This is a genomic window from Pseudomonas sp. ATCC 13867 (assembly GCF_000349845.1).
Lineage (GTDB): Bacteria > Pseudomonadota > Gammaproteobacteria > Pseudomonadales > Pseudomonadaceae > Pseudomonas.
In genome coordinates this window covers 2,171,515-3,094,260 of sequence record NC_020829.1, presented here as the reverse complement: position 1 = coordinate 3,094,260, position 922,746 = coordinate 2,171,515, and the positions used below count along the sequence as shown (strand labels likewise).

The following is a 922,746-nucleotide window of genomic DNA, read 5'->3' as shown; positions in this document are numbered from 1 at the left end:
CAGATAGTCGTCGATGCAGCGCAGCACCAGATGGCTGCGCCAGCGCTCGGGTTGCGCGGCGAGTTCGTCACGGGTCATCCAGCGGGCGCCGAGGATGCCGTCGTCCAGTGCGCGCTCGGGGTGGTGGCGCAAGGGGCGGGCGGCGAAGCATACACGCTGGTAGGTCACGCCGTTGCTCGGCGCAGTGTAGAGGTAGATGCCGGTGACAGCGGTCAGCTCCACGTCCCAGCCGGTTTCCTCGAGGGTTTCGCGCGCGGCGGCCTCGATGAGGGTTTCGTTGGCTTCCAGGTGGCCGGCGGGCTGGTTGAAGACCTGCTTTTTGTCAGCGGACATTTCTTCCACCAGCAGGAAGCGGCCCTGGTCTTCGACGATGGTGGCGACGGTGACGTGTGCTAGCCAGCGCATGGTTGCGATCTCGTTAGGTCGGAAGGCGCGAGTTTAACGTGGCGGGGTGCGGAAAGCAGAACCCCGGGCAGGCCCGGGGTTCTGGTGTCACGCGAAGCGGCTTACGCCAGTGCGTCGATTGCGGCGTTGAAGGTCGCACTCGGGCGCATGACCTGCGAGGTCAGCTCCGGGTTGGAGCGGTAGTAACCGCCGATGTCGGCCGGCTTGCCCTGGACGCCGTTCAGTTCGGCGACGATGGTCGCTTCCTGCTCGGTCAGGGTCTTGGCCAGTGCGCTGAAGTGGGCCTTCAGTTCGGCGTCGTCGTTCTGCGCGGCCAGGGCCTGGGCCCAGTACATCGCCAGGTAGAAGTGGCTGCCGCGGTTGTCGATTTCACCAACCTTGCGCGACGGCGACTTGTTGTTGTCCAGCAGCTTGCCGGTGGCTTCGTCGAGGGTCTTGCTCAGGACCTTGGCCTTGGCGTTGCCGGTCTTGATGCCTTCTTCCTCGAAGGAGACGGCCAGGGCCAGGAACTCGCCCAGGGAGTCCCAGCGCAGGTAGTTCTCTTCCACCAGCTGCTGTACGTGCTTGGGCGCCGAACCGCCGGCGCCGGTCTCGTACATGCCGCCGCCGGCCATCAGCGGAACGATGGACAGCATCTTGGCCGAGGTGCCCAGCTCCATGATCGGGAACAGGTCGGTCAGGTAGTCGCGCAGGATGTTGCCGGTCACGGAGATGGTGTCCAGGCCGCGGATCTGGCGCTCCATGCTGGTACGGATGGCTTCGTTGTAGTCCTTGATGCTGATGTTCAGGCCGGTCAGGTCGTAGTCCTGCAGGTACAGCTCGACCTTCTTGCGCAGCTCATTGTCGTGGGCGCGCTCCGGGTCCAGCCAGAAGATGGCCGGGGTGTTGGACTGGCGGGCGCGGGTGACGGCCAGCTTGACCCAGTCGCGGATCGGGGCGTCCTTGGTCTGGCAGGCGCGCCAGATGTCGCCGGCCTGTACTTCGTGCTGCATCAGTACCTTGCCGTCGGCGTCGACCACGCGCATGGTGCCATCGGCTTCCATCTCGAAGGTCTTGTCGTGGGAGCCATACTCCTCGGCCTTCTGTGCCATCAGGCCGACGTTCGGCACGCTGCCCATGGTGGTCGGGTCGAAGGCGCCGTTGGTCTTGCAGAAGTTGATCATCTCCTGGTACATGCGGGCGTAGGTGCTTTCCGGCATTACCGCCTTGGTGTCCTTCTGCTTGCCGTCCTTGCCCCACATCTGGCCGGAGTTGCGGATCATCGCCGGCATGGAGGCGTCGACGATCACGTCGCTGGGGATGTGCAGGTTGGTGATGCCCTTGACCGAGTCGACCATCGCCATTTCCGGGCGGTGGCTGTACACCTCGTGGATGTCGTGGAGGATTTCTTCCTGCTGCGAGGCGGGCAGCGACTTGATCTTGTCGTAGACGCTGGAAATGCCGTTGTTCGGGTTCACGCCCAGCTCTTCGAACAGCTTGCCGTACTTGTCGAACACGTCCTTGTAGTAGACGGTGACGGCGTGGCCGAAGACGATCGGGTGGGAGATCTTCATCATGGTCGCCTTGACGTGCAGGGACCACATGACGCCGGTTTCCTTGCAGTCCTGCAGGGTCTTCTCGAAGAAGTCGCGCAGCTTGCCGCAGCTCATGAACATGCTGTCGAGGACTTCGCCTTCCTGCATCTTCAGGGTCTTCTTGACCTCGACCTTGCCGTCTTTGCCGACGAACTCGAGACGGACGTCACCGGCCTGCGGAATGGTCACCGACTGCTCGCTGGAGAAGAAGTCGCCGCCGCGCATGTAGTCGGCGTGGGAGCGCGACGCCATGCTCCACTTGCCCATGCTGTGCGGGTGCTTGCGGGCGTAGGCTTTCACGGCGGCGGGGGCGCGGCGGTCGGAGTTGCCTTCGCGCAGGACCGGGTTCACGGCGCTGCCCAGGACCTTGGCGTAGCGCGCGCGGGTGTCGTTTTCTTCGTCGGTCTGCGGGTCTTCCGGGAGGTCCGGAACGGCGTAGCCCAGCTTCTGCAGCTCGGCGATGGCGCCCTTGAGCTGCGGTACCGAAGCGGAGATGTTCGGCAGCTTGATGATGTTGGCTTCGGGGGCGGTGGCCAGTTGGGCCAGGTAGGCCAGGTCGTCTTCGATGGCCTGGTCGCCGAGTTTGTCGGCGAAGGAGGCCAGGATGCGGCCTGCAAGAGAGATGTCGCGGGTTTCTACGTCGATGCCGGCGGAGGCGGCGAAGGCTTTTACGATGGGAAGAAGCGAATAGGTGGCAAGGGCGGGTGCTTCGTCGGTGAAGGTGTAGGTGATCTTCGAGCGGATGGACATCTCGTTCTAACTCTCTTCTTTGCTGGGCGCGCACAGAGTCTCGAATCGCGTTGGTACACGCTTGCGTTCAACGAAGTGGTTGATCGACCTTCGAGAATTGCCGCGGGGATATTGGGGCGCCAGTAGAGCGTTGTACGACGGGTTCCTGGTGTGGACTCCGCCGTTGCGAGGGGAGAGAGTCTGGTCCCAGACTGCTCGGACCTCGATGACCATTAAGTCATGCGGACCAGTATACCACCCTAATGGCAGGGTTTACGCGTGCGCCGTTTTTAGACTAAGGAAGATGTAGTTCGATTGCCTTCTTGTGGGCTACCCTAATGGGCTGCAAGAGGGTTTAACCACAACGCGGAGTTCAGCATGGGATACCAAAAGATCCAGGTGCCGGCCGGTGACAAAATCACCGTCAACGCCGATATGTCCTTGAATGTACCGAAGAACCCGATCATCCCGTTCATCGAGGGTGATGGCATTGGCGCCGACATCAGCCCGGTCATGATCAAGGTCGTCGACGCTGCCGTCGAGAAAGCCTACAAAGGCGAGCGCAAGATCGCGTGGATGGAAGTCTATGCGGGCGAGAAGGCCACCCAGGTCTATGATCAGGACACCTGGCTGCCCCAGGAAACCCTGGATGCCGTTCGCGACTACGTCGTGTCCATCAAAGGGCCGCTGACCACTCCGGTGGGTGGCGGTATCCGCTCGCTGAACGTGGCACTGCGCCAGCAGCTCGACCTCTATGTCTGCCTGCGCCCGGTGCGTTGGTTCGAAGGTGTGCCGAGCCCGGTGAAGAAGCCTGGTGACGTGGACATGGTGATCTTCCGCGAGAACTCCGAAGACATCTATGCCGGCGTCGAGTGGAAGGCCGGCACGCCCGAGGCCCAGAAGATCATCAAGTTCCTCACCGAGGAAATGGGCGTCAAGAAGATCCGCTTCACCGACAACTGCGGTATCGGCATCAAGCCGGTTTCCCTGGAAGGTACCAAGCGCCTGGTGCGCAAGGCCCTGCAGTATGCCGTGGACAATGATCGCAGCTCCGTGACCATCGTTCACAAGGGCAACATCATGAAGTTCACCGAAGGTGCCTTCAAGGACTGGGGCTACGAACTGGCCCGTGACGAGTTCGGCGCCCAGCTGCTCGACGGCGGCCCGTGGATGCAGTTCAAGAATCCCAACACCGGCAAGAACATCGTGGTGAAGGACGTGATCGCCGACGCCATGCTGCAGCAGATCCTGCTGCGTCCGGCCGAGTACGACGTGATCGCCACCCTCAACCTGAACGGCGACTACCTGTCCGACGCCCTGGCGGCGGAGGTGGGCGGCATCGGCATTGCGCCGGGCGCCAACCTGTCCGACTCGGTGGCCATGTTCGAGGCGACCCACGGCACCGCACCCAAGTATGCGGGGCTCGACAAGGTGAATCCGGGTTCGGTGATCCTCTCTGCCGAGATGATGCTGCGCCACATGGGCTGGCCGGAAGCGGCCGACCTGATCATCAAGGGTGTGAACGGCGCCATCGCGGCCAGAACTGTAACCTATGATTTCGAGCGCCTGATGGAAGGCGCCAAGCTGCTGTCCTGCTCGGAGTTCGGTGACGCGATCATCGCCAAGATGTAATCCGGGTGACACGCTCATAAAAAAGGCCGGCTGATGCCGTAATGCTGTTCACTTAAGCGGAGCAGCCTTGCAATCCACTGGGTAGCGGGACTTGGAGATCTTCACCGTCCTTGGTCTTGAGGGCCTTGGACGGTGATCCAGAAACAGTCCTCCGAGTCCCGATCTCAGCTCCGAGAGGCGCCTGCCTGTTGCCGAAATCGGGTTGGCCGCCGCCATCACGATCAATTGCACGGCGATATAGTGGGCCACCGGCTTGAAACGTATGTCGCTTGGGGAACGGCCAAAGGCCACCGCAGCCTGACTGGCCTCACGGCGGATGATGTTGTAGGCCAGCAACACTCCCCAGACCTCTTGATAGACCAGTTCCTTGACCTTGCTGCGCAGGGTCATTGCATTCTGCTGTAAGGAGCTTTTGATATCCCGGAAGCCCAGCTCGATCTCCCAGCGTTCCTGGTACAGCTTCACCACGGCTTTGGCGTTATGGATATCCGCCGGCAGTGAGGTCAAAAGGGTTTTTACCTTGCCCCCTACTTCGTAGCTGACCTCACGCACCTCCCAGTGCGTTGGCAGGTCCGGATTGCGCTTGCGTGCCGGGGTCGACACCTTCATGCGCAGCAGGCGATCCCCTTTGCCGTAACGCGTCACCTCCTCGCTGACCAGGGCCTTGCGTGCCGGAATCAACCAATGACGGTTGTCACCGCCCTTGGCCAGCCCCAGTAGCAAGTCAGCACTCCAAAATCCCTTGTCGAACAGCGTCACCGAGTGATCGGGAACCTGCTGCAGGAATGTATCGGCCAAGCGCATTTCGCTACGGCGGTAGGGACTCAGCTGGGCATCCAGGATCAGGTGCGAGCGCACATTCATCAGGGCTGCAAGCCGCAGCATGGGGAATGGTGTCTGGCGGTCGGTGGAGGTATTGCCAGAGCCGAAATGCTCCCGGAGTTCGGGGGTGTCTGGGGTGCGCAGCAGTGCGCCATCCACGGCCAACACCTGCAAGCCCTGCCAGGTATCGCCGTCGTAGCGCTCGCGGCCCCATTGGTGACCCGTCTGGCGAAACAGCCACTCAACCGGATCGGCACCCAACCGTTTGCGCGCCTCGGTGACGCCACTTCTGGCCAGAAGGTCGTAGGAGGCCAGCCCCTGGGCGCAGATGTTCAGACGCCTTGCCACTTCATGGACCGGTTCGTCGCGGAACAACGCCATCCCCAGCACCAGCCAGAGCACCTGGTCGCTGGGCAGGCGGCGCCGCCGGATGGTCGCCTGGGCGGAAAGGTCCAGCGCGGACGCCACCCACTCGACCGGAATGTTCTGGGTGAAGGTGCTCAAATCGGAGAAGTTGAACAACTCGCCTAGGTCGAGCAGTTGCTGTTGGAAAGACATAAAAAATCCGATGCCAGAAGTCTGGCATCGGATTTTCAGGGAGCCGCGACAACAGCTCAAATGCTTAAGTGAACAGCATTAGGCTGATGCCGGCCTTTTCATTCTGCTGATCCGGGGGGATCAGGCCTCTGCCGTGATGTTCTGGATCTCGCTGCTCGGGGCAGTCTGGGCGGAGGGAATGGATGCGTTGGCGTTGATGGGTTGGATGTTGACCGCATGCAACCCCTTCGGACCTTGCAGGATCTCGAAGCTGACGGGCTGGCCGGCCTTGAGTGTCTTGTAGCCATCCATCTGGATCGCCGAGTAATGAGCGAACAGGTCCTCATCTCGGCCTTCAGCCAGGATGAATCCATAGCCCTTGGCGTTGTTGAACCACTTGACCTTACCGCTGAGCATGCTGATATCCCTCTGCAAAGGACTCCATCGCTGGAGTATCATCCACTACTATTCCGCTTCAGCCTTTAACGAGACTGGCGTCCGGAACTCCTGATACCCTCCGGGGGTATCCTTTGGTTGTAACACCCTTTTGCCGTTAGTCAAGGCGGCATCGTCTGGGCCTGAGAGGCGATTCAAACTCCAGTCGGCCCCCTCATTCACCCACTCGCAAAGCTTTTATTCCAGCATGCATGCAAGTAGCCAGATTCGACTAACATTCAATCAGGACCGCCCGGATCCATTGGAAGACGAAGGGACGGGGCTCGCGGTCGAGGAATCCAAGCCTGCGCTGAAAGCACCGTCCATGTATCGGGTCATCATGTTCAACGATGATTACACCCCGATGGATTTCGTGGTCGAGGTGCTCGAGCTGTACTTCAACATGAACCGTGAGCAGGCAACCAAGGTCATGTTGACCGTGCATACTCAAGGCAAGGCGCACTGCGGGACCTTTACCCGTGATGTCGCGGAAACCAAAGCCATGCAGGTCAATCAATATGCGAGGGAGAGCCAACATCCACTGTTGTGCGAAATAGAGAAAGAAGGTTGATGCGGATGTTTGGGAGCGAGGTGAAGTCATGTTGAATCGAGAGCTCGAAGTCACCCTCAATCTCGCCTTCAAGGAGGCGCGGGCGAAACGGCATGAGTTCATGACCGTTGAGCACTTGCTGTTGGCGCTTCTGGACAATGAAGCTGCCGCAACGGTCCTGAGAGCGTGTGGAGCCAATCTGGACAAGCTGCGGCGAGACCTGCAGGAGTTCATCGACTCCACCACGCCGCTGATCCCCCAGCATGATGAGGATCGCGAGACCCAGCCGACCCTGGGCTTCCAGCGCGTATTGCAGCGCGCGGTGTTTCACGTTCAGAGCTCCGGCAAGCGCGAAGTGACCGGCGCCAACGTGCTGGTGGCCATCTTCAGCGAACAGGAAAGCCAGGCGGTGTTCCTGCTCAAGCAGCAAAGCGTTGCACGGATCGACGTGGTCAACTACATCGCCCACGGTATCTCCAAGGTGCCGGGCCATGCCGAGCAGCAGGACAGCGAACAGGACATGCAGGACGAAGAGGGCGGCGAGTCATCCACCTCCAGCCATCCGCTGGATGCCTATGCCAGCAACCTGAACGATCTGGCGCGCCAGGGGCGCATCGATCCGCTGGTTGGCCGCGAGTCGGAAGTCGAGCGCGTCGCGCAGATCCTCGCGCGCCGTCGCAAGAACAACCCGCTGCTGGTCGGCGAGGCGGGCGTCGGCAAGACCGCTATCGCCGAAGGTCTGGCCAAGCGCATCGTCGATGGCCAGGTGCCGGATTTGCTGTCCGACAGCGTCGTCTACTCCCTGGATCTGGGGGCATTGCTGGCGGGTACCAAGTACCGTGGCGACTTCGAAAAGCGCTTCAAGGCACTGCTCAATGAGCTGCGCAAGCGGCCGCATGCGGTGCTGTTCATTGACGAAATCCACACCATCATCGGTGCCGGCGCGGCGTCGGGCGGGGTGATGGATGCCTCCAACCTGCTCAAGCCGCTGCTGTCTTCCGGAGAGATCCGCTGCATCGGCTCGACTACCTTCCAGGAGTTCCGTGGCATCTTCGAGAAGGATCGCGCGCTGGCTCGCCGCTTCCAGAAGGTCGACGTCACCGAGCCGTCCATCGAGGACACCGTCGGTATCCTCAAGGGGCTGAAGCCACGCTTCGAGCAGCACCACCATATCGAGTACAGCGATGAAGCGCTGCGCGCCGCCGCCGAGCTGGCCGCCCGCTACATCAATGACCGGCACATGCCGGACAAGGCCATCGACGTGATCGACGAAGCGGGTGCCTACCAGCGCCTGCAGCCCGAAGAGAAGCGTGTGAAGCGCATCGAGGTGCCGCAGGTCGAGGACATCGTCGCGAAGATCGCGCGGATTCCGCCCAAGCACGTGTCCAGCTCCGATAAAGAGCTGCTGCGCAACCTCGAGCGTGACTTGAAGCTGACCGTGTTCGGTCAGGCGGCGGCCATCGAATCGCTGTCCACGGCTATCAAGTTGTCGCGCGCCGGTCTCAAGTCGCCGGACAAGCCCGTCGGCTCGTTCCTGTTCTCCGGCCCGACAGGGGTGGGCAAGACCGAGGTGGCTCGCCAGTTGGCCAAGGCGCTGGGCGTGGAGCTGGTGCGCTTCGACATGTCCGAGTACATGGAGCGGCATACCGTGTCTCGTCTGATCGGTGCGCCTCCGGGCTACGTCGGCTTCGACCAGGGCGGCCTGCTCACCGAGGCGATCACCAAGACTCCACATTGCGTGCTGCTGCTGGACGAGATCGAGAAGGCGCATCCGGAAGTCTTCAACCTGCTGCTGCAGGTAATGGATCACGGCACCCTGACCGACAACAACGGGCGCAAGGCGGACTTCCGCAATGTCATCCTGATCATGACCACCAACGCGGGCGCGGAAACCGCGGCGCGGGCCTCCATCGGCTTCACGCTGCAGGATCACTCGACCGACGCGATGGAAGTGATCAAGAAGAGCTTCACGCCGGAGTTCCGCAACCGCCTGGATACCATCATCCAGTTCGGTCGTCTCAGTCACGAGACCATCAAGAGCATTGTCGACAAGTTCCTCACCGAGCTGCAGGCGCAGTTGGAGGACAAGCATGTGCAGATCGAGGTCAGCGATGCGGCGCGCGGCTGGTTGGCGGACAAGGGCTACGATCCGCAGATGGGCGCGCGCCCGATGGCGCGGCTGATCCAGGACAAGATCAAGCGGCCGCTGGCTGAGGAGATCCTGTTCGGCGAACTGGCCGAGCATGGGGGGGTGGCCCATGTGGATCTGAAGGATGGCGAGCTGGCCTTCGAGTTCGAGGTGATCGCCGCGGAGCCGGCCTGACGAGCATCAGGCTCAAACGAAAACGCCCGGCAATGCCGGGCGCTTTTATATGTGCCGGCTTCGACTGCCGGCGCTACCGTCCGTCAGCGGGCGCGGTAGGTGATACGACCCTTGGACAGGTCGTAGGGCGTCAGTTCTACGCGAACCTTGTCGCCGGTCAGGATGCGGATGTAGTTCTTGCGCATCTTGCCGGAGATGTGCGCGGTAACGACGTGCCCGTTCTCCAACTCCACGCGGAACATGGTGTTGGGCAGGGTGTCGACGACAGTGCCTTCCATTTCGAAGCTGTCTTCTTTCGACATGCAGTAGAACCCTCGGTATCTATGGTTGCCTGAAGTTTCAGGTCATTAAAAAAGGCACACATTGTGCCTGAAATTGCCTCATCACGCCAAGTGGCGCGTAATGGATCAGTTCAGCACCACCCAGCGCTGGTTCACGAACAGCTCGATTGGCCGGTACTGGGTCTTGTAGTTCATCTTCCGGCAGTTCTTGATCCAGTAGCCGAGATAGACCGCATGCAGGCCCAGGCGGTGAGTCTCGGCGATCTGCCAGAGGATGGCGAAGCGGCCCAGGCTGCGGCGCTCTTCGTCGGGGTCGTAGAAGGTGTAGACCGCCGAGAGTCCATTGGGCAGCACGTCGGTGACGGCCACGGCCAGCAGGCGGCCCTGCAGGCGGAACTCGAAGAAGCAGCTGAACGGCAGGTCGCGCACCAGGAAGGTGGCGAACTGGTCGCGGCTGGGCGGGTACATGTCTCCGTCAGCGTGGCGTTGCTCGATGTAGCGCATGTACAGCGCGTAGTACTCCTCGGTGAAGGTCGGCCGCTTGCGGAGGATCTCGAGGTCGGTGTTGCGCTTGAGGATGCGTTTCTGCTGGCGGCTGGGCTGGAAGCTGGTGGCCGGGATGCGCGCCGGGATACAGGCGGTGCAGTGCTGGCAGTGGGGGCGGTACAGGTGCTCACCGCTGCGCCGGAAGCCGACCTCCGAAAGCGAGGCATACAGCTGCGTGTCCATAGGCTGACTGGGGTCGAGGAACAGGGTGGTGGCCTGCTCCTCGGGCAGATAGCTGCATGGATGCGGCTGTGTGGCGTAAAACTTCAGGCGGGCGAGCTCGGTCATCTTCAACCCCTGCGAGGACCCTCTGGCAAGTTTATGTCAGGCTGGGCTGGTCCGCTTGGGAAGTCCAGTCCAGTAATGGCGATTGGTCGAGATGGCGGCGCAGATAGGCGGAAAATTCCCGTCGGGAAATGGCTCGCGCACCAAAGCTGTGCAGGTGCTGGGTCGGCATCTGGCAGTCGATCAGTTCGAAGCCGGCAGTCTTCAGGCGCTGCACCAGGCCGACGAACGCTACCTTGGAGGCATTGTCCGCGCGGCTGAACATGGATTCGCCGAAGAACAGCCGGCCAATGGCCAGCCCGTAAAGGCCGCCGACCAACGCGTTGCCGTCCCAGGCTTCCACCGAATGTGCGATGCCCATGCGATGCAGCTCGCAGTAGGCCTGCTGCATTGGCGTGGTGATCCAGGTGTCGTCGGCGTAGTCGCGCGGGCCGGCGCAGCCGTGGATGACCTGCTCGAAGGCCTGGTCGATGGTGACCTGATAGCGCTGCTGGCGGATGAGCTTTGCCAGGCTGCGGGAAACGTGCAGTTCGTCGGGGAACAGCACGGTGCGCGGATCGGGCGACCACCAGAGGATCGGCTGGCCGTCCTGGTACCAGGGGAAGCAGCCGTGGCGATACGCCTGGACCAGTCGGCGCGGGTCGAGATCGCCGCCGGCCGCGAGCAGGCCGTTGGGCTCGTGCAGGGCCTTGTCCAGGGGTGGGAAGTCGAAGTTGTCGCGAGAAAGCCAATTGAGCATGGGTGGAGGAGGGGAGGGCGGGCCTCCCCCTTTGACCGATCAGTTGTCGTCGAGGAACTTTTCGGCGTCCAGCGCGGCCATGCAGCCGGCGCCGGCGGAGGTGATTGCCTGGCGGTAGACGTGGTCGGCCACGTCGCCTGCGGCGAACACGCCTTCGATGCTGGTCTGGGTGGCGTTGCCTTCGGCGCCACCCTTGATCTTCAGGTAGCCGTCATGCATTTCCAGTTGGCCGGTGAACAGGTCGGTGTTGGGCTTGTGGCCGATGGCGATGAATACGCCGGACAGGTCCAGTTGGCGGGTTGCGCCACTTTCGGTGTTCTTCAGGCGTACGCCGATCACGCCCATGTCATCGCCCAGGACTTCGTCCAGGGTGGTGTTCCAGTGCAGGCGCACATTGCCGTTCTGGGCTTTCTCGAACAGCTTGTCCTGGAGGATTTTCTCCGAACGCAGCTTGTCGCGGCGGTGGATCAGGTGGACTTCCTTGGCGATGTTGGACAGATACAGCGCCTCTTCCACGGCGGTGTTGCCGCCGCCGACCACGCAGACCACCTGGTTGCGGTAGAAGAAGCCGTCACAGGTGGCGCAGGCGGAAACGCCCTTGCCCATGAAGGCCTGCTCGGAGGACATGCCCAGGTACTGCGCGGAGGCGCCGGTGGCAATGATCAGCGCGTCGCAGGTGTAGGTACCGCTGTCGCCCTTGAGGGTGAAGGGCTTTTGCTGCAACTCGGCGGTGTGGATGTGGTCGTAAACGATCTCGGTATCGAAACGCTGGGCGTGCTGCTCCATGCGCTGCATCAGGGCGGGACCGGTCAGGCCCTCGACATCGCCGGGCCAGTTGTCGACTTCGGTAGTGGTGGTGAGCTGGCCGCCGGGCTGGATGCCGGTGATGACAACAGGCTTGAGGTTGGCGCGCGCGGCGTACACGGCAGCGGTATAGCCCGCGGGGCCGGAGCCCAGGATGATCAGGCGCGAATGCTTGACTTCACTCATAAAAAGACTCCATAAGCCTTTGTCACGTAAGAGAATGCATGCTCCAATTGAGCAGCCGAAAATCGGTGATGGGCTATGCTACACCGAACCTCGGAAAGCCGGCAAAAGCGCCGTCGGACGCTTCCGGGCTCGCTGGCATCGGCTGGCCAAAGCCGTACAATAGGCCTGTTTTGAGGCTCAACGACTCTCGGACGCGCGTAGAGCGCAGGAATAGACGCGTTTTGAAGGACACCACCACAGCAAGCCATGCCGCCGCCTGGCGTCAGCAACTGCACTATCGCCTGAAGGAAGGGGCGTTGATCGCGCTGGGCGCGCTCTGCCTTTACCTGTGGATGGCGCTGCTCACCTATGATCCGTCCGATCCGGGCTGGAGCCATTCCAGCCACGTCGAACAGGTGCAGAACGCCGCCGGTCGCCTGGGCGCACTGAGCGCCGACATCCTGTTCATGGTGCTGGGCTATTTCGCCTACCTGTTCCCGCTGCTGCTGGCGGTGAAGACGTATCAGGTCTTCCGCAAGCGGCACATGTCCTGGGAATGGAGCGGCTGGCTGTTCTCCTGGCGCCTGATCGGCCTGGTATTCCTGGTGCTGGCCGGTTCCGCGCTGGCCTACATCCATTTCCATGCCAGTGGCAGCCACATGCCGGCCAGCGCCGGCGGCGCCCTGGGCGAGAGCCTGGGGCAACTGGGGGTCAATGCGCTGAACGTGCAGGGCAGCACCCTGTTGTTCCTGGCCTTGTTCCTGTTCGGCATGACCGTCTTTGCCGACCTGTCCTGGTTCAAGGTCATGGACGTGACCGGCAAGATCACCCTCGATCTCTTCGAACTGATCCACAACGCCGCCAATCGCTGGTGGAGCGCTCGCAGCGAGCACAAGCAACTGGTCGCCCAGCTGCGCGAAGTGGATGAGCGCGTGGCCGAAGTCGCCGCGCCCATCGTTGCCGACCGGCGCGAGCAGGCCAAGGTCAAGGAGCGCCTGATCGAGCGCGAGGAAGCCCTGGTCAAGAGCGTGCAGGAGCGCGAGAAGCGTGTGGCGCCGAAGATCGACGTGCCACCGCCTGCCGTCAAGTCCGCCGAGCCGAGCAAGCGTGTGCTGAAGGAGAAACAGGCGCCGCTGTTCGTCGATACCGCCGTGGAAGGCACGCTGCCGCCGCTGTCGATCCTCGATCCGGCCGCCGAGAAGAAGCAAAGCTACTCCCCGGAATCCCTGGAGGCCATGTCGCGCCTGCTGGAGATCAAGCTCAAGGAGTTCGGTGTCGAGGTCGTGGTGGAATCGGTCCATCCGGGCCCGGTGATCACCCGTTTCGAAATCCAGCCGGCCGCAGGCGTGAAGGTCAGCCGCATCTCCAACCTGGCCAAGGACCTGGCGCGTTCGCTGGCGGTGATCAGCGTGCGCGTGGTGGAAGTTATCCCCGGCAAGACCACCGTCGGCATCGAGATTCCCAACGAAGACCGGCAGATGGTGCGCTTCTCCGAAGTGCTGATGACGCCGGAATACGACGAACACAAGTCCACCGTGCCGCTGGCCCTGGGCCACGACATCGGCGGCAACCCGATCATCACCGATCTGGCGAAGATGCCGCACTTGCTGGTGGCCGGTACCACCGGTTCCGGTAAGTCGGTGGGCGTGAACGCCATGCTGCTGTCGATCCTGTTCAAGTCCACGCCCGACGAGGCGCGCCTGATCATGATCGACCCGAAGATGCTGGAATTGTCGATCTACGAAGGCATCCCGCACCTGCTCTGCCCGGTGGTCACCGACATGAAGGAGGCTGCCAACGCCCTGCGCTGGAGCGTTGCCGAGATGGAGCGCCGCTACAAGCTGATGGCGGCGATGGGCGTGCGTAATCTCGCTGGCTTCAACCGCAAGGTGAAGGACGCGGAGGAGGCTGGCACGCCGCTGACCGACCCGCTGTACCGCCGCGAGAGCATGGAAGACGAGGCACCGTTGTTGCAGACCCTGCCGACCATCGTAGTGGTGGTCGACGAATTCGCCGACATGATGATGATCGTCGGCAAGAAGGTGGAAGAACTGATCGCCCGTATCGCCCAGAAGGCGCGCGCGGCGGGCATCCACCTGATCCTGGCGACCCAGCGTCCGTCGGTGGATGTGATCACCGGCCTGATCAAGGCGAACATCCCGACCCGTATCGCCTTCCAGGTATCCAGCAAGATCGACTCGCGCACCATTCTCGACCAGGGTGGCGCCGAGCAACTGCTGGGCCACGGCGACATGCTCTACCTGCCGCCGGGCACCGGCCTGCCGATCCGCGTCCACGGCGCTTTCGTCTCCGATGAGGAAGTGCATCGCGTGGTCGAAGCATGGAAGCTGCGTGGTGCGCCGAACTACATCGAGGACATCCTCGCCGGCGCCGAAGAAGGCGGTGGCGGCGGTTCCTTCGAGGGTGGTGGTGGCGAAGGCGGCGAGGGCAGCGAGGACGATCCGCTTTACGACGAGGCCGTGCGTTTCGTCACCGAAAGCCGTCGTGCGTCCATTTCCGCCGTGCAGCGCAAGCTGAAGATCGGCTACAACCGCGCCGCACGGATGATCGAGGCGATGGAGATGGCCGGCGTGGTCACCCCGATGAATACCAATGGCTCGCGCGAAGTCATCGCGCCGGCCCCGATCCGTGATTGATTCGACTTCGAGGATTTCGATGCGTCTGATCCGCCTGTTGTTCGTTGCTGCGCTGGCTTGTGCTGGCGTCCAGGCCCATGCCGACGATGCCGCCGCCCAGCGTCTGAGCGGGATGCTCAGCAAGGCCCAGACCCTGACCGCACGTTTCTCCCAGCTGACCCTGGACGGCAGCGGCACCCGCCTGCAGGAAACCGCCGGTACCCTGGGCCTCAAGCGTCCGGGCCTGTTCCGCTGGCACACCGATGCACCGAACGAGCAACTGCTCATCTCCAATGGCGAGAAGATCTGGCTCTATGACCCGGACCTGGAGCAGGTGACTATCCAGAAGCTCGACCTGCGCCTGACCCAGACCCCGGCGCTGTTGCTCTCCGGCGATGTCTCGAAGATCGGCCAGAGCTTCGACATCACCGCGAAGGACGGTGGTAACGTGGTGGACTTCATCCTCAAGCCCAAGGCCAAGGACACCCTGTTCGACAGCCTGCGGATTTCCTTCCGCAGCGGCGTGGTGAATGACATGCAACTGATCGACAGCGTCGGCCAGCGCACCAACATCCTGTTCTTCGACGTGAAGATGAACGAGGCGATGGACGCCAAGCAGTTCGTCTTCGACGTGCCCAAGGGCGTCGACGTCATCCAGGAGTGACCGGCTTCGCGCCGGATTGATCGATAGGTAAGATTCGTGGACCTGTTCAGCTCCTCCCCCGTTTCCCAGCCCCTGGCCGCGCGCCTGCGCGCGACCAGCCTGGACGAGTACGTCGGCCAGGAGCACCTGCTCGCCCGCGGCAAGCCGCTGCGTGAGGCGCTGGAGCAGGGCGCGCTGCACTCGATGATCTTCTGGGGCCCGCCCGGGGTGGGCAAGACCACCCTGGCGAAGCTGCTGGCCCAGGTCACCGATGCGCACTTCGAGACCATCTCGGCGGTGCTCTCGGGCGTGAAGGAAATCCGCCAGGCGGTGGAAGTGGCCAAGCAGCATGCCGCGCAGTACGGCCGCCGGACCATCCTCTTCGTCGACGAAGTGCACCGCTTCAACAAGAGCCAGCAAGACGCCTTCCTGCCCTATGTGGAAGACGGCACCCTGATCTTCATCGGAGCGACCACCGAGAACCCGTCCTTCGAGCTGAACAACGCGCTGCTCTCCCGCGCCCGCGTCTATGTGCTGAAAAGCCTGGACGAAGCGGCCCTGCGCCGGTTGGTCGAGCGTGCGCTGACCGAAGAGAAGGGCCTGGGCAAGCGCAACCTGAGCCTGCCCGACGACAGCTTCGCCATCCTCATGGCCGCCGCCGACGGCGATGGCCGGCGCCTGCTCAACCTGCTGGAGAACGCCTCCGACCTCGCCGAGGACAATGGCGAGATCAGCGCCGAGCTGCTGCAGAACCTGCTGGGCGACTCGCGCCGGCGCTTCGACAAGGGTGGCGAGGCCTTCTACGACCAGATCAGCGCGCTGCACAAGTCGGTGCGCGGCTCCAGCCCTGATGGCGCGCTGTACTGGTATTCGCGCATGCTCGATGGCGGCTGCGATCCGCTGTACATCGCCCGTCGCGTGGTGCGCATGGCCAGCGAAGACATCGGTAACGCCGATCCGCGTGCCCTGACCCTGTGCCTTCACGCCTGGGATGTGCAGGAGCGCCTGGGCAGTCCGGAAGGCGAACTGGCCATTGCGCAGGCTATCGTCTACCTGGCCTGTGCGCCGAAGAGCAATGCCGTCTACAACGCCTATAACACGGCGCGCCGGGACGTGGCGGAGAGTGGCTCGCTGGAAGTGCCGCTGCACTTGCGCAACGCACCGACCAAATTGATGAAGAACCTGGGCTATGGCGACGAGTATCGTTACGCCCATGATGAGCCGGATGCCTATGCGGCCGGAGAAGACTACTTCCCCGAGTACATGGAGCCGCGCCAGTATTACCAACCCGTGCCGCGCGGGCTGGAGCTGAAGATCGGCGAGAAGTTGCGCCACCTGGCGAATCTCGACCAGAGCAGTCCGCGCAAGCGCAGAAAATCCTGAAGTGGCGCCCGCGAGCGCCGCCCGACACTAGACACGAGAAGACAGCATGCTCGATTCCAAACTGGTTCGTACCCAGCCGCAGGAAGTGGCCGAACGCCTGGCCACCCGTGGCTTCACCCTGGACGTGGCGCGCATCGAAGCGCTGGAGAGCCAGCGCAAGTCCGTGCAGACCCGCACCGAGACCCTGCAGGCCGAGCGCAACTCGCGTTCCAAGGCCATCGGCCTGGCCATGAAGAACGGCGAAGACGTCGCGCCGCTGAAGGCCGAGGTCAATCGCATGGCCGAGGAGCTGGAATCCGGCAAGCGCGAACTGGACGCCATCCAGGCCGAGCTGGACAGCCTGCTGCTGAACATCCCGAACCTGCCACACGAATCCGTGCCGGTGGGCGCCGACGAGGAAGAGAACGTCGAAGTCCGTCGCTGGGGCACCCCGCGCACCTTCGATTTCGACATCAAGGACCACGTCGCCCTGGGCGAGCAGCACGGCTGGCTGGACTTCGAGACTGCCGCCCGCCTGTCCGGTGCCCGCTTCGCCCTGATGCGCGGCCCGATCGCCCGCCTGCATCGCGCCCTGGCGCAGTTCATGATCGACCTACACACCCGCGAGCATGGCTACGAAGAGGCCTACACCCCCTACCTGGTGCAGGCTCCGGCGCTACAGGGCACCGGCCAGTTGCCGAAGTTCGAGGAAGACCTGTTCAAGATCCAGCGCGAAGACGAAGCCGACCTTTACCTGATCCCGACCGCCGAAGTCTCGCTGACCAACATCGTTGCCGGGCAGATCCTCGACGCGAAGGAGCTGCCGCTGAAGTTCGTCGCCCACACGCCCTGCTTTCGCAGCGAAGCCGGTGCATCGGGCCGCGACACCCGCGGCATGATCCGCCAGCACCAGTTCGACAAGGTTGAGATGGTGCAGATCGTCGAGCCGTCCAAGTCCTGGGAGGCGCTGGAGAGCCTGGTCGGCAACGCCGAGAAGGTCCTCCAGGCCCTGGAGCTGCCATACCGTGCCTTGGCACTGTGCACCGGCGACATGGGCTTCGGCGCCGCCAAGACCTACGACCTCGAAGTCTGGGTGCCGAGCCAGGACAAGTACCGCGAGATTTCCTCCTGCTCCAACTGCGGCGACTTCCAGGCCCGCCGCATGCAGGCGCGCTACCGCAACCCGGAAACCGGCAAGCCGGAGCTGGTGCACACCCTCAACGGCTCGGGTCTGGCCGTGGGCCGCACGCTGGTCGCCGTGCTGGAGAACTACCAGCAGGCCGACGGTTCGATCCGCGTACCGGAGGCGCTCAAGCCGTACATGGCGGGCATCGAGGTCATCGGCTGAGATGGACTTCCTGCCGCTGTTCCACATCCTGCGCGGACGTCGCGCGCTACTGGTCGGCGGCGGTGATGTCGCACTGCGCAAGGCGCGTCTGCTGAGCGACGCCGGCGCAGTGCTGCGAGTCGTGGCTCCGGAAGTGCATTCGGAGCTGCGTGAGCTGATCGAGGAGGGCGCGGGCGAATTGCTCCTGCGCCCCTACGCTCAGGGTGATCTTCAGGATTGCGTTCTGGTCATCGCCGCCACCGACGATGAGCCGCTCAATGCCCAGGTTTCCCGCGACGCCAACGAGCGTGGCGTTCCGGTCAATGTCGTCGATGCGCCGGCCCTGTGCAGTGTGATCTTCCCGGCCATTGTCGACCGATCGCCACTGGTGGTGGCGGTTTCCAGTGGCGGCGATGCGCCGGTGCTGGCTCGCCTGCTGCGCGCCAAGCTGGAAACCTGGATTCCCGCGACCTATGGCCAGTTGGCCGGCCTCGCCAGCCGCTTCCGCGAGCGCGTGAAACAACGCCTGCCGGACCTGCAGCAGCGCCGCAAGTTCTGGGAAGAGGTGTTCCAGGGCCCGGTCGCCGAGCGCATGCTCGCCGGCCAGCCGAGCGAAGCCGAATGCCTGCTGGCGGACAAGCTGGAAGCACCGCAGGCCGAGTCTCGCGGTGAGGTCTATCTGGTCGGCGCCGGTCCGGGCGATCCCGATCTGCTGACCTTCCGCGCCCTGCGCTTGATGCAGCAGGCCGACGTGGTGCTCTACGACCGACTGGTTGCGCCGGCTATTCTCGAGCTGTGCCGTCGCGATGCCGACCGACTCTACGTCGGCAAGCGCCGCGCGGACCACGCCGTGCCGCAGGACGAGATCAATCGCAGGCTGGTCGAGTTGGCCCAGCAGGGCAAGCGCGTGCTGCGCCTGAAGGGCGGCGATCCGTTCATCTTCGGCCGTGGTGGCGAGGAGATCGACGAACTGGCGGCCAATGGCATCTCGTTCCAGGTCGTGCCGGGTATTACGGCGGCCAGCGGTTGCGCGGCCTACGCCGGTATTCCGCTGACTCATCGTGATTACGCGCAGTCCGTGCGCTTCGTGACGGGCCATCTGAAAGACGGCAGCACCGACCTGCCGTGGAACGATCTGGTCGCCCCCGGGCAGACCCTGGTGTTCTACATGGGCCTGGTCGGCTTGCCGGTCATCTGCGAGCAACTGGTGCGTCACGGTCGTTCCGCCGATACGCCGGCGGCGCTCATCCAGCAGGGCACCACGGTGCACCAGCGCGTGTTCACTGGCACCCTGGCGAACCTGCCGCAGCTGGTGGCCGAGCACGAAGTGCATGCGCCGACCCTGGTGATAGTCGGGGAAGTGGTGCAACTGCGCGACAAGCTCGCCTGGTTCGAAGGGCAGCGATGAGGACGGTGCATGGGGTGGCACTGGGCGTCGCTTGCGCCCTGGGTTTCGTCGTGTTGCCGGCCTCCGCCGCCAGCTTCGACTGCCGCAAGGCGAAACAGGCTGATGAGAAGGCCATCTGCGCCGACCGCCAGCTGTCCGAGCTGGATGTGCAGATGGCCACGACCTATCGCCTGCTCAGAGGGCTGTTCGCGATGGGCATGCGCGGCAATCTGGGCGATTCGCAGCTCGCGTGGCTGGAGCAGCGTCGCGCCTGTGGTACGGACAAGGCCTGCCTGAAACAACGCTACCAGGAGCGCCTCGACGCGCTGCAGAAGGTCTACGACGGCATCGACAAGCCGATCTGATGCCTGGCGCCGCCCTAGCTGGCTTTTGCAGGAGCGGATTTGCCCGCGATTTCGACACGAGCATCGCGGATGGACTCCGCTCCTACGATTGCGTTCATCCCACACGCAGTGATCAGCGTTTGCGCGCGATGCCCTTGCCCGGCAGATGCTCCCGCCCGTGCGGCCCGGTGAAGTCCTGCTGCGGCCCCAGCGGTACGACGCCGGTGGGGTTGATGGTGCGGTGGCTGGCGTAGTAGTGGTTCTTGATGTGCTGGAAGTCCACGGTTCCGGCAACGCCGTCCAACTGATACAGCTCGTGCAGCCAGCCGGACAGGTTCGGGTAGTCCGCCAGGCGCCGCAGGTTGCACTTGAAGTGGCCGTGGTAGACCGCATCGAAGCGGATCAGCGTGGTGAACAGGCGCACGTCGGCTTCGGTCAGGTACTCGCCGGTCAGGTAACGCTGCTTGCCAAGGCGCTCGTCCAGCCGGTCCAGTTCGCCGAACAGCGTCTTGAAGGCCTCTTCGTAGGCGTCCTGCGTCGTGGCGAAGCCGGCGCGGTACACGCCGTTGTTCACCGCCGGGTAGATGCGCTCGTTCAATTCGTCGATCTGTGTGCGCAGCGGCTCGGGGTAGAGGTCCAGGCGGTTGCCGGTGATCCCGTCGAACGCTGAGTTGAACATGCGGATGATCTCCGCCGATTCGTTGCTGACGATGCGCTGCTCGTGCTTGTCCCACAGTACCGGCACGGTGACGCGGCCGGTGTAGTGCGCATCGTCCCTAGTGTAGCGCTGATGCAGGAAGTCCAGGACGTCCAGCTTGTCGCCGGTGGAGCCGAGGGTCTTGTCGAACGTCCAGCCATTTTCCAGCATCAGCCAACTGACCACCGATACGTCGATCAGCGACTCGAGGCCCTTGAGTTGGCGGTAGATCAGCGTGCGGTGCGCCCAAGGGCAGGCCAGGGACACGTAGAGATGATAGCGGCTGGCCTCGGCGCGGAAGCCGCCTTCGCCGCTGGGGCCGGGCTGGCCATCGGCGGTGATCCAGTTGCGGCGCTGCGCGTTTTCGCGCTGGAAGCGACCGTCCTTGCTGGTGTCATACCACTGGTCATGCCAGCGGCCATCGATCAACTGTCCCATCTGCGTGCTCCTGAAAGCGGGGGAGATGGGATCAGTCTATCGGCTAAGAGTCGATTGATTGGCGCAAAAACAGGATTCCAGGTATCGATTAAATCGATCTATCGCGCGCAGCCCAGCGTTTATCAGCTTCCGCGAAGGCCTCGTCTCGCTGTAATCCCATTGCACGCAACACCAGTGCCATGGTCGCGCGCACGGCCAGTTCGCCATAAGCGTCCTCTTCGTCGCCGCGCCACACGGCAGCCAGATGCTGCGGATCGAGGGTTTCCGGCTTGACGTGACGCAGCGGCGAAAGCGCCGGCCATTCCTCGTCCCAGGCTTCGCCAGCGCGGCACCCGTACAGGTGCGAAGTGGCGTCCGGGTTCACTTCGATCTCGCCGCCTTCGCCCTTGATGACGATGGCGTAGTCGCCGAGCAGACGGCTGCCTTCGCGGTGCACCGCCTGGTAACCGGGGTGGAAGATGCTCTGCAGCACACAGGTGGCGCCCAGCGGGTTGATCAGGCGTACGGCGGAGTGCATCGGCGAGCGCAGGCCAAGAGTATTACGCAGGTCGATCATCCGCTGCATGCGCGGCATCCAGTCCGCCAGCGGAGCGAAGGCGATGCCCTTGGCGTCCAGCGCTTCGCTGACCGAGCTCCAGTCGCGGCACAGCGGCAGGCCGAGCTGTTCCAGCAATTGCTCGGTGTAGAGCCGGCCGGCGGTATGGGCGCCGCCACCGTGCAACAGGATGCGAGTGCCGCTGCCGCCGAGGCATTTGGCGGCCAGCAGGAACCAGGGCAGGTGGCGCTTCTTGCCGGCGTAGCTAGGCCAGTCCAGGTCCACGGCGATCTTCGGTGTCTGCAGGCGACTGCGTACGGCTTCGGTGAAGCCGGCCAGCTCCTCGGCGCTTTCCTCCTTGTGCCGCAGCAGCATCAGGAAGGCGCCCAGCTGGGCTTCCTCGACCTTGTCGTCGAGGATCATGCCCAGCGCTTCGCGGGCTTCCTCGCGGGTCAGGCCGCGCGCGCCGCGCTTGCCCTTGCCGAGAATGCGCACGAACTGGGCGAACGGATGTTCTTCAGGTGTCTGCAGGACGAGCGGGGAGGCGGTCATAGGCAGTTGGTCGGCTTCGGCAGGCCGGCGAGCTTGGCGGCAAGCTTGGCCGGGGTGCCCTTGAACAGGAGGTTGAGGTGCAGGCTGCTGCCTTTTTCCGTGCCCAGGCGCTGGGCGACGTACTTGATCAGTGGCCGATTGGCCGGGGAGAGCTGGAACTCGCCGTAGAACTCACGCAGCAGTAGGAGGATTTCCCAATGCTCGGGTGTCAGGTGGATGCCTTCGTTGTGCGCCAGGGCCTCGGCGGCGGCGTCGCTCCAGTCGTCCAGCTGCGCCAGGTAGCCGTCCTTGTCCAGCGGCAGGGATTGTCCGTTGACCAATAGGGTGCTCATAGCCAGGCGTTCACCTTGTCGAAGCGGGTGCAGAGTTCGACGAAACCGGGATAGTCGACCGCGATGACGCGGGCGGGAACATCATCCATGCCGCGCGCCTGCAGGTCTTCCAGCAGGGCGAAGAGTCCGTTGGTTGCGGGCATCAGCTCCAGCACCTGGCAGGGCGCGGTGCCGTCGCGCAGGGCGTAGACGGCCTCGCCGCTCAGCAGCAGGCCGTCGTCCGGGCCGAGCAGGTGCAGGCAACTGGCGAGCCGGCCGTCATTGAAGGGGGAGTGCGAGAGCAGGTGGAGAGTAGCCATCAGATCGTGATCACCTGGTCGTGGGTTTGCAGCAGATCGCGCAGGGCGGCGGCGTCCAGCGCTTGCGCGGGGAGTGTCAGGCTGGCGGCGTCCAGGCCGCGCTCACCGAGGCTGCGCTGGCTGACATAGAGGGCTTCCACGCCGAACAGCGGCAGGGCTTGCAGGTTGGCCTGCAGGTCCTTCTGTTCAAGATTGCTAGGGCGTTGGCCGGGGGCGAGCTGGAAGACGCCGTCGTCGAGGAACAGCATCGAGATTGGCAGATCGAAGGCGCCGCCGGCCAGGGCGATGTCCAGTGCTTCGCGGGCGGCGGGGCCGGCCCAGGGAGCCTGGCGGCTGATGATCAGCAGGGACTTGGCCATCAGTCGCCTCCGAAGCAGACCAGGCGGTCCGCCAGTTGCGCCGCTTCATGCAACTGGCCGAGACCGGAAAGGTCCCAGGGCGCCTGCAGGTTGGCGGCGGGGCGGGAATAACGGTTGGCTTCCTCGTTGTTCAGCACGCCACGGCGCAGGGCGGCGGCGATGCAAACTACGCCATCCAGTTGATTGTCGGCGACGAAACGGGACCAGGCAGCGGCTACGTCCAGTTCGTCCTGGCCGGCGACAGCATTGGCCGAAGCGCTGTACACGCCGTCCTGGTAGAAGAACAGCCGGGTGATTTCATGCCCGCCGGCCAGCGCAGCCTCGGCGAAGCGCAGGGCGCGTCGGGCTGCCGGTGAATGCGGCGGGGAGAAGAGGGCGATGACGAACTTCATGGAGCAGGCCTTGGCGGCGGATTTCGCAGGATGATACGGCACTGCGTCGTTTTTTGCCGCGCAGCAGAAACGCAAAGGCTATGTCTTAGTTATGTGTTGTGTCGGGCTGCAGCCCTTTGTAGGAGCGAGCTTGCTCGCGAAAGCCGGCAACGCAAAAGCATCGCCGGCAATCCCGCTGCCACAGGCGCTGCGTTCTTCTGAAGGATTTTCCGCAACAGTTAACTCAGACATAGCCTTTTACAATCACCGTCACCGTCACTCGACGCTGGGCTATCTCAGCCCGATGGAGTTCGAGCGACGAAATGCGAGCAGTAGCTCTTAACTACCTGTCCACCAGTTCCGGGGCAGACCGGTGAGGAGGATAGTAGGGTGCCCAGGGCGGGCGAGGAGGGGAGAGGATCTGGTTAAAAGTTGTGGGACCCGTGCCGTTTTATTCTGGGATTCATCAAGAAATCAGCCTTCTGGAGAAGGCCGAATAGCGTTGCCCAGGAATGAAAAAGGCCCTGAAAATCAGGGCCTTGAATAATGGCGGAAGCGCAGAGATTCGAACTCTGGGACAGTTTCCCGTCGACGGTTTTCAAGACCGTTGCCTTAAACCACTCGGCCACACTTCCGCATGAGCGGGGCGCCATAGTACCGGATCGCAACACACTGTCAAACTCTGGTGATTCGAGGTCCATTTGCCTCTGTTATGATGAGTGGCACTACGGTCATGGACCCGTATCCCGCTTAAACAGGAGTGTCTCGACATGCAAGAACGGCAATATCTCGACTCCACAGCCGTGGAGCAGAAAGAGGTCAGCGGCGTCCTGCGCAATACCTACGGCCTGCTCGCGCTGACGCTGGCCTTCAGTGGACTGGTGGCTTTCGCCTCGCAGCAGATGCGTCTGCCGTATCCGAGCATCTTCGTGGTGCTGCTGGGCTTCTACGGCCTGTTCTTCCTCACCGTGAAGCTGCGCAACAGCGCCTGGGGCCTGCTCAGCACCTTCGCCCTCACCGGATTCATGGGCTACACCCTCGGCCCGATCCTCAATCTGTACCTGGGCATGGCCAATGGCGCGAGTGTGATTTCGTCGGCCTTCTTCATGACGGCACTGGTGTTCTTCGGTCTGTCCGCCTATGTACTGACCACTCGCAAGGACATGAGCTTCCTGTCCGGCTTCATCACTGCGGGCTTCTTTGTACTGATGGGTGCCGTACTGGTCTCGCTGTTCTTCCAGATCAGCGGCCTGCAACTGGCGATCAGCGCCGGTTTCGTGCTGTTCTCCTCGGCGATGATTCTGTTCCAGACCAGCGCAATCATCCACGGTGGCGAGCGCAACTACATCATGGCTACCATCAGCCTGTATGTGTCGATCTACAACCTGTTCCTCAGCTTGTTGCAGATATTCGGCATCATGGGTAGCGACGACTGATCGCCACGCAACCCCAAAGAGCCCGTTTCGACGGGCTCTTTTTATTTTGGGTGTAACACGGGCCTCATGAGCTTGCGGCTATGAGTGGGGTCAGGTCCTTATTCGCTGCCATACTGCTCAGTCTCATCGCATGGATGAGGAGGCTGCCCCTTGTTTTTCAGGGCGTTGATATTTGCTGCGGCGTGGATCTGCTTCTGGTATGCCAGTAGCTGGGTTGTCACTCACTACATCACGTCGGCATCCGGGACATACTGGTCGCTGGGGCTGGTGGTGTTTCCCGTTATCTTCCCGTTGTACCTCGCGACCGATTTCCGGATTCAGGACTCCTATGCGGTCACCTGGCCTCGCCTCTCTCTGGCCTTGATTTGCCTCGCAGGGATGCTGCTCTACTATCCGGCGCTGCTGGCACTGCTCTGGCTGATTCGGATGTTGCGGTTGCTCGTTGTCTGAGGAGGTGACCTGGCATTCTGCCAATGCTGCTATCCGTACTGTTCGTCCTCTCGGGGCTGAGCGGGCGGGGCGAGTATTTTGCCCAGGAAGGTTCAGACTCTACGTTGGGATATATCTGCATGGCTGTGCCTTCTTTCGCGAAGAGCCCGTCATAGACGTTCTGGCGCATGTCTGTCAGCATTTGTCGGCGCGTTGGATGCAGTTCTCTGGCGCTTGCATTTTGACGAGCCTGCACCAAGCTAGGTCGAGAGGGGGCTTTCTGTTAAGGTTCGCGAGTTTCAAGAAGCTTTCGCTGGATCTTCACAATTCCATTTCTGTGCAAAGGGGTGCTGTGTGATCAAGGTGCTGGTGGTCGATGACCACGATCTGGTGCGCACCGGAATTACCCGCATGCTGGCCGATATCGACGGCCTGCAGGTCGTCGGTCAGGCTGACTCTGGCGAGCGTGGGCTGCAACTGGCTCGAGAGCTCAAGCCCGATGTCGTGCTGATGGATGTGAAGATGCCCGGTATCGGTGGGCTGGAGGCGACTCGCAAGTTGCTGCGCAGCCAGCCCGATGTGCGCGTGGTGGTGGTGACCGTGTGCGAGGAAGATCCGTTCCCGACACGGCTGATGCAGGCCGGCGCTGCCGGATACCTCACCAAGGGTGCGGCGCTCGAGGAAATGGTCCAGGCCATTCGCCAGGTATTTGCCGGCCAACGCTACATCAGCCCGCAGATCGCCCAGAACCTGGCGCTGAAATCCTTCGAACCCGAGAAAAACGCGTCTCCCTTCGACACGCTGTCCGAGCGGGAAATCCAGATTGCCCTGATGATTGCTAATTGCCACAAGGTACAAAGCATCTCGGACAAGCTCTGCCTGTCGCCCAAAACCGTCAACACCTACCGTTACCGTATCTTCGAGAAGCTCTCGATCACCAGCGACGTGGAACTGGCGCTGCTGGCCGTTCGGCACGGCATGGTCGATACCAACAACTGACGATGGCCGCAGTATTCGATTCGGCGGCGTTCCTGGCTACCTGCAGCGGGCGGCCGGGCGTCTATCGCATGTTCGATGCGGACGCCAAGCTGCTTTATGTCGGCAAGGCGAAGGATCTCAAGAAGCGGCTTTCCAGTTATTTCCGCAAGTCTGGCCTGGCACCGAAGACCGCTGCACTGGTGGCGCGGATCGCTCAGGTCGAAACCACCATCACGGCCAACGAGACCGAGGCGCTGCTGCTGGAGCAGACGCTGATCAAGGAGTGGCGGCCGCCTTACAACATCCTGCTGCGGGACGATAAGTCCTATCCCTATGTCTTTCTCTCCAGCGAGGACGCGTTTCCCCGGCTGACGATCCATCGCGGCGCGAAGAAGCAGAAGGGGCGCTACTTCGGTCCGTACCCCAGCGCAGGGGCCATCCGTGAGAGCCTGGCGCTGCTGCAGAAGGCTTTCTTCGTTCGGCAGTGTGAGGACAGCTACTTCCGCAATCGCACGCGCCCCTGCCTGCAATACCAGATCAAGCGCTGCAAGGCGCCCTGTGTCGGGTTGGTCAGCGAAGAGGAATACGCCGAAGACGTGCGCCACTCGATCATGTTCCTCGAAGGACGCAGCAACGTGCTGGCGGATGAACTGTCCACCAGCATGGAGCAGGCGGCCATGCGCCTGGACTTCGAGAAAGCCGCTGAGCTACGTGACCAGGTGGCCATTCTGCGGCGTGTGCAGGACCAGCAGAGCATGGAGGGTGGCAGCGGCGATGTCGATGTGATTGCCGCTATCGTCACGCCGGGTGGCGCCTGTGTGCACCTGATCAGCGTGCGAGGCGGCCGGGTGCTGGGCAGCAAGAATTTCTTCCCGCAGGTGGCGATCGAGGAGGAGGTGGGCGACGTGCTGCTGGCCTTCCTCGGACAGTACTACCTCAGCCATCGCGAGCGCGATCTGCCGACCGAACTTATCGTCAACGCCCTGCACGAGGATTTTCCGGTGCTGGTGTCGGCTATCGAGACGTCTCGTGGAAAGTCGCTGGAAATCAGCCATCGCGTGCGCAGTACCCGCGCGCGCTGGCAGCAACTGGCCGTGACCAACGCCGAGCAGGCCTTGGCGGCGCGTCTTGCCAATCGTCAGCACATGGCTGCGCGCTTCGAGGCGCTGGGCGATGCGCTGGACCTTGCGGAGCCGCCGCAGCGACTGGAGTGCTTCGATATCAGTCACTCCAGTGGCGAGGCCACCGTTGCTTCCTGCGTGGTGTTCGGCCCGGAGGGGGCGTTGAAGTCGGACTACCGTCGCTTCAATATCGAAGGTGTAACGGCTGGCGATGACTATGCCGCCATGCATCAGGCATTGACGCGGCGTTTCAGCCGCCTGAAGGAGGGCGAGGGCAAGATGCCTGACATCCTTCTGGTCGACGGCGGCAAGGGGCAGTTGGCGATGGCGCAGGAGGTGCTCCAGGAACTGGCAGTGGCCGGCCTGACGCTCCTCGGTGTGGCCAAGGGCGTGACACGCAAGCCGGGGTTGGAAACGCTCTACCTGAACGACGCCGAACATGAGTTCACGCTGCCGGCGGATTCCCCGGCGCTACATCTTGTCCAGCAGATCCGTGATGAAGCGCACCGCTTCGCAATCACGGGCCATCGTGCTCGACGAGGAAAAGCGCGCCGTACCTCCACGCTCGAGGACGTGCCGGGTGTGGGCCCCAAGCGTCGTCGCGACCTGCTCAAACACTTTGGTGGGTTGCAGGAACTGTCGCGTGCCAGTATTGATGAGATTGCCAAAGCCCCCGGTATTAGTAAAAAGCTGGCTGAGCAGATTTATGCGGTTCTTCACAGCGAGTAGAATGCCGGCTCAACTCGAAGACTTCCTGACCCGATGAATATCCCGAACCTGCTCACACTGCTCCGCGTTCTACTTATCCCGATCTTCATCCTGCTGTTCTACTTCCCGTTCCCTGCCAGCCATCTGGCCGCCAGTGCCGTGTTCGCCCTGGCGGCTGCCACCGATTGGCTGGATGGCTACCTGGCGCGCAAGCTCGGGCAGAGCACGCCGTTTGGTGCCTTCCTCGATCCGGTGGCGGACAAGCTGATGGTGGCCACCGCGCTGGTGCTGCTGGTGGAGGAGCATGCGAACCTGTGGCTGACACTGCCGGCGGCGATCATTATCGGTCGCGAAATCGTGGTGTCGGCGCTGCGTGAGTGGATGGCCGAACTGGGGGCGAGGGCGCATGTCGCTGTTTCCAATCTCGGCAAATGGAAGACGGCAGCCCAGATGGTGGCGCTGGTCATCTTGCTGGCCAATCCGCCACTGATGACCTTCTGGGTGATTGTGGGTTATGTACTGCTGATCATTGCCGCCGTACTGACCCTGTGGTCGATGCTGCACTATCTGCTCGCGGCGTGGCCCCATCTCAACACCACCCCGAAAGAGAAATAAGTTTTTTTGAATCAAGGAGTTGACAGGGCTTTTCGAAACGATAGAATGGCGCCCGTCAACACGACGCGGGAATAGCTCAGTTGGTAGAGCACGACCTTGCCAAGGTCGGGGTCGCGAGTTCGAGTCTCGTTTCCCGCTCCAGATTTTGACGGTTCGCGATGCGAGCCGTTTGTTTTGCGGCTGAGTAGCAGAGTGGTTATGCACCGGATTGCAAATCCGTGAACGCCGGTTCGATTCCGACCTCAGCCTCCAATAGAAAAGCCCTGTAAATCCACGATTTACAGGGCTTTTTCTTTAGCAGACACGTGCGCTTGCAATAAGATTCCGTAGGTTGCAAATACAGAAGCGAACCCGCTACAGTCCAGTCCGCTTCTGGCTCGCAAGAGCCTCTCACCGCCGAACAGCACTGTCGCCCGGATGGCGAAATCGGTAGACGCAAGAGACTTAAAAACTGATGTGTCAAGTCTCTGCTGCTAGGCCTTGATGGCGAAAAGGCGGATAAGGCGATAGGTTGTAGGATTTGTAGAATTGCTCCAATGCCTGGTCTGGAAGGCTAGGAATCAGCAGGAAGTCAAGTGGTAAATGGCTGGGCCCTGCTAATACGTAACACGCCCGAGTGGTGAAATTGGTATACACAGGGGACTTGAAAATTTGAGCCCTCCGGGGGAAACCCCAGAGGTGAAGCCCGTCAAATTCGGCGAACGCCCTGGATATGCGCCAAGCATCCGAGCCAACGCCGAGCCAAGCCCGACCCTGGCGGTTGGGAAGGTGTAGAGAGCAGACGGCGGGCACCTACGGCTGAAAGCTATGGTGAAGGCGTGCTCCAGACCACGAACGGCGCAATGCTGGCGGCGAAAGCCGAAGTGGTAAGAAAATCCCCCGCCGCAAGGCGTGCCGGTTCGACCCCGGCCTCGGGCACCAATTCAAAGCCACCCCTGCTTCTGCAGGGGTGGCTTTTTTATTGATTCTTCGAAGGCCACCTGCAGTGTTCTCCTGATAGTCCGTTATTCCACTCAGACACAGTCGGTCCCGATACCGGTGATACAACGCTATGCATCGACTTCATCAGAGTCAGGATAAAGACTCGAGAGAGTCTGGTTTTTCAGATTTCGGAGCTAAATAAGATTAATAAAAATATATGTATGGCCTGGCTGGAATTAGACGAGGATTGGTTTGGTAAGTTGGTAAATAGAGCTTGCCGTTGAAATGGTCGTTTAAGGGTTGGCTCTGTTTTCGCAATGTACTCTTGCCTGTTATGAGGGATTTTATTTCATTGGTGGCAGGTTGGTTCGATCCGTGTCATGAGGTTTCTAGAAGTAATATCTGGCTGTCCCGAAGCCATCATCAAAGCATTTGAATTTTTATCCGTGAAATAGGAGCGGTATTTGGCAAGGCTTTGAGCGGGGTTTAAGTTAACTCTCTTGGTGGTCTCGACTTCATTTGGTATGGAGCTTTTGCTGAGAGCGGGGCGATTGTAGGAATCCTAAGTTACTTTTGTAGGAAAATGCTTATGGTGAAGTAGGGGTGCGCTGTAAGTATCGACAAAAAAATCCAGGAATATATCGTGTCTACTTGCGAGTAACTCCACCTTCGGAGATCTGAAGTGAGCAGTGTCCTTATCGTCGACGATCATCCCATGATTCAGTTGGCAGTTCGTTCCATTTTGGAAAGGGAAGGGTATGAGGTCCTGGGTGCGGCGGACAACGGTATCGAGGCGCTTGCCAAGCTCAAGGAGTTGACGCCTGATCTGGTGATCCTGGATATCCGGATTCCCAGGTTGCAGGGGCTGGAGGTCATGCGGCGCATTGTGGGCTCCGGTCTGAATACCAAGGTGCTGGTGTTGAGCAGCCTGCCGGCAGCGGTTTTAGCGAGACGTTGCATGACTGCCGGGGCTTCGGCGTTCCTTTGCAAGAAGAGTGGATTGCAGGACTTGCTTCATGGCGTGAAGTCCGTGCTCGACGGATACAGTTATTTCCCCGTTTATGACGAATCAATTGAGGAAGAGGCTTTCGCCAGCCGGGTCTATGACGACCAGATGCTGGAGAGTCTCACTGATCAGGAAGTGATGGTCCTGCAATATCTCGTCGCAGGATGTCCGGCGACGGAGATTGCCGAACAGATGCTGCTCAGCACCAAGACCGTCAGTACCTACAAATGTCGTATTCAGGCGAAACTTCGCATCAAGTCCCTGATGCAACTGCAGGATTTCGCCAAGCGCAATTCCCTTATCTGAGGCCCTGAATGAGAAACTGGCCTATACGCGCCTGGTTGTTTGGCTGCCTGATCCTGCTTGCCGCGCCCGTCTTTGCAGAGCAGGGAGTTGTAGTCCATATGAGTCCGCTGCCACGGATCGGGGACACGTCGCTCAATGTGAAACTATCGAATGGCGAATGGGCATGGCTGCGCAACAAGCGTGTGCTGAGGGTTGGGGTCACCTCTCCCGACTATCCGCCCATCGACATCACCACAGGTGGCACGGAGTTGGAGGGTGCTACGGCCGATTACCTGGGGCTGCTCGCCACTGCCCTGAATATTCGCGTTGTAGTTCGCAGTTACTCGAACCGTGAAGTTGCCGTGGAAGCACTGGCCACGGGCGAGATCGATATGCTCAGCCGCTCGACCGGTTACGAGAGCAATCGTCCGGGAATATCCTTATCCAGTGTCTATTTTCCCAACCAGCCGGTAATTGTCGGTCCGGAAACTACGCAGTTGGGAGGGGACGTCCGGCTCGCGGGAATGCGAGTCGCCATGGTCGATGACTACATGGCACACGACATGATCCAGAAGCAGTATCCCGACGCATATATCACCTATTTCGGCTCCGTACGACGAGCCGTGGAGGCGGTGCACCTGGGCCAGGCTGACCTTTTCATAGGCGATGCGTTCACCGCGCAATACGTCATCAGCCAGGAATACCTCCACAACCTGAAGATTCTCCAGTACACCGATATTCGGGCTGTAGGATTTGGCTTTGCCATTGCAGCGGACAATCCTACGTTGCTCCGGATAGTCGACGGGGTACTCCATGTGATACCCGCAGACGTCCGTTCCGGTATCAGGCAGCGCTGGAGTTCCGGCGGTGCCAATTCGCTCACGAGCCGCAGCCTGCAACTCACGCGTCAGGAGCAGTCCTGGCTGGAACGCAATCCCGCGGCGCGAATCGTGGTGGACGAGACTCTTGTGCCACTGAGCTTCTTCGACTCGGCGGGGAACTTCCGTGGCATCACGGCGGATCTGCTCGACCTCGTCAAGGCGCGCACCGGTTTGCAGTTCGACGTGCTGCGAGCCTCTTCGCTATCGGACGTGAGCAAGAAGATGAGGGCTGGCGAAGCCAACGCCGCTGCTGCGTTAACGCCGACTCCTGAGCGCGAACAATGGATGTACTTTTCGCGGCCGTATCTGATCAGCCCCTTCGCCATGGTGACCAGCAAGCAGAGCACTGCACCACGGGACCTGGATGACATGAACGGCAAGCGCCTGGGCGTCACGCGCGGCAGCATGTTGTTGGACTATGTCAGGACGCACTATCCCGAAATCAGGATCGTCGAGGTGAGGGATGGCCGTGACGATCTGGGCATGATCGTGCGGGGTGAGCTGGATGCCAGCCTGCGCCCACTGCTCTCCGCCACCTTCATGATTTCCCGCTATTACCCGCAGTTGCGTGTCGTCACGACGCTCGATCGCGATCCCGGTCAGTTCGGATTCGCCGTTTCGCGGGCGGACCCGGAACTACTGAGTATCCTGGACAAGGCACTGCAGACCATTTCTCCAGAAGATGTAGCCAACATCGTCACCCGCTGGTCAGCCAGCATCGAGTCCCCCGACAGTGTCTGGGATGGCTACCGGCAACAACTGCTGTACGTATTCTGGGGCGGCCTGGTCATTGTCCTCGCAGTGCTGATATGGAACTGGCGCCTGATGGTCAAAGTGCGCAACCGGGCCGTCTCCGAGCGAGACCTGATCGATCGCCTTGAATTCAAACGCGCAATGATCGACGGGATACCCAACCCGATCTCCGTACGAGATCGGGCCGGGCGATTGCTCACTTGCAATCGCAGTTATCTGGATCATACCGGCATGTCGCTTGGGGAGGCCAAGGGAACGCGGCTGATCGACAACGACTGGCTGTCGCCTGCGGATGCGCAGAAGCTGCACCAGGAGTATCTGGAACTCATTGTGGAAGGGACGGGTATGGCCGCCGACCGCATCTGGGTGGCCCGTGGCGACCGGCGCGAGGTGTATCACTGGGCAACACCGTACCGAAACGACAATGGCGAGGTACAAGGGCTGGTTTGTGGCTGGGTTGACGTGACCGAGCGCGAGCGCCTGCACCATGAACTGCAGTTGGCCAAGGAGCAGGCCGAGGAGGCAAACCGGGCCAAGAGTGCCTTCCTTGCCACCATGAGTCATGAAATCCGTACACCGATGAACGCCATCATCGGCATGCTGGAACTTGCATTGGTCAGCACCGGTTGCGGACGTTGCCAGGACAGCAATTCCATTCGGGTCGCTCACGATTCGGCCAAGACCCTGCTGTTGCTGATCGGCGACATTCTCGACGTGGCCAAAATCGAAGCCGGTCGCCTGTCACTGGTACCGGAGCGCGCCAATCTCCGTGAGTTGATGGAATCGGTCGCCCGGGTGTTTGATGGACTGGCGCGGCAAAAGGGCCTGCAGCTCAGGCTGGAGATGGAGCTGGATGGCGTTGGCGACTTGCTGATCGATCCGCTGCGCTTCAAGCAGATCCTCTCCAACCTGATCAGTAACGCGATCAAGTTCACCGACAAAGGTTCGGTTCGGGTCCTGGTCCGTGGTGACCGATTGGCCGACGGGCGTGTGATGGTACGGCTCTGCGTCGAAGACACCGGTATCGGCATGTCCGATGCGGACAGGATGCAGGTGTGCGAGCCATTCGTGCAGGTAGGGCAGGGGGCTGGGCACGCCCCTCGAGGGGGGACAGGCCTGGGGCTGACCATTTGCCGCACGCTGGCCGAGATGATGGGAGGTTGTCTGCGCATGGAGAGCGAACTTGGCGTGGGGACCAAGGTGCATGTGCAACTGGTCTTCAGCATGCTCGAGCCGGTGGAGCTGGAGCCCGTGCCGGCTGGTCAGGCGAAGCACGTACAGTCTTCGCTGAAGATAGTGGTCGTTGACGATCATGAGGCGAACCGGCAACTGCTCTCTCATCAACTCGAACACCTGGGACATCAGGTAGCGGTGGCCGACAATGGCCGTGATGCATTGAGGCTCTGGTGTGCTGGCGGATTCGATGTGGTCATCACGGATTGCTACATGCCCGAGATGACGGGTTACGAGCTGACTGGCAGGATTCGGGCAGTCGAGAAGGAGCGGGAAATGGCCGCCTGCACCATTCTGGGCCTCACTGCCAATGCCCAGGCGGACGAAGTGCAGCGCTGCCGAGAGGCGGGGATGGACGACTGTCTGTTCAAGCCGATTGGCCTGGAGGCTCTGCGGCAATACCTTGAGCAACTGACTGCGGTGCCAGTCGCCAAGCTGGAGAAAAGGGCATTCGACATGGGGGCAGTCCTGGCCATGAGCGGTAATAACCCGGCTGTGACGCAAGACCTCCTGGAACGCCTGTACTCCATGAACAACCAGGACCTCCCCCTTCTGGAGCCTTTACTGCAGGAGAGGAACTTCAGGGACCTGGCTGAACTCGCACATCGCATTCGTGGTGCGGTCAGTCTGGTTGGTGCGAACGAACTCAAGGAGTGTTGCAAGGCACTGGAAATTGCCTGCAATCGTGGCGCTGCGATTCAGGAAGTCCAGGAATTGATGCAACGAGTTCATGACGCGGCGGAAGCTCTGCAGATCCAGTTGTGGGATGTCATCGAACAGGGGCGCAAGAGTCATTAGCGCACCCTGCAAATGCATGTGCCGGAAAGGCTGCAATCCGGTGTCGGGACAGATTGGCGAGGTTATCGGGACAATACTCTAGTCTTATCGCCAAGGGGTTGGCCGAAGGAAAGGCGATGAGCACGATAATGATCGTAGACGAGCACCCGATTGCCAGGCACGCGTTGTGCCTGTTGTTGGAGTCGGAGGGGCACACCGTCGTCGCCGAATCCGGCAATGGCATCGAGGCGCTGGAGCTGGCCCGGCGGCTACGGCCCAATCTGCTCCTGCTCGAACTCTCGATTCCCGGACTGGGTGGTCTGGATATCATCCAGCGCCTCGCCAGGCAGGCTCCGGAAGTGCGGGTTCTGGTCGTTACGGGCCAGAGCACTGAATACTTTGCAGCCCGCAGTCACGAAGCCGGCGCATTCGGCTTCGTCAGCAAGCAGGCCGATCTTCAACAGGTTGGCATGGCGGTCAAGGCGCTGGTGAACGGGCATACCTACTTCCCGCGCAATACCGTTCTCGCGGTGCCGCATGTGCCGGCCGACAAAGTCGAGGACAATCCGTTGAAAGCGTTGTCCGCCCGAGAATTGACGGTATTGCAGATGCTGGCCAAGGGTATGACCAACAACGTCATTGGCGAGCAACTGCTGCTGAGCGAGAAGACCATCAGCACCTACAAGACCCGGGTCATGCACAAGCTGCGGGCTGGCTCGATGCTGGAGTTGTTGGATATCGCCAGACGTCATGGCTTGGTGGAGGCAACGGCATTCAGTGAGGAATCCTCCCTGTCGCCATTGCTGGATGAAGCGAACCAGCGAGAGCTGGACCTGCTGCGCGAGATCATCGATGCGATGCCGCACTCGGTGTGCGTCCGTGATATCGAGGGGCGCCTGATTACCTGTAATAGCCACTACCTCGAACAGCATTCGGTCAAGCTCGAAGACATCGTTGGTCGGCGCATCTATGAAATGCAGGAGTGGCCGGAGGAGCATGCCCACTATTTTCATGATCGCCTGGTAGCCGCGATGCGAAGAGGGCAGCCGTACTCCGTGGAGGTCGTCCTTAACATTCAGGGCGAGGAGCGGGTACTCCGGCACTGGGGCAAGCCCTACCGGGACAGTGCGGGCAACCTGCTTGGCCTGATCTGCGGCAACGTGGATATCACCGACCGAGACAGCCTGCTGCTTGACCTGAGGGACAGCAATACGCGTCTGGAGGTGGCGATACAGGCGAAGGCGCGGTTCATGGAGTGGGTGACCGATGAAATGGTTGCGCCGCTGAACAATATTGCCGCCATGCTCGATCTCGCCAGCAGCCCACAGGGGCCGGCGAAGCAAGCCGAAGCGATTGCCATCGCACGTTCCGCAACCCAGGGACTGCAGAAACAGCTCGATGATTTCCGAAGCTATCTGCGCCTTGAAGCTGGTAAACACCCTCTGGTGCCGGAGCCGGTGGATGTCAGGGAGTTGATGCGAAAGCTCGTTGGCGATTTTCAGGCATCCGCCCGGGCGAGAAGGCTGAGTCTGGAGCTCGATACCGCCGGCAGCCTCCAGCCAAATGTCTGGCTTGACCTCCATGCGTTTACCCGCATCGCCCAGGCCGTGGTGAGCAATGCACTGAAGTTCACTGACCGCGGTGGTGTTCGGGTGGAGCTCCGCTGCACCGGACGCGGCCAGGGTTTGATCGAGGTCGAGTTGATGGTGCGCGATACCGGCATTGGCATTCCGGAGGAGGAGCAGGGACGGATGTTCGAGGCATTCAGTCAGCGGCTGGACGACCTGTGTATTCGCCGCGGTGGCAGTGGCATTGGCTTGGCCCTCTGCAAACGCCTGGTTGAGCGGATGAACGGCCAGATTGAATTGACCAGCGCTCCCGGGGAGGGTACCTGCGTCACAGTGAAGCTGATGCTGCCCGTAGTGAAGTAGTCGGCGATTGCTTGCTTTGGAGTGCGTGGTGGCCGTCAGCGAGTTCCTACTTTTCAGTCAGGCAGTTCTTCTACAGCTTGAGCAATTGCCCTCGTAGAGTAGCAGCGTATTTTCTGTTCTCCGGTGATCGTCATGTTCGGTGTTTCAGCCAGGGTTCTGGTGTTGTGCACTCATCCAGGTCGTCTCCTCATCTACAGCATGATATTCAATCGCTTGGGTTTCTTCAGGGTGACGCTGTGTTCGAATTTCACGGAAGTTCAGCGAGCCTGCACGCTGCAGCCGTCATTCGATCTATTCCTATACGATGATTTTGCTCCCGAATGTGACGAGTTTCTTCGTCTGGAGGCGATGAGCAGGGCAAGGAACTTCGATCAGGTCGTGCTTGTTGGCAACTTTGCTGAAGATGATCGATATCACCTTTTCGACTGGGCGTGGACGAAGCATGTCGGATTGCTCGACGTGGTGGAAAAGCCGCTTTCCATGACTCGGCTGCGCGAAGCGCTGGATGGACTCGTAATCACCCTGGCGCCTTGCCTGGATGAACCTGCGGCGTACCCGTCGGCAATGCTTGAAAGCCCGGTTTCCGTATGTCCAAATCGATAAGCCTGACTCCTGGGCTCCGTTGAGAAAGCGCAGGCAGGTTTCTCCTGCTTGCGCTTCTATTGCGCGTGCTCGATCAATTTCCCGCTGTCGAATGCAAGACGACTGGCGCGAGTTATGAGTTCTGGTCGGAGGTACTGCGCCCGGTGCTTGGTACAATTAGCGATAAAGATTCCCCAAGCAACTTCAGAACGAATAAGAGGCAGATAATTCCTACAAATCGCTGATCCGATTCCGATACAAGCTAGGATGGCTTATTCATACGATACGGACATGTTCAACAAATCGTATCTGTAGTCATGAAAATTGCCCATTCTGCTGTCGAACCTCAGGAGTTTGGTTCGAGAATTTGGCAAGGAGTGTCGAAGCCTACACGCAATATTTTCCTGTCGTTGTCCGCTGTCTCTCAACTGCGCAATTCGGTCTTTGTCTGCCTGATGGCTTGTCTGCCGCTGGGCAGCGTCGCTTATGCAGCATCGCCCGCTGCGAGCCTGGCGCAACAGGCCCACCAGTTGCTGCTCAATGGCGAGAATGAAGCAGCAGAGTCCACGCTGCAGCAGGCAGCGGACATTGATCGTGACGAGCCTTCAGTCATCTTCGAGCAAGCCTTGCTGGACGATGTGGCCGGTCGGCATGACAAGGCCCGCAAGGGATACGACCGGTTGCAAACGGGGCCTCTGGCCAGGGCTGTCGCAGTACCCTCCGCAGTGAATCTCGTCGCCCTTGACCAGTTCGCGCAAGCCAAGAAGGCCTTCGTCACGTTGGCCGCCAGTCAGGATGCGTACGAAGCTGGCTACGCCCAGCTGTGGCAGCTCTGGCTGACTGCACGGACGCGCAATGGCAATTCTGCCGTTCACCGCGCGAAGCTCGCCGAAGCGGCATCCCATGTCCATGCCGCTTCCCCTCAGCAACATGCCATCACCGAACTCTACGCCGGCAAGGGCAGTGTCGACGCGGTATTCGCCGCTATCGACAGCATGAACCTTGCCGACCCGCTGCAACGGCGCAATGCGCGTACCGAGGCTGCGTTCTTCGCTGGCGGCTATCTGCAATACGTTCGCCGTGACTATCCCGCCGCGATGCGCCTGTATCAGCAGGAGCTGGCGCAGCCCAGCCCTTCGATCGAGCGGCCACTTCTTGAGAAGGCGCTCGCCACGCTGTCTGTCGCAGCTCGCTAAATCTACTTAATCCCTTTTAGCCCACGCAATCCGACTCGTTCAGGTCGGGGGAGTTGTATCGCCATGAATAAGGTTTATCGACTGGTCTGGAATGTCACGCTCAATGCCTGGGTGGTAGCAAGCGAAATTGCCAAGGCACACCGTAAGGGTGGGAGTCGTGCGGCTCAAGTCGCTAGTGCTACTGCGGCTGTGGTGCTTGCGATGGCGGGAGGGGAGGCGGAAGCCTATACCGTGGATCCCGCATATCTTCTGAATCCCGGCACGGCAGCCTCCGATGGCGGCCAGGTCAACAACACCGCATTTGGGGCCGGTGCCCAGGCGTCCGGGGCAGGCTCGGTGGCGATTGGCAGTTCCGCGATAGCGACCTCCATTAACAGCGTGGCTCTGGGGGCAGGTTCGGTGGCCAGCACAAATGCTGGAGTTGCAGGCTACGATGCCAAGACTGGCGTGGCTTCCACCAGCGCAGGCGCTACCTGGCGCAGCACCCTGGGGGCATTCAGCGTGGGCGATGCTGCCAATGGCAAGACTCGCCAGATCACTGGCGTGGCTGCCGGTATGCAGGCCACTGACGCCGTCAACATCGCGCAGCTCCAAGCCGCGCAGACGCATTACTACAGCGTCAACGACGGCGGGACTGTGAGCGGCAACTACAACAACGATGGCGCCACGGGCGCGAATGCGCTCGCTGCCGGCGTGAAAGCCGCGGCCGGTAGCCAAAAAAGCATTGCCATCGGTTACGACGCACAGGCCAGTGGCACCAGTGGCGACGCGATTGCCATTGGCTCCGGTTCCAGGACTACCGGCGACCAGGCTGTGGGGATCGGTAAATCCGCTGCTGCCAGCGGAGGCAGCTCCGTGGCAATCGGATCGGCAGCGACTGCTACGGGAGGATCCAACGTTGCCATTGGCAATAACGCATCGGCGACGATCGGCGGCTGGGCTACGGCGCTAGGCTTTGGCGCAAAGACGACCGACACCGCGGCAGCGGCGCTGGGCTACAACGCGCAGGCGGGCTACTACGGCACCGCACTCGGCGCAATTGCTGTAGCGGGCAATAATGCGACGGCGGTGGGCACCAAGACGACCGCCAGCGGAAGCGCGTCGCTGGCCGCAGGCTATTCCGCGAACTCCTCCGGACAGTATTCCACGGCCGTCGGCCCGTACGCCAAGGCATCCGGCCAGGGCAGCACGGCGCTGGGCGGCAACTACCAATTGGGGGCCAATGCGGTTTCGGAAAATAGCGTTGCGCTCGGCTCCGGTTCGGTTGCCAACGTGAACAAGAATGTCGTGGGCGTTGATCCGCGGACCGGCTTGGCCTCGACTAGCGTGACCCCTGTCTGGAAGAGTACGACTGGCGCGGTAAGCGTGGGTGATGTCGCCAACGGAACTACCCGCCAGATTGTCAGCGTGGCAGCCGGCACGGCCGACTCCGATGCGGTCAACGTGGCGCAGCTGAAGTCTGCCACCACGCACTACTACAGCGTGAAAGACAACGGCACGACCGGCGGCAACTACGCCAACGATGGCGCCACGGGGACCAATGCACTTGCCGCCGGCGTCAACGCAGTCGCATCCGGCCAAAGCGCCGTTGCGGTGGGACTGGGAAGCAACGCTGCGGCGCAGGACTCCGTTGCCGTGGGCCACGCTGCGCAGGCTACCGTGGACAATGGTGTGGCGCTGGGTTCCGGGTCCGTCGCCAGCACGGGCGGCGGTATAGCGGGTTATGTTCCGTCCGGCATAAGCGCCGCGGAATCCGCAGCCATCAATGCGACCACGAGCACTGTAGGTACCGTGTCGGTTGGCAACGCCGGCAGTGGTGTGTTCCGTCAGATAACAAGTGTGGCAGCAGGTACGGCCGATAGCGATGCGGTGAACGTGGCACAGCTCAAGGGTGTGGATGTCAAGGCAAGCGCCGGCTGGAATTTGCAGGCTAACGGTGGCTCCGCTACCAATATTGGCCCAGGTGACACTGTGGACGTCGTGAATGGCAATAACATCAATGTCACGCAGAGCGGCAACGAGCTCACTATTGCCACCGCAGACGATGTGAATTTCACCTCGGTGACCACTGGCAACACGAGGATCGATACCGACGGCCTGGCCATCGCTGGCGGCCCGAGCATCACTGCGTCCGGCATCGATGCCGGCGGCCTGGTGATCTCGAACGTGGCGCCGGGTGTGGCGGGTACTGATGCGGTGAACGTAGACCAGTTGAACGCACAGGGCGACGAACTGACCGCAAAGGGCCTGACCTTCGCCGGTAATGAAGGTCTCGATGTACACCGTGACCTGGGCGAGACCCTGGCTATCACCGGCGAAGCCAGCACCACCGGCAGCTACTCCGGTGCGAACCTGAAGACCGTGACCGATCCGCTGACCGGTGCGATCCAACTGCAGATGGCCGAGTCGCCGAAGTTCGGCAACGTCACCGTCAACGCCGATGGCTCGGGCAGGATCACGGGCGTGACCGCCGGTACCAATGACACCGATGCGGTGAACGTCAGCCAACTGGGTGCCGCCACCGCCGATGCGGTGATGTACGACGACAGCACCCACAACACTGTGACCCTGGGTGGCGACACCTACAACACCACCACCAAGCTGGGCGGCACCCGTATCAAGAACGTCGCCGCCGGTGTGGACGGTGGCGACGCGGTGAACGTCGACCAGCTCAACGACATGGGTGGCGAACTGACCGCCAAGGGCATGGACTTCCTCGGCAACGACGGCAACATCGCGCATCGTGACCTGGGTGAAACCCTGACCATCCGTGGCGAGGGCAGCACCGCGGGCAGCTACTCCGGTGCGAACCTGCAGACCGTCGTCGATCCGCTGACCGGCACCATCGGCATGCAAATGGCCGAGTCGCCCAAGTTCGGCAACGTCACCATCAACGATGGCGGTAGCGGCAAGATCACCGGTGTGACCGCCGGTACCGATGACACCGATGCGGTGAACGTCGGCCAACTCAAGGACGTGAAGGATCTCGCTTCGGCCGGCTGGAGCGTCAGCGATACGAACGGCCACAGCGCTAATATCGGTGCGAACGGCAAGGTCACCTTCAAGGGCGACAGCAACATCGGCGTTGCCCAGAACGGTGTGGACCAGGACGGCCAGATCGCCGTTACCCTCAGCCGTGACCTGGATGTCGACAGCGTCACTGCAGGCGATACCGTCATCAACAATGCCGGCCTGACCATCAAGAATGGCCCGAGCGTGACCATCAACGGCATCAGTGCCGGTGGCAAGAAGATCACCAATGTCGCTAACGGCGAGGTGAGTGAAACCAGTACTGATGCGGTGAATGGTTCGCAGCTGTTCGCCCTGGGCAGTCAGCTCACCAACATCGATGGTCGGGTTACCAACATCGAGGGCAGCATCACCAACATCACCAACGGTGGTGGCATCAAGTACTTCCACGCCAACTCGACCAAGGACGACTCGTCTGCCTCTGGCGCGAACTCCGTAGCCGCCGGTCCGGCTGCTGTTGCCAGCGGTGCCGGCTCCGTCGCTATGGGCGACGAAGCGAAGGCAACCGCCGACCAGGCAACTGCTGTCGGTGCCAACGCCAGCGCATCGGGGACTGGTGCTTCGGCCTTCGGCAACAACGCCACGGCCGAGGGCAATGGTTCGCTGGCGATGGGCGACGGCGCCAAGGCGACCAAGGAGAAGAGCTCGGCCATCGGCAGCGGCGCGCAGGCTACGGCCAGGAACGCTGTTGCCCTGGGTGCCGACTCGATTGCCGATCGCGAAGACAGCGTATCCGTTGGCAGCAAAGGCAAGGAGCGGCAGATCACCAACGTCAAGGCGGGCGTAGAGGACACTGACGCAGTGAACGTCGCCCAGCTCAAGGGCGTCAGTGGTGCAGTCAGCAACCTCGACAACCGTGTCACTCAGGTTGACAGCCGCGTGACCAAGGTCGAGGGCGATGTCAGCAATATCCAGAACGGCACCGACGGCATGTTCCAGGTGAACAACACTTCCAACCTGCCGAAGCCGAAACCGACTGGCCGGGATGCGGTCGCCGGTGGGGCAGGGGCCGAGGCATCCGGAGCCAACGGCGTGGCCATCGGTACCAAGTCCAAGGCTGCGGGTGAAAACTCGGTTGCGATGGGTAATGGTGCCAGCGCATCGGCGAGGAACTCGGTCGCCGTGGGCGCCAACTCGGTGGCCGATCGCGACAACAGCGTGTCGGTCGGCAGCGCGGGCAACGAACGGCAGATCACCCATCTGGCAGCCGGCAGGGCGGACACCGACGCGGTGAACGTTGGCCAGTTGACCAGGAGCCTCGCTGACGTGACCAACAACGCCAACTCCTACACGGACAGCCGTTATGCCCAACTGAAGAACGACCTGAACAAGCAGGATGACGTGCTCAGTGCGGGGATCGCCGGAGCCCTGGCCCAGGCAAGCCTGCCGCAGCCGTACTCCCCGGGGGCCAGCATGGCGGCAGCGGGCGTGGGCAACTACCGCGGTCAGTCCTCACTGGCGGTGGGCGTGTCGCGGATCTCCGACAACGGCAAGTGGGTCACCAAGCTGCAGGGTAACGCGGATACCCAGGGCGAAGTCGGTGTGTCGGTCGGCGTCGGCTACCAGTGGTAGTCCTTCGGTGAGTGAGCGGGCCCGGTACAGGCCGGGCCTGCCGAACAGCAGGATTCGAGAGAAATATCATGAGCAATGTGAATGTTTGCAATGGCCTTCGCCTGGCGCTGGCCACCTTTTCGATGCTGGCGATAGCGGCCTGCACCAGCACCATCAGTGATGTCGATAAGAAGGGGCGCACCAGTTCACCGGTGTTCCCGGTCATGGTTGATGCCACTCGACCGGACGGCAGCTATGTCAACCTGGAAAACCTCGGCAAGATCGCCAATGGCATGACCAAGGCACAGCTCCGCGAGCTGATTGGCCCGCCGCAGTTTTCCGAGGGTATGTTCGGTGTGCGAGAGTGGGACTACATCCTGAAATTCCGCCAGCCCAACGGCGCGCCCGACAAGGTATGTCAGTACAAGGTGCTGTTCGACGACGACATGATCGCGCGCTCGTTCTATTTCCTGCCCCAGGACTGCATGCAGGCGAACAGCGAGGCGAACCATGAAGTTGCGCCAGCGGCGGACAAGGTAGAGCAGGTCACCCTGTCTGCAGATGCCACCTTTGCTTTCGGTAGTACGGAACTGCTGCCCCGAGGCCGCGCCGCACTCTCCGAGCTGGCGAAACACCTGGAGTCGCGCGAGGTTGCCAGCATCAACATCGTCGGCCACACCGATCGTATCGGTAGTTCGTCGCGGAACATGGAGCTGTCGCGCAAGCGTGCCGCTGCCGTGCGTACCTATCTCATCGGGCAGGACATTCCAGCTGACATCATCAGCTTCGACGGTCATGGCGCCGCCGAACCCCTGGTCGAGTGTCCGGGCGCCAGGTCCGCCGCGGTAGTCGATTGCCTGGCTCCGAATCGACGGGCAACAGTGACGATCGTTTCCAGATAGCTCCGTATGGGGGCGGGATGGAACGATCCCGCCCCCGAGTTCCCAGTCTTCCAACTGCACCCTGCTGGCCCAGGCAGCGTCCATCGGCGCTGCTCATCGATCGATACCCGGTCATGCACAAGGAGGTGATGCAGTACGCCCCGGTTTCAACTCGTGGTGCTGGCAAGCATTCATTCGCTCCATAGGTGACATGCATGAGTACGAAATCTCTTCTGGCTCCGATGATTCTTCTGCTGGTGAGTCTTGCCGGCTGCGATATCCACCAGGCGCCTTCAGTTGCCACGGCTCCCCAGCGCAATCTTGTGAGCATTCCGGCCTTGCCGATCATTCAGGAGTCCGTCTTCGCCCTGTCACCGACCTTTGGCGGGCAGCGCAACACCGAAGCGATGACACAGGTCTGCGGTCTGGCGCGTGGTGAGTTGAAACAGGAACAGGTGGATGCCTTCCTGAAACAGCAGAAGCTGGACCCGGCGAAGTTGCCGAAGCAGGGTAGTTCCCTCTCTTTGCTGGTGAACGGCGACAAGGCTGCCCAGGCGACTGCCTGTGCCGCCTACCTGGCTACCACGGTGCTATCGCCGGTCGATGCCGGTGAGTTCATGCACAGTGTCGTGCCGCCGGCCGCGCAGTCCGAACTTGCGTCCGAGGACGGGAAGGGCAAGGGCGCGGAAAATTTCGGCAACAGCGCTGCGAACAAAGCCGCACAGCCAGTGCTGCAGATCGATAGCAAGAGCCTTGCTCTGGTGCTGCCGATCAAACTGGCCGAGGCGCGTGCCAACGCGGATGTCTTCGCCCTGATCGCCGCAGAATTGCAGCGCCATCCAGGCCTCACCGTGGACCAGTACCGCGAACTGTCCCAGCAGTTGTTCAGCCGACTCGCACCCGTGTATCTGGATCGCATCAAGGCCCAGATGCCGCCCGCGAACGGCTCGTTCAAGCTCATTGCGCTGGATGCCGACAGGTTTGCCTTCACCAGTTCGACCGGCAATGTCTTCGAGTTCGGTATCGATGGGCTGCTGCTGCGCCAGAACGGCGTGGTCTGGTACGGGCAGGGCAAGCTGCTGGGCAGGGACTATCCCCTGCAGGTCGCCTACTTCCCCGAAGAGGTGAAGAAGTTGCTCGAACCGTCCGCCCAAGGGAAGAGCGGCTCGTGATTCGATGGTTCGCGAGAAAACACGTTCGCGCGTTGTAGGTTAGGGGCTGTCGGGGGCAACGAGTCTTCTTCTTCAGGGTGGGGAATCGAAAGGGAAGCGACGTTGCTCCAACCGGTGAGTCAGGCGACAGCTGCGGTAGGAAGCCACTGTCAGAAGTGTGGCATGTGCATGCCACTGCTGGAGTGTCATGACAGCTCTTACAGGAAGTGTGCATGAACATTCGAGTGATACTGGCCGATGACCATCCCGTGGTCATATTCGGCTTGCGGCAGATACTGGGGGCCACTCGGGGCATATTCGTCGTGGCAGAGGCCACAAACCCGAAGGCGCTGATGGAGCAACTGGAAAGGGTGCCATGCGATGTACTGGTAACGGACTTCTCCATGCCCAGTGACGGAAGGCCCGATGGCCTTGTCATGCTGAAGAGCATTTGCAGCATGTTCCCTGACGTCCGGGTGATCGTTCTGACCGTGTTGGATAATCCGGGCTTGGTGACAAGTATGTTTCGTGCCGGTGCTGCTGCCGTCGTGCACAAGCGTAATGACCTGATGCGGCTTCCGGAAGTGGTCACCGCGGCCTATCAGCAACGACTTGCCAGGTTGCAACCCGAAGTCTGGGGCTTTGCCACAGAGCGGGTGGGTGAGTTCGAGAATCCGATCAGCCCGCGTGAGCTCGAGGTAGTGCGGCTCTTTGCGAATGGCATGTGCATGACGGAAATCGCCTTGCACTTGAGTCGGAGCATCAAGACCGTCAGCACGCAGAAGAGCAGCGCGATGAGAAAGCTGGGATTGACCGCCGACGCGGAACTGTTTGCCTATGCCCAGAAGCATGGGTTGGTGTCTTGAGCACGGAGGTAATCGGCTGTTCCGGAGGAGCATGATGCGCGTGTCATGCTTGAGGCCGCACCTGCTGTGCAGCGGGGGCGGCCGGCTCATGCGCTCAGGTGCGCCAAGGCTCGCAGTTTTTCCCCGGCGTTCACGATGTGACGCTTGCGTAGCGGCTCGGATGACTCGCGGAAGTTCTGCAGTTGAACCGGATCCTTGAAGTGATCTGCATCGGCCGCCTGCAGCGGGCCTTCTTCGGTCGCAAGATCCCGGCGAATACGGCTGACCAGGCTGTCCAGCAATTGCGCATCGTGCTGCTCATCGATCTGAACGACACGGCAGGCCACTTGCCCGCCTGCAGAATCGTTGAGTGTCATGATGAGGTTGCCATCCGGCCGTGAGCTGAACGCCACCTCGAACTCCGGAAACTGACGACAGAGATAGCGTGTGGCGGGAAGTCGTTCGATCTTCATGGCAGCGTCCTCGGCAATGAGTGATGGAATCCATCCGTACTCTTTGCAGGAGATCGTTGCAGGTGGCGTACCAAGGGTGATGGTCGAGAAAAGCCTTTCAGATCATGGGTCTGAAGGGGCTGATTGAAAAATGCGTCGTGCAGCTTGCAGGAATAACAGTGAATCGCCGGGCAATTTGCACGATCATCGAGATCAATGAGGAATCGGGTTCTGCCGCGTTGTGGTGGCCGGTTTTGCCTTGGGTTTCTGCAATCGAGCCCGTCGCATGGGAACTCGCAGAATCGCCCACAGCGTCACCACTGCCAGCAGCAGCCAACCCAGGATCATGAGAGTCACGAACGTGCCCGGATTCATATCGAATGTCCTCGCCCCTTGCTAAGGGTAGACCACCACGGATTACGTCGCGCCCTTTCGATTGAGTGCCTGTGGGGCTCGAGGTTCCGGTAAATGGCTTGAACGTCAGGTTTCTATCTGATATCTGTATGTATATACAGTATTGAGGTGAGCCATGCACCAGGTATCGGAATCCGTCCACAACACCGTACCCACGCACCCGCAGCGGATGCCATCCCACACATACATAGTGCGTGCGCATGGCGATGGCATGACGGGGGCGGGGATTCATCACAACGACCTGCTGCTGGTCGATCGATCGGAGTTGGCAACGGCAGGAGATATCGTTGTTGCGGAGCTCAATGGAGAAGCGTTGATTCGCCGATTGGCAATCATCGAAGGTGCTTTTGTCCTGTTGCCAGCCAGTGATTGCTTTCCGTCCATCAAGGTTCGTGAGGGGGACGAGTTGACGATCTGGGGTGTGGTACGGCGGCGCCTGCCAGTAGAGAGCGCCGGCTGGTGACAGGCATGCCTGTCCGGGAGCTGGGTGCGATACTGACTTTTTGCCATTAGCGGCGAACTCGGGGCCGGGGCTATTGTCAGATTCGCTGCCGCCGGCCTTCGAAGCGGGTTCGCAAATGCTCGTAGGAGCACGCATCGCCGCTTGCCGGGGCATTGTAAGGTGGCTGCAGCCTGATTAGACTGCGCGCAATTCGCACCCCTGTCCCCCTCGAAGGACTCCCATGATCAAGAAATGTCTGTTCCCGGCCGCTGGCTACGGTACCCGCTTCCTCCCGGCCACCAAGGCCATGCCCAAGGAAATGCTGCCGGTGGTGAACAAGCCGCTGATCCAGTATGCAGTGGAGGAGGCCCTGGAAGCCGGCCTCGGTGAAATCGGTATCGTGACTGGCCGTGGCAAGCGTTCCCTCGAAGACCACTTCGATATCAGCTATGAGCTGGAACACCAGATTCGCAACACCGACAAGGAAAAGTACCTGGTCGGTATTCGCCGCCTGATCGACGAATGCACCTTCTCCTACACCCGTCAGATCGAGATGAAGGGCCTGGGTCACGCCATCCTGACTGGCCGTCCTCTGATCGGTGACGAACCCTTCGCCGTCGTGCTGGCGGATGACCTGTGTCTGAACCTGGAGGGCGACAGCGTCCTCAAGCAGATGGTCAAGCTGTACAACCAGTTCCGCTGCTCCATCGTGGCGATCCAGGAAGTGCCGCCGGAAGAAACCAACAAGTACGGTGTGATCGCTGGCGAGATGATCCGCGACGATATCTATCGCGTGAACAACATGGTCGAGAAGCCGAAGCCCGAAGAGGCTCCGTCGAACCTGGCGATCATCGGTCGCTACATCCTGACGCCGGACATCTTCGACCTGATCGAGCAGACCGAGCCGGGCAAGGGCGGTGAGATCCAGATCACCGACGCCCTGATGAAGCAGGCCCAGGACGGTTGCGTGCTGGCGTACAAGTTCAAGGGTAAGCGTTTCGACTGCGGTAGCGCCGAGGGTTACATCGAGGCGACCAACTTCTGCTACGAGCACCTCTACAAGACGGGCAAGGCCTGGTAAGTCCAGGGCCCTTTCCGGTTCGTCGAAAGCCACCTGCGGGTGGCTTTTTCGTTTCCGGGTGTCCGTTACATCGACTGCGGAATCGGCATGGCTTCTGAGCCCGGGCCCAGCGGTTGGCCGTAGCTGAACTCGACGTAGTTGCCGGCTGGGTCGCGCAGGCCACAGTAGTAGCCCACCGGATAAGGCTCTTCCCGCGGGGCCCAGATCAGGCAGCCCGCATCCTGTGCTTCCTTGGCGATCCGGTCCACTTCCGCGTGGCTGTCGACGGCGAAGCCGAAGTGACTGTAGTCATCGCTGGCCAGGTGACGCGCCGCGCCGCCTGGCATGATGACGAAGATGAAGCTGTGCTCCTTGCCCGGCTCGGCCATCCAGACGATCCGCGAGCCCTTGCCTTCGCGCTGGTGGATGATGCGCATGCCGCAGAAGTGTTCGTAGAACGCGACACAGGCGTCCAGGTCGGGAACGTGCAGGGCCAGGTGAGTCAGGTTCGGTCGCATGGGATGCCTCCTTCGGTTCCTGGCAGGATAGGTCAGGCTGTATAGGGTATGCTGCCTCGCATATTCACGCGGAGAAGCATGATGTCTTTCGATTTTGACCTGTTCGTCATCGGCGCCGGTTCCGGCGGTGTGCGCGCTGCGCGTTTCGCCGCGGGCTTCGGTGCGCGGGTCGGTGTCGCGGAGAGCCGCTACCTGGGCGGCACCTGCGTCAACGTCGGCTGTGTGCCCAAGAAGCTGCTGGTCTATGGCGCTCACTACCAGGAAGACTTCGAGCAGGCGGCGGGTTTTGGCTGGACGGCCGGGGGCGCGAAATTCGACTGGCCGACCCTGATCGCCAACAAGAACCGCGAAATTCATCGCCTCAATGGCATTTACCGCAACCTTCTGGTCAACAGCGGCGTAACGCTGCTGGAAGGTCATGCCCAACTGCACGATGCGCACACGGTTGAAGTCGACGGGCAGCGCTTCACGGCCAAGCACATCCTGCTTGCCACCGGCGGCTGGCCACAGCTGCCGGACATTCCCGGCAAGGAACATGCGATCACCTCCAACGAGGCATTCTTCCTCGAACAGCTGCCGCGTCGCGTGCTGGTGGTGGGTGGCGGTTACATCTCCGTGGAGTTCGCCTCGATCTTCCACGGCCTGGGCGCCCAGACGACCTTGCTGTATCGCCGTGACCTGTTCCTGCGCGGTTTCGACCGCAGCGTGCGCGAGCACCTGCGCGATGAACTGGTCAGGAAGGGGCTGGATCTGCAGTTCAATGCCGATATCGCCCGGATCGACAAGCAGCCCGACGGTACGCTGCTGGCCACTCTCAAGGATGGTCGGGTACTGGAAGCCGACTGCGTGTTCTACGCCACCGGTCGCCGACCTATGCTGGACAATCTCGGCCTGGAGAACGTCGCGGTCGAGCTGGATGATCGCGGCTTCATCAAGGTGGACGAGGCATATCGCACCAGCGAGCCTTCCATCCATGCCATCGGCGATGTCATCGGCAAGGTGCAGTTGACGCCGGTCGCGCTGGCCGAGGGCATGGCAGTGGCGCGGCATCTGTTCCGCCCGGCGGAATACCGTCCGGTGGACTACAAGTTGATTCCGACCGCCGTGTTCAGTCTGCCTAATATCGGCACTGTCGGCCTGACCGAGGATGAGGCGCGCAGCGCCGGCCACAAGGTGAAGCTGTTCGAGAGCCGCTTCCGCCCGATGAAGTCGACGCTGACCGAGAGCCAGGAAAGAGCCCTGATGAAGCTGATCGTCGATGCCGACAGCGACAAGGTGCTGGGTTGCCACATGGTTGGTCCGGAGGCCGGGGAAATCCTCCAGGGGATCGCCATTGCGCTGAAGGCCGGGGCGACCAAGCGGATCTTCGATGAAACCATCGGTATCCATCCGACGGCGGCGGAGGAGTTCGTCACTCTGCGTACGCCGGTCGGGACCTGATCGCCACAGCAGGAACGAAAAAGCCGGTGCACTGCACCGGCTTTTTCGTGGGTGGCGTCTCGCCCCGGACAGGCGCCGTCAGTTGGCGCGCTCCAGTTGGGTGTGAGTGCTTTCCTGGCGCTGGGCATAGCGCTGGGCGAGTACCGCGCAGACCATCAGCTGGATCTGGTGGAACAGCATCAGCGGCAGCAGGATCACCCCGACGGTGCTGCTGGCGAAGAGTACCGAGGCCATCGGTACGCCGGTCGCCAGGCTCTTCTTCGAGCCGCAGAAAACGATGGTGATGCGGTCTTCCAGGGAGAAGCCGAGGTAGCGACCGAGCAGATTGGTGGAGATCAGCGCCAAGGCCAGCAACACGCAGCAGGCGACCGTCAGGCCGGCCAGCGCGGGCAGCGGGATCTGGTGCCAGAGGCCTTGGATCACGGCAGCGCTGAAGGCGGTGTAGACCACCAGCAGGATCGAGCCCTGGTCGACGTAGCGTAGCACCGGCTTGTTGCGCTCGACCCAGGCGCCAATCCAGGGGCGCAGCAGTTGGCCGGCGATGAAGGGCACCAGCAGTTGCAGGGTGATCTTGCCGATGGCGTCGAGGGTCGACATGCCGGTTTCGCCCTGGGTGCCGAGCAGCAACTGCACCAGCAGCGGAGTGAGGAACACGCCCAGCAGGCTGGACGCCGAGGCGCTGCAGATCGCCGCCGGCACGTTGCCGCGCGCCAGCGAGGTAAAGGCGATCGACGATTGCACGGTGGCGGGCAGGGCGCACAGGTAGAGCATGCCCAGGTACAGGTCGGGCGTGACCAGCGGCGACAGCACGGGTTTGAGGGCCATGCCGAGGATCGGGAAGAGGATGAAGGTGCAGGCGAACACCAGCAGGTGCAGGCGCCAGTGGGTGGCGCCGGCGATGATCGCCTGGCGCGACAGCTTGGCGCCGTGCAGGAAGAACAGCAGTGCGATGCCCAGGTTGGTGACCCAGCCGAAAATCACCGCCACCGTGCCTTCGCAGGGCAGCAGGCTGGCGGCCGTCACGGTGGCGATCAGCGCCAGGGTGAAGTTGTCGGGAAGCAGGCGTGGGCGAGCCATAGGCACATCTCTCATGTTGTTGTGTGACAGACCACCAGGGTCAGGCTCGCACTCTAGCCAGGGAGGAAAGTGCCGGCTAACGCCAGATGGCCAGATTATGTCGCCGAGCGGACAGTTCGCGGTTCATCGACATGAAGGTCGACCGAGCACACGCTGACCATCCCGCGCATGCGTTGGGCGATCACCTCGGCGCGATACCGGGGCAGGGTGTTCACTCGTAACGCGATATCCAGCCATTCCTCCCGCCGTGAGGCCTTGACCTCCACCGGTACATGGCCTTGCAGGGCGAACTGGTTGAGCAGTCGGCAAAGGATGTCGGCGTCGATCTCGGCGCGGATCAGATAGTGGACATCGGCAGCGGCTTCGGTCGGAACCGGGCGATCCTGGGAAACCAGGGAAAAGTCGGGAAGGGTGAGTGCGGGAAGAGTCATGGCAGCCGGTCGCTCGGGTAGGAAGTGTGGACGATTGTGCAGGGCGCCCGAGGGATTTATTTGCCTGTTTTCTGCTTGCCTGATGAGATTTATGCATTGATGATTCTTTGTATTGATTTTTGGAGAATCATTAATGCTGGTTTCCCTGGATGCCCAAGACAAGAAGATCCTCGCCCTGTTGCAGGAGGAGGCGACGCTTTCCACCGCCGAGATTGCCGAGCGCATCGGGCTGTCGCAGTCGCCGTGCTGGCGCCGGATTCAACGGCTGAAGGATGAAGGCGTGATCCGCAAGCAGGTGACTCTGCTGGATCGCAAGAAAATCGGCCTGAACACTCAGATATTCGCCCAGGTGAAGCTCAACGCCCACGGGCGCAATCACCTGACGGACTTCGCCCGGGCCATCGGCGAGTTCCCCGAGGTGCTCGAGTGCCATGTGCTGATGGGTGCGGTGGACTTCATGCTGCGCATCGTCACCGAGGACGTGGATGCCTACGAGCGCTTTTTCTTCGAGCGGCTGTCCCAGGTGCCGGGCGTCCAGGAAATCAACTCCATCGTGGCACTCTCGGAAATCAAGTCCACCACCAGCCTGCCGCTGCCGCGCGGCTGACGGGCGCCGGGAGGACCGGCGCCCGGACGATCACACGCCGCCGAGGTAATCCATCTTGCCGACTTCCACGCCGTTGTGACGCAGGATGTCGTAGGCGGTCGTGACGTGGAAGTAGAAGTTCGGGTTGGCGAAACCGAGCAGGAAATCGGCGCCCTTGAAGCTGATCTCGCGGGTGCGCAGCTTCAGTTCGATGGTGCGGTTCTCGGCGCCTTCGAATTGCTCGGGCTTGAGGGTCTTGAGGAAGTCGATGGTCTTGGTGATTCGTGCCTGCAACTCTTCGAAGGTGGTTTCCTCGTCGGCAAAGTTCGGCACGTCGACGCCGGCCAGGCGCGCACCGCAGCCCTTGGCGGCATCGCTGGCGATCTGCACCTGGCGCGCCAGGGCGAACATGTCCGGCGCCAGACGGGCGTTGATCAGGATGGAGGGGTCGATGGACTTGGCTTCGGCATGGGCGGCAGCCTTGGCGAGGATCGCCGAGAGATTGCCAAGCATGCGGATGAAGACGGGAACGGAGGCCTGGTAGATCGAGAAGGACATGCTGCGTACTCCAGACAGGAAATAGGGCGCTCGCCACGCGGGACGGCTGTCGGAGTCTAGTGCCGGGCCCGCGTGCTGTCGCCTGGCTTCAGCGCTCGGCGACTCGGGGCGAGGGGCAGCGACTGATGTCGATCTCGCCGACGTAGGGATTGCCCCAGCCCATCACGCAGCCAACCATCTGGTTGCGCTGGCGCTCCCAGGTTTCCACCGGGTATTGCTTGCTCCATGCGGTGTACAGCTGGCGGTCCTGCTTGGACAGCCTCAGGCCGTAGCGGTCGCTCATGTAGAAGTAGGTGCGGGCGATCATCCCGCGAATCTGCGGACGGGGCATCGCCTTGCGCGCCTTGAAATCCACCACCATCGGACAGGCGCCGTACTGCGAGGGTTTCTGCGACAGCCAGCCGAAGCTGTAGTTGGCGCGGTCGCCGTTCACCTCGCCGATGCTGGGCACCAGGTTGTGCAGGTCCGCTTCGGCCTTCTGGTATACGCGGTCGTTGCGCGAACAGTTCTTGCGACCGCCACTCTGCCAGCATTGGCGCTGGTGGCCGATCGCCCAGGCCGGGACGATGTGCTCCCATTCGATGCGTGATGCGCGACTGGCATTCTTGCGCGGGGTATAGCCGCAGCTCTTGAGGTCGACCTTGGTACCGCTGTAGCGGCAGCCGCAATAGAACTCCACCGACTGCCGGGCGTAGAGCTTGCGACCGACCTTCTTGGCTTCCTCGAAGGTGCGCGGGGCGGCGGCAAAGGCAACGGCGGGAATGGTGAGAATCAGCAGCAGGGACAGGCAGCGTCGGAACATTAGGTATTCCTTACGAAATTAGCTGCATCTTACTGATTAAGAACGAGTTGCCAATCGTGGCAATCGAATGGCAAGGCTGCGTTGGGCTTGCCGGGCGGAGGTGTTGGACGAGTGGTGTGGGTTTGCGGCGCCGGGAGGGTTGCGATCAGCAATGTTTTTTAATTTTAAGGATTAATTATTTATCATAACTATATGAAATAAAACATATTATTTTATAGATGTAGACTGAAAATTGATCTACGCGGTCCCCGGAGGGATTGATATGCTGAAACCTTTCCAGTCATCCCGGAGCATCCCATGAATGGTCCCGCAAGCGTGGCGCTCATTGCCTGCTGCGCCTTGGCGGCACCGGTGCTGGCCCAGCAGCAATTCCCTGGCGAGCAGCCCCGCTACCCGCGACAGTCCTCGTCTCAAACGCAATGGCAGCCATCGCCGCCGACGATTCAACGGATCTATGTCAGTCCGGGGGCCAGTGGCAGCGTGAACAGTTCGTCGAGCTGGCAGCGCTATGACGGATACGGTGGCGTGCAGGTGCCGCGCGGCTATGGTGAGTCGCATTCGGGCACGGTGATCATCGATCAATCCGGAGGGGGCATCCGGCAGAGCGTCGAATACCCCAATGGCGCGGTATACCCGCCCACGCGGCCCTGATGGGTCAGTCGGTCCGGTCGTCGCGGGTCAGGCGGGATTTGCGCAGGCCGCCGTGGCTGTAGAACAGCCCGGTGTCGCCGCGCCAGTGGAACAGTGTGGCCAGAAAAGCGGAGCTGATGCGGCCGACGTCCCAGCTGCGCAGTTTGCGGTAGGCCCAGTGCCAGCTGTCGGCATTCGATGAGTTGCCCATTGAATCGTCCTTGATTCGGGAAGCGGGAATGCAGGGGACATTAGTGCGCGGGACGGGGCTGCGCAAGTTTCCGCTCCCGCGCACAGCCCAGCGGCAGGCTCAGCTGGCCGCAACCTCCTCGACATACTCCTTGAGCCAGCGCAGCACGTCCACGGCCTCCCAGCGGCTGGGGTCGAACATCGCGTACGCCTGCCCCTGGTACCCGACCACATCCAGCGGACGGTGATAGCCGGCGCGTTGCAGCAGCGCCTCGATCTCGGCGAAGCAGGTGTTGAAGTGCGTGCGGCTGAAAGGGGTCTTCCCTTCGGTGACCAAACCTTCGAGGAGCAATTCCTCGACGGCTTCGCGCACGTCATCGATGGCCATGTGGTTCACGGTGTACTTCAGCTGATGGATACTCACCATCGCTCTGCTCCTCAGAGGGCCCGGCCCTCGTTATACGGCGTTCCGCAGTTTCGGCGTGTCGCGCCTTTCGTCGTCGTTGAGTGAATATTCTCAAAATACTGTATGCATGAACAGTATCTTGTGATTACTATTACCTCGCTGTCTGACTGAATCCAAGGAAGCCCTGTGCTGCCGGAACGCTGGCAAGGGCCCGTCGACGAATGAGGAGGGTGTAGCGATGCTGGGAAAACTGATGGCGTGCTCGATGCTGGCGGTACTGGCTGGCTGCGCGGAACCACCGATGGACGTGCCCAGGGCCAATGGCGCCTATCTGATCATCGAAGGCCGCGAGGCCTGGGCGGTGCTGATCGCCGACGGCAAGCGCATCGAGGAGCGCGGCACGGTACATGACGCCATTCGCCTGCCGAAGGAGCGTTCCAGCATCGCGGCCAGCTACGTGATCGATACGCCCAACTGCGGCCGGCTGCAGTGGCTGACCGAGGCGGAAGGTGATTCGATGGTGCGCCTGACCCCCGGTGCCGATGAGCAGGATCTGTCCGCCTGCCGGATCAGCGGTGGCCTCAGCCGGGTCTGGACGGCGCTGGATTACTCGAGCTGACGACGCTTCGTCGGGCGACGGAATTTGTTGCAATTGGGGCTGAGGTCTTCACGTTTTTTTCACAAGTGCGAGGGGAGTATGGTTCTCAGCTAAAGGATTAGCTCCCCAATGAAAAAGCCCGCGCATACGAGCGGGCTTTTTTATGCCTGTCATTCGGCCCGGCATCACCGCCGGCTGTCGCGGCGAGGGATCAGTCCCGCGCAACCTGGAAGGCTTCGCCAGTGGCGAAGAAGGCGCCGCCAGCCTGGTAGTGAATGGTGCGCAGGTCGTCGTTCGGGAAGTGCCAGCGACCGTTGGAGAAGGCGCGTTCGTCAGCATAGGCGGCGATGACTTCGGCGATGAACAGGTCGTACTTCTCCTGGTTGTTCGGTTCGCTGATCACCTTGCATTCCAGATAGGCCACGCAGCCATCGACGATTGGCGCCTCGATCTGCCTCGCCCGCGAGGTGCGGATATCCAGTTGTTCGAACTTGTTCATCTCACCGCCATTGCTGGAGCCGACCGCCAGGGTCAGCTCCGCCTGCCGGCGCGACGGCAGCTGGATGGCGAAGACCCCGGAGCCTTCCACCAGGTGGCGCGACCAGGTGTTGCGATCGAGTACCAGCAGCAGCTTGGGCGGGTCGAAGTCCAGCGGCATGACCCAGGCCGCGGCCATCACGTTGGCGACACCGTCGTGCTCGCTGGTGACGAGCGTGCTCGGGCCGTGGTTGAGCAACAGGTAGGCCTTGGCCAGCGGCACGTCTTTCAGGTGACTCATCGGTTGTTCCTCGGGGCCGGGATCAGAGCAGCAGGCCGTTCACCGGTTGCAGCGGTTCGGGCAGGGGTGTCTCGCCGAGGATTTCCAGCACGGCGATTTCCAGGTTGCGGCTCATGGCGTCCAGCGGCAGGTCGTTGGGTTGGGTGTCGAACGGATTGGCGATCTGGTCGCCCAGGGCGTCCAGGCCGAAGAAGGTGTAGGCCAGCACGCACACCGCCAGCGGGGTGAACCAGCCAATGCTATCGACCAGGCAGAACGGCAGCAGGAAGCAGTAGACGTGGACGATGCGGTGCAGCATCAGGATGTAGGGGTAGGGAATCGGTGTGTTGTGGATCCGCTCGCAGCCGCCGAGCACGTAGGAGAGTCGGGTCATCTGCTGGTCGATGGCGGCCAGGGTGATGTCGCCGGCGCCAGTCTCGCGGGCGTGTTCGGCGAAGCGCTGGCCGATGCTGGCCAGCAGCGCGTTGGTCGGGGTGGGAGTGGCGTCCAGGGTGGCGGCTTCGTCGGCGCCGAGCAGGCGGCGCATGTCCTCGCTCTGCGGGTTGCCGCGCAGATGGTCGCGCAGCACATAGGCAAAGGCGATCAGCGGGTTGCACAGGTGGCGGCGGGCCGCCGGGTCGAGATCGGGCAGCAACGAACGGGTCTGCCGGGCCAGGTTGCGGGTCACGATCAGCAACTCGCCCCACAGGGTGCGCGCTTCCCAGAACCGCTGGTAGGCCACGTTGTTGCGAAAGCCCAGGAAGATGGCCAGCGTCAGACCCCAGAGCGTGAAGGGCGTGGAGGTGATGACCACCTTGTAGTGGTACAACGTGCCGTGGGTGGCTACCACCAGCGAGCTGAGCAGCACGGTGTAGAGTACCTTGCGCCAGATGGCCGGGATGATCGAGCCCTTGAGCGAGAACAGCAGGACCCAGAGCGTCGGGGTTTGCGGGCGGAGGATCATGCGGCGGTTTCCGGTCGGGCGGAGCGCGCATGATAACGGAGATAGGCAGGGGGCTGGGGCCCCTTGTAGGAGCGAGCTTGCTCGCGAACCTCCTCGCTGCGGGGCTGTTCGCGAGCAAGCTCGCTCCTACGAAAAGTGCCCGTTGAGGAGCGGCTCAGCCCTGCTCGTACAGCTTCACAATGGCTGAGAAATCCAGTTGGCCGTTGCCCTGGTTGCTGAAAGTCTGGAACAACTGCTGGGCCAAGGCGCCTAGCAGCACTGGCTGGCGCACCTGGCGCGCGGCCTCGCTGGCCAGGCCCAGATCCTTGAGCATCAGGTCGGTGCCGAAGCCGCCGCTGTAGCCCCGCGCCGCCGGGGCGCCGGTGAGCGGGTTGTTCACCTCCGAGCTCCAGCAGCGGCCGCTGGAGGTGTTGATGATGCCGGCCAGCACGTCCGCGTCCATGCCCAGCTTCACGCCCAGGGACATGGCTTCCGCCACGCCGATCATGGAGATGCCCAGCAGCAGGTTGTTCGCTACCTTGGCCACCTGGCCGTTGCCGGTGCCGCCGCAGTGCACGATGTTCTTGCCCATCGCAGCCAGTGCCGGGCGGGCGCGCTCGAAGTCGGCCGGCTCGCCGCCGACCATGAAGGTCAGGGTGCCGGCTGCCGCGCCGGCGGTACCGCCGGAAACCGGTGCGTCGAGCATCGGGTTGCCATGAGCCAGGGCGGCGGCGGATACCTCGCGAGCATTCAGCGGGTCGATGGTGGACGAGTCGATCAGCAGCACGCCCGGCTGCACGTTGGCCAGCAGGCCGTCTTCGCCGAGGAAGACCTGTTTCACGTGGGCGGCGGCAGGCAGCATGGTGATGATCACCTCGACGTCATCGCGGGCCACTTCGGCGGGCGAGGCGAGGGCGCGGGCGCCGAGGGCGACGGCCGCTGCCACGGCCTTGGCGGAGAGGTCGAAGACGCTCAGGTCGAAGCCGGCCTTGAGCAGGTTGGCGGCCATGGGGCCGCCCATGTTGCCGAGTCCGATGAAACCGATGCGCATGGGGTTGTCCTCTTGTTCTGATGGTCGGGCGCGAAAGACGTCTCCGCCCAGGCCCGGGCCAGCATCCTTGCTGAGTCCGGGGTGGCTGGGGCGGGTAGGCGGGGGCTTACTTGAGGTGGATGGTGGTGTTCACCGCACCGCCGACTTCGTTCTCGTCGAACCAGCGCTCGGTGACGGTCTTGGTCTGGGTGTAGAACTGCACCACCTGCTTGCCGTACGGCCCGAGGTCGCCCAGCTTGGAGCCGCGCGAACCGGTGAAGGAGAACATCGGTACCGGCACCGGGATCGGCACGTTGATGCCGACCTGACCGACGTCGATCTCTTCCTTGAAGTGCCGCGCGGCGGCGCCGGAGCGGGTGAACAGGGCGGTGCCGTTGCCGTTGGGGTTGGCGTTGATCAGCTCGATTGCCTCGTCGAAGGTCTTCGCCGACACCACGCAGAGCACCGGGCCGAAGATTTCCTCGCGGTAGATGGTCATCTGCGGGGTGACCCCGGAGAAGACGGTCGGGCCGACGAAGTTGCCCTTGGCGTAGCCGGCGACCTGCGGGTTACGGCCGTCCAGCTCCAGCTTGGCGCCTTCCTGGACGCCGCGTTCGATCAGGCCGCTGACACGGTCCAGCGCTGCACAGGAAACCAGCGGGCCGACATCGGTATTGGCTTCGGTGCCACCGCTGACCTTGAGGCTCCTGGCCTTGGCCACCAAGTCGGGAATCCATTCGTTGGCCTCGCCAACGAGAATCGCCACCGACAGGGCCATGCAGCGCTGCCCGGCGGCGCCGAACGCCGCGCCAGCGATGGCGTTCAGGGTCTGCTCCTTGTTGGCGTCGGGCAGCACGATGGCGTGGTTCTTCGCCCCCATCATGCACTGCACGCGCTTGCCGGCCTGCGAGGCGCGGTTGTAGACGTGGGTGCCGACGCGGGTCGAGCCGACGAAGGAGACGGCCTTGATGTCCGGGTGATCGCAGATCGCGTTCACCACGTCCGGGCCGCCGTGGATGACGTTGAGCACGCCCGGCGGCACGCCGGCTTCATGGGCCAGCTCGACCAGGCGCATGGTCACCATCGGGTCCTGTTCGGACGGCTTGAGGACGAAGGTGTTGCCGGTAGCGATCGCCATCGGGAACATCCACAGCGGGATCATCGCCGGGAAGTTGAAGGGGGTAATCCCGGCGCAGACGCCGATGGGTTGCAGCAGGGTGAAGGTATCCACGCCGCCGGCCACGTTGTTGGCCAGCTCGCCCAGCTGCAGGTTGCCGATGCCGGCCGCGTGCTCGACCACTTCCAGGCCGCGGAACACGTCGCCCTCGGCGTCCGGCAGGGTCTTGCCCTGTTCGGCGGTGAGGATCGCCGCCAGCTCCTTCATGTTCTCGCGAATCAGTTGCTGGTACTTGAGGAAGATGCGCGCGCGGGCGCCGATGGGGGTCTTCTTCCAGGTCTTGAACGCGGCCTTGGCGCTGGTCACGGCGCGGTCGACTTCCTCGGCGGTGGCGAAGGGCACGCGGGCGAGGACTTCCTGGGTGGCGGGGTTGATCACATCGCGCCATTCGGAGGTGGTGGACTCGACGGGCTTGCCGTCGAGGAACAGTTTGACGGTCGGGGCAGTTGCGGTCATCGGGATTCTCCCAGCCTGTGGCTTTTTTGTTGTCTGGATCGATCCTAACAGTGCATTTTTGATGTACTCAATGCGGTGATGTGCAAGTATGGTCTGCGTTTTTGCACATTCGAGGTGCGCTGAGGCTGACATGGACTGGGACAACCTGCGGTTTTTCCTCGAGCTTTCCCGCGCCGGCAAGCTCACCGTTGCCGCCCGTCGACTGGGCGTGGACCACACCACGGTCGCCCGTCGTCTGCAGGCGCTGGAGAAGAGTATTGGCGCGCAACTGCTGGTGCGCGAGCCGGGCGGCTACCGGTTGACCGAAGCCGGCCACGGCCTGCTGCCCCAGGCCGAGGCGATGGAGAGTGCCTGCAAGGTGATCGAGAAGCGCCTGGCGGGAACCGAGGACAATCTCTCCGGCAAGGTGCGCATCGGCGCCACCGAAGGCTATGGCTCGACCCTGCTGACCTCGCAACTGGTGGAGCTGAACCGGCGCCACCCGCACCTGGGCGTGGATCTGCTGGCGGTGCCGCGCGCGTTGCAGCTGTCGCGCCATGAGGCGGACATCGTGATTACGCTGGAGCGCCCTGGCCGCGGGCCTTACATCATCACCCGGCTGACCGATTACGTGCTGCGCCTGTATGCCTCGAAGGACTATCTGGCCGAGCGCGGACCGATCCGCAATCGCGACGATCTGCGCGAGCATGCGCTGGTCGGATACGTCGATGACCTGTTGTACAGCAAGGAGCTGCAATACCTCGACGAGATCGGCCGGCCGTTGCACATGGCGCTGCGCTGCACCAGCATCCTCGCCCAGCAACGCGCGGTGGCGGAGGGTGCGGGGCTGGCGATCCTGCCGGCATTCGCCGCAGCCGAGGACTCCTCGTTGCAGCCGGTGCTGGCGGGGGAGATCGAGTTCGTGCGGACCTTCTGGATGCTGATGCCGACCGAGCTCAAGGACATCGCGCGGATGCGCACCACCTGGGATTTCCTGCGGGAGAAGGCGGAGGGGAGCCAGGAGGCGTTGATGGGGCGGGGAATGTAGGGCGCATAAATCGGAACGATTTATCCGCCGGGTGCTCTTGTAGGAGCGAGCTTGCTCGCGAACCCGCCTCACGCCCGCCATTACGGGTAACCTTGGTTCGCGAGCGAGCTCGCTCCTACAGTTCATGCACACGCTGAATGAAAACGGGCAGCCCATTGGCTGCCCGCTTCGTTTCGTCTTACGCCAGGCCGACGTAGAGGTTCTGCACGTCGTCGTTGCCGTCCAGGGCATCGAGGAAGGCTTCGACCTCTTCCAGCTCCGCGCCGGACAGGCTGACCGGGTTCTTCGCCTTGTAGCCGAGCTTCGCCGAAGCGACGGTGAAACCGTGCTCGGGCAGGGCGCGGCAGACGGCGTCCAGATCGGTGGAGTCGGTGAGGAACAGGGTGTCGCCGTCTTCCTCGCCCGGCTCGAAGTCCTGGGCGCCGGCTTCGATGGCGGCCAGTTCAGGATCGGCGTCGGCGCTGGTCGGGGTGGCCTCGACCATGCCCAGGTAATCGAAGTCCCAGGCTACCGAGCCGGAAGCGCCCAGCTGGCCCTTGCGGAACAGCACGCGGATTTCCGCGACGGTGCGGTTCACGTTGTCGGTCAGGCACTCGACGATCACCGGCACGCGGTGCGGGGCGAAGCCTTCGTAGACCACGCGCTCGAAGCTGGCGCCGCCGTCCAGCAGGCCGGCGCCTTTCTTGATGGCGCGCTCCAGGGTGTCGCGGGGCATCGAGGCCTTCTTGGCCTGCTCGACGACCAGGCGCAGTTTCGGGTTCATGTCCGGATCGGCGCCGTTACGCGCGGCGATCATGATTTCCTTGGACAGTTTGCCGAAGATGCGGCCCTTGGCGTTGGCTGCGGCTTCTTTGTGTTTGGCTTTCCACTGGGCGCCCATAGTGATCTCTAGCTGGCGGTGACTGATGGGCGGCAAGTCTAAGGGCTGGCGCGCCCGCTGGCGATATCTGACAGACCGGCGAGGCTTTTGGTAGGAGCGAGCCTGCTTGCGAACAGGGTTTCAGGCGGCTCCGCTGTTGGGCGGTTCGCGAGCAAGCTCGCTCCTACAGGTAGCCTTCTCCCTGGGCGGAGAGGAATGCGTACAGCCGTTCATCCAGCGAATGCGCAACGTTGAAACGCATCCACGGCACGCTGCGGCCATCGGGCATGAACAACTGGCCGGGGAACAGCAGGATCTTCGCTTCCTTGGCGCGGCTGGCGAGCAGGGTGGCGTCGTCCACCGCGCGGTGCCGGGCCCAGAGGAACAGACCGGCGCGGGGCTCGTGGAAGATTTCCAGGCCGGCGGACTCCAGGCGCCGCGCCACGCTGTCGTGGGCCTCGCTGAGCTGGTCGCGCAACTGCTTCACGTGCTTGCGATGGCGACCCTGCAGGAGGATGTCCAGGGCCAGGGTTTCGGTGAGCTCCGAGCTGGTCAGGCCGCTGACCATCTTCAATGGCACCAGTTCCTCGATCAGCTCCGGGTGGGCGGCGATGAAGCCGGTGCGCAACGCCGGGGCGATGACCTTGGACAGGCTGCCGATGTAGATCACCCGCGCCAACTGGTCGAGGTTGGCCAGCAGTAGTTGGCCGGCGGGGTCGAGGTCGGCATAGATGTCGTTCTCGACGATGAGGAAATCATACTTCTCCGCCAGTTGCAGCAGGCGGTGCGCGGCGGCCAGCGACAGGCTGCCACCGGTGGGGCTCTGCAGCCGCGCCTGGGTGAAGTAGACCTTGGGGCGATGTTCGCGGGCCAGTTGTTCCAGGCGGTCGAGGTCCAGGCCGTCGGCGCTGCGCGGTACGCCGAGCAGCTGCGCGCCCTGCAGGCGCAGGTTGAGGAACAGGTTGTGGTAGCCGGGCTCGTCCACCAGCACCGGGTCGCCGCGCTGCACCAGGTAGCGCACGGCCAGGTCCAGCGCCTGGCTGGCGCCGGCGGTCAGCAGGATCTGTTCGGGGCTGGCCGCCACACCCGCATCGCCCAGGCGGTCGGCGAGCTTGCCACGCAGCCTGGGGTTGCCCTTGCTGTGGCCGTAGTTGCCGAACTGTGTCGGCTCCTCCCGCGCCAGGCTGCGCAACCCGCGCAGCAGGCCTTCGCCGTCCAGCCAGTGCTCGGGCAGCAGGCCGACGCCGGGGCGCAGCTCCATGCCCAGTGGCTGGAACACCTTGTGCAGCAGCAGGTGGGCGTCGAAGTCGAACTCCGGCGGCGCCTCGCTGCCGGTGCTGTCCTCGACCAGCGGGCCGCGTACGTAGAAGCCGGCGTTGGGTACGGCGTTCAGGCAGCCGCGTGCCACCAGCCGGTCATAGGCCTCGACCACGGTGAAGTGGCTGACGCCGTTGGCCTCTGCGAATTTGCGGATCGAAGGCAGCTTGGCGCCGGGGCGCAGGCGTTGCTCGTCGATGGCCTGGGCGATGCCTTCGACGATCTGGATGACCAGGGGAATGTCCGAGGTGGGGTCGAGCAACAGCATCCGAAGGTCCGATTCTCGTGGGGAAGGATCTGTACAGGTCCGCGGACCATAACAGCACTGCAATTTCTGCGTTGTCCCTGTGCATGGTGCGGGCCGGGCGTGCCCAGCACACTTGGTCCCAGACGGCGGCAAAACGCCGCACAGCCTGAACAAGAACAAGGGACAGCCGTCATGCGTGACACAGCTTACAACATCGATCCATCGAGCATTTCCGCCGAAGAGTGGCAGGCCCGCTGCGACCTCGCCGCTCTGTACCGGCTGATCGCGCACTTCCGCTGGACCGACCACATCGACACCCACATCTCCGCGCGGGTGCCGGGCGAGCCGGGCCATTACCTGATCAACCGCTACGGCGTGCTGTTCCACGAAATGCGCGCCTCCGACCTGGTGAAGGTCGACCACGCCGGCGACGTCATCGACCCGCGCTTCGGCCCGAAAAGCGTCAATCGTGCCGGCTTCAACATCCATTCCGCGGTACACGCCGCCCGCGAGGACGTGGCCTGCGTGATTCACACCCACACCGCCGCCGGCATCGCGGTATCTGCCCAGGAAGAGGGCCTGCTGCCGATCAGCCAGCACGCGCTGAAGTTCCACGACCGCCTGGGCTACCACGACTACGAAGGCATCGCCCTGGACCCGGACGAGCGCTCCCGCCTGGTGCGCGACCTGGGTGGCCACATGGTGATGATCCTGCGCAACCACGGTCTGCTGGCCACCGGCCGCTGCATCGCCGAAGCCTTCAACCAGATCTACTTCCTCGAACGCGCCTGCCAGGCACAGGTCCAGGCCCTGGCCGGCGGCCGCCAGTTGCGCTATCCGCCGCAGGCCGTGTGCGAGCGCGTCGCCGTGCAGGAAGAGGAAGCCCTGGCCGACGGCCTGCACCTGCTGGCCTGGGAGTCGGCCCTGCGTCTCATCGCGGAGGGCGAGGCCGACTATCGAAGTTAAGTGCAACGGGGCGCAACTGCCCCGGTCATCGTGCTCCGGCCCGCAGAGGCCGGGCGCCTGCGTGCGTTAACCATCTGCCAACAACAAAGCCAAGAGGTGGAAATGAAGAACCCGATTCTGGGAGCCCTGCTCATGGGCGTGGCATCCGGCGCCGTGGCCGCCGACCTGACCGTGATCTCCTTCGGCGGCACCAGCAAGGACGTACAGACCGAAGCCTTCTATAAACCCTTCGAGAAAGCCGAGGGGATGAAAGTGATCGCCGGTGAGTACAACGGCGAGATGGGCAAGATCAAGGCGATGGTCGACACCGGCAGCGTCAATTGGGACGTGGTTCAGGTCGAGGGCCCGGAACTGCTGCGCGGCTGCGAGGACGGCCTGTTCGAACAGCTGGACCCGGCGACGCTGGGCAAGGTCGAGGACTATGTGCCGGGCACCGTTTCCGATTGCGGCGCCGGCCTGCTGGTGTGGTCGATGGCGATGGCCTACGACGCCAAGCGTCTGCCCAATGGCCCGACCGGCTGGGCGGATTTCTGGGATACACGGAAATTCCCCGGCAAGCGCTCGCTGCGCAAGGGCGCCAAGTACACCCTGGAAATCGCCCTGCTGGCCGATGGGGTGAAGAAGGATGACCTGTACAAGGTGCTGGCGACGAAGGAGGGCGTGGACCGCGCGTTCAGGAAGCTCGACCAGATCAAGCCGTCGATCCAGTGGTGGGAGTCCGGCGCGCAGCCGATGCAGTTCCTCGCCAGCGGCGACGTGGTGATGAGCACCGCCTACAACGGCCGCGCGTTCGCCGCCCAGGAAGAAGGCGCGCCGATGAAGGTGGTGTGGAGCGGCAGCCTGTACGCCATCGACTCCTGGGCCATTCCCAGGGGCAGCCCGAACAAGAAGGCCGCCGAGGACTTCATCGCCTTCTCGCTCAAGCCCGAGCAGCAGAAGATTCATACCGTGAAGCTGGGGTACGGTTCGGTCAACCTGGGCACTACCCAGCTATTGGATCCGAAGCTGGTGGAGCGCCTGAACACCGCGCCGGCGAACCTGGAACAGGCGGTGCCGGTGAACTTCGCCTTCTGGGTCGATCACGGTGAGGACCTGGAGCAGCGCTTCAACGCCTGGGCGGCGAAGGGCTGATCCTGGAGGGTGGCGCGGGCGGGACGCCCGTGCCATGCCTTGCTGGACCTACTGCGGACAAAGTCCGTTCCTGCAAAACCGTAGGAGTGGACTTTGTCCGCGATCGCCTCATCTGTCGTGCAGTTTGCGGGCAGGGCCGGCGTCAGGCGGGTTCGCGAGCAAGCTCGTTCCTGCAGGTATGTGCCGCTGCGTTTTTCGTAGGAGCGAGCTTGCTCGCGAACCACCCCCGCACCACGATCAGACCTTGCGCCAGACACTCGCCAGCCACGGCTGTTGCTCCCGTGGCAGCCCGGCGGGGCGGTAATAGTGTTCCAGCTCGCGGAACCCTGCGTCCTCCAGCAGTCGCGTCCAGTTCTCCAGGTCGTGGTAGGACCCGTAGCGCCCGCCATTCCAGCCTTCCTGGTTTTCCCCGCGCGGGTTGGAGCTGAACAGCACGCCCCCCGGCTTCAGCGCCGCATGCAACTGGCCCAGCACGCGCGGCAGTTCGCTGCGCGGGACATGGAACAGGCTGGCGTTGGCATAAATGCCATCGAAACGCCCGGCGGGCAGGTCGAGGGCGAGGAAGTCCTGCTGCCAGACCTCGCAGCCGCTGGCCTCGCGAGCCATGTCGACGAAACTGGCACAGCCGTCCAGGCCCACCGGCGCGTGGCCCATGCCCTTGAACACACACAGGTCGCGACCCGGACCGCAGCCGAAGTCGAGCAGCGCGAAAGGCGCCTCGCCCTGGATATGCCGCAGCAGCGCGGTGATGTTCTGGGTGACGTCGTGGTCCCAGGTGCCTTCGCGGAAGGACTGGGCGCTGTCCTGATAGTGCTGCAGGGTGACGCGGGAGATGTCGCGCAGGGTCGGATCGGAGGTGCTCATGACGCAGACCGGTGGCAAGTGGATGCCTTCATTCTACGTGGGCTCCCCCCCATCCGCCGAGGCAAAAAAAAGCGCGGCACAGCCCCTCAGGGCTGGCCACGCAATCACACTCAACAGAATGGCGGGTCCGCCGGCCGTCAGAATTGCTCGGCGCGCAGCTCGAACAGGCTGTCGCTGCCGGCGCGGATCGAACTCGCCAGGGACTCGGTGCGCGGCAGCAGGCGGGCGAAGTAGAAGCGCGCGGTGGCCAGTTTGCCGCCGTGGAAGTCATCGTCCTGCCCCACGCTGGCCTGCGCCATGCGTGCCCAGAGGTAGGCATAGGCGGTGTAGCCGAACAGGTGCAGGTACTCCACCGAGGCGGCGCCGATCTCCTGCGGCGCACTGGCGGCGCGTTCGCGCACGTGGCGGGTGACGGATTCGAGCAGGTCCAGCGCATCCAGCAGCGGCGCGGTGAAGGCGCTCATGGCCACCCCGTCGGCGGCATCGGCGAAGGCGCGGATTTCCCCGGCGAACAGGGCGAGCGCCTGGCCGCCGTCGGCGATCACCTTGCGGCCCAGCAGGTCCAGCGCCTGGATGCCATTGGTGCCTTCGTAGATCTGCGCGATGCGCACGTCGCGCACCAGCTGTTCCTGGCCCCATTCGCGGATGAAACCGTGGCCGCCGAACACCTGCTGGCCGTGGATGCAGCTTTCCAGCCCGGTGTCGGTGAAGAAGGCCTTGGCGACCGGCGTCAGCAGCGCCACCAGCGCCTGGGCGGCGTCGCGCTCGGCGGCGTCTTCGGCGTACTTAGCGACGTCCAGCTGCTGGCCGACGTAGGTGGAGAAGGCCCGACCGCCTTCGGTCAGGGCCTTCATGGTCAGCAGCATGCGGCGCACGTCGGGGTGCACGATGATCGGGTCGGCGGCCTTGTCCTTCGCCACCGGGCCTGTGGCGGCACGGCTCTGAAGGCGCTCGCGGGCGTAGCTGACGGCGCTCTGGTAGGACATCTCGGCGCAACCGATGCCCTGGATGCCGATGGACAGGCGCTCGTAGTTCATCATGGTGAACATCGCCGCCAGCCCCTTGTTCAGCTCGCCGACCAGCCAGCCGGTCGCGCCGTCGAAGTTCATCACGCAGGTCGCAGAGGCCTTGATGCCCATCTTGTGCTCGACCGAGCCGCAGGACACGGCGTTGCGTGCGCCGAGCGAGCCGTCGGCCTGTACCAGGAATTTCGGCACGAGGAACAGAGAGATGCCGCGCGAGCCGGCGGGGGCGTCGGGCAGCTTGGCCAGCACCAGGTGGACGATGTTGTCGGTGAGGTCCTGCTCGCCGCCGGTGATGAAGATCTTGGTGCCGGTGACGCGATAACTGCCATCGGCCTGCGGCTCGGCGCGGGTGCGGATCAGTCCCAGGTCGGTGCCGGCCTGCGGCTCGGTCAGGCACATGGAGCCGGCCCATTCGCCGGCATACATCTTCGGCAGGTAGGAGGTCTTGAGCGCTTCGTCGGCGTGGGCGTCCAGCGCCAGGCAGGCGCCGGCCGAGAGGGTGGAGTACAGGCTGAAGCTGGCGTTGGCGCCGTACATCATTTCCTCGAACTGCACCGAGAGCATCTTCGGCATGCCCATGCCGCCGTACGCGGGGTTGCCCGCCAGGCCGACCCAGCCGCCCTCGGCATAGGTCGCGTAGGCCTCGCGGAAGCCGACGGGCGTGTGCACGGCGCCGTTGGCGAACCGCACGCCTTCCTCATCGCCGCTGCGGTTGAGCGGGGCGAGCAGGCCGCCGGTGATCTTCGCCGCCTCTTCGAGGATGGCGTCGGCGGTGTCGGCGTCGATGCGCTCGGCCAGCGCCGGCAGGCGCGCCCAGAGGGCGGGGGCGTCGAACACTTCGTCGAGCAGGAAGCGCATGTCGCGCAGGGGAGCGTTGTAGTCGGGCATGGCGAACTCCGGCGCTCCCCGCTGCGGGGAGCGCACGATGGCTGGCGGAGGGTGGGGTCAGAGGGCGTTGGCCCAGTCGCGCAGGACGAACTTCTGGATCTTCCCGGTGGAAGTCTTGGGCAGGTCGGTGAATACCACGGTGCGCGGCACCTTGAAGCCGGCCAGGTGCTCGCGGCAGAAGTTCATGATGTCCTGTGGCTCGACCGCCGCGTGTTCGCCCTTTAGGGTGATGAAGGCGCAGGGCGTCTCGCCCCAACGTTCGTCGGCGCGAGCCACCACGGCGGCCTCCATCACGGCCGGGTGGCGATAGAGCACGCCCTCGACCTCGATGGTGGAGATGTTCTCGCCCCCGGAGATGATGATGTCCTTCAGGCGGTCGCGGATTTCCACGTAGCCGTCCGGGTGCCAGACCGCCAGGTCGCCGGTGTGGAACCAGCCGCCGGCGAAGGACTCCTCGGTGGCCGTGGGGTTCTTCAGGTAGCCCTTCATCACGGTGTTGCCGCGCATGAAGATCTCGCCGATGGTCAGGCCGTCGCACGGCACCGGCTCCAGGGTCTTCGGGTCGGCGACCATCACGCCTTCCAGGGTCGGGTAGCGCACCCCCTGGCGCGACTTGATGCGGGCGCGCTCGTCCAGCGGCAGCGCGTCCCATTCCTCGTGCCAGGCGCAGACCGTCACCGGGCCGTAGACCTCGGTCAAGCCGTAGACGTGGGTGACCTTGATGCCCATTTCCTCCACTGCGCCGATCACCTTGGCCGGCGGCGCCGCACCGGCGACCATCGCGTGCACCGGGTGGTCGATGGCAGCCTTGGCCGATTCGGGCATGTTGATCAGCGCGTTGAGCACGATGGGCGCGCCGCACATATGGGTGACCTGGTGCTCGCGGATCAGGGTGAGGATCTTCTGCGGATCGACCCGGCGCAGGCACACGTGGGTGCCGGCCAGCGCGGTGACAGTCCAGGGGTAGCACCAGCCGTTGCAGTGGAACATCGGCAGGGTCCAGAGGTAGACCGGGTGCTGGCCCATCGACCAGGTCATCTGGTTGCCCAGCGAGTTCAGGTAGGCGCCGCGGTGGTGGTAGACCACGCCCTTGGGATTGCCGGTGGTGCCGGAGGTGTAGTTGAGGGAGATGGCGTCCCACTCGTCCTGCGGCCACTGCCAGGCGAACTCCGGGTCGCCCTCGGCGAGCAGCGCCTCGTAGTCCAGCGGGCTGACCGCCTGGCCTTCGCCGTACTCGGGGTCGTCCACGTCCACCACCAGCGGCGGGTGGTCGAGCATGCCCAGGGCGGCGTGGATCACGTCGTGGAATTCGCGGTCGGTGATCAACACCTTGGCTTCGCCGTGCTGCAGCATGAAGGCGATGGCCTCGGCGTCCAGGCGCACGTTGAGGGTATTGAGCACCGCGCCGATCATCGGCACGCCGAAGTGCGCCTCGACCATCTGCGGGGTGTTGGGCAGCATCACCGCCACCGTGTCGCCACGGCCGATGCCGCGGGCGGCGAGGGCGGAGGCCAGGCGGCGGCAGCGCTGGTAGGTTTCCTTCCAGGTACGGCGCAGACTGCCGTGAATGATGGCGGTACGTTCGGGGTAAACGTGGGCGGTGCGTTCGATGAAGCTCAGCGGCGACAGCGCGATGTGGTTGACGGCCGCGCGCGGCAAGCCCTGTTCGAAGATCGACATGTGGACACCCTGTGGCTGATTGTTAGCTCATTGTTCTGTGGTGACCCGTGGAGCACTTGACGGCAGGCGGGTCGTGACCGGTGCGGCAGGCTGTCGCCCAGTCATTGGGGCGTTTTATAGCAATGTCGTATCTGATATGGAAGTTAAACCTAAGGTGTATGGTATAAATACTATATTCATCGAAAGCCCCATCGAGTCCTTCCCATGCCCCACCTGAATACCCTGGTGCGCCTGGTGCGCGAGCAGGCCCCCGTCGCGGCGCAGGCTGAGGTGCTGCAGCGGCTGTGCCTCGAACGCGACGGCGTGGCGCGTGCGCTCTACGTCGAATGGCAGCCGCGCAGCCACAGCTTCGAAGCGGTTGCCGGCGCCTCGCGTCTGCCGCCGGGTAGCGGCGATCCGCTGCAGGCCAATGACCTGGCCCTGGCGGCGCACCTGGAAGGCCGGCAGCGCCTGCCGCTGGACGAACTGATGAGCGTGCCGTGCTGGCTCGCCGGCCGGTTGCGCCGCGCTGGCTGGGGACAGGGGCTGGCGCTGGTGCTGTCGCTGGATGCGCAGCGTCCTGGATTGCTGTTGGTGCAAAGTCCCGCCGACCAGGCCGGGAGCTGGCTGGACTGGATTGGCGAGCTGCTCGGGGAAGTGCTCGTCCTGGCCCGCCACGCGCATCGCACCGCGCCGCTGCTCAGCGCCGATCCGCAGCCGGCGCTGGTGCTGGACGAGTCGGCGACGCTGGTCGACTGCAACCGGGCCCTGCGCCAGTGGCTTACGGAGTTCGCCGGCGCCGAACCGCGCGACCTGCTGCCCAGCAACCATGCGCAACTGCTGCGCACTTGCCTGGAACAGGGGCGGGCGGTGCACGAGGTGGTCGGTGAGCGCGAAGACCGGCAGTTCCTCTGGACCTTCGTGCCGATGCTCGCGGAGCGGCAGGTGCTGGTCCACGGCCGCGAGGTCACCATGCAACAGCGCGAACAGCGCGAAGCGGCCACGGCCAGCCGGCTGTACCGGCAGATCATCGAGAACACCACCGACCTGATTTCCCGCCGCACCCTCGACGGCCAGTTGCTCGATGTGTCGCCGGCCTCCTGGACGCTGCTCGGCTACTGGCCCGAAGAGCTGCGCGGCAAGGCGCTGCTGCCGATGCTCCACGAGCAGGACCGCCAGCGCGTCGCCGAGCGCACCCGTGACGCGCTGGTGCAGGACGGCTACGTGACCCTGACTTACCGCCTGCGCCACCGTGACGGCCATTACCTGTGGTTCGAAACCGCCAGTCGCGCGATCCGCGAGACCTACACCGGCCAGGTGATGGAGGTGGTCAGCGTGTCCCGCGACATCACCGCGCGGGTACAGGCCGAGGAGGGCCTGCGGCGGCTGGCCGAAGTGGTCGAGGCCAATACCGACCTGGTGCTGTTCGTCGACCCGGCCGGTCGCGTTACCTATCTCAACCCATCGGCGCGCCGTGCCCTCGGGCTGGAGGATGAGGCGTTGCCGGCGTCCGTCGCCGACGTGCTCGACGACGGCCTTGCGGATAAACTTGAAGGCGAAGGCTGGGACACCGCCCGGCACAGCGGCGTGTGGAGCGCCGAAGGCCGGCTGCGCGCCGGGGCCGGGCGGAGCGCTGCGCCGCTGTCGCTGGTCCTGCTGGCGCACCAGGCGGCTGGTGGCGAGCGCTACTACTCGCTGGTGGCCCGCGACATGACCGAGCGCGAACTGCGCGAAAACCAGCAGCGCCGGCACCAGGAAGAACTGGCCCACACCGCGCGCCTGGTGACCCTGGGCGAGCTGGCCTCGGGCATCGCCCACGAGATGAACCAGCCGCTGGCCGCCGTGATGAACTACGCCAGCGCCAGCCAACGCTACCTGAAGACTCTCGACAGCCAGCCGGAAGCCGCGCATCGCGTGGCCCAGGGGCTGGCGCAGATCGTCGAGCACACCGCCCACGCCTCCGAAGTGATCCGCCGTCTGCGCGCCTTCCTGCGCAAGGGCCAGCGGCGCATGCAGGCGCTGGACATCAACGAAGTGGCGCGCGCTTCGCTGGGCCTGTGCGCCTGGGAAGCCGCCGGCGCGGAGGTGGCGGTCAGCGAAGCGTTGACGGAGAATCTGCCCCCCATCTACGCCGACCGCGTGCTGCTGGAGCAGGTGTTCCTCAACCTGCTGCGCAACGCCATCGAGGCGAATCGCGAGCGCCATGCCGGCGAACCGTCGCACATCCGCCTCGGCAGCCATCGCGAAGAAGACGGGCGGCTCTGCGTCTGGGTGGAGGACGAAGGGCCGGGGGCCAGCGGCGAAGCACTGGAGCAGATGTTCACGCCGTTCTTCACCAGCAAGCCGGACGGGCTGGGGTTGGGGCTGTCGATGAGCCGTGGCATCGTCGAAGGTTTTGGCGGCACGCTGGATGCCCGCGCGGTGGCCACCGGCGGTCTGCGCCTGGCGTGCCGGCTACCGGCGGGAGGAAGAGGGCAATGACGGAGACAACGATGGAACGGGCAGTGGTGTACGTGGTGGACGATGACCGGGGCATGCTCGACTCGACGGTCTGGCTGCTGGAGTCGGTCGGCCTGAAGGCGCTGCCGTTCACCAGCGGCCGCGAGTTCCTCGACGCTTGCCCGGCCGACGCCCACGCCTGCGTACTGCTCGACGTGCGCATGCCCGGTCTGGGTGGCCTGGCGGTGCAGGAGGAGATGCGCCAGCGCGGTGTCGAGCTGCCGGTGATCTTCGTCAGCGGCCACGCCGACGTGCCCATCGTGATCCGCGCTTTCAAGGCCGGCGCGGTGGATTTCATCGAGAAGCCCTACAACGAGCAACTGTTGCTCGACAGCGTGCAACAGGCGCTCAGCTCCCGCGAACGCCAGCATGCCTCGCGCTCCGGACTGGGGGAGCTGGAGGAGCGCCTCGCCGCTCTGACGCCCCGCGAGCGCGATGTATTCCTGCCGCTGGTGCGCGGCTACACCAGCCGCGAAGTGGCCGAGCAACTGGAGATCAGCGTGAAGACCGTGGACCTGTACCGCGCGCGGGTGATGAGGCGCATGCAGGCTGGGACCCTGTCCGACCTGGTAGGCATGGCCATTGCCGCCGGACTGGTCGACCCCCTGCAACTGCGCCCCATGTAGGGGGAGCAGGCTCGCTTGGGGCTGTCGGGGGTGGAGGGATCGTCCTACGGCTCCCCCAGGGCCGTTGTTTCCACGGACAGAAAACTGTCGCTCCGCAGGAGCGGATTTGTCCGCGGTCCGCCGGCAAGGCCGGCGTCAGGCGGTCTGCGCGGGTGCCGGGCGGTTCGCGAGCAAGGGGGCGTTGGAACGTGGGTCCTGGGACGCGGTGGGCGACGGGGTGGTCTTCCACGTCGCGCTCTGAGCGTTATCCTCCGCACTGCCTGGCACAAGGAGAACGGCATGCGGTACGACGTCATCCAGCCCCATCGCGGTGAGTTTCCCGAGCCGATCGCTTTCACCCGGGGCACGATGCTGAGGGTGGGGGAGCGCTATGAGGGCGAGGCAGGCTGGCAGGACTGGTATTTCTGTTCGACGCCTGGGCAGGAGGATGGCTGGGTGCCGGCGCAGGTCTTCCGGCTGACGGCTCCGGGTGTCGCAATGGCCGTGGAGGACTACAGCGCCCGCGAACTCGATGTCGAGGTCGGCGAGCGGCTGGAGGGCGCCAGGGTGCTGGGGGGCTGGGGGGCTGGTGCTGGTGCAGTCGGACTGGCGGCGAGTCCGGCTGGGTGCCGCTGGCGTGCCTGCGCGCTTCGCCCGATCGAGCCTGATGGGCGCGCCGCTCCGGACCTGTTCGATTCAGGTCTTGTAGCGGCGCCCGGCATACTGCTTCAGCCAGGCCATGATTCCGCGCTGCGGCACCGCCACCGGTTGCTCCACCAGCAGCGCGGCGCTGGCCTTCTGGCGGAAGTCGAGCAGCCGGGTCATGGCTTCGGCGATCTCCTGGCGGGCTTCCAGGCAGGGGGCGAGCACGGCCTTGTCCAGGCGATAGACCGCGCCGTCGCTGAGGGCGGTGAACTGCGCGTGCCAGGCGGAGCCGGTCAGCACGCCGGCTTCGCCGATCACCTCGCCGGGGCCCATGCGGCCGGCTTCGAGGGTCTGTCCGTCGCGAGGCAGGGTGACGCTGACCACCCCGGTGTCGATGATCAGCAACTGCTCGCTGACATCGCCGACCGCCAGCAGTACGTCGCCGGCCTTGAAGGGCCGGCGCTGCATGGACGCCGCCAGTTCGTCGCGTTCGGCGTCGGCCAGGGCGTCGAACAGGCCGGAGCGCACCAGCAGCGCGCGGGCGCGGGAGGCGTGTTCGCGGGCAGGTACGTCGGCATCGCTGAGCGGTTCGATGCCGGCGGCCTGCAGGTGGCGGAAGGCCAGGTCGTAGAGCTGGTTGCGCGCCTCGCGCTTCTCGCTCATGGCGGCGACGAATCCGCTCATTTCGTACTCCACGCCCTCGGGGGCGGACTTGCGCACGCTCACCGTCGACGCCGGGCTGGTCAGCAGCATGCGGCAGCCGCCCAGGGCGCGCTCCAGCGCGTCGATGACCTTGCGCGGACGCACCCGCGGGCTGAGGGTGAGGCTCAGGCTCAAGCCATAGAGGTTCGCCGGCCGGCTGAGGTTGAGCAGCTTGGCCTTGGCCGCCAGGGAGTTGGGCACCACCGCCAGGCTGCCCTGGCCGGTTTGCAGGTAGGTGGAGCGCCAGTCGATCTCCACCACCTTGCCTTCGATGCCATCGATGGAGATCCAGTCGTCCAGCTGGTACGGCTTGGTGGTGTTGAGCACGATGCCGGAGAACACGTCGCTCAAGGTGCTTTGCAGCGCCAGGCCAAGGACGATGGCGACCACCCCGGAGGTGGCCAGCAGGCCCTTCACCGGCAGCTCCAGCACGTAGCCGGCGGCGGCGATGCTGGCGATGAGGAAGATCAGCGCGCCGACCACGTCCTGTAGCAGCCGCCCGGCGTGGCCGACGCGCTGCACCAGGAGGAAGCCGAGCACCACGGTCAGGCAGCGCGCGGCGAACATCCACCAGAGGATCTGCACGCCGGTGGCGACCATGTGGCTGGGCAGGTCGTCGGCCCAGGGCGCGGCGCGCAGCGGGTTCATCCCGGCGTTGAACAGCAGCAGGCTGAACAGCAGGAAACAGAGCACGCGCAGCGCCAGGCGCCAGTGCGGATGAGCCGTGCCGGCCAGGCGCCAGAGCAGCAGGTCGAGCAGCAACAGCGTCGGGGCGGCGAACAGGGGGTGCTGGATGAGCAGGGCGGGCATCGCGCCTCTCCGTGGGACGATGCGCAAAAGATGGCACAGAAATGCGCTTCTGGCAGCCGGCTCAGCCTGCGTTGGGGTGACGCCGCAGCTCGGTCCAGTCCGGGACTTCGATTTCGCCGGCGATCCACGGCGAGCGACTGTGATTGTCGAACAGCACCAGCGTTTCGCCGTACTCGGGCGTTTCGCCTTCGGGCTTGTCGAGGTTTTCCATCAGGCGGTCGAAGCACTCGCTGTGGGTCACCAGCACCAGGTTGCGGTGGGTGGTCTTGTGCCGGCGGATATGGCCCAGCAGGTCGTTGTCCTTGCAGGTGAAGAGCCAGTCCTGGCGCGTCACGCTGTAGTCGAACATCAGGTCCGCCGTCTGCGCGGTGCGGGTCAGCGGGCTGCTGTAGATGTCCGTGGCGGCGAGGCCGTAGCGGCTGATGGCCTGGCCCAGGCCCTTGGCCAACTGGGCGGCACGGACGGTGATGCCGTCGGCCGCACCCAGGCAGGGTGCGCTGGAACGGTCGCAACGCTCCAGGTGGCGAATCAGCAGGATCACCTGGCCCTGCATCCAGCGGTGCTGGAAGGCGCTACGGTCGGGGTTGTCCAGTGATTCGGGGAGGATCGAACGCCAGGCGCACAGCGCCAGGACGATGCCGATCAGCAGGAGGAGGGCCAGGTACGGGCTTCTGGCGATGGATCGTACGGCGTGTGTGGGGTTCACAGCGATCCCTGGTCAGAGTGTGAATGGACTCATGTTGACCGGGATGAGTGACAAACGTGCTACGAGTCGGTGCTGCCTTGGCTTCCTAAGGCTTGGACTCCTCCACGCTGACCGTGGCCGTGGTGCCGGCGCGCAGGCGGTCGCGCCCGGCGTAGGCGGGGTCGATGGCGATGCGCACGGGGATGCGCTGGGCCAGCTTGACCCAGGTGTAGGTCGGGTTGATGTTGGCCAGCAGGCGACTGCCGGGCAGGTTTTCGCGGTCGGTGATGGCGAAGGCGATGCTTTCCACGGTGCCGTCGAAGCGTTCTCCGCTCATCAGTTCGACATGGACCCGGTCGCCTTCGTGGATGCGCGGCAGCTTGGTTTCCTCGAAGTAGCCGCTGACGTGGAAGGAGTCGCTGTCGACCACCGCGACCAGCGCGTTGCCGGCGGTGGCGTAGTCGCCGGCGCGGGTCAGCAGGTTGGTCACGTAGCCGTTCACCGGCGCCAGTACGCGGGTGCGCTCAAGGTCCAGGCGCGCCTGGCGCAGCGCCGCTTCGGCCAGGCTGACGTTGGCCTGCGCCAGGTCCAGGTTGGCCTGTTCGCGCAGCAACTGGGCCTCGGCCACGGCCACGTCGGTGCTGGCCTTTTCCCATTCCTCGTTGGAGATCGCCGAGCGCGCCTTCAGCTCCCGCCGGCGGATTTCCTCGCTCCGCCGCTGGTGCAGCAGCGCCTGGTTGGCGACGATGGCCGCCCGCGACTGGCCCAGCGCCGCCCGCGCCACTTCCACCGCGCGCTCGGCGTGCTGCACCGCCAGCTCGTAGCGGGCGGGGTCGATCTGCAGCAGCAGGTCGCCCTTGTTCACGTGCTGGTTGTCCTGCACGCGCAGGTCGACGATGCGCCCGGTGACGTCCGCCGACAGCGACACCACCTCGGCCCGCACGCGGGCGTCGCGGGTCCAGGGCGCGCGGGTGTAATAGACCCAGGCGTAGCTGCCCAGCACCAGGGCGAGCGCCACGACGGCGAGAGTGGTCAGTGGCGCAAGCGCCTTGCGAATGTCAAACATGTCAGTGCAGTGTCCCCATGAGCAGGATCAGGCTGGCGCAGATGCAGGCGTAGAGCGCGCCTTCGAAGAGTGCTTCGTGCCAGACCCGGTGCAGCACGCCCAGGCGGCGCAGCGTCCAGTCCAGCAGCAGGAAGATCGGCAGGGCCAGCAACAGGGCCTGGGCCAGCGGCGGCAGGTAGACGCCGCCGACTTCGATATCAACGGGCATGCAGCGGCTGTTCCCCGTGGTCGTCGTGGAAGGGGGCCGCTTCGCTGTAGAGGTCGCGGAAGCGTTCCAGCAGGGCGGCGGCGACCAGCAGCGCCACGCCGCTGACGAACACCGGACGCAGGGGCTCGCCGCCGGCGCTCGCGCCGTGTCCATGCAACTCGTCCAGCTCGGAGCCCAGCTCGCGCATGGCCGGCAGCACCCGTTGCAACGGCGCCGCGGGCGGTTGGTCGAGGCAGGCGGCGAGTTCGTCGAGCACCAGCGACAGGCGCTCGCGCAGCGGCTCCGGCAGGCCGCTGGGGTTGAGGCTTTCGCGGCGCAGCTGATGCAGTACCACGCCCAGGGTCATGCTCGCCAGGCTGCACTGGAAGCGCTCGCCGGATTGGCTGTCGCGGGCCGCCGGCAACAGCCCGAGCATGATCGCCAGGCGGTCGACCATGCGGCTCTCGAAGAGGAAACGGCGCGCTTCGCTGGGCGTGGACAGCAGCACCGCTCGCACCTCGGCGCGGGTGCGGCGGGACTGGCGGCGCAGGCGCGCATCGGCGTCGAAGGGGAACACCCAGGCATACACCAGCAGCGCCAGCACGCCGGCGCTGACGTAGCCGCCGGCGAACTCGAACCACTGCACCGCCGTGTTGATCCAGGCGCCCTGGTTCTGCGGCCCCACCAGCAGGAAGGTGGAGAGCCCCAGGCCAATGCCGATCCCGGCGGTCTGCGGGCTGGCCAGGCCGACGGCGATCACGTAGAGCAGCGGGGTGAGGAATAGCGCGAGCATTTCGAAGTCGCCGACGCTGGGTAGCAGCAGGAACTGCAACAGCGCTGCCGCCACCAGCGCCAGCCCCAGCCCACGCAGGTAGGCCTGGCTTGCGAGCAGCGGGCGGGGGAAGGTGGCGAGCAGGGAGCAGAGGATGCCGATCAGGATCATCCCGGCGCGGGCGCCGTCCCAGGCGGTTTCCACCCAGATCCAGCCGGCGCAGCAGAGGGCGATGAAGGCCCGCGTGGCGTTCATCGCGGCGAGGTGAAAGTCCAGGTGCAGCGCATGGGCCTGGCTCTGCGGATAGGAACTGCTGCCAGGGCGTCCTTCCTGGATCGCTTCGCTCAGCTCGATCATCTCGTCCAGCTGTTGCATCAGCCGCGCCTGTTCGAAGCGCAGGGCCCAGGCCAGGGAGCGCAGCGACGTGGGCAGGCCGTCGGCCAGTTCCTCGGCCTGCTGCGCGGCGGCGTCGAAGCGCTGGCGCAACTGGGTGATGCGCTTGCGCGTGCCGCTTGGCAGGGCGCGGCCGTACTCGGCCAGTTCGGCCAGGCAGGCCAGCTCGTCCTCGCGCAGGCGGCGCACGGACTCGGGCAGCGGACCGTCCAGGCGAGCCTCGATCAGCTTGCGCTGGCGCCGCAGGATGGCCAGGCGGGAGGTCATCAGCACCAACTGGTTGGCCAACTGCTGCACCAGCTCGTCGGCGCCGCGCAGGCGCGGGGCGTCGAAGTAGAGGTGGCGGCGCAGCATCTCCAGGGAGGCGATCTCGCCCAGCAGTTGCTTCTGCCGCTGCTGGAAATCCTCTTCCAGCTCCTCGCCGCGGATCACCGCCGCCGCGTGCACGGCGATCAGGCGGATCAACTGGTCGACCTTGGCGAAGTAACCCCGCGCCACGCTCTGCGGCCGGGCGAAGAACAGACTGACCAGGGTCACGCAGGCCACGCCCAGCAGCGTCTCGGTGACGCGGGTGATGGCCAGGGTATAGGTGGATTCCGGGTCGGGCTGGGCGAGCAGCGCAACGATCACCGCGGTGAAGCCGCTGAGGACGAAGGCGTGCGAATGGGTGAAGCGCATCAGGGTGCCGCCGGCGGTGCAGATCGCCAGCCACAGCGCCAGGGTGACGATGAAGGGCATCGGCGCCTGGGGGAACAGCGCCATGATCGCCACCGCCACCATCGCGCCGACGGTGGTGCCGATCACCTGGGCGAAGCTCTTCTGCAGGGTCATGCCGGCCAGCGGGGTGCTGATGATCACCACCGTCATGGTCGCCCACTTGGGTTGGTCGAGGTCCAGCAGGAACGCCAGGTACAGCGTCAGCAGCCCGGCCAGCACGGTGCGCAGGGCGAATAGCAGGGTGTCGCGGCCCGGATGGATGACGGCGCGCAGGTACAGCAGCAGTGGCGACATGCCAAGCCCCTCGATCTCGGCGGGCCGACACGGCGTTGCAGCGGCGTGTCGGCGAGTCCTATCCAGTGTGGTCGAGGAATGACGAAGTTGCGGAATTTCTTCGCGCGTCAGCCGGCGCTGTCCAGAGATTGCGCCAGGCGTTGCTGGATGAAGTCGAGGAAGCACTGGATGCGCAGGGCCAGCTGCGAGTTGCGGTAGTACACCGCGTGGATCGGCTGGCGGCGCTCGCTGGTCAGTTCCGGCAGTACCCGTACCAGGCGCCCGGCCTGGATGTCGGTGCAGGTCATGAAGCTCGCCAGGCAGGCGATGCCCTGGCCGCTCAGGGCCAGCTGGCGCAGAGTCTCGCCGCTGGAAGCGGAGAGACGCGGGGTGATCGCCAGGGTGTCGCCGCCGGCATGGCGCAGCGGCCAGATGTTCAGCGCCTCGGGCTGGGTGAAACCGAGCAGTGTGCGGCCCAGCAGCTCGTCCAGGTCGGCCGGCATGCCGTGGCGTTCCAGGTACTGCGGCGAGGCCAGCAGGTTCAGCCGGCTACTGCCCAGGGGGCGGGCGTGCAGACTGGAGTCGGCGAGCTGGCCGATGCGGATGGCGATATCGGTGCTCTGTTCCAGCAGGTCGATGTTCAGGTCGTTGGTGTTGAGCTGCAGTTCGATGTCCGGGTAGCGCTCGCGGAAGGCGCCGATGTGTGGCACCACCGCGTGCAGCATGAACGGCGAGGCGGCGTTGATCCGCAGGCGCCCGGCGGGGGATTGCTGGCGCAGGGCGAGGCGTTCTTCGAGGGCGTCCATCTGCTCGAGGATGTGCCGCGCGTGTTCGAGGAAGAACTCGCCTTCCTCGGTCAGCTTCATCCGCCGCGTGGTGCGGTTGAGCAGGGTGGTGCCGAGCTTTTCCTCCAGCTTCGACAGCGCGCGGCTGACCGCCGAGGGGGTCAGGCCCAACTGCTCGGCGGCGGCGGTGATGGAGCCGCAGTCGATCACCGTGGCGAAGGTCTTGAGTTCGTCGGAATGGGCTTTCATCGGCGGGCCTGTTCGGGAGCGGCGGGGTAATTGTAGAGGGTTGGCTGGGCGGAGCGGCTGCTGCTCTGTAGGAGCGAGCTTGCTCGCGAACGGCTCGGCACTGGAGCTGCTGGTTGAATCGGTTCGCGAGCAAGCTCGCTCCTACAAAGAGCAAGGAGCCGTTGCGCATCGATGCATTCGCGCTCGGGGCGGCAGCGCTCAGAACGTCCCCGGATACGCCCCGCCATCGAGCAACAGGTTCTGCCCGGTCAGATACCCCGCATGCGCACTGCACAGGGTCGATCATCTTCCAGTCCACCGGGTTGAGGGCGATGGCGGTGTTGGCCACCAGCACCTCGTCCGGGCCGGGGACGGGCAGCGGCAGGCGGGCGAGGTTCAGGCCATCGAGACCGGCGCCGGGCGCTCAGGTCCAGGCGGCGTAATCGTTAGCACTCATGAAGACTCCTTGGCAAAGGGCAAGGCCGCCCAGGTCGGACGGCCGGTTGGGTCAGTCCCAGGCGGGCGCCAGGCTTTCCGGGCTGGTGATGCGTTGGTTGCGATCCAGCGTGGCGATGGCGGCCATGTCGGCGTCGCTCAGGCGCAGGTCGACCGCGCGCAGGTTGCCTTCCAGGTTCTCGCGCTTGGTGGAGGACGGGATCACCGAGTAGCCCAGTTGCATCGCCCAGGCCAGCGTGACCTGTGCCGGGGTAGCGTTGTGGCGCTTGGCGATTTCAGCGATCAGCGGGTCGTGCAGCACCTTGCCATAGCCCAGGGTCATGTAGGAGGTGAGGTGAATGCCCTGGCTCCTGGCGAAGTCGGCCACCTTGCGGTTCTGCAGGTAGGGGTGCAGCTCCACCTGGTTGGTGGCGATCTGCCCGGCGCCGACGGCGGCGATGGCTTCGCGCATCAGCGCGACGGTGAAGTTGGACACGCCGATCTCGCCGGTCAGGCCCTGGGCCTTGGCCTCGGCCAGGGCGCCCATGAACTCGGCGACCGGCACCGCGCCCCTGGGCGAGGGCCAGTGGATCAGGGTCAGCTCGACGCGGTCGGTGCGCAGCTTGTGCAGGCTGTCCTTGAGGCTGGGGATCAGCTTGTCGGCGGCATAGTTCTCGGTCCAGATCTTGGTGGTCAGGTACAGCACGTCACGCGGTACGCCGGCAGCGGCGATGGCTTCGCCGACATCCGCCTCGTTGCCGTAGATCTGCGCGGTGTCGATGGCGCGGTAGCCCAGGTCGATGGCGCTGCGGATCGAGTCGATGACGGTCTGGCCCTTGAGGCGGAAGGTGCCGAGGCCGAAGGCGGGTACGCTCATGGGAATCTCCTTGGTCGATCAGTGAGTGGGAAGCGCGCCGGCGGCGGTCGGTTCCGTGGCCGTGCGACGGTCCAGGCGGCCGCTCAGGGCGGTCAGGCCGAAGGCGGCGAGCGTCACCACGGCGGCGATCCAGGGTGTATGGCCCAGGCCCAGGTGGCTCACCACAAGGCCGCCGGCCCAGGAGCCGCCGGCCACGCCGAGGTTGAAGGCGGCGATGTTGAAGCCCGAGGCCACGTCCACCGCATCCGGCGCCACGCGCTCGGCCTGTTGCACGACATACACCTGCAGGCCGGGCACGTTGCCGAAGGCCACGGCGCCCCAGGCCAGCACGGTGAGCACCACCAGCCACGGGTTGCCGACGGTGACGGTCAGCACCAGCAGCACCGCCGCCAGCAGGCCGAAGATGATCTTCAGCGCGCTTACCGGACCGCGTTCATCGGCCAGGCGACCGCCCCAGATATTGCCGATGGCCACCGAGACACCGTAGGCCAGGAGGACCACGCCGACCATGTTCGGGCTGAAACCGGCCAGGTCCTGGAGGATCGGCGCGAGGAAGGTGAAGGCGATCAGCGAGCCGCCGTAGCCCACCGCCGTCATCGCGTAGACCAGCAGCAGGCGCGGTTGCAGCAGCACGCGAGCCTGGCGCAGCAGCGGCGCCGGCGGGGTGTGCTGGATGCTCTTGGGCACGAGCAGCAGGCTGCCGAGCAGGGCGACCACGCCAAAGGCGGCCACCACCAGGAAGGTCACGCGCCAGCCCAGGTGCTGGCCGATGAAGGTACCCAGCGGGATGCCGGTGACGAAGGCCACGGTCATGCCGCTGAACATGGTGGCGATGGCGCTGGCGGCCTTGTCCTTGCTCACCAGGCTGGTGGCGATGATCGAACCGACCGAGAAGAACACGCCGTGGGCCAGGCCCGTGAGGATGCGCGCGATGATCAGCGATTCGTAGCCGGGCGCCTGCCAGGCCACCAGGTTGCCGACGGTGAACAGCGCCATCAGGCCGACCAGCAGCGCCTTGCGCGGAATCCGCCCGGTCATGGCGGTGAGCAACGGTGCGCCGATGGCCACGCTCAGGGCGTAGAGGCTGACCAGCAGGCCGGCGGAGGGCAGGGTGACGCCCAGGTCGGTGGCGATGGTCGGAATCAGGCCGACGATGACGAACTCCGTCGTGCCGATGGCGAAGGCGCTCAGGGTCAGCGCCAGGAGTGCGAGGGGCATGGGGTGGGACTCCGGGCCATGGAATGCGATGGGCGGCATTGTCCCGACTCGGGTCCTTGAGAAAAACGCGGCAAACGACAAAGGATAGTTGATCTGGAATCACGAATCGATCGTTCCTCCAGGCATTGCGTCGGTACTGGCCCTGTGGTCTGTACCGGTGACATGGTCGCGAATCGCCCGGCATCGCGCGCCGGGGTCGCAATCGAACTTAACGCAGGTAACTGATCGGCGAGCCGTCCACCGGATTGGCCAGCACGCCCATAGGAATGCCGTAGATACCTTCCAGCGTCTCGCCGTGCATCAGTTGCGCCGGGCTGCCCTGGGCCAGCAGGCGGCCGCCGTGCAGCGCGATCAGGTGGTCGCAGTAGCGCGCCGCCATGTTGATGTCGTGCAGCACCACCAGCACGCCCAGGTCCAGCTCGCGGCTGAGTTCGTGGACGCGGGAGAGCACTTCCACCTGGTGGGCGATGTCCAGTGCGGACGTCGGCTCGTCCAGCAGCAGGAAGCGGCTGTTCTGCGCCAGCAGCATGGCCAGCCAGACGCGCTGGCGCTCGCCGCCGGAGAGCAGGTCCACCGGGCGGTCGGCGAAGACCTGGGTGTCGGTCAGCTCCAGGGCGCGGTCGATCTGCTTGCGGTCCTCGCCGGTGATGCGGCCCAGCGCGCCGTGCCACGGATAGCGGCCGAAGGCGACCAGCTCGCGCACGGTCAGGCCGTCGGTTTGCGGCAACTGCTGCGGCAGGTAGGCCACCTGGCGCGCGAAGTCGCGGTTGCCCCAGTCCTGCAGCGGCTTGCCGTCCAGGCGGATGCTGCCGCCGCTGGCCTGCTGCTGGCGGGCCAGCAGCTTGAGCAGGGTCGATTTGCCCGAGCCGTTGTGGCCGATCAGGCCGATCATGCTGCCGTGGGCGAGTTGCAGGCTCAGCGGTTGCAGGAGCGTGCGGCCGGGGACGCTGAAACTGACATTTTCCAGTTCGAACATGGGGTCATCCGTAGACCGGCGGGGCCGGGAAAAGCGGGGAGACCGACTCTAATGCAATCGCTAATGCTTATCAATTTTGGAGTTCATCGCGGAACGCTCGCAACGATTGCCTGTCCCTGTCGAAAAGCACTTATGATTCAACGCTGTAACTGATCTGGTAGGGCCAATGGAGTCTGCTGTCGAACGCTATAAACGGCTGGTCGCCGAAGCTCTTGCGCGGTATTTCCCCCGCACCACCGAATACCTGCGCGCCGAACGCGAAGCGGCGCAGCCGCAGCCCCGTGGGCGCGGCAAGGCCAAAGGCAAGGGCAAGGCCCCGGCCAAGCGCGGCCCACGCACGAAGAAGAAAGATGCCGAGGGGCCTGCGCCCGCGCGCCCGCGCACTGCCGCTGCCGGCATCTATGGCACGGCCGGGGCGCCCGACGAGCAGCAGGCCACCGCCATGCGCGAACGCGTCGCCCAGGCGGCGGCCGCCGGGGTGATCAGCCTGCCGTCGGACGAGCAGTGGGCGATGATCCTCGCGCCCGATCCGTTGCTCCGCATCTTCGCCGGCGCCGGCTCCGGTAAGTCCACGACCCTGGTCCTGCGCGTGGTCTACCTGCTGTGCCACCTGGGTATCGAGGCCGAGCGAGTGACGGTGATTTCCTTCACCAACGCCTCCTGCGCGCAACTGCGCGAACAGTTGCTGAAGGTGCTCGGCTACTGGGGGCATTCGTTCGACGCGGCTCAGGCACGCCAGTGCGTGCGTACCTTCCACTCGGCGATGGGCACCCTGGCCAAGGTGGCGCTGAAGAACCCCCGCTGGTTCGAGCAACTGGACGAGCGCGACCCCGCCAGCGAACTGGACAACCCCTTGCTCGCCGGCCGCCTGCGTCCGGCGCAACAGCGCCTGCTCAAGCAGGTCTATCAGCAGTGCTATGCCGAACAGGCTGAGTTCCGCATGCTGGTACATCAACTGCTCGACCTGCCGCCGCCGCCCGAAGCCGGCGAAGACGGCAAGCCGCCGCGCATCGGCAAGGCGCCGCTGGATGCCTTCAAGCTGGCCGGCGAGTTCACCGCGCCGCCCCTGTTCGAAGCCTTCTACGCCCAGGCCGGGTTCATCGAGAGCATCGGGCTGCGCATCGACCAGTTGCAGCCGAAGAAACTGGACTGTCCGCCTCGCGAGCGACGTTTCATCGAGGCGCTGCAGCGGTTCTGGACCGCCTTCGACGCCGCGTTGCAGGCGCAGGGATTGCTGACCTTCAACCTGGCCTTCCAGCGCCTGACCGACCAGCTCGGCGATGGCAAGCTGCCGGCCGAGGCCCTGGCGCCGTTCCAGCACCTGCTGATCGACGAGTTCCAGGACGTCTCGCCGCAGATCGTGCAATGGCTGCAGGCGCTGCACCGCGACCTCGCCAAGCGCGGCGAAGCGGTCAGCCTGATGGCTATCGGTGACGACTGGCAATCCATCTACGCCTGGCGCGGCAGCTCGCCGGAGCTGTTCATGGACTTCGACCGGCACTTCCCCAGCAAGGGCCGGCGCAAGAGTCGCGTGCTGCTGCTGGAAACCAACTACCGCAGCATCGACCCGGTGATCCGCGACGGCGAGCGGGTGCTGGTGGGCGTGGCCAGCAAACAGGCCAAGACCTGCCGCGCCTTCAAGTCGGCAGAGGCGGGCGATCACGGGGTGAAGCTGGTACAGCGCTTCGACGCGCGCAACAACCTGCCGGTTCTGCTGGAAGAGATCCGCAAGCAGTGCGAGCACGTTGCCGCGCGTGGATCGCGGGAGAAGACTGCCGTGCTGCTGCTCGGTCGGCGCAACGAAACCCTGCAGACGATCCTCGGCGAGCTGGACCGCACGTTGCCGGTGAAGGGCATGACCATTCACCGCGCCAAGGGGTTGCAGGCGGAAGTGGCGATCATCGTCGACGACTGCGCGCCGCCGGAGAAACACCCGCTGCGCAGTGCGCTGTACGCGGCTTCGGGCTTCTTCGCCAGTGGCTATGATCAGGCCCAGCAGGACGAGCAGTCGCGCCTGGCCTACGTGGCGATCACCCGGGGCGTGAGCCGGGTGTTCTGGTTCACCCGCAAGGCCCAGGGGCCGACTGCGATCCTGGCGCTGCGGCGCAGCGTGGAAGCCGCGCCGGCTTGAGCGTCGGCGTGAGGATCAGTCGTCGCGGGTGAGGACTTCCAGCAGCTCGATCTCGAACAGCAGGTTGGAATTGGGCTGGATGTGCGCGCCGACCTGGCGCTCGCCGTAGGCCAGGTGCGCCGGTACGAACAGCTTGCGCTTGCCTCCCACCTTCATGCCCATCAGGCCCTGGTCCCACCCCTTGATCACGCGACCGGTGCCGATCACGCACTGGAAGGGACGGCCCTTGCCGTAGGACGAGTCGAAGACGGTGCCGTCTTCCAGGGTGCCGGTGTACTGGGTGGTGATCAGGGCGCCTCTGACCACGGCCTTGCCGTCACCGACGACGATATCTTCGATCTGCAGTTCGTTGCTCATGGCGTTCTCCCGTGACGCGCTGGCGGCACGACGGCCGCGAGGGCGTGGGTTTTCGCAGGAAAGCCCGGTGTTTGCAAGTCGCCCGCGTCGATCAGCCGTTGGCCATTTCCCCGAGGATCCATTCGCGGAAGGCCTTGACTCGCGGATCGTCGCCGTTGGCCAGTGGGTAGACCAGGCTGTAGGCATAGTCCTCGGCCACCGGTACGCCCAGTTCGAAGGGCTGTACCAGCAGGCCCTGTTCCAGTTCGCGGGCGACCATTGCGCGATCGGCCAGGCCGACCGCGCCACCTTCCAGCACCGCCTGCACCACATGGCTGGTGTCGTCGAAGGCGACGCAGTTGCCGGGGTCGAAGTCCTCAACGCCCGCCGCCGCCATCCAGCGCGCCCAGTCCGGCCACACCGCGCCTTCGGTTTCGCAATCGACGAAGCACAGGGTATGGGCCAGCAGGTCGCGAGGTTCGCGCAGGGGAGGGCCTTGTTCCAGCAGGCTCGGACAGCAGACCGGCACGATCAGGGTGTCGAACAGCCGCTCCGCCTGCAGTCCCGGATAGCGCCCGCTGCCGAAGCGGATGGCCAGGTCGAGGTCATCGACGGCGAAATCCCGCAGCTCGTCGCTGACGTCGAAGCTGAGCTTCAACCCAGGATGCAGCGTGCGAAACTTCGGCAGGCGCGGCAGCAGCCAGTGGGTGGCGAAGCGGGCGGTCAGCGATACGCGCAGTTGCTCGGCGCTGCGCGACAAACGCCGGGCGCGCGCGGTCGCACGGCGCAGCAGGTCGAGGGATTCCGCCGCCGCTTCCAGCAGTAGCGCGCCAGCCGGGGTCAGCTGGATGCTGCGGCTGGTGCGCGTGAACAGGCTGAGGTCGAGCTGGTCTTCCAGCTCCTTTATCTGATGACTGACCGCCGCTGGGGTTAGCCCGAGCTCTTCCGCGGCACGGGTGAAGTTGAGGTGGCGGCCGGCGGCCTCGAAGGTGCGCAGGGAACGGATTCCGGGAAAGGAGCGGCTCATTGATCTTCAAATTATCCTTGATGATCCTTCGAGAAATACTCGTTTCTCCTGGCATCGTCAAAGCCCGATAGTTGGCTCACCTTGAAGATCACAGCGCAGAGGAAGCCAACGCCATGTCAGCCGCCACTCATCCCTACATCACGCAACGCAACGCCCAGTCCGCCAGTGCTGCCGACCTCGCGCCTCTGGCCTTCGCCGGCTACGCCCACTTCACCGCCATGCAGGTACGCGACGGCGGTATTCGTGGCCTGGACCTGCATCTGGAACGCCTGCGCAATGCCTCGCAGCGGCTGTTCGGCCAGAGCCATGCAGACGAGGAAATCCACGCTGCCTTGCGCGCCGCGCTGGAGCAGGCGCCGGCGGATACGTCGCTGATGGCGACGGTGTACTCGCCCGCCGGGGAGTTCACCGTCGCCGGCCCCGAGCACTGGCCCGAGCTGCTGGTGCGCACCGCGCCGCCATCGGACGGGCCACAGGGGCCGCTGTCGCTGGCCATCGCCGGGCACGAGCGGGTGCTGCCGGAGATCAAGCACGTGGGCGAGGTCGCCAAAACCTGGTATCTGCGCGAAGCGGTGGCCGCTGGTTTCGATGATGCGATCTTCGCCGACCAGCGTGGCCGCCTCAGCGAAGCGACCATCTGGAACCTGGCGTTCTGGGATGGCGAATCGGTGATCTGGCCGCGGGCGAAGATGCTCGCCGGGACCACCCAGGGCATCCTGCAGCGTCAGTTGGCCGCGCTCGGCGTGCGCCAGGCGGTGCTGAGTATCGACCGCCAGGACCTGCCGCGCCTGGCCGGCGCCGTGGTGATGAATTCCTGGACGCCGGCGGTGCCGGTGAACCGCATCGCAGAGGTGGAAATCCCGCCGGCGCCGGCGTTCGTCGAGTTGCTGCGCAGCGCCTTTGAGGCGGAGCCGCGTGTACGGCCCTGAGGAAAGTCTGCCTCTCACTGAAGCTGCCACGAGTCTGCTCGCGAGCAAGCCCGCTCCTACAAAAAGAACGTCGGGGAGTTGTGGTGACGGGGCATCCCGCGGTCACCCCAGGGCCGTTGTTTCTACGGATGAAAACCGTGCCGCCGCGTAGAGGCAACTGTCTACTTCTGGACGATCTGTGCCAGCGCTTCCCCCTCACCCCAACCCTCTCCCTCAGGGAGAGGGGGCAGACCGTGCCGGCTGAGACCGGGATTTCCTCCTGCACCGAACGGTCCCCTTTCCCCCGGGGAGACGACTGCATGGATGCAGGAGGTAGAGCGACGCAGGATGCCAAAGCCGAGGACTGGGGTGGGGCCGCCCCGAGCGCAGATGTATCTCGTAGGACTTTGTCCGCGATGCTGTTCATGGGGGAATGAGGCACAGCGCTCTCGAGCTACGGCGAGCAATGTCGCTCGCGAGAACAGAACGAAGGCCCCGGAAGCGGGGCCTTCGTGTTCAACTCAGTGGCTTGCCGGCGTGAACGCAGGCTGGGCAGCCAGCGTCGTGGGTAGCGAGTGGGTGTGCGGGGGCCGCCACTGACTACCCTGTGAACGCTTGCGTGGTTGATGGCGGAGTCGCCGGGATGGCCCGGGGCGTCCGGGTCTGGCTGTCCGTATGGCCGGTGTCGCTGCCCTCGGTGCGGAGCGAGGCGCTCCAGGTGTCGAGATAGGCATCGTCATTTCGCTGGGCGATGCCCGAGTCGTCGCCGTCAACTGCGAAGGTCATGCCGGCTGGGAGAGGTCCGGTCTTGGTGGAGGCGTCGTTGACGGTGAGGGTGCAAGTGCTGGACGGCGTCGCGCTGCCAGCGGCGTGGGCGTGCTGAGCGTTGGGGACGGCAGCCGCCTTGTCGTTCTTGGGTGGGGGGTGATTGTCGCTGGTCGCCGGAGCCCGGAGGTTGCCCGCATGGCCTGGCAGCGGATTGCCCACGTTCGCCGTGTCGGCGGTGGCACAGAAACCCTCTGCCAATAACGAGCGGGATGCAACGACCTTGGCAATGCTCCCCGGCATGACGGTGGCTCCTTTTGTGGTGCGCTGATCCGTGATCGGCGATACAGAATCGAGGCAGTTGCCGTGCCGGAATTAAGTTGCCTTTTAGAATCAATGGCTTGGAAAATATCGACGTCATCGTTGTGGTGAAGGTGTTTCGTGCCCGTTACACCGGTCCGGGACGGGAAATTCCCGGCGAGGCCTCTGGAACCGGGGCTGGATCAGGGAGGGGGCAGTCCCTGTATCACGCTTGAGACACTGCGCTGGACAGGGGCGGGCATTTCCCGGTTCGTCGGGCGTTGCGGCGGGGTGACCTGTTTCAGCGGCGTGACAGTCGGCTGCGGGCATCGGCGTTGTAGCGCGGGCGGGTCATCGGATCTCCAGGAGCCGACCATTTTTCGCGGGTCGGCGAACGCAACCCCCCTCGGGTTGTCTGCTTCACGCGAGCCAGAGTCCCGGCATCCCGAGGTGGGCAAGTGGATTTCCAGGAGTCCGGGGCTCGTGGGGCCGGTCGACACCGGGGTAATCGGTACCGCTGGCGGTGAGAGAATTTTTCGTTAAATCCGGCGGAAGCCACGGCCAATGCATTAGCATGCCAACGCCTTGTCGGGGTTCCGGACCCTGTGTCCCGGCCTCGTCGGTCGGCCCAGCCGGAGTACATCATTAGAAAGGGCGTGCCATCGAGCCGCGCGGGGGAAGCAGTATGGATTTGTGGAGTGCCTTCCAGGCATTCGTTCTCGGGGTGGTCGAAGGGCTGACGGAGTTCCTGCCGATCTCCAGTACCGGCCACCAGATCATCGTGGCGGATATCATCGGCTTTGGCGGGGAACGCGCCCAGGCTTTCAACATCATCATTCAGTTGGCGGCCATCCTGGCGGTGGTCTGGGAGTTTCGCCGCAAGATTCTCGACGTGGTCGTCGGCCTGCCTACCCAGGCGCGGGCCCAACGCTTCACCGCCAACCTGCTGGTCGCCTTCGCGCCGGCCGTGGTGCTGGGCGTGGCCTTCGCCGACCTGATCCATCATTACCTGTTCAACCCCATCACCGTTGCCGTGGCGCTGGTCATCGGTGGCGTGGTGATGCTCTGGGCCGAGACCCGCGAGCACCGCATCCGCGCCGAAACGGTGGACGACATGACCTGGAAGGACGCCCTCAAGGTCGGCTGCGCCCAGTGCCTGGCGCTGGTACCCGGCACCTCGCGGTCGGGCGCCACCATCATCGGCGGCCTGCTGTTCGGCCTGTCGCGCAAGGCAGCCACCGAGTTTTCCTTCTTCCTGGCGATGCCGACAATGGTCGGCGCGGCGGTCTACTCGGGGTACAAGTACCGCGATCTGTTCCAGCCCGATGACCTGCCGGTATTCGCCGTGGGCTTCGTGACCTCCTTCATCTTCGCCATGATCGCCGTGCGCGGGCTGCTGAAATTCATTGCCAATCACAGCTACGCGGCGTTTGCCTGGTACCGTATCGCCTTCGGCCTGCTGATTCTGGCGACCTGGCAGTTCGACCTGATCGACTGGAGCAGCGTCAAACCCTGAGACTAAAAGGCGATGGAAAAGAACGGCATCATCAGCCGCTGGGACGATGACAAAGGCTTCGGCTTCATCCGTCCGCAGTCCGGCGGCGAAGAACTCTTCCTGCACATTTCGGCTTTTCGCGGCGATCGTCGCCCGCAGAGCGGTGATCAGGTGTGCTACGTCCCGGGAAACGACAAGCAGGGCCGGCCGCGCGCGGAGCATGCGCGCCTGGCGGGCCTTGCCATCGACATGCCCGACATTCGCCGCAAGCCGGGCGCAGCGGCGACCCGTGAGCGGGTCCGCAGCGGGCGTGAGGTGGCCTTCCCGGCGCCGCCCCGGCGCTCCATCGGCCGAGCCCTGCTGCTGTTGGCGGTGCTGCTGGTGCTGCCTGTCAGCGGCGCGCTGGTGTGGCTGAAGGATGGCTACTTCGTCTGGTTCCTGCTGCTCTATCCGCTGTTCAGCGTACTGGCGTTTTTCGCCTACTGGCGCGACAAGCGCCGCGCCGAGCGGGACGAATGGCGCATCTCCGAACAGCATCTGCATGTGCTGGAGCTGTTGGGCGGCTGGCCCGGCGCGCTGCTCGCCCAGCAACTGTTCCGCCACAAGACTCGCAAGCTGTCGTTCCAACTGGTGTTCTGGGCGATCGTGGCGGTGCACCAGCTGTTCTGGGTCGACTGGCTCAGCGGCGGTCGCCTGCTGGGTTGGATCGGCATCCTGACGGGGCTGGGGCAGGGCGCCTCATAACGGCGAGTCGTCCTTCGAGAACCCCTCTTCCAGATAGTCCAGCAACGCCCGCACCGCCGGCAGGATGCCACGCCGGTGCGGGTAGACGGCCTGCAGATTCGCCTCGGGCTCGCGCCATTCCGGCAGCACCCGCACCAGGCGTCCGTCCGCCAACTCCTCGATGCAGTAGTAGTTCGGCAGTTGGGTCACGCCCAGCCCGGCGAGGGCGACGTTCTTGCGCAGGTTGAAGTCTTCCGCCGCCAGGCGTGCGTCCAGCGCCAGTTCGCAGACTTCCCCCTGCGGCCCGAGCAATTTCATATGGACTTTCCGGTCGCTCCCGATCGCCCCGAGGATGGGCAGGGCCGCGAGGTCTTCGGGGTGGGTCAACTGCCGTCCGTGCAGGAGCTCGGGCGCCGCCACCAGCGCGGTCATCGCCTGGCGCAGGCGGCGGGAAATCAGCGACAGGTCTTCATCGCCCGGCGCACGGACACGCAGGGCCACATCGACGCCCTCGTTGAGCAGGTCGACGCGACGGTTGGTCAGCAGCAGCTCCAGGTTCACCTGCGGATAGGCTGCCAGGAAGCCGGGCAGCATCTCGTTCAGCGAGGTTTCCGCCAGGGCGACGGGGCAGGACAGCTTGACCCGTCCACGCGGCTCGGCGCTGAGCTGGGCGGCCACTTCATCGGCCATTTCCGCCTCCACCAGCATCGCCTGGCAGTGCCGGTAGTAGCGCTCGCCCAGGTCGGTGAGCGCCAGCTTGCGCGTGGTGCGCTGCAGCAGTCGGACGTTCAGGCGCGCTTCCAGCTCCGCCACGCGCCGCGACAGACGCGACTTCGGCAGCCCCAGCAGGCGGCCGGCGGCGGCAAAGCCTCCGCACTCCACTACCTTGGCGAAATAGAAGAGATCATTGAGGTCTTGCATGGGATTGTCCTACTGGTGAGACGAATCATCACATTTTTGCCGACTTATCGAGTATTGGCTACATGCGTAGTCTTGGCTCCAACGACGAATTACTCCGCCAGTCAGCTGGCTAACCCGCTTGGAGAACGCACACATGAAACTTCTGCACATCGATTCCAGCATCCTCGGCGACAACTCCGCCTCCCGTCAGCTCAGCGCCGAACTGGTTGCCGCCTGGGCTGCCGCCGAGCCGGGCATTAACGTCACTTACCGTGACCTGGCCGCCGATGCCATCAGCCACCTGTCGTCCGCCAGCCTGGTCGCCGCCGGCACTCCGGCCGAAATGCGCGATGCCGCGCAGCAGCACGAAGCCGCCCTGGGCGAAACCAGCATTGAAGAGTTCCTGGCCGCCGACGCCATCGTCATCGGTGCGCCGATGTACAACTTCTCCATTCCCAGCCAGCTCAAGGCGTGGATCGACCGCATCGCGGTGGCCGGCAAGACCTTCCGCTACACCGAAAGCGGCCCGGTCGGCCTGGCCGGTGGCAAGAAGGTGATCATCGTCTCCACCGCCGGTGGCATCCATGCCGGTCAAGCGACCGGTGTCGCCCACGAGAACTACCTGCAACTGGTGCTGAACTTCCTCGGCGTCACCGACATCGAGGTGGTCCGTGCCGAAGGCCTGGCCTACGGCGAAGAGCCGCGTCGCAACGCCATCGCCGGCGCCCAGGCGAGCATCGCAAGCCAGTTCGCCGCCGCCTGATCGGCCCCGCAACACGAAGAAGCCCCGCGTTGCGGGGTTTTTTCATTTCCGATGTCCCGGACGGCGTGATTTGCAGGGCAGCGGGGGGCTCCCAGCCCTTGCTCGCGAACGATGTTTGCCAATCGCTCCGATGCTGGGGCGGTTCGCGAGCACGCTCGCTCCCACACGGTAGGCCGGTTCCTACGGCGGCTCGATCCTACGAAACTGAACCTGGCACAGGCCCGCCAAATCGGGCCTTGAAAGCTGTAAGGCCATTTCAGGACTCTTTGATAAAGGAGGCCGTTCATCTGCCAATCCCGGGGGCTCCGGGCTGGCGCGTAGCATGCAGGGAATCTCCCAGGCGGCGCCCGGAGCCCCGCACGGTGTGCGGTGGAGTTCCGCGGCGCCGGGGCTGGATGCGCGTCGGAGCGGATTGCGATATGGCGAGGCGTCTGTTGTGGGTTCTGTTGCTCGTTACCTTCAGTGGCGGCGCCGGGGCGGTGTCGGGCTGGAACGTGGGCTTCCATCGCCTGCAGGTGAGCGATCCGCTGGACCAGGAGCCGATGAAGGCCATTGCCTTCTACCCGACGCGGGCTCCTGAGCGGCCGCTGCACCTGGGCAATTTCATCATCGATGTCGCCTATGAAGGCAAGACCGCCAATGGCCGGTTCCCATTGCTGGTGATGTCACACGGCAACTACGGCACGCCGCTGGCGCACCGCGACCTGATCCAGGCGCTGGTACGCAAGGGGTTCGTCGTGGTGACGCTGCTGCACCCCGGCGACAACCTGCATGACCACAGCCGCCTGGGCGCATTGAGCAACCTCTATGGGCGGCCGCTGCAGGTTTCGGAAGCCATCAGCGCGGCGCTGCTCGACCCCGGGATGGCGGGCATCGTCGACCCGCACAAGGTTGGCGTGATCGGCTATTCCGCCGGCGGCGAGACGGCACTGATCCTCGCCGGCGCCCAGCCGCGCCTGGACCGCCTGCTCAAGTACTGCCGCAAGTATCCGGACGACCGCGATGCCTGCAGCGACCGAGGCGAGCTGCGCGCCGACCGCAACGACCTGATGCCGATGGCCGACCCCCGTGTTGGCGCGCTGTTGCTGCTGGCCCCGCTGAGCCTGATGTATGGTGCCCGCGAGCTGGAAGACGTGCGGGTGCCGGTGCTGCTCTATACCGGCAATCAGGACCGTATCCTCGACTGGAAGAAGAATGCCGGCGCCCTGGCCCGCAAGCTGCCGCAGCAGCCGGATCTGCGGGTGCTCGACGGCGCCGGGCACTTCGTGTTCATGGCACCCTGTTCCGAGGAGGAGAAGGAGGCCACTCCGGACCTCTGCACGGACACCCAGGGGCTGGACCGCCAGGCCATCCACCGCGACCTCGCGGCGTCGGCGGCGGAGTTTTTCGACGTCAGCCTGGGCCGCGCGACGATGCATACCTCGGGACGGTAAGGGCGCCGCGCGCCGGAGGTTCCCGCAGGGGCAGACCGTGCCGGCTGAGACCGAGATTGCCTCCTGCACCGAACGGTCCCCTTTCCCCCTGGGAGACGACTGCATGGATGCGGGAGGTAGAGCGACGCAGGGTGGCAAAGCCGAGGATTAGGGTGAGGACTGCCCCGAGCGCAGATATATCTCGTAGGAGCAACCTTGTCCGCGAAGTCCTGGCCCCGCAGAAGAGCATTGCAGACTACGGGAGCCGTTCGATTGCCGGCGTGGTGCCCTTCTGTGGGAGCGAGCCTGCTCGCGAACGGGGGCCGGCCACACCGGCGTCATGTGGGTTCGCGAGCAAGCGCGCCCCTGCGAAGATCGGCAGCGCGCAGAAAAAAGCCCCGCACATGGCAGGGCTCTTTCATTGCGGCGGGGCCGTGATCAGACGATCACACCCTGGCTGCGCAGGTAGTCGTCATAGCTGCCGCTGAAGTCGGTCACGCCGTTCTCGCTCATCTCGAGGATGCGGGTGGCGAGCGAAGATACGAACTCGCGGTCGTGGCTGACGAAGATCAGCGTGCCCGGATAGTTCTCCAGTGCGAGGTTCAGCGCTTCGATGGACTCCATATCCAGGTGGTTGGTCGGCTCGTCCATCACCAGCACGTTGGGGCGCTTGAGGATCAGCTTGCCGAACAGCATGCGGCCCTGTTCACCGCCGGAGATCACCTTCACCGACTTCTTGATGTCGTCGTTGGAGAACAGCATGCGGCCGAGAGTGCCGCGCACCAGCTGCTCGCCGCCCTGCGTCCACTGAGCCATCCAGTCGAACAGGTTGTAGTCGTCCTCGAAGTCCTCGGCGTGGTCCTGGGCGAAGTAGCCCACGTCGGCGCTGTCGGTCCATTTCACTTCACCGGCGGTGGGTGTCATATCGCCGACCAGGGTGCGCAGCAGGGTGGTCTTGCCGATACCGTTGGGGCCGATGATCGCGATACGCTCGCCAGCTTCCACCTGCATGCTCAGATTCTTGAACAGCGCGGTACCGTCGAAGCCCTGGCTGACCTTCTCCAGCGTCACCGCCTGGCGGTGCAGCTTCTTGTGCTGCTCGAAGCGGATGAACGGGCTGACGCGGCTGGATGGCTTGACCTCTTCCAGCTGGATCTTGTCGATCTGGCGCGCGCGGCTGGTGGCCTGCTTGGCCTTGGAGGCGTTGGCCGAGAAGCGGCTGACGAAGGTCTGCAGCTCGGCGATCTGGGCTTTCTTCTTGGCGTTGTCCGAGAGCAGGCGCTCGCGGGCCTGTTCGGCCGCGGTCATGTACTCGTCGTAGTTGCCCGGGAACAGGCGCAGCTCGCCGTAGTCCAGGTCTGCCATGTGGGTGCAGACGCTGTTCAGGAAGTGGCGATCGTGGGAAATGATGATCATGGTGCTGTTGCGCGCCGTGATGACGTTTTCCAGCCAGCGGATGGTGTTGATGTCCAGGTGGTTGGTCGGTTCGTCGAGCAGCAGCAGGTCCGGGTCGGAGAACAGCGCCTGGGCCAGCAGCACGCGCAGTTTCCAGCCCGGAGCGACGGCGCTCATCGGGCCGAAATGCTGCTCGAGCGGAATGCCCAGGCCCAGCAGCAGCTCAGCCGCACGGGACTCGGCGGTATAGCCGTCGAACTCGGCGAACTGGACTTCCAGCTCGGCCACGGCCATGCCGTCTTCTTCGCTCATCTCCGGCAGGGAGTAGATGCGATCGCGCTCGGCTTTGACCTTCCACAGTTCCTCGTGGCCCATGATCACGGTGTCGATCACGGTGGACTCTTCGTAGGCGAACTGGTCCTGGCGCAGCTTGCCCAGGCGTACGCCGTTCTCCAGCATCACCTGGCCGCTGGACGGCTCCAGTTCGCCGCCGAGGATCTTCATGAAGGTCGACTTGCCGCAGCCGTTGGCGCCGATCAGGCCGTAGCGGTTACCGTTGCCGAACTTGACGGAAACGTTTTCGAACAGCGGCTTGGCGCCAAACTGCATGGTGATGTTAGCGGTAGAGATCAAGACCTTATCCTGCGGGCTTTCCAGAGGTGTTTAACTGCCTTCCTCTGCTTCCTGTACCAATTCCGTACCATTTTTGATTCTGGCAGGTAGCTTTTCGAGTTCGCTCCAAGTCGGAGGCAGAGCTCAGCCATTTGGCGTAGGTCGAGAGCAACATCTGAACGCTATGGCCAAGCTGTCCCGCGATGAATGCTGGATTCATCCAGGCCGTTAGGCACATGCTTGCGTAGGTATGTCGGGCGTCGTATTGCCGGCGTCTGCGGATGCCAAGGACATCAAGAGCGGCGTGAAAGTGCCTAATGGTAACACTTGGCTCCTTGATCCACAGCCCACCCTTGCTCCGCGTTTTCCCGAGTGGTCGTCAGCTCAGTGGAAAACTGAGCTTCAGAAATGGAAAGCCCGCTCTCGTGGGCTCAGGGGGCGGCGCTAGGCGGGGCAGACTGACCCAGGGTGGCATCGCTTGTCCTATGACCGGATTCCGGACTAGAATCTCCCAAAACGGGAGAAGTGGCGCGAATGCGGGTCATTGCAAAGAGCACGCTGGTGAAGTACTGGGAAGTCCCGGGCCAGGAAGACGCCAAGGCTCCCTTGGAGAGCTGGTACGAAGCAGCTACTAAAGCAGCTGAATGGAAGACGCCGCAGGATGTAAAGAATCAGTTCGGGAATGCGAGCATCTGCGGCAACAACCGCGTGGTGTTCAACATCGGCGGTAACAAGTACCGCCTGGTTGTGGAGATGCAGTACCGTTGCGGTATTGCTTGGGTGAAGTTCATTGGCACCCATGCCAGGTACGACCAGATAGACGTGGAGACGGTGAATGAATATCAAGCCCATCCGAAACGATGAAGACCTGCGCGCAGCTTTCCAGCGCCTGGAGGCCATCTTCCAAGCAGAAGAGGGCACGCCTGAGGCCGATGAAATGGAAGTGCTTGTGACGCTGATCGAGGCCTACGAGGACAAGCACTATCCTATCGGCCCCTCCGACCCCATCGACGCCATCAAATTCCGTATGGAGCAGCAAGGGCTGACCCCGCGCGATCTGGAGCCCTTCATCGGCAGCAGCGGGCGCGTGTCAGAAGTCCTGAACCGGAAGCGCGGCCTTAGTCTGGCAATGATCAAGCGGCTGCACGACGGCCTGAAGATACCTTATGAGAGCCTGCTGGCCGGAGCTGCCTGACGCTCATTAACGGCCAGCTCCGCTCTCCCGCGCCATCGATGGCGAGTACGACCCGGAAACCGGCGGATCGAGCGGCACAACGCAGATCGAAATGGCAAACGTCGTTGTCCTGCCTGCATGCAATGGCACGGTCCAGGCGTTTGGCATCAAGTTCGACAACGGCACCATAGTGGAATCGAACCTCTGCGCGATGGTGATAGCTGCAAAAGGCCTTGGCTGAATGCCGTCAGCCGGTGACAAGGCCAGGGGGAGCAAACGAGGGAGTTGAAACCCCCCATTGTCCTGCCTCAGAATTTGACCGTTCAAAATTCTGGTGGGGGCTGTATGAAAATCCTTAACGCGCAACACTCGCTCAAGCAGTACCTGGAGCAGGTCAGCGACAAACTGATCACCATCGCCTCGGCCTCCGCCAGTGAAACCGAGTCACTGATCGAAACCCTGGTGGAGAAGGGCAATCGCCTGGATCTGCTGGTCGGCACCATCAATTCCTTCACCTCGCCGGACTTCATCGATTTCTGCGTGCGCGACACCGATGCGCGCGTCTCGCTGCATGTGGACTTCCGCGCGCAGAACAGCGTGCACTGGAAGCTGGTCCTGATCGAGCCGGACGTGGTGATCCTCGGCAGCGCCAACTTCACCGAGATCGGCCTGAGCCTCACCCGCGACACTTGCACCGTGATCCAGGACGCCGTGCTGTACGCCGACTACCTGGCGAGCGTGACGGCCGTCAAGGGCATCGAAGGCGTGATGCTGGGCGAGGACAGCCCGGCCTTCGACGAGGCGCTGGAGGAGTACCGGCAGCGCCATCGCCGCATGCAGGCGAGCCTGGCGCGCGGCGCGCAGTACCTGGACGGCGAGAGCTGGCTGGGCGACGAGACCAACCAGAGCATTCCGCTGTTCATCTGGTACAGCGACCACTCCGACGAGTCCGAGGAGCAGGCGGAGGCCTTCCTGCATGCCAGCAGCGATGGCGTGGCCTGGGACGACGTGCGCGAGTTCTTCACCTACGACTGCGCCGAGGGCGTGCTGCCCTACGAAGAGGGCGACATGGTGCTGACCGCGCGCTGCAACGGCACGCACATCGGCTTCTACACCTTCGACCGCATCCTCTACCGCAACGGCACCTACTACATCTACTCGTACCGCAAGAAGCGCTACACCCAGCCGTTCAAGCTGGAGGATGCCAAGGAGCGTCTGAAGGAAATGATTCCGGAGTGGTACGAGGAAATGCGTACTTCGCTCAACCGCCACGACATCAACAGCGTGGTGCGCTGAACCCCGCCGTTCGTCGGTTGGCGCCGCCGCGGGCCCGAGTCGGCGGCGGCGTCTTGGCATTTTCCCTGGGGGGTGGCTAGCATACTGCCAGTATGTCGACGCTAATGGGTTCATAGAGCCTGCGTTGACGGAAAACTGACAGGAGGCAACGGACCATGCCCAATCCCCCCGCCGATGAGGTTCCCCCGCGTCGGCGCATGCGCTGGCACTGGCGCCTGCTGACCCTGAAGGTCTACATCCTCTCGATCTTCCTGCTGGCCTGCATGCTGGGTGGCAGCGCGATGCTGTTCCTCAACACCCTGAACGAGACGCTGGAGCCGGGCCAGCGCCTGGGCTCCTTCATTGCCGGCGCGCTGATTCTGCTGTTGTCCCTGCACATCCTGCGCCTGTCGTTGCCGCCGCTGTGCCTGCTGCGCTCGCGCAACCGCCGCGGACGGGAATGAAAAACGCCCCGTGGCATCGCTGCCGCGGGGCGTTGTGCATCAAGCGTCGATCAGCGCATCAGAAGATGTTGACCGGGTACTCGACGAAGACGCGGACTTCGTTGCCGTCGTCGTTGTAGGAGCGGGCGTCGTTCGACACGCGCAGCCAGGAACCGCGCAGTTTGACCGACAGGTCCTTGGCCGGGCCGCTCGGTACCACGTACTTGAGCTGGTTGAAGATTTCGCGCTCTTTGCCGTTGCTGGTCTCGTCGGTCTTGATGTTGTCGCCGTAGACGTAGGCCACGGTGTAGCTCAGACCCGGAACACCGTACTCGGAGAAGTCCAGGCTGTAGCTGCCCTGCCAGGAGCGCTCGTCCTCGCCGTTGAAGTCCGACCAGTAGGAGTTGGCCAGCCAGATGGTGGTGCCGCCGTCGCCCAGGCCGCCCTGGTTCTGGTACCAGCCGTACTGGTAGCCCGAGTCGCCGTTGTTGCGCTGGTGCGCGACCATGAAGGTGTGGGCGCCGATGTTGTAGGCGGCCGACAGGCTCCAGATGGTGTTCTTGGTGCCGTCGATACCGTTGTCGGCAGCGAAGTCTTCGTTCACACGGGTGCGGTAGCCGTTGAAGTCGAAGGTCAGCGACTCGCGGTCGGCCATCGGGATGACGTAGTTCAGGTTCATGTACTGCTTGCGGGCGACGTCTTCGCTCTCGTAGCCGTACAGCGAGCCGCTGAAGGTGTCGGTGAACTTGTAGCTGCCGCCGAATACGTCGATGCGATTCAGGCCGCCGCTGTCACGCCCTTCGGCGCTCTTGCGGGTTTCCGAGGTGAAGCGGCCGACGTTCAGTTCCAGGCCTTCGATCTCCTTGGAGGTGATCAGGGTGCCGGTGAAGCTTTCCGGCAGCAGGCGGGAGTTGTCGTAGCTGAGTACCGGCAGGGCCGGCATCTGGTCGCCGTACTTGATCACGGTGTTGGAGAAGCGGGCTTTCACCGCGCCACCGGCGCGGGCCAGGTCGTCGGCAGCCTCGCCGCTGTCGCCCTGCTTGAAGAAGTCGATGCCGGCGGCACCGCTCTTGCCCCGGCCGCCGTCCAGGCGCACGGCGTACATGCCGAATGCGTCGACGCCGAAGCCCACGGTGCCCTGGGTGAAGCCGGAGGTGAAGGTCGCGGTGGCGGCCTGACCCCACTCGGCCTTGTCGTCACGACCGTGCTTGTAGTCGCGGTTCATGTAAGCGTTGCGGAAGAACAGGTCCATGTGGCTGTCTTCGACGAAGCCCTTGGCGGTGGACTGGTCCTCGGCCAGAGCGGCGGTGGACGCGAGAATGCCCAGTGCGAGCAGGCTGATCCGGTGGTGCAGCATATTGTTTTCCTTGTGCTAATGGTGCAGCGCCGACAAGACGAAAAGGCGTCCCGCCCCGATGTCTGTCATCGGAGAAGTGGCGTCCTGTGTTGGCTAGTTGTTTTTGGTTGTAGTCGGTCCCTGAGGACCGCAGCGGCGCGATGATAGCAGAGGATCGAAACTTTTCGGACTAGATGCTTCAACTGTTGACTGTGCGCCGGATCAGTGGCGACGGGCGCTTTCCCGACGCCTTCGGACCTCCCACTTTTTTTGCAGATTTTCTTCACGAAAGATTGACGGCGGCATTCCTAGCATCCCCTTCGCTCGCCTGCCGGGGATGTTGAAAGCCACGGTTCACGGGCACTTCCCGCAGTCCCGGAACCCAGCCCCCGATGTCCAAGCTTTCTCCGTTTCGCCCTGAATGGGTCACGTTGCTCACCAGCGTCCTGCTGCTCGGAGGCTACAACCTGCCGCTCTGGCGGCATCTGCTCGACATCACCCCGGCGGGATGGTCGGGGCGCCTGCTCGTGGGGGCGTTCGCGCTGCTTCTGCTGGTCTGCTTCAACCTGATCCTGACCCTGTTCGCCTTCCGCGGCGTGCTCAAGCCGGTGCTGGGTGCTTTGCTGCTGCTCAGTGCCGGAGTGGCGTACTTCATGAACCAGTACGGCGTGCTGATCGACGTCGAGATGCTGCGCAACGTGCTGGAAACCGATCCGTCGGAAGTGCGCGACCTGCTGTCGTTCAAGCTCGGTGCCTATCTGTTGCTGCTCGGGGCGCTGCCGGTAGCGTTGCTCTGGCGCCTGCCGATCGCTTACCGGCCGTGGCCCCGAGAGCTGCTGAGCAAGGCCGGCGTGGGTGTCGCGTCGATGCTGATGATCGGTGGCATCGCCTTGGGCAACTACCAGGGGCTGTCGTCGATGCTGCGCAATCACCATGAGCTGCGCTTCCAGATCACGCCGAGCAATACCGTCGGCGCGCTGTTCAGCCTGGCCAAGGGCAAGACGGTGGCAAGCCACGCGCCGCTGCGGCCGGTCGCCAGCGACGCCGAACGCTCGGCCAGTTGGCGGGCGCACCCGCGCAAATCGTTGACGGTGCTGGTAGTCGGTGAAAGCGCGCGGGCCGAGAACTTCGCCCTCAACGGCTACGGCCGCGACACCAACCCGCGACTGAGCGCGGAGCAGGGCGTGATCAACTTCAGCGACGTGCATTCCTGCGGGACCGAGACCGCCGTGTCGGTGCCTTGCATGTTCTCCGACCTGACCCGCCAGCATTACAGCGATTCCGAGGCCAAGAGCCAGGAAGGGCTGCTCGACGTGCTCAAGCGCGCCGGGTTCCAGGTGCTGTGGCGGGACAACCAGTCCGGCTGCAAGGGCACCTGCGACCGCGTGAGCTTCCAGGACATGAGCCATTCGAAGGACCTGGCCCTGTGCGGCGACGGCGAATGCCATGACGAGATCCTGCTCAAGGACCTGCAGGCCTACATCGACGGGCTCGACCGCGACACCGTGCTGGTCCTGCACCAGATGGGCAGCCACGGCCCGGCCTACTACAAGCGCTACCCGAAGGACTTCGAGAAGTTCACCCCCGTCTGCCAGAGCAACGACCTCAGCGCCTGCTCGCGGGACAGCATCGTCAACGGCTACGACAACACCGTGCTGTACACCGACCACGTGCTGGCCAACCTGATCGACCTGCTGCGCAGCAACCAGTCGAAGCTGGATACGGCGATGATCTACATGGCCGACCACGGCGAGTCGCTGGGTGAGTACAACCTCTTCCTGCACGGCACGCCCTATGTGCTGGCGCCCGACCAGCAGAAGCACGTCGGCATGCTGGCCTGGTTCTCCGAGGGCTACCAGCAGTCCTTCGCGCTGGACGGCGCCTGCCTGCGCCAGCACAGCGCTCAGCCGTTGTCCCAGGACAACCTGTTCCATTCCATGCTGGGCCTGCTGGAAGTGCGCACCCGCACCTACAACGCCGGCCTGGACATGTTCGCCGGCTGCCGTGAGCCGTCGGTACGCCAGGCCCTGGCGTTCGACTAACGGGTGAAGGAGCGCTGGTACAGCACCAGGCTGAGCGCCAGACCGCTGAGCGCCGCCAGCGCGGCGAAGAGGAAGATCGAGCCGAAGCCGAAGGCGCCCGCGATGGCACCTACCAGCGGGCCGGTGATGCCCAGCGACACGTCGATGAACAGCGAGTAGGCGCCCAGCGCGGCGCCACGGTTGGACGCGGGCACCAGGCCGACCGCTTCCACGCCGAGGGCCGGGAACACCAGGGAGAAGCCGAAACCACTCAGCGCCGCGCCCGCCAGCGCCAGCCAGGGCGAAGGCGCCAGCCACAGTAGCGCCAGGCCGAGACTTTCCACCGACAGGCAGGCGATGGCGACACGGAAGCCGCCGTGGCGATTGATCGCGTTGGCGAACAACAGGCGCGCACCGATGAAGCAGCCGCCGAAGGCCGTCAGGCAGTACACCGCATCGTTCCAGCCGCGGCTGCCGTAATACAGGGTGATGAAGGTGGCAATGGTGCCGAAACCGATGCCGCCCAGCGCCAGCCCCATGCCGTGGGGCAACACCCGGCCGAGGACGTGGTGGAACGGCATCCGCTCGCCGTGCAGCAGCGCCGCCGGCCGCTTCGGCCAGGCCAGCGCGAAGCCCAGAGCCGCCAGCAGAATGATGCTCGCGCCCATGCTGGCCAGCCCCAGGTGCTGCACCATCAGCACCCCGAGCGGCGCGCCGACGGCCAGTGCGCCATAGCTGGCGATGCCGTTCCAGGAAATCACCTTGGCGGTATTCGGCGCGCCGACCCGGTCGATTCCCCAACTGATCGAAGCGCTGCCCACCAGGCTTTCCGATGTGCCTAGCACCAGTCGCGCCAGCATCAGCAGCGCCAGGCTGGTCCACGGCACACCCTGGGTCGCCCATGACGCGAGCATCAAGGCACCGCTGCCGGCGCATCCGGCCATGCCATAGAGCACCGCGCGTTTGGGCCCGAGGGTGTCGATCACCCGGCCGGCATAGGGGCGGGTGAGGAGGGTGGCCAGGTACTGGATACTGATTACCAGGCCCGCCAGCACCGAGCCGAAGCCCAGGTCGGTGTGCACGTAGCCGGGCAGCACCGCCAGCGGGATGCCAATGGTCAGATAGGCGAGGAAAGTGAAGATGACGACGGACACCACCTGCAGGGTGGTGGAGCGGGATTGGGCGGACATGTGCAGCTTTAGATCGGGACGGCGGGTGGGCACGACATGATGGACTCGCCTCGGCGTGTAGGAAAGTACGCTCGCGAACTACCTTGACGGGCTGTGGGCGTTACGGTCTTGCCTGGGGCTGCTCTTGCAGGAGCGAGCTTGCTCGCGAACAGTAGTGCTAGCCGGTTGCTCCGTAGCTATGCGGTTCGCGAGCAAGCTCGCTCCTACAGGGAGGCGACTGTGCATGAGGGGGGTAATGCTCCTGCAGGGCAGGTTGCCCAGGTTGGATGAGAGGATAGGCGATCGGTCGGGGGTATCGGCGTAAACCGCGAACGGTTGGACGCCGATTGACCTCAGGTCCGCCGGAACAGCGTCGGGTAGTCGAGCACCAGTCCATCCTCGTCCACCGTCAGCAGTGCCTGGAAGTTCGTACCCTCAAGGTTCTCGTAGCGATAGTGCCGCGCATCGACCCGCGTATAGCCCTGGCGCATGCGCACCGGCTTCAGCGCCGGAGCCTCCAGGTAGACCACGGCCAGCTCCGCACGCTGGCCGTCGGCGAGCCGCAGACGGCGAATCGGGAAGGTATTGGTGAACGGCGTGGGCCAGATATCGATATCCAGGCAGCCGTCCAGAGCGCTCAGCGTTTCACCTTCGGCGGTGCGCCAATGGCCTTCGCCGTCGGCCAGCAGGTGCAACTGGCGTACGCCACGCTCGTTCTCGACGCCGAAGCGCGCCTCGCGCAGGCGCCAGTCATCGTCCCAGTCCAACTGGTATTCCAACTGATAGGACGAGGCGCCGCCCTCGCCGACGGCGCGCAACTGGCTTTGCGCGCAGCCATCGCCCAGTTGCAGCGATTCCCAACTGGCAGTCGGCAACTGCCAGAGGCCTTCCCAGTTGAAGCTCTTCACAAGACGTCGTCCAGCAGCAGGCCCAGGCGCTGGCGCTTGGGCAGGCGGGCCACCACCAGTTGGTGCGAGCGGGTCAGCGCTTCGCGCAGTTCGGCTTCGCCCATCGGATAGGGACGCTGCATGGCAATCCAGAAGGCCCGCGCAAGATAGGGCGCCGGACGGATGCTGGGGCGGTCCACATAGCCCAGGAACAGCTCCGGGCCGACCTTGAAGGCCAGGCCACCGGCGCCTTCGTCGAGAAAGTCGAGGATGGCGAACATCTTGTTGCCGGCCACCGAGAACACGCGGTTGCTGCCCCACTTGATGTCTTCGCGGGCGCCGGGCAGTTGCAGGCAAAATCGGGCGATCTGTTGTGGGGTCATACCGGGCTCAGTCGCGGAAATAGACTTCGACCAGATGGTAGCCGAACTGGCTCTTCACCGGGCCGTGCAGCACGCCGACCGGTTTCTTGAAGATCACCTGGTCGATGCTGCGCACCATCTGCCCCGGGCGCACTTCCCCCAGGTCGCCGCCGCGCTTGGCGGAAGCGCAGGTGGAATGCTTGCGCGCCAGCGCGGCGAAATCCTCGCCACGGACCAGGCGCTGCTTGATCTGCTCGGCTTCGGCGGCGGTCTTGACCAGGATGTGACGGGCCATAGCGACGGGCATCGGGATTACCTCGGAAAGTCAGGCGGGATGGGCATTGTACGGGAGCGGTGACGTACGTCGCATTTTCCCGTGGGTGGCATTGTGCCCTACCTGGCGGCTCCCTAGAGTCGACGGAAAATTCCTACCTATAGGACGCGGCTGAACCAGCGGCGTCCGCCTCTCTTCCTTGCGAACGGATGCAGTTCTAATGGATATCCAGTCGATGCTGAAGATCCTGGCCACCCAGGATGGTTCCGACCTCTATCTTTCCACCGGTGCGCCGCCTTGCGCCAAGTTCAACGGCGTACTCAAGCCGCTGTCCAACGATCCGCTCAAGGCCGGCGACGTGGCGCGCATCGGCTACAGCCTGATGGACGAGGAGCAGCGCGCCGAATTTGAGCGCGAACTGGAGATGAACCTGGCCATTTCGCTGCAGGGCGTGGGTCGTTTCCGCATCAACCTGTTCAAGCAGCGCAACGAAGTCTCCATCGTGGCGCGCAACATCAAGCTGGACATCCCACTGTTCGCCGACCTGAAACTGCCGGACGTGCTGCTCAAGGTGGTGATGGAGAAGCGCGGCCTGGTGCTCTTCGTCGGCGGCACCGGCTCGGGCAAGTCCACCTCCCTGGCGGCGCTGATCGACCACCGCAACCGCAACAGCGGCGGCCATATCATCACCATCGAAGACCCCATCGAGTACGTGCACCGGCACCGCAAGTCGATCATCAACCAGCGCGAGGTGGGCGTGGACACCCGCAGCTTCCACGCCGCGCTGAAGAACACCCTGCGCCAGGCGCCGGACGTGATCCTGATCGGCGAGATCCGCGACCGCGAGACGATGGAGCACGCCCTGGCCTTCGCCGACACCGGTCACCTGGCGATCTCCACCCTGCATGCCAACAACGCCAACCAGGCGCTGGACCGCATCATCAACTTCTTCCCCGAGGAGCGCCGGCCGCAGTTGCTCAACGACCTGGGCAACAACCTCAAGGCCTTCGTCTCCCAGCGCCTGGTGCGAACCCAGGACGGCAAGCGTCGCGCCGCAGTGGAGGTGCTGCTGGGCACGGCGACCATCAGCGATATCATCAAGCGCGGCGACTTCAATTCGATCAAGGAGATCATGGACAAGTCCCGCGCGCTGGGCATGCAGACCTTCGACCAGGCGCTGTTCGACCTCGCCGTGGAAGGGGCGATCACCGAGGACGAGGCGGTGAAGAACGCCGACTCGGCGAACAACCTGCGCCTGAAGCTCAAGCTCTACAAGGACAACCCGGCGATGACGACCCACTCCGTCGCCGCCAGCCCGGCACCGGCGCCCGTCGCGGCGCCTGCCCCGGTGCTGGAGGCGTCCAATTGGGGGCTGGAGCTGGCGCTGGAAGAAATCGAGGCCGAGGACGCGGAAGGCAAGCCGGTCGGGCAATAAAGCGCGGCATCCGTTCAGGGCCCCGGCATGCCGAGGCTTTTCATGGGGAGTGGTTCCGCACGGGGCGTTGCTTTTCGTAGGAACGGAGCTTCTCCGCGATGCTCGTGCGCAAGGCTGGCTGTTCGCGGACAAAGTCCGCTTGTACGAGATATATCCGCGCTCGGGGCGGCTTTCACCCTAATCCTCGGCTTGGCATCCTGCGTCGCTCTACCTCCTGCATCCATGCAGTCGTCTCCCAGGGGGAGAGGGGAAAACGCTGGTACGGATTTCCTCGATGGAAGACAGTTGCTCCCACGGGCGGTGTACCACGGCAACGACAGGCATTCTTCGAACGAGCCGGTTGGAAGATTCAGCAGCGCCGAGCCAGCAACCCCGCAGCGGGCCCGCGAGGTCTTGCCGCAGCCGAGGGGCAGGTTGTTTCCCCGGCGCTTCTTGGTAGGCTGTCGTGCTCCGCCCGCTGCCCGTTCCGCCCTCTGATTCCGTGACCCGATGAGTACCAGCCAATCGCCGTTGTCCGGCGTCCACCAGCCCTTCAAGGGCATCCTGCTCATCGTCCTGGCGACTTTCCTGTTCTCCAGCCACGACGCGCTGTCGAAATACCTGGCGAGCATCTACCCCATCGTCATGGTGGTGTGGGCGCGCTATGTGGTGCACACGCTGCTGATGGCGGGCATCTTCCTGCCGCGCGCCGGCCTGGCCGTGCTGCGTACCCGCCACCCGCTCCTGCAGACGGCCCGCGCCCTGTGCCTACTGGGCACCAGTTTCCTGTTCACCACCGGCCTGCAGTACATCCCGCTGGCCGAGGCGACCTCGGTGAACTTCCTCGCGCCATTGCTGGTGACGGCGCTGTCGGTGCCGCTGCTGGGCGAGAGGGTGAGCCTGGGGCAATGGGCGGCGGTGATCGTCGGCTTCGTTGGCGTGCTGATCATCGTCCACCCCGGCGGCGACCTGTTCACCCCGGCGGTGCTGCTGCCGTTCGGCTCGGCGCTGTGCTTCAGCTTCTATCAGTTGCTGACCCGCAAGCTCAGCCAGGTGGACAGCCCGACCACCAGCAACTTCTTCGCCGGGCTGTGCAACACCCTGATCGTCAGCGCGCTGGTGCCGTTCTTCTGGCAATGGCCGGGGCTGGTGCATGGCCTGATGATGCTGGCCCTGGGCACCTGCGGGATGACCGCGCACCTGTTCCTGACCCAGGCGTTCAAGCATGCCGCGCCGGCACTGCTGGCGCCGTTCAGCTACTGCCAGATCGTCTTCGCCGGGCTGCTGGGCTTCGTGATCTTCGGCCATACGCCGGAGCCGTCGGCGCTGCTGGGCATCGCGGTGATCTGTGGCAGCGGGCTGGCGGCGGCGTGGTTGCAGAGCCGGAGGAAATAACGCTCGCGCGCTTTTCCTGTAGGACCGAGGGGGACGCCCAGTCCTTGCTCGCGAACGGATTCTCGGGTGGCTCCAGTGCTGAACGGTTCGCGAGCAAGCTCGCTCCTACGAAGAGCCCTTGCTACTCGATCTCGAACAGCCCGTGTCGGATCGGCCCGACCTGCAGGCGCTGGCGCACGTCGTCGTCGATGCGCGGATCGTCCGGCTGGTACAGCTTCACCTGGCGGTAGGCGCTGATGCGGTTGATCTCCGGCCCGAGGTATTCCCAGACCACGCGGGTGCAGGCCGGGGTGCGCCGGTCGCCGCTGGAAACGCCGGTCTTCAGGCCGTTGAGGCGGGTGATGCGGCTCTTGAAGCTGGGGATCAGGATGGTCTGGCTCATTTCGTTGACCGTGATCGATTCGTAGTCCATCAGGAACACCCGGTCCTGCAGTTGGAAGGCCGCGCCCAGGTAGCGGCAGCGCACCCAGTCCTCGGCCTGCACATCGGTGCTGCTGGAGCGCTCCTGGCGTTCCTGGCGCTCGAAAAGGAAGTTGCCGTCCTCTTCATACAGGTGCACCAGCGACAACAGGATCGAGCCGGGCACCGACATGCAGTTCGAATACTCGAAGTAGTAGCCGCAATAGCGCGACAGGTTGCCCGCGTGCTCGCGCAGCGGGCGGAGCATCTCCAGCAGTGGGTCGTCGCGTTGGGCGTTGGCCGGCGAAGTGCCGCGCGCACCGATCAGGCGGGCGAACTGCTCCGGCGGCAATTGCAGCTCGTAGTCCTCGACGCCGAAGAAATCGCCGATGCGCTTGAGGTTGTACGCCGTGGGCTGGCTCTGCCCGCCGAGGTACTTGTTGAACTGCGCGCGGTTGATCGAAAGCTTGCGGCAAACCTCCGAGATAGAGCGGTAATGAGCGCAAAGCAGCTTGAGGTTGGGGCCGAGATTTTCGGACATTCGTGCCAGGTCCAGGTGATGCGACTGACGCAATTATAGCGTCAGGTAGCATCAATTCGTAGCAAGCCGCGAAATTGTTTCGGGAGGCTTCGGGCGCAACCATGCGCCCCAGTGAGCGGGCCAGCCCCAGGCCCGTGCTCCCACAATAACAATCGAGGCCCCAGCACATGCTCGACGCGATCAACGATTTCCTCTCCGGGAAAGTCCTCATCGTCCTCATCGTAGGACTCGGTGCGTACTTCACCATCCGCTCCCGCTTCGTCCAGTTCCGCCATTTCGGCCACATGTTCGGCGTGTTCAAGGAATCGATCCGCGGCCAGGCCGGCCAGCTGAGCTCGTTCCAGGCGCTGATGCTGAGTCTCGCCGGTCGCGTGGGCGCCGGTAACATCGCCGGTGTCGGCATCGCCGTGACCCTCGGCGGTCCGGGTGCCGTGTTCTGGATGTGGGTCACCGCGCTGGTGGGCATGTCCAGCAGCTTCTTCGAGTGCACCCTGGCCCAGGTCTACAAGCGCAGCGACGGCAACGGCCTGTATCGCGGCGGCCCGGCCTACTACATCCAGCACGGCCTGAAGCTGCGCTGGATGGCGCTGACCTTCGCGGTCCTGCTGCTGGTTACCTACGGCTTCGCCTTCAACGGCCTGCAAGCCTTCACCGTGACCCACTCGCTGCAGAATGCCTTCGACATCCCGGTCCTGTACTCCGGCATCGCCCTGGCCGTGCTGCTGGCCATCGTGTTCTTCGGCGGCATCCAGCGCATCGCTGCGGTCTCCGACCTACTGGTGCCGGTCAAGACCCTGGCCTACATCGCCGTGACCCTGTACGTGATCGTCACCCAGATCGAACTGGTGCCGGGCATGCTGGCCACCATCGTCAAGAGCGCCTTCGGCCTGGAGCCGGCTTTCGCGGGCCTCCTGGGCAGCGCCATCGTCATGGGCGTGAAGCGTGGCGTGTTCGCCAACGAAGCGGGCCTGGGCAGTGCGCCGAACGTGGCCGCCGTCGCCGCCGTGCGTCACCCGGCGTCCCAGGGCGTGGTCCAGGCGTTCAGCGTGTTCCTCGACACCTTCGTCATCTGCACCTGCACCGCGCTGCTGATCCTGCTCTCGGGCTTCTACACCCCCGGCCTCGAAGGCGACGGCATCACCCTGACCCAGAACTCGCTGGCCGCCGTGGTCGGTGACTGGGGCCGCATCTTCGTCAGCGTCGCGCTGTCGCTGTTCGTGTTCACCTGCATCACCTACAACTACTACCTCGGCGAGAACGCCCTGCAGTTCATCGTCGGCCGCAGCCGCTCCGCGCTGATCGCCTTCCGCGTTCTGGTGCTGGGCCTGATCCTCTGGGGCTCGATGCAGAACCTGGGCACCGTCTTCGCCTTCGCCGACATCACCATGACCTGCCTGGCCTTCGTCAACCTGGTGGCCCTGGCCATGCTGATCAAGACCGGCCTGCGGGTGATGCGCGACTACGACGAGCAGCGCCGCGCCGGCATCGAGCGCCCGGTGTTCGACGCCAGCAAGTTCGCCGACCTGGACATCGACCACGATGCCTGGCGCGATGCTCACAAGATCAACGCCACCGCTCCGGCCCACGGCAGCCTGCCGGTCCAGGGCTGATGCGCTGACTTTGGTCTGATACGCGAGGCCGGGACTTCTCCCGGCCTCGCGGTTTATCCTGTGAACTTTCCTACAAGAGCACTGGCATGCGTCGCGTGAAGAACCTCTTCGTCCTCTATACCGGCGGCACTATCGGCATGCTGCAGACCGCCGAAGGCCTGGCACCGGCTGGCGGTTTCGAAGCGCGCATGCGCGAACAACTGCAAGGCCACGGCGAGATTCGCCTCGACTGGTCCTTCGCCGAGCTGCAACCGCTGCTCGACAGCGCCAACATGACCCAGGCCAACTGGCTGGCCATGCGCGACGCCATCGTCGACGCGGTGGAGCAGGGCGGTCATGACGGCGTGCTGGTGCTGCACGGCACCGACACCCTGGCCTACAGCGCCGCCGCGCTGTCCTTCCTGCTGCTCGGTCTTGAGGTGCCTGTCGTTCTCACCGGTTCCATGCAGCCGATGGGCGCACCGGGCAGCGATGCCCCGGCCAATCTGCTGGGTGCCTTGAAGGCGCTGGAGTCCGGCGTGCAGCCGGGCGTCTGGCTGTACTTCAACGGCGACCTGATGCACGGCGCCCGCGTCACCAAGCTGCGCAGCGAGGCTTTCGACGCCTTCGCCGTGCTGCCGCGCGAGCGTCATGGCGAGCGCGCCGAGTCGATCCCCGTGGCACTGGACTACCGCCAGCCACGCCAGCCGGTGAACCTCGCGGTGCTGCCGCTGTTTCCCGGCCTGCGCGCCGAGCACCTGCGCGCATTGCTGGGTAGCGGTGTACAGGCGCTGCTGCTGGAGTGCTATGGCAGCGGCACCGGTCCGTCGGACAACGAGGAGTTGCTGGCCGTGCTGCGCGATGCCCATGCGCGCGGTGTGGTGCTGGCGGCGATCAGCCAGTGCCCGCAAGGGCATGTGGCGTTCGATATTTACGCTGCCGGCAGTCGCCTGCGTGATGCGGGATTGGTCTCCGGCGCTGGCATGACCCGCGAAGCCGCGCTGGGCAAGCTGTTCAGCCTGCTCGGCAGCGGCCTTGCACCGTCCGAGGTGGAACGCCTGTTCGCCCTCGACCTGTGTGGTGAGCGGGTCGACGGCTGAACCTCGTTAACACCCCGCTCAGGGGTGGGTATGAACCTGTAGGAGCGAGCTTGCTCGCGAACGCATTGCACCGGGCAGGCCGGCATAACGCAGGTTCGCGAGCAAGCTCGCTCCTACAAAATCGGCTAGCCCCTCGCGGACCAGGCCCGCTTGTACGCATCCATCGCGCTAGAACCCCACCATCTCCCCCACGACGCTGGCCTGCGGATCGTCGCTGCGGCTCACCACCGCATAGTTGTACCCGCCCTGGCTCCAGTAGCGCGTCAGCAGGTCGCCGTCGGTGCGCTGGCCCTGCGGCAGCATCTCATGGCGCGGGCCGGGTGGGCGGATGAAGAAGGTCAGGCGGCGGCCCTGGCCGTCCTCGTAGATCACCAGCGCCGCCGCACCCTGTTCGGTGGCGAGCAGGCGCGCGCCGACGGTCTTCAGGCCGACCCGATCCAGCGCCGGCGGCGGCGGGGCGTCTTTCAGGTAACGGGCCAGCCAGGTGCGCAGGTCGCCGCCGTCGCGCAGGTCCAGGCCGTTCTGGTTGACCTCGGCGAACAACCGGTACGCCTGTACCGCGTCCTGCATCGGCACAGAACTGCGCGCCAGGCTATCGCCCCGCATCTGCCAGCCGCTCATCCCGCCGATGCCCAGCGCCACCAGCAACGCCGCCGCCGTGGCCAGCCGCGACCGCCGCCGCTGCCGGAGGTCCCGGCGAATCCGCGCCGGATCGAGCGCCTCGGGCACAGGCCCGCGCCCCTGGCCGGCGAACGCGGCGCGCAACTGCTGGGCATCCTGTCGCCAACCCTCCACGCGGCGGGCGTCCTCGGGATGGGCCGCGAGCCAGGCTTCCACCCACTGGCGGCGCGCCGGGTCGAGCTGGTCGTCGAGGTAGGCATGCAGATCGTGCTCGTCGGGAATGCGTTCGTTCATTTCAGTACCCGCAAAGAAGGAGTCACCGCCTGTCCTTCGCTCAACGCGCGCAGCGCCTGGCGGGCGCGCGACAGGCGGGACATGACGGTGCCCAGGGGAATATCCAGTGCTTCGGCCGCCTCGCGGTAGCTCAGGCCTTCGACGCTGACCAGCGCCAGCAGCGCGCGCTGCTCGGCGGGCAGGCGCTCGAAGGCTTCCAGGGTCGAGCGGGCGCTGACGATCTCCTCGGGCGAGGCGCTTACCGCGCTGTCCGCGCCGAACAGGCTGAGGAGGCGTGCGTAGCGCCGGGCGCGGCGCTGCCCATCGATGAAATGGCGGTAGAGGATCGAGAACAGCCAGGCGCGCAGGTCGCCGTCCGCGCGCCGGCCGGTCCAGGCCGACAGCGCCTTCTCCAGGGTCGCCTGGACCAGGTCGTCGGCGCTGCTCGCGCTGCGGGTCAGCGACAGCGCGAAGCGCCGCAGCCGGGGCAGCAGTTCGCGCAGTGAGTGGTCATCCAGTGAGTGCATCGCAACGTCAGGCAGTGGTGGGTTCGAGCGGTAAGGACGAACGCCCAGGCGATCTATTCCCGCCACCCCCGAAAAAATTCTTTGGCGGCCTGCGGGAATAACCCGTCCCGCGGTGCGTCGTACCGGCTCAACGCATTCAGCCTAAGCCTGAGGAGCTGGAAATGACAGGAACTCCGCCCAACGCCCCCCTGCGCCTGGCCGCCATCGGCGCCGTGGTGCTCGGCGTGGCCGCCGTCTTCGCCTACGTGGCCGGCTGGCTCGACCCGCAACGGCTCACCCCGGCCAAGCTGGTCGACACTCTGGAAGCCAACAGCGGCGTGCACCCCGGTTACCGGCGCAACCATGCCAAGGGCCTGTGCGTGATCGGCCACTTCGAGAGCAACGGCGCCGCCGCCGCGCTGTCGCGGGCCAGTCTTTTCGCGCCGGGCAGCGTACCGGTGGTGGGGCGCCTGGCCATTCCCGGCGGCAACCCGGCGGCCAGCGACGGCGCCGCGCCGATCCGCAGCCTGGCCCTGCGCTTCCTGCCCAGGGACGGACAGGAGTGGCGCACCGGCATGAACGCCATGCCGGTCTTCGTGGTGCGCGACGTCGCCAGCTTCTACGACCTGCAGAAGGCCACCGCGCCGCAACCGGGCACCGGCAAGCCGGACCCGGAAAAGGCCGGCGCCTTCTTCAAGGCCCACCCGGAAACCCAGGCCTTCCGCGACTGGGCGAAATCCTCGACGCCGTCCTCCAGCTACGCCAACAGCGCCTACTACGGCCTCAACGCCTTCTATCTGGTGGACAAGGACGGACGCGAGCAGCCGGTGCGCTGGTCCGTGCAGCCCGTCGCGCCCTACGAGCCGCTGGCGGCGGACAAGCGCGGCGACGCCAACTTCCTCGCCGACGAAGTCGCCCGGCGCCTCGCCGCCGGCCCATTGCGCTGGCGCCTTCGATTCACCCTGGGCGAACCCGGCGACAGCACCGTGGACGCCACCCAGGCCTGGCCGCAGGAGCGCCGCCAGGTGGATGCCGGCGAACTGGTGATCGAACGCCTGCAAGCGGAAATCGGCGGCGACTGCCGCGACGTCAACTACGACCCGCTGATCCTCCCCGACGGCATCCGTGCTTCCGACGACCCGCTGCTCAGCGCGCGCTCGGCCGCCTACTCGGAATCCTTCAATCGCCGCACCCGTGAGCAGGCCCAGGAGACCCACTGATGAAACCGACCTATTTCCCGCTCTCCCTGCGCGTCCTCCACTGGGTAATGGCGCCGCTGGTGCTGGCCATGCTGCTGATCGGCCTGGGTATGGTTGCCAGCGTTTCCCCGCGCCACGCCGAGTTGGTGGCCATCCACAAGCCCCTCGGCGCCGCGCTGCTGGTCCTGGTCCTGCTGCGCATCGCCGTGCGCCTGACCCGCCGCGTCCCACCGCTGCCCGACGACATGCCCGGCTGGCAACGTGGCGCCGCGCATCTCTCGCACCTGGCGCTCTACGGCCTGCTGCTCGCCCAGCCGCTGGTGGGCTGGACCATGCAGTCCGCCGGCGGCTACCCGGTGGTGCTCTGGGGCGGCTTCGAACTGCCCGCGCTGGTTGCGCCTTCGGTAGAGCTGCACACCCTTCTGCGCGGCGCCCATAGCGTCCTTGCCTGCGTCCTGCTGCTCACCATCCTCCTGCACCTTGCCGCGGCGCTGTTCCACGGGCTGATCCGCCGCGATGCGGTACTGCCGAGCATGACCGGCGCGCCGATGCCCAGCGATCCCTCAGGAGAGCACCGATGAAAGTACCGATCGTACTGGGCGGCCTGGCCTTCGCCGGCGCCGCCCTGGCCGTCCCTGAAAACCCGCCCGCGCAGGATTACCATTACGGCCAGAGGCTCGACATCCAGCGCGTGGTGCAGCCACCGGACCTGAACTTCTGCGGCATTCGGGAGGTGGAAATGCTCTATGAGGACAGCGCCGGCCGACTGCATCGCCTGCGCTATCCCGTGTGGGGGTTGTTCTGCGGCAACGAGAACTGAGCCTTTGCCGCTCAGGCGGCCTTGCGCTTGCCGGCGAGGATCAGCGCGATGCCGCCCAGCACCGCCAGGGTCGAGAGGCCCAGGCGCAGGGTCAGGTGCTCACCCAGCAGCAGCGCGCCGCCGAGCGCGGTGAAGACAGGTACGCTGAGCTGTACTGACGCGGCCTGGAGCGCGCCCAGGCCGGTCAGCGCGCTGTACCAGATGGCGTAGCCGACGCCTGAGGCCAGCGCGCCGGAAAGCACCGCGTAGATCACACCGTGCAGGTCGAGATCGAGCTTCATCGACAGCGCCAGGCACATCGCGGCGGCCAGCGGCACGCTGCGCAGGAAGTTGCCGGTGGTGGCCGCCAGCGGATCGCCGCCACGCCGCCCGCGCAGGCTGTACAGCGCCCAGGCCAGGCCGGCGAGGATCATCAGCACCGCACTGCCCATCGGCGGCGCACTGGCACCCGGCAACAGCAGCACGACGATCCCGCCCAGCGCCAGGACCAGCCCCGGCAACTGCCAGCCGTGCAGTCGCTCACCGTGCAGATAGCCCGCCACCAGCATCCCCACCTGCACCGCGCCGAACAGCAACAGTGCCCCGCTGGCCGCGCTCATCTGCACATAGGCCAGGGAAAACGCCGCCGCATAGACGAACAGCGCGCCGGCGCTGCGCCAGTCACCGCCGGCGCACCAGCCGCCGCTGCGCAGGCGCAGCAGAACGGCGAGCGTGAACGCCCCGGAAACCAAGCGCAGCCCGGTGAAGCTGGCAGCATCGATACTCGTCTCGCGTAACGCGAGGCGGCACAGCAGGGAATTGCCGGCGAACGCCAGCATGGCGAGAAGCGTCAGCAGCAGATAGCGGGGGTGAGGCATGGGGCGTCCTGGCTCGCGGGGTCGCGTCGCGTACGCCGGCATCGGTTCGCGGCAAGGCAACGGCCCCGATTGTTGTTCTTCGGTGCCGCGCAGAGTGCCATGAATGGGGGGCGAGGGGATGTGGCGGATAGTCGAATGGGCTGTTTCGGCTCGCTCCCTACAACCACCACCGCAACAGGTAGAACGCCCCCATGCTCAGCATCACGCTGAGCAGCACGTTGCGCGTCCACAGCACCAGCGCCACGGCGACGATGGCGCCGAGCAGGTAGGGGTTGTCCGGTCTCAGGTTCAACTGGTGTTCCGGGAGGAACACGATCGGTCCGCAGATCGCCGTGAGCATCCCCGGCACGGCGAAGCCGAGGAACTGCCGCACGTTGCTGCTCAGGCGGATCGGCAGGCGCGGCTCCAGGAACACATAGCGGTTGAAGAACACGATCAGGCCCATGCCGAAGATCACTGCCCAGACCATCATGCGCGCACCCCCGAGTACTTCTGGCAGATGAAACCGGCGAACATCCCCGCCAGCCCCGACAGCACCAGCGCCGACCCCACCTGCCAGTAGCTGAACAGCACCGAACAGAACAGCGAGACGGCCACGCAGACCACCGTCGGCACGTTCTTCACCACCGGCGCGATCAGCGCGACGAAGGTGGCGGCGATGGAAAAGTCCAAACCCAGGTGCTCCAGCCCCGGAATGCTGCTGCCGACCAGTACACCGGCGAGGGTGAAGAGGTTCCAGGCGATATAGAAGGTCAGGCCCACGCCCAGGGCGTACCAGCGGTTGAAGGTCTCGCGGTCGTGGCCGCTGGTGAGGGCGAAGAACTCGTCGGTGAGCAGGAAGCCCAGTGCTGCGCGCCAGCGGCCGGGCAGCTCGGAGATCACCGGGCGCATGGTCATCCCGTAGAGCAGGTGCTGCGAGGTCAGCAGCAGGGTGGTGATCATGATCGAGAAGAACCCGGCGCCACCCTTGAGCATGCCGATGGCGACCAGTTGCGCGGCGCCGGCGAAGACGATGGCGGACAACCCCTGGCCGTGCAGCGGCGAGAGTCCGGCGTCGATGGCCAGCGAGCCGGCAAGCAGCCCCCAGGGCAGCACCGCCAGGGACAGCGGCATGATGTCGATGGCGCCCTTGAGGAAGGCACGGGAGGGAAGCGTGGTGTGGGACATGGCGGTTCTTGGCAGTCTTTCGTGCAGACAGAGTGACAGAGTGGAGCGCGGGCTGGCTTGAACAATCTTGCTGCGCCGGGCGATTTCCCCGCCGGGAATGAAAAGGGGAAGCTCCCCGGGCTTCCCTTGACGGACGCTTCCCGCGTCATCCTTCAACAGGGTGTCCGAGGCGTTCCGGGCGCAATCGATTGCGCTGATCTTGCCTTGCGTACCGTCTCCACAAACGGCGTGACGATCATCATCCCGCTCCCCGGCGCCGAACCGGATGCACTGGGGCGTCGGGCGGATGACGTAGATCGTGCCGAACATCCAGTCCCACAGCGACAGGTTGATCGCGAAGTTCTTGTTGAGGTGCCGGGGCGCATCGCTGTGGTGGATCTGGTGCTGGGCCGGGCTGTTCAGCACATGCTCGACCACCGGTCCGGACGACAGCCATACATGGCTGTGCCGCAGGTTCACCGCCAGCGCGTTGAAGATGAAGATCAGGTAGGTCCCCCCCGAACAGCGTGTAACGACTGATCTCCCGACCACAGGCATACCAGAAGGCCCCGCGCAATGGACGCACGGGGCCGCCGGGCTTCACCACGGGAAACCACGGGACTGCACAAGCAAGGGGAGGGGCGAAGCAGGTAGGGAACTACCAGAGGGCGAATGCGTAGCTGAAGTAGAGCCGGTAGTTGTCGCGGTCGGCGGCATAGGTGGAGCGCGAAACCGAGTGGCGCAGTTCCGTGCCCAGTCCCCTGAGCGGACCGCTCTGGACCACGTACTTGAGGTTGGTATTGGTTTCGTGCTCCCTCGCCGCCTGGTCCTTGTACACGCCGTGGTCGCCCTTGTAGTAGCGGACCATCAGGCTCAGGCCCGGGATGCCCTGGGCGGCGAAGTCGTAGTCGTAGCGCAGCATCCAGGTCTGCTCCTCGGCCTGGATGAACTTGCTCACCGACGCGTTGCTGAACGAGTAGACGGTACTGACGCTGGCGTAGGGCAGGGCGGTGTCGCCCCACAGCTTCTGGTAGCCGAGGCCGACGGAGTGGCCGCCGAGGGCGTAGGTGAACAGGCCGCTGAACATGTCCGCATCGACCTCGCCGTTGCGCGCGGCGCCGGCATCGCTGCTCATGAAGTAGCGCAGGTCGCTGGTCAGGGAACCGATTTCCAGCGGCTGGCGATGTACCATGCCGAAGAACTGCTGGCGATAGAACTCGCGCATTTCGCCGTAGTAGCTGGTTAAACTGAGCTGCTTGCTCGGTGTGAAGGTCGCCCCGGCGAAGTCGAAATCGGTCCCCTGGTTGCCCGTGTAGCCCTGGGGAAAGATGTCGACGCTGTCGGTGGAGTTACGTGCCTTGAACTGGTCGAGGTGGCCGGCGTGCAGGTACAGCCGGTCGAAGCCGCGGTACTCCACCTGGGTGCCGCGGAATGTCTGCGGCAGCAGGCGGCCGTCGTTGTAGACCAGCACGGGAGTCTTCGGCAGCAGGGTGCCGGACTTGACCAGCAGGTCGTCGAAACGGGCCTTGGCGGTGACCCCCAGGCTGCCGAATTCCTTCGCCGCGCGACCGTCGTCATGCACCGGCAGCAGGCCGGTGCCTTCGCGTCCGCGCCCGGAATCGAGGCGTACGCCGGACAGGCCCAGGGCATCGACGCCCAGCCCGAGGCGGCCCTGGGTGAAACCGGATTGGAGGTCGAGCAGGAAGCCTTGCGCCCACTCCCGGCGGTCGTCGCCGCCATCGCGGTAGCCGTCGTTGAAGTAGTAGTTGCGCAGGGTCAGGCGACCCTGGGCGTCCTCGATGAAACCGGCCGCCTCCAGGCCGAACGGAAGGGCGCATCCGGCCAGGCCGAGACAGGCCATGACGCCGGTGGTGGTGAACGCTCGCATGAATGACTCCTCTGCTGGCTCTTGTGTTGTTGTGGCAGCGGGAAAGCGGGAACCGGACCGGTGGGGCGAGGCTGCCGCACAGGGTAAGCCGCTGGACGCGGTCGCGATTCGCGGCAGACACTAACGGCCCCGAACGGGCGCCACAACGATATGAGCGATGCGCATTGGGCTATGCGTCCGGCGCGTCGCAGTCGCCAACCGAGAGAGGAGCGAGCGGTGAATCTGAAGCAGCTGGAGGCCTTCCTGGCCATCATGGAAACCGGCTCGACCATCGGCGCGGCCACGCGCCTGGGTCTGTCGCAGTCGGCGGTCAGCCGGCTGCTGGGACAACTGGAGGAGCACCTGGGCTTCGCCATGTTCCTGCGCCGCAAGGGGCGCCTGATGGTGACCCCGGAGGCGGAAGCCTTCCTTCCCGCGGTGAGCGACCTGGTCGACCGCCTGCAGCGGGTCCAGCGCCTGGCCGACGACCTGCGCCACGGCAGCTCCCAGCGGACCCTGCTGAAAGTGGGCGTGCCCAACAGCATGGCCCAGCACCGCCTGCCACCTATCGTCGCGAGCTTCCTGCGGGAACGTCCCGACGTGGTGATCGAGCTGCTCAGCGGCGGCTACGATACTCTCGAACGCGCCGTGCTGGATCGCGACGTGGATTTCGCCTTCGTGCGCCTGCCCACCGAGCTGCAGGGGTTCGAGGTGATTCCGCTGCTGGAGGCGGAGGGCGTCTGCGTGCTGCCCGAGGGGCACCCGCTGTGCGCGAAGGACGAGATCCATGCCGCCGACCTGCGCGATCAGCCGCTGGTACTGCTGGGGCGGCAGCGCAACCTGCGCCACGAGCTGGAACTGGCGCTGCGCCGCGCCGGTTTCGCGCCGCAGGTGCGGGTCGAGGTGCATTCGGTGGGCGCCGCCTGCAGTTTCGTCGCCGAAGGCATCGGGCTGTCGATCATCAACAGCCTGCTGGCCAGCGACTTCGCCCACCTGCCCATCGTCACGCGGCCGTTCCGGCCGCTGCTGTCCTACTCCTTCGGCCTGGTCTTGCGCAGCGACGTGCCGCCCTCGCTGGTCAGCCGCAACTTCGCCGAGCACCTGCGCGAGGCGCTCGGCGCATAGCCTTACCCGCTTCGCGCATAAGATTGTGGGGCTCTCCGGCGTTGTTCTAGTGTTCGCTCCGCTTTACCGGCAGACCATAAAAACAACTCGAGGGCTGAACATGCCAACCGTCCATCAACACCTGGGTGACCCGACTCCCGCCAGCGCAGCGCAGGATTCCACCGGTTCCCGGAAGAGCACTCCGGTCAACCCGGCGATCATCCTGCTGGTGATCGTGCTGCTGGCCGTCTTCCTGACCTACGTGGTCGATTCCGGCACCTTCCGCCGCGACGGCATCGCGGTGGTTCCCGGTTCCTTCGCCACCCTGGAGAAGGACAGTTCCATCAGCCAGCTGTGGTCGTTCGAACCACGCAGCAAAGACGACGCGGCGACCCGTCCGGTGTCCCTGGGCGAGGCGTTCATGGCCATTCCCCAGGGCATCGAGAAGCGCGCCGGGCTGATCTTCATGGTGCTGTTCATCGGTGGCATGTTCGGCGTGCTGAACAAGATCGGCACCATCGAACTGGGCCTGGAACGCCTGCTCGGCATGACGCGGGGCAACCTCTACGTGCTGGTGCCCTGTCTGATGCTGATGTTCTCCGCCGGCAGCACCTTCATGGGGCTCGCCAAGGAATACATCCTGATCGTTCCGCTGATGGTCGCCATGGCCAACCGCATGGGCCTACCGAACATCATCGGGCTGGCCATAGTCGCGATCTCGGTGAAGGTCGGCTATCTCGGCTCGATCTCCAACCCCGTGGTGCTCGGCGTCGCCCAGCCGCTGGTCGGCCTGCCGGTGTTCAGCGGCCTGCCGATGCGCGTGGCGACCTACCTGGTGTTCCTGCTGGTATCCATCGCCTTCGTTCTCTACAGCATCCGCAAACTGGGCTTCAGCGGCAGCGCGCAGTTCGACTTCCAGGCCGCGCCGCTGGGCCTGCGCCACGCTTCGATCCTGCTGGTGCTGGCGGTCGGCATCGGCTTCCTGGTGTATGCCTCCAACCGCTGGCACTGGAAATACCCGGAACTGTCGGCCTACTACCTCGCCCTCAGCGTGGCGTTCGCCGGCCTCGCGCGACTGGCGCCGAGTGACGCCGCGGCGGCGTTCGTCGACGGCATGAAGAAGGTGCTGATGGCCGGCGTGCTGATCGGCCTGGCGACGGCGGTGGAAATCATCCTCAGCACCGGGCAGGTTCTCGACAGCATCGTCCAGGGCCTGTCCTCGCTGATGGGCGACCACGGTTCGCTGGTTTCCGCCTACGGCATGTTCTTCGCCCAGCTCGGCCTGGACGTGCTGATCCCGTCCACTTCGGGGCAGGCCGCCGTGACCATGCCGATCTTCGGCCCCCTCGGCCAACTGTCCGGGGTCAGCGCGCAGAGCACCGTCTACGCCTTCCTCCTCGGCAACGGCCTGACCAACCTGATCACGCCGACTTCCAGCGGGCTGCTGGTCCTGCTCGCCACCGCCCAGGTCGGCTGGGGCCAATGGGCGCGCTTCGTGCTGCCGCTGTTCCTGATCTTCCTCGTGATTGCCCTCGTCCTGCTCAGCATCGCAGTGTCCATCGGCTACTGAGACCGTTCCACCGACTTCGAGCGTTACCCATGCAGATACTCAAGGACCGCATGGTCAGGATGCGCGACGGCGCGCACCTGGCCACCGACATCTATTTGCCCGCCGTTGGCGCAGGCCCCTGGCCGGTGGTGATCGAGCGCACGCCGTACGACAAGAGCAAGCCTTCCCGCTCGGAAAAGCGCCTGGACGGCCGGCACCTGTCGCGCGAGGACATGGCGCTGAAGCTCACCGAACGGGGGTTCGCCGCGGTGTTCCAGGACTGTCGCGGGCGGCATGGCTCGGAAGGGCACTTCATCAAGTACGTCAACGAGGGGCAGGACGGCTACGACAGCCTGGCCTGGATCGTCGAGCAGCCCTGGTGCGACGGCCGGGTGGGCAGCATGGGCCTGTCCTACGCGGCCCATACCCAACTGGCGATGGCCTGCCTCGCCCCGCCCGGGCTGCGCACCATGGTGCTGGACTCCGGTGGCTTCGCCGACGCCTACCAGTGCGGCATCCGCCAGGGCGGGGCGTTCGAGCTGAAACAGGCCACCTGGGCCTTCAGGCAGGCCAAGGAAAGCCCGGCGGCCAAGGCCGACCCGGCGCTGCGCGCGGCGCTGGAGGCCGAGGACATCCGCGCCTGGTTCGCGCGGATGCCCTGGCGGCGCGGCGATTCCCCGCTGCGGCACCTGCCCGAGTACGAGGACTACCTGTTCGAACAGTGGGAGCGCGGCGACTTCGACGATTACTGGCAGCAGCTGGGCATCTATGCCAAGGGCTTCTACTCGCGGATTCCGGACATGCCGATCCTGTTCATGTCCAGCTGGTACGACGCTTACGTCAGCTCCACACTGGACAACTACCTCGGCCTCAGCGCCGTGCACGACAGCCGTCATTGCCTGGTGATGGGGCCCTGGCTGCACGGCGACCGCAACATCAGCCACAGCGGCAACGTCGAGTTCGGCCCGGCGGCGAACTTCGACGGCAACGTCGCCGAGGACTGGCTGGCCTGCCGCATCGACTGGTTCGAGACGCATCTCGCCGGGCGCCCGGGCGCAGGGCTGGCGACGCCGGTGCAGGTGTTCCTGATGGGCGGCGGCAGCGGCCGGCGCACCGGGGAGAAGCGGCTGGACCACGGCGGGAAATGGATCGGCGCCGAGAGCTGGCCGCTGCCCGGCAGTCGGCCACTGGAGCTCTATCTGACGGCTGCCGGCGAGCTGCGCGAGGAACCGTCGGCCGCTGACGGCGCCACCCTCGGCTATCGCTTCGATCCGGACGATCCGGTGCCGACCATCGGCGGGGCGCTGACCTCGGGCGCGCCGGTGTTCGCGGGCGGGGCCTTCGACCAGGTGGATGCGCCAGGCTTCTTCGGCACCCGCGGTTCGGGGCGTCCCCTGAACGAGCGGCCCGATGTGCTCAGCTTCAGCACGCCGCCGCTGGAGCACGACCTTCTGGTGGCCGGGCTGGTCACGGTCGAGTTGTGGGTGGAGAGCGACTGCCCCGACACGGACTTCACCGCCAAGCTGCTGGATGTCTATCCGCCCAGCGAGGACTACCCCGACGGCTACGCCATGAACCTCACCGACGGGATCTTCCGCTGCCGTTACCGCAACGGCTGGAGCGAGCCTGCGGCCATCGTTCCCCACGAGCGCTTCAGGGTGACGATCGAGCCCTTCGCGACCTGCAACCTGTTCCGCAAGGGCCATCGTCTGCGCCTGGACATATCCAGCAGCAATTTCCCGCACTTCGACGTGAACCCCAACAGCGGCGAGGCTCCCGGGCATGCGCAACACAAGCGGGTAGCGCGCAACACCCTGCATCTGCATGCGGACGCGGCCTCCCGGCTGCGGCTGGTGGTGCTGCCGGCCGAGGCTTCGCCTGGGCACCATCCGTCCCGCTCCGCTTGCCCGCAGTGAACTCCAGCGGCCCGACCGACGGGCGCCGTATCCTCGGCACGCTCGCCTCGGGGCAGAAACCGGAATGGCCGGGCAGCCAGGCGCGCAGCGAGAGCGGCAGGATCGTGTGGATTCCGATCCGCGACCTGGAGGGAGTCCCCGGCAAGGCCGAGTGCCTGCCGGAACCGGAAAGGAAGGTGGCGGAGCGGGCAAGCTCGTCTACGAAGAGCTTTGCGGCCAAGGACTGGGCCGCTGCCCTGACCCCGGCCCTCTCCCAAGGGGAGGAGGCCGTTTGCCGTTAACCGGAGGGGTTGGCTGACTAGAAGATGTAGTCCGTGGTCAGGAAGCTGGAGTCGCGGTCGCGGATGATCTGGCTGATCAGGTTTTTGTTCGACTCGGTGAAGCGGGTGGCGACCAGGGTGCGGATGGAGAAGGTGCGCAAGGCGTCATGCACGGAGAGGGTGCCTTCGGCGGAGTTCTTACGGCCGTTGAAGGGGTAGCTGTCCGGGCCGCGCTGGCACTGGGCGTTGATGTTGATGCGGCCGACCTGGTTGACGAAGGCGTCCACCAGCGGGCCGATCTGCGCCGGGTCGTCGCCGAACAGGCTGAGCTGCTGGCCGTAGTCGGACTGCAGCACGTAGTCGATCACTTCATCCAGCTCGCGGTAGGGCACCACGGGCACCAGCGGGCCGAACTGTTCTTCGTGGTAGAGGCGCATGTCCGGGCTCACCGGGCTGAGCAGCGCCGGGTAGAAGAAGCTTTCGCGGCTTTCGCCACCGCCGGAGTTGATGACCTGGGCGCCCTTGGCCAGCGCGTCCTGCAGCAAGGTATTGAGGAAGTCGACCTTGCCCGGCTCGGGCAGCGGTGTCAGCGCCACGCCCGGCTCCCAGGGCATGCCGGGTTTGAGTTCGGCGAGCTTGGTGCTGAACTTGTCGAGGAAGGCGGGCAGCACGTCTTCGTGGACGAAGAGGATCTTCAGCGCGGTGCAGCGCTGGCCGTTGAAGGAGAGGGCGCCGGTGATGGCTTCGCTGACGGCGTTGTCGAGGTCGACGCTGGGCAGGACGATGCCGGGGTTCTTGGCGTCCAGGCCGAGGGCGGCGCGCAGGCGGTGCGGGCGCGGGTGGAGCTTCTTCAGGTCGGCGGCGCCGGAGTGGGTGCCGATGAAGGCGAAGACGTCGACCTTGCCGCTGGCCATGAGCGCGCTGACGGTCTCGCGGCCGCGCCCGTAGATGACGTTGATGACGCCCGGCGGGAAGCTGTCGCGGAAGGCTTCGAGCAACGGGCGGATCAGCAGCACGCCGAACTTGGCGGGCTTGAAGACCACGGTATTGCCCATGATCAGCGCCGGGATCAGCGTGGTGAAGGTTTCGTTCAGCGGGTAGTTGTACGGGCCCATGCACAGCGCCACGCCCAGCGGCACGCGGCGGATCTGCCCGAGGGTGCCCTGTTCCAGTTCGAAGCGGCTGGAGCGGCGGTCCAGCGCCTTGAGCGCCTCGATGGTATCGACGATGTAGTCGCAGGTGCGGTCGAACTCCTTCTCCGAATCCTTGAGGTTCTTGCCGATCTCCCACATCAGCAGCTTGACCACGGCGCTGCGCTGTTCGCGCATGCGGGCGAGGAAGCGTTCGACGTGGGCGATGCGCTCGGCCACGCGCAGGTTGGGCCATTGGCCCTGGCCGTTGTCGTAGGCGGCCACGGCGGCGTCCAGCGCGGCGAGGGCGGCGTCGGCATCGAGCAGCGGGGTGCTGCCGAGGATGACCTGTTCGTCGCCCTGTTCGGTGGCGAGGAAGATCGGGCTGCGCACCGGGGCCAGCGGGCCTTCCCAGCGGCGTAGTTCGCCGTTTACCAGGTATTCGCGCTGCTCGACGGGGGCGTCGGGGCGCCAGGCCTCGGGGATGTCGGCAAGGCAGGGGAAGAGGCGGTCGAGTTTGTTGTTGTCAGGCATGACTCATCCTTCGGGAACGGTGGGTAACAGGTCTGTTTTAGTCCGCGTGGGTGATCAGGTAAATCGATTCAGCAAGCGATGCGACGAATGGGCCGGAGTGGGAGCCCTTCGTGGGGCGAATAGCTGCATTTGACTATTCGCCGGTGGTTTCGGGGGGGATTCGGCGGATAACGCCTACTGCGTTATCCGCCCTACGGGTGCGAGGGCGTGGGAGTTGGTGCGGGGGCCGGTTGCAGCAGTTCCTGCTGCTCAGCGTAGCGGGCGCGGATGTCGAAATCGCGGGGCCAGGTGGGTTGCGCGGGTTGGGCTTGCGGAGTTGCGGAGGAAGTCATGGGCGATACCTCGTTGCAGGAATCCGGTAGGCGGATGACGCTTCGGAGTCATCCGCCGGTTGTCTCATGGCCGGGTTGCGGCGGCGGGCGCGCGCAACCCGGCTGGGTTCAGACGAACAGCGACAGCAGCAGGATGAAGCCCAGGCCGACCACCGAGAGGATGGTTTCCATCGCCGTCCAGGTCTTGAAGGTCTCCATCACGCTCATGTTGAAGTACTGCTTCACCAGCCAGAAGCCGGCGTCGTTGACGTGGGAGAGGATCAGCGAGCCGGCGCCGGTGGCCAGCACCAGCAGTTCGCGGTTGACGCCGGGGATCAGGTCGATGACCGGCACCACGATGCCGGCGCCGGTGATGGTGGCGACGGTGGCGGAACCGGTGGCGATGCGGATCACCGCGGCCACCAGCCAAGCCAGGAGGATCGGCGATATCTGCGCCTGCACCGCCATGTGGCCGATCACGTCGCCCACGCCGCTGGCCACCAGCATCTGTTTGAAGCCGCCGCCGGCGCCGATGATCATCACGATGGCGGCGGTGGGCGCGAGGCTCTGGTCGAGCAGCTTGAGGATCTTCTTCGAGTCGAAACCGCGGGCGTGGCCGAAGGTGTAGAGCGACAGCAGCAGGGCCAGGAGCAGGGCGGTGATCGGGTGGCCGATCATGTCCAGCCAGGCGCGGACGACGTGGCCGTCGGCGAGCATGACGTCGGCGAAGGTCTTGAGCAGCATCAGGAACACCGGCAGCAGCACGGTGAGCAGGGTGACGCCGAAGCTGGGCAGGTCGCTGGTGTCCGGTTCGTGGGCGATCTGCGCCACCAGTTCCTCGGACGGCTGACCGGGAATGTACTGGGCGATGAACTTGCCGAAGATCGGGCCGGCGATGGCGGCGGTGGGCAGGGCGACCAGCAGGCCGTAGAAGATGGTCTTGCCGATGTCCGCGCCGAACACGCCGATGGCCAGCAACGGGCCCGGGTGCGGCGGCACCAGGCCGTGTACGGCGGAGAGGCCGGCGAGCAGCGGGATGCCGATCTTGATCAGCGACACGCCGCTGCGGCGGGCGACGATGAACACCAGCGGCACCAGCAGGATGAAGCCGATCTCGAAGAACAGCGGGATGCCGACCAGGAACGCGGCGAACATCATCGCCCAGTGCACGCGCTGCTTGCCGAAGGCCTGGATCAGGGTACGGGCGATCTGATCGGCGCCGCCGGACTCGGCCATCATCTTCCCGAGCATGGTGCCCAGGGCGAGGATGATGCCGACGAAGCCGAGCACGCTGCCGAAGCCGTCCTGGAAGGACTTGACGATGGTCGCCACGGGCATGCCGGAGGTCAGGCCGAGGAAGCCGGCGGCGATGATCAGGGCAATGAAGGGGTGAATCTTCAGGCGCGTGATCAGCAGGATCAGGCCGATGATGGTGACCACCGCATCCAGCAGCAGATAGGTGTCGTGGGACATGCCGAGCATGGGGCTCTCCTGTTGTTGTCGTTGTGCCGGAGCGGCTTTCTTCTGTAATGAATCGAGATAGCGCTACCTTTTGGGGGCAGGCGCTATCGCGTCAGTCGTTGATGTGCTGTCGCCACCAGAGATGTGCGGCTTCCGCCAGTTCGTCGAGAGGGCGGGTGGCGTCCAGGCGCAGGGTCAGCGGTTCGCTGGTCGGCACTTCGAGGGCGGCGAACTGGCTGTCGATCAGGCTGGCCGGCATGAAGTGGCCGGGGCGAGTGGCGACGCGCTGGGCGGCGGTTTCCGGGGTGAGCTCCAGGAACACCACGCCCAGGCCGGGCACGGCGCGGCGCAGGCGTTCGCGGTAGATGAGCTTGAGCGCGGAGCAGGTGAGCACGGGGCGCTGGCCGGCGGCGATGGCTTTCTGCAACTGCGCGGCGAGGGTGTCGAGCCAGCCGGCGCGGTCCTCGTCGGTCAGCGGGATGCCGGCGCTCATCTTCTGGATGTTGGCTTCGGGGTGGAAGGAGTCGCCTTCGATGGCGAACGCGCCGCTGCGCAGGCACAGGGCCTCGCTGACGCTGGACTTGCCGCATCCGGCGACACCCATGATGAGTACGGCATCGATGGCGGGGAGCATGCAGGGCCTCGGAATTGAGACAGCGCTATCTTTGGTGGGCGTAACGAAAAGCATCGGGCTGCCTCCGTATTCTTGTCATTTTAGTCGGTCTGTCTCGGGCTTTCGGCGGTAGTGCTCCACCGACGGGCGGGGGACCGCTGGAAGCGGCCTCAGGCAATTGCCCTGTTCGCGAGACAGCGCTACCTTATTGCTTCGATTTTTGTTTGGCAAGCCGCCCGATGACCGCTCCCAAAAATAACAAAAGTAACGACAAGAATTCGCGCACCACTGGCAAACCTACCCTCAACGATGTCGCGCACCGGGCTGGCGTAAGCCCGATCACCGCCTCGCGCGCCCTGCGTGGGGTTAGCACGGTGGCCGAGGCGCTGGCGGAAAAGGTCCGTCAGGCCGCCGCCGAGCTGGGCTACGTGGCCAACCCCGCCGCCCGCGCGCTGGCCTCCAAGCAGAGCCACAACATCGTGGTGCTGGTGCCGTCGCTGGCCAACCAGTTGTTCATCGAGACGCTCGAAGCCATCCATTCGGTGATGCACCCGCGCGGCCTGGAAGTGCTGATCGGCAACTACCACTACTCCCGCGATGAAGAAGAGAACCTGCTGCGCAACTACCTCGCGTACCAGCCGCGCGGCCTGCTGCTGACCGGCTTCGACCGCACCGAGAGTGCGCGGCGGATGATCGAGGCCAGCGGCGTGCCGGCGGTCTACATGATGGACCTGGACCCCGGCGCGGGGCTGCATTGCGTGGGCTTCTCGCAGATTCGCGCGGGGGAGGCCGCGGCGAAGCATCTGCTTGCCAGTGGGCGCAAGCGGCTCGCGTATATCGGCGCGCAGCTCGATCAGCGCACCTTGCTACGCGGGGAGGGATTCCGTAGGGCATTGCAGCAGGCGGGGTGCTACGACCCTGCGCTGGAAGTGCTGACGCCGCGTCCGTCGTCTGTCGGACTGGGCGGCGAGCTGTTCCGCCAGTTGCTGGCCAGCCAGCCGCAGGTGGAAGGTGTTTTCTTCGGTAACGACGACCTGGCTCAGGGGGCGTTGCTGGACGCTGCACGCCATGGCATCCGGATTCCGGAACAGGTGGCAGTGCTGGGCTTCAACGACCTGCCCAGTTCGGAGTTCATGGTGCCGCGCCTGTCGAGCATCCGAACGCCGCGCAAGGCCATCGGGACCCATGCGGCGGAGCGCCTGTTGGACCTGATCAACGACAAGGCGGTGAGTGAGCCGGTGATGGACCTGGGGTTCGAGTTGATGGTGCGGGAAAGCAGCTGAGGGCGCCTGTGCAGGAGCGCATGTCGGCGCTTTTCGCGGACAAGGTCCTACGAGATAGCCCTGTACTCGGGCCTGCCCTCACCCTAGCCCTCTCCCAGGGGGAGAGGGGACCGTTCGGTGCAGGATGAAACTTTGGTGTCAGGCGGCACGATCAGCTCCCTCTCCCTGAGGGAGAGGGATGGGGTGAGGGGGACGACCCAGGCACGGATTATCCGGGACAAGACAGTTGCTCCTACGGAAGCGACATGGCGGTTTTCCTGTAGGAGCGAGCTTGCTCGCGAACAGTGCTAGCCGACGACTCTGTGGCTGGGCGGTTCGCGAGCAAGCTCGCTCCTACGAAAAGCAAAGCGATCAATGTGCCGGCAGAATCCGCCCACGGCATTCGCCGAAGCCTATCGACGGGTAGCCATCGCGGCGGCAGCGGGCGCGCAGGATGATTTCGTCGCCGTCTTCGAGGAAGCGGCGTTCCTCGCCGTTGCTCAGCACCACCGGCTGTTTGCCGCCGGTGGTCAGTTCCAGCAGGCTGCCGAAGCTGTCCGGGGTTTCGCCGGAGAGGGTGCCGGAGCCGAACAGGTCGCCCGGTTGCAGGCGGCAGCCGTTGACGCTGTGGTGGGCGACCATCTGCGCCACGGTCCAGTACATGTTCAGCGTGTTGCTCAGGGCGATGCGTTCCGCGGCCTGGTGCTCGTGACGCATGCGCGGGGTGAGCAGCAGCACTTCCAGTTCGATGTCCAGCGCGCCGTGCTGCTGGTCGGCCTCGTCAAAGAGGTACGGCAGCGGCTGCGGGTCGCCTTCCGGGCGGGCCGGCTGGGCGGTGCGGAAGGGTTCCAGCGCTTCGGCTGTGACTACCCAGGGCGAGATGGTGGTGGCGAAGCTCTTCGACAGGAAGGGGCCTAGCGGCTGGTATTCCCAGGCCTGCACGTCGCGCGCGGACCAGTCGTTGAGCAGGCAGAAGCCGGCGATATGCCCGGCGGCGCCGGCAATCGGGATGGCCTTGCCCTGTTCGTTGCCCTGGCCGATCCAGATGCCCAGCTCCAGCTCCAGGTCCATGCGCGCGCAGGGGCCGAACACCGGCACGTCGACCCCGGCGGGCAGGGTCTGGCCGTTGGGACGGCGCACTTCGGTGCCGGAGGGCACGATGGTGGAGGCGCGGCCGTGGTAGCCGATGGGCACGTACTTGTAGTTGGGCAGCAGCGGGTTGTCCGGGCGGAACAGCTTGCCGACGTTCTGCGCGTGGTGGATACCAACGTAGAAGTCGGTGTAGTCGCCCACCTTGGCCGGCAGGTGCAGGCGGCACGCGGCCTGGGGCTTGAGCAGGCGGGCGCCCAGGCTTTCCATGCGCTTCTGCTCGCCGCAGCCTTCACTGAGCAGGGCAATGAGCGCATCGCGCAGGGTGCGACGGGCGGTGGCGCCGGCGGCGAAGAAGGCGTTGAGGCTGTCGCCGCTGGCAGCCAGCGCGGCCTGGTGCGCCGCACCGTGGAAGAGGCCGGCTTCGCAGGCGGTCTTCAGGTCGAAGATGTAGTCGCCGATGGCGACGCCGCCGCGCGCCGAATCGCCCGGCGGGCTGAAGACGCCAAAAGGCAGGTTCTGCAGGGGGAAGTCCGGGTGGCCGTTGGCCGACTCGATCCAGCTTTGCGCGGTGTGGGATGCGCTCATTTCATTGCTCCGGGGAAGGGTCGAAGGTCTTCTGCATGCCGCTCCAGCAGGCGTCGTAGTCGCGCTGCAGTTGCGGACAATCGAGAGCGAAGCGGCTGGGGCGCAGCACGCGACAGGTCTCGAACATGAAGGCCATGGTGTGATCGATCTTGTGCGGTTTCAGGTCGGCGGCGATCGCCTGCCGGGTGGTGGCGTTGTCCGGGCCGTGGGCGCTCATGCAGTTGTGCAGCGAGGCGCCGCCGGGGACGAAGCCGTCGGCCTTGGCGTCGTACACACCCTGGATCAGGCCCATGAACTCATTCATCAGGTTTCGGTGGAACCACGGCGGACGGAAGGTGCTCTCGGCCACCATCCAGCGCGGCGGGAAGATCACGAAGTCCATGTTGGCCATGCCGTGGGTGTCGCTGGGCGAGGTGAGCACGGTGAAGATGGACGGGTCGGGGTGGTCGAAGCTCACCGTGCCGAGGGTGTTGAAGCGGCGCAGGTCGTACTTGTAGGGCACGTTGTTGCCGTGCCAGGCGACCACATCCAGCGGCGAGTGGTCGAGCTGGGTGGCCCAGAGTTCGCCGAGGAATTTCTGCACCAGTTGCACCGGGCCTTCCACGTCCTCGTAGCGAGCCACCGGGGTGAGGAAGTCGCGCGGGTTGGCCAGGCCGTTGCTGCCGATGGGGCCGAGGTCGGGCAGGCGCAGGGCGGCGCCGTGGTTCTCGGCGACGTAGCCGGCGGCGGAGCCGTCCAGCAACTCCACACGCAAGCGCATGCCGCGCGGGATCACGGCGATCTCCAGCGGTTCGACTTCCAGCACGCCCAGTTCGGTGAACAGGCGCAGACGACCGGCTTGCGGGACGATCAGCAGTTCGCCATCGGCGTTGAAGAAGGCACGGCTCATGGAACGGTTCGCGCGGTAGGCGTAGACGCTGACGCCGCTGGTGGCGTCGGCCTCGGCGTTGGCGGCCATGCATAGCAGGCCGTCGATGAAGTCGGTAGGCTCCACCGGCATCTCGAAACTGTTCCAGCGCAGGCGGTTGGGCGTGACCGGGCCCAGGGCGGTGCCGGTGATCTGCCGCTCCAGGCGTTCGTAGCGCGGGTGCCCGGCGGACGGGCGGATGCGGTACAGCCAGGTGCGCCGGGCCTCGCTGCGCGCAACGGTGAAGGCGGTGCCGGAGAGCAGTTCGGCGTACAGGCCGTAGGGAACGTGCTGCGGTGAGTTCTGCCCGGCGGGCAGGGCGCCTGGCAGCGCCTCGCTGGCAAATTCGTTGCCGAATCCGGATTGGTAGGCCGGGGCGCGGGAGGAGGTCATGGTGGTTTCACTCTTTTTATCGTAATTGAATTACGATAAACGTAATTTCAGGATGGCAGGCCGTCAAGCCCATCAGGGAGTCCTTTTAAGTTGAAGACCATGAACGAACCGCAAGAGTCCGCCCCGACGAAGGGCAAGAAGGTGCAGTCCGCCGAGGTCGGCACCGAAATCCTCAAGGCACTGGCGGACTTGGCGCCAAGCACTTCGCTCAAGCGCCTGGGCGAGTACCTGGAGATGCCGGTGGCCAAGGTTCATCGCTATCTGCAGGCGCTGATCGCCAGCGGCTTCGCCGAGCAGGACCCGGCCACCAACCATTACGGGTTGGGCCGCGAGGCGCTTTACGTGGGACTCGCGGCGATCCGTCGGCTGGATGTGGTGAAGGTCGCCAGTCCCGTGCTGGCCGAGCTGCGCGACAACCTCGGGCAGACCTGCTTCCTGGCCATCTGGGGCAGCCACGGGCCGACCGTGGTGCAGGTGGAGCCGGCGCAGGGGATGGTCACCTTGGTGACGCAGGTGGGTTCGGTGCTGCCGGTGCATGGATCGTCCACCGGGCTGGTGTTCGCGGCGTTCCGGCCGGGGCTGGAGGAGGGGGCGGATCAGTCAGTGCTGGAGAGCATTCGTGCCGAGGGGCTGCATTCGATCCACGGGCTGCTGATGCCGGGGGTGAATGCGCTGTCGGTGCCGTTGTTCGCCACTGGGCGGGAGCTGGCGGGGGTGATTACCGTGGTCGGATCAGAGGCCAGTTTTGCCGCCGAACCCCAGGGCGAGTCGGCGCGGCAGTTGCTGGCGGCGGGGCGGGAGATCAGTCTGCGGATGGGGGGAGAGGTCTGACGGTTCGCTGCCGGGGACGCGTGTTCCCACTGGCGTCGGCATTCGGCGAATGCCGTTAGGAGATTCCGCCGGCGCACTGATCACCCGAACAGCCTGCTTTCGTAGGAGCGAGCCTGCTCGCGAACCAGCTCTCGCTGCGAAGCCGTTCGCGCAAGCTCGCTCCTACAGTGATTGCTCCATCTCCGCCCAGTCCGTCCCGTTCACCAGCACATCGCTCAGCGCCTGCGCGGCGCTGGAGAGCTTGTGCTCCGCCAGGCAGAACAGCCCCACGCGCCGCTCGATGCAGGGTTCGTCGAGCGCCACGCAGCGTGCCCCCAGTTCTTCCATCTGCTGTCGGCACAGACGGGGCACGGCGCTGACGCCCAGGCCCTCGGCCACCATCCGCCCGACCGTCACCAACTGGTGGCTCTCGAACGCCACCGGCAACCGGCCGTGCCGTGCCGCCAACCGGTCTTCCAGCAGCAGACGCACGGCCGACGGGCGTTGCAGGGCTATGAAGTGGTCCTCCAGCAACTGCTCCCAGGTGATTGTCGCCTCGCCCGCCAACGGTGAATCCGCCGGCAGTACGGCGATGAAACGGTCGGTGTAGAAGGGCGTGAAGCTCAGGCCGTCCAGGCTGTCCGGCTCCAGGGCGATGCCCAGTTCGACACGGTGGTTGCGCACCATCTCCAGCACTTGCTCGTTGATCACGTCGTGCACTGCGACGTTCACCTTCGGGTGGCGGTCGCGGAAGGTGCGCAGCACGGCGGGCAGCAGGTTGCCGGCGAAAGAGGGCATGGCGGCGATGGAAACCTTGCCCAGTTGCAGGGTGAAGTGCTGGTGCATCAGCTCCTCGGCGTTGTCCCAGTCCGTCAGCAGGCGGCGGGCCAGCGGCAGCAGCGTCTCGCCTTCGGGGGTGAGCGCCACGCTGCGGGTGGTGCGCACCAGCAACTGGCCGCCGAGGGACTCCTCCAGGCTCTTGATCGCCAGGCTCAGCGCCGGCTGCGACAGGTGCAGGCGCTCGCAGGCCTGGGCGAAGCTGAGCGTCTGGGCGACGGCCAGGAAGGCGCGCAGTTGCTTGACTGTCATTGATAGGTAAACCGGATTAATCAATTGGAAAAACAAACTTAACAAATCAGTCCTCACCGGTGAAGCTGCAACCGCTCTCTGACCGATGGGTCGGACATTCCAAATACAAGAGGCAGCAGCAACATGGCAGGACTCGACAAGCGCGTAGGCAGTTACGAGGAAGCCCTCGCCGGGCTCACCGACGACATGACGGTACTGGCGGGCGGCTTCGGCATCTGCGGCATCCCGGAAAACCTCATTGCGCACATCCGCAAGCTGGGCGTGAAGGGCCTGACCGTGGTCTCCAACAACTGCGGCATCGACGGCTTCGGCCTCGGCGTGCTGCTGGAAGACCGGCAGATCCGCAAGATGATCGCGTCCTACGTCGGCGAGAACGCGCTGTTCGAGCAGCAGTTGCTGTCCGGTGAACTGGAGGTCGAACTGACCCCGCAGGGCACCCTGGCGGAAAAACTCCGCGCCGGCGGCGCCGGCATCCCGGCCTTCTTCACCGCCACCGGCTACGGCACCCCGGTCGCCGACGGCAAGGAAGTGCGCGAGTTCGACGGCCGTCACTACGTGATGGAGCGCGCCATCACCGGCGACTTCGCCATCGTCAAGGGCTGGAAGGCCGACCACTACGGCAACGTCATCTATCGCCACACCGCGCAGAACTTCAATCCGATCGTGGCCACCGCGGGCCGCATCACCGTCGTCGAGGTGGAGGAGATCGTCGAACCGGGCGAACTGGATCCGACCCAGATCCATACCCCTGGCATCTACGTCGACCGCATCATCCAGGGAACCTTCGAAAAGCGTATCGAGAAACGTACCGTTCGTTCCTGAGCCCACCGGACAAGAGAGACAAGAAGATGGCATTGACCCGCGAACAGATGGCTCAGCGCGTGGCGCGCGAGCTGCAGGATGGTTACTACGTGAACCTGGGCATCGGCATCCCGACCCTGGTGGCCAACTACGTACCCGAGGGCATGGAGGTGATGCTGCAGTCCGAGAACGGCCTGCTCGGCATGGGCGCCTTCCCCACCGATGACGAGGTGGATGCCGACATGATCAACGCCGGCAAGCAGACCGTGACCGCCGTGAAGGGCGCGTCGATCTTCTCCTCCGCCGAATCCTTCGCGATGATCCGCGGCGGCCACGTCGACCTCACCGTGCTCGGCGCCTTCGAAGTGGACGTGCAGGGCAACATCGCCTCCTGGATGATTCCCGGCAAGCTGGTCAAGGGCATGGGCGGCGCAATGGACCTGGTGGCCGGCGCGGACAACATCATCGTCACCATGACCCACGCGTCCAAGGACGGCGAGTCCAAGCTGCTGGAGCGCTGCTCGCTGCCGCTGACCGGCGCCGGCTGCATCCGCAAGGTGCTGACCGACCTGGCCTACCTGGAGATCGAGGATGGCGCCTTCATCCTGCGCGAGACCGCGCCGGGGGTGAGCATCGCCGAGATCGCCGAGAAGACTGCCGGTCGCCTGATCGTGCCGGATGATGTAAAGGAAATGACTTTCTGACTCTGCTTTCGTAGGAGCGAGCTTGCTCGCGAAGGCTCTTGCCGATGGGCTCGGAGTTGTTCGCGAGCGAGCTCGTTCCCACAAGAACGGTCCGCTTTGGAGTGAAACTCATGCAAGACGTCGTCATTGTCGCCGCCACCCGTACCGCCATCGGCGCCTTCCAGGGCAGCCTGGCGAACATCCCGGCCCACGAGCTGGGCGCGCTGATCATCCGCTCGCTGCTCGAACGCAGCGGCGTCGCCGCCGAACAGGTCGATGAGGTTATCCTCGGCCAGGTCCTCACCGCCGGCGCCGGGCAGAACCCCGCGCGCCAGTCCGCGATTGCCGCCGGCCTGCCCAACAGCGTGCCGGCCATGACCATCAACAAGGTCTGCGGCTCGGGCCTGAAGGCGCTGTTCCTCGGCGCCCAGGCGATCCGCTGCGGCGACGCCGACATCGTCATCGCCGGCGGCCAGGAGAACATGAGCCTGTCGCCCTACGTGCTGCCCAAGGCCCGTACCGGCCTGCGCATGGGCCACGCGCAGTTGCAGGACAGCATGATCGTCGATGGTCTGTGGGATGCCTTCAACGACTACCACATGGGCATCACCGCCGAGAACCTGGCCGAGAAGTACGGCATCAGCCGCGAGGCGCAGGACGCCTTCTCCGCGCAGTCCCAGCAGAAGGCCGCCGCGGCCATCGAGGCCGGGCGCTTCAAGGACGAGATCACCCCGGTGCTGATCCCTCAGCGCAAGGGCGATCCGCTGTCCTTCGACACCGACGAGCAGCCGCGCGCCGGCACCACCGCCGAGTCCCTGGGCAAGCTCAAGCCGGCGTTCAGGAAGGACGGCAGCGTCACCGCCGGCAACGCCTCCACCCTCAACGACGGCGCCGCCGCCGTGCTGCTGATGAGCGCCAGCCGTGCACGCGAACTGAACCTGCCGGTTCTGGCGCGCATCCAGGCCTATGCCAGCAGCGGCGTCGATCCGTCGATCATGGGCATCGGCCCGGTATCGGCCACCCGCCGTTGCCTGGAGAAGGCCGGCTGGTCGCTGGACCAGCTCGACCTGATCGAGGCCAACGAAGCCTTCGCCGCCCAGGCACTGTCCGTGGGCAAGGAACTGGGCTGGGACGCCGACAAGGTCAACGTCAACGGCGGTGCCATCGCCCTGGGCCATCCCATTGGCGCCTCGGGTTGCCGGGTGCTGGTGTCGCTGCTGCACGAAATGCTCCGCCGCGATGCCAGGAAAGGTCTGGCGACCCTGTGTATCGGCGGCGGCCAGGGCGTAGCACTGGCCCTGTCCCGGGACTAACGCTCTATTGGCGAGCGCTGGACGGCATGCCCCCATGCCGTTCCGGCAGGCGGGATGAACGGTGGGCACACCGACAGACGCCATCCCGCCACGGTTCTGTGATGTCCCCCGGCATCGACAGCAACCCTTGCGTCACCGCTCGACCCCACGCAGGCCGGGCGGTTTTTCATTCCAGAACGGGCATGCCACGAGCGCCCTTCGACGATGAACCATTACAAGAACAACGAGGTAGACTTTTATGAACTCCCACGTGCACACCCCCGGCACAGCCTTGCAGGACAGCCGTTCCGCGCGCTTCGCCATGGCCTGCTCCAACTGGGCCGAACGCTGGTTCCCCGACTCCTGGGTATTCGCCGCCCTCGCGGTGCTGATCGTCAGTATCGCCGCCCTGGCGATGGGCGCGCCGGCGACCGCCACGGCCAAAGCCTTCGGTGACGGCTTCTGGAGCCTGATTCCCTTCACCATGCAGATGGCCTTCGTGGTCATCGGCGGTTACGTGGTGGCCAGTTCCGGCCCCGCCTCGCGACTCATCGACCTGTTCGCCCGCGTGCCGAAGAACGGCCGCTCGGCGGTGGCCTGGGTCGCCCTGATCTCCATGCTTGCCTCGTTGCTCAACTGGGGCCTGTCCCTGGTGTTCGGCGGCTTGCTGGTGCGCGCCCTGGCGCGCCGCGAAGACCTGAAGATGGACTACCGCGCCGCCGGCGCCGCCGCCTACCTGGGCCTGGGCGCCGTGTGGGCGCTGGGCCTGTCGTCTTCCGCCGCGCAGTTGCAGGCCAACCCGGCCAGCCTGCCGCCGTCGATCCTGGCGATCACCGGGGTGATTCCCTTCACCCAGACCATCTTCCTCTGGCAGTCCGGCCTGATGCTGCTGGCCCTGGTGCTGGTATCGCTGGTCATCGCCTACATGACCGCGCCCGGCGCCAGCAGCGCCCGTGACGCCAAGGCCTGCGGCGTGGACGTCAGCTTCACCCCGCCGAGTACGCCCAAGCCGAACCGGCCAGGCGAATGGCTGGAGCACAGCCCGCTGCTGATCCTGCTGCTGGTGGCGCTGGCCGCCGGCTGGCTGGTCAACGAGTTCAGCACCAAGCCGGCGATCCTGGCGATCTCCGGCCTGAATACCTACAACCTGCTGTTCCTCATGCTCGGCGCGCTGCTGCACTGGCGCCCGCGCAGCTTCCTCGACGCCGTGGCCCGCGCCGTGCCGACCACCACCGGGGTGCTGATCCAGTTCCCGCTGTACGGCTCCATCGCGGCGATCCTCACCACCGTGAAGGGTGGCGACGGCTCGACCCTGGCGCACCACATCTCCACCTTCTTCGTGCAGATCGCCTCCCACGACACCTACGCGCTGCTGATGGGCGTGTACTCCGCCGTGCTGGGCTTCTTCATCCCCTCCGGCGGCGGCAAGTGGATCATCGAGGCGCCGTACGTGATGCAGGTGGCCAACGACCTGCAGTTCCACCTGGGCTGGGCGGTGCAGATCTACAACGCCGCCGAGGCGCTGCCGAACCTGATCAACCCCTTCTACATGCTGCCGTTGCTGGGCGTGCTGGGCCTGAAGGCGCGCGACCTGATCGGCTTCAGCTTCGTCCAGTTGCTGGCCCACGTGCCCCTGGTGCTGTTCCTGCTCTGGGCACTGGGCACGACCCTGCAGTACCTGCCGCCGGTCCAGCCGTAGCCACGCACTCGGCGCCGCTGGCAGCAGCCCGGATGTCGCAAGACATCCGGGCTTTTTTGTGCGGCGTCAGGCGCGGCGCTCCCGATGCATCAGCCAGAGGAAGTACGGGCAGCCGATGAACGCCGCCAGCAGTCCCGCCGATACCGGCCAGGGGTAGGCGATGTTGCGTCCCAGCCAGTCCGCCACGACCATGATCAACGCACCGGCCACCGCGCTCATCAGCAGTTGCGGCGCGGCGCGGCGGAGGCCGAGGTGGCGGGCGATGTGCGGGCCGATCAGACCGACGAAGCTCAGCGGACCGACGATGATGGTCGCCGTGGCGGTGAGCACCGCCGCCGTCAGCAGGATCGCCAGGTGGCTCAGGCGCAGGCGCAGGCCGAGCGCCGTGGCGGCGCCGTTGCCCAGGGTCAGCAGGTCCAGCGGGCGGGCCAGCAGCAGGCTGACGCCGATCATCGCCGCGCCGACGACCAGGCCCGTGCTCGCCGAGGCGGTATCGACCTGGTAGGTCGAGCCGGTCATCCAGCTCATCATCGCGGTCATGCGTGGATCGCCACTGGCCAGCAGCAGGGTGCTCAGCGAATGCAGCAGGGTGGTCAGGCACACGCCGGTGAGCAGCAGGCGTTCGGCATTGAAGGTTTTGCGCCAGGCCAGCCAGAGCAGAAGGCCGAGGGCGAGCAGGGCGCCGAGGCTGGCGGCGGGGACCATGTAGGCCTGCGGCTGTGGCAGCAGCAGGAACAGCACCAGCACGGCGATGGCCGCGCCGGAGGTGGCGCCGAGGACTTCCGGGCTGGCCATCGGGTTGCCGGTCAGGCGCTGCACCAGCAGGCCGGCCACGGCGAGCATGGCGCCGGCCGCCAGGGAACCGAGCACGCGCGGCAGGCGCCACTGCGCGATGGCGTCGCTGAGCCCGGCGTCGCCCCAGTGCCAGCCGTTGGCGTCGACGGCGAAGTAGATCGCCGGAAGGGTCAGCAGCGCCAGTACGATGGCCGCGCCGATGATCAGCCGCCAGGGATGTTCGCGCTGCGGCCTGGCCGGCGTGGGTCGCGGCAGGATGCCGCCGCTGCGTTGCCGGCTGAGCAGCCAGAGCAGCAGCGGCACGCTGAAGACGCCGGTGAGGATACCGGCGGGAATCTCCCCGGCGAGGCGCGACAGCTCGCGGGCGATCTGATCCACGACGCAGAGTAGCGCGGCGCCCAGCAGCGGCGCCCAGATCAGCCGTTGGCGCAGCGTGCGGGCGCCGCACAGGCGGGCAATGGCCGGGGCGGCGAGGCCGACGAAGGCGAGCATGCCGACGGCGCTGGTGACGAAGGCGCTCAGCGCCACGGCCACGGCCAGGCCGAGCACGCGAGTGCGCAACAGGTTGACGCCCACGGCGGCCGCCCCCTCGTCATCCAGCCCGAGCGCCGCCAGCGGGCGCACCATCAACAGGGCGGCGACCATCGCCACGGCCAGGCGCGGCGCGAGATAGAGCACGCCGTCCCAGCCGCTCTGGTTGAGCGAGCCGGCCTGCCAGAGCAGCAGGTCGATCAGGTAGTCATGGTTGAACAGCACCAGCAACGCGTTGAGCGATACGCAGTAGAGGCTGATGACCATGCCGGCGAGGATGAAGCGCAGCGGCGACAGCGTGCGGCCCCAGGCGAAGGCGAACAGCAGGCCGGTGGCCAGCGCGGCGCCGGTCAGGGTGACGGCTTCCAGGCCGTGCACCAGCAGGGTCGGGGCGAAGATGGTGGCGGCGGACAGCGCCAGGTTGGCGCCGGCGGAGACGCCCAGGGTCACCGGTTCGGCCAGCGGGTTGCGCAGGATCTGCTGGAACAGCGTGCCGGCCAGGGCCAGCGCGGCGCCGGCCATCAGGCTCACCAGCAGGCGAGGGTAGAAGCTGAAGTGCATCAGCACCTGGCGCACATCGTCCAGGTCCGGCGACCACAGCGCCTGCCACCAGAGTGCGCGGGGCAAGGCGGCCTGCAGGCCGTGGCCGACCAGCAGCGCGGCGAGCACCGCCAGCACCAGGGTGCAGAGCGCGGGGCCGGCGGGCAGACGCCGGCGCGGAGCGGAGAGGCCAAGGGTCGATTCAGGCATGGGCGGCCTCCGGGGCGCTGTCGAGGTAGGCCGCGATGCGCTCGGCGAGGTCCAGCACCGAGGCGGCGCCGGCATAGGGGTAGAAACGCGCCAGGGTCAGGGTGTGGCCCTGGCGTACGGCGGGCAGGTTGGCCCACAGGTCGTTGGGCTGCCGCAGGCTTTGCAGACGTGCCGAGGTGGTGGGGATGTCGACGTAGACCAGGTGCGCTTCCGGCCGCTCGGCCAGGCGCTCGATGCTGACCATCGCCAGGCCCACCGGCCCGACCGGTCCCTGCCAGGCGTTGACCAGTCCGAGGCGGTCGAGCACGTCCTGCACCATGCTGTTCCTGCCGTAGACGGCGGCGTGGCGGCCATCCTGGTTGAGCACCGCGACGCTGATCGGCGGCTGCGGGCGGGCTGCCAGCTTCGCCCGCAGCTCGGCCAGGCGCCGTTCGCCGGCGGCGATGTAGTCGGCGGCGACCTGCTCGACGCCCAACCGTTGCGCCAGGCGGCTCATGAATCCGCTGGTGGCGCGCCAGGCGCCGTCGGCGGCCGGGTAGATGGCGACCCGCTCGGTGGGCGCGATGCCGTTCAGGCGCCGCTCCAGGGTCGGCGTCATCGGGTCGCTGAGGATCAGTTGCGGGCGCAACTGCTGGATCAGTTCCAGGTTCGGCTCCCAGTAGGGACCGACGTCACGCACGCTCTCGGGCAGTGGCTGAGTGGGCATGCGCACCCGGTAGTAGCGGTCGTCGGAGATCGCCAGCGGCGGGACGCCCAGGGTCAGCAGCGTCTCGGCGGCCACCCAGTTGAGGGCGACGATCCGCGTCAGGCGTTCCCCGGCGAGGAGCGGCAGGCCGGTGGCACAGGCCAGTCCGCCGGCGGTGAGGTGCTTGAGCAGGTGGCGGCGGGTGAGGGGCATGGGCTTCTCCACGTCCGTTGAAACGACAACGGGCCCCCTGCGAACAGGGAGCCCGGTGAAGCGGCGGGACGTCCCGCCGCCAGGTGGCTTACCAGCTGTATTTCACGCTGGTCAGCACGGTGCGGCGCAGGCCCGGATAGCAGGAGATGGCGCTGTCGCAGGTGGCCACGTAATCCTCGTCGAGGAGGTTCTGGGCGTTCAGCGAGACGGTCACGTTCTTGTTCAGCGGGTAGCTCACGCCAGCGTCGAACAGGGTGTAGTTGTCGACGTGGAAGGTGTTGGCGTTGTTGCCGTACAGCGAGCCGGTGTAGCGCGCGCCGCCGCCGATGGACAGCCCGCCCAGGGTGCCGTCGCGGAAGGTGTAGTTCAGCCAGCCGGAAGCCATGTGCTCGGGCACGTTGGCCGGGCGGTTGCCCTGGTTGCCGTCGTTGCTCTTGTGGATCTCGGCCTTGGTGTAGGTGTAGGAGGCGAGCAGGTCCCAGTTTTCGTCCAGCTTGGCCTTCAATTCCGCCTCGATGCCGCGCGAGCGCTGCTTGCCGGTGGCTTCGCTGAAGCCGGTGGGGATGCCATTGGCGTTCAACTGCGGGGTGAGCGCGTTGGTCTTCATCAGGTCGAATGCGGCCAGGGTGACCAGCAGGGCGTCGTTGGGCTGGTACTTCACGCCGATTTCCCACTGGCTGGCTTCGCTGGGGTCGAAGGCATTGCCGGAGGAGTCCAGGCCGGAGTTCGGGGCGAAGGACTCGGCGTAGCTGATGTAGGGCGCCAGGCCGAAGTCGGTCAGGTAGGTCAGGCCGGCGCGGCCGGTGAAGGCGTTGTCCTTCTGCATGCTGTGCGCGCCGGTGTGGCTGTCCAGGTCGTTGCGCACGTAGTCGTAGCGGCCGCCGACGGTGAGGATCCAGCGCTCGTCGTACTTGATCTGGTCCTGCACGTAGCCGCCGATCTGCTCGATGTTCTGGTCGTAGTCGATGGCCTGGCCGGGAATGGTGGTGTCCTTGTTCGGACGCTGCACATCCTGGCCGTACACCGGATTGCCCAGGTCGAGCGACGGGCCGAGGGTGCGCCAGCGGGCGATGTCGGCGTCCTGCCAGCTGTAGTCTCCGCCCATCAGCAGGGTGTGCTTGAACGGGCCGGTGTCGAAGTTGGCCTGCAACTGGTTGTCCAGGTTGAAGGTGTTCATGTGCTGGTCGAAACGGTCGGCGGTGCGGATCACGTTGCCGGCGATCACGCCCTGCGGCAGCAGGTTGTTGAAGATCAGGTCGACCTGGCCGTAGCGGGCGTTCTGGCGGAACTCCCAGACATCGTCGAAGCGGTGGCGAAACTCGTAGCCCAGGGTGTACTGGTCCTGGTCGAAGTGGTTGTAGCTGTGGTCGCCGAGCAGGGTGCCGGTGGTGTGGCCGCCCACGCTGTAGTCGAAGATCGAGCCGCCGTTGCGGTCGCGCAGGAAGTCGGCGAGCAGGGTCAGGCTGGTGTCTTCGTCCGGTGCCCAGGTGAAGGACGGAGCGAGGTACTGGCGGTCGTCGCGCAGTTCGTGGCCATCGTCGTACTCGGCCTGGGTGTTGGCGTCGCGCGCCAGCCCGACGACGCGGTAGAGGTACTGGTTCTGCTCGTCCAGGGCGCCGCCGATGTCGAACTGGCCCTGCTTGCGGTCGTGGTTGCCGCCGGTCAGCTCGATTTCGTTGACGTGATTGGCGGTGGGCTTCTTGCTCACGCGGTTGACGATGCCGCCGGCGTCACCCAGGCCGAACAGGCTGGAGGACGGGCCACGGACCACGTCGATGCGCTCGAAGGCGTAAGGCTCGCTGCGAAAGAAGGCGTAGCTGTTGTTCTGCTGGCGCAGGCCGTTGAGGTAGTCGCTGGTGGCCTGGGCGTTGAAGCCGCGGATGTACAGCCAGTCGAAGCCCTTGGGGTCCAGGCCGTAGGCTTCGACCTTGACGCCCGGCACGTAGCGCAGCGCCTCGGTCACGGTCTGCGCGCCCTGGGCGTCCATCTGCTTGCGGGTGATCACCGAGATCGACTGAGGGATTTCCACCAGCGGGGTGTCGGTCTTGCTGCCGCTGTTGGAGGTGCGCGGCACGTAGCTGTCTTCGCCCTCGACGGCCCCGGTGATGGTCTGCGCGGACAGGCTCAGGGTGTCGCCATTGCCCGCGTTGGCGCCCAGCAGGGTCACGCGGCTGCCTTCGACCTGGTACTGGATGCCGGTGCCTTGCAGCAGGCGTTCCAGTGCCTGGGTCGGCTCCATTTCGCCGCGCACGCCGGCGCTGCGTAGGTTCTGCACCTGGGTCTGGTTGAAGACGATCTGCAGGTTCGACTGCGCACCCAGGGTGGTGAGCGCGGAGGCCAGCGACTGGGCTGGGATGTCGATGCGGATCGGTGTGGCGTAGGCGGCGGTGGCCGTCAGGAGCATGCCGAAGGTGGTGGCGCGGACCAGGCGGGCCAACGGCTTCACCGTGTGCTGGGCGTTCAGCGCGGAGCGGGTGCGACTCACTTGAAAACTCCTATGATCATGTAATGCAGTTTCTAATAAGAATGATTTAGCTTTATATGACGCGTAGCCCCGGAAAAACCGGAAGCCTTTCCTTGAAAAATTCGTGGCGCGGCCTTGGCGAGGGCGCCGGGCTCAGCGCAGGGCGATGTCCGGCGTGCCGTTGGCCCGCTGCGCGCGGTGCTCCTCGATCTCGACGATCTGCCCGGCGCTCATGCGCAGCAGGCGGTCGGCGACGTCGAAGTAGCGGTCGTCATGGGAGATCACGATCAGCGTCTTGCCCTGGGCGCGCAGCTCGGGCAGCAGCTCGGTGTAGAAGATGCGGCGGAACTCCGGGTCCTGGTCGGCGGCCCATTCGTCGAACACCAGTACCGGGCGCTTCTCCAGCCAGGCCTGCACCAGTGCCAGGCGCTTGCGCTGGCCGGTGGAGAGGTCCGTGGTGGAGAACTCCTGGCCCTGCAGGCTGACCTTGTGGGCGATCTCCAGGCGTTCCAGGTAGCGGTTGGCCTCGACGGGGATTTCCTCGCTGCCCTTGAGCAGGTCTTCGAACAGGAAGTAGTCGGCGAAGATGGTGGTGAACAGTTGGCGGTAGTCGTCGCGGTTGGCGTCGGTCACTGCCTCGCCGTTGAGCAGCAGCTCGCCGCCGCGCGGGGCGTAGAGGCCGAGCAGCAGCTTGATCAGGGTGGTCTTGCCACAGCCGTTCTCGCCGGCGATGAAGAGGATTTCGCCACGGCGCAGGGTCAGGTTCAGCGGGCCGACGCCGAAGCCGCGCGAGCCGTCCTCGGTGGGGTAGTGGTAGCTGAGGTCGCGCAGCTGGATCTGCTGCATGTCCAGGGCCGGGCGGCCGTCGTCGGCCAGCAGTAGGTTCGGTTCGGGCGAGGAGAAGCGCACCGACAGCTCGGCGATGCGGCGGAAGGCGACCTGGGCGCGGCTGACGATCGGCAACTGGCCGATCAGGTGCTCCAGCGGCCCCTTCATGTACAGCAGCACCAGGATAAAGCCGCTGAGGGTGGCCTTGTCGGTGCTCGGCCACAGCGACTGGTAGGCCAGCGCCACGCCGATGACGATGAAGAACAGGGTGGAGCCGAAGCCCTTGGCGATGACGAACAGGTTGATCGAGCGTACCTGGATGTCGCAGATGCGGTCGGCGGTGCCTTGCAGGCGCTCATTGTAGTGCTGGAAGCGGCGCAGCCGGCTGATGCGCAGCTCCTTCGAACCCTCGGCCAGGGCGCGGTAGTGCTTCTGCAGCAGGTCTTCCTCGTCGCGCGCCTCGAAGAAGCCCTTGATGCCCTTGCTGCGCGCCACGTACTGCACGGCGCTGCCGATGACGATGGCCACGGCGGTGGTGAGGAACATCGGCAGCGACAGGTTGGCCAGGTAGCCCAGGCAGCCAAGGGTGACGGTCAGGGACACCGCCAGCGGCGCGAAGGCGAAGGCGAAATCGCTGATGGTGTCGATGTCGTGGGTCAGCACCGGGATCAGACGATGGCTGCGGTAGCGCTCGATCTGCTCGATGGGCGCGGAAATGATCTTGCTGCCCAGGTCCTTGCGCAGCCGGGCGATGACGTTCTGGCCGACGTAGTTGGTGCCGATGTCGGAGATGATCGAGCCGAGCAGGGCCAGCAGGCAGAGGCCGGCGAAGCCCAGCAGCAACCCCGAGGGCATGCCGCCGTCGGAATGCAGGCTGTAGTTGATGGTGGCGAGCAGCGCGGTGATGCTCGCGCCGCCGACGATACCCAGCAAAGTGGCGATGGACAGGGGCAGCCAGAAGGGCTTGAGCAGCTTGAAGAGTTCGCCCAGTGGGCTTTGCGCAGGCGTGTGCATCGTCTTTTCCTAGGCTCGGCCCGCCGCGGCGGCGGGCCGGAAATCGAGGGCGAGACGGCCCTGCGGATCAGGGAATGATCTGCAAATCCGAATCGTTCTTGTTAAGACGGATGAGCCGGGGAAAAACTGAAGGAAATTTGCGAAAGATTCGCAAAAAACCGGAAGGGGGATTACAGCTGCACGAATCGGCTGGCGAGGGTGAGGCGTCCGGCGCTGTCCTTGCGCAGTTCCACCGGCAGCACCTTGGGCAGGGAGTCCACCAGCGCCTGCAGGTCATCGGTGCGGTAGATGCCGCCGATGCGCATGGCGGCGGCCTCGGCGTCCTCGAGACGCACCGGTTGTTTCAGGTAGCGGTTGATCAGCGGGAGGGCGGTCTGCAGGGTGAGGTCGTCGAGCACCAGCTTGCCTTCGATCCAGGCAATCGCGCCGGCCGGCGCGACCTGGGCCAGTTCGATGCGCTCGCTGCCGCGCAGGTAGCGCGCCTGCATGCCGGGGGTGAGCTGGGCGCTGTTGCCGTCGATGTCGTCCGGCGGGCTGACCACCACCGAGCCTTCGAGCAGGGTGACCAGCATCTGGTGGGTGTCGGTCCAGACATTGAAGCGCGTGCCGGTGACCCGCACGCTGCCGTTGTCGGTGTGCACGGAGAAGGGTTGCAGCGTGTCGTGGGCGACCTGGAAGTACGCCTCGCCGCCGCTCTTGAGCCAGGCGCTGCGGCGGTCGCGGAAGTCGGCGAAGATCAGTTGCGAGCCGCTGTTGAGTTCCACCTTCGAGCCGTCCGCCAACTGCACTTCGCGCGGTGCGGGTTGCGCCGCGTAGTAGCCGACGTGCGACGGCAGCCAGCCGGTGGACCAGCCCGCCGACCAGACCGCTCCCAGCGCCACCAGGACGCTGGCGGCGACCGCCGCGATTCGCCGTGCGCGGCGCGGGCGATGCGCGCGGGGGCGATTCGAGGGGGCCGCCAGTGGCGCAGCGGCGACGGGCTGTCCGGGCGGCAGCAACTCGGACAGGTGCCAGATCTCCAGCATCGCCTGGTACTCCTCCGCGTGGCGCGGGTCGGCCGCGAGCCACTGGGCGAACGCTTCCTGTTCGGCATCGCTGCAGTCGGCGTCGTGCAGGCGAGCGCACCAGTGCGCGGCCTCGGCGCTGATGCGGTCGTCGTCGGTCGGGGCGGGGGAGGCGGTCATCAGGGTTCCTGGTGTGGGCCGGAGCAGGCCCTTTATCACACTTTCTTTTCGAGTTGATGCGAGTGATTATAAGTAAGCCTGACTCGGACTGTCAGCAGGCGCCAGCAGCCTCGACTGTTTTCATGGGATGCCCGACGGGGTGGAGAGCGCGTTGATCCGTTACTACCAGGAACTGGTCCTGTACCTGAGTCGCACCCTTGGCGACCGCCAGGCGGCCGCCGATGTCACCCAGGAAACCTTCCTGCGCCTGCTCGACCGCAAGACCGGCGAGCGTATCGAACAACCCCGCGCTTTTCTCTACCGCACCGCGACCAACCTGAGCATCGACCTGCACCGCCGGACCCGCGTCCGCCGCGCCGAGGAGCTCGAGACCCTCGATCGCGAGGGCGTCCTGGACGAACGCTGCCCGCAGGAGGAGGCCAGCCGGCAACAGCAGCTGCGGCTGTTGCAGCGTGCCCTGGACGAGCTCTCCGAGCCGTGCCGGCAGGCCTTCCTGCTGCGCAAGGTCGAGGGCTGCAGCCACCTCGAGATCGCCGAGCGCATGGGGATTTCCCGCGACATGGTGGAAAAGCACATCGTCAACGCGATGAAGCACTGCCGCGTACGCCTGAAAGCCTGGGGTGGGCAGAGCTGAGCATTCGCCGGGCGCAGGGTTCGCGAGCGGGCTCGCTCCTACAGGCCAGCTCCGGTGGGCTCTTCGTAGGAGCGAGCTCGCTCGCGAATCCGAATCGACCCTGAGCGCGGCACGGCCAGGATCAATCGGCACATGGCACCCTGCGCCCAGCGGATGTCTCCGGCTGCGGCCAGGTATTTATGGGTCTTATTGAGAATCATTCTAAATTTCACCGAGTCTGTCTCGTCTCTCCAGATAACGCGCTATCGACAGCGCAAATCATGGGCGACACGCAGGATCGAGTGCCGGCTGCCAATCGGCGGGCGCTCCTGGCAGGGCAGAACAGTAAGCCGCCGGCTGCCGCGTCGTCATGCCCCACGGCCATCGCGACACAGGACATTGGCACCATGACCCAGATGATCACCCCGACCTACGACGTGCTCGGTATCGGTTTCGGCCCCTCCAACCTGGCGCTGGCAATCGCCCTCCAGGAGCAGGCGCGCCGCGAGGGGCGCCACTACCACGCGCTGTTCCTCGACAAGCAGGCCGACTACCGCTGGCACGGCAACACCCTGGTGGCGCAGAGCGAGCTGCAGATCTCCTTCCTCAAGGACCTGGTGACCCTGCGCAACCCCACCAGCCCCTACAGCTTCGTCAACTACCTGCATGCGATGGGGCGGCTGATCGATTTCACCAATCTGGGCACCTTCTACCCGTGCCGCCTGGAGTACAACGACTACCTGCGCTGGGTCAGCGAGCAGTTCGCCGAGCAGCGCGTCTGCGGCGAGACGGTCAACCGCGTGGAACCGGTGCAGGGCCCGGACGGCATCGAGCTGGTCAAGGTGATCTCCAGCGACGCCCGTGGCCACGAGCGCTTCCGCCTGGCGCGCAGCGTGGTGGTGAGCACCGGCGGCACGCCGCGCTTCCCGTCGGCCTTCAGCCACCTGCGCGACGACCCGCGCGTGTTCCACCATGCCCGCTATCTCGAATGCATGGCCCGGCAGCGCTGCAACCAGAACGAGCCGATGCGCATCGCGGTGATTGGCGGCGGCCAGAGCGCGGCCGAAGCCTTCATCGACCTGAACGACAGCTTCCCCTCGGTGCAGGTCGACATGGTTCTGCGCGCGGCGGTGCTCAAGCCCGCCGACGACAGCCCCTTCGTCAACGAAATCTTCGCCCCGCGCTACACCGACCTGGTGTTCAACGAGCCCCAGGCCGAGCGCGAGAAGCTGATCCAGGAGTTCCACAACACCAACTACTCGGTGGTGGACCTGGACCTGATCGAGCGCATCTACGGCATCTTCTATCGCCAGAAAGTGGCCGGCGTGGATCGCCATGCCTTCCTCTGCCGCCGCAATGTAGAGGCGGCCAGGGCCGACGCCGACGGGATCGAACTGACCCTGCGCGACAGCGCCACCGGCGCGGTGGAAACCCATCGCTACGACGCGGTGATACTCGCCACCGGCTACGAGCGCAAATCGCACCGCGAACTGCTCGCACCGCTGCAGGACTACCTGGGCGACTTCGAAGTGGGCCGCGACTACCGCGTACTGGCGGACGAGCGCCTGCACGCCGGCATCTACCTGCAGGGCTTCACCCAGGACAGCCACGGCCTGAGCGACACGCTGCTGTCGGTGTTGCCGATCCGCGCCCAGGAAATCGCCGCGTCGATGTTCGAGCACCTGCCGCCGCACGAAACGGCACATAAGCCGACGCGCCCGCTGACTGCGGAAAGCGCCTGATCCACGGGGCCCGGAAATAGTTTTCGGGCCGACTAAATTTCCGTCGACCCTGCTCGTCATACGGGCGGGGTCTTTGCATTCACGAAAGGGTACCCACCATGACGCCCGATTTTTCCCTGCCGCTGCCCGATGGCCGCAAACTCACCGCCGATCACGGCACCCAAAGCCTGGCCCTGCTGCTGGACGGCCAGCCGCTGCTCAGCGTGCAACGCGAAGGCGAGTGCTGGCAACTGAGTTCCGCGCCGACTGTGGAAGCGCTGTGGGCGCTGGCTTACTGGACCTTCGCTGGCGATGCGCAGAGCGAGCGCGTGCAGTTCGCCGCCACCCAGGTTCCGCTCGAGGCATTCGAACAAGGCCTGGTGAGCCGCGATGAAGTCGGCGGGCGCCTGCAGATCGAGCGTGCCGCCTTCTGGCAACTGGGAACCGCCTGGCACAAGGGCGTGGCCAGCGCCAACTACCCGCAGGTCTACCGCATGAGTGGCGGTCGCCGCCATCCGCTGCGTGCGCCCAAGCCGCAGGGCGAGGTCTATCGTCGCTTCGACGCCCGGCTGGGCCAGTGGATTTCCCTGCGCACCCTGGATATCGAGCTGGACCTGGAGCGCTTCAACCGCTGGCAGAACAGCCCGCGCGTGCTGGAGTTCTGGCAGGAAGGCGGCACCCGGGAACAGCACCGCGCCTACCTGGAAAAAGCCGCCGCCGACCCACACACCACTACCCTGATCGGCTGCATCGACGACGAACCCTTCGCCTACTACGAAGCCTACTGGGCCAAGGAAGACCGCATCGCGCCGTTCTACGAGGTGGGCGATTACGACCGCGGCATCCACATGCTGGTGGGCGAGGACAGCCATCGCGGGCCACACAAGGTGGAAAGCTGGATGACCGCGCTGGTGCACTACCTGCTGCTGGACGACCCGCGCACCCAGCGCATCGTCGCCGAGCCGCGCGCCGACAACGCCAGGATGATCGGCCACATGCAGCGCCTGGGCTTCTGGCGCGAGAAGGACTTCGACTTCCCGCACAAGCGCGCGGCGCTGATGGTGCAGAGCCGGGAAACCTTCTTCGAGCGTTGCGGCCTGTGCTGACGGTGGTTCTCCGTGGTGTCGAGGGCTGCCGGTGATCGGAGCCCTCGCACCGTTGTATTTCGGCGAGTTCGCCAGCTACCGCGAGGTGCTGGTGACCCGCGACGATCCCCGGCTTTCGATCCCGGCGCGCGCCTTGCTGGAGAGGGAGATGCTCGACCGCGCGCTGCGCCGCTTCGACCCGCCCCACGCCGAGGGCGACCGCCGCGCACTGGCTTCGCAGTGGTCCAAGTGGTACCTGGTACGGATCATTCCGCCGGTGGTGGCCGCCGCGCTGGTGCTGGGCCGCACCTTGCCGCTGGCATTCGATGAGGTGGAGGTCGTGCTGGACGAGCAGGGTATTCCCGAGGCGTTCAAGCTGCCGGGAGAGGGCGGACCGTTCGCCGTGCCGCCGGTTGATCCCTTCGAGCGCTTCGCACACCTGCTGGAGGACCACCTGCAACCCTTCATCCAGACCCTCGCCGCCGAGGCGCGCCTGTCGCCCAGGGTGCTCTGGAGCAACGCCGGCAACTACTTCGAATGGTTCATCGGCGAGATGGCCAAGCTGCCGCCGCTGGTCCCGATGCTCGCTCATGGCCGCGAACTGCTGGCGACCGAGCGCCGCCCCGATGGCGCGCGCAACCCGTTGTACAAGCCGGTCCGGTATGTCGAGGTGTCCTGCGAGCAGCGGGCGAATGGACTGTGGCGGCAGCGGCGGACCTGCTGCATTCGCTATCGGTTGGGCGCCATCGGACATTGCGACAACTGCCCGCTGGTCGACGCGCCGCCGCCGGAAGCGAGTGACCTGTAGCGCGTTGCGCTCGGAATTTCGAGAAAGGAGCGAGCTTGCTCGCGAACCTCCGCCGCCCGTGCCCAAGCAGGCCCGCGCCTGCGGAAAAGCCGATGCCGGATGAATCCCCAGGCCATGAAAAAGCCCCGCACTGGGCGGGGCTTCTCGATCCGTCGTTGCGGATCAGTTGCCGGCGGCGGCAGCGGCGGTCATGTCCGATACGCTCTCGCCACGGTGCTGGCTGAACTGCGGCGCCAGGGAGCCGGCGATCATGCCGATGGCGCTGAAGATCAGGCCGACCAGTTGCGGCGGCCAGAAGTCGCCTTCCTGGTAGCCCAGCTCCAGCGATACCCAACTGATCAGGCCGCAGGCGATGGCGGTCAGGGCGCCCTGGGTGGTGGCGCGCTTCCAGAACAGGCCGAAGAACAGCGGCACCACGGCGGCGACCAGGGTCACCTTGTAGGCGTTGCCGACCATCTCGTAGATGCTGGCGTTGGACAGCAGCGCGAACAGGCAGGTGGCGATGGCGCAGCCGACCACGGTCAGGCGCATGGCCAGAAGGAATTGCTTGTCGCTCATGTCCGGCAGGAAGCGCTTGAGAATGTTCTCGGTGAAGGTCACCGACGGCGCCAGCAGGGTGCCGGAAGCGGTCGACATGATCGCCGACAGCAGCGCGCCGAAGAACATGACCTGGGCGAACAGCGGGGTGCGCTCCAGGATCAGATGCGGCAGGATCATCTGCGAGTCTTCGGCAAGCCAGTGCTTGACCATTTCCGGATCGATCATCGTTGCGGCATAGGTCAGGAAGATCGGCAGCATGCAGAAGCTCAGGTAGAAGCAGGCACCGGCCATGGACGCACGGGCGGCAATGTTCTCGGTCTTGGCCGACATCACCCGGGCGTAGACGTCCTGCTGCGGAATCGAACCGAACATCATGGTCACCGCGGCGCCAATGAAGGCGACGATATCCTTGGGCTCGAAGCTGTGCATGAAGCTGAACTTGCCTTCGCTGGCGGCGTGACTGATCACTTTGGCAGGTCCGCCGGCCATGTCGCCGATCAGCCAGGTCAGATACACCAGCCCGGCGACGATGATGAGCATCTGCATGAAATCAGTCAGCGCGACCGACCACATGCCGCCGAACAAGGTATAGAGCAGCACGATGACGGTGCCGATCAACATTCCCTGGGTGGTGGTGATGGCGCCATCGGACAGTACGTTGAAGACCACGCCCAGCGCGGTGAGCTGCGCAGCGATCCAGCCCAGGTAGGAGGCGATGATCACCAGGCTGGTGATCATTTCGACGTTCGGACCGAAGCGTTGCTTGAAGAAGTCGCCGATGGTCAGGAGGTTCATGCGATACAGCGGACGCGCAAAGACCAGGCCTACCAGCATCAGGCAACCGAAGGAGCCAAACGGGTCTTCGATGATCCCGGCAAAGCCCTCTTCGATGAAGGTCGCGGGAATTCCCAGCACGGCTTCGGAGCCGAACCAGGTAGCGAACACCATCGCTGCGACCAAGGGGAAGGACATGCTGCGGCCGCCGGCCGCGAAGTCCTTGGAGTTTTTCACGCGAGTGGACGCGTAGAAACCGACACCCACCGTGATCAGCAGGTAACCCGCTACAAACCAGATCAGCATTCTTTCGTTCCGTTGGCTCGCCGGGAACCGGGCTGCCGGGGACGAACCCGGGCAGAGGTGCCGCGACTGACAAATTGTTTTTGTTGGGTTGCGCGGCAGTGGTTATCCGTAGCACCAGGCAGAGGGAGCCGGAGAAGCGTAACCAATTGCGACAACGGGCCGCAGTCTGCCAAATGCGTCAAATATGTCAAACACTTAAAGCGTGTATGAGTAAAAAAAATTACATCTCCGGACGGGTGGCGCTCTTAAAGTTTTGATTTGATTGGATGCTAACGATTCGAGATGGGCTTCTAGTCGTTTATTTTTTACGAGTACTGTTTGATAAGAAGAACATTCGTCAGGGTGTTGGATTCCGAGTCCAGGGAGTTTCCAACGGGCGCTCATGCTCGATCGACTCGACCTCGCACTCTGGCGCCGCCGCCGTGCGCGGTCTTCCGTGCGTTCGTCGCGCCAGTGAGCTGTGCCTTGATGCAGAGCGGTTTGGATTCGCGGCCATGACGATTAGAATTGCCGCTCTTTTGTTCAAGGATGCAGTCATGAGCCTCTACCAGCCCGGCATTCTCGCCACCCCGGTTCCCGCCCACGCCCGTCACCTGTTCTTCGACCTGACGTCGCTGCAGGAACTGCCGGCCGCCCTGGATCGCCTGGCGCGGTTCGCCGATGGCCAGGCGGCGGTCGTCGGCTTCGGCGAGTCGCTGGTGCGCGCGCTGGGCCGTGGCATCGAGGGGCTGCGCGAGTTCCCGGCCATCGCCGGCGTGGGCGTGGACAACCCGTCCACCCCGCACGCGCTGTGGGTCTGGCTGCGTGGCGAGGCGCGCGGCGATCTGCTGCTGCGCACCCAGCAGTTGCAGGCGCTGTTGGCGCCGGCACTGGAGCTGGCCTCGCTGACCGAAGCCTTCCGCCACGGCGACGGCCATGACCTGACCGGCTACGAGGACGGCACCGAGAATCCGCGGGACGCCGCCGCCATCGCCGCCGCCATCGTCGACAACGGCGTGGCCGGCCTGGCCGGCGGCAGCTTCGCCGCCATCCAGCAGTGGCGCCACCAGTTGCAGGACTTCGCCGCGCTGCCGCAGGCCGAGCGCGACGACATCATGGGGCGTCGCCTGAGCGACAACGAGGAACTGGACGACGCGCCGGAGTCCGCCCACGTCAAGCGCACCGCCCAGGAAAGCTTCGATCCCGAGGCCTTCATCGTGCGCCGCTCCATGCCCTGGAGCCACGATGAGGATGCCGGTCTGATGTTCCTCGCCTTCGGTTGCACCCTCGATGCCTTCGAGGTGCAACTGCGCCGCATGAGTGGTCTGGAAGACGGTATCACCGACGCCCTGTACCGCTTCAGCCGGCCGTTGACCGGTGGCTACTACTGGTGCCCGCCGCGCAAGGATGGGTTGCTGGATATGAGCGTGCTGCTGGGCTGAGCCGGCGTTGCATGCCGAAAGCCCCGCCATTGAGCGGGGCTTTTTCGTGGTGCTGGTGTGTTGGTTCGTGGGCGTGCCGTTCGGGTTCGCGAGCAAGCTCGCTCCTACAGGTAACACCGGACCGCTCTTTCTCTTTGTAGGAGCGAGCTTGCTCGCGAACCCCGGCGCACACAAAACCACGCAATGGCCCCCCGATCTTCCGCCGAATTGGCTGTTGGCCCTCATCGCCTCCGGGCGTAGCGTGGACCCACGTTCCCACTGCCCAAGGTAGCCACCATGCCCGTATCCAACGCCCTGAAACTCCTGCTCGCCGGTCTGGGACTGGCCCTGAGCCTGCCGACCTTCGCTCATGACGAAGCGGGCAACCGCGAACGGATCGCCGTGCAGCAGGAGCAGAAACTGCCCGACGCCCCCGGCAAGAAAGGCCTGATGATCACCGTCGCCTATGCGCCGGGGCAGGCGTCCGGCGCCCACGTGCACAGCGGCTCGGTGTTCGCCTATGTGCTCGAAGGCGCGGTGGTCTCGCAGCTCGAAGGGCAGGAGCCGGTGACCTACCACGCCGGACAATCCTGGTACGAAGCACCCAATACACCTCACCTGGTGTCGCGCAACGCCAGCACTCAGCAACCGGCCAAGCTGCTGGTGTGGATGCTGCTGGACGAAGACGCACCGGTGCTGACGCCGCTGAAGAAGTGATGTGCAAAAAAAGACCCGCCAATTGGCGGGTCAGAGGGGAGGTGAGGCGGGATCAGATGTGCAGCGCGTGGCCCAGCGCCCGCAGCGCCGCTTCCTGAACCGCTTCGCCGAGGGTCGGATGGGCGTGGATGGTGCCGGCGATGTCTTCCAGGCAGGCGCCCATTTCCAGCGACTGCACGAAGGCCGTGGACAGCTCCGAGACCGCCTTGCCCACGGCCTGCCAGCCGAGGATCAGGTGGTTGTCCTTGCGCGCCACGACGCGGACGAAGCCGTCGCTGGACTCCAGGGTCATGGCGCGGCCGTTGGCGGCGAACGGGAAGTTCGCCGTCAGTACCTCATGGCCGGCGGCTTTCGCCTGCTCCGGCGAGAGGCCGACCACCACCACCTCGGGATCGGTGAAACACACCGCCGGGATCGCCGTGGGGGTAAAGGCGCGGCGCTTGCCGGCGATGATCTCGGCGACCATCTCGCCCTGGGCCATCGCGCGGTGGGCCAGCATGGGTTCGCCGGCGATGTCGCCGATGGCCCAGACATTGCGCATGGAGGTGCGGCATTGCTCGTCGATCTTCACGGCGCGGCCGTTCATGTCCAGGCACAGGCTTTCCAGGTTCCAGCCCGTGGCATTGGGGTGGCGGCCGACGGCGACCAGTACCTGGTCGGTCTCGATCACCCGTTGCGAGCCCGTAGCGTCCTGCACGCGCAAACCTTTGCCATCGGGCTCCAGGCCCATGACGCTGTGGCCCAGGTACAGCTCGATGCCCAGCTTGCGCAGGGCGTTGGTCACCGGCTTGGTCAGCTCCTCGTCATAGGTGGGCAGGATGCGCGGCTGCGCTTCCACCACCGTGACCTCGACGCCCAGCTTGCGGTAGGCGGTGCCCAGTTCCAGGCCGATGTAGCCGCCGCCGACCACCGCCAGGCGCCTGGGCAGCGCCTTGGGCGCCAGGGCCTCGGTGGAGGAGATCACATTGCCGCCGAGTGGCAGGAACGGCAGCTCCACGGACTTCGAGCCCGCCGCCAGCAGCAGGTGCTCGGTATGGATGTGCTGCGTGCCGCCGTCGGCGAGATCGACGTCCACGGTCTTGCCGTCGACCACTTTCGCCCAGCCGTTCACCACGGTGACGCCGTGCTTCTTCAGCAGCGCGGCGACGCCGGTGGTCAGGCGGTCGACGATGCCGTCCTTCCATTCCACGGTGCGCTGGATGTCGATGCCCGGCGCCTGCACGCTGATGCCCAGCGGAGACTTGCCGGTGAACTCGCGGGCCTTGAGGTATTCCTCGGCGGCGTGGATCAGCGCCTTGGAGGGGATGCAGCCGATGTTCAGGCAGGTGCCGCCCAGGGCGGCGCCTTCCACCAGGACGGTGCGCACGCCCAGCTGGCCGGCGCGGATCGCCGCGATGTAGCCGCCGGGACCGCCGCCGATCACCAGCAGGGTGGTTTCCAGAGTCTGGTTCTGTTTCACGTCTGTGCTCCGGCTATCAATCGATGAACAGGGTGGCGGGATGTTCGAGCAGGGCGCGCACGGCCTGGATGAAGGCCGCCGCGTCCATGCCGTCGACCACCCGGTGATCGAAGGACGAAGACAGGTTCATCATCTTGCGCACCACGATCTGCCCGTTGACCACCATCGGCCGCTCGACCATGCGGTTGACGCCGACGATGGCGACTTCCGGCAGGTTGATCACCGGTGTGCTGACGATGCCGCCCAGGGCGCCGAGGCTGCTCAGGGTGATGGTCGAGCCGGACAGTTCCTCGCGGCTGGCCTTGCCGTGGCGCGCGGCCTCGGCCAGGCGCGCCACTTCCGCGGCGTTGCCCCACAGGTCGCGGGACTCGGCGTTGCGCAGCACCGGCACCATCAGGCCGTTGTCGCTCTGGGTGGCGACGCCCAGGTGTACCGCACCGTAGCGGGTGATCACGTCGGCTTCGTCGTCATAGCGCGCGTTGAGCTGCGGGAAGTCGCGCAGGGCGACGACCAGGGCGCGGGCGATGAAGGGCAGCAGGGTCAGCTTGCCGCGCGCCGCGCTGTGCCTGGCGTTGAGGTGGACGCGCAGGGCTTCCAGGTCAGTGACGTCGATTTCCTCGACGTAGCTGAAGTGCGGGATGCGCCGCTTGGCTTCGGCCATCTTCTGCGCGATCTTGCGGCGCAGGCCGATCACCGGGATCTGGTGCTCGTCGTGGCGCGCGGCGTAGCCGGAGGCGATGGTCGCGCCGCCATGCTCCAGGTAGTGCTCCAGGTCTTCGCGCAGGATGCGTCCGGCCGGGCCGCTGCCCTGGACGAACTGCAATTCCACGCCCAGGTCGCGGGCACGCTGGCGCACCGCCGGCGAGGCCAGCGGCTTTTCGCCCGGTGCGCGGCGCGGTGCCGGCGACGGAGCAGGGCGCGCGGCCGGGGCGACCGGCTTGCTGTCGACGCGCGGTGCCAGCTTGGGTGCCTCGGCGACAGGAGCCGGTTTGGCTTCCGCCTTGACGGGTGCTTCGACCTCCGCCTTGGGCTGAGCGGCTTCACGGTGGTTGCCGTGGCCTTCCACTTCCAGGCGGATCAGCTCGCCGCCCACGGCCATCACCTGGCCCGGCACGCCGCCCAGGGCGAGGATCTTCCCGGCCACCGGCGAGGGGATTTCCACGGTGGCCTTGTCGGTCATGACCTCGGCCAGCAGTTGGTCTTCCTGGACCTCATCGCCGACCTGGACATGCCACTCCACCAGCTCGACTTCGGCGATACCTTCGCCGATGTCCGGCATCTTGATGACGTGAGTGCCCATTCAGACCTCCATCGCGCGCTTGAAGGCCGCGCCGACGCGCGCGGGCCCGGGGAAGTAGTCCCATTCCTGGGCGTGCGGGTAGGGGGTGTCCCAGCCGGTCACGCGCACGATGGGCGATTCGAGGTGGTGGAAGCAGTTCTCCTGGACCAGCGACATCAGCTCGGCGCCATAGCCGCAGGTGCGGGTGGCCTCGTGGACGATGACGCAGCGGCCGGTCTTCTTCACCGACTCTACGATGGTGTCCAGATCCAGCGGCCAGAGGCTGCGCAGGTCGATGATCTCGGCATCGACGCCGGTTTCCTCTGCGGCGGTCTGCGCCACGTAGACGGTGGTGCCGTAGGTCAGCACGGTCAGTTCGGAGCCGGGGCGGGCGATGACGGCCTTGTCCAGCGGCACGCTGTAGTAACCCTCCGGCACCTGGCTGGCCGGGTGCTTGGACCAGGGCGTCACCGGGCGGTCGTGGTGGCCGTCGAACGGGCCGTTATACAGGCGCTTGGGTTCGAGGAAGATCACCGGGTCGTCGTTCTCGATGCAGGCGATCAGCAGACCCTTGGCGTCGTACGGGTTGGACGGCATGACGGTGCGCAGGCCGCAGACCTGGGTGAACATCGCCTCCGGGCTCTGGCTGTGCGTCTGGCCGCCGTAGATGCCGCCGCCGCAGGGCATGCGCACCACCATCGGCACGACGAAGTCGCCCACCGAGCGGTAGCGGATGCGCGCGGCCTCCGACACCAGTTGGTCGGTGGCCGGGTAGACGTAGTCGGCGAACTGGATTTCCACCACCGGGCGCAGGCCGTAGGCGCACATGCCGACGGCGGCGCCGATGATGCCGCTCTCGGAGATCGGCGCATCGAACACCCGCGAGGTGCCGTATTTCTTCTGCAGGCCTTCGGTGCAGCGGAATACGCCGCCGAAGTAGCCCACGTCCTGGCCGAACACCACCACGTTGTCGTCGCGTTCGAGCATCACGTCCATCGCCGAGCGCAGCGCCTGGATCATGGTCATGCTGGTGACCGCCTGGGCGTTCTCGTGTTGCGGATTCATGGCATTCATACCCCGAGCTCCTGGCGCTGCCGGCGCAGGTGTTCCGGCAGGTCCTTGTAGACGTCGTCGAACAGGTTGGCGGCGCTGAACACGTGGCCGTCCACCAGCGAGCCGTGGCGCTCGGCCTGTTTCTGCGCGGCGATCACTTCGGCTTCCAGTTCCTTCTGCAGCGCGTCCTGCTGCTCCTCGGACCAGATGCCGAGGCCGATCAGGTGCTGCTTGAGGCGGGCGATCGGGTCGCCCAGGGGGAAGCTGGTCCAGTCGTCGGCGGGGCGGTACTTGGACGGATCGTCCGAGGTGGAGTGCGGGCCCGCGCGGTAGGTGACCCATTCGATCAGGCTCGGCCCAAAGCCACGGCGGGCGCGCTCGGCGGCCCATTGCGAGGCGGCGTAGACGGCGAGGAAGTCGTTGCCGTCCACCCGCAGCGAGGCGATGCCGCAGCCCACGCCACGGTTGGCGAAGGTGGTGCCTTCACCGCCGGCGATGGCCTGGAAGGTGGAGATAGCCCACTGGTTGTTGACCACGTTGAGGATCACCGGAGCGCGGTAGACGTGGGCGAAGGTGAGGGCGGTGTGGAAGTCCGATTCGGCGGTGGCGCCGTCGCCGATCCAGGCCGAGGCGATCTTGGTATCGCCCTTGATCGCCGAGGCCATGCCCCAGCCGACGGCCTGGATGAACTGGGTGGCGAGGTTGCCGGAGATGGAGAAGAAACCGTATTCGCGGCTGGAATACATGATCGGCAGCTGACGGCCCTTGAGCGGGTCGGCCTCGTTGGAGAGCAACTGGCAGATCATGTCCTTCAACGGGTAGTCGCGGGTGATCAGGATGCCTTGCTGGCGATAGGTCGGGAAGCACATGTCGCCATCCTGCAGCGCCATCGTGTGGGCGGTGGCGATGGCTTCCTCGCCCAGGCACTGCATGTAGAAGGACATTTTCTTCTGGCGCTGGGCGGTGAGCATGCGCGCGTCGAAGATGCGCGTCTTGAGCATGGCGCGCATGCCGCGCAGCAGCTGCTCGTGGCTCAGGTCCGGGGCCCAGGGGCCGAGGGCGTTGCCTTCGTCGTCGAGCACACGCACCAGGCTGAAGGCCAGGTCGGTGGTCTGCGCGGGTTCGACGTCGACGGCGGGCTTGCGCACCTCGCCGGCGGGCGAGAGGTGCAGGTAGGAGAAGTCAGTCTTGCAGCCCGGGCGTCCGGTGGGTTCGGGGACGTGCAGGCGGAGCGGAGCGTAGTCGGTCATGGCGGGTCTCCAGGTGTGATCGTTGGGTGTGGATCAGCAGACGGAAGACGCCAGGCCTGGCGGATGCACCCGGCCGGGTCGGGCTACGGTGCGGGGGCCGCGCGGGGTCGCGCAGCGGGTGGTGACATCACTCATGGTGAGGTCCTCGGTTGTTGTAGTTGTGGTTTCAGTATAGGTGTGACCGATTGGTTTTTTGCTCCAAATTGACTAGCTCCGAAGTTACGGATTAGTGTGTTTGAACTATAAAAACAACCGTCCGTAGTACGAGGAAAAATGGCTGACCTGGACCGCACCGACCTGAAAATCCTCCGCGCCCTGGCCGACGATGGCCGGCTCTCCTGGCGCGATCTCGCGCAGAACATCGGCCTGTCGCTGACCCCGACCTTGCGCCGGGTGCGCCGCCTGGAGGAAGAGCAGTACATCCAGGGTTACTTTGCGCGCCTCGACGAGGAGCGCCTGTCCGGCGGCATGAGCGTGTTCGTCTCGGTGTCCCTGGAAAAACAGACCGGCGACTACCTCGCGCGGTTCGAGGAACGCATCGTCCAGGCGCCGCAGGTGATGAGCTGCTTCCAGATGACCGGCGATGCCGACTACATGCTGCGGGTGGTGGTGAAGGACCTGTCGGCGTACCAGCTGTTCCTGACCAACACGCTGACGCAGATTCCCGGTGTGGCGGGGATCAAGTCGGCGTTCGCGTTGAAGTCGGTGATGCTGCGCTCGGCGCCACCGATCTAGCCGGAAGCTCTGGCGCGGGGGCGCAGATTTAGCGCACAAGGTCCGCTTGTACGGGAGCGCACCCGCATCTACCTGTGGGAGCGGACCTTGTCCGCGAATCCAACCGGGGCCCTCCGGCTGGATTGTAGGAGCGAGCTTGCTCGCGAACCGATCTGTCCGCAGTGGTTGGAAGTCATCGCGGACAGCGTCCGCTTGTACGCTCGCGCGAAATGGGTGCCGGTTCTTGCAGGAGCGGATTTATCCGCGATCGGGTGGGCGCCACGCTCGGCGGCGGGTTCGCGAGCAAGCTCGCTCCTACGAAAAGCGCACCCGATCAGCCTTCGCGGCGAAACTGCTCGCGATACTGCGTTGGCGTCACACCCAGTCGCTGCACGAACACCCGTCGCATCCGCGCCGCGCTGCCGAAGCCACAGCGCCAGGCGATCACCTTCAATGCCAGGTCGCTGCCCTCCAGCAAGCCGCGCGCGGCGTCGAGGCGGGCGCGCTGGACGAACTCGGCCGGTGTCACGCCGGCTTCGCGCACGAAGGTACGGGCGAAGCTGCGTGGGCTCATGGTCACTTTGGCGGCCAGTTGCGGCACGCCCAGTGGCTGGTCGAGATGTTCCTGCACATGGCGCTGGATGCGCGCCACCGGCGAGCGCTCGTCCACGGGAGCCCGGAGGAAAGGACTGAACTGCGACTGCCCGCCTTGCCGCTGCGCCACCACCAGCAGGCGCTTGGCGACCGACAGCGCCACCGCCGCGCCGTGATCTTCCGCCACCAGCGCCAGGGCCAGATCGATGCCGGCGGTGACGCCCGCCGAGGTCACCAGCGCGCCGTCGCGCACGTGGATGCGGTCCGGCTCCACCCGTGCTTGCGGGAACAGCTCCGCCAGCCGTCGCGCATCGTTCCAGTGGGTGGTCACGCGCTTGCCATCCAGCAGCCCCGCGTGGCCGAGGAGAAAGGCCCCGGTACAGATCGAACCGTAGCGCGGCACCTGGGCGCAGGCCGCGCGTAGCCAGTCGAGCAGTTCGGCGCCGGGCGTTTCGTCGGGCAGCGCCGGCCCGCCGGGCACCAGGAGGATGTCGGCGGCGGCCAGGCCCTGGGCGAGGCTGAGGTCGGCGCCCAGCAACTGGCCGTTGGAGGCACGCAAGGGCAGGGGCGGCGCGGCCAGGGTTATCACCTGGTAGCCCTGGCCAGGCGCGACGAAGGCGTTGGCCTCGGCGAACACGTCCAGCGGCCCGGAAACGTCCAGCGCCTGCACGCCGGGAAACAGCAGCATGGCTACGCGCTTCATGGTGCCTCCGATCCGATCGATGGCACTCATTCTTGCGGGGGATCGCCCTGGCTGCAAATTCAACGAGAGTGTGAATTCTGCCAATCAGCCGACAACGAACGTCACAGTCGTGCCGCGCCACGCTATCGCAAGGCGCCATTATTGCGCGGTCTGAATAAATTCATTGCCGAAGTCGCTCTGTGTCCTTGGCGGCGGCTGGTCTAGATTCAATGGCTGTGGGCCACGATCAACGCGACCCGTGTGATCCCCGAGGTTCCTGCCATGAAATCCACGCTTGCTCTTCTGTTCGCCGTTCCCGCCGCACTGCTTTCGCTCACCGCTTTCGCCGAAGAGGCGCCGGTCTATCGGTACGGCATGCCGCTGGACGTGGCCAAGGTACTGCGCATCGAGCAGCCCAACGAGCGCTGCGAAGTCAGCCTGGCAACCATGACCTACCTGGACTCCCACGGGCAGGTTCGTGCCGTACGCTATTTGCGCCAGACCACGCGCTGCAGCGACGTCTGAGCCTGCTCCAGACGTTCGGCAGAGGGTGCAACGGTCCGGCGATTCCCGCTGAGCGGTAGGAACTCAAGTCAGGGTTTCGTCAGGTTTTGGTGCGAAAAAGCTGCATCGTGCCCCGAAAATCCGCACAATGCACATTTGAGCTATCTTGAAACGCCGTTACACCCACCGGAAGTGTGCATTGTGAACAGTTCACAATGTTCGACATGCTCAAAATTTCCGCGTCGTTCCTGATTGGCTTTTCCGGCCCGCTATTTGCGTTGTGCCGGGAGTCCTCAACCAATCCTCGCGGAATGCTCCGATGAAAAAAGCCGAGATGAGTTCCCCCAGTGAATTCCCCCTGAGCGCGACGCCCAGGGAAGGGCGCAAAGGCCTGCTGCCCATCGCCATGGTCCTGTTCAGCTTCACCTTCTTCACCGGCACCATGTTCGCCGGCGGCAAGATCGGCATGGCCTTCGATTTCGTCGACATGCTCTGGGTCGCCTTCATCGGCAACGTGCTGCTCGCCATCTACGCCGCCGCCCTGGGCCTGATCGCCTCGCGCAGCGGCCTGAACACCGTGCTGATGGGCCGCTTCTGCTTCGGCGAGCGCGGCAGCAAGCTGTCCGACTTCCTCCTCGGTTTCGCCGAACTGGGCTGGTACGCCTGGGGCACTGCCACCGTGGCCATCGTGCTGGTGAAGATGCTGTCGCTGCCGGCGTGGCTGAACATCCCGCTGATGGTGGTGTTCGGCCTGCTCTTCTCGATCACCGCGATCATCGGCTTCAAGGGCCTGGACATCATGTCCCGCGTGTCCGTGCCGCTGATGTTCATCCTGCTGGTGGCATCGATGGTCATCGCCACCAACCACGCCGGCGGCTGGAGCGGCCTGCTGGCGAAGGAGCCGAGCCAGACGCTGACCTTCTCCGCCGCCGTGACCATGGTCTTCGGCACCTTCGCCAGCGGCGCGACCCAGGCCACCAACTGGACGCGCATGGCGCGCAGCGGGCGCATCGCGGTGATCGCCAGCGTGGTCGCCTTCCTCATCGGCAACGGCCTGATGATCGTCGCCGGCGCCTGGTGCGCCATCGTCTACCAGAACGCCGACATCGTCGAAGTGATGGTGCTGCAGGGCCTGTCCTTTGCCGCGGTGATCATGCTCTGCCTGAACCTGTGGACCATCCAGGGCCCGACCATCTACAACGTCTCCGCCGCCGCCTGCCACCTGGTGCGCAGCGAGCGCCGCCGCAGCATGACCCTGCTGGCCGCCGGCATCGGCATCGTCCTCGCCATCGGCGGCATGTACGAATGGCTGATCCCGTTCCTGGTGCTGCTGGGCTCGATCATCCCGCCGCTGGGTGGCGTGATCATGGCCGACTACTGGTACCGCAACCGCGGTGAATACCCGGCGCTGGTGGGCACGCATATCCCGGCGTTCAACGTTACGGGCCTTGCGTCCTACGCGGTCGGCGCGGGTCTCGCCTACGCCTCGCCGTGGATCGCGCCGCTGGTGGGCATTGCCGCCTCGGCCTTCTGCTACGTCGTGCTCACCGAAGTCACCCGCGCCCGCGCGCCGGTGGCCGAGCCGCGCGCTTGAGCCTGAGCGTCGAGGAAATCCTCCGCCTGCCGGGGCTGGAAAGCCTCGCGCTGCGGGCCGGCGCGCGCAATCTGCATCGCAGCGTACGCTGGTCCTACGTGGCGGAGAACGTCGGCATCGCCGAGTGGGTGATGGGCGGCGAGCTGGTGTTCGTCACCGGCATCAACCACAGCCGTGACGAAGCCAACCTGCTGCAGCTGGTGCGCGAAGGCGTCGCCAGCGGCATCGCCGGCATCGTCATCCTCACGGGCGACGAGTTCATCCAGCGCATCCCGCCGTCCGTGGTTCATCTGGCCGAAGTGGAAGGCCTGCCGCTGATCGAGCAGCCCTACGCGCTGAAGATGGTCATCGTCACCCACCTGATCGGCACGGCGCTGGTGCAGATGACCCAGGTGAAGACCTCGCGCCGGGACATCCTCGGCCAGTTGCTCAGCGGCGATTTCCCGAGCCTGGAGATCGTCCGCCGCCGCGCCCGGCACCTGGAGTTGCCGCTGGAAACGCCGCGCCGCCTGGTGGCGCTGCGGCTGTCCGGTGTCGATACGCTGTTCCAGCGGCACGAGCCCGAAGAGGCCGAGCGCGCCTTGCAGCAGACCCGCCAGCGTCTGCTCGACCACCTGGAGAACTGGCAGCAGGAGCGCCCCGAGCGCCTGCCGGTGGTGATCCAGGGTGACCTGTTCGTCCTCCTGCTGACGGAGGTCGAGCGTGCCGAACTGCACGCCCTGGCCGCCGCGCTGCAACAGGAACTGGCGCCGCTGCGTGCCTACCTCGGACTTTCCGCCCGCGCCGAATCCTGCGCCGAGTTTCCCCGCGCGCTGCTCGAGGCACGCCAGGCGCTGGATGTCGCCGAAGGCATGCAGGCGCCCGGCGGCTTCTGCGACTACCGTGAGCTGGGTGTGCTGCGCCTGCTGCGGGCGATTCCCGATCGCGCGGTGGTCGAGCAGTTCATGAAGGACACCCTCGGCCCGCTGCATGACGCGGGCCGCAAGCAGCCGCAGTTGCTGATCGAGACGCTCGACGCGCTCGTCCAGGAAGGCGGCAACGCGCTCAGGGCGGCACAGCGCCTGGGCATCCACCGCAATACCCTGAACCAGCGGATCGCGCGGATCGAGGCCCTGAGCGGCCAGTCCCTGGACGACGCGCAGTTCCGCCTGAATATCTCCGTGGCGCTGCTCATCTGGCGCATGTCCGCTGCGCCGCGCCACGAATAGCCTGAAGAGGACCTTTGATCCCATGAAAATCATCAACGCCTCGCTGCGCAAGCAGACCGGCCTGTTCACCATCCGCTGCGAAGGCGATGTCATCGCCGAAGTCGTCCAGCAAGCCGGCAGCGTAGCCGCCAGCGGCGACGACATCGACGCCCGCGGCAACCTGGCCATCGCTCCACTGGTGGAGCCGCACATCCACCTCGACGCCACCCTGACCGCCGGCGAGCCGGAATGGAACATGAGCGGCACGCTGTTCGAGGGCATCGAGCGCTGGGCCCAGCGCAAGGAAACCATCACGCACGCGGACACCAAGTCCCGCGCCCACACCACCATCCGCATGCTGGCCGCCCACGGCATCCAGCACGTGCGCACCCACGTCGACGTGACCGATCCGACCCTGGCCGCGCTCAAGGCCATGCTGGAGGTTCGTGAAGAAGCGCGGCACCTGGTGGACCTGCAGATCGTCGCCTTCCCGCAGGAGGGCATCGAGTCCTACGAAGGCGGCCGCGAGCTGATGGAAGAGGCGATCCGCCTGGGCGCGGACGTGGTCGGCGGCATCCCGCACTTCGAGAACACCCGCGAGCAGGGCGTCAGCTCGATCAAGTTCCTGATGGACCTGGCCGAGCGCACCGGCTGCCTGGTGGACGTGCACTGCGACGAGACCGACGACCCGAACTCGCGCTTCCTCGAAGTGCTCGCCGAAGAAGCCCGCGTGCGCGGCATGGGTGGTCGCGTCACCGCCAGCCACACTACCGCGATGGGCTCCTACGACAACGCGTATTGCTCCAAGCTGTTCCGCCTGCTCAAGCGCTCGGGCATCAACTTCGTCTCCTGCCCGACCGAGAGCATCCACCTGCAGGGCCGCTTCGACACCTTCCCGAAACGCCGCGGCGTGACCCGCGTGGCCGAGATCGACCGCGCCGGCATGAACGTCTGCTTCGGCCAGGATTCGATCAAGGATCCGTGGTACCCGCTGGGTAACGGCAACATCCTGCGCGTGCTCGATGCCGGCCTGCACATCTGCCACATGATGGGCTTCGACGACCTGCAGCGTGCGCTCGACCTGGTCACCGACAACAGCGCCCGCGCGCTGAACCTGGGCGCGCGCTACGGCATCGCCGCCGGCCGCCCGGCCAACCTGCTGGTGCTGGGTGTGGAAAGCGATTACGAAGCGGTGCGCCAGCAGACCAAGGCGCTGTACTCGATCCGCAATGGCCGCGTGCTGATGAAGCGCGAGCCGGAGAAGGTGGAGCTGGTCGAGGGCTGATCGACCACCCGGGTTTCTTGCGGAAGCGGCGAATGGCCGAGAGTCTTGGTGGAGACCTTCGGCCTTCGGCTCACGGCGCGGCGGATCGCGCGGCGCCTGATTGCGTACGAAGAACAGGGCATCGCGGGCGAAGTCCGCTTCTACGAAAGCGCCCGAAGCCGCCCCGCCCTTGTAGGAGCGAGCTTGCTCGCGAACGGATTCACCAGCAGTCCTGAAGCTGAGCGCTTTGCTCCCGTAGGAGCGGGCATGTGCCTCGTCACCCGGAGGGGCCGCGCCGCTAGAATCCGCTCTCCCGCAACGCCACCGCCAGCAACCGGGTCAAGCCTTCCCCCAGCCAGCTGCGCCGGGCGCCATCGATCTGCAGGTGCCCACGCGTTTCATGCAGGTTCGGCGGCGCTTCCTCCAGTTTCACCAGCACGTGGAACAGCGCCGGATTGGGTATCAGCGCGTCGCCCTGGGCGTTGACGTTCAGCGGGCCGCCGTAGCGCGAGGCGAGCATCGGCTGCTCCAACTGGCTGACGCGGGTGGTGCCGATCAGCACCACCTGGCCGTCGATGGGGCTGGGCACGCCCTCGGGGTAGAAGCGCACGCGGCCGCCGTCGGTGAGGCGCTGCACCTCGTCCTGCTTGACGTAGGCGTCCACCAGCCAGGAACCCGGATCGACCAGCACGCCGATCGGCTCGCGGGTATTGATCCACTGGCCGGCTTTCCACTCCGGGTTCACATCCATCCAGCGGCCGGCGAAGGGCGCTTGCAGCGTCAGGCGGGCCATCTCGTTGCGGGCGGCGCGGGCCTGCTGGTATTCCACGCCCAGGCGCTGGCGGGTGACGGCTTCCTCGGCGAGCCCCTGCGGGTCGGCGAGCATGCCGGCCAGGCGGCCTTCGTAGCCGCGGATGCTGGCTTCGCTGCCGCGTACCCTGGCGGCGATGTCCGGTTCTTCCATTACCGCCAGGGTTTCGCCCTTGGCGACTTCACCGCCGGAGCGCACATCGCGCAGCAGCGCAGGGAACGGCGCATAGACGTGCAACTGCTGCGCCGCGCGGGCCACGCCCATCGCGTGGACCTGGGTGCGCCAGGGCACCGCCAGCAGGAGCAGTACGGCACCAAGCAGTGCCAGGAAGACCAGTTTGCGCCGTGGCTTCACTTCCCCACGGCGCTGCCACCAGACCTTGAGTTCACGCCACACGGGCTGAACGATGAACCAGCTGATTTCCACGGCGAACAGGAAGATTCCCAGCAGTTTGAAGAAGAAGTAATAGACCGCCACGGCGATGCCGAGGAACAGCAGCAGGCGGTAGACCCAGGTGCCGAAGGCGAACGCCACCAGCAGGCGGCGCTTGCCGGTGGGGAAGTGTTCCGCCCACGGCTCGTCCAGACCGAGCAGGTTGCGGCGCAGGGTGGTGCGGGCCAGGGCGCTTGCGCGTTCGTGCAGGTTGGGGAAGTCCAGCAGGTCGGAGAGGATGAAGTAGCCGTCGAAACGCATGAAGGGGCTGGCGTTCAGCGCCAGCGACAGCGCCCAACTGGTGGTGGCCAGGTACAGCAAGGCGTTGCGCAAGGGGCCGGGATCGGCCAGCGCCCAGCCCAGCGTCGAGAGCCCGGCCAGGCCCAGTTCGGTGACGATGCCGGCGCTGGCGATGGCCAGACGCTGGCGGTTGCTGCGCAGTTTCCAGCTTTCCCCGGTGTCGGTGTAGAGCATCGGCCACATCACCACGAAGGCGATGCCCATGTGCGCGACCTTGAGCCCCAGCCGGGTCGCCACCAGCGCGTGGCCCATCTCGTGCAACGTCTTGGCCACCACCAGCGCGGCGGCGAAGCTGAGCAGGCCCTCGAAGGAGAAGGATTCCACCACATCGTGGGTGAAGGTGTCCCACTGGTGCGTGACCAGCACGATGCCGGCGAGGCTGAGCAGCAGCACCAGCGCCGCCGTGAAGCGGTTGAACAGCCAGGCGAGGCTGCCGGCGATGGCGCGCAGGAAGCGCTGCGGGCGGATCAGCGGGATGCGGAAGAACAGGTAGTGGTGCAGCCACCATTTCCAGGTGGTCCACTGGCTGCCTTCGCTGCGTGCCTGCAGGCGCGCCAGGGCTTCGGGGCCGGAGCGCAGCAACTGGTGGTATTCGAGGAACTGACGAAAGCCCAGCACCTGCTCGGTGTCGGGCTTGAGCGCGGTCTGCTCGGCGATCTGTTCGCTGATCTGCCGGGGTGTCTGTTCCCAGCGCAGCAGGCATTCGAACTCCAGCCAGCCGATGCGGTAGAACCGGTTGAGCACGCAGTCCTGGATCACCCACACCGGTTCGCCGTTGGGGCCGGGCGCGGCTTCGCTCAGGCGCAGGTCGTCGCGCAGGGGCGGGGTGGGCAGGTCTTCGACGGCAGTGTCCATCACCAGACTCTCTCCATCACCAGCCGGTCCAGGCGCGCAGCGAGGCCAGCGGCCGGCGCAGCAGGTAATAGCCGAGCACCACGCGTTCGCCGTAGAGCTTGGCGGTGCCGTGCAGGCCGAGGCGGGCGTGCGGCGGGGCGTTTTCCACGCTGGCCAGCAGGCGGTAGGAGGCCACGCCTTCGTCGCTGGGCTTGGCCTGGTAGCTGGTTTCGAGGATTTCCCCGTGCAGCGGGTCGAGCGGATAGGCGGTGAGGAACAGCGCGACCTTCGCCCCCGGCTCCAGGGCGATGGCGTCGGCCACCGGCAGTTGGATGCGCATGCCCGGTTTGCTCGGGTCGGCCACCTGGAGGATGCGTTCGCCGGTGACCACCGGCTTGCCCAGCCAGTCGTTGGGGTCGCTGTACACCGCGACGCCGGCGCGCGGCGAGAGCACGCGGGTGCGCGCCAACTGCGCCTGCACGGCGGCCAGTTCGGCGCGGCGCTGGCGGGCGCGGCCGTCGAGCACCGTCAGTTCGCTCTTGCTCTGCGGGTTGTCGAAGGCGCGCTGGCTGGCGGCCATGAGTTCGGCGTCGGCTACCGCGACTTCCTTGGCCAGCACTTCGGCGCGGCTGCGCAGGGTGGTTTCATCCAGTACGAACAGCGGCGTGCCGACTTCCACGCTCTGGTTGGGGCGCACCAGCATCTGCGCGATCACGCCGTCGATGGGCGAGCTGATCATCTGGGCGTTGCGCGACACGACTTCCGCCGGTGCCAGGGCCGTCTGCCGTACCGGGATCAGCAGCAGCGCGGCCAGGGCGACCGCGCCGATCAGCAGTTGACGCTTGCTCGGCCGCCAGAAGCGCAGGCGCGGACGTGGCCCGAAGGCGGCCCAGGCGTGCGCCCAGGTCTGCCAGACGCCTTGCAGCAGCGGTTGCAGGTTACGCGCCGGTGCCTCGTCGAGGAGGAACAGCACCAGCCCCTGGCGCTGGCCGGCGCGGTCGTGCAACGGTACGCACCAGAGTCCGGCGGGCCACCACTCGGCCCAGCCTTCGGCGATGTCCGCCGGCGGATCGAGGGCTTCGCGGGCGAGCCAGGCCGGCGCGGTGTCGGGCAGTTGCGCGGCGATCCAGCGGCTGGCGCGTTCGAGCCAGACCAGGTAGGGCGAGTCTTCCGTGGGCTTGGCCAGGCCGGAGACGGCCAGCAGTTCGTTGCGCGTGTCGTGGCAGGCGAACACCAGCGCCTGGTGGAAGCGCAGCAGCGGGAACAGGTCGTTGGCGATGCTGAAGGCCAGGCCGTTGCGCGAATCGGCCGCCAGCGCCTTGTCCCGCACATTGGCCAGGCTCAGCAGCAGCTGGGGTGGCGGCAGCAGCTCACTCATGGCTTTCGGGGAAGCGTGCGACCCCGCTCATGCCGGCGATCAGTTCGGGGTAGCTGGTGTCCAGCTTCGCCTCCAGCTCCACGGTCTGCGCCACGGCGTCGACCCGCGCGTTGATCGCGCTGACCTTGGCCGGGTAGTGCTTGCCGGTTTCGTGGATGTCCACTTGCAGCGGCATGCCCGGCTGCAGGCGTGGCAGCAGCGAGGAGGGCACGTTGAGGCGGACTTTCAGGGCGCCGTCGCTGACCAGGTCGAACAGCGGCGTGCCGGCGGAGACGGTCTGGTACGGCTTGACGTAGACCTTGGCGATGCGCCCGGAGAAGGGCGCGTCGATCAGGCAGTAGCTGGCCTGGGCGCGGGCCAGGGTGAGAGCGCCGTCGGCCTTTTCCACTTCGGTGCTGGCCATCGCCACTTCCAGGTCGCCCACCGCATCGAGCTTGCGCAGGTTGCGCTTGGCCGCAAGGTTGGCGCGGGCCATGTTCAGCTCGGCGGCGGCGACCTTGGCGCGGGCGTTGACTTCCACGCAGTTGAGCTGGGCCAGTTGCGCGTCCTTGGCGACTTTTTCGCCGAGACTGGCCTTGAGCGCGCCGAGGGTGCCGTTCATCTGGGCGGAGAGGGTGGTTTCCAGGTCGGCCACCAGCAGCACGCGAATTGCCCCCGGATCGTTGCCCGGGAGCGGCGGCAGGGGCGCGCCGGCGTCGGCGGCCAGCGCCGGTTGCAGCAGCATCAGGCAGAGCGGGAGGAACAGGTACGACGATTTACTGCGCGACATTGGCGCTTCCTTCACTGCTGGAGAGGCTGCTGGCGAGCAGGTTGCTGCTGGACTGCTGATCGAGCGTGCGTTGGATTTCCCGCGCAAGCGTCTTGATGTCGTGGTTCTCGATTTCCTTGGGCATCACCTCGAAGCCCACCGAGTTGTACAGCCGGCCCCAGGCGGCCTGGGCGTCGGAGTAGGCGGCTTCGCGCTGGTAGCGCGAGAGCAGGTAGCGGCCTTCGGCGCGGATCAGCTCCAGCTCGCTGCCCAGGGCGGCGCCACGGGCGGACTGGGCGTAGTCGAGCAGGCTCTTGTCGACCCGCAGGCTTTCGTTGGCGAACTCCACTTCCTGGCGCGCCAGCTGGTAGCGCAGCAGGCCGACGCGAACCTGGGTGAGGATGGCCATCGACAGTGCGGTGCGGCGCATGTCGTCGGTCTTCTCCTGGCTCTCTTCGGCGGCCTTGATGTCCGGGTACTGCAAGAGGCGCAGGAGGTTCATCGAGACCTGGACGCCGGTCTGGTTCCAGTCGTTGTTGTACAGGTACTTGTTGGAGTCGTACTCGTAGCCGTAGTTGAAGCTCAGGTTGGGCCACAGCTGCGCCTTGGCGATCTTCAGGTCGTTCATGTCGACGCGCTTTCTGTACCACTCTTCCATGATTTCCGGACGGTGCTCCAGGGACAGGCGCTCCAGTTGCTCGGTGTTGCTGGTGACCAGCGGCAGCGGCTGTTCGCTGACGTCGGCCAGCACCATCCTGGTGTTGGGCGGCAGCGACATCAGCGCGGCCAGTTCGGCGCGGGCGAACTCCAGGTCCTGGCGGCGCACGGTGAGCATGTATACCGAGTCGAGCAGGGCGCGCTGGTAGGCGAGGATGTCCTGGCGCGGCAGCAGGCCCTGGTTTTCCGCCTCGCGGGCGGCGGTCAGGGCGCGGTGGGTGCGCATCAGCAGGCCGTCCACTTCCGGCAGCAGGCGCTGGGCGCCCAGGGCGCGCCAGTAGGCGTTGCGCACGTCCTGCAGGACATTCTGCGCGACCTTCTCGCGGCGTTCCTCGGCCATCAGCATCTGGTCGTTCTTCTGCTGGGTGCGGTAGTAGGCGACGCCGAAGTCCAGCAGGCTCCAGGACAGTCCCAGGCTGTACAGCGTGCGGTAGCGCTCCTCGGAGGTGGATGGGCGCAAGCTGACCTGGCGGTCCTCGATGCCGATGGAGGTGCCGCCCGAATCGTTGTTGCGCCCGGCGTAGCCGGCCGAGGCCACCAGGCGCGGCAGCATCTCGTGGCTGGTGACGTCGCGCAGGTCTGATGCCAGCGCGCTTTCCAGCAGCTTGAGGCGGTAGTCGAGGTTGTATTTCAACGCTCGGGCGGAGGCTTCGTAGAAGGTGATCGGACCGTTCACCGGCTCCTGTTCCTTGTACATCCGCGCCTGGTCTTCGATGACCCGCTGTCGCATTTCATCCTGGGTATAGGGCTTGGGCTGGAATGACGAACAGGCCGTCAGAACGACAGTGGCGGCGATCGTGGCACTCAGGCATTTCAGGGCGTATGCGGGCATGTGCAGTCCTTGGTCCATCCGTGATTGTTGCGTACGCATCATGGGTTGCCGCTCCGGCGTTGGGCGGCGTCGCGCAGTTGGGCACGGAAGCCCGGTGCGGTCTGCGCGTGTTCAGCGTTCTTCGCCAGCATGTCGCCGGGCAGCGGCGCCCACAGCGACGGATCGGGGAGCAGGCCGTCGGCGCTCAGGCTGGTGACGCCGTGGCGGCCTTCCACCCAGCGCTTGTCCAGGTCGCTGGCGCGCCGGCTTTCGCCCACGGCGCGGGCGACGAACTGGCCCTTCACCTGGCCGAGCTGATCGCCGAGCGACTGGCTCTCGATCTCCGGGGTGGCGAAGAGATCGATGTTGCTGCCGTCCGCGCTCCAGGCGGACAGCGAGAGGTTGTTGTCGATGCGCTCCACCACCGGCTGTATGAAGATCGCCGGGTCGTATCCCAGCGGCGGGTCGTGCGGGCGGCCGTCTTCGGCGAAGAGGCCGGCGTAGGGCCCTGGCGGGATGTAGGGTGTCGAGATGTCCAGGGTGATGGTCAGCAGCGCCTGGTCGGTGGCGCCGGCGAGGTCGCTGATGGTGTAGGTGAAGTAGTCCTTGAGGATCTGCCCGAGGCCGGCGGCCGCCAGCACTTCCTTGTTGCTCAGGTCGATGGTGTAGGTGTAGCTGCCGTCGGCGTTGAGCACCAGGGTGCCGTAGCGCCCGGCGATGGGCTGGCCGACGCTACCCGAGGTGCCGCTTTCGTTCTCCTGGCCGGTGCGAATGCCGGTGACGCTGAGCTGGTCGCCGCCGTCGATGTCGCTGTCGTTGGGCAGGACGTTGCCGCTGGTGTGCGGCGCCGGCACCTGGTCGCTGGCGAAGTTGCTGTCGTCGCGCGCCACCGGGTTGTCGTTGGCGCCCTGGATGGTCAGGGTCAGGCGCGCGTCGGAGGTGGCGCCGGCGGTGTCGCGCATGCGGTAGGTGAAGACCTCGCTGAGGGTTTCGCCGGCGCTGCGCATGGCTTGCACGGTGGGGTTGTTGTTGTCCACCACATAGCGGTAGCTGCCGTCGGCGTTGATCACCAGGGTGCCGTAGAGCCCCTGCAGGCTTTGACCGGCGCTGGCATTGCGGCCGTTCTCGGCGCTGAAGCCCACCACCTGGCGGGTTTCGCCGTTGGCCACGCTATCGACGTCGCTGTCGTTGTCCAGCACGTTGCCGCTGGGGTTGAGCCCCGGCGTGGCGTTGTTCACGCCGCCGGCTTCCACGGCGGTGGCGGTATCGTCGCTGGCGATGGGCGTGTCGTTGGCGCCGCGGATGACGATGGTCAGGCGCGAGTGGCTTTGCGCGTTGAACTTGTCGTGGATGCCGTAGGTGAAGACTTCGCTCAGCGTCTGGCCGGGGAGGCGCAGGGCCTGCACGGCGTCGAGGCTGTTGTCGACTTCGTAGGACCAACTGCCGTCGGCGTTGATCAGCAGGGTGCCGTACAGGCCGCGCAGCGGGGTGCCGACCACGCCGTTGGCCGGCCCGGACGCATCGCCCCCGGTGCGGATATCGAACACGGTGAGGGTGTCGCCCTCCAGGTCGGTGTCGTTGTCCACCACGTTGCCGCTGGGGTTGAGCCCCGGCGTGGCGTTGTGCAGGCCGCCGGCTTCCAGGGCATCGGCCGAGTCGGGGTTGGCGTGGGGCGCGTCGTTGCGGCCGAAGACGATGATGCTCAGCTGCGCCAGATCGACCAGGCCGCCGTTATCGCGCACTTCATAGGTGAAGTGTTCGACCAGTGTCTGCAGCAGGGAGAGCGCCTGCACCGCCGGATTGTTCGAATCGACGTTGTAGGTGTAGCTGCCGTCGGAGCCGATGATCAGTTGCCCGTAGAGCCCCTGGATGAGGGTGCCGTCGACGTTGCTGGTTCCCGCACCGACAGCCGCCAGGGTGCCGCCGGCGGTCTCGGGACCGACACGGATGCCGCTGACGACCTTGCCGTCGCCGGCGTCCACGTCGGTGTCGTTGTTCAGCACGTTGCCACTGGGGTTGTAGCCGGTGCCGCCGTCCTCGGTCTGCGCCAGGGCGAGGGAGAGGTCGTCGTGGGCCACGGGGGCGTCCCAGGCGCCGAGAATGGCGACGCGCAGCAAACCGATGTCGCTCGCGCCGTCGGCATCGACGACCTGGTAGGTGAAGAACTCCACCAGGCTTTCGCCCGGCTTGAGGGCTTCCACCTCCGGCAGGCGGTTGTTGATGACGTACTGGAACTGACCGTCCGCCTGGATGTGCAGCACGCCGTAGCGGCCGAGCAGGGTGGTATCGGCATCGCCGACGGCATTGAAGGTGGCGTTGGAGGAGCGGTCGCCGTTGCGTACGCCATTCACCAGCCGGGTCTCGCCGTAGGCATCCACGTCGCGGACATCGTTGAGCGAGTTGCCGGAGGGCGACACACCCGGGGTGCCATTGAAGGTGCCCCCTGCCTCGATGGCGATGACCGCGAGGGACGGGGCATGGGGCGCGTCGTTGCGACCGTGGATGGTGATGGTCAATTGCGCCGTGGAGGTGGCGCCGGCGAGATCGCGGATGGTGTAGGTGAAGGTGTCTTCCAGGCGATCGGAGTCATGGCGCAGCGCTTCGACCAGCGGGTTGTCGTTGTCCAGGACGTAGCTGAAGGTGCCGTCGGCGTTGAGGACGAGGGTGCCGAAGGCCCCGCTGAACGCGCTGCCCAGGGTGCCGTTGCGCAGGCCCTGGCGTACGCCGGTCAGCACCAGCGCGTCGCCGACGTCCACGTCGCTATCGTTGGCCAGCACGTTGCCGCTGGGGTTGAGGCCGGGAATGTCGTTGTCGCGGCCGCCTTGCTCGATGGCGGCGACGTTGTCGTTCTGCGCCACGGGCGTGTCGTTGGCGCCGTGGATGGTGATGCGCAGTGTGGCCAGGTCCTGGGCGCCGTCGGTGTCGACCACCGCGTAGGTGAAATCGTCCGTCAGCTGGTCGGCGGCGCTGCGCAGCGCCTGTACGCGCGGGTCGTTGTTGTCCAGCCGGTAGTGGTAGCTGCCATCGGCGTTGAGGGTCAGCCAGCCGTAGGTGCCGCGCAGCTCCACGCCCAGGCTGCCGGCGGTGCCGGTGGCAAATTCGCCGCCGGTGCGTACCCTGTCGACGGCCTTGGTTTCGCCAAGGTCGACCGAGTCCACGTCGCTGTCGTTGTCCAGCACATTGCCGCTGGGATCGCTGCCGGGATGGTTGTTGTTGACGCCGCCGGCTTCGATGGCCAGCGCGCCATCGTCGGTGGCCACCGGGTTGTCGTTGGCGCCGTGGATGACGATGAGGATGAAGGAGGGGTCGGACAGACCCGTGGTCCCCGTGGGATCGGTGTTGTCGGTGAGGACGTAGGTGAAGCCTTCGAACAGGTGGTCGGTGTTCAGGCGCAGGCCTTCGACGGTCGGGTCGCCGTTGTTCAGCGCATAGCTGTAGGTGCCGTCGCGGTAGATGGTCAGGGTGCCGTATTCGCCGTCGACGACCAGGGGCAGGGCCGGGTCGGCCGGGAAGGTCTGGCCGTTGACCGAGTACACGCTGATGGGATCGCCATCCGGGTCGAAGGCCAGGGTAGTGACGTCGCCGCTCGGGTCGCTGCCGCCGGTGCCGTTTCCGACGCCGCCTTTCTCGACGGCGGTGGCCACGACGATCTGTGCCACGGGCGGGTCGTTGACGCCACGGATGGTGATGACCAGTTGCGCGCGGTCCTTCAGGCCTTCCTGGTCGACGATCTCGTAGGTGTAGTAGACCACCACGGCCTGGCCTGCCTGCAGGCCCCGGATGATGGTGTTGTCGCTCTTGACGTCGAACTGGAAGGAGCCGTCGGAGTTGATGGTCAGGGTGCCGAAGGGGTCGGGGTCGGTGACGACGACATTGTTGATCTCGGCGTAGGTGGCCGCGATGCGGGTGCCGGTTCCGACGGTGTCGAGCAGCGCGTTCGGGTCCTCGCGCATCGAGCCGATGCCAATCACCGTCAGCTTGGAGCTGGGCCGGTCGATGCGGTCGACGTCGGTGTCCACGCCGTTGCCACCGGGCTGGGTGACTGGGCCGGGGCGGCTGGGGAATAGGATGACGTTGCCGCTGGGGTTGCTCTCCAGCGCCGGGTCGTCGGTGGCTCCGGCCTGGGCCACGGCGCGGTCGTCGCTGGCCACCGGGTTGTCGTAGCTGCCGCTGATGGTGATGCGCAGCTCGGCCAGGTCGCTCAGGCCGCCGGCATCGGTGACCCGGTAGGTGAAGTATTCGATCAGCGTGTCGCCGGGCACCAGGCGCTCCACGGCGGTCTTGGTGTTGTCGACCACATAGCGGTAGGAACCGTCGGAGTTGATGGTCAGGGTGCCGTAGGTGCCGTCGATGATCTGCGGCACGCCGCTGACCATGTCGGTGATGGGGCCGGGGACGGCCTCGCGGAGGTTGCGGATGCCGGTGACCTCCTTGGTTTCACCGTACAGGTCGACGTCGGTGTCGTTGCTCAGCACGTTGCCGACGGCGTCCTGGCCGACGGTGGTGTTGTTCTGCCCGCCGGCCTCGATGGCGCTGCCCGGGTCGTCGACGGCCACCGGGGCGTCGTTGGCGCCGTGGATGGTGATGGTGATGGTGGCGCTGGAGCTCGCCCCGGCCAGGTCGGTGATGGTGTAGGTGAAGGTGTCGCTCAGGGTGTCGGTGGAGCTCCGCAGCGCCTGGACGTCGGGGTTGGTGTTGTCGACGAGGTAGACCGCCGCGCCGGTGCTGTAGATCATCAGGGCCCCAAAGTCGCCGGTGACGATCCGGAAGGAATTGTTCGGCACGCCGAGCTCGGGGCTGCCCGGCACGCCGGCGCTGGCGACCTTGATCACGTCGTTGTTGGTGGCGATGTCGACGTCGCGGTCGTTGCTCAGCACGTTGAACGACGGATTGGTACCCGGCGTCTGGTTGTTGGTGCCGCCGGCCTCCACCGCGTCAGCGGCGTCGTTGGCGGCGATGGGCGGATCATTGACCGGTGTGACGATGATCTGCACCTGGTCGACGTCGGTCAGGGCATCGGCGCTCTGGCCGGGGATGCCGTCGTGGTTGGTGTCGCCGAAATTGCCCTGGTCATTGGTGGTCATGGTCAGGGTTTCGGCATTGCGGAAGGTGTTGAAGTCCTGGTCGCCCTTGTAATAGACCTGCGACAGCAGCACGTTCAACTGCGCCAGGCTGCCGCTCAGCGTCAGGCTGCGCCCGGCGCCGCCCGGCGGGGTGGCGTTGGAGCCGGGCGGCGTGGCGGTCTGCCAGAGCACGCCGTGCTGGACGGTCAGAGTGATGCTGAGGATGCCGCTGCCGGCATCGGAGTCGGCGACGGCCAGCCCGAGCAGGTGCAGCACGGTGTCTTCCCGGCCCTGCTGGCCGGCGAGGGTATTGACCGGTGCTTCGTTGAGGTGCACGTAGCCGGCATTGGCATTGCTCACGGCGCCTTCGCCCAGGGCCAGGGCGACACTGCCCAGGCCGTTGGCGCTGGTGCCGGTATCGGTGTCGATGCGCACGTTGAAGCGGTTGTCGGCGGCGAGCTGGAAGGACTGCGGCATGACCACCAGGTAGTTGCCGGTCGGCAGCACGGAGAACTTGTACTGGCCGTTGGCGTCGGTGGTGGTGGTGAACACGCGGTCGTCGGCGGTGCCGAAGCTGTCGTCGGCGCCGGCCCAGGTCAGCTGCACGGTGCGCCCGGCGAAGCCGGGGCCGTCGGGGGTGAGGCTGCCGGTGGCCGAGTTGGTGTCGTTCCACAGGGTGCCCTGGACAACGCCCAGGCCCACGCCGTCGCTGAGTACATAGTTGTTCAGCCCGGCCGTGCCGTCCTGGCCGGTGCGTTCGCCGCTGGCGGTGCCGGCGGCGCCGGGGACCGAGCCACCCCAGCCGCTGGTTTCGAAGCTGGTCGGCAGGCTGGTCCAGGTCAGCACCGCCGAACTTGCGGCATTGTCGACCACCACCGTGCTGGGCACGGTGACGCGGTAGATGACTTGCACCTTGTCGCCCACCGCCAGGCGGTCGAAGTCCACCGAGAGGGCGCCGCTGGTGCTGACGCGGACGCCCGCCGGCAGGTTGTTCAGGTCCAGCGCGGTGCCGTTGAGCAGGATGCCCTGTACCTGGTAGTTGCTGCCGCTGGGGAACTGGTCCTGCAGGTGCACGTTATAGGCGGGGACGCCGCCGTTCTGGGTGAAGTCCACCGACACGGTGGCCGTGGTGGTGCTGGGCCCCGGCTGGATGTCGATGACCTCTTTGTGGACGCGGTCGAAGTTGGGCTCGACCACGTGTTCGAGCAGGGTGTCGCTCATGCCGCGGTCGACGTCCTGGCCGGGCAGGCCGACGTGCTCGATGGCCTTCACGCCCAGGGTCGAGCCCGCCTGGTTGCTGGCGACGTTGGTGACCCGCACGTTGAAGTCGAGGACGATGCCCTCGACGTTGCCGTCGACGGTTTCGCGGTTGACCACGTTGCCCAGGTTGAAGGTGACGGTCTGGCTGCCATTGGCGTTGGTGACGATGCTCAGGTTGGTGGCGTTGCCGTCGAAGATGCCGGTGGGGTTCACGCCGCTGAGGTCGGGCATCAGGTACCCGGCCACCGGGCTGGTTTCGTTGCCGGCCATCCACAGGGTGCCGCCCTTGATCAGGCTGGCGTCGGTGCTCAGGCCGTTGAGGTTGTCCGAGACCAGTGCAATGAGGATGTTGTTCAGGTCGGCCGGGAGGAACTGCAGCCCGGCGCCCAGCTCGAGGCGTACCTGGTAATTGGGGTTGTCGCCGGCCGGCACCAGGACCACCACGCGGTAGCGGATCACCTCGCCGATGGCCACGCTCTCGTTGATCGCGGAGGTGGTGACGCCGGCGCCGTCGCTGGGCGGCGGGGTATCCGGCAGGCCGCCGACGCGGGAAATCAGGATGCCGTTGGATACCGGGAAGAGCAGGGCGGAAATCTGCCGGTAGTCGTTGAGGTCGCCGCCATTGAGCACTCCGTCGGCGCCGGTACGTTCGCCGGCGTTGGCGCCATCCAGGCTGGTCCATTGCACCCGCGCATTGTTGGCGAAGTCCGCCTGGCCGGCGGCCGTGGCGTTGACCACGCCGGTGAGGCGCAGGGTGATGCTGCCGCCCTTGGCGATGTCGATGTTGGCGCCGTTGGCGGTGATCAACTGGCCGTTCTGGATGACGAAGTCCACACCGCCGTTGTTGGTGGCGCCACCCTGGTAGAGCACGCCGGTGAGGGTGATGTTGTCCAGCTCGGTGGGCAGGATGTCCAGCAGGTTGATGTCGAACGCGGCGTAGTCGTTGGCGCCGTTGCCATTGCTGATGGTGATGGTGAAGTCCACCCGGTCGCCCTGGTCGTAACCGCCGATGCCGGGGGTGGAGGTGATGGCCTGGGTGATCTGCAGGGTCGGCTCGCGCACGATGACGGTCGGCGCGCCGTCGCTGCGGTTGACGGTGCGGTTCAGCGGGGTGGTGCCGTTGGGGGTGTCGCCGTCCGGGTCCTGGTAGGCCAGCCGGGCGTCATTCTGCAGCGAGCGAGTGGCCTGGTTGCCCATGACGTTGCTGGCTACCAGCTGCACGCGGATGACGAAGCTGCTGTTGCCGGTCTCGTTGTCGACGCCGGCCGTGGAGGCGCTGAAGACGAAGCGCGCGTCGACGCCGTCGGCGCCCAGGGTGCCGCCAACGCCACTCATGCCGCTGATGACGATGTTGCCGAGGAAGTCGCGGCTGAGCGAGCCGCCGCTGCCGGAGGCGGTGATGATCAGTTGATAGCCCAGGCCGCCGTTGAAACTGGTGTCCAGGCGCAGCCCGGCGGGGATGAGATCGTCGATGCTGAGATTGCGCGTGGTGCCTTCGGGCAGGGTGACGACGATGTCGTAGAGCATGCTTTCGCCCACCACCAGGTTGTTGCCGGTGGTGTGACTGGCGCTGGAGTCGCCCTCGCTCAGGCTGCCGCCGGCGAACACCTTGCGGACCTCCGGGGCCGCCACCTGCTGGTTGGCGATGTCGCTGAGGTCGGTGGGGGTGAAGTCGGTGCCGTTGTCGATGCTGGCGTAGTTGCTCAGGATCGCCGTGCTCTGCAGCGTGCGGCCGGCGGCGATGGCGTTGTTGGCAACGACGTCGTAGGTGATCACCACGACGTTCTGCCCGCTGGTATCGGCGGTGGTTCCGGCGCGGCCGGGCAGCAGGCTGGCGACGAAGCCGGCATCGAGGAAGGTGATCCGGTTGCCGGAGACGCTGTAGTCCACGTTCGCGCGCAGCAGGGTGCCGTCGCCCCGGTAGATCTGCAGGTTGGCCGCCGCCAGGCTGCCGCCGACGAAGGTCAGGTCCGGGGGCAGGGTGATGCTGGTGACCACGTCGAAGGCGCCGCCGCCGCCGGTGTTCTCGATGGCCGTGGCCAGGCGCAGCATGTCGCCGCCGTCGATGCCGGTGATGTTGCCGTCGATGGCGGACAGGTCGGTGACGCGGCCGCCGAAGGGGACGCCGGAGGTGCCCGGCTTGTTCCAGGTGCCGGTAGTCCCGGTGACCGTGCCGTTGTAGCTGGAAACCACGCCGTGCTTGATGTTGAGCACGGGTTCGGCGATCGACTGGACCACCGCGATGTCGGACGACACCAGCACGGTCTTGTTGATCGTGGTGGTCTGGCTGGATTGCGCCAGTACGTCCAGCGAGCGCTGGTCGGCGAAGGGCTGGTCACCCACGCGCAGGGTGAAGGTCAGCTCGATGCGCCCGCCAGTGGCCTGGGTGACGCTGTAGTTGCCGAAGTTGAACACCACCGAGTTGCCGGGGCCGCTGCTGACGCTGATCGCCCGCGCCGGATCGCTGTTGCCGGGGCCGATGCTCCATTGGCCGACGCCGCTGCCCACGGTCCAGCCGATGCCGCTGACGTTCAGCAGGGGCAGGGGCAGGTAGGCGGTGAGGCTGAAGTTCTCGTAGTCGCCGGTGACCAGGTCGTAGGACAGCTGGAAGGTCACCACGTCGCCGGGGCGCAGTTCACCGTCGGCGGGCGGATTGCCGCCGTTGACCTGCAGCAGGTTGATGTCGACCTGGCTGGTGGGAATGCTGCTCAAGGTGCTGGAACCGTCGCTCTGCAGATCGCCGATGTTGATGGCGTCCTCGAGCACGGTGGCGCTCACTGTCGCGTTGTTGCCCAGGCTGTCGCCTTCGTTGATCTCGGTGTGCGGCGGGTGGCTGGTGGTGTAGGCCTGGTTGATGATCGCGTTGTAGCTGATGACCGCGGTGGTGGCGGTGCTCTGCACGTCATCGAAGGCCAGGTCGCCGAACAGCGCGCCAAACCCCAGGCCGTCCACGGCGTTGAGCAGCGAGGTGCCGATGTCGACGGTGAGGGTGGTGGTGCCGTCGGCATTGGCGGTGGCGGTGTAGACCAGGGCGATGGTGCGGGTGACGCCGTTCTGGCTGATCGTCATGGTCGGCGCGCCGACGATGCTCTGGCCGTCGGCGAGGGTGTCGGTAACGGTGAACTGGCCCTCGCGGAGGATGTTCTCGCCGAAGGCGAAGTAGTCCGACAGCGCCACGTTGAGCACATAGCGCAGCGTGTCGCCGGGACTCAGGCCGGTGCTGCCGGTATCGTTCTGCAGCAGTGCCTGCTTCTGCAGGGTGATGCTCTTGGCGACAAACTGCGCGCCGGTGCCGTCGCCGGTGGCGCTGAAGTCGACATCGGTGGCGGGGGGCGTCAGGTCGCGCGGGTCCAGCGGCGTCCATTGCCCGGTGGCGCTGGGCGGGCCGAAGCTGATGGTGACCGGATCGCCGGTGTCGGGGTCGATCACCGGGGCGCCGTCGGCGCCGACTTCGGGCACGTAGAAGTCCACGGTGGAGCTGGTCGGCCCGCTCAGGGTCGCGTAGTCGATGGTGTAGGCGACGACGAAGACATTCGGGTCGGCGATGGCCGCGGCGATCAGCGCAGGGTTGGTCAGCACGGTGCCGTTGCGCAAGGTCACCGAGGTCAGGGTGCCGCCGGCGCCGGGGGTGATGGCGGTGACCCGCACGTCCTCCGGCACGCTCTGGGTGATCACCACGTTATGCAGCGTCTGGCCGTCGGCGGGGGTGACGGTGACGGTTTGCGTATGCACGAAGTTGGGACCGGTGGCGGTCTCGCCTTCGGTCATGTTGAGGCTCTGGGTGATGTCGAGCAGGGTCGGGTGGATCGCCAGGGCGTGAAGGGTGGCTTCCACCAGGCTGGGGTCGACCGTGGGGTTGTTCAGCGAGTCGTTGCCGTACTCGAAGCCGCCGCGCGCCTGGATGGTCAGGTCCGGGCTGCCGGTGGTGAGGCTGGTGTCGGCCAGGTTGCTGAGAGTCGCGGTGACCTGCAGGGAGATGGTCGGCTGGTCCTGCGAGACGCTGGCGTAGGGCACCTGCAGCACCACGAACTGGTCGCCCGGTTTCATGCCGACGCTGGCGGCGCTGATCACCAGCGCCTTGCCGCTGGCGTCCTTGGCCAGCGGATGGGTGGCGTTGCCGCTGGCGTCGAAGGTGACCACATAGGACTTGACCGCCTGCCCCAGGTAGCTGGCGCTGACGAAGCGAATGCCGTCGTCGCCGTCCTTGCCGGTGGCCGGCAGGAACAGGTCGATATAGGGCGCGAAGCCGACCTGGCTGGAGCTGTTGCGCAGGTCGATGTTGAAATTGAACGAATCGCCCAGCAGCACGTCGGGGCTCGGCATGCTGATGCTCACCGTCGGGCTGGCATCGGGTAGCAGGCCCTGGAAGCTGCTCAGGGTGTCGGCGCTCAGGGCGATGGCCTTGTCCAGGTCGCCGTTGCGCACCTCCAGGTTCCAGTCGCCCCCGGCGCTGCCGGCACCGGTGGCATTATTGGAGGCACCGACGTCGGCCCCGGTCCAGCGCGCGATCTCGTTGACCAGCGCCTGGCCGGCGCTGCCGGCGCCCACGTCGCAGCCGTAGAGCTGGATGTCCGCGCCGGGGCTGAGTTCGCCGCGCCAGGCGCTCAGGCGTTCGCCGAACTGGTCGACGGTCTGGGCGGTGAAGGTCTGGTTACCCAGGGTGAACTGGCCGGTGGCGCCGTGGGAGAACACCTGGATGGAGTCCACCTGGCCCAGTTGCGCCAGGGCGTTGCTGATGGCGGCGATGGCATCCTGGCCGGCGTCGACCACCAGCGCGGTGCTGCCTACCGGCAGGCTGGCGGCCAGTTGCTCACGGTTCTCCAGGCGAGCGTCGATCACTACCAGGTTGCGCGGGGCGCTGGGCGCGGGGGCCGCCGTCTGGGCGCGGGCTTCCACCGCGGTGGCGGGTGGCGTGCTGTCCTTGGCGTCAGCGGCCTGGGCGTCGTGGTGTTGCTGGTCGACCGCCGCGGCGGCGGCGCCGTCGAAGAGAATGCGCTGCTCCAGAGCGAGAGCGAGGCTGCTGGGGCGGAGAAGGAATGCGGCGCGCGCCTTGCCCTGATTATCCATTTCAGTACCCGTCGGATCGGTCAATGATCACGGCTTGGAACGCAAACTCAAGCACATACGAGTGGCAAGCTTAGACATTGATTCGCGATAGCGAATAGGAATGTCCGTGTGCATTTCGCGACATCTCATACAGCTGCTTTCTGATCGTTCCGACAGGAACCCAATGCGCCGCGTTATCCCGGCTTGCCGCTTTCCAGCCCATTTCCGAATGGCTACGCTTGGGCCTCAGGGAGCGGCCGGGCCCTCTGGACAAGAAGCAGGCCGCAGTCGGGCAAGGGGAGAGCGGGGAATGCGTCACGGAATGTTGCTGTGCTGTGTGCTGGCCTTCTGGCCGCTGGTGGGCTTCGGCGAGTCGTCCGGCAGCGAGATCGCCATCACCGACCGCGAGGCGGCGCCGGTCGAGCTGAGGATCGAGAACCGCAGCGTCATGACCTTCCGCGCCACCCTGCTCGGCGAAACCCCGGAGCTGCGGGCGCGCCGGGCCACGGCGGCGATCGAGGACGCCTTGCAGGGGCGCGGCGAGCTGAAGGTCAGTATCGACCCGATCCAGACCAGCTACATCGTGCTGCTGGGCTATAGCCGCGCCTTCATCGTCACCCCTCAGGATGTCGATCCGCCGGGCGCTTCGGTGCGGGTCGCGGCGGAACAGGCGGCCGACAACCTGCGCCGCGTGGTGGCCGAGAGCGGCGAGGCCCGCAATATCCGCTTCCTGCTCATGGCGCTGGGGTATTCGGCGCTGGCCACGATGATCTACCTGTTGCTGCTGCGGGGCGTCAGCGTGGGTCGGCGCCGGCTGTCCGGTCGCCTGCCGGGCCTGATGAGCCGGCACAAGCAGTGGCTCAAGCTGGGGCACACGCCGTTGTTCGACGTGCAGTACCTCTATTACCTGTTCGGCCGGCTGCTCTGGCTGATCTACTGGGTGGTGGTGTTCCTGCTCAGCTACCAGTGGCTGAGCTTCGTGCTGTCGCAGTTCCCCTTTACCCGTCCGTGGGGCGAGAGCCTCAACGTGCACCTGCTCGACCTCGTCCGCTACCTGCTCGATGGCATGCTCGGCGCCATGCCGGGGCTGGCGGTGGCGCTGTGCATCGTGCTGATCGCACGGGCCTTCAGCAGCTTTGCCCGGCGTCTGCTGCAACGCCTGGCGCGCCCCGGCACCCTGGGCTGGCTGACCGGGGAGACGCTGCAGCCGACCACCCGGCTGACCTCCCTGGCGATCTGGCTGTTCGCCCTGGTGATGGCCTATCCCTACCTGCCCGGCTCCGGCACCGAAGCCTTCAAGGGCGTCTCGGTACTGATCGGCTTGATGATTTCCCTCGGCGCCTCCAGCGTGATCGGCCAGGCCGCCGCCGGGCTGATCCTGACCTATTCGCGGACCCTGCGCGCCGGGGAGTTCGTGCGGATCGGCGAACACGAGGGAACGGTGACGGAAGTCGGCATGTTCAACACCACCATCCGCACCGGCCTGGGCGAGGTGCTGACCCTGCCCAACTCGATGATCACCGGCTCGGTCACCAAGAACTACTCGCGCATCGTCCACGGCCAGGGCTACGTGGTGGATACCGTGGTGACCATCGGCTACGACACGCCCTGGCGCCAGGTGGAAGCCATGCTGATCGAGGCGGCGCGGCGTACCGAGGGCATCCTCGAAAAGCCGGCGCCCCACGTCTTCCAGACCGCGCTGTCGGATTTCTATCCCGAGTACCGCCTGGTGGCCCAGGCCATTCCCAGCGAGCCGAGGCCCCGCGCAGAGCTGCTGAGCGTGCTGCACGCGAATATCCAGGATGTGTTCAACGAGTACGGGGTGCAGATCATGTCGCCGCACTACCTGGCCGATCCGCACCAGCCCAAGTGGGTGCCCAGGGAGCAGTGGTACAGCGCGCCGGCCCGTCCGCCGGGAGGCGATGATGTCGTGAAATGAGTAACGGCGCTCCGGGGCGCGACAGGCACAGTTGCGAGTCGGCGCTTGATTGCCTACACCTGTAACCGAAACGCGAACTCCAGGGTCGGTGGTCGTACTGGAGGCGGCATGCCAACGATGCTCACAGACAAGGGAAGAATGTCCATGACAAACAGAACCTTCAGCAAGGGTGCGATCTTCGCCGTTCTCGGCGCCGCCAGTCTCTTCGCCCAGGCCGACCAGGCCGGCGGCAATGGCTGCGGCTGGGGCAACATGGTGTTCGAAGGGCAGCGCGGCCTGTTCCCGCACCTGCTGGCCACCACCACCAATGGCACCTCGGGCAACGCCACGTTCGGCCTCACTTCCGGCACCAATGGCTGCAACTCCGACGCACGCCTGGGCTACGGCGGCCGCTCGGTGTTCGCCATGAACGGCATGCTCGACAACATCGCCGAGGACATGGCCAAGGGCCAGGGCGAGGCGCTGGACGCCTATGCGGTGCTGCTGGGCGTCGAGGCCAAGGACCGCGCCCACTTCGCGCAGGTCACCCAGCAGCATTTCGGCGACATCTTCGCCAGCAAGGACGCCACCGGGGAGGAGGTCTACCGCAACACCCTGGCGGTGATGCAGAAAGACACCGTGTTGGCGCGCTACGCCCGCCAGCCGGTCTGATCCAGCCGTCGCGAACGAATGCCCTCTTCGGAGGGCATTCGTGTTTCTGCGATTGGCGCGCGGCGCCGGGGGGCGCCTATCCTGATGCGTTGTTTCGTGCCCCAGGGCATTCGGGGCGTGGCGTTCCTTCAGCGGGAGACTCCCATGAACCTGCATCTCACAGACAAGCTCGCCCTGGTCAGCGGCTCCACCAAGGGCATCGGATTCGCCATCGTCCAGGGGCTGGCCCGCGAAGGCGCGCGGGTGATCCTCAACGGCCGCAGCCAGGCGTCGGTGGACGAGGCGCTGGGCCGGCTGCGCGGCGAACAGGCCGACGCGAAGGTCGATGGCTTCGCTGGCGACCTCTCCGATCCCCGGCAGATCGAGGCGCTGGTCAAGCGCTACCCGGCGGTGGACGTGCTGGTGAACAACCTGGGCATCTTCGATCCCAAGCCCTTCGAGGAGATTCCCGACGAGGACTGGGTGCGCTTCCTCGACGTCAACCTGCTCTCCGGCGTCCGCCTGTCCCGCGCCTACCTGCCGGGCATGAAGCAGAAGAACTGGGGGCGCGTGGTGTTCATCAGCAGCGAGAGCGCCATTCAGATTCCGCTGGAAATGATCCACTACGGCGTGACCAAGACCGCTCAGCTCGGCCTGTCGCGCGGGCTGGCGGAAAGCTGCGCCGGTACCGGGGTGACGGTGAACGCGGTGCTGCCGGGGCCGACCGCTTCCGAGGGCGTGGGCGAGTTCGTCGGCAAGCTGTCCGGCGGCCAGTCCTTCGAGGCGTTCGAAGCGGAGTTCTTCCGCACCGCGCGGCCGGGGTCGCTGCTGCAACGCTTCGCCCGCCCGGAGGAGGTGGCCAACCTGGTGGTCTACGTCTGCTCGGAGGCCTCGTCCGCCACCAATGGCGCAGCGCTGCGGGTGGATGGCGGCCTGGTGCGTTCGGCGTTCTGACTCAGTCGGCGCTGCGGCTCTCGAACTCCAACCCCTGCGCCAGCTCCCCGCAGCCGAGCCGGCCGAGCCACTGCTGCGCCTTCGAACCCGACAGGTGCGCCTCCAGGTCGGCCTGGCTGGCCCAGCGGGTCTGCACCTGCCAGCGATCGGCGGCCAGCGCCCGTAGTTCCCCGGACTGGCAGCCGGGCTGCTGGCGCACCTGATCCAGCAACTCGTTCAGGTGGGCGCCGAGTGCGGAACCCTGGCCGGGGAATGCCTGGACGCGGACGATGGCGATGGCGGACGGGGACATGGCGAGGCTCCTTTCTGCTGGCTGGGCGGGTAGCCATTGGGCGCTGGCGCCGGCGACCGGTAAAGACCGGAACCGGCTTTCAAAACCTTTCGCAGGATCGAGGGGCGTTCGCGAACCGCCTGGCGTCGTATGCGCCGGGGGCTGTTCGCGAGCGAGCTCGCTCCTACGGGAAGTCCAGGCGCCAGCGATGGGGTAGGTAAAGGTTAAGGCCGTGGCCGCGGGGACAGAACCGCCAATTCCCGGGAAAACCGCCGGACCAATCCTTCGCTATCGCGGAGCTGGGCCGAGTGGCGTCAACTCGCCGGAGCCAACGACCTCCCACCGGGTCAACCCCTGCCGGCGCTTCCCCCTCACCCCAACCCTCTCTCCCTGGGAGACGACTGCATGGATGCAGGAGATAGAGCGACGCAGGATGCCAAGCCGAGGGTCGGGGTGAGGGCCGCCCCGAGCGCAGATATATCTCGTAGTAGCGGACTCCCTTTTCGAATGAACCGTTACGCAGGCACGGTTGGGGGCATTGATCGCAGACTCCGTCCGCTCCTGCCGCAGCAGAGGCCCCTGCGATCCTCGCGCGGCCAGATCAACCCAACTGCTGCAGCAGGTCGCGCACCTTGTCCAGCGCCGGGTCGATGTCCAGGGTGTCGATGGCGCCGAAGCCCAGCAGCAGCCCGTCGCGCACCGGCGCCTGGTCGTAGAAGGGCGCCAGGCCATACAGGCCGACCTCGACCTTGCGCGCCAGCTCCATCAGCAACGGCACGTTGGTCGGCTGGCGCAGCAGGGCGCTGAGGTGGAAGCCGGCCACCGAGGGCACTGCTTCCAGCCAGGGCGCCAGGTCGCCGTCCAGGCGGGCGAGGATGCGCTCGCGGCGACCGGCGTAGATGCCGTGGCAGCGGCGAATGTGCTTGAGCAGGTAGCCCTCGGCCATGAACTTGGCCAGTGCCCATTGCGGCAGGGTGGAACTGTGCCAGTCGGAAATCTGCCGGGCGCGCACCAGCGCCGGGAACAGCGAGGGCGGCAGGATCAGGTAGCCCAGGCGCAGTTCCGGCAGCAGCACCTTGGAGAAGGTGCCGACGTAGGCCACCACGCCGTGGCGGTCCAGGCTCTGCAGGGCGTCGCTGGGGCGCCCTGCGTAGCGGAACTCGCTGTCGTAGTCGTCCTCGATCACCAGCGCGCCCAGCTCCACCGCCCGCGCCAGCAGCGCCTCGCGGCGCGCCGGGCTCATCGGCATGCCCAGCGGGAACTGGTGCGAGGGCGTGGTGTAGATCATCCGGGTGCCGTCGGGAATCCGCTCCACCTGGATGCCCTCGGCATCCACCGGCACGCTCACCACCTCGGCGCCGAGCATGCGGAACAGCAGCCGTGCCGGCGGATAGCCAGGGTCTTCCATGACGACCTTGTCACCGGGGCGCAGCATCACCCGTGCCAGCAGGTCCAGTGCCTGCTGCGCGCCGTTGCAGACCATCACGTCGTCCAGCTGGCAGTTCACCCCGCGCGCATAGGCGATGTGCCGGGCGATGCCGTCGCGCAGCGGGGTGATGCCCTCGGGGCGGCTGTAGTGCCCGCGCGGGGTATTCATCTGGCGCATGGCATAGTTCACGCAGCGCCGCCATTCCTCCTGGGGAAACTGCAATTGGGTGGTGGCGCCGCCGATGAAATCGGCCTTGGCCGTGCCCTCGGCGCCGGGGTGGGTGAGGCGCGGATTGAGACCGGCCCAGTGCTCGATGTTGGCCTGGCTGGCGAAGCGGAAACTGTCCTGGCGCCGGTCGTTGCGGGGAATCCGCGCGTTGACGAAGGTGCCGCTACCGACCTTGCCCACCAGCACGCCTTCGTAGGTGAGCTGCGCGTAGGTGTCGGAAATGGTCTTGCGCGAGATCCCCAGTTGTTCGGCCAGCAGGCGGCTGGGTGGCAGCCGGGTGCCGGCGGCGAGGCGGCCGGAATCGATGGCGTCGCGCAACTGGCGGTAGAGTTGCCCGGCCAGGTCTTTCTGGCCGTGGATGATCAGGTGAAGCTCCAAAGCTGGCTCCGGCAGGCAGGGCAGAACGAAAAGAGTAGCGCCGGGGGGAATGGCCGGTGAAGTTGCGCGATGAAATTTCCCCGAATTGGCCACCGGAGAAGCGTCCGGCACCGCGCACAATGGGGGTGTCCATCCCCGAGGAACCCGCCATGCAGCCACGCCTGGATTACTACACCGCATCCCCCGAGGCCCTGAAGGCGGTACTGGCCCTGGAGGCCGCGATCTTCGAGCTGTCCGTCGAAAGGCCCTTGCTGGAACTGGTGCGTCTGCGGGTCTCGCAGGTGAACAACTGCGCCTTCTGCGCCGACATGCACGCGATGGAAGCCCGCCGCGCCGGAGAGACGGAGCGGCGGCTGTTCGCCGTGAGCGTCTGGCGCGAGTCGCCGTTCTTCACCGAGCGCGAGCGTGCGGCGCTGGACTGGTGCGAGGCGGTGACTCTGCTGTCCGAGTCGAAGGTGCCGGAGGCGGTGTTCCTGCACGCGCGGGAGCAGTTCAGCGAGCGCGAGCTGGTGGACCTCACGGTGGCCATCGGCGCGATCAACGTCTGGAACCGCCTGGGTGTGTCCTTCCGCCAGTTGCCGCCGGCCTGACTCGACGCCGCTGGCTCTGCTTTTCGTAGGAGCGAGGGAGCGCCTGGTCCTTGCTCGCGAATGGACTTACCGGCGGCCACGGTCTTGGGGCTGTTCGCGAGCAATGACGATGGCGTCCCCCTCGCTCCTGCAAGGTGCAGCTCGGCGCAACGGCAGGCAGCACAGCGCCCCGACCAGCAAGGCGCCCGCGGCGGCGCCCAGGGCCGGGAGGAAGCTGCCGGTCAGCCCGCGCAGGGCGCTGGCCGCCAGCGGCCCGACGATCTGCCCGACGCCATACAGCGCGGTCATCGCCGCCAGCATGTTGAAGCGCACCTGGCCGGCTACCGCGCGGGCCGCCGGCATGGCGATGGTCACCGTGCCCATGAAGCTGCCGCCCACCAGCACCGCGCTGCCCAGGTAGAGGAAGACCGATTCGCCCAGCGTCGGCAGCATCACGCCCACCGCCTGCACCAGCAGGTTCAGCGCCAGCGCGCGGCGGCTGCCCAATCTCAGGTGCAGCCGGTGCCAGAGGAAGCAGGAGGGCACTGCGCCCAGGCCGAACGCGGCCCAGACCTGCAGCGGGTCGATGGCGCCCAGGCCGCTCTTCATCAGCAGCGGCAGGTAGGTGGCGGTGATGATGTAGCCGAAACCGGCCAGCCCGTAGACCAGCAGGATGATCGGCGCCGGCAGCGACGGCGTCTGCTTGCCGTCCGTTGCGGCTGGTTGCGTGCTCGGTGGGCCCGAGTGCCGCAGTGCCGGAACGGCCAGCAGCGCCAGCACCAGACCGGCCAGCGCCAGCACGCACCAGATCGCCGCGCTGCCCAGGCCGAAGGCAGTGCCGGCGACGATCAGCTCGGCGGAGAGCAGGATGCCAAGGCCGACCCCGGCGAACATCAGCGGCGCCCCGTGGGTTTCGCCCATGCTTTGCAGCAGCCACTGCGCCGCGCCCACCAGCGTCATGGCGCTGAGCACGCCGGCCAGCAGGCGCACGCCGACGGCGAAAGCGATGGGCGCCGGGATGGCCATCGCGGCCAGGGCGACCAGCGTGCCGGCCAGCGCCAGCACGCAGATGCGCGCGGCATGGCGTTCGTGACTGCGTGCCAGGAGCAGGGCGCCGAGCAGGTAGCCGGCGTAGTTGGCCGAGGCCGCCAGGGAGCCGCCCGTGACGCTGAGCAGGCCGTCACGCACCATCAACGGGTAGAGCCCGGTGAAGGCGAAGCGGCCGAAGCCCATGCCCACGGCGAGGATCAGTGCCGCCGACAACGCGGCGGGCAGGCGACGCGGGGCATTCATGGCCGTGCCTGCAGGGTTTCCCGCCAGCGCTGGAAGGCGCCGGTGGCGTAGCCGTCGCGCCAGATCAGCAGGGTGTCCACTTCCATCAGCGGCACCACCCGCAGATCGGGCATGTCCCGCTGCAATTCCAGCACCGAGCGCGGCAGCACGCCGATGCAGGAGCCGGCGTTCACGCAGGCGAGGATGCCGTGGTAGGAGCCCACTTCCTGCACCGCCAGCGGCGCGCCCTTCAACCAGCGTTCGGCCAGTTGGCGGTAGGTGCAGCCTCGGGTGAAGCCGACCAGGGTGCGGATCTGCACATCCTCGGGCCTGTTCACTGGCGGATGGTCGCCCGGCAGCACCAGCAGCAGTTCCTCGCGGAACACCGGCTCGGCGCGCAGGCCGCGTTCCAATCGAGAGTCGAAGCCAGGGTCGGCACGGAGGATGTCCGGGTGGGCGATCAGCGCGCAGTCCAACTGGTGGTTCAGCACCTCGCCGATCAGTTTCTGGCTGTGCCCGGTGGTCATGTGCAGCTCCACCTCGGGGCAGGTGCGGTGAAAGCGCGCCAACGGCTCGGGCAGGCGGCTGGCGGCGCTGGCTTCCATGCTGCCCAGGCGCAGGCTGCCGGTGGCGCTGTCCGGGTGCAGCGACTGGCGCGCCTCGGCGGCCAGGGCCAGCAGGCGTTCGGCGTAGACGAGAAATTCCCGGCCCTGGTCGGTCAGTGCCATGCGCTTGCCGTCGCGCAGGAACAGCGCCGCGCCGAGGTCGTCCTCGAGCTGGCGGATACGCGTGGTGACGTTGGACTGAACCCGCTGCAGGCGGGCGGCGGCGCGAGTGACGCTCTGCTCCTCGGCCACGCAACGGAAGATTTCCAGACTGGAGAGATCCATGATCTATCTTCGTTAGAGAATTTGTTGCGAAGAATATTCTCTCCATGAGATCGTAAGTCAAGCGATAGCAAGCCAGCGGCGATTTCGCCGGACCGACGATGAGGACCCCGTCATGCGCATCACTGAACTGCTCGGCATCCAGCACCCCATCATCCAGGCGCCGATGGTCGGCGTATCCACCCCGGCGCTGGCGGCGGCGGTGTCCAATGCCGGCGGCCTGGGCTCCATCGGCCTGGGGGCGAGCAACGCCACGCAAGCCCGCGCCCTGCTGGAGCAGACCCGCGCGCTGACCGACAAGCCGCTCAATCTCAACCTGTTCTGCCATCGCCCGGCCGTGGCCGATCCGGCGCGCGAGGCCGCCTGGCTGGAGCACCTGCGGCCGCTGTTCGCCGAGTTCGATGCGCAGCCGCCGGCGCAGATCAGCGAGATCTACCGTAGCTTCCTGAGCGATCCCGAGATGCTCGACTTCCTTCTCGACGCGCGCCCGGCGGTGGTCAGCTTCCATTTCGGCCTGCCGCCGCAGGACTGGATCGACCGCCTGAAAACCGCCGGCATCCGCCTGCTGGCCACTGCCACCTGCCTGGCGGAAGGCCGCGCCATCGAGGCGGCGGGCATCGATGCCATCGTCGCCCAGGGCTACGAAGCCGGCGGCCACCGTGGCGTATTCGAGCCGGAGAAGGACGCGCGTATCGGCACCTTCGCGCTGGTCCGCACGCTGGCAAAAGGTACCGGCCTGCCGATCATCGCGGCGGGCGGGATCATGGATGGGCAGGGCATGCGCGCGGTATTCGAGCTGGGTGCGCAGGCCGTGCAGATGGGCACGGCGTTCATTTCCGCCAACGAATCCTCGGCCAACGCCGCCTTCAAGGCCGCGCTGCGCGGTGAGCGAGGGGAGCGTACCGAAGTGACAGCGGCGATCTCCGGCCGTGCGGCGCGGGGCATGGTTAACCGGCTGTTCACCGACGTGGGCAGCGCGGATGCGCCGGCGCTGCCGGACTATCCCATCACCTATGACGCGGCCAAGGCACTGACCGCCGCGGCGGCCGCCAAGGGCAACACGGACTTCGCCGTGCAGTGGGCCGGGCAGGGCGCGCCCTTGTCGCGGGAGATGCCGGCGGCGGAGCTGATCTCGACCCTCATGGCCGAGTTCCGTGCCGACGTAGGGGGCAATCTGTAGGAGCGAGCTTGCTCGCGAACAGAGTCTCAGACGGAGTCGGTGTTGTGCGGTTCGCGAGCAGGCTCGCTCCTACAAGAGCATCCGAGTCAGCGGGCGCCGACGGCCGCGGCGGGTTTCTCCCGTGGCCGCCAGAGTTCGGCCAGCAGCACGCCGGCCAGGGTCAGCGTGCCGCCGATCAGGTGGTAGTGGGTCAGGCGCTCGTCCAGCGCCACGGCGGCGATGGCGGCGGTCAGCACCGGCAGCAGGTTGAAGAACAGCGACATGCGGCTCGGCCCCATGCGCGCCACACCCTGCATCCACGCCAGCGCACCGACGATGGAGGCCAGCAGCGCGGCGTAGAGCACCAGCGGCAGGTTCGCGGCGGTCAGCCCCTGGTGCGGCGAGGCCAGGTACAGCGGCAGCAGCGCGAGGATCGCCACCAGCACCTGCAGGTAGAGCATCACCAGCGGCGGCAGCCGCAGGTTCCATTTCTTCAGCAGTACTCCATACACGCCGTAGGCGAGGGTGGCGACGATCATCATGCCGTCGCCCAGGTTCACGCCGTGACTGAGCAATTGCCGTGGATTGCCCTGGGTGATCACCAGCAGCACGCCGCCCAGCGAGACCAGCGCGCCGAGCAGCGCCGCGACGCTCATGCGGTGACCCAGCAACAGCGAGGCGAGGGCGAGGGACATCAGCGGCATCAGCGAAAGGATGATGCCCATGTTGGTTGCCGAGGTCAGCGCGGCGGCGTAGTAGGCCAGGCACTGGTAGACGGCCATGCCGAGCAGGCCGAGGGTGACGATCTTGCCCAGGTTGGCGCGGATCACAGGCCAGTGGGCGAGGGTGGCGCGCAGCAGGAAGGGCGTCAGCAGCAGGCCGGCCAGCAGCCAGCGGAAGAAGCCGATCTCCGCCGGGGCGATCTGTCCGACGGCGAGCTTGTTGACGACGGTGTTGCCGGACCAGATGACCACGGCCAGCAGGGGGAACAGGTAATTCATGGAGGAACGCTTCCGGGATGACGGTGTGTATTGTCGGGTCGTCCGAATCAAGACGTATAATGAATTTCAGACAATCCACCCCGGCATTCGGACATGACCCGCGCACTGCCGCTCCCGCTTCCCGACATCGACCAGTTGCCCGCCGACCTGTACTTCCGCTACGACGAGTTCGACGCCGGCACCCATTCGCCCAGCCATCGCCATGCCTGGGGCCAGCTCAACTACGCCTCCCACGGGGTGATGGAACTGGAGGTGGATGGCCAGCGCTTCCTTTCGCCGCCGCAGTACGCCGTGTGGGTGCCGCCGGGGCGCGAGCACAGCTGCTACAACCGCCAGGCCATCGTCTACCGCTCGCTGTACGTGTCCGCCGAGGTGGCGCGCAAGCTGCCGGAGAACCCTTGTACCCTGGCCATCAGCGATATCCTCAAGGCAATCCTCTCCGACTTTGCCGCGCGAGGGGTGAACATCCCGCAGAGCGACGCGGACCGGCGCCTGGCCGCCGTGGTGATCGACCAGTTGCAGGCCGCGCAACCCCACGACGATTACCTGCCCTACGCCAGCAGCGGCGCGCTGGGCGAAATGCTGGCCGCGCTGCAGGCCGAACCCGGCGACAACCGCACCCTCGCGCAATGGGCCGAGCGTGTGCACAGCACCGAGCGCACCCTGGCGCGGGCCTGTCAGCGGGAGCTGGGCATGTCGTTCGGCGAATGGCGCCAGCGCCTGCGCTTCCTGGCGGCCATCGAGGCGCTGGCGTCGGGGGAAGGGGTACAGCAGATCGCCTTCAACCTGGGCTACAGCAGCCCGTCGGCCTTCATCGCCATGTTCCGGCGCCTGGCCGGCACCACGCCGGAGCAGTATCGAGCGGCCTTCCGCGCGCTGGCGGAAGGCTGAGGCCAAGAATCTGTTCAGAATCTCGCCGAGCGCAGTCCGGGCTGGCGCAGGCAGATCATGGACGGGTTCTCAAACCCTGCCGTCCTCCAGGCCCTTGAGGGTCTTGCGGCAGTGCACCAGCGCGTCGCGCACCATGAAGTTCACCAGGGTCGGGGAGACACCCAGTTCCTCGGCGATTTCCTTCTGCGTGCGGCCGTGCAGGCGGTACATCTCGAAGGCGTAGCGGGTGCGCTCGGGCAGGGCGCGCAGGGCGCTGGAGATGGCTTCCAGGGTCTGCCGGTCCTCGTGCTCGGCTTCCGGCGAGGCGGAGGGCGTCGGGATGTGCATGCCTTCCTCCTCGCTGCCGGCGTAGCGCTTTTCCAGCGCCTGGCGACGGTAGAGGTCGATGGCGAGGTTGCGCACCACGCGCATCAGATAGCCGCTCTGCGACTGGATGCCGGGCGCGAGCGCGGATCCGTTGAGCTTGAGGTACGCATCGTGCACCACGTCTTCGGCGTGGCTGCGGCAGCCGAGGATGCGTGCGGCCGCATTGATGAAAGTCTGCCGGTGGGTAGCGAACAGCTCGTGGAGAGCAGGACGCGATTCGGCGGGCGCTGGCTTGGACATGCAAGGTTTCCTATGCGACGGAGGGGGCGTCCACATGGGTTGAGGCGGCCAATCTAGTTCAAATGATAATTATTATCAATTTATTCGAGAGACTCCGACTATCGCTCTACGACGGGGTTCCCGCACAGCGCGAGGAAATTTCATGCATCTGCTGGTGAACTGCCGGCTTGACGGAACCGTTGTCGATTATCTTATGAGAATTAATCTCATACGAGAACACTAACTATTTCTCGAGCTCCCTCGTCTTCATGGCAGAACCGGCAAAACCACAGGCATGGCCTTGTGCCGGCACCCCATGCAGCGAAGGAGAACGAGCGATGGCATTCGATCGCGAAGACGCGGTGTACAAGGTCCTGGTCAACGGCGAGGAGCAGTACTCGCTGTGGCCGGACTACAAGGAAGTCCCCGCCGGCTGGCGCGAAGCCGGCCAGCAGGGCAGCAAGGCCGATTGCCTGGCCTTCGTCGAGCGCAACTGGACCGACATGCGTCCGTTGAGCCTGCGACAGAAGATGGCCGAGGGGCAGTAACCCATGCTGCGCCTGCTCTGCCTGCCGTACTCCGGCGCCAGCGCGATGGTCTATGCGCGCTGGAAGCGCCAGTTGCCGGTCTGGGTCGACGTCCGTCCGGTGGAACTGCCCGGCCGTGGCCGACGTTTCGCGGAAAACCTGCAGACCGACCTGCGCGGCCTGGCCGACCAGCTCGCCGGCGAGGTCTCCGCGCACCTGGAGCAACCCTACGCGCTGTTCGGCCACAGCCTTGGCGGCCTGCTGGCCTTCGAACTGGCCCATGCCCTGCGCCAGCGCGGCCTGCCGACGCCGCAGGCGCTGTTCGCCTCGGCGGCCTCCGCGCCGTCATGCCGCGACAGTCACCGCGAACTGGCCGAAGAGCAGAGCGACGCGCAGTTGATCGAGCGCATGCGCCGCCTCGGCGGCACCCCCAAAGCGGTGTTCGCCGACGAGGAAATGCTGCGCCTGACCCTGCCGGTGATGCGCGCCGATTTCCTCCTCTGCGGCCGCTATGACTACCGCCGTCGCCCCCAGTTGTCCTGCCCGATCCATGTGTTCGGCGGCAAGGCCGACCGGATTTCGGTGGAATCCCTGTCGGCGTGGCAGGACGAAACCCGCGCCGGCTTCTCCCTGGAAATGCTCGACGGTGGGCACTTCTTCCTCAACAGCAGCGAAGCGCGCCTGCTCGAACTGATGCTCGGCCACCTGCGGCCGTCGAATCAGCCGAGCGACGCGGCACTGGCCTGAGCGCCCCGCGCGGAGAATCCCGATGCTCACTTCCTCCTTGTTCGACATCGCTCCCCTGGCGCAGGCCCGTGGCGGCTTGCCCCTGCGGGTGCAGGCGCGCGGCGAGGGCATCGACCTGCTCGATGCCCTCGCCGAGCTGCGCCCACTGGTGGCGGAGCGCCTGCCGGTGTGCGCCGGCATCCTCTTCCGTGGCTTCCAGGTCGGCGCGCCGGAGCGCTTCCGCGAGTTCGCCGCCGGCTTCGGCCATCCGCTGCTCAACTACGAGTTCGGCTCCACGCCGCGCAGCAACGTCACCAGCGGCGTGTACACCTCCACCGAGTACCCGCCGCACCAGCACATTCCGCTGCACAACGAGCAGGCCTACACCCGCGAGTGGCCGATGAAGATCTGGTTCTACTGCGTGCAGGCCGCGCAGAACGGTGGCGAGACGCCGATCGCCGACAGCCGCGAGATCTACCGCCGGGTCGACGAGGGCATCCGCCGCCGCTTCAGCGAGCGTGGGCTGATGTACACCCGCAACTTCGGCAACGGCCTGGACGTGGCCTGGGAGCAGGTGTTCAACAGCAGTGACCCGGCCGTGGTCGAGGCGTACTGCAAGGCCCACCGGATCGGCTGGGAGTGGAAGGAAGACGGCGAATTGCGCACCCGCCAGGTCTGCCAGGCAGTCGCCCAGCACCCGGTCACCCGGGACTGGGTCTGGTTCAACCAGGCGCACCTGTTCCACGTTTCCAACCTGCCTGCGGATGTGCGCGAGAGCCTGCTGGAAATCGTCGACGAGGAAGACCTGCCGCGCAACGTCTACTACGGCGACGGCAGCCCCATCGAGCCCTCGGTGCTCGACGAAATCCGCGGCGTGCTGGAGGAGGTCAAGGTGAGCTTCCCCTGGACCAGCGGCGACGTCCTGATGCTCGACAACATGCTCGCCGCCCATGCGCGCTCGCCATTCAGCGGGCCGCGCAAGGTAGTCGTGGCGATGGCAGAAGGCTTTGGGGCTGACGCAGGAGTCTGAAGCCTGCACGGATAGCTCCCTCTTCCCCTGGGAGAGGGGACAGGTCGGAGCGAGTGATCGATCACGGCGCTCCGCACAAGCAGCTGAACCCACGAATTTCCCTCCGGCGGGCCCCACGCGCCCGCCGACAGAACAGGTGATCTCATGAACGACCGCTACGAAGCCGCAGGAAACCTGGTCGAGGCCCTGCTGCAACGCGCCTGCGAAATGCCGCGCAAGACTGCCCTGCGATTCATCGCCGAAAACGTCGAGCAGCCCATCAGCTTCCGTGAGTTGGACGAGCGCGCCCGCGCCCTGGCCGCCTGGATGCTGCGCCACGGCCAGCACGGCGACCGCGCCGTGCTGTTGCTGCCCAGCGGCCCGGACTACGTCGCGGCGTTCTTCGCCTGCCTCTACTCGGGGATCATCGCCGTGCCGGCCTATCCGCCGGAGTCCGTGCGCCCGCAGCACCTGGCGCGCCTGCGCTCGATCCTCGATGACGCGCAGCCGAGCCTGGTGCTCACGGATTCCGCACTGATCGAGGCCCTGCGTCCAGCCTGCGCGCGCGCGAACGGCGACAGCCCGCTGCTGCTGGCGGTGGACCAGGCCGATCCGGCACTGGCCGTCGAATGGCAGATGCCGGAGCTGGCCGATGACGACATCGCCTTCCTGCAATACACCTCCGGCTCCACCTCGACGCCCAAGGGCGTGCAGGTCAGCCACGGCAACCTGATGGCCAACGAGCGCCTGATCCGCCACGGCTTCGGCATTGGCGACGACGACGTGATCGTCAGCTGGCTGCCGCTGTTCCATGACATGGGCCTGATCGGCGGTCTGCTGCAGCCGATTTACAGCGGCATCGAGTGCGTGCTGATGTCGCCGCGCTATTTCCTCGAACGCCCGCGTCGCTGGCTGGAAGCCATCGCCCGTTTCGGCGGCACCGTCAGCGGCGGGCCGGACTTCGCCTACCGCCTGTGCTGCGAGCGGGTCAACGAAACCGCGCTGGAAGGCCTCGACCTGAGCAAATGGCGCGTGGCCTTCTCCGGCTCCGAACCGATCCGTCCGGACACCCTGGAACGCTTCGCCGCCTGGTTCGCCCCGGCGCGGTTCGACGCCTCGTCCTTCTACGCCTGCTACGGCCTCGCCGAAGCGACCCTGTTCGTCACCGGCGGCGTGCGCGGCGAAGGCATCGGCCAGCTGGAAGTGGACCTCGAAGCCCTGGGCGAAAACATCGCCCGTCCGGGCCGCGGCACCTCGCTGATCAACTGCGGGGGCGCCCAGCCCGATCACGAGATTCAACTGGTCGATCCAATCAGCGGTGAAACCCTCGGCCCGGACCGCGTCGGTGAAATCTGGAGCAGCGGCCCCAGCGTCGCGCTGGGCTACTGGCGCAACCCGGAAGCCAGCGCGCGCACCTTCGTCGAAAAGGACGGGCGCACCTGGCTGCGCACCGGCGACCTGGGCTTCCTGCACAACGACGAGCTGTTCGTCACCGGCCGCCTCAAGGACATGCTCATCGTCCGTGGCCAGAACCTCTACCCGCAGGACCTGGAACGCTGCGTCGAGGAAGAGGTCGACCTGGTGCGCAAGGGCCGCGTCTCCGCCTTCGCCATCGAGCACCAGGGACGCGAGGGCATCGGCATCGCCGCCGAGGTCGGGCGCAGCGTGCGCAAGCTGATCTCCGCCGAAGCGCTGGCCAGGGCCATCTCCGCCGCCGTGGCGGAAACCTTCCAGGAGGCGCCGCTGGTGGTGGCGCTGCTGGAACCGGGCGCACTGCCCAAGACTTCCAGCGGCAAGCTGCAACGCTCGGTATGCCGCACCCAGCTGCTCGACGGCAGCCTGCAGGCCTACGCCATCCAGCGCGCCGGTGAACCGATCAGCGATGGCGCCAGCGCCAAGCCGGTCGCACCACTGTCTGCTGAAGAGCAAGCCATCGCCGCGCTGTGGAGCGAGGTGCTGGAACTGCCGGCGATCCGCCGCGACGACAACTTCTTCGCCCTGGGCGGTAACTCGATCAAGGCCACCCAGCTGATGGCGCGCCTGCGCGAGCGCCTGGGCCGTGCCGTGGAGCTGCGCCTGTTGTTCGAAGCGCCAGAGCTGGGCGCTTTCGTCGCCGTGCTGGCAGCACTGCCGACTGCCGAGGCCGAAAGCCTGCCGCTGGTCCCGCGTGACGGCCGGCTGCCGCTGTCGCCGGCCCAGCGTCGCCTGTGGTTCCTCTGGAAGCTGGAACCGGAAAGCGCCGTGTACCACATCGCCGGGCGCATGAACCTGCGCGGTGAACTGCGCCGGCCGGCGGTGGAACAGGCCTTCGCGATCCTGCTGGGGCGCCACGAAACCCTGCGCAGCCGCTTCATCGAACAGGCCGATGGCGAGGTGTCGCTGAGCCTGTCCGATGCCACGCAAGTGGAACTCAGCGAAAGCGACTTCAGTTCCCTGGGCAACGCCCGCCGCGACATCGCCGCCCGCGAGGACGCCGACGCCTTCGCCGCGCAGCCCTTCGACCTGGCTCACGGCCCGCTGCTGCGCCTGCGCCTGCAGAATCTTGGTGGCGGTCGCCAGGCATTGCTGCTCTGCGTGCACCACATCATCGCCGACGGCTGGTCGCTGAACCTGCTGCTGGACGAATTCGCCGAGTGCTACCGCGCCATCGTCGAACAGCGCGAGCCGGTGCTGCCGGCGCTGCCGCGCCAGTACCTCGACCTCGCCGCCGCCCAGCAGGGCAAGCTGGAGGCGGGCGAGGGCGCCCGTCTGCTGGACTGGTGGAGCGAGCGCCTGGGCAATCAGCATTCGCCGCTGGAACTGCCGTTCACGACGGGCGAGAAAGGCCAGAGCGCCGAGCTGATCGAGCGTGACATCGACGCCGAACTGACCGGCAAACTGCGCAGCCTGGCCCAGGCCCACGGCGCGACCCTGTCGATGCTCCTGCTCAGCGCCTACAACCTGCTGCTGCAGCGCTACAGTGGCCAGCACGACCTGCGCATCGGCCTGACCCAGGCCGGCCGCGAGCAGCTGGACAGCGAGCGCCTGGTCGGCTTCTTCGTCAACCTGCTGGTGCTGCGCAGCGAGCTGCCCGAAGGCGCCAGCCTGCGCGGCGTACTCCGCCAGCTGCGCGACGACCTGCTGCAAGCCCAGGCGCACCAGGGCCTGCCGTTCGAACAGCTGGTGGAAGCGCTGCAACCCGAGCGTGGCCACGGCCGCCATCCGCTGTGCCAGGTCGCCTTCGACCACCAGTGGCAACCGCGCGCCGGCAACGGCCTGCCGGGCGTCAGCGTGGAAGCGCTGGAACAGCTCGACCTGGAAACGCCGTTCGACCTGGTGCTGCGCGTCCGCGAAGGCGAACAGAGCCTGCGCCTGAGCTTCTGCTATGCCCGCGAGCGCTACGCGGCCGCCGGCATGCAACGCCTGGTCGGGCACTTCCTCGACCTGCTGCGCGCACTGCCGCAGATGAACGCCGACGCCGTGCTGGACGCCCGCGACTGGCTGCCCGCCGGCGACTGGAGCATTGCCGTGGCCGCTGACGCGCCGGCCTTCGAAGCGCTGAGCGAGACCATCGCCGCCCAGGCCCGCCGCCATCCGGCCAAGGTCGCGCTGGTCGACGAGCTGCGCGAAGTGAACTTCGCCGAACTGGAAGACCGTTCCAACCGCCTGGCGCAGCGCCTGATCCAGCGTGGCATCGGCGCCGAACGCCGGGTCGCCGTGGCGTTGCCGCGTGGCGTGGACATCCCGCTGGCCCTGCTGGCGGTGATGAAAGCCGGCGGCGCCTACCTGCCGCTGGACGTCGATTACCCCGAGGAACGCCTGGCCTGGCTGATGCAGGACGCCGGTGTCGACCTGCTGCTGACCAACGCCGAGCTGGCCGAGCGCCTGCCGCTGCCGGCAGGTGTCGAGCGCCTGGTGCTGGAAGAGGCCGACCTGGCCAACGCGCTGGCGGTGCGCCCGCTGGTGCGCATCCAGCCGCAGAACCTCGCCTACCTGATCTACACCTCCGGTTCCACCGGCCAGCCCAAGGGCGTCGCCGTCGCCCACGGCGAGATCGCCGCGCACTGCCGCGCCATCGGTCAGCGCTATGCCATGAGCGAGGCCGACCGCGAACTGATCTTCATGTCCTTCGCCTTCGACGGCGCCCACGAACGCTGGCTCACCGCGCTGTCCCACGGCGGAAGCCTGCTGATCCGCAATGACGCGCTGTGGACCGCCGAGCAGACCCTGGAGCAACTGCGCCGCCACGAAGTGACGGTCGCCGCCTTCCCGCCGGCCTACCTGCAACAGCTGGCTGAACAAGCTCTGATCACCGGTCACGCGCCGAGCATGCGCATCTACTGCTTCGGCGGTGACGCGGTGCCCGAAGCGGCCTACCAACTGGCGCACCAGGCGCTGAAACCGCAGCACCTGATCAACGGCTACGGCCCCACCGAAACCGTGGTCACCCCGATGCTCTGGAAAGCCGACGCGAAAACCGCGTGCGGCGCGGCCTATGCGCCCATCGGCGAAGTGGTCGGCGAACGCAGCCTGTACATCCTCGACGACCGCCTGCAACCGCTGCCGCGCGGCGTGGCGGGTGAGCTGTACATCGGCGGCCACGGCCTGGCCCGTGGATACCACCAGCGCGCCGGCATGACCGCCGAACGCTTCGTCGCCGACCCGTTTGCCCAAGGCCTGCGCGCCTACCGCAGCGGCGACCGTGTGCGCTGGCGTGAGGACGGTGCGCTGGATTACCTCGGCCGCGTCGATCAGCAGGTGAAGATCCGTGGCTTCCGTATCGAACCGGGCGAGATCGAAGCGCGCCTGCGTGCGCTGCCCGGCGTGCGCGAAGCGGCGGTGATCGCCCGCGACAGCGAGCGGGGCAAGCGCCTGCTGGGCTATGTCGTCGGCGAAGCACTGGCTGAAGACGCCCTCAAGGCCGCGCTGCGTTCGGAGCTGCCGGAGTACATGGTGCCGTCGCGCCTGCTCGTGCTGGAACAGATGCCGCTCAACGCCAACGGCAAGATCGACCGCAAGGCGCTGCCCGAGCCGCAGGAGGCTGCCAGCACCACCGAAGCCCCGCGCGACGGGCTGGAAAGCCGCGTCGCCGCCGTCTGGGCGGAAGTGCTCGGCGTGCCTGCGGTGGGCCGAGAGGACGACTTCTTCGAACTGGGCGGCCACTCGCTGCTGGCCACGCAAGTGATCTCCCGCCTGCGCCGCGACCTGGGCTGCGAAGTGCCGCTGCGCGACCTGTTCGAAGCCAGCCGCCTGGACGAATTCGCTGCACGGCTGACGGCACTTGCGCCTAGCGCGCGTCCGGCATTGCGCGCCGTGGCCCGTGACGGCGATCTGCCGTTGTCCGCGGCCCAGAGCCGCCTGTGGTTCTTCTGGCAGATGGAGCCGGCCAGCGCCGCCTACAACGTGCCGGGCGCGCTGCGCCTGCGCGGCCAGCTGGACGAGTCCGCGCTACGCCGCGCCTTCGATGCCTTGGTCGCACGCCACGAAACCCTGCGCACCACCTTCGATGAAGTGGACGGTCAGGCCTTCCAGCGTATCCAGCCAGCCCGGCCGCTGGACCTGGCGCGGGTCGACCTGTCTGCGGAAAAAGATGCCGAGGCCGCCGCGCGTGCGCTGGCTGAAACAGAAGCCCAGCGTCCGTTCGACTTGCGCAACGGCCCGCTGCTACGCCTCACGCTCATCAAGCTCACCGACGCCGACCATGTGCTGCTGCTGACGATGCACCACATCGTCTCCGATGGCTGGTCGATCCGCGTGCTGGTGGACGAGTTCAGCCGCCTCTATGGCGCATTCGCCGCTGGCGAGGAACTGCAACTGCCGGCGCTGCCGGTGCAGTACGCCGACTACGCCCAGTGGCAGCGTGAGCTGCTGGCGGGCGAGGAGGGCCAGCGTCAGCTGGGCTGGTGGACCGAGCAGCTCAATCGAGAGACGCCGGTACTGGAACTGGCCACCGACCGTCCGCGCCCAGCCGTGCAGAGCTACCGTGGCGGCAGCCTCGGCTTCAGCCTGGACGCCGGCCTTGGCAATCGCCTAAAGCAACTGGCCCGCGAGCAGGACGTCACCCTGTTCATGCTGCTGCTCGGCGCCTACGCCGTGTTGATGCAGCGCTACAGCGGCCAGAGTGACCTGCGCGTCGCTGTGCCCATCGCCAACCGCCAGCAGTTGGAAACCGAGGGGCTGATCGGTTTCTTCGTCAACACCCAGGTGATGCCGTTCGCCCTGTCGGATGACCAGTCCTTTGCCGCGCTGCTGGCCGATCTCAAGCCCCTGGCCCTGGGCGCCCAGGCGCACCAGGACCTGCCCTTCGAGCAACTGGTCGAAGCCCTGCAGCCCGAGCGCAGCCTGGCCTACAACCCGCTGGTGCAGGTGAAGTTCAACTTCGGCTTCGACGTCAGTCGCCTGCCCGATGCCGGCGCGCTGAAGCTGGAACTGTTCAGCGAGGAACAGTACGGCGCGCGCTTCGACCTCGCCCTGGACATGGCCGAGGCGCTGGACGCCAGCGGCCAGCCGGGCGATGAACTGCGCGGCAGCTTCGTCTATGCCCGCGACCTGTTCGACGGGGACAGCGTCGCCGCCATCGCCGGCCAGTTCGAGGCTCTGCTGCGCCAGCTGTGCGCCGAGCCGCAGCGCGCCCTCGGCGAACTGCCGCGCCCGGTGGCCTCGCGCCGTCGCGGTGAGACCCGCCAATGGCCGCAGCAGGATGTGCTCGGGTTGTTCGCCGCGCAGGTCGCCGCACAGCCGGACGCCATCGCCGTGCAGGACGACAGCATTCGCTACAGCTATGCCGAGCTGGACCAGCGCAGCAACCGCCTGGCCAACGCGCTGATCGCCAGCGGCGTGGAGCCGGGCGAGTGCGTCGCGATCTGCCAGGAGCGCAGCGCGCAGTGGGTGCTCCTGTTGCTGGGCGTGCTCAAGGCCGGCGCCACCTATGTGCCACTGGACCCGGCGCAGCCGGCCGAGCGCCTGCGCCAGTTGCTCCAGGACAACGGCATCGGCCGCGTGCTGGTGAGCGAACCGGTGCTGCGGGAAACCTTCGGCGCCGCCGCCACGCTGATCCCGGCCGGCGGCCCGGAGCAGGGCAGCGCTGCCGCGCCTGGGCGGAGCATCGACCCGCAACAGGCCGCCTATGTGATCTTCACGTCCGGCTCCACCGGCCAGCCCAAGGGCGTGCGCGTCAGCCACGCGGCGCTGGCCAACTACGTGCAGGCCGTGCTCGAACGCCTGCAACTGGACCAGGGCCGCGCCCGGGGTCTGGGCATGGCGATGGTCTCCTCGGTGGCCGCCGACCTCGGCCACACCACGCTGTTCGGCGCGCTGTGTGGCGGTGGTCGCCTGCACCTGGCGGATGCCCAGGCTGTGGCCGATGCCGAGTGCTTCGCCGCGTTCATGCAGGATGTGGACGTGCTGAAGATCGTCCCCAGCCATCTCGCCGGCCTGCTGGCCGCCGCGCCCAACGCTGCCGCCGTGCTGCCGCGGCGTCTGCTGGTGGTCGGCGGTGAGGCCTGCGACCGCGCGCTGTTGCAGCCAATCCGTGAGCTTGCGCCCAAGCTGCGCGTCGTCAACCACTACGGCCCCAGCGAGTCCACTGTGGGCGTGCTGACCCACGAATGGTCGCTGCTGGACGATCTGCCCGCCTCGACACTACCCATCGGAACGCCGCTGGCCAACAGCGCCATTCGCGTGCTCGACGAGAACGGCCGCGACCTGCTGCCGGGCGTGCCCGGCGAGCTGTTCATCGGCGGCGCCGGCCTGGCGCTGGGTTACCTCGGCCTGCCGGAAATGACCGCCGAGCGCTTTGTCGAGATCGAGGGCGAACGCCTGTACCGCAGTGGTGACCGCGTGCGCCTGAGCCGTCACGGCGTCGTGGAATTCCTCGGCCGCGTCGACGACCAGGTGAAGATCCGTGGCTACCGCGTCGAGCCGGGTGAACTGGCGCAAGCGCTCAAGCGCCTGCCCGGCGTGCGCGATGCCGTGGCGCTGGCCGAGCGCGACAACGACGGCCCGATGAAGCTGCTGGCCTGGGCCGTGACTGAGGGGCAGAGCGTGGAAAGCCTGCGCGAAGGCCTGGCCGCCGCCGTGCCGGAATACCTGCTGCCGGCTCAGTTGACGCTGCTGGAACGCCTGCCGCTGAACGCCAACGGCAAGGTGGACCGCCAGGCGCTGCCGCGTGCCGAAGCGGTTGCCAAGGCCTTGGACAGCGCGCCGCTGAGCGAGCTGGAACAACGCATCGCCGCTATCTGGCAAGCCGTGCTGAAAGTCGAGCGCGTCGGTGCCGAGGACAACTTCTTCGAGCTGGGCGGCGACTCCATCCTCAGCCTGCAGATCATCGCGCGCATCCGTAAGCTGGGTTACAAACTCAGCCCGAAACAGCTGTTCGAGCGGCAGAGCGTCCGCCAGCTGGCGCAATGGCTGGAAAGCCGCGCCCCGGCCGCGCCGGCAGCACCCGCGCCGGCGGCTTCGGTCAGCGGTGAAGTGGCGCTGTCGCCGGTGCAGGCGCGTTTTTTTGAACGTGTACCGAGCGCCCAACGTCACCACTGGAACCAGGCTGTACTGGTGCAACCGCGCGAAGCTCTGGACGGCGACGTGCTGGCCCGTGCGCTGCACTGGCTGGTCGGCCAGCACGACGCGCTGCGCCTGCGCTTCGATGGCAGCCGCCAGCGCTATGCCGAACACGGCCCGCTGGACATGACCCTGCTGTGGCGTCGCCGCGCCGCTGACGCCCGCACCCTGGAACGCCTGTGCGATGACGCCCAGGCCAGCCTGGATATCGCCAATGGCCCGCTGCTGCGCGCCATGCAGGTCGGCCTGGAGGATGGCAGCGAGCGCCTGCTGCTGGTGATCCATCACCTGGCGGTGGACGGCGTGTCCTGGCGCATCCTGCTGGAAGACCTGCAGTACGCCTACCGCGAACTGCGCGCCGGCCGCATGCCTGCCGCGTTGCCGCGCAGCGACAGCTACCAGGCCTGGAGCGCCCGCCAGCGGGCGGCTGCCAATGGCGCTACCGCTGAGCTTGGCTACTGGCAGGCCGAACTGCGCGATGCGCCGCGTCTGACCCGCGCCCGCAGCGGCGCCCCGGCCACCTGGAAGGAAGCCGCCAACGCGCGCTTCAGCCTCGATGTCGAGACCACCCGCCAACTGCTCGGCCCGGCACTGAAGGCGCAGCGCCTGCAGATCAACGACCTGCTGCTGACCGCGCTGGCCCGCGCCCTGTGCGCCTGGACCGGTGAAAGCTCTGCGCTGGTGGAGATGGAGGGCCACGGCCGCGACGCCTTCGACGGCGACGCGGCGCTGGACCTGAGCCGTTCCGTGGGCTGGTTCACCGCGCTCTATCCTGTACGCCTGCACGCCGGCGGCGAGCCGGGTGCGGACCTGCGCGCCACCCGCGAACACCTGCGCGAGCTGCCGCGCGCCGGTATCGGCTACGGCCAGCTGCGCTACCTCAGCCAGCACGCCGCCAGCCTGCGAGACCTGCCGGCGCCGCAGGTGACCTTCAACTACCTCGGCCAGCTCGACCAAGCCTTCGCCGACGCCGACTTCCTGCCGGCCTTCGAAGGCGTGGGCCGCAGCCAGCCGCTGAACGCCGCGCTGGGCAATGCGCTGGTCTACGCCGGCCGCGTGCTCGGCGGCGAACTGAGCCTGGAAGTCACCTACAGCAGCGCCATGTTCGACGCGGCGGACATCGATGAGCTGCAAGCGCTGCTGCGCGCCGAGCTGCAAGCACTGGTCGCTTACTGCCTGAACACCCCGCGCAAGCTGGAAGCCGCCGAGCTGCCGCTGCTCGATCTCGACCAGCAACAGCTCGACGCACTGCCGCTGCCGGCCGGGGTGGAAGACCTCTATCCGCTATCGCCGATGCAACAGGGCATGCTGTTCCACGCCCTCGATGTGCCGGGCTCTTCGCTCTACGTCAACCAACTGCGCGTCGATCTGGAAGGTCTCGACGAGGCTCGTTTCCTCGATGCCTGGCGCGCGGTCGTCGCCCGCCACGGCAACCTGCGCACCGGCTTCCTCGCCAGTGCCGACGCGGCGCCGTTGCAGTTCGTCCTGCGCGACGTGCAACTGCCAGTGCAGTCCTTCGACTGGCGCGGCCAGCAGGTCGGCGAGCAGCAGCTTGCCCAGACTGCTCTCTTGGACAGCGTCGCTGACGCCCAGCGCAACCTCGGCTTCGACCTGGCCAAACCGCCGCTGCAACGCCTGGCGCTGGTGCGCCTGGGCGAGCGCCGCTACCACCTGATCTGGACCTGCCACCACCTGCTGCTGGACGGCTGGAGCAGCGCGCGGCTGATCGGCGAAGTGCTCGCGCTCTACCGTGGCGAAGCACTGTCGGCGCCGGCGGCGCAGTACGGCGACTACATCGGCTGGCTGCACGCCCAGGACGGCGCGGCGGGCGAGCGCTTCTGGCGCGAGCGCCTGAAGGGCTTCGACGAGCCGACCCTGCTGGCCACCGCCTGCAGCGCCGGCTTCCGCGAGGAGCCGCTGCGCGAGCTGCACAGCCGCCTCGACAGCGCGCCGCTGCAACGCTTCGCCCAGACCCAGCGCGTCACCCTCAACACCCTGGTGCAGGGTGCCTGGGCGCTGCTGCTACAACGCTACTGCGGGCAGCGCAGCGTGACCTTCGGCGCCACCGTGGCGGGGCGCCCGGCCACGCTGCCGGGAGCGGAAGAGAGCCTCGGCCTGTTCATCAACACCCTGCCGATCCTGCAAGCGCCGGATGACGCCCAGCGTGTGGGCGACTGGCTGCGCGAGCTGCAGGCGTTCAACCTCGACGTGCGCGAGTTCGAGCACACGCCGCTGTACGACATCCAGCGCTGGGCCGGTCGCGGCGGCCAGGCGCTGTTCGACAGCATCATCGTGTTCGAGAACTTCCCCATGGATGCGGCGCTCGCGTCGTCCAGCGAGGACGACCTGCGCATCCTCGGCCACCACCCGGTGGACGGCACCAACTACGCCCTGGCCCTGGTGGCCAGCGCCGGCGAACAGCTGGACGTGCGCTACACCTACCGCGCCGACCGCTTGAGCTCAAGCCAGATCGAACAGCTGCGCGGCCACTTCGAGCACCTGCTGCTGGCCCTGGTGGAAGATGCCGAGCGCCCGCTGGGCCGGGTCAGCCAACTGGCGGATGCCGAGCGCAACGAACTGCTGCAACGCTTCAACGACACCGAGGCGAAATTCCCGGCCGACGTGCAACTGCAGGAGCTGATCGAGCGCCAGGTCGCCGCGACCCCGGACGCGCTGGCCCTGCAATTCGGCGATCTCCGCCTGAGCTATGCCCAGCTCAATGCCCGCGCCAACCAGCTCGCGCACTGGTTGCGTGGCCAGGGCGTCGGCCCGGACGTGCTGGTCGGCGTGGCCGCCGAGCGTTCGGTGGAGCTGGTGGTGGCCCTGCTGGGCATCGTCAAGGCCGGCGGCGCCTACGTGCCGATGGACCCGGACTACCCGCAGGAGCGTCTGCAGCACATGCTTGCCGATAGTGGCGTGAGCCTGCTGCTGACCCAGCAGCACCTGCTGGAACGCCTGCCGGCAAGTGACGCGGTAATGGTCTGCCTGGACAGCCAGTGGAACGAGATCGCCACGGCCTCCGAGCAGAACCCGGCCAGCGCCGGCAGCCCGCAGAACCTCGCGTACCTGATCTACACCTCCGGCTCCACCGGCAAGCCCAAGGGCGCCGGCAACAGCCACCGGGCGCTGGTCAACCGCCTGCACTGGATGCAGAAGGCCTACGCGCTGGATGCCTCCGACCGCGTGTTGCAGAAGACCCCGTTCAGCTTCGACGTGTCGGTCTGGGAGTTCTTCTGGCCGCTCATGACCGGCGCCGCCCTGGTAGTCGCCGCGCCCGGCGCGCACCGCGATCCGGCGGCGCTGCGCCAGGTGATCGAGGCGGGGCAGGTCACCACGCTGCACTTCGTGCCGTCGATGCTGCAGGCCTTCGTCGCCTCCGGTGAACTGGAGCGCTGCTCGTCGCTGCTGCAGGTCATCTGCTCCGGCGAGGCGCTGCCCTATGAGCTGCAACAGCAATTCTGCCAGCGCAGCAGTGCGAAGCTGCACAACCTTTACGGCCCGACCGAAGCGGCGATCGACGTCAGCTTCTGGGCCTGCGACGAAGACAACGCGCGGCAGGTCGTGCCCATCGGTCGACCCATCGACAACCTGCGCCTGGTGCTGCTCGACGAGCGCCTGGAGCCAGTGCCGCAAGGCGTGGCCGGCGAGCTGTACATCGGCGGCGTAGGCCTGGCGCGCGGCTACCACGCGCGCCCCGGCCTGACCGCCGAGCGCTTCGTGGCCGACCCGTTCGGCAGCGCTGAGCGCCTGTATCGCACCGGCGACCTGGCTCGCCAGCGCGAAGACGGCGCCATCGAATACCTCGGCCGTCTCGACCATCAGGTGAAGATTCGCGGCCTGCGCATCGAGCTGGGCGAGATCGAGGCGCGCCTGCAGGCCCATCCGCAGGTCGGCGAAGCGGTGGTGGTGGCCAAGGACGGCGTGCTGCTGGCCTACGTGGTCGCCAGCGCCGAGCCCGAAGCCCTGCGTCAGGCGCTGCAAGGCGAATTGCCGGATTACATGGTGCCGTCGCGGATCATCCTGCTTCCCGCCATGCCGCTGTCGCCCAACGGCAAGCTTGACCGCAAGGCCCTGCCGGACCCGCAACTGGGCGACAGCCTGCGCGAGTACGTGGCGCCGCGCAGCGACCTGGAAGTCGAGCTGGCCGGCATCTGGCAGCACGTGCTGCAGGTGGACCGCGTCGGCCTGCACGACGACTTCTTCGAACTGGGCGGCCATTCGCTGCTGCTTACCCAGGTCGGCCTGACCCTGCGTCAGCGCCTGGGCCTGGAACTGCCGCTGCACCGCCTGTTCGAGCTGAGCAATATCGAGGCACTGGCCGCCTGGATCGAAACCCAGCGGGCAAGCACCGCCAGTGCGGAAGAGGAACTGGACCTGATGGATGAACTGCTCGGCGAGCTGGAGAATCTGTAATGACGCACCCGATGGACGCCCAGCTGAAACAGGTCGCGGAGCGCCTTGGCGCGCTGCCCGAGGACAAGCAGATCATCTTCCTGCGTCAGCTGCGCGAGAAAGGCGTGAGCCTGTCGCGCTTGCCGATCCTCCGTGAGGGGCGCACGCACGCGCCGCTGTCGGCGGCCCAGGCGCGCCTGTGGTTCCTCTGGCAGATGGAGCCGCACAGCGCGGCCTACAACATTCCCGCCGCCGTGCGCCTGCGCGGCGCGCTGGACGAGGGCGCGCTGGGGCGGGCCTTCGCCGCGCTGATCGCGCGCCATGAAAGCCTGCGGACGGTGTTCCGCGAAGTTGAGGGTGAGGTGCAGCAGTGCATTCTCCCCCCACGTTCACCGAGTCTGGAACGCCGAAACTTCAGCGAAGAGTCCTCCGCCCGTGACTGGCTGCAGCACGCCGCACAAGGGTCCTTTGACCTCGCCGAAGGCCCGCTGCTGCGCCTGCACCTGGCGCGTCTGCCGGGCGAAGCGCTGCTGCTGGTGAACCTGCACCACATCATTGCCGACGGCTGGTCCATCGGCGTGCTGATCGACGAGTTCGCTGCTCTCTACAGCGCCGAGGTGCAAGGCACGCAGGCCCAGCTGGAAGCCTTGCCGATCCAGTACAGCGACATCGCCCGCTGGCAGCGCCTGTGGCTGTCGGCCGGCGAAGGCGAGCGGCAGCTGGCCTACTGGAAGGAACAGCTGGGCGACGAATCCCTGCTGCTGACCCTGCCGGGCGACCGGCCGCGCCCGCTGGTGCAGAGCTATCGCGGCGCGACCCTGGACTTCGAGCTGCCCCGTGCGCTCAGCGATTCCCTGCGCGAACTGGCGCGCGGGCAGGGCGCCACGCTGTTCATGTTGATCCTCGCGGCCTACCAGCTGCTGCTGTCGCGCTACAGCGGCCAGCGCGAGCTGCGCGTCGGCGTACCCATCGCCGGCCGTGGCCGTGCCGAGAGCGAAAGGCTGATCGGCTTTTTCGTGAATACCCAGGTGCTGTCGGCGCGCATCGACGGCGACGAATCCTTCAACGCCTTCCTGGCCCGCACCCGCGAGGCGGTGCTGGGCGCCCAGGCCAACCCGGACCTGCCGTTCGAGCAACTGGTGGACGCGCTGCAACCCGAGCGCAGCCTGAGCTACAACCCGCTGTTCCAGGTGGCCTGCAACCACCAGCCGAGCCGCCGCGATGCCCTGCGCGAGCTGCCCGGCGGCCTGCGCCTGGAAAGCCTGGAGCTGGACGGCGGCATCGCCAAGTTCGACCTGACCCTGAACACCGAGGAAAGCCGCGACGGCCAGGTGCGCGGGCAGTTCATGTACGCCACCGACCAGTTCGATGCGGCGACCATCCAGCGCCTGAGCGGGCACTTCCTCAACCTGCTGCAGGCCCTGGTGCGCGAGCCGCAATGCCCGGTGGCGCGCCTGCCGCTGCTGGATGGCAGCGAACGCGAACAACTGCTCTACGGCTGGAACGCCACCGACATGGACTACCCGCGTGACGCCTGCCTGCATCAGCTGATCGAACAGCAGGCGCAGCGCTCGCCGGATGACATCGCGCTCACCGACGGCCAGCGCAGCCTCAGTTACGCCGAGCTGAATCGCCGCGCCAACCGCCTCGCGCACTGGTTGCGCGAGCAGGGCGTCGGCCCGGACAGCCGCGTCGGCGTCGCCCTGGAACGCTCGGTGGAACTGCCGGTGGCTTTGCTTGCCGTGCTCAAGGCCGGCGGCGCCTACGTGCCGCTGGACCCGGAATTCCCCGCCGAACGCCTGGCGCACATGCTCGAAGACGGCGGCGTGCGCCTGTTGCTGACCCAGCAGCATCTGCTCGGCGAGCTGCCGCAGACCGGCGCCCGCGCGTTCTGCCTGGACCGCGACTGGGCGCAGCTGGAGGGCTACGCCGACAGCGACCTGCACAACGTCGCGACGCCGGATGATCTGGCCTACGTCATCTACACCTCCGGCTCCACCGGCAAGCCCAAGGGCGTCGCCGTTCGCCACGGCGGCGTGGTCAACTTCATGCTGAGCATGGCCCGCGAGCCGGGCCTGAACGCGCAGGACCGCGTGCTTGCGCTGACCTCGCTGTCCTTCGACATCTCCGCGCTGGAGCTGTACCTGCCACTGCTGGTCGGCGGCCGTGTGGTGCTGGTCGACCGCGACGTCGCGCGCGACCCAGCGCGCCTGCTCGGTGTGGCACTGGAGCAGGGCGTGACGGTGATCCAGGCCACCCCGAGCACCTGGACGCTGCTCAGCGGCCACGAGGACTTCCCGCGCCTGACCGGCTGCCGTTTCTTCTGCGGCGGCGAAGCGCTGTCCGCCGAGTTGGCGGACAAGCTCACTGCCCAGACGGATGCGCTGTGGAACCTCTACGGTCCGACCGAAACCACCATCTGGTCGGCGGCCTGGAAGATCGAAAAGCGCGCCCGTGCGCTGCTCGGCAAGCCCATCGCCAACACCCAGCTGTACATCCTCGATGGTGAGCTGCAACCCGCACCGATTGGCGTGGCGGGCGAGCTGTACATCGCCGGTGACGGCCTGGCGCGCGGCTACCACGGGCGCCCGGAACTGACCTGCGAGCGTTTCGTCGCCGATCCCTACGGTAGGGAATCCGGCGCGCGCATGTACCGCACCGGCGACCTCGCGCGCTGGCGCGCCGACGGCGTGCTGGAATACCTCGGCCGCATCGATCATCAGGTGAAGATCCGCGGCTTCCGCATCGAGCTGGGCGAGATCGAATCGCGCCTGCTCGGCCAGCCCGGCGTGCGCGAGGCGGTGGTCATCGCTCGCGATGCGGGGCAGGTGAAGCAACTGGTGGGGTACGTTACGGGACAGATCGATACTGATCTGCGTGCCGCCTTGCTGGAAGAGTTGCCGGACTACATGGTTCCCGCGCAGATCGTCCAGCTCGAGCGCATGCCGCTGACCCCCAACGGCAAGCTCGACCGCAAGGCGCTGCCGGAGCCGGACTTCAGCCTGCTGCAGAAGACCTACCGCGCGCCGGAGAGCGAGCACGAGCAGACCCTGGCGGCCATCTGGTGCGCCGTGCTCGGCCTTGAGCGCGTAGGACTGGACGACAACTTCTTCGAGCTGGGCGGCGATTCCATCGTCTCCATCCAGGTGGTCAGCCGCGCTCGCGCCGCCGGTCTGCAACTGAGCCCGAAGGACCTGTTCCAGCACCAGACGCTGCAGGCGCTGGCCCGCGTGGCCGGTGATTTCGTGGCGGTCGATGCGCCGCTTGCCGCCGCCGCTATCGAGGCGCCGGACGCGGCGCAACTGGCCGCACTCGGTCTGGATTCAGACCAGATCGAAGACCTCTACCCGCTGTCGCCGATGCAGCAGGGCATGCTGTTCCACGGCGTGGACGGCAGCGAGGGCGGCGTCTACGTCAACCAGCTGCGCGTGGAGGTGCACGACCTGGACGTGGAGCGCTTCCGCGGCGCTTGGCAGGCCGCGCTGGATGCCCACGACAACCTGCGTGCCGGCGTGCACTGGCAGGGCCTGGATCAGCCGGTGCAGGCCGTGCACAAGCACGTCGAGCTGCCGCTGGAGGTGCTCGACTGGCGCGGTCGTGAGGACATGGGCGCGGCGCTGGATGAACTGGCCGCCGCCGAGCGCAGCCGCAGCTTCGACCTGGAGCGCCCGCCGCTGCTGCGCCTGGTGCTGGTGCGCAGCGCCGAGGCCAGCCACCAGCTGGTCTACACCCACCACCACATCCTGCTCGACGGCTGGAGCAACGCCCAGCTGTTCGCCGAGGCACTGCGCCGCTACAACGGCGAGAGCATCGCCGAGCAGGGCCGCTACCGCGACTACATCCACTGGCTGCAGGTGCAGGACCCGCAGCAGGCACAGGATTTCTGGAGCGCGCGCCTGCAAGGTTTCACCCAGCCCACCGTGCTCGCTGACAGCCTGGCCCGCCCGGCCGAAGGCAGCGGCCACGGCCTGGAATACAGCCGCTACGACGCGGCGGCCACCGAGCGCCTGAAGGCCTTCGCCCGCAGCCAGCGGGTAACGCTGAACACCCTGGTGCAGGCGGCGTGGATTCTCCTGCTGCAGCGCTACACCGGGCAGCAGCGAGTCGCCTTCGGCGCCACCGTGGCCGGGCGTCCCGCGCAGCTGGCCGGCGCCGACAGCCTGCTGGGCCTGTTCATCAACACGCTGCCCATCGTCCAGGCGCCGGCCGAGCATGCCGACCTCGGCGACTGGCTGCGCGAGCTGCAGGCCTACAACCTGGAGGTGCGCGAGTTCGAGCACACGCCGCTGTACGACATCCAGCGCTGGGCCGGCCAGGCCGGGCAGGCGCTGTTCGACAGCATCATCGTGTTCGAGAACTACCCGGTCGACGAGGTGCTGCGCAGCGCCCAGGGGCCGCGCTTCGGCGAGCTGAAATCCAAGGACGAGACCAGTATCCCGATGGACCTCGCCGTGCGCGTCGGCGAGCGCCTGGAAATCGAATACCAGTACCTGCGCGCGCACTTCAGCGCACCCGCCGTGGCGCGCCTGCGCGGCAATATGGAGCAGGTGCTGGACAGCCTGCTGCACGGCGCCGGCAAGCGCATCGGCGATCTGCAATGCCTGTCCGCCAGCGACCGCGCGGCTCTGGCCGCCTGCCGTGGCCCGCACCAGTCGCTGCCGCCGGCCGAGCCGGTGCACCTGGCGATTGCCCGCCAGGCCGCGCTGCGTGGCAATGAGGTGGCGCTGATCTGTGGTGAAGAGGAAGTCGATTTCGCAGCGCTGGAGCGCGATTCCAACCGCCTGGCCCATCGCCTGATGACCCTGGGCGTCGGCCCGGAAGTCCGCGTCGGCGTCGCCTTGCCGCGCAACGTACGGATTCCCCTGGCGCTGCTGGCGGTGCTCAAGGCCGGCGGCGCCTACGTGCCGCTGGACGCCGAGTACCCGCGCGAGCGCCTGGAATTCCAGATGAGCGACGCCGGCATCGCGCTGCTGATCACTGACAGCCGCCTGCGCGAGCGCCTGCCGCTGCCGGCTGGCGTGCAATTGCTGGAGCTGGACGGACTCGATCTCAGCGCAGAGGACAGCGACCTGCCAGTGGTAGCCCTGGAACCGGAAAACCTCGCCTACCTGATCTACACCTCCGGCTCCACCGGCAAGCCCAAGGGCGTGGCGGTCAGCCACGGGCCGCTGGCCATGCACTGTGCGGCCATCGGCGAGCTGTACCGGATGGACGCGGCGACCCGCGAACTGCACTTCATGTCCTTTGCCTTCGATGGCGCCCATGAACGCTGGCTGACCACCCTGGTACACGGCGGCAGCCTGGTGCTGCGCGGCGATGAGCTGTGGACGCCCGAACAGACCTACCGCGTCCTGCACGACAAACAAGTGAGCGTGGCGGCCTTCCCGCCGGTGTACCTGCAGCAACTGGCCGAGCACGCGCTGCGTGACGGCAACCCGCCGCCGGTGCGCATCTACTGCTTCGGCGGCGATGCGGTGCCCAACGCCAGCTTCGAACTGGCCAAGCGCGCGCTGCGCGCCGAGCACCTGATCAACGGCTACGGCCCCACGGAAACCGTGGTCACGCCGCTGTTGTGGAAGGCCGACCGCGCCACCTCCTGCGATGCCGCCTATGCGCCCATCGGCAAGGGCGTCGGCGCGCGCAAGCTGTACATCCTCGATGAGCAGCTGCGCCAGGTGCCGCTGGGTGTGGCCGGTGAGCTGTACATCGGCGGCGATGGTCTGGCGCGCGGTTACCACCAGCGCGCCGGGCTGACCGCCGAGCGCTTCGTCGCCGATCCATTCGGCCTTTCACAAGAGCAGGAAGGTGGCCGCCTGTACCGCAGCGGCGACCTGGTGCGCGGCCGCGCCGATGGCGTGATCGACTACGTCGGGCGCATCGACCATCAGGTGAAGATTCGCGGCTTCCGCATCGAGCTGGGCGAGATCGAGGCGCGCCTGCAGGATCACCCGCAGGTCAGCGAGGCGCTGGTGGTGGCCCGCGACGGCATCAGCGGCAAGCAACTAGTCGGCTATGTGGTCGGTGCAGCGGAAGGCGATACGCTGCGCAACTTCCTCCGTGAGCAGGTGCCGGACTACATGGTGCCCGCGCAGATCCTCCGGCTGGAGCGCTTCCCGCTGTCGCCCAACGGCAAGATCGACCGCAAGGCGCTGCCCGAGCCGACCTGGCAGGGCGAGGCCTACGAGGCGCCGCGCAACGAGCGCGAGCGTGCCCTGGCGGTCATCTGGCAGGACGTGCTGCAAGTGGAGCGCGTCGGCATCCGCGACAACTTCTTCGACCTCGGCGGCGACTCCATCCTCAGCCTGCAGATCGTCTCCCGCGCCCGCCAGGCGCTGGGCGAGGGCGTGGAAATCCGCCTGCGCGACCTGCTGCAGTACCAGACCATCGCCGGCCTGCTGGAGCGCGCCGAGAGCGTCGCCGAGGCAGCGCCAACAGTGTCTGTAGCAGTGGCCGATGATGGCGAATCCTTCGGCCTGGTGCCGATCCAGCAATGGATGTTCGAGCAGCAGCTGGAGGAGCCGAACCACTTCAACCAGGCGGTGCTGCTGGAGTGCCGCCAGCGCCTCGACGCCGAGGCGCTGGAAGCGGCGCTGCAAGGCCTGCTGGCCGAGCATGGCAGCCTGCGCCTGTCGTTCGCCCGCGGGGCTGACGGCCTGTGGCGCCAGCGCTATCGCGAGGCCGGTGAGATCACCGGCGCTCTGCTCTGGCAGCGGCAGGCGGCGAACGCCGAGGAGGCGCTGCTGATCGCCAACCAGGCGCAACGCAGCCTGGACCTGAGCGAAGGCCGGTTGCTGCGCGGCGTGCTCACCGACATGGCCGATGGCACCCAGCGCCTGCTGCTGGTGATCCACCACCTGGGTGTGGACGGCGTGTCCTGGCGCATTTTGCTGGAGGAACTACAGCAGCGTTACGCGGCTCAGCTCACGGGCGAGCCGGCGCCGCGCTTCGAACGCACCAGCGCCTACCGTGCCTGGGCCGAAGGGCTGCGCGAGTACGCCGACAGCCAATTGGCACAAGGTGACCTGCCGTACTGGCTGGAGCAGACCGACACCGCCGGCCTCGGCGAGCCGCAACGCGACAACCCGCGCGGCGCCGAGCGCATGGCGCACCTGGAGCAGCTGTTCCTGCGCCTGGACCGCCAGCAGACCCAGCGACTGCTGAAGGTGGCGCCCGAGGCTTACCGCACGCAGATCAACGACCTGCTGCTGACCGCGCTTGGCCGCACCCTGTGCAACTGGTGCGAGAGTGAGTCGGTGCTGATCGGCCTGGAAGGCCACGGCCGCGAGGACATCCTCGACGAGGTGGACCACAGCCGCACCCTGGGCTGGTTCACCAGCCTGTTCCCGCTGCGCCTGACGCCGGGGCAGGGCGACTACGCCCAGGCCATCCCGGCGATTCGCCAGCAACTGCGCGCGGTGCCGGACAAGGGCATCGGCTACGGCGCCCTGCGCTATCTGGGCGACAGCGCGCTGCGCCGCCAGCTCGCCGCCCGCGCCGAGCCGCGCGTCACCTTCAACTACCTCGGCCAGTTCGACCAGAGCTTCGACGACAAGGCACTGTTCGTGCCGCTGCAGGAAAAGCCAGGCGACACCTACGCCGCCAGTACGCCGATGAACAACTGGCTGGAGATCGTCGGCCAGGTCTACGACGGTGAGCTGACCCTGCGCTGCATGTTCAGCCGCCGGGTGTTCCGCCCGTCGCGCATCGAGGCGCTGATGGCGCAGCTGCGCACGGAACTGGAAGGGGTGATCGGCCATTGCTGCGCCCAGGTGGAAAGCGGCGCGCGCCAGGAGCAAGCCACGGTATGAACGCAATGATGAAAGAGATCGGCATGCTGCACCCGGAGATTTCCGCCTTCCTGGATATGGTCGACGAGGGGCGCCGAAGCGGCCGTCCGGCGCTGCACGAATTGCCGCTGGAGCAGGCGCGACAGGATTTCGAGGCCTCATCGGAATCGCTCAGGGCCGGGGCGCCGTCGATGCCGGTGGAAGCGCTGCTGATCCCGGCGCGCGAGGGTCGGCAGCTACCGGCTCGCCTGTACCGGCCAGTTGGCGCTGGCGATGGCGCGATCCTGTATTTCCACGGCGGCGGCTACACGGTCGGCAGCCTGGACTCCCATGACGGGCTGTGCCGATGGCTGGCGAAACACTGCGATTGCGCGGTGGTGTCGGTGGGTTACCGGTTGGCGCCGGAGGCACCGTTCCCGGCCGCGACCTTCGATGCACGCGATGCCTGGAACTGGTTGCTGGACTCGGCCGCCAGTCTCGGCCTGCATCCGCGCCGTCTTTCCGTTGGCGGCGACAGTGCGGGCGCCACATTGGCCACCGTGCTCTGCGCCGAGCTGGCGGGCGAGGGCACCGAGCAGCCCTGTGCCCAACTGCTGTTCTATCCGGCAGCGGACGCCAGTAAGCGCAGCGAATCCCAGGAGTTGTTCGCCGAGGGCTATCTGCTGGAGACGGCCAGCCTGGACTGGTTCTACCAGCAGTACGTGCCTGACGTTACGCAGCGCAGTGACTGGCGCTGCTCGCCGGTCTATGCCGGCGCGGCACTCCAGGGCAGCGCGCCGGCACTGCTGTTCGCGGCCGAGTTCGACCCCTTGCTGGACGAGGGCCTGGCCTACGCCCACGCGCTGGTGGCGCAGGGCGTGGAAGTGGAGGCGGAGCGCTGCTGCGGGATGACCCACGACTTTCTGCGCATGGGCAACCTGGTGCCGGAGGTGGCGGGGTATTACCGGCGCGTGGCGGAGTTCCTGGCCGAGCGGTGGTAGGCATCGCGCCAGGGCGCGGATGGCACATGAGCCCGCGGGATGGTGTATCGCGGAAGCGATACCCATCCCACGGGGGCAGGCGAAGCGTTTTGGCGAGTGGGATCAGTCCAGTTGTTCTTCCAGCGCCAGCAACTCTTCCACGCGTTGGCGACGGCGGATCAGTCGAGTGTCGGCGCCGTCGAGCAGCACTTCGGCAATCAATGGGCGGCTGTTGTAGTTCGACGACATGGACGCGCCATAGGCGCCGGTGTCATGGATCAACAGCAGGTCGCCGACCTGGGCGCGCGGCAGGGCGCGGGGGATGACCACGCCACCATCGCCCTGGGTGAACACGTCGCCGGACTCGCACAGCGGGCCGGCCACCACGGTGTCGATCACCTCGCGGCTGGCCACGTCGCCGGCCAGCACGCTGATGCCGTGGTAGCTGCCGTACATGGACGGGCGCATCAGCTCGTTGAAGCCGGCATCCACCAGCACGAAGTGGTTGCGACCGGCATCCTTGGTGGCACGTACTTCACTGAGCAGGCAGCCGGCCTGGGCGACCAGGTAGCGGCCCGGCTCGATCTCCAGGTGCAGTGGGTGGCCGACCACGTCCTCGGCGGCCTTGCGGGCGGTGTCCCAGAGCTGGAAGTAGTGCGCGGTGTCCACTTCCGGATCGCCGTCGCGGTAGGGGATGGACAGGCCGCCGCCGGCGGAGATCCCGGACAGGTCGTGACCGGCGTCCCTCACCAGGCGCACCAGGCCGAGCATGGCCTCGCCGACCTGGGCCAGGTGGCCGTAGTCGACGCCCGAGCCGATGTGCATGTGCAGGCCGACCAGGCGCAGGCCGCGTTCGCGGATCACATCCAGGGCTGCGTGCAGGTCACTGTGCCAGATGCCGTGCTTGGAGTGCTCGCCGCCGGTGTTGGTCTTGTTGCTGTGGCCGTGGCCGAAACCTGGGTTGATGCGCAGCCATACCGGGTGGCCGGGGGCGACGTCGCCCAACTGGCGGAGCATGTCGATGGAGCCGGCGTTCACCGGGATGCCGTGCTCGACCACGGTCTCCAGGGTGGCGCGGTCCAGCAGGTCGGCGGTGAAGACGATCTCGGATTCATCCTCGCGGCACGAATAACCAGCGGCCAGGGCGCGCAGCAGTTCGCCCTGGGACACGGCGTCGACCTTCACCCCCTGTTCGCGCATCAGGCGCAGGATGTGCAGGTTCGAGCAGGCCTTCTGGGCGAAGCGGATGATGTCGAAGCTCTTCAGGCGCTCGATCTGGCCGCGGATGGTGGCGGCGTCGTAGACCCACAGCGGGGTGCCGAATTGCAGGGCGAGCTGTTCGGCGCGGGGCAGGGCGAGGAAGGACATGAATGAGCTCCGAAGGTAGATGGTGCCAGTCTACCGGGCGTTTCGGAGATCAGATAATGCTGCTTTTTACTTTATCCATTCAAATTGGATATAGAGTACAGTCCACGTGGGCCTCGCGCAGGCGGGCGACCAACAGCGCGGCTTCGTCCCGCAGCGCCTCGACGAAACGCTCGCGCAACGGCGTGAACGGGCGGTACAGCGGCTTCACCAGGTTGACCTGGAATGGCAGCGAGAACGCCAGCGGCCGCAGTTGGATGCCCTGGCCCTGGAACATCAGGGCGGTGATCGGGTTGACCACGGCCACACCCAGCCCGGCGCGCACCATGCTGCACACGGACACGGCGCTGTGGGTTTCCACCTGCATCTGCCGCTGCACGCCGGCGGCGAGGAACACGGTGTCGATCAGGTGCCGGTAGTGGTCGCCCGGTGCCAGGCTGACGAAGGGTTGGCCGGCGAAATCCGCCGCCTCCAGGCGCTGACGGGCCAACAGTGGGTGGCCGTCCGGCAGGATGCATACCTCGTCCACCGCCAGTAGTGGCTGCAATTCGGTGCCGCGCGGGGCGTCGTCGTTCTCGGTCAGGCCGATATCGTGGCGCTGGGCGCTGAGCTGCTCTTCCAGGTGCGGCGACTCCAGCGCCGCCACGTCCAGGCTGATCGCCGGGTTGCCCAGGGTGAAGCGCTTGCAGGCTTCCGGCAGCAGCGCTTGGCTCAGCGCCGGCAGGCAGCCGATGGAGAACTTGCCCTCGGCGAACTGCCCAAGGCTCCCGGCGAAGGCGACGATGCGGTCGAGCCCGGTGAAGGAGCGTTCCACTTCCTCGAACAGCATCAACGCCCGCGCCGTCGGCGTCAGCCGTCCGCGTTCGCGGCGGAACAGCTCGAAGCCGATCAACTGCTCCAGCCGCGCCAGTTCGCGGCTGACCGTGGGCTGGCTGGTATGCAGGAACGCCGCCGCGCGGGTGACACTGCCGGTGGTCATGACCGCGCGGAAGACTTCGATGTGGCGGAGGGTGATCATGGGGCTGGCCGAAGGGGAGATAGCGGGAGGGTAAGCGGCGCGGGCGCCGTGGGCAAATTCCGATGCGTTGGGAGTCATTGGCTTCAGAACCTGCCTGACAAGATCGTCATTGCTCTATAGCATTGGGCCACTACCGGGTGGGTGAAGGCAGGATGCGCAAGGTTTTGCTTTGGCCGATGGGGATGGCGCTGGTCTTCGCCACGACACTGGCGTTGGCCGCCAATACGCCTTGTTCCGGCAGCAAGGGCGGTATCGCCCGCTGCCAGGGCGATCTCTTCCTGTGCAACGACGGGTCCATCAGCGGCTCGAAGAAGCGCTGCCCGGCCTATCTGGGCGGCGGCTCCGGTGTGCCGTCAGCACAGCGTTTCTCTTCCGATGGCGGTTCCTGCTCCTGCAGCAGCGGTACCTTCTGTACGGGGCCGCGCGGCGGCGTTTACTGCCTGACACCCAGTGGCAACAAGAGTTATCGGCGGAAATAGCCATGTAGGGCGAGAAATGGCTCGCGAGCAAGTTCGCTACAGGTTCAGTTTTGCACCTCATGTTCTTCGTAGGAGCGAGCGTGCTCGCGAACCGCCTGGCGCTACAAAGCATGTCTCAATGGAAATCCCGACTCCGCACATCCAGCCCATCCAGCAGCTCGCTCAGGTCCGTCAGCCTCCCGGCGATCAGATGGCGCACGCCGTCCCTGGCTTCCAGGGTGCCGTCCACCTGCAGCAGGCGGGCACCGAGGTAGGGGCGGCGCTGGCGTTGGGCGAGGTCGTGCCAGACGATCACGTTGATCATGCCGAATTCGTCTTCCAGGGTGATGAAGGTGACGCCGCTGGCGGTGCCCGGTCTTTGTCGGCCGACCACCAGGCCGGCGACCCGCACCAGGCGGTTGCTGTCCAGCTTCAGCAGGTCCCGTGAGCTGCGGCAGCGCCGGGATCTGAGCGCGCCGCGCAGCAAGGCCAGTGGGTGCGGGCCCAGGGTGGTGCCCAGGGTGGCGTAGTCGGTGAGCAGGTCTTCGCCGCGGCTGGGCAGCGGCAGACTGACAGGGGTTTCCTCGGTAACCTGGCCGGCGAACAGCGGCAACTGCGGCTCGACCCCGGCGATAGCCCAGCGCGCCTTGTGGCGGTGGCCGACGAGGCCGCGCAGGGCGCCGGCGTCGGCCAGCAGCTCGCGAGCGCGATTGTCCAGTCGGGCGCGCAGGCAAAGGTCGGCGACATCGCGGAACGGCTGCCGTGTGCGAGCTTGCACCAACGCCACGGCTGTTTCTTCGCTCAATCCGCGCACCATGCGCAGGCCCAGGCGGATCGCCGGCTGGCGTCCGGGGATGGGTTCCAGGGTGCAGTCCCAGTGGCTGTGGCGCACGTCCACCGGGCGGGTCTCCAGGCCGTGACGGCGGGCGTCCTGCAGCAACTGGTCGGGGCTGTAGAAGCCCATCGGCCAGCTATTGATCAGCGCACAGGTGAAGGCTGCCGGTTCGTGGCATTTCAGCCAACTGCTGGCGTAGGTGAGCAGGGCGAAGCTGGCGGCGTGGGATTCGGGGAAGCCGTAGCTGCCGAAGCCTTCTATCTGCTTGAAGATGCGTTCGGCGAAGTCCTCGGTGTAGCCATTCTTCAACATGCCTTGGAAGAGGCGCTGGCGGTGTGGCTCCAGGCTGCCGTGGCGCTTCCACGCCGCCATGCAGCGGCGCAAGTGATCCGCCTCGCCTTGGGTGTAGCCAGCGGCGATGACAGCCACTTCCATGACCTGCTCCTGGAACAAGGGAACGCCGAGGGTGCGCCGGAAGACCTTTTCCAATGCCTTGGAGGGGTAGGTGATCGGTTCCTCCTTGTTCCGTCGCCGAAGATAGGGATGCACCATGTCGCCCTGGATCGGTCCGGGCCGGACGATGGCGACTTCGATGACCAGGTCATAAAACTTTTCAGGCTTGAGGCGAGGCAGCATGGCCATCTGCGCACGGGACTCGATCTGGAACACGCCCACGGTATCGGCGCGGCTGATCATCTCGTAGGTCTTCGGGCATTCCTGCGGCAGGGTGGCGAGCGTCCACTGCTGGCCGCGATAGCGCTGGATCAGGTCGAAGCAGCGGCGCAGGGCACTGAGCATCCCCAGGGCGAGCACGTCGACCTTGAGCAGGCGGACCGCGTCCAGATCATCCTTGTCCCACTGGATCAACGTGCGCTCGGGCATCGCGGCGTTTTCGACCGGAACCAGGGTGTCCAGCGGTTGCTGGGAAATGACGAAACCGCCGGGGTGTTGTGACAGATGCCGGGGGAAGCCGGCCAGTTGCCCGGTCAGCGCCAGTACCCGGCGCAGTACCGGGCTGTCCGGATCGAAGCCGGCTTCGATCAGACGGTCACGGGGCGGACCCTCACGACTCCAGCGCCCACAGCAGTCGGCCAGTGCGCCGACCTGATCAGGTGGCAGGCCAAGCGCCTTGCCCACGTCACGCACCGCCCCGGCGCCCCGATAGGTGCTGACTACTGCGGTCAACGCGGCGCGCGTGCGTCCGTAGCGGCGAAATACATACTGGATGACTTCCTCGCGGCGGTCGTGTTCGAAGTCGACGTCGATATCCGGCGGCTCGTTGCGCTCGCGGGAGATGAAGCGGCCGAACAGCAGGTTGCTGTGCGTCGGGTCGAGTTCGGTAATGCCCAGCGTGAAGCACACCGCGGAGTTGGCAGCCGAACCACGCCCCTGGCAGAGGATGTGTTGCGAGCGGGCGAAGCGGACGATGTCATGGACCGTGAGGAAGTAGCTTTCGTATTCCAGCTCGATGATCAGCCGCAGTTCCTTGCGGATACGTTTAATGACGTTCTTCCTGGCTCCCTCGGGCCAACGCTCGCGGATGCCTTTATGAGTCAGGGCGCAAAGCCAACTGGCTGGCGTGTGCCCTTCGGGCACCAATTCACGCGGGTACTGGTATTTCACATCCCTGCCCAGGTCGAAAGTGCAGCGCTCGGCGATCTTTACCGTTTCCGCCAGCAACTCGGCAGGATAGATCGACGCCAGCGCCTCCCACGGCCGCAGATGTCGTTCGCCGTTGGGGTAGAGGTACTGGCCGGCCTCGTGCACCGGCAGGTGCTGGCGGATGGCGGTCATGCAGTCCTGCAGGGCGCGGCGGCCACGGGCGTGCATGTGCACGTCACCGCAGGCCACGGCGGGAATCTCCAGGCGCGCGGCCTGTTCCTGCAGGCGGCGCAGCTTGCCGGCGTCGTCCGGGCCCTTGTGCAGCTCGACGCCCAGCCACAGGCGCTCGGGGAACAGCTCGCGCAGCCAGAGGCCGTCATCGTCCCGCTCGTCCCGTGGCAGCCAGATTGCCAGCAGGTGGTCGAGGTTGCCGTCGAAGTCCGTGCGCACCAGGCGGTAGCTGCCTTTCTCGGCGCGGCGACGGGCATGGGTGAGCAGGCGGCAAAGGTTCTCGTAGCCGGCCAGGTTCTCGGCCAGCAGCACCAGCTTCGGGCCTTGCGAGAGGCTCAGCTCGCTGCCGGTGATCAGCGCGACCTCGTGCTTCTTCGCCGCCTGCCAGGCGCGGACGATGCCGGCCAGGCTGCATTCGTCGGTGATCGCCAGGGCGCGGTAGCCGAGCTTCTTCGCCCGCTCGAACAGTTCGTCGGCGCTGGAGGCGCCGCGCTGGAAGCTGAAGTTGGACAGGCAGTGCAGCTCGGCGTAGCCGATGCCTTCGAGCGGCGCGTTCATGCGAACCAGCCGTGCAGCAGCAGCGGGCCGTCGTCGCCCACCGGGCGGAACACCCAGGCGCGCTGGCCGCTGCGGGTGCGCACCTGGTAGTAGTCGCGGCGGATGTCCTCGCCGTCCCACCAGCCGGATTCGATGCGTTCGGGGCCGGCCAGCAGCGCCGGGGCGAACTCGCGCAGTGGCTGTGGCTCGGCCAGCAGCCAGCCGGGGCGCGGGGCTTCGGTGACGACTTTTAGCGGTGTGGAGCTGCCCTGCCAGGCGCGCTCCGGGCGATGGTCGGCGCGGCCCCCGAGACTGTACACGGCGTCATCGCCCAACCGTGCGCGCAGGCGTTCGCGCAGCTGTTCCCAGGGCAGCGACTGCTGCGGGCGGTCGTCGAACAGCTCGCGGTGCTGTGGCACGAAGGCCGGCAGGTCGTCGGCCAGCAACCGCACGCTGTGCACCGGGGCGCGCAGTTGCAGTTGCTCCAGGCGGCCACGGGTCAGCTCGAAGAGCATCGCCGCCTCGCGCTCGGCGCTGAGCAGGCCGACCGGCATCAGCGTGTCGCTGCCTTCATGGTGTTCCAGATGGAGGACGAAACGCTGCACGCCGCTGTCGCGTCCGGCGAGGAAGGCGGCGAGATCGGCGGTCAGGCGGCGCAGCGGGAACAGCAGCGCCTGGGTGGACTCCACGTCGAAGTTCAGCTCGATACGCGACTCGAAGCGATCCGGCGGCCGGTAGAACTCCAGGGCCAGCGGGCGCTGGCCGAGCAGGGTGTCGACCTGCCGCAGCACCTGCGGCGGGAAGCGCCGGGCCAGGCTCTCGCGCGGCAGGGCGAGCAGTTGCTGCAGGCTGCGCAGGCCCATGCGGCCCAGGGAGGTGGCGGCGTCGCGGTCCAGGCCGAGGCGTTCCAGCGGCATCCGGCCCAGGCACTGGCGTAGCTGCTCGTTATCGTGGATCGCCAGCCCGTCGTGGCCGTTGGCAAGGATGCGCGCGGCGGCCGGGTTGGGCGCGGCGGTGATGCGGTGGCGGAAGCCCAGGCCGTTCAATTCTTCGCGCAGGCGCGCCTCGAAGCGCGGCCAGGGACCGAACAGTTGCAGGCTGGACTGCACCTCCAGCAGCAGCGCGCGGGGGTAGTGCTGGCTGACCTGCGAGCTGAAGCCATAGGCCCAGGCGGCCAGCAGGTTCTGCCAGCGCTGCACGTCGCCCAGGTCGTACTCGGCGGTGGCGAAGTCGCGGCTCAAGGCCTGGGCGGCGGTGAGCGACTGGCCGGGCTTGAGCCCCAGCGCCCGCGCGGCCGGGTTCACCGCCTGCAGCACGCGACGCTGGGTCGGCCCGGCAAGCAGCGCCAGGGCGGCGTCCGGCTCGGGACGGCCGCGCAACACGCCGTCCATCGCCAGTTGCGGCAGGAGAATGCAGGCCCAGAGCATGCCGGCCTCAGTGCCAGGGCAGCGGAATGGGTCGCGCCGGCGCGAGGCCGCCGCGACATTTGAGCACGCGCAGCTGCGCCGGGTTGGCGTCCAGCGCCAGGCGCAACGCGGCGGGCGAGGGGTTAAGCGCTTCGCGCTGCGAGCGGTAGGCGATGGCCAGGGTCTGCCCGGTTTCGGCGGCCACCTGCAGGCGGCGCAGGGCGCGATCGTCGGCCTGCTGCGGCCAGCACAGTACGGCGCCGCAACTGCCTGAGCGCAGGCACTGCTCGGCGGCCCAGAGCGCATCGCGGCCGCTCGCCCGGACGATGGAGAGCTGCTCCAGCGCGACGCCGGCGGCCTGCCAGGCGGCCGGGTAGGGCACGTGGGGCGGCGCGACCAGCACGATGCGCTCGCCTGCCGCGCTTAGACGAGCCAGGGTCGGCCAGACCAGTTGCAGTTCGCCGGTGCCTTCCGCGACCAGGAGGATTTCGCTGAGCGCCGCTTCCGGCCAGCCGCCGCTGGGCAGGGCAGCGTCCAGCACCGCATGGCCGGTGGGCTGCTGGCTGGGCGGCAGGCCTTGCGGTTGGCCCTTCCAGACCTGCCGCTGGTGGAACAGGGTATCGAGCGCGACCACGCTGCCCATCACGGCCTCCCGGCCGGCGAACGGCGACAGTCATGCGCCCGGCCGGCGGGCCGGGGAAGGGGCGGGGATGAGGGGTGCATGGGATTGCTCGAAAAAAACTGTATGGATATACAGTTTATCCAGTGGGAAGGCGCCGTCAATGCCGGTTGGTCTGACGGGTATTCAGACGCGCCGGGGCGCTGCTACAAGTCCGCTCCGGCGCTTTGGCTCTCGTAGGAGCGGAGCTCCTCCGCGAATCGCCGGCAGGGTCGGCGTCTCCGGCAGGTTCGCGAGCAAGCTCGCTCCTACAGGTGGCCATCGGCGCGCTCTTCGTAGGAGCGAGCTTGCTCGCGAATCGCACGGCACAACGCCCATCGCGAAGCAGGGAATGGCGCATGCAAGCGGTTACAGCAGCAGATACCCCTGCGGCGCTTTCGAGCGTGGCGGATCGGCGATGAACTTCAGCCGCTCCGGCTTCCACCACCCCGGCAGCAACCGCCGCACCGCCGGCTGGTTGAAGCGGTCGTCGAGCAGGTAGATCACCCCCGAATCCGTCGGTGTGCGGATCACCCGGCCCGCCGCCTGGACGACCTTCTGCAAGCCGGGGAACAGGTAGGTGTAGTCGTAGCCGTCGCCGAACATCCCCTGCATGCGCTGCTTGATTTCTTCATTCACCTCGTTCACCTGCGGCAGGCCCAGCGTGGCGATGAAGGCGCCGATCAGGCGCTCACCCGGCAGGTCGATGCCTTCGCCGAAAGCACCGCCGAGCACGGCAAAGCCGATGCCGCGCGAGCCGGTGGTGAAGCGGTCTAGGAAGGCCTGACGCTCCAGTTCATTCATGCTGCGCGACTGTGCCCAGTGCGGGATGTCCGGGTGCTCGGCGGTGAAGCGGTCCAGCGCCTGTTGCAGGTAGGCGTAGCTGCTGAAGAAGGCCAGGTAATTGCCGGGCCGCGTACGGAACTGCCGGGCCATCAGGGTGCTGATCGGCGTGAGGCTGGCCTCGCGGTGCTGGTAGCGGGTGGACAGGTTGCTCAGCGCGTGGACTTCCAGCTGTTCGGCGTGGAAGGGTGACTCCACCTCGCGCCAACCGGTGTCTTCGGGCAGGCCGAGCAGGTCGGCGTAGTAGTGCGCCGGGGTCAGGGTGGCGGAGAACAGCGTGGTGCTGTGGGCCACCTTGAAGCGCTCGGCGAGGAAGGGCGCCGGCACCACGTTGCGCAGGCACAGGGTCGAAAGCACGCGCCGTGCGCTGACGTCGTGGCGGGTGATGTCGAACAGCGAGTGCGGTCCGTAGGCCTCGGCCAGCCGGCAGAAGAGCATGGCGTCGAGGTAGAAGCGCAGCAGCTCGGCCTCGTTGCCGGTGGGCTGGTCGGTGAGGTGGTCGGTGATGGCGCTGACGGCCTTCTGCAGCGCGGCGATGAACAGGTCGGGGATGGTCGGGTAGATCTGGTACTCCACATCCTGGTCCTGGTGCAGCTGGTTCCAGTGCCGGCCGACGCGCTCCAGCGCGCTTTTCAGCTTGGCCGGGGCGACCTTGCGCAGGGCGTTGAACTCGCCCTGGTCCAGCTCGGCGCTGTACATGCCGCGGCCGCGCTCGATGAGGTTGTGCGCCTCGTCCACCAGCAGGGTGACCTTCCAGTCGTTGAGCACGGTGAGGCCGTAGAGCAGGGCGGTCATGTCGAAGTAATAGTTGTAGTCGCCGACCACCACGTCGGACCAGCGGCACAGCTCCTGGCTCAGGTAGTAGGGGCAGACCTGGTGCTCCAGTGCCACCTTGCGCACCGCCTCCTGGGTCAGCCAGCACTGCTTGAGCGCGGCCTCGCGGGCGGCGGGCAGGCGGTCGTAGAAACCCTTGGCCAGCGGGCAGGACTCGCCGTGGCAGGCCTTGTCCGGGTGCTCGCAGGCCTTGTCGCGGGCGACGTGCTCGAGCACCCGCAGCGGCTGGGCGGCCTCCTGCTGGCGCAGGGTCGCCAGGGCGTCCAGCGCCAGGCGCCGGCCGGGAGTCTTGGCAGTGAGGAAGAACAAGCGGTCCAGTTGCTGGCCGGGGAAGGCCTTGAGCTGCGGGAACAGGGTGCCGAGGGTCTTGCCGATGCCGGTGGTGGCCTGCGCCATCAGCGTCTGGCCGTCACGGGCGGCGCGGTACACCGACTCGGCGAGCATGCGCTGGCCCTGGCGGAAATCGGCGTAGGGGAAGCGCAGCGTCTCCAGCCCCTGGTCGCGCTCGACGCGGTGGGCGCTTTCCTGCTCGGCCCATTGCACGAAGCGCTGGCATTGCAGCTCGAAGAAGGCGCGCAGGTCCTCGGCGGCGAAGCGCTCGCGGAACTCGGTCTCCTTCTGGGTGATGACGTTGAAGTAGACGACGGCCAGGTCGATGGCGTCGATCTCCAGGGTCTGGCAGAGCAGCCAGCCATATACCTTCACCTGCGCCCAGTGCAGCAGCCGGTGGTTCTGCGGGATGCGTGCGACGTCGCCGCGATGGGTCTTGATCTCTTCCAGCAGGTTTTCGTTCGGGTCGTAGCCGTCGGCGCGGCCGCTGACCACCAACCCCGGGTATTCGCCGCGCAACGGCAGTTCGGCGATGTAGCCCAGCCCGCGGCGGGAGACCACCGTGGCGTGCCCGGCCATGCCTTCCTGAGCCGTGGGAGCGGGGGTGAAGCGCAGGTCGAGGTCACCTTCCTTGGCGGTGAATTCGCACAGCGCGCGCACGGCGATGGCGTAGCTCATGCGGGCCCGTCCGCCTCGCCCTGCCAGCGTACGTAGCAGACTTCCACCGGCATGCCGTGCTCGGCGCAGAAGGCCAGCCAGCGCTTCTGATTATCCTGCAGGCGGTCGCCGGGGCCTTTTACCTCGATCATCCGGTAGCGCGCCTCGCCAGGCCAGAACTGGATCAGGTCGGGCATGCCGGCGCGGTTGGTCTTCGGGTCGGCCAGCAGACGTTCGAACCACAGCTTCAGGTGGGCCGCCGGCAGGCAGTGCAGGGCCTGCTCCAGCAGGTTTTCGTCGAGCAGCTCCCAGTGTACGAAGGGCGAGAGGATGCCGGTCTTGGCGGCCCAGGTTTCGCGGATCGCCGTCAGGTACGCATCGCTGTCCAGCAACGCCAGGCGTGCGGCGAAGGCTTCCGCGCGGCGGCTGACGAAGTCGCTGCGGTTGAGATCGCTGGGCCCGACCTGGAAGGGGTGGAAAAAGGCGCCGGGCAGCGGGGCGAAGATCACTTCCCAGCAGAGCAGGCCGAACAGGCTGCAGATCAGCGCGTTCTCCACGTAGTGCACCGGCGCTTCGTCCTCGTGAAGCACGGCCTGCACGGCGAATTCGACGTTGACGTCCGGGCGCTGCATCTCCAGGTCGATGCGCAGCGGCGGCGCAGCCTTGGCGGCTTTTTCCTTCGGCAGCCCGAGCTGGCGGACCAGCCGGGTCAGCGCGCGCTCGACCAACTGCAGCTCGCCGTCGCTTTCCGGCGCGGCCAGGGCGGCTTGCACCAGCGCATGGGCTTCCTCGAAGCGTTGCAGGCGTTCCAGCACGCGAATCTGCCGTTGCCGCGAGCCCCCGGCGGCGGTGCGTTGGTAAAGCGCCAGCGCGGCGTCCAGCTCGCCTTCGCGCTCCAGCTGGTAGGCCATGCGGTACAGCAGGCGGTCGTGGCGGGCTTGCAGGTAGCTGTTGTCGCTGTGGAAGTCACCCAGTTCGGCCAGCAGCTCGGCGATGGGTTCGCCGGTTTCGAAGCGCACCGCGCCGTTCCACAGGTGGATGTAGGCCTCAAGGTCATTGCGGCGGCGGAAGGCGCGGGAATCGGCGGTGAAGGACACGGTCTCGTAGCGGAAGATGCCGAGGTCGGCGAGGACGAATTCGGACCAGTCCTGCTGCAGGTTGCCGAAGAACAGCAGGCGCAGGCGGTCGCATAGCGGCGTCACCATCAGCGTGTAGAGCTGGTCGAGCTCCGGGTACCAGCCGGCGAAGGGCTGCACCTGCTCGTGGTAGGCGTGCAGGTGCTCGTAGAGTTCGGCCTTCTTCAGCGCGCCGCGCGGCAGGTCATCGCGAAAACGCGCGAGCAGTTCGTCCTTGAGCAGCAGTGACAGCAGCTCTTCCAGCGTGAGCGGGTAAGCGTTATCGAGCCAGCCCAGCTCCAGCAGCGGCGCGGCAGCGCTGGGGATGTCGCCGATCTCCGCGTAGCTCAGCTTGCCGGCGCGAAAGTGTGGCCCCTTGCGCATCACCAGCCGCACCAGCAACGCCCGTGACGGCAACGGCAGCGCGCGGAAATCGGCGATGAACCGGGCTTCCTCGGCGTCGAGCAGGTCGGCGTAGCGTTCGTCGATCCAGTCGAGGGCGCGGTGGAAGTTGGTCAGGTAGTAGAGGCTGGGGTCGAGCGGCACGGACATCGGCAGGCACTGGTTTTACATACAGTGGCAAGGATGGCGTGATGGGGGCCTGGCCGCAAGGGTTGGCACGGCCTTTCATCGGGAGATTGCCTACATGGCTGCGGGCTGCTCTTCGTAGGAGCGAGCTTGCTCGCGAACCGCATTGCACCGCATGGCCCGGCGTGAAGCGGGGTTCGCGAGCAAGCTCGCTCCTACAGGGGCATAGTGCCGGCGATGGGGCGGTACGGGTCAGTCCAGCCGGAACACCAGCGCCTTCAACCCGCTGTCTTCTTCGATATCGGCGAATTCCGGCGGGTTTTCCAGGCGCTCGACGAAGCGCAGCTGCGGCGCCTCGGCGGCCATGCCCTGGAGGAGGAAGTCCATGCCGACGGCCGGGTCGTTCACGCAGGCCAGCACGCTGCCGGCGCCGTCCAGTAGTTCCGGCAGGCGACGCAGGACGCGGGCGTAGTCCTTGTCGAGGACGAAGCTGCCTTTCTGGAAGCTCGGCGGGTCGATGATGATCAGGTCGTACGGGCCGGATTTCTTCACCTTGCCCCAGGACTTGAACAGGTCGTGGTCGAGGAAGCTCACCTTCGACAGGTCGTGGCCGTTCAGGCGGTGGTTGTCGCGGCCACGACTGAGCGCGGCGCGGGCCATGTCGAGGTTGACCACCTTCTGCGCGCCGCCGGCCATTGCTGCCACGGAGAAGCCGCAGGTGTAGGCGAACAGGTTGAGCACGCGCAGGCCTGCGGAGTTGGCCTGCACCCACTGGCGGCCGTAGCGCATGTCGAGGAACAGGCCGTTGTTCTGCTTGCGGCCCAGGTCCAGCTGGTAGCGCAGGCCATGCTCGCTGATCTGCCAGCCGTCGAAGGCTTCGCCGTGGAGCACTTCCATGGTGCTTTCCAGGGTGTAGCGGTGCTGCAGCATCAGGCTGCGGGCGCCGGTGGCGCGCCAGATGTCGCCCTGTGCCAGTTCCAACAGCATCGCCCGCAGCGCGCTCAGCTCGTCTTCGACGGGCTCGCGGAACAACGACACCAGCAGCACGCCTTCCAGCCAGTCGGCCGTCACCTGCTCCAGCCCAGGCCAGCGGCGGCCGCGGCCGTGGAACAGGCGGCGGGTTTCCGCAGGGGCGGGGTTCAGGGCGGCGAGCAGTTGCTCGCGCAGGGTGGCGATGGCTTCGGCGTTCATCTTTCCGGTCAGGCGATTGGAGCAAATCGGGGCGGCGATTCTACGCGCTCAGGCGCCGTGGCGCTGCACTTGCAGTTTTTCCTCCGGGCGCGGGGCGACGAAGTAGCGATTGAGCGCCTCGTAGCCGGCCGGGTCCAGCGGCGCGGCCAGGGGCGCCAGGGCGTGGCGGGCCAGCAGGCGGCTGCGGCAGGTGGCCGGGTCGACATCGAGGAAGTGCAGGCAATGCGCGGCGCCGGCCTGCTGCGCCAGGTCGATCAGCCAGCGGCGGTCGGCCAGGGTGTTGGCGGGGATGTCCAGCACCACGCTGGTGCCGGCGCGCAGCAGGCCGACCACGTGCGGGCCCATGACCTTGCGCACGCGGCGGGCGTAGAGCTGGTAGTCGTCGGGGTTGCTGATGCCCCAGGGGAAGAGCTCGGCGAGCCATTGTTCCTCGGCCAGCATCACGGTGCCCGGCGCCTCGGCCAGTTCGCGGGCGAGGCGGGACTTGCCCGACGCCGCCTTGCCACACAGCAGGTGCAAAGTGCCCGTACTCATGGTGTCGCCTCCAGCAGGTCGGTGCCGTAGGAGTTATCGACCGCGCAACGCCAGGTGCCGTCGGCTTCGCGGCGGAACACGTAGGTGGCGCGGCGGCTCAGCGTGCCGTGGCGGGTGTCGAGCAGGGTCTGCGCGACCACCAGCGCGGTATCGCCGGCTTCGAGGATTTCCAGGCGATCCTGGCGCACCCGCAAGTCATGGTCGAAATGTTCGGCGATGGCGACGAAGGCCTGGCGGATCTGGGCCTTGCCGCGCGCCAGCAGGCCGGGCTTGACCAGCAGCAGGGCGTCGTCGGTGTAGAACGCCAGCAGCGCGTCGAAGTCCTCGCGACCGATGGCCTCGTCGGCGGCCTGGATGAGTGCTTGCAGGGGATGCTGCCCAGGGTGGAGGGCTGCGGGGAATGCCGGGGCCATCGGTATCTCCTCGATCGGGAGCCTCGGACGGCGGGCATTGAAAAACCCGCCGGGAGGCGGGTTTGGTTGTCGCTTCGAATGCGCTAACCCACCATCGGAGCGATGGTGGTAATAATCTGCTGGAAGGTGCGGTTGGCGGCATTCATGGGGCATGAAGCTAGCAGAAGTTTCATCCGTCGCGCCAGTGCTCTTTTTGTGCCGGCGGCATGGCATGATCGCGCCGCAACGCGGTCCAACCGACATGTCTTTCTCCACGCTGCAGCGGAGCCTCCCCACATGCCATCCCCCATTCCGACCCGCATCCTGCGCGCACTGGCGCTGCTCGCCGGGTTGGTCGTGTCCGTCGAAACCCCTGCCGCGACCTGCCCGCAGGGGCAGCGCCAGGTCTGCCTGGACAGTTGCGTCTGCCTGCCGGACCTGGGCGCCGTGCTCGGCCCGGTGATCGCCGATACCCGCAAGATGGCCGGCCAGGCGCTGGGCGTCTGGCTGCAGCAGTCCCGCGACCAGGCGGAGCAGGGCGGCACCCTGCCGGTCCCGCTGGAAATCCGCGCGCAGCTGCAGGCCTATTTCCCCGACGAGGTGCTGATGGCGGCGCGCTATTCCACCGGCGCGCTGGACGAGTTGAACGCCGCCCAGACGATCATGCAGAACCCCGACACCGAGGCCGTCACCCTGGTGGACGTGATCGTCTTTCGCAGCGAGGAGGACGCGCAGACCAACGTCGCCCTCTGGGCCCACGAACTGTGGCACGTGAAGCAGTACCAGGAGTGGGGCGTGCAGGGTTTCGCCAACCGTTACAGCGAGGACTTCGACGCCGTGGAGGCGCCGGCCTACGAGATGCAGCTGCGGGTGGCCAGGGACCTGCGCGACAGCCGCCTGACGGCCGCCGCGCCGCACTAGCGGCTGGCGGTTTCTTTCGCTTCCGCCGCGGGGGGCTCGTCGCGACGGGCTTGCGGGGGCGGCGTGCCGCCGCCCAAGGCCTTGCACAGGGCGATCAGGGTCAGGCGCAGCTGGGTGTCGCTGTCCACCAGGTCGCGGCGCGATTGCAGGTAGGCGCGCTGGGCGTCCAGTTCCACCAGGAAGTCGGTCATCCCGCCGGCGTAGCGCGCCCTGGCCATGCCGTAGGCGATGTCGGTGCTGCGCTGCTTGTCCTGCAACTGGCGGTTGCGCTGGCGTTCGGCGCCGTACTGGCTCAAGGCGTCGTCGACTTCCTGCCAGGCCTTGAGCACGGTCTGCTGGTAGGCCACGGCGGCTTCCTGCTGTTCCAGCTTGCGCAGGTTGATACTGGAGCGCCTCCGGCCATTGTCGAAGATCGGCACGGAGAGGCTCGGCCCCACGCTCCAGTTGCGGCTGCCCCAGTCGCTGATACGGCCGTCCTCGGTGGATTCGAAGCCGAAACGCGCACCCAGGCGGATGGCCGGGTAGAGATCGGCCACCGCCACGCCGATATTGGCCGTGGCGGCATGCAGTTGGGCTTCGGCGGCGCGGATGTCCGGGCGGCGGCGGGCGAGTTCCGAGGGTAGGCCGAGGCTGAGGTCGGGCGTCTGCGGTTCGGCTTGCGCCACTGGCTTGAGGTCGTCGCGCAGGCTGCCGGGCTCGGCGCCGATCAACACGCCGACCTGGTTGATCGCGGCGCTTTCGCTGGCCAGCAGTTGCGGCAGGCGCGAGCGCAGGTCGGCAAGCTGGCCGCGCTGGCGTTCGACGTCGAAGTCGTCCACCAGGCCGCCGTCGGCGCGCACCTGGATCAGTTGCAGGGATTGCTCGGTGGCGGCCAGGTCCTGGCGCGTCACCGCGATCTGCTGTTGCACGCCGCGCAGCTCGAAGTAGGCGCGGGACAGTTCCGCCGCGACGCCCAGGCGCACCTCGTCGAGCATCGCCGCCTGCGCCGCCACGCTGGCATCGGCGGATTCGATGGAGCGACGGATGCGGCCCCACAGGTCCGGTTCCCAGGAGGCGTCGAAGCCGGCCTGGTAGAGGGTGAAGGGCTCGGCGAGGATCTTGCTGATTTCTTCGCTGTTCGCGCCCGGCGCGATGCGCTGGATCATCAGCGCGTTGGCGCCGTTCTCGCTCATGCGCTGGCGATTGACCGCCGCCTGGGCGTTGACATCCACGCCGCGCTGGGAGGCCACCATCTGCCGCTGCATGCGGCTCTGGGCGAAGCGCAGCACGGCAGTGTTGAGGTCGGGGCTGGCCTTGTCCGCACGGCGCTGCAGGTTGTTCAGTACCGGGTCGTTGAACAGTGTCCACCAGTCCTCGGCGAGTTGGGTGGTACCGGCGGCAGGCGGCAGCGCCGCCTCGCCGGAATGGGCCGCCTGCCAGTCGGCCGGGCTCCGGGTTTTCGGTGCCTGGTAGTCGGGGCCGACGGCGCAGCCGCCGAGCAGGATCAGGCAGCAGGCGAGGGGAGCAAGGGCGCGGGTCATGGGCGTTCTCTCACGCCAGCCGGTGGCGGAACAGCCACGAGGCGAGCGGCAGGGTGATGGCGGACACCACCAGCATGGGGATCAGGTTGAAGGCGACGTCGGCCAGGGTCGCGCCTTCGAGATAGACGCGCTGGATCAGGTCGATGCCGAAGCGCAGCGGGTTGGCGTAGGTCACCACCTGCAGGAACTCGGGCATGTTGCGCACCGGCGTGGCGAGGCCCGAGAGCAGCGTCAGCGGCATGATCAGCACGAAGGTGTAGAGCATCGCCTGCTGCATGTTCAGCGACACGGCGCTGATCGACATGCCCAGCCCGACGCAGGCCACGGTGAAGACCGCCAGCCCGCCATACAGATCGAGCAGCGAGCCGGCCATGGGGATATCGAACCAGAACAGCGCCATCAGCAGCACCAGAGTGGCCTGCGCCAGGCCGATGAGCGTCGGCGGGATGGCCTTGCCAAGCATGATTTCCAGCGGCGTGTAGGGCGTCACCAGCAACTGGTCGAAGGTGCCCTGTTCGCGTTCGCGGGCGACCGACAGTGCGGTGAGCATCAGCGTCTGCATCATGCTCAGGGTGGCGATCAGCGCCGGGATGAGTGGCCAGCGGGTCTCCAGGTTGGGGTTGTACCAGGAGCGGCTGACCACGCTGATGGGCGCCGCGACCAGGCCCTGTTCCTGGTTGAACTGCCCGACCACCACGGCCAGCCCGGCGGCGGCGGAGCCTGCGGTGTTGGAGTTGCGCCCGTCGAGAATGACCTGGATCGGCGCCGGCTCGCCCTGCGCCAGGCGGGTCTGGAAGTCCGACGGGATGTGGATCACCAAAAGCGCCTTCTGCTCGTCGATCACCGTCTGGATTTCCTCGACTCGGGTCAGCGTCGCCACCCGGTGGAAGATGCCGCTGCCGTCCAGGCGCGAGGCGAGGCGGGTGGAGGATTCGCTGTGGCTCAGGTCGAGGAGGGCGTAGGGCGCGTCGTTGAGATCGAAGGTCACCGCGTAGCCGAACAGCACGCTCTGCATCAGCACCGGTGCCACCAGCACGATGCGGTTGGCCGGGTCCTTGAGGATCACCAGCAGTTCCTTGCGCCACAGGTTGAGGATGCGCCAGAGAAATTCCATGCGAGTCAGTCCAGCCGCTTGCGCGTCACCATCCGCGCCAGGCCCAGCAGGGCGACGGCGTAGGCGGCGAGGATGGCGCAGTTCTTGAGGATCATCGGCCAGAAGTCGCCGGCCAGGAACAGGGATTTCACCAGTTCCATGAAGTAGGTCGCCGGCAGCAGATTGCCGATCACCCGGATCGCGGTGGGCACGTTGCGCAGGTCGAAGATGAAGCCCGAGAGCATCATCGCCGGCAGGAAGCTGGCGAGCAGGGCGATCTGGCTGGCGAGGAACTGGTTCTTGGTCACCGCCGAGATCAGCAGGCCGATGCCCAGCGCCACCAGCATGTAGAGCATCGAGGCGATCACCAGCACGACGAAGGAGCCGTAGAGCGGTACGTCGAACAGGATGCGCGCGGCGAGCAGGCACAGGGCGAGGCCGATCATGCCGATGCCGAAGCAGGGGATGATCTTCGCCAGGAGGATTTCCACCGGCCGCACCGGCGTGACGAACAGCGCCTCCAGGGTGCCGCGCTCCCATTCGCGGGCCATCACCAGGGCGGTGAGGAAGGCGCCGACCAGGGTCATGATCAGCACGATCAGCCCCGGCACCAGGTACCAGGTGCTGGTGTTGGCGGCGTTGAACCACATGCGCTGGACGATGGTGACGGCGCCGCCCTGGCTCTGGGCGCCGGCGCTGCGGGCGGCCTGCTTCTCGCCCCAGCCGGCCAGGGCGCTGCCGACGTAGGTGGCGACGCTGGCGGCGCGGGTAGCGTCCGAGCCCTGCACCAGCACCTGGATTTGCGCGTTGCCGTCGCTGAAGCGGCGGGTGAAGTCCGAGGGTACCTGCACCAGCGCGTCCACCTCGCGGGACTTCATCAGCGCCTCGCCCTCGGCGAAGGAGCGTACCGGGTATGGCACCAGGTAGTCGGTGCGGCTGATGCTGGCGGCCACGTCACGGGCGATGGGCGAGGGATCGTCGAGGACGATGGCGACGAGGGCGCGCTTCACGTCCAGCGACAGGCCGTAGCCGAAGATCAGGATCAGCGCGATGGGCAGGCCGATGCCGATCAGCAGGTTGCTGCGGTCGCGCACCAGCTGCCGCACTTCCTTGCGGGTCAGCGAGGCGAGGCGCCGCCAGAAGCCACCGGCGCTCATGCCGCGCCCGCCTTGGCCTGATGGCGGTTGCTTTCGACGATTTCGATAAAAGCCTGCTCCATGTTCAGCGTGCTGCCCTGGCCGCCGGCCTGCTCGCGCACTTCCCGCGGGGTGCCCATCGCCAGCAGCCGGCCGGCGTCCTGGATGACGATGCGGTCGCAGTACTCGGCTTCTTCCATGAAATGGGTGGTGATGATGATGGTGGTACCGGACGCCGCCAGCGCCGTGATGCGCTGCCAGAAGCCGCGGCGGGCGAGGGGGTCGGCGCCGCTGGTGGGCTCGTCGAGGAAGAGGATTTCCGGTTCGTGGAGCAGGCCGACGGCCATCGCCAGGCGCTGCTTGAAGCCGCCGGGCAACTGGCCGCTGGGGGCATCTTCCTGGCCGCTGAGGTCGAATTGCCGGGACACCGCGTCCATCCGCTGACCCAGGCGCTTGCCGCCAAGGCCATAGGCGCCGCCGAAGAAGCGCAGGTTCTCGGCCACCGAGAGGTTGCCGTAGAGGGAGAACTTCTGCGACACGTAGCCAACCTTGCGTCGCGCCTGGGCCCGCGCGTGGCGTAGGTTGACCCCGGCGACCTGCAGCGTGCCGCTGGTGGCCGGCAGCAGGCCGCAGAGCATGCGGAAGGTGGTGGTCTTGCCAGCGCCGTTGGGTCCGAGCAGGCCGAAGATTTCCCCGCGGCGCACACTGAAGCTGGTGCTGGCCACGGCGGTGAAGTCGCCAAACTTGCGCACCAGATCCTTCACTTCGATCACCGTTTCGTTGTCGGCATGGCGATGCGTGCCAACCTTGAGCGACTCCATGTCCACCGCCTCGGCGTCGCTGCGGGCGCGCAGCAGGAACATGAAGCCGTCTTCCAGGCGCGCCTCCACCTGGCGTACCGGCGCGCCGTTGAGCATCCGCTCGAGTTTCTCCCGGTCGGCGTCGGGCCGACGGATGAAGCGCACCTCGCCGGACTGCGGCACGGCATCGACGATGTTCCGGTGATCCTCCAGCAGCCGCGCCTGCAGGGTGCGCGCGGGTTCGTCCGGCGGTGGCGTGGCGATGAAGCAGAGGTTGTCGGCGTGCTGGCGGATCGACGCCGGGTCGCCCTGGGCCATCAGTTGGCCCTGGTGCAGCAGGAAGACTTCGGCGCAGCGCTCGGCCTCGTCCATGTAGGAGGTGGAGACCAGCACGCTGAGCTGCTCCTGCTCGATCAACTGCTGGATGATCTCCCACAGCTCGCGGCGCGACAGCGGGTCGACGCCGACGGTAGGCTCGTCGAGCAGCAGCAGGTCCGGCGAGCGCACCAGCGTGCAGGCCAGGCCCAGCTTCTGCTTCATGCCGCCGGAGAGCTTGCCCGCCGGGCGTTCGGTGAAGCGCGCCAGGTCGGTCATCTCCAGCAGGCGCTGGTAGCGCTCGACGCGCTGCTGGTGCGGTACGCCGTGCAGGTCGGCGTAGAGGTCGAGATTCTCCTGGACGCTGAGGTCTTCGTAGAGGCCGAAGCGCTGCGGCATGTAGCTGATGCGGTCCTGCACCTGCTGCGGGTGGGCGTGGACGTCCAGGTCCAGCACCGAGAGCGTGCCGGCGTCGGCCTGCAGCAGCCCGGCGACCAGGCGCAGGAAGGTGGTCTTGCCGGCGCCATCGGGGCCGACCAGTGCGGTGAGCTGGCCGCGCGGGATGTCCAGGCTGATGTCCCTGAGCGCCTGTACCGTCTTGCCCGACTCTTTCACCAGGAAATGCTTGGCCAGGCCCTCGGCGCGGATGACGGGGCCTTCGTTGCGGCTTCCCTGAACAGGCGCCATCAGCGCGGCTCGTCGGCGAAGCGCACCGTGGCCGGCATGCCCAGACGCAGGCGGTTGTCCGGGTCGGCCACCAGCACGCGCACCTCGTAGACGAGGCTGGTGCGCAGCTCTTCGGTCTGCACCGACTTGGGCGTGAACTCGGCCACCGAGGAGATGAAGCCGACGTGGCCGTCGATGGCCTGGTCCGGGTGGCTGTCGGTGAAGACCCGGGCCTTCATGCCCGGCTTGATCCGCCCCAGGTTGGTTTCGCTGACGTAGGCGCGAATCCATTTCGGGTCGGTCAGCGCCAGGGCGTACACCGGGCGCTGCGGCGAAGCCATGTCGCCGGGTTCCAGCAGGCGCGAACGCACGGTGGCGTTCTGTGGCGCCTTGAGGTCGGCTTCGTCGAGGTTGTGCTGGAGCAGGGCGAGGTCGGCGCGGGCGGCGGCGAGTTGCGCCTCGGCCTGAGCGATGTCTTCCGTGCGCGGGCCGATCCGGGCCAGGCGCAGGGCTTTCTGGCGATCTTCCAACTGGGCCTGGGCGACCTTCTGCTGGGAGGTGGCGCTGTCGATGTCCTGCTGGCTCACGGCGCGGCCGCCGGGGCTGTTGGCGCGGATGTTCTGCAGGCGGCGCAACTGGGTGTTGGCGAGGTCGAGCTGGGCGCGTGCGGCCTGCTCCTGGGCGCGGGCACGATCGATGTCCTCGGGGCGCGAGCCGTTCTTCAGGCGCAGCAGGTTCTGCTCCTGGGCGGCGATCTGCGCCCGGGCCTTGTCGATCTGCAGGCGCAGGGTGCGGGTGTCGAGGCTGGCCAGCACGTCGCCGGCGTTCACCACGTCGCCTTCCTCGACATTCATCGTCGCGATGCGCTCGCTGCCGATGAAGGCCAGCGATACCTGGCGGATATCGACGTTGCCGTAGAGCACCAGCCCTTGCTCCTCACCTTCGCGAGACTGCAGGTACCACCATGCTCCACCCCCCAGCAACAGCACCAGAACGACGACCAGCAACAGCTTCTTCGGCATGAAGACCTTCCCTGTTTCGTGACAGCCCGGTGAAGGATAGTCAGTTATTCGCCCGCAGAGCAGCAAAAACGCCGCTACGGTGCGTCGCAGAGGGCCTGGATCACGTTTCGTCAGTTGCACGGCCGTGGCTCGGGATTGCTGTTAGCGTGGAGGGGCCACCTCAACGGGAGCGCTGTCATGAACGATCAAATGGAGAGTTCTCAGGCCGTCAAACAGTCCGCCTGCCTGCGTCGTGCGCAGTTGATGCAGTGGTTCGGCATGGTGATGTTCGTCCTGGCCATCGGCTTGGCCGCATTGACGGATTTCCTGGCCCGCCACGAAGGCATGGTGACCATCGTGCTCTTCGGCGGGCTCGGATTGCTGGCGATGGTGTCGGCGCGCTTCATCGCGATGGCTTGCCTGCGCAAGCAGCATCCGTAGGGCGTATAAGCGCGAACGGGTGGGCTTTTCGCAGGAGCGAGGGGGACGCCCAGTCCTGGCTCGCGAAGAAGCGCTACCGGCAGCTCCGGCGCTGGGCGGTTCGCGAGCAGGCTCGCTCCTACAACTGAACCGATGCATTACGCCCGCCAGCAGCAGTGCGATGAGTCCTGGCATCTCCGCATCCTCCCATTGGCTGTCCTCCCCCAGTGAACGCACCTTGGCGCCGGTCGCAGCGCGTGCCCGATGAGTGGCGCCACCGTCCTGTCATGAAATGAAAAGCCCCTGTCGTTCGATGTGAAGCGGCTTTCCGGCCCTCTCCCTAGAGTCCAATTCACGGGCATCCGCCCTTTAAAAAAACAAGACAGACAGGAGAATCCGGCATGGCCAAAGCCGTTCGTTTCTATGAGACAGGAGGGCCCGAAGTTCTGCGCTACGAGGACGTGGAGGTCGGCGATCCCGGCCCGGGGCAGGTTCGCCTGCGCCACGTTGCCGTAGGGCTGAACTACGCGGACACCTACTTCCGTAATGGGACCTACGCGGTGCCCCTGCCCAGCGGTATGGGCGTCGAGGCTGCCGGGGTGGTGGTGGCGGTGGGCGAGGGCGTGCACAACGTCGTGCCCGGTGACCGCGTCACCTACACCGGCTTCATCAATACCCTGGGCGCCTACAGCACCGAGCGCCTGGTGCCCGCTGCGCCGCTTATCCGCCTGCCCGAAAGCATCGCCTTCGAAACCGCCGCCGCGATGACCATGCGCGGCCTGACCTCGGCCTACCTGATGCGCCGCATCCACGACTTCAAGCGTGGCGACAGCATCCTGCTGCACGCCGCCGCCGGTGGCGTGGGCCTGATCGTCTCGCAGTGGGCGCGTCTGCTCGGCCTGCGGGTGATCGGCACCGTCTCCAGCGCAGCCAAGGCCCAGGTCGCCCTGGCCCACGGCTGCTCCGAGGTCATCGACTACAGCCGTGAAGACGTCGCCGCACGGGTGCGTGAGCTGACCGATGGGCGCGGCGTCGACGTGGTGTTCGACAGCGTCGGCAAGGACACCTTCATGTCTTCCCTGGATTCGCTCAAACGCCGTGGCCTGATGGTCTGCGTCGGCACCGCGTCCGGGCCGATCCCGCCGTTCGACCCGGTCCTGCTGGCGATGAAGGGCTCGATCTTCCTCACCCGCCCGGCGCTGGCCGACTACATCGCCGACCCGGTGGAGAAGGCCGCGCTGCTGGATGAGCTGTTCACCCACGTCGGCAATGGCGACATCCGCATCGAGATCAACCAGCACTACGCGCTGGAGGATGCCGTGCAGGCCCACCGCGACCTCGAGTCGCGCAAGACCACCGGTTCGTCGATCTTCGTCATCTGAGGTGACTCGTCATGCACGTGGAGCAACTGACTTGCAGCATCGGCGCTGAAGTTTCCGGCGTGAATCTGGGCGATGCCGCCCGCGACGATGCACTGTTCGACGAAATGCGCGGCCTGCTGCTCAAGCACAAGGTGCTGTTCCTGCGCGACCAGGACATCAGCCGCGCGGACCATGTGGCCTTCGCTCGCCGCTTCGGCGAGCTGGAGGACCACCCGGTGGCCGGCAGCGACCCCAAGCATCCGGGCCTGGTACGCATCTACAAGACCCCGGACCTGCCCAACGACCGCTACGAGAACGCCTGGCATACCGACGCCACCTGGCGCGAAGTGCCGCCTATGGGCTGCGTGCTGCGCTGCGTGGAGTGCCCGCCGGTGGGCGGCGACACCATGTGGGCGAACATGGCGCTGGCCTACGAGAACCTGCCGGCCGAGATCAAGAGCAGGATCGCCGAGCTGCGCGCACGCCACAGCATCGAGGCGAGTTTCGGCGCGGCGATGCCGATCGAGAAGCGCCTGGCGCTCAAGGCGCTGTACCCGGACGCCGAGCACCCGGTGGTACGTACCCATCCGGAGACCGGCGAGAAGGTGCTGTTCGTCAACGCCTTCACCACCCACTTCACCAACTACCACACCGCGCAGAACGTGCGCTTCGGCCAGGACGCCAATCCCGGCGCGCTGGACCTGCTGCGCTACCTGGTGAGCCAGGTCTACATCCCCGAGTACCAGGTGCGCTGGCGTTGGAAGAAGAACAGCGTGGCGATCTGGGACAACCGCAGCACCCAGCATTACGCGGTGATGGACTACCCGCCCTGCGTGCGCCGCATGGAGCGCGCCGGAATCATCGGTGACAAGCCGTTCTGACGCTCGAAAAAGAGCCCTACAAGAACAATCTACGGAGACTGACATGCAATTTTTCGACGATTCCCTGCACCCGGAAAACCAGGACAAGGTGGTCATCACCACCGCGCCCTACGGCCCGGAATGGATGCCCGAGGACTTCCCCGAAGACATCCCGGTGACGATGGACGAGCAGGTCCAGAAGGCCGTTGACTGCTACGAAGCCGGGGCCACCGTGCTGCACCTGCACGTGCGCGAGCTGGACGGCAAGGGCTCCAAGCGCCTGTCCAAGTTCAACGAACTGATCGCCGGCGTGCGCGAAGCCGTGCCGGACATGATCATCCAGGTCGGCGGCTCGATCTCCTTCGCCCCGGAAGGCGAAGGCGAGGCGGCCAAGTGGCTGTCCGACGACACCCGCCACATGCTGGCCGAGCTGACTCCGAAGCCGGACCAGGTGACGGTGGCGATCAATACCACCCAGATGAACATCATGGAGCTGCTCTATCCGGAGTACCTCAAGGGGACTTCCCTGGAAGATCCGGCCTACCAGGCGGCCTACAGCGAAATGACCGTGCCGGCCGGCCCGGCCTGGGTCGAGGAGCACCTGAAGCGCCTGCAGGCGGCGAACATCCAGCCGCACTTCCAGCTGACCGGCATGCATGCCCTGGAAACCCTCGAGCGCCTGGTGCGCAAGGGCGTCTACAAGGGCCCGCTGAACCTGACCTGGATCGGCATCGGCGGCGGCTTCGACGGTCCCAACCCGTTCAACTTCATGAACTTCGTGCACCGCGCGCCGGACGGCGCCACGGTCACCGCCGAGTCGCTGCTCAAGAACGTCCTGCCGTTCAACATGATGGCGATGGCGATGGGCCTGCACCCGCGTTGCGGCATCGAGGACACCATCATCGGCCAGCACGGCCAGCGCATGAGTTCGGTGGAGCAGATCCAGCAGTGCGTGCGCGTCGCCCACGAACTGGGCCGCGAGGTCGCCAGCGGCAAGGAAGCGCGCGCCATCTACAAGATCGGCGTGCAGTATGACAGCGTCGAGGAAACCCTGCGCATGAACGGCATGGCGCCCAACCGCCAGCCGGGCCAGAAGTCCGTCCCGCTGCGCGCGTGACAGGCTCCGTCCCGGGTTCTGCCAGTAACCCGGGACGGTTTTTATCCCAGAAGAACAACAAGTACCTGATTACTCGCCTGGAGAGGTAGCGTCATGGCCATCCACTCCGTCGCCCTGGGCGACATTTCCGCCACCACCCCCAGCGTGCCGCGCCGTTATGCCTGGGTCGTGTTCGCCCTGACCTTCGGCCTGCTGATTTCCGATTACATGTCGCGCCAGGTGCTCAACGCGGTCTTTCCGCTGCTCAAGAGCGAATGGGCCCTGAGCGACGCCAAGCTCGGCCTGCTCAGCGGCATCGTCGCCGTCATGGTCGGCCTGCTGACCTTCCCCCTTTCGCTGCTCGCCGACCGCTGGGGCCGGGTGCGCAGCCTGTCGCTGATGGCCATGCTCTGGAGCCTGGCGACCCTGGGTTGTGCCGTGGCGCAAACCTTCCCGCAGATGTTCGCCGCACGCTTCTTCGTCGGCGTTGGCGAGGCGGCCTACGGCAGCGTCGGCATCGCCGTGGTGATCTCGGTATTCCCGGCGCACCTGCGCGCCACCCTGACCGGCGCCTTCATGGCCGGTGGCATGTTCGGCTCGGTGCTGGGCATGGGCCTGGGCGGCGTGCTCGCGGCTCACATGGGCTGGCGTTGGGCGTTCGCCGGCATGGCGCTGTTCGGCCTGCTGCTGGCGCTGCTCTATCCGCTGGTGGTGAGCGAGAAGCGCATCGCCCCGGTGGCCGCCGCCGAGGCGCCGCGCCAGGCCGGCGGGCGCTCGCTGCGCAGCCTGTTCGGCAGCCGCTCGGTGATCGCCGCCTACCTGGGCAGCGGCCTGCAACTGTTCGTCGCCGCCGCCGTGATGGTGTGGATTCCCAGCTACCTGAACCGCTACTACCACCTGGACACCGACAAGGCCGGGCTGATCTCGGCGGTAATCGTGCTGGTCGGCGGCAGCGGCATGGTGCTCTGCGGCATCCTCTGTGATCGCCTGGGCCGCGCCAATCCGCCGCGCAAGATCGTCCTGGCCATCGGCTTCTGCCTGGCCAGTTGCCTGCTGCTGTCGGTGGCCTTCCACCTGCCGCCGGGTGCCGCGCAGCTGAGCCTGCTGGCCCTGGGCATGCTGGTCGCCGCCGGTACTTCCGGGCCGTCCGGCGCCATGGTCGCCAACCTCACTGCACCGGCCGTGCACGGCACCGCCTTCGCCACCCTGACCCTGGCCAACAACCTGCTGGGCCTGGCGCCCGGCCCGCTGCTCACCGGCGTGCTGGCCGACGCCGTGGGACTGGACCGCGCGTTCCAGATCGTCCCGCTGCTGAGCATCTTCGCCGCGCTGGTGTTCATCTACGCCCGGCGCCACTACCACAGCGATATCCGCCGCCTGCGCGGCGAGGAGGAGGGCGCATGATGCCGACGCTGAACCTGGACATGACCTTCGACTTCATCTGCCCCTGGTGCCTGATCGGCAAGCGCAACCTGGACACCGCGCTGCGCCTGCTGGCCCGGCAGCGCCCGGAACTGGACGTGCGGGTGAACTGGCTGGGGCTGCAACTGCTACCCCAGGTGCCGATGGAGGGCGAACCCTTCGCCGCGTTCTACCAGCGCCGTCTCGGCGGCAAGCGGGCGGTGCGTGCGCGCCAGTTGGAAGTGCGCGACGCCGCGCGGCAGGCCGGCGTGGAGATCGACTTCGAGCGCATCCGCAGCATGCCCAACACCACCTACGCCCACCGCGTGTTCCAGCGCGCCGCCCAGCTGGGCAGCCAGTCGCAGCTGGAGCGCCTGCTGGAACTGCTGTTCCGCGCGCACTTCCAGCTCGGCGAGGACATCGGCCAGCGCGACACACTGCGGCGCCTGCTGCGTGCCTGCGACTACGCCCCCGCCGAGTTCGAGGCGGCGCTGGCCGACGGTGCGCGCGCGTTCATCGGCCGCCGCGTGGGGCTGGTGGACTCCAGCGTGCCGCTGTTCCTGCTCGACGGGCGCGCGTTCGCCCTCGGCGGACAGAGCCCGGAGCAGTTGCTCGTGGCCTTGCTGCGGGCCTTCGATCGGCAGGAGGCGCTGTCGGCATGAGTGGCGCGCTGCACATTCCGCGTGAGCGACTGCCCGCACCGGGCGGACGCTCGCTGATCCACCACAAGAACGGCATCGTCCTGCTGTTCGACGTCGAGGGCTGCCTGTACGCCATCGACGACCGTTGCCCCCACGCCGGGGCCTCGCTGTACAGCGGCCGCCTGGACGGACGCTGGCTGCAGTGCCCGGCGCACGGGCTGAAATTCAATCTGGACACGGGTTGCCCGGCAGGCATCAAGGGTTTCGGCGTGCGCCGCTATCCCATCGAATGGCGCGCCGACGAGTGCTACCTGTTGCTCGACGAAGCAATCGCCGAGGAAGTTTCCGCATGAGCACCGCCGTCATTTCCGCACTCGGCACCCGCAGCCGCACCCTGTTGCCCGGACTGCTGGTCAGTGCGATGGTCGCCGCCGCGGCGACCTTCCTCTCCGAACACTACGGCGCGCCGGTGATGCTGTTCGCGCTGCTGTTGGGCCTGGCGCTGAACTTCCTCGCCAGCGACGGCCAGTGCAAGGCCGGTATCGAGTTCACCGCCCGCGAGATCCTCCGCCTGGGCGTGGCGCTGCTGGGCATCCGCATCACCTTCGGGCAGATCGCGGAGCTGGGCTGGCAGCCGGTGGTGATGGTCGTGGTGCTGGTGACGGTGACCATCCTGGTCTCCATCGCCGTCGCTCGCGCCATGGGCTTCAACTTCCTGTTCGGCCTGCTCACCGGCGGCGCCACGGCCATCTGCGGCGCCTCGGCGGCCCTGGCCCTGGCGGCGGCGCTGCCGGCCCACACGCAGAAGGAGAAGGCCACGCTGTTCACCGTGCTCGGTGTCTCTGCGCTCTCGACCCTGGCGATGATCCTCTACCCGATGATCGTTCACGCCCTGGGCCTGCCGCCGTTGCAGGCGGGCATCTTCCTCGGCGGCACGATCCACGACGTGGCCCAGGTGGTCGGCGCCGGCTACAGCATCTCGCCGGAAGTGGGCGACAGCGCCACGGTGGTCAAGCTGATGCGCGTGGCCATGCTGCTGCCGGTGATCCTCTGCGCGGCGATGATCACCCGCGCCCGGGGCGTCGAGCCGGGCGACAAGCGTCCGCCGCTGCTGCCCTGGTTCGCGGTGGGCTTCGTGCTGCTGGCGGCGGTCAATAGCACCGGCGTCCTCGCGCCGGTGGTGCAGCAGGCGGGCAGCAAGCTGTCGCAATGGTGCCTGGTGATCGCCATCGCGGCATTGGGCATGAAGACCCAATTGCGTGCCCTGGCCACGGTGGGGATCAAGCCGATCCTGCTGATGGTGGGGGAGACGGTGTTCCTGGCGGTGCTGGTGTTGGGGATGTTGCGCCTGGCGGGTTGATCGGTCGGTGCTGGTCGCTGCGCCTTATCGGCACCAACCGCGAGCTATGCCCGCGATGCTTTTCGGCTTTTGGGTTGGGTGTTTCTGCGCCGCTTCGGCGTGTGCTGATAGATTTTGTTTCGCCCCCCTCGGGCGAGTCACTTTCTCAAACGACAGAAAGTAACCAAAGGTCTTGGCCCCATCATCCGGGTCCCGCTTCGCGGGACTGATTCGCTTCGCTCACCCTTCGGGCCAGCCTGCGGCTGTTACTACGCTACGCTCCGTTTTCCTCGCTCCATCGAAGTTTCAGGGGCCCGAACTAGGCGTTCCCCCACGAAGGGCCATCCCTGGCCCATCGCGGCTCTCGGCTTTGGCTTCCTGCGTCGCTCTACCTCCTGCATCCATGCAGTCGTCGCGGCATCCATGCCGCTCAACCCCTGAAACTCCGATTCCACTCGGCCTCCTGAAGGGGCGTTCGGAGTGCACGGAGATTTCTCTGGAAGTCTTAGAGAGCCAGAGCTAGAGCGAAGCTGCGCTCCCGTAAGCGGACCTTGTCCGCGAAATCCATCGCGGCGGAATATGCTCCTATCGGAAAACACCTCCGCATGACGCCAGAACCTGTAGGAGCGAGCTTGCTCGCGAACCGTCCAGCTCCGGAGCCGCCAGGTAATCCATTCGCGAGCAAGCTCGCTCCTACGAAGAGCAGTCTGGCGCGCGGGCGAGGCCCGTCCCAGCGAGATATCACTCCAACTCCCGCCCCATATGCTCCCGCCGCCACGCCGCCGGCGACATGCCGTACTGGATGGTGAACCAGCGGGTGAACGAACTGGGCATCCCATACCCCAGCAGATCGGCAATCCGGCTGAGCGAATAGCGCGGGTTTTCCATGTAGCGCAGCACCAGTTCCCGACGCACTTCGTTGATCAGGTCGGAGAAGGTCACGCCGTTCTCCTCCAGCCGGCGCTGCAGGGTGCGGACGTTCAGGCCCAGCGATTGGGCGATCTGCTCGATGGTGGCGCGGCCCATCGGCAGCAGCAGGTAGATGGCCTTGCGCACTTCGTTCAGGGTACTGCCGTCGGTGGCTCCGGGCAGCGAGTCGACGAAGCTGCGCGCATGGCGGGCCATGGCCGGATCGGCCATGGGGTTGGCCGCGTCCAGGTCGGCCGCCGGGATCACGATGCCATTGAATTCGCTGCCGAACTCGATCTTGCAGCCGAACAGGCGCTTGTGCACCTGCAGGTCGGCCGGTGCGTCGTGGGTGAGGTTCACGCTCATCGGCCGCCAGTGCGGGCCGAGAAGGGCGGCGCAGAGGCGGTAGAGGGTGCCGATGGCCAGTTCGATGCCCTGGCGCATGGGCATCGGTGGCACGGTGATGATCTCCTCGCGCAGGATCGCGGTCTTGCCTTCCTGGTCGATGTACAGGGCCAGCGACTCATTGATCATGTGGCGGTACTGGACGATGGTGTTGATGGCTTCGCGCAGGGTCGCCTGGTGGCTGATCAGCAGGCTGATCACGCCGAAATCGGCGAGCTGACGGGATTCGGCCATGCGCAGGCCGAAGGTTTCGCAGCCGCAGGCGCGGGCCGATTCCTCCAGCAGACTCACCACCGGGGTGATGGGCACACGCTGCTCGGGATGTTCCAGCATGGACAGGCTCAAACCCACCCGGCTGAGCTGCTGCTGGGGGTTGAGGCCGAGGTGGCGGGCCACCTCCAGGTAGTTGGTCAGGGCCGCAATACGAACCATTGGGGTCATGCCGATCGCCTTCTTTTTCTTGTGTCTGCGTCACGCCGGGGTGGTGTCTGTCACGAAATGACAGGTGCCGAACCATCACCGGCGTGCGTTTGGCTTGGTCGATGACGACAGATTCTATCGGCGAGTTCAGCAAAGCGTGTACGAAGTTTTGCATCTCAGCCAGCGCCGTTGGGCGTCATCGAACAGGCCTAGCTCGCATGGCGCGTGGGATATGGCTGAGGAGCAGGGTGTCGGACGCCGTCGCCGCTGTCATCAATTGCGAAGTGCCTGACGTTCTATGCAAAGCAGCGTTGCCGGGCTGCCTCTACTGTCTGCTCCAACATGTTCGAAATAGCTGCAAGGTGACCCGGTGAAACACAACAACTCCACCACCGTCCTCATCGTTCCCGGCCTGCGCGACCACGTGGCCGACCACTGGCAGACCCATCTCCAGGCCCGCCTGCCCAATGCGCGCTGCGTACCGCCGCTGACCGAGGACAGACTCGATCTCGACGCCCGCGTCGCCGCCATCCAGCACGAGCTGGCGCAGATCGACGGCCCGGTGATCCTGGTCGCCCACAGCGCCGGCGTCCTGATGGTGGCTCACTGGGCGGCTCGCCATGACCGGCCGATCAAGGGCGCGCTGCTGGTGACCCCGCCGGACCTCGACGGCCCGTGGCCGGAGCACTACCCGAGCCCGGCGAGCCTCGCCGAGCGTGGCTGGGCGCCGTTGCCGCGGCAGCCATTGCCGTTCCCCTGCCTGGTGGCGGCCAGCGACAACGACCCGCTCGCCACGCCAGAGGCCGTGCAGCGCCTGGCCGACACCTGGGGCGCAAGCCTGGTGGCGCTGGGCCGCGTCGGCCACATGAACCCGGCGTCCGGCTTCGGTGACTGGCCGGAGGCGGACAACCTGATCCAGATGCTGGATCGCTGACCCCCGAAAGGAAGTTCACGCCCCGTCGCCTGACGGCGGGGCAGGCCCGCGTACGCCCCTAGGTGGCGCGGGCGAGGGCTGCGGGACGGGCCCGGATAGCGTCCCGATTACAACAAGAAACGGAGCACACGCATGCACTACCAGAGCAACTCACCGCGGCTGCGCCGCTGCCTGCTCGCCTCGGCGATCATCAGCGCCCTGGGCGGCACTTCGGCCCAGGCGTTCGAACTGAACACCGGCAACCCGGACATCGCTGTCCGCTTCGACAACACTGTCAAGCTCAGCTACGGGCAGCGGGTGGAAGCGGCCAACAGCAAGATCGCCGGCACCGCCAACACCAACGACGGCGACCGCAACTTTTCCGCCGGCAGCCCGGTGACCCAGCGCTTCGACCTGCTCAGCGAGCTGGACTTCGTCTACCGCGACAGCATGGGCTTCCGCGTCAGCGCCGCCGGCTGGTACGACAACGCCTACGAAGACGTCGGCTCGAGCAACCCGTTCCCCGGCCAGAAAGGCAACGCCGGCCACCTGGTCACCCAGAACGGCACCGTGATCGTTCCGCCCGGCGCCAAGGCGTCGACCCACGGCCTGAGCAATTTCGCCGACCGCTACTACAACGGTCCCTCCGGCGAGCTGCTCGACGCCTTCGTCTTCGCCAGCCACCAGGTGGGCGAAGACATGCTGCTCAGCGGCAAGCTCGGCCGCCACACCATCTACTGGGGCGAGACGCTGTTCAGCGCCGCCAACGGCATCAACTACGGCCAGTCGGCCCTGGACCTGGGCAAGCTGTACAACGTGCCGGGCACCGAGGCGAAAGAGCTGTTCATGCCGCGCAACCAGTTGTCCGCGTCGCTGACGGTGAACCCGGAGCTGACCCTGGCCGCACAGTATTTCCTCGAGTTCGAGAACTCGCGCTTCCCCGAAGGCGGCACCTACATGGGCCCTTACGACATGCTCAACGACGGCGGCAACGTCTTCTGGCTGCCGCTGCCGGCGCTCAACGCTTTCTACGGCGCGCCGCGCGGCCACGACCGCAAGCCGGACAACAGCGGCGACTTCGGCCTGATGGCCAAGTGGAGCCCGGAATGGCTCGACGGCACCCTCGGCTTCTATTACCGCAACACCTCCGACACCCTGCCGGCGGTGCTGGTGGACGCGCCGAACATGCACAAGCCCGGCCTCGCCGGCCTGCAGGGGATGAACTACTTCACCGCCTATGCCGACGACATCGACATCTACGGCATCAGCCTGTCGAAGGAAATCGGCGGGGTGAGCGTCGGCATGGACCTGAACTACCGCGAGAACATGCCGCTGGCGAGCAACTTCACCACCGTCAACGGGGCGCTCTACAACGCCGCGCAGCATGGGCTGATCAACGGCGCCAACCTGATCGGCGAGCTGCCCAGCGACGGCGAGACCGGCCTCGCCCGCGGCAAGACCTTCCACGTGGTGCTCAACGGCCTGGTGACCTTCGGCGCGACCCCGCTGTGGGACGCCTCGTCGCTGGCGGTGGAGGGCACCCTGACCCATCTGGTCGACGTCACCGAAGGCGAGCAGACCTTCAAGGGCGACTCCAGCTACCACGGCGTGGACAAGGTCACCACCAATGCCTACGCCATGTCCGCCAACTTCACCCCGACCTGGTACCAGGCCTTCCCCGGCGTCGACCTGTCCATGCCGCTGGCCTACAACGTCGGCCTGCACGGCAACTCGGCGGTGCAGCTGGGCGGCAACGAAGACGCCGGCAGCTACTCGGTCGGCGTGGCGGCGGACTTCCACCAGAAATACCGCGTCGACCTGAAGTACGTCGACGCCTTCGGTCCCTTCGATACCTGCGCAAGCGGACACGACAACAACACCCCGGGGGCCAATGGGCAGTACCAGTGCATCCCCGGGCAGATCACCTCGCAGGGCGGCCTCGCGCCCCTGCTGAAGGACCGCGGCATGGTGACCGCGTCCCTCAAGGCGACCTTCTGATTTCACCCCAGGCTCCTTACCCGGAGCAGGAGAAAAACAGCATGAACTTCACACCTACCCTGATCGCCACGGCCCTCGGCCTGGCCCTGTGCGGCGCGGCCCAGGCCGCCGTCTCGCCCCAGGATGCCGCCCAGCTGGGCTCCAGCCTGACCCTGGTCGGCGCCGAAAAGGCCGCCAGCAGCGACGGTTCGATTCCCGCCTACAGCGGCGGCCTGACCAGCGCCCCGGCCGGCTTCAAGGCCGGCGACAGCATGCGCCCGGACCCCTTCGCCGGCGAGAAGCCGGTGCTGGTGATCGACGGCAAGAACGTCGACCAGTACAAGAGCGAGCTGACCGCCACCACCGTCGAACTGGCCAAGCGCTACCCGAGCTTCCGCGTCGACGTCTACCCGACCCACCGCACTGTCGCGCTGCCGGATGCGGTGCTGGAAAACAGCAGGAAGAACGCGCTCGCCACCCAGTCCCTGGAAGGCGGCACCGCCATCGACAACGCGCTGCCAGGCGTGCCGTTCCCGATGCCGAAGACCGGCGCCGAAGCCATGTGGAACTTCCTGCTGCGTTACCAGGGGGTGAACATCAAGGCCAAGTACGACTCCTGGAACGTCGACGCCTCGGGTAGCGCGAATCTCGCCACCACCGGCCAGGCGTTCATCAACTACCCGATCTACGAGAACCTCACCCAGCCGGTGAAGGGCTCCGAGGTCTACTACCAGATGAAGCTGTACTACAGCGGCCCGGCCCGTCGCGCCGGCGAGGCGATGATGCTCAAGGACGCCGCCAACCCGCTGCAGCAGCCGCGCCGCGCCTGGCAATACCTGCCCGGCCAGCGCCGCGTGAAGCTGGCGCCGAACCTGGCCTACGACACCCCGAACCCTGGCATGGCCGGCGCCGGCACCTACGACGACGTGTTCGTCTTCAACGGCGCGCTGGATCGCTACGACTGGAAGCTGGTGGGCAAGCAGGAAATGATCGTGCCCTACAACACCTACCGCCTGACCTACACCAGCGACATCAAGCCGGTGGTCACGCCCAATCACCTGTCGCCGGACTATGTGCGCTGGGAGAAGCACCGCGTGTGGGTCGTCGAGGGTACGCTGAAGGCTGGCGCCCGGCACATCTACGCCAAGCGTCGCTTCTACCTCGACGAGGACAGCTGGGTGGCCCTGGCCTCAGACCAGTATGACGCCCGTGGCCAGCTCTATCGCGGCTCCTTCGCCTTCCTCAGCCAGAGCTACGACAAGCGCATCCCGGACGCCACGCCGTTCATGATCTACGACCTGACCGCCGGCTCCTACAACATCAATGGCGTCGTCGGCCCGTACGGCGGCATCACCTACATCGATCCGCTGGCCGCTACCCAGTGGTCGCCTGAAGCCCTCGCGGGCAGCGGCATCCGCTAAGCGGATGAGTCCGGTCGCGGCGGCTGGTGAAGCCGCCGCGCCTTTCCCATCGAGGTAGCCGTATGCAATTTCCCCTCAAGCTCGCCCTGGCCTGCGCCGGGCTGGGACTGGCGCTGCTCGCCGGTCACGCCGGAGCCGGCGAGTTCGTCGACGTGCTGGACCTGCCGTCGCAGCCCACCGCACTGGCCATGAGCAGCCCGCTGGCGGCCATCGCCCGCGCCGACAAGCGCCTGGTGGTGGTCGGCCAGCGCGGCCACATTCTCTATTCCGACAACGACGGCAAGGACTGGCGGCAGGCCGAGGTCCCGGTCAGCTCCGACCTCACCGCCGTGCGCTTCCCCACGCCGCGCGAAGGCTGGGCGGTGGGCCACGACGGCGTGGTGCTGCACAGCGCCGACGGCGGCGAACACTGGACTCGCCAGCTCGATGGCCGCGCCATCGGCCAACTGATGATCGACTACTACACGGCCCACCCCCAGGCGGATAACGAAACCCTGCTGGAGCAGTCGCGGCGCATGAAGGAGGAGGGGGCCGACAAGCCGTTCCTCGACCTCTGGTTCCGCAACGCCCAGGAGGGTTTCGTGATCGGCGCCTTCAACCTGATCCTGCACACCAGCGATGGCGGGCGCAATTGGGAGCCCTGGAACCATCGCATCGACAACCCGCAAGCGCTGCACCTGACCGCCCTGTCGGCGGTGGGCGACGAACTGTTCATCGTCGGCGAGCAGGGCCTGCTGCTCAAGCTCGACCCGCAAGGCCAGCGCTTCGTCGCGCTGGACTCGCCGTACAAGGGCACCTTCTTCGGCGTGCTCGGCAGGCCCGGCCTGCTGTTCGCCTACGGCTTGCGCGGCAACGCGGTACGCAGCGTCGACGGCGGCGTGAACTGGAGCGAGGTGGCCACCGGCCTTCCGGTCAGCCTCACGGCGGCCGGCCAGGGCGCCGACGGTAGCCTCTACCTGTTCAGCCAGGCCGGCCAGGGACTGGTCAGCCGCGACGACGGCGTCACCTTCAAGCCGCTGACCCTGGCCCAGCGCACGCCCGTCAGCGGCGCCCTGATCAGTGGCGACAGCCTGCTGCTGGTGGGCAATCGCGGCCTGCAACGCAGCGCGTTGCCGCTCACACAATAAGAAAGAGACAGCCTCCTATGGTCGACCTCAAGCAAGGGCAACTGCCCGTCATCAGCGATCTGCGGGACTTCGACGCGCACAGCGGCAGCCTGCTGGAACGCCTGGTGTTCAACCATCGGCTCCTGTTCATCGGCCTGATCGCCCTGGTCACGCTGCTGCTTGGCTGGATGGCGGTGACCCGCCTGGAGATCAAGCCCAGCTTCGAGAAGATGATCCCGCAGAGCCACCCCTACATCCGCAACTACCTGGAGAACCGTGGGGCGCTGCGCGGCCTGGGCAACTCCGTGCGAGTGGTGGTGGAGAGCCGCGACGGCGACATCTTCGCCCCCGCCTACCTGGACACCCTCAAGCAGATCAACGACCAGTTGTTCCTCAGTCCCGGCGTCGACCGCGCCTGGATGAAGTCGCTGTGGTCGCCGGCGGTACGCTGGACCGAAGTCACCGAGGAAGGCTTCCAGGGCGGCCCGGTGATGCCCGATGGCTATGCCGGCGACGCCGCGAGCATCGCCCGGCTGCGGCAGAACATCGCCCGCGCCGGCATCGTCGGCAGCCTGGTGGCCAACGACTTCCGTTCGAGCATGCTGGTGGTGCCGCTGCTGGACCACGACTCGGCCACCGGCAAGGGCATCGACTACCGGCAGTTCTCCCATCAGCTCGACGCGCTGCGCCTGAAGTACGAGTACCAGGGCGACCAGCGCGGCTTCGATGCCGGCGAGCCGGGCAAGGGCAACGTGCGCATCCACGTCATCGGCTTCGCCAAGCTGGTCGGCGACCTGATCGACGGCCTGCTGCGGGTGATGATGTTCTTCGGCCTGGCGGTGGTCTCGGCCTTCGTCATCATCCTGCTCTATACCCGCTGCCTGCGCAGCAGCCTGCTGGTGATCGTCTGCTCCCTGCTGGCGGTGATCTGGCAACTGGGCCTGATCGCCTGGCTGGGCTATGCGCTGGACCCGTACTCGATCCTGGTGCCGTTCCTGATCTTCGCCATCGGCGTCTCCCACGCCACGCAGAAGATGAACGGGATCATGCAGGACATCGGCCGTGGCACCCACCGCCTGGTGGCGGCGCGCAACACCTTCCGCCGCCTGTTCCTGGCCGGGGTCAGCGCGCTGCTCTGCGACGCCGTGGGCTTCGGCGTGCTGATGCTGATCGACATCCCGGTGATCAAGGCCCTGGCGATCACCGCGAGCATCGGCGTGGCGGTGCTGGTGTTCACCTCGCTGCTGCTGATGCCGGTGGCGCTGTCCTTCATCGGCGTCAGTCCGCGCGCCGCCGCCCGCGCCCTGCGCGAGGAGCAGCAGGAGGCGCGCGAGCAGGGCCTGGGGCGGCTGTGGAGCCTGCTCGACCGTTTCACCGAACGGCGCTGGGCGAGCATCGCCCTGGCGGTCGCCGCGCTGATCGGCGCCGGCAGCTTCCTGGTCAGCCAGCGCCTGCAGATCGGCGATCTCGACGCCGGCGCGCCCGAGCTGCGCGCGGACTCGCGCTACAACCGCGACAACGCCTACATCACCAGCCACTACGCGCTCTCCAGCGACCTGTTCGCGGTGATGGTGAAGACGCCCGCCGAAGGCTGCCTGAACTACAAGACCCTGATCCTCGCCGACCGCCTGGGCTGGGCGCTGCAACAGCATCCGGGCGTGCAGGCGAGCGTGTCGCTGGCCGACGCGGTGCGCCAGATCACCGCCGGCACCTACGAGGGCAACCCCAAGTTCGCCAGCCTGCAGCGCAACCAGGACGTGCTCAACTACTCGGCGCAGCAGGCCTCGGTGAATACCCCGGAACTGTTCAACACCGAGTGCTCGGTGATGCCGGTGATCGCCTTCCTCAAGGACCACAAGGCCAGGACCCTGGAGGAAGTGACGACCATCGCCGAGGACTTCGCCAAGGCCAACAGCACCCCGGACCGCCAGTTCCTCCTCGCCGCCGGCAGCGCCGGCATCGAGGCCGCCACCAACAGCGTGGTGCACCAGGCCAACCGCACCATGCTGCTGTACATCTACGGGGCGGTCAGCCTGTTCTGCCTGATCACCTTCCGCAGCTGGCGCGCGACCCTGGTGGCCATGCTGCCGCTGGTGCTGACCTCCATGCTCTGCGAGGCGCTGATGGTGTTCCTCGGCATCGGCGTGAAGGTGGCGACCCTGCCGGTGATCGCCCTGGGCGTGGGCATTGGCGTGGACTATGCGCTGTACCTGTTGAGCGTGCAGTTACAGCTGCAACGGGCCGGCTTCCCGCTGGCGATGGCCTACCAGCAGGCGGTGATCTTCACCGGCAAGGTGGTGGCGCTGGTGGGCGTGACCCTGGCCGCCGGGGTGATTACCTGGGCCTGGTCGCCAATCAAGTTCCAGGCCGACATGGGCATCCTGCTGACCTTCATGTTCCTCTGGAACATGCTCGGCGCGCTGGTGCTGATCCCGGCGTTGTCGCATTTCCTGCTGAACGACCGGAAGGGCTGAACAGCCGGTCAGGCGTCTGCGTTGGGCGGGTTCGCGAGCAAGCTCGCTCCTGCAGGCCCGCTCTTCGTAGGAGCGAGCCTGCTCGCGAACTGATCCAGCACCGGCCTTGCCGGCGAATCGCGGAGAAGCTCCGCTGCTACGGAGCGGAGTCCGCCGTTTGACCTTCGCCTCAGGGCCCTCCTGGCTCAGTCCAGGCCCTGGAGCCACGCCCTGCGGGACCGCTCAGATCAACCCTTTGCCCTGCAAATGCTCGCGCAGGTACTCGATGAACACCCGCACCTTGCGCGTGCTGCGCCGGTGCGGCAGGTAGAGCGCATGCACCCAGGGTCCGAAGGCGCTCTGGTCGTGCCAGCAGTCCGGTAGCTGCTCCACCAGTTCGCCGCGCTCGATGTACGGCAGCGCGTTCCATTGCGGGAGGAACTGCAGCCCCTGGCCGTCCAGCAGGCAGGACAGCAGGAAGTCATAGTTGTCGCTGGCGACCCGCGGCACCGGCTGGCGGATGCGACAGCAGCCATGCCTTTGGTGGCGATCGACCGCGACGACGCCTCGCCGGACACAGTCCAGCTCACCGCGGCTTAACTGACGGCGCGCATCCTGGTACCCGGCACGAGGCCGAGCACCAGGGCGCAGCCGGCCAGGATGGTCAGCGCGCCCAGGCCCTGGATCAGCGACAGGCTTTCATCCAGCACCAGCGCACCGACCAGCACGGCGACCACGGTAACGACGAACTCCACGCTGATCGTCCGGGTCGCTCCGATACGTGAAACCAGCTGGAAGTAGATCACGTAGTTCAGCGCGCTGAGCACGCAGCCGCACAGCAGCAGGTAGAGGAAATCCACCGGCTGCGGCGTGCCCGGCAGCGGTACCCAGATCAGCAGCGGCAGCGTCAGCAGGCCGCCGATCAGGAAGGCGCCGCAGGTCACTTCCCAAGGCCCGGCGGTACGCAGGCGCAGGCTGGCGTAGTTGCTGCCGAAGGCCGCGCAGACCGCGCCGAACACCGAGGCGATGCAGCCGAGGATGAACTCGTGGGTCACCGGTACCGCCGGGAACCCCACCAGCAGGACCATGCCGAAGAAACCCAGCAGCAGCCCGCCGAGGCCGCTCCAGGTGATGCGCTCCAGGCCCCAGACACGGCCGATGAGCATGGAAAACAGCGGAATCCCGGCGACGAAGATCGCCGCCATCGCGGTGCCGATGCGCGGGGTGGCGTAGGTCATGCCGATCAGTTGGCCGGCCACCGTAGTGGCGCCGACGACGCACAGCGGCTTCCACAGCCCCTCGAAATTCAGCCGGCGCCCCGACAACCGCGCCACCGCCAGCAGCGTGCCGCTGGCGATCAGCGCACGGAAGCTTACCGCGCCAACCCAGCCGAAGCCGGCGATGGCCTTGAGCAGTACGAGAAAGGACAGCCCCCAGCCGATCGCCAGGAACAGGTAGGCGGCAAGGTCGCGCGGTTGCATACGGCTCCCGGAACGCACAGGCAGAAGATGGGCCACCGAAGCGCGGCGGCGAGTCGGGCTATCTTGCCGGGCGCCCGTGGCGCTTGGGAAGGTGGCGCACCGACGTTTTCCTGTCTCGCAGCGCCGTTTTCCCGGTGCCGGCCGGGCACTGCCCCGGCGGAGCCAAGCGCCGGCTGGAAACGGTCAGTCCGACGCGCGCCCCAGGCGTGCCAGCAAGCGGGCCCGGACCTCGGGCCATTCGCTGTCGATGATGCTGAAACGCACCGAGTTGCGCTTGCGTCCGTCGGGCATGATCCGCTCATGCCGGACGATACCTTCCTGCACCGCGCCCAGGCGAAGAATCGCCGCGCGGGACGTCCCGTTCAGCTCGTCGGTGGTGAACTGCACCCGCACGCAGTCCATCACCTCGAAGGCATGGCGCAGCAGCAGGAGCTTGGCCTCGGTGTTGATCGGCGTGCGCTGTGCCGACAGCGCCAGCCAGGTGTGGCCGATTTCCAGCTTGCGGTTGCTCCGGTCGATCTTCCAGAAACGCGTGCTGCCGACGATGCGGCCACTGCGCCGGTCAAGGATGGCGAAAGGTATCACCGTGCCGGCGTACTGTCCGGCCAGTGCCTTGTCGATATAGCCCCCGACGGTATCGGGCCCCGGCACCAGGGTGACCTTGAGGTTCCACAGCTCACCATCGGCGGCGGCCGCGAGCAGGTCGACGGCATGCTCGGCGCGCAAGGGGAGGAGCTCGACGTGTACGCCGATCAGGTGGGGGCAGTTGGGAGAGTGCATGATACGGCTCTTGGCGGAACGGACGGTGCGGGGAGAGCGTAACCAAACCGGGGCCGGGTTTGTAGCGTGAAACCGAGCCCTGGAGCGTCCCGCCGCGATCGGTCCTGGGCGGACGCGAGCGTGCTCGCGAACCGCGTCTGCAGCACGGTGTCGATCGGCGCCGCGCTCAGATATGCCAGATCTGCAGATCCTTGATCACACACACCGAGGCATCGGTCGGCAAGGTCGCATCGCTGTAGTCCACCGGGTTGTATACCCCGCCGTGGAAGTTGAAGGTCTGCACGGCCCAACTGGCATCCAGCGGCATCGGGAGAAGGCTCGAGGTGCGGCCATTGCAACTGGCCTGCACGCTGAGCATCAGGCTGGAAGTGACCAGGACCAGGATGTCGAAGTCCGCGCCCAGCGGAACGTTGTCGAGCACCGTGCTGTTCACCGGGGCGGTCTGGTTGAAGTTCTGGCGGAACCCCAGGGTCAGCTTGCCCTCCTGCCAGAACACCTTGAGCAGCGGGCTGTCATCGTTCTTCACGTGCACCTGCGCCACCACGACTTTCTGCGCCGAGTTCACCTGGGTGACCTTCATCAACTGGTGGTTCACATGCTCGGTGGCGCTGCTCAGGCTCCAGTGGATCGGTTCCTTCCATTCGCAGCGGGTGCGGTGGGGGCTCTTGCTCGAGGCGCCACGGGTTGGCGCGGTGAGTTGCAGGCTGCCGTCCGGTAGCCGGAGTACCAGTTCGGGATACTGTGCCTGAGCCTGCAGGCCGGGGATTTCCAGGGCCACGGGGTCGCTGGCGGACTTCGCCACGGGCAGGGCAATGTTGAGGTTGTCGATGTTCACGTTCATGACGGCACTCCTTCAACGGTCGGGGTGCTGCCTTTGACCGGTGATGCTCGTGTCGTATCGATTTTTCGGCCAGACGGTCGTGACGCATTGCGGCACTGGCTCGGCTCGCCAGGTGGAACGGGAAACCCGCGGAGGGAAACCCTAGGGGCAGGCTCAGCGGCCCGGCAGCATCGGAGCGAGGTGCAGGATGTTCAGCAGGTGCGGGACGCGCAGCGGGTAGCAGGCCTGCAGGCGCACGCGCGCTTCGGACAGGGTCATGTGGCGGGAGAACGAGCGCAGCACGGTCTTGCCCAGGCAGTGACCGTCCTGAAAATGCACGAGAAATTCATTCATGGCGAAGCGACAGCGGAGAGACACGCACGAAGTGGCGCACAGGCCGCGAATGATAGCGGCTCCCGCTGTCTCGGCGTTGCCATGAATCATCCTTTGCCGGGCCGTTCCGACGGAACGCCCCGTTCTCACCGGTCGACCCGACGACCGGCGAGTCGGAAGCCGGTCAACGCTCCATTGCGTAGTCCAGGCGCATGCCGAAGGCGTGCATGAAGAACGCCGCCAGCTGCATTTCCAGCACCTGCGCATTGAGCGATGCCAGATGCGAGGGCTGACGCTGGGTACGCCGGCTCACGGCAGTGAACTCTTCATGGATGATGCCCTGGGTATGGGGATCGGCGATAAGGCGATAACAACTGTCCGGCAGGTCATCGCGCTGCCTGGCCAGCAGGCTGAGTTCGGGATGGCCGTCGGCGTTGGTGACCAGTTCCACGCTACAGCGCAGGCCTCGGTCGCGGGCGAAGCGCGAGGCTTCTTCGAAAGCGGGCAGGGCCTTCTGCAGGACCTGGATTTCGAAGGCGAGGAAGAACTGATCGTCGAAATCGACTTCCGGGGTATTCCGGGCTGCCTGGTTGTGCATCGCCGGCATCTCCTGTGTCGATGAATCAATGAAACCCGTGGAGCGACCGTCGGGATCGCCGAGCTTCGTCATCGCGACATTGCAGTGACTACAACGCACACATCGGTCAACCGGCAATGCCATTTGCCTGAACGAAAAGCCATCACACTGTAAGCGCAGACGGACTGTCAACGAGCAATCCCGCATAAGGGTGAGTCCGGAAATAGCCAAGCGCTCTGCCGCAGGGCGTGGCACCGGCGTGGAGCCGGAATGGCGGATTGCCGCAGGGGTGTAACGCTGGCGTTACAGGTTGCGGCCGCCCCTCCAGGCTTCGGACGGGCGGCCATGCGCCGCGACGGTCAGAACGCGAAGTCATCCATGAGCAGGGCGGCATCGCTGCCGTCCACGATGCTCTGCGCCAGTCCCGGCGCGCGGGTCAGGATGTGCCCGGCGTAGAACTGCGCGGTACGCAGCTTGGCGCGGTAGAAGGCGCTATCCCCGGTCCCGGCGGCCAGGTGTTGCCGGGCGATCCGCGCGGCCCGCGCCAGTTGCCAGCCACCGGCGACGATGCCGAACAGCTCCAGCAACGGCACGGAGCCGAGCGCTACCTGCCGCATCTGCTGGTCGTAGTCGCGGACGACGAAGGCCACGGCATCGTCCAGGGCATTGATGGCCAGGAACAGGTGGTGACGGATGCCCGCCAACTGGGTGTCTTCATCCGGCAGGCCACGCTGGGTGTCGCGCATGCGCGCGATCAGCGCGCTCGCCGCCTCGCCTCTGTCGCGAGCGATCTTGCGGCCGATCAGATCGCTGGCCTGGATGCCGGTGGTGCCTTCATAGATCGGTGTGATCCGGGCGTCGCGCAGGTGCTGGGCGGCGCCGGTTTCCTCGATGAAACCCATGCCGCCGTGGACCTGCACGCCGAGGGAGGCGATGTCCACGGCGTTCTCCGTGCACCAGCCCTTGATCACCGGGATCATCAGTTCGACGAAGGCCTGTCGTTCCCGGCGCACGGCGGGGGCGGGATGGAGCCGGGCCTGGTCCGTCGCCAGCGCCACGTCGCAGGCCAGTGCGCGCATGGCCTCGATACGCGAACGCATCGACATCAGCATCCGGCGTACGTCGGGATGGCGCAGGATGGCCACCTTCGCGCGGCTGGCACTGCCGGTCTCGCCGCCCTGAATGCGCTGGCGAGCGTAGGCTACCGCGCGCTGGTAGGCACGCTCGGCCAGGCCGATGCCTTCGATGCCCACCGAGAAGCGCGCGGCGTTCATCATGATGAACATGTATTCCAGGCCCCGGTTCTCTTCGCCCACCAGCCAGCCGGTGGCGCCGCCGTGATCGCCGAAGGCCAGCACTGCCGTGGGGCTGCCGTGGATGCCGAGTTTGTGTTCGATGGACACGCAACGCACGTCGTTGCGCGTGCCCAGGCTGCCATCGGCGTTCAGCAGCATCTTGGGAACCACGAACAGCGAGATGCCTTTCGTGCCTTCGGGCGCACCGGGCACGCGGGCCAGCACCAGGTGGACGATGTTGTCGGTGAGGTCGTGCTCGCCATAGGTGATGAAGATCTTCTGCCCGAACAGCCGATAGGTCCCGTCGCCTTGCGGTTCGGCACGGCTGCGCACCGCCGAGAGGTCGGAGCCGGCCTGGGGTTCGGTGAGGTTCATGGTGCCGGTCCATTCGCCACTCACCAGCCTGGGCAGCCAGGTCTGCTTGAGTGAGTCGGAGCCACGCAGTTCGATGGCTTCGATGGCGCCACGGGTGAGCATCGGGCAGAGGCCGAAAGCGACGTTGGCGGCGTTCCACATTTCCTCCACCAGCGCCGAGACCAGTCGGGGCGCGCCCTGGCCGCCGAAGTCGGGCGGGCAGGAGAGGGCGTTCCAGCCGTTGGCGACGAACTGCTCGTATGCATTGCGCCAGCCTGCGGCGGTGCTGACTTCGCCAGCCTGCCAACGCGCGCCCTGACGGTCGCCGACGGGGTTGAGCGGCGCCAGCACGCCCTGGGCGAAGCGGCCCGCCTCGGTGAGGATGGCCGTCACCAGTTCGGCGTTCATGTCCTCGTGTCCGGGCAGTTCGGCCAGGGCCTCCAGCAGATGCAGCTCGCGCAGGACGAATTGCATGTCGCGCAGCGGGGCTACGTACTCACTCATGGTGGAACTCCTGTTCGAAGGATGAGCCTGGCGGCGGCAGCGTACCCACGATTCCCTCGGGCCGGCCCGCCGCCGGTAGGGGGCACCAGCGGACGGATGCCGCCCTCAGGACATCAGACCGGTATTCCGGGCCGAAGGTGCCGCAATGGGCGAGCGAGTCCCCTGGCGCGCAGGAGACGGTGGGTTCTGTCGGGCAGTGGGATTTGGCGTGAAGAGCAGGGCCGGGCGTGGTAGAAGGTGTCCTCTTCGTCCGCCGATAACTGATGCCCGCATGATCGAGTTCAACAACGTTACCGCTTACCAGCAGCAGACCCGCGTGCTGGATGGGTTTTCCCTGCACATTGGCGAAGGCGAGAAAGTCGCCATTCTCGGCCCCAATGGCGCCGGCAAGAGTACGCTGCTCAAGCTGATCAGCCGCGAGCTCTACCCGGTTGAACACGAGGGAAGTTCGCTGACCCTGTTCGGCAAGCAGAACGTCAATCTCTGGGACCTGCGCAGCCGCATCGGCTTCATCTCCCAGGACCTGCAGGAAGACTACACGCCGTTCACCCAGGCGCTGGACGTGGTGATCTCCGGCTTCTTCGGCGCCATCGGCAGCCACGGCCACCTGCAGCCAACGGCGGAACAGGTCGAAAAGGCCAGGAGCCTGCTCGGAGCGGTGGAAATGTCCGGTTTCGAGGAACGCATGTTCCAGCGCCTCTCCACCGGCCAGAAACGCCGCCTGCTGCTGGCTCGCGCCCTGGTGCACGAACCGCGGGCGCTGATTCTCGACGAACCGGCCAACGGCCTGGACATGGGTGCCAGCCTGCAGATGCTCAAGCTGTTGCGACGCTTCTGCGGCGAAGAGCACGCAATGATCATCACCACCCATCACATTGACGAAATCATCCCGGAGATCGAGCGCGTCGTGCTGATCGCCGACGGCAAGGTGGTGGCCGACGGCGCCAAGGCCGAGATTCTCACCAGCGAGAATCTGTCGGCGCTGTACCAGGCGCCGCTGAAGGCCACGCAGCAGGACGGCTGGTACCGTTGCTGGCACGCGTGAGTGAGTCTGGAAACCGGCCACTCCGCTCCTGTTGCGTTGTCCTCGGCTGGGAATCGCTTCATGCCAAGGGTGCGTGCTTTGTCAGCGATCGCGGGCATGGCCCGCTCCTGAGGGTTTCAGCCGCTATCGGACCAGCGCCAGCCGCTGGGCACGCATGGCGTGGATGCGTTCCTCCCACTGGGTACGTTCAATCTCTGGCAGAGTGTTCCACCACTGGCTCACCGCGCGATTGCTGTAGGGCGTCAGCCAATCGGACCAGCGCGCTACCTGCACCTGCGGGAAACCATTGTCGCGGCCGCGCAGGTAGTGGTCGAAGAAGCCCAGTACCAGCGTCGCCGGGGCCTCGATCAGAACCTCGGTGGGTGCGCTGTCGATGAGCTTGTCGCGCAGCGGGCGGCGCATGTACAGCGCATTGTCGGTGAGACCTGCATGCAGCGCATCGCGCAGCACCAGACGGTGGATGCGCGGGTTCTGCCCGGCATGTTCCAGGCTTTCGTAGGAGAAGTCGTTGAAGCTGCGCGGCTGGGACGGCGGCGTGACGCCGAGCATGCGGTAGAACAGCGACAGGTCCGAGTGCAGCATCAGCAGCGGCACCGGCAGGTCCTGGTCGAAGGGCGTGAAGTCGAAGTCGCCGCCGTCGAGGTTGACCGCCGCCGCGCAGCGTTTGTCGATCATGCAGACCGCGCCGGAAGTCGAACCGCCAAAGGACATGCCCATCTCTCCGGTATGGGCGAAGTCGCTGGCGGCCACCAGGTCGGTCACATTCGGCGGCACGTCGCCAGCCTGCAGGCGGTCGTGGACGAACAGCCGGTCGGCCAGCCAGATCGGCGCGCTGAGGTGGATGGCGCGGTCCGCTGGCGGTTTGAGTTCGGTGGCGAAACGCAGTTGTCCATCCAGGCGGCGGGCCAGGTCGTCCTCGCCATAGCCTTGCAGCAGGAGCGGCGAGAAGCCGTGCTCGAAGGCGTAGCGCAGGTGCTCGTAGAGCGCCGGGTCGGTCGGCGCCACTTCGCCGTTGGGGAACAGCGTGGGAGAGGCGTCGCCGCTGTGTTGCACGGAGTAGACCGCGTAACCGTTGCTGGCCAGCTCCTCCATGATCCGTCCGTTCATGCCGGCGAACGAGCCGTAGCCGTGGCTGTAGAACACCACCGGCAGGCGTCCAAGGTCGGAACGCAGCGGCGCGTTCTCGTAGGAGTGGGTGCGCAGGTGGCGCAAGTGCGTGAGCAGTGGCGGAAAGTGGAACAGCTCGCCGAAGCCGCGGGCGGTGCTGCGGCTTTCGGCATTGCTGAAGTAGGTGCGCGGCTGCGCGCCTGTCGCCGGCCTGGCCGGATACCAGACGCGCACCAATAGACGCCGAGCCTTGCCGACCGGTGTGCCGAGGAGACCGGAGCGGCTGGCATCGACCAGTTCGAAGTCGCGTACGCCCACTTGATAGGGGCCACCCGGCATGGGCAGTGGCGAGACCGGGAAGAAGTACAGCGCGGCGACCGCCAGCCCCGTGAGCAGGCTGAAGAACAGCCCGGACCAGAGTGGGAGCCGCGCCGGACGCTTGCGCCGCAGCAGCAGGGCCAGAACCAGCAGGAGGGCGACCACTGCGCCGGCGCCCGCCTGCCAGCGGTCGTCCCAGACGTCGTAGAGCGCAGCGACCAGCGCGAGCGAGGCGGCGATAAGGGCCAGTGACCGACGACGCAGCCACCAACCCAGCAACGCGACAGCGAGAAGGGCCAGCAGCAGGACGTCGGCGCGGGTCATGCAGTGGCGCCCTTGCGCGGCAGCACGGTCCAGGCGACGCCGAACAGCAGCAGCGCGGCGACCAGCACGTAGGGCGCGCGGCTGTCGACCTGGTGCAGCAGGGTGCCCAACAGCGGGCCGCTGATCATGCCCAGGCCGTGCACGGCCACCAGGCTGCCGGCGGCGGCGCCCTGTTCGTCGGCTTCCACGGCGTTGGCGTTGAGTGCCGAGACGGCGGGGAAGACCCAGCCCATGCCGGCGGCAGCGACGAAGCAGGAGGCATAGAGCATCCAGGGTGCCACAGCGAAGCACACCGAGCCGAAGCCCAATGCGGAGACGAGGCCGCCCACACCGATCAACCTGAGCGGCGCCCAGTTCAGCTTGCGCACCAGCATCTGCGCGCAGATCAGCGCCACGCCCACCGAGGTCAGTGCGATGCCGGCGACACGGGCGGCATCGGCCGGGGGCAGTTGCAGGCGATCGAGGGCGAAGAAGCCGACGGTCATCTGCGCCACGGTCACGCAGACCATGGCGATGAAGCCCAGAGTCAGCGAGCGGCGCAGGCGCCTGTCGCCGATCGCCAGCGCCGGACCCTTGCGTTCGCTGACGCGTTGGCTATCGGGCAGCCAGCGCCACAGAACAGCGAACGCCAGCAGCGGCAGCAGGCAGGTGAGCAGCAGCGGCAGCGCGAGGCCGAGCATGGCCAGCAGACCGGCGAAGCTCGGGCCGACTACCATGCCCACGGCGCTGGCGGCACCCAGTCCGGCCATGGCCGAGGCGCGCTTGTCCGCGCTTACATGGTCCGCTACCAGTGCCGCGGAGCAGGCCGGCACGGCGGCATAGAAACCGCCCGCCAACCCGCGCAGCGCGACGATGCCGATGAAGGCCGGCAGCGCTGACATCGAGATATTCAGTGCCAACGCCATGAAGGCGCAGAGCAGCGCGTAGGTCACCGCAAAACCGGCCAGGCCGCTGAGCAGCACGCGGCGACGGCCGAGGCGGTCACTGGCGATGCCCCAGACCCGCGCCATGAGCATCCAGGCGATGCCGCCGACGGTCACCGTCATCCCCGCCTGCCAGGGCGCCAGGCCCAGGGTGCGCGCCACCGGGCCGATCAGTGCGACGAAGGACATCACCGCCACCGTGCAGACGAAGGTCTCGAACATCAGCGGGCGCAGGTTGAGGGTGGACGCCTGGGGCGGCATGGCGGTCATTTCAGCGTGGCTCCTTGGGACGACGGGGCATTCTCATCCCTACAAGGACGATCAGCAGCAGCGGAACGCCAAGGGAAACCCACGACAGCACGTCGAAAACCCCATCGCCGAGCAGCGCCGAGAGCAGCCCGAAGGTGCTAAGCACGGCCAGTGCGACGGGCCAGCGGAAGATCATCCAGAGTCCGCGCCTCATGCCTTGACCTCCGTCGCCAGGCCGCCGGAATCCAGTTCGGCGAGGCGCTTCTCGATGGGCGTGCGGCGCCGGCCGAGCCACAGGTACAGGCCGCTGGCGAGGATGACGATGCTGACGATGTCCAGCAGTGCCCAGACGATCTTCAGCGGCATGCCGCCGTAATCGCCGAAGTGCAGCGGCTGGGACAGCAACAGGGTCTTCACGTACAGCGGCATTTCGCGCATGTCGGTCAGCTCGCCGGTTTCGGCGTCCACCAGCGCGGGCTTGAGCAGGCGTTCGGTCAGTGGCGTGTTGCCGCGCATGAACACTGCATAGTGGTGCTGGCTGCTGAACTGCGTACCGGGGAAGCCGACGAAGCTGGGCTTCATGTCCGGTGCAGCCTGACGCGCAGTCTCGATGGCCTTGTGCAACGAGCCGTGCTGTTCCAGCGGCGGCAAGTCCTTGTAGGGCGCGGTCATTTCCGCCAGTTGGCCGCCTTGCCAGAGCATGAGGATCGGCAGCGCCAGGGTGTTGATGACCCCGGTGACGCCCACGACCAGCACCCAGGCGAGGGTGACGATGCCCAGCACGTTGTGCAGGTCCAGCCACTTCAGCCGCGAGCTGCGCTGCGAGCGCACGGTGGCGAAGTCCAGCTTGCGCATGAACGGCGTGTAGACCACCACGCCGGACACCAGGGAGGCCACCAGCAGCAGCCCCATGAAGCCGAGGAACAGGTAGCCGGGCAGGCCCATGAACAGGTCGGTGTGCAGCTTGAGCATGATGTACATGAAGCCACCCGGTGGCGGCAGCGGATCGAAGAACTCCCCGGTGCGCGCGTCGAACGGCTGGATGTGGCCATTCTCCGGCGGCGGCACCAGGGTCGGGGCGGTGAGGACCGCGCCCAGCGGATCGTCCTGCTCCCAGAACACGAAGCGCACCACCTCGCCGGGCCGGGCCGCCAGCGCGCGGGCCACCACGTCGTCGTAGTCGATCTTCGGCGACTGTTCGGTGAGCGGCTTGAGCTCCGGGTGCGGCTCGAAGTAGTGCTCGATCTCTTCGTGGAAGATCAGCGGCAGGCCTGTGAGGCAGAGCATCAGCAGGAATACCGTGGAGATCAGGCTGGTCCACTTGTGCACCAGGTACCAGGTGCGGAGGGCTTTGGCGGTCATCGTCAGGCTCTTTCTTCGTTAGAAGTCCACGCTCGCGGACAACTGCAGGGTGCGCCCCTCGCCCAGGTACAGGTACCCGGCGGTGGAGGTGCCCCAGTAGTCCTTGTCGAACACGTTATCCAGGTTGGCGCGCAGTACCACCGGCTTGCCGAGGGTGTCGAAGCGGTAGCGCGCGCCCAGGTCCAGGCGCCACCAGTCCGGGATGCTCAGGCTGTTCGCCTGGTCCACGTATTGCTCGTCGGTGTAGATCGTGCGGGCGGTGACGGTCAGGCCCGGCACCTGGGTGATGTCGTACTCGCCGCCGAGGTTCAGCTGCTTGCGCGGCACGCCGATGCCGTCGTTGCCGTCGTATTGGCCGTCCTGGGTCTTGGTCAGTTTCGCCTGGGTGTAGGACGCACCGCCGAGCAGGCGCACACCCTCGGTGACCTCGCCGAACAGGCTCAGTTCGAGGCCACGGTTGCGCTGCTCGCCGCCACGGGTGAAGCGGCCGTTGTCATTGACGCTGCTCGGGCGCTTGATCTCGAACGCGGCCAGGGTCGCGCCGAAGCCGTCCCACTCGCCCTTGATGCCGACTTCTTTCTGCTTGGAGACATAGGGCGTGAGCATCTCACCGGCGTTGGAAGTGCCGATGGGCGCGGTTTCGCCCGGGCTCAGGCCCTCGATGTAGTTGGCGTAGAGCGAAATGTTCTCCCACGGCTTGACCACGATGCCACCCATCGGAGTGGTCTTTTCCTCGTCGTAGCCATCGCCCACCGGGGTGCCGACGTTCATCTCGAAGTTCTGCGACTCCACGCGCTGCTTGCGCGCGCCGAGGGTCAGCTCGACGCGGCCGTCGAGGATCGACAGGGTGTCGGCCAGCGCATAGCTGGTGAGGGTCTGGGCCGTGTACTTCTGCACGTTCTTCGGGTAGCCGTCGGTGCTCGGCGTGCCTGCGTAGACCGGGTTGTAGATGTTCGACGCACGCGACGGGAAGGCGGTGTAGAGGAAGAAGATGTCCGAGTTCTGCACCACGCGGGTCGCGCCGAAGTTCAGCCGGTGCTCCACCGGGCCGGTGTTGAAGGTGCTGCGCAAGCCCGCCTCGGCAGAGTGCGAGCCAACGTCGTAGACCTGCCAGGCCGGGCTGGAAACGAAGTCACCGTCATTGCCCATCAGCACCGGGTTACCCGCCAGCGCATCCATCTCGCTGCGACGGTCGCCATAGCCGGCGTAGCCGGTCAGCCAGTCGGTTAGGTCGTATTCGCCGCGCACCACCAGGGTCCGGTCGATCATTTCGGAATCGCCGTAGCCGGGGTAGTTCAGGTCGTTGTCCGGGGCGTGGGGAATCTTCGTCACGCCGGGGCCGACGGAGAACTGGCGGACCACGTTGGTGATGTCTTCGCGCTGCCAGATGTAGTCGGCGGAAAGGCGCAGGCGCTCGCCGGCGTAGTCCAGGCCGAGGGAGCCCAGGCCGTCTTCCAGTTCCTGCTTGTCCAGAGCGGTATCGCCATTGCGGTATACGCCATTGAATCGCACGCCGAATTCCTTGCCTTCGCCGAAGCGCCGGCCGACGTCGACATGGGTGCCGAACACCGAATCCGACAGGTAGTCCATGGTCACGCGGGTCAGCGGCTCGTCGCCGGCGCGCTTGGTCACCAGGTTCACCGCGCCGCCGACGTTGCCGCTGGGTGGCATGCCGTTGAGCATGGTGCTCGGGCCCTTGACCACCTCCACGCGCTCGGCCATTTCCACCGGCACGCGGAAGAATGGCGCCAGGCCGTACATGCCGTTGAGCGCGACGTCGGCGCTGACCACCGGGAAGCCGCGCAGGGAGAAGTCTTCGTTGAGGTTGGTGCGCGCACTGCCGATCTGCGCCGAGGGCTCGTTGCGCAGAACATCGGCGACGCTGCGCGCCTGCTGGTCCTGGATGGTCTTCTCGGTGTAGCTGGTGATGCTGAAGGGCGCATCCATCAGGTCGGTATTGCCCAGCAAGCCGAGGCGTCCGCCGCGCGCCACCTGGCCACCGGCGTACTCGGCGGGCAGGTCTTCAGGGCCCACAGCCTGGCCGGTGATCAGCGAGGGCTGCATCTGCAATGCGTCGGGGCTGGGCGAGCGGATCAGGGTGAAGGTGCCGTCGCCGCGTTGTTCCAGCTCCAGGCCGCTGCCTTGCAGCAGGCGTTCCAGAGCGCTGCGGGTCGAGTAGTCGCCACTCAGGCCAGGACTCTGCAGACCATCGGTCAGCGCCGGGTCGAAAGACAGGTGCACGCCGGTCTCGGCGGCGAACGACGCCAGGGCGCGGCCCAGCGGGCCGGGAGCAATGCTGTAGCTGCGCACTTCGCTGGCCGCCGGCGCGGCCATCACTGGCGTCGCCACGGCAACCGCCAGGGAGAAGAGGGCGGCGCGTACCGCCAGGGAAAGCGAAGAGGGGTGGGCGTGTCTGCTGCTGGACATGGACGGGGTACCTTCGGGCCTCTGCGGGCTTCGTATCGGGAGATGTTCCCCTGTTGCCAGCCGAAGTGAGAAAAAGTCTCACTTCTTTATGAAATTATTTTGCATCAATGCCCGGCGACGGCCTTCAGGCCGCTACCAGGGTGATCCAGAAGTCCGTTACCCGATGGATCCGCAGGGGGTAGGTGGACTGCAGCATCGACAGCGCGAGGTTGCTGTCCAGCAACGGGAAGGCACCGGATACCGCCAGTTGCGCCAGCGCCGGGTCGCAGCGCAGCACCCCGCGGCGATAACGGCTCAGCTCGCCCAGCAGCGTCTGCAGGGGCATGCGGTCGGCCATCAGCATGCCGTGGGTCCAGGCGTCCGGACTCGGTGAGGGCGGGAGCGCGCCGATACTTCTTGCCGACAGCAGTACCGAATCCCCGGCGCCCAGCCATTGGCTGGCCCCCTGTAGCGGTGCCACTTCGACACGCCCAAGGAGCACGGAAACGCTGGTCGAGACCTCGCCCTGACGCACGTTGAAGCGCGCCTCGCGGGTATTCATCCGGCCCTCGCGGGTTGTGACCAGGAAGGGCCGGCTGTCCGCGCGCGCATCGAGGAATATCTCCCCGCGCAGCAGGCGCACCAGGCGCTGCGCCGGGGTGAAGGCGATGTCCACGGCGCTGTCGGTGTTGAGCGTCAGCAGGCTGCCATCGGGTAGCGGCAACTTGCGCTGCTCGCCGATTCCGGTGTGCTGGTCGGCGCTCCAGTCCTGCCAGGGTTGTGTGCGCCAGGCGGCCAGGCCGACCGGGGCGACGGCCAACAGCACGGCCAGTTGCTTGAGGGCGCGGCGGCGATCCAGGGTGCGTTCGCGGCCCAGGGCCGGCATCGCCAGTGCCGGAGGCAGGCTGCCCAGGTGGCCCAGCAGACGTTCGGCACGGTCCCAGGCCCGGGCGTGCTGCGGGCTCTGACGCTGCCAATCGACGCAGGCGCGGCGGGTTTCCTCGCTGGCATCCTGCTGCAGGCGTACCAGCCAGTCCGCCGCCTCGTCGAGGATGCGCGCGGCGATGGGCTCGGCGGCACTCACTCCATCAGCTCCAGGCAGTGGCGGAAGGCCTGCTGCATATAGCGCTTCACCGACCCCAGGGACACGCCCAGGCGCTCGGCGATGGCCTCGTACTTCAGCTCCTCGATCTGCGCCAGCAGGAAGGCCTGGCGCACGGGATCGGGCAGGCGGGCGAGGAGGGCATCCACCTCGTGCAGGGTTTCCAGCACGAGGTAACGCTGCTCCGGCGAGGGCGCCAGCTCTTCGGGCAGATTGGCGAGCGCTTCGAGGTAGGCGCGTTCCAGCGACTGGCGCTGGAACCAGTTGATCATCAGCCCCTTGGCCACCGTGGTGAGGTACGCGCGCGGCTCGCGGGCCTCCAGCACCCGGCGTGAGCCGAGCAGGCGGGTGAAGGTGTCCTGGGCCAGGTCGGCGGCCTGTTCATGGCAGCCCAGGCGCCGACGCAGCCAGCCTTGCAGCCAACCGTGATGGTGCTGATAGAGCTCACTGACGGCGGCGTGGAGCGGAGCGTCGACTGAAGGCATGGCAGAACTATTATCATTTGAGAATACTTCTCATGATAGTGGCTGCCGAGGTGTGCTCACAAGCCCCTGGGCAGGGGATAACGCTCGCGGATGTGACCGGTTGTCGGTGGCCCGCCCGTGCAGGCGGGCCACCGCCGTTGCCTTCAATGGATCAGCAGACCGCGATATGCGAATCCGCGCGCGGCTCGGTGCCGCCACAGAGCACACCGGTCTGCGGATCGCGGACGATGATCTGCCCGCGTCCGTAGTCGGTCAGGTCGCAGGCGATCTCGACCTCGTGGCCGCGCCGCGCCAGGCCGAAGGCCAGGTCGCGGTTGGCATGCTGCTCGATGCCGACCTTCATGCCGCCCAGCCATTGCCAGCGCGGGGCGTCCAGCGCGGCCTGGGGGTTGAGGCCGAAGTCCACCAGGTTCATCACCATCTGCACGTGGCCCTGGGGCTGCATGTAGCCGCCCATCACGCCGAACGGACCGACCGCCACGCCATCCTTGCTGAGGAAGCCGGGGATGATGGTGTGGAAGGTCTTCTTGCCCGGCGCCAGGGCGTTGGAGTGCGCCGGATCGAGGCTGAACTCCGAGCCACGGTTCTGCAGGCCGATGCCGCTGTCGGGCAGCACCACGCCGGAGCCGAAGCCGTGGTAGGCGCTCTGGATGAACGAGACCATGTTGCCTTCGCCGTCGGCGGTGGCGATGTACACGGTGCCGCTGGAGTGCGGGTCGCCATGTCTGGGCTCGGCGGCCTGTTCGCCGATCTCGGCGCGGCGGCGTGCGGCGTAGTCGTCGGACAGCAGCGCGGCAGTGCTGACGCGCATGTGCTCGGCGTCGGTGATGTAGTGCAGGCCATCGGCGTAGGCCTTCTTCATCGCTTCGAGCTGGCGGTGCCAGGTGAGCTGGCTGTCGCGTTGGTCGAAGTCGTAGCCCTGGAGGATGTTCAGGGTCATCAGGGCGATCAGGCCCTGGCCGGCCGGCGGGATTTCCCAGACGTCATAGCCGCGGTAGTTGGTCTTGATCGGCTCGACCCATTTGGGCTTGTAGCCGGCCAGGTCAGCGGCGCTCAGCGCGCCACCGGTGGCGGCGGAGTGGGCGGCCAGGCGCTCGGCGAGGGCGCCACGGTAGAAGCTTTCGCACTTCGTTTCGGCCAGCTCGGCGAGGGTTTTCGCCTGGGCCGGGTTGCGGAACAGCTGGCCGGCACGCGGGGCTTCACCGTTCAGGGTGAAGGTCTCGAACCAGGCCTCCAGGGCCGGTACGGCGGCGCGGCTTTGCTGGTATTCGCGGCGGGCGATTTCCCACTGGTGAGCGACCACCGGGGACACCGGGAAGCCATCGCGGGCCAGCGCGATGGCGGGCTGCAGCAGGTCGGCGAAGGGCAGCTTGCCGAAGCGCGCGGACAGTTCCGCCCAGGCTGAGGGAATGCCCGGCACGGTGACCGGCAGCCAGCCGTGTACGGGCATCTTGTCGAAGCCTGCGGCCTTGACCTTGCCGATGGAGAGGGAGGCGGGCGCGTGGCCGCTGGCGTCCAGGCCGTGCAGCTGGTCCTTGACCCAGACCAGGGCGAAGGCGTCGCCGCCGATGGCGCAGCCGGTGGGTTCGACCACCGTCAGCGCGGCGGCGGTGGCGATGGCGGCGTCGATGGCGTTGCCGCCGGCACGCAGCATGGCGATGCCGGCCTCGGCAGCCAGGGGCTGCGAGGCGGCGACCATGCCGTTGCGGGCGAACACGCTCTGGCGCTGGGAGGCGTAGGGGTACTCGTGAGCGGAAAACTTAAGCATGGCAGGGCTCTTCGAAGGTCATTGGCCAGTCTTGATTCGGGTCCATTCGCGGGTGATCACGCGCTGGATTTTCGGCGGCAGGTCGGCGGAGACGTAGAGCTTCTCGATCACCGCGTCGCTGGGGTAGATGCCGGGGTTGTCACGCACTTTCGGGTCGAGCAGCGGCGTGGCGTCGGGATTGGGGTTGGCGTAGCCGACGTAGTCGCTGACAGGGGCGATCACTTCCGGGCGCAGCAGGTAGTTGACCAGCGCGTGGGCACCCTTGGGGTTCTTCGAATCGCGTGGGATGGCGAGCATGTCGAACCACAGGTTGGCGCCTTCCTTGGGGATCACGTAGCGCACGTCGATCTTCTTGCCGGCTTCCCGGGCGCGGGTCTGCGCCTGCATCACGTCGCCCGAGTAGCCGACCGCCACGCAGATGTCGCCGTTGGCGAGGTCGGTGGTGTACTTGGAGGAGTTGAAGTAGGTGATCGACGGGGCGAGCTTCTGCAGCAGGGCGGAGGCCTTGGTGTAGTCGTCCGGGTTGGTGCTGTTCGGGTTCAGACCGAGGTAGTGCAGCGCCTGCGGGATGATCTTCACTGGTGCGTCGAGGAAGGCGACGCCGCAGCCGTGCAGCTTGGCCAGGTTCTCCGGCTTGAAGATCAGGTCCCAGGAATCCAGCGGGGCGCTGTCGCCCAGGGCAGCCTTGACCTTGTCGTAGTTGTAGCCGATGCCCACGGTGCCCCACATGTAGGGCACGGCGTACTGGTTGCCGGGGTCGGCGGCTTCCAGGCGCTTCATCAGGCGCGGGTCGAGGTGTTTCCAGTTGCTCAGTTGGGCGCGGTCGAGCTTCTGGTAGACGCCGGCGTTGATCTGCTTGGTGAGGAACTGGCTCGACGGCACCACCAGGTCGTAGCCCGAGTGGCCGGAGAGCAGCTTGGCCTCGAGCATCTCGTTGGTGTCGAAGACGTCGTACTGGACCTTGATGCCGCTGTCCTTCTCGAAGTTCTTCAGGGTGTCCGGGCCCATGTAGTCGGACCAGTTGTAGAAGCGCACCAGCTTGTCGTCGGCCTGCGCGGCGGTGGCGCAGGCGAGGAGGGTCAGAAACAGAACGCGTTTACGCATGACTTGTCCTTGATCGTTAGAGAACGCGGCTTAAGAATTCCCGCGTACGCGGGTGGTGCGGATTGCCGAAGACCTGCGCAGGCGGGCCTTCCTCGATGAGTTCACCCTGGTGCAGCACCACCACGCGGTCGGCCACTTCTCGGGCGAAGCCCATCTCGTGGGTGACGACCACCATGGTCATGCCTTCGTCGGCCAGCTCCTTCATCACCTGCAGCACCTCGCCGACGGTTTCCGGGTCGAGGGCACTGGTGGGTTCGTCGAAGAGCATGGCCTGGGGCTTCATCGCCAGGGCGCGGGCGATGGCCACGCGCTGCTGCTGGCCGCCGGAGAGCTGGCCGGGGTAGTGCTCGGCCTTGTCCGACAGACGTACCCGCGCCAGTAGCCGGCGGGCCTGGTCCAGCGCCTCGCCCCTGGGCACGCCGAGCACCTGGGTCGGAGCCTCGATGATGTTCTCCAGCACGGTCATGTGCGGGAACAGGTTGAAGCGCTGGAACACCATGCCGATGTCGCGACGACGCCGGGCGATGTTGCTTTCCGAGTCGCGCACCAGCTTGCCGTCGGGGCGCTCGCGGTAGCCCATCAGCTCGCCGTTGACGCGGATGCTGCCGCTCTGGATGTCTTCCAGGTGGTTCATGCAGCGGATGAAGGTGGTCTTGCCCGAGCCGGAGGCGCCGATCAGCACCACCACCTCGCCACGGCGCACCTCCAGGGACACGCCCTTGAGGATTTCCAGCTCGCCGAAGGCCTTGTGCACGTCGCGGGCCTGGATCACCACGTCTTTCATGTCCGGGATCATCTCAACGCCCCCTCAGCAGTTTCATCGCCTGCCGGCCAAACAGGCGGTTCGGTGCGGTGGCATGGCCGTCGGATTTGCCGAAGCGCACTTCCAGCCAACGCTGGAAGAAGCCCCACAGGGTGGTCAGCGCCAGGAAGTAGATGGCCACGACCAGATACAGCTCGAACACGCGGAAGGTCGCCGAGGTGACCATCTGGGTGCTCAGCAGCAGTTCCTGCACGCCGATCACGCTGACCAGCGTGGTGTTCTTCAGCATCACGTTGAACTCGTTGCCCAGCGGCGGAACGATCACCCGGAAGGCTTGCGGCAGCACGATGCGGCGCATCAGCTTGGGGAAGGTCATCCCCAGGGACTTGCCAGCCTCGTACTGGCCCTTATCCACCGCGCCGATGCCGGCGCGGATGATCTCGGCCATGTACGCGCCTTCATTCAGTCCCAGGGCGATGATCGCCGCCTGGATATTGCCCGGCAGGATGAACAGCCCCAGGTCCAGGTCCTCGAAACGGAAGATGCCGCCGGCGGCCAGCGCGGTGTAGAGGAAGACGATCTGCACCAGCAGCGGCGTGCCGCGCATCAGCCACACGTAGAAGCGCACCGGGTATTGCAGCAGCGGGTTGGAGGACAGGCGCATCAGCGCCGCCAGCAGCCCGAGCACGCAGCCCAGGAGCATGGCGCTGACGGCGATCACGCAGGTCAGCCAGAGGCCGTAGAGGTAGATGTCGCTCGGCCGCAGCAGGTATTGCCAGAAAACGTCCCAACTGAAGTTCATGGCTCGTTACCTCAGTCCAGTTTGTCGCCTTCGATGTGCCACTTGGCCAGCAGCGCGGCATAGCTGCCGTCGGTCTGCATGTCTTTGATGATCTGGGTGACGGCTTCACTCAGTTGCTTGTCTTCCTTGCGGATGCCGAGGCCGGTGAGGATGCGCGCAAAGGCCGGCACGCCGATCTCGAACAGGTCCGGCGCCATGCTCTGGTAGTAGCCGGCGGTTTCCACGGTGGTGCCGTAGGCGTCGGTCTGGCGGATGCGCAGGGACTGGAAGGCGTCGGTATCGGTGTTGTAGACCACCACCTTCATCGGCGGCTTGCCGGCCTTGGCCAGCTTCTCGTTGTGGGCATCGAGCAGGGTGCGGATGGTCGAGCCGTTGAGCACCGCGACCTTCTTGCCGGAGAGATCGTCCAGCGTGCGGATGCCCTCGGGGTTGCCCTTGGCGACCACCACGGCCTGGCTGGAGTACATGTAGTTGACCATGTCGATCACTTCGCGCCGCTCGGGCTTGTCGAACAGCTGGTCCACCAGCATGTCGCACTGACCGGCGAGCAGCGCCGGGATCAGCCCGGAGAAGGGCGTGATGCGCCAGTCGATCCTCTTGTCGCCCAGACGCTTGGCGATCGCCTCGCCCAGGTCGATGGTCACCCCGGTGAGCTTCTGCGAGGCGTCATAGAACCCCATCGGCGGCGAGTCCATGCCGCCGCAGAAGGTCACCTTGTCGACGTTCTGCAAACGGTCGGGAATCTTCACCTCGGCGTGCGCCAGGGGCGCGGCCAGGCAAAGGGCGAGAAGGCACTGTGGGATCCTGCGTTCGAACATGTTGAGCTCCGGGGTGGGGTTGCCAGGGGCAGTTCAGGGACACAGAAGTACGGGTCTAGGCGCCCGTTGCTTCCTCTCTTTGGTGGATCGGGCTTGGGTGGCTTGCGCGCTCCGTGAATGGCGGCTCAGGTGGCTTGCGCCTCCAGGAATTTCGCGAGAGAGGGAATGGTCCCCTCGATGTGGTCGCAGATCACCCGCTCGGCTTCGCGGGCATCGCCCGAGCGCAGGGCGTCGAGGATCACGGTGTGTTCCTCGCGGGCGCTCATGGGCTTGTCGACGTGCTGCAGCCACAGGCGCATGTGCGGCTCGATCACCGAGTACAGCGCGGTGATCTGGCGCAGCAGGCGCGGACGCCCGGCAAGACTGCAGAGGTATTCGTGGAAAGCGCGGTGGCGGCTAACCCACTCGGCGCTGTCGTCGCGGTAATCGTCCATCTCGTCGAGCATGCGTTCCAGGCGGGCGATGTCGCGTTCGGAGAGTTTCGCCACGGCGATGCGGATGGCCAGGCCCTCCAGGGCGCTGCGCATCTCGAAGACTTCGCGCATTTCCTCGATGTTCAGGCCGCTGACGATGGCCCCGCGATTGGGCCGCAGGGTCACCAGGCCCTCGGCGTCCAGACGCTTGAAGGCGCCGCGTACGGGCATGCGGCTCATGCCGATCTCGCTGGCGATATCTTCGGCCACCAGGCGGTCGCCGGTCTTGTAGCGGCCGGTGCAGATGGCCTGGAGGAGATAGTCGTAAGCCTCGTCTTCGGCGCTCATCGGCGGGCGGGCAGCGGGTACCAGGCGCATGGGATCGCTCCTTTGGATTTATGGATCCAATTATCCATGTATGTAATAAAGCAGTTGCCGTGCCAAGGATGGCGAAACGATCGAAATTGGGCGGGGTAGAGCGGTGGGCATAGGGAAGTGGCGTAGGAATTGCGGCGGGGGAAGGGGCGAAACGGTAACGGGCAGCGCGATTCGTGCGCGCTGGCGGTGCGCTTCGGTAACGTTGTGGTGCGTGGGGCTGTGGTCGATTTGCCGGGTAGGCCGGTGCTCGCGAACGCTTGGGCGCTATACGGATCTATCGCGGACAGGGTCCGCTTGTACGCATGTCGGGAAGCTCGGGTTGAAACAAGAAGAAACGGCCTGCGCGTGACTCGGACCATTGATAGTTGACTGTAAAGGTTGGTGATGCAGTTCGCTTTCTATAGAATGCACAAACGTTTCAGCAGACCATGCATTCTTCCTACAACAAAAGCCTCTCTGCGCAGGACGTCCCTCATTCCATCGAGCAGGCCACAGAGCCGGCGGAGGAGGGAACTGAGCCCTGACTCATCCTCGTCATCTGTCGCCTTGCCCATCGTGCGCACCCTTGCGCGCCGGGCCCGGCCTTCACGCTGAATGACGCCGGTGGGGCAGGCCAAGCCCTAACGACGAGAAAACCTTTCGATGATCAAGAAAGTTAGCGGGGCGCTGCTGGGCCTCGCTCTGGCAGTGAATTGCGCGCCCGCCTTCGCGGAAACCAAGAAAGTCGACGTGCTGCTGATCGGCGGCGGCATCATGAGCACCACCCTGGGCGTCTGGCTCAACGAGCTGGAGCCCGGCTGGAGCATGGAGATGGTCGAGCGCCTCGACGGCGTCGCCCAGGAAAGCTCCAACGGCTGGAACAACGCCGGCACCGGCCACTCCGCCCTGGCCGAACTGAACTACACCCCCGAGGATAAAGACGGCAACGTCACCATCGCCAAGGCCGTGGAGATCAACGAGTCGTTCCAGATCTCCCGTCAGTTCTGGGCCTGGCAGGTGCAGAACGGCGTACTGAAGAACCCGCGCTCGTTCATCAATACCACCCCGCACATGAGCTTCGTCTGGGGCGATGACAACATCGCCTTCCTCAAGAAGCGCTATGAAGCCCTGCAGCAGAGCCCGCTGTTCCGTGGCATGCAGTATTCCGAGGACCCGGCGCAGATTGCCAAGTGGGTGCCGCTGATGATGCAGGGCCGCGACCCGGCGCAGAAGATCGCCGCCACCTGGACGCCCATCGGCACCGACGTGAACTTCGGCGAGATCACCCGCCAGTTCGCCGCGCACCTGCAGAGCCAGCCGAACTTCAGCCTGAAACTCTCCAGCGAAGTCGAGGACATCACCCGCAACGACGACGGCACCTGGCGCGTCGAGTACAGGAACCTCAAGGACGGCAGCGTCACCCAGACCGACGCCAGGTTCGTCTTCATCGGCGCTGGTGGCGGCGCGCTGCGCCTGCTGCAGAAATCCGGCATCGAAGAGGCCAGGGACTACGCCGGCTTCCCGGTGGGCGGCTCGTTCCTGGTCGCCGAGAACCCGACCATCGCCCAGCGGCACCTGGCCAAGGCCTACGGCAAGGCTTCGGTCGGCGCGCCGCCGATGTCCGTGCCGCACCTGGACACCCGCGTGCTCGACGGCAAGCGCGTGATCCTCTTCGGCCCCTTCGCCACCTTCTCCACCAAGTTCCTCAAGGAAGGTTCCTACCTCGACCTGCTGGCCAGCACCAACGTGCACAACGTCTGGCCGATGACCCGCGTGGGCATCGACGAGTACCCGTTGGTGGAGTACCTCGCCGGCCAGCTGATGCTCTCCGATGATGACCGTCTTGCCGCGTTGCGCGAGTATTTCCCCGAGGCGAAAGCCGAGGACTGGCGCCTGTGGCAGGCCGGCCAGCGCGTGCAGATCATCAAGCGCGACGCGGACAAGGGTGGCGTGCTGAAGCTCGGCACCGAGATCGTCGCTTCCGCCGACGGCAGCATTGCCGGCCTGCTGGGCGCCTCGCCGGGCGCTTCCACCGCCGCGCCGATCATGCTCAGCGTGCTGGAGAAGGTGTTCAAGGACAAACTCGCCACGCCGCAATGGCAGGCGAAGGTCCGCCAGATCGTCCCGAGCTACGGCACCCGGCTGAACGACAATCCGGAGAAGACCCGGCAGGAATGGGCCTACACCAGCGACGTCCTGCAACTGGACCCGCCGCCGGCCATTGACTTGACTCCCGCCACGCCGTCCGCGACTGCCGCACCGGCCGAGAAGGCCGCCAACGACCTGGCGCTCTGAACCCTTCGGCGCCCAGTCATGCAGACGAAAACCGGGGCCTGGGCCCCGGTTTTCATGGCGATGCCCGAACCCGGCCGCGCGCGGCCTTCCAGTGCCGGACCAGGAGCTTCTCCAGCTCCACCGCAAAGAACACTGCGATGCCGATGCCCAGCGAAATCAGCCAGCCGCTGAAGGGCAGGGCGACGGTATGGAAGGCGTTCTGCATGAAGGGCACGTAGATCACGAAGCACTGCAGCAGGATCAGCGCCAGGGTCACGGTGAGCAGCGCGCCGTTGCGCAGCAGCGCCATGTTCAGCGAGAACGCTTCCTGCAGGCGGCAGTTGAACAGGTACGCCCACTGCGCGGTGACCAGGGTGTGCAGGATCATGGTGCGGATATGGTCGGTGTCCTGGCCGTTGCTGACCATCCAGGCTTCCAGCAGGAACGCCGCGGCGGTGAGCAGTCCGCCCACGTAGAGCACCCGCCAGACGGCGAAGCCGTTGAGGATCGATTCCTTCGCGTTGCGTGGCGGGCGCCGCATCATCCCCGGCTCGCCCGGTTCGAAGGCCAGCGCGAAGGAGAGGGTGGTGGAGGTTGCCATGTTCATCCACAGGATCTGCAGCGGCGCCAGCGGAATCACCGCGCCAGCGAGGATCGCCATGACGATCAGCAGGCCCTGGGCCATGTTGGTCGGCAGGATGAACAGCACGGTCTTCTTCAGGTTGTCGTAGACGCGCCGGCCCTCGCGCACGGCGTTGGTGATGGTGGAGAAGTTGTCGTCGGTGAGCACCATGTCGGCGGCTTCCTTGGTCACCTCGGTGCCCTTGATGCCCATCGCGATCCCTACGTCGGCCTGTTTCAGCGCCGGCGCATCGTTCACTCCGTCGCCGGTCATGCCCACCACCTGCCGATTGGCCTGCAGCGCGCGGACCAGGCGCAGCTTGTGCTCCGGGCTGGTGCGGGCGAACACCGAGTACTGCATGGCCAGGGACTTCAACTGCTCGTCGTCGGCCTGCTCCAGTTGCTGCCCGGTCATGGCCTGCAGCTCGTGGCCCATGCCGAGCATGCCGGCGATGGTCACGGCGGTGTCGGGGTGGTCGCCGGTGATCATCTTCACCTGGATGCCGGCGCGCTTGCACAGGGCGATGGCTTCGATGGCCTCGGGGCGCGGCGGGTCCATCAGGCCGGCGACGCCGAGGAAGATCATGCCGTGCTGCAGGTCTTCATGGTCGATCACGCCGTCGTCGGGCTGCACCGGCTTGTAGGCCGCCGCCAGCATCCTCAGCCCCTGGCCGGCGATGTGGTGCATCTCGCGTTCCCAGTAGTCGTGGTCCAGCGGCTGCGCACCGTCGGTGCCCAGTTGCTGCTGGCACATGCGCAGCAGCACGTCCGGCGCGCCCTTGAGGTAGATCAGGTTCTGCCCGGCGACGTCGCAGCGGCGGGCCATGTACTTGTAGGCGGAGTCGAAGGGGATCTTGCCGAACTTGCGGAACTCGATCTCCGGCAGCGCCGCCTTGCGCGCCAGCACTTTCAGCGCGCCCTCGGTGGGCCCGCCGACCACCGTCCAGCGACCCTCGTCATCGCGTTGCAGGCTGCTGTCGTTACAGATGTCCACCGCGCGAATGAAGGCTTCCAGCACACCCTGTTGCGCCGTATCCAGCGCGTCGCCCGCACCACCGAAGGTGATACGCCCCTTGGGCTCGTAGCTCTGGCCCTCCACCGCGTAGAGACCGTTGGCGAGCAGCACGCTCTTCACGGTCATCTCGTTCATGGTCAGGGTGCCGGTCTTGTCCGAGCAGATCACGCTCATGGCGCCCAGGGTTTCCACGGTGGGCAGCTTGCGGATGATCGCCTTGTTCTGCGCCATGCGCTGCACGCCCAGCGACAGGATGATCGAGACGATCGCCGGCAGGCCCTCGGGCACCGAGGCCACCGCCAGGCTGATCAGCGACAGCAGCAGCTCGCCGAAGGGGTAGTCGTGCCAGAAGAAGCCGATGACGAACAGCACCACCATCATGCCGATGATCAGCTGGAAGATGCGCTTGCCCAGTTCGGCGATCTGTCGCAGCAGCGGGGTTTCGCCCTCGTCGACGTTGGCGATCAGCTTGTTGATGCGCCCAAGCTCGGTGGCCGGCCCGGTCTCGATCACCACGCCGCGCGCGTTGCCGGCGCTGACGTTGGTGCCGGAGAAACCGAGGTTGGTGCGGTCGGCCAGCAGCGCTTCCTTGTCCAGTGCGTCGGCGTGTTTGCCCACGGTGAGGGATTCACCCGTGAGCATGGATTCCTCGACCTGCAGGTGGTGCACGTCGAACAGGCGCACATCGGCGGGAATCTTGTCGCCGGGACGCAGGATCACGATGTCGCCGGGCACCAGCTCGCTGGCGTCCACCTCGATCTTCTGTCCGCCGCGCACCACGCGGGCGCTGCTGCTGAGCATGCCGCGCAGGGCCGCCAGGGACTTTTCCGCCTTGTTCTCCTGGAAGAAGCCGATGCTGGCATTGATCACCGCCGCCAGCAGGATTACCAGGGTATCGGTCCAGTGGCCCATCAGCGCGGTTGCCACCGCGGCCACCAGCAGGATGTAGATCAGCACGTCGTTGAAGTGCTGCATGAAGCGCAGCCAGATCGGTTCGGATGCCTTGGCCGGCAGCGCATTGGGGCCGACGCGCGACAACCGGGTGCAGGCCTCGTCGGGGGCAAGGCCGTCCGTGCCGGTCTGCAGATCGGCCAGGGTCTGCTCCACGGTCTTGCGGTGCCAGTCTCCCGCACCGGATTGGGCGACGTTGCCTCCGTCGGGTCGCATTGCGGTCATATTGGACTCCCGGCGTATGCCGAAGTAGGAAGGGTCTGATGCAACCCTAACCGCTGGTCCGACATAAAAGGCTGTCATACCTCAACGACAGCCAGGTTGTTCCTGATCCGGTCTAGAACGGGGCGAGTGTCCGGGAGGAGGGGACGCTCAAGTTCGGCCCCTCGGGCGGTCATAGCCTTTTACCGCATCGACCGATCAATAACTCCAATGGCTCAGTCATAGCGCTGTCTCTCATTTGATCTATCTTCTGAGGGTTAAGTGAAGCCACAGCGCCGCTGCATGGGCGCAGATAAGGAGCCTGTGATGAGTGACGAAAAAAAAGCGAGCTGCCCGTTCAACCACACCGCTGGTGGCGGCCCGACGAACCGTGACTGGTGGCCGAATCAGCTGAGGCTGGACCTGCTCCACCAGCACTCCTCCAAGTCCAATCCGATGGAGGAATCCTTCGATTACGCCGAGGCGTTCAAGAGCCTCGACCTCAACGCGGTGAAGCAGGATCTGCGGGCCGTGATGACCAACTCGCAGGACTGGTGGCCGGCTGACTTCGGCCACTATGGCCCGCTCTTCATCCGCATGGCCTGGCACGCCGCCGGCACCTACCGCATCGGCGACGGCCGGGGCGGCGCGGGGCGCGGACAACAGCGTTTCGCCCCGCTCAACAGCTGGCCGGACAACGTCAGCCTGGACAAGGCCCGCCGGCTGCTCTGGCCGGTCAAGCAGAAATACGGCAACAAGCTCTCCTGGGCCGACCTGATCGTCCTCACCGGCAACGTCGCGCTGGAGTCAATGGGCTTCAAGACCTTTGGCTTCGCCGGCGGTCGTGAAGACGTATGGGAACCGGACATGGACGTCTACTGGGGCGACGAGAGGACCTGGCTGGGCGACGAGCGCTACACCGGCGACCGCGACCTGGAAAACCCGCTGGCCGCCGTGCAGATGGGCCTGATCTACGTGAACCCGGAGGGCCCCAACGGCAACCCCGACCCGCTGGCGGCCGCCATCGACATCCGCGAGACTTTCGCGCGCATGGCGATGAACGACGAGGAAACCGTGGCGCTGATCGTCGGCGGCCACACCTTCGGCAAGACCCACGGCGCGGGCCCCGCCGACAATGTCGGAGCCGCCCCGGAAGCCGCCGGCCTGGAAGAACAGGGCCTGGGTTGGCGCAGCAGCTACCAGACCGGGGTGGGTACCGATGCCATCACCAGCGGCCTGGAAGTGGTCTGGACCTCCACTCCGACCAAGTGGAGCAACAACTTCCTGTGGAACCTGTACGGCTACGAATGGGAGCTGACCAAGAGCCCGGCCGGCGCCCACCAGTGGCAGCCCAAGCATGGCGCCGGGGCGGGCAGCATCCCGGACCCGTTCGACCCGAACAAGCGCCGCGGCCCGACCATGCTCACCACCGACATCTCGCTGCGCACCGACCCGATCTACGAAAAGATCACCCGGCGTTTCCACGAGCATCCCGAGCAACTGGCCGAGGCCTTCGCCCGCGCCTGGTTCAAGCTGACCCACCGCGACATGGGCCCGCGCGCCCGCTACCTGGGCCCGGAAGTACCGGCTGAAGAACTGATCTGGCAGGACCCGATCCCCGCGGTCGATCATCCTCTGGTGGATGCCAACGACGTGGCGGCGCTCAAGGCCAAGGTGCTGGCTTCCGGGCTGAGCGTCTCGGAACTGGTTTCCACCGCCTGGGCCTCGGCGTCCACCTTCCGTGGTTCCGACAAGCGCGGTGGCGCCAACGGCGCGCGCATCCGCCTGGCACCGCAGAAGGACTGGCCGGTGAACCAGCCCACGCAGTTGGCCAAGGTGCTCAAGGTGCTGGAAGGCATCCAGGGCGATTTCAACGGTTCCGCCGCCGGTGGCAAGAAAATCTCCCTGGCCGACCTGATCGTGCTGGCCGGTAGCGCCGCCGTCGAGAAGGCCGCCAAGGATGCCGGCTACGGTGTCGCCGTGGACTTCGCGCCGGGGCGCATGGACGCCAGCCAGGAGCAGACCGACGTGGAGTCGGTCGGCATGCTGGAGCCGCGCGCCGATGGTTTCCGCAACTTCCTCAAGGCCAGGTACCCGGTCCTGCCGGAACACCTGCTGGTGGACAAGGCACAACTGCTGACCCTGACCGCGCCGGAAATGACCGTCCTGGTCGGGGGCCTGCGCGTGCTGGGCGCCAACGTCGACCAGTCGCCGCATGGCGTGTTCACCGGCAAGCCGGGCACCCTGAGCAATGACTTCTTCGTCAACCTGCTGGACATGGGCACGGAGTGGAAACCGACATCCTCTGCCAACGAGCTGTACGAAGGACGCGACCGCAAGACCGGCGAGGTGAAATGGACCGGCACCCGCATCGACCTGGTGTTCGGCTCCAACTCGCAACTGCGGGCATTGGCGGAGGTCTATGCCTGCTCCGACTCCGGGCAGAAGTTCGTCGATGACTTCGCCAGGGCCTGGACCAAGGTGATGAATCTCGATCGGTTCGATCTGCGCTGATCGTTGGGACCAACGCCCCGTGTGCCTGCCGGCTCACGGGGCGTTTCTATCGGGGGCTGGGAAGCGGAAGCTGGCGTCACTCTGGCCCAGCATCTGAAATGATGCCTCAAATGCCTGCCGATGCCGCAAGGCCGGCGCCTCTTGGAAGGTGCCGGCCTGCGTGGCGCCTTACTTGCCTCCGCTCAGGGCGTTGTAGCTGGTGATCAGGTTGCGGTAATCCGGGATGTGATTGGAGAACAGCGCGGCCAGCCCTTCGATGTCGTTGCGCCAGTCGCGGTGCAGCTCACAGGCCACGCCGAACCAGGTCATCAGTTGTGCGCCGGCGGCCTCCATGCGGCGCCAGGCAGCGTCACGGGTGACTTCGTTGAAGGTGCCGGATGCATCGGCCACCACGAACACCTCGAAGCCTTCTTCCAGTGCCGAGAGCGCCGGGAAGGCCACGCACACCTCGGTGACCACGCCGGCGATGATCAGTTGCTTCTTGCCGGTGGCCTTGACCGCCTTGACGAAGTCTTCGTTGTCCCAGGCATTGATGTTGCCGGGGCGGGCGATGTAGGGCGCATCGGGGAACATTTCCTTGAGTTCCGGCACCAGTGGGCCGTTGGGGCCGGTTTCGAAGCTGGTGGTGAGGATGGTTGGCAGCTTGAAGTACTTGGCCAGGTCGGCCAGGGCCAGGACGTTGTTCTTGAACTTGTCCGGCTCGATATCACGAACCAGCGAGAGCAGGCCGGCCTGGTGATCCACCAGCAGAACGGCGGCGTTGTCCTTGTCGAGACGGTTGTAGGTGAAAGAAGTCGTCATGGTGCGTTCCTCGCAATGCCTTGGGATAAGGCCGTCGGGTAGTGAACCCTCAGGCGGTTTGCAGCACGTTGGCTGCGTGGCAAAAGATTAAAAACGACACCCTTGGTGCGCTAGACTGCAAAAATCATCTCTAGCGTTCTATATAGGGAACGGTAATGGAAGACTTGAATACCCTCTACTACTTCACCCAGGTGGTGGAGCATGGTGGTTTCGCTGCGGCCGGCCGCGCTCTGGACATGCCCAAGTCCAAGCTCAGCCGGCGCGTGGCCGAGCTGGAGGAGCGCCTGGGCGTGCGGCTGCTGCAGCGCACCAGCCGGCACTGTTCGCTGACCGAGATCGGCCAGGCGTATTACCAGCGTTGCCTGGCCATGCGGGTAGAGGCGGAGGGCGCGGCGGAAGTGATCGAGCGCAACCGCAGCGAGCCGCGCGGGCTGGTGCGCCTGGCCTGTCCGACGACACTGCTCAATTCCTGGGTGGGGCCGATGCTGACGCGCTACATGCTCAAGTACCCGATGGTGGAGTTGTTCATCGAGAGCACCAACCGGCGCGTCGATCTGCTCCATGAGGGGTTCGACGTGGCGTTGCGAGTGCGCTTCCCGCCGCTGGAGAACACCGACATGGTGATGAAGGTACTGGCCAACAGTACCCAGTGCCTGGTAGGGCATCCGGAACTGGTGGCGCGCTTGTCAGGGAACTTCCGGCCCGAGGACCTCGGCAGCCTGCCGAGCCTGCACTGGGGCGCTTCGCAGCGGGAGTACCAGTGGGAGTTGTTCAATCCCGATAGCGAGCGGCTGGTGATTGCGCACCGGCCGCGCATGGTCACCGATGACCTGCTGGCCCTGCGCAACAGCGTGGTGGCGGGGGTCGGTATCGCGCACCTGCCGAGGGTCGCAGTGCGCGAGGACCTGGCCTCCGGCGCACTGGTGGAGCTGCTGCCGGGCTGGACCCCCAGGTGCGGGATCGTCCATGCGATCTTCCCGTCGCGGCGTGGCCTGCTTCCGTCGGTGCGGACCCTGATCGACTTCCTCGCCGAGGAGTTCAGCCGTAGCGACATGGCATGAACCGCAAGGCGCCTCCTGGCTCCGATGCGGCGGGGGGGGAGGACAGTGCCCGGCCCCCGGAAGTGGCCCCGTCGTTTTACCGGGAATTGGATAAATACCTCGGCCACCGTTGCCCGCACAATTCGCTCCGTAGTCCGGCAGCAGGCCGGTGAGATTCCCCCTCGACCTCTTTCTGGAGCATGTCATGAAACAACAGATCCTGATCGTCGGCGCCGGCTTCGGCGGCCTCTGGAGCGCCCTCAGCGCGGTACGCCTGCTCGACCGGCAGGGCGCGGACGCGGCGGTCGCACTGCTCGCGCCGCAGGCCGAATTGCGCATCCGCCCGCGCTTCTACGAACACAACGTCGCCGGCACCACCGCACCACTGGGCGCGCTGTTCGACGCGGTCGGCGTCAACTTCATCCAGGGCAGCGCCACCGGCATCGACAGCCAGGCCCGCCGCGTGCGCTACACCGGTGCCGATGGCCAGTCGCACGAACTGCCGTACGACCGTCTGGTGCTGGCGACCGGCAGCGAAGTGGCACGGCCAGCGGCGGCGGGCATCGACCGTCATACCTTCGACGTGGACAGCCTCGAGTCGGCAGTGGAGCTGGAGCGACACCTGCACGCGCTGGCCGCGCTGCCGGAGAGCCCGGCGCGCAACACCGTGGTTGTGGTCGGCGGCGGCTTCACCGGCATCGAGACTGCCACCGAGATGCCCGGCCGGTTGCGGGCGATCCTGGGCGAGGAGACTGCGCTGAACGTGATCATCGTCGATCCGGGCCAGCGCATCGGCGCGGCGATGGGCGACTCGATCGCCGAGATCATCGCCCACGCCAGCGAAACCCTCGGTGTGTCCTGGCGCCTGGGCGCGCCGGTCAGCTCGGTGGATGAGAATGGCGTGACCCTGGCCAATGGCGAGCGTATCGAAACCCGCACGGTGATCTGGGCCGCCGGCGTGAAAGCCTCGCCGCTGACCGCGCAGATCGATGCTCCGCGCTGCCCGCGCGGCCGCCTGCACGTCGACCGCAATCTCAAGGTGCTGGGCCAGGATGAAATCTACGCCACCGGCGACACCGCCTACGCCGCCACCGACGACCTCGGCAACCATGCTCTGATGACCTGCCAGCACGCCATCTCCCTGGGCCGCTCGGCCGGCAACAACGCCGCCGCCGACCTGCTGGGCGTCGCGCCGATTCCCTACAGCCAACCCAAGTACGTCACCTGCCTGGACCTGGGCGGCTGGGGCGCGGTGTATACCGAAGGCTGGGACCGCCAGGTCAAGCTGACGGGGGAGGAGGGCAAGCAGCTCAAGACCCAGATCAACACCCAGTGGATCTACCCACCGGCGGCTGACCGTGCCGTGGCGCTGGCCGCCGCCGACCCGCTGATTCCCGTCGTGGCGTGACCGCGACGTTAGCGAGCCCCGGAGCCGCGCGGGATTCACGTGCGGCTCCGGGGCTGCTGGCAGCTTCAGCCGGGCTCTGCCGTCGCCTGAATATCTTCAGTCATTCGTAGGAATAGGCCCACCTACACGCAGTCCACCGGACGGCCTGATCACCGGTGGAAGCGGAAGCAGTGTTCCGGGAATGGAACTCTGAGGAGCACTTTATGGCTCTACCGGGAACATCGTTGCGGAACTACCGTTACTGCCGTTGGTTGCGGGAGGTGCGCAATGAAGAAGATTCTGGGTGTCTATACCAGCCCAAGGCCCCATTGGGTGGGCGACGGGTTTCCGGTTCGCACGCTGTTTTCCTACGACAGCCTGGGCAAGCACATCAGTCCCTTCCTGTTGCTCGACTTCGCCGGGCCGCAAGACTTTCCGCCGACGCCGGGCCGCCGGGGCGTGGGGCAGCACCCCCATCGCGGTTTCGAGACGGTCACCATCGTCTACCAGGGCGAACTGGCGCATCGCGACTCCACTGGCGCGGGCGGGCGCATCGGCCCCGGCGACGTGCAGTGGATGACGGCGGCATCGGGCATCCTGCATGAAGAGTTCCACTCCGAAGCCTTCAGCCGCAGCGGCGGAACCCTGGAGATGGTGCAGCTGTGGGTCAACCTGCCGGCCCGGGACAAGATGTCGGCTCCGCGCTACCAGACCCTTCTCGACAGCGCCATTCCCAGCATCGCGCTGGCCGATGGCGCCGGCACGCTTCGCCTGATTGCCGGGCAGTTCGCCGGGCAGCAGGGCGCCGCCCGGACCTTCACCCCCATCGACGTCTGGGACCTGCGGCTCAAGCGCGAAAAACCGCTCAGCCTGCCACTGGTCCCTGGATACACCGCGGCCCTGGTGGTCCTGCATGGCACCTTGCTGGTGAACGGCAGCGAGCTCGTGCGGGAGGCCCAGACGGTGTTGTTCGACCGGGCCGATGACGAGGTGTTGCTGGAGGCGAACGGGGACGCTCAGGTGCTGCTGCTGGCCGGCGAGCCCATCGATGAGCCGATTGTCGGCTATGGGCCCTTCGTGATGAACAGCGAAAGCGAAATACGTCAGGCGGTCCAGGACTTCGAAAGTGGTCGGTTCGGCCAACTGAACGACTGACGGTCGCAACGTCATGCAAGTGCGTAACTAACCTGATAAATCCCCGCGGAGGAATGCGGGGCTACGGCCTGGATGGCCTTCTACCCGAGAACGAGGAAAGAGCTATGAGCAATTTCGCACAAGTCGCCAACTTCAACGGCCAGATTCCCAAGATCGATCCCAATAACGCAGCGATGTTGTTGATCGACCACCAGAGCGGTCTGTTCCAGACGGTCAAGGACATGCCGATGACCACGCTGCGTGCCAATGCCATCACCCTGGCGAAGATCGCCACCCTGGCGAAGATCCCGGTCATCACCACCGCCTCGGTGCCGCAAGGCCCCAACGGCCCGCTGATCCCGGAAATCCACGAAGCCGCGCCCCATGCCCAGTACGTGGCACGCAAGGGAGAGATCAATGCCTGGGACAACGCCGACTTCGTTGCCGCCGTGGAAAAGACGGGACGCAAGCAACTGATCATCGCCGGCACCATCACCAGCGTGTGCATGGCCTTCCCCAGCATCAGCGCGGTGAACGCCGGCTATCAGGTCTTCGCCGTGATCGATGCGTCCGGCACGTATTCGAAGATGGCGCAGGAGATCACCCTGGCGCGGGTGGTCCAGGCCGGCGTGGTGCCGATGGACACCGCCGCGGTCTGCTCCGAGGTCCAGCAGACCTGGAACCGCGCGGATGCCGCCCAGTGGGCGGAAGCCTACAGCGCCGTGTTCCCGCACTATCAATTGCTGATCGAGAGCTACATGAAGGCCCAGTCGGTCGTGACCAATCACGAGCAACTGGATTCCCAGCGCACCTGACCGCCACGGCGAGCCTCGTCAGGCCTTTCACGAGCGAGCAGCCATGACCTTGCGCATGGCTCCTCGTTTGGCGGGCCCGGGGCCGTCCGGCTCGACATTCAACTCAGGAGTTTTCATGGCAGAACCCACAGTCCGTGCATCCTACGGGGGCGTGGCATACCAGGTGAAGGTGAGCGATGGTCAGCATGCGTGGCTCGGCGATGTTCCCGCCGAACTGGGCGGTGGAGATACCGGGCCGACGCCGCACCAGCTGCTGCTGTCCGCCCTTGGCGCCTGCACCTCCATCACGCTGGCCATGTACGCGCAGCGCAAGGGCATACCGCTGGAGTCCATCGATGTGGACCTGAGCGTTGTGCAGGAACGGCTGGGGCAAGCGTCGCAGGTGGAGATCGGACGGGATATCCGCCTGTCCGGCGCGCTGACGGACGAACAGCGGGCGCGCCTGCTGGAAATTGCCAATGCCTGCCCCATTCACAAGGTGCTGAGCGGTGAAGTCCGCATTACCAGTGTGCTGGTGGAATGACACACGCACCGAGGCACCCGCTGGTCGAGGTCGTGGGTATCCCGGTGGCCAGGGAGATCTGATGATGAGTACACACGAAACCCAATGCGAGCTGTCGTCGTCCGTCGATTGCCCGATGAACGACGGCGTGCGGGCCATCCAGCGGATCACTTCGCGCAGCGCCGAAGTCGGTGGCGGCATTTCGGTCAGCCGGCTGCTGCCTTCACGGCACCGCCGCATGGTCGGGGCCTGGTGCTTCCTGGACCATGCCGGCCCGGCGGTCTTCACCTCCGGGAGTGGACTGCGCGTCGGTCCGCATCCGCATACCGGGCTGCAGACCTTTACCTGGATGATCGAGGGCGAAGTGCTCCACCGCGACAGCCTGGGCAATGTCCAGGTGATCCGGCCCGGCCAGGTGAACCTGATGACCGCCGGTTACGGGATCACCCACACCGAAGAGTCCCTGCCGGGCGAGGATCGACTGCACGCGGTCCAGTTGTGGATCGCCTTGCCGGCTTCCGCCAGCGATCGTCCGCCGATGTTCGATCACTACGCGAGCCTGCCCCAATGGCAGGCCGATGGCTTCGACCTGACGCTCCTGGCCGGGAGCTTCGGGCAATACAAGGCTCCCACGTGCATCTTCTCGCCCCTGGTAGGGCTCGATCTGGTCGCGAAGGCGCAGGCGGCCAGCACCCGGCTTGGCCTGGAGCGGAGCTACGAGTACGGCGTTCTGCCGTTGACGGGCGAGTGGCGGATCAACGGCGAGGTCTTTGCCACGAACGAGTTCGCCTATCTCGGCCGGGGGCTGGAGGCGGTCGATCTGACGGCATCGGCTGACGCCCGCGCCGTCCTGCTCGGAGGTGTGCCCTTCGGCGAGGAAATTTTCCTCTGGTGGAACTTCGTGGGGCACAGCAAGGAAGGGATCGCCCAGGCACAACGTGAATGGGAGGAGGGTAGCGCCCGGTTCGGCGAGGTGGAGGGGTTCGACGGCCCTCGCCTGGTTGCGCCTCTGCTGCCCTGGCGAACCTGAGCGTTTCGACGATGAGGTCCCCATTCGTCGAGCGACGCCTGTGGCCCCTAGGCGTCGGCCTGTTCCTGGCGTTGCCCGCCCAGGCCGACAACTCCCTTGGACAGAAGGACAACATCTTCACGGGCATCAATGAGCGGCAGGCCGTCGAGCTCTCCATCCCGCCGGGGCTGGTGGAGGGCGCTCGGCTGGACGGCCTGGTCAGGAACTACTACCTGCAGCGCGACAATCACTCGGACCTGGTCACCCGCGACCCGACCGAGTGGGCCCAGGGCTTCCTGCTTTCGTTCAGGTCCGGCTTCACCGACACGCCCATTGGCGTGGGTGTCGATGCCCACGGCTTCCTGGGCATCAAGCTGGATGGCGGCGGTGGCAGCGGCGGCGCCGGCGTGCTGCCGCTGGATTCGGCCCTCAAGCCCGGCGACGACTTTTCCAGCGCGGGCGCCGCGCTCAAGCTCAGGTACCTCGATACCCTGGTAAGGGCGGGTGACCAGATGGTGGAAAACCCGCTGATCGCCAGCGGGATGAGCCGCCTGTTTCCCCAGGGATATCGTGGCGTCACGCTGAAGAACCACAGCCTGCAGGACCTCTGGCTGGATGCGGGCTTCGTGGAGTCCACCCGCCTGCGCAACCAGAGCGGGCATAGTCACCTGGTCACCGCCTACGGCGCGCGCAACAAGGCCGGCGTCGCGGCGGATCGAGAAAGCCCGCATGTGGGCTGGGCGGGCGCCATTTACAGCGGCCCGTGGGGCATGCAGCTGTCGGCCTATGGCGGCCAGCTCGAAGACATCTGGAATCAGTACTACCTGGGGCTCTCGGACGCCATCCCGGTGAACGACACCCTGGTACTCAAGCCCTACCTGCACTACTTCAGGACGCGCGACCAGGGTCGCGGTCAGCTGGGGACGATCGACAACGACACCTACAGTGCCGGGATTGCCGCCACCGCCTACGGCCAGACGCTGACCCTCGGGCTGCAGAAGGTCGATGGCCGAACGCCTTTCGACTACCTCACGCAGAACGACCGGATCTTCCTGTACCTGAGCAACTCCCAGCAGTTCGCCGACTTCAACGGACCGGGAGAAAAGTCCTGGCGAGTGCAGTACGAAACACCCCTGACTTTCCTCAACGCGCCGACACTGCAGTTCATCGCGGCCTATACGCGCGGCGAGGCGGACCTGACCCGTGTGGACCCCAACAGCGTCGGCTATGGCTACATCTATAACCCGGACGGGAAGCACGCCAAACATTGGGAGCGTGACCTCGCCCTCAAGTACCAGGTGCCAGCGGGGCCGGCGAAGGGACTGTCGCTGACGGCACGCTGGGCGTCCCATCGCGAAGGTGACGGCTATACCGCTCCAGGCAACACCCGGGGTAACTCCAGCGCCGACGAGTACCGTTTGATCGTCGATTACCCGATCAGCCTGTTCTGAGGACTGGATGAGCGCGATGCCGTACGTCCAGCCGATCCTGACTGCCTGCCGTAACCGGCTGTCGAAGCGCGTCACGCAGCGTGCCTGATCCGTTACCCGAATGTCCCATCAGCACCGGGATGACGCCTGTCCGGCGCCACCCCGTTACGCCCATTGCGCGAACGGGCGAGGAATACTGCGAGTGTCACCCTTCATGAGTAGGTTCGAAATAATGTTGACGAGGGTGTGGATGGCCAGTTTCCATGTTTGATCTGAACGACCTGTTCCTGTACGCCAAAGTGGTCGAGCACGGTGGATTCGCCCCCGCGGGCCGCGTGCTGGGGCTGCCCAAGTCGCGCTTGAGCCGCCGTGTCTCAAGGCTGGAAGAGCGCCTGGGAGTGCGGCTGATTCAGCGTTCGACTCGGCACTTCTCCGTCACTGAAATCGGCCTGGAGTATTACCAGTACTGCGTGGCGATGATGGAGCAGGCCCTGGCCGCCGAGGACACGATCGAGCGCAGCCGGGCCGAGCCCCGTGGAGTCGTCAGGGTGGCCTGCACGACGGCGTTGCTGGACTCGCGCCTTGCGCCCATGCTGGCGCGCTTCATGGCGCAATGCCCGGTGGTCGAACTGCAGGTCAAGAGTTTCAATCGCCGTGTCGACGTCATCAGCGAGGGCTTCGATCTGGTCCTGAGCGTCCGTCATCAACCGCTGGAAAGCAGCGAGCTGGTCATGCGGAAACTGGCGCTCAGCCGTTACTGCCTGGTGGCGGCTCCCACGATGCTTTCCGGGGCGGACAGGGTATTGGGGCCGGCGGATCTCGTCGAACTGCCCAGTCTTTGCTGGGGACCGCACGTCCAGGACTACATCTGGGAGCTGGACGGACCGAATGGTTCCTCGGCGTCCATCCACCTGCGCCCACGGATCGTATCCGATGACATATCCGTGCTGCGCGAGGGTGCGCTGGCGGGCGTCGGGGTCGTGCTTCTTCCGGAAGAGGTGGTGAGCGAAGACCTGGCCAGCGGCAGGCTGGTCAGCGTGCTCGACGGCTGGTTCCCGAAAATGGGCGACGTGGTTGCAATATTTCCCTCCCGTCGCGGCCTCATGCCCGCAGTCCGCAAGCTGATCGATTTCCTTGCCGATGCGTTCGAGCAGGAGGGCGTGGCACCCTCATGAACCTGCGGCCAGCGCGGAGGGCGCCTGCATCCCCGTCACTCGGGCGCTGCCGCCTCAGGCGTCTCGCGCTGGCTGGCGTGCCGAACCTGCTCCTCGAGCGCGACCATCCGGATGGCCTGCTCTCGTAGCAGTTGTTGTGACAGGCGAAGCTCGTCGGCCAGTTCCTGGTTTCTTTCCTCGAGCTCGATGCGTTGCCCGTCAATCCTGGCCTTGTCCTGCCGGAGCACTTCGGAGGCCAGGGTTTCCCGCATGAGTTGCTGATGCTTCGCTTCCTGCTCATTGCGCAGCAAGCGCGCCTCGGTGAGCAGGCGCTCATTGTCCCGGTTAAGCTGGGTCAACTGGTCCTGACGCACGATCAAAGACTGCTGCAACTGCCGGAGCTCGCCCCCGAACTGCTGGACCTGGCTCTCCTGCTGCCGGCGCTCCTGCTCGCGCTGCTCCTTGGCCGCCTGGCGAAAGTGATCCAGCGCCAGGCGGGCATGATTGTGCTTCTCCTCAAGCGAGAGAATCTGCGCATCCCGTTCCCGCAGACGGGTTTCCAGGTCACTGCCCACCTGGCGCAGGCGGGCGTTCGCCAGGTCGCTCTGGTGCTTCTGCTCCTGAACCGTCTGGAGCTGCTCGCGAGCATCCTGCAACTGAACTTCCAACGCGTGTACGGCCGCCTTCAGCGGATCGATCTGCGCCTGGGCGTTCCGTACCTGCTGCTGATAGTCCAGGCGTTCGCGGGACAGGGCGGCTCTGTCTTCCGCAACGGACTGCCGTGCCTCCTGCTGCAACTGGCCAGCCAGTTGCGCCACCAGCTCGGTCAGATTCTCGCTGAGCGTACGCGGCGCCCCGACAGCGGGCGCGTTCTCGGCCTCTATCTCCTTCAGGTAGCGATGGATCGTGGATTTCGAGCCCGTATTACCCAGCTCGACACGCAAGGCGTCGATACTCGGATTTTCCCCTCGCGCCAGTATGGCTACGCGGGCCTTCTGTACCAGGAACTTGGTGACTCCGCCGCGTGCCATATGGTCTCCGACGATTTCGTAATGTGGTATGTAATACGTAAATACGTAGCATCTTATCAAGAATAATCAACGTTTGTGCTCATTAGTTTGAGATTGGATAATCACGAATTATCACGTGTGATAGGTAAAGGCGTACCTATCTCCAGCAGCAGGCCGGTACGAAAGGTAGAGGAGGGTGGTGATGAGCCAAGAAGTGGATCGGTATATAGAAGCAGCTACGCGTAGCAATACGCGGCGCAGCTACCGAGCCGCCATCGAGCACTTCGAGGTGAGCTGGGGAGGGTTTCTGCCGGCCACGAGCGAGACCATCGCGCGCTACCTGGCCGATCATGCGGGCGTGCTCAGTGCCAACACACTCAAGACGCGATTGGCGGCCCTGGCGCAGTGGCATCTCAGTCAAGGTTTTCCCGATCCGACGAAGGCCCCGGTTGTAAGGCAGGTACTCAAAGGCATCCGTTTCCTGCACCCGCGCCAAGAGAAGCAGGCCTCTCCGCTGCAGCTTCAAGAGCTGGAACAGTGCGTCATCTGGCTGGAGCAGGGAATTCGCGCATCCACTGACTTGCCTACTCGCCGGCGCTGCCTGCGAGATCGCGCCTTGCTCCTGATAGGGTTCTGGCGCGCGTTCCGCAGCGATGAGTTGTGCCGCCTGGAAATTGAATTCATCGCGGTTACGCCAGGGAAGAGGATGGCGATCTACTTACCCTGGAGCAAAGTCGACCGCGACAATCGCGGGCAGACTTACCAGGCGCCAGCACTGGCGAGACTGTGTCCTGTACAGGCTTACCAGGACTGGTGCGACGAAATGCGCGAAACCAAAGGGCCAGTATTCCGGGGTGTCGATCGCTGGGGGCACGTGGCCGCGCAAGCGCTGCATCCCCATAGCGTGATCCCGCTGCTGCGAAAGATCCTTAAGGGGGCCGGACTTCCAGCTGAGCGCTACAGCAGCCATTCACTGCGGCGCGGATTCGCGACCTGGGCCACGCGTAATGGATGGGACCAAAAGTCGCTGATGAGCTATGTCGGCTGGCGCGATCCGAAGTCCGCGCTGCGCTACGTTGAAGCCTCGGGAGGCTTCTCCAGAGAAACGGCGCATGCACTTTTGCAGCAATGACACGTGAGCGACGGCTCGACTGGTCGTCCTGCAATCCAGCGATAGGTTCTTCAAATTTGCCATTCCCGTTTTTAAGAAACCGAAAGCGCTTACGAGTAATCGGTCGGTGCAACGAACGTGGCCGGGACGAACTGAGCAGGCACGGTAGCGATCGCGTCACTGAGAACTCCGTGGACAGAGAATGGCCTCAGAATCACGCTTGTCAGTAAGCTTTAAAAAGTGAACCTCCGCATCTTATTGATATTCTGTATGTTTTCTTGATTCTCGCAGTAAAGATTGGACTTTCTCCCTGGGTGTTGATTTTTTTCCATCTTTTAATGCGACCAATGCCAGGTCAATATATGTGTAATTCGCAGAAAGTGATTAATGCAAATATTGTCTATCTCAATCCTGCGTGTCGGCTGTTTTAGCATTTTGCGAATAATTATCTTCATAGACTAATGTGTCGCAAGACTTGCCGATGCACGCAATGAGGACTATATAGTCAATATCATAAGTTGGCGGTGGCACTCTATGACTGACTATAATATTGAGGATATTGTCGTGTTGGGCGGAGAGCATTTTGTCGTAAGCTCAATACGGCATGGTCGGCTATTGCACCTCCGGTCGTTGGTTGATGGCAGGAGTATATATGAGGATGTCGAGTCCTCTGAACTCAAAAAGCCACTCCAGTTGGATGCGACCGCTCAGTCCCTAGATCGATATAGCTTCATGGATGGAAGAGATGGAAGTATATCGGAAAATCTGATCGCAAATAATCGAGCCAATGTTTTCGAAAGTTATCGCGCCAATGAGATTACATTGCAGCAGGCTCTAGGTCTCCTCGGACTAAGTCGTAGTGGATTCTTCCGTGCGTACAGAAGATATAATCCAGATCATAGCATATCTTCGGCTTCAAGGGCTGTGCGCGGAAGGAAAGCTGGCACTAAAATTATTTCAACGCAGGTGGAGGAGATTATTAGTTCAGCTGTTCAGAAGGAATACTCCGGGAAGTCAACAACATGTGCACATGTTTATCGCGAGGTGGTTTTTTTATGCAGTCGGGAAGGACTTGAATCGCCAAGCTACGACACTGTGTTAAGGAGAATAAAGCTCATCCCTCCAAAGGAGCTTCATAAGGCAAAACATGGCTCGGCCGATGCGGCTGATAAGTTTGGCCTGAAGCCCGGGTATATCAAGCTAAATACTCCATTTGAACGCGTGCAGATGGATCATACCCGAGTTGATGTAATTCTAGTGGATGAAATTACCAGAAAGCCAATTGGGCGCCCTTGGGTCACTTTCGTATTGGATGTTTATTCTAGGATTATCTTGGGGTTCTATATTTCCATGCATGCGCCCAGCGCACTATCCGTTGCCTCTGCGTTAACTATGGCTACTTTCCCCAAAGATAAATATCTGGAGTGCATGGGTGTTAGTAGCGTCCAATATCCATACCATGGGCAGATAAAACTGATTCATATGGATAATGCGGCAGAATTTAGGTCTCCAGCATTTGTGTCAGCTTGCGCTGCTAACGGAATTTCAGTGGAGTGGAGGCCGATAGGTAAGAAGCACTACGGTGGGCATGTTGAGCGGCTTGTTGGGACTATGATGTCCACGGTTCACTTCCTGCCGGGCTCAACTTATTCAAACGTTAAACAGCGAGGCGATTATGATAGCGAAGGCAAGGCTGCACTTACCTTTGATGAGTTCCAGCGCTGGTTCGTCATTCAAATTGAACTCTATCACAACAAGCATCACAAGGGGCTGGGGAAGTCGCCGTCACGAGCCTGGACTGAGTATTTTGCAGCGAATCCCGATCAGTCTTATAAGACTGATGAGGTTAAAGATGCAGCGCAATTTCGTCTCGATTTCATGCCTGAGACTAGGCGTACGATTGGGAGGAAAGGGGTTCAGTTGGAGGGGAATTTTTATAGCTCGCCAAATTTAATATACTGGGTTGGCACCAAGAATGTTGTAGTAAAGTATGATCCATATTTTATGAAAAAGATATGGGTAAAAGTAGGTGGTGAATATATTTGCGCTAGCTACGAAATTGAGCGGAAGGAAATGTCGCTTGAACAAATTAGGCAGTCTCGAAACGGTCGGCCTACCCTGCCTTGGGATGATATAGGGCGGATGGATGGATTAAATCAAGAGTCCAAGTTAATTGTGACTAAGGCCATTGATGAAACTAAAAGGGAGGCAAAAAAAAGAAATGAGATTAGTGGCTATTCTCAAAGTGTAGCCGCGATCATTGGTAAAGGGGAGGACTTTAGTCGAGAGGTTGATGCAAACTCATCTGATGATGATTCCTACCGTCCAGTTGTCTACAACATGGAGGAGTGATTTGGATGGCCGGCGAGCATTTAACCCCAAGAGGCCGAGCCTTGCTTGGAAAAGACAGGAAGCATAGGATTTCGGCAATATTAAAAGATATATGGTTTGACTGCCCGAGCACTGACAGAATTTTGGTTATCGCTAAGAACATGGTATGTGCTAAAGGTATGAATCCTGCGCCATGCCTGCTGATTATAGGGGAGGGCGGATCTGGAAAGACGGCTCTTATCAAGCGAATAGTTTTAGAGTCAATTAAATGGCCTGGAAAGGTTGCATCCCTGTCAATGGGTGATAATCCTGCTGGCTTGAAATTCAAACAGCTGGTATTCCATGAGCTTGGCCTCCCGCACGATTTAAAACATGCTCGCCCAAGTGTTTTGCCACTGGATTTGGCGAAAATAATATCTCAGAGAGATGTCCGTCTAATAATAATTGATGAAATCCACGCCGGGATTAAGGATGGTCGGCGAGAGCAGGATATTTCAATGGAGTTCTTAAAAATGTTGGCGGCCCCGCCATACTCCCTGGCAGTCATGGCGGTTGGGACTGAGGAGGCCGGCCAAGCTCTAGGCTTCGATATGCAGCTTGCGCGGCGATATGAGGTCGTGCGCTTGGAGCGCTGGACATTTGGCAACGAATTTCGATCATTTCTTAATTCTTGGAATGCAAACATTCCTCTCGCTCTAGATTCCAAGCTGGATACCCCAAAAATTTCCAAGCACATCTTAAAGATAACAAAGGGCCAAATGGATTTGGTAGTAAAGGCAATTCGATGGGCTGCCATTCAGGCAATTGTAACAGGAGAGGAGAGAATAACCATAGAGATGATTGATCGAGGCTGGGAAAATAGATGGTACTATCAGGCAAATGAAGATTAAAGGCTATATACGCCCTCTGCTGGATGAGAATATCTCATCTTGGCTTGTTAGGTGTGCAGAATCGAAATTTTGCTCGAAAATAAAATGGTCTGATATTTCGGGTATTTTTCACTCCCAAGAAGTTTCTCTCGACTCTGTACTATTGGTTGTCTCTGATATTGTCTGTCGTAATTCCCAGTCCAGCTTGCTGGATCTTGTACAATTCGCAATTTTAGATCATCACTCGAGCGTCGATAGTGTATTTAGTTGGCGCTATTTCTGTCCTGAGTGCGTGCTTGCTGACGACAAGGCTGGCAGGGGGATTGCTTGGCGGAAGCATTGGAATCGAATTTATTCAGCATGTTGCTTTCAGCATAAACGGCCTCTTTTAACCGTTTCTGGTCAGGATTTTTTGGCTACTAGATGGCAGGCTCTTGTAGTTAGTAGCGCGGGCGGATTCCCTGGAGCTCGTACAGTTCGTGAGCAGATCAGAAATCGATTGGGAGTAAAGGTGCAAAGATCGATGCTCTCAATGGAGTCTGGCGAAGGGCTCGCCTCACGAGCCGGGTTCTTTCGTATGCTTTATATATACTCTTGGTTCTTAAGAGTGAAAAGCACCAGTGCCGAAGGGGTGGCTAGATCTGCCTTGATTAAAGATAGCTATGTATCACTGGGGGAAGATAGAAGCTGTCTGAATGCAATGCTGATGGGGGTAAGGAACAGCTCTCCGCTGCAGCGTTTAGCTGCGTTATTGATTGTAGGGGTTGTTTTTGATTTCTTCAGTTCGAAGGAAGTCGAATGGCTTAAGGTGGATATGCGTAGGCGCGGCGTGGTGTGGCCGCAGATATTGGAACCTTACGATGAGGACAATTCTTTTGAGGCGGTTATTGCACGGTCTCTGTATCGAAAAGAGGTCGATGAGAAAAATGACTTGGCTGCAAAAGAATTTTATTCGCTGCTATGGCAAAAATGATAGAACCTATCTATGACGAGCTTTTTTCATCGTGGATATACAGGGGGCTTCATGACTTACGTTCACCCGTGCGCCAAGAGCACGTTATGCACATGTATGAGAAAATCCCTCTTAAATGCACAGGCCGTAGCGAGTATGAGGACTATGATTTTGACTTCTATTCGCCCAATACCAAGGTGCTTCTGGCACAAATAAAAATCCCACCGGAAAAAGCTGAGTCTATTTTTGGCCCAGCCTTTCATACTCCGCTCGACCCTAGGTTTCGTTTTTCTTACTGCGATCTTTGTCTGTCAGAAGACTTTGCCAATGGGATTCGACCTGCCTGGAGGAAGTCATGGTGTTTTGTTGAGTGCCCATTTTGTCTGAAGCATAGTAAATTACTGCTTATCTCGACCTCTTCTCGAAATTTTGAGAGAGCTTTCTGGGCGCACCGAATCGAGTATAATTGGGAGTGTGCTGAAGACGATGGAGTATTTCAGTATCCTACTAAATGGATGTTGCATTCTAGTGAGGTGCGCAATGAAGTAGGCATAAAGTCACAGCGCTGGCTGTTGAAGATTTTGGAGGTCTCCAGCACCCAAGGGGGCAGTAATCAGGAATCTATAGCTTCGGCGGTCGCCGCTCAAGTTCTGTTCGCGCTTCTCTTGCAGGTTGACTGCGGGATCGCCAGATATTCTTTTGGCGGTCAAAGGCGCCGTTTTTTTGTAAGGGTGAATCTTCGCTTTATAGATCGTCTTAGGTACGGAGCGAGAAATAGCACCCCGTATCAACGCATGATGGCGATGATCCTGACCGCCTGGATTTTTGATGCTTTAACTGAGCAAGATCTTGCGGCGATCCAAAGATGTGCGCTTGAAGACGATATCGAATGGCCGGCATCCTTGTATGAACTTGGTGCCTGGATCGCGCCCACGGTCGGAAGAGGGGAGTATCAAAATCTTTTAAGTATCTTGTGTATGCCGATGCTAAGCGAATTTGTACGAGAAAGGCTGGATCCCCTGCTTTGCGGCATAAAGAATACTTTTACATAAGAACTCTCTAATAAAATCTTTATGGGGCTCACTGCTTCCCATTACTACTATATTTTTCTTTTACTTCTGCTAACAATCCTTCAGAAGTAATTAAGCCGTTCTCATATAGGGCAAGGAGGCGCATTACATGTTCACTTGGCTCGCGTGCCGATAGTCGATTTGTTGACAAAACGTACTCGACAATTTTCATCCGCTTTTCTCTTTCTATCATCATTTTCTCTAGGGGTAGCCATGAGCACGTTACACTACATCATGTCGTGCCTGGCCTGCGAGTCTTTCTGTTCAGTGTAACAGCTAGGGCTGCGTGGCCGTCGCAGCCTGATTGGTATGTCGATAACATGAATCCTTTCGCAGCATCGGCTTATGTCATAAGGGAGGGCTTGTGATCGGCCTGATGGGAGCTGGCAGCTCGCCATTTCTGCACCGAATTTCGGCTGCCAACTTTAGCAGGAAATCAACAGGATCCTGATCGGCTTGCCAGCAGGCGGCCCTAGCTAGCAGTTCGACCGGGTGCATGCCCAGCGCCCTGGCTAGGTTCTCAATGCTGCTGAGCGTTGCATCCTTCTTCCCTGCTTCCATCCGGCTTATATGGGCTTGAGGCCCCAACTCATCTTGCGCCATGCCGTTTCGCACTCGTAGATCTCGCAGGACGTTCCCGAAGGCAGTTCTCAACTCCATCGCATCTTCTCTTCACGCAAAGATAACGATAAATCCACTTTGCCCCAAAAAATGCTATGATCGATCGGTCATATACCCTGGGGCGCCTATTCTTCTGCCGCCCTCCGCAATCGAGGTGAAGCCGGCTATGACGCGCTCCTGCCCTACAGGACGAGTCCAAAAAAATCGAAGCGACCATCGCTACCTAGCCTTAGCCGGCCCCCAAATTGTCAATACATACCTAATTCCTTCATCGGTTACAGATGCTGCCTGGTGGGTCGTGCGCTCGTTTTTTTCTGATCGCCGCGACTCGCCAGGTCGAGCTGAGTGACCCCTTTGCGCTTGTCGCTTTTGCTTGTTCTTGAGGTTGCTCCGAATGTTCAAAACACCACTCACCGCCGAAGTTTTTTTCCCCGAGGTTGGCGCTGGGAACTTTCGCCGCTGGCACGTTGCATTCCACCTTGATGACCTTTGGTTCCAAATGACCTTGGTTACGAAGGAAGACGGAAGAATTCGCCGGAGAGGAATGATGGCGGGCGATGTGGCGATTTTTAAGCAACTGCTCGGCGAGCAGAGCTCCGGGATGCGTATCGAGAACGTTCAAGCCGTTACGCCGGGGTGGATGAACCAGCAAGGGCTGTGCGTCATGTCCCCGCTAGACACGCTCTGGGTAGGGCAAAGCAGACTGGGCCGTAACGCCTATGTTCTGCGCCTGAAAACAGGCAAAACCTATGTCTATCACGCTGACGAAGGAGAAGATGAGTCTGACCTTCAGAACCTCATACAGATCTATCCGGTTACAGCGGCCCGTAGCCTTAAGGTGCATTGAGCATGCATAGCATGAACGTGCCGCTGACTATCTCAACCATCGAGATCCGATTCCTGCAGCTCATGAAACTGAACGCTTGGGATATTGCGCAACTGCTGTCGACGGATCGCCGCATGGCCCTGATCTGTTCCACGCTGCTCAGTCGAATTGTGGATGAGATTCTTGCTCATGAGGGAGAGCGTAGGGCTGGCCCAATCGAGTGTGAAGAGCGTCTGACTGATGAGGTAGCTCGAGCGGCAATTCTGTTGGCCAATCCTAAGCAGCGTAAGGAGATCTACCTGTCTGCGATCCACCTAGTAGCTGAAGACCTAGAAGCTCAACAGCGACTGCAAGAGTTCTGCAAAGTAGAGCGTATGCATTGAGAGACGTGCGCGCTCTAGCTTGACGGGCGCCCGCTCGGAGCGCGCCCACGCTTAGCATCGAACTCAATGCGACCTATTTCTCAAGGCGCTGTAAAGCTCCTGCCACTAATGGATGCCCCTGATGCAGCTGACTGAAACGCTTAATGAATTCACCTCGATCATTTACGCAGAAGGCGAGCCGATGGCCGGTTGCTCACTGTCGGTTGAGGAAGCCAAAGCCTGGCTTAGCTTGATGGAACCGTACCGCCCATTCTGTCTGGTTGCCAGTTGGTGTTGGTTAGATATTCAAGCTCCTGTCGACTCTCAGCATCTATGTCTAGATTCTGATGGCCGTCCTGCGCTCCTCTATGCAGGCAATGTGCTGTTCGATAGTCGCCACCGATTTCCTCCGGGGAGCTGGGTGAGGAGTACCCTGCTTGTGAGGCTGGCGGAGGAGTTCATCTTCGAGACCCGCAACACTCGGTATGTGCTGATGGGGCGCGGAGCTAGGAGAACAACATCGATGGGCACTGTGAACAGCATCCGTTAATGAAGAAGATAGAGAGAATAACGATCTTGGCCGTTAGAGCATCGTTCGATGAGTAACGATGGATCTAAGCCTACGGCGGATCGTCTACGTAGACGCGAGACCGGCATCTGCGAACGCCTTGCAGTGCTACAGCAGATCCAGGGCGACATCGCTGAGAGATCTATCACCTTGGGCGAGGCAGTGCGGGTATTGCGGGTAGATGCGCTCGACGTCACCCAGCGCGAGTTCGCGAGGATCTGCAAGATTTCTCAACGAACCCTGGTACACATCGAATCAGGAACCGGAAATCCAACCGTGCGAACGCTGGAATCGATTTTCAAGAAATTTGGCTTGTATCTGACGCTTGGGCGGCGAAACCCCAGCGATCCCGAGCGATTAAAGACAAGGGATAATTTTCAGATGACTTTGCCGCGAACACGCACTGATGACCAATCTGACGCGCGGGGCAAAGACCCGTAGGTGTCGCCGGGGATGTCCGGAGGTCAGCTCCTTCACCGTGGGGCAGGGACTGCTGCATCCTATGAAAGTGAGTTCGGAGGGGCTCGGTTAGATAGCGTATTCATCTCGTCAGGCAAAGCTCGAGATGGAAAAGTGCGGCCGCATATCGACAGCTAGAGCCCCATGGTTATGGCACAAACAAGCTAATAATGGATCCAAGAGAGAGAAGGGTCAGCCCCGCGAATACTTGATAGAAGTTAGCGAAACTTATGCTTCGGATCTTTGCCTCAATCTGAGCTGATGATTGATCTACTCGGTCAGAGACCGTTGCTAGCTGAGTTTCGACAGAGGCTAATCTGCCATTTGTGGTGGTGACGGACTAAACTAACGCTTTGTGCAAGCCATTCACTACCTCACTCAGCCAAACAAATTTTTCCTCTGTCGTGGCTGATGGGGGCGGCGTAGTGGTTCCGCGAGCAAATAGGCTCACACCTGGCGCTACGATCCCCGCCGAACCTACGATTTGAATAGGTTTTCTTCTCCAGGCGGGGAATTTAGATAGCCATTACCAGAGTATTTTCCAAGGCGCTGCAACCGCGTTTTCGATGGCCGAAAAGCAGAGGGCTCCAGCACTTAGTGATAATCCAAGTACCTGCATGGACAAGCTAATCCACCAAGTGGCGTGCTTTTCATTAGGGTCGAAAACGAAAATAGCTAGCGTTGTTATTGCCAGCGAAAGAATGCCAAATAGCAATGGGGTGGCCGGTCTAATCCAGCTTAAGTATTCGTCGTGGGGGCGCCCCGTCACCGGTGACCTCCAAGCTAGTCAGCTTTGAAGATGATTTTTCACATTGCTCAAGGCCAGCGGGTGAGTCCAAGCTCTTTTATACGTATGGCCATAGCTGTGACGGATACGCCAAATTCACTGGCCAAGGAGTTGAAGCGCCGATCGGCATAACGCGAGCACCCTGCCACTGCCAGCTCGCGCTCGAGCGAGCTTTCCTCGGCGTAGAGAAGCGTATTGGGATCGCGGGGACTCAAATGGAAACAGGTCACGTCCGTAAAGTGCAAGGCACCGGGCACACGGAAAATTCGTTGAAAATGCGTGCGAACCGCTTTCGCCGGCATCAGGAAGAAGGTGGCGAAGCGATCAGCCTCAAGCTCCTCCTTGGGGCGAGAGGTATGGAGTGCTGCTCCATCCATAGGGCGGTCACGATGCATAACGTGATGATCATGAAGGAGCCAATGCCCCAGCTCATGTGCCGCTGTGAACCTTTGGATCTCTGGGGCGAACTCCTGAGAAATGGCGATCAGGCGTCGCTGCCGATCGAGAATCCCTGCAGTGCGGAACGGCACTGAGCTTCGATTGAAACGGGTCTGCCCAAGGTTCGGAACCGCTCGGAAGTCGATACCGAGCATCTCAGCAGCGATACCAGGATCCAGTAGCTCCTTTAAGGATGGCTGCCTGTTTGGCCAAATCACTTTGCGAGCGTCCCAAAGCTGGTGTTGGAGCCAATCCGCAGCCTCAAACTCATCAGAGTTACCCATATGTCCCCCTTTGGTTGAAGGGCACAACATGCAGTGCCGGCAATGTCATCATAGCACTACATGTAGTGATGGCAAGCGGCTTTGTAAGGGCAAAACCTCCTCGAGAGATGAGTTCATGGGACAGGAGCGGGCTGAACCTGGCTCGATGGATAGAGCTGCTCAGGATGGCCCTAGGCTTCCTCAGGAGCGCTTGTAAACTCACTTTTCGCCATGTAAAGGACATAGGTTTACATGGCGAAAAGTGAGTTTACGACGGCGTGCTGCTGCCATCCTGGCGCGTCTTGGCATCAGCTCATAACGCACGGCAATCCTAGCCTCGTGAGCGTTCCGAAATCCTTGGGCCTGCTATGGGGCAAGCACCCCAAGTACGAAGGGGGACTCTGGGCTGAGCAAGCGTATTGGAGCAGAGTGGCTGAAAGCCCCGCACTCCAGCTCGGGCTCGGATTGTATGGTGCAAAGGCGAGCACCATTATTTCGTTGGCGTGCCGGCAGAAACTTTACTTTTGTGGCAGCTCTTCCACTTTTGGGAGGGACATGTGATCGGCGATCGCCGAATGGGCCTTCGCGTCCGGGTGCACACTGCCTCTGAACCAGTCATCCATGAGGTCACCGTCCGAGTTGAATCGCGCCAGGGTCATGAAGGCGTCGTTTGCAGTGCGCAGCCCACGGGTGCGTTCGCTCGAATAGGGCTCCCAGCGAGCAAAACTGGTGATGGGATCCATGGAAGGGTGGTCATCCTTCTTCTCGCCGCCGCGCGTCCAAGCAAAGCGCTCTGCGTAAGGACAAACGCCACTCCCGGAACATTCCGGCGACACAGAGCAGATCGCTCGTCCGTCAAATGCAGGCTGCGAATCGACGGCCTGCCACTTCGTGCTCTTGATGGCCGCCAGCTGATCGGCCCGCAGTTTCTCAATGAAGTCGTTCTCGATCTTCAGGGCATTCTGCTCGTTGATGAGGAACATGAAAGCCTTGGCGTTCTTAGGGAACAGCCCGCCCATGTAGTAGACGACTTTCTCCGTCATCGCGATGTTGCCCATGTTGAGCCGGGCCTCACAATAGGGTTGAAAAGGGGTCTTCAACGGATTGGGGTAGAGGAGTATGCGTACCTTACGAGGATCAATGCTCAGGTTATCTACCAATGCCTCATTCATGTCGTCATAGATGCGGCCAAGGTAAGTTTTCGAGGCCTTCGCAGCGTCATCAGGATCGATGACACCCAGCACGACACGCATCTTGTTCATCCAGTATTGCTTGCCCATATTGGCGCCCTTGCCAACCGTCGCAAGTATTGGGTTCTTCGAGGTGGAGAGGCTTGTTGGATAGATGCCGGTGGGCACCAGCCCCCACTTCACAACGCCGCTAAAGCCCGTGTCATTTCCACCAAATGACATCAAAACCTCATCCACCGGCATCAGCTTCTTCGGGCAGCCGTCGAACTTAACGACCCCGAAGTACTTGCGGCCGATGAGGGTAGTTACCTCTCTGCCGTAGTCCTTTTGAGAATCGTGGTAAGGCGTCTCCGGACACAGCAAATTGATCGCAGCATTGAGCTGTGACTTGTTGAGCATCACGGTGTTGCTGCGCGCTTGCTGCGGTTTTTCGCCGGAATGAACTGGCGTCAGCTCCAGGTAGTTTCCTCCGTCACGCTCTGGCCATTTCGCAACGCGACTGGAAATGTTCTTCACTGGCGGCTGCATCTGGGCCCGGAAGAACCCGTCATAGGTTTCGGCGCCCGAGCAGCTGAAGGACGCGAAGCGCACAACCAAGTGCGGATCGGACACGGCTAGTTTCAGCGCGTACATTGACTGCCAGGACAAAAGAGAGCGGTGGCAGGTTGTATCCCACCAATCAGCGCCCTGGGTGAACAACTTGTCCGACATCCCACCCTCGCGGAGGATGTTTCGACCCTTTACCAGATCGTCGGTAGGCCGACTGGAGCCAACCGCAGCACGGTCAGGGTTTCCTTCACCGCTGGCGAAGGAGTCTCCCAGGGCGAGGATGGTATAGGTTTTCACGAAGACGTCTGTTTTGGCTGATTCACCACCGGAAACTTCTACGCGAAGCGGGATGCTCTGATTGTCGCGACTTATGGTGATGTCTGTCGTGGAGTCGCACGATACGGGCAAGCCCTGCAGGACGTTGTTCAGATACCAGCGGCATGTGGAGTTCTGTGGAGCACCGGTCGCCTGGACTGCTATGACATGCTGCCTACTGAAGAGCGCTTGCTTGTCGTACAAGCCACTGGAAGGGTTCCAGAGGGTTTCATGGGTCTTGGGGAGATGATCTCGGAACCACTTAGCATCTCGGCCGGCCAGAAATTCAGATGCTGGGGCGCTTGCCGGCCACAGTTTCTTGATGTCTTGGAAGGCATCTGCGTTTTTGAATACCGGGAAGCCGTTCTTCACCGACCAGCTGATCTCTGTTGCCCCGGCGGGAATGGCCACCAGCAGGCCCGCGCACAGAAGAAGTGCCCGCATCTCGAATCCCTTCGTTGTTGTTATTGCATTGGTTATAGCGCACCAGATGGCAAACGGAAGTCATTCGTGAATGAGGCAGAGCCGCCGCGTTTTGGGAGAGGAGAACACGACGACATCGATATGTTTACCCTTGCGGCACAGGGTCTACTCGTCGCTAGTTGAGGGAATAGACGCATCGATAACCGACAGTTTTGGCTTCCAGATTTGGCGTTTGGTCGCTACTTTGAGCTATCAGATAATGTGCCACTGTGCGGCGCGCAGGGCTAAAGACTTCGGGCTAGGGTGTCCGACTAAATGCCCATCTTATGCTCTGGCCGTTGAACGACTTCTTTCCACTGGTAAGGATGCCCCATGATCTACCAATGCAACGGATGCAGCAGGACAACCTTCGAGACGTCTTGCCCTTGGTGTAACGGCACTCAGGTTTCGCCATCATCGGAGGTGCAAAGCCAGCGACTTACTCCCCTTGATCCGTCGTTCTATCCAGACTTTCAGTACCAGTCCAAGGGACTTATCAAGGACTTTTTAGGCAAGAAGAAAGAGCAGGCACAGCTGAACGATCTGCTCAACAACGTGCTTAGAAAGTACGCGGAGCTGAAGCAGCCGTACTTCACCAACTTCATCCATACGACCCGTGAAACCTCGTCCGCTTCTGGCGACGTTGGGGTGCCTGGGCCGCGATTGGACGGTGTTTACACTGAGCGCGAGCTATTCAGAGAAGTGCTAATCCGCAAGGGCTTTGATGAGCTTGAGGGGCTGCCGGCATTGCTGGACAAGCTGCTCCTCACTACGGCCTTCAATTCCGTTTACCTAGGGTTCTCCCGGGAACTGAGCAGACACATCAAACCGGGTCTCAGTGAGACCCTGCGCTCCTGGATCGAGGAGGCGGGAACCACGTTCCGTTCTGACCTCGCTCTGTTCTATTTCTACCTGTGGGAGAACGACGTCTCGTTCCCAGGCATTCAGTTCAACCCGCAGGCCAATACCACCGCTGGTATCCCACTGCTGCCGCTACCGGCCTTCCGAGCCGGGCTCAACCTCTGCGAGACGATCTACTTCGACATCCTTGTGGAGCGGCTGGGGAACCAGCTCGAGCACTTCAATCCCAACCAATTCATCACGATGTACCTGGTCGACGCCATGGATGGTTTCCAGTTCGAAGCCTTCTTGGTGGAGATCTTCCAGACCATCGGGTTCGACGTGAAGGAGACCAAGAAAACTGCCGACCAAGGAGCGGATCTCTTCGTCTCGCGGTTCGGAAAGAACATGGTCATCCAAGCAAAAAACTACACGGGATCAGTAGGCAATGCGGCTGTCCAGCAGGCGATTTCAGCTAAAGCGTTTTACGGCTGTGACGAGGCGATGGTTGTGACCAACTCCTACTACACGAAAGCTGCCAAGGATCTAGCGACAACCGCAGGCGTGAGGCTGGTAGATCGAGAGGCGCTGCAAGGCTATTTAGATGATTACAACCAGAAGCTCATTGAGGTGTTTCAAGCCGAAGCTGATGAGCATGCTTAGGAAGGTTCTGAATCGCGGCTGGTTTTGTAGACGGAGGATGGCCGCTCTTGGCCAATTTCTGCCTGTGACGTGTGGCAGCTACCGCCCCAGCCGCCTGTTTCGGCAGCGGTTGTGTAAGCGTTCCGCAAAGGCACCTAACCCACTGTCCGGGATAGGTTGACCACTACAGTCAGCGAACATTCAGGCGTGCCTGCAAAAGGGTGGTAAGTCAAAGTGGGATGGCTAGCTGACTTAGAGCTGCGGCTTGCTACGATACCAAAGAGCGGATCCATCGACCTGTTGCTCTCGGCGCCGCTCAGTCTGGAAGAGCCTCGACTCATGCACTACCTGGCGCCACGTTGTGCAGCCGTACTTTCTCGGTGTGAGCCCCTGGTTCCGCTGCTCAATGTGACGGATCGCATCCGACAGCCGCGTCCATCCGTTGACGGCACAGGCCAGCTCGGCGTTCAGCAGCCACTGCACGACAGTCGTCGATGGCCAGTGCATGGGGCCGTCGCCCGGCATAATGCCGTAGACGATCATGTCGCTACCCGCCTCTGAGGCGAGAAAGGCCCCCATTTCTTGCCGGGCCTCATCCATTGATTTGGCCATGGCGCGAAGTGCGCGATCCTGCGTCTCGATTTCGGCGAAGGCAGCGTCCAGATGGGCGATGGCCGCCGCGCAACCATCGGGACTGAACACATTGAACCGCTCCATGAAGTGATGCACGAGGTCATTTCGAAGTGTGACCAGGCTCGTGAGCGCGTCTTTCAGACCGGTGTGGTCATCACTCTCCAGTTGAACGCGGCACGACATTCGGACATAGCATCGCGTGGCATCGCCGGGGAGATCCTCTGGGATGTCGTCTTTTTCCAGGGGACGTGCATAGGAAGCAACGAAATCGCTAACGAGTTGGCCCAATGTTTTGTTGGCTAAGGCCTTCTTGCGCTTCTCCAAGTTAGCCGACAGCTCCTCGGCCGGCCCCTCAATGCTGCTGTAGCTCAGCATCGCCTTAGTCAATAGCTCTACCTGCTGGAGACGGAGGATGCACCGCCCCATCTTTTGGCTGACCAAGCCCTGGAGGGCGGCGAGCCCCTCGTTCACCTGCTCGTCCAATGCTAGTTCCCCTCGTACCAAGCTTGAGTCAAAGCTACATGGCAAGTAGGGCACCCATGAGGTCACCCTATTTGCCCTAGCAGATTTTGGCAAATCAGCTAAGAAGGTACATATTCCTGTCTAGTTAGGAGCAGTTAAATTGCAAGCCCTTCTTCAAGCGCTTTTCCTCTCACTTCGTTAGGAATGGGGGAGTCATCGCCGTTCATACTAGCGAGCAAGTCTAGGCACTGCTCCTGAGTGAGAGGGGGATTACCAATCGCATCCAGGCTTTTCAAGGCTCGACGCACACGATCTAGATCATTGATTGACAGGTGCCGTGCGCAGGCTTCCTGTAATTGCTGACTTGGCTGATCCTCGGGACGACGTTTCGTAGTTTCCATGCTCAGCTCATTTGCGATAATTCGCCAGTCAGCTGTAGAGCTAGCCCAATCCTTTAGAATCCCTGCCATACTGTAACCCTGCGCTTTAATTTTGAACGCATAATATATTGCTAAGGAAGATAAATGTCCCGTCTTGCAGAGTTTCGTGCGGCCGAAAAGGCGCTTGCCGAGCAATTGGCCCATTTGGAGTCACTCAAAAATGACTCTGGCCTGAAAAAAGAAATCGAGTTCGAAGAGCAGCTAAGGAGCCTCATGCGTGAGTACGAAAAAAGCCTGAAAGACGTGCTCTCTATTCTTGATCCGGCTCAGGCAGGTATGGGCCGACCCAGCCGGCGGACGGATGCTCAACGTAAAGCGCGAGAGCTTAAGGTCTACCAAAACCCACACACTGGCGAGATTGTTGAGACCAAAGGTGGTAACCATCGAGTCTTACGCGGTTGGAAAAGTGAGTTTGGATCTGACGTCGTTGAATCATGGCGCCAGGCGTGAATTCACAAAGGCCGCTTCGGGGCGGCCTTATGGTTTCAGAAGGGCGGGGACTAAGACTCAAGGCACATCCGGCTCAGATTTTTGCAGACGCTCTTGGAGGCTAGCGATCAGAATCAGTTGGTCTCGCACCATTTGCTGCGTGGTGCGCAACTCGTCCGAGAGTTGCTGATTCTGCTCCTCAAGCTCCATGCGCTGCCCGTCGAGCCTGGCTTTATCTTGGCGCAATACCTCAGAAGCCAGCGCCTCGCGTACAATCTGCTACTTCGCCTCCTCATCATTCCGCAATAGACGGGCCTCTGTGAGCAGCCGCTCGTTATCTCGATTTAGTTGTGTCACTTCGCCCTAGCGAATAATCAGTGTCTGCTGCAACTGTCTCAGCTCAACTCCAGCTTGCTGCAGCCACCCTTCATGCTGTCGCAACTCTTGCTCACGCTCCTCCTTGGCAGCTTGGCGGAAGTGATCAAGCGTGAGGTGAGCGTGGTTGTGCTTCTCCTCTAGCGAGAGGATCTGTGCGTCTCGATCCCGCAGGCGTGTTTCCAGATCACTCCCCACCTGACGAAGTCGGGCATTTGCCAGCTCGGACTGGTGTTTCTGCTCTTGCGCTGTTCGGAGCTGGTCGCGTGACTCCAGCAACTGGCCTGCCAAGGCCTGAATGCTCCCTTTCAACTGATCAACCTACGCCTGTGTGTTGCGTAGCCCGCGTCATTTCAATGTCGTAGCAGTAGTCGGAAGCAAGGAAATCCGGGCTCACCTGGAGCAGGATGATCTCGTCGCTGTTGATGTGTTCGTCGATAACCTGGTCGATCTCCTGACCTGCACCGATCCTACGATCGTGCCATGTCTCGATCACCCCTTGGCGCTTCAGCATTGCAAGCTGCTTTTCCAATTGGTTTCGTAGCGCCTCTTCGGCGTGGCAGTAGGAGAAGAAGACGTTTGGTAAGATTAAAACTCCATGTCGATCAAGGCGTGATCGACGGAACATAAAGCGACCAGAAGTGAAAGGCTAGGGACATTGATTAGTGGCGATGCTTCGAATGGCAAGAGCAAAGTGCTATCGTCGGAGCGCTCAGCAAGGCAGCCACATTCACATTCAGGGGAGCACAGTACCGCTATGGGAGCTATAGAAGGGAAGCTACCGTCTAGAACGCCATTTCTTGCTAGGTCAGCGACGCCTCGAACAGGAGAGAATCGGCTGCCTGGGTATTACTCGGCCGAAAAGGATATGTGGGTGGTGGATACCGTTTCGGGCACCAAGCCTCTGATTGAGAACGGTGCTCTGTCTCAGCTACTGACTAAGACCAAAACGAACAATGAGCAGGACGACGATTCTTTTTTCCTGCTGGAGACCATCACAAAGACATTCCAGCGCACGGAAAGTGATGATGATGACTTCGCTAGAGGCAACCAGCTTCTGGAGCTGCTCTCCAAGACTGAGAGCAAGACCGAGCAGGATGATCCCGGTACTGCGAACCTGATTCTGGAGCTTATGACCAAGACTAACGTTGAGCTGGAGCGGGACGACAACGGCGATCCGTCATTCTCTCTTGAGACGCGCTACTACCAGGACTGAGTGGAGCGAAAGCCGTGCTTCTGCTTGTGACTAACCGACGCGACATCACGACTGACTATGTAGTGGCAGAACTGCAGCGTCGTGAGATTCCGTACTTCCGCCTCAACACTGAACAGCTTCCTGACTCTCTATGCACCATGGCCCCAGCACCTCGGCAGGCATGGTCGATAGCCTTCGGTGATCGGCAAATCTCGGGTGACGAGATCACAGCAGCGTACTTTCGACGCCCTGGTGCTCCATTGCTGTCAGACGCTGTTACTGAACCAGGGGAGCGCGCCTACGTTGAGGCAGAGTGGAGTAGCTTGCTTAAGAGCTTGTACGCACGATTGGAGGGGCAGTGGCTCAACGCACCTACTGACATCTTCCTGGCTGAGGACAAGCCCAGGCAGCTCCTGCTTGCTCATGAGATCGGCTTCAATGTGCCGACTGCCGCGATCACCAACGACCTCAGATCCGTGCGCCAAGTCGCCGACATCGGCCCTGCGATAGGAAAGCCGCTTCGCCAGGCGGTGCTCAACGGTGAGCAGGAGCGTGTGATTTTCACCACCCGGATTTCCGATTTCGATGATGCTGATGCCGATGCAATTAGCCTTGCCCCGTTCATCGTTCAGTGTGAGATCGCTAAGAAGTATGACGTTCGGGTCACTATGGTGGGGGAGCGGATTTTTGCGACCGCCATTTGGTCTCAAGAGCACGATGAAACCCAGGTCGATTGGCGACAAGGCAGCCGCCCAGATTTGAAGCACGAGCGAATTAATCTTCCCACTGAGGTCGAGCAGCAGTGTCATTGCCTGATGGCGCAGTTGAATTTGCGGTACGGCGCAATCGACTTCATCTGCGACTCGGATGGAGCGCTGTGGTTCCTAGAGATCAATCCCAATGGGCAGTGGGCTTGGATTGAAAATTTGACCGGGTACCCGATTGCCGGAGCGATAGTGGATGAGCTTCAAAGAATTTCACTGGCGTAGTCTGCCGCAGCTTATGTGGCCCTTCGTCAAAGAGGATAAGGAAAAGGACAGGCTAGACGATGAGCTCTACGGAGGTTTGAAGGACGCAATCGTTAGCGCAGGCTTGGAGAAGGATTCTGATGCAGCTCTCGAGGAGGCACGGAGGATCTACGATGCTGAGTTGGAGCGAAGTCGAGGAGCGGATACCAAGGCCGGAATTTATCTAGCAGCTATCACGGCATTAGTTCCTGTCCTCGCCTCTCTGCTGGGGAACCTTTGGGGCGAGAAAACGCCCGCACTACTCGGCTGCCTATCCCTTGTGGTTTTTGCTCTCTCGATGTTGTACCTGGTAAGGGCGGGCGGCTGGGCATTCAAGACGCTTAAGGTGTCCGTATCCAACCAGACTAGCCCTAAGGACATTTCTGTTAGCTGGGATAAGCCTAACCCTAAGCAGGAGCTAGCAAAGCGGCTGTGCCGGGCGGTCATTGCCAATTATAGAGGCGTGAACGCGAAAGTGCTCTGTATCAAGATGGCTCATCAATTCCTGCTGAGAGCTTTTTTGACATTTGCCCTGTTACTCGCCATCCAGGCAATCAGTCCAATCGGTCAGGCCGCTGTGAAGTCCCTGCTACCCGACGCTAAACTAAGCGTATCAAGGCGCGCATTTGCCTAACGTAGCGTTCTCAAGTGGTGACCGTAGTGAAGTGCGCCCTCATGCCAAGACTGCCTTTACGTGCTTCTGTCAGGCTTATACCGCCGATGCCCGCCATAACGCTTGAAAAGCTCATTCATCGCATCAGCATTGGCTTCGTCTATCCGTCGGATGTCGTCTTCCGACAGCGCTCGACGTTCTGCCTCTTTAGCGAGTGATCGGGCCTCCTTCTCATGGATGATCTGATCAAAATTGTCGGGCCCAACGCGGGAGTACGCGTCAGAGCTCTTCGGATTCTTACGCATATGACCTCTAGTTGATAGGGACGTGGCGCGATCTGGATCTGCTAGCCGGGGCGGCGAACTCACCGAGACAGATGCCGGCTCGGTGCGGTCTAGAAGGCTCTTGGGCCTAGGCGCTGCCATGCTAAGGGTGAGCGCTGGCGTAAACCCGAGCGTGAGAAATCACCTCTTCGGTTAGCGAAGGATAATCCACCAGTAACTGTTTGATTGGCACCCCGGCGTCGATCGATACCTGCACTACCTCAATTGGGGGGCGAGTGCCCTTCAAGACCGGAGTGCCATGATTTCGGGGTCTTTGACTACTGTCTCCCCGGCCAGTGTTGGCTGAAGAGTTCGGTCACTGATTCAAGACATCTCGGTCGCCACTAGGATTGGCTTTTTGAAGGTGAAGTACAGCCTACGGTGCTGCGTGAAAAATGCCAGCCCTTTGAGTAGGAGGCCGCAAACGTGAGCGGCGCATCGTAATCAAGAGAGGAACAAGCTGAGGATGGATCCTACGGAAAGCAAGGCTAGGCCGGCGAAAACCTGATAGAAGTTGGAGGCGCTTAAGCTCCGAATCTTTTCCTCAATCTGAATGGTTGAGCGATCCATATGGTCGGAGATCTTGCCAAGTTGGGACTCAACGTGGTCTAGCCTGACGTTGGTTGCGTTGACTGTCTCAACGAGTGCTGCATGCAAACCATCGACTACTTCCTTGAGCCACATTAGCTTTTGCTCTGTGGTAAACGACGTAGGTGGACTGGAGGAACCTCGTGCTAAACCGGTCATGCTGAGCGGGCCAATGCTCACTGTACCCACGGCTTGAGTTGGAGGCTTTCGCCATGCGGGGAACTGGCGCAGCCATGCCCAAAGGACTCGCCAGGGCGCGGCAACCGCATTTTCTCTAGCAGAGAAATAGAGCGCCCCTGCGCTAAGTGATAGCCCCAGCACCTGCATTGATAAGCTCATCCACCATATGAAGGGCTTATTATTAGCGCCGAAGAAGCTGATGCTGACGAACGCCGTAGCTATCAGCACCAGTGCGCCTAGCAGCAATGGCGCCGCTGGCCTTAGCCATTTTAGATATTCGCTTTTAGCCCCCGTCACCGATGATCTCCGTATTGGTGGAGCAGGATTCCATCGCTGAATCTTCTCGCGAGCTAGGGCCAAAGGCCAGCCCGATTGGTCGAAACAGCAGAATGAGGCCTTTTGCGATTAAAATAGCATCACGCTACAATCGACTAGCCATTAGTTAATTTTACTGTATATACACACAGTATTTGACGCCAAGTAACTAAGGTACACAGTTGCTGTGTCGGAATTGGTTTTCCAACTGTTGTAGCGGATTTGCCAGGACGGCTTACCCCTCTCTCCTAGCGAAAACTCCCTTGCCGCAACGGTGAAGCAATGAGCGGAGAATGTTGTGGGCAAGCTCACCAACGATGCAACTAAACTACTCGAAGCAATAAGCTATCAATTGATAGTGACATTGGAGTATTGCCATAACTTGATAGAAGGTCAGGCCCTTTGGTTAGAGGTCTATGGCGACGTTACTGTGGGTGGAAAAGCCCAGATCGAAGTAAAGAATTTCGTCGATGATCTTACCGATGGGCATATCAATTTTTGGAATACTCTAAAAAACTGGACATCCTCCAAATTCAAACAAGAGAAATATTGTGAACTAATACTGCTGACCACCCAGGCTTATGGGGCCACAGCGGAGCTTCGTCACTGGAACCAACTAACAGTGGGAGACAGGCTGGCTCTTCTTGACAATGTCCTGAAGCACAGTGAAGCGAGAACTGCAGCGTCCGGTAAGAAAGAATCGAAAGTTGTCCAAATTCAGCAGTTTGTAATGGCAGAGGAGAGACGTGAAATACTCCTGGATGTCATCGGGAAAGTCAGAATCGTTTCTGACGAGCCAAGCCTCGTAGTACGCGCCGAAGAGGCGAAGAGTCGCTACGGAAAGGGATTGGATCCATCAAAGCGAGGAGACTATTTCGAGGCTTTATTAGGCTATTTGATTGAGCCATGTATTTCGAAAGATGGCTGGAAGATCACCTACGACGATTTTGATATAAAAATTGCCACTTTGTTCGCAAGATATTGTAAGAATTCTCGAAAGTTTCCAGTTGTTGATTTAACCAGCCTAAAGGGACTGGTAGATGAATCAGCTTATGCTGATCGGCTGTTCGTAAAGAAACTGCACGAAATTAAATATGCCGAAAAGATTCCGGCAGCCATTTTGGAACACATGGTTGCTGTGCAGACGATAAGCAGTGAGTTCAAACGATTCACTGTGGAGAAATTGGATGTTGACAGCTACAAGAACGATCAACTTAAACGCCATATCAGCCTTAGGTCAGGGGCGATAAAACAATGCCGGCGCTTGTCTAAAGAGTACTGGTGCGAAGAGTCACAGATATTTTTCGATAACCGTTGCGGTGAGCCGGTCGATGGTATGCCTGCCTTCGATGGTACTACTGTGGATTTTCGAAATGGCATCTGGCATATGCTTGCTGATGACGAGGATGAAGAGGGTAATGAGAGGCTGCACTGGAGGCTCTGGTGATGAGGCTCACGACGACTGACCATATTCATACATTGCATCGCAGCCCCCTGATCATGGCTCCGATTCTCCATGCCTTTTACAGTGACTTGAAAGAAACCCAGAAGAACGTTTTACTCAGCTATCTTGTTCTTCCATTTGTGCTGTATGACTCAACGTCATCCTATTTGCATCGCGTAAGCGATCGTAGTACATGGCGAACCATGATATCAGACAAGACCAGAATTGCGGGTATTCACAAAAGAGTTAACTCTCTTCGGAACATTACCAATGTAACTTTGATGAGCCTTGTTAGTGCAGGCTACCTGATCATTGATGAGGATATGGTTGTTCGGGCTACCAGGAAGAGATTTCCAGTCATAAAAGGGATGGGGCAGAAAATAGCTTCGGCCCGTAATCTCGCGAAACTTCTTGAAGAAAGAGAAGCTCCGCGTGTGTACAAATCGCTAGGGATAGTTCAGCTATGAAGTGCTTCGTCAAATCAGTCGGTGTAATCGATCGTGAAAATGAAATTCACCAGGTTACATTCAAGCCTGGGTTGAACATCATTACCGGCAAGTCCTCGATGGGCAAAAGTGCCATTATCGAGATCTTTGATTTTTGCCTTGGCAATAGCGATGACACTATTCCTAAAGGTGTGATTACCACGCGTTCCAAGATCTATTTCACGATTCTAGAATTCGAAAATGAGCTTATTGTTTTGGCGCGTAGCCGAGATGCCAATAAGGTTTTCATCAGCGAGACTAGTGGCTCTCTTGATGAAATATTTCTCAGGATGAAGAGTGTTGATCAGTTCTTTGCGCCAAGTCTATTTTTACCGCTACGCGACTTCAATAAAGAACTTGGTCGATATTTTGCCATCACCATGACCGATATTGATGAGGATCTTGGGCCTAGAGAGTTTGGGAAATCAAAAAGCTCGACACCCTCAGTTCGCAGCTATGCTTCCTACATGCTTCAGCATCAAAATCTAGTGGCTAACAAGCATGCTCTTTTCTATCGCTTTGATGAGAAAGAAAAACGTGATCAGGTCATCGATCATCTGAAAATATTCATGAATTTCGTAGATCAAGAATATTTTTGGCTGTCTCAGGAAAACAATCAGCTCAAAGCGGAGCTGAAAAAGATTGAGGCTCAGATTCCCAAGGTAAAGGATGAAAAATCCCGATTCATTGCTAGGGTTGATGAGTTGCTTGCAGAATACAAAGTCATTAGTGGCACCGAGCTCACTGCATTGACGGGGGCTCAGATTGCAGGCAGCGTTAGCAATTCTTTCAGAAAAATCAGAGATGCAAACGTTCGGATCGACAGCATTGCAGACGCTTATACCGAGCGCAAAAATGGGCTGGAGAAAGAGCGATCTAAGCAGACGTTGGTTGTTCGTGAACTGCAAGATAAACTCCATGCGGTAAGATCTTCGATAAGCCTCACTGAAGATTTTGCTAAGACCATTAGCGAGATCCCAGTTCCAGAGTACGCCGAAGTAAATGAAGCCAACTGTCCGTTCTGCGACGCGCCCAGTCAGCATGTTGAAAATGAGGCGAACAAGCTCATTGCCGCTATCGGCTGGATGAACAAGGAACTAAATACGTCATCCTATGCACGAGAAAGCTTTCGTGAAGAAGAGGGCAAGCTTGTTAAGGCGCTTGTAAGAGAAAAAGAGACACTCTCTGGTATTCAGGCCAAGCTAAACGAGCTGGGCAAGCAGGTAGAAGACCTGAAGAAAAGCAAGACTGTTGACGAGATTGCATTGCGCGTCAAGCACCGCCTTGAGGGGGTTATTGAGGACTATGCGAACAAACCGAAATCGGAGTTTGATGCCACCCTGCAAGCCATCAAGACAAGGCTAGCCGATATCAAGCCGCTTCTGGACGCTTACAATGTACCTGGAAAAATGAGCGACTTGAGCGACCTGATCAACAGCGAAATGGCGCGCATTGGCTCAGGTTTCGATTTCGAAGATGCCTACCAGCCGATTAACCTAAAATTTGATCTTCATACCTTCGACCTGTGGCATGAGAGCCCCACAATGGGCGATGTCTATCTGCGATCGATGGGCAGCGGAGCGAACTGGCTTTATTCGCATCTGACCCTGTTCCTAGCGCTGCACTCTGTGTTTGCGCTGAAGCATGAGGAAGGATGCAAGATTCCCCCAATTCTGTTCTTTGATCAGCCGACGCAGGTTTATTTTCCCGCAAAGATTGATCATGCGCAGACCTTCGACGCAAAGGCTTTGGCCGAACTCACAGACAGCACGGCCAGGCTTGATGATGATCTGAAGTCGGTCACCAACATGTTCAACAAGCTCGTCGAGTTTTGTGAGCAGACAGAAAAGGCCACCGGGATGATGCCGCAAATTATCGTGACCGATCATGCCGATGATTTGGTACTGGAAGGGAAAGCCAATTTCCAGTCCTTTGTGCGAGCAACCTGGCGCAAGCGAGGCTTTATCGCCGAGAGTCCAGCAGACCCGATCTGATGATTAAGTTGAGCATGTTTCGATTTCGAAGCATGGCCGGCTCGAATAATTCGCCACCTTGATTTCCTGTGCACACTTGACTGTTCGCCTCTGGCCGTAAGTAGATACCTATGATTGGTAACTACCGCTCAAGAACGGACAGGCGGAGGCGTCTATAAATTCTCAGGTGCCATTTACGCCAAACTTTTCAGGATCCGCCGATGCCACTCACTGCCTCCCGCATCGGCACAGGTAGTTTTAAGGAAGTTATTATGGATAACCCGATAAAGCTCGGTGAAGGTGGTGCTTATACCCTTCACCCAAGAGCATTGCGCCACATTATAGAGGGGGACTACACCCAAAAGGTTGAGCGCCCATCATCTGGTGGGAAATCTGTTTTGATCACTGCCATTGCGGGTGGGTTGCACACTCACTCAGCTCTAATGGACTTCCTAAAACACCATCCGAAGATTTCATCTCTAGATTCATATGACCCAGAGCTCAATGAAGATTGGTTCTATATTAGAGAGCTTCAAAACAAAGTGCTCACTGTCAAGCTGCCAAAGGAGCTATTTGTAAGCAGGGCGGCAGACTTAACCTTAATGCCTGAGAATTACTATAAATCCGGATATCTATGGAAGACTCTCTTTCCCAAAGACTTTTCGGAGGAGGATATTCTTAGCGCTATTGATCAGGCACTTCGAAATTTAGACGTAACTAACTCAACCGCGCCTTCCGATCCCGACCAAGATTATCATATTATTGGTTACGCAAACGTCGACCAACCGATGACAGCCATGAGAATTCAAGTCCAGCTGCGGGGCAATGAAATACGGTCGGCATTCCCATCCTGGACACAGCCTTGGACTGGAAATAATGGCAAAGCATTTTCTCATGCTGACACTATTTCGTTTATAATGGCGGAGTCGGTTGAGAAAAGTAGTGATGATCACTATAGCCTTAGCAGGATTTTTTGCAAAAATCGACCTGATTATGAGCTTCTAAAAAAGCTGACGCCGGAATTTACAATTACAAGAACCATCCCTAAAAAAGGCCGACCCCATGATGAATGGCGAGCTGCGAGGCTCGAAACGCTAAGGGACTTTTCTCAGTCTCTGATCAAGGCTGATATTCAGAAAATTCTAAAATATCTTTGTGATCATGTCATAACCAAGGAGTCGTCATTTCAGCAGCAAGCACTATATATTTCCAAAGTTCCATACTCGGGCAGCCCCCTAGATTTCAATGCATGCCAGATCTCCCAGAATGTGTACGAATGCTTCTACGTGATTCTACATTATGATCTCTACCACGGGACAGATTATTTCTTAAGGTGCATGCAACGCTTTCTTAAAGCCTCGGTGATTCATACCGGGGGCATCCATTTGTTCGAGCTGAAGCGATTACATAAGCTTTTTATTGAAGGCGCTTCTATTCACCCCGACAAAAATTCTGTCGCATTGTTCCTGGAGCTACTAGCAAATTCACCATCTAGAGCGGCCACTTATCACGAGTTCAATGTTAATACGTACATCAAGGGGCGCGACGAAGACAGCATGATGCTGGTCGGTTCGAACGGCGTAATCTTACCAGTAACCAGCTCAATATTAATTGACTTTGTATCTCTCAATCTTGGCGAGAACTACCTTTTTTCATTTAAAGAAGAAGACCGCGCCGAGATATCCAAACGAATTATATTTAGCCAGATCCCTGCGAGCTACATAGATGACGCACTTAGCTACTTCACCGGGGCAGATTTCGACTTCTTCTCGTATAACCTCGCATCGCTCCTTGCGCTAGATAACAAAAACCCAGTTCCAGACAAAGCGCTGGAACGAATTATTAGGGACTATCACCGAATGCTGGTGATTTATAGGCAACGTTTGGTTATGGATAACCCAACAGCTTACTCATCTGATCCTTATGATCTTGAGTATATGTCCCCTGAATTTTGCGACCTGGTTATCAGTCAGCATAGAAGAAAGTTTGTCCTTGGCAATCACAGTGGTTTTCTTGGTGAGATAATCAAGAAAACCAGTTCGGCAAAAATTTCTAAAATATGCAACTTCCTTCTCAATGGATTGAGCAAAGAAGGGGTTCCAATGCCGCAATACATTCCCGACCACATCGAAAGCTGGATGAGGAATGACGCCTACGTTAGAAAAGAAAAGATTGATTTATCTATATTTGATAGGCGCGCAAGTTAGTTTATCGATGCAAAGCCTGAAGCAATGCTTCCGTGAGCGACTGCAGTTTGATTGTGCGATAAAGTTTCTCTTCATTTTTGTGCGGAGAACTCTCCCGCTTTTTTGGTTGTCGTAGCTGAGCAACACCAACCTCGTTACTATCGGGCAATTAATAAAAGGATCCATTCATTATGGAGTATGTCACACCACTTTGTTCGGTACTTGCACTTGTTCTCGCCTATTTCGCGATCAGCCGGGAAGGGCGAACTGACCTCAAAGATTCTTTGCGCAAGGTTCTGACGTTGGCGCGCAGAGGGCTTCGCCCAATCTTGATGGCTGTAATCATTGTGGGCCCGGCGCTGATTTCGTGGAGTTCGTATACCAACGTCGCTGAGTTCAGGGACTCAGTCGAGCCGGTCACTCGCAGAGAGATAGTTTCCATGCTGCTCCACGCCTTCAACTTCGGGATGTACCTCATCTTTTGCATGGCTGGCATTGGCATTGTCATCGGCATGCTTCTACAGGGAAGAAAGCGAAGAAAGAACAGCGCTAGTGAGTTGGAGGAGGATGTCCCCTCCGAGGAGGGGGTATCCGGATAAACTTGGCTGGAGTGGTGCACAGGATCCGCACAGCACGTGCATCTTGTTAGTTTAGGCCGCTCTCTAATCGACTCGTTGTGCTTCGATTTGAGCTCTGGTAGTCAATATCCGCTTCTGGCCGATAGCTGCCCTCCGCCAGCGGCAGCTTCCGACTCATAGCTGCCGGTGATCCTAGTAAATCAATCTGTTCCCTTTTTCTGCGTCGCGCTGCTTCACGATTGCGCTCCCCGAGATGATCAGTGCGGTTCGGAAAGGTTCCAATACATGCCAATCCTGAGCCTCACTGGATTGATTTACGCCTCGATCTGCGTTCCGGCGACCTTGGGCGTTAACTACCGAGAGCGGCATCTCGGGAAGTACGATTGAGCTTGGAAACAAGGGGGGCTATCAGCTGTCCAGTTGACACCAGCCCCTTTTTTTAGCGTACCGTAGTGGCCATCCACCATTACTCGGTTACACGGCTCTGGGATGACTGCGGGGCCGGCTAACAGGCCTTCTTCTAGGATGACCATCACTCATGGATGATCTCGGTTTCGACTTCGGTAACGCTGTTCAGTGGTTCCCGCACGAGCAGGAGCAGCCGTACGTGCTGGTCAGGATGACCGCCCAGCAGGTGGCGCTTTTGGAGGCGGCCATGGCCGAGCCATTGCGTCGCTGTTACATCACCGATGAGGTGCTTGAGGCTGCGGCGGATCGCCATGGGCTTACTCTTTCAGACGTTCTGGCGAGCAAGCTTCCGGATGCCGGCGCAACTATGGCGGGAGACTTCGGCGAGGTGCTCGGTTACTTCTACCAGTCCGCCATGGAGTATCCGGGGGCCGCGATAGGCCCCAAGAAATGGCGGCTCAAGCAGGACAGAACCAAACCGGCACCCAAGTCGGATGTCATTCACTTCATCATGCCCCAACGTCCATCCGCCAGTGCTGATGACCAGGTGCTTTGCGCTGAGGTGAAGGTCAAATCCACTTCCGCTTCCTCAGACCCAATCGGCTCTGCTATCACAGACTGCGCCAAAGATCGCACCAGCCGGCTCGCGAGCACACTGGTGTGGCTCCGTGAGCGCGCCATCACTGAGGATCTTGGTGACGTCGACATTCCGCTTCTCAACCGGTTTATCAACGCGGTTGATCATCCGCCTGCTGCCCTGCGATACAGGGCCGTCGCCGTTATCTGTGAGAGCTTTGTCACTGCTGAGCTCAGCAATGCACCCGCCACGGCCAGTGACAAGTACACACTCGTGGTGATCTCAGTGCCGAATCTACATGCCACCTACAACGCAGCTTTTGCAGCTGCGCGGGCGTCGGTGCTTTGATATGAGAGCCTCCCTCCAGAATTGGATCAACGACGCCGACATGGCCCGGCACCTAGGTCAGTTTTCTGTAGCCGCATTGCCCATTGAGCTTGCCCAGATCGGGAATCGCCTTGCCGACTACTACATCTCGCTCGTGGGAGAGCTGTTCGACGGAATCCACTCCACGAATACCCCAAGCGACGACTGGGCACAGCTGGGTAATGCCTTCCTCCAGTTTTCGAAAGAGACTCCGGCTGAGCAGGTTGAAGCGCTGGGTATCTCGAAGGATGAAGCAGCGCTGTTTGCCGCAGCAGCGTTTTACTTTGGCGACTTTCCAGCGTCGGCCTGCCTGGCCATGCGTCAGTCTACTCGGCCCACTGATCCACAAAGCCCATGGGCTGCGTGCTATGACTTCCTGGCCCGCCCGAGCAGCCTGGGATCTCAGACTGCTATCGAGGTGCGGGAGCAATTGCGCAGTGGCGACCTGTTTGGTCTTAGCGACAACGTAGAGGCGAGCGCCACCGAGGCACAAAGCGCGTTAGCGGATGGGCCGGATACGTGGGTGGCAGCGGCCTTGCTCAGTCGGCTGCTGGCTCGCTTCGAGGCATCGAATTTTCGGGCTGTGCTGCCAGAGGGGGCGAATGCTTTTTGGACGCCTCTGATCAATTCCTTCATCAATCGCAAACCATCGACCTGGGAGTTCTTCCCCTCCCAGATACAGGCTATCGAAAGGGGACTGCTAGGTAACGCCGAAAGCTATTCCTTGCAAATGCCAACGGGGGCCGGCAAAACCACGCTCTGCGAGACGTTGCTGTACTGGCACCTGAAGCGCAATCCGACCCACGTCGCGATCATGATCGTGCCGTACCGGTCGCTGGCTTCGGAGCTTCGCCATTCTCTGGTGCGTCAGCTAAACGGCCTGGGGATCGCGGCGCGCTGCGCATATGGCGGGACGATTCCATCGGGAGACGAGGTGCATGGGCTCGATCACATCAACGCGCTTATCGCGACCCCTGAGTCGCTGTCCGGAATTCTCAGTGCTGATCCAGCGTTTGCTCAGCGGATATCGCTGGTCATTTGCGATGAGGGGCATTTGCTCGACAGCTCCGGCAGGGGTATTGGTCTGGAGCTGTTACTGGCGCGGATGAAGGCCCGCCAGGTCAATCCGATCCGCTTCGTATTCATGTCGGCCATCATCCCTAATATCGAAGAAATCAACGCATGGCTTGGCGGCGGCGAGGACACCGTCATCAAAAGCACCTATCGACCGGCGATCGCCGAATTTTCCGTCCTTCGATCCGCTGGTAGTGGAGTGGGCAAGTCCGTTCGTCTTGACATGCACCCGCATGCTCAGCAACGGCAGTACTCAATCCATGGCTTCCTGGATCGGAACACCTTCCAGTACGTGAACGCCCGCACGGCGCGCACGAAGACCTATGGCTTCTCATCAACCAAGACCCTGGCTGTTGCCGCTGCCCGGAAGGTTTTGTCGATGGGAACCACGGCGATATTCGCCGCAAACAAGCGCGGCGATCAGGGTGCGATCGGTTTGGCGGAAGAGCTCATCAAGCAGTTGGAGTATCCATTACCGTTACCCAAGCCCATTGACCATGCGGATCTTGAAGCGCTGCGTACGCGAGTCGACTACCTCGAAACTGAATTTGGTGCAGCCTGGATAGGTACGAGGTCGCTGCACAATGGGGCTGTGCTGCATCACGGTGACATCCCCCAGGAGACACGAGAGGTTTTGGAGGAGCTTCTGCGGGATCGACGAGTCCAACTGGTCATCTGTACCAGCACGCTCGCAGAAGGGGTAAACCTGCCGATCCGCTCGCTTGTTCTGTATTCGGTGCAGCGTCGCATGGGCAGCGGACGGCCCGAGAACATGCTCGCCCGTGACATCAAGAACCTGGTTGGTCGAGCCGGTCGTGCCGGCGCCAATACCAGGGGGTTGGTGATCTGTGCGAATCCTGATCAGTGGTGGTTGGTTCTTCCCGTCGCTACTGCGGGGGCAGGAGAGCCCGTCAGAGGTTCACTGCGTACCTTGATTGGAGAGCTTGAGCACTTCCTGAGGACTCACAGTATCGCGCTCGACAATCAGTTCTTGGAGAGTCAGCCTGCCAGTCATCCACTCATTGATGGTGTGGATGCAACGCTCATCGAGCTGATCGCGGAAGAGATCGGGGACGCTGAGTTTCTAAGGTTGGCTACCGACCTGTCCGACCATACGTTTGCTGCCCACCAGCTTCCAGTTGGTTCTGCCGTCACGCTGCGGACGGTCTTTAAGTTGCGCGCCCAGCGTCTAATTGCGCTCAGGGCAGATGGCAAGATCGCATGGCTTCAAGCTACTGGAGCCAAGGTGCGCCTTCTGGAGTTCGTCGAACAGGTTCTGTTGCCGAGCAGGGCAGATTGGGCGAGCCCTGTCGATCCTGCTTCGGACGATATCCTTTCAGCGATTCTGGAGTGGGCCTGGCAGGATACAGAGCTCAAGTCAGATGTGCGCGTGGCATTCAGGCTCGAGAATGGTCAGGATCTTGAAACCGTCAAAGCCACGTTCTTCGGGATCATTCGGCAGTGGGTACGTGGTGCAACCTACGCCAAGATCGCCCAAGCAACACAGATGGAAGTTGACGAGATCCTGGGGATCCACACGCGCGCGATCACGTATTCGTTGCAAACACTGGTCGAGCAGGGCGTCTCGCTTCTTGCCCGACTGTTGCTCGAACGTGGGATTGCGGTGAACGACGGGGTAGCGGCATTCGCCGAGCATCTCAAGTTTGGTGCGCCCTCGCGTTTCGGAGTTCTACTGGCTAATGGTGGGGTACGGCATCGAAAGGCATACGTCGCATTGGGTAATGCAATCCAAGCCTTAACTCCTGCTGTCCAACACGCGAGTGCCAAGGCAGTGGCGCTGCAGTCACTTGAAAACTATCCGGATGAGTGGCGTGACGCGCTAGGCGAGTTTGTCTACTCCAACACCCTGAAGGATGTCGGCGGAGTGGGGTAGGTGGGCCAGGCCGATAGTGATGCGTATTGGTTAAGATTAAGCAAGGGATGAAAGTGGCCGTTCTAGGGCCCAAGCGAAGGCGATCTTGCTACGTTCCTGGGCCGAGCCGGCTGGGGCGCTATTAGGCCTCCTGGTACCGAGTGAGAAGCGGAGCGCTGCTTTTGGCCCAATTCCTAACACTGGCAAGAGGCAGCTAACACATAGCGGACATAGACGAATGGCGAGGCTGATCAAAGAACCTCAGTCGAGATTTCACTCTCTGAGCCATACGGCCATCCACTGGTTGTATCTATGCTCCAGCTGGGAAGCTGCCCAGCATTGCGAAGGACGTGCGCTCCATGAATATCTATTGCCTCACCTTCTGGCCTAACGGCCCTGAGGTTGACCACAGCATCAATTCTTAATTTTCATCTTTTTCACAGAGTGCGCACGCTGCTCATCCAGAGAGTTGTAATACGTGTTTTGCGTAGTGCTTAAGCTGTTATGGCGCAAGTCTGCCTGCAGATCCTTCATGTCACGATGTGGTGCGTCGAAGGTGGCGGATGTGTGGCGGAGCCAATGCAGTGAAGCCGAACGAAGTTGATCTACCTCGTCATCGCTCCAGCCTTCCTCTCGCATCCTCTGAAGGGCTTGATCAAATACCTTCTGAAGCAAAAGCCTGATGTGACGATCAGAAAGACCGCCTCGCCCCTTTAGCGTGCTGAGCAACGGCCGCTTTTCATGCGCAGAGGGAAGGGGAGGCAGCTGTAGATGCTTACGGTACCGGGTCAGGTAGGACTCTATGAACTCGTCGCGCACGCTAATTTTCGCCGCCTTGTTCCCTTTACCAACAACGTGGAACCACCAGTTCCCTGTCGTATCTCGACGGAAATCCCCCATGACGGGCTGCCAGTTATCACGCCCCACAAGGTCAGAGACACGCAGATACATAGAGAACAGAGTGGCGACTATAAACAGAGTGCGCTCATGAGCAGGGTCAGCTGCCGCCATGAACTCGGCAGTTTCAATGACAAAGCTCCACTGCAGCTGGGTCAGTGACCGAGAAGCCACATCCAGGGTGTTACGCTGCTTGTAGACCGACTTCTGTTTGACTGCCCGGAATGGATTCACCTCGGTGAACCCTTCGTCTATCGCGTGCTGAAAGAAGCTGCCGCACACGGCAAATACCTGAGCCACAGATCCCTGGGACATTTTGTAGACGCTCGAGGGGAGGGCGGTCAGCGTTTCCGAAGCGATTTTCCGATCTCGTTTCGGAGCAGTAGTAGCAAAAGGACGCCAATCCTCATTCACGCCATACGTGTCACTTTCAGACCGTTTCCTTCCGCCAACTCGCACGAAGCGAGACTTAACGATCGGGCCAATCCATTCAGCGGGCGGACGGAGGCAGAACTCCATGAAGGCCTCAGCATCCCGGCGTCGCAGCTCGATGAGCGGCTTTTCTGCGATCAGGACAGACCATAGGAGCAAGCGCTCCACATGGGTACGGTATGAGTTGTACGTGGCGTGGTTGCCGGCATACGACTTGAGAAATCCACGCACAGCCACATAGCTATCGATGGCCATGCATCCCTCTGGCAAGGCTCGCAGGTAGCCGAGCACCACTGGAAGCTCAGCGCTTAATCCCAGGAAATTGAGTTCGTGAAATCGTTCGAAGGTGTCGAACAAGGGCTGAGGTGTTTGAGGCATGGCATACGTTGCGACTGTGTTATGCCATCTAGGATGGTGGTTTTCAGCAGGTTACGCAATATCCGGGTCTGATGATTATCGGATATTACATTCCTGCACATGGTGTCCTCAGTAGAAGTGAGTACCCGGGACTTGCCGTAGCAGAGTGCAGTCCAATGGCATGCAGTGGTGAAAACGACTTCTCCGTTGTGCCTCGATACGATCTCCCACAGCTTGGCAGGACTCATTGCAAGTCAGATCGGTCTCGGGAAGGAACAGACAGTCCGCCGAGGATAGCTGATCGGAAGCAGCGTGAACGGTGAGCGGACGTCCAGTTAAATCGCGCCTCCAGGAGTGTCCTTCATGCCACGCGATACGCATCCAGAGATGCGTCATCCCAGTCCACTTTTTATTGCGCACAGGAAGTCTATTTTTTACTCGTTAACTGATTGGTTTATAGAAAGAAACGCAGCAGTAAGGCCACTAGATCTTAGAAAAATGGGCTCTAGGGGTAGGCTCAGTCTACTGATTACTGCGACCAATCCACTAATTAGTGCGACTGCGCACGCCTGGGCTTGAAAGGCATTAAGCCCATGATAAACCGAGATTTAAATCTCGACGGGCTAGGGTTATCGAAGCAAGCCAAACTGCTCGCCGAAACCAAGAATTGAGGTCTAATTTGATGATTTATAAGCAGAAAAATCGTGCCAGTGTGCGAGTCCACTTTTTAATGCTGGCCGACAGGTCAAGTTGGGCCGCACTTGGTAACCCTAGGCTTCGCATAATGTATATTATGTTAAATTAAATATTACGTGGTAGGTGCTCCTTTCCCTCTCTGCTCTCGAATCACTCAAAAAGATGCTGTGAATGCATGGCCACGGCCTTCGCTGAAATCAGCTCGTTACGCTCACTGGTCCAGGCCCTCTGATAAAGCTTGCGAACGACATCCAGCCAGTGCGCGCTACCATCGCCATCGGTTCCGACGAAGATAGCCCCACCATGAGCACGATATTCATCACGCGTGGTCGATGCGACTCGAGCGAATGGCATGGCACGGGTTACCAATGCTCCGTGATCCACGGATGGACAGGTTCCATTGACCGCTGCGGGAGCCTCGACAAACTGGGCGGAATGCACCGTCACACCATCCCTGAACAAGAGGCAAAGCATTTGATTGCTGTGCCGGCCTGCAGGTTTGGCGGGCTCCGGTATGAATCCCGAGACGGGAAAGACGCCGGTTGAGGCCGTGATGATGGTCTCGGCTACGACGCTGACACAGTCCCGCATGTTGAGCGCCCCGGCGTCCTTGCAGGCGGTCACAGTCCATCGGGAGAGCTGATAAATCGAAGGGTTGAGCATGTAGGTCTTAACGCGTACCCCCGTGTCATAGTAGTCGCAACGCTGTACGGGAAAACCCTCCCAGCGCGGGAAGTCAATGACTGCGGCATCACAGCGACGAGGCTTGCCGCCTATCCTTGCGCTGAAGATCCTGCGCGCCACCTCGATCCCCGCCACCATATTCCCAGCGCTATTGGTGATGGCGGTTGAGGCCGGCACAGTACTCGCTGACGCTGGATGAAGGCCGTTCGGTGGGGAGGCCTCGTACGCCGGTGCCGGACTCTCGACCGGACTGGGTTGGTCTGGTTTCGGATCGTCGCGATCCCATTCACTGGCCACGGCAGGTGCGATGAACAGGCTGGCGCTGAGCAACAGCAGTAGCGCTTTCATACTGACCTCCTTGCTGCAGCAAGCGCTCCATGCCAGTGCGTCGTCTGCGGAAATACCGCAAACTCTAGTTTCATCCACATCGATCTGTGGAATAACCGATCTGTGGTCGCGCGGATCGGAGGGCAGTCTCCCGGACTCCCCCACCCTACCCCTGCACCAGCGAACTGAGCACCGCCCTCGTACCGGCTTGTTCAGCTGTCGCTCGCGGAGGGTCGAGAGCAGCAGCCGCGCGGCGTTCAGCGGCTGCAGCAGATCATGACTGGCGCAGCGCGTCGCCACCCGCACCCGTGAGCTGGATACGCTCAACCACCAGTTGCGCGAAGCCCGCGACGCCGCCGAGGTACAAGGACAAGTACCTAGGGCAGCCAGTTCTTCGTTGAGGCTCTGTAGGCGTGGCTGGGCCTGGACGCGCTCGGAGATGTTGGCGGCTAAGCCCTCCACCAGCCCTTCTTCGTCCGGTTTGAGCAGCAGGTTATGGCTGCTGTCACGCCGGAGCACTGGTCATTACTGGCTCTGCCCCTTGTATATGGGGTGTGCCAACCAGTCCGGAGGAAAGCGCCGGGACCACAAGGTCCCGGAGTGTTGGCAGTCCTCAGACTGCCGCTTCGAGGCTCGGCACAGCTTCGAACAGGTCACCCACCAGGCCGTAGTCGGCGACCTGGAAGATCGGTGCCTCTTCGTCCTTGTTGATCGCCACGATGACCTTGGAGTCCTTCATGCCCGCCAGGTGCTGGATGGCGCCGGAGATGCCCACCGCGATGTACAGCTGCGGCGCGACGATCTTGCCGGTCTGGCCAACCTGCATGTCGTTCGGCACGAAGCCGGCATCGACCGCGGCACGGGAAGCGCCGACCGCGGCGCCCAGCTTGTCGGCCAGGGCATAAAGGATGCTGAAGTTGTCGCCGTTGCCCATGCCACGGCCGCCGGAAACGACGATCTTGGCAGCGGTCAGTTCCGGACGGTCGGACTTGGCCAGCTCTTCGCCGACGAAGGCGGACTTGCCGGCATCGGCCGGGCCGGAAACCGCTTCAACGGCGGCGGAGCCACCTTCGGCAGCCGCGGCGTCGAAGCCGGTGCCACGCACGGTGATGACCTTGACGGCGGCCGAGGACTGCACGGTCGCGATGGCGTTGCCGGCATAGATCGGGCGCTTGAAGGTGTCGGCGCTGACCACGTCGATGATCTCGGAGATCTGGTCGACGTCCAGCAGCGCGGCGACGCGCGGCAGGAAGTTCTTGCCGTTGGTGGTGGCCGGCGCCAGCACGTGGCTGTAGCCCTTGCCCCCATTCTCACCAACAAGAGCAGCGATCAGCGGAGCAACGTTCTCCGGCAGTTGATGAGCGTAGGCGGCGTTGTCGGCGACCAGCACCTTGGAAACACCGGCGATCTTGGCAGCGGCTTCAGCCACGCCACCGACGTTCTGGCCAGCGACCAGGACAGCGATGTCGCCACCGATCTTCTGTGCGGCAGCGACAGTGTTCAGAGTGGCAGCGCCCAGTGCGCCGTTGTTGTGCTCAGCGATTACCAGGATAGCCATCAGATTACTTTCGCCTCGTTCTTCAGTTTCTCGACCAGTTCGGCAACGGACTTGACCTTGACGCCAGCGCTGCGGGCAGCCGGCGCTTCGACTTTCACGGTCTTCACGGTGGAAGCGGTGGAAACGCCCAGGGCGTCCGGGGTCACCACGTCCAGCGGCTTCTTCTTCGCCTTCATGATGTTCGGCAGCGACGCGTAGCGCGGCTCGTTCAGGCGCAGGTCGGTGGTGACGATCGCCGGCAGGTTCAGCGCAACGGTCTGCAGGCCGCCGTCGATTTCACGGGTGACGTTGACCTTGTCGCCGGCAACCTCGACCTTGGAGGCGAAGGTGCCCTGGGCGTAGCCGGTCAGCGCAGCCAGCATCTGGCCGGTCTGGTTGTTGTCGCTGTCGATGGCCTGCTTGCCGAGGATGACCAGCTGCGGCTGCTCTTTGTCGACGATGGCCTTCAGGGCCTTGGCGATGGCCAGGGAGCTCAGTTCGTCGTTGGACTCGACGAGGATGGCGCGATCGGCGCCCAGCGCCAGCGCGGTGCGCAGTTGCTCCTGGGCGGCGTTCGGACCGACGGAGACCGCAACGATCTCGGTGGCGACGCCCTTCTCTTTCAGGCGCACGGCCTCTTCCACGGCGATTTCGCAGAAGGGGTTCATGGACATCTTGACGTTGGCGAGGTCGACGCCGGAGTTATCCGCCTTGACGCGGACCTTGACGTTGAAGTCGACCACGCGCTTGACGGCTACGAGGACTTTCATCGGGGACTCCTGAAAGAAAGCCGGGCCTCGCGGCCCGGAACAAGGGGTGACTCAGGGAATGGGGCGTCACCTGCGATACCGCCAGGGGACTGTAGGAGCGAGGGGGACGCCTGGTTCTTGCTCGCGAACAGCTCCGCAGCGAGGTTTGTTCGCGAGCAAGCTCGCTCCTACGAAAAGCAGGAAGCGCCCTGCGTTGCTGTTTTGACGTTACCAACAGACTATGCAACGTCCATCAATTGACTGAACGCCTGCAGGTGGTGATCGTCGTCGCCGAACTGGTGGCTGATCATCACCAGGTGCTTGGCATAGTGCGAGCCCAGGTATTCGTCGGTGAGGCCGATGCCGCCGTGCAGCTGGATGCACTGCTCGGAGATGAAACGGCCAGCACGGGTGACGATGTACTTGGCGGCGGCCAGGGCGCGGCTGCGCTCGGCGCTGTCCGGCTGGTCGGCGACGCAGGCGGCGAGGATCGCCATGCTGCTGGCCTGGTCCAGTTCGCCGCGCATGTCCACCATGCGGTGCTGCAGGACCTGGAAGGAGCCGATGGCGACGCCGAACTGCTTGCGGGTCTTCAGATAATCCAGGGTCAGCTCGCAGGTCGCTTCCATCGCCCCCACGGCTTCGGCACATTGCGCGGCGATGGCGCGGCCTTGCTGATAGCGCAGCGCCGCAAAGGCCGCGCCCGGTTCGCCCAGCACCCGTTCGGTAGCCACGAAGGCGCCATCGAGGTACAGCTCGCAAGCCTTGAAGCCATCGGCGGTCGGGTAGACGCGGCGCTTCACCCCGGCTTCAGTCGGGTCCAGCAGGAACAGAGCGATGCCCTGCTCGTCTCGCTCGGCACCGGAGACGCGCGCCGATACCAGGATCAGCCCGGCACTGTGCCCGCCAATCACCGCAACCTTGCGCCCGGACAGCCGCCAGCCACCGTTCACCGCTTCGGCACGGGTGCTGACCGCGTTGAGTTCGTAGTGGCTGTGCGGCTCTTCGAAGGCCACCGCGACCTGCAGCTCGGCGCTGGCCAGCGCACCGATCAGTTCGTCTTTCTGCGTCTCGCTACCCAGCTGCGCAATCAGGCCGCCGGCGTAGACCACCGATTGCAGGTACGGCTCCAGGCACAGGCCGCGGCCCAGCTCGGTGTGCACCAGCATGCTTTCCACGCCGCCACCGAAGCCGCCGTAGGCTTCCGGCAGGGACACCGAGGTCAGCCCCAGTTCGCCGAGCTGACGCCAGAAGTCCGCGCCGTAGCCCAGTTCGCTGCGGCGATAGGCTTCGCGTTGCTCGAATCCATAGGCATCACGTACCAGACGTGCCGCCGTGTCTTGCAGCATCTGCTGCTCTTCGTTGAGTTTGAAGTCCATAGTCGGCTGCCTCTCAGAGTCCGAGGTTCACTTTGGAAACGATGTTCTTCTGGATCTCGTTGGAGCCGCCGTAGATCGAGAGCTTGCGCATGATGAAGTACTGGCTGGCAGCGGTGGCGCTGTAGTCGGTGTGCAGCAGATCGCCGGTGCAGGCTTCCATTTCTTCTTCCAGGAACGGCAGCGCGTACGGGCCGACCGCCTTGCGCAGCAGGTGGGTGATGGCCTGGCGGATCTCAGTGCCGCGCACCTTGAGAATCGAACTCTCGGCGCCGCTGCCACCGCCTTCGCGGGCCGCGGCGAGGATGCGCAGGTTGCTCATCTCGGCCGCCATCAATTGCATTTCCAGCTCGGCGATCTGGGCGCGGAACAGCGGATCGTCGATCAGCGGCTTGCCGCCCTTGTGCTCACGCGCCGCGATGGCCTTGAGCTGGCGTAGCAACTGCTTGGAGAAGCCGATGCCAGCAAGCCCCGTGCGTTCGTGGGTCAGCAGGTACTTGGCGCAGGTCCAGCCCTCGTTTTCCTTGCCGACGAGGTTGGCCACCGGAACTTTCACGTCGTCGAAGAACACTTCGTTGACTTCGTGCTCGCCGTCCAGGGTGATGATCGGCCGCACGGTCACGCCCGGCGACTTCATGTCGATCAGCAGGAAGCTGATGCCGCGCTGGGCCTGGGCCTGGGGGTCGGTGCGCACCAGACAGAAGATCCAGTCGGCGTGCTGGCCCATCGTGGTCCAGGTCTTCTGGCCGTTGACGATGTAGTGATCGCCCTCGCGCACGGCGCGGGTCTTCAGGCTGGCGAGGTCGGAGCCGGAGCCAGGCTCGGAGTAGCCCTGCGCCCACCAGTCGGTCATGTCGAGGATGCGCGGCAGGTAATGGGCCTTCTGCTCCTCGGTGCCGAACTTGATGATCACCGGGCCGACCATCACGGCGCCGAACGGCAGCACGCGCGGCGCGCCGAAGATCGCGCACTCCTCTTCGAAGATGTACTTCTGCACCACGCTCCAGCCGGTGCCGCCGTGCTCCACCGGCCACAGCGAGGCATGCCAGCCGCGCTCGTTCAGGGTGCGCATCCAGAAGACGTTGTCTTCCTTGCTCAGGCGCTTGCCGAGCTTGACCTTGGCGGCCAGTTCGGCCGGCAGCTTGTCGCGCAGGAAGGCCCGCACTTCCTCACGGAAGGCCAGCTCTTCGGGCGTGTAGTGGATGTCCATCGAGGTGTTCCTCAGACCTGTTGTTCTTGTGGGCCGCGCAGGGGCGACCGGTTGGGTACCGTCGTTGAGTATCGGGATGTGCCGAGGGGCTGGCTGTAGTTCGTTCGGACCAATTTCGGGAGGGATTTTTTGTTGGCCCGGGAAGTAGAAAGCCCGCACGGCGTGGGCCGGGCGGGCTTTTTGTTCTTTGTAGGAGCGAGCTTGCTCGCGAACCAGATATCCCGGAAAGGATGGGGTAGCCGGTAACCTCTGTTCGCGAGCAAGAACTAGGCGTCCCCCTCGGTCCTACAGGTTTGCCCAACCTCGGCGCTGGATCAAAGCGCCGCCGCGCTCCCCAGGAAGGCCGTGACCTGGCTCGACAGCGTGCCGCCGTTGCCATGCAGCAAGGCGATATCCGCCTTCTTCAGCTGCCGCTCGCCCGCCTGGCCGCGAATCTGCGTCACCGCTTCGAGGATCAGGAACATCCCGTACATCCCCGGATGCACGCAGGACAGGCCGCCACCGTTGGTATTCACCGCCAGTTCGCCGCCGGGAGCGATGCGCCCGTCCTGGACGAAGCGCCCGCCCTCCCCCTTGGCGCAGAAGCCGAGGTCTTCGAGGAACAGGATGGTGTTGATGGTGAAGGCGTCGTAGAGCATCACCAGGTCGATGTCGGCGTGGCTCACACCGGCCATCTGCATGGCGCGCGGGCCGCTTTCCGAGGCGGCGGTGACGGTCAAGTCCGGCATGCACACCACCGAACGGTGCCACTGCGCGCCGCCTGCGCCGAGGAAGTACGCCGGCTTGTTCGGCAGGTCGCGGGCGCGATCGGCGCGGACCATGATGCAGGCGCCCGCGCCGTCGGTGACCAGGCAGCAGTCGGCAGCGCTCAGCGGGTCGCTGACCATCCGCGCGGCGAGCACGTCATCCATGCTCAGCGGGCCACGGGCAAAGGCCTCCGGGTTGAGGTTGGCCCAGCCGCGCGCGGCCAGCGCCACTTCCGCCAGTTGCTCGCGGGTGGTGCCGTACTGGTGCATGTGCCGGCTGGCCGCCAGCGCGTAGGAGGTGATCGGGTGGCGCGGCTTGTAGGCCGTCTCATGCCACTGCGGTTCGCTCATCGACACCAGTTTGCCGCCAGCGGTGCGCTGGTTGGAGCCATAGCAGATCAGCGCCACGTCGCACAGCCCGGCCTGCAGTGCCAGGGTCGCCTGCAGCAGGTGCCATTCGAAGCTGGAACCGCCGACGTTGGTACCATCGACGAACTTCGGCTTGATGCCCAGGTACTCGCACACCGAGAGCGTCGGGAAGGCGTGGGAGCTGGTGGCGGAGAACACCGCATCGACGTCGGAGAGTTTCAGCCCGGCATCGGCGATGGCTTTCAGCGACGCCTGGCCGAGCAATTCCATTGCACTGAAACCGTGGGCCTCGCCGATACCGGCGCTGCCGATGCCGACGATGGCGGTCTTGCCGCGAAGGGACGCATTCATGCCTGCACCTCATCGATCACGTCGAACACCACGAGCGCCTGCCCCTCTTCCTCGATCACCCGAGCCTTCACGCGGCTGCCGATGGACGCGGTTTCCCGGCCCTCGATGCGCGACATCATGCGCACGCCTTCGTCCAGGTCGATCAGCGCCACGTTGTGGCTGGCGTTGCGCGAGCGGTTCACGGTGATGGCGTAGATGCGTCCGGTGCCAGCCGCCTCTACCCATTCCAGGTCGGTTTCGCCGGTGCCGGGGATGGCAACGCGCGGGTAGAACACATGGCGGCCGCTGGACGCGCTGCGCTGGATCATGAAGCGGCCCTGCTGGAGGAATCGCTGGTACTGCGCCTCCGGCCCGACGGGCGCGGCGGCTTGGGGAGTCTCGGCCATGACAGGCTCCTGATTCACTTCTGATCGACGCGGCCGTGCAGGCTGCGCGTGTTATTGATGAAGGTGCCCTTGCCGCGCGCCACCAGCTTGTCGCCGTCGAGCAGGTCGCAGCTGGCCACGCTGATGCTGCGGCCGAGCTTGTGGATCTGCACCTGGACTTCGATCCAGCGTCCCGGCAGCGCCGGGCTCAGGTAGTCCATGTCCAGATTGATGGTGGCCGGCGGCAGCTCGCTGCCGGCGGTCAGCTTGATCGTCGTGCCGAAGCCGGTGTCGGCCAGGGTCGCGAGGAAGCCGCCGTGGGCGATGCCCAGCGGATTCAGGTGCTCGGGCAGGATACGTGCGGCCACCATGCGGCGCTCCAGATTGACGTAGACGCCACGGCAATTGTTGACGAAGCCGGGCCGCACCATCGGCTCGAAGCCCGCCGGTACCGCACCGCCCTCCTCCACGCAATCCATCGCGCTCATGCCTCGTCTCCCAGGTAGCCACGGGCACGGCCCAGGGCGGCGCGACAGTCGCGCACCATGCGTTCGAGCAGCTCGGCGCAGGTCGGGATGTCGTCGATCAGGCCCACGCACTGACCGGCGGTGACGATGCCGTCATCGGCTGCGCCGCTCTCCAGCGCCGCGCGGCCACGGGCTCCGGCCACCAGGTGGCGGATGTCCTCGAACTGTGCGTTGCCGCGCTGCTCGATGCTCACCACTTCCTCGGAGATCGGATTGCGCAGCACCCGCGCTGTGTTGTGCAGGGTGCGGAAGATCAGCCGGGTGTCACGCTCGGTGGCGCCGACCAGGGCGCGCTTGATGTTGTCGTGGATCGGCGCTTCGCGGGTGGCGCAGAAGCGCGTGCCCATGTTCACCCCTTCCGCGCCGAGCGCCAGTGCGGCGGCCATGCCACGCCCGTCGGCGATGCCGCCGGAGGCGACCACCGGCACCTGCAGGCGGCTGGCCGCCAGCGGAATCAGCACCAGGCCCGGCACGTCGTCCTCGCCGGGGTGGCCGGCGCACTCGAAGCCGTCGATGGACACCGCGTCCACGCCCAGGCTCTGCGCCTTGAGCGCGTGGCGCACGGCCACGCACTTGTGGATCACCGTCATGCCAGCCGCCTTGGCCTTGGCGATGAACTCGCCGGGGTTGTTGCCGGCGGTTTCCAGCACCTTCACGCCGCTGGCGATGATCACGTCCAGGTACTGCTCGTAGGGCGGCGGGTTGATCGACGGCAGCAACGTCAGATTGACACCGAAGGGCTTGTCGGTGAGCGTGCGGCAGCGCGCGATTTCCTCTCCCAGCGCCTCCGGGGTCGGCTGTGTCAGCGCGGTGAGGATGCCCAGGCCGCCGGCGTTGGAGACGGCGGCGGCCATCTCGGCGCGGCCGACCCACATCATGCCGCCCTGGATGATCGGGTAGCGGATGCCGAACAGCTCGGTAATGCGTGTTTTCATGCTGCTGTCTCGAAATTCGGTTGGATGGGAACGCTGCCGGGAGCGGCGCACGCTCCCGGCCAACGGACACTCACTGATCGAAGATGATCACCGAGCGGGCCAGCTCGCCGCGCTTGAGCTCGTCGAAGGCCTGGTTGATCTGCTCCAGCTTGATGCGCTGCGAGATCATCTCGTCGAGCTTCAAACGGCCCTGCATGTAGAAGTCCACCAGGCGCGGCAGGTCCACCGGGAAACGGTTGGAACCCATGAACGAGCCCTGGATTTTCTTCTCGCCGAGGAAGTCCAGGCCAGGCACTTCGATCTTCACACCCGGCTTGATCATGCCGATGATGGTCGCGCTGCCGCCACGACGGAGCATGCCGAAGGCCTGCTCGGCGGTCTGCTTAAGGCCGATGCATTCGAAGGCGTAGTGCACGCCGCCGCGAGTCATTTCCAGCACCTGCTGCACGGCATCGCCATCCTTGCCGTTGACCACATCGGTGGCACCGAAGGTCCTGGCCAGTTCCAGCTTGGAATCGAGCATGTCGATGGCGATGATCCGCGTGGCGCCGGCCAGGGCCGCGCCATTGATGGTTGCCAGGCCGATGCCGCCGCAACCGATCACCGCCACGGTTTCACCGGGACGCACGCTGGCGGTGTTGAACACCGCGCCGGTGCCGGTGATGACCGCGCAACCGAGCAGCGCCGCGCGGTCCAGCGGCATGTCCTTGCGGATCGCCACGCAGGCGTTCTCGTGGACCAGCATCTGCTCGGCGAAGCCGCCGAGGTTCATGAACTGCGGAATCGGCTTCTGCACGTAGCTCACGCGCGGCTCTTCCCCGGCACCGCGCTTGGTGCTGGGCGACTGGCAGCGGTTCATGTGGCCGGTCACGCAGTCGCTGCAGCAGCCGCAGAATGCCGACAGGCAGGTGACCACGTGATCGCCCGGCTTGACGCTGCGCACGTCGGCGCCGACCGCTTCGACGATGCCGGCCGACTCATGGCCGAGCAGCACCGGCAGCGGATAGGGGTACATGCCATCGACCACATGCAGGTCGGAGTGGCAGACGCCGCTGGCGACGGTGCGGATCAGTACTTCGCGCGGACCGGGCTTGCTGATGCTGACTTCCTCGATGGTCAGCGCAGCGCCCGGTTGATGGAAAACGGCAGCCTTCATAAGGGAAAACCTCTTGAGCAGTGGGCGCGGCCCATACCGCGCCCGGTGGGTCTTAACGGGTGATCAGGGAGGCGACTATCTGCTTGACCTGCTCGATGTACGGCGGGCGCATCAGGTCGGGACCTTCGGCCGGCTTGAACACGGCCTTGGCGTGGCTGAAGGCGCGGAAGCCGTCGCGGCCGTGGTAGGCACCCATGCCCGAGGGACCGACGCCGCCGAACGGCAGGCTCTCGATACCGACGTGCTTGATCACGTCGTTGAGGGTCACCCCGCCGGAGGTGGTACGGCGCAGCACCAGGGCCTGTTCGTCGGCGTCGTTGCCGAAGTAATACAGGCCCAGCGGGCGCGGATGGGCGTTGATGTAGGCGATCACCTCGCCGATGTCCTTGTACGGCTTGAGCGGCAGCAGCGGGCCGAAGATCTCGTCCTGCATCACCTTCAGCTCGTCGCCGGGGTTGCGCAGCAGGGTCGGCGCCAGCTTGTGCGCGCTTTGCACGGCGAAGTCCTCGCCGGCCGGGTTCAGCTCGACCAGCTCGACGCCAGCCTCGCGCGCTTCGTCCAGGTAGCCCTGCAGGCGCTGCCGGTGGCGGGCATTGATCACCGAGGTGTAGTCGGGGTTGTCGCGCAGGCTCGGGTAGAAGCGCGCCACCACCTCGCGGGCGCTGGCGATGAAGTCGTCCAGCGACTCCTCGGGGACGAACACGTAGTCCGGCGCCAGGCAGATCTGCCCGGCGTTGTGCAGCTTGCCGGCGACGATCTTCTGTACCGCGGCCTGGAAGTCGGCCGAACGGGAGATGATGGTCGGCGACTTGCCGCCCAGTTCCAGGGTCACCGGCACCAGGTTCTCGGCGGCGGCACGCATCACCTGCTTGCCGATGCTGGTAGCGCCGGTGAACAGCAGGTGGTCGAAGGGCTGGGCGCAGAACGCCTGGCCGACTTCCGCCCCGCCGGTGACCACGGCGACCTCGTCCTCGGCGAACACCGAGGCGATCATCCGCGCGATCAGCTCCGAGCTGTGCGGGGTGAACTCCGACGGCTTGATGATCGCCCGGTTACCGGCGGCCAGTACCCCGGCCAGGCCGGTGAAGACCATGTTCACCGGGAAGTTCCACGGCGTGACGATACCTACCACCCCCAGCGGCTGGTACTCCACCCAGGCCTCGCCACGCTCGCAGGGGCGCTGTTCGGGCTGCATCCAGCCGGCGAGCTGGGCCTTGGTCTGCTTCAGGCTCGCCAGCGGCGAAAGCACTTCCACCACGCGGGAGAAGTCATCGCTGCGCTGGCCGAAGTCGGCGCGCACGGCGGCGACGATCTCGTCCTGGTGATCGACCAACAGGCCGATGGCGCGGTCGATCAGCTCGATGCGTCGCTCGGCGCTCATCGGTTCGCTGGCCAGGTGCGCGGCGCGCTGACGGTCGAGGATGGCGCGAATGGCGGCGCCGGGAGTGGTCTGGGTCATGACGGGTCTCCTGATGGATTCTTCTGGTTATTCAGTCGTCGCGCAGGGTCGGCCACTGGTACTGCGGGGCCTCCTTGCGCATGAAGCGGGCCGAAGCTTCCTTCACGTAGCCGGAGGTGAGCGCCACAGCCTGGGCGGCGGCCTCGGCGTCGAGCTGGGTCGCCAGGTCGTTCTCTAGGCTGCGGGCCAGCAGGCGCTTGCTCATGGCGAAGGCCGGCGGCGACATCTGCGCAAGCGCCCGGGCCAGTTCCTCGGCGCGCGCGGCGGCGCGTTCACCCGCGTGGGTCTCCAGGGCGATGCCCAGTTGCACCGCTTCCGTCGCGCCGATTTCGCGGGCCGAGTAAATGATCTCGCGGGCCCGCTGCATGCCCACCAGGCGCGGCAGCAGCCAGGAGGCGGCAAGATCGGGGACCAGGCCGATGCGGGCGAAGGCCATGCAGAAGCGCGCCCGATCACTGGCGATGACGAAGTCGGCGGCCAGGGCGAGGCTGAAGCCAGCGCCGTAGGCCACGCCATCCACCAGCGCCACCACGGGCCGGTCGAAGTCGGCCAGCGCCGCCAGCACCCGGTTGGTCTCGGTCATGCGCATGCGCACCGCACCGGCTTCTGGCGTGCCGCCCATGCTGCTGACGTCACCGCCGGAGCAGAACGCCCCGCCGGCACCGCTCAACAGCAGTGCGCGCACATCCGGGTTGCGGCGCAGTGCAGTAAGCGCGTCGATCAGTTCGGCGACCATCGCCGTGGACAGCGCGTTCTTGCGTTCCGGACTGGCCAGCGTCAGGCGCGCCAACCCGTCTTCGATAGAAAGTTCGATGCTCGACATGCGTACCTCACGGCAGGCATCCCGGCGGGAATGGCCGGGCCGCCCGGTGAGGCGGCCTGACCCACCCGCATCACAGGGTGCGGGCGATGATTTCCTTCATGATTTCGTTGGAGCCGCCGAAGATGCGGCCCACCCGGGCGTTGGCGTACATCCGCGCGATGGGGTACTCGAGCATGTAGCCGTAGCCGCCGTGCAACTGCAGGCACTCGTCGATCACCTTGCAGTTCTGCTCGGTGCTCCACCACTTGGCCATCGCCGCGGTTTCGCCGGACAGCTCGCCCTTGAGCACCTTGACCATGCAGTCGTCGATGAAAGCGCGGGCGATGGTGGCGATGCTCTTGCACTCGGCGAGCTTGAAGCGGGTGTTCTGCAGATCCAGCAGGGTCTGGCCGAACACCTTGCGGCTGCGCACGTACTCGGCGGTTTCTTCCACCGCGCGTTCCATCGTGGCCAGCGCGCCGAGGGCGATGATCATGCGTTCCTGGGGCAGTTGCTGCATCAGCTGGATGAAGCCCTTGCCCTCCTCCGGGCCGAGCAGGTTGGCGGCCGGCACGCGCACGTCGTCGAAGAACAGCTCGGTGGTGTCCTGGCCCTTCTGGCCGATCTTCTCGAGGATGCGGCCACGGCGGAAGCCGGCCAGGTCCTTGGTTTCGACGACCACGATCGAGGTGCCCTTGGCGCCTTTCTCCGGGTCGGTCTTGGCCACCACCAGGATGATGTCGGCGTGGAAGCCGTTGGTGATGAAGGTCTTGGAGCCATTGATGACGTACTCGTCGCCATCGCGCACGGCGCGGGTCTTGATCGCCTGCAGGTCGGAACCGGCGCCCGGCTCGGACATGGCAATGGCGCCCACCAGCTCGCCGCGGGCCATCTTCGGCAGCCACTCGAGCTTCTGCTCCTCGCTGGCGTAGCGCAGGATGTAGTGCGCGACGATGCCGCTGTGCACGTTGGTACCCAGGCTGGTGCACATTGCCCGGCTCTGTTCCAGGGTGACGATGGCGTCGTGGGCGAAGGTGCCGCCGCCACCACCGTACTGCTCGGGGATGCTCGGCAGCAACATGCCGAACTCGCCGGCCTTGAGCCAGATGTCGCGGTCGATGTGCTGCTGCTTCCACCAGCGCTCCTCATGGGGCGCCAGCTCGTTGGCGATGAAGCGGCGGATGGAGTCCTGGAAGATCACCAGGTCGTCGGTGATCCACGGCGATTGAGTGGCGCTCATGGCGGCTCCTCGGGAGACGATTCGGGAGAAAAGAAATCCAGCCGCCTGGCGGCGGCTGGAAAGGACGGTCAGGGACGACCGCCGCCGACAATCAGCACCTGGCCGGAGACGTAGTTGGACTCCGGGATGCAGAACAGGTACACGCCACCGGCGGCCTCTTCCGGGGTACCGGCGCGGCCCATCGGGATCAGCGACGCGGCGTTCTTCGCCATCTGCTCGCTGATCCCGACCTTCAGCTCGCGGCCGCCGACGTTGATGGTGGCGCCCTCACCGGCCGCGGCGGAGGTCAGACGGGTTTCGATCAGGCCGAAGGCAACGCTGTTCACGCACACCTTGTAGCGGCCCCACTCCTTGGCCAGCGCCTTGGTCAGGCCGTTGATCGCGGACTTGGCGGCCGAGTAGTTGGCCTGACCAGGGTTGCCCATCACGCCGGAGACGGAGGAGATGTTGACCACCTTGCGGAACACCTCGCGGCCTTCCTCGGCTTCCTTCTTGGCGGCTTCGCGGAAGTGCCCGGAAGCGGCGCGCAGGATGCGGAACGGCGCGGAGACGTGGACTTCCATGATGTCGTCCCACTGCTGGTCGGTCATCTTCTGGATCACGTTGTCCCAGGTGTAGCCGGCGTTATTGACGATGATGTCGAGGCCGCCGAAAGATTCCAGGGCGGTCTTCACGAAACGCTCGCCGAAATCCTTGTCGGTGACGCTACCGACGCAGGCGACAGCCTTGCCGCCTTCGCTGACGATCTGCGCGACCACTTCCTCGGCCGGGGCCGCATCGAGGTCGTTGACCACCACGGCGGCGCCGTCGCGGTGCAGTTTCAGGGCGATTTCACGACCGATGCCACGACCGGAGCCGGAGACGATGGCGACCTGGCCTGCGAGTTTCTTGCTCATTGTTATTCTCCTGTTTCAGGCGTCCAGGGCCACGATGGCTTCGCCGGACAGTTTGATTTCACCCGCCTGGTTGCGGGTGGTGATTTCCAGGCGCAGGGTGCCGGCGGCCTCGTCCTTCTCCAGCACGCGGCCGGAGCAGGTGATGGCGTCACCCAGCTGGGTGATGGCGGCAAAGCGCACGGAGAAGCCGCGCAGGCGCTCCTGCGGTACCCAGTTGGTCAGCAGTCGGCCCAGGTAGGCCATCGACAGCATCCCGTGGGCGAACACGTCGGGCATGCCGGCCTTCTTCGCGAAGTCGATGTCGACGTGGATCGGGTTGTGGTCCCCCGAGGCGCCGCAGTACAGCGCCAGGGTGGTGCGGTTCACCGGATCGGTGGTGAAGCTCGGCAGTTCGTCGCCGACGGCGATAGCATTCAGGTTCACGCACGTCTCCTTTTAGTTGCGTACGACCAGGCTGTTGCGCAGTTCCGCCACCAGCTCGCCGTCACCGTTGGTGACGCGGGTTTCGCGTACCACGAACTCCAGGGCGCCGCCCTTCTTGTCGTAGATGTCGACGATCTTCGTCTCGAACGACAGGCGTTCGCCGGCAAAGGCCATGCGGTGATAGGTGAAGCCCTGCTCGGCGTGGAGGATGCGGCCCAGGTCGATGTTCAGGCGCTTGAGCACCGAACCCGAACCGCCGGCTTCCATGTCCAGGCAGAAGAGGAAGGTCGGCGGCACCGGCAGGCCGGGGTAGCCGGCGTCGCGGGCGGCGGTCTCGTCGCTGTAGCGCGGATCCGCCTGGCCGGTGGCCTTGGCGAAGAAGCGCAGGCGCCCCGCCTCGACCAGTTGCGTGTGGCTGGAAACCACGGCGCCGATATGGCTCTTGTCGATCATGCGTGCGGCTCCCTGATCACTGGCGTTGGTACAGGGTGACCACGCAGGCGCCGCCCAGGCCCAGGTTGTGCTGCAGGGCGAAGCGCGCGCCGTCCACCTGAGTGGCGTCGGCGGTGCCGCGCAGCTGACGGGTCAGCTCGAAGCACTGGGCAAGACCGGTGGCGCCCAGCGGATGGCCCTTGGACAGCAGGCCGCCGGACGGGTTGGTGACCACGCGGCCGCCGTAGGTGTTGTCGCCGTCGAGGATGAACTTCTCGGCGGTGCCTTCGGGGGTCAGCATCAGGCCTTCGTAGGTGATCAGTTCGTTGGCGGTGAAGCAGTCGTGCAGCTCCACGACCTGGATGTCCTGCGGGCCGACGCCGGCCTTCTCGTACACGATATTGGCGGCGTTGCGGGTCATGTCGTAGCCCACCACTTTGCGCATGTCGCCTTCGTCGAAGGTGCTGTTGCGGTCGGTGGTCATGGACTGGGCGGCAATCACCACGTCGGTGCGCAGGCCGTGCTTCTTGGCGAAGGCCTCGGAACAGACGATGGCGGCGGCGGCGCCGCAGGTCGGCGGGCAGCACTGCAGGCGGGTCAGCGGGTCGAAGATCATCGGCGAGGCCATGACTTCATCGACGCTCACCACATTGCGGAACACCGCCAGCGGGTTGCGCGCGGCGTGCTGGCTGGCCTTCACACGGATGCGGGCGAAGACTTCGCGGCTGATGCCATATTCCTTCATGTAGGCGCGGCCGGCACCACCGAAGAACTGCGCGGCGCGCGGGGCGGCCTCGTCGAAGCCCTGCACCTGGATCATGGTCTTGGCGAAGCGGTCCATCGGACCGGTGCGATCGGTGTAGGCGCCCTTCAGTGCGCCCGGCACCATCTGCTCGAAGCCCAGGGCGATGGCGCAATCCACCGCACCGCTTTCCACGGCCTGGCGCGCCAGGAACAGCGCGGTGGAGCCGGTGGCGCAATTGTTGTTGACGTTGACCACCGGGATACCGGTCAGGCCTACGCCGTACACCGCGGCCTGGCCGCAGGTGGAGTCACCGTAGACGTAACCCACGTAGGCCTGCTGCACCAGCGCATAGTCCACGCCGGCGTCGGCCAGGGCGGCCTTGGCCGCATTGGCGCCCATGATGTGGTACTCGTCGCTCTGGCCCGGCTTGGTGAAGGGGATCATGCCGACCCCTGCCACCACTACTTTATTGCTCATGTCGTTCTCCTTGGGGGGTGAGTCGTGCAGTGCGCCGTCAGTTGACGGCACGTTTCTGGTCTTTCCAGTAGGGGGCGCGCAGGTCGCGCTTGAGTACCTTGCCGGCCGCCGAAAGCGGCAGCGCGGCAACGAACTCCACGGATTTCGGGCACTTGTAGCCCGCAATGTGCTGGGCGCAATGGGCACGGATGTCGTCGGGGCAGACGTCGCTGCCGGCGTGCAGCACCACCACCGCGTGCACCGCCTCGCCCCAGCGTTCGTGGGGGATGCCGATCACCGCGCAGCTCTGCACGGCCGGGTGGCGGGCCACCACGTTCTCGACCTCGGCGGAGTACACGTTCTCGCCGCCGGTGACGATCATGTCCTTCAGGCGGTCGACGATGAACAGGAAGCCGCGCTCGTCCATGTAGGCACCGTCGCCGGTGTACAACCAGCCGTTGCGCAGGGCCTGGGCGGTCTCTTCCGGGCGGTTCCAGTAACCGAGCATGACGTTCGGGCCGCAGACGATGATCTCGCCCACGGTGCCGCGCGGCACTTCGTTGCCCTCTTCGTCGACGATCTTCACCAGACCGCCGTAGCCGCCACGACCGGCGCTGCGTACCAGGCCACTGGCGATGCCTGCGGCTTCGTGGGTCCATTCCGGGCTCACCGAGATCACCGGCGAGGACTCGGTCATGCCGTAGGCCTGCATGAAGGCGATGCCGGGGAGCTTGGCCAGCGCCTGCTCGAGCACCGGCAGGGAAATCGGCGAGGCGCCATAGGCCATGCGCTTCAGACAGGACAGGTCGTGACGCTCGAAGTCCGGGTGGCTGATCACCGCCTGCAGCATGGTCGGCACCAGCAGTATCTCGTTGATGCGTTCGCGCTCGATGGTCTGCAGCACTTCCAGCGCGTCGAACATCGGGATGAACACGTTGACGTCGCCGCTGATCACCTGGCTGAGGCAACGCGCCATCGCCGCGGTGTGGAACATCGGCGCGGCATGCAGGGTGCGCGACTGTTCCTCGGCCGGGTATTCGGCCATGCGTGCCACGGCGGAGGACCAGAGATTCATGTGCGACTGCATCACGCCCTTGGGCAGGCCGGTGGTGCCGCCGGTGTACATGATCGAGGCCAGGTCGTTGCCGCCGCGCAGGGCATCGGCAATGGGCTGGTGGCTGGCGATCAGGCCTTCGAAGGAATGCATGCCTTCGGGCGCCGCGCCGTCACCGACATGGACCAGCACCGGGGAGCGCTTGGCGCCGGCGCGAATGCCTTCGGCCAGGTGCAGGAAGTGGTCGTCGATCAGCAGGATTTCGGTCTGGCAGTCGTCCAGCGAGTAGACGATCTCCGGCACGCTCCAGCGGATGTTCACCGGGTTCAGCACGCCGCCGCCCCACCAGGTGGCCAGCATGTATTCCAGGTAGCGATCAGAGTTCAGGGCCAGCATGCCGACCCGGTCGCCGACGCGCATGCCCAGCGCCTGCAGGGCCGCTGCCAGCCGCGAGACGCGCTCGCCCTGCTCGCGGAAGGTCCGCGTGCGGCCGCGGAAGATGGTCGCGACGTGGTCCGGGTCCTGCTGCAGCATGCGCTGCAGGCCTTGGGTCAGGTACATGGAGGGTCTCCAATGGGTGTTGTTCTTGTGCGATCGATACTAGGGAGCGACGCCGGACGCGGCGTCGGTCGAAGGGATGAACCTGCAGGGGATTGATGGATGGTTCGAATGAACTAGAGGGGCGACGCGGCGGATGGCGGTTCGCGAGCTCGCCCCTGCAGGCGCGCGCCGGACAGCTCTTCTTAGGAGTGAGCTCGCTCGCGAAGCGGACGCTCCAGCAGCGAGGGACCAACCTGCACGCAATAAAAAGGGCCAGGCGCCCGAAGCCGCCCGGCCCTCCCCCGTACAACCCCGTTTCAGCCCGTCAGCGCTTCGCCACGGGCCTTTGTGCGGTCATCCTGGCCGGCGCGGTAGTCCGCCAGCAGCAGGTCCGCGCACCGCTCGCCCACCATGATGGCTGGCGCGTTGGTGTTGCCGCCGACCTGCGCCGGGAACACCGAGGCATCCGCCACCCGCAGCCCCTGCACGCCACGCACGCGCAGCTGCGGATCGACCACCGACTGCTCGTCGCCACCCATCCGGCAACTACCCACCGGGTGATAAACGTTGTCGCAATGCTCGCGGATCATCTGCTTCACGGCTTCGTCGTCGCTGCCGTCGAACTTCAGGTGTCCGTGGAACAGCGGTTTTCCGCCGAAGCGCGTGAGCACCGGCTGTTCGAGGATCTGGTGGACGATCTTCACGCCCTTGAGCATGGTCGCCATGTCACGCTCGTCCTTCAGCAGGTTCAGCTCGATCTGCGGAGCATCGCGCATATCCGCGCTGGTCAGGCGGATCTGTCCGCGGCTGTGCGGGCGCAGCACGCAGACATGGACGGAATAGCCGCTGCCGTAGTGGAAGGTGCGCCCGTGGTTGTCGCCCGAGGACATCACGAAGTGCAGCTGGATGTCCGGATCGGCCAGGCCGGGGTCGGTCTTGAGGAAGGCGCCGGCCTCGGTGAAGGTGCGGGTGAACAGGCCGCCGCGCTCGCGCTTGTACTTGCGCCATTGCCCCAGGTAGCTGAGCGCGCCGCGCACGGTCACGCCGAACAGGTCGGTGCTGAAGATGCGCTTGTGCAGGATCAGGTCCGGGTGTTCCTGGAGGTTCTGCCCCACCTGCGGCGCATCGTGCAGCGGGGTGATCCCCATCTGGCGCAGGTGCGCGGCCGGGCCGATGCCGGAAACCATCAGCAGTTGCGGCGATACCAGGCTGCCGGCACAGACGATCACTTCCCGTGCGGCATGCAGCTCAACTTCCCGGCCCTCGCGCTCCACCAGCACGCCGAGCGCACGCTTGTCCTGGAACAGGACGCGCAGCGCCCGGGTACCGGTGAGTACCTGCAGGTTGCTCCGGCCGCCGTTGTGCGCCGCATCCTCGGCCTTGCCACGGTGCAGGTAGGCTCGCGCCGAGTTCCAGCGCTCGCCGTTGAACTGGGTGACCTGGAAGTAACCCACGCCCTCCTGCTTCGGCCCATTGAAGTCGTGGTTGTACGGGTGGCCGACGCTGGCCGCCGCCTCGATAAAATGGCGCGCCCACGAGCAGGGCGAACGCGGATCGGTCACATGCAGCGGGCCACTGCCGCCGTGCAGTTCGTCGTCACGGCCGGCGACGCGCTCGTTGTTCTCGGCGCGCTTGAAGAACGGCAGAACTTCCTTCCAGCTCCAGCCTTCGCAGCCCTGACGGGCCCAGCCGTCATAATCCGACGGCGTGCCACGCAGGTACAGCATGCCGTTGATCGACGAGCTGCCGCCCAGCCCACGACCGCGCGGCAGGTAGCTGGCGCGCCCGGCCAGGCTCGGCTGCGCGGTACTTTCGTAGGCGTAGTTGTAATCGCCCTTGCGCGGAATGGTCAGCACCAGGCCGACCGGTACCGTCACCTTGCCGTTGTGGTCGTGGCCACCGGTTTCCAGCAGTGCGACCTTGCAGCCGGCATCGGCGAGGCGTCCCGCCACGGCGCAGCCGGCGGAACCTGCGCCGACCACGATGTAATCGAATATCCGTTCCATCTGTTCACCTTTCTTATTGTTGAGACGGGGCGCGGATCAGATGACTCCGGCGCCCTTCAATGCACTGATGCGGGCATCCGGGACGCCCCAGTCGCGCAGCACGGCATCGCTCTGCGGCTCGCCCTGGGTCTGCGTCGGAGTGGCCGCCGGAGTGCGGCTGAAACGTGGAGCCGGCGCCGGCTGGAGTACGCCGTCGAGTTCGAGGTAGGTGCCGCGCTCGCGGTTATGCGGGTGCTGCGCGGCCTCGGCCCAGTCCAGCACCGGGGCGAAGCAGGCGTCGCTGCCCTCCAGCAGTTCGCACCACGCATCGCGGCTGCGCTGGAGGAACAGCGCGGCCAGCTTGGCCTTGAGTTCGGGCCACTGGCTGGGGTCCATCTGCCGCTGGAACTGCGGATCGTCGATGCCGCAGCGTTGCAGCAATTCGGCGTAGAACTGCGGTTCGATGGCGCCCAGGGCGATGAACCGGCCATCGGCGCATGCGTAGGTGTCGTAGAAGTGCGCGCCGCCGTCGAGCAGGCTGACGCCGCGTTCGTCGCTGAGCCGGCCGGCGGCGCGGAAGCCGTACATCATGGCCGAGAGCAGCGCGGTGCCGTCGGTCATGGCCGCGTCCACCACCTGGCCGCGCCCGGACTGGCGCGCCTCCAGCAGCGCGCAGAGCACGCCGAAGCCCAGCAGCATGCCGCCGCCGCCGAAGTCGCCGATGTAGTTGTGCGGCACCACCGGCTTCTCGCCGGGACGACCGATGGCATGCAGCGCGCCGGCCAGGGCGATGTAGTTGATGTCGTGGCCGGCAGCCTGGGCCAGCGGGCCAGTCTGGCCCCAGCCGGTCATGCGCCCGTAGACCAGTTTCGGGTTGCGCTGCAGGCACTGCTCCGGCCCCAGGCCCAGGCGCTCCATCACGCCGGGACGGAAGCCCTCGATCAGTGCGTCGGCGCCCTCCACCAGTTGCAGCAGGGTTTCCACCCCTTCGGGCTTGCGCAGGTCCAGGGCGACCGCACGGCGACCCCGGCCGAGCACGTCGAAGCGAGCCCGCTCGCCCAGCGCCTGGCCGGGACGCTGCACGCGGATGACCTCGGCGCCCATGTCGGCCAGCAGCATGGCGCAGAAAGGCGCCGGCCCCAGGCCGACCATTTCGATTACCTTCAATCCCGTCAGCGGGCCCGCCATCGCATCGCTCCTGTAAACGCCGGACCATCCGGCGATCACCCAGCCTAGCGACGCCCACTGCACCAACAATGGTTCGAAGGAACGAAAGTCCCACTAGTCCTTCAGGGCACTGGCGTGCCTCAAACTTCGCTTAGTTCGAAAGGACGACTGCCCCGCTTCCACCGACCGTGGCAAGATGCTCCGATACAGAACAACAAATGAGCCGGAGGCAGCGCCCAGCGCAGCCAATCGACCGGCCAGCGGAGTCGCTATGTCCGTCCAAGTTCCGCCGCTGCGCATCCTGGCCAGCAAGTTCGCCGTTCCTTCGGCCGCCAGCACCCACCTGCCCCGCCAGCACCTGCTGGAGCAGATGGAGCAGGCCGATGCCGCGCGCCTGATCCTCATCCGTGCCGCCGCCGGTTTTGGCAAGACCACCCTGTTGCAGCAGTACCGCGAACGCAGCCTCGGCGCCGGCCGCCAGGTGCTCTGGCTCAACCTCGACGCCGCCGACAACGACCTGCTGCGCTTCGTCACGCACTTGTCCTCCGGCCTGCACCAACTGGACGGCAGCGCGCCCGCCGAAAATGCATGCCGACCCCAGTCGATGCAGGACCTTCTGGAAGAACTGTCCGACCGCACCCAGCCCTTTGCCCTGCTGTTCGACGAGTTCGAAGCCGTGAACAACCCGGCAGTGCTCAGTTTCGTCCAGCAACTGATCGACGCCCTGCCCTCCTGCGGCGTCCTGCTGATCGCCTCGCGGGCCACCCCGGACATCGGCCTGGGCCGCATCCGCGCGCGCGGCCAGTTGCTGGAGATCAACCCCGGCGCACTGCGCTTCTCCATCGACGAGGCAACCCGCTTCATCCGCGACAAGCGCCAGTTGCCGCTGCGCGACAACGAGATCGCCACCCTGCACCGCTGCACCGAGGGCTGGATCACCGCCATCTACCTGGCCAGCCTGTCGCTGCAGGACCGCACCGACCACGCCGCCTTCGTCGCCAGCTTCTCCGGCAGCAACCTGGAGCTGGCCGAGTACCTGGCCGAGGACATCCTCGCCCGGCAGAACGACGAATGCCGCGAGTTCCTGCTGCAAACCAGCGTGCTCGACCGGCTCACCGCGCCGCTGTGCGACGCCGTCACCGGCCAGGGTAACGGCCAGGCCATGCTCGAGTACCTGGAACGCGCCAACCTGTTCATCTTCCCGGTGGACAACGAGCACCAGTGGTTCCGCTACCACAGCCTGTTCGCCAGCTACCTGCGCGATGCCCTGGAGCGCCGCCATCCGGGCCGCTCCACCGAACTGCACCGCTCGGCGGCGCACTGGTACCTGGCGCAGGGGCGCCCGGTACCGGCCATCGACCACCTGCTGCACGCCCAGGAACGCGAGCTGGCGGCGCGCCACCTGGCCGAACACATCAAGGACCTGATCGATGCCGGCCGCTCGCGGCTGCTGCTGCGCTGGCTGGACCAGGTTCCGGCGACAGTGCTGCGCGAATACCCCGCGGTCTGCCTGGCGTACTCCTGGGCGCTGGCGGTGCACCGCCGCTACTCCGACGCGCACAAGGCCATCGGCCTGCTTGAGCGCTCCACCGACGAGCTCCCGCAGGCCCTGCAGGCCGAGACCATCCGCTGCATGCTGCTGGCGCTCACCGACCAGGTGGAGGAATGCTGCGTCGCCAGCCTGGCGCATATCCAGCGGCTGCCGGAGGAAGAGCAGTTCCAGTACGGCGTGACGGCCAACAGCCTGGCCTACAGCCTGATCGCCACCGGCCGTTATGAGGAAGCGCGCAGCCTGCTGTCCCGCGCCATCCTGCGCTGCTCGCAGAATCGGATGATGTCGATGGGCGGCGTGGCCAACAGCATCGAGGCAGTCCTGGAGCTGGTCCAGGGCCGCCTGGGCAACGCCCTGGCGCGCCTGCAGGCGGCCAGCCAGCAACATTGGGGCAAGGACAACGGCCAGGACCCGGGTGGGCGGCCGTCCCTGGAATGCACCCTCGGCACCGTGCTCTACGAAACCGACTCCCTGGACGAAGCGGCCCAGCTGTTAGACGACGTGCTGCCCAGCGCCAAGGAAAGCAGCCCGCCGGATTCACTGATCTCCAGCCATGTCCTGCTGGCGCGCATCACGCTGCTGCGCGGCGACCGCGACAGCTGGCTGCGCCATTTGGCGGACCTGGAACAGATCGGCCAGCAGGCCGGCTCGGCCCGGGCGATCTGCTCGGCCTGGCTGGAACGCGCCCGTGTCGCCACCCTGGAGAACCGCCTGGACGCGGCAGCGCAAGCACTGCGCTACGCCGAACTGCACGGCGACTGGGAACAGCCCGGCATCCTGCACTACGGCAATGACGTCGACATCCCTAGCATCGCCCGCCTGCGCCTGCGCATCGCCCGTGGCGACTACGCCGAGCCGGAACAGCAACTGCGCGAGGCCATGACCGCCGCCCGGCAACGCCAGCATCAACGCCGCGAACTCAAGTTGCGCCTGCTTCACGCACTGGCGCTGGACGGCCTTGGGCGCAGCGAAGAAGCCTTCGACGAACTGACCGAAGCCTTGTGTTTCGCCAGCCACGAAGGCTTCCTGCGGACCTTCCTCGACGAGGGCCCGCGTCTGGGCAGCCTGCTACAGCGCTGGGCGGTGACCTGTCAGGCGCAGAGCCGCGCCCTGGGCATCGAGCCCCGCTACCTCGCCACCCTGTTGCAGCGCTTCGCCGGCAATGGCGAGACACCCAGCCAGGGCGCCGCCGCCGGCAGCGGCGGCGAGGCCCTGACCAGCCGCGAGATCCAGGTGATCCGCCTGCTCGCCGCCGGCCACCGGAACAAGGTGATCGCCGAGAAGATGTTCCTCTCCGAGTTCACCGTGAAGTCGCACCTGCGCAACATCAACGCCAAGCTGGGCGCCCAGGGGCGGACCGAGGCAGTGGCCATTGCGCGGGCACGGGGGATGCTGGATTAGAACGCAAACGCGTTCGTAGCGGGACACCGCGGTGCCCCGGTATACGCCTGCCCCGCCACCAGAACTCGCCGACGTTCTTTTTTGTAGGAGCGAGCTTGCTCGCGAACGGATTCACCTGCAGCCCCAAAGCTGAACGACGCGGGGACGGCCCCGCTGGCGAACAGATGCCGTGTGAAGACAGTTGCTCCTACGAAAACACACCGGTAGGCGTGAACGTGCAGTCAGTTGCCCAACGCGGCCCCCACGAAGTCCTGCAACTGGCGGCGCACCAGCGCCAGGTCGATGCGCGCCGGCTTGAGCAGGTACTGCAGCATCACACCCCGCATCGCCCCCAGGACCAACGCGGCGCCGGCGGCCGGGTCGATCTGCGCGCGGATCTCGCCCTGCTCGATGCCATGACGGATATGCCCGGACAGGTAATCGACGACCTGCGCGTTGTATTCGCCCAGCACCTCGGCGGTGTCCGAGTCCTCGGTCACCGCCTCGGCCATCAACGCCAGCAGGCAACGGTTGTTCAGCCACTCGTCCTCGTCCGGCGAGAGGTAGACGCCCACGAAGCCGATCAGCGTCTGCAGGCCCCGGGCGAAACGCGGCGCGGCGCGTACCTGGTCCATGAAGCAGGCGTTGGCGTGGCCCGCCAGCGCGCGCAGCAGCTCGGCCTTGCTGCCGAAATGGTGGGTTGCCAGGCCACGGCTGTACCCGGCCTCGGTACCCACCTCGGCCAGGGTCATGCCCGCCCAGCCCTTGCGCGCCACGATGCGCCGCGCGGCTTCGAGCAGGCGCTGTTCGGCCTCGCTGCGCCGCTCCTGCTGGGTGCGCCGCTGCGGCGCCGGTTTGGCTGCGGGGGTTTGCATGGGGACTACCTCATCTGCCCTTGAATCGTGGTTCGCGCCGTTCGGTCATGGCCTGGGTGCCCTCGGCGAAGTCTTCGCTGCGGATCTGCCACGCCTGCTCGTCGGCCTCGCGCTCCACCGCACGCTCGACCTGCTCGGCCAGGCCCTGGCGCAGGGTTTCCCGGGTCGACAGCAGCGACAGCGGCGCGCACAGGGCGATCTCCCCGGCCAGGGCGAGCGCAGCTTGCCGTTCCTCGCCGGCCGGCGCAAGCACGTCGGCCAGGCCGATGCGCACGGCCTCGGCGCCGTCGATACGGCGTCCGGTGGCCAACAGCAGGGCCGCCTGCTGCTGACCGAGCAGGCGCGGCAGTGTCACGGAGAGGCCGAAGCCGGGATGAATGCCCAGGCGATTGAAATTCGCTGAGAAGCGCGCCCGTTCGCTGGTCACGCGGAAGTCGGCGAACAGCGCAAGGCCCAGGCCACCCCCGACGGCGGCGCCCTCCACCACGCAGATCACCGGTTTGCGCACGCGGAACAGGCGCACCGCGAAGCGGTACAGGCGTCGCGGGAACTCCGGGTCGCGCTGCTCGGCCCCGGAGAAGTCGGCGCCGGCGCAGAACACCTTGCCCTGCGCCTGCAGCACGGTCACCCGGCATTGTTCCAGGCTGTCGAGGTAGTCGAGGGCGGCAACCAGATCCTCGATCAGTTCCTTGTCGAAATAGTTGAAGGGCGGGCGGCTGAACTCCAGCACGGCGACATGCCCCTGCAGCTCCAGGGACAGGCCGCGTCCCGGGGTGAATCCTGGCGTCGCTGACATCGTGTTCTCCTCGGTGATAGGCAACCGGGCACCGCTTGCCCGGATGCGAAGATTGCTGATAGGTTATTTACTTGCTTGCTGACAAGCAAGTTTAAAACATGATCTCCCTGCCCTGGAGTACGACAACGATGCAGGCACTCGACATACGCCCCTGCCGCCTGGATGCTGGCTGCGAGGCGCTGCGCCAGCAGGTGCGCGACTTCCTCGCCGAGGCATTGCAGGACCTGCCGCCGGCGGAACGCGCCAAGAACTGGAATGGCGCCAGCCCCGCCTTCAGCCGCCGACTGGGCGAGCGCGGCTGGCTCGGCATGACCTGGCCCCGGCGCTACGGCGGTCATGAGCGCAGCGCCCTGGAGCGCTACGTGGTGCTGGAAGAACTGCTCGCCGCCGGCGCCCCGGTGAACGCCCACTGGATCGCCGAGCGGCAGAGCGGACCGCTGCTGATGCGCTTTTCCCCCGAGGTGCTGGCACCGCGTATCTGCCCCGGCATCGCGCGGGGCGAGATCTACATCGGCATTGGCATGAGCGAGCCGGACGTCGGCTCCGACCTGGCGGCGGTGCGCACCCGCGCGGTGAAGACCGCCGGCGGCTGGATCGTCAACGGCAGCAAGGTGTGGACCACCGGCGCGCAACGCTGCCAGTACATGGTCACCCTGCTGCGCACCGCGCCGCGCGACGAAGCGAACCGGCATGCCGGCCTGTCCCAGTTGCTGATCGACCTGGGCGCGCCGGGCGTGACGGTGCGGCCGATCCACAACCTGCTTGGCGAGCATGATTTCAACGAAGTCTTCCTCGAAGACGTCTTCGTACCCGACGATTTCGTCATTGGCCAGCCCGGCGACGGCTGGAAGCAGGTCGGCGCCGAACTGGCGCTGGAGCGCAGTGGCCCGGAACGCTACCTGAGCAGCACCCAGCTGTACCTGGAAATGCTCGATGCCGCCACCCCGGACGACAGCCACCAGGCTATCGGCCTGGGCCGCGTCGTCGCACGCTACGCGGCACTGCGGCAGATGTCCCTGGGCGTCGCCGGCATGCTCGCCCGTGGCGACAACCCGGCCACCCCGGCGGCGCTGGTCAAGGATCAGGGCGCGTTGCTGGAACAGTCGCTGCCGGACCTCGCCCACGACCTGTTCGGCGGCCGCTGCGAACCCGGTTCCGACCTGGAACAGGTGATGCGCTACGTCACCCAGGTGGCGCCCTCCTTCTCCCTGCGCGGCGGCACCCGTGAAATCCTCCGCGGCATCATTGCCAGAGGCCTTGGACTGCGATGAATCCGACTTCCGAACACCTGGCGGCCGCTGCTGGCGAGCCGTCCGAACTGCAACGCCTGATCGCCGACAGCGTCGAGCGTCTGTTCGCCGACCTGATCGACGCCGAGCGCCTGGCAGCCTTCGAGACCGGCACTCCCGACCCGCAACTCTGGCGCAGCGTGGCCGCGCAGGGCCTGCCCGCCGCGCTGGTCGGCGAGAGCGCCGGTGGCAGCGGCGCCCGCTGGAGCGAGGTTGGCCCGCTGCTGCGCGCCATCGGCTACTGGCAGGCGCCCTTGCCCCTGGCGGAAAGCATGCTGGCCGGTGCGCTGCTGGACCGCGCGGGTCTGGCGATACCCGAGGGGCCGCTGACGATCGTCCAGGCCGGCCGCCACGGCGATCTGCGGCTGTGCGCCGATGGCCGTCGCCTGGGCGGCAGCGTCTCGCGGGTACCCTGGGCTCGCGACTGCCACTGGCTGGTGGTCGTCGGAGTGGAACGGCAACTGGCACTGGTCGACCTGCGCCAGGCAGCCGTCCGCCTGGAGGCCGGCAGCAATTACGCCGCCGAACCCCTCGACCGTCTGCACCTGGAGGATGCCGGGATCGCAGCACTGGCGGCGCAGCCGCTGGACGAACTCGACGAGCCGGCCTGGACCCTCGGCGCCCTGGCGCGGGCCTGCATGCTCTGGGGAGCCCTCGAAGCGACCCTGGACAAGACCGTGGAGTACGCCAACCAGCGGGTCCAGTTCGGCAAGCCCATCGGCCGCCAGCAGGCGCTGCAGCAGTACCTGGCGCAACTGGCCGGCGCCATCGGCGCCGCGCGCATGGCCTGCCAGGTGGCCCTGGACAGCGCCGACGCGGCATTCGCCGGCGAGCCGGGCGGCACCCTCCGCCTGCGCTTCGACGTCGCGGTGGCCAAGGTCTGCGCCGGCGAGGCGGCGACCCTGGCCTGTTCGGTGGCGCACCAGGTATTCGGCGCCATCGGCTTCACCCGCGAGCACAGCCTGCACCAGGCGACCCGGCGGCTGTGGTCCTGGCGCGACGACTTCGGCAGCGACAGCCAGTGGGCGCGCCTGCTCGGCGAGGCGGCTATAGGCGCCGGTTCCGCCGGTTTCTGGAGCGGCCTCTGCGACCGCAGTCTCTGATGCGTTTTCCGGGGCGCCCAGCGCGCTCCGCCCTCCCAAACCCAGCGGGTATTCCGCACAGGAGCCTTTCCCCATGAGCGATAAAGTCATAGTGGCCGGCGTCGGCATGATCCCTTTCACCAAGCCGGGCGCGAGCCCGAGCTACACCCAGATGGGCGCCGAGGCGTTGCGCCTGGCGCTGAAGGACGCCGGCATCGGCTACGAGAAGGTGCAGATGGCCTTCGCCGGCTACGTCTACGGCGACTCCACTTGCGGCCAGACCGCCATTTATGAGGTGGGTCGCAGCGGTATTCCGATCATCAACGTCAACAACAACTGCTCCACTGGCTCGACCGCGCTGTACCTGGCGCGCGCCGCCGTGGAAAGCGGCCAGGCCGATTGCGTTCTGGCGCTGGGCTTCGAGCAGATGCGGCCGGGCGCGCTCAAGTCCAACTGGGATGACCGCCCGGTGACGCGTGCGCGCTTCCTGCCGATCGTCGAGACGCTGACCGCCGACGCCGGCGATCTCCCCGGTCCCCTGCGCACCTTTGGCGGCGCGGGTCGCGAGCACATGCTCAAGTACGGCACCCAGCTGTCGACCTTCGCCGCGATCCGCGCCAAGGCCAGCCGCCACGCGGCCAACAACCCGCTGGCGCTGTTCCGCAAGGTGGTGACTACCGAAGACGTCCTCAACGACCAGGTGATGTGGCCGGGCGTGATGACCCGCCTGATGGCCTGTCCGCCCACCTGCGGCGCCGCCGCGGCTATCGTCTGCAGCGAGCGCTTTGCCCGCCGCCACGGCCTGAGCACCGACGTCGCGATCCTCGCCCAGGCGCTGACCACCGATCCGCTGGAATCCTTCGATCCGCCCTCGATGATCAGCTATGTCGGCTTCCAGATGGCCCAGGCCGCCGCGCGGCAGGTCTACGAGAAGGCCGGCGTCGGCCCGCAGGATGTGCGCGCCGTGGAGCTGCATGACTGCTTCGCGCACAACGAACTGCTGACCTATGAAGCGCTCGGCCTGTGTCCGCTCGGTGGCGCGGAAAAATTCGTCCTGGACGGCGACAACACCTATGGCGGCCGGGTGGTCACCAATCCGTCCGGCGGCCTCCTGTCGAAGGGCCATCCGCTGGGCGCCACGGGGCTGGCGCAATGCTACGAGCTGACCCACCAGTTGCGCGGCAGCGCCGGTGCGCGCCAGGTGGAAGGACTGGACATCGCCCTGCAGCACAATCTGGGCCTGGGCGGCGCCTGCGTGGTCACGCTGTTCGGCCGGAACTGAAGTAGCGGCGCCGGGACGGCGCTCAAGCGTTTCAGGCGGCGTTTGCCCGTGTAAGCGAGCCTGCTCGCGAACCCGCTCCGCTGCGGAGCTGTTCGCGAGCAAGCTCGCTCCTACAGATCCGGGCATGCCCTCGGCGCTAGGCCTACCAAGTTTCTACGGACGAAACCCTGTCGCCCTGTAGGAGCGGACTTTGTCCGCGATTCGCCGGCAAGATCAGCGTCCGGCGGGCCTATGCCGATGCAGGACGCTTCGCGAGCAAGCTCCTAGGTCAGAGGCCGGCGTTGGCCAGCAGGCGCCGGGCACGGCCCAGCACAGGGGCGTCGACCATCTGTCCATCGACCTGGAACGCAGCCGCGCCACTCTGCGCGGCCTCCACCACGCGCCGGGCCCAGTCCAGTTCGTCGGCGTCGGGCGCCAGCGCCGCATGGACCACCGCAACCTGCTTCGGATGGATGCACAGCGCCCCCACCAGTCCCTGGTCGCGGCCGTGGCGAATGGTCGCCGCCAGCCCTTCGGCATCGTCGAACGCCGGGTAGACCGTATCCAGCGGCGGCTGCAGGCCGTTGACCCGCGAATGCAGCAGCAGGCTCAGGCGCACCTGGTCGTAGACAGTGGCGGCGGCCGGTGTGCCGTTGCTCATGCCGATGTCCAGGGCGAGGTCGAGTCCGCCGAAGGTCAGACGTTCCACGCCCTCGCAGGCGGCGATTTCGCCCAGCGCGAGCAGGCCTCGCGCGCTCTCGACCAGGGGCCAGACCGGCTTGCCGCAGGCCACCGCGACGCGAACCTGGGCGGCGCGCTCGGCCTTGGGCAGCAGGATGCCGACCACGCCCGGCAGGCGTCCGCACAGTTCCAGGTCGGCGGCCTGCTCCGGGTCGCCGGCGGCATTCACCCGCACCCGCACGCGCGCCGTCGGCTCGGCGCAGAGGAAGGCCGCCAGGTTGTCGCGCGCCTGGGCCTTGAGCGATGCCTCCACCGCATCCTCCAGGTCGATGATCACCGCGTCGGCGCCGCAGGCCAGGGCCTTGGCGAAACGCTCCGGGCGGCTGCCAGGAACGAACAGGGCGGTGCGGACAATGGGGGTCATGAGGTTCTCCTGGCTCATACCGCGCCCTGCTCGTGCAGGCGCTGGATGTCACGGGGGGTATAGCCCAGTTCCTGCAGCAGGCCGTCGGTGTGTTCGCCGAGCGCCGGCACCGCGTCCATGCGCGCGGCGAACGCGCTGTTGCGGGCCGGCGGCAGCAACGCCGGCAGCCGGCCGACCGGGCTGTCGATTTCGCGCCAGCCCTCACGGGCGGCGAGTTGCGGATGTTGCCACAGATCGCGCATGTCATTGACGTGGGCATTGGCGATCTGCGCCAACTCCAGGCGCTCGACCACCTGTTCCGCCGTCAGGCTGGCAAAGGCTTCGACGATCAGTGCCCGCAGCGCCTCGCGATTGGCCACGCGCAGGCTGGTGCTGGTGAAGCGCGGGTCGCCGGCCAGGGCCGGCTGTCGCAGTACCTGCTCGCAGAACGCCTGCCATTCGCGCTCGTTCTGCACGCCGAGCATCACGCTGCCGCCATCGCCCACCGGGAACGGGCCGTACGGATAGATGGTGGCATGGGCGGCGCCGGCGCGCGGCGGCGGGTTCTGGCCCTCGAAGGCGTAGTACATCGGGAAGCCCATCCACTCGGCCATGCTCTCCAGCATGGATACCTCGACCCGGCTGCCCTGCCCCGTGCGCCCGCGCAGCAGCAGCGCCGAGAGGATGCCGCTGTAGGCATACATGCCGGCGGAGATGTCGGCGATGGAGCAGCCGGCCTTGGCCATCCCATCGGCGCCGGGACCGCCGGTCACCGAGAGGAAGCCGCTTTCGCTCTGGATCAGCAGGTCGTAGGCCTTCTTCTGCTCGTAGGGCCCGCCTTCGCCGTAGCCGGAAATGTCGCAGACGATCAGCTTCGGGAAGCGCTCGTGCAGCGCCTCGAACGACAGCCCCATGCGCGCGGCGGCGCCTGGCGCCAGGTTCTGCACCAGCACATCGGCGCGCTCCAGCAGTTGCTCCAGCACGACTTGCGCCGGCGCCTGCTTGAGGTCCAGGGCCAGGCTCTCCTTGGAGCGATTGGTCCAGACGAAATGCGAGGCCATGCCACGCACGCGTTCGTCGTAGCCACGGGCGAAGTCGCCGACGCCGGGGCGTTCGACCTTGATCACCCGCGCGCCGAGGTCGGCCAGTTGGCGGGTGCAGAACGGCGCGGCAATGGCGTGTTCCAGGCTGATCACGGTAATGCCGTCGAGGGGACGCGAACTCATGGACAACTCCAGGCGCCGGCCAGCCGGCCGGCGCGACGATTCGGAAGATCCGGGCGGCATGGCCGCCCGGGACAGGCTCAGGCGAAGTCGCCGAGCTGCATCTGCGCATGCAGGCGCCAGGTGGCGTCGATCAGCCGCTCGGCCTCGGCATCGCCACGGGCACCGGCGAACGCCAGCAGGCGGCGGAACTTGTCCGCAAGCTCCTCGCGGCTCAGCGTGTTGCCCGGGTCGCCCTTGGGCTCGTCGATCGCACCCTGGAAGCAGCGACCATCGGTGGTCACCACCTCGACCCGGCCCAGCCAGCGCTGCGGGTAGGCGCCGTCGACCTCGGGGTCGAGCTGCATCTCGACCTTTTCGCGGAAGGCGGCGATGCGCGGGTCCTGCAGGGCGAACGTCTCGAACTCCACCAGCCCGGCCTTGCCGTGCACGGCGATCAGGCCCAGCACGGTGCCCATCGAGAACTTCGCCTGGTGCACGCTCTGCGGCACCACCACACGGCCGAGCACGTCGATGGCTGCCTGGTGCACGCGGGTGGTCACCTTGGCGATGTCGTCGTGCTCAAGCCCCTCGCGCTGCATCAACGCCAGCAGCGCATCGGCGGCCGGGTGGGTATGGCGGCAGGAGGCGTGGAACTTGAAGGAGGTCTCGGCCAGCGCCCAGCGGGTGCCCAGGCCGTCCACCAGCCAGCGTGGGTCGGCATCGCGGGACATCCCGGCGGCCATGCCCTGCTCGCCTTCGAGGATGTTCTGCGCGCCAGTCAGGCCGTCGGCGGTCAGGTAGGCGGCCAGCAGGCCATCGGCGGCGGCCTTGGCGGTGTGCAGTTGCTTGGAGTCGGCAGCGTCGCGCAGGAACTCCCAGAGCCCGGCGGCCTGGGTGCCGGCGCTGCCCAGGCAATGCACGAACTGATGGCTGTCGAAGCCCAGCAGCTTGCCCACCGCCACGGCGGCGGCCAGGGTGCCGACCGTGGCGGTGGTGTGGAAGATGCGGTAGTGCGTACGGCCAAGGAACTCGCCGATACGGATGCCGGCCTCATAGCCGGCGACGCTGGCAAGGATCAGCTCGCGGCCGGACTTGCCCAGGTCCTGGGCAGCGGCCAGGGCGGCCGGGAAGACTACGGTAGCCGGGTGCAGCACCGAGCTGTTGTGCAAGTCGTCCTGTTCCACCAGGTGCGAACTGGCACCATTCACCAGCGCGGCGAAGTAGGCGCTGCTGCCGCGACCGTCGACCAGGATGCGGCTGTTGCCGTCCGCCGGGCCCATCGTGCGGGCGTAGCGCTGGAACAGCGGGATCGGGTGGCGGTCCTGGCTGGCCAGGGCTGAGCCGAGCCAGTCGAGGAACAGGTCTTCGGTACGCTCGACCACCGCTTGCGGCAGGTCTTCGTAGCGCAGGCCGGCGAGAAATTCGGCAAGGGCGTGGGTGTTGTTCATTGTGTTGTTCTCGAGGCGCCGTGATCAGAAGGAGCGCGGCAGTTCGAGCAGGTGCTCGGCCACGTAGGACAGGATCAGGTTGGTGGAAATCGGCGCCACCTGGTACAGGCGCGTCTCGCGGAACTTGCGCTCGACGTCGTACTCGTTGGCGAAGCCGAAACCGCCGTGGGTCTGCAGGCAGGCATTGGCCGCTTCCCAGCTGGCCTTGGCCGCCAGGTACTTGGCCATGTTGGCGGCGGCGCCGGCGTTCTTGCCGCTGTCGTATTCCTGGCAGGCGCGCCAGCGCATCAGGTCGGCCGCTTCGATCTCGATGTGCGCCTCGGCGATAGGGAACTGCACGCCCTGGTTCTGCCCGATCGGGCGGCCGAACACCACGCGGTCGCGGGCGTACTGGGCGGACTTCTCGGTGAACCAGCGGCCGTCGCCGATGCACTCGGCGGCGATCAGGGTGCGCTCGGCATTGAGGCCGTCGAGGATGTACTTGAAGCCCTTGCCTTCCTCGCCGATCAGGCTGCTGGCCGGCAGTTCCAGGTTGTCGAAGAACAGCTCGTTGGTCTCGTGGTTGACCATGTTGGCAATCGGCTGCACGGTCAGGCCGTTGCCGATGGCCTCGCGCAGGTCGACGAGGAAGATCGACATGCCTTCGGATTTCTTCTTCACCTCGGCCAGCGGCGTGGTGCGGGCCAGCAGGATCATCAGGTCGGAATGCTGGATGCGCGAGATCCACACCTTCTGGCCGTTGATCACGTACTTGTCGCCCTGGCGCACGGCGGTGGTCTTGATCTTGGTGGTGTCGGTGCCGGTGGTCGGCTCGGTGACGCCCATCGATTGCAGGCGCAGCTCGCCGCTGGCCAGCTTGGGCAGGTAGTAGGCCTTCTGCTCGGCGCTGCCGTTACGCAGCAGGGTGAACATGTTGTACATCTGCCCGTGGATGGTCCCGGAGTTGCCGCCGCAGTGGTTCACTTCCTCGAGGATCACCGAGGCCTCGGCCAGGCCCAGGCCCGAGCCGCCGTATTCTTCCGGAATCATTGCCGAGAGCCAGCCGGCTTCGGTCATGGCGCGCACGAATGCCTCGGGGAAGCCCTTCTCTTCGTCGATCTTGCGCCAGTACTCGGCGGGGAACTCCGCGCACAGGGCGCGCACGCCGTCACGGATGGCCTGGAGTTCTTCGGGGGTGGACGTCATCGAAACACCTCATGTCTTTCTTGTTGGGGGCACCGGGAAAGGTGCGGTCAGTCGAATTCCACTTCGCCGCGCTGGGCGATGCCGGCGCCGTTGCCGGCCCAGACTTCGGCCTTGCCGGGGCCGCTCAGGCGGCCGCCGACTTCGAACGGCTCGGGGCTGATCAGCGGGCGCTGGCCACGGTAGGCGTAGCGGCGCAGGCGTGCGTTGGGGTTGGCTCGGCAGAACGCGCGCAGGTTCAGGGTGCCGATCAGCGGGCCGTGCACCACCAGTCCGGGGTAGCCCTCGGCCTCGGTGACGTAGGGCCAGTCGTAATGGATGCGGTGGCCGTTGAAGGTCAGCGCGGAGTAGCGGAACAGCAGGATCGGCGACGGCACCACGGCCTCGCGCCAGCCGCCGACGGGCATTGCGTCGCCGCTGGAAAGCTTGGGCGGGCTGGGCTCGCGGTAGACGATGTCCTGCTCTTCGCTGAACGCCAGGCGGCCGTCCTGGACGAATTCGTGGCGCAGGGTGACGAACAGCAACGAGCCGGTGCGGCCGTGCTTTTCCTCGACATTCAGGATAGTGGTGGTGCGCTTCGCCACGCCGCCGACGCGCAGCGGCTCATGGAACTCCAGGCGGCCGCCGGCCCACATGCGGTTGCGCCCATCGGCCGGGGGCAGGAAGCCGCCGCGCGCCGGGTGGCCGTCGGCGCCCAGGCCCGGCTCGATCACTTCATCCTGGAAGAACATCCAGTGCCACAGCGGCGGCAGCGCCTCGCCAGCAGCCGGAGCCTCTTCGGCCAGGGTCACGGCCAGGCGGCGGACCAGCAGCGTACTCAATTCTTCCTCGCGCTCCTGGGAGCGGCCGATCCAGTCGGCGTAGGGTGAATCGCTCATTTCGGACCTCTTGGCAGGTTTGATGAACGGAGCATGCAACAGGGCTTGCGTTCGCTGAATATACATTTTTATAATCCAGCGTTAGGGAAATCCTAACGCCACTTCGACACTGACAGCCTAGCGGGGCTGTCTGCCGTTTCGCGGAGAACCGCCCCATGCACTTCGACCTGGCCGACCTGCGGCTTTTTGCGCACATCGCCGAAGCCCCCAGCCTTACCCAGGGCGCGCGCCGCGCCCATCTCTCGGCCGCCGCCGCCAGCGCGCGGATCAAGGCGCTGGAGGGCCAGCTCGACTGCCGCCTGCTGTATCGCGACAACCGCGGCGTCGAGCTGACCCCGGCGGGCCACCGGCTGCTGCAGCACGCGCGGCTGATCCTGCGCCAGGTGGATCATCTGAAGGATGACTTCAGCGAACAGGGCGGCGACCAGGTCGGGCACATCCGCATCTTCGCCAACACCACGGCGGTCACCGAGTTCCTGCCCGAGCTGCTGGCCGGCTTCCTCGCGGTGCGCCCCGGTGTCAGCGTGGACCTGCAGGAACGCCTGAACCGCGACATCGTCCGCGCCATCCTCGACGGCTCCGCCGACCTGGGCATCGTTGCCGGTCCGGTGCGCGCCGAAGGCTTGCAGGTGGTGCACTTCAGCACCGACCGGCTGGTCCTGGTGGTACCGCCGGAGCATCCGCTAGGCCGTCTGCGGCACCTGACGCTGGCCGATACCCTGGGCTTCGCTCACATCGGCCTGCACGAGGGCAGCACCCTGCAGAGCTTCCTGCGCGAGCAGGTGAAGCGCGTCGGCGGCAGCCTCAACCTGCGTATCCAGGTGGCCAGCTTCGAGGCCATCTGCCGGATGGTCGAGGCCGGTGTCGGCATCGGGGTCATCCCGGAAACGGCGGCGTTGCGCCACAGCCGCACCATGAACCTGCAGATCCTCGCTCTGGACGAGCCCTGGGTCGTTCGCGAACGCAGCGTGCTGCTACGCGACCACGAGGCCCTGCCCGGCTGCGCGCGGGCGCTGGTGGATCTGCTGCGGCAGGCCGGCGGCGGCCGCTCACCCGAGTAGCCCCAGTGACTTGGCGCGGACGATGGCCTGGGTACGCCGGCGCACGCCGAGCTTCACGTTGATCTTCTTGGTGTGTGTCTTCACGGTGTTCAGCGAGATGAACAGGCTGTTACCGATCTCCTGGTTCGACAGGCCTTCGGCCAACAGCCGCAGCACCGTGACCTCGCGGGCGGTGAGGCCGTGCCCACAACCCTCGGCGGTGCCGGCGGGCCCTGCCGGCAGCAGGCCGGGCAGTTGCTCGGTCTGCACGCCGCCGGCCAGGCTTTCCAGCGCGTGCTGCGCCTCGCGGGCCAGGCCGTAGAGTTCCAGGCGCTGGCATTCGTCCTGCAGGCGGCGCAGACGTTCGCGCGCCGCCAGGGGGTCGCCGCAGCCGGCCTCGGCGAGCGCCAGCAGATAACGCAGGCGCTGCGGCAGCGAGGGGGTGTGCAGCGGCGGCGCCAGCGGCTCCGTCGCCAGCGCCTGGCCTTCCTGGTGCAGGCGCTGCCATTGGCCCTGGCGTGCCAGCAGGCGCAAACGCAGGCCCTGCAGTGGCAATGCATAGCAGGCTGGCTGTACCCGCCAGCGGTGCATGCAGCGTTCGGCTTCATCCACCATGCGTCCGGCTTCCAGATGCTCGCCACCACGCGAGGCGACTTCGGCGAGGCCGAGCAGACCGTGCAGGATATAGGGATCGGCGCAGGTGCGGGCCTGCGTCACGCCGCTTTCGAGGATGGCGCCAGCGCCTTCCAGGTCGCCCTGCAGCAGGAGCAGTTCACCGCGCAGGAAGGCCAGGCGGCCGAGCAGCAGCCCATGTTCCTGGCCGGTCGCCGCTACCCGTTCGCAGCAAGCGTCCAGCAGGGCCTGCGCCTGCCCCGCTTCGCCGCAGAGCAGCGCCAGGCGGATGCGGTCACAGTCGAGCAGCACTTCGCTGGCCAGGCAGCCCCGACGGCGCGCCAGTTCGACGGCCTCCCGCAGGGTGCGCCGCGCCGACTGCGGCTGGCCGCAGGCCATGTCCAGGCGCGCCAGGGTGGTCTGGCACAGCAGCGCCGAACGCCAGTCGCGCGGGTCCAGTTCCGCCAGGGCGGCGCTGCAGCGTTCACGCGCATCGTCCATGCGGCCGTGCATGCCGTCCAGCGCACCGCGCAGGGCCAGCCAGTTGGCCAGCAGGCGATGGTTGCGCGTGGCCTGGGCTTGCGGCAGGAAGTCGCCGAGGCGCGCGATGCAGGCTTCGGCCTCGTCCAGGCGCCAGCTGAACAGCAGCGCGCGGGTGTTCAGGCAGATCAGCCGGGGGGTGCTTTCCATCAGCGCCGCCGGGAGTTTTTCGCGCCAGTCCAGCAGCAGGCGCAGGTGGCGGCCGGCGAACAGCCAGTCCATGTCCAGGCGATCCATATAGCTGGCGGCGACTTCCGGCTGGCCGGCGCCCAGAGCCATTTCGATGGCTTCGTTCAGCCAGCCTGCCTGGCTCAGCACGCTGCAGGCACGCAGACGCAGGCGGGTCAGGGCAGGCCCCTGGAGGTGGTCCTGCAGGGCCTTGGCCACCAGCGGCGGCAGGCGGAAGCAGCGGCCTTCGGCGTCCATTGGAAGGAAGAAGCCCTGGCCCTGGTGCAGGCGGTCGAACAGTTCGCCGCCCTGCTCTTCCCAGAGGCCGGCGCAGATTTCGCGGTTGAAGCGCGGCAGGTAGGCCAGGCCGCAGAGCATGTCGCCCGCCTCGGCGTCGAGGCGGCCGAGAAGTTCCTGCTCCAGGTAGGAACGCAGCCAGGACGCCACTTCGCCCGGCGCATGGACGCCGTCGCGCGCGCTGAGCAGCAGCCGCACGCCGGCGCACCAGCCCTGCGTGGCCGCCCACAGGCGTTCGCGGCATTCGCTGTCATGGCCCAGGGCGAGCGCCAGCGCATCGCTTTCCGCGCGGCTGAAGGCCAGTTGCGCGGCGCCCAGTTCGCACAGGCGCTCGTCGAGCAACAGGCGCGAGAGGTTCCAGTCCGGGCGCTGGCGGCAACTGACCAGCAGGTACAGAGGCGTCTCGGCCAGGCCCAGCAGACGCTGAACCCAGGCATCGAGCTCGGCATCGGGGGCCTGCGGGTAGTCGTCCAGCACCAGCCAGAGCGGCTGCCGGCGCAGTTGCAGGGCCAGCAGCACGCTGGCCGGGTCGCTCTCCGGCAATCCCAGGCTACGGGCGATCTGCGAGCACACGGCCGTCACGCCCAGCGGCTGGTCGGCGCAATCCAGCCAGATGCGCGCGCAACTGGCCGGCAGGCGCTCCAGGGCGGCACGGGCCAGGGCGCTCTTGCCATACCCGGCCGGCGCGCAGAGCAGGCTCAGACGACGTGGAGACTCCAGCAGGACTTGCAGCAGCGGCTCGCGCGGCAACTGCGTAGCAGGCATGGACACCGGAGCACCGGCGGCAATGGCAGAGAAACTGGACATGGCGACACCCGTTTTCGTTGTAATTCGTGCTGCGTCGGGGTGTCAGCAGAGCATTCGGGGATGAGGGGAACAATCGGTCGTTCGGACTAGCCGGGAGACTAGTCCGAGGTATGGCGCCGCCCTACCCTCCCTGGGAGGCGGCGCCGTGGGGCTTAGCGGATACCTGCGTTGCGCAGGGCCGCAGGGGTGAAGTCGTTGGCCTTGGCCTCCAGCGTAAAGTCGATTCCACGCCTGGATTCGTTTTGCAGCGCCATGACCAGATAGCGGCCGGAGATCAGGTCGTTCAGAGTATTCGCCGCGTACAACGCGGTACCCTGCTCGTAGTTGTTCACCGCAAAACCTTCGCCGACACGCCAGAGCTGGCCGCGACCGTCATACAGCTGAGACTCGACCGCCATCCAGGTGTCCTCGTCGAAGTAGTAGTGACGCTTGGCGTAGATATGGCGCTGGCCGGGCTTGAGGGTAGCCTCCACTTCCCACACGCGGTGCAGCTCGTAACGGGTCAGATCCTGGTTGATATGGCCCGGCTGGATGATTTCGGAATATTTCAGCTTGGGCGACCACAGCTGGTAGTTGTTGTAGGGGATGTAGATTTCCTTCTTGCCAATCAGCTTCCAGTCGTAGCGGTCCGGGGCACCGTTGAACATGTCCGAGTCGTCCGAGGTACGCTGACCATCGGCGGCAGTGCCTGGGCCATCGTAGGCGACCTGCGGGGCACGGCGCACACGGCGCTGGCCGGCGTTGTAGACCCAGGCCAGGCGGCCTTCCGACACCTGGTCGATGGTTTCATGCACCAGCAGCACGTTGCCGGCCAGGCGTGCCGGGCTGGTCACGCTCTGCTTGTAGTAGAACAGCACGTTCGAATTCTTGCTGGGGTCGCCATCCTTGAGCAACTGCGGAAAGGCGATGTCCTCCTCGAAAGTCACCGGGGTAAAGGAACCGTCGACCTGCGGGACCGCCTGGGCGGTGAGTCGGCGCTGATTCGGCCCGCGGTAGCGAGTCGTATGGTTCCACACCACCTGCAAGCCGTTCTTGGGAATCGGGAATGCGTAGTTGCGGGAATCGCTGAAGTTGGCCAGGCTGTTCCCGTCATTCGCCTCCTCCGTGTGCAGCGCACTGCGCTTCGCGGCGTCATAGATGGCCTGCGGGCTGGCGGCGGTGCGACGAGTCACATACACCGGCATGCGGTAGCTGTCCGGATAGCGCTTGAACAGCGCCATCTGGCCGGCGGTGAGCTTGTCCTTGTACTGCTCGGCGTTCTGCGCGGTGATGACGAACAGAGGCTTGTCGTCGGGGAACGGGTTGCTGAGGAAGCCGTTCTCCACCTTGCCCGCGCCGGGCAGCAGCCCCCCGGTCCAGGCCGGGATGCTGCCGTCGGCATTGCCGGCCTTCTCGGCGCCCAGCGGCGTCAGGGTGGTGCCTAGCTTGGCCGCTTCCTCGGCCGAAACCGCGGCGTGTACCGAACTCGCCAGGAGGCTCAGGCCGAGGATCGTGCCCTTCATCAAATTCATCATGTACATGCTGTTCACCTGCTCAGAAATTCACGCCGACGCTGACTGACATGTAGTCGCGGTCGGTCATGGTGTTGTAATCCCCACCGAAGTAGTTGGTGTAACTCAGGCTCGCCGTGTAGGTGTTCTGGTAGTCCGCATCCAGACCCAGGCTGATGGCCTTGGCGCCTTCCTCGAAGCTCGGCCCGGTGCCGTTGACGTCGTGCGACCAGGCGATGTTCGGCTTGAAGTTGATGCCGGCGATCACGTTCGGGTAGTCGAGGATGCCGCGTACCCGGTAGCCCCACGAACTGCTGGTGTAGAAGCCGTCGCTGTTGCACTCCTGCTGCGGGTTGCTGGCCCCGGCCGTACCGGCGGCGGTACCGACGCACACCGACTGGTCGAGCAGCTCGCCGGCGCCGTAGGTCGGGCTGCGGCCGAAGCGCAGGCTGCCCAGGGAGTTGTCGATGCCGCTGATGTGGTCGTAGCCGACCTCGCCCACCAGGGTCAGGCGCTCGGCGCCCATCACCTGATCGAAGAACTGCGTGGCGGTGACCTGCATCTGGGTGAACGGCAGGCGCTTGTAGCCCTGGATCGCCGAGCCCGGCGCATTGACCGCCTGGCCGTCGACGAACACCGGGGACACGGCAGTGGGCACGCCGTTGACCAGGCCGAGCTGGTTCATCGCCGCGAGGTTGAGGTCGGCGGTGTTGATCTGCATCGGCATGTTCGGCCGGTAGCTGATCTCGCCGCCGAGCGCGACGCCGGCCAGGTTGGTCTGGAAGCTCAGGCCGTACAGACGGATATCTTCGGGGTAATCGACGAAGTAGCTGGCGCCACGCACGCGGCTGGCGGTGGTCAGCGCGTTGGAGGGCCCCGCGAAGGTGGTGCGGGTGAAGCTCAGGGAGGGGTTGCGACTATGATAGTTCATCATGTACGCACCCAGCTCGGTGTCGTTGAAGTCCGGAATGAACCAGCGCAGGGCCAGGCCGAACTGTCCCGAGTCGCCCGGCTCGTGGTCGTCGCCACGGGGGATGTAGGCGTTGGCGCGGCCCCCGGCCACATCCAGGATGCTGCCGCTGTTGGCCCGCGGGTCGCCCGGAGCGAAGTCGGGACCGGCGATCACCAGGCGGTCGTCGCACCCCTTGGCCACCGCGTCGACGGCAAAGAAGGTGCCGCAGTTCTCGGTGATCGTCTTGTCCCACTTGATCTGGTAGAAACCCTCGGCGGTGACGTTCTCGCTGAGCCCCTGGGAGAGGTAGAACAGCTGGACCGGCACCAGCGCTTCCTTGACCTCGGCGCCGGGGCGGCGCAGCGCGGAGACGTCCACCGGGTTGATCGAGTTGATCGAGTTGGGAATGAAGGTGCTCTCGCCCCAGCTCACCACCTGTTTGCCGAAACGCACGTTGCCCGGCAGGTCGGCCACCTGGTAGTTGTGGTAGACGAAGGCATCGAGGAACTCGGCGCCCGAGGCCTTGGCCGACTGGTCGCGACCACGGTCATCGATGTTGTAGTAGCGCAGGTCCTCGTCCTTGAGCTGGAAGTCGTACCAGTACTTGCCGCGCAGGAAGGCGCCGGAGTCGCCGTACTTGAGCTCGAGGTCGTGGATGCCCTTGAAGATTTTCGAAAAGGTGTCGCCCTTGCTGAAGTTCAGGCGGCCGTCGTCGGCGGTGCGCGAGGCGGCCTTGCCCTTGGCGCCGACCACGTTGTAGTTGGAGACGAAATCCGGATCGGGGTTGCGCAGGGCCCAACTGGTGCCCAGGGAAAGCGACGAGTCGAATTGCCCTTCGATCTCGCCAATGTTGAAGCTTACGGCTTGCGCCTGTGCAGTCCAGGCCAGCGCCACGGCGATAGCCAGGGCCTGCGGTCGGAAGCTTCCGCGCATTGTTATTGTTGGCATGCGGTACTCCAGTGATCCATGTGTTGGAGTGCGCATGCTGTCAGTCGCCGGTAGCGCGAAAAAGCGCCTGAACAGGTGATTTTTCGCATCACCCGAGAGGGTGGCGAAGTCCCTTTTTCTCGCGCTTGCGCCATTGTCGGCAGGCCCTGCCCCGGTACCGGGCGAAACGCGCGATACAGTGCGTAACACCCATCCCCAACCGCCCCCCACTCTGTTGGCAAACCACCCGATCGGGTGATTTGCACTCCATCCCATGCCGCGTTCAATGACAACCAGTGTCCGGCCGTCTGCGGCCAGGGCCTGTCATCCCCAACAACAAGCATCACGGAGAACCGTGTTATGACCCGCAACCGCAGCTGGCTGCCGCGGCTGGCTCTGGCCGTCGGCCTGCTGGCCGGAGTTGGCGCCCAGGCCGCCGACAAGCCGAACATCCTGGTGATCTTCGGCGACGACATCGGCCAGACCAACATCAGCGCCTACTCGCAGGGGGTGGTCGGCTACCGCACGCCGAACATCGATCGCATCGCCAGGGAAGGCATGCTGTTCACCGATTACTACGCGGAGAACAGCTGCACCGCCGGGCGCTCCACCTTCATCACCGGCCAGGCCTCGCTGCGCACCGGCCTGACCAAGGTCGGCATCCCCGGCTCGCCGGTGGGCCTGCAGGACCGCGACATCACCCTGGCCCAGGCCCTCAAGGGACAAGGCTACGCCACCGGCCAGTTCGGCAAGAACCACCTGGGCGACCGCGATGAGTTCCTGCCGACCAAGCACGGCTTCGACGAGTTCTTCGGCAACCTGTATCACCTCAACGCCGAAGAGGAACCCGAGCGCCCGTACTGGCCGAAGGACCCGAAGGATCCCTACGTCAAGCACTTCTCCCCGCGCGGGGTGATCCACTCCTATGCCGACGGCAAGATCGAGGACACCGGTGCGCTGACCAAGAAGCGCATGGAAACCATCGATGACGAGACCACCCAGGCCGCCATCAACTTCATCGACAAGCAGGCCAAGGCCGACAAGCCGTTCTTCGTCTGGATGAACACCACGCGCATGCACCTCTACACCCACGTGCGCGATTCGATGAAGGGCCAGAGCGGCATGCCCGGCAACGAGTACGCCGACGGCATGCTCGAGCACGACGGCGACGTCGGCAAGCTGCTCAAGACCCTCGACGACCTGAAGCTGTCCGACAACACCATCGTCATCTACACCACCGACAATGGCCCGAACCGCTTCACCTGGCCGGACGCCGCCACCTCGCCGTTCCGTAACGAGAAGAACTCCAACTACGAAGGCGCGTTCCGCGTACCGGCGATGATCCGCTGGCCGGGCCACATCAAGGCGGACCAGGTGTCCAATGATCTGGTCTCCGGCCTGGACTGGTTCCCGACCCTGCTCTCCGCCGCGGGTGTGCCTGACGCGAAGGAGAAGCTGCTCAAGGGCTGGGCGCCGACGGCGGGCGGGCCGACCTTCAAGGTCCACCTGGACGGCTACGACCAGCTCCCCTACCTTACCGGCAAGGCGAAGAAGAGCGCGCGCGACGAGTTCTACTACTTCAACGACGAGGGCCAACTGGTGGCCATGCGCTTCGGCAACTGGAAGGCGGTGTTCTGCGAACAGCGCAAGCCCGGCGGCTTCGAGGTGTGGAGCGAACCCTTCGTCTGCCTGCGCATTCCCAAGCTCTACAACCTGCGCATGGACCCGTACGAGACGGCCGACATCGTCTCCGACCAGTACAACGACTGGCTGGTGAAGAACGCCTACCTGATGGGCATCGCCACCATGAAGTCCACGCAGTTCCTGCAGACCTTCATCGAGTGGCCGCCGAGCCAGCGCCCGGCCAGCTTCACCATCGACCAGGTACAGCAGTCGGTGTACCAGAAGATCGCCGAGAAGATGAAACAGCAGGCCGCCGCACAGAAGCAGTGAGCCACCCGCCACGCCCCGGTCCCGGGGCGTGGCCTCCCCCGGTCAGGCGCTCGCGCCTTGCCGCACCGACTGCCAGTACGGCTCGCGCAGGTCGCGCTTGAGGATCTTGCCGGCGCCCGACAGCGGCAGACTCTCACGGAACTCGATGGACTTCGGGCACTTGTAGGCAGCCAGCGCCTCCCGGCAATGCCGGATGAGCCCCTCGGCATCCGTCTGCCGGCCCGGTTTGAGCGTCACCACGGCATGCACGGCCTCGCCCCAGGCATCATGGGGAACCCCGATCACGGCACACAGCGCAACGGCGGGATGGCGAGCTAGCACGTTCTCCACCTCCGCGGAATAGATGTTCTCGCCGCCGCTGATGACCATGTCCTTGATGCGATCGACGACGAACAGGTGACCACTGTCATCCATGTAGGCCGCATCTCCGGTGTACAACCAGCCGTCGCGTAGCGTCGCGGCCGTATCCTCCGGACGATTCCAGTACCCCTGCATGACCGACGGCCCCCTGGCGATGAGCTCGCCGACGGTATTGCGCGGCACCTCATGGCCCTGCTCGTCGACGATCCGCACCCACTGCCCCAGCGTGGGCCGGCCCACCGAGCGGCTGAGACCGCCGTCGGCCTTGTGGTTGCACGGTGGATTGGCGGAAATCTGCCCGCCATTCTCGGTCAGGCCGTAGAGATGGACGAAACCCGCCGAGGGCAGGCCGGCGACGGCCCTGTCCAGCAGAGCGGCGCTGATGGGTGATGCGCCATACAACACGCGCTCGAGCGACGACAGGTCGAACTCGGCGAAACTCGGGTGATCGAGCAGCGCCTGGAGCATGGTCGGCACCAGCAGTATTTCGTTGGCACGCTCGCGTTGCACGGTTTCCAGCACCTGGAGCGCGTCGAACAACGGCAGGTAGATGTTGCTCGCCCCCGTCAGGATCCGCGCATAGGCGGACGCCAGTCCGGCGATGTGGAACAGCGGCGCGACGGACAACCCTACCCGGCCCGCCACCGGCGGCAGGTCCGCAAGACGCATCAGCACGCCCGACAGCAGGTTGTCGTGGGAGAGCATCACGCCCTTGGGCCTGCCGGTGGTGCCGCCCGTATAGAGGATCACCGCCAGCGACTCGCCGCCGGCGCCGGCGTCAGCGATGGGTGCCGATTCGGCGATCAGCGCCTCGAAGCCGAGCATGCCGCTCGGCGTCGCGCCCTCGCCGGCGTAGACCAGCAGCGGCGGGTGGCGCAGGCTGGCAAGAATCTGGCTGAGCAATGGCAGGTGCTGGTCATCGACAATGAGCACGCGGGCGCCGCTGTCCTCCAGGGAGTAGGTGATCTCCCCGGCGCTCCAGCGGATGTTCACCGGGTTCACCACGCCGCCGGCCCACCAGCAGGCCAACAGGCCTTCTTGGTAACGGTCGGAGTTCAATGCCAGGATCGCGATCCGCCCACCCTCCTCCAGCCCATGATTGCGCAGGCCGGCAGCCAGGCGGGCGACTCGTTGCAGGGCCTGCCGGTAGGTACGCTCGCGACCGTGGCAGAGAGTGGCGGGATGCTCGGGATAGAGCTGCGCGGCGGTGTGCAGGGCTTGGGTGAGAAGCATGAATCGTCGACCTTGCTGATTGTTCTGGAGAATCGGCCAGGGGCCGGCGGTAATCGGCCTCTGGCGCGCTGGCGCGGAAAATGGAGACCTCAGGCGGCGTCGATGATCCACTCCGCCGCTCGCTCGGCGATCATGATGGTCGGCGCGTTGGTGTTGCCGCCGACCAGCGTGGGCATGATCGAGGCATCGACCACCCGCAGCGCCTCGATGCCACGGACACGCAGGCGGTCATCCACCACGGCCATTTCGTCGTTGCCCATCTTGCAGGTGCCGATCGGGTGGTAGACGGAGTCGGTGCGCTGGCGCAGCAACTCGATCAGTTGCTCATCGCTGTGCAGGTCCTTGCCGTAGATGGGCTTCAGCCCGTAATGGGCCAATGGGGCCTGCTCGATGATTTCCCGTGTCATGCGGTAGCCCTTCAGCAGGGTCTGCACGTCGTCCTCGTGGCCGAGGAAGTTCGGGTCGATGCGCGGCGGCGCGAACGGGTTGGCGGATTGCAGGCCCACGCTGCCGATGCTCTTGGGGCGAAGCACACAGACATGGCAGCTGAAACCGTGTCCCCAGTGCAGCTTGCGGCCGTGATCGTCGATCGTCCCGATGACCGCATGCAGCTGGATGTCCGGACGCGACAGGTCCGCCGAGGTCTTGAGGAAGCCGCCGCTTTCGGCGCAGTTGCTGGCGAAGGGGCCGTTCCGATGCCGCAGGTAATCGACGAAGGACTTGCCCATGCGCAGCGTGCCCCTGGCGGAAATGCCCAGCAGCGAGGTGTCGTGGCTCTTGTAGCAGAGCACGCTGTCCGGGTGGTCCTGGAGGTTCTGCCCGACCCCCGGCAGCTCATGCTGCATCGCGATGCCGTGGGGCTTGAGCTCGGAGGCCTCGCCGATGCCCGAGAGCATCAGCAACTGCGGACTGCCGAACGCGCCGGCGCAGAGCAGTACCTCCTTGCGCGCCGTGAGCTCCAGGCGCTCACCCTTGATCGACACCTGAACGCCGGACGCCCGCTTGCCCTGCAACAGGATGCGCTGCGCGTGGGCGCCGGTGAGTACGGTCAGGTTGCCGCGCAGTTCGCGGATCGGCTTGAGGAAGGCGCTGGCGGTACTCCAGCGACGACCTTCGCGGATGGTTACGTCGTAGTGCCCGACGCCTTCCTGCTCGGCGCCATTGAAGTCCGCGTTGCGACGGTGCCCCGCCTGCTGAGCGGCGCTGAGGAAGGCATCCGTGGCGCGGTGCGGCTGCACACGGCCGACATACAGCTCGCCATCGCCGCCGTGGAAGTCGCATTCGCCCCGGTGATGCTGCTCGCTCCTGCGGAAGTACGGCAGCACGTCTGTGTAGGACCAGCCGCTGTTGCCCAGCACGCTCCAGTCGTCGTAATCGCTCCGGTGGCCACGGATGTAGATCATGCCGTTGATCGAGCTGCTTCCGCCGAGGGTCTTGCCACGCGGCTGATAGCCCAGCCGGCCGTTCAGGCCGGGCTGGGGAACGGTGTTGAACGCCCAGTTCACATGCCGCGTCGGCAGGATCGCGGCGACCCCCAGCGGTGTATGGATCAGCGGCGAGCGATCTTCCGGACCCGACTCCAGCAGGCAGACCCGTACCGAAGGATCGGCGCTCAGGCGGTTCGCCAGGACGCAGCCGGCCGAACCCGCACCCACAATGATGTAATCGAATTCCATATTGTTGTTCTCGGTTTGCGGAAGAGGCGCACCGGGAACAGGCCTCGGTGCATTGGACTGGAATTTTTCGCCGGCGAAGCGCAGATTAATTGATCTTTGACGACTCACTTTTGATCTTTGGCGACTGTGACAGCTCTCATCCGTATCACCTCCTTCACCGGTTTCCCCGAGCTGGTGGGCCAACTGGGCGGCAATCCCACTCAACTGCTGAGGCGCTTCCGCATCGACCCGAGGCTGCTCGAGGACGATGAGGCCCGGGTACCGTTTCGCGCCCTGGTGGATGTCCTGGAGTACGCCGCAGGCGAGCTGAACTGCGCGGATTTCGGGCTGCGCCTGGCGGAGTACCAGGACCTGCATGTCCTTGGGCCGGTGGCCCTGATCGCACGCAACTCTGCCACCGTCGGCCAGGCGCTGGGGGAGGTCTCGCGGTTCATCGGCTACCACAGCCCCGGCATCGACGTTCAACTCGACCGCAACGACCCGGAGGCGCCGCGACTGGTGATCGATCTCCGCCTGCCGGGCCAGTTGCAGCAGCGGCAGATGCAGGAACTGGCGATGGGGGTGGCGCACAACACGATGAAGCTGCTTTGCGGCGCCCGGTTCAGTGCGAAATCCCTGTTGCTGGGCGGCCTCACGCCGCTCTCCGCGGCGCGTTACCGGCGCTACTTCAATACCGCGGTCTACACCGGGCAGGCCTGCAACGCGCTGGTGCTGCGCAAGGAACACCTCAGCCAGCGGGTGGAGCAGCAGGACCCGCAACTGCACCGCGTGCTGCTCGATTACCTCAGCCCCTTCGATGCCCAGGCCCCGGCGGGCCTGGTGCATCAGGTCGAGAGTCTGATCCTGCGGATGTTGCCGACCCAGCGCTGCCGCCTGGCGCTGATCGCCGAGCAGTTGGGGTTGCACGAGCGGGTCCTGCAGCGGCGCCTGGCCGAACAGGGCTGCGGATTCGAGGCGCTGCTGGAAAAGGCCCGGCGCTCACGCGCCGAGAGCTATCTCGCCGAGCGCCACATGCCCATGTCGCAGGTCGCCGGCCTTCTGGGCTACAGCGAACAGAGCGTATTCAACCGGGCCTGCCGGCGCTGGTTCGGCATGACGCCGCTGGCCATGCGGCGCCGGCTTCTCGAGGTTACCGTTGTGCCGGACACGGGGCCGGGCGAGTCCGCGTGAACGCCCCGTCCGCCCCCGTCCACCGAGCCCGACGCCTCAACCCGCGGATGCCGGGCAACGCCCCTGCCCGGAACGCGCGGCCCGGGCGACGGCGTCCGCCAGCTTGCGCAGGTTGGCCTGGTGCGCGCTCACCAGGCTCTCCACGCGGTTATCCGCCGGACTCTGCACGGTAGTGCGGCAGGTCAGGTCCTCCTGGACGCCGGGGCGTTTCAGGCGCCAGGTGGCGTCCAGCAGCGCATAGCGGCCGGGCACCGAGTCGAAGCGCTGTACCTCGACCTGCACCAGCGCAGGGGCGAGGCCACCGCTGGGGCTGCCAAGCTGGTCCTGCAGCGCGTTCTGGAACTCGTCCACCAGATTGGCACCCCACCATTCGGTTTCCAGGATGGCCAGGCCGCTGCCGCCCTGGCGCACGACGATCTGCGAGCGGTCCACCTGGGGCGGCAGGCTGACCCGCTCGACACGGATGTTGCTGCCCGTCCCCCGCTCCGGCTGCGACGGCACCAGGGTGTGGTAGTGGATCGGCGCGCTGCTGCATCCCCAGAACAACGGGAGCAGCCCGGCAATGAGCAGCGTCGGCAGCTTCGGCATCTGTATTCACTCCTTTGGCAATGCGCTATCAGGGCTGCAGGTTGTTCGCGTCCGAGGACTTCGGGCGGCCGCGAAGCAGCGATTCGGGGTGCCTGCCGAGGTAGTCGGAGAGGTCGCGCAGCGAGCGCGACATGCGATCCAGTTCGTTCAGCGTGTCGCTGAGCTTCTCGCGCTGCGGCGAATCTTCCGCCAGCGCCGAGTTGGCCGTCTGCAAGGTCTGCCGTACCTCGGCCAGGGTGCTGGTCACGCCCGGCAGCGTCTGGGTGTTGAACTGCTTCAGGCTGGCCTGCAGTTCGCGCAGGTTGCCGTCCAGGTTGTTGGCGATACGTTCCAGCGGCAGTTTGCTGATGCGTTCCACCACCTGCTGCAACTGCTCCTGCAGCTTGTCCAGGCTGCCGGGGACGGTGGGAATGGAGAATGGCTGGGCGCCGGCATCGAAGGCGACCGGTTTGGCGTCGGGGTAGAAGTCCAGGGAAACGTACATCTGCCCGGTGATCAGGTTGCCGCTGCGCGCCTGGGCCCGCAGGCCATGCTCGACGAACGCGCCGAGCAGCCTCCGGGTGCCGGCCTCGTCCTCCGGCGCGTGGTGGAAGACCTTGAGCATCTTCTGGTGCACGGGCCCCAGGCGTTCCGGGTAAACCACCGCATCGACCATGACCGGGAAGCTCTGCTTGGCCTGGTCGTAGTCCAGCTTCAACGAGGTGACCTTGCCGAACGGCACGCCCATGAACTCTACCGGCGCGCCCACGGACAGGCCGCGCATGGCCTGGTCGAAACGCAGGCGCAGGTAGAGCGGCTTGCCGCTGGGCGGCGCCAGTGCCGTGTCGCGGTCGGCGAACAGCTCGAAGGCCTGCTGGTCCGTCGCCGGCTTGGCATCGCCGGCATAGTCAGGGGTGCCGAAGGCCAGGCCGCCGACCAGGACCGAGGACAGCGATTCGGTGTTGACCTTCAGGCCGTTGGCATCCACCGCCACATCCACGCCGCTGGCGTTCCAGAAGCGCGAGTCCTGGGTGACGAAGGCGTCGTAGGGCGCCTCGACGAAGACGCCGATGTCCACGCCCTTGCCGTCCGCCTTCAAGGCATAGGACACCACCTGCCCCACCGGAATCTTCCGGTAGTAGATCGACGAGCCGATATCCAGCGAACCCAGGTCGCCAGCCGTCAGCATGAAGCGCTTGCCCTTCTCGCCATAGGTGATCGGCGGCGGCGACTCCAGGCCGGTGAAACTCTTCTCGGGGATGTTCGAATCGCCGGAGTCGGCGCCGATGAAGCTGCCCGACAGCAGTGTGTCCACGCCGGAAACACCTCCGGCGCCGATGCGCGGGCGCACCACCCAGAACCGCGCGCTGCGGCTGGCGAAGGACTCGGCCTCCTTGGACAACTGCACCTTGGCGATCACGCTCTTGCGGTCGGGCGCCAGTTCCACCGAACTCACCTCGCCGATCACCACGCTGCGGTACTTCACCTGGGTCTTGTGCGCCACCAGGCCCTCGCCCGTGCGGAAGGAAATCGAGATCGTCGGCCCCTCCTGCATCCAGTTGCGGACCACCAGGGAAGCGCCGATCAGCAGCGCGACGATCGGCACTATCCAGACCAGCGATACGTTCCAGCGCCGGGTCTGCACGTCCCCGTGTCCTGGCTGCGCCTGCTTATCGGTGTCCTGCACCATCGACTCGGTCTCCCTTCTGCGGATCGCTGTCCCAGATCAGACGTGGATCGAAACTCATGGCCGAGAGCATGGTGAGCACCACCACCAGGCCGAAGAACAGGATGCCGGGACGCGGCTCGATGGTACCCAGCCCGTGCATCTGCACCAGGGCGGCGACCAGCGCCACGACCATCACGTCGAGCATCGACCAGTAGCCGATCAGTTCCACGAAGCGAAACAGCTGCGAGCGCTGCCGGCGCGCCCAGGTGCTGTGGCGCTGGGCCGTGAACAGCAGCAGGCCCAGGGAGAAGAATTTGATCGCCGGCACACCGATGCTGGCGATGAAGATGATCAGTGCGATGTCCCAGGCGCCCGCTTCCCAGAACTCCAGCACGCCGCCACCGATGGTGCTGTCGACGCCCTGGCCAAGCATTTCCGTGCGCATCACCGGCAGCAGGTTCGCCGGCACATAGAACACCAGGGCGGCGATCAGGTAGGCCCAGCCGCGATGGATGGCATCGGCCTTGCGCGCATGCAACGGCGCGCCGCAGCGCTCGCACCGGTGCGCGCCAAGCCCCAGGTCGCAGGCATGGCCGCAGCCGTGACACAGGCAGAGGTTCAGTTCCGGGGCCAGTGGTGGCGAGCTCACACCTGCCCCCAGAGGTCGCGGATGTCGCGTCCGGCCACATAGATCAGCAGCATGCTCAAGGCGGCCAGGGCCATCAGGCCGATGCCCGGAATCACTTCCAGCAGCCCGGCCAGCTTGATCACCGCCACCAGGGCGCCGAGCAGGCAAACCTCCAGCATGCTCCAGGGGCGGACCCCTTCCAGGGCGCGCATGCACAGAGCGAAGCCCGGCGCGCGCTGCCCTCCCAGGGCGAACCCCAGCACCCAGATGAGCAGCGCCACCTGAAGCATGGGCGCGAGGATGATGGCCAGGGCCACCACCAGGGCGATGAAGGTGATGCTGCCGGTACTGAGGATCATCACCGAGTCCCAGAGGGTCGCCGAATTGCTCAGCCCCTGCATGTTGATGGTCATCACCGGGTAAAGGTTGGCGAAGGCCAGCAGCACCGCGCCGGTCAGGCTCAGGGCCAGGCGCTGCTGGATGGTCAGCGCGATATGCCGCTGCAGCACGCCGCCGCAACGCACGCACAGCGCGCGCTGGTGACGCTGCAACGAAGCGCGCTGGTAAACGGCGTCGCAGTATTCGCAGATGATCAGGTCATGGGCCTGGGGCATGCGGGCTTCCGAGCGGTGATTTCAACGTTCGACGCGAGTGTCAGCCCTCCGGCGAGGCGGATACGGGAATGCTCGAACGACTACGCAGCGCAAGCCTAGTCGAAGATTCCGGGCTTGCCGGTTTTATCGTTTTCATTTCGCGACAGTGCGCCGCCGGACGCTGGGCACAGCCATCAGCTTCACCGTGTGCTACGCGATTTCCAATGTGCCGCTGGCGGTCTGCGGGCCGATCATCATCGCGTTGACGGCGGCCTGAGCGATCGCTGTCGTTAAATGAGCACTTCCTCCCTCCGCTCACTTGAACGGCAGGTGCGCTCGTCTAGCCTGCTAGTAGCGAAATAGACGGCATGGACGGGCCGTGCGCCGTCGATCCATACCGGGCAGCCAAGGCAGAAGGAGCAACACACGATGACCAGTCGAAAATTCCTCGAGATCAGCGGTGCCCGCGAATACCTGGATGTCCTGATCCGGGCGGGCCTGATCGCCGGCCTGGTGATCTTCTGCTACGAGATCTTTCGTCCCTTCCTCGGCGTCATGCTCTGGGCGGTGATACTGGCCGTCACCCTGTACCCGCTCAATTCACGCATCGCCAACGGCATCGGTATCTCCCCCGGCAAGGCGGCCATCCTGCTGGTGCTGCTGGCTCTGGTCTGCCTGATCGCGCCGCTGGCGTTCCTCGGCGAATCCATCGCCAGCTCGGTGCAGGCGGCCCTGCACTCGGCCCAGGACTGGAAGCTGGAAATCCCGCCGCCCACCCCGGCGGTACAGGAGTGGCCGGTGATCGGCGAACCGCTCTTCCGCATCTGGAACCACGCCTCCGGGGACCTGAGCTGGGCCCTGCAGCAGGTAGTGCCGCACCTGAAGGACCTCAGCAAGACGCTGCTGGTGAAACTGGCCGGGGTCGGCACTGGCGTGCTGGTCTTCGTCGTCGCCCTGATCATCGCCGGCGTGATCATGGCCAACGGCCAACGCGGCGCACACCGCGCCACGGTCATCGCCCAGCGTATCTTCAGCCCGGAACGGGGGCAGGAACTGGCCACGCTGTGCGCCGCCACCATTCGCGCGGTGGCCCAGGGCGTGGTGGGCATCGCCTTCATCCAGATGCTGCTGATCGGCGTGGCGCTGGTGCTGATGGGCGTACCGGGCGCGGGCCTGATCGCCCTGCTGGTGCTGCTGCTGGGCATCATGCAGCTCCCGGTACTGCTGATCACCCTGCCGGTGGTGCTGTACGTCTTCAGCCAGGACGGCGTGGGTGCCACCACCATCCTGTTCGCCATCTGGACCATCGCCGCCGGGCTCTCGGACAACGTGCTCAAGCCGCTGATGCTGGGGCGCGGCGTCGCCGTGCCCATGCCGGTGGTCCTGATCGGCGCCCTGGGCGGGATGATCAGTAACGGCATCATCGGCCTGTTCATCGGTCCCGTGGTGCTGGCCGTGGGCTATGAGCTGTTCAATTCGTGGGTGGATCAGCTCGCCTCGCAACAGGCGGCGGCCGTGGAGGTCGATGACGGGCAAGCCGAGCGCAGCGACAGCTCCCGCTGATCCGTCGAGCAGCAGAGCGAGGCGCCGGTATCCCCGGCGCCTCGTCGTATCAGGGCCCTCCCAGGAACCAGCGGTAGTACGGGTTATCGCCCTCCTCCCGGGCGATCTGCCGTACATCCCGCGCCCAGGCGTCGCGCTCGCCACGGTAGGCGTGCAGGCCCAGGCCGTAGAAGCGGCGCAGGCTTTGCCACTGGTCGTCCACCGCACCCCGGAACGAGGGTTCGGCCGCTTCCAGCGGCGGCGCCGAGCGCAACGCCAGCAGGGTCGGCAACACCCGGGTGATTTCCCGGGAGCGTACCCAGGGTGCGTATTCGATGCGCGGCTGGTCGTCGGTCACCGCCGGGGCATCGCCTGCGTAGCGCTGCAGGCCATCGCGGTCGGTGATCCAGGTGGCGAGCAGCGCTTGCGGCGAATCGACCCCCACTTCGCGCAGGGCCGCGGCGACTTCCGGTTGCTCGAAGCGCTGGCGGATACGCGGGACATCCAACTGCTGGGGCTGCAACGAGCCGACCATCAGCATCTCGTGGAACTCGGTGGTCCACAGCGAGGCGTAGGGGAATACGTCGATGAAGCTGCGCACCAGCGAGCGGCTGTCTTCGTCATTCTGCGTCGGCAGCGGCAGCCATTGGGCGACGACGCCGTTTTCCTGCAGGCGCCGGGCGGCCAGGCGGTAGAAGTCCCGCGAGTACAGGTTGACCACCCCGGCGGCCGACGGTGGTGGTGGCTCCAGAGTGATCATGTCGTAGCGCTCGTCGCTGCGCAGCAGTTCGCGGCGCCCGTCGCGCAGGCGGATTTCCAGGCGCGGATCGCTGATGGCGCCGAACGTACCCTGGAAGTGGGGCGCGGCGGCCAGCACTTCGGGCAGTAGTTCGGCCACCACCGGATGCTGCAGGTCGCGGTAGCGCAGCATCGCGCCGGCGGTGATGCCGGTGCCGAAGCCGATGACCAGCGAGGAACGCGGCTCGCCACGATGGATCAGCAGCGGCAACAGCGCCTGCAGGCGCATGTAGCGCAGTGAAGGCATGGCATCGCCGGTATTGGAAACGCCCTGGATGTACAGACGGTTGAAGCGTCGATCGCCCTTGCCCTGCTCCACCACGGCGACGGTGCCGCCGCGCCCTTCCTGGTAGAAGGTGATCTGGCCGTGGCGTGCCGCCGGCATCAGCTCGGCGAGATGGCGCGGCGAGGTCAGCACGCTGGTCGCCAGGGTCGCGAGGGCGATCGCCACGACGGCGAGGCGCCCGCCCTTCCCGACGCCCACCCCGCGCCAGACCGCCAGCAGGCCGATGGCCGCGGCCAGGATGGCGAGTACCGCCAGGGTGCGCACCAGGCCCAGCGTCGGCACCAGCACGAAACCGGTCAGGATGACGCCGAGGATGCCGCCCAGGGTGTTCAACGCCACCACCAGACCGACATCGCGGCCAACGTGACCGCTGTCCACCGACAGGCGCAGCGCCAGGGGGAACGCCGCGCCGAGCAAGGTGGTCGGCAGGAACACCACGCACAGCGCGGCCACCGCGAAGCGCGCGGACATCCCCGCCAGCTCGCTGCCACCCAGGCTCAGCACCCAGTATTCAGCGCGACCCTGCGCCGCCACCAGCCACTGGCCGAGCCCGGCGATCTGCAGGATGGCCAGCAGGCCGGCGGCGGCGATCAGCATCGCGAACACGCCCCAGGGATCGCGGATCCGATCGGCTCGCCGCGCGTAGAGCGCACTGCCCAGCACCAGGCCGAGCAGGTAGGTGGCCAGCACCACCGCAAAGGCGAAGGCGCGGGTGCTCATGAACTGTACGATGGACTGCGTCCACACCACCTCGTAGCCCAGCGCCACGCCCCCGGCGAGGCAATACAGCGCAATCGCCAGGCGCGCCGCCGGGCTGCGTTTCCCGCTGGCGGCGACAGCCTGGGCTGCCGGTTCGACGGCGCCGCGCTGGGCGATCAGCGCGCCCACGGCGGCCAGCAGATTGAGCGCGGCAGCGGCATAGGCGCTGCCCATCACGCCCAGGGTTGGCAGCAACAGGAAGGCCGCCAGCAGGGTTCCGGCGATGGCGCCGGTGGTGTTGGCGGCATACAGCCCGCCGCCGGCGCGGCCCATGTGTTCGGTATCGGGTTGCACGGCGCGGATCAGCACCGGCAGTGTGCCGCCCATGAAGAACGCAGGCCCGCCGACCAGCAGGAACGGTAGCAGCCAGGCCAGCAGGCCGACACGCTCCTCCAGGCGGGCAAAGGGCTCCGCGGCGGCGGACAGTGCCAGCGTGGCGGCGACTCCGAGGACGGCGACCAGTAGCTCGAGGGCCGCATACAGGAGGATCGGACGCCGCAGGCGGTCGGCCCAGCGCCCGAAGGCCAGCCCACCCAGGGCCAGCCCGGCGAAAAAGGCACTGATCGCCGTGGTCACGGCGAAGACTTCGACGCCGACCACAAGCGACAGTTGCTTGACCCACAGCACCTGGTAGACCAGCGCCGCGCCCCCCGAGACGAACAGCAACAGCGCGGGAATCAGCAGTCGCGACTGTTTACCCGGACGGGTGGTTCGTTCTGCGCTGCGGGAGGAACTCATACGGGAGGAACCGGCGGCTGAGGACATCGACTACGCCTTGTCAGACAGAGGAAAGCCCGCGGCGGATGAACCGTCGCGGGCTGGGGGGGACGTCCGCGAAGGACGTCCGGGTGGCACCTTACGTTACTTGGCGCCCTGTTGCTTCATCTTCGCTTCGATCTGCTTGTCCACGTTCTCGCGGATCTGGTCGATGCTGAAGCTGGCCGGTTTCTGGCTCGGCGGGTAGTCGACGAAGGTCTGCAGGAAGCCCGCTGCCTTGCGAGTGCCCTGGAAGAGCAGGTAATCGTTCTTGGTCAGCCAGTCGTAGTACTGGTCGGAAACCACGTCCGCCCGCTCGTACGGGTCCATGCGCAGGTTGAACAGCTTGGGTACCCGCAGGCAGGTGAAGGGTTCGCTCCAGACCTTCAGGCCACCCGGCGCGCGCTGTTCGCACCAGACGATCTTCCAGTCGTTGAAGCGCATGCCCACCAGTTCGCCATCGTCGTTGAAGTAGTAGAACTCCTTGCGCGCACTCTTGTCGCTCTTGCCAGTCAGGTAATCCAACTGGTTGAAGCCGTCCAGGTGCACCTTGAAGTTCTTGCCACCGACGTCGGTGCCCTTGAGCAGACGGTCCTTGATGTCGGTGTCGCCCACGGCGGCCAGCAGGGTCGGGAACCAGTCCAGTCCGGAGAACATCTGGGTGGAGACGCGGCCCGGCTTGATGTGGTTCGGCCAGCGGATCATCGCCGGCACCCGATAGGCGCCTTCCCAGTTGGAGTTCTTCTCGTTGCGGAACGGCGTGGTCGCCGCATCCGGCCAGGACCACTGGTTCGGGCCGTTGTCGGTGGTGTAGATGACGATGGTGTTGTCGGCGATCTTCAGGTCATCCACCGCCTTGAGCAGCTTGCCGACGTCGCCGTCGTGCTCGAGCATGCCGTCGGCGTACTCGTTGCCGGGCATGCCGCTCTGGCCCTGCATCGAGTCACGCACGTGGGTGAAGGCGTGCATGCGGGTGGTGTTCATCCAGACGAAGAACGGCTTGTCGGCCTTCACCTGCTTGTCCATGAAGTTGATGGCGGCCTGGGTGGTGTCGTCATCGATGGTTTCCATCCGCTTCTTGTTCAGCGGACCGGTGTCCTCGATCTTGCCGTCGGCGAAGGAGTGGATCACCCCGCGCGGCGAAGCGGCCTTGACGAACTCGGGGTCGTCCTTCGGCCAGTACGGACGCTCGGGCTCCTCTTCGGCGTTGAGGTGGTACAGGTTGCCGAAGAACTCATCGAAGCCGTGGTTGGTCGGCAGGTACTCGTCGCGGTCGCCCAGGTGGTTCTTGCCGAACTGGCCGGTGGCATAACCGTGGGCCTTGAGGGCCTGGGCAATGGTCACGTCGCGTGCCTGCAGGCCGACCGGTACGCCCGGCATGCCGACCTTGGACAGCCCGGTACGCAGCGCCGCCTGGCCAGTGATGAAGGTCGAGCGGCCGGCGGTGCAGCTGTTCTCCGCGTAGTAGTCGGTGAACATCATGCCTTCCTTGGCGATGCGATCGATGTTCGGCGTTTCATAGCCCACCACGCCGAACGAGTAGGCACTGATGTTGGTCTGGCCGATGTCGTCGCCGAAGATCACCAGGATGTTCGGCTTGTCCGCAGCCTGGGCGACGGAGCACCCTACTATCGCCGTCGCCGCCAGGGCGAACCGCGATAACAATCTTCCCGTGCGATTCATTGTTGTCTCTCCATTTTCAGTCACTGTGTCATGCCCACGACTGCGCGCGAGAGATGCCGAATGCGCGGCTGGAATCCCCCGGACTGCTGCGGTTTTCTGCTGCTCGCCCTGATTACTGGTCGAACGGATAGATGCGCTTCCATTCCGTGGCCATGTCCACGACCACCCAGCCCTTGCTCTTCGCCGTATCGAGCGCCTTGTCCAGCCGACCGACCTTGCTCTCCCGGTCATAGGCCCATTCGCGCTTGCCATCGGTGTGGTGGACCAGTGCGGCCAGGCGCTTGCCCTGGCCCGCGGCGGTCCACTGCAGCATCTGCAGGTCGCCGTCGGAGTTGCCGAAGGCCAGGATCGGCCGGCGGCCGATGATGCTGTCGATGCTTTCCGGCTTGCCCGGGCCGTCATCGCTGTGGACCAGCTTGGGCAGGCGCTGGATCGACAGTTGCCCGTCGCGATCCTCGAAGCGGCTGCCCAGGGTGGTGCCGATCACCTGTTCCGGCGGAATGCCGTAGACCTCCTGGGCGAAGGCACGCATGAACGCCACTTCGCCGCCGGAGACGATGTAGGTCTTGAAGCCGTTGGCCCGCAGGTAGTCGAGCAGCTCCAGCATCGGCTGGAACACCATCTCGGTGTAGGGCTTCTGGCTGCGGGGGTGTTTCGCGCTGGCCAGCCAGCGGCGGGCATTGCCGATGAAGTCGTCGGTGCTCATGCCCGAATGGGTGGCGGCGACGATTTCCAGGATCCCCTTCATGCCGCTTTCGGCGAGAGTCTTGCGGTCGTTCTCCAGCACCGCCTTGAACGGCTGCTGGGTCTTCCACTCCGGATGCTGCGGCGCCTGGCGCTTCACTTCCTCCAGGGCGAACAGCACCTGGAAGTACATCGGCTGCTCGCTCCACAGCGTGCCGTCGTTATCGAACACCGCGATGCGTTCGGCCGGAGGGACGAAGTCCGGACCGCCTTCGCGGGTCACGGCCTCGACGAAGCCCTCGATGGCCTGGCGCGACGGGCCGTCGTTCCACGACGGCAACGGAGCGGCGGCCTGGCTCAGCAGCGGCAGGGCCAGCAACAGGGTGAACAGCCAGCGTGAAGCAACGTGTCGGTGCATGTGACGTCCTAGATGGGAAACGGCGCGGTTCAATGATTCAGGGGTTCAGCGGCTTCAGACCGTCCTTTCTGGAAGAGTCCTCGGCTCGCTCGAGGGTAGTCCGGTGCAGCGCCGGCAGCGCGTCGATCAGTTCGGTCGTTGCGCCCACGTTGCGCTCACGCCCGTAGCGAGCCCCCAAGAACCCTAGCAAAGCATTGCGTGGGGCGTTGGGAAACTCACTCGCGTGCCTACTCATTTCGCGACAACCACTCATCCGACGAATCCACAGATAGAGCGCGCCAAGCTCGGCTGGCGTGCTTTCGAGCTGGCTGCGGACCTGCCGCCAGGCGTATTCCGGAGACTCCAGCCAGGCCTGGCGACGTGCCTGGCGCCAGCGCTTCCAGGTGCCGAGCAGCGCGGCGCCCTGGCTGCGCCAGGCATAGCCCAGCACGCCCACGAGCAGCAGCGCGCCCAGCAGGAGCAGCCAATGACCAGCGATTCGGACCTGTGTCTTGCGGCCCAGCTCGCGCAGATCCTCGGTGATCGAGAACGGCGCCTGGTAGCCGGCGGCAGCGCTCGCCTCGATCTCCAGCGCCGGTACGGAGGCCGTGCGGGCCTCGCCGGTGGTGGCATCCCACCAGTGCAGTTCGATGGCCGGCAGCCGGTATTCGCCGGCCTCGGCGATCACATAGGTCACCCCATCGTCACGCACGCCGCCGTCGCTCCCACCACGACCGTCGCTCAGGGGACCGACGCTGGGTGACTGCAGGTAACGCTTCAAGCCACTGATCTCGGCGAAGCCGGGCGGTGGAATCAGCATCGCCTGGGCCCCTTCGGCCTCGATGTGCAGGCGGCGCTCCACGCTGTCGCCCACCCGCAGCGGCTCGTGGGAGCGCTTGAGTGTCTGGGTGACGCTGACCTGCCGCGCCACCAGGCGCTGCTCGCCCCCCTCGGCCCCCACTGGCCGCCGCGCGACGAAGCGTTGCGGCTGGCTGTGCACGGTGACCGGGCCGCTGCCCTGGCCGGGCGAAACCTGGATCGCCAGCGCCGGAATCTCGAAGGACCGGGCCTGCTGCGGGGTGATCTGGTAGGTGAAGCGCAGGCCGAAGAACGGCGTGCCTTCGATCTGCTCGTTCAGGTGGACGGCCTCTCCGCCGGGTTCGGAAACCACCGCGCCGTCCAGGTTCAGCTTGGGCAGGCGGGGCGCGTCGCTGAACCAGGTGTCCACCAGGAGATCGACCTGCAGGCTGAGGGTCCCGCCCACCAGGACCGAATCCGCCGGCAACAACTGGCTGCGGACCTTGACCTGGGGCTCGGCGGCCAGCGCCCAGAGTGGCATGAAAAGCATCAACAGGACGCTGAAGATTCTCACGGCGCGCGCTCCCTGGAGGCATCCTGCAACTGGAATTTGCGCCTGAGGAACTGCGCCGGCGAGGTGGTCAGGTTGTTCAGCCACATCTGGTCCGAACTGGCCTGCTGACTCTTCTGCTGCACCGTCTTGCCCTTGCCGGCGTCGTTGTCGTACTCGATCTTGTCGGCCTTCTCGTCCGGTGGACCGGCCTCCTGCTGGTCATCCCGGTCCTTCTGCAGCGCCAGGGCCAGGGCCAGGTTGGCCTGGGCTTCCGGGAAGTCCGGTTGGACACGCAACGCCTGGCGGTAGGCGGTGATGGCCTGTTCGAACTTCGACAGGCGCACGTAGGTATTGCCCAGGTAGAAATACCCCGGGGCGCTGTCCAGCCGGGCGAAATTGGCCAGCGCGACGTCGAACTCGGCGGCGCGGTAGGCCGCCAGCCCCTTCCAGTAGGTGTCCTCGAAATGCCCGGCCGCTTGCGGGTAGTGGCCGTGCTCGAACGCCCAGCGCCCCTGCTGGTCCGGGGTGAAAAAGGCATCCGCCAGGACACCGGCGTGGGCCGGCTGCGGCGGGAAGCCCAGGCTCAGCGCCAGCAGCACGCCGCTCAGCCAGTGCACTCGCCAGCCGCGGCGGACACTGAGCAGCGCCAGCAGCAACAGCGGCCAGCACAGCCAGTAGCCGGCGTCCTTCCAGTGCAGGGTCTGGTCGTCGCCGCGTACCGCCTGGAAGTGCTGCTGCGCGTGCAGTTCGATCCAGTCCAGGTCGTCGTCGTTCAGGGTCAGGCTGCCCAGCGGGGCGTCCGCCGCATCGGCCAGCCGCTTGAGCCCCTCCGAATCGAAGCGGCCGAGCTCTGGCCGGCCCTGTTCATCGAGCCGCGATTGGCCGTCGCGCCCTGGCAGCAGGCCGCTATCCCGGCTGCCCACGGCCAGTACCAGCACCTGCAGGTCGCTGCCCCGCAACTGCTGGCCGATGGCGTCGAACTGGCTGGCATCCGCGCCATCGGTGACCAGCACCAGCGTGCCCGGTGCCTGTTCGGCTGCCAGCAGGCGCTTGGCCAGGCGAATGGCGCCCAGCGCGTCCTTGCCGCTGCGCTCGATGAGCCGGGTCGACAGGGCTTGCAGGAAGCTGTCGAGCAGCGCCGGATCGTCGGTGGGCGGCAGCACCAGGTGGGCGCTGCCGGCGTAGGCGATCAGCCCGACGCGGCTGCCGGCGCGGCGTTGGATAAGGTCGCGCAACGTGTGCTGGGCGGCCGCCAGGCGCGACGGCGGCACGTCGTCGGCGTCCATCGAGGCGGACAGATCCAGCGCGAGGATCAGCGGCGCGCGGTTGTCGAGGAAGTCCGGGCGGTCCTGCTCCCAGGTGGGGCCGGCGGCGGCCACGCCGCCCAGCGCCAGCACCGCGCCGAGCAGATGCGCCGGGCGCAGCCGCTGGTTGTCGCGCGGAGTGATGACCAGATGCTGCAGCAGGTGCGGAGCGATGACGCCGCTGAGGCGGCGCGTCAGGTCATGGCGACGCTCCCACAACAGGGGCAGGAGCACGCCGGGAATCAGCATCAGCAGCCACAGCGGGCGCAGGAAGTGGAAGGCGCCCAGGTCGATGTCCATCTCAGCCCTCCTCCGCCAGGTTTCGCCGCCGACGCGGCGTGCCCAGGCGCGAGGCCAGGGCCGCCATGCCGTGGGCCACCAGCAGGGCGAGCAGCGCTGCGCCCAGCGGCAGCCAGAACAGATCGCGCTTGGGCTGGTGGCTAAGGGTTTTCACCCGGTGTGGCGTGATCTGGTCCAGGGTGGTGTAGACCGCTTGCAGCGCATCGCGGTCGTCGGCGCGGAAGAAGCGCCCACCGGTGGCGGAGGCGATGTCCTGCAGGGTCTTCAGGTCCACCTTGGCGTCACCGCTCGCCTCGGGATCGCCGATGCCGACGGTGTGCACCACGATACCCCGATCGCGGGCGATGCTCGCCGCGTGCTCCGGGGTGATGGCGCTACCGGTGTCGTTGCCGTCGGTGAGCAGCACCAGCACCTTCTCCTGCTCCCGGGCCTTGTCCAGCAGCTTCACGGTCAGGCCGATGGCGTCGCCCAGGGCGGTGTTCGGCCCGGCCATGCCGATGCCGACTTCGTCGAGCAGGATGCCGAGGCTGGCGTGGTCCAGGGTCAGCGGCGCCTGCGGATAGGCCCCGGTGCCGAAGACGATCAGGCCGATGCGATCATCCTTGCGCTTGGCGATGAAGTCGCGCACCACGCGTTTCACGGCGGTCAGGCGGTCGACCCTGTTACCGTCCGGGGCGCTGTAGTCGGTGGTCTGCATGGACTGCGAAATGTCGATGGCGAGCATCAGATCGCGGATCGGCTGCTCCCGCTCGATGGGTTTCTCCACCAGCACCGGCCGCGCGCAGGCGGCGAGGATGAGCGCCCACACCAGCAGGTTCAGCGGCAGTTGCCAGCGTCCGCCGGCGGCGCTGGCGCTGCCTGGCAACTGTCCGGTGGCCTGGCTCATGGCCGCGAAGAAGGGAACGCGCAGCGCGCTGCGCGCCTCGACATAGCGTCCCAGGTAGCGGTAGGCCAGCCAGGGAAATGGCAGCAACAGGAGCAGCCAGGGATAGTCAAACTGCCACACGATGAGCCTCGATCCATTGCCGGCTCGCGTTGAGCAGGACGTTCACGTCATGGGCCTCCAGTGCCTCGATACGGGCTGCCGGGGCGTAGGCCAGGAATGCCAGGCGCTGGGCGAAATCCGCCGGCAGCGGCGCCGTGCCGTGACGTTGGAGGAAGGCCTGCCACGCTGCCCCGTCCAGGCTCGCCGCCGCCTCCCCCGCCGGCATCGACAGGGCCACGCGCTTGAGCAACTGCGGCAGTTCACGCAGGGCGGCCAGGCGGCGTTGCGGGTCGTCCAGCGCCAGCACCAGTTGGTCGAGCCGGGCCAGCGCCTCGCGCCGGTAGCGATCGCGGCGCCAGCGCAGGTAGCGCCAGACGCCCCAGGCCAGCAGCATGGCCAACAGGATGAGCGCCAACACCAGCCAGGCCCAGGTCTGCGGCCAGTAGCTGGTCACCGGCGCCGGCAGGGCCAACTCGCGCAACTGGTCGATGCTGGGAACGGCGGCCGCACTCATCGCGGCACCACCGCCAGCCGGCCCAATTCGGCACGCAGCTGGTCGAGGCTGTCGCCTCCGGTGCTGAACATCATCAGCGGTACCTGGCTGCGGCGCAGCAAGGTGGCCACGTCCTTCAGGCGACCGGAGAGAAACTCCCCCAGGGGCCGATGCACCTGGCGCCGCTCCATTTCCAGCTCGACCTGCAGCTCGCCCTGGGTCACCGTCACCCGGCCCCTGTCGGGCAGCTTGAGCGCGATGGGGTCGAATACCTGCAGGGCCAGCACATCGTTGTGGGCACTGAGCTGGCGCAGCAACTGCAAGGTCTGCGCGGAGACGCCGGCGAAGTCGCTGACGATCACGATCAGGTGGTCGTGTCCGGCGATGCCCAGGCACTCCCTCAGCACGCGGTCCAGCTGGCCGGGCGCTTCGTCTTCGCTGCGCGTGGCGTGCAAGGCGTGGTTGTGGCGGACGATGGCCGAGCACAGCGCCTCCACCCGCGCCCGGCTGCGCAACGGCCGCACGTACTCGATGTGATGGTCACCGAACACGATGCCGCCCACCCGGTCGCCGGCATGGAAGGCCATCCAGGCGCCGATGGCGCCCAGTTCGGCGGCGGTCACCGATTTGAAGTTGCGCTGCGAACCGAAGTACATGCTCATGCGCTGGTCGACCAGCAACAGGGTCGGCCGGTCGCGTTCTTCGGTGTAGCTGCGCACGAAAGGTTTGCCGTAGCGCAGGGAGGCCCGCCAGTCCAGGTGGCGCAGGTCGTCGCCGGGGTTGTACTGGCGCAGCTCGTCGAAGCTCAGGCCACGACCGCGCAGACGCGCGGCATGGTTTCCGGAAAGCACGCTGGAAAGCGGCTGCCGCGAGAGGAAGCTCAGGCCGCGCACGCGATGCTCCAGCAGCATCAACTGCGGCAACGAGGCGTAGACGAAGCCGTCGGCGATGGGGCGTTGCTCCTGCATGGCCCCTCCTCTACGCCGGAACCGCCACTTTATCGAGCAGGCGGTCGAGCACCTGATCGGCGCCCACGCCGTCGGCCACCGCATCATAGGAAAGCAGCAACCGGTGGCGCAGCACCGGATGGAGCACCGCGCGGACGTCGTCGGGGGAGACGTAGTCGTTCCCGTCGAGCCAGGCATGGGCGCGCGCCACACGGTCGAGGCTGATGCCGCCGCGCGGGCTGGCGCCGACCCGGATCCAGCGCGCCAGGTCCGCATCGTAGTCGGCGGGCTGGCGCGTGGCGTGGATCAGGTCCATCAGGTAGCGGTCCAGCGGCTCGGAGACGTGCACGCGCCCCACCTCGCGGCGCGCGGCGAAGATCACCTCTTGGGGCAGCAGCTCGGGACGCTCCCGCGCCTCGCCCGTCTGCTGGCGCTGCTCTTCCTCGCGCACCAGGCGCAGGACCTGGGTTTCGTCCTCCACCTTCGGGTAGTCGATGAGCAGTTTCATCAGGAAGCGGTCCATCTGCGCCTCGGGCAACGGGTAGGTGCCTTCCTGCTCGATGGGGTTCTGCGTGGCCAGCACCATGAACAGCCCCGGCATGGCGTGGGCCTGCCCGGCCACGGTGATCTGCCGTTCCTCCATCGCCTCCAGCAGCGCGGCCTGGACCTTGGCCGGCGCGCGGTTGATCTCGTCGGCGAGGATGACGTTGCCGAACAGCGGGCCCGCCTGGAACTTGAGCTGGTTGCCGGATTCGGTCTGCTGGAGGATTTCCCCGCCGGTGATGTCGGAGGGCAGCAGGTCCGGTGTGAACTGGATGCGGCTCATGTGCGCATCCAGGTGAGTGGCAAGCGCCTTGACCGTTCGGGTTTTCGCCAGGCCCGGAAGGCTTTCCAGCAGGACGTGACCGTTGGCCAGCAGGCCCAGCAGGATATGGCGGATACCTTGCTGCTGGCCCAGTATCTGCGATCCGATGCTGGACTCCAGCTTGGCGATCTGCTCACGAGTGTCCACCGCGTTCTTCCTTGTTCGATTATTTTTATCGAGTCGATTCCGCGCGTGCCGGAATCCTGATCGCACACTCTGCCACGCACTGCGCCGCAGAACGAAGCCTTTCTACTGTAATCCCGATCAGATCACGCCGCCCGCACCGCGCAGAATCGAATTACTTCGAAATCGATGTCGCGAAATGCACACGCACCGAAGGTCGCGGACGCTGCAGAGTGGCGCAGCCCATTACGGGTCCGGCGATGGACTGGCCACGCATGCCGCCTACACTCTCGGGTGGCCGGGCGATCCGGACGCCGAGCAATCCAGACGGCGCACCGACGCCACGCCATTGGGGATCCACAAGGACTGCGCGCTGCATGCACTGGGCGGCGGGGTGAGCTGATGTTTTTGCGGCCACCTGCAACATTTCCATGACAACAAACTGCTATCACTGCCTGATCCCAAGACCTTTAAGGAGCCATACGATGAAGTCGAAGTTTCTGCTGGCCACACTGTGCGGCGCATCTCTCGCGTTGTCTGGTTGTGCGAGCAAATACGTGGAGCCCGAGAGTTACTCCGGGTTCCTGAAGAACTACAGCATTCTCAAGGAAGACAAGTCACCCACCGGCGCGCCGGTCATGCGCTGGATCGATCCGAGCGTGGACGTGAGCCGCTTCAGCAGCGTCTACGTCGAGCCCAGCCAGCTCTATCCGCAGCCGCAGCCCACCGAGAAGATTCCGCAGAGCACCCTCACGGGGATCACCAGCTACTACGACCAGGCCCTGAAAACCCAGTTCGCCAAGGCCCTGCCGCTGGCCAGCGCCCCCGCTCCGGGCGTGCTGGTGGTGCGCCCGGCGATTACCGCCGTCAGCGCCTCGACCCAGGGCCTGCAACCCTACGAGGTCATCCCGATCGCCCTGGTGGCCGCCGGCATCAGCACCGCCGCCGGCATCCGCGACCAGGACACCAGCGTCGCCACCGAAGCGGCCTTCCTCGACGGCGGCAGCGGCAAGGTCGTCGCCGAAGTGGTGCGCAAGGGCGCCGGCACGGAGCTGGAGAACTCTTCCCAGGTCATGCAGGCCACGGACGCACGCGCCGTGCTCGATGGCTGGGCTTCGGACATGCTCAAGACCTTCCAGTCGCTCAAGAACAAATGATCCGACAGGCCCGGAGCGCGCCGCGCGTCCGGGCTTTGTTTGCACTTTTGTGTCATCCCGCAATACTTGTTTCACCCTACACCCGAGCCCCTGGCAGGAACCAGGGCTTGCAGCGCCCCGTTAGCCCGCAATACCTATCAAGTGTGATCACATGGACAGCATCCGCGGTACCGCCTTCCTTCAGTTTGGCGAATTGCTCTCCGAGCAAGGCGCAACATTGCGCGAGCACCTGGCTCCCCATCACGTCGACCTGGACGTGGTCGGCAACTTCGAGAAGAAGTTTTCCTATAAGAGCCTTGCGCAGATTTTCGAGGGCAGCGCACGCGCCGTCCACATGCCGGAACTGGGCCTGGAGCTGGCGGCACGCCAGGGCTCCTCGCTGCTCGGTCCCCTGCAGCACCTGGCGCGATCGGCGCCGACCGTGGGCGATGGCCTGGTCGCGGTGTTGCGCTACATGCACCTGTACAGCCCCTCCATCCACTACCGCCTCGAACGCCGCCCCGGCAACGTGCTGCTGTATTTCGACAACTCCCTGCCCTGCCCCGAGGCAATCCCGCAGATCGTCGAGAAGTCGGTGCTGCAGGGCAAGCTGCTGGTCTCCGAGCTGATGGGCGCCGCGTTCCGACCCCGGTCGGTGCTGCTGCGCCATCAACCGCAAGCCGACATCGCCCTCTATCGCCGCTACTTCGGCTGCCCGGTGCTGTTCGGCCAGGAGCACAACGCCCTCGCCCTGTCGCCGATTTCCCTGCAGCATCCCTGCATCCAGCACGATCCGGTGCTGCACTCCATCGTGCGCTTTTACCTGGAAGCCCAGAGCTCGTCGGACGACGACCTGCGCAGCAAGGTGGAACGCCACATCCAGATGCTGCTGCCCAAGTGCCGCTGCAGCCTCCAGCAGGTCGCCCACAACCTGGGCCTGAACACGAGAACCCTGCAACGGCGACTGGCCAACGACGGCATCGACTTCGAGGGGCACGTCGAACAGATCCGCCGCCAGCAGGCCGAGCATTTGCTGTGCCGCACGACCCTGACCGTGGGCCAGATCGCCCGTGAACTGGGCTACAACCGCACGGCATCGTTCTGCCGTGCGCACCTGCGCTGGTTCGGCATGCCACCGCTGGAGCACCGCCGGCTGCATGGCAAGCACCCGTTCCACGCTGGCAGCTCGACGGACGACTGAGCGGAACGGAGCGCCGCCGTCGATCGCCGGGGGCGCTCTGCCATGATTCAAGGGATCGCCGCATCCAGCGTCTATCATCAAGGCCAATGGATCCCGGAGCCGCGGACGACAGCATGGCCAACATACTCCTCATCGATCAGCAACCGCTGAGCTCCCTGGGCGCGGAAACTGCCCTGCGCAATGCCGGGCACAGCGTGATCGGCCCCGAGCGGAACGGCCTGGACGGGCTCGCCGCGTTTCGTGCCCGGTCGCCGGACCTGGTCATCCTGGAGCTCGACATCCCCAAGCTGGGCGGCCTCGATGTGATCAAGCGGATCGTGTCCAGGAAGTCCGACACCAAGGTGCTGGTGCTGACCTCGCTGCCCGCCGACGTGTACGAACACCTTTGCCTGGCGACCGGCGCCGCTGGCTTCGTGTCCAAGGACGACGCCCTCGAAACCTTCCTCGACGCCGTGGCCAAGGTGCTGGCCGGACGCACCTATTTCCAGGCCAGGGCGCTGCATCTCGACGCTGGTGCGAACGCCACCGAGGCCGGAGCGGAGCAACTGACGGCGCGGGAGCTCACGGTGCTGCGCTACCTCGCCGACGGCTACCGGGTGAAGCAGATCGCCGACGAGCTGCTGCTCAGCGACCGCACCGTCAGTACCTACAAGACCCGCCTGCTGGAAAAGACCGGCACCCGCTCGCTGGTCGAGCTGCTCCAGGTCGCCGCACAGCGTGGGCTGCTCGATGACTGGCCGGGAATAACGGCGCATGACGTCGCCCCGAAAAAGGACACCTCCCGCTTCGCTGATCTCCTCGACCAGGTCCCCTACCCCATCTGCCTGCGCGCGCCGGACGGTCGGATACTCGCGACCAACCAGGCCTTCCTGAGTTATCTCGGTCTGACGCAGGATGAGGTGCTGAATACCTGGCAACGGGATCTTGGGATCATCGACGAGGAACACATCCTGCATGCGCGGGTCACCTTCGAGGACGCCGTCCAGAAGCGCATCCCCTACATGATGCTGGTCCCGATGTATCTCCGTGGCCAGCGACGGGTGATCCGGCACAGCGGTCACCCGGTGCTGGATGAGAACGGCGAGCTGCTGGGCATGCTCTGCACCTCGGTGGACCTGGACGAGGAAGCGCAGAAGATCCAGGCCCTGCACAACCAGGTCTCCTATTTCTCCTCGATCCAGAAGCGCCGCGGCATCTACCTGCTGCAGCATGGCGACGAGGTCGCCAACCTCATCGCCAACGCCCAGATGATTCTTCAGGGGCGCCAGAGCTCGGATTACCAAGGCGGACTCGCCGTTCTGCTGGAGCGCATCCAGGATAATGTGCAGATGGTTTCCGAACTGGTGCGCATGGAATTGGGCGAGATTCCGCTGACGCCTTTCCCCGAGAACCTGAACCATCTGACCCAGGAATCGCTCAAGGTCCTGCCCGGCGATAGCGTCCCGGCCTGGACACTCATCACCGCCCGCGCCCAACCGCACGGCTGGATCGATCCGGCGCGCTATGCCTGCCTGCTCAAGGCCCTGCTGCTGCACATGAAGCATGAAGGCGCCCTGGGTGCCACGATACAGCTCGAGTGGTTCGAGCGGGAGGCCGACCACCTGGACTGGACACTGAACGTCAAGGGCGCCACCGCGCCGAAGCACACGGACGCCACGCCCGTCCTCTACCTCGCCCTGGCCGGCAAGCTGTGCGACCTGTTGCACGGAAGCCTGGAGATCGTCCGCGACGACGGCCTGGTCTTCGAGGCGAGCGTCATCCTCTCGGTCCCCATCGCATCGATGCAACCTGCCCCCTAGGTTAGGAATCGCACTACAAGGCATTGCCTGAACGCACGCTTACCCGGTTTCGATCCGAGGCGAATCATTTCTCCTAGCTAAACCTAATCAGGAGAATGCGATGAGCATCCAATCGAAGGCGGAAAAGGGACACCCTTGTTCTCCGCTCACTACCCTCTGCATCGCCATCGCGCTGGCCTCCGCCGGAGCCACCTTCCCGGTGACCTACGCGCTCGCCGACAACCTGCCGCAGGGAGGCCAGGTCGTCGGCGGCCAGGCGACCATCAGCCAGCAGGGCAAAAACATGGACATCAACACGTCCAGCGCCCGCACCGCGATCAACTGGCAGCGCTTCAACGTCGGTCCCGACAACAAGATCACCTTCAACCAGCCTGACGGCAAATCCGTCACCCTCAACCGGGTGATCGGTGCCGATCCGTCGAAGATCTACGGGGCCATTACCTCCAACGGCCAACTGATCCTGGTGAACCCCAACGGCATCATGGTTGGACCCAAGGCTCACATCTCATCCAGCGCCCTGGTGGCGAGCGCCGGCTTCCTCACCGAGGAGCAGGCCAGGCAGTTTGCCGCGACCGGCAAGCTGGACATCCAGCTCACCGGCCCGGTGACCAACCAGGGGCGCATCACCGTCCAAGACAACGGCATGGTCGCGCTGCTCGGCGCCCAGGTGAACAACGCCGGAGTGATCCAGGCCCGCAAAGGCATGGTGCAGCTGGCCACCGGTCCCAGGGCGACCCTCGACTTCCACGGTGACGGCCTGCTCAACATCGCGGTGAACGGCGAACCCGGCGAGCGCGGCAGCGTCAACGGTGACGTCACCGGCGGCGTGCACAACAGCGGCGAGATCGATGTCGGCAACGGCACGGTCGCCATGAGCGCCCAGCGCGCGGCCAAGCACCTGGACTCGGTGATCAACGTCGGCGGCAACGTGGTGGCCGATTCGGTCAGCCACGACGGCGGCACCATCGTGCTCGGCAACTCGGCCCGGACCAACGTGACCGGCAACCTCAGCGCCAAGGGCGTCAACGGCGGCCAGGTCAAGGTGCTGGGCGACGAAGTGAGCGTCGCCGGCACTGCCAAGATCGACACCAGCGGCACCCAGGGCGCCGGCGGCAAGGTACTGGTGGGTGGCAGCTACCAGGGCAAAGGTGGCGAACAGCATGCCCAGAGCACCACTGTCGATAAAGGAGCGGAGCTGCGCGCGGACGGACATACGGCCGGCGGCCAGGTGGTGGTTTGGAGCGATGGCAAGACACACTTCTCCGGCCAGGCCAGCGCTAAAGGTCAGCACAAAGGTGGCACTGTAGAAACTTCCGGCAAGCAATTACGGGTAACCCGTGACGCGAGAGTCGATACGAGTGGCGCCATCAAGGGCACCTGGCTGCTCGATCCGGAGACGGTCAACATCGTCAGCGACACTCAGGCTGACGCCGGCACTGGTGTCGCCAACGGCTCCACGACAGGACCCAGTACTTCGGATCTGTGGAACGTATCGGTCAGCGCCATCGTCAACGGACTAGCCAGTGGAAACGTCGAGGTCTCGGCTAGCAACCGCATCAATGTCAACACCGCCATCGTGGCTACAAATATCGGGCAGGACGGTAATGGCCAGGCCGGCACGTTGTCGCTGATAGCCACTGGAAATCCCATACAAGGCAAATCCTACGAAGGCAACGACCTGAGCAGCGATAGTGGCTCGGTCTATATCAACGCTCCGATTCTGCTCAAGGACGGCAATCTGTTCATCGCAGCAACCGGCGATATCCGCTTGAACAACACGGGCCCGAACTACGGCCAGCGGGCAATCATCGACGTCGGCGACGGTATCGCCTGGCTTCGCACCTCCAATGTCGCGTCGATCACTCAGCAGGAAGGCACCGCCCTCATGGGCAAACAAGTCGCGCTGGAAGGTGCCAGCGTGCGTATGGAGAGTGATCTGAACTACGCCGGCACGCTGGCCGGCAAGGCCAGCAACGGTATCTTCCGCTTCAACCAGACCAATGCTGCCGGTACGACCACCACCGGTACCGTCACCGCTCCGTTCTCTGGAGAAAGCCTGACCGGCGTAACGGCCCAACAACTGGTTTATCGCGGCTACCAGGACGTCGTGGCCAATTCGGCCAACACCTATGGTACGAATCCCACTCCAGTGGTTCTCAAGACCCAGGATGGTTCGTCCTTTGATTACATGGTGTTCGAAGCCACCGGGTTCGTGACCCCAGACGGCAATGGCGGCTACCGGGATGTCGACTCGAATGTCCTGCTGAACTATCTCGATAGCTCGGATTACCTCGTCAGCGGGCTGACCTTCAAAGACTCGGCCGGCATCACCTGGAACATCAAACCAGATGCTAACGATCCCGCCCTGAGTATGGTCACCCGCACCGACGCAGCTGGGAACGCTACCCAATCAAGAGTTCCTGTGGGTTTCTCCTTCGATGCCAACGGCGGCCTTCAGGTGGTTTCCACCCTGCACGATGCCGGCTGGGGGGTTGAACCTTACTCTTACATCCATGGCGCCAGTGACCAGAAAGAAATCCAGCACAACGCTCAGGACGGCAGCAGCCAGCAGTTGATCGTTAACCTTGGCAGCAGAGTGGACTCCGTTGAGGCCATCATTTCGAACCTGATCAATGACACCTACTGGCTGACAAAAGCTGATAATTCAGGCCCCTCCCTGAATCCTGGCGAACAGGCCCTTGAACGCGCTCGCGTTCACTTCTATGAGACGGTCGACAAAACCAACGAACAGGGGGTAATCCTCAACAATGCCAAGCAGGCCACCGTCAGCGTCACTGCGGATGACAAGACGCGCGAGTATGGCGATTCCAACCCGTCACTGACCCAAACCACCACTTACGACACCAATGCCCAGGCGGTCAAAGGAGTCGACGACTACGTCAATCAGCAACTCGGACGAAGTGGAATCCAGGTCAACGATCCAACCACAACTGCAACCGCAACGAGTGACGTCAAGGCTGGCGGCTACGACATAACCAACAACATCACCTCGGATGAACGTTCCCAGGGTCGCTACAAGGTTGAAGACAACAAGGGCACTCTCTCCGTCGAGCAGGCCCAGCTGAGGGTCAAAGCCGACCAAAAGACCAAGGTCTACGGCGACGGCGATCCTTCTCTCACCTACCAGGTTACCGGGCAGAAATTAGGCGAAAACACCAGCACCCTGGTGGCCGGCGACGTTGCCCGAGACGCAGGTGAGAATGTTGGCTCTTACGGCATAACCCAGGGCAGCGTGAATAGCCTGTCCGGGAACTATCGGATCTCCTTTGAAGGCAATCTGCTGCACATCACACCTGCGGTGCTAGAGGTTACCGCTCATGACAAAACCAAGATCTACGGCGATGCCGACCCCCACCTGAGCTATACGGTCAACGGCTTGAAAAATACTGATCAGGCTAACGCTGTACTGAACTCAGGCCCGCTGACGCGGGAAGCTGGCGAGAACGTCCGTCCAGGAGGCTATGCCATAGGCCGAGGCAACCTGGCGCTCACCAGCGGCAACTACACCATGGTGTTCAAAGATGGGACGCTGCAGATCACCCCGGCGCAGTTGGTGGTGACAGCAGACAACAAGTCCAAGGTGAAAGGACAGGCAGACCCAGCACTCACCTATCAGGTGAGCGGCCTGAAGAACGGCGACGCCACCTCGGTAGCCCAAGGGACTCTCAGCCGGGCAGCAGGGGAGGAAGTAGGTAGCTATGCCATTGGCCAGAACGCCCCGTTCCATGCCGGCAGCAACTATACGGTGACCTTCCGCGACGGGGCCCTGATCATCACGGGCCCGCTGGCTCCGGTCGACCCTGTCACACCTGTCGATCCGGTTACCCCGGTAACTCCGGTCGAGCCAGTTGTCCCGGTTTTTCCCGTTTCTCCGAACCTGTCCGGCGCTGCTCTGCCAGTCACAGCGCAATCGCCGGGAAACACCCGTTGCGATGCTCTCGAGTCTCCAAGTGCTGTATCGGCCAACTACACGGTCTCGCCGGCGATAGTTCGCACCTACGCCGTGCAACTGATCTGCAAACCCCGCGCTTATGGCGACAAGACCAGCACCACGCCAGACATCCGCGACGTGCTCAGTTACGCCAACAGCCTCATCAAGGACGGCAAGTTCATCGTCCCGGACTGGAACCGCAGCGTGATCCCTCACGACCTGAAGGTTCCGAACAAGGGAGGTAAATAGTCATGAAAACCCATCCCTCTACCCTTACGCGTCTCGCCACGGCGGTCCTCTCCGGCCTGTTGCTGCTGGGCTCCCAGGCCCAGGCCGCCCCGCTGGGGCAGCTCGACCCCGGTCGCGTGGAAGTGCCGGACCGCACCGGCGTGCGCACCTCGCCCACCCAGATGCCCGGTACCCTGGAACTGCCGGAAACCGTGATCACCCCCGAGCTGCAACCCGAGCCTCGGGAACTGGAGGCGCTGCCGAGCACGCGCTTCCTAGTCAACAAGGTCACCCTCGAAGGCGCCACCAGCTATCCGCCCGGCACTTTCGACACGGTACTCAAGCGCCTGGAAGGCCACCGGGTGACCCTGGGCGAAATCCAGGCGGTGACCGACACCATCACCCAGCGCTACCGCAAGGCCGGCTTCCTGCTGGCCAGGACCTACGTCCCGCAGCAGCGGCTCGAAGGCGGCAAGCTGGTGCTGCGGGTGTTCGAAGGCAAGGTCAATGACGTGAGCTTCCAGGGCCCGACCAACAAGGCCCTGGAACGCTACGCCGACAACATCAGGAAAGAGACGCCGCCGACCAGCAAGACCATCGAGCGCAACCTCCTTTTGATGAACGATGTGTCGGGCAACGACAGCCGGGGGACGCTGCAGGCCTCCCCGGTCGAGAACGGCACCGACCTCGCCGTCGAGAACACCCTGCGCAAGTACGAAGGCTTCTTCGGCTTCGACAACCGCGACAGCCGCTATTTCGGCCCCTGGCAGGTCTATGGTGGTGTCGGCGTCAACGACCTCACCGGCCACGGCGACCATCTGGGCATCCGCGCCGGCCAGTCCATCGAAGGCGACAAGATGACCTTCTTCGAGGGCCAGTACGAGCTGCCGGTGGGCAGCAAAGGCGATGTGGTGAGCTTCCTCGCCCAACACAACGATGGCCATGCCGATACCTACTCGTTCCTCAACGCCAACAGCTCCGGCGACACCTTCGCGGTACGCATCACCCGACCGTGGATTCGCCAGCGCGACCAGACGTTCAAGACCTCGGCCGCCTTCACCTACTACAACGGCACCTCCGAGTACCTGGACGACAAGAACCTGCCGCCCTCCAGCGAAGACCGTATCCGCGCGATCCGCCTGGGCGCCAGCTATGACTGGTTCGACAGTTTCGGCGGCAAGAACCTGGTCAAGGCCGAACTGAGCAAGGGCCTGGCCATCATGGGCTCAAGCAGCGAGAGCCGCGCCAACCCGTCCCGCGAGGGCGGCGAGACCGACTTCAGCAAGCTCCAGGTCGACGCCCAGCGCCTGCAGGATCTGTCCAGGCTCATGGACGGCCTGAACCTCTACGTCGCCGGCACCGCGCAGACCGCCTTCGGCCAGCGGCTGCTCTCGCCCGAGCAGTTCGGCGTCGGCGGCAGTGAGTTCGGCCGTGGCTACGATCCGTCCGAGATCACCGGCGACAGCGGTTTCGCGGTCAAGACCGAGCTGCAGTACAACCGCATCCACACCTGGAGGGACTACGCGATTCCGACCCAGTACTACACCTACTGGGACTTCGGCAAAGTCTGGAGCAAGGATCCCTCCTGGGTCAGCTCGGAAAGCCTGTCCTCCACCGGGTTCGGCGCCCACTACAACGTCTACCAGGACACCTACGTCTCGCCGGAAGTCGCCTTCCCGCTGACGCGCTCGGTATCCGCCAAGGAGATCGACGACGACAACGGCAAGGCTCCGCGCTTCTACATCAACTTCCTGAAGCTGTTCTGAGGACCGGAGGGCAATGTCGTGAGACCGCCACTCGATCCTCTCCGTACGATCCGCAGCGCCTCCTTCAACAGCGATGTCGCGGCCGAACTGCTGCTGGAGTTGCAGCACCGCTACCTGCCGCCGCCCGATCTCGCCGCCCGCATCGCCGACGTAGTGCAGCACATGGATAACGATGCGCGGGCGCTGGAGGCACTCTTTCAGTCCATCGTCCGGCGGGAACTGCTGCTGATCCGCGAGCAATAGCGGCGCTAAGGGACGGTGACAGCGGCGGGCCCGTTCCTCCCGGCTCACCGTCCCGGCAGGGCGTCCTGGTTCAAGGGGCAGGACGCCGCCTGCCGCCGGCATCGGCGGCGAACTCCAGCTTACCCACCTGCCCGAACAGGGCTGCAGCGCTACCGTCCACCTGCTGCTGAACCTGGCCGGCCGCTAGCCTTGGCGGGCCCGTGGCGGTCTCCGAAGCACGGCGGCCTGCGTCCCCTGATAGCCACCTGGCTCGCGACACTGCAGTGGCAGAACTGTCGTACAGCGGCTATCGCTGCGCATGACTCGTCCCAGGACAAGTCTGAAGTCGTTTCTTTTCGCGACACCCGATTTTCGGCAATTGAAAAGAAAAGCCCCGGAATAACGGCATTTCGTCTGGAAATCGCGCGAAATCAGGAGTCGGAAAAAGTTCTCTTTGCAAACCAGGGGCTGTCGCCAAATGCGCATCCTCAGCCAATTCCACTTGTACATCTTCCCTTAACGCCTAGGCTCTCGCTCACCGTTGGCTAGCTGCGCCGGCTGGGCTTTCATTTCGCAAGCCCCGACGCAGGGCCTCCGAGCAGATAACAAGCAGCAGAGGATGCTCGATGAAGGGAAACAAGATTCACCCCACACGGATCGCTTGCGCGGCGTCCCTGACATCCCTGTGTGGACTGTTTGCCGGGAATGTCGTCGCTGGGGGCATCATGATCTACGAGGCCGGTCAGGAAGGCAGTGGCCTGGCCAACGCCGGCTCCGCCGCGCTGGCCACCGACCCGAGCGTGTTGATGAGCAACCCGGCGGGTATCGCTGAACTGACCGGAACGCAGGTCAGCGCCAACGCGCAGGTCATCCTTGGCGACATTCAGTTCTCTCGCGACGGCAACAACCAGTTCAGCGGCAACGAAGGCGGCAATGCCCTGCAATGGCTGCCCGGCGCCAGCCTGTTCATCAGCCACCGGATCGACGACCGCTCGGCGATCGGCTTTGGCATGTACGGCAACTTCGGCCTGGCGCTGAACTATGACGATGACTGGGCGGGCCGCTATTTCACCCAGGAAGCGGCGGTCATCGGGGTATCCCTTCAACCCACCTTCGCCCACAAGTTCACCGACGACCTGTCCATTGGCATCGGTCCGCGCATCGTCTACGGCTATTACCGCAACGAGATGGCCATCGACAACAACCTGCTCGGCCTGCGGGACCGTCCGGATGGCCAGCTCGAATACAAGGACACCGACACCGGCGTCGGCGTCAACCTCGGGCTCCTCTACCACCTCGACGAGCGCACCCGGATCGGCCTCGCCTACACCAGCAAGGTGAAGCTGGAGTTCGAGGACAGCCCCGACGTGCGCAACGTCAGCAACCCGATCATCAATGCCGCCCTGAACCGCCTCGATGTCGACTCCCTCGAACTGGACATGAACGTGCCGCAGACCGTGCTGTTGAGCGTGGCCCACCAGCTCGATCCGCGCTGGAAACTGCTCGGCAGCCTGGGTTGGCAGGACTGGAGCGACTTCGGCGAGTTCGGTGTGGAAGTGGACGCCAATGCCGGGGGTGTCGAGCGCACCGTCGACCGCCAGTACAAGGACACCTGGCACGCCTCCGTCGGCGCGCAGTACCAGGCCACGCCGCGACTGCGCTGGAACATGGGCCTGGGCTACGACAGCTCGGCGGTCGACGACAAGGACCGCACCGTCGACAACCCGATGGCCGAGAGCTGGCGCCTGGCGACCGGGGTGAACTACCAGCTCGACGAGGGCCTGGACCTCCACCTGGCCTATACGCTGGTCTGGCTCGGCGACATGGACGACGAACAGACCAAGGCGCGCTCGGGCACCACCCTGTCGGGCACTTACCACAACGCGGCCCTGCACATCATCGGCGGCGGCGCGACCTGGCGCTTCTAAGGCCCGGCCGATGACGACGCCTATTGCGACACCACCCCCATTGAACACGCACTCATCCAAAAGGAACCCTGTGATGAACTGGAAGCTGTTGGCGTTACCGCTGTGCCTGGCCACTCTGACCCTGGCCGGCTGTGCCAGCAAGTATGTCGAGCCCGAGAAATACTCCGGCTTCCTCAAGGACTACAGCGTCCTCAAGGAAGAAAAATCGCCGTCCGGCGCGCCGGTCATGCGCTGGATCGATCCGAGCGTGGACGTGAGCCGCTTCAGCAGCGTCTACGTCGAGCCCAGCCAGCTCTATCCGCAGCCGCAGCCCACCGAGAAGATTCCGCAGAGCACCCTCACGGGGATCACCAGCTACTACGACCAGGCCCTGAAAACCCAGTTCGCCAAGGCCCTGCCGCTGGCCAGCGCCCCCGGTCCGGGCGTGCTGGTGGTGCGCCCGGCGATTACCGCCGTCAGCGCCTCGACCCAGGGCCTGCAACCCTACGAGGTCATCCCGATCGCCCTGGTGGCCGCCGGCATCAGCACCGCCGCCGGCATCCGCGACCAGGACACCAGCGTCGCCACCGAAGCGGCCTTCCTCGACGGCGGCAGCGGCAAGGTCGTCGCCGAAGTGGTGCGCAAGGGCGCCGGCACGGAGCTGGAGAACTCTTCCCAGGTCATGCAGGCCACGGACGCCCGCGCCGTGCTCGATGGCTGGGCCTTGGACATGCTGAAGTCCTACCAGGGCCTGAAAGGCAAGTAATCCCCGCCGCGCACATCAGCGCTCCTGATAACGCAAAAGCCCGCGACATGCGGGCTTTCTGTATGGCACGAACGCGACGGGCGATCAGTCGCGGTGCTTGTGCTTATGCTTGTAACGGGACTTGTGGTTGTCGTGGTGGTCATCGTCGTCGGCCAGGTTGTTGCCGATGGCGCTGCCCGCCGCGCCGCCCAGGCCAGCGCCGATGGCGCCGCCGGTGGAGCCGCCCACCTTGTTGCCGACCACCTGGCCACCCGCCGCGCCGAGGCCGCCGCCGATGGCCGCTTCGGTCTTCTTGCCGTCCTTCGCGCTCATCGCGCCACCGGCCGCGCCGCCGACGCCGGCACCGATCGCCGCGCCCGTGCTGCCGCCGACGGCCTGTCCGACTACGCTGCCGAGGGCGCCGCCAACGCCACCGCCGACTGCCGTGTTGGTGGTTTCGTCAGCAATGGCGTACTGCGCCGCAAGAATGCTGAAAGCAAGTGCAGAGAGTGATTTACGCATCATTCGGACCTCAAAACGGAAGCAAGACCGCAAGTCTGTAGTATCCGCAGCCAGCGAACAACGCAAGTCCGGGGGTTCATGGACTTGAATCAAGGGTGCGCGGATTAGCCTGGCCGCCTATCGCTCAATCGCCCTGCGGGTGGTTACTTCACCAGCCCCAGTTCCTTGGCGCGCAGGATGGCCTGGGTACGACGCGCCACGCCCAACTTCGTGTTGATGCTCTGCGCATGGCTCTTGACGGTGTGCAGCGAGATGAACAACTGCTCGGCGATCTCATGGTTGGACAGCCCCTGGGCGATCATCTTCAGCACGGCCAGCTCCCGCCGGCTGAGCAGCACCGCGGCGGACTGCCGGGCGTCCGCGCTCAGGGTTTCCTGTCCCCAGCGGATCAGGCCGGGATTCCGAAGGCTGCAGCCGTGCTCCGCGCTGGCCATGCCGATCTGCCGCGAGAGCGTCATGGCATCGAGCAGCGCACGCTGCGCCGTGCTTTTCTGGCCCTTCGCGTAGCAGGCCTCGGCAAGGCCGAACCAGAGCTCCACGGCGAGCGCGCGCCGGCCCTCGTCCAGGGCTTCCTGCAGCATCTCCTCGAACGCCGGGATCATGTCCTCGCCCGCCGCCAGGCGAGCCAGCGCCAGCGCCAGTTGCAGGCGTTGCACCAGTTCGGGATTGCCATAGGGCGGCCGGCGCCGCTCGGGGCCGGTGTACTGCGTCAGGCAGCTCTCCAGCGAACTGCGCGCCCGCTCGAACTGCCCTTCCTGGATCCACATTGCGGCCGCTGTCGTCGATGTCCTTGAACAGCCGGCTTTCGTCCTTGAGCTCGAAGTCGTACCAGTACTTGCCGCGCAGAAACACGCCGGTGTCTTCGTACTTCAGTTCAAGGTCGTGAATGCCCTTGAAGATCTTCGAGAAGGTTTCACCCTTCTTGAAGTTCAGGTGGCCATCGTCGGTGGTCTGCGACAGCCCCTTGCCGCCATTGTTGACCCCGATCAGGTCCGGGTCGCCCCCGCGAAGCGCCCAACTGGCCCCCACCGATAGCGACGAGTCGAACGTCCCCTCGATCTCCCCGATCGTAAAGGTCACTGCCTGCGCCTGGGCGGCGCAGCTCATTGCAATGGCGAGTGCAAGGGCATTGGGGCTGAATGATCCAGCGCGCGCTGTTTTTGTTGTCATGCGGCTTTCCCGTGGTTGGTATTGGCCCGGGAAAGCTAATCAGTGCACGGAATCCACGTAAGCGACGAAGTAGGGATTCCAGAATTCATACTTTGGTATGAGTGCGGCGAGGGACCTCGAACGGGAGGACGGAAATCGGTACGGCAAGCCCGGCCAGGCGGCCGCGACGGCCTGGCCCTGCCCCTGGGCATGGCATCGCTCGCCGACAGCCGGCGACGAACGGCTTCACCGCTACCGCACCCGCCCGTCAGGCAGCCGAGGCGAGAAAGTCGCGCCAGATCTGGCGGCCTACGCCATCGTAGTGCTTGACCGCTTCCCGGAAGGTCTGGCGGCTCGCCACGCTGACCAGGGGGGCCGGCAACAGGGGGTCGAACACCAATTGGCGTATCGCCTGGTCACCCAGGAGGTAGGCTTCACGGGCCGCATCGTCCAGCGGCATGTCCCGCAGGCGCGCGAGGGAGTCCTCGATCCGCCGCTGACCGTCCCGATAGGTGTGCTCCAACTGCTGGGAATCCCAGAGCCCCCTGGCCTTCGCTTCGCGTTCGGCATCGAGGTGCGTGACGAGGAACACGGGAACCTGTGCCTCCAGGCCGAGGCTCAACAGGCGCGCGCGAACGAAGGGCACGCCATCGGCGAAATTGTCCGGGCGCACATGGAGGCCTTCTTCCAGTTCGCGCATCCCCAGGAACGCCAGTGCCCGTTGGCGCGCGCGCAGCTCCTTGCGGTCGCTGCGGCCCTGCGCGGAAGTCGAGACGGTCACCCAGCCGCCGTCCCAGTTGCGCAGGCTCTGCTCGGCGTTTCGCCATGCGCTGACTTCCTGGGCCAGCGCCTGGCCATCGGCCCCCAGGCGGTAGGCGCCCCGCGCCACCGTTTCGATCAGGCCCGCGGCCTGGAGTCTCGCCAGGGCAACGCGGGTGTTGTTCGCCGAGATGCCGAACAGCGCGCCAGCCCGCACGGCACTGGCGGCATCCAGTTCCTCGTCCTTCCCGCTGCCAAGAAGTTTGAGTAGCAGTTGCCGAGGCGTGGGCGCGGCCTGCTCGGCGGCGGAATCAGGAATCAGATCAAGCAAGAGAGAGCCTCGATAAGCGGAAAGCAACATCTGGCGGCCCAATGAATATTACATTCATTGACCAAATAATCACCTCATGTGTAATTTATCGCCACAACCCCAATGGAGATGCGCCATGTCTGCCGATGTCCAGTTTAAGACCCACGAGGTAGAGAACCAACCACTGCCGATGGCGCCGCTCAACGCCTGGCTGAGCGATAAACCACTACAGGAGGCCGTCGAGAAGAACGGCGGGATCTGGGCGGAAAAGCACCTCTCCGATTTTGGCCAGGTTGCCGGCCGCGAGCAGATGGAGGCCGGCGAGCAGGCCAACCGCAACAAGCCGGTGCTTCACCCCTTCGATCGCTATGGCCGCCGCATCGACCACGTGGAGTTTCACCCCGCTTACCATGAGCTGATGCGCCAGGCCATGCGCGGCCAGGTGCACAGCTTCTCCTGGCGCCACAAGGAGCAAGCAGGCGCCCACGTGGTCCGCGCTGCGCTGCTCTACATGTGTAGCCAGGCGGATGCCGGTACGTGCTGCCCGCTCACCATGACCCACGCCTGCATCCCGTCGCTGATGCACTCTCCTGAAATCGCGAAGGAGTGGATCCCGCGCATCCTGGCTACCGAATACGACCCGAGAACACTGCCGGCGAACCAGAAAACCGCGCTGACCATCGGCATGGGCATGACCGAGAAGCAGGGAGGCTCCGACGTGCGCCGGAACACCACCCGCGCCATTGCCCAGGCCGATGGCAGCTACAGGATCGTTGGTCACAAATTCTTCTTCTCCGCCCCGCTGTGCGACGCCCACCTGATCCTCGCCCAGGCGGAGGGTGGCCTGAGCTGCTTCCTGCTGCCGCGCGTGCTGCCCGATGGCTCGCTGAACGACGTCCGCATCCAGCGCCTGAAGGACAAGCTGGGTGACTGGAGCAACGCCTCGTCCGAGGTGGAGTTCCAGGGTGCCACCGCGCACCTGATCGGTGTGGAAGGCCGTGGCGTCCCGGCGATCATCGAGATGGTCTCGCTGACCCGTCTGGATTGCATGATCGGCTCCACCGCCCTGATGCGCCAGGCGCTCGTCCAGGCCCTTCACCACACCAGCAACCGCGAGGCGTTCGGCCGCGTGCTGATCGAGCAGCCGCTGATGCGTAACGTGCTGGCCGACCTCGCGCTCGAATGCGAAGCCAGCGTTGCGCTGACCCTGCGCGTTGCACGCGCGGTGGATGCCGCGGGGCGTGATAGCCATGAGGCAGCCTTCGCCCGCATCGCCACGGCCATCGGCAAGTACTGGATCTGCAAACGAACCCCGGCATACGTCAACGAGGCCCAGGAGTGCCTGGGTGGCATTGGCTTCGTGGAAGAGAACATCCTGCCCCGCCTGTACCGCCAGGCCCCGCTGAACTCCATCTGGGAGGGAAGCGGCAACGTGCAGTGCCTCGATGTCTTGCGCGCGCTGCAGAAAGAGCCAGAGGTACGCCACGCGCTGTTCGTCGAACTGCAAGGCGCGCTGGGCAAGAATGCTCTCTACGACCAGCATGTGGCCTGGCTCAAGCACGCGTTCGAAGACGTGGCCACCCTGGAGGTCCGCAGCCGCCTGGTGGTCGAACGCGCCGCCCTGGCAATCCAGGCCGTGCTTCTGCTCAACACCGGCGATCCGCAGATCGCGGAAACCTTCTGCCGCTCCCGTCTGGCGCGGGAGCAGGGTTTTGCCTACGGCACGCTCGACCCCAGCGCCCCGCTGGATCTGCTCATTGCCCGGGCAAAACCTGCCGTGTGATGGCCGAACCCGCCTGGCCGACAGGCTTCCAGGCGTAGCCAGGTCGATCCTGGGCAGTTCGAGCGGGTACACAGGGGGGGGGGAAATCTCCCCCCTGTGTACCCGCTACGTCCCGTCTATTGCGCCCTTAAAAAATTACAAAACAAATCAAATAAATACATAAAATGTAATTTACGAACGATGACTTCGTTCACGTCCCCATCCCCCCGGTGTCTCCGCGGCTCATCCGTTGCGTGCTGCAGTTCGAATGCATCCCGCCGGGCACCAGGTCTGAAGCAAAGCGAACAAGGAGAACAACCATGAGCGTGCATCTGGGTCAGCTGCTTTCGCAGCGAGCCGTACTGAGCCCTTCGCGAGAAGCGCTCGTCACACCCACCGGGCGATGGACGTACAAGCAACTCGATCAGCGAGTCGGCAGGCTGGCGAGTTACCTGGATAGCCGGGGCGTGACCCAGGGCGATCGCATCGCCGTGCTCGCCCGGAACAGTGAGATGCTGGGCAGCACGCTCTTCGCTGCCGGGCGCCTGGGCGCCACGCTGGTTGTCCTGAACTGGCGCCTCAAGGTCGAGGAGCTGGAGTACATACTGTCAGACTGCACCCCGACCGTCCTGGTCTATGAGGACGACTTTGCCCAGACCGTCGGGCAACTGGCGGTACCGCGACCTCGACTCCTCCTGATCGGCTCCGGGCCGCACGACTCGGTTGCGCCGTACGAAAGCATCGTCGGCATGCCCCGGGACGTCTCCCCCCTCCTCGGTAGCCACGGCGGCGAGCACCCGGCGGTGATCATGTACACCTCGGGAACCACCGGGCATCCGAAGGGCGCGATGATTTCGCACAAGGCGATGATGGCGAGTTCCCAGGCCAACGTCTGTACCCTGGACTGGAGGCGGGACCATCGCTTCCTGCTGATTGCGCCGATGTTCCACATTGGCGGCCTGTCGCCCCTGGTGACCAATGTGCTCAAGGGTTGCACGACGATCCTGCAGCCTGACTTCGAGCCTCTCCAGGTCTGGCGGACGATCGCGCAGGAGCGCGTCACCAGCCTGATGACCGTGCCGGTCATGCTTCAGGCCCTCCTTGGCGTGGCGCAAAAGACACAGGTGGACAGCAGCAGCCTGCAATGGGTGACCTGCGGCGCGTCCGCCGTACCCAGGCCGCTGATCGAAGCCGGCATGGCCGCCGGCATAGCGGTCCAGCAGGTCTACGGATCGACCGAGTTCGGCGGCGCCATCAGCTTCTGGACCGCAGAGATGGGCCTGGATAAGGCGGGCTCCCAGGGCAAGGCGCTGCTCGGCGGCGAGGTGAAGGTGGTCGATATCGAAACCTTCGACGCCCTGGCGCCCGGCCAGAAGGGTGAAATCTGCTGCCGTGGACCCATGATGTTCGATGGCTACTGGGGGAATCCCAGCGCTACCCGTAGCGCATTGCGTGACGGATGGTATCGCACCGGCGACGTCGGCTACCTGGACGACGACGGGTTCATCCACGTGGTGGATCGCTGCAAGGACATGATCATCAGTGGCGGGGAGAACATCTATCCAGCCGAGCTGGAAGCGGTGATCCTGGGCCTGCCCGGTATCGCGGAGGTGGCGGTGGTGGGCCGTCCCGACGAGCGCTGGGGCGAGGTTCCCGTGGCGTTCGTCGTCGCCGAGGCGGGCGCCGGACTGACTGCCGATGCGGTGATGCAGGTGTGTCGCGAAAAACTCGCCGGCTTCAAGTGCGTGAAAGAGGTTCGCTTCATCGAGGCGCTACCACGCAGCGCGGTTGGCAAAGTGCTCAAGCGCGCGTTGCTTGCGTAGTAGTCCGCCAGCGGGCTCGGACACGGCCTTCCCGCCGAGCCCGCACCCCACACCCGAGGGGGAGCAGCGACGATCGCTGCCCCGCCCCCTGTACGCCCGCTATCCCTCCACCAGCAGATCCAGGCGCCTCAGGATACGGTCGATGTCCCGCCTCTGGGAGGCCGTCAGGCGCTGCTCCGAACCGATGGCCACGCGCTTGGCCGTCGGGTCGTTGCAGGTCACCGACAGGGCGTCGAAAACCTCTCCCAGCAGATCCCTGACCTTGTATTCAACCGCCAGCTGGCGCAGGCGGAAGCGCGCGACCTTGCCGAACGGGGTCAGCGGGAGCTCATCGAGCACGAAGACGTGCTTGGGCCGTGCCGGCGGCTCGGCGATGTGCTGCGTCACGAAGTCGGAAAGCTCCTCGGGCCGGACGGTCGTACCGGTGCGGGCGGCCACGAAGAGCACGGGGACTTCGCCGGCATAGTCGTCGGGCATCGCCACCGCTGCCGCCTGGCCCACGGACAGGTACTGCAGCGCGACGTCTTCGATGACCTGGGGATCGATGTTGTGCCCGCTCCGGATGATCACGTCCTTGGAGCGGCCGACGATCCTCAGCTCGCCATTCACCGCGACCTCGCCCAGATCGCCGGAGGCGAACCAGCCTCCTTGCGGGTCGTCGGTGATGCCTTGATCGGTCAGGTAGCCGTGGAAGACGTTCGGCCCCCGAACCAGGACTTCACCCTTAGCGCCTGGCCGGTACGCCGCACCGGGTTCGCCCAGGCTGATCTCGACGCCCGGGACCGGAGCGCCCGCCGCGTGCGCGGCACGCCGGTCGCCGATCAGTTGCGCGGTCGCGATCCCGCTGGACTCGGTCATCCCGTAGAGCTGGAAGATGGGTTTGCCTAGCCAGGCCTGCATCGTCTGGGAGAGGTCTTCCGACAAGGGGGAGCCGCCGGTCATGATCGCCCGGAACCCGCTGAGGTCCGACACCCCGAGCGGACTGTCCCGGATGGCCGCAAGGGAGGTCGGAACGGCGCCCAGCAAGGTGATCCTGTAGCGGGCGATCACCTCCCAGATCCGCTGCACCACCTCGGGGTTCCGCATGCCCAGGGCCGTGGGGAAGACGACCGTCGCGCCCACCGCCAATGCCGCCATGAGGGCATCGATGGCGCCGCCCACATGGAACAGCGGCAGTCCGCTGAGCAAGCGTTCGGACGGCTGGATACCCAGGCCGGCGCTCGCCATCAGCGCCGCCGCGGCCATATTGCGCAGCGAGAGCCGGGCCAGCTTGGGATGCCCGGTGGTGCCGCCGGTATGCACCAGCGCGCCAATCCGGTCAGGCGAACCCACTGCTTCAAATTCCGCGACGGGATGGCCGACGAAGGCGTCCCAGGCCAGGGGCACCTCAATGATCGTGGGCGCGATCACCATCGACTCCACCGCGCGCAGGACACGCGCATGCACATCCAGGGCCGGGTGCGGCCCCAGGGTCACGACCACACGGCAACGCGCAAGGGTCAGTTGCGTGCGTATGGCCTCTGCCGACAGCAGCAGGTTGACGGGAAACGCCACGGCCACGGCGCTCGCGGCGATGAGCGCGGACACGGCCTGGGGGACGAAGGGCAGCAGAATGGCGACGGACTCGTCTTCGCCAATTCCCGTCGCCTTCAGCGCCGCCGCGACCGTCCGCACGTCCTGCAACAGTTGCTGGTAGCTGATCGTCAGCGGCGCACCGGCAAGGTCGCCGGGAAGGAACTCCAGCGCGGTCTGGGTGGGCATCTGCCGCGCCGTGCAGGCAAGCAGTTCGAAGGGGGTGGTCGTCGACTCCATGCGATGTTGTATGCAGGAGCTGTTGGAGGTGGCAGTCGACATCGAGTACTCCTTGGGCCAGCAGGGAATCCACCGCCGCGCGGCCGGAACAGGCGCCGCGCGGCGCGTATGGGTTGATCGCGTCAGCGCTGGAGCCGGGCTTCCAGCTCCTTGATCAACTCACGGGCCTCTTCCCGCTCCGGGATCGGTCGACCGCTGTCACGCCACTGCACCGCCGCCTTGAAGCCCTCGGCCTGGGCGTAGCGGCGGAACCAGACACCTTCCGGGTTGTGGCGAGTGATGCCGTCGAACACCGTGGCCATCATCTGGGTCTGCTCCAGTCCCATCGTCAGCATCACCTGGTTCACCACCATCTTGTGCATGGCCAGGTGCGACTTGGGCACGCCGGCAATCCGCTCGGCGAGCTTCATCGTGGCGGCTTCCAGGTCATCCTTCGGCACCACCTCGTTGGCCAGCCCCCAGGCGGCGGCCGTGACCCCATCGATGGGATCGCCGGTGAACATCAGCTGCTTGGCCCGCGCGAAGCCCAGACGGAACGTCCACATGGCGGTCGTCGGGCAGCCCCAGACGCGCGTCGGCATGTAGCCGATCCTGGCGTCCTCGGCCATCACCAGCAGGTCGCAACTCAGCGCGATGTCGCTGCCGCCCGCCGCGGCATAGCCATGCACCTTGGCGATGGTCGGCTTGCTGCAGCGCCAGAGGCTCATGAAGTCCTCCGTGTTGCGCTTCATGAAGGCGTAATCGACCATCGGGTCCCAGGGGGTGCTCTCCTGCTGGCAGGGGTGATCCTGCATCTGCTCGGCGGACTCCGCCAGGTCGTAACCACCGCAGAACCCCTTGCCGGCGCCTTCGACGATGATCACATGCACCTCATCGTTGCCTTCCGCCCACTCCACGGCGGCGCGGATGTCGCGGGGCGTCTGGTTGGTGATTGCGTTGAGCCGTTCCGGGCGGTTGAGCAGCAGACGCGCGATGCGAGGCGACTGGCGATCCTGTTCGATGGAAACGGTGGCGAAGGTGGGCATATCAAACTCCAGGCAGATGGTCTTGGTTGATCGGGAGAAAACAGTCAAAATTGACTGTATGAGCGCACAGCAAAACAGTCAACGCTGACTGTAGCCATCATTCATCGAGTAAATGTCCCTGCATGCAGACAGCCACCAGCCCCACCGCCCCCTCCAGAAAACTCGCCACCCGCCAGCGCCTGCTGGACGCGGCGGTGTCCTCACTGATCGAACTGGGTGTCGCCAGCACCACGACGCTGGAAGTGCAGCGCCGAGCGGGCGCCAGCCGGGGCGCGCTGCTGCACCACTTCCCCACGCATGCCGCCCTGCTCTCGGCCACCATCGAGGAACTGGTTCGCCGCAACGATGAAGCGGTGCGCCAGGCCGAGTTGACGATGGGGGATGTCTTGAATCCGCTGGAGCGGGCGATCCGCATCCTGTCGACGATGAGCCTGCAGCCGGCGTTCCTGGCGGAGCTGGAACTTTGGGGAGCGTCGCGGACGGACAGCGATCTGCAGGCGGCCATTCGAAGCGCGGAGAGAGCGGCGCGGGTGGAGCGCGAACGCGTCGTGGAGAGTCTCCTCGCGGCTGTGCAGGACAGCCCGAACTACGAGGTCGTCAAATCCCTGAGCATTGCGTTTCTGCGCGGGATGGCGCTCTCGAGCGTTCTGGCGAGCAATCGGGAATACCACGAAAAGCTCATCGCCCAATGGGTGTGGGCGGTGCGCGTGCTGCTCGACGCCCCGCCCTTCCGGGAGGACAACTGACGGGGCTTCGGCCTGCGGGCAGGAGAAGCGTCCGCGGGACGCACTGGGCATCCCCCTCGGATCCGGCGCTCAGCTGACCCGCTGGTAACCGCCGGCCACTCCACGGCGGGACAGCACCCACTGCCACAACTGGATGTCGCGGGCGCGGAAGGCTCCGGCGCAGGACAGCAGGTAATAGCGCCACATGCGCCGGAAGCGTTCGCCCAGTTCCTCGGCGAAGCGCGGCCAGCTCGCCTCGAAGTTGCGTGCCCAGGCCATCAGCGTGCGGTCGTAGTCGGCGCCGAAGTTGTGCAGGTCCTCCACCACCAGCAGGCCGTCGGCGGCGTCGCCGATCTGGCCGATGGAAGGCAGGTCGCCATTGGGGAAGATGTACTTGTCGATCCAGCGGTCAGGCACGCTGCGGCGCTGGTTCTTGCCGATGGTGTGCAGCAGGAACAGGCCGTCGTCGTCCAGGCAGCGCGACACGACTTCCATGAAAGTCCGGTGGTTCTTGCGCCCGACGTGCTCGAACATGCCGATGCTGACGATGCGTTCGAAACGCTCGTCGAGGTCCCGATAATCCTGCAGGCGGAACTCCAGGGGCAGCCCGGCATAGCGCTCGCGCGCCCACTCGCACTGCTCGCGGGAGATGGTCACGCCGACGCACTCCACGCCGTAGCGTTCGGCGGCGAAGGCCATGAAGCTGCCCCAGCCGCAACCGATGTCCAGCACGCGCATCCCCGGACGCAGGTCGAGCTTGCGGCAGACCAGGTCGAGCTTGGCCTCCTGGGCGGCGGACAGGTCATCGGCATCCTTCCAGTAGCCGCAGGTGTAGGTCATGCGCGGATCGAGCATGGCGGCGTAGAAGTCGTTGCCCAGGTCGTAATGACGCTCGCCCACCGCCCAGGCGCGCTGGGTGGTCTGCAGGTTGCACAGGCGCGCCTGCAAGGCGTGCAGGATCAGCGAGGTGGGGCTGACCTGGTCGACCACGCCGCTGCGCAGCAGGCGGGAGAAAAATTCGTCGAGCTGGTCGCTGTCCCAGTCGCCGGCCATGTAGGCCTCGCCGAGGCCGAGGTTGCCCTGGGCCAGGGCACGCTGCGGCACGTCGGGATGGTTCAGGCGCATGTCCCAGGGACGCTCGCCGTCGAGGCCGAGACCGGCCTGGGCGAGCAGCGAACGGGCGAAACGATGGGCGCGGCTGTCTGCAGCCGGATGGATCGGGCTGGTGGTGGAGAGCTCGGAAGGCATGGGTTTTCCTTTTTTTCTGAATTTCCGTCTGCGCTCAGGCGTCGTCGCGGTGCAGACGCAGGACCGCGCGCAGTTCCTCGCGCAGCCAGGCCTGGCGGATGTGTGGCAGGCGTTCGGCGAGGCGCCGCGCCACCCAGCGCTGGCCGCGGGCGATGAACCGCAAGCGCTCGGCCAGGTCGTCGATACTCATGGCCTTGGCGTGGAAGGCGCCCAGTTCGTGGCCGGGCTCGGCGCCCAGGCGCTCAAGGCTGCGCCGCAGGCGGCGGCAACTCTCCGCCTCGCCCAGGTGCAATTCGTGCAGACGCCGCAACAGCTGCGGGTCTTCGGTCTGCCGGGAACTGTCTTGCATCACCCGAGCCCCGGCGCGCTCGGCGCGCAGCAGCTCCTGCAGCCAGTCGATCAGGTCGGCGTCGCACGGGCCCTGCGCATGCAGGCGGGCCAGGCAGGCTTCGGCTTCGTCCACCAGTTGCGCGAGGCGCGCGGCGGCCGGGCGGATGTCGTGCAGTTGGCTGCAGGACTGCCCGGCGTAGATCGGCATATCCTCCAGGCGCCCCTTGGCATCGCGCAGCGGCGAATCGGTAGAGAACAGGTAGATGGCGCCGCCGTCCTGCTCGCCGATAACCGGCGTTTCACGGCGCGCATGGAGCTCGGCGTAGTCGCCGCGGGTGACGGCGTTGGACAGCACGCGCACCGGCGCCGGCATCGGCCAGTTGCGGAAGAAGGCTTCGGTAAGCAGGGTCTGCTCCGCCTCGGCCTCCACCAGGCAGCGCTTGTGGTATGTGTGGGCATAGGACTCGTCGGTGGCGAGAAACGCCGATCCGCAGGCCACGCCCTGGGCGCCCAGGGCCAGCGCGGCGACCACGGCGGCGCCGCTGGCGATTCCGCCGCAGGCCACCACCGGCGCTTCGCCCAGGGCCACCAGTTGCGGCACCAGTGCCAGGGTCGAGATCTCGGCGCGCACGTGGCCGCCGGCCTCCAAGCCCTGGGCGATCAGTACGTCGACCCCGGCGCGCAGCGCGGCCTCGGCGTCGGCGCGATTGCCCACCTGGTGCAGCACCAGCACGCCGGCCTCCTTTAGGCGGCGGATCACGTCCGCCTGTACATCCCAGAACAACGCCACCGCCGGGACCTGCAATTCCAGGCAGGTGCTCAGCTGTGCGTCGAACAGGTCCGCCGGGGTCGCGGCCGGGATCAGGTTCACGGCGAACGGCTGCTGGCTCAGCGCCCGGTAGGCGGCGACCTCGCGGCGAATCAGCGCAACCGGCTCACGAACCATGCCCAGGCAGCCGAAGCCACCCGCGTTGCCGACCGCGGCGGCCAGTTCATGACGGGCCACGCCGCCCATGCCGGCGCAGATGATCGGCACCTGGCATCCCAGGAGTTCGACCAGGGGAGTTTGCAGAGCGGCGTGCGGCATGGTGGTACTCCTGAAGCCGCATGGCAGAGCGGCGACAGGTCAATACTAGGCCGGGTGCTTAACTGAACTTAAATGAAATTTAATGGCGCATGAGTTCACTAAAATGAATGGATCAGCGCCTCAGTACTCACTACCCTCCCCGCTACAGCCCTTGCTCCTTCTGCCTGTGCAGGGATGCGGCAAAGGGTCACGCACGGCCCCCTGGTCGCGTTGATATAAAAATTAGTTCATTCAGCATTCATTATTATTAGTTTGTTGCAGGCCGGGCCGCTCAAATGGCCAGGCCCCAGAACGCATACCCCTTCGTGCCCCCGGTTGCCGATAGTTCTGGCGCACAGCCGATAGCCGTCGCTATGCGCTCGCGATTTGCCATAAACATATGGATATCCGTATATTTGATTATCCATATGTGAAGGCACCTGCCCGTGATCACCCCTCCCGAAGTCTTCAAGAGCCTGGCCGACGAGACCCGCGCCCGCGCCACCCTGCTGATCGCCAACCTGGGCGAACTCTGCGTCTGCGAGCTGGTGTGCGCCCTCGATGACAGCCAACCGAAGATCAGCCGCCACCTCGCCCAGCTGCGCAGCAGTGGACTGCTGATGGATCGCCGCCAGGGCCAGTGGGTCTACTACCGCCTCAATCCGCAATTGCCCGCCTGGGTGCACGAGATGCTGCAGGTCACCCTGCAGGCCAACGCGCAATGGCTGGCCGACAACACCCTCCGCCTGCAGAACATGGACGGCCGCCCCGTCCGTGACGCCGCCTGCTGCTGATTCCTCCCCCTCCCTTCGAGCAGGTCTCCCATGCTGATCGCTGTCGCCGTCTTCGTTTTCACCCTCGTCCTGGTCATCTGGCAACCCAGGGGCCTGGGTGTGGGCTGGAGCGCCGCTGCCGGCGCGATCATCGCCCTGGCGACCGGTGCGGTGTCGCTGCACGACATCCCCACGGTGTGGGCCATTGTCTGGAACGCCACCGCCACCTTCATCGCCGTCATCATCATCAGCCTGCTGCTGGACGAGGCAGGCTTCTTCGAATGGGCGGCCCTGCGCGTGGCGCGCTGGGCGAAGGGCAGCGGCTACCGCCTGTTCGCCTTCTGCGTACTGCTCGGCGCAGCCGTTTCCGCACTGTTCGCCAATGACGGCGCGGCGCTGATCCTCACGCCCATCGTCATGTCCATGCTGTTGGCCCTGCGTTTCTCGCCCGCCGCGACCCTGGCCTTCGTCATGGCCGCCGGCTTCATCGCCGACACGGCCAGCCTGCCGCTGGTGGTCTCCAACCTGGTGAACATCGTCTCGGCCGACTACTTCGGCCTGGGCTTCGCCGAATACGCCTCGGTGATGGTGCCGGTGAACCTCGCCAGTGTGGCGGCCACCCTGCTGGTGCTGTTCCTGTTCTTCCGCCGCGACATCCCGAGACAATACGCAGCCGATGCGCTGAAGGAGCCGAAGGCGGCGATCCACGACCGCGCCACCTTCATCGTCGGCTGGTGGACGCTGCTGGTATTGCTGGCCGGCCTGTTCGCCCTGGAGCCGCTGGGCATTCCAGTCAGTGCCGTGGCCGCCGCCTGCGCTGCGATCCTCTTCGCCGTCGCCGCTCGCGGTCACCGCATCTCCACCCGCCGCGTACTGCGCGAGGCGCCCTGGCAGGTGGTGATCTTCTCCCTTGGCATGTACCTGGTGGTGTACGGCCTGAAGAACGCCGGCCTCACGGACTTCCTCACTCACCTGCTCGACCGTCTTGCCGGGCAGGGACTGTGGAGCGCCGCCATCGGTACCGGCCTGCTCTCGGCGCTGCTGTCCTCGGTGATGAACAACATGCCCAGCGTGCTGATCGGCGCCCTATCGATTCAGGCGAGCGATGCCGAGGGCCTGATCCGCGAGGCGATGATCTACGCCAACGTCATCGGCTGCGACCTCGGCCCGAAGATCACCCCCATTGGCAGCCTCGCAACCCTGCTCTGGCTGCATGTGCTGGAGCGCAAGGGCATGCGGGTCACCTGGGGTTACTACTTCAAGGTTGGCATCCTGCTCACCCTTCCGGTTCTGCTGATCACCCTTTCGGCCCTGGCGTTGCGCCTGAGCCTCTGACGTCCGCCCCGAAGCGGCAGGAGCCCCCATGCGAGTCCTGTTCATGTGCACGGCCAACAGTTGTCGCAGCATCCTTTCCGAAGCGCTGTTCAATCACCTGGCGCCGGAAGGCTTCGAGGCGGTGAGCGCCGGCAGCTTCCCCAGGGGCCAGGTGCTGCCGCGCAGCCTCACCACCCTGCAGCAGGCCGGTATCTCCATCGCAGGCCTGAGCAGCAAAGGCAATGACGCGTTCGAAGGCAATCCGCCAGACATCGTCATCACCGTCTGCGACAAGGCCGCCGGCGAAACCTGCCCGGTGTACTTCGGCCCGGCGCTGAAGTCCCACTGGGGGCTGGAAGACCCATCCGAGGCGGTTGGCGACGAGGCCTCTATCGACGCCGCCTTCCGCGCCACGCTGGCTCGCATCGAGCAGCGCTGCCGGGCCTTCTTCGCCCTTCCTTTGGCCACCCTCGGCCGCGACGAACTCAAACGCGAGCTGGATCGCATCGGCGCTCTCTGAGCGGCCGATGGCTAGCGAGTTCCACGGGAAAGCCGGCGTCCGGCCATAACGGCCCAAAACCGCCTGAAACTTCACACAGCGCACGAAGCGAGCCGGGCTATCATGATGGCGGTGCCCATCGGCTTCCGGGCCAGGTGGCCCACAAGGAGACGCTTCGTGAATCGGACTCAGTTGCTCATTGCCTCCTGCCTGTCGGCAACCTCGCTCCTGGCCTTTGCAGACAATGGACGATTCCTGCAGAGCCGCGTCTACGAACTGCGCGAAGACACCTCCCCGCCGTCCTGCGTCGAGTGGCCGTCCGGCCTGCCGGACGGCGTCTGGGGTAGCGCCGGAGACTATGGGCAGAAGGCCGAGCGGCTCATGGGCAATGGCGACATCCTGGTCGCCTCGGCCATCTACACCGCCACCGGCGAGCGGGTTTCCCATGCGTTCTACAAGAACAGGGAGACCTGCCAGAAAGACCTTTCCCAAAGGCCGGACTTGCGTCCGGGCAGCACGGCAGCCACCACCCCGGTGAAAAGCCCCGTGGAAAGCTCGAGCTATGTCGAGCGGCTGCAGCGTGATTTCGGACAGAGAATCTATTTCAGCTCGTCCAAGGCCGAGGCGATGGTCAGGAAGATCAACATCGACTGCAACGCCCCGGATGGCCGCTACCTGCCCCTGTACAACGCGCTGCTGGCGCGGCTGGATGAAGCGAGCACAGCGGACGCCTGGATGGAAACCAGCGTGGTCAACCACGGGAGCGGCATCCAGGTTTTCGACAGCGTTCGCCTGAAGAGCGGGAAGGAACTCACGCCCCAACTGACCCTGGAAATCAACGAATGGGGTGCCGTTGAAACGCATGGGGTCCGGGCCGACGCGCTCTCCAATGCCTGCTTCGGCTCCTATGGCCCGATCTGGAAGCTCTAGGTCCCCGGCGCTCCCCCGGTCAGCGCCGGACGCGGCTGCCATTTTGCCTTGCCGAGTGCGCCTCCGGACGCCCGCAACAATCTCGTAATTCTTTGAATCTACTGGATTTTCCTTACCAGACAGGCCGTTCACCGCCTATGCTTGCCGGCCGGCAAGTTGCCAGGGATCACCCATACTCATTCTGCATCCGTGCCCTGCGGCATACGGGGCAGCGAGTGATGAACGAGCTACAAGGAGGCTGACGAATGCCACATGACGGAAGCCTGCTGCAGGCCACGGTGATTTTCCTGCTGGCGGTGGTCATTCTGGTGCCGCTGGCGCAACGCCTGAAGCTCGGCGCGGTACCGGGCTATCTGCTGGCCGGCATCCTGATCGGCCCTTCGCTGCTTGGCCTGGTCAGCAATCCGCAGAATGTCGGCCGGCTTTCGGAAATGGGCGTGGTGATGCTGCTCTTCATCATCGGCCTGGAGCTCTCGCCGCGTCGACTCTGGATGATGCGCCGCTCGCTGTTCGGCGTCGGTTCCCTCCAGGTAGGGCTGACCGCGGTCGTCCTCGGCCTGCTGGCGTACCTGCTGTTCGGCCAGTCACCGGCCGCCGCCCTGGTGCTGGGAGTGGGCCTGGCGTTGTCGTCCACCGCCTTCGGCCTGCAGGTTCTGGCTGAGCGCAAGGAGCTGGGTAAACCGCACGGTCGCCTGGCCGTGGGCATCCTGCTGTTCCAGGACATCGCCGCCATTCCGCTGATCGCCATCGTACCGCTGCTGGGCGGCGGTGGCAGCGCCACCAGCGAAGGCGTACGGCCCCTGCTGACGGTCGCGCTTGGCATCGGCGTGGTGATCGTCGGCGGTCGTTACTTGCTGCGCCCGGTCTTCACCTGGGCGGTTGGCTCCGGGCTGCGCGAGCTCTCCACCGCCACCGCCCTGCTGGTGGTCCTGGGCACGGCCTGGGTGATGGAGCACGTCGGCGTCTCTATGGCGCTGGGCGCCTTCCTGGCCGGCATGCTGATGGCCGAATCGCAGTTCCGCCACGAACTGGAATCGCAGATCGAACCGCTCAAGGGCCTGCTGCTGGGGCTGTTCTTCGTCGGCGTGGGCATGACCGCCGACCTGCGCCTGCTGTTCGGCGCACCGCTGCTGGTGCTGGGCCTCACTCTGTTGCTGGTGGGCATCAAACTGCCGCTGCTGTATGGCATCGGCCGTCTCTTCGGCGGCCTGAACCGGGCGGAGGCGACCTGCCTGGGCGTGGTGCTGGCGTCCGGCGGCGAGTTCGCCTTCGTGGTGTTCAAGCTGGCGCTGGAGCACCGCCTGCTGGAACAGCGGATGCACGACGTGCTGGTGCTCGCCATCACCCTGTCGATGGCCGTGGTGCCGCTGGTGATGATGGCGCTGGCGCGCCAGTTGCGTGGCGACACGGCGGCCGCCGCCGTACCGGATGGGCCACCGGAGGTGAGTGACGAGCCGAAGGTGGTGATCGCCGGCATGGGTCGCATGGGCCACGTCATCGCCAATCTGCTGCAGGCCCAGGGCGTGCCGGTGGTCGCCCTGGATACCTCGATGGACGCCCTGGGCCGCCAGGGCGAGGAAGGCCGCGTGCCGGTCTTCTATGGCGATCCGACGCGCCCGGAAATCCTCCACGCCGCCAAGGTCGGCCAGGCCGAACTGGTGATCGTCGCCACTGACGATCCGCAGATCAACCTGGGCACGGTGGACGCCCTCGCCCGCCTCTACCCGCAAACGCGGGTGATCGCCAGGGCGCACAACCGCAAGCAGGTGCTGCAGTTGCTCGACCGGGGCGCCAACCCGGTGCGCGAAACCTTCCATTCCAGCCTGGAGATGGGTCGTCGCGCCTTCATCGAACTGGGCGCGAGCGAAGAACAGGCCACGACCTGGGTACGCCGCTACCAGCAGCAGGAAGCGCAATCGCTGCTGGAGTTGCATCGCCAAGGCCGCGACGACGAAACGGGCGGCCGATTCGATGATGCCGGCGTTATCGTCGCCGGCGTCACCTCGCCCACCCCGGAGCAACCCTTGGAAAGCGCCGCGCGGCGCGACGATCGTCCGACCTGAAGTCGTCGATCCGGAGGAAACCATGCAACCAGGTTTCAAACTCGATAGCGTCCTGTCCCAGGGGCTGCTCGATGTTCTCATCAAGGCGGGACTGGTCGCCACGCTGGCGATCTTCGCCTTTCAGGTGTTCCAGCCGTTCATGGAACTGATGCTCTGGTCGGTGATCCTTGCGGTCACCCTCTACCCCGTGCTGCGCTGGGTCAAGGCGCGCACCGGGTTGAAGGACGGCCACGCGGCGACGCTGATCGTGCTCGTCGTCCTGCTGGTGCTGCTGGCGCCGATCTATCTGCTGGCGACCTCCATCGGCGAGTCCGTCGACAGTCTCGCCGCCGTACTCAAGAGCGGCACCTGGAGCGTGCCGGCGCCCTCGCGGTCGGTGGCCGAGTGGCCGCTGATCGGCCCGCGCCTGTATGACTTCTGGCTGGCGGCATCCACCAGCCTGAGCGACGTGCTGCGCGGCCTGCTGCCAAATCTCAAGGACACCGGGCGCATGCTGCTGGGCGCCGCCGCCAGTGCCGGTGGCGCCTTCGTACTGTTCATCGGCGCGATCATCATCTCCGGCATCATCATGGCCTTCGGTGAAACAGGCACCGTCGCCGCGCAACGCATCGCCATGCGGATTTCCGGCGAGGAGCGCGGCAAGCACATCTCGGCGCTGTGCACGGCCACCATCCGCGCGGTCGCCTTGGGGGGTGATCGGCATCGCCTTCATCCAGATGCTGCTGATCGGCCTCGGCTTCGTGGTCAAGGGTGTGCCTGGCGCGGGAATCCTGGCCCTGGTCGTGCTGGTGCTGGGCATCGCCCAGGCGCCGGCGAGCCTGGTCACCCTGCCGGTGATCATCTATGTGCTGAGCGCCGAGGGCTTCAGCGCTGCTACCATCGCGTTCGCCATCTACATATTCGTCGCCGGCCTGGCCGACAACGTGCTCAAGCCGCTGCTGCTGGGGCGTGGCGTCGACGTGCCAATGCCGGTGGTGCTGATCGGCGCCCTCGGCGGCATGGTGGTCAAGGGCATCATCGGCCTGTTCATCGGTCCGGTGATCCTCGCGGTGACCTACAAGCTGTTCTGGCAGTGGGTCGACCAGCAGGTGCCGAAGATGGACAGCCCTGCCAAGCCGTCCGAATAAGCCAAGGATTGCCATGCCCAAGCGCGTCAGACGCTGCACACTGATATTCACGACCCTGCTGGGCGGCTGCACCCAGGTCGGTCCGGACTTCCAGCCGCCGCAGGATCCGTGGCTGGCCGAATGGAACACGCCGCTGCTGGGCCAGGCGGGACGCAACGCCGCCACCCCGGACCTGCGCCAGTGGTGGACGGTGTTCGCCGACCCGACCCTGGATGCACTGATCGCCGAAGCCGACGCGCACAACACCGACCTGCGGGTGGCCGGCCTGCGCATCGCCGAGGCACGTGCGCAACTGGCCATCGCCGAGACCGGACGCTACCCGCAGTTGCAGCAGATCCGCGCGGAAAGCCTGTACCTCAAGCAGGACCAGTCCGGCGCGCCGAGCGCCCGCGACTCGGTGTTCTGGCAGTCCAGCGCCGGCTTCGACATCGGCTGGGAGATCGACTTCTGGGGCCGCTTCAGCCGCGCCATCGAGTCCGCCGACGCCGCCTACTTCGCCTCCCAGGCCAACTACGCCGATGCCCTGGTGCTGCTGCGCGCCCAGGTGGCGGACACCTACTTCGGCCTGCGCACCGCCGAGGCGCGCCTGGACATCGCCCGCGAGAACGCCCGGCGCCAGGAGCGCAGCCTGCAGATCACCGAGCGGCTGTTTCGTCACGGCGAGAACGACGAACTGGACTGGCAGCAGGCGCGCACCCAGTACCTGGCGACCCAGGCCACCATTCCCGAGTTCGAGAACCAGGTGAACGCCCTGCGCAACATCCTCTGCGCGCTGCTCGGACGACCACCGGGCGCGATGCCGGAGCTGGCGGCGCACCACGGCCAACTGCCGACGCCCAATGCCGCGATCCTCCAGGACGTACCGGCCAGCCTGTTGCAGCGCCGCCCGGACATCCGCGCCGCCGAGCAGGCGGTGGCAGCGCAATCGGCGCGGGTGGGCGTCGCCGAGGCCGACCTGTATCCGTCGATCAGCCTGCTCGGCAGCATCGGCTGGAGCTTCGTCTCGGCCAACAACCTGCCCGACAGCTTCAACCTCGCCGCCGGACCGAGCCTGATCTGGAACCCCTTCGACTACGGCCGGCGCAAGAACGCCGTACGCGTGGAAGACGCGCGCCTGCAACAGCTCATCGAGCTGTATCACCAGGACGTGCGCAACGCCGCGCGCGAGGCTGACGACGCCGCCAGCGGACTGCTGCGCTCGCTGCAGAGCGCCGGCATCCGCGAACAGGCCTCGCAGGCGGCACAGCGCTCGCTGAGCCTGGCCAGTTCGCAGTACCGCGAAGGCTTCGCCGACTTCCAGCGCGTGCTCGATGCCCAGCAACTGCTGCTGCAACAGCAGGACGGCTACCTGGTCAGCCGGGGCAACGCGGTCAGCAGCCTGGTGGCACTGTACAAGGCCCTCGGCGGCGGCTGGGACAGCCCGCGCGCACCGATCGACTCCAGCACCCGGCAACGGATGCAACAACGTACCGACTGGGGCGATCTGCTCGACGACCCCGCCCCGGCCTCCGGCACCTCAGGACAAGGAAAGCAGCAATGAGCGATACCCCCGCCACGCCGTCGGCACCGCCCTCGCCCCCCGCACCCGGCAAGTCTGCGCCGGATCGCGGCATGCGCGTGGTATTGCTGCTGATCGTCGTCAGCCTGGTCTGGTACCTGCTCGCCGACCGCTTCACACCCTATACCCAGCAGGCGCGCCTGCAGGCCTACGTGGTGCCGGTGAGCGCCGAGGTGGCCGGACAAGTGAAACGCGTGGCGGTGGGTAACAACCAGGAAGTGCGCAAGGGTGACGTGCTCTTCGAACTGGACCAGGAGCAGTACCGCATCGCCTTGCAGCGCGCCGAAGCGGACCTGGACACGGTGCACCGGCAGATCGGCGCCAGCACCGCCGGCATCGACTCCGCCCAGGCCTCGCTGGCCGCCGCCCAGGCCAGCGAGCGCAAGGCGCGGCAGGATGCCGAGCGCCTGCAACGGCTTTACCAGGAGGATCCCGGCACGGTTTCCGTGCGCCGCCTGGAAGGCGCCCAGGCCACCCGCGAACAGGCGGCCAGCCAGGTGGCGGCGGCTCGTGCCGAAGTCGAGCGGGCGCGCGAGCAGCAAGGCGGCCTCGATGAAGACAACGCCCAACTGCGCAGCGCCACGGCCAACGTCGCCAAGGCCCGCCTGGACCTCGCCCGCACCACGGTGCGCGCCGATTCGGACGGGCTGATCACCGACCTGCGCACCGACGTCGGCCACTACGTCGGTGCCGGCAGCCCGGTGATGACGCTGATCGCCATCCACGACCTGTGGATCAGCGCCGACATGACCGAGAACAACCTCGGCCACCTGAGCAACGGCACGCCGGTACTGGTGGTGCTCGACGCCCTGCCCGGCGAGCTGCTGCGTGGGCGGGTCCGCAGTATCGGTTATGGCGTGAGTGTCGGCCAGAGTACGCCGCCGGGCTCGCTGCCGACGGTGCAGAACAGCCGCGAGTGGCTGCGCTCGGCGCAGCGCTTCCCGGTGATCGTCGAGCTGGATCGCGACCAGCAGGTGAATCCGGCGGGCCTGCGCGTGGGCGGCCAGGCCGAGGTGATGGCGCTGCCCACCGAGGGCAACCCGCTGAACCTGCTGGGTCGCGTGTTCATGTGGCTGATGAGCTGGCTGAGCTATGCCTACTGAGCTCAGACCTATTGAACTGCGCCGCCGGCGCGCCCTGCGCCTGGCCTGGGGCACCGCGCTGTGCCTGCTGGCGAGCTTCGGCATCGGGCTGCCGATCCCCTTCCTCGCGCCGGTGCTCACCGTCCTCCTGCTGGCGATGCGCGCGCAGGCCCTGCCGCTCAAGGCGGCTCCGGCCCTGGCGGTGCTGGTGCTGCTCAGCTGCGGCAGCGGCCTGCTGCTGATCCCGTTGCTGCGCCATGCCCCGCTCAGCGGCGTGCTGCTGGTGGGCATCGGCCTGTACGGCGTGTTCCGCTATGCGCTGCGTGGCGGCAACGGCCTGCTGGCGAACCTGCTGGTGATCGGCCTGACCATGATCGCCGCCGCCGGCACCAGCGATTTCACCCTGGCGCTGTCGGTGGTCGAGGCGCTGGCCAAGGGCATGCTGCTGGCCGTTCTTAGCAGCGCCGTGGCCCATGCGCTGTTCCCCGAGCCGGCCAATACGCCCGCGCCTCCTGCGCCGCCCAGGCCCAGCGAGGGCGACGTCGGCTGGATCGCCCTGCGCGCCGCCCTGATCGTGATGCCGGCGTTCCTTCTCGCGCTGATCGCGCCGGACCGCTTCATGCCGCTGATCATGAAATCGGTGAGCCTTGGCCAGCAGGCCGAGGAAACCCGCGCGCGCCACGCCAGCCGCGAGCTGATCGGTTCCACCCTGCTGGCCGGACTGCTGGCGATCCTGGTCTGGAGTGCACTGAGCCTGTTCGTCCACCTCTGGATGTTCTTCCTCTGGGTGCTGCTGCTCACCCTCTGGCAAGGGCGCCGCCTGTACGCGGCGGTGGCGACCCGGCAGAGCCCGGCCTTCTGGGTCAGTTGCCTGACCACCATGCTCATCCTGCTCGGCCAGTCGGTACAGGACAGCGCAGCAGGCCAGGACGTCTACCGCGCCTTCGCCGTGCGCCTGGCGCTGTTCCTCGCGGTGTCGCTGTACGCCAGCGGCATGCTGGTCTGGATCGACAGCCGCCGCACGCGGACACGCACGGCCTAGGGCTTCCAGTCCACCCCGGAGTCGGCCAGGTAGGCATCCACGGCGGCGCCGAGCGTGGGGTGGAAGGCATTTGCCCCCAAGCCTTCGAACAGTTCGAACTGCTTCATCTTGTCCTTCACCGGGTCCTTCATCTCAGCGAACTGCAATTCGACGCCGCGCCGCTCCAGCACCCTGTCCAGCTCGGCGAGCATGTCGGCGGAGGTGACATCGATGCTGGTCACCGGGCTCGCCGCGATCACCAGGCGCTGCACCGGCGTGGGTGAGTCATCGAGCGCCGCCAGCACCTGGTTCTGGAACTGCTCGGCGTTGGCGAAGAACAGCGGCGCATCCCAGCGCAGCAGCACCAGGCCAGGGATGCGCCGGGCCTGCGGGTAGCGTGCCACGTCGTGGTAGCCACGGACGCCGTCGACCCGCCCGAGCACGGCGTGGTGCGGACGCCAGCCGTCCCAGAGGAACTCGATTACCGAGATCACCACGGCGATGCAGATGCCCGGAATCGCGCCAAACACCGCCACGCCGACGAAGCAACTGATGGACAGCCAGAACTCCCAATGCTGCAGGCGGTAGATGCGCTTGAGGTCGGCGAACTCGAACAGCCCCAGTGCCGCGGCGATCACCACGGCGGCCAGCGCGCTGTTGGGCAGGTGCTGCATCAGGCTGGGCGCTACCAGCAACAGCAGCGTCACCGCCAGCGCGCCGATGATACCGGTGAGCTGGGTCTTCGAGCCGGCCGCCTCGGCCACCGGCGTGCGCGACGAGCTGCTGCTGATGGGAATGCCCTGGAACAGCCCGGAAGCGACGTTCGCCACGCCCAGGCCGAACATCTCCTGGTTCGGGTTCACCGGCGTTTTCAGCCGCGCCGCGTAGGTGCGCGACAGCACGCTGGTGTCGGCGAACGACACCAGCGCCACCGCCACGCCGCCGAGCACCACTTCCACCAGGTCGATGTCCGTCACCCACGGGAAGGAAAAGGACGGCAACCCCTGGGGCAGCTCACCGAGCACCTTGACGCCCAGGCTGCCGAGATCGAACAGGCTCACCGAGAGCGTCGCCAGGATCACCGCGATGAGAATGCCCGGCAGGCGCTGGTAGGGCTTGAGCAGCAGGATCAGCGCCAGGCTGCCGGCCCCCACCGCGAAGCTCGGCCAGTTGGCGCGGCCATCGAGCAGCGCCTGGCCCAGCGACCCGAGATCGCGCAGCGGCCCCTGGCTGTCGACGGACAGGCCGAACAGCTTGGGCAACTGACTGATCAGCACCGTCAGCGCAATGCCGTTCATGTAGCCATAGCGGATCGGCTTGGACAGCAGTTCGGTGATGAAGCCCAGGCGCAGCAGCCCGGCGACCATGCAGACCACGCCCGATACCAGCGCCATCAGGCTGGCGATGGCAATGGCGCGCTGCGGATCGCTCGCCGCGTATTGCACGACCACCGCGAGAATCGGCGCGGCCAGCGCCGAGTCCGGGCCGAGCACCAGGATCCGGCTGGGGCCGAACAGCGCATAGGCCAGCAGCGGAATGATGGTCGCGTACAGGCCGTAGATCCCCGGCACGCCGGACGCCTCGGCGTAGGCAATGCCCACCGGCACCAGCATGGTGGTCAGCACCAGCCCGGCCGCAAGGTCCTTCGGCAGCCACGCCGCCTGGTAATGCCGCAGGGTGACGAGCCCTGGCAGCCAGCGCTGCCAGTCGAAACCCGGTCGTTGCTGCTGCGCGGAAGAGCCCGGCTGGGGCGTGTCGGACATATCGGAAGGGCTCCAGGGATCTTGGGAGGCAGTATCGCGAAAAACGCCGTGCAATGCGGGCTTTTTGCCATTCAGCGTAGATCGGCCCCTTCGCGCACGGCCGGCTCGTCGGGCTCATGTTTTTTCGAGAACGAGGGTACCGCCAGTTGCTCCATGCATGCGTTTCCGAGGCTTCAGGACTACCGCTGCCAGGTAGGCGTTGATCGCCCTGGCGCCCGCGTGACCGGGCGTGTAGGACGTCATATGGCGCATGCAGCGCGGTACGGCAAGGATGCCCGCCCCGTTGCGGCACGCCGCCAGGCAGGGATGGGCGTATAACCCCACCTCTTCGTTGGAGATGAGCTGGTTGGCGACATGCAGCTCAGTCAGGGCTTGCGGCCCCCTCGCTTCTTTCGACCGCGCTGCTGTTCGGAGGTCTGGCGGGTTGGTGGGTCGGACGGCTGGCCGGCCTGTACGGCGATCAGTGGTTGGCCGAGCCCGAGTACGCATTCGAAGACCTGGCAGCCTTCTGCGGCGCGCTATGCGGGGCGTTGTCCGCCTACACCCGGGACGATGGCGTGGTGCCGAGAATGGCCGGCCCTTTCGTGGGGACGGTTTTGTCCTGGCGATGATCGGCTATGCCCGGTACTCCACCGACATGCCGCCGTACGACCTTCAACCGACCACCTATCTGCAGGACTTCATCCGGCAGACCCTGGGGCTGTGGTTTTCCCCGATCACCGGTGCCGCGCGGGTGTCGCTGCTCCGGGCGATCCTTCACTAGCAACCGGTTCTTCACAGTCGGCGGTGTAGGTCGAGCACTCCCTCTCACCGGTGAAGCAGCATGCTCGCGCGACTCAAGCAGTGGGCCCGTTCGATCGAACGGCAAACCATGATCCTGTGGTTCTGCTGGAAGAATCCGGAAACGCCCTTGCCGGTCAAGCTGCTCCGCCTGCTGGTGGTTTCCTATGCGCTGAGCCCCATCGACCTGATACCCGACTTCATTCCGGTCCCGGGGTTGCTGGATGACCTGCTGATCCTGCCGGCATCCATCTGGCCGATCATCCGCCTCATGCCTGCGCAGGTGTACGCGGCGAGCAAAACTCAGGCGGATGATTTCGAGCGCACCCAGGCTCGACGCCCCGGCAGCCCGGTGGCCGTAATCGCCATCGTCGCCATCTGGCTACTGCTGGCCGTGCTCTGCTACCGGTGGCTGTGGCGTTAGGTCAAACCTTGCAACGGGGCTCCTGGGTAAAGGTGCGCCGCACATCGACCGACCCCAGGTGCTCCAGCGCCTTGCGGCCTATCAGCACCGGGTAGATCATCCTCTTGCGGTCGCGGAGCGAGAACTCTTCATCGAGCAACTGGTTGCCGATGCAGACCTTCATCGACACGACCGGTCGATGACCCAGGTGCCTTGGAAAGCCCCCATCGCCACGCCATGAGCCGCCATCGACGGTCAGACTCCGACCGGTCACGAAGCGAGAGGCGGGTGAGGCACAGCCACGCCACCCAGACCATCCGGGGCCCGCAGGCCCTCGTTCATTGCCTGCAAAAAGACCACGCATGAGTGGAATCTGCGGAAAGTGGATAGAACCCAGCCCCGGCTCTCCCCAACACTAGCCGGGCGTCGATCCAACAGGGGTCGACTTCCTTCCAGTGCCTTCCATCTACCCATCAGAGGCTTGCATGAGCACCCCCGCCGATCAGCTGAGTTCCTGGCTGAAGCAACACCAGATCACCGAAGTCGAGTGCGTCGTCAGTGACATGACCGGTATCGCCCGCGGCAAGATTTCCCCGACCAACAAGTTCCTCGGCGAGGGAGGCATGCGTCTCCCCGAGAGTGTGCTGCTGCAGACGGTCACCGGAGACTATGTCGACGACGATATCTACTACGACCTGCTGGACGAAGCGGACATCGACATGGTCTGCCGTCCCGATCCGGACGCGGTGTTCCTGGTGCCCTGGGCCATCGAACCAACCGCGATGGTGTTCCACGACACCTACGACAAGTACGGCAACCCCGTCGAGCTGTCGCCGCGCAACGTGCTCAAGCGCGTGCTGAAGCTGTACGCGGACAAGGGCTGGAACCCGATCGTCGCGCCGGAAATGGAGTTCTACCTGACCAAGCGCAGCAGCGACCCGGACTTCCCGCTGGAAGCACCCGTGGGCCGCTCGGGCCGTCCGGAAAGCGGCCGGCAGAGCTTCTCCATCGACGCGGCCAACGAGTTCGACCCGCTGTTCGAGGACGTCTACGACTGGTGCGAGGCGCAAGGCCTGGATCTGGACACCCTGATCCACGAGGACGGCCCGGCGCAGATGGAGATCAACTTCCGCCACGGCAATGCCCTGGACCTGGCGGACCAGATCACCGTATTCAAGCGCAGCATGCGCGAGGCGGCGCTGAAGCACGACGTGGCGGCGACCTTCATGGCCAAGCCGATCACCGACGAGCCCGGCAGCGCCATGCACATCCACCAGAGCGTGCTGGACGTGGCGACGGGCAAGAACATCTTCGCCAATGCCGATGGTTCGATGAGCGAACTGTTCCTGCACTACATCGGCGGTCTGCAGAAATACATCCCGAAAGTGCTGCCGATGTTCGCGCCGAACGTGAACTCCTTCCGCCGCTTCCTCCCGGACACCTCCGCGCCGGTGAACGTCGAATGGGGCGTGGAAAACCGCACCGTCGGCCTGCGCGTGCCCGCGGCCTCCCCCGAAGCGATGCGCGTGGAAAACCGCCTGCCCGGCGCCGACGCCAACCCCTACCTGGCGCTGGCCGCCAGCCTGCTGTGCGGTTACCTGGGGATGCTGGAGCAGATCGCCCCCAGCGTCCCGGTCGAGGGCCGCGCCTACGAGCGCCGCAACCTGCGCCTGCCGATCACCATCGAAGACGCGCTGGCCCACATGGAAGAGTGCCAGGCGCTGGAACAGCACCTGGGGCGCAAGTTCGTGCAGGGCTATGTCGCGGTGAAACGCGCCGAGCACGAGAACTTCAAGCGTGTGATCAGTTCCTGGGAAAGAGAGTTCCTGCTGCTGAGCGTCTGACGTCCTCGCCCCACTTCATTACAACAAGACCGATAGGAGTCGACATGAGACTGCTGAAGCCCCTTGCGGCCTTCGCTTTTGCGGCGATGACCCAGAGCGCCCTCGCGGAACAGACTGTCAGTATCTACAACTGGACGGACTACATCGCCCCCAACACGCTCGCCGAGTTCCAGAAGACCACCGGGATCAAACCGATCTACGACGTCTTCGATTCCAACGAAACCCTGGAAGGCAAGCTGCTGGCGGGCCGCTCGGGCTACGACGTGGTGGTGCCTTCCAACCACTTCCTCACCCGCCAGGTGCAAGCCGGGGTCTTCCTGGAGCTCGACCGCAGCAAGCTGCCGAACTGGAAGCACCTGGACCCGGCACTGCTCAAGCTGCTCGAACAGAACGATCCGGGCAACCGCCATTCGGTGCCCTACCTGTGGGGCACCAACGGCATCGGCTACAACGTCGAGAAGGTCAAGCAGGTACTGGGCGTCGACAAGATCGACTCCTGGTCGGCGCTGTTCGAGCCGGAAAACCTGAAGAAGCTCAATGCGTGCGGCGTCGCCTTCATGGACTCCGCCGACGAGTTGATTCCCTCGGTGCTCAACTACATGGGCCTGGATCCCAACAGCACCAACCCGGCGGACTACGCGAAAGCCGAGGCCAAGCTGATCGAGCTGCGCCCCTACGTCACCTACTTCCATTCCTCGAAATACATCTCCGACCTCGCCAACGGCAACATCTGCGTGGCTTTCGGCTATTCCGGCGACGTCTTCCAGGCGGCCGCGCGGGCCAAGGAAGCCAATAACGGCATCCAGATCGCCTACAGCATCCCCAAGGAAGGCGCCAACCTCTGGTTCGACCTGATGGCTATTCCTTCGGATGCGAAGAACCCGGACCAGGCCCTGGCGTTCATCAACTACGTGCTGGAGCCCAAGGTGATCGCCGGCGTCAGCGAGTACGTCGGCTACCCCAACGCCAACGCCGACTCCAAGGCCTTCCTCGATGCCCAAACGCTGAATAACCCCGAGGTCTATCCGAGCCAGGCCGTGCTCGACAAGCTGTACATCTCCAATGCTCCGCCGCCGAAGATCATGCGCCTGATGACCCGCAGCTGGAGCAAGATCAAGTTCAACCAATGACTCGAGAGCGTCCCATGATTCATGCCGGCGAACATGCCGCGTCCTATTACGCGGCCACTGCACGCGACAAGCAGCCGTACCCTTCCCTCGAAGGCGAGGTTCACGCAGAGGTCTGCGTTATCGGCGGCGGCCTGACCGGCGTCAACACAGCCCTGGAGCTGGCCCTGCGGGGCCACTCCGTGGTGCTTCTGGAGGGCCGTCGCATCGGCTGGGGAGCCAGCGGCCGCAACGGCGGCCAGTTGATCCGTGGTATCGGCCACGACGTCAGCGGCTTCGCCAGATACGTCGGCGAGGACGGCGTTCGCTATCTGAACCAGGCGGGTTTCGACTCGGTGACGCTGGTGGCGGAGCGCATCCGCAGGTTCGACATCGCCTGCGACCTGCGCTGGGGCTTCTGCGAACTGGCCAATACTCCTGCGCAGTTCGCCGCCATGACGGAGGAACAGCACGAGCTGCAATCGATGGGCTATCCGCATCAGACCAGGCTCGTCGGGGCGGACCGGATTCATGATGTGGTGGCCAGTGACTGCTATGCCGGTGGGCTGATCGACATGGGCTCCGGCCACCTCCATCCACTGGATCTGGTGATGGGGGAAGCGCGGGCCGCCAGCCAGCTCGGTGTGCGGATCTTCGAGCAAAGCCCGGTCCAGCGCATCACCCACGGCAGTTCGGTCACGCTCCACTGCGCCAACGGTCGCGTCCGCGCGGACAAGCTGGTGCTTGGATGCAATGCCCACCTGGACGACCTGGAGCCTCGCCTGACAGGCAAGGTCCTGCCGGCGGGCAGCTATGTGATCGTCACCGAACCGCTCCCCGAGCAGGTTGCCGCGAAGCTGATTCCGCAGAACCTGGCCCTGTGCGATCAGAAAGTGGGGTTGGACTACTACCGGCTGACCGCCGACCGCCGCCTGCTGTTCGGCGGCGCCTGCCATTACTCCGGGTTCGATCCGAAGGACATCGGCGCGTACATGCGGCCGAAGATGCTGAAGGTCTTCCCGCAGTTGGCCGATGTGTGCATCGACTACCAGTGGGGCGGCATGATCGGAATCACGGCCAACCGCTTTCCGCAGGTGGGTCGCCTGGCCCAACACCCTAATGTGTACTTTGCACAGGGTTACTCGGGGCATGGGCTCAACGTGACCCACTGGAGCGCCAAGCTCCTGGCAGAAGCGATCTCCGTCGGCCAGAGCCAGGGGCTGGATGTCTTCAGCGCGGTTCCGCACCTGACCTTCCCGGGCGGCAAGCTGCTGCGCTCGCCCCTGCTGGCGCTGGGGATGCTCTGGTACCGGATTCGCGAAGCGATCGGCTGAACGAGCCACGCGGAGCATCTCGATGCTCCGCTTGTTTTCTAGCTGGGCAGCATGCTCACTACGCAACGCTCGGCGCCGCGCTTGAGCGTCGCTTTCGGGTACTCGCCGAAGAGCGTCTGGTAGGCCTGCGAGAAGCGGCCCAGATGCCAGAACGACCAACGCATCGCAACCTCGGCCACGTTGACTCCCGCGGCACCGGCGGCGAGCAGATCGCGCCGCGCGGCATTCAGCCGACGATTACGCAGCCAGACCGTGGGAGGCATGCCGGCATACTGGACGAACGACTGCTGCAACTGCCGCACCGAGACACCGGCGATCTCCGCAAGCTCCAGGACGCCAAAGCTATCCTGCGGGCAGTCGTTGACCACCTCTTTCACCCGCTCGACGACCCGCTTGGCGTGACGCTCGGAGCGACGGCGCTGCCCGACCTCAACGGCCTCTTCCAACAGCGAAAAGCAGCCATCGGCAACCTGCTGGGCGAACCCTGGGGCATCCACGTTGACATGCCCCTCTACAGCCCCGGCCAACAGGCTGCTCAAGGACGTTGCAAAAGCACTGCAGCTGGCCGACCGCAGCGGCTGGAGCAGCAACCCTTCGAAGTCCGCAGCGGACCGTCCCCAGGCGGATGCATCCTTCAGGACCACCGCGACTTCACGGTAATTCTCAGGAGTGACCCAGGCGTTGTGCGTGTGCCCATCCAGCAGGTAGAGGACGCCTTCACTCATGTCGAAGCTGAAAACCAGGGTATCGGCCGGGGCATGAAACTCCTGCTCGACCCGCAGGTTCATACGCTCTTCATAGAGTTGAACAGCCCCTGTTTCCGCGTGTACGACTCGACCACAAAAGCGACCGGCTGACATCTGCGTGTACTGCTCCTCCCACCCCGGCAGCACCGCACGCGGCTCATCAACCTCGCGAGCCTCCATCACCTTGATCGCCATCTTCGTACCCGGATATTTATTAAAATTATTGATTATTAGACTAACAACCGGGGCTATCTTCCCGCAAGGCAGATAGTATCCCGCACCACTTAATCCCGACCGTGTTAATGCCCAAACAGAAAGAACAAAACAGCCGTAACTCTTCTGTAGGAGCGAGCTTGCTCGCGAACCCGGCGAGAGCACACCGTCATATTCGATGAAATGACGCCCGCGAAGCGCATACCCGAACGCGGTTATTCGCGCCCCCAACCCGGGCCTTGCACCCCGTCGGAGCGGACTCCGTCCGCGATTGCCATTGTTCAGTCCGCCCCGCCACTCCAAGTGGGCTTTGACAGGCCGGCAACACAACCAACTTTCCCGCGCGCAAAAGCAAAGCCCCCGACCAGCGAGGCTGATCAGGGGCTTTGGGATAGGAGCTTGACGATGACCTACTCTCACATGGGGAAACCCCACACTACCATCGGCGATGCATCGTTTCACTACTGAGTTCGGGATGGGATCAGGTGGTTCCAACGCTCTATGGTCGTCAAGCAATTCTTTCGGATGCTCGTGGCTTGCGCACACGCTCATCCCGATTCGGGTATGTGACAGGTAATTTGCGGTTCTCACGAACTTTCGGTTCGTTACGTCTTCACCGTACAACACGCAAATTGTTTGGGTGTTATATGGTCAAGCCTCACGGGCAATTAGTATCGGTTAGCTCAACGCCTCACAGCGCTTACACACCCGACCTATCAACGTCGTAGTCTTCGACGGCCCTTCAGGGGACTCAAGGTCCCAGTGAGATCTCATCTTGAGGCTAGTTTCCCGCTTAGATGCTTTCAGCGGTTATCTATTCCGAACATAGCTACCCGGCAATGCCACTGGCGTGACAACCGGAACACCAGAGGTTCGTCCACTCCGGTCCTCTCGTACTAGGAGCAGCCCCTCTCAAATCTCAAACGTCCACGGCAGATAGGGACCGAACTGTCTCACGACGTTCTAAACCCAGCTCGCGTACCACTTTAAATGGCGAACAGCCATACCCTTGGGACCGGCTTCAGCCCCAGGATGTGATGAGCCGACATCGAGGTGCCAAACACCGCCGTCGATATGAACTCTTGGGCGGTATCAGCCTGTTATCCCCGGAGTACCTTTTATCCGTTGAGCGATGGCCCTTCCATACAGAACCACCGGATCACTAAGACCTACTTTCGTACCTGCTCGACGTGTCTGTCTCGCAGTCAAGCGCGCTTTTGCCTTTATACTCTGCGACCGATTTCCGACCGGTCTGAGCGCACCTTCGTACTCCTCCGTTACTCTTTAGGAGGAGACCGCCCCAGTCAAACTGCCCACCATACACTGTCCTCGATCCGGATGACGGACCAGAGTTAGAACCTCAAGCATGCCAGGGTGGTATTTCAAGGATGGCTCCACGCAGACTGGCGTCCACGCTTCAAAGCCTCCCACCTATCCTACACAAGCAGGCTCAAAGTCCAGTGCAAAGCTACAGTAAAGGTTCACGGGGTCTTTCCGTCTAGCCGCGGATACACTGCATCTTCACAGCGATTTCAATTTCACTGAGTCTCGGGTGGAGACAGCGCCGCCATCGTTACGCCATTCGTGCAGGTCGGAACTTACCCGACAAGGAATTTCGCTACCTTAGGACCGTTATAGTTACGGCCGCCGTTTACCGGGGCTTCGATCAAGAGCTTCGCTTTCGCTAACCCCATCAATTAACCTTCCGGCACCGGGCAGGCGTCACACCCTATACGTCCACTTTCGTGTTTGCAGAGTGCTGTGTTTTTAATAAACAGTCGCAGCGGCCTGGTATCTTCGACCGACATGGGCTTACGCAGTAAATGCTTCACCCTCATCGGCGCACCTTCTCCCGAAGTTACGGTGCCATTTTGCCTAGTTCCTTCACCCGAGTTCTCTCAAGCGCCTTGGTATTCTCTACCCAACCACCTGTGTCGGTTTGGGGTACGGTTCCTAGTTACCTGAAGCTTAGAAGCTTTTCCTGGAAGCATGGCATCAACCACTTCGCTCTCTAAAAGAAAGCTCGTCATCAGCTCTCGGCCTTGAACACCCGGATTTGCCTAAGTGTTCGGCCTACCACCTTAAACTTGGACAACCAACGCCAAGCTGGCCTAGCCTTCTCCGTCCCTCCATCGCAGTAACTAGAAGTACAGGAATATTAACCTGTTTCCCATCGACTACGCTCTTCAGCCTCGCCTTAGGGACCGACTAACCCTGCGTCGATTAACGTTGCGCAGGAACCCTTGGTCTTTCGGCGTGGGAGTTTTTCACTCCCATTGTCGTTACTCATGTCAGCATTCGCACTTCTGATACCTCCAGCAAGCTTCTCAACTCACCTTCACAGGCTTACAGAACGCTCCTCTACCGCGCATCTTGCGATGCACCCGTAGCTTCGGTGTATGGTTTGAGCCCCGTTACATCTTCCGCGCAGGCCGACTCGACTAGTGAGCTATTACGCTTTCTTTAAAGGGTGGCTGCTTCTAAGCCAACCTCCTAGCTGTCTAAGCCTTCCCACATCGTTTACCACTTAACCATAACTTTGGGACCTTAGCTGACGGTCTGGGTTGTTTCCCTTTTCACGACGGACGTTAGCACCCGCCGTGTGTCTCCCACGCTGACACTTCCAGGTATTCGGAGTTTGCATCGGTTTGGTAAGTCGGGATGACCCCCTAGCCGAAACAGTGCTCTACCCCCTGGAGTGATACGTGAGGCGCTACCTAAATAGCTTTCGAGGAGAACCAGCTATCTCCGAGCTTGATTAGCCTTTCACTCCGATCCACAAGTCATCCCCTGCCTTTTCAACGGAAGTGGGTTCGGTCCTCCAGTCAGTGTTACCTAACCTTCAACCTGCTCATGGATAGATCGCCCGGTTTCGGGTCTATACCCAGCGACTAATTCGCCCTATTAAGACTCGCTTTCGCTACGCCTTCCCTATTCGGTTAAGCTCGCCACTGAATATAAGTCGCTGACCCATTATACAAAAGGTACGCAGTCACCTAACAAGTAGGCTCCCACTGCTTGTACGCATACGGTTTCAGGTTCTATTTCACTCCCCTCTCCGGGGTTCTTTTCGCCTTTCCCTCACGGTACTGGTTCACTATCGGTCAGTCAGTAGTATTTAGCCTTGGAGGATGGTCCCCCCATATTCAGACAAAGTTTCTCGTGCTCCGTCCTACTCGATTTCACTTCAAAGAACCTTTCACATACGGGGCTATCACCCACTATGGCCGCACTTTCCAGAGCGTTCTGTTAGATTCAAAGAAGCTTAAGGGCTAGTCCCCGTTCGCTCGCCACTACTAAGGGAATCTCGGTTGATTTCTTTTCCTCAGGGTACTTAGATGTTTCAGTTCCCCTGGTTCGCCTCTTGCACCTATGGATTCAGTACAAGATACCTAGGTTATCCTAGGTGGGTTTCCCCATTCAGAGATCTCCGGATCAAAGTCTGTTTGCCGACTCCCCGAAGCTTATCGCAGGCTACCACGTCTTTCATCGCCTCTGACTGCCAAGGCATCCACCGTATGCGCTTCTTCACTTGACCATATAACCCCAAGCAATCTGGTTATTGTCTCGAACGTGAAGACGACATTCGCCGAAAATTCGCGCTTGAACTCGCAAATTTTACCTTGACTTGAATAATCACCAGTGAAAGAGATTATTCAGTCTACTTCTATCACATACCCAAATTTTTAAAGAACGGTTCTGGCACAAAGACCAGACAGCAAGGTTCGTTCACCGAACATTCCTGTCTGAGCTTTCGACGATTAATGGTGGAGCCAAGGAGGATCGAACTCCTGACCTCCTGCGTGCAAAGCAGGCGCTCTCCCAGCTGAGCTATGGCCCCATCGGATCAGCAGCACACCACAACAATTGGTGGGTCTGGGCAGATTCGAACTGCCGACCTCACCCTTATCAGGGGTGCGCTCTAACCAACTGAGCTACAGACCCAATCGTTCGGGCTTTGGCAGCTTGTCGACCTCACCCGCTCTCTATCCAAGAGCCGGGGGCGCGCTCAAACCAACCGAGCAGCAAACCTATCGTCTAACCAGTGAATCAAGCAATTCGTGTGGGAGCTTATGAAGAAGCTGAGATCTTCGATTAAGGAGGTGATCCAGCCGCAGGTTCCCCTACGGCTACCTTGTTACGACTTCACCCCAGTCATGAATCACTCCGTGGTAACCGTCCCCCTTGCGGTTAGACTAGCTACTTCTGGAGCAACCCACTCCCATGGTGTGACGGGCGGTGTGTACAAGGCCCGGGAACGTATTCACCGTGACATTCTGATTCACGATTACTAGCGATTCCGACTTCACGCAGTCGAGTTGCAGACTGCGATCCGGACTACGATCGGTTTTATGGGATTAGCTCCACCTCGCGGCTTGGCAACCCTCTGTACCGACCATTGTAGCACGTGTGTAGCCCTGGCCGTAAGGGCCATGATGACTTGACGTCATCCCCACCTTCCTCCGGTTTGTCACCGGCAGTCTCCTTAGAGTGCCCACCATAACGTGCTGGTAACTAAGGACAAGGGTTGCGCTCGTTACGGGACTTAACCCAACATCTCACGACACGAGCTGACGACAGCCATGCAGCACCTGTGTTCCGATTCCCGAAGGCACTCCCGCATCTCTGCAGGATTCCGGACATGTCAAGGCCAGGTAAGGTTCTTCGCGTTGCTTCGAATTAAACCACATGCTCCACCGCTTGTGCGGGCCCCCGTCAATTCATTTGAGTTTTAACCTTGCGGCCGTACTCCCCAGGCGGTCGACTTATCGCGTTAGCTGCGCCACTAAGATCTCAAGGATCCCAACGGCTAGTCGACATCGTTTACGGCGTGGACTACCAGGGTATCTAATCCTGTTTGCTCCCCACGCTTTCGCACCTCAGTGTCAGTATCAGTCCAGGTGGTCGCCTTCGCCACTGGTGTTCCTTCCTATATCTACGCATTTCACCGCTACACAGGAAATTCCACCACCCTCTACCGTACTCTAGTCAGGCAGTTATGGATGCAGTTCCCAGGTTGAGCCCGGGGATTTCACATCCATCTTACCAAACCACCTACGCGCGCTTTACGCCCAGTAATTCCGATTAACGCTTGCACCCTTCGTATTACCGCGGCTGCTGGCACGAAGTTAGCCGGTGCTTATTCTGTTGGTAACGTCAAAACAGCAAGGTATTAACTTACTGCCCTTCCTCCCAACTTAAAGTGCTTTACAATCCGAAGACCTTCTTCACACACGCGGCATGGCTGGATCAGGCTTTCGCCCATTGTCCAATATTCCCCACTGCTGCCTCCCGTAGGAGTCTGGACCGTGTCTCAGTTCCAGTGTGACTGATCATCCTCTCAGACCAGTTACGGATCGTCGCCTTGGTAGGCCTTTACCCCACCAACTAGCTAATCCGACCTAGGCTCATCTGATAGCGCAAGGCCCGAAGGTCCCCTGCTTTCTCCCGTAGGACGTATGCGGTATTAGCGTTCCTTTCGAAACGTTGTCCCCCACTACCAGGCAGATTCCTAGGCATTACTCACCCGTCCGCCGCTGAATCCGGGAGCAAGCTCCCTTCATCCGCTCGACTTGCATGTGTTAGGCCTGCCGCCAGCGTTCAATCTGAGCCATGATCAAACTCTTCAGTTCAATACTGCTTGGGTTTTGCGAAAACCCTAAACTTGGCTCAGCAATCGCATGCTCAATTTAATGAGCTAAAACTCTCGAATTCACGAGTGTTACTTGCGCTGCTGATAATCAGTCGATCATCAGTCTTACATCACAAGCACCCACACGAATTGCTTGATTCGACTTGTTAAAGAGCAGTTGGTCAAGGCTTTCGTCTCAACCGAGGCGCGCATTCTACGCTAACCTCTCTTTCCGTCAAGCTTTATTTTTCGAAAATTTCTTTTCTACTCAATCGCTTGTACTTCTGCGAAGGAAACCTTCGCATCAGCGGGAGGCGCATTCTACAGCGATCAAACTCGCTGTCAAGCACCTCGATGATCTTCTTTCAACCGCTGCCGGAGCGACAAGCTGAAAGCGGCAAGTGACTCACTTGCCTGACCACCACCCTCAACTAGAGCAATTGTAAGTGCTTGATTTTCAAGCTCTTTCAGCGCTTCGTCGCTGGGAGTGGTGCGCATTATAGGGACTTGAAACGACCCGTCAACGACTTTTTGCAGAAAGATGACAAAACCGCTTTGCCCCCTTCCCCTCTTTATATACGGAGGCGAACAGGTTCGGCGTGACGACGAGCTTCTTCTGTCGCGTCTGGCCCGTTCGGCATCGTCGTTGCTCGGTGACGTTCACCCGGGGACTACCGGGTCTCCTGGGGAATCTGTCCGAGCCGCTGCAATGCCAGGTCGTAGTCGAACTCTTTGATCGCCGAGGCCAGCTCCCGCAGGATGGATACCTCCTCGCGGTCCAGGTAGAGGCTACAGAGTTGGCCGATGACCTCCTCGGCGCGGGTATCACTGCGCAGCAGCAGTTCCCGCAACTGGCGCATCAGCGCTGGCGCCTGGCCTGGCTCGGCGTCGCCCTCCGCTGACTCGCCCCCCGGTATCGGCGAGGAAGCTCGGTCGACTGGTAGTCGCGCATCGGCGCCGGTCCCAGGAGGATGGTGTAGCTGCAGCCGGCTTCGTTGAAGTCGAGCAGGCGCTCGATGATGGTGTCGCCATCGACGCTCTTCAGGGTACGGCCCCGGCCACCTTCGCTGAGGGTGCTCTGCGGGATGAACGGCAGCCAGTCGGGCAGCGCGTCGAAACCGCCGATCAGTTGCCAGACCTTGTCGGCGTCGGTGTGAAGGTCGATGAATGCAGTGGCCTTGGCCATGATGAGTGCTCCTGGGGCATTCGCCCCGGCCCGACCTTCACCGAAGGCGTGGCGAACCTGGTGGCCAACGCCATACGCCAGTCCGGCCGCCCCCGCGCGAGGAAGCGGATGCCATCGTGCGCCGCGAACGCCCCAGCTCGATCATCCAGCGCCTGGCCGAAGTCGACGAAGTGGCGGCCCTGGTGACCTACGTCGCTTCGCCCTACTCCTCCGCTACCACTGGCGCCGCGCTGCGAGTGGATGGGGGCGTGGTAGATAGCCTGGCGATCTGAATCGCTGCCACGATGAACCAAGCCCCTGCCTTCTGGCCGGGGCTTTGGCGTTATAAGGCATCAACAAATTGTGGGGTGTGAAGCGCACTGAGGTTATCGGCGATCAGCCGAATGGCGTCTCGGCCGTCTTGGCCTGGTTGAACTCGGTGTTGAAGTGATCCGTGAAGTTCTTGCCCTGGGCATAACTCTTTGCCAGCGCGGCGTTCTGCTTGAGCAATTCGGCGCTGGGTTTGGCCCATTGTGCGGCAGGTAACGGGCGGGACCATTCCTCCACGCTGGTGGGCATGGATTTCATGCTGTAGCGGTGATCCCACTCAGCCACCCAGTAGGGGAACTTCCACCAGGTCACCACATTGGCCAGGTAGAACCAGAACACCTTGAGCGCCGAGACATAGCCATCGCGATAGTCCTGATGCAGATCGGCGCGCAACTGGTCGAAGGTGGCGCGGCTTTCATAGGGCGCCACGCCGGGGCAATGCTCCGGGCCCTTTTCCATGAAGCAGCGGATGGCCTCCCACTTGCCCAACGCGTGGGCAGGCGTGAGCACGCCGTGGGTGAGGAAGTGCACGCGATCGGTGACGGGATTGTCCACCGCCAGGCCGAAGGTGTAGGTCGACATCACCGCCGCGCCGGTATAGCCGGTGCTGACCGACATCCAGGCCACCAGGTCTTCCCAGGGCTGGATGATCGGTGTGTCGGAGCCTTCGGGCAGGTAGCAGACTTCGCGCCGCTGGCGGTTGAAGCGCAGGGGGCGGACGCGGGCTTTTTGGCGGGTGCTACTGATAACTGCGTAAGTCATCAAGGCGCCAAGGGCTCCTCCCCCCCACAAACCAACTAGGCCATAAACGGGCAGACCTAGCAAAATATTGCCCCAGAAAGTCGTAAATTCATTACCAAGAGTGGCTAACCCGAGAATCAGCGGGAACACTATCCAGCAGCTTATCCATATAAACATCACAGTCCAGACAGCCATCTGAGCCTGGAAAGCCTTGTTGTAATTGCTGGTCCCCACATCCAGAAAGACCTCGTTGACCGCCAGAAAATTGCCGCCCAGGTCCATCGGCGTGGCGCCGGTCGGCGCCGGCAGCGGCGAGAAGAACAGCGCCTCGCCGGTGGGAAAGCGGCGCAGCTCGCCCGCGCGGGGGCGCTGGTTCTTCAGGTCCAGTTCGTCTTCCTGCTGAGGAGACGGTTTCTTCTTGAACATGGCTTATTCGGATAGCGCCTCGGCCGTGCTGGCCTTTCCGAACTCGGCATTGAAGTGATCCGTGAAACTCTTGCCCTGGGCATAACTCTTTGCCAGCGCGGCGTTCTGCTTGAGCAGTTCGGCGCTGGGTTTGGCCCATTGTGCGGCAGGTAACGGGCGGGACCATTCCTCCACGCTGGTGGGCATGGATTTCATGCTGTAGCGGTGATCCCACTCAGCCACCCAGTAGGGGAACTTCCACCAGGTCACCACATTGGCCAGGTAGAACCAGAACACCTTGAGCGCCGAGACATAGCCATCGCGATAGTCCTGATGCAGATCGGCGCGCAACTGGTCGAAGGTGGCGCGGCTTTCATAGGGCGCCACGCCGGGGCAATGCTCCGGGCCCTTCTCCATGAAGCAGCGGATGGCCTCCCACTTGCCCAACGCGTGGGCAGGCGTGAGCACGCCGTGGGTGAGGAAGTGCACGCGATCGGTAACGGGATTGTCCACCGCCAGGCCGAAGGTGTAGGTCGACATCACCGCCGCGCCGGTATAGCCGGTACTGACCGACATCCAGGCCACCAGGTCTTCCCAAGGCTGGATGATCGGTGTGTCGGAGCCTTCGGGCAGGTAGCAGACTTCGCGCCGCTGGCGGTTGAAGCGCAGGGGGCGGACGCGGGCCTTTTGGCGGGTGCTACCAATAACGGAATAGAGCCCGAGCAGAGCAGCAGCACCTCCCGAGCACAATCCAATAACACCAAATACAGGTAGCCCCTCCAATACATTGCCCCAAAATGTTCTGCCATAAGGATCGTTAATTGCCATTGAGCCCATAATCAATGGAAGCATCACCCAGAACCCAATCCACAAGCACATCACCCCCCAAACCGCCAACTGAGCCTGGAAAGCCTTGTTGTAATTGCTGGTCCCCACATCCAGAAAGACCTCGTTGACCGCCAGAAAATTGCCGCCCAGGTCCATCGGCGTGGCGCCGGTCGGCGCCGGCAGCGGCGAGAAGAACAGCGCCTCGCCGGTGGGAAAGCGGCGCAGCTCGCCCGCGCGGGGGCGCTGGTTCTTCAGGTCCAGTTCGTCTTCCTGTTGGGGGGACGGTTTCTTCTTGAACATAGCTTATCCGGGCAAGGGGGTGTCGTCGGGCAGGTGTAGGCGGTCGAGGGTAACAGGCAGCGGCGTGACGGTGGGACTACGCACACGCAGCAGCCTGACCTTGTCGATGGCTTTGCCGTCCTGCACGTTGAGGGTTAGGGTCTCGAAATGCATTTCCTGCATGGTGGTTTCCCCTGGCACCAGCGGTGCGTGGAGGGTCAGGGCCAGACCACGCTGGGCATTGGTTTCCAGGGCGAACAGCTCCAGGCCAAGGCTGAGCGATTCATCGGGGGCGCTGAGCAGGCGCAATTGGTACAGCAGCGGGTCGGTCCAGGCCTCCCAGTCATTGCGCACGGCATCGGTGCGCCAGTAGGCCGCCAGGCCCAGGCCGCTGTCATCCAGTTCACGGGCGGTGATGCCGGGGATGAGCAGTTGCACATGGGGCCTGCCGTCCAGGTTGGCCAGGCGCGCCTGGGGCGAGCCGGTGATCAGCGCCAGGCGCAGGCGCTCGATGCGCAGGCTGTTCCCGGCATCTTCCCGCCCCCAGGGCCCATGCAGCAGCCACTGGTCCAGTTGCGAGAGGGTGTTGCGGTTGTACAGCCACTCGCCACCCAGTTGCAGCGCGGTCAGGCCTAGGCCGATCAGATTGGCGCGGGCGGCGATGCTCAGTAGTCGAGCCGAACTGGCGGCCCAAGCCATCGCACGAGCCTGAGTGGTGTCGGTAAGGACCTTGAAGATGGTCCCGCCGGTTCGGACAGTAGCCCAACCATTGAGCCCAACCTGTCCCGCATCGCCGGCCAGTTGCAGGCTGGCACCGGTCAGTTGCCCAGTATTGCCAGTCCGCAGGGCCTCTATCCATTTGTTGGAAGTGCAATTCAGACTGATACCATTGTTAGCGAAGCTAAATAGGTATGCCGCAGCTCCCAAACTGCCAGTCAGCTTCCCCAAAGACGCAGCGATCCTGACTTTCCCCGCCACACTCCCGTAGTTACTCAAAGCCGCGCTTAAGGTGGTAATGGCAATACCCTGTAAGGCAGCCGCCACAGCGCCCACCATACCTGAGAAAGCATTAGCTACGGCTAACCGATCTTGCATATCTCGATTAGCCTTCCGGCTAACTTCTACATACACTGTCGCAAAGTTCCACACCTGCATCATCGCCACCGCCGAGGCGAACAAATCGCCCCCAACCGACTTGAACACCTCACCACCCAGTCCCTTGAAGGGCCGCTTGAGGCGGAAGTCCTCGCTCATGCGCTGGAATTCGGCGACCTGAGCGCTGTTCAGGCCCTTTACCCGCATGCCCACCTTCCCCGGCCCCTCACCGACCGGGCTGTAATGCAGCGCTACGCGAGCTTCCAAGGCGGCCAAGGGTTGTTGCAGAGCGGTACGCTGGGCCACCAACGTGCGGTGACTGCCCTTGGGTGCCCGGCCAGTCCGTTCACGTCCCAGTGCCTGGCGTATTTGCTTCTTCAGCTCACGGCGTTGCCGCTTCAGCTCCAGCAGGGCATCGAGGTCCGCACTGAAGGTGCGCACCTGATTCGGCGAGGCGAACTCCAATGTCACGCCACCCTGCCCCGCAACCCGTAGCAGTCCGAGCCAGCTGCTACGCGGCAAATGCCGAAGCACCTGAGCCGGGTCCAGCGGCTTGCCCGCCTGCAGGGCGCGCATGGCTTCGTCCATCGCGTTGGCCAGACGCAATTGGCGAGCGGGCTCGTAGGCAGTACCGCGGACCTGGTCGAGGGTGATGCGATCCGGGCTCATCTCGAATGCGTGCGGAAGCTGCGTACTCAGGAGGCTGTTGCACTTCACAGCAGTCTCGTTCAGCCCCTGGTAGTCCTTATTGCGCATCAGGGTATCGCGGGCGGCTTTCACCATGCCCGCCAGTTTGCCCTGGACATCCACCTGGTCCGCATGGCTGAGGGTAAAGAAGGTCGGCACGCTGAAGCCTGGTTGCTCATCCAACAGCTTGGCAATGGCTTCACTGGCCTTGTCGGTACGGCAGATATCGCGAAGACAGGCGTACTCGGTCGCCAGCGCCGCCTCCATCTGATTGCCGTAGCTGGGGTCGAAATACCAGGCAGCGCGGTGGAAACGTTCGGCGCTCACCAAGGCAACACGATCGTCGGTGATGAGGTCCAGGCTTGCGTTCCAGCGCTGCAGGTTGGCGGCTTGCCGTTTGACGTAGGCTTCCATCGCCGGACGGTCGACCAGGTCATCGATGCCCCGCTGCCCCAGCTTGGCGCCATCCAGCGCATCGTCGGTGTTGTCGTCGAGGCTTTCGATCAGGTCCGCGTATTTCTTGTAGAGACTTTCGCCCAGGCTCTGGCGCATACGCATTCTGGCGGCGGCAATGGCGCCACTGTGAGTACCAGTCCCCTTCCAGTCGGTTTGATACTTGGTGTTGATGTAGTCGCCGATGCTTTGCCGCTGCACCTCGTCGGTATCGCGCTCGAGTGCGGCAAAGCGGGGGTCCTGCCGCGCAGCCTGAAGGATGCCGTCGCCAGTCACGGTGTAGAGCGACTGGATATAGCTGCCGATGATGTAGCGTTTCTGCGCCTCTTCATCGTTGCTCCAGTTGTGAATCCAGCCGGTGATCAGCTCCTGGTGCTGGGCCAGGTCGCGCAGTACGCCGAGGTCGTCACGCACCACCAGATAAAGGTGATCATGCTGGTATTGCGGCTTCAGTTGCTTCTCCAGTTCGCCAAACTGCGTCCTGCGAAACAAGGCTTCCTGCTCCCAGAGGTAATCCTTGCTTTCCTCCGGCAGCGCGCCCACTGGCGGCTTTATCTTGCTGGGCTGCTCCGCAACCTCTGCCAGCCAAGCTGCTGCTTGCTGGTTCGTGAGCAGGCTGGCGCCACCTTTCTCGCAGTCAACGCCCAGTAAATCCACCGCTTGCATGAAGTGCTGTCGCTCTTTCGAGCTTTGCAGCACCTGCCGGCATTTGGCAGCGGTCCACTGCACCTCCGAATACCCTACGTACAGCTTGTCAGCCCGGGAAAATACCAGGCTTGCCTCTCCAACGCTGCTTTCACGCTTATTCGCCGCGAGCTCGGACTTGTTCCACAGCAGTTGAGTGATCACGCCCTTCGACACGCGGTACTCGTGCAGTATCGGCTTCGGCTTCTTGTCGGCGACGACGTAGAGCCAACCGTCGCGCATCAGTCGAATGCCGAGAGGACGCGACTTCAACTGGAAAGGCATGGCCATCTGAGCAGAGGGATCGAGGCGCTCCACGACGCCGTAGCGCAACGGCAGCAGTTGCACCTTGAGATTCATCAGCGGGCAGACACCCACTACCGATTTGGCATCCACCCGGCTCTTGCTGACCTGGTTGGGGTTCTGGCTGGACAGAGTCATCCTTGCCTCCCGGATAAGCTGGCAGCACGCTCCATCGCTCGATGAGCCGCCGTTTCGAGCCGCTGGCTCGGATTCTGGTTGGCGGTTTCTGCCAGAAGCTCTCGGATGTCGGGGTGATCATCCAGAGCCTGGGGTCCCAGGAAACCGTGAATGTTGGCGTACAGGGTGATGTCATGAGGCGAGCAGAAACCCGACTCGTAGGCCGCCGATGTCAATGAGTTCAGATGAAGCCAACGCTCGGATCGGGGCAGGCCGGCCGCATAGCCGGGAAAGAACTGTCGCATGTGCTCATCGAGTTCCTTGACCGTTGCGCGAAAGCTAACCTCTTCCAGGCTGGCGATCTGGGCGTCGCCAAGCTGATAGGGGACTCGGGGTGGGGGCACCGAGGTCCAGGGGCCTGGTCGGCGATGCAGGTGCCAGCAATCGCTTCGTTCGTCAGGTATGACCAGAGTGCTGCACGGACCGAACCAGTCTGGATCGCGATTGCGCTCAGCGACACCGGCCAATGCGTGGGCCACGGCCGGATCGGCCAATCGCAGTAGCGCTTCTTCCCCGGTTGGATGACGAACACTGGCAAGCCAGCTCATCCGGGCGGTTAGCGAGGGCCAATCGAGGTCGCTAAAAATGAGATATCCCCACTCCTGCGGGGCGTTATTCAGGAAGCGAAGCAGAATGGGGTCGTCAGGGCCCCTCAAGCGAATGAGACACGGAGACAGATCGATAAGATCTTTCCAGCGAGTGTGCATATATAACGGCCACACCGTGGGCGAACTCGACCACTCATATAGCTTTGGCAACAACGACTCGACAGTTACCCCGTCGAGCAACAGTGCCGCCACCTGCCCCCAGGGCAGATTCGCAGGTAACGACGGGAACATCGCAGTGTCATGCGGACTCACTCGCAGCCTCCTGCTTTGCCGCCTCACAGATCGCGCAGAGCGGTTTCTTCTGCATCAGGGCCTGGCGCTGCGCCGGCAACAGGATCTCGCCCGGTTTATCCGCATCAGCTTGCCGTAACGGCCCCGGTAACAAAGGCTCCGCCGGCGTTCCCGTCCCAGGGCTTCCGCCACTGTTCACCTTCACCGTGGCACCGCTGAGCGTGATGCCGCCGGCATCCAGCTTGACGAAGCTGCCACCGGCCTTGAGCGTCAGTTCGCTGCCCGCTTCCATCACCACTTTCAGGCCGCCGGACAGATGAATCTCCTGGCCGGCCTCGACGAACTGGCCGGTGCCGATCTTGAGGTGCTGGTTGTTACCGACGGTGAGGTGGTCGTCGCTGCGCAGTTCGACCTTGCGGTCGCCGTGGGTGGTGTGGTGCTCCTCGGCCCTGAACTCGCTGTAGGTGTTCGCCTCGACGGTGTCGTGGCGTTCGTGGCCGATGCGGATGCGCTGGTCGTACTCGATGTTCTCGTCCCAGTCGCGCTGGGCGTGGACGAATATCTGCTCCTGGCCCTTGCGGTCCTCGATACGCAGTTCGTTGAAACCATCGCCGCCAGGGTAGCTGTTGGTCTTGAACAGGCTGCGGGTCTTGTTCGCCGGCAGCTCGTACGGCACCTGATTCTCGGCATGGTAGAGGCAGCCGGATACCAGCGGCTGGTCCGGGTCACCCTCGAGGAAACTGACCAGCACCTCCATGCCCACGCGCGGAATGGCGATGGCGCCGAACTGCTTGCCGGCCCAACTGGAGGCGACACGCAGCCAGCAACTGGTCTTGTCGTCGGCCTGGCCCTCGCGGTCCCAGAAGAACTGCACCTTGACCCGGCCGTACGGGTCGCAATGAATTTCCTCCCCGGCGGGACCGGTCACTACGGCGCTCTGGCTGCCGAGGATGCGCGGCTTCGGATGCTCCAGCGGCGGGCGATAGGGCACGTTCCAAGGCGTGGCGGCGAAACGGTTGCGATAGCCCTGATGGAAGTCGTCCTTGAGCTCGGTGGTGTCACTGCTGATGGATTCTTCCAGCACCTGGGGCTGCTTGCCTTCGTGGTGGATTTCGGTGAGCAGCCAGAGGTCGTTCCAGTCGGCGCGCGGGTGCCCGGTCAACGAGAGGAAATGCCCGCTGCGCAGGCTGGGCTGGTCACTGCGCCCTTCGCAGAGGACGAAGTCGCTGCGGTGGCGCTCCAGCGCGCGCTGGCTGAGGTGCTTGCCGCGCTCGCGGTCGGTGAAGCGGCCGGGGTAGTCGTAGTCTTCGAGGTCCGGCTTGACGTCGCTGCGGGCGGCGCTTTCGAGGTCGAGCCGAGGCTTCTCGAAATGGTAGTCGCGGCGGGTCGTGCGGCTGGTGCGGGTTTCCAGGCGTTGGCCGAAGCGGCGGACCACCGGTACGTCGGCCACCAGGCCGGAATCCTGCTGGTAGGCCAGTGACGCCAGTTTCGGGAAGCAGGTCTGGTCGTCGCCGAAGACCAGCAAGTGCTGCTGGGCGCTGTGCTCGAAGTGGTAGTGAATGCCCTCCTCTTCGCACAGGCGCTGAATGAAGTGCAGGTCGGACTCGTCGTACTGCGTGCAATAGTCACGCTTGGGATAGACGGTCGGGCCGAGCTGGAAGCGATAGGCGTCGGCGAGGATGCCATGCTCTTCCAGTACCTTGCCGATGATCTGCGGCACGCTCAGTTGCTGGAATATCCGCTGGTTGAAGCGATGGGCCAGGTAGGCCAGGCGCGGCACCAGGCTGACCTGGTAGCGGGTCAGGCGCTTGCCGGACTCGCCCTGGGCGACCCGGTAGACCTGGCCATGAATGCCGGCTCCATCCTGCCCGATGGCCAGGTAGGCGGCCTTGTGCAGCAGGCTTTCCAGCTCCAGCGCGGGGTTGTCGCTGACCAGTTCGAGTTCGAAGTGAAAGGGCTGGTTCAGGGTCTCTCGCCCGGTGAACTCGAGCACCTGCAGATCGCTGCTGGCGTCTTCGATGCTCAGGCTGAAATGAGTCTGGTTGGCCGGGGCGAACATCCGCTGTTCCTCTGCGCAGGTGGCCGGTCATCCGAGCAGCCATCCTGGCGGGGGCATGCCGGTAACGCGGGCCGGTAAAGAGCACCGGCCAGGAAAGCCTGGCCGATGCATGGGACGTCGATTACTGCGGATCAGGCAGAGATCGGGGTGCGCCAGTCGTCGGAGCCGGAGGTGCCGGAGACTTCGTGGGTCCAGACGATCTTGCGGTAGGTGAAGTAGACGTCTTCCAGGTGAGTGAAGTGCGCCATGTTCGGGTCCTGGCAGTTCGGCATGCGCGACTGCACGTCGACGATCACCGCGTCTTCCAGCTCGATGGTGAAGTAGTGCTCCTGGGTACCGGTGGAGGAAGTGCGGTACCACTCCAGGCGGCACTTGTTCAGACGCTCGCCGGAGGTCAGGGCGTTGAAGATCAGCGGCGAGGACTTGTCGAAGACCTTGGTGATCATCAGCGGCTTGTGCACGCGCTGACCGGTCGGCTGGCCGGACTGCGGATCACGCGGGATGATGACCTGGTGGTTGAAGGCCTGAACCAGAATCTGGTCTTCGTGACCTTCCTGGAAGATGTTGCCGACCGAGTCCTCGGTGAAGGTGCCGGCGGTGATCAGGCCTTGCTTGGTGCCTTCGAGGGACAGATACGCGGGTGTTGGCATGAAGGTGCTCCTTGCACGATAGTTGGGGTTGCCCCAAGGCTCATATCCCTCCGGGCGGAAGACCCTTAACAAGTCGCGTGCCAGAAACCTTCAACCCGTTGCAGGACTAGGGCTCCGCTATTCCCGCGGCGTTCTTCGCTGGTAGTTTCCGAACGAAAACCCGGAAATCCATGCAGGAACTTGCACACCAATGTCCAAATCTTGCACATGTTCCCGAACACCGCATTACCCCTGGCCTCCAGCGATTTCCCCGATGTTTTTTTTCAATTTCAGGTGGCAAGAACTTGCACGCCAGCCCGTCGACTTCCACGGCGACAGATCTGCGCGGTGTCGAGGGTGCGGTAGCCCAGCTTGAGCGCGGTGCGTACCGAATCGATGACGGCCTGGCCGGTCAGACGGAAAGTGCCGAGGCCGAAGGAAGGAATGCTCATGTTTGGGGCTCCAGGAAGGTTGATCGGTTCCAATGGAGCCCAGTGTGCCGGCTTCGCTTTCCACGATTAAGGCGCCGGCACGGCAATGCCTTTTGACTTCAAATCATGAATGGACTGCCCGCATGTGAGCCGAGCGCAATGCCGCTCACCCCAGCGTGGTGGCAAAGGCTTCGAGCTGGGTGATGACGGTATTCCAGCCGTCGAAGAAGCCGAGCTCTTCGTGCTGTGCCCGAGCGGCGTCGTCGGGGTGCATCACCTGGGCGGTATAGCGGCAGCCGGTGCCTTCGTCGGTCATCGTGATGATCGCGGTGAAGCCTATCCAGGGCGTGTTCGGCCGCCAGCCGCCGGTGAGCATCGAGGTGAACACCAGGCGCTCGCCGGGCACCACGTCGAGGAAGCTGCCAGGGTTGTCGCTGACGCCGCCGTCCGGCCCTTTCATCAGGGTGTGGAAGGCACCGCCGGGCTTGAGCTCGAACGCCAGCACTTCGGTGGTCCAGGGCTTGGGGCACCACCATTGTCGGAGCAGTTCGGGCTCCGACCAGGCGCGCCACAGGGCACTGCGCGGGGCATCGAGCACGCGGGTGATGATCAGGTCGCGCGAGTCGGCGCGGTCAGCATTCGGGGTCATGGTCCTGCTCCTGTTGGTGGAGTTGTTCGACGAATCCGGCCATGCGGTCCGAGCGGGCCTCCCACAGGGCGCGCTGCTCGGCGATCCACTGCTCGGCCTGCGCCAGGCGCTGCGGCACCAGTTCGCAGGTACGGGTCCGGCCGCTCTTGTGGCTGCGGATGAGTCCGCTGCGTTCGAGCACCGTCAGGTGCTTCATGAAGGATGGCAGCGCCATGTCGAACGGCGCCGCCAGCATCGACACCGACTGCGCGCCGAAACCGAGCGCGCCGATGATGGCGCAGCGGGTGGGGTCCGCCAGCGCCTGGAACACGTCGCTGATTGCCGCTTCATTGTTAGCCATGTGGCTAACAATAGACCCATGATGGACGTTGCCAAGCACTTTCTGCGGGCAACGGGACAATCAGGACCTCCGCCCCACGCCTGGTGCTCGCTCCCAGGCGCAGGGTGCGATCTCCGCTTTTCTCATATGGGCCACGCCTTTTGTCGGATATATCAATTACGGCATTTTTATATGCCTAAATTGATATAGCAGTGTCACCGACCACCAGAGGCTACCGCCATGAAAATCGGATCATCGATACTCCTCGTGCTCGTCACCATGCTCTGCACCCCGGCATTCGCCGTCATCGCGCCCTCCACCCACAACGGCATGTCGGCGACGTCCGCCGCGGCCCTGGACAACCGCCTGGCCCTGCGCGGCCTGTGGCAGGAACACATCTTCTGGATTCGCGACTACGTCCAGGCCAACCAGAACGGCGACAAGGCCCAGGCCAAGGTAGCCGCCGACCAGGTGGTGGCCAACGCCACGACCATCGCCAACGCCATCGCCCCGCTCTATGGCCAGCCCGCCGCCGATCAGTTGCTCAAGCTGCTGGCCGGACACTGGATCGCCGTGAAGCACTACAGCGACGCCAGCGTCGCGAAGGACGCCGCGGGCCGCAAGGCCGCCGTCGGCGACCTGACCGGCAATGCCGGCGCCATCGCCAAGTTCCTCGCCTCGGCCAACCCCAATCTGCCCGAGAAGGACCTGGTGGCCATGCTCAGCACCCACGGTGCCCAGCACATTGCGCAGATCGACCAACTCGGCGCCCATGACTACGCTGGCGAAGCCAAGACCTGGCAGGCCATGCGGCAGCATATCCTGATGCTCGCCGACGCCTTGAGCGCCGCCCTGGTCAAGCAGTTCCCGGACAAGTTCTGAACGCGAGGTCAACGAATGCTTCAAGGAATGGGTCGCACCCAGCAAGACCTGCTCGCCGCCCTGCTTTACCGGGCGGGCGGCATGAGCATCGACGAGTTGGCCGAGCAACTGGCGGTCACCCGTACGGCCGTGCGCCAGCACCTGGCGGCGCTGGAGCGCGACGCCCTGGTCGTGCGCGGCCCCACTCGCCCGACCGGGCGCCGGCCGGAACAGCTGTACCTGCTGAGCGCCCAGGGCCGGGAGCTGTTTCCCCGCCAATACCAGTTGCTCGCCGACCTGCTGATCGGCGAGATCGCGGAGCTCCTCGGGCACGACACCCTGATGCGGATGATGCGCAAGCTCGGCAACCGCCTGGCCACCGAACTGGAAGCCTCGCCGGTGGCGGAGCCGCGCATCGCCGAACACCTCAACGAGACGGGCTACGAAGCGCAGATCATCGCCCGCAGCTCCGGCGAGCTGGAGATCGTCGCGCACAACTGCGTGTTCCACCACCTGGCCGACCTCTATCCCGAAGTCTGCGAACTCGACCTGGCGCTGATCGGCACCCTCGGCGGCCACCCCGTCGAACACCTCGAATGCATGCACCGTGGCGGACAGGTCTGCCGCTTCCACCTGCGACGGACGGCGGACGACGACTCCGCCTGAAGTCCGACAGCGCCTTACAGGGTTCCAGGTGGGCAGGAACGGCCCCGCGCCCACCTACTCCTCGGCACGCCCCGTGCCTTCACGATCGCGCGCGTATCGCCGCGCGAGCGGAAACGGCGGCAGCCAGGACTCGCGGCGGAGAGTCCAGAGCTCGTAGGTGGGTTTCAACTGGTCCGGCGCATCCAGGGAGCCGAGGTTCACCTCAATCTCATCCGCGCTGCGCGAGAAGACCGACGAACCACAGCGCGGACAGAAATACCGCCCGGCGTACTCGTGTGTTTCACCGTCGACCGTCACCGCCTCCTGGGGGAACACCGCGGAAGCGTGAAACAGCGCTCCGTGGTGCTTGCGGCAATCCAGGCAGTGGCACAGGCCGACCCGGAACGGACGGCCCGACGCCACAATGCGGACGCTGCCGCACAGGCAACCCCCGGTGAATCGTTCCATGCGGCACCTCCTCTGATCGCCGGCGCCTGGTCACGCCACGTTCACGGGCATCGACGCCCCTCGCGCCGGCGCCTTGCCAGTGCTGCTGAACATAGCAGTTCGGCGAGTGCCCGGATGGCCGGGCTCCGCCGTCCGGGCCGGCGGCGTGTGGATCAGCGCTGGCTGGCAATCGCCTGGGCCAGCTCCCCATCGTCCAGCGTGGAGCGCGGATATTCCTGCCGGTATTCACGCAGCGCCTGCTCCAGTTGCGCACCGTGGATGGCACCGTCGGAGGCGACGAATGCCAGGGCGTCGTTGTGGGCGGCCTTGTAGGTTCGTACGGAATGGCTGGTGGACTCGCTGGCGGCGGCGGTGCCAAGGCTGGTGGCGATGGTGAAGTGATCGCTGGAATTGCCCCGTCCGTCCATGCCGCTCGCCGGGCCGATGACGGCCAGCAGGAAGATGGTGCCCAACAGGATGCTTGCTCGATTCAAGGCAGGGGTTCCGGCGAAAACGATGTCGTCCCTTTTACCTCAGGACGGCCCCGTAAAGAATGCCGGCGGCCCGCCAATCGCAATCCGCGAGGCCGATCACCCGCCTGAAACCACGACGCCCTCACCGAACCGCGCAGGTATCGAGATGCGCCCCGCATGCGAGTTGCGTTGGCCAGGCACGCGTTGCCAGCCGCTACGGCATCAGCCTGCCAATGGCGGGGACCGGCACGTAGCAGCTCGGGTGGTTGACATTGCAATGGACGGTACTGGCCAGCGTCGCCGGTACTGGATGGACCCACAGCAGGACGTAGGCTGCGCAGAATGCACATTCGAGACTAAGGAAAAGGCGCGGGGCCGCGCCTCGTCCAGATGGACTAGGTTCCTCGTTCGGCGCTGCCCGTCACTCGTCTCTGCGGCCGGTTTCGCGTCTGCGCCGCGGCATTGGGGGTTCGCGCCCCCCTGAGTCGACGGGCGGCCGTCCACCGCAGCGTTCCTGGCGGCAGCCGGACCTCACCTCAGCCTGACGATATCCACCGAGATCTCCACCGCCGCAACCGTCCCCCGGTTTTCGAGCCAGTGCGTGGTGTTCCTGTCCTCCGGCCAGCCCACGCCCGGCCCGTAGTCCGTGGCAACGCCGTTGCGGTGATCGGTGATGCGGCCCTGCAGGATGAAGACGGTGCCGGGCCTGTCCTTGTGGTCATGCAGCGGCCCGAAGACGCCGCCCGGTTCGAAGGTCACCTTGCGCATCCTGAGCTGCCGCCCGGCCATGCCCTCGATCTCCGGGCCAAGGTCGACCGTTGTCAGCAACTCCACCGTTACACCGCGCGTTTCGGGCGCCACCTGTTCGTTGCTCATCGCGATGTCCTCACCGTAGCGACAAAACCCTGGGGGCTGTCCTTTCAGTGAAGCCCCGCTTTGCGCTTCAAGGCGGCGACGGGTCGCCCGCGACGACGAAGGGTCGGCGTTACCGGGCGGGAGCGCTCAGCCCAGGATCAGATAGGCCTTGCGCACCAGGGAGCCGCCGATGAAGCGCAGGAGCTCGGACGGGAACGTTTTGCAGCGGCGGACAACCGGGGTGCAACCACTCCATTGGTCCTGGCGTCCCAGCGCCAGGCTGAGGCGGCTCGGGCCGACGCCCACGCCTTCCGCGCCCGCAAGGAGGGCCGCCCGCCCCTACCTGACAGATTTGTCACCTTCGCCTCATCCAGCCGTTATCCGTGCTCCTTCACGATTTTCGTGGCCCTCGCCACGCCTGGGCGAAAACAACAACAGCAGGCGGTAACCGACCATCCTGCCCTTAGGAGCACACCATGTATCGACGCAAACTCCCCCTGGCGGCCTCGCTGCTGGCCTTGGGCGTCGCCTCGCCGGCCGCACTGGCCGAGGAGAAGCCCGAAGGCTTCCTCGAAGGCGCCAGCCTGGAAATCCTCAACCGTAACTTCTACTTCAACCGCGACGCCCGCCACGGCCAGTCCGTGTCGCCGCGCGGCAACGGTTACTCGGAAGTCTGGGCACACGGGATCATCGGCAAGTTCGAATCCGGCTTCACCCAGGGTACGGTGGGCGTGGGCGTGGACGCCTTCGCCATGCTCGGCTTCCAGCTGGATACCGGCGACGGCCGCAACGGTGCCGGCGGCTCGGTGGACATGCTGCCCACCGACAACGACGACCGCACCGAGAGCGATTACGCCAAGGCCGGCGGCGCCGCCAAGGTGCGCTTGTGGGATACGGTCCTGAAGATCGGCGACGTATTCCCCGAGACTCCCGTGGTGCACTACGGCGACTCGCGCTTGCTGCCGGAGAGTTTCCGTGGCCTCACCCTGCAGAACACCAGCCTGGAGGGCCTGACCCTGCAAGGCGGCCGCCTGCACTCGATGAGCCAGCCGCAGTCGCGGCAGATGGACGACGGCTTCGAAACCTTCTACGCCGGCCCCGTGGACTCGCCGTGGATCGCCTACGGCGGCGGCGACTACAGCATCAACGACAACGCCAGTGTCAGCCTCTACAGCAGCCGCCTGAAGGACGCCTGGAACCAGTACTACTTCGGTACCGCGCTGAACTTCCCGCTGAGCGAGGCGGTGGAACTGTTCGGCGGTTTCAACTACTACAAGTCGGTGGACGAAGGCCGTGAACTGCTCGGCGAATTCGACACCAACATCTGGAGCGCCAGCGCCGGCGTACATATCGGCGCGCACCGCGTCGCCCTGAGCTACCAGCGCAACAACGGCGACAACGACTTCGACTACCTGCGCCAGGCCGACTCGATCTACCTGGACAACTCCATCCAGTACAGCGACTTCAACTCGCCGAAGGAACAATCCTGGATGGTCCGCTACGATCTCGACATGGCCACCTACGGCGTACCCGGCCTGAGCTTCATGACCCGCTACGCGCGTGGCAGCGACGCCGATTACTCCAACGCCAACAGCGTGTACATGCGCCGCGACGGCAACGGCGACCCACTCACCGAGCAGAAGCGCTGGGAGCGCGACATCGAAGCCAAGTACGTGTTCCAGGAAGGCCGTCTGAAAGACCTCTCGCTGCGCGTACGCCAGGCCACCACCCGGGCCACGGCGTTCGAATCGGACCTGGATGAGGTGCGGCTGATCGTCGAGTACCCGCTGTACGTGTTGTAAGGCGATACGCCGTGGCGCTCGGCGGGCGGATGTCGGAATTGTCAGCTCCGGCTCAGCGTCCCGTTAGGTACCACGGCGTATAACGGAAGTCGTCACCGCCCCCAAGGCACTGGTGATGTTTTTCCCCGCAATACCGCTCCTCTCCCTGGCGCTCCACGTGCCCCTTTGGGGGGAGAGGAACACTTGGCGCCCGTCCGGGCGCTTTTTTTTGCGCCGGGATCGTGCGGCACCGTGGGTGTTGGAAGCGGAACGTCGAAGGCACCAGGCTCAGCCATGAAGGGATGTAGCGGCACTGTCACCGCATTCGCCCCTGTAGGAGCGGGTTCCGCCCGCGATGCTCCTGGCGCGGAAGCTGATCGCGGACAGCGCCAGGCTCGGATCAGTCCTCACCCTAACCCTCTAGAGGGGACCGTTCGGCGCAGGAAGCAATCAAGGCGTCAGCCGATGCGGACGGCTCCCTCTCCCTGAGGGAGACGACTGGGGTGAGGGGAAAGCACGGGCAGGGGTTACCCCGCAAGAAAACAGTTGCTCCTACGGGATCAATGGCGTTTGCCGGAGAGATTTCGCCCAATTCACGATGTCAGGAGGCTTCGCCACGCCCTCGTAAGCGGACTCCGTCCGCGATCTGGCCGACAGGTCAGCCCGACGGCGCCTGGGGTGGAGCAGGCGTCGGGAGCGTGGCAAACCACTGCGATGCCGTGCCCATCCGGGGGCACGGCATCGCAGTTCGTGCGGTAACGCGGGCGCAGGCCTGCTCAGCGCTCAACGCCACACACCCTGTAGGAGCGAGCTTGCTCGCGAACAAAACCCGCTGCGAGGTTGTTCGCGAGCAAGCTCGCTCCTACGCAAAGCCGCCAGCGGCGCAGGACCGCGGGACGAATGACGCGCAGCGTTATCCCCCTGCGACGAAACGCTCTACGCATCCTCATCCTTGCGGTGCATCCAGCGATACAGCGCGGGCAGCACCAGCAGCGTCAGGGTGGTGGACGAGAGGATGCCGCCGATCACCACGGTGGCCAGCGGACGCTGCACTTCCGCGCCGGTGCCGGTGGCGAGCGCCATCGGTACGAAGCCCAGCGAGGCCACCAGCGCCGTCATCAGCACCGGGCGCAGCCGGGTCAGCGCGCCCTCGCGGATCGCCACGTCGAGGCTGCGGCCCTCCTCCCGCAGGCTGCGGATGAAGGCGATCATCACCAGGCCGTTGAGCACCGCCACACCGGACAGCGCGATGAAGCCCACGCCCGCGGAGATCGACAGTGGAATGTCCCGCAGCCACAGCGCCACCACGCCTCCGGTGAGGGCGAAGGGAATCCCGGTGAACACCAGCAGGCCGTCACGCACGTTGTTGAACATCATCATCAACAGGGTGAACACCAGCAGCAACGCCACCGGCACCACGACCTGCAGGCGCTCGGCGGCCGATTGCAGCTGTTCGAACTGGCCACCCCAGGTGGTCCAGTAGCCCGCCTGCAACTTCACCCGTTCGCCAATGCGCTGGCCGGCTTCCGCCACGAAGGAGCCGATATCCCGCCCGCGCACGTTGGCGCTCACCACCACCAGGCGCTTGCCGTTCTCGCGGCTGACCTGGTTCGGCCCCTGGAGCAGCTCCAGGCGCGCCACCTCGCCCAGGGTGATGAAGCCGATGCGCGAATCGGCGGCGCCGGCCGGGGCCGGCACCGGGATCAGCATGCGCGACAGCGCGTCGATGTCGCTGCGCAGGTTCTCCGGCAGGCGCACGATCAGGTCGAAGCGCCGGTCGCCCTCGAACAGCGTGCCGGCCTGGCGACCGCCCACGGCCACCGCCACGGTGTCCTGGATGTCGCCCACGTTGAGGCCGTAGCGGGCGGCGCGCTGGCGGTCGATGTTGACGGTGAGCACCGGCAGGCCGCTGGTCTGCTCGACCTTCACCTCGGAGGAACCCTGCACCTGGCGCAGCACCCCGGCGATCTGCTCGGCGGTCTGGTTGAGCACCGCCATGTCGTCGCCGAAGACCTTCACCGCCACGTCGCTGCGCACCCCGGAAATCAGCTCGTTAAAGCGCAGCTGGATCGGTTGCGACAGTTCGTAGGCGCTGCCCGGCACGCCGTTGGCGGCCTCCTGGATTTCCGCCTCCAGCTGCGCGCGGCTCTTGTTCGGATCGGGCCACTGGTCCTTGGGCTTGAGCATCACGTAGGCGTCGGAAATGTTCGGCGGCATCGGGTCGGAGGCGATCTCCGCGGTGCCGGTTCGGCTGAACATGCGCTCGGCCTCCGGCACCTTGGCCAGCACCTGCTGCTCCAGGCGCTCCTGCATGGCCACCGATTGCGACAGGCTGGTGCCCGGCGTGCGCAGCGACTGCAAGGCGAAGTCGCCCTCGCCCAGACTGGGTACGAACTCACTGCCCATGCGACTGCCCAGCAGCCCGGACAACAGCACCAGCAGCGCGGCCCCGGCGAACACCCAGGCGCGCCGCGCCATCACCCAGTCCAGCACCGGCTCGTAGACGCGCCGCGCGCCGCGCATCAGCAGGTTGTCCTCTTCCTTCACCTTGCCGGTGATGAACAGCGCGATGGCCGCCGGCACGAAGGTCACCGAGAGGATCATCGCGCCCAGCAGCGCCAGCACCACGGTGAAGGCCATCGGGTGGAACATTTTCCCCTCGACGCCGGTGAGGGCGAAGATCGGCAGGTACACCACCATGATGATCAGTTGCCCGTAGATCAGCGCGCGGCGCGCTTCCTTCGAGGCGGCGAAGACTTCATGCAGGCGCTCGCCACGGGTCAGCAAGCGGCCATGATGCCGTTGCGCATGGGCCAGGCGGCGAATGGCGTTCTCCACGATCACCACGGCGCCATCGACGATGATGCCGAAGTCCAGCGCCCCCAGGCTCATCAGGTTGGCGCTGATGCGGTTGCTGAACATGCCGGTGAAGGTGAAGAGCATCGCCAGCGGAATCACCATCGCGGTGATCAGCGCCGCACGGATGTTGCCCAGGAACAGGAAGAGGATCGCGACCACCAGGATCGCGCCTTCGGTAAGGTTGCGCTTGACGGTGGCGATGGCCTTGTCCACCAGTTGGGTACGGTCGTAGACGGTCACCGCCTTCACCCCCGCCGGCAGGGTGCGGTTGATCTCTTCCAGTTTGGCGGCGGCGGCGCGGGCCACGGTGCGGCTGTTCTCGCCGATCAGCATGAACACGGTGCCGAGTACCACCTCGCGGCCGTTCTCGGTGGCCGCGCCGGTGCGCAGCTCGCGGCCCAGCTCCACCTCGGCGACATTGCGCAGGCGGATCGGCGTGCCGTCGACGTTGGCGACCACGATGTTGGCGATGTCCTCCAGGTTCTCCACCTGGCCCGGCGCGCGGACCAGCAGTTGCTCGCCGTTGCGCTCGATGTAGCCGGCGCCGACGTTGGCGTTGTTGCGCTCCAGCGCCGCCAGCACGTCCGCCAGGGTCAGGCGGTAGGCGGCCAGCCGGCGGGGGTCAGGGGCCACCTGGAACTGCTTGGCGAAGCCGCCGATGGTGTTCACCTCGGCCACGCCGGGTACGTTGCGCAGTTGCGGCTTGACCACCCAGTCCTGGATCACCCGCAGGTCGGTCGGCGTGTAGGGCGTGCCATCCTCCTTGCGCGCGCCCTCCTCGGCCTCGATGGTCCAGAGGAAGATTTCCCCCAGGCCGGTGGATATCGGCCCCAGTGCGGACTCCACGCCTTCGGGCAGCTGCTCGCGGGCCTGTTGCAGGCGCTCGTTGACCAGTTGGCGGGCGAAGAACAGGTCGGTGCCGTCCTTGAAGATCACCGTTACCTGGGACAGCCCGGAACGCGAGATCGAGCGGCTCTGTTGCAGGCCGGGCAACCCGGCCATCGCGGTTTCCACCGGGTAGGTGATGCGCTGTTCGGTTTCCAGCGGGGTGAAGCCCGGCGCCGAGGTGTTGACCTGCACCTGCACGTTGGTGATGTCGGGCACCGCGTCGATGGGCAACTTCTGGTAGCTGGCGATGCCCAGGCCGGCCATGCCCAGTACGGCGAGCAGCACCAGGTAGCGCTGCTCGATGGCGAAACGAATGATGCGTTCGAACATGTCTGCGTCCCGTCAGTGAGCGTGGGCCGCCGAGCTTTTGCCCAGCTCCGACTTGAGGACGAAGCTGCCCTCGCCCGCCACCTGCTCGCCCGCCGCGAGACCGGCGACGACTTCGATCCGGCCGGCGCTGCGCATGCCCAGATCGACCGGGCGCACGGCGAAGCCTTCGGCGTTGCGCACGAAGACGCTGGGTTTGCCTTCCACGTCCTGGATCGCCTGTTCCGGCACCACCACCGGCACCGGGCGCGCCCGGTCGCTGACCCGCACGTTGACGAACAGGCCGGGGCGCCAGGCGCCGTCGGGGTTGGCCAGGGTGACGCGAGCCACGGCGCTGCGGGTCTGCTCGCCGAGCAGGTTGCCGACGTAGGCCACGCGGCCGTCGACCTGCATGCCCAGGTCCGGCGCTTGTACCCGCGCCGGCTTGCCCACCCGTACCCGCGCCAGGTCCTGCGGGGCGACGCTGAAGGTGGCCCAGACCCGCGACAGGTCGGACAGCGTAAAGGCGGCGGTGGCCTCGCTGACCACCTCGCCGGGGACCAGGTGCTTCTCCACCACCACGCCGTCGAAGGGCGCGCGCAGCTCGTAGCGGTTGCCGCCGGCGCTGGCCGATACGCCGCTCAGGGCGTTGGTCTTCTGCCTGGCGTTGGCCAGGGCGATCCGCGCTTCTTCCAGGTCCTGGCGCGCCTGCAGGTAGTCCTGCTCGGCGGAAATCCTCTCGCGCCACAGTTCGCGCTCCCGCTCGAAGGTGGTGCTGGCCAGCGTCGCCCGGCGCTGGGCGGCGGCCAGTTCGCTGCGCAGCTCGGACACCTGCTGGCTGGCAATCACCGCCAGCAGCTCGCCCTTCTTCACACTCTGCCCGAGCTCCACCGCCACCGACTCCACCACGCCCGGCGTGCGCGGCACGACATGGGCGGTGCGGTCTTCGTCGAAACCGATTTCCCCCGGCAGGCTGAAGGCTTCGTCGAGCTCGCCGGGGCCGGCGGTCACCAGTTGGATGCCGGCGGCGCCGATCTGCTCGGCGCTCAGGTGCAGGCCCTCGTCCTCGGGTTCGGCCGATTCGGGGTGGGCGTGCTCGCTGTCGCCGTGGTCGGCGGATTCGCTGTGGCTGGCGGCGGCGGAACCGCCGTGGTGCTCGTCATCGGCATGCGCCGCAGCGTCCTGATGCGCGGCGGCCGGGCGTTCGCCGACCTGCCAGGTGAAGGCGCTGACGCCCAGTACCGACGCCAGTACCACGGCGCCGGCAAGGTGGGTTCTCTTGATCATGGGAACTCCGCAGAAGGTCCGGCGGCGACGCGCGGGCGTCAGGCGCCGGGACTGATGAATAGGTGATTCAGGTGCTGGAACAGGTCATGCACGCACCAATGGCCAGCGCTCCAGTGGCGGGTCGGCGCGACGGCGGACGTCGCCAGCAGGGCGAGCGCGAGCCCCACGCCGGTGCGCCAGCCACTAGCGCGCCGCAGCGCCGACATCGCCGTAGACCCGCTCGATCCGCCCCCAGGCATCGCTGACCTGGGCCAGGGCCTGGAGGTACTGGTCGCGGGCGGTGATCAGGGTGCGTTGGGCATCGAGCACGTCGAGGAAGCTGAACTTGCCCATCTCGAAGCCCCGGGTAGCGCTTTCCACGGCGGTCTGCGCGCTGGGCAGGATGGTGCTGCGGAAGGCATTCACTTCCACCTGCGCCGTGCTCCATTGCTGCAGGGCCTGCTGGGTTTCCTGGCGCAGGCGCAGCTCGGTGGCGTTGCGCAGGTCGCGCGCCTGGTCGGCGCGGCGGGCCTCGGCGAGGATGTTGCCCTGGTTGCGGTCGAACAGCGGCAGCGGCAGGCTCAGGCCGATCACCGCGATGCGGTCGCTGTTGCCGTCCTCGATGGCCTCCTGGCTGCCGAGGCTGACATCGAGGTCTGGGATGCGCTGGGTCCTCGCCAGGTCCAGGGCGGCCTCGCCTTCCTCGATGCGCGTCTGCGCCAGGCGCATTGGCGCACTGTCGCCCAGGCGGCGCAACAGTTGGTCGCTGCTGGGCAGCCGTGGCAAGCGGTCGGCGACGGCGCTGCGCACGGCAGTGAAGTCCGCCTGCGCCAGGCCCATCAGGGCGGCCAGGGTCTGGTAGGCATCGGCCCGCTCGCGCCGTGCCCGCTCCTGCTCCAGGCGTACCTCGGCCAGTTGGACCTGTGCGCGGTTGGCTTCCAGCGGCGCCGCCTTGCCGGCGCGCACCCGCCCTTGCGCCGCAGTGAGCCCGCGTTGCGCCAGCGCCACCGACTGCTGCGCCAGGCGCTCGCGCTCCTGGGCGCGCAGGGCGCCGTAGAAACCGGAAATCACCGCGCCACGCAGCTCGTTGCGGCGTGCCTGCAGGCTCAGCGCGGCGGCATCCTGGCCGCGCTCGGCCAACGCCACCCGCGCGCCGCGCTTGCCGCCCAGCTCCAGCGGCTGACTGATGCCGATGGTGGTGGTGCGGTTGTCGGACTCGGTGCCCTCCTGCTCCCAGGACAGCGTGGGGTTGGGCAGCAGCCCGGCCTGCTCGCGCAGGCCCTGGGCGATACCGATGTCACGGCCGCTGGCGGCCAGTTCGGGGTTATGGGCGAAGGCCGCCTGCAAGGCCTCGTCAATGCCGATCTCGCGGCCCTGGGCCCAGCCGCAGAACAACAGCAGACCCAGCATCCAGCCGCCGCCTCTCGGCCAGCGGAAAACACCTCCAGAACGACTCGAACGCACAGTGAACCTCGCGCAGTGGATTTAACTTCGACGGCACACCGTCATTTCCACCGGCGAATCTAGAGGCACCTCTCTAGCGACAAGGTGACTGAATAATTACAAACATGTAATTGGCCAGGCGACTCACTCTCGTTGTATCTATTAAAAAAGGACTCTGCGCTCCGCCATGTAATTTCAGGAAACAATTGGCGAGTTTCAAGCGCCCCTCATGGAGCCCTTGAAACCCTTATAAATCACGAACTTACAGAATTAATTCGTGCCACTTCGCGCACCGTCCGCCCGGTTGACCCTGAAGTCGCTACAGCTTTTAGACTGCGCGCCCTCTACCAGCCGCGGCGAACTTTCCTGTCTGCCTGAAATAGCGCGGCGCCATTATTCGAGCCATTACCGGGTAACTAAGCAATGAAGATCCTACTCATCGAGGACGACCACAAGACGGCCGACTATCTGCAACAGGGGCTAACTGAAAGCGGCTATGTGGTCGACCGCGCCGACAACGGTGTCGACGGCCTGCACCTTGCCCGGCAGTGCGCCTACGATCTGTTGATCCTCGACGTGAACCTGCCGCAGATGGACGGCTGGGAGGTGCTGGCCAGCCTGCGCCAGCAGAGCGACATGCGGGTGATGATGCTGACCGCGCGCGGCCGCCTCACCGAGCGCGTCAAGGGCTTCGACCTGGGCGCCGACGACTACCTGCTCAAGCCCTTCGAGTTTCCCGAGCTGCTGGCTCGCGTCCGCTCGCTGCTGCGTCGCAGCGAGCGCATCGAGCAACCCCAGGTGCTGCAGATCGGCGGACTGGAACTCGACCCCGGCCGCCACCGGGCCTACCGCGACAGCCAGCGCATCGACCTGACCAGCAAGGAGTTCGCCCTGCTCCACCTGCTGATGAGCCGCAGCGGTGAAGTGCTCTCGCGCACCCAGATCATCTCGCTGGTGTGGGACATGAACTTCGACTGCGACACCAACGTGGTGGAAGTCACCATCCGCCGCCTGCGGGCAAAGATCGACGATCCCTTCGCCGACAAGCTGATCCATACCCTGCGCGGCGTCGGCTACGTGCTCGAAACACGCCCATGAAACCGGCCAGCCTGTCGCGGCGCATCGGCCTGTGGGTCGGCCTGCTCGGCTCGGTGCTGATGTTCCTGCTGGTCACGCTGGCCTACCTGGCCCTCGACCATCAACTGGACATCCGCGCCCGCCGAGCGCTGGAAGACAAACTGGGGCAACTGCGGCACAGCCTGGACGTCGACCCCGGCCTCGCCGGACTGCCGCTGCGCGGGTATGCGCTGAAGGACCAGTTGATGGGGCACGACACCCTCAGCGCCGCGCTGTTCGACGAGCGACACGGCCAGCCGGTGCGTTTCAACAACGGACCCGTCGGCGACCTGGCCACCCTGGATGATTTCGCCGGCAGTGGCCGGCCCTTCGACTGGAGCGCCCCGGATGGCCGCCGCCTGCTGACCGGACGGGCCCTGGTACGGTTGCGCGATGGCCATCGCATGCGGGTATTCCTGACCCTCGATCGCCGCGACGACGACGCCCTGCTCGGCGCCTTCCTGCGTTCCGCGCTGCTGGCGATGCCGCCGTTGCTGCTGCTGATCGCTTTCGGCGCGCGCCTGGTGGCCAAGCGCGGTCTGCAGCCGTTGCGGCACTTCGGCAAGGTCGCATCGCTGGTGTCCACCGAAGACCTCAGCCACCGCATTCCGGTGCAGCACCTGCCCCGCGAACTGGGCGAGGCCGCGCGGGCGCTGAACCTGATGCTGCACCGGTTGGACAATGGCGTGCAGCAACTGACCCAGTTCTCCGACGACCTGGCCCACGAACTGCGCTCGCCGATCAGCAACCTGCTGGGCAAGGCCCAGGTCACGCTGTCGCGCCCCCGGGAGAAGGAGGAGTACGAAGCGGTACTGGCCTCGGGCATCGAGGAGCTGGAACGGGTCACCCGCATCGTCAGCGACATGCTGTTCCTCGCCCAGGTCAGCCATCCCAAGGCGCTGCTGCCCAGGGAGCCGGTACGGCTGGACGAGGAAGCGCGGAAAGTCGCCGAGCTGTTCGCCTTCAGCGCGGAAGAGAAAGCCCTGACGATCGACATCGATGGCCACGGCCGGGTGCAGGGCGACCGCCTGATGATCCAGCGCGCCATTTCCAACCTGCTGTCCAACGCCATCCGCCACACCCCCGACGGTGGTCGCATCCGGGTACGGGTGCAGGACGGCGAGGAAAGGGTGGCGCTGCAGGTGGAGAATCCCGGCGCCGGTATCGCGCCACAACACCTGGAGCACCTGTTCGAGCGCTTCTACCGAGTGGACAAGACCCGCTCGCGCGCCGACGGTGGTACCGGACTGGGGCTGGCCATCGTGCGTTCGATCATGGAACTGCACCAGGGCACGGCCAGCGCCGACAGCACGGAAGAAGGCCCGACACGTTTCCGCCTGGCGTTTCCGCCCCTGCCGGAATGAGCCGTCCCGGCGTGCGCTCTGACGGAAGGCATCAACGGGTAGTGCGGCAGGCCACCCGCTCGGCGCGGTATTCGATGGTCTGCAGATCGCCAACCGAATCCTTGTAGCTCATCTGCATCGGCACCACGCCGCAGTCGCCGCTCATGGGCGTCACCGCCACCACTTCGGCGATGTCCAGGTTCATGCCATAGGTGTACTGCTTCACCTCGGCCACCTGCTCCTGCTCTGCCTGGCGGGCCTGCATGGCCTGCAGCCGGGCCTGCTCCATGCGGGCGAAGGTGATGTCGCCGCCGCCGTCGGCCAGCGCCAGGGAGGACGTGCCCAACAGGGCGGTGAGCAGGAAGATGCGTTGGAGTTTCATGGCAGTCACCTCATCGGTGTGTTCGGAATGACTCCACCTTAAGGCGCCCTCCCTAACGACAGGCTGAGGCGAGCATGACGATTTGGTTATCCGGCCAACGGCACCCGGCTGCGGCCTTCGACCGGCGAGCGGTGTTCGCTCATCCCCCGGGCCCGTACTCGCGAGCAGCACGAAGCAGATGTTGTCGCAGGGAGCGGCGTATAACATCGAACGTCATACGCCCTGCACACCCGTCGCCGCCAAAACGCTCGTGTGACGGAACGACCCCATACGGAGACACAGCATGGACTGGCTCGAACACCGGATTCCTCCGCCCCTGGTGGCGATCATCCTCGGCGCGCTGATGTGGCTGCTGGCCCGCCCGCTGCCGCCGCTCGGGAGCCGGCTCTGGCTGGCGCTGCCGGTACTGCTGGCCGGTATCGCGGTGTGCCTGGCCGGCGTGCTGTCGTTCCGCCGTGCCCGCACGACGGTCAATCCGCTGAAGCCGGAAACCGCCTCATCGCTGGTGGTCGCCGGCATCTACCGCCACACGCGCAACCCGATGTACCTCGGCTTCGCCATCGTGCTGCTGGCCTGGAGCATCGCCCTCGCCTCCCTGTCCGCCGTGCTGGGTGTCGCAGCCTTCGTGCTGTACATGAACCGTTTCCAGATCACCCCGGAGGAGCAGGCGCTGCGGCACTTGTTCGGGGCGGAGTTCGAGGCCTATTGCGGCCGGGTGCGACGTTGGGTCTGACCGCCTCCCCGCAGATGGCCATTGCCTTTCACGGGGAAGGGATGAGATATTTGCAAATGCTAAGTATTCTCATCAAGGTTAATCGTGTATCCCTCGCTCCTGCTGGTGGAAGACGACTCCCGTCTGCGCCTCGACCTGGAACGGCATTTCTGCCAGCGCGGCTTTGCCGTCACCACTTGCGTCAACGGTGAACAGGGCCTGGTCGCCGTCCACCAGAACGACTTCGACCTGGTCCTGCTCGACATCCTGCTGCCCGGTATGGATGGCCTGTCGCTGCTGGATTCGCTGCGTAGCGAACGCGCCACGCCAGTGATGCTGATGTCGGCCCTGGGCGCCGAACAGGACCGCATCAGCGGCTTCACCCGGGGCGCCGACGACTATCTGCCCAAGCCCTTCAGCCTCGCCGAACTGGACGCGCGCATCGACGCCCTGCTCCGCCGTGTGGCGCTGGAACGCGTGCGGACGGCACCACGGCCGGACGGCGTGCTGGCGTTCGACGACGAGCTGCAGGACGTTGCCCACCTGGGCGAGTACGCCGGTTTGACCGCTTCCGAATACCGCCTGCTGGCCACGCTGCATGCCCATGCCGGCGAGCCGCAATCCAAGAGTTTCCTCTACCAGAGCGTGTTGCACCGCGCCTACACCCGTCTTGATCGTGGCCTGGATGTGCACGTCTGCAACCTGCGCCGCAAGCTGGCGGCCATCGGCGTGCCGCGATTGCAGATCCAGGCGGTGCGCGGCCAGGGCTACGTGCTGGTGGACACGGAACGCCACTGATGCGCCGCCACCCGCTGCTGTGGAAGCTGGCCCTGCTGCAGGTGGGGTTCTGCCTGCTGCTCACCTGGCTGATCTGGACCTGGGGGCTGTCGCTGGAGCGCAGCACCTACTTCCTCGGCGCGGAAGACCGCGACTACCTGGCACGCTATGCCCAGCAGGCCGAGGCGGTCTGGCAGCGGCAAGGCGCCGAGGGTGTCGAACGCTTCCGCCGGGAACTCTCCGCCGCCGAAGACACCTGGGTCGCGGTGATCGGCGAACACCTGCAGAGCCTGGGCAGCACGCCGCTGACGGCGGAGGAGGCCAGCCACCTGACCTTCATGCGCAAGCTCGACTGGCCAATGAGCCGGCGCCTGCAGGACCAGTTGCCCTACGTCAGCATCGAGTTTCCCGAGCACCCCGAACGCGGCCGCCTGGTGATGCAATTGCCGGAACGCCTGCTGCCCGGCGGCCTGACACCCTGGACCCACCTGTTCAGCCACGGCGTGGTACCGGCCCTGCTGGCCGCCCTGCTCGGCCTGCTGATCTACCGTCACCTGGTGGCACCGCTGAACCGCCTGCGCGACCGCGCCGATGCCCTGCGCGCCGACGATCTGGACCGCGAGGGGCCGGGCACGCCGCTGGCCGCCCGGCGCGACGAACTGGGCGAGCTGGCCCTGGCCTTCGAGCACATGGCCGACCGCCTGCGTGCCAGCCTCGGCCAGCAGCGCCTGCTGCTGCGCACCCTGTCCCATGAGCTGCGCACGCCGCTGGCGCGCCTGCGCATCGCCCACGACAGCGAGCTGCCACCGGAGCAGATGCGCCTGCGCCTGGACCGGGAAATCCACGACATGCAGCGCCTGCTGGAGGACACCCTCGACCTGGCCTGGCTGGACACCGAGCGCCCGCAACTGGCCCGCGAACCGGTGCTGATGCTGTCGGTGTGGGAAGCGCTGCGCGAGGACGCCTGCTTCGAGAGCGACTGGGACAGCACCCGCCTGCCCTGCACCCTGGGCACCGAATGCGTCGTCCAGGTACACCTGGACAGCCTCGCCCAGGCCCTGGAGAACATCGTGCGCAACGCCATCCGCCATTCCCCGTGCAATGGCCAGGTGCGCCTGGACGGCTGGCGCGAGGGTGGATTCTGGCACCTGCGGGTCAGCGACGACGGGCCGGGCGTCGCCGAGGAAGACCTGGAACGCATCTTCCAACCCTACCAGCGGCTGCAACCGGCGGAGTCATCCGGCTTCGGCCTCGGCCTGGCCATCGCCCGGCGTGCCGTCGAGCTGCAAGGCGGCCGGCTGTGGGCGGCGAATGGCGAGGCCGGATTGTGCCTGCACCTGTTGTTGCCGGCCGCCGATTCGCCAAGTGTTTAGAAAGTTAATGCGCTTTACTCGCAATTGGCATTAATTATCATTTGAGATCTCCCTGTAATCATCCTCCCCCGGAGATCGAAGATGTCCTCCCGTCCGTTGTCCTTCGTTGCGCCCTTCCTGCTGTTGTCCAGTTGCCTGCTGTCCTCCGCCGTACACGCCGCCAACGCCGATTCCGACGTGGTCGAGTTCGACAGCGAGACCGTCGTCGCCACCGCCGCGGAAGAAGCCAAGCAGATGCCGGGCGTATCGATCATCACCGCCGAGGACATCCAGAAGCGCCCGCCGTCCAACGACCTGTCGCAGATCATCCGCACCATGCCCGGCGTCAACCTGACCGGTAACTCCAGCAGCGGCCAGCGCGGCAACAACCGGCAGATCGACATTCGCGGCATGGGCCCGGAGAACACCCTGATCCTGGTGGACGGCAAGCCGGTCGCCAGCCGCAATGCGGTGCGCTACGGCTGGCGCGGCGAGCGCGACACCCGCGGCGACAGCAACTGGGTGCCGGCCGACCAGGTGGAACGCATCGAAGTCCTGCGCGGCCCGGCGGCGGCGCGCTACGGCAACGGCGCGGCGGGCGGCGTGGTGAACATCATCACCAAGCAGGCCGGCAGCCAGACCCACGGCGACGTGACCCTCTACAGCAACTTCCCGCAGCACGGCGACGAAGGCGCCACCCAGCGCATGACCTTCGGCCTCAACGGCCCGCTGACCGACACCCTGAGCTATCGCGTATACGGCAACGTGGCCAAGACCGATTCGGACGACTGGGACATCAACGCCGGCCATGAGTCCGAGCGCACCGGCAACCAGGCCGGCACCCTGCCCGCCGGCCGCGAAGGCGTGCGCAACAAGGACATCAACGGTCTGCTCAGCTGGCGCTTGACGCCCGAACAGACCCTCGACGTCGAGGCCGGCTTCAGCCGCCAGGGCAATATCTATACCGGCGACACCCAGAACACCAACAGCAACGCCAACGTGAAATCCATGCTCGGTCACGAGACCAACCGCATGTACCGCGAGAACTACTCGGTCACCCATCGCGGCGAGTGGGATTTCGGCAGCTCGATGGCCTACCTGCAATACGAGAAGACCCGCAACAGTCGCATCAACGAAGGCCTCGCCGGCGGCACCGAAGGCATCTTCAACAACACCGATTTCTACACCGCCACCCTGCGCGACCTCACCGCCCACGGCGAAGTGAACCTGCCGCTGCACGCCTGGCGCGACCAGACCCTGACCCTGGGCAGCGAATGGGTCCGCCAGGAGCTCGACGACCCCAGCGCCAATACCCAGTCCACCAGCGAAGGCGGCGCGGTGCCGGGCCTGGACAGCAGCGGACGCAGCACCACCTCGTCGGCGCGCATCTTCTCGCTGTTCGCCGAGGACAACATCGAGCTGATGCCCGGCACCATGCTCACCCCTGGCCTGCGCTGGGACCACCACGACATCGTCGGCGACAACTGGAGCCCGTCGCTGAACCTGTCCCACGCGCTGACCGATACCCTCACCCTGAAGGCCGGCATCGCCCGTGCCTACAAGGCGCCGAACCTGTACCAGCTCAACCCCGACTACCTGCTCTACAGCCGTGGCCAGGGCTGCTACGGCCAGACCACCAGCTGCTACCTGCAGGGCAACGAGGACCTCGAGGCCGAGACCAGCGTCAACAAGGAACTGGGCATCGAGTACCAGCGTGACGGCTGGGTCGCCGGCCTGACCTACTTCCGCAACGACTACAAGAACAAGATCGACTCAGGCCTCTCGCCGGTCGGCGAGGCCAGCGGCGGCAGCGGCAACTACGCCAACGCGGCGATCTACCAGTGGGAAAACGTGCCCAAGGCGCTGGTCGAAGGCCTGGAAGGCACCCTGACCATTCCCCTGGCCGCGCAACTGAAGTGGAGCAACAACTTCACCTACATGCTCCAGTCGAAGAACAAGGAAACCGGCGACGTGCTCTCGGTGACCCCGGAGTACACCCTCAACTCCATGCTCGACTGGCAGGCTCGCGACGACCTGTCCTTCCAGGCCACCGTGGCCTGGTACGGCAAGCAGAAGCCGAAGAAGTACGACTACCAGGGCAACCGCGTGACCGGCAGCGCCAACGACGAACTCTCGCCCTACGCCATCGCCGGCCTGAGCGGCACCTATGCCTTCACCCGGAATCTCAGCCTCACCGCCGGCGTCGACAACCTCTTCGACAAGCGCCTGTTCCGCGCCGGCAACGCCCAGAGCGTGAACAACATCGCCGGCGCCGGCGCGGCGACCTACAACGAGCCGGGGCGCACCCTCTACACCAGCCTGACCGCGTCCTTCTGAAACGTCTGCGAGATCGCCCGATGAAACGTCACCTCCTGGCACTGGCTTTCGCCGTGCCGGGGCTGGCCGCGCACGCCGCGCCCGCCCCCGAGCAGAAAATGGACACGGCCCTGCTGCAACGCACCGACCTGGCCTACCGCTTCAGCGAGCTCAAGCTGGACTCCGCCGATGGCCAGCGTCACTACCAGTTGTGGATCGCCCGCCCGAACCACCCCGCCCCCGCCGCCGGTTACCCGGTGGTGTGGATGCTCGACGGCAACGCCGCCATCGGCGCGCTGGACGAGACGCTGCTGGCTGACCTGGACAACGGCAAGGCACCGCTGCTGGTCGCCGTGGGCTACCAGACGCCACTGCGCATCGAGCGCGTCGGTCGCACCCTGGACTACACCCCGCCGCGCCCCGGTCTGACCGAACAGAAAGACCCGCTCACCGGCGACCCCAGCGGCGGCGCCGACGCCTTCCTCGACCTGATGCGCGAGCGGATGCTGCCAGCAGTATCCGCCCGGGCCCCCATCGACCGCTCGCAACAGACGCTCTGGGGCCACTCCTACGGCGGCCTGCTGACGCTGCATGCGCTGCTGAGCCGTCCGTGGCAGTTCAACGTCTACGCCCCGGCCAGCCCGTCCCTGTGGTGGGGCGACGGCGCCATTCTCAAGGAACGGGACGGCTTCGCCCAGCGCCTGGGCGAGCACTCCGCGCAACTGCTGCTGATGCGCGGCGGCGAGGAACCCTTCAAGCCGCGCGAAGCCATCACCCCCAGCGCCCCCCGAGCCGCCCGACAACTGGTGGAAGAGCTGGGCAAGGTGCCGGGCATGCAGGCGCAATTCCACGCCTTCGACGGCATGAGCCACGGGCAGACGCTGACGGCTTCGCTGCGCTATCTACTGCAGAAGCGGTTCGTGGAGTGACGACTGTGCCCCTGCTTCGTAGCCCCCTGTAGGCGCGAGTTTGCTCGCGAACCGCCCAACCCAGCACAGCCCACCTGACGCCCGCCTCGCCGGTGGATCGCGGACAAAGTCCGCCACTACGAGATATATCTGCGCTCGGGGCGGCCCCAGCCCTCGGCTTTGGCATCCCGCGTCGCTCTACCTCCTGCATCCATGCGTCTCCCAGGGGGAGAGGGAACCGTTCGGTGCGGGAGGAAATCCCGGTCTCAGCCGGCACGGTCTGCCCCCTCTCCCTCAGGGAGAGGGTTGGGGTGAGGGGGAAGCGCAGGCACAGGCCGTCCAGAAGTAGACAGTTGCGCCTACGAAAGCCCCACCCACCACACCACATCCTCGACGTCATTTACAAACAGTCGCTCAACCGGGTCGCACCCGTACGGCCCAGCAACCTCGACCTTCCCGTCCTAGCGCAACCGATGCTGGTGCAGCAACCGGTAGAACGTCGGCCGGTTTCGACGCTGTACAGGTGGGCGAAGTGGTTGGCCAGCAGTGCCGGGGCGCCGGGGCGCTCGCACAGCGGCGAGGACGGGACCTGCAGCAGGTTGAGGCGGGAACAGAGATCCTCGCGGATCGCCGCATCCAGAATGATGTACTCCGACGAGGCCGGGACACAGGGCCCGGAACTCCGACAAGGCGTTGGCAAGCTAATGCATTGGTCGTGGCTTCCACCGGATTTAACGAAAATTCCTCGACTGACCGCCTGGTATCACCCACGCGGCGGAAGCTGTGGCCGGAACAATCGCCAGGCCCGAACCTGCACCGCAGACTGTTCGGGCGCCGCCCGGATGTCCAGCCAGCCCACGTGCTGCAGCGCGTCACGCATCCGGCATCCTGTGGCCGCCAATCCTGGCGCACTATCGCTCGCGTGAAGCAGACAATCACGACAGGCATGCATTCGCCAACCCGCGAGAATTGGCTAATTCATTGATCTCCAAATGGCGCACATACGTACCAGAAAATCGACAAACAGCGGCCTCCTGTTGCGTCGGTGAAACACCCCCGATACGCCGCAAGGCCCGATGCGCCTGGAAACGGAACCCCATCACAAAATTGTGTTTCAGCAGCGATACAGATGATGGCTTACCCATGATTCAGGCCCCGCTGCAGGGCCCGCGACGGCATTCCCGCAGTCTGCGCTGTAACGCCCAGGCGACACTGCACGGCGACGGTTCCCCCGGCATTTTCGTAAATCGTTGATTTGCCTTGGCAAGCCGATTCCGGCACGGCAATTGCCCCAAGCTGGTACCGCTGGTTAGGGCTCAGCGCACCAAGAAGGAACCGCCATCATGTCGGGGAGCATCACAAGGAGAGTTGCATCCTGCTCGTTGCTGGCCGCAGGCTTCGTTGCTGCGGTCGCGATGCAGCCATTCGCCGCGGCGCAGGCCGACGACGGCGTCATCGTACTGCAACGCACGGTACAACCCCGGGTCGCCACGCGACCGACCATGACGCCTGATCCGAATCCGATCACCGTCAACACCAACATCTCACCCCAGGTCAACGCCACCATCGGCGGCACGCTCGGCTCGTCCGAAGTGGGCGACGCGGAATTCGCCTCGGTCACCAGCGGTTCAGGCATCAACGCGATGATCCTGCCGGGCGGCAACCTGCCGGCCATGACCACCACCCAGGCCAACATCAACAACACCGTCGGCAACGTCAACGCCGGCCATTCGCCGGGCGGCGGCGGTGCGGGTGCCGGGTTGTCCAACCAGATCAACGGCGCCATCGGGCGCGGCCTGGCTCCGCTGCAGATGCTCGGTGGAGGACGCTGACATGCGCACCACCATAGTCTTCTGCGCCGGCGTCCTGCTGCTACCGCTGCTGGCCCACGCCGCCAGCCAGACCGAGCAGGACAACGCCATGATCGACGGCACCGGTCGCGCCTACGTGGGCAACGTCTCGGTCAACCAGGCTGCGGGCAACCAGCAACAACAGAGCAACGCTCGCGCACTCGCCAACGGCACCAACTCTCACGCCTCCACCTATCAGAACCAGCAGCTGCGACTGATCAACCCCGATGCCTCGCTGGATGCCAGCACCAGCATCAAGGGCAATTCGTTCCAGGGCAGCGGCGTGGTCGGCGTCAACCAGGGCGCAGGCCTTGGCAACCAACAGATCAATGCCTTGCGGATCAGCGCGTCGAACAGCACGAGCCATCCAGAAAGCCTCGATGACAGCACCCTCGCCCAAAACGTAGCGGTGACCAGAAACTCAGGTTCCCCTGTAGCCATGCCCGGCCAGCGGATAGTCAACACCGACGATCAGGCCTTCGCCGGCAGCGTGGGTGTGGTGCAGGTGAACCAGAGCGCTGGGGTTGGCAACCAGTCGTACAACAACCTCAGCATCAGAGTCGCGGGAGGACTCTGAACAACCAACCTAGCCCAACACTAGATGCACAATAAGCAAGGAGTAAGGCCATGAAAGCGAAACTGCTACTCACTCCGTTAGCAATGGCAATGGCAGCAGTACTTTCCGTCGCGGCTTATGCCGATCAAGGCGGTGAAGGCAAAGGAAAGGATGATCACCACCATCAACACCACCAGCCCAGCATTCCTGATTGGGCCAAAGGTGGCGCCACCGCTACCGTGACCGATGCCCAGTACAACTACGGCAACCAGGTCACCAACAAAGGCACCCAGAACAATGCCAGCGCCAACGGTTCCATCGGCGGCGTATCCGGCAACGTGGGCGCCAACGTCGCAGCGGGCGACAATAACCAGCAGGCCAACGCCGTAGCACTGGCAACCGCCGACGAGAACTTCGTCTTCGGCTATGCCAACGCCTCGACGTCCGTAACTCAACAGGCCTATGCCAACAAGCTGGACAATTACTCGACCGCCAACAACGCGAGCCTCAACAACTCGCTGCAGGGCGTCTCGGGTAACTTCGGCGTCAACGTGACCGCGGGTAACTACAACCAACAGAAAAACGACATGGCGGCTGCCGTATCCAACGGCCAGTACACCAGTGCCAACGGCAGCGCAACGCAGCTGAGCACCGGCAACGTCACCAACAACAACTCCACCGTCAAGACCGAGTACGTACAGGTTGGCATGGGCTTCGTCGCAGGTGGCGGCTACAAGGGGATCTCCGACCAGCACGGCGATACCTACCTGGATACCTGGCAAGGCGAAACCCACCCGGGCGGCGCCAACACCGGCCACGTCGACGTGGACCGCTATGCTCAGGGAGCCCAGGACCGCATGCACAACGGCGGCGCCCTATCCTTCGACGAAGTGGGCACCATCGGCCTGGCTGGCTTCGCTACCGGCTATATTCCGGTGGTATCCGGCTTCAACAAGGCAGTCGTGAACAACGCCTCGTTGAACGGCTCGATCATTGGCGTCTCCGGCAACGTCGGCGTCAACGTGGCTGCCGGTGGCGGCAACCAGCAGACCAACTCGCTGTCCATCGGCGCCGGTTGCTCTGCTTGCGTCGGCAAGTCGACCTTCTGAGTGGCTGTATCGGGCCCTGGCCCAGGCCAGGGCCCCTTTCAATGACGGGACCTGCCGCCATGCGCTCTCTCTTTGCCCTGACATTGCTGTTGCTGACCGGAATCGCCGACGCGGCCTACCTGCCGTTCGCCGCGCTGCCCGGCGGCAACCTCGCGTACAAGGAAGTCCAGAGCATCCGTGAGCGCCGCTTCGCCGACCTGGTGGAACAGAAAACCGACTTCAGCTGCGGCGCCGCCGCCCTGGCAACCATCCTCGAGAAGGCCTACAACGCCCCGCTGGATGAGCAGACAGTGATCCAGGGCATGCTGACCTACGCCGACGCCGAACAGGTGCGCAAACAGGGCTTCTCGATGCTGGACATGAAGCGCTACGTCGAGAGCATGGGTATGCGCGCCCGCGGTTATCGCATCCAGGCCGAGCAGCTCGAGCAACTGAAGATTCCGGTGATCGTCCTGATGGAAATCCGTGGCTACAAGCACTTCGTGGTGCTGCAGCGCACGCAGGGCAACTGGGTCTACATCGGCGACCCCGCATTGGGCCACAAGCGGTACACCCGCGACGACTTCAACAAAGGCTGGAACGGCATCGTGTTCGCGGTCATCGGTCATGGCTATGACCGCAACAATCCGTTGCTGAGCCCGCCGGAACCCCTGACAGCTCGAGACCGGCTGGACCGTTTCCGCCCCGTCAGGGATGCCGATCTGATGGACTTTGGCTTCATTCACAGCGACTTCTTCTGAGAATGAGCGGAGCAGGAAGCTCTTGGAGAATGCCATGAAACGACAACTCCTGCTTGCCGCGAGCTGCCTCGCCGCAAGTTTCCAGGTACCCGCGGCCCCCCTGCTGCAGCCGACGGAACTGAGCGATCTCGAACTGTCCCAACTGCGCGGCCGTTTCGTCCTTCCCGACCGCATCATCAGCTTCGGGGTGACCATGTCCAGCATCTGGCAGAACGCCAACGGACAGACCCTCGGGGCACAGGTCAACATGCAGGTGCGGAACACGATGGACCTGCAGAAGAAAATGCCGGTGGCGACGCCGGTGTTCAACGTCACCATGCTCAACGGTCCGCAGAACAACCAGATACCGACGCCCAACGCCGGTACAGGGCAGGTCAACGGCGGCGCCGGCCTCGGCCAGGTCCAGGGCATTTCCCAGAGCGTGCGCACCGCCGGCGACTACAACCAGGCCGGCAACAACATGACCATCGACGTCAAGCAGGGCAACTCCGCGTCTCCCCTGCCCAGCGGCACCACCAACCTGAACCAGAGCCTCACCACCGACGCCGGTACCGTCGCGGTGGCCGCCGCCAACAACGGCCTGCAACTGTCGGTTCAGGCCAACGGCCAGGGCACCGCCCTGCAGACCATCGGTGCCAACGGCGTAGCCCAGGCGATCGCGTTGAGCGGCAATACCAACCTGGTGCAGAACCTGGCCAACCTGAACGTGGTGATGAGGAACAATCCCACCGCGATGAACAACATCAACTGTGCCCTCGACCAACTGCGCGCCATGCGCCCTACAGGTTATTGAAAGTTGAACTAGGCTGAGACCACACGCGTATTTCTCAACCAAGACCAACCACTAAATAGGGACACCGGAAATGCATAAGACCACCTGTTTGCAGGCAGTCGTGTGCGCAACATCCGTTGTGGCTTCGCTGAACGCCCATGCGGCCAGCGAAGCCGAGGTGGAGGCACTGAAGAAGGAGCTTCAGGAACTACGTCAACGCTATGTGGAGCAACAGAACGCGCTGTCGGTACTCGAACAGCGCGTGCGCCAGGTGGAGAGCCAGCCCGCCCAGGCGCAACAGGGGATCGTCAAACCCATCCAGGCGCCCTACCAGGCCAAGGCCGCTGCGCAGCAACAGCAGCAGATGGCCGCCGCCCAGGGCACTACGCGCAACAGTTCCGGCAGCACCTACGGCGAATCGCTGAAGGAGAACTCACAGCCGGCGCAGAGCGTGGAGAACATCTACCAGGACGCCAGCGGCTTCTTCGGCGCCGGCACCTTCAGCGTCGAAACCGGCCTCACCTACAGCCGCTACGACACCCGGCAACTGTTCCTCAATGGCTTCCTGGCGCTGGACTCGATCTTCCTCGGCAACATCGGCGTGGACGAGATCGAGGCGGATATCTGGACGCTGGACCTCACCGCCCGCTACAACTGGAGAAACCGCTGGCAGTTCGACGTCAACGTGCCGGTGCTCTATCGCGAATCCACCTACGAGTCGGCGGGGGCTGGCGGCAGCACCAACCAGATATCCTCGGAAACGGTCACGGGCGACCCGCGCATCGGCGACGTCAACGTCGGCATCTCCTACAAGTTCATGGATGAAAGCGACACCCGCCCGGACATGGTCGCCAGCCTGCGGGTCAAGGCGCCCACCGGCAAGGACCCGTACGGCATCAAGATCCACCAGGTGCCGGGCAACAACAACCTCAATGTCCCCGACGACCTGCCCACCGGCAACGGTGTCTGGTCGGTCACTCCGGGCATCTCCATCGTCAAGACGGTCGACCCCGCCGTACTGTTCGGCAGTCTGTCCTATACCTACAACTTCGAGGAGTCGTTCGACGACATCGACCCCTCCGAAGGCGTGAAGACCGGCGGCAAGGTGGACCTCGGCAACTGGTTCCAGATCGGCGCAGGCGTGGCCTTCGCGCTCAACGAGAAGATGAGTATGTCGTTCTCCTTCTCCGACCTGGTCAGCCAGAAGAGCAAGATCAAGCCCGACGGCGACAGTTGGCAGACCATCCAGGGCAGCGACGCCCACGCCGCCTACTTCAACTGGGGCCTGACCTACGCCGTGAGTCCGAAACTGACCATCGTGCCGAACCTCTCCATGGGCATCACCCCCGATGCTCCCGACTACACCTTCAGCGTGAAATTCCCCTACTACTTCTGATCTCGCCGGAAACGAAAAGGCCCCGCAAGAGGCCTTTTCGTTGTTCCTGGAGCAAGGCTCAACGCAACTGGTGCTTGTGCAGCAACCGGTAGAAGGTCGGCCGGGAAATCCCCAGCATCCGCGCCGCCACGCTGAGGTTGTCGCCATGCCGCGCCAGCGCATCGCACATGGCCTGGCGTTCGGCGCCGAGCTTGTACTCCTCCAGCGTCACCAACGGCTGGTACGTCGGCTTGCCCCTCTGTCGCTCCAGGCCCAGGTCGCGGGCCTCGATCTGCCGCCCCTCGGCCAGCACCAGGCCACGGCGCACCCGGTTGGCCAGCTCGCGCACGTTGCCCGGCCAGTTGTGTTCCGCCATCGCCGCCAGCGCATCGTCGGAAAAGCGCCGAGGACGGCGGCCGGTTTCGACGCTGTACAGGTGGGCGAAGTGGTTGGCCAGCAGTGCCAGGTCGCCGTTGCGCTCGCGCAGCGGCGAGGTCGAGACCTGCAGCACGTTGAGGCGGTAGTAGAGATCCTCGCGAAAGGTCCCCGCGCGGATCGCCGCTTCCAGGTCGATATGGGTCGCCGCCAGCACCCGCACATCGACATCGATCGGCTGGCTGCCGCCGACCCGCTCGAACTGTTTCTCCTGCAACACCCGCAGCAGGTTGGCCTGCAACTCCAGCGGCAGGTCGCCCACTTCATCGAGGAACAGGGTGCCGCCATTGGCTTGCTCGAAGCGGCCGGTCTTGCGCTGGTGCGCGCCGGTGAACGCGCCCTTCTCGTGGCCGAACAGCTCGGACTGGATCAGGTTCTCCGGGATCGAGCCGCAATTGATCGCCACGAACGGCCGCACCGCGCGCCGTGACAGACGGTGCAGGGTACACGCCACCAATTCCTTGCCGGTGCCGCTTTCGCCACGGATCAGCACCGGCGACTCGGTCGGCGCGAATTTCGCCAGCAGCTTGCGCAGCTCGCGCACCTCGCGGCTTTCGCCCAAAAGTTCATGCTGGCGCTCGTCGCTGTGCAGGCTGCCGCGCACGCGCAGGCGCGCCATGCCGAAAGCGCGACCCAGGGTGACCTGCACCCGCGCCACGTCGAACGGCAAGGTATGGAAATCGAAGAACCATTCGCTGACGAAGTCGCCGACCTCGTGGATCGGCAGGATGTCGGGGCTGAGCACCGCGATCCATTCGGTGCCGCTGCGACTGATGAGCTCCTTGACCGTTTCCGTACGAGCCAGGTGCTCGGGCTGCAGGCGCAGCAAGCCGACGTCGCAGCTGCGCTCGCCGGCCATATCCAGCTCGCAACTGTCCACGTCCCATCCTGCCGCCCGGAGCCCGGGCAATAGCCGCCGGCAGTCGTCGCAAGGATCGACCACCAGCAGGCGTCGAAGATTCGAGGCTGCCTCGAGCATGCTCCCTTCCTTGGCGCCATTTTTTTGAAAAACTTTTAAAAACAGTTGCTTGGCGCTCCAATTTGTAAAGCTAGCAATATCTTGACGCCAGCTATCGACCGTTTTCCTATAAGGTCAATGCCGAATCGTTCTCACCACCCACGCCCGCGCCTCTTGAGCTCCAGCCGCCGCACGAACTCCTCGAGCACTAGCTTGTAGAGGTCGTCGCCCAGGTACACGTCCTCCACGCCGCAGTCGATATTCGGGTTGTCGTTCACTTCGATCACCACCACGCGATCGCCGGACTGCTTGAGGTCCACCCCGTACAACCCGTCGCCGATCAGGTTGGCGGTCTTCACCGCCAGTTCCACCACCTTGCGCGGCGCCTCGTGGACCGCCATCGTGCGGAAATCGCCGCTCACTTCCTGGGCGTCCGGGCTGTGATCATAGATCTGCCAGTGGCCCTTGGACATGAAGTACTGGCAGGCGAAGATCGGTTTCTGGTTCAGTACACCGATGCGCCAGTCGTATTCGGTATAGAAGAACTCCTGGGCCAGCAGCAAAACCGAGCGCTCGAACAGTTCGGCGCTGGCCTTGAGCAGCTCCTGCTGGTCGCTCACTTTGATCACCCCACGGGAGAAGCTGCCATCGGGAATCTTCAGCACCAGCGGGAAGCCCAGGCGTAAACCGACTTTCTCCAGTTCCTGCGGGTTGTCCTTGTAGAGGATCTCGGTGGCCGGCATGCCCAGCTTGTGGCTGCGCAGCAGGTCGGCCAGGTAGACCTTGTTGGTGCAGCGCAGGATCGACACCGGGTCGTCCATCACCACCATGCCCTCGCTCTCGGCCTTCTTGGCGAAGCGGTAGGTGTGGTCGCTGACGCTGGTGGTTTCGCGGATCAGCAGCGCGTCGTACTCGGCCAGGCGCGCGTAGTCCTTCTTTTCCATGAGCTCGACGTCGATGCCGAGGCTGCGGCCGACGCGGATGAAGTTCTTCAGCGCCTTGCGGTCCGACGGCGGGAAGGCTTCTTCCGGGTCGTGGAGGATCGCCAGGTCGTAGCGGTACTGCCTGCGCGAGCGCGGTTTGCGCCAGATCTGCCGGCTGAAGCTGTCCAGCGCGTTGGCGAACAGATCTTCCTGATCCTCGCGCAGCTTGTGGATGTTGCCCGGCTTCACCCCTTCGATGTGCCAGCCGCGGGTCTTGCGGAACTCCACCAGCAGCAGCGGACAGGGCAAGGCCTCGAACAGTTGGCGCGCCAGGTCCTGCAGCGGCTCCAGGTCGGTACGGCCGAAGTACAGGGTCAGGGTGAAGCCATCGGTATTGCCGTAGGGGTGGTCGGCCAGTGCCTTGTCGAGGGTTTTCTCCAGGTCTTCCAGGGCCAGGCTGTAGAGGGATTTCTTCGCCAGTTCGCTGATGCTGCGCACCGACGGGATGACCTTGTGCCCGCGCGCCTCGGCCAGCAGCGAGCAGTAGTAGCCGTGGCCCAGGTACTTGTAGTTGCGGCACAGGTTGATCACCTGCACGCGCTTGCCATTGTCGTCATCGATGGGCATCTCCAGGTACTCCTGGGCGCTGACCACATCTTCACTGGGGTAGTAGGACGCCCAGTCTTCCTTGCGTTCGACGATGATGAACAGCTTGCTCACGACACCTCCAGGACGCTCGGGATAGCGCTTGCCGCGCTTCGAGCCAGGGACAATACTCCGCTGAATGCTGCTTCGACCGCGTGGCTGGATGCCCGTTCGCGCCCGTCACGCAACCAACGTGCCCCTTTCAGGTTAACGAATCCTTACCGGTATGAACCTGCACCTTCGCGCCGCCACCAGCGACGACCTGAACGCCCTGGTCGAGCTGGAGAACCGCTGCTTCGACTACGACCGGCTGTCGCGGCGCAACTTCCAGTGGATGATCACCCGCGCCCATGCCTCACTGATCGTCGCCGAGGCCGACCGCATCCTGCTGGGCTACGTCCTGGTGCTGTTCCACCAGGGCACCTCCCTGGCACGCCTGTACTCCATCGCCCTGGAAGAGCGCGCCCGTGGCATCGGCCTGGGACAGAAACTGCTGGACCGCGCCGAGGCGGAGGCGATCGACAACGACTGTGCCTACATGCGCCTGGAGGTTCGCCCGGACAATCGCGGCGCCATCATCCTCTACCAGCGCAACGGCTACCGTCCCTTCGCCACGCTGCGCGACTACTACGAAGACCATAGCGAAGCGCTGCGCTTCGAGAAGCGCATCCGCCAGATCGGCGACCGCGCGCCACGGCACGTCCCCTTCTACCGCCAGACCACCGAATTTACCTGCGGCCCGTCCTGCCTGCTGATGGCAATGGGGGCGCTGGAGCCCGAACGAGCCCTGGAGCGCCGTGAAGAGCTGCGCCTGTGGCGCGAAGCCACCACCATCTACATGACCGCCGGCCACGGCGGCTGCAGCCCGCAGGGGCTGGCCCTGGCCGGCTGGCGCCGGGGCTTTCGCGTACAGCTGCAACTGTCGGAGGACGGCCCGCTGTTCCTTGACGGCGTACGCAGCGAAGAAAAGCGCGAGGTGATGCGTCTGGTGCACGACGACTTCGCCCGCGAACTGGCGCATAGCGACGTGGAGCAGTTGCTGGTCAACCAACTGGACATCGACAGCGCACTGGAAGCCGGCGGGCAGCCCCTGGTGCTGATCAGCAGCTACCGCCTAACCCGCTCCAAGGCGCCGCACTGGGTGGTGGTCACCGACTGCGACGAAGACTTCGTCTACCTGCACGATCCCGACGTCGACCACAGCCAGCACCGCGAGCCGCTGGACTGCCAGCACATCCCGGTGAACCACGGGGAATTCGAGCAGATGAGCCGCTTTGGCCGCAGCAAGCTGCGGGCGGCGGTGGTGCTCTACAGGCGCTGAGACGCTCGCGCTCTGCGGGAGCGGACTCCGCCCGCGATCAGCCCCGCAGCAAGGTTCGTTCGCGAGCAAGCTCGCTCCTACGAAGAGCGCGCCGCAGTCTCCCTTGTAGGAGCGAGCTTGCTCGCGAACCGCACTGCACTGCACTGCACTGCACTGCACTGCACTGCACAGAGTTTGATCGCGGACAGAGCCCACTCCTACGACAGAAAAAAGGCGCCCGCAGGCGCCCTCTTCCATCAGCCCCGGCTCAGGGCACCAACGCCATCCCCACGCCAAAGCGGTTCCACGCATTGATGGTGGCAATCGCCAGGGTCAGACTGACGATCTCGACATCGCTGAAATGCTCGCGCAGAGCGTCGAACTGGTCCTGCGGGGCATGCTTCTCGGCCAGCAGGGTCAGGCTTTCCACCCAGGCCAGCGCGGCACGCTCGCGGTCGGTGAAGAAACGGGTTTCGCGCCAGGCGCCCAGGGTCTGCAGGCGGGCTTCGGTTTCGCCGGCCTTGCGCGCATCGTTGGCGTGCATGTTCATGCAATAGGCGCAGCCGTTGATCTGCGAAGCGCGCAGGCGTACCAGTTCCAGCAGCGAGTGTTCCAGGCCCGATTTCTCCAGCGCCTGCTCCAGGCCAAGCATGGCTTTGTAAGCGTCGGGGGACTGCTTGGCCCATTCGATACGTGCATTCATGGTCTTCTCCAGTGGGGCCGCGGGATTGCGGGAATGGCGATACGTTAGCGCCATCACCCGCAGGTTCGAATAGCCAATTTCCGGCAATAGCGGCAGACCAATGGAGCCAATCCTGCGAAATGCAGTCCTCAGCGATCGATCCGCGTCGACAGGATGATCGACGACATCGTCCGCTCCACCCCGTCCAGTGCGCCGATGCGGTCCAGCACCGCGTCCAGGTCGCGGATCGACAGCGCCTCAACGATCACGATCATGTCGAAGTTGCCGCTCACCGAATGCAGCGTCTTCACCTCGGCGATCTTCTCCAGCGCCTGCACCACCTGGTGCGACAGCTTGGGCAGCGCCGTCACCAGCACGTGGGCGCGCACCAGCGACTGCGCGTAGCTGTCCGACACCTTGATCGAGTAGCCGGTGATGACACCCTGCTGCTCCAGCCTTTCGATACGGCTCTGCACCGTGGAACGCGACACCCCGAGCTTGCGCGCCAGCTCGGAGATCGACTCGCGGGCATTGGCGCGCAGCAGGTTCAGCAAGGCCGCGTCGGCGTTTTTCGTCATATTGCTCATCGTATTGATCAATCTGCCTGAAAGCTCTCGCCAATCTTGCAGATTGTCAGGTTCATTTCAACGACGGCCTTTGCAATAGTGGACGCCACGGCGAGCCCTCAAAGCTCGCCATTTCTTTGCCCGCGCGCCATCCATCGACTGGCCCCTGCGGGCCGCGAAAAGCCTTGCCAAGCTGGTGCTGCACGCCGGCACGTCGAACAAGAAGGAAACCTCCAATGCTCAAGAACCGCCATCCCCATACCCCCGGCAAGAAACCGGTGACCATCTTCGGCCCGGACTTCCCCTTCGCCTTCGACGACTGGATCGAGCACCCCGCCGGCCTGGGCAGCATCCCCGCCGAGAAGCACGGCCAGGAAGTGGCCATCGTCGGCGCCGGCATCTCCGGCCTGGTGGCGGCCTACGAGCTGATGAAGATGGGCTTGAAGCCGGTGGTCTACGAGGCCTCGAAAATGGGCGGCCGGCTGCGCTCGGAGACCTTCGAAGGCGCCGACGGCATCATCGCCGAGCTGGGCGGCATGCGCTTCCCGGTCTCCAGCACCGCCTTCTACCACTACGTCGACAAGCTCGGCCTGGAAACCCGGCCCTTCCCCAACCCGCTGACCCCGGCCTCGGGCAGCACCGTGGTCGACCTGGAAGGCACCAGCCACTACGCCGAGAAGATGGCCGACCTGCCGGAAATCTTCCGCGAAGTCGCCCAGGCCTGGGCCGAAGCGCTGGAAGACGGCGCACGCTTCTCCGAGATCCAGGACGCCATCCGCGAGCGCGACACGGTCAAGCTCAAGGCCCTGTGGGACGAGCTGGTGCCCAAGTGGGACGACCGCACCTTCTATGACTTCGTCGCCACCTCCAAGGCCTTCTCCCGCCTGTCCTACCGCCACCGCGAAATCTTCGGCCAGGTTGGCTTCGGCACCGGCGGCTGGGACTCCGACTTCCCCAACTCCATGCTGGAAATCTTCCGCGTGGTGATGACCAACTGCGACGACCACCAGCACTTGGTCGTGGGCGGCGTCGAGCAGGTACCGCGCGGCATCTGGAGCCATGTGCCGGAGCAATGCGCGCACTGGCCGGCCGGCACATCCCTGGCCACCCTGCACAACGGCGCGCCGCGTCCGGGCGTGAAGAAGATCGCCCGCGCCGCCGACGGCACCTTCGCCGTCACCGACTACTGGGGTGACACCCGCCACTACGCGGCCGTCCTGGCGACCTGCCAGACCTGGCTGCTGACCACCCAGATCGAGTGCGAGGAAGCGCTGTTCTCGCAGAAGATGTGGATGGCCCTGGACCGCACCCGCTACATGCAGTCCTCGAAGACCTTCGTGATGGTCGACCGGCCGTTCTGGAAGGACAAGGACCCGCAGACCGGCCGCGATGTGATGAGCATGACCCTCACCGACCGCCTCACCCGCGGCACCTACCTGTTCGACAACGGCGACGACAAGCCGGGCGTGATCTGCCTGTCCTACTCCTGGATGAGCGACGCCATGAAGATGCTGCCGCACCCGGTGGAGAAGCGCGTGCAGCTGGCCCTGGACGCGCTGAAGAAGGTCTATCCGGAGGTCGATATCGCCGGCCACATCATCGGCAACCCGATCACCGTGTCCTGGGAGGCCGACCCGCACTTCCTCGGCGCCTTCAAGGGCGCGTTGCCGGGCCACTACCGCTATAACCAGCGCATGTACGCGCACTTCATGCAGGACGGCATGCCCGCCGAGCAGCGCGGCATCTTCATCGCCGGCGACGACGTGTCCTGGACCCCGGCCTGGGTGGAGGGCGCGGTGCAGACCTCGCTGAACGCCGTGTGGGGCATCATGAAGCACTTCGGCGGCGCCACCCATCCGGAGAACCCCGGCCCGGGCGACTGCTTCGCCGAACTGGGCCCGATGGTCCTGCCGGACTGATACGCTCCACTCGTTGAACAGCGGCTCGCGCGGGGCCGGGATCGGGTGCACACTGCCTGATCCCGGCCTTGCGCGTTTCGAAGGAGAACCCCATGTACCTCGCCCTCTACCAGTGCCCACCCGGCCCCGACGACGTCGCCGGCAACCTGCGTCGCCTGGAGCAGGCCGCGCAGCAGGCGGTGCAGAACGGTGCGGATCTGCTGGTGCTGCCGGAGATGTACCTGTCCGGCTACAACATCGGCGCGAAGCGTGTCGCGGAGCTTGCGGAAAGCTGCGACGGCCCCTCCGCCCAGTGCATCGCCGAGATCGCCCGCGAGCACAAGCTCGGCATCCTCTACGGCTATCCCGAACGTGACGGCGACGCCATCTTCAACAGCGTGCAGCTGATCGACCGGCAAGGCGAACGCCGCGCCAACTACCGCAAGACCCACCTCTACGGCGACCTCGACCGCAGCCAGTTCAGCGCCTCCGACACGCCGCCGGCGATATTCGAACTGGACGGCTGGAAGGTCGGCCTGCTGATCTGCTTCGACGTGGAATTCCCCGAGGCCGTGCGCACCCTGGCCCTGGCCGGCGCCGACCTGGTGCTGGTGCCCACCGCCAACATGCGTCCCTACGAGTTCGTCGCCCAGGTGCTGGTACCCACCCGCGCCTACGAGAACCAGGTATTCCTCGCCTACGCCAACTACGCAGGACACGAAGGCGAGCTGGAATACTGCGGCCTGAGCTGCATCGTCGCGCCGGACGGCCAGGTGATGGCCCAGGCCAGGCACGACGATGAACTGCTGGTGGCCGAACTGGACCCGCAACGCATCGCCCTGGCGCGCGAGGGGTACAGCTACGTGCACCTGCGGCGGCCGGTGCTGTATCGCAGTTGAAGAAAAGCCCGGCGCAATGCCGGGCTTTTTTGTGCGTAATCCGCGCGGACTATGCGTGCTCGCGTAGGAGAGACGGGGAATGCCGTGCCGTGCGGTTCGCGAGCAAGCTCGCTCCTACGAAGAGCCTATATCTACGGCTTTGGCTTTTGCTCTGAAGACTTCCAGAGAAATCTCCGCGCGCACCGGAGCGTCCCTTCAGGAGGCCGAGTGGAATCGGAGTTTCAGGGGTTGAGCGGCATGGATGCCGCGAGAGCGTCGTCGGGCCAGGGATGGCCCGTCGACGCGTGCCCCTGAAAGTCCGATGGAGCGAGGGAACCCCGGCGAAGCCGGGGCCGGATGATGGGGCAGAGACTTTTGCCTACTTTGCGTGGGGCGGCCATCCGTCGTTTGGCAAAGTAGGTCGCCCGAGGGGGCGAAACAAAATCTCTCAGCACACGCCGAAGCGGCGCAGAAACACCCAACCCAAAAGCCCAAAAGCCCAAAAGCCCAAAGCATCGCGGACAAAGTCCGCTCCTACGACAGCCGCCCCTACAATGATCAACGGCGCCCGCAGGCGCCGTTGTCAGTTCAGGGAAACATCACCCATTAGCCTTCTTGATGATCGCCTCGGCGATATTCGCCGGCGCCTCGGCATACTTGGTGAACTCCATCGAGTAACTCGCCCGCCCCTGGGACATGGAGCGCACGTCCGTGGCATAGCCGAACATCTCGCCCAGCGGCACCTCGGCCCGGATCACCTTGCCCGCCGGCGTGTCCTCCATGCCCTGGATCAGGCCACGCCGGCGGTTGAGGTCGCCCATCACGTCGCCCATGTAGTCCTCCGGCGTCACCACCTCGACCTTCATCACCGGCTCCAGCAGCACCGCGCCGCCCTTCTGCGAGAGCTGCTTGGTGGCCATCGACGCGGCGATCTTGAACGCCATCTCGCTGGAGTCGACGTCGTGGTAGGAGCCGTCGAACACCGAGGCTTTCAGGCCGATCAGCGGGTAGCCGGCAAGCACGCCGTTCTGCATCTGTTCCTCGATGCCCTTCTGGATCGCCGGGATGAACTCGCGCGGAATCACCCCGCCGACCACCTCGTTGACGAACTCCAGACCGTCCTTGCCTTCCTCGCCCGGCTCGAAGCGAATCCAGCAATGGCCGAACTGGCCGCGACCGCCGGACTGGCGGACGAACTTGCCCTCGATCTCGCACTTCTTGCGGATTGCCTCGCGGTAGGCCACCTGCGGCTTGCCGATGTTGGCCTCGACGTTGAACTCGCGGCGCATGCGGTCGACGATGATGTCCAGGTGCAGCTCGCCCATGCCGGAAATGATCGTCTGCCCGGTTTCCTCGTCGGTCTTGACGCGGAACGAGGGGTCCTCCTGGGCCAGCTTGGACAGGGCGATGCCCATTTTCTCCTGGTCGGCCTTGGTCTTGGGTTCCACGGCCACGGAGATCACCGGATCGGGGAAGTCCATGCGCTCGAGGATGATCGGCTTGTCGATGGCGCACAGGGTGTCGCCGGTGGTGACGTCCTTCATGCCGATCAGCGCGGCGATGTCGCCGGCGCGCACTTCCTTGATCTCCTCGCGCTGGTTGGCGTGCATCTGCACCATCCGCCCGACGCGTTCCTTCCTGGTCTTCACCGAGTTGAGCACGGCGTCGCCGCTGCTCAGTACGCCGGAATAGACGCGGGCGAAGGTCAGGGTGCCGACGAAGGGGTCGGTGGCGATCTTGAACGCCAGCGCGGAGAACGGCTCGCTGTCGTCGGCGTGGCGCTCCAGGTGCTTCTCCTCGTCGTCCGGGTCGGTGCCGTTGATCGCGGGAATTTCCGTGGGCGCCGGCAGGTAATCGATCACCGCGTCGAGCACCAGCGGCACGCCCTTGTTCTTGAACGAGGAACCCAGCACCGCCGGGACGATCTCGTTGGCCAGGGTGCGCTGGCGCAGGCCGGCCTTGATCTCCTCGATGGAGAGTTCCTCGCCTTCGAGGTATTTGTTCATCAGATCTTCATTGGCTTCGGCGGCGGCCTCGATCATGTGCGCGCGCCACTCGTCCGCCAGCGCCTGCAGCTCGGCGGGAATCGGCTCCTCGGTGTAGCTGGTGCCCTGGTCGGCGTCGTTCCAGACGATGGCCTTCATCTTCACCAGGTCGATCTGCCCGGCGAAGTTTTCCTCCGCGCCGATGGCCAGCTGGATCGGCACCGGATTGTGCCCCAGGCGCTGCTTGATCTGCTTGACCACGCGGAGGAAGTCGGCGCCCTGGCGGTCCATCTTGTTGACGTAGGCCAGGCGCGGCACGTGGTACTTGTTGGCCTGGCGCCAGACCGTCTCGGACTGCGGCTCGACGCCGTCGGCGCCGCTGAATACCACCACCGCGCCATCGAGCACGCGCAGCGAGCGCTCCACCTCGATGGTGAAGTCCACGTGGCCGGGGGTGTCGATGATGTTGAAGCGGTACTTGTGGTCGTACTGCTTGGTGGAGCCCTGCCAGAACGCCGTGGTGGCCGCCGAGGTGATGGTGATGCCGCGCTCCTGCTCCTGCACCATCCAGTCCATGGTCGCCGCGCCATCGTGTACCTCGCCCATCTTGTGGTTCACCCCGGTGTAGAAAAGGATGCGCTCGGTGGTGGTGGTCTTGCCGGCGTCGACGTGGGCAACGATGCCGATGTTGCGGTAAAGCTCGATGGGCGTGGTGCGAGCCATGACGTGCTCCGTATCTGCTGGTTGACTGCCGGGCCTGCTGCTGCGAGTCCGTGTGCCTGCGCGGGGACGGCGGGAAGCGCTGTGCCTCGAAAACGTTGCGCACAACAGGCTCAAGGTAGCGCGTCTTCGTGGCAATTCCAGTAGCGCGACGCTGCGCTCCTGACCGTCCGACAGGCTGCGTCGGCGCCACACTCTACGACCGATGGCGTCTGCGGCTGCCGGCATGTCACCACACACGACATCCATAAAATTAAAACCTTATTATTCATATAGATATATTATCTATATGATAAATTACATTATATAATGGCTATCTTCTTCGGTCGTCCCTGCGGCGCTGGAAGGCCCGAATTTGGAGGGCTCCTCCTACAGCCGAGGGCTGCCCAACGACCACTCGCGTTAAAGTCATTTCTCAAGAAAATAAAAATATTTATATTCATATAGTTACAAGATATTTAGAGAAACAACATAAGAAAATGCCACTCCCCGGTGACGCCGCCACTGGATTGAACCACGCTTCCGGGTCCATCCTTGAGTCATGCCCATTTGCCGGAGATCGCCAGCATGAGCGATAGCATCACCATCGATTTCGTCTCCGACGTGGTCTGCCCCTGGTGCGCCATCGGCCTGAACGGTCTGCTGGAAGCCATGCGCCGCGTAGACGACGAACTGACCGTGGAGCTGCGCATCAAACCCTTCGAGCTCAATGCGGACATGCCCGCCGAGGGCGAGGACCTGGTGGAGCATCTGCAGCGCAAGTACGGCAGCAGCGCCGAGGAGATCGCCCGCAACCAGGAGCACCTGCGCACCCTGGGCGAGGAGGTCGGCGTACACTTCGATCTGAAGAAGCGCGACCGCATCTACAACACCTTCGACGCCCACCGCCTGCTGCACTGGGCGGCGGAGTCGCACCGCGACATCGCCCTCAAGCAGTCCCTGTTGCACGCCTACTTCGGCGAAGGGCGCGACCCGAGCGATGCGGAAGTGTTGCTCGACGTGGCCGTCAGCGTCGGCCTGGACGCGGTGCGGGCGCGGGAAATCCTCGATGGCGACGCCTACGCCGACGCAGTGGTGGCCGACGAGAATTTCTACACCAACCGCGGTATCCACGCCGTTCCGGCGGTGATCCTCAATGGCCGCCAGCTGATTTCCGGCGCGCAGAGCGTGGATTACTACGAGCAGGCCTTGCGCCAGGTGGCGCGCAACGCGCCGCTGCCGGAGTGATAGAGGTTTACGCCCAGTCCTGTCCTTGCTCGCGAACCACCCAGGCCGTCCCCGGAACAAAAACGGCGCCCGAAGGCGCCGTTTTTCATGAAGCAGCAGCCGCTCAGAGCGCCGACCAGCCGTCCATCTGGCCGCCCAGGTCGGCGGAGTGCTCGGACAGCAGCGCGGCATAGCCACTGATGTGCTCGTGACTGAGCTCCATCACCGGATAGGCCAGGACCTGCCACGGCAGTTGGTCGTTGCCGTCGTACTCCGAGTAGGCCACCTTCTGCCCGTTCTGCAGCAGCATGATGGCGAAGTCCAGGGCGGACTGTTCGTCCGGGAAGATCACCGCGAACTCTACCTCGTGCTCAATGGAGAGGTCTTCACCGTCCTCCTGCAGGGCCCACAGGGCGTCGCCGATTTCGTCGTCCGGGAAAAGCTGCTTGTCGCGGCTCATGTCACTGCTCCAGTTGTAAGTCAGCGTGGCCGTCTGGACACGCCCGTGCAGGATACCCGTCCTGCGTGGCCGGTGCCGGAAAATCTCGCCGGCACCATCGTCGGCCGTGATGTCCACCATCACGGCGATTCACTTCCACCCTAGCCCACCCGGCGCGAACATGCCGTCATCGGGCCTGCGCCCCTCCCACATCGAGTTGCCGACCATGAGCCGCGTCGACGAGGCCTACCGCATCACCTACATCACCCTCGACGAGCTGCAATTGCAGTTCGAGACCGAAATCGCCGTTACCGACGAAGAGGGCAGCCTGGTCCTGCATCGCGCGGCGACTCTCCCAGCCGAACGCCGTGCGCTGCGCGAGCTGATCCGCCAGGAGCCGCCGGCTTCCGCCGCCTGAGCCCCCTCGCCAACGGGAGGGGCAGTCCCGCCTCACGCCTGCAACTGATTGCCGATCGGCAAGGTGCGGATGCGTTTGCCGCTGGCGGCGAACAGGGCGTTGGCCAGTGCCGGCGCCAACGGCGGCACGCCGGGTTCGCCGACCCCGCTCGGCGGTACCGCGGAGGGCGCGATATGCACGTCCACCACGGGCATTTCGTTGATGCGCAGCACCTGGTAATCGTGGAAGTTGGACTGGTCCACCTTCCCGTCCGTCAGGGTGATGGTGCTGTGCAGGGCCGCCGACAGGGCGAAGCCGATGCCGCCCTCCATCTGCGCCTTGATCACGTCCGGGTTGATTGCCAGTCCGCAATCCACGGCGCAGACCACCCGATCCACCTTGAAGCTGTGGTCCGCCTTGACCGTCACCTCCACCACCTGGGCCACGACGCTGCCGAACGACTCGTGCACCGCGATCCCCCGGCCGCGCTGCTCGCCCTGGGCGCCCTTCGCCAGCGGCGCCTGCCAGTTGGCCCGCTGCGCCGCCAGTTCCAGCACGCCGAGATGCCGGGGATGGTCCTTGAGCAGGGCGCGGCGGAACGCGTACGGATCCTTGCCGGCGGCAATGGCCGCCTCATCGACCAGCGTCTCGGTGGAAAACGCCGTATGGGTGTGGCCCACCGAGCGCCACCACTGGGTCGGCACGGTGACGTTCTCGGCCAGGGCCTGCTCGATGCGCAGGTTGGGCACCGCATAGGGCAGATCGTCCGCACCCTCCACGGCAATCTTGTCGATGCCGTCCTTGACCATGATCTTCTCGAAGGGCGTGCCGAGGATGAAGGACTGGCCGACCAGCCGCTGCTCCCAGGCCACCAGGTTGCCCGAGGCGTCCAGCGCCAGCCGCGCGCGGTGCAGGAACGCCGGGCGGTAGTAGCCCGCGCGGGTGTCGTCCTCGCGGGTCCAGACCATTTTCACCGGCGTCTTGATGCCCTGCTCGCGCGCGGCCTTGGCGATTGCCGTGGCCTCCAGCACATAGTCCGAGTGCGGGTTGGCGCGGCGGCCGAAGCTGCCGCCGGCGTAGAGCTGGGTGATCGACACCTGCTCCGGCGTGATGCCCAGCAGCTGCGCCACCGCCATCTGGTCGCCGGTCTGCCACTGCTCGCCGTTCCAGATCTGGCAGCCGCCATCGTCCTTGAGCTGGACCACGCAGTTCAACGGCTCCATCGCCGCATGGGCGAGGAACGGGAACTCATACTCCGCCTCGATGAGCTTGGCCGGCTGCTTCAGCGCCGTGTCGACATCGCCCACGTTGCGCGCCACCAGGCCAGGCTTGCCGGCCATCTCGCGGTACTGGGCGAAGATTTCCTTGCTGCCCATTTTGAAGGCCTTGCTCTCGTCCCATTCGACCTGCAAGGCGTCACGGCCCTGGCGCGCGGCCCAGGTGTTCTTCGCCAGCACGGCGACCCCGGCGAAGCGTCGCTCGCTGCCGGGGAACTGCACCACGGCGACCACCCCCGGCACCGCCTTGGCCCTGCTCGCGTCGACCTTGGCCGGCACCCCGCCGAACCGCGGCGGGTGGGCAACGACGGCCACCAGCATGTCCGGCAGGTGGATGTCCTGGGTGAAGATCGCCGAACCATCGGTCTTGCCGCTACTGTCGATGCGCGGCAGCTTCGCCTGGCCGATCAGTTTGAAGTCCTTCGGGTCCTTCAGTTTCACCTCGGCGGGCAGCGGTTGTTTCGCCGCGGCTTCCGCCAGTTCGCCGAAGCCGGCCTTGCGCCCGGAGGCGGCGTGGCTCACCACGCCGTCATGCACGTCGATCTGTGCGGCAGGCACCTTCCACTGCTCGGCGGCAGCGCCCACCAGCATGGCGCGGGCGCTGGCGCCGGCCTTGCGCATCTGTTCGAAGGAGTTGGAGGTGGCGGTGCTGCCACCGGTACCCTGCAGGTTGCCGAAGGCCAGGTTGGCGTAGCGCCTGGCGTCCGCCGGGGCGCCCTCCACGCGCACGTGGGCCCAGTCGGCATCCAGTTCCTCGGCCACCAGCGTGGCGAGGCCGGTGTAGCTGCCCTGCCCCATTTCCACGTGCTTGGCGATCACCGTCAGCGTGCCGTCCGGGGCGATGCGCACGAAGGCGTTGGGTTCGAAATCGCCGGCCGCCTGCGCCTCCCCCATGCGCCCGAGCAACGGCGCGAAGTAGATGCCCAGGGCCAGGCCACCGGCGCCCCGGAGGAAATGCCGGCGGCTCAGATTGCAGATGCCGCGCGCCGGCGCCGCTTCCTGGTCGATGCGGGTATCGAGCATGTCAGTCCTCCTCACGCCAGGGTCTTGGCGGCGTCGTGGATGGCCGCGCGGATCCGCGCGTAGGTGGCGCAGCGGCAGATGTTGCCGCTCATGGCGGTATCGATGTCGGCATCGCTGGGCGCCTTGTTGCCGGCCAGCAGCGCAGCGGCGGACATGATCTGCCCGGACTGGCAGTAACCGCACTGCACCACGTCCAGCCGCCGCCAGGCTTCCTGGACGGCCTTGCCGGCGGGCTGCTCGCTCACCGCCTCGATGGTGGTGACCTTCTTGCCCGCCACCGCCGAAAGCGGCGTGACGCAGGAGCGCGTCGGCTGGCCGTCGAGGTGCACCGTGCAGGCGCCGCACAGCGCCATGCCACAGCCGTACTTGGTGCCGGTCAGCCCGGCGACGTCGCGCAGGGCCCAGAGCAATGGCATCTCGCCGGGAGCATCGAATTCATGGTCCTTGCCGTTCAGGTTCACGGTAATCATCTGCGGGGCCACCTCTTGCGCGGGTGATGAAGTGGCCGGAACCCGCAGGTTCCGGCACGAATGGATTCAGCCTAGGCGCTATGCCGGGCACGCGCCGCGACGATACGCGAAGAAGGCGCCGAGCGGTTTGCCTGGTCCTGCGCAGACTTGCCTGAAACTGCCCGGCGATGCGCCGCGCGCGCATCAGCCCGCGCGGGAATCCGCGTGCCCTCCCACTGCCAGCGGCGCCCGCGGACTCGGATGCTCGCTGCGGTCCCAGCCGTAGCGCCGCGCGAACCAGCCCTTCACCGCCTGGGTCAGCACCATGTAGCCCAGCAGGATGCCGGCCAGCCACGGCCAGTACGCCAACGGCAGGGCCTGCATGCGGAACGAATGAGCCAGCGTCCCCATCGGCAGGAAGATCGCCACGGCGACGATCGCCAGGGTCATGCCCAGCAGCGGCCAGGCCGCGCGGCTCTGCAGGAAGGGGATGCGCCGGGTGCGGATCATGTGCACCACCAGCAGTTGCGAGATCAGCCCTTCGACGAACCAGCCGGACTGGAACAGCGCCTGGTGCTCCGGCGCATTGGCGCCCAGGACGAACCACAGGACCAGGAAGGTGGCGATGTCGAACAGCGAACTGACCGGCCCGAAGAACACCATGAAACGCCCCAGCCCGTCCGGGTTCCACTGCTGCGGCCGGCGCAGTTGCTCGTCGTCGACGTGGTCGAAGGGAATGGCGATCTGCGACAGGTCGTACAGCAGGTTCTGCACCAGCAGTTGCAGCGGCAGCATCGGCAGGAAGGGAATGAAGGCGCTGGCCACCAGCACGCTGAACACGTTGCCGAAGTTGGAACTGGCCGTCATGCGGATGTACTTGAGCATGTTGGCGAAGGTCCGGCGCCCCTCGATCACCCCCTCCTCCAGCACCATCAGGCTCTTTTCCAGCAGGATCAGGTCGGCGGCTTCCTTGGCGATGTCCACGGCCGAATCCACCGAGATGCCGATGTCCGCGCTGCGCAGCGCCGGAGCGTCGTTGATGCCGTCGCCAAGGAAGCCCACCACGTGCCCGCGCTCGCGCAGCACGCGCACCAGGCGCTCCTTGTGGCCGGGGGTGAGCTTGGCGAACAGCGTGGTGTGCTCGGCCAGTTCGCCCAGCGCCGCGTCGTCGAGGCCGTCCAGCTGCGGGCCGAGGAGCACGCCCCGGACCGGCAGGCCGACGTCCCGGCAGACCTTCAAGGTGACCCGCTCGTTGTCGCCGGTGAGCACCTTCACCGCCACGCCGTTGTCCGCCAGCGCACGCAGCGCCGGGGCGGTGGTTTCCTTCGGCGGATCGAGGAAGGCGATGTAGCCGGCCAGGCACAGCCCCGCCTCGTCGGCCACGCCATAGCCCTCGCGCTCCGGCGGCAGCTCGCGGGTCGCCACCGCGACCACCCGCAGGCCCTCCTGGTTGAGCGCCTCGGCCACCGCGCGGATGCTCGCCAGGCGCTCGTCGTCCAGCGGCGCCACGGCGTCGCCGGCCTCCACCGAGACGCAGACATCCAGCACCTCTTCCAGCGCGCCCTTGCAGATCAGCAGGTGATAGCCGTCGGACTCGCTGACCACCACCGACATGCGCCGACGGGCGAAGTCGAAGGGAATCTCGTCGACCTTGCGGTAGCGGCTGTCCACCCGCAGCGCGTGGCGCAGCTCGACATGTTCGAGCACGGCCACGTCCAGCAGGTTCTTCAGCCCGGTCTGGTGGTGGCTGTTGAGGAAGGCCAGTTGCAGCACGCGGTCCTGGGCCTGGCCGAACGCGTCGGTGTGACGCTCCAGCACGATGCGGTCCTGGGTCAGGGTGCCGGTCTTGTCGGTGCAGAGGATGTCCATCGCGCCGAAGTTCTGGATGGCGTCCAGGCGCTTGACGATGACCTTGCGCCGGCTCAGCGCCACCGCGCCCTTGGCCAGGGTCGAGGTGACGATCATCGGGAGCATTTCCGGGGTCAGGCCGACCGCGATGGACAGCGCGAACAGCGCCGCCTCCAGCCAGTCGCCCTTGGTGAAGCCGTTGAGCAGCAGCACCAGCGGCGCCATCACCAGCATGAAGCGGATCAGCAGCCAGCTGATCTTGTTCACCCCGGCCTGGAAGGCGGTGGGCGCCGGGTCCGCCGCGATCACCCGCTCGGCCAGCGAGCCAAAGTAGGTCCGCGCCCCGGTGCCGACCACCACGGCCTGCGCCGAACCGCTGATGACGTTGGTCCCCATGAAGCAGAGGTTGTCGCGCTCCAGCGGGTTGCACTGGCGGGCGTCGTGCAGCTGGGCGAACTTTTCCACCGGCAGCGATTCGCCGGTCAGCGCCGCCTGGCCGACGAACAGGTCCTTGGCGCTGAGCAGGCGGACATCCGCCGGCACCATGTCGCCAGCGGACAGCCACAGCACGTCGCCGGGCACCAGTTGGTGGATCGGCACTTCCAGCCGGCGCGGCGGACCTTCGTCATCCGGGCAGCGGAACACCGTGGCGGTGTTGCTGACCATCGCCTTGAGCCGTTCGGCGGCGCGGTTGGAGCGTTTCTCCTGGACGAAGCGCAGCAGCGTGGAAATCGCCACCATGCTGCCGATCACTACGGCGGCCTGGGCATCCTCGGTCAGCCAGGAGATCGCCGCCAGCACGCTCAGCAGCAGGTTGAAGGGATTGCAGTAGCAGTACCAGAGGTGCAGCCAGGCGCCGATGGGATGTTCCTGCTCCACTTCGTTCGGGCCCTCGCGCAGGCGCCGTTCTTCGGCTTCCGCCTCGCTGAGCCCTTCACGGCGGCTGTCCAGACGCTCCAGCACGGCCTGCGGCTCCAGCACCGACCACTCCAGCAAGGCCTCGGCCAGGGGGGGAGGCGCACGCCGTCCCGCCGCGGACCCACGCAACAGGTCGCGCGCAGCCAGACGGCGCAGCTGGCGAGCCGGGAAGCCCTTGTTGATGAATTCGAGCAGGTGGGTCCTGATGAGGTCCAGGCGCATGGCGATTCTCCTTTCCGCCACATTTCCAGGCGGCAGGAGCAGTTTGTGTGCGCATTCTTAAGACGCCATGAAGACCAGGCGATGACCATGTCCCGTGGGGTATCCCCACCCTCGGAAACTGCCGCCGACCGACGACGGCAGTACGCGCCTCAGGCATCCGGCCTCTTCAGCAGCCGGTCCGGATATCGGGGTATCAGCTCCTGCGACACGTTCTGATCGACGGAAGCGTTGATACGGATTTTTCCGCGCGACCGTTATGGAAACCCTGTAAACACTCCATTCGCTTCATCAGAAATCACGCTTGTAGAAGATATCCAGCGAGCTGGCCAAGCCACTGGCCGCCTCCAGATAGACCTTCTTGCTCAGCAGGTAACGCAGGGCGATGGTGTTCGCCGGCTCGAACACGCCCACGCCATAGCGCAGGCTGAGCCGGTCGGAAAGCTGGCCGCTGGCGACCACACTGGTGCTGTTGCCGGTGCCTTCGGTATCCAGCTGGAAGTCCTGGATACCCAGCTTCTGCGCGACCTCGCCGGTGAGCGGGGCACTGCCGGCCAGGCCCAGGGCCAGCGCCGCCTCGCCCATCATGTTGCTGTCCTCACCAGTGCTCATCGGCCGACCCAGCACCAGGTAGGACAGCGCCTGCTGCTGGCTCATCGCCGGTTCGGAGAACACCTCGCTGCGCGGCTGATCGGCGCTGCCGCTCAGGCGCAGGCCGGCGGTCACGTCGTCGACCTTGCGGATCGCCTCGATGTCCAGGTACGGCTGGTCGATGGGACCGGCGAACAGCAGGCGGGCGCGGCGGATGGTCAGCTTCTGCCCGTAGGCCCGGTAGCGGCCCTTGTTCAGGCGCAGCTCGCCGCGGGTGTCGAGGTTGTCGCCCACGTGCACCTGGCCGGCCAGCTCGGCATTCAGGCCAAAACCGGCGAAGGTCAGCTTGTCCTCGCCGACGATCACATCGACGTCCATGTGCAGCGTGGTAGCGGCCTTCTGCTCCTGTTTCTGGCCGACGATCACGGTGTCGTCCGATACCTTGACCGTCGACGGCGGCAGCTGGCGGATGGTGATGGCGCCGCGGGGCACCTGCACCTTGCCGGAAACGGCCACGCCCTCGCCCGCCATGCGGATCGCCAGGTCCGGCTCGACCTCCAGCTCGGCGTACGGGTCGATCGTCACCGGCAGGCGGTTACCGCGCACGTTCAGGTCGACATTCAGCGCCTCGTTCCAGGCGATCCGCCCGGACAGGTTGCCGTTGCCATGCTCCCCGGCCGTCCAGTGGCCGCTCAGGTCCACCTGTTCGCCGGCGATGCGCGCCTCCACCTGCAACTGCTCCAGGCGGGTCGGCAGATCGCCGCCGGACACCTCGCCATCGACCAGCCGCAGGTTGCCGTCCACCCGGGGAGCCAACAGAGCGCCGGATATCCGCCCATTGCCGTGCAGCCGTCCCTTGAGGGTTTCCACGGCCGGTACGAAGGGCCGCGCGATGGAGAGGTCCAGGCCGTCGAGGCTGAAGCTGCCATTCAGCGGCTTGGACTTCGGCCGGGGATCGAGCTGTACCTGGGCGTCCAATGTGCCCAGCTTTTCGCCGTGGAACTGCAGGCGGGTGTCGATGCGCCGGGGTGTCAGGCGGCTGTCCAGTTGCAGGCTCTGGTAGGGGAAGTCGACCCAGTCGTCCTGCTCCTTCAGGCGTAGCGTGCCGCTGCCGGCATTGAGCAGGATCGAGCCGTTCGGGCCGCTGGCCGGCAGGTCCAGCTGCACGTCGCCGTCCAGTTGGCCGCGCCAGGCGAAGTCCTCGGGCAGCCAGCGCGCCAGGCTGTCCAGCGGGAACTGGCGCAAATGCAGGCGCAGGCGCGGGTCGGGCATCAGGCGCTGGTCCTCCGCGCACAGGCTGGCCGGCCCCGAGGCCCAGCAATGCGCGCCCAGGGTCAGGCGGCCGTCGGCCAGGCGCTCCAGCTTCGCCGGCTGCTGCAGGCGCCAGTCCTGCCCGCCGCTCTGGATGTCGCCTTGCGCCAGGCGGCCACGCCAGTCGCGGCCATTCCAGGTGCCGTCCAGGCCCAGCGCAAGGATCACCGGTTTGCCTTGCAGGTTCAGCGAGAGCTGCTGGCGCTGCTTGTCGCCGCTGCCCTCCAGCTTGAGCGTGCCCAGGCGCGTGTCGCCGCTGCGCAGGCCCTGCACCTGCAGGTCCAGGCGGCCACGCTGGGCCGCATCCAGCTTCGCCTCCAGCGCCAGGGTGCGCAGGCTCTGGCCGGCGTAGGCAACGCGCTGGCCCTTGAGCGCCAACTGGCCTTGCGGCGCTTGCAGGGTGCCGGCCAGGTCGAGCCGACCGCCCAGCTGGCCGGACAGTTGCGGCCACAGCTGGCCCAGTTGATTCAAGGCGAGGTCCAGCCGCCCGGAGAGGTGCTGCTCCAGCGCCGCCTGGCCGCTGATGCGGTTGTCGCCCAGTTGCAGGATCAGCTCGTCGGCTTTCCAGGCCTGTCCGGCACCCTCTGCGCGGGCCTTGAACAGTGCCGGCTGGCCACGCAGGCGCCCTTGCAGGTCGAGGCTCGCCGACAGGTTCAGGCTGCCCTGCTTGAGCGAACCCTGGCTGCGCAACGGCCCGCCCAGGCGGCCCGGCATCTGCTCCAGCCAGTAGGCGGGATCGAGGTCGCGCAGGTCGAGGGCGGCGTCCCAGCTGACAGTATCGGCAAATCCAACCTTCACATGCCCTTCGGCCTTGCCCTGCCCCGCCACCAGTTGCAGCGACGGCAGGAAGACTTCCGCGAGGTTGCCGGAGACCGGGCTGGCGAGGCTGAACGCACCGGCCGGGCCGTTCAGCGCGGCGTCGAAGTTGCCCAGGTAGGCGCCGTCGCGGTACTGCACCTCGGCCTTGAGGCTGTGCACGCTCACCGGCGGCTCGTCGAGAGCCGGGTACAGGCGCCGCCAGGGGAAGTCCAGCCAGTCCAGCGTGGCGTCGGCGGCAAAGCCGTCCTGCCAGTCGAGCCGACCCTGTACGCCCAGCCGTTGCGCCTGGGCGGCGCTCAGGTCGAAGGCGGCGATGTCCGCACCCTGGGCGTCGACGCGGCCGCGCAGGGTCAGCACCACAGGGCTGTCTTCGGCCGGCAGCATGGCCGCACCGGCGATCTGGTAGCCGTTCTTCAGGTCGCCCTTGGCATTCAGGCGGACCCGGTTCAGCGTCAGCGTGTCGGGCAGCGAGGCGTCCGCCTTGAAGCCATCGGCCAGCACCAGGGCCTGGGCCGGCAGGTTTTCCGCCAGCGGCTGCAGGTCGCCTTCCAGCGTGCCATCAAGGTAGCCCGTACTCTGCGCCTGCAATTTCAGATGACCTTGCAGCTCGCCATCGACCTGCAACTTCAGCGACCAGGGCTTCCCGCCCACCACTGGCAGGTCGAGGCTGCCCTGTGCCTGCAGCGGCCAGCCGCCGGTGGGCTTGAGCAGGCCGGACAGCGACAGGCGCAGGTCGTCGCGGGCCAGAGTCGCCGACTCTATGTGCAGCCCTTCGCGGTCCCAGTGCGCCACCAGGTTGGCGTCGCGCAGTTGCTCCTGGTCATCGAGCAGGAAACGGCCAATGCGCACGTCACCCAGTTCCAGGGACAGCGGCAGGTCGAGGCTCGGCAGTTGCACGGGGCCGGACGACTCGCTCGCCTCGCTCGGCGGCAGGGTCAGGCGCACGTCCTTGGCCGCCACGCGGTTCAGGCACAGCGCCATGCGCAGCAGGCAGCCCGGCGACCAGTCGATATCCGGCTCGTCCAGCACCAGGCGGGTTGCACCGTCGCTCCACGCCAGGCGCTTCGCGGTGAAGGCGCCGGCCAGCCGGCCATTGAAGCTGTCCACTGTCAGCCCCGGCACCCACTGCAGCGCCATCCGGCTGCCCGCTTCGGTGCCCAGCAGGGCCGCCAGGCCCGCCACCAATAGCAGGATCAGGCCGAGCAGTCCGCCCAGCAGCCAGCGCAGCACACGCATCCAGCCCGCACGGCTCACAGTTCAGGCCCCATCGAGAAGTGAATACGGATGCCGCCGTCCTCGTCCAGGCCGTCGGCGAGGTCCAGGCGCAGCGGCCCGACCGGGGAAATCCAGCGAACGCCAAAGCCCACGCCGGTCTTGATCGACGGGAAATCCAGCGAATTGAAGGCGTTGCCCTGGTCGACGAAAGCCGCCAGTCGCCAGCGTTCGGCAATCGGGTACTGGTACTCGACGCTGCCGGCGACCATGTAGCGCCCGCCAATGCGGTCGCCGTCGGAGTTCTTCGGCGACAGCGTCTGGTAGTCGTAGCCGCGCACGCTCTGGTCGCCACCGGCGAAGAAGCGCAGCGACGGCGGGATCGAGGAATAGTCGTTGGTGGCGATGCCGCCGACCTGGATGCGGCCGAGCAAACGCTGGCCACCCCAGAAGCTGGTCAGGCCCTTGGCCATTGCATTGATATGCGCGACGTCGGCGTCGGCCAGCAGTCCTTCCTTGGCCCCTTTCACATCGAACTGCAGGCGATAACCGCGGCTGGGGTCGATCTTGTTGTCCGCCTCGAGAATCGAGTAGCCGATGCCCGGCATGAGGAAACTGCTCAGGCCCGAGTCGTCGCCCAGCTTGTACTCTTCGCGCTGCCAGTTCAGCGACACCACCCGCTGCCAGCCGCTGTCGAGCTTGTGGTGCCACTCGCCGCCGAGGGTGAGCAGCTTGCTCCGGGTGTCCACCAGGTCTTCATTCTGATAGCCGCTGGTGAGGCGCAGCTTGTCGGTCAGCGGCGGGTCGAGCGGAACTTCGTACCAGGCGCCGACGTTCTGCCGAGGCTCCGAGACTTCCGCCTCCCAGCCCAGGCTATGGCCCTGGGGGTTGACCCAGTGGCGCGTCCAGTTGGCCTTGGCGCGCGGCCCGACGTCGGTGGAGAAACCCAGGCCCAGGCCCATCGTCCGTGGCTTGCGCACCTGCAGGTGGACGTTGACCGGGATCACCTCGGACGCGGACCTGGCCGGCGGCGCCGCATCCACGCGCACACCGTCGAAGTAGCCGGAGGACTGCAGCGCCTGGTTGAGCTCGGCGATCAGTTCGGAGTCGTAGGGCGTGCCATCCTTGAACGGCACCATGCGCTGCAGCAGTTCATCGTCGAACGGATAGTCGCCGCTGAACTCGACCTTGCCGAGGGTGGAACGCGGGCCGCTGATATAAACCAGCTCGACGTCCGCGACGCCGGCCACCGGGTCGACCTGCAACCGCTGCCGGCTGAACTGCCCGCGGAAGAAGCCAAAGCGCGACGCCTGGTTCTGGATCAGCCGCTTGGCGTCCTCGTAGGCGCCGTGATTGAGTTGCGCGCCGGGCTTGAGGGCGTCGCCGCCGGGCACGCGGAAGCTCTTGAGGTCGGCCGCCGGTCCCTCCACCCGAATCGTGACGTTGCGCAGATGCACCGGCTCGCCCGGCGCGACGTTCAGGCGCAGGGTCGGCGGCTGAACGTCGCGCACCCGGCTGCGAATGCGCGCCTGGTAGTAGCCCAGCGCCTGCGCGGCTTTCCGCGCCTGCTCTTCGGTGGTGCGCCGCATGCGCCGCAATGCCGCCTGGTCACGCTCGCCGAGGCTGCCCACATAGGCCTCGATATTGGCCTTGAGCGCAGGGATGGCGGGAGTGATGCGAACGTCGAGATGGGCTTCGGCCGCCAGCGCCCTGTGCATGCAAAGCGCCATCAACAGCAGCAGCCCAAGCAATCCTTGGACAAATCTCATGGCGCGGAATGCTAGCACGGGACTTTTGCGTTATGCCCTTTTCCAACGCGAACGCGCGACCTGGCGGCCCGAATCAGACGCTACCCCGAATGCACCAACTGGCTTTCCGGCCTCGGATTGGGATGGAACAGCACATGCTCCCGGATCGGCCCCAGGGCCACCTCCCCCAGCTCCTCGTAGCCGTGGCGCCGGTAGAACTCCAGGTACCGCGCGTTCCCCGTGTCGAGCACCAACCCCTGGGAACCACCCGCCTCCGCACACCAGGCGTGCAGCGCATCGAGCAGTTGCTCGCCCAGGTGCTTGCCCTGGAACTCCGGGTGGATGCCGATCAGCGGCAGGATATGGTACGGCCCCGGCGGCAGGCAGCCGAGCACGGCGGCGTGGTAGTCCAGGTAGCGCCGCGTGCAGCGAAAACCGGTGGTGAGCAACATGCGCATGCGCCAGGCCCAGCTCTCGGTGATATCCAGCCGTTGCTGGGGTGGCGCGATCAATGCCACGCCCACCAGGCGGTCCTCGCGCAGCAAGCCGATGGCCGGCAGCTCCTCGAGGAAATGCTGGTTGACCAGTTCGCGCACCGTGGCGCGTACGCGCTGGTCGAAACCGGGGCGGTCGGCCTCGAACAGATAGGCGAAGGTGGGTTCGTGGCGGTAAGCGTGATAAAGCAGCGAACGGACTTCGCGGCTGTAGCCGCTGTCGAGCAGATGCACTTCGGCAATCGAATCGGGCATGCGGACGCCTCTTCTGGTGGTGTCTTCTTATGGGTAGCGCTGCAGCCACGAAACACTAGCAGCGGCGCGCCAGGGTCGCCAGAATCGGCCACCTTGGGCTAGCATCCTTCTTTTGCCAGGACGTCCAGGATGAAAATCGTCTCCTTCAATATCAACGGCTTGCGCGCACGTCCCCATCAACTGCAAGCCATCATCGAGCGCCATCAGCCGGACGTGATCGGCCTGCAGGAAACCAAGGTCGCGGACGACCAGTTCCCCCGCGCGGAGGTCGAAGCCCTCGGCTATCACGTGCACTACCACGGGCAGAAGGGCCACTACGGCGTCGCCCTGCTCTCCCGCCAGGAGCCGCTGGAGCTGCAACGCGGCTTCCCCAACGATGGCGAAGACGCGCAGCGCCGCTTCATCTGGGGCACCTTCAAGGACGCCCAGGGCCAGCCGGTTACCGTAATGAACGGCTACTTCCCGCAGGGCGAGAACCGCGAGCATCCGGTGAAATTCCCCGCCAAGCAGCGCTTCTACGCCGACCTGCAGGACCTGCTGGAAACCCGTTTCCAGCCCAGCCAGCCGCTGGTGGTGATGGGCGACATCAATATCTCGCCGGAAGACTGCGACATCGGCATCGGCGAGGAGAACCGCAAGCGCTGGCTGAAGACCGGCAAATGCAGCTTCCTGCCGGAAGAACGCGAGTGGCTGGCGCGCCTGAAGAACTGGGGCCTGGTGGACAGCTTCCGCCTGCAGAACCCGGAAGTGAGCGACCGCTTCAGTTGGTTCGACTACCGCAGCCGTGGTTTCGAGGACGAGCCCAAGCGTGGCCTGCGCATCGACGTCATCCTCGCCTCCGAGGCCCTGCGCGGGCGCATCGCCAGCACCGGCGTGGACTACGACATCCGCGGCATGGAAAAGCCCTCGGATCACGCACCGATCTGGCTACAACTGTCCTGATCCCCTGTAGGAGCGAGCTTGCTCGCGAACAGCCTCGCAGCGGGGCCAGGTTCGCGAGCAAGCTCGCTCCTACAAAAAACAGGTCAGGCGCATCGCTGAACCCTGAGCATCCCGCGACGCCAAGAAAGCCCGGCCAATACCTGGCTTTCTTGCATTTCCACTTGGCGTCCAGAGCAAAGCAGCCCGCCAGGCATCAGCCCCTGAATGGCGATGGAGGCGATACCGAGGCACTCATTCAATCCGGGTCGCTACGGAACAGATGCGGATCTCACGCCTAGATCAAACCAATTTCCTGGCTGATGCCGATCAGGTCGTCCAGCGAGGCCGCTTTCAGCTTCCGCATCATCTGCCTTTTGCAATAGCTGACGCTCGCGGTGGGGATATTCAGGAAGTCCGCCAGGGATGCGGAAGAACGCCCATGCCGCAGACCGTGCAATATCGCGACCTGCTGGGTGGAGAAACGCAGCGCGTGGTGCAAGCGGGCATCTTCATCCACCGGCAACCGGGCGTGCTCGGGAAAGATCGAGCCGCCCTGAAGAACGGCATCGATGATGTGCTCCAGCAAGGCCGGGCAGTCATTCAGGAACAGGAAGCCGGATGCACCAAAATGCATGGCGCGCCGGATGTTCATTGCCGAATGGAGGTTGGAGCAGGCAAGTACCGGGATGGAAGGCGGCAGTTGGCCGTTACGCCTGAGCATCTCCAGGAGTTCCAGCCCATGAATGTCGGACAGCTCCAGCATCACCACCAGAAGATCGAACTGATCAGCCCGCAACTCAGCCAGCGCTTGCCGCGCCAGGGTGGGCTGCGCAACCAACTGATGACCGTTCAGACGCTTCAGGGACGCACCGAGCTTACTTCGAACAGAACCAACGAGTGCAATACGGGCCATGAAATACCCCAATACATACGGCCCCCCAAGGCATCGCCGGATCCCCTGGCGATGCTTCAGCGGCCAAGCCTTTTGCTCTTCTAATCCTTGTCGCAATCACTCGCGACAAGGCGTGCATCCAGCACATGCCTTGCGCCAGCGAAGCCAGGGGGCGCGACCATCCGCTCCGCCAACGGACACGCGGAGCCTCTCAGCGACGCCGCAGCAACTGCGCGACATCCAGCAACGTCGTCAACACGAACAATGGAACGAGCAGCATGAGCATCGATGGTGCGGGGGACAGCATCCTGTCCGGCGCCACTATCAACGAGCAGGTGATCAGCACCACGGACGAGATGATGACCAGCTTGGCAAGCACCGATGCGAAACCGACAATTTCGCCCACGACAACCCCCGGATGACTTTACGAAAGCCGCTTATGTAGCAACCCGTGCAAATAATCGGCATCGGAATCCTCCGGTAGTCCATCGTCCTTTTCTGATCCGCCCTGCACCGCTCTACACCGTCGCCAAGCGTCATATCGATGCAATGATTCCGTCTTAATCTTCCGCGCCATCCATGCCTTACAGGGAATCTGCTTCATGCTGCACAAAGCGCGCACTGGCGACTCGGACGCCTGGCCCACGACGGTCGCCTGGCTGGTCATCGGTTTCATCTGCTACGCCTTCCCGTGGCAGGCCTTCGCCGCCCTGCCCTCATCCCAGGCGGGCGAGCCCGTACTGCGCGTCCAGGGTTCGAACACCATCGGTGCCCACCTGCTGCCGGCGCTGGTCAAGGGCCTGCTGGCGAGCGAGGGCTACCAGAACGTCAGCAGCCAGCCAGGCAAGACGGAGAACGAACAGCGCATCATCGGGCGCTCGAGTGATGGCCGTGAGGCCATCATCGACCTGGCCGCTCACGGTTCCAGCACCGGCTTCGTGGCGCTGAAAGAGGGCATCGCCGAGCTGGCGGCGGCGTCCCGCCCGATCAAGGATGCCGAAGCCTCGGCGCTGTCCGCGTCGGGCAATCTGCGTAGCGCCAAGGCCGAGCAGGTGATAGGCATCGACGGCCTGGCGATCATCGTCAACTCCGCCAATCCGCTGAGCGAGCTGGACACGGACACCCTGGCACGCATCTTTTCCGGCGACGTGAAGAGCTGGGAGGAGATCGGCGGCCGCGGCGGCGCAATCCACCTCTATGCACGCGATGACAACTCGGGGACCTTCGATACCTTCAGGGAGCTGGTACTGGCCAGCCACGGAAAAGCGCTGGGTAACGGCGCGCAACGCTTCGAGTCCAGCGATCAGTTGTCCGCGCAGGTCAGCGGCGACCCGCAGGGCATTGGCTTCGTCGGTCTGTCGTCGATCAAGAAGGCCAAGGCGCTGCTGATTGCCGATGGCGACTCCCAAGCCATGCCACCGTCGACCACGCTGGTCGCCACCGAGGACTATCCGCTGTCGCGCCGCCTGTTCCTGTACATGAAGCCGGAAGAAAGCAATCGCTGGGCACGCGCATTGCTGCAATTCGCCCAGGGGGACCAGGGCCAGGCGCTGGTCAGCTCCAGCGGCTTCGTGGGGCAGCGGGTGCAGGCCACGAAGATGTCGCCTCGGACCAGCATGCCCGAGTCGTATCAAGCCCTGGCACGCGATGCCCAGCGGCTGTCGGTGAACTTCCGCTTCCGCGAAGGCAGCGCCACGCTGGACAACAAGGCTCAGCGCGATATCGAACGCCTGCTCGCCTATCTGCAACAGAACGGCAAGATGAATAAACAGACTGTACTGGTCGGCTTTGGCGATCCGAAGCAGGACCCGGCTCGCGCGGAGCTGCTGTCCAAGTTGCGCGCAATGGCGGTTCGCCGCGAACTGGCCAAGGAGGGGGTGATGTTCCGAGCGATCAGCGGCCTGGGCGATGCCTTGCCGGTCGCGGCCAACAGCGATGACGACGGACGGGTGAAGAACCGTCGCGTCGAGGTGTGGGTCTATTGAGCCCAGCAGCGCGGCGGTGGCTTGGCCGCACGCTTGTCGCCCCCTGAGAGAGGCGCAGGAAAACTCGCAACACACCTTCGTCCAGCGAGCAATGTCTGAATGGTCATCAACTAAACTTCTGCTGGACAGACATGCACCTTTCGCCATGAATGTAGGAACTTGTTACGTTACCCCGTTTGCCTGGATGGCCTGCTCTGCTATGTTCCCGCCTGTGACGCCGGGCCCCTCTGACGGTTGCCAACCGCCATGTCGGAGTCACTTTCGACAACGACACTAAGGGAGGGGCCACATGACAGCTCTGCACGCCTTCTTGACCGAACCATTCCTCGGAACCGCCATCTGGTTCTGGCTGGCCTTCCTGGCCATCGTGATTCTCCTGCTGGTACTCGACCTGGGCGTTCTGCAACGCGATCACCATGAGATCGGCGTGCGCGAGAGCCTGATGCTGTCCGCCGGCTACTTCGCCTGCGGCCTGGCCTTCGGCGGCTGGGTCTGGTACGAGTTCGGCGCCACCAGCGCGGTGGAGTACTACACCGGTTTCCTCGTCGAACAGTCGCTGTCCATGGACAACGTGTTCGTCATGGCAATGATTTTCGGCTTCTTCGGCATCCCCCGCCGCTACCAGCACCAGGTGCTGTTCTGGGGCATCCTCGGCGCCATCGTCATGCGCGCGCTGATGATCGGCCTGGGCGCCGCGCTGGTGAAGGAGTTCGAGTGGATCATGTACGTGTTCGGCGCCTTCCTGCTGTTCAGCGGCGTGAAGATGCTGTTCAGCAAGCATGACGACGAGCCGGACCTGGCGAACAACCCGGTGCTCAAGTTCCTGCGCAAGCGCATCCGCATGACCGACACCATCCACGAGCACCACTTCTTCGTGAAGATGCCGGATGCCTCGGGCAAGCTGGTGCGCTACGCCACCCCGCTGTTCCTGGCGCTGGTCCTGATCGAGCTGGCCGACCTGGTGTTCGCCGTGGACAGCGTGCCGGCGATCTTCGCCATCACCCAGGATCCGTTCATCGTCTACACCTCGAACATCTTCGCCATCCTCGGCCTGCGCGCCCTGTACTTCTCGCTGGCGGCGATGATCCACCGCTTCGTCTACCTGAAGTACGCCCTGGCGCTGGTGCTGGTGTTCATCGGCACGAAGATTTTCCTGCACGGCTTCATCGGCAAGGTTCCCGCCGCCCTGTCGCTTGGCGTAACCTTCGGCCTGCTCGCCGGTGGCATCCTGCTGTCGTTGATCAAGACCCGCCGCACCCGCGAGGAGCCGCTGGAAATCGTGAGTCAGGAGACCGTGCATGCAAGCACTGGAGGTGAGGATCGAAACCGTTGAGTTTCGCGGCCGGGCCTATTGGCAGGTCCGCCTCGGCCGCCGCGCGCTACGCTTTCCTCACGAGGCCGCGGCGCGCGCCTTTGCTGCGCAACTGCACACACGGCGGGCATGGTGGTTGGCGCAGATGGAGGTGAATGGGCCCGAGCGTACTCCAGAGCAGTGAATGTACTTGTAGGAGCGAGCTTGCTCGCGAACCCGCCCAACCTCGACCTCATCGGTGAGCATTGTTCGCGAGCAAGCTCGCTCCTGCGTAAAGCGCTATGGGACACAGGTATGAGAAAGGCCCGCATGGCGGGCCTTTTTCGTTTCGGCGTGGGGATCAGCGGCTGCTGCGCAGCATGTCCTTGGGCACGTACTTGCCGATCTCGTACTTGCCGATGGCCGCGCGATGCACTTCGTCCGGGCCGTCGGCCAGGCGCAGGGTGCGCTGCATGGCGTAGAAGTACGCCAGCGGGGTGTCGTTGGAGACACCGGCGCCGCCGTGCATCTGGATGGCGCGGTCGATCACCTGCAGGGCGACATTGGGCGCCACGACCTTGATCTGGGCGATCTCGCTCTGGGCGATCTTGTTGCCGGCGGTGTCCATCATGTACGCGGCATTGAGGGTCAGCAGGCGCGCCTGGTTGATCTCGATGCGTGAGTTGGCGATGAGGTCGATGTTGCCGCCCAGGCGCGCCAGCGGCTTGCCGAAGGCGGTGCGGCTGACGGAGCGCTTGCACATCAGTTCCAGCGCGCGCTCGGCCATGCCGATGGAGCGCATGCAGTGGTGGATACGGCCTGGGCCGAGGCGGCCCTGGGCGATCTCGAAGCCGCGGCCTTCGCCAAGCAGCACGTTCTCGTAGGGCACGCGGACGTTCTCGAAGAGCACTTCGGCGTGGCCGTGCGGGGCGTCGTCGTAGCCGAACACCGGCAGCGGACGGAGGATCTTCACGCCGGGGGCGTCGGTGGGCACCAGGATCATCGAGTGCTGCTGGTGACGCGGCGCGTCGGGGTTGGTCAGGCCCATGAAGATCATGATCTTGCAGCGCGGGTCGCAGGCGCCGGAAGTCCACCACTTGCGGCCGTTGATGACCCACTCGTCACCGTCGCGTACCGCGTTGGCTTCCATGTTGGTGGCGTCGGACGAGGCCACGCCCGGCTCGGTCATGGCGAACGCAGAGCGGATCTCGCCACGCAGCAGCGGCTCCAGCCAGGTGCGCTTGTGCTCTTCGCTACCGTAGCGCACCAGTACTTCCATGTTGCCGGTGTCCGGCGCGGAGCAGTTGAACGGCTCGGAGCCGATCAGCGAACGGCCCATGATCTCGGCCAGCGGCGCGTACTCCATGTTGGTCAGGCCGGCGCCCAGTTCGGATTCGGGCAGGAACAGGTTCCACAGGCCCTCGGCCTTGGCCCGGGCCTTGAGCTCTTCCATGATCGCCGTGGGTTGCCAGCGATCGCCCTGGGCCACTTGCTCGTCGAACACCTTCTCGGCGGGATAGACATAGGCTTCCATGAACGCGGTGACGCGCTCACGCAGGTCCTGAACCTTGGCGGAATAAGCGAAATCCATAGGTGGCTACCTTCTGGCGGCGGGTTGTTTGTCGTGGTGATGATGCTAGAACAGCGAGGAGGATTTACCCAGCCTATTATCCTAATCAATGAACATTCATAACCCATATGGACCTGTGCGCCGGTTCGGGTATGATCGAGCGCAGAACAACTACAAGCGGAGCCCTGGAATGAACCTCAGCAAGGTCGATCTGAACCTGTTCATCGTCTTCGATGCGATCTATACCGAAGCCAACCTGACGCGTGCCGGACAGATCGTCGGCATCACCCAGCCCGCCGTCTCCAATGCCCTGGCCCGTCTGCGTGAAACCTTCAACGACCCGCTGTTCGTGCGCACCGCCCAGGGCATGGTGCCCACGCCGATGGCGCAGAACATCATCGGGCCGGTACGCAATGCGCTACAGCTGCTGCGCGTCTCGGTGCAGGAGAGCCGCACCTTCACGCCCACCCAGGCGAACAAGACCTACCGCATCAGCATGACCGACCTCACCGAGGCCATCGTCCTGCCGCCGCTGTTCCAGCGCCTGCGCCGCCAGGCGCCGAACGTGCACATCGAGAGTTTCCTCTCCAAGCGTCGCGAAACCACCAAGGAACTGGCCGCCGGCCGCCTGGACTTCGCCGTGGACGCGCCGCTGAACACCGACCCGCAGGTACGCCACGTCAAGCTGATGGAGGACCGCTATGTCTGTGCCATGCGCCAGGGCCACCCGCTGGCCAAGGACAAGGTGACGCTGGAGGAATACCTGTCGGTGGCGCATATCCAGATTTCCAGCCGCCGCAGCGGCCTGGGCTATGTGGACCTGTCGCTGGGCAAGATGGGCCTGCAGCGCAAGATCGCCCTGCGCTCGCAGCACTACCTGATGGCTTCGACCGTGGTGCAGCAGACCGACATGGTGGTCACCGTGCCCGAGCGCTTCGCCCGCCACCACGGCCTGCATTTCGTCGACCTGCCGGTGAACGACGTGCCCAGGCTGGAAACCCACCTGTACTGGCACGAAAGCACCGACCAGGACCCGGCCAACCGCTGGATGCGCGAGCAGATCATCGAGTTGTGCCAGCAGGTGACGGCGCGGGAAGCGCGTGAGGCGGCGGAGCGCGCGTGAGGCGGCGGGCGATGTCCGTCGATGGGTACCGCTTCGCTCCACGCCATCCTACGTTTGCCACACGTGCAACGGCCAACCCTGTAGGAACGAGCTTGCTCGCGAACCGTCCAGCCGAGAAATCCCCGGTGAAATCTGTTCGCGAGCAAGAACTAGGCGTCCCCCTCGCTCCTACAAAAAGCCTCTCGAGAGGCCACCCGCAGACCCCGTCCTGCCGAAGTGCCTGTCCAACGAACGGGCCGGGGTCTGCCGGCGAACCCTTTACAGACTCCGCGCGATCACCAGTCGCTGCACGTCGCTGGTGCCCTCGTAGATCTGGCACACGCGCACGTCGCGGTAGATGCGCTCCACCGGGTAGTCCTGCAGATAGCCATAACCGCCGAGGGTCTGGATCGCCGCGGAGCACACGCGCTCGGCCATTTCCGAGGCGAACAGCTTGGCCATCGAGGCTTCGGTCAGGCACGGCAGGCCGGCTTCGCGCAGGCTGGCGGCGTGGTGGACCATCTGCCGGGCCACGGCGATCTCGGTCGCCATGTCGCTCAAGCGGAAGGCCACTGCCTGGTGCTGGATGATCGGCTTGCCGAAGGTCTCGCGCTCATGGGCATAGTCGCGTGCGTACTCGAACGCCGCGCGGGCCATGCCGACGGCCTGGGAGGCGATGCCGATGCGCCCGCCCTCCAGATTCGCCAGGGCGATGGCGTAACCCTGCCCCTCCTCGCCCAGTCGGTAACTGACGGGGATGCGCACGTCGTCGAAGGCGATCTGGCAGGTATCGGACGCATGCTGGCCAAGCTTGTCCTCGACGCGCACCACGCGGTAGCCGGGCGTGTCGGTGGGCACGATGAAGGCGCTGATGCCCTTCTTGCCCGCCGCCGCATCGGTCACCGCGAAGACGATCACCACGCCGGCGTGGCTGCCCGAGGTGATGAACTGCTTGCTGCCGTTCAGCACGTAGTGATCGCCGTCGCGACGCGCGCGGGTCTTCAGGAAGCTGGCGTCGGAGCCGGCCTGCGGTTCGGTCAGGGCGAAGGCGCCGATCATCTCGCCGCGTGCCAGGGGCATCAGGAACCGGCGCCTCTGCTCATCGTTGCCGAACTTGGCGATGGGCATGCAGCCCACCGAGTTGTGCACGCTCATGATGGTAGAGCAGGCGCCGTCGCCGGCGGCGATCTCTTCCAGGGCCATCGCGTAGGCCAGGTGGCCGGTCTGCGCGCCGCCCCACTCTTCCGCCACCAGCATGCCGAGGAAGCCGAGGTCGGCCATTTCCTTCAGTGCTTGCGCGGGGAAGCGGTGCTCGCGGTCCCACTCGGCGGCGAAGGGCTTCAGCCGTTCCTGGGCGAACTGGCGGGCAACGTCGCGGATCTGGATGTCTTCTTCAGTGGGAATCATGTCTCGCTCCTTACGCCAGGCGTTCGACCGCGATGGCCGTGGCTTCGCCGCCGCCGATGCACACCGAGGCTATGCCGCGCTTGAGGTCGTACTGCTTGAGCGCCGACAGCAGGGTCACGATGATCCGCGCACCGGAGGCGCCAATCGGGTGGCCGAGGGCGCAGGCGCCGCCGTGGACGTTGATCTTGTCGTGAGGGATGTCCAGCTCGCGCATGGCGGCCATGGCGACCACGGCGAAGGCTTCGTTGACCTCGAACAGATCGACCTCGCCCAGTGCCCAGCCCGTGCGTTGCAGCAGGCGGTTCACCGCGCCCACCGGGGCAGTCGGGAACAGGTTCGGTGCATCGGCGAAGGAGGCGTGGCCACGGATGGCGGCCAGTGGCGTCAACCCTCGCTTCTCGGCCTCGGACAGGCGCATCAGCACCAGCGCGGCGGCGCCGTCGGAGATGGAGCTGGCATTGGCCGCCGTCACCGTGCCGCCTTCGCGGAACGCCGGCTTCAGGGTGGGGATCTTGTCCGGCCTGGCTTTCGGCGGCTGCTCGTCCTGGCTGACTTCGCGGGTTTCCTTGCCAGCCTTGACCGACAGGGCAACGATCTCGTCGGCGAAGCGGCCTTCGTTCATGGCCTTCTGCGCGCGGGTCAGCGAGGCGATCGCGTAGTCGTCCTGCTGCTGGCGGGTGAAGCCGTAGTTCTCCGCGCAATCCTCGGCGAAGGTGCCCATCAGGCGGCCCTTGTCGTAGGCGTCCTCGAGGCCGTCGAGGAACATGTGGTCGAACACCTTGCCGTGGCCCATGCGGTAGCCGCTGCGGGCGCGCTCCAGCAGGTACGGCGCGTTGGACATGCTCTCCATCCCGCCGGCCAGGGCCACGCGGGCGCTGCCGGCGAGCAGAGCGTCGTGGACCATCATCGCGGCCTTCATGCCCGAGCCGCACATCTTGTTCACCGTGGAGCACGGCGTGCCGCGCGCCAGCCCCGCACCCAGTACTGCCTGGCGCGCCGGAGCCTGGCCCTGGCCGGCGGAGAGCACGCAGCCGAGCACGGCTTCGTCCACCTCTTCCGTGCCCAGGCGGGCGCGTTCGACGGCGGCGCGGATGGCGGCCGCGCCGAGGGTGGCGGCATTGACGTCTTTGAAGTCGCCGAGGAAGCCGCCCATCGGGGTGCGGACGGCGCTGACGATGACGATGGGATCGTTCATAACCCGGTTCTCCTGTTTATTTCGCGGCCATGCGGATGGCGCCGTCGAGGCGGATCACCTCGCCGTTGAGCATGCTGTTCTCGACGATGTGGCGGACCAGCGAGGCGTATTCGTCCGGGCGGCCCAGGCGCGGCGGGAACGGCACGCTGGCGCCGAGGGAGTCGCGGACTTCCTGGGGCATGCCGGCCATCATCGGCGTCTCGAAGATGCCGGGGGCGATGGTCATCACGCGGATGCCCGAGCGCGCCAGTTCGCGGGCGATGGGCAGGGTCATGCCGACCACGCCGCTCTTGGAGGCGGAGTACGCGGCCTGGCCGATCTGCCCGTCGAAGGCGGCCACCGAAGCGGTGTTGATGATGATGCCGCGCTCGCCGCCGGCGTCCGGCTCGTTCCGCGCCATCGCTTCGGCAGCCAGGCGCAGCATGTTGAAGGTGCCGATCAGGTTGATGCCGATGGCGCGGGTGAAGCTCTCCAGGCCATGCACACCATTGCGGCCGATGACCTTCTCCGCCGGCGCCACGCCCGCGCAATTGGCCAGGCCGTGCAGCGCGCCGAAGGCGTCCAGCGCGAGTTGCACGGCGGCCTTGCCGTCGGCCTCGCTGCACACGTCGGTACGGATGAAGCGCGCATTCGCCCCGCCCAGCTCGGCGGCCTGGGCCGCGCCGGCTTCGGCATTGACGTCGGCCAGCACCACCTTGGCGCCAGCGCTCACCAGCAGCTTCGCGGTGGCCGCGCCGAGGCCGGAACCGCCGCCGGTGATGAGGAATACCTTGTTCTGGATCTGCATGAAGTCTCTCCGCTGTACTTAGTGAGCCGCCGCTTTCTCGGCCGCTTCGCGTTGCTTGGCGATCTCCTGGTTGCGCAGGAGGAAGCGCTGGATCTTGCCGCTGGGGGTCTTGGGCAGCTCGTCGACGAACTCCACCTCCCGCGGGTAGCTGTGCGCCGACAGTCGCTTGCGCACGTACTGTTGTAGTTCCTCGGCCAGCTCCGTGCTGGGCCGGAAGGACGAACAGAGCACCACGAAGGCCTTGACCAGCTCGGTGCGCTCCGGGTCCGGCTTGCCGATCACCGCCGCCTCGATCACCGCCGGATGCTCGATCAGCGCGCTTTCCACGTCGAACGGACCGACGCGGTAGCCGGAGGTGGTGATCAGGTCATCGGCGCGGCCGACGAAGCTGATGCTGCCGTCCGGGTTCAGTTCCACGGTGTCGCCGCTCAGGTAGTAGTCACCGACGAAGGCCTTGGTTTCCATGCCCTGGTAGCCGGCGAACCACATCAGCGGCGACTGGCGGCGGTCCATCGCCAGCACGCCGGGTTGGCCGGCGGGCAGCTCGTTGCCCTGCTCGTCCAGTACCACCACGCGGTGGCCGGGAATGGAGAAACCGGCGGCGCCCACATGCACCGGGTGTTCCAGCGCATGGTGATTCGCCAGGACCATGCCCAGTTCGGTCTGGCCGTAGTGGTCGTGGATGGTCACGCCCAGCTCGCCGGCGAACCAGCGGATCACCTCCGGAGTCAGCGGCTCACCGGCGCTGCTCACGGCGCGCAGGCGGCCCTTGAGCGGTCTGGACACCGCATCGCCAGCCGCGATCAGCAACCGGTAGGCGGTCGGCGAGCCGGCCAGGTTGGTGATGCCGTACTTGCGCACGATGCGGCAGGTGCTCTCCACCGTGAACGCGCCTTCGTAGAAAGTGATCGGGTGTCCCATCGCCAGCGGCCCGGTAACACCGTAGTAGAGACCATAGGCCCAGCCCGGATCGGCGAGGTTCCAGAACGAGTCCTCCTCGCGCAGCCCCACCGCATCGCGCATGTAGCCGACGAAGGCGACGATGGCCTTCAACGGCACGGCGAGCGGCTTGGCCAGCCCGGTGGTGCCGGAGGTGAACATCAGCAGGAAGGGATCTTCGCCGCTGCGCAGCACCGGTTCGAAGTCCGGCGAGTGGCGCTCCAGTTCGGCCCAGAAGCTGTAGTCGCCGTGGCGGATGCCCTGCCCCTTCGGTCCGCCGACCGTCACTTGCGTGGGAGCGTCCGGCACTTCATCGAGCTTGCCGCGATTGGCGCCGTCGGTCACCACCACCTTGCTGCCGGCCAGCTTGACCCGGTGCTCGATGGCTTTCGGCCCGAAGGCGGTGAACAGCGGCTGGTAGACCGCGCCCAGGCGCCAGGCGCCGAGCACGGTGATCAGCAGTTCCGGGGTGCGCGGCAGCATACCGGAGATGCAATCGCCAGGGCGCACGCCGAGGCTGTGCAGGAAGCTGGCGAAACGGCCGGAAAGCTCCTTGAGCTGGGTGAAGGTATAGGAGGCGCTGTCGCCGTCCTTGCCCTCCCAGAACAGCGCGACACGACCGGGGATGGCGTGGCGGTCGCAGCATTCGACGCAGGCGTTGAGGGCGTCGAGGTTGCCGGCCAGGGTGGCATCGGCGGTGGCGCGGTGGTCGAACTCGACCGTGGCGGCGGTATGGGAACGCATCGCAGGACTCCTGGGTTGTTCTTGTGTGGAGTCCCTTGATGTTCCTGCCGCAGAGCAGCGCGGGCAATGTCGAAAGGCATCAATCTGGATGAGCGGATTGGACAGCTCTCGTTGCCTGGCGGATGGCCTTTCGCAGGAGCGGGCTCCGCCCGCGATGAGCCTCGCAGCCGGAGGATCGTGGACGGAGTCCGCTCCTATGGATACATCCGGCGCCTGGACGCCGAACCGATCCATCACCCCCTGCTGATGATTGACCAACGGGTTCAACGATTGGCTCACCTGCGCCGACTTCGGCGCGTGGCCTCACTCCGGCTCCGAACGCATCAGCGCGCGGTACTGCCCCGGCGTCGAGCCGGTCCACTTGCGGAAGGCCTTGTAGAAGGCGCTGGTATCGGCGAAGCCCAGTTCCTCGGCGAGGTCGGCGAAGTTGCCATCGCCGCTGTCCAGCCGGGCGATGGCGAGGTCGCGGCGCAACTGGTCCTTGAGCGCCTGGTAGGACTGCCCCTCGGCGGCGAGCTTGCGGCGCAGGGTCGAAGGCGCCATGTAGAAGTGCCCGGCCAGCGCGTCGAGGTCCGGCCAGCGTTCGAACTTCAGGCTGCGCAGGTAGGCCTTGGTGCGCGCGGCGAGGCTCTGCGGGTCGCGGTAGCGCACCAGGATGTTGGCCGGCGCGCCACTGAGGAAACGCCGCAGCTCGCGCTCGTCGCGGCGCACCGGCAGGTCCAGGACCTCGGCATTGAACAGCAGGCGCGACTGGCGGCGGGCGAAGTTGAGGTTTTCGCTGAACATCACCCGGTAGTCGGCGATGAAATCCGGCGGCGGACAGCGCAACTCGATGGCGAGGATCGGGATGCGCCGGCCCACCAGCCAGCAGGCCAGGCCGTGCAGCATCAGCCACAGGGTGAAGTAGCAGAACGCGCGCGGCGCCGGGCCAAAGGGCTCATCGAGGCTGATCGCGGCCAGGCCGTCCTGGCGGGTCAGGCGCGGGCTGAAGTCGTCGAAGACCAGCCCGATGAAGCGCAGCGCGGCGTTCAGCGCCGCCTCCAGGGTCGGCTCGCGGATCGCCGCGGCGGCCATGAAGTTGAAGCTGCCCGACTTCATGCGCCGGGCGTTCATGCCGAAGAACTCGTCGTCCATCTCCCGCGCCAGGCGCCGCCAGAGCCGCGCGTAGAGCTGGCTGGAAACCCGCGCATAGGGCTTGCCGAACAGTTCGGCGGAAACGCCGGCGGCGACCAGCAGGGGACCCTCGTCGCCACCGCGACGACGAAACTCGGCCAGCGCCTCGCTGACCAGGCGAATGGAGATGGTGCCCTTCTCTACGCCCATGCCGCCTCGCGGTCATGGGCGCAAGAGCCGGCGGAACGCTCAGCCACGCTTGCCGCACACCTCTTCGATGCTGATCTCGCGCATGCGGAACTTCTGGATCTTGCCGGTCACCGTCATCGGGAACTCGTCGCAGAAGCGGAAATGGCGCGGCACCTTGAAGTGGGCGATGGCGTTCTTGCAGAAGGCGCGCAGTTCCTCCTCCTCGACGCTATGGCCGGGGTGGAACTTGACCCAGGCCACCAGTTCCTCGCCGTACTTGTCGTCGGGGATGCCGATCACCTGGGCATCGGCCACCGCGTGGTGGGTGTAGAGGAATTCCTCGATCTCGCGCGGATAGATGTTCTCGCCGCCGCGAATGATCATGTCCTTGCTGCGCCCGACGATGCGCACGTTGCCGGATTCGTCCATCTCGGCGAGGTCGCCGGTGAGCATCCAGCGCGCCGGGCTGATCGCTTCGGCGGTCGCCTGCGGGTTGTTCCAGTAGCCGAGCATCACGCTGTAGCCGCGGGTGCACAGCTCGCCGATGGTGCCGCGCGGGACGACGCGGCCGTCGGCGTCGATGATCTTGCTTTCCAGGTGCGGCTGGGTGCGGCCGACGGTGGTGACGCGGGTTTCCAGGTCGTCTTCCGGGCCGGTCTGCAGCGACACCGGGCTGGTCTCGGTCATGCCGTAGGCGATCTGCACCTCGGCCATGTTCATCTCGTCGATGACCCGGCGCATCACTTCGATCGGGCAGGTGGCGCCGGCCATGATGCCGGTGCGCAGGCTCGACAGGTCGAAGTCGCGGCGGTTGGGGTGGTCCAGCTCGGCGATGAACATGGTGGGCACGCCGTACAGCGTGGTGGCCTTCTCTTCCGCCACCGCCGCCAGGGTCGCCTCGGGTTCGAAGCTGGGCGCGGGGTAGATCATGGTGGAGCCGTGGGTCAGGCAGCCGAGGTTGCCCATCACCATGCCGAAGCAGTGGTACAGCGGTACCGGGATCACCAGGCGGTCGTGCTCGGTGAGGCCGAGGCTGTCGCCGACCATCAGGCCGTTGTTGAGGATGTTGTAGTGGCTGAGCGTGGCGCCCTTGGGGAAGCCGGTGGTGCCGGAGGTGTACTGGATATTGATCGGCTCGTCGAACTGCAGCAGCGCCTGGCGCTCGGCGAGCTCGGTAGCGGAGATCGCGGCGCCCAGCGGCGCCAATTGGCTCCAGCGCAGGAAACCGGCGGGAGCCTGCTCGGACAGGCTGATCACCCCGCGCAGCTCCGGCAGGCGCTCGCTGGAGAGTTCGCCCGGACGGCCCTGCCCCAGCTCGGGCAGCAGGTCGGCGAGCATGCCGTGGTAATCGGAGGTCTTGAACGCATCGGCGCACACCAGCCAACGGCAGCCGGACTGTTTGAGCGCGTATTCCAGTTCGTTCACCCGGTAGGCCGGGTTGATGTTGACCAGCACGGCGCCGACCTTGGCGCTGGCGAACTGGGTGACGCACCACTGCGCGCAGTTGGGCGCCCAGATGCCCAGGCGGTCGCCGGGGCGCAGGCCCAGGGCGAGGAAGGCACGGGCGATGCCATCGACCACCTCGGCCAGCTCGGCCCAGGTGTAGCGCAGGTTCTGGTGACGCACGACCAGGGCCTCGCGCTGCGGGAAGCGTTCGACCGTGGCATCGAAGGCGTCGCCCACGGTCATGGCCAGCAGGGGTTTGTCCTGGTGGCCGCGGGTGTAACTCAGGTGGTTCATGGCTTTCCCTTGTTGTGCTTGTTCTGGGATCAACGCCGAACGTTCGACTACGGCAGCGACGTCAGGCGCCCGTGGCCGGGCCGACTGACAGGCACCGACCGCTCTGACTGGCCGGTCGTGGGCTGCGCACCATGTTTACGTTAACGTAAAGGTAAACGCAACCCCAAGGCGTCGCCTCGATGCCAGGCAGGCGATCCATAGATGGGAGAATAGCCAGTCACAAAGCATGCCATCAGATGAAAAACCCATAGCTGGCAAGGGTTTGACACGTTTTTCAACTACCGGGGCGTATCCTGCGCCGGTTGCATTTCGCAACAGCAGGAGCACCGCCCGCCCCTGCGCGGACACGCCCCACCCGTGGACCTGCCCGACTGTCGAGAGCGCTGTCTCAAGGCGTCGCAAAGTGATACAGCCCATGCGCGCACCGCCGCGTGCGCTGGATCGGGGCATGAATTAGAATCCTGCGAAATTACCTACACGGACGTAGAACTTTTCCACTCACGCCTGCGAATCACATTCATGACTAGTCGTCGTTCGATACTGAGCCTGCTGTTTGCCTGCGCCGCTGTTGTCTGTACATCGAACTCCCTCGCCGCCACGCCCGCCAAGGCGACGCAGCCCAATCAACTGGTCCTGGCTTCCGGCAGCGCGCTGGTGGTCGACCTGCAGACCAACAAGGTCATCTACTCCAGCAACCCCGGCCTGGTCGTGCCCATCGCGTCGGTGACCAAGCTGATGACCGCGATGGTGACGCTGGACGCCAAGCTGCCGATGAACGAGATGATCACCGTCGACATCTCCGAAACCGCCGAAATGAAGGGCGTGTTCTCTCGCGTGCACCTGGGCAGCCAGATCAGCCGCGAGAAGATGCTGCTGCTGGCGCTGATGTCCTCCGAGAACCGCGCCGCCGCCAGCCTCGCCCACCACTATCCGGGCGGCTCCAAGGCCTTCGTCGCGGCGATGAACGCCAAGGCCAGGTCCCTGGGCATGAACCACACCCACTACGTGGAACCCACCGGCCTGTCGATCCACAACACCTCCAACGCCCAGGACCTGATCCGCCTGGCCAAGGCCGCCTACACCTACCCGCAGATCCGCCGGATGAGCACCACGGCGACCAGCGACGCGCGCTTCAGCAAGCCCGGCTACTCGCTGAGCTTCTTCAACACCAACCCGCTGGTGCGCAATGGCAAGTGGGATATCCGCCTGACCAAGACCGGCTTCACCAACGACGCCGGCCACTGCCTGGTGATGGTCACCATGATGAACGGCCGCCCGGTCGCCCTGGCCCTGCTGGACGCCTTCGGCAAGCGCACCCACGTGGCCGACGCCAGCCGCATCCGCCGCTGGGTGGAAACCGGCAAGGCCTCGCCGGTGCCCGCCGTCGCCCTGCAATACAAGGCCCAGCGCAGCCAGGCCCGCGCGGCCAACGTCGCCGCCACCACCGAGTAGCGCCCTTCGGCTGGCGGAGCCTGCTCCGCCAGCCGCCGTTCGCTAACCACCAGCAAACCCCGGGGGATTCCGGCGCCCGCCTGACCTGTAGGAACGAGCTTGCTCGCGAACCTGCAAGGCACGAAGTCAAGCGGTTCGCGAGCAAGCCCGCGCCTTACGAAGAGCCACGCAGCGCGCATAAAAAGCCCCGGCGCAAGGCCAGGGCAAGCTTTTCGCCACTCACGCATCCGGTTATTCCACCGGCAGCGCGGGCGGCGTCCGGCAGGCATTACTCCTGAACGGCCCAGCGGTCGAGCCAGCTCCAGCGATGCGGGAAGCGCGCCTTCAGGCCCAGGCGGTCGACGCGCCAGAACGCCGGCCACTCCTCGCCCTTGACCCGTGCCAGCAGGCGCAGGTTGCGATTCGGCGCGCTGAAGGCCTCGCGCAGTTCCACCGGCACCGGGGCCGCGTCCTCCACCATGCGCACCACCTCCGCCTGCAACCATTTGCCGTCCGGCAGGCGCACGCGGAATGGCTGGCCGGGCGATGCGTATTCGGCAAAGCGCGGATCGAGGTAAATCCAGATTTCGGCATCGCCCAGGCGCTGCAGGCGCATCAGCAGGGTGCCGGGACCGACGTTCTCGCCCTCGCCCACCATCACTTCGCTGATGACCCCGGAGTCGCTGGCCTTGAGCTCCAGCCCTTGCAGGCGCGACTGCAGCCAGTCGCTTTCCAGCCGGCGCTGGCGGTCCAGGGTGTCGTCCCCCGGCTGCGACTCGCGCCGGTCGAACTCCACCAGGTCGCGCTGGCGACGGTCACGCTCGTCCTGGGCCTGTTGCACTTCGCCACGGGTCGCCGCGCCGGCGGCGAGCAAGCCGCGCAGTTGCTGCAGGCGGCTGTCCGCACTGTTGAGCAGGCGCACCAGCGGCTCGCGCTCACGTTCGCTGAGGGTCCGCCGACCCTGCGCCGCGGGCGTTGCCTTCGAGGGATCGGCCAGCAGGGCCAGGCGGGCACGCCATTCGGGGTTATCCATCTGCATCAGCAACTGGCCGGCCGAAACCTTGTCGCCGGGTCGAACCAGTATCTTCGCCACCTGCCCGGCCTCCCGTGCGCGCAGCTCGCTGGACGGCAGATGCAGCTGCGCGGGGGCTTCGATCAGCCAGAGGCCGAGCATTTCGCGCCCCACCAGGAACAGCAGCGGGCTGGTCACCACGAAAAGGATCAGATACCAGCGCAGCTTGAACGCCATGCGCTTGCCCGGCGCGTAAAGCACCTTGAGGCCCTGGTCCTGGGTGGGCTGTTGTTCCTTGGGGCTGGAGAATCGAATCTTCATGGGATGCTCAATGCGGGTAATGGGACCAGTCCTGCCAGTCGATGCCGGACACGCCGGCCGACTGCAGAGGCTTACGCCAGCGCTCGGCCTGCTGCTGCAGCTGGGTGCTCGACGCTCCGGCCCAGGATTCCTCGGCCGGCAATTGCGGCTCGACGCTCTGCGCCAGTCGGAAACGCAGCGCCGGCCAACGACGGGCAATGGATTGCGCAAGTTCCGCGCTGCGTTCGGGGTTGCGGGTGTAGATCATCAGGCTGACCTGCCGCACGCCGCGCTGCGGCAAGGCGCAGGGCACGCAGGTGCCACTGGCGGGCTCGGCGAACCAGCGCGGATGGCTGGACAGCTCCAGCGGCCAGTAATCGAGCCGGGCGACCGCGCCGAGGGTATCCAGCCAGTCCCGCAGGCGGCTGTCGGGCACCGGCCAGCCGAGCTGCTCGACCTCGAGGTCCAGGTGCACGGCGTCGAAGCGCACCTCGCGAAGCTGACCGAGCAGCGCCAGCAGGCCCTTGCGCCCATCGGCCGACAGCCACGCCGGGTCGCCCAGCAGCAGCACGACCTGCATGCCCTGGGCGCGGGCATCGGCCAGGGTGCCCTGGAGCTGCTTGCGCAGGGTCGGCATGTCCGCCACCTGGTTGGTATCGAGCCCCACATACAGGCGCTGCATGCCGGCGCTACGCAGGGCCTTCAGTTCGGCGCGGCGGGTCCCGGGCTGCAGCAGGGCCCGGCTCTTCCACAGGTAGACGCCCTGGTTCCACGCCGACTCGCGGGCCGGGCCGGCCTTGGCCGGGGCGTTGCCCTGGGCGCCTGCCGGCGACTGCCAGCTCAGGTTCTGTACGCCGAGCAACGGGCTCAGCGCCTGGTCATCGTCGACGAACATGCGCAAGGACGCTTCGCGCAACCAGGCGGCATGCCACGCGGCGATCAGGCGCATACCGTTGTCGTAGCGCTCCAGCTCCACCGCCTGCTCCTCGCCCAGCGAACCCTCGACCGAACGCGCAGAGCGCAGGCGCTGCTCGCGCTGGGCCACCGACGACACGGCGAGTTGCTCGCGCTCGCGCTCCAGGTCCTCCACGGCCTGCCGCTGGCCCTGCAGGGTCTTGCCCAGGTCCTGCAGCAACTGCTGGCGCTCGGCATTCAGCCTGGCCAGGGCCGCCTCGTGGCGCGCCTCCCCTTCCCGCCCGCGGGCCTGGCCGTAGGACATCAGATCGAACGGCGTGGAGAAGTTGAGGCTGGCAACCAGGCCATTGCCGGTACTGGTCGCTCCGCTGCGATCCTCGAAACTTTGTCCAACGCTGAAGCTGGAATCGATGCTGTCGTACCAGGGCGACTTGCGGTTCTGCTCGGCCTGGCGCAGTTCATCCCGGCGCTCCTGCAGGCGCGGATGGCCTTCCAGCGCCTGGCGCCAGCGGGCCAGGGGCTGCACCTGCGCCGCCAGCGCTTCCGCCCGAGCCTCCTGAGCGGGGGTGATTTCCAGGCCGGAGAGTGACGCCAGGCTTTCACGGGTGTCGTCCATCAACCGCGCACTCGACTCACAACGCCGCTGCAAGGTCTGCCAGCGGCCGTCCAGCAGGCGCGCCTGGGACGGCAGCAGCCAACCCTGGCGCTCGCGCAGGGCCAGGCGCTCGCGGGCGCTGGCCGCATCGGGCAACAGTGTCCGGCACCAGCGATTTTCCTCTTCCGCACGCCACCAGTCGGCGTAGGCGCTGCGCAGCGCCAGTCGCTGCTCGGCCTTCTGCAGCAGGCGGCGGGACTGCTGCCTCTGCTGCTCCAGTTCGACGGCGGAAACCGCCTGCACCTGGCGCCGCAGGCTGCCCAGCAAGGGGTGGCGCAAGCCCAGTGCGAGGCTGCGCCCGTAGTAGGTATCGATCAGGTCTTCGGTCACCAGCTCGCGGTAGTGCCCGGCACTGCCCGAGCCGAACCACTGCCAGCCCGCCTCGGCCTCGCGCTGCTCCTTGAGCGCGTCCAGGGCCCGCAGGTCGGCGGCATTGGCTTGCAGCACGGCGCTGTCGTCGGCGCTGTCGAGCACCCGCGACAACGGCAGCACATCGGCCTGGGACAGGCCGGCAGCCAGCAGCAGGGAGCCCAGAAGCAGGGAACGCATCATCGAATCAGAACCTCTTTGCCTTACGCAGCACCCACCAGGGCGCCATGCTGGTTTCTTCATGGCCGCGGCGCAGGGCCTCGTTGAGCATGGCCACCGCGCTCCACAGGCGCATGACCAGCATGAACAGGGGGAAGACGAAGACCACCGGGAACAGCTTCAGGTCCTGGCGTGGACGTTCGGAAACCAGCACCAGCATGGTCAGGTACAAGAGCAGGGTCATGCCCAGGTAGACCAGGTAGATGAGCAGCGCCAGGGCGAGGACGCGCGGCAGCGGCACGATCAGTGGGCCGATCACGCAGTAGCCGAAGATGATGAACGGCAGCACCAGTTGGAAGAAGAAGCCGGTGACCAGCGTCATCAGGAAATTGGGCCAGCCCAGCAGGCGCGGGTTGAAGCTGTGGCGATGCTTGCGGATGTACAGGAAGTACAAGTCGCCATCCCAGCGCAGCCGCTGCTGGAGGAACTGCAGGAACTTCACCGGTGCATCGGTGTGGCCGATGGCGCCGGGCTCGAAAGGGATGCGCAGGGGCTGGCGGCCGAAGTAGTTCTTGATCCGCAGGGTGATGTCCAGGTCTTCGGCCGTATGGGTGTCCCAGCCGCCGATCTTGTCGAGGAAGCTGCGGCGGAACGCGCCGAAGGCCCCGGACACGTTGTTCACCAGGTTCCATTCGCTGAGGCCGATCTTGGCCATGTGGATCGACAGCTGGTACTCCAGCGCCTGCATCGCCGTGGTCAGCGAAGCCCAGGCATTGCGCACGCGCAGGCTGCCCGCCACCGCCGGCACGTCCGGGTCGGCGAAATGACGAACCATGCGGCTGACCATGTCGTTGTCGAAGGAGGTGTCGCCGTCCAGCGCCATGATCACCTCGCCGGTGCAATGCGCGAGACCGGCGTTGAGCGACGACACCCGGCCGCCGCGCTGCCATTTGGCGATGGGCCGCAGCAGACGACGGGGGTGCAGCACCGGATCGACGCGGAAGTCCCGCACCGCCTGCATGGTGGGCTGGTTGACCGCCGCGCCATCGACCACCGGGATCATCTCGATGTAGCCCGGATAGGTCTGCTCGCACAGGCTCAGCAGGGTCTTCTGCACATCCAGGCCTTCGCTGTAGCAGGTGATGATGCACGACACCCGCGGGCGGTAGCCGTTGTCCCTGGGCAGCTCGAACGGCTTGCGCATGAACCAGCGCAACACGCCGACCAGCACCATCAGGTTGAGCGGCACTTCCAGCAGCAGGAAGGCCGGCAGCAGCATGAAGACGGCACGGAAGAACCCGTCAGTCCGGGCAAACTCTCCGATCAGCAGCAGCCATTGTTCGACGAATCCTTCCATGCTTCACCCAAGTTGTCCGCCCAGCCGGGCCAGCAGCAAGGCGGCATCTTCCTGCTCCAGCTGGTCGTCCGGCGCGGTGAAGCCCGCCAGGCGGATCTCGATGCGCGTCGCCTTCTCCAGGGTCAGGTGCTCGGCGCCCGTGGCCAGGCGCTGGCGCACCACTTCCAGGCCGGCGGCATCGGTGTGAGGCATGAGCACCCAGAGCACTTCCTCGCTCATGCGCGAGCAGCGGTCCGTCTCGCGCACGGCTTCCTGCAGGCGCTCCACCAGGCCGTCCACCAGGGCATGGCCACGCATCTCGCCCAGCTCGGCGAGGGTTTCCAGCAGGTTGACGAAGCGCAGCCCGAGCAGGGAGAACGGCGGATTGCGGTGGCGCGTGGTCAGTTGCAACTGCCAGGTGAGCAGGTCGAGGAAGGCCTGGCGCGGCAACAGGCTGAGGCTGCCGAAGCGTTCCATGTTCGCCGAGGTGGCGGCGAAGCCCTCGCGGCAGCGCAGGCGCCCGGCCTCGGCAATGCGGAAGTGGCGTACCTCGCGCACCCGCAACTTGTCGGGCTCATGGTTCTGCCCGCAGTCCAGGCAACGCGCCTGCACGGCGGCGTCGACGAAGAATGCCTGGCAACTGCGGCAGCGGTAGTTCTCCAGCGGACGGTCGTAGTCGCTGCCGATGTGGCGCAGTCGGGTCAGGCAGTTCGGGCACATCAGCAAGCCGTCCTTGAGGAAGTGCTCCTGGGGCCCGACGTGGCCGCAGGTGAAGCAGTGCAACGACGGCTGGCGGCCGATGTCCAGGGCCTGGCATTCCGGGCAGACATCCACGTAGTTCAGGCGCCCCGAGCCGCAGCCGGTACACAGGCGCAGACGATCCAGCAGCTCGCCCTCCTCCAGCCAGCCGTGCTGCCCCATCAGTTGCAGCCAGGAAAACGGATTGATCTCCTCGCTGTCGCTCAGGGCCTCGAGAATCGGGTAGCGGTAATGCTGGGGCACGGCGGTATCGCGCACGGCATGCACGTCGCCGCGCGAGCGCAGCCAGAGCCAGGCCAGCACGCGCTCTTCGAAGCGTGCCGGCGCCTGCCCCTGGTTGAACAGGCTGAAGCGTTCACGCCACAGGCGCCAGAGCGGCGTGATGATGCCCAGATCGGCCGGCGGTGGACCATCGCCCAATGCCACGCACCAGGAGTCAAGATCCTGACAGCAATAGATCAGGGAGAAACGATAGCGCGGGTCCTGGCGCAGGTGACGGAGCATCTGCCCGGCCTGGATGCCGGGTAGATCGAGGAGCAGCACATCGTAGGTCGCTGCCGACTGCAGACCGGCCAGATCAGCGAAATGCTCCAGTTCAGTGCTGCGGTAGCGGGAGGAAGCGGTGCCGACAACGGCGGCCAGGGGTGACGCGGTATTCATAAAGATCTCTGCGAGTGGCCCTTAACCTGAGAGTCAATCATAGCAACAGCGCATCAGAAACCCGTCGTTAATTTGTCACCTCAATTGTATTTCGATGACCTATGTCATTTTATTGACTTCCATTGGTCGGTTACACCCAGCGCTCCCTGCACGCTGCCGACCAATACGGCAGGCCTTTCGAGGCATCACGCTGGCGCTGTCCGGCACCGGCGATGTGCCGCAAACGGTGGCGGACAGGAGCCATCCAGCACTTTAGATTGTCCATTCTAGACGACCGGCGCGAGGCTGCTACCTGTCTCCGCACAAGAACAAGCCAGGAGCGTCACCTGCACTTTCTGTCTGCCTGGAGCGATCCGGAGGAGGACACATGCGATTGCGCTGCTTTTTCCTGGGATGTGTTTGGGATGAAGGGATTCTGACCGAAGTCGGCCGCGTGCCGATGCTCTGCCAGCGCTGTGCGCGCTGCGGAGCACAGCGGTACCTGGCAATCAAGAACGAGAGTCCAGAGCCGGAAATCTGAGGCGGAAACGAAACTGCCCCGGAGCACGCCAATGCTCCGGGGCAGTCCGGTCAATCAAACAGCTTTCAGTTGGCCACGAACGCCTGGCTGGTGGTGATCGCCATGTCGCCGCCGGGCAGCTTCAGATCGCCGATGCGCTCGAGGCTGTCGGCGTCGAAGATCGCCACGTCGTTCAGGGTGCCGGTCAGGTACAGCTTGTTGCCGGCCTTGTTGGTCGACAGGCAGTAGTAGGAGTGGTCCAGGTTCGCCGCCTTGACCAGCTTCTGCTCCTTGATGTCGTACTTGGCCAGGCGGTTCAGCACGCCGTAGACGATGTTGCGGTCCTTGGCCGAGCGGATGCCGCTGAAGTACACCTCGGTGACCGGGCCGAAGTCGACGGTCTCGGTCTTGCCGGTGGCCAGGTCGATGTTGAAGAAACCATACAGGTAGTCGGCGGTGGCCGGGTCCTGCTTGGCATCCTTGAACTTCGCCGTGGTGTAGAGCAGCGAGAAGTCGCGCGGGTAGGTCTGCTGGTTCCACACGTAGAGCACGTCCGGCGGCGCGTAGTTGGGGCGCTGCCAGTGACGGCTGGGGATCACCACGTCGAACTTGCCGGTCTTCACGTCCACCTTGTAGATGTCCGGGCCAGCCACGTAGAGGGTGCCGTCGTCGCCGCTCTGCATGATGGTCAGCTGGCGCGGCGCCGGGAAGGTGCGCACCGGCTTGGCATTCATGCCGTCGGCCACCGAGTAGACCTGCAGGCGCGGCTGCTGCACCTCGTAGTGCTCGGCGAGGATCAGCGTCGGGTTGGCGACGGCGTAGATCTCCTTGCCGTCATGGCTGACGGTCATGGAGAACATCGAGCGCGCGTTCTCGCCCGGCTTCTGCGCGATGGTGGCGTGGAACACCGGTTTGCAGTCATCGAGCTGGATGCCGTAGATGTCCGCGTAGTGGTTGCTGAGGATGTAGGCGACCTTGCGGTCCGGCGACAGCTGGGTCATGCCCGGGCCGTACGCGCCGGGGATGGTGCAGGTCTTGAACAGCTTGTCGGTCTGCATGTCGATGACGTGCAGGTTGTTCGGGTAGTTGGTGCTGATCAGGTACTCGTGGCCACTTTCCAGCGCCTTGCTCTCGTCTGCGGCGACGGCTTGCAGCGCGCAGGCCAGCGAGAGGCCACCGAGCGCGGCGGCGAATGCTTTTCTGGACATGCAGGTTTTCCTCTTGTTCTTCTGTCCCATATGTTTCAGGGCGATCATTTGTCGTCCGGGAAGACGGTGCCGAGGTTGCGCCAGTTCTCGGCCGAGGCCTGCGCATCCTTGTTCCAGTCGGGGTAGGTGCTCATCATGTCCGGCACCTGGGCCGGCCACCAGCAAGGGTCGGAGCAGCCGTAGAGGTCCGCTTCCATCGGCTGGCAGAGCGAGGACACGCCGCCGAACACGTCGACTTCCCAGCCCGGGTCGGTGGTCGCCGCGCAGCCGGCCACGGAGTTCATCGCCACCACGTCCTCGATGCGATCCTCGGCGGCGGCCTGTTCGAGCTTCTGTGCTTTGGTGTTGATCGCTTTCAGATGTTTCATGTCAGTGCGCCTTCCGCGGAGTGATGTGGCGGTCGATGAAGCTGGGGTTGGAAGCCATGATCCGGCTGTAGACCTCGATGCCGAAGTCGACCCAGTCCCTCATCAGTTCGCAGTAGTGGTAGGTGGGGTGCGCCGGGTCGCCGTAGCGCGCGTAGCTCTCGTGGTAGCAGCCGCCGGAGCAGAGGTTGCGGATGTGGCAGCTGGCGCAGCCGGTGTCGGTGCGGTCCAGGCGCTGCGACAGGAACTCGTTCAGCTCGGCCTGCTTCACCCCTTCATGCACATTGCCGAAGGTCGGCAGCGAAGAACCGGTGAAGCGGTGGCACAGGTTCAGCTCGCCCTTGTGGTCCACCGCCAGCATCTTCAGGCCGGCGCCGCACGGCAGGGCCTTCTTCTGCCCTTCGTGGATGTCGGTGATCAGCTGGTGCAGGTTGGAGAAGCCGATGTTGCGCCCCTGCAGCGCCTCGGCTAGGTAACGGCGACCGAGGGTCTTCATGCCGGCGAAGACAGCCTTGAGCTCATCGGTGGTGAGGTTGTAGCTGCTGATGTCGCCCGAGGTGACCGGGGCGAAACCGACTTCGGCGAAGCCCATCTCGTTGAACAGGTGATTCCAGATGGTCTCGACGTCGGTGACGCCGGTGGTCAGGGTCACCCGTGCGCCCACCGGCCGCGCGGTGTAGCGCGACAGCAGCATGTCGGCCTTGCGCCGCACCACGTCATAGGTGCCCTGCCCGCCCACGGTGATGCGGTTGCGGTCGTGCACCGTCTTCGGCCCGTCGATGCTGATGGACAGCCCGAAGCGATGGGCGTTGAGCCAGTCGACGATTTCCTCGGTGAGCAGCGTGGCGTTGGTGGTCATGACGAAGTCCACGGTCTTGCCCAGCTCGCCGAAACGACGCTCGCAGTACGCGACCATGTGCTCGATCAGCGGGCGGTTGGACAGCGGTTCGCCGCCGAAGAACACCACGGTGTAGCGCTGCTCGTCGGGGGATTCCTGGATCAGCATTTCCACCGAGGCCTCGGCGGTTTCCGCGCCCATCTTCTTACCGGCGGAGGGCTTGTCCAGGTCTTCCTTGTAGCAGTAGGTGCAGCTGAGGTTGCAGCCGGTATTGACGTTCAGCACCACGGTATTGAGCGCGGTGCGATCGACTTTCTTGATGCCGATTTCAGGGGGCAGCGGCGAGCCGTCGCTGACCAGCTCCAGCGCGATCAGCTCGCGCAGGGTCTCGTCGATCTCCTCGGCGGCGAAGCGCCCGGCCAGGCGCTGGGTCAGTTCGTCCGGCGAGCAGGCCTGCCCGCGCAGCGCGTCGATGATCCCGCCGGTCAGCTCGTCGCTGGCGAACAGCGAGGAGCTGGGGATGTGGAACAACAGGCGGTCGGCGTCGACCTGCACTTCATGCAGGTTGCGTTCGACCAGATTCAAGATGGCGCCCATGGCGACCTCCCGGAACTTTCTTGTTATGCCCACCCGCAGGTGGGCCTCACGCATTCAGTTCATCCGATCCCGACGGTTACGGGATCGGCGGGTTGTTCCAACGCTGCACGGTGACGATCATGTGCCCTTCGCCCTTGTGCGACTGGCCGGCGTCGTCCACCGCGGCGATCACCTTCAGGTTGCCGGCGTTGTTGGTCATCATCTTGCGGGCCGGGTTGGGGCCGGCGTCACCCGGGGTGAAGATACCGGTGGAAGCATCCATCTCTCCGGCGAACTTCACGTCCTGGTCTTCCTTGGCGCGGTCGTCGAAGGGTTCCACCGACCACTGCGCGGGGAACACGCCGATACGGAACGGCTTGCCATCGGCGCCCTTGCCCCAGGCCTCGGCATCGAAGCTGCCCTGGACCTTGGGCGTGGAGCCGCCATTGCCGCCGATGCGGGCGATGGAGAACTCCGGCACCACCTTCACTTCGGCAATGTCCTTGTACACCGCGAGGCTGCCGCCCTTGGCGGTGCCCACGGTAACGTCGCGCTCGCCGGCGGCGGCCGCATCGCTGGCCTTGACCTTGACGGTCACGCGCTCGGGCGTCTCGGACACCACCGACACCACCTCCACGCCGGCGCCGAACGATGGCTTGCCCTTCAGGCCGGTGCCGACCACGCTGACCTCGGTCTCCACACCCGCCTTGATGTAGGCCGGCTGCACGCCCAGCACGTGGCTGCTGCCGTCCTTCGCCGCAACGAAGTCCAGGCCGCGCTCATCGTGGGCCTTGTCGAACATGCGGCCCTGCATCTGGCCATCGAGGGCGGCGAACACCTGGCGCATGCTCAGGTCGCCCACGGTGACGTTGCCGCGCCACTCGTAGCCGTTGTACAGCACCGCGCTGCCCTCGCCGCTGAACGGCTCGCCATCGGCGTATTGGCCCTTCACGCGGACCTTGAACGCATCGTCGCCGCTCTTGGCCACGCTCATGGTGCCGGCCAGGTCGCCCTTGCCCGGCATGTGCCCGGCGAAGCTCCACTCGCCCGCCAGCGACTCGGCCTGCGGACGACTCTTCTGCCAGTCGCTCCAGGCCTTGCTGTCCAATGGGTAACGCTTGGCCAGCTCCGGGACCATCTCTTTCTTCGCCAGGTCGAACCAGTCGCGGTCGCGGGACAGCGCCTGGTATTCCAGCGACGGCCAGCGGCCGAGGTGGAAGTTCACCAGCTTCTCCCACTCCGCCGCCGGGCGACGCTGCAGGGCGATGCGCGCGCCCGAGTGGCAGCGGGCGCACATCTGTTCGAAGTTGGTATCGAATTTCTCCACGGTGTTCAGCCGGCGCTCGAGGGCGTAGCGCACGCCTTCGGTTTCGCTGGGCGCCAGGCCCTGCTTGTCGGCGAGGAACTTGACCACCGAGCGGCGTTCGTCGTCGGTGATCTTCAGGCCGTACATCACCTGCATGCGCGCAATGCTCATCAGCCAACCCTCGGGGGTCTTGCGCTGGTGGCTGATGCGGCTCAGGGAATTGTTGCCTTCGGGCGTGTGGCACGCCTGGCACTTGGCGTTGATGATCGCCTGGCCATCGGCGGCGTTGGCCGGCTGGTGCAGCGCTAGGGCCAGAGCGGCCAGGGTTCCGGCACCCAGACAGTGCCGAAGTCGTGTCATCTTCAAGGTCAGGCCTCCTCGGTATTCTTGTTGGTTATTCCTGCCCACCGATGGGCTAAGCGCGATTGCGTCGAACGCTTGGTAGCGATTTAGCAGTTTGTGTGCCACTCCTTTGCAGGGCCCGCCGCACCAGGCTTGCGGCGGGTTTTCCCGGAGCTCTCGGCCGTCACGCCGAGGTTCGATGCGTCTAATTTCGCGATTGCTGTCTAACTCTGAGACACGGCCTGTGCGACGCCGTCCGAAGCAGTATGGCCGCGCCGGCGCAAAACACCGCCCGCCGGCAGCAACAAGGCGCCGAACAGCATGGTCAAGAGGCCGACCCAGACCAGCGAGAGGAACGGGAAGCGGCGCACCACCACCACGCTTTCGATCTCGTCCCCCGGCTGTTTCAGCAGGCGTGCCGAGGCCGGCACCCAGACCTGCAGGTCGCCGCTCCAGCCGCGCACGATGAACGGATGCAGCACGTAGCCACGGTCCGAGGCGAAGCGCGCGTAGTGGTAGTCGAGAATCTCGCAGAGCTGGCGCACCGGGCCTTGGTAGGCCGGCGGATTGCCACGGCTGTCCTGGAACAGCGCGTGGCCGGCGAGCGTCCGCTCGCCGTCGCGCAGTTCGACCTTGGCCACCGCGTGGTAGCCGGAGAAATCCGGGCGGCTGGAATCAGGCAGCACGCGCAGTTCCATACCGCCGATTACCGAGTGCCACTGTTCGAAGGAGGTGCCCGGCGGGATGCTGATCTGCTGGTAGCTGTTGAGTGCCGTGGCCGCCAGTCCGCCCACCAGCGCGATCACCGCGCCACCGTGCACCAGCGCCAGCCCGCCGCTGTAGCGCAGGTTGCCCAGGCGCCGGCTGCGCCACAGGCTCAGCGCGCCCCAGAACAGGCAGCAGCCCATCAGGAAGACGCCACCGAGCAGCGCCGCGTCCAGCCACGGCAGCACCCGCACGATGCTCTGCGAGAGCATCCCGTCGCCGTTGTAGCCGCCGCTCAGCCAGCCACCGCGCCAGCCGGTCCAGAGCATCACGGCGGCCATCGCCAGGGTCGCCAGCAACGCCAGGCGGGACCGGCCGCAGCGGCGCAGGAAGCTGTAGCCGCCGATCAGGCCGAGCACCGCCAGCAAAGGCACCACCCAGAGTGCCAGGCCGTAGCCGTCGACGTCCCACTGGTCGAAGGCGCGGCGCAGGCTGTCCATCTCCGCCGTGGTGGCCCAGGCGGTCAGGGTCTCGAAGAAGGGTTTCAGCTCGCTTGGCCGCTCCAGGCCCAGCCATTCGTAGAGATGCGCCTGGACCAGCGCGCCAAGGGCCAGCAGCCCGGTGCCGGCGAACAGGTAGATGGCCACGTCCAGCGTCCAGTCCGACGCCCCGCGCCGACGCCCCGCCGTAACCTCGGCGCGACGCCCGGCGAGCAGGTAGAACGCCGCCAGCACCAGCAGGATCAGCGCCAGCACCAGGTGGCTGAGCCAGGAGGTGGTGCCAATGTAGCGGTGCGAGCTGGCCAGCACCGTGCTGCGGGTCACCGCCATCGCCACGCAGGCCATCGCCGCCGCCAGCAGGCTGAGCAGCGGCAGCAGGCGGCGATTGGCGCCGTTGGTACGCCAGCGGCGGGCGCCGTGCAGTACCGCGCCGAGCAGCGCCCAGATGACGAAGGCCGAGGTTTGTACCGGGTCCCAGTGCCAGAGCTGGCCGAAGGTGAAATCCTCCATCGCCCAGGCCATCCCCGCGCCGATGCCGGCGGTAAGCACCAGCCAGGCACGCCGGCTGTAGCGCGGCATCACCCAGGCGTAGGCGCTGTCGCCCTGCCCCAGCGCGCCAAGCGCGGCGCCGGCGGGCGCCAGGGCCCAGGCATAGGCACCGAGAATCAGCGGCGCGTGGAAGGACATCCAGAAGGTCTGCAGGTGCGCATTCATGCCCTGGCTCGGCAGGCTCGCCAGCCAGTCCGCCGGCGTCGCACTGAACGGCCCGAGCCAGGCGGCGGTGGCCGTGTACCAGGCGGCGATCAGCGCCATCCCGCGCCCGGCCCAGCCCTCCAGTTGGCGACCGCTCAGGGCGGCGGCCATGCAGAAGGTGGCCAGCAGCAGTACCGTGCCTTCGTCGCCGCCCCAGAGGTTGGAGAACTTCAGGTAGGCCGGCAGCGCCGCGCTGCTGTACAGCCAGACGTAACGCAGCTGGAAGTGATCGGCCAGCAGGTGCAGCGCCACCGCCAGACAGGCACCGCACAACACGCCCATTGCCACCGGCCAGGTCGGCGGACGCAGGTGCGGACGCAGCGCCCCCAGGGCGATCAGCGCGGCGCCCCCCCAGAGCACGCCATTGCCGATCGGCGGCAGCAGCCAGAGCAGCGCGCACGTCGCCAGCGCGGCGCACAGCCCTGCAATCCATGACGACATCCTCTTCAAGCGAGCCTCCCTGTTTGACGGCGCCTGAGGCGACAGGCGGACGGAGTCTTGCCTCTCACATTCCGTGCCAGCGGCAAAAACCCTTGGGAAACAAACCATTGGTCAACGCACAGGGGCACGGCGCAGTGGCAATTCGCGACGGCTGTATCAGCCTGAGACATCCCGGACAGTTTTAGACGATGGTCGAACGACCCGGGCGCGAACGCCGCAATGCAGGCCGTGAAAGCCCCCTGGCAGCGGCCTTATCCGACTCCGTGCGTCGGAAATAACGCTCTCATCCGCGCCAGCCGTGGGTTTGCAGGTCATATGAGTGGATATCCGAGTCATGCCGGTTATCCTCTTTCGTGACCTTGCCCCACGGCAGGGCCGCCTGTTTTCACGCTTCGCGCAATCCGTATGACGATGACATCAGCCCCTGGGCCTGAGTGCGGCAACGGTATGGAAGGACTCCGGCCTTCAACAAGAACAAGACGGAGAAGAACATGGCGCAGACATACAGCCCGGCCGCGGGCAACGCACCCCACAGCGGCATCACCAAGGAGGAGCGCAAGGTCATTTTCGCCTCCTCCCTCGGCACCGTATTCGAGTGGTACGACTTCTACCTCTACGGTTCACTGGCGGCGATCATCGCCAAACACTTCTTCGCCGGGGTCAACGAGACCACCGCCTTCATCTTCGCCCTGCTGGCCTTCGCCGCCGGCTTCGCGGTGCGCCCCTTCGGCGCCATCGTGTTCGGCCGCCTGGGCGACATGATCGGACGCAAGCACACCTTCCTCATCACCATCGTGATCATGGGCACGTCCACCGCCGTGGTCGGCCTGCTGCCGGCCCATTCCACCATCGGCGTGGCCGCGCCGATCATCCTGATCACCCTGCGGCTACTCCAGGGCCTCGCCCTGGGCGGCGAATACGGCGGCGCGGCGACCTACGTGGCGGAGCACGCGCCACAGGGCAAGCGCGGTTTCTTCACCTCGTGGATCCAGACCACCGCCACCCTCGGCCTGTTCCTCTCGCTGCTGGTGATCATGGCCTGCCGCACCGTGCTGGGCACCGAGGCCTTCGAGGCCTGGGGCTGGCGCGTGCCCTTCTTGCTGTCGATCCTGCTGCTGATCGTCTCGGTGTACATCCGCCTGCAACTCTCCGAGTCGCCGGTGTTCAAGCGCATCAAGGAAGAAGGCAAGGCGTCCAAGGCGCCGCTGACCGAATCCTTCGGCCGCTGGGACAACCTCAAGGTGGTGATCATGTCGCTGCTCGGCGGTACCGCCGGGCAGGCCGTAGTCTGGTACACGGGGCAGTTCTACGCGCTGTTCTTCCTCCTGCAGACCCTCAAGATCGACGCGCAGACCGCCAACTACCTGATCGCCGGCTCGCTGCTGCTGGGCACGCCGTTCTTCGTGTTCTTCGGCAGCCTCTCCGACCGCATCGGCCGCAAGCCGATCATCATGGCCGGCTGCATCCTCGCCGCGCTGACCTACTTCCCGATCTTCCACGGCCTGACCCAGTTCGGTAACCCGGACGTGTTCGCCGCCCAGGAGAAGAACCCGGTGACCGTGGTCGCCGATCCGGCCCAGTGCTCGTTCCAGTTCGACCCGGTGGGCAAGGCCAGATTCGTCAGCTCCTGCGACCTGGCCAAGAGCCTGCTGGCGAAGAAGGCCATCCCCTACGAGAACATCAAGGCCGAGACCGGCACCGTGGCCCAGGTGCACATCGGCGACAAGGCCATCGAAAGCTTCGAGGGCAAAGGCATGGCCGCCGCGGACTTCAAGACCCAGTCCGATGCCCTCACCGCGCAGTTGAGCACCGCCCTCAAGGACGCCGGCTACCCCGAGAAGGCGGATCCGGCGAAGATCAACCACCTGGCCATGCTGCTGCTCCTGACCGTGCTGGTGATCTACGTGACGATGGTCTACGGACCGATCGCCGCCTGGCTGGTGGAGCTGTTCCCGGCGCGCATCCGCTACACCTCGATGTCGCTGCCCTACCACATCGGCAACGGCTGGTTCGGCGGCTTCCTGCCGACCGTGGCCTTCGCGATGGTGGCGGCCACCGGGGACATCTACTACGGGCTCTGGTACCCCATCGTCATCGCGGTGATGACGGCGATCCTGGGGACCTTCTTCCTTCCGGAAACCAAGGACCGGGAGATCCACCACGGCTGAGCGGTACAGCCATGCGGCGTACGACCGTTCGCGGTTGTACGCCCGCAGGGAGGATCGGTTCTCGTGGGAGCGGAGCTTCTCCGCGCCACACCGGCAAGACCGGTGCCGGGTCGGTTCGCGAGCAAGCTCGCTCCTACGAAGAGCTGGCCCGTCGGGCCCTGTAGGAGCGGGCTTGCTCGCGAACCACACCACACGAAACCAATCGCGGACAGAGTCCGCTACGACCAATCAGGGCGCCCGGCCGTCTCAGCCGCTGTCGCAATGTGCGACAACGGCCCTCTCCCCGCCAATCGAAAAAATCAATAAATCATTTTAATTTCAAATACTTAATCAACGATTTAAGCATTGGCACAGCCGTTGCGATGTCCGCTCCCAACCTGCTCCCGATCCGAGCAGAACGAACAGACCGACAAGAGGCAATCGCAATGCTCGCTTCCCTGCCCATCAAGCCCGAATCCCGCGCCTTCCTGCAGCGCGCACCGAAGATGCTGATCGGTGCCGACTGGACCTCCGCCAGCGACAGCGCCCTGATGGACCTGCGCAACCCGGCCACCGGCGAGGTGCTGTGCCAGGTCCCGGCCGCCACCGTCGCCGACGTCGATCGCGCCGTGCGCGCCGCGCGCCAGGCCTTCGACGATTCGCCCTGGAGCCGCATGCGTCCGCGCGAGCGGCAGAATCTGCTGTGGAAGCTCGCCGAGCTGATGGAGCGCGACGCCGACCTGCTGGCCGAGCTGGAGTGCCTGAACAACGGCAAGAGCGCCGCCGTCGCCCGCGTGATGGATGTGCAGTTGGCCATCGACTTCCTGCGCTACATGGCCGGCTACGCCACCAAGATCGAAGGCACCACCGTCGATGTGTCGATGCCGCTGATGCCCGACGGCGACTTCCACGGCTACATCCGCCGCGAAGCCGTCGGCGTGGTTGGCGCCATCGTCGCCTGGAACTTCCCGCTGCTGCTGGCCTGCTGGAAACTCGGCCCGGCGCTGGCCACCGGGTGCAGCGTGGTGCTCAAGCCCGCCGACGAAACCCCGCTGTCCGCGCTGAAACTCGCCGAGCTTGTCCTGGAGGCGGGCTACCCGGCAGGCGTGTTCAACGTCGTCACCGGCACCGGCATCACCGCCGGCGCCGCCCTCTCCCACCACCCGCTGGTGGACAAGCTGACCTTCACCGGCTCGACCCCGGTGGGCAAGGAAATCGGCAAGGCGGCGATGGACAATATGACCCGCGTGACCCTGGAGCTGGGCGGTAAGTCGCCGACCATCGTCATGGCCGACGCCGACCTCGCCACCGCCGCCGCTGGCGCGGCGCAAGCGATCTTCTTCAACCAGGGCCAGGTCTGCTGCGCCGGCTCGCGCCTGTACGTGCAGCGCAAGCACTTCGACAACGTGATCGCCGACATCGCCGGCATCGCCAACGGCATGAAGCTGGGCAACGGCCTGGACCCGAGCATCGACATGGGCCCGCTGATCTCCGCCAAGCAGCAGAAGCGCGTGTTCGACTACATCGAACTGGGCCGCGACAAGGGCGCCACCATCGCCTGCGGCGGCGAACAGTTCGGCCCCGGCTACTTCGTCAAACCCACGGTGATCGTCGACGTCGACCAGAAGAACCCGCTGGTGCAGGAGGAAATCTTCGGCCCGGTGCTGGTCGCCATGCCCTTCGACGACATCGACGACGCCCTGCGCCTGGCCAACGACAGCCCCTACGGCCTGGGCGCGAGCATCTGGTCCAACGACCTGTCGGCGGTGCACCGCATGGTGCCGCGCATCAAGTCCGGCTCGGTGTGGGTCAACTGCCACAGCGCGCTGGACCCGGCGCTGCCCTTCGGCGGCTTCAAGATGTCGGGCGTGGGCCGCGAGATGGGCGCCGCCGCCATCGAGCACTACACCGAGCTGAAATCGGTGCTGATTCGTCTGTAACCCCCTGCGGGTCTACCTCGACCGGGCATCCCCTGCCCGGTCCTTGCATCCCTCGGTCGCGGCAGCGGCCGGGGGATTTTTTTTGACTCGATCCCACGTCTGCCGCATGCGGTCGAGCCCCATTGCAGAGTGGCTCATGGCTACCGTCGCGCGGCGCGCCATGTCGCTTTTGGCCATGCCCGTGGCGATCCTGAACAACTGGCGGGGCGCCCGCATGGCATAGCTTGGGCCCCGCGTGATGCTGGCTGTCCGGCGTGGCATTTCCGAGCCCCCATCGACCCGAGAGGAGCGGGATCGCGGCTTGGTGGAAACCCACCCTGGCCCGTGGCTGCGCGCCCTCCATGACAACTTCAATAAGAACAATTGCAACAGGAAGGCCGACAGATGAGTGCACCTAGTGCGAAAGGCGCCAATGGCGATCTGGTGCAGGGCTTCAAGCCCCGCCACGTAACCATGCTTTCCATCGCGGGAATCATCGGCGCGGGGTTGTTCGTCGGCTCCGGCCACGCTATCGCCGCCGCCGGCCCCGCCGCCATCGTGGCCTACGCCCTCTCCGGGCTGCTGGTGGTGCTGGTGATGCGCATGCTCGGCGAGATGGCCGTGGCCAGCCCTGACACCGGCTCCTTCTCCGCGTACGCCGACCAGGCCATCGGCCGCTGGGCCGGCTTCACCATCGGCTGGCTGTACTGGTGGTTCTGGGTGCTGGTCATCCCCATCGAAGCCATCGCCGCCGGGGTCATCCTCAACAACTGGTTGCCGCAGGTCGAGACCTGGATCTTCGCCCTGTCGATGACGCTCCTGCTGACCATCACCAACCTGTTCAGCGTCGCCAAGTACGGCGAGTTCGAGTTCTGGTTCGCCATGCTCAAGGTGGCCGCCATCGTACTGTTCATCGGCCTCGGCGCGGCGGCGCTGCTGGGCCTGCTGCCCGGCCGCGAGGTCAGCGGCCTGACCCGGCTGATGGGCGAGCACGGCGGCTTCATGCCCAACGGCTGGACGGCGATCTTCAGTGCGCTGATCACCACCCTGTTCAGCTTCATCGGTACCGAGGCGGTGACCATCGCCGCCGCCGAATCCAGCGACCCCAGCCGCAACATCGCCAAGGCTACCCGTTCGGTGATCTGGCGCATCAGCGTGTTCTACCTGCTGTCGATCCTGGTGATCATCTCGGTGGTGCCGTGGAACGACCCGCGCCTGGTGGAAATCGGCTCCTACCAGCGCACCCTGGAGCTGCTGAACATCCCCAACGCGCAACTGCTGATGGACCTGGTGGTGCTGGTCGCCGTCGCCAGCTGCCTGAACTCCTCGGTGTACATCGCCTCGCGGATGATCTATTCGCTGAGCCGCCGCAACGACGCGCCGGCCTTCATCCAGCGCACCTCGGCAGCCGGCGTGCCGCGCGCGGCGGTGATCGCCAGCACGCTGATCGGCATGGCCACCACCCTGCTGAACTTCTTCGCCCCGGCGCGCCTGTTCGACTTCCTGCTCGCCAGCTCCGGCTCCATCGCTCTGCTCGTCTACCTCGCCATCGCCATCTCGCAATTGCGCATGCGCGCGATCCTGCGCCGGCGCAACCACGAGCTGGTGTTCCGCATGTGGCTGTTCCCCTGGCTGACCTGGCTGGTGATCGGCATCATCGGCTTCATCCTGACCGTCATGTTCATCATGCCCACGCACCGGGTGGAGGTAAGCTCGACGCTGGCGCTGACAGTGATCATCATCCTGCTCAGCCAGACCGGCCGGCGCACGCTAGAACACAGGCCGGATACGGTGCTGCGCCGCCGCGGCGCCAGCGGCGCGGGCGGGTGATCCGGGCGATACTCGCCGCCTCGGCGGCATCTGCAACATGAGGTGGTGATTGGTCGAACGACGGCAATTCAGTGGCGCCATGCAGGGACGCAACCTGCGCTTCATCGCCGAGCAGCAGAGGGAGCCCACCCGCCAGGCGCGGGTGGGCTTCCTGCTGCTCGAGCATTTCTCCCTGCCGGCCTTCACCCAGGCGCTGGACACCCTGGTCACCGCCAACCTGATCCGTGCCCAGACCTTCACCACCCAGACCTTCAGTCTCGACGGCGAATCGGTCACCAGCGACCTCGGCCTGGTGATCTGCCCCGGCGCGGTGCTGACCGCCTCGCAGTTGGCCGAGCTGGATCTGCTGGTGGTCTGCGGCGGCCTGCGTACCCAACTGCGGGCCACACCCGAGCTGACCCGCCTGCTGCAGGCTGCCGCCGACAAGGGCATTACCCTCGCCGGCCTGTGGAACGGCGCCTGGTTCCTCGGCCAGGCCGGCTTGCTGGACGGCTACCGCTGCGCCATCCACCCCGAACACCGCGCGGCCCTGGCGGAAATCGCCCGGCACAGCGAAGTCACCAGCGAAAGCTACCAGCTCGACCGCGACCGTCTGACCGCCGCCAGCCCCACCGGCGCCTTCAACCTGGTGCTGGAGTGGATCAACGCGCGCCACGGCCGCGAGCTGGTGGATGCCATCGTCGACATCCTCGCCTTCGAGGAGTCGCGCTTCCGCCGCACCCGCCCGGCGCTGCACGAGAAACTCAGCGAGCCGCTGCGCGAAGCGATCAACCTGATGAGCGCGAACATCGAGGAGCCGCTGAGCCAGGACCAGTTGTCGCTCTACGTGGGGCGCTCCAAGCGGCAGATCGAGCGGCTGTTCCAGGAACAACTGGGGACCACGCCGGTGCGCTATTACCTGGAGCTGCGCATCACCGAAAGCCGGCGCCTGCTGCAGCATTCCAGCCTGCCGATGTACGAGGTGGCGCTGGCCTGCGGCTTCGTCTCGCCCAGTCATTTCAGCAAGTGCTACACCTCGTTCTACGGTTACTCGCCGTCCAAGGAAGTGCGCTACGGCAACGTGAAGTCGGCCAAGTGAGCGCAGATCCTCGCTGGAGCGAACTGCTTGTCATGCGCGTCGCAGGGAAACGCGTTCGCGAGCAAGCTCGCTCCTACAAAGAACACCCCGGCGTTTCCCTGTAGGAGCGAGCTTGCTCGCGAACTGCTCTGCACGATGCCAATCGCGGACGGCTCCCTCTCCCCCTGGGAGAGGGTTGATCCGAGCCTGGAGCTGTCCGGTAGGAAGCGGACTGCGTCCGCGATCCGCCAGCCAGGCCGGCCGGCGTCATAGACCAAAAAACCGCGCCCCCATTGGGAGCGCGGTTTTTCTCTTGCTTGCAGCGACGAACCGATCAGCCCAGCGGCGGCGTGCTCGGCGGCACCAGGCGCTTGGAGCCGGTGGCCTCGAAGGCCGCTGCGAAGCGCAGCAGCGCGGAGTCGTCATAGGCGCGGCCGGCGAAGGTCAGCCCCACCGGCATGCCGATATCGGCCATCACGCCCATCGGCACGGTGACGGTCGGCACGCCCAGGTGACGGATCGCCAGGTTGCCGTTGGCGACCCAGATGCCGTTGCTCCAGGCGATGTCGGCCGATTCCGGGTTGACGTCGGCATCCGCCGGACCGACGTCGGCCACGGTGGGGAACAGCACGGCGTCGAGCTTCAGCTCGTCCATCCAGTCTTCCAGGTCGAGCTTGCGGGTCTTCTCCAGACCGCGCAGGCCGTCGGGCAGGGTCTCGATCTGGTCCCAGGTTTTCAGGCCGCGCTTGGCCATGTTCACGTACTCGTCCATGCCGGCGCAGAGGTCGCCCTCGCGGTTCGGCAAGGTGCCCGGATCGTGGGGGAAGATCTGCGGGCCGTCGACGTCGGCCAGCCTGTTCAGCTTCGGATCGCCGTTGGCGCGCAGGAAGTCGTCGAAGCCCCAGCCGGACAACTCCCACAGCTCGTCATGCAGGAACTGCTCGGAAACGATGCCGCGGTTGAACACGGTCGGCGCCCCCGGACGGTCGCCCTCGCAGTTGGAGACCAGCGGGAAGTCCACTTCGATGACTTCGGCGCCGGCCGCTTCCAGGGCCTTGCGGGCCTGTTCCCAGAGATCGATGACCGAAGCGCGGGTATTGATGCGCTGGCCGGTCGGGCCGCCGATGCCCGGCTTCTCGCTGGTACCGGCCAGCTCGTCCTTGTTGATGAACATGCGCGGCACGCCCAGGCGCTTGCCCTTGAAGGCTTCAGGGCCGGAGGCGAGGTCCAGGTAGGACGCCGGACGCACCTCGGCGACGGCGGGGATCGGCACCCACGGTTGCAGGCGCCACAGGTCGCCACGCGTGTCGGTATCTTCGGCCACCACCACGTCGAGCACTTCCAGCAGGTCGGCCATCGTGCGCGCGTAGGGCACCACCACGTCCATCGTCGGAGTCAGCGGCCAGTTGCCGCGCACCGAGATCACGCCACGGGAGGGGGTGTAGGCGCACAGGCCGTTGTTCGAGGCCGGGCCACGACCGCTGGACCAGGTCTCTTCCGCCAGGCCGAAGGCCGAGAAGCTCGCGGCGGTCGCGGTGCCGGCGCCATTGGACGACCCCGAGGCGAAGGGCGCGGTGAGGAACTTGCGGTTGTACGGGCTTTCCGCACGGCCGTAGACGCCGCGCTGCATGCCACCGTTGGCCATGGGCGGCATGTTGGTCTTGCCCAGGCAGATGGCGCCGCCGGCGCGCAGGCGCTCGACGGTGAAGGCATCGCGGTAGGCGACCAGGTCCTTGAAGGCCGGGCTGCCGGAGGCGGCAGTCAGGCCCTTGACCAGGTAGCTGTCCTTGGCGGTGTAGGGAATGCCATCCAGCGGGCCGAGGGTCTCGCCGCGGGCGCGGCGCTCGTCGGAGGCTTGGGCTTCCTTCAGGGCCTCGGTGTTGCGCACGACCACGGCATTGAGCCGGGTCGGGCCATCGTAGGCATCGATGCGCGCGAGGTAGGCCTTGACCAGTTCGACCGCGGTGGTGCGGCCCGACTCCAGGGCTTCACGCAGCTGCGCAATGGAAACTTCGGTTACCTCGATCATGCTTTCACCGTCGGCTGAAGGTTGGTGGGAAGGTGGAGGTCTGCGTCGCGGCGGACGAAGACGGCGCAAGTCAGAAAGTGCGTGTTCATCTCGATTCTCTTGTACTTCTGTTACGCGACGGGAGTGAGTGTACCGTCGGCCGGCGGCGCCCATCAGCGCCCGGAGAACGGACCGGGAACTGAAGTATGGCAACTGTGGCGAATAGGGCCGCCAGGGCGCACACACTGGCACGTACGATCAGAATACACAACACGCGTAAATTAAAAAAAACGCCCGCCGAGGTGCCCCCTGGCGGGCGGAAGTGGGCGCGAGGGAATGTGCGCCCAGTGGCAGAGGCCCAGCGCAATGCCGATGGCAGACGCTGGCGACGGTGTTTCGCGACCTGCGGGTCAGGCCACCGGGAACGCGGGATCGGCAGCGGCCAGGGCGCTCCAGACACCGCCAAAACCCGCGCCGACGATCAGAATGTGCTGTTTCATTGCAGTCTCTCCCTGGATTGAGGGCGAACGAAGCCCCCGAAGCGCGGCGTGCAACACGCTTCGCGATGGAATGAAAGGAATGGCGGCTGACTGCGCGAGGCGCTCGCTCAGCTCAGGGAACACAGGTAGGCGGCGTCGAGCAGCTCACCCTTGTCCTGCCAGGCCGTACTCTGATAGGCGTTGAAGTGGCTGCCGCCGTCGATGGCGGTGACGTCCACGATGCCGCTGGCCTGGCGCGGATCGTCGCTGCCGACGAGGAGCCGGCCCGTGCCGTCGCCGGTGCTGATGAAGGTCTGGGCGCCAGGGGCGACCTTGCTTCCGACGCAGTCGAGATAGGCGACGTTGTCCCGGCGGGTGGTTCCGCCAAAGTTGTCCCAGCTGAGCTGGAGCTCGGAGGTCTGCGCGCAGCCCGCGAGGCTGCCGAGTGCGAGGAGGGAAATGCCGAAGGCGCTGCCAAGGGCATGGCGTTTCATCCCGGAGATTGAAGTGTTCATGCGATCGCTCCCGTGCTGTTGTTGGTCTTGCGGGTCACACGGGCTGATCTTCAGGCGCGATCCACGGCCGGACCACTCGATTCCATCGATAGTCACTCTGCCGGAAATCGATGGTTCGCACGCAGGCCGATGCAAGGGGAAGGAAGCGGCCTCTCCGCTCCCTTCCCGGCGGATCAGAACCGCCAGTAGGCCGACAGGGTGGTCTGGTCGAGATCGATGTCGCCGACCTTCAGGGTTTCCTGCTCCAGGCGCATCCCCAGGCCGCCCAGCACATCCATCTCCGCACCGTAGCCGTAGAGGGCATCCACATCCTCGGACTTGCCCGCCACATCGTCGTCGGCGTGCCAGGCGTGCACGCCCGCCGTGCCGAACAGGCGGATGCGCTGGCCGATCGGGAAGCCCAGACGCAGGCTGGCCTGCGCCGACTGGCCGTCGAAATGCTTGTCGCGATCGCTCATGTCACCGAAATCGACGACCGCCCCTTCGAACGCCAGGTAGTTGTTCAGGCGATACCCCGCATAGAGCTTGTAGCTGTCGTCCTTGTCGTCGAACCGGGACTCGTCGATTTCGGCACGAGTGACACCACCACCGACATAAAGACCGCTGTCATCCGCGAACGCCAGCGCCGGGGTCGACAACAGGAACAGGGCGGAAATCACTTTTGCAGCACGCATGAAAACTCCTTACCAGCGGCAACCACTGCCACTGGCACAAACTTGAAATGAATTGGATTCGGACAGGCGCCCATTGCCCCGGACGGGAATGGCGCACTTATCGCCGGATGGCGGAACGAATGAATAAGCGGAAGAACGTCGAGCCCGTTTGAGTCACCCTCTTTATCCAGAACAAGGCCGGATAATTAGACCCAACGGGATATTCGGCTGGCCATCGTAGGTTCTCGATAGTCGGGAAAGCGCCGGCTGGACGCGTCATCCGGCGCCGCCAACGTTCGGACGTGCCGGCCAGCTCCGGCGCCGCCGTTTCATCCCGTGGCGCTGCCCGAGCGAACCCACGGCAGCGGTTCAATACAGCCGCGCCTTGATCAGCGGACGCAGCAGATAGTTGAGCACGCTGCGCTTGCCGCTGAGGATGTCCACTTCCGCCACCATGCCGGGGATGATCGGCAGCACCTCGCTCCCCCGCTTCAACTGGCTGCCGTCGGTCCTGATCAGCACCTGGTAGTAGGACTCCTTGCCGTGCACGGTGTCCTCCTCGATGGTGTCGGCGCTGATCTGCTCCAGGGTACCCTTGAGGTCGCCGTAGAGGGTGTAGTCGTAGGCGGTGATCTTCACCTTGGCGGGCATGCCGGGCACCAGGAAGGCCACGTCGCGCGGCTTGATCTTCGCCTCCACCAGCAACTGCTCCTCCACCGGGATCACCTCCATGATCGCCTCTCCCGGCTGGATCACCCCGCCGCGCGTGTTGATCAGTACGGTGTTCACCCGCCCGCGTACCGGCGACAGGATCTCCGTGCGGCGCAACTGGTCCCGGCGCTGCTGCACGATGGGCTCCAGCTGGGTGAGCTGGGCCTTCTTCTCCGCGCGCTCGGTGTAGGCATCCTGGAAGTAGGTGTTCTTCAGTTCGGTGAGCTTGCCGTTGAGCGTGGCGATGTCCTGGCTGAGCTTCAGCGCCTCCATCTGGCTGACGGCGCGCTTCTCCACCAGCGGCCGGACCAGGTCGAGCTGGCTCTGCGCCAGGCGGACCTGCTTCTGCACGGCCTGGCTGCCTTCCACCAGCTTGGCCCGCCGGGAGTTGAAGAGCTCGCGCTCGGAGCGGGCCAACGGGCCAGCGGCGTCGATTCCCTCGGGGAACTCGATGCGTTCCTTGCCCAGCACCTCGGCATCCAGCCGCGCGATGGCCGCGCGCAGGACGGCGGCCTGGTTGGCCGACTCCTGGTAATTGGTGAGGAAATGGGTGTCGTCCAGCCGTACCAGGGGCTGCCCCACCTCGACGCGGTCGCCCTCCTTCACCAGCAGGCGGTCGAGGATGCCGCCCTCCAGGCTCTGGATCTTCTGGATGCGGCTGTAGGGCACCACGCGCCCGTCACCGCGCGTCACCTCGTCCAGCTCCGCCCAGGCCGCCCAGAGGATGGACAGCAGGACCACCCCGAGCAGGGTCCAGAGCAGCGGTCGGTAGACCGGGTGGGTCGCCGCCAGCAGCGGGTCGCCCAGTTGCCGGCGCAATTGATCGGAACCCGGCTCAGCCACGGACACCTCCTTCGGTGTGCAGCGGCGCCTGCACCTGGTTGCCCTGCACCACCTGGTGCAGCGGTCCGTCCATGATCACCTGGCCGTTGCGCAGGACCACCGCGCGGTCCACCAGGGCCAGCATGCTTTTCTTGTGCGTGGTCAACACCAGGGTGCGGCTGCCCAGCCACTGCTGCAGGTATTCGATGACGCGGTTTTCGCTGGTCTGGTCGAAGGCCGCGGTCGGCTCGTCGAGCAGCAGGATCGGCGGGTCCTGCAGCAGCACGCGCGTCAGGCCCACCGCCTGGCGCTGGCCGCCGGACAGGCTGGCGTTGCCCTGGATCGGCATGTCCAGGCCCAGCGGATGGGCGCGCACGAAACCGCCCAGGCCGACGCCATCGAGCGCCTCCAGCAGTTCCTCGTCGCTCAGCGCCGCATTCTCCAGATTGAGGTTGTCGCGCAGGGTGCCGTGGAACAGCGCCACGTCCTGCGGCAGGTAGCCGATGCCGCGCTGGCGGTCGGCGGGGTCGATCTGGCCGAGGCTGACGTCGTCCAGCAGCAGCCGTCCCGCCTGCGGGTCCAGCAGACCGCTGAGCAGGCGCAACAGGGTCGACTTGCCGGCGCCATTGCCGCCCAGCAGCGCAACGCGTTCGCCGGCCTGGAGGTTCAGCGCCTGCACGTCCACCACCGGCGCCCCCTCGCCGTGGGCCAGGCGCACGCCTTCGAGCCGGTAGCTGCCGCGCAGGCGCTCCCGGTGCACGAAACGCTTGCCCTCGGGGCGCTCCTGCTGCGCTCCCATCAACTGGTCCAGCCCTTCCATCGCCACCCGCGTGTGCTGCCAGCGGCCGAGGATACCGGCCGCCTGGGACAAGGGCGCGATGGCGCGCGAGGACAGAATCGAGCAGGCCACCAGCGCACCGACGGTCATGGCGCCGTCGCTGATCCGGTAGACCCCGGCGACCACCACGCCGACATAGCACAACTGCTGGATGATGCCCGAACCGTAGCTGAGCGTGGAAACCAGCGCCTGGGTCCTCAACGCCGTGCTGGAAAGCTGGCCGGTGAGCGTTTCCCACTGGTGCAGGCAGCGACCTTCGGCGCGGGTGGCCTTTACCGTCTCCAGGTGTTCGAAGGCTTCGAGCAGGACACTGTTCTTCATCGCCCCTTCGCGCAGGTTCTGCCGCGACAGGCGACCCAGCAGGCGCTGGGTCAGCAACCCCGGCAGCACCATCAGCACGCAGGCGGCCAGCACCACCCAGGCCAGCGGACCGCCGATCAGCGCGATGATCAGCAGGAAGATCGCCACGAACGGCAGGTCGCTGATCAGCGCGGCGCTGGACGAGGTGAAGAACTCGCGCACCGACTCGAACTCGCGCACCTGGGTGCTGAACGCGCCCATCGACGCCGGCCTGGCCGCCAGGCGGGTGCCCAGCACGCGGGAGAATAGCAGCGTCGAGAGTTGCAGGTCGAGCCGCTTGCCCAGCACCGTGAGCAGGTGCCCGCGCAGGATCCTCAGCACACCGTCGAGGCAGATCGCCAGGACCACGCCGCTGGCGAGGATCCACAGGGTGTCGAAGGCGCCGTTGGGTACGACACGGTCATACACCTGCATGGCGAACAGCGACGAGGCGACCGCCAGCAGGTTCGCCACCAGGGCCGCCAGGGCGACCTCCGCGTAGGAGCGCCGCAGCCGCCGCAGCGGACCGAAGAACCAGTGCTCCGGCTCCGCGCTGGCGTAGTCGCCGACACGCCCATCGGGACGGTAGCGGCATTTGGCGAACACCGCCGTGCCGGCGTAGAGCGCTTCCAGCTCGGCCAGCGCCAGGCGTTCGCTGCCGCCGTCGCTCTGCGGCACCAGCACGTCGGCCATGCCGCCGTCGAGTCCGGCCAGCACCAGCGTGCCGCCATCCTTGAGCAACAACAGTGCCGGCAGCAGGTAGGCGTCCATCCGCTGCAGCGGATATTCCGCCACCTGGGCGGTGATCTCCGCGCGGCGCAAGGCACGAGCCACCCGGTGCAGCGGCAGCCTCCCCTGCTCCAGGGCGATGCCGTCGGCCAGCTCGCCCGGACTGACCGGCCGGCCCAGTTGCCGGCACAGCAGCGACAATCCCTCGCGCAGCGGATCGACCGGCGCCTGGGACAGGTTCATTTCAGCTTCCATGATTCAACCGGTTCTCCAGCAGCGACCCCAGCAACCCGACCTGGGCCGCCGCCCGATATTCGATGCGCTTGCGTTCGATGTGCAGGTTGACCAGTTGGCGCTCCGCCTCGAAGCGTTCGCGCTGGACGTTGAGCAGGTCGATCACGTCGCGCCGCCCGACCTCGAACTGTTCACGGTACAACTCGCCCACCTGCTCCGACTCGCTGACCTGCTGGCTCAGCGACTGCTCGCGCCAACGCAGGGTCTCGCCGTTGTCGAACAGCGTCTGCAGTTGCCGGCGGATGTCGCGCTGCATCGCATCGGCGCTCCAGCGCGCCGACTCCAGGCGCTGCTGCGCGGCGGTCGGCCGGCGGAAGTTGGAAAGTCCCTGGAAGGTGTCCATGCGCAGCCGCAGGGCCAGCACCGAATCGCTTTCCGGGCGCCCGCCGACCTCGCGGCGCAGCGCCGTCGCCTCCAGGTTCAGTTGCGGCAGCAGCGCGCTCTTCGCCTCGCGCACGCCCGCTTCCGCGGCGTTGGCCTCTTCCACCGCCTTGCGCTGCAAGGGCGCGTCCTGGATCACCCGACTCAGGTCGCTGCCCGCCAGGTAACGCTGCAGCGAGGCCGGCTCCGGCTCCACCAGGTCGCCGGGGGCCTGGCCGACCAGCAGGGCGTACTGGTTGCGCGCATCCTGCAGGCTGCCTTTTTCCAGCGACAGCTGTTCCCCGGCCCGCGACAGTTCGAGGTTGGCGCGATCCAGCTCGCTGCGGTCGGCATAGCCGTCGCCGCCGCGCGCCTGGGTCATCTCGCGAATGCCGTCCAGGCGCTGGATATGCCGGCGCACCGTGTCCACCCGGCGCTCGGCGGCCAGCACGTCGAGGTAGGTCTCGACGATGTCCAGCGCCGCGTCGTCCCGCGCCACCAGCGCCGCCTCGGTCAGCCGGCGGCGGTCGGCGCTGGCGCTGTCCACCTTGCTCGACACCCGTCCCCAGTCGTACAGCATCTGCGAAACGGTGGCATCGTAGACGACTTCGCCGAAGTCGAACTCCTGCGGCCCGCCGGACAGGCTGACGGCTGGGTAGTAGCCGCCCTTGGCGATATCCACCTCGGTGCCGGCGCGCTCCGCCTCCGCCAGCGCGGAGCGCAACTGCGGATGGATCGCCAGCCCCGCGCGCACCGCTTCGTCGAGGGGAATGGCCGGCGCACACAGCGGCAGGCCAAGCAACAGCAGGCCGATGATGCTCTTCCCGCGGGACAGGGCCGGCGGGAAGTACTGCTTGCCAGCCATCAGACGGTCACCTGTACCGTATTGTCCTCGACCAGCAGGGTGGTACTGCCGAAGGTGTAGACATCGTAGGTAATGCCGTCGATCAGTTGCGTGGTACCGGTATTCACCGCGCCCACCACGTTCAGGGTGTCGTTGTTCTCGCCGGTGATCTGCAAGGTGTTGTTGGCATCGGTGACGGCATCCACCTCCGCCGCGGTCAGGGTCAGCACGCTACCCGAATCGCCCTTGCCGAGGTCGATGCGCTCGAGGTTGCTGAGCGTGCCGACGCCGACGGCGTTGTAGTCGAGGTCGATGCCGTTGGCCAGGACCAGGGTATCGAACCCGGCGCCGCCATCGATGCTGACGAAATCGGTCGCGGTGATCTGGAGGGTGTCGTTGCCGTTGCCGGCCACCACATGGTCGCCGGTGCCCACGTTGAAGACCAGGTCGCTGCCGTCGCCGCCGTTGATGTGCTCCGAACTGCCGTTGGCGCCGGACAGCACGTCGTCGCCGGACGTGCCGTTGACATCGATCTGGCCGATGTTCAGCGACAGTCCGTTGGGGGTCAGGGTGATCCCGTAGGCGGCGCTATCGCTGCCGTTGGAATCGGTGGACACCAGGTTGAACGAGATCCTCGAGCCGAGATCGAGGATGTCGGAGACGTTCAACCCCAACTGGGTGAGGATGGTCGGGCTCAGCAGGTTCAGCGAGAAGTTTCCGGACGAGTCCGCCTGGATCGGCAGCAACTCGACGTTCAGCGCCGGGGTGATGACCCGGATCACCACGCTGGAGTCCGGCTCGCTGGTACCGCTGAAACCGAATCGCGGGTTCAGCGGGTTGAGGCTGACGTCGAGGCCGAAATTGCCGATGGTCACCGGCTGCTCGATGCTGGTGCCGACGCCGATGCTCGCCACGTTGCTCGGGTTGCCGGCCGGGTCGCGGCCGACCACCGAGACCTGGGCGTCGAGCAACTGGTCCCAACTGAAGTCGATGTCCAGGTCGGTAAGCAGGTTCAGCGACGCCAGCCCGCTGTTGTCGGCGGTCACCGTGGCGGTGGCGGTCACCCCGCCGACGCCGGCGGTGACCGTCAGCTCGGTGCCCGGCTCCGCCGAGATGGTCAGGATGTTGCCGACCAGGGACAGCACCGGGGTCGCCGGTGGAATGGTGTCGATGGTGAACGGCACCGGGGTCGACGCGGTGCCGCCGTTGATGTCGGCGGTAATGGTCGAGGCGCCCTCCGGGAACGGTCCGCTGGAAGGCGTCAGGGTCAGGGTCACGTTGCCGGCGGCGATGTCGCCGGCGTTGAGGGTATGGCTGACCTCCGCCTCGTAGCCACCCTGCCCGGCGAACTTGAGCATGACCACCTGGCCGACCTGCATGGTCGGGCGGACCGTCACCTCGACCTGGATGCCGTCGCCGATCTCCGCGGCGTTGACCCAGGTATCGGCGGCTTCCGCCACACTGATGGTTGGCGGCGCCAGGTCAGGGCCGTTGATGGTGCCCGGTCCGCTGACGTTGCCGGCGGCGTCCACGACGACCCCGGCGATCAGCTCGCCGGTGATCAGCGGCGGCGCGAACGGCAGGCTGAAGTTGCCGCTACCGTCGACGTTGACCGTGATCGGGTTGGCGCTGTCGCCATTGACCACGATGCGCACCTGGCTGTTCGGCTCGGCGATGCCGGTCAGCAGCGCGCCGTCGGCGCTGATGCTCAGCAGCGGAGCGGATGGCACCACCGAGTCCACCGTGGTGCTGGCCGGACCGCTGGCGTTGTCGGCGGCGTCCTCGGCGACGGCGTTGATCAGCGTACCGTTGGGCAGCGGCGTGCCGGGGGTGAAGGTCCAGTTGCCGCTGCCGTCGGCGGTGGTCTCGCCGATCGGGTTGCCGTTGCCGTCGGTGAGGATCACCTTGGCGCCGACCTCGGCGGTCCCGGTGATCACGCTGCCGTTGCTGGCATTGATCACCGGCGTGGCCGGAGCCACCGTGTCCACCGTGGCGCTGGCCGGGCCGCTGGTATTGCCGGCCGGGTCCTGGGCCACGACGTTGACCACGGTGCCGTTGGCCAGCGGTGTGCTCGGAGTGAAGCTCCAGTTGCCGCTGCCGTCGACGAGGGTCTGGCCGATCGGGTTGCCATTGCCATCGGTGAGGATCAGCCGGACGCCGGGTTCGGCGGTGCCGCTGAGTTCGACACCGTTGCTCGGGTCGATCACCGGGGTGGCCGGGGCCACCGCGTCCACCATGCTGCTGACCGGACCGCTGGTGTTGCCGGCGGCGTCCTGGGCCACGGCGTTGACCAGCGTGCCATTGGCCAGCGGCGTGGCCGGGATGAAGCTCCAGTTGCCGCTGCCGTCGGCGCTGGCCTGGCCGATCGGGTTGCCGCCGCCGTCGGTGAGTATCACCGTCGCACCGGCTTCGGCGGTACCGCTGATCACTGTACCGTTGCTCGGATCGAGCACCGGGGTGGCCGGGGCTACCGCGTCCACCGTGGCGCTGGCCGTGCCGCTGGTGTTGCCGGCCGGGTCCTGGGCCACCGCATTGACCACGGTGCCGTTGGCCAGCGGGGTAGCCGGGGTGAACGTCCAGTTGCCGCTACCGTCGGCGGTGGTTTCACCGATCGGGTTGCCGCTGCCGTCGATGAGGATCACCTTGGCCCCGGCTTCCACGGTACCGCTGATGACCACGCCATTGCTCGGGTCGAGCACCGGCGCCGGCGGGGCGACGGCGTCGACGGTGACGCTGCTCGGCCCACTGGTATTGCCGGCCGGGTCCTGGGCCACCGCATTGATCACCGTGCCGTTGGCCAGCGGCGTGCCCGGCGTGAAGCTCCAGTTACCGCTGCCGTCGGCGGTGGTCTGGCCGATCGGGTTGCCGCCGCCATCGGTGAGGATCACCGTCGCGCCGGCCTCGGCGGTGCCACTGATGTCGCTGCCGTTGCTCGGATCGATCAGCGGCGCCGGCGGGGCCACGCCATCCACCGTGATCATCGCCGGCGAGCTGTCGGCGTTGCCGGGACTGCGCGCCACCACGTTGACCACGGTGCCATCCGGCAGCGGGATGCCCGGGGTGAACGACCAGTTGCCGCTGCCGTCGGCGGTGACCTGGCCGATCGGGTTGCCGTTGCCGTCGGTGATGATGACAGTGTTACCGGCGTCGGCGGTGCCGCTGATCACCGAGCCGTTGCTCGGGTCGACCTGCGGAGTCGACGGCAGCGAGGAATCTACCGTCGTGGTGCCGGGCGGGCTGGTGTTGCCGGAGGCGTCGGTCGCGGTCACGTTGACCACAGTGCCGTTGGGCAGTTGCGAGCCGGGCGTGAAGGTCCAGTTGCCGCTGCCGTCGGCGGTGGTCTGGCCGATCGGGTTGCCGTTGCCGTCGGTCAGGGTGACGGTGCTGCCCGGCTCGGCAGTACCGTTGAGCAGGTTGCCGTTGCTCGGATCGACCACTGGCGTGTTCGGCGCCACAGCGTCCACGGCAGTGCTGCCCTGCGGGCCGGTATTGCCCGCTGGGTCCTGGGCCAAGGCGTTGACCACCGTGCCGTTGGCCAACGGGGTGCTCGGCGTGAAGGCCCAGTTGCCGCTGCCGTCGGCGGTGGTTTCGCCGATCGGGTTGCCGCTGCCATCGGTGAGGATCACCTTGGCCCCGGCCTCCGCGGTGCCGCTGATGTTCGTGCCGTTGCTCGGGTTGACCACCGGCGCGGCCGGCGCCACCGAGTCCACCGTGGTGGCGGCCTGCGGGCCGGTATTGCCGGTCGGATCGGTGGCCGTGGCGACGATCACCGTGCCATTGGCCAGCGGTGTGCCCGGCGTGAAGCTCCAGTTGCCGCTGCCGTCGGCGGTGACCTGCCCTATGGGGTTGCCGCCGGCATCGGTGAGGGTCACGGTGGCACCGGCCTCGGCGGTGCCGCTGATGACGACGCCGTTGCTCGGGTTGATCACCGGCGCCGGCGGCGCGCTGGAATCGACGGTCACCGTCGCCGGCGGGCTGCTGTTACCGGCGGCGTCCTGGGCCACCACGTTGACCACGGTGCCGTTGGCGATCGGCGTGGACGGGGTGTAGGTCCAGTTGCCACTGCCGTCGGCAGTGACTTCGGCGATCGGGTTGCCGTTGCCGTCGGTCAGGGTCACGCTGCTGCCCGGTTCGGCGGTGCCGCTGAGGCTGCTGCCGTTGCTCAGGTTGACGGTCGGCGTGGCCGGCGCGATGGCGTCCACGGTAGTGCTGCCCTGGCCGCCGGTGTTGCCCGCCGGGTCGGTAGCCGTGGCGTTGACCACGGTTCCATCCGCCAGCGGCGTGGACGGGGTGAAGCTCCAGTTGCCGCTGCCATCGGCGGTGACCTGCCCGATGGGGTTGCCGTTGCCGTCGATCAGGGTCACGGTGGCGCCCGGTTCGGCGGTGCCGCTGATCTCCGCGCCGTTGCTCGGATTGACCACCGGCGCGGCCGGCGCCACCGAGTCCACGGTGGTGCTGGCCGGAGCGCTGGTATTGCCGGTCGGGTCGCTGGCCGTGGCGTTGACCACCGTGCCGTTGGCCAGCGGCGTGCCCGGCGTGAAGCTCCAGTTGCCGCTGCCATCGGCGCTGACCTGGCCGATCGGGTTGCCGTTGCCGTCGGTGAGGATCACGCTGCTGCCCGGTTCGGCGGCACCGCTGAGCGTGGTGCCGTTGCTCGGGTTGACCACCGGAGCCGCCGGGGCCTGCGAGTCCACGGTGACGCTGGCGCCCGGGCTGCTGTTGCCGGCGGCGTCCTGGGCCACCACGTTGACCACGGTGCCGTTGGCGATCGGCGTGGACGGGGTATAGGTCCAGTTGCCGCCGCCATCAGCGCTGACTTCGGCGATCGGGTTGCCATTGCCGTCGGTGAGGATCACGGTGCTGCCCGGCTCGGCGGCGCCGGTGAGGCTGCTGCCGTTGCTCAGGTTGACGGTCGGCGTGGCCGGCGCCACGCCATCGACGGTGGTGCTGCCCTGCCCGCTGGTGTTGCCCGCCGGATCGGTGGCCGTGGCGTTGACCACGGTTCCATCCGCCAGCGGCGTGGACGGGGTGAAGCTCCAGTTGCCGCTGCCGTCGGCGGTGACCTGTCCGATCGGGTTGCCGCTGCCATCGGTCAGGGTCACGGTAGCGCCCGGCTCGGCGGTGCCACTGAGGCTGCTGCCGTTGCTCGGGTCGAGCACCGGCGCGCCCGGCGCCGTCGAATCGATCGTTACCCAGGCCGGCGCGCTGGCGTTGCCAACGGTATCCGTGGCCACCGCCGCGATCACCGTGCCATCGGGCAGCGGGCTGTCCGGGGTGTAGCTCCAGCGGCCATTTCCATCGGCGGTGACCTGGCCAACGGGGTTACCGTTGCCGTCGGTCAGCGTGACGGTCGCACCGGCTTCGGCGGTACCGCTGACATGCGTACCATTGCTCAGTCCGATGACGGACAGGGTCGGCGCCACGGCATCGACGGTGAGGCTGCTCGCCGGGCTGTCATTGCCAAAGGCATCCCTGGCCACCGCGTAGACCCGCATGCCATCGGGGAGCGGCTGGGACAGCGTGAGCGACCACTTGCCATCGGCATCGGCCGTGGCCTGGCCAAGCGGATGCCCGTTGCCGTCGGTCAGCACCACCGTCATGCCCGCGGCCGCGGTGCCGGCAATGACACGGCCGTTGCTGGCCTCGACCTGCGGCGCATCCGGGAAGTCCGGCGCCTGCACGCTGGCCACCGGACTGCGGTTACCCGCCGGGTCGGTCACCACCACGCTGATCGCCTGGCCACCGGTCAATGGCGGATTCAGGCCCACCTCGAAGCGACCGTTGGCGTCCGCCACCACGCTCAGCTCCGCCACGCCGTCGCCATTGGTGTCCACGCCAACGCTGGCCCCGGCTTCCGCATGCCCGGACAGGCGCGTGCCATCGGTGGAAATCTGCAGGTCGGTCGCCGCGTGCGGGGCGCTGGTGTCCGGCGCGGGCGCCGAGTCGCCCCCGCCGCCACCACCGCCGCCGCCGCTGGCCAGCGCTACGCCGCCGCCCACCACCGCCAAGGCGGCCAGCGCCGTGGTGGTCGCGCTCATGCCGGCAAGGCCGGACGAGTCGCTGGTCAGCGAGTCGAACCCGGCTGCCACCGGCTCGGGAGCATAGGTCGCCGCCATCGTCCCTTCTCCGGCTACGGGCAACTGCACAGCCACCAGTTGCCCCTCTTCGACGAGGAACAGTTCGCTGGGAGGCTGCCCGGCCGCATAGAAATTGGCGATACGCAGGGACTCGCCATTCTTGAGATGAACGACGAGGTCTGAACCTTCACGGGAGTATTCGGCAACCGCGTCCCTGGGAACCTGCAGCGCAACCTTGCTGCGCTGGTCGAGGACCAGCCGGCCATCGAGCTGGACGGTGGGAGACGTACTGACGGATTGAGCAGACGGAACGACTTTCGCTGGAATCGACATCCACGGTTCTCTCTTGTACGCGATGGACGCAGCCAGTCACGCAGGAGGAACCCCGGAAGCTCATGCACGGATGGGCGTTACAATCCCTGAGCTCGTATGCGGAAATTCCCTGACGTGTCGTTCTGCCTGCCCCTGCCGAAGCCCCTAACAGCCTGCAGTCCAACCACATCCCGCGTTGAAGCGACTAGTGCTATCGCTTTTGTTGTAAAGCACTCATTACACAGGATCACCGCCGACGCTGTCCATAGCTCTCTTGGACGGACGTACCACGGCGCCGGGGGCGGGCCGTGGCTTCGGGCCCTCCACTGAAGACCGCCGCGCAGGCGGTCCCAGCCGCAACATGCTTTAGCTGCCCTGAAGTCCGAGCCTTTAAAAAACGTGCATTGAAGTGCGCTCGCCCGGACGGTGAGATGGGCCCGGCAGAACACGCTCTGCCAACAACCGATCCGGAACAACAAAAAAGAGGTTCACCCCCCATGCGAACATTCTTCAAGGTGCTTGCCCTGGCCTCCACCGCGCTGCTGAGCGCGCCACTCCCGGCCCTGGCGGGCGACGGCGCCAAGGCGAATGCGGAAGCCTTCGTGGTACACAAGCTCAGCGACTTTCTCTATGCGATCGGCGAGCCGAACTACTACCAGAAGAACTACTCGTACCTGCTGGTGGGGACGGACCAGGCGCTGATGTTCGACTCGGGCGCCAACCAGAAGGAAGACATCACCCAGGTGGCCCGACGCATCACCGACAAGCCGCTGTCGGTGCTGCCCTCGCACCTGCACTTCGACCACCTGGGCGGGCTGCACAACTTCCAGAGCATCTACCTGCCGGATACGCCCTTCACCGCGAAATTCCGCCGCGCCGACGGTCTCTACCAGATACCGGAGCCGGTCTACCTGGGCAACATCGACCACATGACCCTGGCGCCCTTCAAGGTGTCGCGGCTGGTGAAACCCGGTGAGGTGATCGACCTGGGCGGTCTCAAGGTGCGCCTGCTGAGCATGCCCGGCCACACGCCGGACGAAGTCGTGCTGTATGACGAGGCGCACAACATCCTGCTCTCCGGCGACCACCTCTATCCGTCCTGGCTGCTGGCGGGGAACCTGAAGGATTACGTCGCCTCGCTGGACGCCACGCTGAAGGTGATCAACCCACAGACCACCCTCTACGGGGCCCACGCCGACGAGGATCCGAGCAAGGTGCCGGCCATGACCTACGCCGACGTCGTGGCGATTCGCGACAAGATGCAGCAGATCCAGGCTGGCCGCGCCAAGGGCGAAGCCTTCAGCGACCAGGAGCTGATCAAGAGCTCGGAGCTGTACAAGGTGGAGAAGGACATCAGCATCCTCACCGACATCCAGTTCATCGATGGCCGCGGCTACGGCTACTGAACGCAGCTCTTTGTAGGACCGAGGGGAGGCCCAGACAGCCTTTTTACAGGTTCGCCCAACCCGCAGTAGAAAACCGGACTCCCCGGCCGAGCCCTACTCGCCTATCGACAGCAACCAGTCGATGAACGCCCGGACCTCCGGGCGTTGGCGTTTTGCCTCGGAGCAGACGACGTAGTAGTTGTGCACCGCCGCCACCGAGATCGGCAGCGGGCGTACCAGCCGGCCTTCGTCGAGGTCGCGCTGCGAAACCGTCTCATCGCTGAGCGCCACGCCGAAACCATCCCGCGCGGCCTGCAGCACCATGCCGAAGTCCTCGAAATGGATGTCCTCGGCGCCGCCACGGCTGAACCCGGCCTCGGCCAGCCAGTGCTGCCACTGGCTGCCGTCGTCTTCGTGCAGCAACCGGTGCCGCACCAGGTCCGCCGCCTCGCGGATGGCCTGCGGCCCACGCAGGAACTGCGGACTGCACACTGGCGTCAGGCGGATGCCATGCAGCAGCCGCCACCAGAAGCCCGGCCAGGGCGGCGTGCCATAGACCACCGCGACATCGGCGCGGCGCCAGTCCACCTGGTGAAATCCGGTGGCGGCAATCACCCTCAGGCTGATCGCCCGCGAATCCTCCATGAAACGAAACAGCGACGTGGCCAGCCAGGTAACGCCGTCCGCCGGAGGAATGGAGAGCGTGATCCCGACCCGCTCCGGTTCCCGCTGGCCACCGGCGCGCAATGCCTGGACAGCCTCGGTGATCTCTCCCATCGCGCTGGCGACGCGCTTCTGCAATTCCCGCCCGCTGGCGGTCAGCACCAGTTGCCGACCGCTCTTCTCGAACAGTTCGACGCCCAGGCTGCCCTGCAGCGACTTGATCTGCTGGCTGACCGCGCCGGTAGTGACGTGCAGCTCCACGGCGGCCGCCGCCAGGTTGCCCAGCCGGGCAACGCTCTCGAACACCCTGAAGCTGTGAAGTGGAGGAAGCGCCATCGTTGCTCCGTTGTTGCGACCCGCTCGACCGTGGCGAAGGGTTATATCAGGAGCGGTCGCCGTGAGGGAACGGGCCAGGCAACGATCGGGGCCATGAGCACGACGGATGCGGGTCTGGATAGCTGTATTGGCAGGTGCCCATATCTTTTTGTACCCACATCTAATCCTTTTTGAGCGCAATGTATATACCATATCGTGTACATCAATATCGACATCGTTAGCTCTACAAGATTCCCATCCCAGAGGCATTCGCGATCCGCCAGCGTGTAACCGATCGGTCAGATTTCGGACCATCGGACAAAAACATGTATACAAATCAGTAGATATTTCATACGGATTTTGTCTACAGTGCCCACACAACAAAAACAAGCGAGTCCTCAGTCATGAATGATCGTTCAGCTGTAGCGTCCGTCGGAACACGTCCGGAAGATGAGAACCTCGGTATCGGCGCCAATCTGGCGTACGGCCTGCAACACGTTCTGACCATGTATGGCGGCATCGTCGCCGTGCCCCTGATCCTCGGCCAGGCGGCCGGGCTCTCACCCAGCGAGATCGGCATGCTGATCGCCGCCTCGCTCTTCGCCGGTGGCCTGGCCACCCTGCTGCAAACCCTGGGCATCCCCTTCTTCGGTTGTCAGTTGCCGCTGGTGCAAGGCGTGTCCTTCGCCGGTGTGGCCACCATGATCGCCATCCTCGGCGGTGGCTATGAAGGCGGCGGCCTGCCGGCCGTGCTCGGCGCGGTGATAGCGGCATCGTTCATCGGCTTCCTGATCACACCGGTGTTCTCACGCATCACCAAGTTCTTCCCGCCGCTGGTCACCGGCATCGTGATCACCACCATCGGCCTGACGCTGATGCCGGTCGCCGCGCGCTGGGCGATGGGCGGCAACTCCAAGGCCCCGGAATTTGGCAGCATGGACAATATCGGCCTGGCCGCCATGACCCTGGTGATCGTCCTGCTGCTGAGCAAGCTGGGCAGCGCCACCATCTCGCGCCTGTCGATCCTGCTGGCGATGGTGATCGGCACCCTGATCGCCGCCGCCCTGGGCATGACCGACTTCTCCCGCGTGGCCGAAGGCCCGATGGTGGCGATGCCGTCGCTGTTCCATTTCGGCATGCCGACCTTCCACATCGCGGCCATCATCTCGATGCTGATCGTGATCATGGTGACCCTGGTGGAAACCTCGGCGGACATCCTCGCCGTCGGTGAAATCATCGGCACCAAGGTCGACTCCAAGCGCCTGGGCAACGGCCTACGCGCCGACATGGCCTCCAGCATCATCGCGCCGATCTTCGGTTCCTTCACCCAGAGCGCCTTCGCCCAGAACGTCGGCCTGGTCGCCGTGACCGGCGTGAAGAGCCGCTACGTGGTGGCCACCGGCGGCCTGATCCTGGTCACCCTCGGCCTGCTGCCGGTGATGGGCCGCGTGATCGCCGCCGTGCCCACCTCCGTCCTCGGCGGCGCCGGCATCGTGCTGTTCGGCACCGTGGCGGCCAGTGGTATCCGCACCCTGGCGACCGTGGACTACCGCAACAACATGAACCTGATCATCGTCGCCACCTCCATCGGCTTCGGCATGATCCCGATCGCCGCGCCCAGCTTCTACGAGCACTTCCCGAGCTGGTTCGCCACCATTTTCCACTCGGGCATCAGTTCCGCGGCCATCATGGCCATCGGTCTGAACCTGCTGTTCAACCACTTCAAGACCGGCAACTCGGATCAGCAGTCGGTGTTCGTCGCCGCCGAGGAGCGCACCCTGCGCTACCGCGACATCGCCGCGCTGAACGAAGGCGACTACTTCCAGAACGGCAAGCTGTACGACTGCGATGGCAAGGAAGTCCCGCTGGTTCACGATGATCATGACGATCGCGACGACCACCACGCCTCCGCTCACAAACGCCCCTTGCGCGAGGCGGAAAACAGCCACGTCTGACCCGGCACCGCGCACAAGAAGCCCCGCACCCGCGGGGCTTTTTCCGTTCTGTAGGAGCGAGCTCGCTCGCGAACGGAGTCCTGCCGGACACCGGTGCCAGGCGGTTCGCGAGCAGGTTCGCTCCTACAGACCCCGGCAGGCCCTACCGGTGATCGTATATCGCCATTTCCTCCTCGATGGGCGCCCTCAGCGCCGCCACGGGAGCGACATCGACCGCCGCCACCGGCCCGCCGACAGCCAGCATCAGCGGCGCCGACGATCCGCCGCCGGGCGGCGGATTGACCACCGCCACCACCAGGGCGCCAGCCTGCGCCACATCCTCGGGCAGCAACTGGAAGGCCAGCCGGGTGCTGTCGGCCAGCGTCGTCTCGCGCCCCTCCCCGTTCACCTGCACCCGCGCACCGCGGGCGAACCCCGTACCGCGCAGATTGATGTAGGTCGCCTGCGGGCCGGCAATCGGTGGTTGCGCATCGATGATGCAGGCGACGGGGTTCTCCAGGACATCCTTGCGCTTGGCGTCGCTCGCCGCCCTGCGGGTGCGGAACAGGCTGTCGAAGAGTTCGCTGAGCTTGTCGGTGGCCTGCTTGGCGAACATGCCGGCCAGGCAGGCCATGCCGATCAGCCCGTGGAGGTTGACGTTGCTCGCCTCGCCGGACGCGCTGACAGTGAGGAAGCCGCCACGGACAATCAGGTAGAGGATCACCGCGAGAATCATGCCGATGAAGGGCTTGAGCACGTACCACCAGATCCAGCTGGCCATGAAGCGCTCATTGCCGACGAAGTCGCCGAAGGACTTGGCCACATGCACGAAGCTGCCCAACCCGCCGGCGACCATGACCATCGCCAGCAGCCGCGCGTCCGGCCCCGGACACCAGCCGGCCAGGCATTGCACGCCGGAGTCGCCGACCGCGCCCGGCGGCGGAAACCTGGGATACAGCTGCGGCCACAGGGCCACCAGCAGGCCGGCGAGCACCAGCGCAAGGCAGACCAGCCCTGTGCCCATGACACCGATCTGGAATGAGTTGGCGCGGCGGCTCTTGCTGCGTGTGTCCATCATGCGCTCCGGGCGAAGGGCCAACGGGAAGAAAGCGCCCTGCCGCGAAGAGCATTTGCCGCCTTCGCACGACGGACAGAGAAGCACACGTTAGCGCAGCATGATGGCTCTGCAAGGGGCAATTGCGAGTATTTCGCGACTGTCTCCGCCGCGATACGTAGCACCGTTGAAACAGTGCCCGGAAGGCCCCGTCCCAGGCCGCTGTCGGCCCCGGCGGGCGACTCGTCCGGTAGTCCGATAACGGACAGAAGACACCGCGCCCTAGCAGAGTTTTCTGAATGCAGTCTGAAGCGCCACTCCGGGAAGGTTCAGCTTTATTTAAGCGCCCGCGCCCAGAGTAGAGCCTCCCCCCGCAGGAGACTCCATCATGAAGACTGCCGTAGCCACCCTGGCCGTCGCTGGCGCTCTCGCCGGCCCGGCGCTGGCTGAAGCCCGCGAGCTCACGCTGAGCACCACCCTCGACGAATACCGTGGCGACAAGGCCTACCTGGCCATCTACCTGACCGATGCCGACGGCCAGTACCAGCGCACGCTGTGGGTCGCCGGGCGCAAGGCCAAGTACTACAAGCACCTGGCCGACTGGGCCCGCGGCAGCGGCCTGCGCACCGCCGAGCTCGACGGCCTGAGCGGCGCCAGCGTCGGCAGCGGCGACACCCTGGAAGTCTCGGTGGAGGTGGCCGACAGCCTGATCGACGCCGGCTACCAGATCCGCATCGACAGCGCCGTGGAAGACAAGCGCTCCAACCGCGCCGAGGTGCAGGTGCCGCTGACCCGCGACGGCGCCGGCAAGGACAACGCCGGCAGCGGCTATGTCTCGGCCTTCCGCTACCAGCTTTGAGGACGGAGGCCGCCATGCTTCGTCGACTGCACGCCTGGCCCGGCATCCTGCTGGCCGCCCTGCTGCTCCTGCTGGCCGGTAGCGGCGCCCTGCTCGCCACCCAGCCCCTGGCCGAGCGCCTGGCGGCCGGCGGGGAGCCGTCCCGCAGCGTGGCGCAGATCGCCGCGCAAGTGAGCCAGCAGGTGCCCGGCATCGAGCGCCTGGAGCGCCATGCCTCCGGCCTGCTGATCGCCTACGACGAGCAGGGTGCGCTGCGCATCTCCGCGCGTGACGGCTCGGTGCTGGACGCCTATGAACCCTCGCCGCTGTACCGCGTCGCCCACGACCTGCACCGTGCGTTGCTGCTGGGCGAGCCGGGGCACGCCCTGGCCGGCGCCGGCGCGCTCGGCATGCTCCTGCTGGGCGTCTCCGGCCTGATACTGCTGGCCCGTCGCCAGGGCGGCTGGCGCAAGCTGGCCGGCCCGGTTCGCGGCGACGCGGCTTCGCGCTGGCACAATCAGGTCGGCCGAGCCCTGCTGCCCGTGGCCCTGCTGTTCGGCCTGAGCGGCATCTACCTGTCGGCGGTGCACTTCGAGCTGATCCCCGATGGCTCGGACCAGGAACCGGCCTTCCCCACGCACCTGGCCCAGGGTACGCCGCAGGCTCCCGGCGAGCTCAAGGCGCTGCTCGATGTGCCGCTCCGGCAACTGCGCGAACTGGAATTCCCAGTCGCCGGGGCCTCCCAGTCCGCCTACACGCTGCGCACCGCCAAGGGCGACGGCTATGTCGACCCGGTCAGCGGTGAGCTGCTGGGCTACCTGCCCCACGCTCCGGCGCGTCGCCTGAACGAATTCATCTACGACCTGCACAGCGGCGAGCTGTTCGGCGCCGCCAGTCCCGTACTCGGCCTGGCGGCCCTGGGCGTGCCCCTGCTGGGCATCACCGGCCTGCTGCTGCTCCTGCGCCGTCGCCGCGCTCCCGTGCGCGACGCCGGGCAGGCGAGCGCCGACAGCGCCGAATGCGTGTTGCTGGTGGGCAGCGAGACGAACGGCACCTGGGCCTTCGCCCAGGCGCTGCAGGCCGCACTGGCGGCCGCCGGCCGGCGCGTGCACAGCGCCCCGCTGAAGCAGGGCGCGCGGGCATTTCCCGCCGCGCGCGAACTGCTGGTGCTGACTGCCACCTATGGCGATGGCGACGCGCCGCAGTCGGCCGTGGGCTTCCTCGACCACCTCGGTCATCTGCGCCTGCCGGCAGACGCGCGCTTCGCCGTACTCGGTTTCGGCGACCGGCGCTTCCCGCGCTTCTGCCAGTACGCGGCGGAGGTGGACGCCGCACTCGCCGGCCGGGGCCTGCAACGCCTGCTGCCGCGCCGGGACATGGAAGCCGCGCAGCCGCAAGACTTCTCCACCTGGACCGGCGAACTCGGCAACGCACTGGGCCTGCCCCTGCGCATCGGCGAGGTCGGCATGGCGCGCCCCGAGTCCCGTTTCAGGCTGATCGAGCGGCACCTGCACGATGCACCTGGCGACACCCCCCTGGTGGTGCTGCGCTTCGCCGCGCTCGGCAGCATCGCGGCCTACCAGGCGGGCGACCTGCTGGCGGTCCACACGCCCGGTGCTGCCGCGCCGCGCCGCTACTCGCTCGCCAGCGACAGCAGCGACGGCCTGCTGGATATCTGCGTGCGCCTGCGTCCCGGCGGCCTTTGCTCCGGCTACCTGCACGGCCTGCGGCCCGGCGATGAGATCGCCGCCACGCTGCAGCCGCACCGCGAATTCCGACCGCAGCCGGGCGAGACGCCGCTGATCCTGATCGGCGCGGGCAGCGGCATCGGCCCGCTGGTCGGCTTCGTCCGGCAGAACCGCTGCGAGCGCCCGCTCTACCTCTACTGGGGCGGACGGGTGCCGGAAGCCGGCGTGCCCTTCGCCCCCGACCTCGACCGCGCCCGCGCCGACGGCCGCCTGCGCGAACTGCGCATGGCGTTTTCCGCCGGCCCGCAGCGGGCCTACGTGCAGGACCACCTGCGCCGCGACGCAGCCGAGCTGCGCCAGCTGCTGGCCGCCGGAGCCCAGGTACTGGTCTGCGGCGGACGCGGGATGGCCGAGGGCGTGCGCAAGGCGATCGACGAACTGCTCGGCCCGCTGGCGCTGAGCGTGGAGCATCTCAGAGCCGGAGGCCGCTACCGTGAAGACCTTTTCTGAACCCGCAAGCACCGGGCGCTACGACTTCAACGGCGCCGTCATGGGGACGCGCTACCGCGCGCTGTTCTACAGCCCCGCCACGCTGGACCGGGAAGCGCTGGCGCAACAGCTGGAGCTCGCCGTCACCCAGGTGGACCGGCAGATGTCGAACTGGCGGCCCGACTCCGAACTGATGCGCTTCAATGCCTTGGAGGCGGGCACCTGGATGACCCTGCCGGCGGAACTGCTCTGGGTGCTGCACACCGCCATCCAGGTCGGCGCCGAGTCCGCCGGCGCCTTCGACATCGCGGTGGGCGATCTGGTCGACGCCTGGGGCTTCGGCCCGCCGGGCGGGTTCACCGACGATGCCCGGCGCGACGCGCTCCGCAGCCAGCCGAGGTCCAGCGCCGCAGCAGCGCTGGAGTTCGACTTCGAGGGCGGCCGCGTGCGCAAGCGCCATCCGGTGCAACTGGACCTTTCCGGCATCGCCAAGGGTTTCGGCGTCGACCAGTTGGCCCGCTGCCTGGAGGATCACGGCATCCACGATTATCTGGTGAGCATCGACGGCGAGTTCCGCGCGCGCGGCTCCAAGCCAGGCGGCCAGCTCTGGACAGTGGCCATCGAGCGCCCCCAGGCAGGCGTCCGCACGGCCCTCGGCGTGCTGCAGATGGGCGATGGCGCGCTGGCCACCTCGGGCGACTACCGGCATTTCCACGAGCGAGACGGAAAACGCTACGCCCACACGATGGATCCGCTGCGCGGCGCGCCGCTGGACAACGCCGTCGCCTCGGTCTCGGTGCTGGCGCCGACCTGCATGCTCGCCGACGCCTGGGCCACCGCGCTGATGGTGCTGGGTCCCGAGCGCGGCCCGCAGGTGGCGCGCGAGCATGGCCTGGGCGCGCTCTTCCTGCTGCGAGAAGGTCGCGGCCTGCGCCAGTTGTGGGTCGAGGACGAGCGCGCGACGGGCTGAGTTCAGGCGACCTCGGCGGCCGTCGATTCGGGCTCCAGCAGTCCGATGAACGCGCGAAGCGCCGGAGTATCGGTGCCGCGCCGCCAGAACAGCCAGGTGGTGGCGTCGGCATGATGCGGCGCCAGGCGGTGAATGGTCACGTTGCGACCGCCGGCGAGGCTGTCGAACATCGCCCGCGGGATGATCGCCACCCCACCGCCCGCCGCGATGCAGGCGAGCATGCCGTGGTAGGACTCCATCTCGACGATCTTGCCCGGCACCACCCGGTGCTCGGCGAACCAGCCCTCCAGGCGCTTGCGGTAGGAGCAGGTGTCGCGGAAGGCGAACACCGTCTCCCCCGCCACGTCCCGCGCGTCGTGCACCGGTGGGTGCGACCTGGCGCTCATCAGCACCAGTTCCTCGCGGTACACCGGCTGGCCGTCCAGTTGCGGGTGGTTGGCCGGGCCGTCGGCGAAGGCGGCGATGAAGCGGCCGGAGAGCACGCCGTCGATCATCTCGCCGGAGGGGCCGGTGGACAGGTCCAGTTGCACCTTCGGGCACTGTTGGTGGTAGCGCGCCAGCATCTCCGGGATGCGCACCGCCGCCGTGCTCTCCATCGAGCCCAGGGAGAAGCCGCCGTGGGGCTCGGCGCCCACCGCCACCTGCCGGGCCTCTTCCACCAGATCGAGGATGCGCTCGGCGTAATCGAGGAAGCTGCGCCCGGTCGGTGACAGGCGCAGACGCAGCTTCTCGCGGATGAACAGCTCGGTGCCCAGTTCCGCTTCCAGCTGCTTGATCCGCGTGGTCAGGTTCGACGGCACGCGATGTAGACGGGCCGCGGCGGCAGTGATGCTGCCTTCGGCGGCGACGGCGCGGACGATTTCCAGCTGGGTAAGGTCCATGATTCTCTCCGAGAGAAAGAGTCTTTCTTGATTATTCATTTTACATGAATGGTTGCGCATCTTAATTTCTGCGCCATCCCGGAGCCACCCGCCCGGACGAACGACCGGCCTTGCGCCTTAAACAGAACAAGCAGGACTCACCATGAACCAGATCGCCGCCATCCCCGCTGCCATCTCCCGCAGCCCCGCCACCGGCCAGGAACTGGCCCGCTACACCTTCGAGGACGCCGCCCAGCTGGAAACCGCGCTGGCTCGCAGCGATGCCGCGTTCCGCCAATGGCGCGACACCGGCATCGCCGAACGTGTCGCCGTGCTGCGCAAGATGGCCGAAGTCCTGCGCGCCAACGTCGAGCCGATGGCCCGCATGGAAGCCCGGGAAATGGGCATGCCGGTCACCCAGGCCCGTGGCGAGATCAACAAGTGCGCCAACCTCTGCGAGTGGTACGCCGACAACGGCCCGGCCATGCTCGAAGACGAGAAGACCCCGATCGAGGGCGCGTACATCTCCTACCTGCCGCTGGGCCCGGTACTGGCCGTGATGCCGTGGAACTTCCCCACCTGGCAGGTCATGCGTGGCGCGGTGAGCATCATCCTGGGCGGCAACACCTACGTGCTCAAGCACGCGCCGAACGTCATGGGCTGCGCCTATCAGTTGCAAAAAGCCTGGCGGGATGCTGGCCTGCCCGAAGGCGTGTTCGAAGTGCTGAACGTCGAGCCGCCGCTGGTCTCCAAGGCCATCGCCGATGACCGCATCGCCTCCATCGCCGTGACCGGCAGTGTCGGCGCCGGCGCCGCCATCGCTTCCCAGGCCGGTGCCGCGCTGAAGAAGTGCGTGCTGGAGCTGGGCGGTTCGGACGCCTTCATCGTGCTCGCCGACGCCGACCTCGACGCCGCGGTGAAAGCCGCCGTCGCCAGCCGCTTCGGCAACTGCGGCCAGGTGTGCATCGCAGCCAAGCGCATGATCCTGGAAGAATCCATCGCCCCGGCCTTCACCGAGAAGCTGCTGGCCGCCGTCAAGGCCCTGAAGATCGGCGACCCGCTGGCGGACGACACCTTCGTCGGCCCGATGGCCCGCTTCGACCTGCGCGAGGAACTGGACAGCCAGGTACAGCAGGCCATCGCCGATGGCGCCACCCTGCTGCTGGGCGGCCACAAGCTCGATGGCGAAGGCAACTACTACGCACCGACCGTGCTGGCCGACGTCAAGCCGGGCAATACCGCGTTCAAGAAGGAAATCTTCGGCCCCGTGGCCTCGCTGATCGTCGCCCGCGACGCCGAGCATGCCCTGGAGCTGGCCAACGACAGCGAGTTCGGCCTCTCCGGCGCCATCTGGAGCGCCGACAAGGCCCGCGCCCAGCAGATGGCCCGTCGCCTGGTCAGCGGTGGCGTGTTCATCAACGGCTTCTCGGCTTCCGATCCCCGTGTACCGATTGGCGGTGTGAAGAAGAGCGGCTTCGGTCGCGAGCTGTCGCACTTCGGCCTGCGCGAGTTCCTCAACCCGCAGACCGTTTGGATCGACCGCCAGTAAGGCTTATCCTCAGCGCCTCGCCCTACGCCGTTCTCCTCGGCGCGGGCGCTGTACGCCCCGGCGCCGTGCCGGGGCGTCCCACCCAAGGAGGTTCCATGATCGAGTTGTATTACTGGCCCACCCCCAACGGCCACAAGATCACCCTGTTCCTGGAAGAAACCGGCCTCGACTACCGTATCCACCCGGTGGATATCAGCGCCGGCGACCAGTTCAAGCCTGACTTCCTCGCCTTCTCGCCGAACAACCGCATGCCGGCGATCATCGACACCGCGCCCACCGACGGCGGCGAGCCGATCACGGTGTTCGAGTCCGGCGCCATCCTCGTCTACCTCGCGGAAAAGACCGGGCAGTTCCTGCCCAGCGACGTGCGCGGACGCAAGACGGTGCTGGAATGGCTGTTCTGGCAGGTCGGCGGCCTCGGCCCGATGGCCGGGCAGAACCACCACTTCGTGCAGTACGCGCCGGAGAAGCTGCCCTACGCCATGCAGCGCTACGTCAACGAGACCAACCGCCTGTACGGCGTGCTGGACCGGCGCCTGAAGAAGGTGCCCTTCCTCGGCGGCGAGCACTACAGCATCGCCGACATGGCCAGCTACCCGTGGGTCGTACCGTGGGAGCGCCAGCAGCAGGACCTCGACGACTTCCCGCACCTCAAGCGCTGGTTCGAAACCATCGCCACCCGCCCCGCCACCGTGCGCGCCTACGAGAAGGGCAAGCCCTTCCAGTCGCGGCCCTCGGTCACCGAGGAAGGCAAGAAGATCCTGTTCGGGCAGACGGCGGCCAGTCTGGGCAAGGACGACTGATCCGCTTCCTACGAGATCAGGAGCCCCTCACCCTAACCCTGGCTGCGCGCCCCGCTCCTCAAGCGGGAGAGGGAACCGTTCGGTGCAGGAGGAAGCCTAGGTGTCAGCCGGTACGGACTGCCCCCTCTCCCTGAGGGAGAGGGCTGGGGTGAGGGGGGAAAGTCCAGCGAGGAACTCCCTGAAAAAGACAGTTGCTCCTACAAAAGCCCCGCAGTCACTGTAGGAGCGAGCTTGCTCGCGAACCTGCCCGGCACCAGCGTCGCCGGGAACCTTGCTTCGCGAGCAAGCTCGCTCCTACGAAAAGCCAGTCCTAGGGCTTGTGCCTACGACTGCGGCCGATAGCCCTGCGCCAATAGCCAGCCCTGGAACGCCCGGCGGCGTTCCGGTGGCAGATCGGCCAGCACCTGGGCCTCGGGCTCCTCGCGAATCCGTCGCAGCCACGGCGCCAGCTCCAGCCCATCGAGGTGCCAGATGCCCAGCGGCTGGTCGACGCTGACCACCACTTCCGCCTCATCGACGAACTCGCCCTTGAGCACGGGGGCGCGCTCGATGCGCAGGCTGGCGAAGTCCGCCGGCGCGTGGCTCGGCTGCTTGTCAGGCCAGGCGCGGCGGGCCTGCCAGAACGGCTGGTCGAGCCACCGCTCTTCGCTGGCATAGAAATCCCGTCCGACGCGGGCGAAACGCAGGAACAACTGCTCGACCCGCCGCTGATGGAAGCGCTTGGCCAACTCCGCCCGCTCCGGCGCCCGCAGCAAGGTGTTGATCACCAGCGGCGCCTGCAACGCCGAAGACAGCGACTGGAAGATACCGTTGCCGGACAGCGGGTCCACCGCCATCGCCGCATCGCCCACGCGAATCCAGGTGTCGCCGCAGGCTTCCAGGCAGAGGATCGCCGTGCTGCTGCGGGCGTGCAGGTCCAGCTCGCGCTCTTCGATCTCACCGAAGAACTGGCGGACCAACTTCGATGCGGCGCGGCGCTCGCGGCAGTAATCCAGCAGTTGTTCGCGTGGCGGCAGCCGGCTGCTGGCGACATCCAGGGTCCACTGCCAGTAGCAGCGGCCATCTTCCAGCCGCGCCATCCATGCCCAGCCATCGGCCAGGCTTTCCACCGCCGTCGCCAGCGGGCCGGACGCGCCCTGCCAGCGATTGAGCAGGCTGAGGGTTTCCGGGCCGCGCCGGGCCTTGCTGCCCTTCTGGTTCAGTGGCGCCTGCCGGCCTCGGGCCTCGACCAGAAAGGCACCCTGCACTTCCCGCCCGCCCTCGAGCTTCGCACGCCAGCCGGTACCCTCATCCACCACCGCCAGCACCCGGGCTTCGATCAGCTCGACACCTGCCGCTTTCAGGTCCTCGCGCAGCCCCGCATCGAAGCGCGGGCGGTCGAGGATGCATTCGATGTTCTGCGCGCTTTCCACGCCGTTCCAGTGCACGCGCCGTTGCGAGGGTGGCGCGGCGCACTCCAGCGCGTGGTTCAGGCCGGAATTGCGCAGACCTTCCAGCACGCGCTGGGACACACCTTCCACGGCGGCGAAGCGGCGCCACTCGCTGATGACGATGACGGGATGACCGAGGCGGCGCAGGCCGAGGGCGACGGCGGCTCCTGCGGGGCCGGCGCCGAGGATCAGGATGGGGAGCTCGCTCATGCCCCGGCAGCCCTCACTCACAACCCCACCCTCCGCTCGATCCCACAAAAAGCCGCCCGCTCACGCATGACATCGATGAGCTGCACATTCGACAACTCCGGCCGTTCGCGCAGCAAGTCCACCAGATGCCCGCTGAAAGCCGCGCATCCCAGGCTCGCACCGGAACGCCCGCCCACCTTCACCGCCGCACCGAAATCGGCCTGCGGGCTGTCCAGCCAGGACCACTCGCCCTCGCCGCAACGGGCATCGCCGGTCACCCGGATCACCCCCGCGTAGCTCGCCGGGAACACCGGCTCGCCCCGCGCCGGGCTGGACGCGCAAACCAGTACGCCGGCCTCGATCAGCTCCGTCACGGCTTCGCGCAGGATCGGCCGGTCCTGGCGCACGCCCAGGCTCAGGTTGATCAGCCGCACGCCCTGCTCGCCGAGCCAGTGCAGCGCGGCGGCGATCTGCAGCGGGCTGGTCACGCCACGTTCATCGAAGACCTGGGCGACACACAGGCGAGCTTCGGGAGCATGGGAAAGAATCGCTTCGCAGACGACGCTGCCGTGGCCCAGGGCATCCGCCACAGGCTCGCCGTCAGAGTGACCGTCGTTAGTCAGGAAGAACCGCCGCGCAGCGTTGACGCTCGCGGATTGAGCATCGGCGAAACCACTATCGACCACCCCAACCCGCAACTCAGGCCTCATGGTGCTGCACCGGCTGCGTCTCACGCACACGCATCTGTCCATCCTGCAACTCCAGGTGCAGATCGGCGGCGGCCAGGGTCGAGGTGCGGTGGCTGATCAGCAGCCGCGTGCGCCCGGCGAACAGCCGGTCGATGGCCGCGATCACCTCGCGCTCGGTGCTTTCGTCCACCTGCGAGGTGGCTTCGTCGAGCACCAGGATCAGCGGGTCCTGCAGCAGCGCGCGAGCGATGGCGATGCGCTGTTTCTGCCCGCCGGAAAGCTGCTGGCCGCGCTCGCCCAGCGGGCTGTCGAGGCCCTCGGGCAGGCTGGCGATCAGGCTGTCCAGCTGTGCCGCGCGGGCGGCCCTGTCGATGGCCTCGCGACTCGACTCGGGCGCGCTGTAGGCCAGGTTGTCGGCGAGGCTGCCGCGGAACAGCACGATGTCCTGACTGACCACCGCCACGCGCCGGCGCAGGGCGTGCAGGTCGAGTTCGCGCAGGTCGATACCGTCCAGCAGGATGCGCCCCTGATCGGGGTCGTAGAAGCGTTGCAGCAGGTCGATCAGGGTGCTCTTGCCGACCCCGGACGGGCCGCTCAGGGCGACCTTGAGGCCCGCCGGAATCACCGCCTGCACGTCCTGCAGGACCGCTTGAGCGCGCCCCGGCCAGGCGTAGTGCAGGTTCTCCAGGCGCAGCTCGCCCACCGCCGGCATCGGCCGTGGCGCGGCGGGCGAAACGATGGTCGCTTCCTCGCCGCGCAGCTCCATCACCCGGCCGAGGCTGACGGTCATGCGCTGCAGCGCGACATAGAGGCCGAGCAGGCTCTGCACCGGGCCGATGGCCATGCCCAGATAGGTGGAAAAGGCGATCAGCGACCCCAGCTGCCAGGTGCCCTGCACCACCCAGTAACCGCCAACCAGGAAGGCGCAGGCGCGGGACAGCGACATCAGCGTGCCGGGCACGGCCTGGGTGAAGAACTCGGTGAGTTGCAGGCGCAGCAGTTGACCGAGATAGCCCTGCCCCAGGCCTTCCAGGCGCCCGGATTCGCGGGATTGCTGGCCGGCGGACTGGATGAATTTCATCGCCGGCAGCGTCTCGACGAAGAACGACGACAGGTCCGCCGAACGCTCGCGCAGGCCGCGCGCCTCGCGCTCCACCTTGCGCCGCATCCAGCGCAGCCAGAGCACGTCCAGCGGGATCAGCAGCGCGACCAGCAGCGAGAGTTTCCAGGACAGGGTGAGCAGCAGCACCAGCGCGCCGACCAGGCCGATCACGCTGGAGACGGCTGAGAACAGCGAGTCCACGGCGAAGCGCTGGATCTCGGCGACGTCGCCGTCCAACCGGGACATCAGGTCACCGATGCGGCGGCGGCCGAAGAAGCTCGGCGAGAGCGTCTGCAGGTGGCGGTACAGCGCGTCGCGCAGGGAGAACAGGATGCGCCCGGACAGGCGCGTGTGCAGGTAGCGGTTCAGGCCGGACAACACAGTCCCGACCAGGCCGACGACTATCATCGCGCTGGCGACCATCACCAGCACCGGAAAGTCCTTCGCCAGCAGGCCGTCGTCGATCAGCATCTTGGTCAACCAGGGCTGCGCCAGCACCAGGATCGAGGCACAGAACGACAACCCGAGCAGGCCGGCAATGGCCATCTTGTGCGGCCGTACGAAACCGTACAGCCAGCGCAGCGAAGCCTTGAGCGCCTGCGGGTCGTCGCTCTCGATCAGGCGGGTGAAGAACATCAGCCCACCTTGAGTTGCTTGAGCTTGCGGTACAGCGTGGCACGGCTGATGCCCAACGCGTCGGCGGCGGCGGAGACGTTGCCTTGGTGGCGCTCCAGCGCCTGGCGGATCAGCTCCAGTTCGTTCGCGCGGATGCTGCCGCTCTGCGGGCGCTCGCCGGCGGCGAGTTCGTCCAGGGTGCTGTCGGGCAAATGGTCGAGGCTCAGTTCCGTCTCGCCCTCCTCGCGCATGGCCAGCGCGGTGCGCAGGACCATCTCCAGTTGGCGGATGTTGCCCGGCCAGTGGTACTCGCGCAGCAGGCCGAGGAGCTCGGCGGAGAGCTTCACCTTCGGCGCGGCCATGCGCGCCAGCAGGCCGCTGGCGAGCTCGGCGAGGTCGTCGCGCTCGCGCAGTGCCGGCAACTTCACGCTGATGCCGTTGACGCGGTAGTAGAGGTCCTCGCGGAAGTGCTTTTCCTCCACCAGGCGCTTGAGATCGCGGTGGGTGGCGCAGATCAGCGCGACATCGATGTCCTGCTCCTCGCCGGCGCCCAGCGGCGCCACCTTGCGCTCCTGCAGCACGCGCAGCAGGCGCGCCTGCAGGGCCAGGGGCATGTCGCCGATCTCGTCGAGGAACAGCGTGCCGCCGTGGGCCTGCTGCAGCCGGCCGACCATGCCGCCGCGCCGCGAGCCGGTGAAGGCGCCGTCGCGGTAGCCGAACAGTTCGGACTCGATCAGGCCCTCGGGGATCGCCGCGCAGTTCACCGCGACGAAGGGTTTGTCGCTGCGGGCGCTGGCCTGGTGCAGGGCGCGGGCAACCACTTCCTTGCCGCTGCCGGTTTCGCCCAGCAGCAATACCGGGAGTTCGTTCACCAGCCCCTGGCGCGCCATGCGCAGGGCGCGGGCGTAGCGCGGGTGGCTGCCGGCGAGGGCTTCGAGGTCGGGGCCAGTGGCCTGGCGTGGCGCGCGGTTGCTGACCGGCACCCCGTGGCTGCGCAGCGGCGCTTGCAGCGTCTTGTAGAACAGCTCGCCCTTGGGCGTCTGCAGGCTGCCGACGCCGCCCTGGTAGAGCCGGCCGAGCAGTTGGTCGCCACGCAGGCCGAGGAAGTCTTCGCTGCGCCGGCCCACCAGGCTTTCGCGATTCGCGCCGAGCAACTGGCAGGCCTGGCCGCTGACGGCCAGCACCTTGCCGTCCAGCCCCAGCGCCAGCAGGCCCTGCCAGGCGGAATCCAGGTACTGGCGGCGGTAATGGAAGGCGATCACCACCTGCCCCGGATGGCTGACGGCGAACAGCCGCGCCTCGATCTGGAACACCGCGAGGCTGAGCAGCGAGAGGCTTTCGCGCGGGCCGGAGAGCGGGCCTTCGCGGGTCATGTCGAGTACGCCGAGGAAGGTGCCCTGCGGCCCTTCGATGGGCACCGAGGTGCAGGAGAAACGGCTGAGGCGGTCGAGGAAGTGTTCGCCGCAGTCGATCTGCGTGGCGCGTTTTTCCACCAGCGCGGTGCCCAGGGCGTTGGTGCCGCGCGAGGCTTCGCTCCAGCAGGCGCCCTGGACGATGTCGGCCAGGCCCTTGCTCTGCATGCGCTCGCGGGCGCCTTCGACGGACAGAATGGTGGCGTCGGCGTTGGCCAGGATGATCACGCCGTCGTGGCCCTGGCGCTGCTGCAGGTAGTCGAGTTCAGGCGTGGCGGCGTCGAGCAGTTGGCGGTTGCCGGCCAGCAGCACGTCCGGCTTGACCCGAGTGTCGAGGCCCTGCTCGGTGCCGCTGGCGCAGTCCAGGCCGTGGTCGAGACTACGCCGCCAGGAAGCGTCGATCTCCTCGCGGAGCACGCCGCTGGGGACTTCGCCCTCCTGTTGCAGGCGCTCACGGGCCAGGTGGGCTTCGCGCATCAGGTCGCTGCTTATTGTTCTTGTGGTCATGCATCGCTCCGGTAGGTTCCGTGCCCCTTTTCTAGATGTCGGGGGCATGGAACTCGCAGGCTGGTCAGGGCTGTGTACACCCCCCGGCAGCGTCAGTAAAGGGGAAGCCCCTGGTAGGAAAGGTTAGCTCCAGGCGAGAGGCAATTCTCGCGCCACTCCGCTACTCCACCACCCCATGCCACTCCCTTTCGCGCCGCCTTCGAGTTGTATTGACAGTGACCCAAGGCAGGTTTACGTTAACGTAAAGGTAAACGACCGAGCAAGAACATTCCCATGCCCACGACCTACACCATCTCCGAGCTGGCCCGCGAACTGGACGTCACCACCCGCGCCATCCGCTTCTACGAGGAACAGGGCATGCTCAGCCCCGAGCGCCGTGGCCAGGAGCGCATCTACAGCCCGAAGGACCTGGTGGCCCTGAAGCTGATCCTGCGCGGCAAGCGCATCGGCTTCTCGCTGGCCGAGTGCAAGGAGCTGATCGACCTCTACGACCCCAGCAGCGGCAACACCAAGCAGTTGCAGACCTTCCTCGGCAAGATCACCGCGCGCCGCGCGCAGCTGGAACAGCAGTTGCTCGACATCGAGCAGATGAAACTGGAACTGGACACGGCCGAGGAGCGCTGCCTGGCGGCCATGGCCGAGACCGACAAACCCCGCAAGCAGCGCGTGCCGAGCTGATCGCCGCCCTGCCCGCTCCCCTTCATCTCCATTACAAGTACAACAGGTGACCCCATGAGCTACCCCTCCCTCAATTTCGGCCTCGGCGAAACCATCGACATGCTGCGCGAGCAGGTGCAGGGCTTCGTCGCCAGCGAACTCGCCCCGCGCGCCGCGCAGATCGACGCCGACAACCTGTTCCCCATGGACATGTGGAAGAAGTTCGGCGACATGGGCCTGCTCGGCATCACCGTCGCGGAGGAATATGGCGGCGCCAACATGGGCTACCTGGCCCACGTCATCGCCATCGAGGAGATCAGCCGGGGTTCGGCTTCGGTCGGCCTGTCCTACGGCGCGCACTCCAACCTGTGCGTCAACCAGATCAAGCGCAACGGCTCGGCCTCCCAGAAGGCCAAGTACCTGCCCAAGCTGATCAGCGGCGAGCACATCGGCGCCCTGGCCATGAGCGAACCCAACGCCGGCTCCGACGTGGTGTCGATGAAGCTGCGCGCCGAGAAGCGCGGCGACCGCTTCGTCCTCAACGGCAGCAAGACCTGGATCACCAACGGCCCCGACGCCAACACCTACGTGATCTACGCCAAGACCGAGCCGGAGAAAGGCGCCCACGGCATCACCGCGTTCATCGTCGAGCGCGACTGGAAAGGCTTCAGCCGTGGCAGCAAGTTCGACAAGCTGGGCATGCGCGGCTCGAACACCTGCGAGCTGTTCTTCGATGACGTGGAAGTGCCGGAAGAGAACGTGCTGGGCGCGGTCAACGGCGGCGTGAAGGTGCTGATGAGCGGCCTGGACTACGAGCGCGTGGTGCTCGCCGGCGGCCCGATCGGCATCATGCAGGCCTGCATGGACGTGATCGTCCCCTACATCCACGACCGCAAGCAGTTCGGCCAGAGCATCGGCGAGTTCCAGCTGATCCAGGGCAAGGTCGCCGACATGTACACCCAGCTCAACGCCAGCCGCGCCTACCTCTATGCCGTCGCCCAGGCCTGCGACCGTGGCGAGACCACTCGCAAGGACGCCGCCGGGGTGATCCTCTACACCGCCGAGCGCGCCACCCAGATGGCCCTGGACGCCATCCAGATCCTCGGCGGCAACGGCTACATCAACGAGTTCCCCACCGGCCGCCTGCTGCGCGACGCCAAGCTCTACGAGATCGGCGCCGGCACCAGCGAAATCCGCCGCATGCTGATCGGCCGCGAGCTGTTCAACGAGACCCGCTGAACACTGACGCCCTTGCCCTTGTAGGAGCGAGCTTGCTCGCGAACCGCATCACGCAGAGCTTCGCGAGCAAGCTCGCTCCTACAAAAAGAATCCCGCTCGTGGAGACGCCATGACCATCCTCGGCACCCAACTCAACACCCGTTCCCCGGAATACGCCGCCAACGCCGCGACCATGCTGGAGAACGTCCAGGACCTGCGCGCCGTCCTCGGCCGCGTTCACGAAGGCGGCGGCGCCGCCGCCCAGGCCAAGCACACCGCGCGCGGCAAGCTGCTGGTGCGCGAGCGCATCAACCGCCTGCTCGACGCCGGCTCGCCCTTCCTCGAAGTCTCCGCCCTCGCCGCCCACGGCGTGTACGGCGAAGACGTCGCCGCCGCCGGCGTGGTCGCCGGCATCGGCCGCGTGGAAGGCGTGGAATGCATGATCGTCGGCAACGACGCCACGGTGAAAGGCGGCAGCTACTACCCGCTGACCGTGAAGAAGCACCTGCGCGCCCAGACCATCGCCCAGCAGAACCGCCTGCCGTGCATCTACCTGGTGGACTCGGGCGGCGCCAACCTGCCGCGCCAGGACGAGGTGTTCCCCGACCGCGAGCACTTCGGCCGGATCTTCTTCAACCAGGCCAACATGAGCGCCCAGGGCATCCCGCAGATCGCCGTGGTGATGGGCTCCTGCACCGCTGGCGGCGCCTACGTGCCGGCGATGAGCGACGAGACCATCATGGTGCGCAACCAGGCCACCATCTTCCTCGCCGGCCCGCCGCTGGTGAAGGCCGCTACCGGTGAGGTGGTGAGCGCCGAGGACCTGGGCGGCGCCGACGTGCACTGCAAGACCTCCGGCGTGGCCGACCATTACGCCGAGGACGACGAGCACGCGCTGGCCATCGCCCGCCGCTGCATCGCCAACCTCAACTGGACCAAGCAGGGCCAGCTCAACACCCGCGTCCCTCGCGCCCCGTTGTACGCCAGCGACGAGCTGTACGGGGTGATCCCGGTGGACAGCAAGCAGCCGTTCGACGTGCGCGAGATCATCGCGCGGCTGGTCGACGGCAGCGAATTCGACGAGTTCAAGGCGCTGTTCGGCACCACCCTGGTGTGCGGCTTCGCCCACCTGCACGGCTACCCGGTGGCGATCCTCGCCAACAACGGCATTCTCTTCGCCGAAGCCGCGCAGAAAGGCGCGCACTTCATCGAACTGGCCTGCCAGCGCGGCATCCCGCTGGTGTTCCTGCAGAACATCACCGGCTTCATGGTCGGCCAGAAGTACGAGGCCGGCGGTATCGCCAAGCACGGCGCCAAGCTGGTCACCGCCGTGGCCTGCGCCCAGGTGCCGAAGTTCACCGTGATCATCGGTGGCAGCTTCGGCGCCGGTAACTACGGCATGTGCGGCCGCGCCTACGACCCGCGCTTCCTGTGGATGTGGCCCAACGCGCGGATCGGCGTGATGGGTGGCGAACAGGCCGCCGGCGTGCTGGCCCAGGTCAAGCGCGAGCAGGCCGAACGCGCAGGCTCTGCGCTGTCCGCCGAGGACGAGGCGAAGATCAAGGCGCCGATCCTCGAACAGTACGAGCGCCAGGGTCACCCCTACTACTCCAGCGCGCGCCTGTGGGACGACGGTGTCATCGACCCGGCACAGACCCGCGACGTGCTCGGCCTGGCCCTCTCCGCCTCGCTCAACGCGCCTGTCGAAGCCACGCGCTTCGGCGTCTTCCGCATGTAAGGCCGCTGCCATGACCGACTTCCAGAACATCGAGCTAGACATTGACCCTCGCGGCGTCGCCAGCCTGTGGCTGAACCGCCCGGAAAAGAACAACGCATTCAACGCCCGGACCATTGCCGAGCTGATCCAGGCGCTGGACGCCGTGGCCAGCGACGAGCGCGTGCGCCTCGTGGTGCTGCGCGGCCGTGGCCGGCACTTCTGCGGCGGCGCGGACCTGGCGTGGATGCAGGATTCCGTGCAACTGGACTACCAGGGCAACCTGGCCGACGCCCAGCAGCTCGCCGAACTGCTCTACAACCTGCACCAGTTGAAGAAACCGACCCTCGCTATCGTCCAGGGCGCGGCCTTCGGCGGCGGCGTCGGGCTGGTGGCCTGCTGCGACATGGCGCTGGCCGCCGAGGACGCGCAGTTCTGCCTGTCCGAAGTGCGCATCGGCCTGATCCCCGCCACCATCGGCCCGTTCGTCACCAAGGCCATCGGCCAGCGCGCCGCCACCCGCTACGCCATGACCGCCGAGCGTTTCAGCGGCATTCGCGCCCGCGAGCTGGGCCTGGTGGACGAGCACTACCCGGCCGCCGAGCTGGATGCGAAGGCCGACGCCTGGATCGCCAACCTGCTGAACAACAGTCCGGCGGCGCTGGTGGCCTGCAAGGCGCTGTTCCATGAAATCGGCGCCGGCGAGCTCAAGCCCGAGCTGCGTCGCTACACCGAAGCGGCCATCGCCCGCATCCGCATCAGCCCCGAGGGGCAGGAAGGCCTGCGCGCCTTCCTGGAAAAACGCAAACCGGCCTGGCAGGAGCAAGTCTGATGAAGAAGATCGATACCCTGCTGGTGGCCAACCGCGGCGAGATCGCCTGCCGCGTGATGCGCACCGCCAAGGCCCTGGGCCTGACCACCGTGGCCGTGCACAGCGCCACCGACCGCAACGCCCGCCACGTCGAGGAAGCGGACATCGCCATCGACCTGGGCGGCGCCAAGCCGGCTGAAAGCTACCTGCGCGCGGACGCCGTGCTGGCCGCTGCGAAAGCTGCCGGCGCCCAGGCCATCCACCCCGGCTATGGTTTCCTCTCGGAGAACGCCGGCTTCGCCCGCGCCTGCGAAGAGGCCGGGCTGGTCTTCCTCGGCCCGCCCGCCAGCGCCATCGACGCCATGGGCAGCAAGTCTGCCGCCAAGGCCCTGATGGAAACCGCCGGCGTGCCACTGGTGCCCGGCTACCACGGCGAGGCGCAGGACTATGCGACCTTCCAGCGCGAGGCGCAGCGAATCGGCTACCCGGTGCTGCTCAAGGCCGCCGCCGGCGGTGGCGGCAAGGGCATGAAGGTGGTCGAGCGCGAGGCCGAACTGGCCGAGGCGCTGGAGTCCGCCCAGCGTGAAGCGCAGTCCGGTTTCGGCGACTCGCGCATGCTGGTGGAGAAATACCTGACCAAGCCGCGCCATGTGGAAATCCAGGTGTTCGCCGACCAGCACGGCAACTGCCTGTACCTAAACGAACGCGACTGCTCGATCCAGCGTCGTCACCAGAAAGTGGTCGAAGAAGCGCCGGCTCCGGGCCTCTCCCTGGAACTGCGCCAGGGCATGGGCGAGGCCGCCGTGCGCGCCGCACAGGCCATCGGCTACGTCGGCGCCGGCACCGTGGAGTTCCTCTACGACGAAGGCAGCGGCCAGTTCTTCTTCATGGAAATGAACACCCGCCTGCAGGTGGAGCACCCGGTCACCGAAGCCATCACCGGCCTCGACCTGGTCGCCTGGCAGATCCGCATCGCCCGTGGCGAGCCGCTGCCGCTGACTCAGCAGCAGGTGCCGCTGATCGGCCACGCCATCGAAGTGCGCCTCTACGCCGAAGACCCCGAAGGCGGCTTCCTCCCCGCCAGCGGCCACCTCGCGCTGTACCGCGAACCCGCCGCCGGCCCCGGCCGCCGGGTGGACAGCGGCATCCGCGAGGGCGACGACATCTCGCCGTTCTACGACCCGATGCTGGCCAAGCTGATCGCCTGGGGCGAGAACCGCGAGGAAGCGCGCCAGCGCCTGCTGTCGATGCTCGGCGAAACCGCCGTCGGCGGCTTCAAGACCAACCTCGCCTTCCTGCGCCGCGTGCTGGCCCACCCGGCCTTCGCCGAGGGCGAGCTGGATACCGGCTTCATCGGCCGCTACCAGGATGCCCTGCTGCCCGCCGCCACCGCCCTTCCGGAGCGCTTCTGGCAGCTCGCCGCCGAAGCCTGGGTGCAGAGCGAAGCCGCCCGCGTGCGTGGCGACGACGCCCATTCGCCCTGGTCCGCCCAGAGCGGCTGGCGCAGTGGCCTGCCGGGGGAAACCGACCTCCACCTGCTGGCCAAGGGCGAGTCCCACGTGGTGCGCCTGCGCCATGCCGATGGCCAGCGTATCGCCAAGCTCGACGGTCATTGGCTGGACGTGAAGGACGGCGACATCCGCCGCCGTCATCAGGTGATCCGCCGTGGCGACAGCCTCTACCTGGAATGGAACGGCGAGCTGGTCAGCGTGCAGCGCTTCGACCCCATCGCCGAGGCGGAAGCCGCGCACTCGCACCAGGGTGGCCTGGGCGCACCGATGAACGGCAGCATCGTGCGCATCCTGGTCGAACCCGGCCAGAACGTCGAAGCCGGCGCCGCGCTGGTAGTGCTCGAAGCGATGAAGATGGAACACAGCATTCGCGCGCCGCACGCTGGCGTGGTGAAATCGCTGTATTGCAGCGAAGGCGAACTGGTGTCGGAAGGTACGGCGCTGGTGGAGCTGGAAGAGGCGTCGGCCTGACGCTGATGCCCTGCTCTTCGTAGGAGCGAGCTTGCTCGCGAACCCGCTTCACTCCGGTTACTTCGGGTGTAATGCGTTCGCGAGCAAGCTCGCTCCTACACAAAGCAAACGCGCCTTCGCCCCCATTCAACGAGGACATTCCATGACCCTGCCCCCATCCGTCCGCCTGGTCGAAGTCGGCCCGCGCGACGGCCTGCAGAACGAGAAACAGCCCATCGCCGTCGCCGACAAGGTGCGCCTGGTGGATGACCTCAGCGCCGCCGGCCTGAGCTACATCGAAGTCGGCAGCTTCGTCTCGCCCAAGTGGGTGCCGCAGATGGCCGGCTCGGCTGAAGTCTTCGCCGGCATCGCGCAGAAAGCCGGCGTGACCTATGCCGCCCTGGCGCCGAACCTGAAGGGCTTCGAGGCGGCATTGGAGTCGAAAGTCGAGGAAGTCGCGGTCTTCGCCGCCGCCTCCGAGGCCTTTTCGCAAAAGAACATCAACTGCTCGATCAAGGAGAGCCTGGAACGCTTCGTTCCGGTGATGGAAGCGGCCCGCCAGCACGGCGTGCGCGTGCGCGGCTACGTCTCCTGCGTGCTCGGCTGCCCCTACCAGGGCGAGGTGGACGTGGCGCAGGTCGCCGCCGTCGCCGAGGAACTGCACGCGATGGGCTGCTACGAAGTCTCCCTGGGCGACACCATCGGCGTCGGCACCGCCGGGGCCACCCGCCGGATGTTCGAAGTCGTCGGCCAACGCGTGCCGCGCGCGCAACTGGCCGGGCACTTCCACGATACCTACGGCCAGGCCCTGGCGAACATCTATGCCGGCCTGCTGGAAGGCATCGCCGTGTTCGACAGCTCGGTCGCCGGGCTTGGCGGCTGTCCCTACGCCAAGGGCGCCACCGGCAACGTCGCCACCGAGGACGTGCTCTACCTGATGAACGGCCTGGGCATCCACACCGGCATCGACCTGGACAAGCTGATCGACGCAGGCCAGCGTATCTGCGCGGTGCTCGACAAGCCCAACGGCTCGCGCGTGGCCAAGGCACGGCTGGCCAGGCGCTGAGTGCTCTTTGTAGGAGCGAGCTTGCTCGCGAACCCGCCCCGCAGCGGGGTTTGTTTGTTCGCGAGCAAACTCGCTCCTACAAGGACTCGCTCACCATCCCTACAAAAGATTTCCGCTCCTCCTACATCCCCGCGGCCGTGCCACACTGGTTAGATAAGAAAAACCGGACGGACGCCCAAGATGAACCCGCTGTGGACCCCCTCCCCCGAACGCGTCGCCGCCACCCGGATGCATGCCTTCCGCCGCAAGGTGGCACAGGAGCATGGGCTCGACCTGCCCGACTATGCCGCCCTGCACGCCTGGAGCATCGCCGAGCGCGAGGCTTTCTGGCTGGCCATCGTCGACGCCTTCGGCGTGCAGTTCCATGAAGCCCCCGGCGCCGTGCTCGAAGAAGGCCCGGAAATGCCCGATGCCCACTGGTTCCCCGGCGCCACACTGAATTTCGCCGAACATCTGCTGCGCCGCCGCGACCATCATCCGGCGCTGATCGCCGTCAGCGAGGACGAACGGCGCGAAGTGCTCAGCCATGCCGAACTGGCTGCCCAGGTCGCCGGCCTGCAACTGGCCCTGCGCGACGCCGGGGTGGGCGTCGGCGATCGCGTCGCGGCCTGCATGCCCAACACCTGGCAGACGGTGGTCGGCATGCTCGCCACCACCAGCCTGGGCGCGACCTGGTCGAGCTGTTCGCCGGACTTCGGCACCCAGGGCGTGATCGACCGCTTCGGCCAGATCGAACCCAAGGTGCTGATCGCCTGCGCCGGCTACCGCTACGCCGGCAAGACCCTGGACCTGACCGCCAAGCTCAATGAAATCCTCGCCCAGTTGCCCAGCCTGGAACAACTGGTGATCGTCCCCTATGCCCACCCCGAGGCGCGGCCGGGCGATTACCTGACGCTGGCCAGGGTCGATCTCTGGCGAGACTTCTACCAACCCGGCGGCGACCCGGTATTCACCCCGGTACCCTTCGACCATCCGCTGTACATCCTCTATTCCTCCGGCACCACCGGCGTGCCCAAGTGCATCGTCCACGGCACCGGCGGCGTGTTGCTGCAACACCTGAAAGAGCACGGCCTGCACACCGACCTGGGCAGCGACGACACCCTGTTCTACTACACCACCTGCGGCTGGATGATGTGGAACTGGCTGGTCTCCGGCCTGGCCCTGGGCGCCAGCCTGGTGCTCTACGATGGCTCGCCCTTCCACCCCGGCCCGGAGCGGCTGATCGACCTGGTCGATGCCGAGGGCATCAGCATCTTCGGCACCAGCGCCAAGTACATCGCCGCCCTGGAAAAGGCCAACGTGCGGCCACGCCAGAGCCACGAACTGGGGCGCCTGAAGACGCTCCTCTCCACCGGCTCGCCGCTGGCCCACGAGAGCTTCGACTACGTCTACCGCGACCTCAAACCCGACCTCTGCCTGTCGTCGATCTCCGGCGGCACCGACATCGTCTCCTGCTTCGCCCTGGGCAATCCCACCGCGCCGGTGTGGCGCGGCGAGCTGCAGTGCAAGGGCCTGGGCATGGCGGTGGAAGTCTGGGACGCCGCCGGCAAGCCGGTGCGCGGCGAGAAAGGCGAGCTGGTCTGCGTACGGCACTTCCCGTCGATCCCGGTGGGCTTCTGGAACGACGAGAACGACGAGAAGTTCCTCGACGCCTACTTCGCCACCTTCCCCGGCGTCTGGGCCCACGGTGACTACGCCGAGGAAACCGAACACGGCGGCCTGGTGATCCACGGCCGCTCGGATGCCGTGCTCAACCCCGGCGGCGTACGTATCGGCACGGCGGAAATCTACCGCCAGGTGGAAAAGATCGAGCAGGTACTGGAATCCATCGCCATCGGCCAGGAATGGCAAGGCGATGTGCGGGTGGTGCTGTTCGTGCGCCTGCGTGAGGGCGTGGAGCTGGACGAAGCCCTGCAGGAACGCATCCGCCAGACCATTCGCGCCAACACCACCCGGCGCCACGTACCGGCGAAGATTCTCGCGGTGGCGGACATTCCCCGCACCTTGAGCGGCAAGATCGTCGAACTGGCGGTGCGCAACGTGGTGCACGGGAGGCCGGTGAAGAACACCGATGCGCTGGCCAACCCGCAGGCGCTGGAGTTGTTCAGGGATCGGAAGGAGTTGGAGAGCTGAGGTTCTCAGGTAACGCCGTGCCGACGCTTTCCCCAGCCCTCTCCCTCAGGAGAGGGGGCAGATTGTGCCGGCTGACGCCACGGCCGCTCACTGCACCGAACGGTCCCCTCTCCCGGGTGCGAGAGAGGGTTAGGAGCTCCTGCTCTCGTACAAGCGGACTCCGGCTGCGATCGTTTCCGGGCCGCACCAACGTGCCGGCCCTGCTTCGCGAGCAAGCTCGCTCCTACGAAGAGCGCATTGGCGCAGGCCTGTAGGAGCGAGGGGAACGCCTAGTTCTTGCTCGCGAACCCTACACCGACAGATCAGACGTCTCCCGGATGCATGGTCCGGGCGGCGCTGATCAGGCATCGCCCAGCGACTCGGTGCCCAGTTCGTCCCATACCGCCTCGGCGAGGTGGAAGGTGGCGTTGGCGGCCGGGATGCCGCAGTAGATCGCGCTCTGCAGGAGGACTTCCTTGATCTCCTCGCGGGTCACGCCGTTGTTGCGCGCGGCGCGCAGGTGCAGCGTCAGTTCGCCCTCGCGGTTCATGCCGATCAGCATGGCGATGGTGATCAGGCTGCGGGTGTGGCGCGGCAGGCCGGGGCGAGTCCAGATGTCACCCCAGGCATGGCGGGTGATCATTTCCTGGAACTCTTCGTTGAAGTCCGTACGGTTCTGCAGGCTGCGGTCGACGTGGGCGTCGCCCAGCACCGCGCGGCGCACCTGCATGCCGGCTTCGTAGCGTTCTTTCTCGTCCATCTCAAACTCCAATCAGAACCTGTAGGAGCGAGCTTGCTCGCGAACCCGAGCCCGCAGCGGGTTTTGTTCGCGAGCAAGGGCTAGGCGCCCCCCTCGATCCTACGAAAAGCAGTTAGGCGCGTAGGAAGTCCAGCACGCGCTGGCTGAAGGCATCGCCGGCCTGCACGTTGGACAGGTGCGCGGCACGCAACTCCACCAGCTCGGCGCCGGGGATGTGCGCCTGCAGGAAGCGGCCGTCCGAGGGGGTGGTCACCGGATCGGCGGCGCCGCAGACCACCAGGGTCGGTGCGCTGATCGCACCGATCTCGCCACGAAAATCGGCATCACGCACAGCCGCGCAGTTGGCTGCATAACCTTCCGGCGAGGTCTGCGCCAGCATGCCGACGATGGGCTCGACCTTGCCCGGCTCGGCCTCGGCGAAATCGGCGGTGAACCAGCGCGAGATCGAAGCATCGCGCAGGTTGCACATGGCCTCGGCGCCGCCGCTGAGCACGGTCTCGATGCGCAGATTCCAGATGTCCGGGGTACCGATCTTGGCGGCGGTGTTGCACAGCACCAGGCGCGAGAGGCGCTCCGGCGCATGGATGGCCAGCCACTGGCCGATCAGGCCGCCCATGGACAGGCCGCAGAAGTGCGCGCGCGGGACATCCAGCGCATCCAGCAGGGCCAGCACGTCGCGGCCATTCTGCTCGATGCTGTAAGGGCCGGGAGTGACCAGCGAAGCGCCGTGGCCACGGGTGTCATAACGCAGCACGCGGAAGTGTTCGGCGAAGGTCGGAATCTGCGCGTCCCACATGTGCAGGTCGGTGCCCAGGGAGTTGGACAGCACCAGCACCGGCGCGCCGACCGGGCCTTCCAATTGATAGTTCAGGTCGCCATCGGCGAGATGTACGGCAGGCATGCAGGGCTCCTATCGCGAAACTTGTAGATGTTCGGCCAGCGCGCGCTCGACCCAGCGGCGCGCCTGGCCCAGGTAATGGGCGGGATCGAGCAGGCGATCCAGTTCTTCGGCATTCAGTTGTGCGGCGACCTCGGCATTGGCGCCAAGCACCGCGCGCAGGTGTGCGCCCTCCCTCACCGCCTGCTTGCAGCATTGCTCCACCAGGTGGTGCGCGGCGTCGCGGCCGATGCGCTGGGCCAGGGCGATGCTTACGGCTTCGGCAAGCACCAGGCCACGGGTCAGGTCGAGGTTGGCCAGCATTCGCCCGGCATCGACCTCCAGGCCCGGCACCAGGCTCAGTGCCTGTTGCAGTGCACCGGAGACGAGGCAGCACAGCTCCGGCAGGCTTTCCCATTCGGCGTGCCACAGGCCGAGGCTGCGCTCGTGTTCCTGGGGCATGGCGGCGAACAGGGTCGAGACCAGGCCCGGCGCACGGGTCGCCGCGCCGATCAGCACAGCGGCGCCCACCGGGTTGCGCTTGTGCGGCATGGTGGAGGAACCACCCTTGCCTGGCGCGGAAGGCTCGAAGACCTCGCCGACCTCGGTCTGCATCAGCAGGCTGAGGTCGCGGCCCAGCTTGCCTAGGCTGCCGGCGATCAGGCCGAGCAGGCTGGCGAACTCCACCAGGCGGTCGCGCTGGGTGTGCCAGGGTTGTTCGGGCAGTTGCAGATTGAGCTCTTCAGCCAGCGCCTCGGCCACGGCAAAGCCCTGCTCGCCGAGGGCGGCAAGGCTGCCGGAGGCGCCGCCGAATTGCAGGCACAGCAGGCGCGGCTTGAGTTCATTCAGACGCTGGCGGTGGCGGGTGATCGCGCCCAGCCAGCCGGCAATCTTCATGCCGAGGGTGACCGGCGTGGCGTGCTGCAGCCAGGTGCGGCCAACCATCGGCGTACCGGCGTGGGCCTTGGCCTGGATGGCGAGGACATCGGCCAACCGGGCAAGGTCGCTTTCCAGCAACTCGATGGCGGCGCGCAGTTGCAGGACCAGCCCGGAGTCCATGACATCCTGGCTGGTGGCACCGAGATGGACATAGCGCTCGGCATCGGCATCCTCGGCGGCGATGCGCTTGCCCAGCGCCTTCACCAGCGGGATCGCGGAATTGCCGGCGCTGCAGATAGCCTGCGCCAAAGCATCGAAGTCATAGAGCTCGGCGCGGCAGGCGGCGGCGATGGGCGCCACGGCGCTCGCCGGGATCACGCCGACACGGGCTTCGGCACGGGCCAATGCGGCCTCGAAGTCGAGCATGCCCTGCACCCGTCCGTGGTCGCTGAAGATCGCGCGCATGGCGGGCTGGGTGAAGTAGGCGTCGAACAGAAGGTTGGTGCTCACGGGGGTAGCTCCGGAGATCGGCGGGCGTAGTCGGACAGTATGACCGGAGAGGAAGACTCTGTAGGAGCGAGCTTGCTCGCGAACCTGGCCCCGCAGCGGGGTTTGTTCGCGAGCAAGCTCGCTCCTACGAAGAGCCAGAGCTAATCACACGCGCTCGACCACCAAAGCGACGCCCTGCCCTACGCCCACGCACATGGTGCACAGGCCGAGCTTGCCGCCGGACTTCTGCAACTGGTGCACAGCGGTCAGCACCAGGCGCGCACCGCTGGCGCCCAGCGGGTGGCCGAGGGCGATGGCGCCGCCGTTGGGGTTCACCCGCGCGTCGTCATCGGCGATGCCGAGTTCACGGGTCACCGCCAGGCCCTGCGCAGCGAAGGCTTCGTTCAGCTCGATGACATCGAACTGGTCGACCGACAGGTTCAGGCGTTCCAGCAGCTTGCGCACCGCCGGCACCGGGCCGATGCCCATCACGCGCGGCGCGACGCCGGCGCTGGCCATGCCGAGCACCTTCGCGCGGGGCGTCAGGCCATGTTTCTTAACGGCTTCGGCGCTGGCGAGGATCAGCGCCACGGCGCCGTCGTTCACCCCGGAAGCGTTGCCGGCGGTGACTGTCTTGCCTTCGCCGTTGACAGGCTTGAGCTTGGCCAGCGCTTCGGCGGTGGTGTCCGGGCGCGGGTGTTCGTCGGTGTCGACGACGGTCTCGCCCTTGCGACCCTTGATCACCACCGGGACGATTTCCTCGGCGAAGTAGCCGTTGGCCTGGGCGACGCCGGCACGCTGCTGGCTGCGCAGGGAAAAGGCGTCCTGGTCGGCGCGGTTGACGTGGTAATCGTCGGCCACGTTGTCGGCAGTCTGCGGCATGGCATCCACACCGTACTGCGCCTTCATCAGCGGGTTGATGAAGCGCCAGCCGATGGTGGTGTCCTCGATCTTCTGCCCACGGCCAAACGCGCTGTCGGCCTTGCCCATCACGTAGGGCGCGCGGGACATGGACTCGACGCCGCCGGCGATGACCAGCTCGGCCTCGCCGCTGGCGATGGCGCGGAAGGCGGTGCCCACCGCGTCCAGGCCCGAGGCGCAGAGACGGTTGAGGGTCACGCCCGGCACGCTTTCCGGCAGGCCGGCCAGCAGCAGCGCCATGCGCGCCACGTTGCGGTTGTCTTCGCCGGCCTGGTTGGCGCAGCCGAGGTACACCTCGTCCAGCGCGGCCCAGTCGACTTGCGGATTACGCTCCAGCAGCGCCCTCACCGGCACGGCGGCGAGGTCGTCGGCGCGCACGCCGGAGAGCGAGCCGCCGAAGCGCCCGATGGGCGTGCGCACGGCGTCGCAGATGAAGACGTCGCGGCTCATTCATCACCTCCCAGTTGGCCGTGGGCGGCAGCAGTGCGGGCTTCGAGGGCACGCAGGGCTTCGAGTTCGATTTCGGTCGGTGCAACGGTCTCGGTGACCTGCTCGGCGAAGCGGATCGCCCAGCCGGTGTTCTCCACCACCTGCTCGCGGGTCACGCCCGGGTGCAGTGAGGTGACGATGAATTCGTTGCTGCCGGCTTCCGGCTCCATGATGCACAGGTCGGTGATGATCGCCACCGGACCCTTGCCGGGAAGGCCGAGTTGCTGGCGATGGTCGCCGCCCTCGCCGAAGCCGACCGAGGTGATGAAGGCCAGCTTGTCGACGAAGGTGCGGTGGGACTGCTTGAGGATGATCAGCACTTCCTTGGCGGAACCGGCGATCTCCGGCGCGCCGCCGGCGCCGGGCAGGCGCACTTTCGGCGAGTGGTAATCGCCGATGACGGTGGTGTTGATGTTGCCGAAGCGGTCGACCTGGGCCGCGCCGAGGAAGCCGACGTCGATGCGCCCGCCCTGCAGCCAGTAGCGGAAGATCTCGCCGGTGGGCACCACGGTGTCGGCGGTTTCGGCCAGCTCGCCGTCACCGATGGACAGCGGCAGCACGCTGGGCTTGGCGCCGATGGGGCCGGATTCGTAGATCAGGACCACGTCGGGCGATGCAGTCAGGCGCGCCAGGTTGGCGGCCTTGGACGGCAGGCCGATGCCGACGAAGCAGACGGCGCCGTTCTTCAGGCGGCGGGCGGCGGCCACCGTCATCATTTCATTGGTGCTGTAGGCGCTCATTACTTGGCCTCCGCGAGTTTGGCTTTGAACTCGTTGAAATCTTTCGTGCCGCAGATGTAGGTATCGATCCAGGCGTTGAAGGTATCGCGGTCGCGGGCGATCGGGTCCCAGGCCTGGTAGAAGCGGTTGTCGCGCTCGGAGTAGCCGTGGGCATAAGACGGGTGCGAACCGCCGGGCACCAGGCAGACGGCGGACAGCGCCCAGGTCGGCAGCACGCAGGCGTTCATCGGCGCGTTGAGGTCGTCGACGATTTCCTCGACGGTGACGATGCAGCGCTTGGCGGCCAGGGCGGCTTCCTTCTGCACGCCGAGGATGCCCCACAGCAGCACGTTGCCCTTGCGGTCGGCCTTCTGCGCGTGGATCACGGTGACGTCCGGGCGCACCGACGGCACGGCAGCCAGTTGCTCGCCGGTGAACGGGCACTCGATGAACTTGATGTTCGGGTTGACCTTTGGCAGGTCGGAACCGGCGTAGGCGCGCAGCACGGCGAACGGCAGGCCCGAGGCGCCGGCAACGTAGGAGTTGGCGAGGTCGGCGTGACTGTGCTCGTCGATCTCAAGCGGACGCGGCCAGCCTTTCTCTACCGCGTCACGCAGGCGATGCAGCGAACCGACACCGGGATTGCCGCCCCAGGAGAAGGTCAGCTTGCGCACGCAGCCGGCACCGATCAGCAGGTCGTAGACCAGGTCCGGCGTCATGCGCACCAGGTGCAGGTCTTTCTTGCCCTGGCGGATCAGCTCGTGGGAAGCAGCGGTCGGGATCAGGTGGGTGAAGCCTTCGAGCGCGACGGTATCGCCGTCGTTGACGAAGCGCTCGACCGCTTCGCGGAGGGTGAGGAGTTCAGCCATGGTCGGTCTCGTTGTGTAGGGGGTGCCGATGGGAAAACAGTACCGTCGGGGGGATGGGCGAACAATGCGATAATCGACTATTGGTGCGAATATCGAACACTTCTCTTAGGGGGCTAACGGCTGTCTTGCGGGGGTGCAGATGGTCGTTCACGCGGGCGCGGACCCTGTCCGCGGATCGCGAGCATGGCTCGCTCCTACAAGTGAGCGTGGGATTACCCCTGTAGGAGCTGGCCATGCCTACGACAGCCCGAGCGCAGGAACGTCGCGGCTGCAGTCAGTTGCAGGCTTTTCGTAGGAGCGAGCTTGCTCGCGAACCCGCCCAGCACCGGAGCGGCCGGATAGCTTGGTTCGCGAGCAAGCTCGCTCCTACAGGGTCAGCATCACGCGGGAATCAGGCTTCCTGCAGCGCGCGGGGACGGTTGCTGCGGTCCTCGGCATCAGCGGAAACCGCCTGCTGCAACTGGAAGTCGAACTCGATCTCGGCGAAACGCCCTTCCACACCGCGCACCTTCGCGGCCTCTGCGTCTTCGACGAAACGCACCTCGCCGATCAGCCCGTCGCGGGTGGCGTAGGCGAAGTCGTCCCACAGGTACTGGTCGCCGGCGAGGTTGATCTGCGTGGTCAGGTGGCGATGCCCCGGCGCGGAGATGAAGAAGTGGATGTGCGCCGGGCGCTGGCCGTGGCGGCCGAGCTGATCGAGCAACTCCTGGGTCGGGCCATCCGGCGGACAGCCGTAGCCACTGGGCACGATGCTGCGCGCCTGGTAGCGCCCTTCGGCGTCGGTGACGATGCGCCGGCGCAGGTTGAACTCGGACTGGGTGCTGTCGAAGTACGAGTAGGTGCCCTGGGTGTTGGCGTGCCAGAGATCGACCACCGCGCCGGCCAGCGGCTTGCCCTGCGGGTCGAACACGCGGCCGGAAAGAAACATCACGGTGCCCGCATCCTTGCCGTCGTCCATCCGCGCTTCGCCTTCGGACAGCGGCGCGCCGGCCACGTACAGCGGGCCTTCGATGGTGCGCGGGGTACCGCCGCCGAGGCCGGCAGCCGCGTCCTGGGCGTCCAGCAGCAGGTCGAGGTAGTGCTCGACGCCGAGGCCGGCGACGACCAGGCCGGCCTCCTGACGGGAGCCAAGGCGGTTGAGGTAGTCCACCGCCTTCCAGAATTCGTCGGGCGTAACATTCATGTCTTCGATCAGTTTCGCGGTGTCCTGCAGGATTCGCAGGACGAGGTTCTTCACGCGCGGGTTGCCCTGGTCATTCAGGGCGCCACTGGCTTCTTCGAAGAACTTCTGGATGTCGGCAGTCTGGGAAATCTTCACGGTCATGATGCGATCCTCAAGTCTTGTTCTTGTCGAGTCGTACGGAACGAAAATCAGCGGTCGTCAGCGTGGATCGAGGACGGATGGCGGCAGAGCCCGTCGACCTCGATGTCCATGTAGGGGAACAGCGGCAGTTGCATCAGGGTGTCGTGCAGTTCCTCGACGCTGGCGAGGTCGAACACGCTGTAGTTGGCGTAGTGCCCGGCGATGCGCCACAGGTGGCGCCACTTGCCCTCGCGCTGCAGGCGCTGGGCCAGTTCCTTCTCGTCGGCCTTGAGCTGGGCGGCTTTCGCCGGGTCCATGTCGACGGGCAATTTCACGGTCATCTTCACGTGGAACAGCATCGGATTTTCCTCCGTTAGTGGCGGGCGAAACGCTTCAGGCGCTCTTCGTCGAGGGTCAGGCCGAGACCGGGGGTGCGCGGCACCATCAGCTGGAAGTCGCGGTAGACCGGCGCCTCGGTGACGATTTCTTCGGTGAGCAGCAGCGGGCCGAACAGCTCGGTGGCCCAGGTCAGCTTCTCCAGGGTGATGAAGGCGTGGGCCGAGGCCAGGGTGCCGACCGCGCCTTCGAGCATGGTCCCGCCGTAGAGCGCGATGCCGGCGGCTTCGGCGATCTGCGCGGTGCGAAGCACGGCGCGCGGGCCGCCGTTCTTGGCGATCTTCAGGGCGAAGATGCTGGCGGCGCCGTCGGCGGCGAGGCTGAAGGCATCGGCCACGCTCTCGATGGATTCGTCGGCCATGATCGGCGCCGGGCTGCGCTGGTTCAGGCGCACCTGGCCGCTGCGGTTGATGCGCGAGATGGGCTGCTCGATCAGGTCGATGCCGTTCTCGCCCAGTACCTGGCAGCCACGGATGGCCTGGGACTCGTCCCAGCCCTGGTTGACGTCCACGCGCACGCTGGCGCGCTCGCCCAGGGCCTGCTTGATCGCCACCACGTGCCGGAGGTCCTGCTCCAGCGGGTTGGCGCCGATCTTCAGCTTGAAGATGCGGTGACGGCGGATATCCAGCATCTGCTCGGCTTCGGCGATATCGCGAGCGGTGTCGCCGGAGGCCAGGGTCCAGGCCACTTCGAGACTGTCGCGCACGCGGCCGCCGAGCAGTTCGCTGACCGGCAGGCCGAGGCGCTTGCCCTGGGCGTCCAGCAGCGCGGTTTCCACCGCCGAGCGGGCGAAGGTGTTGCCCTTGATCGCCTTGTCCAGGCGCTGCATGCAGGCATTGATGTTGCTGGCGTCCTGGCCGGCCAGCAGCGGCGCGAAGTGCGCGTCGAGGTTGGCCTTGATGCTTTCCGGGCTCTCGTTGCCGTAGGCCAGGCCGCCGATGGTGGTGGCTTCGCCGAGGCCTTCGACGCCATCGGAGCAGCGCAGGCGGATGATCACCAGCGTCTGCTGCTGCATGGTGTGCATGGCCAGCTTGTGCGGGCGGATGGTCGGCAGGTCGACGATGATCGACTCGATGCGTTCGATGACGGGACTGCTCATGGCGGTATTTCCGTTCGGGTTTCTGGAGGACGGGCGTGGCCCGCGCGATCGTTCAGGCGACAGCTTTCAACCGAGGTCGCCGCCGCCCACCGGCAGGGTCACGCCGGTGATGTAGCTGGCTTCGTCGGAGGCGAGGAAAAGGATTGCGCCGACCTGTTCGTCGATGCTGCCGTAGCGCTTCATCAGGCTGCTGTCGACGGTCTGCTCGACGATCTGCCGGTACCAGAGCTTCTCCTGCTCGCTCTGCTGTGCTGCGTTGCGCGGGATGCGCCGGGGCGGCGCCTGAGTGCCGCCGGGGGCGGTGGCGTTGACCCGCACGCCGCGCTCGGCGGTCTCGAAGGCGAGGCAGGCGGTCAGCGCGTTCACCCCGCCCTTCGCCGCGCCGTAGGGCACGCGGTTCACGCCACGGGTGGCGACGGAGGAGACATTGACGATGGCGCCCGCGCCCTGCTTCAGCATCGGCACCAGGGCCGCGCGGCAGCACCAAAGGGTGGGGAACAGCGAGCGGCGCACCTCGGCTTCGATTTCGTCCTCGGCGTAGTGCTCGAAGGGTTTGGCCCAGATGGTGCCGCCGACGTTGTTGATGAGGATGTCGAGGCGGTCGAAGCGCGTCAGCGCCTGGTCGACCACAGCCTGGCAGTCGGCGAAACGCTCCAGGTCGGCGGTCAGGGTAAGCACTTCGCCATGCTGGCCGAGGGCGTCCTGCAGTTCGTGGACGATTTCGGAGCGGTCCACGACGATGACCCTGGCGCCCTCTTCCACCAGCCGCTCGGCGACACGCCGGCCGATGCCCTGGGCGGCGCCGGTGACCAGGGCGATCTTGTTGTTGAATCTTTTCATGGTGACCTCATGACGTCGGCGGGCAGAGCTCCTGTAGGAGCGAGCTTGCTCGCGAACCGCTTCGTAGCGGGGCTTGGTTCGCGAGCAAGGACTAGGCGTCCCCCTCGGTCCTACGTAGAGCCGCCCGGTATCGGATGTCGGGTATCAGGCAGCACTGGCCGCGAACTTCTCGTAGTAGAAATTCGCCGGCGTGATGCCCTGCTCGCGGATGTACTGGCTGACCGCCTCGACCATCGGCGGCGGGCCGCAGAGGTAGACGTCCACCTCACCGTCGTTCAGGTGCGCCGGCGCGATATGCTGGGTGACGTAGCCCTTGTGCGGGTAGCTGCTTTCCGCGCTGGCGACACAGGCGCTGAAGGTGAAGTTGGGGATGCGCGCGGCGAAGGTTTCCAGGCGGTCCATCTCCACCAGGTCGAAGTCGTGGGTGACACCGTAGATCAGGTGCAGCGGATGCTCGCTGCCGCGCTCGGCGATCTGTTCGAGCATCGCGGTGAAGGGCGCCAGCCCCGTGCCGCCAGCCAGCAGCAACAGCGGCCGCTTGATCTCGCGCAGGTAGAAGCTGCCCAGCGGGCCGGCCAGGATCATCGTGTCGCCGGCTTTCGCCAGGCCGGTGAGGAAGCTGCTCATCAGGCCGCCCGGCACGTTGCGGATCAGGAAGCTGACCTCGCCGTCCTTCTGCAGCGAGCTGAAGGAGTAGGCGCGGCTCTGTTCGCTGCCCGGCACCCGCAGGTTGACGTACTGCCCCGGCAGGAAGGCCAGCCTGCTCAGCGACTCGCCCTTGATCGACAGCGCGATGGTGCTTGCGGAGAGCTGGCGCACCGCGCTGATGCTGGCCTCGAAACTGGCCTGGGCGGTCTTGCAGACTTGCGAGGAGGCCGGCACGCGCACCACGCAATCGCTCTGCGCGCGCATCTGGCAGGTGAGCACGTAGCCCTGCTCGGCTTCGTCCTCGGTGAGCGCGTCCTCGATGTAGTCCTGGCCCAGGTCGTAGCGGCCGGCTTCGGCGAAGCACTTGCAGGTGCCGCAGGCGCCGTCGCGGCAATCCAGCGGGATGTTGATGCCCTGGCGGTAGGCCGCGTCGGCCACGGTCTCGCTGGGGCTGGCGTCGATGAAGCGGGTAACGCCGTCTTCGAAGTTGAGCGCGATCTTGTTCATGTCATTCGCCTCAAAAAAGCGGCTTGAAGCGTCGCGAGCGCAGGCCGGGCAAGGCGGAGGACGGTTCGGAAGCGCAGTTCACTCTAGTGAATGAGCATTACGGACCGTTCTCCAACGCAGCACGGGCAAGCGCAGCAGCTTCACGCCGTGTTTTTCAGATGTGGTAGATGTCGATGACTTGCCTGACGTAGTCGTTCTTCAGTACGACCTTCTTCGCCTTTACCAGCGGCTGCTCGCCACGCACGTCGAGCGTGTAGAAGCTGGTGCCGAAGTAGCTGTCGACGGTCTTGTAGCGGAAGCTCAGGGTGTGCCAGTTGAAGCGCACCTGGCACTGCCCGTCGGCCTCGCCGAGCACCTCGATATTGCTCAGGTTGTGCGAGGTGCGCGTGTCCGGCAGGGTCGCGCTGGAGCGCTCGGTCTTGATGCGGAACACGCGGTCTTCCAGGCCGCCACGGCTGCCGTACCAGATCAGCGAGATTTCCCGCTGCGGGTCTTCGGTGAGCCGGTCGCGGTCGTCCCAGGAGGGCATCCAGAAGGTGGCGTCGGCGGCGTACAGCTCCAGCCACGCATCCCAGTCCTTGTCATCGAGGTAGCGCGCTTCGCGGTAGAGGAAGTCGCGCACGGTCTCGTAGCGGCTCATCACACGCCCTCCTCTGTCATGGCGATGCGCTTGGCCTGCTCGGCGGCCAGCGCATCGATCATGGTCTGCTGCCAGTACTGGTGCTGCAGCACGAACAGGCCCTCATCTTCGGTGCGCACGCCGGACAGCGCCGGCGCCAGGTCGATCTCCCGCGCCGCGTCGTCGGCACCGTCGATCCAGTGCTGCGCCCCGCGCGACATGTCGTTCCAGCCGCCGGCGCTGCCCTGGTAGGCCTGCTGGCAGGAACGGAATTCCTCCAGGTCGTCCGGCGTGGCCATGCCGCTGACGTTGAAGAAATCCTCGTACTGGCGAATGCGCTGGGCGCGCGCCTCGCTGCTCTCGCCCTTCGGCGCGATGCAGTAGATGGTTATTTCGGTGCGGTTGACGTCGATGGGCCGGGCGATGCGGATCTGCGAGCTGAACTGGTCCATCAGGTAGACGTTCGGGTACAGGCAGAGGTTGCGCGAGTTCTCGATCATCCAGTCGGCGCGGGCCTGGCCGTGGTCGCGGGCCAGTTCGTCGCGGCGCTCGAAGGCCGGGCGCGCCTCGGGGTTGGCCCAGCGGCTCCAGAGCAGCAGATGGCCGTGGTCGAAGGAGTAGAAGCCACCGCCTTGCCTGGCCCAGCCGCCGGCACTCATGGTCTTCACCTCGCTGCCAGCCTCGCGCGCCTGGCGCTGGTTCTGGGTCGCGGCGTAGTTCCAGTGCACGGAACTGACGTGGTAGCCGTCGGCGCCGTTCTCGGCGGTGAGCTTCCAGTTGCCTTCGTAGATGTAGCTGGAGGAACCGCGTAGCACTTCCAGGCCTTCAGGGGACTGGTCGACGATCATGTCGATGATCTTCGCCGACTCGCCCAGGTGCTCCACCAGCGGCTTGACGTCGGCCTTCAGGCTGCCGAAGAGGAAGCCGCGATAGGACTCGAAGCGCGCGATTTTCGTCAGGTCGTGGGAGCCTTCGCAGTTGAAGCCTTCCGGATAGCCGGCCTCGGCCGGGTCCTTGACCTTGAGCAGCTTGCCGGAGTTGTTGAAGGTCCAGCCGTGGAACGGGCAGGTGTAGCTGGAACGGTTGCCGGACTTGTGCCGGCAGAGCATGGCGCCCTTGTGGCTGCAGGCGTTGAGGAAGGCGTTGAGCACGCCGTCCTTGTTGCGCGCGATGAAGATCGACTGGCGACCGATCATGGTCGTCAGGAAGTCGTTCTTCTCGGGGATCTGGCTTTCATGGGCGAGGTAGACCCAGTTGCCCTCGAAGATGTGCTTCATCTCCAGGTCGAACAGGCGCGGGTCGGTGAACATCTCCCGCCGGCAGCGGTAGACGCCCTTCTCGGGGTCTTCCTCGAGCAGTGAACGCAAGTAGTCGATACCCAGGGACATGGCCGGGGCCTCCGTTGTTATTGTTCAGGCAGGCTCAGGTTAGGGCTGGGTTCGAAGCGGCAATATCCGCTTTGTGCAGAGTGCTATCCGTTTTCTGCAGGGCCGTCCGCAGGCGGCGCTCCTACATGGGAAATTCGGTACTGAGCGGTTCGCGAGCAAGCTCGCTCCTACGAAGAGCCAATACTCACTCGATTCCAGCTCTGGCCTTTGCTCTGAAGGCTTCCAGAGAAACATCCGCTCACTCCGAACGGCGCCGTTCAGGAGGCCTCGTTGAAGCGGAGTTTCAGGGGTTGAGCGGCAGGGATGCCGCGAGAGCGCTGTCGGGCCAGGGATGGCCCGTCAGCGCGGGCCCCTGGAACTTCGCTTCAACGAGGGAATTTTTCGCCTAAGCGAAAAACCGGATGTCCGGGGCAAGACCTTTGCCTACTTTGGGTGGGGCGGCCATCCGTCGTTTGCCAAAGTAGGTCGCCCGAGGGGGCGAAACACAGAATCCGCGCGCACGCCGAAGCGGCGCTGGAACACCCAAGCCAAAGCAGCGGACCTGAAACACGAGGAGCAAAAGAAAGCGCCGGCCCTGCCGGCGGATCGCGGGCATGGCCCGCTCCTACAGGGGAGTGCGGAGGTCAGCTGCGGCGCTTGAGGGTTTCTGACGGCAGTTCGCCGAACTGCTGGCGGTAGCCTTCGGCGAAGCGCCCCAGGTGCAGGAAGCCATAATCCAGCGCCAGCTCGGTGACGCTGCGCACCGGGCAGGCCGGATCGCCCAGACAGGCACGGATGCGTTCCAGCTTGAGGCGGCGGATGTACTGGCGCGGCGTGGTGCCGGCCTGGCGCTCGAACAGCGCGTAGAGCGAGCGCAGGCTCATCGACGCCTGGTGGGCCAGGGCTTCGACGTCGATGTCCTCGCGCAGGTGGCCCTCGATGTACGCCTCGATGCGCTCGAAAGACACGCTGGCGCCAGCGATGGGCTCGCGGCTGACGTTGGTCTTGAGCAGGGTCAGCAACTTGCTGGCGACGATCTGCTGGTAGTGCTCGTCGATCCGGGCCAGGCGCTCGCCGGCCTCGGACTCCTGGCAGACCATCGACAGCAGGTTGACGAAACCTTCCAGCTCGCCGAGCTGGTAACGGTTCTCGATGAAGCGCACGCCGGTGCGCGGATGGTTCCAGCGCTGCTCGGCACAGATGGCTTCGAGCAGGGTTACCGGAATCTTCAGGATGAATTTCTCGCAGTCGTCCGAGTAGGTCAGGTCGACCGGATCGTCCGGGTTGATCAGCAGCAGCTCGCCCGGCGCCAGGTAGTGCTCCTGGCGCTGGCCACGCCACAGGCAGTGGCCGCTGAGCAGGATCTGCAGGTGGAAGATGCTCTCCAGCGCCGGCGAGGTGACGCGCACCGCGCCGCCATAGCTGATGCGGCACAGGTCGAGGCTGGCGAAACGCCGGTGGTTGAGGCTGGCCTGCGGATGGCCGTGGGCCGGCAGGCGCAGATCATGGGTGCCCACGTGCTGGTTGACGTAGCCCGACACCGCGTAGGGATCGGCGCGTTCGAACACTCGGCTACGTTCGCTCAGCAGGCTTTGCATACAAGGCACTCAGGGTTGTTGTCGGCAGCCGCGATCTGCGCCGCGGTCGCTCCAGTCTATGCGAGCGGCGCGGGGATGGAACGGGGCGGAGATGAATGGCAACACACTCGCCCCGCCCGTGCCCGTCAGGTGGCATCGGCGTGGCTGACCAGGCCCTTGATCACCACGGCGGCGGTGGCGATGGCAGCCGGGACGATCAACGCGGTCAGCACCTGCTCGAAACTCCAGCCCAGGCCCAGCAGGGTCGCGCCGATCCAGGCGCCGAGAATGGCGCCGAAACGGCCGATGCCGAGCATCCAGGACACGCCGGTGGCGCGTCCTTGGGTCGGGTAGAAGCGCGCCGCCAGGGACGGCATGGCCGACTGGGCGCCGTTTACGCACATGCCGGCAGCCAGCACCAGGGTCGCCAGCAGCGTGACGGTGCCCAGGCTCTGCCCTACGCAGTAGGCGAATAGGCCGGCCAGGCAATAGAAGAGGCCGATCACCTTGTGTGGGTTGAAACGGTCCATCGCCCAGCCCACCGCCACCGAGCTGAGTACGCCGCCGAGCTGGAACAGCGCGCCGATGAAGGCGGCCTGCTCCAGGCTCGCGCCGGCATCGCGCATCAGGGTCGGCAGCCAGCTGGTGAGCAGGTAGACGATCACCAGCCCCATGAAATAGGTCAGCCACAGCAACAGGGTGCCGGCGCTGTAGGTGCCGGAAAAGATCACCTTGAACAGGTTGCGGTTCTGCACCGTCTTCTGTTCCGGCACGCTGAAGTCCCGCGCGGTGAGCACCTCGGCCGGCGCAATCGGCGCCAGCACGCGCTTGACCCTGTCCGCGCCGCGATTGCGCACGACCAGGAAGCGCGCCGACTCCGGCAACCACAGCAGCAACACCAGCCCCAGCACCAGCGGCAGCACGCCGCCGAGCAGTAGCAGGCTGTGCCAGCCGTACGCCGGAATCAGCTTGGCGGAGACGAAACCGCCCGACGCCATGCCCAGGTTGAAGCCGCAGAACATACTGGTCACCAGCAGCGACTTGAGGCGCTCGGGGGTGTACTCCGACAGCAGCGTGGTGGCGTTGGGCATCGCCGCGCCCAGCCCCAGGCCGGTAAGGAAACGTAGCGCCAGCAGTTGGTCGAGGTTGGCGCTATAGGCCGAGATCAGGCTGAAAAAGCCGAAGAGGAACACCGCCACCACCAGCACGCCCTTGCGCCCGAAACGGTCGGCCAGCGGGCCGGACCCCAGGGCGCCGAACACCATGCCGATCAGCGCGGCGCTCATCACCGGACCGAGGCTGGCGCGGTCGATGCCCCATTCCTGGGTCAGCGCCGGGGCGATGAAGCCCATCGCCGCCGTATCGAGGCCATCGAGGAAGACGATAAGGAAGCACAGCAACACGATACGCCACTGGTACAGGGACAGCGGCTGGGCGTTGATGAAGGACTGGACATCGAGCGTACCGGCAGCAGGCACGTGGGCGGAACTGGTCATGCGAAGGCTTCCTGCGAGGGGGGCGTCGCGGCAGCGCCGGCGATACGGGCATTGCTTGGACGGGACAGGAATGAGGCGCAAGCGGACCGGCAGAAGAGCAGGCGCCGAAGGCCCAGACTGACGCTCATTGTTGTTATTGCCCGCCTGGCCGGGCGGGGTTGGGCAAACAGTACGGAGAGTCGCCGGGCGGTTCAATTCGATGATCGCCTATGCGTTCGATCAGCGAACGATTTCGGCGAGCGCGCGGCGCCTCGCGCCTTCCCGGCGGGAGGTGCGTGGGCCCGGTGACAGCGCAACTGCCGGGGCGACGCCCGGCCCCTCTATCTAGTGGGCGGCGATTTCACGAACGCCGTGGGATATCTTCATCCCGTCGAGCTCGGCCAGGTAATCCTCGACGCTGATCAGCCCGACGCAGGGCATCGCGCCCCGCTGCCCGAAGCGCCCCGATGCCAGCTTGCGCGCCAGGGCCACAGCCGCCATGCACGGAATGTTCGGTCCGTGGTCGTCCTGGGCGATCAGCTCCCAGCACAGCGCCAACGCCTTGCCCGACTTATCCACGCCGCGCAGTTGCACGAACATGCCGCTGCGGCCGTCGCCCAACGGCTGCATCGCCACCGCCAGCCGATGCAGGCCGCCGCTCAGGGCCGCGGCGTTCTCCAGCAGGCGCCCGCGCACCAGCCAGGACAGCCCCCAGGTGCCGAACTGGGTGAGGCTCAGGCCGAGGCCGGCGGAAAAACGCACCTCGCGCACGCCGGGGTAGCGCTGCGGGAACAGTTCCAGGTCCGGCACGTCGCAATGGGCGACCCAGCGCCGCCCCAGCGGCTTGGGGAAGCGGTGCACGCTCAGACCCTGCCAGCCGTGCACCGCCTGCCAGCGGCCTTCGCGCCACTGGCGCAGGGGTTTGCCGCAATAGCCCAGCACCGCCGCCAGGGTGGCGATGCCGGGAATCTTCGCCGAGGAGCTGATGCCGTGGTGGATGCTGTCCAGCCGCTGGAAGCGCGCGCGCAACTGATCGACCACCGCCGCGCTGAGCGCCGGCACCGAGCTGGCGCCGCTGCATACCAGCACGCCGGCGCTGCGGGCGGCGCGGTCGAGCTCGCCAATGCCGCAGACGAAGCGGCGCGCGTCGGCCAGGTCGATATAGTGCGCCTGCGCGTCAATCGCGGCGCGGGCAACTCGATAGTCCTGGTCCTGGAAGGGCCCGGCGGTGGAGATGAGCAGGTTGACCCTGAGCTCACTGAGGCGGTCGGAGAGCGTCGGCTGGTTCATGTCCAGGCACACCGCCTCCCCACCCACCTCGCTTGCCAGCGCGCTGGCGCGTCGCTGGTCGCGTCCGCCGACCAGGACGCGAATCCCGTCGATCCCGCTCAGGCGGCGAACGATCAGGCTGCCGAAATTCCCATAGCCGCCCAGTACCAGAACGCGAAAGGACGGTTTGACCGCTGACACAGACATCGACACTCCCCTACAACCGCCGGCATCGTGCCGGCGCCCTCACCCCGATTTCGCGCCGACGTGCCTCGGCAAGGCGTCGTCCAGAGGCCACCACGCGGCCCTGGACTCGATGTAGTAATGCCCCTCGGGCGCAGTCCGCAGCGGCTCGTCCAGGCTTCCCGCTCGCACGCGCAGCACCTCCGGGCGCGAGTCGCGGGCGCTGTAGATCGGCGAGCCGCAATGGCCGCAGAACACCCGGCGCTTGTCCTCCGAGGAACGGAAATGCACCAGCGCCTCAGCGCCGGCGAGCAGCCTGAACGCGTCGTCGGCGACGGGGATATTGGTGGCGAACGGACCACCCTGGGCCTTGCGGCACTGTCCGCAATGGCAGACCTGGATCGGCGCCAGCTCGCCGCTGATCGTGTAACGCACCGCGCCGCACAGACAACCACCGGTATGCATCGCTCCGTCCTCCGTCGAAAGCGCAAAGTGCTGGAGTCTAGAACAAAACCGCGAACCATCACCATTCAGGTGACGGCAAGCGCGAAACCAATTTCAGACCTCGGAGCCCCAGCCCAGCGGGTAGAGCAGTTCTTCCTTGTAGCCGGCCCAGACCCGCACCGCCGCCGGGAAGCTCGCGTCCAGCGCCGCGTCGCCGCTGTCCACCAGCAACGGCCGGCCTTCCAGGGTACCGAGCTTGCGCTTGGTGGCGACCACCCGCAGGCGCTCGATGCCGATGGCGCGCAGCACGCGCGGGCTGATCTGCTGGTTGCCACGGCCGAGGATGTGGCCCTGCCCACCGATGGCGGTGACCAGCAGGAAGGCCGGGTGGCCGTCCACCAGTTCGAACAGCTGCGACTCGGTCACGTCGCGGGCGATCACCTCGCCGTTCTCGATCACGTCCACGCCCAGCAAGGTGGTTTCCAGGCGCAGGTCGGCGGCCAGCCCGTGCAGGGTCGAGCCCGGCCCGAAGACATAGCGCACGCCGTCCTCCCAGGTATCTTCCAGCCAGGCGGCGAGATCGGCCAGCACCAGCTCCTCGGTCTCAATGCCGGCCTGCTTGACGTGCTGCATGAAGTGCCCTTCCTCGGGCACCGTCAGCTCGGCGTACCAGCGCGCGGCGACGCGGCCATCGCGCAGGGCGGCTTCGTCGAGGTCGCGCACCTCGCCCTGGGTCAGGCGCACCAGCCCGCCCTCGACCAGTCGCAGAGCCAGCGCACCGGCGGCGCGCGGGCTGATCGCATAGACCCCGGAGTGGATCTTCACCCCGGCGGGAATCCCCAGCACCGGCTGGTCTTCGCGCGCCACCTCGGCGACGTCGCGAGCGGTGCCGTCGCCGCCGGCGAAGAGGATCAGCGCAACACCGGCCTCCTGCAACGCCTGCACGGCGTGCCGGGTATCCGCCGCCGAACTGCGCTCGCCCTCGAGCGCGCCGACCAGCCGATGGGAAAAGCCCATGTCCGCCAGCAGATCGGCACCCATCGGCCCCGGGAAGGTCAGGAATTCCAGGCGCTCACGCACCGCCAGCAACTGCTCCAGCGCCACCCGCGTGCGCTCCGCCGCGCGGGGCTGCGCGCCGCGCGCCAGGGCCAGTTCGGCGACACCGTCGCTGCCCTTGAGCGCGGTCGGCCCGCCGATACCGGCCAGCGGATTGATGATCAGGCCTACGCGAAAGCCATCCATACTCACCTCGAAGGACATCCAGATCGAACAGCCGGTGCAATGCCGGGCCGACCTTCACTATAACGACAAGCAGTAGACCGGGGCCTTGCGGTTGGCACGCAACCTGCCAACCCTGCGAGGGTACAGTCGTCTGCCACGTAGGTGACATCTGCGCCGCGCTCCGCGACTGCTTTGTCACCGAGCTTTCATGTGATCTGCCTAGACTGCATTCAAACGTTGTAGAGGAGACCGGCCATGAGCTTGCAACACCATCAGACCCCCCCCCCCGACCGGCGCCCCGTGACCCGCAGCAGCCGGTGGGCGGCTCGATCATCGACGCCCAGGGCCGCGAGATCCCGATTACCGAAGACATGATCCAGCGCGCCTGCCGCGAACTGGACAAGAGCAGCGAGCCACCGCGCCGATGAGTGCGCGGACTTCCCTGCCCTACTCCCCGACCCGGTTGGCGCCCAGCGCCGTCAGCAGGTTTTCCAGACGCGGCGCATCGCCCTGGATGTCCACCCACAGCCCGGTGATTTCCCGCCGCGGCGGGTAGTGCTTGCGCAGGGCGTCGAACGTCTTGCGCCGCGCTTCCGCATCCCCCGCCAGGCTGCGCCGGAAGGCCGCGTCGTCGCTGCGCGGGTCATACACCGCGCGGCACAGCATGGCCAGCGCCCAGTCCGGCTCGCACTCCTCCTTCAAACTCAGCTCGGCCAGCCATTGCGCCGGCAGCAGATCGTCCAGGCTGACCTCCGGCGCCCGCCCGAGCCAGGTGCAGAAGGCGTCGTAGATCTGCGCCGTGCCGCGCAGCTTGCCATCCAGGCTATAGCCGGCGATGTGCGGCGTGGCGATGCGGCAGCGCGCGGCCAGCTCGACATCCACCTGCGGCTCGCCTTCCCACACGTCCAGCGCGACGTCGAGATCGGCGCCGGCCTCCAGGTGCGCGCGCAGCGCGGCGTTGTCGACCACCCCGCCCCGGCTGGCGTTGAGCAGCCAGGCGCCGGGGCGCAGCGCCGCGAGGCGTTCGGCATTCAGCAGGTGGCGCGTCGGATGTTCGCCGTCGCGGGTCATGGGCGTGTGCAGGCTGATCACGTCGCACTCGCGCAGTACCTCGTCGAGGCTGCGGAAGTCACCGCCCTCGGCGGCGGCACGCGGCGGATCGCAGACGCGCACGTCCCAGCCCAGCCCGCGCAGCACGTCCACCAGGCGGCCACCCACCTGGCCGGCGCCAACCACGCCATAGCGGCGCTCGGCCAGTTTTGCCCCGTGCACCTCGGCCAGCGCCAGCAGGCTGCCCAGCACCCAGTCCACCACGCCACGGGCGTTGCAGCCCGGTGCGCTGGACCAGGCGATGTCGGCCTGCGCGAAATAATCGAGATCCAGGTGATCGGTGCCGATGGTGCAGGTGCCGACGAACCTGACCTGGCTGCCTTCGAGCAACGCGCGGCTGACGTCGGTCACCGAACGCACCAGCAGCACGTCGGCGTCGCCCAGGGCGGCACGATCGATGCCGCGTCCGGGCAAGCGACGGATTTCACCGTGACCGCCGAAGAAGGCTTCGACCAGGGGAATGTTTTCATCGGCAAGGATACGCATGGACTGACTCCAGAAATCGGCACCGGCTACTTTACCAGCGCGGCTGCGTGCGGTCCCGCAACTCGCGCCGATGCTTTCCTGACCAAGCCGACAAGCCGTAAACTGGCCGGCTTCTTTCCGCTGCCTGCCGCCAGAAAAGGATCGCCGTGACCAGCATCGCCCAGCCCGTCTCCCGTGGACGGCGCACCACCGCCGAACTCAAGGAACTGCTCACCCTCGCCGCGCCCATCATGATCGCCCAGCTGGCGACCACCGCGATGGGCTTCGTCGATGCGGTGATGGCCGGGCGCGTCGGTCCGCGCGACCTCGCCGCGGTGGCGCTGGGCAACTCGATCTGGATTCCGGTGTTCCTGCTGATGACCGGCACCCTGCTGGCGACCACCGCCAAGGTGGCGCAGCGCTACGGCGCCGGCGACCAGCCCGGCACCGGTCCGCTGGTGCGCCAGGCACTGTGGCTGGCGCTGCTGGTCGGCCCGCTGGCGGCGGCGACCCTGTGGTTCCTCTCCGAACCGGTGCTGCGTGCGATGAAGGTCGAAGAAGCGCTGATCGAACCCAGTCGATTCTACCTGCGCGGTATCGCCTGCGGCCTGCCGGCGGTGGCGCTGTATCACGTGCTGCGCTGCTTCAGCGACGGCCTGGGGCGCACCCGGCCGAGCATGGTGCTGGGTATCTGCGGGCTGATGCTGAACATCCCGATCAACTATGTGCTGATCTACGGGCACCTCGGTTTCCCCGCGCTGGGCGGCCCCGGCTGCGGCTGGGCGACGGCGTCGGTGATGTGGTTCATGCTGCTGGGCATGCTGGTCTGGGTGAAAGGGGCCAAGGTCTACAAGCCGAGCCAGCTGTTCAGCCACTGGGAACTGCCGAACCTCAAGGTGATCGGCAGCCTGGTCGCGGTCGGCCTGCCGATCGGCATCGCGGTATTCGCCGAGTCGAGCATTTTCTCGGTGATCGCCCTGCTGATCGGCGAACTGGGCGAGAAGGTCGTGGCCGGGCACCAGGTGGCGCTGAACTTCAGCGCGCTGGTGTTCATGATCCCCTACTCGCTGGCAATGGCCGTGACCGTGCGCGTCGGCCAGGCCCTCGGCGCCGGCGCGCCGCGCGATGCGCGCTTCGCCGCGGGCGTCGGCATGGGTGCGGCATTGGCTTATGCGTGCATTTCCGCCAGCGGCATGTTGCTGATGCGTGACTCCATCGCCGCGCTCTACACCCAGGACCCGGACGTGCTGGCACTGGCCGCCTCGCTGCTGGTGTTCTCCGCGCTGTTCCAGTTCTCCGACGCCGTGCAGGTCACCGCCGCCGGCGCCCTGCGCGGTTACCAGGACACCCGCGCGACCATGATCATGACCCTGTTCGCCTACTGGGGCATCGGCCTGCCGGTGGGCTACAGCCTCGGCCTCGCCCACTGGCTGCAGGAGCCCACCGGCCCGCGCGGCCTGTGGGAGGGCCTGATCGTCGGCCTGACCTGCGCGGCGGTGATGCTGTGCATCCGCCTGGCGCGCAGCGCCAAGCGGCAGATCGTGCTGAACGAGAAACGCATGGCAGGCTGAATATCCATGACGCAATAAGCCGCCCGAGGGCGGCTGGCTTCAGTCAGTGACCAGCGCCGGCTTTGGCCGGCTGCTCAGCGTGGTGCCCACCGAAGCGACGATGATGGCGCCAATGGCGAGCCACTGGAGCGAGGTGAGCTGTTCGCCGAGGAACACCAGGCCGGACAATGCTCCGAATGCCGGCTCGATGCTCATCAGGGTGCCGAAGGTGCGCGCCGGCAGGCGCGTCAGGGCGATCATTTCCAGGGTGTAGGGCAAGGCGCTGGAGAGGATCGCCACGCCCAGCAGCGCCGGGAACAGGCCGATATCCAGCAGCGCCGTACCGGCGGAGGCGATACCGATCGGCGCCACGCACACGGCGGCGATGCTGATGCCCAGTGCCGCCCCCTGGGCCCCCAGGTCATTGCCGGCGCGCTGGCCGAAGATGATGTACAGCCCCCAGCAGACGCCCGCCCCCAGTGCCAGCGCGGCGCCCTTGGGGTCGATGCCCTGGCCGAAATCGGCGATCGGCAGCAGCAGGCCCAGGCCGACCACCGCGATGGCGATCCAGATGAAGTCGATCGGCTTGCGCGAATAGAACAGCGCCACCGCCAGCGGCCCGGTGAACTCCAGCGCCACGGCGATGCCCAGCGGGATGGTCTGCAGTGCCATATAGAAGGTCAGGTTCATCAGGCCCAGGGTCACGCCGTAGATGAACAGCGGCTTGAGCGGCTTGCCGCGCAGCGACATGCGCCACGGGCGGAGTATCGCCAGCAGGATGATCGCGGCGAAGATCAGGCGCATGGCGGTGACGCCGGCGGCGCCGAGCACCGGGAACAGGCTCTTGGCAACAGACGCGCCGGTCTGGATCGAGGCCATCGATACGATCAGGACGGCGATGGGGAAAAACGTAGCGATAAGGCGCGAGCGGGGCATGGTGCGGACCTGAACAGGCGTTGCAACGATGGAAAAATCTTGGTTGACTGTTATGCGCAACATAATGCGCAAAAAGGCCCAGATGAGCAATATACTGCCCACTTCTTCCGAACGCCCCAGCGTGCTGGTGCACGTCGCCGACAACGTGAAGACCCTGCGCCGCAATGGTGGCTTCAGCCAGGACGCACTGGCCAAGACCTCCGGCGTCAGCCGCCGGATGCTGGTCGGTATCGAGGGCGGTGACACCAATGTCAGCCTCGCCACCCTGGACCGCATCGCCGCCGCCCTCGGCGTGACCTTTGCCGACCTGGTACGACCGCCGTCCACCCGCAACCTGTCCCGCGTCGATGCCGTGGCCTGGGGTGGCGCGCAACCCGACAGTCGCGGCACCCTCCTCGCCAGCACGCCGGCCGCGCGCCAGGCCGAGCTCTGGCACTGGTCCCTGGCCCCCGGCGACCGCTACAACGCCGAACCGGACGCCGAAGGCTGGTACGACATGGTCTATGTCATCGAAGGTCGGCTGACCATCGTGCTGGCCGAAGAGACCGTGGAGGTCGAGGCCGGCGGGTTCCATGTGTTCAAGAGCAACCAGCCGTTTTCCTACCGGAACCACGGAGAGGTGCTGGTGCGGTTCGTGCGGAACGTTGTGAACTGATTACCGCTGGCGGGCCGCTCCGGCAGAACGGCGACCCAATCGCAGACGAAGTCCGCTTACGAAACCATACCTATGCGGTCCTGGCTCCGGCTCTGGAGACTTCCAGAGAAATGTCCGCGCACGCCGAACGGCCCCGTTCAGGAGGCCTCGTTGAAGCGGAGTTTCAGGGGTTGAGCGACATGGATGTCGCGAGAGCGCTGTCGGGCCAGGGATGGCCCGTCAGCGCGTGCCCCTGAAACTTCGCTTCAACGAGGGAATTTTTCGCCCCAAGCGAAAAACCGGATGTCCGGGGCAAGACCTTTGCCTACTTTGGGTGGGGCGGCCATCCGTCGTTTGCCAAAGTAGGTCGCCCGAGGGGGCGAAACATGGCGCATGCGCGCACGCCGAAGCGGCGCAGTACCCCCATAAAAAAAGCCCGCACATAGCGGTAATGCTGTTCACTTAAGCATTTAGTGGACAATCGCGAGCTCCGATAAACCGATACCAGGTGCTCTGGTATCGGTTTTTTGTTCCTTTTTCAGAGCCACAGAGGGAACAACCCATTCAAAATCTCCGCTTGAGGCGACCTGCGGAGCAAAGAAACGCCGCGATCCTGGCAAAGGAGTCGCGGCGTTTTTCTTAAGTGAACAGCATTACGCACATAGCGGGCCTTGAAACTCACGCCGAAGCTCAACTGCCCTGCGGCATCTCCCCCCGCGCCAGACGCGCATTGATATCGGCAATCACCCCCGGCAGCTCCGCGATGGTATCGATCAGGTAGTGCGGGCGCGAGCCCTCGAACATCTGGCCGATACGGCGGCGTTCCTGCTCCAGCTTCTCCGCTGGCAGCGCCTTGTACTGCTCATAGGTCAGCCCCAGGGCGTTGCCCGAGCAGGTCAGCGCCACGGTCCACATGCCGGCGCTGCGGCCTTCGAGGATGCCCGGCCAGGTGTCGTCGACCTTCACGCAGGCCGCCACGTCGTTGATGCCCAGGGCGATCACGTTGGCCAGCGCCTGGGCCGGGTGCGGGCGGCCGTTGGGGACTTCGTCGGTGGCCACCACGTGGTCGGCGACGTAGCCGTTGGTCTTGGCCAGGACAACGACCTTCTCCATCACCACCGCCGGGTAGCCGGAGCAGGAACCGACCTTCAGACCCTGCTTGCGCACGGCGGCGATGGCGTCCAGCGCGCCGGGGATCAGCGCGGAGTGCTCGGCGATCTTCTCGATCTGCAGCGGCATGAAGCGCTCGTAGATGGCGGTGACGTCGTCGTCGCTCGGCACGCGGCCGAACTTGGCCTTGTAGCGCTCGGCGATGGCGGGAATGTCGCACAGGGTGCGGATGTGGTCCCACTTGCCCATGCCCATCGGGCCGCGGGCCTCTTCCAGGCTGACCTGCACGCCGAACTCGGCGAAGGCCTCGACGAAGATCTGGGTCGGCGCGAAGGAGCCGAAATCGACCACGGTGCCCGCCCAGTCGAGGATGACGGCTTGCAGTTGCTTGGGTTGTTCGTAGTTCATGAGATTCAATCCTGTGGCAATCGGCCGGGGTCAGATTTCGAAGACTTCCATCTCTTTCAGGGTCTCGGCGATGGCCGCGACCGCTGCACGCATGCCGCTGCCATCGACCTGGCCGATGCAGCCGACACGGAAGGTTTCCACCTGGGTCAGCTTGCCCGGATAGAGGATGTAGCCCTTCTCGCGCACCCGGCCGTAGAACTCGGTGAAGTTGTAGCGGGGATCGCGCGGGGCATGGAAGGTGACGATGATCGGCGCCTGGATCTGCGCCGGCAGGAAGCTGCGCAAGCCCAGCTTGCCCATCTCCGCCAGCAGAGTCTGGCAGTTGTTTGCGTAACGCTGATGACGGGCCGCGAGGCCCCCCTCCTCCTCGTACTGGCTCAGCGCTTCGTGCAGCGCGGCCACCACGTGGGTCGGCGGGGTGAAGCGCCACTGGCCGGTCTTGGCCATGTAGGCCTGCTGGTCCTGCAGGTCCATCGACAGCGAATGGCAGTTGCCGGCGCTGGCGTTCAGCGTGGACGTACGGGCAAACACGAAGCCCATCCCCGGCACGCCTTCCAGGCACTTGCCGGACGCGGCGATCAGCGCGTCGAAGGGGATGCTGCGGGCATCGATGTCCAGCGCGCCGAAGGAGCTCATGGCATCGATGATCAGGCGCTTGCCGTGGTCCTCGATGACCTTGGCGATCTCCTGCAGCGGATTGAGGATGCCGGTGCTGGTCTCGCAGTGGATCAGCGCGACGTGGGTGACGCTGGGGTCGGCGCTGAGCAGGCGGTCGACGTCGGCGGCGGTGGTCGGCACGTCCTCTTCGGTTTCGAAGGTGCTGAATTCGCGGCCGATCACCTGGCAGATCTTCGCCAGGCGCTTGCCGTAGGCGCCGTTGATCAGCACCAGCACCTTGCCGTCGCGCGGTACCAGGGTGCCGATGGCGGCTTCCACGGAGAAGGTGCCGCTGCCCTGCAGGGGCACGCAGGTGTGGGTCGCCTCACCGTGGATGATCGCCAGCAGGCGCTTGCAGACGTCGGCAGTCAGGGCGTTGAAGTCGCTGTCCCAGGAGCCCCAGTCGACCATCATGGCGCGACGGGTGCGGGGGGAGGTGGTCAGCGGACCGGGAGTCAGCAGGATGGGGGCTCGCTCGGCAGTGCTCATGCTCGATTCCTCTTTCTTGGGAACGTCGTCAGGGCGAAGTTGGGTTGGGCCCGGCGTCATCGCCGTGGCCTGGACATAACTTGCCGGGGAGCCTGATATCGTTCAAATTGTTTATCACGATGCACCGCATAAGCCGGACATATACCTTATGAACCTCTTCCAACTCCGCGCCTTCGACGCCGTTGCCCGCGAACGCAGCTTCACCCGCGCAGCCGAGCGCCTGTTCATCAGCCAGCCGGCCGTGACCGGGCACGTCAAGGCGCTGGAGGAGCACTACCAGGTCAACCTGTTCCGCCGCACCGCGCGCGGCGTGGAGCTCACCGAGGACGGCGTGCGCCTGTCGGCCATCAGCCGCACCCTGTTCGCCCTGGAGGAAGAAGCCGAGGCCATGCTCGACGCCAGCCGCGAGCTGGTGACCGGGCGCATCGAAGTGGCCGCCGACGGCCCGCACCTGGTGATGCCGATGCTCGCCCGGCTGCGCGCGCGCTACCCCGGCATCACCGTCAACCTGCGCCTGGGCAATGCCCAGGAAACCCTCGCCGCGCTGCTCGACGAGCACGTCGACATCGCCGTGCTGACGGAAGTGGAACCGCGCGCCGGGCTGTTCCTGCGCGAGCTGGTGGAGTCGCACATCTGCGCGCTGGTGCCGGCCAGCCATCCCTGGCACGACTACATCGGCAAGTTGCCACTGAATGAGCTGCACCAGCAGATCATGGTGCTGCGCGAACCCGATTCCATCACCCGCCGCACCTTCGATGCGGCCTGCTCGGCGGCCTCGGTGGCCCCCCGCGTGCTGCTGGAGCTGGACAGCCGCGAGGCGGTGACCGAGGCGGTGGCGGCCGAGCTGGGGATTGGCATCGTGTCATCGATGGAAGTGAGCCCGGATCCGCGGGTGAAGGCGATCCCCCTGAGCGGCGATGGCCTGCTCAACCGCCACGCCATCGGCTGCCTGGAACGACGCCGGGGATTGCGGGTGGTGAGTGCGTTCCTGGAGTTGGCGGAGGACTGACAGGTACTTCGTGGGATGCGGGTTCGCGAGCAAGCTCGCTCCTACAGGGTTCGTGCCGATTGGGATTCCGCGTGGGCCTCGTCGCTCTTCGTAGGACCGAGGGGGACGCCTGGTCCTTGCTCGCGAACAATCGCCCCTTCACCCGCTCGAGAACGGTCGCCACGCACCCTGCTCACGCATCTCCGGCCAAATCTACGGTTGAGGCGCCGGCAAGTCTTCCTTCACCAGATCGAGGAAGGTCGCCACGATCCGCCGCGTGCTCTGCTCGCGCAGGCACACCAGCGTCTCGCTCATGTGTCGTTCGCAATCGACGATGGGCAAGGCATGTACACGGTTGTCCGAGCCGAACTCGGCGGCTGACACCACCCCCACGCCGATCCCCGCGACCACCGCCTCGCGGGCGGCTTCGCGGCCTTCCACCTCGATGGCCGCGCGTATCCGCAGGCCGGCGCTGCGCATCTCCTCCTCCAGGGTCTGCCGCGTGACGGAGCCATGCTCGCGCAGCACCAGCGGCGCGTCGTCCAGGTCGGCCAGGCGGATCGAGTCGCGCGTCGCCCAGGGATGGCTGTTGGCGACGAAGGCGACTATGGGGTCGCTGCGCAGGGTGAAGGACAACAGGCGTTCATCCTCCACCGTCCGCCCCAGCAAGGCCAGGTCGGCGCGGTAGGCGAACAGGGCCTGCAGGGACTCGTCCGTGTTGCCACTCTCGATGCGCACGCGGATGCCGGGATAGCGCTGGCAGAACGACGCCACCTGGGGCAGCAGGTGCACCGCCGCATCCACCGCCAGCAGCAGGCTGCCGGTCTGTAACGCGCGGGATTCCAGCAACAGCTCCTGGGCCTCGGCCTCGATCACGAACAGCCTTTGGGTCACCGCCAGCAGGCGTTCGCCCAGTTCGGTCAGGCGCACCGAGCGCTTGTTGCGGTGGAACAGCAACACGCCGTAGCGCTCCTCCAGCTTGCGCACCTGGTCGGACACCGCCGGCTGGGTGAGGAACAGGCGTTCGGCGGCACGGGTGAAGCTGCCATGCAGGGCGACTGCGTGAAACGCCTTGAGTTGGGCATGGGAAACGGACATGGCGGCGACCCTCGGCAGACGGACGGCTATTCGCCATCCAGACAGGAAGTGACCATATGGTCACTGTAAACAAACGCGAATGTCTTACACGAACATCCTACAAGGAAAACTTATTTTTAAAATTTGATAAATCGATTTCAGTTATTTGTTCGGAATTGTTTCCATCCCTCCATCGCCCTTTCCGGCGACGGTGTCCAACGACTCCAGCGCCCCTGACCCGCACTGGAGCGAAGTGCTCGACACAACAAGAACAAGAAAGGCGTTACCTCACTGACTGCCGGCACAGCACAACTACAACAACGAGGTCGGAACATGCTTACCCCACAAGGCAACGCAACACCCCGCTCGCCTCTGGCGTCGATCCAGCGCTGGCGCTGGCAGATCTTCGCCATCACCTGGCTGGCCTATGCGGCCTTCTATTTCACCCGCAAGGCATTCTCGGTGGCCAAGCTGGGTATCACCGAAGACCCCACGTTCCACCTCGACAAGGCCATGATGGCCAACCTCGACGCAACCTACCTCGCCGCCTACGCCGTCGGCCAGTTCACCTGGGGAGTGCTCGCCGACCGCTTCGGCCCGCGCGTCGTGGTGCTGGGCGGGCTGCTGATCTCGGCGGGCGCGGCGATGGTCATGGGCACCTGGGCGACACTGCCGGTCTTCGCCACCTGCATGGTCGTCCAGGGGCTGGCGCAGTCCACTGGCTGGTCGGGCCTGTGCAAGAACATCGGCAGCTTCTTCGCCACCCACGAGCGCGGCCGCATCCTCGGCCTGTGGAGCACCTGCTATGCCTTCGGCGGCCTGGTGGCCTCGCCATTCGCCGGCTGGTGGGCGTATTCGGTCTTCGGCACCTGGCACGCGGCCTTTTACTCCAGCGCCGCCGTGGTGGGTGGCGTCGCCCTGCTGTTCATCTTCCTGCAGCGCAACCGCCCCCAGGACGTCGGCCTGCCACCGGTGGAAGCCGAGCCCGAAGCGGTGCGCTATGCCGGCTTCAAGCCCGAAGGCGAGAATGCCGGTATCCGCGAGACGCTGGCACTGGTGGTGCGCAACCGCACCGTGCTGACCCTCGGCGTGGCCTATTTCCTGCTCAAGCCGGCGCGCTACGCGATCCTGCTGTGGGGGCCGGTGATCGTCTATGAACGCATGCCGGGCCTGGGCAAGGTCGGCGCCGCGGTGCTGCCCACCGCCTTCGAGGTCGCCGGGCTGCTCGGCCCGATCCTCATCGGCCTGGCCTCCGACCGGATCTTCGGCGCACGGCGCATGCCCGCCTGCGTGATCAGCCTGATCGGCCTGACCGCCTGCCTGGCGCTGTTCGTCCCCGCGATGCAGACCGGCAGCAGCGCACTGGTCTTCGCCCTGCTGTTCATGATGGGCCTGACCCTCTACGGACCGGACTCGATGATCAGCGGCTCGGCCGCCATCGACTTCGGCACCGGCAAGGCCGCCGCCACCGCCGCCGGCTTCGTCAACGGCTGCGGCTCGGTCGGCGCGATCCTCGGCGGCCTGCTGCCCGGCTACTTCGATACCTACACCGTCTTCATCGGCTTCACCGTCACCGCCCTGATCGCGGCCGTCATTCTCCTGCCGCACTGGAACAGCCTGCCGGAGGGTGCCAAGCCCGCCGCCAGCCAGGTTCCCAACCGTTCGGTCAAGGTGCGCATGGCGCGCTCCTGATCTTCCGGCACAGGGATGTGCCAGCCGCCCTACAGGTCATCAGTCCATGAACATCGAACGCTTTGGAGTGGTCCGGCGCCGCTCCGAAATGGTCCTGCACGCGCAGACGATCGCCACCGCCGCCCTGCCCCCACACTGAATACGGAGATTCCCATGCGTCCTTTCTGGCTTGAACAGGCCCTGCAGCAGGACAACGAGCGCGCCGCGGCGCTGGAGGGCAACACCCGCGCCGACGTCTGCATCGTCGGCGGCGGCTACACCGGTCTGTGGACCGCCATCATGCTCAAGGAGCAGAACCCGGAACTCGATGTGGTGATCATCGAGGCCGATATCTGCGGCGCCGGGGCCAGCGGCCGCAATGGCGGCTGCGCATTGTCCTGGTCGGCCAAGTTCTTCACCCTGGAGCGGCTGTTCGGCCTGCCGGAGGCGATCCGCCTGGTGACCGAATCGGAACGGAGCATCCACGCCATCGGCGCATTCTGCGAGCGCTACGGCGTGGATGCCGACTACCGCCTCGACGGCACGCTCTACACCGCCACCAACGCCGCCCAGGTCGGCGCCACCGACGGCGTCATCGCCGCACTGGAACGCCACGGCATCAACTCCTTCAGCAAGCGCCCAGTGGAAGACGTGCAGCGTTTGGCCGGCTCGCGCAAGCATCTGGAGGGCTGGTTCTCCCCCGCCGCCGCCAGCGTGCAGCCGGGCAAGCTGGTGCGGGGCCTGCGCCACGTGGCGCTGCAACTGGGGGTGCGCCTGTACGAAGGCACCCCGATGAACGGGCTGGACCAGGGTCGGCCAGCCATCGTGCACAGCCCCGGAGGATCGGTCAGCGCCGACCGCGTGGTGCTGGCGATGAACGCCTGGATGGCGCGCGCCTTCCCGCAGTTCGAGCGCAGCGTGGCCATCGTCTCCAGCGACATGGTGATCACCGAGCCCAGGCCGGACCTGTTGCAGGAGATCGGCCTGACCTCCGGCGTCACCGTGCTCGATTCGCGCATTTTCGTGCACTACTACCACAACACTCCGGACGGCCGGATCATGCTCGGCAAGGGCGGCAACACCTTCGCCTACGGTGGGCGCATGCTGCCGGTGTTCGACCGCCCCTCGCCCTATCTCGGCCTGCTCCGGGAGAGCCTGGGCGAGTTCTTCCCGGCCTTCGCCGACGTTCCCATCGCCGCCAGCTGGAACGGGCCGTCCGATCGCTCGGTGACCGGCCTGCCGTTCTTCGGCCGCCTGGGCGAAGCAGACAACGTGTTCTACGGCTTCGGCTACTCCGGCAGTGGCGTCGGTCCCTGCCACATGGGCGGGCAGATCCTCAGCTCGCTGGTGCTCGGCCTGGACAACCCGTGGACACGCTCGCCGCTGACCCAGGGGCCGCTGGGCCACTTCCCGCCGGAGCCGATCCGCTACGTCGGCTCGCTGATGGTGCGCAATGCCATCCGCCGCAAGGAGCGGGCCGAAGATCGCGGCCACCGTCCGCGCCACCTCGACGTTCGCCTGGCGCGCTTCGCCGCGGCGGCGGGCAAGGCCGACAAGGCCTGACGTTTTGCCCTCACCTGCCGGCTGAGGGAAAGGGCGAGGCGCCCCGCGCGCCTCGTCCTTTTTTCATTGGCCGGTACACATTCGGAACCACTGATGGGCTTGTGCCATGAACCGCAGCTTAATAACATCAATTATCATTTGATAATTATTCTTGTTGGACACTTTTGTGAGCACTTCCAACCTCGACGCGGTCTTCCTGGCCCAGCGCCTGCCCTTGCTGCGCACGCTCGTACGGATGGTGAAGAACCCGAGCATCGCCGAAGACCTGGTACAGGAAACCTATCTGCGCGTCGCCCGTACCCTGCTCGAACGCCGCATCGACCACCTGGAACCCTTCCTCTTCCAGACCGGCCGCAACCTCGCCCTGGACCACCTGCGCCACCTGCGCATGCAATCGCGAACGCTGCTCGACGACGTGCCTGTCGACGTCGTGCAGGCCGTACCGGCGCCGGGTTCCAGCGCCGAGGACCAACTGCACGCGGAAAAACTGCTGGAGCGCCTGGGCGCCACCCTCGGCCAACTCAGCCAGCGCCAGCAGCGCATCTTCATCCTCAGCCGCCTGCATGGCTGCGGCTACGCGGAGATCGCCGAACAGCTCGGCGTGTCCCCCAGCACGGTGCAAAAGGAGCTGAAGTTGATCATGGCGATCTGCGTCGGCCTGGTCAGTCGCCTGGAGCAGACGGTATGACGGACTACCGTTCGCTTGCCGATTCGACAAGAATACGCGGCCTCCAACCCCGGAACCGCCCCGAGGAACGCCCCGTGCCCCACGCCACGCAGCCCAACGACCAGCAGATGGCCGAAGCCCTCGACTGGCTGATACTCGAGGAGGACATGGACGCCCGCACGCGCGAGCGCTTCGACGCCTGGCTCGCCGCCAGCGAAGGCAACGCGCGGGCCTACCAGCGGGTGCGCGATGCCTGGCAATCGCCGCTGCTGAGCACGGCGGCAGCGCGCCTGGAACAACGGCTCGCGGCGGCGCCTCGCCGTCGGCGAGGGTGGAAACCGCTGGCCGTCGCCGCGGCGCTGGTCCTGGCGGTGGGAGTCGCACTCCAGAGCGACCTGCCGCTACGCCTGCGCGCCGACCACCTGACCGCCGTGGGCGAACGGCAGAACCTCAACCTGGCGGACGGCTCGCGGGTCCTGCTCAATACCGACACCGCCTTCTCCAGCCGCATCGACGGACAGCAGCGCATTGCCCACCTGTATCGCGGCGAGGCGTACTTCGACGTCGCCCACGACCGCAGCCGGCTCTTCGAAGTGCAGGCCGGCCCGGTACAGGTGACGGTACGCGGCACGGCCTTCGCCGTGCGCTACCTGGGCAACGAGGCGGAAGTCAGCGTGCAGCGCGGCGAAGTGGACCTGCGCACGCCGCTGGACGACGCCCGCGTCAGCTTAGGCGCCGGCGACAGCATCCGCGTCGGCCCGCAGGGCTTCGGCGAGCGCCGGCACGGCACCGAGGCCGAATCGCAGTTGGCCTGGGTGAAGGGACGCATGGTCTTCGAGAATTGCCCGCTCAGCCAGGTAATCGCCGAGCTGCGCCGTTATTACCCCGGCTGGATCGTCACCACCAACGAGCGCCTGGACAACCTCAGCGTCACCGGCAACTGGCGCCTCGACGACCCGCTGGGCGTGGCTCGCTCGCTGGCACGGATCACCTCCGCGCAATTGCACGAGTACCCGAAACTGCTGGTCTTCAACTGATCCCCCTCCCGAACAGAAAGTATTTTTACGCGATCGCGCCGGCTCGTTCGTTTAGTCAGAAGCCAATGCAATAGATTCGCATTTACGAATGCGAACAATGACTGACTAAGAGAGCCCTTCGATGACCTTTGCTTCTTCGCGTGCCCCCTTGCGCCGCCTGTCCGCACCGGCCGGCATCTCGCTGCTGGCCCTGTCCATCGGACTGGCCAGCCTGCCGGCAACCGCCGCCCTCGCGGCGGAGGCGGCGGGCAGCCAGGCCCAGGCCGGCTACCGCTTCGACATCCCCCGCCAACCGCTGGCCCAGGCGCTGAACGCCTTCAGCGCGGTGACCGGCTGGCAGGTCGGCGTCGCCGGTGAGCTGGCCGAGGGCATCGAGTCGCCCGGCATCAACGGTCGCCTGCCGGCAGACCAGGCGCTGAAGGGCCTGCTCGCCGGCACCGGCCTGAACGCCCGCACCCTCGGCCCGCGCAACGTGGTACTGGAACGCAGCCTGTCGAGCGTGGCGGAAATGCAGCCGCTGACCATCACCGCCACCCGCCAGGCGCAGAGCGCCACCCTGGTGCCGAGCACGGTGAACGTGGTCGAGCGCAGCGAGCTGGACCGCAAGAACGTCAACACCATCAAGGAGCTGGTGCGCGACATGCCCGGCGTCTCCGTCGGCGGCACCGGCAACCGTGCCGGCATCACCGGCTACAACATCCGTGGCATCGACGGCGACCGCGTGCTGACGCAGATCGACGGCGTCGAGATCCCCAGCAGCTTCTTCAACGGCCCCTACGCGCAGACCGAGCGCAACTATGTCGACCCGGAAATCGTCAAGCGCGTGGAAGTGCTGCGCGGCCCGGCCTCGGCCCTCTACGGCAGCAACGCCATCGGCGGCGCGGTGAGCTACTTCACCCTCGACCCGGACGACATCATCAAGGACGGCCAGGACGTCGGCGCGCGCCTGAAGACCGGCTACAGCTCCGCCGACGACAGCTGGCTGACCTCCGCCACCGTCGCCGGCCGCCACGACGACTTCGACGGCCTGCTGCACCTGAGCCAGCGCAACGGGCACGAGACCGAATCCTACGGCAGCCACGGCGGCACCGGCCTGTCGCGCACCGAAGCCAACCCCGAAGACGTGCGCACCACCAACGTGCTGGCGAAACTGGGCTGGAACTACGCCGAAGGCAGCCGCTTCGGCCTGGTCTACGAGAAGTACAAGGACGACGTCGACACCGACCAGAAGAGCGCCTACGGCGGCCCGTACTACAACGGCGCGCCGACCATCCCCGACAGCGTGCTGCCCGGCGGCATGTACCAGTGGCGCACCGGCAACGACACCATCACCCGCGAACGCTTCGGCCTGGAGCACCAGTTGCTGCTCGACAGCACGGTGGCCGACCACGCCAGGTGGACCTTCAACTACCAGGTCGCCAAGACCCACCAGAGCACCGACGAGTTCTACTACCCGATGACCCGCCAGGTGCTGCGCACCCGCGACACGCTGTACAAGGACCGCCAGTGGGTGCTCGACCTGCAGCTGGACAAGGCCTTCGTCCTCGGCGAGACCGACCACCTGCTGACCTACGGCAGCACCCTCAAGCGGCAGAAGGTCACCGGCTACCGCGAAGGCGCCGCCACCTGCCTGGCGCTCGGCCGGGGTTGCAGCGCCGTCGGCGCGCCCAGCTCCGTCGCCAGCGACAGCCTGGCGCGCAGCAGCGACTTCCCCGACCCGACCCTCGACACCTACGGCCTGTTCGCCCAGGACGAGATCCGCTGGAACGCCTGGACCTTCCTGCCCGGCCTGCGCTACGACTACACCCGCCTGAAGCCACACGTCACCGAGGAATTTCTCAACACCGTGGACCAGAGCGGCGAAGGCGAGGTCAGCAGAGAAGACAAGACCTGGCACCAACTCTCGCCCAAGCTCGGCGTCACCTATGCCTTCAACGACAACTACCTGTGGTACGGCCAGTACGCCCAGGGCTTCCGCACCCCGACCGCGAAAGCACTGTATGGCCGCTTCGACAACCCCGGCGCCGGCTACCGCGTCGAGCCCAACCCCGACCTGGACCCGGAACGCAGCCAGAGCTACGAGACCGGCCTGCGCGGCAACTTCGAGGAAGGCTCGTTCGACGTGGCGGTCTTCTACAACAAGTACCGCGACTTCATCAACGAGGACGCCATCACCCCCGGTTACAGCGAGCCGACCTTCACCAGCAACAACATCAAGCACGCCATCATCAAGGGCGTGGAACTGAAGGGTCGCCTGGAGCTGGGCGCCTTCGGCGCGCCGCAGGGCCTCTACGCCAAGGGCGCGGTGGCCTATGCCTACGGCCGCAACAAGGACACCGGCGAGCCGATCAACAGCGTCAACCCGCTCACCGGCGTGTTCGGCCTGGGCTACGACGAACAGGCCGGCCGCTACGGCGCCCTGCTCGACTGGACCCTGGTCAAGCGCAAGACCCGCGTGGACGACAGCCAGTTCAATGCCCCGGATGGCACCAGCAGCCAATTCAAGACCCCGGGCTTCGGCATCCTCGACCTGACCGGCTACTACAAGCTGACCGACGACCTGACCCTCAACGCCGGCCTGTACAACCTCACCGACAAGAAGTACTGGCTGTGGGATGACGTGCGCGGCTACGACGGCGTCGGCGAAGCCTCGGTGCTGGCCCCGGCCAACCTCGACCGGCTGACCCAGCCGGGCCGCAACTTCGCAATCAACCTGGTGTGGGATATCTGATGCGCAAGCGCCCTCGCTGAGCGTAGGGCTGCCACGGGACACCTTGTGAATCCTCTGCCGGCTCTGTTCGCGAGCAAGCTCGCTCCTACAAGGAGACCGTTCTTTTGTAGGAGCGAGCTTGCTCGCGAACCCGCTTCACTCCGACATCACCCATTGAACACCCGACAATCTTTACGCTTTCCCCGAACTCGTTCGTCTCGTCAATAAAGCCCAGAAATTTCAAGGAATTGGACATGAAAACCGTGGAACTCCCCACCCTGCGCTCGCAGCGCCTGAACGCGCTGACCCATGCCCCGCACGAGCGCCTCGACCACGCCGTGAAAGCCCGCGAGCCGTTCTCCAGCCGCGAGCGCTTCGCCCGCTTCGTGGTCGCCCAGTACCTGTTCCAGTCCGAGCTCCAGGCGCTCTACCAGGACGCCGAACTCGGCAGGATCTTTCCCGACCTGGCGCAGCGCTGCCGCGCCGAACAGGCGCGCCTGGACCTGGCCGACCTGGGCACCGAAGTCCCCTCGCCGGTGGCCGGCGCCATCGACAAGCCAAGTCGCGCCCACGCCCTGGGCTGGTTGTTCGTCTCCGAAGGCTCCAAGCTCGGCGCCGCCTTCCTGATCAAGCGTGTCGCCGCGCTGGGCCTGGACGAGAACACCGGCGCCCGCCACCTGGGCGAGCCCGAAGGCGGCCGCGCCGAAGGCTGGAAGCGCTTCACCCGCGCCCTCGATGAGCTGGAACTCAGCGAGGCCGAGGAACGCGAAGCCGAGGCCGGCGCCATCGCCGCCTTCGAACGTTTCGCCCACCTGCTGCAGCACAGCTACGACAGTGCTCCCGCCACCGCCTGACGCCACCGAGCGCGCGCCTGCCGACGCGGCGCGCGCCAACCCCTTCGGCCCCGCGCGCTCGCGACTGGTCCGGCTGGCGTTTGCATTGCTCGCGTACACCAGCCTCGGCGTGGGCATGGTGGGCTTGGTGGTGCCCGGCCTGCCGACCACCGAGTTCGTCCTGCTCGCTGCCTGGGCCGCGTCCAGGAGCTCGCCGCGCCTGTCCGCCTGGCTGGAGAACCACCGGCTGTTCGGCCCCATCCTGCACAACTGGCGCAACGGCCGGGCCGTCGCCCGCCGCGCCAAGGTCAGCGCCAGCCTGGCGATGCTCCTGGCGCTGGCGATCATGCTGATCACCCTGCCCCACGGCCTCTGGCTGTATGCGGTGATCCTCGGCATGGCGGTTGGCAATCTGTGGATCTGGTCGCGCCCGGATACACCCAGGCCGTAGTCAGCGCGCGGGCCCGGACTTATGCTGGAGGTCCGATCCCGCACTCTGTCTACGAGCCATGAACCAGCCTACCAGCAAAGTCGACGCCGTCCTCGCCGAAGCCCAACGCCGCCGCGAAAGCAGCTACCGCGAAAAGGCCCTGAAGATGTACCCCTGGATCTGCGGCCGCTGCGGTCGCGAATTCAGCGGCAAGCGCCTGAGCGAACTGACCGTCCACCACCGCGACCACAACCACGACAACAACCCGGAAGACGGCTCCAACTGGGAGCTGCTGTGCCTCTACTGCCACGACAACGAACACCAGCGGCAGGTGGACCTGCACTACCAGAACGGCAACGACGCCGGCGCCAAGGGCCCGAAGGTCACCCACAAGGGCCTGGCCGGGTTGGCCGACCTGCTGAAGAAGAAGGAAGACGGGCAGGCCTGACGACCCCGTAGGAGCCCGGCCGCAGGCCGGCCAGGTCAATCGCGGACGGAGTCCGCTCCTGCGGGTGCCCATTCATTACGCCGAAGGTCGGTTTGCCTGTAGGAGCGAGCTTGCTCGCGAACGAGCCCCGCTGCGGAGTCATTCGCGAGCAAGCTCGCTCCTACAAAAGGCCGATCAGGCGCTTCGAACTCAACCGCGGACGGCTGTACGCCCTACCCAAGCCCTCAGCGCAACCCGGCGACGATCTCCAGCGAACGCAAGCGCAGTTCATGATCGTAGATGTCGCTGGTGAAGATGATCTCATCCACCCCGGTCTGCTCCAGCAGGACCTCCAGGCGGCTGCGCACCTTCGCCGGTCCGCCGATCACCGCCAGGCCGAAGAAGTTGCCCACCGCGTCCTGCTCATGGGGCAGCCACAGGCCGGCCATGCTCTTCACCGGCGGCTTCTGCTTCAGGCTGTCGCCGCGGATCAGCGCCAGCACGCGCTGGAACGCGGTGGTCGCCAGGTATTCGGCTTCCTCGTCGGTCGGCGCGGCCACCAGCGGCACGCCGATCATGGCGTAGGGCTTGTCGAGCACCGCCGAGGGCTGGAAGTTCTCGCGGTAGATGCGCAACGCGTCATGCAGGTAGCGCGGCGCGAAGTGCGAGGCGAAGGCATAGGGCAGGCCCTTCTGCGCCGCCAGGTGAGCGCTGAACAGACTCGAGCCCAGCAGCCAGATCGGTACGTTGGTGCCCTCCCCCGGAATCGCCAGCAGCGACTGCTGCGAACGGCGCGGGCCGAGGAGCATTTCCAGCTCGGCGACCTGCTCGGGGAAGTCCGCACCATCGCCCAGGCGATCGCGGCGCAACGCGCGCATGGTCGCCTGGTCGGCGCCGGGCGCGCGGCCCAGGCCGAGGTCGATGCGGCCGGGATACAGGGTTTCCAGGGTGCCGAAGTTCTCCGCCACCACCAGCGGCGGATGGTTGGGCAGCATCACCCCGCCGGAGCCGACACGGATGCGCTCGGTCTTGCCGGCGATGTGGCCGATCAGCACGGCGGTGGCCGAGCTGGCGATGCCGTCCATGTTGTGGTGCTCCGCCAGCCAGTAGCGGGTAAAGCCCAGGCGCTCGACGTGCCGGGCGACCTCGACGGCGTTGTTCAGCGCCTCGGCGGCGCTGCCCTGGTCGCGCACGGGCACCAGGTCGAGCATGGAGAAAGCGATATCGGACAGGGACTTCTTCATGGACACTCCAATTCGGGTCGCGCAGACGCCACATGGATCGGGCGTCACGGACAGGACTTTGAGCGTGACTCTATCGGCCCCCTCCCCGGCTGACCACTCGTCGGGATCGATAATGCTCATGAAGATCAGTGATACAGAAATGGCTCGCCGCCATCATCGCTTCATGTAACCGTCACCGCGCCGTCATGCGCCGCCCGGAGAATGCTCCCAGCTGAAGGACCAGCCCCATCAAGCAGAAAGCCCGCGATCAGCGGGCTTTCTGCTGTGTGGCGACAACCTCAGGGACGGTTCTTCACCATCTCGAACAGTTTCAGGCGATCGCTCAGCTCCTGCAGGGTATGGCGGAACGGATCGTGCTGCTCGCTGGTGGTCGGGTCGGCGAAACTCCAGACGATCACTTCGCTCGAGCCGGGCAACTCATCGCCTTCGCCTTTGGACTTGTCGCACAGGTCGATCAGGTAATCGAAGTGCTGGCCGCGAAATTCGTCGATGGACTTGCTGCGCAGTCCCTCGGTGGATATGCCGGCGTGCTCCAGGACATCGCGGGCGCGCGGGTCGATGGCGCTGGGGTGGATTCCGGCGCTGCAGGCGTCGAAATGCTCGGCATCGGTATGCCGCAGCAGCGCTTCGGCCATCGGGGAGCGGGCATCGTTGGCGATGCAGACGAACAGGACTCGGCGTTTCTCGGTCATCACTACCTCGGCACGGGACGCGGATTCGGCCCTTATACGCCAGGTTTGTGACAGTGCCGTGTCGGAACGATGAAGGTGCCCCGGCACGGCCCGTTGGTGAGAGCCCGAACCTATGAAAAAGTACCCATTCGCTATATAGCTTTGTATATTTTGAATCCCCGTATCCGGCTGCCCCGATCCATGAACCCAACCTCGACCACCACCAACAAGCGTTCCCGCTACACAGGTCCGACCCTCAGCATCCGCGACCGCAACCGCCAGCGCATCCTTCTCGCCGCCGGCGAAGAGTTCGCCGACAAGGGCTTCAGCGCCGCCAGGACGCAAGACATCGCCAGCCGCGCCGAGGTGCCCAAGTCCAACGTCTACTACTACTTCCAGAGCAAGGAGAACCTCTACCTGCGCCTGCTGGAGAACGTGGTGGGCGCGGTATTGGAAGCCTCCGCCCTGCTGCGCGAGTGCGACGACCCGGCCTGGGCGCTGCCCGCGCACATCCGCGCGCGCCTGCACATCGCCCGCCAGTGGCCGCAGGCCTACAAGGTCTTCGCCAGCGAAATGCTCCACGGCGCCCCGCACTTGCCACGGGAGTGGCTGCAACGCCTGCGCGCGGAATCCCTCCGCAGCCTGGAATGCCTCGCCGCCTGGATCGACCGTGGCCTGCTCGCCCCGGTGGATCCGCAGCACCTGCTGCTGAGCATTTCCGCGGCCACCCGTACCTACGTGGATTTCGACTGGCAGATCGCGATGATCACCGGCAAGGCGCAACCGGACGCCAGCGACTTCGAAGCGGTGGCGGCGACCATCACCCGCCTGGTCCTGCGCGGCACCGAGCCGGAGCCGGCAACGCGGCTGCGCCCCTTGCCGCTGTAGCACGCGGCGGAGGCTGCACTAAGCTGAGGTTGTCCGCATGGCCCTGAGCCATGTCCACATTCGTCCGGGAGACGTCATGAAATCGCTACTGATCGCCACGTTGTCGCTGATCGCCGTGCAGCCCGCTGTCGCCGCCATCCCCATGCTCAACTACGACTGCCCGAACGACATCCAGATCCACACCGACGAGGGCGGGCCGGTCTACATCAACGGCAAGGAAGCCAGGATCAAGCAGAGCAACGACAAATACATCGAGGCCAAGGGCGAAGGCGTGACCGTCTCCATCAGCCTCAACGACGACGGCACCGCCAGCGTGTCCTACACCGGGCCCAAAGGCGCCAACGGCATCTGCCAGCCCGCCGAGGGCGACTGATTCCGGCTCAGGGCTTTTTCGGCGCCCGCGCCAGGCAGCGCTTGTAGCGCTCATCCACGCGCTGGGCGAACCAGGCAGTGGTCAGTTGGCGGGTGATCTTCGGGCTGTGCAGCGTGATGCCTGGCAGGATCGCCCGAGGCAACGGCTTGCCGGCGGCGCGCTCGCCCAGTGCGAAGACCTTGGCGTACAGCCTGGATTCGGCGAATGCCTGGGTGTCGCCCTGCTCCAGTGCGCGACGAATCTCCCCCTCGCTCATCGCCAGGCGCGGCGCCAGGGTGCGCACCGCCTTTTCCGTGCTGCCGGCGTCGTAGCTGCCGTAGAGGATCAGGTCGCCGTCCAGCGCCAGGGTGATGCCGCTGGCCTCGCTCACCGCACGCTGGAAGGCGGCGTTGCGGCTGGCGTACCAACCGGCGTTGAAATCGGCGAAACGGTACAGCGGCTTCGGGTAGTCCACCGGGTAGCCGAGCAGGTGGGCGATGCCGAAATACATGCCGCCACGCCGGCTGAAGACTTCACGGCGAATGCTGCCGTCCACCGGGTAGGGATAGTCCTCGGCGTGGGCCTGGGCGAAGGCGATGCTGACCTGCATCGGCCCGCCGGTATGCACCGGGTTGAAGCGGCCGAACAACTGCTGGCCCAGCGGCACGCTGCCGATGAAATCATCGAAGATCGCGCTCAGCTCCTTCTCCGTGCGCACCGCCGCCAGGCGCTGGCTGTAGCTGCGTCCGTTCGGCGACTTCAGGCTCAGCGCGGCGTCGATCAGGATGCCCGGCACATGCAGCTTGCCGGCGCGCCGGTCGATCTCGCCACGGGCGATCTTGCCCAGCCCGGGCACCGCGGGATCGGCCTTGTAGTTGGACTCCTGCTCGGTCACCGCCAGCACCGAGCAGAGGTTCTCGGCGGTTGCCGGAATGCGCTGGGCGCTGAACGCTACCTGGATGTCCCGCGCCCAGCCGGGACGGTCGGCGACGCTCGCCGGCATCAACTTCGCCACCGTCGCGCGCACTTCCTCCGGGGTCGCTTCGGGCGCCCCCTGGCGGGTGCCGCAACCGGCCAGCGCCAGCAGTGCGGCCAGGCCCAGCAGGCGGAAAACCTTGATTCGAGGGAGAGGCCTGTCCAGGCCGGAGAAATCTGCCGTCAGGGCAGCCGCATTCATAGTCCGTTCCTTGTTTCGAGACCGCCTACCATTTTCCGCCTACAGAGACGGCGCCCGACGGCGCAGGTTCCCCGGCATTGTCAGCCAAGCAGGGATTTCAGCGCCAGGCCAGCCGCCGCAGGTCGAAGCGCCAGCCGCGCTGCATGCCGGCGGCGGCGAGCAGGATGGCGACCACGCCCAGCCATTGCAGCGGTGTCAGGCGGTGCCCGAAGGCGAACCAGTCGACGAAGATCGCCGCGATCGGATAGATGAACGACAGCGCGCCGGTCAAGGTCGTCGGCAGCTTCTGGATCGCGCCGTAGAGCAGCACGTACATGATCCCGGTGTGCACGATGCCCAGGGTCGCGAGGCTGGCCCAGGCCGAGGTCGCCTGCGGCAACGGCGAGAGATTGGCCCAGGGAGCCAGCAGGGCCACGCCGGTCAGCGCCTGGATCAGTGCGATCAGGTGCGGCGGAATGCCATCCAGGCGCTTGATGATCAGCGCCGCCAGCGCATACAGCGCCGCCGCGCCGAGCGCCAGGGCGATGCCGCCGAGGTAGTCGCTGCCCACCTGTCCGTCGGCCCCGTGGGCGCTAACGATGGCCAGCATGCCGAGGAAGGAGACCCCGAGCCAGGCCATCTTCTGCGCGCTCAGGCGCTCACCGAGGAACAGCGCGCCCAGCAGCACCAGCAGGAATGGCTGCACGTTGTACACCGCCGTGCCGATGGCGATGGAAGCCCGCGAGTAGGAACCGAACAACAGCACCCAGTTGCCGACGATGGCCACGCCGCTGAGCAACGCCAGGCCGAAGGTGGCGCGGGTGAGGATGCCTGGCCGCAGGAAACCCATCAGGCCGCAGATCGGCAGCAGGGTCGCGGCGCCGAACAAGCAACGCCAGAACACCACGTCCAGCACCGGTTGCCCGGAGACCACCACCAGCCAGCCGATGGTGCCGCAGATCAGCATGGCGCTGACCATTTCCAGGGTGCCGCGTCGAATCCGCTCATGCATGGTTCACCTCCTTTCGTTGGCGACCAGTATGAATGGGTGATTCGACGCGCTCCATCGCCTGACAGAGGCAAAAACCAAGGTTCACCTTTACTATCAAGGTAACTTTCGCCATTTACCTTTCGAGGTCGCCATGACCGATGAAATCGACCAGTTGCTGATCGCCGCACTGATGAAAGATTCCCGCCTCTCCCTCAAGGCCCTGGCCCAGGCCAGCGGCCTGAGCGCTCCCAGCGTGGCCGAGCGCCTGCGCAAGCTGGAGGAGCGCCAGGTCATCACCGGCTACACGGTGAACGTCGACCCGCGCGCCTTCGGCTACCAGTTGCAGGCCATCGTCCGTGTGCGACCGCTGCCGGGACGGCTGCAGGAGGTGGAGAGGCAGATCATGGCGATCCCCGAGTTCACCGAGTGCGACAAGGTCACCGGCGAGGATTGCTTCTACGCGCGGATGTGCGTGAGGTCGATGGAGCAGTTGGATGAGTTGCTGGACCACCTGAACGGTTTTGCCGAGACCAATACCGCCATCGTGAAGAAGACCCCGGTGAAGCGGCGATTGCCGCCGATGGCGTAAGGCACACCGTACGTGCCTCGGGTAAACCGCAGGATGGCGTCGAGTGAAGCGATACCCATCCTGCGGTCTGCCCCCTCACCACAACTCGCCAATATTCCTTTTGTAGGAGCGAGCTTGCTCGCGAACCCGGCGGCAAGCCTGGCGTAAGGTGGTCGGCGCGGGTGTTGGGCGATTCGCGAGCAAGCTCGCTCCTACGACAAGCGCGAGGCTAACCCGCACGCCCCAGCCCTTGCTCGCGGACAGTTCTTCCGGCCCCACTCAGAACAACCCCATCTGCCGATCGATCAACGCACTGAAATCATCCTCCACGAACGGCAGGATGGCGTCGGCCACCGGCTGCAGTTGCCGGCTGACGTAGTGGTCGTAGTCGATGGGCGAGTGCCGCGTCTCCAGCGGTTCGGGGCCGTTGACCGTCATCACGTAGCTGATCCAGCCGCCGTTCTGGTACTGCCGGGGCCGTCCCTGGCGCTCGTTGTAGTCATCGGCCATGCGCGCCGCGCGCACGTGGGGCGGGACGTTGCGTTCGTAGTCGCCGAGCCGGCGGCGCAGGCGCTTGCGGAAGATCAGCAGCTCATCCTGCTCGCCGGCCAGGGTGCGACTCACGTAATCGCGGACGAACTCGCGGTAAGGCTGGCGCTGGAAGATGCGCAGGTACAGCTCCTGCTGGAACTGCTGGGCCAGCGGCGACCAATCGGTACGCACGGTTTCCAGGCCCTTGAAGACCATCTCATCGCTGCCGTCGGCGCGCCGCACCAGGCCGGCGTAGCGCTTCTTGCTGCCCTCCTCCGCACCCCGCACCGTGGGCATGAGGAAGCGCCGGAAGTGCCGCTCGAACTGGATTTCCAGCGCGCTTTCCAGGCCATACGTCTCGCGCAGGTGCTCGCCCCACCACCGGTTGACGTGACGCACCAGGGAGCGGCCGATCTCGGCGGCCTCGTCCTCGCCGTGCGCACGGCCAAGCCAGACGAAGGTGGAGTCGGTGTCACCGTAGATCACCCGATGCCCCTGCCCTTCGATCAGCTCGCGGGTGCGCCGCATGATCTCGTGGCCGCGCAGGGTGATGGACGACGCCAGGCGCGGGTCGAAGAAGCGGCAGCCACTGGAGCCGAGCACGCCGTAGAAGGCGTTCATGATGATCTTCAGCGCCTGGGACAGCGGCGCATTGCCCTCGCGCTTGGCGGCGTCGCGACCCTGCCATACACGCTCGACGATGGCCGGCAGGCAATGTTGCGTGCGGGAGAATCGTCCACCACGGAAGCCGGGGATCGAGACCGCGTCCGACGGGTCGCTCAAGCCTTCCACCAGCCCCACCGGGTCGATCAGGAAGGTGCGGATGATCGACGGGTACAGGCTCTTGTAGTCCAGCACCAGCACCGACTCGTAGAGTCCCGGCCGCGAATCCATGACGAAGCCGCCGGGGCTGGCCTCCGGCACCTTGCCGCCGAGGTTCGGCGCGACGTAGCCCAGGCGGTGCATCGGTGGCAGGTACAGGTGGGTGAAGGCCGCCACCGAGCCACCGCTGCGGTCCGCCGGCAGGCCGGTGACGCTGGCGCGTTCGAGCAGGAAGTCGAGGATGCGGGTCTTCTCGAAGATCCGCGTGACCAGTTCGCAGTCCTTGAGGTTGTATTTCGCCAGCGCCGGCTTGTCCTCGGCGAAGCGGCGGTCGATCTCGGCCATGCGGTCGTAGGGGTTGTCGATCGACTTGCCTTCGCCCAGCAGGCTCTGCGAGACGCTTTCCAGGCTGAACGAAGGGAAGCTCCAGAACGCCGAGCGCAGCGCCTCAATGCCGTCGATGATCAGCCGTCCCGCCGCCGCCGCGAAGTAGTGGTTGCTCGAGGCGTGCTGGCGCCAGCCCATCTCGTCGCCGCCACGGCCCAGGCGCAACGGGACGTCCAGGCGCTTGGCGTGTTCCTGCAGCACGCGCAGGTCGAACTGCACCAGGTTCCAGCCGATGATGGCGTCCGGGTCGTGCTCGGCCAGCCACTGGTTCAGACGCTCCAGCAGTTCGGCGCGGCTGTCGCAATACTCCAGCTCGAAGTCGCGCTCGCCATCGACGCCGTTGGCCGGGCCGAGCATGTAAACCTGACGCTGGCCGCAGCCTTCCAGGGCGATGGAATAGAGGTCGCCACGGATATTGGTTTCGATGTCCAGCGAGACCAGTTTCAGTTTCGGCCGGTAGCCCGGCGTCGGGCGCAGCTGTGCCTCGATGACGCTGCCGGCGTCTCCCGGCTTGCCGCTGAAGGTCACGGGCGCGGTGATGAAGCGCTCCATCAGGTAGCGCTCGGGCGGGCGGATGTCCGCCTCGAACACCTCGACGCCGGCCTCGCGCAGGCGCATCTCCAGGTTCATCAATTGGCGATGCTGCTGGCAATAAAGGCCCAGCACCGGGCGTTGCTGGAAATCGCGCAGGCCCAGCGGGCGCAGCTCCGCGCCGCGCTCGCCGGCCAGCAGCTTCTCGGCGCGGGCACGCTGCTCGGCCGGCACGAAGGCCACCGAGGTCTGTGGCGGCAACAACACATGCCGGGGCCCCTCGTCGGTGGCCAGCCAGAAGCCCACCTCGGTGCCTTCGGGCGTATCCCGCCAATGTCGGGTCAGGACGAAACCCTGCCTTGCCTCCACGCTCTAACCATCCGTCTGTCGAATCAGAACGCCATTCTACCGGTCCGTCCGCGGATTCGTTGCAAGGCGTGTAAATCCGACCGATGCGTTTGACGCACGCCCCGCGTCTGCCCAAGCTAGCGGGCTTTCGTTTGCCTGCCAGGACTCGCCCGTGACCGACTCGTCCCGCCACTGGACCCGCCCTCTCCTCGCCACCCTCTGCATCGCCACCCTGCTTTCGGGCTGCGGCCTGTTCGGCAAAAAGCCCGAAGAAGCCAAGGCGCCGACCTATTCCAAGGCCGACTGGTCGGACCTGCCGAAAACCGCCGACAGCGACGTGGTGCAAGGCTTCAACGCCTGGCGCTCGGCCTGCGCGGTGCGCCTGAAGAAAGATCAAATCTGGGCCGCCACCTGCACCCAGGCACTGGGCGTCCCCGCCTCGCCGGCGGCGATCCGCCAGTTCATGCGGGAGCACCTGCAACCCTACCAGCTGCGTGCAGGCAGTGGCCGCGAAACCGGCCTGATCACCGGCTATTACGAGCCGGTCTATCGCGGCAGCCTGGAGCGCAACACACAGCACGGCGTGCCGGTGTATGGCGTGCCGTCCGACCTGGTGGTGGTGGCGCTGGATAGCGTCTACCCCGAACTCAAGGGCAAGCGCCTGCGCGGCAAGCTCGACGGCAACACCGTCAAGCCCTACGCCGATGCCGCCGGCATCCGCCGCGATGGCGTCGATGCGCAGGTTCTGGCCTGGCTGGGCGACCCGATGGACCTGCAATTCCTGCAGATCCAGGGCTCGGGCCGCGTGCAGCTGGACTCCGGGCGTCAACTGCGCCTGGGCTATGCCGAGCAGAACGGCCGCCCCTACAAGCCGGTGGGCCGCTGGCTGGTGGAACAGGGCGAGCTGAGCAAGGACGAAGTCAGCATGACGCGCATCCGCGACTGGGCCCGCGCCCATCCGCAGCGGGTCGACGAACTGCTGGCGAGCAACCCCAGCTACGTGTTCTTCAGCCAGCGCCCGGACAGCAACGAAGGCCCACGCGGCTCGCTGAACGTGCCGCTGACGCCGGGCTACAGCGTGGCCATCGACCGCAAGGTGATCCCCCTGGGCAGCCTGATGTGGCTCTCCACCACCCGCCCCGACGGCGCGCCGGTGGTGCGCCCGGTGGCGGCCCAGGACACCGGCGGCGCCATCGTCGGCGAGGTGCGCGCGGACCTGTTCTGGGGCACCGGCGATGCCGCCGGCGAGCTGGCCGGGCACATGAAGCAGGAAGGCCGGCTGTGGCTGCTGTGGCCGAAGGGCGCGGAGCTGCCGAGCGCATCCTGACCGCCGGATTCACCTTCTGCAGGAGCGAGCTTGCTCGCGAACCGCCTGACACCGCTGCATCCGGCGAATCCGTTCGCGAGCAAGCTCGCTCCTACGAAGAGCAGTTCGGCGCAGATCGCCAATCAGCGCGCGAGCCGGGGTTGATCGCGGACAAAGTCCGCGATGCTTTTGCTTCTGGCTGGGTATTTCTGCGCCGCTCCTACGAAGAGCCATCCGCCCCCTGGCGGAACTGGCCCGGCGTCATCCCGCTCCAGCGGCGGAACGCCTTGGCGAAAGCGCTCTCGTCGGAGAAGCCAAGCCGCTCGGCGACCTCGGCCAGGCGTGGCGATTCGCGCAACAATTGCTCGGCCATGCCATGCAATACCTGCTCGCGTAGCAGCTTGAAGCTGGTGCCCTCGTCGGCCAGCTTGCGGTTGAGGTGACGGCCGCTGAGTGCCAGTTGCTCGGCGACCCGCTCCTTGCCCCAGCTCGGCTGCTGACGCAGCAACTGCTGCACCTGCGCCGCCAGGCTTTGCGCGCCCAGGCGCTGCAACTGCGCATCGGCCAGCGCCCGCAGGTGCTCGCGCATCAGCGCGTTGGCCTGGATCAGCGGCACGTCGAGGTCCGCCAGGGCGAAGCACAGGGCGTTGTCCGCTGCGGCAAAGTCGATGGGGCATCCCAGCACCTGGTCATAACGGGCGTACTCGGCGCGGGGCCGATGGCTCAGGGTCAAGCGCCTCGGCGTCACCCGCTCGCCGGTGATCCAGCGGGTCATGTGCACCAGGCTCGCCAGCGCCGCCTCCACCCGTTCCTCGCGCCGTGCCACGTAGCTGGGCCGGTAGATCAGGCGCACCTGGGCGGCATCGCGCTCGAGCTGGAACTCGCTGCCCTCGGCGATGATCGGGTAATACTCCAGCAACGCCTCCAGCGCCTCGCCGAAGTGCTCGCAGCTCATCAGCAGCGCGCCGACCATGTCCAGGTGGCCGACCTGCAGGGCACTGCCCAGGCGCAGCCCCACCAGCGGGTCGGCGGAGGCGGCGCACAGCCCCTCCCAGATGCGGTCCTGCACGGCCAGCGGGATACGCGCCTCGACCGGCAGTTCGGCCGGCACCGGCAGACCCAGGCGCTGCGCAGCCTGGAGAATGCCCTGGGCATAGTGAACGGTGATCGATGGGCTGTGGGGCATGGTCCCGAATTAACCGCGCGAAGTCTCGATTGAGCCGTTACCGGACGGTAACGATTCCGTATGCTTGCCAATTACAACGATAAATACAAATACGAGTCACCTTGCATGCACGATAACCACGGAGCCGCGCCCCGAGCGCCGGCCATCGCGTTGCCCGTCCCTTTTCGACAGGAGACCGGCGATGCCTGACGTCAACCTCGAATTTTCCGGCGGTTCGATGATCGCGCTGAACGTCATCATCGCCCTGATGATGTTCGGCGTATCGCTGGAACTGCGCCGCGACGACTTCACCCGCATCCTCCGCCAGCCCAAGGCACCGGCCATCGGCATGCTAGTGCAGTTCCTGCTGCTGCCCGCCGTCACCTGCCTGCTGACGCTCTTCCTGCCGATCGACCCGGAACTGGCGCTGGGGATGATCCTGGTCGCCACCTGCCCCAGCGGCACCTTCTCCAACATCATGACCTGGATGGCGCGCGGCAACGTCGCGGTGTCGGCCAGCGTCACCGCCGTGTCCGGGCTCAGCGCGGGTATCTTCACGCCGCTGAACTTCGCCCTTTATGCCGGCCTCAATCCGGCCACCCGCGACCGCCTCACGCAGATCCACATCGACCCGCTGGAACTGGCCGGCGTGGTGCTGCTGGTACTGATCCTGCCGATGCTCGCCGGCATGGCCCTGGGCCGGCAGAAACCGCAACTGGCGCGGCTCCTGGAAAAACCGCTGCGGCAGTTGTCGCTGCTGGTGATGCTGGGCTTCGTCGGCGTGGCCTTCGCGAAGAACTTCCAGCAGTTCATCGCCTACTTCCACCTGTTCTTCTGGCTGGTGCTGCTGCTCAACGGCACCGCGCTGCTGCTGGGCTATGTCTGCGCGCGCCTGTGGCGGCTGCCGGACGCCGACGTGCGCGCCGTTACCCTGGAAAGCGGCATCCACAACTCGGCGCTGGGCATGGCGCTGATCCTCACCTTCTTCCCGCAGGCCGGCGGCATGCTGCTGATCGCCGCCTTCTGGGGCTGCTGGCAGCTGTTCTCCGGGCTGCTGCTGGCGCAATGGTGGGCGCGCCGCGAGCCACGCGGTGCGGCCTTCAGGGCTGCCGCCGAGGGCCATCGATGAACGCGCCCGCCATCGCTCTCGGTGGCTTCATCCTGCTGGCCTACACCCTGGAAGCCATCACCGGCTTCGGCAGCGTGGTGATCGCCCTGTCCCTCGGCGCGCTGCTGATGCCCATCGAGACGCTGCTGCCGATCCTCGTGCCGCTGAACATCGGCATGACCGGCTACCTGTGCTGGCGGCATCGGCGGCTGATCGACATGGGCCTGCTGCTGCACACCGTGCTGCCGGGGATGCTGGTCGGCATGCTGATCGGCTACCTGATGCTGCCGCATCTGGACCCGCAGCCACTCAAGCGCGGCCTCGGCGCGCTGATCCTCTGGTTCGCCGTCCGCGAACTGTGGCGCCTGCGCGCCAGCGCTCCGGAGCGCGGGCATGCACCCAACTGGGTAGTGCGCCTGGCCACCGGCGCGGCAGGCCTCTGTCATGGTCTGTTCGCCTCGGGCGGCCCGCTGCTGGTCTACGCCCTGGCCACCCGCCCGCTGGACAAGACGCGGCTGCGCGCCACCCTGGTGTGCGTCTGGTTCACCCTCAACGGCCTGCTGACCCTGGCCTTCCTCCTCGACGGCCGCCTGCGCCCGGCGCTGCCCCAGATACTGGCCTACGCGCCCCTGCTGCTGCTCGGCGTGTGGCTGGGCGAGCGCCTGCACCACCGTTTCGAGGAGCGCCACTTCCGTCTCGCCATCCACTGCCTGCTGCTGGTCAGCGGCGTCCTGCTGCTGTCGCCCTGGAGCCTCCTGTGAGCTACGACATCATCATCAAGAACGGCCTGTACTTCGACGGCAGCGATGCCCCCGGCAGCCTGCGCCATGTCGGCGTCAAGGACGGTCGCATCGACACCCTGAGCGTCAGCCCGCTGGACGAAGACGGCTGCGCGGAAGTGATCGACGCCACCGGCAAGTGGGTCACCCCCGGCTTCCTGGAAATCCACTCGCACTACGACGCCGAGGCCATCGCCGCGCCGGCGCTGAAGGAATCGGTACGCCACGGGGTGACCACGGTGTCGGTCGGTTCCTGCTCGATCAGCATGGTGCTGGGCGAGGCCGAGGACTGCTCCGACCTGTTCACCCGCGTCGAGGCCGTGCCGCGCGAGCAGGTGCTGCCGATCCTGCGCGACAAGCGCACCTGGAAGGACGCCAAGGGCTACCGCGCCTTCTACGACCGGCAGCCGCTGGGACCGAACCTGTGCTCCTTCCTCGGGCACTCCGAGCTGCGCGTCACGGTGATGGGCCTGGAGCGCGCCATCAGCGGCGCCAAGCCCACCGAGGCCGAGCTTTCGCGCATGGAGGAACTGCTGGAGCAGGCGCTGGACGCCGGCTGCTTCGGCCTCTCGGTGATGACCACGCGCCTGGACAAGATGGACGGCGACCGCGCCTGGTCCAGCCCGCTGCCGTCCACCTTTGCCAGCTGGAAGGAGTTCTCCCGCCTGTTCGCCGTGCTGCGCCGGCGCAACGCGCTGATGCAGGGCGCGCCCAACGCGGTCACCAAGATCAACGTGTTCGCCTTCCTCTACCAGGCCCACGGCTGGTTCCGCCGCCCGTTGAAGTGCTCGATGCTCACCGCGTTGGACCTCAAGTCCCAGCCCTTCATGCACCGCGTCACCCGCGCCTCCGGCTGGGTCGCCAACCGCCTGCTGCGCGGCCGCTACCGCTGGCAGACCCTGCCCGCGCCCTTCGTGGTGCGCATCGAGGGGCTGAACATGAACGGCTTCGAGGAGTTCGGCGCCGGTGAGGTGCTGCGCGACATCAAGGACCCGGACGAGCTCTACACGCGCATCCAGGACCCGGCCTTCCGCGAGCGCTTCAAGAAGGACATCAAGGCCACCCTCAGTATCGGCCTGTGGCATCGCAAGCTGTCCGACTGCTGGGTGCGCGAGTGCCCGGACGCAAGCCTCATCGGGCGCAATTTCGAGGACATCGGCCGCGAGCGCGGGCTGGACCCGGTGGACGCCTTCTTCGAGCTGGCCGGCCAGTATCGCAATGCGCTGAAATGGACCACCTGCTACGGCAACCACCGTCCGGAGATCATGGCCAAGCTGCTGGCCAGCCCCTGGACCCAGCCAGGCTTCGCCGACTCCGGCGCGCACCTGGCGTCCCATGCGCAGTACAACTTCCCGCTGCGCTTCCTGAAGTACGTGCGCGATGCCGAGCTGGCCGGCGCCGGCTTCATGGACACCGGCCGCGCCGTGCACCGGCTGACCGGCGAGCTGGCGGACTTCACCGGGATCGATGCCGGTTACATCCGCGTGGGCGACCGCGCCGACCTGGCGGTGATCAACCCGCAAGGCCTGACCGCCGCACTGGATGAGGTCAGCGAGGCGCCGATGGAAGTGCTCGGCCTGACGCGCCTGGTGAAGCGCAACGACGACGCGGTGGAGGCCACGTTGATCAATGGGCGCGTGGCGTATCGGCGCGGGAGCGGCTTCCCGGAGGCGCTGGGCAAGGAGCGCGGTTTCGGGCGATTCCTGCCGGGGCGCGACGTACTGAGCCGGCCGCAGGAGGTTTCGGCGGGAGCGCCAGCATTCAACCGGTAGTTTCGGCGTGTTCGATGGTTCGCGAGCAAGCTCGCTCCTACAGGTAGAGCACGCGCACTCTGCGTAGGAGCGAGCGTGCTCGCGAACCCGATCGACGCCAGCCATGCCGGCGTTCAACGCGATACCGCGCGGCCGGCCGAGATTGACGCCCCGCAGCGCACTCACTAGAGTGCGCGGTTTCCGACATTCCGCTGTACCCGCACCATGACCCCGTTCTACCGCTTCGCCGACCCGAGCTTCGCCCTGCTGCGAGAGCCCCCGCGCGTGCGCAAAATCGATACCGCGCTGCGCCGTCGTCGCAGCGTGCTGTTCGCCTTCACCTTCTCCCCGCCCACCGGCTGCTGAGCCGGATGCCGGCCGCACGCGCGCCGGTCATTCCGCATTCCGATTCCGCCCACCGGTAAATGCCGGCGGGTTCGCTCGCATGTGCTGTCCCCAACGCTCAAGCGCCGGGGCAGGAGAAGGTTTCCATGAACAATCCGTCTTCCCTCCATCCGTCTTCCTTGAACAGGCCGCTGCTGGCGGTGCTGCTGTTCGCCGTGTCCATCGTCGGCCTGAGCCTGGGCGCCACCCTGCCGCTGGTGGCGCTGCGCCTGCTGGACAACGGCGCCAGCGCGTTGCAGATCGGCATCCTCTCGGCGGTGCCGGCGGCCGGCATGATCCTCGCAGCCGCCCTGATCGACCGCCTCTGCCAACTGATGAGCCGGCGCCGCCTGTACCTGCTGTGCTTCGTGCTGTGCGCCGCGAGCACCGCGGCCATCGAGTTCAGCAGCCACTCCCTCTGGCTGCTGGCCACTGCGCGCCTGGCGCTGGGCGTCGGCATGGGCATCGCGATCATCCTCGGCGAGGCCTGGGTCAACGAGCTGTGCGGCGAGAACAATCGCGGCACCATCGTCGCTTTGTACGCCACCAGCTTCACCGCTTTCCAGCTACTCGGCCCGACGCTGGTGGCGCTGCTCGGCGCGCAGACGCCCTGGGTGGTGCTGCTGGTCAGCGCCGGCCACCTGGTCGCGCTGGCCACCGTAGCCTTCGCCATGCCCGAGGAAGGCATCCACGAGCATGTGGAAGGGCCGCGCAGCTTCTCCCTCGCCGGCTTCCTGCGGGTGGCGCCGGCCTTGTGCATGGGCGTGCTGTTCTTCTCCTTCTTCGACAGCGTGGTGCTGTCGCTCTTCCCGGTCTACGCCTCCAGCCACGGCTACGCGGTGGGCATCGCCGCGTTCATGGCGACGGTGATCCTGCTGGGAGACATGATCTGCCAGTTGCCGCTGGGCTGGCTCTCCGACCGCCTCGACCGTCCCAGCCTGCACCTGGCCTGCGGCGTCGCGGCAATGCTGATCGGCCTCGGCCTGCCCTGGCTGATCGGCCAGACCTCGCTGCTGTGGCCGGCGCTGATGCTGCTCGGCGCGGTAGCCGGTGGGGTCTACACCCTGGCCCTGGTGCTGATCGGCCAGCGCTTCCGGGGCCGCGACCTGGTCACCGCCAACGCCGCCGCCGGGATGCTCTGGGGCGTCGGCAGCCTGCTCGGCCCGCTGCTCAGCGGCAGCCTGATGGACCTCGGTCCGCAAGGAGTGCCGGTGGCGCTGGCGCTGGCGGCGGGGTTGTTCGTGGCGACGGCGGCGGCCTCGGTGCGGCGTACGGGGGTTCGCCACGCCTGACGGCGGGGGTTCGCGAGCACGCTCGCTCCTACAGGGTGCCGGTCCCGCAGCCGAGGGTGTTCCTGCTTTTCGTAGGAGCGAGCTTGCTCGCGAACCAGGACCGGCACCCATCGTACGGATATGGAATCCCATCGCGGACAGAGTCCGCTCCTGCACGCCGTTCTGGCCGCATGCGTCAAGCAGATACCTGGGACGAGAAAGGAAATCGGCGGAGCGGGTAGCTCCGCCGTCGTGCCGGGCCTGGCGCCCGAAACGGAATGCGCGGGAAGCGCGAGGGAAACGGCCCGCCCGGAGCGGATAGCCCCACCCGAAGGCTGGCAGGCCGGAGCCGCCGGACGGCGGCCGAAAGGCTCGCCGGGAACGCCCCGAACAGGCGCGCTCCCGGCATGGACGTCAGCCGATGGTCATCAGGCTGGCGTTGCCGCCGGCGGCGGCGGTGTTGACGCTCAGGGCGCGCTCGATCAGCAGGCGCTCCAGGGGGATGTCGGTTTCCCCGCGGTTCAACCCGGTGACTCCGACGATGGCGCCCTTGCGCTGGGATGCCTGCTCGCACACCGCACGCAACTGGTCGGAATCGCCGTGATGCAGGATGGCGTCGAAGGCGCTGTCGGTGGCGGCCCAGTCGGCGATCAGGTCGATGCGCTTCTGCACCTCCTTCGGCAGGCTGGTAACCAGTTCGCTCTGCGCCTGCAGGACCAGCGCGCGGCTGCCCACGGACAGTACGGCGGCCAACTGCGCCAGCAGGTCGGCGCGTTCCTCGGCCAGGCACAGCACGTGTTCGCGCGGCAGCAGGCTGTAGGTGTTGCGCTCGCCGGTCGGGCCGGTCAGCACCTGCACGGTGTAGCTCTGCGACAGCTCGGCGTACCCGGCGATCAGCGCGGCCAGCGCCGGCTCGTTCTGGCCGGCCCACTGGGTCAGCGCATCCACCGCCTTGCTCGCCTCGGCCGGACGGGTCACCGCTTGCGCGCCGTCCCCCTGCAGTTGCCTGGCCACCGCGTCCTGCGGGCGGGTCGAGAGCAGTCGGTACAGGTACAGCGGACCGCCGGCCTTCGGACCGGTGCCGGACAGGCCCTCGCCACCGAAGGGCTGCACGCCGACCACGGCGCCGACCACGTTGCGGTTCACATAGAGGTTGCCGACGTGGGCGCTCTCCACTACCTGGGCGATGGTCTCGTCGATGCGGGTGTGCACGCCCAGGGTCAGGCCATAGCCGGAAGCGTTGATCTGCTCCAGCAACTGGCCCAGCTCGGCGCGCTGGTAACGCACCACGTGCAGCACCGGGCCGAAGATTTCGCGCTTGAGTTCGCTGAAGCTGTCCAGCTCGATCAGGGTCGGCACGACGAAGGTGCCGCGCTTGATTTCCTCGGCGTCCACGCGGGCGCTCTGGAACACCTTGCGGCCTTTGTCGCGCAGGGTCTGGATGTGCTTGTCGATGTTGCCCTTGGCTTCCTCGTCGATCACCGGACCGATGTCGGTGTGCAGGCGCTCCGGCGCACCGACGCGGTACTCGGCCATCGCGCCCTTGAGCATGGCGATCACGCGGTCGGCCACGTCGTCCTGCACGCACAGCACGCGCAACGCGGAGCAGCGCTGGCCGGCGCTGTCGAAGGCGGAGTTGACCACGTCCACCACCACCTGCTCGGCCAGTGCCGAGGAGTCGACGATCATCGCGTTGAGACCGCCGGTTTCGGCGATCAGCGGGATGGTACGGCCCTGGGCGTCGAGGCGACCGGCGATGTTGCGCTGGAGGATGCCGGCCACTTCGGTGGAGCCGGTGAACATCACACCACGCACGCGCTCGTCACCAACCAGGCGGGCACCGACGGTTTCGCCACGGCCCGGCAGCAGCTGCACGGCGCCAGCGGGCACACCGGCTTCCAGCAGGATGCGCACGGCTTGCGCGGCGATCAGCGGAGTCTGCTCGGCGGGCTTGGCCAGCACGGTGTTACCGGCGGCCAGGGCGGCGGCCACCTGGCCGCTGAAGATCGCCAGCGGGAAGTTCCACGGGCTGATGCAGACCACCGGGCCCAGCGGGCGGTGGCTATCGTTCGCGAAGTGGGTACTGGCCTGGGCGCCGTAGTAGCGCAGGAAGTCCACGGCCTCGCGCACTTCGGCGATGGCGTTGGCGAAGGTCTTGCCCGATTCGCGCACCAGTACGCCCATCAGCGACTGGATTTCGGCTTCCATCAGGTCGGCGGCGCGCTGCAGGATGGCGCCGCGCTCGGCCGGCTGGGTGGACTGCCAGATCTGCGCGCTGGACAGCGCGCCGAGGATGGCATTGTTCACGTCGGCTTCGCTGGCTTCACGCACGTGACCGACCACGTCACGCAGGTCGGCCGGGTTGCGTACCGGCTGCGGCTCGCCCGGAGCGGCATCGGCCAGGCCCAGCATCGGCTCAGCGATGTAGACGGTGTTGGTGCTCGACAGCAGCGCCGAGGACAGCGAACCCAGGCGGTGTTCGTTGGCCAGGTCGATGCCGGCGGAGTTCAGCCGCGACTCGCCATACAGCCCGCGCGGCAGCGCGATGCGCGGGTGCGGCAGGCCCAGGGTGCCTTCCTGCGCGGCCATCTGCTCGACCTGCAGCACCGGGTCCAGCACCAGGTCCTTGAGCGAGATGCTGTGGTCGGCGATACGGTTGACGAAGGAGGTGTTGGCGCCGTTTTCCAGCAGGCGGCGCACCAGGTACGCCAGCAGGGTTTCATGGCTGCCCACCGGGGCGTAGATGCGGCACGGACGGTTGAACTTGCCGTCGGCGACCTTGCCCACCACCTGCTCGTAGAGCGGCTCGCCCATGCCGTGCAGGCACTGGAACTCATACTGGCCGGGATAGTAGTTCTGCCCGGCCAGCTGGTAGATGGCCGACAGCGAGTGCGCGTTGTGGGTGGCGAACTGCGGGTAGATGGCTTCCGGCACGGACAGCAGCTTGCGCGCACAGGCCAGATAGGACACGTCGGTGTAAGGCTTGCGGGTGTAGACCGGGTAGCCTTCCAGGCCGTTGACCTGGGCCAGCTTGATTTCGCTGTCCCAGTAGGCGCCCTTCACCAGGCGGATCATCAGGCGGTGGCGGCTGCGCTTGGCCAGGTCGATGACGTAGTCGATCACGTACGGGCAGCGCTTCTGGTAGGCCTGGATGACGAAGCCGATGCCATTCCAGCCGGCGAGGCTCGGCTCGAAGCACAGGCGCTCCAGCAGGTCGAGGGAGATTTCCAGGCGGTCGGCTTCCTCGGCGTCGATGTTGATGCCGATGTCGTAGTCGCGGGCCATCTTCACCAGGCCGAGCACGGTCGGGTACAGCTCGTCCATCACGCGGTCGTACTGCGCGCGGCTGTAGCGCGGGTGCAGCGCGGAGAGCTTGATCGAGATGCCCGGGCCTTCGTAGATGCCACGGCCGTGGGATGCCTTGCCGATGGCATGAATGGCCTGTTCGTAGGACGCCAGGTAGTGACGGGCGTCGTCTTCGGTCAGCGCGGCTTCGCCGAGCATGTCGTAGGAGTAGCGGAAGCCGCGGGATTCCATGTTGGCCGCATTGGCCAGGGCCTCGGCGATGGTCTCGCCGGTGACGAACTGCTCGCCCATCAGGCGCATGGCCATGTCCACGCCCTTGCGGATCAGCGGCTCGCCGGACTTGCCGATGATGCGGTTGAGCGACGAGGACATGCCGGCCTCGGTGTGGGTCGAAACCAGCTTGCCGGTGATCAGCAGGCCCCAGGAGGCCGCGTTGACGAACATCGACGGGCTCTGGCCCAGGTGCTGGCTCCAGTTGCCGTTGCTGATCTTGTCGCGGATCAGCGCGTCACGGGTGGCCTTGTCCGGGATGCGCAGCAGCGCTTCGGCCAGGCACATCAGCGCCACGCCTTCCTGGGACGACAGGGAGAACTCCTGCAGCAGGCCCTGCACCAGGCCCTGGCGGCCGCCGGCGTTCTTCTGGTTGCGCAGTTTCTCGGCAATGCCCAGGGCCATCTTGTTGGCGGCGTCGGCCTGTTCCTTGGGCAGACGCGCCAGGTCCAGCAGCATCGGCAACGCCTCGGTTTCCGGGCGGCGATAGGCGGCGGTAATGGCGGCACGCAGCACGGACTGCGGCAGGATGCTTTCGGCGAAATCGAGGAAGACCTGCAGGCCCTGCTCGCTCAGCGAGTCCAGGGACTCTTCGCCAGCGGCGGCGGCCAGACCGGAATGCTCGGCGGGAGTCAGCCCACCCTCGACCTGTTCCAGGTACGTGAAGATCGCTTGCTTGATCAGCCAGTGTGGAGTGCGGTCGAGTTGCTGGGCTGCGTGCTTCAGACGTTCGCGGGTAGCGTCGTCGAGCTTCACGCCGAGGGTCGTGGTGGCCATGAGTCGTCCTATTGTTAAAAAAGTGGAGCGTGGCAAAACGGCGCAAGGTTAAACCGCCGCCCACAAAGGTGCAACCAGGTGCAACCACTCTTTCGCAAGCACCCGAATACGCTTGGTCCCAAGCATTCACGGGGCATTTCGGGACCAGGGCGAAGCGCTCCGCCGAGTATGCCGACGGACGGATGAGACCAAGGTATAACCCGACGCGCGAACAGGTTGCACCTTAATGCAAGGCGAACCTGAACAGCATAGGCCAGGCGCAGCCGGTTGCGCTCGCCGAGACGACCGCAGGCACAGCCTGGAGAACGGGACCGGGGGGCGCCAGCGCCCCGCCCTTGCAGGCCCGGCCAGGCTCTCGGTCAGCCGAAGGCCGAACGCGGCGGAGCAGCGCCGGAGAGATGCGAGGCCGACCGGCGCAACCGGCCACCCCGCCGCCGGGACTTACTTCAGGCGCCGTTCCGCTACGATTTCCGGCAGGTCGGTGCGGCGCAGGTAGGTGAGCAGCGCATCGCCGAAGTTGAGGCGGTCATTGATGTTCTGCGCGACGAGAATCTCCAGGCATTCACGGCTCAGGGTCATGAGCGTACCCGTCCCTAACGTCCAGACGAACTCGCACGCTGGCCGGATGCTGTCCTCGACCACGTCCATGCCGAAGGAGTCCTCGCTGAAACGCACGATGTACTTGCCCGTCTTGCGGTTGAAACCGACGAAGCCGCACAGGCCGTCGGCGGCCGCACAGATGTCGCTGGAAGAGATGGCCATGATGCCCCCTGGATCGGATTGTTATGGTTTTCGCACGCAGGAGGAGCCGCTCTGACGGCGGCTGGATCGTTCATTTTGCCCCACACCGGCGCGAGGCCGACTGTCGCAGCGAACGGCTTTCGTGGGAGCGAGCATGCTCGCGAACCGCCCAAGGCCGAAGTCACCGGCAATAACCGCTCGCGGTTGTACGCCCTGCGTTTTCGACGAATTACCGTGTAAAGCTCGCTGGGATGGCGTGGAGCGATGGTCGATGACAGAGCACGCTCCCGTAGGAGCGGACTCCGTCCGCGATGCTTTGCTCGGGCCTTTATGCCCCCTGCGCCAGATGCCGCGCGATGACCTGCCGCAGCGGCGGCAGGCCCTGTGCCAGGCGCAGGCCGGCGTTGCGCAGCAGGCGCGCCGGCGGACGCGGGTCGGTGTACATGCCGACGATCAGGCGCGTGGCCTGGTACAGCGGCCAGGTCGCCAGGCGGTGGGCCGTGGCGTAACGGCGCAGCGGCCAGGCGCCGCCGATGTCGCCGCCGCGCCGATGGGTGGCCAGCACTTCCGCGGCGAGCCGGCGCTGGCTCTGCAGGCCGAAGTTGAAACCGTGTGCCGTGACCGGATGCATGCCGACGGCGGCGTCGCCGATCAGGGCGCTGCGCGGGCCGGCGAAGCGGTCGGCGAAGACCCCCACCAGCGGATAGCTATGGCGCGCGCCGAGCAGTTGCATCGCACCCAGGCGGCGGTCGAAGCGCCGCTCCATCTCGTGGGCGAACGCCGCCTCGCCCAGTTCCAGCAGCGGCGCCATCTCGCGCTGCGGCAAGGTCAGCACCACCGAAGAGCGGTCGCCGTTGATCGGCAGCAGCGCCAGCGTCTGGCCGTAGCCGAACCATTCCCAGGCCACGTTGTGGTGCGGCCGTTCGTGGGCCATGCGGCAGACCATCATGGTCTTGCCGAAATCCTCCATGCTCGCGCCGATGCCGAGCATCCGCCGCGTCTCGGAGAAGCGGCTGTCGGCGGCGACCAGCAGGCGCGCATGCACCTGGCTGTCGTCGTCCAGCGTCAGTTGCGCGCCGTCGCGCTCCATCCGCAGCGAGCGCAGCGCCCGGCCGCAGAGCAGCGAGACATCCGGGCATTCCTGCACCGCGTCGAATGCCGCGCGACGGATCACCTGGTTGGAAACGAAGTAGCCCAGCTGCTCGGCACCCGCCTGCCCTGCCTCGATACGCAGCGCGAACAGCGACGGCCCGTTGAGCACCTGGGCATCGCGCAGCGGCGAGACGTCCTGCGGATCGATGCGCGACCACATCCCCAGCCGCTGCAACTCGGCGCGGGAGGCATGGGTCAGGGCGATCTCGCGGCCGTCCTCGGCCGGCTCGGCCAGGCAGGCCTGCGGCTGGCGCTCGATCAACAGGATCGACAGGCCGTTGCCGGACAGCGAGCGGGCCAGACAGAGCCCGGCGGGGCCGGCGCCGACGATGGCGATGTCCACGTGCATGGGTGACTCCTTTCGCGGGGATGGGCGGTCCCGGAGTCTAGGTTGGCCGCCCGTCGGTTTCGTTGCCGTGGATCAGTCCGGCGTGGCACCGCGCCTGCGACTGCACGGCGCACACCTCCGAAGAGGCACGCCGTCGCTCAGTGGAACAGCCGGGTGCTCAGCTCGCGGCTGGCTTCCAGCAGCACCGGCAGGAAGCGGGTTTCCAGCTCCTGGCGCGACACTCGTCCGGCATGGGTGCCAACGTTCAGCGCGGCCAGCACCTGGCCGGCGGAGTCCTTCAGCGGCACGGCGATGGAGCGCAGGCCGACTTCCAGTTCCTGGTCGATGATCACCCAGCCCTGCCGGCGGATCTCGGCGATGCTCGAACGCAGCATCTCCGGGGTGTGCACGGTGCGACTGGTCTTCACCTGCAGGTCGGCGTGGGACAGGTAGTCCTCCAATGCCTCGTCGTCCAGCCCGGCGAGCAGGATGCGGCCCATCGAGGTGCAATAGGCCGGCAGCCGGCTGCCGACGCTGAGGTCCACGGAGATCAGGCGCTGCGGCGTCGCGGAGCGGGCGATGTAGAGGATTTCGTCACCCTCCAGGGTGGCCATCGAACAGGCCTCGTGCAGCTGCTCGCTCAGGCGGTCGAGGATCGGCTGGGCGGTGACCGCCAACGGCGTGGACGACAGGTAGGCGTGGCCGAGGGTCAGCACCTTGGGCAGCAGCGAATAGGTGCGTCCGTCGGAGGTGACGTAGCCCAGTTTCATGAGCGTGTGCAGGCAGCGGCGCACGGCGGCGCGGGGAATCTCGGTGCGGTGGCTGATCTGCGCGATGGTCAGGTGGCGCTTACGCTCCTGGAAGGCATGGATCACTGCCAGGCCACGGGCCAGCGAGGTCATGAAATTCGGATCGCCGGTAAAGGCCTCGATACGCCTGGCCGGCGAGGCGACGATCGGCGGCGCGAGGGGCGGCAGGCTGGCGCGGGGGGAGTCGGTCATTCCTTGTTATTCCTGACGGGCGGGCTCTGGCCGATTATCGATACGACTGAGCGATTATCGCAACCGGAATGACCGATTACCGCACAAGGTATGACCGCGAAGCGTCTGTTCCGTGCGCTTCGCGCTCGCCAGGATAGCCGCTTCGCAACGACGCTGCCGGCAGGTCCATGAAGCGAGCCTCAGAGTCCTATTCCGGGAACACCGTATTCGGGCCTTTCGGTGGTAAAAAAGGCCCAAGGGTCTGTCGCCCTCCGACCCGGGCATCACCCCGGGCAAGCCTTTTCCGCATGGCGCGGAAGGCAGTGGACGGGACGCTCTTCTCACATGGCCGACGAGGACAACTGGAACGACATCGAATAGCTGAAGCGGCTGGCCGGATGCATCCCGGTGGTCACTTCGATGACCCGGTCGCGAACGAAATAGGTCCGGATGATGCGCAACCCCGGCGATCCCCTGGGCACTTGCAGCAAGTCGGCCGCCGCGCCCTCGATCAGCACGCCCTGGATCTCCTGCTCGACGCGGGTGACCTTGATGCCATAGCGCTCCTCGATGAGTGTGTAGACCGGCACATCCATGCTCGGGCTGATCCCCGGCAGGTCGCCGTAGGCCGCGTCGACGTAGATGTCGACCAGGGCGATCGGCTCGCCGTCGTCGTCGGCGCTCAACCGCGTGCCGTTCAGGTGCAGCCACCGCCCCCCGGCCGCACCGCGCAGGAGTTGGGCGTGCTCGGCCCCGGCCTTGAGGTCCTGGCGGCCGGTCATGCGGAAGCGGGTGCCCTGGGCATAGCGGACCAGGTCGGACAGGTTGTCCATCGACTGGGTGTAGCGGGACTGCGGCCGGCTCGCCACCACCGTGGTACCCACCCCGGCCTGCCGCGTCACCAGCCCCAGCGCGCAGAGTTTCTGGATCGCCTGGCGCACCGTGTAGCGGCTCAGGCCCCATTTGGCGCACAGCTCGGCCTCGGTCGGCAGCAGTTCGCCGATCGCCGGCTGGCCGTTGCGGATGTCCTGCATCAGGCTGCGGGCAAGGTCGAGGTGGCGTGGCGCGGGCGCGCTCAGCACGTCGTCGTCGAGGTCGTGCGAGGTTTTCATGGCGTGGTCAGGGCCTTTCGGAGGGCAATGGAATGCCACCGATGATAACGCGGCAAAAGGGCATTGACATAAATATTCGAATGTTCGAACATTTGAATCAACGAAGCCCATCCGGCTTTTGTCCTGGGATCACCAGCCGCCACCCGCAGGAGCCCGCATGTACCCGATCCACTTTCTCTGGCGCTCGGCCGAGCGTTTCCCCCACCGCACCGCGCTGATCGGCACGAGCGGATCGCTGACCTTCCGCGAACTGGCCGATACCGTGCTGGCCCGCGCCTCGGTACTGACCGCACTCGATCCGCTGCCCGGCAGCCGGGTCGGCATAGCCGCGGCGAACAGCGTGGACCACCTGCTCGCCCTGCTCGCCGTGCTGGCCGCCGGCAAGGTCTGGGTGCCGCTCAACCCGCGCAATGGCGACCCGGAACTGCGCCGCATCGTCGAGTTCGCCGAGCCTGGCCTGGTGCTCGCCGACGAGTCGATGGCCGCGCGCCTGGCGGGCATCCCGGCGCGTCTGGAGCTGCTCGACGTGCTGCAGCGCAACGCCGCCGTGGCCGTCGAAGCGGCGATGGGGCCTCGCTCGCGGGGCGGCGTGTCGCTGGAATACGCCCAGGCTATCAAGTTCACCGGCGGCACCACCGGCACGCCCAAGGGCGTCATCCAGCCGCTGCGTGCCTGGAACACCAATATCGTCACGCAGATCCACGAACTGGGCCTGACGCCGGACGACCGCTACCTGGTCGCCGCGCCGATCACCCACGGCACCGGCACCTACATGCTGCCGCTGCTCGGCGCCGGCGGCGCGCTGGTCTTCCCCGACGGCAGCGGCCCCGCCGCCCTGCTGGATGCGGCGGCGCGGCACCGGGTGACGATCTTCTTCGCCCCGCCGACGCTGATCCAGTCCCTGGCCGAGGAGCAACGCCACGCACCGCGCGACCTCTCCAGCCTGCGCTACCTGGTCTACGGCGGCGCTCCCATGCGGCCGGAACAGATCTGCGCCGCGCAGGCGGTCTTCGGCCCGGTGCTGTGCACCTCGTACGGGCAAACCGAAGCGCCGCAGATCATCACCTTCATGCCGCCGCAGGAGATGCACGGCGACAACCTCAGTTCCATCGGCCGGCCCTCGCTGCTGACCCAGGTGGCCATCGTCGATGCCGAGGGCCATCCGCTGCCGGTGGGCGAGGAAGGCGAAATTGCGGTGCGCGGCGACCTGGTGATGGGCGGCTACCTCAATGCCGAGGAGGAAACCCGCAAGACCCTGGTCAACGGCTGGCTGCGCACCGGCGATGCGGGCGTGTTCGACGAGCGCGGCTTCCTGTTCCTGCGCGACCGGCTGCGCGACGTGATCATCACCGGCGGTTTCAACGTGTACCCCAGCGATGTCGAGGTAGTGCTCTCCTCGCACCCGGCGGTAGCCGACTGCGCGGTGGTGGGCATCGCCGATCCCAAGTGGGGCGAGGCGGTGCATGCGGCGGTACGCCTGCGCAACGGCATGCAGGTCAGCGCCGACGAACTGATCGGCCTGGTCAAGCGTGAACTGGGCTCGGTGAAAACGCCCAAGCACATCCACTTCTTCGACGTACTGCCGCAGAGCGCCGTGGCCAAGATCCTCAAGCCGGCGGTGCGCGAAGCCATCCTGAAAGCGAGCCAGGCATCATGAGCACTCAAGCCCCGCGCACCCAGCTGTGCAGCCACGGCCCGGACGCCATCCACTACCGCGACGCCAACCTGGTCGACGACCTGATCGGCAAGGCCGGCTTCGTCGAGGTGTTCCTCCGCCAGACCTTCGGCCGGCAGCCCAGCGCCGCCGAACTGACCATCGTCGATGCGGTGCTGGTGACCCTGATGGAGCATGGCCTGACGCCCAGCGTGATCGCCGCGCGGATGGTCTACTCCAGCTCCCCGGAAAATCTCCAGGCGGGTGTCGCCGCCGGCCTGCTGGCCGTGGCCAGCCGCTTCGTCGGCACGATGGAACCCGCCGCCGGGCTGCTGCGCCGGATAGTGGACGCCGGTGAGCAAGGCGCCGCCGAAGCCCGGCGCATCGCCGCCGAGCACCGCGCCCAGCGCCAGCCCGTCCCCGGCTTCGGCCACCACCTGCACCGACCCGACGATCCCCGCGCCGTGGCGCTGCTCGAACTGGCCGCGCGGACCGGCACCTTCGGCCGCCACTGCGAAGCGCTGCAGGCGCTGGCCGGCGCGATCGACGAAGCCGCCGGGCGGCACATCACCATCAATGCCACCGGCGCGGTGGCCGCCCTGCTCGGCGACATCGGCGTGCCGCCGGAGCTGATGCGTGGCTTCGCCGTACTCAGCCGCGCCGCCGGGCTGGTCGCCCACATCGCCGAGGAGCAGCGCGAACCCTCGGGCCGTTTCATCTGGGACCTGGTCGACCAGGCGATGAGCACCGCAGAACACTCCACCGATCACTGAGGAAAACCGCCAAGCCCTCGTGTGCAGTACCAACCTGACTTGGCCACCGACAACAATAAAATCATGAGGAACCCCATCATGAATGCGGCAATTCAGCGTCACCACCACATCACCCTGAGCGTGGGTACTGCCCAGCAGGACTACGACTTCCACACCAAGGTCCTGTCCCTCAAGAGCGTCAAGAAGACCCTGATCTACGACGGTTCCAAACCCTTCTACCACCTCTACTACGGCAACGACGTGGGCGAGGAAAGCACCCTGCTGACCTGCTTCCCGGTCGCGCACTTCGGCCGCAAGGGCCAGCGCGGCAACGGCCAGATCAACACCATCAGCCTGTCGGTACCGGCGTCCAGCATCGGCTTCTGGGCCAGGCGCCTGGCCGATCACGGGTTCGAGGTGAAGCGCAGCGAGCGCTTCGGCGAGCAGGTACTGAGCTTCGCCCATCCCTGCGGCATTCCCTACGAGCTGATCGGCATCGCCGACGATGACCGCACGCCCTACTCCAACGGCGAAGTCCCGGCCGAGCTGGCAATCCGCGGCCTGCACACCATCGTCATCAACGCACCGGCGATGGAGCCCTCGCAGGAGTTCATGATCGACGCCTGGAGCGCCGGCGAAACCGCCCGCGACGGCAAGTTCACCCGCTTCCAGTTCGGCGACGGCGGCTCCGGACGCTACGTCGACTTCGCCCTGGAGTCCCGCCTGCCGCAGGCCAGTTGGTCGTACGGCGAGGGCACGGTGCACCACTGCGCGTTCCAGGTCGCCGACCACCTGGTGCAGGACGCGGTCAAGCGCCGCCTGGAGGGCCTTGGCTTCACCGACACCTCCGAGCGCAAGGACCGCGGCTACTTCGAATCGATCTACGTGCGCACCCCCAGCGGCGCGATGTTCGAGGCCACCGTGTCGAAGCCCGAAGGATTCCTGATCGACGAAAGCTACGAGAACCTCGGCGCGGAAATCATGATCGCCCCGCAGTTCAACCACCAGCGCGAGGAAATCCTCGCCTCGCTGGAATCGCTGAAATACGACTGACGATCCGTTCCCGCGGCCGCCATCACGGCGGCCATGCCACGGCTGGTCGGCAGCCCGGAGAAGCGCAATGGCACAACCCAACCCTCACCTCGAACCGCCCGTCCGGGTCTTCGGCGCCGCTCCGCACGAGGCGCGCCTGGCAGTCATCCTCGTGCATGGCCGTGGTCAGTCGGCGGAGCTGATGCAACAACTGGTGATCGAGCGTTTCGGCCGCGCCGACCTGGCCTGGTTCGCCCCCACGGCGGACAGCGGCAGCTGGTACCCGGAGCGCTTCATCGCGCCGCTGGAAGCCAACGAGCCGCGCCTGTCCCAGGCCCTGGAACGCCTGGAGCGACTCTCTGCGCAGTTGGTGGCACAGGGCTTCCCCTATTCCTCCCAGATACTGATGGGCTTCTCCCAGGGCGGCTGCCTGTGCTGCGAGTTCGCCTGGCGCAGTGCCCACCGCTACCGCGCGCTGGTGAGCTTCACCGGCGGCCTGATCGGCCCGCCCGGCCTGCCGCGCGATACCGTCCGGCCGGCGCTGCGCGACCTGCCGGTGCTGCTGTCGAGCTGGGACGACGACCCCCATGTGCCGCCGGAAAGCGTGCAGGAAAGCGCCGCGCTGCTGCGCGCCGCCGGCGCCGAAGTCCACCTGCACATAGAGCCGGCTTTCGAGCACGGCATCCGTGACACCGAGATCGGCTACGCGCGCAACCTGCTGGACGCCGAGCCACTGCATCAGGAAACCCGACCATGAGCATCCAGGCCTTCCTCCATGACGAGCCCGCTTCGCGGGTGATCTTCGGCCGCGGCAGCCGCGAACAGGTCGCCGCCGAACTCGACGCCTTCGGCGCGCGCCGCGCCCTGGTGCTGACCACCCCGGACCAGACCGCCCTGGGCGAGCGCATCGCCGGCCTGCTCGGCGAGCGCAGCGCCGGAGTCTACGGCGGCGCGGTGATGCATGTGCCGCGGGAGGCCGCGAGCAAGGCCATCGAGGTCGCCCGCGAAGTCGGCGCAGATGCCTGCGTGGCGGTGGGTGGCGGTTCCACCATCGGGCTGGCCAAGGCCATCGCCCTGGAATCGTCGCTGCCGATCCTCGCTCTGCCGACCACCTACGCCGGCTCGGAAATGACCCCGCTGTACGGCATCACCGAAGGCGGCGAGAAGAAGACCGGCCGCGACTGGAAGGTCACCCCGCGCACGGTGATCTACGACCCCGAACTGAGCGTCGGCCTACCGCTGGCGATCAGCGTCAGCAGCGGCATGAATGCCATCGCCCACGCCGCCGAAGGTCTCTACGCACACAACGCCAGCCCGGTGCACAAGCTGATGGCGGAAGAAGGCATTCGCGCCCTGGCCGCCGCCCTGCCGGCACTGCAGCGTGCCCCCGGCGACCTCGATGCCCGTGGCGATGCGCTGTACGGCGCCTGGCTCTGCGGCGCGGTGCTCGGCCGCGTGCAGATGGGCCTGCACCACAAGCTCTGCCACGTACTGGGCGGCAGCTTCAACCTGCCCCACGCCGAACTGCATACGGTGATCCTGCCCCATGCCCTGGCCTACAACGCCGAGGCCGCGCCGCAGGCGATACAGGCGCTGGCCCGCGCCCTGGGCAGCGAAGATGGCATCGCCGGGCTGGTCGCCCTGGGCCGCCGACTGGAGGCGCCGCGCTCGCTGCGCGAGATCGGCATGCCTGCCGACGGCCTGGACCGCGCCGCCGATCTCGCCGTCGCCGCGCCCTACCCCAACCCTCGCCCCCTCGACCGCGCGGCGCTGCGCGCGCTGCTGCAGCGTGCCTTCGACGGCGTCGAGCCCCGTTGAGCGTGGAGACCGCCATGCTGATCGAATACCGCGCCTATACCCTGCACCTGGGTGCCGAGGAGCTGTTCTGGGAAGCCCAGCGGGAACGGGGCGAACACGGTCTGCGACCGATCTTCGAGCGCCTGATCGGTGCCTTCGCCACGCGCAGCGGCCCCACGGACCAGGTCATCAGCCTGTACCGCTACGACAGCTTCGAGGACTGGCACAGCCGGCTCTACGGCATCTACGGGCAGACGCGCCTGCAACCATATTTCCGCGTGATCCGCCCACTCATCGCGCGCCAGGAGAGCAAGTTCCTGCTGCCCGCGCCGCTGCCCGAACTGACCCCGCACTGGGGCAACGGCCAGGACTGGCTGCCAGCCCAGGGCGCGCTGTTCGGCGCGGACAGCCTGGTCGAGCAGACCACCCTGAGTTTCTCCGCGGGCGGCGTGCCAGCCTGCTGGGAGGCCTTCCGCCAGCACGCCCTCGATGACGACCCGGTGGCGCTCAACGGCGTATTCGCCGCCTTCAGCTCCATCGCCGGCGCACTCAACGAGGTACTGATCTACCGCCGCTTCCCCCATCTCGAGGCGCTGCGGGAACACCGCCAGCAGCTACGCCATTCCTCCGCCTGGACCAGCTTCCTGCGCAGCCTCGCGCCGCTGACCGTCGCCAGCGACGTGCGCCTGCTGGAACCCTCGCCGGTAGCGGACATGGCACCGCTGTTCGCCCACTAGCCCGCCACGCCACCGCCCGCCATTGCCAACGCCGGGCGGAGGGACGCACGCGTCCCGACCACCGATCAATGTCAGGAGACAATAACAATGAAAGCCTGCACCTTCTCCCGCTCCACCCTGCTGCTCGGCCTCTTCGGCATCACGCCCCTGGCCTTCGCCACCGAAGGCGGCGGCACCGTCTACGCGCCGGGCGTCAACGGCTTCGGTTGCTGCGCCCTGCCGCCGCCGGGCACCTACATGATGGTCGACGTGCAGCACTACCGCGCCGACGAACTGAAGGGCAACGACGGCCGCAGCGTGCCGGTGCAGGGCTTCAAGGTCCGCGCCGACGCCATCGCGCCGCGCTTCATCTGGGTCACCCCGCAGGAACTGCTGGGCGGCACGCTGGCGCTGCACACCATCGTGCCGGTAGTCACCCTCGACGTCTCCGCCGGCGGCCACTCGCAACGCAACACCGGCGTCGGCGACATCGTCTTCGGTCCCTCGATCGGCTGGCACCACTCGCCGAACCTGCACACCGTGGCGGCCATCGATTTCTTCGCGCCGACCGGCGAATACGACAAGGACGACCTGGCCAACATCGGCCGCAACTACTGGGCGACCCATCTGGTCGGCGGCATCTCCTGGATCGACGCGAAGGGCTTCAACGCCGACGCCAAGGTGATGTACGGCATCAACGCGCGCAACGACGACACCGACTACCGCTCCGGCGATGAATTCATCGTCGACTATGCCGCCGGCTGGGCCTTCGGCAACGGCTGGACGGTGGGCGTGGGCGGCTATTTCTACCAGCAGATCACCGACGACGAGCAGGACGGCCATACCGTCCGCGACAACAAGGGCGCCGCCCGCGCCATCGGCCCTTCGGTGCGCTACGACAGCGGCCAGGGCTGGTTCCTCACCGCCAAGGCGTACCAGGAAACCGGCGTGCGCAACCGCGCCGAGGGCGACACGCTGTGGCTGCGCGCCGTGTTCCCGCTCTAGGAGACAGCAACATGCACGATGCCGTGACCCTGCTCATCCGCCACCAGGTGACGCCGCAACACCGGGACGACTACGAGGCCTGGATCCGCGAGATCTCCAACGCCTCGCGGCAGTTTCCGGGGCACATGGGCGTGGCGATCATTCGCCCGCACGGCGCCCAGGCGCCCTACTCCCTGGTGCTGCGCTTCGATACCCACGAACACCTGCGGGACTGGATCGAGTCCCCCACCCGCCAACGCCTGGTGGAGCGCGCGCGACCGTGGCTGCAGTCCATCGAGGAAGGCGAGATCGAGACCGGCCTGGAGTTCTGGTTCACCCCCTCCCGGCTGGCACCGCTGCACGCCCGTCCGTTCAAGCAGTTCCTGATCACCCTGTCGGCCATCTACCCGCTGACCCAGTTGCTGCCGTGGGTACTGCACCCGTTGCAGAACTGGATCGCACCGCTGCGGGAGCCCTGGCTGTTCGGCCTTCTGGTCGCGACCGTCCTGGTGCTCCTGATGGTCTACCTGGTGATGCCCCGGTATACGCGGTTCGCCGCCCGCTGGCTGTTCAGTTGAGCGGGCCCGGAACGGCGCGATTCGCGCTTCACTGCGTCGACCCTTGCCATCCTTCGCCCTCTCGGTGAGCAACGGCGAGGAAGACCTCGCCGGCGCGAAGAGCAACCTCGGCGCGGACCTGTAGGAGCGAGCTTGCTCGCGAACAGACACCCCAATCGAGGCCACACTCAGGAGGATGACGCCGACAACGGCTCCCGCTTCAACTGCCGCAACCGGCTCAGCGTCCGCGCAAAGTCCGCCGCCGCCCCGCCCGCGGCCAGTTCTTCCAGCGAAACGGCGGCGAACAGTTGCAATCTCAACTGGCGGTCGTAGGCGATGTCGATGAAGTTGAGGAAGCGCATGCTCACGTCCGGCGGATAGTCCGCCAACGGGCCGAGGCCGCTCACCGCCATGCGCGGGTAGTGCTCGATCAGCCACAGGTAGTCGCTGGCCGAGCGCGGGCGTTCGAACATCTCGCTGAAATCCATCCACGCACAGTGATCATCGTGGGCATGCACCTTCAGCGGGTGGTGATTGACGCTGAGCACCTCGTCGAACTTCGCGTCCGCCGCCAGCCCCAGTCGGGAGCCGATCAGCTCGAGGTCATCGGCGCGCGCCGGCCAGAGGAAGCTGCCCCACTCTTCCAGCGAACTGCTGTGCTCGCGGTAGTCCTGCCCGGCATCCACCGAAATCACGTCGAAACGCTTTTCGATCAGCTCGATGGCCGGACGGAAACGTTCGCGGTACAGCGGGTTCGGGCAGAGGTTTTCCGGCTGGTAGTTGGACGTGCAGACCAGGCCTACGCCTTCGTCCACCAGCACCTTCAGCATACGCCCCAGGAGCATGGCGTCGCCGATGTCGTGGACGTGAAATTCGTCGAAGCACAGCAGTCGGGTTTCTTCGGCGATGGCGCGGGCCACGCGCACCAGCGGGTCGGACTGTCCGGTGATCGCCAGCATGCGCCCCTGCAATTCCTGCAGGAAGGCGTGGAAGTGCACGCGGCGCTTGGCCTGGGTCGGTGCGGCGGCGAAGAACTGGTCCATGACGAAGCTCTTGCCGCGCCCTACGCCGCCCCACAGGTAGACGCCCGCCACCGGCTTGCGCAGGAAGCCGTGGCGGCCGGCGAGGAAGTCGTCGAGCCAGGTGGCGAGATGATCCACCGCCGCCATCTGTGCATCGTCCGCTCGGTAGCCGCGCTCGTCGAGCGCGGCGGCGAAATGCCGCCGGACACGGTCGGCGACCGGTTCGGCGGATGTCTCGAGGTTAAAAGTCAAAGAATACCGTTTCCGCATCACCCTGAACGCGGATATCAAACCGGTAAGCGAGCTTCCCGTCCACCTCGCAGCGCTTTGCGATGAGCGTTTGCCGACGCTCGTGCTGCTCGATGAGGTTCAAAACCGGATCCACGGAGTTCGCCTCTGCTTCATCTTCGAAGTACAGGCGGGTCTGCAGATGAATGTTGATGCCACGGGCGAACAGCGAGACGTTGATGTGCGGCGCCATCGGCACGCCGGCGGCATTCTTCACCACGCCGGGTTTGATGGTGCGCACCTGCCATTCGCCGGCATCGAAGGTGGTCGCCGTGCGGCCGAAGCCGTTGAACGGCTTTTCCAGGTCGTAGACGCTGTCGTAGCGGCCTTCATGATCGGCCTGCCACAGCTCCAGGAAGGAGTCACGGATCAGGTGGCCGTTACCGTCGTACACGTTACCGATCAGCACGATGTGTTCGCCGGGCGCGCCGGGTTTGGCCATTTCGCTCCAGATTTCCTGGTCGCGGGCCGGGTTGCCGGCGGCGGCCAGGGCGAGACCGATATGGACGTAGGGGCCGGCGGTCTGCGAGGGGGTTTCCGGCAGCAGTTCGATAGGCATGGTCGGTCCTCCTCACTTGTTCTCGAAATGGGTCTTGCGTTGGCCGCGCAGCACGATGTCGAAGCGGTAGGCCAGGCAGTCCATAGGGTTGGCGTTGCTCATGTCGAGCTTGGCGATCAGCGTCCGCACCGCGTCCGGGTTGGCGATGGACTTGACGATGGGGCACATCGGAATCAGCGGATCACCCTCGAAATACAGCTGGGTGATCAGCCGCGTGGAGATCGACGGGCCGCTGATGGAGAAGTGGATGTGCGCCGGGCGCCAGTCGTTGGGACCGTTGCGCCAGGGGTACGGGCCGGGCTTGACGGTGCGGAAGCAGTAGCGCCCCTCGCTGTCGGTGATTGCCCGGCCGACACCGCCGAAGTTGGGGTCCAGCGGCGCCAGGTAACGGTCGTTCTTGTGCCGGTAGCGACCGCCGGCGTTGGCCTGCCACATCTCCACCAGGGTGTGCGGTACGGGCTTGCCGTACTGGTCCATGACCCGGCCGGAAACCAGGATGCGCTCGCCAATGGGTAGGCCGCCGTGGTTGAAGTTGAGCAGCAGGTCGCTGTCGTGTTCGCCCATCTTCAGGTGCGAGAAGTCCGGGCCGCTGGTCTCGGAGATCGACTGGGGAATGCTCACCAGCGCCTGACGCGGGGAGCGGGTGATGGAGGTCTTGTAGTCGGGGGTGAAGGCCTTGGGGTGCCAGTTTCGGTCACGAATGACGAAGCGGCTGTTCTCCGCGTCGGACATGTCGGTCTCCTTTTTTTGGATTTATAGGAGCCTGTTGCATCAGGCAGTGCGGCGGAGTGTCGCCCGTCTGCCCGGCGCGGAACATTGAAAAGATGCCCGGAATCCATAACCAATTGGTTATGGATACATCCCCTCGCGATACGCCTCGCCTACCTCGCGCAGCACCTCCAGGCACCAGTGCGCACCGAGTGACAGCGGCAGCGTCGAGTTGCTGCACACCCCCACCGAACCGCCCGGCTCCTGCACGTCCAGCGGCAGCTCGAGCATCTCGCCGGCACGCAGGTCCAGGCGCACCGAATCCAGCGGAGCGATCCACAGCGCGTCGCTGCTCAACACATAATGGCGACTGAGCACCGTGGACAGGGTTTCCAGTCGCCGGCGCGGCTGGCCGAGGCCGCTCTGCACCAACAGGCTGTCGGCGGACTTGCGGATGGTGGTGCCGGCCAGAGGCAGCACCAGCGGCCAGTCGTCCAGCGCCGAGGGCGGCAGCGGTCGGCCCAGCAGCGGGTGGCCGGCGCGGGCCACCAGGGTCATGGACTCGCTGTACAGGTGCTCGAAGGCCAGCCCCTGGATCTGCGGGCTTTCGGTCATGCGGCCGACCACCAGGTCCAACTCGCCGACCCGCAGTTGCGACAGCAGGTGCGCACTCGGCCCGGTGATCACGCTGACCACCAGCGCCGGATGCCGCTCGTGCAGGCGCCGCACCACTTCCGGCATCAGCAAGCTTTCCACGGTGGAGAGCACGCCCAGCCGCGCCACGCTGGAGGCGTACTCGCCGCCGCGCAGGCTGTTCACCCCGTCGCGCAGCGCCTGCACGCAGGGGCCGGCGTAGCGCAGGAAGGCCACGCCCGCCTCGGTCAGGCTGGCGCCGCTCTTGCCGCGCACGAACAGGCTGGCGTCAAGCAGGTCTTCCAGCTCCTTCAGCGTCTTGGAAATCGCCGGCTGGCTCACCGCCAGCGCATCCGCGGCGCGAGCCAGACTGCCCTGCCGGGCCACTTCGAGGAAACACACCAGGTGGCGGAACTTGATACGCGAATCGATATTCATGGCGGCTCAACGCGGCTGGCGGAACGCGCGGGGCGAAACCCCGGCGTAGCGCTTGAAGAATCGGGAGAAATACGCGGGCTCGGAAAAGCCCAGGCTGTCCGACACCTGCTGGATGGTCATGGCGGTGTACACCAGGTGGCGCTTGGCCTCCAGCAGCAGACGCTGGTGGATCATCTGCAGCGCCGACTGCCCGGCCAGGCGCCGGCACAGGGCGTTCAGGTGCGCGGCGCTGATGCCCAGCGACGCCGCGTAATGCTCGATCGGCCGGTGCTCACGGAAGTCGCGCTCCAGCAGGCGGGCGAACGCCTGCACGTGCTCGATGCCACGGTCCTGTTGGCTGGCCTCGGCACGGGACTGCTCCAGCGCCCGGCGGCCGAGCCAGACCAGCAGCACGTTGAGCAGCGATTGCAGCATCAGGTCGCGGCCCGGCGCCTGCCCGGCATACTCGCGGTCGATGGATTCGAACAGCGAGTCCAGGTGGTGCTTGTCCTCGCCCACCGCGAAACACGCCGGCTGTTCCAGCACCGCGCTTTCCAGCACGCGGCCGAGCTGTTCGGCCAGCGGCAGGCCCATGCTCAGCACCCAGCCCTGCACGTCCTCGGCAAAGCGGAAGCCATGCACCGCCAGCGCCGGCGTGACCTGCAGCGAGGCCTCGCGAACGGGCAGCACCCGCCCCTCCACTTCCAGCTCCGCCTCGCCGGAGTGCACATAGAGCAGTTGCACCAGGTCGCCGTGGCGGTGCGGGCGGATTTCCCAGTCGTGCAGACGGCTGCGCGAGGCGATGGATTCGCAGTGGATCAGGTCCGGCGTCGGCCAGGCGGTGGTCTCGCCATACAGACGGAACACCGGGACCGGAGTATCAGCACGTTGTTCGATCACCGCCCACATCCATGAAAAGTCCAAGAAGACTGTTGGAAATTACCTTCAAAGCCCAATCCAATCCACAAAAAATGCAGGTGACAAAAACAACAGGCCCACTCGACAAGGACCTCCATCATGAAAACCCAGGTTGCCATCATCGGCGCCGGCCCGTCCGGCCTCCTGCTCGGCCAGCTGTTGCACAAGGCCGGCATCGACACCGTCATCCTCGAACGCCAGACCCCCGACTACGTACTCGGCCGCATCCGCGCCGGGGTGCTCGAGCAGACCACCGCCGACCTGCTGCGCGAAGCCGGCGCGGGTGCGCGCATGGACGCTGAAGGGCTGCTGCACGACGGCTTCGAACTGGTCCTCAACGGCCGCCGCGAGCGCATCGACCTCAAGGCCCTCACCGGCGGCAAGCAGGTGATGGTCTACGGCCAGACCGAAGTCACCCGCGACCTCATGGAAGTCCGCGCCGCCAGCGGCGCCATGAGCGTGTACGAAGCCGCCGACGTGGAGCTGCACGACGTCACCGGCGAGGCGCCCTACGTCACCTTCACCCACCAGGGCGAGCGCGTACGCCTGGACTGCGACTACATCGCCGGCTGCGACGGCTTCCACGGCGTGGCGCGGCGCACCATCCCGGCCGAACGCCTGAGCGTCTTCGAGCGCGTCTACCCGTTCGGCTGGCTCGGCCTGCTCAGCGACACCCCGCCGGTCAACCACGAACTCATCTATGCCAGCAGCGAACGCGGCTTCAGCCTGTGCAGCCAGCGCTCCGCCACCCGCAGCCGCTACTACCTGCAGGTGGGGCTGGAGGAAAAGGTGGAAGACTGGTCCGACCAGCGCTTCTGGGACGAACTCAAGCGCCGCATTCCCGAAGACGCCGCGCGCCAGTTGGTCAGCGGCCCCTCGCTGGAAAAAAGCATCGCCCCGCTGCGCAGCTTCGTGGTGGAGCCGCTGCAATATGGCCGCCTGTTCCTCGTCGGCGACGCCGGCCACATCGTCCCACCCACCGGCGCCAAGGGCCTGAACCTGGCGGCCAGCGACGTGAACACGCTGTACCGCATCCTGCTGAAAGTCTACGGCGAAGGCCGTACCGCGCTACTGGAGCAGTACTCGCCCATTGCCCTGCGACGCATCTGGAAGGCCGAACGCTTCTCCTGGTGGATGACCTCGATGCTGCACCACTTCCCCGAGAACGACGCCTTCACCCGGCGCATGCTGGAGACCGAGCTGGACTACTTCGTCGGCTCCGAGGCCGGACGCACGACCATTGCGGAAAACTACGTGGGGTTGCCGTTCGAGGACGTGATCTAACGGCGAAGCGCCGCCCTTATTGTAGGAGCGAGCTTGCTCGCGAACAGAGCTTGCCCGGCACTCCGCTGCCATGCGGTTCGCGAGCAAGCTCGCTCCTACGAAGAGCAACCCGGAGCCGCGTCTGAATAGTGCGCACAACCATTGCCGGGATGAAGGAAAGCCGAGGCAGGAAGCACTGCGCACCCCACCATCTATCCTTACCCTCCACACGCAGCCCCGCTCGCCGCGACACCGCCGGAGACCACCATCGACCAGGACGAAGCCAACTTCCTCAGCCACCTGCTCGCCGAAAGCGGCGACGGCGACCTGCGCGCCTTGGCTACCCTCTACCGCTGCACCGCCCCGCGCCTGTACCCGTTGGCGTTGAAACTGAAGACCGATCAGGCGGACGCCGACGCCCTGCTGATCGACACCTTCCTCCACGTCTGGACCGACGCCGACGGCTACCACCCCACCCGCAGCGCCGCGCTGGACTGGATGGTCGCCCTGCTGCACCAGCGCGCCGGCCTTCCGCCGACCGCTCCCAGCGACGAACCCTGGCCGGAACTGCCGCCGCCGGACGAACTCTGGCCCGCCATCCGCGCCCGTCTGCCCGACGATGAGGACGACAGCCGCAGCCTGCGCTGGCCGCTGATCATCGCCTGCGTGCTTGGCGTGCTGATCGGCGTACTGCTCAGCCTCAGCCTGCTGTTCGACCTGCGCCCGGTCCATTAGCGCTGCACCCACCGAGCCCCAGCCCCTCAAACCGACACCACCCCATAAAAACCCTGGTCACCGTGCGCCATCACCTTGCCAATCCGCCACGCACTTGGCATAAACGTCCGAATCTCTTTCGCACATATAACTAACAAGGAAGTCTCGATGCGCATTCTCGGACGCGTCCTACTTGCAGTCCTGTTGCTGCTTCTCCTGATCGGCGCCGTCATCGCCTGGTACACCGCGCACCCCAACCTGCCGCAGTACACCCCGCCGGAAAAGATGATCCACCTCGACCAGTGGACCCAGGCCGACCGCGAAACCTACTACTACACGCCCCAGGGCACCCAGGTGAAAGGCCTGCGCTACGACTGGTTCACCCACCTCGAACAGCCCTTCTCCCGGGACAAGTTCGCCAGCCCCGAGAACCTCGCGCGCTTCGGATTCCTCATCGAGCCCGAGCAGATCGGCCGCGACGCCGACGACACCCGGGCCGCCAATGCCAGGAACCCCGGCAACCTGCCGGTCGGCTTCGCCCGCCACCAGGACGGCGAGACCGGCGCCTGGTACCTCGACATCACCTGCTCCGCCTGCCACACCGGCGAGCTGCGCTACCAAGGCACCGCCGTGCGCATCGATGGCGGCGCGGCCATGCACTCCATCGCCTCCACCGTGCCCACCCTGCGCGGCGGCGCCTTCGGCCAGGCGCTGGGCGCCAGCCTCGGGGCCACCTACTACGTACCGTGGAAGTTCGACCGCTTCGCCAAGGGCGTGCTGGGCGACCGCTATCCCAAGGGCAAGGCCGCGCTCAAGCGCGACGTGCGCAACGTCCTCGGCACCCTGCTCTCCACCGCCTGGAACGACACCCACCGCGGCCTCTATCCGACCCTCGAAGGTCCTGGCCGCGCCGACGCCTTCGGGCGCATCGCCAACAGCGTGTTCGGCGACGGCATCGACCCGGCCAACTACCGCGTCGCCAACGCCCCGGTGAACTATCCGCAGGTCTGGGACATCTGGAAATTCGACTGGGTACAGTGGAACGGCTCGGCCATGCAGCCAATGGCCCGCAACATCGGCGAAGCCCTCGGCGTGGGCGCCACCCTGCGCATGTTCGAGGGCGACGGCAAACCAGTGATGGGCGATGAGCGCTACGCCTCCAGCGTGCGCCTGCGCGACCTCTACACCCTCGAGGAAACCCTCAAGCAACTCAAGCCGCCGACCTGGCCCACGGACGTCTTCGGCGAAATCGACCTGAAAAAGGCCTCCCAGGGCCGCGTCCTGTTCCAGGCCAACTGCGTCTACTGCCACGGTCCGCACGTGAAGGAACCCGGCGCACCGGACTATATCGCCCCGGCACGGGTGCCCGAGTGGCGCATGAAGATGGTCCCGACGAAGGAGATCGGCACCGACCCGACCACCGCCGACAACATCGCCGACAACACCTTCGACGTCCGCGCGCTGAAGCTCAAGCCTGAAGAACTGCAAGGCATGAACGTCCACCTCTACCCGCAGAGCGACACGCCGCTGGACCTGTCGAAGATCTCCGCCGCCAAGGGCCTGGCCTACGTCACCGCCTTCGTCGAACAGCGCGCCTACCGCGATGCGCACATCAGCCCGGAACAGCAGCAGGAAATGAACGGCTACGGGCTGCCCATCGGGGTGCAGGAGCTGCGTGCCTACAAGGCACGCCCGCTGGACGGCATCTGGGCCACCCCGCCCTTCCTGCACAACGGCTCGGTGCCCAACCTGTTCCAACTGCTCTCCCCGGTGGCCGAGCGCGACAGCCAGTTCTGGGTCGGCACCTTCGAGTACGACCCCAAGTACGCCGGCTACCGCACCGAACGCTTCCCCGGCGGCTTCCTCTACAAGACCAGCATCACCGGCAACGGCAACGGCGGCCACGAGTTCCGCGACGGCTGCCGCAAGGACGGCGCCATCGGCCGCGCCCTCACCCCGGAAGAACGCTGGGCGCTGGTGGAATACCTGAAGGTGCTGGGCAACCCCGAGTACGAAAGCAAGCTCGACCCGAACGTCCCCACCCAACCGTGGACACCCGGGCCGAAGTGCGAGTGAGGCTTCGCTTTTCGTAGAAGCGAGCTTGCTCGCGAACAAATTCCCCGTCAGCACCGAGTGAAGCAGGTTCGCGAGCAAGCTCGCTCCTACAAGAAGAGCAGGCCTCACTCCGAACCAGCGCTCCACCCCCTCTCCCCTTGGGAGAGGGCTGGGGTGGGGACAAGCCCCCGTTCCGATCCATCCAGCAGTCCCCTCTCTCCAGAAGAGAGGGTCAGGGAGAGGGAAGCCCCTGAAGCCCTCTCCATAAAAAGAGAACACGAAAGGACCCCGTGCCATGCGCTCCCTGCTCACCCGAACCTGGCTCTTCCTCGGCAAACTGCTCGGCCGCCTGCTGCTCGCCGTCGCCGCCATCGGCCTGCTCGGCTGGGGCATCGGCAGCCTCTACTACGCCTGGAAATTCTCCGGCCCCGTCTCCGCCCAGGAAGAAATCCCGCCGGGCGAAGCCCAGCTCACCCAGGCCATCATCGAAGACGCCGTGCGCATCGTCGAACAGCACCGCGACAACACCCGCGTATTGCGTGACGCCCACGCCAAGGCCCACGGCTGCGTGAAGGCCGAAGTCACCGTCAGCAACGACCTCGCCCCCGGCCTGCGCCAGGGCGTGTTCGCCGAACCGGGCAAGAAATGGCAAGCGATGGTGCGTTTTTCCAACGGCAACGCCTACCCGCAGTTCGACAGCACCCGCGACGCCCGCGGCATGGCCATCAAGCTGCTCGACGTCCCCGGCGCCAAGCTGATGCCCGGCAAGGGCCACGACACCGAGCAGGACTTCGTCATGTTCAACCACCCGGTGTTCTTCGTCCGCGACGTCGCCGAATACCGGCAGAACTTCGCGGCGCAAGCCAGCGGCCAGAAAGTCGCCGCCTTCTTCCCCAGCTGGAAGCCCGGCACCTGGGAAATCCGCCACCTGGTCATCGCTCTGCAGACCCTCGCCCCCGCCCCCGACAGCCCCCTGCAGGCCGGCTACAACGGCATCGCCCCGTACAAGCTGGGCGAGGAAAACAACATCAAGTACCGCGTCATCCCGCAGAGCGCAGGCTGCCCGGTCTACGAGCTACCCCAGCTCAACGAAAAGCTCCCCAACTTCCTGCGCACCGCCCTGTACCAGCAACTCTCGGTCGACCGCGTACCCGCCTGCTTCGCCCTGCAGGTGCAGAAACAGGACCCGAGCAAATACATGCCCATCGAAGACACCAGCGTCGAATGGAGCGAAAAGGACGCGCCCTTCCAGACCGTCGCCACCGTCAGCATCCCACCCCAGGACTTCGACAGCCGCGAGCAGAACCTCGCCTGCGACAACCTCTCCTACAACCCCTGGCATGCACTGCCCGAGCACCGGCCGATTGGCGGCATCAACCGGTTGCGCAAGGCGGTTTACGAGGCGGTGAGTGTTTATCGGCATCAGCGCAATGGGGTGGAAGGCGAGTGATCTTCAACTATTGCGCGAGCATCGGGTAGGAAGGCGGGTTCGCGAGTTCGCCTCCTACGCAGGGCGCACGGGTATCGCTAGTCGCCTTCGGCTGCGGCTGCGGCGTCCGCTTCGGTCGTCGCCTGCTGCCGCCATTGCGCGGGGGTCACTCCGGTCCAGCGCTTGAAGGCTCGCCAGAAGGTACTGGGCTCGGCAAAGCCCAGGCTCTGGCCGATATCCGCCAGCGCCTGCGAACTGCTGGCCACGGCGTGCAGGGCGGCGTCCCGGCGGGCCTGGTCGAGCAGCGTGGAGAAGTCCAGCTGTTGCTGCTGCATGCGCCGCGCCAGTGTGCGCGGGCTCAACCCCAGCGCCTGGGCGGCGCGGCTACGGGTCGGCAGTTGGGCATGCAGTTGCGAGTCGATCCAGCGACGCAGTTCCTGGATCAGCGCATCCGCCGGCGACAAGGCCGACAGCCGCGCGGCCGCGTGCTGCTGATGGACCCTGGCCAGTTGCGCATCGGCCTGCGGCAGCGGCGCATCCAGCAGGGCGTTGTCGATCAGCACGCCGCTGAAGGCCTGGTTGAACTCCACCGGACACTGGAAGACCGCGTGATAGCCCGCCATCGGGCCAATCCGCGCCTGGCTGAACTGCACCTTGACCGGCGGCTGGTAGCTCCCCGAGTTCCAGTGCGCGAAAGCCACCACGGCGGCCAGCACGGCCTCGATCTGGTGCGGACTGAACGGCAGCCGATCCTGGCAGGGGTGATACACCAGCCAGCTGGCGTGCACGCCGGGAATCATCTGCAGGCGCCCACCATCGCTGATCAGGCGCTGGTACTTCTGAACCACGGCGATGGACTCGCGCAGGGTGGGCGCCGACTGCAGCAGGTAGCTGACCACGTTGAAACTGGCCGGACCGACCAGCGCTCCCGCCTTCAGGCCGAACCCCGGATCGCCGGTGAGGCGCACCGCCGCCCGCCACAGCCGAGTGATGTGGTCGACCGGCCAGCGCTCCTGCGCCATCTCGGCGGACGCGATGCCGGCAGCCTTGAGCAGCGCATCGCGCTCTATCCCCAGGCGCTGCGCCGCGCCGAGGACGGTGTTGACCCAACTCATGGAGACACTGGCCTGCAAGGTCAATTCCCCTGTCCTCCCAAGTCAATCCCTGCGGATCATAGGCAGTTATCGTCGACCTGGACAAGACGCATCCCGGGCAAGCCGGGCCTGCGAGCACAACGGGATCGACACCATGCACCTGCAATCCGATCTTGTGGTAGCCGGCGGTGGACTCGCCGGCATCGTGACCGCGCTGGAAGCCCTGCGCGCCGGCCAGCGCGTCACCCTGGTCGACCGCGACAGCCCTGGGCGTTTCGGCGGCCTGGCCCTGTGGGCATTCGGCGGCATGGCGCTGGTGGGCACGCCACTGCAGGCCCGGCTGAAGATTCCGGACACGCCGGAAGTGGCCTTGCGCGACTGGCTGCGCTTCGGCGAACTGGCGCCGGATGACGAATACCCCCTCCAGTGGGCACGCTATTACGTCGAGCGCTCGTGTTCCGAGGTGCATGACTGGCTGCTGGGCGAAGGGCTGAAGTTCATGCCGGCGGTCAACTGGGTGGAGCGCGGCCGACAGGGCGACGGCAACAGCCTGCCGCGCTATCACGTGCTCTGGGGCACCGGGTACGCCCTGGCCCGGCAACTGGTCGCCGCGTTGCACGCTGCCAACAGCGCCGGGCGCCTGCATCTGCTGCACCGCCACCGCATCACCGGGTTGGAGCACCAGGCCGGCAAGGTCTGCGGTGCAGTGGCCGTCTGCGAGGACAGCGCTGCCGAAGTCCGCCTGCAGGCGCCGGTGGTGGTGCTGGCGATGGGCGGCATCAATGGCGGCCACTCCCAGGTCCGCGCCAACTGGCCCGCTACCCGCCCGCTACCGGCCACCCTGCTCAACGGCGCCCACCCCTACGCCGACGGCCAACTCCACCATTGGGTGGCCGAGCACTTGGGAGGCCGGATCAGCCACGCCGGCGAGATGTGGAACTATGCCGCCGGCTTCCCACACCCCTATCCGCATTTCGAAGGGCACGGGCTCTCCACCATTCCCTGCAAGTCCGCCCTGTGGCTGAATCACCGCGGCCAGCGCATCGGCCCCGAACCGCTGGTCACCGGTTTCGATACCCACTGGCTGTGCCAGCGTGTCGCCGAACAGGAAAAACCCTGGACCTGGCATCTGCTGAACTGGCGTATCGCCGCCAAGGAGTTCGCCATCTCGGGGGCCGAGCACAACCCGCGCATCCGCGACCGGCAGTTCCCCGCCTTCCTCTGGGAGACCCTGGCCGGCAACCACCGCCTGGTCCGGCAGATGCAGCACGAGAGCCGGCATTTCCTGGTGGACGACACGCTGGCCGGGCTGGCCGGGAAGATGAACGCGCTGACCTGTTCGCTGGACATCGACCCGCACGTGCTGCAGGCCACCGCCGACGCCTTCGATGCCAACTTCGCCAGCGGCCGGCGGTTGCACAACGACGATCAGCTCCGCCGCATCCTGCATGCCCGCCAGTGGGGACCGGACCGCCTGCGCACCTGCAAGCCGGCACCCTTGCAGATGCCCGGCGCCGGCCCGTTCATCGCCATCCAGGCACAATTGATCACCCGCAAGAGCCTGGGCGGCCTGCGCACCGACCTGCAGAGCCGCGTGCTGGACGCTGCCGGCCGTCCAATCGACGGCCTCTACTGCGTGGGCGAGGCCGCCGGTTTCGGCGGTGGCGGCGCCAATGGCAAGCGCTCGCTGGAGGGGACGTTCCTCCCCGGCTGCATCCTTACCGCGCGCGCGGCGGCCCGCAGCATCAGTCATGGCAGTTGAGCCATCCACCAGGGAGAGTACATGAGCAGGCCACCCTATCCCGCCACGAGCGCCGACTACCAGGCGCTGGCCCGCGCCCGGTTGCCGGCGTTCCTCTGCGACTACGTCGACGGCGGCGCCAGCGACGAACAGACGCTCCAGGCCAACACCCGCGACTGGCAGGACGTCCACCTGCGCCAGCGCGTACTGGTCGACGTCGAGCGGATCGACACCCGCACCACCCTGGCCGGACAGCCTTGCGCGCTGCCGCTGGCACTGGCGCCCGTCGGCCTGGCCGGCCTGATGGCGCGTCGCGGCGAGGTGCAGGCAGCCCGCGCGGCCGAAGCGCTGCAGGTGCCCTTCAGCCTGTCCACCGTCGGCATCTGTCCGGTCGACGAGGTGCACGCCGCCACTACCACACCCTGCTGGTTCCAGCTGTACATGCTGCGCGACCGCGGCGTCGTCCGCGCCATGCTGGAAAAGGCCTGGGCCAGCGGCTGCCGGACCCTGCTCTTCACCGTCGACCTGCCGCTGCCCGGCATGCGCCACCGCGACACCCGCCACGGCCTGGACGCCGGCGGTCCGGGCCCGGCGCTGAGCAGGGCATGGCAGGTGCTCGGCCATCCCGGCTGGTTGTGGCAGGTCGCATTGCGCGGCCGGCCGCTGACCTTCGGCAGCCTCAGCGCGCAGGTTCCGCATGCGCGCAATATCGATGCCTTCAAGGCCTGGGTCGACAGCCAGTTCGACCCGGGCGTGACCTGGGCGGACATCGAATGGCTGCGCGGCCTGTGGCCGGGGATGCTGATACTCAAGGGCATCCTCAACGCCGACGATGCGCGCCAGGCGGTGCGTGTCGGGGCCCAGGCGCTGGTGGTGTCCAACCACGGCGGACGCCAGCTCGACGGCGTTCTCTCGACCGCCCGCAAGCTGCCGGAAATCGCCCAGGCGGTCGGCGCCGACATCGAAGTCCTGGTGGACGGCGGCGTGCGCAGTGGCACCGATCTGTTCCGCGCCGTGGCGCTGGGCGCCCGCGGCGCGCTGATCGGCCGGCCCTGGGTTTGGGCGCTGGCCGGCGCCGGCGAAGCCGGCGTCCGCGCACTGATCGCCAGTTGGCAGCGCGAGCTACTGCTGGCCATGACCCTGGCCGGCGTCACCCGGATCGCCGACATCGACGCCTCCCATCTCGACCGCGTAGCCCCACGCGCTACGCCCTGACGCATTAAAACAAGGAGAACCCCATGCCCAATGGCGCACAAGCCCTGATGAAGACCCTGGTCGATGCGGGAATCGAGGTCTGCTTCAGCAACCCCGGCACCAGCGAAATGCATTTCGTCGCCGCCCTCGACAGCGAGCCGCGCATGCGTGCCGTGCTCGCCCTGTTCGAAGGGGTGGCCACCGGCGCAGCCGACGGTTACGCGCGCATGGCCGACAAACCCGCCGCTACCCTGCTGCACCTCGGCTGCGGCCTGGGCAACGGCCTGGCCAACCTGCACAACGCGCGCAAGGGCAAGGTGCCGGTGGTCAACATCGTCGGCGATCACGCCACCTACCACACCCAGTACGATGCCCAGTTGCAGTCGGACATCGAGACCGTGGCGCGCAACGTGTCGCCGGGGTTCGTGCGGACCTCCGTGCGCACCGCCGACCTATGCCGCGATGCGGTGGAGGCCATCGCCGTGGCCCGCGGCTATCCGGGCCAGGTGGCCACGCTGATCCTGCCGGCCGATGTGTCCTGGGGCGACGGCGGCGTGCCCTGCCCACCACCGGCGGCGCCCTGCCCCGAGGCGGCGGACGACGCCTGCGTGGCGGCCATCGCCGAAGTGATTCGCTCGGGCCGCAAGGTCGCCCTGCTGCTGGGTGGCCGCGCCCTGCGCGAAGCCGATCTGCTGGCCGCCGCGCGCATCGCCGCGCACAGCGGAGTCAAGCTGCTCGCCGAAGTGTTCCCCACGCGCCTGCAGCGCGGAGCGGGGCTACCGCCGGTGGAGCGCATCGCCTACATGGCCGAGATGGCCGGCGTGCAACTGGCGCAGTTCGAGGAGCTGGTCCTGGTGGATAGCAAGTCGCCGGTGTCCTTCTTCGCCTATCCAGGCAAGAAGAGCGACCTGGTGCCCGAGGGCTGCCGCGTCCATACCCTGGCCACCCCGGCGCAGGACAGCACCGCCAGCCTGGAGAAGCTGGTCGCCGCGCTCGCCGCCGAACGGGCCACCCCCATGCTGCAGCCGGCGCAGCGCCCGGGCCGCCCACGCGGCAGGCTGACGGCGCCGAAGGTGTGCAAGGCGGTCGGCCACCTGCTGCCCGAAAACGCGATCCTGATCGACGAAGCGATCACCTCCGGGCTGATGCTCTCGTCGATGACCGCCGGCGCCCCGCGCCACGATCTCATCACCCTCACCGGCGGCGCCATCGGCCAGGGCCTGCCGAATGCCATCGGCGCCGCCATCGCCTGCCCGGACCGGCCGGTACTGGCGCTGATCGGCGACGGCACCTCGATGTACACCATCCAGTCCCTGTGGACGATGGCGCGCGAACGGCTCAACGTCACCTCGATCATCTTCAACAACGCCTCCTACTCCGTGCTCAACGTGGAGCTGGAGCGCGTCGGCGCGGAACAGGCCGGCCCCAAGGCCAGGTCGCAGCTGGACCTGCACGGCCCGGTGCTGAACTTCGCCCAGTTGGCACAGGGCATGGGCGTGCACGGGGTTCGCGTGAGCACCGCCGAGGAGCTGAGCAAAGCCCTGGAGTACGCGCTGGCGCATCCCGGCCCGCACCTGATCGAAGCGGTAGTGCCTGAATCGCTCAGCGGCGCCAGGCGCAAGCTGCTGCCTTATCTGCTGCGTGCCCTGCCCAACCTGCCGGCTCCGGTAGCCGGCGCGCTCAAGCGCAAGCTGGCGCCCTGAGCATACGGGGAGCAGAGTCCGTTCCCGCGCAGGTGCAGGAGCACTGGGGCAGGTGGAGTCTGGGCGATACCCATGCGCGGGGCAGTGATGGGTGTCGCTACGCTCCGTGCCATCGGGCAAAAGCCGCCCTGACTCCGCCGCAGCGGAGTCAGTAGACTTCCGGTACCTGCAGCTCCAGCGGCGTGGGGTGCCGCTGGTAGCCCTCGTGGCGCTGGCGTTCGGGGAGGCGGACGTTGGGCTGCCGTACTTCCTGGTAGGGAATCTGCTGGAGCAGGTGGTGGATGCAGTTGAGCCGGGCCTTTTTCTTGTCGTCGGCGTGCACCACCCACCAGGGCGCCTCGGGGATGTGGGTGCGCTCGAGCATGATTTCCTTGGCCTTGGTGTAGGCCTCCCAGCGCCGTCTCGACTCCAGGTCCATCGGGCTGAGTTTCCATTGCTTGAGCGGATCGTGGATGCGGCTGAGGAAACGGAAGTGCTGCTCCTCGTCGGAGATGGAGAACCAGTACTTGATGACCTGGATCCCGGAACGCACCAGCATGCGTTCGAACTCGGGCACGCTGCGGAAGAACTCTTCGTACTGGTCATCGGAACAGAAGCCCATCACCCGCTCGACGCCAGCGCGGTTGTACCAGCTGCGATCGAACAGGACGATCTCGCCCGCCGCCGGCAGGTGCGAGACGTAGCGCTGGAAGTACCACTGGGTGCGCTCGCGGTCGTTCGGCGCCGACAGCGCGGCGACGCGGCAGACGCGCGGGTTGAGGCGCTGGGTGATGCGCTTGATCACCCCGCCCTTGCCCGCCGCGTCGCGACCTTCGAAGAGGATCACCACCTTGTGGCCGGTCTTCACTACCCAGCTCTGCAGCTTTACCAGTTCGCCCTGCAGGCGGAACAGGGTGTGGAAGTAGCGCTGGCGCGCCAGGCGCTCTTCGTGGGATTGCAGGTTGCCGTGGCGCAGGCCGTCGAGATCGTACAGTTCGTCGAACAGTTCGAGTTCCAGCTCTTCGTCCTGGTCGTCGAGCAGGTCGCTCTGGATACGCTGGGGGAAATTCTTGTCATCAAGCAGCATAGCGATTGCCTTGTGCCATCACTGGCGCAGTCATCCGTGGGTGACACTTTCATGACAGAAAAATGTAGTTACGCCATATGACGAAATCATTACAGCCAGGCGCAGGCATCCCTTTCAGACCCGGCCCAGAGCCTTCTCAGGTCTGACAGAGGAAGGTTGAGAAGTCCTTAAGAAGCATCACGCACGGCTGAACCGTCGCGACCAGGCTCGATGGCCCGACTGCGGCATCGCAGGAATCAACATCCCGGCCGACCAGGTGACCGCCGCCGACGCGGATGGCGGAACGTCGGGTTGCGAAGAGCGGGACGGTCGCGCCTATCCCCCAGGAACAGGCGATGGACCTGAACGGCAACGGCCGGCCGGATGCACGGCCCCCGAGGGCGGTTCCGCGCACTATGGCATGGCCGGACAGGGGGATCAGGCGTCGGCCAGCGGGCGCGACGCGTTGACGTATTTGAAAGTGCCGGACGCGGAAGCGACCACCACGCCGGTGCTGTTGCGCAGTTCGGCCTCGCAGAAGGCGATGGAGCGCGTGTGGTGCCGGACCGTGCCGTGGGCTTCTAGCACCTCGCCCACTTCGCCGCCGGGACGCAGGAAGTTGGTCTTCATTTCGATGGTCACCACGCCGCGACAGGTTTCGTCCGCCGCGCTGGCATTGAGCGCCATCGCCACGTCGAGCAGGGTCATGATCAGTCCGCCGTGGGCGTTGGCCCAGCCGTTGAGGTGGTATGGCTCGATCCGCAGGACGATGCAGCCGGGCCCCGTGCCGTCCGCCGTCGGAGCGTGGCGGAACTGCAGGAGGTCGAGCAGGGGGATGGCGAGGCCGCGATGGGCGGTATAGAGCTTGAGCTGATCGATATCGAGGGGCATGGATGATTCCTGGAGCGAGGGTCGGGACCGGGCGATGTTCCCCGCTCCGGCCGGCGGACCGCAAGCCCGGCGATGCGTCATAGGCTCCGGGAATGCCGGACGATTGCAACGTACCGGGCTGCGGCGCACGCCCCTCGCGGCGGGTAGGTACTCAGCGGGACTTGCGGGTGCCGTTCTTTACGGTCTGGCGTTCGACGGCCTGGACGAAGAGTTCCTCGACCAGCAGGGACTGGATGGGCGCCTGGGTTTCCAGGGACAGGCTCATGGATTCGAGCTTCTGGTTGACGCCCAGGCGGGCGATGCCGCACAGCAGGATGCGCTGGCCGCCGAAGACTTTGCTCTTGTCGAGTCGCACTTCGCGCACCCGCTCGCCATCCTGGTAGGTCACCTTGAGGATGATGGGCGTTTCGTCGCGCACGCTGAGGTTGAGCCAGGTGGCGACGTTGAATTCGACCACCCAGCCCAGGCCGGTTTTCTTGGCCACGGCTTCGCGGACCAGATGCGCCGGTACCGGTCCGATGGGGGTGTTGTGGGTATCCATAGAGCGACGTCTGACTACCGGGGTAAAACGGATTGGTTGAGCGGAAGACCGATTCTATGTGATGCAGTTCAGGTTTTCAGGTGGTTTTTGCAGCAGGCGCGTGGACCGGCAAGCCTCAGACCACCCGCCAGGACCGCTCTACTCCGCGCATTCCGGCGGCTTGCGGTGAAAAGACGGGAGATCCGCACGCCCGGTAACGGCGTGCGATCCGATGAAGGGTGTCGCCGCGTTAGCGGATCTGGACGTCGAGGTGGAAGTTGACCGGCTTGTTGCCCTGCCTGGCGCCTCCTCCGCCGGGAGCGCATCCTACGGACTGCCAGCGGGACAGCAGGATGGAAACTGCAGGCAAGCGATGCACGGTTGCGGCGGTGTTCCTCAGCCGTGCCGTCGGGCTCCGTATGTCATCTCGCCGGCGCCGGACAGGTGGAGGGCTATGATGCGGAGATTCGGCCACGGAGGCCGATCCGGCGAGTGGCGCCGGAACGGCCCTGCCGTGTTTCCCGAGTTGACTTGCGCCAGTGGGGATGGGCCCTGGGGCCCCGTTGATCAGGCCGCTGCGCCAGCGTAGGTGCGAGGCCTGTGGTCGCCCGAGCGGTTCTTGCGCACTTCACGGCGCTCTCTGAAGTCCAGTTCATCCATAGCATCCATGCGTTCCTGCAGGTCTTCGATCTCCTGCGGGGTCAATAGCTTCCGTTGTCGAGTCATATGCACCTCCTTGCGTGCGAATGCCTCATTCTTTGGACTAGCAGCTGCGTAGGAAGATTCAACGATTTCAACGGACGAATTGATCGAACGGTCAGTTCGGACATCTGTAGGAGCGAGCGTGCTCGCGAACGGACTCGTACCATGCCCAGCCAGTTCGAGAGCAAGGACTGGGTGTCTCCCACGGTCCGACGAAAAGCACGACAGGCTTATCGGCGTAGCCCGTAAGCACGGTGTGCAGGAACAGGCCATTCCCGCGATAGACGCCCGATGGGCGCCATCTCTCTCAGCGCAGGTCGTCGAGCAGGCTGGCGACCGTGGTCAGCACCGCGCCAGCAAGCGCCTTGGAACGTGCGCCGTTCCAGCCGGTGCGGGCGTTGGGCGACAGGTTGTGGTCCTTGAACGGCATTTCCAGGGTCAGCGACAGGCAATCGTGGGTCTGGCCGACATGGTTGCAGGCCAGGGTCAGGTTGGCCTTTCCCGGCTCGTCCTTGGGATAGCCGTGCACGCTCTGGAACTCACCATTGGCTTCCAGGCGCTGGCGGAACAGGCTTTCCAGGTGGTCCAGGCGCGAGGTGAAGCCGGGGTTGCCTTCGCAACCGGCAGCGAACACGAAGGGGATTTCCTCGTCGCCGTGAACGTCGAGGAACAGGTCCACGCCGTGCTTGGCCATCTGCTGCTGGACGAACAGCACTTCCGGGCTCTCTTCGGCGCTGGGCGCGGCCCAGGCGCGGTTGAGGTCCTTGCCGGCGGCGTTGGTGCGCAGGTGGCCGTGGAAGGCGCCGTCCGGGTTCATGTTCGGCACCAAGTAGAAGTCGGCGCGCTCCAGCAGGCGCTGGATGCCGGCGTCGCCGGATTGCAGGCGCTCGATCAGGCCTTCCATGAACCATTCGGCCATGTGTTCGCCGGGGTGCTGCTGGGCGATCAGCCAGAACTTGCGCGCACCCGCCGCGCCCTTGCCGATGCGCAGCAGGGGCAGCTCGCGGCCCTCCAGGCTGTGGCCGGTAGCGAGCCGTTCGGCGCCGTTGGCCTGGGCGCGCTTCACCAGTTCGGCGTGGCGTTCTCGGCTGTACGGCTCGAAGTAGGCGAACCAGGCCTGGGGCTGCTCGGCATCGAGGCTGAAGTGCAGGCCATCGGAATCGTAGGTACTCGGCACGCGGAACCACTCGCGCTGGTCGAACGACGCCACGGCGTTGTAGCCCGGCCAGCCGCCGGTGTAGCTGGAGCCAGGTGCGTTGGTCAGGCTGAACCGGTACTGCTGGCCGCTCTGCAGGCCCTCGGCCTTGAAGTGGAACCACTGGAAGTGCGGGCTTCTCGTGTCCGGGCGCAGCGCCAGGCGCACATGGCGCGGGTCGCTGTCGTCGATGACCTGGATGTTGCCGCTGTCGAAATCGCAGTCGATCTTCATGGATTCTCCGTAGGCGCACGAACCCGAGGCGCCAAAGCCCCGCATTTTCGCCCTCCCCGCCGCGCCTGTCATGTAGCGGCGACTTGCCCGAAGAAATATATTATACCTGTAATATAATCCAGGTAACGGAATTCCGGGGTTCTGCGCTGGTGATCCAACGACCACCGGCTAACCTCGATTGACCCTTTTCCCAACACGGAGAACCCTGCATGAGCGCATACGATGTGATCGTCATTGGCGGCGGCCCCGGTGGCTACAACGCTGCGATTCGCGCGGGCCAGCTGGGCCTGAAAGTCGCCTGCGTGGAGGGTCGCGAAACCCTCGGCGGCACCTGCCTGAACGTCGGCTGCATGCCGTCCAAGGCGCTGCTGCATGCATCCGAGCTGTATGAAGCGGCGGCCGGCGGCGAGTTCGCCAACCTCGGCATCCAGGTCAAGCCCAAGCTGGACCTGGCGCAGATGATGAAGCAGAAGGCCGAGAGCGTCGCCGCGCTGACCAAGGGCGTGGAGTTCCTGTTCCGCAAGAACAAGGTGGACTGGGTCAAGGGCTGGGGCCGTATCGACGGGCCGGGCAAGGTGGAGGTCACCGCCGCCGACGGCAGCAAGAGCACGCTGCAGGCCAAGGACATCATCATCGCCACCGGCTCGGAGCCCTCCCCGCTGCCGGGGGTGGAAGTCGACAACCAGCGCATCCTCGACTCCACCGGCGCGCTGTCCATTCCCGAGGTACCCAAGCACCTGGTGGTGATCGGCGCCGGAGTCATCGGCCTGGAGCTGGGCTCGGTGTGGCGACGCCTGGGCGCCGAGGTGACGGTGATCGAATACCTTGACCGCATCTGCCCCGGCATGGACCTGGAAACCGCCAGGACCTTCCAGCGCGCACTGACCAAGCAGGGCATGAGCTTCAAGCTGGGCTCGAAAGTCACCCAGGCCAAGGTCAGCGGCAAGCAGGTGACCCTGAGCGTGGAGCCAGCCAGCGGCGGCACGGCGGAGCTTATTCAGGCAGATCGTGTGCTGCTCGCCATCGGCCGCCGCCCCTTCACCCAGGGCCTCGGGCTGGAGAGCGTGGGCCTGACCACCGACAAGCGCGGCATGCTGGAGAACCACGAGCATCGCAGCAGCGTGCCGGGCATCTGGGTGATCGGCGACGTGACCTCCGGTCCGATGCTCGCGCACAAGGCCGAGGACGAGGCCATCGCCTGCGTCGAGCTGATCGCCGGCAAGGCCGGGGAAGTGAACTACGACGTAATCCCCAGCGTAATCTACACCCACCCGGAGGTGGCCACCGTAGGCAAGACCGAGGAGCAGCTCAAGGCCGAGGGCCGCGCCTACAAGGTCGGCAAGTTCCCCTTCACCGCCAACAGCCGGGCGAAGATCAACCATGAGACCGAGGGCTTCGTGAAGGTGCTGGCGAACGAGCGCAGCGACGAGATCCTCGGCGTGCACATGATCGGCCCGAACGTCGGCGACATGATCGCGGAGTACTGCGTGGCGATGGAGTTCCGCGGTGCCGCCGAGGACATCGCGCGGACCTGCCACCCGCACCCGACCCGCTCTGAAGCCTTGCGCCAGGCGGCGATGAACGTGGACGGCTGGGCCATGCAGGCATGACCGTTCGTCGCTCGTCACGAAAGGGACATGCGGCGCGATGGCGCACCCTCGATATCGCTGCAGGCCACGGCTGACGGGGTCTGCAGCGATCCTTTCGGATTAATTTGCGACTACTTTGTGTACAAACGCGACATGGGCTGTGACTTTCTTCGCTTCTGAAAACATCAATTGCGTGAACGAACACGATGGCGGATGGACCGCCGTCGCCATCTTCGCAATGGATTACCGCGCAGAGAGATCACACCATGAATGCGACCCTTCGTTTCAACGAGGCTCTGCTGATCACCGGACGAGCCTTCCAACCTTTCCAGTGCGTTACCTGGATTGACCAAGGGGGCGACGGCAGCCTCGACCTGTCCGTCATCGACCGGACCGGCACTCGTCTGCTGGGCTTGACCCGCATCCCCAGCTCCGCCTACTCCGACCCGGAACAGCTCGAGGACCTGCTGGTACAGGCGCGCGATGAGCTGAACCGTGAAGGCTACAACCTGCAAGACTGGCACATGCCTGCCTGATCCCAGGAACAGCCCGAGAAAGCCCGGCCACCCGTCGGGCTTTTTCATTTCCGCAACCGACCTTGCCGGAGCAGGCCCTGGCATGCGTGACGTGGCAAAATCCGTGGGGTGACTGGCATTGCCGCCAGCGCCGGGCACCGCCACACTCACTCCATCGTTCGAACGAGACCCGTCATGGAATCGCCGCGCCAGGTCGCCTGCCTGCTCTACCCCGAAGTCATGAGCCTGGACGTCACCGGGCCGCTGCAGGTGTTCGCCTCCGCCAATGTCGAGCGCCAGCGCCAGGGGCTGGCGCCGGCCTATGAACTGAAGGTGCTCGGCGAACAGGCCGGGCCGGTGGCGACGTCCGCCGGGCTGCGCATCTGCGCCGACGCGAGCTGGCGCGAGCTCGACCCTGCCACCCTCGATACCCTGCTGGTGCCTGGCGGCCTCGGCGTCCCGGTGCAATGCAGGAACAGCGATCTGCTGCGCTGGCTCGCCACCGCGGAACCGCGGATTCGCCGCCTCGGCTCGGTATGCTCCGGCGCGCTGATCCTGGCCGCCGCCGGCGTACTCGATGGCCGTCCGGCGACGACCCACTGGGCGGACGTCGATGCGTTGTGCGCAGGCTTCCCCGGTGTACGGGTGCAGGGCGACCGCCTGCACACCTACGACCCGCAATGCCGCGACGGCGATGACCACGTCTTCACCTCCGCTGGGGTCACCGCCGGCATCGACCTGGCCCTGGCGCTGGTGGAGGCCGATCTCGGCCGAGCCCTGGCACTGACCGTGGCGCGGCGGCTGGTGATGTTTCTCAAGCGCCCCGGCGGGCAGGCGCAGTTCAGCCACTGGTTGACCCCGGAGCCCAGCCGCACGCCACGCCTGGCCGCGCTGCTGGAGTGGATCCCGGCCAACCTGGGCGCTGACCTGTCGCTGGAGGTCCTGGCGAATCAGGCCTGCATGAGCCCGCGCACGCTCTCGAGGGTGTTCATCAGCGAGCTGGGCATGGGCCCCGGCCGCTACGTCGAACGGGTTCGTCTGGAAGCTGCCCGCGCGCTGCTGCAGGACGCCCAGGCGTCGATCAGCACGGTGTCCCGGCTGTGCGGCTTTGGCCACCCGGAGAATCTGCGGCGCACCTTCCACAAGCACCTGGCGATCAGCCCCCAGGAATACGCCGAACGCTTCGGCCAGTTGCTCTGACGCCCCCCCTGGAGGACTCGCCATGCTCGAACTGCGCCCCAACTGCGAATGCTGCGACCGCGACCTGCCCGGCGACAGCCCGGACGCGCGCATCTGCAGCTTCGAGTGCACCTTCTGCACCGATTGCGCCGACCAGGTGCTGCACGGCCGTTGCCCGAACTGCGGTGGCGAGCTGGTGCCGCGTCCGCGCCGGGCCGCCGATAAACTGGCGGCGAATCCGGCATCGACCCTGCGGGTACTTAAGCCCAACGGTTGCCCGGGCTGAGGACGCAATATGCCGCTGCGCATCATGGCAGTCCGCTTGTTGAATCGGTTCGCGAGCACGCTCGCTCCTACAGGGCCGGCCCGGCACTCTATGTAGGAGCGAGCGTGCTCGCGAACCCTGCTCCATCGAGAACCGGCTTCAAACGAAAAAGGCGACCCGGAGGTCGCCTTTTCGCTGCTCGATCACCCACTCAGTAGTAGGCATTCTCGCGGTTGCTGTGGTCGGTGACGTCACGCACGCCGTTCAGCTCCGGGATGCGCTCCTTCAGAGTCTTTTCGACGCCATCCTTCAGGGTCAGTTCGACCGCGCCGCAGCCCTGGCAACCACCGCCGAAACGCAGCACGGCAATGTTGTCCTCGACCACGTCCACCAGGCTCACCTGGCCGCCGTGGCTGGCGAGCCCCGGGTTGATCTCGGTCTGCAGGTAGTAGTTGATGCGCTCGGTGAGCGGGCTGTCCTCGTTGACCATCGGCACCTTGGCGTTGGGCGCCTTGATGGTCAGTTGGCCGCCCATGCGGTCGGTGGCGTAATCGACGATGGCGTCTTCCAGGAAGGGCTCGCTGATGGCGTCGATGTAGGCAGTAAAGGCTTTCAGGCCGACCGGGGTGTCTTCCGCCTTCTGCTCGCCCGGCTTGCAGTAGGCGATGCAGGTTTCGGCGTACTGGGTGCCCGGCTGGGTGATGAAGATGCGAATGCCTATGCCGGGCGTGTCCTGCTTGGACAGCAGCTCGGCCAGGTAATCCTGTGCGGCTTCGGTAATGGTGATAGCGCTCATGGCAACTCCTCGCAAACGTGGCGCCAGTTTACGCCATTCGGGGGTAAGGTAGAAAGCCCTACTATTTCAGTAGGAATAATTCGCAGCTGGGCTGCGTAGCCTTTGTAGGATCGAGGGGGACGCCCAGTCCTTGCTCGCGAACAGCACTGCGGCGGGGGCTGGTTCGCGAGCAAGCTCGCTCCTACAAAGTGGAAACCGTCAAAGGTTTTCGTAGCGGTTCATGTCCAGCACGCCCGCCTCCACCGGCTCGGTTTCGCGCAGGTATGCCTCCAGGTCGTGGAAGTAGAACCAGAACTGCGGGTGGCTGCGGCGGACACCCCAGTGGTCGGCAACCTTCTCGAAGTCTGCCGCGTTCTTCACCTGCTCCAGGGCCGTGACGAAATCATTCGCCTCGCCGGCCTTCAGGTTGAACATGAAGTTGGGGTAGCTGGAGAGCACGCCGGGGTAGATCGTCAGGGTGTCCAGCCCCGGCTGGTAGCGCAGCGACTCGCCGGCCATGAAGGCGACGTTGCTGTGGGCGCGGTTGCGCAGCACGGTGTAGATCTCGCGCTGGCCGTCGGACATTTCCACTCTCAGCAGGGTCGCTTCGGGGAACTGGTCGATCACCGGGAGCCCCGCCGCCGGGCGGCTGACCAGTCGGCTGAAGGCCTGTTCGGCATCCTGCAGCGGCGTGGCGACGCTGTTGCGGTAGCAGGCGCCGTTCTCGCACAGGTTGATCGGGTCGGGCCGCGCATTGAGCGCCACGTAGTGCTTGAGCAGTTGCTGGGCGAAGGCGTTCTTGGCGCCCTTCTCCGGCAGGAACAGCCCGGTCGGCGCATCGCTGTCATTGTCGTAGTAGTCGGCCCACATCTTGAATTTGCCGCTGTTCTGGTACCAGTCATCCAGCAGGGGCTTGCGCGCGGCCGTCGGCATCAGGCGCAGGAAGTTCTGTTCGGCGCCGTTGCGGATCAGGTCGAAGTACAGCCGCGTCTGCGCCTGGTGGGCGACGTTGCCGTACACGTCGAAGTTGACCACCAACCCGTAGTAGGTGCGCTCGAACAGCGGGTAGTCCAGCCACCAGATGGTCTGCGGGATGCCGCCGATCAGGCCCTTGCGCACCGAGGCGCTGTCGTACTGGCGGAAGATGCTCAGCACGGCATTGTCGTTGCCGGCCCAGATATCGGCCCAGGTCGGCGCCGGCGAGTCGTCATAGACGTCCTGGCGCAACTCCTCGTAGGCGTTGCGCTTGTCGCGATAGGCACGCCATTGCGACAGCATCGCGCCCATCTCATCGATCTGCCCCGGCAGCGCCAGCAGTGGCGAGGCCTGGGCACGGAAGTCCGGATCGGTGACGTAGAGGTCGTGCTGCGGGTCCTGGAACAGCGCCCAGAAGTTGTCGCGGATCACGTCGGTGGCGATCTGCCCCCGGCACACCGGCCCTCGGATGAAGGTGCGGACGAAGTATTCGGCGTTGTCCAGCATGAACTGGTAGCGCGCCTGCGCGGGGATCGCGGCGAAGGTTGCGAAGGGGTTGGCGCGGTGCTGCAGGCCATAGCCGGGCACCTTGTCGGTGCTCCAGGCTGTGCCGTAGAACAGCTCCTGGGCGCGCGCCAGCTTGGCCGGGTTGAGCGGATAGGTGATGTGCGTCTTGTGCACGATCACGCCCCGGATCGGCCAGAGGCGGTAATAGAAGGTGTTGCCCGGATCGTCGTTCGGCCGGCGCGTGGCGATCGGGTCGATCGGCTGGCCGCTGGGGGTGCGCGAACGCACCAACTGGAAGAAATGCCCCGGCTCGCCGCGCTCGGTGAAGTACAGGTGCGCCAGGAACAGGTGCTCGTAGAGCCAGCGCGACACCAGGCTCTGGCGTGCGCCGGGCTGGTTCAGGAAGCTCTCCCAGCTGGCGATCTGCTCCGCCTCGCCAGCGCCCGGCTGCCAGGCCTGCTCGTCCACTGGCGCGCCCTGGGCCAGCCAGTCCTTGATGGTCGAGCGCTGCCGGTCGGTCAGCCCGGTGACGGCGAAGGGCATGCCGCTGCGCGGATTCTTCGCGACGAAGTCGTCGATGGTCTCGGGCGTCGGGCACTGGTTGGTGCGGTTGATCGACAGGTCCAGACCTTCCGGGATCTTCGCGTTGGGCACCAGCGGGTGTTCATGGCCCAGGTCGATCATCCGCGCCATCAGCGCGGCCTGGCTGTCACGCCCATCGAGCACCGACCAGAAGTCCTTGCGCCGCCAGGCATCCGCGCCGTGGGCGTCGAGGAACAGCCGGGTGGTGTCCTGCGCGCGGGTTCGCGCGCCGTCGTACACCGGCAGTTTGTTGGCCCCGCGCTGCGCGCCTTCGGCGGCCGTCAGGTTGAGCTGGCACGGCGAGTCATAGCAGGCGTGGCAAGCCACGCACTTCTCGGTGAAGATCGGCTGGATGTCCTTGGTGTAGGACAGGCCGGCGGCCTGGGAAAACGCGGAAAGCATCAGGGATGCGATGAACAACGTGAAACGTGCTCGCCGGGACATGTGGGGCTCCAGACCTTCGGAATGAGCGGATTCTAGCGAGAACGCCGCCATAGTGCTGCCTATCCAATGGCAGAACATGAGCGATTTTCATGTAAATCTCCGCAAGCTCAAATTTTCTACAGCTTTGTTATCATCAGCGACCCATTGTCACGCCTCTCTAGGTACCTCCGATGTCTGACCGCGCCGCACGCCTGCAAGCCCTCCAGCAAGCCCTCAAGGAGCGCATCCTGATCCTCGACGGCGGCATGGGCACCATGATCCAGAGCTACAAGCTGCAGGAAGAGGACTACCGTGGCGCGCGCTTCGCCGACTGGCCGAGCGACGTGAAGGGCAACAACGACCTGCTGCTGCTCAGCCGCCCGGACGTCATCCAGGCCATCGAGAAAGCCTACCTGGACGCCGGCGCGGACATCCTCGAGACCAACACCTTCAACGCCACCCGCGTCTCCCAGGCCGACTACGGCATGGAAGAGCTGGCCTACGAGATGAACGTCGAGGGCGCGCGCCTGGCCCGTGAAGTGGCCGACGCCAAGACCGCCGAGAACCCGGACAAGCCGCGCTTCGTTGCCGGCGTCCTCGGCCCGACCAGCCGCACCTGCTCGATCTCCCCGGACGTCAACGACCCCGGCTTCCGCAACGTCACCTTCGACGAACTGGTGGAGAACTACAGCGAATCGGCCCGAGGCCTGATCGAGGGCGGCGCGGACCTGATCCTGATCGAGACCATCTTCGACACCCTCAACGCCAAGGCCGCGATCTTCGCCGTGCAGGGCGTCTATGAAGAGCTGGGCGTCGAGCTGCCGATCATGATCTCCGGCACCATCACCGACGCCTCCGGCCGTACCCTGTCGGGCCAGACTACCGAGGCATTCTGGAACTCGGTGCGCCACGCCAACCCGATCTCCGTCGGGTTGAACTGCGCCCTCGGCGCGAAAGAGCTGCGCCCCTACCTGGAAGAGCTGTCGACCAAGGCTGGCACCCACGTCTCCGCGCACCCCAACGCCGGCCTGCCCAACGCCTTCGGCGAATACGACGAGACGCCGGCGGAAATGGCCGTGGTCGTGGAAGAATTCGCCGCGTCGGGCTTCCTCAACATCATCGGCGGCTGCTGCGGCACCACGCCGGGCCATATCGAGGCCATCGCCAAGGCCGTCGCCAAGTACGCTCCGCGCGTCATCCCCGAGATTCCCCGCGCCTGCCGCCTGTCCGGCCTCGAGCCGTTCACCATCGACCGCAACTCGCTGTTCGTGAACGTCGGCGAGCGCACCAACATCACCGGCTCGGCCAAGTTCGCCCGGCTGATCCGCGAGGAGAACTACGCCGAAGCGCTGGAAGTGGCGCAGCAGCAGGTGGAAGCCGGCGCCCAGGTGATCGACATCAACATGGACGAAGGCATGCTGGATTCGAAGGCCGCCATGGTCCGGTTCCTCAACCTGATCGCCTCCGAGCCGGACATCTCCCGCGTGCCGATCATGATCGACTCCTCCAAGTGGGAAGTGATCGAGGCAGGCCTGAAGTGCATCCAGGGCAAGGGCATCGTCAACTCGATTTCCATGAAGGAAGGCGTGGAGCAGTTCAAGCACCACGCCCGCCTGTGCAAGCGCTACGGCGCCGCCGTGGTGGTGATGGCCTTCGACGAAGCCGGCCAGGCCGACACCCAGGCGCGCAAGGAAGAAATCTGCCAGCGCTCCTACGACATCCTGGTCAACGAAGTGGGCTTCCCGCCGGAAGACATCATCTTCGACCCGAACATCTTCGCGGTCGCCACCGGCATCGAGGAACACAACAACTACGCGGTCGATTTCATCGAGGCCTGCGCCTATATCCGTGACAACCTCCCCTACGCCCTGACCTCGGGCGGGGTGTCCAACGTGTCGTTCTCGTTCCGCGGCAACAACCCGGTGCGCGAGGCGATCCACTCGGTGTTCCTCTACTACGCCATCCAGAACGGCCTCACCATGGGCATCGTCAACGCCGGCCAACTGGAGATCTACGACGAGATCCCGCAGGAGCTGCGCGACAAGGTCGAGGACGTGGTGCTCAACCGCAGCCCGGACGCCACCGAGGCGCTGCTGGCGATCGCCGACAACTACAAGGGCGGCGGTGCGACCAGAGAAGTCGAAGACGAGGAATGGCGCGGCCACAGCGTCGAGAAGCGCCTGGAGCACGCGCTGGTCAAGGGCATCACCACCTGGATCGTCGAGGACACCGAGGAGTGCCGGCAGAAGTGCGCGCGGCCGATCGAGGTCATCGAGGGCCCGCTGATGTCCGGTATGAACGTGGTCGGCGACCTGTTCGGCGCCGGCAAGATGTTCCTCCCGCAGGTGGTGAAATCCGCCCGCGTGATGAAGCAGGCCGTGGCCCACCTGATCCCCTTCATCGAAGCCGAGAAAGGCGACAAGCCCGAAGCCAAGGGCAAGATCCTCATGGCCACGGTGAAGGGCGACGTGCACGACATCGGCAAGAACATCGTCGGCGTGGTGCTGGGCTGCAACGGCTACGACATCGTCGACCTCGGCGTGATGGTCCCGGCGGAGAAGATCCTGCAGACCGCCATCGCCGAGAAGTGCGACATCATCGGCCTGTCCGGCCTGATCACGCCGTCGCTGGACGAGATGGTCCACGTCGCCAAGGAAATGCAGCGGCAGAACTTCCAACTGCCGCTGATGATCGGCGGCGCCACCACCTCCAAGGCGCACACAGCGGTGAAGATCGACCCGCAGTACAACAACGACGCGGTGGTCTACGTCACCGACGCCTCCCGTGCCGTGGGCGTGGCCACCACCCTGCTGTCGAAGGAACTGAAGGCCGACTACGTGGCGAAGACCCGTACCGATTACGCCGAAGTCCGCGAACGCACCGCCAACCGCAGCGCGCGTACCGAGCGCCTGAGCTATGAGCAGGCCATCGCCGCCAAGCCGCAGTTCGACTGGGCCGGCTACCAGCCGCCAGTGCCCTCCTTCACCGGCGCGAAGGTGCTGGAAGACATCGACCTGAACGTGCTGGTCGACTACATCGACTGGACGCCCTTCTTCATTTCCTGGAACCTGGCCGGCAAGTACCCGCGCATCCTCACCGACGAAGTCGTCGGCGAGGCGGCCACCAGCCTGTTCAACGACGCCCAGGACATGCTGAAGAAGCTGATCGGCGAGAAGCTCATTCGCGCCAGGGCAGTCCTTGGCTTCTGGCCGGCCAATCAGGTCCACCACGACGACCTGGAAGTCTATGGCGACGACGGCCACAAGCTGGCCACCCTGCACCATCTGCGCCAGCAGACCATCAAGACCGACGGCAAGCCGAACTTCAGCCTGGCCGACTTCGTCGCGCCGAAGGACAGCGGCGTGAAGGACTACGTCGGTGGCTTCATCACCACCGCTGGCATCGGCGCCGAGGAAGTGGCCAAGGCCTATCAGGACCAGGGCGACGACTACAGTGCGATCCTGGTCAAGGCGCTGGCCGACCGTCTCGCCGAAGCCTGCGCCGAGTGGCTGCACGAGCGCGTGCGCAGGGAATACTGGGGCTACCAGCCCGAGGAGCACCTGAGCAACGAGGCGCTAATCAAGGAGCAGTACGTCGGCATCCGCCCCGCGCCCGGCTACCCGGCCTGCCCGGACCACACCGAGAAGGGCACGCTGTTCAAGCTGCTCGACCCCAAGGGCGTCTCCGGCGTGACCCTGACCGAGCACTACGCCATGTTCCCCGCCGCCGCCGTCAGCGGCTGGTACTTCGCCCACCCGCAGGCGCAGTACTTCGCCGTGGGCAAGGTCGACAAGGACCAGGTCGAACGCTACAGCGCGCGCAAGGACCAGGAACTCGGCACCAGCGAGCGCTGGCTGTCGCCGAACCTGGGTTACGACGCGTAAGGCGGTTCCCCTGGCGCCGCGCCCGGGACTGCCCGGCGCGCCCAGGGAAGACGGCGGGAAAACCTGCGCTGCACTCAACGCCCAGATACTGGATAATCCCGCCACCCTGGGCGCGTCCCTGCCGGCCTCGCCCCCGCCAATTGCCGCTGGATGAGCGCCAGGCGCGCCGGCGCCGGCTCTGGTTCGCCGACGCACGAATCGCCCAGGACACCACGGATTGAAGCCCGGCCACCCGCCGGACTTCCCCTGACGAGAGAAAGACAGATGAAATACCTCACCCCCGAACAGATGGCCAAACCGCGCAAGCGCCGCCTGCAGAAGAAGCTGCGCCTGGGCGAGTTCCAGGAGTTCGGCTTCAGCCTGGAAGTGAACTACAGCGGCGACCTGGATGATGTGCTCGATCAGTGGATCGCCTTTGTCGAGTCCGAGGGCTGGGTCTTCGTCGGCGGCGCCACCGAAGATGGCGAGTTCACCGGCTACCTGTGCCTGAACGCGGTCGGCAGCCTGAGCGAAGCCGACCGCGAAACCACCCGCCTGTGGCTGGAAAAGCAGTCCTGGTGCAAGTCCTTCGAGCTGGGCGAGCTGAGCGACTGCTGGCACGGCCTGTTCGAGTAAGTACCGCTCAAGACCGGGCGCGGGCGGCCTCACCGGGCCGCCCACGCTTCGCGTCGATGCCTCACAGGGCTTGAGTCCGCTCCTCAAGGCGAAACCTCAGGCAGATCTCGGAGCTATCTCCAACTTCATTTCGCAATGAGATGAAGGAGATCAATGAAGTCGAAGAGTCCCCGACACAAGCAGGGCCACGACGGTTACGCTAGGCTTTCCCTCAGCGCCCCGACCGGCACGGGCACGCCCGCTCCCCACAACAGGCCGGAAGCACACTGCCTCCAAGGACGTCATGTTAGAGCGTCAGCGCCTCCAGAACATTCTCACCCTGGGCCTGCCGATCATCGGCGGAATGCTCAGCCAGAGCCTGCTCAACCTGGTGGATGCCGCGATGGTCGGCCATCTGGGGGAAAAGTCCCTGGCCGGCGTCGGTATCGGCAGCTACGCCAACTTCGTCGCGATCTCCCTGGTGATGGGGTTGGGCGCCGGCGTACAGGCACTGGTGGCCCGGCGTCGTGGCGAAGGCCGCATGGAAGACCAGGCGGCACCGCTCAACTGCGGCCTGCTGGTGGCGCTGGGGCTGTCGCTGCCGATCACCCTGATCTGCCTGCTGTTCGCCGAACCCATCGTCCGCGCCCTGTCCAACGACCCCGAGGTGCTGGCGGTCGGCCTCCCCTACTTCGAGTGGCGCGCGCTGTCGGTGCTGGCGGTAGGGCTGAACTTCTCCTTCCGCGGCTACTGGAACGGCACGCGGCGTTCGGGCATGTACATGCGCACGCTGGTGGTGATGCACCTGGCCAACGCGGCGATCAGCTACAGCCTGATCCACGGCCTGTTCGGCCTGCCGCGCATGGGCGCGGTGGGCAGCGGGCTGGGAACCACCCTGGCGCTCTATCTGGGCTCGCTGATCTACGCCTGGCTCACCTGGCGCGACGCCCGCGCCCAGGGCTTCCGCCCGCGCCTGCCGAGCGAGCGCGACATCCGCGTGATGCTGCGCCTGTCACTGCCCAACTCGCTGCAGCAGTTCTTCTTCGCCGCCGGCATCACCCTGCTGTTCTGGATCATCGCCCAGGTCGGCACCCGCGAGCTGGCGGTGGCCCACGTGCTGATCAACCTGGCGCTGTTCCTGATCCTGCCCGGCATCGGCCTGGGCATGGCCGCCACCACCCTGGTCAGCCAGAGCATGGGCGAGCGCGACTTCGACAGTGCGCATCGCTGGGGCTGGGATGTGGTGAAGGTCGCGGCCTGCGGCCTGGCGTTGCTGGGCGCGCCGTTCTGGCTGTTCCCCGAGGCGATCCTGCGGCTGTTCGTCAGCGACCCGGCGCTGATCGAACTGGGCCGCCTGCCGCTGACGCTCACCGGGCTGGGCATGGTGATCGACGCCACCGCGCTGGTGCTCACCCAGGCCCTGCTCGGCGCGGGCGCCACCCGCACGGTCATGGCGGTCAGCCTGGGCAATCAGTGGCTATTCTTCCTGCCACTGGCCTATCTGGTGGGGCCGGTTCTCGGCGGTGGCCTGCTGGCGATCTGGAGCATGCAGATCCTCCAGCGCGGGCTGGCCTCGGTGATCTTCGCGATGATGTGGCAGAAACGCGAGTGGACACAGATCGAACTCTAGAAACCATGCTCCAGAATCAGGCTCCAAACATAGGAGGCGCGAACGATGGACGATCAACAGAACAAACCGCCAAGCTTCTGGCAGATGCTGCACAGCGTGCTGGCCGCCGCCTTCGGTGTGCAGAGCGGGAAGAACCGGGCGCGCGACTTCAGCCAGGGCAAGGCCAGTCACTTCATTGCCCTGGGTATCCTCTTTACGCTGATCTTCGTGCTGCTGCTCTACTCCCTGGTGCAGCTGGTGCTGCACTTCGCAGGGATCTAGAACGGCGCGGCGCCGGACGGGCCGCAGCGCGGCCCGCCGGAACCGTTGTCACTGATGGCTGACCCAGTACACCGCGGTGGCAACCACCAGCAGGATCAGGATGAATGCGGCACGCGCATCGACGACGCTGTCGCGATCCTTGCTGGACTCTTCGCTCATGCTTCCCCCTTGTTCTCGTTGTTTGTCGAAGGACCACAGGCAAGAGTTAAGACCAGCTCCGCCCGCCCCTCAAGCGACCGCCCCTTTCCGCGACGCCACGAAAGCCGTTAGGCTGCGGCTTCGACAAGAACAAGCGAGAAGGATAAGGAAGGGCCATGCACGTGGATTCACTGCAAGATACCGTCGCGCCGGAAGGCGTCTGTTATGGCTGCGGCGGCAGCAACCCGCACGGGCTGCATATCAAGAGCCGCTGGCACGAGGACGGTATTCACGTCGTCGCCGAGCACCTGCCCGAAGCCAAGTACTGCGGCTGGCCGGAGCTGGTCTACGGCGGACTGATCGCCATGCTGGTGGACTGCCACTCGAACTGGACCGCAATGGCCTACCACTACCGCGCCGAAGGCCGCGAGCCGGGCAGCCTGCCGCGCATCGACTGCGTCACCGGCAACCTGGGCATCAAGTACATCAAACCGACCCCGATGGGTGTGCCGCTGACGCTGAAGGCCCATGTCGAGGGCGAGGTCGGGCGCAAGAGCCGGATCATCTGCGAGGTCTACGCCGGCGACGTGCTGACCTGCGTCGGCGACTCCATCTTCGTGCGCGTCGACACCTCGCAACTGCGTGACGCCGCCCACGGTCGCGAAGCCTGACTCATCCCGCCCGCGCCGGTGAAACGCACCGGCGCTTCGCAAGACCGCGACACCCGCCCGAGGCGGCGGCCCGCCTGTGCTTCAAGCCCGGCGCGGCATAGATCGAAAAGTTCTCGCCATATACTCAAACATCACTTTTACGCATATTCCCTAACTGGTATCGTGCGCCCCACTCCGCGTGGAGCGCGCTGCCGTGCGCGCTGGGATACGCAGTACGCCTGAGCGCTATAGCCTGACAGCAGGATGATTCATGTACGTATATGACGAATACGATCAAAGGATCGTAGAGGATCGCGTCAAGCAGTTCCGCGATCAGACCCGCCGCTACCTGGCCGGTGAACTGACCGGCGAGGAATTCCGCCCGCTGCGTCTGCAGAATGGCCTGTACATCCAGCGCTATGCGCCGATGCTGCGTATCGCAGTGCCCTATGGTCTGCTGGCCTCCCGGCAGGTCCGCAAGCTGGCGCAGATCGCCCGCGACTACGACAAGGGCTACGCGCACATCAGCACCCGCCAGAACGTGCAGTTCAACTGGCCGGCCCTGGAAGACGTGCCGGAGATCCTCGCCGAGCTGTCCACCGTGCAGATGCACTCGATCCAGACCAGCGGCAACTGCGTGCGCAACACCACCACCGACCAGTTCGCCGGCATTGCCCGCGACGAGCTGGTGGATCCGCGCCCCTGGTGCGAGATCATCCGTCAGTGGTCGACCTTCCACCCCGAGTTCGCCCACCTGCCGCGCAAGTTCAAGATCGCCGTCAACGGCGCCGCGCGCGACCGTGCCGCGATCGAGGTGCACGACATCGGCCTGGAAGCGGTGAAGAACGAAGCCGGCGAGCTGGGCTTCCGCGTGCTGGTCGGCGGCGGCCTGGGCCGTACCCCGATCGTCGGCAGCTTCATCAACGAGTTCCTGCCCTGGCAGCACCTGCTGTCGTACCTGGACGCCATCTTGCGCGTGTACAACCGCTATGGCCGCCGGGACAACAAGTTCAAGGCGCGCATCAAGATCCTGGTCAAGGCACTGGGCCCGGAAGTCTTCGCCGAGAAGGTCAACGCCGAATGGGCGCACCTCAAGGACGGCCCGAGCACCCTGACCGACGCGGAAGTGCAGCGTGTTTCCCAGCACTTCGTCGACCCGGCCTACAAGGTCCTGGACGACCAGGAGGCCGCCCTCGCCCAGCTCGACGCCGAGCATCCGGGCTTCGCCCGCTGGCGCCAGCGCAACACCTTCGCCCACAAGAAGCCCGGCTACATCGCCGTGACCCTGTCGCTCAAGCCGACCGGCGTGTCCCCTGGCGACGTCACCGACAAGCAGCTGGACAAGATCGCCGAACTGGCCGACCGCTACAGCTTCGGCGAAGTGCGCAACAGCCATAACCAGAACATCATCCTCGCCGACGTCGAGCAGTCGCAGCTGTTCACCCTCTGGGGCGAACTGCGCGAGTACGGTTTCGCCAGCCCCAACGTGGGCCTGCTGACCGACATCATCTGCTGCCCCGGCGGCGACTTCTGCTCCCTGGCCAACGCCAAATCGATCCCGGTGGCCGAAGCCATCCAGCGCCGTTTCGACGACCTGGACTACCTGTTCGACATCGGCGACATCGACCTGAACATCTCCGGCTGCATGAATGCCTGCGGCCACCACCACGTGGGCCACATCGGCATCCTCGGCGTGGACAAGAAGGGCGAGGAGTTCTACCAGGTGTCCCTGGGCGGCAGCGCCAGCCGTGACGCGAGCCTCGCGCAGATCCTCGGCCCGTCGTTCGCCCAGGACCAGATGGCCGACGTGATCGAGAAGATCATCAACGTCTACGTGGAACAGCGCACCGAGGAGGAAGCCTTCCTCGATACCTTCCGCCGCATCGGCATCGACCTCTTCAAGGAACGCGTATATGCAGCGAATCATTAAGAACCGCGAAGTCGTCGACGACCGCTGGCACCTGCTGCCCAAGGACGCGACCCTCGAGACCGTGCCCAACTGCGACGACGTGATCATCCCGCTGAACCTGTGGCTGGAACACGGCCCGGCCCTGCGCGGCCGCGACGGCGGCCTGGGCGTGTGGCTGGATTCGGACGAAGAGCCCGAAGCCATCGCCGAGGACCTGGACAAGTTCCAAGTGATCGCGGTGAACTTCCCGGCCTTCACCGACGGCCGCGGTTTCAGCACCGCGCGCCTGCTGCGCGAGCGCTTCGGCTACAAGGGCGAAGTGCGCGCCATCGGCGACGTGCTGCGCGACCAGCTGTTCTACATGCAGAGCTGCGGCTTCGACGCCTACGCCATCCGCGCCGACCGCGACCCGCATGACGCGCTGGCCAGCCTGGAGGACTTCTCCGAGGTCTACCAGACCTCGGTGACCCAGCCGCAACCGCTGTTCCGTCGTCGCCAGCTCGCCTGACCCGGCCGATCTGAAAAAGCCCCGCCACGCGGGGCTTTTTAATTTCTGCAGGGGAGCGCCTTTCGTAGGAGCGAGCTTGCTCGCGAACCCACCTAACTCCGCGGCAACCGGAAGCCTCTGTTCGCGAGCAAGCTCGCTCCTACAGGCTTGCACACCTCGGCCCCCTGTGCGCGCAACTCAGGCCCGCACACTCTCCCAGGCAATCTGCGCCAACTGATCGCGGCAATCGATCAGGTCCACCTTCGTCCGCCCGGCCAGCCAGTTGCGTGCATAGTCCTGGCTCGGGCCGATGACCACCGAGTTGAACAGCTCCGGCGCCAACTGCTTGAAGGCGCCAGCCTTGCGGTGCTCTGAAAGCAGCGCTGCAATGCGCCGGCCCTGCTCACGATTGGCCTCACGCAACGCCTCACCCACCTCCCCGGCCTCGACCCGACCGCGGCTGTGCAGGATGAAACGCGCCCACTCCGGATTGGCCGCGACCCAGTCGACGTAGCAGGTGACGAACAGCTTCACACAGGCCTCCGCGCTCATTCCCTCCTCGATTCCAGCGTCCAGCAGCGCCGCGTACTGGCCAACGCCGGTCAGGTACAGCGCGCCGATGATCCGTTCCTTGTTGCCGTAGTGATGGTAGAGGCTGCCGATACTGGCGCCGGAGCGGTCACGGATCATCTCGATGGTAGTGGCGTCCACGCCGGATTCGCTGAAGCAGGCCAGCGCAGCCTGGAGGATGTCGTCTTTGCGGGAAGGTCGGGCCATGAGGTTCCTGTCGAGATTGCCGTCTCGAATAAAATTCTAGAATAATTTTCTAGAATTAATTTCTAGTCTTCGTATACTGCCTGGGCGCGCATCCATCTTCAATCCTGCCCTGCTCATTCCAAGCCTTTTCGGAGTCCGCCATGATCACCCCGCTCCCCCGCCCCCTGGACAACGGCAACGGCCACAACCTGTCCAGCCACTGGTACTACCCGCTCGGCGAAATCCGTGGCGCGGTGCTGATCGTCCCCGCGATGGGCGTCGAGCAGCGCTTCTACACGGCCTTCGCCCACTGGCTGGCCGAGCGCGGCCATCTCACCGTGACCTTCGATTACGTCGGCATGGGCAAGTCCCGCAGCGGCCACCTGCGCGACCTGGATGTGGATGTACTGGCCTGGGGCAAGCATGATTGCAGCGCGATGCTCGACGCGGTGGTCGAGGCCGCCGGCGACCTGCCGGTGTACTGGGTCGGCCACAGCCTGGGCGGGCAGATCCTGCCCTTCGTGCGCGGCAACGAGCGCATCCATCGCGCCTTCACCATCGCCACCGGCAGCGGCTATTGGCGCGAGAACACCAAGGGATTGCGGCACAAGGCCTGGCTGCTCTGGTATTGCCTGGCGCCAACCCTCACGCCGCTGCTGGGCTACTTTCCGGGCAAGCGCCTGGGCGTGGTCGGCGACCTGCCGCGCGGGGTGATCGAGCAATGGCGGCGCTGGTGCCTGGACCCGGAATACGCCGTGGGCGCGGAAGGCGGCGCGGTGCGCGAGGCCTATTCATTGGTGCGCACGCCCATCACCTCCATCTCCTTCACCGACGACGAGATGATGTCCGGGCGTAATACCGAATCGCTGCACGGCTTCTATCGTGGTGCGCCGAAGACGGTGAAACGCATCGCTCCAGAAGATATCGGCGTGAAGCGCATCGGCCACTTCGGCTTCTTCCGCAGCCAGTTCGCCGATTCGCTGTGGGCGGGCTACCTGCTGCCGGACCTGGGCTGACCCCCAGGCCCGGCGCGGGCATTAGCCGAGGTTCACCAGCACCCGGCCGACCAGCTTGCCGGCAAGAATCTGGTGGATGGCGGCAGGCAGGTCGTCGAGGGTGACCTCGCGCACCGCCGCTTCGAGGTTGTCGAGCTTCCACTGCAGGGACAGCTTGTCCCACATGGAAGCCTTGACCACCAGCGGCAGCTCCACCGAGTCCACGCCCAGCAGGTTCACGCCGCGCAGGATGAAGGGCAGCACGGTGGCCTTGAAGGCGGCGCCGGCGGTCAGTCCGCAGCAGGCGACGCTGCCGCCGTACTGCAGCGACTTGACCACGTTGAACAGGATGTCGCCGCCCACGGTGTCCACCGCGCCGGCCCACTGCTCGCGCAGCAGCGGTTTGTCGATGCCATCGGAGACGGTGGCGCGGTCGAGGATCTGCCGCGCGCCGAGGCGGTTCAGCAATTCGGCCTGCTCCAGCTTGCCGGTGGCGGCTGCCACGGTGTAGCCCAGCCGTGCCAGCAGCATCACCGCGATGCTGCCCACGCCGCCGGTGGCGCCGGTGACCAGGATCGGGCCTGAGGACGGCGTCACGCCGGCGCGCTCGAGCTTGTCGACGCACAGCGCGGCGGTCAGGCCAGCGGTGCCGAGAATCATCGCTTCGCGTAGCGACAGGCCCTGCGGACGCTTGATCAGCCAGGCCGCGGGCACGCGGATGTACTGGCCGAAACCGCCCGGAGTGTTCATGCCCAGGTCATAGCCGGTGACGATGACCTCATCGCCGACGGCGAACTCGCCCACCGAGGACGCTTCAACCACGCCGGCGGCATCGATGCCAGGCGTGTGCGGATACTTGCGGGTGACGCCACGGTTACCGCTGGCGGACAGCGCATCCTTGTAGTTCAGCGAGGAATACTTCACCCGCACCAGCACTTCGCCTGCCGGCAAATCGGAAACCTGCCGCTCGGTCACCTGCAGGTCGTACACGCCGTGTGCCGACTCGGTGACCCACAACGCCTTGAATGCACTCATCTCGCCCTCCTCGTTCGATAACTTGACGGGCGCACTCCCGCGCCCGCTGGATTCATTGCCAGAAGCGGCTGCGCCCCAGGCGCTCCCACCAGGTCACCAGCACGCGGTCGATCACGCCGCTGACGCCCACGCCGAAGCGTTCCTGGATGGATTTCTTCTGTACGTAACTGAGCTGATAGACATCCGACTCACGAGCACGTTCGGCCAGGTACTCGTCGCTGGTCTTGAGTTCGTCCACCAGTTTCCTGCCCAGCGCCGCCTGGCCCAGCCAGACCTCGCCGGTGGCGATCTCGTCGATGGCCAGCTGCGGGCGGTAATGCACGACGAAGCGCTTGAACAACTCGTGGGTGGTTTCCAGGTCTTCCTGGAACTTCTCGCGGCCCTTGTCGGTGTTCTCGCCGAACACCGTCAGGGTGCGCTTGTATTCACCGGCGGTGAGCACCTCGAAATCGATGTCGTGCTTCTTCAGCAGGCGGTGCACGTTCGGCAGTTGCGCCACCACGCCGATGGAGCCGAGGATGGCAAAGGGCGCGGAGAGGATACGCTCGCCAATGCAGGCCATCATGTAGCCGCCGCTGGCGGCGACCTTGTCGACGCAGACGGTCAGCGGCACGCCGGCCTGGCGGATGCGCGCCAGCTGGGAGGCGGCCAGGCCATAGCCGTGGACCATGCCGCCGCCGCTCTCCAGGCGCAGCACCACTTCGTCGCGGGGGGTGGCCAGGCTCAGCAGCGCGGTGACTTCATGGCGCAGCTGCTCGGTGGCCGAGGCCTTGATGTCGCCATCGAAGTCGAGCACGTAGACGCGACTCTTCTCGCCGCTCTTCTTCTTTTTCGCCTCTTTCGTCGACTTGGCCTCGGACTTGCGCAGGGCCTTCAGCTTGGCCTTTTCCAATACGCTATGTTGCAGGCGCTCGCGCAGATCCTTGTAGAAGTCGTTGAGCTTGTGCACCTCCAGGTGCCCACTGCCACCGCGTCGGCCACGGCCGCGCAGCGCGGCGATCACCACCAGGACGATGACGATGGCCACCACCACGGTGAAGGTCTTGGCCAGGAAACCCGCGTAATCCGCTAGAAACTCCACTCACATCCCCTTTTACAATTCTGGTCGCACCCGCCTGGCGGGCGCAGCGAATCCCGCAAGCATACCCACGCCGCAGGCGCGCCACCAGCGCTGGCAAGACGCTGTATCAGTCCAACGAATGGCATTCAAACAAGCGTATGTTTTTTCGTTGACAGCCCCAGGTGATCCTCATAACCTCGCCGGAACTTTCAGCCCTGCCGAGATACTGCGCGTGGGAAGCATCTACCTGATTCGACATGGCCAGGCATCGTTCGGCGCCGACGACTACGACGTGCTCTCGCCCATCGGCGTGCGCCAGGCGGAAATCCTCGGCGAGCACCTGGCCAGCCTGGGCCAGTGTTTCGACCGCTGCGTCAGTGGCGACCTGCGCCGCCAGCGCCATACCGCCGAAGCGGTGATGGGCCGGCTGAACGACGCCGGCATCGCGACCCCCGCGCTGGAAATCGACCCCGCATTCAATGAATTCGAAGCCGACGCCGTGATCCGCGCGCACCTGCAGGACCTGCTCGAAATCGAACCGCAGGCGCTGCACATCATGCGCAACGCCGCCGACCACCGCGCCGAGTTCCAGCGCCTGTTCTCCACCGTGATCTCCCGCTGGGTGTCCGGCGAGCACGACAAGGACGGCCTGGTGAGCTGGGCCGAGTTCCTCGACACCGTGCATGGCGGCCTCAAGCGCCTGCTGGAGTCGGCCAGCGGCAAGGACAGCATCGGCGTGTTCACCTCCGGCGGCACCATCACCGCGATGCTGCAACTGGTGACCGGCATTCCGCCGCTGAACGCCTTCGAACTCAACTGGCAGATCGTCAACACCTCGCTCAACCGCCTGAAGTTCCGCGGCAGCGAAGTGGCCCTGGCTTCCTTCAACAGTCACGTGCATCTGGAACTGTTGAGGGCGCCGGAACTCATCACCTATCGTTGAGTACCGGCCCATTGCGACCTTGAGCGTCGCGCGAGAAAACCTAGAAAAGGAATAGAACCATGAGTGTTGCTGACATCGTTTCCACCATGAAGAGCAAGTTCAACGCCAGCGCGGCCGCCGGCCTGGATCTGGTGTTCCAGTTCAACATCGAAGACGGCGACAACCACTACCTGGTCGTCAAGGACGGTACCTGCGAAGTCGTACAGGGCGATGCCGAGACCCCCAACGTCACCCTGATCATGGACAGCGAGACCCTCAAGGGCATCACCAGCGGCGAAACCGACGGCATGCAGGCCTTCATGGCCGGCAAGCTGCGCGCCGAAGGCGACATGATGCTGGCAATGAAGCTGGGCGAACTGTTCCCGGTCTGATCCGAGGCGACCTGCCCGAGCAGCATGAAAAACCGGAGTCCATGACTCCGGTTTTTTTATGCCCGCGCCCCGCCGCAACCCGCGAATCAGGCAGCCTGATCGGGGTGCAACACGGACGCCAATAACGGCTCTGCGTGCTTGTGACGGACGGGCACGGACATTAGATTAGCCAATGATCACCCGGCGCCATCATTGCTCTGCCTGATCCTGCCGCAACCCATCGGGCAAGAAACGGCCGCCGGCCTGCGCGCACCTCGCCAGGAGCCTTGGGCCCTCGTGAGGACGATTCGTAAAAGCCCGTACAAGAAAGGGACCAGCATGTCGTTGACCGACCAGACCATCCGCTCCCGCGAAGGCGAAGAACTCGATGCCGCCGTGATCGACGGCTTCCTCAAGGACCACGTTCCCGGCCTGCAGGGCCAACCGCGCATCAGCCAGTTCCCCGGCGGCGCGTCGAACCTCACCTACCTGATCCAGTACGACAACCGTGAGCTGGTGTTGCGCCGCCCGCCATTCGGCAAGAAGGCCAAGTCAGCCCACGACATGGGGCGCGAGTACCGCATCCTCAACCAGCTCAACGACGGTTTCCCCTACTGCCCCAAGGCCTACGTCTACTGCACCGATGAGTCGGTGATCGGCGCCGAGTTCTACGTCATGGAGCGGGTCAACGGCATCATCCTGCGCGCCGAACTGCCCAAGGAGCTGAATTTCAGCACCGAGCAGACCACCGCGCTGTGCAAGAGCTTCATCGACAAGTTCGTCGACCTGCACAACGTCGACTACAACGCCTGCGGCCTGGGCGACCTGGGCAAGCCCGAGGGCTATGTGCAGCGCCAGATCGGCGGCTGGATCGATCGCTACGAGAAATCCCTGACCCCCGATGCGCCGGCCTGGGAACAGGTGAAGGTGTGGCTGCGCGAGAAGATGCCGGCCGATCACCACAAGCCGGGCATCGTCCACAACGACTACCGCTTCGACAACGTCATTCTCGACCCGAACAACCCGATGCAGATCATCGGCGTGCTCGACTGGGAAATGACCACCCTCGGCGACCCGCTGATGGACCTGGGCAACACCCTCGCCTACTGGATCCAGGCCGACGACCCGCAGCCGATGCAGATGCTGCGCCGCCAGCCGAGCCACGAGCCGGGCATGCTGACCCGCCAGCAGTTCGCCGACTACTACGCCGAGCGCGCCGGAATCCAGATCGACAACCTCGATTACTACTACACCTACGGCCTGTTCCGCCTGGCCGGCATCATGCAGCAGATCTACTACCGCTTCTTCCACGGCCAGACCCAGGACAAACGCTTCGCCACCTTCATCCATGCCAACAAGCTGCTGGAACAGGTGAGCCTGCAGGTCATCGGCAAGTCCCGCCTGTAAGGCGTGCTCAATAACAAGGAGAACTCCCATGTCCAAGACCCAACTGTTCGACCTCGAAGGCAAGATCGCCTTCGTCTCCGGCGCCAGCCGCGGCATCGGCGAGGCCATCGCCAAGCTGCTGGCCCAACAGGGTGCCCACGTGATCGTCTCCAGCCGCAAGATCGACGGCTGCCAAGCCGTGGCCGACGAAATCGTCGCCGCCGGCGGCAAGGCCACCGCGATTGCCTGCCACATCGGTGAGATGGAACAGATCCAGGCCGTCTTCGCGCAGATCCGCGAGCAGTTCGGCCGCCTGGACATCCTGGTCAACAACGCCGCCACCAACCCGCAGTTCTGCAACGTGCTGGACACCGACCTGTCGGCCTTCCAGAAGACCGTCGACGTGAACATCCGCGGCTATTACTTCATGTCCATCGAAGGCGGCAAGCTGATGAAGGCCAACGGCGGCGGCAGCATCATCAACGTCGCCTCGGTCAACGGCGTCACCCCGGGCGAGTTCCAGGGCATCTACTCGGTGACCAAGGCCGCGGTGATCAGCATGACCAAGGTCTTCGCCAAGGAATGCGCGCAGTTCGGCATCCGCTGCAACGCCCTGCTGCCGGGCCTGACCGATACCAAGTTCGCCTCGGCGCTGGTGAGCAACGACGCCATCCGCAACGTCGCCCTGCAGCGCATCCCGCTCAAGCGCGTGGCTGACCCGAGCGAAATGGCCGGCGCCGTGCTCTACCTCGCCAGCGATGCCTCCAGCTACACCACCGGCGTGACGCTGAACGTGGACGGCGGCTTCCTCGCCTGAGCGTTATCGCGAAACGAAAAAGGGAGCCGGTGGGCTCCCTTTTTCATGGACGGCGATCGGGCCTTCTGTAGGAGCGAGCTTGCTCGCGAACCCGCCTCACTCGGATTCCGAAGGGGGACGGTTCGCGAGCAAGCTCGCCTACATAAAAGCGTTCACTGCCAATCTTTCAGGGCCTGGTTCGCCGCCGGGTTCATCGGTTCGGCGGTCAGCCCGCCCGGTCCGTAGCGCACGGCGAACACCGCCTGGTCGGCCATCGGCAGGTAGTTCACCCGCCCGGCTCTCGGCACAAAGGTCAGCAGGTCATGCCGGCCTTCACGCAGCCAGCGCCACAGGTCGATGCCCGCCACCTTGCCGGCCAGCGGCACCTTGCGCCCCATCGACTGCTGCTCCACGGCGAGGAAGCGGCCACTGAGGTCCTGCAGTCGATACCCCGGCGCCAGGCCGATCAGCCGCGCCAGGCCCTTCCACTCCAGCACCCGTGCATCCAGTTGCCAGAGATCGCCCGCCAGTTCCACGCGGCGCTCCTGGTCCCCCTCCAGCAACGTCACCTCGAAGTGCTGCGGGCTCAACTGCTTGAAGCTCAGAGTGGCCAACGGACGCTCCTGCGGCAACGGGTCGTAGCTGTGCAGGTCCCAGGCCACCAGCGCAACCAGCGTCGCGAGCGCAATGAACGCAAGGCCCGCCATGCCCCGCAGCCAGCCGAGAAACCAGTGACGATCGAACAGAATGCGGGCCGCCACCAGCAGGGCCAGCAGCGCCACGAAGGCAATGACCCAGGCCAGACCGTCGTACTGCATCGAATGATTTCCTTCCACGTAGAATTGCCGGCATTATGCGCACCGCGTACCTGCGCGGCCAGCCAGACCGTCGCAGCTTTCGGGCCCGTTAACGTTTCCCATGCCACCCGCTCTTTACAAAAGAGTGGCGCCGCGGGCTCCTGATCAAGGCCTACCCCATGCCCTTCGAACTCGTCGTAGACCCTACCACCCTCGTCATCCTCGCCGGCGTCGCCTTCCTCGCCGGCTTCATCGACGCCATCGCCGGCGGCGGTGGCCTGCTGACCATCCCCGCGCTACTCACCGCCGGAGTACCGCCGCACCTGGCGCTGGGTACCAACAAACTGAGTTCGACCTTCGGCGCCGCCGTCGCCAGCTACACCTTCTACCGGCGCAAGCTGTTCCATCCGCGCCAGTGGCGCAACGGCATCATCGGCACCGCCATCGGCGCCGCCCTGGGCGCGTGGGCCGCGCACCTGATGCCGGCGGAATGGTTGAACCGCATGCTCCCGGTGGTGATCTTCGGCTGCGGCCTGTACCTGCTGTTCGGCAAGACCCCGGAAGCCCCGCTGGACGCCGATCCGCACATCGCCCAGCGTCGCCAGTGGCCGCAGGGCCTGGGCCTGGGCTTCTACGATGGTGTCGCCGGCCCCGGCACCGGCGCCTTCTGGACCGTCAGCACCCTGCTGATGTACCCGCTGGACCTGGTCCGCGCCAGCGGCGTGGCGCGCAGCATGAACTTCGTCAGCAACGTCCTCGCCCTGGCGGTGTTCGTCGCCTCCGGCCAGGTAATCTGGGTGATGGGCCTGTGCATGGGCAGCGCCCTGATGATTGGCGCCTACTTCGGCGCGCGCACCGCAATTGGCGGCGGCGCCAAGTTCATCCGTCCAGTGTTCATCCTGGTAGTGCTGGCGCTGACCGTGCGCCTGGCCTGGCAGCACTGGTTCGCTGCCGCGACCTGAAGAACGCCGACGCTGCGCCTGGAGTCAGGCGCCGCCGGGCAGGACGGGATCGGGACGACCGGCGCGGCGCGCCAGGTAGACCTCGATCAGGTAGCGGGCGATGGAGCGCTCGGCCGGCAGGCGCGGCAGCTCGTCGATGTGGAACCAGCGGGCATCCTCGATCTCGTCCGGCTGCATGACGATCTCGCCGCTGACGTACTCGGCGTGATAGCCGAACATCAGCGAATGCGGGAACGGCCAGGGCTGGCTGCCCATGTAGCGGATGTTGCCGATCTCGACGCCCACCTCTTCGCGCACTTCGCGCGCGACGCAGTGCTCCACCGACTCGCCCGGCTCGACGAAGCCGGCCAGGGTGCTGTACATCCCCGGCACGAAGCGCGGCGAGCGTGCCAGCAACACTTCATCGCCACGGGTCACCAGCACGATCATGCTCGGCGACAGCAGCGGGTAGCGCTGGATGCCGCAGCTCTCGCAGTGCATGGCGCGGTCGCGGGGCATGCGCTGGTTGGGCTGGCCGCAACTGCCGCAGAAGCGGTTCTGCCGCCACCAGATGCCGATCTGGCTGGCGAAGCCGAGCATGGCGAAGATGTCTTCCTCGGCCTGCATCATGAACTGGCGCAGGCCGATCCAGCTGGCGCCTTCCAGCGGGTCCGTACGGTCGATCTCCAGCAGGTACACCGGCTCGCCGTCGAAATGGCCGACAACGTGCTCGGAAAGCACCGGCAGGTCCTGGCGTTTCAGCCAGTCACGGGGGAACAGCACACCGTTGCTGTCGGCGAGGAACTGCTGCTGGCAGTGGGCGACCGCCCAGCCGCCGTTCGCAGCCCCCTCGAACAGCGCCGATTCCCAGCGTCCGGTACGCATCAGGCAGCCACCGTCAGGCCCAGGGCCTTGACGCTCTCGCTGGCGACGTCCAGGACGTCGGGTTGACCTTCAGGCCGCATCATGGCTCCACCCTCCAGGTAATACTCCAGGCCGGTCAACGCATCGGCCAGGGTTTCCAGCATCTGCTCGGACGGCATCTGCGTCGTCTCGATCATCCGCTGTTGAATATAGTCGGCACATGCACCCACCAGCAGCGCCGCGCGTTCCTGGCCGAGGAACCAGAGACCGCCGCGCACCGCCTGCAGGCTGAGGGGCACGTTGGCCAGGTGCAGCTTGTCGCCGTTGGATTCGAGATAAGCGGTGATCGCCCGCTTGGCCAGTGCAAGACCGGCCTGCGCCTCGTCGATCACCACGATACGGGCTTCGGCCAGCTGGTGTACGGCAAAGGATTCATCCTCGCCCAGCGGCGCCGCGCGTGCGCTCAGCCGCTCGCCGCGCTGCAGGTTGCCCACCATGCTCTCGACATAGAGCAAGGCATCGGCCAGCGCATTGAGCGCCGCCGGCCCCTCCACAGCCCCCTTGGCGACCCAGCCGGCAACCACGCCATGCTGATGCTGCAGCGCGGTGGAGGCGGAGTTCAGGCCAACCATGCCCAGTGTCTTGGCCAGCTTGCCCAGCTGGGTATGCAGGATGCTCAACGCGTCGGCCTGGGATACGCCGCGCTCGATCAGGTCGAGCTGGTCCTTGACCGCCGTGAGTTCCTCGCGGATCGCCACCGACAGCGAACGCATCACCGACTGGCCGGGGCCGGACAGGCGCTGCGACTCGTCTTCGAGCAGGTGATCGGTGAACGGCAGCGGCGCCAGGCCGAACACCTGGCGCAGTTCGCCGGCGCGCGGACCGCCGGTATCGGCCAGCGCGGTGAGATACAGCAGCTCCTTGAGCAACTGGCGCGGCGTCTCGTATTGCGGATTGGCGATCAGTTGCTTCAGCTCGCGATCCACGCGTGCGAAGACCTGCTTGCGCGTCTTGCGCGGCAGCATCTGCGCGTCGACCAGTGCCTCCAGGGCACCCGCGCCGACCCAGCACAGGCGGGTACGCGAGGCGCTGCCCAGCAGCAGGTCGAGCTTGGCCAGGGCGCGGCTCATCAGCTTCAGGCTGGGGTAGAGATTCTGCTCGCGGATCAGCCCGAGCAGGCCGATCTGGTACATCTGCCGCAGGCGGCGGACTTCACGGGCAGGATCCTCCACCTGCGGCGCGGTCACCGCGCGCAGCGGGCGCGGCAGGTCCAGCCGCGCGCTGAAGAAGAAACTTTCCGGCAACGCCGGCTGGCCGGCAGCCTGGCGCACGTCGTTGATCGCCGGCAGCAGCAGCTCGGGGATTTCCTGGCGATGCGCCTCGAGGTTTTCCAGGTAGCGGCGCAGCACGTAGAGCGCGTTGCCCAGCGCCGCCAACTGACCGTCACGGTCCTCGCCGACACCGGCGGGAATGTCGGTGGCCAGATCGAGCGCTTCCTGGGCCAGCAGCTCCGCGCCGGCCAGCTCGATGAGGTTGAGGGTGCCGCGAATCTGGCTCAAGCACTCGACCGAGTGCTGCAGCAGGCTGCCGTTCTGACGCTCGGCGATGAAGTGCTCGAGATTCTGCTCGGCCTCTTCCATCGTGGCGAACAACTCGTCGCGAACCAGACTGAGGGACGTGGCTCCGGTAACCATCGGCCTAGTGCGCCTCCTGCGCGCAAGAAGAATGAAGGGACATCAATCGGCGAACTCGGGGTTCTTCTTGCTCATGTGCGCCATCATGGCGGTCTGCAGGTCGGTCGACTGCAGCATGGCGGCGTTCCAGGTGGCGATGTAGTCCAGGCCGTCCTCGACCCGGTGGTCGCGGGCGTAGCCGATCATTTCCTTGGTGCCGCGAATGGCGATCGGCGACTTGGCCGCGATTTGCCGGGCGATCTCCATCACACCGTCCATCAGCGCGGAGTGATCGGCGTACACGTTGTTGACCAGGCCGATCTGGCGGGCCTCCTGGGCGTCGGCATTGCGGCCGGTGTAGGCCAGCTCGCGCATGATGCCGTCACCGATCAGGCGCGGCAGACGCTGCAGGGTACCGATGTCGGCGGCCATGCCCATGTCGATCTCCTTGATGGAAAACTGCGCGTCGGCGCTGCAGTAGCGCATGTCGCAGGCCGAGATCAGGTCGATGCCGCCGCCGATGCAGTAGCCCTGGATCGCCGCGAGCACCGGCTTGCTGCACCGGTCCACGGCGTTGAACGAGCCTTGCAGCTCGAGGATGGTCTTGCGCAGCGCGCGGGCGTTGCGACCGACGTCCTTGCCAAGGCGGCTGCCGGCCTGGGCCAGCAGAGCGAGGTCGATACCGGCGGAGAAGTGCTTGCCGGCACCGCTCAGAACCACCACGCGCACCTCATCGGTGTCGTCGACCCACTGGAAGATATCGACGATCTCCTTCCAGAAGTCGGTGTTCATGGCATTGAGTTTTTCCGGACGGTTGATCTGCACATGGGCGATCTTGTCCGCCAGTTCGACGCGGAATGCTTTGTACTCGGTCACGGGATGTCCTCGGATGCCCTGCTTCACGTCAGGGTGCGGCACTCGGCTGTTGGAGCCTGGGCCAACGGTTCTTATTAGTGTCGGAAACGAATGTCAGAAATCGCGCCACTATAACAAGGCAAGGCCAAAAGTCGATGCCGCGGTCTGTGACACAGGCCACGGCATCGGGTTCGAGCTGGCGCGCAAAACCGCCATCACGTTGCGGATCTGACGGGATCGTGATGGCAGCGGGCTCAGTCGCCCGCCGCCAGCGGCAGCCCTTGGGCGCGGTTGCGGTACTGCCGCCAGGTGTACATCGGAATACCGGCCATGAACACCAGGAAGCCCCAGAAGATCGCCTGTTCGCCAGTGCCGTAGAGCGCCCACAGCGAGTAGAGGAAGCCCAGGCAACCGATGGCCAGCACCTGCGGGCGCGAGCGCGGCGAGAAGGACTCCGGCTTCACCGCCAGCAGTTGCAGCAGCGCCGCGGTACAGAAGGCATAGGGCACGACGCCAGTCATGGTGCCGAGCAGGATGATGACGTTGAACACATCCACCAGGTCGCCGTGGCCGTCGACCATCACCAGCGCGGTGACCAGCAGGCCCGACGCCAGCAGGCCGTTGGCCGGCGCGCCGTTCTTGTTGAGCTTGCCCAGGGATTCGGGGAACAGCCCGTCGCGGGCCGGCGCCACCGGAATCTGCCCCTGCAGCAGCACCCAGCCGTTGAGCGCGCCCAGGCACGCGATCACCGCGCCCGCCGCCACCAGGTAATAGCCCCAGTCGCCCAGCAAAATGCGCGCCGCATCGGCGAACGGCGAGGTGGACCTGGCCAGCAGTTCGGGCGGCATCAGCCCCTGCACGGCGGTGATGGACAGGATGTACACCGCCGCCGCCGCCAGCGTGCCGAACAGCGTGGCGCGGGGAATGGTCTTCTTCGGGTCGCGCACGTCGTCCGCCGGCACGGTGGCCGACTCCAGGCCGATGAAGGACCAGAGCGTCAGCGCCGCCGTAGTGGCGATGGCCTGGGCGTAGCCCATGTTCGGCAGCTCGCTGGCCGCGGGGATGCTCAGGTAATCGGGGTTGAAGTGGAACCAGCCGAGGACACCGATCAGCAGCAGCGGAATCAGCTTGAGCGCGGTGAGCAGGTTCTGCACCACGGCGAAGGCGGTGATGCCGCGCAGGTTGATCAGGGTGCACAGCCAGATGGAGCCAATCGCCGTGGCGACCATCAGCAGCGGGTCGGCCAGCGCCGGAAAGAACACCCGCAGGTAACCCACCAGAGTCACGGCGATGGCCGCGTTGCCGATCCACGCGGCCTTCCAGTAGGTCCAGGCGCAGAGGTAGCCGGCAAAGCTGCCGAAGCCGTCACGGGTATAGGCGTAGGGACCGCCGGCACCGGGATTGAGCCGCGCCAGCCGGGCGAAGGTGAAGGCCAGCAGCACGGCCCCCGTGGTCGACACCAGCCAGCCGAACAGGCTGAGCCCGCCGTACGCCGCCAGGCTCGACGGCAACAGGAACACGCCCGAGCCGACCATGTTCCCCACCACCAGCGCGGTGCAGCTCCAGAATCCCATGCTGCCCTTCTTCGCTTCCGCCATCTGCGCTCCTTAAAGTCTGCGGCTTGTTCTATTGGTTCCCACCTGACGCGCCGGTCATGGCGAAGGCCTCTGGATTCGGAGGCCACATCCGATCTGTCCTACAGGGTAGTCAGCACGAGGCAAAGGAGGAAACAGTTTCCGCCGCGAATACGCAGGCTTCGAACGTTTTCCCCATGCAAGATCAATCCGTACCGCGAAAATTCGCCTCGCGTCGCTCAGGCGGAGCCGACCTGCCGGCCGCCGATCCCGAAGACCTGTTCGAACAGGTTGGCCGGCATCGGCTTGGCGAACAGGTAGCCCTGCCCCTCCGCGCACCGCTCGTTGCGCAGGCGATCACGCTGGGCCGACGTCTCGATGCCCTCGGCGATGCTATCCAGGTCGAAGCTGCGGGCCATGTCGAGGATCGCGCGGATCACCGACAGATCCTGCCGGGACTCCAGCATGCCGGTCACGAAGGAGCGGTCGATCTTGATCCGGCTCAACGGATAGGTCTTGAGCAGGCTGAGCGACGCATACCCGGTACCGAAGTCATCGAAGGCGATCCCCACGCCGTGGCCGCGCAGCGTGCGCAAGGTGTCGAGCACCACGTCGTCATGGTTGAGCACGATGTTCTCGGTGATCTCCAGCTCCAGCGCGTCGGCCGGCAGGCCGTGACGCTCCAGCGCCTCGATCACCTGGGAAACCAGGTTGCCCATGCGGAACTGCGCGCCGAACAGGTTCACCCCCATGCGCATCCGCGCCGCGCCGTTGCGCCGCCAATAGGCGGCCTGGGCGCAGGCCTCATCGAGGATCCAGGTGCCGACGATCGCCGCCAGCGGCCCACCCTCCAGCGACGGCAGGAACGCCGCCGGCGCCAGCAGCCCACGCTGCGGATGCTGCCAGCGCAGCAGCGCCTCCGCGCCGCACAGCGCACCGTCCTTCAGACTCACCTGCGGCTGGTAGAACAGCAGGAACTCACCGTGGGCCACCGCCCGGTGCAGTTCCATGCCGTACAGGTGCCGCGCCGCCGCCTCCATCTTCAGCGCCGGCACGAAGACGAAGGCATGGCTGCGCCCGCTGCTCTTGGCCTTGAACAGCGCAAGGTCCGCGTCGCCGACCAGCTCCAGCGCCTCCTGGGCATGCAGTGGCGCCAGCGCCACCCCGCAACTGGCCGCCACCCGCACGTCATCGGCATCGATGACGATGGGCTCGGCGATACTGGCAATCGCCGCCAGGGCCAGGCGCATCGCCTGCTCGGGCGAAATCAGGTTCGGCTCGAGGATGGCGAATTCGTCGCCGCCAATGCGCGCCACCGTGGCATCCGCACTGGCCAGGCGTTCCAAACGCCGGGCGACCTCGCGCAGGATGCCGTCGCCCACCGCATGCCCCAGCGAGTCGTTGACGTCCTTGAAGCCATCCAGATCGATCATCAGCACCGCCGCCGGGCGCGACTGCACCAGGAGGTCCTCGGTGACCCGGTAGAAACGGCCACGGTTGGCCAGGCCGGTCAGCACGTCGACGCTGGCCAACTGGCGCAGTGCCTCCTCTTCCCGCTGCCGTGCGGTGAGGTCCTTGAGCACCGCCTCGAACTTGAGCTTGCCCTTCTCCGTCCAGCAGAACAGCGTGAGCCCGAGGGCCAGCTCGGTGCCGTCCTGGCGCACGCCGGTGATTTCCGCCGGCACGTCCATGCCATCCAGCGACGTGGCATCGATGGCGCGGTTGATCAGACTGCGGAAGGCGGCACGGTTACGCTCCGGGAGCAGCAGTTCGAACGACTGCCCCGCCCCCTCGTCCAATGCGTAGCCGTAGAGCGTGGAGGCCGCCTCGTTCCAGGCTACGATTTCGCCCAGCAGTCGAACCAGACCACCGGCGTCGGCGAACTGCCGGCGTACTCCTCGAACAACGGCCGGGTGCGCGCCGACGCCACTTCGATACGGCGCAGCTCCAGACGATCGGCAGCCATGCGCGCCAGTTCGCGCAGACGCTCGCGGTCGTCGCCGGAGAAGTCCTCGTGGGGCTGGCTGTCGATGATGCACAGGGCGCCCAGCGGATGCCCCTCCACCGACAGCAGCGGCACCCCGGCGTAGAAGCACACGCCGGATGGCCGGGTCACCAGCGGGTTGTCGTGGAAGCGCTCGTCGCGGCTGGCATCGGGCACCACCATCACCTCGTTCCGGGTGATGGCGTGGGCGCAGAAGGACACATCGCGGCCCATGTCCACGTCGCCCACCCCGGTGGCCGCGGCGAAGAACACGTGGTCGCTGCCGATCATGTTCACCGCCGCCACTGGCATGCCGAACATGCGCACGGCGATCTGCACCACCGGGTCCAGGCTGGGCAGCAGGGCTTCGTCGTCGAATCCATAGTCGGAAAGCGCGCTCAGGCGTTCGCTTTCGTTCGGCAATGTCGCGGGACAGCGCATGGGGAAACCTCCCTTTTTCCTCGTTTCTCCCTTCAGCAATCCCGACAAGGATAGTTGGACTTTGAAAAAGCGGCGGGTCCCGCATGCCGGGACCCGCACGTCACTTGCAGCACTCCACCGTGTAGCGCCGCTCGCCATTCACCTCGTGTACCTGCAGGCCATGCACATCCGAGTCGAAGCCCGGGAAATTACGCTCGAAGCTCTGCGCGAAGGCCAGGTAGTCGAGGATGGAGCGGGTGGACTCGGTGAAACGCTCGCCCGGCATGATCAGCGGGATGCCCGGCGGATAAGGCACCAGCATGACCGCCGCGATGCGTCCCTCCAACTGGTCGATGGGCACCGCCTCCACTTCGCCGCGCACCAGTTGCGCATAGGCGTCGGCCGGGCGCATGGCGATTTCCGGCAGCACGGTGTACATGCGCTTCATCGCCTTGGCGGTGGCATGGTCGCGGTAGCAGCGATGGAGCTCGTCGCACAGGTCGCGCAACCCCATGCCGGCGTACCGGCCGCCGCCGGCCGGGGCGACGCTGGGCAACGCATCCGTCAACGGCTCGTTGTCGTCGTAGCTGCGCTTGAACTCCAGCAACTCGGTGACCAGCGTGCTCCATTTGCCCTTGGTCACGCCCATCGAGAACAGCACCAGGAAGGAGTACAGGCCGGTCTTCTCCACCACCAGCCCGCGCTCCCAGAGGAAGCGGCTGACCACCGCGGCGGGAATGCCCCGGGCGTCCAGCCGGCCACCGGCAGTGAGGCCTGGCGTAGCGAGGGTGACCTTGATCGGGTCGAGCAGCACGTAATCCTCGACCGCATCGCCGAAGCCATGCCAGTCGGCGTTGGGCTCCAGCACCCAATCACAGGTCTTGACCTCGTCGGTGCCCTCCACGCCCGGCGGCTGCCAGACGCAGAACCACCAGTCGTCCTCGGCGAGATTCTGCTGCACGTTGGCCAGGGCGCGGCGAAAGCTCAGCGCCTCGTCGAAGGTTTCCTGGATCAGCGAACGCCCCGCCGGGCCCTCCATCATCGCCGAGGCCACGTCCAGCGAGGCGATGATGCCGTACTGCGGCGAGGTGGAGATGTGCATCATGAAGGCTTCGTTGAAACGCGCCCGGTCGAAGCGCCGGGCGCCGCCGTCCTGCACGTGGATCATCGAGGCCTGGCTGAAGGCGGCGAGCATCTTGTGGGTGGAATGGGTGGTGAACACCAGCGGGCCGCTGTCCTGGCGGCGGGTACCCATGCCGTAGCGCCCGTCGTAGAAGTCGTGGAAGGCCGCATAGGCGTACCAGGCTTCGTCGAAATGCAGCACCTCGACGCTGTCCCCCAACGCCTGCTTGATCATCTCGGCGTTGTAGCAGAGGCCGTCGTAGGTGGAGTTGGTCACCACCGCCAGCTTGACCCTGGGTTGACGCCCCTGCGCCAGCGGGCTGGCGGCGATCTTCGCGGCAATGGATTCGCGGCTGAACTCGGCGAGCGGAATCGGTCCGATGATGCCCAGCTCGTTGCGCTCCGGAGTCAGGTAGAGCGGAATCGCGCCGGTCATGATGATCGCGTGCAGGATCGACTTGTGGCAGTTGCGATCCACCAGTACCAGGTCGTCGCGGCAGACCATCGAGTGCCAGACGATCTTGTTCGCGGTCGAGGTGCCATTGATCACGAAGAAGGTGTGGTCGGCGCCGAAATTGCGCGCCGCACGGGCCTCCGCTTCGGCCAGCGGGCCGGTGTGGTCGAGCAGCGAGCCCAGTTCCGGCACCGAAACCGAGAGGTCCGAGCGCAGGGTGTTTTCCCCGAAGAACTGGTGGAACGCCTGCCCCACCGGACTCTTGCGATAGGCCACGCCGCCGCCGTGGCCGGGGGTGTGCCAGGAATAGTTGGACTGCGCGGTGTGCTCCACCAGCGCGCGGAAGAACGGCGGCAGCAGGCCTTCCAGGTACCTGCGCGCGGCGCGGCTGACCTGGCGGGCGAGGAAGGGCACGGTATCTTCGAACAGGTAGAGGATGCCGCGCAGCTGGTGCAGGTCGGACATGGACTCGGCCGGCGCGTTCTCGATGGTCATCTGCTCGCCGAGGGCGAAGATCGGCAACTGCGGCGCGCGCACCCGCGCCATGCGGATCAGCTCGACCACGTCCTGCAGCAACCGCTGGTTCTCCCCCGCCCCCTCGGCGGCGACCAGGATGCAGGCGAGCCCGTGGTGGGTGGAAGCAACGATGCGCCCCTCGGCGGAACTGGCGGTGGAGAGGATGCTGAAGCCGTCCTGCTCCAGCTCGCGGGCGATGTCACGGACGCGGTCGCCGGCCACGGTGTCGGCCTTGATGTCGCGATGAACGATGAGAATGGGGAATTTTAAGTCTTTATACATTGTGAGCCCCTGAGGCGGACGCTCTGCTGGCGTCGATCTTTACCAGAGTATGGACTCACGGAATATAGGGGAATGCGCTCGGCTGACGGCTGTAATAAAACGTCGCGTTGGCGACAGGCCTGCGTCCTGTGTAGGAGCGAGCTTGCTCGCGAACGGATTATCCGATGACAGCGGAGCTGAGCGGTTCGCGAGCAAGCTCGCTCCTACAAAAAACAAAAAAGGCCCCGGTTCAGGGGCCTTCTTCTCAAGCAACGTGAAGGATCACTCCTTCGGCGCCTCCATCTGCGCCCACAGCGACGGGCCGCCAGCGGACTTCTCGATCACCGCCAGACGCGCGACATGCGCCTCGATCTCCGCATCGGTCGCCCGGATTACACGGGTCAGGTTACGCTCGGCAGCCAGGCGGCGGATCCCCGTGGCGGCGATACGGCCGCTGCCGTCGCCCTCCGCGCCATTGCCAGCCAGCGACAGGCTGGTCTGGCCACCGGTCATCGCCAGGTAGACGTCGGCCAGGATCTCGGCGTCGAGCAGTGCGCCGTGCAGGTCACGGCCGGAGTTGTCGACGCCGTAGCGCTTGCACAGAGCATCGAGGTTGTTGCGCTGGCCCGGATGACGTTCGCGGGCCATCAGCAGGGTATCGAGGATCGAGCAGTAGTCGCTGACTTCGGCGCGCTCGGTCTGCCCGATCAGGGCGAATTCGTTGTTGATGAAGCCAACATCGAACGCCGCGTTGTGGATGATCAGCTGTGCGCCGTTGATGAACTCGAAGAAGTCGTTGGCCACCTCGCGGAAGCGCGGCATGTCCTTGACGTATTCGTTGGTGATGCCGTGGACCGCGATGGCACCTTCGTCGATCTCGCGATCAGGTTGCAGGTAGACATGGAAGTGCCGGCCGGTGAGGCGGCGGCCTTCGAGTTCGACGCAACCGATCTCGATGATCCGGTGGCCGTCGGTGACCGGCATACCGGTCGTTTCGGTGTCGAGTACGACGCTACGCATTCTGTGTGAAACCTTCTTGTGGTCGATCGGCCCGGTTCATACCGGGCTGCAGTGATTCCTGGAACCGGACTCTCAGCGCGGCAGTTCGCTCACGCCACGGTTGGCGAGCATGTCGGCGCGCTCGTTGCCGGGATGGCCGGTGTGGCCGCGCACCCAGCGCCACTCGACATTATGCCGGTTCACCTGCTCGTCCAGCGCCTGCCACAGGTCGGCGTTCTTCACCGGCTGCTTGGCGGCAGTCTTCCAGCCACGCTTCTTCCAGTTGGTCATCCACTCGGTGATGCCCTGCATGACGTACTGCGAGTCGGTGACGATGCGCACGTCGCAATGCCGCTTGAGCGCGGCCAGGGCCATGATGGCGGCCATCAGCTCCATGCGGTTGTTGGTGGTTTCCGCCTCGCCGCCCCACAGTTCGCGCTCGGCGCCCTTGTAGAACAGCACGGCCCCCCAGCCACCCGGACCCGGATTGCCCTTGCAGGCGCCGTCGGTGTAGATCTCGACTTTCTCTTCGCTCATATCGCTCGTGTTCAGGACTCGGAATCGCGGCGGCTGACCTTGGCCACCGGTAGCGGCACCAGTTGCCCGCGAGGCTCGCGGCGAGGTTGGCGCAGGGGTCTCAAGCCGACCACCAGCTTGCGCGCCACCAATAGATAGAAGCCGGCGCCGGAGCCCTGCAGGACGGGCCCCCAGGTCTCCATACGAGCCAGGCGGCCCTGCCATTTCGCCGATGCAAGCGGCGGACGATAACACCCGAAGCGGCGTTTCTCCAGCGCGAATCCCAGCAGGTTGAGCCAGTCGCAGACCCGCGTCGGCGAGATGCAGCGGGCGCGGCGCAAGGCATCGCGGGCGAAGTAATGACGGATGCCCCAGGCGCTCCAGGGATTGACCCCGACCACCAGCAGGTGCCCGCCCGGGCGCACGCTGCGCGCGGCTTCGCGCAGCAAGCGGTGCGGCGACAGGCAGAAATCCAGGCCGTGCTGCAGCAGCACCACGTCGGCGGCATGCTCGCCCAGTGGCCAGGCTGCCTCATCGCAGGCGATCTCCACGCCCGGCAACGGCGGCCCCAGGCGCACCCCGCGCTGGATGTTGCCGGTGCTGGCCGGCAATTCGGCGTGCGGGCCGTAATGCACCAGGTAGCCGCCGAAGTAGCGTTCCAATTCGTCGATCAGCAGTTGCTGCTCTTCGGCGAGCATCATTCCACCGATCGGGCCGGCCAGCCAGTCGCGCGCCTGGGCCATCAGTTCCAGCCAGTCGGCGTCGGCCTGGGCGAAGGGTTCGGGTTCGATCATCACTACCCCCTGTGGGAGCGCGCGACACAAAAGTGCGTATCCGCACTACTATGCGCCAATGCCCATTACTTAGCGACTTTCCAGCCATGATACAGATAGATGCCCTGCCCGCCTTTTCCGATAACTACCTCTGGCTGTTGCAGGATGTGACCCGCCGCCAGTGCGCAGTGGTCGATCCGGGCGACGCCGGCCCGGTGCTGGCCTGGCTGGCCGCCCACCCCGGCTGGACGCTCACCGACATCCTGGTTACCCACCATCATGCCGACCATGTCGGCGGCGTTGCCCAGCTCAAGGCCCAGACCGGCGCACGCGTGCTCGGCCCGGCCGGCGAGAGGATCCCGGCGCGCGACGAGGCGCTGGAGGACGGTGACCGCGTCGAGGTGCTCGGCCTCGGCTTCGACGTCATCCACGTACCCGGCCACACCCTCGGGCACATCGCTTACTTCAACCAGGACCACGAGCCGCCCCTGCTGTTCTGCGGCGACACCCTGTTCGCCGCCGGCTGCGGCCGCCTGTTCGAAGGCACCCCGGCGCAGATGCACGCCTCGCTGAGCCGCCTGGCGGCGCTGCCAGACCAGACCCTGGTCTATTGCACCCACGAATACACCCTGAGCAATTTGCGCTTTGCCTGTGCAGTGGAGCCGGAGAATCCCGAGGTCCGGGCGCGCTGCGAAGAAGTCAGCCGCTGGCGCGACCTGGGGAAGATCAGTCTGCCCTCCTCCATCGCCTTGGAACGGGCGACGAATCCTTTCCTTCGCGTGTCGGAAACATCCGTTAAGAAAATCGCCGACGAGCGGGAAGGCCAGGAAATCCGCACACCGGAAGAGGTCTTTGCGACCATTCGCCGCTGGAAGGATCAGTTCTGAGGGGTGGCGAAATCTTGACCAGGGCAACCGCGATTCCTAGAATCCCCGAAATTTTTGCCCCGGACACAGTCATCAGCCAATGCCGCCAAAGACCAGCAAGACCCTCGATCTAGACGCATTGGCTCGTGCCATCCGAGTCTCCGTGCTGCTGCTCGCCGCCGGTCTGGCCGGCTGTCAGTCGACCCAGCGGGTCGATACTGACAGCCAGGCGCGCAATGCCGCCCGCGCCGTCGACGTGAAGTTCAACCCGGCCTGGTCGGACGCCCAGAACGATATCTGGGAGCGCATGCGCGTCGGTTTCCAGTTGCAGGACCAGATCGACACCAACCCGCGTATCGAACGCCAGCGCCTGTGGTTCATGAGCAATCCGTCGTTCCTGGAAAACGCCAGCGAGCGCGGCAGCCCCTACATGCACTATGTCGTCGAGCGTCTGGAAGAGCGCGACATGCCGCTGGAACTGGCCCTGCTGCCGGTCATCGAGAGCTCCTACAACCCGATGGCGGTGTCGCGCGCCCAGGCCGTGGGCCTGTGGCAGTTCATTCCCAGCACCGGCACCCATTTCAACCTGCGCCAGACCAACTTCTATGACGGCCGCCGCGACATCACCGCGTCGACCAATGCCGCGCTGACCTACCTGACCCGCCTGCACGACATGTTCAACGGCGACTGGTTGCTCGCACTGGCCGCCTACAACGCAGGCGAAGGCACCGTCAGCCGCGCCATCGAGCGCAACCAGCGGCTCGGCCTGCCGACGGACTACTGGAACCTCCCGCTGCCGAAGGAAACCCAGGACTACGTTCCCAAGCTGCTGGCCCTGTCGCAGTTGGTGATGGCCCCGAACATTTACGGCATCAGCCTCAACCCGATCGCCAACGAGCCCTACTTCACCTCGATTCGCGTCAAGCCGGGCCTCGACCTGTCGCGCGTCGCCGCCCTCGCCGATCTCGACGAGGACGAGCTGTATCAGTTGAACCCCGCCTTCAAGCGCCGCATCACCCGGGACGGCCCGCAGCACCTGCTGGTGCCGCTGGACAAGGCCGACACCCTGAAGGCCGGCATCGACACGCTCAAGCCGCAGCCACTCGTGGCCTCCGCAACGAGCAAGAGCCTGCAGCAATACCGCGTGCGCAAGGGCGACAGCCTGCACAGCATCGCCCAGCGCTATCGCCTGAGCGTCGCCGAGCTGAAGTCCGCCAACCGCCTGAGCGCCAACCGCCTGCGCAGCGGCCAGGTCCTGGTCATTCCCGGCCAGCCGGGGCGCCCGGTCGTCGAGCCGGAGAGCCCGCGGCAACTGGCGCAGGTCGAGCGCGCGAGCACTCGCGCCACGGCCCGCAGCTACACCGTGAAGAGCGGCGACACCCTCTGGCAGATCGCCAAGAAGAACGACGTCGACGTCGCCGACATCAAGCGCTGGAACGGCCTGGACAGCCACGGCGTCAAGCCGGGCCAGGTGCTCAAGCTGCAGGGCGGCTCGGCCCAGCAAGTGGCCGCGCGTGGCAAGGGCAAGCAGGACAGCGCGACCTACTACAAGGTCAAGCGGGGCGACTCGATGTACCTGATCGCCAAGCGCTTCAACGTCGAAATGCAGCACATCAAGCGCTGGAACCCGCGCAGCGGCAAGGCCCTGAAGCCCGGCCAGACCCTCACGCTCTACCTCGACACCGCCAGCCGCTGATCCTCGCCGCGTGCCGCGCCGTAAATGTCCCGGCGCGAGGCTTCTGGCGGCACGGACAAGCTGCTACTGTACGGAGCTCGCCTGCCAAGGATCGGACCCTACGCCCGATGCGTCACCTGCCTCTCCTGCTCCTCGGCCTCCTGCTCGGCCTGCCCGCCTCGGCCCAGATCACTGAACGCCACGGCTACGCACAGTTCGGCGACCTGAAATACCCCGCCAGCTTCGACCATTTCGACTGGGTCAACCCCAGGGCGCCCAAAGGCGGCACTCTGCGCCTGATGGGCCTGGGCAGCTTCGACACCCTCAACCCCTACACCCTCAAGGGCAGCCCGCCGATCAGCACCGCCGACTTCCTGCAGTACGGCGTCAGCGAGCTGAACGAGCCGCTGATGGTCGGCACCGGCCTCTATGACCCGTCGGGGGACGAGCCCGCCTCCAGCTACGGCCTGATCGCCGGCAGCGTCGAATACGCCGAAGACCGCAGTTGGGTGGTGTTCAACCTGCGGCCGCAGGCACGCTTCCACGACGGCAAACCGATCACCGCCTACGACGTGGCGTTCTCCTACCGCACCCTGCTCACGCACGGGCACCCGATGTACCGCACCGCACTGCAGGAAGTGCAGCGAGTCGACATCCTCTCGGCCCAGCGCATCCGTTTCGTCTTCAAGCGCCACGACAACCCGCTGCTGATCCTGCGCCTGGGCGAGATGCCGGTGCTGCCGCAACACTACTGGAAAGGCCGTAACTTCCAGGCCACCACCCTCGAGCCGCCGCTGGGCAGCGGCCCCTACCGGATCACCGAAGTGACGCCCGGCCGGCGCCTGGTATTCGAGCGGGTGAAAGACTGGTGGGGCGCGAACCTGCCGGTGAATCGCGGCAAGTACAACTTCGACCGGGTCGAAGTGGAGTTCTACCGCGACGCCGGCATCGCCTTCGAAGCCTTCAAGGCCGGCGAGTTCGATTTCTACATCGAGCACCAGGCGAAGAACTGGCGCAGCGGCTACCACTTCCCGGCGCTACGCCGGGGCGACGTGATCCGGGCGGAGATTCCACACCAGATCCCGACCCAGACCCAGGCGCTGTTCATGAACACCCGCCGCTCGACCTTCGCCGACCGCCGCCTGCGCGAAGCGCTGGGGATGATGTTCGACTTCGAATGGACCAACCGCGCACTGTTCAACGATGCCTACGCGCGCGCCAGCAGCTACTACCCCAACAGCAGCTTCACCGCCACCGGCGTGCCCCAGGGCAAGGAATGGCTGCTGCTCTCCCCCTACCGCAAGCAACTGCCGGACGAGCTGTTCAGCCGTCCCTTCACGGTGCCGGTCACCAAAGGCCACGGCATTCCGCGGGAAACCCTGCGCCACGCATTGGGTCTATTGGCCGACGCCGGCTGGAAACTCTCCGGCGACCGTCTGCTGGACGCCGGCGGCAAGCCGCTGCGCTTCGAAATCCTGCTGGTCAACCCCAGCCTGGAACGCATCCTCCAGCCGTATCGCGAGAATCTCGCCAGCATTGGTATCGATGCGAGCTTGCGCACCGTGGACCGCGCCCAGTACAAACAGCGTCTGGACCAGTTCGACTACGACATGATTCTGATGACCCTGCCCCAGACCCTGAGCCCCGGCCTCGAACAATGGCAGTACTTTCACTCCAGCCAGGTATCGGTGAAGGGCAGCAAGAACTATGCGGGCATCGCCAACCCCGTGGCGGACGCGATGCTCGAGAAACTCCTCGGCGCCACCGACCGCGACCAGCAGCAAGCCGCGGCCCGCGCCCTGGACCGGGTGCTGCTGTGGCAGCACTACAGCATTCCCAACTGGTACCTGAACAAGCATCGACTGGCGTACCGCAACCGCTTCGCTTTCGTCACCACGCCGCCCTACACCCTGGGCCTGCGCGCCTGGTGGCAGAAAAATCAGGAGAACACCCTATGAAGAGCCCCCGCCGCGCCGCGCTGTTCGCCGGCCTGTTGCTGGGACTGCTGGGCAGTGCGCAGGCCGCGCCGCAGCACGCCATCACTCTCTATGACGAAGCGCCGAAGTACCCGGCCGACTTCAAGCACTTCGACTTCGTCAATGCCGACGCGCCCAAGGGCGGCACCCTGCGCCTCTCCGACTTCGGCGGCTTCGACAGCCTCAACCCCTTCATCGCCAAGGGCAACTCCGCGCCGCAGATCAACCTGATCTACGACACCCTGACCTTCCACTCCCTCGACGAGCCCTTCACCGAATACGGCCTGCTCGCCGAGAAGATCGAGAAGGACCCGGAGCATCGCTTCGTGCGTTTCTACCTGCGCCCCGAGGCGAGATTCCAGGATGGCACGCCGGTCACCGCCGAGGATGTGGTGTTCACCTTCGAGACCCTGATGAAGGATGGCGACCCGATGTACCGCAACTACTACGCGGACGTCGACAAGGTGGTGGCCGAGGACAAGCTGCGCGTGCGCTTCGACTTCAAGCACGGCAACAACCGCGAACTGCCGCTGATTCTCGGTCAGCTGTCGATCCTGCCCAAGCACTGGTGGGCCAGCCGCGACTTCAACAAGACCGGCATGGAGCCGCCGCTGGGCAGCGGCCCGTACCGCATCGCCAAGGTCGACGCCGGCCGCTCGATCCGCTACGAGCGGGTGAAGGACTGGTGGGGCGAGAAGCTGGCGGTGAACCGCGGCTTCAACAATTTCGACGCCGTGGTGGTGGACTCCTACCGCGACCTCACCGTCGCCCTGGAGGCGTTCAAGGCCGGGCAGTTCGACTTCAACGACGAGCGCATCGCCAAGAACTGGGCCACCGCCTACGATTCCCCTGCGGTGCGCGACGGCCGCATCGTTCGCGAGGAGCCGGTCAACGGCAACCCCTGGGGCATGCAGGGCTACGCCTTCAACCTGCGCCGCCCGGTGTTCCAGGACGCCCGCGTGCGCGAAGCGATCACCCAGCTGTTCGACTTCGAGTGGACCAACAAGCAACTGTTCTTCGGTTCCTATCTGCGCGACGGCAGCTACTTCGAGAACTCCGAGATGGCCGCGCACCAACTGCCCGACGCCGAGGAGCTGAAGATTCTCGAACCGCTGCGCGACAAGCTGCCGCCGCAAGTCTTCACCCAGGTCTACGTACCGCCCACCAGCGACGGCAGCGGCATCATCCGCGAGCAGAAGCGCAAGGCCTACCAGTTGCTGCTGGACGCCGGCTACAAGATCGAGAACGACAAGATGGTCGGCCCCGACGGCAAGCAGCTCAGTTTCGAGTTCATGCTCGCCCAGGCCGACTTCGAGCGCGTGCTGCTGCCCTTCAAGCGTAACCTCGCCGAACTGGGCATCGACATGCAGCTGCGCCGGGTCGACGTCTCGCAGTACGTCAACCGCCTGCGCTCGCGGGACTACGACATGATCGTCAGCAGTTGGCCGCAGTCCAACTCACCGGGCAACGAGCAGCGCGAGTTCTGGCACTCCAGCAGCGCCGACAAGCCCGGCAGCCGCAACTTCATCGGCCTGCGCGATCCGGGCATCGACGCCCTGGTGGAGGGCCTGATCAACGCCGGCTCCCGCGAGAGCCTGGTGCGCCACGCCCGCGCCCTCGACCGCGCGCTGCTCTGGGGACACTACGTGGTGCCCAACTGGTACCTGGGCACCTGGCGCATCGCCTACTGGAACCGTATCGCCCACCCGAAAAAACTGCCGCCCTACAGCTATGCCCTGATGACCTGGTGGCAGGCACGCGACCAGGCGGTGCCAACCAAGACGGACGCCAGGACCGCGAGCGAAACGCCGGTTGACGGTGCCCTCGCCCAAGGGGCCAACTGATGCTGGCCTACATCCTGCGGCGCCTGCTGCTGATCATCCCGACCCTGTTCGGCATCCTGCTGATCAACTTCATCATCATCCAGGCCGCCCCCGGCGGCCCGGTGGAGCAGATGATCGCCAAGCTGGAGGGCTTCGACGCCGCCAGCGGCGGCGCCACCGGGCGCATCTCCGGCGGTGGCGGTGAAGTGGCCGCGGCCGGCACGCACTACCGCGGCGCCCAGGGCCTGGACCCTGAACTGGTGAAGGAAATCGAGCGCATGTACGGCTTCGACAAGCCGGCGCCCGAGCGCTTCTGGATCATGCTCAAGAACTACGTGCACCTGGACTTCGGCCAGAGCTTCTTCCGCGACGCCAAGGTCACCGACCTGATCGTCGAGAAGCTGCCCGTCTCCATCTCCCTGGGGCTGTGGAGCACGCTGATCATGTACCTGGTGTCGATCCCGCTGGGCATCGCCAAGGCCGTGCGCCACGGCAGCCACTTCGACGTCTGGACCAGCTCGGCGATCATCATCGGCTACGCCATCCCGGCCTTCCTCTTCGCCATCCTGCTGGTGGTGCTGTTCGCCGGCGGCAGCTACTGGGACTGGTTCCCCTTGCGCGGGCTGACCTCCAACAACTTCGACGAGCTGACCTGGGGCGGCAAGATCCGCGACTACTTCTGGCACCTGGCCTTACCCATCACCGCGCTGGTGATCGGCAACTTCGCCACCATCACCCTGCTGACCAAGAACAGCTTCCTCGACGAGATCGGCAAGCAGTACGTGGTCACCGCCCGCGCCAAGGGCCTCACCGAGCGCCGCGTGCTCTACGGTCACGTGTTCCGCAACGCCATGCTGCTGGTCATCGCCGGCCTGCCCTCGGCGCTGCTGGGCATCTTCTTCACCGGTGCGCTGCTGATCGAAGTGATCTTCTCCCTCGACGGCCTCGGCCTGCTCAGCTTCGAGGCGGCGCTGAACCGCGACTACCCGGTGGTGTTCGGCACGCTGTTCATTTTCACCCTGTTCGGCCTGATCATGAAGCTGATCAGCGACGTCCTCTACACGCTGGTCGATCCGCGCATCGACTTCGAGAACCGGGAGTAAACCGATGCGCCTGTCTCCCATCAATCAGCGCCGCTGGGCGCGCTTCAAGGCCAACAAACGCGGCTGGTGGTCGCTCTGGCTGTTCCTCGTGCTGTTCATCGCAAGCCTGGGCGCCGAACTGATCGCCAACGACAAGCCACTGGCCATCCGCTATGACGGCAGTTGGTACTTCCCGGTGGTCAAGCGCTACCCGGAAACCACCTTCGGCGGCGAATTCCCTATGGAGGCGAACTACAAGAGCCCCTACATGCGCGAGCAGATCGCGCAGAAGGACGGCTGGATTCTCTGGCCGCCGATCGCCTACAGCTACGACACCATCAACTACGACCTGCGCGTCCCGGCTCCCTCCCCGCCCACCGGCGAGAACTGGCTGGGTACCGACGACCAGGCGCGCGACGTGCTCGCGCGGGTGATCTACGGCTTCCGCATCTCGGTACTCTTCGCCCTCACTCTCACCGTGCTCAGCTCCATCATCGGCGTCACCGTGGGCGCCTTGCAGGGCTTCTACGGCGGCTGGACCGACCTGCTCGGCCAGCGCTTCCTGGAAATCTGGTCGGGCCTGCCGGTGCTCTACCTGCTGATCATCCTCGCCAGCTTCGTGCAGCCGGGCTTCTGGTGGCTGCTGGGGATCATGCTGCTGTTCTCCTGGATGAGCCTGGTGGATGTGGTGCGCGCCGAATTCCTCCGTGGCCGCAACCTGGAATACGTGCGCGCGGCGCGAGCACTGGGCATGCGCAACGGAGCGATCATGTTCCGCCACATCCTGCCCAACGCGATGATCTCCACCCTGACCTTCATGCCGTTCATTCTCACCGGCGCCATCGGCACCCTGACCTCCCTGGACTTCCTCGGCTTCGGCCTGCCCGCCGGCGCACCGTCGCTGGGCGAGCTGGTGGCCCAGGGCAAATCCAACCTGCAGGCGCCCTGGCTCGGCATCAGCGCCTTCGTGGTGCTGGCGGTGATGCTCAGCCTGCTGGTGTTCATCGGCGAAGCCGCCCGTGATGCCTTCGACCCGAGGAAGTGAGATGACCCACAGCGAAAACCTCATCGAAGTCCGCGACCTCTCGGTGGACTTCCTCTGCGGCAACGAGACGGTCCATGCGGTGGAGAAGATCAGCTTCGACATCCGCAAAGGCGAGACCCTGGCACTGGTGGGCGAAAGCGGCTCCGGCAAGTCGGTGAGCGCCCACTCCATCCTGCGCCTGCTGCCCTACCCCACGGCCAGCCACCCTTCCGGCAGCATCCACTACGCCGGCAAGGATCTGCTGAAGCTGCCCGAAAGCAAGCTGCGCGGCATTCGCGGCAACCGCATCGCGATGGTGTTCCAGGAGCCGATGACCTCGCTGAACCCGCTGCACACCATCGAGAAGCAGATCGGCGAAGTCCTGGCCCTGCACAAGGGCATGAACTCCGCCCAGGCGCGGGCGCGCACCCTGGAGCTGCTGGACCTGGTCGGCATTCCCAACCCGGCCAGTCGCCTGAAGGCCTATCCCCACGAACTCTCCGGCGGCCAGCGGCAACGGGTGATGATCGCAATGGCGCTGGCCTGCGAGCCGGAACTATTGATCGCCGACGAGCCGACCACCGCGCTGGACGTCACCGTGCAGCTGAAGATCCTCGACCTGCTGCGCGACCTGCAGCAGCGCCTGGGCATGGCCATGCTGCTGATCACCCACGATCTCAACCTGGTGCGACGTATCGCCCACCGCGTGTGCGTCATGCAGCATGGCTGCATCGTCGAACAGGCACCGTGCGAGAGTCTGTTCGAGTCGCCCCAGCATCCCTACACCCGTGAACTGCTGGGCGCGGAGCCCAGCGGCAATCCGGCCGACAACCCGCCCGGCCCGGCGCTGCTGGACGTGAACGACCTGCGGGTCTGGTTCCCGATCAAGAAAGGCGTGTTCCGCCGCACAGTGGATCACGTCAAGGCGGTGGACGGCATCGACTTCAGCCTGCCCCGCGGGCAGACCCTGGGCATCGTCGGCGAAAGCGGCTCGGGCAAGTCCACCCTCGGCCTGGCCATCCTGCGCCTGATCAACAGCCAGGGCGGTATCCGCTTCGAAGGCAACAACCTGGAAGGCATGAACCAGAGCGAAGTGCGCCCCTTGCGGCGCGAAATGCAGGTGGTCTTCCAGGATCCCTTCGGCAGCCTGAGTCCGCGCATGTCGGTGGGGCAGATCGTCGGTGAAGGCCTGGAGATCCACGGAATCGGCACTCCCGAGGAACGCGAGCAGGCCATCATCGATGCGCTGAAGGAAGTCGGCCTCGACCCGGACACCCGCCACCGCTATCCCCACGAATTCTCCGGCGGGCAGCGGCAGCGCATCGCCATTGCCAGGGCCCTGGTGCTCAAGCCGGCGCTGATCCTGCTCGACGAACCGACCTCGGCGCTCGACCGCACCGTGCAGCGCCAGGTGGTGGAACTGCTGCGCCGCCTGCAGGCCAAGTACAACCTGACCTACCTGTTCATCAGCCATGACCTGGCGGTGGTCAAGGCGCTGAGCCACCAACTGATGGTGATCCGCCACGGCAAGGTAGTCGAACAGGGCTCGGCGGAGCAGGTGTTCTCCGCGCCGCAGCACGCCTATACGCAACAACTGCTGGAAGCCGCCTTCATGGTTCCGGCGCACACGCACTGAAGCAGGGAGAAGAAACACCCGTGGGATTTCTGAGCGGCAAGCGCGCGCTGATCGTCGGCGTCGCCAGCAAACTCTCCATCGCCTCCGGTATCGCCGCCGCGATGCACCGCGAAGGCGCGGAACTGGCCTTCACCTACCAGAACGCCAAGCTCAAGGAACGCGTCGAGGCGTTCGCCGCCGGCTGGGGCTCTCGTGCCGAGCTGTGCTTCCCCTGCGATGTCGCCAGCGACGCCGATATCGCGGCGGTGTTCAGCGAGCTGGGCAAACACTGGGGCAGCCTGGACATCATCGTCCATTCCGTGGGCTTCGCACCCAGCGACCAGCTCGATGGCGACTTCACGGAAGTCACCACCCGCGACGGCTTCAGGATCGCCCACAACATCAGCGCCTACAGCTTCATCGCCCTGGCCAAGGCCGGCCGCAAAATGATGAAAGGCCGCAACGGCAGCCTGCTCACCCTCTCCTATCTCGGCGCCGAACGCACCCTGCCCAACTACAACGTGATGGGCATGGCCAAGGCCAGCCTGGAAGCCGGCGTCCGCTACCTGGCTGGCAGCCTCGGTCCGGAGGGCATCCGGGTCAACGCCGTTTCCGCAGGTCCGATCCGCACCTTGGCGGCATCGGGCGTCAAGAGCTTCCGCAAGATGCTCGCCGCCAACGAACGGCAGACGCCCCTGCGCCGCAACGTGACCATCGAGGAAGTCGGCAACGCCGGCGCCTTCCTTTGCTCCGACCTGGCCAGCGGCATCAGCGGCGAGATTCTCTACGTCGACGGCGGGCTCAACACCACCATCATGGGGCCGCTGGACGACGACAACACGCAAAACGGCCTGCTGTAGGAGCGAGAATCCTTCTCGGGCACTCCGATGCAGCCCGGTTCGCGAGCAGGCTCGCTCCTGCAGTCCATGAAAAAAAGGCCGCATAGGCGGCCTTTTTTTCTTTTCCGACTCTGGGCTGCCAGAGACAGCCCGAATCGACACTTACTTGGCGGTATCGAACTTCTCGATCTTCGCCTGCTCCTGCAGTTGACGACGGAAGGCAGCGAAGTCTTCCTGGCCACTGCGCGAAGCTAGGAAGCGCTGGTACATGGCCTTCTCCTCGTCGGTCATCTTGGCTTCCGGCTCGCTGACACCGGAGAGACGCACCAGCACGAAGTCACCATTGGGCAGCGCCACGCCAGACAGGCTCGGCTTGTCGGCCGAGACCGGGTGCGCCATGCGGAACACGCCCTGCAGCACGACTGGCTCGACGCCTTCCTGGCTGCGGGAAGCGGCTTCCACTACCTTCCAGCTCTGTCCTTCCTGATCCTGGTTCAGCGGAGTCTTGCCATCGCGCAGACTGGCAAGCAGCGCTTCGCCGCGAGACTTGGCATCGGCGGCCGCATGCTCCTGCTGCAGACGGGTGCGAATGGTCGCGCTCACCTGCTCCAGGGTTTCCTGCTCAGGCTTGAGGTGTTCCTTGACCCGCAGTACGACCACGGTGTCCGGGTCCAGCTCGATGGCGCCGCTGTTGGCACCGTCTTCGAGCACCTCGGGGCTGAACGCCGCCTGGATGACCTGACGGTTCGCGGTCACGCCCTCGCCGCCTTCACGGCCGAACGGCTTGCTGGTCTGCACCTTCAGCCCCATGTCCTGGGCCGGCTGGGACAGGTCGGACGCCTCGTAAGCGGCGCTTTCCAGCTGCTTGGTGGCATCGACGAAGCGCTGCTCGACCAGTTGGGTCTTCACTTCCTGCTCCAGCTTCGGCTTCAGGCTGTCGAAGGTCGGAACCTCCGGCGCCTCGACGCCCAGCAGCTTGATCAGGTGCCAGCCATAGGGGGTTTTCACCGGAGCGGAAACCTCGTCCTTCTTCAGCGCATACAGGGCGTCTTCGAAGGCCGGGTCATACACGCCACGACCGGCATAGCCCAGGTCGCCGCCATTGGCGGCCGAACCCACGTCGTTGGACAGCTCCTTGGCCAGCGTGGCGAAGTCTTCGCCCTTGTCCAGACGCGCCTTGATCTCGTCGATCTTGGCCTTGGCCTGCTGGTCGTTCTGCTTGTCATTCACCTCGATCAGGATGTGCGCGGCGTCGCGCTGCTCGGCGAGACCGGCAATTTCCTTCTGGTACAGGGCATCGAGGTCTTCCTTCTTCACCTCGACCTGATCGAAGAAGCCGGATTTCTTCAGCTCGATATAGTCGAGGGTGACCTGCTCGGGGGTCATGAACTCGGTGCTGTGGGCGTCGTAGTACGCCTTGATCTCGCTGTCCTCGACCTTGCTCTTGGACGGGTCGGCCTTGAGGGTCAGGGTGGCGAAGTCGCGGGTCTGCTTTTCCAGGCGGGCAAAGGCCTTCAGCTCGTCGTCGGTGACGAAGCCGGTACCGGCGATGCCGGCGCGCAGCTGACCGATCAGCATTTCCTCGCCGAACATGCGACGGAACTGCATGCGATCGTAGCCCATCTGGCGGATGACCTGGTCGAAGCGGTCGGCGTTGAACTTGCCGTCCACCTGGAACTCGGGGGTCTGCACGATCAGTTGGTCCAGCGCCTGCTGGGAGAAGGCGAACTTGTCGTTCTGGGCGGCCTGCAGAACCAGCTTGCGCTCGATGAGCGACTTCAGCGCGGAATCCTTGAGCAGCTTGTCGTCGAGCATGGAGGCATCGAAGTCCTTGCCCAGACGCTGCATCAGTTGGCGACGCTGCATGTCCACGGCCTGCTGTACTTCAGGCAGTCCGATGTCGTCACCATTGACCTGTGCGGCGACGTTCTCGTGTTGGGTTGCGCGAATGATCTGATCGAACCCGGTCAAAGCCATGAGGACAACGATGACCCCCAGGATGGCCTTACTGATCCAGCCTTGAGAATTGTCCCTGATGTTTTGCAGCATGCGGCCCCCGAGCGCGGCCACGGCCTGCCGTCAATGGCGGCGCGGCGTGGAAAAAGGCGGATATAAGAAAGGCGCATCCGAGGATGCGCCTTCTCGTAACTGTTGGAGCGTGCGGGCATCTGCCCGTGACCCCTGACGATTCCTGCCGGCCTTGGGTCTGCAGGATCGCTGCTCCGTGATCGGCCCAGCCGAAGCCGAGCCGATCCAGGTCTAGTCCAAAAAGACGCTTAGTTTACAGCATCCTTGAGGGCTTTACCGGCCTTGAAGCCCGGGATCTTAGCGGCAGCGATCTTGATCGGCTTGCCGGTTTGCGGGTTACGACCGGTGCGAGCAGCACGCTCTTTCACGGCGAAGGTGCCAAAGCCTACCAGTACGACGGAGTCACCAGCCTTCAGGGCGCCAGTTACAGACTCGATTACCGCGTCCAGAGCGCGACCGGCAACAGCTTTCGGGATATCAGCAGATGCGGCGATAGCATCGATCAGTTCCGACTTGTTCACTCTAAGTCCCCTTATTTCTGTTGAGTATGTTTCTATGTGTTAGGTGTAAGCAAAAGCAGGTGCTGGTTTGCCAACTGACAAAGCAAGTGCCGCTTTATAACAAGGGCTCAAAAACAGTGTCAAGAAAGCCCCCCAACTAATGCGTGCTGATTCGCTCCTTGGAATCAGACTCGCGCTTCTCATCCTTTGCAACCATCTCGGGAGCCGCATCGGGCAAGGGCTCCGGCGCGTATTGCAGCGCAATTTGCAGGACCTCGTCAATCCATTTAACCGGTTTAATAACGAGATCGGCCTTAATATTATCCGGAATTTCCCTAAGATCTCGTGCATTTTCCTCAGGGATGATCACGGTCTTGATTCCGCCTCGATGCGCGGCCAGAAGTTTTTCCTTCAGACCACCAATGGCCAGTACCTGACCCCGCAGGGTGATTTCACCCGTCATGGCAACATCGGCGCGCACCGGGATCTGCGTGATGGCGGAAACCAGCGCGGTACACATGCCGATACCGGCACTCGGACCGTCCTTGGGCGTGGCGCCTTCCGGCACGTGGATATGGATGTCGTGCTTCTCGTGGAAGTCCGCCGGAATCCCCAGACTCTTCGCCCGGCTGCGCACCACGGTCAGCGCGGCGGTGATGGATTCGGCCATGACGTCGCCCAGCGAACCGGTCTTGGTCAGCGCGCCCTTGCCGGGAACGATGGCCGATTCGATGGTCAGCAACTCGCCACCCACCTGGGTCCAGGCCAGTCCAGTCACCTGGCCGATCTGGTCCTGCTGCTCAGCCAAGCCGTAACGGAACTTGCGCACGCCCAGGTAGTTTTCCAGTGTTTCCGGGGTCACCTTGGCATCGATGCGCTTGGCCTTGGTGCCCTCCTTCACCGCCTTGCGGCAGACCTTGGCGATCTGGCGCTCAAGGCTGCGCACGCCGGCTTCGCGGGTGTAGTAACGAATGATGTCACGGGTCGCGGCTTCCTCGAAGGTCAACTCACCCTTCTTGAGACCATTGGCCGCAGTCTGTTTCGGTACAAGATATTTCGACGCGATGTTGACCTTCTCGTCTTCGGTGTATCCCGGCAGGCGGATCACTTCCATGCGGTCCAGCAGCGGCGCCGGAATATTCATGGAGTTCGCGGTGCAGAGGAACATCACGTCGGACAGGTCGTAGTCGACTTCAAGATAGTGATCGTTGAAGTTGTGATTCTGTTCCGGATCCAGCACTTCCAGCAGCGCCGAGGCCGGATCGCCACGCATGTCGCTGCCCATCTTGTCGATCTCGTCCAGCAGGAACAGCGGGTTGCGCACACCGACCTTGGTCATTTTCTGGATCAAGCGCCCCGGCATGGAGCCGATATAGGTGCGGCGGTGACCACGAATCTCGGCCTCGTCACGCACGCCACCCAGGGCCATCCGCACGAATTTGCGGTTGGTGGCACGGGCGATGGACTCCGCCAGCGAGGTCTTGCCCACGCCGGGCGGGCCAACCAGGCAGAGCACCGGGCCCTTGAGCTTCTTCACGCGCTTCTGCACGGCGAGGTACTCGAGGATGCGCTCCTTGACCTCTTCCAGGCCATAGTGGTCCGCATCGAGGATATCCTCGGCCTTGTCCAGGTCGTGGCGCACCTTGCTCTCGGCCTTCCACGGCACGTTCACCAGCCAGTCGATGTAGGAGCGCACGACGGTGGCTTCGGCAGACATCGGCGACATCTGCTTGAGCTTGTTCAGTTCGGCATTGGCCTTGGCCAGCGCTTCCTTGGTCAGGCCGGCGGCATCGATACGCTTCTTCAGTTCCTCGACTTCGTTGTGGCCTTCGTCGATGTCACCCAGCTCTTTCTGGATGGCCTTCATCTGCTCGTTCAGGTAGTACTCGCGCTGGCTGCGCTCCATCTGCTTCTTCACGCGGCCACGGATGCGCTTCTCGACCTGCAGCAGGTCGATCTCGGCATCCAGCATGGCGAGTACGTGCTCGACGCGGGCGGACAGCTCGGTGATCTCGAGGATTTCCTGCTTCTGCTCGATCTTCAGCGCCATGTGCGCAGCCATGGTGTCCACCAGGCGACCGGGCTCGTCGATGCTGTTGAGCGAGGACAGGACTTCCGCCGGGACCTTCTTGCCCAGTTGCACATACTGCTCGAACTGGCTCAGCAGGCTACGCGTGAAGACTTCGGATTCGCGCTCGCCGACAGAGGCCTCGTCAATGATCGAAACTTCGGCGCGGCAGTAGGCTTCCTCGTCGATGAAGCGCTCTACCTGGCCGCGCTGCTCGCCTTCGACCAGCACCTTGACGGTGCCGTCGGGCAGCTTCAGCAATTGCAGGACAGTGGCCACGGTACCCATGCGGTACAGACCGTCCGCACCCGGATCATCGTCGGCCGGGTTCTTCTGCGCCAGCAACAGGATCTGCTTGTCGCTGGTCATGGCGGCCTCGAGGGCCTCGATGGATTTCTCACGCCCGACGAACAGCGGGATGACCATGTGCGGATACACCACTACGTCACGCAGGGGCAGCAGGGGCAACTCGACGAGTGTTTTCATGATATTCGGCTCTACAGCGGCACTTGGCCAAAACGATGGGATTGGACCCTTCGGCCTAAGATGGGGTTAGGGCTGGGAAAAAACAAGCGCGGTAGATGGGAAGAAAAAAGGGGCCCTAGGGCCCCTTCTGGTTTCAGGCGTCAGGCGCGGCCTTGGCCGGCTGCTCGGTGTTCTCGTAGATCAGCAGCGGCTGGGAGGAGCCATCGATGACGCTTTCATCGATCACCACCTTGCTGACGTCGTCCTGCGAGGGGATTTCGTACATGGTGTCGAGCAGGATGCCTTCGAGGATGGAGCGCAGGCCACGGGCACCGGTCTTGCGATCCAGCGCTTTACGGGCCACGGCCTTGAGGGCGTCGGGGCGGAACTCAAGGTCCACACCTTCCATTTCGAAGAGCTTGGCGTACTGCTTGGTCAGCGCGTTCTTCGGCTCGGTGAGAATCTGCATCAACGCAGCTTCGTCCAGCTCGTCGAGGGTCGCGATGATCGGCAGGCGGCCGACGAACTCGGGTATCAGGCCGAATTTGACCAGATCTTCCGGCTCGACCTCACGCAGCGCTTCGCCGACCTTCTTGCCCGCCTCCTGGCTGCGAACCTCGGCGTTGAAGCCGATGCCGCCCTTGGTGGAACGGTTCTGGATGACCTTTTCCAGGCCAGCGAACGCACCACCGCAGATGAACAGGATGTTGCGGGTATCGACCTGCAGGAACTCCTGCTGCGGGTGCTTGCGGCCACCCTGGGGCGGTACGGAAGCCACGGTGCCTTCGACCAGCTTCAGCAGGGCCTGCTGAACACCTTCGCCGGAAACGTCGCGGGTGATCGACGGGTTGTCCGATTTGCGCGAGATCTTGTCGATTTCGTCGATGTAGACGATGCCCATCTGGGCTTTCTCGACGTCATAGTCGCACTTCTGCAGCAACTTCTGGATGATGTTCTCGACATCCTCGCCCACGTAGCCCGCCTCGGTGAGGGTGGTCGCATCGGCGATGGTGAACGGAACATTGAGCAGGCGCGCGAGAGTCTCGGCCAGCAGCGTCTTGCCCGAGCCGGTCGGCCCGATCAGCAGGATGTTGCTCTTGCCCAGCTCGACGTCATCCTTGCGCTCACGCTGATTCAGGCGTTTGTAGTGGTTGTACACCGCTACTGCCAGGGTTTTCTTGGCACGTTCCTGGCCGATCACGTACTGATCGAGGATGGTGCGGATCTCTTTCGGCGCCGGAAGCTTGTGCGCACTGCTCTCGGCCTGTGCCTCCTGCACCTCCTCGCGGATGATGTCATTGCACAGGTCGACGCACTCGTCGCAGATAAAGACCGAGGGGCCGGCAATCAACTTGCGCACTTCGTGCTGGCTCTTGCCGCAGAAGGAGCAATACAGCAGCTTGCCGTTGTCCTCGCCGTTGCGGGTGTCAGTCATTCGATCGTTCCAATCGGGGATATACGTGAAGGACAAGATGAAGGCATTCGCAGGCATTTTCAAGCCCGCGAAGCGGCCGGATTACCGGCCGCGGTATTGCGGAGAAACTCAGCTGGCGGAAGGACGCTGAGTGAATACCTGATCGATCAGACCATAGCTGACGGCTTCTTCGCCGCTCATGAAGCGGTCACGATCGGTATCGCGGGCGATGACATCCAGCGGCTGGCCGGTGTGATGCGCCAGCACCTGGTTCAGGCGTTCCTTGATGAAGAGGATTTCCTTGGCGTGGATCTCGATGTCCGAGGCCTGGCCCTGGAAGCCGCCCAGCGGCTGGTGGATCATCATGCGCGAATGCGGCAGGCAGTAGCGCTTGCCGGCGGCACCGCCGGCCAGCAGCAGGGCGCCCATGCTGCACGCCTGGCCTACGCAGATGGTGGACACGTCGGGCTTGATGAATTGCATGGTGTCGTAGATCGACATGCCGGCAGTCACCGAGCCACCCGGGGAGTTGATGTAGAGGTGGATGTCCTTGTCCGGGTTCTCGGCTTCGAGGAAGAGCAACTGGGCCACCACGAGGTTGGCCATGTAGTCCTCGACCTGGCCGACCAGGAAGATGATCCGCTCCTTCAGCAGGCGCGAATAGATGTCGTAGGAACGCTCACCGCGGGCGGACTGCTCCACCACCATCGGCACCAGACCACCCGCGGCCTGAATGTTCGGAACTTGCGGCATATAAGGATTATGCATGTCCGACGATCACTCCCTAATAAAAAGTCATGGCTCTATAGACGCACAAGCCAGCCCGAAGGCTGGCTTGTGACAATCGAACGAAGCGTTGGATCAGGCCGCTTGCGGAGCTTCTGCAGGCTTGACCGCGTCTTCGTAGGATACCTGCTTGTCGGTCACATTGGCCTTCTGCAGGACAGTATCTACAACTTGTTCTTCCAGTACAACCGAACGGACTTCGTTCAACTGCTGGTCGTTCTTGTAGTACCAGGAAACAACCTGTTCCGGCTCCTGGTAAGCGGAAGCCATCTCTTCGATCATTTCGCGAACGCGGGCTTCGTCGGCCTTCAGTTCGTGCTGCTTGACCAGCTCGGCGACGATCAGACCCAGCACCACGCGGCGCTTGGCCTGCTCTTCGAACAGCTCGGCCGGCAGTTGGTCAGGCTTGATGTTGCCGCCGAACTGCTGGACAGCCTGCACGCGCAGACGGTTGACTTCGTTGCCGATCAGGGCCTTCGGAACTTCGATCGGGTTGGTCTCGACCAGACCTTCCATCACTTGGTTCTTCACCTTGGACTTGATGGCCTGGCGCAGTTCACGCTCCATGTTCTTGCGAACTTCGGTACGGAAACCTTCCAGGGTGCTTTCCTTCACGCCGAACAGAGCGAAGAACTCTTCGTTCAGCTCCGGCAGCTTCGGTTCGGCGACACTGTTGACGGTAACGGCGAACTCGGCGGCTTTGCCGGCCAGGTCCAGGTTCTGGTAGTCCTCGGGGAAGGTCACGTTCAGTACGCGCTCTTCACCGGCCTTGGCGCCGACCAGGCCTTCTTCGAAGCCCGGGATCATGCGGCCGGAGCCCAGCACCAGCAGGGTGCCCTTGGCGGAACCGCCAGCGAAGGCTTCGCCGTCGATCTTGCCGACGAAGTCGATGTTCACCTGGTCGTCGTTCTGAGCGGCGCGGTCAACGGCTTCGAACCGGGTGTTCTGCTTGCGCAGGATGTCCAGCATGTTGTCGAGATCGGCGTCAGCCACGTCGGCCTGCAGGCGCTCGACCTTGATGCCGTCGAAGCCGGCAACCTGGAACTCGGGGAAGACTTCGAAGGTAGCGACGTACTCGAGGCCCTTCTCCTTTTCGAACACTTTCGGCTCGACGGAGGGAGCACCGGCCGGGTTCAGCTTCTGCTCGACAACGGCTTCGTAGAAGGTTTCCTGGATCAGGTCACCAAGGGCTTCCTGACGAGCGGCGGCTTCGTAGCGCTGACGGATCACGCTCATCGGCACCTTGCCGGGACGGAAGCCAGGAACCTTGGCGCGACGAGCGGTCTGCTGCAGACGCTTGTTGACTTCGGTCTCGATGCGCTCGGCCGGCACGCCAACGGTCATGCGGCGCTCAAGAGCGGAGGTGCTTTCAACGGAAACTTGCATGGATATTCCTCGTGGCACAGACGTAAGCCGGTCCTTCCGGCTCCCAGAATCAAGGGCAAGCATTCTAGTAGCTAGAAATGCAGAAGTCACCCTGGCTGGAAGCTGCGGAAATTCACGGATGCGAGAGCTTATGGAAAGAAGATGGTGCGGACGGAGAGACTCGAACTCTCACAGCTTGCGCCACTGGAACCTAAATCCAGCGTGTCTACCAATTTCACCACGTCCGCAGGGTACCGCAGAAACGAAAACGCCAGGCTCTGGGCCTGGCGCTTCGGAATATGGGGTGGACGATGGGAATCGAACCCACGACACCAGGAGCCACAATCCTGTGCTCTACCAACTGAGCTACGCCCACCATATTACACTTGCTTGTACCGAACGCCACTTGGCGCACCCGGCAGGACTCGAACCTGCGACCATCCGCTTAGAAGGCGGATGCTCTATCCAGCTGAGCTACGGGCGCTTTAGTGGCGGCAACCCTTGCTTAGCAGATCAGTGGAAACCACTGAACCGGTTTGCACCGCCTTCGTCTTTCGTTTCAGGCAGTGCTCGGCAAGCGGGGCGCATGTTATCGACGAGCCCCTACCCCGTCAACAACTTTTTCAAAAAAAATTCAAAGAGATAAAGGAGTTACGGCAAATCGGGGCGCCCGACTTTGCCTTATGAAGGCAGCGTGCGAAAATGCGCGTCCTTTTTTCACCCGCCCCGATGGTTCCCTCCTGACATGACTGCAAAACTGATCGACGGCAAAGCGATCGCCGCCAGCCTCCGCCAGCAGATTGCCCAACGCGTCAATGAACGCCGCCAGCAAGGACTGCGCATCCCCGGCCTGGCAGTGATCCTGGTCGGCAGCGACCCCGCCTCTCAGGTCTATGTCGCGCACAAGCGCAAGGACTGTGAAGAGGTCGGCTTCCTCTCCCAGGCGTACGACCTCCCCGCCAGCACCACTCAGGAAGAGTTGCTGGCGCTGATCGACCGCCTGAACGCCGATCCGGCCATCGACGGCATCCTGGTCCAGCTCCCCCTCCCCGCCCACCTCGATGCCTCGCAACTGCTGGAACGCATCAGTCCGGACAAGGACGTGGACGGTTTTCATCCCTTCAACATCGGCCGCCTGGCCCAGCGCATCCCGCTGCTGCGCCCCTGCACCCCGAAAGGCATCATGACCCTGCTGGAAAGCACCGGCGTCGACCTGTACGGCATGGACGCAGTGGTAGTGGGCGCCTCGAACATCGTCGGTCGCCCGATGGCGCTGGAGCTGCTGCTGGGCGGCTGCACCGTCACCGTGACCCACCGCTTCACCCGCGACCTGGCCGAGCACGTACGCCGCGCCGACCTGGTGGTCGTGGCCGCCGGCAAGCCGGGCCTGGTCAAGGGCGAGTGGATCAAGGAGGGCGCCATCGTCATCGACGTGGGCATCAACCGCCAGGCCGACGGCAAGCTGGTGGGCGACGTGGAATATGACGTCGCCGCCGAGCGCGCCAGCTGGATCACCCCGGTTCCGGGCGGCGTCGGCCCGATGACCCGCGCGTGCCTGCTGGAAAATACCTTGTACGCCGCCGAACACCTGCACACCTGATACGTTCGCCGCGCAAATGAAGAAGGCCGCTGATCAGCGGCCTTCTTCATCTCCAGGGGACCATTACTCGGCGAGACGCCAGGTTGTGCCGCCCTTGCCGTCTTCCAGCACCACGCCCAGAGCGCTCAGCTCATCGCGGATGCGGTCGGACTCGGCCCAGTTCTTCGCCGCACGGGCATCCAGGCGCGCCTGGATCAGCGCCTCGACCTGCGCCGCGTCGACCTTGCCAGCTGCGCCGGCCTGAAGGAACTCGTCGGCATCCAGTTGCAGAACACCCAGCAGAGCCCCCAGCTCACGCACGCGCGCCGCCAGTGCAGCCGCAGCCGCCGGCTCGCTATCCCGCAGACGGTTGATTTCACGCGCCATCTCGAACAGCACGGCAACCGCTTCCGGCGTACCGAAGTCATCGTCCATCGCCGCGGCGAAACGCTCGACGAAGGCCTCGCCTCCCACGGCAGCCACCTGCGGCAGGCCGCGCAGCGCGGTGTAGAAACGCTCCAGCGCGCCCCTGGCTTCCTTCAGGTTGTCTTCGGAGTAGTTGATCGGGCTGCGGTAGTGGCTGGAAACCAGCAGGAAGCGCACGACTTCCGGGTGGTATTTCTCCAGCACCTCGCGAATGGTGAAGAAGTTGCCCAGGGACTTGGACATCTTCTCGCCGTCCACGCGCACCGCGCCAGCGTGCATCCAGCTGGCCGCATAGAGTTTGCCGGTGGCCGCCTCGCTCTGGGCGATCTCGTTCTCGTGGTGCGGGAACACCAGGTCCGGGCCGCCGCCGTGGATGTCGAAGGTCTCGCCCAGGCAGCAGGTGGACATCACCGAGCACTCGATGTGCCAGCCCGGACGACCGGCGCCCCAGGGCGACTCCCAGCTCGGCTCGCCGGGCTTGGCGCCCTTCCAGAGCACGAAGTCCAGCGGGTCTTCCTTGGATTCGTCGACCTCGATCCGCGCACCGATGCGCAGGTCCTCGATCTTCTTGCGCGACAGCTTGCCGTAGCCGGCGAACTTGCCGACCCGGTAGTAGACGTCGCCATTGCCCGGCGCGTAGGCGTAGCCCTTGTCGATCAGGGTCTGGATCATCTCGTGCATGCCGGCGATATGGCCGGTGGCGCGCGGCTCGATGTCCGGACGCAGGACCGACAGGCGCGCCTCGTCCTCGTGCATCGCGGCAATCATGCGAGCGGTCAGGTCTTCGAACGACTCGCCATTCTCCTGGGCGCGGCGGATGATCTTGTCGTCGATGTCGGTGATGTTGCGCACATAGGTCAGGTCGTAGCCGCGATGACGCAGCCAGCGGGCGATGACGTCGAACGCCACCATCACGCGGGCATGGCCGATGTGGCAGAAGTCGTACACGGTCATCCCGCACACATACATGCGCACCTGGTTACCCACCAGCGGCTTGAAGCTGTCCTTGGTCTTGGACAGCGTGCTGTAGATCTGCAAGTCGGCCATCCGTTACTGCCCCCAGGAATCGCGCAGGGTCACGGTGCGGTTGAAGACCAGGGCGTCGGCCTTGGAGTCCTTGGCGTCGGCGCAGAAGTAGCCCTCGCGCTCGAACTGGAAGCGATCCTCGGCCGTGGCGCTGGCCAGCGACGGCTCGGCGCGGCAGCCCTTGAGCACCACCAGGGAGTCCGGGTTGATGTTGTCGAGGAAGCTACCGCCCTCTTCGGATTTCTCCGGGTTGGCGGAGCGGAACAGGCGGTCGTACAGGCGCACTTCGCACTCCACGCTCTCGGCAGCCGGCACCCAGTGGATCACGCCCTTGACCTTGCGGCCCTCGGGGTTCTTGCCCAGGGTGTTCTCGTCGTAGCTGCAGCGCAGTTCGACGATATTGCCGGCGGCATCCTTGATGGCTTCGTCGGCGCGGATCACGTAGCTGCCGCGCAGGCGCACTTCGCCGCCCGGGATCAGTCGCTTGTAGCCCGCCGGCGGGACTTCCTCGAAGTCGCTGCCATCGATGTAGATCTCGCGGCTGAACGGCAGCACGCGCACGCCCATGTCCTGCTTCGGATGGCGCGGCAGCTCGAGGTTCTCGACCTGGCCTTCCGGGTAGTTGGTGATGACCACCTTCAGCGGCTTGAGCACGCACATGGCGCGGCCGGCGTTGGCGTCGAGGTCATCACGGATGGCGAACTCCAGCATGCCGATGTCCACCACACCACCGGCGCGGTTCACGCCGATCATGTCGCAGAAGGTACGGATCGATGCCGGGGTGTAGCCGCGGCGGCGGTAGCCCGAGAGGGTCGACATGCGCGGGTCGTCCCAGCCATGCACGTGGTTTTCATCGACCAGTTGCTTGAGCTTGCGCTTGCTGGTGATGGTGTAGTTCAGGTTCAGGCGCGCGAATTCGTACTGGCGCGGCTGGGCCGGAACCGGCAGGTTGGCCAGGAACCACTCGTACAGCGGGCGGTGATCCTCGAACTCCAGGGTGCAGATGGAGTGGGTGATACCCTCGATGGCGTCCGACTGACCGTGGGTGAAGTCGTAGCTGGGGTAGATGCACCACTTGTCGCCCGTCTGGTGGTGGTGGGCGTGGCGGATGCGGTAGAGGATCGGGTCGCGCAGGTTGATGTTCGGCGAGGCCATGTCGATCTTCGCGCGCAGCGAGCGGGCGCCGTCGGCGAACTCGCCGGCTTTCATGCGGGCGAACAGGTCCAGGTTCTCTTCCACCGAACGCTCGCGGAACGGGCTGTTCTTGCCCGGCTCGGTCAGCGAGCCGCGGTACGCGCGCATTTCCTCGGCGTTCAGGTCGCAGACGAACGCCTTGCCGGCCTTGATCAGATCGACGGCCCAGGCATGCAGCTGGTCGAAGTAGTTGGAGGCATAGCGCACCTGGCCGGCCCACTCGAAGCCCAGCCATTTCACGTCGGCCTCGATGGCGTCGATGTATTCCTGGTCTTCCTTCGCCGGGTTGGTGTCGTCGAAGCGCAGGTGGCAGTCACCGCCGAACTCCTTGGCCAGGCCGAAGTTCAGACAGATGGACTTGGCGTGGCCGATATGCAGGTAGCCGTTGGGCTCCGGCGGGAAGCGGGTGACGATCTTCTGGTGCTTGCCACTTTCCAGGTCGGCCGCAACGATCGGACGCAGGAAGTTGGCGGCAACAGTGGCTTCTTTCGTATCGGCGGTAGGCTTGCTCATGGTGTCCTTGATCATGCTGGTGTTCGGCCAGGGTAGGCCAGCCAAACCAAAGCGCTTATCATAGCCGAAGCTGTCAACCCCCTGACAGGCCTTCGATTTTTACCAAGAGCGGAATTCCCTGATGACTACCACCGTCAAACTGCAGACCAACTTCGGCGACATCACCCTTGAACTGTTCGACGACAAGGCGCCGGAAACCGTGGCCAACTTCAAGGAGTACGTGAAGGCCGGCCATTACGACAACACCGTGTTCCACCGCGTGATCAACAACTTCATGATCCAGGGCGGCGGTTTCGAGCCGGGCATGAAGCAGAAGAGCACCCGCAAGTCGATCAAGAACGAAGCCAACAACGGCGTCGGCAACAAGGTCGGCACCGTTGCCATGGCCCGCACCATGGAACCGCATTCGGCCAGCGCGCAGTTCTTCATCAACGTCGCCGACAACGATTTCCTCAACCACAGCGCGCCGACCGTGCAGGGCTGGGGCTACTGCGTGTTCGGTGAAGTGAAGGACGGCATGGACGTGGTCAACAAGATCAAGGGCGTGGCCACCACCATGCGCTCCGGCCACCAGGACGTACCGGCCGACGACGTGATCATCGAGAAAGCAGAAGTCATCGGCGAGTGAGTCGATGAGCGTCCTGTTCATCTCGGACCTGCATCTCGAAGCGGAACGCCCGGACATTACCCGGGCGTTCTTGCATTTCCTCTCCACCCGCGCCCGCACGGCCGAGGCGCTGTATATCCTCGGCGATTTCTTCGAAGCCTGGATCGGCGACGATGGCATGGACGAGTTCCAGCACTCCATCGCCCGCGCCCTGCGCGAGCTGTCCGACAGCGGCACGCGCATCTTCCTGATGCACGGCAACCGCGACTTCCTGATTGGCCAGGCCTTCTGCCGCGAAGCCGGCTGCACGCTGCTGCGCGACCCGAGCCTGATCGATCTGGACGGCGAGAAGATCCTGCTGATGCACGGCGACAGCCTGTGCACCCTCGACGCGGCCTATATGAAGCTGCGCCGCTGGCTGCGCAATCCGCTGACCCTGTTCATCCTGCGTAACTTGCCGCTGGCCACCCGGCACAAGCTGGCGCGCAAGCTGCGCAAGGAAAGCCGCGCGCAGACGCGCATGAAGGCCAGCGAGATCGTCGACGTCACCCCCGCCGAAGTCGAACGCATCATGCGTGACAAGGGCGTGCGCATCCTGATCCACGGCCACACCCACCGCCCCGCCGTCCATGAACTGACTATCGACGGTCGACCGGCGCGGCGCATCGTACTGGGCGACTGGGATCGCCAGGGCTGGGCCCTGGAAGCTGACGACCAGGGCATGCAGCAGGCGCCCTTCCCGCTCTGAACCACCCCGGCCACCGCAACGGTGGCCTTATGGCGTTAACCTACTCGCACTGTCAGACCTTTCCTATTGACCGGCACCTGCCACCTTGCGCAGCATTCGCGGTTTGCTCACTCAAGGAAGAAACATGTTCAGCAAGGGAAACCTCATCAAGTTCGGCGCCCTGCCCCTGGCATTGGTCGCCGCCGCCTTCATCCTGTTCAACGGCGTCTTCTTCTATAACGAAGCCGGCTTCATGACCCACGTGCGGACCATCTTCGGCGACGAGAAGATCGTCGACGACGTCGGCTACGCCACCAAGTGGTTCGGCCGCGCCACCACCTGGAAGAAAGCCATCAGCGTGCAGTCCGTGCTGATCATGGACGAGAACGACAACAACCCGGACAACGACGGGCTGGGCGCGACCATCGAAGCCTTCCCCATCGTCTTCCTCGGCAACGTCGACGCCAAGGTCGAATCCTCCGCGCGCTTCCGCCTGCCCGGCGGCGACCAGTTCCTGAAGATGGCCCAGGAATACCGCAACCCGGACAACTTCATCCGCACCGCGCTGGTCCCGGCGATCAAGGAAACCCTGCAGGCCACCGCCTCGTTGATGACCGCCGACGACTACTACGCCGGCGCCCGCAGCGAATTCGCCGCGGAGTTCGAGAACCAGCTCAACGATGGCCTGTACCTGATCAAGCGCAAGGAAGTCCGCGGCCCGCGCGGCGCCGTTCCGCACCAGACCGCCATCCTCCAGGCCGGCACCGAGCAGGGCAGCTTCGGCGACAACAATGCCAGCCAGTTCGTCACCGAGAAAGTCATCGATGCCAAGGGCATTCCGGTGCGCAAACAGCAGCAGTTCCGCAAGTTCGGCGTGGAAGTGGTCGAGGCGCGCATCACCAACGTCGACCCCAACCCGCAATACAAGCAACGCATGGTCAAGGTGCAGCAGGCCCTGGCCGAACTGGCCGTGGCACGTCAGAACCGCCTGAAGGAAGAGGAAGAGAAGCTGCTGGTCACCGCTCGCGGCGAGAAGGAAGTGGAAGCCAAGCGCCAGGAAACTTTACGTGACCAGATCGAGCGCACTACTCAGGCGGAAACCGAGAAACAGTTGGCGGTGATCAACGCCGAACGAGAGAAGCAGCGCGCCGAGATCGAGAAACAGACCGCCGAACTGCTGCGCGACAAGGCCACCGTGACGGCACAGGCCACCAAGATCACCGCCGACGCCGATGCCTACGCCCGTGAAGCAGTGATCAAGGCGGACGGCGCGCTGCAGCCCAAGCTGGACGCGCTGATCGCCATCAACAAGGTCTGGGCCGAAGCCGCCGCCCAGGCGCCGGTGCCCAGCGTGATGATGGCGGGCAGCCAGACCGGCAGCAGCAGCCGGCAGGACGAGATCGGCCAACTGATGGGCGTACTGGCCACCAAGGCCGCGCGCGACCTGGCGCTGGACCTGAAGGTGAAGGACTAAGCCTGAATCTGAACCTGTAGGAGCGAGCTTGCTCGCGAACGGATTTCCGGCAGCTCTGTAGCTGGGTTGGTTCGCGAGCAAGCTCGCTCCTACGAAGAACCAAGAAAAAAGCGCCCAACTGGGCGCTTTTTTCATTCCGGGTGGCGAATCAGGCCGCCTGTTGCTCCGGCACTCCGCTGTGGAAGCGGAACTCGCTGTCCGGCGCCAGGATCAGCCCGGCTTCCACTTCGCGAATCTCCGCCACGCGACGCTCGATATCGGCATCATCGCCATAGCGGCGCGCCAGGCTCAGGTAGCCCTGGAAATGCCGCGCCTCGGATTTCAGCAGCGAGCCGTAGAACTTGGCCAGATCGGCGTCTAGGTGATCCACCAGCGCGGCGAAACGCTCGCAGCTGCGGCACTCGATGAAGGCACCGACGATCAGGGTGTCCACCAGCTTCTGCGGCTCGTGGTTGCGCACCACGGCGCGCAGGCCGGAAGCGTAGCGGCCGGCGGAGATCGGCCGCAGCCCGATACCGCGCTTCTTCAGGATCGCCAGCACCTGCTCGTGGTGGCGCAGCTCCTCGCGGGCCAGACGCGACATGAAGTTCACCAGTTCCTCGTGGGCGCTGTACTTGGCGATCAGGGCCAGGGCCGTGCTGGCGGCCTTGAACTCGTTGTTCTTGTGATCGATCAGCATCACCGCCTGATCCCGCAGCGCGGCCTCGACCCACGCATCCGGCGTGGCACAACCGAGAAATTCCCTGATTTCAGACAACATGCTCAACTCCGACGAAGCGTTCCACCGGCTGGCCGGTGCCATAAATGGGGGGCATTATACGAATGCCGCCGTGCGGAACCAGCGTCCGCCTTTGATATGCCTCAACGTCATGACGGCGATATCCCGACTACAGTTGTTCCACATAAACAACGCGCACGAAGGGAGACGATCATGCAAGCCATCCGTAGCATCCTCGTAGTCGTGGACCCTGACCAGCCGGACGGTCTCGCCCTGAAACGGGCACGACTGATCGCCAGCGTCACCCAGTCCCATCTGCACCTGCTGGCCTGCGAGAAACGCGGCGATTTCAGCGCTGCGCTCGAAGAGTTCGCCCAGGGGCTGCGCCAGGAAGGCTTCAGCACCTCCAGCCGGCAGGCCTGGAAGGACAGCCTGCACGCCACCATCATCGCCGAGCAACAGGCCGAAGGCTGCGGCCTGGTGATCAAGCAGCACAGCCCCGACAACCCGCTGAAGAAGGCGTTGCTGACCCCGGATGACTGGAAGCTGCTGCGCCATTGCCCTTCTCCCGTGCTGCTGGTGAAAACCAACCAGCCCTGGGCCGGACGCAACATCCTTGCAGCCGTGGACGTGGGCAACAGCGACGCCGAGCACCGCACCCTGCACTCCGGTATCGTCAGTAACGCCTACGACATTGCCGGGCTGGCCCACGGCGAGCTGCACGTGATTAGCGCCCACCCCTCGCCAATGCTGTCGTCCGCCGACCCGACCTTCCAGCTCAGCGAAACCATCGAGGCGAAATACCGCGAGGCTTGCCGGGCATTCCAGGCCGAGTACGGCATTGACAACGACCACCTGCATATCGAGGAAGGCCCGGCCGACGTGCTCATCCCGCGCGCGGCGCACCACCTGTCGGCCGCCGTCACCGTGATCGGCACCGTGGCGCGCACCGGCTTTTCCGGCGCGCTGATCGGCAATACCGCCGAGGTGGTGCTGGATGCGCTGGAAAGCGACATCCTGGTGCTCAAGCCGGACGACATCATCGCCCACCTGGAAGAGCTGGCCGCCCAACCCTGACGGGAACGGACTCGGGATAGCACTTGCAGGAGCGAGCTTGCTCGCGAACAGAACGCCTTGGCCACATCGCTGCTGGACGGTTCGCGAGCAAGCTCGCTGCTACCAGCCCCCCAAAAGCCGCCCGTCGGGCGGCTTTTTATCCAGCCATCTTCAGAGTCAGACGCGCGACTCCATACCCTCGGCCAGGAAACCCGGCGCGATGTAACGCTCGTAGTGCGCCTCGGAGAGGATGAAGAACTCCTTGTCGATGGCATCGCGCAGTTCCGGCAGTGGCCAACCACGAAACTCCGGCAGCAGCGCCAGGCCATAGGCCTCCACCTGGTTGATCATCCGCGAGCCGCGGGCGATCAGTTGGTATGCCCAGCAATAGGGCGACTGCTCGGGCACGAAGCGGATCTGCCGCTGCTCCAGCTGGCTGCGCAGCAAAGGCGCGTCGAACACTTCCAGCTTGGCCATCATCACCTGCGCCAGCAGGACTTCCAGACGGCTCAGGACCGCCCGTTTCTCCTCGTCGCCGTAGCGGTTCCAGCTCACCACTTCGTGGTGGAAACGCTTGCAGCCACGGCAGACCAGGTCGCCATAGACCGTCGAGCAGAGCCCGACACAGGGGGTTTTGATGCGTTGCGAAGACATGGCTGAACAGATGGCTGGCAAAGCGGGCATGTTAGCCCTTTGTCTAGGCAAGATCACCCTCGGGCACCACGCAAATCGGCTTACCAAGGCCCATTAATTCCATTAGAATGGCTGCGCCTTTTTGGCGTCATTGTCCGAAAGAAGCTGTTTTCAAAGCGTCACGAAGCACAGATTCCGGCAGCCGCGCGGTCTGGGCGCCTCCCTCAAGCGCCCATTCCCATCAGTCCCAGGCCACCCCGGCGTAAAACTTTGAAAACAGCTTCTGCCCGGAGATCGCCGGTGCCGTCGTAGGTCAGTGGATTACCGTCCACCATGCCTGACGAATGGATCGGAGGGGTCTCCTGGATACGCGTCCTCCGGGACCACTGATGAGGGAAATACTGTGCTTGAAGCCTATCGCAAACACGTAGAAGAGCGTGCCGCCCAGGGCGTCGTGCCCCAGCCGCTGAACGCCGAACAGACCGCAGGTCTGGTCGAACTCCTGAAGAACCCGCCGGCCGGCGAAGAAGAATTTCTCCTCGACCTGATCACCAACCGCGTACCGCCGGGCGTGGATGAAGCCGCCTACGTCAAGGCTGGCTTCCTGTCCGCCGTTGCCAAGGGCGAGACCACCTCCCCGCTGCTGACCAAGACCCGTGCCGTCGAGCTGCTGGGCACCATGCAGGGCGGCTACAACATCTCCACGATGGTCGAGCTGCTGGACAGCGCCGAGCTGGCCGAAGTCGCCGCCGCGCAACTGAAGCACACCCTGCTGATGTTCGACGCCTTCCACGACGTCGCCGAGCGCGCCAAGAAAGGCAACGCCGCCGCCAAGGCCGTGCTGCAGTCCTGGGCCGATGGCGAGTGGTTCAAGGCCCGTCCGGCCATCGCCGAGAAGCTGACCCTGACCGTGTTCAAGGTCCCCGGCGAAACCAACACCGACGACCTGTCCCCCGCTCCGGACGCCTGGTCGCGCCCTGACATCCCGCTGCACGCCCTGGCCATGCTGAAGATGGCCCGTGACGGCATCGAGCCGGCCCAGCCGGGTGTCGTCGGTCCGCTGAAGCAGATCGAAGCGGTCAAGGCCAAGGGCTTCCCGGTCGCCTACGTCGGTGACGTGGTCGGCACCGGTTCGTCCCGTAAATCCGCCACCAACTCGGTGCTGTGGTTCTTCGGCGACGACATCCCCTACGTTCCGAACAAGCGCGCTGGCGGCTTCTGCTTCGGCACCAAGATCGCCCCGATCTTCTACAACACCATGGAAGATGCCGGTGCCCTGCCGATCGAATTCGACTGCACCAACCTGGCCATGGGCGACGTCATCGACGTGTACCCGTACGAAGGCAAGGTCGTGCGTCATGACAGCGGCGAAGTGGTCACCACCTTCGAGCTGAAGACCCCGGTTCTGCTGGACGAAGTCCGCGCCGGCGGCCGTATCCCGCTGATCGTTGGCCGCGGCCTGACCGAGAAGGCCCGCGCCGAGCTGGGCTTGGCTCCATCCGACCTGTTCAAGAAGCCGGAAGCACCGACCGACAGCGGCAAGGGCTTCACCCTCGCGCAGAAGATGGTTGGCCGCGCCTGCGGTCTGGCCGAAGGCCAGGGCGTACGTCCGGGCACCTACTGCGAACCGAAGATGACCACCGTCGGTTCCCAGGACACCACCGGCCCGATGACCCGCGACGAGCTGAAAGACCTGGCTTGCCTGGGCTTCTCCGCCGACCTGGTGATGCAGTCCTTCTGCCACACCGCTGCTTATCCGAAGCCGATCGACGTCAAGACCCACCACACCCTGCCGGACTTCATGATGACCCGCGGCGGTGTCTCCCTGCGTCCGGGCGACGGCATCATCCACAGTTGGCTGAACCGCATGCTGCTGCCCGACACCGTCGGCACCGGCGGCGACTCGCACACCCGCTTCCCGATCGGCATCAGCTTCCCGGCCGGCTCCGGCCTGGTGGCCTTCGCCGCAGCCACCGGCGTCATGCCGCTGGACATGCCCGAATCGGTTCTGGTGCGCTTCAAGGGCAAGCTGCAACCGGGCATCACCCTGCGTGACCTGGTCCATGCGATCCCCTACTACGCCATCCAGGCTGGCCTGCTGACCGTCGAGAAGAAAGGCAAGAAGAACATCTTCTCCGGCCGCATCCTCGAGATCGAAGGTCTGAACGACCTGACCGTCGAGCAAGCCTTCGAGCTGTCCGACGCCTCCGCCGAGCGTTCGGCTGCCGGTTGCACCATCAAGCTGCCGGAAGAGGCCATCGCCGAGTACCTGAAGTCCAACATCACCCTGCTGCGCTGGATGATCGGCGAAGGCTATGGCGACGCCCGCACCCTGGAGCGCCGCGCGCAAGCGATGGAAGCCTGGCTGGCCAACCCGCAACTGCTGGCTGCCGACCAGGACGCCGAGTACGCCGCGGTCATCGAGATCGACCTGGCCGACGTCAAGGAGCCGGTACTCTGCGCTCCGAACGACCCGGACGACGCCCGTCTGCTGTCCAGCGTCGAAGGCCGCAAGATCGATGAAGTCTTCATCGGTTCCTGCATGACCAACATCGGTCACTTCCGCGCTGCCGGCAAGCTGCTGGACAAGGTCAAGGGTGGCATTCCGACCCGTCTGTGGCTGGCTCCGCCGACCAAGATGGACGCCCACCAGCTGACCGAGGAAGGCTACTACGGCATCTACGGCAAGGCTGGCGCGCGCATGGAAATGCCGGGCTGCTCGCTGTGCATGGGTAACCAGGCTCGCGTACAGACCGGTTCGACCGTGGTCTCCACTTCGACCCGTAACTTCCCGAACCGTCTGGGCGACGCCACCGACGTGTTCCTGGCATCCGCCGAGCTGGCCGCTGTCGCTTCGATCATCGGCAAGCTGCCGACCGTCGAGGAGTACATGGCCTATGCGAAGGACATCGACAGCATGTCTGCCGATATCTACCGCTACCTGAGCTTCGACCAGATCGCCGAGTTCCGCGAAGCCGCAGCCAACGCGAAGATCCCGGCCGTCCAGGTCTGAGACGCCTAGCGTGATGAAAAGCCCCGCCTCGTGCGGGGCTTTTCTTTTGTGCTTGCCCGAAAGGCGCGGCCTGAACCGCTGCTCACGATGGGCCTAATACTTATTGACCGTTGCGGCGACGGCCTGTGCGTCTAAGGTGTCTGCAGGCCCTGCCGATATCCGTGCTCAGGTGCCCTTGATGGAACCCTCCAGAGGTGCGCTCCCTTCCTCTGCGCCCCGCCCTGTGGCGGGGCTTCTTTTTTCCACCGTCGCTGGCACACCCCTTGCTGTACGCCCACCAACAGGCAACCCAACGACGGGTCCTGAAAGATGACAGCATCGCCTTCCCGCCCATCGAGGGCTAGTGGAACGGTGTCTTTTGCCTTCAGAGGTGGAGATGATCGACAGCACACGCAGCCGTACGGACAGCCTGGCCTGGGTCGCCGGCTCCGATGCGCCGGAAAAGAGCGTACTCAACCTGGGCTTCATGGCCCTCACCGACGCCGCGTCCCTGGTGGTCGCCGCCACCCAAGGCTTCGCCCAGCCCTACGGCCTGACCCTCAACCTGCAACGGCAGAGTTCCTGGGCCGGCCTGCGCGACCGCCTGCTCAGCGGCGAACTGGACGCGGCGCAGGGGCTCTACGGCCTGATCTACGGCATGCAACTCGGCCTGGGTGGCACCCCCGCCATCGACATGGCAGTGCTCATGGGGCTGTGCCAGAACGGCCAATCGATCAATCTTTCCGCACCGCTGATGCGCGACGGCGTGACCTGCGCTGAAGCACTGCGCCAGCACGCGCGCCACAACGGTGCACCGCTGACCCTGGCGCACACCTTCCCCACCGGCACCCACGCCCTTTGGCTGTATTACTGGCTGGCCGCCCACGGCATCCACCCGCTGCGCGATGTGCGCTCGCTGGTGGTGCCACCGGCGCAGATGGTGGAGCACCTGAAAGCCGGGCGCATCGACGGCTTCTGCGCCGGCGGCCCCTGGGGCGCGCTGGCGGTGGACGAAGGCCTGGGCTTCACCCTGGCGACCAGCCAGCAGATCTGGCCGGACCACCCGGAAAAAGTCCTGGGCACCACCCGCGCCTTCGTCGAGCAATACCCCAATACGGCTCGCGCCCTGGTGATGAGCATTCTCGACGCCAGTCGCTTCATCGAGGCCAGCGAGGACAACCTGCGCAGCGTGGCGCGACTGATCAGCGGCCACGACTACGTCGACGCGCCGCTCTCCAGCATCGAGCCACGCCTGCTCGGCCGCTACCAGGATGGCCTCGGCCACGCCTGGCAGGACGCCCATCCGCTGCGCTTCCACGACGCAGGCCGAACGAATTTCCCCTGGCTGTCCGACGGCCTGTGGTTCATGACCCAGTTCCGCCGCTGGGGGCTGCTGCGCGAAGACGTCGACTATCCAGGCATCGCCCGCCAGGTCCAGCAACTCGACCTGTACCGCGAAGCCGCCGAAGCCGTTGGCGTAACAGTGCCGGATACCGGCATGCGCCGCTCGACGCTGATCGACGGACGCACCTGGGACGGCAGCGATCCCGCCGGCTATGCCCGCGGTTTCGAACTCAATGCCCTGACGGAGCGAGGTTGAGCATGCTGCGCGTCCTGCTGATCAACGACACCCCGAAGAAGGTCGGGCGCCTCAAGGCCGCACTGCTGGAATCCGGCTTCGACGTGGTCGACGAATCCGGCCTCACCGTGGACCTGGCACAGCGCGTGGAAGCCCTGTGCCCGGACGTGATCCTCATCGACACCGAATCTCCCGGCCGCGACGTGCTGGAACAGGTAGTGCTGGTCAGCCGCGACCAGCCGCGCCCCATCGTCATGTTCACCGACGAGCACGACCCGCAGGTGATGCGCCAGGCCATCCGTTCCGGGGTCAGCGCCTATATCGTCGAAGGCATCCAGGCGCAGCGCCTGCAACCGATCCTCGACGTCGCGATGGCCCGCTTCGAGAGCGACCAGGCGCTGCGTGCGCAGTTGCAAGCCCGCGAGCAGCAACTGGCCGAACGCAAGCGCATCGAACTGGCCAAGGGGCTGCTGATGAAGATGAAGGGCTGCGCCGAGGAAGAGGCCTACACCCTGATGCGCCGGCAGGCGATGGGGCGCCAGCAGAAGCTGGTGCAGGTAGCCGAGCAGATCATCTCAATGCACGAAATGCTCGGGCACTGATCGGCCATCTGCCAGCGGCGGCATCCCGCAATCAGAACGCCAGCCGCCCTGCTGGCCCCCGCCTTCGCGGTCACTGCGTATCCTCCCCGCGTCGCGCGATACGTCGCGCGGCCATCCTCGCTTCCATTGCATGACCTTGGAAGTCCGCAGTGCGACCCGCCGGCTAGGTACCTGCCGGTCGCGCCCGAACCCTTCGAGAGCGAGACAGCATGATCGACCTTTCCACCTGGAACCTGACCATTCCCAGCGATCCCCGTCCCACCGAGATCACCACCCAGCAACTGCAGAATGGCTACCAGAGCCGCTACTTCAAGCGCGACGGCGACAGCGTCGTGTTCTGGGTACCGGTCAACGGTTCGCACACCGAAGACAGTACCTTCCCACGTACCGAGCTGCGCGAGACCAAGCGCGACGGCAGCCTCTACAACTGGTACTACAGCGGCGGCGACAACGAGCTGCGCGCCACCCTGAGCGTCGGTCGCGTACCCTCGCAGAACAAGATCATCATCGGCCAGATCCACAGCAAATCGCCCACCAGCGGCGACGGCGAGCCGCTGGTGAAGCTGCAGTACCACTACCACCCCGACACCCAGACCGGCAGCATCGAGGCGCTGGTGCGCAACCATCCGGACGACAGCGCCAGCAAGAACATCCCGCTGCTCAAGGATGTGCGCCTGAACGAGCGCATCACCTACAGCCTGCGGGTCACCTCCACCGGCCAACTGGGCCTGCGCGCCGAAAGCAGCGATGGCGAGAAGCAGTACTACCGACAGGCCCTGAGTTCGACCTGGAGCAAGCAACTGCTCTACTTCAAGGCCGGTGCCTACATCAGCGACAACAAGGGCCCCGACGACGAAGGTGGCCGCGTGACCTTCTACCACATCAACCTGGCGCACTGACGTCGCCATTCTGCCCGCCTATGGCACTGCGAATCCGGCGGCGGGCTCCGTACAATGGTGCTCTCCCCATGACCCGAGAGCGCCAATGGCCCGCCTGAAACTGGAATTTCCCGAAGAACTCTTCCTCTACACCACCAAGCTCACCGTGCGCGTCACCGACATCAACGGTGCCAAACACCTGGGCAACGACTCGATGATCTCGATGATTTCCGAGGCCCGCGCGCGCTTCCTGTTCGACTACGGCATTCGTGAGACCGGCATCATCGTCACCGACCTGGCCACCACCTACCGCGCCGAGGCCCACGCCCGCGACCAGTTGCTGTTCGAGGTCGGCGTGATGGACTTCAACAAGTACGGTGGCGACATCATCTTCCGCATCACCCGTCCGGCGGACGGCACCCTGGTGGCGATGGCCAAGTCCGGCTTCGTGTTCTTCGACTACCAGGCTGGCAAGGTCGTGCCGATCCCTGAGGCGTTCCGCGATACCTTCCCCAATGTCAACTGGATCGCCTGACGCTCCAGTTGGGGGCGCGCCGTCCGCGGGCGCGCCCTACGATGGATCATCACTGAGTCCATCCCACCTCATATCGTATTGATCTTCCTGGGATTTTCCATCCTGGCCCGCGCCTTGCTCTGCACAAGGCGATGGTAATCAACGGCGGTTACCCGACTACGACAAAGGCGTCGCATCCACACCCGCACCGAGCGGTGGGTGGAGCGACGCCTTTTTCGTTTGCCCCGGCGCAGGGGCGCAGGACCACCCCGGCGGTCGCCACGTGGCACATGACCGGGCTCCTCAACCATTGCCGATGAGGTGTTCGATGAACACGAGTTTCTGGAAAGCCGGCCATGCGCCGACCCTGTTTGCCGCCTTCCTGTATTTCGACCTGAGCTTCATGGTCTGGTACGTCCTCGGCCCGCTGGCGGTGCAGATCGCCACCGACCTGCAACTGACCACCCAGCAGCGCGCGCTGATGGTGGCCACGCCGATCCTCTCCGGCGCCATCCTGCGCTTCCTCATGGGCCTGCTGGCCGATCGCTGGTCGCCCAAGGCCGCCGGCATCCTTGGCCAGGTGATCGTCATCTGCGCACTGTTCGGTGCCTGGCAGCTGGGTATCCACAACCTCGAACAGGCAATGATCCTCGGCGTGCTGCTGGGCATGGCTGGCGCCTCCTTCGCCGTGGCGTTGCCGCTGGCCTCGCAGTGGTACCCGGCGCAGCACCAGGGCAAGGCGATGGGCATTGCCGGCGCGGGTAACTCCGGCACCGTGCTCACCGCGCTGTTCGCTCCGGCCATCGCCGCCGCCTTCGGCTGGCAGAACGTCTTCGGCTTCGCGCTGATCCCGCTGCTGGCGACCCTGGTGGTGTTCGCCCTGCTCGCCCGCAACGCCCCGGAGCGTCCTGCGCCAAAATCCGTGGGCGACTACCTGAAGGCCCTGGGCGACCGCGACAGCTGGTGGTTCATGTTCTTCTACAGCGTGACCTTCGGCGGCTTCCTCGGCCTTGCCAGCACCCTGCCCGGCTACTTCCACGACCAGTACGGCCTGGACCCGGTGAAAGCCGGCTACTACACCGCCGCCTGCGTCTTCGCCGGCAGCCTGATGCGCCCGCTGGGCGGTGCCCTGGCCGACCGCATCGGCGGCATCCGCAGCCTGCTGGTGATGTACACCGTCGCCTCGATCTGCATCGCCGCCGTGGGCTTCCACCTGCCCAGCGCGGTGGCGGCGCTGAGCCTGTTCGTGGTGGCGATGCTCAGCCTCGGTGCGGGTAACGGCGCGGTATTCCAGTTGGTGCCGCAGCGCTTCCGCCAGACCATCGGCGTGATGACCGGCCTGATCGGCATGGCCGGCGGCATCGGCGGCTTCTGCCTGACGGCGGGCCTGGGTGCGATCAAGCAGGCCACCGGCGACTATCAGATCGGCCTCTGGCTGTTCGCCAGCCTCGGCGTGCTCGCCTGGTTCGGCCTGCACGCGGTGAAAGCGCGCTGGCGCACCACCTGGGGCAGCGCAGCCGTTACCGCGGCGCGGGTGTAAGCGTGAATTGTAGGAGCGAGCTTGCTCGCGAACGGATTCACCGACAGCTGCAGATTGATGCGGCTCGCGAGCAAGCTCGCTCTTACAGGTGGTGGCGATGACCTTGCAGTTATCCTTCGCCCAGGCCAGCGCCACCGGTCCGCGCGACGAGAACCAGGATGCCCTGCGAGTGGTCACCCCACCCGCAGGACTGGCGGCCAGCAAGGGGCACCTGTTCGCCATCGCCGACGGCGTCAGCCATTGCACCGACGGCGGCTTGGCCGCGCGCCTGACCTTGCAGGCGCTGGCCGCCGACTACTACGCCACCCCCGAGACCTGGGCCGTCGCCCAGGCCCTCGACCGCCTGCTGATCTCGCAGAACCGCTGGCTGCAGGCCAACGGCGGCGGCCAGCCGTTGCTCACCACCCTCACCGCGCTGGTCCTGCGCGGCCGGCGCTTCACCCTCGCCCATGTCGGCGACTGCCGCCTGTACCGCTGGCACGCAGGCGTTCTGGACTGCCTGACCCAGGACCACGTCTGGGAACAGCCCGGCATGCAGCACGTGCTCAAGCGCGCCCTGGGCCTCGACCAGCACCTGGTGGTGGACTACTGCGACGGGGAGCTGGAAGCCGGGCAACGCTTCCTGCTGGTGAGCGACGGCGTCTGGGCCACCCTGGGCGACAGCGCCATCCAGCGCCTGCTGGAGGACGCACAGAGCCTGCAAGCCTGCGCCGATGCACTGGTCAGCGCCGCCCACCTGGCCGGCAGCCAGGACAACGCCAGCGCCCTGCTCCTGCAGGTGGACGAACTGCCGCCCGCAAGCCTCGGTGACGCCCTCGCCCAACTCGACCACTGGCCCGCGCCGCCCGCACTGCGGGACAATCAGGAATTCGAAGGCTGGCAGGTCGAGGGCAGGCTGGCCCAGTCCCGCCAGTCACTGATCTACCGCGTACGCGACCGGCAGAATCGCCCCTGGCTGCTCAAGACCCTGCCGCCGGCCCTGCGCGACTCCGCCGAAGCCGCCCAGGCATTGCTGCTGGAGGAATGGTTCCTGCGCCGCGTACAGGGCCGCTACTTCCCCGAACTGCACAGCCTGCCGCAGCGCCAGCACCTGTACTACGTGATGCGCGAGTACCCGGGGCAAACGCTGGACGAACACCTGAAGCTCAACGGCCCGCTGAACCTGCCCGACTGGCAGGATCTCGCCCAGCGCCTGCTGCGCGGCCTGGGCCAGTTGCACCGGCGCAATATCCTGCACCGCGACATCAAACCGGAGAACCTGCACTGGGCCGATGACGGCGAACTGCGCCTGCTGGACTTCGGACTGGCCTACTGCCCGGGGTTGTCACAGGAAGACCCGCACGACCTGCCCGGCACCCCGAGCTACCTCGCTCCCGAATCCTTCCAGGGTGCAACACCGGACGCCCGCCAGGACCTCTACGCCGCCGGCGTCACCTTGTATCGATTGCTCTGCGGCCACTACCCCTACGGCGAGGTCGAAGCCTTCCAGCATCCGCGCTTCGGCACGCCCGCCCCGGCCAGCCGCTATCGCCCGGATGTGCCAACCTGGCTGGACGACTGGCTGGCAAAGCTGATCGCCGCCCAACCGCAACAGCGTTTCGAAACCGCCGAGGAATGCCTGCTCGCCCTGGAACAAGGCGAACGGCAGACCCCGGCTCGTCCGCGCCCGCTACTGGAACGCGAGCCGCTGCGGGTCTGGCGCGGCGTCGCCCTGGCCTCCCTGGCGCTCAACCTGGGGCTGCTGTTCTGGCTGCTGCACGGGGGTTGAAGGCGCACCAGTTCGGATCAGAACGCATCACCGCAGTGCAACAAACCGCCCCAATATCCCGGCTGTACCGCTGCGAAGCCTGGAAATCCAGGCACTGGGCAAGTTGGCACAGCCCCTGCAATAACCTCGGCAACAATCTACAAAAGCGCGTCCCTCAACGAAGAGGCTCGCACTTCCCGAGCGATCGGGACTTGGACAAAGGCGTCCTCGCCGGGCAACCGGCGGGACGCCTTTTTTGTTTTCCGCGATTGCGTGACGGAGCCCTGACATGAAAAAGCTCAAGCTCGTACTGATCGGCAACGGCATGGCCGGTGTACGCACCCTGGAAGAACTGCTGAAGATCGCGCCCGACCTCTATGACATCACCGTGTTCGGCGCCGAGCCCCACCCCAACTACAACCGCATCCTGCTCTCCCCCGTGCTGGCCGGCGAGCAGGCCTTCGAGGACATCGTCCTCAACGACCTCAACTGGTACAGCGAGAACGGCATCCGCCTGCTGCTCAACCGCAAAGTCAGTCGCATCGACCGTCACCGCCGCAAGGTCTACGCCGAAGACGGCACCGAGGCCGAGTACGACCGCCTGCTGATCGCCACCGGCTCCACCCCCTTCATCCTGCCGGTGCCGGGCAGCCGCCTGCAGGGCGTGATCGGCTACCGCGACATCGCCGATACCCAGACCATGATCGACACCGCCGGCAGCCACAGCCACGCGGTGGTCATCGGCGGCGGCCTGCTCGGCCTGGAAGCGGCCAACGGCCTCAAGCAGCGCGGCATGGACGTCACCGTGGTGCACCTCTCCGACTGGCTGCTGGAACGCCAGCTGGACCGCACCGCTGGCAAGCTGCTGCAGGAAGCGCTGGAATTGCGCGGCATCCACTTCCGCCTGAACACCCACACCGAAGAACTGATCGATGACGGCAGCGGCCGCGTCTGCGCCATTCGCTTCAAGGACGGCGAAGTGATCGCCGCCGACCTGGTGGTGATGGCCGCCGGCATCCGCCCCAACACCGAACTGGCGGAAAAGACCGGCCTGCCCTGCAACCGCGGCATCCTGGTCAACGACACCCTGCAGACCTATGACCCGCGCATCTACGCCCTGGGCGAGTGCGCCAGCCACCGCGGCATCGCCTACGGTCTGGTGGCGCCATTGTTCGAACAGGCCAAGGTCTGCGCCAACCACCTGGCCATGCTCGGCTTCGCCCGCTACCAGGGCTCGGTGACTTCCACCAAGCTCAAGGTCACCGGCATCGACCTGTTCTCCGCCGGCGAATTCATGGGTGGAGAAGGCACCGAGACCATCACCCTCTCCGACCCCATCGGCGGCGTCTACAAGAAGCTGGTGATCAAGGACGACGTGCTGGTCGGCGCCTGCCTCTACGGCGACACCGCCGACGGCGGCTGGTACTTCCGGCAGATCCGCGAGAACCACAACGTCGGCGAAATCCGCGACCATCTGATGTTCGGCGAGAGCAGCGTTGGCGACGTCGGCCACCAGGGCCAGAACAGCGCGGCGAACATGCCCGACAGCGCCGAAGTCTGCGGCTGCAACGGCGTGTGCAAGGGCACCATCGTCAAGGCGATCCAGGAGAACGGCCTGTTCAGCGTCGACGAAGTGAAGAAGCACACCAAGGCCGCCAGCTCCTGCGGCTCCTGCGCAGGGCTCGTCGAGCAGATCCTGATCAGCACCGTGGGTGGCGCGGCGGACGTGAAGCCCAAGAGCGAGAAGGCCATCTGCGGTTGCAGCGATCTCAACCACGGCCAGGTGCGCAAGGCGATTCGCGAACATCACCTGACCTCCCTCGGCTCGGCGATGCGCTTCATGGACTGGCGCACCCCGGACGGCTGCGCCACCTGTCGCCCGGCGCTGAACTACTACCTGATCTCCACCTGGCCGGGCGAGGCGAAGGACGACCCGCAGTCGCGCCTGATCAACGAACGCGCCCACGCCAACATCCAGAAGGACGGCACCTACTCGGTGGTCCCGCGCATGTGGGGTGGCGTGACCAACGCCGCCGAACTGCGGCGCATCGCCGACGTCGCCGACAAGTACCAGGTACCGATGGTGAAAGTCACCGGCGGCCAGCGCATCGACCTGCTGGGCATCAGGAAGGACGACCTGCCGGCGATCTGGAAGGAGCTGGACATGCCCTCCGGCCACGCCTACGGCAAGTCCATCCGCACCGTGAAGACCTGCGTGGGCAGCGAGTTCTGCCGCTTCGGCACGCAGAACTCGACCCAGTTGGGCATCGACCTCGAGCACGACCTGTTCAACATGTGGTCGCCGCACAAGGTCAAGCTGGCGGTCTCCGGCTGCCCGCGCAACTGCGCCGAGGCCGGCATCAAGGATATCGGCATCATCGGTGTGGATTCGGGCTGGGAGCTCTACATCGGCGGCAATGGCGGGATCAAGACCGAGGTGGCGGAGTTCTTCGTCAAGCTCAAGACCGCCGAAGAGGTGCGCGAGTACAGCGGCGCCTTCCTCCAGCTCTACCGCGAGGAAGCCTTCTACCTTGAGCGTACCGTGCACTACCTGCAGCGCGTCGGCATGGAGCGCATCAAGAAGGCCGTGCTGGAAGACGAAGAAAACCGCAAGGCGCTCAACGCCCGCCTGCAGTTCTCACTGTCGCTGGAACAGGACCCGTGGCAGGAACGCATCGTCCAGCAGCCGCTGAAGAAGGAATTCGAACGGATTCCCCTCACGCAGCTGGAACCCGCCTGAGTACCCGCCGGGCCCCGCCGCCGGGGCCCTTTCCACCCGATTGCTGGAGACACCCCATGAACTGGTTCGACATCTGCGCCCTGGACGACATCAATCCACTCGGTTCCCGCGTCATCGCCGGCCCGCGTGGCGATATCGCGATCTTCCGCACCGCCGGGAACGAAGTCTTCGCCCTCGACGACCGCTGCCCGCACAAGGGCGGCCCGCTGTCCCAGGGCCTGATCTACGGCAAGCGCGTGGCCTGCCCGCTGCACAACTGGCAGATCGAGCTGGAAAGCGGCGAGGCCGTGGCCCCCGACCAGGGCTGCGCCCACCGTCACGACGTCAAGGTCGAGGATGGCCGCGTACTGCTGGCCCTGCGTACGCCAGTCGCCAACTGCGCCTGAGCCAGCCAACGAGGCCCGCGCCATGAACCCGAACCGTCGCACCACCGCATCCACCTGCTGCTACTGCGGCGTGGGCTGCGGCGTACTGATCGAGCACGACGACGAGCGCATCCTCGGCGTACGAGGCGACCCGCAGCATCCGGCCAACTTCGGCCGCCTGTGCAGCAAGGGCTCGACCCTGCACCTCACCGGCGACGCGGACGCCCGCGCGCAGTTCCCGGAACTGCGCCTGGGCAAAGGCCTGTCGCGCGCCCGCACCGACTGGGACACCGCGCTGGAGCATGCCGCCGGCGTCTTCGCCGAAACCCTCCGCGAGCACGGCCCGGACAGCGTAGCCTTCTACGTCTCCGGCCAGTTGCTGACCGAGGACTACTACGCCTTCAACAAGCTCGCCCGCGCCCTGGTCGGCACCAACAACATCGACAGCAACTCGCGCTTGTGCATGTCCTCGGCGGTGGTCGGCTACAAGCGCAGCCTGGGCGCCGACGCCCCGCCCTGCAGCTACCAGGACATCGAGCTGGCCGACTGCGTGATGATCGCCGGCAGCAACATGGCCTACGCCCACCCGGTGCTGTTCCGCCGCCTGGAAGAGGCCCGCGCACGACGCCCGGAGATGAAGCTGATCATCATCGACCCGCGCATCACCGACACCGCCGAGGCGGCCGACCTGCACCTGGCGATCCTGCCCGGCACCGATGTCGCGCTGTTCCACGGCATCCTGCACATCCTGCTCTGGGAAGGCTGGATCGACCGCGCCTTCATCGACGCCCACACCGAGGGCCTGGATGAACTGAAAGCCCTGGTACGTGACTACGGCCCGCTGGCCGTGGCGGAAATCTGCGGCATCGCCGTGGATGACCTGCAGCGCGCCGCGCAGTGGATCGGTCAGGCACCGTCCTTCCTCTCGCTGTGGTGCATGGGCCTCAACCAGTCCACCGCCGGCAGCGCGAAGAATAGCGCGCTGATCAACCTGCACCTGGCCACCGGGCAGATCGGCCGCCCCGGCGCCGGCCCCTTCTCCCTCACCGGCCAGCCCAATGCAATGGGTGGCCGCGAGACCGGCAGCCTGTCCAACCTGCTGCCCGGCCACCGCGAAGCCGGCAATGCCGAGCACCGCGCGGAAGTCGCCGGCTATTGGGGCATCGAGCAGTTACCGGAAAATCCCGGCCTGAGCGCCATCGAACTCTTCGACGCAGTCCGCGACGGGCGCATCAAGGCCCTGTGGATCGCCTGCACCAACCCGGCGCAGTCCCTGCCGGACCAGACCCGCGTACGCGAAGCCCTGGCCGCCTGCCCCTTCGTCATCGTCCAGGAAGCCTTCGGCACCAGCGAGACCTGCCAGTACGCCGACCTGCTGCTGCCGGCCGCCAGCTGGGGCGAGAAGGAAGGCACGGTGACCAACTCCGAACGCCGCATCAGCCATGTGCGCCCGGCCATTCCCGCCATCGGCGAGGCACGGGCGGACTGGAGCATCGTCTGTGATTTCGCCCGACGCCTGGAGCGGCACCTGCGCCCCGGCGAAAGCAGCCTGTTCGACTTCGACTCGCCCTCCGCGCTGTTCGAGGAATACAAGCTGCTGACCCACGAGCGCGATCTCGATCTGTCCGGCATCGACTACGCCTTGCTGGACACCCGTGGTCCGCAACAATGGCCCCTCCGTTCCGGAGCAATCCAAGGCACCGAGCGCTTGTACGGCAACGGGCAATTCCCCACCGCCAATGGCCGCGCACGGCTGATCGCCGAGCCCTACCGTGCACCGAAGGAAAAGCGCGATGCGCGCTACCCGCTGATCCTCAACACCGGCCGCCTGCGCGATCAGTGGCATGGCATGACCCGTACCGGCACCGCGCCGCAACTGTTCGGCCATGTGGAAGAAGCCGTGCTCGGCCTGCACCCGGACGAGCTGCGCCGCCGGCGCATCAGCGACGGGCAACTGGTTCGCCTGCACAGCCGACGTGGCGAGCTGGTGCTGCCAGTGCAGGCCGACGACCGCCTGCGTCCCGGCCAGGCCTTCCTGCCGATGCACTGGGGCGACCGCTTCCTCAAGGGCCTGGGCATCAACGTGCTTACCCTGCCGGCGGTGGATCCGCTGTCGCGCCAGCCCGAGCTGAAACACGCCACCGTTGAGGTCAGCCGCATCGAGCTGCCCTGGCAGTTCTTCGCGCTGGTAGAAGGTGAGATGCAGAAGCGCTTCGACGCCCTGCGCCCGCTGTTCGAAGACCTGCCCTACGCCAGCTTCAGCCCCACCGGCCGCGAGCGCCCGGCACTGGTGATCCGCGCTGCCCACGCCGAGGCGCCCAGCCCGGAATGGCTGGCCGCCATCGATGCACTGCTGGATCTCAACGAGGGGCCGGTCATGGCTTACGACGACCCCCGCCTCTCGGTTGGCAAGCGCGTACGTATCGAACAGTCGCGCATCGTCTCGCTGCGCCTGGCCGGGGAAACCGCCGCGCGCGCCTGGCTGCGCGAGTTGTGGAAGGAAGGCCGCGCCGACCAGGAGCTGCGCCGCTGGCTGCTCGCCCCGCTCAGCGCCGCCCCGGATAAAGCCGGCGCGGCAGCGGACAAGACCCTGTGCAACTGCCTGAACGTCAGCCAGAACCGCATCCAGGCCGGGATCGACAAGGGCCTGGACCTGGAAGGCCTCAAAGGCGAACTCAAGTGCGGGACCGCCTGCGGCTCCTGCGTACCGGAAATCAAACGTCTACTGGCTCAGCGTCCGCTGGCCGCGACAGCCTGAGGAGATGGATATGAGCGGGAAAGTCTGGCTGATCGGCGCAGGTCCGGGTGATCCGGAGTTGCTGACCCTGAAAGCGGTACGCGCCCTGGCACAGGCCGAGGTGGTCATGATCGACGATCTGGTGAATCCGGCGGTGCTGGAGCATTGCCCGACGGCTCGGGTAATCCCGGTCGGCAAACGCGGCGGCTGCCGCTCTACACCGCAGGACTTCATCCACCGATTGATGCTGCGCTATGCCCGCCAGGGGCGGCGCGTCGCCCGCCTGAAGGGCGGAGATCCGTGCATCTTCGGGCGTGGCGGCGAGGAAGCCGACTGGCTCGGCGCACGGGGCATCGAGTGCGAACTGGTGAACGGCATCACTGCCGGACTGGCCGCTGCGACCCAGTGTCGCATCCCGCTGACCCTGCGCGGCGTGAGCCGGGGCGTGACGCTGGTGACCGCGCACACCCAGGACGACAGCCCCCTGAACTGGCGCAGCCTGGCCGCAGGCGGCACGACGCTGGTGGTGTACATGGGCGTGGCAAGGCTGGCGGAGATCCGTGACGGCCTGCTGGCGGGAGGAATGCGCGCCGACACGCCGGTGGCAATGATCGAGAACGCCTCCCTGCCGACTCAACGCGAGTACCGCAGCCTGATGCAAGACATGCTCGAGGACGCCCAGGACTTCGCCCTGAAAAGCCCGGCAATACTGGTGATCGGTGAAGTGGCCGCCGCTGTGCAACTGGTCGCTCAGGCCCGCACAGCCTGAATCGGCAACTTTCTCACGGGCAAAGAAAAACCCGGCCTGGGCCGGGTTTTTCTCATCAGCTCAGACCAATTACTTGGCTTGGGCTTCTACTTCGGCTTCTACGCGACGATTAACAGCGCGGCCTTCAGCAGTTGCGTTGTCAGCAACCGGACGGGTCTCACCGTAACCAACAGCGCTCACGCGGCCGCCTTCAACACCGTACTCGTTGACCAGTACGTCACGAACGGCGTTGGCACGACGCTCGGACAGCTTCTGGTTGTAGGCGTCGGTGCCGACTGAGTCGGTGTGGCCTTCAACGGTGGTGGAGGTGGACGGGTACTGCTTCATGAAGTCAGCCAGGTTCTTGATGTCAGCGTAGCTGTTCTCTTTGACCTTGGACTTGTCGAAGTCGAACTTCACGTCCAGCTGAACGCGAACGACTTCGGCAACAGCCGGGCAGCCGTTGGCGTCAACGGTGACGTTGGCCGGGGTGTTCGGGCACTTGTCGACGTTGTCGCAGACGCCATCGTTGTCGGAGTCGGAGCAGACTTCAGCAACCGGCTCCGGAGCCGGGGCGGCCTTGCCACCACCGAAGTTCATACCAACGCCCAGGCCAGCCATCCACTCGCCCTGGTGACCGTTCTCGCGCTGCTCCAGACCGTACTGGCCGTCGAGGCTGGCTTTGGCGTAGAAGTTCTCGGTGAAGTAGTACTTCAGACCGGTACCGATCATGGCCATGGTCAGGTTCTGACGACCGCCGTTCTCGGAGTTGATGTTGGTCAGGTTCTGGTGGCCGATACCTGCCGACACGTACGGACGCAGGTTGCCAGCGCCCGGAGTACCGAAGTGGTAGATGGCGTCCAGAGTGCTCAGGTTGCCATGAACCTTCTTGTTGCCGGTCTCGTAGGTGCCACGAACGTCGTGGTACTCACCGTAGGACAGAGCCAGCTCGACGTCGTCGGTCAGGAAGTAGCCAACCGATGCGCCGTACAGGTCCGCGTTCTTCATGTTGCGGGTGCTGTCGGTGAAGTAGCGCTTGCCGAAGGCCTCGACCTCGACCGCGCCCTGGCCTTGAGCAAAGGCGTTTACAGCGGTGGCGGCGATTACAGAGCCGACAACGACGCCAAGGGTGTTCTTCAGTTTCATCCGTTAAATCCCCATCTTGGTGGTCAATAAGTTGTCTAACCATAGGCCGTACAACTTGGGTGGCAAGTTTATCAGAACTTCCCTGCCAAAGAGACAACATTTACTAAACTAAGATTCCGTCGCACCGGAAAACTTTTCGCGCAATCGATCGAGTGCACGCTTGTAGCGCATCTTGGTGGCGCTCAGGCCCATATGCATAATGTCCGCGATTTCCTGGAACTCCAGTTCCGCCACGAACCGCAACACCAGAATTTCCCGATCAATGGGATTGACATGAACTAGCCAACGGTCTAACCCGCCACGCTCTTCCACTTTCGGAGCCTTCTCTTCGGAGGCCTCCTCCACTGGGTCCAGACTCAGAGCATCGAGCAATCGCCGTTTGCGGCGTTCCTTCCGATATTGGGTAATGCACTCGTTGTAAGTGATGCTGTACAGCCAAGTCTTGAACTTCGATTTACCTTCGAAGTTCTTCAGACCATACAGAACCTTCAACATCACCTCTTGACACACATCATCGGCGTCCCGGTCATTGCCCAGATATCGCGCACAGACATTGAACAGTGTGCGCTGGTAACGGCGCATCAGCTCTTCATAGGCCCGGGTCACGTGGAACAGCTCCACGTGAGAACGCTCCACCAGCTCCTCGTCGGTAAGCTGGCGCGGGTCGTAGCGCAAGGACAGTGATTGCGGCGTGTTCAAGTCGGGTCGGGCCAGGTCATGTCAGCGGCCGACGCGGCTCCACGGGAGCGGCATCGGCGATCGGTCATCATCTTCTCAGCGACTGGTCACTCGCTGATCGAGCAGGATGCGGTTGGCGATGGACACCAGCTCGCCCTCCTCCGTCAGCAGGATAGTCTTGATGGTACCAATTTCTTCGATGATGCCTTCGACATCTGCGACTTTCACTTGTTGCCCGACCTGATACAGCTCACGCACGTAAATACCCGCGATGATCTGCCCGGCGACTTCGCGACTGCCCAGCCCGAGGGCCAGCGCCGCCGCCAGGCCGATGGTGATCAGCACGATGGCGATGATGTAGTTCAGCAGGTCGGTCTTGACCTCGAGCTGGCCGATGGCCACCGAGATGCTGATGATGATGACCAGCCACTGGGCGACACGCCCCAGGCCATTGGAGTATTCGAGACCGACCCCCTCCGCGGCACCACGCACCAGGCTGTTGGCCAGTTGGGCGAGGAGAATGCCGACGATCAGCACCAGTGCAGCGCCGAAGACCTTCGGCAGGTACAGCGCGAGCATGTCGAGGGTGGCGGAAACACGCTGCAGCCCCAGCGACTCCGCGGCGGAGACCAGGAATACCAGGAGCACGAACCAGTAGATGATCTTGCCGATCAGGGTCGAGACCGGGACCTGGATGCCCGCGCGGGACATCAGCTTGGTCAGGCCGGTGCCGGCCATCAGGCGATCCAGGCCCAGCTTGGCCAGCAGCTTGGACAGCAGCGCGTCGAGCAGCTTGGCGACGATGAAGCCCAGCAGCACGATCACCAGCGCGGCGAGCAGGTTCGGAATGAACCCGGCCAGCTTGCCCCACAGGGTATTCATGGCGGTCAGCAGGCTTTGCGTCCAGATGTCGAATTGCATGTTCAATCGGCCTTGTCAGCGGAAGGGGCGGGATTCTGCGCGCGACGCGAGACGGGCGCAAGGTGCAGGGCGCCGCGGCTGACGCCGATGGACAGCGCTTCCAGCCAGTGGCCCATCAGACTGAACAGGTCGCCCGCGCCAACCTGGCGGTTGGCGGTCTTGAGCACACGATCCAGGCGAGAGTCATCGCCCGGCTGCTCCGGCGGCATCTTCAGCAGATCACGCAAGGATTCTTCAAATGGGTCGTGCATGCACACCTCGCCTGTGTGAGGTGTTTGAAGCCCTCACCGATTCACAAGTCACATCCAATGCCCGCCGCGGCACGCCTCACAGCCAGCGCAAGCGGCGGAAAATCCACCACTGGAACGTCGCGATGCCGCCGATGAGCAGGCAGGCCACCACGAAGCCATAGGGCGCTTCCGCCCCTGGAATACCGCCGACATTGATGCCCAGAAGCCCCGTCACGAAGCTCATGGGCAGGAAAAAGCCGGTAATGATACCAAGCAGATACATGGTGCGGTTCATTCGCTCGGTAATTCGACGATGTTCGGCCTCCTGGATCAGGCTGATGCGCTCGCGGATCAGCTCCAGTTCCTCCAGATTGCGGGTCAGGCGGTTGTAGAGCTCGTTCCAGTAGTCGGCGTCATCGGCGACCGTCCATGACAGCTTGAACTTGATCATCTGCGCGTAGATCTCGCGCTGGGGCGAGAGGTACCGCCGCAACCCGGCAGCCCGCCGGCGCAGGGTCCGAAGCTGATGCTGGTCGGGAATGCTGCGCTCGTCCTCCTCGATGGCCTCTTCCATCGCGTCGAGCTGATCGGCCAACCCGCCGATCAGCGTATCGACCCGGTCGGTGAGGTAGTGCGCCAGGTACAGCACCACTTCGGAAGCGGTTTTCGGACCACGCCCGGCCACAAGATCCGTACGCAGGTCGGCCACCGCCTTGAGCGGACGCAAGCGCAGGGAAATCACCCGCTGCGACTCGGCGTAGACCCGCAGAGACACCATGTCCTCCGGCACCGCGCCGGGGTTCAGGTTCACCCCGCGCAGGAACAGCAGCAGACGCTCGCCGCCCAGATCGACCAGCCGGGGACGGGTTGCCTCCTCCAGCAGCAGGTCACAGGCGAACTCATTGAGCCCGCTGGATTCGCGCAGCCAGCTTTGCGCCTCCGCAACGCCACGGTCCCAGTGCACCCAGAGACTTTCCTCCGGCTTGAGGTCCAGCAACGGCAACTCGTTACGGGAAATTTCCCGGGCGCCGCCACGCCCATCGAGCACGAAGCCGTCGATCAGGCCGCGCTCGGTACCACCTTCGTATGCCTGCATGCCCTCTCCCGCCTCCACGCCCGGGGCGCTACATGAAAAATGCCGGAAGCATCCGCTTCCGGCATTGACTCGAACCGAGGTTGGAGGTTCGCCTTATTCCGGCATTTTCAGCGCCTGGGGCGAGACAATGATGCCGTTGTTGTCGGCATAGACGAACTCGCCCGGGCGGAAGGTGATGCCGCCGAAGGTCACCGCGACGTTCAGATCGCCGATGCCGCGCTTGTCGGTCTTCATCGGGTGGCTGGCCAGCGCCTGCACGCCCAGGTCGGTCTGCGCGATCACATCCACGTCACGGATGCAGCCGTACACCACGATACCTTCCCAGCCATTCTTCGCCGCCTTCTCGGCCAGCATGTCGCCCAGCAGCGCGCGACGCAGCGAGCCGCCGCCGTCCACCACCATGACCTTGCCCTTGCCGTCCTTCTCGACCTGCTCCTTGACCAGCGAGTTGTCTTCGAAGCACTTGATGGTGACGATCTCGCCACCGAAGGAGTCCCGCCCGCCGAAGTTGCTGAACATCGGCTCGACGACCTGGACCAGCTCCGGATAGGCATCGCACAGATCGGGGGTGACGTAATGCATGAAGACGCTCCTCTTGATGAAAACGGAAAGGCCATCCGGCCCTGACGTGACTGAAAGATGCACTGGCGTCACAGTCTACCCGTTGCGGCGCCGACGAGGAACGCTCAGGCCTGTGCCAGAGCGTCCTGCCCGGCCGGCAGTGCGCCATGCTCCAGCCAGTGCAGCAAGCGCGGCCAGACTTCGCGCTGGGCGCCCTTGCTGATCAACATCTCGATGTGCCCGTAGTCCTCGGCGAATCCATGCCGACGCCCCAGCCGCAGGTATTCGCGAACCTCGGAACCGAACTGTTCCAGCAGCTTGTTGCACGCCCAGGCCGGGTCCTGGTGGTCGCCATCCGACGCCACGGCCAGCACTCGCGTGCGCACGTTCGCCAATCCCGCCCACCAGTCGTTGCCCTTCTCGCCGAAACTCCCGAACAGGCTGTGCCAGTGCAGGGTTTCCAGCGCCAGGCCGAGCGGCTCGTCCTCCGGACCACGCTTCAGGCGCGCACCGGACAACCCGCCCATGCGCTTGAGCAGGAAACGACTGCTCCACGCGATCGGCGGCAATTTCAACGGCCAGTAGACGCGGCTCACCTGGCTGCCGCAGAGTGCCACGCTGGCCGCCTGCCCCTCCTCCAGATAACCGCCACCCAGTGCCGCCGCCAGGGTGATGCCGCCCAGGGAATGGCCGATCCAGTGCGGCGTCTGCGCACTCTGCTCGACGACGAAGCGCGCGATGGCCGGCAAGTCGAAACGGGCGTAGTCGGCCACACGGTTGCGGGCGTAGTCGTGATTGCGCGGGGAAAGCCCGTGCCCGCGCATCTCCGGAATCCAGACGTCGAATCCGGCGCGCGCCAGGTAGGGGCCGAGGCCCAGGCACTTGGGCGAATACCAGAAACGCCGGTTGGAGAAGCTGCCGTGCAGGAGTATCACCGGCGCGCCCCGGGAACCCTCGCGGAGGCCGAGACGAGTCAGTGCCAGCTCGACGCTGGAGTCGGGACTGTTGCCCGGCTTGAGCCGGTATATGTCCTCGGTGAGATCACCACGGAACTCTGCGCTCAGGAGCGCAACGGGAAAGAGTTGACTGCTGCTTTGCATGGAATCGGCTGGCACAAAAAAGGGCGGGTGAAATCACCCGCCCCTTTTCTTGGATGGTAGAGGAACCGTCAGGACTGGCCTTCGGCGAGGAAGAACCAGGTGTCGAGGACCGAGTCGGGGTTCAGCGACACGCTCTCGATGCCCTGCTCCATCAGCCACTTGGCGAGGTCCGGGTGGTCCGACGGGCCCTGGCCGCAGATGCCGATGTACTTGCCGGCACGGTTGCACGCCTGGATGGCGTTGGACAGGAGCTTCTTCACCGCCGGGTTACGTTCGTCGAACAGGTGCGCGACGATGCCCGAGTCACGGTCCAGGCCCAGGGTCAGCTGGGTCAGGTCGTTGGAACCGATGGAGAAGCCGTCGAAGAACTCGAGGAACTCATCGGCCAGCAGGGCGTTGGACGGCAGCTCGCACATCATGATGACACGCAGACCGTTCTCGCCACGCTTCAGACCGTTGGTGGCCAGCAGGTCGACGACCTGGGAGGCTTCGCCCAGGGTACGGACGAACGGCACCATCAGCTCGACGTTGGTCAGGCCCATCTCGTTGCGGACCTTCTTCATCGCGCGGCATTCGAGCTCGAAGCAGTCGCGGAAGGATTCGCTGATGTAGCGCGAGGCGCCACGGAAGCCGAGCATCGGGTTCTCTTCTTCCGGCTCGTAGAGCTTGCCGCCGATCAGGTTGGCGTATTCGTTGGACTTGAAGTCCGACAGGCGCACGATGACCTTCTTCGGCCAGAACGCAGCGGCCAGGGTGCTGACGCCCTCGACCAGCTTCTCGACGTAGAAGCCGACCGGATCGTCGTAACCGGCGATGCGCTTCTCGACGCTGTCCTTGATGTCCGCCGGCAGGCTGGCGAAGTTCAGCAGCGCCTTGGGGTGCACGCCGATCATGCGGTTGATGATGAACTCCAGGCGGGCCAGGCCCACACCTTCGTTCGGCAGTTGGGCGAAGTCGAAGGCGCGGTCCGGGTTGCCGACGTTCATCATGATCTTGAACGGTAGCTCGGGCATGGCGTCGACCGAGTTCTGGCGGATATCGAAGCCCAGTTCACCTTCGTAGATCAGGCCGGTGTCGCCTTCGGCGCAGGATACGGTCACACGCTGGCCGTCCTGCAGGACGGCAGTGGCGTTGCCGCAACCCACGACCGCCGGGATGCCCAGTTCACGGGCAATGATCGCCGCGTGGCAGGTACGGCCGCCACGGTTGGTGACGATGGCGCTGGCGCGCTTCATGACGGGTTCCCAATCCGGGTCGGTCATGTCGGAGACCAGCACGTCGCCCGGCTGGACCTTGTCCATCTCGGAAACGTCGTGGATCACCTTCACCGGGCCGGCGCCGATGCGCTGGCCAATGGCGCGACCTTCGACCAGGACCTTGCCCTTCTCCTTGAGCAGGTAGCGTTCCATGACGTTGGCGCTGGAACGGCTCTTCACGGTCTCAGGACGGGCCTGAACGATGTACAGCTTGCCGTCGTCACCGTCCTTCGCCCATTCGATGTCCATCGGACGCTCGTAGTGCTTCTCGATGATCAGGGCCTGCTTGGCCAGTTCGATGACCTCGGCATCGGACAGCGCGAAACGGGCGCGATCGGCCTTCTCCACGTCGACGACCTTGACCGACTTGCCGGCCTTGGCTTCGTCGCCGTAGACCATCTTGATGGCCTTGCTGCCCAGGTTGCGGCGCAGGATCGCCGGGCGACCGGCTTCCAGGGTGGGCTTGTGCACGTAGAATTCGTCGGGGTTCACCGCGCCCTGCACCACGGTCTCGCCGAGGCCGTAGGCACCGGTGATGAACACCACGTCACGGAAACCGGATTCGGTGTCCAGGGTGAACATCACGCCGGCAGTGCCGGTTTCCGAGCGGACCATGCGCTGCACGCCGGCGGACAGGGCGACCAGCTTGTGGTCGAAGCCCTGGTGCACGCGGTAGGCGATGGCACGGTCGTTGAAGAGGGAAGCGAAGACTTCCTTAGCCGCGCGGATCACGTTGTCCACGCCGCGGATGTTCAGGAAGGTTTCCTGCTGGCCGGCGAAGGAGGCGTCCGGCAGGTCTTCAGCGGTCGCGGAGGAGCGTACGGCGACGGCCATGTTGTCATTGCCGCCCGCCATTTCGGCGAAGGCCTTGCGGATTTCGGCATCGAGCCGGGCCGGGAACTCGGCATCCATCACCCACTGACGAATCTGCGCGCCAGTCTTGGCCAGGGCATTCACGTCATCCACATCGAGAGCATCCAGGGCAGCATGGATGCGATCGTTAAGGCCGCTCTGCTCGAGGAAGTCACGGTAGGCCTGGGCGGTGGTAGCGAAACCACCCGGTACGGAAACGCCGGCGCCGGCGAGGTTGCTGATCATTTCGCCCAGGGATGCGTTCTTGCCCCCCACATGTTCGACATCATGGACGCCGAGCTTATCGAGGGAAACTACGTACTCTACCAAGGTGATCTCTCCACTAAGGTGTTGGAAAAGGTCGTACGGGCCGGTGCGGCGCCACTCTTCTGGCCCGGGCCAGAAAAATGAGTAAGAATGCCCCGGCAAAGGGCCTTGCAAACGCGCGGCCTATCATAGCCAAGAAACGTTCCTACCTTAAGGCCCGCAGCGCATATGAAACGAACTGCATTCTTCATTTCCGACGGCACCGGCATTACTGCCGAAACCCTCGGCCAGAGCCTTCTAGCGCAGTTCGAGAACATCAACTTCGTCAAACTGACGCGACCTTACATCGATACCGAAGAAAAAGCGCGCGTCATGGTACAGCAAATCAACACTGCTGCCGAGGCGGACGGTGCACGCCCGATCATCTTCGATACCATCGTGAACCGCGAGATCCGTTCGGTCCTTGCGCAATCCAACGGCTTCATGATTGACATCTTCTCGACGTTTTTGTCCCCGCTCGAGCAAGAATTATCCTCAGATTCGTCGTATTCCGTCGGAAAATCCCACAGCATCGGCCACAACTCCAACTACATGGAGCGCATCGATGCGGTCAACTTCGCGCTGGACAACGACGACGGCGCCCGCACGCACTACTACGACAAGGCCGACCTGATCCTGGTGGGCGTATCGCGCTGCGGCAAGACGCCGACCTGCCTTTATATGGCACTGCAATACGGCATCCGCGCGGCGAACTACCCGCTGACCGAGGAAGACATGGAGCGCCTGCAGTTGCCCAACGCGCTCAAGCCCTACAAGCACAAGCTGTTCGGCCTGACCATCGACCCCGACCGGCTCACCGCCATCCGCAACGAGCGCAAGCCCAACAGCCGCTACGCCAGCTTCGCCCAGTGCGAGTTCGAGGTGCGCGAGGTGGAGAGTCTGTTCCGTCGCGAGAACATCGCCTACATCAACTCGACGCATTTCTCGGTGGAAGAAATTTCCGCCAAGATCCTGGTCGAGAAAGGCGTGGAACGCCGGCTCAAGTAACCGCCCCTCGCTCCAAGCGACGGCCGGCACTCCCGGCCGTTCGACTTTCGGCAGCCTCTCGCCAATACGCCTATCATTCTGTGGACCCGCGATTTGCCCGTGGCACCTTTCACGGGTCGGGCATTCCCCGGCACAGGCACAGGAGAGCGCCATGCGAGAATGTCAGCATCTGATCCTGGCCGTCCTGCTGGCGTTGACGGGCTGTGACTCGGACCAGCCGCCCGACGCCAAAACCACCACACCCAGCCCGCCTCCCGCCGCCGCAGCGCCTGCGCCGCCCGCCGCCGCGCCCGAACGCGCGGCCCCTCCGCCCACTTCAACAGCAGCGCCCCAGGCGGTATTCACCACCGAACAACTCGACCAGATGCTCGCGCCGCTGGCGCTGTACCCCGACTCGCTGCTGGCCCAGGTGCTGATGGCAACCACCTATCCAGGCAATGTGGCCGACGCGGCAGCCTGGTCGAAGGCGCATCCCGACGCGACCGGCGACGCCGCCGTGAAGCAGGTGGCCAACCAGCCGTGGGACCCGAGTGTCCAGTCGTTGGTCGCCTTCCCCGCCGTATTGGCCACGCTTGACCAGGACCCGGCCTGGGTACAGCGCGTCGGCGATGCCTTCCTGGCCCAGCCCGACGCCGTGATGGACTCCATCCAGCGCCTGCGCCGCCAGGCCCAGGCCGCCGGCAACCTGACGTCGAACGAACAGCAGACCGTCACCGTCCAACCGGCAGCGCCGCAAACTCCGGCGCAGGCGGCCTCCGACGGCGGCACCGTGGTGGTGCAGCAACCGGCGCCCTCCCAGACGATCGTCATCGAGCCCACCAACCCGCAGGTCGTCTACGTCCCCAGCTACAACCCCAACCAGGTCTACGGCACCTGGGCCTACCCATCCAGTCCGCCGACCTACTACCCCCCACCCCCCGAATACCCTGTCGCTACCGCGCTGGCCACTGGCCTGGCATTCGGCGCGGGGGTCGCCATCGTGAACTCGCTCTGGGGCGACTGCGACTGGGACGACCATGACCTCGACGTCGATGTGAACCGCTACAACAACATCAACGTCAACCGACAGATCAACGCCAACCGGAATACCTGGCGGCATGATCCCCTCTATCGCAACGGCGTGCCCTACCGCGACTCCGTCAGCCGCGAGCAGTACAGCCGGCGGCTGGCCGGCGGCGAACAGCGCGAGGCCCTGCGCGGCTTCGACTCCGCCCGCGCCCAGGAGCGCTCGCGCGCGCGCGAAAGCCTTGCCCAGCGCGGCATTACGCCGCCGGCGGTGAACAATGCCCAGGCTCGCGAACGCGCCCAGGCCGCCACCCGGGAGCTGCGCGACAATCCGCAAGCCCTTCAGCGCGCCCAGCAGGCCAACCGCGAATTGCGCGACAACCCCGACGCCCGCCAGCGCGCCCAGAGCGTGGCACAAAACCGCAGCGCACAGCCCCAACAACGACCACGGGCGCAGAACAACGCGCAGATTCGCGAACAGGCACGCCAGCAGCACGCCAGGCTCCAGGCCCCGCGCAACAACGCCTTCGCCGGGGCCAGCAACCCGACGCAATCCCGAGCGCTCACCCACCGCGGGCAAGCCAGCCGCGCCGTTGCCAGCCGGCCCCAGGCCGTGCGCACTGGTCACACCGTGCAACGCCCTGCTCGCGCCCCGTCCGGCGGCGGCCTGCGGCGGCACAGATAGGAGCCTGGTCATGCATGTCGTCTCGCGCATACTCGCGCTTGCCCTCCTGGGTGCGCTGCCCTGCAGCCTGCTGGCGCAGGAAACCTTCCCCACGCCGGAAGCCGCCGCCGACGCCTTCATCGCCGCGCTCGGCACGCAAAAGGCAGACCCTGACCGCCTGGCCGCCCTGCTCGGCAAGGACTGGCACAACTACATCCCGACCAAAGGCATCGATCGGCAGGAGGTGAACGCCTTCCTCGCGCACTATCGGGACAAGCACCAGATCGAGAAGGACACCCCCGAGCGCGCCCACCTGGTGGTCGGCAACGATCCCTGGACACTGCCCCTGCCGATCCTGCACGAAAAGAAAGGATGGGCATTCAACGCCAAGGCTGGCGGCGAGGAAATCCGCATCCGGCGCATCGGCCGCAACGAAGAGGCGGCGGTGAGCGCGGTGCAGGCCTACCACGACGCGCAGATGGATTTCGCCGAGGAGGACCGCAACGGCGACGGCATTCTGGAATACGCACAGAAGTTCGTCAGCAGCGACGGCCACCACGACGGCCTGTACTGGCCGGAAGAGGACGGCGGCGAGGAAAGCCCCCTCGGCCCCTTGTTCGGCGACGATCTCCCGGGGGATGGCTGGCACGGCTATCACTACCGGATCCTCACGGCCCAGGGCCCCTCGGCTCCCGGCGGCGCCTACGACTACCTGATCGGCGGCAAGATGACTCGCGGTTTCGCCCTGGTCGCCTGGCCGGTCCGTTATGGCGACAGCGGTGTGATGAGTTTCATGATCAGCCACGACGGCGAAATCTTCTCCAAGAACCTGGGGCCCGACGGCGGGAAAGTCGCGATGAAAATGAGCCGCTTCGACCCCGATAGCAGCTGGAGCGAAGTCAGCGTACCGGAAACGCCCTGAACCCTCGCGCAATCCGGCTGCCGGGCGGCGGCCGTGGAAGGAAAAGCCTCTGCGGCCGGCTCGCACAAGGCACGCTTGGAACAAATACCCTGCCAAGGCGCCAACCGACTGTCGCCACGCAAAAGCCACATGATAGAATTTGGCGCGTTATTGCCTGGCGTCCCTGGGCCCGCCGAGTGGTAACCCGGCCACGGCCGAATGGGGGTGACGACCGGGACACTTACTTTTCCAAGGCTTTGCGGCCACCCACTCATCAAGACCTATGAGACTCAAGCCCACTGCCCTGCTGCTTCTCCTGAGCGCCGTCCTGCTTTCCGGCACCACTGCCGCCGCCGGCAAGACGGTCTACGGCCTGAACGAATACGCCCGCATCGACGACCTGAGCCTGGAGCTGGCCGCCAAACTCGACACCGGCGCCAAGACCGCCTCGCTCAGCGCCCGCGACATCAAGCGCTTCAAGCGCGACGGCGAAACCTGGGTGCGTTTCTACCTCGCCACCGACACCGCCGACAGCCAGCCGATCGAAAAACCGCTGGCGCGCATCAGTAAGATCAAGCGCCGCCACGGCGACTACGACCCCGATGGAGGCAAGGCCTATACCGCGCGCCCGGTGATCGAGCTGGACGTCTGCATGGGCAAGATCAGACGCACCATCGAAGTGAACCTTACCGACCGTAGCGCCTTCCAATACCCGCTTCTGATCGGCTCCGACGCGCTCAAGCGCTTCGGCGCCCTGGTCGACCCGAGCCTGAAATACGCCGCCGGCAAGCCCGGCTGCCAACCCGTAGCGAAACCTGCCGAGTAATCCCATGCGCTCTCTTACCCTGCATCTGAAGGTCCTGATCGCCATCCTGCTGACGTTGGGCGTCGCGATCACCGCCTACCAGATCTTCATCCTCGGTATCCCGATGACCGAGGCCGAGACCGACGACTTGTGGAACATCGACGCCAAGGTCGAGTTCATCGCCACGCCGAAGACACCGGTGAAGGTACAGATGTTCGTGCCGCCGCTGAGCCAGGATTACGTCAGCCTCAACGAGAGCTTCGTCTCCAACAACTATGGCGTGGGCATCAACCGCGCCGACGGCAACCGCAAGGTGACCTGGTCCTCGCGCCGCGCCAACGGCCAGCAGACCCTCTACTACCGCCTGGTGCTGACCAAGCGCTACGCTGGCGCCGGCGAAAAGGCCAAGGAAAAGGGCCCGATCTTCCGCGACAGCCTGCCCCTGGAAGGCCCGGAGAAGATTGCCGCCGAAGCCTTGATCGCGCCCATCCGCCAGCATTCGGCGGACGTCGAGACCTTCGTCAGCGAAGCCATCAAGCGCGCCAACAACCTCAGCGACGACAACGTCAAGCTGCTGCTGGCCGGCGATACCAGCCTGGACAAGCGCTCCCACGTGGTCGAGACCCTGCTGGCCGTGGCCCACGTACCGCTGGAGCGAGTGCACACCATTCGCCTGGTCGCCAACCAGCCGCAACAGCCGGAACTTTGGCTGCGCAGCTTCAACGGCAAGGAATGGCTGTACTTCAACCCGGAGAACGGCGAACGCGGCCTGCCCGCCGACCGCCTGATCTGGTGGCTGGGTGACGAGAGCCTGCTGTCCATCGAGGGTGGCAAGAAGGCCCAGGTCAGCTTCAGCCTCAACAGCAGCGAGATGAACGCTATCCGCCTGGCCAAGCTGTCGGACGAGAACACCGACGCGGCCTTCCTCGAGTACTCGCTGTACGGCCTGCCGCTGTCCACCCAGCAGACCTTCCAGATCATGATCATGATCCCGTTCGGCGTGCTGGTGATCCTGGTGCTGCGCAACCTGATCGGCATCCAGACCCTGGGTACCTTCACCCCGGTGCTGATCGCCCTCGCCTTCCGCGAAACCGGCCTGCAGTGGGGTATCGGCCTGTTCACCGTGATCACCGCGCTGGGCCTGTCGCTACGCTCCTACCTGGAACACCTGAAGTTGCAGATGCTGCCGCGCCTGTCGGTGGTGCTGACCTTCGTGGTGGTGATGATCGCCGCCATCAGCCTGCTCAGCCACAAGCTCGGCTTCGAGAGCGGTCTGTCGGTGGCGCTGTTCCCGATGGTGATCCTGACCATGAGCATCGAACGCCTGTCGATCACCTGGGAAGAGCGCGGCGCGGCCCACGCCATGAAGGCCGCCATCGGCACCCTGTTCGCCGCCGCCCTGGCGCACATCCTGATGCGCGTACCGGAACTGGTGTACTTCGTGTTCACCTTCCCGGCCGTATTGCTGATCCTGGTGTCGTTCATGCTGGCGATGGGTCGCTACCGCGGTTACCGCCTGACCGAACTGTTCCGCTTCAAAGCCTTCCTCAAGGACTAAGCCATGTTCGGCCTGATCAAGCGATGGAAAGCCCTGAGCGCCCTCGGCATCATGGGCATCAACCGGCGCAACGCGGACTACGTGCTCAAGTACAACCAGCGGCACCTGTACCCGATCGTCGATGACAAGATCATCACCAAGCAGCGCGCCATCGAGGCGGGGATCCACGTACCGGAAATGTACGGGATCATCTCCACCGAGAAGGAGATCGAACGCCTGCCGGAGATCATCGGCGAGCGTAGCGACTTCGTGATCAAGCCGGCGCAGGGCGCCGGCGGCGACGGCATCCTGGTGATCGCCGACCGCTTCGAGGGGCGCTACAAGACGGTGTCCGGGCGGATCATCAGCCACGGGGAAATCGAGCACCAGTTGTCGAGCATCCTCACCGGCCTGTATTCCCTGGGCGGCCACCGCGACCGCGCACTGATCGAGTACCGGGTGACCCCGGACCAGATCTTCAAGAGCATCAGCTACGAAGGCGTGCCGGACATCCGCATCATCGTGCTGATGGGCTACCCGGTGATGGCGATGCTGCGCCTGCCGACCCGCCAGTCCAACGGCAAGGCCAACCTGCACCAGGGCGCCATCGGCGTGGGTGTGGACCTGGCCACCGGCCTGACCCTGCGCGGCACCTGGCTGAACAACAAGATCAGCAAGCACCCGGACACCACCAATGCGGTGGACGGCGTGCAGTTGCCCAACTGGGACGGCTTCATGAAGCTCGCCGCCGGCTGCTACGAGCTGTGCGGTCTGGGCTATATCGGCGTGGACATGGTGCTGGACCAGGACAAGGGCCCGCTGATCCTCGAGCTCAACGCCCGTCCCGGCCTGAACATCCAGATCGCCAACGACTGCGGCCTGACCCTGCGCACCCATGCGGTCGAGGCGCATCTCGCCGAGTTGGAAGCCAAGGGCGTGAAGGAAGCCGTGGAAGAGCGCGTGCGCTTCTCCCAGGAACTGTTCGGGCACGTACGGCCCAAGGAAATCTGAGGCGCCCTGGCCCATGAAAAAGCCCGGCACTCGCCGTTTTTTTCATGGGGACTTTCTGTAGGAGCGAGCTTGCTCGCGAACGGATTTACCGGCCACACAGGTGTCGGACGATTTCGCGAGCAAGCTCGCTCCTACAAAAAACCGGCGCGACGGGATCAGCGCACCACTGCCAGTTCGAACCCGCCCTGATCGCCGTGCTCGCGCACCTTCATCCCCGCCTCGTTCACCGCCAGGCTTTCCAGCGGCCGCTTGTAGGGCTTGTTGTCGAGGGTTTGCAGACTGCGGTCTTCATCCGTGGTCAGCAGCAGCACGTAGCGCTCGCCCTGGTTGGCGCGCACCGGCACCGTGCCCTCGATAAAGGCATAGCGGTACCAGGTTTCCGGGTTGAGCTTGTACACCGCGTCGCTCACCAGACGGGTCGGGCGCTTGCGCTCGTCAAGGAACAGCAGCGACGGATACACCACCTGATGGTTGGCGAAACTGCGTACGCGCAGGCCGTAGACCCGCTGCGAACTGGGCAACTTCATCGCCACGAAATAACTCTTGCCCATCGGGAAATCGAAGCTCGGGGAGAACTTGTTCAGTTCTTCGTAGCGCGGTTCTTCCGCACTCAGCTCGGTGAAGTCGCCGTCGGCCATCTGCTCGCAGCAGCGGCGCTGCAGGTCCTGGTAGAGATCGTCGAGGGTCTTGCCGCTGCCCTTGAGCAAGGCCTTCATGGCATCGGTCTGCTCGCCGCTGCCATCCAGGCCGGGCAACGCCGCCGGGCGCGACTTGAATTCGATCTGCCGACCCTCGGTGTAGGCGATCCGGCTGCCACCCTGCTCGCCCCGGCGGAACGCCTCGGCGCGCTGCTCGGCGCTGATCGGCGAGTTGTGCATGCGGCCCTGCTCGTCGACCCAGGTGTAGTACGGGTTGCCGTTTTCGCTGCGGACGAAGCCCTTGTCCTCGTAGGCTTCGGCGTCGATGTACTCGGCGGAGTGATCGCCGTTGGGCAGCACGTAGTCGGTACGGCCCGGCGGCACCTGGCCGGCGGCGTAGAAGCTGTTCTGCAGGTTGCCCTGGGCATCGACCCAGGTGAAGTAGCGGCGCTTGCTCTCCCCGCCCGGCTGGGTGCCCGGCCATTGGGTCGCGGAGGCATCGAGCAGGCGCGCCCGGTCACTCTGGTCGATGCGTTTGTCAGCCTGGCGCTGCTGCTGGCTGAAGCTGGCGTCGACGAAGGTGTTGTGCACCTGGCCGTTGTCGTCCACCCAGGACAGGTATCGCCCACTGGCGGCCTGCACCGCCGGGACGACAATCCCGCCGGCGATCAGGCAGCTCATCAGGAGGGTCAGCTTGCGCATGTCCGGTGCCCTCAGAAAGTCGTCCGGTAGGTCATGGCGAAGATATAGGCCTTCACCGTGGTATCGACGTCAAGCCCCGCGTAGGGGTTGTAGACCAGGTTGTCGATGCCGGTGCAGTTCAGGTTGCAGCTGGTGCCGGCCTTGATGTGCTGCTTGGAGACGAAGTAGTTGAAGCCCAGGTCGATCACCGTGTCCTTGTCCCACTGGTAGCCCAGGCCGAGGCCGTAGAGGTCGGCATCGCCGATCGGCACCAGGGCATCGGCCTTGTCCTTGGGGATCGCCGATGGACGGTACTCGTAGCCGGCGCGCAGTTGCAGGCGGTCGTTGACGTCGTACTGCATGCCCATCGCGTAGCTCCAGGTGTCCTGGTAGCCGCGGTCGAGGATGATGCTGTGGTCGGTGGCGCCGTTGGGCGCGAAGTTCTTGGCGATGCGCAGCAGGTCGAGCTCCTTGTCGAACTCGATCTCCAGCTTGTTCCAGTCGCTGTAGTCGGTCCACTTCAGGTCGAAGTTGAACTGCCACTTGTCGAATGGGCGCAGCTTGATGCCGGTGGAGAAGCTGTCCGGGTTGACCATGTTCAGCGTCGCCACGCCGTGTTCCTCGTCGGTGTTGCCGTAGGGGAACAGCGGGCTCAGGAAGGCGCCGAAGATCGAGCCTTGCAGGCCCGACCAGAAGCCCTGCCAGTCCTCGGTGTAGTCGACCCGGTACTTGCCCTTCAGATGCATGCGCGACTCGCTCTGGTAGGTCGCGCCCCAGGCGAACCAGTCGCGGGGTTCCCAGAGGATGCCGAGGTTGAAGCTCGGCGAGAGACTCTGCTGCATGTCCAGCTTGAGGTTGGCCAGCGAGTCGTAGGGGCCGATGCGGCCGCCGCAGACGTTGAACACCAGTTCGACGATTTCCTGCGCGCCCGGCACGCAGGTGGTGTCGTGCAGGGTCTGCAGCAGGCCGGTGAGCAGGCCGGGGTTGCGGAAGTCGGTGTCCAGCGCCATCGCCTGGTGCGAGAAACCCACGGACAATCCCACCGAAAGATCGTCGTTGACCTGGTAGCCCAGCGAAGGCGAGAAGTAGGTGATGCGCTGCAGCGATACGCGGCGCCCTTCGAAGCGCGCCGGGTCGCTGTCGGAATCGCGCGAGTAGCCCAGCGCCTGCGGTGCGTAGACGTTGGTGGCGAATGTGAACTTCGATCCCGGCGGGTTGATCGACAGCCCGGCCAGCGGCGCCACCAGCAGCGGCATGTCGGTCATCCCGCCCAGGCCCGGCAGGTACATGGTCGGCGTCAGGGTACGGCTGCCGCTGTTGGCGACCGGATCGTCATCGATACCGAACGCGGAGTCGCCATAGTTGGGCGGCGCGTTGAAATCGGCGCGGATGTCCATCACCCCGGTGACCAGCTTGATCGCGGTCTGCCGCCCCTTGAGCTTGGTCAGGGCCGCGGGGTTGTAGTGCACCGCGTCGATGCCGGTGGAGTCGGCGGTGACGGCGTTGGCCATCGCCATAGCCTTGGGGTTGCCGATGGTCAGGTCGTTGGCCAGTTGGGCGCCCGCCAGTGACGACCAGCCAAGGCTTACCCCTGCCATCGCCAACGCGAGTGGCGAAATGCGCATAGTCATGTGGAGTTCGCTCGTCGGTTACTGGGCTTTGAGGCCTTGGATATCCAGGGGAAGGGAGAGCCCCAGCAGTACATCCGGCGAGTCTTCGGTCAGACCGAAACCGGCGTTCACGTTGACGATGTAATCGGGTGACGTTCGAAGGCCCAGCGAGAAGTTCATGATCGCGCTGGTCTGCTCCGGCGCCTCCACCGTCCGGTCGTTGAAGTAGTACTTGTTCTTCAGCGAGTAGGCCATCTGGTAGGAGGTGGCGAGCGAAACGTCGTAGGACAGCGCGTAGGCCATGCCCATCGCGAAGTTGATGGTATCGCCCGGCACCACCTTCTCCAGCTCTTCGCCGTACTGGGTCTGGTGGATGTTGTCGACCTGCATGTTGTAGGTGTAACCGAGCGAGCCGTAGAGCACGACCGGATCGATCACGTAGGACGAGTTGGCACCCACGCCCAGGCTGTAGTAGCCATTGCCGGTGGAGACGTCCTTCTCCACGTTCATGTCGTAGGGGCTGTCGCCGGTGGGCAGGCCGAGGGTGGCGTAGAGGGTGGTGACCGGGCGCCCGCGGCGCGACGGCCAGGGCTGCCAGCGCAGGGTCGCGGAGATGTCGCCCAGGCTGTAGGCATGGATATCGCGCTCGGTGTCGTACTTGGCCACGAACGGCAGGCGCATACTGAAGGTGAGGTTGTCCCAGATGCCGTAGTCGAAGGTGAACGAGTTGGTGAACGTGTGCTGCGCCTCGCTCTGCGCCAGCACGCTGTAGACGTTCTCACCGCTGCGCACCGCCTGCAGGCGGGTGTCGCGCATCATCGAATAGTCGAAACCGTAGGTGAGCTGGCGCTCGCCCTTCTTGAGCAGGGTGTAGCTCTTCTCGGCGGCCTGGAACACCTCTTCGAGCGCCTTGGCGCTGTCGGCATCGCTGTCCTTCTTGGCCAGCGCATCGCGTGCATCTTCGGATGACGTCTCGTCCGCCGCAACGGCGGTACTGACCAGCAAGGCCAGAGCGGCAACGCACGCAAACCCCTTCAAATTCATGTTGCTATCCCCTGGTCTTGTTCTTATTCGTACGGGCCGATCAGGCAATCATTTGCGGCGGATGTACTGGACATCCCCACCGGAGGCGGCCTCCCCGATCTGGTTCTGGGTGAACTTGCTCATTTCCGGGAACTCCCGGAAGGCCAGCAGGCTGACGGTACGGTCGTCCACCAGGCGCAGGTCGGCTTCCCTCAGCTCCAGGGCGTTCCTGGGCTCCTGGCCGCTGGGGTAGATGACGAACAGTACGTTCTGGTCCCAGATATCCTCGAAACGGGCGCGGGTGAAACTGATGTTGCCCAAGGCAGGATCGGCAACGAAGACGTGGTCGTTGTAGACATCGCGGACCACGACGAAATGCTTGAAGCCGGCATAGTGGATAGGCACCAGCGCCGGGTGTTCGAGCGAGTCCAGGTCGGAGAACTCGGCACGGAAGCCGCCACTCTTGTAGCCGAGCGCGGCGGCGTAGCGCTTCATGTCCAGAAGCGAAAATCCACGGCGCTGGACGATCTTGTCGGCCTCGCCGTACTTGATCAGGCCTTCCATGACCTGACGTTCTTCCAGGTTGCGCCCCAGGTAATAGTCCAGCAGCGTGGTGAGCGCCGCCGAGCCGCAGCTGTAGTCGTAGGCCTGGCGAATCACATTGCGGAACTGTACCTGGCTCATCGGTTCGAGCTGCACCGATTCGCGGAACGGTCCATTGGGCGTGAGCGGTTGCGAGATGTTCACTGTGCCCTGCTGTTGCGGCTTGGTATCCACGGCCTGGGTAAAACCGAACAGCCCCAGCAGGCTTCCCAGCAGTATCTCGAACATCCACCCCTCCTCGATTGGGAAAAGCCTTGCCGGCTGAACGCCGGCAAGGCCCGTTTGCTGCTACGCGGAACCGATCAGTGACCCCAGATGCGAACCTGGGAACCGGCCAGGTTCAGGTTGGAAACGGTCAGAGAGCCGATGCTGGCGCCAGTGTCGCCCACCTTGACGGCATCGACGGTGACGTTGCCGGTGATGCTGGGCAGGCCCAGTTGCAGTTGCTGGGTCGCAACAGCGGTGCCGCCGCCGCTCGGAGTGATGCTGGTGGTCACCACGTCGACGGTCAGCGGGGCGTTGTCGGCGATGGTCACGCTCGGCAGGTGGATGCCTTCGAGCACCAGGGAGCCGCCGTCGGTATCGGTGTCCTGGTAAGTCACCGCACCGATCTGAGCATTGAAGGTACCGGCGATGCTGATGCCATCCTGGCCGGTCACACCGGACAGTGCCGCGTCATCCATGGATTGCATGTCGGCATGTGCCAGGAACGGAGTAGCCAGAACTGCACTTGCAAGAATCAGTTGCTTGATTTTTTTCATTGTTATTTCTCTCCAGTGTTCAGGTGGGTTGCCCCAGGCACTGCAAGGGGCGTCCTAGCCCGCTGCAGGTCGACCGGCTATGCCGGTCCTCCAGACCCGCGACTGCTTCCCTAGGCGCCGCGGGCATGGATTCGTGAAGCACCAGGCTTCGCGTCCTGGTTTCCAAGCTACTGACCCGACTTCCACCTGCCAGCCCATCCAAGGGATGGCGCAAAACCCACCCTCCGACTCAGGCTTCGCTGAGCAATCCCAGGCTCTTGCCCTTGAGTACCGCCTGGGTCCGACTGCGCACACCCAGCTTGGCAAACAGGTTGTGCAAGTGCCACTTGATGGTGGCCTCCGACAGATGCACCGCCTGGGCGATGTCGCGGTTCGACAAGCCCGCCGCCACGAGCCGCAGGATCTCCCGCTCTCGATGGCTAACATCTTGATTTTCATCGAAACTTTCTGGATCGACAGAGAGCCTGCGGCACTGTTCGCGGAGCATTTCCGCCACGCCCTGCCAGGCGGCGGCGCGCTTGGGCTCGGCGCCCTTCCAGGCTTCCCACAGCGGCAGCAGCCACAGCGCGTCGTCCTGGAACAGCCGGCGGTAACCCAGGTTCCAGGCCTCTTCCAGCGTCGGCGCAAACAAAGCGAAGGCTTTCTCGCTGTTACCTTTCTGCCAAAACGCCACAGAAAGTAACAACGACAGGCGCAACCGCCGGTCGCGTTGATAGGGCGAGGTATAGCCCGCCAGGCAAGCCTCCAGGCGCTGCTGCGCGCGCTCGGCATGGCGCTCCGACAGTGCCAGCCGTGCCTCGGCCATTACCAGCGCAGCCTGGGCGTCGGCATAGCGCTCGGCGGAGAGCCCGGAGAGATGCCGCGCCAGTTGCAGGCACACCCGCTCCGCCTCGTTCGGCCGGCGCATCCACAACAGCAGTTGCACCTTGCAGCTCATGGCCAACGCATGGACCCGCTCATAGCCCGGCGTCTGCAGGCCAACCAGCCATTCGTCGAGCTGAGCCAGTCCCTGTTCCGCCTCGCCGGCGAAGAAACGCGCCTTGGCCATCACCAACTGGCCACGACTGAGCAGCTCCACCGGCGTGGCAACATCGCGCCAGGTGGTCGCCAGGGGCAGTTCGGCGAGGATCGCGGCATGCCGATCCTGCTCGTAGAGAATGTCCGCATACGCCAGCGACAGCGGGCCGCCGACCCGGCTGCGGCGGCCGAACACCCGATCCACCCGGCTGCGCGCGCTCTCGGCGATGGTGCGGCCGCGCTCCAGCTCGCCGCGCTCCTTGCAGATCAGCGCCTCGATCATGCTCACCACGACCTGCAGGTATTCGCTGTCGGCTATGCGCAGGCACTCCTGGGCGATGCCAATGGCCCTGGCCGCTTCGGCGTAATCCCCCAGCAACGCGTAGGCCGCCGCCTGGATGCAGGACAGGCTGGCGCGGAACACCGGCTGGTTGGCCGGCACCAGGGCCAGCCACTGGCGGGCCACCTTCAGGCAGCCCTCCAGCTTGTCCTGGTAGAGCAGCACCAGTGCCTTGAGCACCTGGGCCACCGCCAGCAACTCGGCCAGGCCGAAGTTGCGCACCGTGCCCTGCCCCTGCAACAAGCGGACGCTGAGCTCCTCGATCAGCGCCTCGGCCTCGGCGAATTTCTGCTCGAAGGCCAACTGCCAGGCGTAGAAAATCTGGAACACCGGATGCTCGCGAATCACCTCGGCGGGAATGCTGCCGAGCATGCCGAGGATCCCGTAGACGCGATTGCCGGCGATCAGTTTGGCGCCCTGGCGCTCCAGCAGGTCGGCGGCGAAAGCATAGTCGCGCGCGCGCAGCGCGTACTTGATCGCCCGGTCGGCCATGTCCCGGCTCTCGCACCAGCGTGCCGCGGCGTGCAGCAACGGCGTCGGGTCCGTGTGCCGGGCCAGGCGGCCCTGGAGAAACTCGGCGAACAGGTGGTGGTAACGGAACCACTCGCGCTGATCGTCCAACGGGATGATGAACAACTGCTCGTTCTGCAGCCGCATCAGCATGTCCAGGCCGTCGCGGCGACCGGTCAGGGCATTGCACAGCTCCGCGCAGAACTCATCCAGCACCGAGGTCTGGTCGAGGAACTGCTGCAACGATTCGGGGAGGCTGCGCAGCACGTCCTCGGCCAGGTAATCGGCAAGGTCGCGCTCGGAGCCGGACAGCCCCTTGAGGAACGCCGTGCGATCCGGATGCCGCGCCAGCGCCAGCGCCGCCAGGTGCAGCGCGGTGATCCAGCCCTCGGTGCGCTTGTGCAGCAGATTGAGCTCGGCATCGCTGAGCGACAGCCCCTTGAGCTCGATGAGGTAGGTGTCGGTCTCTTCGCGGGTGAGGCGCAGGTCATCGCCGCTCAGGCAGAAGGTCAGCGGCGCGAGTGCCGGTTCGTCGACCAGGAAGCGCGGGCGATACCGCGTGCTGGTGACCAGCCGCACATTGTCCGGCAGGTGCTCGATCAGGTAGCGCGCGCCGTGGGCCAGCGCCGGATGGCGAATCTGGTGGAAGTCGTCGAGGAACAGGTACAGCGGGCCGTCCAGCCGTCGCAGGTCGGAGAGGAAGGCATCGATGATGCCCTCCAGCGGCAGGGTCATGTCCGACTGCAGCAGGTTCGAGGTGTTGGCGCCGAAGCCCTCCTCGACGCTGCTGATACTCGCCACCAGGTACTGCACCAGACGCTGCGGTTCGCTGTCGCCCTCGTCGCAGGACAGCCAGGCCACCCGCGCCCCGCTCTGTTGCAAGCGCTGGCGGAACAGGCTGAGCGCGGTGCTCTTGCCGAACCCCGCCGGCGCACTGAGCACCAGCACCCGCTGCTGGCGGGCGGCGAACAGGCGGTCGATCAGCGCGCGGCGCGGCAGCAGCACGGTGCTGTCGGTGCGCGGCGGGAACAGTTTGGTGCGCAGTAGCGGCATCGGCGGCTGCGCCAGGGAGGTCACGGTCGTCATTCAGAGCAGACTCAGCTCGCGGGCACGGCGGATCGCCTGGGTACGATTGCGTACCTTGAGCTTCTCGTAGATGTTGTGCAGGTGCCATTTGACGGTGCCAAGCGCCAGCGACAGTTGTCGGCCGATCTCCTCGTTGGAGAGGCCCTGCGCGGCCAGACACACCACCTCGCGCTCGCGGTCGGTCAGACCTTCCTCGAGCGCCTCGGGCGACCTGCGTGCTTCCTGCCCCGGCCAGACGGTCAGCATTCCTCGAATGAACGCCTGCAAGGCCGGTTGTCGCTCAGTGGATTCGAGCTGCTGCAGCAACTGGCGAATCCCCTCGCCTTCTTCGATGAAAATGCTCCTCACCCCTTCCCGCTCGGCGCCAACCAGGCATTGCCCGAGCAGGCTGTGGGAGCGCTCCTGATACCCCAGGCGCTGGTAGCTCAGCGCCGCCAGCAGGTCCAGGCGCAGGCGTTGCAGGCCATGCCAGCCGGGTTGCAGCATGCCGCGCAGCTGGGTGATCTCGTGCAGCGCCTCGCTGAAATGCCCGCGTGCCTGCAACAGGCGTACGCGACTGATGCCCTGTACCCAGAGCACCGGGTTGAATGGCATCTGCTTGTAATGGCTGGCGAGCTTCTGCCAGTCGATGGCCTTCAGGCGCTGCTCGGCGCGCTTGCAGCGGTCGGCGGCCGGCTCCTGGAGGATCAGATTGATTTCCTCACCCACCGCCAGGGCGAAGAAGCGCCAGGAGTGGTTGCGCGAGGCCAGGGTCTGCATCAGGCCGAGCGTGCTCAACGCTTCCTTGCCGCGCCCCTGCAGGCGCTGGACGCGCGCCAGGCACTGCATGCCCTGGGCATAGAGGTCGATCGGGTTGACCACGTCGACCCGTCCCAGCGCCCAGCGCAGGCGCTCTTCGAGGCCGTCGATGTCGGTGCGGTAATAGGCGGTCAGCGCTTCGGCGATGGTCGGCAGCGCCAGGGCCTGGGAGCGTTTGTCGAACAGCGGCATCGCCTGCTGGCGGAGACGTTCGATGAGCAGTTGCGCCTGCTTGACCTGGCCCTGCTCCAGCGCCAGCACCACCTCGATGGTGGAGAGCTGCATGTGCAGGTAGCGGCCATCGAGGAAATGATTGCGCTGCTGCGCCAATCCCATCAGCCGCCGGGCCTGATCGGCCTGGCCGCGGACGACCTGGGCGAACGCGGCGATCAGCAGGACCGCCCCCTCGAGGAAGGCGGAGTTCTGCCCCAGTTGGCTTTCCACCCGGCGTGCCAGGGTGATGCACTGCTCCAGATCGTCCTTCTGCAACGCCAGCACGGCTTTCACCGCCAGCGCGGAAAGGTACTGGTCGCCCATCGGGCCGCTGCCCTTGTGGTCGCCCCAGCGCGCCAGCAGCTCGTCGATCATGCGGTTGGCTTCGGGCAGGCTGAGTTCCGAGGCGCGGGTCCAGACATCGCTGAGCACCAGGATCGGATAGCGCCCGGCAATCTCGTTCGGCACATGGCGGCGCCAGCGCGAGATCAGGTACAGCTGACCACGGTTGATCAGCTCCAGGCCGCAGCCATCCACCAGCGCGGCGAGCATCTCCGGGTCCTCGGCCAGGCAGGCGTGCTCGATGGCCAGGGTCGGCATGTGGTGGTTGGTGAACCACAGGCTTGCGTTGAAGTGCAGTTGCTTGAAGCGCTCCGGATCGCACTCGTGCAGGCGCGCCCGGAGGAAGTCGGCGAACAGTTGGTGGAAACGGTACCACTGGCGGTCGCGGTCCAGCGGCAGGAGGAACAGCTGCATGCTGTCCAGATGCTCCAGCAACGCCTGGCCATCCTGGCGACCGGTCAGGGTATTGGCCAGGTCGCCGCTCAGCCGATTGGCAATGCTCAGCGCCAGCAGCGCATCCTGGATATCGCCCGGCAGGCGCTCGAACACGGCCCGCAGCAGGTAATCCCCCACGGCAGCCTTGTCGCTGCTGAGCGAAGTGAGATCTTCCGGCACCCCCGGTTGCTGGCGTAGCCAAAGGCTGACCAGGTGTACGCCGGCCACCCAGCCTTCGGTCTGGCTGTGCAGGTTGTGCAGGCAGGCGTCTTCCAACTGCACGCCGTCACGGGCGAGGTATTCGCGGGTTTCGTCCTCGCTCAGGCGCAGCTCGTCCTGGCCGATCTCCAGCAACAGGCCCTTGGCACGCCAGGTGGCGAGGTTCAGCGGGGGTTGCGACCGGCTGCCGATAGCCAGGGTGAGCCCGGGCGGTGCGTACTGCACCAGGCGGTTGAGGCCGGCAAACACGTCGGCATGACTGATCGCATGGAGATCGTCCAGCACCAGCAGGACCTTGCGCTCATCGCGCGACAGGTCGATCAGCAGGCTTTCCATCACCGCCACCACCGGCACGCGCATGGTGTTCTGCAAGTAACCCAAGGCATCTTCGCCGGAGCCCGGCAAGGCACCGGCCAGCGCCTGGATCAGCTTCAGGCAGAAGCGGCCAGGGTCGTCGTCCTGCTCTTCGAGCGAAATCCAGGCAACGGCATTGCCGTCCAGTTCACGGGCTCTGGCCAGCGCAGCAAGGGCGGTAGTCTTGCCAAAACCGACCGGAGCGGCGAAGGACAAGACCGAGGCGTAAGGATGACGATCCAGAGCATTCTGGATCCTGGGACGAATCAAATAGTCAGCAGGCACCTGGGGGGGTGTTAATCTGGAGCGCAGAAGGCTGCCGGCTGCGGGTTCGAGTACTACATCCACGGCCTGTATCCCTGTGTCATTATCGTTGTGGTACGGAGCATAGTCTCCGCGGGATAATCCAATTCTTAACAGAATGCGTTTCCTACGTAAACTGAAGAAATGGCTCTAGGATCAATGATTCAGACGAGTCAGAAACCTCTCATTCGCCTTGCACGCTTTCACTCATGTCTCACTGCTTCATACACCCTCTTCCCTATCGGGAAGATCCTGGTGACCGCTTCGCCCTGATCCATCGTGCACCCGGCGCCGTCCTGCTGGATGCCGGCCGACCTTTTGCCACCCGTGGACGCTATGACCTTCTGAGCGCCTGGCCATTGGCAGAACTGGCACCGACCGCCGACGAATCGGCCAAAGGCTTTTTCGCCAGGGTACGAAGCGCGTTGCAGAGCCTCGGCGAAGTCCAGACGCCGGACAATCGGAACCTGCCATTCGTCGGCGGAATGATCGGCTACCTGAGCTACGACTTCGGCCGCCGCATCGAGCGCCTGGCCGCGCCCGCACGCGACGACCTCGACCTGCCCGATGCCCGCCTCGGGCTCTATGCCTGGGCGCAGGTGACCGATCACCAGGAACGCACCAGCCAACTGGTGTTCCACCCGGCCCTGCCGCCGAACGAGCGCGAGCGGCTGGTGGCGCTGTTCGAGGGCGCTGCGCAGACCGGGCCGCTGCCGCCCTTCCGCCTCGGCGCCCCATTCCGCCCGGATCTCGAGCGCGGGCAGTACCGCGACGCCCTGGAGCGGGTGCACCGCTACATCCTCGACGGCGACTGCTACCAGGTGAACTACACCCAGCGCTTCCGCGCACCGTACAGCGGCTCGCCGTGGCTGGCCTACCGGGCGCTGCGCGAAGCCTGTCCGACGCCCTTCGCCGGCTACCTGGAATTGCCGGACGGCGCGGTGCTGAGCCTGTCGCCGGAGCGTTTCATCCAGCTCCACGGCCGCCAGGTGGAAACCCGCCCGATCAAGGGCACCCGTCCGCGCGGCGCAACGCCCGAGGCGGACCAGGCCAACGCCGAGGCGCTGCTGGCCAGCGAGAAGGACCGCGCCGAGAACCTGATGATCGTCGATCTACTGCGCAACGACCTGGGCCGCAGTTGCCGCCCCGGGAGCGTGCGGGTACCAGAACTGTTCGCGCTGGAGACCTACCCCAACGTCCACCACCTGGTCAGCAGCGTCACCGGAGAGCTGGCGGACGGCAAGGATGCCCTGGACCTGCTCGAAGGCAGCTTCCCCGGCGGCTCCATCACCGGCGCGCCGAAGGTCCGCGCCATGCAGATCATCGACGAACTGGAGCCGACCCGGCGCAGCATCTACTGCGGCAGCCTGCTCTACCTCGACGTGCGCGGCGAGATGGACAGTTCCATCGCCATCCGCACCGTGCTGCTGAAGGATGGCCAGGCCAGTTGCTGGGGGGGCGGCGGCATCGTCGCCGACTCGGACTGGCAGGAAGAGTACGAGGAGTCGCTGACCAAGGTCGACGTTCTCCTGCGCACCCTGGAAAGCCTCTGAGCCGGGGTGTTCCCTGTAGGAGCGAGCTTGCTCGCGAACAGATTCCCGGCCACATCGGAGTTGGGCGGTTCGCGAGCAAGCTCGCTCCTACAAAAAACCGGAAAGAAAAAACCCCGCATTCGGCGGGGCTTTTTCGTCACAGCCAGTGTTACAGGCTGAGCGGGCGGTTGGACGCCTTGAGGAATTCCTTCTTCAGGTCCTCATAGGTGTGCACCGCCGGGAACTGCGGGAACTCGCGGATCACGTTGTCCGGCGCGTGGAACAGGATGCCGGCGTGGGCTTCGGAGAGCATGGTGGTGTCGTTGTAGGAATCGCCTGCGGCGATCACACGGTAGTACAGGCTCTTGAAGGCGATGACCGACTGACGCTTCGGATCCTTCTGGCGCAGCTGGTAACCCACCACGCGATCGGTCTCGTCGGTGATCAGCTTGTGGCACAGCAGGGTCGGGAAACCGAGCTGGCGCATCAGCGGCTGGGAGAACTCATAGAAGGTGTCGGAAAGGATCACCACCTGGAAGCGCTCGCGCAGCCAGTCGACGAACTCCACCGCGCCTTCCAGCGGCTTGAGGGTGTCGATCACTTCCTGGATGTCGGACAGCTTCAGGCCGTGCTCGTCGAGGATGCGCAGACGCTGCTTCATCAGCACGTCGTAGTCCGGAATATCGCGAGTCGTCGCCTTGAGCGCTTCGATACCGGTTTTTTCAGCGAAGGCGATCCAGATTTCCGGAACCAGAACCCCTTCCAGGTCGAGACAGGCGATTTCCACGAACGATTTCCCCGCAGGTTTGACTTGAGAGGCGGCACTCTAGCCGCTCGCTGGAAGCGGTGCAACGCAGCACTTATACCCAAACACCACAGTGCACCTTTCCGAAGGTTATTTAGGGGCATATTCGCCTCTTTGCTACCATCTCGCCAAAGAGCGCCCCGCGCCACCAAAACTAGGAATACCGCCTGATGAGCCATCCGTTCGACATCGCGGAAATCGCCGCGAGCTATGCCAGCAAATCCCCCCAGGACGTCCTGAAGTTCGCCTTCGAGCACTTCGGCGACAACCTGTGGATCTCCTTCAGCGGCGCCGAGGACGTGGTGCTGGTGGACATGGCCTGGAAGCTCAACAAGAACGTCAAGGTGTTCAGCCTGGATACCGGCCGCCTGCACCCCGAGACCTACCGCTTCATCGAGCAGGTGCGCGAGCACTACGGCATCGCCATCGAAGTGATGTCGCCCGACCCGCGCCTGCTGGAAGCCTTCGTCAAGGAAAAGGGCCTGTTCAGCTTCTACAAGGACGGCCACGGCGAGTGCTGCGGCATCCGTAAGATCGAGCCGCTCAAGCGCAAGCTGTCCACCGTCACCGCCTGGGCCACCGGCCAGCGCAAGGACCAGAGCCCCGGCACCCGCAGCCAGGTCGCGGTGGTCGAACTGGACGGCGCCTTCTCCACCCCGGAGAAACCGCTGATCAAGTTCAATCCGCTGGCCAACATGAGCAGCGAGGACGTGTGGGCCTACATCCGCATGCTGGAAATCCCCTACAACAGCCTGCACGAGCGCGGCTTCATCAGCATCGGCTGCGAGCCCTGCACCCGCCCCGTGCTGCCCAACCAGCACGAGCGCGAAGGCCGCTGGTGGTGGGAAGAAGCCACGCAGAAAGAGTGTGGCCTGCACGCTGGCAATTTGATCAGCAAGGCCTGAGGCCTTACCCTCGGCTGACGGAAATTTCCTTGTCAGCCCGCAGCCCAGGATCGGACGCCTGCATGCCTGCGGCGGAGCCGATCCCATGCGCATCACCCTGGTGAAGAAGGTCCTGGCCGATGGCCAGGACTGCCGCAAGTGCCGCGAAGTCCATGAACGCCTGGTCAAGGGCGGCTATCTGGAGCGCATCGACCGCACCCTGGTCGCCGACGAGCGCAACCCGTCCAGCGCCGGCTGGATGGTCGCCGCGCAGTACGGGGTGGACACCGCGCCCTTCTTCGTCGTCCGCCACGATGATGGCCGCGAGGTCGTCTACACCGTGTTCATGAGCTTCCTCCATGAAGTGCTGGAGGGCCGTGGCGAGTTGCCGCTGGATTCCCGCGAGGCGCTGGCGGAGCTGGCCAGCCGCGACGATCTCGACCGCCTCTGAAGGGGCCGGCTTGACGCTTTCTTGATCCCCCGTCGCCGATACTGACCGCCCCCGCATCACCCAAGGACGTCGGCCATGCCCGATGGCTCGGAACGCTCCCGCCCCCGTATCCCCGGCACCGTCTGGGCGCTGGGTTTCGTCAGCCTGTTCATGGACGTCTCGTCCGAACTGCTGCACAGCCTGCTGCCGCTGTTCCTGGTCGGCAGCCTGGGGCTGAGCATGCTCGCGGTCGGCCTGATCGAGGGCATCGCCGAAGCCAGCGCGCTGATCGTCAAGGTGTTCTCCGGCGCCATCAGCGACTTCCTCGGCCGGCGCAAGGGTTTGTTGCTGCTCGGCTACGGGCTGGCGGCGCTGTCCAAGCCGTTGTTCCCGCTGGCCACTTCCGGGGAAACCATCTTCGCCGCACGCCTGCTCGATCGCATCGGCAAGGGCATTCGCGGCGCGCCGCGCGACGCCCTGATCGCCGATGTGGCGCCAGCCGCGATCCGCGGCGCGTGCTTCGGACTGCGCCAGTCGATGGATACCGTCGGCGCCTTCGCAGGCCCCTTGCTGGCGATTGCCCTGATGCTCTGGCTGGGCAACGACCTGCCTCTGGTGTTCTGGTTCGCCTGCATCCCGGCAGGCCTCGCGGTACTGGCGATCGTCTTCTTCGTCAAGGAACCGGAACACGCCGCCGGCCCCCACCGCTTCCGCTCGCCGATCCACCGCGACGCGCTGCGCAGCTTCCCGGCGCGCTACTGGTGGGTGGTCGGGATCGGCGCGGTGTTCACCCTCGCGCGCTTCAGCGAAGCCTTCCTGGTGCTGCGCGCCCAGGGCCTGGGCCTGCCGATGGCCTGGACACCGGTGGTGATGGTGGTGATGGCGCTGCTGTTCATGCTCTCGGCCTACCCGGTGGGCTGGTGGTCGGACCGCACCGACCGCATCGGCCTGCTGGGCATCGGCATGCTCCTGCTGGTGACCGCGGACCTGCTGCTGGCCTGGGCCGATTCCACGCCCTTGATGCTGGTCGGCGTGGCGCTCTGGGGTTTGCACATGGGCTTCACCCAGGGCCTGCTGGCCACCCTGATCGCCGACACCACACCGCCCGACCTCAAGGGCACCGCCTTCGGCATGTTCAACCTCGCCAGCGGCCTCGCCATGCTGCTGGCCAGTGTGTTGGCCGGGTGGTTGTGGCAGAGCTTCGGCGCCAGCGCCACCTTCCTCGCCGGCGCGGGGTTGGCCTTTGTCGCGTTGCTGCTGTTGCGTTGGCGTATTCGCTGAAGCCCAGCATTTTTTTGCAGGAGCGAGCAGTCGTACCGAATCAACAAGCAAACAAAAACGCCGCGCCCCTGTCGGGATCGCGGCGTTCTTCCGTGGGCCCGCGCCGAAGAATCAGGCGCGGAATGCGATCAGTAGACCGGCAGCTCGATGCCTTCGAACAACTCGTCCAGCTCGGTCTTGTTGTGGCACTGCACAGCCTTGGCCAGCAGGTCGCGAGTCAGGTGCGGGGCGAACTTCTCGATGAAGTCGCACATGAAGCCACGCAGGAAGGTACCGCGACGGAAACCGATCTTGGTCACGCTGGATTCGAACAGGTGGCTGGCGTCGAGCATCACCAGGTCGCTGTCGAGCTTCGGATCGACCGCCATGTGGGCGACGATACCCACCCCCAGACCCAGGCGCACATAGGTCTTGATCACGTCGGCGTCGGCGGCGGTGAACACCACCTTCGGTACCAGGCCACGCTGGTTGAAGGCTTCGTCGAGCTTGGAGCGGCCGGTAAAACCGAACACGTAGGTGACGATAGGTTGCTCGGCCAGCAGTTCCAGGGTCAGCTTCGGCACCTTGGTCAGCGGGTGGCCCTGGGGCACGATCACGCAACGGTTCCAGCGGTAGCACGGCATCATGATCAGGTCGCCGAACAGCTCCAGCGCTTCGGTGGCGATGGCGAAATCGACGGTGCCGTCGGCGGCCATTTCGGCGATCTGCATCGGCGTGCCCTGATGCATGTGCAGGGAAACGTCCGGGTACTGCTTGATGAAGCCACTGATCACGCCCGGCAGCGCGTAGCGCGCTTGGGTGTGGGTGGTGGCGATGGACAGCGTGCCCTTCTTCTCGTTGGAGAACTCCTGGGCGATCTGCTTGATGCTCTCGACCTTGCGCAGGATCTCGCCGGCGGTATTGATGATGCGCTCGCCGGCCGGGGTGACGCGGGTCAGGTGCTTGCCGCTGCGGGCGAAGACTTCGACGCCCAGCTCGTCCTCGAGCAGGCGGATCTGCTTGCTGATGCCGGGCTGGGACGTATACAGGCTTTGCGCGGTGGCCGAAACGTTCAGATCGTGGTGCGCGACTTCCCAGATATAGCGCAATTGCTGGAGCTTCATGGAATTCCCTCGGAAAGAATGTCGCGACCCGCGATCAGGGGCTTATGTTTTATAACCATATTAATGGTTTAAGGAATAAAACTAGACGTTTTTTTTCGATCTGCATGCCATTCGTCTAAAGCCATACGGAAATTCAGGCTTTGCCCGACGCACTGTCACAATGGCTCAGCGGTGCTGGAGCATCGGCACCAGGTACAGCGGAACCTCCGCCAGTTGCACCAGACGCCCCGCGGTGCGCCCCAGCGGCGTGTTCAGCCCTTCCCCGTGGCTGTGGCTGCCGGCCACGATCAGATCCACCCCGAGACGTCGCGCCTCATCGAGAATCACCATCGGCGGGTCCCCCTGAATGACCCGCACGGAATGAATCAGCTCCGCGTCCTGGCGCGGCTCCCCCAGTTCGTCGCGAAAACCTTCCATCACGCGCTGCTCGATGCTGCCCATGACGTTGTCCAGGCCGTTGGCGCGCATTTCCTTGAGCGTGTTTTCGTCCAGATAGGTCTGCAGCACCGACTCGGCGAACAGGCCCAGCGGCTCCACGGCATGCACCACATACAACTGGACCCCATAGGCGCGGGCCAGCGAGAGGGCATGCTGGAGGACATACGGCGCATAGAGGCCAAGGTCGGTGGCGTAAAGAATCGATCGGATCATGCGGCCTCCTACTGCCTACGCGGCGGGCCTATCAGCAGCGTAGCAGCAGAACGCCCGACGCTCCGCAGGGACCCTACGTCGCGCCCGGACGGCTATCCGGCAGCCTGCTTCTCGTTGCTGACGCCATGCGGCACATGCCCGGTGGCGACCACTTCGCGGGCCTTTTCGCAGTGCCCCGCCTGGTCGTCGAAGAACACGTCGGCGGCGAAGGCTTCGAGGAACGCGGCCTTGTCCAGGCCACCGAGGAACAGCGACTCGTCGAGGCGGATGTCCCATTCGCGCAGCGTACGGATCACCCGCTCGTGGGCCGGCGCCGAACGGGCGGTGACCAGCGCCGTGCGGATCGGGCAGGACTCCTGCGGGAATGCCTGCTGCACCCGGTTGAGCGCCGCGAGGAAGGGTTTGAACGGACCACCACCCAGCGGCTGGCGGGCGGACTCGCGCTCATGGGTCTGGAACGCTTCCAGCCCGCCCTGCTGGTAGACGCGCTCGGAGTCGTCGGAGAACAGCACCGCATCGCCGTCGAAGGCGAAGCGCAGCTCTCCATTGTTCTCCCGCCGGGTGCCTCCGGAAAGAATGGTGGCAGCGGCGAAACCGGCGTCCAACGCACTGCGAACATCGTCGATGTGGGTGGAGAGGAACAGGTGGCAGTTGAATGCCTTCAGGTAGGGATAGGGGCTGCGGCCACCGACGAAGGCGGCGCGGGAAATGCCCAGATCGTAGTGCTGGATCGAGTTGAACACCCGCAGGCCGGTATCGGCGCTGTTGCGCGAGACCAGAATGACCTCCACCGGCGCGCTGTCCGAGTCGCCGTTGAGCGCCAGCAGCTTCTGCACCAGCGCAAAGGCATCGCCGGGCGGTAGTACTTCGTCCTCTCGAGCGATCTGGTACTGGCGATAGGCTTCGACACCCTCGCGCTCATACACCTGATGGCTCTCGCGCAGGTCGAACAGCGCCCGCGAGGAGATTGCCACCACCAGTTTGTCGCCCAGCCCCTTCGCCATATCGCCCTCCGGTGTCGCGGCTCAACGAGCCTGGTTGCGCGCATCGATGAAGCGCAGGGCGCGGTACAGCGCCTCGATCCTCGGCAGCTCGCGCCCTGCCTTGCGCGCGGCCTCCAGCGGCGCGGCATAGATCGCGCCCAGTTCCAGCGGACGGCACTGCGCGAAATCGTGGTACATGCTCGGCAGGTAGTCCGGCATGGCGTCGGTCGAGGCCAGCATCGCGCCGACGATGTTCGACGGCAGCGCATGACCACAGGCCGCTGCGCCCGCCACGACCTCCTCCATCAGCTCGGCGACCAGCGCACGGCTGTCGGGGTTGTCCATGATCACCCGGGTACCGCTGTCGAGCAGCACCGAGAGACCGTTGTAGGGAATGTTCCAGACCAGCTTCTGCCAGCGTGCGAGCTCCAGACTGGGCATGGCATTGGAACCCAGTTCGGCGTTGCGGAACAGCCCGACACCTTCTTCGACGATCGCCTGGCGCGCCGGCTCATCCGCCGCCTGGCCGGAGTGATACCCGATGTTCACCGCGCCGAAGGCCTGGTGCTCGACGACACCCGGCGCGGCGCGGTGCACGCAGATGAAGCAGAGGCCGCCCAGCAGATGCAGGTGATCCGGCAGCAGCGCGCGCAACTCGTCCTCGACGGCCAGGCCGTTCTGCAACAGCAGGACCTTGGCCCCCTGGGCGGCCGCCTGGGCGATCAGGGGCGCCAGGCTGGCATTGCTGGTGGTCTTGGCGCCAACCAGCAGCCAGTCGCAAGGGGGCATCCGGGACGCATCCTCGTAGGCATTCACCGGCGCCAGGCTCAGTTCGCCGTGCACCAGGCTGTTCAGGCGCAGTCCATTCTCCATCACGGCCGGGTACTCGCTGCGCAGCAGGAAATGCACGTCATGGCCGGCACGGGCCAGCATCAGGCCATAGAAACCGCCGATGGCGCCGGTTCCAATGATGCCGATTCGCAGATTCATCAAGGCAACTCCTCAGCCGGGCGCGACAGGCCGGCGCACAAGGCTTCGATCAGGGATTCGGGACGCAGGGCCGCGTGGACCGGGCCGAGAAAATGGCCGTCACGCACCAGGAACAAGGCCGGCAGGTGAAACACGCCGTAGCGCGCCACCATCCCGCCACTGTGGCCGGCATCGATCCAGCACAGACGATCCACCGGGAGCCCGAACGTCGGCAACGTCGCCCGCGCCCAGCGACAGGACGAACAGCCCTCGCTGGTGAACACCAGCAGCGACACGCCAGTCAGGGAAAGCAGCCGGCGGTCGGCGTCCAGGTCGGTCAGCTCCAGGGCCGGCACTATACTCAAATGGCCAAGACTAGAAAGATTGCAGTCGGAGCATTCCGTCATGCGTCAGTTCCTGCGTCACCCTTGTGACCTTCCGGTTGAGCTGGTCATCCGCAAGCAGACCTTCCTGCCGCGCCAGCGCCTGCACAATATCAGCCTCGGCGGCGTGGCGTGCAACTCGCCGCGGGGCTTTCGCCGCGGCACGTCCATCGAGTTGCGCATCCCCCTGCTGGGCGATGCCGCCCGCTATCCGGGCGTCGTGGCCTGGAGCCGCAAGCAGAACAGCGAGTACGTCGTGGGCATCGCCTTCATCGACGAAGACACCCTGTTCCGTGCCCGCATGGTCGAGCAGGTGTGCCAGATAGAGCGCTACCGGCGGCGGCGCGAGCAGGAGTCGGGCGTCGCCCAACCCATCGAAGAGCTCGCCCTGGAATGGATCGCGCACAACGCCCAGGACTTCCCATTGTTTTGCGCGGTCTGATCACCGCCCCGCAGAAAGTCGCGCAAATGCCCGTGTTGCGGGCATTTTCCTGCATCGAGCCATTGTCGAGGCTACGCCTGAACGGTTAAGGTTCGGGTTCCCCTTAGCGACACATTTGCCTGCGCCCCATCGCACGGGGATTCCTGGCGGCCGGCACCCGTGACCTGATTGAGTACCACGATGGCTGATTTACAGATCGACGACCTTAACGTTGCCTCCAACGAGACACTGATCACGCCGGAGCAGCTCAAGCGCGAAATCCCCCTGACCGACGCCGCCCTGCGCACTGTCGCCAACGGCCGCCAGGTCGTCCGCGACATCCTCGACGGCAAGGACCATCGCCTGTTCGTGGTGATCGGCCCCTGCTCGATCCACGACATCAAGGCCGCCCACGAATATGCCGAGCGCCTGAAGGTGCTGGCCGCGGAAGTCTCCGACACGCTGTTCCTGGTGATGCGCGTGTACTTCGAGAAGCCGCGCACCACCGTCGGCTGGAAGGGCCTGATCAACGACCCCTACCTGGACGACTCCTTCAAGATCCAGGACGGCCTGCACATCGGCCGCCAACTGCTGCGCGACCTCGCCGAGATGGGCCTGCCCACCGCCACCGAGGCGCTCGACCCGATCTCCCCGCAGTACCTGCAGGACCTGATCAGCTGGTCGGCCATCGGCGCGCGCACCACCGAATCCCAGACCCACCGCGAGATGGCTTCCGGCCTGTCCTCGGCGGTCGGCTTCAAGAACGGCACCGACGGCAGCCTGACCGTGGCGATCAACGCCCTGCAGTCGGTTTCCAGCCCGCACCGTTTCCTCGGTATCAACCAGGAAGGCGGCGTGTCCATCGTCACCACCAAGGGCAACGCTTACGGCCACGTGGTGCTGCGCGGTGGCAACGGCAAGCCGAATTATGACTCGGTCAGCGTCGCCCTGTGCGAACAGGAACTGACCAAGGCGAAGATTCCGCTGAACGTGATGGTCGACTGCAGCCACGCCAACTCCAACAAGGATCCGGCCCTGCAGCCGCTGGTGATGGACAACGTCGCCAACCAGATCGCCGAGGGCAACAACTCCATCGTCGGCCTGATGGTGGAAAGCCACCTGGGCTGGGGCAGCCAGCCAATCCCCAAGGACCTGTGCCAGCTGCAGTACGGCGTGTCGATCACCGATGCCTGCATCGACTGGGACGCCACCGAAAAGGCCGTGCGCAGCATGCACGCCAAGCTCAAGGACGTCCTGCCCAAGCGTCAGCGCGGTTGAGGCTAGGCTCAAGGCACGAACGAAAAGCCGGGCGATTGCCCGGCTTTTTCATGCGCCCACCATTGCTGAGGCTCCTACAAAAAGACCAATAAAAAACCGGGCATGAGCCCGGCTTTTTTGCCAGTGATCCGAGGATCACAGCGCAGTATCGGTATGGCGCTGGCGGCGCTCCAGGTAGCGCTCCACGTAGGAGCACGACGGGATCACGCTGTAACCCTTGCGCTCGGCGTACTGCAGGGCGTGCTCGGTAAGGGCGGCGGCGATGCCGCGGCCGCGCAGGCTGTCCGGGACGAAGGTGCGGTAGATGTCGAGCGTCTGCTTGCCCAGATCCATGTAGGCCAGGTAGGCACGATGGCCGTCCACCGTCGTGACGAACTGGTGGCTGGTTTCATCATGATGGATGGACAACGAGTCACTCACTTGCTCTCTCCTTCTGGGGTCTCACAACATGACCCGCACCTGATTGATCTTGTTCAGGCGGAGGAACATTTCTGCAGAGCCCGTCCCAAGCAGGACGGTGATATAGGCTCGGCCGTTCTCCACCTTGTGCAGCACACCCTGGTAATAGGCACCATCAAACGTGATGAACTGCAGGCGCTTGCCGGTGTACTGGGCAAGGCTGTCAACGCTAACGAACTCATATTGCTGCGTTCTAGCCTTCGACTCAACCGTTTCTTCAGCCGAAACCCTCTGAAGGTCGTTTTCCGGAGTGATTTTGCGCTTCAGCGGATCGACCCAGGCGAAACCCAATTGGGACACCGCATCCTGATTGACCAGGATGCTGGGGCGCAACATGGCGATCACATCCTTGGGCTCGAAGAACTGTAGACCATCCCACGTCATCCCCTCGGTCGGGGTCAGCTCGATACGCAGCGAACGAGGGTCGCCCAGGTAGCGGCCATAGGCATCGAGCAGCGGCTTGTCCAGGGCGATACGCTGCTGACGCAGGGCCTTGTCGAATTTCTCCAGCGCCAGTGCCAGGTAGGCCGGCTGGTCGAGACCGAGCTTGCCACGACAGAACTCGGTGACCCGCCGCTGGTACTGGTTGTCGTCCATCTCCACGGTGACCTGCGAGATCCGTGGCGGGTTCAGGCGCATGTCGCCCGGACGCTCGGACACATTGGCCAGCGACATGCTCACGCGCGCATCGAGCATGTCGCGAGCATCGCTGCGCAAATTGAAAGTGAGCTTCTGCGCACCCGGCTCGAAGCGGTAGGAGAACTCGATATCCGACTGCAGGGTGCGATAGCCCATCTGCAACAGCTCATCCACGCCGATATTGCGGACATTGCCGCAGGCCACTTCGCTCATCGCGGTGAAGGCGCTCTTCTCGGCCGGCACGCTATACAGCTGCTGCACGAACGGGCCATGCACCTGCAACTCCACGCCTTGCAGCTCCAGCGCCAGCTGTTCCGGCAGCTTCCGCTCGGCCAGACGCTCCTTGAAGCTCAGCAGCTCCTTCAGGCTATCGAACTTCAACTGGGCGTGGGCCACCTTGAGACTGTCGTGGGCCAGGGGCACGTTGATCACGACATTCTTGAGCCCGACCCGACCGTCGAAGGATGAGGAGATGCCGCCATAGCGGATCTCCATCATCGGCGACAACGCCGCAACCGCGTCATTGACGATGCTGCGCACGGACAGCCACAACGATGCCTTGATGATCAAGGCAATGGCGACCACAGCGATGAATATCCATTTGGCGAATTTCGACATGAAGCGGCGGTCCTTGCGAGAGCTGGGTGTCACAACAGGAGTAGTGGCAGCTTAACAGCACCCTCGAACTCCCTCCACGACAGCTTCCAGGAAATGCGTACGACTCCCCACACGGCCCGGATCATGGGTGACTCACCGGTCAGCCAAAGTGCTTTACGACCGCCCCCCTCGCCAGTATGTTCTGGCCCACTTCCAACCAAGGACTAGCGCCATGAGTGAGCTGATCACCTACCAACTCGAAGACGGCATCGCCACCCTGACCCTGAGCAACGGCAAGGTGAACGCGATCTCCCCCGCCGTCATCGAGGCCTTCAACCAGGCACTGGATCGGGCGGAACAGGATCGGGCCGTGGTCATCGTGACCGGCCAACCCGGCATCCTCTCCGGTGGCTACGACCTGAAAGTGATGACCTCCGGGCCGGAAAACGCCGTCAACCTGGTGGCTGCCGGCTCCAGCCTGGCGCGCCGCATGCTCGCCCATCCCTACCCGATCATCATGGCCTGCACCGGCCATGCGGTGGCCAAGGGTGCCTTCCTGCTGCTCTCGGCGGACTACCGCATCGGCATTGAGGGCCCGTTCCAGATAGGCCTCAACGAAGTCGCCATCGGCATGACCATGCACCACGTCGGTATCGAACTGGCCCGCGACCGCCTGCGCCGCTCGGCCTTCACCCGCTCGGTGATCAACGCCGAGATGTTCAACCCGCGCGATGCCGTGGACGCGGGCTTCCTCGACAAGGTGGTGCCGGCCGAACAACTGCAGGAAGCCGCCCTGGAAGCCGCGCGCCATCTGAAAAAGCTCAACATGACCGCCCACCGCAACACCAAGCTGAAAGTGCGCAAGCAGTTGCTGGAAACCCTCGACCGCTCCATCGAGCTGGACAAGAAACACCTCGGCTGACGCAGGCCGCAAGCGAAGCCCGGCCCCTTGCCGGGCTTTTTTCCGCCCATACGCCGGATAACGAACATTTACTATTGCTCTTTTAGCAACACTGATTAATCCGAATCGCTATTTTTCAAAAATTATTGCGGATTAACCTATAGATGAACCCAGAGAAAACCCCATCGGAGGTGTTCATCATGAAACTCAACGTTATCGCCGCAACCATCCTTGCCGCTGCCACCGCGTTCGCCGCCCAGGCCAGCTTCGCCGAAGAATCCCCGCTGATGCAGGACCGCATGGTCAAGCTGACCCACAGCGTGCAGCAACAGCCGACCGGGCAGGCCGCCAGCCATCCGGTGAACGTGGAAGCCGCCGCCAAACAGGGGTAACGCCGGTCTCACCCACAGCAGGTGACATCATGCCATCGAACCCGATACGAAAAGCCCGGCTTGCGGCCGGGCCTTTCAAGGGTATCGAGGCGCCGTCACTCAGCGGCGGCCACGCCCTTGCGGTAGACCTCGTAGACCACCACGGTGGTGTCCTGCTCGGCCAGGTAACGCTCCACCAGAGGTTTCACATCCTTCCAGTCGAGCCCGCCGACACCGGTTGCCAGGCAGGGCAGCGCCACGCTGGCGACCCTTTCGCTCTGCAGATACCGGGCGAGCTCCTTCAGGCAATGCCCGACGTTCTCCAGTGTCGCCTTCGCCGGCCGCGCGGCACGCCCCGCGCCCTGCATGTCCTGAGTCAGCAGATTGACAATGCAGCGGGTGCCACCCTCGGCATCGACACCCGACCAGACCCAGATCGAGCCGGACTGCGGCGCATCCGAATGGGCGGCGTGACGGTAGTCGCGCACCATCGACGGCCAGCGCTCGCGCAGGGCCAGGGCCAGGCCGGAATCGAAATGGTCCTGCGGCGCGATGCCGTGCGCGATGACCTGGGCCTTGCTGAGCAGAATGTCGCCTTCAACGTATCGAATCATGGGAAGTTCCTTGCGTTCGGAATGTCCGAGGCAGCGTCGCGCTACCCCCTGACTTCCACGTTACGCCCGGCAACCAGCCCATGTTTGATGCGGGTCAAACGCCCATGAACCCTGTCCAGCTCTCGGAAACTTCCGAGCACTCCAGCCGCGCCCTGCGACGTCCAAGGCTCCGGGCGACCATCAATTCCCCTGATATTCGAAAGCAACCGGCTTCGTTATTCACCGCGCGGGACGACAGCGACACTGAGCCATCGCAACCCATCGCCCGAGTCGCCACCATGAATCGCCAGGCCCATCGCTACGCTCGCAACGGCGCCCTCGCCGTCCTGGGGCTCTATACCATCGTGATCCTGGTGGTAATGGCACTGGCTGCCGGCTACGACAGCGTCCGCCGCGCGCCCGTGGACAATATCGACAGAACCGGGATCTTCACCCGTATCAACCAGGCGTTGCCGGTCGCCCTGCAAGGCCTGCAGGACGCCCTGCGCCCACGCTCCTGATGCCTTCCGGCTGGCGCGGCCGGCCACCATGTCCAACACTGTCCGCGTGAGAGTCCGCGTCGTGGGCCGAGCGATCCCGCGCACCAGCCGCCGTTGGGGGAGTCATCATGGGCCGAGTCATCGCATCCGCCGTGTACAGCAAGGGCCACAAGGTCGCCGACATCCCCCTGGAAGCCGGCTATCGCTGGGCCTGCCAGCCCGACCACTTCGTCTGGACCGGCCTGCAGGAGCCGACACCGGAGGAAATGTACGACCTGCAGCGACAGTTCAACCTGCACGAACTGGCCGTCTCCGATGCCCTGGAGAAGCACAGCAGGCCCAAGCTGGAGACATTCGGCGATGCGCTGTTCATCGTCATTTACTCGCCGATCCGTGCCGATAACAGGCTGATGTTCGTGGAAACCCACCTGTTCGCCGGCATCGGCTACATCATCAGCGCACGTCACGGTTTCTCCCAGTCCTACTCGCAGGTCCGCCAGCGCTGTGAAGCGCGGCCACTGCTGCTGGCCCACGGCACCGACTTCGTGCTCTACGCCCTGCTCGACTTCGTGGTGGGCAACTACGAGCCGGTGGTGGAGGCCATTCGCGAGGAAATAGAAGAACTGGAGCAGCAGGTACTACGCAAGCCGCTGACCCAGGAGCAGATCGAGAAGATCTACGGCCTGCGCCGCGAAGTGCTCAAGCTCAAGCACTATGCCGCGCCGATGGTGGAGATCTGCCAGGAACTGCAGCGGCTCGACTTCCCCTTCATCGACAAGCAGATGCGCCCCTATTTCCGCGACGTGGCGATCCACGTCAACCGCCTGCTGGAAGACCTCACCACCCTGCGCGACGTAGCCAGCCAGACCATCGAGGTCGGCCTGCTGCTGGAGTCCTCGCGGCAGAGCGTGGTGCAGCGCAAGTTCGCCGCCTGGGCGGCGATCCTCGCCTTTCCCACGGCGGTGGCCGGCATCTACGGGATGAACTTCGAATACATCCCGGAGCTGCGCTGGCACTATGGCTACTTCCTGATCATGGGATTGCTGGCGCTGGGCTGCGTAGGGCTGTACATCAGTTTCAAGCAGGCGGATTGGCTGTGATTGTGTAAACCGAAAAGCAATCGTGGACAAAGTCCTCCTACGCCCGCCGGAACCTCCCGTAGGCGCGGACTCCGTCCGCGATCGGCCCGGATTCGCACCGATCTCACCCGTAACACCACCCCAAGGCATGTCTAGTCCTGAAATAGGTTTACACCTCTGAAGATTGGCACCAAACCTCAAAACGCCCGATGCATTGCATCGGGCGTTTTGTATTTCAGAGCGTGGTGGGGACGCTCCCGGTTATAGATATCGACGGCCTCGTGCACCATCCGACGCGCCTGGGCCAGGTCTGCCGGGGGCTGTATCAGTAGCTCATTCTTCAGGATGCCGTTGACCCGTTCGGCCAGCGCATTCTGGTAGCAGTCATAACCATCGGTCATCGAGCAGGTGATGCCGTGTCGTGCATGCAGGCGCTGGTAATGCGCAGAGCAGTACTGGATACCGCGGTCCGAGTGATGCACCAGGGCATGCCGCGTCCTGCGTCGCTGTAACGCCAGGCTGAACGCGCAGGCCACCGACTCGGCATGCAGGCTGTCATGGACATGGTGACCGACGATCTTGCGCGAATAGGCGTCGGTGACCAGGCTCAGATACAGCGGGCCGCTCAGGCTTGGCAGGTAGGTGATATCGGCCACCCAGACGCGCTCCGGAGCGCTGGGCAACACCTGTTGCGGGCCAGGCTTGAGCAGATTGGGGTGGCGGTAGAAGCGGTGAAAGCTGTGAGTGGTCTTGTGGTACGCCCGCTTGGGCGCAACCAGTAGGCGCTGCTCCGCCAGGACGCGAAACAAGCGATCCCGCCCCACGCGAAGCTCTGCGCGGGCCTGTTCCTGAAGCAGAAAATGCAGCTTGCGCGTGCCCAGCCGAGGCTGACGCATCCGCACCTCCCGGACAAACTGAACAATCTGCCGATCCTGCTGGGAGCGCCGATCCGCCGCGCGGTTGCGCTGGTAATAGGCCTGGCGACTGACGCCCAGGAACTGGCAAGCCCTGCTAACGCTCAGCCCTTGGACTTGTCTTTGCGTGAGGACTTGCCGGGACGCTTTTTTACGATGGAGACGCCATAGTCATTCTTCAGGACATCCACCACCGCCTCGAAGAACTGAGCCTTTTGGCTCATGACCTCAAGCTGCTGCTCAAGCTCCTTGATTCGCTGCTCCGGCGTCAGCGGTGTTTTCTCATCAGTCATCGAACCCCTCCGACTAGAGCGAATGGATGCGCCCTGGCTCCAGTTCTGTCGGCCGTGCTTGCGTAGCCACACCAACACCGTCGAGCGCCCCTGGATACCGTAGCGGGCCTGGGCCTGCTTGTAACTCATTTCGCCTTTTTCGACCTGCTCGACCACCGCCAGTTTAAAAGCCAGCGTGTAATCACGCTGACTACGACGCACACCTTCTGTCATCGGAGTTCTCCTGAAAATAAGGGCGAAGGTGTAAACCTTATTCAGGACGGGACAGCACAAACAAAAACGCCGCTCGAATGAGCGGCGTTTTCAGTCAGCGCGGCAGGCGTCAGGCTACGCTCTTCTTCTCGTCACGACCTTGCTGGACAAAGCGCATCATCCATTCGCCGACGGTCGTGCCCTGGTGCGGACGCGAGAGGCTGTCGATGCCGGACTGGAACACCGGCTCGCTGAAGACGTGTTTGCGCAGCTCGAGGATGGCCTGGGAGTAGTCGCTCTGGAACTCAGGATGGCCCTGGAAGCACAGCACCTGATCACCGATGGCGTAGGCCGCGTTCGGGCAGAAGTCGCTGGAGGCAATGCGACGCGCGCCGTGGGGCAGCTCGGTGACCTGGTCCTGGTGGCTGACCAGCAGGGTCAGGCCATCGCCCGACGCCGGGCTCATCCACTCCGGCTGCTCCTCGATGCGATAGTCGTGGATGCCCACGCCCCAGCCCTGGCTGGCACGCTCGGTCTTGCCGCCGAGCACCAGCGCCAGCAACTGGTGGCCGAAGCACACGCCCAGCAGCTTGTCACCGCGCTCGTAGAGCTTGAACACGTAGTCCTTGAGGGTCTGGATCCAGGGATCAGTGCCGAAGGAGTCCGCCTTGCTGCCGGTCACCAGGTACGCATCGAACTTCTCATCGTCGGGCGGGTAATGCCCTTCCACCACGTTGTAGACCTTGAACTCGGCCGGAACGGGTTGCTTGGCGAACAGTTGCTGGAACATCCAGCCATAGCCCTTGTACTGGTCGATCAGTTCGGGACGGAGGATGTCGGTTTCCAGAATGCAGATATGCAACGACATGCAGAGGTGATTCCTGGGGGGTTAGCGGCTGATAACGGTGGTTTTCCTGACACTATGAAACGCGCGTGAAAATTACGCCCTATTTTTTCACCACACAAGATGGCAGCGCCGATTCTTATGCAGGAATTTCAGGGGAAATACCGGAAAAGCCGCCGCCCTTCAATTGCATGGACGCACAGGGGTGACGGCCGGTCGGCAAGGATTCAGCCCAAGGACAGCGTTCGCAGGATCGAGTTCGTCTCCAGTACCTGTGCATATGCGCCTTGCAGGTTGCCCAGGGACATGGCGTGGACCTCTTCCGCGCGGCGCAGCACACCGTTGAAATCACGCTTGTCGAAGGCGAAGCGGGCGTCCGCCACTACCTGCGTGGCAAAGCCCAGGTTGCCCGCCGTACGCGCCGTGGCCTCCACCGAATTAATGGGAAGGCGTCGTCCTACGGTTTGCGCAGGCAAGAAAAAACCGGTCACGGGACCGGTTGCTTCTTTAAATAGCGACTAACTGCACGCCGAAAACCCTATGCGAGTCCCCAGACCTTGCAGGTGCGGGCCTGCTCGCGAACAGCCCCGCTGCGAGGCTGGGTTCGCGAGCAAGCTCGCTCCTACAGGTACGTTCAGAAATTCTCGCCGCGGGCGGCCTTCTCCAGCAGCAGCGCCGGCGGCAGGAAGCGCTCGCCGTACTGCTCGGCCAGGTACTGGGCGCGGGCGATGAAGTCCTTCAGACCGTACTGGTTGATGAACTGCAACGCACCACCGCTCCAGGCCGCGAAGCCGATGCCGAAGATCGAGCCGATGTTGGCGTCGGCGGTGGAGGTCAGCACGCCCTCCTCCACGCAGCGCACCGTCTCGATGGCCTGCACGAAGAGGATGCGGTCACGCACGTCTTCCGGAGAAATCTGCGCGTCCGCCTTCTCGAAGCGCTGCTTCAGTTCCGGCCACAGGCGCTTCCTGCCATTGGCGGGGTAGTCGTAGAAACCGGCGCCAGCGACTTTGCCCGGGCGCTTGTATTCGTTGACCATCAGGTCCACCACGGCGAAGGCCGGGTGCTGCGGCATCACCTTGCCTTCGGCCTCCAGATCCTTGCGGGTCTGCTCGCGGATGTGGCTCATCAGGCTCATGGACACTTCGTCGCTGATCGCCAGCGGGCCCACCGGCATGCCGGCCTGGCGCGCCTGGTTCTCGATCATCGCCGCCGACACGCCCTCGCCGAGCATGGCCACGCCTTCGTTGGTGAAGGTGCCGAACACGCGGGAAGTGAAGAAGCCGCGGCTGTCGTGGACGACGATCGGAGTCTTCTTGATCTGCAGGACGTAGTCGAAGGCGCGGGCCAAGGTGGCGTCGTCGGTCTTCTCGCCACGGATGATCTCCACCAGCGGCATCTTGTCCACCGGGCTGAAGAAGTGCAGGCCGATGAATTTCTGCGGCCGCGCCACGGCTTCGGCCAGGCCGGTGATCGGCAGGGTCGAGGTGTTGGAGGCGATCACCGCGTCCGGCAGCGCGGAGGACTCGGCAGCAGCGCTGACCCTGGCCTTCAGGCCACGGTCTTCGAACACGGCTTCGATGATCAGGTCGCAGCCTTCGAAGTCGGCGTCGCTGGCGGTCGGCTTGATCCGCGCGAGGAAGGCGTCGCGTTTCTCGGCGCTCATCTGGCCCTTGCCGACCTTCTTGTCCAGCAGGCCGGCGGAGTAGGCCTTGCCCTTCTCAGCCGATTCGATGGAGACGTCCTTGAGCACCACCTCGATGCCGGCGGCGGCCGAGACGTAGGCGATGCCCGCGCCCATCATGCCGGCGCCGATCACCCCGACCTTCTTCGTCTGCTGCGGCGCGATGCCCTGCGGGCGCGACTTGCCGGCGTTGATCTCGTTGAGCTGGAACCAGAAGGTGCCGATCATGTTCTTCGCCACCTGGCCGGTGGTCAGCTCGGTGAAGTAGCGCGCCTCGATCAGTTGCGCGGTGTCGAAGTCCACCTGCGCACCTTCCACGGCGGCGCACATGATCTTCTCCGGCGCCGGGAAGCAGCCCTTGGTCTTGTCGCGCAGCACGGACGGGGCGATGGCCAGCATCTGCGCCACGGCCGGGCTTGCCGGCGTGCCTCCGGGGATCTTGTAGCCGGCGCTGTCCCACGGCTGCTTGGCGGCCGGGTTGGCGGCGATCCACTCGCGGGCCTTGGCCAGCATGTCTTCGCGGCTGGACGCCAGTTGGTGAATGAGGCCGGCCTTGAGCGCCTGGTCCGGGCGTACCTTCTTGCCCTCGGCCAGGTACGGCAGGGCTTTCTCCAGGCCGAGCAGGCGCACCATGCGCACCACGCCACCGCCACCAGGCAGCAGGCCCAGGGTGACTTCCGGCAGGCCAAGCTGGACGTGGCTTTCGTCCAGGGCGATACGGTGGTGGCAGGCCAGGCAGATTTCCCAGCCGCCGCCCAGGGCCGCGCCATTGATGGCGGCGACCACGGGCTTGCCGAGGGTTTCCAGGCGGCGCAGCTGACCCTTGATGACCAGGATGCCTTCGTAGAAGGCTTGCGCTTCTGCCCGGGTGACCTTGATCAGTTCATTGAGGTCGCCGCCGGCGAAGAAGGTCTTCTTCGCCGAGGTGAGCACCACGCCGGCGATCGAATCCTTCTCGGCTTCCAGGCGCGCGACGATGCCGGTCATGGCCTCGCGGTACGCACCGTTCATGATGTTGGCGCTCTGGCCGGGCATGTCCATGGTCAGGACGACGATGTTGTCCTGGCCTTTCTCGTAACGGATGGCGTCGGTCATTTTTGTTCTCTTCCCGTGGTGGGGACCTGTAGGAGCGAGGGGGGCGCCCAGTCCTTGCTCGCGAAGCTCTGGGCGGTTCGCGAGCAAGTCCGCTCCTACCAAAAGTCAGATTCGTTCGATGATGGTGGCGATACCCATGCCGCCGCCCACGCAGAGGGTGGCCAGGCCGTAGCGCAGGTTGCGCCGCTCCAGCTCGTCCAGCAGGGTGCCGAGGATCATGCAGCCGGTGGCGCCCAGCGGGTGGCCCATCGCGATGGACCCGCCGTTGACGTTGACCTTGCTCTCCGGCACGCCCATGTCCTTCATGAACTTCATCACCACCGAGGCGAAGGCTTCGTTCACCTCGTAGAGGTCGATGTCCTCGGCCTTGAGACCCGCCTTGGCCAGCGCCTTGCGGGTGGCCGGCGCAGGGCCGGTGAGCATGATGGTCGGGTCGCTGCTGGTCACCGCGGTGGCGACGATGCGCCCGCGCGCCTTCAGGCCCAGCTCGCGGCCCTTGGCTTCGGAGCCGATGAGCATGGCGGCGGCGCCGTCGACGATGCCGGAGCTGTTGCCCGGCGTGTGCACGTGCTCGATGCGCTCCACATGGCTGTACTTGCGCAGCGCGGTGGCGTCGAAGCCCATCTGCCCCATCATCTCGAAGCTGGGCTTGAGCGCGCCGAGGCCTTCGAGGGTGGAATCGGCGCGGATGAACTCGTCATGGTCGAGCAGGACGATGCCGTTCTGGTCGGTCACCGGCACCAGGGATTTGCCGAACAGCCCTTCGGCGCGGGCCTTGGCGGCCTTCTGCTGGGAACGCAGGGCGAAAGCGTCGACATCGGTGCGGCTGAAGCCTTCCAGGGTGGCGATCAGGTCGGCGCCAATGCCCTGGGGGACGAAGCTGGTGTGCAGGTTGGTTTCCGGGTCCATCGCCCAGGCGCCGCCGTCGGAGCCCATCGGCACGCGGGACATCGACTCTACGCCGCCGACCACCACCAGGTCCTCGAAGCCCGAACGTACCTTCATGGCGCCCAGGTTGACCGCCTCCAGGCCCGAGGCGCAGAAGCGGTTGATCTGCATGCCGGCAACCGTTTCGTCCCAGTCGGCCACCAGCGCGGCGGTCTTGGCGATGTCCGCGCCCTGGTCGCCCACCGGAGTCACGCAGCCCAGCACGAGGTCATCGACCTGGGTGGTGTCCAGCCGGTTGCGCTGCTGCAGCGCGCGCAGGACGCCGGCCATCAGGTTGACCGGCTTGACGCTGTGCAGCGCGCCGTCCTTCTTGCCTTTGCCGCGGGGAGTGCGCACCGCGTCGTAAATGAATGCTTCGGTCATGGCGTTCTCTCTTAGAGTTGTCGTCACGCAGGCGTGGCGTGTCGGCCTACCTTAGCGGCGTGACGGCCATCGACAATGACCGCAGCGCTCAGGCGCATTGACCGCCACGCTCAACCTCCGACCGGCGGGCAGAAGGCCGGAGGCTCTATGCAAGGCCTGCGACGGAAGCCGGACAAACGGTCGCTACGCGGGCCAGAGCTGTCACGCCATCGTCATATAGATGGAATATGCCTGAACCTGCAGGACTTGCTGCCAGATGGTCTAAGCCCGCGTCGCTCCAGGCTTAGACTCCATCTTGCAACTTCAATTCGTAGAAAATGCCAAGAGTGCCGCCGCCGGGTTTTGCCGGGGTGGCAACGGAACCAGAAGCCAAGGCGCTGGCTCCACTGCCGACAGGCTGTGAGTGCGGATCGGAACCAGGCCAACAACAAGAAAGGCGGAAGGCCATGATGGATCGACAATCAAGAAAATGGCGTCAGGCTAGCCTGATCGTCTTTGCCACCACAGTGGTGCTGATCATCCCCAACCTGAGTCGTCTGGTCAGCTAGGGACAATACACCGGCGACCCCGTTGCTGCGTACCACGTGCCGCCATCCGCGAGCCACGGTCAACGCAGCGCGGGCGTCACCTCCGCAGCTCCCCGCCTTCTGCTATGGTTCGGCCGCCCTCCCCGCTCACGGAACCGACCATGCGCCCACTGCTGCTGTCCTTGCTGCTGCTTTGCCCAACAGCGTTCGCCGCCACCCTGACCCTCGACCTGCCCGACGGCCAGCATCGCCTGACCACCGAACAGCTGCTGGCCAATCCGCAGGCGCGCGACGTCGAAATCGCCAATGACGTGTCCTACAACCGCACCATGCATTACCGCGCCGTACCCCTGGCCGCGCTGCTGGGCGGCGTGAAGTCCGGCGACCACCTGCAAGCCGTGGCGCTGGATGGTTTCGCCGCCGAACTGCCGGCCGCGCCGCTGCTGGCCAGCCAAGGCTCGCGCGCCTGGCTGGCCATCGAAGAACCGAACCAGCCCTGGCCGGCGCTGGGTGCCGGCAAGCCCTCGGCCGGCCCGTTCTACCTGGTCTGGACCGATCCCAAGGTCGCCGGCATCGGCTCGGAACAATGGCCCTTCCAGGTCGCCAGCATCCGCTACCTTGCGCCGCTGGCCGAGCGTTTCCCCGCCCTGCTACCGGCCAAGGACGCGCCGAAGGCCGTCCAGGCAGGCTTCGCCCAGTTCCAGAAGAACTGCCTGGCCTGCCACCGCCTCAATGGCGCCGGCGACTCCCAGTTCGGCCCGGACCTGAACCTGCCGCACAACCCGACCGAGTACTTCGCCGCCGGTTATCTCAAGCAGTACATCCGCGATCCGCAGAGCCTGCGGCACTGGCCGGAAGCACGGATGAAAGGCTTCGCCCCGGACGCGATCAGCGACGCGGAGCTGGATCAGTTGCTGGCCTACCTGCAGCACATGGCGGGGCGCAAGGCGAAGAACGCCATCCACTGACACCCAGCACGGGGGCGACCACATTCTTGTCAGCCCCAGGGCCTGGAACTACGCTGCAAGAGCGTGCCCTCCCGCTATGGGTACGCTGCCGTCAACGCAGGTGCCAACTTTCGGCGCAGTTCGGCCGCAGAGGCTCCCAGAACCAAGAACAACAGGAGTCGACTCATGTCATCAGTGCAATTGTCTTCAGGGAAAGTCGCGGCGCTGGCCTTCGCCGGCGTCAGCCTGCTCGGCAGCGCCTCCCTCCAGGCCGCCGATGCGCTCAAGCAACTGGGCCAGCCCGAAGGCGCCCTCGACATCATTGCCTGGCCCGGCTACATCGAGCGCGGCGAGAGCGACAAGAACTACGACTGGGTCACTCAGTTCGAAAAGGACACCGGCTGCAAGGTCAACGTGAAGACCGCCGCCACCTCCGACGAAATGGTCAGCCTGATGGCCAAGGGCGGTTACGACCTGGTCACCGCCTCCGGCGATGCCTCTCTGCGGCTGGTCTATGGCAAGCGCGTGCAGCCGATCAACATCGACCTGATCCCCAACTGGAAGAACGTCGACAAGCGCCTGCAGAACGCGCCGTGGCACACCGTGGACGGCAAGCACTACGGCACGCCCTACCAGTGGGGGCCCAACGTGCTGATGTACAACACCAAGGTCTTCCCCAAGGCGCCGCTCAGCTGGAGCGTGGTGTTCAGCGAGCAGAAGCTGCCCGACGGCAAGAGCAACAAGGGCCGCGTGCAGGCCTACGACGGACCGATCTACATCGCCGACGCCGCGCTCTACCTGAAGACCACCAACCCCGCGCTGGGCATCCAGGACCCCTACGAACTCAACGAAGAACAGTACGCCGCCACGCTCAAGCTGCTGCGCGAGCAGCAGAAGCTGATCCACCGCTACTGGCATGACGCAACGGTACAGATGAGCGACTTCAAGAACGAGGGGGTCGCCGCCTCCGGTTCCTGGCCGTACCAGGTCAACGCACTGGTGGGCGAGAAGCAGCCGATCGAATCGACCATTCCGGTCGAAGGGGTGACCGGCTGGGCCGACACCACCATGCTGCACGTCGACGCCAAGCACCCGACCTGCGCCTACAAGTGGCTGAACTGGTCGCTTGAGCCCAAGGTGCAGGGCGACGTGGCCGCCTGGTTCGGCTCGGTCCCCGCGTCCCCCGCAGGCTGCACCGGCAGCCAGTTGCTCGGACCTCAGGGCTGCGCCACCAACGGCTACGACCAGTTCGACCGCATCGCCTTCTGGAAGACCCCGCAGGCCACGTGCGGCCAGGGGCAATGCGTGCCGTACAGCCGCTGGACGCAGGACTACATCGCGATCATGGGCGGGAGGTGACGCGGTCCCGCTTCACTGCTGACCTGCAGGAGCGAGGGGGACGCCTAGTCCTTGCTCGCGAACCGATCTCCGCTGCGGGGTCGTTCGCGAGCAAGCTCGCTCCTACAAGAGCACGCTCCTCCCTCGCCCCCATGCGCTACCTTTTCTGAAGCAGCCCCGCCACTCAGGTAGCCAGCAGCATGACCACAGCCGTCCAGTTCACCGAGGTGAGCCGTCATTACGGCGATGTGCGCGCCGTCGACCGGGTGTCCATCGAGATTCGTGACGGCGAATTCTTCTCCATGCTCGGCCCGTCCGGCTCGGGCAAGACCACCTGCCTGCGGCTGATCGCCGGCTTCGAGCAGCCCACCTCGGGCTCCATCCGCATCCACGGCCAGGAAGCCGCCGGGCTGCCGCCCTATGAGCGCGACGTCAACACCGTCTTCCAGGACTACGCGCTGTTCCCGCACATGAGCGTGCTGGAGAACGTCGCCTACGGCCTGAAGGTGAAGGGCGTGGCCAAGGCCGAGCGCTTGAAGCGCGCCGAAGAGGCCCTCGGCATGGTCGCCCTGGCTGGCTACGGCGGCCGCAAGCCGGCGCAACTCTCCGGTGGCCAGCGCCAGCGCGTGGCGCTCGCCCGCGCCCTGGTGAATCGCCCGCGCGTGCTGCTGCTGGACGAACCCCTGGGCGCGCTGGACCTCAAGCTGCGCGAGCAGATGCAGGTGGAACTGAAGAAACTGCAGCGCCAGTTGGGCATCACCTTCATCTTCGTCACCCACGACCAGGGCGAGGCGCTGTCCATGTCCGACCGCGTGGCGGTGTTCAACAAGGGCCGCATCGAACAGGTCGATACCCCGCGCAACCTCTACATGAAACCGGCCACGCGCTTCGTCGCCGAGTTCGTCGGCACCGCCAACGTGCTGCGCGGGGAGCTGGCGCAGCGCCTGCTCGGCGAACCCCGTCCGCACTCGCTGCGCCCCGAGCACGTGCGCTTCGGCCGGGCTGGCGATGGCGAGCTGGAAGTCAGCGGCACCCTGTTCGACGTGCAGTACATGGGCGCCAGCAGCCGCTACGAGATCGAACTGGACAACGGTGCGCGCCTGATCGCCGCCCTGCCCAACGGCGAGCGCGAGGAGCGCCGGCCGCAGCCCGGCGAGCCGGTCACCGCCTGCTGGGCACGCAGCGCGCTGGTGCCGCTGCTGGAGGAACCGGCGCCATGAACCCCATGCGCGGCCTCTCCAGCTTCCTCTACCGGCGCAGCACGCTGTACCTGCTGATGCTGCTGATTCCGCCGCTGCTGTGGTTCGGGGTGATCTACATCGGCTCGCTGTTCGCCCTGCTCTGGCAGAGCTTCTACACCTTCGACGACTTCACCATGACGGTGACGCCGGAGCTGACCCTGGCCAACTACAAGGCGCTGGCCAACCCGGCCAACTACGACATCGTGCTGCGCACCCTGGGCATGGCCATCAGCGTCTCTATCGCCAGCGCCATCCTCGCCTTCCCCATCGCCTACTACATGGCGCGCTACGCCGGGCCCAAGGAAAAGGCCTTCTTCTACATCGCGGTGATGCTGCCGATGTGGGCCAGCTACATCGTCAAGGCCTATGCCTGGACGGTGATCCTGGCCAAGGGCGGCATCCTCTACTGGGTGATCGAGCACCTGCACCTGCTGGGCCTGCTCGACCTGCTGCTGAACGTGCCGGGCGTGGGCGGCAACACCCTGTCCACCTCGCACATCGGGCGCTTCTGGGTGTTCACCTACATCTGGCTGCCGTTCATGATCCTGCCGATCCAGGCCTCGCTGGAGCGCCTGCCGCCGTCGCTGCTGCAAGCCTCGGCGGACCTCGGCGCGCGCCCGCCGCAGACCTTCTTCCAGGTCGTCCTGCCCCTGGCCTTCCCCGGCGTGGTGGCCGGCTCGATCTTCACCTTCAGCCTGACCCTGGGCGACTTCATCATCCCCCAACTGGTCGGCCCCAGCGGACTGTTCATCGGTACGATGGTCTACGTGCAGCAGGGCGCGATCGGCAACATGCCGCTGGCGGCGGCCTTCACCCTGGTGCCCATCGTGCTGATCGCCGTCTACCTCTCCATCGCCAAGCGGCTGGGGGCCTTCGATGCGCTCTGACGACAACCGCCCCTCCTGGTTCCTGCGCCTGGCCGCCTGGGGCGGCCTGGTGTTCCTGCATTTTCCCATCCTGATGATCCTGCTCTACGCCTTCAACACCGAGGAGTCGGCCTACAGCTTCCCGCTGCAGGGCTTCACCCTGAAGTGGTTCAGCATCGCCTTCGCCCGTGGCGATGTGCTCGACGCCATCTGGCTGTCGGTGAAGATCGCCTGCGTGGCCACGCTGATCGCCATGCTCCTCGGCACCCTGGCCGCCGGCGCGCTGTACCGCCGCGACTTCTTCGGCAAGGAAAGCATCTCGCTGATGCTGATCCTGCCCATCGCCCTGCCCGGCATCATCACTGGTATCGCCCTGCTCTCGGCGTTCAAGACACTCGGCATCGACCCCGGCTTCCTGACCATCGTCATTGGCCACGCGACCTTCTGCGTGGTGATCGTCTACAACAACGTGATCGCCCGCTTCCGTCGCACCTCGTTCAGCCTGATCGAGGCGAGCATGGACCTGGGCGCCGACGGCTGGCAGACCTTCCGCTACATCATCCTGCCGAACATCGCCACGGCGCTGCTGGCCGGCGGCATGCTGGCCTTTGCCCTGTCGTTCGACGAGATCATCGTCACCACCTTCACCGCCGGCCACGAACGCACCCTGCCGCTGTGGCTGCTCAACCAGCTGAGCCGACCGCGCGACGTGCCCATCACCAACGTCGTCGCCATGCTGGTGATGCTCGCCACCATGCTGCCGATCCTCGGCGCCTATTACCTGACGCGGGGCACCAGCGACGTGGCAGGCAGCGGCAAGTAACCCGCAAATCCATCAACCGCACCTGCACGGAGGACGCGATGCAAACCAAACTCCTGATCAACGGCCAGTTCATCGCCGGCGAAGGCGAGAAGCTGGACATCCTCAACCCCGCCACAGGCGAAGTGCTTGGCCAGGTCGCCGAGGCCAGCGAAGCCCAGGTGGACATCGCCGTACGCGCCGCCGACCACGCCTTCCACGGCTGGTCGCAGACCACGCCGAAAGACCGCGCCATGCTCCTGCTGCGTCTCGCCGAGCGCATCGAGGAGCACGCCGAGGAGCTGGCACGTCTGGAGTCCGACAACTGCGGCAAGCCCTACGCCGCCGCCCTGAACGACGAGATCCCGGCCATCGCCGACGTGTTCCGCTTCTTCGCCGGCGCCTGCCGAGTGCTGCCTGGCTCCGCCGCCGGCGAGTACCTGCCCGGCTTCACCTCGATGATCCGCCGCGACCCGGTGGGCGTGGTCGCCTCTATCGCGCCGTGGAACTACCCGCTGATGATGGCGGCGTGGAAGCTCGGCCCGGCGCTGGCCGCCGGCAACTGCGTGGTGCTCAAGCCCTCGGAGCAGACCCCGCTGACCGCGCTGCGCGTCGCCGAATTCATCGCCGAGCTGTTCCCCGCCGGGGTGGTGAACCTGGTGTTCGGCCGTGGCCCGACGGTGGGCGCGCCGCTGGTGAGCCACGACCTGGTGCGGATGGTCTCGCTGACCGGCTCGGTGGGCACCGGCAAGGCCATCATCAAGAGCGCCGCCGATAGCGTGAAACGCCTGCACATGGAACTGGGCGGCAAGGCGCCGGTGATCGTCTTCGACGACGCCGACCTGGAAGACGTGGTGGCCGGCATCCGCACCTTCGGCTTCTACAACGCCGGGCAGGACTGCACCGCCGCCTGCCGCATCTACGCCGGCAAGAAGATCTACGACAACTTCGTCGCCGACCTCGCCAGCGCGGTAGCGAGCCTGAAGACCGGCCTGCAGAACGACCCGAACACCGAGCTCGGTCCGCTGATCACCGCGGCGCAGCGCAGCCGCGTGTCCGGCTTCGTCGAGCGGGCCAAGGCCAGCCCGCACATCCGCATCGCCACCGGCGGCAATGTGGTGAGCGGCAAAGGCTTCTTCTACGAACCGACGGTGGTGGCCAACGCCCAGCAGGACGACGAGATCGTCCGCCGCGAAGTGTTCGGCCCGGTGGTCTCGGTGACGCCCTTCGGCGATGCGGAAGAAGCGATCCGCTGGGCCAACGACTCCGACTACGGCCTCGCGTCCTCGGTCTGGACCCGCGACGTCGGCCGCGCCTCGCGGGTGGCGGCGCGCCTGCAGTACGGCTGCACCTGGGTGAACACCCATTTCATGCTCTGCAGCGAAATGCCCCACGGCGGCTTCAAGCAATCGGGCTACGGCAAGGACCTGTCGATGTACGGCCTGGAGGACTACAGCGTGGCACGGCACATCATGATCAAGCACTGAATCGCGCGCGGATGCCTTACCTGTAGGAGCGAGGGGGACGCCATCGCCATTGCTCGCGAACAAACCCCGCTGCAAGGCTGGGGTTCGCGAGCGAGCTCGCTCCTACAAAGGAGCAGCAGGTCCATCGCAGGAGCGGACTCCGTCCGCGATACCGAATCACGGCATCGGTGGATCAGGCCAACCCGGCCAACTTCAGCCAATGATTGTAGAGCCCTTCCGCCACGCGGTTCATCGCTGCCACCTTCTGCGGCAGACCGTCCAGCATCTCGTCGGAGTCTTCCTGGCTCGGCTGGCTGGCATCGAGGTATTCGGGGAAACCATTCACCCAGCCGCTGACCAGCTCCTCGGTCATTTCCGGATGCCCCTGCAAGCCGAGGATGCGCTCGCCGTAGCTGAACGCCTGGTTCGCGCACCAGGGGCTGGAGAGCAGGTGCGTCGCGCCTTCGGGCAGGTCGAAGGTATCGCCATGCCACTGGTAGATCGGGAACTCCGTGGGCAGATGCGCCAGCCACGGGCTCTGCGCCTCCAGGCGGCGCATCGGCTGCCAGCCGATCTCGGAGTACGGCATGCGCTGGATCTCCGCCCCCAGAGCCTTGGCCAGCAACTGGCCGCCCAGGCAGTGGCCGATCAGCGGCACGTCGCGCTCGATGAAGCGGCGGATCGCCGCGATTTCCGTACGCAGCCACGGGGTGTCGTCATTGACACTCATCGGCCCGCCCATGATGGCGACCGCCTTCGGCCGCTCCAGGTCATAGCCCTGCAACCCGTCGAGGTCGGCGCGGCGCACCTCGAACGGCAGGCCGAGACGGTCCAGGACCGTGGCCAGGTGGCCCGGCGGGCAGAAATCGACATGGGTCAGAATCAGAATATCGGTCATGTTCACCTCCGCGCGGCAGTCTGCCGCATCGAGGAGGCGTCATAAACCCCCGGCGTACCCGCGCGCAAACCGCGCCGTCACGGTGGGTGACGGCGCGTGTGCGGTTGCGGGTAGACCATCACAGCCGTCGGCGACGGCACAGGAGCCGGTTGCTCAGGGGCGCAGGGAGCTCACTTCCTGGGTCACGCCCCAGCCGTCCAGAACACCTCCCAATGGCGCCACGACCTCCTCCAGGTCGTGCTCGAAAGCGCCGATGGCCGCGTGGGTCGCGAACATCACCTTGCTGATCTGCAGGTTCCAGCCGCCGTCGTCGCGGGCGTCGACCTGGGTCCTCAGCGACTCGCCCCGGAACTGCCGGGCGGCCTTACGGGCGTTCTGTTCATCGGGAAAGATGGCGAAAAAGTCGATGGGATGAATGCGAGCGAAATCGAAGCCACCTTCCTTCATCCGGCGCAACACGTTGACGCTGATATCCTCCGAGAGGGGCTTTTCCATGGTACGCACCTCCTGTCGAGACGTTCAGAGTTTATTCCCCGCCAACGAACGCACCCCCGCCAGCGGCATGGATGCGTTCCGGGCACCTCTATGTGCCACAGGAAACGCCAAGTCAATCAACGTCCCCCAACTGGCAGCCAAGTCCGCCGAACACGCTCGAAGGCACGATTGCGTGACGGACTTCAAAGGCTACCTTTCCAGCGTAGCGTCTCTACCGGCGAGTTGCCGCTACTTCGCCGTCCCGGTCCTGGCGGCGGCGACAGGCGGCAGCTCGGCGCGACGCGTGCCCAGCCCCAGCGCGGCCAGCACCAGCAGCATGCCCAGCGCATGGCCGACGCTGAAATGCTCGCCCAGCAGCAACACCCCGACCAGCGCGGAGCTGACCGGCATCAGGCCGGTGAACAGCCCGGCGACGTTGGCCGGAACCTGCGAGATGCCGCGGTACCAGAGTAGGAAGGACAGCACGCTGGCGCTCAGCGCGTAGAACAGCAGCCAGACCCAGGTCGCCGCGCTGGGCAGGCGCCAATCGAAGGCCAGCGCCTGCGGCACCGCCAGCGGCAGGAACAGCAGCAGTCCGGCCAGGTTGACGCCGAAGGCCATCGCCCAGGGCCGAACGCTGAGCGACAGACGGCGCGAGAACACCGCAAACAGTGCTTCGGCCAGCACCGCGCCGAGCACCAGCAGGTTGCCGGCGACGCTGCCGGAACCGGTTTCCGGGCGCTCCAGCAGGTTCAGCGCCGCGATGCCCGACACCGCCAGCACGATGGCCAGCAGTTGCGCCGCGCTGATCCGCTCGCGCAGCCAGAGCCAGGCGAGCAGCGCGATCACGCTCGGCGTGGCGCTGGTGATGATTCCGGCGCTGGTCGCCGAGGTCAGCAGTACGCCGTGGAGCATGCACAGGCTGAACAGGAAGCAGCCGAAAAAGGCCTGCAGGAACAGCCCGCCGCAGGCCCGACGATCGAGCCCCCGGCGGGCATCGCGGAGAAACATGCCCGGCAGCAGCACCAGGCTGGCGATGAGGAAACGCAAGGCGGCGAACAGGTAGATCGGGACTTCGGCGAGGATCAGCTTGCCGATGGCGATATTGCCCCCGACGAGCAGCATCGACAGGGCCAGGCAAGCGAAGGCGAACGGCATGACGGCATCCTTGCATCAGGTGATGGGGGCCCGGCAAGCGGAGGGACGCTCCAGCATCCGGGCGGGCTCAACTCCGCGCAAGGGCCGAAACAACCTGAAACACTATCCGCCCAGGGCGATGCACAACCCGGTCATCGCCACGCCCAGCGCGGTGAAGCCCAACGCTCCCGGCCAGGGCGAGTCGCCAGCCCAGCGCGCCAGCAGCCAGCCAAGCACGAACAGCATGACGACCCCGATACCCTGGGCCAGGCGCAGTGCCAGCAAATCGTCCGGCACCAGCCAGAGCGGCAGGACCATCGGCAGGGTGATGCCCGTCACCAGCAGCACGATCAGCAGGGCCGCCAGCCACACTTCGGCACCGCCATGCTGCGGCTCGCCGGTTCCCAGGGAGGACGCCATCAGACGCTGGCGCAGGCGCCAGACCTCGTCCGGCCGCAGGACCGCCACCAGCCGGGGCGGCAGGAAGTCGTCGAGCCCGTCGCGAAAGTCGGTGTCGTTCGAGGTGCCGCGCAAGGCGCGCAGGCGACCGTGCCGGTGCGCCCCTTCCACCCGCAGGCGCACCAGCAGCATCAGCGCGTCCACCAGGCCCCAGGCCAGGTTGCAGCCCAGCGCGGCGACGATCAGGTCCTGCCGACTCGCCCCGCCGCTGGCGGCGGAGATCACCGAGATGATGGTCAGGGTCATGATCACGCCATAGGCCATCTCACTGACCCGGTCGAAGGGTGTGGTGACGTCCTGCAGCACACGCTGCCACGCACCGTCATGGGTTTCCTGCATGGGTCGGCCTCCTTCGCCGCCCACGCAGTCTACTCAGGCACGGCTGAGCCAGGCCATCACCCAGCGATTGATTGCCGGTGGCGACAGCTGGCCGGACCAGTACATCGCCCGGAACAATGCACCGATGGGCCGGTGCACCGCCCTGCTCCGGGCCTGGCGCCAGGCCGCCTCGGCGATCTCCTCGGCGTTCAGGGTCACGCCCAGGCGGCGCAGCACCGGTGGTTCGACGGTCTGGCTGGCGACCATCGGCGTGCGCACGAACGGCGGCATCAGGTCGGCAACCCGGATACCGTGCTCGCGCCACTCCAGCTCCAGCGCCTCGGTCAGGCCGCGCACGGCGAACTTGGAGGCGGAGTAACTGGCCATCTGCGGCACGCCGTACAGCCCTGACGCCGAGCCCATGTTGAGCACCTGCGCGCCCGGCGTGCGCTTGAGCAGCGGCAGCGCGGCGTAGCAACAGTTGAGTACACCCTGCACGTTGATCGCGATGATCCGCTGGTGATCGGCCAGGCTGATGTCCTCGAAGCGACCGAAACGCAGGATCCCCGCGCAGTTGAACAACAGGCGCAGGCCTTCGCCGTTGGCTTCGGCGAACTCGCGCAGCGCCGTCGTCACCGCCTCGGCGTCGGTCACGTCCAGCGCCCGCTGCCAGGCACCGTCCAGTTCTTCGGCGAGCGCCGCCAGCGGTTCGGCGTTCAGGTCGATCAGGCCGACCTTCCAGCCCCGCCGGTGGAACAGCCGCGCGGTGGCGGCACCGATGCCCGAGGCCGCACCGCTGATGAGGATGGTGTTCATCGACGCACTCCCTGCAGGTGCTGGGCGACGAAATCGGCGACGTCCTGCAGTGCGCGGTCAGCCACCTTCAGCACTCCGGCGTGGGCCTGGAACACATGCCAGCAGTTCGGAAAGCGCTGCAGCTTCAGCGTGACGCCATATCGCCGCGCCGCCTGGGCAAAGCGCAGGCTGTCGTTGCGCAGCAGTTCATCTTCGCCGACCTGGATCAGCAACGGCGGCAAACCCGTCAGATCGGCATGCAGCGGCGACAGCTGCGCATCGGCCCGGGGCACGCCCGGCGGGCAGAACATCAGCATGGCGCTGTCGATCCAGGCGCGGGTGATCAGCGGGTCGCCCGCCGCCGGCATGTGCAGGTGCTCGGCGGACAGATCGGTCACCGGCGAGAAGGTCACCAGCGCGCCGGGTGTCGGCAGGCCGAGCGCCTTCGCCTGCAGGGCCAGTTGCAGGGTCAGGTGGCCACCGGCGGAGTCCCCGGCGATGGCAATGGCCGATGCCGGGATTCCCTTGTCCAGCAGCGCGCGGTAGGCCGCCACGGCATCGTCGCGCTGGGCCGGGAACGGGTGCTCCGGCGCCAGGCGGTAATCCAGCGCCCAGACCTCCGCCTGGCAGCGTCGCGCGAGGTTGGCGGTGATGGCCCGATGGGTGGCCGGCGAGCCGACCAGATAGGCGCCGCCGTGCAGGTAGAGGATCGCCGCGCTCATCTCGCGCCCTTGGGACCGCCAGACCTCGCAGGGCAACCCGCCCAGGGTCGTCTGCTCGCGGTGCACGCCACGGGGCGTCAGGGTCGCGGCGGTCAGCCCGCGCAGCAAGGCGCGCTGCGCCTTCACCGGCAACGACGGCCCCATCAGCCCGCGGAACAGCAGGTTGAGCAGGCCGCGCAGGGCGGCGGTCAGGAACTTCTGGCCAACCGACAGCGGCAGCACGGGTTCAACGGATGCAGTCATAGTCGGCGAACTCCGGCTGACGGGTCTGTTGGCGGTAGCGGAAGGTGAAGCCCGGCCAGTTGACGGTGTTGCGGCCGCTGGCGGTCTTGTACCAACTGTTGCAGCCGCGCTCCCAGATGGTGTGGCGCAATTCGTGCTGCAGGTGCTGGTTGAAGCGCTGCTGCACCTGGGGTTTCACGTCCAGATACTTCAGGCCCTCGCGCTGAATGCGCTGGAGGCAACCCAGCACGTAGGGGAACTGGCTTTCCAGCATGTAGATGATGGAGTTGTGCCCCAGGTTGGTGTTCGGTCCGTAGAGGATGAACAGGTTGGGGAAACCGCTGACGCTGATGCCCTTGTAGGCTTCCGCGCCCTCCCGCCAGGCCTGGTTCAGCTCGCGGCCGCCCAGACCCTGGACGCGCATCGGCGCGAGGAACTCGGTGGCGGCGAAACCGGTGCCATAGATGATCGTATCCACCGGATGGCGCTGGCCGTCGCGGGTGACGATGGCGTCTTCGGTGACTTCGCGGATGCCGGTATCGACCAGCTTCACATTGCTGCGCGCCAGTGCCGGGTAATAGTCGTTGCTGATCAGGATACGCTTGCAGCCCAGCGGGTAGTCCGGCTCCAGCCGTGCGCGCAGGCCCGCGTCGGGAATGCCCCGGTGCAGGTGGCGATGAAAGCTCAGGCGCATCATCTTCATCAGTGGCGGAAACACGCTGAAGGCCAGCGTCCGCGACTCGTGCTGGATGTACTTGAGCCCCCGGTCCAGGCGTTGCAGCCACGGCAGGCGCGCCTTCAGGCGGCGCTCCCAGGCGGCGTAGGGGCGGTCCGGCTTGGCAATCACGTAGGCCGCGCTGCGCTGGAACAGCAGCAGCTCGGCGACCTTCGGCGCGATCTGCGGCACGAACTGGATGGCGCTGGCGCCGGTGCCGATCACCGCCACGCGGCTGCCTTGCAGCTTCGCCTGGTCATCCCACTGCGCGGAATGGAAGGCCTTGCCCTGGAAGCGCTCGATACCCGGCAGGTGCGGAATCAGCGGACGGCTCAGCTGGCCGAGTGCGCAGACCAGCGACTGGGCGCGCAGCTCCTCCCCATTGGCGCAGGTCACCCGCCATTCCCCGGCCGCTTCGTCGAAGCTCGCCGCGCTGACCTCGCAGTGGAAGCGGATGCGTTCGCGCAGGCCGTACTTGTCCGCGCAGTGCCGGGCGTAGTCGAGGATTTCCGCCTGCGGCGCGAACTTGCGCGACCAGTCAGCCTTGGGTTCGAAGGAGAAGGAATACAGGTGCGAAGGCACGTCGCAGGCGGCGCCCGGATAGCGGTTCTCGCGCCAGCAGCCGCCGACGTCGCCGGCCTTCTCGAGGATCAGGAAGTCGTCGATGCCCGCCTGTTTCAGACGGATCGCCAGGCCCAGGCCGGCGAAGCCGGCACCGATGATCAGCACGCGCACGGCAGCCGACCCGGGGGAAGTATTTGTCATTGTTGTGCTCCCGGTGATGTTTCCGCTCGATGGCGGATGGGAACATGCTAGGGCTTCATTCGTCTTCGGGTTATGGCATAGTCGGACATAAAATTGTGACTTTCGGTCACATTATCCGACGAGGATCGAGATGCCCGCCACTCCCCCCTGGTCGCCCCGCCGCAGCGCCGTCAGCGTGCAGTTGCTGACGCAGTTCGCCCTGGACCACGGCCTGAACCTGGAACAATGCCTGGGTGGTACCGGCCTGGGCATCGACGTGCTCGCCGATCCCGGTGCGGAGGTGGACGCGGAGCAGGAGCTGAGCCTGGTGCGCAACCTGGCCCGGCACCTGGGGCACATCCCCGGCATCGGCCTCAAGGCCGGGCTGCGCTACCACCTCAACACCTACGGCATCTGGAGCTTCGCCCTGCTCAGCAGCGCCACCTTCCTCGGCGCCGCGCGCCTGGGGCTGCGCTACCTCGACCTGACCTACGCCTTCCACCGCATGCGCCTGGAGGAGCACGACGGCGAGGCGCACCTGCTGCTGGACGACACCGCCGTGCCGGAAGACCTGCGCGACTTCCTGATCGAACGCGACGGCGGCGGTGTGCTGCGCATCCAGCGCGACCTGACCAACCAGCCGGTACCCATGCGCCAGGTCAGCTTCCGCCGCGAAGCGCCCCGCGATGTGCAGCCCTACATCGACGAACTGGGCGTACGCCCGCTGTTCGGCCAGGCGGAGAACCGCATCATCTTCGACAGCCGCATCCTCGAACTGCCGCTACCGGGCGCCAACCCGGAAGTGGCGCGGCGCTGCGAGGAACAGTGCCGCGCCCTGCTCGCCCGCCGCCAGGTGCGGACCGGACTGTCCGGGCAGATTCGCGACCGTTTGCTGAGCACGCCGGGACAACTGCCGGACATGGAGCAGGTGGCCACGGACATGCACATGACCTCGCGGACCCTGCGCCGTCGCCTGCAGGCCGAGGGCAGCAGCTACCGCGCGCTGGTGGACGAGGTACGCCAGGCCCTGGCCGAGGAGTTGCTGGCCACGGGCGTGATTCGCCTGGAGGAGATTGCCGAGCGGCTCGGCTATGGGGAGGTGTCGAACTTCATACACGCCTTCCGCCGCTGGAAAGGTGTGACGCCGGGGCGTTTCCGCCGCGGCTAGCAAATCTGCCGACGCTCTTGCGAGCTAGAGCCGTAGTAGGCGGCAAGCACCCTACAGGCCGACGTGCAGCAGATCGTGGACGGGATTCAGAAGACCAGCTTGTAGCCGATCGACGCCAGCATCACCGCCAGGCACGGACGCAGCACGCCGTCCGGAATGCGGCCGGCCAGGTGGCTGCCAACGTAGATGCCCGGCAGCGAGCCGATCAGCAGGTAGCCGAGCAGGCCCCAGTCCATGTTGCCCATGCTGGCATGGCCGAGGCCGGCAACCAGGGTGAGCGGTACGGCGTGGGCGATCTCGGTACCCACCAGGCGACGGGTGGCGAGGAAGGGATAGAGCACGAACAGCGCCACGGTGCCCAGTGCGCCGGCGCCAATGGAGGTCAGCGCGACCATGGCGCCGAGGACGGCACCGGTGACGACGGTCAGGCTGTTCAGCTTCGGGCCACTGAAGTGGAAGCTGTCGCCGGCATGGCGCTGGGCGAAGGCCAGTACCTGCTTCTTGAACAGCACGGCCAGCGCGGTGAGCAGCAGGACGATGCCCAGGGCATGCTTGATGATGCTGTTCATCGCCGCGGTATCGGCATGCAGGTTGTGCAGGAACAGCAGGGTAATCGCTGCCGCCGGCACGCTGCCCAGCGCGAGCCAGCCGGTGATGCGCCAGTCGATGTTGTCGTTCTTGCGATGGACCAGGACACCGCCGGACTTGGTGATGGCGGCATACAGCAGGTCGGTACCCACCGCCGCGGCGGGGTTGATGCCGAACCAGAGCAGGATGGGGGTCATCAGCGAGCCGCCGCCAACGCCAGTCATACCGACGATGAAGCCAACGACAAGACCCGCGATTACGAAACCGATATTGCCAACATCCATCTACGCGTCCTGACTGGCGAAACTGATCACCTCGTGGTGTGGGCGGCAGGATAACGACTTTTCTTATAATCCATTAGACCGATGTGGTCTTACTTTATAACTGGTTTCTACGGATTATTCGGCAGGAAAATACCCCTCCCCAGCGTCTGGCGCGGCACTTTCCCCGTAGGAACGGGCTGACTGGCGAACCTCGCCGAATGACTGTTCGCGCACCGGCCAGCCCCACGAAAACAGGCGAAAAAAAAAGGGGCCCGAAGGCCCCTTCTTCACTCACCCGGCGATCACTTCGCGTCGGGCTTGCCGTCCACCACGCCGGCGGTGTTGTCCAGCAGGCTCTTGGTCGCGGTCTGGATGAAGGACTCCAGGCGCACGCGCAGGTCTTCCCGGTCCGGCGCGTTCTCCACGCGGGTCACGCCGAAGTCCTTGCCGACCTTGTAGTCGTAGACGCGGATGTCGCCTTCCTTGGGTTTGATCAGGATGCGGTTGCCGTCGATGATCGCCACCACCTGCTCACTGCCGGAGGGCTTGATCACGCCGACGCCCTTGTCGCCTTCAGGCAGGTTCAGCAGGTCGCGGCCCCAGCACTGGTGGCGCACTTCGCCGCCCAGGCGGCCCATGATGGTCGGCACGATGTCGATCTGGGTGCCGACGGTGTCACGGGTGGTGCCGAACTTCTCCTGGATGCCCGGAGCGATCATCAGCAGCGGCACGTTGAAGCGGAACAGGTCCATTTCGGTCAGCTGTTCCGGCGCGCCGAAGCCGTGGTCGCCCACGACGATGAACAGGGTGTCCTTGTAGTAAGGCGACTTCTTCGCCTTCTCGAAGAACTGGCCCAGCGCCCAGTCGGAGTAACGCATGGCCGTCAGGTGCTCGTCGAGGCTGCCATGACCGGTCACGCGCTCCACCGGCAGGTCCTTGGGCAGTGCGTAGGGCACGTGGTTCGACAGGCTCTGCAGCAGGGCGTAGAACGGCTTGCCGGTGGCTTCGAGCTTGTCCAGTTCCTCGTTGCCGCGGGCGAACATGTCCTGGTCGGACACACCCCAGGTCGGGTCGGAGAACACCGGGTTCACGAAGTCGTTGCGGCCGATGAAGCTGGTCATGCCCTGGTTGGCGAAGAAGCCGGACTGGTTGTCCCAGGCGAAATCGCCGTTGTAGACGTAGGTGTCCTCGAAGTGGCGCGCCGACAGCAGCTGCGGCAGGCCGGAGAACTTGTGGCCGCCCTCGGGCGTCTGCATCAGGTACTCGAAGCCCGGCAGGTTGGGGAAGCACGCCATCGTGGCGAACATGCCCTGGTGGGTGTGGGTGCCGTTGGAGAAGAACTGGGTGAACAGCAGGCCTTCCTTCGACAGCTTGTCGAAGTACGGGGTGATGTTGCCCTCCCCGCCCAGCGCGCCGACGAAGTGGCCGGCGAAGCTTTCCAGCAGGATCACCACCACGTTCTTCACCGGCAGGGTGCCATCGGCCGGCGGGGTGAAATCGCGGCGGATAGCGGCATCGTCGGCGTCGACCAGCTTGTCGTTGGGCGTCAGCAGCATCTTGCGCACGGTCTCGCGAGCCTGGTCGTCCGGCAGGCTGGACTTCCAGATGTTCGCGCGGTCCTCGCCGAAGCGGTCCTCGGCGGCCTTGACCAGCGTCATCGTGCCGTTCAGGCCCAACTGGTTGGCGAACATCGAGTCGGTGGTGAAGGCATCGCCCCAGCGCAGCGGCGGACCCTGGCGCAGGGTGCCACGGGCGGCGAGCACGCAGAGGACCACGACCACCAGCATCACCGCCACGCGGACGTACCAGGCGGCGACAGCCGGACCGGAGGTCTCCGGACGGGTCGCGCGGTCGATGCCGCGGAACAGCATGTACAGCAGCCAGGTGGCGAAGGCCCAGGCCAGCAGGTAGCGGACCACCGGGTAGCCGTACCAGATCATGCTCATGACCGTCCTGGGGTCTTCGGACATGTACTGGAACACCAGGCTGTTCAGGCGCTGGTGAAACTCACGGTAGAAATCCATCTCCAGCACGCCGAGGAACAGCGTCAGGCTCGCCGTCACGGTCAGCCAGGCCTTCCACAGCCAGCGCCAGCCCATCGCGCGGGCGCTGGCGATGGCGAAGACCAGCGGAGCGACGATGTAGACCACCACGCGGATATCGAAACGCAGACCGGTGATGAAGGCCTCGACGAAGGTGGAGGCCGGCGTGCTGCCGACCAGTTCGCGGTTATAGATGAACAGCGCAAGACGTAACAGGGAGAACATCACCATCAGCGCAAGGACGCTGAGCGCGGTGAACGCCAGATGACTGGAGACGGTGGGCCGCGTGAGGCTCGCACCGTTCTGGCGATTGGTCAGGACTTCTGGTTGGCCCATTTCTAGGTTCCGTTGTGAACGTGTGGGTTCAAAGGCGCGCCGCCCGTGCGGGGCCCTGCGTGAGCGCGAAAAAGCTGCGGCATTACATCGCAAAAGCAGCGGCGGCGCATTTTATTCGGCGCCGCTTAAGTCGACATTATGCCGAGTCGGGCAATCGTTTCGGGATGATACGAGCCCCTGGCGGCAGCGCAGCGACCGCCGGACGGCGGGTACCCTGCCAGGCGACGGGTGAAGAAACTGTCATGCCCCGGCCGCCGCCATGCGTGGCGCCGCCCCTGTGCGGGAACGGCGCCGTGGCCGGCATCAGTCGTTGGCCGGCTTGCCGATGGCCTGCAGCACGTACTGCGGCAGGGCGAAGGCGCCCTGGTGGATGGCCGGGTTGTAGTAGCGGGTCTGGATGCCGCTGGCGGCGAAGCGCTGTTGCAGGGTAGCGGCCTCGACATGGCGCAGGGCCGGGTTGGTCGAGCCCCAGGCGAAGGTCATCGCGCCGCCGATGTAGGTCGGCACGGCCGCCTGGTAGAAGTGCCAGTCGGCGAACAGGCCGTTCATCCGACCGGCAGTGTTGCGCACGGTGTCCAACTGCATGAAGGGCGTGCCGTTCTGGGTCACCAGTACGCCGCCTTCGTTCAGGCAGCGATGACAGGCCTGGTAGAAGTTTTCCGAGAACAGCACCTCACCCGGGCCGATCGGGTCGGTGGAGTCGGAAATGATCACGTCGAACTTCGAGGAGGTGGTGGCGACGAAGCGCATGCCGTCGTCGATCACCAGGTTCAGGCGCGGGTCGTCGAAGGCGCCCTGGGAATGGTTCGGCAGGAACTCCTTGCACATGTCGACCACGGTGCCGTCGATCTCGACCATCGTGATGTGCTCGACGCTGGCGTGCTTGGACACTTCGCGCAGCATGCCGCCGTCACCGCCGCCGATGATCAGCACGCGCCTGGCCGCGCCGTGGGCGAGGATCGGCACATGGGTGAGCATCTCGTGGTAGATGAACTCGTCGGCCTCGGTGGTCTGGATCACACCGTCCAGCGCCATCACCCGGCCCATCCGGGCATTCTCGAAGATCACCAGGTGCTGGTGCTCGGTGCGCACCTCGTGGAGCATCCTGTCGACGCTGAAACGCTGGCCATAGCCGTCGTAGAGGGTTTCCTGGTAATCGTGCATGGGCTGGGCTCCCGTCGGGACAAGACAATAGGAGGGGACGGCCGCGCCGCCCCGAAAGAGGCGCGCATTCTACGTGCCCGACGATGACAGGTCGAACCCCGTCGTCGCCCGGCGCCCTCATGGACGGGCGTTTGAAAGTCAGCGCCGGGAGGACAGCCCCGCCGGCAACAGGTAAGGTCACCCCATGAAAACCACATCGCACACACCCCAGCGCCTTCGCCTGTCCTACCGGGCGCCCTGGGACTGGCAACAGTTCCACGAACACTTCGCCCTACGCAGCCTGGCCGGCGTCGAATGCCTGTCGCCCCGGCGCTACGCACGCAGCGTGCGGCTGGGCGAGGACCGTGGCTGGTTCAGCGTCGCGCCGCTGGACGATTCGGCGGAACTGGAGCTGGAGCTGCACCTTCCAGCCAACCACGCGGAAACGCTGACGGCGCGGGTGCGCAAGATGTTCGACCTGGACAGCGACCCCGCCCACATCGCCGGTCACCTGGGCAACGACCCGCTGCTCGGCCCGCTCATCCGGCACACGCCGGGGCTGCGCTTGCCCACGGCGTTCGATCCGTTCGAACAGGCGGTGCGCGCCATCGTCGGCCAACAGGTCACGGTGAAAGCCGCGGTGACCATCGTCGGCCGGCTGGTGCAACGCCTGGGCGAGCCGCTGCCGGGCGACGTCCCCGGCCAGCCCACCCGCCTGTTCCCCACCCCGCAAGCCCTGGCCGGCGCCGACCTCGCCGGCATCGGCATGCCCGGCAAGCGCGTGGAAACCCTGCAACGCTTCGCCGCCGCCTGCGCCAGCGGCGCCCTGGCCCTGCATGTGGACGATGGCGCCGACGACCTGGTGAAGCGCCTCTGCGCCCTCCCCGGCATCGGCCCCTGGACCGCCGAATACGTCGCCCTGCGCGCCTTCGGCGATCCGGACGCCTTCCCCACCGCCGATCTGGGGCTGCTCAAATCGCCGGTCTGGGGCGCCGACGGTATCGCCGCCCGCGACCTGCAGCGCCGCGCCGAAGCCTGGAGGCCCTGGCGCGCCTACGCCGCCGTCTATCTGTGGCACGCCTACTCCCAGAGCGGCCGCACCGGAGGATGACCATGCACTACCGTTACCACGACAGCCCCACCGGCCGCCTACTGCTGGCCGGCGACGAAGGCGGCCTGAAAATGCTCTACATGGATCTGGAAACGCGGCACTACCCGGAGCCGGACTGGCGCGAGGGAAGCCCTCTGCTGGACGACGTGGCGCGCCAGCTGGATGAGTACTTCGCCGGCAAGCGCCAGCGCTTCGAGGTACGCCTGAACACCGGCGGTACCGAGTTCCAGCGCCAGGTCTGGCAGGCGCTGCTGGAGATTCCCTACGGTTACACCACCTATTACGCCGAACTGGCCCGGCGTATCGGCCGGCCCAAGGCGATACGCGCCGTGGGGGCGGCCAATGGCGCCAACCCGATCAGCATCATCGTGCCCTGCCACCGGGTACTCGGCCGCGACGGCAGCCTCACCGGCTACGCCGGCGGCTTGCCGCGCAAGGAACTGCTGCTGCGCCTGGAAGGCGCCATCGGCCGGGACTAGAAATCGAAGGCGGTTTGCGCGGCCTGCGGGTTCTCGACGCCTTCCAGCGCCAGCATGCGCAGCTTCGAATCGCGCCCGCCGGGCGCGGAAAAGCCGCCGGTCTTGCCACCGCTGGCAAGCACACGGTGGCAGGGAATGATCAGCGGGATCGGATTGCTGCCCATCGCCTGTCCCACCGCGCGGGACAAGCCGACATCGCCCAGGCGCCGGGCAATCTCGCCATAGGTCGTCGTCTCGCCCCGAGCGAGCTGCAGGATGTCGTCATACACGCGGCGGTGGAACGCGCTGACCGCCGACAGATCCAGCGGCAGGCCATCGAACGACACCGACTCGCCCCGCGCATAGCCGAGGATCGACGCCCGCGCCTCATCGATGAACACCGGCCAATGGGCGGTTTCGGTTCCGAGCGTGTCGAGCCGGGCGCGCAGGCTGTGCACCGGCTCCCCCGGCAGACAGGTACGCACGATCCCCTGCGAGCTCCAGGCGAGCCCGAACCAGCCGAGGTCTGTTTCGATCAGGCAGTAATGCATCGGTCGAGTGTCCGTCGCCGGACCTGATTCCGCAAGCCTTCCGGCAGCCAGCTCCACCTCGGTGATGGGCTTGCAGTGAACAGCGGGGATTGGGGTTGGCGTCGACGACGATCTTCGAACCGGGCTGCCTGCCGGCTGCACTCGCGGGGTTGTCGTCGAGTGGGGCGAAGACCAGCCATTGCACCCACGCTGCAGGATGAACACCTGTAGGCGCCCCCTCGGTCCTACGAAAAGCGGCCGGTGCACAACCCAATGCGCAGCATCATCCGCCGTGATGGGTATCCCTTCGCTCCACACCCTCCGGCGAGAAGCGGCTCAATGCGATAGTGAGGGGCGGCCATCCGAGGCATCGGCGGATGGGATTCAGCCCTGCGCCTTGCTGCGCGGCCCGGCGACGGCCCAGATGATCAACCCCAGCACCGGCAGGACGGCGACCACCAGGATCCAGATGATCTTCTTCGGTATGTCGGCACCGCTCCTTGCCACGTTGATGATGGCCCAGATATCCAGGGCGAAGATGATCAGGCTGATCAGACCACTCAGGGTTGAGCCCATAGCGAAGTTCCCTCTCTACGAAAATTGGCGCGCCAAGCATAACCGTCCTGTTCGTGGCGGCACAGGTGGCGATTCAGCCTCGCGTCGGATCGATCACCGCGAAGCTGGCTACGCTGTCGTGCCCCTCCAGCACCCCACCCTCGCGCGCCAGGCCGATGGTCTGCAGGCCGGCCTGCTGCGCGGCGTCCAGCTCCTGAACCACGTCGGAAAGGAAGAGGATTTCCTCGCCCGGCAGGCCGATGGCGGCGGCGATGCGACGGTAGGACTCGGCCTCGCGCTTGGGCCCGCTGGTGGTGTCGAAGTAGCCGGAGAACAGCGGCGTCAGGTCGCCGGCCTCGGAGCAGCCGAAGATCAGCTTCTGTGCCTGGATCGAGCCGGAGGAATAGACGTACAGCCGGTAGCCCTCGGCGTGCCAGTGGCGCAGCGCATCGACGGCGTCCGGGTAGACATGGCCCTTGAGCTGGCCGGCACGGTAGCCCTGCTCCCAGACCATGCCCTGCAATGCCTTGAGCGGCGTGGCCTTGCGGTCTTCGGCGATCCAGCCGAGGAGGATGTCGATGCAGCGTTCGGTGTCGGCGCTCGCCTCGCCGCTGTCGGCGCGCACGGCAACCAGTTGCTCGGCCACGGCCGGCTCGGCGGCGTGCTCGCGCACGTAGCCCGGCAGGTGCGCGGCGGCATAGGGGAAGAGTACGTCGAAGACGAAGCTGACTGCGCTGGTGGTGCCTTCGATGTCGGTGAGGATGGCTTTGATCGGCATGGGAACTCCAAAGGCCCGCTGCTGCGGCAAGCGGACGGTGTGACCATGTAGGAGCGAGCTTGCTCGCGAACGAACCCCGCTGAGGAATCTGTTCGCGAGCAAGCTCGCTCCTACGAAGAGCGCTGTGCGGCGCGGCGACTGCTGCGCTGTCAGTCTTCCAGCAACGGAAACCGCTTGGCGATCTCGTCGCCGGTGAACCTGGCGACCCAGCCCTCGGCATTGTTGAACAGGCGGATGGCCACAAAGTGCGGGCGCTCGCCCATGTCGAACCAGTGGCGGGTACCGGCGGGCACCGAGATCAGGTCGTTCTTCTCGCACTGCACGGCGTAGACGTGATCCTCGATGTGCAGGGTGAACAGCCCGCGGCCAGCGACGAAGAAGCGCACTTCGTCCTCGCCGTGGCGGTGCTCGTCGAGGAACTTGGCGCGAAGTTCGTCCTTCTGCGGGTGATCGGCGCTCAGGCTGACCACGTCCACGGTGACATAGCCCTCCTCTTCCTGCAGGCGACGAATCTCGTGCTGGTAAGCGGCGATCACTTCCTCCTGGCTGGCGCCGGGGACGATCGGGGCGTTGGCCGCCCAACGCTGGAAGCGCACGCCCAGTTCTCCCAGGGTCGAGGCGATGTCCTCGGCATGAGTCAGCAGCTTCAGCGGCTGCTCGGGGCTCGATTCGTGGTAGACGGTCAGGCTGCTCATGGTCGGGCTACTCGATTCTCAGGGTTATTCACTGCGCGACGCCACGCAGGCTCAGCACCTTCAGCTCGCACTCGAAGAGGAACTCGAAGGCCTCCACCTGGCGCAGCACGTCGCTCATGCGCGGTCCCCAAGTGTACAGGCCGTGGCCACGGATCAGGTAACCGGGACAGTCCGGATGCGCATCGAGCCAGGGCTGCACCTTGGCCGCCAGGCGGGCGATGTCCTGGTCGTTGTCGAAGATCGGCACGGTGACGCGGCCTTCGTGCGTGGTGACGCCGGCGAAGGCCTTCTGCAACTCGTAGTCTTCCAGCTCCAGGCGGTCGCCCACGGTCAGACGCGACAGCACCGTGGCATTGACCGAATGGGTGTGCAGCACCGCGCCGATCTCCGCGCGCCAGGCGTAGAGCTGGGTGTGCAGCAGGGTTTCCGCCGAGGGTTTCTTGCCCGCCTCCAGGCTGTTGCCGGCCAGGTCGGTTTCCAGCACATCGTCCTCGCCGAGCTGGCCCTTGTGCTTGCCCGAGACGGTGAGCAGCGCGCGGTCGGCCGCCAGGCGCGCCGAGTAGTTGCTGCTGGTGGCCGGCGACCAGCCGCGGCCATAGAGGAAGCGGCCGGCGTCGATGATCTGCCGGGTCAGCTGTTCACGGGTGTCGTTCATGCGGGTCCTCGTTCAGACGGGTCCAGATGATGAAGGCGGCGGCCAGCGCGGCGATGCTGGCGATGGAGAAGGTCCAGGCCGGACCAAGGCTACCCCAGCTGTAGCCGGAGTAAAGCGCGCCCAGTGCGCCGCCGGTCCCCGCCAGCGCAGCATAGAGCGCCTGGCCCTGGCCCTGTTGGCGCGCCTGGAAGCTGCGCTGGACGAAATGAATGGCGGCGGCATGGAAGCTGCCGAAGGTCGCGGCGTGCAGCAACTGGGCGAACAGCAGCACCGGCAAGTGCCCGGCCAGCGTGCCCAGCAGCAGCCAGCGCAAGGCCGCCAGCAGGAAGCTGGCCGCCAGCACCTGGCGCAGGGAAAAACGCTGGAGCAGGCGCGGCATGACCAGGAACAGCAGCACCTCGGCCACCACACCCAGCGCCCAGAGCTGGCCGATCAGTCCACGGGCGTAGCCCAGCGCCTCGAGGTGCAGGGTCAGGAAGGTGTAGTACGGGCCGTGGGACAGCTGCATCAGGCACACGCACAGGTAGAACGCCAGCACGCCGGGGCTGAGCAGTTGCTTGAGGAAACCACCGGCATCGGCTTCGTCATGACGCGCCGGCGGCTGGGCATTGGGCACCCACCAACTGGCGCCGACGATGCCGAGCATGATCGCCAGCAGCGCCAGCGGGTAGCTGTCCAGGCTGGCGCGCTCGAACAGCCAGCCCAGGCCGACCACGGTGCAGATGAAGCCGATGGAGCCCCACAGGCGGATGCGGCTGTAGCTCTCGGTACGCCCGCTCAGGTGCGCCAGAGTGATCACCTCGAACTGCGGCAGCACCGCGTGCCAGAAGAACGCATGCCCGGCCATCACCAGCGCCAGCCAGGCGTAGCTGTGGTCGAGGAAGATGCCGGCGAAGCACAGCGCCGTGCACACCGCGCCAAAGCGCACGATGGCCAGCCGCTGGCCGCTGCGGTCGCCCAGCCAGCCCCACAGGTTCGGCGCCACGCAGCGCATCAGCATGGGGATGGCGACCAGCTCGCCGATGCGCGCGCTGGAAAAGCCCAGGTGATGGAATACAGCGCGAGGAACGGCGCCGTCCCGCCCAGCAGGCAGAAGTAGAAGAAGTAGAAACTGGACAGCCGCCAGTAAGGGACCTGCGTCATCGGCGGCGCGACGAACCTTCCGCGAACCGGTTGGCTCGCGGAAGGTTCAGGTCGATCAGAGCTGACCGAGGACCGGAGTGCCGACCTTCACGTCGGCGTTCTGCGCGCGGTGGCGCAACAGGTGGTCGAGCAGCACGATGGCCATCATCGCCTCGGCGATGGGGGTGGCGCGGATGCCCACGCACGGGTCATGGCGGCCCTTGGTGATCACGTCCACCGGGTTGCCGTTCACGTCGATGGAACGGCCGGGGGTGGTGATGCTGGAGGTCGGCTTGAGCGCCAGGTGGGCGATGATCGGCTGGCCGGAGGAAATGCCGCCGAGAATGCCGCCGGCATTGTTCGACAGGAAGCCTTCGGGGGTCAGCTCGTCGCGGTGCTCGGTGCCGCGCTGGGCGACGCTGGCGAAGCCGGCGCCGATTTCCACGCCCTTCACCGCGTTGATGCTCATCAGCGCATGGGCCAGTTCGGCGTCCAGGCGGTCGAAGATCGGCTCGCCCAGGCCCGGCGGTACGCCTTCGGCGACCACGGTGATCTTCGCGCCGACCGAGTCCTGGTCGCGGCGCAGCTGGTCCATGTAGGCCTCCAGCTCCGGCACCTTGTCCGGGTCGGGGCTGAAGAAGGCGTTGTCTTCGACACTGTCCCAGGTCTTGAAAGGGATTTCGATCGGGCCGAGCTGGCTCATGTAGCCGCGCACGCTGATGCCCATGCCCGCCAGGACCTTCTTGGCGATGGCGCCGGCGGCCACACGCATGGCGGTCTCGCGTGCCGAGGAGCGGCCACCACCACGGTAGTCGCGGATGCCGTACTTGTGGTGGTAGGTGTAATCGGCGTGGGCCGGGCGGAACAGGTCCTTGATCGCCGAGTAGTCCTTGGACTTCTGGTCGGTGTTGCGGATCAGCAGACCGATCGAGGTGCCGGTGGTCTTGCCCTCGAACACGCCGGAGAGGATTTCCACCTCGTCGGCTTCCTGGCGCTGGGTGGTGTGGCGGCTGGTGCCGGGCTTGCGGCGGTCCAGGTCGCGCTGCAGGTCTTCCAGGGAAATCTCCAGGCCGGGCGGGCAGCCGTCGACGATGGCGACCAGCGCCGGGCCGTGGCTTTCGCCAGCGGTGGTGACGGTGAACAGCTTGCCGTAGGTGTTGCCGGACATGCGAGGCTCCGCGGAAGACTAACGATCGAAAAGGCCGAGCAGTATACCTGCGTCAATCCGCCCTGCGAACCTTCCGCGACAGGGAGAGTCAAAGCGCCATCACCCCCGCCTGAAGTCTTCGATGCGCCGTCTCGCCCTCCTCTGTCTCTGCCTGTTCGCCGGCCTGCTCGGCTCGACCGCACAAGCCGCTCCCAGCAGCATCCTGCAACGCCCCTACGACCTGGACAGCGGCCACGGCGTGCTGCGCGGCACCCTGCTGCTGCCGCAGAGCGCGACCCCGCCGCCGGTCGCCCTGCTGATCGCCGGCTCCGGCCCCACCGACCGCGACGGCAACAATCCCGAGGGCGGGCAGAACGCCTACCTGCGCAAGCTGGCCGAAGCGCTGGCCGAGAACGGCATCGCCAGTGTGCGCTACGACAAGCGCGGCGTGGCCCGCAGCCTGCCGGCGGCGCCTCGGGAGGAGGAACTCAGCGTCGAAGGCTACGTCGCCGACGTGGTTGCCTGGAGCGACAAGCTGGCGCGCGACCCGCGCTTCGGCCGCCAGGTGCTGATCGGCCACAGCGAGGGTGCGCTGATCGCCAGCCTGGCGGCCCCGGCATCCCACGCCGACGAGCTGATATCGATCTCCGGCAGCGCCCGCCCCATCGGCGAGGTGCTGCGCGAGCAGTTGCAAGGCCGCCTGCCGCCACCCCTGCAGGCCGAAGCCGACCGCTTGATCGACGGCCTCAACGCCGGCCAGCTCCAGTCCCGCGTACCGCAGCCGCTGCTCGTACTGTTCCGCCCCAGTGTGCAGCCCTACCTGATCTCGCTGTTCCGCCAGCGCCCCGCCCGGGCCTTCGCCGCATTGAAGATGCCGACCCTGATCCTCCAGGGCCGCCACGACATCCAGGTCAGCGAGGAAGACGCGCTGGCGCTCAAGCAGGCCAAGCCCGACAGCCAGCTATACCTGATCGACGGCATGAACCACATCCTGCGCATCGTGCCGGCCAGCGGCCCACAACAGTTGGCCTCCTACAACAACCCCAACCTGCCCCTGGCGCGGGAGCTGGTGCAGCGCATCGTCGCCTTCGTGAAGACCGCCCGCACCCTGCCCAACGCCACCCTGGCGTTATCTGGAGCGGACGCCTCAAGAAACGCCGCGCCCCGTCGATAACCCTCGGGACAGCCCCGGTCACGCCCGCCGGGCCCGAGGATCGCCCCATGAGCCAAGCCGAACCCACGCCCATCGCCGAGAGCGCCCCCCAGAGCGCCGCCCGCCCACACCCGTGGGCGGAACTGGGCCCGGAGCACTATCGCCTGCTGCGCCTGGCGCCGCTGCCCACCGACCGCTCGACCGGCGCCCGCCCGCTGCGCTTCGTCCAGCTTGGCCGGGTCGAACGTCACAGCAGCGAACAGAGCCTGCTGCGCCTGACCGTCCAGTTGCCCGGGCAGGTGCTGCGCAAGGAAGTGAACCTGCTGGAAGTCTGGGCGGACCACCGCAACAAGGAAATCCGCTTCGGCGCCGACTCGGGCTTCGCCACCGAACCGCTGAACCGTGGCCTGGGCCGCTTCCTGCTGGCCCAGGGCGTGGCCTGGGCAAAGAAGAAATGGGCGCACTACCGTGTCGAAGGTGGCGCATTGGCGATGAAGGAGGTGCCCAACGAAGAAGCCCGCCAGCGCCGGGATCACTTCCTCCGCGCCCAGGGCTTCGACGTGATCTACGAGGACTCGCGGCTGCTCAAGGCGCGCTATAACGTCGGCCGGATCAGCGAGCTGTACGACGACTGGCACAAGGAAAAGGTGCAGATCCTGCCGCTGCTGGACGCCGCCGCCATGCTCGAACAGGCCGACCACAACCTCGCCACCCAGGCCAACGAAATCCGCCGCCTGGAGCAGCGCATCGAAACCTTCCGCCGCGACGACACCAGCCTGCGCTTCACCATCGCCTGCCTGACGGTGTTCGCGGTGTTCCAGGCCGGATTGCTGATCTGGATCGCCACCCACTGAGGCGTGCGGGCTTTTCGTAGGAGCGAGCCTGCTCGCGAACTTGACCACTCCAAACAGTGCCTATCCAGGCATCGCGATGCCGAATTGAACTCCCATCGCGGACGAAGTTCGCTCCTATCGGACAGTTCTGCGCTCGGATCAGCCCTCACCCTAACCCTCTCCCAGGGGGAGAGGGGACCGTTCGGTGCAGGGAACAATCAAGGTGTCAGCCGATTCGGACGGCTCCCTCTCCCTGAGGGAGAGGGCTGGGGTGAGGGGGTATCGCAGGCACGGATTTCCCCGGTAGAAGACAGTTGTCTCCTACATTGTTTTCTGGGTAATACCCCTCCGGGCCAGCGCAAGCGCTGTTCGCGATGGAGCCGCGTCCCACGTTCGTGGGAATGACGTGTACAGGGGGACTTCGCATCTCACCGTCACTCCCGCGAACGCGGGACAGCGCTTGCGCTGAACGCACTTCAGTGCGGCCCGAAGGGTGAGCGCAGCGAATAGCCTAGAAGACAATTGCTCCTACACGAGCAAATCGGCGTGAGAAGTAAATGGCTTTTCGTAGGAGCGGACTCTATCCGCGATTGGCCCGCTGCCATGCGGTTCGCGAGCAAGCTCGCTCCTACAGGCTAATCCCACCCGCCGCGCGTCAGGCCGTTACCCGTGACTTGAACAGGTCCTGATGCTGCCGGCACTGCTCGGCCGAGAGCAGGAACACGCCATGGCCGCCGTACTCGAAATCGAGCCAGGTGAAGTCCACCTCCGGGTAGAGCGCCGCCACGTGGACCTGGCTGTTGCCCACCTCGACGACCAGGCTGCCGCGCTCGGTCAGATGGTCCGCCGCCTCAGCCAGCATGCGCCGCACCAGGTCCAGGCCGTCGTCGCCGCAGGCCAGGCCCAGCGCCGGTTCGTGATGATATTCCGGAGGCATGTCGGCGAAGTCTTCGGCGTCGACATAGGGCGGGTTGGACACGATCAGGTCGAAGCGCTGCCCCGGCAGGCCGGCAAAGCCATCGCCCTGCACGGAGTAGACACGCTCGCCCAGTTCGTGGCGCTCGATATTGATATTGGCCACTTCCAAGGCCTCGAAGGACAGGTCGCCCAGCACGACTTCGGCCTCGGGGAAGGCACTGGCGCAGGCGATGCCGATGCAGCCCGAGCCGGTGCAGAGGTCGAGAATGCGCGCCGGGTCGGCCGCCAGCCACGGCTCGAAACGGCGCTCGATCAGCTCGGCGATGGGCGAGCGCGGCACCAGCACGCGCTCGTCGATCACGAACGGCAACCCGCAGAACCAGGCCTCTCCCAGCAGGTAGGCGGTGGGCACGCGCTCTTCGATGCGCCGGCGCAGCAGGTGCATCAGGTACTCGCGCTCTTCATCCTCGAGGCGGCAGTCCAGGTAGGCATCGGCCATCTCCCACGGCAGATGCAGCGCACCGAGCACAAGTTGGCGGGCCTCGTCCCAGGCGTTATCGGTGCCATGACCGAAGAACAGTTCCTCGGCGTGGAAACGGCTGACCGCCCAGCGGATGTGGTCACGCAGGGTCAGCAAACGGGATTGAGTCACGGCGCAGTCCTCGCAGCTCGCAAAAAGGGACGCATTCTAACGGAACGGCGACGCGCTGGGGCGTCCCGACCAGCTATCGTTCATCTTGCCAATACCACTTTGGAGCGAGTTAGCAAAGATTCACAGGGAACGCGTTACAGCCCACAATGGTGGCACGTGGATTATCAGGAGTTGAGACATGTCCCTTCCGCTCAGCATGCTGCAGATCAGTGGACGCGGGTACCCGCCGGCCACGCTGCGCCAGAGCACTCTGTTGATCATCGATGCCCAGGAGGAGTACCGCAGCGGCGTGCTGGCGCTGCCTGACCTGGATGCGGCGGTGGCGCAGATCCGCCTGCTGCTGGAGTCGGCCCGGGTCATGGGCACCCCGATCGTTCACGTGCACCACCTGGGCGTGCGGGGCGGCGTACTCGACCCGCAGGGCCCACGTGGCCAGTTCCTCCCCGAGCTCGCCCCGCTGCCGGGCGAGGTCATCGTGGACAAGCGCCTGCCCAATGCCTTCGCCGGCACCGACCTGCATGAGCGCCTGCAGGCCCACGGTCGCCTGGACGTGATCGTCTGCGGCTTCATGACCCATTCGAGCATCAGCACCACCGTACGCGCCGCCAAGGACTACGGCTACCGTTGCACCCTGGCGGACGCCGCCTGCGCCACCCGCGACATCCCCACCCCGGAAGGCGGCGTACTCGCCGCCCGTGACCTGCACCGGGCGGAGATGGCCGCCCTGGGCGACAACTTCGCCGCGGTGGTCGCCCAGGCCCAGGCCCTGATCTGACACCGTCCGTCCCGACGGGCGGCAGCAGCGACCACGAGCGGTTAGGCTCTGCTTAGGCGCAGAGCTTGCGGGCCCGGCTGGAAACCGGGCCCGATGCGCCTCCCGACCTCGGGATTGGAACCCCCTCCAGCCCTGACCGGTCATAGCCTCGTTCAACAGATGAGGAAGTCGGGATGAAGTTGTCCGATAGTTTCAATCCGCGCGCCTTGCGTCCCAAGCGTCCGGGACGCTGGCGCTGGCGCTTCGCCGCCGCCCTGGCCGCGGTGATCGCCACCCTCGGCATCCTGTCCGCGATGGCCGGAGTCGCCGCCCTGCTGCGCCGTCAACCCGCCGTCGGCGTTCTGCACATCGAGCCGGGGGCCGGTGCCGTCCTGCTGGTCATCGGGCTGCTCTGCCTCTGGCTGGGCGTGCTGTTCTGGCGCGCCGCCCGCCGCCGGGCACGCGGCCGCGAGGGTCTGAGCCTGTCGCCGAGACTGATGAAGCGGCGCGACTGAGCCACCCGTGGATTTCCGCAAGGTCGGCGCGATCCGCTACACTGCGCGGCTCTTCGTGGAGGTGCGCATGCAAGACGACGACTTTTCCCAGTTCGCCCGCGAGATGCGCGGCGTCAAGCGCATCACAGTGGACCAGGCCGACACCGGCAAGCCCAAGGCCGACCGCCAGCAGCTCAAGGAGCTGCGGCAGAACGCGACCGTGCGCACCGAGAACATCCGGGTGGACGGCCTGTCCGACCAGTTCGTCATCGACGTCGGGCCGGAAGATGAACTCTACTGGGCCCGTGACGGTGTCCAGGAAGGCCAGATGCGCAAGCTCAAGGCCGGCCAGATCGGCTTCGAGGGCAGCCTCGACCTGCACGGCATGAAGATCGAAAAGGCCCGCGAAACCCTCTGGGACTTCATCGCCGAAGCCACCCGCTTCGAGGTCCGCTGCGTCCGCGTCACCCACGGCAAGGCCGCGCGCGTCGACGGCAGGAGTCCGATGATGAAGAGCCACGTGAATACCTGGCTGCGCCAGCACCCGCAGGTGCTCGGCTTCACCTCCTGCCTGCCGCGCCACGGCGGTGCCGGGGCCATCTACGTGATGCTGCGGCGCACCATGCTCGAAGGCCGCGACGAGTAATCGGGCCGGGAAACGATTGGCGCCAGCACCGCCGCCATAACGCGCCAACCGGCACGCCACCCTTGCCAGCCAAGGCCGCGCGCCCTACCCTGCGCCACGGTTTTTCATATTTGTCATTGCCACAGGTAGATCCATGTCCCTGGAACAACACTACTCCGCGATCCTCAGCCAACTCGGTGAGGACGTTACCCGTGAAGGCCTGGTCGATACGCCCAAGCGTGCCGCCAAAGCCATGCAGTACCTTTGCCGCGGCTACCAGCAGACGCTGGAGGAGATCGTCAACGGCGCGCTGTTCAGCTCCGACAACAGCGAAATGGTGCTGGTCAAGGACATCGAGCTCTACTCGCTCTGCGAGCACCACCTGCTGCCCTTCATCGGCAAGGCCCACGTCGCCTACATTCCCAACGGCAAGGTGCTGGGGCTGTCGAAGGTCGCGCGCATCGTCGACATGTACGCCCGCCGCCTGCAGATCCAGGAAAACATGTCGCGGCAGATCGCCGAGGCCGTGCAGCAGGTCACCGGCGCGCTGGGCGTGGCCGTGGTGATCGAGGCCAAGCACATGTGCATGATGATGCGCGGCGTGGAGAAGCAGAACTCCTCGATGGTCACCTCGGTGATGCTCGGCGAGTTCCGCGAGAACGCCGCCACCCGCAGCGAGTTCCTCAGCCTGATCCGCTGAGCCGAACCGCCGCCATGAAAAAACCGGCCCTCGGGCCGGTTTTTTCTGCCTGTCATCCCCGCCGGTCAGCGCGTGTAGTAACCCACCGCGACCATGTAGTGACCGACCTTGCGCAGGTAGGCGTGCTTATTCTCCACCTGGGTGGTCACCGGGTTGCGCCACTGGTATTCGAACTCCCCTTCGCCCTGGCCGCGAGCCAGCTCCAGCATGGCGTGGCCGACCGGGTTGCCGCCCGGATCCTTCAGCGAAGCGAAGTCGGTGCCGACCATGCGGTTGTTGAAGCCGTGGGCAACGAACCTGGAAGTGTCGAGATCCACGACGAACACATAAAGATCGTCCTCGATGAAGCTGCTATCCAGCGCGTTTACCTTGCGGAAGGTAGCGTCCGGATCGGTTTCCACGGCCTTCACGGCCTTGTCCAGCATCGCCGCCGCCCGCTCCGGCGTGGCGCGCGGCAGGTAGTAGCCGGTGGCGATGAAGCGCTCGCCTACCCGCTGGTAGTACACGTGCTTGCGCTCGACGCGGCCATCGGACCAGTTCTTCCAGCGGTAGTCCGCCTGCTTCACCTTGCCGCTCGCAGGTTCGGCGAGCGCCTTGGCGAACTGTTCGCGCAGGGCGGGATCGAGCGTCGTCGACACGTCGCGACCGATCAGCACCACCGAAGGCCCGCCGCTGGCCAGCATGGTGCCTTTGCTGTCCACCACGAAGACGTAGAGATCGCCATCGATGAACTCACCCTGGCGGCTGAACGCCGCAAAGGCCTTGTCCCCCTCCTTCTCGTAGTAGGTCACGGCCTTGTTCAGCAGCGCCTGGGCGCGCTTGGCCTCGGCCGGAGCGGCCGTCTGCGCGGCGAACAGGGAAAATGCAGACATCAACAGGGAAACCAGCAACAGCGATTTCAACAGCGTTTTCATACCGATGAGCCCCCCCAGGGCATGTCTTGGCGTTTTGCACTGAGCATAGATAGCCTTGAGGGTTTCGCGCCGGGAAAGGGCCGATTTCCCCGATGATTCAGCCGAAGAAGCGCTTCATCGACCGCGACAGCCAGCCTCCCTGCCCCTGGTCGCGGGTCAGCGCCTGCATTCCGGCCTTCACCGACGCCACGTAGTTGGCGTCGTCGTTGCGGATGTGATTGAACAGCCAGCGACCCAGCAGCCCCTTGAGCTCATCGGCCACGTCCTCGCCGGACTCGAAGCGCATGCGGTAATCGGAAACCCGCTTGATGAACAGCTCATGGACCTTCTTGTGCGCGCGGGTGAACTGGTAGCCGGAGTCCTCCAGCAGGGTTTCCTCGAAAGCGAAATGCGAAAGGGTGTAGTCGACCAACTCCTCGATCACGTTGCCCAGTAGCGCCCGGTCATGCCGTGCCTGTGCGTCGTGCAGTTGGTTGATCATCTCGACGATGCGCTTGTGCTGCGCGTCGATTACCTGGATCCCGGTATTGAGATCCTCCTGCCAGACCAGATAGGCCATCTTCCCCCCTCACTCGCCGGACGGCGACACTGCCTGCAACCCGCGCCCGGCCACAACGGTACGACCGCATGCAGCACGTCCAGACTAGGGAGAGCGACAAAACGCGGCCATGATGCCGGTCAACCCCAAAGCGCCGAAATCATCGGTTTAGAGCGATCATTTCGGACTCGTCCGATTGCATCTTGCCGATTCTCCGCACAGAAGCTCGGATCAACCTGTAGGAGCGAGCGTGCTCGCAAACCGCATGAGCATTGGAGTTGCCGGAAACGGGTTCGCAGGCAAGGACTGGGCGTCCCCCTCGGCCCTGCGAAAAGCCCGCGCGGCGCAACGAAAAACGCCGCTTCCAGGGAAGCGGCGTTTTCAATGGCCGGTCGCCGGGTCAGTCCTGCATCCCCACATGCCGCGGGTGATCGGCCACCCGCGCCAGCCAGGCGTTGATCGCCGGGAAGTTCGACAGGTCGAAGCCGCCCTGGTGCGCCACATGGGTGTAGGCGTACAGGGTGATATCGGCGATGGAATAGCTGTCGCCCACCAGATAGGGCGTCTGCTCCAGTTGCTTCTCCATCACCTTCAGCGCCTTGTAGCCGCCCTTGTGGCAGCGGACGTACTCCTCGCGGCGCTCCTCGGGCAGGCCGAGGTAGAACTCGATGAAGCGCGCCACCGCCACGTAGGGCTCGTGGCTGTACTGCTCGAAGAACTGCCATTGCAGCACCTGGGTGCGCAGGCGCGGTTCGCCGGGCAGCAGGTCGCTGCCGTCGGCGAGGAAGTTGAGGATGGCGTTGGACTCCCACAGGCAGGTGCCGTCTTCCAGCTCCAGCACCGGCACCTTGCCGTTGGGGTTCTTCGCCAGAAACTCGGGCGTCTGCGTCTCGCCCTTGAGGATATCGATGTCGCGCCACTGGTAAGGCAGGCCGAGCAGGTGCAGGGCCAGCTTGACCTTGTAGCAGTTGCCGGAAAGTTGATCGCCGTAGACGGTGTACATGGTCACTCCTCAGTGAGCCTGGGCTTCGCGGATTACCGCAGCCAGGCGACGCAGGCCCTCGCCCGCGCGCTCGGGCGCCACGTGGCTGAAGTTCAGCCGCAGGTAGCCGGGGTTGGCGTCCGGGTCGGTGAAGAACGGCTCGCCAGGCATGAAGGCTACGTTCTGCCGCAGGGCCGCGTCGAGCAGTGTGCGCGTGTCCAGCGGCTGCTTGAGCTTCAGCCAGTAGAACAGCCCGCCCTGGGGCAGGTTCCAGTCGGCCAGCTCGGCGAAGTGCTCCGCCAGTTGCACCTGCATGGCATCGCGGCGGATGCGGTAGAAGTCGCGCAGCTCGGCCAGGTGGCCACGGTAGGCCTCGGTGCCGAACCATTGCAGCGCCTGCCACTGGCCGACACGGTTGGTATGCAGGTCGGCGGACTGCTTCAGGCGCAGCAGGTGCGGGAACAGGTCCGGGGTGGCGATCAGGAAGCCCACGCGCAGGCCCGGCAACAGCGTCTTGGAAACGGTGCCGGTGTAGATCCAGCTGGAGGTCTTCAGGCGGCTGACCAGCGGAGTCGCGGCGCCTTCGTCGAACACCAGCTCGCGGTAGGGCTCGTCCTCGATCAGGGTCACGCCGAACTCGTCGAGCACGGCGGCGACCTCGTCGCGACGCTGTTCGCTGTAGCGCACGCCGGACGGATTCTGGAAGGTCGGGATCAGGTAGGCGAAGGCCGGCTTGCTGGTCTCAAGACGCTGGCGCAGCGCGGCAACGTCCGGGCCTTCGGCGCCCAGCGGCACCGTCAGGCAGTTCGCCCCGAACAGCTGGAACGCCTGCAGCGCGGCCAGGTAGGTCGGCGCTTCGAGCAGCACCTCGGTGCCCGGATCGATGAACAGCTTGCTGGCCAGATCGAGAGTCTGCTGCGAGCCGCTGACGATCAGCACCTGGCTCGCCTCGCAGGGTACGCCCAGCTTGCGCGCGTCGGCGGCGATGGCCTCGCGCAGGGCCGGTTCGCCCTCGCTCATGCCGTACTGGCCCATGCCCGCGGGCATATCGGCCCACTCGACCTTCGGCAGCATGGCCTCGGCGGGCAGGCCGCCGGCGAAGGACATCACTTCCGGACGCTGCGCCGCAGCCAGGATTTCACGAATCAGGGAGCTTTTCAGACGGGCAATGCGTTCGGAGAAGGCCATTGGGGTCACCGGTAGCGTGAGCACGGAGGAATGAGTCAAACTGCTTGACCGAAACTACGACGCCCCGCACGGATACGTCAATATGCCTGACCTAATAAAAAGCGCACTGCAGCTCCAGGCCATCGAAGCGTTCTTCTACAGCTACCGAGCCTTCACCGCGAAACCGGACGAAATGCTCGCCCGCCGCGGGCTCAGCCGTGTCCATCACCGCATCCTGTTCTTCATCGCACGCAAGCCGGGCCTGAGCGTCAGCCAGTTGCTCGCCGCCCTGGGCGTGACCAAGCAGGCCCTGAACACGCCGCTGCGCCAACTGGTGGAAATGCACCTGATCCGCAGCGAAGCGGCCGACAGCGACAAGCGCAAACGCCTGCTGGAACTGACGCCCGAAGGCAGCAAGCTGGAGAAAGCCCTGCGCCGCGAACAGGACCGGCTGTTGCGCCGCGCCTTCAACGAGGCCGGCGAGGATGCGGTCAAGGGCTGGATGGCGGTGAACCAGGCCATCGCCCATCCGCTGGAACGGGATTAACCCGTCGCGCCGTCCAGCTCCCGCGCGCCGCGCAGGAACATCAGCGCCAGGGGGATGGCGCCGACCATCGCCAGCAGCGTGCCGGGCACGAACAGGACGACCGTCGCCAGACACCCGCCGGTCACCACATCGAACCAGCCCATCACCTTCACCGAGGGATAGGGCAGCGGGATCTTCAGCACGCGGATGCCGTACCAGAGCTGGGCGATGCCGCTGGGCAGGAACATCAGCAGGAAGGCCAGCGTGGCGAGGCTGTTGACCTCGCCGAACTGGACGTCGAACACCAGACTGTGGAGCTGCATCAGCACCGCCATGCCGATCGAGATCGCCAGCGGCCAGCGCAGGCCACGGGCACTGAAACGGTCCTCGAGGAAGCGCGTGCAGCGCCAGCTCAGGAAGCAGCCGAGCAACACGCTCAGCACGCTCAACCACACCTCCAGTTGCGGGATGCCGAAAAAGCCCGGCAGGCGATTGACGATCGACAGCCCCAGCAGAACCAGCTCGCTCAGCAGCAAGGCCAGGCTCAACCCCGCCAGCACTCGCAACCCGCCGGCATTCCAGTTCCCGCTGAGGAAAGGCTCCGGCGCCCGGGCGTCTACCAGCTCTACCTTGGGCGCGGCGTAAGGGTTCTGGTCCATTGGCCATAGACTCCAGGCTGACGATGGAGGTGCAACATACTGAGCCCGCCGGGCGATTGCCAGCGCCACTGTACGGCCCACTCGGCGCCTGGCTGTTACGGGACAGCCTCCGTCACCGGCATTAGTCTGCAAGCACAACAAGACCGGTGTATTCCGCCATGCCCATCGAACTCCTCGGCGCCTTCGTGCTGTTCGCCTTCGTCACCTCCATCACCCCCGGCCCCAACAACATGATGCTGCTGGCCTCGGGCGTGAATTTCGGCATCCGCCGGACCATTCCGCACATGCTTGGCATCAGCATCGGCTTTCTGCTGCTGGTGGTGGCCGTCGGCATGGGCCTGCACCAGCTGTTCGAGCGCTTCCCGGCGAGCTACCAGGCACTGCGCTACGCGGGCGGCGCCTACCTGCTTTACCTCGCGTGGAAGATCGCCCGTGCCGGCGCCCCCGAAGCCGCCGATGCGCAAGGCAGCCAGCCGATGAGCTTTCTCCAGGCCGCCGCCTTCCAGTGGGTCAACCCCAAGGCCTGGGTCATGGCAGTGGGCGCCATCGCCACCTACCTGCCGCCCGACGCCTTCATCAGCAACGTGATTATCCTGGCCACCCTGTTCGCCGTGGTCAACCTGCCCAGCGTGGGCGTCTGGACGATCATCGGCAGCCTGCTGCGGCGCTGGCTGGAAGATCCCAGGCGCCTGCGCCTGTTCAATGTCGGCATGGCGGCCCTGCTGGTCGCCTCGCTCTACCCGCTGCTCACCAGCGCCTGATGGAACCCCGTATGACTGACACCGCCCCCGCACGCCTGCGCCCGTTGGCCGACACCTCCCCCGCCGCCGTGGTCGCGGGCTTCGTCGCCATGCTCACCGGCTACACCAGCTCGCTGGTGCTGATGTTCCAGGCCGGCCAGGCGGCGGGGCTCTCCAGCGCGCAGATTTCCTCGTGGATCTGGGCGCTGTCCATCGGCATGGCGCTGACCACCATCGGCCTGACCCTGCGCTACCGCACGCCCATCGTCATCGCCTGGTCCACCCCCGGCGCTGCACTGCTGATCAGCAGCCTGCCCGGCGTACCCTACGGCGAGGCCATCGGCGCCTTCATCGTCTGCGCCGGGCTGATCACCCTGTGCGGCATCACCGGCAGCTTCGACCGCCTGATGCGCCAGGTGCCCGGCTCGCTGGCGGCTGCCCTGCTGGCCGGCGTGCTGTTCCGCATCTGCGTCGAGATCCTCAATGCCGCGCAGCAGCAAACCCTGCTGGTGGTGGCGATGTTCCTCAGCTACCTGGTGGCCAAGCGCCTGTCGCCGCGCTACGCGGTGTTCGCCGCGCTGCTGGTGGGCGTCGTCCTGGCCGGCGTCCTCGGCCTGCTCGACTTCAGCCACTTCCAGCTGGAAATCGCCCGTCCAGTGTGGACCGCGCCGAGCTTCTCGCTGGCCGCCACCATCAGCATCGCCATTCCGCTGTTCATCGTGGCGATGGCCTCGCAGAACATGCCGGGCCTGGCCGTACTGCGCGCCGATGGCTACCAGGTGCCCGCCTCGCCGCTGATCTCGGTGACCGGCGTCGCCTCGCTGCTGCTGGCGCCTTTCGGCTCCCACGGCATCAACCTGGCGGCGATCAGCGCAGCCATCTGCACCGGCCCGGAAGCCCACGAGAACCCGCACAAACGCTACACCGCCGCGCTCTGGTGCGGCCTGTTCTACGGCGTAGCCGGCATTTTCGGCGCCACCCTGGCCGCACTGTTCGCCGCCTTGCCCAAGGCGCTGGTGCTGTCCATCGCGGCGCTGGCCCTGCTCGGCTCGATCACCAACGGCCTGACCAACGCGATGGCCGACGCGCGCCAGCGCGAAGCGGCGATGGTCACCTTCCTCGTCACCGCTTCGGGGTTCACCCTGTTCTCCGTGGGCTCGGCGTTCTGGGGCCTGGTGGCCGGGCTGCTGACCCAACTGGTGCTGAACTGGCGCCGTGCGCCGTAATGGCGCACCCCTTCTGCTAGCATGCGGGCGATTGCCCGAACCGGATCGCCCCGCATGCTGTACACCCTGGCCGTCGCCAACTACCGCTCGATCAACTCGCTGGTGCTGCCACTGGGCCGGCTGAATCTGATCACCGGCGCCAACGGCAGCGGCAAGTCCAACCTCTATCGCGCCTTGCGCCTGCTTGCCGAGACCGCCCAGGGCGGCGTGGTGAATGCACTGGCGCGCGAGGGCGGGCTCGAATCCACCTTCTGGGCCGGGCCGGAAACCCATTCACGGCGCATGCGCACGGGCGAAGTGGAAGTCCAGGGCGGACCGCGCAACGAAGTGAAGCGCCTGCGCCTGGGCTTTGCCGGCGAAGATTTCGGCTACGCCATCGCCCTCGGCCTGCCGCCCCCGCCGGTGGTCAGCGCCTTCGGCCTGGACCCGGAGATCAAGCACGAAAGCATCTGGGCCGGCCCCTGGTACCGCCCCGCGTCGCAACTGGTGGAACGCAACGGGCCTATGCTGCGCGCCCGCGAAGGCCGCAGCTGGCAGGTGCTGGAGCAGCACATCCCGACTTTCGACAGCCTGTTCACCCGGATCGGCGGCGGCTCGGACTGCCCCGAAGCCCTGCTGCTGCGCGAGCAGATTCGCGGCTGGCGCTTCTACGACCACTTCCGCACCGATGCCGACGCCCCCGCGCGCCAGCCGCAACTCGGCACCCGCACCCCGGTGCTGCACCACGACGGCCGCGACCTCGCCGCTGCGCTACAGACCATTCGTGAAATCGGCAACGCGACAGCACTGGAAACCGCCATCAGCGACGCCTTCCCCGGCGCCGAACTGCAGATCGACTGCCAGCCCGGTGGACGCTTCGCCGTGGCGCTGAAGCAATACGGCCTGCTGCGCCCGCTGAGCGCGGCGGAACTCTCCGACGGCACCCTGCGCTACCTGCTGCTGGTCGCCGCCCTGCTCACCCCGCGCCCGCCGTCGCTGATGGTGCTCAACGAACCGGAAACCAGCCTGCACCCGGACCTGCTGCCGGCGCTGGGACGGTTGATCATCGAGGCCTCGAAGCACACCCAGGTCTGGGTCGTGTCCCACGCCAGCCGGCTGATCGCCACGCTGGAGGAGCACCCCGAGTGCAACTGCCTGCACCTGGACAAGGAACTGGGCCAGACGCGCATCCGCGACCAGGGCATGTTCGATGCCCCGGCGTGGCATTGGCCGGATTGAACCTGCTCAGCGGCAGCCGGCGCGCGCCTTCGCAGGATGGCCAGGGCAGCGATCCGCGGGCTTGCGATACCCACGCTGCCCCTGCACGGCCTCGATGAGTATCGCGGCGCTCCCCCATCCTGCGGCGCTCCAAGGGAAACACTGAGCACAGCTCCCTTGCAGGAGCATCAGGCAGGCGCCTGCTCCGGCGCGGTCCTGGTCACGCCACGACTGACCCACCAGCCGAAGAGGCCGGCGGTGAAGAACATCAGCACGCCGTAGATGGCCGCCGGGATCGCCATGGTCTTGTTGTTGAGCAGCATCGGGCTGAGCGCCAGGGCGATGGCGAGGGTGCCGTTGTGGATGCCGATCTCCATGCCGATGGCGATGGACTGAGGCTTGGACAGCTTGAGCAGGCGCGGAATCCAGTAGCCCAGGGCCAGGCTCAGCAGGTTGAAGCACAGTGCCGCCGCGCCGACGATGGGCGCATAGGTGAGGAACGTTTGCCAGTCCTTGGTCACGGCCACGCCGATGATCACCGCCAGCAGCAGCGCGGAGAGGATCTTCACCGGCTTCTGCAGCGCCGCCGCCACGCCCGGCAGCAGACGCCGCACGATCATGCCGATGGCCACGGGGCCGAGGACGATGATGAAAACCTGCACCACCTTGGCGAACTGCAGCGGGATGGTCTGCCCGTCGTTCATGAAGTACAGCAACGACAGGTTCACGATCAGCGGCATGGTGAGGATGGCGATCACCGAGTTCACCGCGGTCAGCGTGATGTTCAGCGCGACGTCGCCGTGGGCCAGGTGGCTGTAGAGGTTGGCGGTGGTGCCGCCGGGGGATGCGGCAAGCAGCATCATGCCCACGGCGAGCGCCGCTTCGAGGGCGAAGCCCAGGGTGATGAGGAAGCACGCCAGGGGCAGCAGGATGATCTGGCACACCAGGCCGATCAGCACGGGCTTGGGGTAGCGCACCACGCGGGCGAAATCGGCGATGGTCAGGGACAGGCCGAGGCCCAGCATGATGATGCCCAGGGCGATGGGCATGAACAGCGTCAGCAAGGGATCGTTGGTCATTATCATTATTCTCCAACTGGAATGGGCCGATTGTTTCGGCCTCTTGGGCGCTTGTAACTGGCCTTGCAGGCCAAAACCACTTCATCCTGTAACAGAATGCGAAAGTTTGTAGCGAACGGGGTGGAATCGTGAGGCGAGCGAGCTTTTTTGTAGGGGCGAGCTTGCTCGCGAACCGCCCAGCGCCGCAGCGGCCGGGAAAGCCGTTCGCGAGCAAGCTCGCTCCTACAGGTCTTTCAGGTCAGAAATGGCGGGGATCTGCCCTCTCCCCCGCCCTCTCCCTGAAGGAAGAGGGAGCTTTCCTCTGCCAGATTGAATTCAGCGTACGCCTGGCACCATTGCGCTCAGAACAGCACTGAACGGCCCGATGTCGATACTTCACCGCACGCCGAACGGCCTCCGCTCCCTTCGGAGCGGACCGCGCAGCCAGGGTTGGGAAAGGGAACGCCCCAGAACACTCACTCGGGGAAGATCAGATCGCCGTCGCCCCGCCATCCACCGGCAAGGCGATACCGGTGGTGAAGCCGGCGTTGTCGCTGCACAGGTAGAGCACGGCGGAGGCGATTTCCTCGACGCGGCCGACGCGGCCCACCGGGTGCATGGCGGCGGCGAACTCGGCCTTCTTCGGGTCGGCCTCGTAGGCGCGGCGGAACATGTCGGTGTCGATCACCGCCGGGCATACCGCGTTGACGCGGATTTTCTTCTTCGCGTACTCGATGGCGGCGGATTTGGTCAGGCCGATCACCGCGTGCTTGGAGGCAGCGTAGATACTCATCTTCGGCGCAGCGCCGAGGCCCGCGACCGAGGCAGTGTTGACGATGGCGCCGCCGCCCTGCTCCAGCATCAGCGGAATCTGGTGCTTCATGCACAGCCAGACGCCCTTCACGTTGACGCCCATGATGGCGTCGAACTCACTCTCCTCGCCGTCGGCCAGCTTGCCCTTCTCGATCTCGATACCGGCATTGTTGAAGGCGTAGTCCAGGCGGCCGTAGGCGGCTACGGTGCCGTCCACCAACGCCTTGACCTCGGCGTCACGGGTCACGTCGCAGCGGATGAAGGTGGCTTCCCCGCCGGCCGCGCGGATCAGCTCGACGGTGGCTTCGCCACCCTTGGCGTCGACATCGGAAACCACGACCTTGACGCCCTGCTGGGCAAAGGCCTGGGCGGTGGCGCGGCCGATGCCGTTGCCGGCGCCGGTGACCAGGGCGACCTGGCCGGAAAGCAGCTGACTCATGAGCGTTCCTCGAAGCAGTGTGGGGATAACCGTCGCAGTCTAGCCAGCGCATTGCGGGCGCGAAGCACTATCAGGCGGGGCGACGTCACTGCATCCATGTCAATGATGATTGCTGCGAGCCAGGATCACTGGCGCCGATGGGCGGACATTCCCCCGGCGGACGGAACTTGCCCCAACGCCGCGCGCGGACTATCACCTAGGCTTTCCCCCTGACTGAGTCCACTGCCATGCCCGCCCAGATCAATCGCCAGTTCCAGCTCGCCCAGCGCCCGGTCGGCGCCGCCACCCGCGATACCTTCGCCTACGTGGAAACCCCGGTCGGTGAGCCCGGCCCCGGCCAGATCCTGGTGAAGAACCAGTACCTGTCGCTGGACCCGGCCATGCGCGGCTGGATGAACGACGCCAAGTCCTACATCGCCCCGGTGGCCATCGGCGACGTAATGCGCGCCCTGGGCGTGGGCCAGGTGATCGCCTCGCAACACCCGGACTTCAAGGTCGGCGACGAAGTGAACGGCGCCCTCGGCGTGCAGGACTACTTCCTCGGCGAACCCAAGGGCTTCTACAAGGTCGACAGCCAGCGCGCGCCGCTGCCGCTGTACCTCTCCGCGCTGGGCATGACCGGCATGACCGCCTACTTCGGCTTCCTCGACGTCGGCCTGCCCCAGGCCGGTGACACCGTGGTCGTGTCCGGCGCCGCCGGCGCGGTGGGCAGCGTGGTCGGGCAGATCGCCAAGATCAAGGGCTGCCGCGTGGTCGGCATCGCCGGCGGTGCCGACAAGTGCCGCTACCTGGTGGACGAACTGGGCTTCGACGGCGCCATCGACTACAAGGCCGAGGATGTCCACGCCGGCCTCAAGCGCGAGTGCCCCAAGGGCGTGAACGTGTTCTTCGACAACGTCGGCGGCGACATCCTCGACGCCGTACTGGCCCGCCTGGCGCCCAAGGCGCGGGTGGTGATCTGCGGCGCGATCAGCCAGTACAACAACAAGGAAGCCGTGCGCGGCCCGGCCAATTATCTCTCGCTGCTGGTCAACCGCGCGCGCATGGAAGGCATGGTGGTGATGGACTACGCCCACCGCTTCCAGGAAGGCTTCAAGGACATGGCGACCTGGATCGCCGAGGGCAAGCTGAAGTCGAAGGAAGACATCGTCGAAGGCCTGGAAACCTTCCCCGAGACCTTGGCCAAGCTGTTCAGCGGCGAGAACTTCGGCAAGCTGGTGCTGAAGGTCTGACGGCCTAGGCGGCTCTGATGCAGGAGCGAACTTGCTCGCGAACACACTTTCCGGCGAGTGCGGTGCTGGGCGGTTCGCGAGCAAGCTCGCTCCTACAGACAAGACTTCGCCTCCCGCGACATTTTCCGCGCTCTGTCTCGATGATTTCCGACAAGCTCTGTTGAGCCATTCCAGCTAGGATTTCCCCTGGTCGATTCCAAGGAAGATCCCCCCCGAATGTCCCTCGCCCGTTGGCTGCCCGGTCTGGACAGCCTGCTGCACTACCGTTTCGACTGGCTGCCGCGCGATGTGCAGGCTGGCCTGTCGGTCGCCGCGGTGCAGATTCCCACCGCCATCGCCTACGCGCAGATCATTGGCTTCCCCGCCCAGGTCGGGCTCTACGCCTGCATCCTGCCGATGCTGATCTATGCCCTGGTGGGCAGTTCGCGGCAGTTGATGGTCGGTCCGGACGCCGCCACCGCCGCGATGGTCGCCGCCGCCATTACGCCGCTGGCCGCCGGCGATCCGCAGCGCCTGCTGCAACTGTCGATGATCGTCGCGGTGATGGTCGGCGCGCTGTCCATCGCCGCCGGATTCGCACGTGCCGGCTTCGTCGCCAGCTTCCTCTCGCGGCCAACGCTGGTGGGCTACCTCAACGGCATCGGCCTGAGCCTGATCGCCGGCCAACTCGGCAAGCTGCTGGGCTACCACAGCGAAACCAGCGGTTTCGTCCGCGGCCTGATCGCCCTGCTGCGCAACCTCGCCGATACGCACCTGCCGACCCTCGCGCTGGGCATCTCCACGCTGCTGCTGATGATCGTCCTGCCGCGCTTCTACCCAAAGGTGCCCGGCGCCCTGGTCGGCGTGCTGTTCGCCACCCTGGCGGCCGCTCTGCTGGGGCTCGACCAGTACGGCATCAAGCTGCTCGGCGAGGTGCCCCAGGGCCTGCCCACGCTGACCCTGCCCCACGCCACCTACGAGGAACTGGGCAGCCTGTTCCGCGATGCGATGGGCATCACCATCATCAGCTTCTGCAGCGCCATGCTCACCGCGCGCAGCTTCGCCGCGCGCCACGGCTACAGCATCGACGCCAACCATGAGTTCATGGCGCTGGGCATGGCCAACATCGGCGCGGGGATTTCCCAGGGCTTCGTGATCAGCGGCGCCGACTCGCGCACCGCAGTGAACGACATGGTCGGCGGCAAGAGCCAGATGGTCGGCGTCGTCGCCGCACTGGTGATCGGCCTGATCCTGTTGCTGTTCAGCAAGCCGCTGGGCTGGGTGCCGGTGCCGGCACTGGGCGCGGTGCTGCTGATGGCCGGCTGGGGCCTGATCGACTTCCGCGCGCTGCGCGGCTTCTGGCAACTGAGCCGGTTCGAGTTCAGCCTCTGCGTGCTGACCACGGTCGGTGTGCTCAGCGTCGGCGTGCTGCCGGGCATCTTCGTCGCCATCATGCTCGCCCTGCTGCGCCTGCTCTATCTCACTTATCGCCCCCATGATGCGGTGATGGGCTGGGTACACGGCATCGACGGCCAGGTGGAGCTGGAGCAGTACCCCAACGCGCACACCCTGCCCGGCCTGGTGATCTACCGTTTCGATGCGCCGCTGCTGTTCTTCAACGCCGACTACTTCAAGCAGCGCCTGCTGGAGGTGGTCGCCGCCGCCCACCAGCCGCGCGCGGTGCTGCTCAACGCCGAGGGTATCCTCAACCTGGACATCAGCGGCCTGACCTCCCTGCGCGAGGTGCAGCAGACGCTGGATGCCCAGGGCGTGCACCTGTCGCTGGCGCGGGTCACCGGCGAGACAATGGCAATGCTCAAGCGCTCCGGGGCGCTGGGCGAGGTGAAACCGCCGCTGGTATTCAGCTCGGTGCGCGCCGGGGTCAATGCCTACCGGCGCTGGCACCAGCAGCGCAAGGCGCAACACAACTGGGACCCGCACTCGCCATCGAATCGGCCCGACCAGCCCCAATAACGCACGGCAAACCGCTCGAGGCGCACCTCAAGAACACTGAAAGGACATTTCAGACCCAAGCTGCAGCCGATGCCTGCAGCGCCGCTGCAGGGCTGCAAGGCAAATTCCGACACCTCGTGTCTACGTCGAGACATACGAATGAATGCCTGCTATCGCCTGGTCCTGCTGCGTCCGATCGCCGGATTCGCACCCGGCCTGCGGCTGCCGGAGCTGTACCGCGAACAGCAGCGGATCGATTCGCTGTTGAGCGCACGAAGGCTGCCGCCGATCTCACACTTCCTTTGCCCTTTCGGCTGCGACGAGGTCAAGGGCGATCAGCTTGGCTGCTGGTTCGACGCCGACAGCGGCCGGCGCCTGGTGCAGAGCATCCTCGATCTGCTCCAGGGCCGGACGCTGGAGTGCGACAATCGCCCCGCCCTGCTCCAGGAGCTGTTCGCTCTGCGCGAGCGGCTGGACGCGGCGAGGTTCAACGGCAATCTCTGGCAGCTCAACCTGGAACTGGCGTTCGCCTGACGGCACGGCGCCAGGCGCTTGGCTTTACTTGGGGCGAAGCATGCTGAAGGTGTCGCGGGTATAGCTGTATTGGGTACCGCCCAGGCGCCCCACCAGGTCCAGCTTCGCCGGATCGACATGGCGCTGGTCGCGCATCACGCCGTCGTCGACATGCGCCAGCAGCACGCGAGCGAAGATCAGGTAGGCGCTGGGCTTGTCCGCCGGATAGGGGACGATCTCGGCCAGCTGGCATTCGAAGGCCACCGGCGCACCAGCCACGCGTGCCGGCGCCACGCGCTCGCTGGGCAGCGTGGCGATGCCGGCATGCTCGATCTCGCTGACACCGTGGGGCAGCCAGGCGGCGGTGGCGTTCATCGCCTCGGCCTGGGCGGCGCCGACCAGGTGGATCACCAATTCGCCGGTTTCGCGCACGTTGCGCAGGGTGTCCTTCACGCTGCCGTCGTCGCGCACGCTGGTGTTGACCATCAGGGTCGGCGGTTCGTCGCTGATGACCTGGAAGAAGCTGAACGGCGCGAGGTTGCTCTTGCCCTCGGCGGACAGCGTGGAAACCCAGGCGATCGGGCGCGGGGTGACGGTGGAGGCCAGCCAACGGTAGGCGTCGGCGGGCGCGAGGGTGGTGAAATCGAGTTGCATGCAAGGTTCCCCTGACTGCCGGACGGATCGGTGCGTCCGTCCGCCCGGCGATTATGCCCGCGCCAGGGGCTCCCGGCACACGGGCCTAGCGTCCGGCGCGCGACTCCTTGATGTAGTAACGCGCCTTGGTGGCCTTGTCGAGGCACCCGCCATAGGACTCGACCTGCTGCTCGGTCTTGGCGGCGGTGATCAGGGTGAACGCCTTGGAGTAGCTGACGGTCCCGGCAAAACCTTCGGCCTTGGCCAGGTCCAGCTCCTTCCAGGCCGCGTTCAGTTCGCTGGCGCAGCTGTCGCGATTGACCGTGTTGCCCGAGCAGCCGGCCAGCAGCAGGCTGGCGGCGAGTACAGCGTAGAGTGCCTTCATGACGACCTCCTTGGTTGTGCAGGCGCCTTCCAGCTTAGACGGCCCCGGCCGCTCGCGCCGGACTACACTGCCTGTTCGTTCACGCAACGCAGGAGCACGATCATGCTGTATCACGGAAGCTGCCATTGCGGCGGCATCGCCTTCGAGGTGGAAGGCGAGATCGGCGAAGTCATCCAGTGCAACTGTTCGATCTGCAGCCGGCGCGGTTCGCTGCTGTGGTTCGTGCCCCGGGACAAGCTGCGCCTGACCACGCCGGAAAGCGCCATGAGCACCTACACCTTCAACACCCACCGCATCCAGCACCGCTTCTGCCCCACCTGCGGTTGCGCGCCGCTGGCGTACGGCACCACGCCCGACGGCAAGCCGATGGCCGCGATCAACGTGCGCTGCCTGCCGGAGGTGGACGTGGGCGGGCTGAAGGTTCGCGAGTACGACGGCAAGAGTCTGTAGCCGGAAGGGCATGAGGCGCGACCGGTAGGCGCCTATCGCGGAGAAGCTCCTACGAGAGCCGCCGCTGCACCACAGAAGCATCCGGATGGGTATTTTGTAGGGGCGGCTTTCTGATGATTTGTAGCGGCGGCTCTCGTAGGGGCGGACTTTTTTCGCGATCCCGTCCTGTCTCAGGAAAACCGCAGGCACAAAAAAGCCACTCCGAGGAGTGGCTTTCTCAGCTCCGGACGACGGATCACTCCGGCATCTTCATCACCACACGGCCGCCGCCTGGGCAGGTTTCCATGTAGTAGTTGGCGTCGCGGTACTGGGCGAAATCGAACACCCGGTCGATGCTCGGCTTGAGCAACTGGTCGGCAGTCATCTGGTTGATCGCGGCCAGCGCCCGCTGCACGGCTTCGTCGTTGCGGGTCAGGCCGATATCCGGCTGGCCGGTGAAGTCCAGCACGCAGTGACGGTAGAACTGCAGGTGCTTCTTGAACGCCGCGCAAGCCGGGAAGGCCGCGTCGTTGCCGCCATTGATGCCGTAGAGGATCAGCTTGCCGCGCGGCGCGGCCACGTCGCCCAGCAGTTTCATCTGCGGACCGGCGCACTGGTCGAGGGCGATCTCCACGCCCTCACCCTTGGTGAAGCGCTCGACCTCCAGCACCAGGTCCTGCTCCTCGGTGTAGATGATCTTGTCCGCCCCCAGGTCCTTGAGGAACTCGCGGGTTTCATCAGAGCTGGTGGTGGCGATCACCTGGGCGCCAAGCGCCTTGGCCAGTTGCACGGCCTGCGGGGCCAGGCAATGGCCGGCCTCGGTAATCAGCACGCGCTGGCCGGGCTTGATCTGCGCCAGGTCCACCAGCGCGAAGTAGGCATACAGCAGGCCGGTGTAGTGCACGGCGGCCTCGATCGGGCTCAGTACCTCGGGGTAGCGCGTCAGCGACGTGCGCGGCAGCACGACGTGGTCGCCCCAGGCCGGATAGAGGTTCGGCGAGTTCGCCGGGAAACTGGCCACCGGCGTACCGGGCTCGAGGTCTTCCACGCCTTCGCCCACGGCTTCGACGATGCCGGAGAGTTCATAACCGATGCCCGCCGGCAGCTTGGCCTGATCCGGGGCGAGGTTCTGCCGCCAGAGCACGTCGCGCCAACTGACGCCCAGTGCCTGGGTACGGACCAGCACTTCACCCGGCCCCGGTTGCGGGGTCGGCATTTCCTCGATCTTCAGGACCGAGGCGTCACCGAACTGGTGGAAACGGATCATGCGGGACATCACATACCTCGCCTTTGTAGTGCTTCATAGCCACGGACTCTATCCGGGCTTTAGGGGTGACGCCACCGTTCACCATTGATAATTGACATAAACGGCGATGATTCGGCCCGCGCTGCAAGCCTTGTCCGGCGCGGCTGCAAGGCTCTGCGACGGGGCTGCGGGAGGGACCGGGGCGACTCTGTTCCTACAGAGTCTGACCACACCGCCGGGGCGAGATTCTCATTAAAAAAGTAGAAATTGATCAAGGACTTATCTGACAGACTTGACTCAGGACACGCTCGGCCTCACTTTCCCCCCATCGCCAGGGAGTCCCCATGAACCGCAACGACCTTCGCAAGGTTGATCTCAACCTGTTGATCGTTTTCGAGACGCTGATGCACGAACGCAGCGTGACCCGCGCCGCCGAGAAGCTGTTTCTCGGCCAGCCGGCGATCAGTGCGGCCCTGGCCCGCCTGCGCAGCCTGTTCGACGATCCGCTGTTCGTCCGCACCGGACGCAGCATGGAACCCACCGCGCGAGCGCAGGAAATCTTCGGTCACCTCTCTCCGGCGCTGGACTCCATCTCCACCGCGCTGAGCCGAGCCGCCGACTTCGACCCGGCCACCAGCAAGGCGGTGTTCCGCATCGGCCTATCCGATGACGTGGAATTCGGCCTGCTGCCGCCGCTGTTGCGCCGCCTGCGTTCCGAGGCGCCGGGCATCGTGCTGGTGGTGCGTCGCGCCAACTATCTGCTGATGCCGCAACTGCTGGCCTCCGGGGAAATCTCCGTGGGTGTGAGCTACACCGACGAGCTGCCGGCCAACGCCAAGCGCAAGACCCTGCGCCGCAGCACCTGGAAGGTTCTGCGCGCCGACTCGATCCCCGGCGCCCTGACCCTCGACGACTACTGCGAGCGCCCGCACGCGCTGGTGTCCTATGCCGGCGACCTGGACGGTTTCGTCGACCAGACCCTGGCCGAGATGGAGCGCAAGCGCCAGGTGGTGCTGGCGGTACCGCAGTTCGTCGGCCTTGCCCAGTTGCTGGCCGGCACCGACATCATCGCCACGGTGCCCGAATACGTGGCGCAGGCCCTGACCGCCGCCGGCGGCCTGCGCGCCGAGGAACCGCCCTTCCCCACCCGCCTGGCGGAGCTGTCGATGGTCTGGCGCGGCGCCCAGGACCAGGACCCGGCCGAACGCTGGCTGCGCTCGCGCATCACCATGTTCGTCGGCGATCCGGACAGCCTCTGACCTCCACAGCACCTGCCCCCTTGCAGGAGCGAGCCTGCTCGCGAACCCGCATCGCACGGTGCAACCGCTGGAAAGAGCTTCGCGAGCAAGCTCGCTCCTACAAAAAGCGCTTCCGGGAAATCTCCGTGCCCGCTTCTTCTATCTATTCCTGCGCATAGTGCAAAAGCATTTATCACTCCACGTGATAATCAAAATTCACTCGTTCGATTAGTTCCCCGGCGCCACCGAACGCAGACTCCGCCCCATCAGAAGTCCCAAACCAATTAGATCGTCGGAGTCTTTTCCATGGAGCGAAATCTCAACACCTTGCGTATTCCGCTGGCGCTGATCGCCGCGCTGGTGCTCAGCGCTTGCGGCAAGGCCCAGGATGCGGCGCAGAACATGCCCGCTCCCAAGGTCAGCGTGGCGGAAGTCATCGAACAGCCGATCAACGAATGGGACGAGTTCACCGGCCGCCTGGAGGCTCCAGAATCCGTTGAGCTGCGTCCGCGCGTCTCCGGCTACATCGACCGCGTAGCCTTCCGTGAAGGCACGCTGGTGAAGAAAGGCGACCTGCTGTTCCAGATCGACCCGCGCCCGTTCCAGGCCGAAGTGCATCGCCTGGAGGCGCAGTTGCAGCAGGCCCGCGCCAACCAGACCCGCACCGTCAACGAAGCCGCCCGTGGCGAGCGCTTGCGCGCCACCAATGCCATCTCCGCGGAACTGGCCGACGCCCGCAGCGCCGCCGCCACCGAGGCGAAAGCGGTGGTCGCCGCGACCCAGGCGGAACTGGACAACGCCCGCCTGAACCTATCGTTCACCCAGGTCACCGCACCCATCGACGGCCGCGTCTCGCGCGCCGAAGTGACCGCCGGCAACCTGGTGAACAGCGGCCAGACCCTGCTGACCACCCTGGTCTCCACCGACAAGGTCTACGCCTACTTCGACGCCGACGAGCGCGTCTACCTCAAGTACGTCGACCTGGCCCGCAAGGGCGGCCCCGACGCGCGCGGCAGCAGCCCGGTGTACCTGGGCCTGACCGGCGAGGACGGCTTCCCACACCAGGGCAAGCTGGACTTCCTCGACAACCAGGTGAACCCCAGGACCGGCACCATCCGTGGCCGCGCCGTGTTCGACAACGCCGACAACCAGTTCACCCCCGGCCTGTACGCCCGCATCAAGCTGGTCGGCAGCGGCACCTACGCCGCCGCGCTGATCAAGGACGACGCGGTCGGTACCGATCTGGGCAAGAAGTTCGTGCTGGTGCTCGACAAGGACAGCAAGGTGCAATACCGCAGCATCGAGCTGGGCCCGAAGCTGGAAGGTCTGCGCATTGTCCGCAACGGCCTGGCCAAGGGGGACCGCATCGTGGTCAACGGCCTGCAGCGCGTCCGCCCCGGCGCCCAGGTCGATGCCCAGGGCGTCGAGATGGCCAGCCAGTCGACCCTCGCCACCCTCGCCCGGCAACGCCAGGCACTGGCTCAGAGCGAAGTGCCGAAGGTCGCCGAGAAATCCGCCAGGCCAGGCGCTCCGCGCAGCTGACCGCCACCCGCCCGAGCTCATCGAGGATCCCGCCGAGCGCCGCCTGAACCCGCGCCGGTGGATCATCGACGAACTCACCCTGAATCGACGTACCAGGCCCTGTCCCACCAGGGCCTCGGGTGACCTTTGTCCCGGGTTTGGCGAACGATGCGTTCGCGACAGGAACCAGCCATGAACTTTTCGCAATTCTTCATCCAGCGGCCGATCTTCGCCGCCGTGCTCTCGCTGATCATCCTGATCGGCGGGGCCATCTCGCTGTTCCAGCTGCCGATCAGCGAATACCCCGAGGTCGTGCCGCCCACCGTGGTGGTGCGCGCCAACTTCCCCGGCGCCAACCCCAAGGTGATCGGCGAGACCGTCGCCGCGCCGCTGGAACAGGCCATCACCGGCGTCGAGAACATGCTCTACATGTCCTCGCAGTCCACCGCCGACGGCAAGATGACCCTGACCATCACCTTCGCCCTGGGCACCGACCTGGACAATGCGCAGGTACAGGTGCAGAACCGCGTGACCCGCACCGAGCCCAAACTGCCGGAGGAAGTCACCCGCATCGGCATCACCGTCGACAAGGCTTCTCCCGACCTGACGATGGTCGTGCACCTGACCTCGCCGGATAACCGCTACGACATGCTCTACCTGTCCAACTACGCCATCCTCAACATCAAGGACGAGTTGGCGCGCCTGGACGGCGTGGGCGACGTGCAGTTGTTCGGCATGGGCGACTACTCCCTGCGCGTCTGGCTGGACCCGAACAAGGTCGCCTCGCGCAACCTCACCGCCAGCGACGTGGTGCAGGCGATCCGCGAGCAGAACCGCCAGGTCGCCGCCGGTTCCCTCGGCGCGCCGCCCGCGCCCAGCGCCACCAGCTTCCAGCTATCGATCAACACCCAGGGCCGCCTGGTCACCGAGGAAGAGTTCGAGAACATCATCATCCGCAGCGGCCCGGACGGCGAGATCACCCGCCTGAAGGACATTGCCCGCATCGAACTCGGCTCCAACCAGTACGCCCTGCGCTCGCTGCTGAACAACCAGCCGGCCGTGGCCCTGCCGATCTTCCAGCGTCCCGGCTCCAACGCCATCGCCATCTCCAACGAGGTGCGCGAGAAGATGGCCGAGCTGAAGAAGAACTTCCCGCAGGGCGTGGACTACTCCATCGTCTATGACCCGACCATCTTCGTCCGCGGCTCCATCGAAGCGGTGGTGCACACCCTGTTCGAAGCCCTGGTGCTGGTGGTGCTGGTGGTCGTGCTGTTCCTGCAGACCTGGCGCGCCTCGATCATCCCGCTGGCCGCGGTGCCGGTGTCGCTGATCGGCACCTTCGCGGTGATGCACTTCTTCGGTTTCTCGCTCAACGCGCTGTCGCTGTTCGGCCTGGTACTGGCCATCGGCATCGTGGTGGACGACGCCATCGTGGTGGTGGAGAACGTCGAGCGGAACATCGGGCTGGGACTCACGCCCATCGAGGCGACCAAGCGCGCCATGAAGGAAGTGACCGGGCCGATCATCGCCACCGCGCTGGTGCTGTGCGCCGTGTTCATCCCCACCGCGTTCATCTCCGGCCTCACCGGGCAGTTCTACCGGCAGTTCGCGCTGACCATCGCGATTTCCACGGTGATCTCCGCGTTCAACTCGCTGACCCTGTCGCCGGCGCTGTCCGCCGTGCTGCTCAAGGGACACCACGAACCGAAGGACCGTTTCTCGGTGCTGCTCGACAAGCTGCTGGGCAGTTGGCTGTTCCGTCCGTTCAACCGCTTCTTCGACCGCGCCAGCCACGGCTACGTCGGCACCGTCACCCGCGTGCTGCGCGGCAGCTCCATCGCACTGATCCTCTATGCGGGACTGATCGGCCTGACCTACCTGGGCTTCTCCAGCACCCCGACCGGTTTCGTGCCGCAGCAGGACAAGCAGTACCTGGTGGCCTTCGCCCAGTTGCCCGACGCCGCCACGCTGGACCGCACCGAAGACGTCATCAAGCGCATGTCGGAAATCGCCGGCAAGCATCCGGGCATCGAGAGCACCGTGGCCTTCCCCGGCCTGTCGATCAACGGCTTCACCAACAGCCCCAACAGCGGCATCGTCTTCACCACGCTGAAGGACTTCGGCCAGCGCAAGGGGCCGGGCATGTCCGCCGGTGAAATCGCCGCCGAGCTGAACCAGCAGTTCACCGACATCCAGGACGCCTACATCGCCATCTTCCCGCCGCCGCCGGTACAGGGGCTGGGCACCATCGGCGGCTTCCGCCTGCAAGTGGAAGACCGTGGCAACCTGGGTTACGAGGAGCTCTACAGCCAGACCCAGAACATCCTGGCCAAGGCCCGCGAGCTGCCGGAACTCGACCCGATGTCGCTGTTCACCAGCTATCAGGTGAACGTGCCGCAGGTGGACGCCGCCATCGACCGCGAGAAGGCCAAGACCCACGGGGTTGCGATCAGCGACATCTTCGACACCCTGCAGGTCTACCTGGGCTCGCTGTACACCAACGACTTCAACCGCTTCGGCCGCACCTACCAGGTGAACGTCCAGGCCGACCAGCGCTTCCGCCTGGAACCCGAGCAGATCGGCCAACTGAAGGTGCGCAACAACCTGGGCGAGATGGTTCCGCTGGCCACCTTCATCAAGATCAGCGACACCTCCGGCCCCGACCGGGTGATGCACTACAACGGCTTCATCACCGCCGAGATCAACGGCGCCGCCGCGCCGGGCTACAGTTCCGGCCAGGCGGAGGCGGCGATCGAGCGACTGCTGAAGCAGGAACTGCCCAACGGCATGACCTTCGAGTGGACCGACCTGACCTACCAGCAGATCCTCGCCGGCAACTCCGCGATCTACGTGTTCCCGCTCTGCGTGCTGCTCGCCTTCCTGGTGCTGGCCGCGCTGTACGAGAGCTGGGGCCTGCCGCTGGCGGTGATCCTGATCGTGCCGATGACCCTGCTGTCGGCCATCGCGGGGGTGATCCTGTCCGGTGGCGACAACAACATCTTCACCCAGATCGGCCTGATCGTACTGGTGGGCCTGGCGTGCAAGAACGCGATCCTGATCGTCGAGTTCGCCAAGGACAAACAGGACGAAGGCATGGACCGCATCAGCGCGGTACTGGAAGCCTGCCGCCTGCGTCTGCGGCCGATCCTGATGACCTCCATCGCCTTCATCATGGGCGTGGTGCCGCTGGTGCTGTCGTCCGGCGCCGGCGCCGAAATGCGCCATGCGATGGGCGTCGCGGTGTTCTCCGGGATGCTCGGCGTGACCTTCTTCGGCCTGCTGCTGACCCCGGTCTTCTATGTGCTGATCCGCCGCTTCATGGAGGCCCGTGAAGCGAAGAAACAGGCGCGTGCCGCCCTGAGCCACACGACCCACAACGAGGCCCACCAGGCATGAGCGTCATCAACATGAGTGCCGTGAAACTGTTCGTCCCCTCCCTGCTTGCGCTGGCCCTCAGCGCATGCATGGTCGGCCCCGACTACCAGAAACCCGCCACCGAGCCGGCCAAGGTCGCTACCGACGGCACCGCGCAAGGCTATGACCGCACCCGCTTCGAAGACGCCTGGTGGAAGCAGTTCGACGACCCGGTGCTGACCCAGCTGGTCGACCAGGCCCTCAAGGAAAACCGCGAGCTGCGCGTGGCCTATGCCCGCGTGCTGGCGTCGCGGGCGATCCGCGACGACGTCGCCAATGACCGTTTCCCCACGGTCACCAGCCGCGCCGAAGGCCAGGTCGGCAAGGGCCAGGTGCCCGGCCAGACCGAAGACCGGGTCAACCAGGAGCGCTACGACCTGGGCCTGGACATGATCTGGGAAGTCGACCTGTTCGGCCGCGTGCGGCGCCAGCTGGAATCCAGCGACGCGCTGAGCGAAGCGACGATGGCCGACCTGCAGCAGTTGCAGGTCAGCCTGATCGCCGAGCTGGCCGATGCCTATGGGCAACTGCGTGGCGCGCAACTGCGCGAGAGCATCGCCAGGAGCAACCTGGAGAATCAGCGCGAGTCCCGCAACCTGACCATCCAGCTGCGCGACGCCGGTGTCGGCAGCGAGCTGGACGTACAGCGCGCCGAAGCGCGCCTGGCCGCCACTGAAGCCAGCGTGCCGCAACTGCAGGCCGAGGAAGTGCGCCAGCGCAACCGCATCGCCACCCTCCTTGGCCAGCGCCCGGACACGCTCTCCGTGGACCTGTCGCCGAAGAAGCTGCCGGCCATCGCCAAGGCCCTGCCCATCGGCGATCCGGGCGAGCTGCTGCGCCGCCGGCCGGACGTCGCTTCCGCCGAACGCCGCCTGGCGGCCGCCACCGCGGACGTGGGCGTGGCCACCGCCGACCTGTTCCCGAAAGTCAGCCTCGGTGGCTTCCTCGGCTACACCGCCGGGCGTGGCTCGCAGATCGGCTCGTCCGCCGCCAGCGCCTGGGGCGTGGCCCCGAGCATCACCTGGGCGGCCTTCGACCTGGGCAGCGTGCGGGCCCGCCTGCGCGCCGCCAAGGCCGACGCCGACGGCGCCCTGGCGACCTACGAGCAGCAGGTCCTGCTGGCCCTGGAAGAGTCGTCGAACGCCTTCAGCGACTACGGCAAGCGCCAGCAGCGCCTGGTCTCGCTGGTGCGCCAGTCCGAAGCCAGCCGCAACGCAGCGCAACAGGCCGGTCTGCAATACCGCGAGGGCACCGTGGACTTCCTCAACCTGCTGGACGCCGAGCGCGAACAGCTGGCCGCCGAGGACGCCCAGGCCCTGGCGGAAGTGGATGTCTATCGCGGCATCGTCGCCATCTACAAGGCCCTCGGCGGCGGCTGGCAGCCGTCGGCCTGATCGATCCTCCCCCGGTCGAGACGACCTCGACCTTTCCAGCCCCGCGGTCTGCGCTCCTGGCCGTGGGGCTTTTTTATGAGCGTCCCGCGCGGCTCCCACGAACGGAACATGCCGGGGTTCTGAAATCTGTCGGATGCTGATCTATCGATCGGTATTTTCCGATGGCAATGCAAATACGCCGAACAGTCCTTGGACGCAGACTGATAGAAACCGCAACAGGGAAAAGATCACCATGAGCACAGAACGAAGGAATCCCCCCTTCCCCAGCTATTCGGACAGCGAGCTGCGCAAACTCCTCACCGACGTGCAACACGGCACGGCGATTCATCCTCGCCTGAGCGACCTGCTCGTCCACCTGGGGTATCTCGAACAGCGTTCCTGTGGCCTGTACCTGACACTCAAGGCCCACCGGCTGATCCGTCGACCGGAAGATCAGGCATGAGCGACAGCGGCTTGGGCAACCGCGACCAAGCGGCTATCATCCGCCCGCCCGGCTGCCGTGGATCACGCGAATTTGAGGCGCCGCTGGCCTAAACTTCATCTATCGGAACACTGCGACAAGGACATTTCATGGACTCCATCCTCGTCACCCTCGCCATCATCGTTTTCGGCATGTTCATGCTGGGGATCGGCTACACCATCCGCGAACGGGGCACAGGCGTCCTGCTGATGTGGATCGGCGTGTTGAGCATGCTGTCGATCATCACCTACCGGATCTACCTGGCCACCTCGGTGTAGCGAGGAGCTGCCCTGCTCCGAGCTCCTGCTTTTCGTAGGAGCGGGCTTGCTCGCGGACAGGACTGCCCGAGCGCATCGGTGTTGGGCGGTTCGCGAGCAAGGGCTAGGCGCCCCCTCGCTCCTACAGGTGTTCAGCCTGCAGCATGGGTGCAATGGCTGACCTTCGCGGACAAGGTCCGCGAATGGCGCCCGGCGGGCGCCGTGGAAATTACCCGGTCGCTTACTGGCCCATCGCCCGCGCATAGCCCTTGGGCGAGAAGCGCAGCGTTACCCCCAGCATCGCCACCACCGACACCGCCAGCAGTATCCAGGAGGCCTGGAAGCTGCCGGTGCTGTCGCGCAGCGCGCCGGTCACGTAGGGAATGATCCCGGTGACGATGAAGCCGATGCCCTGCACGAAGGCCGCCAGCCGCCCCGCCGCCCCCGGATCGGGCAGATGGTCGAGGGTCAGCGTCAGGCTCAGGGCGAAGCACGAGCCCAGGCCGTAGCCGATCAGCGCCACCCAGAGGCCGGAGAGATGCAGGGGCGATGCGATCAGCCCGGCGAAGCCGGCGAGCTGGACCAGCAGGCACAGGCTCAGCCAGCCGCGCCGATCCTGCGAACCACGGCTCAGCACCGGGATGGTCAGTGCGGCGATCACCTGGAAGATGGTCATCAGGCCGATCAGCCCGCCGCTGGCCTGGGCGCTCCAGCCCAACTGGCGGTAATACACCGGCAACCAGGCCACCATGCTGGTGTAGCCGCCATTGATCACCCCGAAATACAACGCCAGCAACCAGGCGCGACGGCTGCCGAAGTAATGCTGCACCGCCTGCCGCGGCGGCGTGGCCACCGGCGTTTCGCGCGGGCGCGCGACCGCCCACAACAGCAACCCGAGCACCGCCAGCAGCAACCAGGCGCCGAGGCCGTCCTGCCAGCGATGGAAATGCTCCGACACCACCGGCGCCAGCACCGCGGCGCTGCCGCCGCCGGCCATCAGCGAGGCCGAATACAGCCCCATCGCCGACGGCACCTTGTGCGGGAACCAGCGCTTGATCACTCCCGGCACGAACGCCTGGATGATCGCTACGCCGGTACCGGCCAGCACGGCGCTGGCGATCAGGGCGAACCCGCTGTCCAGCAGCAGGCGCCAGAAGCAGGCGGCGCCGATGGCCAGCAGGCCGGCGACCACGCCACGGCTTTCGCCCAGGCGCGGGCCGACCCAAGGCAAGGCCAGGGCGAACAGGCCCATGCACAGTACCGGCAGCACCGTGAGCATCGAGGCGCCCTGGAAGCCCAGGCCGGTGGCGTCGCGAATATCGGTGAGCAAAGGGCCGATGGAGGTGAGGATCGGTCGCAAGTTGATACCCAGCGCGACGATAACCAGGAGACCGATCCAGCCGGTACGGGCCGCATCGTCCGCCGGCATGGCGATGCTGCGGCTCATGCGCGGCGCGCCTGCCAGCGCGCGTAGAGTCCCTCTTCCCCGACCGGCCGCAGGGGTCGTAGCGGCAGCGCCTGCTGCTGCGGCGGCAGGGTCATCTGCTGGTAGACCCCGGCGGTGGACAGGCCGAATGGCTCGCCTTCGTCATTCGAATAGGCGAAGTACGCCGCCTCGACGCCACACAGGTGCATGGCCGCCAGGCACATCGGGCACGGGTGGCCGCTGGCGTAGATCACGCAGCCTTCCAGGCGCGGCGTGCCGAGCACGGCGGACGCGCGGCGGATGGTCAGCAGCTCGGCGTGGCCGGTCGGGTCGTGGTCCAGGTGAATGGAGTTGGCGGCGCGGGCGATCACCTGCCCGTGCTTGACCAGCACGGCGCCGAAGGGACGGCCGCCGGCCTCGATATTGTCGCTGGCCAGTTTGCAGGCCTCGCGCATGAAGTCGTCGTGTTGCATGGCAGTTCTCTTCAAGGATTCGGCATGGACTCAGTGCGCGCCGGCGGCTTCCAGCATCCTGGCGATGGCGGTCTGGTTGCGCTGGTAGGCGTATTGCAGCGGCGTGATGCCGTCGTTGTCGGCCAGATTCAGGTTCGCCCCGGCGTTGATCAGTCGTTGCACGATGGCCTGGTGGCGCGGGCCGCCGTCGCTGAGCAGGATGGCTTCGAGCAGTCCGGTCCAGCCGAGCCTGTTGACGTGGTCCGGATCAACGCCCGCCTTGAGCAGCGTCTCCACTACCTCCACATGGCCGCGCTCGCAGGCCGGGATCAGCGCGGTGCCGCCATAGCGGTTGGTGCTGCGCAGGTCGGCGCCGTTGGCCAGGGTCAGCCTGAGGATTTCCAGGCGTCCCGAGGCGCCGGCCAGCAGGTAGGCGCTGTCGTGGATACGATTCTGCCGATTGACGTCGGCACCGGCGGCGACCAGCAGGCGAGCGACGCCGAGGCGGTCATGGGCGGTGGCCAGGAGCAGCGGCGTGTTGCCCTGGCTGTCGCTAACGTCGACCGGCACGCCACGCTTGAGCAGCGTGGCCACGTCTTCCTCGCGGCCCGCGCTGGCGGCGCCCAGCAGGGCCTCCGCTGCCGCGCGGCTGTGCACGTCTTCGGTCTGGATGGTGGTTGGCATGTCCATTGGCGCTCCCCCTTGTCGGCTGTCGTGCCCAGAGGCTGCTGGGATGCTCGCCGTGCGGAATACAGCCACCGGCAGGCACGACGAAGCGGCAACAGCCCCGAAAAGAATGTCGACAGTATGACGAAGGGAGGTTCTATGTTGAAATTAAATAGAATCATGACTTTCAGTGGGAAAAAGAATGCTAGATCCCAATCTGCTGCGCAGCTTCGTGATGGTGGTGGATGCCGGCAACTTCACCCGTGCCGCCGAACTGCTGCACCTGACTCAATCCACCGTCAGCCAGCAGATCCTGCGGCTGGAACAGAGCCTGGACTGCCGCCTGCTGGACCGCAGCCAGCGCCAGGTGCTGCCCACCGAACAGGGTGAGCGCCTGCTCGGCTACGCCCGGCGCATCCTCCAGCTGGGCGGCGAGGCGCGCGAGGCGCTGAGCAGCGAGCACAGCGAAGGCGTGTTGCGCCTGGGGATGCCCGAGGACTTCGCCGGCGAGCGCATGATGCCGCTGCTGGCGGCCTTCAGCGCGGAGCGTCCGCGCCTGCGCCTGGAAGTCTCCAGCGGCCTCAGCCAGGAGTTGCTGCGCCAGTACCGCAGCGGCGAGCTGGACCTGGCGCTGGTCAAGCAATGGGGCGCCGACAGCGACTGCCTGGCGCATTGGCCGGAGCCGCTGGCCTGGCTGGACAGCGCCGACAACCCCGCCGCCGCCCGCGATCCCCTGCCGCTGGTGGTATTCCCGCTCGGCGCGCTGTACCGCCAGGAGATGATCCACGCCCTGGAAGCCAGCGGGCGGCGCTGGCGCATCAGCTACAGCAGCGGCAGCCTGGCCAGCCTGTCGGCGGCGGTGGCGGCCGGGATGGGCGTCAGCCTGTTGCCGTTGCGCGGCCGTCACGCCGGACACCGGCGGCTCGATGCCATACAGGGCTTCGCGCCGATCGACGGGCTGGAACTGGCGCTCTACGCCCGCCCCGAACTGGGCAGCGCGGGGCGCAGCCTGTACGAGCAACTGCGCAGCCTGTGCGCACAGCTCGCCGAGGTCACGCCAGCGCGCTGAGGTGGTCGAGGAACTGTTCGGCGGGCGCCGGCTTGCCGAGCAGGAAGCCCTGCAGCGAATCGCACCCCAGGCGGGTGAGGAAGTCCTGCTGGCGCGGCGTTTCCACCCCCTCGGCGACGATCCGCAACTCCAGCGCCTGGCCCAGCGCGACGATGGCCGAGACGATCGCCGCATCGTCGCTGTCGTGCTCCAGGTCGCGGACGAAGCCGCCGTCGATCTTCAGCTCGTTGGCCGGCAGGCGCTTGAGGTACAGCAGGCTGGAATAGCCGGTGCCGAAATCATCGATGGACAGGTCCACGCCCATGTCCGCCAGGCGGCCGAGGATTGCCAGGCTCGCATCGGCGTCGCGCATCGCCGTGGTCTCGGTGATTTCCAGGGTTAGGCAGTTGGCTGGCAACTGATAGCGGCCCAGGGCGCCGGCCACCGCATCCACCAGCTCGGCGTGGCAGAACTGCAACGCCGAGAGGTTCACCGCCACGCGCCAGTCGCGGTAACCCTGGGCATACCACAGGCTCATCTGCCGGCAGGCTTCGTCCAGCACCCAGTCGCCGATGGGGATGATCAGCCCGGTGCGCTCGGCCAGGGCGATGAAGGTATCGGGCATCAGCAGGCCGCGCTGCGGATGCTGCCAGCGCAGCAGCGCTTCGGCGCCAACGGGTTCGCCGCTGGCGGCGAACTTGGGCTGGTAATGCAGGACGAACTCGCCCCGCGCCAGCGCCGTGCGCAGGTCGTGGAGCAGTTGCAGGTGGTTGCGGGCATTGGTGTTCATCGACTGCTCGAAGAAGCTGTAGCCGTTCTTGCCATTGCCCTTGGCGTGGTACATCGCGGCGTCGGCATTGCGCAGCAGTTCCTGCTGGCTGGCGCCATCGCCGGGATAGAGCGCAATGCCGATGCTGGCGGCGATGCGCAGCTCCTGGCCGGCCACCTGGAACGGCTGCGCCAGCAGGTTGATCTGCTGGCTGGCGATGCTCACCGCGTCTTCCGGTTCGACCAGTTCCACCAGCAGGACGAATTCATCGCCGCCGATGCGCGCCACCGTGTCTTCGCTGCGCAGGTTATCGCACAGACGGCGGGCGACGTCCTTGAGCAGCAGGTCGCCGACGTGATGGCCGAAGGCATCGTTGACCGGTTTGAAACCATCCAGATCGAGGAACATCAGCGCAAAATGCCCACCGCCGCGCTGCACCTTGCCGACCAACTGCTCGATGCGATCCTCCAGCAGCACGCGGTTGGGCAGACGCGTCAGGTTGTCGTGCAGGGCCAGTTGGGTCAGCTCCTGGTTGGCCTGCGCCAGCGACGAGCTGAGCAGCGCGGTACGCGATTCCAGCCGCGCATCGAGCACCGAGGTCAGCAGGGCGATGCCGATCACCGCGAGGGTGACGACGATGACCAGCACCGCCATCCAGTCATTGCCCAGTCCGCTGGGCGCCGCGCCGCAGAAACTGCCGTCGGGGAAGCGCGCCGCGGCCATGCCGGTGTAGTGCATGCCGACGATCGCAACCCCCATCACCAGCGCGGCGCCGGCTCGCACCAGGCGCACGTAGGGTGTGTTGCGGCGCAGACGGAAGGCGATGTACAGCGCCGCCCCCGAGGCGAGCACAGCGATCAGCAGCGACAGGCCGAACAACAGCGGGTCGTAGTCGATGCCCGGCTGCATGAGCATCGCGTACATCCCCAGGTAGTGCATGCAACTGATGCCGGCGCCCATCGCCAGGGCGCCGAGCACCAGTTGCCACGGCGGCAGGCGCTCCTGGCTGACCAGCGCCAGGGCGAACCCCGAGCTGAGCACGGCGATGGCCAGCGACAGCAGCGTGAGGGTCAGGTCATAGCCCAGCGCGATGGGCAGGCTGAAGGCGAGCATGCCGATGAAGTGCATCGACCAGACGCCGATCCCCATCGCCACCCCGCCGCCGCCGATCCACAACAGCGTCGGCCAGCCCCTGGCGGTGGCGATCCGGCCGGCGAGGTCGAGGGCGGTGTAGGACGCCAGGATCGCCACGCAGAGCGATATCAGGACCAGGGAAGGATCGTAACTGCCAGTCAGCATGGGGACTCTCTAGGCACGCACGACGAGGCGCGCAAAAGGTCCGGATTCTAGCGAAAAGCCTGGTGGCAAAACACTGGCAACGACTTCTGTTCGTCGCCATCCGCGCCACGCCGTTCCACCCTGAACAAGGACGTGCTGCGGCACTAGCGGTTCGGCCAACGCGACTACGGCTTCGTCGGCCACGAATAGTGCGGGCATTGACCAGCCATCCCCCGATACCGCCGGGACCGGCTAACCTTGCTGCATCGCCACCGCCCGCACAGGAGCCGCTTCCCTTGGCGAAGCAACCCTCAAGCCTCAGCCTGCCCTTCCGTCGCCTGGCCAACCCCTACACCCGCTACCGCTACGCCGCCTGGATCCACTGCATCCGGGTCGGCCTGGCGCTGCTGGCCTCGATGCTGCTGACCAGCGCACTGAAGCTGCCCCACGGCCTCTGGGCCTCGGTGACGGTGCTGGTGGTAATGGGCGGGCTGGTGCACCAGGGCACCATTCGCGGCAAGTCCTACGAACGGGTGGTCGGCACCCTGGTCGGCGCGGCGCTGGGCCTGTGCGTGATCGCCGTCTACGACCAGACCCGCTCCCAGCTCCTGGCCTACCTGCTGATGTCGGTGCTGGGCGCCGCCTCGGCGTTCTTCGCCATCCGCCGCCCCGGCTACGTCGCGCTGCTCGCGGGAATCACCCTGTGCATCGTCGCGGGGCCGGGGGAAACCGGCTTCACCGAAGGGCTGTGGCGCTCGGCCAACGTCCTGATCGGGGTCGCCGTGTCCCTGCTGTTCTCGCAGATCTACCCGCTGCGGGCGGTCTACGTCTGGCGCTACCTGCTCTCGGACAACCTGCGGGCCTGCGCGCACCTGTATGGGCAGTTGTCGTCCAACCACGACTTCACCCCGGAGCATTTCGCCCGCCAACTGGAGGAACTGGACCACCGCCTGGTGGCCTCGCGCGCCCACCTGGGACCGGTGGCGCGGGAGACCGGGATGCCGATGCGCGACCTGGAAATCATCCAGCGCATCCACCGCGCGGTGATGGGCACCCTCGAATCGCTGATCGCCTCGCGCCAGTTCGCCGCCCAGGCCGGCGAGATCGAACCGGTGCCGCCGAGCCTGGATCATCACCGGCAACTGATCGGCCGCCTGCTGCTGCAATCGGCTCACGCCCTGAAATTCAGCCGCACCAGCAAACTGGTGCAGGCCTGCCAGGGCCTGGAGAACCTGCCCGCGCGCCCGCTCAACCTCACCGACTCCTTCGAGAAGCAAGGCTTCTACTGGCTGACGCTGCGCCTGTACGAACAGGTGGAAATACTCTCGGAGAAACTCGCCGCCACGGCGGTGCACTGGAACATCCAGAGCCGCGACCGCATCTGAGCCCGGCCCGGCGGCTTGCGCTCCGGGCCGGCGCTCAACGCCTGCTCAACCCATCAGGCCGCAAAGCCGCCATCGATGGTCAGGCTGGCGCCCGTGACATAGCCGGCTTCCGGGCCCGCCAGGTAGGCAACGAACGCGGCGATCTCCTCCGCGCGGCCGTAGCGGCCGACCGCCATCAGGCCCTTGAGGGTCTCGGCGAACTCGCCCTGGTCCGGGTTCATGTCGGTGTCCACCGGGCCGGGCTGCACGTTGTTGACGGTGATGCCGCGCGGACCGAGGTCGCGGGCCAAGCCACGGGTCAGGCCGACGATCGCCGACTTGCTCATGGCATAGACGCCACCGCCGCTGAAGGGCATGCGTTCGGCATTGGTGCTGCCGATGGTGATGATCCGGCCGCCCTCGCCCATGTGCCGCGCGGCGGCCTGGGTGGCGACGAAGACGCTGCGCACGTTCACCGCCAGGGTGCGGTCGAAGTCGTCCAGGCTGAACTCGTCCAGCGGTGCGATGGCCAGCACGCCGGCGTTGTTCACCAGGATGTCGATACGGCCGAAATGCCGGGCGGCGCTGTCGATGGCCGCCTGCACGGAGGCGGCGTCGGCGCTGTCGGCCTGGATCGCCAGGGCGCGGCCACCGGCGGCTTCGATGCTGGCGGCAAGGTCCTGCGCCTTCTGCGCCGAACTGACGTAGGTGAAGGCCACGGCGGCGCCTTCATTGGCCAGGCGTTGCGCGATGGCGGCACCGATGCCGCGGGAGCCGCCCTGGATGAATGCGACTTTGCCGGCGAGAGGTTGATTCGTGCTCATGTGAGACTCCGTGACTGAGGTGGGAGAAATTCGACACGACCAGTCTCCTCTCCCGAACACGCACGCAGTAGCCGGTAATCGCTATATTCAGTCGATACAGAATGTCCGGAATCCCGTCATGGAAAGCCTGATCAGTATCGAATGCTTCGTGCGCAGCGCCGAGGCCGGCAGCTTTGCCGCCGCCGCGCGGCGCATGGGCCTGACGCCGGCGGCGGTGAGCAAGAATGTCGCCCGGCTGGAAACCAACCTGGGCGTGCGGCTGTTCCAGCGCAGCACCCGCAGCCTGGCGCTGACCGAGGCCGGCGAACGCTTCCTCGATGAGGCCAGCGGCGGCCTGGCCAGCCTGCAGAGCGCCATCGCCAACCTGGCCAGCGCCGACGGCCAGCCCAGCGGCGTACTGAAAGTGAGCATGGGACTGATGTTCGGCCGCGACTACATCCTGCCGCTGCTACCGGATTTCCTCGGACGCTACCCGGCGATCCGCCCGGACTGGCACTTCGACAACCGCCAGGTGGACCTGATCGCCGAAGGCTTCGACGCCGCCATCGGCGGCGGCTTCGAACTGCCGCCCGGCGTGGTGGCGCGCAAGCTGTCGCCGGCGCACATGGTACTGCTGGCCTCCCCGGCCTATCTCGCTGCCCATCCGCCGATCCGTTACCCGAGCGACCTGCCCAGCCATGACGGCCTCCGTATCCGCTCGCCGCAGACCGGCCGGGTGCGCCCCTGGCCGCTGGTCAACCGCCAGTACGTCCAGGCGCCCATCGCGCTGAAGGAGCGCATGACCCTGAGCGACCCGGAAGCCGCCTGCGTCGCCGCCCTCATGGGGCTGGGCATCACCCTGGTCAGCATGCAGCACGCGCTGCCGTACCTGGAGGATGGCCGGTTGGTCCGGGTACTGCCGGAGTGGTACGTCGACGCCGGCAACACCGCCATCTACTACGCGGCACAGAAGCTCCTGCCGGCCAAGACCCGCGTCTTCGTCGAGTGCGTCGTCGAGCATTTCCGCGAGACGGGGCTGGGGCAGCGATTCTCGGCGATCTGACCGTTCCGCCTCCCCACGGCGCGGGCCGGGCAGATTGCCCCCCGGTCAATGAAAAGCCCCGCAATGCGGGGCTCTGTTCTGGCATTGGCAATCAGCCGCAGTTGACCTGCCGCACCACCTTGCGATCATCGACATCGATGTTCAGGCGCTGGGAGTTGTACTCCATCGTGACCGGCTGGTGCGGGTGCAGCACGCGCGCCACGCTGGCGCCGGCATCGCGCCGGGCCTGTTCGGTCAGGTTAGCGTCGATGGTCTTGCCGATCAGCGATTGCACGGCCTTGGCGTCACAGGTGCCGGTCATGGCCGGCGGCGTCCCCGACGCCTGGGTGCTGGTGTCGGACGAGGAATCCTTGGAGCTGCAACCGGCCAGTGCGGCCACGGCGAAAAGCGACAGCAGGGTCACTCGGTTCAAGGGCATGGAACGTCTCCCTGATGAGATGTGTGAAAAGCGTGAAAAGCGCCACCTTACCAGCATGAAGCCCCTAACGGGGGCATTGAAGTATTGCAACCTGCTGCACTGAAAGCCCGGCGCAGAGCCGCACGCTGCGTTTTACACAACTTTTACACTGGGCGGACTTACGCTTCCCCGCGGGCAGATGTCTCATGGATAACGGGCTCCCTGCCGGAGTCCCAGGAGGTACATCATGCTTCGCTGTCTTTCCCGGTTCGCCGTACTCTGCGGTTGCCTGGCCCTCGCCGGACAGGCAGCGGCCAACAGCAACAGCGATGCCGCCGCCATCGGCGCGGTGGTCGGCGCCGTGGTCGGTGGAGCGATCGTCGCCGGCTCCGCGCCAGCGCCGTACTACGCCCCACCTCCCGCGCCGTATTATGCCCCGCCGCCCGTGGCCTACTACCCGCCAGCGCCGCCGGTGTACTACCGGCCGGTTCCGCTCTATCGGCCCGTGGTGGTGGTGCCGGCGCCGCGTTACTACGGCCCGCGCTATTACGCGCCCCGCTACTACGGGCCGGCCTATTACGGCCCGCCAGGGCGCTATCGCCACTGGTAATCGCCAAAAGGCCCCGCTTCGCGCGGGGCCTTTCGTTCCAGCGTCAACGCACCCGGACGCTAGCCCGGGTGAGCGTCCCCTGCCCGCGAGTTCATGGACAGGTTGCCGGCCAACTCCTCGAACAGCGTCACCACCGCACGCAGCGCGCGGCAGTCCGGGCGGGTCAGCAGCCACAGGTGGGTGCTGCACCCCGGCAGCTCGCCGTCCAGCACCCGCAGACCATCGCCGGGCCGCAGCAGGAAGGCCGGCAACGCCGCCAGCCCCAACCCTGCGCGGCACAAGTCAAGCACCGAGAGCATGCTGTTGCAGCGGTAGGCCGGGACCACCGCCGGGAACGCCTGGCGGCGCCAGGCGACGCTGGAGTGCTCGGGCAGGAAGTCGTCCGGGGCGATCCAGCTCATGTCCTGCCAGGGGCGCTTGCCCTGCTCGGCAAGGTAGTCGCGGTGGGCGCAGAGGACGTAATGCACGTCGCCCAGGTTGCGTCCGACGAGATGCTCCGGCGGCGAGCTGGTCAGGCGCAGGGCGATGTCGGCGTCGCGCCGGCTCAGGTTGGCGAAGGCGTTGGAGGTGGTCAGTTCCAGGTTGAGCGCCGGGTAACGCTTCATGAAGCGCGCCAGCGCCGGCAACAGCAGGCCCTGCAACACGGTGTCGGAACAGGTCAGGCGCACGGTACCGCTGAGCACGTCGTGCCCCTGCTCCAGGCTCAGTCGCGCGGCCTCCAGTGCCTGCTCGGCCAGCTCCGCCTGACTGGCGACCTGCTGGGCGGTGGCGGTCGGCAGGTAGCCGTGGCGACCCTTCTCGAACAGCGCGCTGCCCAGGGCCTTTTCCAACCGGCGCACGGCGCGGAACACCGTGGAGACATCCACATCCAGCAACTCCGCCGCGCGGGCCAGGCTGCCGCCGCGCACCAGCGCCAGCACCAGGGCGAGATCGGCGTACTCGAGACGATATTGCATGGACGCACTCCGATATTGCACAACCGCCAATTTTGGTTGCACCAGCGCAACTATAGATTGCTCCCACCGGCCCGCCAATGGGCCTCGGCGCAAAGGGGAGCACACATGGGACGGCGACGGAAGGTTCTGCGTATCGGCTTGATCGGCGACCGTGACAGCCGCGTCATCGCGCACTGGGCGATTCCCCTGGCACTGCAGCAGTCGCTGCTGCCCCACAGCGGCACCTTGCGTGTCGACTGGCTGGATACGCCGCGCCTGGCGGCCGGCCTGCCGCTGCACACCTACGCCGGCTTCTGGTGCATTCCCGGCAGCCCCTACCGCGAGACCGAGGGGGCGCTACGCGCCATCACCTACGCGCGCACCCACGACGTGCCGTTCCTCGGCACCTGCGGCGGCTTCCAGCACGCACTGCTGGAACGCGCCCGCCAGGTGCTCGGCTGGCGGGAAGCCGCCCACGGCGAGACCGACCCGGAGGCCGAACGCACGGTGATCCATGCCCTGCCCTGCTCGCTGCTGGACGTCAGCGAAACCATCGCGCTGCGTCCCGGTTCGCGCCTGGCGGCGATCTACGGCCTGCCGAGCATCCGCGAAGGCTATCGCTGCAGCTACGGGGTGAACCCCGAGTTCCAGGACGCGCTGTTCGGCGGCGCTCTGCATGCCTGCGCCCACGGCGAGGACGGCAGCATCCGCGCGCTGGAGGCCACGGACCATCCGTTCTTCCTCGCCACCCTGTTCCAACCCGAGCGCAAGGCACTCGCCGGGGTCGGCGTACCGCTGGCCCAGGCCTTTCTCAGCGCCGCCTTCAGGCACGCGGCCGCCACCGCAGGGAGCCCCGCATGATCGCCCGCACACCCCAGCCGCCCTACTACGCGGTGATCTTCACCTCCCTGCGCAGCGAGCAGGAGCAAGGCTACGCCGACGCCGCCGCGCGCATGCTGGAGCTGGCTGCCCGGCAGGACGGCTTTCTCGGCGTCGAGTCGGCACGGGGTGCCGACGGACTCGGCATCACTGTCTCCTACTGGCGCGACGAAGCCGCCATCCGCCACTGGCGGGAGGAAGGCGAGCACCGCATCGCCCAGCGGCGCGGACGGCAGGACTGGTACAGCGGCTTCCAGGTGCGGGTCTGCAGGGTCGAACGCGCCTACGGCTTCGAGCGCTGAACGACGGCCCGCTACCGGCCATCGGCCATACCGCCTGCGAGGCCTCGAAAACATGGCGCCGGGTGAGCGTCACCCGCCCCCGAGGCATGCGATCCATCGACGGCGAGGGCCGCTTGCGCATCCCGCCGAGTGCGCTGCCCGGGGACTGACCGGCGTCAGTCCCGTACCGCCTCGCCTTCCTCGGCGATCTTCGCCGCATCCCAGCCGCCGCCCAGCGCGGCGATCAACTGCACGCTGGCGGTCAGCCGGCTGCCCTGCAGGGTCAGCAGCGTGCGCTCGTTGGACAGCGCGCTGGTCTGGGTGGTGACCACGTTGCTGTAGTCGATGGTGCCGGCCTTGTACTGGTTGAAGGTCAGGCGCAGCGCTTCGCGGGCGGCGTCCAGCGCCTCCTGCTGCACGCCACTCTCCTCTTCCAGCACCTTGAGCTGGACCATGTAGTCCTCGACCTCGCGGAAGCTGTCCAGCACAGTCTGCCGGTAGCTGGCCACGGTCTGGTCGTAGCTGGCCTCGGCCTGTTCCACCTGCGAAGCGATCAGCCCGGCGTCGAACAGAGTCATGGCGAACTGCGGGCCGATGGACCAGTAGCGGTTCGGCGTCTCGATCCAGTTCTGGAAGCTGCCACTGCGGTAGCCGCCGGCGGCGGTGAGAGTCAGGTCGGGGAACCAGGCGGCCTTGGCCACGCCAATCTGCGCGTTGGCGGCGATCACCTGGCGCTCGGCCGACGCCACGTCCGGGCGACGCTGCAACAGCTCCGACGGCAGCAGCGCCGGCACCTGCGGCAGCGCGGGAACGGCGTCCACGGCGGCCAGGGAGAACTGCGCCGGCGGCACGCCGACCAGCACGGCGATGGCGTGCTCCAGCTGGGCGCGCTGGTACTTCAGGTCGATGGCCTGGGCTTCGGTGCTCTTCAGCTGGGTGCGCGCCTGGGCCACGTCGGCCTTGGTGACGATGCCGGCGTTGTACTGGTTTTCGGTGAGTTTCAGCGAGCGCTGGTAGGCCGCCACGGTGTCGTTGAGCAGCTTGATCTGCCGGTCCATCACACGCAGTTGCAGGTAATCCTGGGTCAGCTCCGACTGCAGCGACAGGCGCGAGGCGGCAAGGTCCGCGGCGCTGGCATCCATGCTCGCGGTATCGGCTTCCAGCTGGCGGCGCAGCTTGCCCCACAGGTCCAGCTCCCAGCTCACGCCGAGGCTTGCCGAGTAGCTGTTACTGATCGAACTGCTGCCGCCGCCACTGCTGACCGTGGAACCGTCCGGCAGACGCACGCTGCCGCCGCTGCCAGTGCCTTGCCCGGAACGGGTCTTGCCGACGTCGGCGCTGATGGTGGGGAAGAACGACGAGCGCGCGCCCTTGGCCAGTGCCCGGGCCTGGCGGTAGGACGCGACCGACTGCGCCAGGGTCTGGTTGGCGGCGACCAGGCGCGTCTGCAGGTCGTTCAGCGTGGCGTCGCCGTACAGTTCCCACCAGGCGCCGTGGTTGAAGCCATCCTGGGGTTTCGCCAGTTGCCAGCCCTCGCCTTCCTTGAAGCTGGCGGGCACCGTCAGCTCGGGACGCTGGTAGTCCGGACCGATGGCGCAACCGGCCAGGGCCACGGCCAGCGCCAGGGGGAAGAAGGAACGCGAGCGGATCATACGGGTGTCTCCAGGGCGCCGTCGGTACGCACGCCGCGCTTCTGGTTGACCCAGTGGCGCAGGCGGTCGAGGTAGAGGTAGACGACAGGGGTGGTGTACAGGGTCAGCAACTGGCTGCCGATCAGGCCGCCGACGATGGTCATGCCCAGCGGGCGGCGCAGCGCGGCGTCGCCGCCAACGCCGAAGATCAGCGGCAGCGCGCCGAGGATGGCGGCCAGGGTGGTCATCATGATCGGCCGGAAGCGCTTCATGCAGGCCTCCAGGATCGCCTCGCGCGGCGACAGGCCGAGGGTGCGTTCGGCGTCGAGGGCGAAGTCGATCATCATGATCGCGTTCTTCTTCACGATGCCGATCAGCAGGATCACCCCGATCAGCGCGATCAGCGACAGTTCGGTGCGGAACAGCATCAGCGTCATCAACGCCCCCACGCCGGCGGACGGCAGCGTCGAGAGGATGGTCAGCGGGTGCACGTAGCTCTCGTAGAGGATGCCGAGCACGATGTACACCGACACCAGCGCCAGCAGGATCAGCCAGGGCATGTCGTTCTGGGTGTCCTGCACCGCGCCGGCGCTGCCTTCGAAGGTGGCCTGGATTTCCATCGGCAGGTGCAGCGGCTCCAGCCCCGCCATCACCGCATCGCGGGCCGGGCCGATCAGCGCGCCGGGGGCCAGGTTGAAGGAGAAGGTGGTCGCGGCGAACTGTCCCTGGTGGTTGACCGTCAGCGGCGCGCGGCTCGGCTCCACGTGGGTGAAGGCCGACAGCGGCACGCGCTGGCCGTCGTTGCCGATCACGTAGACCTGGCGCAGCTCTTCCGGCGACTCCTGGTAGGGCTGGTCCACCTCCATCACCACGTGGTACTGGTTCAGCGGATTGAAGATGGTCGACACCTGGCGCTGGCCGTAGGAGTTGTTCAGCACCGCATCCACGTCGGCGACGTTCACCCCCAGGCTGGCGGCGCGGTCGCGGTCGATCACCAGGCGGCTCTGCACGCCCTTGTCCTGGGCGTCGCTGTTGACGTCCACCAGTTGCGGGATCTTGTTCAGCACCGCCTCGACCTTGGGCGCCCAGTCGCGCAGCAGGGTCAGGTCGTCGCTGCGCAGGGTGAACTCGTACTGGGCGTTGCTCTGCCGACCGCCGATGCGCACGTCCTGCCCGGCCTGCAGGTAGAGGGTGGCGCCGGGAATCTGCGCCAGCTGCTTGCGCAGGCGGTTGACGATCACGTCTGCCGAATCGCGTTCGCCGATGTCCTTGAGGGTGACGAAGAAGGAACCCGTATTGCTCGACTGCCACCTGCCGCCACCGACGAAGCCCACCACGTTTTCCACGCCCGGATCCTTGGAAAGGATCGTGCGGAACTCGGCCATCTTCTGGTCCAGCGCCTGGAACGAGATGCTCTGGTCGGCCACCGCGAAGCCGCGCAGCCGCCCGGAGTCCTGCTGCGGCAGGAAGCCCTTGGGCACCACCGCGAACAGGTAGAGGTTCAGCGCGATGCAGCCCAGCATGATCACAATCATCAGCCGCGAGTGCTCCAGCGCCCAGCTCAGGCTGGCGCGGTAGCGCAGCATGAAGGCGACGAAATAGCGGTTGCTCTGGCGTGCCACCGAGGCCTTCTGCGGGCGCTCGATGGGCTTGAGCAGTCGCGCGCAGAGCATCGGCGTCAGGGTCAGGGACACCACCAGCGACACCAGGATGGCCGCTGCCAGGGTCACCGAAAACTCGCGGAACAGCCGCCCGGTGATACCGCCCATCAGCAGCAGCGGAATGAACACCGCCACCAGCGACAGGGTCATCGACAGCACGGTGAAGCTCACCTCGCGCGCACCGCGAATGGCTGCCTTGAGCGGCGGATCGCCCTCCTCGATGCGCCGGGCGATGTTCTCCACCACCACGATGGCGTCGTCCACCACGAAGCCGGTGGCGATGATCAGCGCCATCAGCGACAGGTTGTTCAGCGAGAAGCCGCACAGGTACATGACCGCGAAGGTGCCCACCAGCGACACCGGCACCGCGAGGCTGGGGATCAGCGTGGCGCGGCCGTTGCGCAGGAACAGGTAGACCACCAGGATCACCAGCACCACGGAGACGATCAGGGTCAGCTCGGCCTCCTCCAGCGAGGCGCGGATCGACGGGCTGCGGTCGTCCATCACCGACAGTTTCACCTGCGGGCCGAGCACGTCCTGGATGATCGGCAACTGCTCGTGGATGGCGTCGGTGGCTTCGATGATGTTGGCGCCCGGCTGGCGGGTGATGATCAGCAGCACCGCCGGCAGGTTGTCGGAGAAGCCGGCGTTGCGCACGTCCTCCACCGAGTCGGAAACCTTCGCCACATCCTTCAGGCGCACCGCCGCGCCGGTCTCGGCGTTGTAGTGGACGATCAGCGGCGCGTATTCGCTGGCCTTGCGCAACTGGTCGTTGGAGTCCACCTGCCAGTGCCGCTCACCGAATTCCAGCGAGCCTTTGGGTCCATCGGCATTGGTGTTGTCGATGGCGGTGCGCACGTTGTCCAGGGAAATGCCGTACTGGCTGAGCTGGTCCGGGTTCACGTCCACCCGCACCGCCGGCAGCGAGGAGCCGCCGATGCTCACCTGCCCCACGCCCTTCACCTGCGCGAGCTTGGGCGAGACGATGGTCGAGGCCAGGTCGTACATCTGCCCGCGGGAGTAGGTGTCCGAGGTCAGGGTGAGGATCATGATCGGGCTGTCCGACGGGTTCGCCTTGCGGTACGTCGGGTTGTTCGGCATACCCGACGGCAGCAGGCTCATCGCCGCGTTGATCGCCGACTGCACCTCCCGCGCCGCGCCGTCGATGTCCTTGGACAGGTCGAACTGCACGATGATGGTGGTGTTGCCCAGGGAACTGCTGGAGGTCATGTCGGTGACCCCGGCGATGCGCCCGAGCGAGCGCTCCAGCGGGGTCGCCACGGTGGACGCCATCGTCTCCGGGCTGGCCCCGGGCAGCGCGGCCTGCACCATGATGGTGGGGAAGTCCACGTTGGGCAGCGGCGCCACCGGCAACAGGCCGAACGAGAGGATGCCGGCGAGCATCAGCGCCAGGGTCAGCAGGCTGGTGGCGACCGGACGCAGGATGAACGGGCGCGACAGGTTCATCAGGATCTTTCCGCCGGATCGATGCTGTTCACGTCAAGCCCGTGGCGGCCGCGCCAGGCGGCCCAGCGCGCGGCGAGGCGGTCGAAGTACAGGTAGATCACCGGCGTGGTGAACAGGGTCAGCAACTGGCTGAGCAGCAGGCCGCCGACCATCGTCACACCCAGCGGCCGACGCAGTTCGGCGCCGGCGCCGCCGGCGAGCATCAGCGGCAGCGCGCCGAGCAGAGCGGCCATGGTGGTCATCAGGATCGGCCGGAAGCGCAGCAGGCACGCCTGGTAAATGGCCTCGTGCGGCGGCTTGCCTTCGTTGCGTTCGGCGTCGAGGGCGAAGTCGATCATCATGATCGCGTTCTTCTTCACGATGCCGATCAACAGGATGATGCCGATGATCGCCACGATGCCGATGTCCTGCCCCGCCAGCATCAGCGCCAGCAGCGCGCCCACGCCCGCCGAGGGCAGCGTGGAGAGGATGGTCACCGGGTGGATGAAGCTCTCGTAGAGGATGCCGAGCACGATGTACATGGTGACGATGGAGGCCAGCACCAGCAGCAGGGTATTCGACAGCGACGCCTCGAACGCCTGCGCCGCGCCGCGGAAGCTGCCCTGCAGGCTGACCGGCATCTCCATCTGCACCTCGACGTCGCGGATCGCCTGCACCGCCTCGCCCAGGGCGACGCCCTTGGCCAGGTTGAAGGAGATGGTCGCCGCCGGGAACTGGGCGATGTGGTTGACCGCCAGCAGGGTATGGCGCTCCTCGACCCTGGCCAGGCTCGACAGGCGCACCTGGGTGCCGTCGCTGGACGGCACGTAGAGGTTTTCCAGCGACTGCGGGCCGATCTGGAACTCCGGCGCCACTTCCAGCACCACGCGGTACTGGGTGGCCTGGGTGAAGATGGTGGAGATCAGCCGCTGGCCGAAGGCGTTGTACAGCACGCTGTCGATGCTCGACAGGCTCACGCCCAGGCGCGAAGCGGTGTCGCGGTCGATATCGATGTAGGCCTGCAGGCCCTTGTCCTGCCAGTCGCTGGCGACGTCGGCCAGTTCCGGCAGTTGCTCCAGACGGTCCACCAGTTTCGGCACCCATTCGGACAGCACCTCGGGGTCGGCGTCCTGCAGGGTGAACTGGTACTGGGTGCGGGCGATGCGGTCTTCGATGGTCAGATCCTGCACCGGCTGCAGGTACAGGCGGATGCCGGGGACCTTGTCCAGCTCCGGCTGCAGGCGCTGGATCACCTCGCTGGCGGTCACGTCACGCTCGGCGTGGGGCTTGAGGTTGATCAGCAGACGCCCGGTGTTGAGCGTGGCGTTGGTGCCGTCGACACCGATGAAGGACGACAGGCTCTCCACCGCAGGATCCTGCAGCACGACCTTGGCCAGGTCCTGCTGGCGGCCCGCCATCGCCTGGAAGGAGATCGACTGCGGCGCCTCGGCGATGCCCTGGATCACCCCGGTGTCCTGCACCGGGAAGAAGCCCTTGGGCATGACCACATAGAGCAGCGCGGTGAACGCCAGGGTGCCGATGGCCACCAGCAGGGTCAGCCCCTGATGGCGCAGGACCACCCGCAAGGCGGCGGCGTAGCGCTCGATCATCCGCTCGATGAAGCGCCCGGCGGCACGGGCGAAGCGCCCTTCCTTCTCCGGCTCGACATGGCGCAGCAGCTTGGCGCTGAGCATCGGCGTCAGGGTCAGGGAAACGAAGCCGGAGATGAGAATGGCCACCGCCAGGGTGATGGCGAACTCGCGGAACAGCCGGCCCGCCACGTCACCCATGAACAGCAGCGGGATCAGCACAGCGATCAGCGAGAAGGTCAGCGAGATGATGGTGAAGCCGATCTGTTTCGAGCCCTTGAGCGCGGCCTCCAGCGGCGGGTCGCCCTGCTCCAGGTAGCGCGCGATGTTCTCCACCATGACGATGGCGTCGTCCACCACGAAGCCGGTGGCGATGGTCAGCGCCATCAGCGTCAGGTTGTTGATCGAGAAGCCGGCGAGGTACATCACGCCGAAGGTGCCGATCAGCGACAGCGGCACGGCGAAGCTGGGGATCAGCGTCGCGGAGATATTGCGCAGGAACAGGAAGGTGACCATCACCACCAGGCAGACGGCGAGGAACAGCTCGAACTGCACGTCCGCCACCGAGGCGCGAATGGTCGTGGTGCGGTCGGTGAGCACCGTCACTTCCAGGCTGCCCGGCAGGGTCGCCTGCAACTGCGGGAGCATCTTCTTGATGCTGTCCACCACTTCGATGACGTTGGCCCCCGGCTGGCGCTGGATGTTCAGCACCACCGCCGGCGAGGCATTGGCCCAGGCCGCCAGGCGCACGTTTTCGGCGTCGTCCTCCACGCTCGCCACATCACGCACGCGCAGCGGCGAGCCGTTCTTGTAGGCGATGATCAGGTCGCGGTAGGCATCGGCGGACTTGAGCTGGTCGTTGGCGTCCAGGGTCGAGGAGCGGGTCGGGCCGTCGAAGCTGCCCTTGGGGCCGTTGAGGTTGTTGTTGGTGACGGTGGTCTGCAGGTCTTCCAGGCTCAGCCCCGCCGCGGCGAGCGCCGCCGGGTTGGCGCGGATGCGCACCGCCGGACGCTGGCCGCCGCTGATGCTGACCAGGCCGACGCCGGAAATCTGCGAAATCTTCTGCGCGAGGCGCGTGTCCACCAGGTCCTGGATCTGCGGCAGCGGCATGTCCGGCGACATTACTGCCAGGGTGAGGATCGGCGCGTCCGCCGGGTTCACCTTGCTGTACACCGGCTGGTTCGGCAGGTCCTTGGGCAGCAGGCTCTGCGCGGTGTTGATCGCCGCCTGGACTTCCTGCTCGGCGACATCGAGGTTCACCTCCAGGCTGAACTGCAGGGTGATCACCGAAGCGCCGCCGGAACTGGTGGAGGACATCTCGTTGAGGCCGGGAATCTGCCCCAGCTGGTTCTCCAGCGGCGCGGTCACCGAGGAGGTCATGATGTCCGGGCTGGCGCCGGGGTACAGGGTCACCACCTGGATGGTCGGGTAGTCCACCTCCGGCAGCGCCGAGATCGGCAGGAAGCGGTAGGCGATGATCCCCGACAGCAGGATTGCCACCATCAACAGCGTGGTGGCGACCGGCCGCAGGATGAACAGACGTGACGGGTTCATTCGCTCTTACCGCTGTCCTGGGCCGGGTCGCTCTGGACGGCATTGCCCGAGCCGAACGGCTTGGCGGTGGACTTGTCGCCTTCCTCGCTGGCGGCGGCGCGGGCCTTCTCGTCGGAGGCGACGATGTTCATGCGCATGCCGTCGCGCAGGCGGTCGGTGCCCTCGACGACCACGCGGTCGCCTTCCTTCAGGCCCTCGCTGACCACCACCCGCTCGCCCTCGCTGGTGCCCAGGGTGACGAGTTGGCGCTTGGCCTTGTCTTCCTCGCCCACCTTATAGACGTAGGTGCCGTCGTTGCCACGCTGCACGGCGTTGGCCGGGATGGTCAGCACGCCCTGCAGGGTCTCGGCGAGCAGGCGCACGTTGACGAACTGGTTGGGGAACAGCTTGTGGTCGTCGTTATCGAAGCCGGCCTTGAGCTTGACCGTGCCGGTGGTGGTGTCGATCTGGTTGTCCAGGGTCTTCAGCACGCCGCTGGCCAGGGTCTGGTTCTGGTTGCGGTCCAGCGCCTGCACCGGCACCGGCTTGTCGCCGTAGAGTTCGCGGGCGATGGTGCCGAGTTGCTGCTGCGGCAGGCTGAAGACCACGGAGATCGGCTTGACCTGGGTGATCACCACCAGCGGCGTGGTGTCGCCGGAGGTGACCAGGTTGCCCACGTCCACCTGGCGCAGGCCGACGCGGCCGGAGATGGGCGCGCGCACCTGGGTGAATTCGAGGTTGAGCTTGGCATCGCTGACCTGGCCCTGGTTGGTCTTCAGGGTGCCTTCGTACTGGCGCACCAGGGCTTCCTGGGTGTCCAGGGTCTGCTTGGCGATGGAATCCTCGGCGTACAGGCCCTTGTAGCGCGCGAGGTCGATCTGCGCGTTCTTCAACTGCGCCTGGTTCTGCAACAGCGTACCCTGGGCCTGGTCCAGCGCGGCCTGGAACGGACGCGGGTCGATCACCGCGAGGACGTCGCCGGCCTTCACCTCCTGGCCTTCCTGGAACGGCACCTTGACCAGTTGGCCGCTGACCCGCGCGCGGACGTTGACCGTGTTGTAGGCCGTGACGGTACCCAGCGCGTGATAGTGCACCGGCAGGTCGCCCTTGAGGGCGGGCGCGACGCTGACGGTCACCGCAGTGCCCTGCCCCGCCGCCATCTGCCCCGGACTCGGCCGCCCGCCGCGCCCACCCTGGGCCGCCGGCGCCCCGCTGGACGTCGAATGCAGCCACATGATCAGCCCCACCACACCGGCGAAAATGATCGCGGTGAAAAGCCAGGGGCGCAGGGTGCGGAGTTTCGAGGGCGTTCCTTTGCTTGGGGTCATGGTCGTCGTCATGGCGAAAAAGAAGAGAGGATAACGAGGCTGAACGATAAGCACAGCCTGGCCGCAGGCAAAGTCTCTTTACCCGCTATTTACCTTTGATTTACCGGGAGTTACGAATTGCCGGGGCATTGCGACCCGGATTGGCCGGAAGGGTTCCCGACCTGACGGACCGACCCTGGCGGGTCGGCCCGGCTTTCTCACGAAAGCGGCGGCGTCAGGCCAGGGCGGCGATGGCGGCGGCGTAGTTCGGCTCGTCGGCGATCTCGCCAACCAGCTCGCTGTGCAGCACCTTGTTCTGCTCGTCCAGCACCACGACTGCGCGGGCAGCCAGGCCGACCAGCGGGCCGCTGGAGATGGCCACGCCGTAGTTGGCGAGGAACTCGCGGCCACGCAGGGTGGACAGGTTGACCACGTTCTCCAGACCCTCGGCGCCGCAGAAGCGCGCCTGGGCGAACGGCAGGTCAGCGGAAACGCACAGCACTACGGTGTTGGCCAGCTTGCTGGCCTCGGCGTTGAACTTGCGCACGGAGGTGGCGCAGGTCGGGGTGTCGACGCTGGGGAAGATGTTCAGCACCTTGCGCTTGCCGGCGTAGTTTTCCAGGGTGACGTCGGAGAGGTCGCCAGCGACCAGCGCGAGGGCCGGAGCCTGCTCGCCTTTCTGCGGCAGCTTGCCATCGACGGAAACCGGATTGCCCTTGAGGGTGACTTGAGCCATTGCTTGGATCCTTCTGGTGAGGGGTGGTAGCGCTGGCACAGTGCCAACGCCGCCCGAGGAATCGGGGCCGGGGGCAAATCCTAGCACGGCTTGCCTGAGTGGAACGCTCGGATATGCGGATGAATATTCCGGAGCACGGCAGGTTCGCGAGCAAGGACTGGGCGTCCCCCTCGGTCCTACAGGTTGGCGTCCCGCTCTTCGTAGGAGCGAGCTTGCTCGCGAACCCTTACGGAACCGCGCCTACCCACTCCGCTCCGCGAACAACTGCGCCAACCAATCGGAAAACACCCGCAACCGCCGCGACATCTGCCGCCGCACCGGATACAACACGCTCAATGCCAGCGGCGGTGGCCGCCATTGCTCCAGCACCTCCACCAGCTCGCCACTGGCCAGCCCGTCGCACAGGTGATAGCGCGGCGCCTGGATCATTCCGAAACCGGCACGGCAGGCGGCGATATAGGCATCGGCGTTGTTCACCGTGATCCGGCTCGGCAACCGGGTGGTGCGCAGCTCGCCGTCGAAACGAAATTCCAGGTCGAAGATGCGCCCGCTGGACGCCGACTGGTAATTCACCGCCAGGTGCCCGGCCAGACGATCCGGATGCGCCGGCCGGCCATATTCCGCAAGGTACGAACGACTCACGCAGGTGAGCTGCTCCAGCTCGGCGATGCGCCGGCCCACCAGGCTGGAGTCCGGCAGCTCGCCGGCGCGCAGCACGCAATCCACGCCCTCGCGCACCAGGTCCACCTGGCGATCGTTGAGGCTCAGTTCCAGTTCGACCTGCGGGTAGCGGCGGCAGAACGCCGGCAACGCCGGGATCACCACCAGCCGTCCCAGCGAGCTGGGCAGGTCGACACGCAATTTACCGCGCGGGTTGTCCGGTGAATCGGAGAAGCAGTTCTCCGCCTCCTCCAGGTCCTCCAGCAGCCGCACGCAACGCTCGTAGTAGGCCTGGCCATCCGCGGTGATGCTGACCTGGCGGGTGGTGCGCCGCAGCAGTTGCACGCCGAGGTGCGCCTCCAGTTGCTGGATCAGCTGGGTCACGCTGGCGCGCGGCAGTTGCAGGCTGTCCGCCGCCTTGCCGAAGGCCCTGAGCTCGACGATGCGGGTGAACACCTGCATGGCCTGCAGACGATCCATGACGACGCTCCGATTATTCATTCACGCCAAATAGTTAAACCACAAGCAGCCGGTTTATCCATGCATGTCAAACAACAAGAATGAATCCGCGCCCCACTTTCCGGAGAATCCAGCATGAAGACCCGTCGCCTCGGCCCCCAGGGCCCCAGCGTTTCCGCCATCGGCCTCGGCTGCATGGGCATGTCCGACTTCTACACCACCGGCAGCGACGAGAAGGAATCCGTCGCCACCCTGCACCGCGCCCTGGAACTGGGCGTCACGCTGTTCGACACCGCCGACGTCTACGGTCCGCACACCAACGAAGCGCTGCTCGGCCGGGCGCTGAAAGGCAAGCGCGAGCAGGTATTCCTGGCCACCAAGTTCGGCCTGCTGCGCAACCCCGACCAGCCCACGAGCCGCGGCGCCGACGGCCGCCCCGAGTATGTGCGGGAGGCCGTGGAAGGCAGCCTCAGACGATTGGGCACCGACCATATCGACCTCTACTACCAGCACCGTGTCGACCCCGGGGTACCCATCGAGGAGACCGTCGGTGCCATGGCCGAGCTGGTACGGTCCGGCAAGGTACGCTACCTGGGCCTGAGCGAAGCCTCGGCCGACACCCTGGAGCGCGCCCACAAGGTCCACCCGATCACCGCCCTGCAAAGCGAATACTCGCTGTGGACGCGCGACCCGGAGGAAAACGGCGTACTGGACACCTGCCGCCGCCTCGGCGTCGGCTTCGTTCCCTACAGCCCGTTGGGGCGCGGCTTCCTCACCGGCGCGCTGAAAAGCCCGGAAGATTTCGCCGAGGATGACTACCGCCGCTCCAGCCCACGCTTCAGCGGGGAAAACTTCGCCAGAAACCTGCAACTGGTGGAGAAAATCGGCGAATTGGCCAACGCCCGTGGTGTGAAGCCCGCGCAACTGGCCTTGGCCTGGGTGCTGGCACAGGACGAGCATCTGGTGCCGATTCCGGGCACCAAGCAGCGCAAGTACCTGGAAGAAAACGTCGCCGCCCTGGCGCTGGAGCTCAGCGCCGGGGAACTGGCCGGGATCGACGCCATCTTCCCCGCCGGGGCCGCCACGGGCGGGCGCTACAGCGAAGAGGTGATGCGCCTGATCCAGTGAACCGGCGCCCCGCGAGCGAGCGCCAGCGGTTATGCTGGCGCTCATCCGGCGGAGGCCCCATGCGACGCATTCTTTCCATCCTGCTGCTCTCCCTGTCCGGCGCCGCGCTGGCGCACGAACAGTGCCGGGTCAGCGCCATCGACAGCGGCGACCGGCTCACCTGCCGGGGCGACGACGGCCTGTCCCGGAGCATCCATCTGCGCGGCATCGAGGCGCCGGACGAGCCATTCGCCCAGCGTGCCCGGGAAACCCTGCAACGGCTGGCCCTGGGCCGGACGGCCAGCCTGCGCGCGGCGCAACGCCAAGCGGACGGCACGCTGCGCGCAGCCGTCTGGGTCGAACCGGCGGACTGCCCCGGCTGCGGCCAGACCCTGGATGCCGGGCGCGCGCTCTTGAGCGTCGGCCTGGCGCGCTGGCGCTCGGCCGACGAGCAGGACGCCGAGGAGCAAGGCCAGTACGCGTTCGAGGAACAGGAAGCGCGGGCGCGCCGCATCGGCCTCTGGCGCGCGCCCTGAGGACTCAGCGTTCCGCGCGGAAACGCAAGTACTCGACCACCTCGTCCTGGGTGCCTCGGAACTCGATGCGCGAATCCTTGCTCTCGCGCTGGAAGGCGTACATCGGGTCGTAGTACTCGCCCAGCAGCCCCACGATCCAGCCCCGGTGCAGGTCCACCGCGCCGCTGCGCTTCTGCTCTTCCAGGGCGGCATCCATGATCGCCGCCAGGCGCTGGTAGCGCTCGCCACCCAGGCGCTTGACGATCCCCGACAGGCTCTTGCGCAGGTAGGCGGCAAAGGAATCGAAACCACCCTCCTCGCCGACCACCTGCATGTGGTCGGCGCACAGGTCGATCACGTAATCCTTGAGGATGCGCTCCACACGCTGTTCGAAGCGGTCCTCCAGCCACACCAGCGGGTAACGTTGCATGCCCTGGTACAGCTCCAGCGGCACCGAGCAGCTGCCGACGATACGGCCTTCGTCTTCCAGCACGAACTGCTCCATGCCGGCGTGGCGCTTCTTCAGGATGTCGATGGCCAGGCGGTTCTCGAAATCGATCTGCGCCGGCTGCGGCGTGGCACGGCGACCGAAGGCGGAGCCCCGGTGGTTGGCGTGGCCTTCCAGGTCGAGACTGTTGGCCAGTTGGGCGATCACCTCGGTCTTGCCGGTGCCGGTCAGGCCGCCCACCAGCACGAACTGGCACTCTTCCACCGCCGCCTGGGTAGTGTCGAAGAGGAAGCCGCGCATCGCCTTGTAGCCGCCGACCACACGCGGGTAATCGATACCGGCCTCGCTCTTGAGCCACTGCTGGGTGATCTGCGAACGCAGGCCGCCGCGGAAGCAGTACAGGTAACCTTCGGGATTCGCCTTGGCGAACGCCGCCCAGGCCTCGATGCGCTCGGCCTTGAGCTTGCCCATGACCAGCTCGTGGCCCAGGGCGATGGCCGCCTGCTGGCCGTTCTGCTTGTAGCAGGTGCCGACCTTCTGCCGCTCGCTGTCGTTCATCAGCGGCAGGTTCACGGTGTGCGGGAAGGCACCCTTGTCGAACTCGACCGGGGCACGCACGTCCATCATCTTAACGTCGCCGAGGAACAGCTCGCGGTAGTGGCGGGTGTTGTCGCGCATCAGGCCACCTCGACCGCGTGACGCTGTCGGCCGACCAGTTCGCCGATGGGCGCGAGGTCCAGGCCCAGCTCGCCGGCGGCGGCAAGGAACTGCGCCTCGCCCTCCGGCGCCACGGCCACCAGCAGGCCACCGCTGGTCTGCGGGTCGCACAGCAGCAGCTTGTGCAGCTCCGGCAGCGGCGCGATGCGTTCGCCGTAGCTGTCGAAGTTGCGCAGGGTGCCGCCGGGCACGCAACCGGCTTCCAGGTAGTGCTCGACACTGGCCAGGCGCGGTACCGCATCGTAGCGGATGCGCGCGGTCAGGCCGCTGCCGTCGGCCATTTCCACCAAGTGGCCGAGCAGGCCGAAGCCGGTGACGTCGGTCATCGCCTTCACCCCGTCGAGCTTGCCGAAACGCGCGCCCGGCTTGTTCAGGGTGCACATCCAGTCGCGGGCGAGGCCCACGTCCTCGGCGCGCAGCTTGGCCTTCTTCTCGGCGGTAGTGAGGATGCCGATGCCCAGCGGCTTGGTCAGGTACAGCTTGCAGCCTTCGCTGGCGGTGTCGTTGCGCTTCATGAAGCGCTTCTCGACCATGCCGGTCACCGCCAGGCCGAAGATCGGCTCCGGCGCGTCGATCGAGTGGCCGCCGGCCAGCGGGATGCCGGCTTCGTCGCAGACCTTGCGGCCGCCGGCTATCACCTCGCGGGCGATTTCCGGCGCCAGCACGTTCACCGGCCAGCCGAGGATGGCGATCGCCATCAGCGGGTCGCCGCCCATCGCATAGATATCGCTGATGGCGTTGGTGGCAGCGATGCGGCCGAAGTCGAAGGGATCGTCGACGATCGGCATGAAGAAGTCGGTGGTGGACACCACGCCGCGCTCGGCGTCGATAGCATAGACAGCAGCGTCATCGCGCGAGGCGTTGCCCACCCAAAGGTTCGGGTCAAGGTTCTGCGCGCCGCTGCCGGCGAGGATGACCTCCAGGACCTTGGGGGAAATCTTGCAACCACAGCCGGCGCCGTGGCTGTATTGGGTCAGGCGGATCGGTTCGCTCATCGCGGACTCCGGCGAAGGAAAAACAGGCGACAATTCTAGCAAAGCCGACCTTGGCGGCGCTTGTCCCCGGGCGTATCGTCGAAATGTTTCGCAAGGGGGGAATTACCCGATGTCAAAACAGATTGCGCTGGTGCTCGGTTCCGGCGGAGCGCGCGGCTACGCGCATATTGGCGTGATCGAGGAGATCGAACGGCGCGGCTACGAGATCGTCTGCATCGCCGGCTGCTCGATGGGTTCGGTGATCGGCGGCATCTACGCCGCCGGCAAGCTGGAAGAGTACCGCGACTGGGTGGAGAGCCTGGATTACCTGGACGTGCTGCGCCTGCTCGACGTGAGCTTCCGCCTCGGCGCCATCCGTGGCGAGCGGGTTTTCGGCAAGATCCACGAGATGCTCGGCGAGGTCGATATCGAGGATCTGCCGATTCCCTACACCGCCGTCGCCACCGACCTCACCAACCAGCAGGAAATCTGGTTCCAGGAAGGCTGCCTGCACCAGGCCATGCGCGCCTCGGCGGCGATCCCCAGCCTGTTCACCCCGGTCATGCAGGGCTCGCGCATGCTGGTGGACGGCGGCCTGCTCAACCCGTTGCCGATCGTCCCGGTGGTTTCGACCCACGCCGACCTGATCGTCGCGGTCAACCTCAACGCCACCAACCAGCGCCAGTATTCGCTGCCGGTGATCGAGCGCCCGCCAGCCCTCATGGGCCGCTTCGACGCGGTGATCGGCAGCCTGAGCAACAAGCTCAGCTTCTTCCGCCGCCAGGGCGGCGACGCCGAAGCGCCGCCGGAACTGCTGCCCGACGCCCTGCTCCACCCGGTGCCGGCCCTCGCCGAGCAACCGGCCGAGCCGGAAATGCAGCAACCGGCCGCCGCGCCCCTGGCCAAGGGCTCGCCGCGTTCGGCCACCGGCAGCCAGGTGATCGACAGCAGCAGCCCGGCATCCCTGCTGGAACTGGTCAACCAGAGCTTCGAGGTGATGCAGACCTCGCTGGCGCAGTACAAGATCGCCGGATACCCGCCGGACATCCTGATCAACGTGCCCAAGCGCGTGTGCCGCTTCTTCGAGTTCTACAAGGCCCCGGAACTGATCGCCCTCGGCCGGCAGATCGCCAGCGACACGCTGGATCGGTACGAGGAGGAGAATCAGTACTGACCGGCTGATCCGCTGCCATGCGGTTCGCGAGCAAGCTCGCTCCTACAGGACCTCGCCGCTCGGCTCTTCGTAGGACCGAGGGGGACGCCTAGTCCTTGCTGGCGAACCGTTTCCCCACCCGTACTGAGGCCGTTCATCCTAAGGATCAACCTTCGCGCAAGCGATAGCCGACGCCGGCCTCGGTGACGATGAAGCGCGGCGTCGCCGGGTCATCGGCGAGCTTCTGCCGCAGATGCCCGACCACTACGCGGAGGTAGTGGGTATCCTCGGTATGGGTCGGCCCCCAGATATCCTTGAGCAGTTGCTGCTGGGTCACCACCCGGCCAACGTGACGCGCCAGGGTCGAAAGCACGGCGTATTCCTTGCGGGTCAGCGAGACTTCGGCGCCGTCCAGCAGCACCCGGCGGTAGGAGAAATCCACGCTCAACGGGCCGACCGCGACCAGCACTTCCTGGGTCTCGCCACTGCCGCCCTGGCGCAGCAGCACGCGGATGCGGGCGAGGAATTCCTGGATGCCGAACGGCTTGGTCACGTAGTCGTTGGCACCGCTGTCCAGCGCCAGCACCTTCTCGCTTTCGCTGGCGCGCACCGAGAGCACCAGCACCGGCACCTGCGACCACTCGCGCAGTTCGCGCAGCACGTCCTGGCCGTCCTTGTCCGGCAGGCCGAGGTCGAGCACGACGAGGTCCGGTCGGCCCAGAGCAGCCTGGGCCAGGCCCTCCTCGCCGGTGCCGGCTTCGAGCACCTTGTAGCCGCCGGCGCTGAGGCTGATGCGGAGGAACTTGCGGATCTGCGGTTCGTCGTCGACGACCAGGATGGTGGCGGCGCTGGCGTTCATCGGAAAGCTGGACTGGCTGGCGTGGCCGTCCAGCTTGAGCCTTTCAGACAGCGGCATCAAGCTGCTCCAGGTCCGGCTGCTGCTGCAGCGGCAGGTGCAGCACGAGGGTGGTGCCGCGTCCGTCGATGCCGTCCTCGACGGTGATCCGCCCGCCGTGGGCGCCGACCATGCCCTGGCAGATCGCCAGGCCCAGCCCGGTGCCCTGCCCGCCGCGGTCGCCGCGCGCGGCGGTGTAGAACATGTCGAAGATCTTCTCGCGCTCGGCCGGCGGAATGCCCGGTCCTTCGTCGCTGACCGAGAAGCGCAGCTCCTCTTCGTTCGCCTCCACCGCCACCCGCAGGCGCCCTTGCGGCGGCGAGAAGCGCGCGGCGTTTTCCAGCACGTTGACCAGCGCCTGCTCGATCAGCGCCGCATGCACGTAGAGCAGCGGCAGCTCGGGCGGCACGCGGGTTTCCACGCGGTACGGGGCAACCACCGCGCGCAGGCGGTTGAGCGCGCTGCCGACGATGTCGCCGGGCGACACCCAGTCGCGCGACAGCTTCAGGCCGCCGTGGCCGAGGCGGGTCATGTCCAGCAGGTTCTGGATGTAGCGGTCCAGGCGCTCGGCCTCGTCGCGGGTGCTTTCCAGCAGTTCGCGACGGTCGTCGGGCGGAATCGCGTCACCCAGAGCCAGCAGGCTGTCGATGGCGCCGCGCATGGAAGTGAGCGGCGTGCGCAAATCGTGGCTGACCGAGGCCAGCAACGCGCTGCGCAGTTGTTCGGTTTCGCCGTGCAGGCGCGCGGCCTCCAGGTCCTCGGCCAGGCGCGCGCGGGCCAGGGCCTGGCCCAGCGGCTGGCCAAGGGCGGCGAGCAGGCGGCGACGCGAGCCGGGCAACGGCTGGCGGTCGCGCGGGCTGACGCCCAGCAGCGCCAGCGGGCCTTCCTCGCCGGACAGCGGCCACCACCACCAGCGCCCGCCCGGCAGCGTGCCGGTGCCCAGGCCGGCGGGCTGGTCATGCTGCCAGGCCCAGTCGGCGGCGGCGCGTTCCTGGTCGTCCAGCGGGCGGCTCAGGCCTCCCTCCACCTTCCACTCGCCGTGGGCTTGTCCGAGCAGGCAGATGTCCAGCCCCTCCCAGCCGCCCAGCTGCTGCGCGGCAGCGGCCATCACTGCCTTGCGGTCAGTGGCGGCGGTCAGCTTGCGCGACAGTTCGAGCATCTGGCTGGTCTCTTCCTGCGTCTCGCGCAGCGCCTGCAGTTGCCGGCGCTGGCGGGCCGCGAGGTTGCCGGTGAGGCCGGCCATGAGCAGGAAGAACAGCAGGGTCAGCACGTCTTCTTCGCGCTGGATGGAGAAGGAGAAGTGCGGCGGGATGAACAGGAAGTCGTAGGCCAGGAACGACAGCACCGCGCACGCCAGCGCCGGGCCGAGGCTGCTGCGCACCGCCACCAGCAGGACGGCGGCGAGGAACACCAGGGAAATGTTCGGCAGCTCCAGGACACTCGCCACGGCCCAGGCCAACGCGCTGGCGCCCGCCGCGGCCAGTGCGGCCAGCAGATAGCTGCCCCAGGGCCAGGGGGATTGCGGACGGGCTTTCGGCGGAGCGAGATCGGCCTCGCTGTCGAGCACACTGACTTCCAGCCCATCGCCCAACCGCAGTAGACGCGCCGCCAGCCCGCCGCCGAACAGCCGGCGATGCCAGCGCTGTCGCGAGCGCCCCACCAGCAAGAGCGTGGCGCGACGCTCCTTGGCATGTTCGACCAGGGTGCGCGCCACTTCGCCGCCGCGCAGTTCCACCACGTCGCCCCCCAGACGTTCGGCCAGCTGCTGGGCGTTTTGCAGTTGCATGCGCGACTCTTCGCTGCGCGCATCGCCCGTATCCACATGCACCAGCGACCACGGCAGGTGCCGGCGCTCGGCCACGCGGCAGGCGTGGCGCACCAGGCGCTCGGCATTGTGTTCGCCGTCCACGCCGACCAGCATGCGCCCGCGCACGGCTGGCGCCTCGCCGCCCTGCTGGCGATAGCGATGGGCCAGGTCGGCATCGACCCGCGCGGCGGCGGTCTGCATGGTCAGTTCGCGCAGCGCGGTGAGGTTGGTCTGGCTGAAGAAGGCGTCGATGGCGGCGCGCGCCTGTTCGGGCACGTAGACCTTGCCTTCGCGCAGGCGCTCGAGCAGTTCGCGCGGCGGCAGGTCCACCAGCAACAGGTCGTAGGCCTCCTGCAGCACCCAGTCGGGCACAGTTTCGCGCACCTGTACGCCGGTGATGTCGCGCACCTGGTCGTTGAGGCTTTCCAGGTGCTGTACGTTGACCGTGGTGTAGACGTCGATGCCGGCCGAGAGCAGTTCCTGGATGTCCTGCCAGCGCTTGGCGTGGCGGCTGCCGGGGGCGTTGCTGTGGGCCAGCTCGTCGACCAGCGCCAGTTGCGGCGGATCGGCCAGCAGGCCGTCGAGGTCCATCTCTTCCAGGGTGATGCCACGGTAGACCGAGCGCTTGAGCGCCTGCTGCGGCAGGCCGGCGAGCAACGCCTCGGTCTCGGCGCGACCGTGGGTTTCGACGATGCCCACGCGCAGGTTCACGCCCTGGCGCAACTGCCCCTGGGCCGCCAGCAGCATGGCGTAGGTCTTGCCGACCCCAGGCGCGGCGCCAAGGAATACCTTCAGGCGGCCACGGCCCATGCCCGGCAAGTCGGCAAGCAGGGCGTCGGCGCGGTTGGGGTCGGTCATGGGGCTATCCTCGGAGCGCTTTCGGCGCTCGCTTCATGTCATTGGAGTGAGCCGGCAAAGCCCCTCACCCCAGCCCTGGCTACGCGCCCCGCGCCAAAGGGAGAGGGGGTTGCCCGAGACGCGCAGGAAACATCATCCCACGGCCCGGATCGCAGTGGCGCTGGAGTCTAGCGAGGCTGGCTGGCCAGGGCCATGTTCAGCGCCAGCACGTTGACCACGGCGGGGCCGATCAGCGGACGCTCGGTGTTGGCTTCCACCAGCTTTTCCAGGCTCGCCGCCGGTACGCCGCGCTCCAGCGCAATGCGCGGCACCTGATACAGCGCAGCGGCGGGCGGCAGTTGCGGGTCGAGGCCGCTGCCGGAGGTGGTGACCAGCGCCAGCGGCACCGGCTGCGCGCCGACCTGCTGGGCGGCGGCGTCCTTGGCGATGCGTTCGGCCAGCGCCGGGTTGCCGGGCGCAAGGTTGCTGGCGCCGCTGGAGACGGTGGCGAAGTCGCCGGCCGAGGGCCGCGAATGGAACCACTGGGCGCCGTCGAACTTCTGCGCGATCAGCGCCGAGCCGCGCACGTTGCCCTGCTCGTCGCGCACCAGGCTGCCGTTGGCCTGGTCGTGAAAGGCAACCTGAGCGATGGCGGTGACGGCCAGCGGATAGGCGATGCCGGTGACGGCGCTGAGCAGGATCAGCGAGGCGATGGCAGGGCGGAGTTGCTTGAGCATTTTGGGTGATCCTCTGTTGGGTTGGGAGCGAGGGATTGCCCTCACCCCGGCCCTCTCCCAGAGGGAGAGGGTGTTGCTCGGTGCATCCGGCCAGATCGAGGCTGGCCGTGATCTGTAGGAGCGAGCTTGCTCGCGAACCGCCCGAGCGCCTGAGCTGCCGGGAAATCCGTTCGCGAGCAAGCTCGCTCCTACACCGGTCAAGCCAGACCGATGGCGACCAGGATCATGTCGATCAGCTTGATCCCCACGAACGGCGCCAGCAGCCCGCCGACGCCGTAGATCAGCAGGTTGCGCCGCAGCAGCTGCGACGCGTCGCTGGCCTGCACGCGCACGCCGCGCAGGGCCAGGGGGATCAGCGCGACGATGATCAGCGCGTTGAACACGATGGCCGAGAGGATGGCGCTCTGCGGACTGGCCAGCTTCATGACATTGAGCACGCCCAGCTGCGGGTAGATGCCGGCGAACAGCGCGGGCAGGATGGCGAAATACTTGGCCACGTCGTTGGCTACCGAGAAGGTGGTCAGCGCGCCACGGGTCACCAGCAGCTCCTTGCCCACCTGCACCACGTCCAGCAGCTTGGTCGGGTCGCTGTCCAGGTCCACCAGGTTGGCGGCCTCGCGGGCGGCCTGGGTGCCGTCGTTCATGGCCATGCCGACATCGGCCTGAGCGAGTGCGGGGGCATCGTTGGCACCGTCGCCGCACATGGCGACCATGCGCCCCTCGCCCTGCTCCTGGCGGATGCGCGCCAGCTTCTTCTCCGGCGTGGCTTCGGCGATCACGTCGTCCACCCCCGCTTCTGCAGCGATGGCGGCAGCGGTGAGCGGGTTGTCGCCAGTCACCATCACGGTACGGATACCCATGCGGCGCAGTTCGGCGAAGCGCTCGCGGATACCCGGTTTGACCACGTCCTTCAGGTGGATGGCGCCCAGCAGCTTGCCATCGGCCACCACCAGCAGCGGCGTGCCGCCGCTCTGGGCGATGCGCTCGATCTCCTTGGCCAGGCTCTCGGGCATCTGCGCGCGCTCCATGCCGACGAAGGCCAGCGCGGCATCCACCGCGCCCTTGCGGTACACGTGCCCGTCGATGTCGATACCCGACAGGCGCGTCTCGGCGCTGAAGGCCACCGGGGTCACACGGTTGCGCTCCGGCTCGGGCAGGATGATCTGCGCCCGCAGGAACTCCACGATCGACTTGCCCTCGGGCGTGTCGTCGGCCAGCGATGCGAGGAACGCACCCTCGGCCAGTTCCAGCGGCTGCACGCCGGGGGCGGTGTGCAGCGCGCTGCAGCGACGGTTGCCGAAGGTGATGGTGCCGGTCTTGTCGAGCATCAGCACATGCACGTCCCCCGCCGCTTCCACGGCGCGGCCGGACTTGGCGATGACGTTCAGGCGCACCAGGCGGTCCATGCCGGCGATGCCGATGGCCGAGAGCAGGCCGCCGATGGTGGTGGGGATCAGCGTCACCAGCAGCGCCACCAGGAACACCAGCGGCAGGTTGCCGCCGGCGAACAGGGCGAACGGCTTCAGGGTGACGACCACCAGCAGGAAGATCAGCGTCAGGCCGATCAGCAGGATGTCCAGCGCCACTTCGTTGGGGGTCTTCTGGCGCTTGGCGCCTTCCACCAGGGCGATCATGCGGTCGAGGGTGGATTCGCCGGGGTTGGCGGTGATCTTCACCAGCAGCCAGTCGGACACCAGTCGGGTGTTGCCGGTCACGGCCGAGCGGTCGCCGCCGGATTCGCGGATCACCGGCGCGGACTCGCCGGTGATGGCGGCCTCGTTGACCGCCGCCACGCCCTCGATCACCTCGCCGTCGCCGGGGATCAGTTCGCCGGCTTCGACACGCACCACGTCCCCCTTGCGCAGGCTGCTGGCGGCGACCTTCTCGAAATTGCCGCTGGCGCTCCGGCGCAGGGCCTGCAGGCCCTGGGTGCCAGCCTTGAGGCTGTCCGCGCGGGCCTTGCCACGGCCCTCGGCAAGGGCTTCGGCGAAGTTGGCGAAGAGCACGGTGAACCACAGCCAGACGGCGATCTGCACGGCCACGAAGGTCGGCACCGCCTCGCCGCCGACCACACAGAGTACTGTGGTCAGCACGGCGGTCAACGCCACCACCAGCATCACCGGCGAGCGTTGCAGCTGGCGCGGGTCGAGCTTGAGGAAGGACTGCACCAGCGCCGGCTTCCACAGCGCGGCGAAGGTGGTGGTCGGGCGTTTGTCAGCGGCTCTCGACGAGTTCTTCAGGGCGAGATCCTGGGTTTGCGCATTCATTGCGAAAGCTCCTCAGAAACCGAGCGTCAGGTGATCGGCCACCGGGCCAAGCACCAGCGTCGGCAGGAAGTTCAGGCCGCCCACCAGCAGGATGGTGGCGGTCAGCAGGCTGACGAACAGCAGGCCGTGGGTCGGGAAGCTGTTGGGGCCCACCGGCGTGGCCTTCTTCGCCGCCAGGCTGCCGGCGATGGCCAGCACCGGGAGGATGTAGCCGAAGCGGCCGATCAGCATGGCCAGGGCGATCATCAGGTTGTGGAACGGCGTATTGGCGCCGAAGCCGGCGAAGGCCGAACCGTTGTTCGCGGTGCCCGAGGTGTAGGCGTAGAGCAGCTGGCTGAAACCATGCGGCCCCGGATTGGTTACCGCGGCGGCCGGCCCCGGCAGGCTGGCGGCGATGGCGCCGAGTACCAGCACGCCCACCGGCATCACCAGCAGGGTTGCCACCAGCAGGCGGACTTCGCGGGCTTCGAGCTTCTTGCCGAGGTATTCCGGAGTGCGGCCGACCATCAGCCCGGCAAGGAACACCGCGATCAGGACGAACAGCAGCATGCCGTAGAGGCCCGCGCCGACGCCGCCGAAGATCACCTCGCCGAGCATCATGTTGATCATCGCCACCATGCCCGACAGCGGGTTGAGGCTGTCATGCATGGCGTTCACCGAACCGTTCGAGGCAGAGGTGGTGGTCACCGACCAGAGCACGCTGGCGGTGGTGCCGAAGCGGCTTTCCTTGCCCTCCATCGGTGCGCTCTGCTCCACCGGCAAGGCACTGAGTGCCGGGTTCGGCTGGTACTCGGCCCACAGCGAAGTCCCCAGGCCAAGACAGAACAGCACCAGCATGCAACCGAGGATCGCACGGCTCTGGCGCAGGTCCTTGACGTAGTGGCCGAAGGTGAACACCAGCGCCGCCGGGATCAGGATGATCGACGCCACTTCGAACAGGTTGCTCCAGATGGTCGGGTTCTCGAACGGGTGCGCCGAGTTCACGCCGAAGAAGCCGCCGCCGTTGGTGCCGAGCTGCTTGATGGCGATCTGGCTGGCTGCCGGGCCCAACGGGATGGTCTGGTCGGCCCCCTGCACGGTCAGCGCGTGGGCGTAGTCGAGGAAGGTCTGCGGCACGCCCTGCCAGACCAACAGCAGCGCCAGCAGCAGGCACAGCGGGATCAGCCCGTAGAGGGTGGCGCGAGTCAGGTCGACCCAGAAGTTGCCCAGGCTGTTCGTCGACTTGCGCGCGATGCCGCGGGCCAGCGCCACCAGCACGGCCAGGCCGACGGCGGCGCTGACGAAGTTCTGCACGGTCAGGCCGAGCATCTGGCTCAGGTAGCTGAGCGACGCCTCGCCGCTGTAGGCCTGCCAGTTGGTGTTGGTGACGAAGCTCACCGCGGTATTGAACGCCAGCGTCCACTCCAGGCCCGGCAGATGCTGAGGGTTGAGCGGCAGCAGGCCCTGCAGCAGCAGGATCGAGAACAACAGGAGCAGCCCGGCCAGGTTGAAGGCCAGCAACGCCAGGGTGTAACCCTTCCAGTCCTGCTGGACGTCGGGGTCGATGCCGCAGGCGCGGTAGATCGCCCGCTCCACGGGCAGGAAGACCGGGCTGAAGAAGGTGCGCTGCCCCTCCATCACCTTGTAATAGAAACGCCCGAGGAACGGCGCCGGCACCAGCACCAGCGCCAGGAAGACGACGATCAGCAACAGATCATGGCTGTTCATGGCCACCCCTAGGAACGATCGGCGCGCAGCAGCGCCACCAGCAGATAAATGAACAGTCCCGTGGCCAGGACCAGGGACACTCCGTCGAGCACGCTCATGGCTTCTCTCTCCTTCATGCGACTCTTGCCGCCTGCCGGAAATTTTCCGCAAGGACGGCGTAAAGGAGCGATTCCCGAAGCCCCGGCGAGGCATAAAGAAAACGTAAAAGACCACCCTGGCAGCCACTGGAAGCCCTTCGCGACAAGGCCGCCACCCGGCCCGCGTCCGGTAGGCGTCCCCCGCATTTGCAACCGCCCCCGGCCATGCCCTAGGCTTGGCTTCTTCACATTCATCCGATGATTGGATGTTTCCATGCCCAGCCCCATTCAGAAGCGCTCGCTGGTGGATATCGCCCTCGAGCAGATCCGCCTGCGCATCGATGACGGCACCTGGCCCCTGGGCCAGCGCCTGCCACCGGAACCCGAACTGGCCGAGTCACTCGGCATCAGCCGCAATACCGTGCGCGAAGCGGTACGGGTGTTGACCTTCTCCGGCGTGCTGGAAGTCCGCCAGGGCGACGGCACCTACGTGCGCGCCTGCGCCAATCCGCTGGACACCATGCTGGTGCTGGCGCGCAGCTCGGTGGAGCAGGCCCTGGAAGCCCGCGGCATCATCGAGGTGGAAGCCAGCCGGCTGGCCGCCGAGCGCCGCACCGAGTCGGACATCCTGGCCCTGCGCGAGGCGCTGGAGGCCTCCGCCATTCGCCACGGCGGTGCCCTGGACGACTACATCGTCCATGACCTGATCTTCCACCAGCGTGTGGTGGACAGCGCCCACAACCCGGTGCTCAGCGAGCTCTACCGCTACTTCTCGCAGGTGATCCGCGCAGGCCTGGAACGCACCATCGGCGACCCCAGCCGACCGCAGCCGAGCTTCGAACTGCACAGCGAGCTGCTCGATGCCATCGAGCGCGGCGATGCCGAGGCCGCCGCCCGCGCCAATCGCGCCCTGCTGATCTGACGTTTTCTGTCTTTTGCCGGAATGCCCACCATGTCCCTGCCCCACGATCCACACGAAGCCGAACACAAGCGCTCCTGCCCCCCGGAGGAGCTGCTGGTCGACGCCGAGGCCAACGACGAACCAACGCCCCCAGCTCAACCGCCGCGCCCCTGGCTGCTGCTCCTGGGCCTGGTGCTGGTGGCGCTGAACCTGCGCCCGGCGCTGTCCAGCCTCGCCCCGCTGCTCAACACCGTCCGCGACGGTACCGGCCTGTCGGCCGCCGCCGCCGGTCTGCTGACCACCCTGCCGGTGCTCTGCCTGGGCCTGTTCGCCCCGCTGGCGCCGATGCTCGCCCGCCGCCTCGGCGCCGAGCGCACGGTGCTGCTGATCCTGCTCAGCCTGGCCGCCGGCATCGTGCTGCGCAGCCTGTTCCCGGTGGCCGGGCTGTTCCTTGGCAGCCTGGTGGCCGGCGCCAGCATCGGCATCATCGGCGTGCTGTTGCCGGGCATCGTCAAGCGCGACTTCCCGCACATCGCCGGGACCATGACCGGCGTCTACACCATGGCGTTGTGCCTGGGCGCCGCCACCGCCGCCGGCGCCACCGTGCCGCTGGCCGGGCTGATGGGCGACAGCTGGCAACCGGCGCTGGCCTTCTGGGCGCTACCGGCGATCCTTGCCGCGCTGGTCTGGCTGCCGCAGACCCGGCAGAACCACCACGCCCACCGCGCGGTGTACAAGGTGAAGGGCCTGTGGCGCGACCCGCTGGCCTGGCAGGTCACCCTGTACATGGGGCTGCAGTCGTCACTGGCCTACATCGTCTTCGGCTGGGTGCCGTCGATCCTCATCGACCGCGGCCTGAGCGCGGTGGAAGCCGGTCTGGTGCTGTCCGGCTCGGTGATGGTGCAGCTGTTCAGCGCCCTGGCCGGCCCCTGGCTGGCCACCCGTGGCAAGGACCAGCGCCTGGCGGTGGTGATCGTCATGAGCCTGACCCTGGCGGGCCTGCTCGGCCTGCTCTACGCGCCGCTTTCGGGCATCTGGGGCTGGGCGGTGGTGCTCGGCCTCGGCCAGGGCGCCACCTTCGCCATCGCCCTGGCGCTGATCGTGCTGCGCTCGCCGGACGCCCACGTCGCCTCCAACCTCTCCGGCATGGCCCAGGGCGTGGGCTACACCCTGGCGGCCTGCGGACCCTTCCTGGTCGGCGTGGTGCATGACGTCACCGGCGGCTGGAGCGCGACCGGGGTGATCTTCGTGGTGGTCTCGGTCGGGGCGATCGCCTTCGGCCTGGGGGCTGGACGGGATCGCCTGGTGCAGGTGAAGAGCGAGCACGTGTAAAGCGCATTTCTGTAGGCGCGAGGGGGACGCCTGGTTCTTGCTCGCGAACAAATTTCCCGGCGACATCGGTGTTGGGCGGTTCGCGAGCAAGCTCGCTCCTACAGGTATTCATCCTGCAGCGTGGGGTGCAGCGGCGGATCTTCGCGGACAAGGGCTAGGCGCCCCCGTCTCTCCTACGGGAGCGCAGCTTCCGCTCTGGCTCTGGCTCTGGCTCTTAACAGACTTCCAGAGAAACACCCGAGCACTCCGAACCGCCCCTTTCAGGAGGCCGAGTGGAATCGGAGTTTCAGGGGTTGAGCGGCATGGATGCCGCGAGAGCGCTGTCGGGCCAGGGATGGCCCGTCAGCGCGTGCCCCTGAAACTTCGATGGAGCGAGGGAAGTCCCGCGAAGCGGGACCCGGATGCAGGGGCAAGACCTTTGGTTACTTTCTGTCGTTTGAGAAAGTAACTCGCCCGAGGGGGCGAAATAAAATGTCCCCGAGCATGCCAAAGCGGCGCAGAATCACCCAGGCCCCAAGAGCATCGCGGACGGAGTCCGCTCCTACGATCTCTGGCCCCAAGCGAGCCATCAAACCCTCGGCGGCAACCGATTCGAACTGTCGATCCAGGCACTGATCAGGTTGTACACCACCGCCAGCAGCACCGGCCCGAGGAACAGGCCGATGAAACCGAAGCTGAGCAAACCGCCGAGCACGCCCAGCAGCACCACCACCAGCGGCAGGTTGCCGCCGCGGCTGATCAGGTAGGGCTTGAGGATGTTGTCCACACCGCTGATCACGAAGAAACCCCAGATCGCCATGAATACACCGTAGCCGTAGCTCTCCTGGTAGAACAGCCAGATCGTCGCCGGCCCCCAGATCAGCGGCGGGACCATCAGCAGGCTGCAGACGAAGGTCAGCAGCCCCAGCACGAAAGGCCCCGGCACGCCGGCGATGAGGAGGCCGATGGTCGCCAGCACGCCCTGGGCGGCGGCGGTGCCGATCACGCCGTTGACCACCCGCTGCACGGTACCGGCGATGATCTCCATGTACTGCGACGCCGCGTCACCGATCAGGCGCTGCAGAACGGCATGGGCGAAAGCCTGCAGGCGCAGGCCGTCGCGGTAGAAGAAGAAGATCAGCACCAGGCTCAGCACCAGCTCGAAAATCCCCGAGCCGAGCTTGGCGCTGCGCGCCAGCGCCCAGTTGCCGACCTCGCCCATGTACGGCTTGAGCGCGGAGAACATCGCCACGCCCTGCTGGTCGGCCTGGTACCACCAGCCCACCAGGCGATCGCCGATCAGAGGGACGCGGGCCATCCATTCCGGCGGCGGCGGCAGGCCGGAAACCTGCAGGTTCTTCACCAGTTCGACACCCTCGCGCACCCGGTCCACCAGGCCGAAGCCCAGCCACACCAGCGGCAGGGCCACCAGCACGATCCAGCAGACGGTGAGCAGGCCGGCGGCGGCGGACTCCCGGCCATGCAGCAGTTGGGTGAGCAGACGCATCAGCGGCCAACTGGCGAAGGCCAGCACGGCGGCCCAGACCAGCGCCGACCAGAATGGCAGCAGCACCCAGATGCTGGCGGCGAGCAGGCCCAGCAGCAGCACGCGCAGCAGCAGGCGGTCATTGTCGAACATCGAGACTCCCGGTTATCGAAGACGGTGAGGCGTCCTTTCCAGAGCGCCTGCCTTCAGCGTAGGCGAATCAGCGCAGCCAGCTCAGGTGCAGGCCGTCGCTGTCATCCTTGCCCTGTTCCAGGCGCGCATCGCGCACGCCCTGGGCGGTGAGTGCGGCGCGCCAGTCGCCGGCGTGCTTGCCGGCCAGTTCGACGCGCACGCCGGTGTCCAGGCGCAGGGTGCGCACCAGCAGGTCGAGCCAGGCGCCGCCGGGCTGTTCCGGCACGTGGCTCAGGGTCAGCTCGCCGTTGGCCTTGAGCAGGCGCATCAGCGTGGACGGGCTGGGCAGCAGCTCGCCAAGGGCACTGCCGCTGTCCAACTGTTCGGCGTGCAGATAGGCACGGCGGTTGCCACGGGTGATGGTGTAGACCGCCAGCAGGCTGTTCTCCTGCGGCGCGGCGAGGCGCACCAGCAAATAGGCCTGCTGGTCGTCCGGACCGTAGAGCTTGGAATTGCCGAACACCGCGTTGGCCAGCAAGCTGCTGGAGCCGCAGTCGCGGCTTTCGCACCAGAACAGCGGCGTGGCATCGGCCTTGAGCAGGTCCTTGCGCGCGGCGGCGAAGGCGCTCTGGCTGGCGTCCTCGTCGGGCAGGCGATAGGTCACGGCGGTCAGCTCGCCAATGGCGCGCACCTCCCCTTCCATGCGCAGGCGGCCGCTGATACGACTGATCGAGCCCTGCGGATAGGTTCGCTCCTGGCTGGACGCCTGGTTGAAATCGACGATTTCCGAGCGCGGGAAGCGCGGCAGGATATCCAGGTCGTGACTGCCTTGCAGATCGCCGGCAAAGCTGCCGGCGCTGGCGGCAAGCAGGCCGCCGAACAGCAGGGAGTGAAGGCGCCGTGGCATCCGGGTCCTCTGCGCGTCGGTCTGGAAAGTCCCTTTGCAGCACGGGCGCGCGGCGGTTTGGATGTCGAGCATGCACAATCTCCCTGAAGCGATCCGTGCAGACTCGCGGCAGGCCCCGGTTTAGTCAAGCCAAAGGGCGCTACGGAGTGTTTCCCCGAGGGTGCCGGCGCAGTGCCCGCCGGCGCTGCCTCGAACAGGCTTTCAGGCCAGCAGGAAGGGCCGGAATACGGCGGCGACCGCCTCCGCGCCAGCCTCGTCATCCAGGTGCAGATGGTGCTGGCCGGGCAGTTCATGGATGTCGAAGGGGCGGTCTTCAAGCATCTCGCGGATCGCCGGCTCCACCGCCAACAGCCCCTGTTTCGCCAGCACCAGGCTGGTCGGGCACTGGACGGACTGGACGAATTGTCGCGCATGGGCGCGGGTCAGGCGCAGCGGCGACGGCAGGGTCAGGCGCGCGTCGGTGCGCCAGGTGTATCCGCCGGGCACCGGTACCAGGCCACGGGACGCCAACAGTTCCGACGCCTCGCGGCTGACCGCGCCGACGCCCTTCATGCGCGCTTCCACCGCACGGTCGATCGCCTCGTACACCGGCTTGCGCTTGTTCGGCAGCGCCAGTTGCGCCTGCAGCGCCTCGCCGAGCTTCTGCGGCGAGGTTTCCGCCTCGCCGGTGTAGGGCACAAGGCCATCGATCAGCGCCAGGCGCTCGATGCGTTCGGGCATGGCACCGGCCAGCAGCACCGAGACAATGGCGCCCATCGAATGCCCGAGCAGGGTGAAGCGCTCCCAGCCCATCTGGTCGGCCACCATCAGCACGTCCAGGGCGTAGTCCCACAACAGGTAGCTGGCGCCCGGCGCGCGGTGCGCCGAGTGGCCGTGGCCGGCGAAGTCGAGGGCGAGGATGCGCAGGCCGGGCAGTTTCGGCGCCAGGCGGGCGAAGCTCATGGCGTTGTCCAGCCAGCCGTGCAGCGCAATCACCGGGCGGCCATCTTCCGGGCCGAACAGGTGAGCGGCCAGCTCGATATGCGGCAGGTTCAGGCGGATTTCCTGGACATGGGCGGTCATGGCGTTTCCTTATGATTTTCGCGCTGTTGCCAGCGGGCGAAGACGGTCTTGAGCAGCGCCGCGGTGTCCTGCGGGCGCTCCAGCGGGAACATGTGCCCCCCCGGCAGCGACAGGCTTTCGCCCATCGGGATGTGGCTGACCAGCCGCGCGTGATGCGGCAGCACCACGCGGCTGTGGCGGCCGCGCACCATCGTCAGCGGCACGGCCAGCTGCTTCGCGCGGCCGGGGCTGGTATGGGGGACGTTGCGGTAGATGGAGATTTCAGTGGCCGGGTCGAACTTCAGCCGCAGGCCCCTCGCGTCGGCCGGCGCCAGCCCGTGGCGCACGTAGGCTTCCAGGCAGTCGCGGTCGAAGCGCTTGAACAGCGGCTTGCCGGAGAAATATTCCAGCGCCTCGGCGAAATCGTCGAAGTCTTCGCGACGGCCCAGGGTGCGGCCGGCGGGGGTCAGGCGGTCGATGAAACCGAAACGCTTGGCCGCGCGGATCACCCACTGGTCGGCCAGGGTCAGCAAGGGCGAATCCAGCATCACCACGCCCCGATAGAACTCCGGACGGCGCAGCGCGGCGTGATAATGCAGCACGCCGCCCAGGGAATGGCCGACACCCCAGACCGGCTCATCCAGCCGTTCGAGATGATGCAGCAACTCAGCCACCAGGTTTTCCCAGTTGGCGTTCACCGGGAAGCGCGGATCGTGGCCGTGCATGTCCAACCGGTGGACCCGGTAATCCGGCTCCAGCGCATCGAACAATTTGCCGTAGGTGCCCGAGGGGAAGCCGTTGGCGTGGGCGAAGAAGACCGCTTGGGACATGCTGCGTGAACTCAGGGAAATGACAGCCTGAATTTTCCGACAGCAACCGGGGTGCGGCAATGACCCTCACTCCAACGAATGACGGCACTACGGCCAAAGTTCATGGCACTCCGGCGGATTTGCCTTGATCAGCCCCCAACGCACTCCGCGTTATCCGCCGCTTGTCTTCAAACCCAGTGCCCCGCCTGGTTCACCACACTGAACAGAATGCCACCGGCCACCAACAGGAAGACCAGCCCGCAGGCGCCATCGATCACCGGCACCGCTCGCAGCAAGCGCTGCTGCCACTGCGGCCGGGTGAGGGTCACGCTGAGCAGGCTGAACCAGGCGAAGCCGGTACCGAACAGCATCGCCGCCACCGCGACCTTGCCGGGTGCGGACATGTCCGCCGGAATCAGGCTGCTGAGCAGCGCGAGGAAGAACACCAGTGCCTTGGGGTTGAACAGGTTGGTCGCCAACCCACGCAGCCAGGGGCCGAGCGTCGAGTCCGGCAGTTCTCCGTCGATCCGCCCTGCCCCACCGGATTTGCGCAGCGCACGCAAGGCGCCGATGCCCAGCCAGCCGAGGTAGGCCGCGCCCACCAGTTGCAATGCGTTGAACAGCAGTGGCGAACGGCTGAGCAGCAGCGATACCCCGGTCAGCACCAGGGTGCCGTGGACCAGGATCCCGCAGGCCAGCCCCAGGGCGCTGAGCAGGCCGGCGCGGCGCCCTTGGTGCAAGGCGGTACGCACCACCAGCGCGACGTCCGGGCCGGGACTGACCAGGGCGACCGCGAACACGGCGGTGAGCATGAGCAAGACGTGAACCTCCTGCATGGCGGGATTCTCCAGTGGGAAAGGGAAACGAGATCGGGGTGGTGGATCAGCGCTGGCGGAGTCGCGCGGGCGGCAATCCGTAGGTCCGGCGGAACAGGCGGCTGAAGTGCGCCTGGTCATAGAAGCCCAGGCTCAGAGCGATCTCCGACAGCGGCTGGCCCTTGATCACCCGTGGCAGCGCGCGCTCCAGGCGCAGCTGGGTGAGCCACTGGTGCGGCGGCAATCCGCACTGGTGGCGGAAGCGGCGCAGCACCTGCCAGGGGCTGAGGTCGCAGAATCCGGCGATCTCTTCCAGGGTCGGCGGGGTTTCCAGACGCGATTCCAGCCACTCGCGGATGCGCGCCCAGGTCGGCGCATCGAAGCCCTGCCCCGGCTCGCGGATACGCAGGCTGGAGGCGCGCTCCAGCAACGCGGCCAGTGCCTGCCAGAGCTGGCCTTCCTGGGCCAGCCGCTCACCGCCGAGCATCAGCGCGTGAGCACGCTGCAGCTCGACCTGCAGCAGCGGATCGCGAAGCTGCGCGGCGGTCAGACGCGGCGCGCCCTGGCGACCATCGCTGAAGGAGCGGCAGGCGTCATCCAGCCATTGCGGATCGATGGACAGCACGCGGATGCGGTAACCCTCGTCGCCTTCGCTGGCGCCATCATGGATGCTCTCGGGACTCATCAGCAGGATGTCGCCATTGCCGGCCAGCGAGCGCTCGCCGCGATGGGTGTAGCGCTGGCAGCCGCCCAGCATCAGCCCGACGTGGTAGTCGAGATGAAAATGCCGGGGAAAGGCGAAACGGCGGTACTCGGCGTCAATGAAACGGACGCCGGGCAGGCCGCTGCTGTGGTGTTCGATGCGTTCCATAGGCCCACTTTACCGACGCGGGAACCCTGGGTCTTGGACAAAATTGCGAGCGGGCGCCATGCGGCACGGGATCTGTAGGAGCGAGCTTGCTCGCGAACCGCCCGATGCCCAGGTGCCCGGCATTGTTCGCGAGCAAGCTCGCTCCTGGCAAAAGCAAACCACTCGGCGCCCAACGCAACGGCTCAGCGCTCCAGCGGGACGATGGCCGTGGTCAACCGGGAGATGCAGCTCGGCTTGCCATCCTCGCCATGCAGGCGGATTTCCCAGACGTGGGTCGAGCGGCCGATGTGCACCGCCTTGGCCACCGCCGTCACCCGTCCGCTGCGCAGGCCGCGCAGGTGGTTGGCGTTCACCTCCAGGCCGACGCAGTAGTGCTTGCCGGGGTCCAGGCACTGGTAGCTGGCGGTGGAGCCGACGGTTTCCGCCAGCACCACCGAGGCGCCACCGTGCAGCAGGCCGTAGGGCTGGTGAGTACGCGAATCCACCACCATGCTGGCAGTCATCGAGTCGTCGTCGAACGCCTCGAAACGGATGTCGAGGAGCTCGCCGATGGTGTTCTTCAACTGCGCGTTGAGCTGCTCCAGCGTAGGTGTGGTGTGCCAGATCATTGCGTTCCCCCTTGTTCAGTCATGCCACTGCACCGCCTCGCGGCGCTCCGCCCATTCATTGAAGCGCTGGCCGTAGGTACCTTCCACCACATTGCGCTTGATCTTCAGGGTCGGCGTGAGGAAGCCGTTGTCCACCGTCCAGGCATCGCGGACCAGCACCAGCCCGGCCAGCCGCTCGTGCTTGTCCAGGGCATTGTTCACCTCTTCCAGCAGCGTCCTCAGGCTTTGCTCCAACTCGCTACGGGCGCCGTTGGCCGCTTCCTGCCGGCCGATGTCCGACAGCACGCACAGCCCCAGGGGCGCGATCAGGCCATCGCCGACCACGCAGATCTGCTCGATCCGCGAGTGCACGGCCAGGCGGTTCTCGATCGGCGCCGGCGCCACGTACTTGCCCTTGGCGGTCTTGAAGATTTCCTTGATCCGTCCGGTCAGGCGCAGGTTGCCATCGGCGTCCTGCTCGCCCTTGTCGCCGGTGCGCAGGAAGCCGTCGCGGGTAATGGTTTCATCGGTGCGCTGCGGATCCTTGTAGTAGCCGAGCATGGTCGCGCCGCTGCGCACCTGCACCTCGCCCTCGTCGCTGATGCGCACTTCCACGCCGGGACTGTTGCGGCCGATCCAGCCCTTTTTCTGTTCGCCGGGCCGGCAGACGTGGGAGTAGCCGCAGTTCTCGGTCATGCCATAGACCTCCAGCACGTTCAGGCCCAGGCGCTGATACCAGTCGAGCAGCGCTTCGGGCACAGGCGCGGCGCCGCACAGTGCGTAGCGCACGGCATCCAGGCCGAGGCCGGCAAGCACCTTGCGGCTGACCAGGCGCCCGACGATGGGCAGGCGCAGCAGGCGCTCGAGCTTCTGCGCCGGCATCTGCGCATAAACGCCCATCTGGAACTTGGTCCAGATGCGTGGCACGCCGAAGAACACCGTGGGCCGCGCACGGCGCATGTCGGCGGCGAAGGTGTCCAGGCTTTCGGCGAAGAAGATCGTCTGCCCGGCGTAGATCGACGCCATCTGCACGAACATGCGCTCGGCCACGTGACACAGCGGCAGGTAGGACAGCAGGCGGTCCTCCTCGCCGACACCGAACAGGTCGATGGCATGGCTGGCGGCGAAGGCGAAGTTGCCGAAGGTATGCATCACGCCCTTGGGCGTGCCGGTGGTGCCGGAGGTGTAGATGAGGGTTGCCAGGGTGGCGGCGTCCGGGCGCGGATCGTCACGGATCGGCGACTGCGCCTGGAGATCGGCCCATTGGTGATCGAAGCGCCCTGGCGGATGCAGCGGCAGCGCCACGGTCGGCACGCCCGGCGGAATGCCGTCGACCATCGCCGGCCAGTCGTCCAGCTTGCCGACGAAGGCCACCGCCGCCTCGGAATGAGTCATCACCTGGCGCACGGAATCGGCGGTGAGGTTGGGGTACAGCGGCACGGATACGTGGCCGGCCATCCAGATGGCGATATCGGCGACGATCCAGTGCGCGCAGTTCTTGGAAATGATCGCCACGCGGCTACCCGGCGGCAGTTCCAGGCTGCGCAGCCAGGCGGCGGCACGGCGCGCCTGATCGCCCACTTCGCCCCAGGTGAGCGTCTGCACCTCGCCGCCGCCCTGCGGCTGTACGAGGTATGGCTTGTTCGGGTGACTCGTCTCGCGCTGATAGAACAGATCGAGCGGTAATCGGACTGCTTTAACCACGTGCCCCTCCTTTGTTGTTTTTTTCAGAGGTGTAGCTCAGAGGTATAGCGATGGATCAACCAAGCACTTGCTTGGTTGAATATTCCATGCACCGGCACGGTAGACAAGACTGATCGTGTGAAGTTTTGTAGGAAACCTCCTTCACGCCAAGCGCAGCCGCTCTGCCACGGGGCTCTCCGGCGAAACATCTGGCGACGATTTGCCCTGGAGCGGCGCCTCGCGTGCGCAGGCGCACTACCCTTGCAGATAGCCCCCGACGGACATGCGCCATGCCGGAAGCCTTCCAGATACCGCCAGACCAACTCGAGCTGCTGCTGAACCTGCTGATCGCCACCCTCTGCGGCGGCCTGATCGGCCTCAACCGCGAGCTGCACAATCGCCCCGCCGGCCTGCGCACCCATGCCCTGACCGCGCTGGCCGCCGCGTTGGCGGTGGGCGTCATCCAGCAGATGCACCCCACCAGCATCGATGCCGCCAGCCGGGTGGTCCAGGGAGTGCTGACCGGCATTGGCTTCATCGGCGCCGGGGTCATCGTCCATCACGAACGCCGCTACCGCGTGGAAGGCCTCACCACCGCCGCCACCATCTGGGTGTCCTCCATGATCGGCATCGCCTGTGGCAGCGGCCACGTCCTCACAGCCGTCACCGGCGTAGTCCTGACACTCCTGGTCCTCAGCCTCGGCACCTGGCTGGAACACCACATCGACGCGCGCTTCCGCAAACCGCCGCCCACGCTGACGGACGACGATGAGCCGCCGAAATGAACAAGGCCCCTTCCGGGGCCTTGTTCATGGACAGTTGGCGCACTCAGCCGTGCCGTGGGTGGTGCAGCGACACCAGTTGCATCAGCCCCGCCACCGGGCATTCGCCCTCCAGCTCGGCCAGCGATGCGGTGCTGAAGGGCACCGCGTCATTGCGGCTACCGTGGACCAGCAGGCCGGCGAGGGAGCCGATCAGCGGCTGGTGGCTGACCAGCAGCAGGTTCCGCTCGTTGCGACCGTCGAGGAAGCGCAGGACATCCTTGGGGTCGTCGTCCGGGGTCAGCCAGGGCGCGGTGCCGACGGAGCCGTCGAAGCCCAGGGCTTCGCGGATCAGCTCGGCGGTTTCCTGAGCCCGCGCATAGGGGCTGGCGAGAATGCCATCGATCGGCTGGCCGGCGAGCTGGGCCGCACTCTTGAGCACTTCCTTGCGGCCGTGGGCGGTCAGGCGCCGGTCCGCATCGCGGCGGGCCTGCGGCTCGGCTTCGCCGTGGCGCAACAGCCAGAGCTTCACAGCCTGGGCTCTTCGTCGCGTGCCGGATGCTCGGCCGGCGGCACGCTGTGCGGCGGCTCGCCCTCGGGGGCGTGGGCGGCCGGCCAGTCGGCGAACGGCCAGGGTTTTTCCTCGGTCTGGAAGGTGCCGAAACGGCCGATCTGCGCGAAGTACTGGCTGAGGCTGTCGCCAAAGGCCATCAGGCTGCCGCTCGGCGCGCCGTAGATGATCCGGTAGATCAGCTGGACCACGACCACGACGCCGAGAATGATCTCGGCGACGAACCAGACCAGGGCGAAGACCAGCATCCAGACGACTCGCAGGATGAGGGATTCCTTTTCCATACGCTCAGCGGACATGAGGTTGCCTCCCTCAGAAACCAGTGGTGGGAATGAAATCGACGTCGGTCTTCGGTTCGCCATTCATCAGCGCCTCGATGACCTGCGCCAGGGTGCGGCCGCCGAACAGGATGGCATTCAGGCCGGCCACCAGCGGCATGTAGACCTGCAGCTCGTCGGCCTTGGCCTTGAGCACCCGCAGGGTGTTCACGCCTTCGGCGGTCTCGCCCATGCGCGCCACGGCGTCTTCCAGGCTCAGGCCCTCGCCCAGGGCGAAGCCCACCTGATAGTTACGGCTCTTGGGTGACGAACAGGTGACGATCAGATCGCCCACCCCGGCCAGGCCGAGGAAGGTCATGGGGTTGGCGCCGAGCTTGACGGCGAAGCGGGTCATCTCCGCCAGGGCGCGGGTGATCAGCATGCCCTTGGTGTTCTCGCCCATGCCCAATGCTGCGGCCATGCCGGCGATGATGGCATAGACGTTCTTCAGCGCACCGCCCAGTTCGACACCGAAACGGTCGCTACTGGCGTAGACGCGGAAGGTACGGCCGTGCAGCGCTTCCTGCACGCGCTCGCAGAGCTCCTCGTCCTCGCTGGCGACCACGGTGGCGGTCAGCTCGTGCTCGGCGATCTCGCGCGCCAGGTTCGGCCCGGAGATCACCGCGATGCGGGATTTCGGCGCAATCTCTTCGAGAATCTGGCTCATCAGCTTGAAGGTCTGCGCCTCGATGCCCTTGGTCAGGCTGACCAGCATCTTGCCTGCCAGCTCCTCGCTACGGCCTTCCAGCACCTTGCGCAGCGCGCTGGACGGCACGGCGACGAAGATCATCTCGCACGCGGCCAGGGTCGCCGGCAGGTCGGTGGTCGGCTCGACACCCGCGTGAATCTTCACGCCCTTCAGGTAACGGGGGTTCTCCCGCAGGGTGCGGATCGCTTCGGCCTGTTCCTCGTCGCGCATCCACTGGCGAACGCGCTGGCCGTTCTCCGCCAGCAGATTGGCGAACGCGGTACCGAAACTGCCACCGCCGAGGACGGCGATCGGTTGCTGCTCAGTCATGTCTTTTCCATCACGGGCCGCCTCGGGGCGGCGATTGGGGCATTATAAGGCCCCGTCGCCCTGCGGCCAGTCCGGATCGCAGGACTGGCAAACAACGGCGCCTCGTTTAACATCCGTCTATTGAAGAAGAAATCGAGAACAAGGCCGTTCCGTGCAGATTTCCCCCCGCGCTCCCCTGCCGCTCTCTCTGCTTGCCGCGCTACTGGCAGGCCAGGCAGTCGCCGGCGATCTCTTCGTCGATCGGGTGGAAGTGCCGGACGTACTCACCGCCAGCCGGCTGAAGCAGTCGCCCGCCGAGGTGCCGGGCAGCATGACGGTGCTCGATCGCGACCTGATCCGCGCCTCCGGCGCCCGTGACATCCCCGAACTGATGCGCCTGGTGCCGGGCATGATGGTCGGCTACCTGTCCGGCAATCAGGCCACGGTCAACTACCACGGCACCAACGTCACCGAGGCGCGCCGTCTGCAGGTGCTGGTGGACGGCCGCTCGGTGTACCGCCCGGGCCTGGCCACGGTGGACTGGAGCGACATCCCGGTGGCCATCGAGGACATCGACCGCATCGAGGTCTTCCGTGGGCCGAACGCCGTGAGCTACGGCGCCAACGCGCTGATGGGCGTGATCAACATCCTCACCCGCCACCCCACCGACAGCCAGGGCACGCGCCTGAAGTACACCGCCGGGCAGAACGGCATCCGCGACTGGTACGCCAGTCAGGGGCTGCGCGGCGAGTCCAGCGACTATCGCCTGTCGCTCTCCGGCCAGGCCGACGACGGCTTCGACCAGGACCAGTTCGGCCGCGACTACCGCGACAGCCGCCGCCTGACCCGCTTCAACCTGGTGGCCAACCACAGTCTCGACCTGCGCAACAGCCTGGACTGGCAGATCGCCGCGAAGGAAGGCACCAGCCAGCGCCCCTACAACTACCGCCCGGTATTCGACAACATCCCCGCCGGCGACAGCGACGCCGACCTGACCGCCCGCGACTACGCCGGCTCCCTGCGCTGGACCTTCGACGTCAACCCGCAACACAGCTTCTACGTCCAGGGCTATGCCGAGCACTGGGAGCGCCTTCAGGATTTCCGCGCCTGCGAGGCCCAGGTCGTGTTCAG

The 922,746-nt window shown here is 65.6% G+C and carries 750 protein-coding genes, 8 tRNA genes, 3 rRNA genes and 15 pseudogenes (2 of these 776 cut by a window edge); 349 read left to right on the top strand and 427 right to left on the bottom strand.

The genetic code is table 11. The annotated features are described in order from the left end of the window. Nucleotides 1-405, bottom strand: the 5' portion of a protein-coding gene (locus H681_RS13715; RefSeq protein WP_015477466.1) for an NUDIX hydrolase. 39 nt of this gene lie to the left of the window's left edge; 405 of the gene's 444 nt are visible here — the first part of the coding sequence; the start codon lies at nt 403-405; its stop codon lies beyond the left edge, outside the window. Between the two features lie 101 nt (nt 406-506). Further along, nucleotides 507-2,729, bottom strand: a complete 2,223-nt coding sequence (locus tag H681_RS13710; protein ID WP_015477465.1) for an NADP-dependent isocitrate dehydrogenase — start codon at nt 2,727-2,729, stop codon at nt 507-509. A 357-nt stretch (nt 2,730-3,086) separates the two neighbouring features. On the opposite strand from H681_RS13710, the gene icd reads away from it, so the two are divergent. Further along, the gene (gene icd / locus H681_RS13705; protein WP_015477464.1) at nt 3,087-4,340 is read left to right on the top strand and encodes an NADP-dependent isocitrate dehydrogenase; all 1,254 of its coding nucleotides are present in this window, start codon (nt 3,087-3,089) and stop codon (nt 4,338-4,340) included. Nucleotides 4,341-4,388: 48 nt separating this feature from the next. Here icd and H681_RS13700 read toward each other — a convergent pair whose 3' ends face one another. Together H681_RS13700 and cspD are read right to left on the bottom strand one after the other, a co-directional pair. Then, nucleotides 4,389-5,720 carry an IS4 family transposase gene (locus tag H681_RS13700; RefSeq protein ID WP_015475035.1) on the bottom strand — a complete coding sequence of 444 codons (1,332 nt, stop codon included), beginning with the start codon at nt 5,718-5,720 and terminating at the stop codon, nt 4,389-4,391. Nucleotides 5,721-5,840: 120 nt separating this feature from the next. Next, the gene (cspD, locus tag H681_RS13695) at nt 5,841-6,116 is read right to left on the bottom strand and encodes a cold shock domain-containing protein CspD (RefSeq protein WP_015477463.1); all 276 of its coding nucleotides are present in this window, start codon (nt 6,114-6,116) and stop codon (nt 5,841-5,843) included. A 226-nt stretch (nt 6,117-6,342) separates the two neighbouring features. On the opposite strand from cspD, the gene clpS reads away from it, so the two are divergent. Both clpS and clpA read left to right on the top strand, forming a co-directional pair. Continuing rightward, entirely contained in the window at nt 6,343-6,705 is a 363-nt protein-coding gene (gene clpS / locus H681_RS13690) for an ATP-dependent Clp protease adapter ClpS (protein WP_041711993.1), read from the top strand. 28 nt (nt 6,706-6,733) lie between these two features. Then, complete coding sequence (gene clpA, locus H681_RS13685; RefSeq protein WP_015477461.1) at nt 6,734-9,007, top strand: ATP-dependent Clp protease ATP-binding subunit ClpA; 2,274 nt, start codon at nt 6,734-6,736, stop codon at nt 9,005-9,007. A gap of 83 nt (nt 9,008-9,090) precedes the next feature. Here clpA and infA read toward each other — a convergent pair whose 3' ends face one another. The 4 genes from infA to trxB form a co-directional block, all read right to left on the bottom strand. Next, nucleotides 9,091-9,309 carry a translation initiation factor IF-1 gene (gene infA, locus H681_RS13680; RefSeq protein WP_002553999.1) on the bottom strand — a complete coding sequence of 73 codons (219 nt, stop codon included), beginning with the start codon at nt 9,307-9,309 and terminating at the stop codon, nt 9,091-9,093. Between the two features lie 105 nt (nt 9,310-9,414). Then, the gene (locus H681_RS13675; RefSeq protein ID WP_015477460.1) at nt 9,415-10,122 is read right to left on the bottom strand and encodes an arginyltransferase; all 708 of its coding nucleotides are present in this window, start codon (nt 10,120-10,122) and stop codon (nt 9,415-9,417) included. A gap of 31 nt (nt 10,123-10,153) precedes the next feature. Beyond that, nucleotides 10,154-10,858, bottom strand: a complete 705-nt coding sequence (aat, locus tag H681_RS13670; RefSeq protein WP_015477459.1) for a leucyl/phenylalanyl-tRNA--protein transferase — start codon at nt 10,856-10,858, stop codon at nt 10,154-10,156. Between the two features lie 39 nt (nt 10,859-10,897). Further along, a complete protein-coding gene (gene trxB, locus H681_RS13665; RefSeq protein ID WP_015477458.1) occupies nt 10,898-11,848 on the bottom strand; it encodes a thioredoxin-disulfide reductase in 951 nt (316 codons plus the stop codon). A 170-nt stretch (nt 11,849-12,018) separates the two neighbouring features. Between trxB and ftsK the strand changes: the two genes are divergently transcribed. Genes ftsK through H681_RS13635 form a run of 6 tightly spaced genes read left to right on the top strand, consistent with a single transcriptional unit; the run spans nt 12,019 to nt 19,547 of the window. After that, complete coding sequence (ftsK, locus tag H681_RS13660; protein WP_442961245.1) at nt 12,019-14,484, top strand: DNA translocase FtsK; 2,466 nt, start codon at nt 12,019-12,021, stop codon at nt 14,482-14,484. Between the two features lie 19 nt (nt 14,485-14,503). Next, entirely contained in the window at nt 14,504-15,127 is a 624-nt protein-coding gene (gene lolA, locus H681_RS13655; RefSeq protein WP_015477456.1) for an outer membrane lipoprotein chaperone LolA, read from the top strand. A 36-nt stretch (nt 15,128-15,163) separates the two neighbouring features. Continuing rightward, the gene (locus tag H681_RS13650) at nt 15,164-16,489 is read left to right on the top strand and encodes a replication-associated recombination protein A (protein ID WP_015477455.1); all 1,326 of its coding nucleotides are present in this window, start codon (nt 15,164-15,166) and stop codon (nt 16,487-16,489) included. Between the two features lie 46 nt (nt 16,490-16,535). Next, nucleotides 16,536-17,816: a serine--tRNA ligase gene (gene serS / locus H681_RS13645; RefSeq protein WP_015477454.1), complete on the top strand. Its 1,281-nt coding sequence runs from the start codon at nt 16,536-16,538 to the stop codon at nt 17,814-17,816. Nucleotide 17,817: 1 nt separating this feature from the next. Next, nucleotides 17,818-19,203, top strand: coding sequence for a siroheme synthase CysG (gene cysG / locus H681_RS13640; protein ID WP_015477453.1), 1,386 nt, complete (start codon nt 17,818-17,820; stop codon nt 19,201-19,203). Further along, a complete protein-coding gene (locus tag H681_RS13635) occupies nt 19,200-19,547 on the top strand; it encodes a lysozyme inhibitor LprI family protein (protein ID WP_015477452.1) in 348 nt (115 codons plus the stop codon). Before cysG ends, H681_RS13635 begins: the two co-directional genes overlap by 4 nt. Nucleotides 19,548-19,659: 112 nt before the next feature. On the opposite strand, the gene H681_RS13630 is transcribed toward H681_RS13635, so the two are convergent. The 7 genes from H681_RS13630 to H681_RS13600 form a co-directional block, all read right to left on the bottom strand. Further along, on the bottom strand, nt 19,660-20,661 hold the full coding sequence (locus tag H681_RS13630) for a glutathione S-transferase family protein (RefSeq protein WP_015477451.1): 1,002 nt from the start codon (nt 20,659-20,661) through the stop codon (nt 19,660-19,662). An 88-nt stretch (nt 20,662-20,749) separates the two neighbouring features. After that, nucleotides 20,750-21,748, bottom strand: coding sequence for a glycosyl transferase family protein (locus H681_RS13625; RefSeq protein ID WP_015477450.1), 999 nt, complete (start codon nt 21,746-21,748; stop codon nt 20,750-20,752). Next, nucleotides 21,745-22,080 (bottom strand): TusE/DsrC/DsvC family sulfur relay protein, encoded by a 336-nt coding sequence (locus H681_RS13620; protein WP_015477449.1) that lies wholly within the window; start codon nt 22,078-22,080, stop codon nt 21,745-21,747. The genes H681_RS13625 and H681_RS13620 overlap by 4 nt, the downstream gene beginning before the upstream one ends. Continuing rightward, the gene (tusB, locus tag H681_RS13615) at nt 22,077-22,379 is read right to left on the bottom strand and encodes a sulfurtransferase complex subunit TusB (protein WP_015477448.1); all 303 of its coding nucleotides are present in this window, start codon (nt 22,377-22,379) and stop codon (nt 22,077-22,079) included. Before tusB ends, H681_RS13620 begins: the two co-directional genes overlap by 4 nt. Next, complete coding sequence (gene tusC, locus H681_RS13610) at nt 22,379-22,738, bottom strand: sulfurtransferase complex subunit TusC (protein WP_015477447.1); 360 nt, start codon at nt 22,736-22,738, stop codon at nt 22,379-22,381. Before tusC ends, tusB begins: the two co-directional genes overlap by 1 nt. Further along, a complete protein-coding gene (gene tusD, locus H681_RS13605) occupies nt 22,738-23,130 on the bottom strand; it encodes a sulfurtransferase complex subunit TusD (protein WP_015477446.1) in 393 nt (130 codons plus the stop codon). Before tusD ends, tusC begins: the two co-directional genes overlap by 1 nt. A 526-nt stretch (nt 23,131-23,656) precedes the next feature. Continuing rightward, a tRNA-Ser gene (locus H681_RS13600) sits at nt 23,657-23,744 on the bottom strand. A 135-nt stretch (nt 23,745-23,879) separates the two neighbouring features. Between H681_RS13600 and H681_RS13595 the strand changes: the two genes are divergently transcribed. From H681_RS13595 to H681_RS13520, 16 genes are all read left to right on the top strand, one after another. Continuing rightward, a complete protein-coding gene (locus H681_RS13595; protein ID WP_015477445.1) occupies nt 23,880-24,545 on the top strand; it encodes a Bax inhibitor-1/YccA family protein in 666 nt (221 codons plus the stop codon). Between the two features lie 150 nt (nt 24,546-24,695). Then, nucleotides 24,696-24,995 (top strand): hypothetical protein, encoded by a 300-nt coding sequence (locus tag H681_RS13590; protein WP_015477444.1) that lies wholly within the window; start codon nt 24,696-24,698, stop codon nt 24,993-24,995. Between the two features lie 333 nt (nt 24,996-25,328). After that, the gene (gene gacA / locus H681_RS13585; protein ID WP_015477443.1) at nt 25,329-25,973 is read left to right on the top strand and encodes a response regulator transcription factor GacA; all 645 of its coding nucleotides are present in this window, start codon (nt 25,329-25,331) and stop codon (nt 25,971-25,973) included. 2 nt (nt 25,974-25,975) lie between these two features. Continuing rightward, nucleotides 25,976-27,802 carry an excinuclease ABC subunit UvrC gene (gene uvrC / locus H681_RS13580; RefSeq protein ID WP_015477442.1) on the top strand — a complete coding sequence of 609 codons (1,827 nt, stop codon included), beginning with the start codon at nt 25,976-25,978 and terminating at the stop codon, nt 27,800-27,802. A gap of 33 nt (nt 27,803-27,835) precedes the next feature. Next, on the top strand, nt 27,836-28,396 hold the full coding sequence (gene pgsA / locus H681_RS13575; protein ID WP_015477441.1) for a CDP-diacylglycerol--glycerol-3-phosphate 3-phosphatidyltransferase: 561 nt from the start codon (nt 27,836-27,838) through the stop codon (nt 28,394-28,396). A gap of 65 nt (nt 28,397-28,461) precedes the next feature. Next, nucleotides 28,462-28,537 (top strand) — tRNA-Gly (locus tag H681_RS13570). 37 nt (nt 28,538-28,574) lie between these two features. After that, a tRNA-Cys gene (locus H681_RS13565) sits at nt 28,575-28,648 on the top strand. 1,351 nt (nt 28,649-29,999) lie between these two features. Further along, a complete protein-coding gene (locus tag H681_RS13560) occupies nt 30,000-30,629 on the top strand; it encodes a response regulator transcription factor (RefSeq protein ID WP_015477440.1) in 630 nt (209 codons plus the stop codon). Nucleotides 30,630-30,637: 8 nt separating this feature from the next. Continuing rightward, nucleotides 30,638-34,273, top strand: a complete 3,636-nt coding sequence (locus H681_RS13555) for a transporter substrate-binding domain-containing protein (protein WP_015477439.1) — start codon at nt 30,638-30,640, stop codon at nt 34,271-34,273. A gap of 116 nt (nt 34,274-34,389) precedes the next feature. Beyond that, nucleotides 34,390-36,183, top strand: coding sequence for an ATP-binding protein (locus tag H681_RS25530; RefSeq protein WP_015477438.1), 1,794 nt, complete (start codon nt 34,390-34,392; stop codon nt 36,181-36,183). Between the two features lie 132 nt (nt 36,184-36,315). Further along, nucleotides 36,316-36,786: a hypothetical protein gene (locus H681_RS13545; RefSeq protein ID WP_015477437.1), complete on the top strand. Its 471-nt coding sequence runs from the start codon at nt 36,316-36,318 to the stop codon at nt 36,784-36,786. A 296-nt stretch (nt 36,787-37,082) separates the two neighbouring features. Beyond that, nucleotides 37,083-37,961: a hypothetical protein gene (locus H681_RS13540; protein ID WP_157883328.1), complete on the top strand. Its 879-nt coding sequence runs from the start codon at nt 37,083-37,085 to the stop codon at nt 37,959-37,961. A 63-nt stretch (nt 37,962-38,024) separates the two neighbouring features. After that, on the top strand, nt 38,025-42,563 hold the full coding sequence (locus H681_RS26425) for a YadA-like family protein (protein WP_157883327.1): 4,539 nt from the start codon (nt 38,025-38,027) through the stop codon (nt 42,561-42,563). Nucleotides 42,564-42,631: 68 nt separating this feature from the next. Further along, a complete protein-coding gene (locus H681_RS13530) occupies nt 42,632-43,444 on the top strand; it encodes an OmpA family protein (RefSeq protein ID WP_015477434.1) in 813 nt (270 codons plus the stop codon). A gap of 194 nt (nt 43,445-43,638) precedes the next feature. After that, nucleotides 43,639-44,595 (top strand): hypothetical protein, encoded by a 957-nt coding sequence (locus tag H681_RS13525; protein WP_157883326.1) that lies wholly within the window; start codon nt 43,639-43,641, stop codon nt 44,593-44,595. A 212-nt stretch (nt 44,596-44,807) separates the two neighbouring features. Next, nucleotides 44,808-45,440: a response regulator transcription factor gene (locus tag H681_RS13520; protein ID WP_015477432.1), complete on the top strand. Its 633-nt coding sequence runs from the start codon at nt 44,808-44,810 to the stop codon at nt 45,438-45,440. Nucleotides 45,441-45,526: 86 nt separating this feature from the next. Here the strand turns inward: H681_RS13520 and H681_RS13515 are convergent, their stop codons facing one another. Continuing rightward, nucleotides 45,527-45,892: a DUF3509 domain-containing protein gene (locus H681_RS13515; protein WP_015477431.1), complete on the bottom strand. Its 366-nt coding sequence runs from the start codon at nt 45,890-45,892 to the stop codon at nt 45,527-45,529. A gap of 508 nt (nt 45,893-46,400) precedes the next feature. Between H681_RS13515 and H681_RS13510 the strand changes: the two genes are divergently transcribed. Both H681_RS13510 and galU read left to right on the top strand, forming a co-directional pair. Then, on the top strand, nt 46,401-46,748 hold the full coding sequence (locus H681_RS13510; RefSeq protein ID WP_015477430.1) for a LexA family protein: 348 nt from the start codon (nt 46,401-46,403) through the stop codon (nt 46,746-46,748). A 220-nt stretch (nt 46,749-46,968) separates the two neighbouring features. Next, nucleotides 46,969-47,808, top strand: coding sequence for a UTP--glucose-1-phosphate uridylyltransferase GalU (gene galU / locus H681_RS13505; protein WP_015477429.1), 840 nt, complete (start codon nt 46,969-46,971; stop codon nt 47,806-47,808). Between the two features lie 65 nt (nt 47,809-47,873). On the opposite strand, the gene H681_RS13500 is transcribed toward galU, so the two are convergent. Further along, nucleotides 47,874-48,305, bottom strand: a complete 432-nt coding sequence (locus H681_RS13500; protein ID WP_015477428.1) for a VOC family protein — start codon at nt 48,303-48,305, stop codon at nt 47,874-47,876. A gap of 81 nt (nt 48,306-48,386) precedes the next feature. On the opposite strand from H681_RS13500, the gene gorA reads away from it, so the two are divergent. Next, on the top strand, nt 48,387-49,745 hold the full coding sequence (gorA, locus tag H681_RS13495) for a glutathione-disulfide reductase (protein WP_015477427.1): 1,359 nt from the start codon (nt 48,387-48,389) through the stop codon (nt 49,743-49,745). Between the two features lie 78 nt (nt 49,746-49,823). Here gorA and H681_RS13490 read toward each other — a convergent pair whose 3' ends face one another. Beyond that, nucleotides 49,824-50,822 carry a bile acid:sodium symporter family protein gene (locus tag H681_RS13490; RefSeq protein WP_015477426.1) on the bottom strand — a complete coding sequence of 333 codons (999 nt, stop codon included), beginning with the start codon at nt 50,820-50,822 and terminating at the stop codon, nt 49,824-49,826. A 95-nt stretch (nt 50,823-50,917) separates the two neighbouring features. Continuing rightward, on the bottom strand, nt 50,918-51,253 hold the full coding sequence (locus tag H681_RS13485) for a hypothetical protein (RefSeq protein ID WP_015477425.1): 336 nt from the start codon (nt 51,251-51,253) through the stop codon (nt 50,918-50,920). 133 nt (nt 51,254-51,386) lie between these two features. Between H681_RS13485 and H681_RS13480 the strand changes: the two genes are divergently transcribed. Then, nucleotides 51,387-51,860 carry an Lrp/AsnC family transcriptional regulator gene (locus tag H681_RS13480; protein ID WP_015477424.1) on the top strand — a complete coding sequence of 158 codons (474 nt, stop codon included), beginning with the start codon at nt 51,387-51,389 and terminating at the stop codon, nt 51,858-51,860. A 30-nt stretch (nt 51,861-51,890) separates the two neighbouring features. Here H681_RS13480 and H681_RS13475 read toward each other — a convergent pair whose 3' ends face one another. Both H681_RS13475 and H681_RS13470 read right to left on the bottom strand, forming a co-directional pair. Next, nucleotides 51,891-52,397 carry a DUF1993 domain-containing protein gene (locus tag H681_RS13475; RefSeq protein WP_015477423.1) on the bottom strand — a complete coding sequence of 169 codons (507 nt, stop codon included), beginning with the start codon at nt 52,395-52,397 and terminating at the stop codon, nt 51,891-51,893. An 88-nt stretch (nt 52,398-52,485) separates the two neighbouring features. Next, nucleotides 52,486-53,199, bottom strand: coding sequence for an endonuclease (locus tag H681_RS13470; protein WP_015477422.1), 714 nt, complete (start codon nt 53,197-53,199; stop codon nt 52,486-52,488). Between the two features lie 297 nt (nt 53,200-53,496). Here H681_RS13470 and H681_RS26420 point away from each other — a divergent pair, with 297 nt between their 5' ends. Beyond that, nucleotides 53,497-53,850: a hypothetical protein gene (locus H681_RS26420; RefSeq protein WP_157883325.1), complete on the top strand. Its 354-nt coding sequence runs from the start codon at nt 53,497-53,499 to the stop codon at nt 53,848-53,850. A gap of 4 nt (nt 53,851-53,854) precedes the next feature. Here the strand turns inward: H681_RS26420 and H681_RS13465 are convergent, their stop codons facing one another. Together H681_RS13465 and H681_RS13460 are read right to left on the bottom strand one after the other, a co-directional pair. Further along, nucleotides 53,855-54,040 carry a hypothetical protein gene (locus tag H681_RS13465; RefSeq protein ID WP_015477421.1) on the bottom strand — a complete coding sequence of 62 codons (186 nt, stop codon included), beginning with the start codon at nt 54,038-54,040 and terminating at the stop codon, nt 53,855-53,857. A 99-nt stretch (nt 54,041-54,139) separates the two neighbouring features. After that, entirely contained in the window at nt 54,140-54,445 is a 306-nt protein-coding gene (locus H681_RS13460) for a hypothetical protein (protein WP_015477420.1), read from the bottom strand. Between the two features lie 217 nt (nt 54,446-54,662). Between H681_RS13460 and H681_RS13455 the strand changes: the two genes are divergently transcribed. After that, nucleotides 54,663-55,043, top strand: coding sequence for a hypothetical protein (locus tag H681_RS13455; RefSeq protein ID WP_015477419.1), 381 nt, complete (start codon nt 54,663-54,665; stop codon nt 55,041-55,043). A 190-nt stretch (nt 55,044-55,233) separates the two neighbouring features. On the opposite strand, the gene H681_RS13450 is transcribed toward H681_RS13455, so the two are convergent. The 4 genes from H681_RS13450 to H681_RS13435 form a co-directional block, all read right to left on the bottom strand. Continuing rightward, nucleotides 55,234-55,800, bottom strand: coding sequence for a flavin reductase family protein (locus H681_RS13450; RefSeq protein WP_015477418.1), 567 nt, complete (start codon nt 55,798-55,800; stop codon nt 55,234-55,236). Between the two features lie 22 nt (nt 55,801-55,822). Continuing rightward, nucleotides 55,823-56,743 carry a bestrophin family protein gene (locus tag H681_RS13445; protein WP_015477417.1) on the bottom strand — a complete coding sequence of 307 codons (921 nt, stop codon included), beginning with the start codon at nt 56,741-56,743 and terminating at the stop codon, nt 55,823-55,825. Between the two features lie 154 nt (nt 56,744-56,897). Beyond that, nucleotides 56,898-57,773, bottom strand: a complete 876-nt coding sequence (gene mmsB, locus H681_RS13440) for a 3-hydroxyisobutyrate dehydrogenase (RefSeq protein ID WP_015477416.1) — start codon at nt 57,771-57,773, stop codon at nt 56,898-56,900. Between the two features lie 106 nt (nt 57,774-57,879). Next, nucleotides 57,880-59,385, bottom strand: a complete 1,506-nt coding sequence (locus tag H681_RS13435; protein ID WP_015477415.1) for a CoA-acylating methylmalonate-semialdehyde dehydrogenase — start codon at nt 59,383-59,385, stop codon at nt 57,880-57,882. Between the two features lie 130 nt (nt 59,386-59,515). Between H681_RS13435 and H681_RS13430 the strand changes: the two genes are divergently transcribed. Next, entirely contained in the window at nt 59,516-60,412 is an 897-nt protein-coding gene (locus tag H681_RS13430) for a LysR family transcriptional regulator (protein ID WP_015477414.1), read from the top strand. A gap of 178 nt (nt 60,413-60,590) precedes the next feature. On the opposite strand, the gene H681_RS13425 is transcribed toward H681_RS13430, so the two are convergent. Both H681_RS13425 and H681_RS13420 read right to left on the bottom strand, forming a co-directional pair. Beyond that, nucleotides 60,591-61,292, bottom strand: a complete 702-nt coding sequence (locus H681_RS13425; RefSeq protein ID WP_015477413.1) for a YebC/PmpR family DNA-binding transcriptional regulator — start codon at nt 61,290-61,292, stop codon at nt 60,591-60,593. Nucleotides 61,293-61,455: 163 nt separating this feature from the next. Then, nucleotides 61,456-62,856, bottom strand: a complete 1,401-nt coding sequence (locus tag H681_RS13420) for an aminotransferase-like domain-containing protein (protein WP_015477412.1) — start codon at nt 62,854-62,856, stop codon at nt 61,456-61,458. A 171-nt stretch (nt 62,857-63,027) separates the two neighbouring features. Here H681_RS13420 and H681_RS13415 point away from each other — a divergent pair, with 171 nt between their 5' ends. Together H681_RS13415 and H681_RS13410 are read left to right on the top strand one after the other, a co-directional pair. After that, complete coding sequence (locus tag H681_RS13415; RefSeq protein WP_015477411.1) at nt 63,028-63,801, top strand: class II aldolase/adducin family protein; 774 nt, start codon at nt 63,028-63,030, stop codon at nt 63,799-63,801. Nucleotides 63,802-63,903: 102 nt separating this feature from the next. Continuing rightward, nucleotides 63,904-64,932, top strand: a complete 1,029-nt coding sequence (locus H681_RS13410; RefSeq protein WP_015477410.1) for an ABC transporter substrate-binding protein — start codon at nt 63,904-63,906, stop codon at nt 64,930-64,932. Nucleotides 64,933-65,169: 237 nt separating this feature from the next. Here H681_RS13410 and H681_RS13405 read toward each other — a convergent pair whose 3' ends face one another. The 3 genes from H681_RS13405 to H681_RS13395 all read right to left on the bottom strand — a co-directional run bounded on the left by H681_RS13405 (nt 65,170) and on the right by H681_RS13395 (nt 69,389). After that, nucleotides 65,170-65,796: a class I SAM-dependent methyltransferase gene (locus H681_RS13405; protein ID WP_015477409.1), complete on the bottom strand. Its 627-nt coding sequence runs from the start codon at nt 65,794-65,796 to the stop codon at nt 65,170-65,172. A 137-nt stretch (nt 65,797-65,933) separates the two neighbouring features. Next, entirely contained in the window at nt 65,934-67,709 is a 1,776-nt protein-coding gene (locus H681_RS13400) for an acyl-CoA dehydrogenase C-terminal domain-containing protein (protein WP_015477408.1), read from the bottom strand. 57 nt (nt 67,710-67,766) lie between these two features. Beyond that, the gene (locus H681_RS13395) at nt 67,767-69,389 is read right to left on the bottom strand and encodes an acyl-CoA synthetase (protein ID WP_015477407.1); all 1,623 of its coding nucleotides are present in this window, start codon (nt 69,387-69,389) and stop codon (nt 67,767-67,769) included. 204 nt (nt 69,390-69,593) lie between these two features. On the opposite strand from H681_RS13395, the gene H681_RS13390 reads away from it, so the two are divergent. The 3 genes and pseudogenes from H681_RS13390 to H681_RS27120 form a co-directional block, all read left to right on the top strand. Beyond that, on the top strand, nt 69,594-71,849 hold the full coding sequence (locus H681_RS13390) for a PAS domain S-box protein (protein ID WP_015477406.1): 2,256 nt from the start codon (nt 69,594-69,596) through the stop codon (nt 71,847-71,849). An 11-nt stretch (nt 71,850-71,860) separates the two neighbouring features. Then, entirely contained in the window at nt 71,861-72,493 is a 633-nt protein-coding gene (locus H681_RS13385) for a response regulator transcription factor (protein ID WP_015477405.1), read from the top strand. 279 nt (nt 72,494-72,772) lie between these two features. After that, nucleotides 72,773-72,883, top strand: a pseudogene (locus tag H681_RS27120) (ligand-binding protein SH3); the annotation flags it as partial. Nucleotides 72,884-73,168: 285 nt separating this feature from the next. On the opposite strand, the gene H681_RS13380 reads toward H681_RS27120, so the two are convergent. From H681_RS13380 to H681_RS13340, 9 genes are all read right to left on the bottom strand, one after another. Beyond that, the gene (locus H681_RS13380; RefSeq protein WP_015477404.1) at nt 73,169-74,629 is read right to left on the bottom strand and encodes a mechanosensitive ion channel domain-containing protein; all 1,461 of its coding nucleotides are present in this window, start codon (nt 74,627-74,629) and stop codon (nt 73,169-73,171) included. 61 nt (nt 74,630-74,690) lie between these two features. After that, nucleotides 74,691-75,335 (bottom strand): histidine phosphatase family protein, encoded by a 645-nt coding sequence (locus tag H681_RS13375; RefSeq protein ID WP_015477403.1) that lies wholly within the window; start codon nt 75,333-75,335, stop codon nt 74,691-74,693. An 85-nt stretch (nt 75,336-75,420) separates the two neighbouring features. Continuing rightward, nucleotides 75,421-76,380 carry an HlyD family efflux transporter periplasmic adaptor subunit gene (locus H681_RS13370; protein WP_015477402.1) on the bottom strand — a complete coding sequence of 320 codons (960 nt, stop codon included), beginning with the start codon at nt 76,378-76,380 and terminating at the stop codon, nt 75,421-75,423. 1 nt (nt 76,381) lies between these two features. Then, nucleotides 76,382-76,588, bottom strand: coding sequence for a DUF1656 domain-containing protein (locus tag H681_RS13365; protein WP_015477401.1), 207 nt, complete (start codon nt 76,586-76,588; stop codon nt 76,382-76,384). After that, nucleotides 76,578-78,743, bottom strand: a complete 2,166-nt coding sequence (locus tag H681_RS13360) for an FUSC family protein (RefSeq protein WP_015477400.1) — start codon at nt 78,741-78,743, stop codon at nt 76,578-76,580. Before H681_RS13360 ends, H681_RS13365 begins: the two co-directional genes overlap by 11 nt. A gap of 107 nt (nt 78,744-78,850) precedes the next feature. Then, the gene (locus H681_RS13355; protein ID WP_015477399.1) at nt 78,851-79,756 is read right to left on the bottom strand and encodes a LysR family transcriptional regulator; all 906 of its coding nucleotides are present in this window, start codon (nt 79,754-79,756) and stop codon (nt 78,851-78,853) included. Between the two features lie 487 nt (nt 79,757-80,243). Beyond that, nucleotides 80,244-81,047 carry a 2,5-didehydrogluconate reductase DkgB gene (dkgB, locus tag H681_RS13350; RefSeq protein ID WP_015477398.1) on the bottom strand — a complete coding sequence of 268 codons (804 nt, stop codon included), beginning with the start codon at nt 81,045-81,047 and terminating at the stop codon, nt 80,244-80,246. Between the two features lie 18 nt (nt 81,048-81,065). Further along, a complete protein-coding gene (locus H681_RS13345) occupies nt 81,066-82,265 on the bottom strand; it encodes an MFS transporter (protein WP_015477397.1) in 1,200 nt (399 codons plus the stop codon). Between the two features lie 208 nt (nt 82,266-82,473). After that, entirely contained in the window at nt 82,474-83,241 is a 768-nt protein-coding gene (locus tag H681_RS13340; RefSeq protein WP_015477396.1) for an ATP-binding cassette domain-containing protein, read from the bottom strand. Between the two features lie 166 nt (nt 83,242-83,407). On the opposite strand from H681_RS13340, the gene H681_RS13335 reads away from it, so the two are divergent. After that, a complete protein-coding gene (locus H681_RS13335) occupies nt 83,408-85,372 on the top strand; it encodes a DEAD/DEAH box helicase (protein ID WP_015477395.1) in 1,965 nt (654 codons plus the stop codon). 15 nt (nt 85,373-85,387) lie between these two features. Here H681_RS13335 and H681_RS13330 read toward each other — a convergent pair whose 3' ends face one another. Both H681_RS13330 and gcvA read right to left on the bottom strand, forming a co-directional pair. Beyond that, nucleotides 85,388-85,729, bottom strand: coding sequence for an FKBP-type peptidyl-prolyl cis-trans isomerase (locus H681_RS13330; protein ID WP_015477394.1), 342 nt, complete (start codon nt 85,727-85,729; stop codon nt 85,388-85,390). Nucleotides 85,730-85,820: 91 nt separating this feature from the next. Next, on the bottom strand, nt 85,821-86,735 hold the full coding sequence (gene gcvA / locus H681_RS13325; RefSeq protein WP_015477393.1) for a transcriptional regulator GcvA: 915 nt from the start codon (nt 86,733-86,735) through the stop codon (nt 85,821-85,823). Nucleotides 86,736-86,848: 113 nt separating this feature from the next. Between gcvA and H681_RS13320 the strand changes: the two genes are divergently transcribed. Then, nucleotides 86,849-87,664 carry an aminotransferase class IV family protein gene (locus H681_RS13320; protein WP_015477392.1) on the top strand — a complete coding sequence of 272 codons (816 nt, stop codon included), beginning with the start codon at nt 86,849-86,851 and terminating at the stop codon, nt 87,662-87,664. Between the two features lie 579 nt (nt 87,665-88,243). On the opposite strand, the gene H681_RS13315 is transcribed toward H681_RS13320, so the two are convergent. Next, the gene (locus H681_RS13315; RefSeq protein ID WP_015477391.1) at nt 88,244-88,711 is read right to left on the bottom strand and encodes a hypothetical protein; all 468 of its coding nucleotides are present in this window, start codon (nt 88,709-88,711) and stop codon (nt 88,244-88,246) included. A 682-nt stretch (nt 88,712-89,393) separates the two neighbouring features. Between H681_RS13315 and H681_RS13310 the strand changes: the two genes are divergently transcribed. Both H681_RS13310 and H681_RS13305 read left to right on the top strand, forming a co-directional pair. Beyond that, nucleotides 89,394-90,224 (top strand): undecaprenyl-diphosphate phosphatase, encoded by an 831-nt coding sequence (locus H681_RS13310; protein ID WP_015477390.1) that lies wholly within the window; start codon nt 89,394-89,396, stop codon nt 90,222-90,224. A 12-nt stretch (nt 90,225-90,236) separates the two neighbouring features. Continuing rightward, complete coding sequence (locus H681_RS13305; protein ID WP_015477389.1) at nt 90,237-90,947, top strand: DUF1294 domain-containing protein; 711 nt, start codon at nt 90,237-90,239, stop codon at nt 90,945-90,947. On the opposite strand, the gene H681_RS13300 is transcribed toward H681_RS13305, so the two are convergent. Next, nucleotides 90,942-91,847, bottom strand: a complete 906-nt coding sequence (locus H681_RS13300) for a LysR substrate-binding domain-containing protein (RefSeq protein WP_015477388.1) — start codon at nt 91,845-91,847, stop codon at nt 90,942-90,944. The genes H681_RS13305 and H681_RS13300 overlap by 6 nt on opposite strands. A gap of 133 nt (nt 91,848-91,980) precedes the next feature. Between H681_RS13300 and H681_RS13295 the strand changes: the two genes are divergently transcribed. Together H681_RS13295 and H681_RS13290 are read left to right on the top strand one after the other, a co-directional pair. Continuing rightward, entirely contained in the window at nt 91,981-92,589 is a 609-nt protein-coding gene (locus tag H681_RS13295; RefSeq protein ID WP_015477387.1) for an FMN-dependent NADH-azoreductase, read from the top strand. Nucleotides 92,590-93,008: 419 nt separating this feature from the next. Then, on the top strand, nt 93,009-94,022 hold the full coding sequence (locus H681_RS13290; RefSeq protein WP_015477386.1) for an alpha/beta hydrolase family protein: 1,014 nt from the start codon (nt 93,009-93,011) through the stop codon (nt 94,020-94,022). A gap of 417 nt (nt 94,023-94,439) precedes the next feature. Here H681_RS13290 and H681_RS13285 read toward each other — a convergent pair whose 3' ends face one another. Further along, on the bottom strand, nt 94,440-96,029 hold the full coding sequence (locus H681_RS13285; RefSeq protein WP_015477385.1) for an ABC-F family ATPase: 1,590 nt from the start codon (nt 96,027-96,029) through the stop codon (nt 94,440-94,442). A 513-nt stretch (nt 96,030-96,542) separates the two neighbouring features. On the opposite strand from H681_RS13285, the gene H681_RS13280 reads away from it, so the two are divergent. The 4 genes from H681_RS13280 to H681_RS13265 all read left to right on the top strand — a co-directional run bounded on the left by H681_RS13280 (nt 96,543) and on the right by H681_RS13265 (nt 98,921). After that, nucleotides 96,543-96,872, top strand: a complete 330-nt coding sequence (locus tag H681_RS13280; RefSeq protein WP_015477384.1) for a type II toxin-antitoxin system HigB family toxin — start codon at nt 96,543-96,545, stop codon at nt 96,870-96,872. Beyond that, on the top strand, nt 96,844-97,203 hold the full coding sequence (locus H681_RS13275; RefSeq protein ID WP_015477383.1) for a helix-turn-helix domain-containing protein: 360 nt from the start codon (nt 96,844-96,846) through the stop codon (nt 97,201-97,203). Before H681_RS13280 ends, H681_RS13275 begins: the two co-directional genes overlap by 29 nt. Nucleotides 97,204-97,527: 324 nt before the next feature. Beyond that, complete coding sequence (locus H681_RS13270; RefSeq protein WP_015477382.1) at nt 97,528-98,478, top strand: phospholipase D family protein; 951 nt, start codon at nt 97,528-97,530, stop codon at nt 98,476-98,478. A 155-nt stretch (nt 98,479-98,633) separates the two neighbouring features. Next, nucleotides 98,634-98,921: a hypothetical protein gene (locus H681_RS13265; protein ID WP_015477381.1), complete on the top strand. Its 288-nt coding sequence runs from the start codon at nt 98,634-98,636 to the stop codon at nt 98,919-98,921. A gap of 58 nt (nt 98,922-98,979) precedes the next feature. On the opposite strand, the gene H681_RS13260 is transcribed toward H681_RS13265, so the two are convergent. Then, nucleotides 98,980-100,257 (bottom strand): OprD family porin, encoded by a 1,278-nt coding sequence (locus H681_RS13260; protein WP_015477380.1) that lies wholly within the window; start codon nt 100,255-100,257, stop codon nt 98,980-98,982. Between the two features lie 371 nt (nt 100,258-100,628). Here H681_RS13260 and H681_RS13255 point away from each other — a divergent pair, with 371 nt between their 5' ends. Continuing rightward, nucleotides 100,629-102,278 (top strand): phosphoethanolamine transferase, encoded by a 1,650-nt coding sequence (locus H681_RS13255; RefSeq protein WP_041711990.1) that lies wholly within the window; start codon nt 100,629-100,631, stop codon nt 102,276-102,278. On the opposite strand, the gene H681_RS13250 is transcribed toward H681_RS13255, so the two are convergent. The 4 genes from H681_RS13250 to H681_RS13235 all read right to left on the bottom strand — a co-directional run bounded on the left by H681_RS13250 (nt 102,275) and on the right by H681_RS13235 (nt 104,982). Beyond that, on the bottom strand, nt 102,275-103,447 hold the full coding sequence (locus H681_RS13250; protein ID WP_015477378.1) for an MFS transporter: 1,173 nt from the start codon (nt 103,445-103,447) through the stop codon (nt 102,275-102,277). The two genes, H681_RS13255 and H681_RS13250, sit on opposite strands and share 4 nt — an antisense overlap. A gap of 332 nt (nt 103,448-103,779) precedes the next feature. Next, on the bottom strand, nt 103,780-104,334 hold the full coding sequence (locus H681_RS13245) for a putative glycolipid-binding domain-containing protein (protein WP_015477377.1): 555 nt from the start codon (nt 104,332-104,334) through the stop codon (nt 103,780-103,782). After that, nucleotides 104,331-104,696, bottom strand: coding sequence for an MmcQ/YjbR family DNA-binding protein (locus H681_RS13240; RefSeq protein WP_015477376.1), 366 nt, complete (start codon nt 104,694-104,696; stop codon nt 104,331-104,333). The genes H681_RS13245 and H681_RS13240 overlap by 4 nt, the downstream gene beginning before the upstream one ends. A 7-nt stretch (nt 104,697-104,703) precedes the next feature. Next, nucleotides 104,704-104,982, bottom strand: coding sequence for a peptidylprolyl isomerase (locus H681_RS13235; protein ID WP_015477375.1), 279 nt, complete (start codon nt 104,980-104,982; stop codon nt 104,704-104,706). A 187-nt stretch (nt 104,983-105,169) separates the two neighbouring features. On the opposite strand from H681_RS13235, the gene H681_RS13230 reads away from it, so the two are divergent. Together H681_RS13230 and H681_RS13225 are read left to right on the top strand one after the other, a co-directional pair. Then, nucleotides 105,170-106,384 (top strand): PilT/PilU family type 4a pilus ATPase, encoded by a 1,215-nt coding sequence (locus H681_RS13230; RefSeq protein ID WP_015477374.1) that lies wholly within the window; start codon nt 105,170-105,172, stop codon nt 106,382-106,384. Nucleotides 106,385-106,873: 489 nt separating this feature from the next. Continuing rightward, nucleotides 106,874-107,758: a DMT family transporter gene (locus tag H681_RS13225; protein WP_015477373.1), complete on the top strand. Its 885-nt coding sequence runs from the start codon at nt 106,874-106,876 to the stop codon at nt 107,756-107,758. A gap of 121 nt (nt 107,759-107,879) precedes the next feature. On the opposite strand, the gene H681_RS13220 is transcribed toward H681_RS13225, so the two are convergent. Next, nucleotides 107,880-108,698 (bottom strand): helix-turn-helix domain-containing protein, encoded by an 819-nt coding sequence (locus H681_RS13220; protein WP_015477372.1) that lies wholly within the window; start codon nt 108,696-108,698, stop codon nt 107,880-107,882. Between the two features lie 167 nt (nt 108,699-108,865). On the opposite strand from H681_RS13220, the gene H681_RS13215 reads away from it, so the two are divergent. Both H681_RS13215 and H681_RS13210 read left to right on the top strand, forming a co-directional pair. Continuing rightward, complete coding sequence (locus H681_RS13215) at nt 108,866-110,308, top strand: alanine/glycine:cation symporter family protein (protein ID WP_015477371.1); 1,443 nt, start codon at nt 108,866-108,868, stop codon at nt 110,306-110,308. A gap of 86 nt (nt 110,309-110,394) precedes the next feature. Further along, a complete protein-coding gene (locus tag H681_RS13210) occupies nt 110,395-111,387 on the top strand; it encodes an asparaginase (RefSeq protein WP_015477370.1) in 993 nt (330 codons plus the stop codon). 168 nt (nt 111,388-111,555) lie between these two features. On the opposite strand, the gene H681_RS13205 is transcribed toward H681_RS13210, so the two are convergent. Further along, complete coding sequence (locus H681_RS13205; protein WP_015477369.1) at nt 111,556-112,302, bottom strand: anti-sigma factor family protein; 747 nt, start codon at nt 112,300-112,302, stop codon at nt 111,556-111,558. Further along, nucleotides 112,299-112,808 carry a sigma-70 family RNA polymerase sigma factor gene (locus H681_RS13200; protein WP_015477368.1) on the bottom strand — a complete coding sequence of 170 codons (510 nt, stop codon included), beginning with the start codon at nt 112,806-112,808 and terminating at the stop codon, nt 112,299-112,301. The genes H681_RS13205 and H681_RS13200 overlap by 4 nt, the downstream gene beginning before the upstream one ends. A 161-nt stretch (nt 112,809-112,969) precedes the next feature. Between H681_RS13200 and H681_RS13195 the strand changes: the two genes are divergently transcribed. The 3 genes from H681_RS13195 to H681_RS13185 are packed head-to-tail and all read left to right on the top strand — an operon-like array spanning nt 112,970 to nt 114,806. Continuing rightward, nucleotides 112,970-114,007: a catalase family peroxidase gene (locus H681_RS13195; protein WP_015477367.1), complete on the top strand. Its 1,038-nt coding sequence runs from the start codon at nt 112,970-112,972 to the stop codon at nt 114,005-114,007. After that, entirely contained in the window at nt 114,007-114,567 is a 561-nt protein-coding gene (locus tag H681_RS13190) for a cytochrome b (RefSeq protein WP_015477366.1), read from the top strand. The genes H681_RS13195 and H681_RS13190 overlap by 1 nt, the downstream gene beginning before the upstream one ends. Continuing rightward, nucleotides 114,564-114,806 carry a DUF2790 domain-containing protein gene (locus tag H681_RS13185; RefSeq protein WP_015477365.1) on the top strand — a complete coding sequence of 81 codons (243 nt, stop codon included), beginning with the start codon at nt 114,564-114,566 and terminating at the stop codon, nt 114,804-114,806. The genes H681_RS13190 and H681_RS13185 overlap by 4 nt, the downstream gene beginning before the upstream one ends. Before the next feature lie 11 nt (nt 114,807-114,817). Here the strand turns inward: H681_RS13185 and H681_RS13180 are convergent, their stop codons facing one another. The 5 genes and pseudogenes from H681_RS13180 to H681_RS13165 form a co-directional block, all read right to left on the bottom strand. Further along, nucleotides 114,818-115,663 carry a DMT family transporter gene (locus H681_RS13180; RefSeq protein WP_015477364.1) on the bottom strand — a complete coding sequence of 282 codons (846 nt, stop codon included), beginning with the start codon at nt 115,661-115,663 and terminating at the stop codon, nt 114,818-114,820. A gap of 157 nt (nt 115,664-115,820) precedes the next feature. After that, nucleotides 115,821-116,135 (bottom strand): AzlD domain-containing protein, encoded by a 315-nt coding sequence (locus H681_RS13175; protein WP_041711989.1) that lies wholly within the window; start codon nt 116,133-116,135, stop codon nt 115,821-115,823. Beyond that, nucleotides 116,132-116,830 (bottom strand): AzlC family ABC transporter permease, encoded by a 699-nt coding sequence (locus H681_RS26410; protein WP_041712603.1) that lies wholly within the window; start codon nt 116,828-116,830, stop codon nt 116,132-116,134. The genes H681_RS13175 and H681_RS26410 overlap by 4 nt, the downstream gene beginning before the upstream one ends. Nucleotides 116,831-117,058: 228 nt before the next feature. Further along, a pseudogene (locus H681_RS26405) lies at nt 117,059-117,380 on the bottom strand (sterol desaturase family protein); the annotation flags it as partial. Nucleotides 117,381-117,467: 87 nt separating this feature from the next. Then, complete coding sequence (locus H681_RS13165) at nt 117,468-118,697, bottom strand: OprD family porin (protein WP_015477361.1); 1,230 nt, start codon at nt 118,695-118,697, stop codon at nt 117,468-117,470. Nucleotides 118,698-118,913: 216 nt separating this feature from the next. On the opposite strand from H681_RS13165, the gene H681_RS13160 reads away from it, so the two are divergent. From H681_RS13160 to H681_RS13150, 3 genes are all read left to right on the top strand, one after another. Then, entirely contained in the window at nt 118,914-119,801 is an 888-nt protein-coding gene (locus H681_RS13160) for a LysR family transcriptional regulator (protein WP_015477360.1), read from the top strand. A gap of 94 nt (nt 119,802-119,895) precedes the next feature. Then, complete coding sequence (locus H681_RS13155; protein ID WP_442961265.1) at nt 119,896-121,350, top strand: YfcC family protein; 1,455 nt, start codon at nt 119,896-119,898, stop codon at nt 121,348-121,350. Between the two features lie 29 nt (nt 121,351-121,379). Further along, nucleotides 121,380-123,245, top strand: a complete 1,866-nt coding sequence (locus tag H681_RS13150; protein WP_015477358.1) for a CocE/NonD family hydrolase — start codon at nt 121,380-121,382, stop codon at nt 123,243-123,245. A gap of 298 nt (nt 123,246-123,543) precedes the next feature. Here the strand turns inward: H681_RS13150 and H681_RS13140 are convergent, their stop codons facing one another. The 3 genes from H681_RS13140 to H681_RS13130 form a co-directional block, all read right to left on the bottom strand. Next, nucleotides 123,544-125,169, bottom strand: coding sequence for an NADP-dependent glyceraldehyde-3-phosphate dehydrogenase (locus H681_RS13140; protein ID WP_015477356.1), 1,626 nt, complete (start codon nt 125,167-125,169; stop codon nt 123,544-123,546). A gap of 440 nt (nt 125,170-125,609) precedes the next feature. After that, on the bottom strand, nt 125,610-126,962 hold the full coding sequence (locus H681_RS13135; RefSeq protein ID WP_015477355.1) for a GntP family permease: 1,353 nt from the start codon (nt 126,960-126,962) through the stop codon (nt 125,610-125,612). A gap of 91 nt (nt 126,963-127,053) precedes the next feature. Beyond that, entirely contained in the window at nt 127,054-127,575 is a 522-nt protein-coding gene (locus H681_RS13130) for a gluconokinase (RefSeq protein WP_015477354.1), read from the bottom strand. 218 nt (nt 127,576-127,793) lie between these two features. Here H681_RS13130 and H681_RS13125 point away from each other — a divergent pair, with 218 nt between their 5' ends. Beyond that, complete coding sequence (locus tag H681_RS13125) at nt 127,794-128,837, top strand: LacI family DNA-binding transcriptional regulator (RefSeq protein ID WP_041711985.1); 1,044 nt, start codon at nt 127,794-127,796, stop codon at nt 128,835-128,837. A 351-nt stretch (nt 128,838-129,188) separates the two neighbouring features. On the opposite strand, the gene fahA is transcribed toward H681_RS13125, so the two are convergent. Then, complete coding sequence (fahA, locus tag H681_RS13120) at nt 129,189-130,493, bottom strand: fumarylacetoacetase (RefSeq protein WP_015477352.1); 1,305 nt, start codon at nt 130,491-130,493, stop codon at nt 129,189-129,191. Between the two features lies 1 nt (nt 130,494). Then, on the bottom strand, nt 130,495-131,793 hold the full coding sequence (gene hmgA / locus H681_RS13115; RefSeq protein ID WP_015477351.1) for a homogentisate 1,2-dioxygenase: 1,299 nt from the start codon (nt 131,791-131,793) through the stop codon (nt 130,495-130,497). Between the two features lie 99 nt (nt 131,794-131,892). On the opposite strand from hmgA, the gene H681_RS13110 reads away from it, so the two are divergent. After that, nucleotides 131,893-132,624, top strand: coding sequence for an IclR family transcriptional regulator (locus tag H681_RS13110; RefSeq protein ID WP_041712601.1), 732 nt, complete (start codon nt 131,893-131,895; stop codon nt 132,622-132,624). Nucleotides 132,625-132,786: 162 nt separating this feature from the next. Here H681_RS13110 and H681_RS13105 read toward each other — a convergent pair whose 3' ends face one another. Next, nucleotides 132,787-133,692: a LysR family transcriptional regulator gene (locus tag H681_RS13105; RefSeq protein WP_015477349.1), complete on the bottom strand. Its 906-nt coding sequence runs from the start codon at nt 133,690-133,692 to the stop codon at nt 132,787-132,789. Nucleotides 133,693-133,815: 123 nt separating this feature from the next. Between H681_RS13105 and H681_RS13100 the strand changes: the two genes are divergently transcribed. The 4 genes from H681_RS13100 to H681_RS13085 all read left to right on the top strand — a co-directional run bounded on the left by H681_RS13100 (nt 133,816) and on the right by H681_RS13085 (nt 138,167). Further along, the gene (locus H681_RS13100; protein ID WP_015477348.1) at nt 133,816-134,514 is read left to right on the top strand and encodes a CoA transferase subunit A; all 699 of its coding nucleotides are present in this window, start codon (nt 133,816-133,818) and stop codon (nt 134,512-134,514) included. 26 nt (nt 134,515-134,540) lie between these two features. Continuing rightward, nucleotides 134,541-135,197, top strand: coding sequence for a CoA transferase subunit B (locus H681_RS13095; protein ID WP_015477347.1), 657 nt, complete (start codon nt 134,541-134,543; stop codon nt 135,195-135,197). Nucleotides 135,198-135,307: 110 nt separating this feature from the next. Next, nucleotides 135,308-136,489: an acetyl-CoA C-acetyltransferase gene (locus H681_RS13090; protein WP_015477346.1), complete on the top strand. Its 1,182-nt coding sequence runs from the start codon at nt 135,308-135,310 to the stop codon at nt 136,487-136,489. A 238-nt stretch (nt 136,490-136,727) separates the two neighbouring features. Continuing rightward, on the top strand, nt 136,728-138,167 hold the full coding sequence (locus tag H681_RS13085; RefSeq protein WP_015477345.1) for a short-chain fatty acid transporter: 1,440 nt from the start codon (nt 136,728-136,730) through the stop codon (nt 138,165-138,167). A 66-nt stretch (nt 138,168-138,233) separates the two neighbouring features. Here H681_RS13085 and fhuB read toward each other — a convergent pair whose 3' ends face one another. From fhuB to H681_RS13060, 5 genes are all read right to left on the bottom strand, one after another. Next, nucleotides 138,234-140,243, bottom strand: coding sequence for a Fe(3+)-hydroxamate ABC transporter permease FhuB (fhuB, locus tag H681_RS13080; RefSeq protein ID WP_015477344.1), 2,010 nt, complete (start codon nt 140,241-140,243; stop codon nt 138,234-138,236). Continuing rightward, nucleotides 140,236-141,141: an ABC transporter substrate-binding protein gene (locus H681_RS13075; RefSeq protein WP_015477343.1), complete on the bottom strand. Its 906-nt coding sequence runs from the start codon at nt 141,139-141,141 to the stop codon at nt 140,236-140,238. The genes fhuB and H681_RS13075 overlap by 8 nt, the downstream gene beginning before the upstream one ends. 88 nt (nt 141,142-141,229) lie before the next feature. Beyond that, complete coding sequence (locus H681_RS13070; protein WP_015477342.1) at nt 141,230-143,626, bottom strand: TonB-dependent siderophore receptor; 2,397 nt, start codon at nt 143,624-143,626, stop codon at nt 141,230-141,232. A gap of 132 nt (nt 143,627-143,758) precedes the next feature. Further along, nucleotides 143,759-145,447, bottom strand: coding sequence for a cyclic peptide export ABC transporter (locus H681_RS13065; RefSeq protein ID WP_015477341.1), 1,689 nt, complete (start codon nt 145,445-145,447; stop codon nt 143,759-143,761). 170 nt (nt 145,448-145,617) lie between these two features. Further along, entirely contained in the window at nt 145,618-146,631 is a 1,014-nt protein-coding gene (locus tag H681_RS13060; RefSeq protein WP_015477340.1) for a FecR family protein, read from the bottom strand. A gap of 151 nt (nt 146,632-146,782) precedes the next feature. Between H681_RS13060 and H681_RS13055 the strand changes: the two genes are divergently transcribed. The 4 genes from H681_RS13055 to fhuF all read left to right on the top strand — a co-directional run bounded on the left by H681_RS13055 (nt 146,783) and on the right by fhuF (nt 150,858). After that, nucleotides 146,783-147,265, top strand: coding sequence for a sigma-70 family RNA polymerase sigma factor (locus H681_RS13055; RefSeq protein WP_015477339.1), 483 nt, complete (start codon nt 146,783-146,785; stop codon nt 147,263-147,265). A 386-nt stretch (nt 147,266-147,651) separates the two neighbouring features. Then, a complete protein-coding gene (locus H681_RS13050) occupies nt 147,652-148,986 on the top strand; it encodes a lysine N(6)-hydroxylase/L-ornithine N(5)-oxygenase family protein (protein WP_015477338.1) in 1,335 nt (444 codons plus the stop codon). A 98-nt stretch (nt 148,987-149,084) separates the two neighbouring features. Beyond that, nucleotides 149,085-150,071 (top strand): GNAT family N-acetyltransferase, encoded by a 987-nt coding sequence (locus H681_RS13045; RefSeq protein WP_015477337.1) that lies wholly within the window; start codon nt 149,085-149,087, stop codon nt 150,069-150,071. Between the two features lie 31 nt (nt 150,072-150,102). Continuing rightward, nucleotides 150,103-150,858: a siderophore-iron reductase FhuF gene (gene fhuF, locus H681_RS13040; RefSeq protein WP_041711983.1), complete on the top strand. Its 756-nt coding sequence runs from the start codon at nt 150,103-150,105 to the stop codon at nt 150,856-150,858. Nucleotides 150,859-151,020: 162 nt separating this feature from the next. Here fhuF and H681_RS13035 read toward each other — a convergent pair whose 3' ends face one another. Next, nucleotides 151,021-152,478 carry a sodium:solute symporter family protein gene (locus H681_RS13035; protein ID WP_015477335.1) on the bottom strand — a complete coding sequence of 486 codons (1,458 nt, stop codon included), beginning with the start codon at nt 152,476-152,478 and terminating at the stop codon, nt 151,021-151,023. A 536-nt stretch (nt 152,479-153,014) separates the two neighbouring features. On the opposite strand from H681_RS13035, the gene H681_RS13030 reads away from it, so the two are divergent. Then, a complete protein-coding gene (locus H681_RS13030; protein ID WP_015477334.1) occupies nt 153,015-153,899 on the top strand; it encodes a Dyp-type peroxidase in 885 nt (294 codons plus the stop codon). A 276-nt stretch (nt 153,900-154,175) separates the two neighbouring features. Beyond that, entirely contained in the window at nt 154,176-154,595 is a 420-nt protein-coding gene (locus H681_RS13025) for a cupin domain-containing protein (RefSeq protein WP_015477333.1), read from the top strand. A gap of 52 nt (nt 154,596-154,647) precedes the next feature. On the opposite strand, the gene lpdA (H681_RS13020) is transcribed toward H681_RS13025, so the two are convergent. From lpdA (H681_RS13020) to H681_RS13005, 4 genes are read right to left on the bottom strand one after another with little or no spacing between them, the layout of a single operon-like run. Beyond that, the gene (lpdA, locus tag H681_RS13020; RefSeq protein ID WP_015477332.1) at nt 154,648-156,054 is read right to left on the bottom strand and encodes a dihydrolipoyl dehydrogenase; all 1,407 of its coding nucleotides are present in this window, start codon (nt 156,052-156,054) and stop codon (nt 154,648-154,650) included. A gap of 16 nt (nt 156,055-156,070) precedes the next feature. Further along, the gene (locus H681_RS13015) at nt 156,071-157,354 is read right to left on the bottom strand and encodes a dihydrolipoamide acetyltransferase family protein (RefSeq protein ID WP_015477331.1); all 1,284 of its coding nucleotides are present in this window, start codon (nt 157,352-157,354) and stop codon (nt 156,071-156,073) included. Continuing rightward, the gene (locus tag H681_RS13010) at nt 157,355-158,407 is read right to left on the bottom strand and encodes an alpha-ketoacid dehydrogenase subunit beta (protein ID WP_041711981.1); all 1,053 of its coding nucleotides are present in this window, start codon (nt 158,405-158,407) and stop codon (nt 157,355-157,357) included. Next, nucleotides 158,404-159,636, bottom strand: coding sequence for a 3-methyl-2-oxobutanoate dehydrogenase (2-methylpropanoyl-transferring) subunit alpha (locus H681_RS13005; RefSeq protein WP_015477329.1), 1,233 nt, complete (start codon nt 159,634-159,636; stop codon nt 158,404-158,406). The genes H681_RS13010 and H681_RS13005 overlap by 4 nt, the downstream gene beginning before the upstream one ends. A 273-nt stretch (nt 159,637-159,909) precedes the next feature. On the opposite strand from H681_RS13005, the gene H681_RS13000 reads away from it, so the two are divergent. Further along, nucleotides 159,910-160,371, top strand: coding sequence for an Lrp/AsnC family transcriptional regulator (locus H681_RS13000; RefSeq protein ID WP_015477328.1), 462 nt, complete (start codon nt 159,910-159,912; stop codon nt 160,369-160,371). A gap of 313 nt (nt 160,372-160,684) precedes the next feature. Here the strand turns inward: H681_RS13000 and H681_RS12995 are convergent, their stop codons facing one another. Further along, the gene (locus H681_RS12995) at nt 160,685-161,647 is read right to left on the bottom strand and encodes a GlxA family transcriptional regulator (RefSeq protein ID WP_015477327.1); all 963 of its coding nucleotides are present in this window, start codon (nt 161,645-161,647) and stop codon (nt 160,685-160,687) included. A 261-nt stretch (nt 161,648-161,908) separates the two neighbouring features. On the opposite strand from H681_RS12995, the gene H681_RS12990 reads away from it, so the two are divergent. The 4 genes from H681_RS12990 (at nt 161,909) to codA (ending at nt 166,196) form a co-directional block, all read left to right on the top strand. Beyond that, complete coding sequence (locus H681_RS12990; protein WP_015477326.1) at nt 161,909-162,151, top strand: DUF2790 domain-containing protein; 243 nt, start codon at nt 161,909-161,911, stop codon at nt 162,149-162,151. Between the two features lie 313 nt (nt 162,152-162,464). Continuing rightward, entirely contained in the window at nt 162,465-163,724 is a 1,260-nt protein-coding gene (gene codB / locus H681_RS12985; protein WP_015477325.1) for a cytosine permease, read from the top strand. Next, nucleotides 163,721-164,932 carry a PucR family transcriptional regulator gene (locus tag H681_RS12980; protein ID WP_015477324.1) on the top strand — a complete coding sequence of 404 codons (1,212 nt, stop codon included), beginning with the start codon at nt 163,721-163,723 and terminating at the stop codon, nt 164,930-164,932. Before codB ends, H681_RS12980 begins: the two co-directional genes overlap by 4 nt. Nucleotides 164,933-164,954: 22 nt before the next feature. Next, nucleotides 164,955-166,196 (top strand): cytosine deaminase, encoded by a 1,242-nt coding sequence (codA, locus tag H681_RS12975; protein ID WP_015477323.1) that lies wholly within the window; start codon nt 164,955-164,957, stop codon nt 166,194-166,196. A 277-nt stretch (nt 166,197-166,473) separates the two neighbouring features. Here the strand turns inward: codA and H681_RS12970 are convergent, their stop codons facing one another. Genes H681_RS12970 through H681_RS12950 form a run of 5 tightly spaced genes read right to left on the bottom strand, consistent with a single transcriptional unit; the run spans nt 166,474 to nt 183,596 of the window. After that, entirely contained in the window at nt 166,474-168,573 is a 2,100-nt protein-coding gene (locus tag H681_RS12970) for an HlyD family efflux transporter periplasmic adaptor subunit (protein ID WP_015477322.1), read from the bottom strand. Between the two features lie 16 nt (nt 168,574-168,589). After that, nucleotides 168,590-169,930, bottom strand: coding sequence for an efflux RND transporter periplasmic adaptor subunit (locus tag H681_RS12965; protein ID WP_015477321.1), 1,341 nt, complete (start codon nt 169,928-169,930; stop codon nt 168,590-168,592). After that, on the bottom strand, nt 169,923-170,699 hold the full coding sequence (locus H681_RS12960; protein ID WP_015477320.1) for an efflux RND transporter periplasmic adaptor subunit: 777 nt from the start codon (nt 170,697-170,699) through the stop codon (nt 169,923-169,925). The genes H681_RS12965 and H681_RS12960 overlap by 8 nt, the downstream gene beginning before the upstream one ends. Further along, nucleotides 170,686-172,227 carry a TolC family protein gene (locus H681_RS12955; protein ID WP_015477319.1) on the bottom strand — a complete coding sequence of 514 codons (1,542 nt, stop codon included), beginning with the start codon at nt 172,225-172,227 and terminating at the stop codon, nt 170,686-170,688. The genes H681_RS12960 and H681_RS12955 overlap by 14 nt, the downstream gene beginning before the upstream one ends. Before the next feature lie 38 nt (nt 172,228-172,265). Next, a complete protein-coding gene (locus tag H681_RS12950) occupies nt 172,266-183,596 on the bottom strand; it encodes a VCBS domain-containing protein (RefSeq protein ID WP_015477318.1) in 11,331 nt (3,776 codons plus the stop codon). A 289-nt stretch (nt 183,597-183,885) separates the two neighbouring features. Here H681_RS12950 and H681_RS12945 point away from each other — a divergent pair, with 289 nt between their 5' ends. The 3 genes from H681_RS12945 to H681_RS12935 all read left to right on the top strand — a co-directional run bounded on the left by H681_RS12945 (nt 183,886) and on the right by H681_RS12935 (nt 187,098). Then, nucleotides 183,886-185,514 carry a mechanosensitive ion channel family protein gene (locus H681_RS12945; RefSeq protein WP_041711977.1) on the top strand — a complete coding sequence of 543 codons (1,629 nt, stop codon included), beginning with the start codon at nt 183,886-183,888 and terminating at the stop codon, nt 185,512-185,514. A 144-nt stretch (nt 185,515-185,658) separates the two neighbouring features. Then, complete coding sequence (locus H681_RS12940; RefSeq protein WP_015477316.1) at nt 185,659-186,165, top strand: DUF3015 domain-containing protein; 507 nt, start codon at nt 185,659-185,661, stop codon at nt 186,163-186,165. Between the two features lie 144 nt (nt 186,166-186,309). Further along, the gene (locus tag H681_RS12935) at nt 186,310-187,098 is read left to right on the top strand and encodes an SDR family NAD(P)-dependent oxidoreductase (protein WP_015477315.1); all 789 of its coding nucleotides are present in this window, start codon (nt 186,310-186,312) and stop codon (nt 187,096-187,098) included. Nucleotide 187,099: 1 nt separating this feature from the next. Here H681_RS12935 and H681_RS12930 read toward each other — a convergent pair whose 3' ends face one another. Continuing rightward, a complete protein-coding gene (locus tag H681_RS12930; RefSeq protein WP_015477314.1) occupies nt 187,100-187,390 on the bottom strand; it encodes a putative quinol monooxygenase in 291 nt (96 codons plus the stop codon). A gap of 580 nt (nt 187,391-187,970) precedes the next feature. Next, the gene (gene pdxR / locus H681_RS12925; RefSeq protein ID WP_015477313.1) at nt 187,971-189,404 is read right to left on the bottom strand and encodes a MocR-like pyridoxine biosynthesis transcription factor PdxR; all 1,434 of its coding nucleotides are present in this window, start codon (nt 189,402-189,404) and stop codon (nt 187,971-187,973) included. Nucleotides 189,405-189,553: 149 nt separating this feature from the next. Here pdxR and H681_RS12920 point away from each other — a divergent pair, with 149 nt between their 5' ends. Then, complete coding sequence (locus tag H681_RS12920) at nt 189,554-189,994, top strand: carboxymuconolactone decarboxylase family protein (protein ID WP_015477312.1); 441 nt, start codon at nt 189,554-189,556, stop codon at nt 189,992-189,994. 66 nt (nt 189,995-190,060) lie between these two features. Here the strand turns inward: H681_RS12920 and H681_RS12915 are convergent, their stop codons facing one another. After that, nucleotides 190,061-191,266 (bottom strand): YbfB/YjiJ family MFS transporter, encoded by a 1,206-nt coding sequence (locus H681_RS12915; RefSeq protein ID WP_015477311.1) that lies wholly within the window; start codon nt 191,264-191,266, stop codon nt 190,061-190,063. After that, nucleotides 191,263-192,135, bottom strand: a complete 873-nt coding sequence (locus H681_RS12910; protein ID WP_015477310.1) for a LysR family transcriptional regulator — start codon at nt 192,133-192,135, stop codon at nt 191,263-191,265. Before H681_RS12910 ends, H681_RS12915 begins: the two co-directional genes overlap by 4 nt. A 112-nt stretch (nt 192,136-192,247) precedes the next feature. Between H681_RS12910 and H681_RS12905 the strand changes: the two genes are divergently transcribed. Next, nucleotides 192,248-193,312: an NAD(P)H-dependent flavin oxidoreductase gene (locus H681_RS12905; RefSeq protein ID WP_015477309.1), complete on the top strand. Its 1,065-nt coding sequence runs from the start codon at nt 192,248-192,250 to the stop codon at nt 193,310-193,312. Between the two features lie 86 nt (nt 193,313-193,398). On the opposite strand, the gene H681_RS12900 is transcribed toward H681_RS12905, so the two are convergent. Next, a complete protein-coding gene (locus tag H681_RS12900) occupies nt 193,399-194,292 on the bottom strand; it encodes a DMT family transporter (RefSeq protein ID WP_015477308.1) in 894 nt (297 codons plus the stop codon). 93 nt (nt 194,293-194,385) lie between these two features. On the opposite strand from H681_RS12900, the gene H681_RS12895 reads away from it, so the two are divergent. Further along, nucleotides 194,386-195,183, top strand: coding sequence for an AraC family transcriptional regulator (locus tag H681_RS12895; RefSeq protein ID WP_015477307.1), 798 nt, complete (start codon nt 194,386-194,388; stop codon nt 195,181-195,183). Nucleotides 195,184-195,252: 69 nt separating this feature from the next. Here H681_RS12895 and H681_RS12890 read toward each other — a convergent pair whose 3' ends face one another. Next, the gene (locus tag H681_RS12890) at nt 195,253-195,789 is read right to left on the bottom strand and encodes an RNA polymerase factor sigma-70 (protein ID WP_015477306.1); all 537 of its coding nucleotides are present in this window, start codon (nt 195,787-195,789) and stop codon (nt 195,253-195,255) included. A gap of 317 nt (nt 195,790-196,106) precedes the next feature. On the opposite strand from H681_RS12890, the gene H681_RS12885 reads away from it, so the two are divergent. The 6 genes from H681_RS12885 to H681_RS12860 all read left to right on the top strand — a co-directional run bounded on the left by H681_RS12885 (nt 196,107) and on the right by H681_RS12860 (nt 219,727). Next, complete coding sequence (locus H681_RS12885; RefSeq protein ID WP_015477305.1) at nt 196,107-196,316, top strand: MbtH family protein; 210 nt, start codon at nt 196,107-196,109, stop codon at nt 196,314-196,316. Nucleotides 196,317-196,319: 3 nt separating this feature from the next. Then, the gene (locus tag H681_RS12880; RefSeq protein WP_015477304.1) at nt 196,320-197,042 is read left to right on the top strand and encodes a thioesterase II family protein; all 723 of its coding nucleotides are present in this window, start codon (nt 196,320-196,322) and stop codon (nt 197,040-197,042) included. A 22-nt stretch (nt 197,043-197,064) separates the two neighbouring features. Then, nucleotides 197,065-198,051, top strand: a complete 987-nt coding sequence (locus tag H681_RS12875) for a TauD/TfdA family dioxygenase (RefSeq protein ID WP_015477303.1) — start codon at nt 197,065-197,067, stop codon at nt 198,049-198,051. Between the two features lie 144 nt (nt 198,052-198,195). Continuing rightward, nucleotides 198,196-210,981 (top strand): non-ribosomal peptide synthase/polyketide synthase, encoded by a 12,786-nt coding sequence (locus H681_RS12870; protein WP_015477302.1) that lies wholly within the window; start codon nt 198,196-198,198, stop codon nt 210,979-210,981. Further along, nucleotides 210,981-218,768 carry a non-ribosomal peptide synthetase gene (locus tag H681_RS12865; RefSeq protein WP_015477301.1) on the top strand — a complete coding sequence of 2,596 codons (7,788 nt, stop codon included), beginning with the start codon at nt 210,981-210,983 and terminating at the stop codon, nt 218,766-218,768. Before H681_RS12870 ends, H681_RS12865 begins: the two co-directional genes overlap by 1 nt. Then, entirely contained in the window at nt 218,765-219,727 is a 963-nt protein-coding gene (locus H681_RS12860; RefSeq protein ID WP_015477300.1) for an alpha/beta hydrolase, read from the top strand. Before H681_RS12865 ends, H681_RS12860 begins: the two co-directional genes overlap by 4 nt. A gap of 102 nt (nt 219,728-219,829) precedes the next feature. On the opposite strand, the gene lysA is transcribed toward H681_RS12860, so the two are convergent. Beyond that, a complete protein-coding gene (gene lysA, locus H681_RS12855; protein ID WP_015477299.1) occupies nt 219,830-221,074 on the bottom strand; it encodes a diaminopimelate decarboxylase in 1,245 nt (414 codons plus the stop codon). A gap of 79 nt (nt 221,075-221,153) precedes the next feature. Next, a complete protein-coding gene (locus H681_RS12850) occupies nt 221,154-222,089 on the bottom strand; it encodes a LysR family transcriptional regulator (RefSeq protein ID WP_015477298.1) in 936 nt (311 codons plus the stop codon). Between the two features lie 152 nt (nt 222,090-222,241). On the opposite strand from H681_RS12850, the gene H681_RS12845 reads away from it, so the two are divergent. Continuing rightward, nucleotides 222,242-222,568, top strand: coding sequence for a hypothetical protein (locus H681_RS12845; protein WP_015477297.1), 327 nt, complete (start codon nt 222,242-222,244; stop codon nt 222,566-222,568). Between the two features lie 115 nt (nt 222,569-222,683). Here the strand turns inward: H681_RS12845 and H681_RS12840 are convergent, their stop codons facing one another. The 8 genes from H681_RS12840 to H681_RS12805 form a co-directional block, all read right to left on the bottom strand. Beyond that, entirely contained in the window at nt 222,684-225,773 is a 3,090-nt protein-coding gene (locus H681_RS12840; protein WP_015477296.1) for an error-prone DNA polymerase, read from the bottom strand. Further along, complete coding sequence (locus H681_RS12835) at nt 225,770-227,179, bottom strand: Y-family DNA polymerase (protein ID WP_015477295.1); 1,410 nt, start codon at nt 227,177-227,179, stop codon at nt 225,770-225,772. Before H681_RS12835 ends, H681_RS12840 begins: the two co-directional genes overlap by 4 nt. A 7-nt stretch (nt 227,180-227,186) precedes the next feature. After that, complete coding sequence (gene imuA, locus H681_RS12830; protein ID WP_015477294.1) at nt 227,187-227,801, bottom strand: translesion DNA synthesis-associated protein ImuA; 615 nt, start codon at nt 227,799-227,801, stop codon at nt 227,187-227,189. 384 nt (nt 227,802-228,185) lie between these two features. Continuing rightward, nucleotides 228,186-230,501 (bottom strand): ATP-dependent DNA helicase, encoded by a 2,316-nt coding sequence (locus tag H681_RS12825; RefSeq protein WP_015477293.1) that lies wholly within the window; start codon nt 230,499-230,501, stop codon nt 228,186-228,188. Continuing rightward, nucleotides 230,498-232,147, bottom strand: coding sequence for a VRR-NUC domain-containing protein (locus tag H681_RS12820; protein WP_015477292.1), 1,650 nt, complete (start codon nt 232,145-232,147; stop codon nt 230,498-230,500). Before H681_RS12820 ends, H681_RS12825 begins: the two co-directional genes overlap by 4 nt. Before the next feature lie 228 nt (nt 232,148-232,375). Next, nucleotides 232,376-233,314: a class I SAM-dependent methyltransferase gene (locus tag H681_RS12815; protein WP_015477291.1), complete on the bottom strand. Its 939-nt coding sequence runs from the start codon at nt 233,312-233,314 to the stop codon at nt 232,376-232,378. Nucleotides 233,315-233,362: 48 nt separating this feature from the next. Continuing rightward, nucleotides 233,363-233,848: an AAA family ATPase gene (locus H681_RS12810; RefSeq protein WP_015477290.1), complete on the bottom strand. Its 486-nt coding sequence runs from the start codon at nt 233,846-233,848 to the stop codon at nt 233,363-233,365. Then, nucleotides 233,845-234,261 carry a YybH family protein gene (locus H681_RS12805; RefSeq protein ID WP_015477289.1) on the bottom strand — a complete coding sequence of 139 codons (417 nt, stop codon included), beginning with the start codon at nt 234,259-234,261 and terminating at the stop codon, nt 233,845-233,847. The genes H681_RS12810 and H681_RS12805 overlap by 4 nt, the downstream gene beginning before the upstream one ends. A gap of 276 nt (nt 234,262-234,537) precedes the next feature. On the opposite strand from H681_RS12805, the gene H681_RS12800 reads away from it, so the two are divergent. Beyond that, nucleotides 234,538-235,161 carry an eCIS core domain-containing protein gene (locus tag H681_RS12800; protein ID WP_015477288.1) on the top strand — a complete coding sequence of 208 codons (624 nt, stop codon included), beginning with the start codon at nt 234,538-234,540 and terminating at the stop codon, nt 235,159-235,161. On the opposite strand, the gene H681_RS12795 is transcribed toward H681_RS12800, so the two are convergent. From H681_RS12795 to H681_RS12775, 5 genes are read right to left on the bottom strand one after another with little or no spacing between them, the layout of a single operon-like run. After that, complete coding sequence (locus H681_RS12795) at nt 235,158-236,681, bottom strand: efflux transporter outer membrane subunit (RefSeq protein WP_015477287.1); 1,524 nt, start codon at nt 236,679-236,681, stop codon at nt 235,158-235,160. The two genes, H681_RS12800 and H681_RS12795, sit on opposite strands and share 4 nt — an antisense overlap. 10 nt (nt 236,682-236,691) lie before the next feature. Beyond that, entirely contained in the window at nt 236,692-237,795 is a 1,104-nt protein-coding gene (locus H681_RS12790; RefSeq protein WP_015477286.1) for an ABC transporter permease, read from the bottom strand. A gap of 5 nt (nt 237,796-237,800) precedes the next feature. After that, nucleotides 237,801-238,931, bottom strand: coding sequence for an ABC transporter permease (locus H681_RS12785; RefSeq protein WP_015477285.1), 1,131 nt, complete (start codon nt 238,929-238,931; stop codon nt 237,801-237,803). Then, the gene (locus H681_RS12780; protein WP_015477284.1) at nt 238,928-240,712 is read right to left on the bottom strand and encodes an ATP-binding cassette domain-containing protein; all 1,785 of its coding nucleotides are present in this window, start codon (nt 240,710-240,712) and stop codon (nt 238,928-238,930) included. The genes H681_RS12785 and H681_RS12780 overlap by 4 nt, the downstream gene beginning before the upstream one ends. Next, a complete protein-coding gene (locus H681_RS12775) occupies nt 240,712-241,713 on the bottom strand; it encodes an HlyD family efflux transporter periplasmic adaptor subunit (RefSeq protein ID WP_015477283.1) in 1,002 nt (333 codons plus the stop codon). The genes H681_RS12780 and H681_RS12775 overlap by 1 nt, the downstream gene beginning before the upstream one ends. 177 nt (nt 241,714-241,890) lie before the next feature. Here H681_RS12775 and H681_RS12770 point away from each other — a divergent pair, with 177 nt between their 5' ends. From H681_RS12770 to H681_RS12735, 8 genes are all read left to right on the top strand, one after another. Next, nucleotides 241,891-242,133, top strand: coding sequence for a hypothetical protein (locus H681_RS12770; RefSeq protein ID WP_015477282.1), 243 nt, complete (start codon nt 241,891-241,893; stop codon nt 242,131-242,133). Nucleotides 242,134-242,513: 380 nt separating this feature from the next. Next, complete coding sequence (locus H681_RS12765) at nt 242,514-243,494, top strand: quinone oxidoreductase family protein (protein ID WP_015477281.1); 981 nt, start codon at nt 242,514-242,516, stop codon at nt 243,492-243,494. An 11-nt stretch (nt 243,495-243,505) separates the two neighbouring features. Continuing rightward, entirely contained in the window at nt 243,506-244,354 is an 849-nt protein-coding gene (locus H681_RS12760) for a TauD/TfdA dioxygenase family protein (protein WP_015477280.1), read from the top strand. Between the two features lie 43 nt (nt 244,355-244,397). Beyond that, the gene (locus tag H681_RS12755; RefSeq protein ID WP_015477279.1) at nt 244,398-245,450 is read left to right on the top strand and encodes a 3-keto-5-aminohexanoate cleavage protein; all 1,053 of its coding nucleotides are present in this window, start codon (nt 244,398-244,400) and stop codon (nt 245,448-245,450) included. Nucleotides 245,451-245,543: 93 nt separating this feature from the next. After that, entirely contained in the window at nt 245,544-246,833 is a 1,290-nt protein-coding gene (locus tag H681_RS12750) for an MFS transporter (RefSeq protein ID WP_015477278.1), read from the top strand. Then, nucleotides 246,830-247,492, top strand: coding sequence for a DsbA family protein (locus H681_RS12745; RefSeq protein ID WP_015477277.1), 663 nt, complete (start codon nt 246,830-246,832; stop codon nt 247,490-247,492). Before H681_RS12750 ends, H681_RS12745 begins: the two co-directional genes overlap by 4 nt. Continuing rightward, the gene (locus H681_RS12740; RefSeq protein ID WP_015477276.1) at nt 247,489-247,824 is read left to right on the top strand and encodes a Rieske (2Fe-2S) protein; all 336 of its coding nucleotides are present in this window, start codon (nt 247,489-247,491) and stop codon (nt 247,822-247,824) included. Before H681_RS12745 ends, H681_RS12740 begins: the two co-directional genes overlap by 4 nt. After that, complete coding sequence (locus tag H681_RS12735) at nt 247,821-248,831, top strand: YeiH family protein (protein ID WP_015477275.1); 1,011 nt, start codon at nt 247,821-247,823, stop codon at nt 248,829-248,831. The genes H681_RS12740 and H681_RS12735 overlap by 4 nt, the downstream gene beginning before the upstream one ends. A 720-nt stretch (nt 248,832-249,551) precedes the next feature. On the opposite strand, the gene H681_RS12730 is transcribed toward H681_RS12735, so the two are convergent. Further along, on the bottom strand, nt 249,552-250,556 hold the full coding sequence (locus H681_RS12730) for an AraC family transcriptional regulator (protein ID WP_015477274.1): 1,005 nt from the start codon (nt 250,554-250,556) through the stop codon (nt 249,552-249,554). A 358-nt stretch (nt 250,557-250,914) separates the two neighbouring features. Here H681_RS12730 and H681_RS12725 point away from each other — a divergent pair, with 358 nt between their 5' ends. The 5 genes from H681_RS12725 to H681_RS12705 all read left to right on the top strand — a co-directional run bounded on the left by H681_RS12725 (nt 250,915) and on the right by H681_RS12705 (nt 258,435). After that, nucleotides 250,915-251,478: an RBBP9/YdeN family alpha/beta hydrolase gene (locus H681_RS12725; RefSeq protein ID WP_015477273.1), complete on the top strand. Its 564-nt coding sequence runs from the start codon at nt 250,915-250,917 to the stop codon at nt 251,476-251,478. Between the two features lie 132 nt (nt 251,479-251,610). Beyond that, nucleotides 251,611-253,455: a DUF1302 domain-containing protein gene (locus H681_RS12720; protein WP_015477272.1), complete on the top strand. Its 1,845-nt coding sequence runs from the start codon at nt 251,611-251,613 to the stop codon at nt 253,453-253,455. A 41-nt stretch (nt 253,456-253,496) separates the two neighbouring features. Next, nucleotides 253,497-254,855: a DUF1329 domain-containing protein gene (locus tag H681_RS12715; RefSeq protein WP_015477271.1), complete on the top strand. Its 1,359-nt coding sequence runs from the start codon at nt 253,497-253,499 to the stop codon at nt 254,853-254,855. Between the two features lie 62 nt (nt 254,856-254,917). Continuing rightward, nucleotides 254,918-255,982 (top strand): WD40/YVTN/BNR-like repeat-containing protein, encoded by a 1,065-nt coding sequence (locus tag H681_RS12710; RefSeq protein WP_015477270.1) that lies wholly within the window; start codon nt 254,918-254,920, stop codon nt 255,980-255,982. A gap of 17 nt (nt 255,983-255,999) precedes the next feature. Further along, complete coding sequence (locus tag H681_RS12705) at nt 256,000-258,435, top strand: efflux RND transporter permease subunit (RefSeq protein WP_015477269.1); 2,436 nt, start codon at nt 256,000-256,002, stop codon at nt 258,433-258,435. Between the two features lie 222 nt (nt 258,436-258,657). On the opposite strand, the gene H681_RS12700 is transcribed toward H681_RS12705, so the two are convergent. The 7 genes from H681_RS12700 to H681_RS12670 form a co-directional block, all read right to left on the bottom strand. Next, a complete protein-coding gene (locus H681_RS12700) occupies nt 258,658-258,924 on the bottom strand; it encodes a LysR substrate-binding domain-containing protein (protein ID WP_015477268.1) in 267 nt (88 codons plus the stop codon). Between the two features lie 86 nt (nt 258,925-259,010). Continuing rightward, a complete protein-coding gene (locus H681_RS12695) occupies nt 259,011-259,895 on the bottom strand; it encodes a DMT family transporter (RefSeq protein WP_015477267.1) in 885 nt (294 codons plus the stop codon). 183 nt (nt 259,896-260,078) lie between these two features. Continuing rightward, nucleotides 260,079-260,675, bottom strand: coding sequence for a GNAT family N-acetyltransferase (locus tag H681_RS12690; protein ID WP_015477266.1), 597 nt, complete (start codon nt 260,673-260,675; stop codon nt 260,079-260,081). A 166-nt stretch (nt 260,676-260,841) separates the two neighbouring features. After that, nucleotides 260,842-261,516 (bottom strand): polysaccharide lyase family 7 protein, encoded by a 675-nt coding sequence (locus H681_RS12685; protein WP_015477265.1) that lies wholly within the window; start codon nt 261,514-261,516, stop codon nt 260,842-260,844. A gap of 153 nt (nt 261,517-261,669) precedes the next feature. Next, nucleotides 261,670-261,849, bottom strand: coding sequence for a hypothetical protein (locus H681_RS26230; protein ID WP_041711972.1), 180 nt, complete (start codon nt 261,847-261,849; stop codon nt 261,670-261,672). A gap of 163 nt (nt 261,850-262,012) precedes the next feature. Beyond that, nucleotides 262,013-262,426: a hypothetical protein gene (locus H681_RS12675; RefSeq protein ID WP_015477263.1), complete on the bottom strand. Its 414-nt coding sequence runs from the start codon at nt 262,424-262,426 to the stop codon at nt 262,013-262,015. 338 nt (nt 262,427-262,764) lie between these two features. Continuing rightward, on the bottom strand, nt 262,765-264,558 hold the full coding sequence (locus H681_RS12670) for an acyl-CoA dehydrogenase (RefSeq protein ID WP_015477262.1): 1,794 nt from the start codon (nt 264,556-264,558) through the stop codon (nt 262,765-262,767). A 271-nt stretch (nt 264,559-264,829) separates the two neighbouring features. Here H681_RS12670 and H681_RS12665 point away from each other — a divergent pair, with 271 nt between their 5' ends. Continuing rightward, a complete protein-coding gene (locus tag H681_RS12665; protein WP_015477261.1) occupies nt 264,830-265,603 on the top strand; it encodes an ABC transporter ATP-binding protein in 774 nt (257 codons plus the stop codon). A gap of 123 nt (nt 265,604-265,726) precedes the next feature. Here the strand turns inward: H681_RS12665 and H681_RS12660 are convergent, their stop codons facing one another. The 13 genes from H681_RS12660 to H681_RS12600 form a co-directional block, all read right to left on the bottom strand. Continuing rightward, nucleotides 265,727-267,352 carry an alpha/beta hydrolase family protein gene (locus H681_RS12660; RefSeq protein WP_015477260.1) on the bottom strand — a complete coding sequence of 542 codons (1,626 nt, stop codon included), beginning with the start codon at nt 267,350-267,352 and terminating at the stop codon, nt 265,727-265,729. Beyond that, nucleotides 267,349-268,545, bottom strand: coding sequence for an MFS transporter (locus H681_RS12655; RefSeq protein WP_015477259.1), 1,197 nt, complete (start codon nt 268,543-268,545; stop codon nt 267,349-267,351). Before H681_RS12655 ends, H681_RS12660 begins: the two co-directional genes overlap by 4 nt. Before the next feature lies 1 nt (nt 268,546). Then, the gene (locus H681_RS12650) at nt 268,547-268,738 is read right to left on the bottom strand and encodes a hypothetical protein (RefSeq protein ID WP_015477258.1); all 192 of its coding nucleotides are present in this window, start codon (nt 268,736-268,738) and stop codon (nt 268,547-268,549) included. Continuing rightward, nucleotides 268,735-269,886, bottom strand: a complete 1,152-nt coding sequence (locus H681_RS12645) for a PepSY-associated TM helix domain-containing protein (RefSeq protein ID WP_015477257.1) — start codon at nt 269,884-269,886, stop codon at nt 268,735-268,737. Before H681_RS12645 ends, H681_RS12650 begins: the two co-directional genes overlap by 4 nt. Before the next feature lie 18 nt (nt 269,887-269,904). Beyond that, nucleotides 269,905-272,313, bottom strand: coding sequence for a TonB-dependent receptor (locus H681_RS12640; protein ID WP_041711970.1), 2,409 nt, complete (start codon nt 272,311-272,313; stop codon nt 269,905-269,907). 124 nt (nt 272,314-272,437) lie between these two features. After that, on the bottom strand, nt 272,438-273,376 hold the full coding sequence (locus tag H681_RS12635) for a FecR domain-containing protein (RefSeq protein ID WP_015477255.1): 939 nt from the start codon (nt 273,374-273,376) through the stop codon (nt 272,438-272,440). Then, the gene (locus H681_RS12630) at nt 273,373-273,879 is read right to left on the bottom strand and encodes a sigma-70 family RNA polymerase sigma factor (RefSeq protein ID WP_015477254.1); all 507 of its coding nucleotides are present in this window, start codon (nt 273,877-273,879) and stop codon (nt 273,373-273,375) included. Before H681_RS12630 ends, H681_RS12635 begins: the two co-directional genes overlap by 4 nt. A gap of 151 nt (nt 273,880-274,030) precedes the next feature. Then, entirely contained in the window at nt 274,031-275,647 is a 1,617-nt protein-coding gene (locus H681_RS12625; protein WP_015477253.1) for a gamma-glutamyltransferase family protein, read from the bottom strand. An 18-nt stretch (nt 275,648-275,665) separates the two neighbouring features. Next, the gene (locus H681_RS12620; protein WP_015477252.1) at nt 275,666-276,751 is read right to left on the bottom strand and encodes a polyamine ABC transporter substrate-binding protein; all 1,086 of its coding nucleotides are present in this window, start codon (nt 276,749-276,751) and stop codon (nt 275,666-275,668) included. A 16-nt stretch (nt 276,752-276,767) separates the two neighbouring features. Then, nucleotides 276,768-277,547, bottom strand: coding sequence for an amino acid ABC transporter ATP-binding protein (locus H681_RS12615; RefSeq protein WP_041711969.1), 780 nt, complete (start codon nt 277,545-277,547; stop codon nt 276,768-276,770). A gap of 1 nt (nt 277,548) precedes the next feature. Beyond that, nucleotides 277,549-278,316, bottom strand: coding sequence for an amino acid ABC transporter permease (locus H681_RS12610; RefSeq protein WP_015477250.1), 768 nt, complete (start codon nt 278,314-278,316; stop codon nt 277,549-277,551). Between the two features lie 11 nt (nt 278,317-278,327). Continuing rightward, nucleotides 278,328-279,134, bottom strand: a complete 807-nt coding sequence (locus H681_RS12605; protein WP_015477249.1) for an ABC transporter substrate-binding protein — start codon at nt 279,132-279,134, stop codon at nt 278,328-278,330. 125 nt (nt 279,135-279,259) lie between these two features. Continuing rightward, complete coding sequence (locus H681_RS12600; RefSeq protein ID WP_015477248.1) at nt 279,260-279,925, bottom strand: GntR family transcriptional regulator; 666 nt, start codon at nt 279,923-279,925, stop codon at nt 279,260-279,262. Nucleotides 279,926-280,567: 642 nt separating this feature from the next. Here H681_RS12600 and mqo point away from each other — a divergent pair. After that, nucleotides 280,568-282,199, top strand: coding sequence for a malate dehydrogenase (quinone) (gene mqo, locus H681_RS12595; protein ID WP_015477247.1), 1,632 nt, complete (start codon nt 280,568-280,570; stop codon nt 282,197-282,199). Between the two features lie 52 nt (nt 282,200-282,251). On the opposite strand, the gene H681_RS12590 is transcribed toward mqo, so the two are convergent. Further along, nucleotides 282,252-284,990, bottom strand: a complete 2,739-nt coding sequence (locus H681_RS12590; RefSeq protein ID WP_157883323.1) for a cation-transporting P-type ATPase — start codon at nt 284,988-284,990, stop codon at nt 282,252-282,254. A gap of 303 nt (nt 284,991-285,293) precedes the next feature. Between H681_RS12590 and katG the strand changes: the two genes are divergently transcribed. Then, nucleotides 285,294-287,480, top strand: a complete 2,187-nt coding sequence (gene katG / locus H681_RS12585) for a catalase/peroxidase HPI (protein ID WP_015477245.1) — start codon at nt 285,294-285,296, stop codon at nt 287,478-287,480. Nucleotides 287,481-287,648: 168 nt separating this feature from the next. On the opposite strand, the gene ycaC is transcribed toward katG, so the two are convergent. Continuing rightward, nucleotides 287,649-288,281 (bottom strand): isochorismate family cysteine hydrolase YcaC, encoded by a 633-nt coding sequence (ycaC, locus tag H681_RS12580; RefSeq protein ID WP_015477244.1) that lies wholly within the window; start codon nt 288,279-288,281, stop codon nt 287,649-287,651. A 155-nt stretch (nt 288,282-288,436) separates the two neighbouring features. On the opposite strand from ycaC, the gene H681_RS12575 reads away from it, so the two are divergent. The 8 genes from H681_RS12575 to H681_RS12540 all read left to right on the top strand — a co-directional run bounded on the left by H681_RS12575 (nt 288,437) and on the right by H681_RS12540 (nt 296,773). Beyond that, entirely contained in the window at nt 288,437-289,342 is a 906-nt protein-coding gene (locus H681_RS12575; protein ID WP_015477243.1) for a LysR substrate-binding domain-containing protein, read from the top strand. Nucleotides 289,343-289,526: 184 nt separating this feature from the next. Further along, entirely contained in the window at nt 289,527-290,729 is a 1,203-nt protein-coding gene (locus H681_RS12570; protein WP_015477242.1) for an NAD(P)/FAD-dependent oxidoreductase, read from the top strand. 267 nt (nt 290,730-290,996) lie between these two features. Continuing rightward, nucleotides 290,997-291,863, top strand: a complete 867-nt coding sequence (locus H681_RS12565; protein WP_015477241.1) for a pirin family protein — start codon at nt 290,997-290,999, stop codon at nt 291,861-291,863. A gap of 104 nt (nt 291,864-291,967) precedes the next feature. Next, nucleotides 291,968-292,657, top strand: a complete 690-nt coding sequence (locus H681_RS12560) for a hydrolase (protein ID WP_015477240.1) — start codon at nt 291,968-291,970, stop codon at nt 292,655-292,657. Between the two features lie 115 nt (nt 292,658-292,772). Then, nucleotides 292,773-293,180, top strand: coding sequence for an OsmC family protein (locus H681_RS12555; protein ID WP_015477239.1), 408 nt, complete (start codon nt 292,773-292,775; stop codon nt 293,178-293,180). A 64-nt stretch (nt 293,181-293,244) separates the two neighbouring features. Further along, on the top strand, nt 293,245-294,189 hold the full coding sequence (locus H681_RS12550) for a pirin family protein (RefSeq protein ID WP_080636272.1): 945 nt from the start codon (nt 293,245-293,247) through the stop codon (nt 294,187-294,189). 11 nt (nt 294,190-294,200) lie between these two features. Continuing rightward, nucleotides 294,201-295,619 (top strand): OprD family porin, encoded by a 1,419-nt coding sequence (locus H681_RS12545; RefSeq protein WP_015477237.1) that lies wholly within the window; start codon nt 294,201-294,203, stop codon nt 295,617-295,619. A 242-nt stretch (nt 295,620-295,861) separates the two neighbouring features. Beyond that, on the top strand, nt 295,862-296,773 hold the full coding sequence (locus H681_RS12540) for a LysR substrate-binding domain-containing protein (RefSeq protein ID WP_015477236.1): 912 nt from the start codon (nt 295,862-295,864) through the stop codon (nt 296,771-296,773). A gap of 35 nt (nt 296,774-296,808) precedes the next feature. Here the strand turns inward: H681_RS12540 and H681_RS12535 are convergent, their stop codons facing one another. Further along, entirely contained in the window at nt 296,809-297,783 is a 975-nt protein-coding gene (locus H681_RS12535) for a DNA-binding protein (protein ID WP_015477235.1), read from the bottom strand. Nucleotides 297,784-297,964: 181 nt separating this feature from the next. On the opposite strand from H681_RS12535, the gene H681_RS12530 reads away from it, so the two are divergent. The 5 genes from H681_RS12530 (at nt 297,965) to H681_RS26395 (ending at nt 304,077) form a co-directional block, all read left to right on the top strand. Continuing rightward, nucleotides 297,965-298,894, top strand: a complete 930-nt coding sequence (locus H681_RS12530; RefSeq protein WP_015477234.1) for a site-specific integrase — start codon at nt 297,965-297,967, stop codon at nt 298,892-298,894. 711 nt (nt 298,895-299,605) lie between these two features. Beyond that, nucleotides 299,606-301,225: a Mu transposase C-terminal domain-containing protein gene (locus H681_RS25835; protein ID WP_015477233.1), complete on the top strand. Its 1,620-nt coding sequence runs from the start codon at nt 299,606-299,608 to the stop codon at nt 301,223-301,225. Between the two features lie 5 nt (nt 301,226-301,230). Then, nucleotides 301,231-302,094, top strand: coding sequence for a TniB family NTP-binding protein (locus H681_RS26750; protein ID WP_080636221.1), 864 nt, complete (start codon nt 301,231-301,233; stop codon nt 302,092-302,094). Next, on the top strand, nt 302,084-303,046 hold the full coding sequence (locus H681_RS26745; RefSeq protein WP_177324585.1) for a hypothetical protein: 963 nt from the start codon (nt 302,084-302,086) through the stop codon (nt 303,044-303,046). The genes H681_RS26750 and H681_RS26745 overlap by 11 nt, the downstream gene beginning before the upstream one ends. Before the next feature lie 92 nt (nt 303,047-303,138). Beyond that, nucleotides 303,139-304,077 carry a hypothetical protein gene (locus tag H681_RS26395; protein WP_157883322.1) on the top strand — a complete coding sequence of 313 codons (939 nt, stop codon included), beginning with the start codon at nt 303,139-303,141 and terminating at the stop codon, nt 304,075-304,077. A 366-nt stretch (nt 304,078-304,443) separates the two neighbouring features. Here the strand turns inward: H681_RS26395 and H681_RS27235 are convergent, their stop codons facing one another. Next, nucleotides 304,444-304,755 (bottom strand): helix-turn-helix domain-containing protein, encoded by a 312-nt coding sequence (locus H681_RS27235; RefSeq protein WP_015477230.1) that lies wholly within the window; start codon nt 304,753-304,755, stop codon nt 304,444-304,446. 355 nt (nt 304,756-305,110) lie between these two features. Here H681_RS27235 and H681_RS12505 point away from each other — a divergent pair, with 355 nt between their 5' ends. The 4 genes from H681_RS12505 to H681_RS25825 all read left to right on the top strand — a co-directional run bounded on the left by H681_RS12505 (nt 305,111) and on the right by H681_RS25825 (nt 306,913). Further along, entirely contained in the window at nt 305,111-305,563 is a 453-nt protein-coding gene (locus H681_RS12505) for a hypothetical protein (protein WP_015477229.1), read from the top strand. A 2-nt stretch (nt 305,564-305,565) separates the two neighbouring features. Further along, the gene (locus H681_RS12500; RefSeq protein WP_015477228.1) at nt 305,566-305,925 is read left to right on the top strand and encodes a hypothetical protein; all 360 of its coding nucleotides are present in this window, start codon (nt 305,566-305,568) and stop codon (nt 305,923-305,925) included. Between the two features lie 121 nt (nt 305,926-306,046). After that, complete coding sequence (locus H681_RS12495; protein WP_041711965.1) at nt 306,047-306,454, top strand: DUF6957 family protein; 408 nt, start codon at nt 306,047-306,049, stop codon at nt 306,452-306,454. 48 nt (nt 306,455-306,502) lie between these two features. Then, nucleotides 306,503-306,913: a helix-turn-helix domain-containing protein gene (locus H681_RS25825; RefSeq protein ID WP_015477227.1), complete on the top strand. Its 411-nt coding sequence runs from the start codon at nt 306,503-306,505 to the stop codon at nt 306,911-306,913. Between the two features lie 834 nt (nt 306,914-307,747). On the opposite strand, the gene H681_RS12490 is transcribed toward H681_RS25825, so the two are convergent. After that, nucleotides 307,748-308,440 carry an ImmA/IrrE family metallo-endopeptidase gene (locus H681_RS12490; RefSeq protein ID WP_015477226.1) on the bottom strand — a complete coding sequence of 231 codons (693 nt, stop codon included), beginning with the start codon at nt 308,438-308,440 and terminating at the stop codon, nt 307,748-307,750. A 497-nt stretch (nt 308,441-308,937) separates the two neighbouring features. Beyond that, nucleotides 308,938-310,917, bottom strand: a complete 1,980-nt coding sequence (locus H681_RS12485; protein WP_015477225.1) for a hypothetical protein — start codon at nt 310,915-310,917, stop codon at nt 308,938-308,940. Nucleotides 310,918-311,268: 351 nt separating this feature from the next. Here H681_RS12485 and H681_RS12480 point away from each other — a divergent pair, with 351 nt between their 5' ends. After that, on the top strand, nt 311,269-312,438 hold the full coding sequence (locus tag H681_RS12480) for a restriction endonuclease (protein ID WP_015477224.1): 1,170 nt from the start codon (nt 311,269-311,271) through the stop codon (nt 312,436-312,438). Nucleotides 312,439-312,669: 231 nt separating this feature from the next. Here the strand turns inward: H681_RS12480 and H681_RS12475 are convergent, their stop codons facing one another. Both H681_RS12475 and H681_RS26565 read right to left on the bottom strand, forming a co-directional pair. Beyond that, complete coding sequence (locus H681_RS12475) at nt 312,670-313,533, bottom strand: OST-HTH/LOTUS domain-containing protein (RefSeq protein WP_015477223.1); 864 nt, start codon at nt 313,531-313,533, stop codon at nt 312,670-312,672. A gap of 134 nt (nt 313,534-313,667) precedes the next feature. Further along, nucleotides 313,668-313,913, bottom strand: a complete 246-nt coding sequence (locus H681_RS26565) for a hypothetical protein (RefSeq protein ID WP_162140829.1) — start codon at nt 313,911-313,913, stop codon at nt 313,668-313,670. A gap of 123 nt (nt 313,914-314,036) precedes the next feature. Here H681_RS26565 and H681_RS12470 point away from each other — a divergent pair, with 123 nt between their 5' ends. Then, entirely contained in the window at nt 314,037-314,402 is a 366-nt protein-coding gene (locus H681_RS12470) for a histone-like nucleoid-structuring protein, MvaT/MvaU family (RefSeq protein ID WP_015477222.1), read from the top strand. Nucleotides 314,403-314,744: 342 nt separating this feature from the next. Here H681_RS12470 and H681_RS25515 read toward each other — a convergent pair whose 3' ends face one another. Both H681_RS25515 and H681_RS25820 read right to left on the bottom strand, forming a co-directional pair. Then, nucleotides 314,745-315,047 carry a hypothetical protein gene (locus H681_RS25515; protein WP_015477220.1) on the bottom strand — a complete coding sequence of 101 codons (303 nt, stop codon included), beginning with the start codon at nt 315,045-315,047 and terminating at the stop codon, nt 314,745-314,747. Nucleotides 315,048-315,072: 25 nt separating this feature from the next. After that, nucleotides 315,073-315,384 carry a TIR domain-containing protein gene (locus tag H681_RS25820; protein ID WP_236620521.1) on the bottom strand — a complete coding sequence of 104 codons (312 nt, stop codon included), beginning with the start codon at nt 315,382-315,384 and terminating at the stop codon, nt 315,073-315,075. A 240-nt stretch (nt 315,385-315,624) separates the two neighbouring features. Here H681_RS25820 and H681_RS26740 point away from each other — a divergent pair, with 240 nt between their 5' ends. From H681_RS26740 to H681_RS12445, 3 genes are read left to right on the top strand one after another with little or no spacing between them, the layout of a single operon-like run. Beyond that, entirely contained in the window at nt 315,625-315,972 is a 348-nt protein-coding gene (locus H681_RS26740) for a hypothetical protein (RefSeq protein ID WP_015477218.1), read from the top strand. Nucleotides 315,973-315,986: 14 nt separating this feature from the next. Continuing rightward, nucleotides 315,987-316,940 carry a hypothetical protein gene (locus H681_RS12450; RefSeq protein WP_015477217.1) on the top strand — a complete coding sequence of 318 codons (954 nt, stop codon included), beginning with the start codon at nt 315,987-315,989 and terminating at the stop codon, nt 316,938-316,940. After that, complete coding sequence (locus H681_RS12445; RefSeq protein WP_015477216.1) at nt 316,912-317,592, top strand: hypothetical protein; 681 nt, start codon at nt 316,912-316,914, stop codon at nt 317,590-317,592. The genes H681_RS12450 and H681_RS12445 overlap by 29 nt, the downstream gene beginning before the upstream one ends. A gap of 405 nt (nt 317,593-317,997) precedes the next feature. Here the strand turns inward: H681_RS12445 and H681_RS27230 are convergent. Beyond that, a pseudogene (locus H681_RS27230) lies at nt 317,998-318,144 on the bottom strand (DUF433 domain-containing protein); the annotation flags it as partial. Nucleotides 318,145-318,338: 194 nt separating this feature from the next. Further along, nucleotides 318,339-318,959 (bottom strand): hypothetical protein, encoded by a 621-nt coding sequence (locus H681_RS26390; RefSeq protein WP_157883320.1) that lies wholly within the window; start codon nt 318,957-318,959, stop codon nt 318,339-318,341. A gap of 316 nt (nt 318,960-319,275) precedes the next feature. On the opposite strand from H681_RS26390, the gene H681_RS25810 reads away from it, so the two are divergent. From H681_RS25810 to H681_RS12405, 7 genes are all read left to right on the top strand, one after another. After that, a complete protein-coding gene (locus tag H681_RS25810) occupies nt 319,276-320,424 on the top strand; it encodes a hypothetical protein (protein WP_015477214.1) in 1,149 nt (382 codons plus the stop codon). Then, nucleotides 320,424-320,888, top strand: a complete 465-nt coding sequence (locus H681_RS26895) for a three component ABC system middle component (protein ID WP_080636219.1) — start codon at nt 320,424-320,426, stop codon at nt 320,886-320,888. The genes H681_RS25810 and H681_RS26895 overlap by 1 nt, the downstream gene beginning before the upstream one ends. After that, a complete protein-coding gene (locus H681_RS12425) occupies nt 320,885-322,900 on the top strand; it encodes a DUF3732 domain-containing protein (protein WP_015477213.1) in 2,016 nt (671 codons plus the stop codon). Before H681_RS26895 ends, H681_RS12425 begins: the two co-directional genes overlap by 4 nt. Before the next feature lie 200 nt (nt 322,901-323,100). After that, nucleotides 323,101-325,086, top strand: coding sequence for an EndoU domain-containing protein (locus H681_RS12420; protein ID WP_236620519.1), 1,986 nt, complete (start codon nt 323,101-323,103; stop codon nt 325,084-325,086). 170 nt (nt 325,087-325,256) lie between these two features. Beyond that, on the top strand, nt 325,257-325,664 hold the full coding sequence (locus tag H681_RS26555) for a hypothetical protein (RefSeq protein ID WP_015477211.1): 408 nt from the start codon (nt 325,257-325,259) through the stop codon (nt 325,662-325,664). A gap of 517 nt (nt 325,665-326,181) precedes the next feature. After that, nucleotides 326,182-326,976 (top strand): Hachiman antiphage defense system protein HamA, encoded by a 795-nt coding sequence (locus H681_RS12410; protein ID WP_015477210.1) that lies wholly within the window; start codon nt 326,182-326,184, stop codon nt 326,974-326,976. 1 nt (nt 326,977) lies between these two features. Beyond that, nucleotides 326,978-329,962: a DEAD/DEAH box helicase gene (locus H681_RS12405; protein WP_015477209.1), complete on the top strand. Its 2,985-nt coding sequence runs from the start codon at nt 326,978-326,980 to the stop codon at nt 329,960-329,962. Between the two features lie 393 nt (nt 329,963-330,355). Here H681_RS12405 and H681_RS12400 read toward each other — a convergent pair whose 3' ends face one another. The 23 genes and pseudogenes from H681_RS12400 to H681_RS12300 all read right to left on the bottom strand — a co-directional run bounded on the left by H681_RS12400 (nt 330,356) and on the right by H681_RS12300 (nt 353,875). After that, on the bottom strand, nt 330,356-331,648 hold the full coding sequence (locus H681_RS12400; RefSeq protein WP_177324584.1) for a tyrosine-type recombinase/integrase: 1,293 nt from the start codon (nt 331,646-331,648) through the stop codon (nt 330,356-330,358). Between the two features lie 825 nt (nt 331,649-332,473). Next, nucleotides 332,474-333,355 (bottom strand): hypothetical protein, encoded by an 882-nt coding sequence (locus tag H681_RS12395; protein WP_015477207.1) that lies wholly within the window; start codon nt 333,353-333,355, stop codon nt 332,474-332,476. A 192-nt stretch (nt 333,356-333,547) separates the two neighbouring features. After that, a pseudogene (locus H681_RS27225) lies at nt 333,548-333,622 on the bottom strand (hypothetical protein); the annotation flags it as partial. Between the two features lie 99 nt (nt 333,623-333,721). Continuing rightward, nucleotides 333,722-333,829: pseudogene (locus H681_RS27220) on the bottom strand (hypothetical protein); the annotation flags it as partial. Between the two features lie 118 nt (nt 333,830-333,947). Then, entirely contained in the window at nt 333,948-334,892 is a 945-nt protein-coding gene (locus H681_RS12390; protein ID WP_015477206.1) for an electron transfer flavoprotein subunit alpha/FixB family protein, read from the bottom strand. Then, a complete protein-coding gene (locus H681_RS12385) occupies nt 334,892-335,641 on the bottom strand; it encodes an electron transfer flavoprotein subunit beta/FixA family protein (protein ID WP_015477205.1) in 750 nt (249 codons plus the stop codon). Before H681_RS12385 ends, H681_RS12390 begins: the two co-directional genes overlap by 1 nt. A 218-nt stretch (nt 335,642-335,859) precedes the next feature. Continuing rightward, nucleotides 335,860-336,999, bottom strand: coding sequence for an acyl-CoA dehydrogenase family protein (locus H681_RS12380; RefSeq protein ID WP_015477204.1), 1,140 nt, complete (start codon nt 336,997-336,999; stop codon nt 335,860-335,862). 13 nt (nt 337,000-337,012) lie between these two features. Continuing rightward, the gene (locus tag H681_RS12375; protein ID WP_015477203.1) at nt 337,013-338,206 is read right to left on the bottom strand and encodes an acyl-CoA dehydrogenase family protein; all 1,194 of its coding nucleotides are present in this window, start codon (nt 338,204-338,206) and stop codon (nt 337,013-337,015) included. Between the two features lie 314 nt (nt 338,207-338,520). After that, entirely contained in the window at nt 338,521-339,672 is a 1,152-nt protein-coding gene (locus tag H681_RS12370; protein ID WP_015477202.1) for a thiolase, read from the bottom strand. Beyond that, on the bottom strand, nt 339,669-340,058 hold the full coding sequence (locus H681_RS12365) for a Zn-ribbon domain-containing OB-fold protein (RefSeq protein WP_015477201.1): 390 nt from the start codon (nt 340,056-340,058) through the stop codon (nt 339,669-339,671). Before H681_RS12365 ends, H681_RS12370 begins: the two co-directional genes overlap by 4 nt. Before the next feature lie 14 nt (nt 340,059-340,072). Further along, nucleotides 340,073-340,525, bottom strand: coding sequence for a PaaI family thioesterase (locus H681_RS12360; protein ID WP_015477200.1), 453 nt, complete (start codon nt 340,523-340,525; stop codon nt 340,073-340,075). Next, nucleotides 340,522-341,499 (bottom strand): NAD(P)H-dependent flavin oxidoreductase, encoded by a 978-nt coding sequence (locus tag H681_RS12355; RefSeq protein WP_015477199.1) that lies wholly within the window; start codon nt 341,497-341,499, stop codon nt 340,522-340,524. The genes H681_RS12360 and H681_RS12355 overlap by 4 nt, the downstream gene beginning before the upstream one ends. A 70-nt stretch (nt 341,500-341,569) precedes the next feature. Continuing rightward, nucleotides 341,570-342,655: a Zn-dependent alcohol dehydrogenase gene (locus tag H681_RS12350; protein WP_015477198.1), complete on the bottom strand. Its 1,086-nt coding sequence runs from the start codon at nt 342,653-342,655 to the stop codon at nt 341,570-341,572. 52 nt (nt 342,656-342,707) lie between these two features. Then, nucleotides 342,708-344,114, bottom strand: a complete 1,407-nt coding sequence (locus tag H681_RS12345) for a coniferyl aldehyde dehydrogenase (RefSeq protein ID WP_015477197.1) — start codon at nt 344,112-344,114, stop codon at nt 342,708-342,710. Nucleotides 344,115-344,145: 31 nt separating this feature from the next. Then, nucleotides 344,146-344,937, bottom strand: a complete 792-nt coding sequence (locus tag H681_RS12340) for an enoyl-CoA hydratase/isomerase family protein (RefSeq protein WP_015477196.1) — start codon at nt 344,935-344,937, stop codon at nt 344,146-344,148. Between the two features lie 70 nt (nt 344,938-345,007). After that, nucleotides 345,008-346,156, bottom strand: a complete 1,149-nt coding sequence (locus tag H681_RS12335) for an acyl-CoA dehydrogenase family protein (RefSeq protein ID WP_015477195.1) — start codon at nt 346,154-346,156, stop codon at nt 345,008-345,010. A 68-nt stretch (nt 346,157-346,224) separates the two neighbouring features. Then, complete coding sequence (locus tag H681_RS12330; RefSeq protein ID WP_015477194.1) at nt 346,225-347,052, bottom strand: SDR family NAD(P)-dependent oxidoreductase; 828 nt, start codon at nt 347,050-347,052, stop codon at nt 346,225-346,227. A gap of 15 nt (nt 347,053-347,067) precedes the next feature. Then, entirely contained in the window at nt 347,068-347,475 is a 408-nt protein-coding gene (locus tag H681_RS12325) for a MaoC family dehydratase (protein ID WP_015477193.1), read from the bottom strand. Between the two features lie 12 nt (nt 347,476-347,487). After that, nucleotides 347,488-347,928 carry a MaoC family dehydratase N-terminal domain-containing protein gene (locus H681_RS12320; protein WP_015477192.1) on the bottom strand — a complete coding sequence of 147 codons (441 nt, stop codon included), beginning with the start codon at nt 347,926-347,928 and terminating at the stop codon, nt 347,488-347,490. Nucleotides 347,929-347,944: 16 nt separating this feature from the next. Continuing rightward, nucleotides 347,945-349,129, bottom strand: coding sequence for a lipid-transfer protein (locus H681_RS12315; protein ID WP_015477191.1), 1,185 nt, complete (start codon nt 349,127-349,129; stop codon nt 347,945-347,947). 37 nt (nt 349,130-349,166) lie between these two features. Next, the gene (locus H681_RS12310; RefSeq protein WP_015477190.1) at nt 349,167-350,723 is read right to left on the bottom strand and encodes an acyl-CoA synthetase; all 1,557 of its coding nucleotides are present in this window, start codon (nt 350,721-350,723) and stop codon (nt 349,167-349,169) included. A gap of 296 nt (nt 350,724-351,019) precedes the next feature. Further along, the gene (locus H681_RS12305; protein WP_015477189.1) at nt 351,020-352,708 is read right to left on the bottom strand and encodes a GMC family oxidoreductase; all 1,689 of its coding nucleotides are present in this window, start codon (nt 352,706-352,708) and stop codon (nt 351,020-351,022) included. A 36-nt stretch (nt 352,709-352,744) separates the two neighbouring features. Continuing rightward, nucleotides 352,745-353,875: a CaiB/BaiF CoA transferase family protein gene (locus H681_RS12300; protein WP_015477188.1), complete on the bottom strand. Its 1,131-nt coding sequence runs from the start codon at nt 353,873-353,875 to the stop codon at nt 352,745-352,747. Nucleotides 353,876-354,125: 250 nt separating this feature from the next. On the opposite strand from H681_RS12300, the gene H681_RS12295 reads away from it, so the two are divergent. Then, complete coding sequence (locus tag H681_RS12295; RefSeq protein WP_015477187.1) at nt 354,126-356,807, top strand: LuxR C-terminal-related transcriptional regulator; 2,682 nt, start codon at nt 354,126-354,128, stop codon at nt 356,805-356,807. 221 nt (nt 356,808-357,028) lie between these two features. Here the strand turns inward: H681_RS12295 and H681_RS12290 are convergent, their stop codons facing one another. Further along, on the bottom strand, nt 357,029-357,661 hold the full coding sequence (locus H681_RS12290) for a TetR/AcrR family transcriptional regulator (RefSeq protein ID WP_015477186.1): 633 nt from the start codon (nt 357,659-357,661) through the stop codon (nt 357,029-357,031). 10 nt (nt 357,662-357,671) lie between these two features. Then, nucleotides 357,672-358,457, bottom strand: coding sequence for an enoyl-CoA hydratase/isomerase family protein (locus H681_RS12285; protein WP_015477185.1), 786 nt, complete (start codon nt 358,455-358,457; stop codon nt 357,672-357,674). Nucleotides 358,458-358,585: 128 nt separating this feature from the next. On the opposite strand from H681_RS12285, the gene H681_RS12280 reads away from it, so the two are divergent. The 3 genes from H681_RS12280 (at nt 358,586) to H681_RS12270 (ending at nt 362,110) form a co-directional block, all read left to right on the top strand. After that, on the top strand, nt 358,586-359,728 hold the full coding sequence (locus H681_RS12280; protein ID WP_015477184.1) for an acyl-CoA dehydrogenase family protein: 1,143 nt from the start codon (nt 358,586-358,588) through the stop codon (nt 359,726-359,728). Beyond that, nucleotides 359,725-360,849, top strand: coding sequence for an acyl-CoA dehydrogenase (locus H681_RS12275; protein ID WP_015477183.1), 1,125 nt, complete (start codon nt 359,725-359,727; stop codon nt 360,847-360,849). The genes H681_RS12280 and H681_RS12275 overlap by 4 nt, the downstream gene beginning before the upstream one ends. Nucleotides 360,850-360,922: 73 nt before the next feature. Continuing rightward, nucleotides 360,923-362,110 carry a lipid-transfer protein gene (locus tag H681_RS12270; RefSeq protein ID WP_015477182.1) on the top strand — a complete coding sequence of 396 codons (1,188 nt, stop codon included), beginning with the start codon at nt 360,923-360,925 and terminating at the stop codon, nt 362,108-362,110. 268 nt (nt 362,111-362,378) lie between these two features. On the opposite strand, the gene H681_RS12265 is transcribed toward H681_RS12270, so the two are convergent. The 5 genes from H681_RS12265 to H681_RS12245 all read right to left on the bottom strand — a co-directional run bounded on the left by H681_RS12265 (nt 362,379) and on the right by H681_RS12245 (nt 367,886). Further along, nucleotides 362,379-363,194, bottom strand: coding sequence for an HpcH/HpaI aldolase/citrate lyase family protein (locus H681_RS12265; RefSeq protein WP_041712587.1), 816 nt, complete (start codon nt 363,192-363,194; stop codon nt 362,379-362,381). 14 nt (nt 363,195-363,208) lie between these two features. Continuing rightward, entirely contained in the window at nt 363,209-364,399 is a 1,191-nt protein-coding gene (locus H681_RS12260; protein WP_015477180.1) for a CaiB/BaiF CoA transferase family protein, read from the bottom strand. Between the two features lie 77 nt (nt 364,400-364,476). Continuing rightward, nucleotides 364,477-365,826, bottom strand: coding sequence for an MmgE/PrpD family protein (locus H681_RS12255; RefSeq protein WP_015477179.1), 1,350 nt, complete (start codon nt 365,824-365,826; stop codon nt 364,477-364,479). A gap of 24 nt (nt 365,827-365,850) precedes the next feature. Then, the gene (locus H681_RS12250; RefSeq protein WP_015477178.1) at nt 365,851-367,011 is read right to left on the bottom strand and encodes an acyl-CoA dehydrogenase family protein; all 1,161 of its coding nucleotides are present in this window, start codon (nt 367,009-367,011) and stop codon (nt 365,851-365,853) included. A 47-nt stretch (nt 367,012-367,058) separates the two neighbouring features. Then, nucleotides 367,059-367,886, bottom strand: a complete 828-nt coding sequence (locus H681_RS12245; RefSeq protein WP_015477177.1) for an FAS1-like dehydratase domain-containing protein — start codon at nt 367,884-367,886, stop codon at nt 367,059-367,061. 155 nt (nt 367,887-368,041) lie between these two features. Here H681_RS12245 and H681_RS12240 point away from each other — a divergent pair, with 155 nt between their 5' ends. Further along, nucleotides 368,042-368,947: a LysR substrate-binding domain-containing protein gene (locus H681_RS12240; protein ID WP_015477176.1), complete on the top strand. Its 906-nt coding sequence runs from the start codon at nt 368,042-368,044 to the stop codon at nt 368,945-368,947. Here the strand turns inward: H681_RS12240 and H681_RS12235 are convergent. The 3 genes from H681_RS12235 to H681_RS12225 all read right to left on the bottom strand — a co-directional run bounded on the left by H681_RS12235 (nt 368,936) and on the right by H681_RS12225 (nt 374,740). Next, nucleotides 368,936-371,350 carry a LuxR C-terminal-related transcriptional regulator gene (locus H681_RS12235; protein ID WP_015477175.1) on the bottom strand — a complete coding sequence of 805 codons (2,415 nt, stop codon included), beginning with the start codon at nt 371,348-371,350 and terminating at the stop codon, nt 368,936-368,938. The two genes, H681_RS12240 and H681_RS12235, sit on opposite strands and share 12 nt — an antisense overlap. Nucleotides 371,351-371,502: 152 nt before the next feature. After that, a complete protein-coding gene (locus tag H681_RS12230) occupies nt 371,503-372,870 on the bottom strand; it encodes a DUF1329 domain-containing protein (RefSeq protein ID WP_015477174.1) in 1,368 nt (455 codons plus the stop codon). Between the two features lie 13 nt (nt 372,871-372,883). Further along, entirely contained in the window at nt 372,884-374,740 is a 1,857-nt protein-coding gene (locus H681_RS12225) for a DUF1302 domain-containing protein (RefSeq protein ID WP_041711956.1), read from the bottom strand. 339 nt (nt 374,741-375,079) lie between these two features. On the opposite strand from H681_RS12225, the gene H681_RS12220 reads away from it, so the two are divergent. Next, nucleotides 375,080-376,672: an arylsulfatase gene (locus tag H681_RS12220; protein ID WP_015477172.1), complete on the top strand. Its 1,593-nt coding sequence runs from the start codon at nt 375,080-375,082 to the stop codon at nt 376,670-376,672. Between the two features lie 42 nt (nt 376,673-376,714). Here H681_RS12220 and H681_RS12215 read toward each other — a convergent pair whose 3' ends face one another. Further along, the gene (locus tag H681_RS12215) at nt 376,715-378,265 is read right to left on the bottom strand and encodes a long-chain-fatty-acid--CoA ligase (RefSeq protein ID WP_015477171.1); all 1,551 of its coding nucleotides are present in this window, start codon (nt 378,263-378,265) and stop codon (nt 376,715-376,717) included. A gap of 89 nt (nt 378,266-378,354) precedes the next feature. Then, complete coding sequence (locus H681_RS12210) at nt 378,355-379,941, bottom strand: GMC family oxidoreductase (protein WP_015477170.1); 1,587 nt, start codon at nt 379,939-379,941, stop codon at nt 378,355-378,357. Nucleotides 379,942-380,067: 126 nt separating this feature from the next. Between H681_RS12210 and H681_RS12205 the strand changes: the two genes are divergently transcribed. Continuing rightward, complete coding sequence (locus H681_RS12205; RefSeq protein ID WP_015477169.1) at nt 380,068-381,111, top strand: AraC family transcriptional regulator; 1,044 nt, start codon at nt 380,068-380,070, stop codon at nt 381,109-381,111. 36 nt (nt 381,112-381,147) lie between these two features. Here the strand turns inward: H681_RS12205 and H681_RS12200 are convergent, their stop codons facing one another. From H681_RS12200 to H681_RS12185, 4 genes are read right to left on the bottom strand one after another with little or no spacing between them, the layout of a single operon-like run. Then, nucleotides 381,148-381,699 (bottom strand): PqiC family protein, encoded by a 552-nt coding sequence (locus tag H681_RS12200; RefSeq protein ID WP_015477168.1) that lies wholly within the window; start codon nt 381,697-381,699, stop codon nt 381,148-381,150. Nucleotides 381,700-381,727: 28 nt separating this feature from the next. Further along, nucleotides 381,728-383,368, bottom strand: coding sequence for a PqiB family protein (locus H681_RS12195; protein WP_015477167.1), 1,641 nt, complete (start codon nt 383,366-383,368; stop codon nt 381,728-381,730). Beyond that, the gene (locus tag H681_RS12190) at nt 383,349-383,996 is read right to left on the bottom strand and encodes a paraquat-inducible protein A (protein ID WP_015477166.1); all 648 of its coding nucleotides are present in this window, start codon (nt 383,994-383,996) and stop codon (nt 383,349-383,351) included. Before H681_RS12190 ends, H681_RS12195 begins: the two co-directional genes overlap by 20 nt. Beyond that, complete coding sequence (locus H681_RS12185; protein ID WP_015477165.1) at nt 383,993-384,589, bottom strand: paraquat-inducible protein A; 597 nt, start codon at nt 384,587-384,589, stop codon at nt 383,993-383,995. The genes H681_RS12190 and H681_RS12185 overlap by 4 nt, the downstream gene beginning before the upstream one ends. 408 nt (nt 384,590-384,997) lie before the next feature. Here H681_RS12185 and H681_RS12180 point away from each other — a divergent pair, with 408 nt between their 5' ends. After that, nucleotides 384,998-386,131, top strand: coding sequence for an AI-2E family transporter (locus H681_RS12180; RefSeq protein WP_015477164.1), 1,134 nt, complete (start codon nt 384,998-385,000; stop codon nt 386,129-386,131). A gap of 49 nt (nt 386,132-386,180) precedes the next feature. Here H681_RS12180 and H681_RS12175 read toward each other — a convergent pair whose 3' ends face one another. The 9 genes from H681_RS12175 to H681_RS12135 all read right to left on the bottom strand — a co-directional run bounded on the left by H681_RS12175 (nt 386,181) and on the right by H681_RS12135 (nt 397,865). Further along, nucleotides 386,181-388,691 carry a fused MFS/spermidine synthase gene (locus H681_RS12175; protein WP_015477163.1) on the bottom strand — a complete coding sequence of 837 codons (2,511 nt, stop codon included), beginning with the start codon at nt 388,689-388,691 and terminating at the stop codon, nt 386,181-386,183. Nucleotides 388,692-388,814: 123 nt separating this feature from the next. Next, complete coding sequence (locus tag H681_RS12170; RefSeq protein WP_041711954.1) at nt 388,815-390,392, bottom strand: arylsulfatase; 1,578 nt, start codon at nt 390,390-390,392, stop codon at nt 388,815-388,817. Between the two features lie 112 nt (nt 390,393-390,504). Further along, nucleotides 390,505-391,494 carry an HAD family hydrolase gene (locus H681_RS12165; RefSeq protein WP_015477161.1) on the bottom strand — a complete coding sequence of 330 codons (990 nt, stop codon included), beginning with the start codon at nt 391,492-391,494 and terminating at the stop codon, nt 390,505-390,507. A 37-nt stretch (nt 391,495-391,531) separates the two neighbouring features. Then, entirely contained in the window at nt 391,532-392,845 is a 1,314-nt protein-coding gene (locus H681_RS12160; protein WP_015477160.1) for a BatD family protein, read from the bottom strand. Further along, on the bottom strand, nt 392,842-394,428 hold the full coding sequence (locus tag H681_RS12155) for a VWA domain-containing protein (RefSeq protein ID WP_015477159.1): 1,587 nt from the start codon (nt 394,426-394,428) through the stop codon (nt 392,842-392,844). The genes H681_RS12160 and H681_RS12155 overlap by 4 nt, the downstream gene beginning before the upstream one ends. A gap of 1 nt (nt 394,429) precedes the next feature. Continuing rightward, the gene (locus tag H681_RS12150) at nt 394,430-395,434 is read right to left on the bottom strand and encodes a vWA domain-containing protein (protein ID WP_015477158.1); all 1,005 of its coding nucleotides are present in this window, start codon (nt 395,432-395,434) and stop codon (nt 394,430-394,432) included. After that, nucleotides 395,421-395,927, bottom strand: a complete 507-nt coding sequence (locus H681_RS12145; protein ID WP_015477157.1) for a DUF4381 domain-containing protein — start codon at nt 395,925-395,927, stop codon at nt 395,421-395,423. Before H681_RS12145 ends, H681_RS12150 begins: the two co-directional genes overlap by 14 nt. After that, on the bottom strand, nt 395,924-396,874 hold the full coding sequence (locus tag H681_RS12140; protein WP_015477156.1) for a DUF58 domain-containing protein: 951 nt from the start codon (nt 396,872-396,874) through the stop codon (nt 395,924-395,926). The genes H681_RS12145 and H681_RS12140 overlap by 4 nt, the downstream gene beginning before the upstream one ends. A gap of 10 nt (nt 396,875-396,884) precedes the next feature. Beyond that, the gene (locus H681_RS12135) at nt 396,885-397,865 is read right to left on the bottom strand and encodes an AAA family ATPase (protein WP_015477155.1); all 981 of its coding nucleotides are present in this window, start codon (nt 397,863-397,865) and stop codon (nt 396,885-396,887) included. Between the two features lie 461 nt (nt 397,866-398,326). Between H681_RS12135 and H681_RS12130 the strand changes: the two genes are divergently transcribed. The 8 genes from H681_RS12130 to H681_RS12095 all read left to right on the top strand — a co-directional run bounded on the left by H681_RS12130 (nt 398,327) and on the right by H681_RS12095 (nt 410,818). Then, complete coding sequence (locus H681_RS12130; RefSeq protein ID WP_015477154.1) at nt 398,327-398,998, top strand: DUF3313 domain-containing protein; 672 nt, start codon at nt 398,327-398,329, stop codon at nt 398,996-398,998. Nucleotides 398,999-399,149: 151 nt separating this feature from the next. After that, on the top strand, nt 399,150-400,178 hold the full coding sequence (locus H681_RS12125) for an AraC family transcriptional regulator (protein WP_015477153.1): 1,029 nt from the start codon (nt 399,150-399,152) through the stop codon (nt 400,176-400,178). A 113-nt stretch (nt 400,179-400,291) separates the two neighbouring features. Then, nucleotides 400,292-401,977: a LuxR C-terminal-related transcriptional regulator gene (locus H681_RS12120; protein ID WP_015477152.1), complete on the top strand. Its 1,686-nt coding sequence runs from the start codon at nt 400,292-400,294 to the stop codon at nt 401,975-401,977. Between the two features lie 100 nt (nt 401,978-402,077). Further along, the gene (locus H681_RS12115; protein WP_015477151.1) at nt 402,078-406,178 is read left to right on the top strand and encodes an MBG domain-containing protein; all 4,101 of its coding nucleotides are present in this window, start codon (nt 402,078-402,080) and stop codon (nt 406,176-406,178) included. A gap of 2 nt (nt 406,179-406,180) precedes the next feature. Beyond that, nucleotides 406,181-407,923 (top strand): ShlB/FhaC/HecB family hemolysin secretion/activation protein, encoded by a 1,743-nt coding sequence (locus H681_RS12110; protein ID WP_015477150.1) that lies wholly within the window; start codon nt 406,181-406,183, stop codon nt 407,921-407,923. An 18-nt stretch (nt 407,924-407,941) separates the two neighbouring features. After that, nucleotides 407,942-408,166 carry a hypothetical protein gene (locus H681_RS12105; protein ID WP_015477149.1) on the top strand — a complete coding sequence of 75 codons (225 nt, stop codon included), beginning with the start codon at nt 407,942-407,944 and terminating at the stop codon, nt 408,164-408,166. 605 nt (nt 408,167-408,771) lie between these two features. Next, entirely contained in the window at nt 408,772-410,073 is a 1,302-nt protein-coding gene (locus H681_RS12100; RefSeq protein ID WP_041711951.1) for an OmpP1/FadL family transporter, read from the top strand. Nucleotides 410,074-410,146: 73 nt separating this feature from the next. Then, complete coding sequence (locus tag H681_RS12095) at nt 410,147-410,818, top strand: DUF3313 domain-containing protein (protein WP_015477147.1); 672 nt, start codon at nt 410,147-410,149, stop codon at nt 410,816-410,818. A gap of 84 nt (nt 410,819-410,902) precedes the next feature. Here H681_RS12095 and H681_RS12090 read toward each other — a convergent pair whose 3' ends face one another. The 4 genes and pseudogenes from H681_RS12090 to H681_RS12080 all read right to left on the bottom strand — a co-directional run bounded on the left by H681_RS12090 (nt 410,903) and on the right by H681_RS12080 (nt 413,558). Then, on the bottom strand, nt 410,903-411,319 hold the full coding sequence (locus tag H681_RS12090; RefSeq protein WP_041712582.1) for a glycine zipper domain-containing protein: 417 nt from the start codon (nt 411,317-411,319) through the stop codon (nt 410,903-410,905). A 143-nt stretch (nt 411,320-411,462) separates the two neighbouring features. Further along, nucleotides 411,463-411,651, bottom strand: a pseudogene (locus H681_RS27215) (response regulator transcription factor); the annotation flags it as partial. Nucleotides 411,652-412,087: 436 nt separating this feature from the next. Then, nucleotides 412,088-412,489 (bottom strand): annotated as a pseudogene (locus H681_RS26220) (DUF1302 domain-containing protein); the annotation flags it as partial. A gap of 247 nt (nt 412,490-412,736) precedes the next feature. Continuing rightward, entirely contained in the window at nt 412,737-413,558 is an 822-nt protein-coding gene (locus H681_RS12080; protein WP_015477144.1) for a PaaX family transcriptional regulator C-terminal domain-containing protein, read from the bottom strand. Between the two features lie 115 nt (nt 413,559-413,673). Between H681_RS12080 and H681_RS12075 the strand changes: the two genes are divergently transcribed. Together H681_RS12075 and H681_RS12070 are read left to right on the top strand one after the other, a co-directional pair. After that, a complete protein-coding gene (locus H681_RS12075) occupies nt 413,674-415,320 on the top strand; it encodes an isovaleryl-CoA dehydrogenase (protein ID WP_015477143.1) in 1,647 nt (548 codons plus the stop codon). A 299-nt stretch (nt 415,321-415,619) separates the two neighbouring features. Further along, nucleotides 415,620-417,122, top strand: coding sequence for an acyl-CoA synthetase (locus tag H681_RS12070; RefSeq protein WP_041711950.1), 1,503 nt, complete (start codon nt 415,620-415,622; stop codon nt 417,120-417,122). Between the two features lie 99 nt (nt 417,123-417,221). On the opposite strand, the gene H681_RS12065 is transcribed toward H681_RS12070, so the two are convergent. Both H681_RS12065 and H681_RS12060 read right to left on the bottom strand, forming a co-directional pair. After that, on the bottom strand, nt 417,222-418,976 hold the full coding sequence (locus H681_RS12065) for an AMP-binding protein (protein ID WP_015477141.1): 1,755 nt from the start codon (nt 418,974-418,976) through the stop codon (nt 417,222-417,224). 80 nt (nt 418,977-419,056) lie between these two features. Beyond that, nucleotides 419,057-419,959 (bottom strand): crotonase/enoyl-CoA hydratase family protein, encoded by a 903-nt coding sequence (locus tag H681_RS12060; protein WP_015477140.1) that lies wholly within the window; start codon nt 419,957-419,959, stop codon nt 419,057-419,059. 122 nt (nt 419,960-420,081) lie between these two features. On the opposite strand from H681_RS12060, the gene H681_RS12055 reads away from it, so the two are divergent. Beyond that, the gene (locus H681_RS12055; protein WP_015477139.1) at nt 420,082-420,705 is read left to right on the top strand and encodes a TetR/AcrR family transcriptional regulator; all 624 of its coding nucleotides are present in this window, start codon (nt 420,082-420,084) and stop codon (nt 420,703-420,705) included. Between the two features lie 69 nt (nt 420,706-420,774). Here the strand turns inward: H681_RS12055 and cfa are convergent, their stop codons facing one another. Further along, complete coding sequence (gene cfa / locus H681_RS12050) at nt 420,775-421,932, bottom strand: cyclopropane fatty acyl phospholipid synthase (RefSeq protein WP_015477138.1); 1,158 nt, start codon at nt 421,930-421,932, stop codon at nt 420,775-420,777. Nucleotides 421,933-421,966: 34 nt separating this feature from the next. Continuing rightward, a complete protein-coding gene (locus H681_RS12045; protein WP_015477137.1) occupies nt 421,967-423,349 on the bottom strand; it encodes a nitronate monooxygenase in 1,383 nt (460 codons plus the stop codon). Nucleotides 423,350-423,774: 425 nt separating this feature from the next. Between H681_RS12045 and H681_RS12040 the strand changes: the two genes are divergently transcribed. From H681_RS12040 to H681_RS12000, 9 genes and pseudogenes are all read left to right on the top strand, one after another. Further along, nucleotides 423,775-424,122, top strand: a complete 348-nt coding sequence (locus H681_RS12040) for a metalloregulator ArsR/SmtB family transcription factor (protein ID WP_015477136.1) — start codon at nt 423,775-423,777, stop codon at nt 424,120-424,122. 30 nt (nt 424,123-424,152) lie between these two features. Beyond that, nucleotides 424,153-425,436, top strand: coding sequence for an arsenic transporter (locus H681_RS12035; RefSeq protein WP_015477135.1), 1,284 nt, complete (start codon nt 424,153-424,155; stop codon nt 425,434-425,436). Between the two features lie 28 nt (nt 425,437-425,464). Further along, a complete protein-coding gene (locus tag H681_RS12030) occupies nt 425,465-425,935 on the top strand; it encodes an arsenate reductase ArsC (protein ID WP_015477134.1) in 471 nt (156 codons plus the stop codon). Nucleotides 425,936-426,091: 156 nt separating this feature from the next. Next, nucleotides 426,092-426,844, top strand: a complete 753-nt coding sequence (locus H681_RS12025) for a hypothetical protein (protein WP_051070432.1) — start codon at nt 426,092-426,094, stop codon at nt 426,842-426,844. A 245-nt stretch (nt 426,845-427,089) separates the two neighbouring features. Next, the gene (locus tag H681_RS12020; RefSeq protein ID WP_015477132.1) at nt 427,090-428,907 is read left to right on the top strand and encodes a monovalent cation:proton antiporter-2 (CPA2) family protein; all 1,818 of its coding nucleotides are present in this window, start codon (nt 427,090-427,092) and stop codon (nt 428,905-428,907) included. A 22-nt stretch (nt 428,908-428,929) separates the two neighbouring features. Next, nucleotides 428,930-430,034, top strand: a pseudogene (locus tag H681_RS12015) (AI-2E family transporter). 13 nt (nt 430,035-430,047) lie between these two features. Further along, entirely contained in the window at nt 430,048-431,574 is a 1,527-nt protein-coding gene (locus H681_RS12010; protein WP_015477130.1) for an efflux transporter outer membrane subunit, read from the top strand. Continuing rightward, on the top strand, nt 431,571-432,695 hold the full coding sequence (locus H681_RS12005; RefSeq protein ID WP_041711948.1) for an HlyD family secretion protein: 1,125 nt from the start codon (nt 431,571-431,573) through the stop codon (nt 432,693-432,695). The genes H681_RS12010 and H681_RS12005 overlap by 4 nt, the downstream gene beginning before the upstream one ends. Next, complete coding sequence (locus H681_RS12000; protein ID WP_015477128.1) at nt 432,685-433,716, top strand: DUF2955 domain-containing protein; 1,032 nt, start codon at nt 432,685-432,687, stop codon at nt 433,714-433,716. The genes H681_RS12005 and H681_RS12000 overlap by 11 nt, the downstream gene beginning before the upstream one ends. Here the strand turns inward: H681_RS12000 and H681_RS11995 are convergent. Beyond that, the gene (locus H681_RS11995; RefSeq protein WP_015477127.1) at nt 433,713-435,458 is read right to left on the bottom strand and encodes a SulP family inorganic anion transporter; all 1,746 of its coding nucleotides are present in this window, start codon (nt 435,456-435,458) and stop codon (nt 433,713-433,715) included. The two genes, H681_RS12000 and H681_RS11995, sit on opposite strands and share 4 nt — an antisense overlap. Before the next feature lie 607 nt (nt 435,459-436,065). Here H681_RS11995 and H681_RS26380 point away from each other — a divergent pair. Both H681_RS26380 and H681_RS11990 read left to right on the top strand, forming a co-directional pair. Next, nucleotides 436,066-436,221: a hypothetical protein gene (locus tag H681_RS26380; RefSeq protein ID WP_157883318.1), complete on the top strand. Its 156-nt coding sequence runs from the start codon at nt 436,066-436,068 to the stop codon at nt 436,219-436,221. A 60-nt stretch (nt 436,222-436,281) separates the two neighbouring features. Next, nucleotides 436,282-436,662 (top strand): YkvA family protein, encoded by a 381-nt coding sequence (locus tag H681_RS11990; RefSeq protein ID WP_015477126.1) that lies wholly within the window; start codon nt 436,282-436,284, stop codon nt 436,660-436,662. 1 nt (nt 436,663) lies between these two features. On the opposite strand, the gene H681_RS26885 is transcribed toward H681_RS11990, so the two are convergent. Continuing rightward, complete coding sequence (locus H681_RS26885; protein WP_015477125.1) at nt 436,664-436,825, bottom strand: putative ATP-dependent zinc protease; 162 nt, start codon at nt 436,823-436,825, stop codon at nt 436,664-436,666. Between the two features lie 301 nt (nt 436,826-437,126). Between H681_RS26885 and H681_RS11980 the strand changes: the two genes are divergently transcribed. From H681_RS11980 to H681_RS11970, 3 genes are read left to right on the top strand one after another with little or no spacing between them, the layout of a single operon-like run. Continuing rightward, nucleotides 437,127-438,485 carry a glutamine synthetase family protein gene (locus tag H681_RS11980; protein WP_015477124.1) on the top strand — a complete coding sequence of 453 codons (1,359 nt, stop codon included), beginning with the start codon at nt 437,127-437,129 and terminating at the stop codon, nt 438,483-438,485. 44 nt (nt 438,486-438,529) lie between these two features. Continuing rightward, nucleotides 438,530-439,615: a polyamine ABC transporter substrate-binding protein gene (locus tag H681_RS11975; protein WP_015477123.1), complete on the top strand. Its 1,086-nt coding sequence runs from the start codon at nt 438,530-438,532 to the stop codon at nt 439,613-439,615. 14 nt (nt 439,616-439,629) lie between these two features. Further along, nucleotides 439,630-440,925 carry an NAD(P)/FAD-dependent oxidoreductase gene (locus H681_RS11970; protein WP_015477122.1) on the top strand — a complete coding sequence of 432 codons (1,296 nt, stop codon included), beginning with the start codon at nt 439,630-439,632 and terminating at the stop codon, nt 440,923-440,925. A gap of 38 nt (nt 440,926-440,963) precedes the next feature. Here the strand turns inward: H681_RS11970 and H681_RS11965 are convergent, their stop codons facing one another. From H681_RS11965 to H681_RS11930, 9 genes are all read right to left on the bottom strand, one after another. Next, entirely contained in the window at nt 440,964-441,866 is a 903-nt protein-coding gene (locus tag H681_RS11965; protein ID WP_015477121.1) for a helix-turn-helix domain-containing protein, read from the bottom strand. Between the two features lie 415 nt (nt 441,867-442,281). Beyond that, nucleotides 442,282-442,397 (bottom strand): 5S ribosomal RNA (gene rrf / locus H681_RS11960). A gap of 134 nt (nt 442,398-442,531) precedes the next feature. Then, nucleotides 442,532-445,422: ribosomal RNA gene (locus tag H681_RS11955) — 23S ribosomal RNA — on the bottom strand. Nucleotides 445,423-445,649: 227 nt separating this feature from the next. Further along, a tRNA-Ala gene (locus H681_RS11950) sits at nt 445,650-445,725 on the bottom strand. Between the two features lie 27 nt (nt 445,726-445,752). Further along, nucleotides 445,753-445,829 (bottom strand) — tRNA-Ile (locus H681_RS11945). Between the two features lie 151 nt (nt 445,830-445,980). Beyond that, nucleotides 445,981-447,517: ribosomal RNA gene (locus H681_RS11940) — 16S ribosomal RNA — on the bottom strand. The 16S, 23S and 5S rRNA genes sit together here with 2 tRNA genes alongside, the layout of an rRNA operon. 341 nt (nt 447,518-447,858) lie before the next feature. After that, a complete protein-coding gene (locus tag H681_RS26375; RefSeq protein ID WP_157883317.1) occupies nt 447,859-448,014 on the bottom strand; it encodes a hypothetical protein in 156 nt (51 codons plus the stop codon). Nucleotides 448,015-448,187: 173 nt separating this feature from the next. Further along, entirely contained in the window at nt 448,188-448,376 is a 189-nt protein-coding gene (locus H681_RS11935) for a hypothetical protein (RefSeq protein ID WP_015477120.1), read from the bottom strand. Beyond that, a complete protein-coding gene (locus tag H681_RS11930) occupies nt 448,376-448,702 on the bottom strand; it encodes an SRPBCC family protein (protein WP_015477119.1) in 327 nt (108 codons plus the stop codon). Before H681_RS11930 ends, H681_RS11935 begins: the two co-directional genes overlap by 1 nt. Between H681_RS11930 and H681_RS25790 the strand changes: the two are divergent. After that, nucleotides 448,655-448,974, top strand: a pseudogene (locus H681_RS25790) (SDR family oxidoreductase); the annotation flags it as partial. The gene H681_RS11930 and the pseudogene H681_RS25790 sit on opposite strands and share 48 nt — an antisense overlap. A gap of 103 nt (nt 448,975-449,077) precedes the next feature. Here H681_RS25790 and H681_RS11925 read toward each other — a convergent pair. The 9 genes and pseudogenes from H681_RS11925 to H681_RS11890 form a co-directional block, all read right to left on the bottom strand. Further along, the gene (locus tag H681_RS11925; protein ID WP_080636217.1) at nt 449,078-450,178 is read right to left on the bottom strand and encodes a DUF6708 domain-containing protein; all 1,101 of its coding nucleotides are present in this window, start codon (nt 450,176-450,178) and stop codon (nt 449,078-449,080) included. Nucleotides 450,179-450,181: 3 nt separating this feature from the next. After that, nucleotides 450,182-451,285, bottom strand: coding sequence for a DUF6708 domain-containing protein (locus H681_RS11920; RefSeq protein WP_015477116.1), 1,104 nt, complete (start codon nt 451,283-451,285; stop codon nt 450,182-450,184). A gap of 3 nt (nt 451,286-451,288) precedes the next feature. Continuing rightward, a complete protein-coding gene (locus H681_RS11915; RefSeq protein ID WP_015477115.1) occupies nt 451,289-454,624 on the bottom strand; it encodes a toxin VasX in 3,336 nt (1,111 codons plus the stop codon). Then, entirely contained in the window at nt 454,621-455,523 is a 903-nt protein-coding gene (locus H681_RS11910; protein WP_177324583.1) for a DUF4123 domain-containing protein, read from the bottom strand. Before H681_RS11910 ends, H681_RS11915 begins: the two co-directional genes overlap by 4 nt. Continuing rightward, the gene (tssI, locus tag H681_RS11905) at nt 455,510-457,561 is read right to left on the bottom strand and encodes a type VI secretion system Vgr family protein (protein WP_015477113.1); all 2,052 of its coding nucleotides are present in this window, start codon (nt 457,559-457,561) and stop codon (nt 455,510-455,512) included. Before tssI ends, H681_RS11910 begins: the two co-directional genes overlap by 14 nt. Before the next feature lie 131 nt (nt 457,562-457,692). Beyond that, the gene (locus tag H681_RS11900) at nt 457,693-458,211 is read right to left on the bottom strand and encodes an Hcp family type VI secretion system effector (RefSeq protein WP_015477112.1); all 519 of its coding nucleotides are present in this window, start codon (nt 458,209-458,211) and stop codon (nt 457,693-457,695) included. A gap of 317 nt (nt 458,212-458,528) precedes the next feature. Next, a pseudogene (gene dkgB / locus H681_RS26370) lies at nt 458,529-458,642 on the bottom strand (2,5-didehydrogluconate reductase DkgB); the annotation flags it as partial. Nucleotides 458,643-458,787: 145 nt separating this feature from the next. Beyond that, nucleotides 458,788-459,270 carry an SRPBCC family protein gene (locus H681_RS11895; protein WP_015477110.1) on the bottom strand — a complete coding sequence of 161 codons (483 nt, stop codon included), beginning with the start codon at nt 459,268-459,270 and terminating at the stop codon, nt 458,788-458,790. Further along, complete coding sequence (locus H681_RS11890) at nt 459,254-459,610, bottom strand: ArsR/SmtB family transcription factor (RefSeq protein ID WP_015477109.1); 357 nt, start codon at nt 459,608-459,610, stop codon at nt 459,254-459,256. Before H681_RS11890 ends, H681_RS11895 begins: the two co-directional genes overlap by 17 nt. 219 nt (nt 459,611-459,829) lie before the next feature. Between H681_RS11890 and H681_RS11885 the strand changes: the two genes are divergently transcribed. Continuing rightward, nucleotides 459,830-460,471, top strand: a complete 642-nt coding sequence (locus H681_RS11885) for a hypothetical protein (protein ID WP_041711944.1) — start codon at nt 459,830-459,832, stop codon at nt 460,469-460,471. A gap of 15 nt (nt 460,472-460,486) precedes the next feature. Next, nucleotides 460,487-461,116, top strand: a complete 630-nt coding sequence (locus tag H681_RS11880; protein WP_041711943.1) for a helix-turn-helix transcriptional regulator — start codon at nt 460,487-460,489, stop codon at nt 461,114-461,116. Nucleotides 461,117-461,170: 54 nt separating this feature from the next. On the opposite strand, the gene H681_RS11875 is transcribed toward H681_RS11880, so the two are convergent. The 3 genes from H681_RS11875 to H681_RS11865 all read right to left on the bottom strand — a co-directional run bounded on the left by H681_RS11875 (nt 461,171) and on the right by H681_RS11865 (nt 462,891). Continuing rightward, nucleotides 461,171-461,563, bottom strand: coding sequence for a GFA family protein (locus H681_RS11875; protein WP_015477106.1), 393 nt, complete (start codon nt 461,561-461,563; stop codon nt 461,171-461,173). A gap of 152 nt (nt 461,564-461,715) precedes the next feature. After that, complete coding sequence (locus H681_RS11870; RefSeq protein WP_236620518.1) at nt 461,716-462,036, bottom strand: DUF2388 domain-containing protein; 321 nt, start codon at nt 462,034-462,036, stop codon at nt 461,716-461,718. 510 nt (nt 462,037-462,546) lie between these two features. Beyond that, nucleotides 462,547-462,891, bottom strand: a complete 345-nt coding sequence (locus H681_RS11865; protein ID WP_015477104.1) for a cupin domain-containing protein — start codon at nt 462,889-462,891, stop codon at nt 462,547-462,549. A 455-nt stretch (nt 462,892-463,346) separates the two neighbouring features. Here H681_RS11865 and H681_RS11860 point away from each other — a divergent pair, with 455 nt between their 5' ends. Further along, nucleotides 463,347-464,672 carry an OprD family porin gene (locus H681_RS11860; protein ID WP_015477102.1) on the top strand — a complete coding sequence of 442 codons (1,326 nt, stop codon included), beginning with the start codon at nt 463,347-463,349 and terminating at the stop codon, nt 464,670-464,672. Between the two features lie 915 nt (nt 464,673-465,587). Here H681_RS11860 and H681_RS11855 read toward each other — a convergent pair. From H681_RS11855 to H681_RS11845, 4 genes are read right to left on the bottom strand one after another with little or no spacing between them, the layout of a single operon-like run. Further along, the gene (locus tag H681_RS11855) at nt 465,588-468,728 is read right to left on the bottom strand and encodes a CusA/CzcA family heavy metal efflux RND transporter (RefSeq protein ID WP_015477101.1); all 3,141 of its coding nucleotides are present in this window, start codon (nt 468,726-468,728) and stop codon (nt 465,588-465,590) included. Between the two features lie 12 nt (nt 468,729-468,740). After that, complete coding sequence (locus tag H681_RS11850) at nt 468,741-469,991, bottom strand: efflux RND transporter periplasmic adaptor subunit (protein WP_015477100.1); 1,251 nt, start codon at nt 469,989-469,991, stop codon at nt 468,741-468,743. Nucleotides 469,992-470,029: 38 nt separating this feature from the next. Then, the gene (locus H681_RS27055; RefSeq protein ID WP_269078307.1) at nt 470,030-470,158 is read right to left on the bottom strand and encodes a hypothetical protein; all 129 of its coding nucleotides are present in this window, start codon (nt 470,156-470,158) and stop codon (nt 470,030-470,032) included. A gap of 16 nt (nt 470,159-470,174) precedes the next feature. After that, entirely contained in the window at nt 470,175-471,380 is a 1,206-nt protein-coding gene (locus tag H681_RS11845) for a TolC family protein (protein ID WP_015477099.1), read from the bottom strand. 456 nt (nt 471,381-471,836) lie between these two features. Between H681_RS11845 and H681_RS11840 the strand changes: the two genes are divergently transcribed. Both H681_RS11840 and H681_RS11835 read left to right on the top strand, forming a co-directional pair. Beyond that, nucleotides 471,837-472,511, top strand: a complete 675-nt coding sequence (locus tag H681_RS11840; protein WP_015477098.1) for a heavy metal response regulator transcription factor — start codon at nt 471,837-471,839, stop codon at nt 472,509-472,511. Further along, the gene (locus H681_RS11835; protein WP_015477097.1) at nt 472,508-473,893 is read left to right on the top strand and encodes a heavy metal sensor histidine kinase; all 1,386 of its coding nucleotides are present in this window, start codon (nt 472,508-472,510) and stop codon (nt 473,891-473,893) included. Before H681_RS11840 ends, H681_RS11835 begins: the two co-directional genes overlap by 4 nt. A 31-nt stretch (nt 473,894-473,924) precedes the next feature. Here the strand turns inward: H681_RS11835 and H681_RS11830 are convergent, their stop codons facing one another. Next, the gene (locus H681_RS11830; RefSeq protein WP_015477096.1) at nt 473,925-474,254 is read right to left on the bottom strand and encodes a DUF2790 domain-containing protein; all 330 of its coding nucleotides are present in this window, start codon (nt 474,252-474,254) and stop codon (nt 473,925-473,927) included. Nucleotides 474,255-474,537: 283 nt separating this feature from the next. Here H681_RS11830 and H681_RS11825 point away from each other — a divergent pair, with 283 nt between their 5' ends. The 5 genes from H681_RS11825 (at nt 474,538) to H681_RS11805 (ending at nt 480,340) form a co-directional block, all read left to right on the top strand. Further along, complete coding sequence (locus H681_RS11825) at nt 474,538-474,987, top strand: methyltransferase family protein (RefSeq protein WP_015477095.1); 450 nt, start codon at nt 474,538-474,540, stop codon at nt 474,985-474,987. A gap of 84 nt (nt 474,988-475,071) precedes the next feature. After that, the gene (locus tag H681_RS11820) at nt 475,072-475,764 is read left to right on the top strand and encodes a response regulator transcription factor (protein WP_015477094.1); all 693 of its coding nucleotides are present in this window, start codon (nt 475,072-475,074) and stop codon (nt 475,762-475,764) included. Continuing rightward, a complete protein-coding gene (locus H681_RS11815; RefSeq protein ID WP_015477093.1) occupies nt 475,764-477,116 on the top strand; it encodes a HAMP domain-containing sensor histidine kinase in 1,353 nt (450 codons plus the stop codon). The genes H681_RS11820 and H681_RS11815 overlap by 1 nt, the downstream gene beginning before the upstream one ends. An 81-nt stretch (nt 477,117-477,197) precedes the next feature. After that, nucleotides 477,198-479,432, top strand: a complete 2,235-nt coding sequence (locus tag H681_RS11810; protein ID WP_015477092.1) for a TonB-dependent siderophore receptor — start codon at nt 477,198-477,200, stop codon at nt 479,430-479,432. Between the two features lie 20 nt (nt 479,433-479,452). Next, a complete protein-coding gene (locus tag H681_RS11805; protein WP_015477091.1) occupies nt 479,453-480,340 on the top strand; it encodes an alpha/beta hydrolase in 888 nt (295 codons plus the stop codon). Between the two features lie 475 nt (nt 480,341-480,815). Here the strand turns inward: H681_RS11805 and H681_RS26875 are convergent. Next, nucleotides 480,816-480,944: pseudogene (locus H681_RS26875) on the bottom strand (sigma-54-dependent Fis family transcriptional regulator); the annotation flags it as partial. Nucleotides 480,945-481,662: 718 nt separating this feature from the next. Between H681_RS26875 and H681_RS11800 the strand changes: the two are divergent. The 6 genes from H681_RS11800 (at nt 481,663) to H681_RS11775 (ending at nt 486,742) form a co-directional block, all read left to right on the top strand. Beyond that, nucleotides 481,663-482,151: a hypothetical protein gene (locus tag H681_RS11800; RefSeq protein WP_041711940.1), complete on the top strand. Its 489-nt coding sequence runs from the start codon at nt 481,663-481,665 to the stop codon at nt 482,149-482,151. Between the two features lies 1 nt (nt 482,152). Then, a complete protein-coding gene (locus H681_RS11795; RefSeq protein WP_015477089.1) occupies nt 482,153-482,746 on the top strand; it encodes a hypothetical protein in 594 nt (197 codons plus the stop codon). Between the two features lie 50 nt (nt 482,747-482,796). Further along, nucleotides 482,797-483,834, top strand: coding sequence for a hypothetical protein (locus tag H681_RS11790; RefSeq protein WP_041711939.1), 1,038 nt, complete (start codon nt 482,797-482,799; stop codon nt 483,832-483,834). A 59-nt stretch (nt 483,835-483,893) separates the two neighbouring features. Next, a complete protein-coding gene (locus H681_RS11785; protein WP_015477087.1) occupies nt 483,894-484,574 on the top strand; it encodes a C39 family peptidase in 681 nt (226 codons plus the stop codon). A gap of 34 nt (nt 484,575-484,608) precedes the next feature. Continuing rightward, nucleotides 484,609-485,367, top strand: coding sequence for a hypothetical protein (locus H681_RS11780; protein WP_015477086.1), 759 nt, complete (start codon nt 484,609-484,611; stop codon nt 485,365-485,367). Nucleotides 485,368-485,437: 70 nt separating this feature from the next. Then, nucleotides 485,438-486,742 carry a transporter gene (locus tag H681_RS11775; protein ID WP_041711937.1) on the top strand — a complete coding sequence of 435 codons (1,305 nt, stop codon included), beginning with the start codon at nt 485,438-485,440 and terminating at the stop codon, nt 486,740-486,742. 58 nt (nt 486,743-486,800) lie between these two features. Here the strand turns inward: H681_RS11775 and H681_RS11770 are convergent, their stop codons facing one another. Both H681_RS11770 and H681_RS11765 read right to left on the bottom strand, forming a co-directional pair. Continuing rightward, entirely contained in the window at nt 486,801-488,135 is a 1,335-nt protein-coding gene (locus H681_RS11770; RefSeq protein WP_041711935.1) for a sigma-54 dependent transcriptional regulator, read from the bottom strand. A gap of 131 nt (nt 488,136-488,266) precedes the next feature. Then, nucleotides 488,267-489,757 (bottom strand): RimK family alpha-L-glutamate ligase, encoded by a 1,491-nt coding sequence (locus H681_RS11765; protein ID WP_015477083.1) that lies wholly within the window; start codon nt 489,755-489,757, stop codon nt 488,267-488,269. A gap of 151 nt (nt 489,758-489,908) precedes the next feature. Here H681_RS11765 and H681_RS11760 point away from each other — a divergent pair, with 151 nt between their 5' ends. Beyond that, the gene (locus H681_RS11760; protein ID WP_015477082.1) at nt 489,909-491,003 is read left to right on the top strand and encodes a GNAT family N-acetyltransferase/peptidase C39 family protein; all 1,095 of its coding nucleotides are present in this window, start codon (nt 489,909-489,911) and stop codon (nt 491,001-491,003) included. A gap of 247 nt (nt 491,004-491,250) precedes the next feature. Here H681_RS11760 and H681_RS11755 read toward each other — a convergent pair whose 3' ends face one another. Beyond that, complete coding sequence (locus H681_RS11755) at nt 491,251-491,685, bottom strand: carboxymuconolactone decarboxylase family protein (RefSeq protein WP_015477081.1); 435 nt, start codon at nt 491,683-491,685, stop codon at nt 491,251-491,253. Between the two features lie 128 nt (nt 491,686-491,813). After that, nucleotides 491,814-492,242 carry an Lrp/AsnC family transcriptional regulator gene (locus tag H681_RS11750; RefSeq protein ID WP_041712568.1) on the bottom strand — a complete coding sequence of 143 codons (429 nt, stop codon included), beginning with the start codon at nt 492,240-492,242 and terminating at the stop codon, nt 491,814-491,816. 224 nt (nt 492,243-492,466) lie between these two features. Between H681_RS11750 and H681_RS11745 the strand changes: the two genes are divergently transcribed. Beyond that, nucleotides 492,467-494,149, top strand: coding sequence for a flavin monoamine oxidase family protein (locus H681_RS11745; RefSeq protein WP_015477079.1), 1,683 nt, complete (start codon nt 492,467-492,469; stop codon nt 494,147-494,149). Nucleotides 494,150-494,241: 92 nt separating this feature from the next. Further along, nucleotides 494,242-495,027, top strand: coding sequence for a carbon-nitrogen hydrolase family protein (locus H681_RS11740; protein WP_015477078.1), 786 nt, complete (start codon nt 494,242-494,244; stop codon nt 495,025-495,027). A 578-nt stretch (nt 495,028-495,605) separates the two neighbouring features. Here the strand turns inward: H681_RS11740 and fusA are convergent. Beyond that, nucleotides 495,606-497,714 carry an elongation factor G gene (fusA, locus tag H681_RS11735; protein ID WP_015477077.1) on the bottom strand — a complete coding sequence of 703 codons (2,109 nt, stop codon included), beginning with the start codon at nt 497,712-497,714 and terminating at the stop codon, nt 495,606-495,608. Nucleotides 497,715-498,278: 564 nt separating this feature from the next. Here fusA and H681_RS11730 point away from each other — a divergent pair. Then, nucleotides 498,279-498,938: a DsbA family oxidoreductase gene (locus tag H681_RS11730; protein ID WP_015477076.1), complete on the top strand. Its 660-nt coding sequence runs from the start codon at nt 498,279-498,281 to the stop codon at nt 498,936-498,938. Nucleotides 498,939-499,041: 103 nt separating this feature from the next. Here the strand turns inward: H681_RS11730 and H681_RS11725 are convergent, their stop codons facing one another. After that, nucleotides 499,042-499,377: a ribonuclease E inhibitor RraB gene (locus tag H681_RS11725; protein ID WP_015477075.1), complete on the bottom strand. Its 336-nt coding sequence runs from the start codon at nt 499,375-499,377 to the stop codon at nt 499,042-499,044. A 160-nt stretch (nt 499,378-499,537) separates the two neighbouring features. Between H681_RS11725 and ptrC the strand changes: the two genes are divergently transcribed. Then, on the top strand, nt 499,538-499,774 hold the full coding sequence (ptrC, locus tag H681_RS11720; RefSeq protein WP_236620516.1) for a type III secretion system co-regulatory protein PtrC: 237 nt from the start codon (nt 499,538-499,540) through the stop codon (nt 499,772-499,774). A gap of 32 nt (nt 499,775-499,806) precedes the next feature. On the opposite strand, the gene H681_RS11715 is transcribed toward ptrC, so the two are convergent. The 6 genes and pseudogenes from H681_RS11715 to H681_RS11690 form a co-directional block, all read right to left on the bottom strand. Beyond that, complete coding sequence (locus H681_RS11715) at nt 499,807-502,053, bottom strand: xanthine dehydrogenase family protein molybdopterin-binding subunit (RefSeq protein ID WP_015477073.1); 2,247 nt, start codon at nt 502,051-502,053, stop codon at nt 499,807-499,809. Between the two features lie 11 nt (nt 502,054-502,064). Continuing rightward, a complete protein-coding gene (locus H681_RS11710; RefSeq protein ID WP_015477072.1) occupies nt 502,065-502,523 on the bottom strand; it encodes a (2Fe-2S)-binding protein in 459 nt (152 codons plus the stop codon). 255 nt (nt 502,524-502,778) lie between these two features. Further along, nucleotides 502,779-505,490: pseudogene (gene mgtA, locus H681_RS11705) on the bottom strand (magnesium-translocating P-type ATPase); the annotation flags it as partial. Between the two features lie 288 nt (nt 505,491-505,778). Then, a complete protein-coding gene (locus tag H681_RS11700; RefSeq protein ID WP_041712565.1) occupies nt 505,779-509,444 on the bottom strand; it encodes a translocation/assembly module TamB domain-containing protein in 3,666 nt (1,221 codons plus the stop codon). Nucleotides 509,445-509,458: 14 nt separating this feature from the next. After that, a complete protein-coding gene (locus H681_RS11695) occupies nt 509,459-511,189 on the bottom strand; it encodes an autotransporter assembly complex protein TamA (RefSeq protein WP_041711933.1) in 1,731 nt (576 codons plus the stop codon). A gap of 80 nt (nt 511,190-511,269) precedes the next feature. Further along, on the bottom strand, nt 511,270-511,917 hold the full coding sequence (locus H681_RS11690) for a GNAT family N-acetyltransferase (protein WP_015477068.1): 648 nt from the start codon (nt 511,915-511,917) through the stop codon (nt 511,270-511,272). A 129-nt stretch (nt 511,918-512,046) separates the two neighbouring features. Here H681_RS11690 and xthA point away from each other — a divergent pair, with 129 nt between their 5' ends. Next, nucleotides 512,047-512,859, top strand: coding sequence for an exodeoxyribonuclease III (gene xthA, locus H681_RS11685; protein ID WP_015477067.1), 813 nt, complete (start codon nt 512,047-512,049; stop codon nt 512,857-512,859). 274 nt (nt 512,860-513,133) lie between these two features. Here xthA and H681_RS11680 read toward each other — a convergent pair whose 3' ends face one another. Continuing rightward, the gene (locus H681_RS11680) at nt 513,134-513,751 is read right to left on the bottom strand and encodes a response regulator (protein ID WP_015477066.1); all 618 of its coding nucleotides are present in this window, start codon (nt 513,749-513,751) and stop codon (nt 513,134-513,136) included. Nucleotides 513,752-513,941: 190 nt separating this feature from the next. Further along, nucleotides 513,942-514,136: a hypothetical protein gene (locus H681_RS25785; protein ID WP_015477065.1), complete on the bottom strand. Its 195-nt coding sequence runs from the start codon at nt 514,134-514,136 to the stop codon at nt 513,942-513,944. Between the two features lie 196 nt (nt 514,137-514,332). On the opposite strand from H681_RS25785, the gene H681_RS11675 reads away from it, so the two are divergent. The 3 genes from H681_RS11675 to H681_RS11665 all read left to right on the top strand — a co-directional run bounded on the left by H681_RS11675 (nt 514,333) and on the right by H681_RS11665 (nt 517,211). Continuing rightward, nucleotides 514,333-515,715: a substrate-binding domain-containing protein gene (locus H681_RS11675; RefSeq protein ID WP_015477064.1), complete on the top strand. Its 1,383-nt coding sequence runs from the start codon at nt 514,333-514,335 to the stop codon at nt 515,713-515,715. Between the two features lie 289 nt (nt 515,716-516,004). Next, nucleotides 516,005-517,048, top strand: a complete 1,044-nt coding sequence (locus H681_RS11670) for a TerC family protein (protein ID WP_015477063.1) — start codon at nt 516,005-516,007, stop codon at nt 517,046-517,048. Then, complete coding sequence (locus H681_RS11665; RefSeq protein ID WP_015477062.1) at nt 517,014-517,211, top strand: hypothetical protein; 198 nt, start codon at nt 517,014-517,016, stop codon at nt 517,209-517,211. The genes H681_RS11670 and H681_RS11665 overlap by 35 nt, the downstream gene beginning before the upstream one ends. A 156-nt stretch (nt 517,212-517,367) precedes the next feature. Here H681_RS11665 and H681_RS11660 read toward each other — a convergent pair whose 3' ends face one another. Further along, the gene (locus H681_RS11660) at nt 517,368-518,597 is read right to left on the bottom strand and encodes an acyl-CoA dehydrogenase (RefSeq protein ID WP_015477061.1); all 1,230 of its coding nucleotides are present in this window, start codon (nt 518,595-518,597) and stop codon (nt 517,368-517,370) included. A gap of 169 nt (nt 518,598-518,766) precedes the next feature. On the opposite strand from H681_RS11660, the gene H681_RS11655 reads away from it, so the two are divergent. Continuing rightward, nucleotides 518,767-519,699 (top strand): LysR family transcriptional regulator, encoded by a 933-nt coding sequence (locus tag H681_RS11655; RefSeq protein ID WP_015477060.1) that lies wholly within the window; start codon nt 518,767-518,769, stop codon nt 519,697-519,699. A gap of 258 nt (nt 519,700-519,957) precedes the next feature. Here H681_RS11655 and H681_RS11650 read toward each other — a convergent pair whose 3' ends face one another. The 6 genes from H681_RS11650 to H681_RS11625 all read right to left on the bottom strand — a co-directional run bounded on the left by H681_RS11650 (nt 519,958) and on the right by H681_RS11625 (nt 527,792). After that, nucleotides 519,958-521,085: an acyl-CoA dehydrogenase family protein gene (locus tag H681_RS11650; RefSeq protein WP_015477059.1), complete on the bottom strand. Its 1,128-nt coding sequence runs from the start codon at nt 521,083-521,085 to the stop codon at nt 519,958-519,960. A gap of 10 nt (nt 521,086-521,095) precedes the next feature. Further along, entirely contained in the window at nt 521,096-522,280 is a 1,185-nt protein-coding gene (locus H681_RS11645) for an acetyl-CoA C-acyltransferase (RefSeq protein WP_015477058.1), read from the bottom strand. Nucleotides 522,281-522,296: 16 nt separating this feature from the next. Next, nucleotides 522,297-523,067: a 3-hydroxyacyl-CoA dehydrogenase gene (locus H681_RS11640; protein ID WP_015477057.1), complete on the bottom strand. Its 771-nt coding sequence runs from the start codon at nt 523,065-523,067 to the stop codon at nt 522,297-522,299. Between the two features lie 18 nt (nt 523,068-523,085). Next, entirely contained in the window at nt 523,086-524,750 is a 1,665-nt protein-coding gene (locus H681_RS11635) for an acyl-CoA synthetase (RefSeq protein WP_015477056.1), read from the bottom strand. Nucleotides 524,751-525,053: 303 nt separating this feature from the next. Next, nucleotides 525,054-526,073 (bottom strand): AraC family transcriptional regulator, encoded by a 1,020-nt coding sequence (locus H681_RS11630; protein ID WP_015477055.1) that lies wholly within the window; start codon nt 526,071-526,073, stop codon nt 525,054-525,056. Between the two features lie 39 nt (nt 526,074-526,112). Beyond that, nucleotides 526,113-527,792: an AMP-binding protein gene (locus H681_RS11625; protein WP_015477054.1), complete on the bottom strand. Its 1,680-nt coding sequence runs from the start codon at nt 527,790-527,792 to the stop codon at nt 526,113-526,115. A 519-nt stretch (nt 527,793-528,311) separates the two neighbouring features. Here H681_RS11625 and pbpG point away from each other — a divergent pair. Beyond that, on the top strand, nt 528,312-529,244 hold the full coding sequence (gene pbpG, locus H681_RS11620) for a D-alanyl-D-alanine endopeptidase (protein ID WP_015477053.1): 933 nt from the start codon (nt 528,312-528,314) through the stop codon (nt 529,242-529,244). Nucleotides 529,245-529,512: 268 nt separating this feature from the next. Here pbpG and H681_RS11615 read toward each other — a convergent pair whose 3' ends face one another. The 4 genes from H681_RS11615 to H681_RS11600 are packed head-to-tail and all read right to left on the bottom strand — an operon-like array spanning nt 529,513 to nt 535,388. Beyond that, nucleotides 529,513-530,556, bottom strand: coding sequence for an efflux RND transporter periplasmic adaptor subunit (locus H681_RS11615; RefSeq protein ID WP_015477052.1), 1,044 nt, complete (start codon nt 530,554-530,556; stop codon nt 529,513-529,515). A gap of 7 nt (nt 530,557-530,563) precedes the next feature. Continuing rightward, a complete protein-coding gene (locus H681_RS11610) occupies nt 530,564-532,657 on the bottom strand; it encodes a TolC family protein (RefSeq protein WP_015477051.1) in 2,094 nt (697 codons plus the stop codon). A 4-nt stretch (nt 532,658-532,661) separates the two neighbouring features. Beyond that, nucleotides 532,662-533,990 (bottom strand): glycosyltransferase family 2 protein, encoded by a 1,329-nt coding sequence (locus H681_RS11605; RefSeq protein ID WP_015477050.1) that lies wholly within the window; start codon nt 533,988-533,990, stop codon nt 532,662-532,664. Between the two features lie 3 nt (nt 533,991-533,993). Then, a complete protein-coding gene (locus H681_RS11600) occupies nt 533,994-535,388 on the bottom strand; it encodes a diguanylate cyclase domain-containing protein (RefSeq protein WP_015477049.1) in 1,395 nt (464 codons plus the stop codon). Nucleotides 535,389-535,755: 367 nt separating this feature from the next. Between H681_RS11600 and H681_RS27115 the strand changes: the two genes are divergently transcribed. Beyond that, nucleotides 535,756-535,908, top strand: coding sequence for a PSPA7_2676 family Cys-rich small protein (locus tag H681_RS27115; protein ID WP_330217874.1), 153 nt, complete (start codon nt 535,756-535,758; stop codon nt 535,906-535,908). A 65-nt stretch (nt 535,909-535,973) separates the two neighbouring features. Here H681_RS27115 and peaD read toward each other — a convergent pair whose 3' ends face one another. The 5 genes from peaD to ccsA all read right to left on the bottom strand — a co-directional run bounded on the left by peaD (nt 535,974) and on the right by ccsA (nt 542,921). After that, nucleotides 535,974-537,095, bottom strand: coding sequence for a quinohemoprotein amine dehydrogenase subunit beta (peaD, locus tag H681_RS11595; RefSeq protein WP_015477048.1), 1,122 nt, complete (start codon nt 537,093-537,095; stop codon nt 535,974-535,976). A gap of 44 nt (nt 537,096-537,139) precedes the next feature. After that, nucleotides 537,140-537,463: a quinohemoprotein amine dehydrogenase subunit gamma gene (gene qhpC, locus H681_RS11590; protein ID WP_015477047.1), complete on the bottom strand. Its 324-nt coding sequence runs from the start codon at nt 537,461-537,463 to the stop codon at nt 537,140-537,142. 1 nt (nt 537,464) lies between these two features. Continuing rightward, nucleotides 537,465-538,895 (bottom strand): quinohemoprotein amine dehydrogenase maturation protein, encoded by a 1,431-nt coding sequence (gene peaB, locus H681_RS11585; RefSeq protein WP_015477046.1) that lies wholly within the window; start codon nt 538,893-538,895, stop codon nt 537,465-537,467. Nucleotides 538,896-538,971: 76 nt separating this feature from the next. Next, entirely contained in the window at nt 538,972-540,540 is a 1,569-nt protein-coding gene (gene peaA / locus H681_RS11580) for a quinohemoprotein amine dehydrogenase subunit alpha (RefSeq protein WP_041712564.1), read from the bottom strand. A gap of 206 nt (nt 540,541-540,746) precedes the next feature. Then, nucleotides 540,747-542,921, bottom strand: a complete 2,175-nt coding sequence (ccsA, locus tag H681_RS11575; RefSeq protein ID WP_015477044.1) for a cytochrome c biogenesis protein CcsA — start codon at nt 542,919-542,921, stop codon at nt 540,747-540,749. 491 nt (nt 542,922-543,412) lie between these two features. On the opposite strand from ccsA, the gene H681_RS11570 reads away from it, so the two are divergent. The 4 genes from H681_RS11570 (at nt 543,413) to H681_RS11550 (ending at nt 549,895) form a co-directional block, all read left to right on the top strand. Further along, the gene (locus H681_RS11570) at nt 543,413-545,089 is read left to right on the top strand and encodes an MFS transporter (protein WP_015477043.1); all 1,677 of its coding nucleotides are present in this window, start codon (nt 543,413-543,415) and stop codon (nt 545,087-545,089) included. Between the two features lie 425 nt (nt 545,090-545,514). Beyond that, entirely contained in the window at nt 545,515-547,008 is a 1,494-nt protein-coding gene (locus H681_RS11565) for an aldehyde dehydrogenase family protein (RefSeq protein ID WP_015477042.1), read from the top strand. Between the two features lie 384 nt (nt 547,009-547,392). Beyond that, entirely contained in the window at nt 547,393-548,817 is a 1,425-nt protein-coding gene (gabP, locus tag H681_RS11555; RefSeq protein WP_015477040.1) for a GABA permease, read from the top strand. A gap of 79 nt (nt 548,818-548,896) precedes the next feature. Beyond that, nucleotides 548,897-549,895, top strand: a complete 999-nt coding sequence (locus tag H681_RS11550; protein WP_086009605.1) for a GlxA family transcriptional regulator — start codon at nt 548,897-548,899, stop codon at nt 549,893-549,895. 313 nt (nt 549,896-550,208) lie between these two features. Here the strand turns inward: H681_RS11550 and H681_RS11540 are convergent, their stop codons facing one another. The 7 genes from H681_RS11540 to H681_RS11510 all read right to left on the bottom strand — a co-directional run bounded on the left by H681_RS11540 (nt 550,209) and on the right by H681_RS11510 (nt 564,876). Beyond that, nucleotides 550,209-551,903, bottom strand: a complete 1,695-nt coding sequence (locus H681_RS11540) for an amidase (RefSeq protein ID WP_015477038.1) — start codon at nt 551,901-551,903, stop codon at nt 550,209-550,211. 586 nt (nt 551,904-552,489) lie between these two features. Then, nucleotides 552,490-552,876, bottom strand: coding sequence for a hypothetical protein (locus tag H681_RS11535; RefSeq protein ID WP_236620515.1), 387 nt, complete (start codon nt 552,874-552,876; stop codon nt 552,490-552,492). Between the two features lie 173 nt (nt 552,877-553,049). Further along, entirely contained in the window at nt 553,050-553,550 is a 501-nt protein-coding gene (locus H681_RS11530) for a porin family protein (protein ID WP_015477036.1), read from the bottom strand. 348 nt (nt 553,551-553,898) lie between these two features. Further along, nucleotides 553,899-555,083 (bottom strand): HlyD family efflux transporter periplasmic adaptor subunit, encoded by a 1,185-nt coding sequence (locus H681_RS11525; protein ID WP_015477035.1) that lies wholly within the window; start codon nt 555,081-555,083, stop codon nt 553,899-553,901. Next, entirely contained in the window at nt 555,076-557,223 is a 2,148-nt protein-coding gene (locus H681_RS11520) for a type I secretion system permease/ATPase (protein WP_015477034.1), read from the bottom strand. Before H681_RS11520 ends, H681_RS11525 begins: the two co-directional genes overlap by 8 nt. Beyond that, on the bottom strand, nt 557,213-558,487 hold the full coding sequence (locus H681_RS11515; protein ID WP_015477033.1) for a TolC family protein: 1,275 nt from the start codon (nt 558,485-558,487) through the stop codon (nt 557,213-557,215). Before H681_RS11515 ends, H681_RS11520 begins: the two co-directional genes overlap by 11 nt. Beyond that, on the bottom strand, nt 558,487-564,876 hold the full coding sequence (locus tag H681_RS11510) for an Ig-like domain-containing protein (RefSeq protein WP_041711929.1): 6,390 nt from the start codon (nt 564,874-564,876) through the stop codon (nt 558,487-558,489). Before H681_RS11510 ends, H681_RS11515 begins: the two co-directional genes overlap by 1 nt. Before the next feature lie 476 nt (nt 564,877-565,352). Between H681_RS11510 and H681_RS11505 the strand changes: the two genes are divergently transcribed. Beyond that, a complete protein-coding gene (locus H681_RS11505) occupies nt 565,353-566,261 on the top strand; it encodes an MBL fold metallo-hydrolase (protein WP_015477031.1) in 909 nt (302 codons plus the stop codon). Nucleotides 566,262-566,354: 93 nt separating this feature from the next. Here the strand turns inward: H681_RS11505 and H681_RS11500 are convergent, their stop codons facing one another. Then, entirely contained in the window at nt 566,355-567,239 is an 885-nt protein-coding gene (locus tag H681_RS11500) for a LysR substrate-binding domain-containing protein (protein ID WP_015477030.1), read from the bottom strand. A 383-nt stretch (nt 567,240-567,622) separates the two neighbouring features. On the opposite strand from H681_RS11500, the gene H681_RS11495 reads away from it, so the two are divergent. Further along, nucleotides 567,623-569,173, top strand: a complete 1,551-nt coding sequence (locus tag H681_RS11495) for a nucleobase:cation symporter-2 family protein (protein ID WP_015477029.1) — start codon at nt 567,623-567,625, stop codon at nt 569,171-569,173. A gap of 142 nt (nt 569,174-569,315) precedes the next feature. Here the strand turns inward: H681_RS11495 and H681_RS25510 are convergent, their stop codons facing one another. After that, on the bottom strand, nt 569,316-570,227 hold the full coding sequence (locus H681_RS25510) for a hypothetical protein (protein WP_157883316.1): 912 nt from the start codon (nt 570,225-570,227) through the stop codon (nt 569,316-569,318). A 367-nt stretch (nt 570,228-570,594) separates the two neighbouring features. Here H681_RS25510 and H681_RS11485 point away from each other — a divergent pair, with 367 nt between their 5' ends. From H681_RS11485 to H681_RS11475, 3 genes are read left to right on the top strand one after another with little or no spacing between them, the layout of a single operon-like run. Continuing rightward, nucleotides 570,595-571,065 (top strand): DUF2271 domain-containing protein, encoded by a 471-nt coding sequence (locus H681_RS11485; RefSeq protein WP_015477027.1) that lies wholly within the window; start codon nt 570,595-570,597, stop codon nt 571,063-571,065. A 14-nt stretch (nt 571,066-571,079) separates the two neighbouring features. Next, nucleotides 571,080-573,242, top strand: a complete 2,163-nt coding sequence (locus H681_RS11480) for a PepSY domain-containing protein (RefSeq protein WP_015477026.1) — start codon at nt 571,080-571,082, stop codon at nt 573,240-573,242. After that, nucleotides 573,226-574,191, top strand: a complete 966-nt coding sequence (locus tag H681_RS11475) for an FAD:protein FMN transferase (RefSeq protein WP_015477025.1) — start codon at nt 573,226-573,228, stop codon at nt 574,189-574,191. The genes H681_RS11480 and H681_RS11475 overlap by 17 nt, the downstream gene beginning before the upstream one ends. 2 nt (nt 574,192-574,193) lie before the next feature. On the opposite strand, the gene ptrR is transcribed toward H681_RS11475, so the two are convergent. Then, on the bottom strand, nt 574,194-575,072 hold the full coding sequence (ptrR, locus tag H681_RS11470; protein WP_015477024.1) for a putrescine utilization regulator PtrR: 879 nt from the start codon (nt 575,070-575,072) through the stop codon (nt 574,194-574,196). Nucleotides 575,073-575,214: 142 nt separating this feature from the next. On the opposite strand from ptrR, the gene H681_RS11465 reads away from it, so the two are divergent. After that, nucleotides 575,215-576,600, top strand: a complete 1,386-nt coding sequence (locus H681_RS11465) for an NAD-dependent succinate-semialdehyde dehydrogenase (protein WP_015477023.1) — start codon at nt 575,215-575,217, stop codon at nt 576,598-576,600. A 95-nt stretch (nt 576,601-576,695) separates the two neighbouring features. Further along, nucleotides 576,696-577,403: a glutathione binding-like protein gene (locus tag H681_RS11460; protein WP_015477022.1), complete on the top strand. Its 708-nt coding sequence runs from the start codon at nt 576,696-576,698 to the stop codon at nt 577,401-577,403. Nucleotides 577,404-577,726: 323 nt separating this feature from the next. Here the strand turns inward: H681_RS11460 and qhpG are convergent, their stop codons facing one another. From qhpG to H681_RS11440, 4 genes are read right to left on the bottom strand one after another with little or no spacing between them, the layout of a single operon-like run. Next, the gene (gene qhpG / locus H681_RS11455; RefSeq protein WP_015477021.1) at nt 577,727-579,043 is read right to left on the bottom strand and encodes a flavin-dependent monooxygenase QhpG; all 1,317 of its coding nucleotides are present in this window, start codon (nt 579,041-579,043) and stop codon (nt 577,727-577,729) included. Between the two features lie 17 nt (nt 579,044-579,060). After that, nucleotides 579,061-579,732 carry a subtilisin-like serine protease QhpE gene (qhpE, locus tag H681_RS11450; protein WP_041711924.1) on the bottom strand — a complete coding sequence of 224 codons (672 nt, stop codon included), beginning with the start codon at nt 579,730-579,732 and terminating at the stop codon, nt 579,061-579,063. Next, complete coding sequence (locus tag H681_RS11445; RefSeq protein WP_015477019.1) at nt 579,722-581,449, bottom strand: ABC transporter ATP-binding protein; 1,728 nt, start codon at nt 581,447-581,449, stop codon at nt 579,722-579,724. The genes qhpE and H681_RS11445 overlap by 11 nt, the downstream gene beginning before the upstream one ends. Then, on the bottom strand, nt 581,449-583,347 hold the full coding sequence (locus H681_RS11440; RefSeq protein WP_041711922.1) for a sigma-54-dependent Fis family transcriptional regulator: 1,899 nt from the start codon (nt 583,345-583,347) through the stop codon (nt 581,449-581,451). The genes H681_RS11445 and H681_RS11440 overlap by 1 nt, the downstream gene beginning before the upstream one ends. Nucleotides 583,348-583,620: 273 nt before the next feature. Between H681_RS11440 and H681_RS11435 the strand changes: the two genes are divergently transcribed. From H681_RS11435 to H681_RS11405, 7 genes are all read left to right on the top strand, one after another. Continuing rightward, a complete protein-coding gene (locus H681_RS11435) occupies nt 583,621-584,025 on the top strand; it encodes a MerR family transcriptional regulator (RefSeq protein ID WP_015477017.1) in 405 nt (134 codons plus the stop codon). Between the two features lie 54 nt (nt 584,026-584,079). After that, entirely contained in the window at nt 584,080-585,243 is a 1,164-nt protein-coding gene (locus tag H681_RS11430; protein WP_015477016.1) for an isovaleryl-CoA dehydrogenase, read from the top strand. A 109-nt stretch (nt 585,244-585,352) separates the two neighbouring features. After that, a complete protein-coding gene (locus H681_RS11425; protein ID WP_015477015.1) occupies nt 585,353-586,960 on the top strand; it encodes a carboxyl transferase domain-containing protein in 1,608 nt (535 codons plus the stop codon). Between the two features lie 10 nt (nt 586,961-586,970). Further along, entirely contained in the window at nt 586,971-587,768 is a 798-nt protein-coding gene (locus H681_RS11420; RefSeq protein WP_015477014.1) for a gamma-carboxygeranoyl-CoA hydratase, read from the top strand. Continuing rightward, a complete protein-coding gene (locus tag H681_RS11415) occupies nt 587,768-589,729 on the top strand; it encodes an acetyl/propionyl/methylcrotonyl-CoA carboxylase subunit alpha (protein WP_015477013.1) in 1,962 nt (653 codons plus the stop codon). Before H681_RS11420 ends, H681_RS11415 begins: the two co-directional genes overlap by 1 nt. A 142-nt stretch (nt 589,730-589,871) precedes the next feature. Further along, on the top strand, nt 589,872-590,774 hold the full coding sequence (locus H681_RS11410; RefSeq protein WP_015477012.1) for a hydroxymethylglutaryl-CoA lyase: 903 nt from the start codon (nt 589,872-589,874) through the stop codon (nt 590,772-590,774). A gap of 180 nt (nt 590,775-590,954) precedes the next feature. Continuing rightward, nucleotides 590,955-592,907, top strand: a complete 1,953-nt coding sequence (locus H681_RS11405; protein ID WP_015477011.1) for an acetoacetate--CoA ligase — start codon at nt 590,955-590,957, stop codon at nt 592,905-592,907. Between the two features lie 340 nt (nt 592,908-593,247). On the opposite strand, the gene pcaC is transcribed toward H681_RS11405, so the two are convergent. The 18 genes from pcaC to H681_RS11315 form a co-directional block, all read right to left on the bottom strand. Continuing rightward, nucleotides 593,248-593,646 (bottom strand): 4-carboxymuconolactone decarboxylase, encoded by a 399-nt coding sequence (gene pcaC / locus H681_RS11400; RefSeq protein ID WP_015477010.1) that lies wholly within the window; start codon nt 593,644-593,646, stop codon nt 593,248-593,250. Between the two features lie 112 nt (nt 593,647-593,758). Further along, nucleotides 593,759-594,547, bottom strand: a complete 789-nt coding sequence (gene pcaD, locus H681_RS11395; protein WP_015477009.1) for a 3-oxoadipate enol-lactonase — start codon at nt 594,545-594,547, stop codon at nt 593,759-593,761. A 9-nt stretch (nt 594,548-594,556) separates the two neighbouring features. Further along, entirely contained in the window at nt 594,557-595,867 is a 1,311-nt protein-coding gene (locus H681_RS11390) for a 3-carboxy-cis,cis-muconate cycloisomerase (protein WP_051070472.1), read from the bottom strand. Nucleotides 595,868-596,056: 189 nt separating this feature from the next. Further along, a complete protein-coding gene (gene pcaF / locus H681_RS11385; protein WP_015477007.1) occupies nt 596,057-597,262 on the bottom strand; it encodes a 3-oxoadipyl-CoA thiolase in 1,206 nt (401 codons plus the stop codon). After that, nucleotides 597,259-598,041, bottom strand: coding sequence for a CoA-transferase subunit beta (locus H681_RS11380; protein ID WP_015477006.1), 783 nt, complete (start codon nt 598,039-598,041; stop codon nt 597,259-597,261). The genes pcaF and H681_RS11380 overlap by 4 nt, the downstream gene beginning before the upstream one ends. Beyond that, complete coding sequence (locus H681_RS11375) at nt 598,041-598,889, bottom strand: CoA transferase subunit A (protein ID WP_015477005.1); 849 nt, start codon at nt 598,887-598,889, stop codon at nt 598,041-598,043. The genes H681_RS11380 and H681_RS11375 overlap by 1 nt, the downstream gene beginning before the upstream one ends. 391 nt (nt 598,890-599,280) lie before the next feature. Further along, nucleotides 599,281-600,213, bottom strand: a complete 933-nt coding sequence (gene catA, locus H681_RS11370) for a catechol 1,2-dioxygenase (RefSeq protein ID WP_015477004.1) — start codon at nt 600,211-600,213, stop codon at nt 599,281-599,283. Between the two features lie 47 nt (nt 600,214-600,260). Continuing rightward, on the bottom strand, nt 600,261-600,551 hold the full coding sequence (gene catC, locus H681_RS11365; RefSeq protein ID WP_015477003.1) for a muconolactone Delta-isomerase: 291 nt from the start codon (nt 600,549-600,551) through the stop codon (nt 600,261-600,263). A 14-nt stretch (nt 600,552-600,565) separates the two neighbouring features. Then, nucleotides 600,566-601,687, bottom strand: a complete 1,122-nt coding sequence (locus H681_RS11360; protein ID WP_015477002.1) for a muconate cycloisomerase family protein — start codon at nt 601,685-601,687, stop codon at nt 600,566-600,568. 66 nt (nt 601,688-601,753) lie between these two features. Continuing rightward, complete coding sequence (locus H681_RS11355; RefSeq protein ID WP_015477001.1) at nt 601,754-602,527, bottom strand: 1,6-dihydroxycyclohexa-2,4-diene-1-carboxylate dehydrogenase; 774 nt, start codon at nt 602,525-602,527, stop codon at nt 601,754-601,756. Between the two features lie 144 nt (nt 602,528-602,671). Continuing rightward, nucleotides 602,672-603,682: a benzoate 1,2-dioxygenase electron transfer component BenC gene (gene benC, locus H681_RS11350; protein WP_015477000.1), complete on the bottom strand. Its 1,011-nt coding sequence runs from the start codon at nt 603,680-603,682 to the stop codon at nt 602,672-602,674. A 154-nt stretch (nt 603,683-603,836) separates the two neighbouring features. Then, the gene (gene benB / locus H681_RS11345; RefSeq protein ID WP_015476999.1) at nt 603,837-604,322 is read right to left on the bottom strand and encodes a benzoate 1,2-dioxygenase small subunit; all 486 of its coding nucleotides are present in this window, start codon (nt 604,320-604,322) and stop codon (nt 603,837-603,839) included. Next, nucleotides 604,322-605,689, bottom strand: coding sequence for a benzoate 1,2-dioxygenase large subunit (benA, locus tag H681_RS11340; RefSeq protein WP_015476998.1), 1,368 nt, complete (start codon nt 605,687-605,689; stop codon nt 604,322-604,324). The genes benB and benA overlap by 1 nt, the downstream gene beginning before the upstream one ends. Nucleotides 605,690-606,312: 623 nt before the next feature. Further along, on the bottom strand, nt 606,313-607,266 hold the full coding sequence (locus tag H681_RS11335; RefSeq protein WP_015476997.1) for an AraC family transcriptional regulator: 954 nt from the start codon (nt 607,264-607,266) through the stop codon (nt 606,313-606,315). A gap of 125 nt (nt 607,267-607,391) precedes the next feature. After that, on the bottom strand, nt 607,392-608,741 hold the full coding sequence (locus H681_RS11330) for an MFS transporter (RefSeq protein ID WP_015476996.1): 1,350 nt from the start codon (nt 608,739-608,741) through the stop codon (nt 607,392-607,394). Between the two features lie 324 nt (nt 608,742-609,065). After that, nucleotides 609,066-610,196, bottom strand: a complete 1,131-nt coding sequence (locus H681_RS11325; RefSeq protein ID WP_015476995.1) for a saccharopine dehydrogenase family protein — start codon at nt 610,194-610,196, stop codon at nt 609,066-609,068. A gap of 39 nt (nt 610,197-610,235) precedes the next feature. Next, complete coding sequence (locus tag H681_RS11320; protein WP_015476994.1) at nt 610,236-610,637, bottom strand: GFA family protein; 402 nt, start codon at nt 610,635-610,637, stop codon at nt 610,236-610,238. Between the two features lie 93 nt (nt 610,638-610,730). After that, entirely contained in the window at nt 610,731-611,858 is a 1,128-nt protein-coding gene (locus H681_RS11315; RefSeq protein ID WP_015476993.1) for an ATP-NAD kinase family protein, read from the bottom strand. Nucleotides 611,859-612,092: 234 nt separating this feature from the next. Here H681_RS11315 and H681_RS26870 point away from each other — a divergent pair. Continuing rightward, nucleotides 612,093-612,265: pseudogene (locus tag H681_RS26870) on the top strand (PA1571 family protein). 19 nt (nt 612,266-612,284) lie between these two features. Here H681_RS26870 and pdxB read toward each other — a convergent pair. Continuing rightward, nucleotides 612,285-613,433, bottom strand: coding sequence for a 4-phosphoerythronate dehydrogenase PdxB (gene pdxB, locus H681_RS11310; RefSeq protein ID WP_015476991.1), 1,149 nt, complete (start codon nt 613,431-613,433; stop codon nt 612,285-612,287). Between the two features lie 146 nt (nt 613,434-613,579). Between pdxB and H681_RS11305 the strand changes: the two genes are divergently transcribed. Then, on the top strand, nt 613,580-614,983 hold the full coding sequence (locus H681_RS11305) for an MATE family efflux transporter (RefSeq protein WP_015476990.1): 1,404 nt from the start codon (nt 613,580-613,582) through the stop codon (nt 614,981-614,983). A gap of 39 nt (nt 614,984-615,022) precedes the next feature. Here H681_RS11305 and rhtA read toward each other — a convergent pair whose 3' ends face one another. Next, on the bottom strand, nt 615,023-615,898 hold the full coding sequence (gene rhtA, locus H681_RS11300; protein WP_041711919.1) for a threonine/homoserine exporter RhtA: 876 nt from the start codon (nt 615,896-615,898) through the stop codon (nt 615,023-615,025). A gap of 52 nt (nt 615,899-615,950) precedes the next feature. On the opposite strand from rhtA, the gene H681_RS11295 reads away from it, so the two are divergent. Continuing rightward, the gene (locus H681_RS11295) at nt 615,951-616,553 is read left to right on the top strand and encodes a helix-turn-helix domain-containing protein (protein ID WP_015476988.1); all 603 of its coding nucleotides are present in this window, start codon (nt 615,951-615,953) and stop codon (nt 616,551-616,553) included. A 669-nt stretch (nt 616,554-617,222) separates the two neighbouring features. Here the strand turns inward: H681_RS11295 and phnX are convergent. Both phnX and H681_RS11285 read right to left on the bottom strand, forming a co-directional pair. After that, on the bottom strand, nt 617,223-618,050 hold the full coding sequence (gene phnX / locus H681_RS11290) for a phosphonoacetaldehyde hydrolase (protein WP_015476987.1): 828 nt from the start codon (nt 618,048-618,050) through the stop codon (nt 617,223-617,225). A gap of 30 nt (nt 618,051-618,080) precedes the next feature. Continuing rightward, entirely contained in the window at nt 618,081-619,196 is a 1,116-nt protein-coding gene (locus tag H681_RS11285; RefSeq protein ID WP_015476986.1) for a 2-aminoethylphosphonate--pyruvate transaminase, read from the bottom strand. Nucleotides 619,197-619,344: 148 nt separating this feature from the next. Here H681_RS11285 and H681_RS11280 point away from each other — a divergent pair, with 148 nt between their 5' ends. Beyond that, complete coding sequence (locus H681_RS11280; protein WP_015476985.1) at nt 619,345-620,205, top strand: LysR substrate-binding domain-containing protein; 861 nt, start codon at nt 619,345-619,347, stop codon at nt 620,203-620,205. A gap of 192 nt (nt 620,206-620,397) precedes the next feature. Here H681_RS11280 and H681_RS11275 read toward each other — a convergent pair whose 3' ends face one another. Next, complete coding sequence (locus H681_RS11275) at nt 620,398-621,282, bottom strand: LysR substrate-binding domain-containing protein (protein WP_015476984.1); 885 nt, start codon at nt 621,280-621,282, stop codon at nt 620,398-620,400. A 312-nt stretch (nt 621,283-621,594) separates the two neighbouring features. Between H681_RS11275 and H681_RS11270 the strand changes: the two genes are divergently transcribed. The 8 genes from H681_RS11270 to H681_RS11235 all read left to right on the top strand — a co-directional run bounded on the left by H681_RS11270 (nt 621,595) and on the right by H681_RS11235 (nt 630,620). After that, complete coding sequence (locus tag H681_RS11270; protein ID WP_015476983.1) at nt 621,595-622,953, top strand: MFS transporter; 1,359 nt, start codon at nt 621,595-621,597, stop codon at nt 622,951-622,953. Between the two features lie 147 nt (nt 622,954-623,100). After that, nucleotides 623,101-624,495, top strand: coding sequence for an FAD-dependent oxidoreductase (locus tag H681_RS11265; RefSeq protein WP_177324598.1), 1,395 nt, complete (start codon nt 623,101-623,103; stop codon nt 624,493-624,495). 166 nt (nt 624,496-624,661) lie between these two features. Then, a complete protein-coding gene (locus H681_RS11260; protein WP_015476981.1) occupies nt 624,662-625,183 on the top strand; it encodes an RNA polymerase sigma factor in 522 nt (173 codons plus the stop codon). Continuing rightward, entirely contained in the window at nt 625,180-626,199 is a 1,020-nt protein-coding gene (locus H681_RS11255) for a FecR family protein (protein WP_442961254.1), read from the top strand. The genes H681_RS11260 and H681_RS11255 overlap by 4 nt, the downstream gene beginning before the upstream one ends. Before the next feature lie 121 nt (nt 626,200-626,320). Further along, entirely contained in the window at nt 626,321-628,930 is a 2,610-nt protein-coding gene (locus H681_RS11250) for a TonB-dependent receptor (protein ID WP_015476979.1), read from the top strand. Nucleotides 628,931-629,163: 233 nt separating this feature from the next. Then, a complete protein-coding gene (locus H681_RS11245; RefSeq protein WP_015476978.1) occupies nt 629,164-629,763 on the top strand; it encodes a biliverdin-producing heme oxygenase in 600 nt (199 codons plus the stop codon). Next, nucleotides 629,744-630,193 carry a YbaN family protein gene (locus tag H681_RS11240; protein ID WP_015476977.1) on the top strand — a complete coding sequence of 150 codons (450 nt, stop codon included), beginning with the start codon at nt 629,744-629,746 and terminating at the stop codon, nt 630,191-630,193. The genes H681_RS11245 and H681_RS11240 overlap by 20 nt, the downstream gene beginning before the upstream one ends. 58 nt (nt 630,194-630,251) lie before the next feature. Next, the gene (locus tag H681_RS11235) at nt 630,252-630,620 is read left to right on the top strand and encodes a YajD family HNH nuclease (protein ID WP_015476976.1); all 369 of its coding nucleotides are present in this window, start codon (nt 630,252-630,254) and stop codon (nt 630,618-630,620) included. A 224-nt stretch (nt 630,621-630,844) separates the two neighbouring features. Here H681_RS11235 and H681_RS11230 read toward each other — a convergent pair whose 3' ends face one another. Further along, nucleotides 630,845-631,843 carry an LLM class flavin-dependent oxidoreductase gene (locus H681_RS11230; protein ID WP_015476975.1) on the bottom strand — a complete coding sequence of 333 codons (999 nt, stop codon included), beginning with the start codon at nt 631,841-631,843 and terminating at the stop codon, nt 630,845-630,847. A gap of 278 nt (nt 631,844-632,121) precedes the next feature. Beyond that, complete coding sequence (locus H681_RS11225; RefSeq protein WP_015476974.1) at nt 632,122-632,535, bottom strand: arsenate reductase ArsC; 414 nt, start codon at nt 632,533-632,535, stop codon at nt 632,122-632,124. 180 nt (nt 632,536-632,715) lie between these two features. On the opposite strand from H681_RS11225, the gene H681_RS11220 reads away from it, so the two are divergent. Then, nucleotides 632,716-633,402 (top strand): TetR/AcrR family transcriptional regulator, encoded by a 687-nt coding sequence (locus H681_RS11220; RefSeq protein ID WP_015476973.1) that lies wholly within the window; start codon nt 632,716-632,718, stop codon nt 633,400-633,402. Between the two features lie 76 nt (nt 633,403-633,478). Continuing rightward, complete coding sequence (locus H681_RS11215) at nt 633,479-633,775, top strand: hypothetical protein (protein ID WP_015476972.1); 297 nt, start codon at nt 633,479-633,481, stop codon at nt 633,773-633,775. 7 nt (nt 633,776-633,782) lie between these two features. On the opposite strand, the gene H681_RS11210 is transcribed toward H681_RS11215, so the two are convergent. Together H681_RS11210 and H681_RS11205 are read right to left on the bottom strand one after the other, a co-directional pair. Next, nucleotides 633,783-634,931 carry a DUF1615 domain-containing protein gene (locus H681_RS11210; protein WP_015476971.1) on the bottom strand — a complete coding sequence of 383 codons (1,149 nt, stop codon included), beginning with the start codon at nt 634,929-634,931 and terminating at the stop codon, nt 633,783-633,785. A gap of 97 nt (nt 634,932-635,028) precedes the next feature. Next, nucleotides 635,029-635,922, bottom strand: coding sequence for a DMT family transporter (locus tag H681_RS11205; RefSeq protein WP_015476970.1), 894 nt, complete (start codon nt 635,920-635,922; stop codon nt 635,029-635,031). Between the two features lie 130 nt (nt 635,923-636,052). On the opposite strand from H681_RS11205, the gene H681_RS11200 reads away from it, so the two are divergent. After that, nucleotides 636,053-636,490 (top strand): Lrp/AsnC family transcriptional regulator, encoded by a 438-nt coding sequence (locus tag H681_RS11200; protein ID WP_015476969.1) that lies wholly within the window; start codon nt 636,053-636,055, stop codon nt 636,488-636,490. Nucleotides 636,491-636,748: 258 nt separating this feature from the next. Here the strand turns inward: H681_RS11200 and H681_RS11195 are convergent, their stop codons facing one another. Then, nucleotides 636,749-639,109 carry a DNA polymerase II gene (locus tag H681_RS11195; protein ID WP_015476968.1) on the bottom strand — a complete coding sequence of 787 codons (2,361 nt, stop codon included), beginning with the start codon at nt 639,107-639,109 and terminating at the stop codon, nt 636,749-636,751. A 151-nt stretch (nt 639,110-639,260) separates the two neighbouring features. Here H681_RS11195 and mltA point away from each other — a divergent pair, with 151 nt between their 5' ends. Beyond that, on the top strand, nt 639,261-640,415 hold the full coding sequence (gene mltA, locus H681_RS11190) for a murein transglycosylase A (RefSeq protein WP_015476967.1): 1,155 nt from the start codon (nt 639,261-639,263) through the stop codon (nt 640,413-640,415). A gap of 199 nt (nt 640,416-640,614) precedes the next feature. Here mltA and H681_RS11185 read toward each other — a convergent pair whose 3' ends face one another. Further along, nucleotides 640,615-641,580 (bottom strand): AraC family transcriptional regulator, encoded by a 966-nt coding sequence (locus H681_RS11185; RefSeq protein ID WP_015476966.1) that lies wholly within the window; start codon nt 641,578-641,580, stop codon nt 640,615-640,617. A 181-nt stretch (nt 641,581-641,761) separates the two neighbouring features. Here H681_RS11185 and H681_RS11180 point away from each other — a divergent pair, with 181 nt between their 5' ends. From H681_RS11180 to H681_RS11165, 5 genes are all read left to right on the top strand, one after another. Further along, nucleotides 641,762-642,688 carry a bile acid:sodium symporter family protein gene (locus tag H681_RS11180; RefSeq protein ID WP_015476965.1) on the top strand — a complete coding sequence of 309 codons (927 nt, stop codon included), beginning with the start codon at nt 641,762-641,764 and terminating at the stop codon, nt 642,686-642,688. Beyond that, entirely contained in the window at nt 642,685-643,428 is a 744-nt protein-coding gene (locus tag H681_RS11175) for a sulfite exporter TauE/SafE family protein (protein WP_015476964.1), read from the top strand. The genes H681_RS11180 and H681_RS11175 overlap by 4 nt, the downstream gene beginning before the upstream one ends. Further along, nucleotides 643,425-645,218 carry an N-acyl-D-amino-acid deacylase family protein gene (locus tag H681_RS11170; protein WP_015476963.1) on the top strand — a complete coding sequence of 598 codons (1,794 nt, stop codon included), beginning with the start codon at nt 643,425-643,427 and terminating at the stop codon, nt 645,216-645,218. The genes H681_RS11175 and H681_RS11170 overlap by 4 nt, the downstream gene beginning before the upstream one ends. 204 nt (nt 645,219-645,422) lie before the next feature. Further along, nucleotides 645,423-645,563, top strand: coding sequence for a hypothetical protein (locus tag H681_RS26360; protein ID WP_157883314.1), 141 nt, complete (start codon nt 645,423-645,425; stop codon nt 645,561-645,563). A 158-nt stretch (nt 645,564-645,721) separates the two neighbouring features. Beyond that, nucleotides 645,722-646,873 carry an MFS transporter gene (locus H681_RS11165; RefSeq protein WP_041712552.1) on the top strand — a complete coding sequence of 384 codons (1,152 nt, stop codon included), beginning with the start codon at nt 645,722-645,724 and terminating at the stop codon, nt 646,871-646,873. Nucleotides 646,874-647,266: 393 nt separating this feature from the next. Here H681_RS11165 and putA read toward each other — a convergent pair whose 3' ends face one another. The 5 genes from putA to H681_RS11140 form a co-directional block, all read right to left on the bottom strand. After that, nucleotides 647,267-651,205, bottom strand: a complete 3,939-nt coding sequence (gene putA / locus H681_RS11160; RefSeq protein ID WP_015476961.1) for a trifunctional transcriptional regulator/proline dehydrogenase/L-glutamate gamma-semialdehyde dehydrogenase — start codon at nt 651,203-651,205, stop codon at nt 647,267-647,269. A gap of 441 nt (nt 651,206-651,646) precedes the next feature. Continuing rightward, a complete protein-coding gene (locus H681_RS11155) occupies nt 651,647-651,967 on the bottom strand; it encodes a DUF2025 family protein (protein ID WP_015476960.1) in 321 nt (106 codons plus the stop codon). A gap of 307 nt (nt 651,968-652,274) precedes the next feature. Beyond that, nucleotides 652,275-653,447: a 5-demethoxyubiquinol-8 5-hydroxylase UbiM gene (gene ubiM, locus H681_RS11150; RefSeq protein ID WP_015476959.1), complete on the bottom strand. Its 1,173-nt coding sequence runs from the start codon at nt 653,445-653,447 to the stop codon at nt 652,275-652,277. 137 nt (nt 653,448-653,584) lie between these two features. Continuing rightward, the gene (locus H681_RS11145) at nt 653,585-654,427 is read right to left on the bottom strand and encodes an IclR family transcriptional regulator (protein ID WP_015476958.1); all 843 of its coding nucleotides are present in this window, start codon (nt 654,425-654,427) and stop codon (nt 653,585-653,587) included. A gap of 320 nt (nt 654,428-654,747) precedes the next feature. Further along, a complete protein-coding gene (locus H681_RS11140; RefSeq protein ID WP_015476957.1) occupies nt 654,748-655,518 on the bottom strand; it encodes a GntR family transcriptional regulator in 771 nt (256 codons plus the stop codon). 157 nt (nt 655,519-655,675) lie between these two features. Between H681_RS11140 and H681_RS11135 the strand changes: the two genes are divergently transcribed. The 8 genes from H681_RS11135 (at nt 655,676) to H681_RS11100 (ending at nt 663,031) form a co-directional block, all read left to right on the top strand. Beyond that, entirely contained in the window at nt 655,676-657,175 is a 1,500-nt protein-coding gene (locus H681_RS11135; RefSeq protein ID WP_015476956.1) for a class I adenylate-forming enzyme family protein, read from the top strand. Continuing rightward, nucleotides 657,172-657,945, top strand: a complete 774-nt coding sequence (locus H681_RS11130) for a citryl-CoA lyase (protein ID WP_015476955.1) — start codon at nt 657,172-657,174, stop codon at nt 657,943-657,945. Before H681_RS11135 ends, H681_RS11130 begins: the two co-directional genes overlap by 4 nt. A gap of 78 nt (nt 657,946-658,023) precedes the next feature. Continuing rightward, the gene (locus tag H681_RS11125; RefSeq protein ID WP_015476954.1) at nt 658,024-658,977 is read left to right on the top strand and encodes a VOC family protein; all 954 of its coding nucleotides are present in this window, start codon (nt 658,024-658,026) and stop codon (nt 658,975-658,977) included. Nucleotides 658,978-659,044: 67 nt separating this feature from the next. Continuing rightward, nucleotides 659,045-659,713 (top strand): alpha/beta hydrolase, encoded by a 669-nt coding sequence (locus H681_RS11120; protein WP_015476953.1) that lies wholly within the window; start codon nt 659,045-659,047, stop codon nt 659,711-659,713. Next, nucleotides 659,710-660,774: a maleylacetate reductase gene (locus tag H681_RS11115; RefSeq protein ID WP_015476952.1), complete on the top strand. Its 1,065-nt coding sequence runs from the start codon at nt 659,710-659,712 to the stop codon at nt 660,772-660,774. The genes H681_RS11120 and H681_RS11115 overlap by 4 nt, the downstream gene beginning before the upstream one ends. A gap of 14 nt (nt 660,775-660,788) precedes the next feature. Then, nucleotides 660,789-661,490 (top strand): NIPSNAP family protein, encoded by a 702-nt coding sequence (locus H681_RS11110; RefSeq protein ID WP_015476951.1) that lies wholly within the window; start codon nt 660,789-660,791, stop codon nt 661,488-661,490. 87 nt (nt 661,491-661,577) lie between these two features. Beyond that, nucleotides 661,578-662,474 carry a SphA family protein gene (locus H681_RS11105; RefSeq protein ID WP_015476950.1) on the top strand — a complete coding sequence of 299 codons (897 nt, stop codon included), beginning with the start codon at nt 661,578-661,580 and terminating at the stop codon, nt 662,472-662,474. Nucleotides 662,475-662,485: 11 nt separating this feature from the next. Then, nucleotides 662,486-663,031 (top strand): antibiotic biosynthesis monooxygenase, encoded by a 546-nt coding sequence (locus tag H681_RS11100; protein ID WP_015476949.1) that lies wholly within the window; start codon nt 662,486-662,488, stop codon nt 663,029-663,031. A 167-nt stretch (nt 663,032-663,198) separates the two neighbouring features. Here H681_RS11100 and zapE read toward each other — a convergent pair whose 3' ends face one another. From zapE to H681_RS11075, 5 genes are all read right to left on the bottom strand, one after another. Further along, on the bottom strand, nt 663,199-664,284 hold the full coding sequence (zapE, locus tag H681_RS11095) for a cell division protein ZapE (protein ID WP_041711915.1): 1,086 nt from the start codon (nt 664,282-664,284) through the stop codon (nt 663,199-663,201). Further along, nucleotides 664,274-664,879 (bottom strand): protocatechuate 3,4-dioxygenase subunit alpha, encoded by a 606-nt coding sequence (pcaG, locus tag H681_RS11090; RefSeq protein ID WP_015476947.1) that lies wholly within the window; start codon nt 664,877-664,879, stop codon nt 664,274-664,276. Before pcaG ends, zapE begins: the two co-directional genes overlap by 11 nt. Before the next feature lie 12 nt (nt 664,880-664,891). Then, nucleotides 664,892-665,611, bottom strand: a complete 720-nt coding sequence (gene pcaH, locus H681_RS11085) for a protocatechuate 3,4-dioxygenase subunit beta (RefSeq protein ID WP_015476946.1) — start codon at nt 665,609-665,611, stop codon at nt 664,892-664,894. 117 nt (nt 665,612-665,728) lie between these two features. After that, nucleotides 665,729-666,658 carry a pca operon transcription factor PcaQ gene (gene pcaQ, locus H681_RS11080; protein WP_015476945.1) on the bottom strand — a complete coding sequence of 310 codons (930 nt, stop codon included), beginning with the start codon at nt 666,656-666,658 and terminating at the stop codon, nt 665,729-665,731. Nucleotides 666,659-666,664: 6 nt separating this feature from the next. Beyond that, on the bottom strand, nt 666,665-667,534 hold the full coding sequence (locus H681_RS11075) for a helix-turn-helix domain-containing protein (protein WP_041712547.1): 870 nt from the start codon (nt 667,532-667,534) through the stop codon (nt 666,665-666,667). Nucleotides 667,535-667,654: 120 nt separating this feature from the next. Here H681_RS11075 and pobA point away from each other — a divergent pair, with 120 nt between their 5' ends. From pobA to H681_RS11055, 4 genes are all read left to right on the top strand, one after another. Continuing rightward, complete coding sequence (gene pobA, locus H681_RS11070) at nt 667,655-668,839, top strand: 4-hydroxybenzoate 3-monooxygenase (RefSeq protein WP_015476943.1); 1,185 nt, start codon at nt 667,655-667,657, stop codon at nt 668,837-668,839. Between the two features lie 315 nt (nt 668,840-669,154). After that, complete coding sequence (locus H681_RS25505) at nt 669,155-669,553, top strand: sigma factor (protein WP_015476942.1); 399 nt, start codon at nt 669,155-669,157, stop codon at nt 669,551-669,553. A 147-nt stretch (nt 669,554-669,700) separates the two neighbouring features. Continuing rightward, complete coding sequence (locus tag H681_RS11060; RefSeq protein ID WP_015476941.1) at nt 669,701-671,608, top strand: di-heme-cytochrome C peroxidase; 1,908 nt, start codon at nt 669,701-669,703, stop codon at nt 671,606-671,608. A gap of 274 nt (nt 671,609-671,882) precedes the next feature. Then, nucleotides 671,883-673,037, top strand: a complete 1,155-nt coding sequence (locus H681_RS11055) for a catalase family protein (RefSeq protein WP_015476940.1) — start codon at nt 671,883-671,885, stop codon at nt 673,035-673,037. A gap of 77 nt (nt 673,038-673,114) precedes the next feature. Here the strand turns inward: H681_RS11055 and H681_RS11050 are convergent, their stop codons facing one another. Beyond that, nucleotides 673,115-674,131, bottom strand: a complete 1,017-nt coding sequence (locus tag H681_RS11050; protein WP_201765471.1) for an AraC family transcriptional regulator — start codon at nt 674,129-674,131, stop codon at nt 673,115-673,117. Between the two features lie 133 nt (nt 674,132-674,264). On the opposite strand from H681_RS11050, the gene H681_RS11045 reads away from it, so the two are divergent. Genes H681_RS11045 through H681_RS11035 form a run of 3 tightly spaced genes read left to right on the top strand, consistent with a single transcriptional unit; the run spans nt 674,265 to nt 678,748 of the window. After that, a complete protein-coding gene (locus H681_RS11045; protein ID WP_015476938.1) occupies nt 674,265-675,872 on the top strand; it encodes an FAD-dependent oxidoreductase in 1,608 nt (535 codons plus the stop codon). Between the two features lie 21 nt (nt 675,873-675,893). Continuing rightward, on the top strand, nt 675,894-677,066 hold the full coding sequence (locus H681_RS11040; protein ID WP_015476937.1) for an L-lactate dehydrogenase: 1,173 nt from the start codon (nt 675,894-675,896) through the stop codon (nt 677,064-677,066). A 23-nt stretch (nt 677,067-677,089) separates the two neighbouring features. After that, nucleotides 677,090-678,748: an acetolactate synthase large subunit gene (locus H681_RS11035; protein WP_015476936.1), complete on the top strand. Its 1,659-nt coding sequence runs from the start codon at nt 677,090-677,092 to the stop codon at nt 678,746-678,748. 148 nt (nt 678,749-678,896) lie between these two features. On the opposite strand, the gene ppk2 is transcribed toward H681_RS11035, so the two are convergent. From ppk2 to H681_RS11015, 5 genes are all read right to left on the bottom strand, one after another. After that, complete coding sequence (ppk2, locus tag H681_RS11030) at nt 678,897-679,814, bottom strand: polyphosphate kinase 2 (RefSeq protein ID WP_015476935.1); 918 nt, start codon at nt 679,812-679,814, stop codon at nt 678,897-678,899. A gap of 417 nt (nt 679,815-680,231) precedes the next feature. Next, nucleotides 680,232-680,684 (bottom strand): PaaI family thioesterase, encoded by a 453-nt coding sequence (locus H681_RS11025; RefSeq protein WP_015476934.1) that lies wholly within the window; start codon nt 680,682-680,684, stop codon nt 680,232-680,234. A gap of 151 nt (nt 680,685-680,835) precedes the next feature. Next, on the bottom strand, nt 680,836-681,225 hold the full coding sequence (locus H681_RS11020; protein ID WP_015476933.1) for a hypothetical protein: 390 nt from the start codon (nt 681,223-681,225) through the stop codon (nt 680,836-680,838). A 546-nt stretch (nt 681,226-681,771) separates the two neighbouring features. Beyond that, nucleotides 681,772-681,930 (bottom strand): hypothetical protein, encoded by a 159-nt coding sequence (locus H681_RS26700; protein WP_015476932.1) that lies wholly within the window; start codon nt 681,928-681,930, stop codon nt 681,772-681,774. 283 nt (nt 681,931-682,213) lie between these two features. After that, nucleotides 682,214-683,335 carry a M14 family metallopeptidase gene (locus tag H681_RS11015; RefSeq protein WP_015476931.1) on the bottom strand — a complete coding sequence of 374 codons (1,122 nt, stop codon included), beginning with the start codon at nt 683,333-683,335 and terminating at the stop codon, nt 682,214-682,216. 209 nt (nt 683,336-683,544) lie between these two features. On the opposite strand from H681_RS11015, the gene lpdA (H681_RS11010) reads away from it, so the two are divergent. The 4 genes from lpdA (H681_RS11010) to H681_RS10995 all read left to right on the top strand — a co-directional run bounded on the left by lpdA (H681_RS11010) (nt 683,545) and on the right by H681_RS10995 (nt 686,904). Next, entirely contained in the window at nt 683,545-684,945 is a 1,401-nt protein-coding gene (lpdA, locus tag H681_RS11010) for a dihydrolipoyl dehydrogenase (RefSeq protein WP_015476930.1), read from the top strand. A gap of 245 nt (nt 684,946-685,190) precedes the next feature. Further along, nucleotides 685,191-685,460, top strand: a complete 270-nt coding sequence (locus H681_RS11005; protein ID WP_015476929.1) for a hypothetical protein — start codon at nt 685,191-685,193, stop codon at nt 685,458-685,460. Between the two features lie 174 nt (nt 685,461-685,634). Then, the gene (locus H681_RS11000) at nt 685,635-686,639 is read left to right on the top strand and encodes a GlxA family transcriptional regulator (RefSeq protein ID WP_015476928.1); all 1,005 of its coding nucleotides are present in this window, start codon (nt 685,635-685,637) and stop codon (nt 686,637-686,639) included. 22 nt (nt 686,640-686,661) lie between these two features. Continuing rightward, the gene (locus H681_RS10995) at nt 686,662-686,904 is read left to right on the top strand and encodes a DUF1272 domain-containing protein (protein ID WP_015476927.1); all 243 of its coding nucleotides are present in this window, start codon (nt 686,662-686,664) and stop codon (nt 686,902-686,904) included. Between the two features lie 190 nt (nt 686,905-687,094). Here the strand turns inward: H681_RS10995 and nfuA are convergent, their stop codons facing one another. Both nfuA and H681_RS10985 read right to left on the bottom strand, forming a co-directional pair. Further along, on the bottom strand, nt 687,095-687,679 hold the full coding sequence (nfuA, locus tag H681_RS10990; RefSeq protein WP_015476926.1) for a Fe-S biogenesis protein NfuA: 585 nt from the start codon (nt 687,677-687,679) through the stop codon (nt 687,095-687,097). A gap of 198 nt (nt 687,680-687,877) precedes the next feature. After that, nucleotides 687,878-690,166: a fatty acid cis/trans isomerase gene (locus tag H681_RS10985; protein WP_015476925.1), complete on the bottom strand. Its 2,289-nt coding sequence runs from the start codon at nt 690,164-690,166 to the stop codon at nt 687,878-687,880. A 170-nt stretch (nt 690,167-690,336) separates the two neighbouring features. On the opposite strand from H681_RS10985, the gene metH reads away from it, so the two are divergent. The 7 genes from metH to H681_RS10950 all read left to right on the top strand — a co-directional run bounded on the left by metH (nt 690,337) and on the right by H681_RS10950 (nt 699,719). Next, on the top strand, nt 690,337-694,029 hold the full coding sequence (metH, locus tag H681_RS10980) for a methionine synthase (protein ID WP_015476924.1): 3,693 nt from the start codon (nt 690,337-690,339) through the stop codon (nt 694,027-694,029). A gap of 264 nt (nt 694,030-694,293) precedes the next feature. Next, complete coding sequence (locus tag H681_RS10975) at nt 694,294-694,644, top strand: YggL family protein (protein WP_015476923.1); 351 nt, start codon at nt 694,294-694,296, stop codon at nt 694,642-694,644. A gap of 283 nt (nt 694,645-694,927) precedes the next feature. Beyond that, on the top strand, nt 694,928-696,253 hold the full coding sequence (locus H681_RS10970) for an MATE family efflux transporter (protein WP_015476922.1): 1,326 nt from the start codon (nt 694,928-694,930) through the stop codon (nt 696,251-696,253). A 45-nt stretch (nt 696,254-696,298) separates the two neighbouring features. Beyond that, nucleotides 696,299-696,514: a DUF2970 domain-containing protein gene (locus tag H681_RS10965; RefSeq protein ID WP_015476921.1), complete on the top strand. Its 216-nt coding sequence runs from the start codon at nt 696,299-696,301 to the stop codon at nt 696,512-696,514. Nucleotides 696,515-696,828: 314 nt separating this feature from the next. Continuing rightward, nucleotides 696,829-697,323, top strand: coding sequence for a PaaI family thioesterase (locus H681_RS10960; protein ID WP_015476919.1), 495 nt, complete (start codon nt 696,829-696,831; stop codon nt 697,321-697,323). A 250-nt stretch (nt 697,324-697,573) separates the two neighbouring features. Next, complete coding sequence (locus H681_RS10955) at nt 697,574-699,232, top strand: nitrite/sulfite reductase (RefSeq protein WP_015476918.1); 1,659 nt, start codon at nt 697,574-697,576, stop codon at nt 699,230-699,232. Next, nucleotides 699,216-699,719, top strand: a complete 504-nt coding sequence (locus H681_RS10950; RefSeq protein ID WP_015476917.1) for a DUF934 domain-containing protein — start codon at nt 699,216-699,218, stop codon at nt 699,717-699,719. Before H681_RS10955 ends, H681_RS10950 begins: the two co-directional genes overlap by 17 nt. A 177-nt stretch (nt 699,720-699,896) precedes the next feature. Here H681_RS10950 and H681_RS10945 read toward each other — a convergent pair whose 3' ends face one another. Beyond that, complete coding sequence (locus H681_RS10945) at nt 699,897-700,475, bottom strand: TetR/AcrR family transcriptional regulator (protein ID WP_015476916.1); 579 nt, start codon at nt 700,473-700,475, stop codon at nt 699,897-699,899. Between the two features lie 140 nt (nt 700,476-700,615). Between H681_RS10945 and H681_RS10940 the strand changes: the two genes are divergently transcribed. Beyond that, nucleotides 700,616-701,470 (top strand): alpha/beta hydrolase family protein, encoded by an 855-nt coding sequence (locus H681_RS10940; protein ID WP_015476915.1) that lies wholly within the window; start codon nt 700,616-700,618, stop codon nt 701,468-701,470. A gap of 21 nt (nt 701,471-701,491) precedes the next feature. Here the strand turns inward: H681_RS10940 and H681_RS10935 are convergent, their stop codons facing one another. Next, nucleotides 701,492-702,484, bottom strand: coding sequence for a YhdH/YhfP family quinone oxidoreductase (locus H681_RS10935; protein ID WP_015476914.1), 993 nt, complete (start codon nt 702,482-702,484; stop codon nt 701,492-701,494). A 52-nt stretch (nt 702,485-702,536) separates the two neighbouring features. After that, on the bottom strand, nt 702,537-703,565 hold the full coding sequence (gene sohB, locus H681_RS10930; RefSeq protein ID WP_015476913.1) for a protease SohB: 1,029 nt from the start codon (nt 703,563-703,565) through the stop codon (nt 702,537-702,539). A gap of 211 nt (nt 703,566-703,776) precedes the next feature. Here sohB and H681_RS10925 point away from each other — a divergent pair, with 211 nt between their 5' ends. The 4 genes from H681_RS10925 to H681_RS10910 all read left to right on the top strand — a co-directional run bounded on the left by H681_RS10925 (nt 703,777) and on the right by H681_RS10910 (nt 707,040). Beyond that, nucleotides 703,777-704,487 carry a histidine phosphatase family protein gene (locus tag H681_RS10925; protein ID WP_015476912.1) on the top strand — a complete coding sequence of 237 codons (711 nt, stop codon included), beginning with the start codon at nt 703,777-703,779 and terminating at the stop codon, nt 704,485-704,487. 59 nt (nt 704,488-704,546) lie between these two features. Further along, on the top strand, nt 704,547-704,858 hold the full coding sequence (locus H681_RS10920) for an SCP2 sterol-binding domain-containing protein (protein WP_015476911.1): 312 nt from the start codon (nt 704,547-704,549) through the stop codon (nt 704,856-704,858). Between the two features lie 318 nt (nt 704,859-705,176). Continuing rightward, nucleotides 705,177-706,244 carry a phosphotransferase family protein gene (locus H681_RS10915; RefSeq protein ID WP_015476910.1) on the top strand — a complete coding sequence of 356 codons (1,068 nt, stop codon included), beginning with the start codon at nt 705,177-705,179 and terminating at the stop codon, nt 706,242-706,244. 28 nt (nt 706,245-706,272) lie between these two features. Continuing rightward, nucleotides 706,273-707,040: an SDR family oxidoreductase gene (locus H681_RS10910; RefSeq protein ID WP_015476909.1), complete on the top strand. Its 768-nt coding sequence runs from the start codon at nt 706,273-706,275 to the stop codon at nt 707,038-707,040. A 152-nt stretch (nt 707,041-707,192) separates the two neighbouring features. Here H681_RS10910 and H681_RS10905 read toward each other — a convergent pair whose 3' ends face one another. Further along, nucleotides 707,193-707,837, bottom strand: a complete 645-nt coding sequence (locus H681_RS10905; RefSeq protein WP_015476908.1) for a hypothetical protein — start codon at nt 707,835-707,837, stop codon at nt 707,193-707,195. Between the two features lie 158 nt (nt 707,838-707,995). Here H681_RS10905 and H681_RS10900 point away from each other — a divergent pair, with 158 nt between their 5' ends. Then, entirely contained in the window at nt 707,996-708,778 is a 783-nt protein-coding gene (locus H681_RS10900) for a TSUP family transporter (protein WP_015476907.1), read from the top strand. Between the two features lie 24 nt (nt 708,779-708,802). Here the strand turns inward: H681_RS10900 and nudC are convergent, their stop codons facing one another. From nudC to H681_RS10855, 10 genes are all read right to left on the bottom strand, one after another. Then, nucleotides 708,803-709,642, bottom strand: a complete 840-nt coding sequence (nudC, locus tag H681_RS10895; protein WP_015476906.1) for an NAD(+) diphosphatase — start codon at nt 709,640-709,642, stop codon at nt 708,803-708,805. Next, nucleotides 709,642-711,315 (bottom strand): hypothetical protein, encoded by a 1,674-nt coding sequence (locus H681_RS10890; RefSeq protein WP_015476905.1) that lies wholly within the window; start codon nt 711,313-711,315, stop codon nt 709,642-709,644. The genes nudC and H681_RS10890 overlap by 1 nt, the downstream gene beginning before the upstream one ends. Before the next feature lie 42 nt (nt 711,316-711,357). Next, complete coding sequence (locus H681_RS10885) at nt 711,358-712,170, bottom strand: crotonase/enoyl-CoA hydratase family protein (protein ID WP_015476904.1); 813 nt, start codon at nt 712,168-712,170, stop codon at nt 711,358-711,360. Nucleotides 712,171-712,403: 233 nt separating this feature from the next. Beyond that, nucleotides 712,404-713,747, bottom strand: a complete 1,344-nt coding sequence (locus H681_RS10880) for an amino acid permease (protein WP_015476903.1) — start codon at nt 713,745-713,747, stop codon at nt 712,404-712,406. 215 nt (nt 713,748-713,962) lie between these two features. Continuing rightward, nucleotides 713,963-715,567: a putative bifunctional diguanylate cyclase/phosphodiesterase gene (locus H681_RS10875; protein ID WP_236620539.1), complete on the bottom strand. Its 1,605-nt coding sequence runs from the start codon at nt 715,565-715,567 to the stop codon at nt 713,963-713,965. Further along, entirely contained in the window at nt 715,561-716,148 is a 588-nt protein-coding gene (locus tag H681_RS26865) for a GAF domain-containing protein (RefSeq protein WP_236620514.1), read from the bottom strand. Before H681_RS26865 ends, H681_RS10875 begins: the two co-directional genes overlap by 7 nt. 100 nt (nt 716,149-716,248) lie before the next feature. After that, nucleotides 716,249-718,501 (bottom strand): Orn/Lys/Arg decarboxylase N-terminal domain-containing protein, encoded by a 2,253-nt coding sequence (locus tag H681_RS10870; RefSeq protein ID WP_015476902.1) that lies wholly within the window; start codon nt 718,499-718,501, stop codon nt 716,249-716,251. Nucleotides 718,502-718,762: 261 nt separating this feature from the next. Next, the gene (gene dnaQ / locus H681_RS10865) at nt 718,763-719,500 is read right to left on the bottom strand and encodes a DNA polymerase III subunit epsilon (RefSeq protein WP_015476901.1); all 738 of its coding nucleotides are present in this window, start codon (nt 719,498-719,500) and stop codon (nt 718,763-718,765) included. Between the two features lie 72 nt (nt 719,501-719,572). Next, entirely contained in the window at nt 719,573-720,016 is a 444-nt protein-coding gene (gene rnhA, locus H681_RS10860) for a ribonuclease HI (RefSeq protein WP_015476900.1), read from the bottom strand. Between the two features lie 11 nt (nt 720,017-720,027). Further along, the gene (locus H681_RS10855; protein ID WP_015476899.1) at nt 720,028-720,789 is read right to left on the bottom strand and encodes a class I SAM-dependent methyltransferase; all 762 of its coding nucleotides are present in this window, start codon (nt 720,787-720,789) and stop codon (nt 720,028-720,030) included. 86 nt (nt 720,790-720,875) lie between these two features. Between H681_RS10855 and gloB the strand changes: the two genes are divergently transcribed. From gloB to fabI, 8 genes are all read left to right on the top strand, one after another. Continuing rightward, nucleotides 720,876-721,655, top strand: coding sequence for a hydroxyacylglutathione hydrolase (gloB, locus tag H681_RS10850; RefSeq protein ID WP_015476898.1), 780 nt, complete (start codon nt 720,876-720,878; stop codon nt 721,653-721,655). Between the two features lie 79 nt (nt 721,656-721,734). Beyond that, complete coding sequence (locus H681_RS10845; RefSeq protein WP_041711913.1) at nt 721,735-723,330, top strand: LysM peptidoglycan-binding domain-containing protein; 1,596 nt, start codon at nt 721,735-721,737, stop codon at nt 723,328-723,330. A gap of 107 nt (nt 723,331-723,437) precedes the next feature. Further along, the gene (locus H681_RS10840; RefSeq protein WP_015476896.1) at nt 723,438-725,267 is read left to right on the top strand and encodes an extracellular solute-binding protein; all 1,830 of its coding nucleotides are present in this window, start codon (nt 723,438-723,440) and stop codon (nt 725,265-725,267) included. Then, nucleotides 725,264-727,129, top strand: a complete 1,866-nt coding sequence (locus tag H681_RS10835) for an extracellular solute-binding protein (RefSeq protein ID WP_015476895.1) — start codon at nt 725,264-725,266, stop codon at nt 727,127-727,129. The genes H681_RS10840 and H681_RS10835 overlap by 4 nt, the downstream gene beginning before the upstream one ends. Then, a complete protein-coding gene (locus H681_RS10830; protein ID WP_015476894.1) occupies nt 727,129-728,211 on the top strand; it encodes a microcin C ABC transporter permease YejB in 1,083 nt (360 codons plus the stop codon). Before H681_RS10835 ends, H681_RS10830 begins: the two co-directional genes overlap by 1 nt. Before the next feature lie 4 nt (nt 728,212-728,215). Continuing rightward, nucleotides 728,216-729,235, top strand: a complete 1,020-nt coding sequence (locus H681_RS10825; protein WP_015476893.1) for an ABC transporter permease — start codon at nt 728,216-728,218, stop codon at nt 729,233-729,235. Between the two features lies 1 nt (nt 729,236). Further along, nucleotides 729,237-730,850, top strand: a complete 1,614-nt coding sequence (locus H681_RS10820) for an ABC transporter ATP-binding protein (protein WP_015476892.1) — start codon at nt 729,237-729,239, stop codon at nt 730,848-730,850. A 20-nt stretch (nt 730,851-730,870) separates the two neighbouring features. After that, complete coding sequence (fabI, locus tag H681_RS10815; RefSeq protein WP_015476891.1) at nt 730,871-731,689, top strand: enoyl-ACP reductase FabI; 819 nt, start codon at nt 730,871-730,873, stop codon at nt 731,687-731,689. Between the two features lie 141 nt (nt 731,690-731,830). Here fabI and H681_RS10810 read toward each other — a convergent pair whose 3' ends face one another. The 9 genes from H681_RS10810 to H681_RS10770 all read right to left on the bottom strand — a co-directional run bounded on the left by H681_RS10810 (nt 731,831) and on the right by H681_RS10770 (nt 740,778). Then, nucleotides 731,831-733,717 carry a SurA N-terminal domain-containing protein gene (locus H681_RS10810; protein WP_015476890.1) on the bottom strand — a complete coding sequence of 629 codons (1,887 nt, stop codon included), beginning with the start codon at nt 733,715-733,717 and terminating at the stop codon, nt 731,831-731,833. Between the two features lie 227 nt (nt 733,718-733,944). Further along, the gene (gene hupB, locus H681_RS10805; RefSeq protein WP_003087931.1) at nt 733,945-734,217 is read right to left on the bottom strand and encodes a nucleoid-associated protein HU-beta; all 273 of its coding nucleotides are present in this window, start codon (nt 734,215-734,217) and stop codon (nt 733,945-733,947) included. A gap of 136 nt (nt 734,218-734,353) precedes the next feature. Continuing rightward, nucleotides 734,354-736,750: an endopeptidase La gene (gene lon, locus H681_RS10800; RefSeq protein ID WP_015476889.1), complete on the bottom strand. Its 2,397-nt coding sequence runs from the start codon at nt 736,748-736,750 to the stop codon at nt 734,354-734,356. A 133-nt stretch (nt 736,751-736,883) separates the two neighbouring features. Next, entirely contained in the window at nt 736,884-738,164 is a 1,281-nt protein-coding gene (gene clpX / locus H681_RS10795) for an ATP-dependent Clp protease ATP-binding subunit ClpX (RefSeq protein WP_015476888.1), read from the bottom strand. A gap of 108 nt (nt 738,165-738,272) precedes the next feature. After that, the gene (clpP, locus tag H681_RS10790; protein ID WP_041711910.1) at nt 738,273-738,911 is read right to left on the bottom strand and encodes an ATP-dependent Clp endopeptidase proteolytic subunit ClpP; all 639 of its coding nucleotides are present in this window, start codon (nt 738,909-738,911) and stop codon (nt 738,273-738,275) included. A 93-nt stretch (nt 738,912-739,004) separates the two neighbouring features. Beyond that, nucleotides 739,005-740,315 (bottom strand): trigger factor, encoded by a 1,311-nt coding sequence (gene tig / locus H681_RS10785; protein WP_015476886.1) that lies wholly within the window; start codon nt 740,313-740,315, stop codon nt 739,005-739,007. 142 nt (nt 740,316-740,457) lie between these two features. Further along, nucleotides 740,458-740,542 (bottom strand) — tRNA-Leu (locus H681_RS10780). A 52-nt stretch (nt 740,543-740,594) separates the two neighbouring features. Beyond that, a tRNA-His gene (locus H681_RS10775) sits at nt 740,595-740,670 on the bottom strand. 31 nt (nt 740,671-740,701) lie between these two features. Then, a tRNA-Arg gene (locus H681_RS10770) sits at nt 740,702-740,778 on the bottom strand. A 261-nt stretch (nt 740,779-741,039) separates the two neighbouring features. Between H681_RS10770 and folD the strand changes: the two genes are divergently transcribed. Beyond that, nucleotides 741,040-741,894: a bifunctional methylenetetrahydrofolate dehydrogenase/methenyltetrahydrofolate cyclohydrolase FolD gene (folD, locus tag H681_RS10765; RefSeq protein ID WP_015476885.1), complete on the top strand. Its 855-nt coding sequence runs from the start codon at nt 741,040-741,042 to the stop codon at nt 741,892-741,894. Between the two features lie 63 nt (nt 741,895-741,957). On the opposite strand, the gene cysS is transcribed toward folD, so the two are convergent. Next, nucleotides 741,958-743,346 carry a cysteine--tRNA ligase gene (cysS, locus tag H681_RS10760; protein ID WP_015476884.1) on the bottom strand — a complete coding sequence of 463 codons (1,389 nt, stop codon included), beginning with the start codon at nt 743,344-743,346 and terminating at the stop codon, nt 741,958-741,960. 3 nt (nt 743,347-743,349) lie between these two features. Then, a complete protein-coding gene (locus tag H681_RS10755) occupies nt 743,350-745,032 on the bottom strand; it encodes a glutamine--tRNA ligase/YqeY domain fusion protein (RefSeq protein WP_015476883.1) in 1,683 nt (560 codons plus the stop codon). A 121-nt stretch (nt 745,033-745,153) separates the two neighbouring features. Here H681_RS10755 and H681_RS10750 point away from each other — a divergent pair, with 121 nt between their 5' ends. From H681_RS10750 to H681_RS10740, 3 genes are all read left to right on the top strand, one after another. Beyond that, entirely contained in the window at nt 745,154-745,660 is a 507-nt protein-coding gene (locus H681_RS10750; protein WP_015476882.1) for a peptidylprolyl isomerase, read from the top strand. A gap of 4 nt (nt 745,661-745,664) precedes the next feature. After that, nucleotides 745,665-746,387, top strand: coding sequence for a UDP-2,3-diacylglucosamine diphosphatase (gene lpxH, locus H681_RS10745; protein WP_015476881.1), 723 nt, complete (start codon nt 745,665-745,667; stop codon nt 746,385-746,387). A gap of 124 nt (nt 746,388-746,511) precedes the next feature. After that, the gene (locus tag H681_RS10740; protein WP_015476880.1) at nt 746,512-747,840 is read left to right on the top strand and encodes an SPFH domain-containing protein; all 1,329 of its coding nucleotides are present in this window, start codon (nt 746,512-746,514) and stop codon (nt 747,838-747,840) included. 148 nt (nt 747,841-747,988) lie between these two features. Here H681_RS10740 and H681_RS10735 read toward each other — a convergent pair whose 3' ends face one another. Further along, a complete protein-coding gene (locus tag H681_RS10735) occupies nt 747,989-748,606 on the bottom strand; it encodes a tRNA-(ms[2]io[6]A)-hydroxylase (RefSeq protein ID WP_015476879.1) in 618 nt (205 codons plus the stop codon). A 165-nt stretch (nt 748,607-748,771) separates the two neighbouring features. Here H681_RS10735 and H681_RS10730 point away from each other — a divergent pair, with 165 nt between their 5' ends. Next, nucleotides 748,772-749,635: a universal stress protein gene (locus H681_RS10730; protein ID WP_015476878.1), complete on the top strand. Its 864-nt coding sequence runs from the start codon at nt 748,772-748,774 to the stop codon at nt 749,633-749,635. Between the two features lie 156 nt (nt 749,636-749,791). Here the strand turns inward: H681_RS10730 and H681_RS10725 are convergent, their stop codons facing one another. Next, nucleotides 749,792-750,268: a DUF1289 domain-containing protein gene (locus H681_RS10725; RefSeq protein ID WP_015476877.1), complete on the bottom strand. Its 477-nt coding sequence runs from the start codon at nt 750,266-750,268 to the stop codon at nt 749,792-749,794. A gap of 382 nt (nt 750,269-750,650) precedes the next feature. Between H681_RS10725 and acnB the strand changes: the two genes are divergently transcribed. The 11 genes from acnB to cobA all read left to right on the top strand — a co-directional run bounded on the left by acnB (nt 750,651) and on the right by cobA (nt 766,710). Next, nucleotides 750,651-753,260, top strand: a complete 2,610-nt coding sequence (acnB, locus tag H681_RS10720) for a bifunctional aconitate hydratase 2/2-methylisocitrate dehydratase (RefSeq protein WP_015476876.1) — start codon at nt 750,651-750,653, stop codon at nt 753,258-753,260. 376 nt (nt 753,261-753,636) lie between these two features. Then, a complete protein-coding gene (locus H681_RS10715) occupies nt 753,637-754,839 on the top strand; it encodes a CmpA/NrtA family ABC transporter substrate-binding protein (RefSeq protein WP_015476875.1) in 1,203 nt (400 codons plus the stop codon). Between the two features lie 2 nt (nt 754,840-754,841). Further along, on the top strand, nt 754,842-755,420 hold the full coding sequence (locus H681_RS10710; RefSeq protein ID WP_015476874.1) for an ANTAR domain-containing response regulator: 579 nt from the start codon (nt 754,842-754,844) through the stop codon (nt 755,418-755,420). Between the two features lie 209 nt (nt 755,421-755,629). Beyond that, the gene (locus tag H681_RS10705; protein ID WP_015476873.1) at nt 755,630-756,319 is read left to right on the top strand and encodes a polysaccharide lyase family 7 protein; all 690 of its coding nucleotides are present in this window, start codon (nt 755,630-755,632) and stop codon (nt 756,317-756,319) included. An 85-nt stretch (nt 756,320-756,404) separates the two neighbouring features. Beyond that, entirely contained in the window at nt 756,405-756,833 is a 429-nt protein-coding gene (locus tag H681_RS10700; RefSeq protein WP_015476872.1) for a thioesterase family protein, read from the top strand. A 307-nt stretch (nt 756,834-757,140) separates the two neighbouring features. Further along, entirely contained in the window at nt 757,141-758,352 is a 1,212-nt protein-coding gene (locus tag H681_RS10695) for a nitrate/nitrite transporter (protein ID WP_015476871.1), read from the top strand. 97 nt (nt 758,353-758,449) lie between these two features. Next, nucleotides 758,450-760,120 carry a bifunctional protein-serine/threonine kinase/phosphatase gene (locus H681_RS10690; protein ID WP_015476870.1) on the top strand — a complete coding sequence of 557 codons (1,671 nt, stop codon included), beginning with the start codon at nt 758,450-758,452 and terminating at the stop codon, nt 760,118-760,120. A gap of 268 nt (nt 760,121-760,388) precedes the next feature. Beyond that, nucleotides 760,389-762,839: a nitrite reductase large subunit NirB gene (gene nirB / locus H681_RS10685; protein WP_015476869.1), complete on the top strand. Its 2,451-nt coding sequence runs from the start codon at nt 760,389-760,391 to the stop codon at nt 762,837-762,839. Nucleotides 762,840-762,895: 56 nt separating this feature from the next. Then, nucleotides 762,896-763,225, top strand: a complete 330-nt coding sequence (nirD, locus tag H681_RS10680) for a nitrite reductase small subunit NirD (RefSeq protein WP_015476868.1) — start codon at nt 762,896-762,898, stop codon at nt 763,223-763,225. A 22-nt stretch (nt 763,226-763,247) separates the two neighbouring features. Beyond that, the gene (locus H681_RS10675) at nt 763,248-765,962 is read left to right on the top strand and encodes a nitrate reductase (protein ID WP_015476867.1); all 2,715 of its coding nucleotides are present in this window, start codon (nt 763,248-763,250) and stop codon (nt 765,960-765,962) included. Between the two features lie 10 nt (nt 765,963-765,972). Next, on the top strand, nt 765,973-766,710 hold the full coding sequence (gene cobA, locus H681_RS10670; RefSeq protein WP_015476866.1) for a uroporphyrinogen-III C-methyltransferase: 738 nt from the start codon (nt 765,973-765,975) through the stop codon (nt 766,708-766,710). A gap of 69 nt (nt 766,711-766,779) precedes the next feature. Here cobA and H681_RS10665 read toward each other — a convergent pair whose 3' ends face one another. The 8 genes from H681_RS10665 to ppsA form a co-directional block, all read right to left on the bottom strand. Beyond that, nucleotides 766,780-767,835: an OmpA family protein gene (locus tag H681_RS10665; RefSeq protein ID WP_015476865.1), complete on the bottom strand. Its 1,056-nt coding sequence runs from the start codon at nt 767,833-767,835 to the stop codon at nt 766,780-766,782. Between the two features lie 108 nt (nt 767,836-767,943). Beyond that, the gene (sigX, locus tag H681_RS10660) at nt 767,944-768,534 is read right to left on the bottom strand and encodes an RNA polymerase sigma factor SigX (protein WP_080636216.1); all 591 of its coding nucleotides are present in this window, start codon (nt 768,532-768,534) and stop codon (nt 767,944-767,946) included. Between the two features lie 75 nt (nt 768,535-768,609). Then, a complete protein-coding gene (locus tag H681_RS10655) occupies nt 768,610-769,434 on the bottom strand; it encodes a mechanosensitive ion channel family protein (RefSeq protein WP_015476863.1) in 825 nt (274 codons plus the stop codon). 2 nt (nt 769,435-769,436) lie between these two features. Beyond that, nucleotides 769,437-769,685, bottom strand: a complete 249-nt coding sequence (locus H681_RS10650) for a hypothetical protein (protein WP_015476862.1) — start codon at nt 769,683-769,685, stop codon at nt 769,437-769,439. 76 nt (nt 769,686-769,761) lie between these two features. Then, the gene (locus H681_RS10645; protein WP_015476861.1) at nt 769,762-770,760 is read right to left on the bottom strand and encodes a zinc transporter ZntB; all 999 of its coding nucleotides are present in this window, start codon (nt 770,758-770,760) and stop codon (nt 769,762-769,764) included. 93 nt (nt 770,761-770,853) lie between these two features. Next, nucleotides 770,854-771,342 (bottom strand): ribonuclease E activity regulator RraA, encoded by a 489-nt coding sequence (rraA, locus tag H681_RS10640; RefSeq protein ID WP_015476860.1) that lies wholly within the window; start codon nt 771,340-771,342, stop codon nt 770,854-770,856. 104 nt (nt 771,343-771,446) lie between these two features. After that, nucleotides 771,447-772,421, bottom strand: coding sequence for an alpha/beta fold hydrolase (locus H681_RS10635; RefSeq protein ID WP_015476859.1), 975 nt, complete (start codon nt 772,419-772,421; stop codon nt 771,447-771,449). Between the two features lie 68 nt (nt 772,422-772,489). Then, a complete protein-coding gene (ppsA, locus tag H681_RS10630; RefSeq protein ID WP_015476858.1) occupies nt 772,490-774,859 on the bottom strand; it encodes a phosphoenolpyruvate synthase in 2,370 nt (789 codons plus the stop codon). A gap of 165 nt (nt 774,860-775,024) precedes the next feature. Here ppsA and ppsR point away from each other — a divergent pair, with 165 nt between their 5' ends. From ppsR to H681_RS10600, 6 genes are all read left to right on the top strand, one after another. Next, entirely contained in the window at nt 775,025-775,843 is an 819-nt protein-coding gene (ppsR, locus tag H681_RS10625) for a posphoenolpyruvate synthetase regulatory kinase/phosphorylase PpsR (protein WP_015476856.1), read from the top strand. 151 nt (nt 775,844-775,994) lie between these two features. Continuing rightward, entirely contained in the window at nt 775,995-777,533 is a 1,539-nt protein-coding gene (locus tag H681_RS10620; protein WP_015476855.1) for a DUF3300 domain-containing protein, read from the top strand. A 10-nt stretch (nt 777,534-777,543) separates the two neighbouring features. After that, nucleotides 777,544-778,434: a DUF2950 domain-containing protein gene (locus tag H681_RS10615; RefSeq protein ID WP_015476854.1), complete on the top strand. Its 891-nt coding sequence runs from the start codon at nt 777,544-777,546 to the stop codon at nt 778,432-778,434. Between the two features lie 262 nt (nt 778,435-778,696). After that, nucleotides 778,697-779,239 carry a retropepsin-like aspartic peptidase RloA gene (rloA, locus tag H681_RS10610; RefSeq protein WP_015476853.1) on the top strand — a complete coding sequence of 181 codons (543 nt, stop codon included), beginning with the start codon at nt 778,697-778,699 and terminating at the stop codon, nt 779,237-779,239. Between the two features lie 4 nt (nt 779,240-779,243). After that, the gene (gene rloB / locus H681_RS10605) at nt 779,244-780,776 is read left to right on the top strand and encodes an osmotic stress tolerance membrane protein RloB (RefSeq protein ID WP_015476852.1); all 1,533 of its coding nucleotides are present in this window, start codon (nt 779,244-779,246) and stop codon (nt 780,774-780,776) included. A 3-nt stretch (nt 780,777-780,779) separates the two neighbouring features. Next, nucleotides 780,780-781,766 (top strand): alpha-L-glutamate ligase-like protein, encoded by a 987-nt coding sequence (locus H681_RS10600; RefSeq protein ID WP_015476851.1) that lies wholly within the window; start codon nt 780,780-780,782, stop codon nt 781,764-781,766. A 155-nt stretch (nt 781,767-781,921) separates the two neighbouring features. Here the strand turns inward: H681_RS10600 and H681_RS10595 are convergent, their stop codons facing one another. From H681_RS10595 to H681_RS10565, 7 genes are all read right to left on the bottom strand, one after another. Further along, nucleotides 781,922-783,085 carry a MalM family protein gene (locus tag H681_RS10595; protein WP_442961264.1) on the bottom strand — a complete coding sequence of 388 codons (1,164 nt, stop codon included), beginning with the start codon at nt 783,083-783,085 and terminating at the stop codon, nt 781,922-781,924. A gap of 32 nt (nt 783,086-783,117) precedes the next feature. Beyond that, entirely contained in the window at nt 783,118-784,716 is a 1,599-nt protein-coding gene (locus H681_RS10590; RefSeq protein ID WP_086009558.1) for an outer membrane protein transport protein, read from the bottom strand. Between the two features lie 18 nt (nt 784,717-784,734). Further along, complete coding sequence (locus tag H681_RS10585) at nt 784,735-785,739, bottom strand: transporter (RefSeq protein WP_015476848.1); 1,005 nt, start codon at nt 785,737-785,739, stop codon at nt 784,735-784,737. 48 nt (nt 785,740-785,787) lie between these two features. After that, entirely contained in the window at nt 785,788-786,549 is a 762-nt protein-coding gene (locus H681_RS10580) for a C39 family peptidase (protein WP_015476847.1), read from the bottom strand. A 74-nt stretch (nt 786,550-786,623) separates the two neighbouring features. Further along, on the bottom strand, nt 786,624-787,082 hold the full coding sequence (locus H681_RS10575; protein ID WP_015476846.1) for a DUF6160 family protein: 459 nt from the start codon (nt 787,080-787,082) through the stop codon (nt 786,624-786,626). A gap of 229 nt (nt 787,083-787,311) precedes the next feature. Then, a complete protein-coding gene (locus H681_RS10570) occupies nt 787,312-790,035 on the bottom strand; it encodes a helix-turn-helix transcriptional regulator (RefSeq protein WP_015476845.1) in 2,724 nt (907 codons plus the stop codon). After that, nucleotides 790,036-792,744, bottom strand: a complete 2,709-nt coding sequence (locus H681_RS10565; protein ID WP_080636215.1) for a LuxR C-terminal-related transcriptional regulator — start codon at nt 792,742-792,744, stop codon at nt 790,036-790,038. 164 nt (nt 792,745-792,908) lie between these two features. Between H681_RS10565 and pabB the strand changes: the two genes are divergently transcribed. After that, the gene (gene pabB, locus H681_RS10560) at nt 792,909-794,252 is read left to right on the top strand and encodes an aminodeoxychorismate synthase component I (RefSeq protein WP_015476843.1); all 1,344 of its coding nucleotides are present in this window, start codon (nt 792,909-792,911) and stop codon (nt 794,250-794,252) included. 148 nt (nt 794,253-794,400) lie between these two features. On the opposite strand, the gene thrH is transcribed toward pabB, so the two are convergent. Continuing rightward, on the bottom strand, nt 794,401-795,018 hold the full coding sequence (gene thrH / locus H681_RS10555; RefSeq protein WP_015476842.1) for a bifunctional phosphoserine phosphatase/homoserine phosphotransferase ThrH: 618 nt from the start codon (nt 795,016-795,018) through the stop codon (nt 794,401-794,403). 188 nt (nt 795,019-795,206) lie between these two features. Between thrH and H681_RS10550 the strand changes: the two genes are divergently transcribed. The 3 genes from H681_RS10550 (at nt 795,207) to H681_RS10540 (ending at nt 797,631) form a co-directional block, all read left to right on the top strand. Next, on the top strand, nt 795,207-795,941 hold the full coding sequence (locus H681_RS10550) for a phosphoadenylyl-sulfate reductase (RefSeq protein WP_015476841.1): 735 nt from the start codon (nt 795,207-795,209) through the stop codon (nt 795,939-795,941). 85 nt (nt 795,942-796,026) lie between these two features. Continuing rightward, nucleotides 796,027-796,371: a hypothetical protein gene (locus H681_RS10545; protein ID WP_015476840.1), complete on the top strand. Its 345-nt coding sequence runs from the start codon at nt 796,027-796,029 to the stop codon at nt 796,369-796,371. A gap of 75 nt (nt 796,372-796,446) precedes the next feature. After that, nucleotides 796,447-797,631: an MFS transporter gene (locus tag H681_RS10540; RefSeq protein ID WP_015476839.1), complete on the top strand. Its 1,185-nt coding sequence runs from the start codon at nt 796,447-796,449 to the stop codon at nt 797,629-797,631. A 128-nt stretch (nt 797,632-797,759) separates the two neighbouring features. Here H681_RS10540 and cysB read toward each other — a convergent pair whose 3' ends face one another. The 5 genes from cysB to H681_RS10515 form a co-directional block, all read right to left on the bottom strand. After that, on the bottom strand, nt 797,760-798,734 hold the full coding sequence (gene cysB, locus H681_RS10535; protein ID WP_015476838.1) for an HTH-type transcriptional regulator CysB: 975 nt from the start codon (nt 798,732-798,734) through the stop codon (nt 797,760-797,762). A 165-nt stretch (nt 798,735-798,899) separates the two neighbouring features. Then, on the bottom strand, nt 798,900-799,385 hold the full coding sequence (locus H681_RS10530; protein ID WP_015476837.1) for a universal stress protein: 486 nt from the start codon (nt 799,383-799,385) through the stop codon (nt 798,900-798,902). A 92-nt stretch (nt 799,386-799,477) separates the two neighbouring features. Beyond that, a complete protein-coding gene (locus tag H681_RS10525; protein WP_015476836.1) occupies nt 799,478-800,389 on the bottom strand; it encodes a 5'-nucleotidase in 912 nt (303 codons plus the stop codon). Between the two features lie 21 nt (nt 800,390-800,410). Next, on the bottom strand, nt 800,411-801,358 hold the full coding sequence (locus tag H681_RS10520; protein WP_015476835.1) for a putative 2-dehydropantoate 2-reductase: 948 nt from the start codon (nt 801,356-801,358) through the stop codon (nt 800,411-800,413). Continuing rightward, nucleotides 801,358-801,744: a thioredoxin gene (locus H681_RS10515; RefSeq protein WP_041711905.1), complete on the bottom strand. Its 387-nt coding sequence runs from the start codon at nt 801,742-801,744 to the stop codon at nt 801,358-801,360. The genes H681_RS10520 and H681_RS10515 overlap by 1 nt, the downstream gene beginning before the upstream one ends. Here H681_RS10515 and H681_RS10510 point away from each other — a divergent pair. After that, a complete protein-coding gene (locus H681_RS10510) occupies nt 801,743-802,162 on the top strand; it encodes a PilZ domain-containing protein (protein ID WP_015476833.1) in 420 nt (139 codons plus the stop codon). The two genes, H681_RS10515 and H681_RS10510, sit on opposite strands and share 2 nt — an antisense overlap. Nucleotides 802,163-802,342: 180 nt before the next feature. After that, entirely contained in the window at nt 802,343-803,419 is a 1,077-nt protein-coding gene (locus H681_RS10505) for a 3-deoxy-7-phosphoheptulonate synthase (protein WP_015476832.1), read from the top strand. A 135-nt stretch (nt 803,420-803,554) separates the two neighbouring features. Here the strand turns inward: H681_RS10505 and H681_RS10500 are convergent, their stop codons facing one another. Together H681_RS10500 and H681_RS10495 are read right to left on the bottom strand one after the other, a co-directional pair. Next, entirely contained in the window at nt 803,555-803,839 is a 285-nt protein-coding gene (locus H681_RS10500) for a GNAT family N-acetyltransferase (RefSeq protein ID WP_015476831.1), read from the bottom strand. A 21-nt stretch (nt 803,840-803,860) separates the two neighbouring features. Continuing rightward, nucleotides 803,861-805,135: a hypothetical protein gene (locus H681_RS10495; RefSeq protein ID WP_015476830.1), complete on the bottom strand. Its 1,275-nt coding sequence runs from the start codon at nt 805,133-805,135 to the stop codon at nt 803,861-803,863. A gap of 211 nt (nt 805,136-805,346) precedes the next feature. Between H681_RS10495 and H681_RS10490 the strand changes: the two genes are divergently transcribed. Both H681_RS10490 and H681_RS10485 read left to right on the top strand, forming a co-directional pair. Beyond that, on the top strand, nt 805,347-806,036 hold the full coding sequence (locus H681_RS10490) for a crotonase/enoyl-CoA hydratase family protein (RefSeq protein WP_015476829.1): 690 nt from the start codon (nt 805,347-805,349) through the stop codon (nt 806,034-806,036). Between the two features lie 179 nt (nt 806,037-806,215). Continuing rightward, a complete protein-coding gene (locus tag H681_RS10485) occupies nt 806,216-806,407 on the top strand; it encodes a hypothetical protein (RefSeq protein ID WP_041711902.1) in 192 nt (63 codons plus the stop codon). 95 nt (nt 806,408-806,502) lie between these two features. On the opposite strand, the gene H681_RS10480 is transcribed toward H681_RS10485, so the two are convergent. Further along, complete coding sequence (locus H681_RS10480) at nt 806,503-807,000, bottom strand: macro domain-containing protein (RefSeq protein ID WP_015476827.1); 498 nt, start codon at nt 806,998-807,000, stop codon at nt 806,503-806,505. A gap of 278 nt (nt 807,001-807,278) precedes the next feature. Here H681_RS10480 and H681_RS10475 point away from each other — a divergent pair, with 278 nt between their 5' ends. Both H681_RS10475 and H681_RS10470 read left to right on the top strand, forming a co-directional pair. Beyond that, the gene (locus H681_RS10475; RefSeq protein ID WP_015476826.1) at nt 807,279-807,500 is read left to right on the top strand and encodes a hypothetical protein; all 222 of its coding nucleotides are present in this window, start codon (nt 807,279-807,281) and stop codon (nt 807,498-807,500) included. Between the two features lie 107 nt (nt 807,501-807,607). Then, nucleotides 807,608-808,579, top strand: coding sequence for a magnesium and cobalt transport protein CorA (locus H681_RS10470; RefSeq protein WP_015476825.1), 972 nt, complete (start codon nt 807,608-807,610; stop codon nt 808,577-808,579). A 176-nt stretch (nt 808,580-808,755) separates the two neighbouring features. On the opposite strand, the gene H681_RS25775 is transcribed toward H681_RS10470, so the two are convergent. The 5 genes and pseudogenes from H681_RS25775 to H681_RS10440 all read right to left on the bottom strand — a co-directional run bounded on the left by H681_RS25775 (nt 808,756) and on the right by H681_RS10440 (nt 814,891). Continuing rightward, nucleotides 808,756-809,978 (bottom strand): IS3 family transposase gene (locus tag H681_RS25775; RefSeq protein WP_086009557.1). Its coding sequence is split into 2 segments (ribosomal slippage): nt 808,756-809,615 and nt 809,615-809,978, totalling 1,224 coding nucleotides; the frame shifts between segments, so codons are not numbered across the junction. Nucleotides 809,979-810,087: 109 nt separating this feature from the next. Then, nucleotides 810,088-810,825, bottom strand: coding sequence for an amidotransferase (locus tag H681_RS10455; protein WP_015476822.1), 738 nt, complete (start codon nt 810,823-810,825; stop codon nt 810,088-810,090). A 203-nt stretch (nt 810,826-811,028) separates the two neighbouring features. After that, nucleotides 811,029-811,241 (bottom strand): annotated as a pseudogene (locus H681_RS10450) (cysteine hydrolase); the annotation flags it as partial. A 194-nt stretch (nt 811,242-811,435) separates the two neighbouring features. Next, nucleotides 811,436-813,580, bottom strand: a complete 2,145-nt coding sequence (locus H681_RS10445) for a 3-hydroxyacyl-CoA dehydrogenase NAD-binding domain-containing protein (RefSeq protein WP_015476820.1) — start codon at nt 813,578-813,580, stop codon at nt 811,436-811,438. A gap of 105 nt (nt 813,581-813,685) precedes the next feature. Next, nucleotides 813,686-814,891, bottom strand: a complete 1,206-nt coding sequence (locus H681_RS10440; RefSeq protein WP_015476819.1) for an acetyl-CoA C-acetyltransferase — start codon at nt 814,889-814,891, stop codon at nt 813,686-813,688. Between the two features lie 688 nt (nt 814,892-815,579). On the opposite strand from H681_RS10440, the gene H681_RS10435 reads away from it, so the two are divergent. From H681_RS10435 to H681_RS10410, 6 genes are all read left to right on the top strand, one after another. Next, nucleotides 815,580-816,386, top strand: a complete 807-nt coding sequence (locus tag H681_RS10435; protein WP_015476818.1) for a cytochrome c — start codon at nt 815,580-815,582, stop codon at nt 816,384-816,386. Nucleotides 816,387-816,551: 165 nt separating this feature from the next. Next, nucleotides 816,552-817,724 (top strand): putative ABC transporter substrate-binding protein YdcS, encoded by a 1,173-nt coding sequence (gene ydcS, locus H681_RS10430; RefSeq protein WP_041711896.1) that lies wholly within the window; start codon nt 816,552-816,554, stop codon nt 817,722-817,724. Nucleotides 817,725-817,903: 179 nt separating this feature from the next. Further along, the gene (locus tag H681_RS10425; RefSeq protein ID WP_015476816.1) at nt 817,904-818,923 is read left to right on the top strand and encodes an ABC transporter ATP-binding protein; all 1,020 of its coding nucleotides are present in this window, start codon (nt 817,904-817,906) and stop codon (nt 818,921-818,923) included. Further along, complete coding sequence (locus H681_RS10420) at nt 818,920-819,831, top strand: ABC transporter permease (RefSeq protein ID WP_015476815.1); 912 nt, start codon at nt 818,920-818,922, stop codon at nt 819,829-819,831. The genes H681_RS10425 and H681_RS10420 overlap by 4 nt, the downstream gene beginning before the upstream one ends. Continuing rightward, nucleotides 819,821-820,633 (top strand): ABC transporter permease, encoded by an 813-nt coding sequence (locus tag H681_RS10415; protein WP_015476814.1) that lies wholly within the window; start codon nt 819,821-819,823, stop codon nt 820,631-820,633. Before H681_RS10420 ends, H681_RS10415 begins: the two co-directional genes overlap by 11 nt. Before the next feature lie 38 nt (nt 820,634-820,671). Beyond that, nucleotides 820,672-822,096, top strand: coding sequence for a gamma-aminobutyraldehyde dehydrogenase (locus H681_RS10410; RefSeq protein ID WP_015476813.1), 1,425 nt, complete (start codon nt 820,672-820,674; stop codon nt 822,094-822,096). A gap of 172 nt (nt 822,097-822,268) precedes the next feature. Here the strand turns inward: H681_RS10410 and H681_RS10405 are convergent, their stop codons facing one another. From H681_RS10405 to H681_RS10375, 7 genes are all read right to left on the bottom strand, one after another. Next, entirely contained in the window at nt 822,269-822,973 is a 705-nt protein-coding gene (locus tag H681_RS10405; protein WP_015476812.1) for a type 1 glutamine amidotransferase, read from the bottom strand. A gap of 153 nt (nt 822,974-823,126) precedes the next feature. Then, complete coding sequence (locus tag H681_RS10400) at nt 823,127-823,468, bottom strand: ribonuclease E inhibitor RraB (protein ID WP_015476811.1); 342 nt, start codon at nt 823,466-823,468, stop codon at nt 823,127-823,129. 228 nt (nt 823,469-823,696) lie between these two features. Next, the gene (locus tag H681_RS10395; RefSeq protein ID WP_015476810.1) at nt 823,697-824,605 is read right to left on the bottom strand and encodes a DMT family transporter; all 909 of its coding nucleotides are present in this window, start codon (nt 824,603-824,605) and stop codon (nt 823,697-823,699) included. Between the two features lie 102 nt (nt 824,606-824,707). Further along, nucleotides 824,708-825,382, bottom strand: coding sequence for a hypothetical protein (locus H681_RS10390; protein ID WP_015476809.1), 675 nt, complete (start codon nt 825,380-825,382; stop codon nt 824,708-824,710). Between the two features lie 33 nt (nt 825,383-825,415). Further along, a complete protein-coding gene (locus H681_RS10385; protein WP_015476808.1) occupies nt 825,416-826,177 on the bottom strand; it encodes an SDR family oxidoreductase in 762 nt (253 codons plus the stop codon). Continuing rightward, on the bottom strand, nt 826,174-827,121 hold the full coding sequence (locus H681_RS10380) for an alpha/beta hydrolase (protein ID WP_015476807.1): 948 nt from the start codon (nt 827,119-827,121) through the stop codon (nt 826,174-826,176). Before H681_RS10380 ends, H681_RS10385 begins: the two co-directional genes overlap by 4 nt. Further along, nucleotides 827,105-828,580 (bottom strand): flavin-containing monooxygenase, encoded by a 1,476-nt coding sequence (locus tag H681_RS10375; RefSeq protein ID WP_041711893.1) that lies wholly within the window; start codon nt 828,578-828,580, stop codon nt 827,105-827,107. Before H681_RS10375 ends, H681_RS10380 begins: the two co-directional genes overlap by 17 nt. Nucleotides 828,581-828,710: 130 nt before the next feature. On the opposite strand from H681_RS10375, the gene H681_RS10370 reads away from it, so the two are divergent. Next, on the top strand, nt 828,711-829,727 hold the full coding sequence (locus tag H681_RS10370) for an AraC family transcriptional regulator (RefSeq protein ID WP_015476805.1): 1,017 nt from the start codon (nt 828,711-828,713) through the stop codon (nt 829,725-829,727). Between the two features lie 86 nt (nt 829,728-829,813). Here the strand turns inward: H681_RS10370 and H681_RS10365 are convergent, their stop codons facing one another. From H681_RS10365 to speE, 3 genes are all read right to left on the bottom strand, one after another. Beyond that, nucleotides 829,814-830,599, bottom strand: coding sequence for a sulfite exporter TauE/SafE family protein (locus H681_RS10365; protein ID WP_015476804.1), 786 nt, complete (start codon nt 830,597-830,599; stop codon nt 829,814-829,816). A gap of 281 nt (nt 830,600-830,880) precedes the next feature. Further along, a complete protein-coding gene (locus H681_RS10360; protein ID WP_015476803.1) occupies nt 830,881-832,956 on the bottom strand; it encodes an LTA synthase family protein in 2,076 nt (691 codons plus the stop codon). Nucleotides 832,957-833,259: 303 nt separating this feature from the next. Next, complete coding sequence (speE, locus tag H681_RS10355) at nt 833,260-834,120, bottom strand: polyamine aminopropyltransferase (protein ID WP_015476802.1); 861 nt, start codon at nt 834,118-834,120, stop codon at nt 833,260-833,262. Nucleotides 834,121-834,304: 184 nt separating this feature from the next. Here speE and H681_RS10350 point away from each other — a divergent pair, with 184 nt between their 5' ends. Together H681_RS10350 and H681_RS10345 are read left to right on the top strand one after the other, a co-directional pair. Then, complete coding sequence (locus tag H681_RS10350; protein ID WP_015476801.1) at nt 834,305-835,210, top strand: DNA-3-methyladenine glycosylase family protein; 906 nt, start codon at nt 834,305-834,307, stop codon at nt 835,208-835,210. Nucleotides 835,211-835,212: 2 nt separating this feature from the next. Further along, the gene (locus tag H681_RS10345) at nt 835,213-835,689 is read left to right on the top strand and encodes a methylated-DNA--[protein]-cysteine S-methyltransferase (RefSeq protein ID WP_015476800.1); all 477 of its coding nucleotides are present in this window, start codon (nt 835,213-835,215) and stop codon (nt 835,687-835,689) included. On the opposite strand, the gene H681_RS10340 is transcribed toward H681_RS10345, so the two are convergent. The 7 genes and pseudogenes from H681_RS10340 to aroC form a co-directional block, all read right to left on the bottom strand. After that, nucleotides 835,686-836,219 carry a methylated-DNA--[protein]-cysteine S-methyltransferase gene (locus H681_RS10340; RefSeq protein ID WP_015476799.1) on the bottom strand — a complete coding sequence of 178 codons (534 nt, stop codon included), beginning with the start codon at nt 836,217-836,219 and terminating at the stop codon, nt 835,686-835,688. The two genes, H681_RS10345 and H681_RS10340, sit on opposite strands and share 4 nt — an antisense overlap. 363 nt (nt 836,220-836,582) lie before the next feature. Next, the gene (locus tag H681_RS10335) at nt 836,583-836,774 is read right to left on the bottom strand and encodes a PLD nuclease N-terminal domain-containing protein (RefSeq protein ID WP_015476798.1); all 192 of its coding nucleotides are present in this window, start codon (nt 836,772-836,774) and stop codon (nt 836,583-836,585) included. Between the two features lie 73 nt (nt 836,775-836,847). Then, nucleotides 836,848-837,531: an acireductone synthase gene (mtnC, locus tag H681_RS10330; RefSeq protein WP_015476797.1), complete on the bottom strand. Its 684-nt coding sequence runs from the start codon at nt 837,529-837,531 to the stop codon at nt 836,848-836,850. Nucleotides 837,532-837,680: 149 nt separating this feature from the next. Beyond that, entirely contained in the window at nt 837,681-838,226 is a 546-nt protein-coding gene (locus tag H681_RS10325; RefSeq protein WP_015476796.1) for a 1,2-dihydroxy-3-keto-5-methylthiopentene dioxygenase, read from the bottom strand. Between the two features lie 28 nt (nt 838,227-838,254). After that, nucleotides 838,255-838,881 (bottom strand): methylthioribulose 1-phosphate dehydratase, encoded by a 627-nt coding sequence (locus H681_RS10320; protein WP_015476795.1) that lies wholly within the window; start codon nt 838,879-838,881, stop codon nt 838,255-838,257. After that, nucleotides 838,865-840,024, bottom strand: a pseudogene (locus H681_RS10315) (MFS transporter). Before H681_RS10315 ends, H681_RS10320 begins: the two are co-directional and overlap by 17 nt. A gap of 55 nt (nt 840,025-840,079) precedes the next feature. After that, complete coding sequence (gene aroC / locus H681_RS10310; protein ID WP_015476794.1) at nt 840,080-841,171, bottom strand: chorismate synthase; 1,092 nt, start codon at nt 841,169-841,171, stop codon at nt 840,080-840,082. Nucleotides 841,172-841,280: 109 nt separating this feature from the next. On the opposite strand from aroC, the gene H681_RS10305 reads away from it, so the two are divergent. Both H681_RS10305 and H681_RS10300 read left to right on the top strand, forming a co-directional pair. Then, entirely contained in the window at nt 841,281-842,324 is a 1,044-nt protein-coding gene (locus H681_RS10305) for an alpha/beta hydrolase (RefSeq protein ID WP_442961263.1), read from the top strand. 47 nt (nt 842,325-842,371) lie between these two features. Further along, the gene (locus tag H681_RS10300) at nt 842,372-843,157 is read left to right on the top strand and encodes an N-acetyltransferase (RefSeq protein WP_015476792.1); all 786 of its coding nucleotides are present in this window, start codon (nt 842,372-842,374) and stop codon (nt 843,155-843,157) included. Between the two features lie 634 nt (nt 843,158-843,791). Here H681_RS10300 and prmB read toward each other — a convergent pair. Next, nucleotides 843,792-844,706: a 50S ribosomal protein L3 N(5)-glutamine methyltransferase gene (gene prmB / locus H681_RS10295; RefSeq protein WP_015476791.1), complete on the bottom strand. Its 915-nt coding sequence runs from the start codon at nt 844,704-844,706 to the stop codon at nt 843,792-843,794. Nucleotides 844,707-844,884: 178 nt separating this feature from the next. Between prmB and H681_RS10290 the strand changes: the two genes are divergently transcribed. The 4 genes from H681_RS10290 to folE all read left to right on the top strand — a co-directional run bounded on the left by H681_RS10290 (nt 844,885) and on the right by folE (nt 847,279). Continuing rightward, nucleotides 844,885-845,481 carry a cysteine hydrolase family protein gene (locus H681_RS10290; protein WP_015476790.1) on the top strand — a complete coding sequence of 199 codons (597 nt, stop codon included), beginning with the start codon at nt 844,885-844,887 and terminating at the stop codon, nt 845,479-845,481. A 173-nt stretch (nt 845,482-845,654) separates the two neighbouring features. Then, on the top strand, nt 845,655-845,975 hold the full coding sequence (locus tag H681_RS10285) for a hypothetical protein (RefSeq protein WP_015476789.1): 321 nt from the start codon (nt 845,655-845,657) through the stop codon (nt 845,973-845,975). A 67-nt stretch (nt 845,976-846,042) separates the two neighbouring features. Further along, nucleotides 846,043-846,600 (top strand): Smr/MutS family protein, encoded by a 558-nt coding sequence (locus tag H681_RS10280; RefSeq protein ID WP_015476788.1) that lies wholly within the window; start codon nt 846,043-846,045, stop codon nt 846,598-846,600. Nucleotides 846,601-846,733: 133 nt separating this feature from the next. Further along, the gene (folE, locus tag H681_RS10275) at nt 846,734-847,279 is read left to right on the top strand and encodes a GTP cyclohydrolase I FolE (protein ID WP_015476787.1); all 546 of its coding nucleotides are present in this window, start codon (nt 846,734-846,736) and stop codon (nt 847,277-847,279) included. A gap of 65 nt (nt 847,280-847,344) precedes the next feature. Here the strand turns inward: folE and H681_RS10270 are convergent, their stop codons facing one another. The 4 genes from H681_RS10270 to H681_RS10255 all read right to left on the bottom strand — a co-directional run bounded on the left by H681_RS10270 (nt 847,345) and on the right by H681_RS10255 (nt 850,901). Beyond that, the gene (locus H681_RS10270; RefSeq protein ID WP_041711888.1) at nt 847,345-848,193 is read right to left on the bottom strand and encodes a cache domain-containing protein; all 849 of its coding nucleotides are present in this window, start codon (nt 848,191-848,193) and stop codon (nt 847,345-847,347) included. Nucleotides 848,194-848,290: 97 nt separating this feature from the next. Further along, the gene (locus H681_RS10265; protein WP_015476785.1) at nt 848,291-848,752 is read right to left on the bottom strand and encodes a bacteriohemerythrin; all 462 of its coding nucleotides are present in this window, start codon (nt 848,750-848,752) and stop codon (nt 848,291-848,293) included. Between the two features lie 379 nt (nt 848,753-849,131). Continuing rightward, nucleotides 849,132-849,734 carry a glutathione S-transferase family protein gene (locus H681_RS10260; RefSeq protein WP_015476784.1) on the bottom strand — a complete coding sequence of 201 codons (603 nt, stop codon included), beginning with the start codon at nt 849,732-849,734 and terminating at the stop codon, nt 849,132-849,134. A gap of 9 nt (nt 849,735-849,743) precedes the next feature. Then, nucleotides 849,744-850,901: an aminotransferase-like domain-containing protein gene (locus H681_RS10255; RefSeq protein ID WP_015476783.1), complete on the bottom strand. Its 1,158-nt coding sequence runs from the start codon at nt 850,899-850,901 to the stop codon at nt 849,744-849,746. Nucleotides 850,902-850,983: 82 nt separating this feature from the next. Here H681_RS10255 and H681_RS10250 point away from each other — a divergent pair, with 82 nt between their 5' ends. Continuing rightward, nucleotides 850,984-851,427: a MarR family winged helix-turn-helix transcriptional regulator gene (locus H681_RS10250; RefSeq protein WP_015476782.1), complete on the top strand. Its 444-nt coding sequence runs from the start codon at nt 850,984-850,986 to the stop codon at nt 851,425-851,427. On the opposite strand, the gene H681_RS10245 is transcribed toward H681_RS10250, so the two are convergent. Continuing rightward, nucleotides 851,424-852,065 (bottom strand): hypothetical protein, encoded by a 642-nt coding sequence (locus H681_RS10245; protein ID WP_015476781.1) that lies wholly within the window; start codon nt 852,063-852,065, stop codon nt 851,424-851,426. The two genes, H681_RS10250 and H681_RS10245, sit on opposite strands and share 4 nt — an antisense overlap. 158 nt (nt 852,066-852,223) lie before the next feature. Here H681_RS10245 and H681_RS10240 point away from each other — a divergent pair, with 158 nt between their 5' ends. Genes H681_RS10240 through H681_RS10230 form a run of 3 tightly spaced genes read left to right on the top strand, consistent with a single transcriptional unit; the run spans nt 852,224 to nt 855,249 of the window. Next, the gene (locus H681_RS10240; protein ID WP_015476780.1) at nt 852,224-852,826 is read left to right on the top strand and encodes a LysE family translocator; all 603 of its coding nucleotides are present in this window, start codon (nt 852,224-852,226) and stop codon (nt 852,824-852,826) included. A gap of 11 nt (nt 852,827-852,837) precedes the next feature. Beyond that, entirely contained in the window at nt 852,838-854,031 is a 1,194-nt protein-coding gene (locus H681_RS10235; protein WP_015476779.1) for a benzoate/H(+) symporter BenE family transporter, read from the top strand. Between the two features lie 54 nt (nt 854,032-854,085). Continuing rightward, a complete protein-coding gene (locus tag H681_RS10230) occupies nt 854,086-855,249 on the top strand; it encodes an AAA family ATPase (RefSeq protein WP_015476778.1) in 1,164 nt (387 codons plus the stop codon). 167 nt (nt 855,250-855,416) lie between these two features. Here H681_RS10230 and H681_RS10225 read toward each other — a convergent pair whose 3' ends face one another. Together H681_RS10225 and H681_RS10220 are read right to left on the bottom strand one after the other, a co-directional pair. Beyond that, a complete protein-coding gene (locus tag H681_RS10225) occupies nt 855,417-856,307 on the bottom strand; it encodes a bile acid:sodium symporter family protein (RefSeq protein ID WP_015476777.1) in 891 nt (296 codons plus the stop codon). A gap of 469 nt (nt 856,308-856,776) precedes the next feature. After that, a complete protein-coding gene (locus H681_RS10220) occupies nt 856,777-857,538 on the bottom strand; it encodes an SDR family oxidoreductase (protein ID WP_015476776.1) in 762 nt (253 codons plus the stop codon). Nucleotides 857,539-857,765: 227 nt separating this feature from the next. Here H681_RS10220 and H681_RS10215 point away from each other — a divergent pair, with 227 nt between their 5' ends. The 3 genes from H681_RS10215 (at nt 857,766) to H681_RS10205 (ending at nt 861,236) form a co-directional block, all read left to right on the top strand. After that, complete coding sequence (locus H681_RS10215) at nt 857,766-858,770, top strand: NADP-dependent oxidoreductase (RefSeq protein WP_015476775.1); 1,005 nt, start codon at nt 857,766-857,768, stop codon at nt 858,768-858,770. A gap of 216 nt (nt 858,771-858,986) precedes the next feature. Then, a complete protein-coding gene (locus H681_RS10210) occupies nt 858,987-860,723 on the top strand; it encodes a SulP family inorganic anion transporter (RefSeq protein WP_015476774.1) in 1,737 nt (578 codons plus the stop codon). Between the two features lie 138 nt (nt 860,724-860,861). Next, complete coding sequence (locus tag H681_RS10205; protein WP_015476773.1) at nt 860,862-861,236, top strand: hypothetical protein; 375 nt, start codon at nt 860,862-860,864, stop codon at nt 861,234-861,236. Nucleotides 861,237-861,260: 24 nt separating this feature from the next. On the opposite strand, the gene H681_RS10200 is transcribed toward H681_RS10205, so the two are convergent. Next, nucleotides 861,261-861,869 carry a flavin reductase family protein gene (locus tag H681_RS10200; RefSeq protein ID WP_015476772.1) on the bottom strand — a complete coding sequence of 203 codons (609 nt, stop codon included), beginning with the start codon at nt 861,867-861,869 and terminating at the stop codon, nt 861,261-861,263. Nucleotides 861,870-861,954: 85 nt separating this feature from the next. Further along, nucleotides 861,955-862,233: a hypothetical protein gene (locus H681_RS10195; RefSeq protein WP_015476771.1), complete on the bottom strand. Its 279-nt coding sequence runs from the start codon at nt 862,231-862,233 to the stop codon at nt 861,955-861,957. Between the two features lie 102 nt (nt 862,234-862,335). Between H681_RS10195 and H681_RS10190 the strand changes: the two genes are divergently transcribed. Beyond that, entirely contained in the window at nt 862,336-862,683 is a 348-nt protein-coding gene (locus H681_RS10190; protein WP_015476770.1) for a GFA family protein, read from the top strand. 235 nt (nt 862,684-862,918) lie between these two features. Here H681_RS10190 and H681_RS10185 read toward each other — a convergent pair whose 3' ends face one another. Beyond that, nucleotides 862,919-863,938 (bottom strand): zinc-dependent alcohol dehydrogenase family protein, encoded by a 1,020-nt coding sequence (locus H681_RS10185; RefSeq protein ID WP_015476769.1) that lies wholly within the window; start codon nt 863,936-863,938, stop codon nt 862,919-862,921. 314 nt (nt 863,939-864,252) lie between these two features. Here H681_RS10185 and H681_RS10180 point away from each other — a divergent pair, with 314 nt between their 5' ends. The 6 genes from H681_RS10180 to H681_RS26695 all read left to right on the top strand — a co-directional run bounded on the left by H681_RS10180 (nt 864,253) and on the right by H681_RS26695 (nt 872,213). Next, a complete protein-coding gene (locus H681_RS10180; RefSeq protein WP_015476768.1) occupies nt 864,253-865,167 on the top strand; it encodes a LysR family transcriptional regulator in 915 nt (304 codons plus the stop codon). 285 nt (nt 865,168-865,452) lie between these two features. Beyond that, nucleotides 865,453-866,688, top strand: a complete 1,236-nt coding sequence (gene mexE, locus H681_RS10175) for a multidrug efflux RND transporter periplasmic adaptor subunit MexE (protein ID WP_015476767.1) — start codon at nt 865,453-865,455, stop codon at nt 866,686-866,688. Between the two features lie 171 nt (nt 866,689-866,859). Further along, on the top strand, nt 866,860-870,063 hold the full coding sequence (locus tag H681_RS10170; RefSeq protein ID WP_015476766.1) for an efflux RND transporter permease subunit: 3,204 nt from the start codon (nt 866,860-866,862) through the stop codon (nt 870,061-870,063). After that, nucleotides 870,060-871,475: an efflux transporter outer membrane subunit gene (locus H681_RS10165; protein ID WP_015476765.1), complete on the top strand. Its 1,416-nt coding sequence runs from the start codon at nt 870,060-870,062 to the stop codon at nt 871,473-871,475. The genes H681_RS10170 and H681_RS10165 overlap by 4 nt, the downstream gene beginning before the upstream one ends. Nucleotides 871,476-871,707: 232 nt before the next feature. Next, nucleotides 871,708-871,917: a hypothetical protein gene (locus H681_RS10160; RefSeq protein ID WP_015476764.1), complete on the top strand. Its 210-nt coding sequence runs from the start codon at nt 871,708-871,710 to the stop codon at nt 871,915-871,917. A 128-nt stretch (nt 871,918-872,045) separates the two neighbouring features. Continuing rightward, nucleotides 872,046-872,213 carry a hypothetical protein gene (locus tag H681_RS26695; protein WP_015476763.1) on the top strand — a complete coding sequence of 56 codons (168 nt, stop codon included), beginning with the start codon at nt 872,046-872,048 and terminating at the stop codon, nt 872,211-872,213. A gap of 220 nt (nt 872,214-872,433) precedes the next feature. On the opposite strand, the gene H681_RS10155 is transcribed toward H681_RS26695, so the two are convergent. From H681_RS10155 to H681_RS10145, 3 genes are read right to left on the bottom strand one after another with little or no spacing between them, the layout of a single operon-like run. After that, a complete protein-coding gene (locus H681_RS10155) occupies nt 872,434-873,639 on the bottom strand; it encodes a CynX/NimT family MFS transporter (RefSeq protein ID WP_015476762.1) in 1,206 nt (401 codons plus the stop codon). Further along, a complete protein-coding gene (locus H681_RS10150; RefSeq protein ID WP_015476761.1) occupies nt 873,636-874,091 on the bottom strand; it encodes a nucleoside deaminase in 456 nt (151 codons plus the stop codon). Before H681_RS10150 ends, H681_RS10155 begins: the two co-directional genes overlap by 4 nt. 30 nt (nt 874,092-874,121) lie before the next feature. After that, nucleotides 874,122-874,760, bottom strand: coding sequence for an ankyrin repeat domain-containing protein (locus tag H681_RS10145; RefSeq protein WP_015476760.1), 639 nt, complete (start codon nt 874,758-874,760; stop codon nt 874,122-874,124). 178 nt (nt 874,761-874,938) lie between these two features. Between H681_RS10145 and H681_RS10140 the strand changes: the two genes are divergently transcribed. Continuing rightward, on the top strand, nt 874,939-875,805 hold the full coding sequence (locus H681_RS10140; RefSeq protein WP_015476759.1) for a LysR family transcriptional regulator: 867 nt from the start codon (nt 874,939-874,941) through the stop codon (nt 875,803-875,805). Here the strand turns inward: H681_RS10140 and H681_RS10135 are convergent. Then, entirely contained in the window at nt 875,789-877,852 is a 2,064-nt protein-coding gene (locus H681_RS10135) for a putative bifunctional diguanylate cyclase/phosphodiesterase (protein WP_015476758.1), read from the bottom strand. The two genes, H681_RS10140 and H681_RS10135, sit on opposite strands and share 17 nt — an antisense overlap. Nucleotides 877,853-878,127: 275 nt before the next feature. Between H681_RS10135 and H681_RS10130 the strand changes: the two genes are divergently transcribed. Beyond that, nucleotides 878,128-879,216, top strand: coding sequence for an FUSC family protein (locus H681_RS10130; protein WP_015476757.1), 1,089 nt, complete (start codon nt 878,128-878,130; stop codon nt 879,214-879,216). A 53-nt stretch (nt 879,217-879,269) separates the two neighbouring features. On the opposite strand, the gene H681_RS10125 is transcribed toward H681_RS10130, so the two are convergent. Further along, nucleotides 879,270-880,019 (bottom strand): 3-oxoacyl-ACP reductase family protein, encoded by a 750-nt coding sequence (locus tag H681_RS10125; RefSeq protein ID WP_015476756.1) that lies wholly within the window; start codon nt 880,017-880,019, stop codon nt 879,270-879,272. Between the two features lie 118 nt (nt 880,020-880,137). Between H681_RS10125 and H681_RS10120 the strand changes: the two genes are divergently transcribed. Further along, complete coding sequence (locus H681_RS10120; RefSeq protein ID WP_015476755.1) at nt 880,138-881,061, top strand: LysR family transcriptional regulator; 924 nt, start codon at nt 880,138-880,140, stop codon at nt 881,059-881,061. 91 nt (nt 881,062-881,152) lie between these two features. On the opposite strand, the gene H681_RS10115 is transcribed toward H681_RS10120, so the two are convergent. Continuing rightward, on the bottom strand, nt 881,153-881,479 hold the full coding sequence (locus H681_RS10115; protein ID WP_015476754.1) for an I78 family peptidase inhibitor: 327 nt from the start codon (nt 881,477-881,479) through the stop codon (nt 881,153-881,155). A 226-nt stretch (nt 881,480-881,705) separates the two neighbouring features. Between H681_RS10115 and H681_RS10110 the strand changes: the two genes are divergently transcribed. Further along, nucleotides 881,706-882,068, top strand: coding sequence for a hypothetical protein (locus H681_RS10110; RefSeq protein ID WP_015476753.1), 363 nt, complete (start codon nt 881,706-881,708; stop codon nt 882,066-882,068). Nucleotides 882,069-882,127: 59 nt separating this feature from the next. On the opposite strand, the gene H681_RS10105 is transcribed toward H681_RS10110, so the two are convergent. Further along, complete coding sequence (locus H681_RS10105; RefSeq protein ID WP_041711883.1) at nt 882,128-883,045, bottom strand: LysR family transcriptional regulator; 918 nt, start codon at nt 883,043-883,045, stop codon at nt 882,128-882,130. A gap of 84 nt (nt 883,046-883,129) precedes the next feature. On the opposite strand from H681_RS10105, the gene H681_RS10100 reads away from it, so the two are divergent. Continuing rightward, complete coding sequence (locus H681_RS10100; protein WP_015476751.1) at nt 883,130-883,864, top strand: CTP synthase C-terminal region-related (seleno)protein; 735 nt, start codon at nt 883,130-883,132, stop codon at nt 883,862-883,864. Continuing rightward, nucleotides 883,861-884,184, top strand: coding sequence for an antibiotic biosynthesis monooxygenase family protein (locus H681_RS10095; RefSeq protein ID WP_015476750.1), 324 nt, complete (start codon nt 883,861-883,863; stop codon nt 884,182-884,184). Before H681_RS10100 ends, H681_RS10095 begins: the two co-directional genes overlap by 4 nt. A 155-nt stretch (nt 884,185-884,339) precedes the next feature. Here the strand turns inward: H681_RS10095 and H681_RS10090 are convergent, their stop codons facing one another. From H681_RS10090 to H681_RS10065, 6 genes are all read right to left on the bottom strand, one after another. Continuing rightward, on the bottom strand, nt 884,340-885,815 hold the full coding sequence (locus H681_RS10090; protein WP_015476749.1) for an efflux transporter outer membrane subunit: 1,476 nt from the start codon (nt 885,813-885,815) through the stop codon (nt 884,340-884,342). Further along, nucleotides 885,812-888,922 (bottom strand): multidrug efflux RND transporter permease subunit, encoded by a 3,111-nt coding sequence (locus H681_RS10085; protein ID WP_015476748.1) that lies wholly within the window; start codon nt 888,920-888,922, stop codon nt 885,812-885,814. Before H681_RS10085 ends, H681_RS10090 begins: the two co-directional genes overlap by 4 nt. Continuing rightward, entirely contained in the window at nt 888,922-892,044 is a 3,123-nt protein-coding gene (locus H681_RS10080; RefSeq protein WP_015476747.1) for an MdtB/MuxB family multidrug efflux RND transporter permease subunit, read from the bottom strand. The genes H681_RS10085 and H681_RS10080 overlap by 1 nt, the downstream gene beginning before the upstream one ends. Then, nucleotides 892,041-893,351 carry an MdtA/MuxA family multidrug efflux RND transporter periplasmic adaptor subunit gene (locus tag H681_RS10075; RefSeq protein ID WP_041711879.1) on the bottom strand — a complete coding sequence of 437 codons (1,311 nt, stop codon included), beginning with the start codon at nt 893,349-893,351 and terminating at the stop codon, nt 892,041-892,043. Before H681_RS10075 ends, H681_RS10080 begins: the two co-directional genes overlap by 4 nt. 214 nt (nt 893,352-893,565) lie before the next feature. After that, on the bottom strand, nt 893,566-894,066 hold the full coding sequence (tpx, locus tag H681_RS10070; RefSeq protein ID WP_015476745.1) for a thiol peroxidase: 501 nt from the start codon (nt 894,064-894,066) through the stop codon (nt 893,566-893,568). A 240-nt stretch (nt 894,067-894,306) separates the two neighbouring features. Continuing rightward, a complete protein-coding gene (locus H681_RS10065) occupies nt 894,307-895,206 on the bottom strand; it encodes a LysR family transcriptional regulator (protein WP_015476744.1) in 900 nt (299 codons plus the stop codon). A gap of 114 nt (nt 895,207-895,320) precedes the next feature. On the opposite strand from H681_RS10065, the gene H681_RS10060 reads away from it, so the two are divergent. Then, nucleotides 895,321-896,313: an aldo/keto reductase gene (locus tag H681_RS10060; RefSeq protein WP_015476743.1), complete on the top strand. Its 993-nt coding sequence runs from the start codon at nt 895,321-895,323 to the stop codon at nt 896,311-896,313. A gap of 59 nt (nt 896,314-896,372) precedes the next feature. Beyond that, nucleotides 896,373-896,828 (top strand): thermonuclease family protein, encoded by a 456-nt coding sequence (locus H681_RS10055; RefSeq protein WP_015476742.1) that lies wholly within the window; start codon nt 896,373-896,375, stop codon nt 896,826-896,828. Nucleotides 896,829-896,832: 4 nt separating this feature from the next. On the opposite strand, the gene mnmH is transcribed toward H681_RS10055, so the two are convergent. Further along, nucleotides 896,833-897,933 (bottom strand): tRNA 2-selenouridine(34) synthase MnmH, encoded by a 1,101-nt coding sequence (mnmH, locus tag H681_RS10050; RefSeq protein WP_015476741.1) that lies wholly within the window; start codon nt 897,931-897,933, stop codon nt 896,833-896,835. Beyond that, entirely contained in the window at nt 897,933-898,967 is a 1,035-nt protein-coding gene (selD, locus tag H681_RS10045) for a selenide, water dikinase SelD (RefSeq protein ID WP_015476740.1), read from the bottom strand. The genes mnmH and selD overlap by 1 nt, the downstream gene beginning before the upstream one ends. A 109-nt stretch (nt 898,968-899,076) precedes the next feature. Here selD and H681_RS10040 point away from each other — a divergent pair, with 109 nt between their 5' ends. After that, nucleotides 899,077-900,120 (top strand): patatin-like phospholipase family protein, encoded by a 1,044-nt coding sequence (locus H681_RS10040; RefSeq protein WP_015476739.1) that lies wholly within the window; start codon nt 899,077-899,079, stop codon nt 900,118-900,120. Nucleotides 900,121-900,265: 145 nt separating this feature from the next. Here the strand turns inward: H681_RS10040 and H681_RS10035 are convergent, their stop codons facing one another. From H681_RS10035 to kdpF, 6 genes are all read right to left on the bottom strand, one after another. Then, complete coding sequence (locus H681_RS10035) at nt 900,266-900,958, bottom strand: response regulator (RefSeq protein WP_015476738.1); 693 nt, start codon at nt 900,956-900,958, stop codon at nt 900,266-900,268. Nucleotides 900,959-901,001: 43 nt separating this feature from the next. Continuing rightward, nucleotides 901,002-903,659 (bottom strand): sensor histidine kinase, encoded by a 2,658-nt coding sequence (locus H681_RS10030; RefSeq protein ID WP_015476737.1) that lies wholly within the window; start codon nt 903,657-903,659, stop codon nt 901,002-901,004. 167 nt (nt 903,660-903,826) lie between these two features. Further along, nucleotides 903,827-904,375, bottom strand: coding sequence for a potassium-transporting ATPase subunit KdpC (gene kdpC, locus H681_RS10025; protein ID WP_015476736.1), 549 nt, complete (start codon nt 904,373-904,375; stop codon nt 903,827-903,829). A gap of 197 nt (nt 904,376-904,572) precedes the next feature. After that, on the bottom strand, nt 904,573-906,642 hold the full coding sequence (gene kdpB / locus H681_RS10020) for a potassium-transporting ATPase subunit KdpB (protein WP_015476735.1): 2,070 nt from the start codon (nt 906,640-906,642) through the stop codon (nt 904,573-904,575). A gap of 12 nt (nt 906,643-906,654) precedes the next feature. Continuing rightward, nucleotides 906,655-908,349, bottom strand: a complete 1,695-nt coding sequence (gene kdpA / locus H681_RS10015) for a potassium-transporting ATPase subunit KdpA (RefSeq protein ID WP_015476734.1) — start codon at nt 908,347-908,349, stop codon at nt 906,655-906,657. Between the two features lie 8 nt (nt 908,350-908,357). Continuing rightward, nucleotides 908,358-908,447, bottom strand: coding sequence for a K(+)-transporting ATPase subunit F (kdpF, locus tag H681_RS10010; RefSeq protein ID WP_009618573.1), 90 nt, complete (start codon nt 908,445-908,447; stop codon nt 908,358-908,360). A gap of 253 nt (nt 908,448-908,700) precedes the next feature. On the opposite strand from kdpF, the gene H681_RS10005 reads away from it, so the two are divergent. Beyond that, on the top strand, nt 908,701-909,348 hold the full coding sequence (locus tag H681_RS10005; protein WP_015476733.1) for a FadR/GntR family transcriptional regulator: 648 nt from the start codon (nt 908,701-908,703) through the stop codon (nt 909,346-909,348). A 30-nt stretch (nt 909,349-909,378) separates the two neighbouring features. Beyond that, a complete protein-coding gene (locus H681_RS10000; RefSeq protein WP_015476732.1) occupies nt 909,379-910,659 on the top strand; it encodes a CynX/NimT family MFS transporter in 1,281 nt (426 codons plus the stop codon). Between the two features lie 568 nt (nt 910,660-911,227). On the opposite strand, the gene H681_RS09995 is transcribed toward H681_RS10000, so the two are convergent. From H681_RS09995 to H681_RS09960, 8 genes are all read right to left on the bottom strand, one after another. Beyond that, the gene (locus tag H681_RS09995; protein ID WP_015476731.1) at nt 911,228-912,277 is read right to left on the bottom strand and encodes an AI-2E family transporter; all 1,050 of its coding nucleotides are present in this window, start codon (nt 912,275-912,277) and stop codon (nt 911,228-911,230) included. Nucleotides 912,278-912,344: 67 nt separating this feature from the next. Further along, entirely contained in the window at nt 912,345-913,163 is an 819-nt protein-coding gene (locus H681_RS09990) for a DUF4892 domain-containing protein (protein ID WP_086009604.1), read from the bottom strand. 201 nt (nt 913,164-913,364) lie between these two features. Further along, nucleotides 913,365-914,225 carry an alpha/beta fold hydrolase gene (locus H681_RS09985; RefSeq protein ID WP_015476729.1) on the bottom strand — a complete coding sequence of 287 codons (861 nt, stop codon included), beginning with the start codon at nt 914,223-914,225 and terminating at the stop codon, nt 913,365-913,367. Next, complete coding sequence (locus H681_RS09980) at nt 914,222-915,034, bottom strand: alpha/beta fold hydrolase (RefSeq protein ID WP_015476728.1); 813 nt, start codon at nt 915,032-915,034, stop codon at nt 914,222-914,224. Before H681_RS09980 ends, H681_RS09985 begins: the two co-directional genes overlap by 4 nt. 167 nt (nt 915,035-915,201) lie before the next feature. Beyond that, nucleotides 915,202-915,849 carry a LysE family translocator gene (locus H681_RS09975; protein WP_015476727.1) on the bottom strand — a complete coding sequence of 216 codons (648 nt, stop codon included), beginning with the start codon at nt 915,847-915,849 and terminating at the stop codon, nt 915,202-915,204. Nucleotides 915,850-915,895: 46 nt separating this feature from the next. Next, nucleotides 915,896-916,699 (bottom strand): AraC family transcriptional regulator, encoded by an 804-nt coding sequence (locus H681_RS09970; RefSeq protein ID WP_015476726.1) that lies wholly within the window; start codon nt 916,697-916,699, stop codon nt 915,896-915,898. 182 nt (nt 916,700-916,881) lie between these two features. Next, on the bottom strand, nt 916,882-917,307 hold the full coding sequence (locus H681_RS09965; RefSeq protein WP_015476725.1) for a hotdog fold thioesterase: 426 nt from the start codon (nt 917,305-917,307) through the stop codon (nt 916,882-916,884). Between the two features lie 15 nt (nt 917,308-917,322). Beyond that, nucleotides 917,323-918,990: an AMP-binding protein gene (locus H681_RS09960; RefSeq protein WP_015476724.1), complete on the bottom strand. Its 1,668-nt coding sequence runs from the start codon at nt 918,988-918,990 to the stop codon at nt 917,323-917,325. Nucleotides 918,991-919,259: 269 nt separating this feature from the next. Here H681_RS09960 and H681_RS09955 point away from each other — a divergent pair, with 269 nt between their 5' ends. Continuing rightward, on the top strand, nt 919,260-919,754 hold the full coding sequence (locus H681_RS09955; RefSeq protein WP_015476723.1) for an MgtC/SapB family protein: 495 nt from the start codon (nt 919,260-919,262) through the stop codon (nt 919,752-919,754). A gap of 43 nt (nt 919,755-919,797) precedes the next feature. Here the strand turns inward: H681_RS09955 and sixA are convergent, their stop codons facing one another. The 3 genes from sixA to H681_RS09940 are packed head-to-tail and all read right to left on the bottom strand — an operon-like array spanning nt 919,798 to nt 921,636. Further along, nucleotides 919,798-920,262 (bottom strand): phosphohistidine phosphatase SixA, encoded by a 465-nt coding sequence (gene sixA, locus H681_RS09950; protein WP_015476722.1) that lies wholly within the window; start codon nt 920,260-920,262, stop codon nt 919,798-919,800. Then, on the bottom strand, nt 920,259-920,600 hold the full coding sequence (locus H681_RS09945) for a DUF4389 domain-containing protein (RefSeq protein ID WP_015476721.1): 342 nt from the start codon (nt 920,598-920,600) through the stop codon (nt 920,259-920,261). The genes sixA and H681_RS09945 overlap by 4 nt, the downstream gene beginning before the upstream one ends. 13 nt (nt 920,601-920,613) lie before the next feature. Beyond that, nucleotides 920,614-921,636 (bottom strand): NAD(P)H-dependent glycerol-3-phosphate dehydrogenase, encoded by a 1,023-nt coding sequence (locus tag H681_RS09940; RefSeq protein ID WP_015476720.1) that lies wholly within the window; start codon nt 921,634-921,636, stop codon nt 920,614-920,616. Between the two features lie 151 nt (nt 921,637-921,787). Between H681_RS09940 and H681_RS09935 the strand changes: the two genes are divergently transcribed. Next, nucleotides 921,788-922,746, top strand: the 5' portion of a protein-coding gene (locus tag H681_RS09935) for a TonB-dependent receptor plug domain-containing protein (RefSeq protein ID WP_015476719.1). Its footprint extends 1,150 nt past the window's final position; the window shows 959 of its 2,109 coding nt (coding positions 1-959); it begins with the start codon at nt 921,788-921,790; its stop codon lies beyond the right edge, outside the window.

Bases quoted from the DNA above. Each gene is read 5' to 3' on its own strand.
- H681_RS13710 (WP_015477465.1), bottom strand. From the start codon at position 2,729: ATGTCCATCCGCTCGAAGATCACCTACACCTTCACCGACGAAGCACCC.
- icd (WP_015477464.1), top strand. From the start codon at position 3,087: ATGGGATACCAAAAGATCCAGGTGCCGGCCGGTGACAAAATCACCGTC.
- H681_RS13700 (WP_015475035.1), bottom strand. From the start codon at position 5,720: ATGTCTTTCCAACAGCAACTGCTCGACCTAGGCGAGTTGTTCAACTTC.
- cspD (WP_015477463.1), bottom strand. From the start codon at position 6,116: ATGCTCAGCGGTAAGGTCAAGTGGTTCAACAACGCCAAGGGCTATGGA.
- clpS (WP_041711993.1), top strand. From the start codon at position 6,343: ATGCATGCAAGTAGCCAGATTCGACTAACATTCAATCAGGACCGCCCG.
- clpA (WP_015477461.1), top strand. From the start codon at position 6,734: ATGTTGAATCGAGAGCTCGAAGTCACCCTCAATCTCGCCTTCAAGGAG.
- infA (WP_002553999.1), bottom strand. From the start codon at position 9,309: ATGTCGAAAGAAGACAGCTTCGAAATGGAAGGCACTGTCGTCGACACC.
- H681_RS13675 (WP_015477460.1), bottom strand. From the start codon at position 10,122: ATGACCGAGCTCGCCCGCCTGAAGTTTTACGCCACACAGCCGCATCCA.
- aat (WP_015477459.1), bottom strand. From the start codon at position 10,858: ATGCTCAATTGGCTTTCTCGCGACAACTTCGACTTCCCACCCCTGGAC.
- trxB (WP_015477458.1), bottom strand. From the start codon at position 11,848: ATGAGTGAAGTCAAGCATTCGCGCCTGATCATCCTGGGCTCCGGCCCC.
- lolA (WP_015477456.1), top strand. From the start codon at position 14,504: ATGCGTCTGATCCGCCTGTTGTTCGTTGCTGCGCTGGCTTGTGCTGGC.
- serS (WP_015477454.1), top strand. From the start codon at position 16,536: ATGCTCGATTCCAAACTGGTTCGTACCCAGCCGCAGGAAGTGGCCGAA.
- cysG (WP_015477453.1), top strand. From the start codon at position 17,818: ATGGACTTCCTGCCGCTGTTCCACATCCTGCGCGGACGTCGCGCGCTA.
- H681_RS13635 (WP_015477452.1), top strand. From the start codon at position 19,200: ATGAGGACGGTGCATGGGGTGGCACTGGGCGTCGCTTGCGCCCTGGGT.
- H681_RS13630 (WP_015477451.1), bottom strand. From the start codon at position 20,661: ATGGGACAGTTGATCGATGGCCGCTGGCATGACCAGTGGTATGACACC.
- H681_RS13625 (WP_015477450.1), bottom strand. From the start codon at position 21,748: ATGACCGCCTCCCCGCTCGTCCTGCAGACACCTGAAGAACATCCGTTC.
- H681_RS13620 (WP_015477449.1), bottom strand. From the start codon at position 22,080: ATGAGCACCCTATTGGTCAACGGACAATCCCTGCCGCTGGACAAGGAC.
- tusB (WP_015477448.1), bottom strand. From the start codon at position 22,379: ATGGCTACTCTCCACCTGCTCTCGCACTCCCCCTTCAATGACGGCCGG.
- tusC (WP_015477447.1), bottom strand. From the start codon at position 22,738: ATGGCCAAGTCCCTGCTGATCATCAGCCGCCAGGCTCCCTGGGCCGGC.
- tusD (WP_015477446.1), bottom strand. From the start codon at position 23,130: ATGAAGTTCGTCATCGCCCTCTTCTCCCCGCCGCATTCACCGGCAGCC.
- H681_RS13595 (WP_015477445.1), top strand. From the start codon at position 23,880: ATGCAAGAACGGCAATATCTCGACTCCACAGCCGTGGAGCAGAAAGAG.
- uvrC (WP_015477442.1), top strand. From the start codon at position 25,976: ATGGCCGCAGTATTCGATTCGGCGGCGTTCCTGGCTACCTGCAGCGGG.
- pgsA (WP_015477441.1), top strand. From the start codon at position 27,836: ATGAATATCCCGAACCTGCTCACACTGCTCCGCGTTCTACTTATCCCG.
- H681_RS13555 (WP_015477439.1), top strand. From the start codon at position 30,638: ATGAGAAACTGGCCTATACGCGCCTGGTTGTTTGGCTGCCTGATCCTG.
- H681_RS25530 (WP_015477438.1), top strand. From the start codon at position 34,390: ATGAGCACGATAATGATCGTAGACGAGCACCCGATTGCCAGGCACGCG.
- H681_RS13545 (WP_015477437.1), top strand. From the start codon at position 36,316: ATGTTCGGTGTTTCAGCCAGGGTTCTGGTGTTGTGCACTCATCCAGGT.
- H681_RS13540 (WP_157883328.1), top strand. From the start codon at position 37,083: ATGAAAATTGCCCATTCTGCTGTCGAACCTCAGGAGTTTGGTTCGAGA.
- H681_RS26425 (WP_157883327.1), top strand. From the start codon at position 38,025: ATGAATAAGGTTTATCGACTGGTCTGGAATGTCACGCTCAATGCCTGG.
- H681_RS13530 (WP_015477434.1), top strand. From the start codon at position 42,632: ATGAGCAATGTGAATGTTTGCAATGGCCTTCGCCTGGCGCTGGCCACC.
- H681_RS13525 (WP_157883326.1), top strand. From the start codon at position 43,639: ATGAGTACGAAATCTCTTCTGGCTCCGATGATTCTTCTGCTGGTGAGT.
- H681_RS13520 (WP_015477432.1), top strand. From the start codon at position 44,808: ATGAACATTCGAGTGATACTGGCCGATGACCATCCCGTGGTCATATTC.
- H681_RS13515 (WP_015477431.1), bottom strand. From the start codon at position 45,892: ATGAAGATCGAACGACTTCCCGCCACACGCTATCTCTGTCGTCAGTTT.
- H681_RS13510 (WP_015477430.1), top strand. From the start codon at position 46,401: ATGCACCAGGTATCGGAATCCGTCCACAACACCGTACCCACGCACCCG.
- galU (WP_015477429.1), top strand. From the start codon at position 46,969: ATGATCAAGAAATGTCTGTTCCCGGCCGCTGGCTACGGTACCCGCTTC.
- H681_RS13500 (WP_015477428.1), bottom strand. From the start codon at position 48,305: ATGCGACCGAACCTGACTCACCTGGCCCTGCACGTTCCCGACCTGGAC.
- gorA (WP_015477427.1), top strand. From the start codon at position 48,387: ATGTCTTTCGATTTTGACCTGTTCGTCATCGGCGCCGGTTCCGGCGGT.
- H681_RS13490 (WP_015477426.1), bottom strand. From the start codon at position 50,822: ATGGCTCGCCCACGCCTGCTTCCCGACAACTTCACCCTGGCGCTGATC.
- H681_RS13485 (WP_015477425.1), bottom strand. From the start codon at position 51,253: ATGACTCTTCCCGCACTCACCCTTCCCGACTTTTCCCTGGTTTCCCAG.
- H681_RS13480 (WP_015477424.1), top strand. From the start codon at position 51,387: ATGCTGGTTTCCCTGGATGCCCAAGACAAGAAGATCCTCGCCCTGTTG.
- H681_RS13475 (WP_015477423.1), bottom strand. From the start codon at position 52,397: ATGTCCTTCTCGATCTACCAGGCCTCCGTTCCCGTCTTCATCCGCATG.
- H681_RS13470 (WP_015477422.1), bottom strand. From the start codon at position 53,199: ATGTTCCGACGCTGCCTGTCCCTGCTGCTGATTCTCACCATTCCCGCC.
- H681_RS26420 (WP_157883325.1), top strand. From the start codon at position 53,497: ATGAATGGTCCCGCAAGCGTGGCGCTCATTGCCTGCTGCGCCTTGGCG.
- H681_RS13465 (WP_015477421.1), bottom strand. From the start codon at position 54,040: ATGGGCAACTCATCGAATGCCGACAGCTGGCACTGGGCCTACCGCAAA.
- H681_RS13460 (WP_015477420.1), bottom strand. From the start codon at position 54,445: ATGGTGAGTATCCATCAGCTGAAGTACACCGTGAACCACATGGCCATC.
- H681_RS13455 (WP_015477419.1), top strand. From the start codon at position 54,663: ATGCTGGGAAAACTGATGGCGTGCTCGATGCTGGCGGTACTGGCTGGC.
- H681_RS13450 (WP_015477418.1), bottom strand. From the start codon at position 55,800: ATGAGTCACCTGAAAGACGTGCCGCTGGCCAAGGCCTACCTGTTGCTC.
- H681_RS13445 (WP_015477417.1), bottom strand. From the start codon at position 56,743: ATGATCCTCCGCCCGCAAACCCCGACGCTCTGGGTCCTGCTGTTCTCG.
- mmsB (WP_015477416.1), bottom strand. From the start codon at position 57,773: ATGCGCATCGGTTTCATCGGACTCGGCAACATGGGCGGCCCCATGGCC.
- H681_RS13435 (WP_015477415.1), bottom strand. From the start codon at position 59,385: ATGACCGCAACTGCCCCGACCGTCAAACTGTTCCTCGACGGCAAGCCC.
- H681_RS13430 (WP_015477414.1), top strand. From the start codon at position 59,516: ATGGACTGGGACAACCTGCGGTTTTTCCTCGAGCTTTCCCGCGCCGGC.
- H681_RS13425 (WP_015477413.1), bottom strand. From the start codon at position 61,292: ATGGGCGCCCAGTGGAAAGCCAAACACAAAGAAGCCGCAGCCAACGCC.
- H681_RS13420 (WP_015477412.1), bottom strand. From the start codon at position 62,856: ATGCTGTTGCTCGACCCCACCTCGGACATTCCCCTGGTCATCCAGATC.
- H681_RS13415 (WP_015477411.1), top strand. From the start codon at position 63,028: ATGCGTGACACAGCTTACAACATCGATCCATCGAGCATTTCCGCCGAA.
- H681_RS13410 (WP_015477410.1), top strand. From the start codon at position 63,904: ATGAAGAACCCGATTCTGGGAGCCCTGCTCATGGGCGTGGCATCCGGC.
- H681_RS13405 (WP_015477409.1), bottom strand. From the start codon at position 65,796: ATGAGCACCTCCGATCCGACCCTGCGCGACATCTCCCGCGTCACCCTG.
- H681_RS13400 (WP_015477408.1), bottom strand. From the start codon at position 67,709: ATGCCCGACTACAACGCTCCCCTGCGCGACATGCGCTTCCTGCTCGAC.
- H681_RS13395 (WP_015477407.1), bottom strand. From the start codon at position 69,389: ATGTCGATCTTCGAACAGGGCTTGCCGCGCGCGGCCGTCAACCACATC.
- H681_RS13390 (WP_015477406.1), top strand. From the start codon at position 69,594: ATGCCCCACCTGAATACCCTGGTGCGCCTGGTGCGCGAGCAGGCCCCC.
- H681_RS13385 (WP_015477405.1), top strand. From the start codon at position 71,861: ATGGAACGGGCAGTGGTGTACGTGGTGGACGATGACCGGGGCATGCTC.
- H681_RS13380 (WP_015477404.1), bottom strand. From the start codon at position 74,629: ATGCCCGCCCTGCTCATCCAGCACCCCCTGTTCGCCGCCCCGACGCTG.
- H681_RS13370 (WP_015477402.1), bottom strand. From the start codon at position 76,380: ATGTTTGACATTCGCAAGGCGCTTGCGCCACTGACCACTCTCGCCGTC.
- H681_RS13365 (WP_015477401.1), bottom strand. From the start codon at position 76,588: ATGCCCGTTGATATCGAAGTCGGCGGCGTCTACCTGCCGCCGCTGGCC.
- H681_RS13360 (WP_015477400.1), bottom strand. From the start codon at position 78,743: ATGTCGCCACTGCTGCTGTACCTGCGCGCCGTCATCCATCCGGGCCGC.
- H681_RS13355 (WP_015477399.1), bottom strand. From the start codon at position 79,756: ATGAAAGCCCATTCCGACGAACTCAAGACCTTCGCCACGGTGATCGAC.
- dkgB (WP_015477398.1), bottom strand. From the start codon at position 81,047: ATGAGCGTACCCGCCTTCGGCCTCGGCACCTTCCGCCTCAAGGGCCAG.
- H681_RS13345 (WP_015477397.1), bottom strand. From the start codon at position 82,265: ATGCCCCTCGCACTCCTGGCGCTGACCCTGAGCGCCTTCGCCATCGGC.
- H681_RS13340 (WP_015477396.1), bottom strand. From the start codon at position 83,241: ATGTTCGAACTGGAAAATGTCAGTTTCAGCGTCCCCGGCCGCACGCTC.
- H681_RS13335 (WP_015477395.1), top strand. From the start codon at position 83,408: ATGGAGTCTGCTGTCGAACGCTATAAACGGCTGGTCGCCGAAGCTCTT.
- H681_RS13330 (WP_015477394.1), bottom strand. From the start codon at position 85,729: ATGAGCAACGAACTGCAGATCGAAGATATCGTCGTCGGTGACGGCAAG.
- gcvA (WP_015477393.1), bottom strand. From the start codon at position 86,735: ATGAGCCGCTCCTTTCCCGGAATCCGTTCCCTGCGCACCTTCGAGGCC.
- H681_RS13320 (WP_015477392.1), top strand. From the start codon at position 86,849: ATGTCAGCCGCCACTCATCCCTACATCACGCAACGCAACGCCCAGTCC.
- H681_RS13315 (WP_015477391.1), bottom strand. From the start codon at position 88,711: ATGCCGGGGAGCATTGCCAAGGTCGTTGCATCCCGCTCGTTATTGGCA.
- H681_RS13310 (WP_015477390.1), top strand. From the start codon at position 89,394: ATGGATTTGTGGAGTGCCTTCCAGGCATTCGTTCTCGGGGTGGTCGAA.
- H681_RS13305 (WP_015477389.1), top strand. From the start codon at position 90,237: ATGGAAAAGAACGGCATCATCAGCCGCTGGGACGATGACAAAGGCTTC.
- H681_RS13300 (WP_015477388.1), bottom strand. From the start codon at position 91,847: ATGCAAGACCTCAATGATCTCTTCTATTTCGCCAAGGTAGTGGAGTGC.
- H681_RS13295 (WP_015477387.1), top strand. From the start codon at position 91,981: ATGAAACTTCTGCACATCGATTCCAGCATCCTCGGCGACAACTCCGCC.
- H681_RS13290 (WP_015477386.1), top strand. From the start codon at position 93,009: ATGGCGAGGCGTCTGTTGTGGGTTCTGTTGCTCGTTACCTTCAGTGGC.
- H681_RS13280 (WP_015477384.1), top strand. From the start codon at position 96,543: ATGCGGGTCATTGCAAAGAGCACGCTGGTGAAGTACTGGGAAGTCCCG.
- H681_RS13275 (WP_015477383.1), top strand. From the start codon at position 96,844: ATGAATATCAAGCCCATCCGAAACGATGAAGACCTGCGCGCAGCTTTC.
- H681_RS13270 (WP_015477382.1), top strand. From the start codon at position 97,528: ATGAAAATCCTTAACGCGCAACACTCGCTCAAGCAGTACCTGGAGCAG.
- H681_RS13265 (WP_015477381.1), top strand. From the start codon at position 98,634: ATGCCCAATCCCCCCGCCGATGAGGTTCCCCCGCGTCGGCGCATGCGC.
- H681_RS13260 (WP_015477380.1), bottom strand. From the start codon at position 100,257: ATGCTGCACCACCGGATCAGCCTGCTCGCACTGGGCATTCTCGCGTCC.
- H681_RS13255 (WP_041711990.1), top strand. From the start codon at position 100,629: ATGTCCAAGCTTTCTCCGTTTCGCCCTGAATGGGTCACGTTGCTCACC.
- H681_RS13250 (WP_015477378.1), bottom strand. From the start codon at position 103,447: ATGTCCGCCCAATCCCGCTCCACCACCCTGCAGGTGGTGTCCGTCGTC.
- H681_RS13240 (WP_015477376.1), bottom strand. From the start codon at position 104,696: ATGACCCCACAACAGATCGCCCGATTTTGCCTGCAACTGCCCGGCGCC.
- H681_RS13235 (WP_015477375.1), bottom strand. From the start codon at position 104,982: ATGCCCGTCGCTATGGCCCGTCACATCCTGGTCAAGACCGCCGCCGAA.
- H681_RS13230 (WP_015477374.1), top strand. From the start codon at position 105,170: ATGGATATCCAGTCGATGCTGAAGATCCTGGCCACCCAGGATGGTTCC.
- H681_RS13225 (WP_015477373.1), top strand. From the start codon at position 106,874: ATGAGTACCAGCCAATCGCCGTTGTCCGGCGTCCACCAGCCCTTCAAG.
- H681_RS13220 (WP_015477372.1), bottom strand. From the start codon at position 108,698: ATGTCCGAAAATCTCGGCCCCAACCTCAAGCTGCTTTGCGCTCATTAC.
- H681_RS13215 (WP_015477371.1), top strand. From the start codon at position 108,866: ATGCTCGACGCGATCAACGATTTCCTCTCCGGGAAAGTCCTCATCGTC.
- H681_RS13210 (WP_015477370.1), top strand. From the start codon at position 110,395: ATGCGTCGCGTGAAGAACCTCTTCGTCCTCTATACCGGCGGCACTATC.
- H681_RS13205 (WP_015477369.1), bottom strand. From the start codon at position 112,302: ATGAACGAACGCATTCCCGACGAGCACGATCTGCATGCCTACCTCGAC.
- H681_RS13200 (WP_015477368.1), bottom strand. From the start codon at position 112,808: ATGCACTCACTGGATGACCACTCACTGCGCGAACTGCTGCCCCGGCTG.
- H681_RS13195 (WP_015477367.1), top strand. From the start codon at position 112,970: ATGACAGGAACTCCGCCCAACGCCCCCCTGCGCCTGGCCGCCATCGGC.
- H681_RS13190 (WP_015477366.1), top strand. From the start codon at position 114,007: ATGAAACCGACCTATTTCCCGCTCTCCCTGCGCGTCCTCCACTGGGTA.
- H681_RS13185 (WP_015477365.1), top strand. From the start codon at position 114,564: ATGAAAGTACCGATCGTACTGGGCGGCCTGGCCTTCGCCGGCGCCGCC.
- H681_RS13180 (WP_015477364.1), bottom strand. From the start codon at position 115,663: ATGCCTCACCCCCGCTATCTGCTGCTGACGCTTCTCGCCATGCTGGCG.
- H681_RS13175 (WP_041711989.1), bottom strand. From the start codon at position 116,135: ATGATGGTCTGGGCAGTGATCTTCGGCATGGGCCTGATCGTGTTCTTC.
- H681_RS26410 (WP_041712603.1), bottom strand. From the start codon at position 116,830: ATGTCCCACACCACGCTTCCCTCCCGTGCCTTCCTCAAGGGCGCCATC.
- H681_RS13165 (WP_015477361.1), bottom strand. From the start codon at position 118,697: ATGCGAGCGTTCACCACCACCGGCGTCATGGCCTGTCTCGGCCTGGCC.
- H681_RS13150 (WP_015477358.1), top strand. From the start codon at position 121,380: ATGCAGATACTCAAGGACCGCATGGTCAGGATGCGCGACGGCGCGCAC.
- H681_RS13140 (WP_015477356.1), bottom strand. From the start codon at position 125,169: ATGCCTGACAACAACAAACTCGACCGCCTCTTCCCCTGCCTTGCCGAC.
- H681_RS13135 (WP_015477355.1), bottom strand. From the start codon at position 126,962: ATGCTCGGCATGTCCCACGACACCTATCTGCTGCTGGATGCGGTGGTC.
- H681_RS13130 (WP_015477354.1), bottom strand. From the start codon at position 127,575: ATGCTCCCCGCCATCGATGCCGTACTCATCATGGGTGTCGCCGGATGC.
- H681_RS13125 (WP_041711985.1), top strand. From the start codon at position 127,794: ATGACCGCTCCCAAAAATAACAAAAGTAACGACAAGAATTCGCGCACC.
- fahA (WP_015477352.1), bottom strand. From the start codon at position 130,493: ATGAGCGCATCCCACACCGCGCAAAGCTGGATCGAGTCGGCCAACGGC.
- hmgA (WP_015477351.1), bottom strand. From the start codon at position 131,793: ATGACCTCCTCCCGCGCCCCGGCCTACCAATCCGGATTCGGCAACGAA.
- H681_RS13110 (WP_041712601.1), top strand. From the start codon at position 131,893: ATGAACGAACCGCAAGAGTCCGCCCCGACGAAGGGCAAGAAGGTGCAG.
- H681_RS13105 (WP_015477349.1), bottom strand. From the start codon at position 133,692: ATGACAGTCAAGCAACTGCGCGCCTTCCTGGCCGTCGCCCAGACGCTC.
- H681_RS13100 (WP_015477348.1), top strand. From the start codon at position 133,816: ATGGCAGGACTCGACAAGCGCGTAGGCAGTTACGAGGAAGCCCTCGCC.
- H681_RS13095 (WP_015477347.1), top strand. From the start codon at position 134,541: ATGGCATTGACCCGCGAACAGATGGCTCAGCGCGTGGCGCGCGAGCTG.
- H681_RS13090 (WP_015477346.1), top strand. From the start codon at position 135,308: ATGCAAGACGTCGTCATTGTCGCCGCCACCCGTACCGCCATCGGCGCC.
- H681_RS13085 (WP_015477345.1), top strand. From the start codon at position 136,728: ATGAACTCCCACGTGCACACCCCCGGCACAGCCTTGCAGGACAGCCGT.
- fhuB (WP_015477344.1), bottom strand. From the start codon at position 140,243: ATGCCTGAATCGACCCTTGGCCTCTCCGCTCCGCGCCGGCGTCTGCCC.
- H681_RS13075 (WP_015477343.1), bottom strand. From the start codon at position 141,141: ATGCCCCTCACCCGCCGCCACCTGCTCAAGCACCTCACCGCCGGCGGA.
- H681_RS13065 (WP_015477341.1), bottom strand. From the start codon at position 145,447: ATGCACACGCCTGCGCAAAGCCCACTGGGCGAACTCTTCAAGCTGCTC.
- H681_RS13060 (WP_015477340.1), bottom strand. From the start codon at position 146,631: ATGACCGCCTCCCCCGCCCCGACCGACGACGACCGCATCAGCGCCGAG.
- H681_RS13050 (WP_015477338.1), top strand. From the start codon at position 147,652: ATGACCCAGATGATCACCCCGACCTACGACGTGCTCGGTATCGGTTTC.
- H681_RS13045 (WP_015477337.1), top strand. From the start codon at position 149,085: ATGACGCCCGATTTTTCCCTGCCGCTGCCCGATGGCCGCAAACTCACC.
- H681_RS13035 (WP_015477335.1), bottom strand. From the start codon at position 152,478: ATGCTGATCTGGTTTGTAGCGGGTTACCTGCTGATCACGGTGGGTGTC.
- H681_RS13030 (WP_015477334.1), top strand. From the start codon at position 153,015: ATGAGCCTCTACCAGCCCGGCATTCTCGCCACCCCGGTTCCCGCCCAC.
- H681_RS13025 (WP_015477333.1), top strand. From the start codon at position 154,176: ATGCCCGTATCCAACGCCCTGAAACTCCTGCTCGCCGGTCTGGGACTG.
- H681_RS13015 (WP_015477331.1), bottom strand. From the start codon at position 157,354: ATGGGCACTCACGTCATCAAGATGCCGGACATCGGCGAAGGTATCGCC.
- H681_RS13010 (WP_041711981.1), bottom strand. From the start codon at position 158,407: ATGAATGCCATGAATCCGCAACACGAGAACGCCCAGGCGGTCACCAGC.
- H681_RS13005 (WP_015477329.1), bottom strand. From the start codon at position 159,636: ATGACCGACTACGCTCCGCTCCGCCTGCACGTCCCCGAACCCACCGGA.
- H681_RS13000 (WP_015477328.1), top strand. From the start codon at position 159,910: ATGGCTGACCTGGACCGCACCGACCTGAAAATCCTCCGCGCCCTGGCC.
- H681_RS12995 (WP_015477327.1), bottom strand. From the start codon at position 161,647: ATGAAGCGCGTAGCCATGCTGCTGTTTCCCGGCGTGCAGGCGCTGGAC.
- H681_RS12990 (WP_015477326.1), top strand. From the start codon at position 161,909: ATGAAATCCACGCTTGCTCTTCTGTTCGCCGTTCCCGCCGCACTGCTT.
- codB (WP_015477325.1), top strand. From the start codon at position 162,465: ATGAGTTCCCCCAGTGAATTCCCCCTGAGCGCGACGCCCAGGGAAGGG.
- codA (WP_015477323.1), top strand. From the start codon at position 164,955: ATGAAAATCATCAACGCCTCGCTGCGCAAGCAGACCGGCCTGTTCACC.
- H681_RS12970 (WP_015477322.1), bottom strand. From the start codon at position 168,573: ATGGACACTGCCGTCGAAGACCTGCCCACCCCGCCCCTGCGCGACGAC.
- H681_RS12965 (WP_015477321.1), bottom strand. From the start codon at position 169,930: ATGAGTGAGCTGCTGCCGCCACCCCAGCTGCTGCTGAGCCTGGCCAAT.
- H681_RS12960 (WP_015477320.1), bottom strand. From the start codon at position 170,699: ATGTCGCGCAGTAAATCGTCGTACCTGTTCCTCCCGCTCTGCCTGATG.
- H681_RS12955 (WP_015477319.1), bottom strand. From the start codon at position 172,227: ATGCCCGCATACGCCCTGAAATGCCTGAGTGCCACGATCGCCGCCACT.
- H681_RS12950 (WP_015477318.1), bottom strand. From the start codon at position 183,596: ATGGATAATCAGGGCAAGGCGCGCGCCGCATTCCTTCTCCGCCCCAGC.
- H681_RS12945 (WP_041711977.1), top strand. From the start codon at position 183,886: ATGCGTCACGGAATGTTGCTGTGCTGTGTGCTGGCCTTCTGGCCGCTG.
- H681_RS12940 (WP_015477316.1), top strand. From the start codon at position 185,659: ATGACAAACAGAACCTTCAGCAAGGGTGCGATCTTCGCCGTTCTCGGC.
- H681_RS12935 (WP_015477315.1), top strand. From the start codon at position 186,310: ATGAACCTGCATCTCACAGACAAGCTCGCCCTGGTCAGCGGCTCCACC.
- H681_RS12930 (WP_015477314.1), bottom strand. From the start codon at position 187,390: ATGTCCCCGTCCGCCATCGCCATCGTCCGCGTCCAGGCATTCCCCGGC.
- H681_RS12920 (WP_015477312.1), top strand. From the start codon at position 189,554: ATGCAGCCACGCCTGGATTACTACACCGCATCCCCCGAGGCCCTGAAG.
- H681_RS12915 (WP_015477311.1), bottom strand. From the start codon at position 191,266: ATGAATGCCCCGCGTCGCCTGCCCGCCGCGTTGTCGGCGGCACTGATC.
- H681_RS12910 (WP_015477310.1), bottom strand. From the start codon at position 192,135: ATGGATCTCTCCAGTCTGGAAATCTTCCGTTGCGTGGCCGAGGAGCAG.
- H681_RS12905 (WP_015477309.1), top strand. From the start codon at position 192,248: ATGCGCATCACTGAACTGCTCGGCATCCAGCACCCCATCATCCAGGCG.
- H681_RS12900 (WP_015477308.1), bottom strand. From the start codon at position 194,292: ATGAATTACCTGTTCCCCCTGCTGGCCGTGGTCATCTGGTCCGGCAAC.
- H681_RS12895 (WP_015477307.1), top strand. From the start codon at position 194,386: ATGACCCGCGCACTGCCGCTCCCGCTTCCCGACATCGACCAGTTGCCC.
- H681_RS12890 (WP_015477306.1), bottom strand. From the start codon at position 195,789: ATGTCCAAGCCAGCGCCCGCCGAATCGCGTCCTGCTCTCCACGAGCTG.
- H681_RS12885 (WP_015477305.1), top strand. From the start codon at position 196,107: ATGGCATTCGATCGCGAAGACGCGGTGTACAAGGTCCTGGTCAACGGC.
- H681_RS12880 (WP_015477304.1), top strand. From the start codon at position 196,320: ATGCTGCGCCTGCTCTGCCTGCCGTACTCCGGCGCCAGCGCGATGGTC.
- H681_RS12875 (WP_015477303.1), top strand. From the start codon at position 197,065: ATGCTCACTTCCTCCTTGTTCGACATCGCTCCCCTGGCGCAGGCCCGT.
- H681_RS12870 (WP_015477302.1), top strand. From the start codon at position 198,196: ATGAACGACCGCTACGAAGCCGCAGGAAACCTGGTCGAGGCCCTGCTG.
- H681_RS12865 (WP_015477301.1), top strand. From the start codon at position 210,981: ATGACGCACCCGATGGACGCCCAGCTGAAACAGGTCGCGGAGCGCCTT.
- H681_RS12860 (WP_015477300.1), top strand. From the start codon at position 218,765: ATGAACGCAATGATGAAAGAGATCGGCATGCTGCACCCGGAGATTTCC.
- lysA (WP_015477299.1), bottom strand. From the start codon at position 221,074: ATGTCCTTCCTCGCCCTGCCCCGCGCCGAACAGCTCGCCCTGCAATTC.
- H681_RS12850 (WP_015477298.1), bottom strand. From the start codon at position 222,089: ATGATCACCCTCCGCCACATCGAAGTCTTCCGCGCGGTCATGACCACC.
- H681_RS12845 (WP_015477297.1), top strand. From the start codon at position 222,242: ATGCGCAAGGTTTTGCTTTGGCCGATGGGGATGGCGCTGGTCTTCGCC.
- H681_RS12840 (WP_015477296.1), bottom strand. From the start codon at position 225,773: ATGAACGCGCCGCTCGAAGGCATCGGCTACGCCGAGCTGCACTGCCTG.
- H681_RS12835 (WP_015477295.1), bottom strand. From the start codon at position 227,179: ATGCTCTGGGCCTGCATTCTCCTGCCGCAACTGGCGATGGACGGCGTG.
- imuA (WP_015477294.1), bottom strand. From the start codon at position 227,801: ATGGGCAGCGTGGTCGCGCTCGATACCCTGTTCCACCAGCGGCAGGTC.
- H681_RS12825 (WP_015477293.1), bottom strand. From the start codon at position 230,501: ATGAGCTACGCCATCGCCGTGCGCGCGCTGTGCGAATTCACCGCCAAG.
- H681_RS12820 (WP_015477292.1), bottom strand. From the start codon at position 232,147: ATGTCCGTGCCGCTCGACCCCAGCCTCTACTACCTGACCAACTTCCAC.
- H681_RS12815 (WP_015477291.1), bottom strand. From the start codon at position 233,314: ATGAACGCCGAAGCCATCGCCACCCTGCGCGAGCAACTGCTCGCCGCC.
- H681_RS12810 (WP_015477290.1), bottom strand. From the start codon at position 233,848: ATGAGTACGGGCACTTTGCACCTGCTGTGTGGCAAGGCGGCGTCGGGC.
- H681_RS12805 (WP_015477289.1), bottom strand. From the start codon at position 234,261: ATGGCCCCGGCATTCCCCGCAGCCCTCCACCCTGGGCAGCATCCCCTG.
- H681_RS12800 (WP_015477288.1), top strand. From the start codon at position 234,538: ATGCCATCCCCCATTCCGACCCGCATCCTGCGCGCACTGGCGCTGCTC.
- H681_RS12795 (WP_015477287.1), bottom strand. From the start codon at position 236,681: ATGACCCGCGCCCTTGCTCCCCTCGCCTGCTGCCTGATCCTGCTCGGC.
- H681_RS12790 (WP_015477286.1), bottom strand. From the start codon at position 237,795: ATGGAATTTCTCTGGCGCATCCTCAACCTGTGGCGCAAGGAACTGCTG.
- H681_RS12785 (WP_015477285.1), bottom strand. From the start codon at position 238,931: ATGAGCGCCGGTGGCTTCTGGCGGCGCCTCGCCTCGCTGACCCGCAAG.
- H681_RS12780 (WP_015477284.1), bottom strand. From the start codon at position 240,712: ATGGCGCCTGTTCAGGGAAGCCGCAACGAAGGCCCCGTCATCCGCGCC.
- H681_RS12775 (WP_015477283.1), bottom strand. From the start codon at position 241,713: ATGCCGAAGAAGCTGTTGCTGGTCGTCGTTCTGGTGCTGTTGCTGGGG.
- H681_RS12770 (WP_015477282.1), top strand. From the start codon at position 241,891: ATGAACGATCAAATGGAGAGTTCTCAGGCCGTCAAACAGTCCGCCTGC.
- H681_RS12765 (WP_015477281.1), top strand. From the start codon at position 242,514: ATGGCCAAAGCCGTTCGTTTCTATGAGACAGGAGGGCCCGAAGTTCTG.
- H681_RS12760 (WP_015477280.1), top strand. From the start codon at position 243,506: ATGCACGTGGAGCAACTGACTTGCAGCATCGGCGCTGAAGTTTCCGGC.
- H681_RS12755 (WP_015477279.1), top strand. From the start codon at position 244,398: ATGCAATTTTTCGACGATTCCCTGCACCCGGAAAACCAGGACAAGGTG.
- H681_RS12750 (WP_015477278.1), top strand. From the start codon at position 245,544: ATGGCCATCCACTCCGTCGCCCTGGGCGACATTTCCGCCACCACCCCC.
- H681_RS12745 (WP_015477277.1), top strand. From the start codon at position 246,830: ATGATGCCGACGCTGAACCTGGACATGACCTTCGACTTCATCTGCCCC.
- H681_RS12740 (WP_015477276.1), top strand. From the start codon at position 247,489: ATGAGTGGCGCGCTGCACATTCCGCGTGAGCGACTGCCCGCACCGGGC.
- H681_RS12735 (WP_015477275.1), top strand. From the start codon at position 247,821: ATGAGCACCGCCGTCATTTCCGCACTCGGCACCCGCAGCCGCACCCTG.
- H681_RS12730 (WP_015477274.1), bottom strand. From the start codon at position 250,556: ATGGTTCGTATTGCGGCCCTGACCAACTACCTGGAGGTGGCCCGCCAC.
- H681_RS12720 (WP_015477272.1), top strand. From the start codon at position 251,611: ATGCACTACCAGAGCAACTCACCGCGGCTGCGCCGCTGCCTGCTCGCC.
- H681_RS12715 (WP_015477271.1), top strand. From the start codon at position 253,497: ATGAACTTCACACCTACCCTGATCGCCACGGCCCTCGGCCTGGCCCTG.
- H681_RS12710 (WP_015477270.1), top strand. From the start codon at position 254,918: ATGCAATTTCCCCTCAAGCTCGCCCTGGCCTGCGCCGGGCTGGGACTG.
- H681_RS12705 (WP_015477269.1), top strand. From the start codon at position 256,000: ATGGTCGACCTCAAGCAAGGGCAACTGCCCGTCATCAGCGATCTGCGG.
- H681_RS12695 (WP_015477267.1), bottom strand. From the start codon at position 259,895: ATGCAACCGCGCGACCTTGCCGCCTACCTGTTCCTGGCGATCGGCTGG.
- H681_RS12690 (WP_015477266.1), bottom strand. From the start codon at position 260,675: ATGCACTCTCCCAACTGCCCCCACCTGATCGGCGTACACGTCGAGCTC.
- H681_RS12685 (WP_015477265.1), bottom strand. From the start codon at position 261,516: ATGAACGTGAACATCGACAACCTCAACATTGCCCTGCCCGTGGCGAAG.
- H681_RS26230 (WP_041711972.1), bottom strand. From the start codon at position 261,849: ATGAATGAATTTCTCGTGCATTTTCAGGACGGTCACTGCCTGGGCAAG.
- H681_RS12675 (WP_015477263.1), bottom strand. From the start codon at position 262,426: ATGCACAACCAGGCAGCCCGGAATACCCCGGAAGTCGATTTCGACGAT.
- H681_RS12670 (WP_015477262.1), bottom strand. From the start codon at position 264,558: ATGAGTGAGTACGTAGCCCCGCTGCGCGACATGCAATTCGTCCTGCGC.
- H681_RS12665 (WP_015477261.1), top strand. From the start codon at position 264,830: ATGATCGAGTTCAACAACGTTACCGCTTACCAGCAGCAGACCCGCGTG.
- H681_RS12660 (WP_015477260.1), bottom strand. From the start codon at position 267,352: ATGACCCGCGCCGACGTCCTGCTGCTGGCCCTTCTCGCTGTCGCGTTG.
- H681_RS12655 (WP_015477259.1), bottom strand. From the start codon at position 268,545: ATGACCGCCATGCCGCCCCAGGCGTCCACCCTCAACCTGCGCCCGCTG.
- H681_RS12650 (WP_015477258.1), bottom strand. From the start codon at position 268,738: ATGAGGCGCGGACTCTGGATGATCTTCCGCTGGCCCGTCGCACTGGCC.
- H681_RS12645 (WP_015477257.1), bottom strand. From the start codon at position 269,886: ATGACCGCCAAAGCCCTCCGCACCTGGTACCTGGTGCACAAGTGGACC.
- H681_RS12640 (WP_041711970.1), bottom strand. From the start codon at position 272,313: ATGTCCAGCAGCAGACACGCCCACCCCTCTTCGCTTTCCCTGGCGGTA.
- H681_RS12630 (WP_015477254.1), bottom strand. From the start codon at position 273,879: ATGCCTTCAGTCGACGCTCCGCTCCACGCCGCCGTCAGTGAGCTCTAT.
- H681_RS12625 (WP_015477253.1), bottom strand. From the start codon at position 275,647: ATGCTTAAGTTTTCCGCTCACGAGTACCCCTACGCCTCCCAGCGCCAG.
- H681_RS12620 (WP_015477252.1), bottom strand. From the start codon at position 276,751: ATGCGTAAACGCGTTCTGTTTCTGACCCTCCTCGCCTGCGCCACCGCC.
- H681_RS12615 (WP_041711969.1), bottom strand. From the start codon at position 277,547: ATGATCCCGGACATGAAAGACGTGGTGATCCAGGCCCGCGACGTGCAC.
- H681_RS12610 (WP_015477250.1), bottom strand. From the start codon at position 278,316: ATGAACTTCAGTTGGGACGTTTTCTGGCAATACCTGCTGCGGCCGAGC.
- H681_RS12605 (WP_015477249.1), bottom strand. From the start codon at position 279,134: ATGTTCGAACGCAGGATCCCACAGTGCCTTCTCGCCCTTTGCCTGGCC.
- H681_RS12600 (WP_015477248.1), bottom strand. From the start codon at position 279,925: ATGCGCCTGGTACCCGCTGCCCGCCCGCCGATGAGCGCCGAAGACGAG.
- mqo (WP_015477247.1), top strand. From the start codon at position 280,568: ATGATCAAGAAAGTTAGCGGGGCGCTGCTGGGCCTCGCTCTGGCAGTG.
- H681_RS12590 (WP_157883323.1), bottom strand. From the start codon at position 284,990: ATGACCGCAATGCGACCCGACGGAGGCAACGTCGCCCAATCCGGTGCG.
- katG (WP_015477245.1), top strand. From the start codon at position 285,294: ATGAGTGACGAAAAAAAAGCGAGCTGCCCGTTCAACCACACCGCTGGT.
- ycaC (WP_015477244.1), bottom strand. From the start codon at position 288,281: ATGACGACTTCTTTCACCTACAACCGTCTCGACAAGGACAACGCCGCC.
- H681_RS12575 (WP_015477243.1), top strand. From the start codon at position 288,437: ATGGAAGACTTGAATACCCTCTACTACTTCACCCAGGTGGTGGAGCAT.
- H681_RS12570 (WP_015477242.1), top strand. From the start codon at position 289,527: ATGAAACAACAGATCCTGATCGTCGGCGCCGGCTTCGGCGGCCTCTGG.
- H681_RS12565 (WP_015477241.1), top strand. From the start codon at position 290,997: ATGAAGAAGATTCTGGGTGTCTATACCAGCCCAAGGCCCCATTGGGTG.
- H681_RS12560 (WP_015477240.1), top strand. From the start codon at position 291,968: ATGAGCAATTTCGCACAAGTCGCCAACTTCAACGGCCAGATTCCCAAG.
- H681_RS12555 (WP_015477239.1), top strand. From the start codon at position 292,773: ATGGCAGAACCCACAGTCCGTGCATCCTACGGGGGCGTGGCATACCAG.
- H681_RS12550 (WP_080636272.1), top strand. From the start codon at position 293,245: ATGAGTACACACGAAACCCAATGCGAGCTGTCGTCGTCCGTCGATTGC.
- H681_RS12545 (WP_015477237.1), top strand. From the start codon at position 294,201: ATGAGGTCCCCATTCGTCGAGCGACGCCTGTGGCCCCTAGGCGTCGGC.
- H681_RS12540 (WP_015477236.1), top strand. From the start codon at position 295,862: ATGTTTGATCTGAACGACCTGTTCCTGTACGCCAAAGTGGTCGAGCAC.
- H681_RS12535 (WP_015477235.1), bottom strand. From the start codon at position 297,783: ATGGCACGCGGCGGAGTCACCAAGTTCCTGGTACAGAAGGCCCGCGTA.
- H681_RS12530 (WP_015477234.1), top strand. From the start codon at position 297,965: ATGAGCCAAGAAGTGGATCGGTATATAGAAGCAGCTACGCGTAGCAAT.
- H681_RS25835 (WP_015477233.1), top strand. From the start codon at position 299,606: ATGGATGGAAGAGATGGAAGTATATCGGAAAATCTGATCGCAAATAAT.
- H681_RS26750 (WP_080636221.1), top strand. From the start codon at position 301,231: ATGGCCGGCGAGCATTTAACCCCAAGAGGCCGAGCCTTGCTTGGAAAA.
- H681_RS26745 (WP_177324585.1), top strand. From the start codon at position 302,084: ATGAAGATTAAAGGCTATATACGCCCTCTGCTGGATGAGAATATCTCA.
- H681_RS26395 (WP_157883322.1), top strand. From the start codon at position 303,139: ATGTATGAGAAAATCCCTCTTAAATGCACAGGCCGTAGCGAGTATGAG.
- H681_RS27235 (WP_015477230.1), bottom strand. From the start codon at position 304,755: ATGGAGTTGAGAACTGCCTTCGGGAACGTCCTGCGAGATCTACGAGTG.
- H681_RS12505 (WP_015477229.1), top strand. From the start codon at position 305,111: ATGTTCAAAACACCACTCACCGCCGAAGTTTTTTTCCCCGAGGTTGGC.
- H681_RS12500 (WP_015477228.1), top strand. From the start codon at position 305,566: ATGCATAGCATGAACGTGCCGCTGACTATCTCAACCATCGAGATCCGA.
- H681_RS12495 (WP_041711965.1), top strand. From the start codon at position 306,047: ATGCAGCTGACTGAAACGCTTAATGAATTCACCTCGATCATTTACGCA.
- H681_RS25825 (WP_015477227.1), top strand. From the start codon at position 306,503: ATGAGTAACGATGGATCTAAGCCTACGGCGGATCGTCTACGTAGACGC.
- H681_RS12490 (WP_015477226.1), bottom strand. From the start codon at position 308,440: ATGGGTAACTCTGATGAGTTTGAGGCTGCGGATTGGCTCCAACACCAG.
- H681_RS12485 (WP_015477225.1), bottom strand. From the start codon at position 310,917: ATGCGGGCACTTCTTCTGTGCGCGGGCCTGCTGGTGGCCATTCCCGCC.
- H681_RS12480 (WP_015477224.1), top strand. From the start codon at position 311,269: ATGATCTACCAATGCAACGGATGCAGCAGGACAACCTTCGAGACGTCT.
- H681_RS26565 (WP_162140829.1), bottom strand. From the start codon at position 313,913: ATGGAAACTACGAAACGTCGTCCCGAGGATCAGCCAAGTCAGCAATTA.
- H681_RS12470 (WP_015477222.1), top strand. From the start codon at position 314,037: ATGTCCCGTCTTGCAGAGTTTCGTGCGGCCGAAAAGGCGCTTGCCGAG.
- H681_RS25820 (WP_236620521.1), bottom strand. From the start codon at position 315,384: ATGTTCCGTCGATCACGCCTTGATCGACATGGAGTTTTAATCTTACCA.
- H681_RS26740 (WP_015477218.1), top strand. From the start codon at position 315,625: ATGTGGGTGGTGGATACCGTTTCGGGCACCAAGCCTCTGATTGAGAAC.
- H681_RS12445 (WP_015477216.1), top strand. From the start codon at position 316,912: ATGAGCTTCAAAGAATTTCACTGGCGTAGTCTGCCGCAGCTTATGTGG.
- H681_RS26895 (WP_080636219.1), top strand. From the start codon at position 320,424: ATGAGGCTCACGACGACTGACCATATTCATACATTGCATCGCAGCCCC.
- H681_RS12425 (WP_015477213.1), top strand. From the start codon at position 320,885: ATGAAGTGCTTCGTCAAATCAGTCGGTGTAATCGATCGTGAAAATGAA.
- H681_RS12420 (WP_236620519.1), top strand. From the start codon at position 323,101: ATGCCACTCACTGCCTCCCGCATCGGCACAGGTAGTTTTAAGGAAGTT.
- H681_RS26555 (WP_015477211.1), top strand. From the start codon at position 325,257: ATGGAGTATGTCACACCACTTTGTTCGGTACTTGCACTTGTTCTCGCC.
- H681_RS12410 (WP_015477210.1), top strand. From the start codon at position 326,182: ATGGATGATCTCGGTTTCGACTTCGGTAACGCTGTTCAGTGGTTCCCG.
- H681_RS12405 (WP_015477209.1), top strand. From the start codon at position 326,978: ATGAGAGCCTCCCTCCAGAATTGGATCAACGACGCCGACATGGCCCGG.
- H681_RS12400 (WP_177324584.1), bottom strand. From the start codon at position 331,648: ATGCCTCAAACACCTCAGCCCTTGTTCGACACCTTCGAACGATTTCAC.
- H681_RS12395 (WP_015477207.1), bottom strand. From the start codon at position 333,355: ATGAAAGCGCTACTGCTGTTGCTCAGCGCCAGCCTGTTCATCGCACCT.
- H681_RS12390 (WP_015477206.1), bottom strand. From the start codon at position 334,892: ATGGCTATCCTGGTAATCGCTGAGCACAACAACGGCGCACTGGGCGCT.
- H681_RS12385 (WP_015477205.1), bottom strand. From the start codon at position 335,641: ATGAAAGTCCTCGTAGCCGTCAAGCGCGTGGTCGACTTCAACGTCAAG.
- H681_RS12380 (WP_015477204.1), bottom strand. From the start codon at position 336,999: ATGGACTTCAAACTCAACGAAGAGCAGCAGATGCTGCAAGACACGGCG.
- H681_RS12375 (WP_015477203.1), bottom strand. From the start codon at position 338,206: ATGGACATCCACTACACGCCCGAAGAGCTGGCCTTCCGTGAGGAAGTG.
- H681_RS12370 (WP_015477202.1), bottom strand. From the start codon at position 339,672: ATGAATGCGTCCCTTCGCGGCAAGACCGCCATCGTCGGCATCGGCAGC.
- H681_RS12365 (WP_015477201.1), bottom strand. From the start codon at position 340,058: ATGGCCGAGACTCCCCAAGCCGCCGCGCCCGTCGGGCCGGAGGCGCAG.
- H681_RS12360 (WP_015477200.1), bottom strand. From the start codon at position 340,525: ATGAGCGCGATGGATTGCGTGGAGGAGGGCGGTGCGGTACCGGCGGGC.
- H681_RS12355 (WP_015477199.1), bottom strand. From the start codon at position 341,499: ATGAAAACACGCATTACCGAGCTGTTCGGCATCCGCTACCCGATCATC.
- H681_RS12350 (WP_015477198.1), bottom strand. From the start codon at position 342,655: ATGAAGGCTGCCGTTTTCCATCAACCGGGCGCTGCGCTGACCATCGAG.
- H681_RS12345 (WP_015477197.1), bottom strand. From the start codon at position 344,114: ATGACCCAGACCACTCCCGGCGCCGCCATTCGCGCCATCCTCGACCGT.
- H681_RS12340 (WP_015477196.1), bottom strand. From the start codon at position 344,937: ATGTCGAGCATCGAACTTTCTATCGAAGACGGGTTGGCGCGCCTGACG.
- H681_RS12335 (WP_015477195.1), bottom strand. From the start codon at position 346,156: ATGAGCGCCACTCAATCGCCGTGGATCACCGACGACCTGGTGATCTTC.
- H681_RS12330 (WP_015477194.1), bottom strand. From the start codon at position 347,052: ATGAGCAAGAAACTCGCAGGCCAGGTCGCCATCGTCTCCGGCTCCGGT.
- H681_RS12320 (WP_015477192.1), bottom strand. From the start codon at position 347,928: ATGATCGACAAGAGCCATATCGGCGCCGTGGTTTCCAGCCACACGCAA.
- H681_RS12315 (WP_015477191.1), bottom strand. From the start codon at position 349,129: ATGAGCAATAAAGTAGTGGTGGCAGGGGTCGGCATGATCCCCTTCACC.
- H681_RS12310 (WP_015477190.1), bottom strand. From the start codon at position 350,723: ATGTACCTGACCCAAGGCCTGCAGCGCATGCTGCAGCAGGACCCGGAC.
- H681_RS12305 (WP_015477189.1), bottom strand. From the start codon at position 352,708: ATGGAACGGATATTCGATTACATCGTGGTCGGCGCAGGTTCCGCCGGC.
- H681_RS12300 (WP_015477188.1), bottom strand. From the start codon at position 353,875: ATGGCGGGCCCGCTGACGGGATTGAAGGTAATCGAAATGGTCGGCCTG.
- H681_RS12295 (WP_015477187.1), top strand. From the start codon at position 354,126: ATGTCCGTCCAAGTTCCGCCGCTGCGCATCCTGGCCAGCAAGTTCGCC.
- H681_RS12290 (WP_015477186.1), bottom strand. From the start codon at position 357,661: ATGCAAACCCCCGCAGCCAAACCGGCGCCGCAGCGGCGCACCCAGCAG.
- H681_RS12285 (WP_015477185.1), bottom strand. From the start codon at position 358,457: ATGTCAGCGACGCCAGGATTCACCCCGGGACGCGGCCTGTCCCTGGAG.
- H681_RS12280 (WP_015477184.1), top strand. From the start codon at position 358,586: ATGCAGGCACTCGACATACGCCCCTGCCGCCTGGATGCTGGCTGCGAG.
- H681_RS12275 (WP_015477183.1), top strand. From the start codon at position 359,725: ATGAATCCGACTTCCGAACACCTGGCGGCCGCTGCTGGCGAGCCGTCC.
- H681_RS12270 (WP_015477182.1), top strand. From the start codon at position 360,923: ATGAGCGATAAAGTCATAGTGGCCGGCGTCGGCATGATCCCTTTCACC.
- H681_RS12265 (WP_041712587.1), bottom strand. From the start codon at position 363,194: ATGACCCCCATTGTCCGCACCGCCCTGTTCGTTCCTGGCAGCCGCCCG.
- H681_RS12260 (WP_015477180.1), bottom strand. From the start codon at position 364,399: ATGAGTTCGCGTCCCCTCGACGGCATTACCGTGATCAGCCTGGAACAC.
- H681_RS12255 (WP_015477179.1), bottom strand. From the start codon at position 365,826: ATGAACAACACCCACGCCCTTGCCGAATTTCTCGCCGGCCTGCGCTAC.
- H681_RS12250 (WP_015477178.1), bottom strand. From the start codon at position 367,011: ATGACGTCCACCCCCGAAGAACTCCAGGCCATCCGTGACGGCGTGCGC.
- H681_RS12245 (WP_015477177.1), bottom strand. From the start codon at position 367,886: ATGAGCGATTCACCCTACGCCGACTGGATCGGCCGCTCCCAGGAGCGC.
- H681_RS12240 (WP_015477176.1), top strand. From the start codon at position 368,042: ATGCACTTCGACCTGGCCGACCTGCGGCTTTTTGCGCACATCGCCGAA.
- H681_RS12235 (WP_015477175.1), bottom strand. From the start codon at position 371,350: ATGTCCAGTTTCTCTGCCATTGCCGCCGGTGCTCCGGTGTCCATGCCT.
- H681_RS12230 (WP_015477174.1), bottom strand. From the start codon at position 372,870: ATGTACATGATGAATTTGATGAAGGGCACGATCCTCGGCCTGAGCCTC.
- H681_RS12225 (WP_041711956.1), bottom strand. From the start codon at position 374,740: ATGCCAACAATAACAATGCGCGGAAGCTTCCGACCGCAGGCCCTGGCT.
- H681_RS12220 (WP_015477172.1), top strand. From the start codon at position 375,080: ATGACCCGCAACCGCAGCTGGCTGCCGCGGCTGGCTCTGGCCGTCGGC.
- H681_RS12215 (WP_015477171.1), bottom strand. From the start codon at position 378,265: ATGCTTCTCACCCAAGCCCTGCACACCGCCGCGCAGCTCTATCCCGAG.
- H681_RS12210 (WP_015477170.1), bottom strand. From the start codon at position 379,941: ATGGAATTCGATTACATCATTGTGGGTGCGGGTTCGGCCGGCTGCGTC.
- H681_RS12200 (WP_015477168.1), bottom strand. From the start codon at position 381,699: ATGCCGAAGCTGCCGACGCTGCTCATTGCCGGGCTGCTCCCGTTGTTC.
- H681_RS12195 (WP_015477167.1), bottom strand. From the start codon at position 383,368: ATGGTGCAGGACACCGATAAGCAGGCGCAGCCAGGACACGGGGACGTG.
- H681_RS12185 (WP_015477165.1), bottom strand. From the start codon at position 384,589: ATGCCCCAGGCCCATGACCTGATCATCTGCGAATACTGCGACGCCGTT.
- H681_RS12180 (WP_015477164.1), top strand. From the start codon at position 384,998: ATGACCAGTCGAAAATTCCTCGAGATCAGCGGTGCCCGCGAATACCTG.
- H681_RS12175 (WP_015477163.1), bottom strand. From the start codon at position 388,691: ATGAGTTCCTCCCGCAGCGCAGAACGAACCACCCGTCCGGGTAAACAG.
- H681_RS12170 (WP_041711954.1), bottom strand. From the start codon at position 390,392: ATGAATCGCACGGGAAGATTGTTATCGCGGTTCGCCCTGGCGGCGACG.
- H681_RS12165 (WP_015477161.1), bottom strand. From the start codon at position 391,494: ATGCACCGACACGTTGCTTCACGCTGGCTGTTCACCCTGTTGCTGGCC.
- H681_RS12155 (WP_015477159.1), bottom strand. From the start codon at position 394,428: ATGGACATCGACCTGGGCGCCTTCCACTTCCTGCGCCCGCTGTGGCTG.
- H681_RS12145 (WP_015477157.1), bottom strand. From the start codon at position 395,927: ATGAGTGCGGCCGCCGTTCCCAGCATCGACCAGTTGCGCGAGTTGGCC.
- H681_RS12140 (WP_015477156.1), bottom strand. From the start codon at position 396,874: ATGCAGGAGCAACGCCCCATCGCCGACGGCTTCGTCTACGCCTCGTTG.
- H681_RS12130 (WP_015477154.1), top strand. From the start codon at position 398,327: ATGAAGTCGAAGTTTCTGCTGGCCACACTGTGCGGCGCATCTCTCGCG.
- H681_RS12125 (WP_015477153.1), top strand. From the start codon at position 399,150: ATGGACAGCATCCGCGGTACCGCCTTCCTTCAGTTTGGCGAATTGCTC.
- H681_RS12120 (WP_015477152.1), top strand. From the start codon at position 400,292: ATGGCCAACATACTCCTCATCGATCAGCAACCGCTGAGCTCCCTGGGC.
- H681_RS12115 (WP_015477151.1), top strand. From the start codon at position 402,078: ATGAGCATCCAATCGAAGGCGGAAAAGGGACACCCTTGTTCTCCGCTC.
- H681_RS12110 (WP_015477150.1), top strand. From the start codon at position 406,181: ATGAAAACCCATCCCTCTACCCTTACGCGTCTCGCCACGGCGGTCCTC.
- H681_RS12100 (WP_041711951.1), top strand. From the start codon at position 408,772: ATGAAGGGAAACAAGATTCACCCCACACGGATCGCTTGCGCGGCGTCC.
- H681_RS12095 (WP_015477147.1), top strand. From the start codon at position 410,147: ATGAACTGGAAGCTGTTGGCGTTACCGCTGTGCCTGGCCACTCTGACC.
- H681_RS12090 (WP_041712582.1), bottom strand. From the start codon at position 411,319: ATGCGTAAATCACTCTCTGCACTTGCTTTCAGCATTCTTGCGGCGCAG.
- H681_RS12075 (WP_015477143.1), top strand. From the start codon at position 413,674: ATGTCTGCCGATGTCCAGTTTAAGACCCACGAGGTAGAGAACCAACCA.
- H681_RS12070 (WP_041711950.1), top strand. From the start codon at position 415,620: ATGAGCGTGCATCTGGGTCAGCTGCTTTCGCAGCGAGCCGTACTGAGC.
- H681_RS12065 (WP_015477141.1), bottom strand. From the start codon at position 418,976: ATGTCGACTGCCACCTCCAACAGCTCCTGCATACAACATCGCATGGAG.
- H681_RS12060 (WP_015477140.1), bottom strand. From the start codon at position 419,959: ATGCCCACCTTCGCCACCGTTTCCATCGAACAGGATCGCCAGTCGCCT.
- H681_RS12055 (WP_015477139.1), top strand. From the start codon at position 420,082: ATGCAGACAGCCACCAGCCCCACCGCCCCCTCCAGAAAACTCGCCACC.
- cfa (WP_015477138.1), bottom strand. From the start codon at position 421,932: ATGCCTTCCGAGCTCTCCACCACCAGCCCGATCCATCCGGCTGCAGAC.
- H681_RS12045 (WP_015477137.1), bottom strand. From the start codon at position 423,349: ATGCCGCACGCCGCTCTGCAAACTCCCCTGGTCGAACTCCTGGGATGC.
- H681_RS12035 (WP_015477135.1), top strand. From the start codon at position 424,153: ATGCTGATCGCTGTCGCCGTCTTCGTTTTCACCCTCGTCCTGGTCATC.
- H681_RS12030 (WP_015477134.1), top strand. From the start codon at position 425,465: ATGCGAGTCCTGTTCATGTGCACGGCCAACAGTTGTCGCAGCATCCTT.
- H681_RS12020 (WP_015477132.1), top strand. From the start codon at position 427,090: ATGCCACATGACGGAAGCCTGCTGCAGGCCACGGTGATTTTCCTGCTG.
- H681_RS12010 (WP_015477130.1), top strand. From the start codon at position 430,048: ATGCCCAAGCGCGTCAGACGCTGCACACTGATATTCACGACCCTGCTG.
- H681_RS12005 (WP_041711948.1), top strand. From the start codon at position 431,571: ATGAGCGATACCCCCGCCACGCCGTCGGCACCGCCCTCGCCCCCCGCA.
- H681_RS12000 (WP_015477128.1), top strand. From the start codon at position 432,685: ATGCCTACTGAGCTCAGACCTATTGAACTGCGCCGCCGGCGCGCCCTG.
- H681_RS11995 (WP_015477127.1), bottom strand. From the start codon at position 435,458: ATGTCCGACACGCCCCAGCCGGGCTCTTCCGCGCAGCAGCAACGACCG.
- H681_RS26380 (WP_157883318.1), top strand. From the start codon at position 436,066: ATGATCGGCTATGCCCGGTACTCCACCGACATGCCGCCGTACGACCTT.
- H681_RS11990 (WP_015477126.1), top strand. From the start codon at position 436,282: ATGCTCGCGCGACTCAAGCAGTGGGCCCGTTCGATCGAACGGCAAACC.
- H681_RS26885 (WP_015477125.1), bottom strand. From the start codon at position 436,825: ATGAAGGTCTGCATCGGCAACCAGTTGCTCGATGAAGAGTTCTCGCTC.
- H681_RS11980 (WP_015477124.1), top strand. From the start codon at position 437,127: ATGAGCACCCCCGCCGATCAGCTGAGTTCCTGGCTGAAGCAACACCAG.
- H681_RS11975 (WP_015477123.1), top strand. From the start codon at position 438,530: ATGAGACTGCTGAAGCCCCTTGCGGCCTTCGCTTTTGCGGCGATGACC.
- H681_RS11970 (WP_015477122.1), top strand. From the start codon at position 439,630: ATGATTCATGCCGGCGAACATGCCGCGTCCTATTACGCGGCCACTGCA.
- H681_RS11965 (WP_015477121.1), bottom strand. From the start codon at position 441,866: ATGGCGATCAAGGTGATGGAGGCTCGCGAGGTTGATGAGCCGCGTGCG.
- H681_RS26375 (WP_157883317.1), bottom strand. From the start codon at position 448,014: ATGCGCACCACTCCCAGCGACGAAGCGCTGAAAGAGCTTGAAAATCAA.
- H681_RS11935 (WP_015477120.1), bottom strand. From the start codon at position 448,376: ATGCGCCAGTTGCGGGAACTGCTGCTGCGCAGTGATACCCGCGCCGAG.
- H681_RS11930 (WP_015477119.1), bottom strand. From the start codon at position 448,702: ATGGCCAAGGCCACTGCATTCATCGACCTTCACACCGACGCCGACAAG.
- H681_RS11925 (WP_080636217.1), bottom strand. From the start codon at position 450,178: ATGTTCAAGAAGAAACCGTCTCCTCAGCAGGAAGACGAACTGGACCTG.
- H681_RS11920 (WP_015477116.1), bottom strand. From the start codon at position 451,285: ATGTTCAAGAAGAAACCGTCCCCCCAACAGGAAGACGAACTGGACCTG.
- H681_RS11915 (WP_015477115.1), bottom strand. From the start codon at position 454,624: ATGACTCTGTCCAGCCAGAACCCCAACCAGGTCAGCAAGAGCCGGGTG.
- tssI (WP_015477113.1), bottom strand. From the start codon at position 457,561: ATGTTCGCCCCGGCCAACCAGACTCATTTCAGCCTGAGCATCGAAGAC.
- H681_RS11900 (WP_015477112.1), bottom strand. From the start codon at position 458,211: ATGCCAACACCCGCGTATCTGTCCCTCGAAGGCACCAAGCAAGGCCTG.
- H681_RS11895 (WP_015477110.1), bottom strand. From the start codon at position 459,270: ATGACCCCGAATGCTGACCGCGCCGACTCGCGCGACCTGATCATCACC.
- H681_RS11890 (WP_015477109.1), bottom strand. From the start codon at position 459,610: ATGGCTAACAATGAAGCGGCAATCAGCGACGTGTTCCAGGCGCTGGCG.
- H681_RS11885 (WP_041711944.1), top strand. From the start codon at position 459,830: ATGAAAATCGGATCATCGATACTCCTCGTGCTCGTCACCATGCTCTGC.
- H681_RS11880 (WP_041711943.1), top strand. From the start codon at position 460,487: ATGCTTCAAGGAATGGGTCGCACCCAGCAAGACCTGCTCGCCGCCCTG.
- H681_RS11875 (WP_015477106.1), bottom strand. From the start codon at position 461,563: ATGGAACGATTCACCGGGGGTTGCCTGTGCGGCAGCGTCCGCATTGTG.
- H681_RS11865 (WP_015477104.1), bottom strand. From the start codon at position 462,891: ATGAGCAACGAACAGGTGGCGCCCGAAACGCGCGGTGTAACGGTGGAG.
- H681_RS11860 (WP_015477102.1), top strand. From the start codon at position 463,347: ATGTATCGACGCAAACTCCCCCTGGCGGCCTCGCTGCTGGCCTTGGGC.
- H681_RS11855 (WP_015477101.1), bottom strand. From the start codon at position 468,728: ATGTTCGAACGCATCATTCGTTTCGCCATCGAGCAGCGCTACCTGGTG.
- H681_RS11850 (WP_015477100.1), bottom strand. From the start codon at position 469,991: ATGATCAAGAGAACCCACCTTGCCGGCGCCGTGGTACTGGCGTCGGTA.
- H681_RS11845 (WP_015477099.1), bottom strand. From the start codon at position 471,380: ATGCTGGGTCTGCTGTTGTTCTGCGGCTGGGCCCAGGGCCGCGAGATC.
- H681_RS11840 (WP_015477098.1), top strand. From the start codon at position 471,837: ATGAAGATCCTACTCATCGAGGACGACCACAAGACGGCCGACTATCTG.
- H681_RS11835 (WP_015477097.1), top strand. From the start codon at position 472,508: ATGAAACCGGCCAGCCTGTCGCGGCGCATCGGCCTGTGGGTCGGCCTG.
- H681_RS11830 (WP_015477096.1), bottom strand. From the start codon at position 474,254: ATGAAACTCCAACGCATCTTCCTGCTCACCGCCCTGTTGGGCACGTCC.
- H681_RS11825 (WP_015477095.1), top strand. From the start codon at position 474,538: ATGGACTGGCTCGAACACCGGATTCCTCCGCCCCTGGTGGCGATCATC.
- H681_RS11815 (WP_015477093.1), top strand. From the start codon at position 475,764: ATGCGCCGCCACCCGCTGCTGTGGAAGCTGGCCCTGCTGCAGGTGGGG.
- H681_RS11810 (WP_015477092.1), top strand. From the start codon at position 477,198: ATGTCCTCCCGTCCGTTGTCCTTCGTTGCGCCCTTCCTGCTGTTGTCC.
- H681_RS11805 (WP_015477091.1), top strand. From the start codon at position 479,453: ATGAAACGTCACCTCCTGGCACTGGCTTTCGCCGTGCCGGGGCTGGCC.
- H681_RS11800 (WP_041711940.1), top strand. From the start codon at position 481,663: ATGTCGGGGAGCATCACAAGGAGAGTTGCATCCTGCTCGTTGCTGGCC.
- H681_RS11795 (WP_015477089.1), top strand. From the start codon at position 482,153: ATGCGCACCACCATAGTCTTCTGCGCCGGCGTCCTGCTGCTACCGCTG.
- H681_RS11790 (WP_041711939.1), top strand. From the start codon at position 482,797: ATGAAAGCGAAACTGCTACTCACTCCGTTAGCAATGGCAATGGCAGCA.
- H681_RS11785 (WP_015477087.1), top strand. From the start codon at position 483,894: ATGCGCTCTCTCTTTGCCCTGACATTGCTGTTGCTGACCGGAATCGCC.
- H681_RS11780 (WP_015477086.1), top strand. From the start codon at position 484,609: ATGAAACGACAACTCCTGCTTGCCGCGAGCTGCCTCGCCGCAAGTTTC.
- H681_RS11775 (WP_041711937.1), top strand. From the start codon at position 485,438: ATGCATAAGACCACCTGTTTGCAGGCAGTCGTGTGCGCAACATCCGTT.
- H681_RS11770 (WP_041711935.1), bottom strand. From the start codon at position 488,135: ATGCTCGAGGCAGCCTCGAATCTTCGACGCCTGCTGGTGGTCGATCCT.
- H681_RS11760 (WP_015477082.1), top strand. From the start codon at position 489,909: ATGAACCTGCACCTTCGCGCCGCCACCAGCGACGACCTGAACGCCCTG.
- H681_RS11755 (WP_015477081.1), bottom strand. From the start codon at position 491,685: ATGAATGCACGTATCGAATGGGCCAAGCAGTCCCCCGACGCTTACAAA.
- H681_RS11750 (WP_041712568.1), bottom strand. From the start codon at position 492,242: ATGACGAAAAACGCCGACGCGGCCTTGCTGAACCTGCTGCGCGCCAAT.
- H681_RS11745 (WP_015477079.1), top strand. From the start codon at position 492,467: ATGCTCAAGAACCGCCATCCCCATACCCCCGGCAAGAAACCGGTGACC.
- H681_RS11740 (WP_015477078.1), top strand. From the start codon at position 494,242: ATGTACCTCGCCCTCTACCAGTGCCCACCCGGCCCCGACGACGTCGCC.
- fusA (WP_015477077.1), bottom strand. From the start codon at position 497,714: ATGGCTCGCACCACGCCCATCGAGCTTTACCGCAACATCGGCATCGTT.
- H681_RS11730 (WP_015477076.1), top strand. From the start codon at position 498,279: ATGAGCGATAGCATCACCATCGATTTCGTCTCCGACGTGGTCTGCCCC.
- H681_RS11725 (WP_015477075.1), bottom strand. From the start codon at position 499,377: ATGAGCCGCGACAAGCAGCTTTTCCCGGACGACGAAATCGGCGACGCC.
- ptrC (WP_236620516.1), top strand. From the start codon at position 499,538: ATGCCGTCATCGGGCCTGCGCCCCTCCCACATCGAGTTGCCGACCATG.
- H681_RS11715 (WP_015477073.1), bottom strand. From the start codon at position 502,053: ATGCTCGATACCCGCATCGACCAGGAAGCGGCGCCGGCGCGCGGCATC.
- H681_RS11710 (WP_015477072.1), bottom strand. From the start codon at position 502,523: ATGATTACCGTGAACCTGAACGGCAAGGACCATGAATTCGATGCTCCC.
- H681_RS11700 (WP_041712565.1), bottom strand. From the start codon at position 509,444: ATGCGTGTGCTGCGCTGGCTGCTGGGCGGACTGCTCGGCCTGATCCTG.
- H681_RS11695 (WP_041711933.1), bottom strand. From the start codon at position 511,189: ATGAGATTTGTCCAAGGATTGCTTGGGCTGCTGCTGTTGATGGCGCTT.
- H681_RS11690 (WP_015477068.1), bottom strand. From the start codon at position 511,917: ATGCCCGATTCGATTGCCGAAGTGCATCTGCTCGACAGCGGCTACAGC.
- xthA (WP_015477067.1), top strand. From the start codon at position 512,047: ATGAAAATCGTCTCCTTCAATATCAACGGCTTGCGCGCACGTCCCCAT.
- H681_RS11680 (WP_015477066.1), bottom strand. From the start codon at position 513,751: ATGGCCCGTATTGCACTCGTTGGTTCTGTTCGAAGTAAGCTCGGTGCG.
- H681_RS11675 (WP_015477064.1), top strand. From the start codon at position 514,333: ATGCTGCACAAAGCGCGCACTGGCGACTCGGACGCCTGGCCCACGACG.
- H681_RS11670 (WP_015477063.1), top strand. From the start codon at position 516,005: ATGACAGCTCTGCACGCCTTCTTGACCGAACCATTCCTCGGAACCGCC.
- H681_RS11665 (WP_015477062.1), top strand. From the start codon at position 517,014: ATGCAAGCACTGGAGGTGAGGATCGAAACCGTTGAGTTTCGCGGCCGG.
- H681_RS11660 (WP_015477061.1), bottom strand. From the start codon at position 518,597: ATGGATTTCGCTTATTCCGCCAAGGTTCAGGACCTGCGTGAGCGCGTC.
- H681_RS11655 (WP_015477060.1), top strand. From the start codon at position 518,767: ATGAACCTCAGCAAGGTCGATCTGAACCTGTTCATCGTCTTCGATGCG.
- H681_RS11650 (WP_015477059.1), bottom strand. From the start codon at position 521,085: ATGATTCCCACTGAAGAAGACATCCAGATCCGCGACGTTGCCCGCCAG.
- H681_RS11645 (WP_015477058.1), bottom strand. From the start codon at position 522,280: ATGAACGATCCCATCGTCATCGTCAGCGCCGTCCGCACCCCGATGGGC.
- H681_RS11640 (WP_015477057.1), bottom strand. From the start codon at position 523,067: ATGCAGATCCAGAACAAGGTATTCCTCATCACCGGCGGCGGTTCCGGC.
- H681_RS11635 (WP_015477056.1), bottom strand. From the start codon at position 524,750: ATGCGTTCCCATACCGCCGCCACGGTCGAGTTCGACCACCGCGCCACC.
- H681_RS11630 (WP_015477055.1), bottom strand. From the start codon at position 526,073: ATGGGCGTAGAGAAGGGCACCATCTCCATTCGCCTGGTCAGCGAGGCG.
- H681_RS11625 (WP_015477054.1), bottom strand. From the start codon at position 527,792: ATGAACCACCTGAGTTACACCCGCGGCCACCAGGACAAACCCCTGCTG.
- pbpG (WP_015477053.1), top strand. From the start codon at position 528,312: ATGACTAGTCGTCGTTCGATACTGAGCCTGCTGTTTGCCTGCGCCGCT.
- H681_RS11615 (WP_015477052.1), bottom strand. From the start codon at position 530,556: ATGAAGATTCGATTCTCCAGCCCCAAGGAACAACAGCCCACCCAGGAC.
- H681_RS11610 (WP_015477051.1), bottom strand. From the start codon at position 532,657: ATGATGCGTTCCCTGCTTCTGGGCTCCCTGCTGCTGGCTGCCGGCCTG.
- H681_RS11605 (WP_015477050.1), bottom strand. From the start codon at position 533,990: ATGGAAGGATTCGTCGAACAATGGCTGCTGCTGATCGGAGAGTTTGCC.
- H681_RS11600 (WP_015477049.1), bottom strand. From the start codon at position 535,388: ATGAATACCGCGTCACCCCTGGCCGCCGTTGTCGGCACCGCTTCCTCC.
- H681_RS27115 (WP_330217874.1), top strand. From the start codon at position 535,756: ATGCGATTGCGCTGCTTTTTCCTGGGATGTGTTTGGGATGAAGGGATT.
- peaD (WP_015477048.1), bottom strand. From the start codon at position 537,095: ATGTCCAGAAAAGCATTCGCCGCCGCGCTCGGTGGCCTCTCGCTGGCC.
- qhpC (WP_015477047.1), bottom strand. From the start codon at position 537,463: ATGAAACATCTGAAAGCGATCAACACCAAAGCACAGAAGCTCGAACAG.
- peaB (WP_015477046.1), bottom strand. From the start codon at position 538,895: ATGGGCGCCATCTTGAATCTGGTCGAACGCAACCTGCATGAAGTGCAG.
- peaA (WP_041712564.1), bottom strand. From the start codon at position 540,540: ATGACACGACTTCGGCACTGTCTGGGTGCCGGAACCCTGGCCGCTCTG.
- ccsA (WP_015477044.1), bottom strand. From the start codon at position 542,921: ATGTCGTCATGGATTGCAGGGCTGTGCGCCGCGCTGGCGACGTGCGCG.
- H681_RS11570 (WP_015477043.1), top strand. From the start codon at position 543,413: ATGGCGCAGACATACAGCCCGGCCGCGGGCAACGCACCCCACAGCGGC.
- H681_RS11565 (WP_015477042.1), top strand. From the start codon at position 545,515: ATGCTCGCTTCCCTGCCCATCAAGCCCGAATCCCGCGCCTTCCTGCAG.
- gabP (WP_015477040.1), top strand. From the start codon at position 547,393: ATGAGTGCACCTAGTGCGAAAGGCGCCAATGGCGATCTGGTGCAGGGC.
- H681_RS11550 (WP_086009605.1), top strand. From the start codon at position 548,897: ATGCAGGGACGCAACCTGCGCTTCATCGCCGAGCAGCAGAGGGAGCCC.
- H681_RS11540 (WP_015477038.1), bottom strand. From the start codon at position 551,903: ATGATCGAGGTAACCGAAGTTTCCATTGCGCAGCTGCGTGAAGCCCTG.
- H681_RS11535 (WP_236620515.1), bottom strand. From the start codon at position 552,876: ATGAACACTTCAATCTCCGGGATGAAACGCCATGCCCTTGGCAGCGCC.
- H681_RS11530 (WP_015477036.1), bottom strand. From the start codon at position 553,550: ATGCGTGCTGCAAAAGTGATTTCCGCCCTGTTCCTGTTGTCGACCCCG.
- H681_RS11520 (WP_015477034.1), bottom strand. From the start codon at position 557,223: ATGGAAGCTGAAATGAACCTGTCCCAGGCGCCGGTCGATCCGCTGCGC.
- H681_RS11515 (WP_015477033.1), bottom strand. From the start codon at position 558,487: ATGGCTGGCAAGCAGTACTTCCCGCCGGCCCTGTCCCGCGGGAAGAGC.
- H681_RS11510 (WP_041711929.1), bottom strand. From the start codon at position 564,876: ATGTCGATTCCAGCGAAAGTCGTTCCGTCTGCTCAATCCGTCAGTACG.
- H681_RS11505 (WP_015477031.1), top strand. From the start codon at position 565,353: ATGCGAACATTCTTCAAGGTGCTTGCCCTGGCCTCCACCGCGCTGCTG.
- H681_RS11500 (WP_015477030.1), bottom strand. From the start codon at position 567,239: ATGGCGCTTCCTCCACTTCACAGCTTCAGGGTGTTCGAGAGCGTTGCC.
- H681_RS11495 (WP_015477029.1), top strand. From the start codon at position 567,623: ATGAATGATCGTTCAGCTGTAGCGTCCGTCGGAACACGTCCGGAAGAT.
- H681_RS25510 (WP_157883316.1), bottom strand. From the start codon at position 570,227: ATGGACACACGCAGCAAGAGCCGCCGCGCCAACTCATTCCAGATCGGT.
- H681_RS11485 (WP_015477027.1), top strand. From the start codon at position 570,595: ATGAAGACTGCCGTAGCCACCCTGGCCGTCGCTGGCGCTCTCGCCGGC.
- H681_RS11480 (WP_015477026.1), top strand. From the start codon at position 571,080: ATGCTTCGTCGACTGCACGCCTGGCCCGGCATCCTGCTGGCCGCCCTG.
- ptrR (WP_015477024.1), bottom strand. From the start codon at position 575,072: ATGGACCTTACCCAGCTGGAAATCGTCCGCGCCGTCGCCGCCGAAGGC.
- H681_RS11465 (WP_015477023.1), top strand. From the start codon at position 575,215: ATGAACCAGATCGCCGCCATCCCCGCTGCCATCTCCCGCAGCCCCGCC.
- H681_RS11460 (WP_015477022.1), top strand. From the start codon at position 576,696: ATGATCGAGTTGTATTACTGGCCCACCCCCAACGGCCACAAGATCACC.
- qhpG (WP_015477021.1), bottom strand. From the start codon at position 579,043: ATGAGCGAGCTCCCCATCCTGATCCTCGGCGCCGGCCCCGCAGGAGCC.
- qhpE (WP_041711924.1), bottom strand. From the start codon at position 579,732: ATGAGGCCTGAGTTGCGGGTTGGGGTGGTCGATAGTGGTTTCGCCGAT.
- H681_RS11445 (WP_015477019.1), bottom strand. From the start codon at position 581,449: ATGTTCTTCACCCGCCTGATCGAGAGCGACGACCCGCAGGCGCTCAAG.
- H681_RS11440 (WP_041711922.1), bottom strand. From the start codon at position 583,347: ATGACCACAAGAACAATAAGCAGCGACCTGATGCGCGAAGCCCACCTG.
- H681_RS11435 (WP_015477017.1), top strand. From the start codon at position 583,621: ATGCCCACGACCTACACCATCTCCGAGCTGGCCCGCGAACTGGACGTC.
- H681_RS11430 (WP_015477016.1), top strand. From the start codon at position 584,080: ATGAGCTACCCCTCCCTCAATTTCGGCCTCGGCGAAACCATCGACATG.
- H681_RS11425 (WP_015477015.1), top strand. From the start codon at position 585,353: ATGACCATCCTCGGCACCCAACTCAACACCCGTTCCCCGGAATACGCC.
- H681_RS11420 (WP_015477014.1), top strand. From the start codon at position 586,971: ATGACCGACTTCCAGAACATCGAGCTAGACATTGACCCTCGCGGCGTC.
- H681_RS11415 (WP_015477013.1), top strand. From the start codon at position 587,768: ATGAAGAAGATCGATACCCTGCTGGTGGCCAACCGCGGCGAGATCGCC.
- H681_RS11410 (WP_015477012.1), top strand. From the start codon at position 589,872: ATGACCCTGCCCCCATCCGTCCGCCTGGTCGAAGTCGGCCCGCGCGAC.
- H681_RS11405 (WP_015477011.1), top strand. From the start codon at position 590,955: ATGAACCCGCTGTGGACCCCCTCCCCCGAACGCGTCGCCGCCACCCGG.
- pcaC (WP_015477010.1), bottom strand. From the start codon at position 593,646: ATGGACGAGAAAGAACGCTACGAAGCCGGCATGCAGGTGCGCCGCGCG.
- pcaD (WP_015477009.1), bottom strand. From the start codon at position 594,547: ATGCCTGCCGTACATCTCGCCGATGGCGACCTGAACTATCAATTGGAA.
- H681_RS11390 (WP_051070472.1), bottom strand. From the start codon at position 595,867: ATGCGCGCGATCTTCAGCGACCACGGACGGGTGCAGGGCATGCTCGAC.
- pcaF (WP_015477007.1), bottom strand. From the start codon at position 597,262: ATGAGCCGCGACGTCTTCATCTGCGACGCCGTGCGCACGCCCATCGGG.
- H681_RS11380 (WP_015477006.1), bottom strand. From the start codon at position 598,041: ATGAGCGCCTACAGCACCAATGAAATGATGACGGTGGCCGCCGCCCGC.
- H681_RS11375 (WP_015477005.1), bottom strand. From the start codon at position 598,889: ATGGCTGAACTCCTCACCCTCCGCGAAGCGGTCGAGCGCTTCGTCAAC.
- catA (WP_015477004.1), bottom strand. From the start codon at position 600,213: ATGACCGTGAAGATTTCCCAGACTGCCGACATCCAGAAGTTCTTCGAA.
- catC (WP_015477003.1), bottom strand. From the start codon at position 600,551: ATGCTGTTCCACGTGAAGATGACCGTGAAATTGCCCGTCGACATGGAC.
- H681_RS11360 (WP_015477002.1), bottom strand. From the start codon at position 601,687: ATGAGCAGTCCCGTCATCGAACGCATCGAGTCGATCATCGTCGACCTG.
- H681_RS11355 (WP_015477001.1), bottom strand. From the start codon at position 602,527: ATGAAAAGATTCAACAACAAGATCGCCCTGGTCACCGGCGCCGCCCAG.
- benC (WP_015477000.1), bottom strand. From the start codon at position 603,682: ATGAACAAGATCGCGCTCAACTTCGAAGACGGCGTTACCCGCTTCATC.
- benB (WP_015476999.1), bottom strand. From the start codon at position 604,322: ATGAGCCGCTACGAGACCGTGCGCGACTTCCTCTACCGCGAAGCGCGC.
- benA (WP_015476998.1), bottom strand. From the start codon at position 605,689: ATGTCCCTGGGTATCGACTACTTGCGTTCACTGCTCGAGGAAGACCCC.
- H681_RS11335 (WP_015476997.1), bottom strand. From the start codon at position 607,266: ATGCAAAGCCTGCTGAGCGAACGTAGCCGAGTGTTCGAACGCGCCGAT.
- H681_RS11330 (WP_015476996.1), bottom strand. From the start codon at position 608,741: ATGACCAGTTCCGCCCACGTGCCTGCTGCCGGTACGCTCGATGTCCAG.
- H681_RS11325 (WP_015476995.1), bottom strand. From the start codon at position 610,196: ATGTCTGTGTCAGCGGTCAAACCGTCCTTTCGCGTTCTGGTACTGGGC.
- H681_RS11320 (WP_015476994.1), bottom strand. From the start codon at position 610,637: ATGCATACCGGTGGTTGTCTGTGCGGCGCGGTGCGTTACACGATCAGC.
- H681_RS11315 (WP_015476993.1), bottom strand. From the start codon at position 611,858: ATGGATGGCTTTCGCGTAGGCCTGATCATCAATCCGCTGGCCGGTATC.
- pdxB (WP_015476991.1), bottom strand. From the start codon at position 613,433: ATGCGTATCCTTGCCGATGAAAACATTCCCCTGGTCGAAGCCTTCTTC.
- rhtA (WP_041711919.1), bottom strand. From the start codon at position 615,898: ATGCCCCGCTCGCGCCTTATCGCTACGTTTTTCCCCATCGCCGTCCTG.
- H681_RS11295 (WP_015476988.1), top strand. From the start codon at position 615,951: ATGCGCAACATAATGCGCAAAAAGGCCCAGATGAGCAATATACTGCCC.
- phnX (WP_015476987.1), bottom strand. From the start codon at position 618,050: ATGAACTACGAACAACCCAAGCAACTGCAAGCCGTCATCCTCGACTGG.
- H681_RS11285 (WP_015476986.1), bottom strand. From the start codon at position 619,196: ATGAGCACTGCCGAGCGAGCCCCCATCCTGCTGACTCCCGGTCCGCTG.
- H681_RS11280 (WP_015476985.1), top strand. From the start codon at position 619,345: ATGAACCTCTTCCAACTCCGCGCCTTCGACGCCGTTGCCCGCGAACGC.
- H681_RS11275 (WP_015476984.1), bottom strand. From the start codon at position 621,282: ATGTCCGTTTCCCATGCCCAACTCAAGGCGTTTCACGCAGTCGCCCTG.
- H681_RS11270 (WP_015476983.1), top strand. From the start codon at position 621,595: ATGCTTACCCCACAAGGCAACGCAACACCCCGCTCGCCTCTGGCGTCG.
- H681_RS11255 (WP_442961254.1), top strand. From the start codon at position 625,180: ATGACGGACTACCGTTCGCTTGCCGATTCGACAAGAATACGCGGCCTC.
- H681_RS11250 (WP_015476979.1), top strand. From the start codon at position 626,321: ATGACCTTTGCTTCTTCGCGTGCCCCCTTGCGCCGCCTGTCCGCACCG.
- H681_RS11245 (WP_015476978.1), top strand. From the start codon at position 629,164: ATGAAAACCGTGGAACTCCCCACCCTGCGCTCGCAGCGCCTGAACGCG.
- H681_RS11235 (WP_015476976.1), top strand. From the start codon at position 630,252: ATGAACCAGCCTACCAGCAAAGTCGACGCCGTCCTCGCCGAAGCCCAA.
- H681_RS11230 (WP_015476975.1), bottom strand. From the start codon at position 631,843: ATGAAGAAGTCCCTGTCCGATATCGCTTTCTCCATGCTCGACCTGGTG.
- H681_RS11225 (WP_015476974.1), bottom strand. From the start codon at position 632,535: ATGACCGAGAAACGCCGAGTCCTGTTCGTCTGCATCGCCAACGATGCC.
- H681_RS11220 (WP_015476973.1), top strand. From the start codon at position 632,716: ATGAACCCAACCTCGACCACCACCAACAAGCGTTCCCGCTACACAGGT.
- H681_RS11215 (WP_015476972.1), top strand. From the start codon at position 633,479: ATGAAATCGCTACTGATCGCCACGTTGTCGCTGATCGCCGTGCAGCCC.
- H681_RS11210 (WP_015476971.1), bottom strand. From the start codon at position 634,931: ATGAATGCGGCTGCCCTGACGGCAGATTTCTCCGGCCTGGACAGGCCT.
- H681_RS11205 (WP_015476970.1), bottom strand. From the start codon at position 635,922: ATGCATGAGCGGATTCGACGCGGCACCCTGGAAATGGTCAGCGCCATG.
- H681_RS11200 (WP_015476969.1), top strand. From the start codon at position 636,053: ATGACCGATGAAATCGACCAGTTGCTGATCGCCGCACTGATGAAAGAT.
- H681_RS11185 (WP_015476966.1), bottom strand. From the start codon at position 641,580: ATGCCCCACAGCCCATCGATCACCGTTCACTATGCCCAGGGCATTCTC.
- H681_RS11180 (WP_015476965.1), top strand. From the start codon at position 641,762: ATGCCTGACGTCAACCTCGAATTTTCCGGCGGTTCGATGATCGCGCTG.
- H681_RS11175 (WP_015476964.1), top strand. From the start codon at position 642,685: ATGAACGCGCCCGCCATCGCTCTCGGTGGCTTCATCCTGCTGGCCTAC.
- H681_RS26360 (WP_157883314.1), top strand. From the start codon at position 645,423: ATGACCCCGTTCTACCGCTTCGCCGACCCGAGCTTCGCCCTGCTGCGA.
- putA (WP_015476961.1), bottom strand. From the start codon at position 651,205: ATGGCCACCACGACCCTCGGCGTGAAGCTCGACGACGCTACCCGCGAA.
- H681_RS11155 (WP_015476960.1), bottom strand. From the start codon at position 651,967: ATGGCCATCTCTTCCAGCGACATCTGTGCGGCCGCCGACGGCCTGTGC.
- ubiM (WP_015476959.1), bottom strand. From the start codon at position 653,447: ATGCACGTGGACATCGCCATCGTCGGCGCCGGCCCCGCCGGGCTCTGT.
- H681_RS11145 (WP_015476958.1), bottom strand. From the start codon at position 654,427: ATGACCGACTCCCCCCGCGCCAGCCTGCCGCCCCTCGCGCCGCCGATC.
- H681_RS11140 (WP_015476957.1), bottom strand. From the start codon at position 655,518: ATGAAAACCTCGCACGACCTCGACGACGACGTGCTGAGCGCGCCCGCG.
- H681_RS11135 (WP_015476956.1), top strand. From the start codon at position 655,676: ATGTACCCGATCCACTTTCTCTGGCGCTCGGCCGAGCGTTTCCCCCAC.
- H681_RS11130 (WP_015476955.1), top strand. From the start codon at position 657,172: ATGAGCACTCAAGCCCCGCGCACCCAGCTGTGCAGCCACGGCCCGGAC.
- H681_RS11125 (WP_015476954.1), top strand. From the start codon at position 658,024: ATGAATGCGGCAATTCAGCGTCACCACCACATCACCCTGAGCGTGGGT.
- H681_RS11120 (WP_015476953.1), top strand. From the start codon at position 659,045: ATGGCACAACCCAACCCTCACCTCGAACCGCCCGTCCGGGTCTTCGGC.
- H681_RS11115 (WP_015476952.1), top strand. From the start codon at position 659,710: ATGAGCATCCAGGCCTTCCTCCATGACGAGCCCGCTTCGCGGGTGATC.
- H681_RS11110 (WP_015476951.1), top strand. From the start codon at position 660,789: ATGCTGATCGAATACCGCGCCTATACCCTGCACCTGGGTGCCGAGGAG.
- H681_RS11105 (WP_015476950.1), top strand. From the start codon at position 661,578: ATGAAAGCCTGCACCTTCTCCCGCTCCACCCTGCTGCTCGGCCTCTTC.
- H681_RS11100 (WP_015476949.1), top strand. From the start codon at position 662,486: ATGCACGATGCCGTGACCCTGCTCATCCGCCACCAGGTGACGCCGCAA.
- pcaG (WP_015476947.1), bottom strand. From the start codon at position 664,879: ATGCCTATCGAACTGCTGCCGGAAACCCCCTCGCAGACCGCCGGCCCC.
- pcaH (WP_015476946.1), bottom strand. From the start codon at position 665,611: ATGTCCGACGCGGAGAACAGCCGCTTCGTCATTCGTGACCGAAACTGG.
- pcaQ (WP_015476945.1), bottom strand. From the start codon at position 666,658: ATGAATATCGATTCGCGTATCAAGTTCCGCCACCTGGTGTGTTTCCTC.
- pobA (WP_015476943.1), top strand. From the start codon at position 667,655: ATGAAAACCCAGGTTGCCATCATCGGCGCCGGCCCGTCCGGCCTCCTG.
- H681_RS11060 (WP_015476941.1), top strand. From the start codon at position 669,701: ATGCGCATTCTCGGACGCGTCCTACTTGCAGTCCTGTTGCTGCTTCTC.
- H681_RS11055 (WP_015476940.1), top strand. From the start codon at position 671,883: ATGCGCTCCCTGCTCACCCGAACCTGGCTCTTCCTCGGCAAACTGCTC.
- H681_RS11050 (WP_201765471.1), bottom strand. From the start codon at position 674,131: ATGAGTTGGGTCAACACCGTCCTCGGCGCGGCGCAGCGCCTGGGGATA.
- H681_RS11045 (WP_015476938.1), top strand. From the start codon at position 674,265: ATGCACCTGCAATCCGATCTTGTGGTAGCCGGCGGTGGACTCGCCGGC.
- H681_RS11040 (WP_015476937.1), top strand. From the start codon at position 675,894: ATGAGCAGGCCACCCTATCCCGCCACGAGCGCCGACTACCAGGCGCTG.
- H681_RS11035 (WP_015476936.1), top strand. From the start codon at position 677,090: ATGCCCAATGGCGCACAAGCCCTGATGAAGACCCTGGTCGATGCGGGA.
- ppk2 (WP_015476935.1), bottom strand. From the start codon at position 679,814: ATGCTGCTTGATGACAAGAATTTCCCCCAGCGTATCCAGAGCGACCTG.
- H681_RS11025 (WP_015476934.1), bottom strand. From the start codon at position 680,684: ATGCCCCTCGATATCGATCAGCTCAAGCTCTATACCGCCCATCGCGGC.
- H681_RS11020 (WP_015476933.1), bottom strand. From the start codon at position 681,225: ATGGATACCCACAACACCCCCATCGGACCGGTACCGGCGCATCTGGTC.
- H681_RS26700 (WP_015476932.1), bottom strand. From the start codon at position 681,930: ATGACTCGACAACGGAAGCTATTGACCCCGCAGGAGATCGAAGACCTG.
- H681_RS11015 (WP_015476931.1), bottom strand. From the start codon at position 683,335: ATGAAGATCGACTGCGATTTCGACAGCGGCAACATCCAGGTCATCGAC.
- lpdA (WP_015476930.1), top strand. From the start codon at position 683,545: ATGAGCGCATACGATGTGATCGTCATTGGCGGCGGCCCCGGTGGCTAC.
- H681_RS11005 (WP_015476929.1), top strand. From the start codon at position 685,191: ATGAATGCGACCCTTCGTTTCAACGAGGCTCTGCTGATCACCGGACGA.
- H681_RS11000 (WP_015476928.1), top strand. From the start codon at position 685,635: ATGGAATCGCCGCGCCAGGTCGCCTGCCTGCTCTACCCCGAAGTCATG.
- H681_RS10995 (WP_015476927.1), top strand. From the start codon at position 686,662: ATGCTCGAACTGCGCCCCAACTGCGAATGCTGCGACCGCGACCTGCCC.
- nfuA (WP_015476926.1), bottom strand. From the start codon at position 687,679: ATGAGCGCTATCACCATTACCGAAGCCGCACAGGATTACCTGGCCGAG.
- H681_RS10985 (WP_015476925.1), bottom strand. From the start codon at position 690,166: ATGTCCCGGCGAGCACGTTTCACGTTGTTCATCGCATCCCTGATGCTT.
- metH (WP_015476924.1), top strand. From the start codon at position 690,337: ATGTCTGACCGCGCCGCACGCCTGCAAGCCCTCCAGCAAGCCCTCAAG.
- H681_RS10975 (WP_015476923.1), top strand. From the start codon at position 694,294: ATGAAATACCTCACCCCCGAACAGATGGCCAAACCGCGCAAGCGCCGC.
- H681_RS10970 (WP_015476922.1), top strand. From the start codon at position 694,928: ATGTTAGAGCGTCAGCGCCTCCAGAACATTCTCACCCTGGGCCTGCCG.
- H681_RS10965 (WP_015476921.1), top strand. From the start codon at position 696,299: ATGGACGATCAACAGAACAAACCGCCAAGCTTCTGGCAGATGCTGCAC.
- H681_RS10960 (WP_015476919.1), top strand. From the start codon at position 696,829: ATGCACGTGGATTCACTGCAAGATACCGTCGCGCCGGAAGGCGTCTGT.
- H681_RS10955 (WP_015476918.1), top strand. From the start codon at position 697,574: ATGTACGTATATGACGAATACGATCAAAGGATCGTAGAGGATCGCGTC.
- H681_RS10950 (WP_015476917.1), top strand. From the start codon at position 699,216: ATGCAGCGAATCATTAAGAACCGCGAAGTCGTCGACGACCGCTGGCAC.
- H681_RS10945 (WP_015476916.1), bottom strand. From the start codon at position 700,475: ATGGCCCGACCTTCCCGCAAAGACGACATCCTCCAGGCTGCGCTGGCC.
- H681_RS10940 (WP_015476915.1), top strand. From the start codon at position 700,616: ATGATCACCCCGCTCCCCCGCCCCCTGGACAACGGCAACGGCCACAAC.
- H681_RS10935 (WP_015476914.1), bottom strand. From the start codon at position 702,484: ATGAGTGCATTCAAGGCGTTGTGGGTCACCGAGTCGGCACACGGCGTG.
- H681_RS10920 (WP_015476911.1), top strand. From the start codon at position 704,547: ATGAGTGTTGCTGACATCGTTTCCACCATGAAGAGCAAGTTCAACGCC.
- H681_RS10915 (WP_015476910.1), top strand. From the start codon at position 705,177: ATGTCGTTGACCGACCAGACCATCCGCTCCCGCGAAGGCGAAGAACTC.
- H681_RS10910 (WP_015476909.1), top strand. From the start codon at position 706,273: ATGTCCAAGACCCAACTGTTCGACCTCGAAGGCAAGATCGCCTTCGTC.
- H681_RS10905 (WP_015476908.1), bottom strand. From the start codon at position 707,837: ATGCAGTACGACGGTCTGGCCTGGGTCATTGCCTTCGTGGCGCTGCTG.
- H681_RS10900 (WP_015476907.1), top strand. From the start codon at position 707,996: ATGCCCTTCGAACTCGTCGTAGACCCTACCACCCTCGTCATCCTCGCC.
- nudC (WP_015476906.1), bottom strand. From the start codon at position 709,642: ATGCGTACCGGACGCTGGGAATCGGCGCTGTTCGAGGGGGCTGCGAAC.
- H681_RS10890 (WP_015476905.1), bottom strand. From the start codon at position 711,315: ATGGTTACCGGAGCCACGTCCCTCAGTCTGGTTCGCGACGAGTTGTTC.
- H681_RS10880 (WP_015476903.1), bottom strand. From the start codon at position 713,747: ATGGCGGAAGCGAAGAAGGGCAGCATGGGATTCTGGAGCTGCACCGCG.
- H681_RS26865 (WP_236620514.1), bottom strand. From the start codon at position 716,148: ATGCGCTGTCCCGCGACATTGCCGAACGAAAGCGAACGCCTGAGCGCG.
- H681_RS10870 (WP_015476902.1), bottom strand. From the start codon at position 718,501: ATGTATAAAGACTTAAAATTCCCCATTCTCATCGTTCATCGCGACATC.
- dnaQ (WP_015476901.1), bottom strand. From the start codon at position 719,500: ATGCGTAGCGTCGTACTCGACACCGAAACGACCGGTATGCCGGTCACC.
- rnhA (WP_015476900.1), bottom strand. From the start codon at position 720,016: ATGAGCGAAGAGAAAGTCGAGATCTACACCGACGGCGCCTGCAAGGGC.
- H681_RS10855 (WP_015476899.1), bottom strand. From the start codon at position 720,789: ATGATCGAACCCGAACCCTTCGCCCAGGCCGACGCCGACTGGCTGGAA.
- gloB (WP_015476898.1), top strand. From the start codon at position 720,876: ATGATACAGATAGATGCCCTGCCCGCCTTTTCCGATAACTACCTCTGG.
- H681_RS10845 (WP_041711913.1), top strand. From the start codon at position 721,735: ATGCCGCCAAAGACCAGCAAGACCCTCGATCTAGACGCATTGGCTCGT.
- H681_RS10840 (WP_015476896.1), top strand. From the start codon at position 723,438: ATGCGTCACCTGCCTCTCCTGCTCCTCGGCCTCCTGCTCGGCCTGCCC.
- H681_RS10835 (WP_015476895.1), top strand. From the start codon at position 725,264: ATGAAGAGCCCCCGCCGCGCCGCGCTGTTCGCCGGCCTGTTGCTGGGA.
- H681_RS10830 (WP_015476894.1), top strand. From the start codon at position 727,129: ATGCTGGCCTACATCCTGCGGCGCCTGCTGCTGATCATCCCGACCCTG.
- H681_RS10825 (WP_015476893.1), top strand. From the start codon at position 728,216: ATGCGCCTGTCTCCCATCAATCAGCGCCGCTGGGCGCGCTTCAAGGCC.
- H681_RS10820 (WP_015476892.1), top strand. From the start codon at position 729,237: ATGACCCACAGCGAAAACCTCATCGAAGTCCGCGACCTCTCGGTGGAC.
- H681_RS10810 (WP_015476890.1), bottom strand. From the start codon at position 733,717: ATGCTGCAAAACATCAGGGACAATTCTCAAGGCTGGATCAGTAAGGCC.
- lon (WP_015476889.1), bottom strand. From the start codon at position 736,750: ATGAAAACACTCGTCGAGTTGCCCCTGCTGCCCCTGCGTGACGTAGTG.
- clpX (WP_015476888.1), bottom strand. From the start codon at position 738,164: ATGACTGACACCCGCAACGGCGAGGACAACGGCAAGCTGCTGTATTGC.
- clpP (WP_041711910.1), bottom strand. From the start codon at position 738,911: ATGCATAATCCTTATATGCCGCAAGTTCCGAACATTCAGGCCGCGGGT.
- tig (WP_015476886.1), bottom strand. From the start codon at position 740,315: ATGCAAGTTTCCGTTGAAAGCACCTCCGCTCTTGAGCGCCGCATGACC.
- folD (WP_015476885.1), top strand. From the start codon at position 741,040: ATGACTGCAAAACTGATCGACGGCAAAGCGATCGCCGCCAGCCTCCGC.
- cysS (WP_015476884.1), bottom strand. From the start codon at position 743,346: ATGGCCGACTTGCAGATCTACAGCACGCTGTCCAAGACCAAGGACAGC.
- H681_RS10755 (WP_015476883.1), bottom strand. From the start codon at position 745,032: ATGAGCAAGCCTACCGCCGATACGAAAGAAGCCACTGTTGCCGCCAAC.
- H681_RS10750 (WP_015476882.1), top strand. From the start codon at position 745,154: ATGACTACCACCGTCAAACTGCAGACCAACTTCGGCGACATCACCCTT.
- lpxH (WP_015476881.1), top strand. From the start codon at position 745,665: ATGAGCGTCCTGTTCATCTCGGACCTGCATCTCGAAGCGGAACGCCCG.
- H681_RS10740 (WP_015476880.1), top strand. From the start codon at position 746,512: ATGTTCAGCAAGGGAAACCTCATCAAGTTCGGCGCCCTGCCCCTGGCA.
- H681_RS10730 (WP_015476878.1), top strand. From the start codon at position 748,772: ATGCAAGCCATCCGTAGCATCCTCGTAGTCGTGGACCCTGACCAGCCG.
- H681_RS10725 (WP_015476877.1), bottom strand. From the start codon at position 750,268: ATGTCTTCGCAACGCATCAAAACCCCCTGTGTCGGGCTCTGCTCGACG.
- H681_RS10715 (WP_015476875.1), top strand. From the start codon at position 753,637: ATGATCGACAGCACACGCAGCCGTACGGACAGCCTGGCCTGGGTCGCC.
- H681_RS10710 (WP_015476874.1), top strand. From the start codon at position 754,842: ATGCTGCGCGTCCTGCTGATCAACGACACCCCGAAGAAGGTCGGGCGC.
- H681_RS10705 (WP_015476873.1), top strand. From the start codon at position 755,630: ATGATCGACCTTTCCACCTGGAACCTGACCATTCCCAGCGATCCCCGT.
- H681_RS10700 (WP_015476872.1), top strand. From the start codon at position 756,405: ATGGCCCGCCTGAAACTGGAATTTCCCGAAGAACTCTTCCTCTACACC.
- H681_RS10695 (WP_015476871.1), top strand. From the start codon at position 757,141: ATGAACACGAGTTTCTGGAAAGCCGGCCATGCGCCGACCCTGTTTGCC.
- H681_RS10690 (WP_015476870.1), top strand. From the start codon at position 758,450: ATGACCTTGCAGTTATCCTTCGCCCAGGCCAGCGCCACCGGTCCGCGC.
- nirB (WP_015476869.1), top strand. From the start codon at position 760,389: ATGAAAAAGCTCAAGCTCGTACTGATCGGCAACGGCATGGCCGGTGTA.
- nirD (WP_015476868.1), top strand. From the start codon at position 762,896: ATGAACTGGTTCGACATCTGCGCCCTGGACGACATCAATCCACTCGGT.
- H681_RS10675 (WP_015476867.1), top strand. From the start codon at position 763,248: ATGAACCCGAACCGTCGCACCACCGCATCCACCTGCTGCTACTGCGGC.
- cobA (WP_015476866.1), top strand. From the start codon at position 765,973: ATGAGCGGGAAAGTCTGGCTGATCGGCGCAGGTCCGGGTGATCCGGAG.
- H681_RS10665 (WP_015476865.1), bottom strand. From the start codon at position 767,835: ATGAAACTGAAGAACACCCTTGGCGTCGTTGTCGGCTCTGTAATCGCC.
- H681_RS10655 (WP_015476863.1), bottom strand. From the start codon at position 769,434: ATGCAATTCGACATCTGGACGCAAAGCCTGCTGACCGCCATGAATACC.
- H681_RS10650 (WP_015476862.1), bottom strand. From the start codon at position 769,685: ATGCACGACCCATTTGAAGAATCCTTGCGTGATCTGCTGAAGATGCCG.
- H681_RS10645 (WP_015476861.1), bottom strand. From the start codon at position 770,760: ATGCAGGCATACGAAGGTGGTACCGAGCGCGGCCTGATCGACGGCTTC.
- rraA (WP_015476860.1), bottom strand. From the start codon at position 771,342: ATGCATTACGTCACCCCCGATCTGTGCGATGCCTATCCGGAGCTGGTC.
- H681_RS10635 (WP_015476859.1), bottom strand. From the start codon at position 772,421: ATGCAAAGCAGCAGTCAACTCTTTCCCGTTGCGCTCCTGAGCGCAGAG.
- ppsR (WP_015476856.1), top strand. From the start codon at position 775,025: ATGAAACGAACTGCATTCTTCATTTCCGACGGCACCGGCATTACTGCC.
- H681_RS10620 (WP_015476855.1), top strand. From the start codon at position 775,995: ATGCGAGAATGTCAGCATCTGATCCTGGCCGTCCTGCTGGCGTTGACG.
- H681_RS10615 (WP_015476854.1), top strand. From the start codon at position 777,544: ATGCATGTCGTCTCGCGCATACTCGCGCTTGCCCTCCTGGGTGCGCTG.
- rloA (WP_015476853.1), top strand. From the start codon at position 778,697: ATGAGACTCAAGCCCACTGCCCTGCTGCTTCTCCTGAGCGCCGTCCTG.
- rloB (WP_015476852.1), top strand. From the start codon at position 779,244: ATGCGCTCTCTTACCCTGCATCTGAAGGTCCTGATCGCCATCCTGCTG.
- H681_RS10600 (WP_015476851.1), top strand. From the start codon at position 780,780: ATGTTCGGCCTGATCAAGCGATGGAAAGCCCTGAGCGCCCTCGGCATC.
- H681_RS10595 (WP_442961264.1), bottom strand. From the start codon at position 783,085: ATGAGCTGCCTGATCGCCGGCGGGATTGTCGTCCCGGCGGTGCAGGCC.
- H681_RS10590 (WP_086009558.1), bottom strand. From the start codon at position 784,716: ATGACTATGCGCATTTCGCCACTCGCGTTGGCGATGGCAGGGGTAAGC.
- H681_RS10585 (WP_015476848.1), bottom strand. From the start codon at position 785,739: ATGAATTTGAAGGGGTTTGCGTGCGTTGCCGCTCTGGCCTTGCTGGTC.
- H681_RS10580 (WP_015476847.1), bottom strand. From the start codon at position 786,549: ATGTTCGAGATACTGCTGGGAAGCCTGCTGGGGCTGTTCGGTTTTACC.
- H681_RS10575 (WP_015476846.1), bottom strand. From the start codon at position 787,082: ATGAAAAAAATCAAGCAACTGATTCTTGCAAGTGCAGTTCTGGCTACT.
- H681_RS10570 (WP_015476845.1), bottom strand. From the start codon at position 790,035: ATGACGACCGTGACCTCCCTGGCGCAGCCGCCGATGCCGCTACTGCGC.
- pabB (WP_015476843.1), top strand. From the start codon at position 792,909: ATGTCTCACTGCTTCATACACCCTCTTCCCTATCGGGAAGATCCTGGT.
- H681_RS10550 (WP_015476841.1), top strand. From the start codon at position 795,207: ATGAGCCATCCGTTCGACATCGCGGAAATCGCCGCGAGCTATGCCAGC.
- H681_RS10545 (WP_015476840.1), top strand. From the start codon at position 796,027: ATGCGCATCACCCTGGTGAAGAAGGTCCTGGCCGATGGCCAGGACTGC.
- H681_RS10540 (WP_015476839.1), top strand. From the start codon at position 796,447: ATGCCCGATGGCTCGGAACGCTCCCGCCCCCGTATCCCCGGCACCGTC.
- cysB (WP_015476838.1), bottom strand. From the start codon at position 798,734: ATGAAGCTCCAGCAATTGCGCTATATCTGGGAAGTCGCGCACCACGAT.
- H681_RS10530 (WP_015476837.1), bottom strand. From the start codon at position 799,385: ATGATCCGATCGATTCTTTACGCCACCGACCTTGGCCTCTATGCGCCG.
- H681_RS10525 (WP_015476836.1), bottom strand. From the start codon at position 800,389: ATGGCGAAGGGGCTGGGCGACAAACTGGTGGTGGCAATCTCCTCGCGG.
- H681_RS10520 (WP_015476835.1), bottom strand. From the start codon at position 801,358: ATGAATCTGCGAATCGGCATCATTGGAACCGGCGCCATCGGCGGTTTC.
- H681_RS10510 (WP_015476833.1), top strand. From the start codon at position 801,743: ATGCGTCAGTTCCTGCGTCACCCTTGTGACCTTCCGGTTGAGCTGGTC.
- H681_RS10515 (WP_041711905.1), bottom strand. From the start codon at position 801,744: ATGACGGAATGCTCCGACTGCAATCTTTCTAGTCTTGGCCATTTGAGT.
- H681_RS10505 (WP_015476832.1), top strand. From the start codon at position 802,343: ATGGCTGATTTACAGATCGACGACCTTAACGTTGCCTCCAACGAGACA.
- H681_RS10495 (WP_015476830.1), bottom strand. From the start codon at position 805,135: ATGTCGAAATTCGCCAAATGGATATTCATCGCTGTGGTCGCCATTGCC.
- H681_RS10490 (WP_015476829.1), top strand. From the start codon at position 805,347: ATGAGTGAGCTGATCACCTACCAACTCGAAGACGGCATCGCCACCCTG.
- H681_RS10485 (WP_041711902.1), top strand. From the start codon at position 806,216: ATGAAACTCAACGTTATCGCCGCAACCATCCTTGCCGCTGCCACCGCG.
- H681_RS10480 (WP_015476827.1), bottom strand. From the start codon at position 807,000: ATGATTCGATACGTTGAAGGCGACATTCTGCTCAGCAAGGCCCAGGTC.
- H681_RS10475 (WP_015476826.1), top strand. From the start codon at position 807,279: ATGAATCGCCAGGCCCATCGCTACGCTCGCAACGGCGCCCTCGCCGTC.
- H681_RS10470 (WP_015476825.1), top strand. From the start codon at position 807,608: ATGGGCCGAGTCATCGCATCCGCCGTGTACAGCAAGGGCCACAAGGTC.
- H681_RS10455 (WP_015476822.1), bottom strand. From the start codon at position 810,825: ATGTCGTTGCATATCTGCATTCTGGAAACCGACATCCTCCGTCCCGAA.
- H681_RS10445 (WP_015476820.1), bottom strand. From the start codon at position 813,580: ATGACCGACGCCATCCGTTACGAGAAAGGCCAGGACAACATCGTCGTC.
- H681_RS10440 (WP_015476819.1), bottom strand. From the start codon at position 814,891: ATGACCGAAGCATTCATTTACGACGCGGTGCGCACTCCCCGCGGCAAA.
- H681_RS10435 (WP_015476818.1), top strand. From the start codon at position 815,580: ATGCGCCCACTGCTGCTGTCCTTGCTGCTGCTTTGCCCAACAGCGTTC.
- ydcS (WP_041711896.1), top strand. From the start codon at position 816,552: ATGTCATCAGTGCAATTGTCTTCAGGGAAAGTCGCGGCGCTGGCCTTC.
- H681_RS10425 (WP_015476816.1), top strand. From the start codon at position 817,904: ATGACCACAGCCGTCCAGTTCACCGAGGTGAGCCGTCATTACGGCGAT.
- H681_RS10420 (WP_015476815.1), top strand. From the start codon at position 818,920: ATGAACCCCATGCGCGGCCTCTCCAGCTTCCTCTACCGGCGCAGCACG.
- H681_RS10415 (WP_015476814.1), top strand. From the start codon at position 819,821: ATGCGCTCTGACGACAACCGCCCCTCCTGGTTCCTGCGCCTGGCCGCC.
- H681_RS10410 (WP_015476813.1), top strand. From the start codon at position 820,672: ATGCAAACCAAACTCCTGATCAACGGCCAGTTCATCGCCGGCGAAGGC.
- H681_RS10405 (WP_015476812.1), bottom strand. From the start codon at position 822,973: ATGACCGATATTCTGATTCTGACCCATGTCGATTTCTGCCCGCCGGGC.
- H681_RS10400 (WP_015476811.1), bottom strand. From the start codon at position 823,468: ATGGAAAAGCCCCTCTCGGAGGATATCAGCGTCAACGTGTTGCGCCGG.
- H681_RS10395 (WP_015476810.1), bottom strand. From the start codon at position 824,605: ATGCCGTTCGCCTTCGCTTGCCTGGCCCTGTCGATGCTGCTCGTCGGG.
- H681_RS10390 (WP_015476809.1), bottom strand. From the start codon at position 825,382: ATGCAGGAAACCCATGACGGTGCGTGGCAGCGTGTGCTGCAGGACGTC.
- H681_RS10385 (WP_015476808.1), bottom strand. From the start codon at position 826,177: ATGAACACCATCCTCATCAGCGGTGCGGCCTCGGGCATCGGTGCCGCC.
- H681_RS10380 (WP_015476807.1), bottom strand. From the start codon at position 827,121: ATGACTGCATCCGTTGAACCCGTGCTGCCGCTGTCGGTTGGCCAGAAG.
- H681_RS10375 (WP_041711893.1), bottom strand. From the start codon at position 828,580: ATGACAAATACTTCCCCCGGGTCGGCTGCCGTGCGCGTGCTGATCATC.
- H681_RS10370 (WP_015476805.1), top strand. From the start codon at position 828,711: ATGCCCGCCACTCCCCCCTGGTCGCCCCGCCGCAGCGCCGTCAGCGTG.
- H681_RS10365 (WP_015476804.1), bottom strand. From the start codon at position 830,599: ATGGATGTTGGCAATATCGGTTTCGTAATCGCGGGTCTTGTCGTTGGC.
- H681_RS10360 (WP_015476803.1), bottom strand. From the start codon at position 832,956: ATGGGCCAACCAGAAGTCCTGACCAATCGCCAGAACGGTGCGAGCCTC.
- speE (WP_015476802.1), bottom strand. From the start codon at position 834,120: ATGCACGATTACCAGGAAACCCTCTACGACGGCTATGGCCAGCGTTTC.
- H681_RS10350 (WP_015476801.1), top strand. From the start codon at position 834,305: ATGAAAACCACATCGCACACACCCCAGCGCCTTCGCCTGTCCTACCGG.
- H681_RS10345 (WP_015476800.1), top strand. From the start codon at position 835,213: ATGCACTACCGTTACCACGACAGCCCCACCGGCCGCCTACTGCTGGCC.
- H681_RS10340 (WP_015476799.1), bottom strand. From the start codon at position 836,219: ATGCATTACTGCCTGATCGAAACAGACCTCGGCTGGTTCGGGCTCGCC.
- H681_RS10335 (WP_015476798.1), bottom strand. From the start codon at position 836,774: ATGGGCTCAACCCTGAGTGGTCTGATCAGCCTGATCATCTTCGCCCTG.
- mtnC (WP_015476797.1), bottom strand. From the start codon at position 837,531: ATGCCGATCAAAGCCATCCTCACCGACATCGAAGGCACCACCAGCGCA.
- H681_RS10325 (WP_015476796.1), bottom strand. From the start codon at position 838,226: ATGAGCAGCCTGACCGTCTACCACGAATCGAGCCCCGAGCAGCCGCTG.
- H681_RS10320 (WP_015476795.1), bottom strand. From the start codon at position 838,881: ATGAACGACACCCGTGAACAGCTGACCCGGCAGATCATCGACGCCGGC.
- aroC (WP_015476794.1), bottom strand. From the start codon at position 841,171: ATGTCCGGCAACACCTACGGCAAGCTGTTCACCGTCACCACCGCTGGC.
- H681_RS10300 (WP_015476792.1), top strand. From the start codon at position 842,372: ATGAGCCAAGCCGAACCCACGCCCATCGCCGAGAGCGCCCCCCAGAGC.
- H681_RS10290 (WP_015476790.1), top strand. From the start codon at position 844,885: ATGTCCCTTCCGCTCAGCATGCTGCAGATCAGTGGACGCGGGTACCCG.
- H681_RS10285 (WP_015476789.1), top strand. From the start codon at position 845,655: ATGAAGTTGTCCGATAGTTTCAATCCGCGCGCCTTGCGTCCCAAGCGT.
- H681_RS10280 (WP_015476788.1), top strand. From the start codon at position 846,043: ATGCAAGACGACGACTTTTCCCAGTTCGCCCGCGAGATGCGCGGCGTC.
- folE (WP_015476787.1), top strand. From the start codon at position 846,734: ATGTCCCTGGAACAACACTACTCCGCGATCCTCAGCCAACTCGGTGAG.
- H681_RS10270 (WP_041711888.1), bottom strand. From the start codon at position 848,193: ATGAAAACGCTGTTGAAATCGCTGTTGCTGGTTTCCCTGTTGATGTCT.
- H681_RS10265 (WP_015476785.1), bottom strand. From the start codon at position 848,752: ATGGCCTATCTGGTCTGGCAGGAGGATCTCAATACCGGGATCCAGGTA.
- H681_RS10260 (WP_015476784.1), bottom strand. From the start codon at position 849,734: ATGTACACCGTCTACGGCGATCAACTTTCCGGCAACTGCTACAAGGTC.
- H681_RS10255 (WP_015476783.1), bottom strand. From the start codon at position 850,901: ATGGCCTTCTCCGAACGCATTGCCCGTCTGAAAAGCTCCCTGATTCGT.
- H681_RS10250 (WP_015476782.1), top strand. From the start codon at position 850,984: ATGCCTGACCTAATAAAAAGCGCACTGCAGCTCCAGGCCATCGAAGCG.
- H681_RS10245 (WP_015476781.1), bottom strand. From the start codon at position 852,065: ATGGACCAGAACCCTTACGCCGCGCCCAAGGTAGAGCTGGTAGACGCC.
- H681_RS10240 (WP_015476780.1), top strand. From the start codon at position 852,224: ATGCCCATCGAACTCCTCGGCGCCTTCGTGCTGTTCGCCTTCGTCACC.
- H681_RS10235 (WP_015476779.1), top strand. From the start codon at position 852,838: ATGACTGACACCGCCCCCGCACGCCTGCGCCCGTTGGCCGACACCTCC.
- H681_RS10230 (WP_015476778.1), top strand. From the start codon at position 854,086: ATGCTGTACACCCTGGCCGTCGCCAACTACCGCTCGATCAACTCGCTG.
- H681_RS10225 (WP_015476777.1), bottom strand. From the start codon at position 856,307: ATGACCAACGATCCCTTGCTGACGCTGTTCATGCCCATCGCCCTGGGC.
- H681_RS10220 (WP_015476776.1), bottom strand. From the start codon at position 857,538: ATGAGTCAGCTGCTTTCCGGCCAGGTCGCCCTGGTCACCGGCGCCGGC.
- H681_RS10215 (WP_015476775.1), top strand. From the start codon at position 857,766: ATGCCCGCCCAGATCAATCGCCAGTTCCAGCTCGCCCAGCGCCCGGTC.
- H681_RS10210 (WP_015476774.1), top strand. From the start codon at position 858,987: ATGTCCCTCGCCCGTTGGCTGCCCGGTCTGGACAGCCTGCTGCACTAC.
- H681_RS10205 (WP_015476773.1), top strand. From the start codon at position 860,862: ATGAATGCCTGCTATCGCCTGGTCCTGCTGCGTCCGATCGCCGGATTC.
- H681_RS10200 (WP_015476772.1), bottom strand. From the start codon at position 861,869: ATGCAACTCGATTTCACCACCCTCGCGCCCGCCGACGCCTACCGTTGG.
- H681_RS10195 (WP_015476771.1), bottom strand. From the start codon at position 862,233: ATGAAGGCACTCTACGCTGTACTCGCCGCCAGCCTGCTGCTGGCCGGC.
- H681_RS10190 (WP_015476770.1), top strand. From the start codon at position 862,336: ATGCTGTATCACGGAAGCTGCCATTGCGGCGGCATCGCCTTCGAGGTG.
- H681_RS10185 (WP_015476769.1), bottom strand. From the start codon at position 863,938: ATGTCCCGCATGATCCGTTTCCACCAGTTCGGTGACGCCTCGGTCCTG.
- H681_RS10180 (WP_015476768.1), top strand. From the start codon at position 864,253: ATGAACCGCAACGACCTTCGCAAGGTTGATCTCAACCTGTTGATCGTT.
- mexE (WP_015476767.1), top strand. From the start codon at position 865,453: ATGGAGCGAAATCTCAACACCTTGCGTATTCCGCTGGCGCTGATCGCC.
- H681_RS10170 (WP_015476766.1), top strand. From the start codon at position 866,860: ATGAACTTTTCGCAATTCTTCATCCAGCGGCCGATCTTCGCCGCCGTG.
- H681_RS10165 (WP_015476765.1), top strand. From the start codon at position 870,060: ATGAGCGTCATCAACATGAGTGCCGTGAAACTGTTCGTCCCCTCCCTG.
- H681_RS10160 (WP_015476764.1), top strand. From the start codon at position 871,708: ATGAGCACAGAACGAAGGAATCCCCCCTTCCCCAGCTATTCGGACAGC.
- H681_RS26695 (WP_015476763.1), top strand. From the start codon at position 872,046: ATGGACTCCATCCTCGTCACCCTCGCCATCATCGTTTTCGGCATGTTC.
- H681_RS10155 (WP_015476762.1), bottom strand. From the start codon at position 873,639: ATGAGCCGCAGCATCGCCATGCCGGCGGACGATGCGGCCCGTACCGGC.
- H681_RS10150 (WP_015476761.1), bottom strand. From the start codon at position 874,091: ATGCAACACGACGACTTCATGCGCGAGGCCTGCAAACTGGCCAGCGAC.
- H681_RS10145 (WP_015476760.1), bottom strand. From the start codon at position 874,760: ATGGACATGCCAACCACCATCCAGACCGAAGACGTGCACAGCCGCGCG.
- H681_RS10140 (WP_015476759.1), top strand. From the start codon at position 874,939: ATGCTAGATCCCAATCTGCTGCGCAGCTTCGTGATGGTGGTGGATGCC.
- H681_RS10135 (WP_015476758.1), bottom strand. From the start codon at position 877,852: ATGCTGACTGGCAGTTACGATCCTTCCCTGGTCCTGATATCGCTCTGC.
- H681_RS10125 (WP_015476756.1), bottom strand. From the start codon at position 880,019: ATGAGCACGAATCAACCTCTCGCCGGCAAAGTCGCATTCATCCAGGGC.
- H681_RS10120 (WP_015476755.1), top strand. From the start codon at position 880,138: ATGGAAAGCCTGATCAGTATCGAATGCTTCGTGCGCAGCGCCGAGGCC.
- H681_RS10115 (WP_015476754.1), bottom strand. From the start codon at position 881,479: ATGCCCTTGAACCGAGTGACCCTGCTGTCGCTTTTCGCCGTGGCCGCA.
- H681_RS10110 (WP_015476753.1), top strand. From the start codon at position 881,706: ATGCTTCGCTGTCTTTCCCGGTTCGCCGTACTCTGCGGTTGCCTGGCC.
- H681_RS10100 (WP_015476751.1), top strand. From the start codon at position 883,130: ATGGGACGGCGACGGAAGGTTCTGCGTATCGGCTTGATCGGCGACCGT.
- H681_RS10095 (WP_015476750.1), top strand. From the start codon at position 883,861: ATGATCGCCCGCACACCCCAGCCGCCCTACTACGCGGTGATCTTCACC.
- H681_RS10090 (WP_015476749.1), bottom strand. From the start codon at position 885,815: ATGATCCGCTCGCGTTCCTTCTTCCCCCTGGCGCTGGCCGTGGCCCTG.
- H681_RS10085 (WP_015476748.1), bottom strand. From the start codon at position 888,922: ATGAACCTGTCGCGCCCGTTCATCCTGCGTCCGGTCGCCACCAGCCTG.
- H681_RS10080 (WP_015476747.1), bottom strand. From the start codon at position 892,044: ATGAACCCGTCACGTCTGTTCATCCTGCGGCCGGTCGCCACCACGCTG.
- H681_RS10075 (WP_041711879.1), bottom strand. From the start codon at position 893,351: ATGACCCCAAGCAAAGGAACGCCCTCGAAACTCCGCACCCTGCGCCCC.
- tpx (WP_015476745.1), bottom strand. From the start codon at position 894,066: ATGGCTCAAGTCACCCTCAAGGGCAATCCGGTTTCCGTCGATGGCAAG.
- H681_RS10065 (WP_015476744.1), bottom strand. From the start codon at position 895,206: ATGGATCGTCTGCAGGCCATGCAGGTGTTCACCCGCATCGTCGAGCTC.
- H681_RS10060 (WP_015476743.1), top strand. From the start codon at position 895,321: ATGAAGACCCGTCGCCTCGGCCCCCAGGGCCCCAGCGTTTCCGCCATC.
- H681_RS10055 (WP_015476742.1), top strand. From the start codon at position 896,373: ATGCGACGCATTCTTTCCATCCTGCTGCTCTCCCTGTCCGGCGCCGCG.
- mnmH (WP_015476741.1), bottom strand. From the start codon at position 897,933: ATGCGCGACAACACCCGCCACTACCGCGAGCTGTTCCTCGGCGACGTT.
- selD (WP_015476740.1), bottom strand. From the start codon at position 898,967: ATGAGCGAACCGATCCGCCTGACCCAATACAGCCACGGCGCCGGCTGT.
- H681_RS10040 (WP_015476739.1), top strand. From the start codon at position 899,077: ATGTCAAAACAGATTGCGCTGGTGCTCGGTTCCGGCGGAGCGCGCGGC.
- H681_RS10035 (WP_015476738.1), bottom strand. From the start codon at position 900,958: ATGAACGCCAGCGCCGCCACCATCCTGGTCGTCGACGACGAACCGCAG.
- H681_RS10030 (WP_015476737.1), bottom strand. From the start codon at position 903,659: ATGACCGACCCCAACCGCGCCGACGCCCTGCTTGCCGACTTGCCGGGC.
- kdpC (WP_015476736.1), bottom strand. From the start codon at position 904,375: ATGCTCAAGCAACTCCGCCCTGCCATCGCCTCGCTGATCCTGCTCAGC.
- kdpB (WP_015476735.1), bottom strand. From the start codon at position 906,642: ATGAATGCGCAAACCCAGGATCTCGCCCTGAAGAACTCGTCGAGAGCC.
- kdpA (WP_015476734.1), bottom strand. From the start codon at position 908,349: ATGAACAGCCATGATCTGTTGCTGATCGTCGTCTTCCTGGCGCTGGTG.
- kdpF (WP_009618573.1), bottom strand. From the start codon at position 908,447: ATGAGCGTGCTCGACGGAGTGTCCCTGGTCCTGGCCACGGGACTGTTC.
- H681_RS10005 (WP_015476733.1), top strand. From the start codon at position 908,701: ATGCCCAGCCCCATTCAGAAGCGCTCGCTGGTGGATATCGCCCTCGAG.
- H681_RS10000 (WP_015476732.1), top strand. From the start codon at position 909,379: ATGTCCCTGCCCCACGATCCACACGAAGCCGAACACAAGCGCTCCTGC.
- H681_RS09995 (WP_015476731.1), bottom strand. From the start codon at position 912,277: ATGTTCGACAATGACCGCCTGCTGCTGCGCGTGCTGCTGCTGGGCCTG.
- H681_RS09990 (WP_086009604.1), bottom strand. From the start codon at position 913,163: ATGCCACGGCGCCTTCACTCCCTGCTGTTCGGCGGCCTGCTTGCCGCC.
- H681_RS09985 (WP_015476729.1), bottom strand. From the start codon at position 914,225: ATGACCGCCCATGTCCAGGAAATCCGCCTGAACCTGCCGCATATCGAG.
- H681_RS09980 (WP_015476728.1), bottom strand. From the start codon at position 915,034: ATGTCCCAAGCGGTCTTCTTCGCCCACGCCAACGGCTTCCCCTCGGGC.
- H681_RS09975 (WP_015476727.1), bottom strand. From the start codon at position 915,849: ATGCAGGAGGTTCACGTCTTGCTCATGCTCACCGCCGTGTTCGCGGTC.
- H681_RS09970 (WP_015476726.1), bottom strand. From the start codon at position 916,699: ATGGAACGCATCGAACACCACAGCAGCGGCCTGCCCGGCGTCCGTTTC.
- H681_RS09965 (WP_015476725.1), bottom strand. From the start codon at position 917,307: ATGATCTGGCACACCACACCTACGCTGGAGCAGCTCAACGCGCAGTTG.
- H681_RS09955 (WP_015476723.1), top strand. From the start codon at position 919,260: ATGCCGGAAGCCTTCCAGATACCGCCAGACCAACTCGAGCTGCTGCTG.
- H681_RS09945 (WP_015476721.1), bottom strand. From the start codon at position 920,600: ATGTCCGCTGAGCGTATGGAAAAGGAATCCCTCATCCTGCGAGTCGTC.
- H681_RS09940 (WP_015476720.1), bottom strand. From the start codon at position 921,636: ATGACTGAGCAGCAACCGATCGCCGTCCTCGGCGGTGGCAGTTTCGGT.